The following is a 903360-nucleotide window of genomic DNA, read 5'->3' on the forward strand; positions in this document are numbered from 1 at the left end:
CTGCAGATCCTCGCCGCTGGTCGAGGGCGGGGCGATCAGCTTGTGCGCGCCGCCCCGCGTGCCGGTCTGCACCGCGCCGATCTTCACATTGACCGGCCGACGCGCGATCGCCGGACCCAGGCCCAGAAAGCGCCCGCGCTCCAGGTCGCGAATCTGCTCCGCCTGCCGCCGCTCCATGCCCAGCAGGTCGGCGGCGCGGGCCATGTCGATGTCGAGGAAGGTGCGGCCCATCAGGAAGTTGGACGCTTCGGCCGCGACATTCTTGGCCAGTTTCGCCAGCCGCTGCGTCGCGATCACGCCGGCAAGGCCGCGCTTGCGCCCCCGGCACATCAGGTTGGTCATGGCGGCCAGACTCAGTCGCCGCGCCTCGTCCGACACGTCGCCCGCCGATACGGGCGCGAACATCTGCGCCTCGTCCACCACCACCAAGGCGGGATACCAATGGTCGCGCGGCGCATCGAACAGGGTCGACAGGAAAGTCGCGGCGCATTTCATCTGCGCCTCCAGCTCCAGCGACTCCAGGCTCAGCACCACCGAGGCGCGATGTTCGCGGATGCGCATCGCCATCTTGACGATCTCGCGCTCATTATAGTCGCCCGCATCGATCACGATATGGCCATAGGCGTCGGCCAGCGTGACGAAATCGCCCTCCGGATCGATCACTACCTGCTGCACCATCGGCGCGGATTCTTCGAGCAGGCGACGCAGCAGATGCGACTTGCCCGACCCCGAATTGCCCTGGACGAGCAGCCGGGTGGCGAGCAATTCCTCGACATCGACCAGCACGTCCTTGCCGTGGCTGTCGGTCCCTATGCTGATGCTGGCGGTCACGATTGCGTCTTTGGCGCAGGGGGTGGGGGAGTGCAAGGGCGGTTGCGGGTATGCCGGTCATGGCGATCTGACCCTTACCATCCTCAACCACCGCTTGACCCTTCCCCTGTTGCAATGCAGCATCATGCTCATGGCGACTCTCCCCCCTCAGCTCCGGCGATCACGCAGAATCCCGACATCCGCTATCTGGGGCGGCTGCTGGGCGACGTCATTCGCGCCTATGGGGGGGAGAAGCTCTACAAGCAGACCGAATATATCCGTTCCGCATCGGTCGACCGGGCGCGGGGATTGCAGGGGGCGGACCTGACCGATAGCGGGCTGGACGCGCTCGATCTCGACGATACGCTCAATTTCACCCGTGGTTTCATGCTCTTCTCGATGCTCGCCAATCTGGCAGAGGACCGGCAGGGGGTGGCGGCCGAGCCGGGCGCCGATGTCGCCTCCGCGGTAGCGCGGCTGGAATCGCATGGCATCCACAAGGATGCGGTGCTGGGTCTGCTGGCGCACAGCCTGATGGTGCCGGTCCTGACCGCCCACCCGACCGAGGTGCGGCGCAAGAGCATGATCGACCACAAGAATCGCATCGCCGACCTGATGCACCTCAAGGATGCCGGGCAGATCGAGACGGACGAGGGCGAAAATCTGGACGAGGCGATCTTCCGCCAGATCGCCTTGCTGTGGCAGACGCGCCCGCTGCGGCGGGAAAAATTGTTCGTCGCCGACGAAATCGACAATGTCCTCGCCTATTTCCGCGACACCTTCCTGCCGGTGCTGCCCGCGCTATATGCGCGGTGGGAGCGGGTGCTGGGCGCGCGGCCGCAAAGCTTCCTGCGGGTGGGGTCGTGGATCGGCGGCGACCGCGACGGCAACCCCTTCGTCCAGGCGCCGCAACTGGAGTTCGCGCTGAAACGCGGCTGCCAGGCGGCGATCGCCTATTATCTCGACGCGCTCCATGCGCTGGGGGCGGAACTGTCGCTTTCGACCGAACTCGCCCATGTGCCCCAGGCGGTGCTGGACCTGGCCGAGGCGAGCGGCGACGCATCGCCCAGCCGCAAGGACGAACCCTATCGCCGCGCTTTGTCCGGCATCTATGCGCGGCTGGCGGCCACCTGCACCACGCTGACGGGTGGGCAACCGGCGCGGCCGTCCAGCCTGAAGGGCGACGCCTATGCGACGCCGCAGGAGTTCCGCCGTGATCTGGTGACGGTGGCGCAGGGGCTGGCGAGCGAAGGCGACGGCGCGCTGTCGACCGGCGGGGCGCTGGGGCGGCTGATCCGCGCGGTGGAGACGTTCGGCTTCCACCTCGCGACGCTCGACATGCGGCAGAATAGCGCCGTGCATGAGCGGGTGGTGGCGGAACTGCTCAAGGCGGCGGGGGTCGAGGCGGACTATTGCGCGCTCGACGAATATGCGCGGATCGCGCTGCTGCGCCGCGAACTGGCCAGCAATCGCCCGCTGGGATCGCGCTTTTCCGCCTATGGCGAGGAAACCACGTCCGAACTGGCGATCGTCCATGCCGCCGCCACGGCGCACCGGCTCTACGGCCCGGCCTGCATCACCCATTATATCATCTCCAAGGCCGAAAGCGTGTCCGACATGCTGGAGGTCAACATCCTGCTCAAGGAAGCGGGGTTGTGGCAGGCGGGCGTCGATGGCGCGCCGCCGCAGGCCGCGATCATGGCGATCCCGCTGTTCGAGACGATCGCCGATCTGGAGGCCGCGCCATCCATCATGACCGCCTATTTCGGCCTGCCCGAAATCGCAGGCGGGGTGAAGGCGCGCGGCCATCAGGAAGTGATGATCGGCTATTCCGACAGCAACAAGGATGGCGGCTACATCACCTCGACCTGGAGCCTCTACAAAGCGAGCCAGGCGCTGGAGCCGGTGTTCGCCGACGCCGGGGCGGCGATGCAACTGTTCCACGGCCGCGGCGGCGCGGTGGGGCGCGGCGGCGGCTCCGCCTTCGCGGCGATCCAGGCGCAGCCGCGCGGCAGCGTGCAGGGGCGCATCCGCATCACCGAACAGGGCGAGGTGATCGCCGCGAAATTCGGCACGCGCGACGTCGCCATGACCAATTTGGAGGCGATGACCAGCGCGACCCTGCTCGCCAGCCTGGAGCCGGAAGGCGTGTCGGACCGCGACGCCGCCCGGTTCAGCGCGGCGATGGACGAACTGTCGAAAAATGCCTTCGCCGCCTATCGCGACCTCGTCTACGGCACCGAGGGGTTCAAGGAATTTTTCCGTCAGTTGACCCCGATCCAGGAGATATCGGGCCTCAAGATCGGGTCGCGCCCGGCCAGCCGGACCAAAAGCCATGCGATCGAGGATCTGCGCGCCATTCCCTGGGTGTTCAGCTGGGCGCAGGCGCGGGTGATGCTGCCCGGCTGGTATGGCGTGGGGCAGGCGCTGGCCGCATTCGAGGACAAGGCGCTGCTGGCCGACATGGGGCAGCATTGGTCGTTCCTGAAATCCGCGCTCGCCAATCTGGAGATGGTGCTGGCCAAGTCCGACCTGGGCATCGCCGCGCGCTACCTGCCGCTTGTGGAGGATCAGGCGGCGGGCGAGGCGATTTTCGGGCGTATTCGCGAGGGGTGGCAACAGGCGCATGACGGACTGCTGGCCGCGACCGGCCAGTCGCGGCTGCTGGAGAAAAACCCGGCGCTCGATGAATCGATCCGGCTGCGCCTGCCCTATATCGAGCCGCTGAACCTGTTGCAGGTCGAATTGCTCAAGCGCCACCGCGCAGGCGAGGACGATCCGCGCATCAAGGAAGGGATCGAACTGTCGATCAACGCGATCGCGACGGCGCTGCGGAACAGCGGCTAGGCTCTCACCGGACGAACAACCTCCGTTCGTTTCGAGCGAAGTCGAGAAACAAGGCAGAGCCGAGTTCGGCGACGCTAAACGCCATCACAGTGCTATCCGCTTCTCGACTTCGCTCGAAGCGAACGGAGATATGGCGGCATTTCGCCCTACACCAGCCCCAATTTGCTCAATTCCCCCAGCAGCGCGGCGGGCATGGTGTCCAGCTCGTCCGCCTCGTCCCCGTCCAGGTCGGGCGGGGCGTCCGCGTCTTCGAGATAGCGCCAGCCCTGATGGGCGCGCTTGGGCTTGCTGCGCACCGGTATCAGCCGCGGTTCCAGCCTGATCCAGTAGCGGCCCTGCCCCGTCTCCTCGAAGCCCAGGATCGGGCTGCGGCCGACCAGCCTGTGGCCGTGAATCCAGTAGAGCGACCCGCCCGCCATCTCCTCCACCCGCTTGGGCAGGTAGCGAGTGGTGGTCCGCGCCTCGCCTTCATGGCTTTCCAGCCAGGCGCGCAGGGTGGCGGGGCTTTCGCTGCGGAACGCGATCTTGGTGATGTGAAGCGGCATGGTGCAGCAGATGGGCAGCAGGGCCGCGCAGGTCAATGCGGCATCAGGTCAGGAAGATGGTCGCCAGCCCCAAAAAGGTGAAGAAGCCCAGCGAATCGGTCATCATGGTCACGAATACCGCCGACGACACGGCCGGATCGATATTGCGCCGGTCCAGCGTCACCGGGATCAGCACGCCCGCCAGCCCCGCCACCATATTGTTGATAAGGACGGCGGTGCCGAACACCAGCGACAGGCCAGGCTGGCCGTAGATCAGATAGGAACCGATGCCGATCAGCACGCCCAGTACCGATCCGTTGGTCGCGGCGATGCGAAATTCGCGCACGATCATACGCAGCGTGTTGGAACTGGTGACCTGATTGGTGGCGATGGCGCGCACCATCACCGCCAGCGTCTGCGTCCCCGCATTGCCGCCCATGCCCGACACGATCCCCATCAGCGCCGCCAGCAGCGCCAGATGTTCGATCGTCTTTTCGAACAGGCCGACCACGGACGCGGCGATCATGGCCGTGCCCAGATTGACGACCAGCCAGACGAGGCGCGTGCGCACCGTCATCAGGATCGGCTGGTTGATGTCGCCTTCGCCCGCGCCCGACAGGCGCAATATATCCTCGCCCGCTTCTTCGGCGATGATGTGGACGACGTCGTCGACCGTGATCATGCCGACCAGCCGGCCCGACGAATCGATCACCGCGGCGGAGATCAGCGCATATTTCTGGAAGCGCAGGGCGACCTCTTCCTGGTCCATGTCGACCGGGATCAGCGTCTGTTCGCGCTTCATCAGGTCGGCCATGGATATGCCGCGCGGGCAGGTCAATATCCAGCTCAACTGGCAATAGCCGATCGGCCGATGGGCCGCATCGACGACATAGATTTCCCAGAAATCGCGGGTCAGGTCGGCATTGTCGCGCAGATAGTCGATGACCTGGCCGACCGTCATATGTTCCGGCACCGCGACCAGATCGCGCTGCATCAGGCGACCGGCGGATTCCTCCGGGTAGGACAGCGCGCTTTCGATCGCGGCGCGGTCTTCCGGCTCCATCGCGTCGAGGACGGCCTGCTGGTCGGCCTCCTCCATATCCTCGATGATGGCGACGGCGTCGTCGGTGTCGAGTTCGGCAGCGAATTCCGCGAGCTGTTCGGGGGCGAGCGCGCCGATCAGGTCGTCGCGGACATAGTCGTTCAGTTCGGACAGCACTTCCGCGCCGACCAGGTCTCCCAGCGCGGCGGCGACATCGGCGCGTCGTTCCGACGGCGTCAGTTCCAGAAGGTCGGCAATGTCGGCGGGGTGGAGCGGCGACACCAGGTCGCGCGCGGTTTCGCTGTCGCCATCCTCGACCGCGTCGAGCACGGCGGACAGGAATTCGGGCTTCAGCCGATCATCTTCGTCCAGGCTCGTTTCAGCCTGTTCGACGATCGTCTCTTCGTCAGTATCTGCCCCATGCAACAGGGGTTCGGCTGGATCGCCGCGCTCGCTCATGGCGCCCCCTACTGTCCGGTTCCTGTAACATCCGGCTGCTTTCGCCCATGCAACATGGAATTGCAATGGGGTGAAGCCGGGGGAACGGCTTCTCCACAAGAAACTTCCATCCCCTTTTGAAGCCTCTATATGGGGGCATCACCCCTTCCCACATGAGAGGATGCTTCATGGCCGACGAAACCCTTACCCTTACCCTCGACAGCGGCGGCGACGTCGTGATCAAGCTGCGCCCCGACCTGGCCCCCGGCCACGTCGCGCGCATCGTGGAAAACGCGAAGGAAGGCTTTTACGATGGCGTGGTGTTCCACCGCGTCATCCCCGGTTTCATGGCGCAGGGCGGCGACCCGACCGGAACCGGCATGGGCGGCCACCCCGACAAGCCGGATATCAAGGCGGAATTCAGCCGTCAGCCGCATGTCCGTGGCGTCTGCTCCATGGCCCGTTCGTCCAACCCGAACAGCGCCAACAGCCAGTTCTTCATCTGCTTCGACGACGCGACCTTCCTCGATGGCCAGTACACCGTCTGGGGCGAAGTGACGTCGGGCATGGAGCATGTCGACGCCCTGCCCAAGGGCGAGCCGCCGCGCACGCCGGGCAAGATCGTCACGGCGACCGTCGCCTGACATCAGCCTGGATCGCATGGCAAAGGGCGTCCGGTCGCGAAGACCGGGCGCCCTTTTTTACAGGCGGTGACGCATCATCATGATTGCGAGCGGAAGGCGGTGCGACGATCGATCGGGCAATCGCCTTGCCGGCGTCTACGGTCGTTTCGCCATCCCGTCCGTCATCGAAATGGCCTGCGCCTCCGCGCCGTTGTCCGCACCGGATGCATCCACCGGCGGCTGATAGGCCCCGATCGTTTCGATATGCCAGCGCCGTTGTTCCTGGGTCGATCCGGGGACGTCATCGACGCGGCGCAACACCACCTGCCGCAGCACATGCCAGGGCCGGCCATTGGCGGCGATGCGCCCATAGACCTGCACCGGCACCGTCACATGCATCGATCCGGCCGCCCCTTCCGGTTCGGACGGCGCGCCGACATTGGCGTGAATCTCGCTGAAGCCGCGAAAGCGCGCCGCGAAATGGGCATCGTCCTGCGATCCGATCGCGCCGCTCTGGTCCCACAGATCCTGCGCATCCTCGAACCGCTTTTCCTCCAGCAGGCCATAATAGCCCTGCACCACCTGCGCGGCGCCCTGCGCGCTGTCCGGATCGATCGATCCTTCGGCGACCGGGGCGGGATCGACGGGCAGGCCGCCGGGCGTGCCGGGTGCGGGTGGCTTGAGCGGTTCCATCACCGCCATCGCCTCCGCCCGGACGTTATTTTCCACCTGCGCCGCATTGGCGCCATTGGCGAGATTGTCGATCGCACTCTCCTCCCGCCCGTCGCAGGCCGCGACGAGAAGGAGGGAGAGCAGGGCGGCGGTCTTCGTCGATCGCCGCATCAGTTCGGGCGAATCCGGGCTGTCGGTTCACGCCCGCGCCCACCGCCGCCCCAGTCGCGCTGCGGGCGCGGCTGGTTCATCTGCGGTCGCGGCTGTTGCTGGACCTGGGGCTGGACCTTGGGCCGGAACTGCGGCTGGCGCAGGCCCGGCTGGGGCGTGGGCCGCGCGCTGTCATTGCCACGCCAACGGTCGCGACCCCGGCCGTCATTGCGATCCCGTCCCCAGTTGCGGTCGCCATTGTCCGAACCTTGGGGAGGGCGTGTCCAATTGCCGTTATTGCCCGGCTGGCGATCGCGGTCGCGCCAGTTGCCGTCCCGATCCCGGTCCCGGCCGCGCCAACGGCCATCGTCGCCGCGCTCGGCCCGGCGGCCTTCCCAATAGCGGCGTTGGCCGTCATTCCAGCGCTGGCGTCGCCCCCCGCGATCGTAGACATAATAGCCGCTGCCCGGATAATAATAATTGTCGTACCAGCCGCCATAGGGGCCGCTGTCATAATAGCCCGACGGTCCGTAATAGCCGTCGCCATAATAGCCGCCATTGCCATAATAGCCGCTGCCTACGCTCACGCCGCCATAGCCATAGCCGTCATCATAGGCGCAACCGCCCAGGGCCAGCGCGCCTGCAAGTCCGATTACCGCCAGGAACCGATGTCGGATGCCCGTCATCGCCTTTCTCCTCATCTCCATCTGATGCCTTGCGTAACGCGCCCCGGTTGAATTGGTTGTGAATGGATTATCCTTTCCGCGCCAGCGTTTATCGCAGGTTCAGAAAAGCCGGCCCTCGTTCATCGGGGCGACAGAAAGCGTGTTCTTTCCGTCACATAATCGCCTGCTGACCGGATTTTGTGGATCGTTCAGGAAACCTTCGGGCGGGTCCGGTCATTCTTCCTCCTGTCGATCGCAGCCGCTTTGAGCGCTCGCATCGGCCCGGCGGGTCCACACCGCCGCGCAAAAAATCCACAACAGACAAAGGGTCACCCCATGAAGACACTGCTTTTTTCGGCAGCCGCCGCCGCGTTCCTGTTGCCTGCCGCCGCCATGGCGCAGGATGACGCCGGTTCGTCCACCCGCCGCATCGAACCCTATGTCGGCGTGATGGGGGGCGTGCATAATTATGACAGCGAAACCAGCAAGGAAGGCATCCCGCCGGTCGGCTACAAGGGCCGTATGGTCGAGGGCGTGGCGGGCGTGAACGTCAATGTCGCCGGGCCGCTGGTGCTGGGCGTCGAGGGCACCGCGTCCAAGGGCGTGTCGGGCGACATCGACTGGGAATATGGCGCCGCGGGCCGTGTCGGCGTGAAGGCGGGCAAGGACAGCATGATCTTCACCAAGGTCGGCTATCAGTGGACCAATTTCGATGCGCTGGGCAAGGATAGCCGCGACTATCACGGCATGACCTATGGCGCCGGCGTCGAACTGTCGCCCGCCGACATGGGCGGTTCGGCCGAGAGCAGCAATATCCGCCTGCGCGTCCAGGCCGATACGACGGGCAATTTCCACTCGATCCGTCCCATGGCCGGCGTCGTCGCGAAATTCTGATCCTAATCACCGGCTAGGCGGGACGGGTCGCAACGATCCGTCCCGTCTTCTCAGTCAACTTCCTGATGGAAGTTGGGGTGCGGAACGGCTTCCTGGACTGTAGCCGTTCCGCATTCCTTGTTTATGGCAGCGCCTTCAGCCGCTCGCCGATCCCCCGCAGGTCCGCGACGAAGCGCGCCAGTTCCTCCTTGCGGCGATCCTCGTCGGGGAGACGCAGCACATAGCTGGGATGCACCGTCACCCAGCCTTCCGCTCCGTTGTCGAGCGCGATCGCCTGACCCCGCGCCCGGCTGATCGTCACCGCCCTGCCCAGCATGGCGCGGGCCGCCGACGCGCCCAGTGCGACGATGATGCGCGGGCGAACCAGATCGATCTCCTGCTTCAGCCACCAGCGGCACGCCTCGATTTCGCCGGCGTCGGGTGATTGATGCAGCCGCCTCTTGCCGCGCCGTTCGAACTTGAAATGCTTGACCGCATTGGTGACGTAAGCGCGCGACCGGTCCACCCCGGCCTGCGCCAGCGCCCGGTCGAACAACCGGCCCGCCGGTCCCACGAACGGCCGCCCGGCCAGATCCTCCTGATCGCCGGGCTGCTCGCCGATGAAGAGCAAAGGCGCGTCGAGCGGGCCTTCGCCGAACACCGTCTGCGTGGCGTCCCGGTGCAGCGGACAGCGGGCGCAAGTCATCGCCTCCTCGCGGAGGGCCGCCCAGACGGTCGCCGCATTGCCCTGGCGTTTGGGCGGCGCCTTTTCTGGCAGGGGCGCGGTCGCGATCATGGCCGCCTCGCGCGCTTGCGCGCCGGCGACAAGGTCGGGGATGAGCGCGGCTTCGGGCAGGTTGCGCCAGTATTTTTTCGGCATTTCGGACAGCATGGCCTTGGTCTTGAGCCGGGCCGGATTGAAGATCGCGGCATAATAGCCCTTCCATAGATCCTCGACCGGGTCGTCCGCGGGGGCGTCCCCACGGCTGGCGCCCGGTCCCTCGCTCAATGTCTCGCCATCCCAATGGATGCTGGCCTCCGGGGTCAGGATCGACCAGTGCATGGTCGCGAAGCGGCGCAGGAAGAAACCGGCATTGGCGCGGACGATATGATGGTCGGGCTCGAACCAGGCGACGAAGCGCGGGCCGACCGCATCCTCCAAAGCGCGGAAGCGCACGAAGGCGCGCATTTTGTGGATGTCGCGGCGCACCGCCTTGGCCAGTATATCGACCCGGCGCAGCAGCGGGTCGGCCTTGTCCTCCATCAGCCCCGGCCGGTCGCGCAGCCGGCATAGCAGCGCATAAAGCAGGGCGAAGCGTTCGGGGTCGCGATGCAGGATCGCGCTCTGCGCCAGGTCGACGAAGGCGCGGGGCACCGAGAAGCCCGCGCCGGGCCGGTCGGGCGGCAGGGGCGCGTCGCCGAACAGGTCGCCGCCCGCCGTCTCCCCCGCCTGCCAGACGACATCGGCCGGATCGACGCCGTTGACCGCCAGCCGCCGCGCCGCATCCCGCCAGCCGTCGAAATCGTCCGGAGCGGTCAGCGCGACGCGATACAGGGTTGGCGATCTCATCAGCCGTTCACTGCGAACGGGGTGGGAGGGGCGCTCAGTCCTCGGCCTGCGCGCGCTCCAGTTCGGCCGGCTTGCGCTTGGCGAACAGCTTGCCCAGCCGCTCTTCGTCCTGCGCCGTCAGTTCCTTCGCGGCGTCGGGGAACATCTCCTCCTCCTCCTCGTCGATATGGTGGAGGTAGCGCTTCTTCATTTCGGCGAATTTCTTGCGCCATGCCTCGCCGTTGAATTTCAGCGCGTCCAGCTCTTCCAGATAATCGTCGATTTCCTTGTGTTCGGACACGCTGTGCTGCGCATCCTCGCGCAGGTCCGGCTGCGCCAGCATGGTGGCGTAGAGCGTTTCTTCTTCGGCCGCGGCATGGGCGGTCACTTCCACCTTGAACTGCTCGAACAGCTTTTCCAGCCGATCCTCGTTCTTTTCGCGCTCCGCGTCCGCCATTTTGGCGAACAACTGGCGATGGGTGTCGTGATCCTGCTTCAGGCGATCGAAAATCTTGGTGTCGGCCATGGATGGTCCTCCTCTTTCGAGGACAGACAACGACAGGCGGCGCAAATGGCTCCCGCCAGAGAGCCGCCCGATCTTCAGCCGAACAGGAAGCGGAAGATGATCGCGACCGGAATCCAGAGCAGCGCGCCCAGCAGGCTGGCGGCCCAGAGTTGCAGCACGTCGCGACGGAAACGCACGGTGAGGCCGCTGGTCGACAGGCCGCCCTGCTCCAGCATCTGCCAGCGCCGTTCCAGCCCGCGCGCGGCCACGGCATAGCCGCCGATCGCAACGATGATACCCAGATGCAGGACGAGCGAGCCGCCCGTCTTGGCGACGATGCCGATCTGGAGCAGGCAGAAGACGACCAGCGCCGCCGCCAGATGGGTGCTGATCCGCTTCGCGAAACCCTTGCGCTGATGTGTGCGATTGCCGAGCGCCGTCGCCAAAGCCCCGAACTCCTTGCTTGACCCTGGTGACAGAATTTCACGAGTCGCAGCCGCGATCAACCCGAAATCCGCGATCAGGCGAACAAATCGAGCTGTCGTGCCGGCGGCGCGACCCGCGCGCGCAGGTCGGCGCTGTCGATCAGCGCCAGCGGGCGCCAGTCCGCCGCGATCAGGAAGGGGCGTAATTTCTTGATCGACGTCGTCAGCCGCGCGACATCGTCCAGCCGCAGGCGGCGATGGCGGCGGCTCGACAGGATGCGGTCCACCGCCTTCACCCCCAGGCCCGGCACCCGCAGCAGCGCCTCGCGCGGGGCACGATTGACGTCGACCGGAAAGGTCGCGCGATGGCTGAGCGCCCAGGCCAGCTTGGGATCGATGTCGAGCGGCAGGCACCCGGTCGCCGCATCGGTCGCCGCCGCGATCTCCTGCGCATCATAGCCGTAGAAACGGATCATCCAGTCCGACTGGTAGAGCCGATGTTCGCGCAGCAGCGGCGGGCGCTTGAGCGGCAGCACCGCGCTGGGCGAGGGGATGGGGGAGAAGGCGCTGTAATAGACGCGGCGCAGCTTATGCCGGTCATAGAGGCTGCTGGCCCGCGCGATGATCGCCCGGTCGTCGGCGGCGTCGGCGCCCACGATCATCTGGGTGGACTGGCCAGCGGGCGCGAAGCGCGGGGCGCTCTTATATTTGCGGCGGGCGTCCTGCCCGTCCTCCATGTCGCTGCGCAGCCGGCTCATGGCCCCTTCGATCCGCACCCCGTCCTTTTCCGGCGCCAGACGCTTGAGGCCGCTTTCGGTCGGCAGTTCGACATTGATCGACAGGCGATCGGCATGGAGCCCGGCCTGGTGGATGAGGTCCGGGTCGGCGTCGGGAATGGTCTTGAGATGGATATAGCCGCGAAAATGATGGTCCTCGCGCAGCGATCGCGCCACCTCGACCATCTGCTCCATCGTATAGTCGGACGACCGGATGATGCCCGACGAAAGAAACAGCCCCTCGATATAATTGCGCCGGTAGAAGCTCAGGGTCAGGTCGACCACCTCCTGCGCGGTGAAGCGCGCGCGGCGGACATCGCTCGACCGGCGATTGATGCAATAATGGCAGTCGAAGATGCAACTGTTGGTCAGCAATATCTTGAGCAGCGAAATGCAGCGGCCATCGGGCGCATAGGCGTGACAGATGCCCATGCCCTCGGTCGATCCGATCCCCTTGCCGCCGCGGCTGTCGCGCCTGGTGGTGCCGGAAGACGCGCAGGATGCATCATATTTGGCGGCGTCGGCGAGGATTGCGAGTTTCGCGCGGGTGGAAAGCTGGACCATATCGTTCCTGATATGTTCGCAAGGCGTCGCTGTCCATAATCTCGATCAACCCTGTCCCAAGGGGCATGGCGGGCCGGGCAGAGGCCGCGGCGCGACAGGGGAGGGGTGGCGCATCGGGCCAACCATGCTATGCGCGTCGCCATGCATAGCAGCGCCGGTACCGTCGACGTCGACGGCTTCACATATGAATGGGAATTGCGGCGCGAGCCGCAGTGGAGCGACTTCGACGGGTGGAAGGGCATGGCCATCGCGCTGTTGCAGAAGAATATGCAGCGCGGGGCGCTGCTGGAGTTCCCCCCGCCCAAGCGCTTGTTGAAAGGCTTGCAGCGCGGTCGGCTCCAGATCAACGATGCGATTATCGCCCGCGGCATCCGCGCCGCTTTGGAGGCGGGATGGGAACCGGAATCGCGCGGCAAGCCGATGGTGTTCACGGTGGACGCCGAGGGTAACTGATCGCCGCGCCGCTCGGGCCGCGATCGCTTGCGGTTCGGCCCATGCCCTTCGTTATACGACATGGCGAAGTGAACGGGGAGACGAGGCAATGGACAGGCGCGCATTTCTGGGCCGGGGCATGGGCGGCATGGCGGCGCTGTCGCTGGCGACGGCGGGCCGCACGGCGAATCTGTGCGACGCCATGCCGCCGCCGATCCGTGCGACCCCCGATCGCCTGTTTCGCGTCACCGTCTGCCTGCGCCCCTTCCGCGCCGCCGGGCCGCGGATCGAGGTGGAACGGGTCGGCACCAAGCGGGTGGTCCATAATTACGGCCATGGCGGCAGCGGCTGGTCGCTGTCCTGGGGATCGGCGCAGGTCGCGGTCGGCATGGCGCTGGCGGACGGGGTGCGCGACGTCGCGGTGATCGGCGCGGGCGCGCTGGGCCTGACCGCCGCGCTCACCGCCCAGCGCGCCGGGGCCGATGTCACCATCTATGCCAAAGAGCAATTCCCCTATGTCCGCTCCGCCCGCGCGACGGGGGGCTGGACGCCCGACAGCCGGATCGCGATGCAAAAAGCCGTCGATCCGGGGTTCGCCGACCGGTGGGAAGCGATGGCGCGTGCGTCCTTCACCATGCACCAGAGCTATCTGGGCCTGCCCGGCGACCCGGTCGAATGGACCGACCGCTACATGCTGTCGGACACGCCCTTCACCGAACGGGTGCGACACGCGCCGTCAGGCGAGCATCCCGACGAATTTCTCCGTCTCGAACAGCGGCTGGCCGACATCACCCCGCGCTCGGTCGAACTGGCGCCCGGCACCCACCCCTTCCGCCCGACCTATGCCCGACGCGGCAGCGGCCTGACCTTCAACGTCGCCGACCTTGCCCATCAACTTATGGCCGATTTCCGGCTGGCCGGGGGCAAGGTCGTGCCGATGGAACTGTACGATCCCAATGACGTGACGAAGCTGCGCCAGAAATCGATCATCAACTGCACCGGCTATGGCGCCCGCGCACTGTGGCGGGATGAGAGCATCGTGCCAGTCCGCGGCCAGATCGCCTGGCTGATCCCGCAGGCGGGCGCGACCTACGGCGTCTATTATGGCTCGCTGTCGATGCTGGCCCGGCGCGACGGCATCGTCGTGCAGGAAGTCGGGGCCGACGAATGGTTCGGCTATAATGACGCAAACGAAGAACCCGATTATGCCGCGGCCCAGGCGTCGGTGCTGCAACTGGCGCAATTCTGGGCGGACGGTAAGGGGGCGTAACAGGGAGGGAGCGGCGGATCCGCATTTCTCCGTCATCCCGGCCTTTGCTGAATGACGGTAGTGGATGATGGCCAATGATCCCTGCTGCTTTCCACCCCTCTCTTGCCATTCCACCTCCGCGCCGCCATCACCTGCGCCCATGACCTGGCATTTCTGGATCGACCGCGGCGGCACCTTCACCGATGTGGTGGCGCGCGCGCCCGACGGGCGGCTGCACACCGTCAAATTGTTGTCCTGCGACCCGGAACGCTATGCCGATGCGGCGGTGGAGGCGGTGCGGCGGCTGACCGGCTCTGGTGAAGGGCCGATCCCGCCCTGTGCGCTGCGCATCGGCACCACCATCGCCACCAACGCCCTGCTGGAGCGCAAGGGCGAGCCGGTGCTGCTGGCGATTACGCGGGGGTTTCGCGACGCGATCCGCATCGGCACGCAGGAACGGCCGGACCTGTTCGCGCGCCGCATCCGCCTGCCCGATCCGCTCCACGCCGATGTCATCGAGATCGACGAGCGGCTGAGGGCCGACGGCACGATCCGCACGCCCCTCGATGAAGCGGCCGCCCGCGCCGCGCTGCAGGGCGCCTATGACAAGGGGTTGCGCGCCGTCGCGATCGTGCTGATGCACGGCTATCTCTACCCGGATCATGAACGGGCGCTGGCGCGGATCGCGGCCGATATCGGCTTCACCCAGATCAGCACCAGCCATGACGTCGCCCCGCTCATCAAGCTGGTCGGGCGCGGCGATACGACGCTGGCCGACGCCTATCTCTCGCCGGTGCTGCGCGCCTATGTCGATGGCTTGCGCGATGCGCTGGGCGATCAGGCCGACATGTTCTTCATGCAGTCGAGTGGCGGCCTGACCGACGGCGCGCTGTTCCGGGGCAAGGATGCCGTGCTGTCCGGCCCGGCCGGCGGCATCGTCGGTTTGGCGCGAACGGCGCAGCAGGCGGGCTTCACCGAGGTCATCGGCTTCGACATGGGTGGCACCTCGACCGATGTGTCGCATTATGCCGGCGTTTACGAACGCGACAATGAGGCCCGCGTCGCAGGCGTGCGGTTGCGTGCGCCGATGATGCGCATCCATACCATCGCGGCGGGCGGCGGCTCCGTCTGTTCGTTCCTGGACGGGCGCTTTCGCGTCGGCCCGGAAAGCGCGGGCGCGGTGCCGGGGCCAGCCTGCTACCGGCGGGGTGGGCCGCTCACCATCACCGACTGCAACGTCCTGCTGGGCAAGGTCCAGCCGGATCATTTCCCCAGCCTGTTCGGCCCGAACGGCGACCAGCCGCTCGACCGCCAAGCGGTGGAGGCGCGCTTCGGTGATCTTTGCGCGCAGGTGGAGGCGCAAACCGGCCGCGCCATGACGCCGCGCGATGCCGCGCAGGGCTTTGTCGCCGTCGCCGTCGCCAGCATGGCCAATGCGATCAAGCGCATCTCCGTCGCGCGCGGCCATGACGTTGCCCGCTATACGCTGGCCAGCTTCGGCGGCGCGGGCGGGCAACATGCCTGCCTGGTCGCCGACGCGCTGGGGATGGACCGGGTGATGATCCATCCGCTGGGCGGCGTGTTGTCCGCTTATGGCATGGGCTTGGCCGATCGGCGGGCGGTGCGGGAGAAGACGATCGCGCTGCCCCTGAGGGAAAATGGACTGGGGGACGATGGGCTGGCCGCCGCGCTGGCGGCGCTGGCCGCCGACGCCCGCGCCGATCTGCCGCAGGCCGACCGGACCGAAACGCTGCTGCGGCTGCGCTATGACGGCACCGACAGCCTGTTCGACGTGCCGCTGGGGGATGTGGACGCCATGCGCGCCGATTTCCTGGCCCAGCATCAGGCGCGCTTCGGCTTCGCGGGCAAGGGGGGCATATTGGTTGATATGGCGCGGGTGGAGGCGATCGCATCGGCGCAAGAAGCCATGGACGGCATCGCGGCGATCGCGGCGCAGGCCGCCCCGCCGCTGGCCCATGTCGACTATGCGGGCGACACCGCGCCCGTCCATGACCGCGCCGGCCTGTCCGCCGATAGCGTCATCGACGGCCCGGCGCTCATCATCGATCCCGTCTCCACCACCGCGGTCGAACCGGGCTGGCGCGCGCGGCTCGATGGCCATGGCAATTTGATCCTCACGCGCCACATCCCACGCGCCCGGCCCGAAAGCGGCGACGCCGCCGCCGTCGATCCGGTCCGGCTGGAGGTGATGGGCGGCCTGTTCATGGCCATAGCGGAGGAAATGGGCGCCGCGCTCCAGCATAGCGCCTCCTCGGTCAATATCCGCGAGCGGCTCGATTTTTCCTGCGCGCTGTTCGACGTCGCGGGCCATCTGGTCGCCAACGCGCCGCATATGCCGGTGCATCTGGGCAGCATGGGCGACAGCATCCGCACGATCATGCGGCGGCGCGGGGTTGGCGCGGACGGTGCGCCGATCGACGGGCGCGGGATGCGGCCGGGCGACGTCTACGCGCTCAACGCGCCTTATGACGGCGGCACGCATTTGCCCGACGTCACCGTGGTGATGCCGGTGTTCGTGGGCGATCTCGTCACCCCGTCCTTTTATGTCGCCGCGCGCGGCCATCATGCCGATATCGGCGGCATCACCCCCGGATCGATGCCGCCCGGCAGCACCTCCGTCGAGGAAGAGGGCATCGTTCTCGACAATATCCTGCTGGTCGATCGGGGCGTGTTTCAGGAAGCTGCCATCCGCGCCCTGCTGGCGTCGGGACCATGGCCCGTCCGCAACATCGACCAGAATATCGCCGACTTGTCCGCCCAGATCGCCGCCTGCGCCAAGGGCGCGAGCGAATTGCGCCGCATCAGCGATAGTTACGGTATCGAAACAATATCCGCCTATATGGGCCATGTGCAGGACCAGGCCGAAGCCGCCGTCCGCCGCCTGATCGATCGCCTGTCCGACGGCCATTTCACCTATGCCATGGATAATGGCGCAACTGTCCATGTCGCTGTCCATGTCGATCGCGCCGCCCGCGCCGCGACCATCGATTTCGCCGGTTCTTCGGCCCAATTGCCGGGCAATTTCAACGCTCCTGTCTCCGTCGTGCGCGCCGCCGTCCTCTATGTCGTGCGCACCCTGATCGATGAGGCGGTCCCGATGAATGACGGGTGCCTGAAGCCGATCACGATCATCGTTCCCGAAGGATCGATGCTGCGCCCCCGCTATCCCGCCGCCGTGGTCGCGGGCAATGTCGAAACCAGCCAGGTCGTGACGGACGCGCTGTTCGGCGCGCTCGGCGTCATGGCGGGCGCGCAGGGGACGATGAACAATTTCACCTTCGGCAATGATCGCCACCAATATTATGAGACGATCGCCGGCGGATCGGGCGCTGGTCCCGATTTCGACGGAGCGGACGTGGTACAGACGCATATGACCAACAGCCGCCTGACCGATCCCGAAATTCTCGAAACCCGATTCCCGGTGTTGCTGGAGGCATTTTCGATCCGCGCCGGATCGGGCGGGGCGGGGCGTCACCATGGCGGCAATGGCGCGCTGCGCCGCGTCCGCTTCCTGGAGGATATGACCGCCGGCATCCTGTCGAACCGCCGGATCGTGCCGCCTTTCGGCCTGGACGGTGGCGCGCCGGGGGACGTTGGCCGCAACCGGGTGGAGCGCGCCGACGGCAGCGTCGAGCCGCTCGGCCCGACAGCCACGGCATCGCTGCGTGCGGGCGACGCCTTCGTCATCGAAACGCCCGGCGGCGGCGGCTTCGGAGACGCCTGATCGCTGCTTGACAAGCGGCTCGCGCAGGTCTGTTCTGCTACAGGGGGAGTGGGGCATGACGCCGGACTCGACGACGCAGATCAGATGGGGATTGGGGGCCGCGCTGCTCGCCTTGGGCATGGTCGCGATCCTGGCGCTCGTGCCCGATCCCTTCTTCCGCCAGCGGGTGATCGCCACGACGCTGGACGATGTCGAGGGGGTGTCGCCGGGCGTTCAGGTCTATTTCCGGGGGGCGCCGATCGGCGCTGTGCGATCGATCGACCTCAACCGGCAAAGCCGCACCTTCGCCGTCGCCATGGGCATCGATCGCAAATGGCAGCCGTCCGCCTGCTCCTTCGCCACCGTCGCATCGGCCAATCCGCTCACCGCGCCGCGCATCGAACTGGTGGCGCTGGAAACCGGCAGCGCCCAATGCCCCGCCGCACGCCGCGCCTATGGCTGCGATCCGGTGCCGGGCCGGGACGCCGCCGGTGCGCTGCCCGGCTGTCGTCGCCCCGCCGACCTGTTCGAAACCGCGGCGCTCGCGATCGGGGAGGCGGCCAATGTCGCCCGCACCGCCAACGCCATGGCGCAGAAATTGTCGGGCCTGTTGCAGGGTGACGGATCGGGCGGCGCCGTCGACATGGCGCAGGTCGCCCGCAACGCCACGCAAACCCTCGCCGCGCTCAATAGCCTCAGCACGCAGCTCGACCGCAGCTTCACGCCGGGCCGGGGCGACATCGCCCTGACCCTGTCGCATGTGCGGCAGGCGACCGGCCGGGCGTCCGAAATCGACGTTGCGGCGCTCAACGGCATCTTGCGCGAAACCCGGTCTCTGGTGGCGCAAAATCAGGCCAGCATCGCCGGGCTGCTGGCGGAGGGCAAGAGCAGCGCCGGGGAAGTACGCGGCATATTGGAGGGCGCGTCCGCCTCGCTGGTGGCGACCAGCGCCAATCTGGAGCGCACCAGCAGCAGTCTGGGGGCCTTGAGCGAGCGGCTGGCGGGCGATCCGACCTATGCGATCCGCGGCCAGCGCTACGTCGATCCGCCGCCGCCGGGAGGAGAGAAATGAGGCCGATCGTCCTGCTGCTGCTCTGTGCGCTCCCAGCCTGCGCCGCGCTCAAGCCGGGCGATGCGCCCGTGACCATGCGCTTGTCGCCCCAATTCGCGCCCGGCCGGCCGGTCGCCGCCCCCAGCTTCACGGTTGCGGCGGTGCAGGCGCGCGGCCTGTCGGGCGGGATGCGCTACGCCTATGTCGATGCCGCCGCGCCCGGCGAGATCCATCAGGCCGCCACCTATTTCTGGGAAGAGCCGCCCGCCGACAGCCTGGCCCGCGCGCTGGTCGCCGGGCTGCGCACCCGCTTCGCCACCGTCACCGGCCCCGCCTTGCCGCTCGCCGCCGACCGGCGCGTGGTGGCGACGCTCGACCGGTTCGAGGAACTGAGCGCAACGGGTAATGCACAGGCGGTCGTCGCCTTCGACGTGACGCAGGTCGCCCAAGGCAAAGCGATCTGGGCCGGCCGCTATTGCGCAACCCGGCCTATCTCCTCTGCTGCGGGCACCGTCCGCGCTGCCGCCTTCCAGGGCGCGATCGAACAGGCGGTCGCCGCCTTCGTTCAGGACGTCGCGTCGGGGACCGTGACCGCCGCATCCTGCTGAATGAGGCGCCCGCGCTCCAGCCGGTAGACCCGCTCGCACAGCCGCCCCGCCAGCGCCCGGTCCTGCGTCAGCAGCAGCAGCGCCCGGCCCTGCGGCACGATCCGCCGCCGCACCTGCGCCTCCAGCATGTCGCCCCGCGCGAAGGCCCCCTCGAACGGTTCGTCCAGCACCAGCAATTCGGGATCGCGGACGAAGGCGCGGGCCAGTTCCGCACGCCGCCGCTCGCCGATCGACAGCGCGTCGGCGCGGGTCGCCGCCGCCTGCTCCAGCCCATATTCCAGCAGCAGCCGGTCGATCCGCCGCCCCCCGCGCCGCGCCTTGGACCAGTCGCCGGTGCCGATCGCCAGCCGCATATTCTCCTCGACGCTGAGGTCGCCGAGCAGCGATCCGCCCTGCATCGCCACGCCGCACCGCGCGCGCAGCAACCGGCGCACATCCGGCGGCGCGTCGGCCAGCGCCACGCCCATCAGGCGTACCGTGCCGCTGCCGGGCGTGACCAGCCCGATCGCCAGCCGCAACAGCCAGCTCTTGCCCGCACCGCTGTCCGCCAGGATCGCGACCCGATCGCCGGCTTCGATGGCAAGGTCCACCTGATCCAGAAGCCGCGTCCCGCCCAGCACCAGGCTCACCCCCTCGAACGCCAGCAGCGCGCTCACAGCAAAGCCGTCCACAGCGCCGCCGCGCTGAAGATGCCCAGCAGCCCGGCAGTAAAGGCCGTGGTCGCACGGCGGCCGATATCGGCCGGCGACCGCACCGGCTTTGCCCCCACCGCGCTGCCCACGCCAAAGGCGATCAGCGCATAGAGCAATAGCTTGGCGATGCCGGTCAGCATCGCGGCCGCCGCGTCGTGGGAAAAGGCGAAGCCGGACCAGAGCGGCCAGCCGACATTGGCGATCAGCGCCAGCGGCACGCCGCAGCCGATCACCGCGGCGATCCCCCCCAGCAGCATATGGATCGGCGCGGACAGCAGCACCGCGGCCAACGCCGGTCCCAGCGCATGGGCGACCGGATCGCGCCCCAGCGCCTCCAGCGCGTCGATCTCCCGGTTGAGCGCCATCGCGCCGAGCCGCGACGACAGCGCCACCGACACGCTGCCGCAGGCGAACAGGCCGATCAGCAGCGGCACGATGTCGCGCAGCAAAATCTCCGCCAGCGCGCCCAGCACCGGGATCTGCGCATTATAGAGCGCCAGCAGCCGCCCCGCGCCGATCCCGGCGATGATCCCGGCCAGCGCGGCCAGCGGCAGCAATGTGCGCAGCGGCCGCCACACATGCAGGGGCAGGCCGTCCGCCAGTTGCCGCTGCGCCAGTGCGTCGCCCGCGATGATGCGCCGCCCCATGCCCAGCCCCGCGCGCACGGTCAGCCACGCCCCCGCGCCGATCGCGGCCAGCAGCTTGGGGCCGCCCTTCAGCGCGTCCATGGCGCGCGGCCGATCGCGCCGTCCGGTCCGATACGAATGGCGCGCCGATCATCGACCGGCACCGCCGCCAGCAGCAGGTCGGCACGCGCCGCCAGCGCCGTCATGTCGCCGGCATGGATCGCATCCGCGCCCTGCACCAGCGCCGCCGCCGCGGTCGCTTCCCCCGACGGCAGCGGATCGAGGATCGCCTGCACATGGCTCTCCAGGGCCAGTTGCGCCAACTGGCCCTGCGCCTGTAGCGCGGCGAGCAAATGGCGCGACCAGCGATCGGCCGGATCGCCGACGAAGAGCGGCGCGCGGTCGGGATACTGGGCCGCCAGCGCCGCCGCCAAGGCGGCTGGATCGGGCGCCGCATCCTCGCCGCCCGGCAACAGGGCGACCGTCAGCGTCCGCAGCGCCCGCTGCCCCGAAGCCGCCAGCAGCCGCGCCATGATCCGCACCTGCTCCCGGTCCAGATCCTTGATCGCTTCGCTAAGGTCATCATAAGGGATGATGTCGGGATGCAGCCGCCGCGCGTCGTCGCGCACCGCGCCATGGGTCCACCCCTGCACCAGCTTGGCCGCCATCCAGCGGTCATGTTCGGCGCGCGACAATTCCTCCAGTTCGTCGGGGGAAAGGCTGAGCGACGGTCCGGCTCCCTCGACCAGCCGCGCGCCGATGTCGCGCAGTTTGAGTTGATAGCAGTCGGCGACCAGCCGGTTGTCGTCGCGGAAGCTTTCGGGCAGGTCTTCCCATTCCTGCATCGACGCGCGCACGCCGATCCGCTCGCCCTCGGCAAAGCGGCCCTCCAGATAGAAATCATGGATCGACCGGGCGAGCGCGTCGTGGCGGTCCTGCAACAGCATGTCGGGGTCGGCGAGGTCGGACAGGCCGCCGAAGGGGAAGATGCCCGCGCCGATGCGATGATCGTGCGCGCCCGCCATCCGCACATGGATCGGCGGGGCGGGCAGGGCGGCGGCGCGATAGCGCGCATCGACCGCCAGCGCAACGGCCAGCGCCCGGTCGTCATCGTCCAGGTCGATCAGGATCGCCACCGGCTCGCCGGACGCCGCGACATGGGCGTCGATCAGCATGCCGATCCCGGCCGGGTCGGGCCGCGCCTCGACGAAGCGCAGCGGCGATAGCCCGTCCGCGCCCGGATTGCGCGCGCGAAACGCCGCCTCGCTCTGCGCCGCCTCCGCTATGTGGATAGCGAAAACGGGCTTGCCGCCGTCGCGATAATGGCCCCCCGCCAGCGTCCGCAGCACATAGCGTTCGATCAGCGGCGTGAAGCCGACCACCAGCACCCCGCGCCCCGCCTGTCCTTCGCGCGTGAATCCGTCGATCGGCCGGGCCAGCGCCAGATGCCGCGCCGCGATGTCGGGCAATGCCGCCAGCCGCACGCGCGCGGTCCGCCGGTCGCCATGCTCGAAGCGTTGCTCGACGCTGCGTCGCAGGTCGAGATCATCGACGCGCAGGATGATATCGACCGGATCGCCCGCCGGACGCACCGCCGCCGCCTGCGCCAGCACGGCGGACGCCAGCGCGATATTGCCGCGCGCCTCGCGCGACAGCAGCAGCACCGCACGCGCCTTGTCCAGCGCCAGTCCGGTCGCGCTCTCCTGTGCCACGCCCTGTTCCACCTCCGCCGCGCCCGCCTCCAGCGCGTCGCCGATCCAGGTCGTGCGCCGGTCCTGCGGCCACAGCAGCACCCGCCGCCCGTCCGCCAGCGCGCCGCGCGCCGCCTGCGCGGCCAGGCCCCCGCTTTCGTCGCCCGCAATCACCAGATGTTCGCCCCGCGCCCGGATCAGCGCCAGCCGCAGCGGATTGCGCACCTGCTCCCATGCCAGCGCCGCGGTCGACCAGAAGGTCAGCAGCGGCAGCGCCCAGCGCGCGATATCGAGCGAGAGCGGCAGGTCGCGCCCCTCAAGCACCTGCGGGAAGCTGCCGACGATCAGCCGCATCGCCCGCATCGCGTCCTGCATCACGGTCGATGCGATGCGGGCCTCCGCAAAAGCCTGGGCGAAACCCCAGGTGCCCAGCAGGAAAGCGAGGGCCATCGCGCCGAAGCGCACGACCGGCGCCACCGGCGGCAGTCGCAGGCCGCCGCGGGCTTTGGGCGTCCCCTTGTTCGGCTGGCCCCCCATGGCCGGGGTCAGTTGCTGGTCTGGAGCCGGACGAAGGCGGCGGAGACGCCCGCACCCTGACTGGTATTCTGGCTATCGCCCTGACGCCCGGCCAGCTTGGCGCGCAGCCTGGTCAGGAACTGCCGCTCGGTGCCGTTCACCACCTCGTCATCGCCGAACAGAGGCTTGGCCGATGCCAGCGCGACGATCAGTTCGGGGCCGAAGGGCGGCGCGACCTGATAGCGTTGCGCCGCCTGCGACAGGCCGATGGTGACGCGCCGCACGCCCTTGCGGTCGGGTTCGGGATGGCCGCGATGCAGTTCGACCGCGCTGCCGTCGGCCTGCAGGTAGATGATGCTGAGATAGGGCCGCGCCGCGCTCGTCGTCGCGCTGACGCCGAAAATCTCATTCTCCTGCATCACCACCGGGTCGCCGCTGCGATCCTTGCCGTCGGCGGTCAGGGCGACGATGCTGGTTCCCTCGCGGGACAGCGGCGCGGCTAGCGTCAGCGCCGCCTCGCATTGCGGCCAGGGCAGGTGGCGCACCGCGAAGCTGCGGGTCGGGTCGGCCTTGGCGGAGGCTTCGCGCAGCGCGGCGATGGCGTTGAGGTCGCCGGAAAAGCCGGTCACGCTCTTGCCCTGTACCGACACCGCGCCGCAGGGCATGGCTGCCATCTGGTCGGCGAAGATCTGGGCGTCGCTGCGCGGCGGTGGGGGCGGCGTGCCGGGTGCGGCCGGGGCGACCGGCGCTTCGAGCGAATAGGCTTCCCCGGTCAGCAGCTTGAAGGTGGCATAATCGATCCAGGCATAGCCTTTGTCGCCCCAGATCGGCCCCCAGCTATTCATGATGCGCAGGGCCTGCCGATCCTCGTCATAGCCTACGATCGCCATGGCGTGATAATTGGCCTTTTCGGGCTTTTCCGCGCGCCGATAGACGCCGTCGCCGCGAAACGCCTTGAAATCTGCGGGGGCCGGCATGGCGAATATCACCGGTGCGCCGCGCGCCAGGGCGCCCTTGACGTCGTCCAGCACGATCGGCGTGCGCCAGTCGTCCTTGACCTCACGGTCCACCGCGCGCCAGTCGAGCAGGCGGAAATTGCCCGCCTTCTCCTTCAGCCCCTCAGCCGCAGGAATGGCGCATTTGGTCATATCGTCGGGAAATTCGGCCAGACTGACCGTGCCCTCATTCTTGAGCAGGGTCAGCGCCTGGACGATGCTGATCGTGCCGGTGCAGGGCGACCCCGCCGGGCGCAGCCGGTTATAGACATAGGCCGGACTCATCTGGTCGGCCGGTTCGTCGGGTTGCACATTCTTGTCGCGAAAGTTGAGGAAGGTGCGCGCGGCATAGGTGGTCGCCCAGGCGACGCAATTGGGCTGCGGACCCTGCGATCCGGGCGGCGGATAGGCGTTGGACAGGTCCACCTGCTTGGGCAGATAGGCGCGGAAACGCCCCTGTTTGGGCAGCTTGGCATAATCTTCGGGAGAAACGGGCTCCGCCCCGGTCATGAACAGCGCGTCGTCGCTCTGCTGCGCTGAAAGGCCCGCACCAGACAGCGCCAGCAGCGCGACGCTTCCCCATGTGACGAGACGGCGTGTCATCACCCGTTCCTCCCGAATAGCTGTTTTTAGAAGCGGTAGCCCACGGTCAGCGTCACCGCGTCATAATCGAAATCATGCGAGAAGCTGCTGGTGCCATGGGTGTAGATCAGGCCGATGCGCAACTGCTCGGCCCGGCTCTTCTGCTCAACCTCGCGGGTGCGGATGCCCACGCTCAGCGCCGCTTCATGCACATTTTCATAAGCTTGCGGATCGCCGGTCAGCTTGGTCCAAGTATAGCTGGCGCGCATCGATCCCTGCCGCCCGCCGAACATCCGTCCCTTGAACGGCAATTGATAGGCGATGCCGTTGCGGAACGCCCAGACATCCTCCTTGAAATAGAAGGGCAGCTTCTTGCCGATGCCGATATCGGTGGTGGTGGACCATCCGACCATATTGCCGATGGTCAGGTCGCCGCGGCCCACCTGCGCGATCTTGTAGCGGCTGGTGGCGGACAGGGTCAGCACTTCGTTGCTGGCGCCGAAATAGCCGTCATTGTCGCTCACGCCATAGGCGACGCGCGGGGTGATGAGCCAGTTGGGCTGCACCGGTATTTCGACGCCCGTCGACAGCGTGCCCAGAATCGTGGTCTGGCCGTCATTGACGTGCAGGACATTGAGGATCGGATCGATCAGCACGCGGGCGCGGCTGCCCTCCGAAGGGCGGAACGCCTTCTGGTAGCGCAATTCGTAGCGCTGGCCCTCGGATCCTGCGCCGCCCCAATAGGTGAAGGCGCCGCCGATCGTGTCGGCATCCCCCTCCATGTCGAAGCCGGGCGTGTCGGGATCATCGTCATAGTCGAGATCGTTGAGATTGAGCGCGGTCGTCACCGCCGTATGCTGCAGGCTGTTCGGACTGCCGATGCTCGCATAATAAGGCGAAGCAAAAGCCGTACCCGGCACCAGCGCCGCAACCGCGGCCGCGATCAGAAACTTCTTCATCGATATTACCCCTCTTGATGCGCCGGCTTCCCATTTCCGGCGCAAACCCTCAGATATTCCGCGTCAGGACGATCCCCCGATCTCGTCCGGTTCCAGGTCGCGCACGACGCGCAAGCCGGCGTCCTGCCGGCGCTTGCCGGGCGGGACGGTGAAGCGATTGGCCGACCGCAGCGCGTCGGGGGCGCTTTCGAACGATCCGCCCCGGATGATGCGCGCCCGGCACGACGTGTCGGTACAGCCCGACGTCCATTCCCACACATTGCCCTGCATCTGGTTGAGGCCGAAGCTGTTGGGGGGATAGCTGTTCACCGCTTCGGGATAGCCGCGATAGGGGGCCGTCTCCGATCCGTGATAGCGGGCGGTATGGTCGTAATTGGCCATGGACGGACTGATGTCGTCGCCCCAGGGAAAGGCCGTGGGCGCGCCGCCGCGGCTGGCATATTCCCATTCCTGTTCGCTCGGCAGGCGATAGGCGCGGCCCGACTGGACCGTCAGCCAGGCGACGAAGGCCTGGGCGTCCTCATAGCTGATGTCGGTCGCCGGGATCAGCGGATTGGGATTTTCCTTCGCCCAATTGCCCAGTTTCGTGCAGGCATTGTCGCGCACGCAGGCATTCCATTCAGCGATCGTGACCTCGTAGACGCCGATGGCGAAGGGCCGGTCGATCTTCACATCCGCCTGCACGCTTTCGTTCCCGCCCCGTCCCGGTTCGGACAGGGGCGATCCGAAGGGCGTCAGCCCGGCCGGAATCGCCCGCATCCAGGGGCAGTTGGCGCAGTCGTAGAAGCGATCGCTCGCCGCCCGGTCGCAGGAAATGAAGCAGGGCGGCGCACCCTGCAGGCCATAGTCGAAGGTCGGCTTCTGGAAATTCTTGCCCGACGACAGCGCCACGCGATCCGACACGCGCTTGAGCGCATCGGCGATATTCTGCTGCGGCCGGCGGATTTCCTCGGCCAGCACCTTGGAGAAGATGCCGTCGTCGAAAGCGACCTGGTCGGCGCTGGTGGAAAAGGCGACCAGATAGCCCTGATCCGGCCGGACCGCGGCGGCGGGCGCGCGGACCATGCGGCGTAGCCCCTTGCTGCCCGCCAGTTCGCCGACCGCGCTCGCCTCGGTCCCGGTTTCGGCCGCGATCATCTGGGTCAGCGACGGCGGCGGCGCGGGCAGGACGTTGCGGCACATGTCCAGCACGATCAGCACCGTCTTCGCACCCGATCCCAGCAGATTATGGGTCAGCGCCGCGCGGGTCAGCGTCGCGCTTTCGGGCGTCAGGTCGCGGCCGGCATCGACCGGCAGCAGCATGACGTCGCCATAGCTGCCCAGCGCCGCGCCATGGCCGGAAAAATAGAGGGTGCCGAACGCCTTCGGCCCAGCCGCAGCCAGCCTCGCGCGGAAATCGGCGACCGCCTCCAGCATCGCCGCGCGGGACAGGTCGCGGCGCACCTGCACCGGACCTGTCCCGCTGGCGTCGATAAAGCCGGTGGCATTGAGCGCGGTCGCGACCTTGTCGCCATCGCTATAGGTGGAGTCGAGCTTGTCGAAAGCCTGGTAGGCGCCGTTGACGATCACCAGCGCCAGCCGCGGTTCGTCCGCCGCCTGCGCTGGCCCTGCCAGCGCAAGCAGGGCCAGCGCCAAGGCGGCGGCCAGCGCGCGGATCAGGCCGCGCCGGCCCCCCGACAGGCTGTGGATCATTGCCCCGCCTTGCGCGGCGCGAATTCGACCTGGGTCACGACCTGGTCGACCGCATCGACATGCAGCACCGCGTCATAACGGCGCGCCGCCTTATAGGGTTCGGCCGGGCCGCCGCCGAACAGCTTGGCGAAGAAGCCGCCAAAGCCGCGGCCCTTCTGGCAATAGGGGGCGACGCTGACGGCGCCGCCGCTCTGCTTGACCTCGTTCAGCCAGGCGCCGAGCGGCAACGGCGCTTCATTGTCCGCCGGATAGGGTGTGTCCAGATCGACCACTACGGCACGGCCGCGGCGCAGCTTGGCCTTGAGCGCCTGGTCGAAGCGGGCGGGATCGGTAAAGCGCAGCGTCGGCTTGGCTACCGGACGATCGCAACTCTTGAGCACGGGCGCGACCGGTGCGGCCGCGACTGGCGTGGCGGCGACCGGCGCCTGCCGGCCGGGATCGACGGCGGGACCGGGATTGACGGCGTGGACGGGCTGCTGCGCCTGTGGCTCCTGTGCAACAGGCTTGGGGGCGGGTGGCTCCGGCGGCAAGATCCGCACGCCGCGACCCGTTGCGCCCTCTGCAGGGGCCTGTTCGGACGGCGGGGCGTTATCAGCCTGCGCCAGGGCGTTAGTCGCACCGCCAGCAAAAAACATGAAAGAAGCAACGACTATAGTGCAACGCAACACGGCCATTTGTCCGCTCCGAGTCAAGATATAGTTATTGCCCCGATTACCTTTCTGAGACTATGGATATATAGCTATCGAGGCAACAAAAAAGCGCGGGGGAATCCTAATGTCGAAGGGGCGACGTGGACTCTGGGCAACAGTATTGACCGGCTTTGTCACAATAATGATTAACCCAGGTTATGCTCATGCGGAAACGCGCGCCTTGCTGGTGGGGGCGTGGCAGTTCCAGTCCAAGTTGATCATGGATCTGGTGGGGCCGGAAAATGATCTGGCGGCGATGGAGGCGTTGATTCGCGGTCAGGGCGCGAGCGACGTCACCGTCCTGCGCAATGACGGCGTCAGCCGCACCACGGTCGAAACCGCGCTCCATGCGCTGGGCCTGCGGTCCAGGCCGGGCGACTGGATCTTCCTCTATTATACCGGCCATGGCGCGCTGGCCGAAGCCGCGGTCAAGGGTACGCGCGACGGCGATACCGACCAGTTCCTGCCACTGCCCGGCTTCGATCCCGACGTGAAGGATGCCGAGCGCTTCATCGTCGACAAGGATTTCTACACCTGGCTGTCCCTTTACGTGCCGAAGGGGGTGCAGGTGCTGATGATGGCCGATACCTGCCATTCCGGCACGCTGCATCGGTCGGTCGATCCGCGCGCCATGGGCATGACCCCGCGGCTGACGCTGGGCGCGCGCAATGTGGAGCTGGGGTCGCGCCCGGCCCCGCGCTTCGCCAGCGTGCTGGCGTCCGGCGACGCCGCTCCGGCCAGCGCGACGCGCGACGACCTGCCCAACCTCTATTATATCAGCGCGGCGCGCGACGATCAGATCGCCTGGGAAAATGCGCTGCCGGTGGAGGGCGCCCCGACCCGCGGCTTCCTGACCTGGTCGTTCGAACAGGGCGTGACCACGCCGCGCGCCGATGGGAAGGGCATGGCCGCCGACCAGGATGGCGACGGCACATTGTCGATCGGCGAACTGGGCGCCTATCTCAACGTCCAGGTACGGATGCTGAGCGGTCAGCGACAGGAAAGCAATACCGTCATTCCGCCGGGGCGGGAGGGGCAGGGGCTGTTCGCCACCGTCCCGCCGCCACCCGCGCCGCCGGCCCCGCCGCCGCTGCCCGGTCTCTATGTCGCGGACCTGAAGGCGCGCGCCAGCGTCAGCGGCGACTATCCCTGGCGCATCCTGACCGACGGGCAGGGCGCGGATTTCGTCTGGGACGCGCGGGCGCAGGCGATGCTGCGCCGCACCGGCGACATCGTCGCCCAGAATGTAAAGAGCGCGGCGCAGGTGCGCGGCGTCATCGACAAATGGGCGGCGCTGGAGGCGCTGCGCCCGCTTCTGTCGGAACGCAGCGCGCGGCTGATGGTCGGCCCGCTCGACAATGGGGCGCGCTATCCGTCCGGTGCGCCGGTCACGCTGGCGCTGGCCCCGGTTCAGGCGCAAACGGGGGATGGCGCACCCCCGCCCGGCCAGCGCTATGCGACCGTGTTCAACATCGCGTCCGACGGCACGGTACAGCGGCTCTTTCCGGTCGCCGCGTCCGACGGCAAGGGCGAACTGGCCGCCGGCCAGTCGCTGCCCGTCCTCGACAGCCAGGTCATACCGCCCTTCGGCGCCGATCATGTCGTCGCGCTGGTGACGCCGCAGCCGCCCGACGATTTCCGCCTGCTGCTGCGCACGGTCGAGAACCAGCGCGCCGCCGCCCGGCTGGTCGGCCCGATCCGCGACCTGCTCGCCAGGGCCGGGGGGCAGGCGAGCCTGTCGATCGGCGAACTCTATACCGGCAACTGATATGCCGCCGTGCGCCTCAGTTGCTCAGGATTACGGTCCGGCTTCTGGCGGCGCTTTTATTGCCGATATCGACCCGATACTGGCCCGACGCGCGCGGCGTGACCGCGCACACCGGGGCATAATCGGCATTGTCGTCCAGGCAGAGCTGCTTGCCCGACGCATCGAGCAGGCGGATATACATGTTGGTGCCGATATCGCCGATCGCGCCGATGCGCAGCGGCTCGCCACCCTTGGCGGTGACGCTGAAGCGATAGGCGTTGCGCGGATTGACGTCGAGCACGCGCCGCACCAGCCCCTTGCCGAAGGCGGAGGCGACCACGCCGCGGCCCGACGCCGACTGCGCCAGCCGGATTTGCAGCAACAGCGCCTGGTCGTCGCGCGCCAGCGCCTTGGCCTCGGCGAACAGCGCGTCGGGGGAAAAGGCGGCATCGCCCTGCGCCGGGGTCGCGCCATCGGTCATCGGCACCTGTTGCAGCATCCGCGCGGCGGTCAGCATCGCATGGGGATCGCGCTCGCGCCGGGCGAAGTCGGCCACTTGCCGCGCGGCGATCGCCTGGGCGAAGGGATCGGCGGGCGCGGCGGGAGGTGCGGCCGGCAGGGAAGCGACCGGCGGAGAAGCGACTGGCGGAGAGGCAACCGGCGGAGCGGTAGCGGCGACATTCTCCTGCGCCATGACCGGACCGTTCAGCGCCATCATCGCTCCCACCATTCCGGCGCCCGCGATCAGGAATTTCCGCATCATGTCCAATCCCCTCGGTAAGATCTTCTCGTCCCCTGTGGATACTGCCGCAGCGGTGGGAAAGCCAGTGCTTGCGGGCGGGGCGGAACTGGCGGGCTATGCCCACAAACATTTGTCGGCGCTGGTCGGCGCGGTCGGCGGCGACGGGCGTTACGCCGCCTTCATCAGCTACAGCCATGCCGACATGAAGGTCGCGCGCTGGCTCCACCGCGCCATCGAAAATTACCGCGTACCCCGCGCGCTGGTCGGGACGGCGGGCGATCGCGGCCCGATCCCCGCCCGGCTGCGCCCGATCTTCCGCGACGAGGACGAACTGGCTGGGGCCGCCGAACTCGGCCCCAAATTGCAGGGCGCGCTCGCCCGGTCCGACGCGCTGATCGTCATCTGCTCGCCCACTGCGGCGCGGTCGGTCTGGGTCGACAAGGAAATCCGCTCGTTCAAGCGGTTCAATCCCGACGCGCCGGTCTTCGCGCTGATCGCCGCCGGCGTGCCGGGCGATCCCGACACCGACTGTTTTCCCGCGCCCCTGCTGTTCGCGCTGGACGAGGCGGGCGAACTGGACCGCAGCCAGCCGCTCGAACCGCTGGCGCCCGACCTGCAGAAGAATGAGCGCAACATCGTCAAGCTCAAGCTGATCGCGGGCCTGCTCGGCGCGCCCTATGCCGCGCTCTACCGTCGCGACCAGCGCCGCACCCGGCGAATCGCCGCGGCCCTGTCCGCCGCCGCCCTGCTGCTGATCCTGGTGCTGAGCGGCCTGTCGATCGCCGCCTTCACCTATGCCCGGATGGCGGTGCAGCAGCGCAACGAGGCGCAGGCCGCGCGCAAACTGGCGGAGCAGAACGCCGACAAGGCGGAGCGCCGCGCCTGGCTGGCCCAGGTCGCCGCGCAGGAGGTGCGCCGCATGGTGGCAGAAGGCGAGAGCTGTCCGCGCCCCTGAGCGCGGCGAATCGCTAGTCCCGCCACCCCCGATCGATCCGGTCGATGCGCCGCACCATCGTCTGGAAATCCGGCACGCCCGGCCCGACCGGTAGCTGCACGGCGCTCAGGTCGCGCTGATGCACCGCGATCACGTCTGCCGGAATGTCGATCGGCGTCCCCGCCGCGCCGGTCGCGACCTGGATTTCGCAGGCGCGTTGCAGCAGCCAGTGGGTCAGGAAGGCTTCGGGCAGGCTCCCCGCCATCACCAGCGTGCCATGATTGCGCAGCAGCATGACGCGCCGGTCGCCCAGATTGGCGATCAGCCGCTCGCCCTCCTCGGCGCGAATCGTGACGCCCTCAAAATCATGATAGGCGATTCGCCCGATGAAGGCCGCGGCGTAGAAGCTGATCGGCTTCAGCCCCTCGGCGCAGGCGCTCACCGCCATGCCCGCTGTGGTGTGGGTGTGGATGACGCAATGGGCGTCGGGCAGATGCCGGTGGAACACGCTATGCTGGGTGAAGCCCGCCCGGTTGACGGGATAGGGACTGCCGTCCAGCACCTGGCCGTCTATGTCGATCTTGACCAGGTTGGACGCGGTCACTTCGTCATAGCCCAGGCCGAAGGGATTGATGAGAAAAGCGCCGGTTTCTCCCGGTACGCGCAGGGTGATATGGTTGTAGATCAGCTCCGACCAGCCCATATGGTCGAAGATGCGATAGCAGGCGGCGAGCTGCTGGCGCGCTTCCCATTCGGCGGCGGACATGTCGGGGTGTTGGGCGGCTGTGGCCATGGCGATCCTCCACTATCTTTATGTCGCCACTATCCGCCCGCATGCTCGGCTTGTCGAGTATGAAGGCTTTAGGGTTGAATTTGCGCGGGCCTGCTGATAGGGCGCCGCCCACATGGCGTAGGGTGACCTGCGACGACTCACTGGCTTTGCTATTCGGTCGGCCCGTCGGGAAGGATGTAAAAATCCCGGCGAACCGCTCGTTTTCGATTGGAGATTGACGGACTTATGCAGATCATCGTTCGCGACAACAATGTCGACCAGGCTCTTCGCGCGCTCAAGAAGAAGCTGCAGCGTGAAGGCGTGTATCGCGAAATGAAGCTGCGTCGTCACTACGAGAAGCCCTCGGAAAAGCGCGCCCGCGAAAAGGCGGCGGCTGTCCGTCGTGCGCGCAAGATGGAGCGCAAGCGCGCAGAGCGCGACGGCGCGAAGTAAGCGCTATCGGGGCGGTCCCCGGCCTGTGCGCCATCGCCGCCCCGTATCCTGCCGAACACCCTGCCCTTAATTTGCGAGAGCATACGCCATGTCCACGACGGCCGTACCCCTTCGTCCTATCGCCAAGGGGTCGCTGACGCGTCTCTGGATCGGCGTCGCCGCCGTTGCGCTGGCGGCCGGCGGTCTCGCCTGGGCGGGGCAACAGGGCGTCGATCCGTCGCCGTCGGCGTTCCTGACGCAGAACAGCCATGCCAGTGGCGTGGTGACCACCGAGTCCGGCCTGCAATATAAGATCCTGTCGGAGGGCACGGGCGCCAGCCCGACCCCCGCCGACGTGGCGCTGGTCGGCTATAAGGGCACATTGCTCGACGGCACGGTGTTCGACGAGAATCCGCAGGCGCCGATGCCGATCGACGGCGTCGTGCCGGGCTTCTCCGAAGGGCTGCAGAAGATGAAGAAGGGCGGCAAGTACCGCCTCTGGATTCCGCCGCAGCTCGGCTATGGCGACCAGGTCGCCGGCCCGATCCCGGCCGGCTCCGTGCTGGTGTTCGACGTCGAGCTGCACGACTTCAAGTCGAAGGCCGAACTGATGCAGTTGCAACAGCAGATGCAGCAGCAACAGGGCGCGATGCCGCAGGGCGCCGGGCCGCAGCCGGGCAACTAGAACGATTTCTAATCAGATGGAATCATCTGATGACTCGGAAATCGCGTAAAAACAAAAGCTGGAGCGGCTGATCCGATGCAATCGGATCGTAAATCGCTCTAGGCGGTCAAGCCAGGACGAATCGCGAAAAGGGGCCGGTTGCCGCGGCCCCTTTTTCTTTGCCCGAATCAGGCGTGGCCCTGGCAGACGCCGTCATCTTCGGCGCTGAGGCCAAAGGCCAGCGCATCCGCGCTGCCGATCTTCTCTTCGCCGGCGAACAGCTTGTCGAGCCGCGCCTTGATGTCGCGCCGATATTCGGCCGTAGCCACCGATCGCGGCGCCGACACTTCGATATCGCAGGCGATCGCGCCCTTGATGCGATCGACCGCGCTTTCGTCCAGCACGCCTGCGCGGCGCAATTCCAGGCATAGTTGCAACAGGCCGACTGCGGTCGCATGGGCGCGCAGGCCGACATTGCTCAGGTCGAAATGCAGCTTCTTCTGTTTGTCCAACGGGATAGCCATGGCGATGTCCTCTCCAATATTGTCCAGCCTATCATAATCCCAAGCGCTGGACAGGCCCTGCTGTTCCCGATCCGGTTTGACGGGCGCGCGAGCGAGGCAAGGGAGCGGACACGCGCGTGGCCCCGCCGATCGCGGCTAGGCGTCGGGCGAAGGGAGGGGCGGCGTCGGATTCTGCGGCTTCAGCGCCTTGGAGCGTTCCTCCAGATAGACTTTGATCATCGCCACGATCGGATCGGCCAGGAACAGCCCCATGATACCGAACAGCGCACCGAACAATATCTGCGCCGCCAGCACCAGCGCAGGGGCCAGATCGGTGGCGCGTTTGGCCACCATCGGCACGATCAGATAGCCGTCGACGATCTGCACCGCCATATAGACGCCGAAGGCATAGAGGCCGGTATGCGTCCCGCCGGAAAAGCCCACGAGGATGATGAGGATGCCCGATATGATCGATCCGATATTGGGCAGGAACGCGAACAGGCCGGTCAATATGCCCAGCAAACCCGCCATCGGCACGCCGCCGGCCCACAGGAACAGCCACACGCCCACGCCTTCCACCGTCATGCCGATCAATCGCCCGAACATCAGGCGGCGCAGGGTCCAGCCCATCTTGTCGGCAACCGTATAGAAATGGGCGCGCTTCTCGATCGGCAGCATCCAGGCGACGCCGCGCTCGTATAATTTGGGTTCGACCGCGATGAAGATCGCCAGCACCAGCATCATGACGCCGCTGGTGATCGCGCCCACGGCCGTCCCGACCGCCGCGGTGACGCGTCCCATGCTGCTCATCGCCTGACTGGCGAGGCTCTTGAGGTCTTCGGGGGTGGTGGTGATGCCCAATTGCTGCATCCAGCCGCCGATTCGCGCCACCTGCGTCTCTACGATGGTGCGCATCGCCTGCGCCTGCGCGGCCAGGCTCGATCCGGTGAGGTAGAAAGTATAGGCCATGAAGGCGACCGCGCCCAGCAGCACGATCGTCAGCCGCCATCCGCGCGGGATCGGCAGGACGCGGCCGATCAGTCGGGTGCCGCCGTCCATCATCGTCGCCAGCACCAGCGCGCCCATGACCAGCAGCAGCGGCTGCGCCAGCAAGGCCACCAGGCCGATGGCAACCGCCAGCGCAAACCAGACGCCGGCGCGCTTCAGTTCCTGCTGGACGAGCGGGCTGCGAACTTCGCTGGGACCGGGCAATTCGACATGATGCTCGTGCGCGTCGCTCAAAACCCGTTGCCCCTTTCAAATCATTGCGGGGGTGCAACGCTCTGCGGTCGCAGGCTGTTCCCGGCCCGGCCGCTGCGCAGCGCATGGACCCAGCTCAGCGGGTTCCAGGTCGCGTCGCCGTCCAGGCTGAAGGTGATGAACTCCGCCCGGCCGCCGATCGCCTCCCACGGCACTGGCCCGCCGAGCCCGTTTTCCTCCAGCGGCGCACGGCTGTCGGCGCTGTTGTCGCGATTGTCGCCCATCAGGAAGACATGGTCGGCCGGCACCCGCACCGGGCCATACCAGTCGAGCGCGCTCGGCCCCATGTCGATCGTCACATAGGTCTTGCCGTTGGGCAGGATCTCCTGCCGCACCGGCAGCTCGCAATAGTCCTTGCCGTCCTTGCCCGTCACCAATGCGCCGGGAAATTGCAGCGGCGGGCAGGGGGCGTTGCCATCGACGGCCAGGCGCAGGGGCTTGAGCATCTTCTGCTTCACCGCTACCCCGTTCAGGATCACCTGGCCGCCACGCACCTCGATGATGTCGCCGGGCAGGCCGATCACCCGCTTGATATAATCCTCGCGCCGGTTCTGCGGGCTGACGATGACGATGTCGCCGCGGTCGGGCAGGCGGCCCAGCACCCGGCCCTTCAGGAAGGGCAGGGGGTGGAAACTGGGCGAGACATAGGACCAGCCATAGGGGAATTTGCTCACCACCAGCCGGTCGCCGGTCAGCAGCACCGGCATCATCGATTCGCTGGGAATGTAGAAGGGCTTGGCCACGAAACTGTGGAACGCCAGCACTGCAAGGATCAGCAGGACGATGCTTTTCAGCTCGTGAAACCAGTTGACCGGGGATCGGGCGTCGCCGCCCTCGGGTTGCGCATCCGCGATTGTCTCTTCGGGCAGGTCGATGGCCGTCACGGGCGGGCTTTCGCTAGGGGGAAGGTTGCTCACTGGGGCAGGGCTTCGATGATGACGAAGGCCTGCGCCCATGGATGATCGTCGGTGAGCGTCAGGTGAATGACAGGCTTATGCCCCGCCGGAACCATCGATTCCAGCCGCGCCAGCGCACCGCCGGTCAGCCTGAGCGTCGGCGCGCCGGACGGGGCGTTGACCACGCCGATATCCTTCATGAACACGCCCGCCTTGAAGCCGGTGCCGACCGCCTTGGAAAAGGCTTCTTTGGCGGCGAAGCGCTTGGCCAGCGTGCCTGCCTTGGTGAAGGGGCGGCGATTGCCCTTGGCCTGCTCGACCTCGGTGAAGACGCGCTGTTCGAAGCGCTGTCCGAACCGGTCGAGCGAGTTCTGGATACGCTCGATATTGCAGAGGTCGGAGCCGAGGCCGATGATCACGCGCCCCTCACTTTCACCGCGCCAGGTCCATCTGGCGCCGCATCTCTCTGATGCTGCCTTCCAGCCCGCCGAAGATCGCCTCGCCGATCAGGAAATGGCCGATATTGAGTTCGGCGACCTGCGGAATGGCGGCGATCGGCGCGACATTGTCGAAGGTCAGGCCATGGCCCGCATGGGGTTCGATCCCGTTCTTGGCCGCCAGCGCCGCGGCGTCGGCGATCCGGCGCAGTTCGGCCGCGCGCGCTTCGCCGGTCAGATGGGCATAGGCGCCGGTGTGGAACTCCACCACCGGCGCGCCCAGCCGGATCGCCGCGTCGATCTGGGCTGCGTCCGCCTCGATGAACAGGCTGACGCGAATCCCCGCCGCGCTCAACGCCGCGACGATGGGCCTCAACGTCTCATACTGCCCGGCCGCGTCCAGCCCGCCCTCGGTCGTGCGCTCCTCGCGCTTTTCCGGCACGATGCAGGCGGCGTGCGGCCGGTAGCGCAGGGCGATGTCCAGCATCTCCTGCGTCGCGGCCATCTCCAGATTGAGCGGCACGGTCAGCGCCGCCATCAGCGTGGCGATATCCTCGTCGCGGATATGCCGCCGATCCTCGCGCAGATGCGCGGTGATGCCGTCCGCTCCGGCCTTTGCCGCCAGCAGCGCGGCCTTGACCGGATCGGGATGCGCGCCCCCGCGCGCGTTGCGGATGGTCGCCACATGGTCGATATTGACGCCAAGGCGCAGGGGCGTGGTCATCGCTCTATTGCTTCCGGCTACCGGGCTTCATCGCCGGGATCGCCGCCAGTTCGGGCGGGATCGCATCGGCTTCATAGACCGGGAAGTTGATCGACACGAGCGGATAGAAGGGGACGCCCAGATCCACTTCGCCCGCCGACCGGTCGACCAGCGCGACTTCGGCAACGACGATGCCGCCCTCCGCCTCGACCGCTTCGATCGCCTGGCGCGAGGACAGGCCGGTGGTCACGACGTCCTCGACCATCAGCACCTTCTGTCCCGGCGTGATCGCAAAGCCGCGGCGCAGCTCGAACACGCCCTCGGGCCGCTCCAGGAACACCGCATCCTTGTCCAGCGCGCGGCCGACTTCATGGCCGATGATCAGGCCGCCCATCGCCGGCGACACCACCAGATCGATCTCCTGCCGTACTTCGCGCGGTAATTTCTGCACCGTGGCGCGGGCCAGCTTGCCGGCCCGTTCGGCGTTCATCAGCACGCGCGCGCATTGCAGATAATTGGCGCTGCGTCGCCCGGACGACAGGATGAAATGTCCTTCGAGCAGCGCCCCCGCCGCCCGGAATTCCGCCAATACTTCCTCGTCTGTCATGCCGTCATATGTCCTGTCGCGCGGCCCGGCGCGTGTCTGCGCGGCCCGCCAATCCATCAGCACGACGCACCTGTGGCGCGCCATGATCGCGCCCCTGTGCGCGGACCAGCGAAATAGGCGGCCAAGGGGAGCGTTGCAACAGCGAAGAAAATCTGCTCCTGCGTGCTTGAGGCACGGGAAAACCATGCCTATAAGCCGCGGCAGAACCGACCGGACGAGGATCATGCGCTTCATGCGTGTCTTCGTTGCAGCGGCGCCAAGGGGTTACGGGGTAAGAAGACGCTATGAAAAAGGTGAAATCGCTCGTTCTCGCCGGGTTGTTGGCCTTCGCGCCAGCACTCGGGTTGAACGGACATGCGCTGGCGCAGGACAATGCCGTCGCTGCCGCACCGGCTGCGGCCAATGCCGCCGCGCCGGCCGAATCGGCCAACGCCGCCGAGGCTGCGCCCGCCGCCACGGTGGCTGCGCCGCCGCGGATGAAGCCGACCGAAGGCATCGGTATGCCCAGACCGGGCGAATTCACCCTGCAGGAACAGTTTACCTCGACCGGCCACACCGCGCGCTGGTTGCATGACAAGATGCTGATCCCGCTGATTTTCGCGATCTCCATCTTCGTGCTGATCCTGATGCTCTATGCGATGTGGAAATTCCGTCGCAGCGCCAACCCGATCCCGTCGAAGACCGCACACAACACCATGATCGAAGTGATCTGGACCGTGCTGCCGGTCGTGATCCTGCTGGTCGTCGCGGTCCCCTCGATCGGTTTGCTCGCCGACCAGTATAAGCCCGCGCCCAAGGACGCCGTCGTCGTCAAGGTGACCGGCTACCAATGGTATTGGGGCTATGAATATCCCGACAACGGCATTCCCGAGTTCGTCTCCAACATGCTGCCGGAAGACAAGGCGAAGGCCAATGGCGAGCCCTATCTGCTCGCGCCCGACAATCGTCTGGTCCTGCCCGCCGGCCGTCCGATCAAGCTGATCATCACCGGCGCCGACGTGATCCACGCCTTCGCCGTGCCCTCGCTGTGGGTGAAGATGGACGCCGTTCCGGGCCGCCTGAACGAGAAGAGCTTCACCATCGACAAGCCGGGCGTCTATTACGGCCAATGTTCGGAACTGTGCGGCGCGCGCCACGGCTTCATGCCGATCGCGATCGAAGCGCTGCCGCCGGCCCAGTTCGACCAGTGGGTGCTGTCGCAGGGCGGCAAGCCCGCCGGCGCAGCGGCAGCGGAGAAGACGGCTGACGCCGCGCCCGCAGCCCCCGCCGCCGACAAGAAAATCTGATCAGGGTAGGAAGCCATGACAACCATCACCGCAGATCATCACGGCGACCACGCCCACGATCACGATCATCACGATGCCGATCATAAGCCAGCCTTCTTCCAGCGCTGGTTCATGTCCACCAACCATAAGGACATCGGCACCCTCTACCTGATCTTCGCGATCGTCGCGGGCATCATCGGTGGCGGCATTTCCGGCCTGATGCGCGCCGAACTCGCGCATCCCGGCATCCAGTATCTGCACACATGGTCCATGATGATGGACGGCCCGGAAGCGACGCTGGACCAGGCCTATCACCTCTGGAACGTGCTGATCACCGCCCACGGCCTCATCATGGTCTTCTTCATGGTGATGCCCGCGATGATCGGCGGCTTTGGCAACTGGTTCGTGCCGATCATGATCGGCGCGCCGGACATGGCCTTCCCGCGGATGAACAATGTCAGCTTCTGGCTGCTCATCCCCGCCTTCGCCCTGCTGCTCGGCTCGACCTTCGTCCCCGGCGGCACCGGCAATGGCGCGGGCACCGGCTGGACGGTCTATGCCCCGCTCTCGACCAGCGGCTCGGCAGGCCCGGCCGTCGACATGGCGATCCTGTCGCTGCATATCGCCGGCGCCAGCTCGATCCTGGGCGCGATCAACTTCATCACCACCATTTTGAATATGCGCGCGCCGGGCATGACCCTGCACAAGATGCCGCTGTTCGTCTGGTCGGTGCTGGTCACCGCCTTCCTGCTGCTGCTCGCGCTGCCCGTCCTGGCCGCCGCGATCACCATGCTGCTGACCGATCGTAACTTCGGCACCACCTTCTACGACGCAGCCGGTGGCGGCGATCCCGAACTCTACCAGCATCTCTTCTGGTTCTTCGGCCACCCCGAAGTCTATATCATGATCCTGCCGGGCTTCGGCATCGTCAGCCAGATCATTTCCACCTTCAGCCGCAAGCCCGTCTTCGGCTATCTCGGCATGGCCTACGCCATGGTCGCGATCGGCGTGGTTGGCTTCGTCGTCTGGGCGCACCATATGTTCACCACCGGCATGTCGGTGAATGTGAAAATGTATTTCACCGCCGCGACGATGGTCATCGCCGTTCCCACGGGCATCAAGATCTTCTCGTGGATCGCGACCATCTGGGGCGGTTCGATCAGCTTCAAGACCCCCATGGTCTGGGCGCTGGGCTTCATCTTCCTCTTCACCGTGGGCGGCGTCACCGGCGTCGTGCTGGCCAATGGCGGCGTCGATGACGTGCTGCACGACACCTATTATGTCGTCGCACACTTCCACTACGTCCTCTCGCTGGGCGCGGTGTTCGGCCTGTTCGCCGGCTTCTACTACTGGTTCCCGAAAATGTCGGGCAAGATGTACAACGAGTTCCTCGGCCAGTTGCACTTCTGGGTGTTCTTCATCGGCGTGAACCTGCTGTTCTTCCCGATGCACTTCCTGGGCCTGTCGGGCATGCCGCGTCGCTACCCCGACTATCCGGCCGCGTTCGAAAAATGGAACACGCTGGCCAGCCACGGCTATGAGATCATGGCCGCCGGCATGCTGATCTTCTTCGTCAATCTGATCTGGTCGCTCGCGGCCGGCAAGAAGGCGGTCGGCAATCCCTGGGGCGAAGGCGCGACGACGCTGGAATGGACGCTGTCCAGCCCGCCGCCCTATCACCAGTTCGAAACCCTGCCGGTCATCGACGACAATGCCCATCATTGATCGGGCAGTCGACTGATCGCAGAAGAATAGGGGCGTCCCGGTTGGCCGGGCGCCCCACGGGCAGGGCCGGCCAGGCATCCGCTGGTGAGGCCGTTGCCCAGATCAGCCCGGCCGTGTAACAGCGCCGGGCTGAACCCATGAGGGAGATTATGGCCAGTTCGCCGTTCGTGACCGGGGCAGAAGCCCCCACGCTGCCTGCCCATTGGCGGGATTTCGTAGCCCTGACCAAGCCCAGAGTCATGACCCTGGTCGTGTTCACGGGCCTGTGCGGTCTGCTGGCGGCGCCGGGGCATATCCACCCGATCCTCGCCTTCACCGCCATATTGTGCATCGCCATCGGCGCGGGCGCCGCCGCGGCGCTCAACCAGTGGTATGAGGCCGATATCGACGCCAAGATGAAGCGCACCGCCAACCGGCCGCTGCCCGCGGGCCGGATGGACCGGCAATCGGCGCTGCATTTCGGCGTCGGCCTCTCCTTCTTCTCGGTCATCCTGATCGGCATGGCGACCAACTGGCTCGCCGCCGTCGTGCTGGCCGTCTCGATTCTCTTCTACGTGTTCCTCTACACCATCTGGCTCAAGCCCCGGACGGCGCAGAATATCGTCATCGGCGGCGCGGCCGGCGCTTTCCCGCCCGTCATCGGCTGGGCCGCCGTCACCGGCGACATCAGCGCGCTGCCCGTCGCCCTGTTCATGCTGATCTTCTTCTGGACGCCGCCCCATTTCTGGGCGCTCGCCCTGTTCGTGAAGACCGATTACGCCGCCGCCGGCATCCCGATGCTGCCCGTCGTGTCGGGCGAAGTCGTCACCCGCCGCCAGATCTGGGCCTATACCGCGATCATGGCGGCCGCCGCGATGGCGCCGGTGCTGCTGCAACTGACCGGCATCGTCTACGGAACGGCGGCGCTGCTCGGCACCGCGCTGTTCGCCGTCTTCGCCTTCCAGGTCTATCGCCGCCGCGAAAGCGATCCGGCGCGGATGCAGCCCGAACGGCGGCTGTTCAAATATTCGATCCTCTATCTCTTCCTGCTGTTCGGGGCGGTGGTCGTCGACCGCTGGTTGCTCGCATGACGCCCGAGGAACTGGCAAAGGTCCGCGCGCGGCAGAAGTCCCGCGCGCTGGTGATGGGCCTGCTGCTGGGCGCGCTCGTCCTGCTCTTCTACGGCATCACCATCGCCAAGATGGGCGGCAACTAATGGCTACTCTCCCGCCGTCCCCGTTCGATCGCGACCGTCGCAACCGGCGCACGCTGGTTGCCATGGCGACGGTCGGCCTGGCGATGCTGGGGCTGGGTTTCGCATCCGTGCCACTTTACCGCATCTTCTGCGAACAGACCGGTTTTGGCGGCACGACCAAGCGGGCCGCCGCCGATGTCCAGGTGCAGGCGGCGGTCGGCCATACCATGTCGATTCGGTTCGATTCCAACGTCCAGCCCGGCATGCCCTGGCAATTCTACCCCGAACATCGGACGGATACCGTCACCATCGGGCGCAAGGACATGGCGATCTTCATCGCCAGGAACATGTCGGACAAGTCGGTGACCGGCACCGCCAGCTTCAACGTCACGCCGACGCAGGCGGGCGCCTATTTCACCAAGATCCAGTGTTTCTGCTTCACCCAGCAGACGCTCCAGCCCGGCGAGGAAGTCCGTATGCCGGTGCTGTATTTTGTCGATCCGAAGATATTGCAGGACCCCGACAACAAGGACACGCAACAAATTACCTTGAGCTATACCTTCTACCCTGTTGAGCAGGGCGGGAAGCCAAGCTAAGGCAAGCATCAGATAACGCGAACCGCGAACAGGGAAGAGACGATGGCAGGCGCCAAGAACCACGATTATCATATCCTTCCGCCCAGCATCTGGCCGCTCTTCGGCTCCATGTCGGCGCTGGTCATGGCATTTGGCGCGATCATGTGGATGCATCCCGACGCGCTGCCCGCAGGTGGCGGCTGGGTGTTCCTGCTGGGCGTCGCCGGCGTGCTGTTCACCTTCTACAGCTGGTGGGCCAATGTCATCGCCGAAGCCCATGCCGGCGACCATACGCCGGTGGTGCAACTGCACCTGCGCTACGGCATGATCCTGTTCATCGCCTCGGAAGTGATGTTCTTCGTCGGCTGGTTCTGGGCCTTTTTCGACTTCTCACTCTTCCCCAGCGCGCTCGCGCCGATCGAAGGGATGTTCCCGTCCAAGGGCATCGAGGTCATGAATGCGTTCGAGCTGCCCCTGCTTAACACGCTGATCCTGCTCTGCTCGGGCACCACCGTCACCTGGGCGCATCATGCGCTGATCCACGGCGACCGTGACGGCCTGAAAAAGGGTCTGTGGTGCACCATCCTGCTCGGCCTGCTCTTCTCGTCGATCCAGGCCTATGAATATGTCCATGCGCCGTTCGCGTTCGGCGGGTCGCCCTACAGCTCGGGCTTCTACATGGCGACCGGCTTCCACGGCTTCCACGTCATCGTCGGCACGATCTTCCTGATCGTCAATCTGGTGCGCGTCTATAAGGGCCACTTCACCCCGCGCCAGCATTTCGGCTTCGAAGCCGCCGCCTGGTACTGGCATTTCGTCGACGTGGTCTGGCTGTTCCTCTTCGTCGCCATCTATGTCTGGGGCGGCTGGGGCGCGCCGGTCCACGGCGGCTGATCGACCGTCAGTCACTGATGACAAGACGGCCGGGGCGACGCTCCGGCCGTTTTCTTTTGCCCCGCCGGCCGCTACAAGGACATTCATGACCGATCAGCCCGCACCCGCCCGAACCCCGCTGATCGCCACGATCATCGTCGCGCTCGCGGTGCTGACGATGATCGCCCTTGGCGTCTGGCAACTCCAGCGTCGCGGCGAAAAGGAGCAGGCGCTGGCGCTCGCCGCCGCCAATCCCGGCCGGCCTGCCGTCGCCTTCCCGATGCTTCCGCCGGTCGCGCCCGACCTGCTCTTCCGTCCCTCGTCGGTCCATTGCCTGCGCGTGGTCGGCTGGCGGATCGAGGCGGGCCGCGCCGCCGACGGATCGACCGGCTATCGTCATATCGCGCAATGTGCGACCGGGGCGGAGGGGCCGGGCGCGCTGGTCGCGATCGGCGTGGGGCAAAAGCCCGACGACAAGCCGAACTGGACCGGCGGGCAGGTATCAGGCTGGATTTCGGAGGAGCCGGACCACCGTGCCCTGCTATCGCGGATCGGCGGCAAGGCGACGCCGCTGCGCCCGATGCTGATCGCGCGGCAGGCGCCCGCCGGCCTTAAGCCCGCAGCACCGCCCAGCGCCGCCGACGTGCCCAACAACCATCTCGCCTATGCGGTGCAATGGTTCTTCTTCGCTGGCGTCGCGGTCATCATCTACATATTGGCGCTGCGCCGCCGCAATGCACCGCCAAAGCCGCCGCCATCCGCCTAATCGCTTGCTCCCGCGCGCGCGGGTCGCTACCGCGCTTTCCCATTATGCAATATCAGAGCACCAGGGGGAGCGCGCCCGCGCTCGGTTTCGAGGATGTGACGCTGGCCGGGCTGGCGTCCGATGGCGGCCTGTATCTGCCGACTAGCTGGCCGGCGTTCAGCGCCGACCAGATTCGGGATCTGGCCGGCCTCTCCTATGTCGAAACCGCCGTCCGGGTCATGGCGCCCTTCGTCGCGGGATCGCTCCACGAAGACGAACTGCGCGAGCTGTGCACCGCCGCCTATGGCCGTTTCAGCCATCAGGCCGTGACCCCGCTGGTGCAGCTCGATCATCAAAACTGGCTGCTCGAACTCTTCCACGGCCCCACGCTCGCCTTCAAGGACGTCGCGCTCCAGTTGCTCGGCCAGCTGTTCGAACGGTTCCTGTCGCGCCGCGACGATCACCTGACCATCGTCGGCGCGACCTCGGGCGATACCGGGTCGGCCGCGATCGACGCGGTCGCGGGACGCGAGAAGGTCGACATCTTCATGCTCCATCCCGAAGGTCGGGTGTCGGACGTGCAGCGTCGCCAGATGACCACCGTGCTGGCCCCCAACGTCTACAACATCGCGATCGAAGGCAGCTTCGACGATGCGCAGGCGCTGGTGAAGGCGATGTTCAACGACGCGGATTTCAAGAGCCGCTTCAATCTGTCCGCCGTGAATTCGATCAACTGGGCGCGGCTGATGGCGCAGGTCGTCTATTATTTCTACGCCGCCGTGCGCCTGGGCGCGCCGGAGCGGGAGGTCGCCTTCTCCGTCCCCACCGGCAATTTCGGCGATGTGTTCGCGGGTTATGTCGCGGCGAAGATGGGCCTGCCGGTCGCAAAGCTGATCGTCGCGACCAACGTCAACGACATCTTGCACCGGGCCTTGTCCGAAGGCGATTACAGCCAGGGCCAGGTCGTGCCGACCGCCACCCCCAGCATGGACATCCAGGTCAGCTCCAATTTCGAACGCCTGCTGTTCGACGCCGGCGGTCGCGATGGCCTGGCGCTGGCGGAGCAGATGCGCGGCTTCGAAACCAGCAGGGCGATGCGCCTGACCAACGCCCAGCGCGAAGGCGCGGCGCATCTGTTCAGTTCCGCCCGCGTCGATGCCGACGGCATGACGATGGCGATGCGCTGGGCCTATGACGGCGCAGGCCAGATCCTCGACCCGCACAGCGCGATCGGCCTCGCCGCCGCGCGCGAAGCGGGCATCGATGCCCATATCCCGGTGGTCACGCTGGCGACCGCCCACCCCGCCAAGTTCCGCGACGCCGTCGAACGCGCGACCGGCACCCGCCCGCCGCTCCCCGCGCGCGTCGGCGACCTGTTCGCGCGCGAGGAAAGCTACGCCAAGCTGCCCGGCACGTTCGAGGCGGTCACCGCCTATGTCGCCGAACGCGCGACCCCGCGCGGCTAAGTTGGAACTCAAGACCCTTATCGGCGAGCCATGGTCCGATTACGGCCTGCTCGACAGCGGCGACGGGCGGAAGCTGGAACGCTATGGCCGCTTCCGCTTCATCCGCCCCGAACCGCAGGCGATGTGGAAGCCCGCGACGACCGACTGGCGCGCCGACGGCGAGTTCATTCCCGGATCGGACGAGGATGGCGGCGGCCGCTGGTATTATGAAAAGCCGGTCCCGGCCGAAGGCTGGCCGCTCCACTGGCGCGAAGTCACCTTCCAGTCGAGCTGCACTCCCTTCCGCCATCTCGGCTTCTTCCCCGACATGGCGCCGATCTGGGACGATCTGCGCGCCACCTATGCCGACAAGCCCGATGCCGAGGTCATGAACCTGTTCGGCTATACCGGCGTCGGCACGCTGGCCCTGTCGGCCGGCGGCGCGCGCATGGTCCATGTCGATGCGTCGAAGAAATCGGTGGCGCAGGCCCGCGCCAATGCCGACCTGTCGGGCATGGCGGACAAGCCCGTCCGCTGGATCGTCGAGGACGCCGCCAAGTTCGTCGCCCGCGAGGTGCGCCGCAACCGCCGCTATGACGGCATATTGCTCGATCCGCCCAAATATGGCCGCGGTCCCGACGGCGAAGTGTGGCGGCTGGAGGAAGATCTGCCCGGCCTGATCGCCAATTGCCGTGCGCTGCTGGATGCCGACAGCCGCTTCCTGTTCCTCACCGTCTATGCCGTGCGCATGTCGGCGCTGGCGATCGGCGAATTGCTGCGCCAGGCCTTTGCCGACCTGCCCGGCACCGTGGAAGCGGGCGAGCTGGCGGTGCGCGAGGAAGCGCGCGGCATCGCCCTGCCGACCGCGATCTGGGCCCGCTGGAAGCGCTAAGCGCGCGCTTGGTCGCGCAATATAGATTTTGGTAACCATTTGGGCGCAAGCATCGCGGCTTACAGGCAGGTCGCGCATGTTCACATCTATTACCGCCCGGATTGCCGCCTTTGGCGCGCTGGTCCTCATCGCCTTGCTGGCGCTCATCTGGATGCTGGTGGATGCGTCGATCCAGACCCGCGACAGTTTTCGCTGGGTCACCCATTCGGCCGAAGTGATCGAGACGATGGATGATGCGCTGGTGGCGCTGCGCGAGGCGGAATCGGCGCAGCGCGGCTTCGTCCTGACCCGCAACGCCAGCTTTGCCGACCCGACCGACGCCCGGATCGCCGATGCGCGCCAGTCGATGGCCCGGCTGGTGCGATTGACCGCCGATAATCGGGCGCAGAATATACGGGCTCGGGACGTGCAGGCGCTGGCGGAACGGCGTGTCACCCTGTTGCGCGATACGCTGGAACAGGCACGGCGCGGCCAATTCGATGCGGCTCGCGGTTCCATCGCTGCGGGCACCGGGCGCGACCTCATGACCATGTTGTCGCTGCGCGCGGACAGTTTTCTCAGCGAAGAGCGCGCCTTGCGTATCACGCGGATCGCGGCGGCGGACAGCCGCCTGGCCTGGGTCAGGCAATTGGCGCTGGTCGGCGGTCCGTTGCTGGCGCTCGCGATCCTGTCGATATCGCTGCTCCTGATCTGGGGCATCCGCCAGCCGCTGGGCCTCATCCATCAGGCGATGACGGCGCTGGGTCGCGGGGATCGCGACAGGCGCGTCACCGCGACGATGGGATCGCGGGAATTTGCGCAGCTCGCCCATGGCTACAACGCCATGGCCGATCAGTTGCAGGCCGCCATCGCCGATCAGGGCCGCAGCGCGCAGGACTTGCAGGCCGCCCATGCACAATTGCTGCGCAACAGCGATACGCTGCAGGAGCGGGGCGAGGCGATCGAACTGCTCGGCGGCATGGCCCACCGGATGCAGGCGGCGCGCACCGACGAGGAGCTGGCGCAGGTCATCCGCGTTTTCGTGCCGCGCGTGCTGCCGGGGGTTCCGGGCGCGCTCTATGCCCATAATAACAGCCGCAACCTGCTGGTTCCGATCACGGGATGGAACGGATTCCAGCCGCGTGAAGAGGGGTTCGCCCCCGACCAGTGCTGGGCGCTGCGCCGGGGACAGAGTCATTTCGTCGCGCAGCCGGGGGGCGACATCGTCTGCTCCCATGTCGACGCCGACCTGCTCTATCATTGCGAACCGCTGTTGGCTGGGGGCGAAGTGATCGGCACCCTTTATCTTCAGGGCGTGGTGCAGGAGGAAAGCCGCTTCCGCCTGACCGTGATGGCGGAAAATATCAGCTCCGCCCTCGTCAACCATCGCCTCCAGCGGGGCTTGCGCGAACAGACGATCCGCGATCCGCTGACCGGCCTGTTCAATCGCCGCTACATGCAGGAATCGCTGGCGATCGAGATCGCGCGGGCGCGCCGTTCGGGCGCACCGCTCAGCGTGGTCATGTGCGACATCGACCATTTCAAGCGGTTCAACGACGAATTCGGCCATGATGCGGGCGATACGGTGCTGCAATCGGTCGCCACCGAAATGCGCAGCCGTTTCCGTGATGGCGACATCGTCTGCCGTTATGGCGGGGAGGAATTTGCCGTCATCGCGCCGGGCGCCACGGCGCAGGCGCTGGCTGCGCGGGTCGAAATGGTGCGCAAGGGGATCATGGAAATCGTGCTCCGCCAGGGCGGGCGGGCGCTGGGATCGACCAGCATGTCCTTCGGCATCGCCAGTTGGGCCGACAAGATGGCGATCGACGGATCGACGCTGGTGCAGGCCGCCGACGCGGCGCTCTACCGCGCCAAGCGCGAGGGCCGCAACCGCGCCGTGATCGACCTGCCGGCCGCCGCCTGAGCCATTCTCACGCCAACGTCAGGTAGAGTTCCGCCTCGATCACCCATCGTCCGCCGACCCCGCGCCATTTGGCGCTGTAGCTGCCCGACGCCTGGATGACGCCATCGACGACGCCCTGCCAGACCCCATGCTCCATCGCGATCGGCTCTACCGGCGACGCAACGATGCTTTCGGGCGTGCGGGTGTAGATCATGCGCGGCTTGGCGGCGAACTCCCGCTTCCACGCCATCAACTGCGCCTTGCGCCCCGCGATCACTGCGCTGTCGGTGCCGGTGACCATGACGACATCCATCGCCAGCAGCGGTCCGATGGAGGCAAGGTCTGCCTCCGCCAGCGCCCGGTTGAACGCCGCGCGCGCCAGACGAATGGCAAGGTCGGCGGTGGCGGTCATTTCCAGATAAAACTCTCGATCCGTTTGATTACCCGCAGCGCGCCGACATAATCACCATCGCCGCGTCATAACTCACGGTCAGCCGGTCCGGCCGGAAATCCATCGTCATCGCCATGCCCGGTCCGCCCCAGCGCAAGCTTTTCGCGCCCGACGCCTTCAGCAAGGCCGCGCCGACCTGCGCGCTCGCCTTCTGCCCGACGAAACTGTCGAGGCCCGCATTCTGGCACGGTCCTTCGGCGACGGCCGGCGGCGCTTCCGGCCCCGGCCCATTCGCGCCCGCACAGGCGGTCAGGCCCAGAACCATCAGGCCCGCAACCGTCATCCGCATCGCCGCTCTCCTCATTCCGTGCGCGTCATCTTCAACCGGCCATTCTTGACCGCAAAGGCCATGCGGCCTTCGACCAGATCGACCGCGTCGCGGCCATATTGTTCATAGCGCCAGCCTTCGAGGATCGACAGGCCCTCGCGCACGCCTGCCGCCAGCGCATCGATATCGTCGGTGCGCGCGATCAGCCGCGCCGCCACATTGATGTCGCGCGACCGGATCTTGAGCAGCAGCTTGAGCAGGTCGGCGACCAGCGCCCCGTCCTTGCCCAGCCCCGGCCGCTTGGGATCGCGCTCGGGCATCTCGTCCTTGCCCAGCGGCTGGTGCCTGGCCAGCGCGCTCATCAGCCGCGCGCCGATATCGTTGGTGCGCCAGGTCGCGCTCAGCCCGCGCACCTTGCCCAGATCCTCCTGATTGCGCGGCGGATGGCTGGCGATGTCGGCCAGCGTCTCGTCCTTGACGATGCGCCCGCGGGGCAGATTCTTGTCCTGCGCCTCGATCTCGCGCCAGGCGGCCAGCGCCTTCAACCGGCCCAGCACGTCCGCCTTCTTGCTGGCGATGCGCACCCGCTGCCACGCTTGCGACGGGTCATTTTCATAATGGGCCGGATCGCTGATCCGCTCCATCTCCTGGTCCAGCCAGTCGCCACGCCCGGTCTTGCGCAATTCTTCCAGCATCTTGGGGAAAATCTGGATCAGATAGGTGACGTCGCCGATCGCATAGTCGATCTGCCTTTTGTCCAGCGGTCGCCGCGCCCAGTCGGTGAAACGCGCGCCCTTGTCCAGCACCACGCCCATCCAGGCGTCGACCAGATTGCCATAGCCGATCTGCTCGCCCAGCCCCAGCGCCATCGCGGCGATCTGCGTATCGAACATCGGATGCGGCGTCTTGCCGGTCAGGTTATGGACGATCTCGATATCCTGCCCGCCGGCGTGGAAGACCTTGAGCACATCCTCATTGTCCACCAGCAGGTCGAGCAGGGGTTTCAGGTCCAGCCCCGGCGCCTTGGGGTCGATCGCGGCGGCCTCGTTCGGGTCGGCGACCTGGACCAGGCAGAGTTCGGGCCAATAGCTGTTTTCCCGCATGAACTCGGTATCGACGGCGATATAGGGCGATTTGGCGATGCGGGCGCAGAAATCGGAAAGCGTCTTGCTGTCGGTAATCAGCGGATGAATTTGCATATGGTCTTCGATCTTATTATGGGCTGGCCCGCGTCCGGCGGACTGGTCAATGCTTGACAGCATAGGCCATAGCGGGACTGCAACACTTTGTCATTTCCGTAAAACGAAGCTGAAAGACCAAAACGCCATGCACGCCTCGCTCGTCTCCAACGACTATCGGACTCACACATGTGGCGAGTTGCGTGCAAGCGACGCGGGCAAAACCGTGCTGCTGTCAGGATGGGTGCATCGCGTCCGTGACCATGGTGGCTTGATGTTCGTCGATCTGCGAGATCATTACGGTATCACTCAGTTAGTGACTGAGGTCGAACATTTTATGAAGAAGCTGGGCGGCGTGGACCGACCTCGCGCGGAGTATGTGATCACGGTAGAAGGCAAGGTAGTCAACCGGGGCCCGGAAGCATTGAACCCAAAGCTCGCTACGGGTGAAATCGAGATTCACATCGATTTAGATAAATTGAAAGTGCTTTCCACCGCCGCCGAACTGCCGCTGCCGGTCGCGGGCGAGCAGGACTATCCCGAAGATATCCGCCTGCGCTACCGCTTCCTCGACCTGCGGCGCGAAACGCTGCACGCGAACATCGTCAAGCGCACCAGGATCATCTCCGACATGCGCCGCCGCATGGAAGGCATCGGCTTCACCGAATATTCGACGCCGATCCTGACCGCTTCCAGCCCGGAAGGCGCACGCGACTTCCTGGTGCCCAGCCGCATCCATGCCGGCAAATTCTACGCCCTGCCGCAGGCGCCCCAGCAATATAAGCAGTTGCTGATGGTCGCAGGCTTCGACCGCTATTTCCAGATCGCGCCCTGCTTCCGCGACGAAGATCCGCGCGCCGACCGCCTGCCCGGCGAATTCTACCAGCTCGATCTGGAAATGAGCTTCGTCACCCAGGAAGATGTCTGGAACACGATGGAGCCGGTCATCGCGCAGGTGTTCGAGCAGTTCGCCGATGGCAAGCCGGTCACGCCCGCGGGCAGCTTCCCGCGCATCCCGCACGCCGAGGCGCTGCTGAAGTACGGCAGCGACAAGCCCGACCTGCGCAACCCCATCCTCATCACCGACGTGACCGAGCATTTCGTCGGATCGGGCTTTGGCATCTTCGCGTCGCTGGTCGACGGCGGCAGCGTGATCCGCGCGATCCCGGCGCCCGGCGCAGGCGCTGGCAGCCGGAAGTTCTTCGATGAAATGAACAATTGGGCGCGGGGCGAGGGCTATTCGGGCCTTGGCTATATCAACATCAAGGATGGCGTCCCCGGCGGCCCGATCGCCAAGAATCATGGCGAGGACGCGACCGCCAAGCTGATCGCAGCGCTCGGCCTTGGCCCCAATGATGGCGTCTTCTTCGCGGCGGGCAAGGAAAGCCAGGCTGCCAAGCTGGCGGGCCTGGCGCGCACCCGCGTCGGCGAAACGCTCGACCTGATCGACAAGGATCGCTTCGACCTGTGCTGGATCGTGGACTTCCCCTTCTACGAATATGACGAAGACACCAAGTCGGTCGACTTCGCGCACAACCCCTTCTCCATGCCGCAAGGCGGGCTGGACGCGCTGAACAATCAGGATCCGCTGACGATCAACGCCTATCAATATGACATGGTCTGCAACGGCTATGAAATCGCGTCCGGCTCGATCCGCAACCAGTCGCCCGAACTGATGGTCAAGGCGTTCGAACTGGTCGGCCTGTCCCAGCAGGATGTCGAAGACCGCTTCGGCGGCCTTTACCGCGCCTTCCAGTACGGCGCGCCGCCCCATGGCGGCATGGCCGCAGGCGTCGATCGTATCGTGATGCTGCTGTGCGGCGCGCAGAATCTGCGCGAAATCACGCTGTTCCCGATGAACCAGCGCGCCGAAGACCTGCTGATGGGCGCGCCCAGCGCGGCCGAATTCAAGCAACTGCGCGAACTCCATGTCCGCGTCGTGGAGCCGCAGGCGAAGGGTTGATCCTTCAGTCCGTTCGTCCTGAGCTTGTCGAAGGACTCTCCTGAGCGTAGCGAAGGCACTTCACTGCGTTCAGTGGAGGGCTTCGACTTCGCTCAGCCCGAACGGTAGAGAGGGTAGCCATGACCATCGACCTTGCCGACTATGAAAAGGGCGCGAAATATAAGGGCGACTATGACGCCGACCTGCTCGCCCTTCAGCAACGTCTCGCCAAGATTCAGGTCGCCCACATCCTCCACGGCAAGCGCAGCGTCATCCTGCTGGAGGGCTGGGACGCCGCAGGCAAGGGCGGCATCATCAAGCGGATGAGCGCCGACTGGGACCCGCGCTATTATCAGGTCCACCCCATTTCCGCCCCGAACGCGGAGGAGCGCGACCATCATTTCCTCTGGCGCTTCTGGACGCGCCTGCCCGCCAGCCACAATATCGGCATTTTCGACCGTAGCTGGTACGGCCGCGTACTGGTCGAGCGGGTCGAGGGTTTCTGCAGCAAGGCCGACTGGAAGCGCGGCTATGACGAGATCAACGCCTTCGAAAAGCAGTTGGCGCAGGCCGGCACCAACTTCGTCAAACTCTTCGTCCACATCACCCAGGAAACCCAGGACGAACAGCTCGCCCAGCGGCTCGATACGCCGTGGAAGCGATGGAAGACCGGCGCGGACGACTATCGCAACCGCGCCCGGCGGGCCGACTATCTCGACGCGATGCACGCCATGTTCAAGAAAACCGACAGCAAGCACGCGCCCTGGCAGGTGATCGACAATAATCACCGCAAGGCCGGGCGGATCGCGGCCCTGACCTATGTGGCCGACCGGCTGGAAAAGCTGGTGCCGATGGATTTCCCCGATGCGGACCCTGCCGTGGTCAAACTGGCGCAGGACGCATTTGGCTATAAATCCAAATGAAATCAGCTACTTGTAACAAAAGTGTCATGAAATTCTAACCGCGCATTTACCATTGACCGTCTAAGCCGCTGTCCATGTTAGCTGCGCCCATCGCCATGCCCGATCCGTCCGTCGTCCCCGGTCTGCCCCTGGCGGAGCGGACGCCGGTCGTGCGCCTGGGCCAGCCGCTCAGCGAGGCGGTGGACTGGTTCCAGCGCGATTCCGGCCTGCGCCTGCTGCCGGTGCTGGATGCGCGCGATCGCCCTGTCGGCGCGATCTACGAGCGCGACATGCGCCGCATTCTGTTCAATCCCTTCGGTCACGCGCTGCTGCGCAACCCCAGTTTCGGCGGGCGGCTGGACGATCATGTCCGCCCCTGCGCCAGCGTCGACCGGACCGCCAGCGTCGAGGCGCTGGTCGATCTGTTCGCGGCGCAGGGGGCGGGCTGCGACGGGCTGATCGTCACCGACGCCGGCCTCTATGGCGGCGTGCTCGACGGCGGGCTGCTGCTGCGGCTGGCGGCCGAACGCGACGCGCGGGTGGCGCTGGCGCGGACCGCACGGGTCGAGCAGATCACACAGGAAAGCGCGGCCTTCCGCCAGGATATCGCGACGATGATCGCCGACATGGCGGCAATGGCCGAGCGGCTATCGGCGCTGGCGGGGCAGGCGGCGGAGCGGGCCGCGGGCGATGGGGCCGATTCGGCGGCGATGGCCGTCGCCGCCGCGCAGACGGCGGAGCGGCTGGCCGATCTGGCGTCGGGCGGTGCCGAACTGAGCCAATTATTCCGGGCGATGGAGGCCGAGGCGCAGGCGGCGGGCGCGGCGATATCGGAGGCGGCGGCGCGCAGCCGGTCCGGGGTCGAACGCAGCGCGGCGCTCCGGGCCGAGGCCGACGGCATCGGCGAGGTCATTGCCCTCATCGACAGCATCGCCCGCGCGACCGCCATGCTGGCGCTCAATGCGGGGATAGAGGCGGCGCGTGCGGGGGAGGCGGGGCAGGGCTTCGCGGTGGTCGCGCGAGAGGTGAAGTCGCTTGCCCAGCAGACCCGCGACGCCGCGGCCGGCATAGCCGGGCGGATCGACCATATCCGCACCGCCATCGGCGACGTGGCGGCCGGCCATGCGCATATGGACGCCACCATGGCCCGCGCCGACCGGCTGTCGGCGGCGGTGTTCGAGGCGGTGGCGCGGCAGAGTCTCTTCAGCCGGACCATGGCGGACAGCGTGGCGGAGGCGGGGTCGTCCAGCGCCCATATCCGCACCGGCGCGCGGCAGATCAGCGACAATGCCCAGGCCACCGTCCTGGCGGCGCGGGGGATGCGCGATGTCGCCGACGCCCTGGCCGAGGAAGCGCATCGGCTGGAGCAGCGCGCAGGCGGCTTTATCGCGGCGATCCGCGCCGCCTGAACGATCCCTCTGGCGTCTGCGCGCGAAAAGGTTAGGCTGTTCTTCCAAAGACAGCCGCATTTTCAAGTCGACAATAAGGTCGGCGGCTCGGAAAATGCGGCCACAAAAAAGGAGAGGACGCCATGCTCGTGATGTTCGTCGGCACCGATCGCACCCAGACCGCGATCAACCCCGCGCAGGTCACCTTCGTTTCCTCGGTCAGCGACGGCACCCGCATCCGCTTCGGCGAAGGGCGCAGCGTTACCGTGACCGAACCGATCGATGCCGTGCTCGACAGCCTGAACCAGGCGCTACGTCCGCACGAATAGAGTTTCCCATCCCCGTTCGGTTCGAGCCTGTCGAAAAGCCTGCGCGAATCGAACGGACGTCACTCCGCCAGCTTCTTGCCCAGCGCGGACTCCGCCCGCTGCGCATAGGCGCGGCAGGCGCGGGGGTCGAGGAACGGGTTGGGCGTGCGCGTCTTGTGCAGCCGCGCCAGCCTGTCGGCCTGGTCGTCGGCCGGGTGGGACGGGATCAGCAGGTCGCAGCGCATCGCCTTCACCCGCGCGAAGCTGGTGCGAAACGCGTCGACGAACGGCCGGTGCGCCGGATCGGCAAAGCGCCAGCCATCGGGCGCGATCGGATTGAGGCTGGAACCGAAGACGATCGTCCGGCAATCCTTCCCCTCGCAACTTTTCCAGCTCCAGCTAATGCTGCCCAGCGTATGGCCCGGCGTGGCATGGGCGGTGACGGCGGTATCGCCCAGCCGGATCACTTCCCCATCGCGCGCGGCGCGCACCTTCGCGACGCCGGGAAAGCGATCCAGCCAGGCCGCCTGCGGATCGTCTGGGTCGCCGCCGCCCGTCCGCAGCACCGCCGCGCCGGCCGCGCTGGCGATCACGGTCGCGCCGCTGTCCCGCGCCAGCCCGGCGATGCCGCCGGCATGGTCATAATGCGGCTCGGTGGAGAGGATCAGCTTCACCTGTTTGATCGACAGGCCGAGCTGGCGGAGATTCGCCGCAATCTCTGGCACCCCTTCCGGAACGCCGCCATCGATCAGGATCAGCCCCGCGCTGGTGCGGATCATCGCGACGTTCAGGTCGCCGAACCCGACCAGATAGGTCGATCCGTAGAGCCGGGCGGGCGATTGCGGTTCCATCCATTTGGCATGATCGGGCGCGATCGGCGGCGATGCGCCGCCGCCGGGCTTGCCCGCACCCATGGTCGCCATCCCAGCCAGGCTAATAGCCAATGCCGCCGTTTTCCGCATGATCCTGCCTCCATTGCTTCGTGAAGGCGAAGCTGCCCTGTCGGGCGGCCGCCCGCAAAGCAGCATTTCTCGACAGAGCCATGAGCCAGGCTTATGGCTCTTGCCCCATGGACCGCGCCCAATTGCCCCTGAACGCCCTGCGCGCCTTCGAGGCGTCGGCGCGTCATCTCAATTTTACCAAAGCCGCCATCGAACTGTGCGTCAGCCAGGGTGCGGTCAGCCAGCAGGTGGCAGGGCTGGAGGCGCGACTGGGCGCGCCGCTGTTCCGCCGCCTGCCCCGCGGCCTGATGCTGACCGACGAAGGCCGCGCGCTGTTGCCGGTCATGGGCGATGCGCTGGACCGAATCGGCGCGACGCTGGACCGGATCGAGGGCGGCCGCCCGCGCGAGACATTGAATGTCGGCGTAGTCGGCACCTTCGCGGCCGGTTGGCTGCTGGATCGGCTGGCGGATTTCGAGCGGGCCTGTCCCCATATCGATCTGCGCATCATGACCAACAACAACCGCGTCGATCTGGCGGGGGAGGGGCTGGACCTCGCCATCCGCTTCGGCGACGGCGCCTGGCATGGCACCCATGCCGACCCGATCCTGCGCGCGCCGCTCGCCCCGCTCTGCACGCCCGAGGTCGCGGCGCGTCTGCCCGATCCGGCCGCGCTCGCGCGCGAAACCCTGCTGCGCTCCTACCGCGCCGACGAATGGCCGCGCTGGTTCGCGGCGGCCGGCGCCCTCTGTCCGCCGCTGCGCGGGCCGCTGTTCGACAGTTCGATCCTGATGGTGCAGGCGGCGCTGCGTGGCCTGGGCGTCGCCTTGGCCCCGCCCGCCCTGTTTCACGCCGATCTGCACGCGGGCCGCCTGGTCCAGCCCTTCGCCACGGCGGTCGATCTGGGCGGCTACTGGCTCACCCGCCTGATGTCGCGCCCCGACAGTCCGGCGATGGCCGATTTCCGCACATGGCTCATTGCCGCTGCCGGGGGGTGACAGGCGCACGGCAATCCAGAATAAAGCCCGTTCACCCTGAGCCTGTCGAAGGGTTTTCTTCTTTCATGTCGCGAAGAGGGAAGAATGGGGCCTCGACAGGCTCAGCCCGAACGGACGGGGCTGGTTCGGTTCTGTTACGTCCGCGCAATGTTGCCACGATCCGTGAATTATAATCACGAATAAGTGTATTGCGTTCCTCAGCTCACGAAAAGCGCAAAACCGCCACAACTGTCCAACTTGCTGTCTCGGTCATGCCGGATAGGCGATCGCCATCACCTCATATTCCTTCTCCCCCGCCGGCAGCAGCACGCGGCGCAGGTCGCCCACCGCCGCCCCGCGCAGCGCGCGCGATATGGGCGATCCCCAGCCGATCCGGCCCGCGTCCACATCCGTCTCGTCATTGCCGACGATGGTGACGGTGCGGTGATTGTCGTCCTCGTCCGCGATGGTGACGGTCGCGCCGAAATAGACCCGGCCCTTGTCGGGCTGCTGGCGGGCATCGACGACCTTGGCGTCCTTCATCTTTTTCGACAGGCGCTTGAGCTGGAAGTCGATCTCCCGCATCCGCTTGCGGCCATAGAGATAGTCGCCATTCTCGCTGCGATCGCCATTGCCCGCGGCCCAACTCACCACCTCGACGATGCGCGGCCGTTCGGTGCCTAGCAAATGGTCATATTCGGCGCGCAGCTTCGCGAAGCCTTCGGGGGAGATGTAATTGGGATAGGGGGTAGTCATGGCGTCACCCTACTGCCCATTCCCATCTTCGTCATCCCGCGCCTGACCCGGGATCCCGCTTTCTTCTCGACGTCGAAGAAGCGGGATGACGCAGCCTGTAAGACTACCCCTAACCCGGCGTCTGCTTGCCCAGATAGCGGCTCAGCACCGCATTGGTCCCCCGGAACTTCGCCCGCTCCGGGTTCATCGCCTCATAGACCACGGCATTTTCCAGCACGCGCTGCACATAGTTGCGCGTCTCGAAAATCGGGATCTGCTCGATCCAGCGCAGCATGTCCGCGCCCGGCATCCGTGGGTCGCCATTGGCGCGAACCCATTTGTTCACATTGCCCGGCCCGGCATTATAGGCCGCCACCGCCAGCGGGTAGCTGCCGCCATAATAGTCCAGCATCCGCTGGAAATAGGACGATCCGAGCATGATATTGTAGCTCGGCTCGTTGAGCGATCCGGGATTGTAGCTCATGCCCAGCTTGCCCGCCTGCTCGCGCGCGGTGCCGGGCATCAGCTGCATCAGGCCGCGCGCGCCGGCATGGCTGACGATCTGCTTGTCGAACTGGCTTTCCTGCCGGGCGATGGCATGGACCATGGTCCAGTTATATTGCGCTTCGGACGGCACCGGAACGCGGGGGAAGGCGCTCTGGCCATAACCGGTCAGCCCGCTCGACACGGCGCGGCGGCCGACCATCACGCCCATGTCCGGGCGGCCGATCTTCTGCGCCAGTTCGGCCGCCAGATAATGGTCGGTATCGCTGTCGGCATTGTTGGCGATGGCGCGGGCGAATTTGCTCTGGTCTTCCCAATAACCCATCTGGCCCAGCGCCTGCACCGCGCGCACCACCGTCCGATTGTCGAACGCGGCGCGTTCGGCTTGGGAAATCGGCACCGGCCGCTCGACCGTGGCGGGGGCGGGGATCGGGCGGCCCAGCCGCTCCAGCGCCAGTTGCCCGTAAAACTGGTCGGGATAGACGCCCGCCTGGGCAAAATAGCTGTTGGCGGTAGCCGCATCGCCGGACTGGAGCGCGGCGCGGCCGGCCCAATAATAGCCTTTGGACTTGGTCTGGGGCGACTTGGCCGCATCGGCATAGCGGCGGAACATCGTCACCGCGTCGGTCGGGCGATTGAGGTTGTAGAAGGCGGTGCTGCCCGCCAGCCAGGCCAGGCTGGTATAGTCGTCGCGCACGCCGATCGGCTGGGTGCTGATGTCGGTGCCCGGCGCGACTGCATCGTCGATCTTGCTGGCGATGCCGTAGGCGAAGCTCCACTGGCTGTCATTGGATGCGGCGCGCGCCTGATCCAGCAGGATTTCGTAAAATTTCTCGGCGTTGCTGGGGCGGTAGGCGACGGCGCTCCGGTTCGCCAGATATTGCCGCGCCGCGACCCAGTTGCCGCTGTCGCGCAGCCAGATCGCCTTGTCGGCGACGAAGCCCGCATCGCTCGCGCCCGTGGCCTCGGCCGCCTGCATCAGCATCGCCGCATCGGGCGCCTTGCGCCGGAAGGCGATACGCGCCTGGAATACCGGCCGCCGGGCGGGGCTGACATAGGCGATCATCCGCGCCGCGCCGTTGCTGTCATTGGCCCACAGCAGCGCGTCGGTGCGCAGATCATGGTCCGCGGGCGTCAGGCTGGAGCCGAACAGCGACAGCAGCCGCGCCTCGTCGGTGGGGCTGAGCGATCCGCCGATCCAGGCGTTGCGGGCGGCGATTCGCGCCTCGTCCATCCGGCCGAGCTGCATCAGCGCCACGGCGTTGCGGGCATGGCCGGTTGCGGTTCGTGCCGGGAAGCGCGCGAAGAATCCCGCTACCTGACTGGGATCGAAACTGTCGGGATTGATTCCCGTCTCCGCCAGCCGCCGCATCCGGTCCTCGCCCGGCCAGCCGGGATTGGCGACGATGAAGCTGGCATAGGTGGAAAAGCCGAGGGCGTCGCTCTGCTGCAAGGCGCGCCACTGGCTGATCGTGCCGGCGATGCTGCCGTCCTGCGCTACGCCGATCCGGCTTTGCGCCTGTTGCCAGGGGCTGGGGCCGTTATTCTGCGCAGGCAGCGGCTGGACGACCGGACCGCGCGCCGTGGGATATTCGGGCGGTACGGGCTGGACCATCTCGGTCTGGGCGCCGGCGCCGGCGGTCATGAGCAACAGGGCAATGATGGGCATGCGGATCAGATAACTTTCGACATGGGTGGTGGCGCGCATGCTGGACATTATCGCAATTGCATCCTTATCAGGCCCTGAATGACGCGCTATAGCGCGCGGCTCGATCGATCATGCCCCGGCTGCCCGGAGATTTGAAGGAGTTTAATCATGTTTTCGGGCTCGATTCCGGCTCTGGTGACCCCATTTCGCGATGGGCTGGTCGATGAGGCGGCGTTTCGCGCGCTGGTGGACTGGCAGATAGAGGAAGGATCGAGCGCGCTCGTCCCCTGCGGCACCACCGGCGAAAGCGCGACGATGACGGTCGAGGAGCATAATCGCGTCATCGCCATCTGCGTCGATCAGGCCGCGGGGCGGGTGCCGGTGATCGCCGGCTGCGGCTCCAACGACACCCGGATCGCGCTCGAACATATGTATGCCGCGCAAGGGGCGGGGGCGAACGCGGCGCTGGTCGTCGCGCCCTATTATAACAAGCCCAATCAGGATGGCGTCTATCAGCATTTCGCTTATCTGGCCGAACGCTGCGACCTGCCGATAGTGCTCTATAATGTGCCCGGCCGCACCATCACCGACATCGGCGTGCCGGTAATGTATCGCCTGGCCGAGGAATATCAGTCGATCGTGGGGATCAAGGATGCCACCGGGAATCTGGGGCGTGTCACCGCCCAGCGTCTGGCATGCGGTCCCGACTTCTGCCAGCTTTCGGGCAATGACGAAACGGCGCTGGGCTTCAACGCGATGGGCGGCAGGGGGTGCATCAGCGTCACCGCCAATGTCGCGCCGCGCCTGTGCGCCGATTTCCAGGCGGCCTGTGCGCGCCATGACTGGGATGGCGCCTTGGCGTTGCAGGATCGTCTCTATCCCCTGCACGATGCCCTGTTCAGCGATTCTTCACCCGGTCCGGTTAAATATGCGCTTACGCGCGTTCGCGCCGACATGCCCAGCGACGTCCGCCTGCCGATCACCTGGCCGTCGGAATCGAGCCGGGCCGCGGTCGATCGCGCGCTGGAAATCGCCGGGCTGGTGTAACGACGCGATCGACACCATATCCTGCCCATTCCGGGCGCAGGCATGGAATAGGAGAGGGGCGCGGGGCGTATAGTCGCCATCCTGGCCCGACACGAATGGAAGCATAGACAAGACCATGGCCCGCCCCCGTCCCGCAACCTTCGACAAGAAGAAGATCGTCGCCGAAAACCGGCGCGCGCGCTTCGACTATTTCATCGAGGACGTATTCGAGGCCGGCATCGCCCTGCAAGGCACGGAGGTGAAGGCGTTGCGCGGGGGCGAGGGCAATATCGCCGAAAGCTATGCCGAGGTGAAGGGCAACCAGGTGTTTCTGGTGAATAGCAACATCCCCGAATATAGCCATGGCAACCGCGAGAATCACGAGCCCAAGCGGCCGCGCAAGCTGTTGCTGCACGAGCGCGAGATCGAGAAGATGCACAGCGCCGTGTCGCGCAAGGGCATGACTTTGGTGCCGCTGATGATCTATTTCAACAGCACCGGCCGCGCCAAGATCGAGTTGGCGCTGGCCAAGGGCAAGCAGAATCACGACAAGCGCGAGACGATCAAGGACCGCGACTGGAAGCGCGACCAGCAGCGCATCATGCGGGACAAAGGCTGATGAGCCGCCTGACCCGCTGGTGGCACGCCAATTGCCCGACCCGCGAATCGCTTGAACAGAGCCGCGTCCTAGCCCCCGTCGCCCATCGCGTGTTGGAACCCTCGCTCTGGCGCTTCACTCGCCGGTCGGTGCCGCGTGGCGTGGCGCTGGGCCTGTTCGTTGGCATCTTCCTGCTGATCCCCGGCGTGCAGATCGCCGGCGCGGCGTTGCTGGCGCTGCCGTTCCGCGCCAATATCCCGGTCGCCGCCGCGATGACCTTCCTCTCCAATCCCGCCACCACACCGCTGATCCTGATGGCGTCGGTCTGGCTGGGCAACTGGATGCTGGGGCGCAGCGCCGATGCGACCGGCTTCATGGCTTTGGTCGATGGCCATGCATCGGTCAGCCAATGGACCACATGGCTCCTGTCCGAAGCGGCGCCCGCGATGCTGCTCGGCCTCTTCCTGATCTCGCTCGCCAGCGCCGTCATCGGCTATGTCATCGCCGACTGGTTCTGGCGCCGCCGCATGGGGCGGAAATGGCAGGCGCGCAAATTGAGGATTGGCAAGGTCCATCAAAGCGGCGCATTGGAGAAGGCCGCCGGCGTCTGATCGGCGGAACATTCAGGTCCAGTTTCGTATCAGAGGTGTCGGGTTGAAAAGAGGTGAAGAGGCCTGGCTGATGCAGCCGCGCTCGCGCTTGGCGCTGCCGCTGCTGATCCTCGCCGCCCTGGCCTCCGCCGCGCTCGTCCTCTACGCGGTGGGCAGTTGGCCGCTCGCCGCCGGTTTCGCCGCGACGATCCTGACCGCAGCAGCGCTGCTGACCTGGTATCAGCATCTCTATCCGCCCCAGATTTCGGACCGGGAGGCTACGCCCGACTGGACCGTGGCCCGCGCCGCGGCCGATGCGTCGAGCATGGCGATCGCCGTCACCGATCGGGGCGGACGGCTGGTCTGCGCCAGCGACCTGTTCGGCGAATGGTTTCCCGGCTACCCGACCCCGCCCGCTGTCACTGCCGACGCGGCGCTCAACGACGCCCTCTCCGCCGCCGCCCGCGCCGCCTGGCGTGACGGCGATGCCAGGCATGAGGGCGTGGCGCAGGGCGCGCTGCGCCTCGACGTCGATGTCGCCCGCACCGGCCGGTCGGAAGATTATCTGCTCTGGCGCTTCTCGCCGGTGCGGCAGCCCAGCGCGCTGGACGACGTCAACCGCTTCCTCACCGGGGAAGCGGGCCGCCAGCTCGGCGAAGCAGGCATCATGGCGGTGCTGATCGGCGGGGAGGGGCGCATCCGCGCCGCCAATGGCGCCTTCCTGCTGCGCGCCGCCGGGCGGATCGACGCCAATATCGTCGGGCGCGACTTCGCCGCCCATATGCGGGTAGACGACAAGGGACGGCTGTTCCTGGCGCGCGAGGAGCAGGGCGGCCTGCCGCTGCGCCTGCTCCAGGTGCCCTTGAAGCGCGCCGCCCAGCCCAACGGATCGCAAGCGTCGATGCAGGATGGGCCGATGCTCCTCCTGCTAATCGACGAACCGGCGGGCGGCGGCGGCACCTCTGCTCTCTCCTATATCGAAACCCTCCTCTCGCTGCTGCCCTTCGGCCTCGCCATGGCCGACCGGGACGGGCGCGTCCTGTTCGTCAACAACGCCTTCGCGCGGGTCGCGGGCCTCAAGTCCGGCGACAAGCCCAGCTATCCCGGCGACCTCGTCGTGCGGGAGGATCAGGCGGCAGTGGCCGACGCGGTGCGCCGTTTCGCCGTCGGCCCGCAAATGTCCGGCGACATCGCGGTGCGGATGCGCGACACGCCCGACGATCCGATCGCGCTCAGTCTGGCCGGCGTGCGGGGCCTGGGCGAAGCGGCGGTGCTGCTCAGCCTCAAGGACAATAGCGAGGAATCCAAGCTCAAGCGCCAGGTCGCGCAGGCGACCAAGATGCAGGCGATCGGCCAGCTCGCCGGCGGCGTCGCGCATGATTTCAACAATATCCTGACCGCGATCATCGGCCATTGCGACCTGATGCTGATGCGCCATACCCCCGGCGACAGCGATTATGACGATATCCAGCAGGTCAAGTCGAACAGCAATCGCGCCGCAGGCCTCACCCGCCAGCTGCTCGCCTTCTCCCGCCAGCAGACCTTGCGCCCGCAGATATTGCAACTGCCCGACATCGTCGCCGACGTTTCCAACCTGCTCAAGCGCCTGCTCGGCGAAAATGTGAAGCTGGACGTGACCCACGGTCGTAATCTGGGCGCGATCCGCGCCGATCCGGGCCAGTTGGAGCAGGTGATCGTCAACCTGGCGGTCAACGCCCGCGACGCCATGCCCGAAGGCGGCACCGTCAATATCCAGACCTACGCCGTCCCCGCGATCAAGGTGCGCGAAATGCGCCAGCAGATATTGCCGGTGGGCGATTATACCGCGCTGCGCGTGTCGGACACCGGGCTCGGCATCCCGCCGGACATCCTCGCGAAGATTTTCGAACCCTTTTTCACCACCAAGGAACTGGGCAAGGGCACGGGTCTTGGCCTCTCCACCGTCTACGGCATCGTCAAACAGTCGGGCGGCTATATCTTCGCCGAATCCGAACTGGGCCGCGGCGCCAGCTTCGTCATCTACCTGCCGGTCTATGCCGGCGCCGACGCCGAACAGCCGGCCCCGGTGAAGGCGCCTGCGCCCCGGCCCGAAACCTGGGGCACCGGCACCGTGCTGCTGGTGGAGGATGAGGATATGGTCCGCGCCGTCGCCGAACGGGCGCTGACGCGGCAGGGCTATAAGGTGCTGACCGCCAATGACGGCGAACAGGGTCTGGAGGTGCTGAACGGCCCGGAGAAGATCGACCTGCTCATCTCCGACGTCGTCATGCCCAATATGGACGGCCCCGCGATGGTCGCCCAGGCCCGCCGCGCCTATCCCGACCTGCCGGTGCTGTTCATGTCGGGCTATGCCGAGGAACAGCTGCGCAAATCGATCGACATCGCCCATGTCGCCTTCCTGCCCAAGCCCTTCTCGGTCAGCCAGCTGGCGGAGGCCGCGCGCGACGCGCTGGCGATGCGGCCGACGGCCAAGTGATCGAGGGACTGACGACGCGACCTCTGGATCAGTCGCCGGAAACGTCGCCGTCATCGTCCTTCCGCTTCGCAGCCACGCGGCGCGATCGTGTTGCCTGGATCAGCTTTTCGATCTCGAACAATAAAGCCCGGCCCTCATCGGTCTTTCCGTTGTCATCGTTGGGGTCGTCGGCGAAAAGGGCCTTCGCCTGCGCGGCGAGTGCGATCAGTTGCGCATAGCGCTCTTCGCCGAGTTTCTTGCGCACTTTCCCGAACCCCTCGGTCAGCGCATGAAATTCGGTGTCGATGTTTTGATCGTGGAAAACCCCGGTTGCGTCGATAAAGGTGGGGGCACCTAAGATCATAGATCCCAGCATATCATAAATTTCGCTAAGTGAATCTGGAATATAGGGATTGGTTTTACGATAAGAACTAACAAAATATTCAATCATTTTTTTGTCTCCGGTCGTGTTATAACATAGCTACTATTTAATCCGACCTGACGATGGCGAATGATAATAACATGACTGGGCTTGAAATCTGTATTGAAAAAACATCTTACTTGTGCATTTTTCAAGGTTTTTGCGTTAAAGTCACATCATAGGCAATGTCTCCGATGCGTGCATCCGGCAACCGGAAGGTCAGTTCGCTTCCTGAAGTGTCATTTTCTCTTCTATTTACGCGTACGGGCCCTTTTCCGGCCGATTCAATACCATACCGACTGAACTGCTTGCGCAGATCGAACCGTACTCTTCGATCAATGAAATTGCCGAGAGCTTCCCGTTCTGACAGTCGAATGGTTAATTTACCAGCGCGTAGCAACTTGATGCCATCTGCATAAGCCCTATCGACTCGTTGCTGTATGAATCGCAAAATCTCTACTTGCAGCGGCCTCACTTCTTGTCTCATGCGCAGAAAGGCTACGGCCCGATCAAAGCGGAGTGTGTTCAACTGGTTGATCTGGCCTTCCAAGGTCTGCGGGAAACCCAGGCTATCGAAACGATATTCAGGATCGAGAGCCCGGACCTGATTGATCAACTGATTTGACCAGTCCCGCGTCATTTGGGCGGTCAATTCTTGTGCTGGGCCGGTGATATCGAGAAGAGTGTCGGCCAACGCTATGATTGCGCCTCCCGGCCGACCCTCAAGATTGGGAACCGCCTGCTGCAACGTCATGGGATCGTGGAAGGCGCTGGCATTGCTGCCGCGCGAGGCTCTGGGAGCGCGAGATGCTGCTATTATGGAAGCGCTATGCTCGCCCGGCCGATACAGGGCATCCTGCAATGTCGCCTGACGTCCGGCCGCATTGCTGACCGTCAAGCCTTTCTCCGTCGATGCAGTATTCGTCAATGCTGAACGCGCGTTTCGCAGGCGTGTTGCCGCCCATGCGAGACGATCACCCTATTGAGCGAACGTGGCCCGCCCGGTGCGAAGGTAAATTGTCCGTTCCGTGGATCGTGATAGGGGTTGAACTTCAGTTCAACGTCATCGCGCTGTGCAGCAATCGGCCAGCGGCCCGTTCGCAACCAGGTGGAAAATCCGAGCCGATAGGTCTCCGATTCCATCTCCATTGCCTCACCCCGACTTGTTATCGCGTTGAGAACATATCAGCAACATTTTCCAACAAGTCAAGCATGACCGGCTTTGTCGATGGAGCGACGATTTTGGAAGCCATTTGCATAGCGCCGGACATTGGGCGGCTCTGGGTGAAAAGGACAATCTCGGTCAAGGTGAATATGCTGGGCAAGTCGGCGGTGATCGGTTAGCGAGTCGGCTGGATTAGCGAGGATCGCACAGCATGTCGGACGCCAAAAGCATATTGATCGTCGAGGATGAAGCGATGATCGGCATGATGTTGGAGGATTATCTCGACGCTTTGGGTTACCGGCTCCACGCCGTGGCCGCATCGGTCGACGAAGCCTGCGCCCATGCGCGCGAGGGCGGGTTCGACGCGGCGCTGGTCGACTGCAATCTCCAGGGCGAAAAAAGCTGGCCCGTGGCCGATATCCTGGCCGAACGGGGCGTGCCTTTCATCTTCGCGACCGGCGGCATGGCCGACGACCTGCCATCGGGCCATGCCGATCGGCCGACGCTCGCCAAGCCCTTCACCATCGGCGCGGTCGAGCGCGCCCTGGGCAAGATATTGGCCGAGTGAAGGCCTTTCGAGAGCGGGATAGGAAATTTCCGTTCCCCTCTTGTTCTTGAAGAACAAACAGGATACATCATCGTCCAGCCCACGGAACCTTTGCGTTCCGCTTGACAGAGGACTGGCCGATGACCGCAATGCTCTCCCTCATCGATTCCAAGAAGAACGGGACAATGGACAGACAGAAAGCATTGGACGCGGCGCTCGCGCAGATCGACCGCGCCTTCGGCAAGGGCTCGGCTATGAAGCTGGGCAGCCGCGAGAAGCTGGAGATCGAGGCGATTTCGACCGGCTCGCTCGGCCTCGACATCGCGCTCGGTATCGGCGGCCTGCCCAAGGGGCGCATCATCGAGATTTACGGCCCGGAAAGCTCGGGCAAGACCACGCTGGCGCTCCACGCCATCGCCGAAGCGCAGAAGGCGGGCGGCACCGCGGCCTTTGTGGATGCGGAACATGCGCTCGATCCGGGCTATGCCAAGAAACTGGGCGTCGATATCGACGAACTGATCGTGTCGCAGCCGGATACCGGCGAACAGGCGCTGGAAATCGTCGATACGCTGGTGCGCTCCAATGCGATCGACATATTGGTGATCGACTCCGTCGCGGCGCTGGTTCCCCGTGCGGAAATCGAGGGCGAGATGGGCGACAGCCATGTCGGCCTGCAGGCGCGCCTCATGTCCCAGGCGCTGCGCAAGCTCACCGGCTCGATCTCGCGGTCCAAATGCATGGTGATCTTCATCAACCAGGTGCGCATGAAGATCGGCGTGATGTATGGTAACCCGGAAACCACGACCGGCGGCAATGCGCTCAAATTCTACGCGTCGGTCCGCCTCGACATCCGTCGCACCGGCCAGATCAAGGATCGCGACGATATCGTCGGCAACGCGACCCGCGTGAAGGTGGTCAAGAACAAGGTCGCCCCGCCCTTCAAGCAGGTCGAATTCGACATCATGTATGGCGAAGGCATCTCGAAGATTGGCGAAATTCTCGACCTCGGCGTCAAGGCCGGGATCGTTGAGAAGTCGGGCGCCTGGTTTTCCTACGACTCGATCCGCATCGGTCAGGGACGTGAAAATTCCAAGACTTTTCTCAAGGAACATCCCGAATTGGCGGACAAGCTGGAAAAGGCGATCCGCGGGAAGACCGAAGAAGTCGCAGAAAAGATGATCACCGGACCCGATGCGGAGGATGATGGCGAATAAGCCCTGAAACAGCCCCCGGCCGGATCAGCCGGGGGGCGGTTCATCGGCTCTCGCCCGCCTTGCGCATCACGCTCTGAAAAGGCCCGTCGCGTCCCCGCGCGACGGGCCTTTTACCGTGTACCGAACGTAGGAAGGGCGGGCGCCGACTTTCCGACAGGATCGGGGTAGCGTAGCGAAAGAACAGGATAGGCGGGAAATATGCGTAGTTGAGCCGGCAAAACGCCCGCGATCGTCCGCCGCGGACCCTCCGATCCCTTCGTGCAGTCGCTGTCTGCATTCTTGCCGTTTCTGATCGCCTGATGTCCTGCCACAGGCCGATCGATATTCGGACGATGACGCGCGGAACATGCTGGTTTTCGTGACCCGGAGTCCTGCATATTAAACTTATCTGGGCAGCGGCGGCGCGGGAAATCGCCTTGCAGGCTGTCCGGGCTGAATATCGATCGGCCTTCGTCCGCGTCACCGCAGACCCGGCGGAACATAAAGCGTGGGCAGGCTTTTCAGCCCATGCCCGCCACCATACAGACCCACCAAGCCCGCCTCCTTCCGGCCATCCATCCGGCCGCCGCCTATGACCCCTTGCTAAGCCCTTGCAGCCTCCCGATGCTGGGTCAGGCGCGCCGATTCGACCCGTCCCCTCTCACACTGGAACCCATCCCATGCGCGTCGCCATCGAAGCGATCCTCGACTATGACTTCGCCGAACCGACCGACGTGCTGCTGGCGGTCGAGGCGGCGGCGCTGCCCGACCAGCGGGTCGTCACCCAGTCGCATATCATCGACAATGCCGGGCCGTTGACCAACAAGGTGGGCGGCAGCGGCATCGGCCGCCGCACCTGGACCCGCACCGGCACCGGCCGGATGCTCAGCACCTACCGCGCCACCGTGGATGTCGATCGGGCGCCGGTCGATATCGCCAGCCTCGCGAAAAGCCCGCTGCCCAGCCTGCCCGAAGAGGTGCTGCCGTTCATCTGGCCCAGCCGCTATTGCGAGGCCGATCGGTTCGGCAGCTTCGTCAGCAGCCATTTCCCGGACCTACAGGGCGGCGCGCTGGTGCAGGCTTTGGTCGACTGGGTGCATGACAATCTCGTCTATGTGCCGGGCAGTTCCGACATCACGACCACCGCGGCCGATACCTTCGTCGCGCAACAGGGCGTCTGCCGCGACTTCGCCCATCTCACCGCTGCGTTGATCCGATCGCGCGACATTCCCGCGCGGCTCGTGTCGGTCTATGCGCTCGGCCTCGACCCGCCGGACTTCCACGCGGTGGTGGAAGTCTGGCTCGACGGCGCCTGGCACATCGTCGATTCGACGGGCCTTGCGCCGGTCGAGACGATGGTGCGCATCGCCGTCGGCCGCGACGCCACCGACATCGCCTTCATGACCGTCTTTGGCGGCGCGATGATGAACGCGCAGTCGATCACCGTGACGGCAGCATAGACCGTCCGCTCGCCTCGGCTATCGGGTGAAAGGCGGTTATATATTTGAAAGAGATATGCCTGTTATGGACCGGGCATGAGCAACGAACGCCAATTGACGGGCAACGCCGGCGTCTATCATGTCGCGCGCGAACTGTCGCGACATGGTTGGAACGTGATGCTCACCGTCCGCAACGCCCGTGGGGCCGATCTCTACGCCGTCTCGCAATGTGAGCGGATCGTTCATCCCATTCAGGTGAAGGCCCATAGCGCCAGACCCAACGATGTGCGCCTGGGGCTTCAGCCCGAATCGATCGTTACGCCATGGTGGGTCTTCGTTGCGGACGCGCTATCGTCCAGCCCAACCTGCTATCTCCTGTCACTGGACGAAATCCGGCGACATATGGTGCGTGATCCGGGAACCCGCTCCGGCAAGCCGGAAGCGCAGCGCGCCTTCTGGCTTGATCGACGCTTCTGCACGCCCGCCAGCGATCGCGAACTGGTTGACGCGCGTGAAGCATGGACAAGGCTGGGTGTCCCCCGGACGCTGACCTGATCAACGGCGACCGCCGCTCCACCTCGGCGGTCGTCCTTCGCGCTGCGCTCAATAATCCTTAGAATAGCGCAGGTTGGCCGACGATCCGGCATTGGTGCCGGTCTTCGACAACAGGCTCAGCGTCTTGGACAGCGCGATCTCCAGCTGGGTGGCGGTGAAGCCCTTGGAGTCGGTGATCACCTCGACATAGATATTGTTGGAGATATGCTGGCCCACGGCGAGCGAGGTGCCGCGCCCGGTGGTGTCGTCGCCGCCGACGATGCCGATCCGGTCGATGCCCGACGCGCCCTGCAGCTTGCCCATCGGATTGAGCCCGCCGCTGCCGCCGCGCAGTCCGTTGAGCGCCGCCGCCAGTTGCACCGCCTGCATCGGCGACAGGTTGGCGACATTGTCCCCGAACAGGATCCGCGAGAGGATTTCGTCCTGCGGCAAGGTCGGCGTGGAGATGAAGGCGATATCGGGCTGCTGCGCCGATCCCGTCACCTGGATGCCCGCCGTCACCGTGTCGATCCGGGTCTGCGCCTTGATCGCCAGGATCGGATTCATCATCGGGCCATTGAAGGTGATGACGCCCTGTTCCAGGTCGAACTGATGGCCCGAGAAGCTGTAGCGGCCGCGGATCACCTCGATCTTGCCAATGATGCGCGGATTGGCGGTCGTGCCGGTGATGCGCATATTGGTCTTCCATTCGGAATCCAGCCCCATGCCGGTGACATAGATTTCATTATCGGCCTTCACCCGGATATCCAGCTTCCAGTCGGCGGGCTTGGCCGCCGCCGCCTTGCGCGCGGCCAGTCGCTGGTCGAGCGCGTCGCCGCCTTCGCCCTTGCGCCGCACCCCGGCGAGCTGTCGGATTTCGGTCCCGCCCTGCCAGGCTACCTTGTACCGGGTTTCGGGCAGGTTCAGGTCGCCCTTGATCAGGCCGCCATTGGCCGGGCTGTTGCTGATGTTAATCGTGCCGCTGACGACGCTGGTGATCGCTTCGCTGCGCGCCAGCCGCGCGCGGTTCAACTTGACCGCGATATCCATCGGGAAGCCGCTCGCGGCGGCCAGCCCGACATTGCCCGACGCCTGCACCGTGCCGTCGCCCGCGCGGCCGGAGAAGTCGCGAATCTCCAGATGGTCGTTGGTGAAACGGCCATCCAGCTTCATCTGGGTGACGCGCGTGCCGAACGTCTCATTCTCATAGGTCAGCGCATTGGCGCGCACCACGCCGTTCAGCCGCGGATCGCTCAGCCGCCCGCTAAAGTCGGCCGCCACCGCCAGCCCGCCGGTCAGCTGCTGGTCGGCCAGGCCGGCGAAGGAGAAGAGCACGTCGGCCGGGCCGGCATAGCGGATGCCGCCGCCCAGCGGCGCATTCTGCAACTGCTCGGCCCAGCTTGCACCGGCGCCCGGAGGAGCGAGCGTCGCGGTGAAGCGGCCCAGCGTGCTGCTGCCCTCGCGGATCAGCCCGCGCAGGTCGCCGCCCGCCGACGACAGCTTGCCTTCGACGCTCATCGACACCGGGTCGGACACGGCGGTCAGGCTGGAGCGGCGGAAGTCATTGATCGCGAGGCGCGTGGTCGCGGTCGGGAAGGCGCTGCCCTTCTGCGCATAGTCCAGCGTGCCCGTCATCCGCCCGCCGATGCCCAGGCCGGGCGCGGCCATATTGGCGATGGCGAGGTCGAAATCCTTGAACCGCGCCTGCGCCACGGTCGTGTCGCCGAAGCGACCGGCCAGGTCCACCTTGCCCTGCGGCAGCACCAGCGTAGCCGGCTCCAGGCGATAGCCGCCCGGCTCGCTGCGGATGATGGCCGGCTGGGCCAGACGGAAGTCGATGTTCGCCGCCTTGCCCTGCAAGGCCACGGCATAGAGGTTCGGGCGCAACGCGGCGTTGGCGGCGATCGAGAAGGGCACGCCGCTGGAGCCGTCGGCGACCAGTTGCGCGCGCCCGCGTCCGCCCTGATAGTCGATCCGCGCCCGCGCCTTGCGCACCACATAGGCGCCATAGGCGGCGTTGGCGATCTGCGCATCGGCCTTGATCTGGGGTTGCTCGGTCAGCAGCATGGAGGCGGTGACGATCGCCCGGCCGATCACGACATCGGCCTCGCCCGGCAGTTTGGCGTTGCTGGCGGTGGCGTTGACGTCCACGCCCTGCACCTTGCCCACGGCCGCCAGCCGGATCGCGCCGGTGATGCCGGAGCCGTTCATGGCGAGCTGCCCGGTAAAGGGGCCGGCGGCGCTTTGCTGGATGCGGCCGTTCATGTCGACCCCGGCGAAGCGCGCCTTGATGACGTCGATGGTCAGCGGGCCTTTCGCCGTGCGGATCAACACATTGGCGAAGAAAGGCCCATAGGGCGACCCGCCGGTGGCTTCGAGCCGGTATCCTGCCGCCTCGCCATTCAGCTTGGCGACCACGTCGGTCAGTTGCACGCCGACATTGGGCCGCGCCGCGCGCAACACCGCCTGCGGCCGCTCCATCGTGCCTCGCACGGTCAGCGCCAGCGGCCCATATTGTTTGGACGACGCCGTCGCGTCGAACGCGACCTGCCCGTCGGTGTCATAGCTGCCGGAGCCGCTGTGGATGGTGAAGTTGGGCGCCGCGCCTTTCAGACCTGCCAGGGTGAACTTGCCCTCCGGCGTCATGCCGATCTTGCCGCTGGCGACCGCATTGCCGCCCAGGAAATCGCGGACCGAGGCATTCTCCCAGCGCGCGGTGCGCACGCCGAAGCGGCCCGACAGGCCAAAGCCGCCCTTGGGGCCGGGCACCAGTTCGACATCGGTATTGAGGTTGACGATGCCGACTCCGTCGATCTTATAATCGTTGACCCGGCCCTTGAGCGCCCCGCGATAGAGCGCATTGTCGAGGTCGGCCAGCACGATGGCGGTGGCGTCCACCCGGTCGCTGTCGATCTTCAGATTGTCGCTGATCAGCTTGCCTGCGGCATAGGCGAAGTCGCCCTTCACCCGCAGATTTTGCAGCAGGCCGCCCGCTGCGGCATTGAGGCCGGTGACGCGGGTGGCGGTGGCGCTGATCGGAATGCGGATGCGATCGCTGTCGATCACCGCCCGGCCGCTGGCCTTCAGATTCTCGATGCCGGTGGCGTCGAACGCCAGGCTCTTGGCGGTAATGTCATAATCGATGAACGGCGTCGCCATCGGCCCGTCGAGGATGATGGAGGCACGTACGTCGCGACCCTTCACCTTCTCCATGATCGCGCCGGGCGTCAGCAGCGCGGCGTTGATCCTGAGCGCGCTGAACTGGCTTTTGCCGAGGTCGATCAGCCCCTGCGCGTCGGCGCTCATGGCGGGCGAGCGCAACGTGCCCTTGATATTGACGCGTCGCTCGTTCAGCCCGGCGAACAGATCGACGTCCAGTTGCGGCGCGGTGAGCCGATCGACGGTGCCGGCGAAGACCAGCCCCGGACGCACCGGGCCTTTGGCGGTGAAATTGCCGTTCCGCGCCGACAAAGCGATATTCGCCAGCTCGCCCTTGGGCGAGGTCGCGACGACCCGCCCTTCCCACGCCTGCCATGTCCCCTTGCCGTCCAGCGTCGCGGTGACGCCGTCGGTCAGGCCGGTCATGGCGGCGATCACGCCGCCCCTGGGCGCGGTCAGCGTGCCGCTCATCGCCAGGCGGTTCTGGTCGGGCACAGCGTCCAGCTTCGCCTGCAGCCGGTCGCCGCTGTCGACGATCGCATCGGCGGACAGGATCGCCCGGCCGTCCGCAATATGGGTGACGCCGTCGATCGCGATCTCGCGCTTCTGGCCGATCACCGGCTTGGCCAGGATGAACTTGCCGATCTTCATCCGGTCGACGTCGATGTCCAGGTCGGGCAGGATCGGGGCATTGGGATCGCTGGCGACGACATTGAACTGCGGGCTGCGCGCCAGCACGACCAGCGGCGTTTCCAGCAGGCTGACCGAGATATGGTTGTTGACGTAGCGGAACGGCCGCCACACGACATGGACCTTCGGGCTGACCGCGAACACGCCCTTGGGGTCGCGCAGCACCAGATCGTGGATCGTCATGTCGCTGTAGATCGACCCGTCAATCCGGCCGACCTCGATCTTCATGCCCGATTCCATCTGGAGCGCGGCGATCTGCTGGATCAGGAATTTCTTGCCCGGCTGGGTATTGAGGCCAAGCAGCAATCCGCCCGCCAGCAGGACCAGCGCGAGGATCAGGCCGATGAGGCCGATCGCGATCTTCTGCCACAGCGGGCGCTTTTCGCGAATGACGATCGTCTGGGTTGCGTCGTCGCCGGCGGGCATGATGTCGTCCTGCGCCATCAGAAAGCCTGCCCGATGCCGATATAGAGCGCGAATTTGGACTCGCCGGGCTGCCGGTTGATCGGCATGGCGATGTCCGCGCGGAACGGACCGAAATTGGTGTAGAAGCGGCCGCCCAGGCCGACGCCGTAGCGCATGTCGGAAAATTGCGGCATGGAGCTTTCATAGACCTGACCGGCGTCCACGAAGGCGACGACGCCATAGTTGCCGAAGCGATAACGGCCCTCGACCGCAAATTCATTGACCGACCGGCCGCCGATCGGATCGTTGTTCGCGTCCTTCGGCCCCAGTTCCTGATAGCCGAACCCGCGTACCGATCCGCCGCCGCCCGCATAGATGCGCCGCGATGGCGCGACATCGCCGCGGCTGACCCCGGTGATGGTGCCGACCTTGGCCCGTCCCGCAATGACCAGGTTGTCCGACACCGGATAATAGCCGGTCAGGTCGAAACTGGCGCGCAGATAGGGCGAGAAATTCCCCTGCAACGACCCTTCCGGTTCGGCGCGCAGATTGGCGCGGAAGCCCTTGGTCGGGTTGAGCAGGTCGTTGGAGCGATCGTAGCCGATCTGCACCGGCAGACCGCCGATGAAATAGGTGCGCCGCGTCTTGTCAGCGGTGGCCGGGTCGATCACCACCTGCTCGTTGGTCAGCAGGATTTCCGCGCCATAGCTGTAGGTCCAGCGCTTCTGGAAGATCGGGGTGGACTGGCGCGACCAGCCGATGTTGAGGCCCGCCGTAAACGCCTCATAGGCATCGTAATTCTGGTGGTTGAGCGTGATGCCGGTCTGGAACGTCCTGTCGCGCTTGCCCGCATTGGACCGGCGGAAGGTCGCCGACGCGCCCTGTTCCTGGGTGCCCGCGATCGCGCCCAGGATCAGCGCGCCTTCCGGCGGGAAGAGATTGCGATGGGTCCATGTCCCCTCGGCGCGGAAGCCCTGGCCGGTGCCATAGCCCGCTTCGCCCGCCAGCGTGCGGGGTGGCCCGGCTTCCTGCTCGACGGCCAGATCGACATATTCGGTGCCGTCCGGCCCCGCCTCGCCGGTCTGCACCGGCTCCACCGACACGCTGGAAAACAGCGACGTCGCGACCAGCGCCTTGCGCAGATCGTCCACCTTGCGGCTGTCATAGAGTTCGCCCGGCTTGTAGCGCTTGATGACCTCCATATGGTCGGCGCCGAACGCCTGTTTGTCGCCGCTGGTGGTGATCTTGCGGAACGTGCCGCGCGGGCCGGTATCCACCGGCAGCGTATAGTCGCCCGTCACCGTCGCGGGATCGAGCAATATGTCGCGGTCCCCGACCTTTGCGAAGGGATAGCCATTTTCGGGCAGCTTCAACGCGACATTGGCCTCCGCGCCTTCGACCAGGGTCGCGACGATATAATCGCCGGTCTTGAGCGGCAGGCTGTCGCGGACCAGGCCAGGCGGCACCGTCGGCCCGGCATTGATGACGATGTCGCCGATCTTGTAGCGTTTGCCCGGCGTTACGGAGATCACCGCCTTCAGCGTCCCGTCACCGGCCTGGTCCAGGCTGGCGAGCGCCGTCGCGTCATAATAGCCCTGCGAATAGAAGAGGCGCGTCGCGAGCTTCTCATCCTCCTGCGCGCGCGCCTGCACCATGGCCGCAGTTTCCGCCTTGCCCTTGCCGTCGATCAGCGCGGATTCGGCGCGGAACTCGTCCTCCAGCCCGGTCTTGCCGAACCCTTCGATGCTGGTGGCGTAGCGTATGTCGGGCTGCTTCGCGTTGGCATTATTATTGTCCGCGACATTGGTCGGCACGGTCACGCTGTCGAGCGGCGGCAGCGGCTGGGCCAGTTCCTGTTCCTCGGCCGGATCGATCGCTGGCGGCAATTCGGTTGGCGCGTTCGATGACTGCGGCATCTGCTGGTCGATCCAGCTCTCGATCGAGGGCAGGGGTGCGTCGGGATTGGCCTGGTCCGGAGTCCCTGCCTTGGGCAACCGCGCCTCGAACTGGTCGTCGGGCAGGATCGGCTCTTCGCCCTGGGTCGCCTCATGAGGAAGACTGGGATCGGGTACGGGCGTCGACTGGGCTTGGGCCATCAGCGGCAGGGACGAGGCTGTCATCAGCGCCACGGCCATTATGCGCCGGACATGATATGCCTGTCGTCTCGTCATGAACCTACGATGCCCCCTTTGCACCGTGCATTCCACACGCGCGGTAAAGAGGCAATACGCTCAACAAGTTGCCTCGGTTCCACCTACAACAGGATTTGCCGCGCTTCCCACGGGACTCGCACAAGGCTAGAGGCTTTGCATGACATTTGCGCTCAATATCTCGCGATCGATTTCGGGCCAGCCCTGGCGCTGGCGGGGCGGCAACGCCGACGGGCGCGACGCCACCTATCTGCCCGACGATCTGGTGACGCAATTGCTGCTGGCGCGGGGGTGTCCGCGCGACGCAGTCGATGCCCACCGCAATCCTACCATCCGCCAGTTCATGCCCGACCCCAGCCTGTTCCGCGACATGGATGCGGCCGCCGATCGGCTGGCCGACGCGGTGCAGCGCGGCGAGGATGTCCGCATCTTCGGCGATTATGACGTCGACGGCGCGACCAGCGCGGCGCTGCTGATCCGGTTGCTGCGCGATCTGGGGCTGCACGCGAAACCCTATATTCCCGACCGTCTGATGGAAGGCTATGGCCCGTCGGGCGAGGCGCTGGTGCGGCTGGCGGGGGAGGGCGCGACCCTGATCGTCACCGTCGATTGCGGCGCGCAGGCGTTTGAGGCGCTGTCGATGGCCAGGGCGACCGGCGTCGACGTCGTCGTGGTCGATCATCATAAATGCTCGACCTCGCTGCCCGAAGCCTTTGCCCTGGTGAACCCCAACCGGCTGGACGAGAATGACGGCGCGGCGGTGCATGGCCATCTGGCCGCGGTCGGCGTCGCCTTCCTGCTCGGCGCGGCGCTGGTGCGGGTCTTGCGGGCGCGGGGCTGGTTCGCCAGTCGCAGCGAGCCGGCGCTGATGGAGTTGCTCGATATCGTCGCGCTCGGCACGGTGGCGGACGTCGCGCAATTGAAGGGCCTCAACCGCGCCTTCGTGGCGCAGGGGCTGAAGGTGATGGCCAAGCGCCATAATATCGGCCTTGCCGCCCTGATCGACGCCAGCCGCCTGACCCGCGCGCCGCTGTGCCACGATCTGGGCTTCGCGCTCGGCCCGCGCATCAATGCGGGCGGTCGGGTCGGGCAGGCGGATCTGGGCGTGCGGCTGCTGACCACGCAAGACCCGGCCGAAGCCGCCCGCATCGCCGCGCAGCTCGATCACTATAATGAGGAACGCCGCGCCATCGAATCGACGGTGCAGGAACAGGCCGAAGCCTTGCTGGCCGCGCAGGGCAATCGCGCCGTGGCGGTGATATCCGGCCAGGGCTGGCACCCCGGCGTCATCGGCATCGTCGCAGGGAGGATCAAGGAAAAGGCGGGGCGGCCAGCGATCGTCATCGCCGTCGATGAGGACGGGGTGGGCAAGGGATCGGGCCGCTCCATTTCCGGCGTGGACCTGGGCGCTGCGGTGATGGCGGCGAAGGATAGCGGCCTGCTCGTCGCGGGCGGCGGCCATGCCATGGCGGCGGGGCTGACGGTCGCGGCCGACCGGATCGACGCGCTCGCCGACTTTCTGGACGACCGGCTGTCCGCCGCCGTCGCCAGGGCGCGCGACAACCGGGCGCTGCTGATCGACGCGGTGCTCGCCCCTGCCGGGGTGAACCCGGACTTCGTCGCGGCGATCGAGCAGGGCGGGCCCTATGGCGCGGGCTGGCCCGCCCCGCTGATCGCCGCAGGGCCTATGCGCGTGATCAAGGCCGATGTCGTGGGCAACGGCCATCTGCGCGCGATCATGAGCGGCGAGGATGGCCGGTCGATCAAGACGATTGCCTTCCGCCAGGCTGAAACCGATCTGGGCCAGGCGATATTGGGCGCGCCGCGCGACCGCAAACTGTGGGTCGCGGGCAAGGCCAAGATCGATGACTGGGGCAGCCGCCCGGCCGCCGAACTGCATCTGGAGGACGCCGCCTGGGCGGATTAGGCAGGATTGTCATTTTCTTGCCTTTTGGGGGTTGACCCTTTTGCCGTCCCCGCCTAATTGCGCCCTCGCTTCGCAGCGCTGCCCGGTCAGTCGCTGCATGAGGTCCCATCGTCTAACGGTTAGGACACTGCCCTTTCACGGCAGCGATACGGGTTCGAATCCCGTTGGGATCACCACCTCCGCTCCGGCGGAGGGGCTTTCCACCTCCTTTCATCGACAAATCCTTCGCCCGGCGGTTGCGGGGTGCGTGCGTCGGCTTTAGCCTTGGACGCCCGCCGTCCTTGTCGAGTATATGTTGCCCGATGCGTTCTTTTGTCTTGTGCGTCCTTGGTTTGATCCTCGGCCTGTGGCCAGTCCTCTCCGTCGCGCTGCCGGCCAATCGGTCCACCCCCGGCTTCACCCGCGTCGCGATCGAAACCTCGGCCGGCACGATTACCGTCGCGGTGGACCAGAAGCGGGCGCCGCGCACCTCGGCCAATTTCCTGACCTATGTCGATGACGGTCGCTTCGACGGCGTCACCTTCTATCGGGCAGCGCGGCGCAAGAGCGATCCCCATTATGGCCTGATCCAGGGCGGGATCGACACCGACGCCCGTCGCTCGCTGCCGCCGATCCCGCATGAGCCGACCAGCCGGACCGGCATCCTGCATCGCGATGCGACCCTTTCCATGGCGCGGCCCAACCGGCCCAATTCGGCGATGGGCAATTTCTTCATCACCATCGGTGCGACGCCCAACATGGACGCGCGCGGCGACTATATCGGCTATGCCGCCTTCGGCCATGTCGTCGGTGGCATGGATGTGGTGCGCAAGATCCTGTCGGTGCCAACCTGCTGCGGGTCGGGGCCGATGCGCGGGCAGATGATCGTCAAGCCGATCCGCATCCTGCGCGCCCGGCGGCTGGACGGCACGCCCAAGCCCACGCGCGGGGTGAAGCCGTGGCTGATCGGCCTCAACAAACGGACGGCGAAATAGACGGCTCTACGCGAATACCGCCCGATCGCGCACCCATCGCCTGCCGCCCTCGCGCGGCGGCCGGGCCTGAACCGTCTTCCACGCCTGTTCGTGGAAGAAGAAGGCGACGGCGTTGATCACCGGCTCCACCAGCGCGATTCCGCCGGCGAGCGCGATCGAACCGGTCATGGCATAGGCGACGGTGAAGCCAACGGTCAGGTGGATGGACAGATAGGTGCCGGTCTTGATGAGATCGAGCGACATGGGGCGTCTCCTTGGTTGCGACCCAGTTAAGAGTCGTTCGCAACAATGGCCAATGGCTTTTTCCGCTGGCTCTGATCGCCCCGGACGATCAGGCTGCCGCGATCAGGATGGCGACGGAGGAGAGGGCGCATGGCTGGACGGATCAGGGTGGGCATTGGCGGCTGGGTCTACGAGCCGTGGCGCGGGAATTTCTACCCGGTGGGACTGCGGCAGAAGGACGAGCTGGCCTATGTCGGCGCACATCTGACCGCGACCGAGATCAACGCGACTTATTATAGCAGCCAGAAGCCCGCGACCTTTGCCGGCTGGGCGAAGGCGGTGCCGGACGGCTTCCAGTTTGCGGTCAAGGCGTCGCGCTATTGCACCAATCGCAAGCTGCTGGCGCAGGCGGGTGATTCCATCGCCAAGTTTACCAGCCAGGGGATCGCCGAACTTGGCGACCGGCTGGGGCCGATCCTGTGGCAGTTCATGCCGACCAAGCGCTTCGACCCGGACGATTTCGGCGCCTTCCTGCACTTACTGCCGTCCAGCGTCGATGGGGTGCCGCTGCGCCATGCGCTGGAGGTACGGCATGAGAGTTTCGACGACCCGGCCTTCCTGGCGATGGCGCGCGACGCCGGGGCGGCGGTCGTGCTGGCGGACCATGACGACTATCCCGCGATCGCCGGCCATGATGTCGGCTTTGCCTATATGCGGCTGATGCGGGCGCAGGCGGACGAGGCGACCGGCTATCCGCCTGCGGCGATTAAGGACTGGGCCGGGCGGGCCAGGGCGGCCGCAGGGCAGGGCGATGTCTTCGCCTTCTTCATCAGCGGCGCCAAGGAGCGCAACCCGGCGGCGGCGCAGGCGATGATCGTGGCTTTGCAGTAACAGACCTGTTGCATTTAGTGCAATCGGTATGCCGTGCTTTGCGATTGTTACAAGAATATGACGGGCTTATTGGCCCGCTCACACCCAGATGGGTGACAATTCTTGCAAAGATGGAGCAAAATATGCGGCAGGCCTTTCAGGGTACTGTGCTGGCCATTGCGGTCGGCGTTCAGATGCTGACTTTCTATTCGGTGCTATATGCCTAATTGCGCGTTGCGCGCGCACTGCATCCCGACTCGTCAGGAGGCGAAAAGGCCGCTCCCGGTTTGACCGGAGCGGCCTTTTTATTTGCTCTCTATTAGGCGATGTCGTGAACCGATTGCGGGCGAGCATCAGCCCTCCGCCAGCCAGCCCGCAAGCAGATAGGCCACGACGCCGATCGGTCCCAATGCGCAGAGCGTCAGCAGGACCAGTCCGACGCGGAGCAGCGTCACGTCCAGTCCGGTGCGGTTGGCGACGCCGGCGCATACGCCCATGATCTTGCCGTTGTTGCGGTCGAGGGTGAAGCTGCTGTTCATCTGTCTGGCCTTCTGCTGAAATGATGGGAAGGGGGGTGCGCGATCAGGCGATCGGCGACACCGGGATCGCCGCGCTGACGAACAGGCTGGCGACGATGAAAGCGCCGACAAGGGCGATAGCGGCGTGCTGGATCTTGGCGATGGACATGGTGGATACTCCCTGATGTGATGGCCGGATCATTCCGACCTTGATGCCCACAGGAATTGCAGATGCCGTGCCAGTTTCGATTTTTGGCGGAAATCCGAGACTCTTTGCCAATAAGGCATCATGCTAGGCTGGCGAATAGACTCGCTATTGGGAGATTTTCCCGCAGGTTGGTGAAATATGCCTGACCTCGCGGTGGAGCCTGTTCATCTGTTCGTCTATGGCACGCTGCGGGCCACCTTTGACGGGCCGATGGCGCGCTGGTTGCGGCAGGTGGCGCGGCTGGTCGGCCCCGCCACGGTCGGCGGCGCGCTTTACCGGGTGGCCGACTATCCGGGGCTGGTGACCGGGCCGACGGGCAGGGTGCAGGGCGACCTCTTCGCACTGACCGACGCCGTGGCGATCCTGGCCGTGCTGGACGATTATGAGGAATGCGCGGCCCATCACCCCCAGCCCCATGAATATCGCCGCGAGGCGATGACGGTGCAGGCCGCGGACGGGCCGGTGGAGGCCTGGGCCTATCTCTACACGCGCGACACAGCAGGCCTGCCCCCTATCGCCGATGGCGACTTCCTGTCTTGCGCGCAGACCCCGGACGACTAGTCTGCCGCGTCGGGGGATGCACAGGAGACAGGCGCCGATGACGACCGATCGCAAACAGGATGACGCGGCCCCCGTGGAGCGGCTGGCCGAAGACCGTAACTGGGTCGGCACCACCGGCTTCCAGCGTCGGCACATATTGGCCGGCGGAGCTTTCGCGGCCGGTTTCGCCGCCGCCTGCCGCCCCATCGCCAGCAGCGCGGTGCAGACCTCCGCCGAAGGACTGACGGAAGAGAATGTCTCGATTCCCGCCAGCGACGGCTTTGCCATGCCCGCCTTCGTCGCGCGCCCGGCGGGCGGCAAGGCCGCGCCCGTCATCGTCGTGGTGCATGAGATTTTCGGCGTGCATGAATGGATTCGCGACATCTGCCGCCGCTTCGCCAAGGCGGGCTATTACGCCATCGCGCCCGACCTGTTCGCCCGCCACGGCGACGCGACCAAGGTCGCTGATTTCAAGCAATTGATCGGCACCATCGTGTCCAAAGCGCCCGATGCGCAGGTGCTGGCCGATATCGACACGACCTATGGCTGGGCCGGAAAACATGGCGGCGATGCGAAGCGGCGTGGCATCACCGGCTTTTGCTGGGGCGGGCGGGTCGTCTGGCTCTATGCCGCGCATAGCGCCGATCTGGATGCGGGTGTTGCTTATTATGGGCGGCTGGTGACGGACAAGACGCCCTTGCAGCCGCTGAGCGCGATCGAGGAGGTCGGCAAGCTCAAGGTGCCGGTGCTGGGCCAATATGGCGCACTGGACAAGGGCATACCGCTGACGGACGTGGAGGCGATGCGCGCGGCGCTGGTCAAGGCGGGCAAGTCGCCGCCCGACGCCATCACCGTCCATGACGGCGCGGACCATGGCTTCATGGCCGATTATCGCCCCAGCTATAACGAAGCCGCCGCCAAGGCCGCGTGGGACGCGACGCTCGACTGGTTCGGAACATATGTGAAGCGGTGAGAAAAACCGGGCTCCTGTGTTCGCAGGAGCCCGGCCATGTTATTTCTGCTTCATCGCCTCGACCGCGGCGAGCGTGGTCTTCACATGCTCGGCATAGTTCATTTCGCTATGGACGAAGGCCACCCGGCCCGACGGCGCGATGACATAGGAGGTGCGATCGGTCATGCCCGGCCGCATCTTGAGTGCCACGTCATAGCCGGTCACGATCGCCGGCCCGGCCGATGCCACGGCGAACTTGCCCGCGCATTCCTTTGTCGAAAAGGCGACGAGATCGTCCACGGGGTCGGCCGACATGCCGATGACCGTCGCGCCGGCCGCCTTGAACTTGTCGATATTCTCCGCAAATTCGCGCGCTTCGGCCGAACAGCCCGGCGTGAACGCCTTGGGGAAGAAATAGAGCACCACCGGCCCGCGCTTCAACTGGTGCGACAGGGTCAGGGTGAAGGTCTTGCCCGCCTGCGCGCCGCGGGTGGTGAAGTCGGGCGCCTTGGCGCCGACGGCAAGGGCGGCCATCGCGCCGCTGGAACTCAGGGCGGCGGCGGCGGCGAGGAGAAGAGACAGGCGCTTCATAGGTCGGTTCCTTGGGTCGGACGGTGATCGGGCTGTTCCCATAATTCGATCGCATTGCCCTCCGGATCATGAATGCGGGCGAAACGGCCGAGGACGGGATCGTCCCATTCGGGCTTGGTGATGATCGCAACGCCTGCGGCGCGCAAGCGGTCCAGAAGGGAATCGAGATCGGACACGCGGAAATTCAGCATGAAGGCCTTGTCGGCGGCGAAATAGTCGCTGTCCGCCTTGAACGGGGCGAACACCATCGGCCCGCCGCGCGGCTGCCAGATCCATTCATTGGGCGTGTCCGCCGGATCGACCACGCAGCCGCCGCCGACATTCAGGTGGGTGCGATACCACGCCCCCAGCGCATCGGGATCGCGCGCGCGAAAGAACAGGCCTCCCATTCCCAGCACCGGCATGGCATCGACTCCCCATTATGTGAACGCCCGGACGCTATCATGCGGGCAGGGCCGAGTCATGCATGGGAACCGGCGGCGCGCTGGCCGGTTCCTCCTTACATGCGGAAATCATGTCCACCCGTGACGCTTCTGTCCCTGTTGCTGGCCGCCGGCTGCAACCAGTCGTCGGATAAGAGCGCCGACCAGTCCGGCGTCGTCGCCAACATATTGGATCAGACGCTGCCCAATGTGGAGGAAGCGCCGCCCGCCGCCAACGTCATCACCCCGGTCGAATCCCCGCCGAAAATCGATACGCCGCCGCCCGAAGCGGCTGTCGCCGGCCTGATCCCCGCCGCCATGCAGGGACGCTGGACCGGCGCGCAGGACCGGTGCGGCGACCGCAGCGCCGATCTGGAACTGACCGTCACCCCCGACCGGCTGTTGTTCCACGAAAGCGTCGGTACGGTGCAAAGCGTGACGGCAGGCGAGGATGGCCGCGCCGCTGTGGAAGCGGCCTTCACCGGCGAAGGCCAGAGCTGGACCCGCACCCTGGCGTTGCGCACGTCGCCGGACGGCAAGGCGCTGACCATCGTCAACGATGGCACCGCGGTGACGCGCAAGCGCTGCTGAATGGAGGCTTGGATCGGCCGGTTGGAAGTGGCCTGAATTTGACACGCTCCCACTCCCGCTGACGGGAGGGGTTTAGGGAGTGGACGCAGTGCCGCGACAAATCACTCCTCCAACGACCCGCGCTAACCGCCCCTTCCCCCTCCGCCTTCTGCCCGCTACAGCCACGCGATGATCGGCCGCCTTACCTTGAGCGATTTCCGCAATCATGCGGACGCGCTGATCCTGCCCGACCATAGCTTCATCCTGCTGACTGGCGACAATGGCGCGGGCAAGACCAACATATTGGAAGCGGTGTCGATGCTGGCGCCCGGTCGCGGGCTGCGCGGCGCGCCGCTGTCCGCCATGGCGCGGCAGGAAGGGAGCGGCGGCTTCGGGATCGCGGCGGAAGTGGACGGCGTGGTGCTGGGCACCGGCGTCGCCGCCGCCAGCCCGGAACGGCGACAGGTGCGGATCGGCGGCGTGGCCTCCTCCGCCAACGCGCTGGCCGACCATCTGGCGATCGTCTGGCTCACCCCGGCGATGGACCGGCTGTTCCTCGACAGTCCCGGCGGGCGACGGCGCTTCCTCGACCGGCTGACGCTGGCGCTGCATTCGGGCCATGCGATGCACAGCGCCCGCTATGACGCGGCGATGCGGGCGCGCAACCGGCTGCTCGCCGACCTGCGCCGGGCCGATCCCGCCTGGCTGTCGGCGCTGGAGGCGCAGATGGGCGAACATGGCGCGGCGCTGGCCGGCGCGCGCGCCGATCTGGTGGCGCGGCTGAACGCGATGCTGGCGGACCAGCCCGACGAACCCTTCGCCCGGCCGCGGATCGCGATCGAGGGCGACGAAGCCCCCGACGAATCGCTGCAGGACCGGCTGGGGCGCGAACGGCGGCGCGATGCGGCGGCGGGGCGCACCCTGTCCGGCCCGCATCGCCACGACCTCGCCGTCACCCATATCGCCAAGGGGCAGCCCGCTGCGCTCTGTTCGACCGGCGAGCAGAAGGCGCTGCTGCTCTCGATGCTGCTCGCCCATGCCGCGCTGGTGGCGGCGACACGGGGCCAGCCGCCGGTGCTGCTGCTCGACGAAGTGGCGGCGCATCTCGACCCATCCCGCCGCAGCGCATTATTTCAGCGTTTGCGGGAAAGTGGGGGGCAGGTGTGGATGACGGGGACGGAATCCAGTCTTTTCAACGATCTGGATGATGCGACCCGACTGACTGTAACCGCTGGGCATGTTTTTCGTTCCGCAACATAACGTATCGACGAAACGACTCGTCGCCCCACGCTTGTCCATCCGTCCGGCGTCTGCCCTAAGACCGGCATCGGGGTTCAAGCCTACAAATAAGTCGGGGTCGCAATCACATGGTCGTTGGTTTTCGCGCGTTTTTCGCGGCGTCTATTCTTGCGCTCTCGACCCTCTTCGCTGTTCCCGCCACCGCCGGCACGCTTCAGTGTGCTCCCTTCGCCAGGCAGGTTTCCGGCATCGACATCCATGGCAATGCCAACACCTGGTGGGGCCAGGCCGAGGGGCGCTACGACCGTGGTCATGAACCCCGCGTCGGTGCCGTCCTGGCCTTCGCCGCCAGCCGTTCGATGCCGGTCGGCCATGTCGCCATGGTCAGCAAGGTGGTTAGCGGCCGCGAAGTGCTGCTGACCCACGCCAACTGGTCCTATCGCGGCGGCATCGAGCGCAATGTGCGCGCCATCGACGTGTCGGCCAATAACGACTGGACCGACGTCAAAGTGTGGTACGGCCCGATCGGTGACCTGGGTCTGCGCTCCAACCCGGCGCGCGGCTTCATCTATGCCCAGCCGTCCAAGGGCGTCGACCAGCCCGTCCAGATCGCGTCGGCCGACACGACCGGTGGCGCTGCGGTGCACGCCGCCTTCTGATCGCGACGCTGGATCGACGCCGCGACTGTCGTGGATCGATCGCTTTTTTCCAAACCCTTACATCGCTGATGCGGGCTTAACCTCTTCTCAAACCATGGCGGCCTAGGGTCATCCTCGGTGGGGCGATTCTTGTTTTGTAGGATCGCATAGATGTTTCGAGCGATACGCTGGGCCGCAGCCTTGCTGTTGTCCGGTCTGGCGACCGCGCCCTGCTGGGGGTCGGCGGTGCTGCAATGTGTGCCCTATGCCCGGATCGTATCGGGCGTGGCGATCCGGGGCGATGCGCTGACCTGGTGGGACCAGGCCGACGGCCAGTATAAGCGGGGGACCAGGCCGAAAAAGGGCGCGGTACTCGCCTTCCGGCCCAACGGCCCGATGGCGCTGGGTCATGTCGCGGTCATCAGCAAGGTACTTGACGACCGGCGCGTGTTGATCCGTCACGCCAACTGGTCGGTGCCCGGCGCGATCGAGGAAGATGTGCTGGCGATCGACGTGTCGGAGGATGGCGACTGGAGCCAGGTGCGCGTGTGGCACAGCCCGACCGGCCAGATGGGCGCGCGCACCAACCCGACCTATGGCTTCATCTATCCGGCCAAGGCCCGGCTGCATGATTTTACACCCGACCCGACGCTGGGCGCGAGCGTGCGTTTCGCCAAGGTCGATTCGGATGTCTGGGACGAGCAAAGAGCGCCAACCCTGTTGCGCGAGCCCCGCGCGACGCCGGTCATGGCCAGTCCGCGCATGATCCAGGTTGCGCAGGCCAAGCCAGCGCCCAGGGCGCGCAAGGCCGCGCCGCGGCTGGAGGCCGATCCCTTCGTCGTGGAATATGCCGATGCCGATCCGTCGCAGCGTACGCTGAGCGCGATCATCGCCGACGTCCGGCGCGAAGCGGTGATGAACTGACAGAAAAAAGGGCGCCCTCAGCGGCGCCCTCTTTGCTTATTCGGCGTCGGCCGGCTTGTCCGCGGCGGCCGCGTCTTGCGCGCCCTCGGCCGGGTTCTCGAACCAGGCTTCCACTTCGCCGGACAGCTTGATCGTCAGCGGGTTGCCGTGGCGATCGCGGCTCTTGCCGGCGGCAACGCGGATCCAGCCCTCGGAAATCGAATATTCCTCCACATCCTTGCGCTCGCGGCCCTTGAACCGGATGCCGATGCCGCGTTGCAGCACCTCCATGTCGAAATGGGGGCTTTTGGGGTTGGTGGACAGATGATCGGGGGGCGTGTCGCTCATGGTCAGAAATCCCTGGAAAGTTTGTTCGCGCCTAGCGCCTGCGGTCGCCGTCCGTCAACCGCCGCGCTTTTCATCTACATCGCAGTAGATGCGGCGGATCACGCCCTGGTCCAGCCAGGCGGTAAAGCGGCTTTCCGCGTCGGCCAGGCCGGCAAAGGGATAGGCAACCGGGCGATCGTCCACCGCGCGGCTCGCCGCCGCCAGCCGGGCGATTGCGTCGGGGGCGGTGGTCAGGATGCGACCGCGCCGGTCGGTCGAGGCGCTGTTGACGCCCACGACATGGCCGTCCTCGGCAAAGACCGGCCCGCCGCTGATGCCCGACAGGGTGCCGTCGCCGGCCGGAATGCGGCCCTTTTCGGCCCAGGCGAGGATCGGCTGGGTCAGGTCGCTGCGCCCGCGCCGCGCGCTCGCCTCGCCGATCAGTTCGGACATGACCAGCGTCGGTTCGCCCGCGGGAAAACCCATATGATAGCCCGGCGTTCCCGGTTGCGGGATGCGGCTGGACAGCGGCAGGGCGGCTTCGCTGGGCAGACTGTCGGCGACCAGCGCCGCATCCGCCTCGCGGCTTTCGATCACCCGCGACACCGGCCGGGCGAAGCGGCCATCCTCCAGCCCGACGCGCGCGCAGCCATGGGTGACATGCTGCGCCGTCAGCCAGGCGCCGTCCCGGTCGACGGCGAAGGCGGTGCCCATCGAATCGGCAGGGCCGCCGGGCGTATCCTCGATCACAAACTGTTCGTCGCTCCAGTCGGGCATCGGCCGGCGCGGCGATCGGGGATCATATTGCTCGACCTTGAGCGGCGGCACGGCCATGTCCTGACCGAGCCAGGCGACCAGCAGCAGGCCACCCAGCGCGAACGGCAGGCAGCCGCAGCCGCGCTTTGCCATCGCCTCAGCCCGCGACCGCGGCGGCGGTGAGGCAGGCGATGGCGGCCTTCATCATCGCCAGGAAGATCGCGGCCGACCGTTCATTGGCCTCGATCCGCGCCGACAGGGTGCCCAGCAGGAAATCGACCAGGCGGAAGGCGACGAGTTGCAGCACCAGGGTTACACTGCCCCAGATGACGATGTCCCAGACATTGACCGACCCGGCGAGGCAGAAGCCCAAGGGGACCGCCAGCCCGATCGCCGCCCCGCCCAGCGAGATCGCCGCGGCCTCGTTGCCGCCGCGGATCAGCGCGAATTCGTCATGTGGGGTGATCCACATATAGAGGCCCAGAGCCGCCAGCCAGACCAGGGTGGCGCTGCCCAGATGCAGCAGCAGGATGGGAAGGCCCGACAACAGGCTTTGAATCACGGGCATGGGATCGGTCATGCCGTCCCCAATGCCGCAACCCGCCCCAAGGTTCAATCGGGGCGGGTCACGGGTACAATATAGCCGCCGGCTTTAGCGGCAGATGCGCACGCGCACGTCGCGGTCGCGATAATAGTCGTAGCGCCATTCGGTCCAGCAGCGCGTGCGATAGCGATAGGCGGTCCGATAATGGCCGCGATACCCGCGCCAATCGCGCCGGTCGCCGCGCCAGTGGCGGCGATCATCCCAGCGCCTGTTGTCCCAGCGGCGATTGTCCCAGCGCCCGTCGCGGTCGCCGCGCCAGCCGGAACCGCCATAATATTGCGCCTGGGCCGGCGCCGCCGCCGCGCCAAGGCCGGTGATGGCGAGGCTCAACGCGGCCGCGCCCTTCCAGAACAGGTTCATGTCTTTCTCTCCTCACAGATCCCGCCCGTCACGGGGGGAGCATGGACAAGAGAATGCACCGCGCCGACTGAACCGTCCGCGAATGGACATGTCAGCGACGGTTCAGGCTTTTCAGCGCCCCCGCAGCGCCGCCTCGGCTTCCTGCATATAGTCGCGGGTGATCGGCAGCGCGCGGCGGTCGCGGCTATACTGGACCTGGAAATTCACCATGCCGCCATGTTCGAACACGGTCGCCGCCCCGGCAAGGTAGAAGGTCCAGAGGCGGAAGAAGCGCTCGTCATAGAGGGCGACGATGTCGGCCTTGTGCGCCATGGTCCGCCGATACCATTCGCGGATGGTGAGGCCATAATGGATGCGCAGCACCTCCACGTCGGTCACCATCAGCCGCGTGCCCTCGCTGCCGGCGATCATTTCCGACAGGGCCGGGATATAGCCACCGGGGAAGATATATTTCTGGGTGAAGGCGTCGGTCACGCCCGGCCCGCCCATGCGGCCGATCGTGTGGATCAGCATCACGCCCTCGGGCGTCAGCAGGCTGCGGCATGTGTCGAAGAAGGTGCGGAAATGGGCGGTGCCGACATGTTCGAACATGCCCACCGACACGATCCGGTCGAACGGCCCCGTCATGTCGCGATAGTCGATCAGTTCGAACCGGACATGGTCGGCGACGCCGGCATCGGCGGCCCGCTGCCGCGCGACCTTGAGCTGCTCTTCCGACAGGGTGATGCCGGTGACATCGACGCCGCAGGTGCGGTGCAGGTACAGCGCCATCCCGCCCCAGCCGCAGCCTATGTCCAGCACCTTCATGCCCGGCTTCAAGTGCAGCTTGGCGGCGATATGCGCCTTCTTGTCTTCCTGCGCCTGTTCCAGCCCGATCCCGGCCTCATTGTCCGCGTCGGGGTAATAGGCGCAGCTATATTGGCGGTCGCGGTCCAGGAAGAGAGCGTAGAGCGCGCCCGACAGGTCGTAATGATGCGCGACATTAGCCCTGGACCGGGCCTTGTGGTTGGCGCGCCAGAGCTTTTGCCGCACGCTGCCGATGCTGCGCTTGAGCAGGCTCTTGCCCTCGATCGACTTGCCCTGTTCCCAGGGGTTGTTGGCGCGAATCATGGACAGGAATTCCATGATGCCGCCGCCATCGATACCGACCCGCCCGTCGATCCAGGCTTCGGCCATGCCCAGCCGCGGGTCTTTCACGATGTCGAAAGGCACCCGGCCGTCCTTGAAGCGCAACGCGAGGTCGGGAAAGGCTGGGTCGGGCTGACCCACGGTGATTTTTTTGCCGTTGGCGTAGTGAACGGTCAGGCGACCGCGTGTGACCAACCGCTTGAGAACCAATTCAAACAGCTTCATGCCGGGACCTTGTCATGTCGTTACGCAGACGTCAAATGCCCGCATACCAATCATAATCGGCATGGTCCTCCCAAAAACCACCCTTGCCCTTGCCGATCGCGGCCAGGCTGTCGACCGCCTCTATCCCCATCAGATATTTGGCCTGTTTATAGCCCAGTTGGCGTTCGACCCGCAGCCGCAGCGGCGCGCCATTGGCGACCGACAGCGGCCGGTCGTTGAGCGCGAAGGCCAGGATGGTCTGGGGGTGGAAGGCGTCGGCCAGATCGATGCTCTCATAATAGGGCCGCCCGCCGCCCATGTCGTCGGCACAGCGGAAGACGATATAGCGCGCGCTGCTGCGCAGCCCTGCGCCGTCCAGAATGGTCTTGAGGCGGACCCCGCGCCACTTGCCGATCGCGCTCCAGCCTTCGACGCAATCATGACGGGTGATCTGCTCGCGATGGGGCAATGCGCGCAGTTGCGACAGCGACAGCGACAGGTCGCGCGCGACCAGGCCGCCGACCTGCAACCGCCAGTCGGCAAAGCCGTTGCGCCACAACGCCTTGTAGGCGGGCGTATTGGGATTGGCGGTGCCGTTGGCGCGGAAGACGGGAGAAATCTGGTCGGGCCGAAACTCGCGCGCGAGCGCATCGGGGGCCATCAGGCCGCGCTGCGCCCATTTGTGGAAATTCTCGGCGGAAAACAGCGCCTCGCGAAACGTCTCGTTGCGCGCCAGCCGGTCGCAGCCGGCCAGCGTTGCGGTCGCGCCGAGCAGCAGATGGCGGCGGGTCAGGATCATGGCCGATCCTCCGGCACGCGATAGCGGCCGGTAATCATCGATCGCACCTCGTTCAGCGGCCCGGCGAGGACGACCATCAGGATATGGACCAGAAAGAAGGCGACGAGCGCGAAGGCGGTGATGAAATGGATCGATCGCGCCGACTGCCGTCCCCCGAACAGGTCTAGCAGCCAGGGCCAGGCTGCGTTCATGCCTGGCGACATGGTGAGGCCGGTCAGGATCACCAGCGGCAGCGCGACGAAGATCACGCCGATATAGCTCGCCTTCTGCAGCACATTATAACGCAGCGCCGCCTGGCCCGTGGGAAAGCGCAGCCGGGCGTGGTTCTTGATATCCTGCCAGACATGGCGCGGGGCCAGTTCGCCGCGGCGAAAGGCGAGGTCGCGGGCGATGTGCCGGTTGGCGAGGCTCCAGAGCATGTAGGCGAGCAGCGCGAAGGCGAAGAGCGGCGCGGCGGCCAGATGCCAGTGGCGCGACAGGGCCAGGCTGTAATGGCCGGGCAGGGTGATCCAGCCGGGGAAGCGCGCCAGCGTCAGCCAGGCATGGTCCAGGTTTGCGCCATATTGCCCCCAATAAAGCCGGGGATGGGCGTTGAAGATGCCCAGGCCACTGGCGAACAGGGTATAGAGCAGCAGCGCATTGGCCCAGTGCCATAGCCGGGTGGACAGGCGGTGGCGCTTGACGTCGCCGGCTACCGTGGGGGTCGGGCTGTCCATGGCGGTGATCCTATCCCATCTGAGGCAATAGTCCACTATTCGGTCCTCGACCTGCTCTGGTTACAGGCCATTGCGAGCGGGCGCGTGGCTGGCGTCCCTTCATCCCGGCGGGGGCGATGTCACACTTTTGCAACACAAGCCCCGAAATTAATTGAAATAAAGGCAGACCCCCTTTGCAACTCAATCTTGCGATCCTAGATGGCTGCTGCGTGATCATGATGCAGATCATGCTCTTGATCTCCCGATAATGGAGAGAAGAGTCGCAGGAGCTATCGTGAGAATAAGTTCATGGTTGCTTTGCATCAAACCTGAACGCCGGATGAATGTCTAAGTCACGGCGACAAGATAATAAATGAGGACTTTATGAAGACTGTGATTTTCGCAGCTATTGCTGCTGCCACCGTTGTTTCGGCTCCTGCTTTCGCTCAGGACGCTGCGCCCTTCACCGGGCCGCGCGCGGGCGTGACGGCGGGCTATGACAAGATCGGCGGCGAAGAAGGCTTTTCCTACGGCGTCAGCGCCGGCTACGACCTGGCTCTCGCGCCCCGTATCGTCGGCGGCGTGGAAGTTAGCCTGGGCGACAGCACTGTCGACGACAGCGGCCTGGACGTCAGCCGTGACATCGCCGCCTCGCTGCGCGCCGGTTACGTTGTGACGCCGCGCGTCCTCGCCTTCGGCAAGGTCGGCTATGCCTCGACCCGCTTCGAAGTCGACGGCGACGGTGCCGGCTTGGAAGGCGTGCGCTACGGTGGCGGCCTTGAGTTCGCCGCGACCCCGAACACCTATATCTCGGCCGAATATCAGCGCACCGAGTATGAGCAGAACATCGGCGGCCGCGACGCCGCGGTGGTCGGCATCGGCTTCCGCTTCTGATCCCTCTCGATCGGAATCAGGGAAGGGGCGGTCCTGCAAGGGGCCGCCCTTTTTCTATATTGTCCGTCCAGGCAGGCAGCGGCTGGAGGTCGGGCGCGACCCAGCCCAGCCGCGCCGTCGTTGCCATCAGCACGTCGCGCGACCAGTAAGTGAAGAGCCAGTCCTTGTCCCCCAGCGGTGAGGCCATCAGCGCGATATAGGCAGTCGTCGGCGTCACATCGGCCGGCAATCCGGCGAGCAGGCGGCGCGCCATGTGCAGCGAGGCGTGGGTGATCGTCTCATGATAGCCGCTCGTCGCGCTGTTCACCCCGCCTACGCTTGCATTATAGCGGCGGATCATGCCGGGCATGTCCCGTTCGGGCTGCACGTCCGGGCGCGTGAGGATAAACCACAGCGCGGTCGCGAAATGCGCGCCATGGGTCCAGCTTTCCTTGGGCAGCGTACAGGCGCAAAAGGCCGTCGCCAGCGCCTCTATCTCGGCATCGGTCATTATCTTCCCCAACAGAAAAGCCCCGCCGTTGCGGGCGGGGCTTGTCGTCCTGCGCCAATGGCGCAGCCTATCGTCCCGCGATCATCCGAGCGCGGCTTGCTTCTCTTCGGAAAGGCGCTTCATCTCCGCCTTGCTCTTCTTCTCGCTCGCCGACTTGAGCTGGCCGCAGGCCGCCATGATGTCGCGCCCGCGCGGGGTGCGCACCGGCGCGCTGATGCCGCCTTCGAACACGATGGAACTGAACGCGCGAATCCGCTCCGGCGTCGAACATTCATAGTCGGTGCCCGGCCAGGGGTTGAACGGGATCAGGTTGACCTTGGCCGGCAGCTTATATTTGCGGATCAGCCGGACCAGTTCGCGCGCATCCTCGTCGCTATCATTCTTGTCGCGGATCATCACATATTCGAAGGTGATGCGCCGGGCATTGTTCGCCTTGGGATAGTCGGCGCAGGCCTGGAGCAGTTCCTCGATCCCATATTTGCGGTTCAAGGGCACCAGTTCGTCGCGCACGGCCTTGGTCACGCCATGCAGAGAGACGGCCAGGTTGACGCCGATCTCCTCGGCCGCGCGCGCCATCATCGGCACCACGCCTGACGTAGAAAGGGTGATGCGGCGCTTCGACAGCGCCAGCCCGTCGCCGTCCATGACCAGCTTCAACGCGTCGCGGACATGATCGAAATTATAGAGCGGCTCGCCCATGCCCATCATCACGATGTTGGTCAGCATTCGCCCGTCCGCCGTATATTGCGGCGCGTCGTCATCCTCATCGACGTCATTGGCAACGGCCATATCACCCTTGGGCCATTCGCCCAGCGAATCGCGCGCCAACATCACCTGCCCCACAATTTCGCCCGGCGTCAGGTTGCGCACCAGCCGCATCGTGCCGGTGTGGCAGAAGCTGCAATTCAATGTACAGCCGACCTGGCTGGAGACGCAGAGCGTGCCGCGATCCGCATCGGGGATGAAGACCATTTCATAGTCCTGCCCATCGTCGGACCGCAGCAGCCATTTGCGCGTGCCGTCGCTCGACACCTGCGCTTCGACCACCTGCGGGCGGCCGACGACGAAGCGTTCGGCCATCCAGCCGCGCATCGGCTTGGCGAGGTCGGTCATGGCGTCGAAATCGGTGGTGCCGCGATGATAGAGCCAGTGGAACAATTGCTTGGAGCGCAGCTTGGCGGCCTTCACGTCCAGCCCGGCCTCTTCCAGCACGGCTTTGATCTGCGGGCGCGACAGGCCCATCAGGTCGGTGCGCCCGTCTTCACGCGGCGTCACCGCGCGCGGCACGGGCACAGGGTCGATAAGGCCGGGAATCGGCATGAGCGGGCTGGCGGCTGATTGCATGGCGCGCCCTTAGCCGATTTTTGCGGATTTTGGAAGCGCGGCCGCCTAACGCAGTTTGGCGCAGCCCAGCGCCGCCGCGTCCATCGCCGTCGCCGCGCCGCGCAGCGCATAGCTGTCGGCAAAGCCGCGCCCGTCTGCGCCCACGCCTGCCACGCTCATACTGCTGGCCGATCGCATCGCCGCCACGATCTGCGCGTCGCCGCGGGCATCGGGCGCCCAGGCGTCCATCTGCCCGGCGACCAGCGCGAAGCGGCGCTCGCCCACGGTCAGCGTGACCGGCGCCCTGGCCGCCAGCGCGCGGCTCAGGCGGATATGCAATTGTCCGCGCACCCGCTGGCGCGGCCAGGTGCCGACCGCGACGAACCCCTTGGGCGTCTGTCCTCTCCGCGCGGCGGGCTGGGCGATGGCATAGCAGCGCGGCCCGTTCTGCCCCGCGCCGGGATCGCGAAAAGCGCCCCAACCCTCGAAAATGCCCAGCGAATCGCGCGCCAGGGCCGGCGACGCCGCCAGCAGCGACAGGATCAGCAGGGCGATGAAGCGAGGCATGATGCGGGCAAAGCCCATGCCGTCCCCTTTTGCAACCCCGGCCCGATCAAAAGCGCGAAGGCGGTGCTTGCCCAAGCCGTCATAGCGGTTATGAAGAAGCATCCATCATTGTCGCCGGGATTCGACCGAATCCTCGGCTATCGGCTTAAAAAGAAACGGACAGAACAGGGACATGAAGGCCACCATCGAACGCGCAACGCTCCTCAAGAGCCTGAGCCACGTCCAGTCGGTGGTCGAGCGGCGCAATACCATCCCCATCCTTTCGAACGTGCTGATCGAGGCGTCGGCCGACGGTGCGATCAAGCTGATGGCGACCGATCTCGACCTCCAGATCGTCGAAAGCGTCTCGGCGCAGGTGGAACAGGCCGGGGCGACCACCATTTCGGCCCACACCCTGTTCGACATCGCGCGCAAGCTGCCCGAAGGCAGCCAGGTGTCGCTGCAGGCGGCCGAAGGCAAGATGCTGATCCAGGCCGGTCGCGCCCGCTTCAACCTGTCGACCCTGCCGCGCGACGATTTCCCGGTGATCGCGGAAGGCGACCTGCCGACCCGTTTCGAGCTGCCCGCGGAGACGTTGAAGCAGATCATCGACAAGACGCGCTTCGCCATTTCGACCGAAGAGACGCGCTATTATCTGAACGGCATCTATTTCCATGTGTCCGACGAGGATCAGCCGGTGCTGAAGGCCGCGGCGACCGACGGCCATCGCCTGGCCCGCGTCACCGTAACCCGCCCGGACGGTGCGGAGGGGATGCCCGGCATCATCATCCCGCGCAAGTGCATCGGCGAACTGCGCAAGCTTCTGGACGAGGTGGAAGGTTCGGTGCAGATCAACCTGTCGGCCAGCAAGATCCGCTTCGGCCTGGGCAGCGCGATCCTGACCAGCAAGCTGATCGACGGCACCTTCCCCGACTATAGCCGCGTCATTCCGACCGCGAACGACAAGCTGCTCAAGATCGATCCGCGCAGCTTCGAGGAAGGCGTCGACCGCGTCGCCACCATCGCCACCGAAAAGACCCGCGCGGTCAAGATGAGCCTGGACAAGGACAAGATCACCCTGTCCGTCACCAGCCCAGAAAACGGCACGGCGGCCGAAGAAGTGCCCGGCGCCTTCCAGGGCGACGGTTTCGATATCGGCTTCAATGCGCGCTATCTGCTCGACATATTGGGGCAGATCGACAGTGACCTGGTCGAATTGCATCTGGCTGATGCGGCCGCGCCCACGCTGATCCGGGAAAATGACGCCAGTCCAGCGCTTTACGTATTGATGCCGATGCGCGTCTGACCTTCCCTTTGGTGCAGGTCCGACCTGCACCATTATGGATCGTCATGACCCGCCAGCAGTAATTCTCTGGCAAGGAGTTTGCGTTACCAAATGGCGCATGTCCCCGCTCCGCGCATCCCTGACCGATAACCCGTCCCGCCCGATGACGCTGATGGTCGCACTCGGCCTGTCGGAAAGCGGGACCGAAGTGTCGGCGTCCTGGATTTCCGGCGCCTTCATCCATATCGCGCGGCTGTGGCCGCTGATCCTGCTGGCCAAGATCTGCGTCGTCGCGCTGCTCAACCTGCCCTTCTATTCCGGCGATATCGCGCAAGTGGGCCTGATGGTCGCCATGTTGGCCATCGACGGCGCCCTGATGCTCGCGCCGCGCCGGTCCTGGTTCCAGCGCCAGATGCCGCATGTCCAGAACTGGATGATGCTGCCGATGGTGTTCCTGTCGGGCCTGACCTTCAGCCTGTGGCTGGGCTATGAAGCCAAGGCGGCGACCGACGCGCTGTTTCTGGCGGCGGTGCCGGAACTGGCGGTGGCGCTGCTGGCGGTGTGCATCTTCGGCGACCGTCGACTGCTGGGGATCAGCTATTTTCTCGGCGCGCTGCTGGTGTCGGTGGTGGAAAAGACCGGCATGGCGCAGGTCGGGCTGCTGTTCAGTTGTGTGCTGGTGATGCTGCTGGCGACGGTGCGTCAAGCGACCGCGGATCGCGACCGGGCGATTGTCCGCCACAGCCAGGATCTGCGCGCGCAACGCTCCGACCGGCTCTTGCAGGAACATGAACGCACCGGGCGCGGCTGGTTCTGGGAAACCGACCGGACGGGTTGCCTCACCTATATCAGCGACGCCCTGGCGCAGACGCTGGATGCGCCCGGCGACGGGCTGATCGGACGGCCGATCACGGAGATCATCCGCCCCGGCGACAAGAAGCAGGGCGATGGCGAACGCACGCTGGGTTTCCACCTGTCCGCTCGCACCGGCTTTTCCGACCTGGCGGTCTGCGCGGCGCTGGCGAAGGAAGAACGGTGGTGGTCGATTTCCGGCCAGCCGGTCTTCAACGAATATGGCCAGTTCCACGGCTTTCGCGGGTCGGGCACCGATCTCACCGAAATGCGCCGCAGCCAGGCGGAAGTGACGCGCCTGGCCCAGTTCGATTCGCTGACCGGCCTCGCCAACCGCATCCAGATGCTCAGTTCGCTGGAGCAGGCGGTGGCCGCCCGCCACGGCAAGCCGGGCGAATGCGCGCTGATGATGCTGGACCTCGACCGGTTCAAGATCGTCAACGACACGCTCGGCCACCCCGCCGGCGACACGCTGCTGCGCCAGGTCAGCCAGCGGTTGCAGCGCGTGGTCGGCGACAAGGGGCTGGTCGGGCGCCAGGGCGGCGACGAATTCAAGCTGCTGCTGCCCGGCCGCCACGATCAGGCCGCGCTGGCCCAGCTGGCGCAGGCGATCATTGCGTCGATCTCGCAGCCCTATATGATCGAAGGGACCGCCGTGGTCATCGGCGTGTCGATCGGCATCAGCTGTTGCCCGCAGGACGGCGTCACCGCCGACGCGCTGATCCGCAATGCCGACCTCGCCCTCTACGCCGCCAAGGGCAATGGCCGCGGCGTCCATCGCTTCTATTCGTCCGACATGCATGCCGATGCGGAGGATCGCCGCGCGCTGGAGGAAGATCTGCGCCGCGCGCTCGCCGCCGACGGCCTGCATCTGGTCTATCAGCCGGTGGTGTCGTCCAAGACCGAGCAGATCACCGGTTACGAAGCGTTGCTGCGCTGGAACCATCCCGTGCGCGGGCCGATTTCTCCCACCCTGTTCATTCCGATCGCCGAGGATAGCGGGCTGATCGGCCAGATCGGCGAATGGGTGATGCACACCGCCTGCCGCGACGCCGCCGACTGGCAGGACGGCATCCGCGTCGCGGTGAACGTCTCGCCCAGCCAGTTCGCCAATCCCGGCTTCCCGTCCACGGTGATGAACGCGCTCGCAGGCGCACAGCTTGCGCCCGAACGGCTGGAGCTGGAAATCACCGAAAGCGTATTCCTGAACGACGACGACGGCACCGACGCGATGTTCACGCGCCTGAAAGCGATCGGCGTGCGGCTGGCGCTCGACGATTTCGGCACCGGCTATAGTTCGCTCGGCTATCTGAAGAAGGCGCCGTTCGACAAGATCAAGATCGACCAGAGCTTCGTGCGCGGCGCCGCGACCAAGGGCAGCCGCAACAGCGCGATCATCAAGGCGATCGTCAGCCTGGCCGAAGCGCTGGGCATGGACACCACGGCCGAAGGCGCGGAAACGCAGGACGAACTGGCGCTGATCCGCCAGCTTGGCTGCAGCCATATCCAGGGCTATATCTACGGCAAGCCGATGCCCGCCGCGGACGTGCTGGCAAGCCAGCGCAGCATGGGCACCGCGGCCAGCGCCAACGGCTTCCAGTCCAGCCGGCCCGAACGCAAGACGATGCTGCGCACGATCGCGATCCATCATGACGGCCATGTCTATACCGGCCGCGTCCGCAACATCTCCGCCACCGGCGCGCTGATCGAGGGATTGTGGAACGTACCCGAAGGCACATTGTTCGCGATCGAGCTGGCCGAAAACCAGTTCGTCAACGCGACCGCGCGCTGGTCGAAGGACGACCGGATGGGGGTGGAGTTCGCCGGATCGGTCGACATCAGCACCCTGCGCAACGCGCCCAGGTCGATGGCGGGGTGAGAGCGGCGGGCGGTGGTGGCGTAGCGTCAGATTTCCCTTCTTCTCCCCTCCCTGAAAGGGAGGGGCTGGGGGTGGGTTCCGCCGAGGCACTCGGCGGTCTTGTCCAATATCACGGTCAGCACACCGTCCAAATTCTCGAACACGTCGCCATTCCAGAAACGCAATAGGGCTCATCCCTGACTTTCGAGAAAGGCTGTTCGCCGCTGGTCATAGGCGAGGGCGTCGTGATGCTGCGAACCGTCGAACTCCAGCGCCAGCTTGGCGGTTCGACATGCCATATCCAATATGTAAGGGCCGACAACCAGTTGCCTCGTAAATCGCGGTCGGTAGCGCGAAAGCGCCTTCCACACCATGCGTTCGGCGTCGGTTTGCGCGCGCGTTGGCGGTCATATGTTTTGGAATGCGACGCATGACGCCAGGATAGCGAGGCTCGCTTCGCGCGCCTACCCACCCCCGGCCCCTCCCTTTCAGGGAGGGGAGGTGGCTTGAACGAAAATGGATAGGTCCAAACGCAAAAAAGGAGGCAGTCGCCCGCCTCCCTTTTGCATCCCCCCTAAAATCCCGCGATCAGGCGGCGATCGCCACCGGCTCCATTGCGGTATCCGCCACGACCAGCCCACGGCCCAGATCGCGGATCAGGCCGATGAAGCGGGTCGCCTCGCGCACGATCATCGCCTTGTTGAAACAGGCCGCCGCGCCCCGGTCCATCGCTTCGGCGACGATCGGCGCGCCGTCGCGCATCAGGCTGGACAGCATGATGACGGGGCATGGCTCCATGTCCATGATCTCGTCCAATATCATAAGGCCATCCTTGCCCGGCATGGCGATGTCCAGCGTCACGACGTCGGGCTTTTCCAGCCGGATCATGTCGATCGCCTCCTCGCCATTGCGGGCGATGCCGACCACCTCGATCCGCCGGTCGCGCTCCAGCAGCGTTTCGATCATTGCGCGGATGGTGAGCGAATCGTCGACCACCACTATCCTGACGGGCTTCATCACAGGCGTCTCCCCAAACCGTTACACGCCCTCATAACGGCCGGGGAACGAAAGCCTTTAATGTCCCTAATACGGATTTAACTACGTGGCCAGTTGCCCGCCGCGAAATTGGGGAAGAACAATTTGCGGAAGCTGATCGACACGGTCCGGCCCAGCGGGTCGAGATAGCCCGGCTGATAGCGCAGCGGCGTCGCCCCGGTCGCATCGGTGACTTCGCGGCGCTGGTTGAAGATATTGTCGATGTTGAACGATATCCGCGCCCCGCGCAGGAAGGGGATCTTGCGCTCCAACCCCTGCACCTGCCCCAGATTGGCGAACAGGCGCAGGTTCGCGGCGGCGAGGCTGCCGAAGTTCAGGCGCGAACTGCCGCCCGCCGTACCCGTCAGCGCGCCATCGACATGGGTGCCGCTTTCCCAGTCGATGCCCAGCCGCGCGCCGATGCCATTGTTCATATAGCCGACCCGCGCCTCTATCTCATGCCGCGGCTGGCCGCCCGACGATCCGGTGGCGTCGCCGTCCAGCAGATTCAGTTGCGGCACGCCCGGCGCGATGGCGATGCTCTCGGTCAGGTGCCAGGTGTGATAGAGGCTGAACGTCATCCGCCCGCCGCCCTGGCCGCCCCCGCGCCCACCGCCGCCAAAGCCGCCGCCACGTGGCCCACCGCCGCTGCCCGGTCCGCCACCGCCCGGCCCTGCGCCGCCATCGCCGCGCCGCCGATCGCCGCCGTCACCGCCACCGGGCGGCGGACCGCCTTCGCCGCGGGGGCCGCGATTGCCGAACAACGCCTGCAATTCGGGCGGCCGGTCTTCCGGCTTGCCGCCAGATGCGCGCCAGGCTTCCACCAGCTTCTGGACATGCGACTTGATCGGGATCGACAGGTCGAAGCCCCAGCGCAACTGCTCGCTCTGCGACGACAGGAAGTTGATCGGCCGCGCGTCGATCTGGAGCAGATTGCCGTCGGCGTCGCGCACGAAGCGCTGCGGATAGGCCGCCTCCAGCGCCGGGGTGGGCGTGGGGAAAGCGGCGATCGGGTTGCTGGTGCGGCTGTTGAGATAAGTGGCGGTCAGCGTCAGATTGGGCTTTTCGAACGGCTTGATCCGGGCGCTCAGGCGGAACTGGTCGCGCACGCTTTCGCGCAGGCTGGCGTTGCCGCCCGACAGTTGGGACACGAACACCGTCTGCCCGGTCGCATAGTCGAACACCGACACGTTGGGCGTCACGATCTGCGGATCGGTGATCTGCGTGCCGGTGGGCGCGGCGCGATCCTGATTGGCGGACAGCAACAATTGCACCGCCTTGACCGGCTCCCAGCGCAGGCCATAGCCCAGCGTCGAGAGCGTGCCGAAGTCCGAATAGCGTTGCGCCGCGGCGTTGAAATTGACGCCGATGTCGCCCACCGCGCCCAGCACGCCCTTCGACCGGCTGGTCAGCGGCAGGTCGACGCTGATCTGCCCGCTGCCGATCTCCCGGCTATAGTCATTGCCGCTTGCCACGCCCGACCGGACCGACCGGCTTTCGAAGCCATTGGCCGATGCGCCGAGCCGGATCGAGGTCATCACGTCGCCCGCCGGCAGGTCGAACAGCGACCCGCTGACCAGCAGGTCGCCCTGCACCGCCCGGCTTTCCGCGCGGGCGCGGTCGGTCAGGCGGGTGGCGGTCAGCGCGGGCGCGAAGCTGCCATAGGGATTGACGCTGGCGTCGCCGGCATCGAGCGCCGTCTGGATCGCGCCGGTGTCTATGCCGCGATCGGTGCGGGTGCGGGTGATCGACAGGTCGCCATTGCCGGTGAAGGACCATTGCCAGCTCCCGCCCAGCCGCCCGCTCAGGGTCAGCCCGATATGGCCGGTCGTGCCTTTGGTCTGCTGCTGCAACGCGCCGCCCTGCGCCAGATAGCGATAGAGGGTGACGTCATTGGCGAAGGGCGAGAAGGGGCTGCCCGCCGCCAGATCGAACGCGCCCTGCGACAGGCCCTGGAGCGAATCGCTGTCCGACAGTTCCAGCCGTCCGTTCAGCGTCGCCGACACCCCGCCCAGCGCGCGGGCGAGGGTGGCGTTGGCGGAAAAACTCTCCGTCTCCGGGCTGAGCGTGCGATAGCGGGTCAGGTCGCTGACGCTGGCGGCATTGGCGCCCGCGACGAAATCATTGAGCGTGGGCGGCGTGGCGGCGGCGCTGCCCGGCACGCTGGCTATCGTCACGGTCTGCCCCGCCAGCGCCGACAGCGCCGGGTCGATCTCACCATCCGTGCCGGCGCCCACGATATTGCCCGTCAGCGCATAGGGGCGGCGCGGCGCGGTGGCGGTGATTCCCCGCTCGCTTTCCAGCAACGCGGCGGCGCGGCTATATTGCAGGTTCAGGGTGAAGCGATTGTCGCCCTGGATGCGCAGCAGCCCGGCCTCCACCTTGCCATTTTCCCGCCCGCCCTGGGTCGTCGTGCCCGCGCGTCCTTCGGCCGTTTCGGCGCGGAAGCGCTGGCGCAGGACGATGTTCACCACCTTCTGCGTCGGCGCATAGCCATAGGAGAGGGCGACCTGTTCGGGCAGGATGTCGACCCGCGCCACCGCTTCGGACGGGATGTCCTGGATCTCGGAAAAGCTGGAGATGCGCTTGCCATTGAGCAGGATGACCGGCGATCCGTTGGTCTGCGGCGACAATTCGCTGATCAGTTCGGAAATGGAGGTGACGCCCAGCGCGCGCACGTCGGCGGCGGACAATTGCTGTTCGGGCTGGACGTCGCCGATCACCGATCCGCGCTGCGGCTGGCCGGTAACGACGATCTCGTCGCCCTCGTCCATCTGCACCGGCGGCGTGCCCTTCTGCTCCTCCTGCGCCATCAGCGCGCCGGGCGCGACGCCGGCCATGAGTGCGACACAGACGATGGATGCAGAAAAACGCACGAAAACCCCCACAGACAAACCCGAAGCTGATCACTGGCCTAGCAGCCGCTTGTCGCAAGATTCTGGCAACGACCAGCGATATTTGTCGCAAGATGTAATCGTGTCGGCTGAACGTGGGCTGAGGCCGGGGTCTTGACCCTGCAATGTCAGGCCGCGTCGTGGAAGATGATGCCCAGCATATAGCGCACGCCCGACAGCAAGCGGCTGACGCCGTGCCGCATCTGCACCCGATGTACGCCGCGCGCGCCCGTCACCGGCCGGTCGCGCACCGGGAAGATCACCGCGTCGCCCTGGCCCAGCGGCACCACTTCGGCGCGCGACTGCATCCGCGGCCGCTGCTCGGTCAGGACGAAGGCGCCGCCGGTAAAGTCGCGCTCCGGCTGCGACAGAAGGATCGCGACCTGCAATGGAAAGATATGCGGGCCATAGACATCCTGGTGCAGCGCATTCCAGTCGCCTGCCTCGTAGCGCAGCAGCAGCGGGGTCGGCTTGTCCTGCCCGGCCAGCGCGCAGCGGGCCAGGAAATCGGCGTGGCGCGCCGGATAGATGTCGCCGGTCCCCAGCATCGCCGCCCAGCGATTGGCCTGCGCCGCCAGTACGGGATAGAGGCTGTCCCGCAGCGCCGCGACCGGATCGGGCAGCGGATAGGCGCAATAGCGATAGCGCCCGCTGCCATAGCCATGGCGCGCCATCACCACCTCCTTGCGAAAGGCGCGCGGATCGTCCCACAGGGCGACGATCGCGGCGCACTGATCGAGGGACAGCAAAGCGGGCAGGCGCGCCGCGCCATGGCGGTCGAGATCGGTGAGGTCCATGGGCGCCAGGGTGGACTTGTCGCGACGCGGCGTCATCCCACCGCTTGCGGTCAAATGCCTTTCCCGTTCGCCCCGGGCGCAGCGAGGTGCCTTCGCCTTATCCCGCCTTTCGAAAGCGGAACAGAAACCGGTCGGTCTTGCCGCGCACCGCCGGGTCGAACACCAGCTTGGCATGATCGTCCGCCGCGTTGGCGAGCAATGGGCTGTCCGCCTCCAGCGTGAATCCGGCGGCGATGAAATCGGCCTTCACCACCGCCGGGTCGATCCGATGCACTTTGTCCACGATCGCCCGCGTGTCGCCCGCCGCGCCGACATGATCGACGATGCCCACGATCCCGCCCGGCTTCGTCGCGGCATAGAGCCTCTTCACAAAGGCGGCCGGATCGGTCCGCGGGATGCCATATTTCTCCGACTGCCAGTATAGATCGTGGTAGCTGAGGTTGATGATGGTGAAGTCGAAACTGTCCGCCGGCGCGCTGAACGCCTCGAACGGGTAGCGGACCCATCGCACATCCGGCCGCCGCGCGACCAGCGCCTGCCATTTTTTCTGTTCTTCGGGCTGGGTGTAGAACTGGTTCGGCTCGAACGCGGTGACCTTGCCGGTCGGACCGACCGCATCGGCCATGATCTCCGCCCAATAGCCCGATCCTGTCATGATGTCGGCCGCCTTCATGCCGCGCTTCAGCCCCAGGAAAGCGAGCGTTTCGGCGGGCTTGCGGCTCTCGTCCAGCGCTCTCGCCTCGGCCGGGCGTTTGGCGTCCGAGATCGCGGCGGCATAGTCGGGCGCGGGCGGGTTCGGCGTCCGGGCGGCGAGCGGCGCGGCGAGACTGGCAAGGCAGAGGATTGCGGGGCAGAGGATGACGGGGCTGGCGCGCATGATGATTTTCCCTCCTGATGGCGCGCCATCATGCGCCGTGCTTGTCCGCCGCTCAACCCTGCGGCATGACGGCTGTCGATGCTGCACGTCGCTGGTCGAAACGGCGCGCAATCGCTGTCCTACAGAAGTTTCGGCTGCTATAAGCGGCTGTAAACAGGTAACTTTACATAGATTCCATAGTGCGCACATGTATGAAGTTCGGGAAAGGCAGGCAAAGCATGGCCGATCATGACTCCAGGGACGGCAATATCGCCCGGACCCTCTATTCGCCGATCGCCCCCTTCGCTTCCGGCCATCTCGATGTCGGCGACGGCCATCATATCTATTGGGAACGGGCCGGCACGCCCGGCGCGAAGCCGGCCGTGTTCCTCCATGGCGGGCCGGGCGGCGGCATATCGCCCGATCATCGCCGCCTGTTCGACCCGGCGCGCTACGATGTGCTGCTGTTCGACCAGCGCGGCTGCGGCCGATCGACGCCCCATGCCGATCTGACCGCCAACACGACCTGGGATCTGGTCGCCGATATCGAGCGGCTGCGCGCGATGATGGGCGTGGAGCGATGGCTGGTGTTCGGCGGAAGCTGGGGATCGACGCTGGCGCTGGCCTATGCGCAGGCGCATGTGAATCGCGTCACCGAACTGGTGTTGCGCGGCATCTTTACGATCCGCAAATCCGAGATCGACTGGTATTATCAGGCGGGCGCGAGCCGCATCTATCCCGACAAATGGGAACGGTTCGTCAGCCCGATCCCGCAGGCGGAGCGCGGCGATCTGGTGGCCGCCTATCGCCGCCGTCTGACCGGCGATGATCGCGCCGCCCAGATCGCGGCGGCGCGTGCCTGGAGCGTGTGGGAAGGCGAAACGATCCGCCTGCTGCCCGACCCGGCGCTGTCGGCGACCCACGACGCCGACGATTTCGCGCTCGCCTTCGCCCGCATCGAAAATCATTATTTTGTTCATGGCGGCTGGCTGGAGGACGGGCAGCTGATCCGCGACGCGGGCAAGCTGGCGGACATTCCCGGCGTCATCGTGCAGGGCCGCTACGACATGGCCTGCCCCGCGGAAACCGCCTGGGCGCTGCATCGCGCCTGGCCGCAGGCGCGCTTCGAAATGATCGAGGGGGCGGGGCACGCCTATAATGAACCGGGCATATTGGACGCGCTGATCCGCGCGACCGACGGTTTTGCGGACATAATAGAGGGATGAGGGGGCAGCCCATGAGCGGAACGGCCATTGTCGGCATCATCATACTGATCTTCGTGACCGGGTTCGGTCTGCTGGCCGGCTGCCCCGCTTATAATGTCTATAGTCAGGAACAGGCCGGGCGGGCGGCGCTCGCCGAAGCGCAATCGTCGCGCCAGATAGCGGTGCTGGAAGCGCGCGCCCGGCTGGAAAGCGCCAAGATGCTGGCGGATGCCGAGGTCGTGCGAGCGGAGGGGGCAGCGCGTGCCAACCGAATATTGCAGGACAGCCTGGGCGGACCCGACGGCTATCTCCGCTATCTGCAAATTCAGGCGATCGACGCCAAGGATGCCAATATTATCTACGTGCCAACCGAAGGCGGTCTGCCGCTGCTGGAAAGCAACCGTCTGGCGCCCCGGACCAGCCCGGCGCCATAAGGCCTCAACGCGTGCCCGGCCCCAAGGCGGGATCGAGGTCGCGGGGGCGGGTGAAGCTGCTCAGCGTCGCGCTATTCTCGCCTGCTTGCCCCCAGCGGTCGATGGCGAGGTCGAGCACGGCGATGCTGGCGGTCGGGAACTTGACCTCCACATCCTCGCGCAGCGGATTGACGCCGTCGTCGGGGACGAGGTCGAGGATCAGCTCCTCCAGCCCCGGATTATGCCCGGCCAACAGCGCGCTGTCGGCGCTGTCGGGCAGGTCGCGCACGACGTCGAACAGGGTGGGCGCGGATGCCAGGTAGATGCGCCGGTCCCAGCGCGCATCGAGCGTCTGGCCATAGCCCGCGAAGAAGGTTTCCAGCGTCTGCATCACCCGCACCGCGGGGGAGGCGACCAGCAGGTCGAACTGCATCTTCCGCTGGGCGGCGAACTGGCCCATCAACATCGCGGCCTTTTCGCCGCGGCGATTCAAGGGGCGGTCGAAATCGCGCGCCACCGGATCGTCCCAGTCCGATTTGGCGTGGCGCAACAGGGTCAGGCGCTTCATTGTCTCTCCTGTTCGGGAGTCCCTGATCGGGGCAGGCCGGATTCGCCCCCCTGATGCCCGAACAGGCCGGTTTCGCCAAGCGTTTCGCGATGCGACGCCCCGCTGACGGCGATGATCGCCTCGTCCAGCGTCAGGCGGCGGATCGGCGTTCCGGGGGGGAAGGCGCTCAGCAAGCGGCTGGGCATGGCGGCGGACAGGATGACGAAATGGCCCTTGTCCTCGGCCCGTCGGATCAGGCGGCCAAAGGCCTGCGCCAGCCGCGCGCGGATCAGCCGGTCGTCATAGGCGCTGCCGCCGCCCGCCAGTCTGCGCGCGGCGTGCAGCACGGTGGGCTTGGACCAGGGCACGCCCTCCATCACCACCAGCCGCAGCGAATGCCCCGGCACGTCAACGCCGTCCCGTAAAGCATCTGTGCCCAGCAGCGAGGCACGCGGATCGTCGCGGAAGATATCGACCAGCGTGCCGGTATCCATCGGGTCGACATGCTGGGCGTAGAGTGGCAGGCCGGTGCGCGCCAGCCGGTCTGCGATGCGGGCATGGACCGCGCGCAGCCGCCGAATCGCGGTGAACAGCCCCAGCGTCCCGCCGCCCGCCGCCTCGATCAGCCGGCCGTAGGCGCCGGACAGCGCCGCTATATCGCCGCGCTTGATGTCGGTGACGATCAGTACTTCGGCGCGGCCGGGATAGTCGAACGGGCTGGCCGCCTCGAACCGTTCCGCGCCATAGGGCAGATGCGTTGCGCCGCTGCGCGCCTCCGCATTGGACCAGTCACCGCCGCCCTTGAGCGTGGCGGAGGTCAACAGCACGCCCTGTGCGGGCTTCAGCACGGTTTCGGCGAGCGGGCGGGTGGGATCGAGCCAGTGGCGATGGATGCCGATATCGAACTCGCGCCCTTCGACCCGGTCCACCGTCATCCAGTCGACATAGTCGGGGTCGGCCGGTCCACCAATGCGCGCCAGCAGTGCCAGCCAGGCCGCGATCAGGTCGCGCCGCCAGCCGAGCGAGGCGATGGCGCCCTCGACCCGCGCCCGCGCCGCGCCGTCCAGCCAGTCGGGCGCATCCTCGATCACCGCCTCCAGCCGGCGGGACAGACGCACCAGCGGCCTGATCAGCGCGTCGAGCGCCAGTGCGGCCTCCTGCGCCGCATCGACCAGCGCGCCGTCGGGTTCCGCCAGTTCCGTCTCCAGCCCATAGCCGGCATCCGCCTCGCCCGCCGCTTCCGCGCGGGTATAGACGGTGCCGCGCACCGCGGCGAGCAGCGTTTCCAATGGTCCGAACGGCTCGGCCGCCACCACCCGCTTCAGCCAGTCGTCGGCGGGCAGCGCCTGCGCTGCGTCCACTGCTGCGCGGATCGCCTGTCCGCCTTCCTCGTCATAGCTGGCGAGGTCGGACAGACGCGCCGCCAGCCCGCGCCGCCGTCCGCGCGATCCGCCCTCCGGTCCCATGATCCAGCGGCGCAGCTCTATGGCCTCCTGCCCCGACAGGGCGACGGAGAAGGTCGAATCGGCCGCATCGAACAGGTGATGCCCCTCGTCGAAGACGATGCGCTGCGGGCGTTGCCCGGTTTCGCGGCCCCGCGCGGCGTTGATCATCACCAGCGCATGATTGGCGATGACGATATCGGCGTCGGCCGAGGCGCGCGCCGACCGCTCGATGAAGCATTTGCGGTAGTGCGGGCAGCCGGCATAGATGCACTCGCCGCGCCGGTCGGTGAGGGCCGTGGAGCCGTTGCGCCGGAACAGGGTGGGCAGCCAGCCGGGCAGGTCGCCGCCGACCATGTCGCCATCCTTGCTGAAAGCGGCCCAGCGCGCGACCAACTGGGCGAGGATGGCGGCGCGACCGGCAAAGCCGCCCTGCAACGCATCTTCCAGATTGAGCAGGCAGAGATAATTTTCCCGCCCCTTGCGCACCACCACCCGCTTCGCCGCGACCGCGGGATCGGGAAAGAGACGGAGCGATTCGCGGTCGAGCTGGCGTTGCAGCGCCTTGGTATAGGTGGACACCCAGACCGTGCCCTGCGCTTGCATTGCCCAGAGGGAGGCGGGGGCGAGATAGCCCAATGTCTTGCCGATGCCGGTGCCAGCTTCGGCCAGCAGCATATTGGGCTGGTCGCGATGCTTGCGGGGCAAGAAAACGGTGCTGGCGGCGGCGGCATAGGCGCGCTGGCCGGGGCGCGGTTCCGCCCCCGCGCCGGTCAGCGCGTCCAGTCGCGCCAATATCTGCTCCTCGTTCAGGCTGACGGTGCGCGGGGCGGGGCGGGGTTGGGCCTCTTCCCATTCGGGCAGTTTGGAAAAGAGCCAGCGCTCCGCTTCCTTGGGCCGGGCGATGCGCGGCGCGACCAGCGGCGACCAGGGCCAGCGCAATCGATGCAGCGCCTGCGCCGCCGTCCAGCCGCCCTCCCGCTCGGTCCAGTCGGCTGCCTCCAGTCGGCCCAGCAGCAACGCCGCCCCCTGCTGCAACAGTGCCGGGATGTCCGACTCGCTGGCCGGCGCGGGCAAGCCGAGCGCCGCGGCCAGCCCCTTGGGCGTGGGCACCAGGAAGCGCGCGGGATGGAGAAAGGCCCAGAGTTCGAGCAGGTCGAGCCCATTGAGTTCGGGATAGCCGAGCCGCTGGCCGGTGAGGGGCGCGTTCAGCAGCAGTACCGGGGTTTCGGCGGTGCGCGCGATCGCCTGTCCTTTGGCCAGCGCCTGGGTGCGGTCGCCCTCGCGCAACCAGATGCCGCCATGGCTGGCGTGAAGCGCGGGCAGGGTGGCGGGATCGATCACCTGTCCGGGCTTAGGCGAACAGGAACAAAAGGAAAACCTGAAAAGTGGCGCGTGTCAGCCCGTGCGCCGTCCGAAACCACCGCCGCCGATGCTGGCGCCGCCGAAGCCGGCCGGGATGCGCGGCTGAAAGGCGGCCGGCGCGCGTTTGGCGGCGCGGGCCATTTCAAGCTGCTCGTAAAGCGGGCCGTCGCTCAACTCATAGGGGAAGCGGATGCCCATCCGGTCCTCTTCGGACCAGCGGACCGTGCCGAAGACGATATAGCCGTCCAGATCGATCTGGCATTGCGACCGTGCAGGCAGGGTGCAGCCCACCACTTGGGCGCCGCCTTCGCTCAGGTCGACGATCACGCCGTCCAGGCTGTCCAGCACCGTCGTAACGACGATGGGGATCTCCACGGCTATGCGCTCGCGGCTGCGCTGAATCTGCATATGGCCTCCTGTGGCGCCATTATCGAGGTCCAGGGTTAATGAAATCTAAATATGAGAACGATTCTTAACGTGGATTTGCCGCCAATACCCGTTTTCTTTCGCCCTTTCCGGGTTTAGGGGGCGTTCCATGACCATGTCCGACATCATCCGCACCGCCGCGACCGCCTCCAAGGCCTGGCCCTATGAAGAAGCCCGCAAGCTTCTGAAGCGCTATGCCAGCGGCGCGCCGGACAAAGGCCATATCCTGTTCGAAACCGGCTATGGCCCGTCGGGCCTGCCGCATATCGGCACCTTCAACGAAGTGCTGCGCACCACCATGGTCCGCAACGCCTTCCATGCCCTGTCGGACATTCCCACCCGGCTGGTGGCGTTCAGCGACGATCTGGACGGGTTCCGCAAGGTGCCCGACAATGTGCCGAACCAGGCGATGCTTGGCGAATATCTGGGCAAGCCGCTGACGCAGGTGCCCGATCCGTTCGAAAAGTTCGAAAGCTTCGCGCATCATAATAATGCGATGCTGCGCGACTTTCTCGACAGTTTCGGCTTCGACTATGAATTCGTCTCCGCGACAGAGCAATATCAGGCTGGCGCTTTCGACGAAGCGCTGCGCCAGGTGCTGCGCCGTTATCAGGCGATCATGGACATCATGCTGCCGACCCTGCGCAAGGAACGGCAGGCGACCTATTCGCCGGTCCTGCCGATCAGCCCGAAGAGCGGCATCGTGCTACAGGTGCCGGTCGAGGTGATCGACGCCGAAGCTGGCATCGTCCGCTTCGTCGATGAAGGCGAGACGATCGAACAGTCGATCCTGGGGGGCGCGGCCAAGCTGCAATGGAAGGTCGACTGGGCGATGCGCTGGTATGCACTGGGCGTCGATTATGAAATGGCGGGCAAGGATCTGATCGATTCGGTTACCCAGTCGTCCAAGATTTGCCGTGCGCTGGGCGGCCGCCCGCCCGAAGGCTTCAACTACGAGATGTTCCTTGACGAGAAGGGCGAGAAAATCTCCAAGTCCAAGGGCAATGGCCTCAGCCTCGAACAATGGCTGACCTACGGCCCGCAGGAAAGTCTGGCCTTCTACGCCTATCGCGAGCCGAAGAAGGCGAAGCAGCTCCACATGGGCGTCATCCCGCGCGCCGTGGACGAATATTGGCAGTTCCGCGGCAATTATCCTAAGCAGGCGATCGAGCAGCAACTCGGCAATCCGGTCCATCACATCCATGACGGCAAGCCGCCGCAAGGTGAGTTGCCGGTGACCTTCGGCCTGCTGCTGAACCTCGTCGGCGTGATGGGCGACGCCAGCCGGGAGCAGGTCTGGTCCTATCTGCAAAATTACGTTCCGGGGGCGAGCGCGCAAACCTATCCGGAACTGGACGCGCTGATCGGCCATGCGCTGGCCTATCATCGCGATTTCGTCGCGCCGACGCTCAAGCGCCGTGCGCCCGACGCCAATGAGGCGGCTGCGCTGCGCCGGTTGGATGCCGAACTGGCTGCGCTGCCGGAAGGCGCATCGGCCGAGGATATCCAGAATATCGTCTATGCCATCGGCAAGGACGAGGCGTTCGGCTTTGCCGAGCTGCGCGACTGGTTCAAGGCGCTCTACCAGACGCTGCTGGGCGCCGATCAGGGGCCGCGCATGGGCAGCTTCATCGCGCTGTACGGCATCGAGAACAGCCGGACGCTGATTGCGCAGGCGCTCGTCGCCTGACGCGCGCCGGCGCGGAACATTCCGCGATGGTCGGGCGTTCTGCGCATCGGTCCACCCCCCTTTCGGACTGGTGATGCGCCTTGCGTGCGTCATCGGCCGCGTGCGCCCGGAAACGGGCGGCGCGGCCAAGCGGGGGGTACAAAGAAAAGCGGCCCCGGACGATCCGTCCGAGGCCGCTTTTCTGTGATGGTATTTACCAGAAGAAGGCGCGATGGGCCGTAATCACCCGGCCGGTGCGAACATTGACCAGCAGCACGTCGTTATAATGCCGCACCCAGCGCTGGTTCACGCCCGGGCGGGGCAGGCGATAGCGGTTGGTGTCGGTGATGTAATAGCGCGAGCTATAATAGGCAGGACGAAGTTGCGCCCCCGCATTCCACTGGCTGTAACGGAACGGCGCACGCCAGTTGCCGCCGCGATAGACATCGCGATGGGTGCGACGATAGTCGCGCCAGTCTTCGCGCGCTTCCTGACGGGCGTCACGAACGTCCCGGCGCGCTTCGCGCACGTCGCGGCGGTCGCCATAGCGCTGCGCCTGGCGCAGGTCGCGCTTCTCCTCACGCAGATTGCGTTCGCTGCGGCGCACCTCGCCGTAGGATTGGGCCGACGCGACGCTCGGTGCGACGGTGGCGGCAAGCAGACCCAGGATGATGAGTTTACGCATAGAAATTCTCCCATATTCCGTGGCGGTTGAACCTGTCCGGCAGGATCGGGTTCCCTCGCCTACACAAGGGTTATGGGATTTGGCGGCTGAACGGTGCGAGAATGAAGCTGTCAGATTCCAGTCATTTATGTCGCAAAGTGTAACCGGCGGACGACAGGGGTCAGCCCCAGGGGCGTTCGCGAAACCATTTGGTGACGACATATTTGGTGCCCCGTTCGACGGGCCGCGCCGCATGGAGGCTGAAGCGGTTGGGCGCGCCGTCGCGGTCCATATTATTCCAGATCAGGATCATGCCCTCGACCGGCGGCACCATGAATTCGCATTGCGGGAAATGGGTTTCGCCGCCAGCCTCGACCGGCGACAGATAGATCATGGCGGTCCATGTCCGCTGCCCGCCACTGGTGCGCATTTGCGGCCAGTAGCTGGCGGTGACCGGGAAATAGTCGCAATGGACCTTATATTCCTGGCCCGGGGCGTAGCGTTGTCCCTGCAGCGTTTCGCCATGGCGGGCGGGCAGGCCGGTCAGTGCGCAGATGCGGTCGCTCACCGCCAGCACGAGCTTGTCCCAGGGATTGAGGTTGCAGCTATGACTGGTGCGATAATCGGCGTTGGCGCTGCCCGAAAACAGGGTGGACGGCTTGGCGTCGGCGTCGATCATCGCGCGCAGGCCCGCCGTTTCTTCCGCGCTCAGAAAATCCTGGCGTCCGTAGATTTCGAGTTGCGGAGCGTCGATGCGATGCACCATCGGATTGCGGTCCAGGCGTTTGCGCACATCCTCTCCGATACCGGCGCGCAGCGGCGACACGGTGCCGCCATCATCCCTGTCTTCGCTCATATTTTGGCTCATGGCTGCGTCCTGCCACAGAGGCGACCATCCTGAAAAGACCCCGGCCCTGAAAAGACCCCGGCGCGTTTCCGCTCCGGGGTCAGGGGTTCCTGAAGGCCAGTCCAGGAAGGGGCACTCGTCTGGCATAGGCGCGGCTGCCGCCGCGGCATCACCAGAAGAAATTGTTGATCACGTCGACCACATAGCCGTCGCGAATATCGACCAGCAGGGCATCGTCATAGTAACGGATCCAGCGCAGCGTGCCATAGGCTGGCGGCAAGCGGTAGCTGTAGGGATCGTCCAGCCAGTAGTTGTTGGAATAGAGCAGGCTGTTCAGCACGATACCCACCGAAAAGCGGCGATATCCATAGTCCCAGCCGCGCGGGGCATAATAGCGGCCCATGCGATAACGGTCGCCATAGCGGTTGCGATAGCTGTTCCAGTCGTAACGCCGATCCTGACGCCAGCCATTGTCCCAGCGTCGCTGATTGCTCCAGCGCGTGCGATCGTCATAGCGGCGACCATTATTCCAGTTGGCGCCGGCCTGACCGCGATTCTCGGTCCAGCGGCGATCGTCCCTGCGGTCATTGCGCCAGTCCTGACGGTCCTCCCGCCGATCGTTGCGCCAGTCCTGGCGATCCTCCCGCCGAGCGTTCCGCAAATCCTGCGTGATGTCGCGACGGCCGTTGCGCCAGACGGGCGGGCTTTCGCGTTGGTCGTTGCGACGGTCCTGCCAATTTTGCTGGCGATCGTCGCGCCGGTCCTGGCGCGCTTCGCGCTGCGCCGGCGTGCCGGGGCGGTTCTGATCGCCCCGCCATTGCGGATTGGCGCGCTGTTCAGGGCGTTGCTCAAGGCGGCGCTCGGGGCGCACTTCCGGTCGCGGCGGCGCCATCTGCGGCGCGGGCCGTTCGGCCATGCGCTGCTGCCAGCGTTGCGCCTGCGCTTCGCCGCGCGGCTGGTCCATGCGGTTGCCGCGGGATATGGCGACGCCGCCTTCGGCGCGGCCAGCCCGCTCGCCACCGCGATTGCCGCGCTGCTCCGGGTTGCTCTGGGCATAGGCCGGTGCGACGCCGCTCAGCAGCGTTGCGGTCATCAGGCCTGCCAGCATCATCTTCCTCAACATCGTCGTGACTTTCGTTGGCCGGGGACACTACGCCCCCTCATGATCCCTCTCTACGCAAGGCGCGATGTCGAGATGCTGAACCCGTCCGACAGCTATTTGAAAGAATCGGGGAAAGACGATAGACAGGCGATATTCAGACGACGAGTGTCCGTTGGTACGTGTCGCATTGGCGACGAAACCCCGGAGTGCGCCCAGAAGCTGATCCAGATCAGTGCGCCGCCGTGTAACTGCCTATAGGACTGACGAGTGACGATATCTCCCGATGCTGGCCAGACCCGCCAGGCCTTGCGCGAAGCGACGATGGAAAGCCATCGGCGGGTCAATTCCATCTATGCCGGTTTTGCGCTCGATTCGGTGATCGATTATCGCGCCTTTCTGACGGCCCATGCCAAGGCGCTGGGCGGTCTCGAAGCCGCGGCCCGGCCCGACGCGCTGCGGCTGCCGCTGCTGGCGCAGGATCTGTCGGCGCTCGACCTCCCTTTGCCCGATCCGCTGCCATTGGAGGCGCATCCGGGCGACGGCTTCCATTGGGGGCTGCGTTATGCGCTCGAAGGATCGCGGCTGGGCGGCGCGATGCTGTCGCGCCAGGTCGCGCCGGGCCTGCCCAAGGCCTATCTGTCGGCCGCGCATGGCAAGGGCGAATGGATAGCCTTCCAGCAGGCGCTCGACAGCGCCGCGCGCGAAGGCGGCGAAGGCTGGCTGGACGACGCCGTGCAGGGCGCGCAGGCCGCCTTCGCCTTGTTTGCGCAGGCAGGTCAGGCGGCCGATCGGGCGGTCTGCCATGGCTGACCGGGAAGTGCCCGACACGATCTTTTCGGTCGACCTCGACAATTGCGATCGGGAGCCGATCCATGTGCTGGGGACGGTTCAGCCCTTCGGCTTCCTGATCGCGCTGACCGCCGACTGGCTGGTGTCGCGCGTGTCGGCCAACAGCGCGCAGTTCATCGGCCTCTCGCCCGACGACATGCTCGGCAAGCCGGTCCACACCCTGCTCGACGGGGAAGCGATACATGCGCTGCGCAATCGCATCACCCTGCTGCGCGGCCCCGATTCCGTCGAGCGGCTCTTTTCGATTCCGCTGATGGCGGGCGGCCCGGCCTTCGACGTGGCCGTGCATTTCTCCGGCCCGCTGGTGGTGGTCGAGGCGGAGCCGGCGGCGCATGACGAGATGGAGGCGAGCAGCACCGTCCGTTCCATGGTCGCCAGGCTCGCCCAGGCCGATAGCATGACCGCCTTCCTGCGTGACGGCGCGCGCCAGGTGCGGGCGCTGACCGGGTTCGACCGGGTGATGGTCTATCGCTTCGCCGATGGCGGGGACGGCGAAGTGGTCGCCGAAGCCTTGAAGCCGGGCATCGAGAGCTTCTTCGGTCTCCATTATCCCGCATCCGACATTCCTGCACAGGCGCGGGCGCTCTACCTGCGCAATATCTTCCGCGTGATCGCCGATGTGAAGGCGCAGCCGGTGCCCATCGTGCCGCAGCTCGACCCGACCGGCGCGGCGCTCGACATGTCGCTCTGCCTGACCCGTGCCGTGTCGCCGATCCATATCGAATATCTCGGCAATATGGGGGTGGGCGCCTCGCTCTCCATCTCCATCATCGTGGAGGGGAAGTTGTGGGGGCTGTTCGCCTGCCACCATTATGCTCCGCGCCTGCCGACCTTTGCGCAGCGCAGCGCCGCCGAACTGTTCGGCCAGATTTTCTCGATGATGCTGGAAAGCCGCGAGCGCGGCGACACCGCCACCTATGAAGGCAAGGCGCGGCAGGTGGCCGACCGGCTGATGTCGGCCGTGGCGCAGGATCATGATCTGCTGACCAACGCCCGCTGGCTGGGTGATATCATCTTCGACACCATCCCCGCCGATGGGGTGGGCGTTTATATCGACGGGCAGATGACCTTTTCGGGCCTTGCTCCCGACGAACCCGCCTTTGTCGCGATCGTGTCGATGATGAACCGTGTCGCCGCCAGTCAGGTCTATACCACCGACAATCTGTCGTCGGTCTTGCCGGAGGCCGCCGCCTATGCCGATCGCGTGTCTGGCCTGCTGGCGATCCCGCTGTCGCGCCGTCCGCGCGACTATGTCGTGCTGTTTCGCGCCGAACAATTGCGGTCGGTGCGTTGGGCGGGCAAGCCGGAAAAGGACATCGAATATGGCCCCAACGGGCCGCGCCTGACCCCGCGCAAAAGTTTCGAATCCTGGTCGGAACTGGTGAAGGGCGTGGCGCTGCCGTTCCTGCCCGCCGAGCTGCGCGTGGCCGAAGCGCTGCGTACCGCCCTGCTGGAAGTGATTCTGCGGCTGTCCGATTCCGCCGATGCCGAACGGCAGCGGGCGCATGAGAAGCAGGAATTGCTGATCGCCGAACTCAACCATCGGGTGCGCAACATCCTGTCGCTGATCCGCGGACTGTTGTCGCAGACGCGGGATAGCGCGCGATCGGTCGACGAATTTATCGGTACGCTGGAAAGCCGCGTGCATGCGCTGGCCCGCGCCCATGACCAGATCACGGCCGATCGCTGGAGCCCGGCGCGCCTCTACGATCTGATCGAGGTCGAATCGGGCGCCTATCTGGGCGAACGCAGCGACCGGGTCCGGCTGTCCGGGCCGAATGTGCTGCTGACGCCGGGCTGCTTCACCGTGCTGGCGCTGGTGATCCACGAAATGCTGACCAATGCCGCCAAATATGGCGCGCTGTCGGACAGCGGCGTGGTCGCGATCGACTGGCGGGTGGACGAGGATGGCAGCCTGCTGATCGACTGGACCGAAAGCGGCGGCCCGGCGGTGATCGCGCCGACGCGGCGCGGCTTCGGATCGACCGTGATCGAGCGATCCATTCCCTATGATCTGGGCGGCCATGCCGAAATCAACTATCGGCTGGCGGGCATCGAGGCGCATTTCTGCATTCCGTCGGCCCATGTCGTGTCCGTGCTGCCCGATGTGACGGGGACCGATCGCGCGAAACCGGTGGCGGTGGTCGAACCCGGCCTGCTGAAGGGGCGCACCGTGCTGCTGGTCGAGGATAATATGATCATCGCCATGGATGGCGAGGATGCGTTGCGCGACCTGGGCGCGGAGGTGATGACCGCGGCCAGCATCGGCCGCGCGCGGGAGGCGATCGCGATCCAGCCGGTCGACCTGGCAGTGCTGGACTTCAACCTGGGGCATGAAACCAGCCTGCCGATCGCGGACCTGCTGGCGGCGCGCGGCATTCCCTTCATCTTTGCCACCGGCTATGGCGATGGGCTGGAATTGCCGGCGCAGTTTGCAGATGTGACCCTGCTCAAAAAGCCCTATTCCAGCGTGACGCTGGCGCAGGCGCTGACGCCGGTGATCGACGCGGCGCCCTGAACCGCGACAGCGAAACGGACAGTTTCCGCATCGTCGATTGCAGGCCGGCCGGCAGGTGGCGATCTATGCGCCATGTCTACCCAGCCAACCCTTTTCATCCCCCATGGCGGCGGTCCCTGCTTCTTCATGGACCCGACCGATCCGGACCATCCGCACAGCGACCCGATGTGGCGGCCGATGCAGGCCTATCTCGCCGGTCTGATCGCGACCCTGCCCGAACGGCCGCGCGCGATCCTGCTGGTGTCGGGCCATTGGGAGGAGGAATCCTTCACTGTCCATGTCGGCGAACGGCCGCCTTTGCTGTTCGACTATTATGGCTTTCCGCCGCACACCTATACGCTGCGCTGGGACGCGCCGGGTGCGCCCGAACTGGCGCGCCGCGCCACCGCGCTGCTGCAGTCGAGCGGCTTCGCCACGGCGGAGGAAGCTACGCGGGGCTGGGACCATGGCGTCTTCGTGCCGCTGAAGGTCGCATTGCCCGATGCGGACATTCCCGTCGCCCAACTGTCGCTGCACCATGACCTCGATCCGGCCGCCCATATCGCGGCCGGGCGTGCGCTGGCTCCGCTGCGCGACGAAGGCGTGCTGATCGTCGGGTCGGGCATGAGTTTCCACAATCTGCGGGTGCGCGGGCCGCAGGCGATCGCACCGTCGACCGCCTGGGACTATGCGCTGACCGCCGCCGTGACCGATCCCGATCCGCAGAGCCGGGCGGCGCGTGTCGCTGCCTGGGACCATCTGCCGCAGGCCCGCTTCGCCCATCCGCGCGAGGAGCATCTGTTGCCGCTGATGGTGGCGCTGGGCGCGGGCGGCGACGATGCCGCCACCTGCGACCATCGCAGCTCGGTCATGGGCTGGTCGGTGTCGGGTTACCGCTTCGGCTGAGCAGCCGACCGGCCCAGCGCCGGCACGGTCCGCGCGGCATCTTCCGGGGTGATGCCCGGCGGTGGCGCGGCGGCGCCCTGATCCCCGCTGCCCTGATCTTCCCCGCGCATGATCCGGCCGGCCCGCTTGATCGCGCCGCGCAGCCGCGGGTAGATGCCACACCGGCAGATATTGGTGATCGCGCCGTCGATCTCTTCGTCGGAGGGATCGTTGGTCCGTCGCAGCAGCACCGACGCGGCCATGATCATGCCGGGGATGCAATAGCCGCATTGCGACACATTATCGGCGGCGAACGCCTGTTGCAGCGGATGGCCGCGATCGGGCGACAGCGCCTCGATCGTGGTGACGAAGCGGCCTTCGGTCTTGCCGATCGTCACCTGGCAGGATCGCACCGCCTCCCCATCGATATCCACGGTGCAGGCGCCGCAGTCGCCGGTGCCGCAGCCATATTTGGTGCCGGTCAGGTTCGACGCATCGCGCAGCGCCCAGAGCAGGGGCGTGTCCGGGTCCATGCGATATTGCACCGGCCGGTCGTTGACGGTGAAGCGGGTCACGCCACCCCCTTTTCGGCGGCATCGATCTCTTCCGCTTCCGCCTTGTGGTAAAGCACTTCGTTGCGGATATGGATGGTCCGCGACGCCAGCCGGATTTCCTGGATGAAGGTGGCGAAAGCCCCCGCCTGCAGCAGCATCGCCAGGCTGAACAGGACGGCGATGGGTGTGCCGAGATGGGCGTCGAACAGATTGCCCGCGAACAGCAGGATGACGACCAGGCAGACGGCGCAGGCCGACGCGACCGACAGAAAGATCGCCGCATTGACCACGCTCATGCGCCGGTCCAGCACGCGGATTTCCGCGACCATACGATCATGTTCCTTGCCGCGCGTCGTGAGCACCAGCTTTTCCACGTCGCGCGCCCGGTCGATGATGCGCGCAAGGCGGCTGACGCAGACGTTGAGGAAGGCGCCGATGCCCGCCAGCAGGAACACCGGTGCAAGCGCCAGCTGGATGGTCTGGGCGACCTGGCTGACCTGGGGCAGGGGGATCATCAAGCGGCACCTCTCATCCCGTGAAGCTATCCGCCATTGGGGGACAAGGAGCAAGGGACGGTGTCAGGGATAAATGCGTCGCAAAATGCGACTGTGTTCGGGCGTGATGGCGCCCCCGCAACGGCAGGAGCGCCATAGGGGATCAGGCCACGCCCTTGGACGAAGGCGCATTGACGCCCATGGATTTCAGATATTGTTTGATGTTGCGCGCCGCCTGCCGCAGCCGCTGCTCATTTTCGACCATGGCGATGCGGACGAAGCCCTCGCCATCCTCGCCATAGCCCACGCCCGGCGCGACCGCGACCTTGGCATGGGTGAGGAGCTGCTTGGAAAATTCCAGGCTGCCCATCTCCTTGAGCGCGGGCGGCAGCGGCGCCCAGCAGAACATCGATGCGCGCGCCGGCGGAATGTCCCAGCCGGCGCGGCCGAAGCTTTCGACCAGCACGTCGCGGCGCTTGTGATAGAGAAGGCGGTTCTTCTCGACGATGTCCTGCGGCCCATTGAGCGCGGCGCAGGCCGCCGCCTGGATCGGCGTGAAGGCGCCATAGTCGAGATAGGATTTCACCCGCGTCATCGCCGCGATCAGCTTGCGGTTGCCTACCGCAAAGCCCATGCGCCAGCCGGCCATGGAATAGGTCTTGGACAGCGAGGTGAATTCGATTGCGACATCCTTGGCGCCCGGCACCTGGAGGATGGAGGGCGTCGGATTGCCGTCATAATAGAGTTCGGAATAAGCGAGGTCGCTCAGCACCCAGACCTTGTTCTCCTTCGCCCAGGCGACCAGCCGCTCGTAGAAGGCGAGGTCGACCGTCTCTGCCGTCGGGTTGGACGGATAGTTCACCACCAGGATCGACGGGCGCGGCACGGTGAAGGCCATGGCGCGGTCGAGCGAGCGGAAATAATTCTCGTCCGGGGTGGTCGGCACCGACCGGATCGTCGCGCCGGCGATGATGAAGCCGAACGTATGGATCGGATAGCTGGGATTGGGCGCCAGCACTACGTCGCCCGGCTCGGTGATCGCGGTGGCGAGGCTGGCCAGCCCCTCCTTCGACCCCATGGTCACGACGACCTCGGTTTCCGGGTCCACCTCCACGCCGAAGCGGCGGGCATAATAATTGGCCTGCGCCTTGCGCAGACCGGGGATGCCGCGCGACTGGCTATAACCGTGGGCGCTCGGCTTCTGCGCCACCTCGATCAGTTTGGCGATGACATGGTCGGGCGGCGGCAGGTCGGGATTGCCCATCCCCAGGTCGATAATATCCTCTCCCGCGGCGCGCGCGGCGGCCCGCATGCCGTTCACTTCGGCGATGACATAGGGCGGCAGGCGCTTCATGCGGTAAAATTCTTCGGACATTATAGGGGCTTTCCTGAAAGCTCTCTGTAAGGAATAGTGGGTGACGCGCCGTTGGCATGTCACAATCTGGCTATAACCCGCCCGATTGCGACGCGCCAGCGAAAGCCGCGCGAAGCGACGATGCCAGGAGGAGCAAGGTGGCCATGGAAAAAGCCGATGTCATGGAACCCCACCTGCCCACATTGCAGCAGATGCAGCAATGGACCGAGGTGATCGGCCGCGCCCAGCAATTGATGCTGGAACAGGCCGCCGGCGCGACCGGCCGGGCGTTGCCGTTCGACCCGGAAACGGTGGCGCGCATCCAGACCAGCTTCGCCGACGAAGGGCTGGCGCTGTGGCAGCGTTTCCTCGATTCGGGCGGATTGCTGCGCGACCAGCCGGACCCGGCCCCCGCTGACAGTCCGGCGGCGGCGAAGGACCGCCGCTTTGCCGACCCGGCCTGGACGCAGCATCCCTTTTACGACCTGATCCGGCAAAGCTATCTGCTGGTGTCGGACTATATGACCCGGCTGGCGGACGCGGTCGATGGGGTCGATCCCAAGGCCAAGGCCAAGCTGCGTTTCGCCACCAGCGGGATGCTGGACGCACTGTCGCCCGCCAATTTCCCGCTTACCAACCCCATCGTCGTGCAGAAGACGATCGAGAGCGGCGGCGAGAATCTGGTCAAGGGCCTCAAGCATATGCTGGCCGACATGGAAAAGGGGCAGTTGAGCCACACCGACGGCACCCAGTTCGAACTGGGGCGCAACATCGCTGCGACGCCCGGGAAGGTCATCCATGAAACCCCGCTCTACCAGTTGATCCATTATGCGCCCTCGACGGCGGAAGTGCTGGAAACCCCGCTCATCATCTTCCCGCCCTGGATCAACCGATTCTATATTCTCGACCTGTCGCCGGAAAAGAGCTTCGTCAAATGGGCGGTGGACCAGGGGATCAGCGTGTTCCTGGTGTCGTGGAAATCGGCCGACGCGTCGATGAAGGATTTGGTCTGGGACGATTATATCCTGAAAGGCCAGATCGATGCCATCGACACGGTGCGCGACCTGCTGAAGGTCGAGAGCGTCCACACCATCGGCTATTGCGTGGCCGGCACGACGCTCGCCGCGACGCTGGCGCTGCTCGCGGTGCGGGGACAGGCGGACAAGGTGGCGAGCGCGACCTTCTTCACCGCGCAGGTGGATTTCGCCCAGGCGGGCGACCTGACCCTGTTCGTCGATGACGAGCAGATGAAGCTGGTGGACCAGCTTTCGGCTGGCGGTTTCATGGACGGGCGCTATATGGCCGCGACCTTCAACCTGTTGCGCGGGCGCGACCTGATCTGGAACTATGTCGTCAACAACTATCTGCTGGGGCAGGATTATCCGCCCTTCAACCTGCTCTACTGGAACGGCGACACCACCAACCTGCCGGCGCGATGGCACAAGGATTATCTGACCCGGCTGTACCGCGACAATCTGCTGGTCGTGCCCGGCGCGATCAGCGTGGACGGGACGCCGATCGACCTGACGCAGATTCGGACCCCCGCCTATGTGCAGGCCGGGCGGGAGGACCATATCGCCCCGCTGGAAAGCGTCTGGAAACTGACGGACAATCTGTCCGGGCCGGTGCGGTTTCTGCTGGCGGGGTCGGGCCATATCGCCGGGGTCATCAATCCGCCCGCGGCGAACAAATATCAATATTGGGTTGCTGAAGAGCCGCAGTCGACGCTGGAGGATTTCCTCGCGGTGGCGAAGGAGACCAAAGGCAGTTGGTGGCCCGACTGGCGCGCCTGGATCGAGCAGGGTGATTCGCGCCGGGTGCCGGCAAAGAGCGCGCGCCAGCCGGGGAAAGGTCGTCTCAAGGCTCTCGAGGATGCGCCCGGACGCTACGTAAAGGCACGCTAAAGCCCCGTGATATGGGCTTTTCGGCCAATCGTGCCGGCAAGTGGTCGAACCGTCCGTTTCAATTTTGTTGCACTGCACAATAACTCTTGCAAGACTCCCGCAAAGCCCTTATTGTGCAGTGCAACAAACGGAGGATGGTCATGGCTGTTACACCAAAGACCCCGAAGAGCAGCCCGCGCGCCAAGCCCGGCTCGACGACCTTGTCGGCGAGCGAGGCATTGAAGGCGGCGGAAGCGGCGATCGGTGGCCCGGCTGAAAAAAAGCCCGCGCCCAGGAAGGCAGTTTCGGCGGCAGTAAAGCCGATCGATACCAATCCGCAGAAGGAGCCAGCGCCGACTCCTGCCCCGACTCCGACCCCGACGCCCACGCCCGCTCCGACGCCTTCGTCGAAGGCCGAGCCTGTCGAGATCCCGACCGAAAAGGCCGACCCGGTCGCGGTCGCCGCCGCCACGACTGCGGTGGACGCTGCGCCCGAACCCGAAATTACAGAGAGCCTGGCCAAGGCCGAAACCATCGCGACCCAGCCGCTGCCCGCAGAAGGAACCAAGATCATGAACGACGTCATCGAAACCGGTAAGAAGTTCGCCGAAGACACCAAGGCCAAGTTCGAAACGGCCTATGCCGACCTGAACGAGAAGGCCAAGGCCAGCGTCGAGAAGTCGACCAAGGCGATCGAAGAATTCAGCGACATCGCCAAGGGCAATGTCGAAGCGCTGGTCGAATCCGGCAAGATCGCCGCCAAGGGCATGGAAACGCTCGGCCAGGAAGCCGTCGATTACAGCCGCAAGAATTTCGAAAAGGCGACCGCGTCGTTCAAGACCTTCTCGACCGTCAAGACGCCGACCGAATTCTTCCAGCTGCAGAGCCAGCTCTTTTCGAGCAGCTTCGACGAGTTCGCCAAGGAAGCCGCCAAGAGCAGCGAAGCGTTCATGAAGCTGGCCGGCGACGTCGCCCAGCCGCTGACCGCCCGCGTGACGCTGGTGACCGACAAGGTGAAGTCGCTGGCCGCCTGATCGGTCGCACTTTTATCATCATGGCGCAGGGGCGTCGCTTCCGTCGGGGAAGCGGCGCCTCTTTGCATTGAAGCTGAAATATCGTCCCACCCACCCGGATCGATTGTCCGGCCCCTTGCCATGGGCCGGCAAATCGCCATATCCTCGGGCATCATGAACAGCCTTACCACATCCCATGCAGGCCCCGTTGCGATGGCCGGCCAGCATCCGGACGATCAGGGCGAGGGACCGGGCGGTCCCAGCGTCGGCATCGCCACCCGGACGCGCACCCGCACCAAGAAGCCCTCGCTCTACAAGGTGCTGATGCTCAACGACGACTATACGCCGATGGAGTTCGTCGTGCATGTGCTGCAGAGCTTCTTCCGCATGGATATGGAGGAAGCGACGCGGGTGATGCTGCATGTCCACCAGCGCGGCGTCGGCGTGTGCGGCATCTTCAGCTATGAGGTCGCCGAGACCAAGGTCAACCAGGTTATGGATTTCGCCCGGCAGAACCAGCATCCGCTCCAATGCACGCTGGAAAAGGCCTGACCGGGGCCGGGCGTTAACCGATCCTTGATCCGTGTAGCGCTTATATTTCAATAAATTACTACATTGAAATACAAGGTTTTTTTAGACCTTGTCGGCATCATGGCCCTGCTGAAACGAAGTGGGGACTTCCATCATGACCAGTATCAACAGCTACGCTATGAACATGCCGCCATCGCCCCGCGCGATGATGGACCGCAAGATCGGCGCCGCCGTCGAGACGGGATCATTGTCGTCGGTCGATGGCGATGCGCTGGAAACGGCGCTCGATTCGATCGACACTGCACTGTCCACCTCGGCGAGCGAGGGCAGTGCGCGGCTCGATCCGTCGGCGATGAAGGACCGGATCGATTCGCTGATCGACGATCAGCTATCGGCCGGGACGCTGACCGAGGACCAGGCCACGGCGCTGCAAAGCTTCTTCGCGCAGGGACCGGGTGGCGCGACGGAAACCGCGGATGCCGGTGGCGAAGAAGGCTTCGGTATCGAGGGGATGGGCGGCGCCGGCGGCCCCGGCCCGATGCGCGGCCCGCCACCCGGCCCGCCGCCGTCGGAATCGACCGACGACAGCAGCACGACCAGCACCGATGCGACCAGCGCGACCGAGCAGTTGGATTCGATCATCGCCTTCCTTGAAAATTTGCGCAGCAGCCTGTCGCAGTCGCTATACGGCAACGCGGCGAGCAGCACCGACAGCAGCAACAGCGGGCTGGTGATCGACAGTCTGGCCTGACCCGTCTTTCGCCTGGGGACTGGCGAAAGCCCGGCGGCGGCGCGGCATCGCCTGCCGTCGCCGGCCATGGTTTTCGCGGTTCCCTCGCGCGCCTGCCCATCCTACACCGGCAGGCGTGAACGAGACGCCAAGAGCCGACATCTACGACCTGGCCGTCATTGGCGGCGGGGTGAACGGCTGCGGCATCGCCCGCGACGCGGCCGGGCGCGGCGCGCGCGTGCTGTTGCTGGAGCAAGGCGACCTCGCCAGCGGCACATCGTCGGCGTCCACCAAGCTGATCCATGGCGGCCTGCGCTATCTGGAGCATTATGAATTCGCTCTGGTGCGCGAATCGCTGGCCGAGCGCGAACGGCTCTGGGGCATCGCGCCGCACATCATCCACCCGATGCGCTTCGTCCTGCCCTGGACACGCGGTCTTCGGCCGCGCTGGATGCTGCGGCTGGGCCTGTTTCTCTACGACCATATCGGCGGCCGTCGCGCCTTGCCCGCGACGCAGGCGATCGACCTGCGTCGCCATCCTGCGGGCGCTGCGCTGAAAGGCGGCTTCGGGCCGGGCTATTGCTATTCGGACGGATGGGTCGACGACGCCCGGCTGGTCGTGCTCAACGCGCGCGATGCCGCCGATCGGGGCGCTGATGTGCGCACCCGCACCGCCGTCGTCCGGCTGGCGCGCGCCGATGGTCATTGGCGGATCGTGACGCAATCGGAACGCGGCGAAGAGGTCGTTCATGCCCGCGCGGTGGTGAACGCGACCGGTCCGGCCGTGCTCGACCTGCTCCACCGCGCCGATCGGCCGACCGACCGGCATATGCGGCTGGTGCGTGGATCGCATATCGTCGTGCCGCGCCTGTTCGATCACGGCTTCGCCTATTTCTTCCAGTTGCCCGACGGCCGTATCTTCTTCGCCATTCCTTATGAGCGCGACTTCACGCTGATCGGCACGACCGACCGCGATCATGACGGCGGGCTGGACCATGTCGCCCCGAGCGCCGAGGAGATCGCCTATCTGTGCGAGAGCGCGAATCGCTATTTTGCGCGATCGATCAGGCCGGCCGACGTCGTCTGGTCCTATGCGGGGGTGCGGCCGCTGGTCGATGACGGATCGACCAAACCGGAAGCGGCGACCCGCGGCTATCGCCTGGAACTGGACGGGGAGGGCGCACCGCCGCTGCTCAGCGTCTTTGGCGGCAAGATCACCACCTATCGCCATCTGGCGGCGGAGGCGGTGGATATGATCCAGCCCCATTTGCCCGCGCTCAAGGGCGACGACTGGACCGCCGCTGCGCCCCTGCCCGGCGGCGATTTTCCGATGACCGGCCTTGCCGACCTGATCGCCGGGCTGGCGCGCGACTATCCCTTTCTGGAACCCGCCACGGTCGACCGGATCGCGCGCGCCTATGGCACGCAGGCGCGGGTCTGGCTGGGGGAGGCCCGCGATGCATCGGCGCTGGGGCTGGACTTCGGCCATGGCCTGAGCGAAGCGGAGGCGGCGCATATGGTGACGCGCGAATGGGCGCAGACCAGCGAGGACATGCTCTGGCGGCGGAGCAAGCTGGGGCTGCGACTGGACCGGCCGCAAGTCGCGCGGCTGGAGCGCTGGCTGGAGGAGAGGCTGTGAGCGAACGTCATCTGCTGGTGCTGGACGCGGGGACGACGTCGACCCGCGCGATGCTCTATGCCCCCGATGGTGCGCGGATCGCGACCGCGCAGGCGGACCTGACCCAATATTATCCGCAACCCGGCTGGGTCGAACAGGATGCGGTGGAAATCTGGACGCGCACGCTGGCATGCGCCCGGCAGATGGTAGACCGTGCCGGGGGAGCCGACCGGATCGCCGCGATCGGCATCGCCAACCAGCGCGAGACGGTGGTCGCCTGGCACCGGCGGACGGGCGATCCGATCGGTCGGGCGATCGTGTGGCAGGACCGGCGCACGACCGATCATTGCGCGACCCTGCGGGCGCAGGGCCATGAGGCGCTGGTCCAGCAGCGCACGGGCCTCGTCATCGATCCTTATTTCTCGGCGACCAAGATGCGCTGGATGATCGACCACCGCCCCGAAGTGGCCGCGGCCGGACATGGACTGGCGCTGGGCACGATCGAAAGCTGGCTGGTGTGGAAGCTGACCGGCGGGCTGCATATCAGCGACGCCAGCAATGCCAGCCGGACGCAGTTGATGGCGCTGGACGGCACGGGATGGGACGCCGAACTAAGCGCCCTGTTCGGCGTGCCGCGCGCGGCCTTGCCGGAGATCGTCGACAATGCGGGCGATTTCGGCGCAACCCTGCCGGATTGGCTGGGTGGACCGATCCGGGTCTGCGGACTGGCCGGCGATCAGCAGGCGGCGACCATCGGGCAAGGATGCCTGGCGGCGGGCGCGGTCAAGGCGACCCTGGGGACCGGGGCGTTCGTGCTGGCGCCGGTGGGGGCGGTGGTGCCGGCATCCGCAAACCGGCTGCTCGGCACGGTGCTGTGCCAGATGGACGGGCGGCGCCACTATGCGCTCGAAGGATCGATCTTCGTCGCCGGCAGTCTGATCCAGTGGCTGCGCGACCGGATCGGCCTGATCGCGGCGGCGGCCGATACCGATGCGATCGCCCGCTCCGTGCCCGACAATGGCGGGGTCTTCCTGCTGCCCGCCCTGTCCGGCCTGGGCGCGCCGCACTGGCGGCCGGAGGCGACCGGCGTCATCAGCGGGCTGACCCATGGGACGGGCAAAGCGCATATCGTGCGCGCCGCGCTCGAATCGATGGCGCATCAGGTGCATGACCTGGCCGCCGCCTTCGCCGCCGACGGCGCGCCGTGGCGGACGCTGCGGATCGATGGCGGGATGAGCGCCAACGACTGGATCGCGCAGGACATGGCCGACATGCTGGACCTGACGGTCGAACGACCCGCCGATGTCGAGACGACGGCGCGGGGCGCGGCCATGCTGGCGGGCGTCGGGGCCGGCCTGTTCCCCTCGCTGGAGGCGGCCGCCGGTATCGCGTCGGCAGCGACGCCGTTCACGCCGCTGATGTCGGCGCAGGTGCGGGCGCAGCGGCTGGCGGGGTGGCGCGCTGTGCTGGCGCAGGCGGAATAAAGCGGCGCCCCGGATTTCGCGAGTCTTCTCCTCCACATGAATGGATCGGTCGTGAGCAAATATTAACGATGAGCGCCTAGCACTGGCCCATCATGTCGCGCACCGCTCTTCGCCAATCTCCCTCCTGGATCGGATCGGTCGCCACCGGCTGCGTCTATTTCGTCGCGGCGTCGCTTGCGCTCATGCTGTCGCGCTTTGAGGGCGGATTGGCGTTCATCTGGGGCGCCAACGCCTTCCTGATGGCGGAACTGCTGACATCGCGCACCGCCCATTGGCCGCGCGCGATCATCGCCTGCGGCATCGCCAGCGCCATCGCGACCGCCTGCTTCGGGATGGGGCCTCTCGCCGCACTGCCCATGGCGGCGATCAACATCGTCGAATCGCTGATCGTGGCCGTGCTATGCCGCTGGTTCGTGGCCGACCGGATGGTGACCGGATCGATTCGCCCGCTGATCGTGTTCATCGTGGCGCTGTGCGGCGTCGCCAACATGGTGTCGGGCGTCGCCGCAGCGCTGGTGGCGTCGGCCCTGACGCCCGTGTCCTTCGGCCATTCCTTCGTGCAATGGTATACCGGCCATGTCCTGGGCGGGCTGACCTGCGCGCCGATTCTGATCATGGCGTTCCAGGGCGAATTCCGGCGATGGATGGACGAGGCCTCGACCCGAACGAAGCTGGAGGCGGTGCTGTTACTCGGCCTGTTCGCGCTGACGACCGTCCACGTCTTCTTTTGGGCGCGCTATCCGCTGCTGTTCGCGCCGCTTCTGCCGCTGGTGCTGATCGCCTTTAGGGTCGGCCATATGGGGTCGGCGGCGGCGATCATCCTGCTGGCCGCGATCGGCGGCAGTGCGACCATGGCGGGGGTCGGCCCGCTGACCTGGGTTCCCGGTTCGACGGGCGACCGCATCCAGTTCTTCCAATTCTATCTCGCGCTCAGCTTCCTGCTATGTATGCCGGCTGCCGTCGAGCTGGCAGCGCGCAAGCGATTGTTCCTGATGTTGCAGCAGAGCGAGGCGCGGTATCGCGCCATGGCCGAATATAGCGGCGACGTGGTGCTGCACATCAGCCTGGACGGCACGATCCAATATGCGTCGCCATCGGCGACTGAGCAGATCGGCTGCGCCCCGGACCTGCTGGTCGGGCAGGCGGTCGCCAATCTGGTCGACCCGCACGATCGCGCCACCGTGATCGCGACCCATCGTCTCGCGCTGGAACAGCCGGGCGCAGTGCACAAGGTCGAGTTCCGGCCGCTGGTATCGACCGACGGACTGGAATGGTGCGAGATGGTGAACCGCGCCATGATCGATGAGCGCGGCCTGCCGAGCGGCGTAGTGAGCATGATCCGCGACATGTCGCGACACAAGGCGCGTCAGCGCGCGCTGCAACAGGTCGCCGCGCGCGATTCGCTGACCGGGGCGGACAGTCGCCGGGCCTTCCTCGACAAGCTGGACCGCGAGATCGAGCGCGTCGCCATCGGCGCCCGCTCGTCCTTGCTGCTGATCGATATCGACCATTTCAAGGCGGTCAACGATCGCTACGGCCATGGCGCGGGCGATCGGGTGCTGAGCGCCTTCGTGGAACGGCTGCGGCCTGGCCTGCGCGCGGGCGACAGCATCGGCCGGCTGGGTGGCGAGGAATTCGCCATTCTCCTGCTCGACAGCGACGTCGACCGGGCGAGCATGCTATGCGAAAGGCTGCGCGCCATCCTGACCGAGCCGATCACCGTCGGCGCGTCGCTGGCCATCGGCGTGACGTTCAGCGCCGGGCTGGTCGAACTGGACGGCGCGTCCGATCGGTCGGCGATGCTGGAAGCTGCCGACAAGGCGCTCTATCGCGCCAAGCATAGCGGCCGCAATTGCCTGCGTCTGGCGGCCTGACCTCCCACGCGCCGACGCGGAAAATTTGCAATGTTATGTTGTAACTTACGGTCGCTTGGCCTAAATACTCGCAACCATGAAGTTGACCTTGCGCCATGCCCTGATGAGTGGCCGGATCGATCGCATCGCGATCGCGCTGTCGGGCTTGTGCGTCGCCCATTGCTTCGCCACGGCTGTGATATTGGGCCTGCTGGCGTCGGCGGGCGGAATTTTCGAAAGCCCCATATTCCACGAGGCCGGGCTGGTGCTGGCGATTTTGCTGGGCGCGGTGGCGCTCGGCCATGGCGCGCTGGTCCATGGTTATATGATGCCCGCGGCGATCGGATCGCTGGGGCTGGGGGTGATGGCGGGTGCGCTCACCATGGATCACGGCCTGCAGGAAGGCGTCTACACGCTGATCGGCGTCGGCATCCTGGCGCTGGGCCACGATCTCAATCATCGCGCCGGCCGCTAGGGCCGACCGCAAGCGATCATGTGAGGGAGCCTAGCCGGCTCCCTTTTGCGGTCAGCGGCTCTTGCTGTCGAACCGATGTTCACCCTTCACCCAGCGCACGGTGCCGGTGCTGGCGCGCATCACCACGCTCTCGGTGGTCAGCTTGCCGCCGGGCAGGCGCTTGACCCCGTCGAGCAGCGAGCCGTCGGTCACGCCGGTCGCGGCGAAGATGCAGTCGCCCTTCGCCAGTTCGTTGAGGTCGTAGATCTTGTCGAGATCGGTGATGCCCCATTTACGGGCGCGTCCCTTCTCGTCCTCGTTGCGGAACAGCAGCTTGCCTTTGAACTGGCCGCCGACGCAGCGCAGCGCGGCGCAGGCGAGCACCCCTTCGGGCGCGCCGCCCGATCCCATATAGATGTCGATCGTGGTTTCCGGGTCGGTGGTGGCGATGACCCCGGCGACGTCGCCATCGGGAATCAGCATGATGCCGCAGCCGATCGCGCGCAGTTCGCCGATCAGTTTCTCATGGCGGGGCCGGTCGAGTACGCAGACGATGATTTCGTGCGGATCGACGCCCTTGGCGCGGGCGACCGATTCGACATTCTCCCGCACCGATCGTTTGAGGTCGATCGTGCCGTCGGGATAGCCGGGGCCGATCGCGAGCTTCTCCATATAGACGTCGGGCGCGTTGAGCAGGCCGCCCTCTTCGGAGATGGCCAGCACGGCCAGCGCATTGGGCCCGGCCTTGGCGGTGATAGTGGTCCCTTCGAGCGGATCGAGCGCAATGTCGATCCGCGGCCCGGTGCCGATGGCGTTGCCGACCTTCTCGCCGATATAGAGCATCGGCGCTTCGTCCCGCTCGCCTTCGCCGATGACGACGGTGCCGTCCATATAAAGGTCGTTGAAGGCGAGGCGCATCGCTTCCACGGCGGCGGCGTCGGCCGCCTTTTCGTCGCCGCGGCCGATCAGCTTCGATGCGGCGATCGCCGCCGCTTCGGTGACGCGGACCATTTCGAGCACCAGGACGCGATCCAGAGTCGAGCTTGCCTGCACCATCATTTTCCTCTGCCTGTTCTTATGGATCGATCCGATAGGCGTCCGGCCCGTTCTTGTCGAGCGAGGAAGGCGGACCGCATGGCTCATTTCGCAACGATTCGCCGCGACATGATACGGCCATGATTGGCTGCTTTTCTGGCATGATGAAGCGGCTTATTCTTCTCGCTCCGCTGGCGATGGCATCGCCTGTCCATGCGCAGGATGCGGGAGAGGATGCGGTGATGGCCGCCTATCGGGACAAGACGCGGGTCGTCCGTCCCTGCGATCGCAGCGGCGATGCTATCGTGGTGTGCGGGACGCGGGCGGAACGCAATGCGCGCGAGCGGCTGCCCCTGCCGCGCTCCAACGACGATGGCGGCGCCCCGTTGCGTGGGGAGGCGCCGCGGGCATCGGCCGTCGCCGTGCGGCAGGGCAGTTGCGGTGTGGTCGGCGGCCAGGGAACGGGCTGCACCGGCGGCTTGCCGGTGTTCCAGATGATCGGCGCGCTGGCCAGGGGCGTGCAGGCGATCGTCGATCCCGATGCCGACCTGTCGCCGCCGCCGCCCGAACGCATCAAGGGCGCCGGGCGGGATTAGGCGGCATCAATCCAGTATGTGCATGACCATCGGCGTGCCCAGCAGGCTGTCGGACCCCGCCAGCCGCTCCAGCGTGTCGCGCACGCAGCGCTCCTCACCGGCATGGGTGACGATCGCGACCAGCACGCCGTCGGCCTGGTTGGCGCCGCGCTGGATCATGCTTTCGATCGATACGCCCGCGTCGCGGGTGGCTGCTGCGATTTCGGCCAGCACGCCAGGGCGGTCCTGTACCTTGAAGCGCAGATAGCTGCGGCCGATGCGCGCGCCGGCGTCCGCCGTATTTTGCGGCGTCAGGGCGGCGACCGGCATGGCGAAGGCATCGCCATATTCGTCGCGCGCGACGTCGATCAGGTCGGCGACCACGGCCGACGCGGTCGGCCCGTCGCCTGCGCCGCGCCCCTGAAAGAAAAGGCGACCGACGAAATTGCCCTCTGCGACCACGGCGTTCAGCGAACCGTCGACATGGGCGAGCGGATGATCGAGCGGCACCAGCATCGGATGGACCCGCTGGAACAGGCCGTCCGGCCCGTTCTGCGCCATGCCGACCAGGCGGATGCGGAAGCCCAGCGCCGCCGCTTCGGCGATGTCGGCGGCGATGACATGGCGGATGCCGGTGGTCGCGACCGCGTCGAAATCCAGTTCGGTGCCGAAGGCGAGGCTGGCGAGGATGGTCAGCTTGTGCGCGGCGTCGACGCCGTCGATGTCGAAGCTGGGATCGGCTTCGGCATAGCCCAGATCCTGCGCTTCCTTCAGCACCTCGTCGAAGCCCCGGCCTTCCTTCTCCATGGTGGTCAGGATATAATTGCAGGTGCCGTTGAGGATGCCGTAGACGCGGCTGATCTCATTGGCGGCCGCGCCTTCGCGCATCCCCTTGATGACCGGGATGCCGCCCGCGACCGCGGCTTCATATTTGAGCGCGATGCCGCCCTGCTCGGCCAGCCGGGCGAGGTCGAGGCCATGATGCGCCAGCATCGCCTTGTTGGCGGTGACGAAGGGCTTGCCCAGGGTCAGGCACTGGCGCGCCAGCGTCAGGGCGGGGCCGTCCGCGCCGCCGATCAGTTCGACCACGACATCGACATCGTCGCGCGTGGCCAGCGTCGTCATGTCGTCCACCCATTCATAGGGTGACAGGTCGACGCCGCGATCCTTGTTCCGGTCGCGCGCGGAGATGGCGACGATCTGGATCGGGCAGCCGGCGCGGCGGGCGATCAGGTCGCCATTGGTCTCCAGCAGCCGAATCACCCCGCCGCCCACCGTGCCGAGGCCGACAAGCGCGACGCGCAGCGGGGCATGGCGGTGCAGATTGGTCATGGCGGCGTATCTTCCCTTCCGTGATGAACGCCGCGCTGATAGCCGCCCGCGCGAAACTGTCCAAGGAAAAGCGGGCGGCCGTCGCGCGCCCTCCGAATCAGGAGGTGGCGCGCGTCCGTCCACAGGGACCGAGCGCGGCGATCACCACGCCATAGTCGGCGCGTGCGGCTTCGGCGTCCTGCATCGACAGGGTGCGGACGGCGCGAGAGGGGAGGGTCGCGGGCAATGTACAGGCCAGCCGATACCAGAGCAGGCTGCCCGGCTCCGGCGCACGGGCGGCTTCGTCCATGATCTCGCCCAGCGCGACGGCCCAGTGCGGCGCCTGGCCCGGACGACGCAGGATCGATAGCGACACCGGATCGCCATTTTCGGTACGCAGGAAAATCTGCGTCTCGCCTTCGCCCGCAACCGTGCCGGCGACGTGGAAAGCGTCGCCCAGGTCCAGGATGCGGGGCGGCGTGTTGGGGGCAACCAGTTCCGACAATATCGCCTTGACCCGGTTCACCTCTGCAGGCGTGGCCGGAATTTGCGCGTCGGGCGCGATCAGCTGGATGTCGCCGGGTCGCCCGCCGGGCCGCGCGAAGAGGATGACCTGCGCCTTTTTGAGCTTGGTTATTTTGCCCCGCGCATCGAGCGGCGCGTCATAAAGATAGGTAACAAGGGGCGCGATTCCCGCTTCACCGCGAATCAGCCCCGTCACGTCGGCCTCGATAAACAGTCTTTTATGGCCTGCGGGGACCGTTCCGGCCTGTTCCGCCTTCAACGCGATGATGTTGCGAATACGCACATTGGCCACTAGCGGCGCTTTGTCCGCCAGGTCCACAATGTCGGCATAGGACAGGCCGGGACGGGCGGCAGATGGTTGCGTTACCATCCTGCCGCTTTGGGCAAAGGCCGGAAAAACCGCGGGAGATGCGGCGGAAATGAGGCACAACAATCCCAGGTGGCGCAGGCGGGTGGCGGATTTCATCGTCAGCTTCGTCCTATGTTTTTGGCCCGTGGCAAGGATGTCACAGGCAAGTCATTCCGATATGAAATGGTAACCGCAAATGAACAAATCGATAAAGCGTTTGCGTGCCACGATGCGTCGCGATAGGAGTTTGCGCGGTAGCAAATGAACGGGCAGGGGCCAAAGGCGATTGGGGTAGCTCGGTCGGCTTGGGTCGTTTTTGGCTGATTTTGTATAAACCACTGGTAAGATGAGTTAAGGAGTGTCGTTGCCGAATGGCCTATGCTGACCACTCGCAAGGATCGAGTCGGACTGTCTCGATCGTCATCGTCGCCCTGATTCACGCTGTTCTTGGCTATGCCTTCGTCACCGGTCTTGGCATGAAATATGTCAAAAAGGCGGCAGAACAGCTGAACGTGATCGACGTGAAGGAGGAACCGCCACCACCGGACGAGGAGCCGCCGCCGCCGCCGCCAGACCAGCCGGTCGAGCCGCCGCCGGTCGTCGCGCCTCCGCCGATTGTGCAGACCCCGGCGCCTGCGCCGCCGATCCAGACCGTTCGGACGCCCCCTCCGGTGTTCAATCCGGTTCCGGTCGCCGCGCCGCCGCCGCCTCCGGCTGCACCGCCGCCACCGCCTCAGGCCGCAACGCGCGCTTCGCCGCGTGGCGCTCCGGGCAGCTGGCTCAGCGATGCCGACTATCCGAGCCGCGCCCAGCGCGAAGAACGTTCGGGTACGGCCGGTTTCCGGCTGGAAATCGGCGCCGATGGTCGGGTGACCAACTGCACCATCACCTCTTCGACCGGCCATGCCGATCTCGACGAGGCGACCTGCCGCCTGCTGCCGAAGCGTGCGCGCTTCAAGCCGGCCAAGGGGTCTGATGGCGCGGAAATGCCCGACACCTACAACGGGCGTATCACCTGGCGTCTGCCGGAATAATCCTGATCGGGCAGGCGTGCGCTCGGCGCCGCCTGGCCCTAGCTTGATCTCATTGAGAGGGAAGTCTTGAACATGTTGATGTATCTCGCAGCTGCGGCTCCCAAGCCGGAAAACCCCTATGGCCTGATGGAAGCTCTGGAACAGGGCGGCACGATCGCCTGGACCGTGTTCCTGATCCTGTGCGCCATGTCGGTCGGTACTTTCTACGTCCTCTTCACCAAGCTGATCGAACAGCAGAAGGTGATCAACCAGGGCAAGAAGGTTCGTGCGACCTTCTGGCGCGCCGGTTCGCTCAAGGAAGCGTCGGCCAAGCTGGAAAAGAACTCGGCCTATAAGCAGATCGTCGACGACGGCATCAAGGCGCAGGAAGAGCATAGCAAGCTGAAGGACCCGGTCGAAGCACATGACTGGCTGCACGGTTCGCTGGCCCGCTCGGAAGCCGCGATCAACTCGTCGCTCGGCGGCGGTCTCGCCTTCCTCGCAACCGTCGGTTCGACCTCGCCGTTCATCGGTCTGTTCGGTACGGTTATCGGTATCTACCGCGCGCTGATCAAGATCGGCGCCGCCGGTCAGGCCTCGATCGACGCCGTCGCCGGCCCGGTCGGTGAAGCGCTGATCATGACTGCCCTGGGTTTGGCCGTGGCCGTTCCCGCGGTGCTCGCCTACAACTTCCTGCAGCGCCGCAACAAGTCGATCGCCGAACAGCTCAACGGTTTCACCGTCGACCTGCTCGCCTATCTGGTTTCGGACGGCGCCGTGAAGCCGACCGTTGCCGCCGCTCCGGCTGCTTCGGTCGCCAAGCCGGCTGCTGCGCCGACCAAGGCCTGATTGCCTTAAGACTCCGGTATGGGACCGGGTGGCGGCTGCGACCGCCCGGTCCCGCCGGACGTGGGCCCCGCCTGACGGGGCGCCATCGACACCAAGGTTAGGATAGTATCAATGGCAATGAGTGTTGGCCCCGGCGGCGGTGACGACAAGCCCTTGTCCGACATCAACACGACGCCGCTCGTCGACGTCATGCTGGTGTTGCTCATCATCTTTCTCATCGCGGTCCCGGTCGTCGTCCAGACGGTCGATCTGCAACTTCCCAAGGTTGCGTTCGAGCCGACCACGACGAAGCCGGAAAATGTGTCCCTTTCGGTCACGACGGCCACGGATGGCAGCTGTGCGGTGTTCTGGGGCATGGCCCCGGTCAACTCCAGTGAACTGCTGGATCGTGCCGTCGCCAAGCTTGAGGCGGACATCAAGAAGGCAGGCGGTGTCGAAAACATGACGCCCGAGGATCTGCCCGAAGTGCATATTCGCGGCGACATCAACACCCCCTATCGTTGCATCGGCGGGACCATCTATACGATGCAGCGCGCCGGTTTCCCGAAGGTGGGCTTCATCTCCGAGCCGGAACCCGGCACGTCGACGACCCGCCTCTGATCGGCTGATTAAGGAGATTTCGCTATGGCTATGAGCATGGGCTCCGATGATGGCGAGCCGATGATGGAAATGAACACGACGCCGTTGATCGACGTCATGCTCGTTCTCCTCATCATGTTCATCATCACCATCCCGATCCAGACCCACGCGGTTAAGATCGATCTGCCGCAGAACGCGCCGCCGACTGACAGCGTGATCGACCCGGTCAAGAACAAGGTCGCCATCGACCCGGCCGGGATCATCACCTGGAACGGTTCGCCGATCGACCTGCTGACCTTGCGTCAGTATCTGCAGCAGTCGCTGCGCCTGCCCGTCGAGCCGGAACTGCAGTTCCAGCCCAACGCCGCCACCCGCTATGTCGTCGTCGACCAAGTGTTGGCGGAGATCAAGCGTGCGGGCGTGACGAAGCTGGGCTTCGTCGGCAACGAGCAATATGGCAACTTCTGATCGCTGACTGCCAGCGACCCTTATCCCGCACAGGACTTCCCGGTTGGCGGGTTGGGTTTGCTGGATCATGCGATGGAAGATGACAGAGACAAAAGGGTCGCCCTCGGGTGGCCCTTTTTTTTGTGCGTCGGGAATGAGGACTGAACCGCCACGCCGGCCGATTTAATCTTTTGCTTACCTCGACCGCCGATAATGCGGCCGAAGCAGCGCGGTATCGATCATGAGTGCGGAACGGAAATCAGAATATGACCGCAAGGGCCGGGCGGCCGAGCGTCGCCACGTCCAGATCGGGGTCAAGGTCCGGCGACCGGGTGAAACCTGGTTCACCAGCCGGATCACGGACATGTCCGTCACCGGATTTCGCCTGCAAAGCTTCATGAAGCTGACGATCGGCAGCGATCTGTGGATCATGTTGCCGGGCTTCGAAGGGCGCCGCGCCCGCGTTCTGTGGACCCGCGGTCCCGAATCGGGCTGCACCTTCGAACGGCCGCTGCATCCCGCGATACTCGACCATATCGTTCGCCTGAACGAGACGGGTGGCTCATACTGACGCGCGACGCATCGCCTGGCGCCATCTGAGCGCCAGACGGATATCAGGCGGCTGGCGCATCCTGGAACTGGAGACTGGCGAGGCGGGCGTACAGGCCGTCCCGGGCCACCAGCGCGGCATGATCGCCCTGTTCGACGATACACCCTTCGTCCATCACGAGAATACGATCCGCCGCGCGCACCGTCGCCAGTCGATGGGCGATGACGATCGTCGTGCGCCCGCGCATCAGCCGGCCAAGCGCATCCTGCACCAGCCGTTCGGATTCGGCGTCGAGCGCGGAAGTGGCCTCGTCCAGCAGCAGGATCGGCGCATCGCGCAGCAGCGCGCGGGCGATCGACAGCCGCTGGCGCTGGCCGCCCGACAGGCGCGCCCCGCCCTCGCCCATCTGGCTGTCCAAGCCCTGCGGCAGGGCGCGCAGGAAGGCTTCGGCATTGGCGGCGCGGGCGGCGTCCCAAATCTGTTCGTCGGTCGCGTCCCAGCGGCCGTAGCGCAGATTGTCGCGCGCCGATGCGGCAAAGATCACGCTGTCCTGCGGCACGATCGCCATCATGGCGCGCAATGCGGCGGGATCGGCATCAGGCAGGGCGACGCCGTTCAGGCGGATGACGCCCGACCCCGGATCGTAGAAGCGCAAGGCGAGCTGGATGAGGGTCGATTTGCCCGCGCCGGAGGGGCCGACGACGGCGACCGTCTCGCCCGGCGCGACAGCAAAGGAGACGCCATGGAGTGCGGCCTGATCGGGCCGGGTGGGATAGTGGAAATGCACATCCTCAAAGCGAAGATGCGCGCCATGATCGCCGGCAGGCAGCGGGACGGGATGGGTTGGCGGCACGATGTCCGGCTCGGCCGTCATCAGTTCATGCAGGCGGCTGGCCGCGCCCGCGCCGCGCAACAGGTCACCCCAGCTTTCGGACAGCGATCCGAACGCGCCGGCGACCAGGCCGCCGGTCAGGACGAACGCGGCGATGCTGCCGCCCGACAGGCGACCGGCGGCGACATCGAGCGCGCCCTGCCACATCACCGCCGTGATCGATCCGAAGACGAGTGCGATCACCACCGCGGTCATCACCGCGCGCAGGCCGATCCGCCGCCGCGCGGTGGCGAATCCGCTTGCCACGGTCGCGTCGAAGCGGGCGGCTTCACGCCCTTCCTGCCCGAAGGCCTGGACGATCTTCATCGCGCCCAGCACTTCGCTGGTGACGCTGCCGATGTCGGCCAGCCGGTCCTGGCTGGCGCGCGACAGGCCGCGTACCCGGCGGCCAAGGCCGATCAGCACCAGCAGGATGACCGGAATGCCCAGCAACAGCATCGCTGCCAGCTTGGGCGCCAGCGCGAAGAGGTAGATCAGCCCGCCGATCCCGGTGACGAGGTTGCGCAGCGCGACCGAGACGGTCGATCCCACCACCTGTTCGACGATCGCCGTGTCCGCCGTCATGCGGGAGGCGATTTCGGAGGGGCGATTTTCCTCGAAGAAGCGCGGCGCCTGGCGCAACAGATTGGCCTGGGTGGCGCTGCGGATGTCGGCGACGACGCGCTCGCCCAGCCAGGACACGAAATAGAAGCGCAGCGCGCTGGCGATCGCCAGGACGATGACGATCATCAGCAGATAGGCGAACCAGCGGCTGATGTCGCCGCCGCCCATGAACCCCTTGTCGATCACCAGCCGGAACCCGCTGGGGATGCCCAGCGTCGCCGCGGACGACACGATCAGCGCCAGCAACGCGCCGGCGATGCGGCCCGGATAGCGACGGGCGAACCCCCACAGCATCGTCAGGCTGCCAAGGGCGGGTCGCGCGTCGGCGCGGGCGGCGGGTTGCGGGGCATCCTCCATGGATGCGGCGCTTAAAGCGATTTCAAGTCAGATGGAACATCTGAAGACTCCAGCGAAGCGAAATCGCGTAAACCGGGGCGCCAGCAGCGTCGCCCCGCCGCAATCGGCCGTTCAGGCGCCGGGGGCGATCTCTCCCGCCAGTTGCATGACGCGGCGGGCGTCGCCCTTGCCGGTCAGGGCGTACGCCATGATGCCGGCTTCCCAATAGGCGACGACGTCGCCCTGTTGCCGGGCGATCAGCGGCGTCGCCTCAGCCGGCGTTTCGGCGCGATCCGCGAAGAAGGACAAGGCTTCCCCCTGCGGCGTGCGCAGGGACATGGCGATCGCCGGACTGTCCGCGGTCGGAAAGAGCTGGACGTCGGTCACGCGCCATCCGGCGGGCAGGGCGGGCAGCACGATGCCGGTCGACCGTTCGATCTCCTGCGGATCGAACGTCGCACTTTCGACCTGGGATGCCATGCGTTGGCGCAGGAGGCCGGCGCGGCGGGAGGCGGCCGCTTCGTCCAGGAATGTGCTGGCCTGCGCGCTTTGCGGAAATTCGCCCAGTGCGCCGCGGGCGATCCAGCCGCTGGCGAGCAATGCGGCGATGGCGGCGGCGCGTCCGACATGGCGCAAGGTACGGCCGGCGTCATTGTCATTGGCGACCGGCAGGCGGGTGTCGCGGCGGCGGCCGACCAGCGTGCCCTTGGTCCCGTCCTTCACCAGGCGGAAATCGATATGCGGCCAGCGCTGCCGCCAGCGCCGCGCCACCAGCCGCTCGCCGGGACGGGCGGCGTCGTCCAGCAGGACCACGCTGTCGGGGGACAGGCGCGCGAACAGGCTGTCGGCCGCGCCGCGCACGAGCGGGTGAACGCTCCAGGGCGGCCCGTCGATGATGATGAGGTCGATCTGGTCGGGCAGGGCATCGATGGCATACCAGCGGCCCGGCCAGTCGGCGCTGTCATGGGTCAGCGGGGCGTGGCGGATGTCGACGTCGAGCGCGTGGTCGGCCAGCCACTGCCGGGTCGCATCGACAAAGCCGCCATGCTGGTCGAAACTGTGCAGTCGGCCGCCGCCATGCAATTGCAGGGCGCGGGCGGCGATGAGGGAGGACGCGCCCGCCCCCAGTTCCACCACATGGGCGGGGCGCAGCCGGGCGATCTCCCGCACGATGTGGCGCAGGAATCCGACATCGGCCTTCCAACTCCCCAGATGCGGCAGGGCGTCGTGCGGCAATTGCAGTTCGTCCAGCAGGGCGCGCTTATCCGCCGGGCGCCCGCCCGACAGGCTGGCGAGCAGCCAGGGCCAGCCGATCGCGCCGAAACCGATGCGCCAGGCCATGTCCGACAGGCGGCGCGGCAGGTCGCTGTCGGCATGGTGCGCTTCGGTGAGCGCGAGGAGGCCGGTGAGGTCACGGGATGTCACTGTAAAAACATGCTCCTTGTCGAACTGCCGGACTATGCCGCCCATCCTGTTTCGCGCATATGACAGCGTCACACATCGTCAATGGATGACGCAGGGAACGCCGATGACCCGTATAATTTCCACGACAGTCGAACGGTGGCCGGTTGCGGGCGCCTTCGTCATCAGCCGCGGGGCCAAGACCCATGTCGACGTCATCGTCTGCACCGTGAGCGATGGGGCGTACGAAGGGCGCGGCGAAGGGACGGCCATCTATTATGAGGGCGAGAGCGCGGAAGGCTGCGTCGCGGCGATACAAGGCTATGCCGGGCCGCTGGAGCGGGCGGCGCTGCTGACCCATATGCCGCGCGGCGCGGCGCGCAACGCGCTCGACTGTGCCCTGTGGGATATGGAGGCGAAGCAGGCCGGCTTGCCGGTGTGGCAACTGGCCGGGCTGGAATCGCCCGCGCCCTTGCCCAGCGCCTTCACCATCAGCCTGGGGGAACCGGACCGGATGGAGGCGGACGCAAGAGCCGCGGCGGCGCGGGGTTTCGCACTGCTCAAATGCAAGCTGACCGGCGAGGGCGACCGGGCGCGCATCGCGGCGGTGCGAGCGGGCGCGCCCGACGCCCGGCTGATCGTCGATGCCAATGAAAGCTGGCACGCCATGGACATTGCGGCGGAGGCGGAGGCGCTGGCGGTGCTGGGTGTCGAAATGGTCGAGCAGCCGGTGATCCACGGGCAGGAGGCGCGACTGGCGGGCGTACGCGCCCCGCTGCCGCTATGCGCCGACGAAAGCTGTCATACGCGGGCCGATCTCGATCGGCTGGGCGATTTCGACGCAGTCAATATCAAGCTCGACAAGGCCGGCGGGCTGACCGAAGCGCTGGCGCTAGCGAAGGAAGCGCGGGCGCGCGGCTTTCGCATCATGGTCGGCTGTATGCTGGGCACGTCGCTCGGCATCGCCCCCGCCGCTCTGGTGGCGCAGGGGGCGGACTGGATCGACCTGGACGGCGCGCTGTTGCTGGCGGATGACCGGGACGGTGGCCTGGCGCTGCGCGACGGGCTGTTGCAGCCGGGCACGCTATGGGGCGGCGCTCAGTAACCGAGCGTCAGGCCGACCGCATAATATTTGGGGCCGACATTGGCCTTGGCCCGCAGCTTGGGGATGAGCGGCATCGCCAGCGTCGCATAAGGGCGGATATTGTCGCCGCTGAAGCGCGCGCCCGCGCCGATCGTGGCGGACAACGGGATGGTATAGGCGGCCTCGACCCGGCCATAGAGTTTCGTGTCGCCATCGCGCAGATACACGCCTGCGCCGGGCGTCAGGCTGAACCCCGCCATGTTCAGCGCATAGCCCGCACCGATCTCCGTGCCCCAATGGCCGTCAGCGCGGCCATAATTGACCTCTGCGCCCAGCCCTTCTGCATAAGCGGTGGAAGGAAGGGCGGCGGCGAGCGCCAGGGCGACGAGAGGGAGGCGCAACATTGTCATGGACAGGGCGGCTAGGCCGGGTGTCTGGCGGCGGCAAGGGGCGAAGGGACGAGGCGAGTCGGTCCTGCGGCAAGGCGCTGTGCCATGGTCGGATCGACGCACCTGCGGTGACAGGGGGATGGTTTTCCTATCCGAGGGGATAGATCAGCGATTATCCCGATGTCGCCCACCCTGGGTCAAGCCTGGGGGTGAGGATGATTCCGATCAGGCGTCGATCACCCCTTCTCCCCGACCGTCCGCACCGGCTGCACCTCGGGATAGGGCATGATCGCCTTGCCGTCGGGGCCGGCGGTGATGCTGGTCTGGGTCGGATAGGCGAATTCGATTCCCTCCGCGTTGAAGCGTTTCCAGATGGCGAGGCCGATGCGGTGGCGCATCTGGAAATAGTCGTGATGGTCGGGATCGGGCACGTCGAAATTGAGCTGATAGTCCAGGCTGCTGGCGCCGAAGGCGATGATGCCGGCATTGACGAAGATCAGCCCCTCCGCCTCGACAATATCCTTCAACATGTCGGGAATCGCGTCGGCCTTCGCTTCCTCGGTCTGGTAGATGATGCCGATGGCATAGGTGACGCGGCGCTGGGTGAGCGTCTGCAGGCTGGTGATTTCCTTCTGCAGCAGATTGGCGTTGGACACGACCTTCCGCTCGCCCGACATGGCGCGCAGGCGTGTGCTTTTCAGGCCAATCCGCTCGACGCGGGCGGTGGTCTGGTCGAACTGGATGATCTCGCCACGGCGGAACGGCTTGTCGAAGATGATCGACAGCGCGGCGAACAGGTCGGAGAAGATGCCCTGCGCGGCGAGGCCAATGGCGATGCCGCCGATGCCCAGGCCCGCGACCAGGCCGGTAACGTTGACGCCCAGATTGTCCAGCACCACGATCGCCGCGATCGCGAACAGCGCGAAGCTGACCAGCACGCGGATCAGGCCCATGGCGTTGGCCAGCGTCTCGCCGCCGCCATCCTCCGCCAGCGTCTTGCGCTCGATAAGGCCCAGGATGATCTCCCGCGCCCACAGCGCGGCCTGCAACACGGTGGCGATGGTGAAGAGGAAAGCGACGGTCTTCGTCAGCGAAGCCGGCGCGTCGGCATAGCCCACGACCAGCCGGGCCGCGACCAGCACCATAAAATAATGGGTGGTGCGCGCGGCGGCGCGGCCCAGCACATTGGCATAGCCCAGCGGATCGCCGCGGCTGCCCTTGTGTCGCTTGCCCAGTTCGCGCAGCGCGGCGAGGGCAAGATAGATGAGGACGGCCGCGCCGACGGCGATCAGGATCTGGACATAGTGGACCTGGAACCAGGCGATGGTCGAATCCCACATCTCGCGCAGGTTCGGCGCATGGACGCTGAGGTCGGGGAGGGCGGGGTCTTTCTTGTCGGCCATGCTGTTCCGTCTGCAATAGGGTGGCGCGGCGGATCAGGCCGCCGCTGCCAGCGGGGCGCAATCCGCGATCCCGTCGAGAAACGCAATCAGGCCGCGCTCCCCGCGCGACAGATAGCGCGTTCGGCGCGGCAAGCGAAGCCCCGCACGCCATTCATCCTGTCCGTCCTTGCACAATGCGAGCAGGGCGGGGTGGACGTAGCTTTTGCGGCTGATCGCCGGCGTGTTGCCCAGCGCCTGCGCCACCGGGGCGAGTAGATCCTTCAGCGAGACATGGCCCGCCGCCAGCGTTTCGAACGCGATGGTGGAGGCGCCCCAGGTGCGGAAATGCTTGGCGGTGAAGGGGCCGCCCATGGCGTCGGCGATATAGGCGTTGACGTCGCCCGACGTGATCGGCCGGGCGTCGCCATCCTCATCCAGATATTGGAACAGATGCTGGCCGGGCAAATCCTGCACCTGCCGCACGAAGCGGAGCAGGCGGGTGTCGGTGACGGTCAGCAACTGCTCCTTGCCCGACTTGGCGCGGTAGCGCAGCGTCAGCGACTTGCCGCTAAGGTCCATGTGGCGGCGGCGCAGCGTGGTCGCGCCGAAGCTCTTGTTGGTGGTGGCATAATGTTCGTTGCCGACGCGCAGCTTGGCGAGGTCGAGCAGGCGGATCACGGCGGCCAGCGTACGGTCCTTGCGCAGGCCGCGACGCGACAGGTCGGCCTCCAGCCGTTCGCGCAATTTGGGCAGGGCGCGGCCGAAATCGGGGCAGCCGGCATATTTTTCCGCCTCCCGCGCGGCGCGGAAGTCGGGGTGATAGCGATATTGTTTGCGGCCGCGATCGTCATAGCCGATCGCCTGGACATGGCCCCAGGGCGAGGGGCAGTACCAGCAGTCGACATAGGCCGGCGGCAGCGCGATCGCGTTCAGCCGGTCGATTTCGTCGCGGTCGGCGATGCGCGTGCCGTCGGCGTCATAATAGGCCCATCCGTGCTTGAGCGCGCGTCGCGTAATGCCGGGAATGGAGTCGTCCGCATGGACGATGGAGCTATGGGCCATCTTATCCTTCTCCCCCATCCTGTTCCTTGAAGCCCGAAAACCCGCCGTTCATCGCTTCGTTCCGCAACCTCCGCGGCGGGCGCCCGTTTAGGCTCCATATCATCAAGGAGAGCATCATGCCCGTCATCGAAGAAAGCCGAATCCTGATCCTTGCAACCGACGGGTTCGAACAGTCCGAACTGTTCGAACCGCGTCAGGCTTTGCTCGACGCCGGGGCGGAGGTCGTGCTCGCATCGCCCGGTACGAAACCCATTCAGGGCATGAAGCATGCCGAAAAGGGCGACAGGATCACGCCGGACATCACGCTGGAGGCGGTCCGGATCGCCGAATATGACGGACTGATCCTGCCGGGCGGGGTGGCGAATCCCGATACGCTGCGGATGAACGAAAAGGCTGTGGCGATCGTCCGCGCCTTTGCCGAATCGGGCAAGCCGGTCGCAGCGATCTGCCACGGACCCTGGCTGCTGGTGGAGGCGGGCGTGGCGTCGGGCCGGACGATGACGTCCTGGCCCTCGCTGCGTACCGACCTGGCCAATGCCGGCGCGCAGGTGGTCGACATGCAGGTGGCGATCGACGGGAACATCATCACCAGCCGCAATCCCGACGATATTCCCGCTTTTGTGGAGGCGTTCAGGACGGCGGTGAGCGCAGGACAGCCGGTCGAAGCCTGAGCGGCGCGGCGCCGAGGTGCCAGGGCATGACGCGCCGGCGCAGGACCGACAGATGCGCCAGCGCCCATGCCGCGCAAACGGTAAGCGTCGGGGCGGCGAAAGCCTGCGCACCGGGGAACAGCAGCGGCGCGACGATGGCGGCGACGATGCCGCCGAGCGCCAGCGCGAGCGCGCGCGGTTCCCCATCCGGGCCGCGTAGCCAGGCCATGGCGGCGGTGACCCCGGTCAGAAAGCTGAGGACGAGATGCAGCGTCGACGGGCCGGGCAGGCCCAGCGCGGCGACCAGCAGCGTCAGGATCGCCACCGCCGGCGCCAGAGGCGCCCGGCCGAGCAGCCGGGTGGTGAGCGGATAGGCCAGCAGTTCGCAGGCGAGCGCGGCCAGCAGGACGGCGACTGCCAGATCGCCGTGCCCGGCGATCAATGCGACCACCGCGGCGGCGCCCCAGCGGATCAGCCGGGACGGCGCCATCAGGATATGGCTGACCCACTCCCGCGCGCCGGGGCGCAGGGCGAAGCGGCGATCGGCGAGCCGCAACTGGAATCCGCCGACCAGCAGCAGCGCGTCGATGCCCCAGGGCAGCAGGCCCGGCGCTTGCCACGGGCAGGCGAGCAACAGGCCGAGCAGCAGGCCGTGGGCCAGGCCCAGCAGGCGCAATTCCCCGGTCATGCCGTCACCGCCCGCCGCGCGTTGAGCGTTGCCGCAAGCGCTTGCTTCGCCGCATCCTTGCGCAGCCGCGTCAGATAGGTGTCGAGCCCGATCTGGAGCGCGAGCATCATGAAGATGAAGGGTTGATAGGCGATGCCCACGAACAGCGATCCGATCATGTAGACGACATGGCCCTGTTGCAGGGCCGACGCGAAGGGCGAGATCCAGGCTTCGTCCGGGTATTTGTCCGGTTCATTGGCGCGCTTGCGATAGAGGCGACGGATCGATTCGGTGCGGATGAAGCAGATGCCGTGGATCAGCGCCCAGATGAAGAAGCCGAAATAGCCCTGTTCGCCCAGCATCTCGAAATAGGCGCTGTGATAGGCGCGGCCCTTGTCGGTGACGATGCGCCGCTCGATCCGTGCGCCGCCGCTGTCGACGACGGTGCTCTGGGCGAAATAGGTGAAGCTGTTCTGGAGATAATTGTCGAAGCCGCCGCCGCCCGGATGCGTCTTCACATAGTCGAGCGTCCACATCCACACCGCGACTCGGGTGGCGGCGCTTTCGTCGCCCTGGTGATTCTCGATCGTCTCCATCCGCTGGGTGAAGCTGGCGGGCAGGAAGGGGATGGACGCCAGCGCGGCCACGGCCAGCAGCGGACCATAGACGAACTTCTTCTTCGACCGCACCAGCATCATGCCGAAGAGGATGACGAGGCAGACGAGGCCCGTGCGCGCCTCCGTGCCGATCGGCATCAACATGCAGGCGAGGCACAGGGCGTAGCAGAAGGTCTTCACGCGCCAGTCCGGCGGAAAGATGGTGCCATGGTTGGACAGCCAGAGGATCAGCGGCATCAGCGATATGGCGACGCAACTGATGATGCTGCCTTCATAGAGGCCGCTATTGTTTTCGACCATCAGGTTGAGCACGCCATAGCCGCCGCCCGACAGCGCGGTCTTCATGCCGCCATTGATGATGATGGTGCTGGCGCAAAGAATCATGAAGAGCGTCAACGCCTCGATCCGCAGCCGGGTGCGCAGGACGAGCGGCAGGAAGATGCCGGCGATGATCGCCTTCCACACCCAGTTCCATTTGGTCAGCGCTTCGACCGGGAAATCGGCGGTCATGGTGGTATAGCCGCAATAGGCGACCAGCACGAGCATCAGCCCCTGCCGCACCGAGAATCGGCAATCCTTCTTGTCGTCCATGACCAGCCAGGCCCCGACCATGGCGGCAAAGGCCATGGCGGAGATGGGAATGGTGTTGAGCAGGAAATAGGACAGGCGCTGGGGCGAGACGATGTCTATATAGGCATAGACGGCGACCAGCAGGAACGGCCGGCGCAGGCCCATCAGGCCGAAGATGCCGAGAAAGGCGATGAAGAAGAGGTCACGCATCGGTATGCGGCTCCGGCGCCGAAGGAAGCTGCGGGGACGGGTCGCGATCCAGATCGGCGCGCGGCAGCAACCGCCAGGCCGCAAGCAGGATCACGCCATGGCTGATAAGCAGGGACAGGGCGTCTATCATCGCGCGTCGATCATAGGGGGCTGAGTGATTCCGTTCGGCACTTGTCCCCACTAGCGAGACAGAGTTGACGGGCCGTTAAACCTTTTTCGGCAAACAGATTGGGCTATGACTCGTATTCTCCATGTCCTGGACCACAGTCTGCCGCTCCATAGCGGCTACACATTTCGCACCCGCGCGATTCTGCGCGCGCAAATGGCAAAGGGGTGGGAGGTGCGCGGCATCACCGGCCATCGCCATGCGGCGCAGGGCGCTCAAGAGGAAGTGGTCGACGGCCTGACCTTCCATCGCACGCCGGGCGAACCGGCCAGCGGCAATCCGCTGATTCGCGAATGGCGCGACATATCGGCCCATGCCGATGCGATCGACGCGCTGGTGCGGGCCTGGCGGCCGGACGTCATCCACGCCCATTCGCCGGTGTTGAACGCGATCGCGGCGCAGCGCGTGGCCAAGCGCCACGGCCTGCCGATGATCTACGAAATCCGCGCCTTCTGGGAGGATGCGGCGGTCGGCAACGGCACCGGGGTCGAAGGCAATCCGCGCTACTGGCTGACGCGCCAGCTCGAAACCCATGCGGTGCGCGCGGCCGATGCCGTTGCGGTGATCTGCGAAGGGCTGCGCGGCGACCTGATCGCGCGCGGCGTGGATGCGGACAAGATCGTGGTGTCGCCCAATGGCGTCGATATGGACCAGTTCGGCACGCCGGTGGATCGCGACCAGGCGCTGACCGCGAAGCTGGGCCTCGAAGGCGCCGACGTGGTCGGCTTCATCGGCAGCTTCTACGATTATGAGGGGCTGGACGACCTGATCGCCGCGATGCCGCGACTCGTGCGCGCCCGGCCCCGCGCCAAGCTGCTGCTGGTCGGCGGCGGTCCGCGCGAACAGGCGCTGCGCGACCAGGCGATGGCGTCGCCCTTTGCCGACCATATCGTCTTCGTCGGGCGGGTGCCGCACGACCAGGTCGAACATTATTATGCGCAGGTCGACATATTGGCTTACCCGCGCAAGGCGATGCGCCTGACCGATCTGGTGACGCCGCTGAAGCCGCTGGAGGCGATGGCGCAAGGGCGTCTGGTCGCGGCGTCGAGCGTCGGCGGGCATCGCGAACTGATCGAAGACGGCGTCACCGGCACCTTGTTCGCGCCGGACGATCCGGCGGCGATCGCCGCGGCGCTGGCGGGCCTGTTTGCGAATCGCGACGGATGGGATGCGCGCCGCGCCGTGGCCCGCGCCTTCGTCGAGCGCGAACGTAACTGGTCGTCAAACATTATGCGTTATGAACCCGTTTACCAGCGACTGCTGGCGCGGCCGTCCCGGACACGTGCGGCCGCATGAGCAAGGGTTGAAGACAAGGTGGCGGCGGGAGTCATCAACAGGCGGAGCATGGCGATCGCCGCATCGGCCGGCATGGCGACCGCGCTGCTGGTGCTGTGGATTCCGGTGGGCCTGATCGAGATGCTCGTGGCGTCGAGTGGCCTCAGCGAAGCGCTGCCCGCCGCTGCGCCGCCGCTGGGATTGAAGGCGCGGCTGTTGATGGCGGGTTTTGCCGGGATCATGGCGCTCGGCCTGATCGGCCTGGCGCGCCGTGATGCCGGTGGGCCGGAACAAGATAATGGGAAAGGACGCGCCCCTCGCGTCCAGGGAGCACATAAAATGGGTTTCGCATTCTCCAAGCTGACCGCGCTGGCGCGGGGCCGTGCTGCGCCGGGCATCGAACCGGACGCGCCGATCCTGCGTCGTGCCGACGCCCATCCCGACGCCCCGTCGCGTCCGCCCATCTTCGCCAGCCGGGATTTCGACGGCATCGATATCTTCCCGCGGGCCGAAGCCGGCCGGCGGTCGCTGGTCGCGCATCGCGACCCGGAACGCGAGACGATCGTGCCGCTCGGCAAGTTGGCCATGCCCAGTGCGCCCATGCCGCTGTCCGAAGCGGAACTGCCGCAGCCCGCCTTCCTGCGTCCGGCCGGCCCTTTTGCCGTGCCGAGCCTGGTCGAAAGCGATATCGAGGATGATCTGGCTGACGAACCCGTCGCCGGGATCGATCCGGCGCCGGTCGCGATCGACAGGACGCCGCCCGCAACGCCCTCCTTCTTGGCGCCGCCTGCTGAATCGATCCCGTCCGCACCGTTGCCAATGCCTTCCACCCATGGCCTGTCGATCGGCGAGCTGACCGAGCGGCTGGAGCGGGGGCTAATGCACCGGTCGCGCAAAATGTCTTCGGCTGCGGCGGGCGATCGCGTGATTGCCGACATGCCGGTGGCATCGGCTGTGCCGGTGCGCGCGGCGGTCGAGCAGGATGCCGACGAAGCGCTGCGCGCCGCGCTCGGCGCACTGCGCTCCATGACCGGGCGACGCTAAAAGCGCGCGCCCGGCGCAGGTCTACCAGTCTTCGATCGTCAGGGCGGACAATTCCAGCCAGACGCTCTCCATGTCCGCATCGCCGTCGTCGACGCTGATGTCGGCAACGAAATGACCCGGCAGCACCCATTCGACGTCGGCCAGGCCGGTCATGAAGGCCGTGCCGCGTTCGGGGAAATCGTCGCCGCTCAGGCGCAGTCGCACGTTGTGGCGTTGCCCTTCGAACAGGGCGCTGGCCCAGGGCCGGCTGACCGCCCGTTCGACGATGGCGGGCTGACCCGCCCGCACGAGCAACTGCGCCAGAAGAGACGGCAGCGGGTTCGTGCGCCGATTTCCTATTGCTTTATTTCGGATGAGGTTGGCCGCGCCGAACCCATGATCCATGCTTGTCATTGGCTGATGCTCCTGCGATAACTGTTCATGAAATGTTCTACTCGCCTTCTTACGCGATCGCCGGGTTCCCGACCCAGGCGCAGGTCGAAAACCAGCCGCGGATCGCGCGCGCATTCGCGCCCGAACCTGGTCGGCGGCATCTGAAATTCGCGAAGAAATTGCTCGATCATACGCAGCAACATTGGCCTTCTTCTCCCCGTTCAGTGCGACTCGCCCGCTGCAAGTCGATAGGTTTATTCCTATCTCTAAGCCAATTTCCTACTTGTCTAGGAAAATTCCTATCATTATGGATTGGATATGGATGAATCGGAACATGCCCGGATTGCGCTCGATCGACTGATTGCCGATCGGGGAGAAAATTATGCCGATCTGTCCCGGCTGATCGGCCGCAATCCGGCCTATATCCAGCAGTTCATCAAGCGCGGCACTCCGCGCAAGCTGGACGAGGAGGATCGCCATGTGCTGGCGCGCTATTTCGGCGTACCCGAACAGATGCTGGGCGGCGCGACGCCGCCGGTCGCTGCGCCCGTCCGGGTGCGCGGCATCCCTGCGGTGGTCGCGGTGCCGCGTCTGGCGCTGGGCGCGTCTGCGGGGCAAGGGTCGCTGGACGAGGATGAGCAGGCGGCGGGCGTGATGGCGTTCGACGCGCGCTGGTTGCGCCATCTGGGCGTGCGGCCGCAGCGTGTGTCGATCATCCGGGTCGATGGCGAATCGATGGCGCCGACGCTCAACGACGGTGACGATATCATGGTCGATCATGACGATGACGCCAGCCGGCTGCGCGATGGCGTCTACGTGCTGCGATTGGACGGCGTGCTGATGGTCAAGCGGGTCGCCATGGGGCCGCGGCGCGGCTGGTTCAGCGTGGTCAGCGACAATCCGCACTATCCCGACTGGGCGGATATCGATCCGGCGCTGGTGGATATTGTCGGCCGGGTCGTCTGGAGCGGCAGGCGCTTGCATTAGGCGTTGAATTGCGCGGGGCCGCATCCCATCCTGTATGGCGGTTCCTATCATAGGCACGAAATGGACGAAGTTTCAGAACTTCCGGGAATTCCGATTGAACGATAATGAATCGATTATCCGCAAATCGATCGAATGGCGCGGCGCGCGCATGGCGCTGGCGACGGTGGTGTCGACCTGGGGATCGGCGCCGCGGCCGCGGGGCAGCCATATGATCGTCCACGCCGATGGCCGGTTCGAAGGCAGTATTTCGGGCGGCTGCGTCGAAAGCGCCGTGCTGCAGCGCGCTGCGGAAGTGATCGGCGGCCGCTCTGCCCATGTCGAACGCTATGGCGTCGCCGATGGCGACGCCTGGGAGGTCGGACTGCCCTGCGGCGGCGAGATCGCGGTGTTGGTCCAGCCGGTGAGCGAGGCCGGCTTCGCGCCCGGATTGTTCGACCGGATCGCCGCCGCCAGCGCGCGCGGCCGGGCGCTGACGCTGGCGACCGACCTGGACAGCGGCGTGACGCGCGAGGCGGCGGGAGAAGGGGATTTCCTCAATCGCTACGATCCGCCGCGCCGTCTGCTGATCGTCGGCGCGGTGCAGATCGCCCAGAGCCTGGTGCCGCTGGCGCAGGCGATCGGGGTGACGCCGGTGGTGATCGACCCGCGCGGCCGCTTCCTGACGGCGGAGCGCTTTCCCGGCGTGGAACTGGACGACCGCTGGCCCGACGAGGCGATTGCGGCGCGCTTCCCGGGCGAATCAACCGCGGTGGTGACATTGAGCCATGACATCAAGATCGACGACCCTGCGCTGGTGGCGGCGCTCCGCGCATCGACGGGTTATGTCGCGGCGCTGGGATCGCGCAAGAGCCATGCGGCGCGGCTGGAGCGGCTAGGGGCGATGGGCTTTGGTGCCGACGATCTTGCCCGTATCGACGGGCCGGCCGGGCTGGATATCGGCGCGATCGGCGCGGCGGAAATCGCGCTGTCGATCACGGCAGGGATGGTGGCCGGGTTCAACGTCCGAGCGATTGCTCATCGGATGGAAAACATCTGATGGCGCGAACCTCGCGCTGATGCCCAGATGCTAAGGGCGATGCGTGCCCCCTGCCGTAAGGGATGGGCAGGGGACACATCCCTTACGCTGTCGGGCACAAAGGATGGCGCGCCCTAGCAAAGCGGCGGGATGGATCAATACCCCTAACGACGTATTTGCGAAATTTCTTGTCGTGCCATCCGATTTTACAGTCGTAATATTACAAGAGTTGCGATATTCTGCGGATAACGACTTCCGCCAAGAGTCGCTATCCGCCTTGTTTCGACAGGATATTTTCAGCAACAGCGGCCGCCATTCTTGCCGCCATAGCGGGCTTCCTGCCGGTCGCGAAAAAACTGCGTGCGGTTCATCGCGGGACGCTCGGGATGATGCGCGGCCATGTGGCGCAGATAGGCGTCATAGTCAGGCATCCCGACCATGAGTCGCGCGGTACGGCGAAGGGTATCGAACAACCCGCTCATTCGGCCGGCACCAGTTGCGAAGGAATTTCGCGTGCGGTTGGGGCCGCGATTCGCCGGGCGGCGAGGCAGGTGCGGACGGTGAAGAAGAGCAGCGCCAGCACCACCGCCAGGAACAGCGCGACCAGCGCGGCGTCGATTCGGTCGTTGAAGATGATGCGCTGCATTTCCGCCATCGACTTGGCCGGGGCCAGCACCTTGCCTGCGTCCGCCGCCGCGCTGAACTTCGCCGCATGGGCGAGGAAGCCGACCTTGGCATCGGCCGCGAACAGCTTGAGCCAGCCCGCCGACAGGGTGCAGATCAGCAGCCAGACGGTAGGGACCAAAGTCACCCAGGCGAACTTGTCCCGCTTCATGCGGAACAGCACCGCCGTCCCCAGCATCAGCGCGATCGCCGCCAGCATCTGGTTGGAGATGCCGAACACCGGCCAGAGTGTGTTCACCCCGCCCAGCGGATCGGTGACGCCCTGATAGAGGAAGAAGCCCCACGCCGCGACGGTCAGGCCGGTGGCGACGATACCGGGGACATGGCTGGTCGTGTCCTTGAAGGACGGCACGGCCAGCGCGATCAAATCCTGCAACATGAAGCGCCCGGCGCGGGTGCCGGCGTCCACGGCGGTCAGGATGAACAAGGCCTCGAACAGGATCGCGAAATGATACCAGAAGGCCTTCATCGCCGGGCCGCCGACGACATGGCTGAAGATTTCCGCCATCGCCACCGCCAGCGTCGGCGCGCCGCCCGCGCGGCTGATGATGCTATGTTCGCCGACATCCTTCGCCGTCTGGGCGATCAGGTCGGGCGAGATCGGGAAGCCCATGGCGGTGACGGCGGCGGATACACTGGCCGCATCGGTGCCGATCAGCGCGGCCGGGCTGTTCATCGTAAAATAGATGCCGGGGTCCAGGATCGACGCGCCGACCAGCGCCATGATCGCCACGAACGCCTCCATCAGCATCGCGCCATAGCCGATCATCGGCGCATGGGCTTCGCTTGCGATCAGCTTGGGTGTGGTGCCGCTGGCGATCAGCGCGTGGAAGCCCGACACCGCGCCACAGGCGATGGTGATGAACAGGAAGGGGAAGAGGCCGCCCGACCAGACCGGGCCGTTGCCGCCGACGAACTGGGTAAGGGCAGGCATTTTGAGCGGCGGGGCCATGATGACGATGCCGATGGCCAGCGCCGCGATCGCGCCGATCTTGAGGAAGGTCGAGAGATAGTCGCGCGGCGCGAGCAGCAGCCACACCGGCAGGACGGAAGCGACCGCACCATAGCCGATCAATATCCAGCAGAGTTGGACCGGCGTGAAGGTGAAGATCGGACCCCAGACCGACGACAGCGATACCGCCTGGCCATAGACGATCGCAGCGAGCAGGCCGACGAGACCCAGCAGCGACACTTCGCCGATGCGGCCGGGCCTGATCCAGCGTGTGTAGGCGCCCATCGCCATGGCCAGCGGCACGGTGGCGGCGACGGTGAACATGCCCCAGGGGCTCTCCGCCAATGCCTTGACCACGATCAGCGCCAGTACGGCCAGGATGATGACCATGATCATGAAGGCGCCGAACAGGGCGATGGTGCCGGCGACCTGCCCCATTTCCATGCGGATCAGTTCGCCCAGCGACTTGCCGTCGCGGCGCATGGAGATGAACAGGACCATGAAATCCTGCACCGCGCCCGCCAGCACGACCCCCACGATGATCCACAATGTGCCGGGGAGGTAGCCCATCTGCGCGGCCAGCACCGGCCCGACCAATGGTCCTGCGCCCGCGATCGCTGCGAAATGATGGCCGAACAGGACAGACTTGTCGGTCGCGACATAGTCGAGGCCATCGGCGCGGCGAAGCGCCGGGGTGGGGCGCGCCGGGTCGAGCCGCATCACATGGCGGGCGATGAACAGCGCATAATAGCGATAGGCGACCAGGAAGCAGCAGACCGCCGCGACCACGATCCACAGCGCGTTGACCGCCTCGCCGCGCGACACCGCGACGACGCCGAGCGCGATCGCGCCGAGACAAGCGGTCAAAATCCAGGGTAGGTGCCGGGTCACATGCGCTCCAGAGCGGTTGGGGGGACGTCGGCACCCTAATCCCCCCCCTCCGAAACACAACCGCCTAGCGGCGCTGCCGAAACGGCCAGTCGATGACGTCGCTGGCCCAGAGCGCCCACCAGATGATGACGGGTTGCAACGCGAGCCGGGGGCCGTGATACCACCAGCTCAGATGCACCCCACCCAGGGGGATGTCGTTGAGCGCATGATTGATATTGGCGGGCCACACACACAGCGCATAGAGTGCCAAGCCTATCCCGGCCGCGCGGCGCAGACCGGGGATCATCAGACCCAGCGCCCCCGCCAGTTCCGCCACACCGGTCAACGCCACGACAGTGTCGGGCATCGGTACCCAATGCGGCGTGATGGCGATGAAACCGCCGGGCCGCGTCAGATGCGCAATGCCGGCAAAGGCGTAGGCGGCGGCCAGCACCAGTCGGGCGATGGTCCGGCCGCGCACGGCCTTAATGCATCACGTCGATTTCAAGCTCGCCTTCATCCTGCCCGTCCCAATAATGGGCGCGTTCGGCATGGACATGGATCATCACCAGTCCAGGCGTGTCGGCGCCATTCTCGAACCAAAGCTCCAGATCGGGGTTCCAATGTTCCTCGAACCGGGCGCGGTCGCGGATCAGGTCGGCGCGGCCTTCCAACGCGATGAACAACGGGCGCTGGCCGAACAGCCCGCTCTTGCCGTGGAAGGACAGGCTGACCCGCGGGTCACGCTCGATATCCCGGACCATCAGCGTGTCTTCGGTGGTGAAATAATAGCTGTCGCCGCCATGGGCCACATCCTGGTTGTTGCTCATCGGACGAGCGCCGATATGGCCATCATCCGTATGGGTCGACAGCATGGCAAAATCGATATGCTGCATCTTTTCGGCCAGGCTGGCCATCGTGTGCTGCACCATGTGCATCTCCTCTGCTCGATCGGGTCTTAACGCAGGACAGGGCGAGTCGGGTTCCATCGATCGGATTCGACTCCTGTTCATAAGAACATATAATGAACATATCGGATATGATTCGGGAGTTGCCGCCATGGAAAGCCGCGCCGCTTTACCGCCCCTTTTTCGCGCTCAAGCCGCCGCCGGTCGTCGCGCGGCAGATCGACCATTTCGCCGCGACGCTGGCGCCGGGGGCGGACCGCATCCGTCCCGAACATCAGCATGTCACGCTCGGCATCACGACCGACTGGCCGGATTATCCCTATGAACTTATCAAGGCGCTGCGCCGGGCAGCGGCGGGGATCATGGCGGAGCCGTTCGACCTGCTGATGGACGGTGTGAACTTTGGCGGCCGGTCGGCGGCCCTACGGCCATCGCGCAGCATTGCGGGATTGAAGAAGGTGCAACAACAGGTCGCCGCCGCGATGGCGCGCGCCGGGGCGACGCCGCGTCCGGGCTGGAGCTTCAGCCCGCACCAGACCCTATACTATAGCGACGGGCGGCCGCAGCAGCGGCGCATCGACGGGTTCGGCTGGCATGTGGAGGAAGTGGTGCTGCTGTGCAGCCATGTCGGCCGCACCCGGCATGAGATAGTGGGCTGCTGGCCGCTAAAGGGCGATGCGCAATATAGCCTGTTCTGACGGCCTCTCAGCGTTTGCGGACGAACTCCGCGCGCAGCACCAGACCCTTGATTCCGTCATAGCGGCAGTCGATTTCCTGGGCGTCGCCGGTCAGGCGGATCGACTTGATGAGCGTGCCGCGCTTCAACGTCTGGCCCGCACCCTTGACGGTCAGATCCTTGATCAACGTGACCTGGTCGCCGTCGGCCAGCAAATTGCCGACCGAATCGCGGACTTCGACGGGATCGATGGCATCGGTTGCCGCTGCGGCGTTCGCCGCGCTGATCCATTCGCCGCTGGCTTCGTCATAGACATAGTCGTCGTCGGCCATGGCCATCTATCCCTAGGTCACGCTTTGCAGCACCGCGGCGCGCAATTCGGGGATGCCCATGCCCTTTTCGCTCGACGTGACGATGATGTCGGGATGGGCGGCGGGGCGCTTGCGGATCGCGTCGGCGGTGGCTTTGGTCACGGCCGCCAATTCGCTCGCCTTGATCTTGTCTGCCTTGGTCAGGACGATGCGATAGCTGACCGCCGCGCCATCGAGCATGTCGAGCATGTCATTGTCGACATCCTTGATGCCATGGCGGCTGTCGATCAGCACCAGCGCGCGCTTGAGCGAGGCGCGCCCGCGCAGATAGTCGTTCACCAGGAACTTCCATTTGCGCACGATGTCCTTGGGCGCCTTGGCATAGCCATAGCCCGGCATGTCGACCAAGCGGAAGCGCAGCGGTTCGCCCACGTCGAAGAAGTTGAGTTCCTGCGTCCGGCCTGGCGTGTTGGAGGTGCGGGCCAGGCCGTTGCGGTTGGTCAGCGCATTGAGCAGCGAGGATTTGCCGACATTGGACCGGCCCGCAAAGGCGACTTCGTTCACGTCCATGTCGGGCAGGAAGTCGAGCGTGGGCGCGGACTTGAGGAAGGCGATCGGCCCGCTGAAGAGCTTGCGCGCTTCCTCGATGAAGTCCGCGTTATCTTGGTCCGTCATTCCACACTCCGTTCGGTTTCGAGCCCTTCGACTGACTGCTTGCAGCAGTCGCTCCGGACAGGCTTGTCGAGGGCCATTGGCACCCGTTTCTCGACAAGCTCGAAACGAACGGGCGTGGTGCTTGGCTTACTTCGCTGCGCTCGCCGTGCTCAGCACGGGGTGGCGCTTGTACAGCCACCATTGCTGCGCCATCGACAGGCAGTTGTTGGTGATCCAGTAGACCAGCAGGCCGGCCGCGAACGGCGCCATGATGAACATCATCATCCACGGCATGATCGAGAAGATCTGCTGCTGCATCGGGTCCATCTGGGCCGGGTTCAGCTTGAACTGGAAATACATGCTGATGCCCAGCAGCAGCGCCAGCACACCGATCGCCAGGAAAGAGGGCGGGGTGAAGGGCAGCAGGCCGAACAGGTTGAAGATATGCAGCGGATCGGGCGCGGACAGATCCTTGATCCACAGGACGAAGGGCTGGTGCCGCATTTCGATCGTCAACTGCAATACCTTGTAGAGCGCGAAGAAGATCGGGATCTGGATGAAGATGGGCAGGCAGCCGGCCAGCGGGTTGACCTTCTCCTGCTTGTACAGTTCCATCATCTTCTGCTGCAGCTGCGGCTTGTCGTCCTTATATTTCTCCTGCAGCGCTTTCATCTTGGGCTGCACCGCGCGCATCGCCGCCATGCTGGCGAACTGGCGCTGGGCGACCGGGAACATGAGCGCGCGGACGCAGAAAGTGAGGCAGATGATCGCCACGCCGAAATTGCCCAGCGTTTCGAACAGCCAGTGGAGCAGCGCGAAAATCGGCTGTTCGAACCAGTAGAACCATCCCCAGTCGATCGCGCGGTCGAACAGCTTCACGCCGTTCCGCTCATAGGCCTGGAGCGTCTTCACTTCCTTGGCGCCGACATAGAGGCGAATGCTCTGCGTCGCCGCCTTGCCGGGCGCCAGCATGGTCGAACCGAGCGCGGCGTCCGCCTGATATTGTGTGCCGGCGCCTTTACGGAATTGGCCGGCGAAATCGGCGTCGGCGCCGGGAACCAGCGCGGACAGCCAATATTTGTCGGTGAAGCCGATCCAGCCGCCCTTGGACTGGAAGCTCTGGGTCGACGGACCCTTGTCCAGATCCTTGTAGTTCACGTCATAATTGGCCGCGCCGTTGAACACGCCCATCGGGCCGACATGGATGGTCCAGGTGTCGGGGTCCTTGGGGATGCCGGTGCGGCTGATATAGCTGTACGGCTTCACGTCCACCGCGCCCGCGCCGCTGTTCGACACCTTCTGCGCGGCCGAGATCATGTAATTTTCATCGACCGACAGGCGGATTTCGAAAGTCTGGCCCGCGCCGTTGTTCCAGGTCAGCGTCACCGGGCTGGTCGGCGTCAGTTCGCTGCCCTGCGCGGTCCAGAGCGTGTCCCTGTTCGGCGTCTTGAGGCCTTCGCCCTGCCAGCCGAAGCCGGCGAAATAGGCATCCTGCGTGCCGCTGGGGCTATACAGGCGAACGGCGGGCGAATCCTTGGCGATCGTCTCGCGATAGGTTGGCAGCACGATGTCGTCGATGCGCGCGCCGCGCAGGTTGATCGATCCGGTCAGCTTGGGCGTACGGATCGGCACGCGCGGACTTTCCTTCAGCACGATGGCGCGGTCGCGAATCGTCGCAGGGCCGTCGGCCGTGTCGGTGCCGGGGGCCGCAACCGGGGTGGTCTTGCCGCCTTCGATCTTCGTCGCCGGCGGATTGGCCGCGGGAAAGACATAATGCGAGACATAGGGCCAGCCGAACAGGATCGCCGCGGTCAGCAGCACCGCCAGAATGATATTCTTCTTGTCGTCCACGTGTTCGGCTCCGCCGTCTTATGTCTATCGGGTCAGGGGACCGGGTCGTAGCCCGACCCGCCCCATGGGTGGCATCGCATTAGCCGCTTGAACCCCAGCCAGCTACCCTTGATCGCGCCATATTTGCGGATCGCCTGAATCGCATATTCCGAACAGGAGGGGGCGTAGCGGCAGGTAGGGGGCAGGACGCGCGAAGGGCCGAGTTGCCAGAAGCGCGCGATCAGGATCAGCAGGCGGCCGATCACGGCTGTTCGCTTGAACGCGCCGCGGGCGTATCGCTCTTTTTGGCGGGTTTGCCACTGCGGGGGCGTGCCGGGCCGCGCGGCGGATCGACCGGGCGCGTCATGATCTTGCCGAGCGCCTTGCCCAGTTCGGCGTGCAGCAGCGCAAAGTCGCGTTCGATCCCGCCTTCGCGGCCGATCAGCACATGATCCGCGCCGGCAATGCCATGGGCCGGCAGCAGTGCGCGCGCCAGAACGCGAAAGCGGCGCTTCATCCGGTTGCGGATGACGGCGCCGCCAATCTTCTTCGTGACCGTGATGCCGATACGCATCGCCGGATCGCCATCGCCGCGTTCGCGCACCAGCAGGACGAATCCCGGCATGGGCGCGCGGCGTCCGCGATTCGCCGCCAGAAAATCCGCACGCCTGCTCATGACGGCAGGCGCAGCGGACGGCGGCGCGTCGATCAGGCGCTCAAGCTCTTGCGGCCGCGCGAACGGCGCGCGCGAATCACATTGCGGCCGCCGGGGGTCGCCATGCGCGCGCGGAAACCGTGACGGCGCTTCCGAACCAGATTGCTCGGCTGAAAAGTGCGCTTCATCGTTCATTCCTCAAAACAACTAGAGAATCAGGCGTGACAAAAAAGGGCCGCCAAAGCAGCGGCCGCCAGTCAGGGGGCGTCCGATAGGCAAAAGGGGGGGCGAAGTCAATGGCTGAGGCCGGAAGAGTCCGTTCGTTTCGAGTGACGTCGAGAAACGAAGCGGAGCGCTTCCCGTTTCTCGGCACGCTCGAAGCGAACGGATGAGGATTACTTCCCCCGCGCGCTCGCCACGCCGTCCTTGAGCGCGTCATAGCCCACTGCGCCGTTCAGTACCTGGCCGCCGATCACGAAGGTCGGCGTGCCGCTGGCCTGCAATTTCTGGGCGAGCGCGATGTTGGACTGGATTTCGGCGTCATATTTGCTCGATGCGATTGCGGTTTCGGCTTCCGACCGGGTGATGCCCGCCTTGGCCGCCGCCGCCACGATCGTGTCGCGCGTCACCTTGCCCGCGCCGTAGAGCGCCTTGTGATAGGCCATATATTGACCGCGCTCGGCCGCCAGCAGCGAAACTTTTGCCGCGGCGCTGCTTTCATCCGACAGGATGGGGAGTTCGCGATAGACGACCTTCACCTTCGCATCGTTCGCGACCAGCTTGGCCAGGTCGGGCAGAGAGGCGCGGCAATAGCCGCAGGCATAGTCGAAAAATTCGACCACGGTGACATCGGCATTGGCCGCGCCTTCCCAGGCGCCCGCATAGGGGGTTTCGAGCGTGCTGCGGCTGGCGTCGATGGTGCTCGACATGCGCTTGGCCTGCAACTTCTCCACCGCCTGCGGGATAATTTCGGGATGCTCCAGAATATAGTCGTGGACGATCTTCTCGATCGCGGCCTTGTCACTGGCGTTGACGCTGGCGGGCGCCTGCGCGGCCAGCGCGACGCCGGCAATGGCGGTCAGGGCGAGGGCGCCAAGGGTCATCTGTATGGTCCTGTTGGAAAGGGCCGCGCGAAAGCTGGGCCGGGTCTGGTCTGTCATATCTATCTTTTCTTGCGCTGCTGCTCGATCGCGGCGCGGGATGTCATCGCGATATCCTGCGCCCGCAGATAGTCAACCGTGCCGGCCTGCAATCCCTGCATCGCGGCGTCGGCGCTGCGCAGCGCCATGGGATGTTCGCCCATCATCGCATAGCGTTCCGCCGTCGCCAGCGCCGCGCGCGGCGTGTCGCCGCGCCGTTCATAGACGACGCCCAACTGATACCAGGCAAAGGGATTTTCCCGGTCGCGCTGGACCGCAAGGCGCAGCACCTGCTCGGCCTCGGCGAAATTGCTCTCATCCTCGGTCGCGATCAGAGCGTGGGCGAGTAGCACTGAGATCAGCGGCTGGTTGGTGATCTTGACCGCTTCGCGCAGCGGCGCCACCGCGTCCCTCGGGCGGCCGCTCTCGAGCAGGATCTGGCCCTTGAGTTCGAGGAAATAGGGGTCATGCGGTGCGGCGGCGAGCAGGGCGTCCGCCTCGTCCAGCGCCCTTTGCGGATAGGCGCTCTTATGCCAGGCATAGGCGCGCGCATAATGGGCCGGGATCGACTGGTCGGTTTCGGGATATTTCTGCAAGGTCTGGGTGGGTTCGGACACGAAGCCGATCAGCTTGGCCTTGATCCGTTCGAACCGCGCTTCCAGCGCCTTGTCCGGCGGCCGGTCCCAGGCCGGATCGACGGTGTAGACTTCGCGCAGCACGTTGATGCGCTCGCCCGACAGCGGATGGGTGCGTCCGTAGCTGTTGTCCTGCGGGATCGCGAGGCGATATTCCTGATTTTGCAGCTTCTTGAAAAATTCCAGGCTGCCCTTGCCGCTGAGACCCGCCTTCGACAGGTACCGCGCGCCGGCCAGATCGGCCGAGCTTTCCTGCCCGCGGGAAAAGGCCAGGAACTTGGTCATCGCCGCCTGCTGGCCCAGGCCCATGATGCCCATGCCCGCTTCCGCCCCGCCCGCCGCGATCGCGGCCGCGCCCAGCACCAGGCTGAGCAGGGTGACGCCGGTGGCCTCCTTGATCCCCTCGCCGAAGCGGACGACATGGCCGCCTTCGATATGGCCCAGTTCGTGCGCAACGACGCCCTGCAACTGGTTCACATTGTCGGCCTGGGCGATCAGCCCGCTATGCACCCAGACGATCTGGCCGCCCGCGACGAAGGCGTTGATTTCCGGGTCGTTGATGACGAGGACTTGGACGTTTTTCGGCTCCATGCCGGCGGCCTTGACCAACTGGCCCGACATGTCGGCCATGAAGGCTTCGGTTTCGGCATCGCGCAATATTTGCTGGGCCACCGCTGGCTGCGCCGTGCAGGCGAGCGCGGCGATCGCCAGCACGCAAATTTTGAGCCGCGCCCGCATCAGCGGCGCGCCATGGGCAAAGAGGGGCAGACCGTCACGGCGGCTTCGTGCCAAGGTCGGCCTGAACCTGCCGTGAAGAGGCAGGGAGCAACGAAAAGCGCCGCTGCGCACCGGTCGGGACCGGATGGGCAGCGGCGTTTGTTCATAACAGCCTAAGTCCGGCCTTATTGGCCGAAGGTGCGTTGCCACCAGCCACGGCGGGGTTCGCCATCCTCGCCCACGCCGTCTTCGCCATTGGCGGCGTCGGCGGTTTCGGCAACGGAGGCTTGCGGCGCGGCCGCTTGCGCCACCGTTTCGACGGCGGGTGCAGCGGCCTCGACCTCTGTATCCGCGACGACGGGCTTCTTGCGACGGGTGCGCTTGGGCTTGGCCGGCGCTTCCTCTGCAGCGGGCGCCTCGACGGCAGGCACGGTTTCCTGCGCAGCAACATCCGCTTCCGCAGCATCGGCGACGGGCTTCTTGCGACGGGTGCGCTTGGGCTTGGCCGGCGCCTCCTCGGCAGCGGCGTCGACCGGCGCGGGTTCGGCGGCGGCTTCCGCCACAGGCTCGACCACGGGTTCGGCCACTGCGGCTACCGGCTCGACATCCGCCTTGGGCTTGCGGGCGCGGGGGCGACGACGGGTCTTGGGCGCCTCTTCGGCGGGCGCCGCCTCGACCACGGCTTCGGCGACCGGCTCGACTGCTGCCGCAACCGCTTCCGCCGGTTCGCCAGCTTCCGCTTCGACGGTTGCAACGTCCTCGCCGCCTTCCCCGCCTTCGCGGCGACGGCGACCACCACGGCGACCGCGACGACCGCGGCGACGCGCGCCGCCATCCTCGTCATCACCCGCGGCGGCAGCTGGCGCCGATGCGTCGGGCGCGTCTTCGGCTGTCGCGACGGCTTCGTCTTCACCCTCGGCTTCCGCATCGCCATTCTCGCTGGCGTCTTCCTCGGCGCGATTATCCTCTCGCTGGCCGCCACGACGGCGACGGCGACGACGACGACGACGGCCGCCGTCACGATCTTCGTCTCCGCGATCGCTGCGATCGCTTCGTTCTTCACGCTCGGTTTCGGCTTCGGCTTCGGCCTCCTCGACCTCTTCCTCTTCCTCCTCGATGACGTCCAGATCGTCGTCCTCTTCCGGCAGCGGCGCATAGGTCACGACACGTTCGGGCCGTGGGCCGCTCGCCTCGACCGACATGCGCGCGCCCTCGATCTCGCCATCGGGCAGGATTTCGATGCGCACGCCATAGCGCTGCTCGATCTCGTCCAGTTCGGCGCGCTTGTTGTTGAGGACGTAGAAGGCCGCTTCCTGGCTGGCGCGCAGGGTGATGAGGCTACCGCGACCACGCGCCGCTTCTTCTTCCAGCATCCGCAGCGCGCCCAGGCCCGCCGACGATGCGGTGCGGACCAGGCCCGTGCCTTCGCAATGCGGGCACTGGCGGGTCGATGCTTCCAGCACGCCGGTGCGCAGGCGCTGCCGGCTCATTTCCATCAGGCCGAAGCCGGAGATGCGGCCGACCTGGATGCGGGCGCGATCGTCCTTCAGCGCCTCCTTCATCGCCTTCTCGACCTTGCGGATGTTGGAGTTCACCTCCATGTCGATGAAGTCGATGACGACCAGACCGGCCATGTCGCGCAGGCGCAACTGGCGCGCGATTTCGCGCGCGGCTTCTAGGTTGGTGGCGACGGCGGTCTGCTCGATACCATGTTCGCGGGTCGACCGGCCCGAGTTGATGTCGATCGACACCAGCGCTTCGGTCGGGTTGATGACCAGATAGCCGCCGGACTTGAGCTGCACGACGGGGTTGTACATCGCCGCCAGTTGCTCTTCGACGCTGGCGCGCTGGAACAGCGACACCGGATCGGCATATTGCTTCACCCGCCGGGCATGGCTGGGCATCAGCAGGCGCATGAAGTCCTTGGCGGCCTTGTAGCCATGCTCGCCCTCGACGATCACTTCCTCGATATCCTTGTTATAGATATCGCGGATCGCGCGCTTGATGAGGTCGCTGTCGTTGTGGATCAGCTCGGGCGCTGCGGCTTTCAGCGTCTTTTCGCGAATCTCGTCCCACAGGCGGGCGAGATAGTCGAAGTCGCGCTTGATCTCCGGCTTGGTCCGCTGGAGGCCGGCGGTGCGGACGATGCAGCCCATCGAGGAGGGCAGCGCCATTTCGGCGATGATCGACTTCAACCGCTTGCGGTCGGCCGCATTGCTGATCTTGCGCGAAATGCCGCCGCCATGGCTGGTGTTGGGCATCAGCACGCAATAGCGGCCGGCCAGCGACAAATAGGTGGTCAGCGCCGCGCCCTTGTTGCCGCGCTCTTCCTTGACGACCTGGACCAGCAGCACCTGGCGGCGCTTGATGACGTCCTGGATCTTGTAGCGACGGCGCAGCGCCATGCGCTTGCGGCGCAGTTCGTCGGCGGCTTCGTCGCCGCCGCGGCCACGACCGCGTCCACCGCGACGGCCGCCGCGATCGCCATTGGCCCCGTCGTTGCCGGCTTCGCCCTCGGCCTGTTCGGCGTCTTCGCCCGGCTCTTCATCGTCATGATGATGGGGCGCCTCGACATATTCGACGCCGCCTTCGGCCGGGCCATGGTCATGGTCTTCGTCGTCATCGTCGAAATCGGCGCGCAGCGCGGCCTCTTCCTCGGCGTGGGCGCGTTCTTCGCGCAACAGAGCCTCGCGGTCCTCGCGCGGGATCTGGTAATAATCCGGATGAATCTCGCTGAAAGCAAGGAAGCCATGGCGGTTGCCGCCATAATCGACGAACGCCGCCTGGAGCGACGGCTCCACGCGGGTGACCTTGGCCAGATAGATATTGCCCTTGAGCTGCTTGTGCTCTGCGGACTCGAAGTCGAACTCCTCGATCCGGTTACCCTTGACGACCGCGACCCGGGTCTCTTCCCGGTGGCGCGCGTCGATCAGCATACGCATTGTCATTTATATATCTCCGGCGTGGACGGGCTGCGGCACAGGGCCGCGCCGCCACGCGATAGTGAAGGGACGGCCGGGCGCGCTCCGTTAAGGGCGCGGATGTCGGCATCGTCCAGGTTTGAAGGAAATTATGCGCGTCTGCTGCGTCGGCAGGGCCGGACAAATCGCCGGGCCGGACCATCCACGCCGCATCGCCCGTGACCGGGGCAAGCGTGGAATGGAAATCATGCCTCATGCAGCGTCAACCTGTTTACGACACTGCGGGGGGCAAATGCTGCCTCCGCCGGTGCCTGTCTCATTGCCCCGCAAGGCTGCCATGATATCGGCAAGTCTTTCAGGAATATGAATGGGTAGCAGTCAAATACCGACGGGGCAACGGCCGCCTGAAATATAATGCCGTGTCCGCCGGTCGGGCTATCGATGCTCTATTCATCGTGAAGGACGGGTTAACCTTCTCATTTTACCGGGCCACAAGGAGCGATGCTTAATCCGGAATTTAGCGTGGGGACGCTGAACGGATTAGCCCAAATGAAATTTGGCTGGACGGCCGACAGGCGCGCGTCGCACAAGCGGCGTATGCTCCAAAGCATTGCCCTGGCAGGCACGATATTGATGGCGGTCCCCGGCAGCGCCGGCGGCATATCCGGCGTGGACGTGCAGGATGACACCGTCGTCGTGCGCTTCGACGACCGCGTGGACGGGGCTTCGGCCTTTCTGCTGGATTCGCCGCGCCGCATCGCGCTCGACATCAACGGCGCGCAAATGGGCAGGGGGCGGTTCACGCCGGGCAACGGCGCCATCGCCGCGGTGCGCCAGGGGCAATTGAGCGGCGACACGGCGCGCGTGGTGCTGGACCTCTCCACCCCGGCGACGCTGGGCAATGCGCGGCTGGCGCAGGACGGAAAGTCGCTCAGCTTCTCGCTACAGGGCGTGAGCGACAGCCGGTTCCGCGCCGAAGTGGGCAAGGGGCGCACGCGCTTCGACGGCCCTGCCGACATGGCGGCGCGTCCGCAAAAGCGCATCCATTCGATCACCGTGCCGATCCCCGCCGCGGCGCGCGGCGTGTCGCTGCCACAGGTGGAGGGGGCGCATGACGGCGCCCGGCCGCTGGTGGTGATCGACGCGGGCCATGGCGGCCATGATCCCGGCGCGATCAACAAGGAAAATGGCAAGCGCGAGAAAGACGTGACACTGGCCATCGCCCAGGCGATTCGCGATCAGTTGGTCAAGTCCGGCCGGGTGCGCGTGGCGCTGACCCGCGACGACGATAAATTCCTGGTGCTGCAGGAACGTTATGGCATCGCCCGCAAGCTGGGCGCGGACCTGTTCATCTCGATCCATGCCGATGCGGCAGAAAATACCGAAGCCCATGGTGCGACCGTCTATACGCTGTCGGAAACGGCGTCCGATCGCGAAGCGGCACGGCTGGCGGCGCGGGAAAATAAGGCGGACATCATCAACGGCGTCAATCTGGGCGGCCAGTCGGGTGACGTCTCGTCCATCCTGATCGACCTGACGCAGCGCGAATCGATGAACATATCGGCCAATTTTGCGCGGCTGTTGCAGCGGGAGGCGGCGCCCTATGTGCCGTTCCGCAGCGCCTATCACCGCTTCGCCTCGCTGATGGTGCTCAAGGCCCCGGACACGCCGTCGATCCTGTTCGAAACCGGCTATATCAGCAACGCCGACGACAGCGCCTTCCTGTCCTCGCGCGAGGGACAGGGCAAGATCGCTCGCGGCGTCGCCCGCGCGATCGAGGTGCATTTCGCCCGCAAACTGGCGATGCGCGACGGGGCGGCTGGCGGCTGAACGCAGCCATAAAAGTGCAAAAACCGTTCGCCCTGAGCCTGTCGAAGGGCGTTGCGCGTGCCCTTCGACAGGCTCAGGGCGAACGGAGGTGGGTTCGGTTTGGGCAAGAGTTGCGGCGGATCGCGTCATGCCCACTGGTCTTGGCGATAATTTGACCCTAGAGCCTCTTCCCTATGGAAGAGGCCCGTTCCGAACCCGCCCCGTCGTCCTTCGCCTATCGCCTGCGCCGCGACGCGGGGGGCTTTTTCGGCCGTCTGCGTCCCTTATGGCAACGCCGCTGGTTCCGCTGGACGTCGATCCTGCTGGGCGGCTTCGCGCTGTTCTGCGCCCTGTTCTGGCTCATCTTCGCGCGCGGCCTGCCCGATGCGGCGACGCTGCTGGAATATGAACCGCCTCTGCCCACCATCGTGCGCGATATCAATGGCCAGCCGGTGCACAGCTATGCCCGCGAGCGCCGCGTCCAACTCCAATATAGCGATTATCCGCCGCTGCTGATCCGCGCCTATCTGGCGGCGGAGGACAAGACCTTCTTCGAACATCATGGCGTGGATATTCCCGGCTTCGCCGGCGCGGTGGTCGATTATGCCAGCAAGCTGGGGTCGGGCCAGCGCGCGCGCGGCGGCTCCACCATCACCCAGCAGGTGGCCAAGAACCTGCTGATCGGCGATGAATATTCGCCCACGCGCAAGGTGAAGGAGATGATCCTCGCCTACCGCATGGAAAATGTGCTGAGCAAGCAGCAGATACTCGAACTCTATCTCAACCAGATTTTCCTCGGCCGCAACGCTTACGGCGTGCAGGCGGCCGCGCGCGCCTATTTCGACAAGGATGTCGCCGACCTGACCCTGCCTGAAATGGCCTATCTCGCCATCCTGCCCAAGGGGCCGGCCAATTACCGCCCCGAAAGCGAAAGCGGCCATGCCCGCGCGCTCGACCGGCGCAACTGGGCGCTGGGCGAGATGGAGAAAAATGGCTGGATCACGGCGGCCCAGCGTTCGGCGGCGCAGGCCCAGCCGCTCGGCACCGTGGCCGCCCATGGCTCCAGCTTCGACGCCCGCGCCGGCGGCTATTATATGGAGGAGGTGCGCCGTCGCCTGATCGGCCTGTTCGGCGAAAAGGCCGATGATGGCCCCAACAGCGTCTATGCCGGCGGCCTGTGGGTGCGCAGCCCCTATGATCCGGTGGTGCAGGACAGCGTGGCCACCGCGCTGCGCAACGGCCTGCTCCGCTTCGACGCCGGACGCGGCTGGTCCGGTCCGGTCGGCCACATCAATATCGACAATGGCTGGGAACGCGAACTGGCGGCCAGCTATATCGACGTCGATTATGCGCAATGGCGCGTCGCCGTCGTCATCAGCCGGACCTCGTCCGAGGCGCAGATCGGCTTTGCCGACGGCAGCACCGGCGCGCTGCCCGCCGGATCGGCGCAGATGCCGTATCGCAAGATCGGCGGCCCTGCCTTTTCGGCGATGAAGCCCGGCGACCTGATCGTCGTGGCGCGCAACGGATCGAGCTGGGCGCTGCGCTCCATCCCCGAAGTGTCGGGCGGCATGGTCGCCGAAGAGGTCCATTCGGGTCGCATCCGCGCGATGCAGGGCGGCTTCGATTCGCGCCTGTCCTCCTACAACCGTGCGACGCAGGCGCTGCGCCAGCCGGGATCGACCATCAAGCCATTCGTCTATGCCGCCGCGCTCGACAATGGCATGACCCCGGCGTCGATCATCGTCGATGGCCCCTTGTGCGTCTATCAGGGCGCGGGCCTCGGCCAGAAATGCTTCCGCAACTTCTCCGGCGGCAGCGCCGGGCCGCAGACGATGCGCTGGGGCGTGGAGCAGTCGCGCAACCTGATGACCGTGCGCGCCGCCAGCCAGACCGGCATGGACCGGGTCGTGCGCACCATCAAGAATATGGGAATCGGCGACTATCAGCCCTATCTCTCCTTCGCTTTGGGCGCGGGTGAGACGACGGTGGAACGGATGGTCAACGCCTATGCCGCGCTCGCCAACCAGGGACGGCAATTCCCGCCCAAGGTCATGGATTATGTGCAGGACAGGCGCGGCAAAGTGATCTGGCCGGAGCGCTGGCGCGCCTGCGACGGCTGCAACATGGCGAACTGGGACGGCAAGCCGATGCCCCGCTTCGGCATGGAGGGCAAGCAGGTGATGAACCCGATGACCGCCTATCAGGTCGTCCACATCGCCGAAGGCGTGGTCCAGCGCGGCACCGCCACCGTGCTGGCCGATCTGGGCCGGCCGCTGTTCGGCAAGACCGGCACCACCAACGGCCCGACCAACGTCTGGTTCGTGGGCGGATCGCCCGATATCGTCGCCGGCGTCTATATCGGCTACGACCAGCCACGAAGCCTGGGCGGCTGGGCGCAAGGCGGCCGCATCGCCGCGCCGATCTGGAAGGCGGCGATGGCGCCGATCCTGGAAACCATGCCCAAGACGCCCTTCGTCGCCCCGGCGGGCGTGCGCATGGTTGCGATCGACCGCCGGTCGGGCAAGCGCGTCTATGGCGCCTGGCCGACCAGCGAGCCGAAGGCCGCGGTCATCTGGGAAGCGTTCAAGCCCGAATCCGAACCGCGCCGCACGATCCGCAAGGAGGAAGCGGAGGAACAGGCCAAGGTCGCCGAAAGCCGCGCCGACCGCGCCGTGTCGAGCGGTCGCCGCCGTACCGACGCCGACTTCCTGGAAGGACAGGGCGGAATCTACTAAGGTGCCGTCGGGCCTACGCTCTTCCCAAATCTGCCGCCCTCGGATAGGGGCAGTCGCCTGATGCGTTGAGACGCCACGACATTTCTGGAGACTCCCCATGCGCGCCGAAGCGCAGCAATATATCGACCGTATCGACGCCGCGCTGGACCTGCTGCGCCGCTTCCTCGACTGGGACCGCGCGCTGCGCCGACTGGACGAGCTGAATGCGCGCGTCGAGGACCCAACCCTGTGGGACAATGCGAAGCTGGCGCAGGAGGTGATGCGCGAGCGCACCCGGCTGGAAAGCGCGATCGGCGCCACCCGTGCGATCGAGGGCGGCAAGAGCGACAATGCCGAACTGATCGAAATGGCAGAGGCCGAGGGCGACGAGGAAATGGTTTCCGAAGCCATCGCGTCGCTCAAGGCGCTGGCCGACCGGGCGGACGAGGACAAGATCAAGGCGCTGCTGGCCGGCGAGGCCGATGCCAGCGACACCTATCTGGAAATCCATGCAGGGGCTGGCGGGACCGAAAGCCAGGACTGGGCCGAAATCCTCTCCCGCATGTATCGCCGCTGGGCCGAACGGCGCGGCTACAAGGTGGAACTGGTCGATTATCAGGCCGGCGAAACCGCGGGCATCAAGTCGGCCACCTTCCTGATCAAGGGCGAGAACGCCTATGGCTATGCCAAGACCGAAAGCGGCGTCCACCGCCTGGTCCGCATCAGCCCCTATGACAGCGCCGCGCGCCGCCACACCAGCTTCTCATCGGTGTGGGTCTATCCGGTGATCGACGACAATATCGATATCGAGGTCAAGGAATCCGACCTCAAGATCGATACCTATCGCGCATCGGGCGCGGGCGGGCAGCACGTCAACACCACCGATTCGGCGGTCCGCATCACCCACGTCCCGTCGGGCATTATCGTCGCATCGCAGAATGACCGATCGCAGCACAAGAACCGCGCGACGGCGATGAACATGCTGAAGGCGCGCCTGTACGAAGCCGAACTGCGCAAACGCGAAGAAGCGGCCAATACAGACTATCAGGCCAAGACCGAAATCGGCTGGGGCCACCAGATCCGCTCCTATGTGCTCCAGCCCTATCAGTTGGTGAAGGATCTGCGCACCGGCGTTACCTCGACCGCGCCCGACGATGTGCTGGACGGCGCGCTCGACCCGTTCATGGCCGCTGCCCTGTCGCAGAAGGTGACCGGCGAGAAGGTCGATGTGGAGGATGTGGACTGATGATCCGGGCGGTCATGGCGGGCGTGCTTGTCCTGCTGGCCGCCTGCGACCAGATTGGCGGCGGCAAGGATTCGCATCGCTCCGCCGTGGCGGCACCCTTTCCGCAGGCCGACCGCCCGGTGGCCCCGATCGTGTCGACCCGCTGGTCGAGCGAGGAAGCGCGCGACCGGGTCAACGAGGCGGAAGATATCATGGACCGGGCGGGCATCCGCCCCGGCATGACCGTCGCGGATATCGGCGCAGGCGAGGGCTATTATACCGTGCGTCTCGCCAGACGGGTGGGCGACAAGGGTCGCGTCCTGGCGGAGGATATCATGCCCGAGGTGATCGAGGCGCTGTCGCGCCGCATCACCCGGGAGAAATGGGATAATGTCAGCGTGAAGCTGGGCGCGCCGGAAGACCCCAAGCTGCCGGAGAACAGCTTCGACCGCATATTGATGGTCCATATGTATCATGAGATTGGCGAACCCTATGCCTTTCTGTGGCACATGAGTCCGGCGTTGAAGAAGGACGGCGAACTGATCGTGGTCGATGCCAACCGGCCGACCGACCAGCATGGCACGCCGCCGCGCCTGTTGGCCTGCGAACTGGCGGCGATGGGATTCCGCATGGAGCAGGTGATCCCGAAACCGACCGCGGGCGGCTATCTGGCCCGTTTCCGGCGCATCGCCGCGCGGCCCGACCCGGCCAGCATCGTCCCCTGCGCCTTTCAGGGCTGAACCGCAGGGTTAATTTTTGCCTAATGTTGCTTGTTGAGAAGCCGGCATGGCCCGATGGCGTAAAGATCATTCAGGGAGGCTGCGGCATGACCGATCGAGGGTCTTTCACGGCATTGGACATGCGACAGCGGGGTGCTGCGCGGCACAAGCTGTTTGAACCCCTGGCGCTGCGCCATGCCGGGGTGCTTCGGCGCGCCCATATGCTGGACCTGTCGGTGTCGGGCGCGTTGCTCCACGCCGAACGGCCGCCGCGGATCGGCGATGGCGTCATCATCGAATTCCAAGACTTGGCGGCGGTTGCGCATGTCATATGGGTGCGGGCCAAGCGCTTTGGCGTGCGGTTCGACGTGCCGCTGCCCGAAACAGCCTTGCGCGCGATACTCGACGGCGGCGCGGCTTGCTCCTGAGGGACTGGCTGCTGTAGGGTCGGCAGCGATGCATTTCGACGATCAGCTCCAGCGCTATTTCGGGACGACCGAGATCGATAGCCTGCCTGCCGCGGCGATGGAGTCCGGGATCGAGCGGATGCGCGTCGACCTGGGGCTGGAGGAGGATCGCGGGCGGCGGTTCGCGCTCTGGTCGCTGCTGTTCCTGCTTGGCGATGCGCCCGACCTGGAGGTCGTGTTCGAGGATGCGACGGACCGGGACGCGGCGCGCAACTTCATGGAATTGACCGAACAGGGCTGACCCTGCCTGCCTCATAGGTCGATGAGTTTTGGTGAAGCGCCTGCGACCCTCTTTCCTTCCGCCAGCCCGTCGGTAAGACGCAACCCAATAGCTTCGAGAGGATCGCATGGAATATCGCACGCTCGGCCGCACCGACCTGAAGGTCAGCCTGATCTGTCTGGGCACCATGACCTGGGGATCGCAAAATAGCGAGGCGGAGGCGCACGCCCAGCTGGATTATGCGATCGGCGAGGGCGTCAACTTCATCGATACGGCCGAAGCCTATCCGGTGACGCCGGTCAGCGCGGACACGCAATTTTTGACCGAAACCTATATCGGCAACTGGATCGCCGGGCGCAGGAAGCGCGACGACATCATCCTGGCGACCAAGGTGGCGGGGCCATCGCGCGATCCGATCCGCCAATTTCGGGGCGGCGACAACCGGCTGGATCGCCGCAATATCCATCAGGCGGTCGATGACAGCCTGAAGCGGTTGAAGACGGATTATATCGATCTGTATCAGGTGCATTGGCCCGACCGGCCGGTGCCGTCCTTCGGCGCGCGCGGCCTGGGTGCGCTGGCCGACGGTCCCGACACGGTGCCGATCCAGGAGACGCTGGAGGCGCTGGCCGACCTGGTCCAGGCCGGCAAGATCCGCCACGTCGGCGTATCCAACGAGACGCCCTGGGGGCTGGGCGAATATCTGCGGCTTGCGCGCGATCAGGGGTTGCCGAGGGTGGCGTCGATCCAGAACGCCTACAACCTGCTCAATCGAATCTTCGAGATCGGCCTGTCCGAATTCGCCCTGCGCGAGGATGTGGGGCTGCTCGCCTATTCGCCGCTGGCGGGCGGCAATCTGACCGGCAAATATCTGGGCGGGGTCATTCCGCCGGGTTCGCGCCGCGACGTGTCGCGCCAGTTCGTGCGCTACGACCTGCCCAACCAGCCGGTCGCCAGCGCCCGCTATGTGGCGGTCGCCCATGCCTTCGGCCTGGACCCGGCGACGCTCGCACTGGCTTTCGTCCATGCCCAGCCCTTCGTCACATCGACGATCATTGGCGCGACCAGCCTGGAGCAGTTACGGGTCGATATCGCGAGCGCGGCCATCCGCCTGACCGATGAGCAACTGGCGGCGATCGAAACGGTGCATCGCGTGCTGCCCGATCCCTGTCCCTGACGAGAGTCTATCGTCAGGCGGCGCGTGGCGAATGGGATTCCTTGTCCGAGGAAGCGGGGGTGTCCGCCATCGCCGCTATGCCGAGCCACCAGTCGTCGACGGAAGGGGTGAGGATCGCCAAACTGCCACGGCGCGGACGCGCGTGCCAGATCGAGGCGACACGCAGATAGCGCCATTGCGGATCGCAGTTGACGGGGACATGGCGAAAGCGGCTCTTCATGCCGGTCGTTACGGGATCGATGGGGCGCAATTCGCTGGGAACGTCACGCCAGCTGCCGTCGGGGAAACGCACAGAAATCGCCATCGCCTGCCTCCATTCCCCGCCGTCACTCCCCCATAACGCGTTACAAGCCATTGAGTTCATTGCGCCTTGTAGGAAAGGGGTGAAGCGCGACTGCGCGCGACGAAAAACGCGTCAAGCGCGATTTCGCGCCAATATCACATCATGCTATTGATAATATGTCGCATTATCTATACGCCGCGAGCCAATCGAATCACGAATAAGGGGCGTTGGAATGAAGGTAAAATGGATCGCGCTGGGCAGCGCAGCGGGCATGGCGTTGTGCCATACGGTGGCTCATGCCGCGGACGGAGCCGCCGTCGCAGCGGCGGATCAGATGCAGGACAGCATCATCGTCACCGCAGCCACGACCGGCTCGAAGACCGACACCGCGCTGGTCGAACTGCCCCAGCCGATCAAGGTTATTACGTCGGAACAATATCTGTCGCAGGGCGCGATCAGCATCTCCGACACGGTCAAATATGCTGCCGGCGTGCTGGCCAATCCCTACGGCCGCGACACACGGGTGGACGGCTTCAACGTGCGCGGCCTGGACGCGCTCCAGTTCCGCGACGGCATGCGCGACATTTTCAGCTATTATGCCAGCGTCACGTCGGACCCCTATAATTTCTCGCGCGTCGAAATCCTGCGCGGTCCGGCCTCCGTTCTGTTCGGCCAGGGATCGATCGGCGGCCTCGTCAACCTCGTCTCCAAGACGCCGGAGTTCCGCACCGGCAGCGAGCTGAACCTCGTCTATGGCAGCTATGACCGCAAGGAAGTCCTGGGCGACGTCAATGTCGCGCTGGCCGATAACCTGGCGGTCCGCTTCGTCGGCCGCGCTCGCGACGCCGACACCTATGTCGATCATGTGCCCGACGACCGCGTGATGTTTGCGCCGTCGATCCGCTGGCAGCCGACGCCCGACACCGACATCGTGCTGACCGGCCTCTATCAGGAGGACGATAGCGGATCGACCTCGCAATTCCTGCCGATCGTCGGCACCTTCCGCCCCAACACGGTCGCAGGCGAGCAGCTTGGGCGCTACACCTTCGTCGGCAAGGCGGGCTGGGACCGCTATGCCGGTCGCTCGCTGCAGGGCGGCGGCTCCATCACGCACCGCTTTTCCGATGCTATCAAGCTCAGCCTGAAGGCCCGCTATATCGACAGCGATCTGGCATATAACACCCATTATGCCGACAGCTATTCCAATCCGCAGGACCCCTTCTCGGTCTATGGTACGGATGGGCGCACGATCGGCCTGACCGCCAGCGCCAGCGATGCGCGAATGAACGTCTTCTCGACCGACAACAATCTCCAGGTCAATTTCAACACCGGCGCCAATATCGAACACAAGCTGCTTGTTGGCATCGACTATAGCTGGAACAAGGTGGCCAAGCGGACTGTTTACGGCAGCGAAATCGTTGATCTCTACGACATCGACTATGGTACGCTTCAAACCTATGACGCTACCGGTCCGTTCGCCGCGGAAACGCAAAAACAGCTTGGAGTTTACGTCCAGGACCAGATCCGTTTCTACGATCGCGTCTCGGTCGTGCTGGGCGCCCGTCGCGACCATGTGACCGGCTCATCGGGCCAAAAGGATAATGCCACCACGTTCCGCGCCGGCATCATCGGCGAAATCGGCGCCGGCATCTCGCCCTTTTTCAGCTATACCGAAAGCTTCCTGCCGGTTGCGGGTAGAATTCAACTGCCAGGCGGCATTCCGAGCGATGCCTACCGCCCACAGACCGGCACCCAATATGAGGCGGGCGTGAAGTGGCAACCGGCCGCCAGCACGTTGGTCACAGCCACGATGTTCAAGATCAAGGAGCGCAACCGCGTCCTGTATGGCGCCAATGATTCTACCACTCAGTCCGGGGTGCTCAGCACAAAGGGGTTCGAGATCGAGGCCAGCCATACCCTGCCAGGCAATTTCGAACTGCTGGCCAATTATGGCTATTCGAAGCTGAAGTCGGAAACCAACACGAGCCTCGACTATATGCCGCGTCATACGGCGTCGGTCTGGTCGACCAAGACGTTCGGCCTTTCCGGCGAGGCTCAACTGCGTCTGGGCGGCGGCGTCGTATATAGTGGCAAGAGCGTCTCGACCGGTCTTGTCGATCCCTATGGATTCAATGCCGCCATTCCTGTCGGCGCGCTATATACGATCGTCACGCCGTCGCGCACCACGGTCGATGCGCTGGCGGAGATCAACTGGAACAGCTGGCGCTTCGCGCTGAACGCCACCAACCTGCTCAACAACCATTATTATGCGTCCTGCCTGGCGCGGGGCGACTGTTTCGTCGGCGCGCCGCGCAACGTGATGGGCACGGTCGGTTTCCGTTTCTGACGCGATATCAAAGGAGAGAAAGCATGAAGAGATTATCCCTGGCCCTGGTGGCGCTGGTGAGCCTGTCCTGCGTGGCGCAGGCGCATGAAATATGGGTGGAGCGGGACGGCACGGGGCCAGCGCGCATCTATCTGGGCGAACCGGGCGAGGCGCTGCCCGAAGGCGGAGATCCCGAGTTCGAGAAGCTGAAGGCGCCCAAACTGATGCCCGCCTCGCAGGCGGCGCAGGTCCGCAAGGCCGGCTATATCGAGGTTGCGGCACCGGCCGGCGACGTGCGCGTCATCGACGACACGGTGTTCGAACCCTGGGGCGAAGAGGGCAAGAAGGAAGGCGTAATCTATTACGCCCGCGCTGGCCGCGCCGAGGCGAAGGCGGGCCTGCCGCTGGAGATCGTGCCGACCGCCGCCCATGCCGACAGCTTCACCTTGCTGCGCGAAGGCAAGCCGGTGCCCGCCACCAAGCTGACCGTCATTTCGCCCGACAAATGGACCAAGGCGTTCACGACCGATGCCCAGGGTCGCGTGGCGCTGCCGCTCAAGGACAAGGGTCGCTATATTCTGAGCGCGACGCAGGAGGAAAAGGGTGACCTCAGCCTGGCCAACCAGAAGGTCGCGACCCTCTATCATATGGCGACGCTGACCTTCTTGAACGACTGATCAATATGTGACGGCGCCTGTCATCGATATGACTTGGCGCCGTCAACCAAACCACATTGCGGTGCAACATGATGCGGATAGGCCGCCCCCGACTTCAGGTCCAAGAGGGGGACTATCCAAATGCGTATCACCACCATATTGCTGATGGCGTCGACCGCCATCATCGCCCAATCCGCCTATGCCCAGGACGTTGCGCCCGCCGCGGCCGATGTGGCGGCGGACGCCGGCGCCGACATCATCGTGTTCGGCCGGGGCGAAACCCGTCAGGTGCAGGAAATCTCCGCCAAGGACATCGTCACGCTGACGCCGGGCACCAATCCGCTCAAAGCGATCGAAAAGCTGCCCAGCGTCAATTTCCAGTCGGCCGACCCGTTCGGCAATTATGAATGGTCGCAGCGTGTGACCATCCGCAGCTTCAACCAGAACCAGCTCGGCTTCACCTTCGACGGCATTCCGCTGGGCGACATGAGCTATGGCAACCATAACGGCCTGCACATCACCCGCGCCATCAGCAGCGAGAATATCGGCAGCGTGCGCGTGTCGCAGGGCGCCGGCTCGCTCGGCACGCAGGCGACGGGCAACCTGGGCGGCACGGTCGAGACCTTCTCGATGGACCCGGCTGAAGCCTTCGGCGCGCAGGGCAACCTGACCTATGGCAGCGACGACACCTGGCGCGCCTTCGGCCGCATCAACCTGGGCAGCGCGGACGGCATCCGCGGCTATGTGTCCTATGGCTATGGCTCGACCGACAAATATAAGGGTGAGGGCGTCCAGGACCAGCATATGGGCAACGCCAAGGTCGTGATCCCGGTCGGCGACGCCAAGATTGACGGCTGGCTGAGCTATTCGGACCGGCGCGAGCAGGATTATCAGGACATGTCGATGGGCATGATCCGCCGCCTCGGTTGGGACTGGGACAACACCTATCCCGACTATGCCCGCGCGATCGACTATGCCGACCGCCTGAACGACGTCGACAAGGTCAGCAACAGTGGGGGCTCGCCCTTTCCCGACGGCCTGTACGACTATAGCGGCGCGCCCGTCGCCACCGGCCAGACCTATCCGGGCAATGTCACCAGCGCCGACGACGCTTATTATGACGCCGCCGGCTTGCGCAAGGACTGGCTGGGTGCGGTGGGGCTGACCACGCCGATCGGCGATGCCGCGACCTTCAAGATCAAGGGCTATTATCACAATAATAGCGGCATGGGCCTGTGGGCGACCCCCTATACGCCAAGCCCGAACGGCGTGCCGATGTCGGTGCGCACCACCGAATATGACATGGACCGGATCGGCGCGTTCGGCAGTGTCGACTACACGCTCGGCATCCAGAATTTCAGCGTCGGCGCCTGGTATGAAAATAACCAGTTCCATCAGGCGCGGCGCTTCTACGCCTTCGCCAGCCGCACCGAGCCGGGCCTGTCGTTCCGCGACTATCCCAAGAACCCGTTCGCGACCCAGTGGGAATTCGACTTCACCACCAATACCTTCCAATATCATGTCCAGGACAAGATCGACCTCGGCATGGTGACGATCAACCTGGGCTGGAAGGGCTTCAAGGTCACCAACAAGGCCGAGGCCATCGTCCAGGCGAGCTTCCCGCAGGGCAAGATCAAGGTCGAGGACTGGTTTCAGCCTCATGCCGGCTTCGCGGTGGAGCTGAGCCCCGAAGCGGAAATCTTCGGTGGCTTCACCCAGGTGACCCGCGCCTTCGCCAGCGCCACGACCACTGGTCCCTTCTCCACCAACCAGGCCGGTTTCGACGCGATCAAGGATGATCTGAAACCGGAGACGTCGGACACGTTCGAACTGGGCCTGCGCTACAATACGCCGGTCTTCAACGGCACGCTCGGCGCCTATCTGGTCAACTTCAAGAACCGCCTGCTCGCGGTGCAGGTGGGCAGCCCGATCCAGGGTCTGGCCTCCGCCCTCCAGAATGTCGGCGGCGTGCGCGCGGTCGGTGTCGAGGCGGCGGGCGACCTGAAGCTCGGCCATGGCTTCGGCGTCTATGCCAGCTACAGCTACACCGACGCCACCTATCGCGACAATGTGTTCAACAGCAGCGACGGCACGCTGGTCGCCGCGATCAAGGACAAGACCGTGGTCGACAGCCCCAAACATATGCTGCGCGGGGAGGTGAATTACGACCAGGGCCCGATCTTCGGCCGGATCGGCGCCAATTACATGTCGCGCCGCTATTACAGCTACACCAACGACGTGTCGGTCCCCGGCCGGTTGATCGTGGACGCCTCGCTGGGCTATCGCTTCACCGACAAGATCGAGTTGCAACTTAACGCCACCAACCTGTTCGACAAGAAATATGTCGGCACGATCGGGTCGGGCGGCTTCGGCAACAGCGGCGACGCGCAGACTTTGCTGGTCGGCGCGCCGCAGCAATTCTTCATCACCGCCAAGGCGGGGTTCTAAGCACTGGTTCACCCCTCCCCTTCAGGGGAGGGGGGTATAGTGATAGTTGCCAGTTTGTAATTTTCTGACCACAAAGCCAATGTCGGTCATGGGTGGTTAGGGGACCATCGGCTTTAGGTCTAAGAAATCCGAAAGCAGACTTAAATCCCGCGCGGCCATACTATCTGGCCAACTGTTCCGAGCAGCGCCAGCACTATTAAAAGTGCAAGCAGTGACGCCACCGCCCAAAATCTGAACGGTTCTTCCATCCGTCGGCCAGACAACGTGATCCCAAAATACGGCCATTCCATTTTGCCATTTCTGAAGCCCGTGATAAGCAGCCAAATGAACAACACGGTGACGCTTCCGGTGATGATCGGCCCATAGATATTCTCACTCATACGGCGTAAACTGCATCCTGAACGCGATAGACGCAATGTCTGCTTGTGATGATGACACCGCCGCGATCAAATGGCTGGCTTTGGTCGTAGGTTGCTACTCGATCTTGCCGCCATCCAACAGAATGCGTCGGCCCTCAGGGCATTTAACGTAGGAAAATTTTCGGTTTCGATCCTGAATGACAAATTCACTTCCGGTTAAGCGAAGAATCGGGAACCTATCAATCTGATGCAACGGCTGCGCCTTGGGCGCATTGCCATCATCGTCGGTTTCATAACGCAGCACTATCTCTCGCATGAGCGTCCGACCTGCAATTCTCCAACGCCCTTCGACGCCGCTAAACTCATCCCCTTCCGAGAATTTGCCGTCATCGCTGTAGCCTGCGCCATAGCCGGTCGCGCAACCGTCATCTGCGAGCGCCCAAACGCCGATGATTTGTGCCGCGTCATCATGTGTCGTTGGCTTGCTCGGTTCCGCTTTAATGGGTCTGGCATCAATAGGTGATGCTATTGGAATAGCTGCTGCGTCCTGCCCGACATAATATCCGGCTCCGGCCAGTGAGGCGGCGAAGCCAAATCCAAAAGCGCCATAAAGCATTGGCTTAATCATGTTTTGTCCTCTCCAAGCGCAATCAGAATTTCACGCGATTTTCTGCTGCTGCCCGCCCCGGCTGATTGGCTTGGGCCTGATCCGCCCACAAAATGCGAAAATCTATCATCTTCATTTCCAGCGACTTTTCGCCGTCATCGTCAGAGATAGAGGCGGTCATCCACATCGTCGTGAAGGGATTGGGAACAGGGTCAATGCTGCGAACTCGTTCAACTAATTCCCAATGATACATGCTGCCTGTTATGCTAGCCGGAACACCATATTTTGCGGTCAATTTGGATAACAGCGTTGAGCGAAATGCCTCGTCTTCCGCGAAACGGCCAAGCCGCTGGCTCGATTGAATGCGATAAATGCGGCCCAGCGGGGTCACTTCAAAATTGAATTGCAGCCCATCACGCTCCGCATCGAATTGGTATCCGCCTATCGGCTCGATCCGCGCCAGCTTTGCTGCCTCCCGCAAAGGCATCCCCAATGCAAAGCCGCCAATCTCTCGCGATTTTGTTGCAGACGCGATGGGCTTGGCCGCAGAATCTGCTTCGACTGTTGGCGACCATGCAAAAACGCAGATGGCTAACGCGGCCATAGCCAGATGCTTATTCATTGGGTCAATTCTCCGCCAATCACCATCATTCGATTTAATATGATGGATATAGCCAGTGGTTTAATGACCACTTAATTGGCGCTTTGCGTTCATGCGTGGGCGCGATCTTGTTGGCAAAAATGTGAGGCGCATTCGCGTCGCTCAAAACGTGTCGCAGGAACGCCTCGCTTTCGATGCGGGCGTGGATCGGTCCTATCTCGGCGGGCTGGAACGGGGTGAGGAAAATCCAACCATTGACCTACTGGACAGGCTGGCCTTCACGCTGACCGTCCCGATCCAAGAATTTTTTACGGCCATAGCGGATGATGATGGCGCTTTGGGCCTACCGCGTGGGCGCAAAAAAGGTGGGCGTGTAGCCTAAACGTCAGGCTGATATAACCGTCGCTACCATCCGAGCCAGTTGCGGGGACAGACGGCAAACGCCATCCTTCCGCAACATAAAGTCCGCCCCGGAAAATTTGCGGCTTCTGGCAAAGGACAAAATGGCGGCATCCACCTTGGGCCGCTCTGGCTCGATCAGGTCATAAACATAGGCGGGGAAATCGGGACGCGAATGGTGCATAATCCCGGCATAGGGATCGAAGCCATCCGCAACCGCCTGAATTTGTAGCTGCGCAGCCTTTACGGCATAAGCGTAGTTCAGCATGGCGTTGATCGGATGCGATGCTTTCCAGTTTCTTGGCTTGCGCCCAGTCAGCACGGAACTTCGTGATCTATATGTGCGCCATTGATCCGGGACGGGATAGCGGGCAGCCGCAGTCCATTGCATTTCGATGTCTGTCCATACCGCGAAATAGGCGGCGGCACTTTCCCCCTCGATAGCCCTAATGTCATTCATATCGTTGATGGCGTCCGTCCGCAGCCGCTGCGCAGCGTCCTTTGCCTTCTCGATTGCAGTTGCCGCAAACCGTCCCTGCCCAAATTGTCCCTCGATAGTGGCGATGCTGCTATCCATCTTCCGGGCAATTAAATCGGCGGCGAAAGCCAAACGAGCCGTCTCATCCTTCTGAGTTGCATACTGCCATCGCAAATTATCTGGATTGGCGGTGAAGCCCGCGCCGGACGCCACAACCGCTACGTCGCCGTCAGCTTTGATCCGAGCCAATGCTACGCCTTGTTCTCCAAGCCAGTTCAACACATCGAAGGAAAGCGAGCCGCTACCGTCCAGCAATATGATGATGCGCGGCAAGGCCAAGTCGCCTTTGAAATAGCGATGGTTTTCCGGCTGCTGCGGATAATGGGAAAAGCCCTGCCTGATAACCAGCGCCCCGCCTTGGATGCGTAGCCAAGTGCCTTGGCCGGTCAGAATGAGGGCGTTGGGATTGCGTTCGCGGACCAACCGTTTCCGCTGCGATTTTTCGCTTTCGAACAGCCAATAGTCTGACCGGACAGCCCATTCGTCAGATTCATGGGCGGGCGAAAAACTGGTGGCTTCAAACATGCGAAATCATAGCCGAATCGGCATAAAACCGCCAAGAAAATGAGGGTTAATGCCGCTGGTTTCGTACCATACTGAGCGCCATCACATAGGTCGAAACAGCCCAGTAGCCGCACGAAATCTGCGGATACAATTCTGCCAGTTGAGGCTGTATCAAATCAAGCATGGTAGCGGCTTCGGCAAATCCCGGTGGCATCTGTGGCAAGTCTCGAAGCTCGAAATCTAGCATCATGGGCATGGCGAAAAACAGCCATGCACGGGCGCTGTCCCGCGCATCCAGCAATTCCGTGTCCGTTGCATTAAGCAGATGAAGTTCTCCACCAACATCATGCTCGTCGGGTTCGGCAAATAGTCTTTGGATTGAAGCGACGGCGGCGGGTGTCATCATATCGGATGCCAATGGACGTATCAGCTCTGGAAATATGCCGGAACCCAAAAGCATCTCTGGTAATGCGCCACTGTCTCCACTGCCCGAACGCATCACTCCCAAGGCGCTGACGAGCAAGTCCGACCAATTGGTTGCACGGTCTCTGATGAACATCACATCCAACGGACCGCTTTGATGAATGAGCGCTTTTTTCTTCGCCGCTGACAGGCTTCCTACTGCGGCGAAATCCGTTGAGGATGTAACCGACTTAAACAGCAAGCGACGACATCGCTCAAATTCCGCGATCAGGGAGCGTCTGACTTTCGATGTGTCGTCATGCCCCCATTCGATGAAAGCCTGAGCAATCACCGCGCTTTCGCGAACGACATTCCATTTACGGATCGACGCGATGTGAACCGTACCGGGTTTGCCGGAGGCTATTTGGTTTAAGTTACGCAGCCATGGAGACGTCGTCCAGCATGGCATAATATTGTGCTTCGGCCTCAGCCGGTGGGATATTGCCGATGGGCTCCAGCAGGCGTCTGTTGTTAAACCAGTCCACCCATTTGAGCGTGGCATATTCGACGGCTTCAAAGGACCGCCATGGTCCTCGCCGATGTATCACCTCGGCCTTATAAAGGCCGTTGATCGTCTCAGCCAAAGCATTGTCATAGCTGTCGCCGACGCTGCCAACCGATGGCTCGATCCCGGCTTCGGCAAGCCGCTCCGAGTATCGGATCGACACGTATTGCGATCCGCGGTCGCTGTGATGGATGAGACCACCCCGATGGACAGGACGTCGTTCGTGGATAGCCTGTTCCAGTGCGTCCAGCACGAAGCCGGCATGCGCAGTCCTGCTGACCCGCCAGCCCACAATGTAGCGAGCATAGACATCGATCACGAAGGCGACATAAACGAAGCCCGCCCACGTCGCGACGTAGGTGAAGTCCGACACCCAGAGCATGTTCGGCGCCGGTGCATGGAACTGCCGGTTCACATGATCGAGCGGGCACGGCGCAGCCTTGTCGCTGATCGTGGTGCGCACGGGCTTGCCCCGGATCACCCCCTGTAAACCCAGATCGCGCATCAGACGCGCGATAGTGCAACGGGCAACAGCAAAGCCCTCGCGGTTCATCTGCCGCCAGACCTTGCGCACGCCGTACACCCCGAAATTCTCGGCAAAGACCCGGACCACCTCTGGCTTCAGATCCTGATCGCGCCGGACACGATCTGACAGTCGCTCCGGATCACGTCGCTGTGCGACGCGCTCATGATAGGTGGATGGGGCAATTGGCAGAACCCTGCAAATCGGCTCGACCCCATATTCCGCGCGATGCTCGTCTATGAAGGCCGTCATCGTTTGAACGGGCGGTCGAGCTCCGCCTGGGCAAAATATGCGCTCGCCTTGCGCAATATCTCATTGGCCTGACGCAACTCCCGGTTCTCACGCTCCAGCGCCTTCAGGCGATCAGCCATCTCGGTAGGCACGCCAGCGCGCTTGCCGCTGTCCACCTCCGCCTTCTTTACCCACTCGTTCAGCGTGTGCGCCGAGCACCCGATCTTCTCGGCGATAGAAATCATCGCTGCCCAGCGAGAGGGATGATCTGCTTCGTGATCCAGCACCATGCGCACCGCCCGTGCGCGAACCTCAGGTGCAAACTTGTTCGTCGTTTTGCTCATATCGGCTCCACTTACTCAGAAGTTGGAGCCTCCGGCAAACCCGGTACGGTTCAGGGGGCAGCTCGCCAGCTTGGCGTCGACCCATCAAACTTGCGGAGAAGGTTGGCCAATCGACACCAGAGCGAGCCTCTCTGAACTCTGCCGTGTCGAAATTTTCTGCCTGACCTCGGATGATTCCAGCTGATCCGCCAATTCTTAGACGCCGATTGAAAATAGCAGGATACAGGATTAGGCCGTAAAACGAGCTGGATACGTTGGTGAGGCAAAGCGAAGCTGATACGATGAGAGTTTATCGCGAAAGCCCGCTCCACCACCTGATTCATTCGAGCGCCGCCACAAACGCCCACCATATGACATTCTTATGATCGATCTTACCCATTATGAGCACCACCGAAATTGAATGGACTGATTCGACGTGGAACCCCGTTGCGGGTTGCAACATCGTGTCGGCTGGCTGCACAAATTGCTATGCCATGAATATGGCTAGGCGCTTAGCGTCGATGGAAATGTCCAAATATAAAGGACTAACACGAATATCCGGCGGCAAAGCGATTTGGACAGGCAAGGTACGGCTAGATGAAGGTTCGCTCGGCATCCCATACAAGTGGAAAAAACCGCGGAAAATATTCGTAAACTCCATGAGCGATCTTTTCCACGAGGCAGTAAGCTTGGACTTCATAAGAGCTGTATGGAAGGTAATGAAGGAAACGCCACAGCACCATTATCAGATATTGACGAAGCGTCCCGAGCGAATGGCTGTCATAGTTTCGTCAGAGATCGGCGAAGTTTTGTCTAATGTATGGCTTGGAACGAGCGTAGAAGCCGCTGACGTTGCGGATCGGATCGAGCATCTTCGCCGTACGCCTGCGGCTATCAGGTTTGTATCCTTCGAACCATTGATAGCTTCGGTCGGAAGCGTGGACCTTTCTGGCATAGACTGGGCAATCGTCGGCGGTGAAAGCGGTCCTCGTTCCAGACCGGCAAAAGAAGAATGGATCGACGAAATATTTGATCAATGCTCTATTGCTGATACGGCGTTTTTCTTCAAACAATGGGGTTCTTGGGGTAGCGATAACAAGCGTCGATCAAAGAAGGCTAATGGACGAACCTACAAAGGTCAGCATTGGGACGATATGCCAATTTTCAATGCAGACCTTAAAAAGAGAAATTCCGATGTCCAAGAAGGAATATGATTGGGCGAACGGCGCTACTCTTAGTAGCCATTCTAAGATAAAACTTAAGATATTGGACGAGTATTTTCGCGAATATCTCAGAATTCGATGCGTTCTTCCTCAGCAGGGAAAATTTCGCCTCGCTATCGTTGATGGATTCTGCGGAGCCGGATTGTATGACGACGGCCCGATAGGTTCTCCGATAATCTTTTTGCGAGTGCTTAAGGAAATTTCCGAGGAGTTAAATATCATCCGAGCCATTGAAGGGTTCAAGCCGCTCGATATGGAATGCTCATTGTATTTTAACGATTTGAGCCAAGAAGCGATATACTTACTCCAAAGTAACATTGACCCCGTGATGAAAGAGATAGCTGCAACCTGTCCGAGGTTGTCACTTGATATAAACTTCTCAATAGGGGCATTTGAAGAAAATAAAACATCTATATGCGATAATATTAAATCTAAAAACTTCAAGAATGTCCTATTTAACCTAGACCAGTATGGCTACACACAGGTCTCGGAAAAGTCTCTTGGATACTTAATGGGGGTAGCTAGGTCGACTGAGATATTTCTCACCTTTGCTATAGAGTCATTTCTGACTTATCTCACCCCAAGCCGAGTCATCGAAATTTCTACAAATAGTTCCGTTCCATTTGCAGGAAATATTGTGGATATTGACAAAAATCAAAATAAAAACCAATGGCTTGGTTCGGTAGAAAAAGTGATTTTCGAAGCTTTAAGGTATATATCCAGCTATGTAAGTCCTTTCTCTATACATAATCCAGATGGATGGAGATATTGGCTAATACATTTTGCAAACTCTTATAAAGCTCGACAAGTTTATAATGATGTCCTCCATAAGAATAAGAGCTCTCAAGCCCATTTTGGGAGATCAGGATTAAATATGCTTTATTACGATCCGAATGAGGAATTGAACCTATACCTCTTCGATCGTGCAAGTAGGTCACATGCCAGAAACCAGCTTGATCGGGATATTCCCAATCTTTTGGAAACAAATGGTGGCCATATGAGAATTGATGAATTTTATTCTAACTCTTATAACCAAACGCCCGCTCACAGCGATGACATCAATTTTTCATTGGTCAACAATCCGGATTTGCATGTTATCACGTCATCCGGTGGGACAAGGCGTAGCACTAATACCATAAAGAGCGGTGACTTCGTAATGCTACGAAATCAAAGAAGCTTTTTCTCAGCACTCACGGGATAGAAAAATGGGAGATCCGTCGATCATGTTGGAATGGGGAAAACTGCTCAGTTCGGCTAGGCGAAAAGACCTCTCCGACAGGGCTGATCCGGTGCCGTTGAATGCAGCGGGAACGCGAACCGAGATCGAGAGGGACTACGACCGGATATTGTTCAGCACTCCAGTGCGCAGGTTGGCGGATAAAACCCAAGTTTTCCCTCTGGATAAGAACGATAGTGTTAGGAATCGCCTCACCCATTCGCATGAAGTATCCAATCTAGCGAGAAGCATTGGTGTTGCGCTAGTTTACGATGATAAGAGCAAATTTCCCAAAGATGATCAGGCGAAGCGAGACTTACCGTCGATGCTCGCTGCCATTGGTCTCGCGCATGATTTGGGGAATCCCCCCTTCGGCCATCAGGGTGAGAAGGCAATTAGCTCATGGTTCAAAGATAATGCAGCGACGGCTCTTGATTTGGAGGGGACCGAGGGCGTTAGCGCGCTCGAAATACAGCGCATGAAGTTGGATTACCTAAACTTCGAAGGAAACGCCCAAACGTTTAGAATTCTGACTAAATTACAGATTCTCAATGACGAATTCGGTCTTAATGTGTGTTGCGGAACACTCGCGGCGCTGATGAAATACCCTGTTACCTCAGAGCTTATCTCTGACGATAACAAGGCTACCAAAAAATTTGGATGCTTTCACTCGGAACTAGTTTGTTTGGACGAGGTTTTCAGAGAAACTGGTTTGATAAAGGGAGTCAGACACCCACTTGCTTACATTATGGAGGCCTGTGACGATATCGCTTATTCCGTTCTTGATGCAGAGGATGCTGTAAAGAAGGGCCTTGTTTCTTTCTCCGATATAATTTCTTACCTTATTGCGACGTATCCAGAAGATAGAATGATCAGAGAAATTGTAGAAAAGGCCGAGAAAAGGCACATTGTTCATAGAGGTCACAATTTATCACCCGCTGAGTTGAACGATATATCGACGCAAATGTTTAGGGTTTTCGCGATAGGCGCGATGATAAGTGCTGTCATTGTAGCACTCGAAGAAAACTATGATTCGATTATGAACGGCAAGTTCAATGGGGATTTGATCGGATCGTCAGCGGCTAAGCTCGCTTGTAAGGGGCTGAAGGATTTTTCGTTCAAGCACGCCTTCATTCACCGTAGCGTCTTGGCAATCGAGTTGCAGGGATACAATGTCATCCATTCACTCATGGACATGATGTGGGGAGCAATTGCAGCGCGTGGTGATCCGTTGGTTGTTGATGCCCGAGATTCAGAGGCGAACGTTTTCCAGCGCTACGTTTACAACCGAATTTCTGAAAATTATCGCCGGATTTTTGAGAGCAAGAATAACCATTTGCCTCTGAATTATAAGCGCAGTCAGCTGCTGGCGGACATGATTTCTGGCATGACCGATAGCTATGCGGTAAGCTTGGAACAGGAGCTAAAAGGGCTTTGCTCAACCAACGGATGAGAGTTTTTTCGCGGTGGCGGTAGCGACGAATAACGATGTTTTGAAAAAGAGGGTGAGGCGCTTTTTTGAGAATCCGCCGCCAGAGCGGCGTGCTGTTGTGAAGGTTGTCTCAGCACTAAACGAATTAGCAGATGTCTATATTTTTGGAGGCTTACTGAGGGATTTGGCCTTGGCGGGAGTGGCCGACTTCGAAAGCGATGTTGATATCGTTATCCGGCCTTTTGATGTTCAGGTTTTTCAAAAATGGGCGAAAGAAAATGACTTCAGGCCGAACAAGTTTGGTGGCTTTAGATTAATCAAGGATCGCTGGCTATTCGACGTCTGGGAACTCGACCGAACCTGGGCCTTTCTCCAAGATGCTTCCATTCCTCGTACGAAGCACACCCTGATTGACACTACGTTTTTCAACTGGGACGCAATTGTTTACGACATAAAGGCTAACCAGATAATTTGCAGTCAGTCATATTTTGAGAATATTTCCCAGCGTCGCCTCGATATAAATTTTGAGCCAAACCCAAATCCATTGGGAACACTGGTAAGATGTTTAAAAATTCTCAAAAACTATAGAGCGAGGACTGGCCCAAAACTTACAAAATTTGTTAGAGAAAAAATGAATATATTCTCGGACATCGAGATTTTTGAGTATGATAAGAATAAATCTCGTGTGCCATCACTTGAACATGATTTCATATCAGTGATTCGGCGTCGAGCTGGATTGGCTCGACCTTTCGGTGATTTTGAATGGATATTTGCGGAGCAAATGGCACTACTCTGACCATATGTGGTCAGTGACAGGCATTTCGGCACTCATCACTATACCCCCCCCCCTTCAGGGGAGGGGCCGGGGGTGGGGGATGTCGATCAGGCGCAGCCACAGGGGCAAGCCCCCACCCCAACCTCTCCCCTGAAGGGAAGGGGCTTAGGAAAGACAAACAATCCTCATGAAAAAGACCGCGCTCTTCACCACCGCTCTCGCCATCCTCCTCCCCTCAACGGCGCTGGCGGAACCGCTGCTCCTGATCTCGATCGACGGGTTGCGCCCCGGCGACGTGCTGGAGGCGCAAAAGCGCGGCCTTTCCCTACCCAATCTGCGCCGCTTCCTGACCGAGGGCGCCCATGCGTCGGGCGTCACCGGGGTTGCGCCGACATTGACCTATCCCAGCCACACGACGCTGATGACCGGCGTGTCGCCGGCCAAACATGGCGTCGTCGCCAATAACAGTTTCGATCCGACCGGAATCAACCAGGGCGGCTGGTACTGGTATGCACAGGATATCAAGGTGCCGACCCTGTGGGAGGCGGCCACGAAAGCGGGCCTGTCCACCGGCAATATCCATTGGCCCGTCAGCGTCGCTGCCAAGGGCGTGACCTGGAACCTGCCGCAAATCTGGCGCACTGGCCATGCCGATGACGCCAAGCTTCTGGATGCGCTGGCGACGCCGGGGCTGAAGGCCGATCTGGAGGCGAAGGTCGGCCATCCCTACGCTATGGGCATCGATGAAAGCCTGTCCGGCGACCAGAATAGGGGGCGTTTCGCCACCGCGCTGATGGCCGCGCACAAGCCGGATTTCCTGACCGTCTATCTTACTGCGCTCGACCATGAGCAGCATGAAAAGGGGCCGGACACGCCTGCCGCCAAGGCAGTGCTGGAAAAGATCGACGCGATCGTCGGCGACCTCATCGCCGCCGAGCGCAGGGCGCATCCCGATGCGGCGATCGCACTGGTCAGCGACCATGGGTTCGAAGCGACGCAGACCGGCCTCAATCTCTTCCGCGCCTTCATCGACGAAGGCCTCATCACGCTGGATAAGGACGGCAAGGTCGCGTCCTGGCAGGCGATGCCCTGGATAGCGGGCGGGTCGGCCGCGATCATGCTCGCGCGGCCGGAGGACGCCGCCATCGCCGACCGCACGAAACAACTGCTCGACCGGCTCGCCGCCAACCCGGCGAACGGCATTGCGGCGGTGCTGGACAAGGCGGCGATCGCCAGGGTCGGCGGCAATCCGCAAGCGGCCTATTATGTCAATCTGAAGCCCGGTTTCGTCACCGACATCTTCCGCGGCGCGGGTGCGCCGCTGGTGGCGCGCACGCCGGTCAAGGGGATGCACGGCTATCTGCCCGGCCCCGCCCATCTGGAGGCGACCTTCATGGCTATGGGCAAAGGCATCGCCGCGGGCAAGGATCTGGGCCGGATCGACATGCGTGCGATCGCGCCGACGCTAGCCACGATCATGGGCGGCACGCTGCCCGATGCGGAAACGCCGCCGATCGACCTGCGGTAACAAAACTGCGCACAAAGCGTCATCGGATTGACCGGTGGCCTTCATGTCGCTGCAACCGCGCCGTAAGCGGCGCGTCATTTGCCGGCTGTAATCTGGCGCAATGACAGCGATACATCCCCGCCAGATCCGCATCCCGGCTGCCGACAAGGCGCGGTTGCATATCCTCTTCCTCGCCAAGCATGCCCGCGCCGGCGGCCGGCCCGATGCGCAGGATGGCAATCATGCCGTCTATCATCATGAGATGCGCACGACGCTGGAGGCGATCGGCCTGCATGTCGATGTCGCCGACAGTTACGACGCGCTGTTCGATCGGCCCGACGCCGACTTCGTCGTCACCCTGCTGAACCGCGGCGGCTTCCAGAATAGCGAGATGCTGGCGCCACTGCTGCTGAGCCGGCACGCCATGCCTCATCTGGGCGCCAGTCCGATCGTGCGCGGCCTGTCCGACGACAAATATCTCAGCAAGCTGATCGCGCGCGCGCGTGGCGTGCCGACGATGAACGCGCAATTGTTCCGCCGCGGCGGCCTGTTCGACGCTCCCGCCTTCCAGGCCGACAGGCTGGTGGTGAAGCCCAACGCCTCCTCCGCCTCCTGGGGCGTGAAGATGGTGGATGACTGGACGGCGGCGCAGGATCATGCCGACAGCCTGTTCGCGCTGGGCCATGATGTCCTGGTGGAACAATGGGCGCCGCTGCTGGACGTCGCGGTGCCGGTGATCGGCGGCAGCGGCGGCCAGCCCTGGATCTTGCCGCCGATGCTATATGTGCCGGCCGATCCCCATCGCGAACGCAGCTATGAGGAAAAACGTGGCCTGGTCGATGCGGGGGACGATCCGCTCGTGCTGGTCGAGGACATGGACCTGCGCGCCCGGCTGGAGGCGATGACGGCCGCGCTGCTGCCCGAACTCTGGCCGTTCGATTATGGCCGGTTCGAATTTCGCTACGATCCGGCGAGCGGGCAAGTGCTGTTCATGGAAGTGAACCTGTCTTGCAACCTGTGGTCGAAGAAGACGATCTCCCGCTCGGCCGCCTCGATCGGCCTCGATCATGCGGCGCTGGTCGAAACGATCGTCGGCCATAGCCTGGCGCGGCAGGGCTTGCTGAGCGACGCCATCGTGCGGGTCGCGGCATGAAGAGCGGCGGCACGACGGCGATCCTGCTCGCAGGGCGGCGTGACGGCGCGACCGATCCGCTGGCGCTGGCGGCGGGGGTGACCCATAAATGCCTGGTCCCGGTCGCGGGCCAGCCCATGCTGCTCCATGTAATCGAGGCGCTGGTCGCCAATCGCCGGATCGGGCAGGTGCGCGTGGTGATCGAAGACCCGGCGTTGCTGGCCGGTCTCCCGCCGCTGCGCGGGCTGCTCCATAGCGGCCGGGTGGTCGGCGTGGCGGCGTGGCCCAATCTGGTCGATAGCGTGCTGGCCGGTGCGGCCGGCGCCGCCTTCCCGTTGTTCGTCACCACGGCCGACAATGTGATGCTGACGCCGGAGGCGGTGGACGAGATGCTGGACGGATGCACGGCGCAGGGGGCGGATGCCGCCGTCGCCTTCACCCGCCGGGCGTCGGTGCTGGCCGCCCATCCGCACGGACAGCGTAAATTCTACAATTTCGCCGACGACAGCTATTCCAACTGCAACAGCTATTGGCTGCGCGATCGGGCTGCGCTGAAAGCCGCGGAGACGTTCCGGTCGGGTGGCCAGTTCGTCAAGCATCCGGCGCGCATCGTCGGCGCTTTCGGCCTGCTCAACCTCCTCCGCTTCCGTTTCGGCATCGGTACGCTGGAGCAGGCCTTCGCCCGCTTTTCGCGCCGCTTCCGTCTGACCATCAGCCCTGTGATCCTGACCGATGGCGCTGTGGCGATCGACGTCGATCATGCGCGTTCGCACGCCGTGGCGGAGCAGATGCTGGCCGGGCGCAGCACGCTGGCCGTGGCGGCGGAGTAAGGCTTGCTCACGCTGCGCGCGCTGCCGGTCCGGCGGGACGGCGGCAATAGCCTGATCGCCGCCTATCATGACGGACTGGCGCGCCACTGGCCGCCTGCGCGGCGGCTGGCGGCGTATGGTCTGTCTGCGATCGGCTGTGGCGGATGGTCCCCCGCCGAACGGCTCTATCTGGGCGAAGACGTGCGGACGCAGGGCCTCAGCATGAAGGATCGCAAGGGCCTGCATCGGCTGCTCAACCCGGGCGCCTTTCCACTTTCTTGTAATATATTGAAAAATAAGCAATTATTTGCGATAATGGCCGCCGGCCTGCCGCTGCCGGATGCCTGCGATCCCGATGCGACGGATCTCGAAGCCTGGCTGGCCGGGCAAGACGACGTCATCGCAAAGCCCAGCTATCGCTCCAAGGGGCAGGGGGTGGCGCGTTTCGTCCGCCACGGCGACGGTTGGCGCAACGGCGATTCGGCCCTCACAACTGTCCAACTCGCTGTTTTGCTGCGCACACTGTGGCGCAAGGGCGGCGTCATTCAGCAACGCCTGCCGACCCATTCGGCGCTGGCCGACCTCTCGCCGGGGGCGCTGCCGACGTTGCGCATCGTCACCTGCCTGAACGAGGCGGGCGTGCCGGAAATCTGCGACACGGCGCTGCGCCTGTCGGCGGGCGGCCCGCGGCCGGTCGATAATTTCAACGCGGGCAATCTGGTGCTGGCGGTCGATGCGGGGGGGCGTTGCGGCGCGGCCTGGCGCAGCGGCGGCAAGCGCGCGCCGTCCCGCCACAGCCGTCACCCCGTCACCGGCATGGCGATCGAAGGCATGGTGCTGCCCGATCATGATGCGGCGCTCGCGCTCGCCCTTCAGGCGCATGAGCGGTTTCGACAGGGCTTCACCCTGATCGGCTGGGACATCGGCCTGACGACGCGAGGACCGGTGCTGATCGAAGGCAACTGGAATCCCGGCACCGACATCCTGCAACTGGTGAACGGCCGGGGCGTGGCGGACAGTCGGCTGGGCGCACTGTATCGCCACGCGCTCAATCGATTGACGGACGCCGACTGGCGTGCAGCGCGGGCGGTGCAGCGGGACCGGCGGTGAAGATCGCGCTTTATGTCCATGCGCTCGCGGCGACCGGCGTCGTCCGCAACGTGCGCCTGCTGGCCAGTGACTTCCGCGCGCGGGGTCATGACGTGACGCTGGTGACGGCGCTGCCCGGCGGGGAAGGGGTGGCGGGCGTGCCGCATCATGCGCTGCTGGCGGGGGCGGGCGGATCGCGGATGCTGCAGAAATGGCGGGCAATGCCGCGGCTCCAGGCATATCTGCGCCGGACGCGACCCGATCTACTGCTGTCGGCCGGCAATCACGGCCATTTGACGGCGCTGCTGGGCAGCCGGTGGGTGCCGGGAATGCGACGGATTTATCGGGTCAGCAACGACCTGCGCCGTGCCGCGGCCGGCGCGCCTGGAGGCATGGCCGGGGCGGTGGGGCGATACCTGATGGTGCGCCTGCTGGCGGCGGATGCCGACCGGCTGGTGCTGGTATCGCCAACGCTGGCAGTCGGCGGCTTCGCCCGCACGCTTGCCGAAGGCCGGGCGCAGGTGATCGAAAATGCGATCGATCCCGCCATTGCTCGCGCCCGCGCAGCAGGGCCTTCGCCCCATGGCTGTTATGACGATGGGGTGCCGGTCATCGTCGCGATCGGCCGACTGGCGCCGCAGAAGAATTTCGGCACCCTGCTGGCGGCCTTTGCGGAATTGCGTCGGGCCGGCATAGCGGCCCGGCTCGTCATATTGGGCGAAAGCCGCGACCGTTCCCGGCAGGCATTGCGCGACCGTGCCGACGCGCTCGGCGTTGGCACGGACCTGTTGCTGCCCGGCGCGGTCGACAATGTCTTCCCCTGGCTCGCACGCGCCGGGGCCTTCGTGCTGCCGTCCTGGTGGGAGGGATCGGCCAATGTGCTGCTGGAGGCAATGGCGCTGGACGTGCCGGTCGTCGCATCGCGCAGCGCCGGCAATGCGGTGTCGCTCTTGGGGCAGGGAACCCATGGGCTGCTGGTCGATCCGTCGGACCCGGCAGCCATGGCGCAGGCGATGGCGCGCCAGATCGATCCGGGGCGCGCCGTGCGGCCGGGCGATCGGATCGAAGCCTATCGGCTGGACGCGATGCTGGAACGGTGGGCCGGGCTGCTTGCGTCCGTCGCGCCGTCCCGTAAGACAGGCTGACCGTTTTTCTTCGACGCAGCCCGATAACTGGATTCATGCCGATGAACCCGTCCGCCAGTCCCGAACTCCATCCCATCACCCACGCGCGGTTCCTTGCCGACGTGGCGTTACTCGGCCGCCGGATCGAGGCGGATGTATGGATGCCCGATATCCTTGTCGGAATCGGGCGGGGCGGCCTCGTTCCGGCGGTCTATCTGTCGCATCGTCTGAACCGGCCGATGCTGTCGATCGACTATAGCAGCAACCTGCTCGCCCTCGCCGACCCCGCGCTCGCCGGCATCGCGGCCAAAAGCGCGGCCGGTGTCCGCTGCCTGCTCATCGACGACATCAACGACAGCGGCGGGACGATCGGCCAGCTTCGCCGCCTGCTGCGCGACCAGGGCAGTGATCTGCGTCATGTGCGCTTTGCGGTGTTGCTCAATAATGACAGTTCCAGCGAGACGGTCGATTATTGCGCGGATAATATCGACCGAAAAATCGACAAGCGCTGGTTCGTCTTTCCCTGGGAAGCACTTGCGGCGGAACAGGCGATCGTGGAGGAAGCGCTGTCCTTGCCAGATCGACTGGCCTGAACAAACTCGTCGGGATGACGGGATCAAGATCAAGGCCGGGATAGGGGTAACGATATCGAGATGGTTGACGGCAAATTTATTTGGCAGACCATCCTATCGCATTGAATTGATCGGGCGTTCATTTCGTCGAACATTACAATCTATGTAAGTTGCCTGCGCACCCGTTCTCGGGCATGTTGAGAATCGCCAGATGGCCGCAAAACTTTTGTTGAGTATTGCGGAGATTTGGAGGGGGTATACGCGCGGCCGGGGCACTGTGCTTTGTTACATCGCAGGATAGGAAGAGGGGGGGCAGACCTCCGCGCCGCCGGGTGCGCCGCAATCGCGTTCGGCATGGCCTTGTGCATTCAGGGCCAGGATGCGCGCGCCGCCAATGCGACGCGCAAGCTCCTTCAAGCGCCCAATCCCCGGCCCTTCAGCGCGCCGACAGAATCTGACCCGCTGCTCGAACTGGCTAAACCGGCCGTCGCCGACCCGCTGTTCCGATCGGAAATCGAAACGGCCATCCGCAACAATCCGCTGCTCGACGAAGCGCGAGCGAGTGAACGCGAGGCACGCGCGGCGCGGACACAGGCCCGATCGCTGCTCTTTCCTTCGATAGACCTGTCGATCGATGCCAATCGATCGGTCGCCCGCAATTTCTCCAACGATCCCGGTAACATCATCGAACGGTCGCGACCCGAAGGACGGACCGACGCGACGGCCTCCGTGCGACAGCGGTTGCTCGATTTCGGCGCCGCTTCGAACCGGATCGACGCGGGCAACGCGCGCGTGGATGCAGCGCAGCAGGGCATATTGGGCTATGGCGAGGAAGTGGGGCTGCGAACCATCACCGCCTGGTATTCGGTGTTCTCGCAGCGGTTGATGGCGCAGGCAGCACAGGAATATATAGTGCGCCAGCTGCAGTTGCGCGAGGGTTTGCAACGCCGCATCGATCAGGGCTTTTCGGCACAGGGCGATCTGCCGCGGGTCGACAGTTCGATCGCCAATGTCCGGTCCCGGCTTGCCGGCATCCGTCGTGACCTGGCGGGTGCGGAGGCGCAATATCGTGCGCTGACCGGCCACGAGCCGCCGCCTGCGCTGACCCGAGCCGTCCTGCCGCCCGAAGCGGTCGATGACATGGAAATGCTGGATGCGATCGTGCTGCGATCGCCGGTTGTCCGCAAGGCGGAGGCGGAGGCGCGGGCAGCGCGGCAGGAAGCGCGTGCGACCCGATCGGAGAGATTGCCTACCATCGCCGCAGGCGTGGATGCGGGGCGCTACGGCGTGTTCGAAAGCCCCGGCGACTATGATGTGCGCGGCCGCATCATCGTGCGAGCGCAGCTTGGCGCCGGTTTCAACGCCAAGGCCGACCAGGCGACCGCGCGTGCGGACGCTGCGGACGCCTATGCCGACCGCGTCCGGCAGGAAGCGGTGCGTGACGCACAGATCGCGCTCACCGATATCAGGGCGCTGGACGATCAACTCGCCGCGGCGGAGGCGAGCTATATCGCCAATCGCAATACCCGCGACGTCATCGCCACGCGCTTCGAAGCCTCACAGGGTACGCTTTACGACCTGCTCTATGTCGAGGACAACTACTTCTATTCCATTGCAAGCTATGTGCAGACCCTGGCCGAACGGGATGTGTCGCGCTTTGCCCTGCTGGGCCGAACAGGGCGATTATTGCCCAGCCTCTCGATCGCCGTCACTCCTTCGGACCGGATGGAAACGCCATGACCGACCAGCCCCTGATCGCCGCCGCCCGGCAACGCTTCGCACCCTGGCTGATCGAACCCATGCTGCGCAATCGCGGCACCTACATCAAGGTCGCGGCCGCCGCTGCCATGATCAATCTGTTTGCGATGGTCTCGTCCCTGTTCACGATGACCGTCTATGATCGGGTCATACCCAATGATGCGTCCTCCTCGCTGGTGGGACTGAGCATCGGGCTCGCCATCGTGGTCATATTCGATTTCGTGTTGCGGCTGCTGCGCGTCTATTTCGTCGATATCGCCGGTGCCAATATCGACTATGAGGTGGGCGACACGCTGTTTGCCAAGCTGCTGTCGATGCGACTCGACCGCCGCCCCGGGTCCACCGGCACGCTCACCGGCCTGATGCGTGAACTGGAGACGCTGCGGGACTTCTTCGCGTCCGCCACGCTGACGGCGATCATCGACGTGCCCTTCGTCATCATCACGCTGGCGGTCATGGCGATGCTGGGCGGGATATTGGTGCTGCCGCCGCTGGCGATGATCCCCGTCGTGGTCGTCGCCGGCTTGATAACCAACCCGGCGCTCGACCGCTTGTCGGCGGCCAGTCTGGGCGACGGATTGCGCAAACAGTCGGTGCTGGTGGAAACCGTCGGCAGCCTAGAAACGGTGAAGGCGATCGGCGCGGGCGGGATGCTGGGCGCGCGGTGGCGGTCGGCGCTCAAAAGCCATGCGCAAAGTTCGCTGAGCCAGCGACTGACGGCATCGATCGCGATGACGGTGGCCAATAGCGCGAACATCATCGCCTATTGCGGCATCATCATTCTGGGCGTGGGGCTGATCCGCGACAATAGCATCACGACCGGTGCGCTGCTGGCCTGCTCCATCCTGTGCGGACGCGCGATCGCTCCGCTCGCGCAGATCGCCAACCTGCTGGCGCGCCTGTCCGCCACCCGCATCGCCTGCCGCCAGATCAACACCTTGATGGACACGCCCAGCGAAGGGCCGGCGGGCGAGCCGCTGCAACCCGCGCAGCTGCTGGGTGCGATCGAGTTGCGCAATGTCGCCTTCCGCTACCCGCGCGCCGCCGAAAAGGCGCTGGATCAGATCAGCCTGTCTATCGCGCCGGGCGAGCGCGTCGGTTTTCTGGGCCGCGTGGGGTCGGGCAAGTCGACCCTGGCGCGGCTGATCCTGGGCCTGTACGAACCACAGGAGGGCGTGGTCATGATCGACGGCACCGATGTGCGTCAGTTCGATCCCGGCCGATTGCGCCGGTTCATCGGCGCTGCGATGCAGGATAATGTGCTGATCGCCGGATCGGTGCGGGACAATATCTGTCTCGACCGTACGGATATCGACCATGACGAGATGATCCGCGTCGCGTCGCTGAGCGGCACCCATGGTTTCATGGGCAAGATCGTCAATGGCTATGACCTGAAGCTGACGGATCGCGGCGAAGGCCTGTCGGGCGGGCAGCGGCAGTCCATTTCGCTGGCGCGCGCCCTGGCAGGACGACCGCCCATCCTGGTCTTCGACGAGCCAAGCAGCGCGATGGACATCCAGACCGAAACCGACCTGATCGACCGCCTGCAACCGGAAGTGGAGGGGCGCACCATATTGCTGATCACCCATCGGCCCTCGCTGCTACGGCTGGTCGATCGGATCGTCGTGATGGAACAGGGGCGGATCGCCGCCGACGGGCCGCGCGATATCATCCTGCAGCGGCTGACGCGGGGCAAGGCGGCATGAGCGGCGAGGCGCAATTGCCGGGTGACGCGCATATCCGGCCCGCCGTCCCCGCGAACATCTTTTTATGGGCGATCGCGGCTTTCCTGCTGATCTTCCTGCTATGGGCGGGATTGACCGAAATCGACCGGACCGTGCGCGCCAATGGCCGGGTCATTCCCAGTTCGCAGTTGCAGGTGATTTCCAACCTGGAAGGCGGCGTGGTGGACACGATCCTCGTGCGGACCGGACAGGACGTGAAAGCTGGCGCCCCTTTGATTCGCCTCAGCCCGATCCAGCCTGGCGCGGAGTTGGCGAGCAATCGGGCCAGCGGCGACGCGTTGAGCCTGAAGATATTGCGGCTGGAGGCGGAGATTTCGGGGCGCAACCCGGTCTTTCCGGCCGCCCGCAATGCCAGCATGGCCGGCCAGATCGCGGTGGAGCAGAGCCTGTATCGCGCGCGCATGGCCGAATTGGCCAGCCTGGCCAATGTCGGGTCCGCCCGCGTCACCCAGGCACAACGCGGGATCGGTGAGGCCGCTGCGGTTCAGGCCGCCCGCATTTCCGCGCGCGATACGGCGCGTACCGACCTCGACCTGATGCGTCCGCTGGTGCGCGAAGGGATAGAGCCACGCCGGTCGCTGCTACAGGCGGAAAATGCCTATAGCGTCGCGACCAGCGAAGCGGCCGGGTCCGGGGCCGCGCTCAGCCGCGCCCATTATATCCTGGCGGAGGCGCAGGCCAGCGCGATGCAGCAGAGGCGCGACTGGATCGCGCGTGCGGGGGATGAACTCACTGCCGCGCGCGCCGAAATGTCCGTGCGCGACGCGACGATGCCGGCCTATGAATATAAGCTCGACCGCACCATCGTGCGCGCGCCGCTGGACGGCCGCGTCAACCGCGTCTTCGTGACGACGGTGGGCGGCAGCGTGCGTGCGGGCGATCCTTTGCTGGAAATGGTGCCGGCCCGCGACAACCTGCTGGTCGAGGCGATGGTGGCCGCCAAGGATATCGCATCGGTCCGGCTGGGCCAGCGGGCCAAGGTCGAAATATCGGCCTATGACAGCGCGATCTATGGGTCGATGCAGGGACAGGTCGTTGCCCTTTCTCCCGATGCGGTTGTGAATGAACGGACCGGCGAGAGCCATTATCTGGTCCGGGTGCGCACGAGTAGCGATGCCATCCTGGACAAGGAAGGACATCGGCTTCGCATCGGGCCGGGTATGGGGGCCAATGTCAGCCTGCTTGGCGATAAGCGCACGATACTGGCCTATATTCTGACCCCGCTGACGCGCCTCAAGGAAACGGCCTTCCGCGAATGAGCGGGCTTCCTGGCGATCCAGCGGCGGAGACACAGGTGGTTCGGCCTCATCACGCGTGCTTTCTCATGGCGCATTCCTTTCGCGCGATAGCAGTGATTGCCGCGGATGACGTTCCGCCCTGATCTTACCGCCGCAACACCGCCAATTGGGTTCGATCCAAAAAAAGGGCCACCCGACGGGATCGGGTGGCCCTATTCACAATATCTGGGTCACGTTTACACGATGACGAATTCGGACGCGACCATGCTCAGTCCCGTGCCGATCGTCGCGAACTGAACCGCCGCGATCGCTCCCGTGCCATCCGCGTCGAACAACAGCGCGCCAGTTGCACTGTTGTAGATGATCCGGTCCGCAGCATCATTGGCGGCCGATCCGATCTGGAACTGAGCAGCCGACAGCGTACCCAGCGCCAACCCGGTAAATATGGCGTCGTCCAACTGGATCGTATCATTGGCCACGACATAGTCGGCGATCGTATCGACATTACCGCCGCCCAACGTGGAGTTGAACAGGAAGATGTCGGCACCGGTTCCGCCAGTCAGCGTATCCGCGCCGAGCCCGCCGTTGAGTATGTCGTTGCCGCCAAGTCCGTCCAAATTGTTGGCCCCGTTATTGCCAGTGATGGTCTGGCCCAGGTCATTGCCGGTAGCGTTGATGTTGGCCGCCCCGGTCAGGATCAGTTTTTCAATGTGGCGACCGGCCAGCGAATAGGTCACCGACGAGAAAATCTGGTCGTCCGTACCGCCGGACGAGAAGCTTTCCACGACATTGTCGCCGACATTGTCGACATAATAGATGTCGCTGGACGTGCCACCGTCCATGGTGTCGGCGCCTGCACCGCCATTAATGGTATCGCTGCCGGCACCACCGGTAATCACATTGGCACCGCCATTGCCGGTCAATATGTCATTGAAGGATGTGCCGGACAGGTTTTCGATACCGACCAGCGTGTCGGTGCCGGCGTTTACAGTATTCTGCGCACCGGCGATCGCCAGACTGACGGTCACGCCGGCTGCCGCACCGGCATAGTTGGCGGTGTCGACACCTGCGCCGCCGTCGATCATATCGTTACCCAGGCCGCCGTTGAGTATGTCGTTGCCGCCAAGGCCGCTCAAGCTGTTATTGCCGCTGTTGCCGGTGATCATCTGGGCCAGGTCATTGCCGGTGCCGTTGATGTTGGCCGATCCGGTGAGGGTCAGTCGTTCGATATGGCGCCCGGCCAGCGAATAGGTCACCGACGAGAAGATTTGATCGTCCGTGCCACCCGAGGAGAAGCTTTCCACGACATTGTCGCTGACACTGTCGACATAATAGATGTCGCTGGATGTGCCGCCATCCATGATGTCTGCGCCTGCGCCGCCGTCGATGATGTCGCTGCCGGCCCCACCGATCATCACATTGGCGCCGCCATTGCCGGTCAGCACATCGTCGAAAGATGTGCCGGACAGATTTTCGATACCGACCAGCGTGTCGGTGCCGGCGCCGATGGTATTCTGCGCGCCCGCGATCGCGAGGCTGACGGTCACGCCCGCGGCCATGCCGGCATAGGTGGCAGTGTCGTTGCCTGCGCCGCCATCGATCATATCGTCGCCCAGGCCGCCATTGAGCACATCGGTGCCGCCCATGCCGCTCAAGCTGTTATTGCCGCTATTGCCCATGATGGTCTGGCCGAGGTCGTTGCCGGTGGCGTTGATGTTGGCCGATCCCGTCAGGGTCAGTTTTTCGATATGGCGCCCCGACAGCGAATAGGTCACGGACGAGAAGATCTGATCGTCCGTGCCGCCCGTGGAGAAGCTTTCCACGACATTGTCGCCGACATTGTCGACATAATAGATGTCGCTGGACGTGCCGCCATCCATGGTGTCGGCGCCAGCACCGCCATCAAGCGTATCGCTGCCAGCACCGCCGGTAAGCACATTGGCGCCGCCATTGCCGGTGAGCACGTCGTTGAAGGATGTGCCGGCCAGATTTTCGATACCGACCAGCGTGTCTGTGCCGGCGCCGATCGTATTCTGCGCGCCTGCGATCGCGAGGCTGACGGTTACGCCGGCCGCCATGCCGGCATAGGTGACAGTGTCGACATCCGCACCGCCATCAAGCGTATCATCGCCCAGGCCGCCATTCAGCCGGTCGTTACCCGTCCCGCCTTGCAGCACGTCATTGCCGTCCAGGCCGTTCAGCGTATCGGCACCGGCATTGCCGATCAGCCGATTGGCCTCCGCCGAACCGGTCAGCGTATCGTTGCCCGACCCGGTCGTCGCATTCTCCACGCTGGCGAGCGCGATCAGGCCAGAACCGCCGCTGATCGCGAATTCGCCGTCGGAAAGATTGACCACATAATCGGAGAACAGCGCGGAGCCGTCGATCGTATCGACGCCGGCGCCGCCAGAGAACAACTCTCCATAGCCGCCATTCCAGCCAGCAATGACCTTGTAGATATCGTCGCCCGCTTCGCCATAGGCAGTGTCGACGCCCGATCCGCCATCGAATATGTCATTGCCGGTGCCGCCGATCATCTGGTCGTCGCCGCTGCCACCACTGATGGTGTCGTTGCCGGCGCCCCCGCTGAGGACGTCGTCGCCGCCATTGCCGTTCAGCACATTATTGGCGCTGTTGCCGGTCAGGGTGTCGGCGAGTTGGGTGCCGTCGACATCCTCGACCCCGGTGATGGTGTAGGGGCCGCCGAAGCTCGGATTGAAGTCCCAACTTCCCGCTGCCAGATCTACCGTGGCGCCATAGGTCGCAGTATAGTCACTCAGGTCGAGCCGATCTGTGCCGCTGCCGCCGTCGACATTGTCGCCAAACTCGCCCTGCAGCACCTGGAAGACATCGTTGCCCGCTTCGCCATAGACAAAATCGGTCCCGAAGCCGCCCTGGATGATGTCGTTGCCGTCACCGCCATAGATGGTGTCCTGACCGATGCCGCCCTTCAGCGTGTCGTTACCGCCATTGCCGTCGATGACATTGTTGTTGCCGTCGCCGATGATGGTGTCGGCAAGCTGGGTGCCGTCGACATTTTCGACCCCGGTGATGGTGTAGGGGCCGCCGAAGCTGGGATTGAAGTCCCAGGTGCCAGCGCTGAGATCGACGGTTGCCCCATAAGTGGCGGTGTAATCGCTCAGGTCGAGCCGGTCGGTGCCGATGCCCCCGTTGATATTGTCGCCAAACTCGCCCTGCAGCACCTGGAAGACGTCGTCGCCAGCCTCGCCATAAACGGTGTCGGCCCCGAAGCCGCCCTGGATGATGTCGTTGCCGTCACCGCCATAGATGGTGTCCTGACCGATACCGCCCTTCAGCGTGTCGTTACCGCCATTGCCATTGAGGACATTGTTGTTGCTGTCGCCGGTGATGGTGTCGGCAAGCTGGGTGCCGTCGACATTTTCGACCCCGGTGATAGTGTAGGGGCCGCCGAAGCTGGGATTGAAGTCCCAGGTGCCAGCGCTGAGATCGACGGTTGCGCCGTAGGTTGTGGTATAGTTGCTGAGATCCAGTCGATCCGTGCCGATACCACCATCGATATTGTCGCCAAATTCGCCTTGCAGTACCTGAAAGACGTCGTCGCCAGCCTCGCCATAGACGAAGTCTGCATTGAAGCCGCCCTGGATGATGTCGTTGCCGTCACCGCCATAGATGGTGTCGGTGCCACCGCCGCCCTTGAGCAGGTTGCCCACGGCATTGCCGGTAATCGTGTCGCTGCCCGACCCGCCTGTGGCGTTCTCGATCAGCGAAGCGTTGCTGCCACCGAAGGTGAGGGCGTTGAAGATGTTGCCGCGGGCGTAATTGCCTCCGCCCAGATAGGCCTGCTGCGTTCCGCTGAACAGCGAATAGCCGCCAGGCGTCAGATCGATGGTGACGCCGCTGCTATAGGCCGACAGGTCATATGTATCGACGCCGCCGCCGTCCCAGATGGTTGCGAAAATACGATTGTCGCCGGGCTGGATAGCGATGTCGCCATTGATATAGGTGATGCCGGTAGACGGATTCCAACTATAGGTCGTGTTTTCCGCATGAACCGTATAATCCGCACCATACATGGTCTGGAGCGCGGCGATGTCGAGCATCATATATGTTTGCGGCGCGCCGAACTCTTCATAGCTGTACCCGCTGAGCGGCGCCCCGACATAGCTGCGATAGGTCATGACCGAAAATTCGATCGAGTCCCAGGCGGTAGGGAGCGCAACGTTGCTGACGCCGCCCGTTTCCTGTCCATGTTTCAGGCCGAGCGAATGGCCTAGTTCATGGAGCATCGTATGCCAGGCATAGTTGCCTGCCACGGGGTTCTTCAGGGAATTGGACGTGCCGTCATAGGCGTTGCCGAAGAAGGTATCGCCGCCATAGATGTTGTTGGCCGGATAATAGGCATAGGCGGTCGGCGCATCGCTGGAATTGGCGCCGCGGATGGTGGCGGTGCCGAGCCCTGCACCGGCATAGTCGATGGTCAGGTTAGTGAATCCCTCGATCGAAAAGCCGTAGGCGCCGGCAAGCTGGGTATAGGTCGCTGCGTTGAGCGCGGAATGCATCGCCAGCAATTGCTGCGCCGTGAATTGGGAAAAGCCCTCATTCTGCGCGCTGGTGCCGTCGCCGTCGCTATCGGAAAAATAGCCAGACTGATAGTCGGCTGTCGAGTCCACATCCGAATAGGTGATGCCTCCGGACCAGGCGACTCCGCGCAGGATGCCATCAATCCGGGCGTCGCCCGTGGCGCCCACCGTTACCGTCGTGGAAGCACTGCCATTTTCCGCCAGATCACCGGAACTGGGCGTGGTGGCAGGGGGTGTCGGTGCATCCATCGGATAGAGCAGCCGGACTTCGCTGCGCACCTGCGCTTCGCGCGCCAGCGACCATGTGCCGGTAAATTCCGGCCTCGATCCGCTAGCATCCGAAGTCGAGGGAAGGGAATAATCGGGAGTTAACTTGACCTTGACGGGCCCAGAGCCAGTGACCTTGAACATACATCCTCCTAAAGAGAAGAGAGGCTGACACGTTCACTGTGTCGATTGGCGACCGTTTGTTGCGGGCTTTAATGGCACTATTCACTGTTCATGCCAAGCTTTACATTTGTCCTGTAAATCAACGGCATAGTCATCATCGAAAAATAGACTATTGTATTGTTTGGGTTTTTGGAAAAGCGACTCTGCGCAAAATCAGGATGGTGGATCGCATTTGCGCGAGGCGCCATTCAGACAAGGTGTCGGATCGAGGCGGCGCGGTGCTTTTGCATTCAGAGTTGTGGCGCGTCGTTTGGCTTCGCGAGCAAGAGGGTGGCCGGGATGGCGTCGCGCGAACATGTCATAGGCCGACGCCGAATCCTTTTGCTCTACCGCTGTAAATTCGGACCGGATCGCGGCTTCGGGATCGGGGGGAGGCGTCATGATGCCGCCAGTGCCGGGCAGCCTGCGAACTTTTGTCGGCGGAGGCGTGCCGTCTGCTGGCGCATCGTCCATTCCGCCGCCTGCAAGCAAACCGAGGCATATCAAAAACGCAGGATTCGTCATGAGTCCCTCACCATTGGTGTTGATGCAGGATATCGGCCGCTCCGGTTCGTCGACATACGCATGTGGAACTGGCTATAGAGCGTGTCAGCCGTGACCTTATCATGCGTGAGGAGCTGCGACAATGCGGCTGTCCTGATGCCGGCCTACCATCGTCGGGGCTTCGGCCGACGGCACATGCCGTCGTTGCGCATCCGAATGGATCGCCGCGCGTTGTGTCCGATATGACCGACAGTTTCGCGATATTGCCCCATTTGCTCGCGCTTTCGATCGCCTATGGACTGGCCCTGCCGATCGGCTGGAATCGGGAGCAGGCGGAACGCAGCGCGGGCATCAGGACGTTTCCGTTGGTCGCGGTCGCAAGCTGTGGCTTCGTACAGGCGGTCGAGACGATGATGGCGCATGATCCTGCCGCCATCGCCCGCGTATTGGAAGGCGTGATCGCTGGTATCGGCTTCCTGGGCGGGGGCGCCATTCTGCAGCAGAAGAACAGCGTTCGGGGAACGGCGACGGCGGCCAGCCTGTGGGTGACCGGGGCGGTCGGCGTGGCCGCGGGATTGGGCAGCTATGACGTCGCCGTCGTGCTGACCGCGTTCACCTTATTGACCTTCTGGGTGCTGGCGCCGCTCAAGCCGGCGGAGAATGAGCGCGACGAGGACGACGCAGGCTGACGATCAAAGGGAGCGGCGGCGGGCGAGGAAGAAGGTCGCCATCGCTCGCGATGCGTCCGGGCCTTTGGGGTCGGTGTGGCTGCCGCCTGCGTAGCCGCCTGACCAGGCATGGCCGCTGCCATGCACCGTCCATTCCTCCAGCATGACCGGCCCGCGACCATAGCGATAGAAGCTGCGGGTGAAGGCCCGTCCGCCCGGTGCGACGCCCGCTTCCGACTCGACGCTGAGTGCGCGCGTGCTCGACCGCTGCAACTGGCTGACGAAGCCGCTGGCGTTGGATGGGTGGACCACCCGGTCGCTGTCGCCGTGGAACAGGATCATGGGCAGCGGCGGCGTGGTCTTGCCGATGGGTGGAACGGCCTGCCCTCGCATCGCCGCCAACGCTTCGCCGACCGAGCCGATCGCGCCCATCGGCACGCCCGAATGGACGCCGACCGCGACATAGAGCTGGGGATAGGCGGCAGCAATGATCGCGGCCGCTGCTCCGCCGGCGGATATGCCCGCAATGTAGACGCGCCCGGCATGGCCTCTGCACCGGTCCAGGATATGGCGGGTCATGCCGGCGATGACGGCAGCCTCGCCGCTGCCGCGCTTCTGGTGCGACGGGCTGTGCCAGTTCCAGCAACGATTGGGGTTGGCGCGCGGCGATTGTTCGGGATAGAGGACGAGGAAGCCCAGTTCGTCGCCCAGTCGGTTCATCGCCGTGCCGGTCGCAAAATCGGCGGCCGACTGGGTGCAGCCGTGCAGCATGACGATCAGCGGCAGGCGGCGGCGCGTGGAGCCGACTGGCGTGTAGAGGCGATAGCGGAGCGACCCCTGCGCGCAGCTATAATCGCTTTCGATGAAGCTGCCGGGTGCGGGCCGCACGACGCGATCGACCTTTTTGGCCGCGCTTTTGCCTTTGGTCACCCGCGGCGGCTTTGGCAGCGTAGGCATCAGCGCGCGTTGCCACAACAAGGCGGCGGACAGCGGACGACCCTTGCGCGCCATGCGGGCTGCCTTGAGCACGGTTGGGAAAGGGTTCTTCACGGGCGCTCCGCGGCTGCACCATACCGGTCGGCGTGCTGTCGGCATGACATGGGGTTCGGCATCGTGATGTCTTGCTCCCTCTAGCTGCTGTTTTTGTGATGGATGGCACCGTCGGCCGTGCCGATCCGTGCGGTGCTATAATCCCCCGGCAGCGGCATTCGATCCATAGCCTGTCCGGGCGGCGGCGGTTTGCGCGGCGCGTGCCAGTCGCTGCGCCCAGAGATGCTGGCCAGCAGCGTCGCCGATCAGATTCTGGCGTACCTCCATTTCAGCATAAGGAAGATCGTGCGCGAAGGCGTGACGGGGGACGGTGTGGTCGGTGGCGTCCATCCGATAGGGTTGGTTGTCGCCGACGGCCAGCGCGGCGTCAGTGCGCAGCGCGTCGAGCATGGCCTGCGCGAAGTCCGTGCGGCCTAGCCAGTGCAGCACGCCGACTTCCCATGGGCGGGCGACGCCGTCCATCACCGGGGTGAAACTGTGCAGCGATAGCAGGATGGTGGCGCGCCCCACTGCCTGCCGCGCGGCGATGGTCGCGGTTATGGCCGCCTGATAGGGGGCATGGATCGCCGCGACGCGCGCGGCGCGGGCGGTGGCGTCCAGCCCTTCATTGCCGCTGATCCGGCTGCCGTCCGACACGGCTGGTATCGCCGCCAATTGTTCCGGGTCGCGATTGCAGTCGATGACGAGGCGCGAATAATATTGATGCAGGAACGGCGCGTCGAGCAGTGTGGCGAGGGCATGGCCGAGGCCATGGACGCCGATGTCGATGGCGATGTGGCGGCCGCGATCCGCGGCGGCGAGGCCGAGATCGCCGAGCGCAGCCGGCACTCCCGATCCGGCATGGTCGCCGATCAGCAGGAACGGCGAGGGGCCTGCTGCGTTGAACAACCCGACCGGCGCCGGATCGTCCGCACCCAACAGCCCATCCGCCGTGCGCCCGGCCATCAGGACTTTCTCCCATGCCGTTGCTGACGATCCATCATGTGACCAGCTATCGCTATCAGCAGCCGGTGTCGCTGGGTGAACATCGCATCATGATGCGCCCGCGCGAGGCGTTTGACCAGCGGTTGCTGTCCGCCCGGCTCGACATCGATCCGGAGCCGAGCGAACTGCGCTGGCTGCACGACGTGTTCGGCAATTCGGTGGCGATCGCATCGTTCAAGCGGCGGGCCTCGCATCTGGTGGTGACGAGCGAGGCGACGCTGGAACATGCGCCGCTGGCGCAAAGGCAGGTGGATGTGGAGCCTTATGCCCGGCTGTTTCCCTTCACCTACGCCTCGGAAGACATGCCCGACCTGCTGCGGTCGATCGAGCGGCAATATCATGATCCTGCACGGATCGTCGACAATTGGGCGCGCGCTTTCGTCAGCAATCATGGCGATACCGGCACGGTCGACCTGCTGACCCGGATGGCGACCGGCATTCAATGCGACTTCACCTATGTCCCGCGCCACGAGAAGGGCACCCAGTCGCCGATCGAGACGTTGCGCAAGCGACAGGGCACTTGCCGCGACTTCGCCGTGCTGATGATCGAGGCGGTGCGGGCGCTGGGTTTCGCCGCGCGCTTCGTGTCGGGCTATGTGTACAACCCGTCGCGCGCAGAAGATGTCGTGGGCGGCGGCAATACCCATGCCTGGGTGCGCATTTTCCTTCCCGGATCGGGCTGGGTCGAATTCGATCCGACGAACGGCATCATCGGCAATCGTGGGCTGATCCGCGTCGCTGTCGCGCGCGATCCTTATCAGGCGCTGCCATTGTCGGGCACATGGTTCGGCCTGCCGGCCAGCTTCCTGGGGATGGACGTCACCGTCGATGTACGGCGCGCCGATCCCCGTAAATTTCCCGTGTCAGACCATGGGGCCATCAACAGCCGAGCCATCGGCGCTTCAGGAAAGTCACCTTAAGATGCTGATCCGATGCGGATATGACATAAGATTCGAGACCGACAACAGGACCGCGATGATGGCGATGCTGAGCCTGCATCCCTCGCGCCATCACGACCTGCGCACGCCGCAGAGACTGATGGCGGCTCCCGACATCCCGCTCTATCATTTCGAGGACGGGTTCGGGAACGTCGCGACCCGCCTGACCATCCCCGCAGGTGGCGTTACCCTGTCCTGCGACTTCGTGATCGAGGATAGCGGATTGCCTGATGCGCAAGCGCCCGACGGGCCACAGATGGCGGTTGAGGATCTGCCCGATGCGGTCATGCCCTTCCTGCTGGGCAGCCGCTATTGTGAGACGGATAGGCTGATGGCGGTCGCCTGGGCGAATTTTGCGCATTATGGATCGGCGCGGGCGCGGGTGGATGCCATCGTGGATTTCGTCCACAACCATATCGAGTTCGGTTATCATCATGCGCGGCCGGACAAAACTGCCTGGAACGCCTATCAGGAACGGCAGGGCGTGTGCCGCGATTTCGCCCATCTCGCCGTCACCCTTTGCCGCTGCATGAACATCCCGGCGCGCTACTGCACGGGTTATCTGGGCGATATCGGCATTCCGCCTGTGGACGCGCCGATGGATTTTAGCGCCTGGTTCGACGTCTATATCGACGGCGAATGGTATACCCATGACGCCCGCCACAACAGACCGCGGATCGGCCGCATCTTGATGGCGCGCGGGCGCGACGCCACTGATGTCGCCTTGACCACCGCTTTTGGTCCGGCGAATCTGGTGCGGTTCGAAGTCCATACCGACGAGGTCCAATCCATTGACTGATCCACATGCCAATCCCCTGCTGCAATCCTGGGACGGGCCGCTGGGCGCGCCGCCGTTCGACAAGGTGCGGGACGAGGATTTCCTGCCCGCGTTCGAGACCGCGATGGCTTTGCACCGGGACGAGGTTTCCGCGATCGCAGGAGATGATGCGCCTGCGACATTCGACACGGTGGTCGCCGCGCTGGAGCGGTCGGGCGAGCCGCTGGCTCGGGTGCGCCGGCTGTTCTGGACCTTGTCCTCGGCGCAGGGGACGCCTGCTATCCGTGCGATCGAGGGGCAGGTTTCGGCGATGCTGAGCGCGCATGGAACGGCGATCAGCCATAATGCCATGCTCGCCGCGAAAGTCGCCACGGTCCATGCCGCACGGCACGATGCTGGATTGACACCCGCACAGATAAGGCTGGTGGAAAGCAGTCATGCCGGCTTCCGGCGCGGCGGGGCGGCGCTGACCCCGGTGCAGAAGGACCGGTTTGCCGCGATCGACGCGCGATTGTCGGCGTTGGCGGTGCAGTTCGGCCATCATGTGCTGGCCGCGACCGCCGACTGGGTTCTGGACCTTGGCCCGGACGATCTTGCGGGTCTGCCGTCGGGTCTGTGCGATGCGGCCGCCGGGCGCGCCGCGGCCAAGGGGCAGGTGGGGCGCTATCATGTGACGCTCGACCGTACCGATTACGAGAGTTTCCTGACTTTTTCGGCGCGACGCGATCTCCGCGAGGCGCTGTGGCGGGCCTTTACCGATCGCTGCGATGGCGGGGCGCATGACAATTGGCTGGTGATCGCGGAGACGCTGGCGCTTCGGCAGGAGCGGGCGGCACTGCTGGGTTACGCTGACCATGCCCATTATGCGCTGGAAGACAGTATGGCGCATGATCCCGCCGCCGCTGCCGACCTGCTCGCCCAGTTGTGGGAGCCGGGCAAGCGTCGCGCCGCCGAAGAAGCGGCCGAATTACAGGCGCTGATCGATGCGAACGGCGGCGGCTTCGCGCTCGCGCCCTGGGACTGGCGCTTCTATGCCGAAAAGGTGCGCCGCGATCGCTATGCGCTGGACGGCGGGGCGGTGGCTGAACATCTGCGGCTGGACGCTGTGCGGCAGGCGGCGTTCGACAGCGCCGCGCGTCTCTATGGCCTGACCTTCACGCGCCGGGCCGATATCGCCGGCTATCATCCCGATGTCTGGGCGTGGGAAGTCGGCGACGCGACCGGTGCGCCGGTCGGCCTGCTCTTCACCGACTATCTGGCGCGGCCGGAAAAGCATGGCGGCGCCTGGATGGGCAGCCTGCGCGTGCAGGAGGCGATGGACGGCGACGTGCGTCCGGTCGTCTATCTGGTGGCCAATTTCGCCGCCGCGCCACCGCCTGACACCGCCGCCACGCGGCTGTCGATCGACGAGGCACGCACCCTGTTCCACGAGTTCGGCCATGCGCTGCACGGCCTGCTGTCGCGCGTCACCTATCCCAGCCAGTCCGGGACGGCGGTCGCGCGGGATTTCGTGGAATTTCCCAGCAAGTTCATGGAAAACTGGATCGTCAGCCGGGACGTGCTGTCGGGCTTCGGCGTACCCGACGCGCTCATCGATGCGATCCGCCAGGCCGAAGCCTATGGCCAGGGTTTCGCCACGGTGGAACTGATCGGCTGTGCGCTGGTCGACCTGGCCATGCACCGGTCGGTGGGTGCGGCCGCCAATCCGCGCGCTTTTGTCGCGGCGGAACTGGAGCGGCTGGGTATGCCGCCGGAAATCGGGCTTCGGCATCGCGTCCCCTATTTCACCCACATCTTCGACGGCGGCTATGCCAGCGCCTATTATAGCTATGCCTGGTCAGAGGCGCTGGATGCCGACGCGTTCGAAGCGTTTCTGGCGACAGGCGACATTTTCGATCCTGCGCTCGCCGCCCGCTTCCGGGCGGAGATATTGGCGGCGGGGGACAGTCGCGATCCGATGGAATCGTTCAGGGCTTTTCTAGGCCGCGCGCCCGACCCGAGCGCCTTGATGCGCGCGCGCCATTTGGTCGATGCCTGACGCCGCCGCGGTTCAGCCGACCAGCGTGCGGACGCTGCCGGCCAGGGTCAGCGGATTGAACGGTTTCAGGATCACGCCCCTGGCGCCCGCTGCATGATAGCTCTGCACGTCCGCTTCGCGGGCGCGGGCGGTGACGAAGACGAAGGGTATGTCCGCAAAGCCTGCCAGCTCGCGCAGCGCGACCATCAGCGTGGGGCCATCCATGCGGGGCATCATCACGTCGAGCATGACAAGGTCGGGTCGCCATGCACCGGTCGCGGCGACCTCCAGCGCTTCGGCGCCATCGGCGCACAGCCGCAATTCGATCAAGGGGTCGAGGGCGAGCGACAATTTGACGATGTGGCGGATGTCCTTGTCGTCATCGACATAAAGGATGCGCAAACGGTCGGCTTCGCTCATGCGCCTTCTTCCTCCCCGCCTTCTGCCCGGCCGTGACGGGTCGCCACGACCCGTCGCACCGTCGCCTTGAGATCGGGCAGCGACGTGCGCGATTTGACCAGCACCGCGTCGATCTGGCCGGCGATCTCTATATCGACATCATGCGCGGAATAGATGATGGTCGGGATGGCGACCCCTTGGTCGTCCACCAGATCGGGTAACAGGTCAAGGCCGAGGCCTTCTTCCAGATGGACGTCCAGGATCGCCAGATTAGGCGTTTCCACACGAAGCAGGGCGCGCGCTTCTGCAAGGGTTGTGGCCTTGAGGATGTAGGCGATGCCTTTGAGCGCTGCGGCGGTGATTTCAAGTGTGTCCTGGTCGTCGTCGAGATGAAGAACCGTCGGCCGTTTGATGCCCGAATGGCGGAAGGATGCCGTGATCGCCGCCTTGAGCCGGCCGGGATCGATCGGCTTGTCGATCCAGTCGATCAGGTCCAGCGACAAGGGTGTCGACGCATCGCCGCCCGCAGCGGATACCATGAGGATCGACAGTTTTTCCGGTCCTTCCAGCCGGCGCATTTCGCGCGCAAAATGAAAGGCGTCGGCATCGTCGAGCGCCATGTCGAGCAATAGAAGGCTGAAGCCATCGGCGACGATCGCCGCGCGCGCTGCGCGGGCGTCGGTGACGACGCGGCAGGCATAGCCTTCCTCCGACAATTGCGACTGAAGCAACCGTGCGACGGCGGGATTGCTCTCGCAGATGAGCACATGGGTTTCGCCATGGGGGCGCTCGCGCGGCAGGGCGACCGGCAGCATGACCGGCAGCGAAAAGGCGAAGCGGGTTCCGCCGCCGGGCCGGTCCTCGAACCACAATTCTCCGCCATGCTGCGTGACGATCTCGCGCGCGATGGCCAGCCCCAGCCCCGTACCCGGCGCGCCTTCGTCATTTGCGGCGCGCTCGAACCGGCCGAAGATGCGCCCGCGAAATTCCTCGGGGATGCCAGGTCCGTCATCATCGACAAAGACGGTGGCGCGACGCCCGTCGGCGCTGCGCGTGAGGCCGACGGCGATATGATGGCCTTCTGAGGATATCTTGACGGCATTGGACAGGAGGTTGGTGATGACCTGCAACAGCCGTTCCTCGTCGCCCTGAACCATCAAGGTTTCGTCCGCCATGGTGCGGTCGAGCAACGCGCCGGCGGACCGGACCAGGCCGCCATTGTCGTCGCACGCGCGCATCACGACATGATGCAGGTCGATCGGGGCCAACGTCATGCGCAGTTTGCCCGAATCGATGCGGTCGATGTCGAGCATGTCGTTGATGAGGCGGATCAGACGCTGCGCATTATTTTCGGCGATGGTGACGAGGCCTGCTGATTCCGGGTCGAGCCGATTGCCGACATCCAGCCGGAGGAGCGCCAGCGCGCCGACGATAGATGTCAGCGGCGTGCGCAGTTCATGGCTGACGGTGGAGATCAGGTCGTCCTTCAACCGCTCGACCCGCTTGCGTTCGACAATGTCGCGCAGTGACACGACGATATGGTTGCCGTCGGGCAGCGACATGACGCCCAAGGCGATATCGACAGGCAGCAGGCGGCCGCTTTGGTGCCGAACCTGCCGATCGGTCCAATAGGGGGTGCGTAGTTCGCCATCGACAAGACCGATGCGGTCGAGGAAGCTGCCGACGCCAGGCGCAATGTCGGAAATCAGGTCGAAATCGCGGCGCGCGAGGCTGGTCGCCTCATAGCCCAGCATTTTCGTCGCCGCCTGGTTGATGGTTTCGATGCTTCCGCTGGGATTGACGATGATGATGGGGTCGATCGTGCTGTCGAGGATGGTTTCGTTGCGCCGCGCCGCCTCGAACCCGCGCAGTTCGACAATATATTGCGACACCCGCTGGCGCCACAGGCCGAGCAGCGCGATCGCCAGCGACAGGCTGCTGAGTGCGACGAGTATCCACATGACCCGCTGCAATGTTTCGGTGCGGCTGCGATAGTCGGCGACGCGCGTTTCGCCGATCCGCTGTTCTTCGCGGATGACGCGATCCAGTTGCTGCTGTAGCCGGTTCATCAGTCGCTTGCCTTCGCCTTCCGCCACACGCCGGCGCGCCGCTTCCGGCCCGCTGTTCGCATAGATTCGCAACACCGTGTCCATCTCGGCTACCTTGGTCCGGGCGATCCGGCGCAGGCCGTCGAAGCTGGTCTGGTGCGAAGGCGCTTCGCGGTAGAGCGCGTCGGCCTTTTCGAAGCTGCGCTGGATTTCGCCATGCCACTCGCCGTAGCGGGCGCGGAATTCCGGGTCGTTGGTGAGGATATAACCGCGTTGGCTGGATTCTGCGGCGCGCAGTTCGGACAATATGTCGATTAGGAGGACGCGTCGATGGAACGACTGGTCGGCATTCTCGCGCAGGCCGTTCCAGCGGCCATATTCACCGCCCAGCCAGAAAAGCAGCGCCGCCAGCACCAGCGGAACGACCAGCGCCGCCAGCACGAAGGGTGACGCGCTGGGCGGCTCGGGGGGCGCGCCGTTCATGTTGGGCGGGCCGCCGCCACGTCTCCCAACAGCGGCTGCACCGCGAGCAGCGCCTGCGCGCGGTTGCCGACATCCAGCTTGCGGAAGATCGCCGTCAGATGGGCTTTCACCGTCGCCTCCGATACGGCGAGATCGGCGGCGATCTGTTTGTTGAGACGCCCGTCCGAAAGGGCGATCAACACCCGGAGCTGTGCGCCGGACAGGGTCGCGATGCGATCGCGCAGGTCTGCCGGATTGGCGTCGATATCCACCGCGGGGAAGCTGGTCTGCCCCTCCGCCAGCTTCTTTATGTCGCGCGCCAGGTCATCGAACGGCCGGGTCTTGTACAGGAAGCCCGCGGCGCCCAACGCGCGGGCGCTTTCGACCAGCGTCGCATTCTCATGCGCGGAGATCATCGCGATGGGCGTCCGGCCGGCTTCATGCTGCACCTGCAGGAAGCCGGAAAAGCCGCGCGCGTCGGGCAGGACGAAGTCGAGCAGGATCAGGCGATATTTGGCGTGGCGCTTCAAGGTCGCCAGGGTTTCGCCGATCGTGCCGGCGGTATCGACCGTGACGCCAGGCATCACCGCGCGCGCGGCGAGCGCCAGACCCTCACGGATCAACGGGTGGTCGTCCGCGATCAATACGCGGCCTCCGGTTACGGTCTCCACCATCCTCCAGCCTTATTGTTATCCATTTGTAGAAAATGGGCTAGTCACGGGAAAGGACGCAACAGGATGTAATGCATCTATGGACGGATCGCAAAACACTTTGGCTGTCATCAGTGTTGCCGCCTCGTTAACCTATGCGCATGTTGGCGCCGCAATGCGCCTTGCCGGATGGGAGGTGTTGGAAGCATCATGCGACGATGGCGACGCTGTCGCGGCGGCCAGCATGATCGTTGTGGACGGAATGGGCGAGGTTGCGTCGCTGCGGCGCGATCATATTGTGGCAGCGGTGATGGATGGCGGGAGGACGCCGTCTTTTCCGGTCGATCTGGTGGTCGATCCGGATCAGGGCGTTGAACGGCTTGCCGCCATTTTCAGTCAGTGGCTGCCGCCGGATACGGCCAGTCTGGCGCGCATGGCGACGATGTTCGGCCGCGACGGCCTGCTGCCTGTGGTGGAGGGCCTTCGCGCGGAACTGGAAAGGGCTATCGAGGGAGCCGAGGGTCATAGCGCCCACCGCATCGCAGGATTGACGGGCACATTGGGCTTCACCGTGGCGAGCGAGAGTTGGCAGGCGGTCGATCTGGGAACGGGCGGGCGAGCGGCGGCATTGCGCGACAGCCGGACCGCCTTGATCGCGATTGATCGCTGGCTGGCGGCGACCGGTTGAGCGGACTCAATCCAATCCGGCGCCATCCAGCATGACGGCCAGCGCGACGCTGCTGATCGGCTGAACAAAGCGGAAGCCGCAGTGGTCGTCGCGCGTCCAGCAGATGGTTCCGGCGACTCCGTGCCGGTCGCCAAGTGTCAGGCCCAGCACGCCTTGCCGGCCGTTCGCCAGCGGTTCGGACAGGACAAGCCGCGCGCCGCCGACAGAAATATTTTCGATCGTGGCGGCGATCGGCATATCGTCGATCAACAATGGCGCGTCGCCGCGCAACGGGAAGCGCGGCTGGCGCGCAATCCGTCCCGACCGGCTGGCGCGGGCCGCGAAAATATCCGCCGGGCAGCAGCGCAGGTCGAAACTGAGGCCGGCTTCATGCCCCACCGCCCAGCGGATGCAGGCAAGGCGGGGGTCGAGACCGCGCATTTCGATCAGGACGCGGGCGCCGGGCGGCGGCGGGGCGGGCAACTGGATGCGCATTCCCCCTTCCGACAGGTCTCTCACCATGCAGGGCAGGCTGCGACCATCGAACGAAATCTTGCCGATGGTAAAGACCGTCGCCGCGCGGGTGTCCCGCCGCCGTTCCATCGCGACAACCGATGGTCCGGCGATCGAAGGAGCGGCCATCGGCATCATCGCCGCCTGTTCCATTCCGTAGGACATGTCTGACTTCCCCCTTTGGCTAACGCAGCTTGACGCGGAAGCGGACGGTAAATGATCCGCCCGCCTTGAATGTGGTGATCGGCTTGATACGGATGGCGCGGACATTGGAGTCATAGCCGTCGGCATCCGGGATCGGCGTGTAGGCCCAATTCGCCCCGTTGCTGAATTCGATACCGTCGGTTGTGCTGCCAAGGCCGCTGAACGTGTAGGTCAGGCCGCTGTCGCCCACGCCCAGCACGATCGCGCCGTTGGTGAAGACCACCGGGCCGCTGCCGCTCGTCCCCAGATCGCTGACGCGCAGGATTACATTGGCGGGCAACTGGTCCTCGAACGAGACGCCCCGCACTGTCTTGCCCAGGTTGGCGAGCGGGTTGGCGAGGGTCGCGCTGTAGTCGACCACCGCGCCGGGGATGGCGCGCGGGATCAGGTTGCCCATGGGATCGGACACGACGCTCACCGACTTGGTCGCCGTGATCGGATCGGCCAGGGCGGGTGTGGACAGCGCCGCAAGCAGGAGGAAGGTGAACCGGCGCATCAGCGGCCCTTCCCGAGCAGGCCGGCGATGGCGTTGCGGTCGAATTTCATGCGCATCGTCACATAGGGGCCGCGACGGGTGTAGCGGTCATCCTCGAAATCGCGGTCGCGATAACCCGCGATATTATATCCGGCGCTGATCCAGACATTGGGCGCAGGGGATACGCCGGCCGACGGTCCGCCGCTGAACGCCACCGCACCGCGGCTCCAGGCGTGCTGCGCCGACGCTTGCACGCCGATGTCGAAACGCTTGCCCAGGTCCATCCTCAGGTCGACGCCGGTGACGTCGATATAGCCGGTATAGTCGTCCGCGCCATAGCTGCCGCTGACCCATTTGGCGCCATAATAGACGGTCGCCTCGACATTGTGGCGGCCGCCTTCTGCGCCGGTGCGATAGTTGACGGCAAGGTTGTTAATAAGGCGCAGGGTGCGCTGGCCGATGCCGCTGCCGGCCGGTACGCCCAGCACGTTGCCCCCGCCCACGCCCGCATCCGCGCTTTCCTTGCGCAGTTCCAGCCGCTCCAACAGCGACCAGCGGCTGTCGAGCGGTCGCCAGGCGAGTGCGACCGAGGTCGCCAGGCTCTTCGCCTGCGCGCCGCTGACCTGGCTCAGCGTGGAGTAGCGGACGGTGCCGGCAAGCGTCTTGCCCTCGCCCAGCGCGCGGACGACGTTGCTGGTGATGTTGAAGCGCTTATTCTGGTCGGACTTGCGATATTCGACCCGGCCGTTCCAGGACCAGAGGTCGGCGCGGTAATTGGCGCCCAGCGTCACCGCGGCATAATCGCCGTCATTGCCATAGAGGCTGCCCAGCGCACCGCCGCCAACGCTGCCCGATCCGCTGGTCTGGAACGGCTGGACGACGCCGCCGGCCGGAATCTTGCCGCTGACGGTCGTGCTGGCGTCGAAGGTCGCGTCGATCGTCCAGCGATCGCCGATCGGCAGCGACTGAACCAGACCGTAATTGGCATAGACGCGCCCGCCATTCTCCCCTGACGTCTGGTTGTTGATGGCGGTGGTGACCTTGGCGCCGGTCCAGGGCTGGACGTCGAAGCCGATTTGCGCGGTATGGGTCGTGTAGTCCTCGCCCTGCGCCACTTCATAGCCACCGATCAGGCGGATGCCCGGCTTGACGCGCCAGGCCGCGATCAACTGGTGGCGGGCGGGGAAATCGACGCTGTCGCGGTCGCCGCCCGGCGCGAACTGGGTCTGGCCGGTAAGGGTCAGCTTGCCGCCCATCAATATCTGGATGCCGCCCAGCGTCAGCAGGCGGGAGTCGCGATCCTTGCCGTCGATGCCGTGATCCAGCGCGAACTGCGCGCCGGCGAAGATCGTGCCATGGTCGCGCCGATATTCGATGCGCGATTCGCCAGCGAAGCGGCTGCCGGCACCGATCAGCTGGTCCTGATACCAGGAGGAGGCCGTAAGCGCCCATTTTTCGGCCAGTTGCACCCGGCCGTCGAAGCCGATGCGGCGCGTGCCCGCCTCGACCAGATTCTGCTGGCCGAGGCCAAACGCGTCGTCCTGCTGTCGTGCATAAGCCAGCACATCGGCCTTCTTGCTGTGATGTTCGATTTCCGCCAGCCAGGCGCGGCCGTCGGTCAGGCCGTCGCGGCTGCCGGCCGCCATTTCGGCGCGCAACTGGGTCGTGTCGCTGATTCGCGCACTGACGTCCGCGCCCAGCAGCAAGCCGTCGCCATGGCTGTTGTCCTTGATCGCCGACACGCCGACCTCGGCCTTGCCCTTGGCGAACTTCATCGCGGCGCGGCCGCCTGCGGTCAGCTTCTTGCCCTTGCCGTAGGTTTCATAGTCGACGACGATGAAGACCGGATTGTTGGCGGCGTCGCGGCCCAGCACCGGCTCGCGGAAGCGGATGGTGCCGATGGTCGCGTCGATATCATAGTCGATATGGCGGGTGAGCGGGGTCGAGGACAGGATGCGCTCGGGGCGCAGCCGGTCGCGTGTTTCGATGCTCAGCTTGTCGCTGTTGGGAACGATGTCACGGCCCGACAGGCGATAGGGGCCGGTCAGGCCATTGCCCTGGATTTCGTCGCGGGCGTGCAGGTCGTCGCTGTTGGCGGCGAAGGCGCTGAAGCTGAGGCGATCGTCGGCATAATCCGCCTTCATGCCGTTGAGGGTCCGGCTGTAGCGGGTCAACTGGGTCTGGGTCATGCCGGTTTCGAAATCGCCGAACAGGGCACTGAAATCCTTGCGCTCCAGCCGCAGATAGAGTTTGCGCGCGGTCGCGGCGTCATGGCCCTGGCGGGTGGCGTCGCCATAGACGGTGTAGTAGCGATCCGGGTCGATCTGGCCCAGCAGGCCGCGCGAGCGGTCATATTTGCGGTCGCTGTCATAGGCGATGGTCATCAGCCAGCTGCCCTTGATCCGGCCCTTGGCATAGAGCGCCAACTGCCCGTCGGTGACCAGGCTGTTGCGGCTGGAGGCAGGCAGGGCGGACGAGCGCCGGCGCAGCGTGTCGAAGCCGATCGTACCCGACCCGAAGCCGACCACGGTCCAGTCGCGCGCCACCGCCGTCAGGCGCGCGCGCAGTTCGATGGCGCGCTGTTGCTTGTCGTCGGTCAGGGTCACGGTCGCCCGCAAGGCGCCGGCCTGGGTGGTGGGTTGCAGCGCGAGATAGGCGATGCCTTCGTCGCCGATCACCAGCGCGGTGCCGCTGGCGCGGCGGCTGGCGGGGACGGTGGTGTCGACCGCAATGGCATAGGGCTGGTCGACCGTGACGGGAACGGTCGTGCCGTCGCGCACCGGGCGGCCGCTGCGATCGGTCAGGCGGAAGGCGAGGACCGGGTTGGTCAGGCCGTCGGCGGCGAGCTTGCTGGCGTCCGGCGCGACGATGGCGTTGGCGGCGGCGCCGGCATAATGGACGGTGCCGTGCAGCGTCTGGGCGATGCTGCCGTCCGCATTCATCACGGTGGCTTCCAGCGCGTTGTCACCGGGATCGAGGCCGAGGCCGGACCATTTGGCGATGGCGATGTCGCCGTCCGTATCGGTGGCATCATAGGCCAGCGCATCGACCAGCCCGCCGTTGAGGCGTAACGCGACCTTTTGCCCGGCATGATGTTTGATGACGACGCGGGTGGACGGGGAGCGGGGATTATAGCCCTGCATCGGGAAGAGCAGGGCGATGCCGGCATCCTGCCCGTCGAACCATTCCCGGTCGCCTGCGGCCTGCGCGGCGTCGGGCGCGGCGGGTAGGGCGTCGGCGACGGCGGCAGCGGCGAGGCCGGTCAGGCGCAGCTGGAAATCGACGCGCTGGAGCAGGCCGCCTGCGCTCTCGACGAAGCGCGACGTTGCGCTGCCGCCGTTGCGCGTGTCGGCGTCGCACAGCAGCGGCGCGTGACTGGCGGGCAGGCTGGCGCCGTCGAGCTGGACGACGTGGCGACCGGGCCGTACGGCTTCGAAATGATAGAGGCCGTCCTTGTCGGTGACGACGAAACTGCCATCCTCCATCAGCAGGCGAATGCCGGCAACGCCCTTGCGCCCCTTGGCCGGGGCGTTGCAGTCGCCCTCGGTGACGCGGCCGACGACAGTGAAGCCGTCGGTGAAAAGCAGCGCGCCGATGCGGACGGAGGCGGCCGCCTCGTTACTGGTGGCGCCGGCAGAGCCGGAGGCGAGCACGCGGTTGAGCGCCTCGCCGCGCGGTGCGCCGGGCGCGACGGAGACGATATAGCGCACTTCCAGCGTCTTACCGGCGGGCAAGGCCGGGATGGTGAAGTCCAGCGTTCGGCCGTCTGTCGCGACCAAGGGTTCGTCCGCCCCTCGGGTCGATCCGCGCTCGTAACGCAGGCCGGGCGGCAGGATGTCGGTCAGATGGATGCCGCTGGCGTCGTCGTCCGAGCGGTTGTCTACGCGGACCAGATATTGGACGAAATCGCCGGGCGAGGCTTCGCGGACCGAGGCGGTCTTGGTGAGTAGCAAATGGGTATCGCCTACGCGATCGAGGGGGATGTCGGCGATGAAGGGTTCCGGATCGCTAAGGGCGAAGACGCCGCCGAACGACGCCTCGTTCAGTATGAAGGGATGGTTCATCGGGCCGCGCAGCGCCTCCAGATCGGCGCGACTGCGGGTCGAGGGCGCGACATAATGGGCCGGCGGCGTGACTTGCAGATGATAACGGCCCGGTGCGGTGAGCGGAAAACGGTAGTTGCCCTGGGGAAAATCATAGAGGCGACCGCTGGCGTCGGTGGTGCTGCCCCCGCTGACGACGGTGGAGGGGTAGGCGCTGACGCCGTCGTCGCCGAACACCTTGGCGGGCTGGCCGTTCTCGCCCAGCAGCGTCACCGTCGCGCCATCGACCAGCGCGCCGGTTTCGGAATCGAAGACATAGCCGGTAGGATCGATCAGGATCGAGCTCGTCGATCCGTAGCTATAGGCATCCTCGGTGAAGCTGAGCGTCAATTGCGCGCCGCGATCCAGTGTCGGGTCGCAGGGGGAGGCGGAGCCGTCATTGCCCTGCGGCACGCCGCCGGCGAAGACGCCGGTATCGGGACCTGTCTCCATCATGGGAATGGTGCTGGTCAGATATTGGGTGTGGACGTTGATCCAGGAGGTTTCGCGTAGATTGGGATCATGATTGCCGCCCGGATTGTCCAGCACCAGAATAAGGGGGACATGGGTGTCGATGGATTCGGCCACCGGCGCGCGCGCAAGGTCGGCAGCGTCGATCGGGGCGGGGGTGAAGACGATGGAGGGCGACGTTTCGCATCGCGTGCCTTGCAAGCTGTAACCGACCGGGAGCAGGCGAAAGCTCAACCGGGTCGGGCGCTTGGCGCGGGCTTCGACGTCGAAGGTCACCGTGTTGGAATCGATGCTGACCGGGCCGGTCGGCGCCTGCCAGGTCGCGGTCGCGGTATTGGTGACGCGCGTCTGCCCCTGCGTCGCGACGGGGGTCGCGGCGGCCACGCCGCTCAGGGCGGCAATCAGGTTGGCAAGGGCGCGGACTTTGGCCATAGGGGTCCTGCCGGCGCGCGCGGGTAAAGCGCGCGCCGCCCAGTTATCCTTTGCTTTTCCAGTGATTAGTTGATCGTCACCTTGAAGGCGACGGCCACCGAACCCAGGCCTGCGACGGTGCCGACATTGGCCGTGACGGTGTGCGTACCGCTATTGTAATTGGCGGTGTAGCCGTCGGTTTCGGCTGCGTCGTCGGCATCGTCATCCTCGGTCGTGCCGGCCAGCACGCAGGTACCGCCCGGCAGGCCGACGCTGATCGAACCCGGCACATAGGTCGTGTTCGACGGCACGATGTCGGTCAGCGCCACGCCGTTCGCCCCGGTTAGCGCGGTGCCATTATGGACGAGCAGGCAATATTGCACCGTCGCGCCGGGCAGCGCCTTGGGATTGAGGGTGTTGACGCCATCGGACAGGATGAGGGCCGACTTGGTGACCGTCAGCGCGACATTCTGGGTGCCGATGACATAGGCGGCATAGGCACGGCCCTGGCCGTTGCGGGCGACGTCGCCCAGGTTGAGCGTACCGTCGCTGTCGTCGTCGGCGAACACGATATCGACGACATTGTCGGCATTGCCCAGATTTAGGTCGGTCGCGACGAGCAGGGCGCCCTTCGTTCCCGAAGTGCCGCCGGCGGCAGCGATCACATGCAGCGACACCTGGGCTTCGTGGATGCCCACGGTCGCGGGGATATTGCCGACGATGAACACGGCGACCGAGGCTTCGGGCGCCAGTTCGTCGATATAGGTCTGGGTATCGACATCGACGTCGTACACGCCGTTGTTATTGCTGTCGACATAGACCTTCATGCTCGAGATGTCGAAATCGTCGGTGCCGGTCAGGATGCCGACCGACAGGGTGGTCTGGTCCGGATCGAGCCAGAAATCCTGGATGCCGTTGGTGTGGTTGGTTACCTTGAACTTGGTGACGGCGGCCTGCTGGCTGAGATTGACCTGGGTGGCGCCGGTCTGGTCGGTGATGACTGTGAAGTCCACCTTGCGGTCGACCACGAACTTGGCGGTGTTGGACGTGGTGGTCTGCGACGCGCCGTTGACGGTATAGGTCACGGTTGCGGTGTTGGCGACTTCCGTGCCAGCGGTGGTAGCGGTTGAGGCGGACTGGGCGTGGGCGGTGCCGGTAGCGGCGATTGCGGCGCCGCTCAGCAGCATCAGCCGCAGGGAGCGAGAGATCATCTTGTAGTTTCCTGTGGTTCGAGCAGCGGGGGTCATTTGAGGACGGCCTTGAAGGCGAGCTGGCCCTGTCCTCCGGCAGGCACGGTCGCGATGCGCCAGCGGATGTGGCGGACATCATTGGATGTGGCCGCGCGGCTGCCGCCGCTGGCCGTGGGCAGGCGCAACTGGGCGAGCGCGCCATAGGTCTTGCCGTCGACCGACAGTTCCGGCGCGGCCGATCCGGCCCCGGGCGCGCGATAGGTGATCGCGCCGGGCACGGGGTTGTCGAGGACGATGTCGGACAGCGGCTGCGCGCCGGTGTTGCGATAGGCGAGCACGAAGACGACATGGTCGCCCGGCACGGCACGCGTGGCAGGCGCCAGCGAGGTACTGACCGCGCCGGCCTTGTCCAGCGCGCGCTGTTCGACGAAAATCTTGGAGGCGACCTGCAACGGTCCCTGGGAAGCGGCTGCCGGGGTGACGACGGCCGCGGCGGCGAGAAGAGCGGTGATCAATGTTCGGGCCATGGTTCCAGTCCTTGTTGAGGCACTGGTTCCCTTGGATGATTTCGCGGCTAATGAAGTCTTACCGTTCGGTCCGCAACGATCCGAAGTTCGACCATCGTCTAACGATCGCACGCAATTCGTAGCGGAATATGGATCGGCGCGCGCCGGGCGCGCAAGGCCCTTGCGAGGGAGGATAGTTCGACCCGGCGGGCCTTCAGCGGCATGGAAACAGCGCTTTTACAACAGCGCGACGAGTCAGTCGGCAAGCGCCAGGCTGGCTTTATATGCTTCTGGAACGGGGCTGGTTCAGGCCGCCATGCGATTGCCCGACAGCTTCATCAGCAGCGCGGGAACCTCGCCCGCGGGGATCGGCCGGCTGAACAGATAGCCCTGAATCTGGTTGCAGCCTTCGGATCGCAATATGTCGAGCTGCTCGCTGCTTTCCACGCCCTCGGCCGTCGTCTCGATGCCCAGCGCGTCCGCCAGCGTCGTGATGGCGCGGATGATGGCGGTGGCGCCTTCATTGGCGAGCAGGTCGACGATGAAGCTGCGATCGATCTTGAGCTTGTCGAAGGGAAAGCTGCGCAGATAGCTGAGCGAGGAATAGCCGGTGCCGAAATCGTCGAGTGCCACCCGCACGCCCAGGACTTTGAGGGAGTGCAGCGAGGCAAGCGTCGCCTCCACATTGTCGATGAACAGGCTTTCGGTGATCTCCAGTTCCAGCCGCTGCGGCTCCAGGCCGGACCGCGCCAGCGCCTGGAGCACGATGCTGTTGAGCGTCGAACTGCGGAACTGGACCGGGGACACATTCACCGCGACGCGGATGTCGTCGCCCCATGTGGTGGCGATCCGGCAGGCTTCATGCAGCGCCCATTCGCCGATCGGGATGATCAGACCGGTTTCTTCCGCCAGTGGAATGAAGTCGATCGGCGACACCATGCCGCGCACCGGATGGTTCCAGCGCATCAGCGCCTCGAATGCGGTCACGCGGTTCTGCGACAGGCCGAAGAGCGGCTGGAAATGCAGCTCCAGCTCGCCCTTGCGAAGCGCGTCGTGCAGGTCGACCTCCATCGCGCGTCGCGCCTGCGCTTCGGCATCCATGGCGTTTTCGAAGAATCGGTGGCTGCCCTTGCCGTCATGCTTGGCGCGGTAGAGGGCAAGGTCGGCGTTCTTGAGCAGCGACGTCGCATCCTGCCCGTCCTGCGGCGCCAGTGCGATGCCGACGCTGCCGCCGGTGACGATGCGATGGCCGTTGACGGTGAAGGGACGGGTCAGCGCCTGAACGATCGCGCGGCCGGTCTGGTCGGCGGCGCCATTGCCATCCTGGACGATGATCGCAAATTCGTCGCCGCCCAGCCGGGCGACGAAGCCCTGGGGGCAGGTTTCGGCGAGGCGCGTTGCGACTTCGCACAGCAGCGCGTCGCCGGTCGGATGGCCCAGCGTGTCGTTGACCGACTTGAAATTGTCGAGATCAAGGCAGAACAGCGCGAAATCCACCCCGCCATGGCGGTGCAGCGCCAGCGCGATCTGTTCGCGCAGCAGGGTGCGGTTGGCGAGGCCGGTCAGCGAATCATGAAAGGCCATATGCGCGATCTGGCGCTCGCGCTCCTCGACCGCAGTGACCATGCGGTTGAAACTGCGCGCGAGGCGACCGATCTCATCGCGGGTTTCGACCACCACCTGGGCATGTTCGCCGGCGCTGACTTTGCGCGCGGCGGCTTCCAGCGCGATGATCGGCCGCGCCAGCCGGCGCGAGGCGGCAAAGGCGCCGGCGATCGCCAGCAGCAGGCCGAGCGCGCCGAAGCCGAACAGTGCCCAGAGGATGGGCGCATAGCCCCGCAGCGCGCGGGTCAAGCTATATTCCAGTATCAGTCGTTGCGGCGCGGCCTCCACCAGCGCAGGCACAGGTTGCCCCCAACTGAGAATGCGTTCGCCGCCGCGGTCGATTTCCCGCACCTCGGTGCCCCGCGCCGCAGCGGCGGTGAGCGGCACGAGTTGCGGATGCAGATCGATCGAAGAAAGCTTGGCGAGTTGTTGCAGGTCGACCGGCCCCATGTTGCGCGCGAACACGACCCAGCCCATCAACATCGGCGCGCGCACCGGCGCGGCGGCGACCATATGACTCTGGCCGCGCCAGCGCACGATGCCCCGTTCGCGTCCGGCGTCCAGTGCGTCGAACAATTGCGTCTGCTCCGTGGCCGATAGCCCGTCGGAACCTCCCGCTATCGTGCCATCGATGCCGACGAACATGGCGTCGTCGATCTTGAACCGGCCCTGCAGGCTCTGCAATGCGGAGGCGATCGTCGCCGCGTCGTTGGTGCCGACCGCCGCGCGAAAGCCGAAGTCGCTGGCCAGGACATTGCCGGCCTGCGCCAGTTGATGGAACTGCATTGTGGCGATCCGGTCGAACAGGGCGCTGCCGACTGTCATTTCGCGGCGGATCTGGCTTTCGGCATAGGATTCGATCGCCTTGCGCGTACCGAACAGCGACAGCATCGACACCGCGACGAAAAGCGCTCCATAAAAGAGCGTCATGCGGAAGGTCAGCGTCGACTGGAAGCGCCAGACGGCGCGCCGCCAGAATCGTTTGAGGGCGAGAGCGTGGCTCATTGAGCGTTGCGGAGCGTTAGCGGGACGGTCTTGCTGGCCGCGCCGCTGCCCGGAATGGGGATGTTGACGACGATTTCATTGTCCTTCGCCTTGAGCAACGGATGCCAGATCGTCACTTGCGCTGTGCCGGTCGCCATACCGGCCAGGTGCGCGGTGCCGGCCGCATCGCTCTTGATCGCGAAGGGCGTGTCGACGACCTTGATGAAGCCGCTCATCTGGTCGTGGATGTTGCAACCCAGCGCGACTGCCCCCACCGACGTGAAAGTGTAGCTGCGTGTTTCATCCTGGCCGAACAGCTTGATCTCGAACTTGGCTGGTTTGGAAAAGGAATAGACGTGATGGCGCACCTTGTCCTTGTTGGGAAAGCGCACCGTGGTCCCAACCGGCACCACCAGCACATGCGGGGCGAAGGCGATATTCTGCTGGACCATGGTAGTAGGCCAGGGAAAGCGGATGGGGCCGGGCGGGATGCCGCCCGCTGGACGCACCGTAACGACGGCGTCGGCGACCGGGCGCCCTGCCGCATCCACCAGCTTGAGGTTGAGATCGCCCGCCAGCGCAGGCGCGGCCATGCAGGTCAGGGCGAGAGGGACGAGGCGCAGGCAATACATGATGCCTGCTCCTAATCGCTAAGGTTGAAGAAATGTTTAGTGCGAACCGGACGTATCTTTTGCCATAAAAATCCGCATGGTTGGCCAAAGCGAATATTAACCATGGCGGGCTATCAGCATGGCATGACCCGATATTCCTTCATCGCGCTCGCCGCCCTGGCGGTTGCCCTGCCATCCGGGCAAGCCACGGCCAAACCGCTCCGTAATGGCGGTAAATTGCTGCTGACCAACGGCATCAGCTCGTTGGAGGGCGCGGCTGGCGGTGGCCTGACCCCTTGGGCGGTGATCGCCGGCAATGAGACGGACGAGGGCATCGGCCTGTCCGCCCATGGCACGATCGTTGAGGTCAAGGATTACGACTATCAGAGCGCCGGCGTCGCCATCGGCTTTCGCGACCGGCTGGAACTGAGCTACACCCATCAGGATTTCAACACGAACGAGATCGGCGCCGCGCTGGGACTGGGGAAGGATTATGCCTTTTCGCAGGATATTGTCGGCGCGAAACTGCGCGTGGCGGGCGATCTGGTCTATGATTCGCTGCCGGCGATCGCGGTCGGCGTGCAGTATAAGAAGAACGGGCAGGGCGACGTCGTGCGCGCGATCGGCGCGCGCCATGACGAGGGCGTGGATTATTATGCCACGGTCAGCCGGCTGTTTCTCTCCCGCTCCATTCTGCTGTCGGCGACGGCGCGCCTGACCAAGGCGAACCAGATGGGCCTGCTGGGCTTTGGTGGCGACAAGAATGGCGACTATGGCGTGGAGTTCGAAGGATCGGCTGCTTGGCAATTGTCGCCTGGACTGGCCATTGGCGGCGAGTTTCGCAGCAAGCCCGACAATCTGGGCATCGCGCGGGAGGATGACTGGTTCGACGCCTTCGCCGCGCTGGCGCTCAGCCGCAACCTGACCGCGACGGTCGCCTATACCGATCTGGGTTCGATCGCGACGGTGAAGGGCCAGCGCGGCGTCTTCCTCTCGCTCCAGGCCGCCTTTTAAGGACTATTGAGATGTCGCTGATCCTTTCCCTGCTCCTGCTTCAGGCAGCGCCCTATGCCATGCCCGGCGAGGCGACGGTCGATCCCTATGTCGCCAGCAACGCCAATGCCGGCGCGACGCCCTTCACGGGCGATGCGATGGCCAGAGCCTTTCACGGTCAGGATGGCATCGGCCGGGTCGTCGACCATATGGTCACGCTGGCCTATGCCGACCCGGTCATCGGTGAGATATTCGTCAGCCATGACAAGGTCCGGCTGAAGCGGACTCTGGTCGAACAATTCTGCTACATCCTCAACGCTGGCTGTTCCTATAGCGGCCGCGACATGGCCAATGCGCACAAGGATCTGGGCATGCAGCGCAAGGATATGAACCGCCTGGTCGAACTGCTGCAACAGGCTATGCGCGACGAGAAGATCGATTTTCAGGCGCAGAACCGCTTCCTGTCGAAACTGGCCCCGATGCACCATGATGTGGTAGGACAATAGGGGCGCGGTTCGTCATTCGAACAGAAGCACGGGCTTGATCGCGACGCCGCTTTCGGAGTCGTGGAAGGCGTCGTTGATCGCGTCGAACGGATAGAAACGGATCAGCCGGTCGAATGGGAACCGCCCGGCCTGGTGCCAGGCTATAAGCTGCGGGATGAACCGCTTGGGGTCGGCGTCGCCTTCGACAATGCCCCGGATCGTACGCCCGCCGCTCATCACATGCGAGACGTCGGCCTGAAACAGCGTACCGGGTGCCGCTGCGCCGACAATGCCGCAAGTGCCGCGCACGCCCAGCATCGCGATCCCCTGCTGGATCACCGCGGGCAGGCCGGTGCAGTCGAGCGCATGATCGACGCCGCCCGGCACGGTTTCCAGCACGCGCGCGACGGGATCGTCGGTGCGGCCGTCGATCGTCAGGGTCGCGCCCAGTTCCGCCGCCAGCGCCAGCCGCTCCGGGTTCAAGTCCACGGCGACGATGGTCGTCGCACCCACCGCCTTGGCCGCCATGATCGCGGATAGGCCGACCGACCCCGCGCCCAGCACGACCACGCTCTGCCCCGGACGGACCTGAAGCGCGTTCATCACCGCGCCTGCGCCGGTCAATATGCCGCAGCCCAGCGGGCCGGCGATCCGCAGGTCGAAACCCTCAGGCACGACTACCGTGTTGCGGGCGTGACAGATCGCGTGGGTCGCGAAGGAAGATTGGCCGAAGATGTTGGCGAAGACCGGGCTGCCGTCGCTCGTGGCGAGGGCGGTGCTGCCATCGGGACGGGTGCCGAAGAAATTGCGCGGGAAAAATTCATGGCAATAGCTGCTGTGGTCCGAACAGCAAGTTGGACAGCTTCCACAGCTATTATAGCTCATCACCACAGGATCGCCGGGGCGGATGTCGGTCACGCCATCGCCCACCTGTTCGACGATGCCGGCGCCCTCATGCCCCAGTACGACCGGCAGGGGTACCGGCACGCCCTGCTGCCACATGGTCGCGTCGGTATGGCACACGCCGGTGGCGACCAGCCGCACCAATATTTCGCCCGCGCGGGGTGGTTCGATGGTCAGCGACCGGATGACCATGGGGCGGTTCGATGCTTCAACGACGGCGGCGCGGATGTCCATTTTCGTCCTCTTCCGATTTCTCTCTAATAGATGGGACCGATATCAAATGCTGCATCGATGGCCAAGCGCTTGATGCATCCTCTACGGATTTTCCCAGGTGGCCTCGTAGAACATGGCGATAAAAAGCCAAATATTCTGCTTACTAGCCATATTTTTGCGGGCAGGGTGAATGTCATTCTTTGGCGCCAAGGGGATTGCCTTGCATAAACATATTCGCTAATGTGACCGATATCACGATAAAGCGGATGGCAGATCCGAGAGTGTTGGGAGGATGAAAATATGAATCTTCATTTGGTGTCTCGCTTCAAATACGGGCTTCTGGGCAGTGCGGCGCTGTGCGCCTTGGCCAATGTCGCGTCGGCGCAGGACGCCGCGCCGCCGCCCCAGCCGACGGAGGTCGATGACGCGGCGGCTGCCGACATCGTCGTCACCGGATCGCGCATCGCCCGATCGGGCTTCAACGCGCCGACGCCCGTTACCGTAGTCGGCGGTGAGCGGCTGGAGCAGCGCGCCATCACCAATGTCGGCGACGCGCTCAACGAACTGCCCTCCTTCCGTCCGCTGGTGACGCCGGCGACGCAGCAGGCGGTGGGCGGCAATATCGGCGCGCGCGTACTCGACCTGCGCGGCCTTGGCGCGACCCGGACGCTGGTGCTGCTCGACGGCAAGCGTTTCGTGCCGTCGACCACGCAGGGCACCATCGACGTCAATTTGATCCCCAGTTCGCTGGTGTCGCGCACCGAAGTCGTGACCGGCGGCGCGTCGGCCGCCTATGGCTCGGACGCGGTGGCGGGTGTCGTCAACTTCATCCTCGACCGCAACCTGACCGGCCTCAAAGGATCGATCCAGGCGGGCATATCCGACCGCGGCGATTATGCCGGGCAGAATGCGCAACTCGCCTGGGGCACGAAGTTCGCGGACGAAAAGGGTCATTTCATGATCGCGGGCGAATATGACCGGTCGGACGGAATGGGCGATTGCTACACCCGCGACTGGTGTCCGCGCGAGCAGTTGATCGGCAACAGCCCGGCGGGATCGGGCGGCCTGCCCGCCAGCATCCGCGGCGGCCCGGCCGGCACCGGCACCATCTCGTCCGGCGGACTGATCGTCACCAATTCCGGGCCGTTGCGCGGGCTGGCGTTCAACCCGGATGGCACGACGCACGCTTATGATTTCGGCACCATCTATGGCACCAATCCGTCGCCGCTGTTCACCAAGGGCGGCGAGGAGTCGGTGCGCAACGGTTTTCTGGACGGCATTCTCCTGATCCCGCCGGTCAAGCGTTTCGTCGGCTACAGCCAGGCATCCTATGAATTTTCCGATGCATTGAAGGCCAGTGTCGACCTGTCCTATGCTCGGTCGCAGGGCATGGTGATCGGATCGGTCGCCCGCACGACGCAGACGATCCAGCGCAACAACGCCTATCTGCCCGACGGCGTCGCGGCGATCATGGACGCGAATGCCATCACGGCCTTCACCCTAGGCCGCGCGCTGATGGATCTGGGCGGATCGGTCAACCATAGCGACAACAAGACCTATCGGGCGGTGCTGTCGCTGGAAGGCAAGATCAGCGACAACTGGCGCTGGGACGCCTATTATCAATATGGCCGCAACAAGTTCCGCCAGGATTATAGCGGCAACGTCGTCGGGTCGCGGGTCACCAACGCGGCCAATGCGGTCAATGTGAACGGCCAGGTGGTGTGCGGCATCAATGCCGACGCCAGCAGTGCCAATGACGATCCCAGCTGCGTGCCGATCAACCTGTTCGGCTCCGGCAATATCTCGCCGGAGGCCGCCGCCTATATCGCGCCGTCGGGCTATCAGACCACTGACACGACCGAGCATGTGGTCGCTGCCAACATCAACGGATCGCTGTTCGCGCTGCCGGGTGGCGATTTCTCGATCGCGGCGGGTGGCGAATATCGCAGCGACAAGGCGGTCGGCGCCGCCGACGCCCTGTCCACCGCCAACGCCTTCTGGTCGTTCAACGGCAAGGCGGTCAATGGCAGCATCCGCGTCGCCGAAGCCTATCTGGAGGCGCAGGCACCGATCCTGAAGGACGCGCCTTTCGCCCAGACGCTGGAACTGAACGGCGCGGTCCGCCGCACCCATTATCGCCGCTCCAGCCCTGGCCTGGACACCACGACGGTCAATGCCACCACCTGGAAACTGGGCGGCATCTATGCGCCGATCGAGGAAGTGCGTTTCCGCGTTACCCGGTCGCGCGACATTCGGGCGCCCAACCTGACCGAATTGTTCGGGCCGGTCACGCTGGGCCGCACGACGATCGTCGATCCGCTCAACAACGGCGCGCAGATTCAGGTCAACAGCTTCTCGGGCGCCAACCAGCAATTGTCGCCGGAAAAGGCCGATACCTGGACGGCGGGCGTGGTGCTGGCGCCCAAGGGCTTTTTGCGCAACTTCCGCTTCTCGGTCGACTATTATGACATCGACCTGCAGGGTGCGATTTCGACGCTGGGCGCGCAGGTGGTGGTCGATCGCTGCGCGGGCGGGCAGACGGCACTGTGCAACTTCGTCCAGCGCGATGCGTCGGGCACGCTCACCAGCGTCAGCGACGTGCTGCAGAATGTCAGCCAGGTGCGCAATCGCGGCATCGATTTCGAGGCGACTTATCGCACCGACGTCGGGTCGCTGGGCAGCCTGGACTTCCGCCTGCTGGCGACCCGTTATCTCAAGCTGGAGATTGGCGGCATCGACCGGACGGGCCAGACCGGCTATCGTCCGGGCACTACCACCGGCGTTCCCGACTGGATCGTGGACGGCACGGTCCTATGGGATCTGGGCAGCGTCGCATTGAACCTGCACGGCAAATATATACCCAAGGGCGTGTTCGACACGGCCCTGGTCGGCCCGGAGGATGATGGCTATGCGCCCGGCCTGCCCAACAGCGTCAACAGCAACCGTGTTGCCGGCCGCTTCTATCTCGACCTTGGCGCGACGGTGAAGGTGAACGACCAGTTCGAACTGTTCGGCGTGGTCAACAACCTGCTCGACAAGGACCCGCCGCTCGCCGCCAGCGCGCAGGGGGCCACCAACCAGGTCTATTTCGATCCGATCGGCCGCTACTTCAAGGTCGGCGCGCGCGTCCGCATGTAATTGGTTCAACAAAGGAAACTGGCAAGCACATGGCAAAGAAGACACTGCAACAACTGCTCGAAACCAGCGACAAGTGCATCGTCGCCCCCTGCGTCTATGACTGTGCGTCGGCGCGGGCGGTGGAGATGGTCGGCTTCGAAGCGATGATGCTGTCGGGCGGCGAAGTGTCGATCGCGATGAACGGCGTGATCGACTATGGTTTCAGCAACCTGACCGATGTGGAATGGATCACCAGCCGCATCAGCCAGACATCGCCCATTCCGCTGGCCGCCGATATCGAGGATGGCTTTGGCGGGCCGCTGGCCGTCTATCGCAGCGCCCGGCGCATGGCGATGGCGGGGGCGACCGCGCTCCAGTTGGAGGATGCCGATGACATGGAGGAATCCACCGGCCTGCTGCCGCGCGAACGCTATCTGGAAAAGGTGCGGGCGGCGCTCGCGGCGCTGGAGGGCACCAACTGCTTCCTGATCGCGCGGACCAATGCCGACCCGGAAACGCAGATGGACGAAGGCTGCGAGCGGATGCGGCTGGCGCATGAACTGGGCGCGAAGATGACCACCGTGGTCAAGATCGGCACGCTGGCCCATGCCCAATATGTCTCGTCCAGGGTGCCGGGCTGGAAGATGTTCCCCGACGTGCGCAACATCAACGGCAAGCCCGCGGTGACGGTGGATGACATCTATCCGCTCGGCTTCAACATGATGACGATGCACTATACGCTGAAAGCTGCGATGGACGGGATGCTGGAACATGGCATCAGGAACTTCGCTCAGCAGGGCTGCGACTATACCTGCGAGAAGGTGGACGCGACCGGCATCATGGGCATGAGCGCGACGCCTTTGTTCGACCCGCAAAGCTATATGGAGCTGGAAGGCCGTTTTTCGGGCCGCGCCAAGGAATATACGATTGTGGGCAATCAGGTCGAAGACTTCCCCGAAGGTTTCGTCCGCTCATCGATCGACGATCGCCTCTGAGAAAGGATTAGCTCTCCCCCTGGGAAGCCCGGCCGTCTGCACGCGGCCGGGCTTTTCTTTTATGGACCGGGTGAGAAAAACGACGTTAGCGAACCACTGAGCATGAGAGGCGTGGAACCGGTATCCGGCTGGCTGGTTTATGCGGTGTCGGACGCGATCATATCAGCCCCCCCCCCCCGCTCGATCCGTTCGGCTCCCTATCGAGGCCCCGCTGTCCCCCCGGCGGGGCCTCATTTATGGGGCCTGATCGCGGCCCCGCGCTGGCCGGAACTTCCGGAACTTCACTCATATCGCGCATGGCGAATTTTTTGCCGAAACTTCTCGACCCGAGAGGGACGGGCCGGTTGGCTGGCAGAACTGACGATGGGAAGGAACCGGGCAGGATGATGGCGCAGGCGGCCGGTGTAGGACAGCGGGGGGCTGATGAATTGTGAGCCGCCGGTAAGGGTGGGGAGCGGATGGTATGCTTTCTTCCTTCATGCCAGCGTTGGCCTACGGCCGCCCTTCGGGTCGCTGGCATGACGGCCTATGATCGCTTTATGACACTCCCGGCCCTTCCAGAAAATGCGGATGTCTGCGAGCGCCTCCACCCTCACCCCTCCAGTCCCGCCAGCCGCAGCGCGCGGTAGGGGCGTAGCGCCAGCAACAGCAGCACGCACATGATCGGGGCGGCGCAGCCGACGACGATGGCGAGGGAGTAGCGGATGTCGGTGGGGGCGGTGAAGAGATGGTCGGTCATGAAGCCGATCACCACCGGGCCGATGCCGATGCCGACCAGCGAAATCACCATGATGTAGAGCGCCGTCACCTGCCCCCGCGCGCGGTTGGGCAGGATGAGTTGCAGCGCGGTGCCGGCGCAGGGAACGGGCATGCAACTGAGGAACATCGCCGGGGCGATCAGCGCCAGCGCGGCCCAGGCGTTGGGCATCAGTGGGGCGAGCGTGCCGAAGACGCCGCAGGCGAGGAAGCCGAAGGCGGCGACGCGCAGATGGGCGTCGACATGGCCGGCGCGGGTCAGCCGGTCGCTCAGCCAGCCGGCGAAATAGGTGCCGCCGGTGCCGCAGATCATCATGATGAGGCCGAAGCCGATGCCGACCTGTGCCGGGGTCCAGCCATAGACGCGGGCGAAGAGGGCCGGCGTCCAGACATTATAGGCGAAGTTCACCACCGTCACCATCGAGAAGCCGGCGAACATCAGGGTGAGTGCGCGGCGGCGGGCGCGGATGACGCCCAGCACTTCGGCTATCGTGAGCGGCGTCGTGCCGCCGGGCCCACGCCGTTCCGGCTCCTTCATGAAGAGCAGCAGTGGTGCGAGCAGCAGGCCGGGTGCGCCGACGATCAGGAATGCGGCCTGCCAGGGTTCCAGGCCAAAGGGCAGGCCGGTGCCGTGCCAGCGTTCGGTGAGCGACTGGAGCAGCTTGCCCCCGGCCATGAAGGCGAGGCCGATGCCGAACGGGGCGCTCAGGAAAAAGATGCTGACGGCGCGGCCGAGCTTTTCGGGCGGGAACAGGTCGCTGAGCAGCGAAAGGCCGCTGGGCGTGACGCTGGCTTCGCCGCAGCCGACCGCGACGCGCGAGAGGAAAAGTTGCGAGAAGTTGCGGGACAAACCCGACGCCATGGAGGCGAGGCTGAAGAAGAAGAGGCTGATGCCCAGCACGATGCGCCGTTCATAGCGGTCGGCCAGGCGGCCGAGCGGCACTGCGCCCAACGTGTAGAAGATGCCGAACGCCACGCCCTGCAACAGCGCGAAGCTGGTGTCGTCCAGGCCGAATTCTGCCTTTACCGGCTCGACGGTCAGGTTGAGGACGACGCGGTCGAACTGCGACGCGATCGAGGCGAGCGACAGCAAAAGCGCGACGGTCCAGGCGCGGCGCGGGTTCGGCCATGGGCGGACATCGGCAGTATCGGGAACTGGGATGTCCGGCTGGGGCATCAGGGCCATGGTCTTCCTCTCGTCTTGCGGGCTGGCGACGGCAGCCTCTTTATGATGGGGGCAGCGCGTCTGCGATCCGGCGGACCTGCTCGGCGACGGACAGATTGCCGTCGATGACAAGCACGCGTTCGTCCGGGCCGGGCGGCTCCAGCGTGGCAAGCTGGCTGTCGAGCAGGGAGGTCGGCATGAAATGGGCGGGCCGCTGGCTCATGCGCCGTTCCAGATCGGCGCGCGACAGATGGGGCAGGGCGAACAGCACATCGCCCACCTGCTGCCGGATCAGGTCGCGATAGTCGCGCTTGAGCGCGGAGCAGGAGGCGACGGCGCCTTGCCGCGAGGCGGTGAGGGCAGTCGCGACATTGCGCAGAAAGGGCTGGCGCGCTTCGTCGTCGAGCGGAATGCCGGCGGTCATGCGGGCGACATTTTCGGGCGGGTGGCAGAGGTCGCCCTCCACGAAGGTCCAGCCCAGATGCTGCGCCAGCGCCTCCGCCAAAGTGGACTTGCCGCAGCCCGCCACACCCATCACCACGACGGCGCGGGTCATGCCGGCTGCTCGCCGTCCATGTCGAACAGGCGCATATAGGCGACGCTGTCGGCCGGGCCGAGGCCGCCGGCGACGGCCATGCGGTGCAGATCGGCGATCAGCGAGGTGACGGGCAGCGGCGTGCGGGTGGCGAGCGCGGAAGCTTGCACCGTCTCCAGATCCTTGAGCATATTGTCGATCCGGCCGGTCGGCGAATAGTCGCGCCGGGCCATTTTCGCCATATATTCCTGGAGGATACGGCTGTCGGCGCGGCCACCGGCGAGCGCGGCGGGGATCAGGGTGGCATCCACGCCATGCGCCTCGGCAAAGCGGACGGCTTCTGCCACCGCCATGAAATAATTGGCGCACAATATCTGGTTGATGAGCTTGACCGTCTGGCCCGCGCCCGGCGCGCCGAAGCGGGTTATGTGGGCGGACAGCAGGTCCAGCACCGGCCGGGCGCGATCGACATCCTCCGTCGCGCCGCCGACCATGAGGGTCAGCTTGCCCTGCGCGGCGGCGGGTGCGCCGCCCGACAGGGGGGCATCGACCCAGCCCATGCCGGTCTCGTCGCGCAGGCGTTGCGCCAGGGCGGCGGTGCGGTCTGCGGCGATGCTGGACATGTCGATCAGCAATTTGCCCGCGTCCGCCGCTTGCGCGACGCCATCGGGGCCGAAGATGGCCCGTTCCACGATGGCGGCGCTGTTGAGGCTGATGATGACATGGCTGGCATGAGCTGCGGCATCGCGCGCGCTGGCGGCGGCGGCGGCGCCGCGGGCGACCAAGGGCGCCATCTGCACGGGATCGCGGTCGTAGAGGTGGAGGCCGACCCCGCTATCGAGCAGGCGACCGGCGATCGCCGATCCCATCACGCCCACGCCGATGACCGCAAGCTGCATATTATCTGTCCCTTACCGAAGCGCGCTCGACGATGCGCAGGCCGACATCGAGGGTCGATGGGGCCGGGGTGGCGTCGCTGGCGAGCAGATCGACCAGCATCTTGCCGGTGCGCAGCCCCAGCGCGTGAAAATCGACATGGATGGTGGTGAGCGCCGGGTTGATTTCCCGGCCGATCTCGAAATCGCCGAAGCCCATGATGGAGATATCGTCGGGGATGCGCAGGTTCATCCGCTGCGCCTCCATCACCGCGCCGACGGCGGACAGGTCCGACACGGCGAAGATCGCCTCTATGTCCGGCTGCCGTTCGACCAGCGCGCGGAAGGCGGCGGCGCCGTGGTGGAAGCTGACCGGGGCGGTGCCGTGGCGCAGCACGCCGTCGGTCGAACGGCGGGCCAGGCGCAGTTCTTCCTCGAAACCGCGCATACGCTCTTCGCCGCGATGGTCGGTCACTTCGCCTTCGGGCGAGGCGGCGATCGCGCCGATCCGGGTGAAGCCGCGATCGAGCAGATAGCGCGCGGCGGTGCGGCCGACCTGATAGTTGGAAAAGCCGATCGCATGTTCGATCGGCTGGCTTGGCAGGTCGGCAATTTCCACCACCGGCACGTCGGCGGCCATCAACATGCGCGACGCATTGCGCCGGTGCATGGCGCCGGTCAGCACGATCGCTTCGGGGCGGCGGGCGAGCAGGTTGAGGAGCTGCCGCTCCTCTTCCGCCATGTCATAGTCGGTATAGGCGATCAGCAGGTGATAATTGGCCTCTCGCAGCGCTTCGGTCAGGCCGTGGGCGACCGCGGCGAAGTTGGCGTTGGTCAGCGTCGGCAGCATCAGCGCGATGAAGCCGGTGCGGCGGCTCGACAGGCTGCCGGCGGTCTTGTCGGGGACATAGCCCAGGTCCGCCACCGCCTTGAGCACCTTGTCGCGCGTGGTGGGCAGCACCAGTTCGGGATCGCTCAGCACCCGCGACACCGTCATGCGCGATACGCCCGCCAGACGCGACACGTCGCGGATAGTCGGTCGCTGCGACGCGCGCCGGCCGGGTTTCGGTTCGGCAGGGGCGGCGGTATCGCGGGGGGGACGGCTCATGAGCGGGGCTTTCCTGATGGCTGCTATCCGTGTCGCATATCAGCGTCAGGCGGTGGCGGCCACTGCGTTGCCGCCGCTGATGGCGTGGTAGAAGCGGCCCTCGAACATCTCCAGCAGCTCCAGCGTCAGGGCGCGCGCCTGGGTGCGGATGGGGGAGGCCAGCGCCTCCTCCAGCGCGGCGAGCGAGGGATAGTCGACCTGCTGCATCATCGCGATCGGCGGCGCGCCGTCATCGACCTGATCCACGAAGAAGAGGCGGACGTTGCTGCCATGGGGGAACTGGCCCCAGAGCGGGGCGAGGCGGGTGCGGACGTCCTCACGGAAACGGTCCTCGAAACCCGGCTTGATCGTGCCCTCGAAAATGGCGGTGCGTGTGATCACAGGATATCCTCGTTGATGGCGATGTGCAGTTTGACGAAGCGCGAGCGGTCGCCGGCCTGTTCGAAGGCATCGACCGACTGTTCGAGCGGGAAGGTGCCCGACAGGATCGGGCTGACGTCGATCGCGCCGCTGACGATCAGGTCGACGGCGAGGCGGAATTCGCCATTGGCGCGGAAGGCGCCGACAAATTCGATCTCGCGCGATTGCAGCGGGTTGACCGGGATCGGCGCGGTGCCGGGGGGCAGCATCCCGACCTGGACGATGCGGCCGCCGCGCCGGACGATGGGGAAGAGCGAGAGCAAGGCCGACGGCGCGCCGGAGGCTTCGAAGGCGACGTCGAAATGACCGGCGGGGCTGGCATAGGTGCCGAGGGCTTCAGGATCGCTGGCGACGTTGATGGTACGGGTGGCACCCATGCGATCCCGCGCGACGGCGAGCGCGGCATCCTCGACATCGGTGCAGACCACTTCGATTGCGCCGGCATATAGGGCGCAGCGGGCGGTCAGCAGGCCGATCGGGCCGGAGCCGGTGACGATGACGCGCTTGCCCAGCAGTGGCCCGGCGCGGTTCACGGCGTGGAGACCGACCGACAGGGGTTCGGCGACGGACAAGGCGAGCAGGTCGGTGTCGGCCGGGACGGGAATAATCTGGTCGCCGCGCAGGATCAGCGTCTGCGCGAAGCCGCCCTGGACATGGGGGAAGCGACCCGCGCTGCCCAGGAAGACCATGTCGGTGCAGAGGTTCATGCGGCCGGCGCGGCAAAAGTCGCAGGTGAGGCAGGGGCGGCTGGGGTCGAGCGCGGCCTTCATGCCCGGCGCGACATGGGTCACGGCCGATCCGGTTTCGACGACGACGCCTGAAATCTCATGCCCTAACGCCATCGGTTCGCGCACCGCGAAATCGCCCACGGCGCCACGATGATAATAGTGCATGTCCGATCCACAGATGCCGCCATAGGCGATGCCGACGCGTACCTCGTCAGGCGCCAGGGCGCGCTCCGGGTGGGCCTCCACCCGCAGATCCTTCTTCCCATGACATATTGCAGCCAGCATAACGCTCTCCTTACATGGGACCGATATCATTTGGCACATATGATCGCAATATCCAATATTTGCGACGATATGACAATTTTCAAGATTGCAATGTGACCGGTCACGTAATAGGCAAAAGCGTGATGGAGGTTTGTGACTATGTCTTTGTTCAGTCTTGATGGCCGCACCGCACTGGTGACCGGCGCGGCGCGCGGCATCGGTTTCGCGATCGCCGACGCGCTGGGCCAGGCGGGCGCGCGTGTCGTCCTGAACGGGCGCAGCCAGGATGCGCTGGATGCCGCAGCCGTGATCCTGCGGGACAAGGGCGTGGATGTCGCGACCAGCCTGTTCGACGTCACCGATCAACCCGCGGTCAAGGCCGGCATCGCCGCGGTGGAGCGGGATGTCGGAGCGATCGATATCCTCGTCAACAATGCCGGCATCCAGCGCCGCGCGCCGCTCGACAGATTCGATGATGATGACTGGCGCGACCTGATGGCGACCAATCTGGACAGCGTCTATTATGTCAGCAAGGCGGTCGCGCCGCACATGATCGCCCGCGGGCAAGGCAAGATCATCAATATCGGCAGCGTCCAGTGCGAACTGGCCCGTCCCGGCATCGCGCCCTATACCGCCAGCAAGGGCGCGGTGAAGAATCTGACCAAGGGCATGTGCGCGGACTGGGCGCGGCATGGATTGCAGGTCAATGCGATCGGGCCGGGCTATTTCGACACGCCGCTCAACAAGGCATTGGTGGAAGATCCGGTGTTCGACGCCTGGCTGTGCCAGCGCACGCCCGCCGGGCGGTGGGGCAAGCTGGAGGAACTGCACGGCGCGGCCGTCTTCCTTGCCTCCTCCGCCTCCAATTTCGTGAACGGCCAGACCATCTATGTCGATGGCGGCATCCTGTCGGTGATTTGAGGAGTGACTATCATGGCCGACACGATCGCATTGCAGCTTTGTCCGCTGTCCGAGTATCTGGAAGCGGAACTGGCCGCCCGCTGCCCGTCGCTGCGCTGGTTCGAGATGGACGATGCGGCGCGGACTGGCTGGCTGGAGGCGAATGCTGGCAAGGTGGCGCTGGTGGTGACCGGCGGGCATCTGGGCTGTTCCAACGATCTGATCGCGGCGTTGCCGTCGCTCAAGCTGATCGCCATCAACGGCGTGGGCTATGACAAGGTCGATGTGGCCTTCGCCAAGGGGTGCGGCGTCGATGTCAGCACCACGCCCGATGTGTTGACCGATGATGTCGCCGACCTGGCGGTGGGCCTGACGATCGGCCTGCTGCGCCGCCTGCCCGCGGCCGATCGCTTCGTGCGCGATGGCCGCTGGCTGGAGGAGGCGTTCCCGCTGGGACGCAAGGTCAGCGGGCGGCGCTTCGGCATCGTCGGGCTGGGCCGGATCGGCCGGGCGATCGCCGATCGCCTGAGCGGCTTTGGCACGGTGGCCTATCATGGCCGGTCGGCCAAGGACGCGCCCTATCGCTTCGAACCCGATCTGGCGGCGCTGGCGCGCGAGAGCGACATTTTGGTGCTGGCCTGCGCCGCGACCGAGGCGACCCGCAACCTGATCGACGCCGGCATCCTGACGGCGCTGGGGGCCAAGGGCTATCTGGTCAATGTCGCGCGCGGATCGGTGGTGGACGAGGCGGCGCTGATCGCGGCGCTGGACAGCGGCGGCATCGCAGGCGCAGCGCTCGATGTGTTCGCGGAAGAGCCGTCGGCCCCGGCCGGCCTGATCGCCAGCGACCGGACGCATCTGGCCCCGCATATCGCCAGCGCGACGGTGGAGACGCGGATCGCCATGGCCGATCTGGTGCTCGCCAATGTCGATGCGCTGCTGGCCGGACGGCGGCCGCCCACGGCGCTGAACCTGTCATGACCGGGCGCGTCGCGGTCATTACCGGCGCGGGCAGCGGCATCGGCCGCGCCGTGGCGATCGCGCTCGACCGGCGCGGCTATCGCCTGGCGCTGGCCGGGCGACGGGCCGACAGTCTCGCGGAGACGCGCGCCTTGATGGATGGGGACGGGGAGGCGCATGTGCTGGTCCCGACCGACGTCACCGATGCGGCCAGCGTGGCGGCTTTGTTCGAGGCCACGGTGGATGCGTTCGGCCGGGTCGACCTGCTGTTCAACAATGCCGGGGTCAATGTGGTGGACGTGCCGATCGACCAACTGGCGGAGGGCGACTGGCGGCGGGTGATCGACACCAACCTGACCGGGGCCTTCCTCTGCCTGCAGGCGGCCTTCCGTGCGATGAAGGCGCAACAACCGCAGGGTGGCCGGATCATCAACAACGGGTCGATTTCCGCCCATAGCCCGCGGCCCCGATCGATCGCCTATACCGCCAGCAAACATGCGATTACCGGGCTTACCAAATCGGCGGCGCTGGACGGGCGGCCGTTCGGCATCAGTTGCAGCCAGATCGACATCGGCAATGCCAGCAGCGCCATGGGCCAGCGCATGTCCGCGGGCGTGCCGCAGGCCAATGGCGAATGCGCGCCCGAACCGGTGATGGACGTGGCGCAGGTGGGCGAGGCGATCGCCTATATGGACGGCCTGCCGCCAGAAGCGACGGTGCAGTTCATGACGCTGATGGCGACCAACATGCCCTTCGTCGGGCGCGGCTGAGGGCCGGGCTTACGCCCTGCAAGCCCGGTCGGTCCAGTCGGTTCAGTGGTCCGCCTTGTCCGCGGCCTGGCGCGCGGCGCGTTGCCGGGCGTCGGTCGCGGTCACGATGCCGTCCTTGTCCAGCATGCCGAAGCGGACATGGGTCTGGCGAATCTGGCGCTGCCGTTCCTCGACTTTCTTCTCTTCGCCGCGCCCGGATGCGGCGGGAGGAAGGGCGGGTGCAGGTCCGCTTCGTCCTCGACCGCGCCGGCATGTTGCTGGAAGGCGCGATCGTCCGGGGATCGGGCCATGCCGTGCCGGACGAGGAGGCCGAAGCGAGGCTGCGCCGCGCCTCCCCCTATCCGCGCCCGCCCGCCGAATTGCCCGGCGAGCGCAGGGAATTTACCGTGCCGATCAAGTTCATCCTGCCGGTCTGAGCGGGATGGCCGCGCCATTGCGCGCGCCGATGCCCGCCAGGCTCGCTTTGCAATCAGTCTGTCACGGACGCGATCTAGCAAGGGTTCCATTGACATTCCGCCCGACCGGGAGACGATTCGGATGAACGCGACGATCGCAATGGAAGGGCGCAGCGTCCGCCCGGACCTCGACAAGGGGCTGGGCCTCGCCGGGACTGTGGGCATCGGGGCCGCGATTGTCGTCGCGCTGCTCTACGTCGCCTACAGCATCTATGCCGACGCCAGCGTGGCAGGGGTTCAGGCCACGACCTATCTGCCGTTCATCCTGCTGTTCATCGCCCTGCTCATCGCGCTGGGCTTCGAGTTCGTGAACGGTTTCCACGACACCGCCAATGCGGTCGCGACGGTGATCTATACCAATGCGATGCCGGCCAATCGCGGTGGTATGGTCGGGCTTCTTCAATTTCCTCGGCGTGCTGTTGTCGAGCGGGGCGGTGGCGTTCGGGATCGTCTCGCTGCTGCCGGTGGAACTGATCCTGCAGGTGGGATCGAGCGCCGGTTTCGCCATGGTGTTCGCGCTGCTGATCGCGGCGATCCTGTGGAATCTGGCCACCTGGTGGCTGGGCATTCCTTCGTCCAGTTCGCACACGCTGATCGGATCGATCATCGGCGTGGGCGTCGCCAATGCGATGATGCACGGCAAGAGCGGGACGGCGGGCGTCGACTGGAGCAAGGCGACCGAGATCGGCCAGGCGCTGCTGCTGTCGCCGCTGATCGGGTTCGGCATGGCGGCGCTGCTGTTCATCGCGATGAAGATCCTCGTGCGCAAGGAAGAACTGTATCAGGAGCCCAAGGACGGCGTCCCGCCCCCGCCCTGGATACGCGCGCTGTTGATCTTCACCTGCACCGGCGTCAGCTTTGCCCATGGCTCCAATGACGGGCAGAAGGGCATGGGCCTCATCATGCTGATCCTGATCGGCACGGTGCCCACCGCTTATGCGCTGAACCGTGCGGTGCCGGAACGCTATGCGATCGAGTTCCATCACAATTCGATCGCCGCGGTCCAGGCGCTGGGCGTCAGGCCGGCCGCTGACGCCGATCCTGCACAGGCGCGCCAGGCCGTCACCCGCTATATCGCCGACAAGCGCGTGTCGGACGCGACCGTCCCCGCGCTGGCCGTGCTGATCCAGGATGTGGACCGTCAGGTGCTGGAATATGGATCGCTGGCGAAGGTGCCGGCCGCCGCCGTCAGCAATATCCGCAACGACATGTATCTGGCGTCCGAAGCGATCAAGCGGTTGGGCAAGGACAAGGAAGCCGCGCTGCCGCAGGCCAGCGGGACGGCGCTGACCGCCTATAAGGGGTCGCTGGATGCGGGCACGCGCTTCATCCCGAACTGGGTGAAGGTCGCGGTCGCCTTCGCGCTGGGTCTGGGCACCATGGTCGGGTGGAAACGGATCGTCGTCACCGTGGGCGAAAAGATCGGCAAGTCGCATCTCACCTATGCGCAGGGCGCGTCCGCCGAACTGGTGGCGATGGGAACGATTTTCGGCGCGGACCATCTGGGGCTGCCGGTTTCGACCACCCATGTGCTGTCGTCCGGCGTCGCCGGCACCATGGCTGCGAACCGGTCGGGCTTGCAGATGAACACCATCCGCAACCTGTTGATGGCCTGGGTGCTGACCCTGCCGGTGTCGATCGGCCTCGCCGGGCTGCTCTACATGCTCTTCTCCCGGATTTTCTGAGGGGGCGCGCCATAGCGACGGACGAAGAACCGATTTTCCGCGTCCCCGTGCCGGACCAGGGCATGGGACCGGGCCTTATCTGGGGCCTCGATTTTTCGGGCGACGGCGGCGTGAGCCCCGTCGCCCGATGCGATTCGGATCAAGGCGGCAGGTTTCGCTGGCTGCATCTCAACCTGGCCGACCATGGCACGCGCCGATGGATCTTCCACTCGGAAGCGTTTTCGCCGCAGATCGGCGATCTGCTGCTGTCTCCGGAAACGCACCAGCAGGCAGTGGTCGAGGGCGACAGCGTCGGCTGCGTGCTGCATGATTTCGAACGGGACTTCGACGTGGCGGATACCGAACGGATCGGCGCGCTGCGCATCGCGCTGACGCCTAGCCTGATGCTGACGACGCGGCTGCATCCGCTGCGATCGGCCGATATCGCCCGGCGCCGACTGGAACGGGGCGGCGGGGTCACGATCAACGGGCCGGCGCAGGCGCTGGACCTGCTGGTGGGCGCTATCACCGCCAATATCGCGGAGATCGCCCGCTCGCTCAGCCAGGATGTGCAGACGGCGGAGGATGGGCTGCTCGACGGTCGCCATCCACCCGCCCCGCGCGACCTGATCCGAATCCGTCGCCGCCTGGCGCAGCTTCATCGATTGCTGATCGGAATGCGCGGGGTGTTCCAGCGGCTGGAAGAGGATGAGGAACTGCCCGAACCGCTATTGGCCACGGTCGAAAAACTGGCCCAGCGGCTCCAGTCGCTCGATGCCGACATATTGGGGGTTCAGGCCCAGTTGCGCCAGTTGCGGGACGAGGTGGACATCCAGGCGGCGCAGCGCACCAACCAGAATCTCTACATGCTCTCGATCGTGACCGCGTTGATGCTGCCCGCCACGCTGGTCACGGGCCTGTTCGGCATGAACACCGGCGGGATGCCGCTGGCCGATGGCCCGCATGGCACGCTGGTCGCGACGCTGATCGCAGCGAGCGCCGCTGGCGTCACCTATTGGCTGCTGCGCTGGATGGGCTTCATGCGGCGCTAGCCGGCGTGACGCCCGGGCAGGCTGGACAGGCTTCAGAAGCGGTCGGGAACGATCATCTCCGGCGGCACGGGGTGGCGGTTATAGTCCGCATGCCGCACCCGGTCGGGCAGCACCACCGGCATCTTGGGCACATCCTCATAGGGAATCTGGTCCAGCAGATGCGCGATGCAGTTGATGCGCGCGCGCTTCTTGTCGACCGCCTCCACCACCCACCAGGGCGCTTCGGGGATATGGGTGCGTTCCAGCATCGCTTCCTTGGCGCGGGTATAATCCTCCCAGCGGCGGCGCGATTCCACGTCCATGGGCGACAATTTCCACTGTTTGAGTGGATCGTGGATGCGCATGGCGAAGCGGAACTGCTGTTCGTCGTCGGTGATGGAGAACCAATATTTGATCAGGAGGATGCCCGAGCGCACCAGCATCCGCTCGAATTCCGGCACGGACCGGAAAAATTCCTCGACATCCGTCTCCGAGCAAAAGCCCATCACCCGCTCGACGCCGGCGCGATTATACCAGCTGCGATCGAACAGCACGATCTCCCCCGCAGCCGGCAGATGGGCGGTATAGCGCTGGAAATACCATTGGGTGCGTTCGCGTTCGTTGGGCGCAGGCAGCGCGGCGACGCGGCAGACCCGCGGGTTCAGGCGCTGGGTGATGCGCTTGATCGCGCCGCCCTTGCCGGCCGAATCGCGGCCCTCGAACAGCACGACGACCTTCAGTCCCTTGTGCACGACCCAATCCTGGAGCCGCACCAGTTCATGCTGCAGGCGGAACAGTTCGCGGAAATAGACGCGGCGCTCCATCTGCTCGCGCTCGGGATGCTCCTCCATGTCGGCGAGCATCGTCTCCAGCCGATCTTCGTCGATCTCCATCTCCAGCTCTTCGTCGAAACTGTCGGCGATCTCCGCTTTGATACGGTCCATGGCGAAGCCGGACTGGTCTTCCAAGTGCATGTGCGGCCCTTCCGATGCGTCAGCGATGATGCCTTCGTCGCATGGCCCGATGACATTATGTTGACGGGGGCAAGACCGGCGGGCCCTGGCGCCGGCCGGTGGGAAAGGGGAGGGCGCCATGGACGTCCTCCCCCCCCTTCGCTTCAGTCTTGTGGGCGTTCCACCTCCACCGGTGGATGCGCGTCCAGGGGCATGGCGCGCCGACCCCAGCGGGCATAGAGCGTCGGCAGAACGAACAGGGTCAGCAAGGTGGCCGAGATGAGGCCGCCGATGACGACGGTGGCGAGGGGCTTTTGCACTTCCGCCCCCGCGCCGCTGCCCAGGGCCATGGGCACTAACCCGAGGCTGGCGACGAGGGCGGTCATCACCACCGGCCGGAGCCGCTGGATGGCGCCGATGCGGGCCGCTTCCGCCCGCGCCATGCTCTGTCGCATCAGCGCATGGATGGACGACACCATCACGAGGCCGTTCAGGACCGCGATGCCCGACAGGGCGATGAACCCCACCGCCGCCGAGATCGAGAAATCCATGCCGCGCAGGAACAGCGCCAGCACGCCGCCCACCAGGGCCAGCGGCACGCCGGTGAAAACGATCGCCGCGTCCCTTGCCGACCCAAGGGCGCCGTAGATGAGCAGGAGGATGAGGATGAAGCAGGCGGGGATAACCAGTTGCAGGCGTTCGCGCGCGGACGCCAGATTTTCGAACTGGCCACCCCATTCCAGATAGGCGCCCGCGGGCAGGCGAACCTGCTCCGCGATGGCGGCCTGGGCGTCTCCGACCACGCCGGCGATGTCGCGGCCACGCACATTGGCCTGCACCACGACGCGGCGCTTGCCATTTTCGCGGCTGATCTGGTTGGGACCGTCCACGATCCGGATGTCCGCGACGCTGGCCAGGGGGACGAACTGCCCATCGGGCGTCGGCAACTGTAGCTGCCGCAGGCCATGGAAGTCGGCGCGTTGCGCTTCCGACAGGCGGATCACGATCGGGAAGCGACGATCGCCCTCGAAGATCATCCCCGCTTCCCGGCCGCCCAGGGTGGCTGACACCATGGCGTGTACATCCTGCGCCGTTACGCCCAGACGCGCCATCGCGTCGCGATTGACCCGGATGTCGAGCATTGGCAGGCCCGTGGTCTGCTCGACCTTGACGTCCGCGGCGCCCTGCGTCCGGCGCAGGACGCCGGCGATCTTCTCGGCCGTGGCGTTCATGGTGTTGAAATCGTCGCCGAACACCTTGATCGCGACATCGCCGCGAACGCCGGCGATCAGCTCGTTGAACCGCATCTGGATCGGCTGGGTGATTTCATAGGCATTGCCGGGGAACCGGCCGAGCGCCTTTTCCAGCCGGTCGACTAGCTGGGCCTTGGTGAGGCCCTGATCCGGCCATTCGCTGCGCGGCTTGAGGATCACGAACATGTCGGTGGCGTTGGGCGGCATCGGGTCGGACGCCAGTTCCGCGGTGCCGGTCTTGGAGAAGACGAACTTCACCTCCGGCTGTTTCGCCATCATCTTTTCTATGGGCGCCTGCATCGCCTGGCTCTGCTGCACCGAGGTCGCGGGAATGCGCAGCGCCTGGATCAGCAGGTCGCCTTCGTCGAGTTGCGGCAAGAACAGCTGGCCCAGCGACAGGAAGGCGGCGATTGCCAGCAGGAAGCCACCGACACCCACCCCAATGGTGAGCGTCGGCCGACCCATGGCCTTGTCCAGCCCCGGCGCATAGCGCCGGCGCAGCCAGCCCATGATGCGGCCTTCCTTCTCGTCGATGCGATTGGACAGCCAGATGGCGATCGCCGCGGGCACGGCGGTCAGGGACAGGACGAACGCGAAGGCGAGCGCGATGATGACGGTCAGCGCCATCGGCACGAACGTCTTGCCTTCGACCCCGGTGAGGGTGAGCAGCGGGACATAGACGAGGATGATGATCGCCTGGCCATAGACCGAGGGACGGATCATCTCGCGCGCGGCCGCCGCCACGGTGGCAAGGCGTTCATCGACCGAAAGAAGGCGGCCTTCGCGATGCTGCCTGTCGGCCATGCGCCGCAGCGCATTTTCCACGATGATGACCGCGCCGTCCACGATCAGGCCGAAATCCAGTGCGCCCAGGCTCATCAGGTTGGCCGACACGCCGAAGCGGAACATGCCGAAGCCCGTCAGCAACATGGTAACGGGGATCACCGCCGCTGCGATCAGGGCGGCGCGGAAGTTGCCGAGCAGGGCGAAGAGGACGATGATGACGAGCAGCGCGCCTTCGCCGAGATTCCTCGCGACCGTTTTGATGGTCGAATTGACCAGCGCAGTCCGATCAAGCACCGGCTGCACGATGACGTCCGGCGGCAGCGAGGCATTGATCGCCTTCAGCCTGTCCGCAACGGCGATGGCGACGTCGCGGCTGTTCTCGCCGATCCGCATGATGGCGGTGCCGACGACGACTTCGGTGCCATTTTCGGATGCCGAACCCATGCGGATGGCCTGACCGGTCTTGACCGTCGCCACCTGGCCCAGCGTGACGGGCACGCCCGCCCGTGTGGCGACGACGATGCGCGAGAGTTCGGTGGCGTTGCGGATCAGGGCATCGGAGCGGACCGCCAGTCCTTCGCCATTGCGATCGACGAAGCCGCCGCCCACGCTGCTGTTGTTGCTTTCCAGCGCGGTGCCGAGATCGGTCAGGCTGAGGCCGAGCGCGGCCAGCCGCTGGACGTCGGGAACGACCTGAAACTGCTTCACATAGCCGCCGATGGAATCGATGCCGGCCAGCCCCTTGCCGTTTTTCAGCAGCGGGCTGACGATCCAGTCCTGTGTCGTGCGCAGATAGGTCGCCTTGTCGACATCGTTCGTCAGCCGCTCGCCTTCGGGCGTGATGTAGCTGCCGTCCGGCTGCATGCCAGGCTCGCCGGGCAAATGCGTGTCGTCCTTGCGATGTTCGAGCCGTACGGTCCACATATAGACTTCGCCCAGACCCGTGGCGATCGGCCCCATTTCCGGGTTCACGCCTTCGGGCAGATTGTCCGCGATCCCGCTCATCCGTTCATCGACTTGCTGGCGGGCGAAATAGATGTCGGTGGATTCGTCGAAGATGGCGGTGATCTGCGCGAAGCCGTTGCGGCTGAACGACCGGGTATTTTCCAGGCCGGGAATGCCTGCCAGCGCGGTCTCGATCGGAAAGGCGACCTGCTTTTCGACCAGTTCGGGCGACAGCGCCGGCGCGCGCACGTTGATCTGGACCTGGTTGTTGGTGATGTCCGGCACGGCGTCGATGGGGAGGCGGTACAGGGCGACGCCGCCGATGACGGCGGCGATGGCGGTCAGCAGCAGGACGAGCCAGCGCTTGTGGACCGCCCAGTTGACGATGGGAGCGATCATGGCTCAATGATCCTCATGGGTGGCTTCGCCCTTGCCGAGTTCGGCCTTGAGCGTGAAGCTGTTGGTGGTCGCGATCCGTTCGGTCCCCTTGAGGCCGGCGCGCACGATCACGCTGCTGCCGCTATTGTCGCCGAGTGTGACCGGGACAGCCTGGAAACCGCTGTCGGTCCGCACGAACACGACCGACTTGTTCTCGACGGTCTGGACGGCGGTGGTGGGTATGCGGATCGCGCCGTCCCCGCCGCTGTCGGCGAGGTCGACCGATGCCGTCACCGGCTCTCCGACACGCCATCGGCCCGCGCGATTGTCCAGCATCGCGATGACCGGCACCATGCGGGTCTGCGCGTCCAGCACGGGCGAAACGAAGCTGATCCGGGCGGCCCCTTCACGGTCCGCAGCCTTGACGATCACGCGGTTGCCGGGCTTGACCCGGCCCGCATCAGCAGGCTGGAGATGAAGTGCAATCGAGACGCTGGACAGATTGGCGATCCGATAGAGTTCCGTGTCGGCCGCTACCGTCTGGCCCAGAACGACGCTGCGCGAGATCACCTGACCCGAGACGGGCGCGGCGATGCCGAGCCGGTTGAGGCCGCCACCGCCGCCGCCCGCCGCGGACACCTGGCTCTGGGCTTGCCGATAGGCGATGCCCGCCTCGATCGCGGCGGTGCGGGCGGCGATCAGATCCTGTTCGGGCGACACGCGCTGGGCGAACAGGCGCTGTTCGCGGGCGAGGTTGGAATTGGCCAACGCCAGCCTGGCGCGGGTCGCCTCCACGTCGCCCTTGAGCACGGCGGCTTCGCGGCTTTCGATGATGGCGATGGTTTGGCCGCGACCGGCCGACTGCCCCAGATTGCGGGTCAGCGATACGACCCGCCCGCCGATTGCCGCGGCAACGACCTGCGTGCCTTGCGGATCCCCTTCGATGGTTGCGGGCAATTCCAGCGTACCCGAACCGCCGGTCACAGGCCGTCCCAGCTGGATGCCGGCAGACGCGATCTGATCGTCCGACAGGATGATCCTGCCTTCTTCTTCTGTGTGGGTGGTTTCGCCGACGGCCCCGTGCTCCATGGGCGAAGCGGCATCGCCCGCGTCGTTTCCGGCGCTGCCGCCGCAGCCTGCGAGCAGGACGGCAAGGGTGATGGGAAGAAGAAACGCTTTTGCGTGTGTGATGGTCATGGATCAGTTTCCCTGTACGGGCGCGGGAGCGATCAATCGCTCCAACCGGGCCCTGGCGTTCTGGTAGGATGCGAGCGCGTCGATCGCGGCGAGACGGGTCTGCGCAAGGGTCCGTTCGGCGTCGAGAAGGTCGATCTGGCCGAATTTCCCCTCGCGATAGCCGATGCGCGCGATGCGGGCTGCCTCCTGTGCGGCGGCGAGGGCCGGACCGTTGGCATTGCGCGCGGCGGTCGCTGCATTGTCGGCTTCGGCCAGCGCATCCGTGATCGCCTGTTCGACATCGAGCGCGGTCATGCGCCGTTGCGCTTCCGCCTGGATGCGCTGCGCGCTGGCCTGCGCGACGGCCGCCTGACCCGCGTTGAACAGCGGTATCGGGATGGAGAGGGACAGGACGGCAGCGGTGTCGTTGGTGGCGGAGAGGCGCCGGACCGCCGGGCCGATCGTGACATCGGGTATGCGTTGCGACCGGGCGAGCCGCACGCCGGCATCGGCCATGGCAAGATCCGCATCGGCCGCCGCCAGCGCCAGGGTGCCGGCGCCGGTCGCCATCGTCGGCCCGAAGGATGCGGGTGGCAGATGATCGAGCGCCGCCCCGTCCAGCGCGCCCGCAACCGGCTGCCCGATGCGGCGCTCCAGATTGGCGCGGATGGCATTGGCCAGGCGCTGCGTCTTTTGCACCTCGGCCTCGGCGTTGAGCTTGGCGACGTCGGCCCTCTGTTCCTCGAGCGGGGAGGCGCGGCCTGCCTGTACGCGGATGCGGGCGGCGTTCAGGGCGTCATGGGCGATCCGAAGCTGGTCGCGCGCCGTCGCCATCCGGCGTTCCGCGGCGATGGCGTCGATATAGAGAGCCGTGACCTGAAGCCGGATGTCGGCTTGCGTGATAGCCGCCACGAGGACTGCGCGATGAGACTGGGCGTCCGCGACCGCCATCCTGGCGGACCGCTTGCCGCCCAGTTCGATGGGAATGTTAAGGCCCACGGTCGTTTCGGCCTGACGGACGCCGCCATAGGGGCCCGACCCGACCACATTTTCGACCTGCGACTGCAGTTCCGGGTTCGGGCGCAGGCCGGCGACGGTGCGTGCCGCTTGCGCGGCGTCCATGCCGGCCTGCGCCGCGTCGGCGGCCGGGGCGCTGCCGCCGGCGATGGCGACGGCCTGGTCGAGGGTGAGGGCTGGGCCGACGGGCTGCCCCGTCGCAATATTATCCTGCGCCTGCGCAACGGCGACGCAAGAGGTGGCGGCCAGAACGGCCGCGATGATCCTGTGCATATAGGAAATCCCGATTGATACGCATCAAGCCGTACATCCGCCGGAGGCGGGCACAGCGATTTGATCGTCAATCAGGCGATGGGGGGACGCAGATCGGGGCCGGGTGCCCAGCGGCCAAAGGCCCTGGAGGTGGCGGCAGTCTTGGGCGCCGCCTGGATATCGAAGAAAATGGGCGCGATCGTCCGGGGCAGCAGCGACGCGGCACTATGGCATCCGCCATGATGATGCGGGACCGCCTTGTCGGCGTCGCCCGGCGACGGATTGGAATCGCCGTCGTCATGGACGTAACCGGAGCATTCGATGGCGGAGGCGGAGATGGTTTCATTGGCATGGACCACCGACGCCGCCATGAGCGATGCGACGATCATCCACAAAAGAAGGAAACCCCGACGAACCATGGCGTGCGCAATAACGGACTTTCCCCGATCCGTCATGGTCAAATCGCCGTAGAGGCCCGATCGGCATGGCTCCGGGGCGGGGCGTGACGGGCAGGCGGCGGCCACGCGACCAGCGCAGCCGGGCCGGCGCGATACATTCGCGCCTTACGGCATCATTGCGGAGCGGCTATCGCGATCACGCCCACGCCGCGCTCGATCGTGATCCGGGTGCCGAAAGGCTGCGACAGCCGTTGCAGCCTTTCGAGGATGCGCGCGCCGGTCGCGCTGTCCGCCATGTGGGGTACGCCGCGACCGGCGCCGGTCGCGCTCACGCCCAGATCCACCGGATAGAGGTTGATCCGGCTCAACCGGCCATCGCGATACTGGCTGACCGCGATCACCGTTTCATAGAGCTTGGGATCGGAAAATTCCTTGGCGTTGCGGGCTGCAAGCAGTTCGGGCGTGGTGACGCTGCCGGGTTCGACGCCGAACTGGTCGTACATGTCGGCCGGTACGTCATCGAGGCTGTTGTTCATCATCGCAAAATTGCCGAGCGAATAGAAGATCGGCTTGCCCTTGTAGATTTCGATCCCGCGCAACTGGTGCGGGCCATGGCCGACATAGACGTCGGCGCCCGCGTCGATCACCTGATGCGCCAGGCCCTGCGCGAAATTCGCCGGGGTCTGGAAGGCGTTGCCCGGCTCATGATTGTGGAGCGAGAAGACGGTGAAATTGCCATTCTGCCTGGCCTGGCGCACGGCGAGCAGATTGGCCTTCACATCCTTTGCGTTGAGATCATATTCGATCGTCATGGGGGTGGCGGGATGGGCGGTGGCGCGAAACTCCCGCCCCTTCATCTTGACCGCCGCGCCCGGCTTCGTTCCCGCCAGCCGCGCGATGGTCGCAAGGTCCGCGTCCGACACCAGGCCGATTTCCGTGCTGCGGATGGTGTTGGCGCCGGGGCGGCCGGGCACCTGGCCCAGCGGATCGGCGGCGGGGGTCATGGGGGTGAAGCTGGTCGTCGCCGAAATGAGGCCGACGCGGCCATGCGGTCCGTCATAATAGGATGGCGCGCGGGCGGCGGTCATCGAGCGGCCGGTCCCGGCATGGACGAGATGGGCCTGGTCCAGCAGGTCGAGCGTGTCGAGCATCCCCTCCACGCCCCAGTCGGTGGCGTGGTTGTTGGCGTGGCCGACAATGTCGACGCCCATCTTGGCGACGTCGCCGGGCACGGCCGGGTCTGCCAGCATCCAGGTGCCACCGGACTCGGCCTGCGGCGACCCCCTGAAGGTCTTGAGGTCGAGCGCGGTCGTCTCGAAATTGCCGAAGGTCACGTCCGCGCCGCGCAGGATGCGCAGCATGTCGGGCGCCTGCCTTTCCAACGTCGCCAGCATCGGGCGGAGGTAGATGAGGTTGCCGATCGCGGCGAAGCTGAAGTCGCCGGCGATCGGCGTGCTGGGAACGGTGGTGGGTTGCAGCGTGCCGCCGCTTTCCTCTTCCTCGGCATGGAGGGGGAAGGCCGCGGTCATCATCATCGCGGCGCTGGCCAGCGTCAGGGTGCGCAGCGCCTTGCGGCGAAAGATCGTGGACAGCATCGGATATTCCCCTTGGGCCGGGATCGGCTTTGGCGCGGGGATAGCGGCTGGCGCTGACATGAACCTGTCACACGGGCGGCGGCGGGCGTCGTCCGGGCGTCAGTCGGGTACGGATTGGAAGCTGACGATGGCGCACAGGCCCCGGCCCGTTCGGCCGTCCTCCAGCGTGATGGTGGCGCCCATCCGTTCCGCAATGGCGCGCGCGATCGGCAGGCCCAGGCCCGTACCGGCCGGCGCATTATGGCGCGGGACGCGGTAGAAGCGATCCCAGACCTTGTCGCGATCGGCCGCCGAGATGCCGGGGCCGTCATCGTCGATCGCGACGGTCACGGCGTCATCGCGGCGGCCGACATGGACGGACACCGTGCCGCCTGGCCGGTTGTAGCGGATGGCGTTGTCGAGCAGGTTGCCGATCAGTTCGGCCGCGAGCGTGGACTGGCCCATGGCCATGAGCCTGCCGGGGGCGTCCTTTTCATAGCCGATGTCGATATCGGCGGGCGCCTGCGCCGCGCGTTCACCCGTCACCGTTGCGGCGACCTCCGCCAGATCGAAGGGCTGCAATTGCGTGCCGGCCTGATCTTCGCTGCGGGCAAGCGCGATCAACTGGCGCAGCAGTTGTTCCAGCGAATCGATGGCGTGCGGAATGTCCTGCAGCGCCGCCTTTCCTTGCGGGGAAGTGGGGCCGTAGCGGTCGAGCACGTCGAGCTGCACGCGGGCGACGGCCAGCGGCGTGCGCATCTGGTGCGATGCGTTGGAGGTGAATTGGCGCAAGGATTCCGTCGCGCGCTCCAGCCGCGCCATCAGGCCATTGAAGGCGGCGACGAAGGGCTGCATTTCGATCGGTCCGGTTTCGGGCGTTTCCAGGCGAAAGGTGGGCGACGCGTCGCGGCGCGCCCGATCCACCTGCCGCGTCAGGTCCGACATCGGCCGCAGGCCCCATTCGATCGCCCACCAGAAGAGCAGGCCGGTAATCGCCAACGCCGCCAGCCCCGCCAGCACCACCTGTTGCAGGAAGGTGCGTTCATAAGCGGCGCGATCGTCCATATAGTCGGCGACCTGGATGACGACCAAGGCCTTGGCGCCATCCACGCGCCGGATTTCGGTCGCGATCCTGGCGGGCTTGCCGTGGAGCGCGCCGCTGCGCAGATAGGCGGCCTGCGTGACCTGCTGCGCGTCGGCCGGGTCCAGATAGCCGCGCACCATCGGCGTTTCGCGATAGGCGTTGACGAATGTCGCGGGCCGGTGTCGATCGATGACGCCGTCCCATGTTTCGCGATAATCGACCGGCGGCCGCAGCGCAGGGTCGCCGGCCACGAGCGTTTTTCCCCGATAGACGCTGTAGAGCACCACCGGGCGCGCCCGTCGCCGCAGCAGATGGATCACCAGCGGCACCAGCCGCTCCCGATCGGCGGCCGGGCTGTTATAGGCCAGGCTCAAGGTCCGCACCGACCCGATCAGCACGCGATCGACCGTGGTCGCCTCCGTATCATGGGTGACCAGCGCGGTGATGATGCAGAAGAGCAGCACCAGCGCTGCCAGCGGCATGAGCACCGCGCCGGTCAGGCGCAGGCGCAGCGAATGGGGAGACTGGCGCATCGGGAATCGGGCCGTCAGGCGGCTTCGATCATATAGCCAAGGCCGCGAATCGTGCGAATGGCCGGACCGGAGGGTTGCAGCTTCCGGCGCAGGCGGCCGACATAGACTTCCAGCGCATTGGGCGTGACGGCGTCGTCGAAGTTGAAGATTTCGGCCGACAGCCTTTCCTTGGCCACCACCTTGCCGGGGCGACCCATCAGCGTTTCCAGCACCGCCAGTTCGCGGCGACGCAGGTCCAGCACATGGTCGTCCAGATAGACGGTCCGGCTCGACCGGTCGAAGGCCAGCGCGCCGATGCGCAGCACCGGATCGGGCGTGCCCTGGCTGCGCCGGACCAGCGCGCGGATGCGCGATTCCAGTTCTCGCGGGTCGAACGGCTTGGCCATATAGTCGTCGGCGCCCCGGTCCAGCCCGTTGATCCGATCGTCGACCATGTCGCGCGCGGTCAGGATCAGCACCGGCGTCGTCGCGCCGCGCGCACGCAAACGGCTCAGCACGTCCAGCCCGTCCATGTCGGGCAGGCCCAAGTCGAGGACGATCGCGCAATAGGGTTCCTGGCCGACCAGGCGCAACGCATCCTCGCCGCTGGTCAATATATCGACGGCGAAACCAGCTGCTTCGAGTGACGCGACCATGCCGCGCGCCAATCGTTCGTCATCTTCCACCAGCAACAACCGCATAGCTTACTCCGGCACGCGGCACCCTCTCGAAGGCAATCGGCTCAAAGGCAACAGGATTGCGCGACGCATGGCGCATCCCGACGCAAAAGGGAAGGGCGGGAGTCGATCGCTTGCCATTGATTGCGTGTGATCGGCGCTTTTCCCGCATGTGTCAGGTTCATGACAGCGACTCCGGCTAGAGGCTGATGCGACCCGCGCCATCGGTTGCGGAACGACAAGATGAGCCCCCGCCCACGCAAGGCGGGCGCATGGGGAATCCGACATGACGATCAAGCTGCCTTCGCTTGCGGGGGCGTTCCTGTCCTTCTGCTTTGCCGGCACGGCCGCCGCCGCGGCGCCAGCACCCCTGCCCGCGCCTTTGCCCGCTCAGGCTGACCCGGCCAGCCTTGCGCGGATAGATGCGCTGTTCGCGCGCTGGGCCAAGCCCGCTGCGCCAGGCTGTGCGGTCGCCGTATCGCGCGACGGTCAGCCGATCGCGATCCGCGCCTATGGCATGGCCAGCCTGGAGCTGGGCGTGCCGAACGGCGTCGACAGCATTTTCGAGGCCGGCTCCGACTCCAAGCAGTTCACAGCCGCCGCGACGCTGATGCTGGCGCGCGAAGGCAAGCTGTCGCTGGACGACGATATCCGCAAGTTCGTACCCGAAATGCCCGATTACGGCGCGCCGGTGACGATCCGCCACCTGCTGCACCATGTCAGCGGTCTGCGCGACTGGGGATCGGTCGCCGCGATCGAAGGCTGGCCGCGCAACAGCCGCACCGCCGACAATCAGGACATGCTGGCGATCGTCGCGCGGCAGAAGGAACTGAATTTCGCGCCGGGCAGCCATTATCTCTACAGCAATAGCAATTATAATCTGCTCGCGATCATCGTCGCGCGGGTCAGCGGCCAGTCGCTAGCGGATTTCACCCAGGATCGCATCTTCAAGCCACTGGGCATGACCCATACGCGATGGCGCGACGACCATGCCGATGTCGTCGTCGGGCGGACCGGCGCCTATGAATTTGAGGATGGCGCCTATCGCAACGACCAGGTGATCGAGGACGCCTACGGCAATGGCGGCCTGCTGACGACGGTGGGCGACCTGGTGAAGTGGCAGGCGGCGCTCGACGCCGATCGCTTCGGCGCCGGTTTCACCGCGCAGATGCAGACGCCGACCAAGCTGAACGACGGCACGCCGATCGCCTATGCGCTGGCGCTGGTGAACCTGGACCATCATGGCGTGCAGGAAGTCAGCCATAGCGGTTCGACCGGCGGCTATCGCGCCTGGATGGCCCGCTATCCCAGGCAGAAGCTGGCCGTGTCGCTGCTGTGCAATACGGGCGATGCCGACACGCCGACGCTGGGCCGCGATGTCGCCGACATCTTCCTGCCGCCCTACAAAGCCAAGCCCTATACGCCCAAGGGCGCCGTGCCTTCGGGCGTCTATGCCGACGGCATGACCGGATTTCCCGTCCGCTTCGATGCCGACGAGCAGGGCCGGCTGCGCGCCGACGGCAAGCTGCTGACCCCGGTCGGCCCCGGCCGCTGGGCGCAGCGCGAGGATGTCTTTGCCTTCAGCAAGACCGGACTGGTGCGGGAAAATCGGGAGGGGGAGAACATCCCCTATCGCAAGATGGACGCCGTCACCGCCTTCGATCCCAAGCCCTATGTCGGTCGTTTCTGCGGCATCGACAGCTTCGCCTGCCTCAGCTTCCGGCAGGATGGCGATATGCTGATCTACAGCGGTCCGCGCTGGTTCAACCAGCCGCTCGCGCCCGCCTATGCCGACGTCTTCACCGGCGAGGCGATGCCGCAATCCTCGCGCATCACCGTCAAGTTCGAACGCGACGCAACCGGCGCCGTCACCACGCTGCGCTTCGGGGAAGGCCGCGCCTACGACGTCGCCTTCCGCCGCGTCGCCGACTGATTTCACAAACATCGCAAAAGAGCCGCTCGGGTCGCGGCCACCACCAAAGCAAGAGCATAAGGGGACTATCACATGCCTATCGTTGAACACGGATTTCGCCGACTGCTGATGGCCGGCACCGCCAGCGCCTCGCTGGTCCTGTCGCTCGCTTCCGTGCCTATGGCCATGGCGCAGAACAGCGCGCCTGCCGTCGATGAAGCTGCCGAAGAAGCGGCTCCGGCGATCGTCGTCACCGGATCGCGCATCGACCGCAAGGGCTTCGAAGCGCCCACGCCGACCACCGTCATCGGCGAAACCGAACTGCGCCAGGGCGCCCGCCCCAGCATCGCGCAGGTTCTGAACGATCTGCCACAGTTCCGCGCGACCCAGTCGCCGGCCAGCACCGTCGCCAACACCAACTCTTCCTCGTCGGCGATGGACCTTCGCGGCCTGGGCGTCACGCGCACGCTGACCCTGCTCAACAACCGCCGGTTCACCGGATCGTCCGACCTTAACACCGTGCCGCAGGGCCTGGTGAAGCGGGTCGAAGTCGTCACCGGCGGCGCGAGCGCGGCCTGGGGTTCGGGCGCCATCGGCGGCGTCGTGAACATCATCCTGGACGACGATCTGGAAGGCCTGACCCTGGGTGCGCAGAACGGCATCTCGTCGCGCGGCGACGGCTATCGCTACAGTTTGGACGCCACCTTCGGCACCAAGTTCGCCGACGGTCGCGGCCACTTCATGATCGGCGGCGAATATCAGAAGGATGACGGCATCCTCGACCGCAATTCGCGCAAGAATGTCGGCAGTTCCAACCTCTTCTCGCCGACCACGGGCGACCATGACTATATTCTGGTGCGCGACGTCAATGCGTCCAACACCAGCCTGGGCGGCCTCATCAACGCGGGTTCGCTCAAGGGCCAGACCTTCAACACGGACGGCACGCTGCGCGCCTTCCAATATGGCAGCCAGATCAGCGGCACGACCATGGTGGGCGGCGAAGGCGTCGCCACCAACGACGAATATGCGCTGACCAACCCCTATCAGCGCGTCAACAGCTATGCCCGCGCCAGCTTCGAAGTGGGCGACGCCACTTTCTGGGCGGACGGCAGCTATAGCCGCATCTGGGCCAAATATCCCTTCTATGCGGAAAGCGGCACCTACACGCTGTCGGCGACCAACCCCTATCTGTCGCAGGCCATCCAGAGCCAGTTGGCCGCCGCCAAAGAAACCACCGTCAAGGTCGGCCGCGTGTTCGAGGATTATGGCTACCGCACCTTCGGCTATTATCGCCAGAATATCGAAGGCGCGATCGGCGTCGACGGCAGCTTCGCGGACGGCCAGTGGCGCTATTCGGCTTATTACAGCCATGGCGAAAACCGTAACATGCAGAGCTATGACAACCAGATCAACGGATCGAAGCTGACCAACGCGCTCGATGCGGTGACGGATGCGAACGGCAATATCGTCTGTCGGGTCACCCTGACCAACGCCAATTCGGGCTGCTCGCCGCTCAACATCCTGGGCACCGGCACCGCCAGCCAGGCCGCGATCGACTATGTGTTCGGCGATGTCGCCCGCGTCGTCTACACGACCAAGCTAGACACCACCGGCGCCAGCCTGCGTGGCGATCCCTTCTCGACCTGGGCCGGCCCGGTTTCGGTCGCCTTTGGCGCAGAAGCGCGCTGGGAGGAGCAGGTCACCAACAACCTCGACGCCGTTTCGGCCGCCAAGGGCTTCAGCCGTTTCAACTTCTCGCCGCTCGACGGCGGCTTCAACGTGCAGGAAGCCTTCGGCGAAGTGGCGGTCCCGCTGCTCGACCAGCCGTTCAGCAAGCTGGATATCAACGGCGCCGCCCGGTACAGCCACTATAGCACCAGCGGCGGCATCTGGTCGTGGAAGCTGGGCCTGACCGACCGCATCTTCGACACGCTGCTGATCCGCGCATCGCGCTCGCGCGACATCCGCTCGGGCAGCTTGGCCGAATTGTTCACCACCAGCACGACCAGCTTCACCACGGTCGCGGAAAATGGCAGCACTTATTCGATCACGCGCTATGGCGGCGGCAACGCGAACCTGAAGCCGGAAATCGGTAGCACGCTGACGCTGGGAGCGGTGTTCACCCCGACCTTCCTGCCCGGCTTCAACTTGTCGGTCGATTATTATGACATCAAGTTGAAGGACGCGATCACGTCGCTGGGCGCGCAGGACGTGGTCAGCGGTTGCGCCAGCGGCAATAGCGACCTGTGCAGCCAGATCGTCCGCGACGGCGCGGGTGCGCCCACGACCATCTACACCACCTATATCAACCTGGCCCAGTACAAGACCAGCGGCGTGGATGTCGAGGCGACCTACACCCTGCCGCTCAGCAAGGTCAGCAGCGGCATGAACGGCACGATGCGCATCCGCGGCCTTGCGACTTATGTCGACAAGGTGCTGATCAACGACGGCACGACCACGGTCGATCGCGCCGGCGACGTGGGCGATAATGTCAGCTTCGGCACGCCGCACTGGCGCGCCACCGGATCGCTCAACTACACCAACCAGGATGTGTCGATCGACGCCCGCGTCCGTTATGTCGGCGGCGGCAAGTTCAACCATGCGCTGGACATCGCCAACAACGACATCGCGGCGCGCGTCTATGTCGACCTGGGCGGCCAGGTGAATATCGACAAGTTCACCCTGTTCGCCAACGTCAACAATCTGTTCGATCGCGATCCGCCGCTGACCACCTACGGCGCGATTCACTATGACACGATCGGTCGCTATATGACGATCGGGGCGAAGGTTCGTCTCTGATCCAGGCGGGACGATGGCGGCGCCGGGTCGGCGCCGTCAGAAACGACTAAGGGGAATATAATGAAGCGGTTGGCGATGAAGGCGATGCTGGCGGGCGCGGCCCTGTCGCTGTCCGTGGGCGGTTTGGCGCAGTCCAGCGCCCCACTGCATTCCCCCGCCGACGCGCGGATATTGGCGACGATCAAGGCGCGTCCGGCGGTGAAGGCCGCGCTCGCCGCGCTGGAAAGCGAACATGACCAGTGGGTCGACACGATCGTCGCGCTCACCCAGATTCCTGCGCCCCCGTTCAAGGAGGGCGCCCGCGCCAAGGCCTATGCCGAACGGTTCAGGGCCGCCGGTCTGGCCGATGTGGAGATTGACGAGGTCGGCAATGTGCTGGGCCTGCGGCGCGGCACCGGCAAGCCGGGCGGCAAGCTGGTCGTCGTGTCCGCCCATCTGGACACCGTCTTCCCGGAGGGCACCGACGTCACCGTCCGGCGTGAGGGCAACATGCTGCACGCGCCGGGTGTGGGCGACGACGTGGCCGGCCTCGCCACACAGCTCAGCCTGATCAAGGCGCTGGCAGCCGGCAAGATCGCGACCCCGATGGACATTTTGTTCGTGGGCGATGTCGGCGAGGAAGGGCTGGGCGACCTGCGCGGGATCAAGCATCTGTTCCGCGAGGGGAAATATAAGGATCGCATCGCCGCTTTCTTTTCGATCGACGACGGGTCGGTCGACGGGCTGACCAATGGTGGCGTCGGCTCCAAACGCTATCGGCTGACCTTCAAGGGGCCGGGCGGCCACAGCTTCGGCGCTTTCGGGCTGGTCAATCCGCTGGCGGCCATGAGCCAGGCGATCGTCAATATCTACGGCATCGCCGTTCCCGCATCGCCCAAGACAACCTACAGCGCCAGCGTCGTCGGCGGCGGATCCTCGGTCAATGCGATCCCGAGCGAGGCGTGGCTGCAACTGGACATGCGGTCCGAAAGCGCGGCAGAGCTGGCCAAGCTGGAGCGGGCCGTGCTGGCGCAGGTCGACGCCGCGGTGGCGTTGGAGAACAAGGCGCGATCGACCAGGGACGGCGCCGTCAGCGTGGACAAGGTGCTGATCGGCGATCGCCCGGCGGGCATGACCGGTGCCGACACGGCGCTGGTTCGGCAAACCGCCGCGGCCTATGCGACCGAGGGCGTTGCGGCACGGCTGAGTTTCAGTTCAACCGACGCGAACGTGCCTATGAACCTGGGCATCCCCGCCATCACTATTTCGCGGGCGGCGACGGGCGGGCGCGGCCATTCCCTGGACGAATGGATCGATATCAGCCCGCGCGAATCCTTGAAGGTGAAGCGGATGGACTTGCTGGCCATCCTTGCCGCGGCGGGCTTGGGCTAGAGCATCGTGCGGAGAAGTGGGAACCGGTTTTTCGCTAAAAACGATGCGAAAACATAAAACTAGAGCGTGCGACTTGCGTCCGATCAAACGCAGCCCGCTCTAGGCGATCCAGATGGCGGCACCGACGCGCTTGCGTCGATCCAGGCGGGGGCGAGAGCAGCTGCATGACCGGCTTGCGCTTTTCGGACGCTCCGTGCGTCCGCTGTTCTCGATCCGGCGTCCGTAGATGCGGGCCTGCCCCCTTATCACTGGCGCATGGCGGGAATGCCGTGCCGACAGCTATTGCCTCCGCCGATCAGGTGACGCGCCAGACCCATAGCTGGATCGAGTTCGAGATAGCGTGCCCCCGAGCAGAGGAAGATGCTGCTGTTGAGCCATTCATAAGGGCCGTCGGGCGCGATGAATTCCGGAATGGTGCGAAAATAATAGCTCGTCGGATCGACAGGCTCTCCGCTCGCCAGCCGCGCCATGACATCGGCAGGCCCATGCCGCAGACCCTTGTTGCGGATCTGGATGATCGCGCCGTCGTCCGTTTGGATCGCATAGGTCGCGTCCGCGACCGTGACGCCGTCCGCACGCAGGAGCTGCCAGTCGCTGCCGCCGCCAAGGATATGGCCGCGGATGCGTGACCCCTCGACCCTGCCGGAGAGGATCGGTATGATCCGCCGCATACCATCGGGCGTCTGTCCGATCTGTATCGGATCGGCCAGTTTCGCATGCGCGGCATAGAGGAATTCCAGGCCCGGCCGCACGGCGTCCATGGGGGCGATATCTTCAGGCGACATAGTCATCGCTCCTTTTCAGACGATCCCGGTGCAACATTGCGGCTGCACGCAGGGGAAGCATGTGTGGGCAAGGCGCTGGCAGGACATCACATTCTGCTGCGCATCGAGGGGGAATACCATATCTGCGCGCGCCGGAAGGTCGGCGAACATGTGCCGGGTCAGGCGCTCATAATGGCTGACGAAGCGGGCCACGGCAGCGTCGTCCATGATCCCCGGCGCATCCGGCGCGATCGCGCGAAGCTTATGTTCCTGAACCAGCCGGTTGTTCAGGACATGGTCGAACGAGGGCGGCTGCAACATCACCAGATGATCGATAAGGGAAAACCATTGGGCATAGGATGTTTCAAGGGCATGGTTGACGTGGTGCCGCCAGATGCCGTCGGGGTCGTCCTGCGCCTCCAGCGCGTTGAGCGGCTGGATCAGGCTTGTGGCATCCTCCGGTCGCGCGCCCACGCACCAGCCTTCGAACAGCAGGATATCGACCTTGCCGGAATGACGCGTCCAGCCGGTCCGCGGCAATCGATCGTCCAGCGCCTTGCTGAAACGGGGGATCAGGACCTCCCGCCCGGCCGCCATATCCTCCAGCAGCGATATCCCGGCATCGACATCGTGCGTCCCCGGCACCCCGCGCGTCCGGAAGAGGGGATGGATGTCCTGCGCCATCTGCTCCCGCGCCTGCAACGGCAGGTAAAGATCATCGAGCGCGACGACCGTAGCCGACAGCCCATATTCGGGCAGCAACGACGCCTGAAGGAAGCGGCAGACCGTGGATTTCCCGCTGCCCTGCGCCCCGTTCATGCCGATGACCAGGGTGCGTCCGGCCGACCCATGCCATTGCGCGATTTGTCTTGCGAGGGGCCGCCACCAGCGATCGACAATCGCGGCATAGGATGGGGGCAACCGCTCGGCCGCGATAAGATCGTCGATGGCCGTCCCCATTACAGACTATCTCGGGGCACCCGCCCCTCCCTCCAGTCGTCGAGGTTGGCAAGGGCGCGCAGGCCCATCGCCTCCCGCGTCTCCCGCGTCGCGCTGCCCAGGTGGGGGAGGAGAACCGTGTTCGGCGCATCGCGCAGCCGTTGCGAGACATGGGGTTCGCCGGCGAAGACATCCAGACCCGCGCCACCGATCCGCCCGGTTTCCAGCGCGTCGATCAACGCGCTTTCGTCGACGACGTCGCCACGCGCGGTGTTGATCAATATGGCATGAGGCGCCATGTGCGCGAATATGCCCGCATCGATGATGTTGCGGGTTTCCGCGCCGCCCGGAATATGCAGCGATACGACGTCGCTGTGCGCGACCATGTCGGTCAGCGCCGGGACGTAGCGGGCGTCCAGGCGCCGCTCATCGTCCTGTGCGCCGGGTCGTCGCGAGAAATAGACGATGTTCATGCCAAAGCCGAAACGCGCGCGCTCCGCCATCGCCTGCGCGATCCGGCCAAAGCCCACCAGCCCCAGCGTCTTGCCGCGCAAACTGGTGCCGAGCAGATGGGTCGGCCGCCAGCCGGTCCATTGCCCGGCCCGCAATTCCCGTTCGCCTTCGCCTGCGCGGCGCGCCGTCATCAGCATCAGGGTGATGGCGATGTCCGCAGTCGCGTCCGTCAGCACGCCGGGCGTATTGGTCGCGATAAGTCCCGCCGTCCGCACCGCGGGAAGATCGATATGATCGACGCCGGCGCCGTAATTGGCGATGATCTGCACCCGGCGCCCCGCAACCCCCAATATGCCGGCATCCAGCCGGTCGGTGATGGTGGGGCAGAGCGCATCAAAGTCGCGCATCGCGGCCGCCAATTGCGCACTCGTCAGCGCAATGTCGTCATCGTTGAATGTCGCGTCATATCGTTCCGCGATCAGCGCCTGGACCCGGTCGGGCCATTTGCGCGTCACCAATATCCGGGGCTTGTCGGGCATCGTGACGGATCAGTTCTTTGGCGCCGACGCGGAAAAATAGGCCGTGAACGGATCGTCGGCATGTTCGGGCGGCTCGCCTTCGCGCACGGTCGTCCGGCGCATGTCGCGACGCTCCTTGTAGATGTCGAAATCGCCGCCCCGATGCATGGTCGCCAGATTGTCCCAGATGACGATATCGCCCGGTTCGTAGGATACGCCGAAAACATATTGCGGCTGAGTCGCGAATTCGATCAGATATTGGATAAGTGCACGGCCTTCCGCACGCGGCAGGCCCATGACATCCATCGCATGGCTGCCGATATAGATGGCGGTGCGTCCGGTCGCTTCCTGATGCATGACCATCGGCTGGCGCGCCTTGGGACGGCCGTCAATCTCCTCCTCCGTGATCGGAAAACCGGCGAGCAGGCGCGAATACCAGAGCGAATGTTCGGCTTGCAGCGTATCGACCTTCTCCCGGATATCGGCCGGCAGGTCTTCATAGGCCGAGCGCATGTCCGCGAAATAGGTGAGGCCGCCTTCCTTGGGCACTTCATAGGCGAGCAACAGCGAATAGGCCGAGCGCAGGTCCATGAAGGAGGAGTCGGTATGCCAGAGCCGGTCGCCCTTTTTGTGCAGCACCATATTTTCATCGACCAGTATCTCGCCCGTCGGGGTCAGGTTGCTGGCGTCGAATATCTCGGGCGTGTTCGGGTGGCGGCGGGGCCGGTTCTTCACCGCGGGCGCGGTTTCCAGATGGCCGAAATGGCGACTGAAGGCGATGTGGGCGGCGTTGTCAAAGCCGGTTCCGCGAATGACGCACACGCCCCATTGGTTCATCGCGTCCTTAATGGCGGTGAAATCGGCGTCGCTCAGCGGCTTGCCGACGTCGATGCCCGAAAGCTCGGCGCCGAAGCGCGGGGTGATGGGGGTCGCAGTTAAAGCCATGATGATATTTCCTGTTAGGGCCTCGTCGCCGCGGCTTGCGCCGGAAGGACGATGTTTTCGGTGGGAAGGGGATTGCGGGCGGCCCGGCGCTTGCCGACACGGGCGAGCAGGACGAGCGAAATGGCAGAGAGCAGCGGCGTGGCCGCCAGCAGGACGAACAGCAGGCGCGGCGGCATATTCATCGCCAGCAGATAGCCGCCCAGCAGCGGCGCGAAGATCGAGCCGATCTTCGCGACCGACGTCGCCCATCCCGCGCCATTGGCGCGGATCGCGCTGGGGTAGAAAATCCCTGCGATGGAATGCATGCCGAAATGCGTGCCGCTGATCATCGCCATGCTGAGCAGGGAGAAAGCGGCCAGCCCCTGTAGCGAGACGGGCGCCAGGCCCATGACCAGAAGCAGCGGCGCCGCCAGCATCGGATAGAAGGCGATGGCGATCGGACCCAGCCGGTCGGTGAAGCGCATGAGCGCCAGCCCCGCGAGCGAACCGCCGATCGAGCTGACCGACATGATCATGGCCGCCTGGGTCCGGGTGAAGCCGACATCTTCGAAGATGATCGGTCCCCAATTCGACTTGAAATAGACTGCCATCGAACTGCCGATATAGGCGAGCCAGAGCAGGGTGGTGATCGGGCGCAGGTCGCCTTTGAACAGGGTCGCGATGCGGAAGGTCTGCCCGGTCGAGGCCGTCGCTTCGTCGGTCACCACGAAATGATCCTGCGGCCTGGCGCCAAGCCCCGGCGCCAGCGCGTTCAGCGCTCTGGCGATTTTTTCGGGCGATCGCCCCTTCACCGCCAGGTAGCGGGCGGATTCCGGCAGCAGGGCGAAGAGAAGCGGGACGAGCAGCAGCGTCGCCACGCCCGACACCATGAATACCGATTGCCAGCCATAATGGGGGGCGAGCCAGACCGTCATCGGTCCGGCGACCACGCCGCCCAGCGTATAGCCCATCATGATGACGGTCACGACCGTCGCCCGATAGCGGCTGGGCACAAATTCGATGTTGAGCGCCCAGGCGAGCGGCATCAGCCCGCCCAGAGCCACGCCGTTCAGGAAGCGGAGAAGCAACAGCGCCTGCATATGCGGCGCGAGCGCCATGGCGATGCTGGTGGCCCCGAACGCCGCGACCGATGCGATGATGACCGGGCGCCGCCCATAAAGATCGCCCAGCCAGCCGAACGCGATCCCGCCCAGCATCGCGCCGAACACACCCGTGGCGAAGAGTTCGCCCAGGGAAATCACGTCCGCGCCGAACCCGTCGCGCAGATAGGGCGCGACGAAGGAGATGACGAGCATGTCGAAACCGTCGAGGAACGTGACCGCCCAGGATATCGCGATGAGACGGATGACGAACGCATTGATCCCCTGGCGCTCGATCACATCCGTCACCTCGATGACGACGGGGGGTGACGGATCGGTTGCGGTCATGCTCATCTCGGCTCCTCTCGATCCCGCGCCTTATGAACCGAAGTGGAAGCGGGCGCCGATCTTGAACGCACGACCGACCGGATCGAACAGGATCTGGTTGGTACCGCCCGATGGCCCGGGCATGGCGGGCGGATCGCGGTCGAGCAGGTTGTTCACCGTGGCGAACAGCTGGAAGGTCCGGCCGTTGCCGGCATCGACATTCACCCGCGCCGTCATGTCGAGGTAGAAGCGGCTCGGCACATTATTGTTGTCGACGCTGTTCGGCGCGGTCACGGCATAGCCGTCCTGATCCGGCCCGACGAAATTCGTCCAGTAAATCCCCGACGGAATGTAGCGGCCATGGCCAGTCAACTGGAATTTGCCGACCGTCCAGGTCAGCACGCCGTCCAGCACATAATCGGGCACGCCCGGTATCGTCCCGGTGCGGACGCCGGTCTGGCCGGCGCGATCCACCGCGCCCAGCGCGTCGACGGTCGTCAGTTCCTTGGTGATATTCGCGATCAGTTGCGCGTTCAATTCGCCCCACGATCCGAGCGGCTGACGATATTGGAATTCGATGTCATAGCCGCTGGTCTTGAGCGCATTGGAATTGAGGATGACGTCGCGCACCTGAAGAATCTGGTTATTGGCGTCGCGCGTGATCTGGCTGCAGAAATTGGTGGCCCCCTGGGCGCAGCGGTTGACCAGCGTCTGCGCCCCGAGGGCGCCGATCGCGTCGGCTACCTTGATGTTGTAATAATCGACCGACAGACGCAGGCGCTGGAGCAGGCCGTGGCGCGGCGCGATCACGAAGCCGCCGGTCCAGCTGTCCGCCTTTTCGACGGACAGGTCGGGATTTGCGCCTGTGATGACGAAGGGATTGGTCTGCAATCCGCCGTTCAGCGGGTCGGACAGGCCGATCGAGCGGAGCGTCTGCGGGCCGAACAGTTCGAAGATATTGGGCGCGCGAATATCGCGCGACCGGGTGCCGCGTAGCCGCACGCCTTCGACCGGCTCATAGACGAGGCCGGCTTTCCAGGTCGTCACCGATCCCGTCGTGCTGTAATGGGTGCGTCGGGCTGCGCCATTGAGATCAAGCGCATAACCGACCGCTGAATCGCGCAGCACCGGCACGGCGATCTCGCCAAAAACCTCCTTCACCGTGACGCCACCCGACAGGGCCGAGCCGTTGAGCGAATAGAAGCCGTTCGCCGCCGAGATCGGATCGGCGGTGCCGTCAACCGTATCCCGCCGATATTCTGCGCCGACCGCCACCGTCACAGGCCCCGCGGGCAGGTCGAACAGCTCGCCACGCAGGTCGATACCCGCCACATGCTGTTCGTTGACGGTATGTTGCAGGCCGTTGCCGGTGATGTAACCCACCGATGCCTGACTATATTGCCCCTCGCCGAACGGATTGAAGGGCACGCAGGCGGCATCATCGTTGCTGGCGATCGCGTCGGCATTGACGCGGCATATGGTCTGGCCACCGGACTGCACCGCGTCCACCGCCTTCAGGAGATTGGCTTGGTTGACGAGGTTGGTCGCGCGCTGGGTGAAATTGGTGCGACCATATTGGTAGAAGCCGTTCACCGTCCATTTGTCGCTCAGTTTCCCCTCGACGCCCAGCACGCCGCGATAGGTTTCCGTGGTCGATGTCGCGCGACCGGGACCAAGGTCGAACGCCGCCTTGCCCAGGATGAAGGAGGCGACGCCATTGGCGTCCATCGCCGACGCCACGGCGGCGGGAATGAAGGGATTGTCGCGCTTGATGCGACCCAGCAGCGTACCATTGAAGTCGCGGAAGATGGCGCCGTCGACCGTGCCCTTGACGCGCCCGTAGGAGACGTCGGCGGTCAGCGTCACATCGTCGGTCAGTTCCGCCGTCAGGGCGCCATAGGTGGAAACCCGTTCCAGCGGTACTTTGAGCCGCAGCGCGGAGATGAAGCCGTTACGCCCCTGTCCCTCGCCGCCGAGCATGAAGAGCGGGCCGACCAGCGTGCCATATTGGAATTGGCCCGGCGTGCCGTCGGCCAGGAACTTGGTGCCGCGCAGGGGGTCGGTCGCCGTCGTGCCGATCGCCTGACCCGCCGCATTATAGGACCGGTTGATCAAGCCGCCCGGCGTCATGGTCGATGTATTGACTCCGCCGATGATGAGGTTGGCGGGCAGGCCACCGGCGCCGGGCGTGTTGCCCAGGATCAGGGTCTGACTATCGCACCAGCTGCGGCTCGTGCAGGTGCCCAGGCCTTCCAGCTTTTCATATTCGACCGCGCCGATCACATGGACGCGATCGCCCAGGCTCATGCCGCCCGAAAGGCTGGCGAACAGATTGCCGTCATCGCCGCGCTGCGACATGCCGGCGGCAAATTCGCCGTCCAGCCCTTCCTTCTTCCGGTCGAGGACGAAGTTCACGACGCCCGCGACCGCATCCGAACCATAGGCGGCCGAAGCGCCCCCGGTCACGACATCGACCGTGCGCAGCAGGGAGGACGGGATGAGGTTGGTATCGACCGACCCCTGCACAGTGCTGGGCACGAAACGCTTGCCATCGACCAGGACGAGCGTGCGCTGCGGATCAAGTCCCCGCAGATCGAGCAGTCGCGCACCGATATTGCCGCCCAGATTGGCCTGGGCCGCCGGACCGCTCGATGCGCGGAAACTGGGTAGCTGGTTCAGCGCTTCGCCGACATTGGTGATACCCAGCGCATCCAGCCGTTCTGCGCCGATCGAGGTGACGGGTGTCGGTGCGTTGAAGTTGGAACCCAGCCGCGTACCCGTCACGACGATGTCCGTCACGGGCAGGTTGGCGGGGGTCGCGTCGGCGGCTTGGGCGGATTGCTGCGTGGCGGACGGTTCGGCCGTCACGGCTTCCTGCGCGGCTGCGCCGATCGGCAGGGCCGCCATCGCTACCCCGACAATGGCCAGGACGCTCGCATGTGCGCGCATGTGCTGGGTGCTCAATCGCATCGTCATTTCCCTCTCCTGGCCTTCTGCTGCGGCCTCTGCATAATTTATGTACCGTGATACATATATTGTCAACGCCCTCTTGCTATCGAGAAGACCGGCGGAAAACGGGCATTTTGCAGTTATTCAAGAGCGCCGCTAAGAATGACTGGCGGGCTAAAATTCAGTGCGCCTGCCTTGCGATGGGAATGACATGGCCTCCGACGACTCCAATCCAGTCGACCCGTTCGACAGCAGCACGCCGCAATATCGCGCCTATTTTCCGGAAGGGTCGCGGGACGATGTCGAATTCCGGCTGACCCGAATACTCTCGCTGTCGGCCCGCCGCTGGGGGACGCATGTCGAGAATCGGATGCTGGCCGCGACCGGTCAGTCCAGGTCCAGATGGCAGACCCTTTTCGTCCTCAGCGTCGCGCCGCCGCCGGTCACCACGTCGCTGCTGTCGGCCCGTCTTGCCATTCAATGGCCGCCGCTGATCCGGACGCTGAATTCGCTGGAAGCCGACGGTTTGATCCGGCGGACGGAGAATCCGCACGACAAGCGATCGCGCCATATCGAGATCACGCCAGCCGGCATGGAGGTTGTCGAACAGGTTCAGCCGATCCTGTCGGACATCCGATCGACGGTATTTGCCAAGCTGAGCGAACAGGAGATGGAATTGGCGACCCGCGTTCTGGGGATGATCGTTGCTGGCGTAGGGGAGGCTCAGGATATCGGCGACGACTGACATTGTCGGCGGCATTGCCATGGAACGCCGCGACACTGTCGGTTTGTCATGGTGATGGAATGACGGTCGCGGACGCGCCAGCCGGCGCTCGGGGTCAAGGCCGCGCCAGGCTCTGATCGAAGCATTGCGGCTCGTTCGCCAGCGTCATGTCCGCCTGCGCCTCGATCGCGCGAAAATGACATTGCGACAGGCTTCGATCCTGCGGGACCGCATATCGCCACATTGGGGCCTTGGCCGCACCGAACCGGTCGCCGGCCATTGGCGAACCCGGTGACTGCGCTCCCCGCAGCGACGCCAGGCCGCTCAATGCCGCGCGCCGAGAAAACCCATGCCTCCACGATCGACTTCGCCGCAGAATGAGAATTATACAGCAAGAATAATGTATTTTGGCGGAGCGGCAGCCCATCATATTAAGCTAGTATCATGTTGATTTATATACAAATTGTTGGACGCAATCCGCCTGATACCATGCATTATACCATGGCCAAAAAATTTGCCCGTTCGATGGCCCAAAATGGGAATCGAACCGGCCATGCAGATACCATATGCTCGCGCCGGTCTTCCGCCGAATCAGAGGTGCATCATGCAGACGAACGAACAGGGCGAGACCTTCGGGGCGTGGCTGCTTAAGCAGGTGAAGCGCGAGGACTGGATCGGGACGCTGGCCGTCCAGGCGAAGGCTGATCCGCGGTTCCGGGCAGCGTCGACGCCCGATGAATTACGCAAGCGGCTTCAGGAGGCGGGAGCCGAGGGCGATCCTTTCGAGGCGCTGGATGACGCCGAGATAGAGTGGCTGAGCGAGTAACATGCCGATCACGCGCAGCGATATGCCGGAGGATGAGCAGTGGTCTGCTGCGGCCCGGATGCTAGAGGTGCATGGTGATGATGTCGGCAACGTCCTCATTGAGCGTGTCCGATCTTTGATGGACGCTCACGAGCATCAGGAGGCAAAGACCTGGCTCGATATATGCAGCAAAGTGCAGCGCCTATATGGCGGTGAAGGTGGCGCTTAGTGACGCTGACGGATTGGGAACTATGGGCCTGCGCCCAGCAGGTCGTAAAGCAGCACCGGGCTAAGGCTCCGGCGCATGTCGCGACGCGCATAGGCGAACTGGCGGCGGCTGGGGATATGGACGGCGTTGAGGCATGGAAGGCCATTGCCGCGCGCGTCGACCAACTTATGGACTATCGCAGCGGACGTCCTCTCAGCCGTCAATAACTATGGACGGCACCGACCCTCGTCATATCCCGCTGAAATCATCGCTGGGTTCGCGCGGCGGCCAGTCTTCATCAAATCCGGCGTCGTAGCTGGGCGGAGGCGGTGCCGGCGTTGGCTTCTCCACCGGCAGGACAGGCGCGCTACCGTCGAACGTCACCCGGATCACCGCGCCGAATCGATCGGCGCGCTGAAAGATCGCGCGGACCATTGCGAGCTGGCCGCCGATCCATTGTGCCTGTTCGGCCCGGATATATCCGATCTGCACGTCTCGCATGGAATAGACGGCGACCGCCCGGCTATCGGCTGGGTTCTTGGGCTCGCGTCGCAATTCGACCGGCTCGCCTGGGGCGCATATCTGGATTTCGAACCGGCGGACGGGGCCACGCTTGTTCGCATATTCGGCGCCGACGACGGCGATGGACATGGGAGGCCGGGCCATGCGGGGAAGATATGGCCTGGCCGGAAATCCCACAAGAGGAAGAGCGGGCGAGTTCCCGTCAAATCAGCGCTGAGCGCCACCCGATCCGCCCCGTGCCGATCTGATATTCATGTGATGGTCGCTCTTCACTCGAAGGAGCAACGCCATGACATTCGATATCGCCGACGATCTGGACCGGGCGCATCTTGCGCGCCAGCGTCGCGTGGCCAAACGAGGATGGTTTAAGGCCGTAGACAAATTGGAGCGGCCCGACGGGGTCGCACCGTCCTCGCACGCGGGGGAACCGCGCTCGTCCGATGGACGGGCCGCATAAGTGCAGTGCCGCTGCTGGGAGGAAACTACAACTGCACAAATCACTGCCTACGAAATCGTCGTCACTGATACTCAGGCTTCGGAAACGGCAGCGCCGGGTAGCGGCAGCCCTTCGCGAACCGGGGCTTGAGGAACCGCAGATATCGAAACTGGCGCAGCTTGTGCCGCGTCGCCCGATCGATGTTGGCGCGGATGTGCGAGGCGCGCGGTCCGTTCGCCGACTTCGAATTGGTCACAAGCGAATTGTGGTAAAATTCACCGTCCAGTTCCCAGAAGATGCCCAGATGCTCGCCGTGATAGGTGAACCCCGCCGCCTGATAGACCGTCCCGAACAGGCCGCAGCGCTGATCGGCAAACGACTGTATCCATTTCACGGCCGGGCGCACGCGGCGGATGAGCCGGATCGAATAGGCCAGTGCCTTGCTCTCGCTGTTGCGGGGCGCGGCGTCGTGCAGCCACATGCGGTTGAGTTCCAGATATTCGGTCATGCCGGTGCCTTCGACCACGCTGCCGGCGCTGGCCGGGTTCATGGCGAAACCATATTGCAGGACGCCCACCATCTGCGCGCCGATGAAGACGCCCAGGTGCAGTGTCGATCCTGAGTATATCCGCTTGCTGTAATGGTTCGCGCGGATCAGGTCGTTTGCCAACAGACGGTCGATGATCTCGACGCGAAAGGCGCTGTTGCCGAAGCCGATAGCCTCGCGCTGCAACAGCAGATCGGCATGGGGATTGAAGAGATAGCCGGTATCGTCACCAGCGACGCCGAAAGGCGTCTGGCCCGTTAATAACTCCATAGGGGATTATGCTCACAAGGAGCCCCGCCTGTTGCGCAGGTGCGGGGCGAAGCGGCTACGCGAGCCGCTAGTAGCGAGTGTGACGCTCGCTGGTTGCTGGGTTGCAGCCCAGCACCCCCGCTCGCGATCCAACCACCGGAAAAATTGCGGCAGTTCGGCGCGGCGGACGTGTCTCAAAAAAGAAAAGCCACTTATCAAATTCTGCTTGCGCGGAAATGATAAGTGGCTTATCTATGTGTTCGTCAGACGGCGACACCATCCCGGCAAGCCCGCTGACAAACCCGAAAGGAAAGAGATGGCAGTCTCAATCCGGCTTCGGATTTGGAAAGTGAAGATCATCTTCACGATCGAAATCTAGAAGCGCCCGCCCCGGTCTAGCCACCGGGGCGGGTTAGGGTTGCAAGATACAGACGGTGGAGACGATATGCAAGCCGAAGACCTGAAGTCGAAGCGGTTGGACATGGGTTTGAGCCAAGCCGATTTCGCAGATGCTATTGGCGTTTCGCGCGTCCTATTGGGGCAGATGGAACGTGGTCAGGCGCCGATCGAGAAACGCACGGCAATGGCAGCGACACATCACTGGATCATGGAGTGCAAGAGCGACGCGGCGCGCGCCGAACGGCGGCGACTGTTCGCCAAACTGCATGAGCAGTTGGCGGAGGATTGATCGCTCTTGCGGATTGATCGGACAAATCCGGGTTCTCCGGCGTTGATGACCGGCCGACCGGAAGGGGCTATCCCAATGAGCCCAAGGGAGTGCTGCCGGACAGCAACATCAGCGCTGGTTTCTGCTAGACTATAATCCACTAATTTTTTTATCTATTTCCTTAATCTTAAGATCGGCATCTTCAATTTCTGCAACTGATGAACCATTGTCAATTAATTTATTATGGAAATCTACTAGTTTATTTCGTTCATTAATTAGCATGTTGCGATCATCTATCTGCTTTTTTCTTTTTCCTGCTAGAAGTATGGCCTCCTCTACGGTTTTTGGGGCCTTCCCATCGGGGCGAACCACCTCCTTACCGGGGAATATGCTCGTCCGACTCGCAGCATAATATTGAAATAGAGTGCGGCGATCTGGATCTAATCGCTGAGCGATTTTTTCCACCTCTTGATAATTTGAGAAGTCGATGTTCTCTATCTTCGTATCTTCTACTTTATTTTGGCAGCCAAGCAGCAGAATGATCGGGATGAAGAACAATTTTCGCATGATGTCCCCTTTCGTTGCTGGAGAATGCCATTTCCGGCAGATCATGCAAATACCGAACGTATAATTGCCCGGCAGCGCTAGTAGACCAACGATGACACCTGCCCCCCGCCACCTTTCGCGGCACAGGTCCAAGCCCCAGGATCGTCTGATCCTGAAAGCGGCTGATCGTCGCCCGACGGTCAAGTCTCGCTGCAAATCCAAATCGCTATGTCGCTGGCGCAACCTCAATATTGCTCGATGAAACTGACGGTCGTGGTGGCGGAGCAGGCCGCGTAGATCGCCGCGCTGGTATCCAGCAGGAGACTGGCTCCGGCAACGGGCTGCAATGGAAATCCGGTTGTCGTGGTGACGCCGCTATTGCCGAAAGCGCAGCTATTGGCCGCGCCGACGTTCAGCATGATCTTCGACCTGCCGGCGCGCGCAGCTGCTACCAACGTGCTGGATGTGCCGACGGAAATCTGACCGGTTGCCATCGAACCGCTACCCTTGGCGACGACATAGGCTCCAGATGTGTCGCCGGGCGCACGTACCCATTGTGCTGTACCGGGATTGTAGAGACTGCCTGACGCATATACTTTCAGCGCATTGAGCGTGTTGCTTCCTGTGTCGTTAGCGGTGCCCACCCCTGAAAAGGCGGTCGCACTGTCAGCAGTCATCAATTGCACTTGGAGCGCCGAGCGAGCGCCAAGTTGCAGATTTCCGCGCTGTCCGTCAGTCAACGTCGGCAGCGTGGTGGAATAGATACCGCCCACGCCGACAGGATTGCCGGTTGCTGCCGCGCCAGCCGCGCCAGCGCCCTGCACCTGATCGGCCGTCGCGCCGCTACCCCCGCTGATTGCGGTCACTGGCAGCGGCGCTGAAGCGGAAACGGGAACGCAGCTGCCATCGACCTGCTTGACGCATGGGGCCTGCATTGGGGCATAGCCAGCCGGGGCCTGAACGGAAGAGCCGGTCGTTTGAGCCAGCGCGAGCGAGGGTATAAGGGCAAGCGCCAGCGCGCACGCCCATCGGATCATGGTCATGAGGATATCCTTGATGATTGAGGTGACTGTTGCGGTCGCTACCGTGCGACCGGACAAATCCGCGCCATGGCGGCCGTTGCCAAGACGGCGGCGGCACGGGCGTTGTCGCATGTGGCGTAGGGCTGGATGGTGGTGCAGCCCGCAAGACTGAACACCGCCAGGGCGACTAACAGTAGCGGATTGCGGACTATGGACTTTAAACTGAACATGGGGAAGACTGACCTGGGGCAAATGGGGCGGTGTGAATGCGCGACGGGCAATGGCGAATTGCGATTCTCGCGATCGGATGGCTGGCGCTAACCGCAGCTGAAAAAGTTACTGAGCCACCAGCTAACGAGACCCAAACAGCAGCCGGCGGTCAGCAACAGCACGCCGCGAACCCAATAGTATTGTCGGCTCCGCCAGTGCCGAAGTCGACCTATCGGCCATATCCCAATCGGTATGACGAAGCCTGCTATACCGCCAAGGATCACGATAGCGCTGACTTGTGCGCTCAGTGGCGCGCCGCGCTCAGTGGTGAGAAAGCAGCGGAAGAGGCCCATCGCGCTACTTTCTGGTCTATCTTCGCATCCTGGATCAACCTCTTGGCCGTAGCGGGTTTGCTCGGGACGATTTGGCAGACACAAAGGGCGCTGACTGAAGCCCGGCTGACCAACAAGCATACCAGCGAAGGACAGCGCGCCTGGGTTTCCTCGACCGTATCGATCGATCGCTTCACGTTTGACGGGGACAAGGTTGCTATCGAATATACGTGCATATTCACGAACTCGGGAGACACCGTCGCACGCGAGGTTTATGTCGAAACCCGATGCTTCACGGCTCAAACCCGCGCCGAAGCAAGCGAGATCGCGCGCATACATAGGCACATCAGAGACAGGAGGAAGCCCGGGCGCGACGCTCTCATACCCAAAGAGAGCCTGACCTACCTGCTGGCGGAAAATGTCACCGTCCACTCTCATCACTGGGACGAGCGCGGCAACATCGTTCTCCTGATCGTCACAAGCGTCTTCTATAAGACCAATCTCGGAGAGGACGCGGCAACCGAACAGTCCTACACCATCGGACGCACCATCTCGGGCGCTGGCAACATCAGATTCCTTCGTCAGGACATGGAGGGATGCGAAGTCGATGATCTCGCGGTGATGAGCCATCGATCCGGTGAGGTGACCTAGAGCCATGGCGGGCGAAAGGGTCAGGGCAAGCGCCAGCGCGCATGCCCATCGGATGATGGTCATGGAAAAGCCCCCTATGTGAATTTCTCAGATCGCCGGTTTGTCGCCAGCATGCGGCAGATCAGCCGTGCGTTCGTCGGGCCGCTTGAGCCGGATCAACTGCCAAAGCGTGCGCCCGGCGGTCACTATGTAGACCGCACCCTCGATCGCCAGCCCGACCTTGCCCATGCCGCGCGCCATCTTGCCGATGCCCGTCAGCGCGCCTCCGTCGCGGGCGGATCGGATGGCGGCGCATTGGCCAGGCTCTGGCCCATGCGATCGACGCTCCGTTGCGTCCAGCGTCCCTGCACCGCCTCGATGATCCGCTGCAACACCAGCAGGAAGGCGGCCACATCGAAGCCGTCGCCGACAAGCTTGCGCTCGATCGCCCGCCAGAGCAGGAATACGACGCCGATCGCGATGGCGGACAGCAGGACGATCTCGCTGCCATGATCGGTCAGCTTGAGGCACGGCGGCTTCATGCTACTAGCCCCTTCATCGCTACCAGCCGCGACTTGCGATCAGCCAGCCCGTTGAGGCCGCCGTTTATCTTGCGGGTAATTTCCTCCAGCAGATCCTTGTCAGCCAGCCCGTTGAGGTTGCGGTTCGACCAGTAGGCGCAGGCCAGATGCATCCCTATCGATGGATATGCAGCAATCTCCGGGCGACGTTCCAAATCAATTCCGATCTGCCGGCCGAAGAAGCGATAGTTCGCACGGCCTGTGATTTGGATAGGCCCACGCCCTTTGAATCGGATACCATCACCGGGCTGGATGTTGCCCAGATTGGTGCGGCCCTCATAGGCGGACCCGCTGGCGATCTCTTCCATATATTTGAAGGAGCCGCTTTCATGTCCGACCTGGGCGAGAAAGTGGGCGAGGCGTTGCGCGCTGCCCATGATACCATAGGCTGGTAGATGGACCGTTGCACCGATCGCCAGTTCTTCGGCTCGATCCCTCGCAGCACCGAGCTTTTGGAACAGAGCGGTGAATGATTTCACGCCGAACGCGCCATCTTGGGCCACTCCGATGCGACCCTGTAGGTTGGTGATCCAGGTCATGTCATTCGCCTCCCTTCGGCCGTTCCGCCGCCCGCGCCAGTCGGTCGGCCGCGACAACCTGCTGCGCCCGCTGGGCAATCTCGCCCTTGCCGTCCACGATCGCGCGGAGTTTCATCACCTCCGCGTCGGACTTGGCGTGCATCTTCTGGCATTCGGCCAGCATCGTCTCGACCGCATCCAGGCGGTTGGTCAGCGTCTCGATGCGATGCTCAAGGCCCGAGATCAGCTTGGTCGCTGCGTCGTCAAGGCGGGCTTCTCGCTTGTCGAGACGGCCCGCCATCCATTCGGCAAACCACTTGACAGCGAAGAACCCGCCGCCCCCGCTGGCCCCCAGGGTCGCGACGGCGCCGATCTGCTCGAAATATTCAGAGGCCATCCGCCGCTGCTCCTAGATGTGGAATGTCGTGTCAGAACCGCATCAGATCGCGATATCGACGGTGGAGGCGAGCATCTTGGCCCACGCATAGGCATCCAGCCGCTCGCTTGAGGTCAACAGGCGTGACCAGGCCATTGCCAGAACGACGTCGCCGGTGCCGCCGTAGACACTGGAATAGCCGCTGCCGATCAGCAGGGCCTTGTTCGGGTTGGTGCGCACATAGCCGTCATTCACCGCGCCGACCCCGACAGCGCCGCTGGTCATGTTACGGATGGTGGGGCCGTCATCATTCGAACTGCTCAGGCCTGTTTTCGCGGCAGTGCCGATCAGGCAAGCAAATCCAGATGCCAGCGCAGCCCCGCTGACAGTCGTGATCGTGCTGCCGCCATTGTTCGAATAGGTCGCTTGCATTCTTGGCCCGGTAACAGAGCCAGCCATAAAAGCAGTGGAGGTCGAAGCTCCGTAGTTGCCGACGAACATGAAGCGCGTGGCTGGGGTCGCATCGACGGTGCCGGTTTCTCGCCCGACAATGAGGTGGGTAATGTCCTCGCCGATATCGACAAAGGATGTCTCCAGATAATTGGCTCCAGAACGCAGCGAAACAGAACCTTCCCCATCGAGCGGCGACCCGATCTGGCGGGCATTGGCTTTTCCCTTCGCCCAATTGCGTAGGAATGCGTCAGTCCCTGCGACGCCAGCGTGCAGAAATTCCAGATGATCGCCAAGCGTGCCGGGGAGGATAAGCTCGGCGGCGGCGGGGCTCCAACTGAGTTCGCCGGTGTTGAATTCAACGCCCATGATAGTCTCCTTTAAGCGATGCAGGCGATGGTGCTGGCGAGGGCAAGCGCTTGCTGCTCGCGGGCGATGCCGAATGGATGGATGATGTCGCTGATCGTGGTCGTGCGGATGCCGGTCACGCTGTCGGTCGAGCCAGCGCTGGTTGCCCAGCCAGCCTCCGCCGACTGATGCGCCCAGGCAGAACACAGGTGGACATTAATTTTCCCGGCGTCACGGCGCGCTTTGACGATCGCCGTGACGGCGTTGATGATCGCCGCCCAGCTTCCCTGCCATGTCGCGTCGCCCGTCAGGTCCACAGGCATGGCCGACGACCAGACGATAACCTTGGTGGCGGGCCATGCGCGCTCGATTTCGTCCAGCACATAGCCATAGCCCTGATTGACCTGCTCCAGCGCCTTGACCGCGCCCTGCTCGTTGCGGTCGTTCATGCCGAAATTGAGCGGGACGATGTCAGGGCGCACGAAACCGAACGGGGCAAAACGCTGCTCGAAGAAACTCAGGTCAGCCCGATATTGCTGGCCGCCAACGGTGACGATGGGCGTGGAGGCGGATGAACTGCCGACCGGGCAGAGATACGGGTTCCACTTGTTCTTTTCCGCCTTGGACAGCGCCATATAGGCGGCCTCCTGCCCCACGGGGAGCGGGCCATAGGGAATGTCTCCATCCGTCATGTCATAGCCCAGCACGTCGCTGAACGCCCATCCCTCATGGGCTTCACCCAGCGGGCCTGCGACATTCTGCGCATCGGTGGAGGATGCAGAACCGTTGATCGTGCCGACAAAGATCACCGTGAAGCCCCAGGACTCCAGATAGGCCTTGATAAACTGCGCCATCTGGCGGTTCGTGATGCTGTCGCCCCACAGCATCAGGATCACGGTCATTGCGGCAGCGAGCGGCACCGTCTTGACCATGACGCTCAGCGTCTTCACCAGTCGCGCCGTCCGGTTGCCGATGGTACGCACGGTCAGTGTCGCCGTGCTGCCCATGCGCGACGGGTCCAGTTCGATCACATTATCAACCGAACTGCCGCAAAAGGATTTCGCTGGTGGACCTGCCCGACTGTCGATCGTGACACGTCCAAAACGGTCGTCCGATCGCGACATGCGGATATTCTCGACATAGAGCGGCAATGCGCGGTCGCTGGTCAGGAACAGTTCGGACCCGATCATGGGAAGCACGTCGATGACCGGCTCGGGCGGGGGGATCACGCCGCCATCGTCGCCGTCGCCGGACCTGAAACCGCTGGCATCGGCTACGAAATTGACTTGGCCCAGGCCATTGACGGATCGCACATAGGCATCGCTGATCTCGCGGACGACCATGCCGGGCAGGCGGGTGCCGCTCTCTTCGCTGCCGATGATGAGGTCGCCCAGATCATTGCGATAACTCATGCCGCCGCGCACGTCGCCCGTCAGCCGACCACCGGGCAGGATAACCGCGCCGTCGTCATCGACGCCGAAGGGAGATTGACCCAATCGGTTCGTCCCGCGCAGAAACGGCCCGCTATCGGAAGGGCGTCCGAACTTGAAGCCCGGGAGGTCGAAGCCACCCTGGGAATAAAAATAGGCCCACAGCTGGCCGAGCAGATTTTTCCACTGAACGGCGGCCTCATTCGGCATGGCGGGACCATCCGTTCGGCGAACCGTGTCCGCGACGAACAGGACTAGTTCCGCGCTTGGCGTGGTCTTACCGGTCGGAACCGCGATGCCCGCCAGCTTCAGATATTCTTCTGCGACGCGCTGATCGTCGGCAGATCGCACCCAAAAGGGCGCGCCCTCGTCCGTTTGCGCCAGGCCCTCGCCCGTTGTGCTGTATAGCTTACCGATGGTTTGCGCCGTGGTGGCCGCAATCTCGGCCCGACCAGCCGCTGTCTCGGCTTGCCCACGAAATGTGTTCGCGGCGCCCTTGGCGGCATCGGCTTGATCGACCAGGTTTTCCACGGTCTCGACGAACGGCGCCACCGCCGCGACTGCCTCCGCGCGATTATGTGCATCCATCGCCGCGGCCGTTGGCTCATCGATGATGTCGGCTTTGAACAATTCCAGCGATGCACGATCACCCGCCGCCCCGCGCTGGACGATCGCCAGCGTTGCCGCGTCCATCGTCACCTCGATCGCCGGGATGGCCGCGACGATCGGCGCACGATCGGTCGGGAAATCCGGCCCCGGTTCGACCTTAACCTGCTCATAATAATGGGTGAAGGACGCGCCGCTGGTCGTTTCGGTGAAATAATAGCTGATCGCCTTGGATGCACCGGTCAGGAATATCTGCGTCGCGGCGGCGGCATCCCCCATCAGCAGGGCGGATTTGCCGCCTTCCTCCAGATAGCTGTCCCGCACCAGGAAGGGGTCGGTCTGCCCGCTGATCAGGAAAGCCAGGGCGAAGGTCTTGCCGACCATATCCTGCGGCACGCCCTGGGCGTCGGTCACGATCACGCGCAGGGCAAAAGGTTCGCCGGCGCGCACGATCAGGGCGCCGGCGGGGGACAACCCCATCGGATGGCTCATTGCTGGTCCTTTTCGGTTAGTTCAGCTGATCGGCACCAGCGCGCCGTCCACGACGCGATGGGTGACATCCCAGTTGCCGCGATACTGGTCCACTTCGACATAGGGCCGACCGTCGGCCTTGATCTCGAAGTCCGGACCAGTATCGCACTGGATGATGCGGCCGTCCGACGGCGCGAAGAAGACGACAATCATCAGTCGTAGATGATCGTGGTGGCGATGTTGCGGCCGTTCACGGTCATGGTCGATGGTCCATTGAACATGATCTCCACGCTATAGGTGCCGGCGGCAAGGCCGCTCTTCGATCCCGACAACGGCACCGCAGGTGCGGCGGCCGCGCCACCGGCCGAGAAGACTTCGGTGCCGTCGATATACAACGCCAGATCGGCGGCCGCCGGCGTGCCGCTATAGGCCGTCGCCACCGCCGCGACGGCCTGGATTGAACCGGGGGCCAGCAGCGTCACCGACTTGCTCAGCACGACCTGTGCCGCCCCGGTCCCCGCCAGCGATCCGGATGCCGTCGCACTGCCGAACTGGGCGCTGTTGCCGGTGCCAGCCTTGATCCGGTTCACCTGCACGTCGTTCATGGCGATGCCGTCATCGCCGACCTCGAACAACAGGTCGTCGGTGCCCGGCTTGAACAGCCGAAGGGCATCGAGCTCTGCGTCGAAGCCGGTCTGAATCTGGCTGTTGGTCAGCATGATCGCGCCGACACGGCCGTTCGGCTTGATGAGTAACACGGCCTTGGCGATATAGTCCGGCGCGGGCTTGATCAGCAGATCCTCCAGCCCGTCGATCGCTTCCTGTATCGGCGATTGAGGCAGCGGCGGCACATTGGTCAGCCCCTCGATCGTCAAGGTGCAATAGCTTTTCGCGACCAGCGACAGGTCGATCGAGAAATCCTTGAAGAAGCCGTAGATCGTCAGGCTGTCATATTCCTCCTCGCCGATCCACAGGCAGGCGCGGGCGCGCAGCGCGGCAAGGCGACGCTGTACGATGTCCGCGTCAGCGGCGTCGATCAGGGAACGGATGCCCATCCGCTTGGCCCATCCCCGCTCGACCACCGTGGTGGTCCCGAAATCGTCGGTATTGCGCCGGCTGAAATCGGTGATGGCGACCGAGGGGCCGGTTTCCGTAATGCCCAGGTCGACGATCGCGCCGACGATCAGCGTCCCGATCTCCACATAGGCGGAAGAACCGCTAGCGGACGCCGTTACGCTGATCGAGGCGGCCGAATCGATCGGCAAATCCCGAAAGATCAGATTGGCCTGGTCGGCCTCCCGCGTCAGTGTTTCGTCATAAACACCCGACCCGCCGACGGACACCTGCACCCGGACAGTGACCGCGTCCGTGTCGAGGATGGCGACGGTATCGACATATTGACCCGGCGCGATCGTGACGGCGATGCTGTCCGTCTGTCGCGTTGCCGATCCTACCCCCTCATCGAACATGGCCCATCGATTTGTGGCGCCGACTTCGATCCACCAGCTGCTCGCTTCTTCTTCGGGATCATGACCGGCATTCTCGACCGCGACGCTTTCATAGACGCGGTGGACCGCCGCCTTGATGACGCGATAGCCAAGCGGATAGGTGGTGCTGGACGACCATTCGGGATGGTCGGTCTCCGGCACATTGCTGGCCGTCAGCATGGCGTCCGTCACGATGACGGGGGGCACGACCATCATGCCGCAGGCACCGTCGAAAGGGCGTCGCCGCCACTCTGCGCGGTCACATTGTCCAGCGTGCGCACCAGCTTGCCGGTATTGCCTGCCGTGGCGGCATGGCCTGCATTGTTATCGGCGCGCATCTGCTCCAGCTCGGCTTTCAGGGCGTCGATCTTGGCCCCCAGGTCCGCCGTGCTGCCGGCGCTGCCAGTCGCGCTACTGGAGGGGATCGCGGCGGCGTCCGCCGCGGCGCGCAGCGTGTCGTCGATCGAGGTCAACAGCAGGACACTGGCGTTGGTCGCGTCCAGCGTTGCCTGCGCCACGTCGATCTGGTTCTGCGCCGCGTCGATGCCGCCGTCGACATAGCGCGCGACCATCGCGACATCGCGCTGATATTGGGCCATGCTCGACGCATTGTTTCGCGCCGATGTCAGGAAATCCTGACTGACGCCCTGCAGGTTGGCCAGCGCGGTGGCATCGCCCCCGGCCGCAAGCCCGCCGGTCTGCATCAGCTTGATGAGGGCAGCACGGTAGGACAGCGCGCCATCGTCCTGGCCGAACAGGGTATCGCGATAGGCCTGCAACGAATCGACCAGCGGCTGCATCTTTTCGATGATCGCGCTGGCATCCTCCATCGCCCATACCCGCTGCTGCAAGGGACGCAGGCTCGCGTCCATCTGCTCGATTTCGATCTGGCGCAGCATCGCGACCGACTGCAGATCCTTGCCCTGCAATTCAAGGATGCGTGCTTCCAGCGTGCGCCGATCCCGGCTCAGTTCTTCCGCTTCGCTGTTCGCCTGCTTGATCGCCTCGACCTTCTTCAACTGGTAGAGCTGTTCAAGATCGGCATATTCCGCCGCGTTGGCGCCAGCCTCGGCAAACACGGCGCGCAATTTGGCGAACTGCTTGTCCAGCGTGTCGATCGCTGCCCCGACCGGATCGGTCATCGCCTTCAATTCCGTGAAAACGCTTTCGAACTGCACCGCCTTGTCCAGGGCGGATTGCAGATCACCGCCGGCGCTGAGCAGGCGCTGCGTCGATGCGCGTATGCCGGTGATGACGCCCTTATCGAGCGCGCTCTGGATCGCCGCCGCGATGGCTTCTTCCGCCGTGTCGAACGATTGGCGATCAGCAGATGTGCCGGAGGTCGGATCGAAGATATACTTCTTGTTGCGCATCCCGAGCGACCCGAGATTGAGGCCACTGTTCAGACCGCCGCCGAGCGCGCTCGCGATATCATAGAGGGATGACCCGAATGCAGTCGCCATGCTCTGGCCGGCAGAATAACGACCGCCGCTATTGCTGACCTGATTGTAATCGACACCGCCGGTCGCACCCACGTTGATGCCGCTCGCATAGCCATATTTTGTGCCGCTGAAGAGCTTGCCCAATATCCCACCGGCTAGGCCACCCACGATGCTGCCGATCGGCCCCGCAAAATCGCCCAAGCCCTTGGCTAGGCTTTCCAGTCCGGTCTTTAGGAATTTCTCGCCTAGCTTCTCACCGAACGCGCCGCCGATAAACGATCCAATGCTGCTACCCTGGCTGCCCAGCAAAAGCTTGCTGGCCGCCGATCCCGTCGCGCCGCCATTCAGAAGGCCGCCCATCGTTTTCGCGAAAGAGCCATTGCCGCCAAAAATCTGATCCAGCTTGCTCGTGACTTTATCCCACCCGTCCTTGCCCACCATGCCGGTGACGCCCTGGAGAAGGTTGCCAAAGCTCCCTCCAACGCTGGAGAAGTTGCCAGTATAGAGGCCACTTACGAAGCCAGCGATCGTCCCGGCAGCTCCGCCAATCTGCTGGATGACGTCGAGCTGGCGAAGATAGAGGTCCAGTATATCCTGCTGGCCCTGCTTTTCGGCTTCCAGCAATTTGGCGCGATCCTGCTCCTGCTCGATCATCTTTTCGCCGACAGTCTGTATTCCTCGGCCCCATTCCAGATGCTGTTTTAGCATGTCCGCGACCAGTTTTTGCACATTGCCTTGGGCAGTAAGGCGCCCCTCCAGCAGCCATTTGTTCAACTTTTCATATTCCGCCGCCGCTTCCCGCGCCGCACGCGCTGCCTCGCGCAACTCCTTATTGTGGCCGCGCGTCGCAGCCTGCGCGGCCTTTTGCGCGGCCTCTGCTGCATTGACCGCCGTCATCGCGGAGGTCAGGTCGTCGCGATATTTCACGAGGGCGGCGCCGCCAGCCTTATCGGCCGCTGCCGCACCCTGCTGCACAAGCGCCAGCTTCGCACGCGCACGCTCAACCGCGGTCGTCGCGGTGGCGAAGCCAACCTGCTTTTCGATCAGGCTCGTGGTGCCGCGGGCGAGGGCAGAGGTGTCACCCGCCAAGCCTCGCAGCTCCTTGCTGAGTTTTTCATTTTCGCGCTGAGCTATGATAGCAGCCCCGGCCTGGCCAGTTATATCCAGAGTGAGGCCTTTGAGATCGGGGCGGGTGGTTTGTGCCAGACGCGCCAAGCTTTGCGATAGCTTATCGATATTGCCGCCGGCTGCGGCTAATGCCCTCTGAACATCTGGGTCAAGCACACGCTGTACCGCCGCAATGTCGGGGTCCCAGGACTGCGGATTGCCCGCGACATCGATCCGGGCATTGCGTGCTGCTGCAAATGCAGCGTTTCGCTGTTGGGACATGGCCGCCTCGTTGTCGGCAATCTGCTTTTTCCGGGTCAGGATCGCGTTCAAAACGAGGACACGGTTCTGTTCGATCAGCTTGCCGGTGGCCTGATCGATGAAATTGCCGATGTCGGACTGGCGCGTCTGAAATTCCTTCATGCCGTCCGCCGCTTTTTTGGCAGCTTCGCCGCTTTCGAAAAACTTGTCCGCCATCCCGGCGAGCAGCGTGATGCCTAGCGTGATAGCAATGCCCCATGGGCCGTTAAGGAAGCGGCCGACTGTGCCCAACTTGCCTTCAAACCCCGATAGCGCACCGGTCGCCTGCGGGAACTGCATCGCAAAGGCGCGAAGGACAGAAGTCCCGCCAATCACCTGGACGCTGAAATCGGACATCTGAAAGCCAAGATTCTGCACCGCCGCCCGTGATGCGTTCGAAGCCCCAGCCGCGTTCTTGGCAGCATGTTCCATTCGCGTGATCTCAGCACTCGCGCTGCGCAACCGCGACGCCAATTCGGTCAGGCCCTGGCTCTCCGCCGCCACAGCCTTCATCTCCGCGCGCATCTGTCGTATCTCAGAAGCGCTTTTACCAAACACCTCTATCTGCCGTTCCAGCTGCCGAACCATGCTCTCGCCGGCCTTTTCAGCGCGATTGGTGTCCCGAGCGACATTGGCCAGTTCGCGGCTCGCCGCGTTGCCGAAGGTGGTTATCTGGGACGTAGCGCCGCCCAGCTTCACCATGCCTCCAGTCGCGCGCTCGATTTTGGTAGCTTCGGCCAGCACCTTGCCTTCGGTGCTTTCCATGACCTGTTGCAGGCGCGTCAATTCGTCGAATGATGCGCCCGTCTCGATCGCGAACCCCACCTCCAGGGTCGGGACGTCATAATCTGCCATCTTGACCCTTTCGGTGTTCAGCCCAAAAGCGCCCGCAGGCGCCGTTCTTCTACGTCACGTTCGCGCGCGGTCACGACCATGCGCCAGGGCGGCGGACATGTTTCGGCTTCGGCGCGGCGGCTCTCTGCCAGATATTCGACGGACAATTTGCGCAGCAGGCGCGCCTCCCAGGGCAACAGGCGAACGCCTGTCGCCTGTTGCCATGCGTTGATGGCGACCCAGCTCAGCGGCGCCGCGCCCATGCCTGCCGCTTCCGTCAGGCCGATCTCCAACAGCCGGTTGATGATATGCGGCGCGGGATTGGTTGGCATCGGGACCGGAAGACCATCCCGGCGCCGCTGCTCGGCGCGGCTCAACGCGGGAGTTGGAATATCCCGCTGCCCGCGCCGACTGCGTGGGTCCGGCTTGGGCGTGGCGTTGAACCACGCCATCTGCCGGATGACGAGGATCAGTTCCCGGCTGAGCCGGGCTTGAAGTTTCCCCAGTCCTGCACCGACTTCATCACCTGCTGCGCCATATAGCCGAGCTTCGGATCGGCATAGAAGGCCTGGAACAACTCAGCGCCCTGCTTGTCCCCAGCGGGCGGATAGGTGAAGTTTTCAAACGCCACCGTGATGGCGGACAGATCCTCGGCGCGTTCGGCGTTGCGCTCAATGGGCGGCACCGCGGAAGGCTTGCCGTCATTATCGGCCATGCGCTTTAGGACGCGACTGGTCTGCCGCGACTCGATCATCGCGAACTGCTCGGAGCCGGGACCATAGACGATCACGCGGCACGGCTTGCTGGTGTCGCCATTCGAATAGAGCAGGTCGCCGGTCGCGCTTTTGAGGTGGATGGGAGCGGTGGCCGCAACGGCCTGGGTGGTGATGTCCATGGATAGTCCTTCGCGGGTTTTGGGTTACATCGACCCGCCCCGTGACCCGCGAGGCGCGAGACGGGTCGATGCGCAGTGATCCGAGCCGATGCGGCGCGGAAATGGGGTTAGGAGGCGGCGACCTTCACGACATCGCTACAAATCTCGACGGTCGGATTGGCCATGACGACGGTGTCGGAACTGTCGATGGTTTCGGGCATCCCGAACACGCGGCCCATGAAATAACGCTTGGCGCCGTCCTGCAGGGTCACCTTGAAGGGATAAAGCTTTTGCGTCTTGTCGGCCGCGGCCGTCTGCATCAGGATTTGCCCGGCGTCGAGCATATCCAACGCCATGGACGGCGAAAGCGAGCCGGAGTCGTAAGACCCTTTCAACTTGTCTTTCGCGCCCTTCAGCGGCTGAAATTCGACCTTGGCGAAGGTGGGGCTGATGGTGCCGATCTTGTCGACACCGCCCACTTCGGTCAGTGTCAGCGCTGCATAGCCTGCGGCGTCGAAGGTCGCGGGCGGTGTAGCCCCGATGGCGATTGTCGAACCGGCAGCAGTTTGCGCAGTCATGATGTGTCTCCTGTTGGGCGAGCCGGCTCAACCGGCACGATTCTCTTGCCGAAGATGGGTCAAGCGGCGGCGCTGGATGCGGCCGCAGGCTTGCTGGCGTCTTTGCGATCGTCGGCTGTCGGTTTCCGTACCAGGCCAGCGGCCTCGTAATTGGCGAACGCACCTTCCTCGATCGCGACGATCGACCCGCCAGCAAAGGCCGTTTCTGTCCCGCTGTCTTTGAAATCGCGAATGATGAAGGCTTCCTTTTTCCTGGCATCGGTCATGTTACGTCTCCTGTTCGTAAAGGGTTCAGCGTGGCGCGTCGTAGGACACACGGAAGTCATGGGTTCGCTCGAAGCTATTGCCCGGCCCCAACAGGCTCGGCCCTGCGCCGGCGGACAGGATAGAAATGCGCTGCGCGTCGCCCAGGATGTTGCCGGTCCATAAAGTGAGGCACCGACGGACCATCACCAGCCTGGCGTCGCGATCGGCAACGCTGACGGCGCGCACCGTGGCCGACACGCGCTCGACCGACCGCACCAGCGGCTCGCGGGCCAGCGTCTGACGATCGGTCAGGCTGACCGACTTCAGAACGATCCCAAGCTGATTTTCCGGCAGCATATCTTCCTTGATGGATGCCACCGGAACCAGGGCGACCAGCGGCTCATACTCACGCAACAGCGTGCCCACGATCTCGACGCCTCTCATGGTTCGTCACCCTGATCGGATCCGGTGATGCCGGTCGGCGCGACCCGTGCGCTGATAAAGGCCTGCGCAGCGCGGATCGCGTCCGCTTCCTCCATGTCCAGCGCCGGGCGAAGGAATGGATGCGCCCGCGCGCCGGGGTGAAAGACAGTCGCACCGACGAAGTTGCCGCCGATAACCAGCGAGGCATTGCCGCCCTCTTCGCGCACCTTCGAATTGATCCGCCGGACGCTCTGGCCCCGGCGCTGGCTGTCGGACACGCTGATGAAATGTGGGTCCGTCCCATATTCCAGCCACAGCGGCAGATTATAGTTGCCCATCAGCACCTGCACGCGGGCGATGATCTTGCCGTCTTCGCGTTTGGTCCGGACCTTGATCTTGTCCGACACTTCCGATGAGACGGACAATTCCTTGGCCCGCGTCGCGACGATCGTGCCCGCCGCGCGCGCCGCGCCGCGCAGGACGCGCTCCCGCACGGCTTCCGGGATATCGTTCATGTAGCGCTTGACCGCCGCCTTGCCGCGCGACGTGGCCATCAGGCCGGGTTCCCAGCGGGCCGATAATCCTCGACCATGAACTCCAGCCCCTCGCGAAAACCCAGTTCGGCGGGGCCGCCTATTATTTGCATGATCCGATCGCCCATCACGAAGCGCATGTCGGGCGTGAGGCCCTCGCGATACAGCATCCGCACCCGCGCAGGCCGCCGCGCCGTGGTCATACCCTCACTCACCTGCTCGCCACGCGATGGCAGCACATCCTGCACCTCGGCAAAAACGGTCGCCACATCCTTCCACCGGCCTGATCCGGCTCCCTTCAAGCTGTTGTCAGCCACAGGACGCTGGATTTTAATCCGGCGATTTCGGCGGCCAGCGGAAAGTGAGGGGTGTGCCATCAGACGCACAGCCGCCGATAATCGCGGCACAGGCCCCTGGCCGCATTCTCCGCCTTCACGAAGACGTCGCCGCCTTCGCGGTCGTGGTAGAAGCCGGCGACAAGGATTCGCATGGCCCGCATGATCTTCGGCGAAAATTCTTTGATATCGGCGGGCGAGGCGAAGCCCGCGGTCATGGTGACCGTGATCTGACTGGCCGGATAGATCGCCGGCCATGAGGTAGCCACCAGACGCGCGGGGCGGGCGGCGATCTGAGCGAAATAGGCATCGCTGGCCAGCACTGCATCGGCTCGCGAGGTATCGACATAGGCGACATTGTCAATCGACACGATCGGCCATGCCTTCAGGGCGTCGCAGAAGCTGGGCAGCACCTTCGTCACAGTCCGCCGCGTCAGGATGAGGCCAGTGTAGCCCTCGATCCAACCGCGCGCGTCAACGATGGCATCGGTCAGAAATGCGTCATCCTCGACGTCGCAGATGTTAAGCTGGCGCCGGGCATCTTCCAGGGTGATCGGTTCTGCCATGCAGCGCCTCCGGTAAAGGGCTGGCGGGCAGCATCAGCCGCCCGCCAACCATCACTTTTCTTCGTCCTCGGCGGCTTTCGGAGCGCCGCCCAGATTCTTCACGACCTCGTCTTCCAGGGTGGTAAGACCGGAAGGGGTGTTGAAGTCGATCTGGTTGCTGGCGATGGTCGCGCCCTTGCGCGGCTCGTTGTCCACTGCGGGGTGGGCGGTGTCGATACGCTCGACAATGGTCGGCTCGATCAATGCGCCCGATGCCGCGACATCGGTGGCAGGTGCCAGGTCATCAACCTTGAGTGCCTTGGTGTCAGCCTCGCCGGGCACGTCGGACAGCTTCACGTCGCTGGTATCGACGGACTTCTTGATGGTCATCTTATGTCTCCTGCATAGGTAGGCGACGGGGCCGAAGCCCCGCCGTCAGGATCACGCCTGCTTAAGGAAGCGCATATATTCGGGGTTCTGGACGCCGCCGCCGACGCGCTTCGTCGTGTAGAAGTGGACGAAGGGCTTGTTGGTGAACGGATCGCGCAAGATACGGATGCCGATACGGTCGATGACCAGATAGGTCATGTACATGTCGCCAAAGAGCATCGAGACGAGGCCGGTCGCCATATTGGGCATGCCCGGCACTTCGACCACCGGATAACCCGCCAGGGTCGACGGCTCGCCAGCAACATAAGTGGGCTGCCAGATATAGTTGCCCTGGCCGTCCTTCAGCTTCCGCAGCTTACCCAGCGTCGAGCGGTTCAGGTAGAACTTCGCGTTGCCGTTCCGCTCGCTGGGCAAGGAATAGACGAGATCGATGACCTCGTCGGTGGTGACAGCCGCGGCACCGGCCGCGGTGCTGCCGGTGATCGCGCCGAACGGGTGCTTGGCGGCGCTGGCGGCGCCGGTGACGTAGGTCAGCACGCCATCGGGCTTGTTGGTGCCGTTACCGGACAGGAAAGCGATATTCTCCTGAATGGCGAACTCGCCGTCGACCTGGCCCGAAAGCCATTCTTCCAGATCCAGCGCAACGTCGTCCAGCGCCGTCTGCGTGATTGCCGGATTGGCATAGAGTTCACCGGTGGCGAACGAAAGGCTGGTCAGGCCGGGCGTAGCGGTGGCCGGCCGCGCTGCGGTTTCACCTACCCAGCCGCTCCCGATCACGCCGTCGTTATAGACGCGCGAAAATCCGCTGCCGCCGATCGTGATGACCTGGGCATTCTCGCGGATCGGCGAGCGCTGCTTCAACTTGTTGGTGATGGTGCGGTCCCACTCGACCGGTGCGAGATAACCACCGTCCGCGGCAGTGCCGACAGACATGGCCGCGGTAATGTCGCCACGACGCATATGTGCTTTGAACGCGGTCACATATTCCGGGTTCGTCGGCTCCATGTCGCCGGGCGTATTGCCGTTCAGCTTCACAGCAGCGATTTGCTTGGCCTGATCATCGATCGCCGAAGTGATCTCATCCAGCGAAGCGTTGATCTTTTCCAGCTTGTCGGTCGTCAGGACGTCCGTCTTGCCAGCCTTGATCTCGTCCAGCTGCTGAGTGTGAGTGGCCTTGAACGCCTCGAAGGCGGTCGCCAATTCTGCGATAGAGGCGGGGGTCCGGGCTTCCGCGCGCACGGCGATGAGGCCCCGGCCCAGCGCAGCGGTGCTGCGCAGGAGCGTCGTCTTGGTCATTTGCAGTTTCCTGTGTTGGGGTTAGGCCTTCATGGCCTTCAGAAGGACGGAGAAATCCGCCTCCACGTCATCGCCAGCGTTGTGCGTGGCATCGTCGGCATCGTCAGCGCGCGGCGTGACGATCCCTATCGCGCGGTACATCTCACGCCGCTCGGAACGCGGCATGTGGTGCTTCGCGAGAAACTGATCGAGAGACTCCTTGTCGCTCGGGAAAATATCGGCGGCTGCCGTATAGACCGGCATCTGGGCTTCGCGATCCATAAGCAGGTCTGCCAGGCCAGCGTCGATCGCTTCCTGGCCGCGAAAATAGACGTCCTTGCCCTCGATCATCGCCGTGAAGTCATCTACCGGGCGCTTCGACCGCGCAGCGTAGGTTTCGCACATGGCCGTGTCGATATGTGTCAGCGTGTCGATTGCGTCGCGCATGTCCGACTTGGTGCCAAGGAAAAGCCCGCGAGCTTCATGGATCATGATCTCGGCATTGGCGGCAATCGAGATGGTGTCGCCAGCCATTGCAATGACAGAAGCGGCAGAGGCCGCCACGCCCAAAATCTCTACGTCAACGGCTGCATCATGCCGGCGGAACAGATTGTAGATGGCGACGCCTTCGAAATAATTGCCGCCGGGAGAGTTCATTTCGACCGTGATCGGCTTGCCCTGCAATTGTCGAAGAACGGCGGCAATGCGCTTGGCGGTCACCCCGCCGCCGTCGCCATCGTCGCCGATATAGTCGAAAATCGAGATGGTAGAATTGCCTTCGGCCGCAGCCTTCACCTCGAATCGCTTAAAGTCGGGCGCCAAAGCCTTCGTCTCGAACTGCCAGTCGGCGCCCGATCCGAGATTAGGCATCTCAGGCGGCCGCCCCGCAAATACGTTAATGAGCCCGTTATGCCGCATCTGCCTGATCCTCTTTCGCAATCGCCTCGGCCGTCGTGCCGGGGCGGGGAAGGTCGTTCCCGCCGTCCTCCGGGTTCAGATCGAAATTACTGCGCACTTCATTCTGCTTCATCCAGCCGAACCCGCCGCCGGACCCGAGCGCCTTGGCGAAAAAGTCGGCCTGATCTTTGAGCGAGCCGCGAAGAAGGGCGCCCTCGTTGAACTTTGCGTACATGATGTCCTGCTCGGCCGAACTCAGCAGGCACATCCAGATGGCCTCTTCCCAGATGACGAACCACATCATCAGGCAGTAGGTGACGAAGAACAGGCCCAACTGCTCGATGCCGCTGCCCCAGCTCGTCTCATCGAACATCAACAGCGGGCGGGGGACTCCGCTGAACCGCGCCACCTCTTCCGCCTCGCCCTGCATAAGTTCGCGTAGCTGACTGTCACGCGCGGTGGAGGCGAACAGCTTGGCCTTGAGCCCTTCTTCCAGCACCATCCAGTCGTCCTGCGCCTCGGCGCCGGCATAATTCTCGCGGAGGCTGGCCTTCAGGTTTTCGATGGCTTCTTCGCCGAGCGTCTGATCGCTCTCTAGCGCGCCACGTGCCATCGTGCCCTTGGTCAGCATCCGCGCGGCAGCGCTTTGCGCTTTGGCGGCGATTCCCAGTGTGTCGGTGCAGACGTCGACCAATGACACGCCGTTCAGCCCATCCAGGGTCAGCGGCGCACGGAAATGGAAAATATCCTCCTGCTGTAGCGTCGTCACCCCACCGTTCGGGCGGGTATATTCGAACGTCAGCTTGAAATCGTCGGATAGCTTTGGTTTCACCGACCGGCGCGCCAGCGGGATCAGCTCGCGCACCGCGCCGCGCGAGCGGACCTTCATGGCATAGGCATTGCCGTCCAGCAGGGCGACCAACTGCATGTAGCTCTTGAACTGGCCAGCAGTCTGATAGGTGTTCGCGCGTCGGTGAAGCACGTTGAAAAGCGGATGGTCCTTGGCCTTTTCCGTGGTGCCGTCCGCCTTGCGCCGCATCAGGTGTAGGGGAAGCATCCCCATGGAGCCGGATATCAGCGACATGGCGCGGAAGAACGTGCTGTTGCGTAGAGCCTTGCGCTCGTTGACCACGACACCGGTAACCCCGGCTCGACCTTCCCGCATCAGTGTCGGCAACGCAGGGTCCGAGAGATTCAGCGTATCATAGGCAACGATCGGACCAGCGACCGTGGGGCGGGCCGCGACCAGCGCAGGCGGCGCGTATGAGCGTCGGCCGCCCGAAGCGCGGATGTAATCATTGGGCGACAAGCCAGCCATTCGCCCTCCTACAGCCTGAGAACGCCGCGGGAGGCGTAGACCGACTTCTTCTTCGGTTTCTCGGCGGCCGTCGCAGCGCCGACGCCCATTGCGATAGTGACCATGCCGTCGATGCGCCCGCGCGATCTCTTCTTGTCGAAGGCCCGGTTGCCCTGGCCATCGGTGTCCAACACGGCGTTGGCGGCGCAGGAATATGTGACCGGCGAGGCGTCGATCAGGATCTTCGCATCAAGGATACGATCCTCGGTGCGGGTGATGGAGTGCGGCATGCACAGCTGCCGATCTTCGAACATGATGCGCTTGCCCTGGGCATGCTTCACGATCTTGATGCCGCGGCCCTCTGGCTTGCCGGGGCCTTCCCACAGCCACCATTCAAGCCCGATCTCGTCGCAGGCGTCGGTGAAGGAGGTCAGGAAGGCCGGATCAACGACCAGGGCTTCAACATCATGCTCGGCGTGGAGCTGGGCAACCTGCATCGCGACATAGGTATAATCGATCGTCGGGCCGGGCGTGGCGGTGAGATAGCCATCCTCCAACCAGTCGAGATAGGGCGCCTTGTCGGTATCAGCGCGGTCCTCCAGGCCTTCGCGCGCCGTCCAGTACCATGTCTTTGATGCGATCAGGTCGTCAGGAAGTTCCCAGGTGCCCGACAGCGCCGTTAAATCGTTCTTCTGCGACAGGTCGAGCGACAGCCAGCATTTGCGCCCCCGCATGGCCCGCGCCTCGACCACGCTCTGTACCGCCGACCACTTCTCTTCGTTGATCCAGAAGTCGGCAGCGGCGGTGTCGATGCCGAAATACAGCCGCTTTACACTCGACTTGGTCGATGGCCGTAGCTTCGCGGAGTTGACCGTTTCCCGGATATTCTCAATCGGGAACGTCTCGCCCAGCGCCGGTAGGGATTTCTGCCAGCACTTCTCATTCTCGAACACGTTTTCCCGGTCGGCCTTGTCGATCCGGGCGATGAACGCGAACGCGGTATCGTCGCGCGCCTCGCCTTTCACGATAGACTGATACATCTGCGAATAGGACGTGCCGACATGCTGGGTGCTGCCCGGCGTGTTCGTGCCCAGCAGCATCAGCGCATTACCAGCAACCTTGTCGATTGCTGCCTTCCAGGTCAGCAGCGACAATTCCGATTTGAATTCGTGGATCTCATCGCCCGCGACATAGGAGGGGCGGGGACCGGACTGAGATTCGCCGCTGGCGATCGGCATGAAGAACGAACCGCTATCAGGATGCTCGATCTTCCAGGCGTTCTCCAACTCGCCGCGGATGACGACCTCTCCCAGCCCTTCAAGGCTCTCGCCCTCGTCGCCACCGGGAATATCGGCGCGGCACATCGCCGCAGCGTCGCGAAAGAGGACGTTCGCCGTGGCCTTGTCTTCGCCGATGGCATAGCATTGGGCGCGGGCGATCTCGCACCATCCCATGATATAGACGCCGATCGCGCCCATCAGCGGCGATTTGGCCTGGCCCTTGCCTGTCTCCAGCCAACCGGAGCGGAACCGCCAGCGATCGGCTGCTGTGCGCCAGCCGAACAGCGAACCCATCACAAACGTGTGCCATTCCAGCGGATAGAAGGGCTCGCCCGCGCTGGGGCCATCCGTCACCTGGAAAACGGATGGCAGGAACTCCAGCGCATGCGCCGCAGCATCCGGCCGCCAGAATATGCCCCGGCGCTCGCCGTCGCGAATATCGCGAAGGTGGCGTTCGGCAGCATGGCGGACCAGTTCGCCGCAGGTAAACATTTTGCCGTCGACAGCCGCCTTCGCCCATGCTGTCGTCGGGTCGGGGTCGGAGAGGAAGCGATTAGCCACGGTTTCTCAGATATCCGCCGCCCGCCTGTCGCTTGACCTTCTTTTCGACCTTAGCACCGTTTCCACGATCGCGCGGCGACACGCAAAGCTCCTTTTCCAGCGCGGCAGCCTGGCTGGCGGCATTGCTCATCGTCGTCCACCAGGGGTTATAGGTAGGCACCCCAGTCTTTTTGGCCTTGATGACCGGTCCCATTTTCAGCACTTCTCGCGCCGAAATGTCATAGGTCACATAGGCGACCACCAGCCGCTTGATCGAATGCGCGTTCGCGACAGCCAGCTTTTCGGCGCCGCGTATCTCGCTGATCAACGATTTCCAGTAGTCCGCCGCCGCAGAGCGATCCCCCGCGCGTCCGAAAATCGCGCGCCAGTTGGGCTCGGGCGGGACGCCGTCGCCGCCGGGCAACTCGACAAGGTCAACCATCGTCATCTCCGGGCGTCCGGCCGAAACCCTCCCCCCTCAAAATTTGATCTCGGTGCGCACGGTGGGCAGGCTCGGTGTCCGGGGCCTGCCGCCTCGCAACTTTCGACCCCCGGGGGGGGTATAATGTTGCGCGTTCACGCCCTGTTCCATGGGTGGTCCGCGCTGGTCGGTCGACCGTCACGCCCGATGCCCTTGCCCTTGATGGGCTGGGCATGGCCGAACTGTTCGGCGGTGACCTCGACATGGCAAGGGTCGCACAAATTGCGGGTGTTCTCATCCTCGTCACTACCGCCCAGCGCCAGCGGCTTGATGTGGTCGACCACCGTCGCGAACACAGTCAGGCCGCGCTCATCGCACCGCTCGCATAGGCCGTCGGTGCGAGCCAGGCGGCGCTTGCGCTGCTCCTGCCCAGCGCGACCGCGAAGGCGTTCAACCACGTCCGCGCACCAATGCCCGAACCTGGGCCGCTATCCGCTCGCCATCGTCTATGATCCGCTCGACGCGATCATGCGACCGGGAGGGCTCGCGCATGTCAAAGGCCAGCATGTGCAGCTCGCTGGCAAGGCGCTCCATCTGATCGGCTGGGTGAGGGCGCTGGCTCATGCCAAACGCTCGGACGCCTCAATTGCCCTGTCATATGCCGCGACGATCGCGGCCTCGGCTTTGTAACAGTCGGTGCCGCCATAGGGCGATGGGCTATGCCGCAACCGATGCTTCGTGCCGTCAGCCATGTGGATCAGCATCGCGGTATAGCTATGACCGCGATCCCAGGAGATGGAGGCGACATGCATGGGATTAACGATCAGATCGTCACTCACCTTAATCATGCTGCCTCCGAACTGGTTGCCACAGCGGGATTTGAACCCGCGACCTCCAGCTTATGAGGCTGGCGAGCTACCGGACTGCTCTATGCGGCTATGGAGCTAGGGGCGGGACTTGAACCCGCAACCTCCTCATTACGAGTGAGTGGCTCTACCGTTGAGCTACCCCAGCAGAAGTGTGTGACGCGGGCCGGTGCGCAACTACCGGCTTTCAAGCGGGGCTGATGGTGCGCTCGATATCACGCATTGTGCAACACTCGGAGGTTGCGCCACTCAGTTCTTCGCTCGACCCTTGTGAGGTCGCCGCGTCACCGTGCCGCCGACCGGGTAAGCCCAATCCAAAGCGGCAATTGAATGGTCGGTGGCGCTCTATCCAGTTGAGCTAACCCGGAGTCTCTTACACCCCGGAGCGGGACTTGAACCCGGAACCTCCACCGACCAAGCCCGATAACTGGAACCGTCAAACGACGGGGCCAAACCAGTCAGAGCGGGAACGAGAATTTCAGACATTGCGCTGCTGTCCTACTGCCCGCCCAGCGGCGTCCAGTAGTTTGGTCGGGGAGCGCAAGGGTCAATGCCCCAGTTCGTCTAGCCCCGTCGGCTGCTATGGCAGCGGCACCCAATTAAGGTTGATCGATGCGTAGCACAACAGGCAGGACGCGCCAAGCCTCTACCGTCATCGTGTGAATGCCCCCAAAGTCGATTACCGCACTCGTCCCGTTGCTCTCCGTAATTGACCCCTCCAGCCCCGCCAGCGCTGAGACATCTGCCACCGTGACCCTGTCCCCGGGCGCGAAGGACTTGCGGACTTGACGAAGCGCCTTGCGCCGCGCGCGCTCAGTGCCAAGACGTTCAGCGCGAGCGCGGATTGCTTCTTCTCGCGTCTCGGCATCACGCTCCGCCTGCGTCGCGGCATCTGCGATGTCTTGGGCCTCACGCAGGCCGGCAACGCTACGCTCGCTTACAAGCGCAGCGTGTCCGCACCGCTGCATAACCCTGAACGGCAGATGCGACGTCCTGGGGCTGCACGCGAAGCGGGCCAGATCGTCCTCGGCCCCTTCCCGCACAAACACGAAGCCGGACAGGATGGGCACTGGCACCTCGATCTTTCGGCGTGTCTGACCCATGACGAGTTGGCGAGCTTGCCCCGGCGCCGGGCGGCGCACTATGCGCCGAGGCGTCCAGGCCTCGAAGCCCTCGATCGTGAGCATGTCTAGGAGAGGCAACGTCTTCGGGCCGTTCGTCCGCAATATGCACCACCGGTCGGTCATGCTGCACACCCTTCAAATGGTCGCGAGGTTTGCATGGTTTGGCGGGTCTGTTTCACCCTATATATATAATTTGGCACTGCTAAATCCCGTATGTAGGCTGAAACATACCATTCAAAACTCGCAAACCTCGCGCGCCAATATTGAGACTAAGCATCATAGCGACCTCGCAAACCTCGCAAATATGGAAAATAAATTCTTCATTCCTGCAATTTTCTTACCGACCAAAGCTTCACATTTGCATGGCCATCGTCTTTCGATTGCAGCTTCATGCCGTTGACCACGCGATCTTTGTACTTGATCAGGAACTTGCCGAGTTGCCGCGTTCCAATGTCCCCACGCTTGTCCTCAGCGACCTCTTTTAGAGCCTCATTGAGATGCGGATGGGCTAAGGCTTCAAACATTCGCGATTCAGCTACCTGTTTGATTTCCGCAGAGGTTTTCCAACTATCGCCTACCGCGCCGTGCCATGTGCCCAGCACCAATCTGAGTGAAGACGTTACCGGATCGTCATCCCGCGCTGCCTCCATGGAAGCACAAGGGTCGTCACAGCCGAGCCAGATCAAGGCGGAGCGAACCACCTTGCTCCACTCCTCAAACGAGGCTAGCGGCGGAGCTTGATCGGGATGTCCGGCACAGGCATAGGCGCGCACGATCGTCAGGGCGGCGGCTATATATTTACCCCTGTTTGCCATTACTGTCTGGCGCGGGTTCGACTTGAAGCGGCGCAGTTCGGGACGCTCCATTCCAGGGTCGAGCATGCAAATGACTGCACGCCTCGTCATGTCGCCAACTAGGTGGATATTATTGCCCGTGGCGAAGCAGGTTGCGCGGCTCTCGATCTTCACCAGTTTGGACGAGCCAAGAATGCGCGGCTGAACGACGGGCCGTTCGATCATCTGGCAGAGCAGATCGCCGCCAAGCTGGCCATTGACGTTGTCGATGGAAATAATCGCCTGCCCTCCGATCAGGGCCGCGACTAGGCGCTTCTCGGTTTCCTCTTCCTTGGGCGCCGCGGCGATCACCGGCGCGGGTTCGCCCGTGCTGATGCACGACGCCAGGTCGATGATGTAAGACTTGCCTGATCCGGGCGTAGGAGCCGATGTGACATGCATGGGCGCTACTGCCATGGCGCCGCGGGCAACCGGCGTGATCAGCGCTGACAGTGCCACCGAATGGCTTGTCTGGTCCACGAAAGGGAAATCGACCAGCAGGCTGTTCAGCGTCCGCAGCGCTTCAAGCGCATCGTCGCGGCTGGGCCTAGCTGCGATCGGTGGGAGCTTTGGCGGCTCGACCAAAAGCAGGCGCGTCTGGGGATCGTATCCGGGTGCTGACAGGATCGTGCCGTCTGGCTTCAGCGTTGGCGTCGTGATGACGCCTGCGATGGCGGGGAACAGCCATTCGCCTTCCCGGTTCAAAATGATGCTGGCGATCTCGCCAGTTGGATCGGTCGGGACCAGATCCTTCTTGCGCTGGTTGTATTTCACCCAATGCGCCGACCTCGACATATAATCGACCATGCCGATCGCGGATACTTGCGTCAGCCGGGCAACCTTGGTCCTCTTTCCGTCGGCTGCCGCAACTTCGTCGATTACAGGCCTGACGATGCCGCCCGCGCCGCGAACATAGAAGGGCGCGCCGGCATCAATCAGTGCTGCTTCAGCTTCGCTCGCAATGGTATGAAGGGCGTCAGGCCGGATCTCGATTGTCCGGCCGCGCTCGTCCTTTTGGGGTTTCCGGGCCTTCTCAAAATGGTCGCGGATGCTGATGACCGTGTCATCATCGGACATCATGAAATCCTCTGCAATTGGTCGTTCCAGTCTTTGAACGGCGGTTCGGGAAATATCTCGGAGACGCCCAGACCTTGGGCGGCATAGGCGGTTCGGGCGTTGATGACGGCGATCTGTCCCGCGTGGCCATTGTCGCCCGCCAGCGTGATCGAGTGGACGCCGGGCGGCATTTCCATCCGGGGCATCATGGCGGTGCCACAGGCGACCCACACGGAGCGGCCGGGCAATTCCTGCATCAGCGTCCAGCCATCTTCAGGCCCCTCGCAGACGATAATGTCATCCGCAATCGGCCCCAGACGGATTGCTGAGCCAACGACAGTTCCGAAAGATAGCTTGGCCCTGACCTTCTTACCGTTCCGGGGCGGCCTTTCATACTTCCCCCCACCATCGGGTCGCAGGAAGATGCACTGAACCCCGACGACAGCACCGGCACCGTTCTGGAGCGCGCAGACGACGGCAGGGTGATCGGGGCCGACCCGCCCGGTGTCATGGTCGTACCATCGCGGCGTCCGGGTGAACCGGATAGAGCCGGGTAAGGGCACACGGATGCCCCGTGCTCGAACGTACCGCTCGCCGATCGAGCCTGCCAGCGGACCGGCACCCTTCCAGATCGATCGAGCCAGTTCGATCCGACGGGCAACATCGGCAGCATCCGCCTCCCTGCGCCTTACCTGCTCTTCGGGCGGCACCACCGGGAAGTTGTCACCCGTCAGAGCCTCATAGGCCTGGCGGAACGTCATGCCCTCTTTTTCCATGAGGAAGCTGACATGATCCCCATGCGCGCCACAGCCGAAACAGTGATAGACACCCTTGGCATCGCTGACCTCGAAGCTCGGCGTCCTGTCAGGATGGAACGGGCAAAGGCCGACCATCTGCGTGCCACGCTTGCGCAGCTTCACATGCCGGGCGATCAGGTCCGAGATATTGTGCTGAGCCTTGGCGTCGGGCAGCGCCATGTCATCGCGCGGTTTGCAGCGGCCCGTCATACCACCACCGTCACCTTCTCGGCGGCCCGAGTAACGGCGGTATATAGCCATTTAGAAGCGTCATCGCGGAATGCGCGGCTTTCATCGAAAACGACCACGTCGTCCCACTGCGACCCTTGTGACTTATGGCAGGTGATGGCCCAGCCGAATGTGAACTCATCGTTTTCCCGGCGCCTGCGCCAGTCGAGCGACTGCTCTGTGCCATTGAAGAACTGTTCAGGGACGCGAATGCAGACAGGCGAACGATCATAGTCCTCGGATGTCACGACCATTTCGAGGTAGCGGCCCATGTTTCGGGCACGCTCCACGCGCCACAGCCCGCCATTGAAGAGCATTTTTTCCTTATTATTACGCAGGCAGATAAGCCGGTCGCCGAATGTGGGGTGCCAAGTATCCCGGCCGCCACCAAGGCCCTTTATCTCGCGGACCCGGCGATTGTACGAAACGCGCGTCCGGTTCAAACCGCATAGCAACTGATCGGCGTTCACTACCAAATCGCGTAAATGGTCCTGATCCGCGTGCTGGCGCTGGATAACAAGGCTTTCCCCATACTGGCCAGGCGTAAGGGATCGGCCCTCGCGAATATCCATGCTCAGGCGAATGATCGGGTTATCGCGTGCCTGGCGATGTACCTCGGTCAACATTACGTCGGGCGTGCCGTTGATGAAGAAGCCTTCGCCTTTGACAGGCGGCAGTTGTGCTGGGTCACCCAGCACCAGAATTTTCTTCTTGAAGCTCAGCAGATCCTTGGCGGTTGCTTCGTCCACCATCGACACTTCGTCCACGATGAGCAGTGATGCAGAGGCCAGATCACTATCCGGGTTGAGGACGAAAGTCGCTTCGCCGGTGGCATCATCGACTTCCGGTTTATAGATGAGGCTATGGATGGTGCTGGCGTCCGCGCAACCCTTGCGGCGAAGCTGGAGCGCCGCCTTCCCGGTGTATGCGGCGTACAGGACTTTGCCTGATGCGCTCTCCGCCATAAGGCGCGCCAAGGTCGTCTTACCCGTGCCCGCGACACCGAATAGCTTGAACGGATCGATAGAATAACGGTCGCCGATCCACGCCGACACCTTCTTCACCGCAGTTTCCTGTTGAGGAGCCAAGTTCATGCCCGCGCCTCCGCGATCGGAGCGCCAGCAGCGCGCAGGTGATCGATCAGCGTTTCCGCCTTACGGAACACGCCGCAGCCATGGCCTTGCCGGTGATAGCGGTTCAACCGATCGCGCTGGGCAGGCGAGGGCATCTTCTTGCCGTCCTTGAACTCAGCCAGAAATACGCCATGTCCTGGCAAATCCACCGACCACGTGATGATCAGGTCAAGCGCACCAGCCCGCGCGCCCTCACGCCAACGCTGGACGCGCTCCCAATCGGTTGCCTTGCCAGCGTTCGGGATGGCGACGGCGTCACATGACGGACCAAGCCGCGCCAGCATCGACAGGAATGCCATCTGGCGCTTCAGCTCAGGCTCAGGATCGCTGTCCTTTGGTTCGATGAACCAAGGTTCGTCCGCGTCGTCACCTGCCAGCGCGGCGAAGATATCAACGGCGCTCATCTCGCGCCTCCCGCTTCTGCCGGGCGACGGTCAGTTCATATTCAATTTCCTTGGGCGGGACGCGATAAGAGCGCGCGAGCTGGTCGATCGCCAGATGTTCCAGCGAGCGGGCGTTCGCCAGCATGACCTTTAGCTGCGCGCGGGCCGATGCTACGGTGATCGCCTCTTTCTGGCGTGACATCCTCATTGGGGCCACCGCCAGTTGTTCACCGCGAAGACGGCATCAACAAGCTCGAAGGAAAGCAATGCGCTCGCGTAACGGTCTATGAGGGCGTTAGCGACGTCACGAAAGTCTGGGTAATACTCGAAGATATGGGCAAGCAATTCGCACACCTCTTCGGGATCTTCGTGACTGGCGATATGGTGCGCGGCCGGATAGCGATGCGCAGTGTCGTTCGCGACTATCATCGCGGTCACTCCGCCTCGGCGGGCACGTGAACCAGCAGATCTCTGGCTTTGACCATCCCCTTCGTGGCGTCCTCAATTTTGATAACGCGCGTAAGGGTGGGCTGCCGTTGGCGATAAGCCCATTTGCGAACGATGTTTTCAGTTTCGCCAATCTCTTTTGCAAAGCTGGCGAATGTGAAATCCGACGAACGGATGAACTCGAGAAGGGTCATCCAATCAATGTGCACTATCGGTGCGCTTTTGAAAAGAGGGTTAATGCACTGAGGGTGCAGTTGCTAGAAATGCACTGCTGGTGCATGGCGGAACCATGGCTATGCAAAACTTTATCGCACAACGGCGCAAGATCGCGGGGCTCTCTCAGTCGGAGCTCGCTTCGAAGATCAAAGCTACTCTCAGCATGGTCGGCAAGCTCGAGCGCGGCGAGAGGGAGTTAACAACCAGCTGGCTACTGAAAATTAGCGAGGCGCTCGCGTGCAAGCCGGCCGACCTTATTCACGACGAAAATGATGAAGCAATTGATGAGTTCGGCTTGGTGAACAGTGTCGGCATTATTGTCGATGCTTCCACCAAGGAGAAGAAGGACATGACGCTACTTCCATCATTTGATGGTCTTCGCGTTTTGAAGCAGCGTGCGTATCGCAAGATTATGGTAGAGGGCGAAGCTATTTCGGTAGACAGATACAACTCTGTTACCTGTGTGGCCTCTCTGAACCTTTCTATTCCCCCGGGATCGCAGTTCTTATTCAGCTGGAAGGATATGACCGACCACCCGGCGGTTGGTGTTCTGTCGGTAATTGGGGTTTTTGTACCTGACGGTTATATCATCGCGATCGGAACAGCGCTGCCTGGAACGCAGCCGGACCGCTATCACGTGCTGCCGCTAAATGGCACGCCGATGTCTGATGTTACGATCGACATGACGACCCCAATCAAGACGGTTCTGCTGTAGTGCACTGACAGTGCAATTTTCCTGTTGACGTTGCGCACCAACGGTGCGTATTAACCAGTCTCGTTAGCCGGGACTGGTAACCAACCCTGTCCGGCAAGCGCCAGACCCGCCGCCCTTATGGGCCAAGCGGGCCGCTCAGACAGGAGTTTCCTAAATGGCCGACGCCACCAAGGCGCGGAGCGATGACGCTTCGCGAGCAGCACCCTTATGCCCGCCAGAGCGGATGCTCGGCACCCATCGCATGGACGACAGCGACGATGCCTTTGGCCCGCTGCCCGACATCACCACCGGACGGACATCGGCTGACGCTTTAGCCGCACTCGACTGGGCCGTTGCGAACGACCCAGCGGCATATGGCAAGGCTTGGACCGACGAGTTGCGCGACATCGGCGTGACTGCCATGTGCGTTCGCACCGAGGACGGCGACAAGATCGAAGTCTCGCATCCCTGCGACAAGCTGCTGATCGAACGCCGCCAGCGTTGCGACGAACTCGTGAAGCACTTCAAGTTGGTTGACGGCGGTCGCGCGCAGATCCTCGATCATCTTCGCAAGATCGGCAGCGCCTACGGCTATATCTTCAAGGTGTCGAAGTGACCGCGCTCGCCTTGGTGGCGGCCGAACCGCCCTCGATCGCGCTGGAGGTCTTCACGGCGATCCCGCCTTGGGCGCGGGCCCACGCCGTCAAGGACAACAGCACAATGCCGCTCTTCCGCCAAGGCGAAGTCGCCGTCTTCGCGGACGAACCGAAATCGATCCCCGAACACGGCAAGCTCTACGTCGTAGAATATGGCGGCAACCCGATCGCACCGGGGCACAGCACGCTCACCAGGCGGACTTGCTCGCTTGCCGAGGCGCATAAGCATTTGAAGCGTGATGGCGAGGCCGCATGGTCTTTTCGTTCTTATGCTGGCCCTATCCACTGGGCAGATGGCTGGTATCCCGACGAATACATGATGGCTGATAAGGTGCTTGGCCCTGTCGTCGGCATCTATGCCCCCAGCGGGAGCGCAGCGTCGTGAGCCGCCTCCGCAAGTTCATCGCCGCGATCGAGCCTTGGTATCACTGGGGTCCTCATGGCGGCGCGTCGCTGAAAGACGAACGCGGCGGCGATGGCGGGTTCTTCATGTTCGAATGGTTCGGCCTCCAAATCTTCATCGCGTTCACGCGCTTCCCAAAGGAGAAGTGACATGACCACACGTCGCCAAGTCCTGGCAGCGACTGTTGCCGCGCCGATCGCCGCCGTCGCACCATCCGCCATGGCGCAGCGCTTTGTCTGCTCGGTCTATGATCCGATCCCTGAATATCAGGCCGCATTCCACAGCTACAATGAGGATGATGCAGCATCGGTCGCGCGCCACAGGGCGGCCCGTGACGCCCTCTACGATTGGGTGCCGGACGCCGCCGAAGACATGCTGCGCAAGATCGTCTGCATTCTAGACGATCATGGCACAGCCCCCGAAACGACGCTGTCCCTGCTCATCGAGCAGGTTGATCGCGTCGTCATCGACCACGCTTGAGGGAGGGATCGATATGACCCAACCATCTCCACCACCGCACGCACCGACCATCCTGATCGACGCATGGAAGCGCTTTTCCAGTGATGCTTGGAAGCAGTATGGCGATGCCCCTTCGACTGAGCAGAGCCGCGCGGACGAAAATCTGCTCTCGACTTGCATCGGAGACACGCCAGCCGCGATCGCCGCCAAGCTCCGTTATGCCCTGTACCTGAACGCGTCAGAACCGTGGCTTCAATCCGCAGCCTTGGGCGCCGAGGTGCCCGGCTTTGCCGACATGCTGGCGGCGGACGACACGATCAACGAAACTATATGGTCTGCGATCCAGAGCCTCGAAGCGATGGAGGCGCGGCCATGACCTGGATCATCATCAAGCAGCCGCACCCGCTGGACGCGATCTGGTCCCACGCAATGACGGCCGTCGATCTGGCCCAGACGGCGATTGACGACTTGCCCGATCCGTACACGAATGAAGAAATCGATGCGCTGGTAGACGTCCATACAGCGGCAGCGTTGGCCGTTATTGCTCTCCCCGCGCGCGATGTGGCTGATTGCATTTCGAAGCTGGACCTTACCGGCCCGATGACTGCCGGTCCGCTTGTCGGCACGGACAGGACCGCCATCATCAATGAGATGCTGGACCTGATCGATGTCGGCTTGTCGCAAGGCGCGAAGCTGAAGGCAGCGGTCCCCGGACTATTGGAGGGCGTGACGCTATGACCTCCTGTCTTCACTGCGCCCACTTCCTCGAAAGCGGCGTGAACCCGTCAAGCCGTCGACCCGGTGCCATGCTGCGCGCCGACAAGATCGGCCTGTGCCGCCGCAATCCGCCGCATTGGATTGCGGATGCCGAACTGGAAGACGGCGGTCAGTATTCCTTTCCCGCCGTCCATCAGGATCACCGCTGCGGCGAGTGGTCATATTGGGGGCCATGGGAATTTGATGACGATCCCGACGGTCCCGGCGGCGGCGAGTCCGCCACAGTCACAGCGCTTTTCCCCGCCCGACCCCACGCCGCATAGGAGCATAGCCCGATGCCTACCGCCGACACTACCGCGCGCGATTACACCGCCGCCGAGGTCACCGCCTACGAAGCTTATCTAAGCGCAATCGCGGAACACAATATCATCTGCGCACGAACCGCCGCGACGACGCGCGAAAAGATGGACGCCGCCACCGCACAGTTGAAGGCGTTCGGCCGCTTCTGCGAAATCGCTGGATATCCCGACGGCAGCCCCCGCTCGCCCGACGACATCCGCACGATCGGGGAATTGAAGGAGAAGCTGGGCAGATTGACAGAATGCGCCCGCAGCGCTTGGGCGATGCTCCGGGCGGTCGACGCCATGGGCGTTATCCACCGCATCCCCGAAGGCGTTGATCGACAGGACCATGGCGCCTGTGTCTGTCTGGTGCAGGACGCCCAGGTCGTGCTGCGCGAAGCCGTCTCGATGGCAGACGGCGAATGACGAACGTCCGCCTCACCGTGCCCAACATCCCGGCCTTTATGGTGACCCGCAAGGGCCGCACCCAGCGGCCTGGCAGCACATTGCCGCGCACGCGCTACCCAACGCTGGACGAGGCCGTCACCGTGGCGGAGGCGCAAGCCGCCGAGCGTCCCGGCAGCGTCATGATCGTATTTCAGGAAGTGCTTCGCGCGAAAGCCGAAGCCGACCCCATTCCGGCCGCCGCCCCCTCACCCCGGCGGTCGGGAGGGCCGGGCGACATTCCCCCGATGTCGCCCGGCTCGAAAGGCGGTGCGTGATGATTGTTCGCTCAGGCGTGCGCCCGACGCCAGTTACCCCTGTGGCGGTTGTCGAGGGCTACGTGGAGGTGAAGGACGACGCGAGGCCTGCCGCCAAAAGGTGGCCGGTCGCAAAGGGCAATCCTCCATCGGTAGAAAACCGGCATCCGTCCGAACTGCGCCTTGACGACAGCTACCAGCGGTCCACCGACAACGGTGCCAGCAAAGCGCTGATCAAGAGGATCGCCACCGGCTGGGACTGGCGCATGTGCCTTCCGCTGGTCGTGTCGAAGCGGGATGACGGGTCGCTATGGGTGATCGACGGTCAGCATCGGCTGGCGGCGGCGCTGCTGCGCGGTGATATCCCGTTCCTGCCGTGCTGCGTCGGCGTCTATGGCAGCGTCGCGGACGAGGCCGCCATGTTCGTCGCCATGAACCGGGCGCGCAAGCCGATGAACCGGCTGGACGACTTCCACGCGGCTATCGCCAGCGGCGATGGCGAGGCGATCCAGATTGCCCAGATCATCACAGACGCCGGGTTCACCGTGTCGCGCAAGACGGGATCGCAAAGCTGGGTGCCGGGTGAAGTCGCCTTCACCAGCGCGATATCGAAGGTCCTGCGCAAGCATGGTGCCAAGGTCTGCGCCGACGCCCTGGGCGTCATGCAGGAGGCATTCCCCGACGAGGTTCTGAACGCGGGCGCCAGCATGTTCACGGCGCTGACCAAGCTCGCGATCAACCCGCCCGAAGGCTTTGACCCGGAGCGCATGTTTCGGGCGCTGCTCAAGCGCAACCAGCGCGAATGGGCGAGCTTCCTTAGCGAGGTGAAGAGCGGCGGCGACGAGCGGGCGCTGGCCCTGCGCGAAGTGATGCTGATGGCCTACGAGGAAGAAGGGGAGGCGGTCGATGGATGAGGCTTTCACCAGTGCCGCAGATTTGCGTGGTGTCGACTGGATCGAGAAGTGGTCAGGCCTTGGCAACGGCCTGACCAACGACCCGAAAACAGGCAACCTGATGCTGTCTCACTCAGGCGACGACCAATCAAAAGCGCTGGCAGTCGAGATTATGGATGATCCTATACTTGCTCACGCGGTCGGCAGGTTCCTCTTGGAATATCATCGCCGAGAAAATCGCAGGCAGGCCGATGAAGCCCGATGACGATATCCGCCAAGAGGTCAGGCGCTGGCCAGGCGCGACCGTCAATTTTGACAGGACCGGTCGCCACCCGCGCGCAGTCCTTCATTTCAACGGAAGGGAACGCTTCGTGACAATCCCAGGAACGCCGGGCGACACCGCCCACGGCCCGAAGAACAATATCGCCATCGTCCGCCGCACCCTGAAGGCGCTGGGCGCGATCCGCGTAGCCATCCCGTTCGGGCGCGGCCGTAAGCGCTGGCGCAATCCCGGCGTGCAACAGCGCGTCGTGGTGGCGGGAGAACCCGCCCCTGTCATGCCTGACCCGTGGGAACCGTTGCAGGCCGTCGTTCAACCGCAGCAAAATGCGGCGGTTGAAATACAGGTGCGTCAAACTGGCGCACCTGTCTGCGAGTGCCTCGCCTGCCTGTCCGACATGGCCGGCATCTACCCCTGTTTGATCGAGGATGAATCCCAATGACCACCCCCGCCAAGATACTCACTCGCGCCGAAGTCAACGGTAAGCCCGTTACGTTTTTCTCACCGCCGCATTCCGCGCCGGACTTTCCTTGGGTCGATGTCGAAGAACTTGCTGCCGCCTTTCTCGAAGCTGACGCGGCCAAAAGAATGACGCAACACGCCCATAACTTCGATCGGGACAACCGACCGGTGACGACGGCGCAGAACGGCGACAGGATCGCGACGATCGTCCCTCACGCTCTCGCGCAAGGCTTGTGCGGCGCGGTTGACGAATGGTCGGGCTTCGTCTCGACCGATGACGAAGATGGCCCCGCGTTCGTCGCCTATTGCAGGACAGCGGGAAAAGTCGCTGCGGATCACTGGCCGCTGAGCATCGAGCAGTTGATTTATGCCTTCAACAATCCCGGTGGCCCGTTCCTGAAGGACGGGGCGCAATGACCGACCTTCTCGACCTCGCGGCCCGCCTTGAGGCCGCGTGCGACATCACCGGCAAGCCGATCGGGCGGCACATGATTGCCACCACCAATGCCGTGTCCGAAATATTCGGGAAGGACACCGGTCGGGAAGCCCAGGACATGGCGACCGTTACCGGCACTCTCAGCGACTGCATCGACGCCGAGGCCAAGCTGTTCGACGCGCTGGAGATCGTGGCGAAGGAGGCTGTGGAAGCATTGCGGGCCGCAGCGAAGCCGATCGACCTTAAGGGCATGGCCGAATTGATGGGCACCACCGAAGAGGACGTGACCGTCAGCACGGCATGGCACGCGGGATATGATGCAGGTTCGAAAAGCCATGCTGCGTATTCGGCAGGCTATACCGATGCAGAGCGCGATGTTGCCGAATATCTGGATGACGTGAAGTACCGGATGTCCCGCTGCGAGCATCGATCGTCGGAAACGCGGGCACTGCTCCATCCGAGCGTTCGGGAGGAAGAGCAATGACGATCGCCGATAACAGAAGCCTGCGAGCCGAGATCGCGGCTCTCTTGATTTTGCATGGGATGCGGCAGGTTCCTAACAAGCTGATCCGCGATATCATTGCCAAGGTCGAAGGCGACTTCGTCCGAAATTCGCACGCGCCGCCGCATCTTCCGACGCCCGAAATGATCGCAGCGGCGTGGGACGTAATCGATAAAGCGAAGTTGGCCGGCGGTATCAAGCGGCTCGGTCCCGGCCTTGGCGTCGCGGAGGTATGGCAGGCGATGGCGGCCGTTGCGGCGGAGGCGAACCAATGACACCTGTCGAGAAAATCGGCAAGCAACTGACCGAGGGCGCGCTCAGCGCGATCGGGAAATGGATAATCATCGCGGCGCTGGGTTTGGCAGCCTGGCAATGGATTTCGCCGCCCGCGCGGGACGCCACCGATCCGCCGTCAGGCGCGCGCAGCGGTATGCGCTTGCGCACTGACAACGGCACCGGATGCCAGTATCTGGAGACGAAGGGCGGAGCGTTGTCGCCCCGTCTGGCGCCGGATGGCAAGCAGGTATGTGGCCCGGCATTTGACGTCGAGGTGCAGAAATGAACGATGTTATCGACCTGAGCTTCGAGGGCGCGCCGATCCGATCTGTCATCATTGAGGGCGAGCCGGGTTTTGCAGGCAAGGATGTATGCCTGCGACTGGGTTATGCAGATCCGACCAATGCAATGAAGCAGCACTGCAAGGGGGTGGCGAAACACCACCCCCTTCCGTCGCCTGGAGGACCACAAAATAGTCGCATCCTCTTCATGCCCGATGTCTTGCGCCTGATCGCGGGCAGTGCATTGCCCGATGCGGAGCGTATGGAGCGCTGGATGTTCGAAGAAGTCCTACCGTCGGTCATCAGGACCGGATCATATGTATCCGACGGCGTCGTGAACAATTTCGCCCCGGCCGCGCGATCGACGCTGGGCGGCATCGTTAAGCGCGTGACCCATGCCGAACTGCATGAAGCGCTGCCGGCGCTGGTAGAACCGATGATTGAGAGGTTGCTCGATGCACGGATGTTGTCCGACCGGCGCAAGCTGGTGGAAGGCGTCAGTGCTCTGGAGATCGCTGAAATGGCAGGATATACCAAGGGGAAGCGCCCCCGGGGCCTGATCCAGTTCATCACACGCCGCATCCGCCGTTATCATGAGGACCGGGGCATTTTGCCGCACCGGACGCCGCATGGCTCCTGCAAGGTGCTGATCTATGTCGAAGCCGTCGTTCGCCGCTGGCTGACCGACGGCGGCCGGACCGAGATCGAGGCCTACGTCGCAGAGCGCATGGGGCAGGGGAAGCTGAGGTTTATCAGCGCAGGTGCCAAGGAGGCGTTCAATGGCCAGTAATCCCGATCGCCTGCTTCGGATCAACGAAGTGGAAGCGATCGTCGGCCTTAAGCGTGCCATGATCTACCGCCTGATCCAGCGCGGAGAGTTCCCCAAGCAATACAAGCCCGGCGGACATGCCAGCCGCTGGGACGCGGCGGAAGTTCGGGCTTGGCGGGAGCAGCAGCGCGCCGCTTAAATCGCACCGCCCTCAGGCGCCGATTCGCCGTCAGAGGCCAACTGTTCGTCTATCAGACGAGACAGCAAGCTATGAAGGGCAGATAGATTTAATGGTCCCGCCTCTATGCTGGCATCTGCGGCTTTCAGCGCCGCAACATACTCGGGTCGATTAGCTCTTATGAGCTCGGGCAAAATGACGTCACCACCGAGCCAATTACCAGCCTTAAGGCAAAGCACGAAATAGCAGACTACCCGCGCAGTCCGGCCGTTGCCATTTATAAACGGGTGTATCCAGTTCAGCCGCCACAAGACAAAGGCTGCCAGAAAAACCGGATCGCTTTGATCCCAGTATCTGTTAACCTCGTCCACAAACAAGCTCATGAGGGCAGGGACGCGGACGTGATCAGGCGGTTTATATTGTTCAGGTGGCCGTCCTACATAAACCGCGCAAGGCCTGAGTTGGCCCGCATTAGCGTGCAGACACGAAATTGCATGATAATTAAGCGCTAGTATTACCTCTAGCGACAGCATTGGCCGATTCAAGGCTAAGGACGCACCTACCACCGAGCGTAGGAAATCGTACTGGCGATTCAAATTGGCAATGGCCAATGCCTCGTAGGCCGGATGGGATTCCGTCTCTACGAGGTCAAAGACTATCATTCGGCGCGCTCTTCTTAGCCGTTGATGGTTTCGAGCTCGCGCCGAATATCGTCGCGCGTGATCGTGCTGTCTTGCGGCAGATTGCCGTAAATGAACGAGACGCGCTGTTTGCGCAGTTGCGATCCTGACGCCGGGTGCTTGGCTGCCGCAGCGAGGCGCTGCAACAGGGCCGGATCGGTATCGATCTTCGTCGGCATAGCTAATCCTCCATGGCGGTGCGATATCTTCGATCGGCGTTTAAACGCTCGATCGATGGTTTGTACATGTTCCAGGTTAACGAACTTTGCAATGGTTGGTGCCTCCGTTCGGCTCATTTATATATTCTTATATACGATCATATAGTGTCATAGACGATCACATGTAGCGCCCTGTTCCCGTCGCGGCATACCGGATTGGCTGGCCCAAGTGGATCGCGGGCGGCCACATGTCACCGACGAGGATGTCCGCCCATTCCTGCGCCAGCTCGCGCCGACGGGGCATATAGGACGCCCGGTTATAGCTTCCCTCTGATCCGGACGTTCCCTGCGGCACATGCGCCAGCATCAGGTCGATAACGGCGCGATCGTCCGGGTTCTTGAGCAGCTTGGCGCGCTCATTCATGATGGTGGAGAAGGCGGCGCGGAAGCCGTGCGGGACGTGGCGCTGATAATAGCCAGCCCGGATCAGCAGTGCGCGCAACGTGTTTTCAGAAATCGGCCGATGCAAATGGCGTTCGCCGGGGAACAGCAGGTCAAGATCGCCAGACAGAGGCCGCAGTTCCAGCAGCAATTCGACAGCCTGCGCCGATAGCGGGACGAGATGGTCGCCCTCCGCTTCGGCTTTGCGGTCCTCATCGCCCTTCATGCGCGCCGCAGGGATACGCCAGAGCGGCTCCTTCGCCGTCCCCCTATCCCAATCGATGCCCAGGAACTCCGACCACGCGGCAAATCGGATTTCGCCCGGCCGCGTGGCGGTCAGGGCCAGCAGCCGCAAAGCGAACTTCGTGATCGCGCGGCAACGTTCGGCCTCCGCGTCGATCAACACTTGCCGGATAGCGGAAATGCGCTGGTCGATTGTGTCGTGGCCATCGACAATCGCCGGTTGTTTCTTCGACCGGGGCTTGGGGGCGAGCGCTTTGCCCAGGCTGCCGGCCGGATCGTGTTCGCACAGGCCTGACGCAATGGCGAAGACGAACACGGCGGAGCATCGCGTCCTGATCCTATGCGCCGTCTCGATCGCGCCGCGCTGCTCGATCGCGACCAGCAGTTGCAGGACATCGGGCGCCTTGATGTCGCCTATCGGCCGGTCGCCGAGCTTCGGGAAGATATTCTCCTCCAGGCTCTTGATGACATCGGCCGCATGGATCTTCGACCACCGCGGCTTCTGCTTCGCGTGCCACTGGCGGGTGACCGTCTCGAAGGTGTTGACCACCGCCTCGACCTGCGCGCGCTTTTCGTTCTTCCGCTCCACGGCCGGATCGAGGCCCCGCGCCAGCACCGCCTTGGCATCATCTCGGAGCCCGCGCGCGGTGACCAGCGTGATGCTGGGGTAAGAGCCGAAGGCCAGCGTCTTCTGAGCAGGCTTGCCCTTGGCGTTTGTCCCAAAGGTGTAATTCATCCGCCAGTGCTTCCCACCGGCGCGAGATACCTGCAGGTAAAGCTGGCCGGAATCGGTCAGCCGATAATCCTTATCGCGGGGCTTGGCGGCCTTAATCTTCGCATCGTTCAGCATCTTGTTCGATACCATGTTGGCCATGGTCCGATACCATGGCTCCTACCATGTCGACCACGCGACGCCAGTAGACGCCTGTGGAGAACAGTGCGGGAACGATTGCCCAAAAACCGCAGAAAATCAAGGGTCCGTAGACGGCTATAGATGTATGGATATGGTATAATGGCGGAGCGGCAGGGATTCGAACCCTGGATACGCTTTTGGCGTATACTCACTTTCCAGGCGAGCGCCTTCGACCACTCGGCCACCGCTCCGCATTGCACTGGAAGTGCGGCTCCCTATCGTGCGATGTGCGGCTAGGCAAGGGGTATGGGCAGGGGATGCTTTACTTTATCCCGACGCCGCTGTTTGATCGGTGCATGAACCGTCTTCTCGCGCTTGCGCTGTCCGCCGTCGTCCTTTCCGCCTGTCTTGCCGTCCCGGCTCTCGCCACCGATCCGCCCGCCACGCCCGCCGCCGTGGTGGCGCAGGCGCCGGCGGGCGCATGGCGGCCGATACCAGCGGACGAACTGCTGGTGATGACCATAGAGGGCGGCAAGCGCGTGGTCATCCAGCTCGCACCCGGCTTTTCGCCGCGCCATGTCGCCAATATCGCGGCGCTGGCGAAGGCGCATTGGTGGGACGGCACCAGCATCAACCGGGTGCAGGACAATTATGTCGCGCAATGGGGCGACGCGACGGAGAAGAAGCCGATGCCGCCCGGCCTGTCCGCCACCAGCCCGGACGATTATGCCCTGCCGCTGGCGACGCGGCGGCTTGCGGTCACGCCCTTGCCCCATGCCGATCCCTATGCCCCCTCGACCGGCTTTGTCGGCGGCTGGCCGGTGGCGATGGACGGGACGTCGGCGTGGCTGCCCCATTGCTACGGCTATGTCGGCGTCGGGCGCAATATATCGCCGGACGCCGGGACGGGCGCCGAACTCTATGCCGTGATCGGCCAGGCGCCGCGTCAGCTCGACCGCAACATCGCAGTCGTCGGGCGTGTGATCGAGGGTATGGCCAACCTGTCAAGCCTGCCGCGCGGATCGGGCGAACTGGGCTTTTACACCCCCACCGAACATCAGGTGCCGATCCTGACGGTCCGTCTCGCCAGCGAACTGCCGGTCGCCGACAGGCCGCATTTCGAGGTGATGGACACGCTGTCGCCCAGCTTCGCCGATTATCTGCGCCTGCGCGCCAACCGGAAGGATGATTTCTACGATCGCCCGGCCGGCGGCGTCGATCTGTGCAATGCGCCGGTGCCGGTCAGGGCCGCGCCTTAAAAACGGAGAACATTCTCATCCCGCTTGCGTTATCATGACGCCAGAGCGGCGCGATCGCAACCCGCGCCCATTTCTGGAGAGGCTCAGATGATCGTCGGCACCGTCAAGGAAATCAAGAATCACGAATATCGCGTCGGCCTGACCCCCGAAAGCGTGCATGAACTGACCGCGCACGGCCATGTCGTGCTGGTGGAGAGTGGTGCGGGCGAGGGCATTGGGGCGACCGACGCGCAATATGAGCGGGCCGGGGCGACGATCATCGCCACCGCGGCGGAGATTTTCGTCCAGGCGGAGATGATTGTGAAGGTCAAGGAGCCGCAGCCGCAGGAGCGCGTCCTGCTGCGGCCGGGCCAGATCCTCTACACCTATCTCCACCTGGCGCCGGACCCGGAACAGACCCGCGACCTGATCGCGTCGGGTGCAACCTGCATCGCCTATGAAACCGTGACCGACGTCCATGGCGGCCTGCCGTTGCTCAAGCCCATGAGCCAGGTCGCCGGTCGCATGGCGATCCAGGCCGGTGCGACCGCGCTGGAAAAGGCGCATGGCGGGCGTGGCGTGCTGCTGGGCGGCGTGCCGGGCGTGCTGCCGGCCAAAGTGGTGGTGATCGGTGGCGGCGTGGTGGGTTTCAACGCGGCGCAGATGGCGGCGGGCCTTGGCGCCGATGTCACCATCCTCGATCGCAGCCCCGAAGTGCTGGAAAAGCTCGGCATGTATTTCGAGGCGCGGGCCAAGACCCGGTTTTCCAACCGCGCCAACCTGGCCGAATGCGTGGCGGAGGCGGACCTCGTGATCGGGGCGGTGCTGATCCCCGGCGCCGCCGCGCCCAAGCTGGTGAGCGCCGCCATGCTGAAGACCATGAAGAAGGGCGCGGTGCTGGTGGACGTCGCGATCGACCAGGGCGGCTGCTTCGAAACCAGCCACGCGACCACCCATGCGGACCCGACCTATATCGTCGATGGCATCGTCCATTATTGCGTCGCGAACATGCCCGGCGCGGTCGCGCGCACCAGCACCTATGCGCTCAATAATGTGACGTTGCCGCATGCGCTGCGCATCGCCGAACTGGGGTGGAAGGACGCGTTGCGGCGCGATCCGCATCTGCGCGCCGGCCTCAATATCTGGGACGGGAAGGTCACGTATCAGGCTGTCGCGCAGGATCTGGGCCTGCCCTACACGCCGGCGGAAGACGCCATCGCCTAACCTGCGCCATCGACCGTCGGCCGGCCGGCGTTGCCTTTTACGCCTAGGTCGCCGTCGCGATTTTGTTTCTCCCATGCGTCAGACTTTGGGACAGTGGCTTGCGGGTTCGCGCACCTCGTTCGTCTAGCGGGACAGGGGGACATGACCACATGCCCCCATGCAGCTTGATTCCGCCGAAGAGAGGCATGGTTTAACGTCATGGTCGATTTCCCCATATTCGCCGCCTTGATCCGCAGAGGCGAACGCAACATCATGCGCGCTGGCCGCACTGGGCAGGAAGGGGCGCTGTAATGCAGGGCGATGTCATGACCTGGCTCATTCCGCTCATCGCGATGCTGGCCGCCGGCCTGCTCGCGGGCTTTGCCGCAGGCATTTTCGGCATTGGCGGCGGCTTCGTCGTGGTGCCGGCCCTGCTGGTCGTGCTGCCGCTGCTCGGCGGCACGCATGACGCCATCGCCCATGTCGCGATCGGCACGTCGGCGGCGACCATCATCGTCACCTCGATCCGTTCGCTCCTGTCGCACGCCAAGCGCGGCGCGGTGGAGTTCGAGGTGCTCAAGACCTGGGCGCCCTGGATCGTCCTGGGCTGCGGCGCGGGCGTGATGCTAGCCAGCCATGTCGACGGCCGCACGCTGAAGATGATCTTCGGCGGCGGCGTGATCCTGATGTCGCTGAACTTCCTGCTGCCCCGGGTGAGCGGCAAGGTCGTCAGCGACACGATGCCGTCGGGCATATTGCGCATGGGCATTGCCGGCGGGCTGGGCACCTTTTCCTCGCTGCTGGGCATCGGCGGCGGCACCATCGCCATCATGGTGATGACGCTGTGCGGCCGCACCATCCACCGGGCGATCGCCACGGCGTCGGGCATCGGCACGCTGATCGCCATCCCGACGACCATCGGCTTCGCGATCATCGGCCTGAAGGAAGGCGGCCTGCCCTGGGGTTCGCTGGGCTATATCAACATCCCCGCCACGCTGGCGATCGCCTCCATGTCGATGCTGACCGCGCCGCTCGGCGTGGCCGCCGCCCACAGCCTGCCCGCCGGCCCGCTCAAGAAGATTTTCGGCGCCTATCTGCTCGTAATCGGCTGCCTCATGCTGCGCGCCGGGCTCAAAATATAGACGCCAAAGCCGGGGCTTTGCGCGAAAGGCCGCCAGTGACAGGCTAACAGCCTTTGTCACTGGCGGCCTTTCGCGTTATCTGCGAGCCGGGGGACATGATGGCGCAGGCAGACGCGATTTCGATATTGCTGGTGGAAGATGACGAGGCCGCGCGCGCCAACATCGCCACGATCCTCAGCGACGCGGGCATGGTGGTGGAACAGGCGATCGACGGCGCCACCGGCCTCAACCGCGCCGGTGGCGGCAGCCACGACGTCATCATCCTCGACCGCATGTTGCCCCATCTGTCGGGCATCGACATCGTCACCCGGCTGCGGGTGGCGGGTGTAGGCGCCCCGGTGCTGATGCTGTCGGCGCTCGGCCGCAGCGAACATCGGGTCGAGGGCCTGGAAAGCGGCGTGGACGATTATCTCGCCAAGCCGTTCGAACCCGACGAACTGGTCGCCCGCGTCCGCGCGCTGTGGCGTCGGGCCAGCCGGCGCAGCCATGAGCCGGTGCTGCTGTTTGGCGACCTGGAATGCCATGTGAAGGCGCGCACGGCCTTTCGCCAGGGCAAGCATCTGCCGCTCTCGCCCAAGGAATTCGAACTGTTCCGTTATCTGATGGAACATGCCGGCGAAGTGGTGACGCGCGAAATGCTGCTGCGGCAGGTATGGAAATTGAGCTTCGATCCCCAGACCAATGTCGTCGACGTGAATGTCGGCCGTCTGCGCCGCAAGCTGGAGGACGGGTTCGATGGCCCGGTACTGGAAACCGTGTGGGGTACCGGTTATCGCCTGATCGCTGCGGCGGGGGCAGGGGCCAGCAGTGCCTAGACCCGGGCTGTTCCGTTCGGTCTTCGGGCGGGTCACCCTGTCGGCGCTGCTGGTCAGCCTGCTCTCCACGCTGGCGCTGTTCCTGGTGGTGCAGAAGATCGTCGAGGATGATGGCCGGGCGATGCTGGCGCGGGAGGTCGATACCGACCTGGCCGGACTCGCCGACATCTATCTCAGCAGCGACGAGGCGGAACTGAAGGCGCGGATCGCCGATCGCCTCGCCATGTATCGTGAGGATGGCGAACGTAGCTGGTATCTGCTGACCGATCCGGCCGGTCGCCGTCTGGCGGGCAATCTCGACCGCTGGCCGGTCATCGCATCCGAAGTGTCGGAGGCGCGCTACGTCAACCTGCCCGACGGCGACCGCATGTTCGCCCGCGCGACCCAGCTCGGTACCGGCGCGCGCCTGCTGGTGGGGCGCAGCAGCTATCGCGGGCAGGCGCTGCTCACCCGGCTTGCCACCGCCTTTGCCGTCGCCGGGGCGGGCATCGCGCTTCTCAGCCTGATCGCCGGCCATTTCGCCGCCCGTCGCCTGCGTGCGCGGGTGGAGGTGGTGAACGCCACCTTCGCAGCGGTTCGCGCGGGCCGGATCGCCGCCCGCGTGCCGGGGCCGGGGGACAATGATGAACTGGCCGAACTGGCCGCCAACACCAACGCCATGCTCGACCAGGTCGAACGGCTGGTCGAGGCGCAACGCACCGTGTCGGACCAGACCGCGCATGAGATTCGCACCCCGCTGATGCATCTCGACACCCGCATCCTCAAGGCGATGGAGGGGACGCAGGACGAGGCGCTGTTGCGCACGCTGGATCAGTCGCGGGCGGAAATCCGAAGCGTGGTGCGCCTGCTCGATTCGCTGCTCGATATTGCCGGCACGCAGGCGATGCGCGGCGACCTGCGCGGTCTGGCCGAAGTCGATCTCAGCGACGTTGCCGAAAGCCTGGCCGATCTCTACGGCGCCAGCGCGGAGGATCTGGGCATCGGCTTCCATGCGCGGATCGCGCCAGGGGTGCGCGTGCGCGCCGACCCGATGCAGATGACCCGGCTCATGTCCAACCTGCTCGACAATGCCTTCAAATATGTGCCGACCGGTGGCTCCATCGTGCTGGAACTGGCGCCCGGTCCGCATATCGTGGTGCAGGATAATGGCCCCGGCATCCCGCCGGCCGACCGCGAGCGGGTGTTCGAACGCTATGTCCGGCTTGACGGCGCGCGGGGCGGGGGGCATGGCCTTGGCCTTTCGCTCGCCAGGGCGATCGCAGAGCGGCACGAATTGTCGCTGCATGTGGAGGACGCCGCGCCCGGTGCGCGGTTCGTGCTCCAGCCGGAGGACCGCGATGATTAGGCTGCTCTTGCCGGTATTGCTGCTTGTCGCCGGACCGGCCGCGCCGGCAGCCGACATGCTGCCTGCCGATCCGGTGTTGCGGACGTTGATGGAAGGTGAGGTCGCGCAGGGCCATGGCGATCATGCCGCGCTGCTCGACACGGCGCAAATCCTCAAGGCGCTCGGCGCGACCCCGGCCGAAGGGCAGGATGATCTCGCGGCGCTATGGACGCAGGAGGCGCAGGATCATGGCGTCACTCAGTCGGCGCTCGGTTTTCGCGGCCGTGCGCTGGGGCCGGCCTATCGGCGCGGATCGCTCGGCGCGGGGGACAGCGTGACCGTGCGGCAGCTTTTCTTCGCCGGACAGCGCGCCCAGATTTCGGTCGCCCCGGCTCACGGCGCGGCCAATCTGTCGATGCGGGTGCAGGGCGCGGATGGTAATACCCTGTGCGCCAAGCCGATCGGCGGCACCCAGGCGGACTGCGCCTGGCTGCCGCTTTTCACCGACCGCTACGACATCGTGATCGAAAATGGCGGGTCGGTTCCTGCCGCTTTCTATCTGGTGGTCCGCTAGGCTTTTAATCGACTGACTTCAGGCCGATAAGCCCTGATTTTCGGGGATTTTCGCGCGTCGGCCCGTCGCCCCAATGCCTCGCTTCGTCCATTCTGCATATCCGTTCAGGCGAAAAGGGCCGGGGTCGGCGCGTTGTGCCATGCATGGTTCAGATCAGAAGAGGAGAAGAACCCATGATGTACGCAAAGCTTATCGCCGCCACCGCCCTGCTGGGCATGGCTCCTGCCGCCGCCATGGCGCAGGAAGGCCCGGTCAGCTATGAAGAGCAGCTGGCCCGGGTCGAAACCCAACTGGTCTATCAGGCGCCGATCGCTGGCGTGCAGAATGATTACTGGTTCAACTATCAGACCGATCTGGCCGAAGCGCGCAAGGAACTGACCAACGATCTGCGCGGTTCGTCCGACGCGGAGGATAATCGCGACGCCTGGGAGGAATATCGCGCCGAGCTGGCCGACGCTCGCGGCGACTATGCCAAGGAAATGGCCGAAAAGGGCTATCCGGTCGGCGAGGTTCGCGTGCTGACCGACAATGGCCGCTAAACGGCACTGTTGACGGGGGAGGCCTGTCCTCCCCGTCAATCGGCATCGGGGTCGCGGAAATTCAGCCGCCGCGTCACCGTATAGTCCAGCACGCCGACCAGCAGATAGCTGATCCACTGTTTCAGGAGGGTCAGCCCGCTGCGACCCGACCGATGCGCCTCCAGGCTGATCGCCCGGCTTCGCGCCGCCTCGCGTCCGATGAACTGGCGCACGTCTTCCGCGAAGACGGCATCTTCCACCCGCAGCATCACTTCCAGATTGATGAACAGGCTGCGCATGTCGAAATTGGCCGATCCCACATAGACCGCATCGTCGATGACGATCAGCTTCATGTGCAGCTTGCACGGCTGATATTCGTAGATATTCACGCCTCGTCGCAAGAGCGGCCCGTAGAGCAATCGCGCCGCCGCGACTGTCGCGCCATTGTCCGATCTGGCCGGCAGGATGATGCGTGCGCCCTTGCGTTGCGCGGCGCGGGCGATGCGTTTGAGCATCCCGCGTCCCGGCGAAAAATAGGCGGCGATCATATCGACCCGCCCCGCCTGCTCCAGGTCATGCTTCACCACTTGCGCCCAGGGGCTCAGGCGCCGGGTCGGTCCGCCGATCAGCCAGCGGAACGGGTCGTCTGGGTGGTGATGGAGCGACGGATGCCATTGTCGGACCATGCGCCGCAAAGTGCGGAAGCGATGCTTTTTCGTCGATCCCCAACGCCATAGCTGGCCATACCAGAGGGTCATCGCCTCGACCTGGCCGCCGACGATCAGCAGGCCGATGTCGCGCCAGCAATCCTCGGCGGGAATCCCGAAATAGCCGTCCTCGACATTGAAGCCGCCGATCATCAGTCTTTTGTCGTCGGCAATCGCCATCTTCTGATGGTTGCGGATCAGGTAGCGGGTGGAACGGCTGGTCCCGAACCGCGCAAAATGACCGCCCGCCTCGATCAGCGGCGCGAAAAAAGCGTCGGGGGTGGCGGACGATCCGAACCCGTCGATCATCAGCGTCACCGCTACCCCGCGTCGTCGCGCCGCGATCAGCGCGTCGCGGACCAGCGTCCCGCTGCCGTCGGCCGCGAAGATATAATAATAGAGCTTCAGGCTGTGTTGCGCCCCGTCGATCAGGGCGATCAGCGTGTCGCGCAGGGCCGGGCCTTCCGCGATCAGGCGCAGATGATTGCCGTGCAGGTCCAGGCGGATATCGTCCGCTTGCGCGCAGGCTGGGGCGGGCTCGACGGTCGCCATATCCCCTTCATGCCCATTTCGCTCGTGTATCGCCATGGCTTTATGGCCTTTTCATTGACTCTTGCAGGGACGGCTGCTAGGCGGCCCGTTCACGACTTTCCTTCCGTTATTTGCAGGAGGCCCTGTTTGGCCCGCGTTACCGTCGAAGATTGCGTCGACAAGGTTACCAACCGTTTTGACCTCGTCCTTCTCGCCGCCCAGCGCGCGCGGGAGATTTCCGGCGGCGCCGAGCTGACGCTCGACCGCGATCGGGACAAGAATCCGGTCGTCGCCCTGCGCGAGATCGCCGAGGAAACCGTCTTGCCTGCCGATCTGCATGATTCGGTCGTCGCGTCGCTGCAGAAGGTGCAGATCGACGATGACGATACGCCGGACGAGATCGGTTCGATCGCCCAGTCGGCGGAGGCTCTGCGCCTGACCGCCGCCGCGCCGCCGCGCAATCAGAATATCGGCGGCGATTACGACGGCTGATCGCTGGAAGAGTTTGGAGAGGGAAAGAGGCTCGGCCTGCGCAAGCGGGACCGGGCCTCGACCTTTTTGAGACAGCAAAAAGGCGCGGGGACGGATTGTCCCACGCGCCTTTTCTGTTTTAGCAGCTGCCGTTGCGGTCGATCGCGCGGCCAGCCAGCGCGCCGGCGCCCGCGCCGATGATCGTACCTGGCGCACGGTCGCCGCGCGTGTCAACGGCCCGGCCCAGCAGCGCGCCGGCTACGCCGCCCAGCAGCAGACCGGTGGTGCCGCCCGACTTGCGGCAGCGGTAGCGGTTGTCGTCGCGATAGCCGCGCCGATCGGCATAGCGGTCGCCACGATGATGATCGCCGCGATAGTCGCGATGATAGCCGCGACGATCATGGTCGCGCGCATAGGATGTCGCGGGCACCACGGCGCTCAGCGACGCGGCGGCAAGGGCGGTGGCCAAAATGGCTTTACGAAAGATCATCTATATTCTCCTCAAACCCTGAAATCTCTGACTGTGATTGGGGTATCGCATGAGGCACTTGTTTCGTTCCTGAACCGGCCTGTTATGCGCGGTTCAGCTAAGACATTGGAACATCTAAAGAGACAGCGCCTGCTGCCCGCCGCCCAATGGCGGCAGCGCCCAGTCGATCGCACCGCGGCCCTTGGCTTCCAGAAAGGCGTTGGCCCTGGAAAAGGGCCGCGATCCCAGAAAACCGTTGTGCGCGGAAAGGGGGGAGGGGTGCGCGGACTTGATGACCAGATGGCGGCTCTGATCGACGAAGCCCGCCTTGCGCTGCGCATAGGCGCCCCACAACAGGAAGACGACCGGCTCTTCCTTCTGTGCGACGATCCGCACCACCGCGTCGGTGAACAGTTCCCAGCCCTTGCCCTGATGCGACGCGGCCCGCCCCATTTCCACCGTCAGCACGCTGTTGAGCAGCAACACGCCCTGCCTGGCCCAATGCTCCAGAAAGCCATGGCTGGCCCGTGGGATGCCCAGATCCGCCTCCATCTCCTTGTAGATATTGACCAGCGACGGTGGCGTGCGCACGCCCGGCTGTACCGAAAAGCACAGGCCATGGGCCTGCCCTTCGCCATGATAGGGGTCTTGCCCCAATATCACGGCTTTCACCTGATCCAGCGGGGTCAGGTCCAGCGCGCGGAAATATTCGCTGCCTTTCGGGAAGATGCGCTTCCCCGCCGCTTTCTCCGCCTGCAGGAAATGTTTCAGTCCCTGCATGTGCGGGGCGGCGAATTGGTCGGCCAGCGGCGCGCGCCAGCTTTCGTGCAGCTTGATGGTGTCGCTCATGCCGTCTGATGGCGCGGGGCGCAAAGTCCTGTCAACCTGCCTGTTTCGGGGGCAAAGCCTCTTGCCTCCCGCGCGCTGATCCGCGACAGGCAAAACATGTCGTTCGCTCGTCCCGTCAGCTTGCTCGCCGCTTTCGGCCTGTTTCTCGCCCCACTGCCCAGCGCGGACGCCTTCGGCCCGCCGCCCAAGCCGCTGGTCCAGCAGACCGCCGAAGCGAAACTGTTGGGTGAATTTGCGCGCTTTGCGGCCCTGTCGGATGGTTCGGTCGGGATCGCGGTGCGCGATCTCCAGACCGGCGAGACGCAGGCGATGAACGGCGACACGCTGTTCCCGATGGCCAGCGCCTATAAAGTGGCGGTGGCGGGGCGCATCTTCGCGCTGGTCGATGCGGGGGAGGCGCGGCTCGACGAACAGCTTGCGCTCGATCCTGCGCTGGCGAGCGAGGGCGGCATCGCCTGGATGTTCTCCCGCCCCGGCGCGACCCTGTCGATCGACCGGCTGCTCGAACTGATGCTCCAGAAGAGCGACAATAATGCGACCGACGTGCTGGTCGCGCGGGCGGGCGGGCCGCAGGCGATCACCGGCTTCGTCAACAAGCTCGGCGTCACCGGGCTGCGCGTCGACAGCGACACCGCCCATCTCCTCTACCGCGCCATGGGCATCCATCCGCTGGCGGGCAGCTTCCGCCAGAATGCGGACGCAGCCCGCCGCGCCGACCCGCAACTGGTCACGCGCGACCTGCGCGACCTGCCCAACATGGCCTTCGCCGCTGAATTACAGGATACGTCCACGCCCACGGCGATGCTCGACCTGATCGCCGCCTATGAATCGGGTCGCGCGCTGTCGGCGGCCAGCACGCAGCGGCTGTTCACGATCATGGCGAATTGCGAAACGGGCAAGAAGCGCATCGTCGGCATGTTGCCGCCCGGTACCGCGGTCGCGCACAAGACGGGCTCGCTCAACGGCATCGGCAACGATGTCGGCGTGGTGCGGCTGCCCGATGGCCGCCGCTTCGCAATCGCGGTTTTCGTGATGAAGGACGGCAAGGGCCATGTCGCGCGCGACCGGATCATCGCGGAGGCGGCGCGGGCCGCTTACGATTATTTCCTCTATGCTCCCGACAGGGCGCACGGTCTGGCGCATAAGACTTAACAGCCACCGGCTGTTTCGTTACGCTCGCGGTCAAAGAGAGGATGCCAGGCATATGGCCGTGACACGCATGAAGCGCTTCCGCGACTTTTGGCCTTATTATCTGCAGGAACATGCGCGTCCGGGCACCCGCGCGCTCCATTATGCCGGCACCAGCCTGGTGGTGGCGCTCGTCGCGGCGGCGCCCTTTGCCGGGCGATGGTGGATGGCCGTGGCCTTGCCCCTGGCAGGCTATGGCTTCGCCTGGGCCGGCCACGGCCTGATAGAACGCAATCGCCCTGCGACCTTCCGCTACCCGCTCTGGTCGCTGCGCGCGGATTTCGTCATGTGGTATCGCTTTCTCACCGGTCGCATGGGTCGCGACCTCGCCCGTGCCGGTGTACGGCCCGACGGCACTGTCGATCCGGCGAGACGCATGCCCGTCTGACCGATCCGCTTGACCCGCCCCGGCGCTCTGCCACAAGGGGCGCGATGACATTGTCCGCGATCTTCTTGCAGCCCGACCGGGCGACCCTGGCTGAACGTTGGCAGGCGCTGGAGGCGCGGTCGGACGGCAGCTTCTTCCTCGGCTGGACCTGGGCAGGGGCATGGCTCGACAGCTATGGCGTCCGGCCTGATCTGCTGGCGGTCACTGACGCAGCGGGGCAGGATGTGGCGCTGGCGCTGGTCGGCCATGCGATGCGGCCGCGCCTGTTGGGGGGCGTGGCGACGCTCAGCCTCAACCAGTCGGGCGATCCCCAGGCCGATCGTCCCTATGTCGAATATAATGGCCTGCTGGTCGAAGCCGGGCGGGAAGTGGAGGCGACCGTCGCCGCGCTCGCCGCATTGGCGCGCCGCCGCGACTGGCGGGCGCTGACGCTGAGCGGGATCGCGCCCGATTCGTCGTTGCTTGGGCTGCCCGCGCGCCGCCGCATCCGGGTCGATGTCTCCCCCGTCTATCAGGTCGATCTCGACGCGGTGCGCGTCGCCGACGGCGATTATCTGTCGTTGCTCAGCGCCAATACGCGCAGCCAGATCCGCCGCGCGATGAAGGATCATGGCGGCCCACTCCCCGACGTTGCTATCGGCGGGCTTGATGACGTCATCCCCTGGCTGGAGGAGATGGCGGCGTTCAACGGCGGCCGCCATGCCGACAACGCCTGGGACGATGCCGGCTTCCGCAGCTTCGTCGGCACGATCTGCGCGCGCGGACTGCCATCGGGCGCGGTGGAACTGCTGCGCTTCGCCGATGCCGGCGGCGTGGTCGGGCTGCTGGTCAATTTCGTCCATCGCGGCGTGGCGATGAACTATCAGTCCGCCTTCGCCGCGGCGCGCACCGCCAAGGACAAGCCCGGCCTGCTCTGCCATGCGGCGGCGGTCGGTCATTATGCTGGGCGCGGCCTGTCCCGCTATTCGCTCCTGGCGGGGAAGGATCGCTACAAGCAGAGCCTCGCCACCTGCGAGGAGTCTCTCGAATGGTGGGTGCTGGAACGGTTCAGCCCGCGCCTCGAAGCCGAAGCGCTGCTACGCCGCTTGCTCAGGCGCCCAGCTTCCGCATGATGCGATAGATCAGGCGGCGGATTCCCTGCGCCTCTGGCCGGGCCGTCACTGTGCCGACCGGCAATCCCCGTTTGCGCAGAAGCGCGTTGAAACTGTGCAGTTCGCCTTCCGCCACGCTGCGTTCCGACCGCCATGTCACCGACAGGCTGACCGATACGGTCGGGCCATTCTCGACGAAATGCGGCGCCTTTACCGGCACATGGATCGCGTCGCCGGGTTCCAGCCGCACGGCCTTGCCATGCGCCTTGAACCCGTCCTGCCACACCAGGTTGCGGTGGCCGCCGCCGTGAAAATCCTCGCTTTTCTGCGCCGGAACCAGATGCTGGTCGCGCGCGGGGAAGACGGTCATCGTCTTGATGCCCATGATCTGGAGCAGGATATTATGCTCCGGGTCCATATGGAATGGCGTGACGCTGCCGGGCGAAGACAGGAAGATGAAGGCTTCGCGATGCAGCATCGGCCCGGTCCTGTCCGCGACGATCGGCGCCAGTTCCGCCAGCGCCGCGTCCAGCAGCGCGGCATAGGCCGGGTCGCGCTCGACATTCTTGAGCACGGCCCAGCTACCATTGGTGTCGATCGTCCGGATCGTCTCGCCCAGGGTCAGGCCATTGGACGGGGTATCCTCCGGGCGCACGCCCAGCGGCAACTTGCCCAGATTATATTCGACCGAGGCGGCGGGCATCCGCTCGGCCAGGGTCGCCAGCGCGTCGAGCGTCAGCAGGCCATGGCCGATCAGCCCATGATGCAGCTTCGTCGACTGGTCGGGATAGGCGGCGGCGAAGAGCGCGCGGGCGTCGTCGGGGAAGATGATGGCGTCGGCGACCGGCGCGATCGGGCTATGGGCGGTCATGCCTGTCCTTTCAGTTTTCTGGCGATCGCCTCCACCCCATTGGCGAGCGCGAAGGCGGCGCTGCGCTGCATCCGGGCCACGCCGGCGCCATGCAGGGCGATACGATATTGCACGATGGTCCGTCGCTCCGCCCACAGGCTGTCGATCATCGGATGATCGGGGGCGGCGCAACTGTCCATCCAGCCGATCGCCGGATCGGCCTGCACCGCGTTCAGGTTGGCGATCTCGATCAGCACGCCCGGCGAAAAGCGGCCCAGCGTCTCGTCGAAGGCGATCTTGAAGGAAAAGGCGCCCTCGCCATGGCGGAAATTGACCAGCATCGCGATCGCCCGGTCGTCCAGGTCGATGCGCAGCATGTGCAGGCGCCCGGCGTCGAACGCGGCGGTGCAGGCGGCGCGGAAGAAGGCGGCGTCGGCAGGCTTGCATTCCAGCGCAGTGCCTTCCTGCCCCTTCCAGCCCGACGCCTCCAGCGCCAGGAAATCGCCGCACCAGCGCGCCAGCTCATCCGGTTCGCTCAACAGGCGCGTCTCGACCGCGCCCATCTCCGCCAGCCGTTTTTGCAGGCGCCGCAATTCCTTGCGCTTCTTCGACCGGACCTGCGTTTCCCAATAGGCGTCGGCCGTGAGGTCCGATCGCAGCATCGCGCGGTCGTAGCGGTGGATTTCCAGCCGGCCGCGCCGCTGCTCCACGCATAATGCCTCCAGCGCCGCGGCGTTGGCCCCGGCGGCGTCCAGTCCTTGGAGGTGCAGGAAGCCGCGCGCCCAAGGGGCCGCGTCCAGTTGCGCCAGGAAGTTGCGCCAGGCCGCGACCTCATGCCCCTGGCGAATGATCGGCGCGCCGAAGAAACAATGATCGTGCATCCAGTTCGCCACGCAGCCGATCGGCAGCCGGCCATGGCGGGGCTTGCGGACGACCGGCAACAGGCCGATCGCCATGTCGCCATCGCGCGCCTCGATCAGGTGGACGTCGCCGTCGCCTGCCAGATGGTCGATTGCGGCGCCCAGCATGTCGGGCGCATAGAAAGCGTTGGCCTCCGATGCGTCCAGCGCCAGCGCCAGCCAGCGGTCGCGCTGTCCGTGCCCCGTCAGACCGGCGGGCGCGGCTGGGGGCGTGGGATGGGATGCCATGTCCATGGCTTTCGCATAGACGATAAAGATTAGAGCGCGGTAAAGATCGGCGAAAGCCTGAGCGTCCCGCGCGGCTTGGAGCCGATGAGGGCTTTACAAGCCGTGGTGGATTGTCTGAGACGGGGGGAGGGGCCGCGCATCTGCGCCCAGCCGAGAGGGAAGTGCATGACCATCCTCGTTACCGGAGCTGCCGGATTTATCGGCATGCATGTCGCCGACCGGCTGCTGGCGCAGGGTCATGCCGTGGTCGGTATCGACAATATGAACGATTATTATCCGGTATCGCTGAAACGCGACCGGATTGCGCAGTTGCAGGCGGCCCATGGTCGGCTCTTCACCTTCCACGAACTGGATTTCGCTGATCTCGACGCGCTGCATGCCGCCCTGGCCGATCAGGTGATCGAGGCGATCGTGCATCTGGGCGCGCAGGCCGGGGTGCGCTATTCGCTGATCAACCCCCACGCCTATGTCCGCTCCAATCTGGCCGGCCATGTCAACATGCTGGAACTGGCGCGGGAGCGGCGGGTGCGGCACCTCGTCTATGCATCTTCTTCGTCGGTCTATGGCGGCAACGACATTCTGCCTTTCCGGGTGGAAGATCGCGCCGACCATCCCGTCTCGCTCTATGCCGCGACCAAGCGCGCCGACGAACTGATGAGCGAAACCTATGCCCATCTCTTCCGTATTCCGATGACGGGGTTACGCTTCTTCACCGTCTATGGCCCCTGGGGCCGTCCCGACATGGCGATGTGGATCTTCACGGCGAAGATATTGGCGGGGGAGCCGATCCCGGTGTTCAACCACGGCCGGATGCAGCGCGACTTCACCTATATCGATGATATCGTCGCCGGCATTGTCGGTTGCCTCGATCATCCCCCCGCCGACGATGGCGCAATCAAGGCCGGCGGCAGTCGGGCGCCCCACCGGCTCTATAATATCGGCAACAACCGGCCCGAAGAATTGATGCATCTGATCGCCGTGCTGGAAGACGCCCTGGGCAAAAAGGCCGCGATCGACTTCCAGTCGATGCAGCCGGGCGATGTTCACGCCACTTATGCAGATATCAGCGCGATCTCGCAGGATATTGGTTTCGCGCCGACAACGGGAATCGAGTCGGGCGTGCCGCGATTCGTCCAATGGTATCGCACCTATCATGCGGAACGATGACGACATGATGCAATGCGGATAGGAAATAGGAAAAGGTTCCACGGCTCGTCGCTATAAATAATCAGTTCACCTTAACATGGTCCTGATATTGCCCGCTTACCTGCGGCAATTTTTCTTTCGCACTTGCAAAATACATTGCCATAAGTGCCTGAAACAGCGTAAGCCATGCTCCCATGCTGGTTGCGAAATCAGCTAGGGGTCGCGGAACGAGGGAAAGGCGACACATCGAATACGATGGTTCGTCGCCGTTGATCCGGCCGGGTGATCTGGTCGTGAGAAACGGATAAAAGGGCAAACGCGTGTCGACACCAGCTTCGAAGATTGTACCGTTCGGCTCAGGCGGCCGTATCGTCGAGACTGCATGCCGCAGTCTTTCGATCGCAGCCTCAGGGCTGAATGCGCTGGAGGCCAAATTCTCGGAACGGGAATTTGCCGCTACCTTCCTGCGCGTGATCGGCGTGATCATGAAAGTGCGCGGCCGTGTGATCGTCACCGGCATCGGCAAGAGCGGCATCGTCGCGCGCAAGATGACGGCGACGCTCACCTCTACCGGCACCCCGGCCATTTTCCTGCACCCGGCGGATGCAGGGCATGGCGATCTGGGCATGATCACCCCGGATGACGTCGTGTTGATGCTGTCCCATTCGGGCGAATCGACCGAACTCGGTCCGATCATCCATTATTGCAAGCGCTTCGCCATTCCGCTGGTGGCCATCACTGCGCAGGAGCAAAGCACCGTCGCCATGGCGGCCGACATGTGCGTGCTGATGCCCGAAGTGGAGGAAGCCTGCCCCAATTCGCTCGCCCCCACGACGTCGACCACGGTGCAGATGGCGCTGGGCGATGCGCTGGCGATTTCGCTGATGGAGATGCGTGGCTTTTCCGCCGACGATTTCCATAAATTCCATCCCAATGGCCGACTCGGCGCGCAACTGGTCAAGGTGCGCGAACTGATGGCCACCGGCGACGACGTCCCGATGGTGCGGGAAGACGCCTCGCTGCTCGACGCGACCATCGAAATGACGCGCGCGCGCCTTGGCGGGACGGCGATCGTCGACCGTAACGGCCGGCTGATTGGCGCCTTCACCGATGGCGACCTGCGCCGCACCGTAACCGGCAAGCAGAATCTGACCGAGGCCGTGGGCCGGTCCATGACGCTGACCCCGTTTGCGGTCGGCCCCGATGAACTCGCGTCGGAAGCGATGCACCTGATGCATGAGCGCAATATCATGTTGCTGTTCGTCTGCGAAAATGGCCGTCTGATCGGCGCGGTCCATATGCACGACCTGCTCCACGCCGGGGTTGCCTGAGCCTTCTCGTCGTCATTCCCGCGCGGGCGGGGTCTTCCCGCCTGCCGCGCAAGCCGCTCAGGCTGATTGCCGGGCGGACGCTGCTCCATCGCACGATCGCGATGGCACGCGCGGCGATTGGTGCGCGCGAGGGCATCGCCCTGACCGTTGCAACCGATGACGAGGCGATCGCCGACCATGCCCGCGCTGTCGGCTGCGATGCGGTGATGACCGATAGCGCCATCGCCACAGGTTCGGGCCGCGCGCTCGCCGCGGCGCAGGCCCAGCCCTCGCCACCGCGCTTCGTCGTCAATCTCCAGGGCGATTCGCCCTTCCAGCCCGAAGGAGCGCTCGGCGCGGTGATCGCCGCGTTGCAGGACGGCGCGCCGGTCGCCACACCGGTCATCGCGCTGGATTGGCCCGCGCTCGATGCGCTGCGCGAGCATAAGGCGCGATCTCCCTTCAGCGGCACCACCTGCGCCCGCGCGCCCGATGGACGCGCGCTGTGGTTTTCCAAGGCGATCATCCCGGCGATCCGCAATGAGGACAAGCTGCGCGAAACCGATCCCCGCTCTCCGGTCTGGCGGCATGTCGGCCTCTACGGCTATGCGCTCGACGCATTGGAGCGGTTCGAAGCTTGTCCGCCGACGGTGCTTGAAAATCTGGAGGGGCTGGAGCAGTTGCGCCTGCTCGAACTGGGCATATCGGTCATGACCGTGGCGGTCGATCCGCCGCGCTTCGACAGCAGCGGCATCGATACGGAGGCGGACATCAGCCGCGTCGAAGCGCTGATCGCCGTCTATGGCGACCCGACCCCGCCGCTCTGATCGTCCGCCCGCCATCATGCGCCGCATCTTCATCCTCCGCCACGGCAATACCTTTGCCAGCAGCGCCGACGCCTGTCGCGTGGGCGCCCGCACCGATATCCCGCTGGTGGACAGCGGTCATGCGCAGGCCGGCCGGTTGGGCGACTGGTTCGCGCGCCAGGCGCTGCGGATCGACCGCCTCCTGTCCAGTCCGCTGCTGCGCGCCCGCGAAACGGCCGATCATATCGCCGCCGCGACTGGCCATGCCCCCGATGGTGCGCGCGACTGGCTGGGGGAGATCGACCATGGTCCCGACGAAGGGCGGCCGGAGGCGGCGGTGCTGGCCCGGATCGGTGCGCAGGCGCTGGCCGACTGGGACGAGCGCGGCATCGCACCCGATGGCTGGATCGTGGATGCCGACGCCCGCATCGCCGCCTGGCGCGCCTTCTTCGCGGAGGGCGGCACGGGCGTGGACCTGCTCGTCACGAGCAATGGCGCGGCGCGCTTTGCTTTGATCGCGGCGGGCCTGCCGCTCGGCGCGCTGAAGTTGCGGACCGGGGCTTTTGGCGAACTGGCCGTCGATCAGGATGGTGGGGTCACGCTGGTACGCTGGGACGAGCGACCTTAGAGCATCGTGCGGAAAAGTGGGAACCGCTTTTCTGCTTGAAACGATGCGACAACAAAAACTTAGAGCGCGCGACGTGCGTCGGATTTAACGCAGCGTGCTCCAGTCCTTTATCCGCACTCCACCGTGACATGCTCCATGCGCGGGAGCGCACGCACCCGCGCCCTTACCTTGGGCGCGTCGGCGCCGGGGGCCAGGCTGATGATCGCGGCATGGGCATGGGGGCCGATGCGCCAGACATGCAGGTCGCGGATGGTGGCGCCTTCGGCTTCCGCCTGCGCGCGCACCCGCGCCATCAGCGCCGGCTCCGCCGTATCGAGCAGGATCGCGGCGGTGTCCTTCATCAGGCCCCAGGCCCAGCGTGCGATCACCACCGCGCCCAGCAGGCCGACGGCCGGGTCCATCCACCACCATCCCAGATAGCGCCCCGCCAGCAGAGCGCCGATGGCCAGCACCGACGTCAGCGCGTCGGTCAGCACATGCACATAGGCGGCGCGCAGATTATTGTCGGCATGGCCATGTCCATGGTCATGGCCATCATCGTCATGCCCATGGTCGTGGCTATGATCGTGGCCCAGCAGCAGCGCGCTGATGATGTTGATGATCAGGCCGACGACCGCCACCAGTGTCGCCTCGCCAAAAGCGACGTCGATCGGCTGGAACAGGCGCAACCCCAATTCGACCGCGATGAACAGCGCGGTCACGCCCAGCAGCAGCGCGGAGGCGAAGCCCGACAGGTCACCGACCTTGCCGGTGCCGAAGGTGTAGCGCGGGTTGCGCGCATGGCGCTTGGCATAGCCATAGGCGGCTGCCGCCACCGCCAGCGCCCCGGCATGGGTCGCCATGTGGAATCCGTCCGCCAGCAGCGCCATCGACCCGGTTATCCAGCCGAAGGCGATTTCCACCACCATCGTCGCGGCGGTCAGCCAGACGACCCACAGGGTCCGTTTCGCATTCTGGTCGTGTCCGGCCGACAGGTAGATATGGTCGAAATAATGGCTGTCTTCGCCATCGTCGGCCATGCCGGCAGGGCCATGGTCGTGGCCATGATCGGCATCATTATGCCCATGGTCGTGATGGCCATGCCCGTGATGATCCTGCCTGTCGTCGTCGTGCATCGTCATTTCCCGTAACGGCGGATAAGCGCCAGCATTTCCTCGGTCGCCGCCTGGCGCGCTTCGTCGGACAGGCCCGGACGGGCGACATGTTCGCGCATATGCTGCTCGATCAGTTCCTCCATCAGGCTGCCCACCGCGCCGCGCACCGACGCCACCAGCTGCAATGTTTCCGAACAGCCGGCGTCGCCGGACAATTGCCGCTCCACGGCGGCGACCTGTCCCGCGATCCGGCGCACCCGCGCCAGCAATTTATCCCGATCCGCTATGATGTGCATAGGATACCCCCCTATACTATAATTGCGGAAAAGCAAGAGTGGATCGGGATGCGCCGCTCCCCTATCAGGGGCGCCATGACGAGCGATCTGGACTGCGACCTGGCGATCATCGGCGGCGGCCTCGCCGGCGGGCTGATCGCGCTCGCCTTCGCCGCGTTGCGGCCGGAGGTACGGCTGCTGCTGGTCGAACAGGGGGAGCGCCCTGGCGGCAATCATCTCTGGTCCTTCTTCGACGGCGATGTCGCGTCCGCCGATCGCTGGCTCATCGATCCGCTTGTCGCCCATCGCTGGCCGCAGGGCCATGCCGTGTATTTCCCCGGCCACAGGCGCGATCTGGCGACGCCTTATAACAGCGTGACTACTGTCCAACTGGCTGTCGCTCTCGAACGCCAATTGGGCGATCGCCTGCTGACCTGCGCGACGGCGGATGCGGTCGATCCCCGCGCCATCCACCTGATCGACGGTCGGACAATCCGGGCACAGGCGGTGATCGACGCGCGCGGGGCGGGGGATTTGTCGGCCCTGCGCTGCGGCTGGCAGAAATTCGTCGGCCATGCCATCCGCTGCGACGATCCCCATGGCATAAACCGCCCGGTCATCATGGATGCGACAGTCGACCAGATCGACGGTTATCGCTTCGTCTATCTACTTCCTTGGGACGATCGCACTCTCTTCATCGAGGACACCTATTATAGCGATACGCCGGACCTCGACGTACCCGCGCTAGACGCCCGCATCGCTGCCTATGCGCAGGCAAAGGGGTGGCATGGCGAGGTGGTCCATCGCGAACAGGGCGTCCTGCCGGTCGTGCATGGCGGCGATTTCGAGCGCTACTGGCCAAAGGACGACCCGGTCGCCCGCGCCGGGGTGCGCGCCGGCCTGTTCCAGCCGATGACCGGCTATTCGCTGCCCGATGCCGTGCGCTTCGCGCTCTGGCTGGCAAATCAGCCGCTCGACGGCCTGCCTGCCGCGACCCGCGCTTATGCCAAGGCGCACTGGCGGCGCGGCGGCTATTACCGGCTGCTCGGCAGGATGCTGTTCGGCGCCGCCATGCCCGATCAGCGCTGGCGCATCTTCGCCCGCTTCTATCGGCTGCGCCCGGACCTGATCCAGCGCTTCTATGCCGGTCGCTCGACCATCGCGGACCGTATCCGCATCTTGTGCGGACGGCCCCCTGTACCCATAAGGGACGCCATGCGAACATTATGGAACCCGCCCGCCTGATGACCAACAGGACCGCGATCGTCATCGGCGCAGGCTTTGGCGGCCTGGCGCTGGCCATCCGCCTGCAATCGGCCGGCATCGACACCACCCTGGTCGAAGGCCGCGATCGCCCCGGCGGGCGCGCCTATATGTGGGAAAAGGACGGCTTCACCTTCGACGCCGGACCGACCGTCATCACCGACCCTGATTGCCTGGCCGAACTGTGGCGGCTGTCGGGTCATGACATGGCGCAGGACGTCACCCTGATGCCGGTGTCGCCCTTCTACCGTCTCAACTGGCGCGACGGCACCAATTTCGATTACAGCAATGACGAAGCCGCGCTCCGCGCCGAAATCGCCAAGCTCGATCCGGGTGACGTCGCGGGCTATGAACGCTTCTGCGACTATGCCGCTGGCGTTTATGAGGAGGGCTATCGCAAGCTCGGTTCGGTCGCCTTCCTCGACTTTGCCTCGATGATCAAGGCGGCGCCCAGCCTCGCCAAATATCAGGCCTGGCGATCGGTCTATTCGGTCGTCGCCAGCCATGTGAAGAATGAAAAGCTGCGCGAGGCGTTGTCCTTCCACACCTTGCTGGTCGGCGGCAATCCGATGAAGACCAGCGCCATCTACGCCCTCATCCACAAGCTGGAAAAGGATGGCGGGGTCTGGTTCGCGAAGGGCGGAACCAACCGGCTGGTCCATGGCATGGCGACCCATTTCGAACGGCTGGGCGGTACGCTGCGGCTGGGCGATGCGGTCACCCGGATCGAAACCTATGGCGACAAGGCGACGGCCGTCCACACCGCCTCGGGCTGGCGCGGGGAGGCGGACGCGATCGCCACCAATGCCGACCTGATGCACAGCTATCGCGACCTGCTCGGCCATCATCCGCGTGGCGTGAAGCAGGCCGACAAGCTCGGCCAGAAACGCTGGTCGCCCAGCCTGTTCGTCCTCCATTTCGGGATCAAGGGTAGCTGGCCCGGCATCCCTCATCACATGATCCTGTTCGGTCCCCGGTACGAAGGGCTGCTCACCGACATTTACGATCATGGCGTGCTGCCGCAGGATTTCTCGCTCTACCTGCACCATCCCACGGTCACCGATCCGTCGATGGCGCCGGACGGCCATTCGACCTTCTATGCGCTGGCCCCGGTGCCGCATATGGGCAAGCTGCCGATCGACTGGGACCAGTTCGGTCACGCCTATGCCGAACGCATATTGGACGAGATCCAGCATCGGCTGATCCCCGACATCCGCTCGCGCATCGTCACCCGCTTCCATTATGCGCCCAGCGATTTCGGACGCGACCTCAACGCCCATATGGGCAGCGCTTTCAGCCTGGAGCCGCTGCTGACCCAGAGCGCCTGGTTCCGCGCACATAATCGCGACGATGTCATTCCCAACCTCTATCTGGTAGGGGCCGGCACCCATCCCGGCGCGGGCATCCCCGGCGTGGTGGGCAGCGCCAAGGCGACCGCGGCGCTGATGCTGGACGATTTACGATAGAGGGGCATGACCCCGCGGACGGACATAATGAAAAGACTGGCTGTATATTGCGGATCGGCGACCCCCGCCGACCTCACCTATATTGACGCGGCGCGCCATGTCGGGCGGACGCTGGCGGAGCGCGGCATCGGCGTCGTTTATGGCGGCGGGCGCTTGGGCCTGATGGGCGCGGTCGCCGACGCGGCGCTGGAAGCGGGCGGCGAGGTGATCGGCGTGATCCCCGAAGCCCTGGTCGGCGCGGAGGTCGCGCATCGCGGCTGCACGGAATTGCATGTCGTCCAGACGATGCACCAGCGTAAACAGCTCTTCACCGACCTGTCGGACGGCTTCGTCACCCTGCCGGGCGGCGTCGGCACGATGGACGAATTGTGGGAAGCGATCAGCTGGGCGCAGCTGGGCTATCATAGCAAGCCGGTTGGCCTGCTCAATGTCGCGGGCTTCTACGACCAGTTGATCGGCTTCAACCGGCAGATGATGGAGGCGGGATTCATCCGCGCGCAACATGCCGGTATTCTGATCCACGAAGATAGTATCGAGGCACTGGTCGACGCCATGGCCGCCTATCAGCCGCACGAGACGATCTTCGCGATGAAGGCAGACAGGCTCTGACGGTATAAAAACGCATCCGTTCGCGTCGAGCGAAGTCGAGAAGCGGTTGGCGCGTTCCCTGTGCTTCTCGACTAGGCTCGAAACGAACGGTCGTTGGGTGACTTTCCTTGCAAGGCAGGGCATGTCTCGCCGCATGTCCTCTTCAATCCCCGACCGCCCCGCCCTCGTCGCCCACGCCTGCGACAGCATCGCGCGCGGCTCCAAATCCTTCGCCATGGCATCGAAGCTGTTCGACCGGAAAACCCGTGAGCGGGCCTGGTTGCTCTACGCCTGGTGCCGCAAGTGCGACGATATCGCCGATGGCCAGGATCATGGCGGCGCGATGACCAGCGTGTCGGATGCGCAGGCCCGTCTGTCGATGATGCGCGTGCTGACGGACAAGGCGCTACGCGGCGAACCGACCGGCGACCCGGCGTTCGACGGCTTCGGTGTGGTCATGCGCGAATGCGCCATCCCCGAACGCTACGCCCACGACCTGATCGAAGGATTCGCCCTCGACGCGCGCGACTGGCGGCCGCGCAGCGAGGCGGACATGCTGCGCTATTGCTATCATGTCGCAGGCGCTGTCGGTTGCATGATGGCGGTGCTGATGGGGGTGGACCCAAAAGACCGCGCGACGCTCGACCGTGCCTGCGATCTGGGCCTTGCCTTTCAACTGGCCAATATCGCCCGCGACATCAGCGAGGATGAAGCGGCGGATCGCTGCTACCTGCCGCAATTATGGCTTGCCGAAATGGACATCCCGCCGGGCGAGCATATGAAGCCCTGGGTCAGGCCCCGGCTGGCGATTCTGTCCCGCCGACTGGCCGACATGGCCGCCGCCTATGAGGCCAGCGCCCGCCACGGCACCGGCGCATTGCCGCCCCGCGCCGCCTGGGCGGTGCTGGCGGCCGCCGGCATTTACGGCGACATCGCCCGCGCAGTTGCGCGCCGCGGCGAGCAGGCCTGGGACCACCGCGTCGTCACCCCCAAGCGTGAGAAGCTGGGCTGGGTGGCGCGCGCGGCGGTGCAGGTGGCCGGCCGTGCAAGTCGCTGGCCGGCCGCTGTACCGCGCCCTGCGAGCCTCTGGACCCGCCCGGCCTGACGAAAAAAAAGGGCCGATGCTTTCGCACCGGCGCGTCCAAAAAAAAGGGCCGGTGCTTTCACACCGGCCCAAGGCATGTTCGCAGGAGGAACAAGGTGAGGCGGGCGGCCCTTGCCCGACAGGCGGGCCGCCCTGCCAATCTCAATAATTGTAGGCGCGTTCGCCATGCTCGCCGAGGTCCAGGCCTTCCAGTTCGACTTCCTGGCTGACCCGCAGACCAGTGACGGCCTTGGCGATGAAGATGGCGATGGCGGTGCCGATGCTTGCCCAGATAATGGTCACGACGACCGCTTCGACCTGAACCAGCAGCTTGGCGCCGATTGCATAGTCTTCCGCGCCGGGGCCACCGAAGGCGGGCGAGTAGACGATGGCGGTGCCGATGGCGCCGATCATGCCGCCGATGCCGTGAATGCCAAAGGCATCCAGCGAGTCATCATAGCCAAGCTTGGGCTTGAGGACGGTGACGGCATAGAAGCAGACGATTGAGGCGACCGCGCCCAGGATGATCGCACCGAACGGGCCGGAGTTGCCGGCGGCCGGGGTGACGGCGACGAGGCCGGCGATGATGCCCGAGCAGAAGCCCAGAGCCGAACCCTTATGACCGTTCAGCTTTTCGGCAAGCATCCAGAACAGGCCGGCGGAAGCGGTGGCGACGAAGGTGTTGATCATGGCCAGAGCCGCCGAGCCATTGGCTTCCAGCGCCGAACCGGCGTTGAAGCCGAACCAGCCGACCCACAGCAGGCCGGTGCCGACGCCGGTCAGGACCAGCGAGTGCGGGGCCATCGGCTCCTTGGGGAAGCCGATGCGCTTGCCCAGGATGATGCAGGCCACCAGCGCGGAGACGCCCGCATTGATATGGACCACGGTGCCGCCCGCAAAGTCGAGGGCGCCGGCCTTGAAGAAGTAGCCCGAAGCCGCCCAGACCATGTGTGCGATCGGGAAATAGACGATCGTCAGCCAGACGGCCGCGAACACCATCACGGCCGAGAATTTGATGCGTTCGACCACCGAACCCAGCACCAGCGCCACGGTGATCGCGGCGAAGGTCATCTGGAAGCAGATGAAGACATATTCGGGGATTTCGACGCCTGCGGTGAAGGTCGCAGCCTGCGAAGCGGGCGTGACGCCCTTCAGGAACGCCTTGTCGAAGGTCGAGATGAAGTTGGAAAGGCCGCTGGTGTAGTCGGGGCCGAAGGCCATCGAATAGCCGTAGATCACCCAGATCAGCATCGCGAGGCACGCGGCCGCGCCGATTTGCGTCATTACCGACAGCATGTTCTTGCTGCGCACCAGGCCGCCGTAGAAGAGGGCGAGGCCGGGCAGGATCATGGCCAGGACCAGAACGGTGGAGGTCATCATCCAGGCGACGTCGCCCTTGTCGACCGTGGCGGCGGGCGCCGCCGCGTCCTGCGCCCAGGCAGGCAGCGCGGCGAACAGCGACAGGCCGGTTGCCCCCGCTATCCCGCAAAGTTTCTTGGAAAAGGTCATTATTTCCCCCTTCTTACAGCGCGGTTTCGCCGGTTTCGCCGGTGCGGATGCGCACGGCCTGACCGACATCGAGGACGAAGATCTTGCCATCGCCGATGGCGCCCGAATTGGCGGCCGCCTGGGTCGCTTCGACCACACGCGGCGCAAGGTCGTCGTCGCAGACCACCTCGATCTTGATCTTCGGGACCATATTCGTCGAATATTCGGCGCCGCGGTAGATTTCGGTCTGCCCCTTCTGGCGGCCGAAGCCCTTCACTTCGCTGACCGTCATTCCTGCGATGCCGAGCGAGGAGAGTGCCTCGCGGACATCGTCAAGCTTGAACGGCTTGATGATAGCCATGACAAGTTTCATGTCGCCCCCTGTTACTGGTGTGCGAGGGCATACTCAGCAAGAGGCGTGCCAAAACGCTAATGACGCGTTAATGCGGGCTTGGATCGCGGCCGCCTATGGTGCAGCGCCGAAAAAATGAGCAGCAGCCATTCTCTGCCTAAAAAATGGGCAGATTTTTTACCAGCCAGCACCCTTGGCCGCCGCGTCTGCCTCTTCCGGCAGCGTTTCGCGGCCCAGAGCGGCGTTGCGATGCGGGAAACGGCCAAACCGGGCAATGGTTGCATGGTGCTGACGCGCAAAATCGAGCGACCGTTCGTCGCCTGTGCCTTCGAACAGGGTTAGCGACAAATCCTGATCCTCGATCGCCTCGCTATGCTGGAAGGGCATGTAGAAGAACAGCCGGCCTGCCCCGCCGATCTGGATATCATAGCCGTGCGCGATGGCGCCGCGCGCCACATCCCTCGCCAGCGCATCGGTGGCGAAGGCCTGCGCCGTTCCGCGGAACATATTGCGTGGCATCTGGTCGAACAGCAGGACCGCCGCCAACGCATCATCGGCCCGGTCGAGAAAGGTTTCGGGCGGCAGGGCCCGCCTGTCTTGCCATGTTTGACGATATTGCCGGGCGCATTGCCGGTCGAGCGACGGATCGTGGCTCCACCAGCCGGCTTCGCCTACCTGATTGAACCAGAAATCCAGCAGCGCCGCGGCCCAATCTGCGGTCACTGCATCATGGCTGTCGGTCAGCATGTTCATCCAAGTCCAATGACGGACGGCCGCTTAGGTTCCCGCCACTCATATGTGAAAAGGCTCCGGTCGCCGCGCTGCCGTACGGAGACCCTGGCTTGTTACGTCGCCGTGCCGCCGACCGTCAGGCCTTCCATCAGCAAGGTCGGCTGGCCCACGCCCGCGGGCACGCTTTGCCCGCCCTTGCCGCACATGCCGATGCCTTCGTCCAAGGCCCAGTCGTTGCCGATGCCGGCCACCTTGGTCAGCGCGGTCGGGCCGTCGCCGATCAGGGTCGCGCCCTTGATCGGATCGGTCAGCTTGCCATTCTCCACCTTATAGGCTTCGGTGCAGGAGAAGACGAATTTGCCCGATACGATGTCCACCTGCCCGCCGCCGAAGCTCTTGGCGAAGATGCCGGACTTCATGCGGCTGAGCAATTCGGCCGGATCGTCCTGCCCGCCCTTGATGAAGGTGTTGGTCATGCGCGGCATGGGGGCATGGGCGTAGCTTTCGCGACGGCCGTTGCCGGTGGGCGCGACGCCCATCAGCCGGGCGTTGAGCCGGTCCTGCATATAGCCCTTGAGGATGCCGTCTTCGATGAGGATATTTTCCTGCGTCGGCGTGCCTTCGTCATCGATCGAGAGCGAGCCGCGGCGATTGAGAATGCTGCCGTCATCGACCACCGTGACGCCGGGCGCAGCGACCCGCTGGCCCACCCGGCCGGAAAAGGCACTGGTGCCCTTGCGGTTGAAGTCGCCTTCCAGGCCATGGCCGATCGCCTCATGCACCAGCACGCCTGGCCAGCCGGGGCCGAGCAACACGGTCATTTCGCCCGCAGGCGCCGCGATCGATCGCATATTGACCTGCGCCTGGGCCAGCGCTTCGTCGATGGCGCGGTTCCAGACGGCGCGGTCCATCACTTCGTCATACAGATAGCGCCCGCCAATCCCGAACACGCCGGTTTCGCGGCGGCCATTTTCTTCCAGGATGATGGAGACGTTCAGGCGGACGAGCGGACGGATGTCGGTCGCGGTGAAGCCGTCGGCACGGATGATCTCGACCACCGACCAGCTGCCGGCCAGGCTGACCGACACCTGCGCCACACGCGGGTCGCGGGCGCGGGCGGCGGCATCGATCTCGGCGCACAGCTTCACCTTTTCGGCGAAGGGGACGATCTCCAGCGGGTTGGCGTCGGTATAGAGGTGGCGATTGGTGCGCTGGGGCGGCGGCGCGGGCGGGCTGCTGGCCGGATCGAGCAGGGTCAGCGTCTGCGCCGCCTTGCGGATCGCCGCTTTGCTGATGTCATTGGCGTGGGCGAAGCCGGTCATTTCGCCCGATACGCCGCGCAGGCCGAAGCCCGCGTCGGTCGAATAATCGGCGGTCTTGAGTCGTCCGTCGTCGAAGCCGAAGCTCTCGCTTGCCCGATATTGCAGGTAGAGTTCGCCGTCGTCACAGGCTTTCAACGCCTCGGCGGTCAGGCGCCGGGCGCCATCGGGATCGAGCAGACCCGCACGATAGAGCAGGCCGCGGGCGTCAGTGAAGCCGGGGGTGAACAGGGGAGCGAGATCGGTCATGCCGCCCGATATAGGGGCGGCGGTCCCCAAGCCCAATGGAAATTTTAGAGGCTGGCGCCCGATGCGATATCCGGCTTGGTCACGATCTCGCCATTGTCGGCCGCGCCGCCGATCAGCACGAAGCGCCGGTCGCAATAGCCGCAATCGACATAGCCATGTTCGTCGATCTCCAGGAAGACGCGGGGGTGGCCAAGCGCGGCAGGGATATCTCCGCTACCGTCGCAGGACACGCGGGATTTGGAGACTCGGAGGATTTCGGGCGGTTGGATCATGGGACGCGGGATTAGCAGCGGCCGCGCTGCGCCGCAATATCCGCCGTTACATCAATGGCAGGCGATGGCGGGTGCACGGCCTGGGGCCGTCCGCCTTGGCCGCTTTGGCGACGGAATGCCAGCGTGTGCAATCGCTGACCGCTATCACCGCCAGCGGCGACAGCATCAGCATGAGAGGCATGAACGTGCCGCCGAAGAAAGCTGCGAATGGCATGCAGTAACAATGCGATATCCATGCTTGCTGCACGATGAACGTTACGGATGCGGATTGATGGCGGCGCGCGCCCGCGCCCGCCTGTTTCGCCGTAAGCGGTGCTTGGGACCGTGTCTTCATCGGTAAAACTGGTGGGCGATGACGGGCTCGAACCGCCGACATTCTCGGTGTAAACGAGACGCTCTACCAACTGAGCTAATCGCCCCCTATCGGGAGAGCGCCTATCTACGGCAAAAAGCGCGGCGGTCAAGGGTGGAAGGACATGATCAGGCGCCGAGCAGACGGCGGCTGGCGCCGAACCAGCGGGTGAGCGCATCGGCAGCCTCCTGCGCCAGAGCGATGAAGACGCGGCGGCCATCATGCGGGTCGGCATGGCGCTCCACTAGTCCCTTGTCGGTGAGCGTGCGAATCCAGCGCAAAGCGGTGGTGGGTGGTACGGCGGCGGCGATGCAGAGGCTCGACACCGATACCCGCTCATGGTCCAGCCGGGCGGCAAGCAGGTCCAGCATCATGTCCCAGGCCGGATCGGCGAACAGATCGCCGGGCAGGAAGTCTGCGCGGATGCGCCTGGCGCGCAACAGGTCGCGGACCTGGGCGGCGGTGATCGCGGGCGCGGCTTTCTCCGCCGTCTGGGCCAGCGACCCGACAGTCGCGCCGATCGGGGCCAGCGCAGGCATCCCGATATAGTCGCTCGGCCGATCGGAAATGCGCGGGCCCAGGTCGAAGCTGGGCGTCGCCATCCGCGTCCGCTCCGTGAGCGCGTCTAGCGTGCGGGCGAGGCGGCCTACCTCCTCGCTCAACTGCTGGAGCCGGGCGCCTTCCCGGTCGACTTCATGGACATGGCCGACGACCGGCCGATGTTCGCCCGCGGCGACCAGCGCCGCGGCCAGTTCGGTGCGGTCGGGATCGCAGAGCAATTGCGTATGCGGGCCGCGCAGGCAGGCGAAGGCGAGTTCCACCGTTTCCCACCCGGCGACCAGGATCACCGCCATGCCATTCTGGATCGCCTGAGTTTCGAGCTGCACCAGCAGCCGTTCCAGCAGCGGCGTCATGGCCGGGCAGAAGAACAGGACCGTGTCGCACTGGGCCTGAAGGTCGAGCCGGACCGGGGCGTCGGCCAGCGCGGTCACGCCCAGCAGGCGGAAGCCCGCCGCCGCGGCCACCGGCGCCAGGTCGGGCGCGTCCATCCGGTCCGCGATCACCAGCAGGCTGGCGCGCTCGTCGCGCGGCGCCAGCGGGGTGGCCTGGCCGGTCAGGGGGTGGGCGTAGGAGAAATCTTCCATCATGATCCGAATCCTGTTCTACCTTCGTTCCGGAGAATAAAGCAAGAACGGATCGTTTCAGCCCCACACAATGCCCGTTATGGATAGGGTCTGGAGCAAAGCCGCCTCAGGGTTGCGCGCCGCGCCCATCTGGCGCGATCTTTCGTCCAGCTTGTCGCCGTTTTGGCGGGAGAATGCAGGAAGTTTCCTATCCTCCCAACAAAGGATGAAGCCACCTCCATAATGGAGTCAATTGTCACACCGCCGTCGCGCGGGCGAAATCGAGGTAGAGCGCGCGCAGTCGCATCGCGACCGGGCCGGGCGTGCCGTCGCCCACTGCCAGCCCGTCGATCCGGACCACCGGCAGGCACAGGGTCGAGGCGCTGGTGATGAACGCCTCCTTGGCGGCCAGCGCTTCATCGACGGTGAAGGCGCGGCGGATGACGGCGATGCCGCTTTCCTCCGCCAGCGCAGTGAGCGCCGCGCCGGTGCAGCCGGCCAGCACCGACTGGCTGTAGGGGCGGGTGACGATGCCTTCGTCGGTGACGATGAAGGCGGTGGACGATGCGCCTTCGGTGACGAAGCCGTCCTCGACCATCCAGGCTTCCTGCGCGCCGGCGTCCTTGGCGGCCTGCTTGGCCATGGCCTGCGCCAGCAGCCCGACGCTCTTGATGTCGCGCCGCGCCCAGCGCAGGTCGGGCATGGTCGCGACGGCGATGCCGGTCTGCACGCCGGGCAGATCGACCAGCACCTTGTCCTGCATGAACATGAACAGGGTCGGCTGGATGCCGGGCGAGGCGATGAAGTCGCGGCTGGCGTCGGCGCCGCGGGTGATCTGGAGATAGACGAGGCCTTCGGTCAGGCCGCTGCGGGCGACCAGTTCCTTCTGCGCGGCTTCGATGTCGGCCAGGCTGAGCGGCAGGGCGATGCCGATCGCGGCGGTGGAACGTTCCAGCCGGGCGAGATGGCTGGCGCTGTCGACCAGCCTGCCGTCGATCACGGCTGCGACTTCGTAAATGCCGTCGGCAAACAGGAAGCCGCGGTCGAGCGGGGAAATGCGGACGTCTTCGAGGGGCAGGAAGCGGCCGTTCAGATAGGCGATGGCGGTTGAGGCGGACATGGGGGCGGGTGCGATCCTTATCGGGTGGGTTTGGCCGCCGCTTTTGCCGGTCGGGTCTGCGGGGTCAAGGGGTGAGGGGCAAGGACCGTCGCGGTCGGGTCACGCATCGAAGTTCACACCGTCGCTGGCGTTTTTTCGGGGACTGAGGATTCGAGAATGCGACGGAATGGCGTGGGTGAGGCAGGGCGCGCGTCGCGGTCAGGCCTCGGTTGAGTCTCGCATAGGTATAGCGGACGCGTCACCTGGGTCACGCCTACGCGCCTGTGACGCGCCATCCGGGTCACGGGGTATGGGATGGGGTGGGAGACAGGGCGTTGTTGCATCCCGCAGGGTAGATCAGAGAAAATCCTACATTGGAAGTGTTGGTTGAGGGAGGGATGTCGAGGTAAGGGACGCGTCGTGGAACGACCATTTTTGGACGAACGAAGATGATTCGGCGCTCCCCGAAAGCGGACGTTGCGTGCATCTGCATTCTGGATGACAATGGCGTCATGAGCCAACGCTTCCTCGGTCGGTCAGCCGTCACATTGATAATTATGCTGTTGCTCAATGCCAATCGGCCGGTGTCTGAATGGCAGGGGTTCTCGAACCGTCCCATCGGATTTACAACGAGATGCGCGGCTCGTGTGCTGAGTCAATTTGGCCATGTCGTTAGCGAGACGGGACGCAAGCCCGAGGGTGGACTGATCCGGTTGATGCTCCGTGCCGCACCAGACACGAAACGCTCGCCACCTGTCCTGATGGCCTACTTTGACGGCGACGCTAATTTTAGTTCGGTCTTCATGGAAGCGAGCAACCGTCGCGTTGCGAATGCGGTTTGGAGGGGGTTCAAAAGGCAATGTGGATTGCCGCATGGCAGCTAAATAGGTTTTTTGCGTCAAAGCTGCCCTTCCGCTCCCCACCCAAATCGGCCGCCAACCGTCGTCGCTTAACTCGCAGCCAACGGCTCCGCGCAAACGCGCCCTACGCCGCCTTGCCCTTCAACGCCTTCTGCCGCCGCCTCTGCACCGACGAGCCAATCCCCAGCGCCTCGCGATATTTGGCCACGGTGCGGCGGGCTATGTCCATGCCTTTGGCGCGGAGCAGGTCGACCAGCGTGTCGTCGGACAGGATCGCCTGCGGGTCTTCGGCGCCGATCAACGCCTTGATGTGGCTCTTGACTGCTTCGGCGGAGACGGAACCGCCATCGCCGCCCGATGACGACACGCCGCTGGTGAAGAAATATTTCAGTTCGTAGAGGCCGCGCGGGCAGGACAGATATTTGTTGGAGGTCACGCGGCTGACGGTGCTTTCGTGCATGCCGATCGTGTCGGCCACCGCGCGCAGCGTCAGGGGCTTGAGGTGCGCGACGCCCTGCTGGAAAAATGCCTCCTGGCTGCGCACGATTTCGCTCGCCACCTTGATGATCGTCTTCTGCCGCTGGTCCAGCGCCTTGACCAGCCAGTTGGCGCTGGCGAGGCAGTCGGCCAGCCAGGCCTTGGCGCTCTTGTCCTGCGGTCCGGTGGCCAGTTCGACATAATAGCTGCGGTTGACGAGCAGGCGGGGCAGGGTGGCGCTGTTGATCTCGATGGCCCAGCCGTCCTTGGCCGGGCGCACGAACAGGTCGGGCGTGACCGGGGCGGCGCGATCATCGGCGAAGCGCAGGCCGGGCTTGGGATCGTAACCGCGCAACTCCGCGATCATGTCGGCCATATCCTCTTCGTCCACGCCGCAGATGCGGCGCAACTGGGGCAGCGCGCCCTTGGCGAGCAAGTCGAGATTGGCGAGCAGGCGGGCCATACAGGGATCGTGGCGGTCGGCTTCCTTGGCTTGCAGGGCCAGGCATTCGGAGAGACTGCGCGCGCCGACGCCGGTGGGATCGAATGTATGGATGACGCCCAGCACCCGTTCGACGTCGAACAGGGGAACGCCCAGGCCGTGGGCGGTCTGGAGCAAATTGGCCTCCAGATAGCCGGCCTCGCTGATCTGGCCGATCAACTGGGTGGCGATGAACAGGTCCATGCCTGACAAGGCGGCGCGGGCCTGCCCCATCAGATGTTCCTGCAGGCCGATGTCGGGCGCGGCGAAACTGTCGAAGTCGGGTGCATCTTCGCTATAGCCGCCCGACAGCGCGTCCATGCCGCCGCCGCTGGCGCCATGCGCGTCGGCCATGCGGTCTCCCGGTCCGTCGTCGATGAAGCTGTCCGCGCCATGATCGACGTCGAGCGGGCTGTCGGCGCCGCCCAGCCCCTGTGCGATCAGATCGTCGGTGGCGCCCGTTTCGGCGGAAAGCGTGGGGGCGTCCACGCTACGGTCGATGCCGTCGGGGGCGGTGGCCGCGTCTTCGCCGCCGCCCGATTCGAGCAGCGGGTTTTTTTCCAGCTCGCCTGCGACGAACGCCTCGATCTCCAGATTGGACAGCGCCAGCAGCTTGATCGCCTGCTGGAGCTGGGGCGTCATGACGAGCGACTGGCTCTGGCGAATGTCCAGGCGCGGCCCGAGCGCCATTATCGCGCTCCTTCGCCAGAACGCGCGAAAGAGCGCGTTCTGGTGCCGCACCGGCCCACACCCCCACCCGGCCGCCCACAGGCTACTGACGTCGGGCAACCGGGTGGGGGTGCGAGCCGGTGCGGCATGAGAAGAGCGCGCCCCCGCATCATATCAAAGCTGGAAATTCTCGCCCAGATAGAGGCGGCGGACGTCGGCATTGGCGACCAGTTCGGTGGGGTTGCCCGCGAACAGCACCTGGCCGTCATAGATGATGCAGGCGCGGTCGACGATTTCCAGCGTCTCGCGCACATTATGGTCGGTGATGAGGACGCCGATGCCGCGCGTCTTCAAATCCTTCACCAGATCGCGAATGTCGGCGATCGACAGCGGATCGATGCCCGCGAAAGGCTCGTCCAGCAGTACGATCGACGGGTTGGCGGCCAGTGCGCGGGCGATTTCGCAGCGACGGCGTTCGCCGCCCGACAGCGCCATCGCCGCCGAATCGCGCAGCCGGGCGAGGCCGAATTCGTCGAGCAACTGTTCTAGCCGGGCGTCGCGGGCGGACTTGTCCGGCTCGGCCAGTTCCAGCACGGCGCTGATATTCTGCGCGACCGTCATGCCGCGGAAGATGGAGGTTTCCTGCGGCAGATAGCCCAGGCCCAATATCGCGCGGCGATACATGGGCAAGTTGGTGATATCCTGCCCGTCCAGCACGATGCGGCCATGATCGGGACGGACGAGGCCCATGACCGAATAGAAGCAGGTCGTCTTGCCCGCGCCGTTGGGGCCGAGCAGGCCGACGACTTCGCCCTTGCCCACGGTCAGCGACACGTCGGAGAGGACGACGCGCTTGTCATAGCTTTTGGCGATCGAGATGACCGACAGGCCGTCGCTCACTTCCTGCGGGATTTGCGGGCGTTGCGCCGTCCGTTCCGGGGTCATCACGTCGTCCATGCGTCTTGTCCTTGCAGCCCTTTGACCAAGCATCCCTTGAATTTCGGAACGCATAGGGCGGTTGGCAAGCTTTGTGCATGGGATTGCCGTCGGGGCAAGGGGAAAATGTGCCGATGCGAGGCGATAGGGCGGCGGGTGGCGTCAGCGATCCCAGTTGCGCAAGGCCGGCCCCAATGCCCGTTCCAGCGGTTCCAGCCAGCGGGCGAAGCGATGCCAATGGTCGACCCCGTCGGTGAAGATGGGCTGGCGCACCTGTTCGCTGCTGGCGGTCCGCACCGCGCGCTTGTTGGTCCAGAAGGCGAGACAGGCCTGTTCGAACGGCAGGTCGAGATGGGCGAGCAGGCGCGCGACCTCGCCCGGCGTGTCGGCGACCATCTGTTCGTAGAGGACAGGATGGACCCGGCCAGGCGCGGCGGCGTCGAAGGCGGTCATAAGGGCGACATAGTCGCGATAATAATGGCCGATGTCGGTCAGATCGTAGCTGAACGCCTGGCCGCGCGCGAAATGCTGTTTCCATGCCGAGTAGCCGCAGGCCATGGGATGGCGGCGGGCGTCGATGATGCGGGCGTTGGGCAGGATCAGCCGGATCAGGCCGACATGCTGCCAGTTGTTGGGCATCTTGTCGATGAAGTGCGGCCGGTCGGTGTGGCGGTGGATGCGGGTGCGGTCGATATATTCCTCGCCCAGCCGAAGCCGGTCGGCGGGGGTGAGGGAGGCGATCATCGCGGCGAAATCGGGAAATTCGCCGTCGTCCACGCGCGATTGGAGGCGGCTGGCGATCATCATCATCTCCGGCAGCTCCATCGTGCCTTCGACCATGCTGTGGCTGGAGAGGATCTGTTCGACCAGCGTCGATCCCGCGCGCGGCAGGCCGACGATGAAGATCGGGTCCGACGCCGTGCATCCGCCAGTGCCTTGGGCGGCGAAAAAGGCGCTGGTGAAGGCATCGCGCGCCGCGGCGACTTCGGCGGAAAATTCGGCGGCGTCGTGGCGGATCATCGTGCGGCGGAGGCGGTTGCCTCGGTCGTAATGGCCAAAGGCGGCTTCGTCCTCGCCCGCATCCTCCAGCGCCTTGCCCAGCGAGAAGTGGAGGTGGAAGATGTCCTCCTGCCGGGTCGCCCGATCGGGGGCGAGGGTGGCGAGCGCGCGTTCCATCGTCGCGATGTCGGGCGCGTCCAGTTGCACCGTCTTGAGGTTGGCGAGGCTCCACCAGGCTTCGCCCATGGCCGGCTGGTGCGCCACCGCCTGGCGATAGGCGTGGACGGCGTCCTCCTGCCGCCCCAGCGTCTTGAGCGCATGGCCCAGATTCTGCCAGACCTGTGGCTGGTCGGGCTTGAGGGCGAGCAGCCGTTCGTAGATCGCGCGGGCGCCGTCCTGATCGCCCAGCCGCACCAGCACGGAGGCGCGGATCAGGTCGTAGCCGGGATGCTTCATCGGCGAGGCGGCGAGGATGTCGGCATGGTCCAGCGCGTCGGCCAGCCGGTTGTTCTGGAGCAGCAGGCGGATGAGGAAGTCACGCGCCAGGTCGAAGCCGGGGGCAAGCGCGACGGCGCGTTCGACCAGCGCCAGCGCCGCGCTCATGTCGCCGCGCCGCCACTGGATTTCGCCGGCCATGCGCACCGCTGGCGGATCGTCGCGTCCAGCGATGCGCGCGGCGGCGGTGTCGAGATCGCCCGCGTTCATCGCCATGGCCGCTTCGAGCAGGATGCGGTCGCGGGACGAGGCGTGGACGCCCGACAGGTCGGCGCGCCAGGCGTCCTGTTCCCGCCCGATCTGGCGCAACTGGGTCGAGAGCAGGAACCAGCCGGGGGCCAGAGCGGGCTGTTGCCGCAGCAGGCTTTCCAGCAGGGCGATGGCGCGGGCGTGATCGCCCGCCGCGGCCGCGGCCTGCGCCGACGCCCAGGACGAAGGGGGCGGGCGATCGATCGTGCCGGCAACGGTCGAAACAGGGTGCATCGTCTGTCCTATTTCCTTTCGGTGCTGCAGCATGAACGCGATTTTGCGGCGGCGCAACAATCTATGGGAGGCGGCGCAACTAAGCTGTTGACTCCTGCTTTCGTTGCCGCATTATCAAAGCTGGACGATCGTCATGGAATGGCGAAAGTCCAAGGGGTAGTCATAGAATCATGGATGTTGCGCGGTCGCGCGACGGGTCTGGAAACCATCCGGTTTCTGGCCGCAGAGGCCTGTGCCTTTGCGAGGGCCGGCGGAAGAATATGCCCGCAAGGGCAGGGTGCAGTGCGTCATAAACATGCGGGCAAGCCGCGGGACAGGGAGAGTGAGGCGAAGGGCGCGGTTTATCCAAGGGGGAGTCAGAACAAGATGAAAGTCCCGTCGCGTCGTCGGTCGCAGTTGATGAAGATTTTAGGAGTGACCACCATATTGGCCGGCCTGGCCGGGCCAGCCGTCGCCTTTGCCGCCGAAGCGGCGGAGCAGGTCGCACCCGATCCGGCCGCCATTGCCGCTGCCGACGATGCCGGTGGCGGCCTTACCGAAATCGTCGTCACCGCGACGCGCAGCGCGCAGTCGATCCAGAAGGTGCCTATCTCCATGCAGGCGCTGGGCGCCGAGACGCTGGCGGAGCGGCAGGTCAAGGGCTTGAGCGACTTCGCCACGCTGCTGCCGTCGGTGTCGTTCGAAGGGATCGGGCCGGGCCGCAACACCGCCTTCTTCCGCGGCATCGTGCCGGCGGGTGGCGCTTACGCCTCGGTCGGCTATTATCTCAACGACATTCCGATCACCGGTACCGAAGTCCCCGATATCCATGCCTACGATCTGGAGCGCGTCGAAGCGCTATCCGGGCCGCAGGGTACGCTCTACGGCGCGGGATCGCTGTCGGGCACCATCCGCCTGATCACGAACAAGCCCAATCTGGACAAGTTCGAATTCGGTTACGACGTCGAAGCCAATAAATATGGCAAGGGCGATTTCGGCGGCCAGCTGGAATCCTATGTCAACGTGCCGCTGAGCGATACGATGGCGGTCCGGGCCATGGGCTATTATCGCCGCGACGGCGGCTATATCGACAATACGTTCAACAACGGCACGTTCAACGATGGCCGCCCGGCCGTCTATAATCTGGGCGACAATAATCCCAACACCACCTACGCGCTGAGCAACGCCGCGATCGCCAAGGATGATTATAACACGATCAAGGAATTTGGCGGCCGCTTCCAGTTGCTGTGGCAGCCGGTCGATGGATGGGACATCACGCCGGAAATCACCGCGCAGAAACAGGTGTCGAACGGCTATTTCGGCTATGACCCGCGCGTCGGCGACCTGGAAGTCCATGATTATGACCAGACCAGGAATGACGACCGCTGGTATCAGGCGGCGCTTTCGATCCATGGCCATATCGGGGACTGGGACGTCGTGTCCGCGACCGGTTATTTCAAGCGCCGTACCCGCACGCTGAATGACTATACCTATTATACCGTCACCTATGACGGCTTCGGCGCGGGCTATGAAAGCTATCTGCAGTTTTTCGACAATTGCACCGGAACGGGCGCGGCGCAGCAATGCGCGATGATCAACCCGACCCAATATTATCATGCCGATACGCATCGCAACAAGTTCACGCAGGAACTGCGCATTTCCACGCCCAAGGACTGGCCGTTCGACGTCACGATCGGCGGTTTCTACCAGCGGCAGAAGAATGAGCTGAACACCAGTTACGCCATTCGCGGGCTGGATACGATCACCGGCTATACCGCGACCGGCGGCGGCGATGTCGCGGGCGGATTGATCGGCGTGCCCGCGATGTACGGCATCGCCTATGACGAGGACGGCAATCCCTATTTCGACACGACCGACGTCATCAATCCGAACGGCAATCCGCTCGGCACGATGTTGCTCGGGACGCAGGCGGTGAAGGGCGACGCCTTCTACTTCGTCGAGCAGAACCAGCTCTATCATGACAAGGCGATCTTCGCCGAAGGCCATTATAACATCACGCCCACGCTGAAACTGACCGGCGGCATCCGTTATTTCTGGACCGACTATAAGGTGAAGGGCTTTGCCGGCGTCGCCGGATCGGCGGCCGGCGTGGGCTGTACGACGCCCCTGCCCGACGACGAGCGCCTGACCTGTATCAACACCAATACCAATGCAGCCGACGGCACCGGCCGTTACAAGGAGGATGGCGAGACACACAAGATCGCGCTCGACTGGCAGTTTCAGCCCGACAAGATGGTCTATTTCAATTATTCGACCGGTTTTCGACCCGGTGGGTACAACCGGCCGCTGCGCATCCGCAGCCTGGGCAAGATCGTGGACGTCGCCCCGTTCGAATCGGAAAAGCTGACCAATTTCGAGCTGGGCGTGAAGACCACCTGGAACAATATGTTCCGCTTCAACGCCGCTGTCTATTACGAGAAATGGAACAATATCCAGTATAGTGTCGTGGTCGCGGGCGCGCAGGGTGCGGGGATGACCGGCAATGCGGGCAAGGCGGTGGTCAAGGGCATCGAATATGATGCCGACCTGAAACTGGGCAAGTTCACCTTCTCCACCTCCGGCGCGTATAATGACGGCAAGTTGAAGGGGGACTTCTGCAACTTTGCGTTGAATGCCGCCGGGGATGCGATCGGGCAACTTAGCAGTTGCGCACCGGGTGTCGATGTTGGCGCAAATCCGCCGATCCCGTCCGTCGCCGCCGCCGACGGCACACGCCTGCCGCGCCAGCCCAAGTTCAAGGGCAATACATCGATCCGCTACGACACCTATATGGGCGATTACAGCGCCTATATTCAGGGCGCGGCGCTCTACCAGACCGGCGCGACGCAGGACCTGAACGTCGACAGCAATGCGCTGCTGGGCAACACCAAGGGTTTCGTCAGCTTCGATTTTTCCGGCGGGATCAAGAAGGATAATTGGAGCCTGACCCTGTTCCTGCAGAACGCCTTCGACAAGCGGGGGCAACTGACCCGGAACACCTTCTGCTCGATCGACTTCTGTTCGGGATCGTCGCGTACCTTCACGATCAAGCCGCAATTTTTCGGCATCCGCTTCGGCCAGAAATTCTGATCGCGGCGATATTTCCAGGAAATGGGGACCGCCGTCGAATCAGCAGATTCGGCGGCGATTCGCGCGTGGCGGCCCCGGGACGTCATCGACGGAGCGTTTATGACATCGGGCCAGTGGAAACCGGCAATCCGGGCCGGGTTAATCCGTAATTCATCCGCCTTTTTGGCGGAATAGCGTGCTTTCCGCCAGTCCTTCAACTCAACCGGGTGGATGCACGACCGGACAGAATCGCATTGCCCGAACGCCCTTCTCCAGCGTCCAACGACGCAGTCATTTTGACTATCAGGAGAATAATATGTCGCCCTCTTTGACGAAAATAGGGGCCCTGACCGCGGTTTTGGTGGGCTCGATGGGCCTGACAGGCTGCGCCACCAAAGGGTTTGTACGCGAACAGGTCGCCACCGTGAACCAGCGCGTCGACGCGCTCGACGCGAAATTGCAGACGACCGACGGCACGGCGCAGCAGGCCCTGGCGGAAGCCCGCGCCGCATCGGGTCAGTCGCAGCAGAACAGCCAGCGGCTCGACCAGCTAAACGGACGCGTCGATGGCGTCGAGCAGCGGATGCAGGAAGCCCAGCGCAAGCGCGCGCGCAACTGATCCGCGCCAATGATACAGGACGGCGGTGTCGTCCTGATCGCTATCGGGCCGGCGCTTCCCTTGGCGTCGGCCCTTTTTGCCGACCCCTCTTTGCGAGAATATCCGATGAAGTTTCCTATGCTGCCGGCGATCGCCTTCTTGGGCGCCGGCTTGGGTCTGACCGCCACCGGACCGGCGCGGGCGGCGGAGACGGGCAAGGCGGCCGCAGCGGCGCCTGCGATAGAGGAAGCGGTCCTGTTGTCGGATGGCGCCACGCGCGTCGCCGATTGGGTCGCCACGGCGAAGGACAATCATGCGCTGCCCTATATCATCATCGATAAGCCGGCCGCCGCCGCCTATCTGTTCGACGCCAGGGGCAAGATGCTGGCCCATGCGCCGGTGCTGATCGGCATCGCGCCGGGGGACGATGCGACGCCGGGCATCGGCAGCAAAAACCTGTCCGAGATCGGACCGGCGGAAAAGACCACGCCGGCGGGGCGTTTTCTGGCGAAATTCGGCGTCGCTGCGGGCAAGCAGCGGGTGTTGTGGGTCGATTATGCGACGTCGGTGGCGCTGCACACGATCCCGCCCGGCAATCCGAAGGACAAGCGCAAGGAACGGATGCTGTCGCCGGGGATCGACGACAATCGCATCACCTTCGGCTGCATCAACGTGCCCAAGATCTTCTACAACCAGAATGTCAGCCCACGGTTTCGCAAGAAGGGCGGTTATGTCTATATCCTGCCCGACAGCAAGCCGCTGGAAGAGGTGTTTCCCCGGTTGCGGGTGCAGCCTTTCCTCAATGCCGCGGCAAGCAGCGCCGATGCGAGCCTGGCCGGCCAGTAGAGCCTAACCCTGCTGCCCCGGATAGAGCAGGCGCAGCGAGGCGGGCGCGCTGCACTGGCGGATCGCTGCGTCGACATGGCGGGCGCGTTCGGCCCTGAGCGCGGTGGTGGACAGGGGGTGCAGCCGTTCGCGCGCGACCTCCTCGGCGGTGAAGGGCGCGGTGCCGCGCGGCGCGCTGGCCCCGCCCAGCCCGAAGACGACGAAATTCATCATGTCGGCGAGCTGCTGATTATCCTTGATCCGGCTATGCGCGACATTGGGCAGGCGGATCAGATAGGCGCGGGCCGCCGGCGTGCAGAGGAACCAGCCGACCCGCCCGCGCAGTTCGGGCAGGCGTGCGGGCGCGGCGCTGCCTGCGACGCCGTGGCAGCCCGCGCATTGTTCGACATAGTCGGCGCGGGCCGTCGCCGGGTCCGTGATCGCCGCGGGCAGCAGGCCCATGGGCGGCAGTGCCGCACGCAGGCCCGCGGTAGCGCCGAGCAGGAGCAGGACGCACAGGATCATCGGCCGCGCCGTTCCGTGCGCCCGCGCAGGCAAGCGCTCCGTGCCACCGTCTGGACTGGGCGCCCGCCTGCGCGGGAACATGGGACGGTCTGACAAGGGCATTATGCCTTAGCTCGCGGCCCCCACCAGTACCGCGGTGGAGCAATGATAGTCCATGCTGCTGGTGCCGAAGCACCAGATCACGTCATTGTTGAGCTGGGGCATGTAGAGCTGGGTTTCGCGATCGGTATTGTCGCAGCCGCACTGGCCGCAGGCGGGCTTGCCGCAACAGTCGCGATAGGCGATGAGATAGGCCTTGCCGTCGTCCGGGTTGATGCAGGTGCCGACCCAGGAGACGGGCGACGGCTCTGCGCCCGGCGGGCAGCTGTGGATGCCGCCGCCGCAGCAGGTGCAGAGCGCGCCGTCGATCGCGCAATAGCGCCAATAGTCGCATTTGCTGTCGTCCTTCGTCTGCGCGCTGCGGGCGAAGAAGGTCTTGCCGTCGGGCGACCGGTCGGGCTTGGCCGCCTCGGCCCGGCTCACCGGCAGCAGCGGGAAGGCCGGGGCGGCGACCAGCGCGGCGCCCAGGCGCGAGAGCATCGAGCGGCGCGAACTGGCCCCGGCGAATGTGCGCAGCAGCTTTTCGCCCATGCTGTCGGCGTCGAATTTTTTCATGGAATGTGCCCCCATTTCTGCCGTCAGGCCGCCTGCGCCTTCAGCCCGCTGATATAATCCTGCACCGTGGCGATGCCCATTTCATGCGCGACCACCAGGCTTTCGAGATGTTCGCGGCTGTTCACCAGCCCCTTGGACAGGATCGCGCCTTCCTCGTCCAGCAGCACCGCGAAGGGCAGCTTGGCGACCGACAAGGCCTGGCCCACTTCCGGTCCATTGAGGAAGGCATGGCCCTCCAGCCCATGCTGCGCGATCATCGCGCGCTGGGTTGCGACATCGTCGTCGCCCACGAAGGTCAGCGCCACGCGTTCGGCGCGGGCGAAGCTGGTCGCCATCGGGATCACCGCCTTGCACAGCGGACATTGTGCCGACACGAAGAGCAGGAGGCGCAGCTTCACGCCATGGGCGTGGCCGCCGACGCTGACCGGCTGGCCGTCGAGCGTGGTGGCCGGGATCGCGCCGATCGCGCCGCCCACTGCCGGGCCGCCGCTGGTGGCGAGCGCACCGGCCGGGGCCACGCGGATGTGCAGCACGCCCACCTGCCGCGCCAGCGCCAGCAGCGCGACGACGAGACCGATGATGATGATCCAGGACAGGATCTGGGAGATAATCAGCGAGGTCAGCATGGCAGGCTTATCTCCGATGGGCAGGCGACGCGGCGAGCGCGGCCAGCGACTGGAAGAGCAGGCAGAGAAGCGTGATGGCGACACCGGATGCCAGCGCGGTAGCGATGTCGATCGCGCCGAAGACGGGCGGTACAGGCAGGCGCAACGCCAGCAGCGCAGCGAGCGCGCCGTTACGCGCCACCAGCGGCCAGCCGATCGGGTGGCGCAGCGCGCCATGGCCGCAGCCGCAATCGATATGACCGCGCCCGCGCGCGATGTTGATTGCCATTGCGCCAGCGAACAGCAGCAGCAGGGCGATGCCGAGCAACGCCGGCAACGGGCGCAGGCCGATCAGCAGCGCCGCGCCGGTCGCGACCTCCACCGCCGGCAAGAGGCGTGCGGCGGGCATGATCAGTCGTCGGGGCAGCAGGCGATAATTGGCGATCACGCCGGGCAGCAGCGCACGGTGCCGCCACTGATCCACGCCGCCGGCCAGGAACAGCAGGCCGATGGCGATCGAGACGGCGAGGCCGAACAGGGCCGGCATCTGTCCCCCCAGCGCCATGGTCAGGACGGTTCCAGCACGGTGATGATGCCGCCACCGGCCTTTTCAATCTTGTGCTTTTCCTCGCCGGTGGCGACATCCAGCACCTGCACCTCGCCCTTTTCACCGTTCATGTAGAGCAGGGGCTTGTCGGTCTGGGACACTTCGATATTGTTCATCGGCTCCTTGAGTACGAAGCGCTTCACCACCTTCTTCGCGGCGACATCGACCTGCCACACTTCGCTGCCCGATGCCTTGTGCGTCCAATATTCGCCCATATGCATCAGCACGAACATCATGCCCGTCGGGCGGTGCAGCGCCATGGGCTGGCGGCCGCCGGGATACCAGTTGAGTTCGAGCGGCTTGGTGTCGCCGACGCGGATGCCGGCCGCCGCCTGGATCGAGAAGGGCGCGGATACGGTCGGCGTCGCACTGATCTTCGCAGTGTAGATCTGGCCGGTATAGGTCAGGAAGGTGGTCTGCTTCTTGATCCGGTCATAGGCGAAATTGTCGAAGATCGGATCGTCGCTGGCCGAGAAGAAGGGCGCCGTATGGGTGATGTCGGCCTTCGTCCCCTTGATCGCAACGGTGGCGAGCGACCCGTCGGAGCAGAGCGCGGAGAAGCCGACGCCCGGATTGGGCATCAGGCTGGCGCAGCCGGGCAGTTCGATCGCGGTGATCAGCTTGCGCTTGACCAGATCGACGATGTTCACGCCCGATGTGGGACTGAAATCATAGACATAGCCGGTCTTGCCATCGTCGCTGATGATGAAATTATTCTTGCGCGACCCGATGAGCAGGCGACCGGGCATGGCGATTTCGGTGACCAGGTTCAGCGTCTTGCTGTCATAGACGGTGACCATGTCCTGCCGCGTGCCACGGTCGTTTTTCGACCAGATGGTTTCGGCGACATAATAATATTTGCCGGCCGGATCGATCGCCATGTCGGCCAGTCGCCGGGTTTCGACCATGCCCTTCATCTTGCCGCTTTCGCCGTCGAAGATGCTGGTGCCCGGCATATCCCACCCGCCGTCCACGAAAAACCATGTCGGCTTGGGCGGATCGATGGTCATGGTGTCGGATTCTTCCGGCTCCACCGACGCCATGGTGTCGGCCGGCGCCGCCTGCGCCATGGCGGCGCTGGCGAGCAGCGATCCGCAGAGGGCGGCGGCGAATATCCTGAAACTGGTCTTCGACATGCTGGCTGATCCCCCTGATCCCTGCTGCGTCGGGAACAAGGTTTGACAGCTGTCCAGATTTGGTCAAGGGGGCGAAACGCCGTAGCAACAAATAAATGTTGCGGTGCGAAAAAGTCAGGCCAGTTCCGGCTCTCTGGCAGGAGCCAGGGCGGCGATATCCGCCGAGGTCGCGGTCCGGGCCAGCGTCAGCAGCGACTGGACGGCGAGCGCGGTGAAGGCGGGCATCTTGTCGGCCCAGGGCTTGCCATGGCCCAGGAACGGCGTGGCGCCTTCCATCGTGGCGCTGATGAACAGGGCGACGGTGCGGACGTCATCGGGCGACAGTGCAGGATTGATCGCCGCGACATGGTCGCCGATCACGCCATGGACCCGATCGTAGAAGGCCTTGACCCGGTCGGCGACGAAGGGGTTGTGATTGGCCAGCGCCCATAATTCGGTGAAGAGGTGGGTGGTCCGCTTCGACCCGATATCGTCGAGGCACAGGATGATGACCAGTTTCAGCCGCTCTTCCGCGGTCAGGCCGGGCTTGCGCACGACTTCGTCGAGCAGCTTGCCATAGCTGTCGACCAGTTCGTCCAGGAGCACCTGGATCAGCATTTCCTTGCGCGGAAAATGATAGCTGACATTGCCCACCTTCATGTCGCAGCGCGCGGCGATGCGGCGGATGGTGAAGGCATCCGCCCCCTCGTCGATCAGCACATCCATCGCCGCCTTGAGAATGGCGTCGACCGTTTCGGTGCCGCGAGCATAGATGCCGGGACGGGAGGGGGGGCGTAACTGCGTCATTTAACTTATTTCGGGCTGTATCATCCCTTTCCTGCGGTGGCCAGAAAAGATGGGCCGGCAATGGAGGGTTCCGGCCTGTCCTTCGTCTTTCACTCTTCAAACAGTTTGAATTCGGCCAGACGGGTCGCCTTGCCCCTTGGTTGCGTGAAGCGCAGGCGGACCTTGCTGGTCCGCACTCGCGGCCAGCGTATGTCGGTGACGCCGTTGGCGATCGGGCTGCCCCGGGGCGTCGCGATGTCGCGCCAGTCGCCATCGACCCAGGCCTGAAGCCGGTAGGCCTGCGGGACGGCATAGCCCTTGCCATCGGCGAAGAAGGCCAGTTCGGCGCGGGCGAGAGCGACCGGCTTGCCCAGGTCGACGGCGTACCATTGATCGGCCGGGGACGAAGCGGGAGAGGGGGCGGACGACCAGCCGTTCGGCAGTTCGGGGAAGAACCATGTCCGGCCGTCGATCGCGTCATGGATGTTCTCAGGGTCGATGGCGCTGGAGGCCGAGCCGATCGGGAATTGCCCGCGCACCAGTTGCACCGCGCGGTTGACAGGGCGGGCGATCGCAGGCGTCGGGGCGCGCGCGACCGGGACTTCGACCCGACCCAGCGTGTCGCGGCGGGCGACTTCCCTGCCGTCCACTTCGATCGACAGGCCCTTGCCGCGCCTGTAATGCCTGCCGTCCGCGTCCCATGTCACGGCGATCCTGTGGCCATGATAGGGAACGTCCTGCACCCGGAACCAGGCAAGGGCCTGGGCGTCGGCCGCATCGGGCAGCAGCGGGTTCACCTCCAGCACGTCGTCGGCGCGGGGACGGATGCCGACCAGCCCGGTCAGGATCAGGTCGTTGAAGCCCGAATGGAAATAATGGTGGCTGCGGTCGAGGCCGACGATCGGCTTGCCGGTTTCGGGGTGATAATCCTCCTCGATGTCCAGTTTGCTGCCCTGATAGTGAAGCGCGGCATATTGGCGCAACAGGCGCATATAGGCGCTGCGGGTGACGGGGCCGGTCGCCCTGGCATGGTCCAGCAGGTTGGCCATGCCGTGCAGCACCTGCGTGGTCTGATAGGGCCAGACCGGGCCGTTCCACTGGCATTCCGGCGCATCGCCCAGATAGCGATATTGCCGCATATAATATTCGTAGTTCGCCTCGACCGTACGCATCCCGGCCCGGCCGGCGAGGGAAGCGGGGTCGAGCAGATGCGCCCACGCCGCGGCATATTTCGCGTCGTCGGGCACAAGGTCGAACATCCAGGGGAGATAGCCGACCAGTTCGCGGTTGCGGATCGGCTCCCAATAGCTGACGAAATCGTTCTTGCGCGACTGGTGGCGGTCGATGAAATGGGCGAGTTTTTCGCTCCACAGGTCGGTCAGGACGCGCTTTCGCAGGGCGTCGGCGCGGGCGGCATAGTCGGCGGCCATGGCTGCGTCGCCCGCCATCGCCGCCATGTTCGACAAGGCGCGGGCGTTGGCGAACATATAGCTGTTGACCGAAGGGCGGAAGGCGTCTCCGCCCCTAAAGCCGTCCTTGCCGCCCGATGCGTCGATCGAGGAGACGGTATATTCGGTGGCGTCGAGTAGGGGTTCGACGAAATAGAGGCCCTCGTCGAAGTCGTATTTGTCGTCCCAGAGGCGATAGATGTGGTTCATGACGGGCAGATGTTCGATCGCATCCGCGCGGTCGCCGTCGACGAGGAAGCGGCCCCAGACGCTGTCCGCCATATGATCGGTGAAGTGTCGATCGTTGCCGCCGCTACGATACATGAAATTGATATAGTCGTCGGCGAAGCGCCGGTCGTTGAGCCAGCGCCCTTCGCCGATATGGAAGCCGCTGGCGTCGTTCAGGCTGGCATAGGGATGGCGTTGCCAGTCGACATCGTCGGCAAATTCGGTGGTGATATAGCCTTCTGCGCCCAGGTCGCGCTGATGCGCGCGATAGAGCGCCCAGCGATAATAATAGACGGCGTCGATGGCCGGATCGGCGGATTCGAAGAAGGGGATGCGGTCCCGATACCAGGGCGCGTCGTTGCCGAAGCGTTGGGCGGCGATGGCGGCTATGTCCATCGCGGCGGGCGGCGGGGGAGGCGCGGCGCTCATGCTCGCCAGAGCGGCTCCCGCCAGCAGAAGCATGGTCGTCACGCGCATGGGTCATCCCTCCTGTCACAAACGAATATGGCGGCCGTAGCGGGACTGGAGAGTATCCCGATACGGCCGCCATCTATGGGGCGCGGCGAGGAGACGCCGCCCCCCATGGGCACTCACTTGAAGGTGTAACGGACGCCCAGCGCGAAGGTGCGCGCGATCAGGGTGGTGCCCAGGTTGAACTGGTCCGGGCCGCCGACATCTTCGAACTTATAATAGGTTTGCTGCTTCGACTTGGTGAGGTTCACCGCGTCGAAGGTCACGCCCAGACGATCGTTGAGGTTCCAGGTGAGCTGGAGATCCAGGCTCTTTTCCGGGTTGCGCCACACGCCGATCGGGTTGGCGAACAGGCGGGCTTCGTTGTTCGCCAGGAACTCCTTGCGCCAGATATAGGACAGGCGCGCGCCGATCGGGCCGTTATCATAGGCCAGCGTGGCGTTGTAGCTGAGGTCAGACACGCCGAAGAAGGACGAGGTCGCCTGCCCCACAATCTCGCCGGCCGAGTTGGACAGCGGGATATTCTGCTTGGAATCGAGGATGGTCACGCTGCCGACAAAGCCGAGGCCGTTGAGCGGGCCGGGCAGGTAGCCGGGGAAATAGGTCAGGCCCAGTTCCAGACCCTTGAGCACGCCGTTCGAGGCGTTGACCGGACGGGTGATCGCGAAATAATCGGTCGCGCCGGCTTCGATACCATTGTTCGGGATATATTCCTGCACCGTCAGCGGGACGACCAGGCCGTTGATCTCGCGGCGGAAGGCGGTCGCGGTGATCGCGCTGTTGCGGTCGAAATACCATTCCAGCGCCACGTCGAAATTCTTCGAATGGGTGGGCGCCAGGTTGGCTGTGCCGGCGCTGCCGCTGCCATAGCCGACATTGGTGAGGTCGCCGGTCAGGTTGTAGTTCGGGTTGATGTCGCCGAAATTGGGACGACGCAGCGTTTCGCCATAGTTGAAGCGCAGGCGCAGATTGTCGAAAATCTCGTAGCGGGCGGTGAAGCTGGGCAGCCAGCGATCCGACCCCGACGACACGCTGGTCCGGGCGCCGCCGTTGTAGCGGTCGAAGAAATTATAGTCGGTATCCACCGTGACGTAGCGGGCGCCGGCCTGCAGCTTGAGCGGGCGGCCGAAGATCGAAATCTCGCCATCGACCTGCAGGTACATGGCGATCGTGCTTTCGTCGATGTCGAACGTCTTCTGCAGCGATAGCTGGTCCGACGTCGCCAAGCCGTAGAGGCCCCGCACCATGTCGGCATTGTCGTGCAGCCAATAGCCATTGGCCAGCGTCCAGCTTGACGGCACGTCGGCGCGGCCCTGATAGAAGTCCTTGTTGGTGAAACTGGCGTCTTCGCCCAGGCCGGCCAGCGTAGTCGCGATCAGCGGCCCGCCCTTGTCCTGTGTGCGCACGGCGTTCGACGCCTTGCGCTGGTCGATGCGGATGCCGGCCTTGACCTGACGGATGAAGCCTTCGTTCCAGGTGTAGTAGCCGTCGAGCGTGCCGGTGATGGCGCTGCCCTTGTCGCGATTGGCGTTGTCGTACAGTTCGGCGACATTCCATTTGCTGGTGTCGTTCAGCAGGCTGTCGTCGCTGAAATGGTAGGACGGGATGCCGCCACCCGCGTTGAAATCAACGTCGATCGAATCGGCGACGCGCGTGGTGCGCATGGCGATGAAGGAGCTTTTCGCCGTGCTGGTCTGATAGGCGATGTCGCCGACGATCTTGCCGCGATCGCCCAGATCCCATTTGCCGTTCAGGGCATACACATAGCTGTCGGTCTTCGACTTGCTGAAGTCGCCGCTGTTGAAACCGAAGACGTCCGCCACGCCAGTGCGCGATTTGATGATGTTGGTGCCGTCATAGGTTTCGACGGTGCCGGGGTTGCCCCACCAGTCGACGAAGCTGAACTGCAGGCTGTTGAAGGTTTCGCCGCGGAAGCCGGCGTAGAAGACTTCGGCCGTGTAGACCGAGCTGCTGTTGGGCGCCCATTGCAGCGCGACGTTGAAGGACGGGCGCTCACGCTTGCCATAGAGGTCGGAGCTGAACACCGCGTCGCGCGACAGATAATAGGGCGTATCGACGCCGTTGATGTTCAGCGTCGAACCGGCCGCCGTGGGCAGGCCGCGATCCAGGCCCGGCTGCCAGTTCACATTATCCGGGCCGGGGAAGATGCGCTCCAGCGGCGACAGGCCGGAACCGGCGGCGGGCGTTTCGGTGGCGAAGGGCACGAGCGCGCCGGCCGTGACGGTCTGGTCGCGATATTTGGTGCGGGTGTAGCTGCCGTTCACCAGGATGCCGATATCGCCGATGCCGGTTTCCCAGCGGTCGCTGACCAGCAGCGCGACGTTGGGGTTATAGGTATCGGCCTGTTCATTGTAGATGCCGCGGGCGAGGCCGGAAATGGCGAAGCCGTCGAAATCGAACGGGCGGCGGGTCTGGACGTCGACCTGCCCGGCAAGCCCGGTTTCGATCTGGTCGGCCGAGCGCGTCTTGTAGACGTCGACGCGATTGACGAGGTTCGCGGAAATATCCTGTAGCGCAAAGCCCTGGCCAGCCGCAGTAAAGATGTTGCGGCCGTTGAGCGTGGTGAGTGCATCGGGCAGGCCGCGGATCGAGATGCCGGAGGCTTCGCCGCCGGTGCGGTTGGTGACCTGAATGCCGGTGACGCGCTGGAGCGCTTCGATGACATTATTGTCGGGCAGCTTGCCCACGTCTTCCGACACGATCGAATCGACGATCTGGGTCGATTGCTTGCGGACGTTGAGCGCGCCGACGATCGAGGCGCGGACGCCGGTAACGACGATGTCGGCGGCTTCGTCCTGCGGTGCGGCATCGACGGCGGTCTGGGCGTGGGCGGCCCCCGCCAGCATCAGCGCGAACATGGACGCGGAACCGAGTGCGATCGGCTTGAAAGCCATTGGACAATCCTCCCCTGGAGCTGGCGCTTGGGCCATGCGTGAATTACTCGGACTAATTATTGCTCCGACAAATGAATCGCAAGCGGAATTTTGCGGTTCATTACAGCGAAATTTCAGCGATGTGATATTATTGCCGCACGCCTGCATGGCTGGGTTTTCCGGCGCATTTCCGTAAGGTCACGCATGGAAAAAGGGCGCCCTGCGTGTCGCGGGACGCCCTTGGGATATTGAATTGTCAGACTTATGTGGTCAGTCGATGTGCCACCAGGCGCTGGGGTCGCGACTGGCCACCAGCGCCAACTGGTCTGCGGACAGGCCGATGGCCTTGCCCGGTGCGGCGATCGACACGAACCGCGCGGCGTGCAGCGACTTCTCGTCGAAGCGGACGAACTGGCTGCGCAGGGCGAAATCGGCGCTCTTGCTGTCCTGCTGCAGGGTCAGCGATCCATCCTCGCCGGCGAACAGATAATGGTCCGGCATCAATATGGGGGACAGCATGATGCTGCGGGCGCCTGCGCGGCCGGGTAGTTGGCGGAACTGGGTCTGCGCCAGCGAGGGGTTGCCCGCAACAAGCTTCGCGCCGTCATGCGCCATCAGGCGCGTGGGGTCGGTGGACGAAATGAAGCGTTCGGGCAGCGGGCCATTGCCCACCGGCACGCCGAAATCGGGGGTGCCGTCGGCCGCGTAATAGAGGCGCTGGACGCGGGTGTGGCGGTCCGGGTTGAACAGCGGGTCGCCCTGGATCGCCGCATAGTCGCGGCCATGATAGACGAGGATGTCGCGGCCCTTTTCGTCAACGGTGAAGCTGTTGTGGCCGGGGCCATAGACGCTGGTGGCGCTGTTGGTGACGAAGACCGGCTGGGGCGATTTGGTCCAGCTCCTGGCGTCGAGCAGGTCGGCATTCTCGTCCGCCGTCAGCAGGCCCAGGCAATAGCGGGCGTCGGTGGCGCTGGCCGAATAGGTCATGAACAGGCGGCCGTTGCGGTGCAGGATGGCCGGGGCCTCGGCCACCTCGTAGCCGCGAATTTCCCAGTCGAGCGTCGGCACGGTCAGGCGGGTGACCTGACTGCCCAGCTTCAGCGGGGATTCCAGCTTGGCGATATAAAGGTTGCTGTTCGTTTCGATCCCCGGCTCGCGCTGCGCCCAGGCGAAATAGCGCACGCCCTTGTGGACGAAGCTGGTCGAATCGAGGTTGAAGCTGTCCCAGGGCGTTTCCAGTTCGCCCAGCAGGCTCCACTTGCCGGTCATCGGATCGGCGCCGTCGCAGATGACGGCATAGGTGCGGATGCGGAACACATCGTCGCCACCACCGCTGGGGCCGGCGGCGAAATACATGATCCACCGGCCGTCGATCTGGTGCAGTTCGGGCGCCCAGATGAAGCCTGAGCGCGGGCCGCTGGCTTCATGGCGCCACAGCACGGCTTCGGCCGCGCTGGTCAGGCCCGCGATCGTCCTGGAACGACGCAGCACCAGCCGGTCATATTCGGGCACGGAACCGGTCAGATAATAATAGCCGTCGTCATGGCGGAAGACCTGCGCGTCGGCGCGCTGCTTGACCAGCGGATTGATCGGGCCGGGCGCGGTCGCCGGGGGCGATGCGGCGCGGGCGACGCCGGACGCGGCGGAGAGGGCGGCGGCGGTGCCGATGAAACCGCGGCGGGATAGGTCTAGGGACATCAAAGTCTCTCCGAAGGTGTTAGTCGGACTAATGGATTAATAGTGGGCTTGCGGCCAGCCATCGGCGCCCCAGGTGACGGGGGCGATGCGCAGGGTGGGGGCGCCGTTCGCCTGTTTGTCATAGGCGTGGTAGACGACATAGTCTTGGCCGTCCTTGTCGTGGAGCCAGCCCGCATGGCCGGGACCGCGGAATCGCTGCTGTTCCTGCAGATCGGCACGCAGGAAGATGGTGCCGCCGCCTTCCATCAGAGGACTGCCATCCTTGCCCAGATAGGGGCCGGTGATATCCTTGGATCGGCCCATGACGGTATAATAGGTGCTGTTGGCGCCCTTGCAGCAATAGTCGTAGCTGACCATCAGCCAGTAATAGCCGCCATGGTCGACGATGAAGGGGGCTTCGACCGGAGCAGGGCCGCCGGCCGGCGCAGGGCGGCGGGCGATGCTGAACGGCTTGGCCTTCGCATCCCTGGGCTTGCCGGTCTTCTGGTCCAGTGCGAACAGCTTGATACCGGTCCAGAAGCTGCCGAGCGACAGCCAGTGGCGGCCCTCCCGGTCGATGATGAAATTGGGATCGATGGCGTTATAGTCGTCGTCCTTGGTGGACAGGACGACCAGCCCCTCGTCGCGCCAACCGTAATTTTTCGCCTTCGGGTCCAGCGTCGGGCTGGTGGCGAGGCCGATGGCGGAGCGGTTCGATCCGAAGGTCGAGACGGAATAATAGAGCCGATAGCGGCCGTTGACGTAGGAAATGTTGGGCGCCCACATGCCGTCGCTGCCGGGGATCGCTTCCTTCGCCCAGGCAGGCAGCGCGGTGAAGATCGGATCGCCCGCGGTCCAGTGGATCAGGTCCGGCGAGGTGCGCGTCTCGATCAGCCGTTTGCCATGGCCGGTGCTGAACACATGATAGATATCGCCTTCGCGGGCGATGACCGGATCATGGGTGGGCACGAGGTCGCCGGTCAGGCGGCTGCCCAGCGTGGGCGCGGCGGGCTGCGCCGCCGCTTGCGCGCAGATGTGGCCGGTCAGGAGGGCGAGGCCCAGCAATGTCACAAGCGTCTGCCGCTTCATGCGGGCCTCTCCATTCATCATCGCATTCAGGGGATTGGAGCGGGCGATGATTCCACCCGCCGCCCGCTCCAAACAGGTTATTGCAGTTCCAGCACCACCACTGATTTGGCCGGCAGCGTCACGGTCAGCGTGCCGCCGCTGACCTGCGCGCCGGTGAAGGCGACGGGCTTGACGGTTTCGGGCGCGTCGAACGTGTTGTGGGCGTTCATTGCGCCGGCGGTCAGGATACGGCCGGTGACGCTGGCGGCATTCAGGCCGCCGAGCTTGACCGTGACCGTGTTGGCCTGATTGGGATCGAGGTTGGACAGGCCGACATGGAGCTTGCCATCCTTGCCACGCACCGCAGAGCCGCTGACGGCCGGCATCACGAACTGGTCTTTATTATACCAGGGCGTGTCGATGCTGATCGGCAGCACGGTCGCGTCCTGCCAGGGTTTGTACATTTCGAACACATGATAGGTGGGGGTCAGCACCATCTTCTTGCCGTCGGTCAGGATCATCGCCTGGAGGACGTTCACCATCTGCGCGATCGCGCTCATCTTGACCCGGTCGGCATGTTTGGCGAAGATATCCAGATGGATCGACGCCACCAGCGCGTCGCGCATCGTGTTCTGCTGGCGCAGGAAGCCGGGATGGGTACCGGGATCCTGCGCATACCAGGTGCCCCATTCGTCCACCGCCAGGAAGATGCGCTTGGCGGGGTCGTACTTGTCCATGATGGCGGTGTGCTTGGTGATCAGTTCATCCATGTGCACGGCTTTGGACAGGGTGTCGGCCCAGAGGGTCTCGTCGAAATTGACCGGATCGGCCTTGGGTGGCCAGCCGCCCTGGGGCAGGGTGTAATAATGGAGCGAAACGCCATCGAGCTGCGCGCCGGCTTCCCGCATCATCACTTCGGTCCAGTTGTAATCGTCGACATTGGCGCCCGCCGCGATCTTCAATATCTTGGTGCCGCTCGGCGCCTTGATGAAGGTGGCGTAGCGACGGGTGACGTCGGCGGCATATTCGGCGCGCATGTTGCCGCCGCAGCCCCACAGTTCGTTGCCTACGCCGAAATAGGGCACGGCCCAGGGTTCCTTATGGCCGTTCCTGGCGCGTTCGTCGGCCAGCGTGCCGGCGGGCGAGGTCATATATTCGACCCATTCGGCCATTTCCTGCGGCGTGCCGTTGCCGACATTGCCCGCGACATAGGCTTCCGCGCCGATCTGACGGATCAGTTCGAAAAATTCATGGGTGCCCACGGTGTTGGGTTCGGTCACGCCGCCCCAATGGGTGTTGATCTTGACCGGGCGCTTGGCTTTGCCGCCAATGCCTTCACGCCAATGATATTCGTCGGCGAAGCAGCCGCCGGGCCAGCGCACGACGGGAACCGATAGATTCTTAAGCGCCGCAATCACGTCGTTGCGGAAACCGTTGGTGTTGGGGATCGACTTGTCGTTGCCGACCCACAGGCCACCATAGATGCCGTTGCCCAGATGTTCGGCGAACTGGGTGAAGATGCGCCTGTCATAGACCGGGCCGGGCTTGGCGGCGTCGATCGTGGCGGTCGTGGGCTTGCCGCCGGTGTCGGCGCTGGCGGGCTGCCAAACCAAGGCGCTGGCGCAGAACAGCAGCGCGCTGGCGGTGCGGCGCAGGGTTTTTGTCATGTCCGTCCTCTCCTGTTGATATCAGTCGTGAAATGCTTGCGTGGTCTGGCGGGTGCCGCGCAGGAAGGCGTCGGCGACCAGCCGCAGCGGGCTGGTGTCGACATCCGACCGGCCGCCCCGGATCAGCGTGGCGAAACGGGCGTAGAGGCCGGCATATTCGACATCCTCGCCATGTTCGGTGCCGCTGGGCAGGGTCAGTACCGCACCGCCATGGGCGAGTTTGAGCGTACCCGCGTCGGTGTCTACGACGATGTCCCAGCTTTGCGGGCCGGTCTGACGCCAGTCGAGATCCATATGGATCGCCGCGCCCGCGGTATCGCGAAAGCTGAGGTCCGCGGCGATCGGCGCGGCGCGATTTTCCGGCAGCACCAGCGTCGCGTCCTTCAGGAAGAAGGGACGCGGCAAGATATGGGTGACGATCGACAGCGCGTTGATGCCGGGATCGAAGACGCCGAGGCCGCCGGGCTGCCAGATCCAGGCCTGGCCCGGATGCCAGACGCGGACATCCTCGCGCCAGACGATCGATACCTTCTCGATCTTGCGCTCGGCCAGCCAGGCGCGTGCCGGGGCGACCCCGGCGGCGAAGCGGCTGTGCCAGGCGGCGAACAGGCTGACGCCGACCTTGTCGGCCTGGACCTTGAGCGCCTCCACCTCTGCCAAAGTCGCGCCGGGCGGCTTTTCCAGGAAGAGGTGGACGCCCTTCGTCAGCGCCTGCGTCGCCAGATCGTAGCGGACCTGGGGCGGTGTACAGAGCGCGATCGCGTCCACCGCCGGCCCCTGCGCCAGCAGATCGTCCAGGCTGGCATGATGCGGCACGCCATCGAGGCCCGCGTCGTGCGGGCTGACGGTGGCGGCCAGGCTGAAGGCGCTGTTGCCCCGGATCGCGGGCACATGCTGATCGCGCGCGATCTTGCCTATGCCCACGATCGCGATACGGATCGGGTCCATGTCGATGGGTTCAGAGCTGCTGGACGGCGACCTGAACGGGCGCGGCGCGCTTCAGCGGGTTGCGCACCGGCAGGGTGAAGGGGGCAGCGAGGATTTCGAACACATCGCCTTCCTGCGGTACGATGCCGTCGCTGAAGGACAGGGTCGCCGTGCCGAAGAAATGGACATGTACGTCGCCCGCGCGGCGGAACAGGTCATATTTGAAATGATGATGTTCCAGATTGGCGAAACTGTGCGACATATTGCCTTCGCCCGACAGGAACGGCTTTTCCCAGATCACTTCGCCATCGCGCAGGATGCGGCTCGACCCTTCGATATGGTCCGGCGGGGTGCCGACCAGCAGTTCCGGGCCGAGCGCGGCCTGGCGCAGCTTGGAGTGGGCGAGCCACAGATAGTTATGACGCTCGGTCACATGGTCGCTGAACTCGTTGGCGAGCGCGAGGCCGAGGCGATAGGGGGTGCCGTCTTCGCCGATGATGTAGACGCCGGCGATTTCCGGCTCCTCGCCGCCATCCTGGGCGAAGGCGGGCATGACCAGCGGATCGGTGGGACCAACGAGCTGCGACCCGTCGCCCTTGTAGAACCATTCGGGCTGCTGGCCCGTGACGCCGGGGGCGGGCTTGCCGCCTTCCAGGCCTTCCAGGAACATGCGCATCGAATCGGTCTGCTTTTCGGCGACGGCGGCTTCGCGGTGCATCTTGTCGCGGCCTTCGGCGGAACCGAGATGGGTAAGGCCGGTGCCGGTCAGTTGCACATGCGCACCATCGTCATGATCGATGGGGGCGAGCAGGCGGTTCGCTTCGAATTCGGCGGCGATATCGACGGCGGCACCCCGGCCGGCAGCCTCGACCGCGGCGGCGAGGCTGATCTTCTGCGCGATCGCATGGAGCGCCAGCGCGCGGATCGTGGCAAAGCCCGGCACGACATAAGCAGCGTCGCCCTGCGCGGCGATGACCGTCCGCTCGCCACTGTCCGAACGATGCTGCAACAGGCGCAATGTCATGAAAACTCTCCTCCCGCGCGCCTGGAAACGGCGCTCAATCCAAATCACAAGCCTCTTGCCGCACGCCTGAATATCGTCCGGTCGAACGAGGCGGCGGCGGTGAATCTGCTAATTACTCCGACATATTACAGGATGATGGTAATGGCAATGCTTGTATTATAGGGACGGATGTGCCTGATTGGGGAAAGGCGAGAGGAGCGGAAATGGTGAAGGAAAATCCGTCTTTGCACAGTGATGAGACGGAAAACGGCGGCGGAGCCAAGGCGGTTCGGGGTCCGGGACGGCGGTTGCACGGCGCGATCGCGCACAAGCTGGGCATGGCTATCTTGTCCGGCCAATATCAGCCGGGCGACGTGCTGTCGGGCGAAGTTGCCTTCGCCGAGGAACTGGAAGTGTCGCGCAGCGCCTATCGCGAAGCGATTCAGGTGCTGACCGCCAAGGGGCTGGTCGAAAGCCGGCCCAAGGCGGGCACCCGTGTCCTGCCGCGCAATCGCTGGAACCTGCTCGACCCCGAAGTGCTGGCCTGGGCCTTTGCCGGCGAGCCGGACATCCAGTTCGTGCGCGACCTGTTCGAACTGCGCGCCATCGTGGAGCCTGCCGCTGCGCGGCTGGCGGCGCAGCGCCGTGACAAGGAGGATCTGCGGATCATGAAGGACGCGCTTGCCGCGATGCGCCGCCACACGCTGGCGACCGAGGCGGGGCGGGCGGCTGACCGCGATTTCCACAATGCGATCCTGCACGCAACGCGCAACGACGCGCTGCTGGTGCTGACCGCCAGCATCGGCGCGGCGGTGAATTGGACGACGCAATATAAACAGCGCGCCCGCGCTTTGCCACGCAACCCGATCCCCGACCATGTCCGCGTCTATGACGCGATCGCCGCGGGCGATCCCGCGGCCGCGGCGGAGGCGATGGGCGTGCTGGTCGATCTGGCGCTGGAGGATACGGCGAGCGCGATGGAGCGCTGAAAAAAAGGTTTGCCTAAATAAAAAGGCCGGAGCGGATATGCCGCTCCGGCCTTTTTTGCCGTCCGAAGGGCTTGCCCTTGGCCTTATTCCGCCGCGACCTGTTGGTCCGGCAGCGCATTGGTCGTCTTCGATCCCCAGAGCGCATAGAAGAGGATGTAGAGTTCGCAGATCGCGGTCAGCAGGAAGCTGGTCTGCAGGCCGTAATGATCCGCCAGCCAACCCTGCACCACCACCAGCGCGCCGCCGGCGATCGCCATGATGAGCAGGCCCGAACCTTCTTCGGTCAGCGGGCCGAGCCCCTTGATGCCGAGCGTGAAGATGGTCGGGAACATGATCGAATGGAACAGGCCGACCAGGATCAGCGACCACATGGCGACCGGGCCGGTGGTGAAGACGGTGACCAGCATCACGACGAAGGCGCCGATCGAGAAGGCGGCGAGGACATGGCCCGCGTCGAACTTCTGCATGATCGCGGAACCCGCGAACCGGCCCACCATCATGCCGCCCCACAGGAAGGTGAGATAACGGCCCGCCTGCTCATGGGTCAGGTTGGCGATGTCGGGCTGGCTGACGAAGTTGACGAACAGGTTGGCGACGCCGATTTCGGCGATCAGATAGATGAAGATCGCCGGGATGCCGAACACCAGGTTGCGGTGGTTCCAGAGTGAATGCTTCTTGCGCTCTTCCTTGTTGTGGCGCTGTGTCGCATTGCCCATGGCGGGCAAGGGAAAGCGGGCGATGACGATGGCCAGCACCGCCAGCACGGCCGCGACGATCACATAGGGCAGGATCACGGACTGGGCGTCGGCCAGCCGTTCGGCCTGGGTCAGGACGACATCGCCCTGCGCTGTGCCGCCCTTGGACCGGCCCAGGATCAGATAGGCGCCGAACAGCGGCGCCAGCATCGTGCCGGCCGAGTTCATCGCCTGCACCAGATTGAGCCGCGACGAGGCGGTTTCGGGCTTGCCGACGATCGCGACATAGGGGTTGGCCGCGACCTGCAGCAGGGTGATCCCGCTGGCGATCACGAACAGCATGACCAAAGTCACGCCATAGGAGGGGATCGACGCCGCGACGGTCATGCCCAGCGCGCCGGCCGCCATGATGAGCAGGCCGATCACCAGCGACTTCTGGTAACCGACCCGTTCGATCAGCTTGGCCGATGGGATCGACGCCACGAAATAAGCGATGAACCAGACCGATTCGATCAAGGTCGTCTGGGTGTAGCTCAGCTCGAACACGCTGCGCAGATGCGGCAGCAGCGTGTTGTTGATGACGGTAATGAAGCCCCACATGAAGAAGAGGCTGGCCAGCAACGCCAGCGCCGGGCCGTAGCGCGTGCCGGGATTGTGCGTCGCGGTTACGCCCGCGCCTGATGAGATCGGTCCTGCCATTCATCCTTCTCCACTGCAGTTCCAGCAGCGGGCCGCCCGATCAAGGGTTGCGCCCGCTTATTTTGTCGGAGTATATCTCCCTCAACCGCCCGTCAATGGGCGCAGCTACTGGGAGGAAGTCCATGCGAAAGGTCGTCGATTTGAAAACAGCGTTGTCACCCGCTGTCGGTCTGTATGCGCTGGCGCTCACGCTCGCAAGCGGCACGGCACTCGCCGCCGACGCCAGCCGCGCGCCGGCCGGCACCGCCAACGGCGCGGCGGTCGAAGCGATCACGCTGAAGAATGGCGCGGGCGTCTCTGCCAAAATTCTGACCTATGGCGCGACGCTCCAGTCGCTGTCCGGCCCCGGCAAGGACGGCAAAGTCGCCGACGTGCTGCTCGGTTATGATGATCTCAAATCCTATGTCGACTTCCCCAATTATTTCGGGGTGACGGTGGGCCGCTATGCCAACCGCATCGCCGGCGGCCAATTCAGCCTCGACGGCAAACCCTATCAGTTGCCGCTCAATGACAAGGTCAACACGCTGCACGGCGGCGGCAAGGGCTTCGACAAGCAGGTGTGGAAGGTCGTGTCCCTGAAGAGCGGCCCCAAGGCGAGCCTGGTGCTGGGGCTGACCAGCCCGGACGGCGATTCGGGCTATCCCGGCAAGCTGGACGTGACCGTCACTTATACGCTGGACGAAAGCGGCAACCTCGGCATCGCTTTCGACGCGAAGACCGACAAGCCGACCATCGTCAACATGACCAACCACGCCATTTTCAATTTGCAGGGCGAAGGGTCGCCTGACGGCGCGATGGGCCATCTGCTGACGATCCCGGCCAAGGCCTATACGCCGGTCGACGCGAACCTCATCCCCACCGGCGAACTGAAGCCGGTCGAGGGCGGCGTGTTCGATTTCCGCAGCGCCCGCCGCGTGGCGGACGGGCTGCGCGATGGCCGCGATGCGCAGATCATCGCCGGCCGTGGCTATGACCATAATTGGGCGCTGGACAAGGGCGCGACCAGAACGCCGGAACTGGCCGCGCGGCTGGAAGATCCGGTGTCGGGCCGCGTGCTGGAAGTGCTGACGACCGAACCGGGCGTGCAATTCTATACCGGCAATTTCCTCGACGGCACCTTCATCGGCAAGGGCAGCCATGTCTATCGCATGGGCGACGGCATCGCGCTGGAGCCGCAGAAATTCCCTGACGCGCCCAACAAGCCGAACTTCATTTCGGCCCGCGTCGATCCCGGCAAGCCCTACCATCATGAAATGGTCTATCGCCTGTCGGTGGCCCGCTGATGCCGGAATGGCGGCTGATCGCGCGCGATGTTGCCGACACGCTGGGGGAGGGGACGCTCTGGTCGGCGCGCGGCAACGCGGTCTACTGGGTCGATATCCTTGCCCCCGCGCTCAACCGGCTGTCACCGGAGAGCGGGGCGGTCGAGCGTTTGGCCATGCCCGAGCCGCTGGGCTGGGTGGCGGAGCGCGGGGCGGGCGGCTTCATCGGCGGTTTTCAGAGCGGTTTTGCCGACATCAGCCTCGATCCCCTGACCATCACCCCCTTCGGCGATCCGGAGCCGCATTTCCCCGGCAACCGGATGAACGATGGCAAGGCGGATGGACAGGGCGCCATCTGGTGCGGCACGATGGACATGGCCGAAGAGCATGACCGCGGCGCGCTTTATCGCCTCGCGCCCGATCGTAGCTGGACCGTGGTGGACAGCGACTATCGCGTGCCCAACGGTCCCTGTTTCTCGCCTTGCGGCCAGTGGCTCTATCATAGCGATACCGCGAAAAAGCAGATGTACCGCTTCCGCCGGACCGAGGATGGCGCGACCGGGCGGGAGCCGTTCATCAGCTTCGGCGAGGAGGATGGCTATCCCGACGGCATGACCGTGGATGCGGACGGCCATATCTGGGTCGCCCATTGGGGTGGCAGCCGGATCAGCCGATTCACGCCCGAAGGCAGGCTGGACCGCATCATTGAAATGCCGGCGCGGCAGGTGACCAACATCACCTTCGCAGGGCCGAATCTCGATCGCATGTTCGTCAGTTCGGCGACGGTGGGCCTCGATGATCCGACCGAATATGATGGCGGTTTCTTCGAGGTGGAGAGCGGCGTGCGCGGCCTGCCGACCAACCTGTACGCGGGCTGATCTCCGAGCAATGACGCCTGCCGCGGCGCGGTCGTCGCAGCATGGCCGCGCCCTTTCCATTTTTACCGATCAAAGCTGGTTGCGTCGCTTGCGCGAATCCACTAGAGCGTCGGGACAACGTTGTCATGACCTCTCCAAAGTCGGACGATGTTGCGATCCCGGACGGCCCTCTGATGAACTGCACGCATCTTCGGCCGTCCGGGGCGATTTTTCCCCATCGCTTCTATTTTCGCGCATCGGCCGCGTGACCATGCCATCGCGGCGAGATCGCGACCGGCTTCCACAGGTCCGGCCCCAGCAGCAGCAATGCCGCGCCCAGACTGGCGCTGGCGAAGCAGGTGGCGGCCAGCAGCAATTGCACCGGCGTGACAAGATCGGATTGCCTGATAAGCGCGCGCAGTGCCGCGCCCTGCAACGCAAGGCTGGCGATCAGCGCGAGGCCCAGCAACCGCAGGCCGATCTGCGCGGCGGGGCGGGGATGCCAATCGACCATGATTCCTGCGCCTCCATCATCGGGGAGGCGCTCTATCTATCGGTCGGCGTAGAGGGTTTCGAGAGCGAGAAAAGCCGCGCGGCGTTGAAATAGCGTAGGAATAGGCTGCTATTTCCGCCGCCAGCGCCGGAACAGCGACACGCCCAGCACGCCGCCGCCCACCACCGCCGCGATCGCGCCGCCGGCCGACGCCAGCGCCCATGCGCCGGCCGCAAGCAGGCCCGTCAGGAAATCGACGATAATAAGGGTGAGATGGATCATGTCAGGAACAAGACGGCGCTACTGGCCGAGTTCCTTGGCTTCCTGATATTTCAGTTCGAGAAAACGGTTCTGGGTCGCCAGCTTGTCGAGGTCGCCGCTGGCCAGCGTCTCGCTCATCCGGCCGATTTCCGCGTCGATCACGGACAGGCCGTCGATCAGTTGCTTCTCGGGCACGCGGCCATTGCGCTCCTCGCGGCGCAGCGGCTGCGGGATCGACTGATAGCCCGTGACCAGTTCGGGCAGATGATCGGCCAGTAGTTTGCGGATTTCCTGCGCCGCCGGTTCCTGTTCGCCCAGCCGCTCCAGTTGCGGGGCGAGGATTTCCAGCTTGACGCCGATGCTGTCGACCAGGGTGATTGCCGGGGCGGGCAGCGCCTTGCGCTGGTTTTCCAGCCAGATTTCGGTCTTGAGCGGCAGGGCGGTAAGTTGGGTTGCGGCAAGCGCCTCCGTCTTCACCCGACTTTCCGTCGGCGCCAGCGCGATCAGCAGCAGCGCGGCGATCATCACGCCCAGCGCGATCATGACGCCGGTGGTGCCCAGCGGCAGGACGAAGCCCGCCACCGCGCTGGCCAGCAGGATCGCCAGCACCGCCCAGAAGGCATATTTGACCTTGCGGATCAGCCCGGCATTGCGCCGCTGCCGCGCACGCGCGGACAGGCTCTGCCCGCGCGCGCTATGGCGGCGTAGCACCGCTTCGGCATCGGCCAGCACGCGGTCGGATCGGCTCACTGGGCTTCCTCCGAAATACGTTCGCCCTGAGCGAAGTCGAAGGGCTCGCCTGATCGCAGCGAAGGCGCCTCGCTCCGCTCGGCAGAGGGCTTCGACAAGCTCAGCCCGAACGGACATAGGGGAAGCATTGCGTTCACCCCTCGATCGCGCTCAGCAGAGGATTGTCGGCGCGGACTTCCTTGGCGGCCTGCGCCTGCCCCTCCGCACGGGCGATATAGCCCTTGGACTTTTCCACCTCGCCCGACAATGTATTCACCGTCGTCTTCATATTCTCCAGCGCCTTCAGCTTGAAGGCGTCGATATTGTCCATCGTGTCATAGATATTCTGGAAGGCGCGCTGGAGCGTTTCGATCGGGATCGTGCTGCTGGCGGCCTGCTCGTGGATTTGCGCGGTCTGGCTTTTGAGCAATTCGCCGGTCCGGTCGATCATGTTGGCGGTGGTGGTGTTGAGCGCGCTGATCTGCTCCAGCACCAGCCGCTGCCCGGCCAGCGCCTGCGCCACCGTGACCGCCGTGCGCAGTGCCGCGACCGTGGTCGTGCTGGCGCGATCGACGCCCTTGACCAGTTCGACATTGTTCTTCTTGACCAGATCCAGCGCCAGATAGCCCTGCACCGTCACCGCCATCTGCGTCAGCAGATCCTGCGTACGCTGGCGGATGTAGAACAGCGCGCTTTCGCGGATCGCCTTGGCCTTGGTCGGGTCGGTCGAATCCAGTTCGAGCGCCTTGGATTCGAGGCGGGCGTCCATGGTCTTGCTGATATGGATCATCTGTTCCAACCGGCCCATGGTCTGCCACATATTCTGGCGTTCGACATCGATCGCGGCATTGTCCTTGATGAGAACATCCTTGCCGCTGGCCAGCGACCCCAGGATCGAATTGATATGACCCTGCGCGCTCTTATAGCCGTCGAAATAGTCGCGCATCTTGTTGCCGAACGGGATGATGCCGAACAGCTTCTTGGGCGCGAGCAGATTGCCGCGCTTGCCCGGATCAAGGTCTTCCACCGTGCGGCGCAGTTCGGCCAGATCCGCGCCGACCTTCGTATCGCTGTCCATCGCCCGCACCGGGCGATCGAGGAAGCGGTTGGAGTGGCCCGCGGCCTCGGCAATCTCCTTGCGCCCCATATTGGTCAACTGGTCGACCCGCGCGCCGAATTCGGGCGAATTGGCGTCCTGCGCGACGAGGTCCGCAACGAAGGCGTCGACCTTCTCGTCCAGCTTGGACTTTTTCTCATCCTCGATGGGTACGAGGCCGGACGCCTTTTCGGGCGCGACCACCGGCACCGGATCGGGCGGCGTCAGGTTGAGGGCGTCGGCAGTCGCGGTCGTCGTGGGCGCAGTGGTGGCCATATCGTCTCCAGTCGCCATAAGCGGCTTTCCCGTGTCATATGGTGATAATACACCGCAGGGCAAGCCTTGAGGGGAACGATATAGGATGTTGCGGCATTGCTTGGCAATCTTGACTGGAGAGGAACCCGTCATGGCCAGCCTGAAACCCGTTGCCGACCTCGTTACCCATCGCAAGCCACGCTTCCCCGGCGAGAGCGCCGCCTATCGTGATGCCCGCACGGCCTTGCTGGCGGAGGAGATAGAATTTCGCCGCCACATGACCCGGCTGGTGGAACAGCGGCGCTCGCTGCCGCCCGGCCCGCTGATCGAAAAAGACTATCGGTTCAGGGACGAGCAGGGGTTCGAGGTCGGCCTGCCCGACCTGTTCGGCGACAAGGACGCATTGGTCGCCTATTTCTGGATGTACGGCCCGGAACGCGAGCGGCCCTGCCCGATGTGCACCAACTGGATCGGGTCGGTCGACGGCAATGCCGCCGACATCAAGCAGCGCGTCGCCTACAAGATTTTCGGGCGCAGCCCGGTCGAGCGGCAATTCGCCTTCGCGCAGGAGCGGGGCTGGCGCGATACCGACTTCGTCCAGACGGTCGGCGACGATTATGCCAATGATCTGGGCCTGCTGACGCCGGACGGCGAATATCCTGCGCTGGTCGTGTTCCGGAAGGATGGCGAGGGCATCCGTCTCTTCTGGATGAGCGAGATGACCGGCGAGATGGGCGATCCGGGGCAAGACCCCCGCGACGCGCCCGATATTGCCGCGCTCTGGTCGATCCTCGACCTGACGCCCGATGGCCGGCCGGCGAACTGGTATCCGAAACTGCGCTATTGAAACGGGGCGGTGTCGTCACCGCCCCTTTCATCGTTCAGCGCGCGCCCTCGGCGTAATAGCGCTCCATGTCGAGCCGCATCTGGTGCAGCGCCTCCGGATTCAGATAGACCATGTGGCCCGCCGGATAATATTTGAACTGGAGATTCTGGCGCAGCGCCGGCTCCAGCATCATGTGCTTCAAATCGCGCTCGGTCGAGAAGAAGGGCGTGGCCATGTCGTACCAGCCATTGAGCGACAGTACGCGCAGATGCGGGTTGGTGCGCATCGCGGCGCTGAGGTCGGCGGTCACGTCCGCGACATTCTGCTTGCCGCCTTCCGGGGCCTGATGGCTCCAGTCCCATTTGAAGTCGCCGCCTTCCCGCGCGCTCAGCCGATAGCTGAGGTCGGTCTTGTAGCCGATCTTGTTCGTCACCTGATCCAGGAAGCTGCCGACATAGAGGCCGGTGATGCCGGTGCTGGACGGATCAAATTCCGGTTCCTCGCCCGCCGCGTCGGCGTCGATCCCCTTGTAGCGGCTGTCGAAGCGGCCGATCGTCTCATGCCCGTCGCGCAGCAATTCCTTGCGGAAACGGCTCAGGCTGACGCGCAGATTGGCGCGCTTCAGATAATCGACCGACAGGCCGGTGAAGCGGCTGAGCTGCTGGGCGATCTGATCGGTTTCCTGCGGGCTGATGTCGGACCCTTTGAGCAAGGCGGTGGTATAGGCGCCATTGGCGAACACGCGGGCTTCCTCGACGAACGCTTCCAGGCTTTCGGGACGGCCGCCGGGGACGCGATTATGATACCAGGCGGTCGCGGCATAGCTGGGCAGATAGCCGACATGGATCGCATCGAAGCCCGATTGGCGGATGCCGTAATTCATGATCGACGACAGCAGCACCACGCCGTTCAGCGTCAGCCCGCGATCCTCCAGTTGATAGGCGAGCGCACCCGATCGGGTCGTGCCATAGCTTTCGCCGAAAATATATTTGGGCGACGCCCAGCGGCCATTCTTGGTTGTGTAGCGGATGATCGCCTTGGCAAAGGCGTCCACATCGCCATCGACGCTGTAGAAGTCGGACGGCTTGGCATCGCCCAATATGCGCGAATAGCCCGACCCGATCGTGTCGAGGAACACCATGTCGGTGCTGCCGATCAGGCTGTCATTATTGGGGCCGACGTCGAAGGGGGCGGGCCTGACCGCTTCGGGATTGCCGGTGCGCACATGTTCGGGCGCGAAGCTGCCCATGCGCAGCCAGAGCGACGACGAACCGGGGCCGCCATTATAGAGGAAGGTGACGGGGCGGTTCTTACCGGCGGCCGTATAGGCAGTGTAGAACATGCTCGCGACCGGCTTGCCCTTTTCGTCGCGGATGGTGAGCGTGCCGGCGGTCTGGGTATAGGGGATGGCCTTGCCATCGACGCGCGCCGTGCCCTTGCTGCTCTGCGTCACTTCCTCGACCGGCGCGCTGGCCCAGTTGGCCGCGACCTGCTCCGCGACCTTGTCGGCATGTTGTTTGGCGGCGTCGGGCGCATCCTTCTGCGCCAGAGCGGGGGAGGCGAGAGCGATGAGCGAAGCGAAGGCGAAGGTGGCGGCAGACCGCATGAGGAAAAGGCTCCGTGGCAAAGATATGGTATATTGTTGGCGACGCGCGGCACCATAGGAATGTCGCCGCACGGGGCAAGGAGATATTGCACCGACGTAAAGCAGCGTCAGATGCGCCGCCCTTCAATCACCGCCGCCATATCCGTGGCCACCGCCCTGGCCGGCGACCGCGGATGCGTGCCAGCGGCGCGACCATGGCCGCCGTCTGGATCGGGTGCGGCGGCCGATGTCCGGCATGAGCCTTTCCTGTGCAGACGCCATGTTCGGCGGATCGGGCGGTCCAGCCCGCCATGTCGCGCCCGCCCTTGCCGCATCGCGGCATTTCCTGTAGGGGCGCGCCCGAAGCCTCTGCGCGGCCTTGTGTCGGCTTGGGTGAACCCATATCCCGAAGGCAAGACATGTCCCTGCGTAACATCGCGATCATCGCGCACGTCGATCACGGCAAGACCACCCTCGTCGACCAGCTTTTCCGCCAGTCCGGCACCTTCCGCGACAACCAGCGCGTCGAAGAGCGCGCGATGGACAGCAACGACCTCGAAAAAGAGCGCGGCATCACCATCCTGGCCAAGCCCACCTCGGTCGAGTGGGAAGGCACCCGCATCAACATCGTCGACACCCCTGGCCACGCCGACTTCGGCGGTGAAGTCGAGCGTATCCTCTCGATGGTCGACGGCGTCGTCCTGCTGGTCGATTCGTCGGAAGGCGCCATGCCTCAGACCAAGTTCGTGACCGGCAAGGCGCTGGCGCTGGGTCTTCGCCCGATCGTCGTCGTCAACAAGGTCGACCGTCCCGACGAGCGTATCCAGGAAGTGCTGGACGAAGTGTTCGACCTGTTCGTGTCGCTCGACGCGACCGACGAGCAGCTCGACTTCCCCGTCCTCTACGCGTCGGGCCGCAACGGTTATGCCAATGAAGATCCCACGCTGCGCGCGGGCACGCTGAAGCCGCTGTTCCAGAAGATCGTCGATCACGTTCCCGCGCCCGCCGTGGAAGTCGATGGCGTGCCCTTCACCTTCCTGGTGACGTTGCTCGACCGCGACAATTTCCTGGGTCGCATCCTGACCGGTCGCGTGACCAGCGGTTCGGTCAAGGTGAACCAGGCGATCCACGCGCTCGACATGGACGGCAAGATCATCGAAACCGGCCGCGCGTCCAAGATCATGGCCTTCCATGGTCTGGATCGCGTGCCGGTCGAAGAAGCCAAGGCCGGTGACATCATTTCGCTCGCCGGCCTCGCCGTCGCGACCGTGGCCAACACCATCGCCGACACCTCCGTGACCGAGCCGATCCAGGCCCAGCCGATCGATCCGCCGACGCTGTCGATGCGCTTTGCCGTGAACGATTCGCCCATGGCCGGCCGCGAAGGCACCAAGGTGACGAGCCGCATGATCCGCGATCGTCTGGCGCGCGAGGCCGAATCCAACGTCGCCGTGAAGGTTACGGAAAGCGCCGACAAGGACAGTTTCGAAGTCGCCGGCCGTGGCGAACTCCAGTTGGGCGTGCTGATCGAAACCATGCGCCGCGAAGGCTTCGAACTCTCCATCAGCCGCCCGCGCGTGCTGTTCGGCGAGGACGAGAATGGCGGCAAGACCGAGCCCTATGAAACCGTCATGATCGACGTGGACGATGAATTTTCCGGCACGGTCGTCGAGAAGATGAACATCCGCAAGGCCGAGATGACCGACATGCGTCCTTCGGGCGGCGGCAAGACCCGCATCACCTTCTCCGCGCCGTCGCGCGGCCTGATCGGCTATCATGGCGAATTCCTGTCCGACACGCGCGGCACCGGCATCATGAACCGCCTGTTCGAGAAGTACGGCCCGCACAAGGGCAATATCGAAGGCCGCAAGAATGGCGTCCTCATCTCCAACGGCGCGGGCGAGGCCAATGCCTATGCGCTGGGTCCGCTCGAAGAACGCGGCATCCTGATGGTCGGCGTGGGCGAAGCGCTCTATGAAGGCATGATCATCGGCCAGAACGCCAAGCCGGACGATCTGGAAGTCAACCCGATGAAGAGCAAGGCGCTCACCAACTTCCGCGCATCGGGCAAGGACGACGCCGTCCGCCTGACCCCGCCCTGGAAGCTGACGCTGGAGCAGGCGATCGCCTATATCGACGATGATGAACTGGTCGAAGTGACGCCCAAGACCATCCGTCTGCGCAAGCGCTACCTCGACCCGAACGAGCGCAAGCGCATGAGCCGTTCCAAAGCGGCCTGATGTTTCAGGTCGCTCGGACAAAGGCGGCCTGATGTTTCAGGTCGCTCGAACAAGGGCGGCCTGATGTAATGTCTCCCCAGGCTCGCTGGGGGAGGGAGACCAGCCGACGCTGGTGAAAGGGCAGGGGGCGTCTCAGGCGCTCCCGCCCTTTGCTTGTTGAAAGGAGCCGATATGGCCGATCTCTATCTCAAGGCGCTGACATCCGAGCGTCGCGCGCTGTGGGCCGAATGCCGGCTCAAGGGCCTGGCCAAGGACACCGTCCAGCGCCTGCGCATCGTCGAGATCGATGCGCTGCTCGCGGCCCATAAGGCCAAACAGGCCGGCAAACCAAGCGCCTGAATCCATAGAGATATTTTCTGCATAGCCGGTTTTGCGAGACAGGCGCAAAAAGCCTGCCTATCCTGGCGCTTCTCACAATGGGGGGATATGCAGATGGAATATATGTTCTTGCCGCTCAGGCGGTACGCCGATTTCTCGGGCCGCTCGCGGCGCAAGGAATATTGGATGTTCTTCCTCGGTTGTATGCTGGCGGCGTTCGCGGTTGGCATCGTGAGCGGCCTGTTGGGCGGGTTTCCCAATGGCGAACCATCGGGCGGCGCATCTGTGCTGATGATCCTGCTCGGCCTGCTGGTCCTGCTGCTCATCATCCCCTCGCTCGCGGTGCAGGTCCGCCGCTTCCACGATCAGGACAAGAGCGGCTGGTTCGTGCTGCTGAACTTCATTCCCTATGTCGGCGGCATCATCGTGCTGGTCTTCATGTGCCTGGACGGTACGCGGGGCGAGAATCGCTTCGGTCCCGACCCGAAGCAGACCGCTGCGGATGTGGGCGATATCTTCAGCTGAGCGGCCTATCGCGCCCGGCCCGACAGGCCGCGAATGGCATGATCGGCACCGTTTGATGGGCGGCGGAATGGTCCGCCGCCCATTCGCATTGCGTCCCAACACCTTGTCGTGTCACTTTAACGGGCGGTGCAAAGCGAATCGCAACCCTGAGTAGCGGATAAAATGTGGGTGGCTGAGTCTCCCGCGCTGGTCGTGCGTTTGGCCGGACGGGTGATTTACGCAGGAGGATTGATGGAGTGGCCGAAACCCTTCCAGCCTTGAGCGAGGGGGAAAAGCAGTGCCTGCGCCTGGTGGCGCAGGGCTTCAATTCCAAGGAAATCGCGCGCCAGCTGCATGTGTCGGAACATACGGTCGATCAGCGCGTGCGCACCAGCCTGCGCAAGTTCGGCGTGCCCTCGCGCAAGGAGGCGGCCCGCCTATTTGTTACGGATGAGCAACGGCAGCCCCAAAGTGGCACATATCAGCCCTTGATATATCAACCGGAGCGCCTTGCCTCCGATCCCGATCCTGCGTCATCCATGCCTCAGCCGGACAGGCCGGATGGGCAAAGGGAGCGCGACACGCTTCTGCGCCGCATCCTCACTTTCGGCCCGCCGCTCGGGGGATCGACCAATGAACTGAGTAAAGATGGCCGCATATTGGCGATGATCCGCGCTGCGGTTCTCACTGGTGTCGGCGTCATCACGCTACTGCTGCTCATTGCCGGAGCCTTCAAGGCGCTGGGCTGATCCATCCAGATACGACCATGCTGACAACGCACCGCCGCCAGGCGTCGTGCGAAGGAGAAGACTTGTGCTCAACCTCGATACCGCCAAGACCCAGGCCGTCGCCGACCAGACCCGCCAGGCCTTTGCCGCGCTGGATACGGCGCTGGTCGATGCCGCGCACCTCACCACCGCCTTCCTGTCGGCGGCGCAGGGGTCGGGCCTGACCGCCAGCGAAAGCCAGCGCATCATTCAACGCATCCACGAAAGCGCCAGCAAGATCATCGAGGGCCGCAGCGACATGATCCGCGCGACCGCCCTGCTGACGCGGTGCCTGGAACATAGTCAGATGGAGGTGACGGCCGTTGGTTGTCCGCTGGGCATGGACGCCCCGGCGCAGGACGACGCGCCGCGCCACCTGACCCTGGTCGCCTGACCAGGTAGCCGTCGGCATCCGCATGGACATTGCCCTCCCTCTCAATCGGAAATGCGGATGCTGGCGGCTTTTTTCTGGCTTCTGACCCTGTGCGCCTGTGCCTTCGCCGCCCTGTTCGGCGGCAAGGACGGGCGATGGTTCGCCCTTGTTTTCCTGGCCAGCGTGCTGCTGACGATGCCGGCCCAACTGGTCGGATCGTGGCATGGCACCCAATTCTGGCTGACGATCGTCGATACGATGCTGTTCGCCGGTCTTATATGGCTGATGCTGCGCAGCAGCAGCTACTGGCCGATCTGGGCGGCCGCCAGCCAGCTTATGACGGTGCTGACCCATGTCGTGACCTTGCTGCTGCACGGATTTTCGGAACGGATCTACGAAGGGCTGAGCACGGTGTGGGTCATTCCCCTGCTGCTCTTCACCATCATCGGCATCGAACTCGACCGGAAGGCGCTGCATGACCGTCCATATCCCGCCTGATCGCCACCTGCCCAGCCAGGAAGCGGTCGACCTGGTGGTCGCGCTGCAACGATGCCTGTGCAATTTCCATGCCCGCAAGGAAGAGCCTGCGATCCTGGATGGCGAGGGGAGCGACCATCTGCCTGTGCTCGCCCGCTATCTCGACGCGCGGCGGATGCGGTCGATGCTGTTCGGCCATGACCTTTTTTCCGATCCGGCCTGGGACATATTGCTGCACCTCTATCAGGCGGAGCTGGAGGGAAGGGCGCTGACGCTGGAGCAGCTCAGCGAAACGCTGCGGCTGTCGCTCAACACCGTCGTCGGCCAGGCGGGCGTACTGGAACGCCGTGGGCTGGTGATGGAGCATCGCAGTTCGCCCAACAGCCGGCGCCGCTGCGCATTGCGCCTGGCCCCGCTGGCGGTGGACGCGATGGCCTCCTGGTTCTCGCTCGCCTTTTCGGGCGAGGAATAGGCTAGCGTTCCAGCGGCAGGGTCAGGCTGGCGCGCAACCCGCCCTGGCCTGCGTCGGCGCGGCGATTGGCGAAGTCCAGCCGTCCGCCATGGCTGTCCGCAATGGAACGCGCGATCGACAGTCCCAGGCCGACGCCGCCCGTCTCCCGGTTGCGCGACGCCTCGCCGCGATAGAAGGGCTCGCACAGCCTTTCTATCGCTTCCTCCGGCACGCCCGGTCCGTCATCCTCGACCGTCACCGTGGCACGTCCGTTCGCCGTCGCCAGCGCGATCCGCGCCGACCCGCCATAGCGCACCGCATTTTCGATCAGATTGGCGACGCAGCGCCGCAGCGCCACCGCGTCGCCGCGCACCACCGCGCGGCTGCTGTGCGTCACCGCCACATCCTGCCCCATATCGGCCAGATCGTCGGCCAGCGTCTCGACGATGGCGGACAGGTCGATCCGCACCTGCGCCGCGCCGTCGCCCTGGCCGCGCATGAAATCGAGCAGGTCGGTGACCATGGCCCGCATTTCCTGCACGTCGGCCTGCGCCTTGGCGCGCGGCCCGTCGGGCAGCGCCTCCAGCCGGAAGGACAGGCGGGTCATGGGTGTGCGCAGATCGTGGGCGATCGCAACCAGCATCGCCGTGCGTTCGCCCAGATAGTCGGCGATCCGCGCGCGCATGTGATTATAGGCGGCGCCTACCGCGCGGACTTCCGGCGGGCCGGTCAGCGGCAGCGGGTCGGCGCGTTCGGGCCGTTCGGTCGCCGCGCCGTCCGCCAGTTGCCGGATCGGTTGGGTGATGCGCCGCGCCACCCAATAGGCCGGCAGCAGCAGCAGGATGAAGATGCCCGCCATCAGCGACAGGGTGATGGCGTACCAGCGCCCGTTCGCGCCCTGCCGCGCCTGTACCACCTGCCAGCCGTCCGTGGTGCGGCGCGCCAGAAGGAAGCTGCCGTGCAACATCGTCCCGTCAGGACCGAAATTGGGCCTGGGCCAGGCTTTCCGGTCGGGATCGGCCATCCGCATCGGCGGCGATTCGCGCATGAGGCGAACATCGTCCGCGCGCGCGCCCAGCAGCGCGGCGACCTGCGCGGCGGCGCGCCGGTCCTCCATCTGTCCCGGTTCGACCAGTGGGACGGGATCGGACTGATAGCGCGTCACCGTCCAGCTACCGGCCGGGGCGGCCGCGCCCTGTAGCAGCGCGGCGGCTTCGCCCGGCATCATGGGCCGGCTGTGCGGCGGTGGCCCGCGGAACGCCACCAGCATCATCGCCCCCAGCGCCAGCAGCAGGGTCGCCGCGACCAGCGCGACGATCCGGGTCAGGATGGACGGGTTCAGGCGATCGAGGCGCGAGGTCACGCCGGGCGGACCTCGGCGGTGAACATATAGCCTTCGTTGCGGATGGTGCGGACCAGTTCGTCCCCATTCTCCTTCTGGCCGCCCGCCCGCGCGCCGCGCTCCAGCTTGCGCCGCAGCCGGCTGACCTGCACGTCGATCGCGCGGTCGTAGCTTTCGCTGTCATTGCCGGCCGAATAGTCGAGCAGCTGGTCGCGGCTCAGCACCCGGCGGGGATGTTCGATGAAGGCGCGCAGCAGTCGGAACTCGCCGTCGGTCAGGGTGACGACGACATTGTCGGGATCGGTCAGCAACCGTCCCCCCATGTCTACCTGCCAGCCGGCGAAGCGCAGTTTCTTCCCACCCGCTTCGGGCATGTCCGCCGCCTGCCGCCGGTGGCGGCGCAGCACGGTGCGGACGCGGGCGAGCAGCTCGCGCGGGTTGCAAGGCTTGGGCAGATAATCCTCCGCCCCCATTTCCAGCCCGACGATCCGGTCGATGTCGCTGCCGATCGCCGACAGCATGATGACAGGCAGGCCGCCGCGCGCCGACAGCCGCCGCAGGATCGACAAGCCGTCTTCGCCCGGCATCATCACATCGAGTACGGCGATGTCGAAATCCTGCGCGGCCAGCGCCTGATCCATCGCCGCGCCGTCGGCCACCGCGGTCACGACAAAGCCATGTTGCTCCAGAAAATCCGACAGCAGCGTGCGGATGTCCGCATCGTCGTCGACCACCAAGATGCGCGAACCGTCCATGGGCGCCAGCATATCGGCGGAATGCGCCTCCTGCAAAGTCATCTGCACGCTGCTCCGGTCAAATCGCCAGCCCGACCGTCACCGTGCCGGTATAGCCGTTGGTGACGTCGCCGGTCATCGTCGGCGTCATCGCCGTCACCTGCGCAGACATATTGTCGCCGAACACATTGTCGCTGCTGGTCGATATGCTGGCGAAATTGCTCTTGCTGCTGGTATAGCCGCTGGTGGCATAGACCGTGTTGCAGGCGTCGGCCGGCATGGCGAATTGCGACGTCAGCACGCGATTGGCGTAGCTGGTGGCGCGCGCCAGGCTCGGATAGACCTCGAAATGGATATGCGGGTAGCGTCCGTCATAGCAGCCGGGGAAGATGCTGGTGAAGGTCACCTGCCCATTGGCGTCGGTCACGCCCACGCCGCGCAGATAATTTTCGCCCGGCACGGTATAGAGCGAATAGAGACCGTCGCGGGTGCAGTGCCAGATGTAGACGGCATAGCCTTCCAGCGCGGCGCAACCGCCGTTGACGTTGACGACGGTGATGGTCAACTCCATCGTGATGCCGGCTGCGGTGCCGCTCGACGATCCGAAGCTCGACCGGATGTCGGTGCGCACGATGCCGCTGTCGTCCAGCACATTGACCACGCTGCCGTTGCTGCTGTTCGACCCGTCGGCCGGATAGGGGCCGTTGGTTTCGGTCGGATCGGCGATGCAGGTGCCGGTCGGTGTCGGCGTGGGGGTAGGGGTCGGCGTTGGCGTGGGCGTCGGCGTCGCGGTGGAATCGCCCGACGATCCCGATCCGCCGCCGCATGCGCCGATCAGCGCCGCGCCGCTCGCCGAAAACAGCAGCCGCAAGGTGCGCCGCCGCCCGATATTCTCCCGCGCCAGTGCGCGCATCTGTTGCAGGTCGTGCAGCAACCCATGGTCGTGCGCCTCATCATGTCCAGGCATCTACCCTTGTCCCTCTTTGTCTCGTTGCAAAAAGACCCTCGGGATCGTCCCTAATCGCGGCATATCTCCGGCCGATTGCCCAATGTAGCGGCTTTGTAGCCGTCAAACGCTCTGGCCTCCCTGCATCATGGCCCATATAGTCGCCGGGTTTGTCCTCCACGCGAAAGCGCTTCATGCATCTTCTCATCGGCCTCGCCGGCATTCTCCTGATCCTCGCCATCGCTTTCGCCTTGTCCTCCGATCGTCGCGCCATCCGTCCGCGCGTCGTAGGCGCTGCTTTCCTGTTGCAGGCGGGGATCGCCATCCTGGTCCTTTATGTGCCGGCGGGTCGCGCGATCATCGGCGGCATGTCCAGGGGCGTGGCCAACCTGCTCAGCTATGCGCAGGCGGGGACGGATTTCATCTTCGGTCCGCTCGCGAAGCCCGAAATCGGCGGGGCCAGCTTCGCCATCGCCGCGCTGCCGGTCATCATCTTCTTCGCCAGCCTGGTGTCGATCCTCTATTATCTCGGGATCATGCAGTTCATCGTCCGCTGGGTCGGCGGCGCGATCGAATGGGTGACGGGCGTGTCCAAGGTGGAAAGCCTGTGCGCGGCCGCCAACATCTTCGTGGGGCAGAGCGAAAGCCCGCTCGTCATCCGCCCCTATCTCGCCGGCCTCACCCCGCCGCAACTGTTCACGGTGATGACCAGCGGCATGGCGGGCGTCGCGGGCACCATCCTGGCCGCCTATGCGTCGATGGGGATCAAGATCGACTATCTGCTGGCGGCCAGCTTCATGGCGGCCCCCGGTGGCCTGCTGATGGCCAAGATCATGATGCCCGACCCGCGCGCGCCGGTGCAGGGCGAATTGCCGCTGGGCGATCATCCCGACCTCCCTCTGCCCGATACGCGGATCAGCGGCGTTGGCCCCGCCGCCTTGTTGCCCGAAGGCACGCCGGGCGAACCCATGCCGGTCGCCACCCATGACGAGGAACGGCCCGCCAACCTCATCATGGCCGCGGCGCAGGGTGCGCAGACAGGTGTCAAACTCGCCGTCGCGGTCGGCGCGATGGTGCTGGCCTTCGTCGCGCTGGTGGCGCTCGCCAACGGCATATTGGGCGGCATCGGCGCGTGGTTCGGTTACCCGACGCTCAGTTTCCAGATGCTGCTGGGCTATGTCTTCCAGCCGGTCATGTATCTGCTCAACATCCCCTGGGCCGAAGCGCAGGTGGCGGGCGGCCTGTTCGGCACGAAGGTCGTGCTCAACGAATTTGTCGCCTATATCAACCTCGGCCAGGTGCAGGGCGCGCTGTCGCCCGCGACCATCGCCATCATCACCTTCGCGCTGTGCGGCTTCGCCAATTTCAGCTCGATCGCGATCCAGATGGCCGTCACCGGCAATCTCGCCCCCAACCAGCGGCCGATGATCGCGAAACTGGGGTTGAAGGCGCTGGTCGCCGGCAGTCTCGCCAACCTGATGAGCGCGGCGCTGGCGGGGCTTATGCTCAGCCTGTAATTTCGATCAGGTCGGCTCCGTAACGGAAACGCTACCATCGTCCCTGCAAATCGGTTATGGTTAACCCATGGGGGCAAAAGATTTTTTCATGGTCGCTCTGGCGGCCCTAGGCTGGTCGGGTACCGTGTCCGCGCAGGCGCCTGCGACGCAGGCAAGGCCGCTGCCGCCTAAGCCGGCCGCGCTGGAAACCTACAAGGACTGGACCATCGGCTGCGACAATCGCAACCGATGCGAAACCGTGTCGCTATTGCCCGACGGCGGCGCGTGGCCGGATAGTCCGGTCATGGTCGGCGTCGTGCGCGAAGCCGGACCCGATGCCGCCGCCGAAGTCTGGGTCAGCCGCGACACCAATAGCGGGGGCGAGATCAGCATCCATGTCGACGGACGCCGTGTCGCCAGCGCCATGAGCCGTGACGGCGACGCCACCATAAGAGGGCCGCAGGCCGCCGCGCTCGCCATCGCCATGGCGCGCGGCAGCGTGCTGGAATTGCGCATGGGCAATCGCTCGCTGGGCAAGCCGTCGCTGGCCGGGTCCGGGGCGGCCCTGCGCTATATGGATGCGCGGCAGGGGCGGGCGGGGACCAGCACCGCGCTGGTCGCCACCGGCCCGCTCGGACCGCTCGCGGTGCGCGCTGCGCCCGCTGCGCCGGTCATCAAACGGGCGCCCTTGCCCGCTGCGACCGCGCCCGCCGCGCTGTGGCGGGAGGAACTGACCGCCCTGGGTAAATTCACCCGCTGCGCCGACGAGATGAAGGGCGCGGAGCCGCCGCAACTCTATCGCCTGTCGCGCACCGAAACGCTGATCCTGGTCCCCTGCGGCAGCGGCGCCTATAATTTCACCTCGGTCCCGGTCATCGCCACCGGCGATGCCGGCCGCCGCGCGTTTCGCCTGGCCAGTTTCGATCTGAAGCCGGGCTGGAGCGAGGAAGAAGCCCGGCCGATGCTGGTCAATGTCGGCTGGACTGCCGACAAGCTGCGGCTCGACAGCTTCGCCAAGGGGCGCGGAATCGGCGATTGCGGCGGCAGCGAAGCCTATGTCTGGGACGGCACCCGCTTCCGCCTGATCGAGGCAACCAGCATGGGCGAATGCCGCGGCGCATGGCATTGGATCAGGACATGGTCCGCGCAGGTGGCGGAATAATCCTGTCGGCAGGATGATATATTCCGCAACCGCCGCACCGCGCTTTGCAATGGTATTGGAACAGGACGCGGCCATATTGACGCCATGACCCAGTCGCTGCGCCAATCCGCCCCATCGCTCATTGCATCCACCCTGCCGAACCCGGTGCGGGCCGTCATCTTCGACATGGATGGCACCCTGCTCGATACCGAAGCGGCGCATCGCCGCGCCTTTGCGCAAACGGGTGACGCGATCGGCTGGCCGATGGCGGACGACCTGCTGCTGTCGATGGTCGGCATCCATCGCGACGAAAATGAGCGGATGCTGGCCGCCCATCTGGGACCGGACTTCCCGCTCGCCCGCTTTTATGCCGACAGCGACGCCTTGTTCGAGGCAGCGGTTGAGGCCGGCATCCCGTTGCGCCCCGGCGCGCAGCTGCTGCTCGACCATCTGGCGCAGGCGGGCATCCCCATGGCGCTCGCCACCTCGACCGCCGCGCCCTATGCGCAGCAGCGGCTGGAGAAGAGCGGCCTGCTGCATTATTTCGACGTTGTCGTGACGCGCAGCGATGTTGATCAGCCCAAGCCGCATCCGCAGCCCTATCTGCTGGCGGCGCGCCTGCTGGGCGTCGATCCGGCGCATTGCGTTGCGGTGGAGGACAGCCATGCCGGCGTCCGCTCTGCTACGGCAGCGGGAATCGCGACGGTGATGGTGCCCGACCTGCTGCCGCCGACCGAGGAACTGACGCTCGCCTGCGCGCAGATATTGCCGAGCCTCACCGACCTGCGCGACCTGTTGCTGGCGACGGAATAGGGGGGGCTGTTCGCTGTCCGCAATGTCATGCCAGCGGAGGCCGGCATCTTTCTTTTCTTCCTAGCGGTTCGCTAGAAGAAGCGTGATCCCGGCCTTCGCTTGGATGACGGTCGTGCGTGACCGGGAAGCTTGCTTCCCGACCCAGCCGTCAGCGAGTCGTCCTGCTGGTCAGTTCTTCCGCTGCGGCACCGTGAAGGTGCCCGACACGCGCCCGCTGGGGCTGGTCGCGGCGCCCGGCACGCCGCCCGACGAACGGCCATCGACAGTGGAGCGGCCGCTGTTGAGGTCCATCACCAGCCGCCCGCCGGTCAGCTTGTTCGCCCCCTGCGTCAGCGTGACATTGCCCAACATGGTGATGAGCTTGCTGTTGAGGTCGTAGATGGCGACATTGCCGCGTGCGGTCTGGTCCGCCTTGGTCACGACGACATTGCCCGATGCGTCGATCCGGTCGATGTCCACGCCATTCGTCCCGCCGCTCGGCTGCTTGCTGTAGGCGACGGTCATGCGGGCGGCGTTCAGCGTCATGCCCGCCTGCGTCACCACGACATTGCCCGACACGACGACGCGATCGGCGCGGTCCTGCACCTCGATCCGGTCGGCGTTGAAATTGACCGGCGCGTTGCTGTCGTGATTCTTGAACACCTGCGCGAAGGACGGGGCGCTGGCGCCGGCGAACATCATCGCGGCGGCGCCCACAAAGCCGGTCGAGAGCAGGATCAGGGTGCGTTTCATCAGTTTCGCCCTTTGAGGCCATTTTGCTCGATACGCAAGCTTGCCCGGCCATTCAATGTCACCGTGCGCGCGGCCATGTCCGCTTCCAGATGGTCGCCGCTGAAGGTGCCGATCGGAATGCGGCCGTCTACCCGGCCCGCGCTCTTCATCCGCCGGGTCTTGAGGTCGATGCCGACGTCGCGCGTGGTCAGGCGGTATCCGCCCGCCGCCTCGAACTGCACCGGCCCTTCGATACCGACCCGTTCGGTGTCCATGTCGTATCGCCCCTTCTGCGCGGTCAGCACGGCGGGGCCGTCCGACAACAGGATGCGGGCCGACATGCTGTTGAGGTCCACGATCGGCTCGCGCGAGCTTTTCTGCACCGCCGACCCGGCGCGCAGGGAGAAGGGCTGGCCCTTGCTGTCCTCGCCGCGATACAGCGCCTCGGTCAGGCGCATCCGGTCCTTCGCCACCTCGACCTTGTTCTTGTCGAGGACGAAGCTGACTTTGTCGCCGCCGGTGAAGGGCGCGGTCGCCAGCAGCGCGGCCAGCACGCCGACCGCGACCGGCAGCCAGTTTTTGAGCAGCGCGACCAGCCGATCATGGCTGCCGCCCGGCTGCGCCCAATGGCGGCGGACGTCGCGTTGTTGATCGGCCTGGACGGACATGGTTGGACCTTTCAGGCTGCGTTACATATGCGCGAAGATGTCGATCTCCGGCCATCCCACCAGGTCGAGCTCGGCGCGATGGGGCAGGAAATCGAAACAGGCCTGGGCCAGTTCCATCCGCCCTTCACGGATCAGCCGCTTGTCCAGCTCGGCCTTGAGCGCATGGAGATAGCGCACGTCGGACGCGGCATAATCCTTCTGCGCGTCGGACAGGACGGGGCCGCCCCAGTCGCTCGACTGCTGTTGCTTGCTGATGTCCTGGCCCAGCAGCTCACGGACCAGTTCCTTCAGGCCGTGCCGGTCGGTATAGGTGCGGATCAGGCGCGAGGCGATTTTGGTGCAATAGACGGGCGCGGCGACCACGCCCAGATAATGTTTGATCGCGGCCAGGTCGAACCGGCCGAAATGATAAAGTTTCAGCCGCTCGGGATCGGCCAGCACCGCCTTCAGATTGGGCGCGGCATAATCGCTGCCGGGCTTGAAGCGGACGAGATGCTCGTCGCCCTTGCCATCGCTGATCTGGACCACGCACAGGCGGTCGCGCGGGGTGATCAGCCCCATGGTTTCGGTATCGATGGCGATCGGGCCGGGGGCGAGCACGCCGGCGGGCAGATCTTCTTCATGGAAATGAACGGTCATGTCCTCCCCTTATGGCGAAACAGGGCCAACCGCAATCAAGGCTTTGTCGGGAGAAATCTTCGCGACGAAACACGGCTTTTGCGCGGCGAATGACGGACAGGAAAGGCGATTTCGGCCAATTGGAACGGAACGGGACCGCGGCAGTGAAAATCATTCGCGCGGCCGAGAAAAGTTGATATAGTGATTCCCAAATCCGCGTCTGCGGTGGATTCTGCATGTCATTCGCCCGACATGTGTTTGTCCGATTGGTCTTGGGGCGAAGCGAAAGTGACTAACAGGGCATGAGTTTTGATAGAGGTCGCCGCGGCGGGCGCGGCAAGGACAAGCGCGACGGTTTCGGCGACGACAATTTCTACGATCAGGGCGGCCGCGGCGGCGGTGGCTTCGGCGGCGGCTTCGGTGGCGGCGATCGCTTTGGCGGCGGTGGCGGCGGCTTCGGCGGTGATCGTGGAGGTTTTGGCGGCGGTGATCGCGGCGGCGGCTTTGGCGGTGGTCGCAGTGGCGGCGGCTTCGGCGGCGGCGGCGGTGGTTTCGGCGGTGGCGGCGGCGGTGGTCGCGGCATGCCTGCCCAGGTCGTCGGCGAAGGCAAGGGCATCGTAAAATTCTTCAACGGACAGAAGGGCTTCGGCTTCATCGTTCGTGACGATGGCGGCGAAGACGTGTTCGTGCACATCAGCGCCGTCGAGCAGGCCGGCCTGACCGGTCTGGCCGAAGGACAGCCGCTCGGCTTCACCCTGGTCGATCGTGGCGGCAAGGTGTCGGCGACCGATCTGGTGATCGACGGCGAACCGCTCCCCGTCACCGATCGCGGTCCGCCGCGTGAAGCGCGCGAACCGCGCGCCGGTGGTTTCGGTGGCGCGCCCGATCGTGGCGGCCCGCAGCGTCAGCTGACCGGCGAGCGCTCCAGCGGTACGGTGAAGTTCTTCAACGCGATGAAGGGCTTCGGCTTCATTCAGCGCGATGATGGCCAGCCCGACGCCTTCGTCCATATCAGCGCCGTCGAACGCGCCGGCATGGCCGCCCTGAACGAGGGCGACCGTCTCGACTTCGAACTGGAAGTCGATCGTCGCGGCAAATATGCGGCGGTGAATCTCCAGTCGAAGGCCGAATAAGGCCGAGGCTGACCATCCCTGTTACCGGGGAGAGGATAGGGAAGGGGTCGCTCGCGAGGGCGGCCCCTTTTGCTTTGGGGAATCGCGGCGCGGATCGCGCTGTCGGTGTGATCTGGCGTGGAGCGGGCTGCGTTTAACCGGACACAAGTCGCACGCTTTCGTTTTCTGCTTTCGCATCGTCTTTGGCGGAAAACCGGTTCCCACTTTTCTGTACGATGCTCTAATTGGGTAACGATGCCGCCCCGTGCGGCCATTACGCAGGCATTATGCTTGCTTGCGTAATGGCCGAAAATGCTCTTTTGCATACAATCAGCCTCGCGTAACCATGTCACGCGTCCAGCCCATTCCCGGCCCTACCGCAACGCCCTAACCCGCGTCCGCCAGCACCAGCGCGAACAGCCCTTCATCGTCGATCCATTCCGCGGCCGGTTCCCATCCGCCGGCCCGCAGCAGCAGCCGTTCGTCGCGCGCGCCATATTTGTGGCTGCTCTCGGTGTGGATCGTCTCGCCCGCGTCCATGTGGAAACATTGACCCGCGACGTGGAAATGCAGCGACCGCAGCGCCTCCAGATGCATTTCGATCCGCGCCTTGTCGTCGTTCCAGATCGCGCGATGGACGAAGCTCTCGATCGGCAGGTCGCCCTCCAACTCGCGATTGATGCGCTCGACCAGATTGAGGTTGAAGGCCGCTGTCACGCCCTGCGCATCGTCATAGGCGGCGATCAGCCGGTCGCGATCCTTGATCCGATCCATGCCGATCAGCAGCTTGGCCCCATCGCCCAGCAGCCGGCGCATCGCCCGCAGCAGGTCGACCGCCGCATCCGGCTCCATATTGCCGATCGTGGATCCGGGGAAGAAGCCCAGCCGCGGCAAATCCTCGATCGCACCGGGCAGGGCCAGCGGCCGGTTGAAGTCACCCACCACCGGCAGCACCGGCAGGCCGGGAAAGGCCGCCGCCAGCGCCGCGCTGCTCGCGTGCAGGAAATCCCCGCTAATGTCGATCGGCACATAGGCGGCGGGCGCGATGGCGCGCAGCAGATGCGGCGTCTTGCGCGCGCTGCCCGCGCCGAACTCCACCACCGCGCGCCCTTTGCCGACCGCCGCGGCGAAGTCCACGCCATGACGGGCGAGCAGGGCGGTTTCGGTGCGGGTGGGATAATATTCGGGCAGGTCGGTGATCGCTTCGAACAGTTCCGACCCGCGCCGGTCGTAGAACCATGTCGGCGGCGTCGCCTTGGGGCTGCGCGACAGGCCCGTAACGATATCATGACGGAAGGCCGGGTCGATCGACCGGGCGATGTTGGGGGCGTCCTCGGTCAGCAACATGGCGCTTACAGATCCTTGGCCAGCCGCAGTCCGGTGAACTGCCAGCGTTGATGGGGGTAAAAGAAATTGCGGTAGCTGCTCCGCGCATGGCCGCGCGGGGTGGCGCAACTGCCACCCTTCAGCACGAACTGGCCGGACATGAACTTGCCATTATATTCGCCGACGGCGCCCGGCGCCGCGCGAAAGCCGGGATGGGGGCGATAGGCGCTGCCGGTCCATTCCCACACATCGCCGAACATCTGCGTCAGCGCGGACCCGTCCTCGGCCGGGCGCGGCCGGGGACTGTCGGGGCCGTCGAGCTGGTTGCCGCTGACCGCCGCGACATTCTGCGCCGCGCTTTCCCATTCCGCTTCGGTGGGCAATCGCGCGCCCGCCCAACTGGCATAGGCGTCGGCTTCGTACAGGCTGATATGGGTGACCGGCGCGGCGGGGTTCACCGGCTGGCGGCCGTCAAGGCCGAAACGGGTCCAGCCCTGCTCGCTTGGCTTCCAGTAGAGCGGTGCGTCCACGCCTTCATTCTGCACCCAGGCCCAGCCGTCCGACAGCCAGTGCGCCGCGGTGCGATAGCCGCCATCTTCGATGAAGGCGATCCATTCGCCATTGCTGATCGGCCGGTGCGCCAGCGCGTGCGGATGCAGCAATGCCTTGTGCCGGGGGCCCTCGCAATCGAAGGCGAAACCGCCGCGCCCGTCCTCTCCGATCTCGACCAGCCCCTCGCGCCCCTCGATCCAGTGGAGCGGGCCGGGCAGGGCGACGGGCGCAGCGCTGGGCGCGCCGAACAGCGCCGGCTCCAGCGGATTGAGCGAGAAGAGATGGAGCAGGTCGGTCAGCAACAGTTCCTGATGCTGTTGTTCATGCTGCAATCCCAGCGTCACGAGCGCCCGCGCGGGTTGCGGCAACATGCCCAGCGCGCCCGTCAGCGCCGCATCGACATGGGCGCGATAGGCCCGAACCTCGGTCAGCGAGGGGCGGGTCAGCATCCCCCGCATCGGCCGGGCATGGCGCGCGCCCTCAGCCTCATAATAGCTGTTGAAGAGGAAGGCGTAGCGCGGATCGAAGGGGCGGTATCCCGCCACATGGTCGCGCAGGACGAAGGTTTCGAAGAACCAGGTCACATGCGCCAGATGCCATTTGGCGGGCGATGCGTCAGGCATGGACTGGACCGTGGCGTCGGCGTCCGAAAGCGGGGCGGCCAGGGCTTCGGTGAGGGCGCGGACGGCGCGATAGCGCTCTTCCAGGTCGTCCTGATGCGCGTCCGTCCAGCTTTTCGCCATGCCTGCCCTCCGATACGGTTGCACCGCTCTCTTGAAGGGACAAGCGCATAAGGCGGCGGGCGGTTCCGGCCCGTGTCCTTTAGGGCAGGATCAAAGCTCCTGCAGGATCGGCGCGGCACGGCATACGCGGTCGCGGCCCGACTGCTTGGCTTCGTACAGCGCATCGTCGGCGCGGCGCAGCGCCGCATCGAGTTCGCCGCCGGTCCAGCGGCACACGCCGGCGGAAAAGCTGATCGGCCGGTCCTGCACGCGGCCGATCGGTTCGCTGCGCATCCGGCTGGCGATCCGCGCCAGCGACCAGCTTGCCTCGTCCTCGATGCAATCCTGGAAGAAGATGGCGAATTCCTCCCCGCCCCAGCGGGCGACCATATCGACGCGGCGGACCAGTGCGGACAGGCGGGTCGCGAAACTGGCCAGCACCCGGTCGCCCTCCTCATGGCCCAGCAGGTCGTTGACCCGCTTGAAATAGTCGATGTCGATGATCGCGATACAGCCCTTGCGCCGGTGATCCGGCAGCGCGTCGATATGGGCCAGGAATCCGCGCCGGTTGGCGATGCCGGTCAGCGGGTCTTCATGCGCGGCCTGATGCAGGTCATCCAGCCGCTCGCGCGTGGCGCTGGCGACGCGTTGCACCCCGGCATAAAGGGTATGGATGACGTCGCCGACGTCCGGCAGCGCAGGGGCGACGTCCTCGCCGCGATGCAGCGTTTCGGCCAGCGCATGGATCGGATTGAGCAGTGCGCCGATGCCCAGAAGGGCTATGCCGGTGCCGATGACCGTGGCCATCGTCAGCAGGACGAACTCGGCGAGCGCGATGCGGCCGCTGGCGAAGCCCCAGCCCAGATAGGCCAGCAACGGCATATGGGTCGCGATGAAGCAGAGGGTGAAGAGGCGCAGGCGCAGCGAGCGCGGAAAGATGAAGGAGGTGGCGAGGTAGAAATGCATGGCGATCCCCGACTGATGCGAATGGAGCGCACCGTCCGGGTGGCATCTAAATGCCGCCTGAAGAAACAAGGTTAATCCTGCGCTACCGGGCAGGCCGTGCAGCAGGCGAGTCAGGCTGCGTTTCCAGTCGGTTGCTGCACCGGGGCGGCGCGTTTCAGCGCGACGCGCCCGGCACCCATTTGACGTCGGCCGCGCCATTGTCGTTCAGGCGGCGCGCCAGCACGAACAGCAGGTCCGACAGCCGGTTGAGATAGGCCAGCGCCTGGCTGTTAAGCGCCACCTCCACGGCCGCGGCGGTTGCGCTGCGCTCGGCCCGGCGGGTGATCGCGCGGGCGAGGTGGACGGCCGCCGCAGCGGGAGAACCGCCCGGCAGGATGAAGCTGTCGAGCGGGGCGAGATCGGCGTTCATCGTATCGATCTGCTGCTCCAGCCGGGTCACCTGACTGGGAATGATGCGCAACGCCCAGGGTTCGTCCGCGCCTTCTGGAACCGGCGTCGCCAGGTCGGCGCCCAGGTCGAACAGGTCGTTCTGGATGACGGTCAGCCAGGCGGCTTCGGGCCGCTCGCCCAAGGCGACGACGGCCAGCCCGATCGCGCTGTTCGCTTCATCGACATCGCCCACGGCCTGCATCCGCGGCGCGTGCTTGGGCAGACGCGATCCATCGACCAGACCTGTCGTCCCATTGTCCCCGGTCCGGGTGTAGATCTTGTTCAGCTTGACCATCTCTGTAGGCACGCCCTTTGGCAACCGAATGAATCTGAAGCACCCGTTCGTGCTGAGTAGCCATTGCGCTTGTCGAAATGGCTACTCAGCACGAACGGAGTGACGACAGGGCAAGTTGCGGGCCTCAGCCATGCCCCTTGGCGATCAGCAGGATCGCGACGATGATGATCGCCGCGGCCTGGAACAGGATGCGGTTCATCATCATCTTGTTCTGCTTCAGGCTGGACGGCCGAACCGCGCCTTCGGGCAGGTTCAGTTCCTCCTTCGTGGTCTGGAGGAAGGCGATGATGCCCCGGATCAGCGCGACCAGCGTGGCGATCATGGCAAGGATCAGGGCGATGACGAGGATGGTGTTCATGGGCGGCAGTCTAGGCGCTCGCCAGTCCGATTCCAACCGGAAAGCGTCCCGCGCGCAGGTCGGCGGCCAGCGCAGCGGGGTCCACGCCCTGCGCTCGCAATTGCGCCAGCGCGATCGACCCGCTGCGCTTGGCGAGGCGCCTGCCGTCCGGGCCTGCCAGCAGCGGATGGTGGACATAGGCGGGGCTGGGCAGGTCGAGCAGCGCCTGGAGCAGCCGGTGGACGTCGGTCGCGCCGCGCAGGTCGTCGCCGCGCAGCACATGGGTCACGCCCATCGCGGCATCGTCCAGCGTGCAGGACAGATGATAGCTGGCCGGCGCATCCTTGCGCGCCAGCACGACGTCGCCATGGGCGAGGGGCGCGGCCTTGACCAACCCCGCTCGCCCCGCGGCAGGGTTGGTCCGAACCGGACTGGGATGGTCTTCCCACTCCAGCGTGCCGGCCCGCGCCACCGCCTTGCCCATGTCGATCCGCCAGGCATGGGCTTCGCCCGCGGCGATCCGCCGTGCGCGTTCCGCATCGCCCAGGCCCCGGCACGTTCCCGGATAGGCCGGCCCCTCCGGTCCGTGGGGCGCGGCCATGCTGGCCTGGATGTCGGCCCGCGTGCAGAAGCAGGGGTAGAGCAGCCCTTGTGCGCGCAGCCGCTCCAGCGCCGCTTCATAGGCGTCCAGCCGCTGCGACTGGAAGATGATATCGCCGTCCCACGCGACGCCCAGCCATGTCAGGTCGGCGATGATGCCCGCGACATGGTCGGGCCGACTCCGGGTGCCGTCGATATCCTCGATCCGCAGGCGGAAGGCGCCACCGGCCGCGCGGGCCATGTCATGTCCCATCAGGGCGGACCAGCCATGGCCGACATGCAGCAGCCCAGTGGGGCTGGGAGCGAAGCGGGTCACCATATGCAGTGGTGTGACGGATAGTGTCATACAGGCTCTTGACGAGTGATATTCGTTAATGCTGTCATGCTCGTGTCACGTTGTTGGTGGATCAGCGGCGTCGGCAAGGGGGTAGAAGCGTTTCTATGTACCATCCCGACCTTATACGGCATCCGGAAAACTGCCCGGCGCTTGTGCTCAACGCAGATTACACGCCGCTCAGCTATTATCCACTGAGCCTCTGGCCCTGGCAGACCGCGATCAAGGCGGTGTTTCTGGACCGGGTGGACATCATCGCCAGCTATGAGCGGCAGGTGCACAGCCCCAGCCTGGATATGAAGATCCCGTCGGTGATCGCGCTCAAACAATATGTGCGTCCGTCCGAACATCCCGCCTTCACCCGGTTCAACCTGTTCCTGCGCGACAAATTCTCCTGCCAATATTGCGGCACGACCAGCGACCTGACCTTCGACCATGTCGTCCCGCGCCGCGCCGGCGGGCGTACCACCTGGGAAAATGTCGCGACCGCCTGTTCGCCCTGCAACCTCAAAAAGGGCGGGCGCACGCCCAAGGAAGCGGGGATGCGCCTGCACGTCGAGCCGATCCGCCCGACCAGCTGGCATTTGCAGGAACATGGCCGCGCCTTCCCGCCCGGCTATCTGCACGAAAGCTGGCACGACTGGCTCTATTGGGATGTCGAGCTGCTGGCGTGAGGCGCCATGTGGCCTTGGCGGCGCTGCTGCTCGTCCTGCCGGGCGGCGCGCTGGCCCAAGTCGATCATTCGGGCCTGACCCGCGCCAAATATGTCCGCAACTGCCTGATGTGCCACAGCCGCGCCGCGCCGGAGGGGATAGCGCCAGCCATCATGCGCGGCCTCTATCCCGAACGCGGCCTGGCCCCGGCGCTGGTCATGCCCGGCGTCACCTGCTGGCGTCGCTGCCAAACATGTTTTGCGCCGGAACCGAAGGCCGTGCATTAGGTCAGGATACCGGCAACCAGTCCAGGTCTATATCCTTGAGCCGGTTGGTATAATGGCCGATCTCCTCCAGCCGCGCCATGTCGTTGAGGATGATGCGTCCGTTGGAGCGGCTGATAAGGCCTTCCTGCTCCATCTGCCGGATCATCCGGTTGACATGGACCGATGTCAGCCCGATCGAATCGCCGATTTCCTCCTGCGTCAGCTTCAGGTCGAAACTGTCGACGATGCTGTCGTCGGTGACGCGCAGCCGGTCGAACATGTCGAGCAGGAAGGACGCGACGCGCGCCTTGGCCGATGTCCGGCCCAGCGCGGCCAGCCGGTCGGTCATCGCCACCCGCTCCGCATTGGACAACAGGAACAGCAGCGCCGCGACGCGGGGATATTCCTCCAGCAGCCGGCGCAGCGCATGTTTGTCGAACGGGCAGACGATCACGTCCGACAGGGCGACCAGCGATTCGGGCGCCTTGCTGTAGATGGTGCTGGCCGATCCAATGAAATCGCCGGGGAAATAGACGCGCAAAATCTGGCGGCTGCCATCGGGCAGGATGACGAAGCTCATCACCCGGCCTTCTCTCAGCACGAACAGTTCCGTTACCGTGTCATTGACCCGCTGGATCATCCCGCCGCGCTTGATCTTGCGCGGATTTTCCTCGAGCCGAGCCAATGCCTTCTTTTCCGCGTCGGACAGGGGCACCTGTTTTGCCAGCCTTTCCGCGAAACAGCTCGTTGCCACCCAATACACCTTTTTCCAATTGTCGTTACGATGGCAAAACGCCCCATGCGCCTTTTGGCTGCATTTTCAGGACGCGCACTAAACTCGATCAAGGTTGCCGCCCGCTTTGCAATTATGTTGCATATGTTCGCCGTGCCACCGGGTTAACCATGACGAATGGCGGTCGAGCCGCCTTGCACGGGGCGCAATAGACGCTATGAACCCTGTCCAATGGACCGCATTCACATCCGCGGCGGCAACGCGCTCAATGGCCGCCTTCCCATCTCCGGCGCGAAGAACGCCGCCCTGACGCTGCTGCCCTGCGCGTTGCTGACCGACGAACCTGTGACGCTGCGCAACCTGCCGCGCCTCGCTGACGTCGACAGTTTCGGCCATCTGCTGAACCAACTGGGCGTATCGACCATGATCGAGGGCGCCCGGCCGGAGGATTTCGGCCGCGTCCTGACGATGCGCGCCGGCCGCGTCACCTCGACCGAGGCGCCCTATGATATCGTGCGCAAGATGCGCGCGTCGATCCTGGTGCTCGGCCCGCTGCTCGCCCGCGTGGGCGAGGCGCGGGTATCGCTGCCCGGCGGCTGCGCCATCGGCAACCGCCCGATCGACCTGCACTTGAAGGCGCTGGAGGCGTTCGGCGCGACGCTGGAAACCACGGCCGGCTATGTCCGCGCCAGCGTACCCGACGGCGGCCTGCCGGGCGGCATCTACACTTTCCCGGTGGTGTCGGTCGGCGCCACCGAAAATGCGGTGATGGCGGCGTCGCTGGCCAAGGGCACCTGCATCCTCGAAAACGCCGCGCGCGAACCGGAGATCGTCGACCTGTGCAACCTGCTCGTCGCCATGGGCGCGGATATTGAAGGCATCGGCACCGACAAGCTGGTCATCCACGGGCGCGAGCGGCTGCACGGCGCGACCTACAGCGTCATGCCCGACCGGATCGAGGCGGGCAGCTATGCCTGCGCCGCCGCCATAACCGGCGGATCGGTCGACCTGGTCGGCGCCAATGCCGACGACATGCACGCCATCCTCGCCGCGCTGCGCGACGCGGGCGTGCAGGTCGATCCGCACAAGGACGGCATCCGCATTGCCTCGGATGGCAAGCTCAAGCCCCTGACCCTGTCGACCGCGCCCTTCCCGGCCTTTCCGACCGACATGCAGGCGCAGTTCATGGCGATGCTGACCAAGGCGGACGGCGCGTCGGTGCTGACCGAAACCATCTTCGAAAATCGCTACATGCATGTGCCCGAACTGGCGCGCATGGGGGCGGACATCGCCGTCAACGGCCGTACCGCCGTAGTGCGCGGCGTCGACAGGCTGGTAGGCGCGCCGGTGATGGCGACCGACCTGCGCGCCTCGATGAGCCTGATCCTCGCGGGCCTCGCCGCCGAAGGCGAAACCCAGGTCCAGCGCGTCTATCATCTCGATCGCGGCTATGAGCGGCTGGAAGAAAAACTCTCGGCCGTCGGCGCCGATATCGAGCGGGTCAGCGATGGCTGAGGGGTGCGGGCTGGCGACCGATCGGGCGACCTTGCTGTCGCTCTACGACCTGGATGCCGGCGGATTCCGTAATCTGGACGAAATTACCGGTTTCGCCGCGCAATTGTGCGATGTGCCGATCGCCCTGGTCAGCATCGTCGAGGATGTGCGGCAGCGCTTCCTGTCCCGCGTCGGCCTGGATGCCGAAGAAACGCCGCGCGACGTCTCCTTCTGCGCCCTGGCGATGCTGCGGGAGGAGATTTTCCTCGTCCCGGACGCGACCCGCGATCCCCGCTTCGCCGACAATGCGCTGGTCACCGGCGCGCCGCATATTCGCTTCTACGCCGGTGCGCCGCTGGTGAGCGCGGATGGCGCGCCGCTGGGCGCACTGTGCGTCATCGACACGGTCCCGCGCCCCGACCTGACCCCGTTGCAGCGGCAGGGTCTGACCCTGCTCGCCCGGCAGGTGATGGTGGAACTGGAAGGGCGCCGCCGCGACCGCGACACGATCCTGCGCCAGCGCATGGACGCCGCCGCCGTCGCCGAAAGCGATCGCCTGTTTCGCTCGCTGGCCGACACCATGCCGCAGATGGTCTGGTCGACGCTGGCGGACGGCTATCATGACTATTATAACGCCCGCTGGTACGAATATACCGGCGTGCCGACCGGATCGACCGATGGCGAGGCGTGGAACGGCATGTTCCATCCCGACGATCAGGATCGGGCCTGGACGCGCTGGCGTCATAGCCTGACGACCGGCGAACCCTATGAGATCGAATATCGGCTGCGCCACCATGGCGGCGACTATCGCTGGACGCTCGGCCGGGCGCTGCCGATCCGCGATGGCGACGGCGCGATCGTGCGCTGGATCGGCACATGCACCGAAATTCACGAACAGAAGCTGATGATGGAAGAGCGCGAGATGATCGCGCACGAGCTGTCGCACCGGATCAAGAACATCTTTTCGGTGATCGCTGGCCTGATCGGCCTGTCGGCGCGGCAGCATCCGGCGATTGCGGACGTGGCCGACGACCTGCGCGATCGGATATTGGCGCTGGGCCGTGCCCATGATTTCGTGCGGCCGCACAGCGCCGAATCCGCGCCGCAGGTTGGCGGCGGGCAAGCCAGTCTGTGGGGCTTGCTCGACCAGATTTTCGCGCCCTATGGCAACGAAGCGGGATCGCGCATCCTGTTGTCGGGCGACGATCCGGCGATCGACGATCGGTCCGCGACGCCGCTCGCGCTGCTGTTCCACGAATTGGCGACCAACGCAGCCAAATATGGCGCGCTGTCGGTGGCCGAGGGCCGGATCGATCTGCACATAAGGGTCGAGGGCGAAGACATCCACATCGACTGGCAGGAAGAACATGGTCCTGTGGTCGTGCCTGGCGGCGCCGACGGCTTCGGCAACCGGCTGATGACGCTGAGCGTCGAACGGCAACTGGGTGGGCGAATAGAAAGAGACTGGCGGCCGCACGGCCTGCGCATCAGCCTCTGGATTCCATCGCGTTCCATGAGCCGGACGGCGGGAACGGCGTAAAACCGGCAATTTCTGCTGCTGTCAGGTCGGGCTGCTCCGCCGCAGCCAGCCGCAGCGTAGCGGAGATGCTGTGCGCGCGGAACGGCTTGGTGATGACGCCCAGCGCCGCGACCGACGCTGCGCCGATTTGGGTCGGGTTGGCGGTGACATAGATGACGCGAATGCCGTGACGGGTGGCCAGCTCGATGCCGATATCCGGCCCGGTCGGGCCATCCCGCAGGTTCAGGTCGACAAGGGCGATGTCGCAATCTTGCGCGCAAGCAAGCGCGCCTTCGCGATCGGCGGCGATCGCGCCGACCTGGAATCCGGCATCTTCGACGATCTGCTCAATCTCCAAAGCGACGAAAATCTCGTCCTCGACTATCAGAACCTTCTTGCGCATTGCCTAACTCGTTAAACTTGATGCAAATAAAGTCCTTGCCCGTCTCTTGGTTCCGCTGCGGTGCAAAAAACCGACCAGATTGCCCCAAAGGACAGGTCAGTCCGCAACGCTGGTCCACAGCGTTTCGAACTGGGTTTCCTGCATCAGCAACACCGACGCGGGATAGCCCGCTTCGCTCGCCTGGCGCGCGGTGCCGGTGGCGCTGTCCACCGCCAGCGCCTGGGTAGGGAAGGGACCATAATATTTATTGTCCAGATTGATCTTCCAGACGCCCTCATGCTGAAGGACGATGTAGCGGGCGTGGGGCAGGGCCATGTCAGAGTACCTCGGTGTTATAATGGTGCCAGGCCATGATCGCGGCGGCGCCGCGATGCGGACGCCAGGCTTCGGCGACGTCGCGGGTCAGTTTTTCGCTCGGCCGTTCGGGCAGGCCCAGGATGCGGCCGATCTCGATCTGCACCGCCAGGTCGCCAGCGGGCCAGATGTCGGGACGCCCCTCCGCGAACAGCAGATAGATTTCCGCCGACCAGCGGCCGATGCCCTTGATCCGGACGAGCTGCGCGATCGCCTCCTCGTCGTCGGCCGGCAGGGCACCCAGGTCCAGAGCGCCCGACAGGATCAGTTCGGCCAGGCTGCGGGCATAGCCCTGCTTCTGGCGGGACAGGCCGCAGGCACGCAAGGCGTTATAGTCCCGCGCCAGCAGGGCGTCGGGCGCGCAGCCTTCGCCCAGCTCCGCTTCCAGCTTGCGCCACACCGCCGCTGCGGCCGCCACGCTGACCTGCTGGCCCACGATCGTCCGCAACAGCGTTTCATAGCCCGGCGCCCGCACCCGCGGCGCGGGATAGCCCACCCGGCCGATCGCTGCGCCAAAGCCGGGCTCCAGCGCGGCGATGGCGTCCAGGCTGGTGCGTAACTGTTCTGCACTCGTAACCATAACTCTGCTGTCCAGCCCTTGATTTCCCGGCGTCTGTGGGTCAGAGCGGCGAAGAAAATTCGAGGGGATTGGATAGATGCCGAAATTGATCGTGGTCAACCGTGCAGGTGAAGAACAGGCTGTCGATGGCGACAATGGCCTGTCGGTGATGGAAATCATCCGCGACAACGGTTTTGATGAATTGCTGGCGCTGTGCGGCGGTTGCTGCTCCTGCGCGACCTGCCATGTCTATGTCGATCCGGCCTTCGCCGACGCGCTGCCGGCCATGAGCGAGGATGAAAACGACCTGCTCGACAGCTCCGATCACCGCAACGAGACCAGCCGCCTGTCCTGCCAGGTCATGCTGAGCGATTCGCTCGACGGCCTGCGCGTCACCATCGCGCCGGAAGACTGAATAGGCGCATAGGCGCCGATATACCTACCGCCGTTCGTTTCGAGCGAAGTCGAGAAACGAGGCAGAGCCGAGTTCGGCGAAGCTAAACAGGAAGCGCTTTGCTAGCCGCTTCTCGACACGCTCGAAGCGAACGACGGTAGATGCCCTAATTCTTCACCCGCAGCGTGGCCGCCGGCGCGTCGCTGGTCAGCGGCGATATCGTCCAGATGATCCGCTTGCCCTGGGGCGTGGTTTCCGCGCCCTCCTCCTGATTCTGGCTGACGATCTCCGCGTCGGTGGTCAGGGTGAATCTGCCATTCAGCGCCTTGGCCGCCTCGTCTCCCGCGCCACCGCTGCCCAGGCCGGCCGGTCCCTGGCTCTTGTCGAACCCGTTGGCGAAGCCAGGCGCCTTGACGCGCACCCGGTCGTCGCCGCGCAGTTCCACCGCGACGAAGGGCAGCACGATCTGGGCGTCGATGTTGAAGGGGAAGAGGAAGGCGTGGGTCAGCTTGCCCGTAATCGCATAGTCGATCTCGAACTTGCGGTTGCCCATGTAGCGGGCCGACCGAAACCCCTTTTCCCTGGTCAGAGCGGCGGCGATCGCCTGCATCTGCGCTTCGTCGCCCTTGTCCGCACTATCCGCGACGGCGTCGCTGAAATCCTCGTCGCGCGCCGCGATCTGCAACAGGGTCGGCGCGGCCTCGGCCTCGCCGTCCGTGTCATCGCTGGTGGACGGTACGCCGCCTGTCATGCCGCTCTTGCCCATGTCCGACGCCAATATCTCCCCCTTATAGGCGAAGGCGAAGCTGCGATCGGCGCGGATGTCCAGGGTCGATTCGAACGTGCCCGGCGTCACCAGGCAGGCGGAGAGCGCCAGCAGCCCCGCCAGCGCCCCCAGGGTGCGATACAAGCGGTTCATGGCATTCTCCTTCCTGACAGGCGGGTCAGCGCACCGTCGCAGCGTATAGCGCGATGGCCGCGGCGTTGGACACGTTCAGGCTCTCCATCCGCGGGCTGATCGGCAGCTTGGCGATGATGTCGCAATGGGCGATCGTATTGTGGCGCAGCCCTTCGCCCTCGGCTCCCAGCACCAAAGCGACACGCGATTCGCCGATCGCCTCGCCCAATGTGGTGTCGGCGTCGCCGTCCAGCCCGATGCGCCAATAGCCCGCTTCGGCAATCTCTTCGAGCGCGCGGGCCAGGTTCACCACCCGCACCCAGGGTATATTTTCCAGCGCGCCCGACGCCGCGCGCGCCAGTACGCCCGATTCGGGCGGGGCGTGCCGGTCCTGCGTGACGATGCACAGCGCATCGAAAGCGGCGGCGGAGCGCAGGATCGCGCCCACATTATGCGGGTCCGTCACCTGGTCCAGCACCAGGATCGGCCGCCTGTCGTCCTGTCCTTCCTCCAGTACTTCGCCCAGCCAGACATCGTCCAGCGGCTCGACTTCGGCGACGATGCCCTGATGCGGCGCGTCGGACGGGACCATGCGGCCCATGTCGGCGACGTCGGAATAGACGATCGGCAGCACCGGCGGCAGGTCGAGGGCGCCCAGCGCTTCGCGCGTGCCCCATATCTTGCGCACGATGCGGTTGGGGTTGGCGAGCGCCGCTATGACGGCGTGGCGACCGTAGAAGCGGGGGAAGGTGCCCTTGGGCTTGGTGGAGCGATGCGGCTTTTTCATGATTGCGCTCTTTTCACATCACCCCATTGACAGGCAAGTCTCCTTTCGCCATTGAGCCGCCTCCAGCGCGGCGGGAACGCAAATTTCTTGTCGCGCAGGGCACTGGACAGGTGGCCGAGTGGTTAAAGGCAGCAGACTGTAAATCTGCCCGGGTTTCCCGTACGCTGGTTCGAATCCAGCCCTGTCCACCACTGCATCGGGCCGATGCAGGCGGTCTTTTACGGACCGGAAACAGGCCGGTGTGGACGCATAGCTCAGTTGGTAGAGCAGCTGACTCTTAATCAGCGGGTCCTTGGTTCGAGCCCAAGTGCGTCCACCATAGCCTGTCCCGACAGGCCCCCAGGCGCGCCGCCTCTTTTCGGGTTTCCGGCTTGCGCGCCTCTCGTTCGAGCCCGTTGAAAGACGAAGGGACAGCGCCCATGGCGTGGCTCATCCTCGGCATTGCCATATTCACCGAAATCTGCTGGGCCTTGAGCCTGAAATGGGCCGCGACCCTTGGAAGCTGGCAAGCATCCGCCGTGCCGATCGCGCTCAGCTTCCTCAACATGGGCCTGCTCGCGCTGGCGATGAAGGGCATTCCCGCAGGCACCGCCTATGCGGTCTGGACGGGCCTTGGCGCGGTGGGCGTCATCATCGGCGGCGTCCTCTTCTTCGGCGACCGGGTCAATCCGGCGCAGATCGCCTTCATGGCGATGATCGTGGTGGGCGTTGTGGGGACGAAGCTCTTCGCCTCGGCCTGACCGCGCGCACGGCACATCGCAAGGACCATTGCCGCAGCGCAACAAAAATCGCGCCGTCGCGTTCGCTGGACAAGTTTCATTCATCCTTGCCCGGTTACGCCCTCCCAACATGACTCTTGATCGCCGCGACCTGCTTATCCGCACCCTTGGCGGCGTCCTTGCCATCGGCTTGCCCCGCCGCGCGCTGGCGCAGGGCGATGTCGAGCGTGTCGACGCCCTGATCGCCAAGATGACGCTGGAGGAAAAGGCGGGCCAGATGACCTGCCTCGCCGACAGCTTCCGCCCCTTCAACCCGCCCAATCCGCAGGTCGGCATCCAGGATGAAAAGCGCCTGGCGCAGGAAATCCGCCGGGGCCGCGTCGGCTGCCTCTTCAACGGCATCGGCGTTGCAGGCGGCCGCCGCGCGCAGGAGATCGCGGTCAAGGACAGCCGCCTCGGCATCCCCTTGCTCTTCGCGGGCGACGTCATCCACGGCCTCAAGACCATCTTCCCGGTCCCCCTCGCCGAAGCGTCCAGCTTCGACCCCGCTTTGTGCGAGCGCACCGCCCGCGCCCAGGCGATCGAAGCCACCGCCGCTGGCCTCCACCTCACTTTCGCCCCCATGGTCGATGTCGCCCGCGATCAGCGCTGGGGCCGCGTGGTGGAGGGGGCAGGGGAGGATGTGACCCTCACCGGCCTGCTGTCCGCCGCCCGCGTCCGCGGCTTTCAGGGCCGCGACCTGCGCCGCGACGACGCGCTGCTCGCTTGCCCCAAACATTTCGCCGCCTATGGCGCGGTCGCCGCGGGCCTGGAATATGGCAATGTCGACATCAGCGAGGAAACGCTGCGCGAAACCCATCTGCCCCCCTTTGGCAAGGCGTTCGCGGCCGGCGCGCTCACCACCATGGCCGCCTTCAACGAGATCAACGGCGTCCCCGCCACCGCCGACAGCGAACTGCTCACCGACATATTGCGCGGCGAGATGCAGTTTCGCGGCTTCGTCTTTTCCGATTACACCGCCGACGAGGAACTGGTCGCCCACGGCTTTGCGGAGGATGACCGCGACGCCGCCCGCCTCGCCGTTCTCGCCGGGGTCGACATGTCGATGCAGAGCGGCCTCTACATCCGCTACCTGCCCGATCTGGTGAAGAGCGGCGCGGTGCCGATGGGCACGATCGACGTCGCCGTGCGCCGCATCCTCTATGTAAAGGCCGCCATCGGCCTGTTCGACAACCCGTACAGATCGCTGAACGAGGAAGCGGAAAAGACCCGCATCTTCACCCCCGCCCACCGCGCCCTGTCCCGCGAAGCCGCCACCCGCTCGGTCGTGCTGCTCAAGAATGAAGGCGTCCTGCCGATCGACCCGGCCAAGAGGCAGGTCATCGCCCTCATCGGCCCCTTCGCGCAGGACACCGCCAATCTCTACGGTCCCTGGGCCTTTTATGGTGACCCGGACAAGGGCGTCGACATCGCCACGGGCCTGCGCGCCGCGCTCCCCGACCCGACGAAACTCACCATCACGCGCGGCAGCGACATCAGCGGCCCGATTGATGGCGGCATCGCCCAGGCGGTGGCGGCGGCCAGGGCGGCGGACATCGTCCTGCTCGCCATCGGCGAATCGCAAGCCATGTCCGGCGAAGCCCAGTCCCGCACCGTCATCGAAATCCCGCCCGCGCAGCAGGCGCTGGCCGACGCGGTCGCCGCCACCGGCAAGCCGGTCGTCATCCTGCTACGCCACGGCCGCGCGCTCGCCCTGCACGATGGCGTCGCCAATGCGCAGGCGATCCTCGCCACCTGGTTCCTGGGGAGCGAGGCGGGCCACGCCATCGCCGACATCCTGCTGGGGAAGGTCGATCCCTCGGGCAAGCTGCCCGTCAGCTTCCCCTGGGAAAGCGGGCAGGAGCCTTTCTATTACGACCGCAAATCGACCGGCCGCCCGGTGCTGGGCAATGGCAGTAGCGAATATAAGGCCCGCTACGCCACCACCGACAATAGCGCCCGTTTCCCTTTCGGCCACGGCCTGACCTATACCGACTTCGTGCTGGACCAGTTGAAACTGTCCGACAGCGCGCTGCGCTGGGACGCCGCGATCGAAGTGACCGCCCGCATCACCAACAAGGGCGACCGCAAGGGCAGCGAGGTGGTCCAGCTCTACACCCGCGACCGCGTCGCCAGCCGCACCCGCCCGATCCGCGAGCTAAAGCGCATGGCCCGCGTGACGCTGGGTCCGGGCGAAAGCAAGACCGTCCGCTTCTCGCTGTCCCGCGTCGATCTGGAGTTCGTCGGCGCCCGAAGCCAGCGCATCGCCGAACCCGGCGCGTTCGACCTGTGGGTCGGGCAATCGAGCGTGGGCGGATTGAAGGGCGAGTTTACGCTTTATGCGCAGGGACCGGCGAAGGGGTAAGGCAGGGCGCGTGCCTAAAGCGCATACCTTTAGCTTCAAACGAGGCATGTGACTCTTTTGGAAGAGGGACGTGGCTGTCGGGATAGCAGCATGACAAGGCATCACCAGACAATCGCAGTAGTCCCGATAGCTAACTTTTTTCGCTACCCCTTGTGCCTACGAGGTAAGGTCATTCTTCTACCTGATGTTGCATAAATTGCCGCTACACCATTTTGCAAAAATTGAATCAGTTGTTCTGCAAAAGGTTCGAGCAGTCTGTATCATATCCGAAATTTCTGCAGGCGTTTTTGTGGCGTTAGGATCGCCATGGGCAATGGAATTTCTGGTATCAACAATTTGATCAATATTGTTAATTGTTGATTGCCCATTTCTTCCAAGCGCTATGAGAAAATCGCGGCGATAGTTCACATAACCGAATCTGCTAAAATAGGACTTAGCCTTTTCGAACTTAGGATTAGAGAAGCCCTTGTTAAAATCTGTAGCCGAAATCTGAGCAGGAAATTCCCCTGTTGATTTCCACATAAGAGAGTCTGTTTCGACAAAAATACGCATATTTCCAGAAATTTTTTCTGGATCAGATCCACTTCTAATGTTTTCGATGCGTTCTTTAGATATGTGATAGAAAAATAGCGGAGCGATCTTGCTCCTACACACTTTATTGTCGAAAATAGCATCAAGCGTGTGCTCGCCTAATTCTTTGATATATGCTTCAATGTGGCTCGACAGCAGTACGACCGAAGCGCGACATAGGGCGCTAATTTCAGCCCCGTGTCGCATCGCATATTTTGTTCTTGCTAAAGTTGCTGCCTTAGAACGAAGTAGTGATACTTCATCAAGGCGTGCCACGAATGCGCCGTAAATAGGCGTATAACGCGGCATTAAAGGCCAATCTCATCCATTTCTTCATTCCAGATCTCAAAACGTCGTTCAGTTCTCTTTTTGTGATCAACTGATCGGCTAATGAGATCAAGAAATTCGTCGTTAGATAGCATTCGGTTAAATTTCTTCAGAAAATCTTCTTTTAGCTCGGAAGCCGTCTCAGTATCTGTTTTCGTAGCAGTATGCATAATCAGATCGAAGAGTGCTCGATTGATTGCTCTGCCTCCAGGGCGTCTGAAGCATCCCTTTTCTTCGAACCAAGTGAGTGATACTTTTAGCGCATTTGACCACTTTAGTTTAAGAGCCTCAATATCAGAGTCGTTAAACCGCCTACCTAGCCTTGCGGTGTCATTCAACCAATGCTTGAGTGGGGTTCGATATTTATCAATCCCTTGTAGCTCAAACGAAAAATATCGGAGAATGATTTCCTCATCGGCTAGTCTCTTATCTGGTAACTTGCGCCCACGAATAGCCAGCCATCGGCTATCAAAAGAAAGTTCCGCTAAAAGATTGTTCAAAGATCCTCGTGAGACGCAATTTCTCAATTCTTGAGCATTGAGGGGCATAGTACTGGTATTGAGTCGCTCAAACACATCGAATTTGATCTCAGGATGGGATTCATTGGTAACCACCACGCATCTCAGAGTATGCGTACGAATACGCCTCTGCTCTTTGCTTGGAATTTCAAAAAATCTTTTACCGTTAAATTCTGGAAGAGCTTCGAGGTCACGAAGAAAAAATTGATTTTCGACAAATCGATAAAGTGAAAAAATCCGTTGCTGCCCATCTATAACGTCAAGTTCATTTTCGTCATTTTCGGAAAGATAGCATGGCGGGATCGGGACATTTAAAAGAACTGACTCAACCAATTTCGAGGCAAGCGTGTCAGCCCATACATATTGGCGCTGAAATTTAGGCCTGTCACTTAGCGGGCGGAGGAATAGAATGTTTGACTTGACCTGCGACACGATCGCATCGATTGCCAGATCGTAGGGTTGAGTTACTACTTTTCGATCTCTCAGCGGCGTTGCTGAAGGGTCAACGGCTTCCGCGTCCTGCTCGTCTTCATAGATGTTATTCTGATCGTCCATATGGTAATCACTTTTCCGAATTTGACGTTCCAGTTAGCGGCAAGGCCGCATTGGGTACAACAATTCTCACAAACGAGATCGAAAAAAAAGCGGCATCGTTCGGCGCGAACGGATCAGGGGTAAGCGCCAAACTTGCGGAACGCCTATGCCCGCTGTTCAATTTTATTTGCATCCGATCATTCTTTTACCTGCAACCTCACCCTGTCCTACACCCCACCACCCATGCCATAATCTCACCAGCTCTTTCCCACCGTCCGCCCCTCGCACCCCGCGCACCACCCCAACGCGGCCCACCCCCATTTCGCAAAAATTCTCCTATTGCGAAATCCATGCCACCCGTTCGTCCCCACGCTTTCGCGTCAGCCACGACGGTGTGAACTTCGCAACGCCACGCCGCCTTGCAAAACGCCGCGACCACGGCTTTCCGACCCCGCGCACCCATGCTAAGGGCGCGCCCATGCTGAATCTCAACGCCATCACCGTGCGCCTTGGCGGCCGCGTCATTCTCGATCGCGCCGCCGCCGCCCTGCCGCCGCGCAGCCGCGTCGGCCTCATCGGCCGCAACGGCGCGGGCAAGTCCACGCTGATGAAGGTGATGATCGGCCAGCTCGATCCCGACGAAGGGTCGTGCGACATGCCCCGCGACACGCGGCTGGGCTATATCGCGCAGGAAGCCCCGTCCGGCACCGCGACCCCCTTCGACACCGTGCTCGAAGCCGACAAGGAACGCGCCGAATTGATGGCGGAGGCGGAGCATACGCAAGATCCTGATCGCCTCGGCCATATTTACGAGCGGCTGACGGCGATCGACGCCTATACCGCGCCCGCCCGCGCCGCCCGCATCCTCGTCGGCCTCGGCTTTGACGAGGAAATGCAGGGCCGCCCGCTCGACAGCTATTCGGGCGGCTGGAAGATGCGCGTGGCGCTCGCCTCTTTGCTCTTCTCCAACCCCGACCTGTTGCTGCTCGACGAACCGTCGAACCATCTCGACCTCGAAGCCACGCTCTGGCTGGAAAATTTCCTCAAAGCCTATCGCGGCACCGTGGTCGTCATCAGCCACGAACGCGACCTGCTCAACAATGTGGTCGACTATATCCTCCATCTGGAAGGGGGGAAGGTCACCCTCTATCCCGGCGGCTACGACGCGTTCGAACGACAACGCGCCGAACGGCTCGCCCAGCTCGAATCCGCCCGCGCCAAGCAGCAGGCGGAGCGCGAAAAATTGCAGGACTATGTCGCCCGCAACTCCGCCCGCGCCTCGACCGCGAAACAGGCCCAGTCCCGCGCCAAGGCGCTGGCCCGGATGCAGCCCATCGCCGCCGCGATCGAAGATCCCACGCTGCATTTCGGCTTTCCCAGCCCCGCCGAACTGCGCCCGCCGCTCATCACCATGGACATGGCGTCGGTCGGCTACACCGAAACGCCGATCCTCAAGCGCATCAACCTGCGCATCGACCCCGACGACCGGCTGGCGCTGCTTGGCCGCAACGGCAACGGCAAGACGACGCTGGCCCGCCTTATCGCCGCGCAACTCGCCCCGATGGAAGGGACGATGGCCTCCAGCCCCAAGATGAATGTCGGCTATTTCACCCAATATCAGGTGGAGGAACTGGACGTCACCGACACGCCGCTGGAACATATGACCCGCGTGATGAAGGGTGCGACCCCCGGCGCGGTCCGCGCCCAGTTGGGCCGCTTCGGCTTCTCCGGCGAGCGCGCGGTGCAGAAGGTCGGCTCCATGTCCGGCGGCGAGCGCGCCCGTCTGGCGCTGGCGCTCATCACCCGCGACGCGCCGCATATGCTGATCCTGGACGAACCGACCAACCATCTGGACGTCGACAGCCGCGAGGCGCTGGTCCAGGCCCTGAACGACTATAGCGGCGCGGTGGTCATCGTCAGCCACGACCGCCACATGATCGAACTGGTCGCCGATCGCCTCGTTCTGGTCGACAACGGCACCGCCCAGCCGTTCGACGGCAGCCTTGACGACTATACCGACATCATCCTGCGCAAGGCCGACGGCAACAGCAGCGGCGACGCCCCGAAGGTCGATCGCAAGGCCGACAAAAAAGCCGCGGCCGAATGGCGCGAGAAGCAAAAGGTGCTGAAAAACGCCGTCAACAAGGCGGAGCGCGAAATGACCACCCTGATCGCCGAGCGCAAGCGTATCGATACGGTCCTGTCCGACCCCAAGGCGGCGACCGGCGCGGAGGCGAAGATGACCACCAGCCAGCTCATGGTGAAGCGCGCCGAGGTTGAAAAGAAGCTGGAGAGCGCCGAGGAAATCTGGATGGAGGCCGGTGCCGCGCTGGAAGCGGGTTAACGCCCCATCAGGATGAACGGCGCCCAGATATAGGGCTGGGCAGCGCCGGGCCGCTTCGATCCGATCAGCTTGAGCATCGCCCGCTGCAACGCCACCGCCCGGGGCAGGCCGCGCGCCGCACCCTTCACCGTCTCCAGCGTGACGAAGGCGCTGGCGTCATCCCGCACCGGCCAGTGCGACACCAGCAGCGATCCCGCCCCGGCATAGCGGAACGCCTGCGCCAGTCCGGAATAGGCGGGGGCCGCGGCATTATCGCCCGCCGCCGTGTTGCAGGCGGACAGGATCACCCAATCCGCGCCGATCCGCATCCCCGCCACTTCCGACGCCGTCAGCAGCCCGTCGTCCCCCACCGCATCGGCGGCCGGGGGGGACAATACCAGCGCAGGTTCACTCACCCCCTCCATCTCCCCGCCCACCAGCCCATGGGTCGCGAACAGGATCACGGCATAGCCGGACAGATCACGATCCCGCAGCCCGGCTTCGCTGGCGTCTCGTCCGATCAGCAAGGTGGTGCGATCTATGCCGAAACGATGCGCGACCGCCTGCAATTCGGCCTGCGATCCCGGCAGCGGCGGCAGTTGCGACAGCGCCCGCGCATCCGCGCCGCCATTGCGGAAATAGGCACTGGCGGCCAGCATCGCTCCCGCACCGCGCGGCGCATCGGCCGTCTGGACGACACCAAAAGTCAGCGGCGCGCCGATGCCCAAAAAGCGCTGGTCGCGTGCCGCCATCTGCTGCCGTCTATCTGGGGTGGCGCTGAAGCCGGGCTGCACCTCGATCGCGAAGCGGTGGATCAGCCAGGGCGCATGGCGCGTCACCGTGGCCATGGGTCGCTGCGGCAACATCCCGAAGGGTAGCGAGGCGAAGGCGCCGGTCGGCACGATGCGCAGCGTCCGCGCCTTGCCGAGCGTGGCGAGGATGCCGGGGGTGAAGATCTGGCTATATAGCGTGTGTGCGCTGCCCTGGTCGAAACCGGCTGGAGTAAGCGAACCGCGCAGCCGCCCCACCAACGCCACCAGCGCGGCGCGATCCATCTGCGCCCGCTCGATCCGCGTGCCGCCGGCGCTGACCGCGAGCAGATAGACGCCGTCGAAAGCCGGCATTACCGCCAGCAGCGCTTCGCCCTCACCCAGCCCGTCGCGCAGCGCGCCAAGATCGGGCCGCTCACCACCATTGGCTTCCACCCAGCGCGGATAGTTCCGGGCGATGGCGGCGCGCTCGACATCGACCATTGCCGCCACGGCGGCGCGTTCGGTGCGCGCCGCCGCGACGCCGCTGTCGACTGCCAAGGCCTTGAGTAAGCGGCTGTCGGCGGCCTGAAGCGTCTTGGTCCGGTCCTGCAGGCGGCGCACCCGCGCGGCCAGCGCCGGATCGGCGACCAGCCGCTGGGCGACCAGACGGTTGGCCTGGGCGATGCGCGATCCGGCCAGGATCGCCATCGCGTCCAGCGCCAGCGCGGCGTCCTGCGCCTGCGCCGCCACCGCCAGGATCGTATCCAGCGCGGCCCGCTGTTCCTCGGTCAGTTCGGCGTCGTCATGGACGCTGGCGTCGTCGCGCAACAGGCCGACAAGTCGGCGCGCCGTCTCGCCGAGCGCCGCCTGATCCGATCCGGTCCAGGCGGACAGCATCGCCGCCTGCGCCAAGGGAATGGCAGGCGCATTGTCGAGCTGGCGGGTTTCGGCCGCGAAGGCTGCCGCCGCAGCGCGGGCCTCTTCGCCATGCCGGGCGGCGATCAAAGCCGGGATCAGATAGGGATAGACGCGCTGCCCGATATCCCGGTCCTTGTCAGACCCGGCGCGCACCCGCGCGAGCGCGGTATTGAGTCGCTCGACGCCTTCGTCGCGATGCCCCTCCGCCAGTGCGGCCGATGCGGCGAAGGCGAGGGCGCGCGCCGATTGCGGGCTGTTTTCGCCCTCGATCCCGCGAAAGCCGCGTTCGGCTTCCATGAACAGCGGTTCGGCGTCGGCATAGCGTTCCAGCGGCAACAGCACCGTACCCAGATTCTGGAGGCCGAACTGGAAATAGAGGCTGCCGGTGCCGACCGTATCGCGCTTTATGGCGATGGCGCGCTGCAAATAGTCGAGGCTCTCGTTACGCCGACCGGTGCGCGACAGCAGCAGGCCCAGCGCTTCGAGCGCGCGGGCGTAGCTGGGATGTTTGCGGTCGACATGGTCGGTGGCGATGTCGACCGCCATGCGCGCATATTTTTCCGCTTCGACATCGCGATCGGCGCGCTGAAGCATCTGGGCATAGGTGTAATAAGCGCCGATCGTATCGGGACTGTTGGGGCCGGAGGCTGCGATCCGCGCCTCCATGCTGGCCCGTTGCGCATCCACCGCTTCGACGTTGCGGCCGAGGCGGGTCAGCGCCTGCGCGTGGGAGAAGGCGATGTTCGACCGCAGCATATGCGTCGACGGGTCGAGCTTGTCGGGCGGCGTGCGGGCGATATAGCTGTCCATATAGCGGCTGGCCTGCGCCAAAACCTCCGCCGCGCCGGTCACGTCGCCCAGTGCAGCCTGAACATAGCCCTTGATCGACAGGCCCTGCATCCACGCGACGGGATAGGCGTCTGCGAAGGGCGCGAGCAGCGCCAGGCCGTCATTGGCATGGGCCAGCGCATCGGGATTCTTCCCGTCGATCTGGTCCATGGAGGACAGGTTGATCAGGGCGACCCCGGCCAGCGGATGCGGCTTGCCCGCGACCTTCGCCCTGAGCGCAGCGACGTGCAGCCGGGCCCAGGCGTCGCGGGTCTTTTGCGACATGGACAGGGCATAATCGTCGCTGTCGAACAGCGCGAAAGCCTGCCGTTCAAGCAAATAGAGCCGGGCATGGCGCGGGTCGGTGGGCGAAAAGGCCGCCGCCGGAGAGGCCGCGGACGCCGCGTGGGTCGGCAAGGCCAGCGCCAGAAGCATGGCCGCACACCGCGTGGAAAGCTGCATGACACCACCCCCGCTCTTCAATCGACCCGTGCGTCTCTTGTGTCGGCGGAGCGCGGGCGTCAAGGCCGATGCCGGTCAGCCCAGCGTCAGACGCCAGTCCCAGCGCAGCGGATCGCCGTCCATCACCTCGACCCCGCGGGCGATCAGGGCGTCGCGAATCTCGTCCGACAGGGCGAAGTCTTTCTCCGCGCGGGCGGCAGTTCGGCGTTCCAGTTCGGCCTCGATCTCCTCGGACGCGATCTGCGCATCCTTGGGCCGCAGGCGCAGGTCTGCGCGGCTGAGCGTCAGCAGGTTCAGACCCAGCGCCTGGTCGAAGGCGGCGATCAGGCAGAGCTTCTCGTCCACCGGCACCTTCTTCATGGCCGTCACCTCTTCCAGCAGCGGCAGGGCGCGGGGCGTCATGAGGTCGTCGGCGATCGCCGCGTCGAACTGCTCCAGCAGCGGCGCCAGCTTGGGGTGCAGGTTGGCGCGCAGATAGTCGAGGCGCGGGGATTGCCAGGTCACGCCCTCGGCCCCGGCCTTAAGGCCCTCGACCCCCATCACCAGCCGCTTGAGCCGGGTCAGCGCCGCGGCGAGATTGTCGGCGCTGAATTCCAGTTCGGACCGGTAATGCGCGCCCAGGCACAGCAGGCGATAGGCGATCGGATGCACGCCCGCGTCGATCAGGGAGAACAGCGTGGTGAAGCCGCCCTTCGACTTCGACATCTTCCCCTGCCGATCCACCAAGAAATTATTGTGCATCCACCAGCGCGCGCCAGTGAAGCCAGCCGCCGCCGCGCCGGGATCGCCGCAGCAGCTATGGAAAGCCTGGTTCTGGGCGATCTCGTTAGGATGGTGGATTTCGCGATGGTCGATGCCGCCGGTGTGGATGTCGAACGGCTGACCGAGGCGCGCCTGCGACATCACCGAACATTCCAGATGCCAGCCCGGCGCGCCCTTGCCCCAGGGGCTGTCCCATTCCATCTGGCGCTGCTCGCCGGGCGGCGACTTGCGCCAGATTGCGAAGTCGGAGGCGTTGCGCTTGCCTGCGACCGGATCGATCCGGGCGTGCGCCGCATCGTCGCGCCCACCGGCCAGCGCGCCATAATCGGGCACGGTCATGCTGTCGAAATAGAGGCCGCTGTCCAGTTCGTAGCAATGATCCGGCGCGATCTTTTCGGCGAAGGCGATCATCTGCGGCACATAGTCGGTCGCAACCGTCCATTCGCTGGGCGACAGGATGTTGAGGTCGGCGATATTCTGCTTGAATGCGGTCGTATAATGGGCGGCGATATCCCAGATGCTCTTGGCCGAGGCGCGCGCGGCCGCCTCCATCTTGTCGTCGCCGGCGTCGGCGTCGCTGGTCAGATGGCCGACATCGGTAATGTTGATGATGTGGGTGACGGCCAGCCCCTTCCAGAGCAGCGTCCGGCGCAGCGTGTCGGTGAAGACATAGGCGCGCAGGTTGCCGATATGGGCGTAGTTGTAGACGGTCGGGCCGCAGCTATAGACGCGCGCATGCTGGTCCTCGATCGGCGCGAACGGCTCGATCGTTCGGGTCAGGCTGTTGAACAGGCGCAGCGGCGCGGGAATGTGCTGGTCGTCGGACATGGGGACGAGCCATGTCGCGAAGCGTCGCGGGGGTCAACCGTCCTTCGCCATCGACCGGAAAGTCCGGAAGTCCATACATATGCGCCATGGCGAATTTTTTCGCCGACATAGGCGAAAATGACGGAAATGCGGGGCTGACGATGGGAAAGAACCGAATGGAAGTTCATAGCCGATGACGGGCCTGTAGGACAGCCGCATCGGGCCAGGTCGTTCCGCCGAACCGGGCGTCGATTGTAATAAAATGTTGCGGGCGGGCCGATCCCTTGCGGCCGGGCATTGGGCATCCGATATTGTCGATGCGGGCCGGGTCCCTCTGGCGATATGGATTTCCCCCTGATCCCTGTCGCGATGTCGGACCGCATCGGGTGTGCCCGGTGCAGGTTTTGCGGCGATTTGCCCCCTCTCGTCGTCGCAGGAGACCGCACCGGGCCACTCGAACCAACTTATGGAGTGAGTGTGTCCTATGAATAATCCCGTTCGCATGCCGGGCTATGGTGCCAGCCAGACGGCGCAGACCGATGCCGGCCTGCGCGCGCATATGCTGGGCGTCTTTCGCAATATGGGCCTTGGCCTGATCATCACCGGCCTGATCGCGGCGCTGGTCGGCAATACGCCGGCGCTGGCCGCCGCCATTTACGGCACGCCCTTGAAGTGGGTGGCGATCTTCGCGCCGCTGGCCTTCGTGTTTTTCTTCAGTTTTCGCATCGACAGGATGACGACCGCGACCGCGCGCATGACCTTCTGGGCGTTCGCGGCGGTGATGGGCGTGTCGCTGGGCAGCGTCTTCCTGGTCTTCACCGGCGGCAGTATCGCCCAGGCCTTCTTCTCGGCCGCGGTCATGTTCCTCGCCATGTCCCTGTGGGGCTATACAACCCAGCGCGACCTGACGAAGATGGGCAGCTTCCTGATGATGGGCCTGATCGGCATCATCGTCGCCAGCCTGATCAACATCTTCCTGGGGTCGTCGGCGATGCAGATGGTCATCTCGATCATCGGCGTGGTGGTCTTTACCGGCCTGACCGCCTGGGACGTGCAGCGCATCAAGTCGGACTATTTCGCCTTTGCCGGGCATGAAGTGGCGCAGAAGATGCAGGTCATGGGCGCGCTGTCGCTGTACCTCAACTTCGTCAATCTGTTCCAGATGCTGCTCAGCCTGACCGGCGAACGGGAATAAGCGGATGCGGGATCAGCCCACCGTATCGGCCATGCTCTGCCCGGTCTGTCATGTCGGATTGGCGATGACGGACCGGCAGGGAGTGGAGATCGACTATTGCCCGCAATGCCGGGGCGTCTGGCTGGACCGGGGCGAGCTGGATAAGATCATCGAGCGCTCGGTGCAGGCGAGCGCGCCAACGCCGCAACCAGCGCCCTTCGGGCAGACGAGCTATCGCCCGGATCGGGACTATCGCGACGACGGGCGGGGCTATCCGAAGAAGCGGAAGAAGAGCTTTCTGGAAGAGTTGTTCGATTGAGAAAAGGCCGGTCCCAAGGGATCGGCCTTTTTGCTTTGCTTTTTTAGTGGATCGCTCTTGAATCGGCGAGTTCTAGAGCGACAAATTGCCGAAAATCATCTGCGACAAAATCATCCGGCATCCCGCCGATCAAGGCGATCTTTCCACGGTTTGCGCTCTCCGAGCAACATATTGCCCATGCATAGCACCAGATCAGATAGTCAGCGAATATCAGATATTTATCTGACTCCATTTCAATTTTCGGGTTTATTTTGCCCGGTGGCCTTGAGCATTCGTCAGGGACATTCTTGACGTTTTCGATTGACCACCAACTGGTACCAACGTCATCCATGAAATCGCTGAGCGGAGCGACATCGCAAAGATAGGCACGAAAGTCTTCGGGTATGCGGATATCATATAGAGCTTCAATCGCCTCAACCTGTGCTGAGGCATTTGATCGTCTAGGTTCATAGGTTCGATCGTTCGCCCACGCTTCCTTTAGCCACTGGCTGGGAGAGGTGCTGCGTTGCAAAAGTGCAGCGGCGCGGATCTGCGCCGCCGCCTCTTCTGCAACATAATCTCTTGTTGGAGTGAGCTTGGATTTCAACCAATGCCACATGGCCTCATTCCCTCAATGCGCCGCGCCCCAACTCGGCCCGGTGCCGATCTCTACGCCCAGCGGGACGGACAGGCTGACGATCGGCGCCGCCGCGCTTTCCATCACGCTCCGGATGACCGCGCTCGCGGATTCCACATCGCCTTGCGGCAATTCGAACACCAGTTCGTCATGCACTTGCAGCAGCATCCGCACGCGGGGCAGCCCCGCTTGCTCCAGCGCCGGTCCCATACGCGCCATCGCCCGCTTGATGATGTCGGCGCTGGTGCCCTGGATCGGGGCGTTGATCGCGGCGCGTTCGGCGCCCTGGCGCTCGTGCTGGATCGGCGCGGTGATGCGCGGGAACCAGGTCTTGCGGCCGAACAGCGTTTCGGTGAAGCCGTTGGCGCGCGCCTTTTCCAGCGTTTCGTTGATATAGACGCTGATGCCGGGGAAGCGCTCATAATATTTGGAGATCATGTCCTGCGCTTCGTCCGCGCTGATTTCCAGCCGGCCCGCCAGCCCCCAGCGCGAGATGCCGTAGAGAATGGCGAAGTTGATCGTCTTGGCGCGGCCGCGGGTGTCGCGATTGACCTCTCCGAACAATTCCTGGGCGGTGCGGTTGTGGATGTCCTCGCCCTGTTCGAACGCCTCCTTGAGCGCGGGCACGTCGGCCATGTGCGCGGCGAGGCGCAGTTCGATCTGGCTATAGTCGGCGGCGAGGATGACATTGCCGGGTTCGGCGACGAAGGCGTGGCGGATCTGGCGGCCGATTTCGGTGCGGATCGGGATATTCTGGAGGTTGGGGTCGGTCGAGGAGAGGCGGCCGGTCTGCGCGCCGGTCAGCGAGTAACTGGTATGGACGCGGCCCGTATCGGCATTGATCTGCTGTTGCAGGGCGTCGGTATAGGTGGATTTGAGCTTGGAGAGCTGGCGCCATTCCAGCACCAGCCCGCAGATCGCCGAGCCTTCGGCCTTCAATTTTTCCAGCACGGTGACGTCGGTGGAATAGGTGCCGCTCTTGCCCTTCTTGCCGCCCTTCAGCCCCATTTCGTCGAACAGGACGACGCCAAGCTGCTGGGGCGATCCGATGGTGAAGGGGTGGCCGGCCAGGTCGAAAATCTCCGCCTCCAGCCCCGCCATCGATTGCGAGAAGGTGCCGGACAGGCGGGAGAGCTGCTCGCGATCGACCTTGATGCCGTGCCGCTCCATGCCTGCGACGACGGGGATCAGCGGCCGGTCGACCAGTTGATAGACGCGGGTGACGCGCTCGGCCGCCAGGCGCTGCGACAATGTGTGCCACAGCCGCCAGGTGACTTCGGCGTCCTCGGCGGCGTAGGCGGTCGCCTTGTCCAGCGGGACATGGGCGAAACTGATTGCCTTCTTGCCGGTGCCGGTCACCTCCTTGAAGCTGATACAGGTGTGCTGGAGATGGACGCTGGCCGCTTCGTCCATGCCGTGGCCGCCCAGCGACTTGCCGGCGTCGAGGTCGAAGCTCATCACCATCGAATCGTCGATCGGCGTCACCTCCAGCCCGACGCGGGCGAGGACGTTGAGATCATATTTGATATTATGGCCGACCTTGAGCACGGCGTCGTCGGCGAGCAGCGGGCGGAGCAGGCGGATCGCGGCGTCGAGCGGGATTTGCGGCGGCACCTCGCCGAACATGTCGTCGGCGGAGCGGTGGGCGAGCGGGATGTAGCAGGCGCGGCCCGGCCCGGTGGACAGGCTGATGCCGACCAGGCCCGATTCCATGCTGTCGAGACTGTCGGTTTCGGTGTCGACCGCAACGACGCCCAGCGCCTGCGCTTCGGCGATCCAGGCTTCCAGTTGCGCGACCGTGGTGACGGTTTCGTACAGGGCGCAGTCGATCGGGGGATGTTCGACAGCGGCTGGGGCGGCGGGGGCTGCGGTCGTGGCGGCGACGCTGGCTACTGCGACGGCGGCGGCGGGCGCGCCGAGGCGATTGAGCAGCGTCTTGAAGCCGTGGTGGGACAGAAATTGCTGGAGCGGTTCCTTGGGAATGCCCTTGAGCGTCAGGTCGTCCAGCGGTTCGGGCAGGTCCATGCTGTCGTGCAGCGCCACCAGCCGCCGCGACAGCCGCGCCATGTCGGCATGGGCGATGAGGTTTTCCTGCATCTTCGACTTCTTCATGGCCGGCGCGGCGGTCAGCACGCTTTCCAGGTCGCCATATTCGGTGATGAGCTTCGATGCGGTCTTGGGGCCGATGCCGGGTACGCCGGGGACATTGTCGACGCTGTCGCCCATCAGCGCCAGCACGTCGCCCAGTTGTTCGGGCTGCACGCCGAACTTGCCCATGACATAGTCGGCGCCGCGCCGCTCATTCTTCATCGTGTCGTACATGTCGACGCCGGGCTGGATCAGCTGCATCAGATCCTTGTCGGAGCTGACGATGGTGACGTGCCAGCCGGCCGCGACCGCCGCTCTGGTATAGGTGGCGATGATGTCGTCCGCCTCGAACCCGGCTTCCTCGATACAGGGGAGAGAGAAGGCGCGGGTCGCGTCGCGGATCATCGGAAATTGCGGGACCAGATCTTCCGGCGCAGGCGGTCGGTTCGCCTTATACTGGTCGTACATGTCGTTGCGGAAGGTGTGCGACCCCTTGTCCAGCACCACCGCCATATGGGTCGGCCCTTCCGCCTTGCCCAGTTCCTCGGCCAGCTTCCAGAGCATGGTGGTATAGCCATAGACAGCGCCGACCGGCTGGCCATGCCGGTTGGTGAGCGGGGGAAGCTGGTGATAGGCGCGGAAGATATAGCCGCTGCCATCGACGAGATAGAGGTGATTCTGGGTCATGCGAGGGAGATAGCGGGTTACGCGCCGCCCCTCCAGTGGTCAGGACCAGTCGCGCGTCAATGCCTCCGCCGTGGCGTCCATCAGGCGGGGTTCGCCGCTGCCGGTCAGCGCATAGGACATGTCGCCGCGGCGCCAGTAGGCGACCGATTCCGCGCCTTCCTGGACGGCATCGGGGCGTTCGGGCGCGCGGCTCCGGTCGCGCAGCGCGAAGAGCGAGAAATTCTTGCCCCCTTCGGTCTTCACCGCCACCACCAAAGCGGGGCCGCGCTCGGTCGGGAAGAGCTGAACGTCGGTGACGCGCCAGTCCGCGGGCAAATGCGGCATGGCGATGCGGGTATTGCTCGCGATTTCGCGCGCGTCATATTTGGGCGTTTCAACCTGCGAGACCATGGAGGCGCGCATCATCGCGATGCGATGGCTGTTGACGGCATAATCGACATAGTCGGGCGGGCCGGACGGACGCAGGAAGACCAGCGCCAGACCGGCGGCGGCCGCAAGCGGGGCGACCAGCGGCAGGGCGCGGCGCCAGCGCGATCGCAGGGGCGCGGCCGGCAACAGGGCGGCGGCATCGGCCATGGCCGGCGGCGGGGCGGCGGGCCGGGGCGCCATCAGCCGAAGCGCGCTGCGGGTCGAGAGGTCGGCCATCACCTGCGCCGCCTGATCGGGATGGCGGGACAGGTGGGTTTCCACCACGAAGCGGCGGGAAAGGTCGAGCTGGTCGTCGACATAGGCGTCGATCTCCAGCGCGTTCACGTCATTGGTCATCATGTCCTCCCACCAGCCGCAGATGCGGACGGCCTGATCCTGATTGTCCGTCCCGCAGCGCGGCGCGCGCCCGTGACAGGCGCGACATCACCGTGCCGATCGGCACGCCCAATATGTCGGCGGCCTGTTGATAGCTCAGCCCCTCGATCGCGGTCAGGTGCAGCACCGCGCGCTGGGGCTCGGGCAGGGCGGCGAAACCCTGCGCGATCTCGGCCAGCCGCACATGCTCCTCCTGCTGCGGATCAATGCTGGATAGCAAGGTCTGGGCGAAGCGATCGTTGCGGCGCGTTTCGGCGGCCTGGCGGCGCTTGGCCGACACGAAGACATTGTGGACGATCGCCAGCAGCCAGCGGGTTCGGCTGCGTTCCGGCTGGTAGGTCGCCCGACGCTCGATCGCGCGGAGGAGGGCGTCCTGCACGACATCGTCGGCGTCGGACTCATCGCGGGCGAGCGCGCGGGCGTAGCGGCGCATCGCCAGCAGGTCCGCTTCCATGTCGCGCGCATCGTCCATCGCTCGCTTATCCCGTTCCGGCGCGTGCCGGGCAAGGCGCGATCGCGAGCGGCGGGGCATGATCGGGCAGCAGCGCCGCATAGGCGCACACCACGGCGTCCAGCACATCGTCCCAGCGATGATGGCTGGCGGCCAAAGCGGCGGCCTGCCGCAGCCGTGCGAGCCGGGCGGGCGATGCGATCAGCGCCGATGCGGCGTCGGCATAGGCGTCCACATCGGCGGGGGGTAGCAACAGGCCGGTACGGCCCTGATCGATCAGGCTGGCGGCGCTGGGCACATCGGCCGACAGCACCGCCAGGCCGGACGCCATCGCCTCCAGATTGACGTTGCCGAAGGCTTCGGTGACGCTGGGGTTGATGAGCAGGTCCGCGCTCGCCACCGCACGGCCGAGATCGATACCGCTCAGATGGCCGATGAAGGTCGCATTGGGCAGGCGTTGGGCCAGCCAGGATCGCGCCGGCCCGCCGCCGACGACCAGGGGGCGGACTTGATGGCCGCGCGCCCGGATCGCGGCGATGGCGTCGGCGAAGATGCCGAGTCCCTTTTCCAGCACCAGCCGGCCGAAGAAAAGCGGCACGACATCCTGTTCGTCATAACCCAGTGCGGCGCGCAATGCGGGATCGCGCAGCGTCGGCGCGAACTGATGCGGGTCGATTCCGCGTCCCCACACCGACACGCGCGCCGCGCCGTGGCGCGCCGCCATCTCGGCGTTGGTAGGCGGGGTGGGCGCCAATATGTGATCGGCGTCGCCATAGAAACGGTCGAGATAGCGTTCCATCGCGCCGCGCAGGAAGCCGAGCCGATAATAGTCGAGATAGGTTTCGAACCGCGTGTGCAGGCTGGCGATGACGGGGATGCCACGCGCGCGCGCATGTTTCTGCGCCTGCCGGCCCAGCAGATCGGGGGCGGACAGATGGACGATGTCCGGCGCGAAGGCGTCGAGGTCGCGGCGCACCTCGCGCGTCAGCCCGATGGCGAGGCGATATTCGGGCCGCCCCGGCAGGCTGAGGGAAGGCACTGAGCGAATGTCGCCGATGGAGGCGAAGGCGGGTTGCGGGGCGGTGGGCGAATAGATGCGCACCTGCGCGCCGACCCGATGCAGGAGATGGCCGACCAGCCGGTTGAGCGCCCGGTTGGCGCCGTCGCGCACGCAGTCATAATTGCCGGAGAACAGCGCGACGCGGATGGCCGGGCGATGATCGGCCGGCAATGGCGGGCGGATCGGGACGACGCTGGACGGGGTCGGGGGAGGAAAAAGGGCAGTCATGGCCCCTATACGCCTGCCAGGATCGCCTTATTCCCCTGCTGACTGACCGCTCGAACATTTCTGCATCATTTCCGGTAACATGGCGCATAAGGGCGGGGGCATGAGGGGGAAATGACGATGCGACTGCGGCGGACGATGCGGACGGCGGTGACGGCTATCATGGGGGCAGGCGCCGCCTGGTCGGGCGTGGCTCTTGCGCAGGATGCGCGCGATCTGTGCGCCGACCGGCCGGGTCTGGGCACGCCGGCCTGCACCGTGGACAAGGGGCGCGTGGTGGTGGAACTGGGGCTGGGAGACTGGACCCGGCAGCAGGACGCATCGAGCCGGACTGACACGATCCAAGCAGGCGACGCGCTGGTGCGGCTGGGGCTGGGCGATCATCTGGAAGCGCAGATCGGCTGGACCGCCTATGGCCATGTCCGCACGCGTGACCGGCCGAGCGGTGCGGTGGAGAAGGATAGCGGGGTGGGCGACGTGCAGGTGGCGCTGCGCCGGAACCTGTCCAATCCCGACGGGTCAGGCTTTTCAATCGCGATCATGCCCTATGTGTCGTTGCCGGCCGGCGGATCGGCGATCGGCGACGGCGACTGGGGCGCGGGGCTGATCGTGCCGGTCAGCTTCGACCTTGGCGGCGGCTTTTCGCTGGGGCTGACCCCGGAAATCGATGCGGCGGTGGATGAGGACCGGTCGGGCCGTCACTTCGCCTATGGCAGCGTCGCGGGGCTGGGCTTTTCGCTGAGCGACAGCGTGTCGGGCGCGATCGAGGCGCAAGTGACGCGCGACGACGATCCGGCCGGCCATGCCACCGAGGCGCTGGGCGGCCTGTCCTTCGCCTGGCAGCCGTCGGACGACATGCAGTTCGATATCGGCGCCAATATCGGGCTGAACGCGGACAGCCCCGACAGCGAAGTCTATCTGGGCGTGGTGCGGCGCTTCTGAAGGCGGAATCTACCGCGGTTCGTGGTTCGCCGCGACCGCCTTCGCCACTGCCTGCATCAGCGCCCAGCGTTCGGGGATCGACACGGTGGTCGATCCGATCATCACCGCCACGGCATAGCTGGCGCCGTCGGGTGCGGTCATGATGCCGATATCGTTGAAGCCGGTCGACCGGGGCGGAAGATCCTGGCCGGTGCCGGTCTTGTGCAGATAGGACCAGCCCGGCGGCACGCCGCCCTTGATCCGTTGCGGCCCGGTCTTGGCCTCCGACATGATCGACAGCAGCAGGCGCGAGGAGGCCGGGGAGAGCATCTGGTTCTCCTTCAGCTTCGCAAGCGCCTGCACGATCGAGGAGGGAGCCGCGCCGTCGGGCGGGCTGGCGAGATAATTGTCGAGCGCTTTCACCCGCACCGACATGGGCAGCTTGTTGCGGGCGGCGTAGAAATTGCGGCCGATCGAATAATCCTGCCGCCAGTCCAGACCCGCGGTCGCCGATTGCAGCAGCCGTTCGCCGGGGCCGAAGCGAATATCCTTGATCATCCGCCGCGCCAGATAGCTGCGCACCGCCTCCGGCCCGCCGACCGCGCGCAGCAGCGTGTCGTTGGCGGTATTGTCGCTCTGCGTCATCGCGCGGCGCATCAGGTCGGAATAGCTGGTGGTCCAGCCGTCATTCTGCGCCACCAGCGCCGCGCTCGGCTGGTGGAACAGGGTCAGGTCGTTGCGGGTGATGGTGGTCGTGTCGGTGATGCGCAGCTTGCCGCGATCCACCGCGTCGAGGAAGGTCATCGATACCCAGAGCTTCGATACGCTCTGTTGCGGGAACAGGGACGTGCCGTTCCACGCCACGGTCCAGTCCGCGCCGATGCGGCGCACGGCGATGCCCACCTTGCCATGGAAGCTTTGGCCGAGGTTGCGCACGACGCTGACCAGCGCCGGGGGCGGCGCTTCATTCTGGTCGATGTCGCGATAGGGCAGCGGCGGGTTGGCGACCGGCCGGATCGGCCATGTGTTGGTGGTGGGTTGCGGTTTTTGCGGCACGGCGGCAGCGGCCTGCGCGCGTGGCGGCTCCGGCGCGCTCACACAGGCCGACAGCGCCGCGATCAACAGGACCAGGCGCGCAGAACCGCCCCGGTTTTTATGCAATGTCATTAGCGTCCCCGCACTCTCTTGGCGTCATAGGGGCGGGACGCCGGTCGCCCGGCAAGACCCATGCGACGAATGATTCCACAAATGCGATGTAAGGAGGATGAACGATGCAACCGCTTGCCGGGACACGCTATCGCTCAGTTGCGGTTCAGGGCCGGACGGGCAAGAAGGCGGCATGATCGATACAAGGATGGACAGGCGCGCGCTGATGTTGGGCGCGCTGGCGACAGGCGGTGTTTTGTGGAGCGGGGTGGCGCAGGCCGCGCCCTTCGCATCACGTCGGATCGCCATGAATATCCGCGGGGAAGGGGGCGATGTCGTCCTGATCCCCGGCCTGGCCAGCGGTCCCGGCATCTGGAACGGGGTGCTGGGCGGGGTGCCGGGCTATCGCTATCATCTGGTCCATGTACGCGGTTTTGCCGGCCTGGCCGCGGAGGCCAATGCCAGTGGCGGGCTGCTCCAGCCGATCGCGGACGAGATCGCCCGTTATATCGCCGCGGCCGGGCTGAAGCGGCCGGCGATCGTCGGCCATAGCATGGGCGGCACGCTGGCGATGCTGCTGGGCCTGAAGGGGTTGGCGAGCCGGGTGATGGTGGTCGATATGCTGCCTGCCGGCGCGGCGATGGTGGGCGGCACGGCCAGCGGCATGGGCTTTCTGGCCGACCAGCTCAGCGGCTATCTGACCGGCACGCTGGCGGGACGACGCTATCTGGCGCAGATGGTCGCGCAGACGCCCGGCGCCAGGGGCAGCGACCCCGATGTCATCGCCAATGCGCTGCGCGACCTGGCCAATATCGACCTTGCGCCCCAATTGCCGCGGCTCGCCGCGCCGCTGGAGGTGGTCTATGCCGTGGGCAGCGACGCCGGGCAGGCCGCCGCCATCACCAGCCGCTTCCGCGCCGCCTATGCGCCGCGCAAGGCCACTTTGCTGAAAGCGATCGGGCCGAGCGGCCATATGGTGATGGGCGATCAGCCGGCGCGCTTCAACGCGGTATTGAAGGATTTTCTGCAAGGATGACCGACCATTATTCGTTCTTTTCCTCACTCTTCCCGTCCCGCCGAACGAACGTGCGGCGATGCCAAGCAATGCCAGCCGCCACGATCGCCGCGGAGGCCATGCCGATCTGCGCGATGTCGGCCAGCATGTCGATATAGATGCTCATGACGCCTCCTGCATGAAGGAAGCCGCATCATTGCACGCAGGTGGTTGCCAAGCACTTAACCGAAAATTAACCACCGCGTCCGGTCAGGGTGCCAATACCGTATCGATCGCGTCCGGCAGCGTTTCGGGATAATCGAGCGTATAGTGGAGGCCGCGGCTTTCCTTGCGGTGCAGCGCCGAGCGGACGATCAGCCGGGCGACTTCCAGCAGGTTGCGCAATTCGATGAGGTCGGGTGTGACGCGGAAATTGCCATAATAATCGTCCACTTCCTGCGCGAGCAGGGCGACGCGGTGCTGGGCGCGCTCCAGCCGCTTCGTGGTGCGGACGATGCCGACATAGTCCCACATGAAGCGACGAATCTCCTTCCAGTTATGCTGGACGATGACCTCTTCGTCGCTGTTGGTGACTCGGCTTTCGTCCCAGGGCCGGATCGGCGGCGGGGCGGGCAGCTCGTCCCAATGGGCGCGGATATGTTTCGCCGCCGCCTCGCCGAAGACGAAACATTCGAGCAGCGAGTTGGAGGCGAGGCGGTTGGCGCCGTGCAGGCCGCTTTCGGTGACTTCGCCCGCCGCATAGAGGCCGGGCAGGTCGGTGCGGCCGTCGAGGTCGATCACCACCCCGCCGCAGGTATAATGCTGCGCGGGCACGACCGGGATCGGCTCCTTGGTGATGTCGATGTCGAGGTCCAGCAGGCGGGCGTAGATGGTCGGGAAATGATGCCGGACGAACGCCGGGTCTTTATGGCTGATGTCGAGATGGACATAGTCGAGGCCGAGGCGCTTGATCTCATGGTCGATGGCGCGGGCGACGATGTCGCGCGGGGCCAGTTCCTCACGCGGGTCGAAGCGGGGCATAAAGCGCTCGCCGCCGCCCGGCACGCCGGGGGGAAGCTTGAGGTGGCCGCCTTCGCCGCGCACGGCTTCTGTAATCAGGAAATTCTTGATCTCCAGATTATAGAGGCAGGTCGGGTGGAACTGGTTCATCTCCATGTTCGACACGCGGCAGCCCGCGCGCCAGGCCATGGCGATGCCGTCGCCGGTCGCGCCCCGTGGCGCGGTGGAAAAGAGATAGGTGCGGCCCGCGCCGCCGGTGCACAGGATCGTCGCCTTGCCGAGCAGCGCATCCACCCGCTTGGTCTTCTTGTTGAACGCGTAGACGCCCCAGACATGGCCGTCGCCCGAATAGCGTTCGCCATGGCGGCTGGTGATGAGGTCGATCGCGATCAGATCCTCAACCAGGGTGATGTTGGGATTGGCGCGGGCGGCCTTCAAGAGCGCGATCTGTACGGCATGGCCGGTGGCATCGTCGACATGGACGATGCGGCGATGACTGTGGCCGCCCTCGCGCGTCAGATCCCAGCGCTTGCCAAAGGCTTCGCCACCGTTGAAGGGGACGCCGAGGTCGGCGAGCCGCTCGATCGCGGCGGGGGCCTGGGAGACGACGAATTCGACGGTGGCGCGATCGTTCAGGCCTGCGCCCGCGACCATCGTATCCTCGACATGCGCCTCGAAACTGTCACCCGCGTCGAGTACGGCGGCGATACCGCCCTGCGCCCAGTTGGTGGAGCCACCATCGAGCGCGCCCTTGGCCAGCACCAGCACCTTGCGGTCCTGCGCGAGGTTGATGGCGGCCGTCAGCCCGGCCGCGCCGGAACCGATGATGATGACGTCGTGGGTGGTGGTGGTCATCGTCGTCCTACATGCTCTTTTACCGTTCGCCCTGAGCGAAGTCGAAGGGTTCGACCGAACGGAGTGAGGTTTTGCCTTCGCTACGCTCAGGCGAGGGCTTCGACAAGCTCAGCCCGAACGGAGAAAATTTCTAAGCGGCCGCCGTCAGGTTGAGGAAGACATCCTCCAGGTCCGGGTCGCGCGTGACCACGTCGACGATGGCGAGGCCGCTGGCCTGCACCGCGCTCAGCACCTGGCCGGCATTGGCGCGGTCCTTCATATAGGTGATGGTCAGGGTGCGGTCGCCCGACAGTTCGACCTTTTCGAAACAGGGGGCCTGTGGCGCGGCGGTCAGGTCGCGGTCGACCGTCACCTGCACCACCTTTTCCTGCGCCATGGCGATCAGCTCGCGGGTCGGCTTGTCGGTGATGACCTTGCCATGGTTGATGATGCCGATGCGGTCGCACAATTGCTCGGCTTCTTCCAGATAATGGGTGGTCAACACGATCGTTACGCCCAGCGCGTTCAATTCGCGGACATAGGCCCACAGTTGCTGGCGCAATTGCACGTCCACGCCCGCGGTCGGCTCGTCCAGCACCAGGATCGGCGGGCTATGCACCATCGCCTTGGCCACCAGCAGGCGGCGCTTCATGCCGCCCGACAGCGTGCGGGCATAGGCATGGGCCTTGTCGTCCAGATGCACCGCGCGCAGCAATTCCATCGTGCGGCGGCGGTCCTTGGGCACGCCGTAGAAGCCGGCCTGATTTTCCAGCGTCTCGAACGGGGTGAAGAAGGGGTCGAAGACGATCTCCTGCGGCACGATGCCGATGCTGTTCTTCGCATTGCGCGGGTGCGCGTCGATGTCGAAGCCCCAGATGCTGACGTCGCCCGCCGTCTTGTTCACCATGCCGGCCAGAATATTGATCGTGGTCGACTTGCCCGCGCCATTGGGGCCGAGCAGGCCGTAAATCTGTCCGCGCGGGATGGACAGGTCGATCCCGTCGAGTGCGCGCTTGCCGCCCTTATAGACTTTGGTGAGGTTGCGGATCTGGATGGCGGCGGGGGCAGGGCTGTCGGTCATGGCTCAACTCTATGGGGATCGAAGCCGGCAAAAGGAAGAGGATCAAAACTCGTCCGCGATATCCATCAGGCCCAGCAGCTTCTTCGGTGCGATCTGGCGCCAGCTTGCGCGGAGGCGTTCGGCGATATGATCCCAGTCGGTGTCGCCCAGGTCGAGGCGGATGCCGACCCATTCGGTGCCGAAATAGGCGGGGCGGTAATAGCGTTCCGGGTCGGCTTCCATCAGCGTCGCCTGTTCTTCCGGTGCGGTGGTCTTCACCAGCACGGCGATGATTCCGTCGCCATGATGGTCGCGGGTGAAATAGGCGAACTTCTTGCCCTTCACGACGCCGAAACAGGGCATGCCGTGCGAGACGATCTCGTCCGCCTGCGGCAGGGCGAGCGCGGCTTCGCGCACCTTGCCCAGCAGCCAGTCGGGCTGGCGTTCGCGGGTGACGAAGTCGGCAAGGGTGCGGGAGTAGAGCTGATGCTCCGCGATGAGGATGCGGGCGGCGAGGCTGTCTTGCGTGTCGCCGGGCAGGATCGCCACCGGTGTCTGGCCCAGCACTGGGCCGTCGTCCAGTTCGGCCGTGACGATATGGACCGAGCAGCCGGCATGGCTGTCGCCTGCGTCGATCGCGCGTTGGTGCGTGTCCAGCCCCTTATATTTGGGCAGCAGGCTGGGATGGATGTTGAGCATCCGGTTGTCCCAGCCGGCGACGAACTCGGGGGACAGGAGACGCATATAGCCGGCGAGCGCGACATAATGCGCGCCTGCCGCGCGGAGTTGCGCGTCGATGATCTGGTCGAACTCGGCGCGCTTCAGCCCCTTGTGGCTCTGGCCGAAAGTCGCGATGCCCTCGGCAGCGGCGAGGGCGAGGCCGGGGGCTTGCGGATCGTTGGCGGCGACCAGGACGATCTCATAGGGGCAGTCCTGCGCCTTGGCCGCGTAGAGCAAAGCTGCCATGTTCGAGCCACGGCCGGAAATCAGGACGCCGACTTTCGCCTTTTGCATAACAACATCCGTTCGTTTCGAGTGAAGTCGAGAACCCTGTTCTGACCGTTTCTCGACTTCGCTCGAAACGAACGGGCGTTATATTACCCCAGATGCGTGGCGGACCAGTCGGCCTTGGCGCTCCAGCTTTCGGTGCTGCCCCTGACGGTGCAGCCCTTGTCGCCTTCGCTGACCGCGCCGATGCGGAAGACGGTTTCGCCCGCATCCTCCAGCGCCTTGGTGACGGCGGAGACATGGGCTTCGTCCACGGCCAGCACCATGCCGACGCCGCAGTTGAAGGTGCGTGCCATCTCTTCCGGCTCGATATGGCCCTGCGCCTGGAGGAAGGCCATCAGGCGCGGCTGTTCCCAGGCGTCGGCTTCGACCGTGGCGTGGCAGCCGTCGGGCAGGACGCGAGGGATATTTTCGAGCAGGCCGCCGCCGGTGATATGGGCGAGGGCGTGGATCATGCCGGCGCGGACCAGCGGCAGCAGGCTCTTCACATAGATTTTCGTCGGCGCCATCAGCGCGTCGATCAGCAATATGTCCTGATCGAAGATCGCCGGGCGATCCAGCCGCCAGCCCTTGTCGGCGGCGAGGCGGCGGACCAGCGAGAAGCCGTTGGAGTGGACGCCGGAAGAGGCGAGGCCGATCAGGACGTCGCCGGCCTTCACCTTGTTGCCGGTCAGCGCCTTGGCGCGTTCGACCGCGCCGACGCAGAAGCCGGCGAGATCATAGTCGCCCGGACCGTACATGCCCGGCATTTCGGCGGTTTCGCCGCCGATCAGCGCGCAGCCGGCCATGCGGCACCCCTGCGCGATGCCGGCGATAACGCGCTCGGCGACGCCGCTCTCCAGCTTGCCGGTGGCGTAATAGTCGAGGAAGAAGAGGGGCTCGGCGCCCTGCACGATCAGGTCGTTGGCGCACATGGCGACCAGGTCGATGCCGACGCCGTCATGGCGGTCATGGTCGATCGCGAGCTTCAGCTTGGTGCCCACGCCGTCATTGGCGGCGACCAGCAGGGGATCGTCATAGCCCGCGGCCTTGAGATCGAAAAAGCCGCCGAAGCCGCCCAGTTCGGCGTCGGCGCCGGGGCGGCGGGTGGCCTTGGCCAGGGGGGCGATGGCGCGGACAAGGGCGTTGCCCGCGGCGATGTCGACGCCGGCCTTGGCGTAGCTGTAGGATTCGTTCTCGCTCATAGTTCCGGCCCCTAGAGCAAAGGCGCGGAAAACGGAACCTTCGATGTAAAGGGCATATCTTCTGGCATGGAGGTGGGGATAAGTCTCGCGTTGCCGCTTGGCATGGCGGGCAATTGTCGCCAAAAGGGCGCGCGTGAGCCTGAGCCAGACCATTTCCCGCCCCGCAGCCCTGTTGCGCCTGCTCTCGCGGCCCGTCCAGATTGCGATCGCCATCGCATTGGGCCTGGCCGCAGCGGCCCTGTTCGCGCAGATGGAAGGCGAGCGCGGCGTGCCGCCGATCGCCAGCGGCGGCGATTTCGAGGTGCGCGGGGTCAAGGTGGACATGTTCGCCAAGGATGCCGACAGCGCCCGCTATGCCGGCTGGCGCATGGCGCAGCGACAGGCGTGGCGGATGCTGTGGACCCGCACCCATGGCGGTGGCGGCGCGCCGGCCTTGTCCGATTCGCAGCTTGAGGCGATGATCTCCGGCATCGAGATCGATTATGAGCAGGCCGGGCCGACCCGCTATGTCGCGACGCTGGGCATCTTGTTCGACCGCGCGCGGACGGGCGCGGTGCTGGGCGTGTCGGGCAATGTGATGCGATCGCCGCCGCTGCTGGTGATCCCGGTGCTGTGGGACGGCGGATCGGCCGTATCCTATGAACGCACCAACGAATGGCAGAAGGCCTGGGCGCGATACCGCACCGGCGACAGCGCGATCGACTATGTCCGGGTGGCCGGATCGATCGCCGATCCCATACTGCTGAACGCCGGTCAGACCGGGCGGCGCGGGCGCTTGTGGTGGCGCGTGCTGCTCGACCAATATGGCGCCGCCGATGTGGTGATCCCGATCGCGCGGCTCGACCGGGCCTATCCCGGCGGGCCGGTGACCGGCACCTTCACCGCGCGCTACGGCCCCGACAACAGCCTGATCGGCAGCGTGACGCTGCGCGCGTCCAACGACAGCGGCTTGCCCAAGATGATGGACGAGGGCGCACGGCGGATCGACGAACTCTATATCCGGGCGCTCAACGACGGCCGCCTGCGGCCTGACCCGTCGCTCATCATCGAGGAGCCGGTCGATCCGGCCGCGCTGGAAATCGAGAATGCGGTCGAGGCGCCGGTCGAGGCGGTGGAACTGCCGAGCGTGGCGTCCAGCGGCACGAGCTTTTCGATTCAGTTCGACACGCCTGACGTCGGGTCGATCGGCGCCGGCGAATCGACGGTGCGGTCGATCCCCGGCGTGCGCACCGCCAATACAAGCAGCCTGGCGCTGGGCGGGACGTCGGTGATGCAGGTCAGCTTCGACGGAACGGTCGACATGCTGCGCGCAGGGTTGCAGGCGCGCGGCTATAGCGTCGCGGTGTCCGGCACGACGCTGCGGATTACGCGGCGACAGGCGTCCCCGCCCCCGCAATGACCCAGATCAGCCTGCCCTTCGAATGGCATGGTGGCGCGGGTGATGGCGACTTTCTGGTCAGCGACGCCAACGCCCAGGCCGTCGCGCATCTGGAACGGTGGCGCGAATGGCCGCTGTCGGTGAGCGTGCTGACCGGCCCGCCGCGGTCCGGCCGGTCCACGTTGGCGCGCCATTTCGCGCAGATGAGCGGCGGCGAGATCATCGACGACGCGCAGGGACAGGACGAACATGGGCTGTTCCACGCCTGGAACGCGGCGCAGACCGAGCGGCGGCCGTTGCTGATGGTGGGGCTGGCGCCGCCGGCAAGCTGGACCGTGGCGCTGCCCGATTTGCGATCGCGGCTGGCCGCCGCGCCCCATGTCGCGATATTGGAGCCGGACGAGGCGCTGGCCCGCGCGCTGATCGAGCGGGCGTTCGACACCGCCGGGGCCGGCTATGCCGCCGACCTGCCCGACTGGCTGCTGCGCCGGGTCGAGCGCAGCTATGGCGGACTCGCGGCGGTAACGCAGTTGCTTGATCGCGCCGCACTGTCATCTGGACGCAAGATTTCTGTCGCAATGGCGAAAGAGGCTCTGCAAGCCGCAGGCTTTCTGCCTATAGTCCCGCCCGATCCCCCTCCTCAGCAACGCGAGTAATCCGTGGCCGAAGCCGATCCCTCCGCCAGCCTGGCGCTGCCCAGCGACCGCTATTTCAATCGCGAGCTGTCCTGGCTGGCGTTCAACCAGCGGGTGCTGGAAGAGGCGATGAACCGCGCCCATCCGCTGCTGGAGCGGTTGCGCTTCCTGTCCATATCCGGCGCGAACATGGACGAATTCTTCTCCGTCCGGGTCGCGGGGCTGAAGGGCCAGCAATTGCAGGATGTCGACCTGCGCTCCGCCGACGGGCTGACACCGGCGCAGCAGCTCGCGGCGCTGACCGAGGAAAGCACGCGGCTGATGGTCGCGCAGCAGAAGGTCTGGGGCGCGGTGCATGACGAACTGGCGCAGGTCGGGATCGAGGTGATCGGGCCGGGCAGCGAGATGGACGCGGCCTGCGGCCAATGGCTGCGCGAGCATTTCCTGACGCAGATTTTCCCGATCCTGACGCCGCAGGCGCTGGACCCGGCGCATCCCTTCCCCTTCATCCCCAATCAGGGGCTGTCGATCATCTTCGACCTGGAACGGCTGTCGGACAAACAGCCGATCCGCGAACTGGTGATGATCCCGCCGACGCTGACGCGGTTCGTGCGGATTCCCGGCGATCCGGCGCGCTACATGGCGCTGGAGGCGGTGATCCGGCGTTTTTCGGCCGATCTGTTCCCCGGCTATCGCGTCCGCAACAGCGGTGTGTTCCGCATCATCCGCGACAGCGACATCGAGATCGAGGAAGAAGCCGAGGATCTGGTCCGCCATTTCCGCAGCGCGATCAAGCGGCGTCGGCGCGGTCGGGTGATCCGCATGGAGATTGAGGAGCGCATCCCCGAACCGGTCGAGGAAATGTTGCAGGACATGCTCCAGGGGCATGAGGCGGTGGTGGTTGAGGTGGAGGGGTTCGTCGGCATCGGCGACCTGTCCGGCATCGTCGACGCCGACCGGCCCGATTTGAAGTTCGAGCCTTATGCGCCGCGCTTTCCCGAGCGTATCCGCGAATATGGCGGCGACTGTTTTGCCGCGATCCGGGCCAAGGACATCGTCGTCCACCATCCCTATGAGGCGTTCGACGTCGTCGTATCCTTCCTGAAACAGGCGGCGGTCGACCCGGATGTGGTGGCGATCAAGCAGACGCTGTATCGCGCGGGCAAGCAGTCGGCGATCATCCGCGCGCTGATCGACGCGGCGGAGGCGGGCAAGTCCGTGACCGCCGTGGTCGAGTTGAAGGCGCGGTTCGACGAGGAACAGAATCTGATGTGGGCCGACGCGCTGGAGCGCGCGGGCGTGCAGGTGGTCTATGGCTTCATCGACTGGAAGACCCACGCCAAAATCTCCATGGTGATCCGGCGCGAGGGCGAGCAGTTCCGCAGCTACTGCCATTTCGGCACGGGCAATTATCACCCGATCACGGCGCGCATCTACACGGACCTCAGCTTCTTCACCGCCGATCCAGCCTATAGCCGGGACGCCGCGGCGCTGTTCAACTATATCACCGGCTATGTCGAGCCGGAGCGGCTGGAAAAGCTGGTCATGTCGCCGCGCGACCTGCGCGACACGCTGTGCCGCCTGATCGACGCGGAAATCGATCATGCCCGCGCCGGGCGGCCCGGCACCATCTGGGCCAAGATGAACAGTCTGGTCGATCCGGCGATGATCGAGAAACTCTATGCGGCGAGCAATGCGGGGGTCCAGATCGACCTGATCGTGCGGGGCATATGCTGCCTGCGGCCTGGGGTGCGGGGCATGTCGGAGAATATCCGGGTGAAGTCAATCGTCGGCCGTTTCCTGGAGCATAGCCGCATCGCCGTGTTCGGCAACGGCAAGGCGCTGCCCAATAATGGCGCGAAGGTCTTCATCAGTTCGGCCGACTGGATGCAGCGCAATTTCGACCGGCGGGTCGAGTTCATGGCGCCGATCGAGAATCCGACCGTGCATGACCAGATATTGGACCAGGTGATGGTCGCCAACCTGATCGACACCGAACAGAGCTGGTCGCTGGACAGCGAGGGCCATTATACGCGGCTGGAGCCGGGCGACAGGCCATTCAACCTGCATCGGTATTTTATGACCAATCCGTCGCTGTCCGGGCGCGGCGCGGCGCTGGACAATGAGGCGGTGCCGACATTGCGCCTGAGCGGGCGCGCCTGATGAATTCGATGCTCAGCCGCGTTCGCGCCGTCGCCGAAAGCATGGCGACGTCGCCCGAGCCGGCCCATGCCCGGACCGCGATCATCGACATCGGGTCGAACAGCGTGCGCCTGGTGGTGTATGACGGGCCGCGGCGCATCCCCTTCATCCTGTTCAATGAAAAGGTGATGGCGGGGCTGGGCGCGTCGCTGGCGAAGACGGGGGCGATCGAGCCAGAGGCGATGGACCGCGGCCTGCGCGCCGTGGGCCGTTTCGCCCATCTGTGCCGCGCGATGAAGGTGACCGAGATACGCTGCGTCGCCACCGCGGCGGTGCGGGATGCGACCAACGGGGCCGCGTTCATCGCCCGCGCGAAGGATATGGGCCTGACCGTCGAATTGCTGACCGGCGCGCAGGAGGCGATCGGCGCGGCGATGGGCGTGTTGTCGGGCATTCCCCATGCCGACGGCATCGTCGGCGACTTGGGGGGGGGCAGCCTGGAGCTGGCGCGCATCAGGGGCGGGGCGGTGGAGCAGACGATCTCGCTGCCGCTCGGGGTGCTGCGTCTGCCGCAGATTCGGGCCAAGGGGCCGCGGATGCTGGAGCGGCAGGTGGTCAAGATGCTGGAGAAGGCGGGATGGACGCCGGAACCGGACCTGCCCTTCTATCTGGTCGGCGGGTCGTGGCGCGCGCTGGCGCGGTTCGACATGCAACTGACCAGCTTTCCGCTGCCCGTCGTCCATCAATATGAGATGACCGCCGCGCGGGCCGAGCAACTGACCCGGATCGTCAGCCATGTCGATCGGACGCGGTTGAAGCAGATTCCGGCGATGACGGGATCGCGCGTGCCGACGCTGCCCGATGCCGCGGCCCTGCTGTCGGTCGTGGTGCGGCAGTTGAAGTCGAGCCGGCTGGTGGTGTCGGCCTACGGCCTGCGCGAAGGGCTGCTTTACGAAGATCTGCCGGAGGATATCCGGGCGCACGACCCGCTGCTGGTCGCGGCCGAGGCGGAAGGGGAGGCGCAGTCGCGTTTTCGCGGCCATGGCGACCGGATCGACAAGTGGATCGCACCGCTGTTCGCCGACGACGATGCCGCCGCCCGCCGCATTCGCCGCGCGGCCTGTCTGCTGGCCGATGTCGGCTGGCGCGCCAATCCCGATTTCCGGGCGGAACGGGGCGTGGAGATCGCGCTGCACAGCAATTGGGTGGGGATCACCGCGCCGGAGCGGGCGATGCTGGCGCAGGCGCTGCACAGCCATTTCGGCGGCGGCATGGGCTGTCCGCCGGGCGTGGAGCGGCTGGCGAAGCCCGAAGAATTGCGTCGCGCGGCCCTGTGGGGGCTGGCCATCCGTCTGGCCCAGCGCCTGTCGGGCGGGGTCGAAGGGCCGCTGGCCGTGTCGCAACTCAGCCGGACGGAGGGGCAGATCGATTTGCAACTGCGCGACGAGGACGCCGACCTCTATGGCGAGACGGTCGAGCGCCGCCTGCGCAACCTGGCGCAGGCGATGGGGGTCAAATATCGCTTGTTCGCGGGGTAGGGTGCCCACCCCTCTTCCAACTTCGCCAAGCCGCTACGCGGCAAGGCTGCGTATCCTTCTCCCCACGGGGAGAAGGTGAAGGAGCGCCGCTTGTGACTCTTCCCCCACTGCGTAATTGCCGGTAAGGGCGGCCGATGACTGCATCTCCCGCGCCCATCAGCCGTTCGCTCTTCGGATTCTCGATCTTCTATGGCGGCATGGTCTGCATTGCCGGGGTGCTGGGCAACAAGCAGGTGGCGCTGGGGCCGTTGGCGGGGATCGGGCCTATGGTGGGGCTGGGGCCGCTGGCGGTCGAGGCGGGGATCTTCGCCTTCCTTCTGCTGGTCACGATTTCCAGTGCGGTGGCGGAACTGCACGGCCGCGCCGTCGCCAACCGGCTGGTGCAGATCGGCTTCCTGCCGCTGATCGCGTCGATCCTGCTGTCGATCGTCGTGCTGGCCGCGCCGGCGGCGGGCGACATGGACCCCAAAAGGGCCGAAGCCTTCGCCATGATGATGGGCGGCACGCCGCGCATCTGGCTGGGCGGGATCATCGCCTATGGCATTTCGCAGACGCTCAACGTCACGCTGTTCGCGCTGCTCAAGGGGCGGGAGGGTGCGCGGCTGCTGTGGCTGCGGGCGGCGGTCGCCAGCATCCTGTCGCAGATCGTCGATACGCTGCTGTTCGTGACGATCGCCTTTTACGGCGTGTTTCCGATCGGCGAATTGCTGCTGGGCCAGATGCTGGCCAAGGTGCTGCTGTCGGCGATATTGGTGCCGCCCGTCATCTATCTGCTGGTCGCGCTGGGGCGGCGGCTGGATCGTCGCTGAGACGGCGAGTGCAACAGCTGTGGCGCATTCGCGATTCTCATTAGTTGGCGAACTAATTATTCGACCATGGCGCGTATGATTCGGCGACGGGTGGAGCCTGCTGGCGATAGGTCGATCCAACTTGTTCCGTTCGTTTCGCGCGAAGTCGAGAAACGTGGGCGTGGCGCTACCGGCTTCTCGACTTCGCTCGAAGCGAACGGGCCAATGTAGAGTCATCCCTCTTCAGCGCCTGGACCGGACTCCCGCCTTTGCAGGTGCACGGCGGGGTGTGCGCAAACCTTGCGGCGGGCGGCATATGGCCTTATGCGCCCGCGCATGAACAGCAAGCACGCTCCCGATCCCGCGCTCCTGGCGAAGGCCGAAACCCTGGTCGAGGCGCTGCCCTATATGCAGCGCTATGCGGGCAAGACGTTCGTCGTGAAATATGGCGGCCATGCCATGGGCGATCCCGAAGCCGCGCGCGATTTCGCCGAGGATGTCGTGCTGATGAAGGCGGTGGGCATCAATGTCGTCGTCGTCCATGGCGGCGGGCCACAGATCGGCGCGATGCTGAAGAAACTGGGCGTCGAATCGCAGTTTATCGGCGGGTTGCGCGTGACCGACGCGGAGACGGCCAAGATCGCCGAGATGGTGCTGGCCGGATCGATCAACAAGGAAATCGTCGGCTGGATCGCCGGGGCGGGCGGCCGTGCGGTGGGCATTTCGGGCAAGGATGGCGGGCTGGTCCTGTGCGAGAAGGTCGGCGGCCGGCGCGAGGCGGACCCCAATTCGGGGATCGAACGCAATGTCGATCTGGGCTTCGTCGGCGATCCGGTGTCGGTGGACCGGCGCATCCTGGACACGCTGGCGCAGGCGGGCATCATCCCTGTCGTCGCGCCGGTGGGTATCGGCACCGATGGTCATACCTATAATGTGAACGCCGACACGATGGCCGGGGCGATCGCGGCGGAACTCAAGGCGTCGCGCTTCTTCCTGCTGACCGATGTCGCGGGCGTGCTGGACAAGCAGGGGCAGTTGCTGAGCGACCTCGACCCGGCGGCGATCGCCGTGTTGCAGCAGGACGGCACGATCAGCGGGGGCATGATCCCGAAGCTGGAAACCTGCGTCCGTGCGGTCGAGGGCGGGGTGGACGCCGCGGTCATCCTGGACGGACGGGTGCCGCACGCGATGCTGCTGGAAATCTTCACCGATCAGGGCGCCGGTACGCTGGTGCGGAAATAAGGAACGGCTGATGACGCTGACTTCGCTGATCGTCCCGACCTTTAGCCAGATGCTGGGCACTTTGTCGGGCTGGCTGGACAAGGCGCAGACGCAATTGCCCGCCGCCGAGGCGGAGGCCTTGCTGTCGGCGCGACTGGCGCCCGACATGTTTCCGCTGGCGACGCAGATCCGCTTCGCCTGCGTCCAGGCGCATGAGGCGGTGTACCGGTTGCAGGGCAAGGCGTTCCCCGCCGCGCTGGACGGATTGCTGAACGAAGGGCGCGAGGCGGGCGAGCGGCCCGGTTCGATCGCGGACGCGAAGGCGCGGATCGGCGAGGCGCTCGCCCTGTTGCAAAGCCTGTCGGCCGATGCGCTGGACGGGGCCGCGGGGACGGCAATCGCCCATGCGCTGCCCAACGGCATGATATTGGACCTGACCGCGGAGCAATATGCGCGGGATTGGGCGTTGTCCCAATTTTATTTCCACCTGATGACCGCTTACGCGATCCTGCGGGCGCAGGGCGTGGCGCTGGGCAAGGGGGACTATGTCGCGCATATGTTCGGCCATATCCGGCCGGGGACGATGCCGGCGGGCTAGTGGCCCGAATCTGAAGTTCGTCACATTATCTGGCAAGGTCTGAGCGAACTTCAGATTCATCAGGGCCACTAGCAAATATTTGATTCCAGTGTGGTTTAGGGATTTAGAATACGCTCCAGACCAAGCCGCTACAATGTGGCGTATTTCAAATCCACCACACTGGCTGTCGTTGGCAGAATAAGCGTCGGCCGGTCCTTGTGGCGGGGTGCCCGCACCGCTAGATACGACATCACATTCGCGGCAGCGCAGCATGGAAGGCCGGTAGCTTGTTCGAATTTCTGAACGCCCTGAATGGGATCGTCTATATCGTGCTGGAGGCGATCTGGTGGATCATCACCGTGCAGATCGTGCTAAGCTGGCTGATCGCGTTCAATGTGATCAACACGTCCAACGATTATGTGCGCAACGGCCTCTATGCGCTCGATCGGATGACCGAGCCGCTCTATCGCCCGGTGCGCAAGGTGCTGCCCGATCTGGGCGCGCTGGACCTGTCGCCGATGGTGGTGTTGCTCGCGGTCATCATATTGCAGGGGCCGGTGCGCGAGAATCTGTTCGCGGCGCTGATGCGGGCCGCGGCCTGAATCCTGCCCTAACGAGCGTCTGGATGGCGGCGGGCGACGACCTGTTGATCGCCGTCCGGTTGACGCCGGGAGCGGCGAAGGACGATATCGGCGGGCTGTGGGTCGATGAGCGCGATGCGTGCTGGCTGTCCGCGCGGGTCCGGGCCGTGCCTGAAAAGGGCCGGGCCAATGGCGCGCTGATCGCGCTGCTGTCGAAACGGCTGGATTGGCCCAAGGGCGCGATTTTGCTGGAATCGGGCGACACCAACCGGCTAAAGCGGCTGCGCATCATCGGCGGCGGCCGCGCGTCGGCGCGCCTGACCGCGCTTATCGAAACATGGGTAGGACAGACATGACCATCGGCAAGATCATCGACGGCAAGGCGTTCGCCGCCACCCTGCGCGACACGGTGGGCGAAGGCGTGGCGGGCTTCGTCGAGGCGACCGGGCGCAAGCCGGGGCTTGCGGTGGTTCTGGTGGGCGAAGACCCGGCCAGCAGCGTCTATGTCCGGTCCAAGGGCAAGATGACGGTCGCGGCGGGCATGGAAAGCTTCGAATTCAAGCGGCCCGACAGCATCGGCGCGGAGGATCTGCTCGACCTGATCGAAGAACTGAACCATGACGAGCGGGTCGATGGCATCCTGGTCCAATTGCCGCTGCCGGGGCATATCGACGAGGCCGCCGTGATCGGCGCGATCGACCCGGCCAAGGATGTGGACGGTTTCCATGTCGTCAATTCGGGCAAGCTGGCGACGGGGCAGGAGGCGCTGGTGCCCTGCACGCCGCTGGGCTGCATCATGCTGCTGAAGGACGAGCTGGGCGACCTGTCGGGACTGGAAGCCGTGGTCGTGGGCCGGTCCAACATCGTGGGCAAGCCGATGGCGGCGCTGCTGCTGGCGGAAAGCTGCACCGTGACGATCGCGCATAGCCGCACCCGCGACCTGGCGAGCGTGGTGCATCGCGCGGACATCGTCGTGGCCGCCGTGGGGCGCGCCGAGATGGTGAAGGGCGAGTGGATCAAGCCCGGTGCAACGGTGATCGACGTGGGCATCAACCGCGTGGCGGATGCCGAGGATGGCAAGAGCCGGATCGTCGGCGACGTCGCCACCGCCGAGGCGCTGGCCCATGTCCGCGCCATTACGCCGGTGCCGGGCGGCGTCGGGCCGATGACTATCGCCGTGCTGCTGCGCAACACGCTGGTCGCGGCCCATGCCCGCGCCGGGCTGGCCAAGCCGGCGGGTCTGTGACGGCGCGGCTGGCGCTGCTGGCGTTAGGCGCGGCCGCTCTGGTCGCTACCCCAAGCGCTGCCAAGCCGCCGCCACGCTTCCAGCCCGATCCGAGCAGCGTGATCGCGGCGGAGATCGCCTTCAACCGGCTGGCGCAGAGCAAGGGGCAATGGACCGCCTTTGCCGAGACGGCTGCCGACGATGCCGTGATGTTCGTGCCGCAGAAGGTGATGGCGAAGGACTGGCTGAAGAAACAGGCCAATCCGGCCGCCTCGGTTCGCTGGTCGACGTCAGTCGTCTATGTATCGTGCGACGGCAATCTGGCCGCCAGCACGGGCAATTGGACGCGGCCGGACGGGTCGGTCGGCTATTATACCACGATCTGGCGGCGCGACCGGAAGGGGCGCTGGCAATGGATCATGGACCATGGCGACACGCTGGCCACCGCGCGTGCGACGCCGGAGTTTCTGAGCGGCAAGGTCGCGACCTGCAGGCGCGGGCCGCAGGGCGCCATGCCGCCGCCTCCGCCATCGGGCAAGAAGGGGGAATTGCCGCCACCGCCCGACGAGAGCCTGATCTGGACCGCGGACGTCGCGACCGACGGCAGCCGGCAGGTGACGGTGCGGATGTGGACCGGCGCGGCCTATGAGACGGTGATCGACGACAGGGTAAAGGCGGGATCATGATCGAGCTTTTCATTTCCGCCTTCGTGACGTTGTTCGTCGTCATCGATCCGCCGGGCTGCGCACCCATCTATGCCAGCCTGACCAGCGGGGCCAATGCGGCGCAGCGCCGGGCGATGGCGATCCGGGCGGTCGGCATCGCGGCGGCGATCCTGCTGGTCTTCGCCCTGTGGGGCAAGCAGCTGCTGGGCGTGCTGGGCATCGCGCTCGACAGTTTCCGCATCGCGGGCGGCATCATGCTGTTCATGATCGCGATGGACATGGTGTTCGAAAAGCGGACCCAGCGGCGCGAGGACCGGGCGAACAAGATCACGACCGAAGAGCCGCATGTCGAGGATGTGTCGGTATTCCCGATGGCGATGCCGATGATCGCCGGGCCGGGATCGATCGCGACCGTCATGCTGCTGATGTCGCGGGCCAATGGCATGGCGGAGCGCGGGGTGGTGCTGGGCGCCGTGGTGCTGACGCTGGCGCTGATGCTGGGCGCGCTGATCGCCGCCGGGCCGCTGATGGCGCTGCTGGGGCGCAAGATCGAGGCAGTGATTACGCGGCTGCTGGGCGTGCTGCTCGCCGCACTGGCGGCGCAGTTCGTGATCGACGGGTTGAAGGCGAGTTTTTGAGGCGCCCGATCCTCTGATATGCCGTCATCCCAGCTTTCGCTGGGATGACGATAGATTGGTTAGCCCTTCACGTCGGCTTCGGTGACCGGCGCGATCTTGATTTCGACGCGGCGGTTGGACGCCTTGCCTTCTTCGGTGGCGTTGGAGGCGATCGGCTGGGTTTCGCCGAAGCCGCGGGTGCCGATGCGGGCCGACTGCACGCCCTTGCTCACCAGATAGCTGGCGACCGACTGGGCGCGGCGTTCGGACAGGGTCTGGTTGTAGGCGTCGGCGCCGTCGCTGTCGGTATGGCCGTACACGTCGATATAGGTCTTTGGATATTGCGACAGGACCGAGGCGACGTCGTTCAGCGTCGGCTGGAACTGCGGCTGCACGTCCGCCTTGTTATAGGCGAAGGTGATGCCCGACGGCATACGCAGCAGCAGATTGTCGCCGTCGCGAATCACGTCCACGCCGCTGCCGGCGGTTTCTTCGCGCAGCTTGCGTTCCTGGGCGTCCATATAGGCGCCGATGCCCGCGCCCGCGACCGCGCCGATGCCCGCGCCCAGGATCTTTTCGGTGCGGTCGTTGCGGCCGCCAACCAGATCGCCGAGCAGATAGCCGCCCAGCGCGCCGCCGATGCCGCCGATCGCCGCCTTCGAAATGCTGCGCTGGCCCGTGGTCGGGTCCGTCGTGCAGGCCGTGGTGGCGAGCATGGCGGCCAGCCCTGCGGCGCCGATGATGCGGTGAGAAATCCTCATGATCCTGTTCCCTTGTCCTTTTTCGCGCCTGTAGGAGCGACTGCCCCTCATAATGGCCGAACATGCCGTTTGTTCCACATGCGAACTGAACCGATGATGAGGGGGATGTTGTGAAATTGAAAGATTAGCGGTTATAGGAGGTAGTTGACCACCATGGCCACGATCCCCCTCCATAATCCGACGCCCTTTCCCTGGGCCGATCTCGTCATCATCCTGGCGCTCGTCGCCCTGAATGGTGTCTTCGCCATGTCCGAACTGGCCATCGTGTCCGCGCGCAAGCCGCGGCTGCAGGGGCTGGAGAAGGCGGGGCGCAAGGGAGCGACAACGGCGCTGGCGCTGGCCAGCGATCCCGGCAAGTTCCTGTCTACCGTGCAGATCGGCATCACCCTGATCGGCATCATCGCGGGCGCCTATTCGGGCGCCAGCCTGGGCGGGCCGACCGGCGAGCGGTTGCAGTTGCTGGGCCTGTCGCCCAACCTGGCGGAAAATGCGGGTTTCGCGCTGGTGATCGGCCTGACCACCTATGCCTCGCTGATCGTGGGCGAGCTGGTGCCCAAGCAGTTCGCGCTGCGCGCGCCCGAGCCGATCGCGGTGCTGGTGGCGACGCCGATGCTGTGGCTGTCGAAGATCACCGCGCCGATCGTATGGGTGCTGGACGGGTCGAGCAGCCTGATCTTCAAGCTGCTGCGGCTGGACCGCGAATCGGAGAACCACGTCACCGCCGAGGAATTGCACCTGATCGTCGCGGAGGCGAGCAAGTCCGGCGTGATCGAGGAAAGCGAGCGGGCGATCATTTCGGGCGTCGTGCGGCTGGCCGACCGGCCGGTGCGCGAGGTGATGACCCAGCGGATGGACGTCGACTGGATCGACATCGCCGCCGACGATGCGACGATTCGCAGTCGCCTGCTGGAAACGCCGCATACCCGCCTGCCGGTAGGCCGCGGGTCGGTGGAAGATATTATCGGCATCGTCCAGGCACGCGACATCATGACCGCGCTGTTTCGCGGCGAGGCGCTCAATGTCGGCGCGCTGATGCGCCGGGCGGAGGTGGTGCCGGACCAGGTCGATGCGATGGACGCGCTGGAAGTGCTGCGCCGGTCCGACGTGCCGATGGTGATGGTCCATGACGAATATGGCCATTTCGAGGGGATCGTGACCCCGGCGGACCTGCTGTCGGCGATCGCCGGCCATTTCGCGTCGGACCGCGACGCCTATGACGAGCCGGACATGGTCGAGCGCGACGATGGCAGCCTGCTGGTGTCGGGGCAGATGCCGATCGACCAGCTGGCCGAACGGATCGGCATCGACCTGTCCGAAGACCGCGACTATGCGACGGTGGCGGGCCATGCGCTGTGGCTGCTCAAGCGGTTGCCGGAGGTCGGGGACTTCATCGACGACCAGGGATGGCGTTTCGAGATCGTCGATATGGACGGGCGCAAGATCGACAAGCTGCTGGTGGCGGAGCGGTAGGGGGCTGCCCTTTGGCCAAGCGACGAAGCATGACAGCTGTCGACCATTTTAGGTCAGCAGCATAAGCAATTGCTTATCCTCAAAGCCGCCATGTAAATGTGGGTCGCAGGTCACCATTCTTAATCAACCCCTGCGAGGTATGCAGATGTCCGACAACTGGAATTTCTACGCCCTCCTTGTCGATGATGAGCCAGCTTCGATCTTTGTCGATCTCGGGGTCACGAAAGAAACACACATCGCTGATTTCCCGATTATGGCGTATTTACGCGTCAGGATGAACAATCCCCGGCCGGATGGGTTATCCAGTCAGGACGAATACGACAGTCTGATTTCTTTGGAGAAAGACGTAGCAGAAGCAGCAGAGCGCGCCGGGAAACACCTCTATGTCGGGCGGAATACGTCAAGCGGAAATCGGGATTTTTACTTTTACACGCAAAACCACTCGATCGAAGATTTTCTCACAAAAGCCATGAAAAAATGGCCTTTGTATGAATATCAGACTGGCCATCGACCAGATGAACAGTGGTCAACGTATTGGCGCTTTCTTTATCCCTCACCAGAGGATTTTCAACGCATAGGAAACCGGGATGTTGTCGATCGCTTGTTGGAACAGGGCGATCGCATAGAAGAACCCCGAACGATTGATCATTTTGCTGTATTTGGTTCGCAAGAGGATAGGAACATCTTTGCCGAACATCTCGTCGCGAAGGGATATGCTATCGTTCGAAAGACTGATGCTGCAAGCGGCGAATTTCAAATTACGTTCGATAGGACAGATCGACCAGATCAAATTGATGAGGTGACGATCGATCTATTCAGAGCGGCGCGGGATATTGGCGGTGAGTATGACGGATGGGGCTGCACCATCGTCAACTGACCGTCCGCTATTGTCGATTTCTGGCGTAAAGCAGACATTCCGCTCTCCACCCCAAGTCGGCCATCATCTTACCCGCCAAGGTCGCTTTCGCTGCGGACGCAATTAGCACGAACGACAAAGGGCGCGGCAATCGATGCCGCGCCCTTTGTCCTTTGCTCTCTGGCGCCGCTTACTCGCTGGCGTTGGCCGCGTTCGCTGCGGGCGCTTCCGTCGCATTGGCGGCATTGCCGGCTTCGGCGGCGTTTGCGCCTTCCGCTGCGGCAGGCGCGGCGTCGGCTGCGGGCAGCGGCAGGTTGGAACCCTGCGTGTTGAGCCAGGCGATCAGGTTGGCGCGATCGGCCGGATTGCCAAGGCCCGCAAAGGTCATCTTGGTGCCAGGCGCGAATTCACGCGGGCTTTTCAGCCAGTGATCGAGATTGTCGAAGCTCCATTCGCCGCCCTTGCTCTTGAGCGCGTCGGAGAAGGCGAAGCCGCCCTTGCCCTGGCCGATCGCTTCGCCGACCGTGGCGTAGAGATTGGGACCGATGCCGTTGGCGCCGCCCTGGTTCACGGTGTGGCAGGCGGCGCATTTGGCGAACACCTTCTCACCGGCCGCGACGTCCGCGCTGGCGAGCAGCGTGTTGAGGCCGGGGCCGGTGTCGCCGCCGCCTTCGCCTTCGGCTTCGACGCCTTCGATCGCATAGCCCATCTTTTCGGGCCGTTCGTCATGGAAATATTTGGAGCTGACGATCGCGCCGCCCAGCGCGATGATCCCCGCAAACAAAGCCCAGCCCGCCACGGTGTTGAAACGATCGCCCATTTCGCTCGATTTCCCTTGCGTTTCTGTTCTGGCGGCTGTCTTCCGCGCCCCCTCTTGTGCGCTGCCATAATGGCGGACACGCCACCATGCAAGCCGGGTTGGCACGGTAAATCGCCCTTCGCGTGCGCGGACGCCGCGCGGATGCTTGCGTGGGGGCGGGTGAAACCCTAAGCGCGCAGCCAGTCATGGAAAATTATCCCGCCCCCGCCCGCGCGATCGTCGCGCAACTCGCGCAAAAGGCCGCGGCCGACCCGGCGCGTGCCGTCGCCTATCAGGGCGCGCCCGGCGCCAATTCGCATCTGGCGGCGCTCGGCTATGCGCCCGATTGCGTACCTTTGCCCTGTTTCGCGTTCGAGGATGCGATCGATGCGGTGCGCAATGGACAGGCGGCGCGGGCGATCATTCCGATCGAAAACAGCCTGCACGGGCGCGTGGCGGACATGCATTTCCTGCTGCCCGAATCGGGGCTGGCGGTGATCGACGAATATTTCCTGCGCATCCGTCATTGCCTGATGGCGCCGGACGACAGCCCGGTGAAGAGCGCGATCAGCCATCCCCAGGCGCTCGGCCAATGCCGCCATTATCTGCGGGAGCGAGGCATTCAGCCGGTCGCCTATGCCGATACGGCCGGCGCGGCGGCGCTGGTGGCGGAAACGCGCACGCCCGGCGAAGGGGCGATCGCGCCCTATCTGGCGGCGGAATTGTACGGCCTGCGCCTGATCGCCGAGAATATCGAGGATAGCGACGACAATATGACGCGCTTCCTGGTGCTGGCGCAGGAGGCCAAGATGCCGGTCGCCAATGTCGGGCCGGTGATGACGACATTTCTGTTCGAGGTGAAGAATGTGCCCGCCGCCCTCTACAAGGCGATGGGCGGCTTTGCGACCAACGGGGTCAATATGACCAAGCTGGAAAGCTACCAGCGCGGAGCCAGTTTCGCCGCGACCGAATTTTTCTGCGATATCGAGGGGATGCCGGGCGACCCGGCGGTCGATCGGGCTTTGGCGGAGCTGGAGTTCCACACCAAGTGGGTGCGGCAGTTGGGCAGCTATCGGCAGGCGCGGCCGCGGACCTGAGGCGCGCGCGGGCGTGGGCCTGTTTCGGGCTAGGGAGACGGCTGAGATGGTTATTTTCCTGCCATCCCCCTCCCGCTGGCGGGAGGGGGAACGTGTCAGCTGGTCGTTCGCAGTCTTTGCCGCCAGTTTCGCGTCGGCGCTTTCGCAGGAGCGAGATCGCGCCTATAGCGCTCCCCATGGTCGCAGCCATCCTTCTGTCCGCCCTGGCGATGAGCGCGATCGTCGGCGTGCGTTACCTGCTGGCGAGCGGCGGGTTCGCACTGGCGACGCGGATTCGCCAGCCGGGACTTTACCGGGGGCTGGAGCGGCAGATGCGGCGGGAGATCGGCTGGTCGCTGGCGTCCGCGCTGATCTATGGCGTGCCCGCCGGCGTGGTCGCCTGGGGCTGGCAGGAACGGGGCTGGACGCGCATCTATAGCGATGTCGGCGACTTTCCGCTGTGGTGGCTGCCGCTGTCGGTGCTGCTCTATCTCGCGGCGCACGACACATGGTTCTACTGGACGCATCGCTGGATGCACCGGCCGCGGCTGTTTCGCGTCGCCCATGCGGTGCATCACGCCAGCCGGCCGCCGACCGCCTGGGCGGCGATGAGCTTCCATCCCTGGGAGGCGGTAACCGGGGCGGTGGTGATTCCGGCTCTGGTGTTCCTGATCCCCATCCATGTCGGCGCGCTGGGATGCGTGCTGACGATCATGACGATCATGGGCGTGAGCAATCATATGGGGTGGGAGATGTTCCCGCGCTGGATGGTGCGCGGGCCGATGGGCGGGTGGCTGATCACCGCGACCCATCATCAGCGACATCACGACCAGTATAATTGCAATTACGGGCTGTATTTCCGGGTCTGGGACCGTGTGTGCGGCACCGACAAGGGGTTGGGAGATTTCCGGAGGGTGGGGGATTTTCGGGAGTTGGGCGAGTTCAAGAAGATGGATGCGTGAGGCTTTTGCGAGGGCTGGGGCTGGGGCTGGGGCTGGCGCTGGCGCTGGTGGCGGGCCTGACGGCGGCGGCACCTGCGGGTCAGCCGCAGGCGCTCGGCATGGTGCTGGAGGGCCTGCGATCCACCAGGGGGCAGATATTGGTGTGCGTCACCCGGTCGGCCGACCATTTTCCCGATTGCACCAAAGATCCGGACAAGCGCCATTTCGCCGTAGCGGCGCGGAGCGGGGCGATCCCGCTCGGCCTGGTCGCGCCGGGCGATTATGCGATTGCCATCGTCCATGACGAAAATGGCAATGGCAAGCTGGATACCTTTGCCGGCATCCCGCGCGAGGGCGTGGGCTTTTCGCGCAATCCGGTGCTGCGATTCGGCGCGCCGAGCTTTCGGTCGGCCGGGTTCCCGGTCGCGGGCGCGCCAGTGGAGCAGGCGATCCGGCTCAAATATTTCCTGTGAAAAGCCGGGCTGGGAACCTGTAACCGCCTCAAAACATTCTTAGGCCCAGACGCACCTTCACGAACAGGGCCATCATGCATATTTTCCGCAGCCGACTGGCCGCGACTCTCGTCGCGGTCCTGCCCCTTTGCGCGCCCGCGATGGCGCAGGAGGAGGAACAGCATAGCAGCCTGACCATCGGCGTGGGCGGCGCGGCGATCCCCAGCTATGAAGGGTCGGACGACTATCGCGTGATGCCGATCGTGCAGGCGCGCGGCAAGGTGCATGACTTCGCCTTCTGGACCCGCGGGACAACGCTCTATGTCGACGCCATCCCCGATCCCACCGGCACCGGCGTAAACTTCGAGCTTGGCCCGGTCGTCAATGTCCGGCTGGACCGCACCAGCCGCAAGGGCATCAAGGACGATGCCGTGCGGCTGCTGGGCAAGCGAGACGTGGCGGTGGAGGTCGGCGGCTTCGTCGGCATCGGCAAGACCGGGGTCATCACCAGCGATTATGACAATCTGTCGGCGCGCGTGGCGGTGACCAAGGATGTGGCGGGCGCCCATGGCAGCACCGTCATCACGCCCACGATCGAATATTTCACGCCATTGTCGATGACGACCTTCGTTGGTCTGAGCGCGTCGGCGGACTATGTCGGCAAGAAATATGGCCGTTATTATTTCGACATCACGCCGCAGGAGAGCCTGGCTAGCGGGCTGGATGTCTATGACCGGGCCGGGCGCGGGTCGGGCTTCAAGCGGATGAGCGTCAACCTGACAGCCGGCAAGTCGCTGTCGGGCGACCTGCGCAAGGGCTGGGCGGTGTTCGGCCTGGCCGGTTATGCGCGGGTGTTGGGCAAATATGGGGATTCGCCGATCGTGGCGGACGCGGGATCGCGCAACCAGTGGGTCGGCGCGATCGGCGTGGGTTATACTTTCTGATTCTGTCCAATCGCCGCCCGTCTTGTCCGTGAGGGGTGACGCCCCACATAAGGCGCGGTATGACGGCGGCGCATGACCGCATGGACAGGAGAATAGAAGCGTGGCGACCCTGGGATTGAGCGAGGCCGACAAGGCGGCCGTGGAGGCGTTTCGCCAGGATGTGGTGGAGCCTTCGCGCACGCAGTTGGTGATCGTCGATTTCTGGGCCGAATGGTGCGGCCCGTGCAAGCAACTGGCCCCGGTGATCGAGAAGGTCTGCGCCGACTATGCGGCCAAGGGCGTCAAGCTGGTCAAGGTCAATGTCGATGAGAATGGCTTTATCGCCAGCCAGTTCCGCGTGCAGTCGATTCCGACCGTCTATGCCGTTTTTCAGGGCCAGCCGGTCGCTGACCTGACGCAGGCGCGGACCGAAGGGCAGCTCAAACAATATCTTGACCAGTTGCTGTCGCAATTGCCGATCGAATCGGATGAGAAGGCGCAGTTGCAGGAAATCGCGCCGCTGATCGCCATGGGCGAGGAGGTGCTGGCGGCGGGCGATGCGGAGCGCGCCTTGTCGGTGTTCGGCCAGATCGCCGAGATGGCGCCCGACAATGTCGAGGTGGCGTCCGGTCTGGCGCGGGCGCTGGTGGCGCTGGGGCGGCTGGACGAGGCGGAAGCGGTGCTGGATGCGCTGCCGGCCGATGTCGCCAGAAATGTCGCGATCGATCAGGCGCGCGCGGCGATCGCGCTGGCACGGGACGTGAAGCCGGTCGCCGACCTGTCGAGCGTGCAGGCGAAGGTGGAGGCCGATCCCGACGATCATGAGGCGCGGTTCGAACTGGCCGGCGGGCTGATGGCCAATGGCGATCGCGATGGCGCGGCCGAGGCGCTGCTGGAGATCGTGCGGCGCGACCGGGCGTGGAACGACGGCGCGGCGCGGGCGCAGTTGCTGACCATCTTCGACGCGGTGGGGCTGGAAGATCCGTGGGTGTCGGCGCAGCGGCGCAAACTGTCCCAGATCCTGTTTTCGTAACCGCCATGCCACTGGCACGCGTCTCCATCTTTCCCTTGTCCGGCGCGCTGCTGCTGCCGGGAATGGACCTGCCGCTGCATATTTTCGAGCCGCGATACCGCGCGCTAATCCATGACGCGATGGCGCGCGACCGGCGGATCGGCATGATCCAGCCGCGCGGGGCCGGCGCCGTACCGCCCTTGTTCGATATGGGGTGCCTGGGCCATGTCAGCCAGATCGAGGCGCTGGAAGATGGGCGGTTCAACATCGTGCTGACGGGCCTGGCGCGGTTCCGATTGGTGCGCGAATTGCAGGTCCCGACCCAGTTCCGCCAGATCGAGGCCGATGTCGAGCAGGCGCCGCAGGAGGACGAGGTGCTGCACATGGCGGAGCGGGCGGCGCTGGAACAGGAATCACGGCGTTTCGCCGATGCGCTGGGCTATGTGGTGGACTGGACCGCGGTGTCGCGGCTGGACGATACGGCGCTGGTCAACGGCATCGCCCAGATCGTGCCGTTCGATCCGGCGGCCAAGCAGACCCTGCTGGAAGCCGACACGCTGTCCGAACGGTCGGAACGGATCATCCAGCTGATGCAGATCGTCGGCCGGATCGAGCGCGACGGTGGGGCCACGATGCAATGATTGGGCATGAAATCGCCCCCATCGATCCATGGCTGCTGGACAAGCTGGTCTGTCCGGTGACGCGCACGCCGCTGCGCTGGGACGCGGCGCGCGGCGCGCTGGTATCGGAGACGGCGGGGCTGGCTTTTCCGGTGCGCGATGGCGTGCCGGTGCTGGTGGTGCGGGAGGCTATGGCGATCTGAAAATGGCGGGTTTCTGCCATGGTCGACCACCCACGGTCGTCATCCCAGCGCAGGCTGGCATGACGGTTGGGAAAAGCAAACGTTCCGCAACATATTCTAAGTCAGCCAATTCCGCTCTCCCTCATGTGAACGCGGCGATGCATTCCACTTCGAGCGGGGCGCCCAACGCCAGGCCGTCGGCGCCGAAGGCGCTGCGGGTGGGAAGGCGTTTGCCTTCGAAATAGGGGAGATAGGCGGCGTTGAAGCGCGGCCAGTCGGCCATTTCGTCCAGCATGACCGTGCATTTGACGACATGGCCGAAATCCAGGCCATTGCTCGCCAATATCTTGCCGATCGAATCCATCGCCCCCTTCACCGCGGCGTCGAAGCCTTCCTTATGCTTGTCCATGCCTTCGGGCACCTGACCGATCTGGCCGGACATGAAGAGGAGGTCGCCGACCCGGATCGACGGCGAAAAGGGGAGCCTGGTGGGCAGGGCTTGCGGCGCGGTGGCGGGCTGGGCCAGAGCGGGTTGGGCGAAGGCGGGTGCGGCGGCCAGCAGCAGGGCGGTGGCGAGAAGGCGCTTCATAAGTCTCTCCTTGAAAAGATCAGGCGCGGGGTAGCGCGGCGAGCAGGCGGTCCACATCCGCCCTGTCGTTGAAGATCGACGGCGCGATGCGGAAATGATGATCGTGCAGCGAGATGCGCACCTGCGCCTTGGCCAGTGGGTCGGCGAGGCGGGTCTTCGCGTTGGGCAGCAGGGCGGTCAGCAGCGGCGTGGTTGTGCCGGGCGGGGTGATAAGGCGATAGCCTTTCGCGCTCAGGCCGTCGCGGAGCGGGGCGATCAGGCTTTGGGCATGGGCCTGGATCGCGGGGACGGTAAGGGTAGCGATATGGTCGAGGCCATGGTCGATCGCGGCGACCACCGCCTGGGCATAGGTGCCGGTGCCGAAATGGCCGAGCGTACCGGGGCGGATGGCGTAGCTGACCGGTTCATTTCCGGGCGGGTCCATCGGATAGACATGGGTTTGCGGCGGGGACAGGGCGATGCCGGGCGGGGCGCCGGGCGCGGCGAAGCCATAATAGCCGAAATCGGCCAGCGGCAGGGCATCCAGCACGCCCCGCCGGGCATAGAGGAAGCCGAGGCCGAAATCGCCCATCAGCCATTTATAGGTGGCGCAGGCGGCGAAATCGACGCTGCTGGCGTGGAGATCGACGGGAATCGCGCCGGCGGCATGAATGATGTCGGCATAGACCAGTGCGCCGGCGGCATGGGCGAGGTCGCAGACGGCCTTCAGGTCGTGCTGGAAGCCATTATAGGTGGAGACGAGCGAGAGGCTGACCAGCGTCGTGCCGGGGGTGATGGCTTTGGCCATGTCGTCCATGTCGATACGGCCGTCGCGCGCCTGCACCCAGGCGACATCGACGCCCTGTTTCGCCAGTTCCTGATACATGGGGAAGCCGGCATAGAAATGCAGCGTGTCGGTGACGATGCGGCCGCTCCTGTGCGGGAAGCCCAGCGCGCGGAGCACGGCCTGTTCGCCCATGGTGGTGGACTGGACCCAGCAGAGTTCGTCCGGGTCGGCGTTCACCAGTCGCGCGAATTTGGCGATGGTGGCGGCGCGGTCCACCGGTCTCAGCGCCGCGGCGGCGGGATCGAGCGTGCGGGCGGCGACATAGGCGTCCATCGCCGCGCGCGCGCCGAGGCTGATCGGATGGGTGGAGGCGCTGTCGAGATAGGCGATGGGGGTGGCGGCGAAGCTGGATCTGTCCGGCAGGCTGGGCGTGGTCGCGCTGGCGCGGGCCGCTTGCGCCGCCAGTGGGACGGCGATCGCCGCGCCCAAGGCCTGACGGCGGCTGAGCGTCATGCCATGACCTTGAGGAAGGCGGCCTTGAACGCCTGCATTTCGGCCGGGCTGCCAAAGGAGACGCGGACCCAGTCGTCCATATGTTTGCGCGGGCCGCCGATGAATATGCCCGCCTGGGCCAGCGCGGCGGTGACAGCGGCGCCGGGGCGGCCGACATGGATCATGGCGAAGCTGGCCTGGCTGGGCAGGTAGCGTAGCCCTCTGGCGTCGAGCCAGGCGAAGAGGTCGTCGCGCACGGCCTTGTTTTCCGCCTTGCGGGTCGGGAGCAGGGTCGGGTCGAGCAGGCTGGCCTCCGCCGCCAGCACGGCCGGCATGGGCGTGATGTTGGTGCCGTAGCGTGCCATGCCGTCGAGCAAATCCTTGCGCCCTGCGATCAGGCCGCAGCGCAGGCCGGCCAGGCCGTAGATTTTCGAGAAGGTGCGGGTCACCAGCAGGTCAGCTTGCCTCGCGACCAGATCGAGGCAGCTTTGCGCATCGCTGAAATGAATATAGGCTTCATCCACCAGCAGGATGCTACCCTTGGGCTTGTTCGCCAGCAGCCAGTCGATATCGGCGCGCGACGTGGTGAGGCCGGTCGGGTTGTTGGGATTGCACAGATAATAGACGCCGGCGTCGGGCGCAGCGGCCAGCAGCGTGCGCGGGTCGGCGGCGAAATCGCCCGACAGCGGGACGGCGACCGAGCGGGTGATGCTGGCATTGTCGAGGCCGAGAAAACCCTGGTCGAAGGTCGGTTCGAAATAGGCGATCGGACGATCGGCGCTGGAGTAGCTGAGCGCCACCGAGCGCAGCGGCATGAAGGAGCCGGGATGGACCTGCACCTGTGTCGGCGACAGGCCGTTCTGGCGCGCGAAGAGGCTTTCGAGCTTCCCGGCAAAGGCCATGCCGTAGCGGCCCGACAGCGGCGGCAGCTTCGCCAGCGCGGCGAGCGCCGCGGGGCAGGGGCCGACCGGATGTTCGTTGCTGTTGATATAGACAGCGTCGGTCAGGCTCGCAGCCATGCCGGCTGGATCGTCGGGCAGGTCGACCTTGCGCCCGCGCTGGGCGAGCGCGGGGACCGGGGCGGTGGCTGCGCCCGCGACGGTAGCGGCGCCGATCGCGCCGCGCATCAGCATCCGGCGGGAGAGGGCGGCGGGTTCGGTCATTCTTCGCTTGCCCGGATGGCGGCGGCGACGCGCTTCACATCGGCTTCGCTGACCGGATCGGCATAGCTGTTGTCGAAATGGGTGCGGACATAGCCGACCACACCGGCGACCTGGCCGGGGGTGAGCATTTCGGAGAACCAGGGCATCCCGCCCTGGCCCTTCATGACGACGGTGATCGGATAGTCCGCCGAGGCCAGCTTGGCATTATGGGCCAGCGCCGGGACGGTGCCGTCGGGCGATCCCTGCGCATGGTCGAGATGGCAGGCGGCGCAGATCTGCTTATAGACCTGCTCGCCATCGGGCAGCGCGATCTTGACCGGGCGGCCGCCGGGGGAATCCGCGAGCGCGGGCGTGGCGGCCAGCGCCGCGAGAACGCCGAGGCGCAGGAGCGCGCGCCGCATCTCAGGCCGCCTGCGCATGGTCGTGGATCTGGGTGATCGCGTCCATGCCCGACAGGATGGAGCCTTCCATCCAGCCGCCATAGTAGCTGGCATGTTCGCCCGCCAGCACCACGCGATTGTCGAGCGTGACGAGAGTCTTGTAATGGGCCTTGCGGTTGTCCTCGCTCCAGGCGGAGGTGCAGCCCAATATCCACGGCACCCGGCTCCAGGGCACGGACACGCCGTTCATAAATTCCTTGCGATATTGCGGGTGGAACACTTCGCCCTGTTTCAGCGCGGTTTCGATCCGCTGCTGCGGCGTCATGCCGGCGAGCTGGAAGCCGGCAAGGTCGCGGGCGAAGGCGCCCAGCAAGACCGCCGGGCCGGACCCGAACATCCTGTCATTGGGATAGGAAAGCTGGGTGATCGACTGGTCGGTGAAGCTGTGGCCGCCATAGATATTGTCGTCTTCCTCCCAGAAGCGGCGCTTGAATTCGAGGCCGATCTTGACGTGGCCGCCATAGGGCACCGCCTTCATCGCGGCCTTGAGCGCCGGGGACACCTGCATGTCGACCTGGCTGATGATCGAGAGCGGGATGGTGCAGACGCAATAATCGGCGCTGACATCGTGCATCTGCCCGCTGGCGACATCCTTGTAGCTGACGGTGACGCCCCCCTTGCCGGACGTTGCGTCCGACTGCGCGACCTTCACCGCCTTGGCGTTATAGGTGACGATCTTGCCGATCTGCTTCGCGAAGGCCTTGCCGATCATGTCCATGCCGCCTGTCGGCTGGAACATCGTCGTCTGCATCACATAGCTGAAATAGAAGGACATGGCGGTCCAGACCTGCGGGTCGAGCACGTCCTGGAGCTTGGCGATCTGCGACGGGGTCGGGGCGCCGTTGCGACCGCCGCCGGGCGCCTGGTCGTAGCCGCGCTGGGCGGAGACCTTGAGGCTGCTGGTATAGGCCAGATTCTTGTCGAGCACGCCCCAGCCGCGCAGCGCCTCCATCAGCTTTTCCTGATCCTCGGCGGACAGCTTGTCGTCCAGCGCCTTGGCGCTGATCGCCTTGGCCAGCAGTTCGGAGGTGTGGCCCTTGAAGTCGGTCGCGACTTCCTTGTAGCGCATCGGCTTGCCGCCAAAGGCTTCGGTCGAATGGATGAAGCCATTATGGTTGAGCTGGATGAAGGGTTCCAGCGCGACGCCGAACTGGCGACAATAATGGAGCAGCGCCTTGTGATGGTGCGGGATGCGCCAGGGGCCGGGATTGAGGTAATTGCCCGCCGCGAACTGCACTTTCTGCACCGTGCCGTCGCTTTCGGTGAAGCTGTCGCCGCCGCGCAGCGAATAGTTGCGGCCGCCGGGGCGATCCTGAAATTCCAGTATCCTGACCGCATAGCCGGCCTTTTGCAGCTCATAGGCGGCGGCCATGCCGGCAAGGCCCGCGCCCAGAATGACGACTGAGGCGCCTGGTTTTGCGCCTGTGAGGACGGGCGGGCCGGTGAACTGGGTTTCGGCGGCGTGGCCGAGCGCGGTCATCGCCTGATACATGGCGGCGGCGCCACCGACCTTGCCGATCATGGTCAGGAGGTCGCGGCGGCTGGGTGTGGTGTCGTGCGTCATGAATGTCCCCCCTTGTTGCGCGCATTGCATGGTGCTTAGGGCGCCTTGGCGGCGATCGCCTCGATCTCGACCAGTTGCTGCGGCCGGGCGAGGCCGGCGATCTGGAAGGCGGAGCGGGTCGGCAGGTTGGGCTGGTCGGCGGTGCCGAAGAATTTCTTGTACGCGCGGGTCATGCCGTCGCGGTCCATTTTGCCGCCCAGCCTGGGGTCGCCGACCAGGAAAACGGTGAGTTTCACGACGTCGCCCATGGTGAGGCCCATGTCGGCCAGTTGCGCCTTCATCCTGGTGAAGATGGAGAGGGTCTGCGCCTCGGTGTCGCCGAAGGCATCGGGGCTTTCGACATCCTTGGGATCGATCGGCGCGCCGGTCGCGCCGGAGAGATAATAGAGCGTGCTGCCGGGCGGGATGATGGCCGCGCTGGCGATCATGGCGCCGGGCGCCTGCTTATGTTCGACGGTGGCGGCCCGGGCCGTGGTGAAGATCGGGGCCGAGGTGGCGGCCATGGCGGCCAGCAGGAAGGCGAAACGCGCTTTCATGGACAATCCCCCTATTGACGATGGTAAGAAAAAGGGCCGGTCCTTGCCGGACCGGCCCTTCCCTCGTGACGTCGATCAGAATTTGAAGTCGATGCGGGCGTAATAATAGCCGCCCGATGTGCTGTAGGCGCTGTGGCCGTAGGACGCGCTGTAGGAGCCCGAGCCGTTTTCATAGGGCGATACGCCGGTGGGAACGACCACGCCCTTGAGCAGCTTGGGGATTTCCGGCTTCTTGTTGAACAGGTTGTTCGCGCCCAGCGAGAAGGTGACCGCGTCGGTGAAGTCGTAATTCACTTCCAGGTCGGTGATGGCCGCCGCCTTGGCCACGCCGTTGAAGTAGAGCTGGTTGGCGTTCACACCGTTCACCAGCGCGCCGTCGGCGATCAGGAAACCGCCTTCGGGGATGATGACCGACCCGTTGGCGGAGGAGGTGAAGGCCGGCCGCACCAGGACGCTGGTCTTGCCGTAGAAGGTTTCGCGCAGGTTGACCGCGAAACGCCCGCTCTTGAACAGGGCGTTGGCGACGACCTTATAGTCCGGGTTGGCGCGTTCGATATTGCTTTCCGACGCGGCGTTGAACAGCGGATAGCCCAGCTTGTTGTTGGTGATCTTCGTCTTGTTATAGTTGGCGGTCAGCGACAGGTTGAGCTGGCCGAAGTCCAGCGCGACGGGATAGCTGGCCGAGAAGTCGATGCCCCAGGTGCGGGTGTCGACGCCGTTGGTGAAGCTTTGCACGCCGATCGTGCCGCTGGTGAAGAGGGCGCTGTCGAGGACGATGCCCGCCGCGTTCAGGGCGTTCAGGATGTCCGCGCCGCCGGGCTGCGCCACGCCGTTGAGGACGGCGTTGCGGGCCGCGGTGCCGGTGATGCGATCCTTGATCTTGATCAGATAGCCATCGACCGTGATCGCCAGCTTGGGCACCGGACGGACGACGAAGCCGGCCGAGAAATTCTTCGACTTTTCCGGCTTCAGCGAATCGAAGCCCAGCAGCGCGGCGGCAGGCGAGCCGGCGGGCAACTGTGCGACGGCGCTGGTCGGGCCGACGTTGATGGTCGAATATTTCTGTTCCTGCAGCGTCGGCGCACGGAAGCCCGTGCTGGCGGTGCCGCGGATGGCGAAGGCGTCCGAGAAGTCGTAGCGGGTCGTGACCTTGCCGATCAGCGTGTCGCCGAAATCGGTATAGTCTTCGTAACGGCCGGCAAAGTCGACGCTCCAGCCATCGGTCGGCTTGGCGATGAAGTTGAGATAGCCTGCCTTGGAGCTGCGATCGAACTTGCCCGCGTCGCTCGCCTTGTAACCGGGGAAGGACTGGACGCCGGTCTTGTAGGTCGAGATGGAATCGCCGGCGATGATTTCATATTCGTCCTTGCGATATTCGCCGCCGAAGGCGAGCGTGATCGGCGTCGCCATGCCGACATCGAATTCCTTGCGGATGTCGGTGGTGAGCGTGGTCTGGGCGAGTTTGAAACCGCCGTCATAAGCGCTGCTGGGCGTGTTGGCAGTGCCGATGCCGCTTAGCTGGTTCTGGTAGCTTTCCTGCCAGATTTCGCGATGGGCCGAGCTTTCCGTCCAGATGTCGTCCTTCTGCGAACCATAGGTGCCGGACACATCATAGTTCCAGCCGCCGCCAAATTCGCCCTTGGCGCCGATGGTGAAGCTATATTCGTTTTCGATCACATGCTGGAGCGGGACCATGCCCACGACGCCGGTATCGCCATAGCAGATGCTGGGATCATAGGCGGCCGGGGTGACGCTGCCGCCGGTGTTGCCGCTTTCGTAGCAGATGCGCTTGGGATGGCGATAACCCTGCTTCGCCCAACCTTCGCGGCGGCTATAGTCGCCGAAGCTGTAGAGTTCGACGCCGCCGAAATCATAGCCCATATTGTAGAAGGCGACGTTGAGGTTGGTCTTGGGCTGGCCGCCGTTGATGCCCGACAGCGCATCGCCCGCGAGGTTCGACCATTGGGCCGGCGCGTTGGGTTGCAGCGTGCCGTCCTGCTGGGTGACGAGCACCTGGCCCTTGCCGACGGTGGTGTAATCCTGGCGGCGGTGGAACAGGGTCAGGTTGAAGAAGCCGTCCTCGCCCAGTTTGAAGCCGACATTGCCCGAGGCGGAGAAGAGTTCGCCTTCGCTGTCATAATATTGACCGCCGGTGACCTTGAACGAGCCGCCTTCATCATTGTCCTTGAGGATGAAATTGAGGACGCCCGCGATCGCATCGGTGCCGTAGACGGCTGCTGCGCCTTCCTGCAACACTTCGACGCGCGAGATGGCGTCGGGCGGGATGACGTCGATGCTGGGCGCGGCAGACCCCTGGAACGCGCCGGAAATCACCTGAAGAATGGCGTTGCCGTGGCGGCGCTTGCCATTGACGAGGACCAGCGTGTGGTTGGGGCTGAGGCCGCGAAGACGGGCCGAGAGCGAGAAGCTGGACAGATCGGTGCCCTGCGTCTGCGCGGTGAAGCCCGGCACCATCTGGGTCAGAACCTGGTTGAGGTTCGGCTGGCCGACATGGCTGATGGCTTCTTCGCTCAGCACCTGAACCGGCGCGGCGGATTCGGCGGCCGAAATGCCGACGGCGCGGGTGCCGGTGACGATGATGGCGGCGCCGTCATCGGTCTGCGGTTCCTGCGGTGCATCCTGCGCGATGGCGCAGGCGGACCAGGACGAAGCCAGAATAAGTGAAAGTTTGAGCGCGGACAGTCGCGTCATTCATGCCCCCTGTTTTTGCATTATGATGACAAGGGGGATGACGGACGGGCTGTGGCAATCCTCTATTGCAGTGCAAAAAAATGCATTAAAGCGTAATATTTCTCAATTGTTTCCATGGCAAAAGCCATCGAGGATATTGCGGGGATCGGCGAATCGGCAAGTGACAACTGTGCATCGCCGCCACGCCATTTTGCAATCAACTGGCATGGCGGATTTTTGACTCTGCTTCGTTATGATTTCATTCAGCCGGTCAGGACGCCATTGCCGCGTCGATCAGCGCCTTGGCCTCCGGGCCTTCCCAATCCATCGCGCCGATCACCCGCACCATTTCCTTGCCCTGCGCGTCATAGATGACGGTGGTGGGCAGCAGGCCGGTGGCATAGTGGAAGCCGAGCTGGTTTTCCGGGTCGGCCCAGGCCTTGAGATGGGGCAGGTCATGTTTGGCGAAGAAGGGCTTGGCGGCCTTCAGCCCCTGATTGTCCTGCGAAATGGTGAGGACGGCGAGGCCCTTGGGCCCATAGGCCGCGGCGATCCGGTCGAGCGTGGGCATTTCCGCGATGCAGGGCGCGCACCAGGTCGCCCAGAGATTGACGAGGATCGGCTTGCCGGCGAAATCCTGGAGCGTCTTTTCGCCGCCACCGGGGTCCTGGAAGGCGAAGTCGGGGGCGGGGGCGCCCGCCTTGCTGCGGTCGAGCCGATAGTCGAAGGCGCCCTCCTTCTTCGTCGCGCCGGCTGTTGCCTCTCCCGACGTGGCGGGAACCTCACCGGCGAGGGCGGCATTGGCTTGCTCCTTCGGCGGCGATTGCCTATCGCAAGCCGCCAGAGCGGCAGGCAGGAGCAGTATCATTAGCGCGCGGAATGACGATATCACGGAAGCAGGCTCCAACAGCATGTGGGGCGGCCGGTTCGCCGCCGGCCCGGCATCGATCATGCGTGAGATAAATGCCTCCATCCCCTTCGACAAGCGATTGTGGAAACAGGATATCGCCGGGTCCAAGGCGCATGTCGCGATGCTCGCCACACAGGGCATCGTTGCGCAGGCCGATGCGGACGCGATTGCAGCGGGACTCGACACCATCGCCGCCGAATATGAAGCGAACGGCGTGCCGGTGAACCTGGATCTGGAAGACATCCACATGGTCACCGAGTCGCGGCTGGCCGAACTGATCGGTCCGGTCGCGGGGCGGCTGCACACCGCCCGTTCGCGCAACGACCAGGTGGCGACCGATTTCCGCCTGTGGGTACGCGACGCGATCGACGAGGTCGAGGCGGGCTTGCTCGGCCTCCAGCGCGCGCTGGTGGCGCGGGCGGAGGAGAATGTTGATGCGGTGATGCCGGGCTTCACGCATTTGCAGTCGGCGCAGCCGGTGACGCTGGGGCATCATCTGATGGCCTATTATGAGATGGTGCGGCGCGACCGCAGCCGCTTTGCGGACGCGCGCGCGCGGCTGAACGAATGTCCGCTGGGCGCGGCGGCGCTGGCCGGCACCGGCTTCCCGACCGATCGCCATGCGACGGCGGCGGCGCTGGGCTTTGCCAAGCCGACCGACAACAGCCTGGACAGCGTATCGGACCGCGATTTCGCGCTCGACTATCTGATGGCCGCGACCCAGGCGTCGCTGCACCTGTCGCGGCTGGCCGAGGAGTTCATCATCTGGGCAAGCCAGCCCTTCGGCTTCGTGAAATTGCCCGACGCCTATTCGACCGGCAGTTCGATCATGCCGCAGAAGCGCAATCCTGACGCGGCCGAGCTGGTGCGCGGTCATGCCGGGCGGATCATGGGCTGCATGACGGCGCTGTGCGTGACGATGAAGGGGCTGCCGCTCGCCTATTCGAAGGATATGCAGGACGACAAGCCGCCGGTGTTCGAGGCGCACGACCTGCTCGCTTTGTCGATCGCGGCGATGACCGGCATGGTCGGGACGGTGACGTTCCGCACCGACCGGATGCGCGGGCTGGCCGAGAGCGGCTTTGCCACCGCGACCGACCTCGCCGACTGGCTGGTGCGCGAAGGCGGCATTCCCTTCCGCGAGGCGCATCATATTACCGGGCGCGCGGTCGCGGCGGCGGAGGCGGCGGCAGTGCCGCTGGACCAGTTGCCGATCGCGACGCTGAAAGACATCGACGCGCGGATCGACGAACGGGTCTATGCGGTGTTGACGGTGGACGCGTCGGTCGCCAGCCGCCAGAGCCATGGCGGTACGGCGCCTGCCCAGGTGCGCGCGCGGATCGCGCAGGCGAAAGAGGAACTGGCGAAACAGGAGCTGGGATCATGAAGAAGCGGACGCTGGCTGGCCTGTCCCTGATCGCGCTGGCGCTGGCCGGATGCGGGGGGCGCCAGCCGCTGAAACCCGTCAAGGGCCAGAATCTGCCTGCGGTGCCGACGGGCGCTGCGACCGCGCCGACCGCGGCGCAGTTGATGGAACCCTCCATCCAGGCCCGGCCCGAGCGCAATGTGGAATTGCTGACGCAATCCCGGCAGCGGGCCGACGACCCGTTCGACCTGCCGCCCGAAAAGCGGCCGCAATAAGCTTTTAAGGACGCGAAGTTGGACCATTTTGACTATGTGAACGGCGCCATGCAGGTGGAGCAGGTGCCGCTGGACGTGATCGCCGATGCGGTCGGCACGCCCGTCTATGTCTATTCCACCGCGACGCTGGAGCGCCATGTCAGCGTCTTTCGCGATGGGCTGCGCGCGCTCGACAACCCGCTGGTCGCCTTTGCGGTGAAGGCCAATCCCAATGGCGCGGTGCTGGCGACGCTGGCGAAGCTGGGGCTGGGCGCGGACGTTGTGTCGGGCGGCGAATTGCTGCGCGCGATCGCCGCGGGCATTCCGGCCGATCGCATCGTCTTTTCGGGTGTCGGCAAGACCGCGCAGGAAATGCGGCTGGCGCTGGAACAGGGCATTTACCAGTTCAATCTGGAGAGCGAGCCGGAAGCCGAGATGCTGTCGGAGGTCGCGCTGTCGATGGGCCTGCGCGCGCCGGTTGCCTATCGCATCAATCCCGATGTCGACGCGGGCACCCATGCCAAGATTTCGACCGGCAAGTCGGAAAACAAGTTCGGCATCCCCTACACCCATGCGCTGGAATCCTATGCCGCCGCGCGCGATCTGCCGGGTCTGGACGTGCAGGGCGTCGCCGTCCATATCGGCAGCCAGTTGACCGACCTCGCCCCGCTGGAGGCCGCCTTCACCAAGGTCGGCGCGCTGATCGAGCAATTGCGGGCCGCGGGGCATGACATTCGCACCGCCGATCTGGGCGGTGGCCTTGGCGTGCCCTATGATCCCTCCCAGCCTTTGCCGCCCAGCCCCGCCGATTATGGTGCGATGGTGTGCCGGGTGACGCAGGGCTGGCCGGTGCGGTTGATGTTCGAGCCGGGCCGGGTGATCGTGGGCAATGCCGGCGCTTTGCTGTCGCGCGTGGTGCGGGTGAAGCAGGGCGCGCAGGCGCCCTTCGTGATCGTCGATGCGGCGATGAACGACCTGATGCGACCCAGCCTCTACGACGCCTGGCACGATATCCGCGCGGTGAAGCCGGCGGGGACGCGCGAAACCGCCAATGTCGTGGGGCCGGTGTGCGAGACGGGCGACACCTTCGCCATGCATCGCGACATGGACGTGGTGCAGGCGGGCGACCTGGTCGCCTTCATGACGGCGGGGGCCTATGGCGCGACCATGGCGGGCACCTACAATAGCCGTCCGCTGACCCCTGAAGTGCTGGTGTCGGGCGACCAATGGGCGGTGGTACGCGCGCGGCCGCCGATCGAGGCGCTGATCGAAGCGGACATCATCCCGGACTGGGTCGGCCGCTGATGCACAGCCTGCCCGTCTTCCTGCGGCTGACGGGCCGGCCGGCCATAGTGACGGGCGAGGGCGAGGCGGCGGACGCCAAGCGCCGGCTGCTGGAACGGGCGGGCGCGATCGTCGTGGGCGAGAGCGATCCCGACGCCCGGATCGCGATCGTGGCGGATGGGGACGCGGCGACCGTGACGCGGCTGCGCGCGCGGGGCGTGCTGGTCAATGCGACCGACACGCCGGACCTGTGCGATTTCACCCTGCCGGCGATCGTGGACCGCGATCCGGTGCTGATCGCGATCGGCACCGGCGGCGCTTCGGCGGGGCTGGCCAAGGCGTTGCGGCAACGGCTGGAGGCGATGCTGCCGGCGCGGCTGGGGGCGTTGGCGACGGCGCTGTACGCGGCGCGGGCGGCGATCCGGGCGCGCTGGCCGGAGGCGGATGCGCGGCGGCGGGCGATCGATGCGGGGCTGGTCCCCGGCGGCGCGATCGATCCGCTGCGCGACGGGGCGGCCGATGGCGTGCCGGGCTGGCTGGCGGGGGAAGGCGCGGCGACGCCGTCGCGGCTGGAGGCGATCCGGCTGCTGTCGGGCGATCCCGACGACCTGACATTGCGGGCGGCGCGGCTGCTGGGGGAAGCGGACCGGGTCTATCATCATCCGGCGGTGGCGCCGGCCATATTGGATCGCGCGCGGGCGGATGCGGCGCGGATCGTCACCCAGGCGCCGCCTGCGATGGCGGGGGACGGCCTGTCGCTATGGCTGGAGCTGGATCAGCCCTGAGCGGCGTGGAGCCGTTCGACCTCGTCATGCAGCGCCTGGATCGAGCAGACGAGGCGGGCGCGATCGAGCTGCATTTCGCGCAGCGCTTCGCGGGTCTCGCCCAGTTCCACAGCGCGGCGGGCGATGCGGGCGTCGAGTTCGGCATTGTGGCGGGTGAGGGCGCCGACCTGTTCGGCGCGCTGGCACAGATGGCGCAGACGGGCGTCGAGAACGTCGAAGTCGAAAGGCTTGACGACATGGTCGTCAGCGCCGGCGGCGAGCGCCTCCACCGTGGACTGGCTGTCGAGCCGCCCGGCGATCATCACGAAACAGGCGTTGCCGGCCAGATTGGCGGCGCGGATCTTCTGCATCATGCCGACCGCCGGCAGCATCGTCAGGCCCATGTCGACCAGGATGATATCGACCGGGCGGGTGACCAGCAGGTTGAGGGCGATGAAGCCGTTTTCGGCCAGCACCACGTCATAATTGAGGTGCGACAGGCGACGGGCGACGACCGCGCGCGCGGTAGGATTTTCATCGACCAGCAGCAGGCGCAGGCGGCGGGGGGAGCGCAAGGCTTCGGCTGCGCCGTCGAGTTCGCCGTGGAGGATGCGGTTGCGCTTGAAGATCGGCATGTCGTCCCACTTTTCCCGATTCTGGCCTGATAGGAAAAGGATAGGAACCGCGCCCGAAGAAATGGTTAACGCGCGGAGGTGCGATTAATTCGATTTAATTGGTTCGGTGCGGTCGCGCGCCATAGCCTCTCCCCGACATCAACGGAGGAGATCGTCATGTTCGAACAGATCACACAGCTTGCCATCGATGATATTGCGGACCTGCAGGACGGCGCCAGCCTGTTCGGGCTGGAGGATCGCGACGCGCTGGAAATCAGCGTGATGGACGTGGTGATCGCGGTGATCGTGCGGCCGTGATCCCGGCGGCGCTGGCCGCGGCGGTCGATGCGGCCGAGGCCGCGCCGCTCGATCGGGCGGCGGCGCTGATCCGGCCGTTCCTGACGGACATTGGCTGGTTCGAGGCGTTGCTGGCGGCGGAGATACAGGCGATGGCGTGCGACCCTCGCCACCTGCCGGGCTTTCGCGCCAGTCGCCAGGGCGGTGCGCGCCATCTGGTGCTGGCGCGGACAGAGCGGATATGGCTGACCGCGAGCCTGCTGGATGGGGGGCAGGCACCCTCTGACAGGGTGCATTTTTCCGGGCGCCTAAGCTTGTGCCGGCCGTTGAACGGACCGCTGGCGGGCGACGCCTGGCGGCTGGAGGGCGAACGGGCGGTGGTGGTCGGCACGCGGTCCTGTGCGGCGGGGGCCACGATCGAACTGGACGAGCGGCGCGAGGCGCTGTGCCTGCGGCCGGCCGACGCGCCGCTGATGCTGCTGCGGGCGCAAATCGCGCCGGTCGGCCCGGTGCAGGCGCGCGTCCATGACCGCAGCGACGGGCGGGCGATCGCCAGCGCGCAGGCGGACGAAGCTCATGCCCGCACGCTGATGCTGTTGTCGCTGCTGCGGATGCAGGGGCGGCGCGATGCCGCCGGGCAGTTCGCGCAGGCGCTGGACGCGCCGCTGCCGGGCCAGCGCTGGGCGGTGATGCGGGAATTTCTGGCGCTCGATACGCAGCGCGCGCTGCCGGCGTTGCGGGCCATGGCGAGGCGGGAGGCCGATGCGACGGTGCGGGGGCTGGCGGCGCGGACGCTGCGGCAGGTGGAGGGCGAACCATGCCCCGCCTGATCGTGCCGCCGGAGGACGGTACGACCATCGATCTGGAGGCGCTGATCGACTGGTGCGAGAGCGCGGCCTTCGACCCCGGATGCGAAGAGGGGCTGGCGGAAGCCGCGCCGATGCTGCGCGCGCTGTCGCGCAACCGCGATTTCCTGTCGGAGCTGGCGGTGGCGGAGCTGAAGGATCGCTGCGCCGGGCAGAGGCGGGTCAATCCCTATTCGGCGCAAGTGTTGCTGCTCAACCCGCCGACCGACCGCTATGTGCTGCGTGCCGCCTTCTGGCCGGCGGAACGCGACCATGTGGTGCGGATGAGCGGCGCGTCGGCGTTCCTCTATCATGTGCCGCACGACCATAGTTTCGACTTTCTGACCGTGGGCTATCTGGGGCCGGGCTATGCGTCCGACTATTATGACTATGACCCCGACGGCGTGGCCGGGGCGGACGGGGAGGCGGTGGCGCTGCGCTTCGTCGAGCGCAGTTGCCTGTCGGAAGGCAAGATGCTGCTCTACCGCGCCAATCGCGACGTCCATGCGCAATTGCCGGCGGAGTCGCTGTCGGTGTCGCTCAACATATTGGCCAGCGCGCCCGACCAGGGGTGGCGACGTCAATATCGGTTCGACACGGCGCGCGGCGTGATCGCCCAATGCATGACGGTGGCGAGCGCTCAACTGCTTCTGGAACTGGCGGTCGGATGCGGCAGCGGCGATGCGATCGACCTGGCGCATGATTTTGCCGCGCGCCACCCGGTCGACGCGATGCGCTGGACCGCCTGGCGCACGATCGGCGCAGGGCTGGGGGATGCCGCCGCGCGGCTGGCCCATGCCGAGCAGGGCGCACGGAGCGGCAGTCCGCTGCTCCGTCGTGCGGGCGAGGCTGCGTTGCGAAACATCCATAACGGATATGAAATGGCTTGTTTTTGACCCCCTCCGCAGGTGGGATGTGGATGACGAGGATATGGCGGGCCAGATGTGGGCAGACGGGTGGAATGCCATGGCATGGGGCCGGATTTCGCGCCGGTCGCGCGGGCGCTGAGCGCGCGCGGCCTTGAATTGGCGATCCGGCCGGGGCGGGACCAGTCGTCGCTGGTGCGCGTGGGCGACGCGACCATATTATGGCAGGGGATAGACGATCCGGCCGCCCGCGCTCGCGCGCTGGAGGAGGGGATGCAGGAGGTGGTCGGCCCCTGGATGCACGAGGCCGAGACGGTCGCCCGGATCATCCGTCTGGCCGATGCCGAACAGCCCCGGTTGCGGCTGGGCGAGTTGACGATCCGGCTGGTCGACCGGCGGGTGGAGCGTAACGGCCGGCCGATCCCGCTGCTGGCGCGGGAATATGCGCTGCTGCTGCATCTGGCGCGGCGGCCGGGTCAGGCGGTGAGCCGGACGGAGTTGCTGCGCGCGGTCTGGCGGCTGGACTTCGACCCCGGCACCAACAGCGTCGAGGTGCATATGTCGCGGCTGCGCGGCAAGCTGGATCGCGGGTTCGCCGTGACGATGCTGCATACGGTGAAGGGGCGGGGCTACGCCCTGTGCCCCGACGGGCGCTGGCCCGACACCGCCTGACGTCCTGATATCAGATGGGTGGCGCGTCCGGCGGAAGCGAAGGCCCGGATAGAAGCGCGTAGGCGCGCAGGAAGATGTCGACAGCGAAGGCCGCGTCGGCGGCGATTTCATTGGGGGCGGGACGGTCGATCCGGCCAATCAGCATTTGCTGGTGACAGCCGGACATCGACAGCGACATCAGCGCGCGTGCGGCATCGATCGGATCGGCCATCCGCAACTGGCCGCGCGTCATTGCGCCATGCAGGAAGTCGGCCAGCAGCAGGCGGGTATTCTGTGGCGCGAGATCGAAGAAAATCCGGCTTAGATCCGGGAATCGACGCCCCTGCGCGACGATCAGCCGATGCAGGGCGCTGGCGTCTGGCGAGGTTATTTTCTCGATCAGACTGCGGCAAGCGCTCTGCAAGGTCGGCTCCAGCGCGCCGTCTGGATCGAGAATCTGCGATAGCCGGCCCTGATAGGCCTTGGCTGCCCGCTCGACCACGGCGGCGAACAGCGCTTCCTTCGAAGGGAAGTAGTTCCACAAGGTGCCCTTCGATCCGCCCAGTTCCGCGGCGATCCCCGACATGGTGGTGTCGGCGAAGCCATGTTCGAGGAAATAGGTCTGCGCCACGGTCAGGATCGCGTCGCGTCGATCCTGGCGGCGGGCCTCCCTTCTGCTGGGAATCACAGGCGTATCGGGCGTTGTCATAAAATCGTACCATAGAGTACGCTATTTCGGTTGACAAGGCCGGGCGGGGGCGGCAAGTGCAATTTTCATACTAGGTGGTACGGTTAGATATGTCCGTGAGTTGCATTGCCCTGGCCGCCCGCAAGGGAGGCATGGCTTCTTCCCTTCTGCTATTGGCGGCCTGCGCCGCGGTCCCCGATCTGGGCGCCAAGCCCGAGCTGCGCACCCCTGCGGCCGTCGCGGCGGAGCGCAGCCTGGCTGCCGCGCCGGTGGCATGGCCGGGCGACGGCTGGTGGAGCGCCTATGGCGATCCGCAACTGGATGCGCTGATCGCCGAAGGGTTGCGCGCGTCGCCCGACGTCGCCGCGGCCGGCGCCCGTTTCCGCAAGGCGGCGGGCATGGCGCAACAGGCGGGCGCGGCCTTGCTGCCGTCGGTCGATCTGGAGGCGAGCGGCGCTGCGACCAAGCAAAGCTATAATATGGGTCAGCCCCGGAATTTCGTGCCGAAAGGCTGGCTGGGCACAGGGCGCGTGGCGCTGGACATGGGCTTCGACCTCGACCTGTGGGGCAGGAACAAGGCCGCGTTGGCCGCGGCCACCTCCGAAACCCGGGCGGCGCAGATCGACGCGCAGCAGGCACGGCTCGCGCTGACGACGGCGATCGCCGACGCCTATGCCGATCTGGCGCGGCTGCATGACGAAGCGGATATCGCGCAGCGCACGCTCGACATCCGGATGGCGAGCCAGAAGCTGGTCGCCGACCGGCGGGACAATGGCTTGGAAACGCGCGGCAGCGTGCGGCAGGCGGACGCGACCGTATCGTCCGCCCGCGCGCAGCTGGCCGCCGCGACCATGGCGATCGAATTGCGGCAGCATCAGATCGCGGCGCTGATCGGCGCAGGACCGGACCGGGGGCTTTCGATTGCCCGGCCGAAGATCGGCGCGCTGGCGCCGCTGGGCCTGCCCGCCGATGTCACCACCAATCTGGTCGCCCGCCGTCCCGACATCGCCGCCGCGCTGGCCCGCACCGAAGCGGCGGCCAAACGGATCAAAGTGGCCCATGCCGATTTCTTTCCCGCGTTGCGGCTGAGCGCGCTGATCGGCGTGCAGTCGCTGGGCTATGACACGGTGTTCAGCGGCACGTCGGCGACCGGTACGCCCAAGCCCTTCATCAACAGCTTGTTCGACAAGGGATCGCTGTTCGGCACAGTCGGCCCGGCGATCAGCCTGCCGATCTTCCATGGCGGGGCCTTGCAGGGCCAGTATCGCGGCGCGCGTGCCACCTATGACGAGGCGGTCGCGTCCTACGACAAGACCGTGCTGGCCGCCTATCAGGAGGTGGCCGACGCCGTCACCACGCGCAAGACGCTGGACCAGCGGCTGGTCGATGCCCGCGCGGCGGTCGCCGCATCGGAGGACGCCTATGGCATCGCCCAGAAACGCTATAAGGGCGGGCTGTCCACCTATCTCGACGTGTTGAATGTCGAGGACCAACTGCTCGGCGCGCGCCAGTCCCTCGCAGGGCTGGAGGCGAGCGCCTTCTCTACCGATATTGCTCTCATCCGTGCGCTGGGCGGCGGCTTCGCCGCCAGCGACTTCCAGTCCAAGGACAAGCCCCATGGCTGACGCCAATCCGCAAACCACAGCGCCCGACAGCGACGATATGCAGCAGGAAGGCCGCCAGTCGGCGCGCAAGACATGGCTGATCCGGCTTGGCCTGGTCGTCATCGTCGGCGGGCTGTTGTGGGGTGTCTGGTATCTGCTGGTCGGCCGCACCCATGTCGCCACCGACAATGCCTATGTGAATGCCGAAATGGCGCAGGTGACGCCGCTGATGTCGGCGCAGGCGACTGAGGTGCTGGTCAGCGACACCCAGCAGGTCAAGCGCGGCGACATATTGGTGAAGCTGGACCCGACCGACGCGAAGATCGCGGTGGCGCAGGCCGAAGCCGACCTGGCCGAAGCCAGGCGTCGTTTCCGCCAGACCGCGGCGACCAGCACGTCGCTGGCGGCGCAGGTGGATGCGCGCGGCGCGGATATCGTGCAGGCGCGCGCGCAGATGGCGACCGCCCAGGCCGACTTCGACAAGGCGCGGATCGACCTGCAACGGCGCGAGGCGCTGGTGGGCGATGGCGCGGTGTCGGGCGATGAAGTGACCGGCGCGCGCAAGGCCTATGCCTCCGCGCGGGCGGCGCTGGACCTGGCCCGCGCCGGCGTCCAGACAGCGCAGGCGACCCGCAGCGCTGCCAGCGGGCAACTGGCGGCCAATGATGCGCTGGTGCGCGGATCGACGGTCGATACCGACCCGGCGGTGATGGCGGCGCAGGCCAAGCTCGATTCGGCGAAGCTGAACCTCGACCGCGCGGTCATCCGCGCGCCGATCGACGGCGTCGTCACCAAGCGGCAGGTGCAGGTGGGCCAGCGCGTGGCGCAGGGTAGCCCGATCATGAGCATCGTCCCGCTCGCCCAGGTCTATGTCGACGCCAATTTCAAGGAGCGGCAACTGCGCGGCGTGACCGTCGGCATGCCCGCCAAGGTGACGTCCGACCTCTATGGCAGCGGCGTCGTCTATCATGGCAAGGTCGTCGGCTTTTCCGGCGGCACCGGATCGTCCATGTCGCTGATCCCGGCGCAGAACGCGACCGGCAACTGGATCAAGGTGGTGCAGCGTCTGCCGCTGCGGATCGCGCTCGACCCCAAGGAACTGGCCGCGCATCCGCTGCGCGTCGGCCTGTCCATGGATGTCGAGATCGACCTGTCCGACAAGTAGGGCGAGATTGAGGAAGGTTCGGGCGATGAGCAGCGACGACGATATCTTCTCGCGGCTCTCGCCGCGCACCCGGACCCTGGCGGGACTGGTGCTGGCCATGAGCAATTTCATGGTTGTGCTGGACCTGACCATCGCCAATGTCTCGGTGCCGCACATTGCGGGCAATCTTGGCATATCGCCCGACCAGGGGACGTGGATCATCACATCCTATGCGGTGGCGGAGGCCATTTGCGTGCCGCTGACCGGCTGGCTGGCGCAGCGTTTCGGCGTGGTGAAGATGTTCACCTTCGCGATGGTCGGGTTCGGCATCTTCTCGCTGCTGTGCGGCATGTCGATGACCCTGGGCATGATCGTCGCCTGCCGCATCGGCCAGGGCATTTGCGGCGGGCCGATCATGCCGATGTCGCAGACGCTGCTGATGCGCATCTTCCCGCCGGAGGCGCGACCCCGCGCCATGGGCCTGTGGGCGATGACGACGCTGCTCGGCCCGGCGATGGGTCCGATCATCGGCGGTTATATCAGCGACAATTGGAGCTGGCACTGGATCTTCTTCATCAACCTGCCGATCGCGGTGATGTGCGTCTTTGCCGCGCAGGCGCTGCTGCGGCCGGTGGAGACCGACACGGCCAAGGTGCCGATCGACAAGATGGGCCTGTTCCTGCTGGTCTTCTGGATCGGTTGCCTGCAGGTCATGCTGGACATCGGTCGCGATCATGACTGGTTCGCCGATCCGATGATCGTCATCCTGGGCGTGCTGGCGGTGATCGGTTTCTTCGCCTTCATCATCTGGGAACTGACCGAGGAGCATCCGGTCGTCGATCTGCGGGTGTTCCGCCATATCGGCTTCACCTCCGGCGTGTTTTCGCTGGCGCTGTGCTTTGGCGCCTATTTTTCGGGCATCGTCATCATCCCCCAATGGTTGCAGATGACGCAGGGCTATACCGCCACCTGGGCTGGCATCCTGACCGCCTTCACCGCCATGGCGGCGCTGATGACCGCCCCTGTCGCCGCGCGTTTCGTGGGGAAGGTCGATCCGCGGCTGATGATTTCAGGCGCGGTCTTCTGGCTGGGGCTGATGACATTGTGGCGCGCGCACTGGACCAGCGGCATTGATTTCTGGACGATGGCGGCGCCGCAATTCATCCAGGGCTTCGCGATGCCCTTCTTCATGATTCCGCTGACCACGCTGACGCTGGGATCCGTGCTGCCGAGCGAAACGGCGTCGGCGGCGGGTCTCCAGAATTTCGTCCGCACCATGGCGATCGCGATCGCGACCTCGCTGGTGCTGACCGGCTGGAGCGATTCGCAGCGCGTGTCGCGCAACGAGCTGGCAAGCGTATTGCAACCGGCCGATGCGCAGGCGCAGTTGGGCGGCCTGGGCTTTTCCACCGAGCAGATCCGCCAGACCATCTCCAATATCGTGGAGCAGGAGGCGATCGTGACGGCGGTCGACCATATCTTCTTCATCTCAGCGCTGATTCTGTTCGGCGCCGCGATCATCGTCTGGCTCGCGCCGCGTCCGACCGGGCCTGTGGACACCTCCGCCGCCCATTGAGCCTCAGCGCAGTGGCAGGGCAATCCGCCGCGTGATGCCGATCGCGTCGAGGAAGGCGGGGTCGTGGCTGACGACGAGCAGCGCGCCATCATAGGCGGCGAGGCCCTGTTCGATCGCGGCGATCGAATCGAGGTCGAGATGGTTGGTCGGCTCGTCCAGCAGCAGCAGCGGGGGCAACGTCTCTCCGCCCAGTACGCAGGCGAGCGCGGCGCGCAGCCTCTGCCCGCCGCTCAGGCTTTCCACCCGTTGCAGCGCCAGGTCGGCGCGGAAGCGGAAGCGGGCGAGCGCGGCATGGACGGCGTTGCGGGAGGCGCCGGGATGCAGGCGTGCGAAATTGTCGGCGATGCTGGCATCGGCATCGAGCAGGCTGGCGTCCTGATCGAGCAGGGCGTAGTCGGCGGAGCGATGGATGTGGCCCGACAGTGGCGCGAGGTGGCCCGCGATCAGGTGCAGCAGGGTCGATTTGCCGACGCCATTGGGGCCTGTAATGGCGATTCGCTCCGGTCCGGCGATGGTCAGGCTGAGATCGCGTAGCGGTGGGTTGACGGGATTATGGCCGGCCGTGACCGCTTCCAGCGTCAGCAGCATACGGCCGGTCGGGACATTGGCGGAAGGCAGGGAGACACGCAGCGGATCGAGTATTTCGATTCGGGCGCGCGCTTCGGTCATCGCCACCTGCGCTTCCGCGCGCTGCTGATCGGCGCGGCGGGCCGCGTCTCCGCTCGATTGTTCGGCCTGCTGCTTGCGCTTGCCCAGCAAAATGCGTGGCATACCGCCCTTCGCCGCCTGCCGCGCGCCCGCGCCGTCGCGGCGCTGCTGACGCTCGGTCGCGAGCTGCGTCCTGCGGGCGAGGTCGGACGCCTGCCGCTGCGCCTGGTCGAGTGCATGATGGGCGGCGGCCAGCTCGATATCCTTGCGCGCGCGCCAGGCCGACCAGTTGCCGCCATGGCGCGTGATGCCGAGGCTGGTCAGTTCGGCGATCGCATCCATCGTCTCCAGCAGCGCGCGGTCGTGGCTGACGACGATCGCTCCGCCGCGCCAGCGGCCGAGCAGAGTGATGAGCGCGTCGCGACCGTCGGCGTCGAGATGGTTGGTCGGCTCGTCCAGAATGAGCCAGTCGGGCCGGGCGAAAAGAGCGGCGGCGAGCGCGGCGCGGGTGTGCTGGCCACCGGACAGGTGCGCCAGTGATGTGCCGGGATCGGCCTCAAGCCCCACCTCCGCCAGGGCGTCGGCAAGGCGGCCGGGCAGGGTCCAGTCGCACTGGTCGAGGTCGTCCATCGTCGCCGTGCCCGCGTCCGCCCGATCGAGCAGCGCCAGGGATGCGCTGACGCCAAACAGATCGGCGATGGTCCGGCCGGGATCGGCATCGCGTGTTTGGCGCAGGGTCGCGACAGCGCCGGTGACGCTGATCTGCCGCTTCGCAGGTGTTCGATCGCCTGCGATGAGTGCGAGCAACGTCGATTTGCCGACGCCGTTGCGGCCGATCAGGCCGATGCGTTCGGGGATGAAGCGGAAGTCCAGGCCGGAAAGGACGGGCGTTCCGTCAGGCGTGGACCAGCAGAGATTCGAAAGAGTGATGGCAGGCATGAACGGCTTTCCTGAAGGCAGAGCGGGTGGGCTGTGCGGTCAGGGCGATGTTCATGGCGGCGGTCCTTGTCGGTGAGGCGATCATGGCGGAAAGTCGCAAGCTTTTCGCGCATCGCAGATGTGAAGCTCGACCCTTAGCAGCAAATGTCCTTGCCGGACAGGGGGTGGGACAGGCTTAGACGCTGGTCAGCGCGGACCGCCGTTGCAGGAGAGGTTCGCCAGATCCTCCGGCCGGTTGATGTTCGGGAGGACGAGGCCGGGCATCGCCACCATGCGCGCGCCGATGCGGGCGAGCCAGCCGTGGATGGAGCGGTTGTTATCCTCCGCCAGATGGGCGTCGAGTTGCGGCGCCAGCGTCGCAGGCCACCAGCCGAGCAGTTGCTGGCCTTTCAGGATGGCGGCGCCCTCGCCGATCAGGGCGGCGGGCAGGGCGGCGGGGTAGAAGGGCATGTCGCAGCCGGTGGTCAGCACCCCGGCGAAGCCATGGTCCAGCGCATGATGGAGCGCCGCGTTCAATCCGCCGAGCGGCCCCATGTCGGGCGCGGGGCGATCCGGCAGGCCGCCTTCCCGGCCGCAAATGACGACCGTCGCGACATGGGGGGCAAGGCCGGCCATCGCATGATCGATCAGGGTGCGGCCGTCGGCCATGCGGGCCAGCGCCTTGTCGCTGCCGAAGCGGCTGGAGCGGCCGCCGGCCAATATGGCGCCCAAAATCCGTCCTTCGTGCATCGCTTGATAGCTCCCCTCTATAAAGCCTATAGCAGAATCGATGCAGACCCGCCTCGTCGAATATTTTCTGGCGCTGGAGCGCGAAGGCCATTTTGCCCGCGCCGCGGCGCATTGCAATGTGTCCCAGCCGACCCTGTCGGCGGGGATCGCCACGCTGGAGGCGCAACTGGGCAAGCGGCTGATCCGGCGCGACCGCAAATATGGCGGGCTGACGGCGGAGGGGGATGCGATCTTGCCCTGGGCGCGACAACTGGTCGCGGCGGCCGAAGCGCTGGGGCAGGCGGCGGAGACGGCGCGCGGGCCGCTGAAAGGGGAACTCAGGCTGGGCGCGATCCCGGCGGCGATGCCCGCCATCGGTTGCCTAGTCGCGGCGATGCAGGCGCGGCATCCCGGCCTCAACGTGTCGATCCGGGCGTTGACGTCGCGCCAGATCGAGCGGGAACTGGCGGCGTTCGAGCTGGATGCGGGGCTGACCTATCTGGATTTCGAGCCGCCCGCCCATGCGCTGTCGGTGCCGCTCTATGTCGAGCGGACGATGCTGGTGAGCGCGGTGGGCGGCGTGGCGGTGCCCGATCCGCTCGACTGGGCGACGCTGGCGGGCCTGCCGCTCTGCCTGCTGCATCAGGGGATGCAGAACCGGCGGATTCTCGACGCGCGGCTGGCCGAGCGGGGGCTGGCGCTGCGGCCGCTGGTGACGGCGGACAGCTATGTCGCGCTGCTGGGGCTGGTGCAGCAGGGGCGGCTCTGTTCGATCATTCCCGACAGCCATGCGGCCTTGCTCGACGGGCTGAACTGGGCGCGGACCCATGCCATGCCGGAAACGGACGAGGGCAGCCGGGTCGGCGTGATCGTATCCGACAGCGCACCGATGGGGCCGTTGGCGCAGGCGGTGCTGGGGGTCGCGCGCGACCTGCGCCTGCCATCGGGCTTCCGGATTTCCTGATAGGGTTTTTCTATCAAAGATGGACGACTTCGATTTGACCCGCTGACGGCCGGGGCGCAGGATCGCACCCAAAATCGGGCCAGAAGGCAGGGTAGAAATGGAAGAATTTATCGGCGCATGGACTGCGCGCCATGGCGCGACGCGCGACCGGCTATTGCCGCTGTTGCACGCGATGCAGGAAGAGGCCGGCCATATCGACGATGCGTGGGTGCCGGCGATCGCCAAGGCGCTGAACCTCAGCCGCGCGGATGTGCATGGGGTCGTCACCTTCTACCATGATTTTCGGCGGGTCGCGCCGGGGCGGCATGTGGTGAAGCTGTGCCGGGCGGAAAGCTGCCAGGCGCGCGGCGGTGCGGCGATCGAGGCGGCGGCGGCGCAGCGTCTGGGCGTGGCGATGGGCGAGACGCGGGGCGACGGACAAGTGGCGCTGGAGCCGGTCTATTGCCTGGGTCTGTGCGCGATCGGCCCCAATGCGCTGGTCGACGGGCGGCCGGTGGCGCGGATCGATGCGGCCGCGCTGGAGCGGATCGCGCTGGAGGTGGCGGCATGATGCGCGTGTTTGTGAGCCGCGACATGGCGTCGGTGGCGCTGGGCGCGGACGATGTGGCGCGCGCCTTTGCACAGGCCGGGTGCGAGGTGGTGCGGACCGGGTCGCGCGGGCTGTTCAGCATCGAGCCACTGGTCGAGGTGGACACGGACGCGGGGCGGATCGGTTTTGGGCCGGTCGGGCCGGATGATGTGGCGGCGGTGCTGGAGGGCAGCCATGCTTCGCGGCTGGGGCCAGTGGCGGAACTGCCCTTCTTCGCCGGGCAGCAGCGTTTCACCTTTGCGCGGTGCGGTGTGATCGATCCGTTGAGCCTGACCGACTATGCCGCGCAGGACGGCTGGGTTGGGTTGGAAAAGGCGCGGGCGCAGGCACCACAGGCCGTGGTGGATACGGTCAAAGGGTCGGGCCTGCGCGGGCGCGGTGGGGCGGGTTTCCCGACCGGGATCAAGTGGCAGACGGTGCTGGACGCGCCTGCTGACGAGAAGTTTATCGTCTGCAACGCCGACGAGGGCGACAGCGGCACCTTCGCCGACCGGATGCTGATGGAGGGCGATCCCTTCTGCCTGATCGAGGGGATGGCGATTGCCGCTCACGCGGTAGGCGCGCGGCATGGCTATACCTATATCCGCTCCGAATATCCCTTTTGCATCGCGACCATGCGCGCGGCGATCGAGGCGTCGGCGCACATCGTCGCGCCCTTCACGCTGGAGGTGCGCGAGGGGGCGGGCGCCTATGTTTGCGGCGAGGAAACGGCGCTGCTCGATTCGATCGAGGGCAAGCGCGGGCAGGTGCGCGCCAAGCCGCCTTTGCCGGCGCTCCAGGGGCTGTTCGGGCGGCCGACCGTCATTAACAATGTGCTGTCGCTGGCGGCCGTGCCTTTCATCCTAAGCGAAGGTGCGGAGGCCTATGCGGCGGTCGGGTTCGGGCGGTCGCGGGGCACGATGCCGGTGCAACTGGCGGGCAATGTGCGGCATGGCGGGCTGTATGAGATCGGCTTCGGGATCACGCTGGGCGAACTGGTGAACGAGATTGGTGGCGGCACGGCGAGCGGGCGACCGGTGCGGGCGGTGCAGGTGGGCGGGCCTTTGGGCGCCTATTTCCCGCCCGGCATGTTCCATCTGCCGTTCGATTATGAAGCCTTTGCGCAGGCTGGCGGGCTGATCGGCCATGCCGGGATAACGGTGTTCGATGACAGTGTCGACATGGCGCATATGGCCCGTTTCGCGATGGAATTCTGTGCGGCGGAGAGTTGCGGCAAATGCACGCCCTGCCGGATCGGATCGACGCGCGGGGTGGAGATTATGGATCGAATCATTTCGCAACGACCGGGGGGTGAAGAGAAGAAAGATCCCGGCCTTCGCTGGGATGACGGGGGGTTGGGGAAGGCGCTATATTCTCGCTCTCCATCCCGGATCGATGTGTCGATCGAGGGGCAGACGGCTTTGCTGCGCGATCTGGCCGATACGATGAAATATGGGTCGCTATGTGCGCTGGGGGGCTTCACCCCCTATCCGGTGCTGAGCGCGCTCGACTATTTCCCCGAGGATTTCGGTGCGCCTGCACCCATCAAGGAGGCAGCGGAATGAGCTTCAATCGCGAAACCGATCATGGCACGCCGCCGGCGCTCGCCACGGGCAAGTCCGTCACCCTGACCATCGACGGGCAGAGCGTGACCCTGCCCGAAGGCACCAGCATCATGCGTGCGGCGTCGCTGACGGGCGGGTCGATTCCCAAGCTGTGCGCGACCGACAGTGTCGAGAGTTTCGGGTCGTGCCGGCTGTGCCTGGTCGAAGTCGAAGGCCGCAACGGCTATCCCGCGTCCTGCACCACGCCGGTCGCCGACGGCATGGTGGTGCGGACGCAGACCGACCGGCTGAAGCAATTGCGGCGCGGGGTGATGGAACTGTATATCTCCGACCATCCGCTCGATTGCCTGACCTGCGGTGCGAACGGGGACTGCGAATTGCAGGATCAGGCGGGCGCGGTGGGCCTGCGCGACGTGCGCTATGGCTATGACGGCGCAACCAATATGGGGCAGGTAAAGGACCAGTCGAACCCCTATTTCGATTTCGATCCCAGCAAATGCATCGTCTGTTCGCGCTGCGTGCGCGCCTGCGAGGAAGTGCAGGGCACGTTCGCGTTGACGATCGAGAATAAGGGTTTCGAGTCCAAAGTGTCACCGTCGCAGGGCGAGGATTTTCTGGGGTCGGAATGCGTGTCCTGCGGCGCGTGCGTGCAGGCCTGCCCGACCGCGAGCCTGATCGAAAAGGCGGTGGTGGAGGTCGGCACGCCCGATCGCGCCGTCGTCACCACCTGCGCCTATTGCGGCGTCGGCTGCACCTTCCGCGCGGAAATGCGGGGCGAGGAACTGGTGCGCATGGTGCCGTGGAAGGACGGCAAGGCCAATCGCGGCCATAGCTGCGTCAAGGGCCGTTTCGCCTGGGGCTATGCGCAGCATCAGGACCGGATATTGAACCCGATGATCCGCGCGTCGGTCAGCGAGCCGTGGCGCGAAGTGTCGTGGGACGAGGCGATCGCCTATACCGCGAGTGAGTTTAGGCGCATCCAAGCGAAATATGGGACGCGCAGCATCGGCGGGATTACGTCGAGCCGCTGCACCAATGAGGAGACGTTCCTTGTCCAGAAGCTGATCCGGCAGGGGTTCGGCAACAACAATGTCGATACCTGCGCGCGCGTCTGCCACTCGCCGACCGGCTATGGTTTGAGCCAGACTTTCGGCACGTCGGCGGGGACGCAGGATTTCGACAGCGTCATGGCCGCGGACGTGATCCTCGTCATCGGCGCCAACCCGACCGATGGGCATCCGGTCTTCGCCAGTCGCATGAAGAAGCGTTTGCGGCAGGGCGCGAAGCTGATCGTCATCGATCCGCGCCGCACCGATCTGGTGCAATCGCCCCATGTCGCGGCGGAACATCATCTGCCCTTACGACCCGGCACCAATGTCGCGATGCTGACCGCGATCGCCCATGTGGTCGTGACCGAGAAGCTCTATGACGAGGCTTTCATTCGGGCGCGGTGCGACTGGGACGAGTTTGCCGACTGGGCGGATTTCGTGTCGGAGGCGGCGCGCTCGCCCGAGGCCATCGAGCCGCTGACCGGCGTGAAGGCGCAGGACGTGCGCGCCGCGGCGCGGCTCTATGCCACCGGCGGCAATGGCGCCATCTATTATGGGTTGGGCGTCACCGAACATTCGCAGGGCAGTTCGACCGTGATGGCGATCGCCAACCTGGCCATGGCGACCGGCAATGTCGGGCGCGAGGGCGTGGGCGTGAACCCGCTGCGGGGGCAGAATAATGTGCAGGGGGCCTGCGACATGGGCAGCTTCCCGCATGAATTTTCGGGCTATCGCCATGTGTCCGACACCGCGACGCGCAGCCTGTTCGAGCGGGCATGGGGCGTGGCGCTGGACGCCGAGCCGGGATTGCGCATCCCCAACATGCTGGACGCCGCGACCGACGGGACGTTCAAGGGGCTGTTCGTGCAGGGCGAGGATATCCTCCAGTCCGATCCCAATACCCATCATGTCGCGGCGGGGCTGGCGGCGATGGAGTGCGTAGTGGTGCAGGATCTGTTCCTCAACGAAACCGCCAATTACGCCCATATCTTCCTGCCCGGATCGACCTTCCTGGAAAAGGACGGCACGTTCACCAATGCCGAGCGGCGCATCCAGCGGGTGCGCAAGGTGATGGCGCCGCTCAATGGATATGCGGACTGGGAGATCGTGCAGTTGGTGGCCAACGCCATGGACTTGGGCTGGACCTATGGCCACCCGTCCGAAATCATGGATGAGATCGCCGCGCTCACGCCTACCTTCGCCGGCGTCCATTATGACCGGCTGGAGGCGGAAGGATCGCTGCAATGGCCGGCCAACGACGCCGCGCCCGACGGCACGCCAACCATGCATATCGACGGCTTCGTGCGGGGGAAGGGCAAGTTCGTCGTCACCGACTATGTGCCGACCGACGAGAAGACCGGGCCGCGCTTCCCGTTGCTGCTGACGACCGGGCGCATTTTGAGCCACTATAATGTCGGCGCGCAGACGCGGCGGACCGCCAATACGGCGTGGCATCCGGAAGATCGGCTGGAAATGCATCCGAGCGATGCGGACAATCGCGGCCTGAAGGATGGCGACTGGGTGACGCTGCGCAGCCGGGCGGGGGAGACCACCCTGCGTGCGCTCATCACCGAGCGGGTCGCGCCGGGTGTGGTCTATACGACCTTCCACCATCCCGAGACGCAGGCGAACGTCATCACCACCGACTATTCGGACTGGGCCACCAATTGCCCGGAATATAAGGTGACGGCGGTGCAGGTGATGGCGTCGAACGGGCCGAGCGACTGGCAGCAGGATTATGCGCAGCAGGCCCGGACCAGCCGCCGCATCGCGCCGCTGGAAGCGGCCGAATAGGATGACGGACATGAGCGACGACACCCATGTCATGTCCACCACGGACCGGCTGGTCTATATGGCGCACCAGATCGCCCGCAACATGGCGATGATGGGCGAGGCGAAGGCGACGGAAGCGCTGGCCGAGCATCTGACCCGCTTCTGGGATCCGCGGATGAAGGCGCAGATCATCGCCATCGCGCAGGACCAGCCCGAGCGCCTGTCGCCGATGGTCGCCGCCGCCGTCGCGCGCATGGCGCAGGGCAGGCCGGCGCCCGCTGTCGATGCGGCGCAATTCAACGCGGTGGACGAGGCCGGGCATTGCGACGCCGGTTGAGCGGCACGCCGTCCATCGCTACGCCGTGATGATGGATGATGCCGCCGCCCGCCCGCTGACTTTCGATCGCCTGACCCCGGACGGCGGGACGCAGGCGATCGACCGCGCGCTGGCCGACGAGGTGCCGGTCGCGGTCGAATTTAACGGCATCGGCTATGCGGTGCTGATGGCGACGCCCACCGACATTGGCGACCTGGTGTTGGGCTTTGCGTTGGGCGAGCGGCTGATCGGGCCGGGCGACGCGGCGTTCGATGTCGATACCCATCGGACCGGACAGGGCATCGTCGCCCGCGCGACCTTGCCGCAGGACCGCACCGATGCCCTGCTGGAGCGGGTACGGCATCGCGCGTCCGAATCCTCCTGCGGCATATGCGGGATCGAGAATCTGGAGCAGGCGATCCGGCCGCTGCCGCGCGTGGCGACGACGTCGCGGGCGGACCGCGCCGCCATCTTTCGCGCGCTGGCGGCGCTGCACGATCACCAGCCGTTGAACGCGGCGACCGGCGCGGCCCATGCCGCGGCCTGGGTCGGGGCGGACGGGGCCGTCCGGCTGGCGCGCGAGGATGTCGGCCGGCACAATGCGTTCGACAAGCTGATCGGGGCGATGGCGCGGGCTGGCGCGGCCTGGGACGGCGGTTTTGCGCTGCTGTCGTCGCGCTGTTCCTATGAACTGGTGGAGAAGGCGGTGCTGAGCCAATGCCCGTTGCTCGTCACCATTTCCGCGCCGACCCGGCTGGCGGCGGCCCGCGCGGAAGAGGCCGGCTTGCCGCTGGTCGTGCTGGCGCGGCGGGACGCCATGTTGCTGCGGAGCAACAGGCCGTTGGCTTAAACCCGGTGCCGCTTGGCATCGCATCCGCTTTCCCTTAGAGCGCGCGGCGTGGGGGCGGCTTGGCTTCCCCTGCGAGATGATCGCGCCGGTGCCCGGCAACGGGCTTAATCGGGAATGCGGTGCGGGCGTGCGAGCGCCCAATTCCGTGGCTGTCCCTGCAACTGTAAGCGGATAGTGCGATGCATATGGTCGAAAGACCGGCCACTGGACCCATGTCCGGGAAGGCTATGCATCCGTGCTGCGACCCGCGAGCCAGGAGACCTGCCGGCGCTTGGTCGCTCTTGCTTTGGTCCAGGGGATGGCCGGGGCACGGTGGTTTTTCCGTCGAGCGACGCCATGCGGCCGGGGCCGCATCGGGTTGTGGACGGGATATGGCGCCATCCCTTGCTTCCGCCCGACCGCATTGCGGACGCCCCAGCCCAAGTCGCACCGGCGCCGGGGGGTATATATGTTGAAAACAGGCATTTCTCTGGTGGCGCTGATCGTGGCGACGCCGGTATGGGCGCAGGATGACGAGATCGTCGTCACCGCCACGGGCATTGCGCAGTCGCGCGACGAGGTCGGCCAGGCGATCACCGTGATCGACGCGGAGACGATCAAGACGCGGCAGGCGATCGATGTGGTCGATTTGCTGGCGACGACGCCGGGCGTGCGCTTCAACCGCAACGGATCGACCGGCGGCGTGACCGGCGTGTCGCTGCGCGGCGCGGAGACGACGCAGACTTTGGTGCTGATCGACGGGGTGAAGGTCAACGATCCCAGCGGCATCGGCGACGGCTATGATTTCGGCCCGCTGCTGACCGGCAATATCCAGCGGATCGAAATATTGCGCGGCTCCAACTCGGTGGTCCATGGCAGCCAGGCGATCGGTGGCGTGGTCAACCTGATGACCGGCGTGCCGGCCGAGGGCTTCGGCGCGAACGCATCGGTGGATTATGGCTATAGCGACACGCTGAGCGCCAAGGCGGACGTGTCGGGCACCAGCGGCATCGCCGCGGGCGGCGTAGGCGCGGCCTATTTCCGCACCGACGGCATTTCGTCGGCCGCAGGCGGTACGGAGCGCGACGGGACCGAGAATATCGCGACCAACGCCAGGCTGAAGCTCAACTTCACCGATATGCTGAGCCTGGACCTGCGCGGCTATTATATCCATGCCGACCTCGATTATGACAGCTTCTTCGGCGCACCCGCCGACAGCAGCGACGTCAGCAAGCTCGACCAATATGTCGGCTATGCGGGCCTCAATCTGGCGCTGCTGGATGGCAAGCTGACCAACCGCGCCGCCGTCACCTGGATGCGCAACGATCGCGACTATTATTTCGTGCGCGGCACCGACCCAGACTATGGCTATTCGGGCACCAACCTGCGCTTCGAATATGAAGGCGTCTACGCGCCGGTCGACCAGGCCAAGCTGCTGTTCGGCTATGAGCATGAGCGGCCGGATTATGATTTCTTCGGCTTCGGTTCGACCGCCAGCGCGAAGATCAACATCGACAGCGTCTATGGGCTGGCGATCGTCAAGCCCTTCACGGGTCTGGCCGTGACCGGTGGCGTGCGCCATGACGACCATAGCCAGTTTGGCGGCGCGACGACCTTCGGCGCGAACGCCAACTATTCGCCCAATGGCGGCGCGACCAATGTGCGGTTGAGCTATGGCGAAGGCTTCAAGGCGCCGTCGCTCTATCAACTGTACGACAGCTTTAGCGGCAATGCGGCGCTGCGCCCTGAACGGTCCAAAAGCTATGATGTCGGGTTCGACCAGAGCCTGGACGGTGGTCGGGCGATGTTGTCGGTCACCGCTTTCCGCCGGGATACGCGCAACCAGATCAATTATGACAACGCCACCTTCACCTATGGCAATCTGGACCGCACCCGCGCCAAGGGCGTGGAAGCGTCGATCGCGCTGAAGCCGGTCGATGCGCTGACCGTCACCGGCAGCTACAGCTATGTCGATGCGCGCGACCGGTCGGCGGGATCGGCGACCTATGGCAATCGCCTGGCCCGCCGCGCCGCCAATGCGGTGAGCGTGTCGGCCGACTATGTCTGGTCGTTCGGCCTGTCGACCGGCGCGACGGTCACGATGGTGGGCGACAGCTTCGACAATGCGGCGAATACGCGGCGGCTGGACGGCTATGCGCTGGCCGGGGTGCGGGCCTCGATGCCGCTGGGCGCGCATCTGGAAGTCTATGGTCGCATCGACAATCTGTTCGATGAGACGTACCAGACGGCCTATGGCTATGGCTCCTATGGCCGCGCTGCCTATGGCGGCGTGCGTGTCCGCTTCTGATCGACAGGCAAGGGGGCGGGCGTGATGCCTGCCCCTTCAGCGCGGCGCGTTCAGTCGCGCCGTGATGGTGCGCGCCGCCTGCACATAGGCGGGGCCGCCGCACACGGTCCAGCTTTGCGGCAGGCTGATGCGCGGAACGGCGGCGAGCGCGGGATGGTGCAGCATTTCGGTGCCCTGATCGACCACGCGGTCGGTGGCGCTTTCCACGATCAGCCAGTCGGGCCGCGCCGCCACCATTTCTTCCAGCGGCACTTGCGCCAGCGGCGGTTTGCCGAGTTTGGCGGCGAGGTTGGTGAGGCCGACGCGGCGCATCAGATCATCGATCAGCGTGCCGGTGCCGGTCATATAGCCGCGCCGCTGATAATAGGCCGCGACGCCGCCACGCCTGGGACGGGGCAGGGCGGCGAGATCGCGATTCATGGCCGCGATCAGCGCCTCGCCGCGATCGACATGGCCGGTCGCGCGCGCCACCTGCCTGATCTGGTCGAGGATCGCGCCATAGCTGTCGGCGCTGGCGAGTCCGAGCGTGCGCCACTGGCCCGGCGGCGCGCCCGCCACCGCATTCGGGCCGATCGGGAAACCCAGGATCAGGTCGGGGCGGATCGCCAGCACTTCCTCCGCGGGGCGGCGCAGCGTGCGAAAACCGCGCGCCCTGGTCGCCGCAGCGGACAGTTCGCGATCGCGCGCATTGCTGCTGAGCGCGGCAATCTGAGCGGGATCGGCGAGGGCGAGCAGATATTGGTCGGCGCAGACGTTGAGCGAGACGATGCGGCGCGGCGCCGTGGGGGCGGCAGCGCCGGTCAGTGCGATCAGCGCGGTCGCCGCCAGAAATATCCTGCTGGTCATGCCCATCGCCTTATCAAGCATGGGCAAGGAGGCAAGCCATGACCGTGCGCCGTCATCATCCGTTGCTGATCCCCGGCCTGCTGCTGCTGGTCGTGGCGGCGGCGTTCGGATCGGTCCTGCTGGGCGCGGTGGCGATCAGTCCGGGGCGGATCGGCGCGGTGCTGACCGGCGGGGGAGACGATGTCGCCCGCACCATCGTGCTGGATCTGCGCCTGCCGCGGATGCTGCTGGGCCTGATCGTCGGCGCGATGCTGGGCGTGGCCGGCGCCGCGTTGCAAGGCTATCTGCGTAATCCGCTGGCCGAACCGTCGGTGCTGGGCGCGTCCAATGCGGCGGCGCTGGGGGCGGTCTGCGCGCTCTATTTCGGGCTGGCGCAGCTGCATCCGATGGTGCTGCCGCTGCTGGCCATATTGACCGGACTGGTCGCCATCCTGACCCTGTTCGCGCTGTCGGGCACGGTGGAAAGCCCGCTGACGCTGATCCTGGCCGGCATCGCCGTGGCGACGCTGGCGGGGGCGGGGATCAGCCTGGCGCTCAACCTGTCGCCCAATCCCTTCGCTGCGATGGAAATCATGAGCTGGCTGATGGGGAGTCTGGAAAATCGCAGCTACGCCCATGTCTGGATCGCGCTGCCCTGCGTCGTCTTGGGCGCGGCGCTGCTGATCGCGGACGGGCGGACGCTGGACGCGCTGACCTTGGGCGAGGATGGCGCGCAGGCGCTGGGCGTCAACCTGTCGGCTGCGCGGCTGCGCATGATGCTGGGCGTGGCGATCGGCGTAGGCGGCGCGGTCGCGGTGTCGGGATCGATCGGCTTCGTCGGGTTGATCGTGCCGCATCTGGTCCGGCCGCTGACCGACCGGTCGCCCTCGGCGGTGCTGCTGCCTTCGCTGCTGGGCGGCGCGGCGCTGCTGACGCTGGCGGATATCGGGGTCAGGCTGATCCCGACGAACAACGAATTGAAACTGGGGGTGGTGACGGCGCTGCTGGGCGTGCCGGTCTTCCTGGTCCATCTGATACGGGAGCGGCGGCTATGGTGACGATATCGGCGCAGGGGCTGACGGTGCGGCTGGGTCGCCACGCGGCGGTGCGCGACGTGGACGTGACGCTGGAACCGGGCGCGCTGGTCGGCGTGGTCGGTCCCAATGGCGCGGGCAAATCGACGCTGATCCGTGCGTTGCTGGGACTGGTGTCGCCGCAGGCGGGGCGAGTGCTGATCGACGGGCAGGACGGGAAGCGGCTCGACCGGCAGGCGATCGCGCGCGCCGTCGCCTATCTGCCGCAGGGCCAGACGCTGCACTGGCCGCTCAGCGTCGAGCGGCTGGTGGCGCTGGGGCGGCTGCCGCATCTGGGCCCGCTGTCACGCCTGTCGGAAGAGGACGAAGCGGCGATCGAGGCGGCGATGGCGCGGGCCGACGTGCTGCACCTGAAAGGCCGGGTCGCGACCGAATTGTCGGGCGGCGAGCGGGCGCGGGTGCTGCTGGCGCGGGCGCTGGCGGTGGGCGCGCGCGGGCTGATCGCGGACGAGCCGCTGGCGGCGCTCGATCCTGGACATCAGATCGACGTCATGGACCTGCTGCGCGGCGAGGCGCGCGGCGGGGCGCTGGTGGTGACGGTGCTGCACGACCTCGGCATGGCTGCGCGCTATTGCGACCGGCTGCTGCTGATGGACGGCGGGGCGCTGGTGGCCGATGGCGCGCCGATGGACGTGCTGACGGCGGATGCGCTGGCGCGGGTCTATGGCGTGACGGCGCGGATCGAGCGGGACGGCGACGCGCCGCTGATCCTGCCGGTGGGGCGGGTGTCCTGATCCACCCCGCCGGCAGGGGCGGAATTACTCGCCGAAGCCGCGTGGGGCCGGATCGGCCACGGTGATGGCGCCGGCGCCGACTTCGCTGACTTCCAGCGCGCGTTCGGCGACGCCGGCGCGGTTGAAGCGGAAGGCGCCGTCGATGCCGGAAAAGCCGCCTGCGTCGCGCAGCCGCGCGGCGGGGAAGGGCGATCCGGGCTTCCAGTCCTGCGCGATCCGCACCGTCAGCAGCACCGAATCATAGCCGAGCGAGGACAGGCGGAAGGGGGATGCGCCGTAGCGGGCGCGATATTTGGTCGCGAGCTGGCGGTAGAGCGTGTCGGAGACGCTGGCGAACCAGGCGCCACGCAGCACGGGGCTGGCGGCCAGCGTGCCTTCCGTATTCCATAATTCGGTGCCGAGCAGCCGCGCGGTGGCGCCGCCATTCTTCCGCACGATCGGCGCGACCTGGAGCGCGACGCGGCCGCTGTCGGCGATCAGCAGCGCATCATAGCTGGAGGAGGCCTGCAATTTCCTGACCGCAGCGGTGATGGAGGCAGGAGTCCGGTCGAACGTCTGCATGGAGACGACGGTGCCGCCGGCCTGCTCGACCGCGCGCAGCAATGCATTGCCCGCCCGTTCGCCATAGGTGCCGCGCGGCACCAGTGCGCCGAAGCGCGACAGGCCCTTGCCCTTGGCGAAGTCGACGACGCGGTCGATCGACTGGGCGGTGTTGTAGCCCAGCACATAGACGCCGCTGCCCGCGATGCTGGCGTCGTTGGAGAAGCTGATCACCGGCACATTGGCGCGCGCGGCGATCGGTCCGATCACGCGGGCGTCCTCCGCCAGCAACGGCCCCAGGATCAGGCGGTTGCCATCGGCCAGCGCCTTGGTCACCGCCGCCGCCGCGCCGAGCGCGGTGTCATAGGTGGTGATCCGGACCTTGTCGGTCCGGGTGTCCATCAGCGCCAGCGTGGTGGCGTTGGCGATCGATTGGCCGACGCCCGCATTGGGGCCGCTCATCGGCACGAGCAGCGCGACGCGATGGCGGGTGGCGTCGGTCGGCAGGCCCTGTACGACCTCCGGCCCGGTCGGCTGGGTCGGGCGGGTGGGGGTGGTGGGCGCCGGCCCCTTCGGCACGATCGATTGACAGGCGGCGAGGAACAGGGCCGCCCCCATGAAGGCGCAACGCGCGCCGCGCTTCACGGCAGCGAACACATTTGCTTGCCGGGGGGCATCCGTCTCTGTCATCTGGCGTCCTTATGGAAACTCGAACTTCTGGGCTAGAGCCTGGGCTTTATATCGTTGCGGGGCCGATCGGCAACCTTGGTGACCTTACGCCGCGTGGGGCGGAAGTCCTGCGACTGGCCGATGTGGTCGCCGTGGAAGATACACGGGTGAGCGCACGCTTGCTGCGCCATGCCGGATCGGACCGGCCCATGGTCCCCTATCACGACCATAGCGCCGAAAATGTCCGCCAGCGGCTGGTCGAACGGATGGCGGGCGAATCGGTGGCCTTGTTGTCGGACGCGGGGACGCCGCTGATTTCCGATCCGGGCTACAAGCTGGTGCGCGACGCGCGGGCGGCGGGGCGGCGGATCACGACCCTGCCGGGGCCGAGCGCAGCGATCGCGGCGCTGACCTTGTCGGGGCTGCCGACCGACCGTTTCCTGTTCATGGGCTTTTTGCCGAGCAAGGCGAAGGCGCGGGGCGATACGCTGGACGAGGTGGCGGCCGTGCGCGCGACGTTGGTCTTCTACGAAAGCGGGCCGCGGCTGTCGGAAAGCCTGTCGGCCATGGCCGCGCATCTGGGCGATCGCGAGGCGGCGGTGAGCCGGGAGATCAGCAAGACGTTCGAGGAAACCGCCTGCGGTACGCTGTCCGAACTGTCCGCCCGCTATGCCGATGGGCCGCCCAAGGGCGAGATCGTCGTCACCGTCGGCCCGCCGGGCGAAGCGCCGCCCGCCAGCGCGGAGGACGCCGACGCGGCGTTGCGGGAGGCGCTGACCCGGCTGTCGGTGTCCAAGGCGGCGGGCGAGGTCGCGAAGAAATTGGGGCTGGACCGGCGGACGCTCTATGATCGGGCGACGGAATTGAAGGGGTGACGAGAGCGGCGGCGGAGAAGCGCGGGCGGCAGGCCGAACGCATCGCCGCCTGGTGGCTGCGGCTGAAGGGCTGGCAGATCGTCGGCCGTCGCTTGCGTACGCCCGCGGGGGAAGTCGACCTCGTCGCGCGGCGGGGCGCGATGCTGGCCTTCGTCGAGGTGAAGGCGCGGGCGAGCGCGGCGGACCTCAACCTGGCGATCGACGAGCGGCGGCTGGCGCGGGTGGCGAAGGCGGCGGAAATATTGTGGCACGAACTGGCGAAACCGGGGGACGACATGCGAATCGACGTCATCCTCCTTGCGCCGGGGCGTGCGCCGCGCCATCTGGCCAATGTCTGGCATGGGGGGTGACGTTTCTCTCCCGTTCGCCCTGAGTAGACCCTGAGCGAAGTCGAAGGGTCGTATCGAAGGGTAAGTGCCGCATAGTGCTTCGATATGGGACTTCGGCTTCGCTCAGCCCCTACTCAGCACGAACGGATATGGAAGGAAGCCGCGCGCATGACCGAACTCAACCCCCTGACCGTCGCCGTGCAGATGGACCCGATGGAGGGCATCAAGATCGGGGGGGATTCGACCTTCCACATCATGCTGGCGGCGCAGGCGCGGGGGCATCGGCTCTATCATTATCTGGCGCCGGACCTGACCTTCCGCGATGGCCGGGTGCTGGCCAAGGCGCGGCCGGTCAAGGTGCAGAAGGTGCAGGGCGACCATTTCGCCTTCGGACAACCGGAGTTGCTGGACCTGGGCCGCGACGTCGATGTCGTGTGGATGCGGCAGGATCCGCCCTTTGACCTCAGCTACATCACCGCCACCCATTTGCTGGAGCGGGTGCAGGCGGAAACGCTGGTCGTGAACGACCCGGCCAGCGTCCGCAATGCACCCGAAAAGCTGTTCGTGCTCGATTATGCGCGCTTCATGCCGCCCACGATGATCACCCGCGACCTGGCGCAGGTGAAGAGCTTCCTGGCGGAGCATGGCGAGATCGTGGTCAAGCCGCTGTACGGCAATGGCGGCGTGGCCGTGTTCCACGTCGGCAGCAACGGCGCGAACCTGTCGTCGCTGGTGGAATTGTTCAACGCGTCCTGGGTCGAGCCGTTCATGGTGCAGGCCTTCATCCCCGGCGTCGCGCAGGGCGACAAGCGCATCGTGCTGATCGATGGCGAGGTCGCGGGCGCGGTCAACCGTATTCCGGGTGCGGGCGAGATTCGCTCGAACCTGGCCGTGGGCGGATCGGCGGCGAAGACGGAGCTGACCGACAGGGAGCGCGAAATCTGCGCGGCCATGGGGCCGGAACTCAAGGCCCGCGGGCTGCTGTTCGTGGGCATCGACGTGATCGGTGGCGAGTGGCTGACCGAGATCAACGTCACCTCGCCGACCGGCATCGTGTCGATCGACGCGTTCGACGGCACCGACACCGGCGGCCTGATCTGGGACGCGATAGACGCCCGGCTGGCGGCGCGGGCGGCGGCTTGATGGGATGCCTTATTTTCGTCCTGCCGGCGCAGGCTGGCATCTCTCTTCTTCCTGGAGCGTTGATCAGAAAAGTGAGATCCCAGCCGGCGCTGGGATGACGGCGTGGATATATCGAGGATGACCGACTGGGTTCTCCGCCTGATCGATGCGGGCGGCTATTGGGGCATCTTCTTCCTGATGATCCTGGAAAATGTCTTTCCGCCGATCCCGTCCGAACTCATCATGGGGATTGGCGGCATCCGCGTCGGGCAGGGGCGGATGGACATGGGCTGGCTGCTGCTGGCCGGCACGATCGGCACCACGATCGGCAATTATTTCTGGTATCTGGTCGGCCATGTGCTGGGCTTCGAGCGTCTGAAACCCTTGGTCGATCGCTTCGGCCGCTGGGCGACGCTGGAGTGGCGCGATGTCGAGGCGCTCGACCGACTGTTCGGCAAATATGGCCAGATCGTCGTCTTCGTCTTTCGTTTCATGCCCGCCTTCCGCACGATGATATCGCTGCCCGCGGGGCTGTTCCGCATGGGGCATGTCCGCTTCCTGTTGTGGACGATGGGCGGGGCGCTGATCTGGAATGTCATCCTGGCTTATGCCGGCTATGTGCTGGGGCAGAATTTCCGGGACATCGACCATTATATCGGCCCGGTGGCGACCGCCTGCGTGGTGGGCGCGGTGATCCTCTATCTCTGGCGGCTCGCGACCTGGCGGCCCAAGGGCTGATGTTCAGAACGGAATCTTCACCCCCACCATCACCCGCTGGGAGGTGGTGCCGTTGCCGAAGCCCTGGCTTTCGACATGGAGGTTCGCCTTCACGTCGCCGAACAGGCCGATCTCCGCCCGACCGAGCGGCGGCTGGATGCTCAGCGGTTCGCGATCGACCCGCTGGCTTGGCTTGCGGGCGGTGACGATGATGGCATTGGCGTCGGGCGAAGGCTTGACCCGCTTCAGGTCGAAGTCGGGCGGAATGTCGGTGGCGCCGACGCTCTGCAATGCCAGGACCAGACGCAGCATCATCGCATTTTCCCTCGCCATGGAGAAGCGATGCAGGCTGGTCGGGAAATGCGGCGCTATCGTGGCCCTTTCACGCCCTGGGATGGGCGTTGCGATAGATGTCGAGCAGGTGCGCGGCATCGACCTGGGTGTAGACCTGCGTCGAGGACAGGCTGGCATGGCCCAATAGCTCCTGCAAGGAGCGCAGGTCCGCGCCGCGGCCAAGCAGGTGGGTGGCGAAACTGTGGCGCAGCGCGTGGGGCGTCGTCCGGTCCGACAGGCCCAGCCGCCCTCGCGCGCCCTGCACCGCGCGGCGGATGAGCGCGGGGGAAAGCGGCCCGCCGCGCGCGCCGCGGAACAGCGGCTGGTCGCGGGCGGTCGGATAGGGGCAGGCGTCGACATAGGCGTCGATCGCGGCGCGCACCTGCGGCAGCAGGGGCACGATGCGGGTCTTGCCCCGCTTGCCGGTGACGCGCAGCGTGTCGCCCAGCGGCAATATGTCGCCATGCAGGCCCATCGCCTCGCCGATGCGCAGGCCTGCGCCATAGAGCAGCAGCAGCACCGCCCAGTCGCGCGCGCCGATCCAGCCTTCGCGGGCCGTCTCGGCGATGTCCTGCGCCAGCGCGACGGCTTCGTCGGGAGAGATGGGGCGGGGCAGGCCGCGCTTGACCCGCGGCCCCTTGAGCAGCGGCACGCGGGCGTCGTCGCCACCGACGAACCTGAGGAAGCCGCGCACGGCGGAGAGTTCGCGGGCGGCGGAGAGATTGCCGATGCCGTCCGTCCGCCGGCTGGCGAGGAAGGCGCGCAGTTCGGCCTGATCGATGTGCGCGAGCGTGGCGGGGCTGACGCCTTCGCCGCGATGCTGTTCGAGGAAGGCGATCAGCCGCTCGGCGGTGGCGACATAGGCGCGGACGGTGTGGACGGAGCGCCGCCGGTCGAGCGCGAGATGCTGGCGCCAGCGTTCGGAAAGGGCGGGGGTCATGTCGGTCACTGTAACAGGACCAGCGGTTTAAGTGGCGTTGGCAAGGTTTCGAACCGTTCGAACAGGCGTTCGCCTGCGACGGTCACGCACATATGGTTCATCGGCACGGTATATTTGAGGCGAAACTGGCTTTGGAAGCCCATCTCCCTATTTTGCGTCAAATTCGGCACCTTTGCGAATGCGACACCAGACGCGCACTCGGCGATGGTTGCCGTGGTGCTGGCCAAATTCCGTGCCATGATAGGGGCGTACCGGGCAGGAACGGTCAGGTTCAGCCGATAATCGACATAATCCACCGACGTCCCGTCGAACGCGGGGCGTTTGTAGGTGGCATCGACCGGCACAGTATAGGTGTCGCAACCGCCCAACGCCATAAAGCCGATGGCTGCCATTGCTATGACGGGAGGTCGCATCCGCCTTGTCTAGGCGATTAGCCGTTGATGCGACAATCTTTCATTTGTCGTCTTCCTATCTATGGGGCCGGGCAAGGCCTTTTCGACGCCCTTGAAATCCGCGCATAAATGGGCACATGGGATGCATGGCAACACCTTTCGATCCGGCCGACCTGCCGACCGGCGTCCTGATGTCGCTGTCTCCGCTGGTGGCGCGGGTGCTGGCGCCCAATCCGTCGCCCTTCACCTATACCGGGACGCAAACCTATGTCGTGGGCATGGATGCGGTGGCGGTGATCGATCCCGGCCCGGCGGACCCCGATCATCTCGCCGCGCTGACCGCGGCCATTGCCGGACGCCCGGTGGTGGCGATATTATGCACCCATACCCATCGCGACCATAGCCCGGCCGCGCGGCCGCTCAGCGCGATGACCGGCGCGCCGGTGATCGGCTGCGCGCCGTTGACGCTGGACGATGACGGGCCGCGGGCGGACGCCGCCTTCGACGCGGATTATCGGCCCGATCGCGTGCTGGCCGATGGCGAGCAGGTCAGCGGGCCGGGCTGGACGCTGGAGGCGGTGGCGACGCCGGGGCATACCTCCAACCATCTCTGCTTCGCCTTGCTGGAGGAGAATGTGCTCTTTACCGGCGACCATGTGATGGGCTGGTCGACCAGCGTGATTTCGCCCCCAGATGGCGACATGAGCGCCTATATGCGGTCGATGCAGCGGTTGCTGGAGCGGGACGACCGTATCTATTATCCCGCCCATGGCGAGCCGATCGAAAACCCGCAGCGGCTGGTGCGCGGCATGATGGGCCATCGCAAGCAGCGCGAGGGGCAGATTTTGCGCTTTCTGGCGCGCAACGGCGACAGCGCCATCCCCGACATGGTGGCCGAAATGTACAAGGGCGTCGATCCGCGCCTCTATGGCGCGGCGGGGCGATCGGTGCTGGCGCATCTGATCGATCTGGACGGCCGGGGTCTGGCCGCACCGCTGGAGGATGGGCGATGGCAGATGCGCTGAGGCGCCCATGGCAACGCTATGCCGGGCCGATCCTTGGCGCGCTGCTGATCCTGTTCGTGGGGGCGGCGATGCTGGTCGGGTGGCAGCGCTATGATCGCGACTATGTGGTCGCGGTCGAGGATGACGGGTCGGCGGTGACGAAGATCATCGCGGAAAAAATTGCAGGTGCCAGCGACCTTCGCGTTTCGCGGCTGAACGGCACGGTCCAGAGCACGGCGCAGGATGTGCGCGGCTTTGGCTGGCTGAAATCCGATCAGCTGGTGAAGATGCCCTATTCGGTCGATTATTTCATCGACCTGTCGGGGCTGAGCGCGCGCGACCTGGAGTGGAACGAGAAGAGCCGCACGCTGATCGTCAATGCGCCCGATGTGACGCCGGACAAGCCCAATGTCGACGAGGCGCGCCGGACGCTGGTGCGCACCAGTGGCCTGTTCGTGACCCGGGCGGCGGGCGAGGCCCTCAGCCGGAAAGTGTCCGCCCATGCGCAGGCGCGGGCGGAGGCGTCGGCGCGCTCGCCCGAACGCATGGCGCAGGCGCGTGAATATGGGCGCAGCGCGGTGAGCAAGATCATGAGTGCGCCGCTGGCCGCGATGGGCTTTGGCGATGCGCGGGTGATCGTCACCTTTCCGGCCGAGCGGCGCAGCAAGGACCAGTGGGACGTCACCACACCGATCAACGAGGTACTGGCCAACAGGCGGCAGCAGCGCTAGGGCGCGGACAAAGGGCCAGCCATGGGACCGAGGAGTTACAGGGTATGAACGCGATCACGGATATTCCGCAGGGCACCGACCTGCGCGCCGAAATCGACCGGCTGCGCAAGGAGCGCAACGCCGTTATCCTCGGCCATTATTACCAGTCGCCCGAGATCCAGGATTTGTCGGACTTCGTTGGCGATTCGCTGGAATTGTCGCGCAAGGCGGCGGAGACGGACGCGGACGTGATCGCTTTTTGCGGCGTGCGCTTCATGGCGGAGACGGCCAAGATATTGTCGCCGGAAAAGATCGTCGTGCTGCCGGACATGGATGCGGGCTGTTCGCTGGAGGACAGTTGCCCGCCCGCCCAGTTCAAGGCGTTTCGCGAGGCGCATCCCGATCATATTGCGCTGAGCTACATCAATTGTTCGGCCGAGGTGAAGGCGCTGTCCGACATCATCGTGACATCGTCATCGGCCGAAAAGATATTGGCGCAGATCCCCAAGGACCAGAAGATCATCTTCGGTCCCGACAAGCATCTGGGCGGATACCTCAAGCGCAAGCTGGGCCGCGACATGCTGCTGTGGCCGGGCGTGTGCATCGTGCATGAGGCGTTCAGCGAAACCGAACTGCTCAAGCTCAAGGCCCAGCACCCCGACGCGCCGATCGCCGCGCACCCCGAATGCCCGCCCTATATCGTCGATCATGCCGATTATGTCGGGTCGACCAGCGGCATTTTGGACTTCGCCAAGACCATGCCGGGCGACACGCTGATCGTCGCGACCGAACCGCATATCATCCACCAGATGGAAAAGGCGGTGCCGCACAAGAATTTCATCGGCGCGCCGGGCGCGGACGGCAACTGCAACTGCAACATCTGTCCCTATATGGCGCTCAACACGATGGAGAAGCTGTATTTGTCGCTGCGCGATTTGACGCCACGGATCGAGATGGACGAGACGCTGCGCGTGGCTGCGAAGAAGAGCCTGGACCGGATGCTGGAAATGGCCAGCGGCACGGTGGGGCAGGGGGATGTGGGCGCGCGGCCATGAGCTTATCCCTCCCCGGCTTCGACCTTGCCGCCTTCGTCGCTTCCACCCTGGCCGAAGATCTTGGCCCCGATGGCCGGGACGTCACCAGCGAGGCGGTGATTCCGGCCGATGCGGTGTTCGACGGGGTGATGGACAGCCGCGATGACGTGACGCTGGCGGGACTGCCGATTGCGGTCGCTTTCTTCCGCGCGCTCGATCCCGATGCGAAGATCGAATTGCTGGCGCAGGATGGCGACCGGGTGGCGGCCGGGACCGACATCATGCGGATCAGGGGCAAGGCGCGGGCGATGCTGACGGCGGAGCGGTCCGCGCTCAACAGCGTCCAGCATCTGACCGGCATCGCGACGATGACGCGGGCCTATGTCGATGCGATCGACGGGACGGGGGCGACCCTGCTCGACACGCGCAAGACCATACCGGGCCTGCGCGTGCTGGAGAAATATGCCACGCGCATGGGCGGGGCGACCAATCACCGCATGGGGCTGTGGGACGCGGCGATGATCAAGGACAATCATGTCGCAGTCGCCGGATCGGTCGAGGAAGCGGTGCGCCGCGCCGTGGCGGCCGGGGTCGCCAGCATCATCGTGGAGGTCGACCGGGTCGACCAGATCGAACCGGCGCTGCGCGCGGGCGCGACCCATTTGCTGCTCGACAATATGGATGCGGCGACGCTGCGCGGGGCGGTCGCCCTGGTGGACGGGCGCGTGCCGACCGAGGCGTCGGGCGGGGTCACGCTGGAGACGATCCGGGCCAAGGCGGACACGGGCGTCACCTATATCAGTGTCGGGCGGCTGACCCAATCGGCCCCGGCCGCCGACATCGGACTGGATTTTGCCTATGCTTAAAGCTGTGCTGCCTGTGATCGCGCTCGTGATGCCCGGCGTCGCACTGGCGCAGGCCAATCAGTGCCGCCTGCCGGACGTCATCGCCCGGCCGCGAATCGAGGGGCCGACGGTCGAAGACCCCAAACGCGTCCTGCCGATCGGCTATTATACGCTGGCGGTCAGCTGGACCCCGCAATATTGCAAGACGTCGCGCGGGGGCGCGCGCGATGCGTTTCAGTGCCAGTCGGACAACAGCTTCGCCTTCACCCTGCATGGACTGTGGCCCGACGGCTATGGCGAGCAATGGCCGCAATATTGCAAGGCCGCCGGCATTCTGCCGCGCAAGGTGATCCGCGATCATCTCTGCGCGACACCGTCGGTCCAGCTGATCCAGCATGAATGGGTCAAGCATGGCACCTGTATGCCGACCAACCCGACTGCCTTCTTCGCCCTGTCGCGCAAGCTGTATCATGCGCTGCGCTATCCCGACATGGCGGAACTGGCGCAGCGCCCGACCCTGTCGGCGCGGGCTTTCGCAGAAGCCTTCGCGGCACGGAACAAGGGCATGGTCGCCGACGGCATTCGCCTGAACGTCACCCGCGACGGATCGCTGAGCGAGGTGTGGATCTGCATGGACCGTAAATATCGCTACATCAGTTGCCCGCCGCAGCAGGGCGGCGTCAGGGACCGGGCGCAACTGCGGATCGAACCGCCGCGCTGATCCCTGGAGCATCGTGCGGGAAAGTGGGAACCGGTTTTCCGCTAAAAACGATCCGAAAACAAAAAACTAGAGCGTGCGACTTGCGTCCGATCAAACGCAGCGCGCTCTAGAGCGATTTCCACTCAAACGGAATCGCGTGACGGTTAAGAAATCGCGTCAAACCAATAAATTAGAGCGGCCAATCCGACGCAGTCGGGTCACAGGCCGCTCTAGCCGTCGATCGTCACCGTCGCGGGATGGTGGCGGTCGAGATGCTTGCGAATGATGCGCAGATTCTTGGTGTTGGACTTGTAGAGAAAGTCGAACAGGTCGCCCGCGAAGGGGATGGCGCCGACCAGCGTATCGACGCCGACATTGGCGGCCATGCGGGTAATCTGCCATTTCGACATGCCCAGATTGCGGGCTTCCCACACGATCCACGCGCCCATCGCCGCGGTGGCGAGGTCGCCGACGACGGGGACCAGCCCTACCAGGCTGTCGAGGCCCACCCGATATTTGGTGCCGGGGATGACGAACAGGCCCTCCAGCACCGCTTCCATCGCTTCGATCCGGCGGCGGATCGAGGCCGGGTCACGGCCGAAACCCGGCAGTTCCCGCGCTAGCCGGTCGAACTGGTCCTGCGAAATCGCCATCGTCTCTGTCTCCTCGCCCCGTTTGCGACGGGGGCCTGATCCCTATACGCACGCAACGCCCAAGCGTTCATCGCACGCATGATCCAATCCCTAATTGGTGGTGCGGAAGAGATGGTTCAATGGGTGACGCGCGCGCGCGGAGGGTTGGAAGCCGGTGAGCCGCTTGGCCACCAGCGACCAGCGTACCGGCGCGCCGAGGGCAATATAGCCGTCATGCGCGACCATCTGCGCTTCGGCTTCGGCGATGCGGGCCGTGCGTTCCTCGGATGAGCTGGAGAGGCTGGCGGCCTGAAGCTGGGCATCGGCGACGTCGCTGCAATGGATTTTGCGGGCGCAGCCGATACGGCCGAGATACCAGAGGGCGCTGTCATAGGCGGCGACTTCATCGATCAGGCGCAGGTCGGCATCCGCATTGATCGCGACGCGCTGTGCGGGCAGACCGATGGCGGCAAGGTCGCGCTGCAGCAGGCCGAACAGCAGCGTGGCGCCAGGACCGGCCGGCAGGGCGATGCGCAGCGGTGGCGGTGCGCCATTATCGGCGCGCCAGCGGGTGACGCTCGCCCCGGCCTGCGCCCGTCGTTCGTCCAGCGACAGCGCTGCCCAGGCCGGATCGGTGGGAGTGCGGCCCAGATCCATCGGATCGGGCAGGATGCGCTCGCTGGTCGCCCAGCCGCCCAGCGGGAACAGGGCGGGTAACTGGCTGCGGTCGATCGTCATGTTGATGGCGGCGCGAATCGCGGCGTCGTCCAGCAGCTTGCCCCGGCCAGTGACGGCCAGGCCGAGCAGGCCGCGCACCGGATCGACCCGCACATTGTCGCGATCGATCCCGGCCGGCACCAGCAGGGGCAGGTCGGTGAAGCGGCCGCCCAGCACCAATGCGGCATCGCGTTCGCGAAAGCGGATGATCGCCAGCGCGGCGCGTTCCGCGCGCAGGACGCGGGTCTGCCAGGGCGGAACCGGCTCGTCCGCCGCCGCGTCGTCGCCGCTGGCGCGGTCGATCGGAGTGAGGACCAGCGCATTGCCGCGCGCGGCGCGACGATAGGGGCCGGTGCCGCCGTCGCGCGACAGCACCGCCATCTGCGGCTGGGCCAGCATTTGCAGCACATAGGGGCGCGGTGCGGCCAGGCGAATCTCGATCACCTCGCCGGTCATCGGCACCACCGCCTGCACCGCGTCGAGCGGGCCGTCGGGATCGAGTCGCCGCAGCGATTCGATCCGCGCCATCAGCATCCGGGCGACATCGGGCGCGGTGACGCGCGCGCCATTGGCCCAGAAGGCGCGGCGCAGGCGAAAAATATAGCTGCGCCCGTCATCCTCGACGATCCAGCGCTGGGCCAGCGCCGGCAGGACTTCGCCGCCCGCGTCGAAGGCGACCAGTCCCTGCGCGGTCGCCTCCAGGATCAGCTTGGCGCCGGGGTCGGGCAGGGCGGCCAGCGGTTTCGCAAAATCGTCGCGATTGCCCACTACGCTCACCACGACGGGATCGTGGCCCTCATCGGAACAGCCACCCGCCAGCAGGCACAATATCGCACCGACGACCAATGACGGCTTTCTGACGGGAGGGCGGGCGCGCGTGAACATGGGACAAGGAGTAGCCTGCGATGGCCGCCCCGCCAACCGGGGATCACCGCCACAGTCATGTCATAAAAGTGACATGTCAAAGACGCGCAGTTGTCACGAAAAATTCATACGGGCTTGGCGAGACAGGAAGGGGAAATCGATGCGTCCCATATTGCGACCGGTGATGGGCCGACTGGCCGCCGGCACCGCCATCGCGCTGGCGATGGCGCCCGCGCCGCTGTGTGCGCAGGCGATCAGCGCCGCGGAAGCCGACGCGTTGCGCGCCCAGATCGCCGCGCTGAAGGCGCAGGTCGATCGGCTGGAGGCGCGGCTGGACAGCGCGCCGGCCGCGCCCGCGCCCGCGCCCGTTGCAGCATCGGCCGCCCCGCCTGCGCAGGTGGCGCAGGCCAGGCCGGCGAGCGACAGCGTCATCGGCTGGAAGGGCGGGCCGGTGTTCAGCAAGGGCGCCGCCAGCTTCCATGTGAAGGGCCGCATCCAATATGACGCCGGGCTGCTGATGACCCCGGACAGCATCACCGATCGCGCCAAGGGCTATTCCAACGAACTGCGCCGCCTGCGTCTGGGCGGCGAGGGGCAGTTGGGCGGTGGATTCGGCTACAAGCTGGAGCTGGAGCTGTCCGACAACAGCGTCGACCTGGTCGATACCTTCATCACCTATGAAAAGGGCAAATGGCTGGTCACGCTGGGCAATCACAACAGCTTCCAGTCGCTGGACGAACTGATCGGCGATACCGGCGGATCGGTGATGGAGCGGGCCGCCTTCACCGACGCGTTCGGCTTCGAGCGGCGGCTGGGTCTGTCGGCGCAATATCGGTCGGGCATCGTGCTGGCGCAGGCGGGTATCTTTTCCGACAGCGCGGATTCGCTGACCAACGATGCCGACGGGGCCGATGGCGGAGACGAAAACAACAGCTATGGCGTCGATGGCCGGGTCGTGCTGGCGCCCAGGTTCGGCAAGACGCAGTTGCATTTCGGCCTGTCCGGCCATTGGCGCGATTTCCAGCGGCTGGCGGAAAATCCGCAGCGTTATCGCCAGCGCGCCTATCTCCACAGCGCCAACAGCCGGTTCCTGGCGACGGCTAATATTCCGGCCGACGGAGAAAGCCATTATGGACTGGAACTGGCCGGCGAGCGCGGGCCGCTATGGTGGGCGGGCGAGGCCCACTGGCTGCGGGTTTCGCGGCCGGGGCTGGCCGATCCCACCTTCTTCGGCGGCTATGGCGAGGTCGGCTATGTCCTGACCGGCGAAACGCGCGGCTACAAGAACGGCATCTTCGGCATCGTGAAGCCCGACAGCCCGGTCGGCAGCGGCGGCTGGGGTGCGTTGCAGGCGACGGTGCGCTACGATTATCTGAGCCTCAACGACAAGGATATCGTCGGCGGCAAGCAGAACGGGATCATCGCCGCGCTGGTGTGGACGCCGGTCGAATATCTGCGTTTCAACGTCAATTACGCCCATCTGGATTATACCGACGCGGCGATCCTGGCCGGTGGCAAGAGCGATTATGGCGTCGATGTCATCGGCTGGCGCGCGGAACTGGATTTCTGACGCCCGCGGACCGGAACAGGCAGGTATCTTCCCCCGGCCGCGCCTGGGTTCATCCCAGCGCCCGCGCTACCACCAGCGCATAGATGCGCGTCAGGTCATGCAGATCCTGCACCGCCACCGCCTCGTCCAGCTTGTGCATGGTCGCGTTGTTCAGGCCGAATTCCACCACCGGGCAAATCCGCGACAGGAAACGCGCGTCGGACGTGCCGCCGGTGGTCGACAACTCCGTCTCCACGCCGGTCACGTCGCGGATCGCGCCGCTGACCAGATCGCTGAACGCGCCCGGCGCGGTCAGGAAGGATTCGCCGCTGATCTTGGCTTCGACTATGCCGCCCTCGGTCGCCGCCAGCCCCTTGATCCGCTCGATCAGCGACGCGCCGCTATGCTGGTCGTTGAAGCGGATGGAGATGCGCGCGGTCGCCGCGCCGGGGATCACATTATGCGCGACATTGCCGACCTCCAGGTCGGTGATCTCGATATTGCTGGGCTGGAACCAGTCGGTCCCCTCGTCCAGCACCTCGGCTTCGATCGCCGTCAGGATGCGCACCAGTTTCGGGATCGGATTGTCGGCCAGATGCGGATAGGCCACATGCCCCTGCGACCCGGCGACCCTGATCCACATATTGACCGACCCGCGCCGGCCGATCTTCACCACATCGCCCAGCCGCGCCGACGATGTCGGTTCGCCCACCAGACACAGGTCCGGGCGCAGGTCGCGCGCCTGCATCCGGTCCATCAGCGCCAGCGTGCCATAGATGGCCGGCCCTTCCTCGTCCCCGGTGATGATCAGGCTGATCGTGCCCGGCAGGTCGTCTGGCAGCGCGTCCAGCGCCGCGACGAAGGCGGCGATCGATCCCTTCATGTCCACCGCGCCCCGCCCGTAGAGCAGGTCGCCGCGAATTTCCGGCGCGAACGGATCGCTGGTCCAGCCCGCGCCCGGCGGCACCACGTCCAGATGTCCGGCAAAGGCGAAATGCGGTCCCGCCCCGGTGGTGCGCCAGGCCAGCAGATTTTCCACCGGCCCGTCGGGCGCTTCGCCCACGGTGAACCGATCCACGGTAAAGCCGCGCGGGACCAGCATCGCCTCCAATGCGGCGAAGACTTCGCCGGTGGCGGGGGTTACGGACGGGCAGGCCAGCAGGCGCCGGGCCAGTGCCACCACATCGTCATTGGTGCTGGTCATGCTCATCCTGCCGCGTTAGCGAAAGCCATGCGGGTTGGCCAGCTTTTGGGGGCCAGCCCCAAGAGGACAGGCCACAGGAGGACCGGCCCATGCCACGGATCGACCTCGACAGCATCGCGCAGACGAACAGCACCGGCTATCCCGCCGGCCATGCGGCTATCGTCGACGGGCGATGGGTGCGACGGCTCGGCCCTGCCCACGGCCTCAGCGATTTCGGCGTCAGCCATGTCGTGCTGAAACCCGGCGCGGCGTCGTCCCAGCGCCACTGGCATGAGGATGAGGACGAGTTCGTGCTGATGCTGGCGGGAGAGGCCATGCTGGTGGAGGAGGGCAAGCGCACGCCGATGACGGCCGGCGACATGGCGGCTTTTCCGAAAGGCGATCCGAACGGCCATCATCTGGTCAATGAAAGCGCGGCCGATTGCGTGTTCGTCGCGTTCGGCCGGGTGCCGACGGGGGATTGCCATTATCCCGATATCGATCTTCTCTGGTCGGGCGGGGCCTACCGCCACAAGGATGGGAGCAGCTATTGACGATGCGGATGGACCGGCGCGGCGCGCTGACCGGAATGGGCGCGATGCTCGCGGCGATGAGTATATCGGCGCGCGCCGCGCCTGCTCCTCTGGTGAAGCCGCCGCGGCTGCGCGCGGGCGACACGGTGGGCCTGATCGAGCCGGCGGGGTTCAGCGACGACGCGTTCGACCTCGATCTGGTCAAGGAAACGATCCTCGCCATGGGCCTGAAGCCCAGGGCCGCGCCGCATCTCGCCGGGCGCTACGGCTATCTGGCCGGGACCGATGCGGATCGGGCGGCGGACGTCAACGCGATGTTCGTCGACCCGCAGGTCCGGGCGGTCTTCGCGGTGCGCGGCGGCTGGGGCTGCGCGCGCATCCTGCCTCGGCTCGATTTCGCGACGATCCGTAAAAATCCCAAACTGCTGGTCGGCTTTTCGGACATCACCGCGCTCCATCTGGCCTTCGCCGCCAAAGCGGGCTTCACCACCATCCACGGCCCCAATGCCGCGAGCAGCTGGGGAGCGTTTAGCTGGGACGCCTTCCGCGCGGTCGCCTTCGACGCGGCGACGCCGACCTTTTCCACCCCGGTCGGGCATGACGATCGGCTGGCGCAGCGCACGGGGCGCATCCGCACCTTCCGCCCCGGCGTGGCGCGCGGGCGGCTGCTGGGCGGCAACCTCACCGTGCTGGCGGCGCTGATGGGCACGGCTTATCTGCCCGATTTCACCGGCGCGATCCTGTTCATCGAGGATGTGAGCGAGCAGCCCTATCGCATCGACCGGATGCTGACCCAGCTATCGCTGGCGGGGATATTGGGCAAGCTGGCGGGCGTCGCCTTCGGCCAATGCACCGACTGCGGGCCGGGCGGCGCCAGCTATGGCGGCTTCACTTTGTCGGAGGTGCTGCAACAGCATCTGGAGCCGCTCGGCATCCCCGCCTTTCAGGGCGGCCAGTTCGGTCACGTCGCCAACCAATATAGCCTGCCGCTGGGTGTGGCCGCGGAAATGGACGCGGAAGCGGGGACGATCAGGCTGCTGGAGGCGGCGGTCAGTTAGGCGGTCTGAAAATCCTCCCCAGGCCTTTGGCGCAGAGGACCAGGGCTGCCTATGGTTTCACGCCATCCAGCCCCGCCACGGTCCCGCTCCCCGCCGGTTCGCCCGCCATCCCCGCCGCGACCTTCTCCGCCGCCGCCATCACGCGCAGCACATTTTCGCCCGCCAGCTTGGCGATATCCTTGTCGCTCCAGCCCCGGCGCATCAGTTCGGCCAGCAACGCCGGATAGGTCTGCACCCCGCCCAGTCCCTGCGGCAGCGCGCCAACGCCGTCGAAATCGCTGCCGATGCCGACATGGTCGACGCCGGCCACTTTGGCGATATGGTCGATATGGTCGGCGACCTGCGCCAATGTCACCACCGGCTCGGGATTGGCCTTCTCCCATGCCGCCAGCGCCGTCTTCGCGCCTTCGGGATCGCCGATATAGAGGCCGCCAAAGGGCGGTGCATTATAGCGTGCGACTTCCGCACTGCGGGCCGCGCTCCAGATACGGCGCGCTTCCGACACATATTGCGGCGCATAATTGACCATCACCACGCCGCCATTGGCGGCCACCTGCGTCAGCACCGCATCCGACACGTTGCGCGGCGTGTTGCAGATCGCCCGCGCGCTGGAGTGGGAGAAGATCACCGGCGCCTTGCTGACCCGCAGCGCGTCCAGCATCGTGCCCTCGCTGACATGGCTCAGATCCACCAGCATCCCCAGCCGGTTCAGCTCATGCACCACCGCCTCGCCGAACGGGGTGAGCCCGTCATGCTGCGGATTGTCGGTCGCGCTGTCGGCCCAGGCGATCGTGCGGGCGTGGGTCAGCGTCAGATAGGATGCGCCAAGCTGGCGATAGCTGCGCAGCACGGCCAGGCTGCCGTCGATCTGGCCGCCGCCCTCCACGCCCAGCAGCGATGCGACCCGCCCCGCCTTGTGCGCGGCGCGTAGCTCCGCCGCCGTGGTGACGAAGGCGAAGTCGCTGGGGTAACGGCGCGCAAAACTATGGGCCAGGTCGATCTGCTCCAGCGTGTCCTTGACCTGCTGCAGTTCGGGCAGGTCGGCCGACACCCAGACCGACCAGAATTGCCCGCCCACGCCGCCCGCGCGCAGCCGTTCGATATCGGTATGGAAGGTTGCCGGGTCCAGCCGGTCGAGCGCCATCGTCCAGCGTCCTTCCTTGGCCTTGTCGGCCAGCGCTTCGGGCCAGTCGTTATGGCCGTCGATCAGGGGGGTGGCCTTCAGCACCTTGGCGACCCGATCCGCATAGGGATCGGCGGCGGCGTGGACGGCGGGGGCGGCGAGGAGGAGCGGCAGCAGGGCCAGGGACAGGCTTTTCATGGGGCGGCAAGCTAGGGCCGCGCCGTCGCAAGTCAATCTCCCGCCGGATGCCATAATCGATCCAGAGGGCTTTCCCCTTCCGCCCCGTCTGCTACTCCTTGGCCAGAATGATGATCGATCCGCTCGTCCTGCTGCAGGCCTATTCCATCGGCGTCTTTCCCATGGCCGACGACCGCGATGCGGACGAGGTCTATTGGGTCGAACCCAAGCGGCGCGCGATTCTGCCGCTCGACGGTTTCCACCTGTCGCATTCGCTCTCCAAGACGATCCGCCGGGACCATTTCCGGGTCAGCGCGAACCGCGCCTTTGCGCAGATATTGGCGCTCTGCGCGCAGGCCGCGCCAGATCGCCCCTCGACCTGGATAAACCATCAGATCGAAGCCGCCTATCGCCACCTGCACGAAGCCGGCTTCGCCCATTCGATCGAGATATGGGAGGGCGACGAACTGGTGGGCGGCCTCTATGGCGTCGCCATCGGTCGTGCCTTTTTCGGCGAATCCATGGTGTCGCGCCGGACCGATGCGTCGAAAGTGGCGCTGGCCTGGCTGGTCGCGCGGCTTCGCGTCGGCGGCTTCACCCTGCTCGACTGCCAGTTCATGACCGATCATCTGCGCACGATGGGCGCCGTTGAAATCAGCCAGCGCGACTATCTTCAGTTGCTGGGCGCGGCGGCCGGCGGCGTGGCGCTGGGGGCCGGGGCGGGCGCATTATCGCGCGGTTCGGGCGTGGCGGCCGAACGGGCGTTTGCGCCGCTCGCGGGCGATGCCGTCACGGGTTCGCCCTTGGCGCCCAGCTTCACCGTCTCCGACCCGGTTTCGGGCCAGGCCATTGCACAGCTTCTGACCCAGACGTCATAGATCGGGTGCTGCACGACATTGCGGTCGGGCCGTTCGCGGAACAGCCAGCCGGAAAAATTGCGCCGCCATTTGCCGTCGGCGCTGCTGCGCACGTCCAGTTGGATGAAGGCGCCGGTTTCCTGCACATTTTCCCAGGGCGCGCTGGTTTCGCACGCCTGTAGCCGCACGATCGCGTCGCCGACGCGCAGCGCTTCGCCCGGCTTCATCGTCAGGTCGCGGGTCAGGCCGTTGCGCTTGTTGAGCAGGCCGACGACGGCGGTGCGTTCCGCCATCGGCGTGGTGCCGGGCAGGGCGGTGCCGGCGACCGACCGGATCGGCGATCCTTCGACCTTGACCGGGCCGGTCTGGTTGCCGTCAGGCACATCATTCTTGCCGCACGCGGCCAGGGCCAGCGCGCAGGACAGCAGAGGCGCGTACAACAGGATCGGCGGGACGCCCCCCGCCGGACGCCGGCTCATGCCGCGTCGGGGCTCCACGCCTCATAATCGCCGGTCGCCTTCTGGCGCTGGCCGCCCTTTTCGAGCGCGCCCGACGGGCGATAGGCGTGGGCGGTGCCAGTGGCGTTGGGGGTCGATTCCAGTTCCCAGATGCGCGGCGGCGGCAGGAAGCTTTCGGGCGCACCCTCGATCGAATGATGCAGCCAGCCATGCCATTCGGCGGGCACGCGGCTGGCGTCGTTGACGCCATTATAGATGACCCAGCGGCGCGTCAGGCCATTGGGGTCGATGCCGCCCTGATAATAGATATTGCCCTGATGGTCTTCACCGACCTTGCTGCCCTTGCGGGAGGTGAAGAGAGCGGTGCCGATGGTCGCGCCATCCCACCAGGTGAAGATCTTGCCGAGGATTCCCATGGGCCAAGCGCTTAGCCGCTGCGACGGGCGCGGGCAAGGAGGATATGGCGCTATCGGGGCGCGGCCGGACAGAAATTGCGGTCGGTCGTGACCTTGCCGCCCGGCACCGCGCAACCGCCCCAGTTCACCCGGTCGCCTTCCGCGATTCCCAGCTCCGCCGCGCGCCCGCCGCGCAGTTCCAGCACGGCGGCGACGGGAATGCCGGCGGACACCGGGATGCGCGAATACGGTTCGGCGTTGCTCTTCAGGAAAGCGATCGTCCCGTCGGTATGGATGAACAGCATGTCGAGCGGGATCAGCGTATCCTTCATCCAGAAGCTCGCGGTGCGCGGCGGGTCCATCGGGAACAGCATCCCCCCGTCGGCAGCGAGTTCCTTGCGGAACATCAGCCCCTTTTCTTGCTCCTGCGGCGTGGCGGCGACCTCGACGTCGAGCCGATGCGCGCCCTTGGCGGTCGAGATGACGACCGGCAGCGCGGCGGTGACGGCCTGCGCCTGCGCGCTATTGTCGGCAGCGGGCTTGGGGCCGGAACAGGCGGCCAGCAGGCCGAGGACGAGAAGGGCGGGGAGGCGGATCATCATGACTGCCTAATGCGATTCGCGGCCGTTGGGGAGGGTATTAACCGTCAATCTGATTGGGGGGCCGATCATGTTCCGTCGTGCCAGCGCAAGCGGGCATCTCCCTCCTTCCGGCGGGATGACGAAGTGAAAGCCGCCCTTCCGCCGTCTGTCCGGCATCATGTAGCGAACGCAGCAAGGCGGTTACGGCTGTCATCGCCACTGATGGCGGACGTATCGCAGATCGCAGCGTCGCTTATCCGGGGCTATCCCCGGTGGGTGGTGAGGGTTGAATAGTTTCGTCCTTGGGCTTGCGGCGTGGTTGGCTTCGCTTTTTGGCCTGTATGATTTCAGCCGTTCTCATGGTGCGCCCACTAGGTTGCCAGGTCACGTCTTCGAATGTTTGACCTTCTGTGACGGCATCCCAAACGCAGTGATCGGTTCGTGGCCTCCCATCCAAGCCAACCCATTCATATCTAACGTCAATTTGGAAATTGATGAACCATCCTTTGGAAATGAGAGGAAAGATTGGATTCCCTCTATCCGTATGATAGACGATGATAATATTGTCTCCAGACACCAATTCTTTGAAAAATTGCTCTCCTTGAGGAGTTGGTATTCCGTCTTTGTTTCGATCAGGGCGGTTAGATTTACTTCTGGACATCGCCGTTTTTACAATAATCTGCTTTGCAGGCATTATGCCCACGTTTTTTATTTCCAGCGAGAATCCTCGCATATCCCCGAAGGTGGTATTTTCTGCGGACACGCCAAGATATGGCCGCAACTGGTACTCCGCGGATTGTTCCGCGACAGCTATTTGTCGTTCAGCAGCATCGGCAGCTCTTCTGGCTTCGTTCGCGCCGGTTTTTGTATGCTTTGCGGCCGCGCGTGCGTACCAAGCAGCAAAGCCAGCCGCGCCCAAAGTAAACGCCCCTATGAAAGTGCCAAGCAACGCCAGCCAGAAAGCGCGCCTAGCCCAGTCAGTGGAATCCTTGGCAGCGTCAGCAGCTTTCCACTGAGCGCAAAGATCGGAATTACGCGCGTCTTGACCTGGCTGGCATCCGGCGTCTGGCTCTGATCGTTCGTTCGCCTGCTGGATGGCAGAAGCAATATTCTGCAATGCTTTGGCGCTGGCGGCATCGGCTTGGTTGTGATCATTGGCCTTCTGTTCTGGTGATGCAGCCGTGAGTGCTAGCCATCCGAAAGCCGCAAGGATGATGCCCCGATCGCTTCTAAGCATTGGACCAAAAACACCACTGTAAATTTACCCCAGCTCAGCTTGTTCCTGATATTCGGCCCAGAGTCCATGATGCCAATGTCGGCCAGCTTCCCGACCAACTCCGCATAGGAAATATTCCGGCGCTTTAGCTCGCCTTTGAGAAGCTTCTACATCTTGTCTTGGGTGCAACATCTATCCTGCTTCATATTTCCCGCCTGCCGCTGTCCTACACCCCCCCGTTTCCGCTATAGCCGCGCCCGGTTCCTTCGCATCGTCAACCCCGCCTCTCCGCTGGTCTGCGACCGCTGGCGGCGAAGTTCCGACGAAAATTTCGCCATATGCGACATGGAAGAAGTTCCGGCCTTCTCACTCCGCCGCCATCGGCTCCCCCGGCGGGGCATCGACCCAGCGCCGTGCGACGGCATAATCATGACCCGCGCGCAGAAACGCCGCGATCGCCTTCTCCCGCTGCTTGGGGTCAAGCGGCCCGGTCGCATAAGGGCCGACCCGCTTGCGCCGGGCGAAGCGGTCCGCCGCCGCCCAGGCTTCGGACGCGATCTGCGCATCGGCCTGTTCGCGATCCTCCTCGCCGATGCCGGCCGCGCGCAATTCCTCGCCGATGCGCCGCGCGCCATAGCCACGCCGGGCCAGCGCCCCGCTCTTCATCACCGCATAGCCGGCATCGTCGATATAGCCCAGTTCCACGAAGCGGTCGGCCAGCCCCTCCGGGTCAGCGGGCTGTTCGCCGCCCCAGCCGCGCTCCTTGATCTTGCGCTTGAGATAGGCGAGCAGCTTGCCCCGGCTGGTGGCGAAGCGGGCGACATGGCGCAGCGCCATGTCGCGCAACGCGCTTTCGTCGAGCGGTGGAGGGAGGCGTTTGCCGGTCATCATGATGCAACATGCGACATGCGCCATCTTTATGCCACAGTCGGGCCGGAATTTCACCGCGCCTTGTCGGCTATGAGTGCATGCTGGAATGCAATATCCGGTGCATGTCGCAGTCAAAGATGATAGCGGCCGCGCCTTCACGATTTTTATGACATTGGGTGAAACCAATATGACGGGTTCGCAAGAGATGATGGCACCGACGCCGACCACCGATGATCTGCCGCGCCGCTTCTCCGATTTCGGGACGCTGGGCGAAGCGCTGGACTATGCGGCGCAGGGCAAACGCGGCCTCAATTTCCACGATGCGCGGGGCAATCTTGCGCGGCCCTATCCGTTCAGCGAATTGCGCGCCGACGCGCTTGCCTGCGCCCACCGCCTGATCGCCCATGGCGTGAAGCCGCAGGACCGCGTCGCCCTGGTCGCCGAAACCGGCGCCGATTTCGCCATGCTCTTCTTCGGCATCGTCTATGCCGGCGCCTGGCCGGTGCCGCTGCCGCTGCCGACCAGCTTCGGCGGCAAGGAAAGCTATATCGACCAGCTCAACGTCCAGCTTTCCAGCTGCGACCCGATGCTGTTCCTCTTCCCCAAGGAACTGGAAGAGATGGCCGGCGAATCCGGTCGGCAGAAATCGGTCGAAAGCATCGCCTTCGAGGATTTCATCGCCCGCGACGCGTCGCCCGTCGACCTGCCGCAGGCGCGCACCGACGAGATCGCCTATCTTCAATATAGCAGCGGCTCGACCCGCTTCCCCCATGGCGTCGCGGTGACGCATCATGCGCTCCTGTCCAACCTGTCGGCGCACAGCCACGGGATGCAGGTGCAGGACAGCGATCGCTGCATCAGCTGGCTGCCCTGGTACCATGACATGGGCCTGGTCGGCTGCTTCCTGTCGGTCGTCGCCAACCAGGTGTCGACCGACTATATGAAGACCGAGGATTTCGCCCGCCGTCCGCTGGCCTGGCTCGACCTCATCAGCCGCAATGAAGGCACCTCGATCAGCTATTCGCCGACCTTCGGCTATGACATCTGCGCCCGCCGCATCTCCAGCCAGACCAAGGCGGAGGACCGGTTCGACCTGTCCCGCTGGCGGCTTGCCGGGAATGGCGCGGACATGATTCGTCCCGACGTGATGCAGAGCTTCGTGGACGCCTTCGCCGATGCGGGGTTCAGCCCCAAGGCCTTCCTGCCCAGCTATGGCCTCGCCGAAGCGACGCTGGCCGTGACCATCATGCCGCCGGGCGAGGGGATCATCGTCGAACTGGTCGAGGAAACCGATCTGTCGGGCGGCGACGCGACAGAGGGGCGTCCCCAGCGCTTCCGCTCGATCGTCAATTGCGGCAAGCCGGCCAAGGACATGATCGTGGAAATCCGCGACGAGGATGGCGGCCTGCTGCGCGAGCGCCAGATCGGCAAGGTCTGGACCACCGGTCCCAGCCTGATGGTCGGCTATTTCCGCGACGAAGCCGCGACCAAGGCGTGCATGGCGGATGGCTGGCTCGACACCGGCGACATGGGCTATCTGAGCGACGGCTATCTCTACATCGTCGGCCGCGCCAAGGACATGATCATCATCAACGGCAAGAATCACTGGCCGCAGGATATCGAATGGGCTGTCGAGCAACTGCCCGGCTTCAAGCAGGGCGACATCGCCGCCTTCGCCATCACCACGCCGGGCGGCGAGGAAGCGCCCGCGGTGCTGGTCCATTGCCGCACGTCGGACAATGAAGAACGGTCGCGCCTGCGCGACCAGATCCGCGAGCGGGTCCGCGCCATCACCGGCATGAACTGCGTCGTGGAACTGGTGCCGCCACGCACCCTGCCGCGCACCAGTTCGGGCAAACTCAGCCGGTCGAAGGCGCGCAACCTCTATCTGACCGGCGAAATCCGGCCCTATGATATCGCCGCCTGACACTCGGCCCGATCGCGATATCCTCTCGGCCAAGGTTACCGATTGATAACCCATGACTGCTAACCCGGTCATGTGGGTAGCAAGCAGGACCAAGCCGTAGAACCGGACCGCCAGGCGCGCGCGTCGCTGCGCGCCATGGCGGGCCTTTCGCCCGTGAAGGACGAAGCGGGCCTGCGCGTGCTGGAGGCCCAGCTTCGATCCGCCGACAGCGTCGCCATCCTGCGCCATGGCATGAATATCTGCGGCCTGCTGTTTCTGTGGGAGGTCTTTTCTCATTGCTGCTCGCCGGTTCTGCTGGGCGGGTGGAGCGCGGCGCTGATCGCCGCGACGACCATCGCCCTGCTGCTCGACCGGCAACGGGGGCGCGCGAAGAATATCGGCCTGTCGCCATCCGATCTGCGGCGGCATGGGCTGGGGGGATTGTTGCAGGGGCTGGTCTGGGCGGCCTGCATGGTGCTGGTGTCGCGATCCGGCCAGACTGCGGAACTGGTGGCGCTCTGGACCCTCATCAGCTGCATCATGGTCTGCGGCGCGATCAGCTATGCGGCGACCCCGCTGTCCGCCACTGCCTATTTGCTACCCTGTATCCTGGGTCTTTTCGCCATGTTCGACCAAGGTGGCCAGATGCCGTTGCGGGCGCTGGCGACCAGCTACGCCCTGTCGCTGCTGGCCGGCTGTTTCATCTATGCGCGCACCTTTGCGCGGCAGCACAGCACGACCGCGCAACTGGCCGAAAAGAGCGAAGTCGTCAGCCTGCTGTTGCGGGAGTTCGAGGGAGGGGGATCGGACTGGCTGTGGCAGACCGACGCGCTGCGGCGGATCAGTGGCGTTTCCGGCCGTTTCGCCGAAACGATGGGGATGCAGCCGGCGGAGCTGGAGGGAGCGCCGCTGGTGCAAATGCTGGCGGGCAGCGGTTGGGACGACGGCCGGTTCGCAGCCGGCCTGCACAGCCTGGCCGACTATTTGAAGCGGCGCGAGAGTTTCAGCAATCTGCTCCTTCCGGTCGAGGTCAAGGGCCAATGGCGCTGGTGGGAGCTGTCGGCTTCGCCCCGCCACGATGAAAACGGCATTTTCCAAGGGTTCCGCGGGGTCGGGTCGGACGTGACGGCGCAGCGCGAATCGGCCGACAAGATCGCGCAGCTCGCCCGTTTCGATCCGCTCACCGGCCTGCCCAACCGCAGCCATCTGCGCGAGGTGCTGGACCAGTCGATGGACGCGGCGAAAGGCCGCTCGCCCGGCTGCGGTTTCCTTATGATCGATCTCGACCGCTTCAAGTCTATCAACGACACGCTGGGCCATCAGATCGGCGACAAGCTGTTGAGCCAGGTGGCGCGGCGGCTGCGCCAGGTCTGCGCGACCGACATATTCTGCGGCCGGATCGGCGGCGACGAATTCGCCGTCATCATGCCGGATGTCGCCGATAGCGCGGCCATCCCTCGCCTGTCGTCGGCGATCATCGGGGCGCTTTCCGCCCCCTATCAGATCGACCAGCATATGCTCTATGTCGGCGCATCGGTCGGATCGGCTTTGTCGCCGATGGATGGCCGCGCGTCCGAAGCCCTGATCCGCAGCGCCGACCTCGCCCTCTATCGCGCCAAGGATGAGGGCGGCGGTGTGCATTGCGCCTATGAGCCGCGGCTCCACGCGCAGGCGGAGGAGCGGCGGCAGCTGGAGCTGGCGCTGCGCGAGGCGCTGGAAAAGGATCAGTTGCACGTTCTCTATCAGCCCGTAGTCGATGCCGACCAGGGCGTGGTGCTGGGGTTCGAGGCGCTGGTGCGCTGGACCCATCCACAACTGGGCGTCATATCGCCGGTCAAGTTCGTACCGGTGGCTGAGGAAGCGCGGCTGATCGCGCCGATCGGCGAATGGGTGTTGCGCACCGCCTGTATGGAGGCGGTGACCTGGCCGGACGATATCCGGATCGCCGTCAATGTCTCGGCCGAGCAGCTGACCCATCCCAGCTTCGTCGCCGCGGTCGTGTCCGCGCTGGCGCAGAGCGGGCTCGACGCGCGCCGGCTGGAGCTGGAGGTCACCGAAAGCGTATTCATGAACGAGGATGCGGGCGCGCTCAAGGTGCTGGACCAGTTGCTCAGCCTGGGTATCCAGCTCTCGCTCGACGATTTCGGCACCGGCTATTCCTCGCTGGGCTATCTCAGCCGTACCCGGTTCAACACGATCAAGATCGATCGCAGCTTCGTCGTTGGCGCGTCCAAGAATACCGCCGAAAGCCTGGCCATCATCCGGGCCGTGGTGACGCTGGCCGAAAGCCTGGGCATGAGCACCACGGCCGAGGGCGTGGAGACCGAGGCCGAATTGCAGATGGTCCGGCGGCTGGGCTGCAAGAAGGTGCAGGGCTATTATTTCGGTCGGCCGATGCTGCCCCAGGACGCGGCGCGCCTGTTTCCGAAACCCCAGCGGGCTGCCATCGGCTGACGCCGCTCTAGCCGGCCTGCAATTGCCGCTCGACCATCGTCCACAGCGAGGCGAAGGCCTGTGCCGGCGGCGAAGTCGGGGCGAAAGCGCCTAGCGGCTTGCGGCGCACCGTCATCTGCTCGATCGTGCTGGCCATCGGAATGGCGGGCCAGCCCGACTGGCTGTCCAGCGCCGCGCGATGCAGGCTGCGGCGGCGATCGACCATCGAATAGACCGGCAGGATCGGCGCATGGTTGCCGCCGCGTTGGACCAGATAGCGGGCGACCTCGCCCATCGCCCGCTGCGACAGGGGGGACGGGATGACGGGGATGACGATCAGGTCGGCGGCGCGCAGCACCTGCTCGCTGGTCTCGGTCAGGCCGGGCGGGCAATCGAGGATGATCCGGTCATAGTCGCGCCCCAGGCTCTCGATCAGCTTGGCCAGCCGCTTCTTCTTGTCCATTTCGCGGAACAGATGGTCGAGGCTGCGCAAGGAGGTGTCGGCGGCGATCAGGTCCAGCCCCGGCACGGTCGACGGCTGGATCAGCTTGCGGACGTCCACATCCTTGCTGAAGATCGCCTGCGCCGCGTCGCGGCTTTCCGTGTCGGTGGAGAGCAACCAGCTCGACGCGGCCTGCGGGTCGAGATCCCAGAGGAGGGTGCGCCGCTTGGAGATGCAGGCCGATGCCCAGGCCAGGTTGATCGCGAAGGTGGTCTTACCCACGCCGCCCTTCAGACTGTAGACGGCGATGGTCGCCAATGTCGGTTCCTTTGCCATGAGGAGAGAAGCTACGGCTTCCCGCCATCAAAGCAAGCGCTCAGATCATGGCTTTGTTACGCGCCTGTGACGTGGCGACATGAGACAGGGAGTTGGACAATTATATCGCATTTTCAGAACAAAGATCGTTTCGGATATGCAATGATAGAGTGTTTAGATTTTTATAGAATTTCCAATACCTTATCCTGCGGCCGGCAGAAGCGAACGCCCTTCTCGGTCTCGACGAAGGGGCGATTCACATAAGCCGGATCTGACGCCATTGCGTCCAGGATCGCACTGGCGTCCAAGGTAGGCAGGCCGCGTTCCTCTGCGTCGGTGCCCATCTTGCGGATCGCCTCCGCCGGGGTCAATCCGGCGTCGGCGATGATCTGCGCCAGCTTGTCGCGGGTGAACGGGGTTTTCAGATACTCGATCACCTCGACCTCGACGCCCGGCGTCTCTTCGAGGATCGCCAGCGTCTTGCGCGACGTGCCGCATTTGGGGTTGTGCCAGATGGTCGCCTTCACGCGTCGCCCTCCCGCGCCAACCATTCCTCAAGCCATTTGATCGTGTAGTTGCCGTTGAGGAAATCGGGATCGCGCAGCAGCGCCTGATGCAGCGGGATGGTGGTCTTCATCCCTTCGATCACATATTCCTCCAGCGCCCGCTTCAACCGCATGATCGCGCCCTCGCGGGTGCGGCCATAGACGATCAGCTTGCCGATCATGGAGTCATAGTAGGGCGGCACCTTATAGCCCTGATACAGGCCGCTATCGACGCGGACATGCATGCCACCCGGCACATGATAGCTGGTCACGGTGCCCGGCGACGGCGCGAAGGTCTTGGGATCTTCGGCGTTGATGCGGCATTCGATCGCATGGCCGGTGAAACGCAGCTCGTCCTGGGTGACCGACAGCGGCTTGCCTTCGGCGATGCGGATCTGTTCGCGGACCAGGTCCATGCCGGTGATCATCTCGGTCACCGGATGTTCGACCTGAAGCCGGGTGTTCATTTCGATGAAGTAGAATTCCCCATCTTCCCACAGAAATTCGATCGTGCCCGCGCCGCGATAGCCCATATCGGCCATCGCCTTGGCGCAGACGCCGCCGATGCGGTCGCGATCGGCCTGGCTCAGGATTGGGGAGGGGGCTTCTTCCAGCACCTTCTGGTGACGCCGCTGGAGCGAACAATCGCGCTCGCCCAGATGGATGGCGTTGCCATTGCCGTCGCCGAACACCTGGATTTCGATATGGCGCGGATTGCCGAGATATTTTTCGAGATAGACGGTGGCGTCGCCAAAGGCGGCCTTTGCTTCCGACCCGGCCTGCTGCATCAGCGTTTCCAGATCGTCGGGCGAATTGCACACCTTCATGCCGCGACCGCCGCCGCCGGACGCGGCCTTGATGATGACCGGATAGCCGGCCTTTTCCGCGATCGCCTTGGCTTCCTCCAGGTCGCTGATCGCGCCGTCGGAGCCGGGGACGAGCGGCAGGCCCAGCGCGCCGGCGGTGCGCTTGGCTTCGATCTTGTCGCCCATGGTGCGGATATGTTCGGGCTTCGGCCCCACGAAGGCGATGCCGTGCGCTTCGACGATTTCGGCGAACTTGGCGTTTTCCGACAGGAAGCCATAGCCCGGATGGATCGCATCCGCGCCGCTGATTTCCGCGGCCGAAATGATCGCGGCGACGTTCAGATAGCTGTCCTTGGCCGCGGGCGGCCCGATGCAGATCGCTTCGTCGGCCAGCCGCACATGCATGGCGTCGGCGTCGGCGGTCGAGTGGACCGCCACCGTCTTGATGCCCATTTCATGGCAGGCGCGGTGGATGCGCAGCGCGATTTCGCCGCGGTTGGCGATCAGCAGCTTTTCAATGGCCATGGGTCCGACGGCCTTATTCAATGACGATCAGCGGCTGGTCGAATTCGACCGGCTGGCCATTGTCGACCAGCACGGCCTTGACCGTACCGGACACGGGTGCGGCGATCGCGTTCATGACCTTCATCGCTTCGACGATCAGGATCGTCTCACCGGCGGCGACCTGCGCGCCGATGCGGGCGAAGGGGGCGGAGCCGGGTTCGGCGGAGAGATAGGCGGTGCCCACGATCGGGGATTTGACCAGCGTGCCGGCGGGCAGTGAAGCCTCGGCCGGCGCGGCGGCGGGCGCCGGAGCAGCGGCAGCCACCGGGGCCGCGGCGGCGGGCGCAGGCGCGGCGGCATAGACCGGCGCGGCGCTGGCGGCGGCCTTGCGCGCGACGCGGATCTTGCGGTCGCCGTCCTCGACCTCGATCTCGGTCAGATTGGTGTCATCGAGTAGCGCGGCCAGATCGCGCACCAGCTGTACGTCTACCTGCATTGCGCCCTTTTCTTGTTTTTCGGTCATGTTGAAGTCCCTGGCCGGTGAATATCGTTTCTGGTGCCCGCGCCTATGCGCATTTACGGCAAAGCGCAACTTTTGTGCGCCCAAACGCGCCCCTTCACAGTTCCAGCGCGGCTTCCAGCGCCAGCATGTAGGACATGGGGCCAAAGCCGGCGATCGTCCCCTTGGCCGCCATGCCGACATAGCTTTTGTGGCGGAAGGCTTCGCGTTTATGCGGGTTGGACAGGTGGATTTCGATCACCGGCACGGTCACCGCCTTGATCGCATCATGCAACGCGACCGACGTGTGCGTGAGGCCGCCGGGATTCATGATGATCGCGTGGGCGCCTTCTGCATGGGCTTCCTGCACCCAGTCGATCAGATGGCCTTCATGGTTGGACTGGCGAAAATCGATTTCGACATGGGCGCGCGTAGCAGCGTCGTCCATCCGCTCGGCAATGTCGTCCAGCGTGTCATAGCCGTAGATTTCCGGCTCGCGGGTGCCCAGCATGTTCAGATTGGGTCCGTTCAGCACATAGATTTTACGCATGTCGGCCATGGCGATCCCCTTGCATGTTGCGACCGGGGCAAGGCCGCCCCTATATGCGGCACGATCCTTAGCCCTTCATGTCTCGCTTAGTCGAGACATCTTCGCATGTTCGGGAAAGCTATAGTGAGCACAGACGGCACCATCTCCATCCACATCAATGGCGAACATCGCCGCATCCGCGACGGCCTGACGCTCGCGCAACTGGCGAGCGAACTGGGCTTCGTGCCCGAAAAGGTCGCAGTGGAGCGCAATCTGGAGGTCGTGCCGCGATCGACCCTGGCGCAGGTCATGGTCGAGGATGGCGACGAACTGGAGATCGTCCATTTCGTGGGCGGCGGCGATCATCCGGTCGCCGGTAACGGCGGGGCGGTATCCGCCGCCGACGATAGCTGGACAGTGGCGGGCAAGACCTTCCGCTCGCGCCTGATCGTGGGGACCGGCAAATATAAGAGCTTCGAACAAAATGCAGCCGCGCTGGCGGCGTCAGGCGCGGAGATCGTCACCGTGGCGGTGCGTCGCGTCAATGTCAGCGATCCCAAGGCGCCGATGCTGACCGACTATATCGACCCCAAGGTCATCACCTATCTGCCCAATACGGCGGGCTGCTTCACTGGCGAGGAAGCGATTCGCACGCTGCGCCTAGCGCGCGAGGCGGGCGGATGGGATCTGGTGAAGCTGGAGGTGCTGGGCGAGGCGCGGACGCTTTATCCCGACATGGTGGAGACTCTTCGCGCCACCGAAGTGCTGGCGAAGGAAGGCTTCAAGCCGATGGTCTATTGCGTCGACGATCCGATCGCCGCCAAGCGGCTGGAAGATGTCGGCGCGGTGGCGATCATGCCGCTGGGCGCGCCGATCGGGTCGGGGCTGGGCATCCAGAACCGGGTGACGATCCGCCTGATCGTGGAAGGGACCAAGCTGCCGGTGCTGGTCGATGCGGGCGTTGGCACCGCGTCGGAAGCGGCGCAGGCGATGGAACTGGGCTGTACCGGCGTATTGATGAACACCGCCATTGCCGAGGCCAAAGACCCGGTGCTGATGGCCGCCGCGATGAAGGCGGGGGTCGAGGCCGGGCGCATGGCCTATCGCGCCGGGCGCATGGGCAGGCGGATGTATGCCGATCCGTCCAGCCCGCTGGCAGGGCTGATCTAGCGTTTATTCCGTGTGTCCCCGCGAAGGCGGGAATCCAGTTCTGCCGTCTGGCCTGGGTTCCCGCCTCCGCGGGAACACGCGGCGCTTTTGCAGGACCGCTCTAAGGCCCGGAATTCGCGCGCAGGTCCAGCCGGCTCGCCCGGTCGAAAATCGCCAGCACCAGCGGATCGGACTCCGCTGCGCGCATCGCGACCTGAAATTCGACCGGGGGCATGGCGGGCGCATCGGGCACCGGCACCAGCCGCCCGCTTGCGATGGGTTGGCGCACCATCGGATGGGGAAAGATGCCGATCCCGCCGCCTTCCAGCACGATGTCGATCATCGTGCGGACATTGTTGCACAGATTGAGCGGGCAATCGGCCAGGTCCGACGCGGCGATCGCCTCCTTCATGATGCGATAGAGCGGCGACAGGTTGGTGAGCGACCAGATCGGCGTCCTGGCCGCGTCCATGGTGCGCACCGTCGACGGACTGGCCAGCCAGAGCAGGTCGACGCTGCCGATCGGCGCGGTGCGCAGCATCGGATGGGCGATCCGGCCGGCGGCAAAGGCGATGTCGGTGCGGCCGGAGGCGAGTTGCTGGATCAGGTCGACCGTCAGCGCAATGTCCACCTCCAGCGACACGTGGGGCAGGTCATGGCCCAGTTGCGCGACGAAGCCGGGCAGGCAACTGGCCGCCGCAATCTCGCCCGCGCCGATTCGGATGATCCCGGTCGCGCCCGATATGTCGCTACACCCCATCAGCACCCCCTGGAAGCGCGCCCAGAGCGGTTCGCTTTCGCGCACCAGCTCGCGCCCGGCCGGGGTCAGCGCCATGGCTCGCCCCTCCCGCCGGAACAGGGCGGTGCCCAGATGACTTTCCAGTTCGCGCACGCGCGCCGAAATGGCGGGCTGGGTCGTGTTGAGCCGCGCCGCCGCCGCTGCGAAGGTGCCCAGCCGGGCGATCCAGAGCAAGGTTTCAAGATGGTAGAAGGCGATGCGATTGATAGACATTGCTTATGCTTAACTGAAAAAACAAATCATTGGTATTGATTGGTCGCGCTGCCTAAGAACGGTGTGAACTTTCAAAACAGGAAGGATGCCGATGGCCAGGAAGCTTTACCCCGATGCCGCTGCGGCGCTGGAAGGATTGCTGTTCGACGGGATGCATCTGTGCGCGGGCGGCTTTGGCCTGTGCGGTATTCCTGAACGGCTGATCGACGCGATCCGCGATTCGGGGGTCAAGGATCTGACCATCGCCTCCAACAATGCCGGGATCGACGGCGAGGGACTGGGCAAGCTGCTGCGCACGCGCCAGGTCAAGAAGATGATCTCCTCCTATGTCGGCGAGAACAAGGAGTTCGAACGGCAATATCTGGCTGGCGAACTGGAAGTCGAATTCTGCCCACAGGGCACGCTGGCCGAACGCTGCCGTGCGGGCGGGGCGGGCATTCCGGGCTTCTACACCAAGACCGGCGTCGGCACGCAGGTGGCCGAGGGCAAGGAAGTGAAGAGCTTCGACGGCCAGGATTATATCCTGGAGCGCGGCATCTTCGCCGACGTCGCGGTCATCAAGGGCTGGAAGGCCGACGAGAGCGGCAACCTGATCTTCCGCAAGACCGCGCGCAACTTCAACCAGCCGATGGCGACCGCGGCGAAGATTTGCATCGCCGAAGTCGAGGAAGTGGTGCCGACCGGCAGCCTCGATCCCGACGCGATCCATCTGCCCGGCATCTATGTGAAGCGCATGATCGTGGGTGCGCCCTATGACAAGAAGATCGAATTCCGGACGGTGCGGACGCGGGAAGCGGCCTGATGTCGGCGACGATGCGCATGGCGCCGGCGCTGCTGCTGGCGCCGCTGGCCGCCTGCGCGACCGTGGCGCCTGCGCCTGTCGCCGCGCCTGTCGCCAATCCGCCGGCGGGGATGCAATATCTCTACGGGTCGGGCGAGGGCGCGGCGCTTTCGGTGCAGGCCTGGAACGCGCTGCTGGCCTATGTATCGGCCAGGGTGAAGGCGCGCCCGGCCGACAGCGTCGTGCTGGCGGAGGGCGCGCGCCTCGCCGCGCCGCGCTTCGTACCCTGTGGCGACAAGCCGTTCGCCGCGGTATTCGACGTGGACGAAACGGTGATGCTCAACACCGGTTATGAATATCATGACGCGAAGACCGGCCGGGGCTTCGACGCTGCCGCCTGGGACGCATGGGAGAAGACGGGCGCGGGTGCGGTCGGGCCGGTGCCGGGCGCCGACCATGGGCTGGCCGCGCTGCGCGGTCTGGGCGTGGCCGTCATCTTCAACACCAACCGGTCGGCCGCCAATGCCGATGCGACCGTCCGCGCGATCAAGGCCGCGGGCCTGGGCGATGCGGTGCATGGCCAGACGCTCTATCTAAGCGGCGACGATGCGATGGGATCGCGCAAGGATGGCCGGCGCGCAACGATCGCGGCGCGCTATTGCGTCATCGCCATGGGCGGCGACCAGTTGGGCGACTTTTCCGATCTGTTCAACGCCGCGCAACCCGTATCCGCGCGCCGCGCCACGACGCTGCAACCGCTGGTCGCGGGTCTGTGGGGCAATGGCTGGTTCGTAATGCCCAATCCCGTCTATGGCAGCGGCCTCAAAGGCGGGTTCGACGACATATTTCCGATGGACAAAAGGTGGGCGCCGCCCGCCATAGGGGAGAAATAATCATGCCCTGGACTCGTGACGAAATGGCCGCGCGCGCGGCGAAGGAATTGCAGGACGGTTTCTACGTGAATCTGGGCATCGGCATTCCGACGCTGGTGGCGAATCATATTCCCGATGGCGTGGAGGTGACGCTCCAGTCGGAAAACGGCATGTTGGGCATCGGCCCCTTTCCCTATGAGGGCGAAGAGGACGCCGACCTTATCAATGCGGGCAAGCAGACGATCAGCGAATTGCCGCAGACCGCCTATTTCAGTTCGGCCGACAGCTTCGCCATGATTCGTGGCGGGCATATCGACCTGACCGTGCTGGGGGCGATGGAGATTGCCGAAAATGGCGACATCGCCAACTGGATGATCCCCGGCAAGATGATCAAGGGCATGGGCGGCGCGATGGATCTGGTCGCGGGCGTCAAGAAGATCATCGTCGTCATGGAGCATACGAGCAAGAATGGCGATCCCAAGTTCATTCCGGCCTGCACCCTGCCGCTGACCGGCAAGAATGTGGTCGACATGATCGTGACGGACCTGTGCGTTTTCCAGCGCCCCGACCATGACAGCCCGTTCAAGCTGGTCGAATTGGCGCCGGGCGTGACGGCGGAGGATATCGCGGCTAAGACCAGCGCTCATTATGTGAGCTGAGGACGGCCAGGATGAGCCTTGACGGCGTGTATGACGACAATAATCCCTTCGCCCTGATCCTTGCGGGCAAGATTCCGTCGACCAAATTATACGAGGATGCGCACACGCTCGCCTTCCTCGACATCCAGCCGCAGTCGAAGGGGCACAGCCTGGTCATTTCCAAATGGTCCAGGGCGCGCAACATCCTGGAGATAGAGGATGAGGCGCTGGCGCAGGTGATGGCGAGCGTGAAGAAGGTCGCCAACGCCACGCGCCGGGCGCTTGCCCCCGACGGCATCCACATCGCCCAGTTCAACGGCGCGCCGGCGGGGCAGACGGTGTTTCACCTCCATGTCCATGTCGTGCCGCGCTGGGAAGGCGGACCGCTGGGATTCAGCGCCCATGCGCAGGGCGATTTCGCCGACGCGGCGCAACTGGCCGCGCTCGCCGAACAGATCCGCGCGCAGTTCTGACAGCGGACCGACTCCTTGGTTCTCAAACCGTTCAAGGCGCCCGGCGCCCGTCTCGCATTGCGGACCAAGCGGCCCGCCAAGCCTTCCACCAGCATGGAGGGCGACGCCGAAATCATCCTGGACCTGTCGCGTTTGCTGTCGCGCTGTTTCCATCCCACGCCGACGGGCATAGACCGTGTCGAATATGTCTATGCGCGCGAGTTGCTGGCGCGAATGCCCGATCGGCTGGCCTTTGCCGCGGTGCATCCGGCCGGCGGCTATTATGGTCGGCTCGATACGTCGGCCGTGCGCCAGTTCCTGGCCTTCACGATCGCCAAATGGCGCAATGTGGAATCGCCCGATCAGCGGAAGAACCGCGCGACCATCATCGCGCATCTGTTCGCGCTGCGCCCCCGGCCGGTACCCCGCGCCAGCCGGCCGCGCGTCTATCTGCAGGTGTCGCCGCATCATCTGGACGATGAGGAGCAGGTCGGCGCGATCCTGCGCGCCGAAGGGGCGAAGTTCGTCACGCTGGTGCATGACGTCATCCCGCTGTCCCATCCGGAATATGCGAGGCCGCAGGGCGCGGAAGAACATCGCCGCCGCGTCCGCACGATCGACGCCCATGCTGCGGGGATCATCGGCAACAGCCAGGCGACGATCGATGCGCTGGCGCCGCACATGCAATATGGGCTGGAAGGCCGCGCCGTCCGGGTGGCGCATTTCGGCGCCGATCCGCAGGATGTGTTCGCGCTGAAAGGCTATGCGGGGCCGGAGCGGCCCTTTTTCGTCTATATCGCGACGATCGAGCCGCGGAAAAACCATATGCTGCTGCTCAATGTCTGGCGGCGGCTGGTGGAGCGGCTTGGCAAGGATGCCCCGGTTCTGGTCATGGTCGGGCGCCGCGGCTGGGAGATCGAGAATGTCATCGATATGCTCGAACGCGGCGAGGCGGTGCGCGATCATGTGGTCGAGGCGGGAGAATTGTCCGACCGGGAAATGGAGGAACTGATCGCCGGAGCAAGGGCCATGATCATGCCGTCCTTCATCGAAGGCTTCGGAATGCCGGTCGTCGAGGCGTTGTCGGCCGGCGTCCCCGTGATCTGTAGCGACATTTCCGCGCATCGGGAGGTCGGCGGCGACGCGCCCGACTATCTCGACCCGATCGATGGCCTGGGGTGGCTGAGGTTGATCGAGGCTTACAGCCAGCCGAACTCGCCGGAACGCGATGCGCAAATCGCCCGGATCGCCGCCTGGCGTGGACCGACCTGGCAGGGCTATTTCGACATCGTAACGGATTTGCTGGAAGAAGTCACTGCGCAAGTTTCTTGACGCTCGCCGACGCAGCCCGCATGGAAGTGTAGAACCGATTGAAAGACCGGCCGTTTGCGCTGGATGGGGGCAAGTTGATCGAGCCAGGACATGATCTCTGGCGCTGGCGTGGCAAGCCTGCCCATGCATAGACCGGTGACCCATCCCTTGTTCCTGCGATCGCCGCCCTTTCCCGGCGTGGCGACATCGGTGGCGGCCGTGAGCGTCGCCGCGCAAGGCGCGCCGGTTCAGGACAGCGTGCTTCATGCCATCGCGGATGCACGGGTGGGCGGCGCCTTCTGGGGCGACCGGCCGCAGGGTGTCGCCATCGTCGTGCGCGCCGGTGTCGCCGTGCAGGCCGACCGGGTCAGCGGGATCGATCCGGACCACATCGGCATCGTCGGCGATATGCCGTCATCGGTGCAGGGGCGCATATTGCGCGACCCTGTCGATCCCTGGCATCTGATCGCCGCCGCCGATGCGGTCCATGCCGATGCCGAGGACGAACTGGCGGTCGTTGCCGGCCTGCTGGGCGTTGCGGTGTTCGATGCGCAGGGGGAAGAGGTGCCGGCCGACCGGTTGCGGGATGTCGCGCGTGCGCGCATCGGCATGGCGCGCTATCGCGACTGTTTCACGGACCGGGACGTGCCGGTCGAGCAGGTCATCGAGCGGCTGGGCGAATGGCGCCGCCATCTCGACAGCAATCGCGGTATCGCCGCCGCCAGCGGCATGGCCTTCTGGAAGCGGGACATGATGCGTCAGTTTCTGTGGGACGGGTTGCGCGCGCCGCCTTTCCTTGCACCGGGGAAAGGCCTGCGCCGCGCGCAGCAATCGGGGCGTGCGCTGGCCATCTGGCCTTCAAGGGTGCCTGCCTCGACGGTGAGGGATGCCGAGCGGATGCAGGTTCCGATCTGCCGGGTGGAGGACGGGTTTCTGCGGTCCAATGGGCTGGGGGCCGGGCTGCATCCGCCCAGTTCGGTGGTGGTCGATCATGCCGGCATCTATTATAATGCGCTCGTTCCCAGCGAGCTGGAGCACCTGCTGGCCACCCATCCCTTCCCGCCGACGTTGATCGAGCGGGCGAAGCGTTTGCGGACCGCCATCAGCGATGCGGGCGTCACCAAATATGGGATCGAGGGTGGCCGGATGTTGGATTTGCCGGCCGGTCGCCGCACCGTGCTGGCGATCGGTCAGGTCGACGACGACATGTCCGTCCGGCTGGGTGGGGCAGGGGTGGAAGGCAATCTGGACTTCCTGTCCCGCGTGCGTCGCAGCGAGCCGGACGCATGGATCATCTACCGCCCCCATCCCGACGTCCAGGCCGGGCATCGCCGCGGCCATTTGAGCGATGCCGCTATCCTGAGCCATGCCGATGCGATCGATAGCGGGGCGCCCTTAATGGAAATGGTGCAGGCGGTCGATGACGTGCATGTCCTGTCGTCGCTGACCGGGTTCGAGGCGCTGGTGCGCGGACAGTCCGTGACCGTCCACGGCATGCCCTTCTACGCCGGCTGGGGCCTGACCCGCGATCTGGCCGAACCCACCGGCCGCCGGGGGCGCCGCCTTACCGTGGATCAGCTTGTCGCCGGAACACTCATTCTCTATCCTCGATATATTGATCCGGTGACGCGTTTGCCTTGCGGGCCGGAATTGATGGTGGATCGCATGGCAAGTGCATCGACACCGAACGTCACCTGGCTTATCAGGGCACGAACGGCACAGGGAAAGCTACGAAGATTTATGACTTTGTGCGCAGAGTTTCTTCATGACTGACGCCTCGATCCGGACATTTCTCTTCCTGCAGGGCCCGCATGGCCCTTATTTTGCAATGCTGGCCGATGCCTTGCGCGCGCGGGGACATAGCGCGCTGCGGATCAATATAAATGGTGGCGACAAAGTCGACTGGCCGGGTGACGCCAGCGATTATCGTGGCACGTTTCGCAACTGGCCTCTGTTTTTCGACGATTTCATCGTCAACCATGGCGTGACCGACCTTATCCTCTACGGCGACTGCCGACCCTATCATGCCTCCGCGCACGGCATGGCCAGATTGCGGTCCGTGCGGGTACATGTCGTCGAAGAAGGGTATATCCGTCCCGACTTCCTGACGTTGCAGGATGATGGCGTGAACGGCAATTCGACCCTGCCGCTCGATCCGCAATGGTATTTGGACGAAGCCCGGAAGCTGGATCGGGCGGAGGTGACTTTTCCGCCCGTGCCATCGACCTTTCACGCGCGTGCGCGCAACACCATGCGCAACGGCATGGCGTCCGCATTGATGCGGCCGCTTTTCCCCTATTACCGCACGCATCGGCCACATAGTTTCATCATGGAATCAGTGGCATGGACCTATAAACTGCTGGTGGGCAAGCATGACGCGGCCAAGTCGCTGAAGGAATGGGAGAAGGTCAGAGGCCGTCCCTATTTCGCGCTGCCGTTGCAGCTCAATTCGGACTATCAGATTCGGATTCATTCGCCATTTGGCGACATGCGCGCCGCGCTGCGTTTCGTCCTCAAGAGCTTTGCTCGCCATGCGCCCGATGACGTCGCGCTGGTGGTGAAGCGGCATCCGCTCGATCCGGGCCTGGTGTCCTGGTCACGGCTGACGCGCAGGCTCGCGGCGAAATATGGCATAGGCGACCGGGTCTTCTACCTGGAGGAAGGCGACATCGCAGAACTCGTTCGCAACGCGGAGGGTGTCGTAACCGTCAACAGCACGGTCGGTACATTGGCGTTGAACGAAGGCAAGCCTGTCACGGTGCTCGGCCATGCGGTCTACAAGGTGCCTGGAATCGTCAACACCGGTCCGCTCGACGCCTTCTGGGCCACGCCCGGAAAGATGGATCACGATCTCTATTCCGCATTCCGCCGTGTGCTGATGGATCGTTGCCTTATCCATGGTGGTCTTCTGAGCGAAGAAGGGCTGACGTTGCTGGTCGATAATGCGGTGCGCCGTCTGGCTGGGAAACGGACACCTGCGACAGGCGCTACGATCGTCGCTCATCCCGCCATCGGCCGTAAATCCCTTGCCAATTCCCGTCCGTCAACTTGAACCATTTACCGGACGATTTGAGAGCGAACGATGTGACAGGTGAGGCTGGCAAGGCGCAGTTTTGCAGCGGCTGAAAGACGAAAGGCGTCTCGGGGGAAAAGGGAGAGCCGGTTTTTCCGCCAAAATCGATGCTGAAAAACTGGCGCGCGCGATCTGGATTCGACTAAATATCGCATTCCAGGCTCAAGATGATTTCGCAAGTCGCGATCCGACCGCAACGGGACCGATCATGCGGCAATATTATATTCCGTTTTCTGATGTTCGATCGAATGCGGCTTTGAACAGCAAGGACCATAGATGCGCAAGGGTATCATTCTCGCTGGCGGTTCCGGGACGCGGCTCTACCCATTGACCAAGGGCGTGTCGAAGCAATTGATGCCTGTCTATGACAAGCCCATGATCTATTATCCGCTATCGACGCTCATGCTCGCGGGTATGCGGGATATCCTGATCATCACGACGCCCCATGACCGGGCGGCATTCGAGGCTGCGCTGGGCGACGGGTCAGGGCTTGGCATCCACCTGCAATATGCGGTCCAGCCCGAGCCGGCAGGACTTGCCCAAGCCTATCATATCGGCGCGGATTTTGTAGGAAGCTGTCCTTCCGCGCTGATTCTGGGCGACAATATCTTCTATGGCCATGGCTTGGCCGACATGGTCCGCACCGCCGCGGCGCGCGAAACCGGGGCGACGGTGTTCGGCTATTATGTGAAGGACCCCGCGGCTTATGGCGTCGTGTCCTTCAATGCCGACGGACGGGCGGAAACGATCGAGGAAAAGCCTGCGCAGCCCAAGTCCAACTATGCCGTCACCGGACTGTATTTCTATGATGGGCACGCGGTCGAACTGGCGCGCAGTCTGGTGCCCTCGCCGCGTGGCGAACTGGAAATAACCGATCTCAATCGCCTCTATCTCGAACAGGGCAACCTATCGGTCGAGATCATGGGTCGCGGCTATGCGTGGCTCGATACGGGCACGCATGGGTCGTTGCTTGACGCGGCGATGTATGTTCGGATCACCGAGCAGCGCCAGGGACTGAAAATCTGTTGCCCGGAGGAAATCGCCTGGCGTCAGGGCTTCATCAACGATGCGCAGTTGGAGGAGTTGGCGGCGCCGTTGCGCAAGAGTGGCTATGGCGATTATCTTTCCGGCCTTCTCGAAGGCAGGGCGGCGCATTCATGAAGGTCATTCCCACCGGCATTGCGGGTCTGGCGATCCTGGAGCCGCGCCTGTTCCAGGACGATCGCGGCTTCTTCATGGAAAGCTGGAACAGCCAGACTTTCCGGGACGCCGGCCTGGACCTGATATTCGTCCAGGACAATCACAGCCGTTCGGATCGGGGCGTGCTGCGCGGACTGCATTTCCAGCATCCCAATCCGCAGGGCAAGCTGGTGCGGGTCACCAGCGGCAGCGTCTGGGATGTCGCGGTAGACCTGCGGCGATCTTCGGCGACATTCGGGCGCTGGTTCGGGGTTGAACTGTCGGCGGCGAACAAGCGGATGTTCTGGATTCCACCGGGCTTCGCCCACGGCTTCCTGTGCCTCGAAGACGGGACGGACTTCCTGTATAAATGCACGGCTTTCTATCAGCCCGCGCAGGAGCATTCGTTGCTGTGGAACGATCCGGCGCTGAATATCCCCTGGCCTGTGGCTGGGATGGATATCCAGCTATCGGCCAAGGATCGCGACGGCCTGCCCCTGGCGCACATCCAGGCGTGCGACTGAGATGGGGGACAAGAAAGCGCTCATCCTGGGCGCCCATGGCCAGCTTGGCCGTTGCCTCGCCGCCGCCGCACCTGACGATGTGATGGTGACCGCTCTCGGATCGAATGACCTCGACATAAGGGATAGGGCAGCCGTTGGGCGCTTCATTCGCAACCTGGCGCCGGACTTGGTGTTCAACGCAGCGGCCTACACCGCCGTCGATCGTGCCGAACAGGAGGAAGCGATCGCCCATGCGGTCAACGCCACCGCCGTCGGCCATATCGCCGAGGCGGCCGCTGATGCGGGCGCAACCTTGATCCATGTTTCGACCGATTTCGTATTCGACGGCGCGTCGGCCACGCCCTATGCGCCGGATGATCCGACCAATCCGCTGTGCGCCTATGGGCGCACCAAGCGGGCGGGGGAATTGCTGGCGGGCGACGCCGCTCTGGTCGTGCGCACCGCATGGCTTTATGGCCCTGACGGTGCAAATTTCGTGCGCACGATGGTGCGGCTGATGGCCGAACGGCCCGAAGTGCGGGTTGTGGCGGATCAGGTGGGGTCGCCAACCTATGCGCCAGATCTGGCCGCGGCGTTATGGCGCCTGTCGGCGCTGGGCGTGACGGGTGTGCATCATTATACCGATGCCGGTACAGCGAGTTGGTATGACTTCGCGGTGGCGATCCGGGACGAGGCGCTGGCCGTGGGGATATTGGCGCGCGGGGTGCCCGTCATCCCGATCGATACCGCCAGTTTCCCGACGCCCGCCCGCCGACCGGCTTATTCGGTGCTGGACAAGGGTTCGACATGGGCGGCGCTGGGGGAACCATCCTCCCACTGGCGCGCCAACCTGCGCCGGATGATGACGGAGATAGGCACGCATGGCTAAGGTGATGGTGACTGGCGGCGCCGGTTTCATTGGCGCGAATTTCGTCCATTTTTGGCGTCGCACGCAGCAGAGCGATGAAATCGTCGTGCTCGACGCCCTGACTTATGCGGGAAACGCGGCCAATCTGGCGGGATTGGACGGTGTCGATCTGATACATGGCGACATTTGCGATATCGCGCTGGTGGACAAGTTGATCGCCGATTACGGCATCGACACGATCGTGCATTTTGCGGCCGAAAGCCATGTCGACCGGTCGATCACCGGCCCCGATGCGTTTGTCACGACCAATGTCGTTGGCACGCACAGCCTGCTCAAGGCGGCAAAAAATGCCTGGCTGGACCAGGGCACGGGCCGTCCGCACCGCTTCCATCATGTTTCGACCGACGAGGTCTATGGTTCCCTGGGCCCTGACGACGCGGCATTCCACGAGCAGACGCCTTATGCGCCCAATTCCCCCTATTCCGCGTCGAAGGCCGGCTCCGATCATTTGGTGCGTGCCTATCACCACACCTACGGGCTGGAAGTGACGACCAGCAATTGCTCGAATAATTACGGGCCGTATCAGTTTCCGGAAAAGCTGATCCCGCTGTTTACGCTCAATGCTTTGGCTGGACGAAAAATGCCCGTCTATGGCGATGGCATGAATGTGCGCGACTGGTTGCATGTGGAGGATCATTGCGTCGGCATCGGCCTTGTCCTGCAGCACGGCAGGGTGGGCGAAACCTATAATATCGGCGGCGGTCAGGAACTGCGCAATGAACAGGTGGTCGAAGCCATTTGCCATGGGGTCGATGCGGCGTTTGCGGCCGACCCGACCCTTGGCAGCCGATACCCCGATGCACCGGCGGCTCAGGGGCGGTCCACGATGGAACTCAAGACCTATGTCGAGGATCGCAAGGGGCATGATCGGCGCTATGCGATCGACGAGCGCAAGATACGCAGCGAACTCGGTTACGTGCCCGCCCGCGATTTTCCGCGAGGCTTTGCCGAGACGCTGGACTGGTATCTGGCCCATGAGCCTTGGTGGCGCCCCCTTGTGGCGCGCGCCAGCCTTGCCGCCTGACGATCGATATATGGTTTGAGACGGTCGGCGTCGACGTGCGATGGAACCGGGAATGCGGCCAGGCGAGGCGGCCCGGCGAGGGGCCGGCAGCAGAATTTTCTTGGACTTTAAGAAGCTTTTCTGCCATTGCGTGGCCCTAGCGGGCATATCGTATTTGGAGTAACCGCGCAATGAACTTTAAATCGGGATCGAGATGCCTGTGATGCACGACGTTGTCTATCCAAATGACGGGGTTCGCTTGAGCCGATTTCGCGATTATCTCTCCAAGTTGAAGCCAAGCTTCTGGGCAATTGTTGTTATTCCAACATCCATAGCTATTATATATTATGGATTGCTTGCATCCGATGTTTATACATCCGATTCCTATTTTGTTGTAAAAAGTTCTCAGCGCGAGAAGTCGGTCACCGGATTTGCTTCCTTTTTTGCCGGTGAAGGGGCGGGTGGCTCGACTGATGAAGTTCATGCGGTCGAGGAATATCTGAAATCGCGCGACGCCTTGCGGGACGTCAATAAGGATGGGCTGGTGACGAACGCCTTTACGCGTTCTTCCATCTCGATATTCGACCGTTTTGGTAAGCTGGGAAGTGACAGTGAAGAAGCGCTGTACAAATATTTCAGCAAGCGGGTGGATTCCACTTATGACGGCGGGACATTCGTCGCGCATCTGAAGGTGCAGGCCTATACGCCGGACGATGCCTTCGAGATCAACCGGCGTCTGCTCAATCTGGGCGAAAGTCTCGTCAATCGACTGAACCAGCGTAGCCGGACCGACCTTGTTCGCTACGCGGAAAAGGAGGTCGATGAGGCGAGGGCGCGGGCTGCGACGGCAGCCATGGCGCTGTCTACCTATCGCAACAAGCGCGGCGTGGTGGACCCTGAAAAGCAGGCGGCCGTTCAAATTCAGCTCGTGACGAAGTTGCAGGACGAACTGATCGCCAATCAGACGCAACTTGATCAATTGAGGCAGTTTACCCCCGAAAATCCCCAGGTTTCCGTCTTGCAGGAGCGCGTCGCGAGCATTCGTCGGCAAATGAGCACGGAGATGCAAAAGGTTGCGGGAGGCGCCCAGTCGCTCGCAGGCAGCGTCGCGGGCTATGAGCGTGTCCAGATGGATAGCGAATTTGCGGCCAAGCAATTGGCGAGCGCGATGGCCTCGCTGGAGGATGCCAAGAATGAGGCGCGTCGCCAGCAAATCTATGTCGAGCGTATCGTGGCGCCGAACAAGCCGGATGCCGCCCTTTACCCCAAGAGGCTTAAGGGTGTGGTTTCGGTCTTGCTGCTGGGCCTTGTGATATACGGCATCTTCCAGCTTCTCGTGGCCGCCATTTTCGAGCATCGCCAATGATAATGGGTTGGGATTTTGCTGGAGGGCTGACGCGTTTTTTTAAATCCCTGATGGTGCAGAAGCGCGTGATTTTCGCGCTTCTCATGCGCGAAGCTCTGACCCGGTACGGCCGGCATAATATCGGCCTCTTCTGGCTCTTCGCGGAACCCATGATGTTCACCCTGGGCGTTACCGCCCTATGGTCTGCGACAGGTAGAGGACATGCCAGTCAGCTACCGATCGCGGCTTTCGCGCTGACCGGCTATTCCAGTGTTCTTCTCTGGCGTAACATGCCTGGTCGATGCATCGGCGCCATTCAGCCCAATGCATCGCTGATGTATCATCGCAACGTGCGGATCATCGATATCTTCATGTCGCGGCTGATCCTGGAGGCGATGGGCGCAACCGGGTCCTTCCTGGTGCTGACTCTTGCGTTCAATTATGTCGGCTTGATCGATTTACCTGAAGATGTCTTCAAAATCATCATCGGATGGACATTGCTCGCCTGGTTCGGTGCGGCGCTCGCGATTACGTTGGGGACGCTTGCGGAGCATTCCGAACTGGTCGACAAGCTCTGGCATCCGGCCTCTTACCTGATGTTTCCATTATCCGGGGCTGGCTTTTTGATGAGTGCGGCGCCGCCGGCTTTCCAAAAAGTCGTGGGCTGGATCCCCATGGTCCATTGCACCGAATATATCAGAGAAGGCTATTTCGGGTCCAAGATCGTGGCCATTCACAATCTTGGCTACGTCCTGCTGGTCAATTTGATTTTGACGGCCTTCGGCCTTTTGCAGATCAGAGTAATCGCACGGAGGGGTGTGCTCAGTGATTGAGTTGCGGGACGTAACGAAAAGCTATCGCACCTCCACCGGGCTAGTGACGGTGCTCGACAAAATAAATCTGCGTGTCGAGAAAGGCGAGAAAGTCGGCATTCTGGGCCGCAACGGCGCCGGCAAGTCCACACTGGTGCGTTTGTTGGGCGGCGTCGAGCAGCCGACATCGGGCAAAATCCAATGGGATATGAGCATATCCTGGCCATTGGCGTTCGGCGGCGCGTTTCAGAGTTCGCTGACGGGGCTGGATAATCTGCGGTTTATCTGTCGCGTGTACGGCGTCGATTATCGTGACAAAATCGACTATGTGGATGATTTCTCCGAGCTGGGACGGTATCTGCGGGAGCCGGTCAAGACATATTCTTCGGGTATGCGGGCGCGCCTGGCCTTTGCCGTCTCCATGGTGATTGAATTCGACTGTTTCCTGATCGATGAGATCACGGCCGTCGGCGATCAGCGCTTTCATGAGAAATGCCATGTCGAGCTGTTCGAGAAACGCGCTGACCGCGCGTTCCTGGTCGTATCTCACGATAATTCCTTCATACGCGACCATTGCAACAAGATGGGCGTCATTTCCGGCGGTCGCTTGGAATTGTTCGACGAGGTAGAAGCGGGTTATGAATATTATCACAAAGTGACCCATACGCATTGATCGTATCGGAGCCGGCTGTCCGATGAAGAATCTTCTAGGCATCGCGAGCGCGCGCCTTGCGTCCCGCAGGGCAAAGAAAACACAGGATGTGCGCGATTGGCTGCTGGCCGCCGACGCTTGGGGGCGGGTGGTCCGCACCGTGCGGCGTAGCAGCCGCATATGGCTCCAATATGCCCATGCGCTGCGACGCTCTGGCCAGTCTGTCGAGGCGGGGGATGCCTATCGTCGCGTTCTGGCGTTGAAGCCGGGCACCGCGGCCGCCTGGACGGGCCTTGGTATTGCATTCAAGGCGCAAGGACAGCGATCGGCGGCCATCGATGCTTTCGTCCAGGCGTTGCGGATCGACCCTCTATCGAGATCGGCTCGCGAGGAGCTTCTTCGCTATGGCGCGCGCGGAGCCGTGCCGGAAGCCGCCCATGGTCGTGCCGCCATCGCCGATGCGCTGGCTGGTCTGCGCCTGAGCCTGGACCAAGCCAATATCTGGCGGGACGAGGTCGAACAGGCCGGAATCTTTCCCGCGCTCGACTATGATGCCTTTCGCAAGCAGTCTATTATCGGCCCGCCTCCCGGCGAGGGAGCCGGCCTTGATTGCCTGAACATAAGGATCGATGCGCGCGGAGCGGCCCCTGCGCGGCTTCGTGCGACATTGCGCAGCCTGATCGTGCAAAGTCGGTCGAATTGGCGAGCGGAAGTCCTGTCTTCGTCCGATCTGCGGGAATCCCCGATCGGCAGCATGGCGCATGTCGAGCCGCGCATCCATTTCATCGATGCAGCATGGGCCGACGAAAGCGGATATATCCTCCATCTTCAAGCGGGAACGGTGCTAAACCCGCACGCATTGGCCTGGTTCGGCTGGACTGCCGGAGAGACGGGCTGTTCCCTCGCCTATTGCGACCATGACCATATGGCGCAGGACTGGAAATATGGCGCATCCTATAGCGCTCCGGTGCTGCAGCCGGTCTATGATCCTTATTGGTTCGACGATGCGTTGGTGTGCCCCGCCGCCTTCCTGACGTTTGGCGACGTGCCGGGCGGCGGCGATCGCAGGACGGTGCTGCGATCTGCCGCGGCACGCGGCACAGTGGCCCATATTCCGCGTATCCTCGCCTCCAATATGGGCGGCTCGGCGTCTTTCGTCGCTTCCGCCATGCCGGAAGGATTGGGCGCCGCTGCCCGATCGATCGCCGTCGTCATTCCCACGCGCGACAATCCGGCCTTGTTGGAACGTTGCGTAGCCAGTTTGCTGGCCAAGGCGGATAATCCCCAGCAAATCGAGATTTTGATCGTCTCCAATCGGTCGGCTCATGCCGAAACCCATGCGCTGCTTGGGCAGTTGGCGAAGCGGCCGTTGACGCGCATCCTGAATTTCGATGAGCCGTTCAATTGGTCGCGGGCCAATAATGTCGCGGCGCAGGAGACAAATGCGGAGATATTGTTGTTCCTCAATGATGATACCGAAATGTTATCATCCCATTGGGACTCGCTTCTGATCGCAACCTGGGAAAATGACGATAAGGTGGGCGCCGTGGGTGCGCGCTTGCTTTACCCTTCCGGTGGCGTTCAGCATGCCGGTATCATCCTGGGCCTGGATGGAGACGGGCCGCAGCATGAAGCGCGGTGGCAGAATGCCGATGAGTGCGGGCCACATGGGCGTTGGCTTCGGTTGCGCACAACTTCTGCGGTGACCGGCGCCTTTCTCGCCATGCCTCGTCAGCTGTTCGTGCAGGTGGGCGGCTTCAATGAGCTGGATTTCGCCATAGCCTATAATGATATCGACATGTGCCTGCGGCTTCGCGAATTGGGACGGGTCATCCTCTATGATCCCAGACTGATCTTGACTCATTATGAGTCGGTTTCGCGCGGCGCGAACTTGACCTCGCAAATGCTCGAGTGGGATCAGAGCGAACTCCATACGCTGTACATGGGTTGGGGCGACGCCTGCCTGCGCGATCCCGGTTACAACCCGCATTTTGCAACCGGCGGATATCCCTTTGACGGCTATCGCGACCCGCCGCTGGAAGAGATATTGCGTCATGTCCAGCATAGCGCATCCCCGGAACCCTGGCGTGTCGCGCGCCGTTCCTGATAGGGTGGGCATGTCGCTTGTCCTGTCACGCCGCCGACAGGCCTGCGCCGGCGATCGGTATCTTTGGACGTCGCAGAATAACCGCCATTTTCGGAAAGCCGGATGATGTTGTCAAAAAAGCAAATGTTGCCGGGCCTGCCGTTGATCGAATCGCCGCTGTTTCCAAGCTTCGTTGCCGACATGGATCTGAGCGAGTCGGAACGGACCGTCGCGGAAGATCTTTATCGGCGCGGCTACGCGGTGATCGATTTCCCTGATCCGACGATTGCAGAACGCATCGACCGGATAAAGAATCGGCTGGCTCCCATGTTCGCCATCAACATGGACGATCCTGATGCCGTTATGCCGGAGGGAGATTTGCGTATCCAAGACGCATGGCAACAGGATGAAGATGTCCGGGCGATCGCCTGCAACACGCAGATGATCGATCTGCTCAGCAAGCTTTATGGCCGGCCGGCCTTCCCCTTCCAAACGCTGAATTTCCCGGTCGGAACGCAGCAGCATATGCATAGCGATTCCATTCATTTTTCCAGCCTGCCGGAACGGTTCATGTGCGGCGTTTGGCTTGCGATGGAAGATATCGGGCCGGAATCCGGTCCTCTGATCTATTATCCCGGTAGCCATAAATGGCCGATCGTCTCCAATGAAATGCTGCAAATTTCGAGGGAGAACGAGCCGCGCAATGCGCCGCAGGCGCCATATGAACCGATCTGGCGATCCTTGATCGAGCAAGCGGGCATCGAGGGGGAAACTTTTCATGCGCGCAAGGGGCAGGCGCTGATCTGGCTTGCCAATCTGCTACACGGGGGCAGCACCCGCACGGATTTGCGGAGAACACGCTGGTCCCAGGTCACGCATTATTATTTTGAAGGCTGCACCTATTATACGCCTGCCTATTCCGAACCCGCGCCGGGTCGTATCGATACGCGGCATATCCTGAACATCGCCACTGGCGACATGATGCCCAACATGGTGCTGGGCAAGGTCGTGCCGGAATTGATGCCGCCGGAGCCGATATTGCAGAAAAAGCCGCTTTGGCGTCGACTCCGCCGACGCCTTATTGGCAAGGGACGCCCCCGGAAGACCGGCTAGGCGCGTTGCAAAGCCTGCGCCGTCCGGCCCGCCGGTCAGGCTGGCTGATCGGCGGGAATGGGCTCTGCCTGCGATATGCGGCTGATCTTCCCGGACACCAGCTTAAGTCTCCATTCGACCTGATCCTGGTTGCCCAGCAGGATCGCCAAACTATCCGCCTGGACGAAAGCGCGTGCCGGACATTGCACGGTAAGGAGCCCATAGCCCGCAGGGTCCAGTCGGGAAAAGCTCGAGACGATTTTGCAATCGCCGATCGAGCGTGATGAGTCGTCCAGCATGGCGATACGAAGGACGTCGCCGGATGCATGATCCGACATGTCGATGCCGTGATGGGTTGCGTTCATCAAGCCCAGCAGGAGAAATTTGCCCGATTGGCCGGGAACCGAAAAAGGTTCGCGCAACAGCATCGGCCTTAAGTCCGCAACCGAACCGTCCCGGTCTTTGCCGGGGCTGACGGGCGGCTGCGTCAGATCGAGGCGGAATGTGGTGCCGAACCAATCCACCGCTTCCTGCACGACCTCCACATCGACGTAGCGTGCCCCCCGCGCGAGCCAGTCCGCATTGACGTAAATGGGGAGATAGAGTTCATCGCCCGGCGGCAGCACGAATGGTATGGGCGTGCGCGGATTTTCATAGTCCAGCATCGCTCCATCTTCGGCAACGATGTGGGAGCCGATATTGATCTCCATGCCCTTGCCCGGCAGGCCATTGCTCGACCACAATTTCGAACTCTCGTTACGCAAGGCAATGATGAACTGCAGCCGGCGGCCATCGTCGGACACCATCGGTCCTTCTACATACCGGAAGCTGTGCTTGCGGTCAGGCAGATCCAGCGGCTGACGCATGCGGATGTTGCCGATCAGCGCCGGCACCGCATTGGGCGAGAGATTGCGTGGGCGATAACGGCGATACCAGTTGTCGCCCAATATGATGTCCCGCACCTCCTGCGCAGTTCCTTCCCAAGTGGGCCAAGCTGTTCCGTCCTGGGGATAGGCCAGGCGGTCCTGTCCTGCCATCTCCTCGACGACCTGCGCCAGGGCGCCTGCATTGCCCATCTCGAAATATTGGGCGACCGGCGCCCCTTGCCCCACCTCTCGAAAGACCGGGATGTCGCTGAGGATCACCGGGCAACCGAAATGCCCTGCTTCGACCACGGGCAAGCCAAATCCTTCCAGATAGGATGCCATGATCAAGGCGTTGACAGCGCTATAGGCAGCGCGCAACTGCCCGTCGCGGACCTCTTCTCGCAGGAAAAGGCGGCGTTCCGCCTCCGGATGGACCTTGATGCGCTCGTACAGAATCCGGGTGTTCCAGCCCGGCTTGCCGATCAGCAGCAGGTTGACATCGACGCCGCGGGACCACAGTCGTTCAAATGCGTCGAGGACGATACTGTGCCCCTTGCGCGGTTCGATCGTCCCGACCATCATGAAAGTCGGTCGGTCGCCCAGAAAGTCCAGCCATTCCGGATCCGCGGGCGCGGCACTGAAATCGGCGCCCAGACGGATATATCCCACGTTCATCGGTCGCGGCAGCTCGATCGCTTCCAGCAAGGCGTAAACCTCGTCCGCGACGGCCCGCGAAACGCAGATAATTCCGGTGGAGTGGCCCAATATGAATTCGAACCATCGTCTGAAGACAGCCGGCATACTTTCGATCGTCATGCCCGGTTTGGTCAGCGGCCCGATATCGTGAATGCCGTGGACTACGGTTTGGCCCATCGCCATGGCATTCAGCAGGCGCGACCCCTGAATTTCCGGATATCCCCAGGAACTGTCGATCAGGAAATAGCTGTCGTCGGCCGAGTATGGCAGGCTATCGAGCGGGTTTCGTGTGATCGCTGCATTGCTGAGGTTCTTCATGCGATACCATCCCGATGAATCATCGGCATAGCTGAGAACAGTCTCCGATACTGGAGGCGTATCGCTGTTGACCAACGCCGTCGTGAGACGATGGATGACGCGCTGAATACCGGAAAGCAAAGTGCTTTGCGCCGTCGAGGTCACGTCCATGATCAGTCGAGGTGGCGCCGCGTTCGCGGGGCGAGCCTCTATTGCCGGCGCGCGGGAAGGCGCTGATACCAGCTTTTCTTCCAGCATGGCGCGCAACGCCGATACCGTGATCTCCGCGGATTTTTCCCAGCTGAACTCCTTCGCGCGTTGCTTGCCGAAGGCGACGGCGTCCTGCCGAAAGGACGTATCCTTCAGGATGTGGCTCAGCAGCTTGGCGAGTTCGTCCGGCGTCTGGCCATCGAACAGCAGATCTTCCCTGGCAACCACTTCGCCGACCGCACCGCCGCGCGCAGCAATGAAGGGGCAGCCGGAGGCCATGGCTTCCAGCGCGGCCAAGCCGAAGCCCTCCATCAGCGAGGGCTGAACGGCTATGCTGGCGTTTCGATACAGTTTGACGAGTTGGGCATCGGATACCCATCCGGTGACGACCAGGCCGTCATCAGGCAGGCCATTGGCCGCCCACAGGTTGCGGAGTGGCGCAAGTTCCGGTTCGCTGTGATCGCCCGCGAGCACGAATTGCATCATGCCGCTTTGAACAGCCGGGATACGGGCCAGCGCTTTGACGAGCATGCCGACATTCTTGCGCCAGTCCAAACCGCCGACGTAGAGAACATAGGCCGTCAGCGCCTTTGGCAGCTTGACGTTCGTCAGGTCGGCCGCGAGCAGGTCCTCGAAATCTGCGGGCAGACCGGCACCGATCGTAACGCAATTATCCTTGTCGAACAGTTCCCGATATTCGTCCTGCGTAAAATCGGAATTGCACAAGACGAAGTCATATTTCGGCAGAGAATAAAATCGGCGATAATAGGCCGGTGCGATATTGGGGTGATGGAAATAGCGTTCCGGGAAACGATGCGGGATCGCATCATGAAATATACAGGCGGTGGGACATTCGACATCGTCAAGGGTGACGAGGGGGGAGCTGTTGTCCTCAAAACCCTCGAAGGAACTGGGGCATAGCGCCACATCCGGCGCAATGGCGTTGATATGCGCCGCCAAGATGCGGTCATCGGCGATGCGCTGTGGCGTGTAGCCATGCGCAATCTCGCCCGCTGAGGCCGTCCCATACCATGTTTCTATGCGAATGTTCGGCAGCGTGTCGGCCAGATAGGTTCGGGCCGCGACAGCCTGATGCTTCAAATTCGCATTGAACGACACAGTAAGCTGAACGTCGGTCCGCAGGTGCAGCGCACGCAGCAGTTCACTGACATAGCGTCCGATGCCGCGAACATTGCTGGCCGTTTGAAGGCACTGACCGTCTATCCAAATATGCATTTTCTGCTGCTTCCGCAATGTTAACTCAGCATTCGAACGAGGCGTATGCATCGCCTGCATTGCCACGCCTCATTCCCGTCGATTGGCGTGTGGCTCACTTGCTGTTTCTCGCCGTTCCGCCTTTCATGCAGCGCCCCACGATCAGGCGGGCGCCAAAAAGGGGGCGCAGCTATTCAAGGCCACAGGACAGGCTTGTCGGGGCTCGCACCCATTCCCGTTATCCCGTGACATGACTGCCGCCGCCAGGCCAACAGTGGCGACAGTCAGGTTTCAATCTATCCCGTTACTGCGTCCTTCCGCCAAGCCGTGCGATATATAGTGGATCAGCGGGTCGATGCCGGCGCCGGCGACGTCGGGATATAAAGTGAGATAAGCATCGGCATCGAACAGGCCACGACGGCGGAGGCGCCGTCGAATTTTTATCGAGCGCCAGGCGTCCGACATCAAAAACCACCAGCGCGGCCGGTCGTGCATGAGGACATAGACGGTACGCAGCCATTCGGCTTCGTGCGCATAGCGCTTCGCTTCCTGATTGGCGTCTTGCAACCGCGTCATCACTTTGATGATCTCGGACTGGGCGCGCGCTTCGGCGGTACGCGCGGCCATGCGATCGGATTCAGCGCGCGACAACAAGTTGCTTTCCGCAGCGGCTGCGCTGGCGGACAATCGCATGACCTGTTCGTCGGCTGCGGATAATTTGGTTTCAAGCTCCGCTATCTTGCCTTCCATGGCTTTCGCGCGCTCCATCCACCATCGCGCACCGGCGGATGGCGCCACCTGCTCGTCCTGCGCCGCGTCGGCCTGTGGCCGTGGCGATTGTTCCGATGATGTCGTTGGCGGTGCTTTCGACCGTGAGGTCGCTGCATCCGCTTCGGGGCGTTTGCGGCCCACCCTTTCCGGCGTACCGGGGATGTCTCGCTTCATCGCTTTGGGAATCGCGTCACCGCGATCGTTCTGCTTCAACTCTGCCTCCCTGCCTCATTCACGCGCTAACCTGATGTCATGGAGATCGGCGCGGCGCAACCGGAGAGGAAAGGCCGACACTTGTACGCGGCAGAAAATCTTTCCTATCGCCTTCATATCGACGTGATCGCGCAGCAGTAGATCGAATGCATATTGTCCGGGCGTCAAAGCCTGCCTATAGCTCGCAGGCCATAGATATTTGTTGGATCCCTATTCGCATGACCGCTACGAAGTTGAAGGCGCATTATGTCGAAAAGATCTGGGGAAGGTCGGATATCGCGAATTTGCCAGCTTCGCTCGACGGCAGGCACATCGGTGAGATTTGGTACGAGGGGGCAGCCGCAGCGCCTTTGCCGTTGCTCATCAAAACCATATATACGCGCGAGAAATTGTCTATCCAGGTTCATCCGGACGACGCATATGGGCGTAGCCATGGCGTCGCGGGCGGCAAGGAAGAATGCTGGTACATATTGGACGTCGAGCCAGGCGCGACCTTGGGTATCGGCACGATCGTCCCGATGGATGCCGAGGCGCTGCGCCACAGCGCGCTGAACGGCGAGCTGGAGCAGATGATGGATTGGAAGCCGGTGGCGCCGGGCGACTTCTACTTCATTCCTGCCGGGACCGTACACGCCATCGGGGCCGGAATTTCGCTGGTCGAGGTGCAGCAAAACGTCGATATCACCTATCGCCTCTACGATTATGGACGTCCACGGGAATTGCATCTGGACGATGGGGTGGCCGTCAGCAAGGCGGCCCCTTATTTGCGCGAACCCGTGCGCCATCCGATCGGCGAGACGGCTGCCTTGCTCGATGAAGGGCCGTTCAAGGTTCATTTGCGCCATATGGCAGCGCGCGACACGCTCGACCTTGACGGCCCGCAATATTGGGTGATGGCGTTGCGCGGGAAAGGCCATTTCGGCGAGTTCCCATGGGAGGAGGGGGATTGTTGGCTGGTAGAGGGCGGGGCATCCATCACCGCCGACATCGCTTCGGATATTCTCATCGCTCATTGTTGATCGATTGCAGCTCCAGGCATCGCCAAAGCCGCGGCGGGAGCCATTTTGCCATGCGCGTGCAGGCATGTTAGTGGGGCCGATATGACAAAAGTAAAATTCGTGCAGACTTCAGATCATCTCTTTTACAAGAGAATGATGGATGCGACCTCGAAGACTGTAATAGCGTATTGCCGCAGTAACAATTTCGAATATGAAAGTTACACTGGCATTAAATTTGGTGATATGCCGTGGCATGCGGCCTATAACAGGATCGCGCAGCTCAAGGAAATTCTTTCCAGAGGCTATGATGGATGGGTTTTCTACCTTGATGCCGATGCCTATATAGCCGATCTTGGCTTTGATCTGCGTAATTTCCTTGCAGACAAAGCGCATTTTGCCGGGATTTTTGCGGGTTATCACTCTCCAGATGTGAGCTATACGATAAATTCCGGCGGATTTGCGCTGAATTTTGCTCATCCAATAGCCCGTCAACTGGTTATGGACTATTTTCTATCTCTTGAACGTATCGGAAAAGAAGAGTTCAGTCGATCTTTGATATGGGGTGAGGATATCCCGGAAGATCAGTTGATGCTTCACCTGATGCTCAAGGATTATGTCGAGGAGCGTCACCTGGAACCTCATTTCATGTTCCAGCTTCCGGATCAAAGTCATGTCAACAATGGCCCATTCATAAAGCAAATCCTGCGATCGCATATCGGAGATTTTGAATCCCGATGCGCATATATCGAGGATGAAGTGGAAAAGGTGCTGTCGGGTGTCGGGTATCCGGCACTGTCAGCGCCCGGAATCTATATTCCCGCAAAGCATGAAGTCATTCGATCGCAAATAGCCAGGAAAACAGACTGCGGCCTCTCTGTCGATGGGCAGGTCGGCACTTTGTGTTTTGGTCCCTATATTGCTTTGGCGCCGGGGACATATTTGGCGCGTGCATTCGGTCGGGTCAGGTCACTGCCGCGAGGCGGGCGTTTGCATATTCAGGGCGATGTCGTTTGCGACCACGGGCGGAATGTCCTCGCCGAAGGAGAAAATAGACTGGAGCAGGAAGGTTACGGCATATTGATGTCTTTGCCTTTTCAACTCAGTGAGCGGGCTGACGCGCTGGAATTCCGATTGAACATGCTCGACCCCGCCGGTTTGGATCTTCATGCGCTGCAGTTCCTGCCCGTGCGGGAGTAGGCATTTTTCGCGAAGCAGGCGTGCATCAGAGATTCTCGGGCGAGCGAGAATCTGATCCATTGCAGGATGCGACCATGATCGCGTGACGCGGAAGGTCTAGGCGAGTGGTAAGATTGCCAGAGCATCGCGCGCTGGCGCTGGCATTTCTTGCGCCAAGGCCTGCCATCCTGACGGATCGAACTTGACGTAAAGAGTGCCGGGCCTGAAGTCGGGCGATTGACTGGCGTCTAGGCCCGGGCGGGATGCCTGGGCGCACGCGGGGGCGTGTTGTGGCCGACATTCCGTCCGAAGCCATCACCGTATAAGGTCGATCATCCTCATGTTGACAGGCACTTGAGGCGAAGAGGGCGGCTGCGGCCGTGCAGTCGCCTGTGGCGTCAGGGTTTGATCGGCGCTTGCCCATCCCATCGGCAATGTACATAAAGGAAGAATGCTGCATTCAAAGAGGCCATGCGCGTCTTGGGATTTCGGAGAGTATATGCCACAAAAAGAAAAAAAAGAATATATCTCAAACGATATAGTGGATTATGTCACATATTTATCAGGTAATGATACCGTTATTGTGTGGTTTGGTGGGATAAATGAACCATTTATGAGTGAGAATTTTGCCAATTCTCAGGATAAAGATATTGTTTTGTTGAGAGACTGCGGGAATGACTGGTATTCTACCGGCGTCCTGCCAGAGCATTCGTCGATCGAGGAGGGCGTGGAATTTCTCGATACTATTCTGGCCGATTATAAAAAGAAGATATTTTGCGGACAGAGTAGTGGGGGATATGCCGCTTTGCTGTACTCATGGCATTGTGATGCTGATTTATGTATTCCGTTCGCGCCGCAAACGAGCAATATGTTCAGCGGGCAGTGTACGATGATTCCCCATGTCCCAATAGTCGATGTGGCAAAACTTCATTTGGATACGCCACGTCCCCATATTGTCATAAATGTGTCACGATCTGAGGCGGAGCATGAGGACGAGTTCTTTTGGGACGACTGGCGCCACATTAGGCGACTGGCGGCTAGTCCCTATGTGACGATCATTGACCATCCCTACCATGCCCACGCAGTGACCGTGCGTCTGCACCAGGATAGCCGATTATATCTGCTCGTCCGGAACCTCATCAATATCTACGCCTGATGGCTGCAGAGACGGGGCCGGCCGCGGCGTCGGCCTCCCATGGCGCGATCGCAGGCTGTCATCATCAGGTCGCCGACGCGCATGACCCGCATCGACGTCCGGCCATCGGCAGTATGGCGCAGGCTCGGCGCTTGCGGATCACGAGAGACTGCCGAAGACGGGAAGGGTTTCTCGCGAGTAGGTTGGGGATAATATTCTCTTCTCCGGAAGATCGCGCTTTTGTGGCGTTGTGCTGCAATAGATGCGGTATTACGGAAAAATGGCGTGAGGAAGCCGCCAAGCTGAAGCGACCTGACAGAATGTCGGGTTCGGGCGCTGGCTATTCGCTTGGTTCAATTCAAGATCGACAGGAGCGGCTCGCGTCGAAGGGCGCGCGCCCTCCTTTCGGTGTCTGCTTGAACGGGTGCCGGCCAAACTCGTCCGACTTTCCTCATCGAATGGAGGGCATGACGTGATCGAAGAAGCTCGGGGCGACAGCCACCGTCGAATGAAAGCCTTGATTGTAAAAATCTCGGCGCCGGTTTTGGTCGCCGCCAAAAGGGGCGGACTGGCTGCTCAAATGCCAGTTGAGGTTGCGCCAGGCAAAAAAGATAGAAGGCAATTTAGTGCCCTGGAGGCGGTGGGGCGGCTTCTGTGCGGACTATCCGCCCTGCTCGAACGAGAGATGCTGGACGGGACCGTCGGGGCGATAGATATCTCGGATGTCCACAACCTGATTGGAGCCAGCGTCGACCCCGATGGCCCGCATAAACTGAACTTTTCAGACGGATTGCAGCCATTGGTTGATGCTGCATTTCTTGCTCAGGCCGTGCTGCGGGCGCCCCATGCGCTGTGGACAAGCCTGTCGCCGGATATCCAGCGCAATCTGGTGGACGCATTGCATCAGGCGAGAAAGATTGAACCCTATTACAATAACTGGCTTTTGTTTTCCGCGACAATCGAGGCCATGCTGGCGAAAATCGGCGAACCCTGGGATCCGGTTCGCATCGACTATGCGCTGCGTCAACATGAGCTTTGGTATGCCGGAGATGGAATTTAAAAGGATGGCCCCCATCTGCGGTGGGACTATTATAATGGATATGTCATTCAGCCCATGCTGAGCGATATTCTGTCAGCCGTCGGTGCTGTCAATCCGCATTGGCAATCGATGCGCGTCGCGCATTCCAGCCGCATGGCGCGATATGCCGTGATTTTGGAACGACTGATAGGGCCTGATGGGTCATTCCCGCCAATTGGGCGATCGCTTGCCTATCGTTGCGCTGCCTTCCAGCCGCTGGCGCAACTGGCGCTGCACGGCGAGTTGCCGGCTGCATTGCCGCCGGCACAGGTTCGTTGTGCACTTGAAGCGGTTATTCGACGGACCCTCGATGCGCCGGAAAACTTTGATCAAGAAGGCTGGCTGCGGTTGGGCCTTAATGGATCGCAACCCAACATGGCGGAAGGCTATATCTCGACCGGAAGCCTGTATCTATGCTCAACAGCCTTCCTGCCTCTTGGTTTGCCCAGCGAAGCGCCTTTTTGGAGCGATGCTCCCATGCCGTGGAGCCAGCGCAGCTTATGGGCGCATGGACAGGGCGTGGCTATCGACAAGGCGATGGACATGTGAGGTTGGTCTGCGAGTGGGGCGGACATGGCGCGACCCGGTGGGATAGTTTATGGCGCGCGGGATGGGCGCGATGGTGGACATGGCCAGGCATCTTTGGATGATGATGAGGCCATTGGAAGAAAGGCGCGTCTTTCGACGGGAGGTTATTTAGTCATTGGCTTCTTTACGGAGGCATCCTGATCTGCGCGCCGCCGCTTCTGCTGTCCGATAACATCATCGATCTGACGCAAGGTTTTCGCCACGGCGTCCGCCACTTCGGTTTTGACGTCGGTTGATGTGCGCTGCAGGCTGGGTGCGGCCTTCTGGGTTGGCTGAGCCTGCGGCCTGGTTCGCGACTTCACCTCTATGCGATCCAGGCGCAATCGGATCTCGATCATCGTCTGTTCCAGCGCGCCGATCCGCTTCGAGGCTTGGCCTATCGACTTTCCGGTTGCGGCGATGGAACTGGATATATCCGCGATGCCGGCGTCGGCATAAGCTTTGGCTTCCAGGCCAGCCATTTGGGCCTTCGCCTCCGCGTCATGCGCGGCGTGACTCCGGGCGTTCATCGCGGCCAGTTGCGAATGGACTTCAAAACCGTAAGCCATGGCTTGCGTCATATCCCGCTGCGCCTGCGCGACGGTTTCCCGGCCTGCAGTCTCGGTTTCCCGGGCGGCCGCCTGACTATTTGCCTCGATCCGCTGTGAAAGATGCGTCAGTTCGGCCAGCTTGCCTTCCAGCCTGCGCACAGCTTCCTCGAGCGCGCGGTGGTTGCGGGCATCGGCCTGTTCCGCAAATCCCTGCAGAGCTTGATCAATGCGTGCATCGACGCGGTCGGCGAACGCGTTCTTCAGCCATGAAAAGAGACCGCCGCCCTCGCTCATATATTGCTCCAAACGCGCGGATCGGCCTTGAAGATGACGAGGTCGCGAATTTCGACCAGAACATCCTGCTCCACATGAACGCGCACTTCGGTCTGCCGGGTCTGCTCCGTGACGGTGAAGGGCATGTAGATAAACGAAGCGAGATCGTCGAACAGATCCTGTTGTGCGATGGCCCTTTCTGCGAGCAGAGGCTGTCCATCCTCATTAACATCGATAATGACGTTATTCATCTGGGCTGGACCCATCCGGCGAATGTAGAATCCAGCGACATACCTGCCGGGCTCAAGCGAGATATAAGGCCCGTAGCAAACTATTCCTGCTTCTCCGGTCGAAATGCGGAAGCCATCGTCAGAAATCCCGCCCACAACCGTCGGCAGTTGGCGTGCATTGGTTCGGAGGTAAGAGTTCACTGGCTATCCCCGTTAAGTAATAGACGTGGTCGGTAGCAGACCAATGGGGCGAGCGGCAAGTGCGTATTGGCCGCCGGCGCCGCTGTCGGGCCCGGTTGATTTCGCGGTCTGCGCGTTCCGTTCGCCGCGTTTTTCAGGGCTGGACTGCGCCTCCATGGCGCGCAATCGCCGAAGGGCGATTGTGATGTACGGCGCCACTCCTCGTGTGAACCATCGGGCAGGGGCGCGTGCTGGTCACAATGTCGTTGGAGCGGCGAATTGGGCTTGATATTCGCCGTTTAATTGGTCCATCCTGCGATGATTGGATCGTCCAGCCGGGTGTTTTGAAAGGGTCATATGGGTGTGAGGTGACGGCAAATTTGGGCGGGCGTCAGTATAAAAACCCATATGGAGCGGAATCTCCATCGCCTAAACTTCTTATTTTACGGCTTGTCGATTTGATAAGTCATACTAGAAACATGACATTCGATAGGGTGGCTAGCCGCTGTGATGATCGTCTGCCATTGGGTTTTGCGAGGAAATCTGGCATGTCGAAAGAGTGAGCGGAGGTGGGGCGGTCCGAAAAGTTTCCGTGATACAGCTTCTTTTATGTCTTCATGACGCTCCATCATTCCAGGCGTATTGGCACGCATAGGGAGAGACTTTTTGGTTGAAAAACTTCGCCTTGAAACCGGCAGGAAGCCAGTTGTGGGACTGGCTGGCTTTTTTGGTTATGGCAATTATGGCGACGAATTGTTCGTCAGTGTTTACAAGCAATTTCTGCAAGACGACTTTGACTTGCGTTTTCTTGCCGACAAGCTGGAGCAGCCCTATTATTCCAGGCCTCCGCAGGATGTGGTGGCGGAAGTGGATGCTATCGTCATCGGGGGCGGGGACATTATTCAGCCCTGGAATCTCGACGCGCGCTATTTCAGCAAGGAGTTTTTGAAAAAGCCGGTGTTCGTGGTTGGCGTAGGCGTTCCCATTCGGGCAAACACGAATAAGGGGAATGCCGAAAAGGACTGGATCGTTCAGAAGTACAAGAATTTTCTGCAACATCCCTCGGTCAAGATGATTCATGCCCGTGACGAGCAGTCGTGCAAATGGATCATGAGCAAAGCCGAGCCGGCCGTCGAAGTCATTGAATCTCCGGACTTGGTATGCTCTTTGAATCTCCCTCCCGTCGCGAAATCGGCGGACCAGAAAATCCTGGGCATCGTAACCCGCCAGCGGCCTGATCTGGAAGATGACTATTCGCAGATTAACGCTCTTGCCGATCAGCAGCGCGCCAGAGGGTGGCGTGTCCGTCATATCATCCTGGGAACAGGCATTGTCGGCGTCCGCGACAGGGCGGATGCGGACGATATCCGCGGCGACAAGGAACTGATCTACACCGAGTCATTGACCGAGCTGACCGAAGCAATCGGCGGCTGTACGGCGTTGGTCAGCATGAAGTTCCACGGCACCGTTGTGGCAACGATGTACGGCGTTCCTTCGACCGTCTTGATCCCCACCAACAAGAACCGCAATTTTATGAAGAGGATCGGTCGCGACGACCTGCTGTCCAAGTTTGACGATCCTACCCTGTGTAGCCGTTTCGATCCCGAACCGGCGCCGCACGATCCCGTTGCGCTGGAAATGCTGAGAAGCCGGGCAACCGATGTCATGGTTAGTTTGCGACAGGGCTTGCATCGCGCGATCGGTTACTAAGGTCGCACGATATTGTTAATTGGGATGGGCGTGCGCGTTGAACGCGTACGCCTTTCAATCGGCGCGCTAAGGAGGCTGGTTTGATCGCTGAGCTGCGCTACGCCTCGACCGGATCATGATGACGACGGAAGCGGACGAAATTCGCGCCTTGGCTCAATCGGCCAGATTGACTCGCGTCGGCGTTTCCAGGCTGGCCACAGATCGGCCCGGGCAACCCATCGTCATTTGCATTGTCCGCAACGAACTTCGACGACTCCCCTATTTTCTGGCCCATTATCGGCGGCTGGGCGCGGCACATTTCCTGTTCGTCGATAACGGATCGACCGATGGCTCGCGTGAATTCCTGGCGAGCCAGGCCGATGTCGATCTGTTCGAGATGCTGGATCCTTTCAGTGCTAAGGCGAAGCACGGGTGGATCATGCGCCTCGTGGAAGAATATGGCGACCGCTGGTACATGCTCGCGGATGCGGACGAGCATGCCGTCTTTCACGGGACAAAGAATCTGCAATCACTGGCTGCCGCTGCGGAACGATCGGGCCTGCGGCGGGTGCGGGGATTTTTGCTGGACATGTATAGCGACAAGCCATTGGCGATCGACCATCGTCGGTCCGACCAATCCTTTTTGCAGGCCTATCCCTTTTTCGATCCGGAAGGGTATCGCGATAACCGGCTGGAACTGCTGACCAGCCGAATGGGCGGTCCCAGGCAGCGGACCTTGTCGCGCATCAAGCCTGATTTCATGCCGGAAATGACGAAATATCCGCTGTTTCGCTTGACGGCAGATGAAACTCTTGTCAGCCCCCATTATGTCGATCCGCCGCTTTTGGGGGACGACCCATGCTGGATCGCGCTGTTGCATTTCAAATTCGATGGCGATGCGCTTGCGCATATTTCGGATGCGATTGCGCGAGGGCAATATTGGCAAGGCAGTTACGAATATCGCGTCTATGATGAAGCGATTAGACGTTTCTCGGGATTCAGCTTCATGTATCCTGATAGTCGGCGTTACAGGGGGACGGCGGATTTGGTCGACCTTGGTCTGATCGAAGCGGTTCCGGTATAGCCTGGAAGGCGCTTCTTGACGGAAGCGGGACGGCCAGATTGGGCCGATAATATTGACAAGCGGTGGAGGAATGGTGGCTATTCTTGGCAAGCTGATTCGGGCGCTGGGGTGATAATGAGGAAGGTAACAACTGAAGAGGGCCTGCTGTCGGCCCCCCTTAACGCCGTCATGCCGCGATCCAGTCGCGTCCAAGCGCTTTTTTGGCAGCCGCAATATGCCAGAAATGATGTCATATTGTGGCATATCCCCTTTCTGTTCTGGGTGTTGGAGCTTTCGCGTCCGCGCCAATATGTTGAAATCGGCGTGGGCGAGGGCGTTGCCTATATGGCCGCATGTCAATGCCTTCACCGGGTGCAGCCCGACGCCCGCTGCGACGCTGTGGGAACCTGGGCCGGGGAGGGCGATGTCGTCGACGCGCCAGCAAAGCTGGTTTCCCGTAATACGGATTTATACGGTCATTTTTCCCGCATCCTGACCGATGGCATCGGGCGAGGCGACAGGCATTTCGCCGCTGCTTCCATCGATTTTCTTTTGATCGACATGGTCGCGACTGCCCGGGCGGGCTTGACCGCGGCTACAGTCATCGAAACGATCCAGGAAAAATGGCTGGGCAAGCTGTCCAATGAAAGCATCATTCTCGTCCACGGAACGGCGCAGGCAGAGGGGGATGTGGCCGCTTTCATCGACGGAATGTCGGCGCGTATGCCCACTATTCAACTTCCGGGCGGGGAGGGGATGACCGTCCTGCTCTACGGGAAGAATGTGATTGAACAGCTAGGCGACCTGGTATCGCTGACCGAGGATCATCCGGAGCATCAGGCGCGCCAGGCATTCATAGAGATGTTCACCCGTTTGGGCGCAGCGAATTATTACGAAATGTCCAGCCAGTCGCAGGAAGAGCGGGCTTCCTCGGCCGGTCGCCATTTCGAAGAGCTGAAGGCAGAATATGAAAAGCTTGCGGAGCAACTGAAAGACAGCCGCGCCCAATATGAGGGGCGTCACCGGCAGATCGCCAATTTACAGGCCAAGTCCTTCGATCTTCAAATCGCCGAGGAAATGCGAAGAATCGAGGCGGACCGTCTGAAATATCGTCTCAAAAAAGCGCGCGACGAAACCGGCCGGCTGCAAGTGCAACTGGATGAGGGCGCCGCCTCGATCCTGCAGTTGCAGAATGAGTATGAAAAGGCGCAATCAGAATTTACCGAACTCAAGACGGTGGCGGTAAGGCGCAAAGGGCAAATTGACCGCCTGTCGGAAGAGTTGACGGCTTTACGGACTGAGCGCGATGATCTGGAAAGTCATCGAAAGGCGGAGGAAGCCAAGGCCCGGGAAGCGCACCAATCACGCCAGGCCGACCAGTCCAAATTGCTGGAGCTGGAGAAGCTGTTTGCCGAGCGCGGTGGACAGATTGCGCAGCTCAAACAGAATTTGACGCTGTTGAACGCCGAGCGGGACGACCTGCTGGAACGTCAACAGGCCGACGCGAAGGCGCTACAGGCGCTGGAGGCTGCGCGCGAGGCCGATCGTTCTGCGTCGGTCGACCTCAAGACGGCGTTTGATGACCGGAGCGCGGATGTCGAGCGCCTGTCGCAAGAGTCGAAGACGCTTCGTGCCGAGCGGGACGACCTGCTGGAACGTCAGCAGGCCGACGCGACGGCGCTCCAGGCGCTGGAAGCTGCGCGCGAAACCGATCGCTCTGCCTTGGCCGAGCTCAAGGGGGCGTTTGATGGGCGGGGCGCGGATATCGAGCGCCTGTCGCAAGAGTCGAAGACGCTGCGTGCCGAGCGGGACGAATTGCTGGAGAGAAAACAGGCCGACGCGACGGCGCTCCAGGCGCTGGAGGCTGCGCGCGAGACCGATCGCTCTGCATTGTCCGATCTCAAGGCGGCGTTTGATGATAGGATCGCGGAGGTCGAGCGCCTGTCGCAAGAGTCGAACACCCTGCGCTCCGAGCGGGACGAACTGCTGGAGAGCAAGCAGGCCGATGCGGAGGCGCTCCAGGCGCTGGAGGCCGCATGCGAGACCGATCGCTCTGCATTGGCTGACCTCAAGGCGGCGTTTGACGAGCGGGTCGCGGATGTAGAGCGTCTGTCGCAAGAGTCGGCGACGCTCCAGGCCGACCGTGCCGGTCGCGAGATGGCATATGCCCAGCTTGAAGAGGCGCAACAGTCGGCGATATCCACGGTTTCCCAGTTGAGAACGCTGATTGCGACCCATGAAGGTGAGTTGGTGCGCCTGTCCGGGGAGCTGGCCGAGGCTCAGCAGCGCTGCACGATTTTGAGCGAGCAGCGGGACATTGAAAGAGCCGCGCACGCCCAGGCGATGGAAAAAGGGCAGGCATCTTTCCAGGCGGCGTCCATGCAACATGCGGACTCGATCGGCGGTTTCGAAGCCGATCTGGCAAAGCACCGAGACGACAATGCCAGGCTGCAGGCGGAATTGACCAAGGCCGCCGAGGATATGCAGTCGCAAGAGCTCGCCGCACGCGAGCAATTTTCGCGTCAGCTTAAGGGGACAAAGATTCTTTTGGAAGACCTCGCGCATAGCGAGAACCTCCTCTTGTCTTTGAAGGTCGAGTTTGGCGAGCTTAAAGACCAGTTGGCGGCGGCTCAGCAAATGAATGCGGAGGTGCAAGCCTATCAGGCCAGGATTGCCGAATTTGATGATATCCTCGCGGAGCGGGATGCCCAAGAGGCCGCGACGCGCGAGGAACTGGCGAGGCATCTCGAAGGGACGAGGGCGCTCCTGCAGGCGATGGAGCAAAGCGAAAATGTTATCCAGGCGCTTTCGATGGAGTTGCGTTTCGTTCAGGACAAGCTCGTCGCTGCTGAAGAGGCGCAGGCGGAAATGGATGCCCATCGGCCAGCCGCAACCGGCAGCGACTATCGTGAACTGGAAGCTCTTGAGTTGGCCCTCCGCGACGCATTGAGCACACGCGACAGCATGGTTGCCACGATCCAGGGCGAGTTGGCGTTGCAGATCCAGGAGACGGAAGCGTTGCGCGAAGTCCTGATCCAGTTCGATACCATTACCCAAGCGTTGAACGCGGAAATTGATTATTTTCAGCAGCGGTCAACCGTCGATGTGACTCAGGAGCCTGCCAATTCCAATTGGGAAAGCCCAAGATATCAGCGTGCTTCACGGCTTACTCTCTGGAACGCTGCGCTTGCACAGGGTGCTTCCTGATGACCGCGATAGAGGGAGACTGGCCCGCATTGACGCTTCCGTCCATGGAAGCGGAATTCTTGCGGGAGACCTATGATAAGGCGCGCGTCATCCTCGAATATGGATCGGGTGGTTCCACCGTGCTGGGGGGCAGCGCGGCGGGGAAGCTTATTTTCAGCGTCGAGACGGACCGTCAATGGGCACTGTCACTGCAGCGCCGCTTCGACGAGGCCGACCTGCCGTCGCCCGTCATCATCTATCATGTCGATATCGGCGAAACGGGTGCATGGGGACGCGCCAAGGACGACAGTTCCTGGCGTAAATTCTATCGGTACCCGACGTCCATCTGGACAGAAAATTTTTTCCGGCATCCCGAAGTCGTGTTGATCGATGGCCGTTTCCGGGCGGCCTGTCTGGTCAACGCTTGTCTTCGTGCCAAGCAACCGATCACCGTTCTCTTTGACGATTATGCCGATCGTAAAGCATATCATGCTGTCGAAGCGCTTTTGAAGCCTTCGGACATAATAGGGCGTATGGCGGTCTTTCATATTGAGCCGCAGGAATGGCCTGAATGGACGACAGACCTTTTGCTCGAACTATGTACGCACGCTACATTTAGTTCGGATAAGGTGGACTATGATCATGTCCCTGATTTGCCCATTTTAAAATAAAATCTTTCAAAATACTGTTCCTTCACGGACTTGAATGACGGAGATCAGAATGTCTCATATCGCCGGGTCGGTGACCCAGATATCCGCCAACCCAAGAAATCATTGGGCGCGCGCGCTGGCCGCGATTGATCTCCGTGAGCTGGGACAGGGCTATAAAGCCAATCGGATTCTCGATACGATCCGATATAACGATAATATCGAAAGCGACCTGTTCCTGTTCTTCGAAACACTCATCAACGGAGTCGCGACCAATGATGATGTTCGGAAAATCAATATTCCCTCCGACTATAATCGGGGTATCGGCGGACCGCTCCATCCTCCTTTCCGATCCATCAAGGACGGCGCAAGCTTTCCAAAGCCTTATCCATCTGGGTTGGCGCTTCCGGACATGGTTGGAAATTGTAACGATTTCCGGTACATCGAAGAATATGCCAACTGGCGCAGCAGCGCTGGAGCGGCTTTGCCGATCGACATCATTCATGTCGATGAGAAGGGAGAAGGCATCCCCTCGCTGCTCGCCTCAATCGCCGCCCAGAGCTATGCCGGTCGAATAAGGCTTCATATTTTAGGCGAGAAGCCGTCAGGGTGGAAAAAGCCCCGTGGGCTTGATGTGACATTCCACGCGATTGCGTTTCCCAGCGAAGAAGCCAACGCGCTGTTGTGGCGGATCAGCGGCGATACGCGACTGCTGCTATTCACCAGTGGCGTGATCGATCTTGATCCCATGACATTTTTGCGGATCGCGCACATGGGCCAGATATCGGACCAGATGGTGCAGACTTTGATCCCGCCGCTGGCTGATTCCGGGGCTACCCCATTTTGCACCAGCGCCCACAAGAACATCGTTAACAGGCGCTATCCGTTTCGCGATGTTCTGGGGCTAAATTTTGCCGTCACCAGCACCTTGTTCCGCAATGTTGGCGGGTTGTTCGAGCCTCGGTTCGGTGGCGCCTACCATGCGGGGCGCGAATTTTGTTTCCGTCTCTATAATAGGGGCTGCTATTTTCAGCCTATCGCCACCCGAAACATTCGGGATTTCTCGGCCAAGAAAGGCCAAGGCGCTGCCGACGCAAAGCTCTATGTTCAGCTTTGCCCCAACCATTGGGATCGCAAGACGGATGGCGCGCACGAGGTGCCCAAGGTCAGCATCTACATTCCGGCCTACAAAGCCGGTAAATATATCCGCCGGGCGATCGACAGCGTGCTCGAACAGGACATGCAGGATTTGGAAGTCTGCATCGCCGATGACGGATCGCCTGACGACACGCTGGGGGTTTTGGAACGCCATTATGGCGACGAACCACGGGTGCGCTGGACAACCGGAGCAAATGGCGGCATCGGCTTTGCATCCAACCGCGCTATCGCCATGGCGCGCGGCATCTATATCGGCCAACTCGATTCTGACGATCGTCTAAAGCCGGGCGCCGTCCGCAGACTAGCCGATTTCCTGGACGAGAATACGGACGTCGCCTGTTGCTATGGCTCTTGCGAACGCATCGACGCGGACGAAAATTTCCTCAAGAACGAATATAGTTGGCCCGTCTTCTCGCGAGAGAAGATGATGATCACGTCCATCGCGCACCATTTCCGCATGTTTCGCAAACTGGCGTGGGAGCGGACGGAAAAATTTCGCGAGGATATCGTCAACGCGGTAGACTATGATATTTTCTTGAAATTGTCGGAAGTCGGTAAATTCCATCACATCGACGAGATTTTGTACCAGCGTCGTTGGCATGGCGAAAACACGTCCAACGTCAATGAAGGGTTCCAAACGACCAACACCTACCGCGTGCAGCGCGAAGCACTGACGCGATCCGGCCTCGCTCATTTCTGGGATATCCATATCGCTGATCCCAAGGAACCGCGGCGGGTTACGTATCAGCGGGCTGAGGGACGGCCGCTCGTTATGTTCTGGCCCTATTACCGGGCCAATCCTTATCAGCGCCTCCTCTATGCCCCCCATGCCAATGATGCCGAATTCTGCGCCGGGACGATCGACGCTGCGCTGCAGATGATCACGATATCCGAACGCCCGGCAGAGCATATATTCCATCTCCATTGGCTCAATTTCCTGTTCAAGGCAGGCATGAGCGAGCAGGAAGCTGCCGCCAGCGCGAATGAATTCATCGCCAAGCTGGAAAAATTCAAGACGCTGGGCGGCAAGGTCGTGTGGACTATTCACAATGTCATATCGCACGATGCAGAACATCGCGAAGTTGAAGTAAACCTGTCCAAAAAGCTGACGGAACTGGCCGATGCATTGCATTTGCACAGCGAATATTCGATCGCTGAGGTCGAGGCCCTGTTCCCCATCCCGCGACACAAGGTGCTGATTGCCAGGCATGGTCATTATGTCGGGGCATATGCCGATTTGGTATCGCAAGATGCGGCCCGTTCCTACCTCGGCCTTGCGCCTGCCGATGACGTCATTCTGTTCAATGGCCAGGTGCGTAAATATAAAGGCATCGGCACGTTGGTTGAGGCGTTTCGCAAGGTGCTGGTGCAACGCCCCAACGCATTGTTGCTGATTGCCGGCGCGGCGCCGGAAAGCCCGATCGAAAATTTAGCTGCGCCGCTGAGCGCGTTCGAAAGAACGCGTATCCGTATCGTCGATCGGTATATAGACGATGCGGAACTTCAGGTTTTTCTGAAAGCGGCGGATTTCGCCGTCTATCCCTATCGCAACGTTTTGACGAGTGGATCGCTGATGCTGGCGCTCACCTTTGGCGTGCCGACGGTGATTACCGAAGCCGGCATGATCCGGGAAGTCATGGGCGGGGGAGATGCCGGTATTGTCTATGACGGTAGCGCAGCCGAATTGGAAAAGGCGCTGGCGGCGATGCTGGTGGCGAAGGATGATGGCGGGCTGAACGCCATGGCGGAGGAAGCGCGGCGACTGGCGAAGGCATGTAGTTGGGAACGGGTGCTGCAGAATATCTTGTAACGGGCGGCGCAAGGGCCGATTCGACGCCCCCGCTGCGCTCTCGAGTGAAGCGCAAGAATGAGACAGAAGGAACGGGACTGGCATGTCTATGCCGGTCCCGCTCCTTCTGTTTCGACAATGCCGTTGCCGGCGTTATCTGGTGATGGCGTTATTGAGGGAAATGATCGGGAAGATCGTCGAAGAGATAATGCCGACGAATTTTTGTACATCGACGATCGGCGCATTGGACACATACAGGATGTCCTTGTCGCGCATCGCGAAGTTCTGCGCGGCAAAGAATGTTGCCGGATCACGTAAATTCACGCGATAGATGACGCCCACTCGTCCTTGCGCATCCACCGCAACCCGCACCGGACCTTTTTCCGTTTGGCGGACTGGATTGGCAGGGTCTAAACCGAGAGCACGCGCGTCTTCGAAGCGGAACAGGAAAGCGCCAGCAGGATTGGCCTTATCTTCGTGAAGGCCGCCCACACGACCCAATGCCTCGATCAGACTGAGGCCGGTGGATTCGAACGATACCTCCCTGCTCTGACCGATTGCGCCCAAGGCGGTGAAGCTGAGCGGCTGGAAATAGGCAGACATGATATCGCCAGGCGCGAGGACGACATTCTGGCGGGGGTCGCGAATGATCGTTTCCAGAGGCAGAGATCTGGCGACCCCGGCGCGTGTGATCTGGATGGTGGTCTTGTTTATGGGCTGCTTGGTGCCGCCGCTCAGGGCGATGGCGTCCAGCACCCGCTCACCCTTTGCGGTCAGCGGGATGACGCCGTTATTCTCGAATTCCCCCACCATTGTTGCGGTGGCAGACGCGTTGCGCGAAAATGCGACTTCCACCTGGGGCATATGCGCCTTCCCCCGGAGGCGACGGGCAATTTCAGTCGCAACCTGTCGTGTGGTTCGTCCTTCCACCGGAATCTGGCCGGCGAACGGCACGGAGATAGTGCCGTCGGAAATGACGACCTGATCGGGAAAGCTGGACTGGCGGGCCGTGCTGCTGCCATTGCCTTGCGCCAGCGCCGATCCTTCCCCGATGCTGCGGGTTGAGGATGGGGTGGCGTTGAAAAGAACGGCGGGCGGAGCTTCCCAGATTGCTATGCTCAGTACGTCGCCGGCATGAATGATGGTTCCAACGGGCAGAGCGCCGCCCATCGTGTCGGCAAAGCCTGCGCCATTCATGACGTTCTGCGCCGAATTCACATTGTCCTTCGTAAGATCGATCAGATAGACCTGCGCTCCATCCGGCGCCTGTGCCGCATGGACGACATCGCGGCTCGATGGTCCCATGGCGCTGAAGGAACTGCAGCCCGTCATCGCAAAAGTCGATAGGGTAAGCGCCATAATCAGGGGCAGGCGCGCACAGGTCGCTATGCCGGTAGGGTAGATGATCAAAACGGGATCCCCAATATGAATATGTCCAAAGCAAATTGGCCGCTCCCTAGTTACGCGCTCCTCGGTTCGGGTGAAAGGCCAAATCGTATCAGCTCCATCGCTCGAAAAGCTTTCCTATCCGCACACGATAGGCATCCATCGAGAAAAGCTGGGCGCGCCGTACGCCCTTGTATTTCAAACTATCCCTCAGCACTGCATCGTTATTGATACGCCGTATGGCGTCGCTGATCGATCCTACGGACAGCGGGTCGATGAGCAGTGCCGCATCCCCGACGATTTCCGGCAGCGCCCCCCGATCGGATGTGATGACCGGGGTTCCCATCGCCATGGATTCGAGGGCGGGAAGCCCGAAGCCTTCGTAGAGACTGGGGAAAATCGTGGCGCGTGCATGTCGAATGATGTGCGCAAGCTCGCTGCGCGGCAGATAGTCGATGAGGATGATGCGCGGATGCGCGCCTGCCACCGTCAATCGCTCCAGCATCGCCCGTTCCGTTGCATTGTCCCACCCCCCGCCTGAAACGAGGACCAAAGGGGCTTCGCTTCCTGACGTCACGAATGCCTCAAGCAGGCGTGCGACATTCTTTTTCGGCTCTATGGCGCCGAAGAACAGGAAATAGCCCCGATCCGTCAACTGCCAGCGGCCCAGCAGCCGGTCGATGGTTTCGTTCTCTTCCGTCGCAATCCCATGCCAGGCACTCAGCGCCTGATAGCTGTTGGAAATGCGTTCCGGATCGAGGGCGAAATGTTTGATGAGGTCGGTGCGAGACGCCTCGGACACGGTTAAAATATGGTCTGCCCGCTTTGTGATGGCGTGGCAGGTGCGCAGATAATCCTCGCTGCCGGAGGACATTGCGGGAAATTTGATCGGGACGATATCATGAATGGTATAGATGTTTCGCGCGCCGGGAACGAACAGAGGCAGGGGGTAGGTCCAATGCGCGACGTCCACACCCGGCATTCTTACCGGGGTGAACAGGCCAGTCCGTCGGAAGGCGCCGCGAGCGGCCCGGAAAAGGCGCGCTTTATTCCAGTAAGCGTCGACGGCCGGGGAAAGAGCCTGCAACCCAATCGACAGGTCGTCGCGCGATATCGAGCGAGGTCGATGGCCCAGAGGCGACATGAGATAGTCGATGATTTTCCGGGCGGTCGGCGTTGGCGCGTCCGTCAGGCTTTCTCCCAACAGCAATTCGGTTCTGTGGCCCAGATCATGGGCCGCTTGCAGGAAACTGCGGCCATAGGACGCTATGCCGGTTCCTTTGCGGAGCGCCATATTGAAACCATCGACCAGAAGCCTCATGCTAAAATCGGCCGGAAGGCCGCCGCACAAATGAAATGCATGACTTCTCGCTTATGAGATTGTTTGATCCGACGATTGAGCATCGCAGATGCGTGGCATATGGGTTATCCGGTCGGTGTCGCCCATGACTTTAGGCAGATCGGGACTTTTCCGCAATCCGCTTGCCGCAGGAGCATGGATGAGGTGATGAAGTATATGCGCGCTATGATGCGGTTGCGAACGGATCGCCTATGGTTTGAGTTCGATCGACCGGGCTGGATTGGAGCGCGCGGCAGTGAAATCGGGATTGCGACGTCGTGCGAACATTTGGCTCTTAAGCGCATTTGATGCAGTTCCATAGATTGGCGGACATCGGTCTGGACCCGGTCGGCGATCCATCGCTTGCCACGATCGCGCGGGGCGCGAGTGGGCAGTTGCTCGCACTGGGTACGGATCATGTATTGAAGCTGTTCGACGATCAGGCGGCCGATTCGATGATAGAGCGTGAGGCTTTCGCGTCGCGATTGGCGGCGCGGGCCGGGCTGCCGGTGCCTGCTGCACTCGATTTTGTACGATATGACGGCGCGCGGGCCATTTTGTATCCGCGCGTCCATGGCGTCAGCATGGCCGATGAATTGCGTCGGCGCCCATTGCGGGGCGAACGCCTTTTGCGACGCTGGATGATGCTATGCCGGCAGATGCATATGGTTGTCCCGGACGGTTTGCGAAGTTTCAAGGACGTATGCCGCACCGACATGCTGCACGGCCCCCTGCCGGACCGTGTGAAGTTGCCCGCTATCGAATATCTTGAGTCCCTGCCCGACGGGGATCGCCTGCTCCATGGGGATTTGCACATCGGCAATGTCATGCTGGCGGATGAGGCGCTGATACTGGTCGATTGGTCGAAGGCGGCTAGGGGGGATCCGGCCGCCGATCTGGTGCGCATGGACATGCTCATGCGCTTTGGTGTCGGGCCGACGGGGCTGGTCGTTGGCATATGGCGTGATTGGGCAACAAGAGCATGTCAGCGAGCCTATCGGGGCATAGGTGACGTGCCGCCGGAAAGGCTTGCGGCATGGCGCCCGATCGTGGCGTTGGCATGGCTGCGTGTCGGTGTCCCGAAACGGGCTAAGCAATTCCTGCAATATGCCAATCAATCGGCGCAGCGCGTCGGCCTTCCACCGGTCGAGCTGGCCGAACTTCGATGGCGAGCATCCACGGGAAGCGACGGGAAGTCGTTCCTAGGCAATTGACAGGATCGCTGCGGTAGCGCGGCGGGTAAGGGGCGAGAGGTCCGCTTATGCCGTCGTCAGCACGCCGCTATAGGCCGCGTCCTCCAGCGCCCTGCCTGCACCCATGGCCACGCAGATCAGAGCATCGTCCGCGACCCTGACCGGCAGGCCGGTCTGCTCCGACAGCGCCTGGTCGAGATGACCCAGCAGAGCGCCTCCTCCGGTTAAAGTGATGCCTTCCTCTATGATGTCGGCCGACAATTCCGGCGCCGTCTGTTCAAGCGCGGACATGACGGCCTGCTTGATCTGGCCTACGCCCTCGATCAAGGCTTCTGCGATCTCCAACTCGCTGATCGTGATTTCAGCCGGGCGGCCATTCACCAGATCGCGTCCCTTGACCTGCATCGTGCGCCCCTGATCGATCGGCAGCACCGCCGACCCGATCGCATGTTTGACGCGCTCCGCGGTCATTTCGCCAATCATCAGATTGTGATGGCGTCGCACATGAGAGGTGATCGCATCGTCCAGCTTGTCGCCCCCCATGCGGACGGAATTGCTATATGCGATGCCTTGCAGCGACAGAACGGCGACCTCGGTGGTTCCGCCGCCTATGTCCACCACCATGGCGCCGCGCGGTTCGGTGACGGGCAGGCCAGCGCCGATCGCCGCAGCCATCGGCTCGTCGATCAATTGCACCCGGGTCGCGCCCGCCTGCATCGTCGCGACCTGGATGGCGCGCCGCTCCACCATGGTGGAGCCGGATGGCACGCAGATGACCACCTCGTGACGCCGGCTGAATCGGCCCGCGGAGCCGACCGCCTTCGCCATGAAATGTTTGATCATCTGCTCGGCCACATCGATGTCGGCGATGACGCCGTCGCGCAGCGGGCGGATCGCCTGGATGTTGGATGGGGTCTTGCCCATCATGGGCTTGGCCTCATTCCCCACCACCTTCACACGGCGCACTCCGGCGATGGTCTCGATCGCAATCACGGACGGTTCGTTGAGGACGATGCCGCGATCACGCACATGGATGACTGTGTTCACGGTGCCGAGGTCGATCGCCATATCATGAGCGGAGGAACCGAATAATCGTCTAAACATCTAATCCTCAGGGAATGGCAGTCGGGCCGCTATGGGGCGCTCGGGTCGCGATACAATGGCGGCACGGCGGATTGCCTGATTGTCGGGGTCACCGGAGTGGAGAGAGGGGCGTTGTTGAAATGGGCCGGGCTCCGCAGGAAATAAACGGGGTTTGCGTTGTTCTTGATATGGATCAGGCTGAGATCGATTTTGCCGGCAAGGCGGCTGTGTTAGCTCGATGAGCCTGTGGAACTACAAGGAACAAGAGCATGACCCACGCTGCCACCGTACCTGCTCTCATCGGTGTTGGGGGCCTGGACGATATCCTGGCGGGTGGATTGACGCGCGGCCGGGTCTTCCTGCTGGAAGGCAGCCCGGGGACCGGCAAGACGACGATCGCCACCCAGTTCCTGATGGAAGGCGCGACGCGCGGCGAAAAATGCCTCTATGTCACGCTGTCTGAGACGGAAGACGAAATGCGCGACAGCGCACAGTCGCACGGCTGGGATCTCACCGGTATCGACCTTTTCGAACTGGTCCCGCCCGAAAGTCTGCTGGACGAGGACCAGCAACAAAGCCTGCTCTATTCGTCTGACCTGGAATTGGGGGAGACCACGCGGCGTATCTTCGAAATGTTCGAGAGCGTGAAGCCCGACCGGGTCGTGCTGGACAGCCTGTCGGAAATTCGCCTGCTCGCGCAGAGTTCGCTGCGCTACCGCCGTCAGATCCTCGCGCTCAAGCATTTCTTCTCGACGCAGAACGCTACGGTACTGATGCTGGACGACCTGACCGCCGACGTCGCCGACAAGACGGTCCATAGCGTTGCGCATGGCGTGATCCGCCTGGAAGAATTGTCCCCAGAATATGGGCCCGAACGGCGGCGGCTGCGCGTCATCAAATATAGAGGGCGCCGGTTCCGCGGCGGTTTCCACGATTTCATCATCGATACCGGCGGCGTACGGGTCTTTCCCAGGCTGGTGTCGGCTGAACATAAGACGGAGTTCGTGCGCGACGTGTTGCGGAGCAATTCGCCCGCACTGGATGCGCTGCTGGGCGGGGGGATTGAACGGGGATCGAGCGTCCTGGTCCTGGGGCCGGCCGGGACCGGCAAGTCGTTGCTTGCCCTGACCTTCGTCGCGGCGGCGATTGCGCGCGGCGAACGGGCGGCGATGTTCGTGTTCGACGAGGAAATCGGCCTGTTGTTCAACCGCGCGATCGGGCTGGGCATCGACATGCAGGCCATGGTCGATAGCGGCAATCTCTTCATCGAACAGGTGGATGCGGCCGAATTGTCCCCTGGGGAGTTCTCCCAACGCGTGCGTACCTGTGTCGAACAGCACAAGGTCCGTACGATCATCATCGACAGCCTGAACGGGTATCAGGCGGCGATGCCGGAAGAGAATGCTTTGGTCCTGCACATGCACGAATTGCTGCAATATCTCAACCGACAGGGGGCGACGACCTTCCTGACCGTGGCGCAACATGGCCTGGTCGGTGACATGAAAGCGCCTGTCGACGTGACCTATCTGGCTGACACCGTGGTGCTGCTACGTTATTTCGAGGCGTCCGGGCGCGTGCGGCGCGCCATTTCGATCATCAAGAAGCGCACAGGTGCGCATGAGGATACGATCCGTGAGTTCCGCATCGGCAGCTATGGCATTCGTCTGGGCGAACCATTGATCGGCTTTCAGGGCGTGTTGCGGGGCGTGCCCAATTTCGTCGGCGGACAGGGCGCGACTCCCTTGCTGGAAGACGAGGCTCGGTGAGCCCACATTTCTCCGAACGCGCGATCATTCTGGCGCCCCATGGGCGCGACGCTGCTATTGCGGCGTCGATCCTGACCGATGCGGGGTTGGGATCGACGGTCGTCAACGCATTGCGAGATCTTGTCGGCGAGCTGGAACGGGGAGCGGGTTTCGCGCTCCTTACCGAAGAAGGCCTGCGGACGGCCAATCTCAATCCGCTCGCGCTCTGGCTGGAAGCGCAGCCGGAATGGTCCGATTTTCCGTTCGTGCTGCTGACCCAGAAGGGCGGCGGCCTCGAACGCAACCCGGCGGCCAAGCGGTTTTTGGACATGCTCGGCAACGTCACCTTTCTGGAGCGGCCCTTCCACCCCACGACCATGGTCAGTCTCGCCCAGTCGGCGCTGCGGGGCCGGCGGCGTCAATATGAGGCACGTTCGCGGCTGGAGGAACTGCATCGCGGCGCGGATAAATATCGATCGCTGTTCGAATCGATCGATGCAGGCTTCTGCATCATCGACATGATCTTCGACGCGGACGGACGCCCGATCGATTATATGTTCGTGGAGGCCAATCCCGCCTTCGAGCGCCAGACCGGGTTGCAGGGGGCCGTGGGGCGGACGATGCGGTCCATGGTGTCCGGTCATGAGCAGCACTGGTTCGACGTCTATGGCGCCGTTGCCAGGACCGGCGAGCGCGTGCGTTTCGAGCAGCATGCCGAGGCGCTGGGAAATATCTGGTACGATGTCTATGCATTTCGGGTCGGCGATCCGGACGCCGGACGGGTCGCGGTCCTGTTCAACGATATTTCCGAACGGCGGCAGATGGAGCTGGCGCTGCGCGAGAGCGAGGAGCGGCTGAGGGGCCTTAACGAAACGCTGGAGGAGCGCGTCGTAGAGCGCACCGAGGCGCTCGAACGTACACAGGAAGCGCTCCGCCAGTCGCAGAAGCTGGAATCGATGGGGCAATTGACGGGTGGTGTTGCGCACGACTTCAACAACCTCCTCACGCCGATCGTGGGCAGCCTCGACCTGTTGCTGCGGCGCGGGGTTGGCACCGAACGGGAACGCAAGCTGATCGAAGGGGCGGTCCAGTCGGCCGATCGCGCACGCACGCTGGTGCAGCGGTTGCTGGCCTTCGCCCGGCGCCAGCCGTTGCAGGCGACCGCGATCGACATCGGCAATCTGGTGGGAAATCTGTTCGATCTGGTCGCCAGCACCTGTGGGCCGCGGATCAGGGTAGCGATAGACATCGCCGATCCGCTGCCGCCGGCCAAGGCGGACGCGAACCAGATCGAGATGGCGCTCCTCAATCTGGCTGTGAACGCGCGCGATGCGATGCCCGATGGCGGAACCCTGACGATCGGTGCGGCACCGGACCAGATCAAGCCCGGCAATGCGGCGCGATTGCGGCCGGGCGCCTATGTGCGGCTGAGCGTGACCGACACCGGGTCCGGGATGGATGCGGACACGATCGCCAAAGCTGTGGAGCCGTTTTTCACGACCAAGGGCGTCGGGCAGGGGACCGGCCTTGGCCTTTCCATGGTCCACGGCCTCGCCGCGCAACTGGGCGGCGGCCTGTCCATCGACAGCCTGGTGGGGCGGGGTACGCGCATCGACCTGTGGCTGCCGGCAACGGATGCGCGCCCCGAACAGGCGTCGGCGCCGCTGGAGATCGACAACAGCCATCGCGATTGCGGCATCGCGCTGGTGGTGGATGACGAGGATCTGGTGCGCGCCAGTACGGCGCACATGCTCAGCGAATTGGGATATACGGTCGTGGAAGCGCATTCAGGCGAGGAAGCGCTCAGGTTGATGCATGGGTCCGACGAGATAGACCTGCTTGTTACCGATCATCTGATGCCGGGCATAACGGGCACCGATCTTGCCACGAAGCTGCGGGAGTTGCGGCCCGGTATGCGTGTGCTAGTCGTGTCGGGCTATGCGGAAGGAAAGGGCATCTCGCCCGATTTGCCGCGCCTGACCAAGCCGTTCAAGCAAAGCGATCTCGCCAATTGCCTGGCCCAGTTATGACGACATGGGTGGCATCCGCAATTTGCCGGTCCCTACCCGGCCGAGCGCCCAGGTCCGCCGCGCCTGTCGACCGCGACGGACCTGGTGATCGGATCAGCGCTCGATCTGGCTGACGTCGCGGACCGCGCCCTTGGCGGCGTTGGTGGTCATTGCGGCATAGGCGCGCAGGGCAGGCGAGACTTCGCGCTTGCGGCCGAAGGGCTTCCAGGCCTTCGCCCCCCGCGATTCCATTTCCGCGCGGCGCTCGGCCAGCAGGGCGTCGTCCAGGTCGACCTTGATGACGCGGGCCGGGATGTCGATCACGATCGGATCGCCGGTCTGGACCAGTGCGATCAGGCCGCCTTCGGCCGCTTCCGGCGAGACATGGCCGATCGACAGGCCCGACGTGCCGCCGGAAAAGCGGCCGTCGGTGATGAGCGCGCAGGCCTTGCCCAGCCCCTTCGACTTCAGATAGCTGGTCGGGTAGAGCATTTCCTGCATGCCGGGACCGCCCTTTGGCCCTTCATAGCGGATGACGACGACGTCCTTTTCCTTGACTTCGTTGCCCAAAATGCCCGCGACCGCCGCGTCCTGGCTTTCATAGACGCGCGCGGTGCCGTGGAAGACGAGGATGCTCTCGTCCACGCCCGCCGTCTTGACGATGCAGCCTTCGGGCGCGAGGTTGCCGAACAGCACGGCCAAGCCGCCATCCTTGGAGAAGGCATGGTCGGCCGAGCGGATCACGCCCTTTTCGCGGTCGGTGTCCAGTTCTTCCCAGCGCTCCGACTGGCTGAACGCGGTTTGGGTCGGCACGCCGCCGGGCGCGGCGCGGTAGAAGTTGCGCACGTCCTCGCTGTTGGTGCGGCCGATGTCCCAGCGCGCGAGCGCGGCGGCCATCGTCGGCGCATGGACGGTCGGCAGGCTGGCGTCGATCAGGCCGGCGCGCTCCAGTTCGCCCAGGATCGCCATGATGCCGCCGGCGCGATGGACGTCCTCCATATGGACGTCGTTCTTGGCGGGCGCGACCTTGCACAGGCACGGCACGCGGCGCGACAGACGGTCGATGTCGGCCATGGTGAAGTCGATCCCGCCTTCATAGGCGGCAGCGAGCAGGTGCAGCACGGTGTTGGACGACCCGCCCATGGCGATGTCGAGGCTCATGGCGTTTTCGAACGCGGCGAAATTGGCGATGCTGCGCGGCAGGACGCTGGCGTCGTCCTGTTCATAATAGCGCTTGGTGATGTCGACGATGACATGACCGGCTTCGCGGAACAGCCGTTCGCGGTCCGCATGGGTGGCCAGCGTGGAACCGTTGCCCGGCAGCGAGAGGCCCAGGGCTTCGGTCAGGCAGTTCATCGAATTGGCGGTGAACATGCCCGAACAACTGCCGCAGGTCGGGCAGGCGGAACGCTCGATCGTCTGCACTTCTTCGTCAGTGTAATTTTCGTCGGCGGCGACGACCATCGCGTCGACCAGGTCGAGCGCGACCTTCTTGCCGCGCACGGTGGCCTTGCCCGCTTCCATCGGCCCGCCCGACACGAAGACGACGGGGATATTGAGGCGCATGGCGGCCATCAACATGCCGGGCGTGATCTTGTCGCAGTTGGAGATGCAGACGATCGCGTCGGCGCAATGGGCGTTGACCATATATTCGACGCTGTCGGCGATGAGGTCGCGACTGGGCAGCGAATAGAGCATCCCGCCGTGGCCCATGGCGATGCCGTCATCGACGGCGATGGTGTTGAATTCCTTGGCGACGCCGCCCGCGGCCTCGATCTCCCGCGCGACAAGCTGGCCCAGATCCTTCAGATGGACATGGCCCGGCACGAACTGGGTGAATGAATTGGCAATGGCGATGATCGGCTTGCCGAAATCCTCGTCCTTCATGCCCGTCGCGCGCCAAAGCCCGCGCGCGCCCGCCATGTTGCGGCCGTGGGTGGTGGTGCGGGAGCGGTAGGCGGGCATTGCAACGGTCCTTCAAGGCGGTGGAAGCGGACCCCTTACAGGCTGGGGGCGGTCAGCGAAACATATTATTCCCTTTGGCCGCCCATGTCAGGCTTTGCGCATGTTGGCGGCTATGGCCGCGTCATTTTGTTGCGGGCGGCGGGGTGCGCGGCTGGACCGGAACTTCACGAAGATGATGCATGTCGCCTGTGAGTGTTTTTCCATAAAATTCATGCCTTTCAATGGCTTGCTACCTTTCCTCTATCAGCTTGCGGGACTGTAGGACAGCGGTGTCGCGCGCGGTGGCCGATGTCCCATGATGGGATCACAGCGCGTGCCCGCCAAACTGCATGCTGGCGCTGGCGAATATCATGGTTAAGAAATGCTTATGCCCGCCGTTCGTCTTCGCCTGTCCATGCTGCGCCCCCTCGCCCTGGCCGGCGCAATGGCAATGGCGATGCCCGCCGCAGCGCCCGCCCAGTCGCAGGGCGGCGCGCAGCAGTTGGCGCCGGGCGGCTATCGCTGGCTGGGGCAGGGGCCGTGGGACGGCCCGATCTACATGGTCATCAGCATCGAAAAGCAGATGATCCATGTCTATAGCGGCGACCAGTTGATCGGGCTGGCGAGCGTATCGACGGGGATGAAGGGGCATCGCACCCCGACCGGCGACTATCCGATCCTGCAAAAGCGGCAATGGCACCGCTCCAACCTCTACAGCAATGCGCCCATGCCCTATATGCAGCGGCTGACCTGGGATGGGATCGCGCTCCATGCCGGGCATAATCCGGGCTATCCCGCCAGCCACGGCTGCATCCGCCTGCCCTATGCCTTTGCCCGCGACCTTTTCGCGCTGACGAAGATGGGGACGCTGGTGGAGGTGACGCAGGCGCGGCTGACTGCGGCGCTGCAATATGATGCGCTGGTGCTGGGCGATCCGGGGAGCCAAGTGGTGACGTTCGGGCCGGCGCGGAGCGAGCGGATGATGCTGCCTCCGCCAGCGCGTGACGATGCGGGCGGTGTGCCGAGGCTGGAAGTCGATCCGGCGATTTTCGGGATGGTGCGGGGGTAGGGCGTACCGTGCCTGTCGCGGGCGTTTGAACAGGCGGACTGCCGCGTAGAATTTGGTCTGAGGCTAGGTGTAATGGCGGGACGCGACCATTTTCGGCCGTTATGGCATTTGCGAAGCTGCGCTAATTGCGGACACTGGCAGCACTGCTATGGTGTGCTGATGGATAGACCCCGTTTCCGACGCTGGCTCGGTTATAACTACCTGCCACTCAATCTGTCGGCATGGTTGTCGATTGGGTTTCTTATCGCCATAGAGATACCTCTTATCGATGCTTGGCTACGTGCCCAAGCGGAGACAGTCTGGTGGTGGCTCTTGACCGTTATCGCCTTTGGCATTTTGTTAACGTGGTGGACGTTCGCCCACTGGCATTCAGATTGATCCGGCCGAGCCGGAAACGACCAATCACGCCATTAGCGGCCCCGTTGAGCCGTTCCTGATTGCGGACGTCCTTACTCTGGTCGATGGTAGCAGCATGAACGAAGACAATCTTAATTGGCTAAGCCAATGGTATCTGGCTCGATGCGACAGCGACTGGGAGCACTCCTATGGAGTAAAGATCGACACGCTCGACAATCCCGGATGGACAATCAAGATCGACCTGACCGACACGCCGACGCAAGACCGCGCGTTTGAACGTGTGGAGCACGGAACAATCAGTGATGATTTAGAAGGGTGGCAGCAGGGCGGAAGTTGGTGGGTCGCGCGCGTGGACGGCCACTTCTTCGAAGCGAGTTGCGGGCCGCTCGACTTGTCAGCAGCCATAGGCATATTTCGGCGATGGGTCGAGGCATCTGCATAGCGCCGCGTCGGCTTTCAGTGCTTTTGGTTCAAAAGCAGACTGACCGTCATCCACCCTCCTCGCCCTATCCTTTTCCACCGACGGGACGGATTATCGGACTGGGCGTTCACGCTGTACCGGCCCTGTCCCTGCGGGCTCTTCCCATGCGGAAAGGACCGGGGCAGTTATGATCGTTCGGCAGCAAGGAAGGCGCATCAATGCAGGTGGATCGCTTGGCAGACCCCATATCCCCTCGATCGCTGCCCACCCGATCGCTGGCGGTCGCGGGGCTCTCCACCATCGTCGAATGGTATGATTTCACCCTCTATCTCTATTTCGCCACGGTGCTGTCGCGCATCTTCTTCGGCGGGGGCGCGGTGGGGCTGGGCGATGCGCTGGCGGGCTTTGCGCTGGCCTATCTGATGCGGCCGGTCGGCGCGATCGTGTTCGGCCATATCGGCGATCGCTATGGCCGGCGGGTGACGATGCTGCTGTCGATGGGGATGATGACCGCGGCGATGCTGGCGACCGCGATGCTGCCGACCCATGCGCATGTCGGGCCGCTGGCGGGGTGGCTGATGATCGGGTTGCGCTGTGTCATGGCCTTCTCCGTCGGTGGCGAATATACCGGCGTGGTGGCCTATCTGCTGGAGGGCGCGCGGGCCGAGCGGCGCGGGTTCGTGACGTCGCTGGCATCGGCGGCGAGTGAGGTGGGCGCGCTGCTCGCGGCGGGCGTGTCGGCGATCACGGTTGCCTCGCTCGATGCGCAGGCGCTGGGCGACTGGGGATGGCGGATACCCTTTCTGGTGGGCGCGGCGCTGGCTGGCGTGATCCTGGTGGCGCGGTCCACGATGGCGGAATCGCCCGACTTTCTGCGGCAGCAGGCGCAGGCAACCACGCCCGCCAATCCGCTGGCCCATAGCCTGCGCCACCACAGGGCGGCGATCGGCCGGGGCTTTGCGATCTCGGCGCTGGGGTCGATCACCTATTATGTCGGCATCACCTATGTGCCGAGTTTCCTGGCCGCCATGGGCACGACGGGGGAGGCGGACGCGCTGTGGCTGTCGACGCTGGCCGCGCTGGCGGTGATCATGGTCACGCCGCTGGTCGGATGGTTGACCGATCGGGTCGGGCGGCGGCCGGTGCTGGTGGCGCTGGCGCTGGCGGGCATGGTCTTGCCGATGGCGATGTTCCTGCTGATGCAGGGCGGGTTTGGCGTGGCGCTGGCCGGCGCGGTGGTGCTGGCCTGTCTGGGCGGCGCAGTCAGCGCAGTCGGCGCGGTGGCTACGGCGGAGCAGTTTCCCGGCGAGGGGCGGCTGAGCGGCCTGGCCTTCGGCGCGACCAGCGCGACGGCTTTGTTCGGTGGATTGACGCCGTGGCTGGCGCACTGGCTGATCGAACGCAGCGGCTGGGCGCCGGCGCCGGGCGCGATGATTGCGCTGGTGGCCTTGTGCGTGCTGCCCGTTCTGCTGACGCTGCCCGAAACCGCGCCGCGGATACGCAAAAAGGCCGACCCGTCGCCGGATCGGCCTTTCGCGTAAACCCCGCTCGGGGCTATGCTTATGCGGCTTGCGCGGCCTCCTCGCTGGCGGGCAGGCGGATGAGGTAATCGAAGGCGGACAGCGCCGCCGTCGATCCGGCGCCCATCGCGATCACGATCTGCTTGTACGGCACCGTGGTGCAGTCGCCGGCCGCAAAGATGCCCGGCTGGCTGGTTTCGCCGCGCGCATCGATCTCGATCTCGCCACGCGGGGAGAGGGCGATCGCGTCCTTCAACCATTCGGTGTTGGGCACCAGGCCGATCTGAACGAAAATGCCCTCCAGCTCGACATCATGTTCCGTGCCATGGTTGCGGTCCTTGTAGGACAGGCCCGTCACCCGTTCGCCATTGCCGTCCACTTTGGTCGTCAGGGCCGACGTGATGATCCTGACGTTGGGCAGGCTGGCGAGTTTGCGCTGCAACACCGCGTCTGCACGCAACTGGCTGTCATATTCGATCAGCGTCACATGGGCGACGATCCCGGCCAGGTCGATCGCCGCTTCGACGCCGCTATTGCCGCCGCCGATCACCGCGACGCGCTTGCCCTTGAACAGCGGACCGTCGCAATGCGGGCAATAGGCGACCCCCTTGTTGCGATAGTCGTCCTCGCCCGGCACGCCCATCTGCCGCCAGCGCGCGCCGGTGGACAGGATCAGGGTGCGGCCCTTTAGCGATGCGCCGTTTTCCAGCACGACCTCGTGATAGCCGCCTTCGGTCTTGGCCGGGATCAGCTTGGCCGCCTTTTGCAGGTTCATGATCTCGACGTCATAATCCTTCACATGGGCTTCGAGCGCCGATGCCAGCTTCGGCCCTTCGGTGCGCGATACCGAGATGAAATTCTCGATATCCATCGTGTCGAGCACCTGGCCGCCGAAGCGTTCCGCCGCGACGCCGGTGCGGATGCCCTTGCGCGCCGCGTAGATGGCCGATGCCGCGCCGGCGGGGCCGCCGCCCACGATCAGCACTTCGAACGGGTCTTGCTTCCTGATCTTTTCGGCCGCGCGGATGGCCGCGCCGCTGTCGATCTTCGCAACGATCTGCTCCAGTTCCATGCGGCCGCTGGCGAAGGGTTCGCCGTTCAGGAAGATGGTGGGGACGGCCATCACCTTGCGGCCGTCCACCTCTTCCTTGAACAGCGCGCCGTCGATGGCGACATGGCTGATGCGGGGATTGAGGACGCTCATCAGGTTCAGCGCCTGCACCACGTCGGGGCAGTTCTGGCATGAGAGCGAGAAATAGGTTTCGAAGGCGAAGTCGCCGTCGATATCCCTGATCTGCTGGATCAGGTCCTGCGCCGCCTTCGACGGATGGCCGCCGACCTGGAGCAGGGCAAGCACCAGCGAGGTGAATTCATGGCCCATCGGCAGGCCCGCGAAGCGCACGCCGATGTCCGTGCCGACGCGGCGGATCAGGAAGCTCGGCGTGCGCGGATCGGCGCCGTCCACCACGGACACCTTGTCCGACAGGGCGGCGATTTCGTTCAGCAGGTCGCCCAGTTCCTTCGATTTGGCGTCGTCGCCCAGCGCGGCGACCAGTTCGATCGGCTCGCGGATGTTGACCAGATAGGCCTTGAGCTGTTGCGTCAGGGTTGCGTCGAGCATGGGGGAAACTCCTCAAAGCGGTTTCCGGCGGAAACCGCGACAGAATCGAAAACTCTAGATACAAATATGGCCCGGAGCGGAGGAGAGGTTCCACTCCGGGCCACTTTGCGACCCGTTAGGGGACGGGTTGTTTAGATCTTGCCGACCAGGTCGAGCGACGGCGCCAGGGTGGCTTCGCCTTCTTCCCACTTGGCGGGGCAGACTTCACCGGGGTTGGCGGCGACATATTGTGCAGCCTTGACCTTGCGCAGCAGTTCGGTCGCGTTGCGGCCGACGCCTTCCGAGGTGATTTCCATGAACTGGATCACGCCTTCGGGATCGACCAGGAAGGTCGCGCGGTCGGCCAGGCCCACGCCCGGACGCATCACGTCGAAATTGTTCGTGATCTGGCCCGACTGGTCGCCCAGCATATAATAGTTGATCTTGCCGATCGCCGGCGAGGTGTCGTGCCAAGCCTTGTGGCTGAAATGCGTATCGGTCGACACCGAATAGACTTCCACGCCCATCTTCTGCAGAGTCGGGTAGATGTCCGCCAGATCTTCCAGCTCGGTCGGGCAGACAAAGGTGAAATCGGCCGGGTAGAAGAAGAAGACCGCCCACTTGCCCTTCACGTCAGCGTCGGTCACGTCGACGAACTTGCCTTCCTTATAGGCAGTGGCGGAGAACGGCTTGATGGTGGTGTTGATGAGAGCCATAGGCTGTCCAGATCCTCGATATGATGTTGCAGTTGCGAACACCCATGTAGGGATGCGGTCGATTCGGGGGAAATTGGTTTTCTGAGATGGTCTGAGTGAGAAAAACGATCACAGCCTGTCGGACTGATCGATCGCTTCGCCTGTTCTCAAATGCCTGCCAGCACCTGTAGCATAGCGTCTTCGACCATGGCCTGGGCCTCTTCGGGCGAAAAGGTCGACCGGTCGAGGCAGAGTTCGAGCCACAGGCCGTCGACCAGCGCGGTCAGGCTTATCGCGGCGACCCGGACGCGCGCGTCGCTCATCGCCGGGGCGGCGGCGCGCAGCAGCGTTTCCAGTTGCGCCCGCGCGCCGCCATAGACTTCGGCATGGACCGCGGCGATCTTCGGGTCGGACTTGACCAGGCTCCAGAAGGCGATCCAGGTGGCGAGCAGGTCGGGATCGAGTATCGGCGAGAGGAAATTGGCCTGGAGGCAGGCGCGCAGCCGGTCGCGCGGATCGTCGCCCGCGGCCTCCACCGCGGCGTCGAGCGCGGCGGAGACTTTCGCGCCGACATCGGCATAGGTGGCCAGGATCAGCGCATCGACGCCATCGAAATAATGGGTCAGCAGGCCCGACGATACCCCGGCATGAGCGCAGATCGCCCGGACCGACGTGCCGCCCACGCCCTTCTCGGCAAGGCATCGGGCCGTCGCCTCGATCAGCGCCTGGCGTCGTACATCCGCCGTTTCCCGGACAAATCGCGCCCTGGGTCGCGCCTTGCCCATGCTATCGTCCTTATTGTCGTTCACAGTCATTCCCCCCGCTTCATCCTTTGCGCGCTGACGGTGCGGCTGGCAAGATGGCGTCTCAAGCAAGGGATCGAACCGGCGGCCCGGTTGGTTCTTCCCGGGACATGAAGGAGATTGACGGATGATGCGCGCCCTTTCCCCCCTGCTGATCCTGCCCCTGCTGCTGGCGGGCTGCGCCAAGAGCGACGACACTATGGCGGTCGCGAACAATGCCGCAAACGCCGCCGCGGTCGAGACGATCGAGGACATGGACTCGGTGCCGGCGAACGCGCAGGCGGCAGACGCACGTCTGCCGACCGACGACTGGGTGGGGCGCTGGACCGGGCCGGAGGGGCTGTTCCTCGACATCCAGCCCTCGCCCGACGGCAAGCCGGGCCATTATGCGCTGACCAACAAGGATAATCTCGACCGGCAGGGCGATTATAGCGGCGTCGCCGAAGGCACCACGATCCGCTTCGTGCGCGACGGCAAGGATCTGGCGATCCGGCCGGGCAATGGCGATGAGACGGGGTTTAAATATCTGGCAGGCAAGCAGGACTGCCTGATCGTGGTCAACGGGCAGGAGGGCTATTGCCGATAGGCTGGGCAGCAATTTTCGCTGTCATTCCCAATATGTGGAAAATCGCCGAAAGCCGACGTCCCGCTTTTTCTCCGCCTGCTCCGCGCCTCCGCGATATCAAATTTTTCGCGCGGAGGCGCGGAGCATGCGGAGAAGTAAAAATTTGGGCTTATCTCTGGATGGCGAGGAAGGGCGGGTTTACGATGATCGGGTTACGCATATCCGTGTTCCCGCGAAGGCGGGAACCCAGTTGAAACGGCGGAACTGGGTTCCCGCCTTCGCGGGAACACGGCATCGCTGATGTCCGCCTTTGATCGTAATCCGTCATCTCACGATTCCACCATCACTCGCCCAACCCCTCCAGCGCGGAAAAGCGCTGCGACCAGAGCGCGCCGTGGACGGCCATCCATCCGATTACCGGCGCCAGGCCCTTCACCCGCGCGGCGTACCAGGTTTCGCGGCCGGTGCGGCGGGCGGTCACGAGGCCGGCACGTTTCAGCTTGGCCATATGGCGCGACACCATCGGCTGCGATACGCCCGATTGCTGGGTCAGCGCCTGCACATTCTGCTCGCCCTCGCGCACCAGCGCTTCCAGCAAAGCGCGGCGGGTGCCGTCGGACAATGCTTTGAACAGGGCATCGGTGGCGGCGTCGCGATCTGCGCTTCGTGAATCACTTGTCATGGTTAACCCATAATCATCGGGTTATGAATTGGTCAAGTTTTTGGCCACGAAACCGTCCCGCACCGGCGTTAACCAAAAAAAGTTCGGTGGGGCGGGGGATAGAGTCTTTTGAGTCACACCGCCCGATATGGAGTCTGGGGCGAGTCGTGCGACTCTATATCTTGTGGGTCCACCCTTCGTTCCCCTGCACGTTAACCATTTACTGAAGTCCCTGTGATAAGCTGCTGATCTTGACGGCGGACTCCCGAGGACTCATCGCTGGGCCTCAGAACGAATTCGGGGGCTTTTGCATATGGGTGTAATGGAGCGCGTCGCGGCGCCGCGGCGGAAGAAAGCGGCACGGCCGATCGCGGTCGAGGCGGCCCAGATCGCGACCGACACCCTGCTGCGCGGCGATTGCATTTCGGAAATGGCCAGGCTGCCCGACAATTGCATCGACATGATCTTCGCCGATCCGCCCTATAATCTGCAACTGGGCGGCGACCTGTTCCGGCCCGAAGGCGGCCGCGTCGACGCGGTCGACAATGACTGGGACAAGTTCGACACGCTGGGCAGCTATGACCGCTTCACCAAGGCGTGGCTGCGCGAGGCGCGCCGTATCTTGAAGCCCAACGGTTCGATCTGGGTGATCGGCAGCTATCATAATATCTTCCGCGTCGGCACCGCGCTCCAGGACGAAGGCTTCTGGATCCTGAACGACATCATCTGGCGCAAGTCCAACCCCATGCCCAATTTCAAGGGCACGCGCTTCACCAACGCGCATGAGACGCTGATCTGGGCGAGCCAGGGCGAAGACGCCAAATATACGTTCAACTACAAGGCAATGAAGACGCTGAACGACGAGTTGCAGATGCGCTCCGACTGGGTGCTGCCGATTTGCGGCGGGCAGGAACGGTTGAAGCGCAACGGCACCAAGGCGCACCCGACGCAAAAGCCCGAGGCGCTGCTCTATCGCGTGATGCTGGCCTGCACCAAGCCGGGCGACGTGGTGCTCGATCCCTTTTTCGGCACCGGCACTACGGGCGCAGTGGCCAAGCGGTTGGGCCGCAAATGGATCGGCATCGAGCGCGAGGACGACTATATCGAGGTCGCGCTGGAGCGGATCGAGGCGGCGCTGCCGCTGGACGAAAGCGCGCTGACCATCATGCAGACCGCGCGCCAGCAGCCCAAGGTCGCGTTCGGCACGCTGGTCGAGACGGGCTATCTGACGCCCGGCGCGCTGCTGATGGACAGCAAGCGCCGCTGGCAGGCGGAGGTGCGCGCGGACGGATCGCTGCTGGTGGGGGCCGACAGCGGCTCGATCCACAAGATGGGCGCGACGCTGCAAAATGCACCGAGCTGCAACGGCTGGACCTTCTGGCATGTGGAGGTCGAGGGCAAGTTGCAGCCGATCGACACGCTGCGACAGACCTATTTGCTGGCGAACGAGCCTTGAAATGATGGGGCGCTCCCGCGCAGGCGGGAGCCCAGTCCTGCCGCCCGTTCGACCGCGCACGGTCTGAAGGGGGCTCCTGCCTTCGCAGGAGCACGGGGTCGCGTTAAGGGATGTGCGCCACATCTGCCCGAAGGATAGTCGATGCTTCCTACCATCCCTCCTCACGCCCGCCTCTACCTGAAGCCCACATGGTTCGTGCCGACGCCGATCGGCTTGCCCGACGGGTCGGTGGCGCGGATGGGCAATGGGCTGATCTGGTTCCAGGGCTATGAACTGAGCGCCTTCGACGGCGCGCGACGGATCGCGCGGATCGTGGTGCCGGTGGCGGATTTCGATGCGGCCATTGCGGGACTGCCCGATGCCCTGGCAGTGCGGGCGCAGCGGTTGGCGGCGCATATCTCCGCGCTTCGCGCGCCGCTGGTGCTGGGCGACCGCACGATCCGCTTCGACGCGCCCCAGGTGATGGCGATATTGAACGTCACCCCCGACAGCTTCTCCGACGGCGGCAAGCATGTCGACGATCCCCAGGCGGCGGCGGATGCCGGCTTTGCGATGGCGGCGGCGGGGGCGGCGCTGATCGACGTGGGCGGCGAATCGACCCGGCCGCGCGCGCCTAAGGTCTGGGAGGGCGACGAGATCGCCCGCATCGCCCCGGTGATCGAGCGGCTGGCGGCGGCGGGCGTGCCGGTGTCGGTCGATACGCGCAAGGCAGGCGTGATGGAGGCGGCGCTGGCGGCGGGCGCCGGCATCGTCAATGACGTCAGCGCGCTGGCGCATGATCCGCGCAGCCTGGAAGTGGTCGCGCGCGCGGGATGCCCGGTGATCCTGATGCACGCCCCATCCGCTGGCGACGATCCGCATGACAATCCGGGCGGTTATGGCGATGTCGTCGCCGACGTGTTCGACCATCTGGAGGCGCGGATCGCCGCGTGCGAGGGGGCGGGGATCGCGCGCGACCGGATCATGGTCGATCCGGGGCTGGGCTTCGGCAAGAGCCTGGCCGACAATCTGGCGCTGGTGAACGGCCTGGCGACTTTCCAGGCGCTGGGCGTGCCGCTGCTGTTCGCAGGGAGCCGCAAGCGGTTGATCGGGGCGCTGTCGAACGAGGCGCCGGCGGCGGATCGGCTGGGCGGATCGATCGCGCTCGCCTTCCGCGCGGCGCAACTGGGCGCGCAGATGGTGCGGGTGCATGATGTCCGCGAAAGCGTGCAGGCATTGCACCTGTGGCGCGGGCTGGCGGATGCGGGGCTAGGCGCGGTTTAGGCGGAGGCACATCGACCGGCTTCATCCACCAAGCGCGCATAGAATCTGTTGTCGACCGCCATACGTGGAAAGCCGGGCGGGAGGGTTTCGGCTTCCACCAGCGCAAAGCCGTTCTTCTCGTAGAAGCGGTGCGCGGCGACGAAGCGGTCGGTGGTGCCGAGCCAGATTTGGGTCACGCCCCGGTCGCGGGCGGCCGCCAGCGCGGTGTCGAGCAGCGCCTGCGCCACGCCCGCCGCGCGGCCGCGATGGCTGGCGGCGACGAACATCTTGCGCAGGGCGACGGCGCCCGATCCGATATCCTTGAGCGCGACCGTGCCGACCGGCCGGCTATCCTGCCGCGCGACCCAGAAACCGCCTGCGCCCGGCCCGTAAAAGGCGGGAATGTCGGTGAGGTCGGGCTGGTCGGCCGCGGTGATGGCGATGCCATATTCGTCGCGCTGGATCGACAGGATCAGGTCCAGCACGCCCTGCTGGTCGGCGGGGGCGAAGGGACCGATCATGACGCGCGCAGGATCAGTTCGCGTTGGCCGCCGGTGCGGGGACGGCCGCGGGCGCAGGCGTCGTCCCGCTCTTGGGCGCGAAGCTGCGCAGGCTGGACAGCGTCTGCTCGGCGATGCCCTGATATTGTTCGCTCAGCATTTCGGGATAGACGAAGGTGGCGGTCACGATCGATCCGTCGGGCTGCTTGAGCAGGCGGATGGCGACATTATTGCCTTCGCCGTCATTGGCGGTGCCGCGATATTCATTCTCGCCGACGAAATCGCCGTCCACGCCTTCGGCGCTGTCGTTCACCGCCTCTACGATCTGCTGCAGCGTCTGGTCATTGTCGTTCTTCTGCCAGAAGACGCGCACGTCCGCGCCGGCGCCGGGGTCCTGATAGACTGCGCCGTCGGCCGTGCTGGCGGCCTTGTCGACGGTCCAGCCTTCAGGGAAGGTGATGGAAAAGCCGCGCGCCTGGTTCACGTAATTGCGATTGTCGGTGTCCTCTGCGGCGGCATTGGCGAGCGCATTGGCCGTGGCGGCGTTGGCGGCGGCGGCCAGTTCCTCCTGCGTCGGCATGTCGGACACGGGTTCGGACCGGCCGCAGGCGGCGAGCAGGAGAACGGGGAGGCAGGCAACGAGAGCGGCATGTTTCATGGGACGATCCAAAGCATAGGCGCGCGGATAATTCAACGCCGCAGGCCGCTGGTCCCGATCATCTGTTCATTGCGGCCGTTCAGGCCGCGCTGTCGATGCCCAGTTCGGCGAGCTTGCGATAGAGGGTCGAGCGGCCGATGCCCAGCCGCCGGGCGACTTCCGTCATACGGCCGCGATAATGGCCGATGGCGAGACGGATAACGTCGGCCTCGATCTCGGCCAGTTGGCGGACATGGCCGTCGCCTTCGAACAGGGTGATGCCCGCGCCGTCGCGATGCGGCTGGCTGGCGGCGCGCGGGCGCAGCGACAAAATGCTGGCCCCGGCCTGGATCTGCGAGGCGATCTGCGGGAAATCCTGCGGCGTCAGCGCATCGCCCTCGCACAGCACGGCGGCGCGGAAGAGGGCGTTCTGGAGCTGGCGGACATTGCCCGGCCAGCCATGTTGCATCAGCAGCGCCAGCGCATCATCGGTGACGCCCAGCCCGCGCAGCCCCGGCTGGGTGGCGATGCGGGCGAGCAGATGGCGGCAAAGCGCGGGAATGTCGCCCATGCGTTCGCGCAAGGGCGGGACGGTCAGTTGGACGACGTTGAGGCGGTAATAAAGATCCTCGCGGAAATTGCCGGCCTCGACCTCCTCGATCAGCCGCTTGTTGGTCGCGGCGATGACGCGGACATCGACATGGACCGGGCGGCGCGCGCCGATCGGCTGGACTTCGCCATCCTGCAACACCCGCAGCAGCTTGACCTGCGCGTCCAATGGCATTTCGCTGACTTCGTCGAGGAAGAGCGTGCCCATGTCGGCGCTGGCGAACTTGCCGACATGGCGGTCGAACGCGCCGGTGAAGGCGCCGCGTTCATGGCCGAACAATTCCGATTCGACCAGATTGGCGGGGATCGCGCCGCAATTCACGGTCACCATCGCCTGTTTGTGGCGGGGGGAGGCGGCGTGGATGGCGCGGGCGATGACATCCTTGCCCACGCCGCTTTCGCCCTCGATCAGCACCGGCACGCGGGCGCGGGCGGCTTTGGCCGCGATGGCCAGCGCGGCGCGGAATTGCGGGGCGGAGCCGACTACATCCTCGAAGGAGAGGGGGGCGGTGATCTTTTCGGTGAGCGGGCGCAACTCGCCCGCCGCCGCGCCTTCGGCCAGCGTCGCATTCAAGGCGGCCAGCAGCCGTTCGGGCGCGATCGGCTTGGACAGATAGTCGGTGGCGCCGGCGCGCATCGCCTCCACGGCGATGGCGACATTGTTATGCGCGGTCAGGATCAGGATCGGCAGTGCCGGACGACGGCTGCGAATCTCGCGGATCAGGCCCGATGGCTCATAGTCCGGGCTCCATTGGTCCAGGATGATGGCGTCGAGCTGCATCCCGTCCTGCGTGCCCAGCGTCGCAATGGCGGTTTCGCCGTCGGCGGCGAAGATGGTGCGCCATCCCGCACGCGCCCCCAGCGCCGACACCAGGCGTCGCTGCGCCGGTTCGTCGTCGATCAGCATCAGCATCGGTACGCCGTCGCGCGCCATCAAAACCCCTCATATGCAACCCGGAGGCGATGGTAAGCGCAGGGGGTAAAGGCGTGCTTAACCGCGAAGAATTTTCTTGAAGGCGGCGGGTTGAGGGCGAAGACCCTTGGCGATAAGAGGTGGGCGACAATCGCTTGGGACAAGGGGACAGGATATGGCGTCGGACGGCAATATGAAGGCTGCGAATGCAACCTATGGAAGCTTCGTCGGCTTCGTCAAATGGGGCACGATCGTCAGCGTCGCGCTCGCCGCGCTGGTGGTGCTGCTGATTTCAAGCTGATCGACTTGCCGCAGGGCGACACAGGAGGCGCGCGCGCATGACGGGCGCGCCGGCGTTGATCCCCCTGTTCCTGCTGGCCTGTGCGGGCGGCTATGTCGCCGCCCGGCCGGGGCCTGATCCCGAACGGCCGCACTGGCAGTCGGGCATTGGCGGCGTGGCCGCCATCCTCCTCGTCGGGGCGCTGATCGCCGCCGCGGAAGCGGGCAGCGCGACCGCGCGCTATCTCGCCCTGATCGCCCTGCTATGTGCCAGCGCCGCGAGTGTCATCCTGCTGGGCGTTCCGGAACGCCGCGTGTCGCCGGGTGATGACGGCGCAGGCGATGAGGACACGGACGCATGATGCCCCCGGTCGGTCCGGCATGGCTGGGCGCGCAACTGGACGGCATCGATCCGTCGCCCGTGGTGGCGGGCGCCTATCTCCTGTCCGTCGCGCTGATGTTCGTGGGATTGTGGATGCGAGACGGCGGCCACGGCAATCGCTGGGCGATGGCGGGGATCGCGACCGGCGCGGCGGCGGCGGTCTACAGCCATGATGTCGTCAACCTGCCGGAAATGGTCAGCGCGGTCGTGATCGGCGGCAGCATCGCGCTGTTGCTGGCGCGGCGCAGTGCGGTGGCGGCCCTGCTTTGGCTGGCCGTCGCGGGTCATGGCCTGCTGGGCGTGGCGGCGATGGCCATGGCCGCGACCCTGTGGCGCAATCCCGGCGCGTTCGGCCTGCTGGGCGACGATGGCGCGGTGCTTCCATTTGGGGGCGGGATGCTGGTGGCGGGGTTCGGCCTGGGCGTGGCGACGCTGGCGGGCGCGCTCGTCCTGGCGTTCGGGCGCAGGCTGGGCGAACTGGCCTTGCTGACCAGCGGCGCGGGCTGGGCGGCGGCGGCGCTGGGCTTTGCGATCGGCAACGGCGCTATGGTCGTGGCGGGCGGCATGGCGGGCGTCGCGGGGCTGCGCCTGGCGTGGCGCGCGCGCAGGATTGCATCAAGAGCCTTGCCCAGCGGGGCGGGCTTACCCTAACGCTACCAGCCAATCATTCCCGCAGCGGAGACGTATATGCACAAACTCGGCCTGATCGGCGGCCTTAGCTGGACCTCCACCGCGCGCTATTATGCCATCATCAACCAGGCGGTCCACCGCGCGCTGGGCGGGCAGCATAGTGCGCCGTTGCTGATCGAGAGCCTGGATTTCGCCGAAGTCGCGCGCTGCGCCACGGAAAATGACTGGGACTGCGCGGCAGGCCAACTGATCGGCGCGGCCCAGCGGCTGGAGCAGGGCGGCGCAGGCGCGCTGCTGATCTGCGCCAATTCGATGCATCGCGTCTATGACCGGGTGCAGGCGGCGGTCGGCATCCCGATCCTGCATATCGCCGATATCGTCGGCAAGAAGATGAAGGCGGACGGCATCGAAAAGGCGGCGCTGATCGGCACGCGCAACGTGATGACCGAAAAATTCTATCGCCAGCGACTGGTCGCGCACGGCATTTCGCTGCTGCCCGCCGACATGGAACTGGCCGACCGGATCGACCGCATCGTCTATGACGAACTGACCGTGGGCAAGGTCAGCAAGGAATCCGAACGCTATATGAAGTCGGAACTGACCGACATCGCCAAGGAGGACGTGCAGGCGGTGGTGCTGGCCTGCACCGAGCTGGAGCTGATCGTGGACGTAAAGGCCAATGTCCTGCCGATCTATGATTGCACCGGCATCCACGCCAAGGCGGGGGTGGAATTTATATTGGGTTGATATCCCATATCCGTCCGCCCTGAGCCAAATCGAAGGGTTCGACCGACCGCAGGGAGGTCGCTTCGCTCAGCCCGAACGGATGGGGGGCTGCCTTACCCTCCAGGCTCCGCCAGCGCGATATCCATGTCGGCGAGCGCCAGGCGCAGGAGTTCCGCCATGGTCGCGCGGGCGGCGGCGGTGTCACGGGCGGCGATCGCCTGGAACACGGCGCGATGGTCGGGCAGGGGGTCGCGCGGCAGCAGCTTCTTGCGATGCTTGAAGGTCGTGGTCCAACTGACCGCTGCGCCGACCGAGCTGGCCAGCGCCTCCAGCGCGTCATTATGGGTGGCGGCCAGGATGGCGTGGTGGAAACGCTGGTCCGCGGCGCGGCCGTCGGGGGTCGACAGGCCGAAGCGCCCCATCTCTGCTAGCGCCGTCTCCATCGTCGCGATCTGATCGTCGGTGCGACGCCGCGCGGCGAATTCGGCCGCGGCGGGTTCGATCACGCCGCGCAGCTCGAACAGGTCGCGAATGAAATTGGCGTCCGGCTCGCCCGCGAACATCCAGGCGAGCATTTCGGGGTCCAGCACGTTCCAGCGGCTGCGCGGCAGGACGCGGGTGCCGGCCTTGGGGCGGCTTTCCAGCATCCCCTTGGCGATCAGGATGCGCACCGCCTCGCGATAGGCGGTGCGGGAGACGCCGAGGCGCTCGGACGCCTCGATTTCACCCTCGAACAATTCGCCCGGCTTGTGCTTGCCCGTAAGGATGGCGGTGCCCAGGTCGCGGGCGATCGTCTGATGGATGCGCAGTACGCCCTCCTCGGATCCGATCTTACGCCCGCTACCCAAATCCCCGCTCCTATAATCTAGTCCTCAAATGCTGCCGTAGGGCAATGCCGTCCGCAAAGAAAGGCGTCCGCCACCAGACGCAGCGGCGCTGTGTCGGCGTCGACCGCCTTGTCCGCCACCAGGCCGACGAAACGGCGATACATGGTGGGATATTCCTCATCCGGCGCCTTCATCTGCACTTCGCCGTCGAGGCGGAGGGTATTGCCGCCTTCGGACAGGAGCAGGCTGCCCTTGTCCGTCTCGACCGCGATGTCCCAGGTTTGCGGCCCGGTCTGGCGCCAGTCGAACACGGTGTCGATCGCGGCTCCGGATGCCGTCGCCATGGCCAGCGTGGCGCCGATCGGCGCCTGCTTGTTGGACGGCACTTCCAGTTCGGCCGATAGGACGGTGATCGGTTCGCCGACGATTTCGGTCAGGATCGACAGGGCGTTGATGCCCGGATCGAACACGCCAAAGCCGCCCGCTTCCCAGATCCAGGGCTGGCCCGGATGCCAGTGACGGACATCCTCGCGCCACTGGATGTCGATCCGCTCGACCTTGCGCGCCGCGATCCACGCCTTGGCCTGCGCCACGGCGGCGGCATAGCGGCTGTGCCAGCTTGCGTAGAGCGTGACGCCCTCCGCCTTGGCCAGCGCAGTCAGTGCCTCCACTTCGGACACGGTCGCGCCCGGCGGCTTTTCCAGAAACACATGCTTGCCCGCCAGCAGCGCCTGCCGGGCCGCCTGATAGCGGACCTGCGGCGGCTGGCAGAGGATGACGGCGTCGAGGTCCGGTTCGCCCGCCAGCATCGCGCCGAGGTCGGGGTAGTTGTTCACCCCTTCCCCCTGCGCGTTGCGGCTGGCGACGGCGACCAGATCGATGCCGTCGATCTTCGCAATGGCGGGCAGGTGCTGATCGCGCGCGATCTTGCCGAGCCCTACCAGACCTGCCCGGATCGTCATGCGGTGACGTCCAGCTTGCCTTCGTTACGGCGCGTCAGGCTCCAGGGGTTGGCGTCCTGCAATGCGGGCGGCAACAGCGCGTCGGGCAGGTCCTGATAGCAGACGGGACGCAGGAAGCGCATCATCGCCAAGGTGCCGACCGAGGTCGAACGGCCGTCCGAGGTCGAGGGGAAGGGGCCGCCATGGACCATGGCATGGGTCACTTCGACGCCGGTGGGCCAGCCATTGGCGAGGACGCGGCCGACCTTGCGCGACAGCGTGGGTAGCAGCTTGGCGGCATCGTCCGCATCGCTGGCTTCCATCTGGAGCGTGGCGGTCAATTGGCCTTCCAGATCGGCGATGGTGGCGATCACGTCATCGATCGTGGCGCACTTCACCAGGATCGAGGACGCGCCGAACACTTCATGCGCCAGCGCCGGGTTGGCGCGGAACTGGTCGGCGGCGGTCGCGAAGAAGGCCGACTGGCCACGATTGACGCCGTCCGCTTCGGTGCCGCGCGCGACGGTAGTGACGCCGTCCGCGCTGGCCAGCGCCTCGACGCCCTTTTCATAGGCGGCGTGGATGCCGGGCGTCAGCATGACCTGCGCCGCGTTGGCCGACAGGGCATTGGCGGCCGACGCAACGAAGCCGTCGAGATCGGGGCTGTCGAGCGCAATCACCATGCCGGGATTGGTGCAGAACTGGCCGGCGAACAGCGACATGGAACCGACGAATGCGGTGCCCAGCGCTTCGGCGCGCGCAGCGAGCGCACCGGGCAGCAGGACGACCGGGTTGATCGAGGACATTTCCGAATAGACCGGGATCGGCTCTTCGCGCTTGGCCGCGATCTGCATCAGCGCAATGCCGCCGCCGCGCGACCCGGTGAAGCCCACCGCCTTGATGCGCGGATCGGCGACCAGCGCGCCGCCCAGATCATTGGTGGTGCCGGGCAGGTAGGAGAAGACGCCTTCGGGCAGGCCGCAGGCTGCGACCGCCGCGATGATCGCGCGGGCGACCAGTTCGCCGGTGCCGGGATGGGCGGGATGGCCCTTCACCACGACCGGGCAACCCGCGGCGAAGGCCGACGCGGTGTCACCGCCCGCGACCGAGAAGGCCAGCGGGAAGTTGGATGCGCCGAACACGGCGACGGGGCCGAGCGCCTGATTGACGCGGCGCAGGTCGCTGCGGGGCAGGGGCGCGCGGTCGGGCAGCGCCTTGTCGATCGTGGCGTCCAGCCAGTCGCCCTGGCGGACATAGGAGGCGAACAGGCGCAACTGGCCGACGGTGCGGCCGCGTTCGCCCTCCAGCCGGCCGCGGGGCAGGCCGGATTCGCTCATCGCGGTGGTGATGAGCAGGTCGCCGATGGCGACGATCTGGTCGGCGACGCTTTCCAGGAAGGTGGCGCGCGCGTCGGGGGTCAGGGTGGAGAAGGCTTCGAACGCGGCGTCGGCCAGCGCAGTCGCGTCGGCGACATCGGCGACCGAGGCGTTGGAGAAGGCGATGTCGCCCCTGGCGCCGGTGGACGGGTCGATGGCGTAGAAAGGCGCGCCGCCGGTGCGCTCGCTCGCGCCGATGAGGATGGCTCCGTTGAACATGATGTTCTCCTGAATGGGGGGTGGAATAGCGGGTCGATCATGCCGCCGGGATCGGACCCGTTTGCGGCACATATCAGGCTGAAATGACAGGGAAGGGGGCGGCCTCAGATGGATAGCCGCCCCCTTTTTTACAAGGATCAGTGGTTGTCGCGCGGCAGGCCCATGGTCTGGGCGATGCGCTGATATTTCTCCGCGCCTTCCAATATGGCGCCGGTGTTCAACTGGCCGACGACCGACCGCTGGATTTCCTGCCAGGGGGTTTGCGAGGCGGGATATTGGAAGCCGCCAGCGGCCTCCAGCTTCGCCCGGCGCTCGGCCAGTTCCTCGTCCGAAATCAGGACGTTCACCGTGCCGGCTTTCAGGTCCATGCGGACCCGGTCGCCGGTTTCCAGCAGCGCCAGGCCGCCCATTGCCGCCGCTTCGGGCGAGGCGTTGAGGATGGACGGGCTGCCTGACGTGCCCGACTGGCGACCATCGCCGATGCAGGGCAGGGCCGAAACGCCTTCGGTGATGAGATAGGCGGGCGGCCGCATGTTCACGACTTCCGCCGCGCCCGGATAGCCGATCGGCCCGGCGCCGCGCATGAACAGCAGCGAGTTGGCGGTGATGCCGGTGGCCGGATCGTCGATCCTGTGATGATAATCCTCCGGCCCGTCGAACACGACCGCCGGGCCTTCGAAGGCTTCGGGATCGTCGGGGTTGGACAGATAACGATCGCGGAACTCGGCGCTGATGACGCTGGTCTTCATGACGGCGGCGTCGAACAGATTGCCCGACAGGACGAGGAAGCCGGCGTCCGTGACCAGCGGCTGGCCGAACGGACGGATGACCTTCTCATCCTCGATCTCCACGCCCTTGCAATTTTCGCCCATGGTCTTGCCATTGACGGTCATCGCGCCTTCGCGGATCAGGCCCTGGTCGATCAACTGGCTGACCACGGCGGGAACGCCGCCGGCGCGATAATAATCCTCGCCCAGATACTCGCCGGCGGGCTGGAGGTTGACCAGCAGAGGCACCTTATGCCCGACCGTCTCCCAATCCTTGAGCGGCAAGTCGACGCCCATATGGCGGGCGATGGCGGACAGGTGGATCGGTGCGTTGGTCGATCCGCCGATCGCCGAATTGACGACGATGGCGTTGTGGAAGGCGTCCAGCGTCATGATGTCCGACGGCTTGAGGTCTTCGGCGACCATTTCGACGATGCGCTTGCCGGTGAGATAGGCGACTTCCTGGCGATCGCGATAGGGGGCGGGGATGGCGGCGGAACCCGGCAGCATCATGCCCAATGCTTCGGCCAGGCTGTTCATGGTCGATGCCGTGCCCATCGTGTTGCAATAGCCGGTCGACGGCGCGGACGAGGCGACGAGCTTGATGAAGCCTTCGTCATCGATCTTGCCCGCCGCCAGCAGCTGGCGACCCTTCCAGACGATCGTGCCGGACCCGGTGCGCTCGCCCTTGAACCAGCCGTTCAGCATCGGGCCGACCGACAAAGCGATGGCGGGGATGTTGACGGTGGCGGCAGCCATCAGCAGCGCCGGCGTCGTCTTGTCGCAGCCGGTGGTCAGGATCACGCCGTCCAGCGGATAGCCGTACAGGGCTTCGACCAGGCCCAGATAGGCGAGGTTGCGGTCGAGGCCCGCGGTCGGGCGCTTGCCGGTTTCCTGGATCGGATGGACCGGAAATTCGAGCGCGATGCCGCCCATTTCGCGAATGCCCTCGCGCATCCGCTCGGCCAGCACGATATGGTGGCGGTTGCAGGGCGACAGGTCGCTGCCGGTCTGGGCGATGCCGATGATCGGCTTGCCGCTGCGCAATTCGTCCAGGCTCAGGCCGAAGTTCAGATAGCGCTCCAGATAGAGCGAGGTCATGTCGATATTGTCTGGGTTGTCGAACCAGGCGCGGCTGCGCAGCTTCGGGAAGGTCTTGGGCGAATCGCTCATCGGGGCATCCTGATTCAAGAAATGGCTGACGCAAAAATTGGGCATGGCGCGTTGACGCGCTCCGCCTCCTGATATACTCAGACAAATAGAAATTCAAGCACCCCAAGCGGGGAAATGTGAGCGCTACCATAAATAAAGGCCGGAGAGCGTGCTGGTGAGTGGTTATTCCGTCGTCGGGGACTGGGGGACGAGCCGTCTGCGGCTGTTCCGGGTCGAAAAGGCCGTGCTGGCGGCGCGGCGCGACGGGCCGGGGATCGGCGCGGTGGGCGGCGCGGCGGAGGCGGCCTTCGCCGACACGATCGCCCCCTGGCTGGCCGACGGCCCGCCCGAATCGATCACCCTGTGCGGCATGGCCGGCGCGCGCGACGGTTGGATCGAGGCGCCCTATGCGGACTGCCCGGCCGATGCGGCGCTATGGCGGCAGGTGGCGATGCGTTTCGACTGGCGCGGCGCGCCGGTCGCCATCATGGCGGGGCTGGCCTGCGAGGGGGCGGACGGCATCGCCGATGTCATGCGCGGCGAGGAAACCCAGATTTTCGGGGCGATTGCCCGCGATGCTGCGCTCGGAGCCGGGCGGCATATGATCGTCCTGCCCGGCACTCACAATAAATGGTCGCTGGTCGAGGATGGCCGCATCGCTGCCTTCCGCACCATGCCCACCGGCGAACTGTTCGCGCTGCTGCGCGACCGGTCGACCCTGGGGCCGAAGGTCGATGTCGCCAACCCGATCGAGGAAGCGGCCGGCTTCGCCGAGGGGCTGGACCGCGCGCGCGACGGGAAGCTGTTGCAGTCGCTGTTCGCAGCGCGCGCCATGCGGCTGCGCCAGGGCCGCTCGCCCGACTGGGCGCTGGGCTATCTGTCGGGCCTGCTGATCGGGTGCGAGGTCGCGGAGATGCGCGGTATGCTGGGTGCGACGGACAGCGTCACCCTGATCGGTGACGCCCGCCTGTCCGCCCGCTATGCGCAGGCGCTGGACAGGCAGGGCGTGGCGACACACATGCTGGACGGCGACGCCTGCGCGCTCGCCGGCCTTGGCCTGACGGAGATTTGATAGCATGACCCTGGACGACCTGCTGGCCGATGGCGCGCCGCCCGTCTGCGCGATCCTGCGCGGCATCCGGCCCGACGAAGCGATCGACGTGAGCGCCGCTTTGGTCGATGCGGGCATCCGCATCCTGGAAGTGCCGTTCAATTCGCCAGATCCGCTGGTCAGTATCGCGGCGATGCAGGCCGAATTTGGCGACCGGGCGCTGATCGGCGCCGGCACCGTGCTGAGCGTCGAGGCAGTCGAGGCGCTGCACGACGCGGGCGGGCGCATCATGGTCACACCCAACACCAATCCGGCGGTGATCGCGCGTGGCGCGGCATTGGGGCTGGACCTGCTGCCCGGCTTCATGACGCCCAGCGAAGCCTTCGCCGCCATCGCGGCAGGGGCGAAGCGGATCAAGCTGTTCCCGGCGGCCCGTCTGGGCGCGGCCTATGTGAAGGCGGTCAAGGACGTGCTGCCGCGCGAGGTGGGCGTGTGGGCCGTGGGCGGCACCGGCGCGGACACGATCGGCGAATGGCTGGCGGGCGGCTGCGAAGGCATCGGCGTGGGCGGCGCGCTCTACAAGCCGGGCGACGACGCGGCGACGGTCGGCCAGCGCGGCCGCGATCTGGTCGCGGCGTGGCAGGCGACGCTGCGCTGACAGTCAGGCGACCGTTTCCGGCACGTCCGCAGGTCTGTCCAGCACATCCCGAACCTTGGCGGCGAGTTCGGCATAGCTGAAGGGCTTGGTCAGCAGGTCGACGCCTTCGTCCAGCCGGCCGTGATGGACGATGGCGTTGCGGGCATAGCCGGTGGTGAACAGGATTTTGAGGGCGGGCCAGCGCAGCTTGGCCGTGGCCGCCAGATCGGCGCCGGTCATGCCGCCGGGCAGGACGACATCTGTGAAGAGCAGGTCGACCGGTCCGTCGGCCGCCTCCAGCGCCGCCAGCGCGGCCGCGCCATCGGCGGCCGGGACGACATGATAGCCAAGGTCGCGCAGCACTTCGAAGGAATAGGCGCGGACATCATCGTCATCCTCGCATAGCAAGATGGTTTCCTGTCCGCCCGTCGCCGCGAACGCAGGCGTTTCCGGCGCGTCCTCCATGGTCGTGCAGCCATGATGGCGCGGCAGATAGAGCATGACGCTGGTGCCCTGGCCCGGCTCCGAATAGACCCGCATATGGCCGCCGGACTGTTTGATAAAGCCATAGACCATCGACAGGCCAAGGCCGGTGCCACGCCCGACATCCTTGGTGGTGAAAAAGGGTTCGATCGCCCGCGCCAGCGTCGCGTCGTCCATGCCTTCGCCGGTGTCCGACACGCCGATCATGACATAAGGGCCGGGCGCCAGGTCGGTTTCGCGCGCGGCCTGCTGCGCATCGATATGGCTGTTGCTCACCTCGATCGTCAGCTTGCCGCCATCGGGCATGGCGTCGCGTGCGTTGACCGCAAGGTTCAGCAGCGCATTTTCCATCTGGTTGACGTCGACGGCGATGGGCCAGGGTTGGGGCGCCTCCATCGTCGTCACGCTGATGGTTTCGCCGAGCGTCCGGTGCAGCATGTCGGACATGCCCGCAACCAGCCGGTTGGGATCGGTCGGGCGCGGATCGAGCGGCTGGCGGCGGGAGAAGGCGAGCAGCCGCTGCGTCAGCACGGCCGCCTTGTCTGCGCCCGCCGCCGCGCGCGCCACCATGCGCTGAAGCCGGGCGTCGTCGGCGGGCAGCGCGCGTTGCAGCAGTTCGAGGTTGCCGGTGACGATCTGGAGCAGATTGTTGAAGTCATGCGCGACCCCGCCGGTCAACTGGCCCAGCGTCTCCATCTTCTGCGCCTGGCGCAGCGCAGCTTCGGCATCGGCCAGCGCGCGGGCATGGGCGCGCTGTTCGGTGACGTCGCGGGCAACGGCATAGATGATGTCGCGGTCGGGCGCGGCGGTCCAGCTGAAGGTGCGATAATCGCCGTCGCGCGTGCGGAATCGATTGTCGAATCGCAGCACCGGCTGGCCATGCGCCAGACCGTCAATCTGATCGCGGGTGGGCTGGATGTCGTCGGGATGCTCCATCCATTCGGCGGTGCGGCCGATCAGTTCCGCCTCGGTCCAGCCCAATATATCGGTCCAGGCCGGACTGGCCGCGAGCCAGACGCCGGTCGTGTCGGCGATCAGGAACGGGTCGCGCGCCAGCGCCCAGAGGCGGTTGCGGTCGGCCAGCATCGCCCGTTCCGCCAGGACGCGCTGGGTCGTCTCGCTGACGATGCACAGGACGCCGCCGATCGATCCGTCGGCTTCGAACACGGGGGAATAGCTGATGTCGAAATAGACGTCCTCGCCGCGCCCGCCGTCGCGCTCGATATAGAAGGGGCGATCCTTGGCATGGACGGTTTCGCCGGTGTCGAGGACGGACCGGAGCAGCGGGCCGAGATCGGCCCACAATTCGCTCCAGCCTTCGCGCGCGGGGCGGCCCAAGGCGCGCGGATGTTTGTCGCCGATCGTCGGGACATAGCTTTCATTGTAGAGGGCGCAGAAGTCCGGCCCCCAGAACAGCACGATCTCCGCCCTGGACGACAGCATCAGGCGCACGGTCGAGACGAGAGTGGGCGACCAGCCGTCGACCGGGCCGAGCGGGGAGGACGCGTCGAGCCGGGCGGTGAGGGCGCCGATCGGCCCCTGTGCGGCGATCATCGCGGCTGTTCCCGGCGATGCGGCGGTCATCGAAAACCCCTGTAGAAAATCACGTTGGAAGGATACGCCTGCGGGGCGTTTTGTTTCCCCCCTCCACTGCCAGCGCCTGGGCTGATTTGTCCATGCCTATGTCGTGCAGGACGGCTTGAAAAGGGCAGGGCATGAGCGCATGGACCCGGCATGACAGTGTCTCCCTTCACCCGCGCCGCTCCGTCCGTTTCGCGTCCCGCCGCCATGGCCCGCTGGTTGCTGGTCGTCGCCCTGCTGGTCTTCTGCATGGTGGTCGTGGGCGGCATCACGCGGCTGACCGAATCCGGCCTGTCGATTACGCAGTGGAAGCCGATCACAGGCGCTATCCCGCCGTTGACCCACGACCAGTGGATGGAGGCGTTTCGCCTCTATCAGCAGATTCCCGAATATCAGCAGTTACGCCAGGGCATGACCCTGTCGGATTTCCAGTTCATCTTCTTCTGGGAATGGCTGCACCGGCTGCTCGGCCGCCTGATCGGCGTCGCCTTCGCCCTGCCGCTGGTCTGGTTTGCGGCGCGGCGGGCGATCCCGGCGGGCTATGGCGGACGGCTGGTTGCCTTGCTGGCGCTGGGCGGATTGCAGGGGGCGATCGGCTGGTGGATGGTGAAGTCGGGCCTGTCGGTGCGCACCGACGTCAGCCATTACCGGCTGGCGGTGCATCTGCTGACGGCGCTGTTCATCATCGGCGGGCTGGTGTGGACCGCGCTCGACCTGCGCGCGCTGGCGCGATCGCCGCGGGCGCGGCCTGCTGCGCTGCGTCCTTTCGCGCTGCTGGTGCTGCTGGTGCTGCTGGTCCAGTTGATGCTGGGGGCCTTCACCGCCGGCCTGGACGCGGGCTATGTGTCGAACACCTGGCCGCTGATGAACGACCATGTCGTGCCCGAAGGCATCCAGTGGCTGGGGTCACTCTGGGCCACGGTGTCGAGCGATCCCTATCTCGTCCATTTCCTGCATCGCTGGTGGGCCTGGGTTGCGGCGGTGGCGCTGGTCGTGCTGGCGCGGCGCGCGAGGCAAGCCGGGCAGCGGGGCGCATCGATCGCGATCAACGCGGCGGTCGGCACGCAAATCCTGCTGGGCATCGCCACCGTCATCAGCGGCATCGCGCTCCCGCTCGCCGTACTGCATCAGGCGGTCGGGGCGCTGGTCGTGGCCGCCGCCGCCTGGGGCGCCCATGCCGTGGGCGTGCGCCGTTGAGGCGGCTGCTCGCCGCCGCGCTGATCGTCCTCAGCCAGCCGGCGGCGGCGCAGGGCATCGCCATCCCCTTCGCGCCGCCCACGGACAGGGCGTTGGTTTATCGGATCGAGCAACATCGGCCGGTCGAAGGCGCGACCCGCCGGTTCAGCGCGATCCGCGACCTGAAGTTCGAGCGGGCGGACCAAGGCTATATCTTGCAGGCGACGCTGCGCGCCATCGACAGCGATGCGCCGGCCGCCGGGGCGGAGCCCTATCGCGCTGCGCTGACCCCCCTGATCGGCGTGGTTCTGCGGTTCCGGCTGGACGGGCAGGGGCGGATCGTCGGCCTCGACAATGTCGACGCCGCCTGGGGCGCGGTGCAGGCGGGAATCGACGCCATGCTGGCCACGTTCGCGCCCGATACGCCGCGGCACAAGGCGGCGGCCAATGTCCAGGCGCTGTTCGCCAGCCTGTCGCCCGACGGTCGGCTCGCGCTGCTGGCCGGCGAAGTCCAGCCGATATTCCTGTTTGCGGGCAGCACTGTGGAAGGCGGCGAAGGGCGCGGGCTGCGCACCGTGGCAGGATCTCCGCTGGGCCGGCCGGTGCCGGTCGAAGGCACGCTGCGCGTCGTCGGGCAGCCGGCCGATGCGCTGGACCTGGAGGAGAAGCTGGCGGGCGAGGGGGTGCAGGTCGGCATCCGGTATCGCCTGTCGCGGGCCAGCGGGCTGGTGGAAACGCAGCAGCGTAGCCTGGCCGTGGGCACGCTCGCCCTGACCGAAAGCCGCACGCTGACGCCCGCCAATTAGGGAGAGGTATTATTTTACCCGTCAGCAAAGGGGCCGAATCTCTTGACTTGTCGGGCCTCACCCGTCATTAGCGCCCCACTTCCGGGTGTCGGCGACGGCGCCCGGTTTCATTTTTATTCTGGAGTATTGGCACCATGAAGGCGCTGATGAAGACCACCAAGCCGGCGACCCCGGCAACGGTCGAAAAGAAGTGGGTCCTGATCGACGCCGACGGCCTCGTCGTGGGCCGTCTCGCTTCGACCGTGGCGAATATCCTGCGTGGCAAGCACAAGACCAGCTTCACGCCCCATGTCGATTGCGGTGACAATGTCATCATCATCAACGCGGGCAAGGTCAAGTTCACCGGCAAGAAGCTGACGGACAAGGTCTATTACAAGCACACCGGCTATGCCGGCGGCATCAAGGAAACCACGCCTGCCAAGATCCTGGAAGGCCGTTTCCCCGAGCGCGTGCTTGAAAAGGCCATCGAGCGCATGATCCCCCGTGGCCCGCTGGGCCGCCAGCAGATGCGCAACCTGCGCGTCTTCGCCGGCACCGAGCATCCCCACGAAGCCCAGAACCCCGAAGTGCTCGATTTCGCGTCGCGCAACCGCAAGAACAAGGTGGGTGCATAATGTCCGATAACCGCCAGTCCCTGTCCGACCTCGCGGCGATCGCCGCCGAAGCCGCTGCCGCTCCGGTCGCCGCTGCTGCTGCGCCTGCCGCTGCCGTGGAAGGTGAAGAAGCCGCTGCGCCGATCGCGCCGCCGGTTTCGACCATGCCGCTGCGCGAACAGGAAATCGACAGCCTCGGCCGCGCCTATGCGACCGGCCGTCGTAAGGATGCCGTCGCCCGCGTCTGGGTGAAGCCCGGCACCGGCAAGATCACGGTCAATGGCCGCGATCAGGAAGTCTATTTCGCCCGTCCGACCCTGCGTCTGGTGATCAACCAGCCGTTCGGCGTGACCGATCGCAACGGTCAGTATGACGTGATCGCCACCGTCAAGGGCGGCGGCCTGTCGGGCCAGGCCGGCGCGGTCAAGCATGGCATCGCCCAGGCGCTGACCAAATATGAGCCTGCGCTGCGCAGCGCGGTCAAGGCCGAAGGCTTCCTGACCCGCGACAGCCGCGTCGTCGAGCGTAAGAAGTACGGCAAGGCGAAGGCCCGCCGCAGCTTCCAGTTCTCGAAGCGCTAAGCTTTTTCGAACATCAAAACAGGAAAGGGACCGGTTTCCGGTCCCTTTTTTGTTGCGCGTACAGATGGAGCTATCCGTCCGCCGGCACCGCTACCTCGACCGCGCCCGGCGCGATCTTCACGGTCACCGGCGTCTTGGCCAGCACTTCGCCGTCGATCGAGATGCGCTGGCGGGGATGGGTCTCGATCCTGAACGACTTCCCGTGAAATTCTTCGGTATGGGCGTCGCGATCGCGCAGCTTGAAGAATTTGGCGTACCAGTCCCAGGCGAGGCGCGGCTTGCTGCGCCCGACCACTGCCTGAATCACGATTTCGCCCGTATCGACATCGGCATGGTCGGACAGTTCGACCCCGCCATGATAGGGGCCATTAAGGATGCGCACCTCGGTCGACCACAGGCGGCGCTGATTTTCGCCATCGTCGATCGTCAGGCGGAAGGCGCGGAAGCCGACCGAACATTTGACCGCCCACATCAGATAGCCGATCCGCCCGAGATAGCGTTTCAGCTTGTGCGGCACGGTCCGGCCGATCATCGGCGACAGGCCCAATGAAGCCGCGTTGACGAAATAATCCTGGTCGATCATGCCCAGGTCCACGCGGCGTCGCTTGCCACCGGCGATGGCCTGCACTGCGCCGTCCAGGTCCAGCGGCAGGCCCAATGTCCGCGCGAAGCTGTTCGCGGTGCCCAGGGGCAATATGCCAAAGACGCAGTCCTTGCCGACGAATTCGTCCACCGTGCCGGACATGGAGCCGTCGCCGCCGCCCACGATCACCATCGGCGCGCCGCTGTCCACCGCCTCGCGCACGATCTGCGCCATCTTCTCCGGCTCTTCCACCGCATGGGCGGCGATCAGGCGGACGCCAGCGGTCTCCAGCTTCTCCTTCGCCTGTGCGAAATTATCCTGCCCGCGTCGGCTATGGGCATTGACGACCAATATGGCGTCCTTGGGAAGGGGTTTCGTTTCCATGCCGCAATAACTCCGTCCGATCGATTTCGGGTGCATCGAAAAGCATCGGGAAACCCTAGGCCATGGATTCGTTACCCTGGCATGGCTCGCATCGCGCATCTTTCCGATATTCATTTCGGCGCCAACGATCAGAGGATCGTCGACGCCGCCACCGCCTGGCTGGAGGCACGCCGTCCCGACCTTGTGGTCATCAGCGGCGACTTCACTCAGCGGGCACGGGTGGAGCAGTTCAAACAGGCGGCGGCCTGGCTGGGGCGGCTCAAGGCCGCAGGGCTGAAGACGCTGGTCATTCCGGGCAATCATGACGTGCCGCTCTACGATGTGGTGCGACGGTTTGCCGCGCCGCTGGATCGCTACAAACGCTATGTCAGCAACGATCTGTGCCCCTTCTACGAAGATGGCGAGGTCGCGATTCTGGGTCTCAACACCGCCCGGTCGCTGACGATCAAGGATGGGCGGATCAACCATGACCAGATGGACATGCTGCGCGATCGCTTCGCCAAGGTGGCGCCGGCCAAGACCCGCATTTTAGTGACACACCATCCGCTCTTTTCCATGCCGATCGGCCGGGGCGGGGAGTTGAGCGAGGCGGTCGGCCAGCATGACGATGCGGTCAAGGCGGCCTGCGAGGCCGGCGTGCATCTGGCGCTGGCCGGCCATTTCCACCGCACCTATGCGGAGGCTGCTCGCAAGATGGTGGAACATAGCGGTGGCGCGCTGGTGATCCAGGCCGGCACCGCCACGTCCACCCGACTGCGCAACGATGAGCCGCAAAGCTTCAACTGGCTGCATGTCCGCCGCAACAACGAGATGGAGTTGCAGGTGATCGTGTGGGACGGCACGGCGTTCCGGCGCGCGAGCCATGTGGAATATCGGCATGACGGTGAGACATGGGCGTCGCGGGAGATGACGGACGCGCCGACGGTGGGCGAGGTGGTTGGGATGAGTAGCAACCGATCCCCCGACTTGAATACAAATTTTTCGGGGTAGCTGCCATCCTGGGCCTGACCTAGGTCTTGGATATTATGAGCATGCAGATGACGGATATGGGCTGGTCGCTGACCGAAAAGGAGAAGCAGACGCTGCGCCTGATCGTCCGCGGCCATGATGCGAAGTCGATCGCGCGGAGCCTGGGCCTTTCCGTCCATACGATCAACGAGAGGCTGCGCGATGCGCGGCGCAAGATGGCGGTGTCGAGCAGTCGGGAGGCCGCCCGGATGCTGCTGGAGGCAGAGGGTGGCGATCCGGGCACGTCCCCCGATTATCTGGGGGACAGAGAAATCGGGGCAGACGCGCTTGCGGCTCAGGCGGATGAAGACGGCGCGCCGACCAGCGGCGCGGGGCGGACACCCCGTCCTTTCTGGATCATCATCGGAGTTATGCTCATGACGCTTGTCCTTGGCCTGCTGGCGCTTGCCGCCTTGCCGCAACTCGCTTCCGCACCCTCGTCACAGGCGCCGACCGCCACCGAGGCTGCGCCGCGCACGGAAGTGGTCGACGCCGCGCGGCAATGGCTGGTCCTGGGGGATCAGGGGCGTTGGGAGGACGGCTATCGAGCGACGGGATCATCCTTCCGCAAGGCCAATACGCCAGAGCTCTGGGCATCGGTGCAGGACAAGGTGCGCACCCCACTGGGCGCGCTGATATCCCGCGACCTGCTCAGTCAGGAATATCTGCTCGCCCCGCCCAACGGCTTTGAGATGGTGAAGTTTCGCACGCGCTTCGCCAACAAGGCCGAGGCGACGGAGTCGGTGACGCTGGAACGCGAAGATGGTATCTGGCGTGTGGTGGCCGTCATGATCGAGTGACAGGCGAAAACGCTAGGCTTTCCCTTTGAGCGCGGCGGCCAGTGATACGGTCGCGCTGCCGCGCTTTGCCGGTCCTGCCTGGCTGGGATCGGGGCTCCAGCCGGACAGATAGACTAGCGCCATCTGTTCGCCGGTGCGGCCGTCCGGGTCGGCGGCATCGGCGAAATGGCCCGCTGCGCGCATCAGCACCTCCCGCGTCAGGACCGGCGCGCGCGTGTCGAGGACATTGCCCGCGCCCATGAAGCGCAGGTCGTGCATCAGGCGCACGACATCGCCATAGCGGATGGTCAGCGTTTCGCCGTCCGCGACCGGCATGGCGAAGCCGGCGCGGCTGAGCAGATCGCCGGCCGATCGCACATCGACCTGCGGGTGGACATGCTGGCCGGGCCGGTCGGCTTCGGCGGCGAGCAGGGCGGATTTGAGGCGGGGCAGGCTGCCCGCGCCCGCAAAGGCCGCGAGCATCAACCCGTCGGGGCGCAGCACGCGCCGCATCAGGATCAGCGCGCCGGGCAGGTCGTTGACGCTGTCGAGCGTGCCGCAGGCGACCACCAGATCGAAACTGTCGTCGGCGAAGGGCAGGGCGTCCTCGTCCATCTGGACGCCGCCCGCCGCTTTGGCCGCAAGGAAGCCGGGATCGGCGCAGGCGACGCGCTTGCCCATCGCTTCCAGCGCCGCCTTCGCGCTGCCATCCGGACAGCCGATGACCAGCGCTTCGGGCAGGTCGCGCTGCACGTCGGTCAGGCGATCGAGCAGTTCGTCCAGCATCGCGCGATAGAGGAAGTCATGATCGGCGAAGGTGGGTAGCATCCGGTCGCGCTGGCGCGCACGCCGGGCGCGGTCGAAAATGTCGGGGCGGTTATCCATGGCGGGCCTTGTGCATCGGGCGCGAAGTGCGGACAAGGCAGATGATGTCGCTCCTCCCGCTTCTCAAGGGCGTTTTGCAGCCTGCGGTCGATTATGCGCTGCCACCGCGCTGCCCCGGTTGCGGCGCCATCGTGGGGGCGGATTTCGCCTTTTGCCTGTCCTGCTGGAGCGGCATGGAATTGCTGGGCGAGCCTTGCTGCGCCCGGTGCGGCGCGCCCTTCCCGCATGACATGGGCGCGGGGGCCGAGTGTGGCGTGTGCATGGCCGACCCGCCGCCCTGGGACAGCGCGCGCGCGGTGCTGGCCTATGGCGATGTCGCCCGGACGGTGGCGCTGCGGCTCAAATATGGACGGCGCATCGGCCTGGCGCGGCTGATCGCGCGGCAGATGCTGCGTCATGTGGGGGACGAGGAGGCCCTGATCGTGCCGGTGCCGCTGCATCGCTGGCGGCTATGGCATCGGGGGTTCAACCAGTCGGCGTTGATCGCGGATCATCTGGGACGGCTGACAGGCTGGCCGGTGGACAAGCGGGCGTTGCGCCGGGTGAAGCGGACCGCGCCGTTGCGGGGGATGAATCCCAAGGCGCGGGCGAAGGCGGTGCGGGGCGCCTTCGCGCTGGCGAATACGGATGCGATCAAGGGGCGGCGCGTGCTGCTGATCGACGATGTCCATACCAGCGGGGCGACCGCGGCGGCCTGCGCGCGGGTGCTCAAGCGCGGCGGTGCGGTGGACGTGCGGCTGTTGTGCTGGGCGCGGGTATTGCCGGATGCCGATGGAGAATGAGGCGCGGCGATTGACAAAGCGGCGCGTTCCCCCAATTTCGGAAGAAAGGAGCGTCTCATCATCATGGCGAATGTCGAAATCTATACCAAGGCTTGGTGCGGCTATTGCGCCCGGGCAAAGGCGCTGCTGACCGACAAGGGCGTGGCGTTCGAGGAATATGACATCAGCATGGGCGGTCCCAAGCGCGACGAGATGCTGGCGCGCGCGCCTGGTCGCACCACCGTGCCGCAGATTTTCATCGACGGCCAGCATGTCGGCGGCAGCGACGACCTGTCGGCGCTGAACCGGGACGGCAAGCTGGACGCGTTGCTGGGCCTGTGAGCAGCAGGATGCGCGCGGCGCTGTTCCAGATGACCAGCGGGATTGATCCCGCCGCCAACGCCGCCGCCATCGTCGAGATGGTGAAACGGGCGAAGGGCGAAGGCGCGGACATGCTCTTCACGCCCGAAATGGCGGGCTGCCTGGATCGCGACCGCAAGCGCGCGGCCGATACGCTGCGGAGCGAGGCGGAGGATGTTGTGCTGGCCGCCGTGCGCGATGCGGCGGCGCGCGAGGGGCTGTGGGTGCATATCGGATCGCTGCCGCTGAAGGGCGAACGGGCCGACGGGCGCTGGGCCAATCGCAGCTTCCTGATCGACGATAGCGGCGGCATCCGGGCGCGCTATGACAAGATCCACCTGTTCGACGTCGACCTCGCCACCGGGGAGAGCTGGCGCGAATTGTCGGTCTATGGGCCGGGGGAGCAGGTGGTCGCGGCGGACACGCCCTGGGGGCGGATGGGCTTTTCCATCTGCTACGACATGCGCTTTCCCGATCTTTATCGCGCGCTGACCAATGCGGGGGCGACGATCCTGCTGGCGCCTGCCGCCTTCACCGTGCCGACGGGCCAGGCGCACTGGCATGTGCTGCTGCGCGCGCGGGCGATCGAGGCGGGATGCTATGTCATCGCGACCGCGCAGGTGGGGACGCATGCCGATGGGCGGACCACCTATGGGCATAGCGTGGTGATCGATCCCTGGGGTGACGTGCTGCTCGACATGGGCGACGCGGCCGGGCTGGGACTTGCGGAATTGGACCTGACGCGCATAGGGGATGTGCGCGGGCGCGTGCCGGCGCTCGCCAACCGCCGTATGATAGCGAAGGATGTGACGATTTCGTGATCGTGTTCGACCTGAAATGTGCGGGCCAGAGCCATGTGTTCGAAGCATGGTTCGGGTCCAGCGCCGATTATGAGGATCAGAAGGCGCGGGGCCTGCTCGCCTGCCCGCTATGCGGCGATGTCGATGTGACCAAGGCGGTGATGGCCCCGGCGGTCGGTGCGAAGGGCAACAGCCGCGCGGTCGCTGTGCGCGAGGAACCCACCGCGCCGGCGATGAGCGGCGCGGACCAGGCGAAGATGAAGGCGCTGGTCGAGGCGCTGGCGACTGCGCAAAGCAAGGCGCTGGAGGACAGCACGTGGGTCGGGCGTGGCTTCGCCGAGCAGGCGCGCGCGATGCATTATGGCGAAAAGGACCGCAGCAGCATCCATGGCGAGGTCGCCCCGGCCGAGGCGAAGGCGCTGATCGCCGAGGGGGTGGAGGTGGCGCCGCTGCCCTTTCCCGTCATCCCGCCGCAGGCCAAGAATTGAGCCATTAATTGACCGCACAGAATTGACCGGGCGCGCCGCGCGCAATAGAGCCGTCGCCGGGCACCCGTAGCTCAGCAGGATAGAGCATCAGATTCCTAATCTGAGGGCCATGGGTTCGAATCCCGTCGGGTGCACCACCTTTGCCATTTACGCCTCCTTTTCCAAGGGCTTATCGTCTTGATTGGCTAACCTCTTGCGAAGGTTAGCCATCAGCTTCTCGCCAGCCTCGTCCGAAAGCGTCCTTTGATCGGCCGCAGCTGTGTAGCGCGCAACCTCGCTATCGGTCGTGTGGCCGGTCCATGACTTGATTTGCTGATTGCTGCATCCGGCCTCGGCAAAGCGTCTGGCAGCGGCCTTGCGAAGCCCATGGGCGCTACACGCGCCCAACTGGGCTTCATCGCACCAGGCGCGGAACCTGTTACCGAAGCCCTTGCGCGTGAACGGGCGTCCCAGCCCGTTCACGACGAAGATCATCGCGCGCGAGGGTGTGGCCAAGATTGAGGCAGCAAGCGGGGGCAGGATCGGGAGACTGACCGTCACGCCGGTCTTTTCCTGCGTAAGGGTGATTCTCTTATCGCGAACATGCCCAGGGCCAAGCAGGCGTATGTCGCCGCCGCGCTGGCCGGTGAATAGCAACAGGTCGAAGGCAAGGCGAGCCATAGTGCCAACCTGATGCGTCGCCTCATAGGCCGCGATTTCATCCTCGCTCCACGTGTGGAAGCCGCTACCTTCCACCTTGAACGGCCGCGTGGCATCCACCGGATTGACCTTCGCCAAACCCTGCCGAATTGCGAACTGCATTAGCGCCTTGAGCCGCTTACGCAGCATGTTTGCAGCCGTTCGGTGCGGCAGCATGTCAGCCATCATCTTTTCGACGTGACGGGGCTGAAGGTCGCGAACCATCGCTTCGCCGTAGCGTTTCCCACTTGTCGGCTTTTGCTGGCGCCAACGCTCGATCACGCCTCGATACACGACGCGTGTCCGCTCACCAGGATCTAGGAAGTCAGGCGACCGATAATAGCGGGCGATCAAATCGTCGAAGCTGCCGGCGGCGGCGCGATCGGCACCGGGATCAATCACAGGTGCGGCTATCCCGCTTTTGCAGGCATCATATTCCTGCCGGAACGCCTCGGTTCCAGGCGCAGCCTTGAAGGTATAAACGGCAAAGCCTTTGCGGCGAAAGCGATAGCGTCGCTTGCCGTGGCGGTCGCGATACTCGCTCACCCATTCAGGAAGCCAACGCTTTTTCACGTTCCCTGAATCTCGTCAAATGAGTTGGACGTGTTGGTGCCGACGTCACCGAAAATGAGCTTAATCGTCCCGTCAGGCCCAATGATGGCGCTGCCTACTTTCAGCCCAGCCGCCACCGCGCCCTTTGCCGCACGGGTCAAATCAGCCTGCTTGAAACGGGGGCGGCGGACCGTCATCTTCAGTCTTCCAGATTGAGGCCAGACCTCAACTTAAGCGCGCGCCGCCAGGCGTTTCTGATAGCCGCATCCATCGGGAGAACAATGATAGGAACGGGATAGCCCGCCAAATCCATAACCTGCGCCTGCGCACCATCAATTGCCCTTCGGTCAAGGCTCATCGCCGTGACGGTTCCCGACATGAAATCTTGCACCCGCAAGTAAGCAGGATCGTCTGGCATAGGCATGTAGGGGATGCCGTCATCCATTGTAGCCTTGGCCTTCAACTCCGCGTAGAGCGAACGGATATGGTCAGGCACGCCCTTGATTTCCAACAACGCCTCAGCAGGAATTCGGGCCGCTAGCGCTTGCCGCATGATAGCGAGCATCCCCAAATCGATCATGCTGAAGCGTCGGGTCGTCCCCGGGGTGACCTGCGGAATACCGAGCCACGGATAGCGGTTGATCCATCCTACAATCGTAGGCCTGGGCACTGCCAATATCTTTGACGTAGCCTCAGCCGCTTGGGTCGGTTCGTCAACATCCGGGCACATAGAACTGATGGAAGGCATTGCAATCTCCGAGGTGTTGACCTCTGAATACCTTAAACCTGTTTTGCAGTCAACAGATTGGGATTTTCGTTCCACATCCTGCCCTTGGGGCAGGGTAGCGATCCAGCCTCCCACCGGAATCGAACCTCCCACAATCACGCCGCGCGCCGCGCAGGATTGATGGCGGCCAGCGCCTGTAAATCGCGCCTAATGAGGCGCTCATTTTCTTCTTGCCGTTCCTCATAGGGGTTGTCCCACATGATTTCGAGCTTGCTCAGCACGGCCGCCGCGTCGGGGGCGTCCATCAACATCAAATCGTCTCTCGCGGCCAAGAGAGCGTCGTGAAGGCGTGTGTCTTGTTCATCGATCGCGGCCGCGCCTAGCCGTTCTTCTGCTTCCTGATATCGGATAAACCATTCAGCCCATTCGGCGCTGAGTTTTTCACCGATGCGGCGGCCCTCTGTCGTTGGTTCCCGCATCCAGGCGTCGGGCCGCTTGGCATTATAGGTGGCGGTGACGCGCAGGCCGGGTCTAAGCTCCGATGACACCGAGTGTGGAGGTAGAGGGCATATGTCGCTCAATCGCTCCTGCAACGGGTTCCAGACCGTCGCCAGATGCGTTTCGTAGGCCGCTTCGGCTTTGCGATAGCGGCGGAGCGCGCCGGCCCAGCCTCCGGCAGGCAGGCTAACGGCCGACGAGGCCGCAGCGGCCGCTGGCACGACGGCGAGGGCGCCGATGACAGCGCGGCGGGACAAGGCGGCGCTCATGCTGCCATGCCTTCCACGTCCCGCACCAGGCAGGCCCAGAAATCTGGATAGTCGTCGTCGCCTGTATCGATGTCGACGGCCGCATCCACCATCATCAACTTCGCCAGCAATGCCGCTGCCGTCGTCACCCGCCTCAATAGCACGGCCTGGCGGGCCGCCAGCTCACGGGATGCATAGCGATCGAATGTCGCTTGCTGTGCTTCAGCATCCCCTGCGGTGGCATCAAGCGCCGCCTGCCATTCTTGGTCGATCGCGGTCCAACGGCGATGATCCGCCCAGAATGCGTGATCTACGGGCGGGGATGCGACCGGACGCGCCAGTGCGATCGGCGCAAAGCCGGTCAGTGTGACGGCTGCTAAGGCAGCACGACGGGAAACGGTAGAGGAGGCGGATTTACCGCCTACAATGATGGGTTCGCCCGTGATAGGGGCGGCAACAGCCTGAGACATGGGGAACTCCGTGTCGATGGTTAGAGCCGGACGGAAGTTGGTAGCTTCCGTTCGGCTTGCATTCCTGATAACGCTAAATACACGATGACGTCAATTAGCGATAACAAAAAATCAAGGGGTCGGCCCGTAACGACTGGAACAGGTCAGATGATTGGTGTTCGCCTCCAACCCGATCAACTGGCCGCGCTTGATCGGTGGATAGAGGGCCAGGACGAACCGCGTCCCTCCAGGCCAGAAGCGGTGCGCCTCATTCTGAGCAAGGAATTTGCTGATGGTTAGCGTGCGTTTCTTCGATGGCGACGGTGAAAATGGCCAACCCATATTCGACGTGGAGATGATCGCGCCGCCGCAAATCGGTACGACGGTCCGGTTTGATTGGTGGAATGCCAAAGACGAAGTATATCGTGTTACGGCTATCGAACATAAGATCAAGGTTGTCATGGTCGACAACAAGCCGGCGGCAACCCATTCATTTGTCATCGTCTCGACGCAGCTTATCTGATCGGCATGAAAAAGGCTGAAGCCGAAAAGGCGATCCGCCATCTCACTCACAAATGGGCGCGCGAAAATGCCGTTGTGGTGGGTGCTGACCACATGCCGTCCTTTGGCGATTTCCGCGACTGGTTAGGTCGTGAAGGATATTCTGATTATCTCAACTTCCGATCGACCATGGGTGCGCGTGAAGACGCGGAACAGTGGTTTGATGAAGAGTTGAAACAGACATGGCGAAATTGAGATGGCTGACACGATCTACATAGGCGCCAGTTTTCCGGTCGAGCATGTCGAGGCGATGGATGCTTGGCGCGCAGCACAGGATGATCCGCGGCTGACGCGGGCCAATGTCTTGGAATATTTTGTCGCGATAGGCTTGGGATTGGAGCCGCCGATCTTTTCGGATCGAAAGCGGCCTCCGACGGAGGCCGAGCGAGACGAACGAGCCGAGCATTATTGCCAACTCTACGAGGAGTTGGGTAGCTATGCGGCGGTCGGGCGTCAGGTCGGCGTTTCTGCCGGAACTGTGACAACCGTTATTCGGAAATATGAAATTCGGAACAGCCTGGCGGCTCTCAGGCACTCGCAACGGGAGACGGACGGCTGAACGTTCGCCTATGCCATCTGGCGAAGACGTCCCTTAATAGGTAGCTCGAAGCATCCCTGCGCGATCGTCTCCGACATGATCGTCATGGCAGGCCACATGATTAGAATGCGCGCCGTCTGCTCATTGAATGGCATCTTTCTGACCGTCGGCAGGGCAAAGAAGCCAATCAGACCTGCACGCAGGAATAGATCCCGTGACGGCTTCTGTTTCGCTATGCGTCTGTCGCCCGACAACACGCACCATCCGCCCTCTTTGCCCAGCCGCTCGATCCATTCCGCGTCAAGCAGGCTTCCCGTGCCGAACTTGTCCTTCATATGCTCGACATGGTGTTCACCGGCGAATAACGCGCCAAGGCCTCGGCCGAGCCGTGGGGGAAGGTCGTTGTCGACCAGCAGCTTCACGCGGCTTTGAGGTGCGCAATTTGCGCCTCATAAGCCAAGGCATCTTTTACCAGGCGAGGTCTGATCTCATAGAGTCGGGCTACCTTTTCGATCGACCCTTCTGCCTTGAGCGCCTGCGCGATCGTTGCGGTGGCGATCCCATGATCGGCGATGATGGGTTGCCCGAATGCTCGATCGGGGTCCGCAACGATCGTCTTGCGCCCATGCAGCAGCCACCAGCGCTCCGCCCCATCCGGGCCGAAGTCCAGGTCCGCAAGGCTGGGCTCTACCACGCGGCGGAACACGCCCTGCTTGTGCTTCAGGTCGATGAGCTCCGGTTCGTCCAGGTCGCGGGTAATTTGGAGAAAGATGTTTTTGCCGTCGGTCTTAAAGTCCGACGTCGAGAAGGGGCGTTCCTGCCCGACGATTTCCTTCGCCCGCTCCATGCAGATACGGATCGTGGGCAAGCCTATGCGCTTCTTGCGTAGAGCATTGACGATCCGTGCTTCGATCAGGTCGCGGAAGCCCAACAGCACGCCATCCGATGCCTCAGGATCATATTGCGGCGTCCACAAGGCAGGTTCATGCTGGAGCTTGGCCTCCCTGCTCTTGTGGTCATAGCCCAGCACCCATCGGCGCAGCGTCTGCGCGCCCATGCCGACCATCCTTGCCGCCTCAGGCGCGGTGTAGATGCCGATGCCGTAACCTGCCTGCGTCATGCTTCGTGCTTTAGGCAGATAGCTGAAGCTATGCTATCCCGAAATTGGGAAAGGGTCGGATCGCGCGGGTGCATTCTCAAATGCCATTAGCATTTCGAACACGATATCCCGCTGTGTCGTGCCCAGGGTGGTTGCCAGTAGGGTAAAGCCGACTCGATCGACCGCCGCATGTCTGACATGGCGCGTGCCACCCAAACCGGCTGTCACCGGATGCGACGCAAAGCGAACGTGCCCAGCCGCCGCTGGGCATTGCGCCAAGATCACGTCTATCGAGGCTAGAATGTTATGATGCCGACGGCCAAAGCGCCTCGCCAAATCACGGCTATCGACCCAAAGCGCCGGCGCTGGAGGCGGGGAGCTATCCGGGGGTAGATCAGGCACGTGCGCTTTATTCGGCACCGAGCCGCTCATTAAGGCTGCGAGGCCGTACAGTCGCCACCAGCATCAGCCACAGCGCGCCGACAAGCGATGTCGACACGGCGCGCACCCGATATGCCCATTCGATCTCCTGCGCCTCGAAATCGAGCCTCATGCGGGGGCTGGACTGGGCGACACTGACGATACCCGTATAGGCCTCAACGAACCGCTTAGTAATGACGGCCCCGGCCATCGGGCCGCCATGCAGCGCCATCGTCACAAGGTCATTGCGACGGATGGTCAACCGTTTGTCCATCAGCAGGTAAGTCATATCACCGACGGCGGGGACCATGCATTCGCCGGTCGTCCGGGCGATCATGAACGGGCCGATGGATCGGCCGCCTTTGCCAATCGGCGTGATGGCATTGAGCCTTGGCGGCTTACTCGACAAGGCATCACACTCGATATCGCCTGAAAACATCGCGCCGGGGCTGATCGCTGTTGAGATGATGAATGAAACCACCATACCCCCAAACGTCTGGGCAAAGGCGGCACCAAAAACAGCGGCTGTGATCGGATCGGCGTAGGCAATTGTCGGGGTAAAAAGCCAGGCACTCAGTACGCCGACACAACATGCGCGAAAGAAATTGTGGATGGTCATGTCACGATCCTGATGGAGATGGCAGGGAGGGTGAGGAAGGCCCGAACAGGCCCAGGGCGGCCCTCCCGCCAGACTATCCACCCTTCGCTTTCGAAAGTTGATTAGACCGCAGCGCCGGGGTTCTTGTACCCGCCGCGCCAGTCGATCAGGCCCGCGCCAAAATCCATATAGACGCGGAAGGATGTGCCGAGAGTTGTCCATCCATCCTGCATTTCCACGCGCGGACCCTCGTGGCCGTCCAAGTAAGCATATTCCAGAATCGGCGCCAGCAGCGGGTCTGCGAACAAGTACCATGGCAGATCATCCAGACGGGGATCTACCAAGGGCTGTAGCTTGCCGACGAAAGGATTGGCTTCATCGACCTGATTGGGATTGATGACAGTCAGCAACTGTTCGATCAGCGTTTCGCTGGCCGGGCTTGAAAGGATATATTTCGGGGCCGCTGCGATCGGGGTGACGCCGTCAAGGTCCTTCTGGCTTCGCATGGCTAGGCGTCCAGCGCTGATGCTGGCGACTGCGGGCGCTGCGCCGGCGGGAGCGAGATTACCATGGGCGGCGTGAAAGAGCGCGTTCGCATCGGACATGGAGGGATTGCTGTTCAACAGGTCAGCCAACAGGCTTGCTTCCGTTTCCGCCGCTGCCTTCGACATGATCCGGATTGGGTCGCTGAACGCCCCAAGATCATCGTTGATGATGGCTTGCCGGGTCAGGCCGAACATCTTGGCGAAGGTTTTCACCGCATAGCTTTCCTTGCGCGATTTGAACGTGCCGGACTTGATTTCGCCCGCCTCCAACACCTCCGGCAGCGTGCCGAAGCCCGACAGTTGCAAACCGCTGATCGGCCGAAAATCGCGCGCGCTACGGCGTCGGCCGATTTTCTTGAGCGGGGATTCTGCGGCGGCGAACATATCTAGCAAGAAGCGCTCGCCTGCACCCGTCAGAATATCGGGGAAGGATGAAGTGGAGTGATAGGACCCCGGATGGGCGCGTGTAGCAAGATAACTTGCATCTGTACCATGCGTCCGAGTCCAGGCAGATACGTTTAGCACTTCGCCAGGTGCCATCGACTCGACGTTCCTCACTCCGGCGCGTTCAGCCACCTTCCCTGCCATCTGGACCAGCGACATATGCATGAACCCTCGTGCCTGCTCCGTCGGCTGTCGGCCGCTCATACGCGCATAAATCGCATCTTCGATCGCACGGCTCTGAAAATTGGGATTGTCCATCGTGGCATTCCCATTGCCCCAGCGTTCTACGATTGCCGGGCCGCCGGTCGTGATAGTTCCGGTCTGGGCGCGCTGCCGTTCAGCTAGGATTTGGGTCATGGTGGTGCGCACTTCCTGTTCGCTCAGACCGCGTTCGGCCATATCCAGGATGATGCCGTTGCTTTCGGCCTCTTGCAGGCCGAAGCCCCCACCGGCCATGCCGACATATTCGCGGATACGCTGAATGGATGCCGGTTGGTCACCGCGTCTTCCATTGCCGCTGGGCTGGCCAGCAGGGGGGGATTGTTCGATGTTGTCTTGATGGTCAGGCATGGGCCGATACTCCGTGGAAGAATGATTGCGAAGGATGCAGGGCGCAACGACAGGCGCGCTCCGCACTTGCGCCAGGGCATCGAACGGCACTGGCAAGAAGCTGATTTCGTAAGGTTCCCAATCGACGGCGCGATACAGCGGGCGTTGCCCAGCACGCCGTTCAATGTCGAAAGCATGGACAGTATAGCCGACCGACAGATTGCGGATGATGCCGCTGGCGATGTCGGACACAAAACCGGCGACTTCTACCCGATCGGAGAAGCGAACCGTGGCGATGCCTTGACCGCCCTCCATTCTGGCAGAGCCAGGGACGACAACGCCGATCTGGCGGGACAGGTCGCCCTTTTGGTGAGCGTCGAGGACAGGGGCACCGGCGTTCAGTCGATCAAGGCGAACGCTGGCAGGGTTGGTCGCCAGTTCTTCGTCAACCGTTTCGCCACTTTCCCAATCGAACCGCGCGCCACGCGCGCCGGTGGTCCAAACTACATCAATAGTGCGATCTTCCGCATTCCAACTGGACGGCGCTAGAGTAGCCGAACGGGTGCGGGGCGGTGCCATGATGCGGCGTTCGGCGGTGGAAGGGTGCGTGTTGATCATGCGCCATTTGTCGGCTGAACATGCAGGGCGGTAAATTACCCTTATGCGGCCATGTGCGGCCATATGTGGCCAAACGATACCCTTTCGCGGCCACGCTGGCCTTTGCTTAGCGCGCCAGCGCTAAGTCGGCTCCCTCCACCCTCCCGGTATCATGCCGCCGCCGTGCCAGCCTGCAAGGGGGGGACCCGTGTCGACAGTTGGAAATCTATAAGCTGGTCCAGCGTGTAGCTGATCCGGCCACCAGGCGACCGATGGTGGCCGATGCGGCCCATTAGGCGATAGCGGCGCAGCGTTCGTGCCGAGAGGCAGAGATAGTTCGCTGCCGACGCCTCGTTATATTCATCCTTCAGCCCGTCTGCCATGTCGTCACCACATCCGAATGTGAAGTTAAGCCATTGAACTAGTTCAGTTCACAGGGTTCAAAAAGGAAAGTAGCCCGTGAACCGTAAAACCCTGCCCCGCGCCCCACCGCACTAGGGGGCCGGGGCCGGTAAGGACCCGTTGGGGGTGGGGGTCAGTTGGCATGTGCCCGCGTCCACTCGGACCGCGCCGTGCCGATGATGCTGAGCATCAATGCCCCCGCCTCATCCTCTCCAAACTGCTGGGCAAGGATCGATGCGGCCGCCGACATCAGCAATGTCGCCGCATTGGCGGGATGGTCGGTGCCGCAGATGGCCGTGCGGATCAGCAGCGCCGTCAATTTCTCTTTGTCTTCCATTACCGCGCGCCCTTCAATGTGAGTGTTGCTTTGATCCGCGCCATTCGCGCGCGCATCCCTTGAAGCTCGGTGATGATCTGATCGAGGTCATCGAGCGTGACGCTCACAGCTTCACGCACCTTGCGCCCATCGGTCACTGGCATTGAGCGCGCTGGCACCGGCTGGCCCGCGAAGTCACCTAGCACCGCATCCCGGTAGAACACTGTGCTGGACTTCGAATGACGATGCCCGTTCGCTTCCATGAATGACCGGATGACACGCGGCGAACTGGTCGCAAGGTCCTGCTTGTCGGCCCAGCCTTCATAGGCGGCCTTCAACTGGTCCGCTGCAAGGCGAGCGCCAGCCGAATGGCGGATATGATCGCGATAGAAGTCGGCGAAGGTATCCGATGGCGAGCCGGTCAAAAGCAGGCCTTCAAACTGCATTTGGGAGCTTATCATTTCTTCTTCCCTTTCAAGGGAGGGATAATGAGAGGATAGAAAGTAGTAATATCAATTAGTTGATTGAGAGAGGGAGCGTGGGAGGAAGAAAGTAAGCTCCTACGTGCGCGCGCCCACGCGTGCGTATGGGCGCGCCCGCATGTGTGCGGACTTGTTGCAATTTGCCTCCCGCACGCTCCCACGCTCCCGCAACGGGAGATTTGCGCACTTCCCGCGCTGTTCGATCCTCCCACTCAGACGCTTAATCGGGGAGTGAGGGAGGGTCGAAGGCAATCCAGCAAGTATGATAAGCCGGAAGAGGGGGCGCGGGGGGCAACCGGCGCGGCGAAGTGCGGCGCGAGCAAGTATGATAAGCTGCCCAAAAATATCGGAGAAATGGCGTCCCAAAAGGTTAGCCATCCGTCGCTGAACCCCGCAGAAATGCAGGGGTAGGGTCGGCGGGGTTATCCTTCGCAAGTCATTGTTTTGCGCGAAGTCTTGCACCCCCGTCGGGTGCACCATTCTCCTCGGTCAGCGTCCCCTCCGGGGTGGAAAAAACGCCAGATGCGCTGCGCGGGTGACGGCCTACATCGCTAAGGGCCGAATGGCGATCGGCCCTTATACTACAATGTAATGTAGACTCATGCGTGGGTTCCCCGGCCTTCGCCGGGGAACAAGCTATAGCTTCCCATGAATGCATCTTGGATTAGGACTCCCATGCCGCGCTGGGGGGTGGGCCCATGAACATGTTGGGGCTTTTGGTGGCGTTTTGGCATGCTTGCGGGGACAAGCCTTCTTGCGTCGGATCGTAGGAACCCTCCAATGTGGCGACCAGATACATCGCCATCCGCTTGGGATATTCGGGGTCGATGAAGCGGCGTAATTGCGCGTTGGCTGCTTTGCGGATGACCGGGAGCGCCGGGATGGCGGCGCGACCGATGTTCGACAGGGCGTCATAGGCCTGAATCCGGATCGGAAGCATATTGTCCTCGTCGGCCAGTCGGGCGAGCAAGGCCACCGCTTCGACCGGCTCTCCCAGTCCGACCAATGCTTCGGCCGCGACGATGCGCACGGGATCGGCGGGGTCGGACGCGACCACCCGCGCCAGCGCGTCTTTGGCGGGACGCGCGTCTTCGCCCAGGATCAGCAGGCCCCGCGCCGCCCATGTCCTGACCGCTACGACCGGGCTGTCGAGCAATGTCGCAAAGCGCTTCAGATTGCGGGGATCGCGCCGCGCCGCCGCCGCCGCGACCAGCATCAGCCTCTTTAACGGATAGATGCTGCGGTCACGGCTTTCGAAATAGCCTTCGCCCTTGGCGCCTTCCGGCAGGAAGCCATTGTCGTTGATGGCCAGCATATGCCGATCGAGCGCGGTGCGCAGGCGCCTGGCGGCGGTCAGGCCGGCAGGGTGATCGATGAGATTATTCACTTCATCCGGGTCGGCCTGCAAGTCGTACAGTTCTTCAAACGCCTTCGGCTGGAAGAAGCGATCCTGCTCGTCCGTCAGCTTGCCGGCGAGGTGCAAGGCGTTCCACTCGCGATAGCTTGCCTGTACGTCCCATTCGAAGCCGACATGCTGGCCCAGCGCGCGATGCGGCATATAGTTGCGAATATAGCGCCAGCGACCGTCGGTGACGGTGCGGACGAGGTCATAGCGCTCGTCCATCCGGTCGCGGAAGCCGAAAGCATAGGATTTCGGCGCGCCGATCCTGTGGCCGGCAAGCGCCGTTCCCGTCATTTGTGCGGGCTGCGCGATACCGGCGATGGACAGCAATGTCGCGGGCAGATCGATCAGGGTGACGGGGGCATCGATCACGCTGCCCGGCCGGGCAGGGGCGAGGTGCTGCCATTTGGGCGGTATATAGACGATGAGGGGGACGCGCAGGCCTTCCTCATAGCAATAGCGCTTGGAGCGCGGCAGGACGCCGCCATTATCGCCATAATAGAAGACGATGGTATCTTCATCCAGGCCGTCATTTTTGAGTTGCGAGAGCCAGTTGCCGATCTCTCCGTCCATATTTTCCATGATGTTGTAATATTCGGCATAATCCCGGCGCGTGGTTTCCGTATCGGGCAGAAATGCCGGTATGCGCACATCCTCGGGCTTTACGCGCCCGGCATCGCGTTGGCAGACATGCTGTTCATGGCTGGTGCCGGTGTTGAAGACGCATAGGAAGGGCTTGTCCTTGGGCGCGTTGCGCCAATGTCCATCGATCCCCTGCACGTCCCAGATGGCCTTTGGATCGACATCGCAATTATAGTCGGTCTTGGGGTTGTTGATGCAATAATAGCCCGCCTGCCGCATGAGTTCGGGATAGGTTTTGAACTGGCTGGGCAGTTTGGCGTCGGCGCGCATATGCTGCGCGGGCGAACAGCTTTCCGGGTTGATGCCGGTCAGGATCGCAAAGCGGGACGGCGCGCAAACCGGCGCGTCGGAATAGCTGTTGCGGTAAAGAATGCCCTTCTTTGCGAGGCTGTCGATATGTGGGGTATGCGCCACCTTGTCGCCATAGGCGCCGATATAGGGGTTATTGTCTTCGCTGACGAGCCAGAGGATGTTGGGCAGGCGCGCGCTGCCCGGTACGGCGGCGAGCGGCGCAGCGGCAGCGCCGAGGCCGATGGCGCCCAACTTGATGGCGTCGCGGCGGCTATGGGTCATCCTCTTATCCTTTATAGTGGGGCGGCATTCGCATTTTGCTTTTGGCGATCACCTCGATCGCCGCACCGGGCAGATGGCGAACGCACCCAGCAGGGCGAAGATCATGCCGGTCAGGTAGATGGCGGCATAATCCTTTCCGCTGGTACTGCCGATCACCAGAATGATTGGGGCGATGGCGGGGGCGAGCGATTGGGGCAGGCTGTTGGCGATCTGGAACACGCCCATATCCTTGGCGCTGTCCTCCGGCCGGGGCAGGATGGCGGCGAGCAGGGCGAGGTCGACCGCGAAGTAAAGGCCCTTGCCGATGCCGGCCATCGCCACGCCGACCAGGAATTGCGACACGGACGGAGCGAGGGCGATCGTCAGGAAACCGGCGCCCTCCAGCGCCGCGGCGAGGAAGACGAGCGGTTTGCGGCGGCCCGTCCAGTCGGTGATGAAGCCGCCGACCAGCGATATGGCGATGGTCGCGGTGGCGATGATCGCCATCGATTTCACCATGACCTGCGTCGCGTCCGCCTTTGCCAGCGAGAGCTGGTCGGTCAGGAAGAAGAGCTGGTAGGTCAGCAGGAACGACCAGGCCATCATGATGAGGAAGCGGCTACCGAACGCCCAGCTGAAGTCCCAGTCGCGGAACGGCGCGCCGATCGCGCGCAGCATGGCAATGGGTCCGAGGCGGCGATCATCGCTACTGGCGGCCGGGCGATCGGGCAGGATGAGGCAGAGAATGATGATGCTGACGATCGTGATCGCGAAGGGGGCGAGGAACATCAGCAACGACGACCCCTGCGTGAACTGCGTAATCCAGCTGCCCGCGAAGCTGCCCATGGTGGATGTCATGCCCAGCATGCCGGCAACACGCCCCTGCCAGCGGACGGGGATGATGTCGGGCAGGATCGGCAGGCAGCCCGCCTGCATCGCGTTGAAGCCGGCCTGACAGATGATCCAGCCCAGGCCCAGCAACAGCAGATTGGGCGCGAGGCCAAGCAGCAGCAGGCCCGCGCCTGCGACGACAAGGCCGCCCAGCAGCCATGGCCGGCGGCGGCCGAGGCGGCTGCACGTCCGATCCGACAGAGCGCCGCAGATCGGGGTGGCCACCAGCGCGACGAAGCCGCCGATCGCCAGGATGATGCCCAGCCAGCGGCCCTTTTCCGCCTCGCTCGCAATCTCGCCGACGCGCAGCGCCAGCGTCATCACCACCGGCGTCAGCAACGCGACCCAGATGCCGAACTGCGCCAGCACATAGATGGCGACGAAGCCCAGCGACACGGCGGGGCGGGTGGTTTCCGGCGAAGGGGATGCGGTCATCGACGCGAACTTTCAGAAGGGCCATTGGCCCATAATCAGGGGTGGTAGGTCTTGCCTTCGGCGTCCGCCTTCGCCTTGGCCGGGCTGTCGGCGAACAGGTCGTTCATCTTGGTCGGCAGGTTGGGCTGCACATACCAGTCGGCGGGGAAATCGGCGGCGTGCGGGCCATCGATATTGCGGTTCACGAGACCCGAACTGGTCTTGCGGGTGTAGGGGACGACATGCGCGCCCCTATTGTTGGCCAACTGGTCGAACAGCGCCTTGCGCAAAGTGATCTTGGTATCCAGCCATTTGGGATCCTCGATCAGATTGTGCATCTCGTCAGGATCGCTCTTGAGGTCGTACAGTTCCTCCAGATCCCAGACGCCATGATATTGGATATATTTCACCCGGTCGCGCTCGATCGCGAAGGTGGTGGGCGTCTGCGGGAAGCTCCATTCCCAATAATATTCATAGACGAAATCGCCGGGGTTCCAGGTCTTTTCGTCAATCTTGCCCTCGGCCACGGGCAGGAAGCTCTTGCCCTCCATCTGCGCGGGTTTCGCCACATGGGCGATGTCGAGGAAGGTCGGCGCGAGGTCGAGATTGCGCACGACGGCGGGGTTGGTCACCCCCTTGGGCACCATGCCGGGCGCCCAGACGATCATCGGTACGCGGATCGAGGGTTCATAGGCGTTGCGCTTGTCGATCAGCCCATGTTCCCCGATCAGGAAGCCGTTGTCGGAATAGAAGACGACCATCGTATTCTTATCGAGATGGTTCTTCTTGAGGTAAGCCAGGATGCGACCCAGGCTCTCATCCACGGGGGACAGGGTGCGATAATAGTCGCGGACCTGCTCCGTCATGGGGTTGTTGGTGTGATAGGGGAAGTCGGCGCCGTGCCAGCTATTGCGCTGGTTACGGACCCAAAGCGGCTTGCCTGCATTATTTTCCGGCGTGTCGGCCATGCTGGCGGGCAGGGTGATCTTGAGGTCGCTATATTGCGCCTTGTACCGGTCGGGCGGAAGCGGGTCGCTATGGACCGCCTTGTGACTCAAATAGAGGAAGAAGGGCTTGGACTTGTCCCGTCCTTTTTCCAGCCAGTTCATCGCATAATCGGTCAGTTCGTCGGTGATATAGCCAGTGCGCTTTACATGGCTGCCATCGACGTTGAGCATCTGCCGCTCACCCGCCGCAATCTTTTCAGGGCTGAGCTGTTCGGTCGGGGAATAGGTGCCTTGGCCCTTGAAGCTGACCCATTTGTCGAAGCCGGGGCGAGGGGCGTCGGTGTCGAAGCCCATATGCCATTTGCCGAAGAAGCCGGTCTGATAGCCCGCCTGTTGCAGATATTGGGGGAAGAAGGTCAGCCCTTCCTCCGAACTGTTGTTATTGTCCACCACGCCATGGTTGCGCGCGGTCTGGCCGGTCAGGATGGTCGCGCGGCTGGGCGAGCAGAGCGAGGAGGTGACGACGGCATTGGGGAAATAGACGCCGTCCCTGGCCAGCCGGTCGATATTGGGGGTCTGGAGACCGGGCGTCAGGAAGCCCATCGCGTCATAGCGGAGATCGTCCACCAGCACGAAAATCATGTTCGTGGGCTTTGGCTGCGGCGCGTTCACCGGCTTGGCGAAGGCGCCCGGACCCATCAGGGTGCAGGCGGCGATCGCGGCGGCGCGCAGCGCGCGACGGGCGGTGGTCATGAACGGATTCCCTTCTTGTCCCGGATGATGCAGCGAAAGCCGATATGGCTGGTCGCGCTGTCCACCGCCTGCGGATGGCGGGCGGCGGGCCGATAGCGCTGGCAATAATTGGGCGCGCACAGATGCGATCCGCCCTTCAGCACCTTGCGGGGGATCGGCACGGTGGGGCTGGCGGGGTCCAGGCTCTCGCGCTTCGTGCCGCCGCGCGGATTGGCGGGGACGCAGCAACTCCCCTTGGCCTTGCGCTCGATCCGGGGCTGGGCGAACCAGTCGGTCGTCCATTCCCAGACATTGCCGATCATGTCGTACAGGCCATGGCCGTTGGCGGGATAGGTGCGCACCGGAGATGTCCGTTCGTAACCGTCCTCCAGCGTGTTGCCATAGGGGAAGGCGCCCTGCCAGTAATTGGCCATCATCTTGCCATCGGGCGCCAGCGCGTCGCCCCAGGCATAGTCCGCGCCGTCCAGGCCGCCGCGCGCGGCATATTCCCATTCCGCCTCGGTCGGCAGCGCCTTGCCAGCCCAACGGGCATAAGCTTCCGCATCTTCATGGGCGACATGGACGACGGGGTGATCCTCCAGCCCCTCGATCCGGCTGTCCGGGCCATGGGGATGGCGCCAGTCGGTGCCGAAGCTGAACTGCCACCACTGGCTGTAATCGTCGAGCGACACGGGACCGCCGGTGCGCTGGAACAGCAAGGAGCCCGCCTGCGCCATGGCCGGGTCCATGCCGGGATAGTCTTTCGGGTCGGGTGCGATCTCAGCCAGCGTAACATGGCCGGTCGCCTCCACGAAGCGCGCGAAGTCGCGGTTGGTGACGGGGGTTTCGTCGATCCGGAAGCCGTCCACCTGCACCCGGCGCACGGGCGCTTCCTCCGGGTAGAAACGGTCCGACCCCATCAGGAAGGCGCCGCCGGGCAGGTGGATCATTCCGTCCGTCACTGGGCGGACGCCTTGAGGATGATCCCGGCGCCGCGCGGATAGGCGGGGGCAGGGCCATCATCGGGCAGGTCGGGGCTTTGCGCCTCGACATCGGCCATGGAGCGGGGGAGCGAGAAGGGCATATGTCCCTTCGCCACGGCGCGACCGGTGACCACGTCCAGCACGGCGGCATCGCTGGCACCGAAGGTCACCAGCATGGCCTTTGCCATCGGCTCGATCGCGGTCAGGATGGCGGGGCGGTCCATCTCCACCGCGACGATGGTGGGGACATGGGCGGAGGCGCGGGCGATGGCTTGCACATCCTTGTCTTCGGCGCGGAAATCGAGCCGCCCTTCATGCTGGCGCGCGCCGAAGAAATGATGCGGGTGCAGCGTTTCGAACGGGGTCGCGGTGCGGATCAGCGCGATGTCGGCCTGCGCGGGGTCTTCGACCACGGTGAAGCCGGCGGCGCGCGCAGCAGCGGCATCGACATTGTGCAGCCAGATACGTTTGCCCGGCGCAACCGGCAGGGTAGCCTTGTCGTTACGCAGCAGCACCTGACTGGCGCGCTGGACGGCGTCCGCTTCGGCCTGCACCTGCGGGTTGCCGACGATCCGGGCGGCGGCGGCTTCATCGACATAGGGATTGTCGAACAGCCCCTGTTCGAATTTCAGGCGCAGCACGCGGCGGACGGAGTCGTCGATCCGCTTTTCACTGACCAGCCCTTTGGCGACCGCGTCCAGGATCGGGGTGGGGTCGTTGGCCCCGCCGAACTGGTCGATGCCGGCATTCAGCCCCTTGGCGAAGCGGGTCGTCTTGTCGGCCGTTTCCATGCCCCAGGGGGTGCCGATCGAGGCGGGCGTCTGCGGATTTTGCGCGTCCGGCGCCATGCAGGCCTGCGGGCAATCATTGGTGATCGACCAGTCGGATACGATCAGGCCGCGATAGCCCTTCTCCCCGCGCAGCAGGCCAGTCAGCATCTGCTTGTTGAAGCCGGCGGCGACCGGTTCGATCGGCTGGCCGGCGATCTTGGGGCCTTGGACGATGACATAGGTGGGCATGACCCCGGCGCTATGGGCGGCCAGGCTGTCGTCGAAGGCGCGGATATGCTGGGCGAAGGCGGCGTCGGTCAATTTTGCGTTGCGGCCATAATGATTGTGGCCGTCAAAGCCTTCCGGTTCTGCGCCATAGCCGACCCAATGCTTGACCACGGTGGCGACGCCGTCGGGCTGAACCCCAGCCCGGCCATGCTGGAAGCCGTCGACATAGGCACCGGCAAGGCGGGAGACTTCGGCCGGATCGGATCCGAAGGTGGCGGCGAAGCGCGGCCAGCGCGGTTCGGTGGCAAGATCGGCTTGTGGCGAGAGCGCCATATGGATGCCGACGGCGCGATATTCCTGCCGGGCTATGTCGCCGAAGCGGCGGACGGTTTTGGCGTCGCCCAGCGCGGCGAAGCCCAGCGTATCGGGCCAGAGCGAGAAGCCGCCGCCGGTGGTGCTGGCGCCAAGCGTCGCCTGAAAATGGTGGCGCGGGTCAGTGCTGATCGTGGCGGGGATGCCGAGGCGGCTGGCCTCCGCCAGTTTCTGCACGGCGTTGTTCTGCGCGGCGAGGTCGGACGGCGCGACGACGAGGCGGGTGATGAAGCTGGTGATGTGGCGATCGTTCAGCAGCTTTGCAGTGGCATCGGCATCATAGATCTTGCCGGCGAAACCGATCGAGGAACCGGGCGTGGGCAGCGTGCCGTGGACCAGCATGCCGGCCTTCTCTGCCAGCGTCATCTGCTTCAGCAGATCCTCGACCCGCGCGTCGATGGGGGCACGGCTGTCCTCATAGCGGTCGAGCCGGCCATTATGGTTGAGGTCGCGCCATCCCGAAGAGGACGGCGCGCCTGCGCCGCCCAGCGCCACCAGCAGCAGCGATGCCGCCATGAACCTGCGCATCACCATGACAATTGTTCCCTCCCGCAAAAGGCGTCGACCGGGCTGTTGCCGGTGAAGGGCGCGTCACCCGTCAGCCGTTCCACCAGCGCCGCCTGAACATGGGGCAGCGAGGCATAGGCGTTGATATAGGTCGCGAAATTCGGTGCGTCATACAGATAATAGGGCTGGCCGAAGGAGACGAGCAGGGTCGGGATTTCGCGGTTGAACTGGATCATACCGTTGCGCGGGCTGGCGTGCAGCTTGGCGAAGTCGAGGAAGATGTGGCTGAGCGAGGGCGTGGCTTCCTGCCCGATCAGATAGAGGATGAGGTCGGTATCGTCCGGGGTCGGCATCGCTTCGGGGTCGAAATGGCGGACAGTGAAACCTCGCTCTTCCAGACCTGCGATCAAAGGTGTGAAATCGCGTTCGGGCGCGCCGGAGAAGAAGCTGGCGCCTTCGTCCGAGATGATGACCACGCGCTTGTGCCGGTCCGACGCGATCGGGAGCAGTCTATCGCGATCCTTGACCAGCGTGATGCTCGCGGCGCAGGCGTGCGCGGCCTGATCCAGATGGGCGGGCTGGCGCAGCAGGGTGCAGGTTTCTTCGACCGGCGCGATCCGCTCGTCAGCGGTCATGCGATGCAGCCCCAGTTTCGCCTTCAGCGACAGGAAGCGGGTGACGGCGTCGTGGAGGCGCTGTTCCGACAGACGGCCGTCGCGCAGGCCCTGTAGCATGAAGCCCATATCGGCGACCGGATCGCGGCTGAAGAGGAAGACGTCGCAGCCGCCTTCGATCACGGCGGGGACGGCTTCGGCGCGGGCCATCCAGCTGGTGAGGCCGCCCATGACGGTCGCGTCGGACACGATCAGGCCGTCAAAGCCCAGCTCGCCGCGCAGCAGATCCTGGTTCAGCAGGCGGGACACGGAGGCGGGTTCAAACGCCTGCGCGCCCGCATGCGACATCTTCTCGCGGATATAGGCGGGCAGGGCGATATGCGCCGACATGATCGTCATCACGCCATCATCGACCAGCGTGCCGAAGATGCGGCCGAAGGTCGCGCGCCATTCGTCCATGTCCATGTCGTTGACACTGGTGACGAGATGCTGGTCGCGATCGTCGAGGCCATCGCCCGGCCAGTGCTTCGCGCACGCGGCCACGCCCTGCGCCTGTAGCGCGCGCACATAAGCGCGGGCCTGGGCCAGGATGCGGTCGGGGTCGGAGCCGTAGGAGCGGGTACCGACCACCGCGTTGCGAAAAGCGCGGTTGATGTCGACCACCGGGGTGAAGGACCAGTTATAGCCCAGCGCCCGGCTTTCCTGCCCGACGATGCGGGCAAGATCGGCGCTCAGTTCCAGATCGTCGCAGGCGGCGATGCCCATCTGGTTGGGGATGGCGGTGGTGAAGGGCGCGCTGACCGTGCCCCCCTCGATATCGCCGGACAGGATCAGGGGTACTTCGGACCGTTCGACAGCATGGCGCGTCGCCTTCCAGGCGGCGTCGAGATCATGGGCCGGGAAACGGTGGATGCCACCCGGCGCATGGGCGAGCAGCCCGTCGGTTTCGACGATGCTGTCATGGCGCGCGGACAGGACGAACAGTTGCGCGATCTGCGCCTCGACGCTCATGGCGTCGCGGGTATTTTCCACCCAGGCCATGTCCTCCGGGGAGAGGGCGAGAGGACCGGCACTGGATGAAAGGGGGGAAGACAAAGTAGGGATGACAGGGCTCATTTCGGATCGGTGAAGGCATCGTCGTAGCGGGCGCGCTTGGCGAAGATTTCGGGTGGTTCGGCGAGCGGCGGCGTGCTGTACTTGCGCGCTTCCCGCCACCAGAGCGCCTTCATCTCCGTCAGCTTGGCGGGGTTGCTGGCGGCAAGATCCGTGCTTTCGGAAAAATCTTTCGACAGGTCGAACAATTCCCACCGGTCCTTGGCAAAGTCGGTGCCATATTGATGCATCGCGACCGCGCGCCAATGGCCCGATGTGATGGCGCGCTGGCCGCGCAGTTCGAAATATTGCACCGACCGCGTGGCGGCCGTGGGATTGCGGAAGGTGGCGCGGATCGAGCGGCCGGCGACGGGTATCTGCGCCACGCCATCCACGGTCCGGGCAAAGCCCGTGCCGGCGGCGTCCAGCAAGGTGGGCGCAAGGTCGATCGGGTCGACCATCTGGCTGCGCACGGCGCCCTTGTCCCGGATGACCGCCGGCCAGGAGACGATCAGCGGCGTGCGGACGCCGCCAGCATAGGGCCACACCTTGTACCGACGAAACGGCGTGCCACCGGCCCAGGCCCAGGGGCGGGGATATTCGGGTTGCAGCTTGTCGGTGCCGATATCGTCGATGCGTGCCCGCTGCTCGGCGAAGCTCAGCTTGTTGGGGCGGTACATCTTTTCGAAACTGCCTTCCTGCCCCGCTTCGGACGCAGCGCCATTGTCGGAGATCAGCAGGATGATGCTGTTGTCATATTGGCCGCTATCCTTGAGCCGCTGGACGACCCGGCCGATCTGGGCGTCGGCATGTTCCAGGAAACCGGCATAGGTTGCCATGTAACGGGCGAAGACGGCCTGCTCGTCGGCGCTGAGTTGATTCCAGGCGCGGTCGCCGGCGGCGCGGACGGTGTTGACGGCATGGGCGGGAATGATGCCCGACTTCTGCATCCGTTCGAACCGTTCGGCACGCAGCGCGTCCCAGCCCTTGGCATATGTCTCGCGATAGCGGTCGATATAGGCGCGGGGGGCCTGCAACGGCGCATGTCCCGCACCCATGGCGAAATAGAGGAAGAAGGGCTTGCCCGCCGCATCATCGATATCGGCGATGGCATGGTCCGCCATGTCGGCGGAGAAATGATAGCCCGGCTTGTTGGGCTTGGGCAGGGTGTGGTTCCCGTCGATCAGGTCGGGATGATATTGGTCAGTCCAGCCAAGATAGAAGCCATAGAAGCGGTCGAAGCCGCGCTGGAGCGGCCAGGACGCATTATTGCCCGCTTTGCCGTCCTCATATTCCGGGCCGAGATGCCATTTGCCAACGCCATAGGTGCGATATCCTGCGGCTTTCAGCGCCTGCGGCAGCATCTGGGCATTGGTAGCCACTTCGCCGCGGTCGCGGCTCATATCATCGGTGCGTTTATTCGTCGGCAGGTCCGCCATCCGCACCGTCTGGGGATTGCGACCGGTCAGCAGCGCCGCGCGGGTCGGCGTGCAGACCGCTTTGCTATCGAACCGGTTGTAGCGCAGTCCGCCAGCGGCGAGCGCATCGATATTGGGGGTGCGGATTTCCGAGCCGAAGGCGCCCAGGTCGGAAAAGCCGACATCGTCGAGGACGATCAGGACGATATTGGGCTTGGCAGCGGCGATCGGCTCGACCTGCTTTGACGCAGCGCTCGCCCCTGACAGGCCGATCGCCGCCGTCAGCATGGTTGCCGCCATCAGGATGCGCTTGCCCATTCGTCCTGCTCCGTACCGAGAGAAGAGGAGGCGCGGCGGCAGGAAACCGCCGCGCCCGACCGATCAGAACTTCACGCCGAGCGTGGCGCCGAAATAGCGGTCCGCATCCTTGTTGAAGGTGCCGACCAGATCATAATTGCCGCCCAGGAAGGAGGTATGACCGATGCTGGTCAGATAGTTTTCGTCGAACAGATTCTTGACGAACAGGGTCAGGCTGTAGCGACCGTCAATCTGCTTCACGCCGATGCTGGCGTCGACCAGCGCATAGGCCGGCTGCTCCAGCAGCGGATCCTGCTCGACCGAGAAGTTCATCTTGCTCTGGAAGTTGACGCCCACCTGCGCGAAGCCTGCATAGTCGGTGCCCGGAATCTGCGCTTCATAACGCGGGGCGATGCTGATCTTCCACCTGGGGCTGACCGGCAGGGTGGCGCCGCGCAGATTCTGGATCGGGGTGACGCCGGCTGCCGTGCGATAACAGATGTTGGTCGGCGAACCCGACATGATCGGTGCGGTGGCGGCGATCTGCTGCGGGCAGTTCAGGCCGTCGATGTCGATCTTCGCGTCCGAATAAGTGACCGCGCCGGTCAGGCTGAAATGATCGTCGGGACGCACAGTCGCCTCGATTTCAAAGCCCTTGGTGCGCGAGTTGCCGGCGTTGGTGGACACGAACTGGACCACGCCCGACGCGATGTCGGAGCGGTTCGCCTGCACCTGCAAATTGCTGTAGTCGGCCAGGAACAGAGCGGTGCTGACGCTCAGCACGCCATCGGCGGTGCGGCCCTTGAAGCCGATTTCATAAGCGTTGACATGTTCCGGCTCCAGCACGCGCTGGTCGGCGAGGTTGGCGGAGATTTCCATCTCATAACCCAGCCCCTTATAGCCGCGGGTATAGCTGCCATAGAGTTGCGCGTTGCGGCTGAATTCATATTGCAGGCCCGCCTTGCCGGTGACGGCGGTGTCGCTGGCGCTGATCGACCCGCTGGTGGAGGCATTGCCGGGGAAGATCACGTCGCCCGCCACGATCGGGGCGGTGCGGGTGCCGCTGTTGGTGCCCCTTTCATGCTGTACGCGCAGGCCAGCGATCGCCTTCAGGCCACCGGTGATGCGATAATCGACCTGACCGAAGGCGGCGATGCTGTCCTGTTTCAGGCGGATGTCGCTCTTGGCCGACTGCCACACGATGTTGGCTGGGGCGCAGGGTTGCCCAAAGGTGCCGGCGGTGCAGCGGGCGCGACGGCGATCGAACGGCCGCTCGATATCCGAATGCATGTAGAAGACGCCGGCGACATAATTCAGGTCGCTATTGCCGTTATTGGCGATGCGCAGTTCCTGGCTGAACGCCGACAGGTCGACAATGCCATGGTTCCGGCTGAAATAGGAATAGGTGGCGTTGGCGCCGACGAACAGCGGTACGTCGCTGTTGATGCGCTCGATCGGCTGGTTCGTATCCAGATAATATTTCTGGTAGGCAGTGACCGACGTGATGGTGGCGTTGCCCAGATCCCAGTCCGCCTGGAGCGAATAGGTCTGCTGCTTGCTGTCGGCGTATGAGACGGTTTCGTCGTTGATCGTCCGGTTTTCCCGAGTCGCCTTGACCGGTCCGAGCAGCGCCTGAAGGTTCGGATTGGTAATCGCGATCCAGTTCGAGGCGCAGCAGTCCGCATTGGTCTTGCGATATTCGGCCGCGAACAACAGGTTCAGATTGTCGGTCGCATCCCATTCCAGCTTGCCGCGCACGCCCCAACTCTTCGAACCATTGTTCCAGCCGCCGGTGGCGATGTTGCGGGCGACGCCGCGCACATCATTGTAGAAGCCGGTGACGCGGGCGCGCAGCGTGTCGCTGATCGGGCCGGACACGGTGCCACGGACGCGATATTCGTCATGTTCGGCGATGGTCACCTCGCCCTTGCCCTCGAAATCGCGCGAGGGGCGAGCGGTCGTGACGTTGATCACGCCAGCAGTCGCGTTCTTGCCGAACAGCGTGCCCTGCGGGCCGCGCAGCACTTCGACCCGCTCGATATCGGCAAGGTCAGTGAAGCCCTGGGCCTGGCGCACGGCGACGACGCCGTCGACCACGGTGGATACGGACGATTCGACGCCCTGCCCGAACAGGGCGGTGCCGATGCCGCGAATGCGGAAGCTGCTGTTGGTCGGATTGGCGCCCTGCTGGAAGGTCAAGGAGGGGACGGCCTGCACCAGCGAGCTGCTGTCGTTGATCTGGCGGTTGGCCAGCGCGTCGGCGCCCACGGCGGTTACGGCCAGCGGCACGTCCTGCAGGCGCTCGGCGCGCTTCTGCGCCGTCACGACGATGTCGGTGCCGTCCTGCGGCGCCTGCGGCGCGGCGTCCTGCGCCATTGCGGCAGAGGCGGTCAGGGCAACGCCCAGGCTGAATGCGGACACCGCGGCGCGGCGCATCGTCATGGTCTTGGAAAAGCGCATATATCCTCCCCTTGTCCGGCGCCTGTATCGACGCGCGGTCGTGCAAAATGAAACCCACCAGCGGTTGGCCGCTCGGTTGTAGCGCTAAATCTTCTCCTATGGCGGCGAAGTCAATATCGAAATTTTAGCGCTACATTTTTTGGCGATCATGCGGATTTTGTGTCACAGGGGATCGATCGGGCATTTGCAACCGCCCGGAATATAGCGTTAAACATGGGCGTGGCGCGCCAGTGCCCATCCGTTTGCAAGGAGTTTCCGCATGGCTCGTTCGGGTCGCCGCGCCAGCCAGGCCATCACCATTCAGACCGTGGCGGAGCGGGCCGGCGTGTCGGCAATGACTGTGTCCAACGTGCTCAACAACAGTCCGCGGGTGCGCGACAGCACGCGCGAGGTGGTGATGGCGGCGGTGCGGGAACTCAACTATATTCCCAATATGGCGGCGCGCTCGCTCGCCAGCGCCAGTGCGACCCGGATCGGGCTACTCTATCGCAATATCGAAAATGCCTTTCTCAGTTCCATTCTGGTCGGCGCGCTGGACGCGACCAGTCGGCTGGGCGCGCAACTGTTGCTGCGCCCGCTGGAAAGCGGCGATCCCAAGGAGATCGCACAGCAGATGCAGGGGCTGGTGGAAAATGGCGCCCATGCGATCCTGATCGTCCCGCCCTATTGCGAGGTCGCCAATCGCCACGGCCTGACGCGCGACTTTCCGGTGCCGGTGGTGGCGATGTCGCCCGGCGGCGACCTGCCCGGCGATCATTGCGTGCGGATCGACGATTTCGGCGCGGCACGGGACATGACCGCCTATCTGATCGGCCTGGGGCATCGGGCCATTGGCTTCATCCGCGGCGGCGCCGGCCACCTGATCCACCGCACCCGGTGCGAGGGCTATCAGGCGGCGCTGCGCGATGCGGGGCTGCCCATCCGTCCCGACCTGATCGTCAGCGGCGACATGAGCTTCGAATCGGGACTGGTGGCGGGCGCGATGCTGCTGGATATGCCCGACCGGCCGACCGCTATCTTCGCCAGCAATGACGACATGGCGGCTGCGATCGTCTCGCTGGCGCACCGCCGCGGGCTGGACGTGCCGCGCGACCTGTCGGTGGCGGGATTCGACGATACCCCGATCGCAGTGAAGATCTGGCCATCGCTCACCACCGTCAAGCATCCGGGCAAGCAGATTTCAGCGCAGGCCGCCACCCTGGCCGTTGCGCTGGCGCGGGGCGGGGACGCCGCCGTGCGCGTCAACGATTATCTGGCGCATGAGCTGGTGGTGCGGGAGTCCGCGGCGCCCGTCACAACCATTTGAGTTTCTTGAAACGGTTGTAGAGCAAGGCGCACACCACGCCGATCACGCCCAGAACCACGAAATAGCCGTAACGCGTCTTGAGTTCGGGCATATGTTCGAAATTCATGCCGTAAATGCCGGCGATTGCGGTCGGCACCGCCAGGATCGCGGCCCAGGCGGCCAGTTGCCGGGTGATGTCGCCGGTACGCTGCTGTTCCAGCAGATTGCTCGATTCGAAGACGCTGTTCAGAATCTCGCGCAGGTCGTCGACCATGGTCTGTACCCGGCGGACATGGTCGCGCACGTCGCTGAAATAGGGGCGGGCGTCCGGATCGATGCTGGGCAGGTCCATCTTCACGAATTTGGTCGCGACCTCCTGCATCGGCAGCAGGATGCGCTGAAAGCGGATGAGCTGGCGGCGGAGGCTGAAGATGCGGGTGATGTCTTCCCGGCGCAGGAAATGGTCGATCATCTGCTGCTCCATTTCCAACACCTCCTCCTCAATTCCCTCTATGATCGGCAGATAGCCATCGACGATGAAGTCGAGGATGGCGTGCAGCACATAGTCCACCCCCTGAGCCAGGCGGGAGGGCACCGCCTCCAGTTCCTCGCGCAGCGCCACATGGGCGCGGGCCGATCCGTGGCGGACGGAGATGATATGGCTGGGGCCGACGAACAGCGCGGTTTCGCCATAGCAGATGGCGTCGCCCTCGACATGGGCGGTGCGCGCGACGACGAACAGTTGATCGCCATAAATATCCACCTTGGGCAACTGGTTCGCCTTGATCGCATCCTCCACCGCCAGCGGATGCAGGCCATGCGTGCGGGCCAGCGTCTCCACCTCTTCCACGGTAGGTTCCGCCACGCCGATCCAGATGAATTCCGACTTGTCGGGCGCGCACTCGACCCGCTCGTCGATCGCCACCGGGCGGACCCGCTGGCCGTTGCGATAGAGATAGGCGGCGACGACGGTCATGGCGCTATGTTTCCCTTTGGTTTCCGTTCGCTAGCAGACAATGCAGCCTTCGTCGCGCCTTTCGCCGCATCCCTGCTTCAGTCCATATGATTTTTGCTGAAGGGGGTGGCGATTGACTTCGCCATGACATAGTTCAGGCCGAAAGGGGCGCATAGAAGAGCGTGCGGCATAGGCTTGGAGGGGGCAGGCCGCACGAAAATTTGGAGCTGTGCCTTGCACATCACGACTATCGATTTCGAGGCGTCCTGCCTGCCACGCCATGGACGGTCCTTCCCGATCGAAGTGGGCATAGCGGATGGCGATGTCTCGCGCAGCTGGCTGATTCGTCCGCACGACAGTTGGGCTGGCTGGGATTGGACCCCCGAAGCGGAAGCGCTGCATGGCCTGAGCCGCGACCGGATCGAGCGGGAGGGATTGCCCGTAACGGTCGTACTCGCCGAACTGGTCGCCGCGACGCAGGGCCGACGGGTGGTCGCCGACAGCCTGATCGATCAATATTGGCTCGATACGCTGGCTGCCGCAGCGGGCGCGCCGACGCCCTTCACGATCCAGCATGTCGTGACCCTGTTCGACGAGCAGGGCGCCGACGAGGCGCGGGTGGGCGCCGCCGTGGCCTTTGCCGACGGGCAGGGAGCGACGCGGCATCGCGCGGCCGGCGATGCGCTGTGGCTGTCCGCGCTGATCGCGCATGTTCGCGGCGTGACGATTGCGCCGCGCGCGCCGGTGCTGATGGCTGCGCAGTAAGGCGCCGATAATTGCGCCAGCAATGATTTGTTACGTCCGGCAAATTACGGAGACACTCGCCAGCCCTAATCTTTCTCCCGTCCGCGGCTGCACGGCCAAGATGTTGCAGATCGCCAAGTCGCAAAGGAGAAACCCATGTTCCTTATTCTCGCATCGGGCGTGGCGGCCCTGTCCGCCGCCAGCCCCATCCACAGCGCCGAGATCAGCCACGGCGCCCAGGCCTATACCGCCAGCTATCATGCCCAGCCGGCGATCAGCCTGCGAGAAGTCGAACCGCGCTTTGCCAATCGCGGCGCCGTGCCCGTCTGCCGCTGGCAGGCCGACGTCACCGTCAATCGCGCCGTCGCCGCGCAGGGCCGCGCCGTCCCCGCCTTCGGCAAGGCGATCCATCGCTTCACCCCGCTGTCGGGCAGCTATGCCGGCACCTGCACCGCCGCGCGCAGCCAGATCGATGCGCAGGTCGCCCGCTACGCCCAGGCCCGCACGGCGGAAGCCGTCGCGGTCGCGCAGCAGGATCGCGCCGTGCTGGTCGGCGAACTGGATGGCGTGCGCGCGCTGACCGTGCCGGGCGCCGTTCAGGGGGGATGAGTCCACCGCTGATACTGATCGCCGAAACGCACCAGGATTTGCGGCACAAGGTCCGCGAATATCTGGAGCAGAGCGGGTTCCGCGCTCTGCCGGCGGCGTCGGCGACCGATATTTTCAGCGCCCTCACCAGCACGCCGGTTGGCGCCGTCGTGCTGGACGCGGCGCTGCGCGGGCCGGATGGGCTTGACCTTTGCCGCGACGTGCGCGAACGCAGCGACGTGCCTATCATCCTGGTCGGATCGAACAGTTCGGAGGTCGACCGGGTGGTCGGGCTGGAACTGGGCGCGGACGACTATATGGCCAAGCCCTATTCGGCGCGCGAACTCGCCGCCCGGTTGCGCGCGGTGCTGCGGCGTGGCCGGGGCGAGCGCGCGCTGGGCTTGCGCCGCCAGACGGAAGCCATTTTCGATGGCTGGGTCGTCGACTTCGCCCGGCGCGAAGTCACCGATCCCCAGGGCGGTCTGGTCGAACTGACCGCGGCCGAATTCGCGTTGCTGTCGGTGTTCCTCGACCATAGCCAGACGGTGATTGCGCGCGCGCGCCTGATGGAACTGGCGGGAGTGCGCGATGCGCCGTCGTCGGATCGCAGCATCGACGTGCTGGTCAGCCGGTTGCGCCGCAAGCTGGGCGCGGGTGGACGGCCTGCGCCGATCGTGACGGTTCGTGGCGTGGGCTATATGTTCAGCGCCGTGGTCGACCGGCGCTGACGCGCCGGTTCCTGCGCCGAGCCGCGGATTTTCGCGGTTCGGCGCGGCAATCGCACGGCCCGCTGCGCAGACATAGTTTTTAACAAACCCGCTGCGCCGCAGCAAAACCGTATCCTTATCCTCCTCCTCAAGCCGGTCCGTCCCCTGACCGGCACCATAGTGAGAAGAGGATAGACTCCATGAACGAGCTACTCGGCCGCGTATTCAGTTTCGAAACCAAGGTTTTCCCGAACGAAAGCGCGCTCTATAACCAGCTGGCCAGCCATGGCCAAAGCCCCAAGGCGCTGATGATTTCCTGCGCCGATTCGCGCATCGTCCCCGAACAGATCATGCAGGCTGCGCCCGGCGACCTGTTCGTCTGCCGCAACGCCGGCAATATCGTCCCCCCCCATGCCAGCCAGTTGGGTGGCGTCACCGCAACGGTCGAATATGCGATCATGGTGCTGGGCGTGCGCGACGTCATCGTCTGCGGCCATAGCGATTGCGGCGCGATGAAGGCGCTGGCCACCGATGCCAATCTGGAATCGATGCCCAACGTCGCCGCCTGGCTGCGCCATTCGCATGCCGCGCAGAAAGTGTGCCGCGAAAATTATCCCACCGACCTGAGCGACGCGGACAAGCTGCGCAACATGGCGCTGGAAAATGTCGTCGTGCAGCTCGCGCACCTGCGCACCCATCCGTCGGTCGCCTCTGGCATCGCTCGCGGCGAGATCGCGCTGCATGGCTGGTATGTCGATATTCATGCCGGCCAGGTGCTGGGGCTGGATGGTGAAACCGGGCGCTTCTCGCCACTGCGCGAGGGGCAGCCGCTCCCCGTCGCCCTTCCCCACGCCCGTCGCCTCGCCGGCGATGGCCAATACGCCCAAGCGGCGGAGTAAATCATGTTGAAGGCTCTTTCCGGCGGCAATCTCAGCCGCGATTTTACGGCGTCGATCGTCGTCTTCCTGGTGGCGATGCCGCTTTGCATGGGCATCGCCATCGCATCCGGCGTGCCGCCGGAAAAGGGTCTGATCACCGGCATCATCGGCGGCCTGGTCGTCGGCCTGCTGGCGGGTTCGCCCTTGCAGGTCAGCGGACCGGCTGCCGGTCTGGCCGTCATCGTCTTCGAAATCGTCCGCGAACAGGGGCTGTCCGCCCTTGGTCCCATCCTCATTCTGGCGGGCGCGATCCAGATCGTTGCCGGCCTGCTGCGGGTCGGCGGCTGGTTCCGGGCCATATCGCCTGCGGTCGTGCATGGTATGCTCGCCGGGATCGGGGTGCTGATCGTGGTCGGTCAGTTCCATGTGCTGTTCGACGACAAGCCATTGTCCAGCGGCCTGCATAATTTGATCGCCATGCCGGGTCAGATTCTGGGCCTCACGACGGGCGACACCGTCACGGCGTTCGCCGTCGGCCTCATCACCATCTTCAGTATGCTGGGCTGGGAAAAGTTCCGGCCGGCTTCGATGAAGCTGGTGCCCGGCGCGCTGGTCGGCGTGGTTGCGGCGACGCTGGTCGCCTTCATCCTGGGTCTGCCGGTGGCGCGCGTGACCGTGCCGGAATCGATCGTCGCGGCGATCAGTCTGCCGGAACAGGGGCTGCTGGCGCAATTGATGAACCCCACGGTGATCACCACCGCCATCGCTATCGCCTTCATCGCCAGCGCCGAAACCCTGCTGTCGGCCGCCGCGGTCGACCGGATGCATGACGGCGTGCGCACCAACTACAACCGCGAACTCAGTGCCCAGGGCGTCGGCAACCTGCTGTGCGGCTTTGCCGGCGCGCTGCCGATGACCGGCGTCATCGTCCGCAGTTCGGCCAATGTGCAGGCCGGCGCCAAGACCCGCCTGTCTGCCATCCTGCACGGCATCTGGATCCTGGGCTTCGTCGCGCTGCTGCCCTGGCTGCTGCGCGAAATCCCCATGGCCGCGCTGGCCGGCATCCTGGTCATCACCGGCGTTCGCCTGGTGAGCGTCGCGCATGTGAAGCATCTGTTCCACCTCTACGGTCCGCTGCCCGCGATCGTCTGGGCGGCGACGCTGATCTGCGTGGTGGCGACCGACCTGCTGACCGGCGTGCTGGTGGGCATCGGCCTGTCGCTGCTCGAACTGCTGCCCCACGCGACGCGGCTGCGGCTGAACATGGAAGAGGAAAGCCGCGGCGAAGCGCATGAAGTGGCGCTGCGCGGCACGGCCACCTTCCTCAGCCTGCCCAAGCTGTCGGCCAAGCTCGAATCGCTGCCGACCGCCGGTCTGGTCATCCTCAACGTCGAACGCCTCGGCCATATCGATCATACCTGCGCGGAAATGCTGCGCGAATGGGTCGATCGCCGCCGGGGCGGAGGGGCGCCGGTCGAACTGTTCGGCGCCACCGGACGTATGCGTCAACTCGTCGCCTGACCCCCCTCAACACAGGGCGACGTTTTGAGCCGCCGTGCCTCCCCCTAGGGCACGGCGGCATTTCTTTGTCTCGTTGCGGTATGGAAACATGTTAGCAACATATATTGCCGTTTTAGCAAAGAACCGTGCCCCGCATATCACAGCATGGTTGATCCTTTCGCAGGTGCGAGAAAAGCGGTTTGCCTGGTCGTCGCCAACGCATAGTCCAAGATCATCCGCCGGTATCGAAGACGATCAACAACAGATCTTTGGGCCAGAGCGGATGCAGGACGGAACATTCCAACGTTAAGGGGAATGTTCATGAAGTATCAAATCGCTTGTGCCGCCCTCGCGCTCCTGTCCAGCGTGCCGGCTTTCGCGCAGGAAGAACCCGCCAGCCCCGTCACCGTCACCGGCAGCGTCGGATTGATCTCCGATTATCGCTTCCGCGGCGTGTCGCAGAGCGACAAGGCCATGGCTGTCCAGGGCGGCATCACCGCTACCCATGAAAGCGGCGCCTATGTCGGCACCTGGGCATCGAACCTGGCAGGCTGGGGCACCTTCGGTGGCGCCGGCATCGAACTGGACCTGTTCGCCGGCTATGCCATCCCGCTCAACGAGACGACGACGCTGGACGTCGGCCTGACCTGGTACATGTATCCGTCGGGTGCGGACGAAACCGATTTCGCCGAACCCTATGTCAAGCTGTCGAGCCAGCTCGGCCCGGTCAAGGGACTGCTCGGCGTCGCCTATGCGCCCAAGCAGCAGGCGCTGGGCAAATGGTATAACGACGCCGCCAGCTATGCGACCGGCATCCCCGACCGCCCCGGCAAGAAGAACGACAATTTCTACATCTGGAGCGACGTCAGCGGCGCGGTTCCCAACACCCCGGTGACGCTGAAGGCGCATCTGGGCTGGTCGAAGGGCAATAGCGGCCTTGGCCCGAACGGCACGTCGGTCGCGCCGACCGGCAAATATCTCGACTGGCTGGTGGGTGCGGACGTCGCCATTCCCGGCACGCCGCTGACGCTGGGCATCGCCTATGTCGACACCGACATCGCCCGGGTCGAGGAAAATTATCTGCGCCCGAACCTGTCGGTTGCCGACGCCGACAATGCCGGCAAGTCGATCGTCCGCAGCCAGGTCCTGTTCTCGATCTCGGCCGCCTTCTGATCCATATCGCCGGGCCTGGTTCGCCAGGCCCGGTACCGGTCCCTGGCTCCGGGCGGGGCCGGGACTTTTCCCTGCCGTGACAAATTGTTGCTGCAGTTGCGTTTCGGCCCTTCCCGCCGCCCGCGCGGTTGACCGCCGATCCGGCGACCCCTATTTCCCGACCATGACATTTTGTGCGCTGACGCCTTCATGACCGCCCCTTCGATCATCCTCGTCGAAGACGATCCGCCGCTGCGCACCCTGACCGCGCGCGCGCTGCAGGAACATGGCTATCAGGTGCGGCCGGCCTCTTCCGGTCCCGAAATGTGGGTGGCGTTCGACGCTGGCCCGGTCGATCTGGTCGTGCTCGACGTCATGCTGCCCGGCACCAACGGCATCGACCTCTGCCGCCAGATCCGGCGCAAGAGCGACGTCCCCATCATCTTCATCAGCGCCAAGGGCAGCGAAACCGATCGCATCGTCGGGCTGGAACTGGGCGCCGACGATTATCTCCCCAAGCCCTTCGGCACGCGCGAACTGATCGCCCGCATCCGCGCCATCCTGCGCCGCGTCGGCGTGGAGCGCGGCCCGGACGAGCATCGCGAGAGCGAAGCCCATTTCGATGGCTGGAGCGTGAACTTCCCCCGGCGCGAGCTGCGTTCTCCCACCGGCGCGATCGTCGAGCTGACCGGGGCGGAATTCGACCTGCTCGGCTCCTTCCTCAGCCATCCGCAGCGCGTCATCGCGCGCGAGCGGCTGATCGAACTGTCGCGCACCCGCATGGGTGACAGCAGCGATCGCAGCATCGACGTCCTCGTCAGCCGCCTGCGTCGTAAATTGTCCACAGCCGACAAGGGCGCGCCGATCACCACTGTCCGCGGCGTGGGCTATATGTTCAACGCAGAGGTCAGCCGCGCTTGAGACGCCATGTCAGGGGATCGCTGGGGCTGCTCGGCCGCCTTTTCGCGATCCTGCTGTTGACGGTCATGCTGGAATTTGCGGTTGGCACGCTCATCTACGAGCGCACCAGCCAGATGTCGCTACAGGACGACGAAGCCCGGCGCCTGGCCGAACATCTGGTCATCGCGCGCAAGCTGCTGACCGAGCAGCCGCCTGCGGAACGCCCCGCGCTCGGCCTGCAACTGACGACCGATCGCTACGACGTCCATTGGTCGCCCGCCGCGCCGCCGCCGCCGCCCTTGTCGCCCGAACTGGAACGGATGCGCCAGCAGATCATTGCCTGGGAACCCAGCCTGGAGCGGTCGCGCCTCTGGCTGCGGCTCGCCTCGCCCAGCCGTCATTCGGAAATCAATGGCGGCCTGCAATTGCCGGACGGCAGTTGGCTCTATTTCGGCATGCATCATGGCGGCAGCAAATGGGCCTTTACCCTCGGTCGGCTGGGACTGGCGCTGATCCCGGTGCTGGCGTTGCTGATCGCCGGCTGGCTGCTGATCCGCAGGACGCTCGCCCCGCTGCGCGACCTGACCCATGCGACCCACCGTATCGGTCTGGGCGCCGCGGTGATGGTGCCTGAAGCCGGGACCAGCGACGTGCGCAACCTGATCGCGGCGTTCAACATGATGCAGTCGCGTCTCCACCGTCTCATCAACGAACGAACCGAGACGCTGGCGGCGGTCGGGCACGACCTGCGCACCCCGCTCGCCCGGCTGCAGTTGCGGCTGGAGGGGGTGAAGGACGGTGACATCCAGCAGGCGATGGCCGGCGACCTGGAGGAAATGGGGGCGATGCTGGAATCGCTGCTTGCATTCCTGGGTGGCGAGAAAGACCCTGAGCCGCCCGTGCGCACCGATGTCGCGGTCACCATCGCCACCATCGTCGATGCCTTTCAGGACCATGGCGACGATGTGGCCTATGAAGGACCGGATCATCTGGAAATGGCGGTGCGCGCCCTGTCGCTGCGCCGGGCGGTGCGCAATCTGATCGAGAATGCGCTCCACTATGGCGAACGCGCCCGCGTTTCGCTGGAGCGGGTCGGGACCGAGATATTGATCCGAGTCGATGACGACGGTCCCGGCATCCCGCGCGAACGACTGGAGGAGGTGCTGCGGCCTTTCGCCCGGCTCGACGATGCGCGCCAGCGCAATACCCGCGGCCTCGGCCTGGGCCTCGCCATCGTCGAAAAGGCGGTACGGGCCGAAGGTGGACAACTGACGCTTGCCAACCGGCCCGAAGGCGGCCTGCGCGCCGAAATCTGCCTGCACCTGCCCAGGTCATTGGTGCGCAGCTAAAAGAGAATCTGTCCGACCCCAAGCAAAACTCGTTTATCGCTGCGCCCGCGACCACGCTATGCCCGCGGCAACAGGCGCATGAGGCGGATATGATGGCAGACGGACAGGACGATGATCGGATCGTCGAAGGCTATTGGGACATTGCGGCGCTGACGGCGGAACTGGGCGCCGCGCGCAGCCGGTGGCGGCAGGCGCAGCAGCATCATGCCGAATATGGCGCCGAAGGCTTCCCGTCGCGCGATAATCTCACCAGGATCATGCAGTCGCTATGCGGCGCGCTGTTCCCCCTGCGCCTCGGCCCGAGCTTCGTGCGTCTGCATAATGAGGACGCCTATGTCGCCGAAACGCTGCAGACGGTGCTCAGCCGCCTCTACGGCCAGATCCGGCTCGAACTCATCTACGCGCTGAAGGACGAGCCGGCGGAAGCGGTCGATCGCGAAGCGGCGCGCATCATCGCGGCCTTCGCCCAGAGCCTCCCGACGCTGCGCGTGCTGCTCGACACCGATGTCGATGCCGCCTTCCTGGGCGATCCCGCCGCGCGCAGCGTGGACGAGGTGCTGATCTGCTATCCGTCCATGCTGGCGATCATCCATCATCGGCTGGCGCATCGCCTGCATCGACTGGGCGCGCCGCTGGTGGCGCGCATCATGTCGGAAATCGCCCATGGCAAGACCGGGATCGACATCCATCCCGGCGCGACCATCGGCCAGTCCTTCTTCATCGATCACGGCACCGGCGTCGTGATCGGCGAAACCGCGATCGTGGGCGATCGGGTGCGCCTCTATCAGGGCGTGACGCTGGGTGCGCGCAGCTTTCCGGCGGACGGGAAGGGCGCGCTGGAAAAGGCGTTGCCGCGCCATCCGATCATCGAGGATGATGTGGTCGTCTATGCCGGGGCGACGATCCTGGGCCGGATCATCGTCGGCAGCCGTTCCGTCATCGGCGGCAATGTCTGGCTGACCGACAGCGTGCCGGCCGACAGCCATGTGCGCCAGGCCAAGGCGCACTATGAGGTGACCAGCCGGGTCGAAGTCTCCGCCCCGCACCGCGTCCACGCCATGCTGGAAAGCACGGACGGGGTGGGCGAGAATATCTAGCCAACATTCGTTTGCTTATTGCCCCGCGCAGCTATCCCCGTCTCCCGCCGTCAGATCCAGGCAGCGTCCGTCAATCTCGCTCTTCGCCACCGGCAGATGGATCAGCGCGGCGAGGCTCGGGAGGATATCCACCGTCTCCACCCCCAGCGGCTGTTCGAAATGCTGCATCCCCTTGCGCCAGAACAGGATCGGCACGCGGCGGTCCGTATCCCAGGGCGAACCATGGGTCGCGACCGCGCCCATGGTCGCCTGCTCCGGGATCGACATGACGCGGGGTTTCAGCAGCAGCAGCAGGTCGCCCGACCGCTCCGCATAGAAGCTGGCGCGCGCTTCCTGGATCAGGCTCCAGCTTTCCGGCGGGCCGGACGGGGAAGGGGTGGCGGCGATCTGTGCCTTGGTGAAGACGGTCTGGACCTGGGGATGGGCGCGCAGCAGCTTGAGCGCTTCGGCCTCGACGCGCGCGCGCTGGGCGGCGGTCAGCCCCTTGTCGAAATAGAGGTCGCCTGACGGGCCGTCGCCCCAGAGCACCTTCTTGCCGGGCAGGCCCGCCTTGTCGGCAATGGCGGCGTTCAGCGCCTTGGGCGTCAGCGCCATGTCGACGCGCTGTTCCATCGGCATGGCGTTGAGGCGGTGACGCTCTGGCAGGTCGTGGCCGCCATGATCGGCGGTCAGCACCACGACATAGTCGATGCCGTCCTTGTCCAGCCGATCGAAGAAGGCGCCCAGTTCATGATCGAGCCGGTCGACCTGGATGCAGCTTTCGGTGCCTTCGGTGCCGTAAGTGTGGCCGACATAGTCGGTCGCCGACAGGCCGATCGAGATGATGTCGGTCTGCGCCTGCTTGCCCAGCGCCATAGTCTCGATCGCCGCCGCGGCGAAGGCCAGCGTCATCGCATCCTGCTCCGGCGAAATGCGGAAGCTCTTATAATCGCCCGCCGCGCGCGCGAAGCGGCCGGTGCCGACGGTCCTGTCGCCCGCCTGCACCGGGAAATCCTTCGACACGCACTGGGGCGGCAGTTCGAAGCCCGGATTGGGCTGGGCCAGCCGCTGCGCCATCGCCGCGTTGACCTTGGCCACCAGCGGCGGGGTGGCGATCCCCTTATAGCTGACATAGCCCTGCGGCCCGCCCAGCCACCACACCTGGTCGGCGGTCGCGCCGCCCATCATGATCGCCGCGCGATCCTTCCCCGCGACCGACACGACGCGGGTGGCGGGGTTGGCGATCTTCATCCGGCCCCCCAGCGTCGGCACCTTCAGATGCAGGGGGGAGGCTTCATATTTGTCGCTGCTGCTGCCGGGCTGCGTCTCGTCCTCGGCGCAATAGACATTTTTGTCCTCGCGCTGGGTGCTGAGGTCGAACCAGTTATTGGCGATGATGCCGGTGCGCGACGGGCGGCTGCCGGTCAGGATGGTGGAGTGGCCGGGGCAGGTTTCGGTCGCGGCATGGCTCTGATAGCCGCGCGGGAAGACCGCCCCTTCGCTCGTCAACCGCTTGAGGCCGCCGCTATAATATTGGCGATATTCGCTGAACAGGTCGGCGGAGAATTGGTCCACGCTGATCGCGACGATCAGCTTTGGAGGGATCGTGGGCATGGTTGCTGCGGCGGCCGGAGCAGGGCTTTGCGCCACGACCGGCGCGACGAGGGCCAGGGCGGTGGCGAGCAACAGGGCGGCAGCGACTCGTTTCAACATATTCTCTGACCTTCTCATGCCTTGACGGCGGATAGGGAGCGACCTAGCCCCCTTGCATCCACCCGACCAGAGGCCCGATGCGCATTTTTCAAGTCATATTCATGACGTTTGCCCTGCTGGCAGGCCTGTCCGTCGCGCAGGTGCCCGCGGCACAGGCGCAAGGCGCGTTCGGCGGCGGGCCGGCGCATATCGCCGCCACGCTGGCGGCGGAAAGCGCTGCGCCCAAGGCCGGCGAGGGCACGACCATCGCCTTCGCCATGACGCCGGAAAAGGGCTGGCACGGCTATTGGGAAAATCCCGGCGATGCGGGTCTGGGCATGACGGTCGACTGGACCCTGCCCGCCGGCGTCACCGTCGGCACGCTGCGCTATCCGGTGCCGGAAACGCTGCTGATCTCCGGCCTGATGAACCATGTCTATGAAGGCCCCTATGGCGTGCTGGCGACGCTGAAGGTCGCAGCGGGCCTTGCGCCCGGCACCCGCCTGCCGGTGCGGGCGAAGGCGCAATGGCTAGCTTGCACCGACAAGGTCTGCGTGCCCGAAAGCGGCGATCTGACGCTGGATCTGGTCGTAGGCGACGGCACCGTGTCGGCGGCCGATCGGACCCGCTTCGATGGATGGCGGACCCATCTGCCCCGGCCGCTGGGTTCGGAAGCAAGCTATGCGGTACAGAATGGCAAGCTGCGCCTGTCGGTGCCTTTCCCGGCCAGCGCGCAGGCCAGCGGCATCCACCTCTTTCCGCTGGCCGAGGGGCTGGCCCGCTACGCCGCGCCGCAGACGGTAACGCGGGAGGGCGACAGGCTGCTGATCGAGACGGACGCGGCCGAGGGTGGCAAGGGCGGTACGGTTCAGGCGGTATTGCGGACCGGCGACCATGTCGGCTTCCTGTTGACGGCGAAACCCGGACAGGTCGCCGGTGCATCCGGCGGCGGGCAAGGACGCACGATCCTCGCCGCGCTGGGGGGCGCGCTGCTGGGCGGGCTGCTGCTCAACATCATGCCATGCGTCTTCCCGATCCTGGGCCTTAAGGCGATGAAGCTGGCGAAAGCGGGTGGTGACGAGCGCACCGTCCGGCGCGAGGCTCTGGCTTATACGCTGGGGGTCATCCTGACCTGTCTGGCGCTGGGCGGCGCGCTGCTGCTGTTGCGCGCAGCGGGCGGGGCGGTCGGCTGGGCGTTCCAGTTGCAAGACCCGCGCATCATATTGGCGCTGCTGCTGCTGGTGACCGGTATTGCCTTCAATCTCGCGGGGCTCTTCGATCTTAGTGCCTATGGCGGCGGCGAGGCTCTGGCGGGCAAGGGCGGTGTTGTCGGCTCCTTCTGGACCGGGGCGCTGGTCGCCTTCGTCGCGACACCTTGCACCGGACCGTTCATGGCGGCGGCGATGGGCGCGGCGCTGCTGCTGCCCCTGGCGGCTGCGCTGGCGATATTCGCCGGGCTGGGGCTGGGGCTGGCGCTGCCCTTTCTGCTGCTCGCTTATATTCCAGCGCTTCGCAAAGGATTGCCGAAGCCCGGCGGCTGGATGGGCCGTTTCCAGAAGATCCTCGCCATCCCGATGTTCCTGACCGCGCTCGGCCTCGCCTGGCTGCTCGGCCAGCAGCGCGGCGTGTCGGGCATGACGATCGGCCTGGCCGCGGCGCTGCTGCTGGCGCTGCTGCTCTGGTGGCTGGGCGGTCGCCAGCAGGTGGGCAAGGGTGGCGGCCGGATCGCGGCGCTTGCGGGCTTCGCGCTGCTGGGTGGCGCGTCCTACGCCCTGCCGAGCCGCGCGCCGACGGCTATCGAAAAAGGCGATTCAACTGTCCATTTCGATGTCGCAAAACTCGCTGAACTGCGCGCCGCGAACAAGCCGGTCTTCCTCTATTTTACCGCCGACTGGTGCCTGACCTGCAAGGCGAATGAGGCCGCCGCGATCGACCGCGCCGAAACCCGCGCCGCCTTCGACAAAGCCGGCGTCACGGTCATGGTCGGCGACTGGACCAATGCCGATCCCGCCATCACCCGCTTCCTCGAAGCGCAGGGCCGGTCGGGCGTCCCGCTCTATCTCTTCTACGCGCCGGGCAAGGAAGCGCAGACCCTGCCGCAACTCCTCACCCCCGCCACCCTTGCCGGACTGGTGCGCTGATGGCCAAGGTGCGTGCCGACCAGCTGCTCGTCGACAGCGGCCTTGCCGAAAGTCGCGCGCGCGCGCAGGCGCTGATCCTCGCCGGCCTCGTCTTCCTGGGCGACCGCAAGGTCGATAAGGCCGGGCAGCAGGTGCCCGAAGGCACGGAACTGGACGTACGCGGTCGCGACCATCCCTGGGTGTCGCGCGGCGGCATCAAGCTGGCTCACGCCCTGGAGGAGTTTGCCATCGACGTCACCGGCTTCGTCGCCATCGACGTCGGCTCCTCGACCGGCGGCTTTACCGACGTATTGCTGACCAAGGGGGCGGCGAAGGTCTATGCGGTCGACAGCGGCACCAACCAGCTCGCCTGGAAGATCCGCGCCGACGATCGCGTCGTTGTTCACGAACAGACCAGCGCCCGCATCCTGACCGACGCGCATATCCCCGAACCGGTGGACATCATCGTCTGCGATGCCAGCTTCATCAGCCTGGCCAAGGTGCTGGAAAAGCCGATCGGCTTTGCGAAACCCGGCGCGCAGATGGTCGCCCTCATCAAGCCGCAGTTCGAAGCGCGGCGGGAGGAAGTGGGCAAGAATGGCGTGATCCGCGATCCCGCCGTCCACGACCGGGTCTGCGCCGAAGTGCAGGACTGGGCCGTGTCGCAGGGCTGGACTGTCGCGGGCCTGACGCAAAGCCCGATTACCGGGCCGCAGGGCAATGTCGAATTTCTTCTCTACGCCCGGCTTGGTGGATAATGGACGTATGTTCGTTCCCAACTCTACCATCATAAGGTGCGGACCAAGTCCAATTGTGCCGTCAGCAAAGGCTAGTTACCCTTCCATCATGCGTCCTATTCTCCCGGTCCTTCTGCTTGCCCTGTCCCTTGCCGCCTGTGGCGGAGAAAAGGAAAAGAAGCCGCGCGCCGTCCCGCTGGTGGAGGTGCAGTCCATCGCGCCCACCGCCTTCACCGACAATCTGGAGGCGGTCGGCACCGCGCTCGCCAATGAACAGGTGGTGCTGTCCGCGCCGGTGACCGAGCGGATCGAGGCGATCAACTTCTCTGATGGCGGCTATGTGACCAAGGGTCAGGTGATCGCCCGGCTGGCGGTAGGGCAGGAACGGGCGGAACTTGCGTCGGCCGAGGCGACTGCGCTGCAAGCGAGTCAACAACTCCAGCGCATCCAGGCGCTCAAAGCGCGCGGCTTCGCCACCGGTGCGACGCTGGAGCAGCAGGTTGCGCTATCCAATGCCGCCCGCGCCAATGCACAGCTGGCCCGCGCCTCGATCGGTGACCGGGTGATCCGTGCGCCCTTCTCCGGCTGGGTGTCCCTGCGCACCGTATCGCCCGGCGCGATCGTGACGGCCGGGACCGCCATCGCCACCGTCAGCGACATCAGCCGCATCAAGCTGGATTTCACCATTCCCGAAACCCGGTTGGCGATGATCCGCGAAGGCATGACGATCAAGGCGGTGTCCGCGGCCTGGCCCGACCGGCCGTTCAACGGCGCCATCGCCACCATCGATCCCGTCATCGACCCTGCCACTCGCGCGGTGAAGGTGCGGGCGATCCTGCCCAATCCCGACAAGGCGCTGAAGCCCGGCATGTTGCTGACCGTGAGCGTGCTCGCGCGCCAGCGCCAGTCGCTGTCGGTGCCTGAACTGTCGGTGGTGGGCGACGGCGACGAGCGTTTCGTCTTCGTGATCGAGGACCGCACCGCCAAGCGGACCAAAGTCAGCACCGGCATTCGTCAGGATGGTCGGGTCGAGATACTGGACGGCTTGAAGCCGGGTCAGAAGATCGTGACCGAAGGCGTGGTCAAGCTCACCGACGGCGTCACCGTGCGCCTGCCCGGCGATAAGTCCAAGGATGGTCCCGGCAAGGGCGCCCGCTGATGCAGCTATCCGATCTTTCGGTCCGCCGCCCGGTCTTCGCCGCGGTCGTCGCGGTGCTGCTGTGCATCATCGGCATCGTCGGCTATCTCAGCCTGTCGGTGCGCGAATATCCCGATACCGACCCGCCGATCGTATCGGTCGAAACTACCTATACCGGCGCCGCCGCGTCGGTAGTGGAAACCCGTATCACCCAGCTGATCGAAGATGGCGTGGCGGGGGTGCAGGGCATCCAGACCATCACGTCGACGTCGCAGGACGGCCGGTCGGACATCAATATCGAATTCGATCCGTCGCGCGATATCGACAGCGCCGCCAATGACGTGCGCGACCGGGTGGGGTCGGTGGTGGAGGATTTGCCGGAAGATGCGCTGGCGCCTGAAATCCGCAAGGTCGATTCCGACGCCCGCTCCATCCTTTTCCTCGCTTTTTCCCGTCCCGGTTGGTCGTCGATCCAGATCAGCGACTATCTCGATCGCAACGTTGCCGACCGCTTTTCCGCCATCGATGGCGTCGCGCGCGTCACCATCGGCGGCGAGGCGAGGCCCTCGACCCGCATCTGGTTCAACGCCGAAAAGCTGGCGGCCTTCGGCCTGACTCCGGCCGATGTCGAAGCCGCGCTGCGCAGCCAGAATGTCGAGCTGCCCGCCGGCAGGTTCGAATCGCAGGACCAGAACCAGACCCTGCGCGTCGAACGCCCCTTCGCCACGCCGGACCAGTTCGCGCAGCTCGTCGTCGGCCGCGGCACGGACGGCTATCAGGTGAAGCTGGGCGACGTCGCCCGGATCGAGGAAGGCGCGGAAAACCCCTATAGCAGTTTCCGTTCCAATCAGGGGACCGCGATCGGCCTTGGCATCATCCGCCAGTCCGGCGCGAACACGCTGGAGGTCGCGCAAAAGGCCAAGGCGCTGATCAAGGAATTGCAGCCTACTCTGCCGCAGGGGATGCGTGTCGCCATCGGCACCGACGAATCCCTGTTCATCGAGCGCGCCATCGCCAATGTCTATGACACGCTGATCGAGGCGGCCTTGCTGGTCATCCTCGTCATCTTCCTGTTCCTGGGGTCGGTGCGTGCGACGATCGTGCCCGCCGTTACCGTGCCGATCTGCCTGCTCGCGACCTGCGCGGTAATGTGGCTGCTGGGCCTGTCGATCAACCTGCTGACCCTGCTCGCCTTCGTGCTCGCCATCGGTCTGGTGGTCGACGACGCCATCGTCGTGCTGGAAAATGTCTATCACCGCATCGAACAGGGGGAAGATCCGCTGGTCGCCGCCTATCTCGGCACGCGCCAGGTCGGCTTCGCCATCATCTCGACCACGCTCGTCGTGTGCGCGGTCTTCGTGCCCGTCATGTTTCTGGCCGGCCAGACCGGCCTGCTGTTCCGCGAACTCGCTATTGCGATGATCGCGGCGATCGCCTTTTCCGGGTTCATCTCCCTGAGCCTCGCGCCGATGCTCTGCTCCAAGCTGCTCAAGACCGCCGAGCGCGGTCGAATGGCGCGCTGGATCGACGATCGTTTCCAGCGACTGGAACATGGCTATGCCCGCTGGCTGGACGGCGCGATCAGGAAGCCGCTGTTGCCGCTGCTGGGCGTGCTGCTGTTCCTGGGCGTCGCCGGCTTCTTCTTCACCCGCCTGCCGAGCGAACTGGCCCCTGCCGAAGACACAGGCGTGGTCGAAGCGCAGATCAGCGCGCCCGAAGGCACCGGCTTTGCCCGGATGATGGCCTATATGAAGAAGATCGAGGACGACCTCGCCTTCCTGCGCAAGGATGGAACGCTCCAGAATCTGGTGATCCGCACACCGGCCGGTTTCGGTTCGACAGACGATTTCAACGGCGGCAACGTCATCGCCTTCCTGCGGCCATGGGAAGATCGCACCATCACCACGGCCGAAGTCGCGACCATCGTCAACCGGGTGATCGCCGATCAGCCCGGCGTGCGCGGCAATGCGGCGCCGCGATCGGGACTGGGGCGCGGTCGCGGCCTCCCGGTCAATATCGTGCTGGCGGGTTCCACCTATGAAGGGCTGGTCGCCGCGCGCGACCGGATCATGGCGGCAGCCGCCGACTATCCCGGTCTCATCAACGTCGACAGCGATTATAAGGAAACCAAGCCGCAGATGCGGATCGAGGCCAATCTGGCCCGTGCGGGCGATCTGGGCGTATCGGTCAACGACGTCAGCCAGGCGTTGCAGAGCCTGCTCGGTTCGCGCCGCGTCGGCACCTATGTCGATCGCGGCGAGGAATATCGCGTACTCGTGCAGGCGGAGGAGGATGGCCGCCGGACTGTGGCGGATCTGGAGCGGATCAATGTCCGTTCGCGCACCGGCGCGCTGGTGCCATTGTCCGCGCTGGTCACCGTGCGGGAAGTCGCCGGGCCGCGCCAGCTCAATCGCTACAACAAGCTGCGCGCCATCACCCTGACCGCCGCGCTGGCGCCGGGCACGTCGCTGGGTCAGGGCCTGGCCTTTCTGGAGGATCAGGCGCGCCAGTCGCCCGAAGTGCTGGCCATCGGCTATCGCGGCGAGAGCCAGTCGCTGCGCGAAACCGGCGGGTCGATCTGGCTGGTCTTCGGTCTCACCATCCTGATCGTCTATCTGCTGCTCGCCGCCCAGTTCGAAAGCTTCATCCATCCCGGCGTCATCATCGCTACCGTGCCCTTGGCGGTGGCGGGCGGCGCGCTGGGGCTGGCGATCACCGGCGGGTCGATCAACCTCTACAGCCAGATCGGCATCGTCATGCTGGTGGGGCTGGCGGCCAAGAACGGCATCCTGATCGTCGAGTTCGCCAACCAGTTGCGCGACGAAGGGCTGGAGATAGCCGAGGCGATCCGCGAAGCCGCCAAGCGCCGCCTGCGGCCGATCCTGATGACCTCCATCGCGACCGTGATCGGGGCGGTGCCGCTGGTCATTCGCGGCGGTGCGGGGGCGGCGGCGCGCCACTCGATCGGCACGGTCGTGGTGTTCGGCGTCAGCCTGGCGACGCTCATCACGCTGTTCCTGATCCCGATCTTCTATTCCCGCGTTGCCAAGCGGACAGTTTCTCCGCAAACCGTTGGCCGCAAGCTGGATTCGGCGCTCAAGGATTCGCCCGATCCCGCCGAATGACAGGCTTTCTGGAGCTGCGTTGCCGATGAACGAGATTGCGTCCCCCGGTCAGTTGCGTCTTGCCTATCTGCGCTGGGCGCTGGTCACGGTGCCTGCGATCGTCTTTCTGGGGTTCCTGTCGGGGCGTCTCGCCAATAGCGGCTATGGCAATCGCTGGTTCGATGCGCTGGAAAAGCCCGCGTTGATGCCGCCGGGCTGGGCGTTCGGGGTCGCCTGGACCATCCTCTACGTCATGATGGCGCTGGCTTTCGCGATCGTGCTGCATGCCCGCGGCGCGAAGGGGCGGGGCGGGGCGATCGCCCTGTTCCTGGCCCAGTTGCTGCTCAACCTCTGCTGGTCGCCGCTTTTCTTTCGCGCGCATCAGGTCGGTAGCGCGCTGGCGCTGATCCTCATCATTTTCGTGCTGGTCGCCGTAACGACCGCGCTTTTCTGGCGTATTCGCCGTTTCGCCGGGGTGCTGTTGCTGCCCTATCTGGCGTGGCTGGCCTTCGCCTCCTTCCTCAACTATGAGATCGGCCGCCTGAACCCCGATGCGGCGACCCTTGTCGCCCCGGCGCTCAGAACCCAGATATGATTTACGGGCGCGCCGATCGCGCGCCGCACAGAGGATAAGGCAATGCAGAGCGAAAACCGCTTTTTCGACGATCTCGCCAAGCTGGTGAACGGCGCCGCCGGCACCGTGGCGGGCATGGGGCGCGAATTCGAAACCAACGCGCGCGAACGGGCGAAGGAATGGATCGGCGGCATGGAATTCGTGTCGCGCGAGGAATTCGACGCGGTCAAGGCGATGGCCGCCGCCGCGCGCGAGGAAGTCGAACTGCTCAAGGCGCGGCTCGACGCGCTGGAAGGCAAGGCCGGCGAACCGGTCACCAAGACCGTCAAGGCGGCCAAGCCCAAGCCGAAGGGTGCGGACTGATCTACTCTACCCTTTGTCTGTCCTTTCGCGGTATGCGGTGATAAGGCGCGCCGATGATGGATAGCGACGAATTTGAACATGGCGGCGGGGAAGCCGCGCCGATCGATATGCTGGCGGCCTATTTCGAAGCGCATGGCTGGACGTTCGAGCAGGTCGGCGAAGATGAGATCGTCGCGAACACCCAGGGGTCATGGGCGCAATATGAGCTGCGCGGCATCTGGCGCGACGAGGATCAGGTGCTCCAACTGCTGGCGCTGCCTGACATTCGCGTGACCGAGGAGAAGCGCGGCACCATCTACGAGACGCTGGGCCTCATCAACGAACAGCTCTGGCTGGGCCATTTCGAGCTTTGGTCGTCGAGCGGCATCATCCTGTTCCGCCATGGCGCGCTGCTCGGCGCAGGCGGCACCTTGACGCTCGATCAGGCGCAGTTGCTGGTCGAAACCGCGATCGATGAATGCGAGCGTTTCTATCCGGTGTTCCAGTTCGTGCTCTGGGGCGGCAAGTCGCCGTCGGAGGCGATTTCCGCCAGCCTGATCGAAACCCGCGGCGAGGCCTGATCCGATGACGCAGACCTGGCCTGATCATCTCTTCCCCGATCATCTCTTTCTGGTCGGCTGCGGGAACATGGCCGGGCAGATGCTGTCCCGCTGGCTCGACTGCGGCCTCGACCCCGCGCGCGTCACGGTGCTGCGCCCCAGCGGCCAGCCGGTGGCCGACGGCGTCGCGGTCGTGACGGACTATCCCGCTGCGCTGCCCGCAGGGACCACCGTCCTGCTGGGCATGAAGCCCTATCAGATCGCCGACGTCGCCGTTGCGCTGGCGCCGCTATGCGCCGCCGACACGCGCATCGTCTCGATCCTCGCCGGCACGACGCTCGCCGATCTGCGCGCCCGTTTCCCCGTTGCCCGCGATATCGTGCGCGCCATGCCCAACCTGCCGGTCGGGCTGGGCGAGGGGGTAACGGCGCTATTCACCGACGACGCAACCTCGGCCCAGGCCAGGGCGGACGTGGCCGCGCTGATCCAGCCGCTTGGCCTGGTCGAGTGGATCGCCGACGAAGCCCTGTTCAATCAGGTCACGGCGCTGTCGGGCTGTGGCCCTGCCTTTCTGTTCCGCTTCGTCGATGCGCTGGCGCGGGCAGGCGAGGCGATCGGCATTCCCGCCGATCAGGCCGCGCGCATGGCGATGGCGACGGTGCAGGGATCGGCCAATATGGCCGCCCGCGCCAATGATGGTCCGGGCGTGCTGGCCGATCGCGTCGCCAGCCCCGGCGGTATGACGCGCGAGGGACTGAACGCCCTCGACGCCGATGACCGGCTGCTGGCGCTGCTGACCGATACGCTGGCCGCCGCCCGCGACCGCGGCGAAGCGATGGCGCGCGGCGCATAAGGGCGGTTCCGGGGGGAAGGCTTTTGCGCTAAGGCGCGCGCTTATCGATCCCCGGAGTCCGCCATGTTGTCCCCCGATACACCGATCCTGCTGCTCACCACCGGCGGCACGATCGACAAAATCTATTTCGACGCGTTGTCCGACTATCAGGTCGGCGAAACCGTGATGGCCAAGCTGCTGGAGGTCGCGCGGGTCAAGCGGCCCTTCCGTATCGAGGAAGTGACGCGCAAGGATAGTCTGGAACTCGACGAGACGGATCGTGCGCTGATCTACGCCCGCGTCGCCGCGGCGGTCGAAAATCACATCGTCATCACCCATGGCACCGATACCATGACCGACACGGCCAGGCAGCTTGCCGGGATCGAGGGCAAGACCATCGTGCTGGTCGGCGCGCTCGCCCCTGCGCGCTTCGGCGAGAGCGACGCCAGCTTCAACCTCGGCATGGCCTTCGCCACGGCGCAAGTCGCGGAGCCGGGCGTCTACATCACCATGAGCGGATCGGTGTTCCGCGCCGACAAGGTGATCAAGGACCGGGCAAAGGGCGCCTTCGTCCCGCTCTAAAGGCACGGGTCGCGTTTAACGGCGACTGCGGGCGAAGCCGCCCGTGGATGGCTATGCGGGAGATGACGGGTGAATAGCAAATATCGATCGACCATGCTGGCGGCTCTCCTGCCCATCCTGTTGGTGGCGGGCTGCGCCACCGCGCCGGGCCAGTCTACCGCGCCGACCGTGCCATCCGCCCGCTATGTCGCCTTGGGCAGCTCCTTTGCCGCCGGACCGGGGGTGACGGTATCGGCGGACAATCCCGCCACGCGCTGCACCCGGTCGAAGGATAATTATGCGCATCAACTGGCGCGCCTGCGCCAGCTTGATCTGGTCGACGTCAGTTGCGGCGGCGCCACCACCGCGCATCTGCTGGGGCCGTGGAAGGAACTGGCGCCGCAGTTGGACGCACTGACGCCCGATACGGCGCTGGTGACGATCACCATCGGCGGCAAATGATGTCAGCTATGTCGGCTATCTGTTCGTCGAATCCTGCAAGGGTGCGGAGGATCGTCCCGCCCTCGCGAAAGCTTTCGCCATGTGCAAGGCTATGACGGCGCGGCAGCCATCCTTCCCGGCACCCGCCGTCCCGACAGACGCGGACTGGTCGAAACTGGCCGCCGATCTCGATCGGATCGCGGCGGAGGCTCGCCGTCGTGCACCGCAGGCCCGGATCGTTTTTGTCGATTATGTCACCTTGCTGCCATCGGGCGCGCCATGTCCGCAAGTGCCTTTGTCGGGGCAGGCGCTTGCCACGGCGCAGGCGACGGCCGATCGATTGGCGCGCCTGACCGCCAGCGTGGCGAAGCACAATGGCGCCGACGTGCTGCGTGCCTCGACATTGTCGCGCGGGCATGATGCCTGCGCGGCGCAGCCTTGGTCGAACGGCTTCGTCGCGCGTCCCGGCGTCGATCCGTTCACGCCCTATCATCCCAATCTGGCGGGCATGACCGCCATCGCGACGGCGCTCGACCGCATGCTGGGGCGATAGAGCGAGGGGAACCGCCGCATCCCTCCAAGCATTGTGAAACCCAGAAACACTATGGAGGATCATCTCATGGCGGATTATCAGGAGCGTCCCGCGACGACCACGACAACGGTCATAGAGAAGCGTGGCGGCGGTGGCACGACCTTCGCCATCCTGTTGCTGGTTGTGGTGGTCGCCGTCGCGGCCTTCTTCCTGGTCACCAGCCAAACCAGCAAGAATCAAGCGGTGGAAGGCGCGGCGGATCAGGTCGGTCAGGCGGCCAGCGATGTCGGTTCCGCGGCCAAGGATGCCGTGGGCGACAAGGGCCAGTAAAGGGTATTCGCCGAGGGCGATGCATTGGATAGCGCAGGCCGCTTTGCAAAAAGGCGGCTCTCCTTTTTCCGCACGACACTGTCGCAGAAGGCCAATAAAAAGGGACGCTCCGATGATCGGAGCGTCCCTTTTCCTTTTTCAGCCTGAGCGGCCGGCTTGTCAGCCTTCGACCTTGGCATATTTGGGTGCGGCTTCGTTCAAGATGCGCAGGATCTTCTTGAGCGCGGTCGGCTCATCCGTTTCTTCCATCGCGGCGAGTTCGCGGGCGAGGCGGCTGGACGCGGCTTCGAAAATCTGGCGTTCGGAATAGCTCTGCTCGGGCTGGTCGTCGGCCCGGAACAGGTCGCGGGTCACTTCGGCGATCGACACCAGGTCGCCCGAATTGATCTTCGCTTCATATTCCTGCGCACGGCGCGACCACATGGTCCGCTTGACCTTGGGCTTGCCCTTGAGGGTTTCCATCGATTCCTCAAGCGTCTTGTTGGAGGACAGCTTGCGCATGCCCACGCCTTCGGCTTTATTGGTCGGAACGCGCAGCGTCATGCGCTCTTTTTCGAAACGGAGCACATATAGCTCCAGCTCCATGCCCGCGATCTGCTCCTTTTGCAGTTCGATCACACGGCCAACGCCGTGCTTGGGGTAAACGACATAATCACCAACGTCAAAGGACAGCGCCTTGGCAGCCATTTGATACCTTTCCAATTCAACCGGGGAACGGGCCGTCGCGGGGCAGATGTGCAAGAGACATATGCCGGGAGGTCCACGGCGCCACCGTCAAGACATGAAGCGTATTCTCCAGGGTCGGGCAGGGGGATGTCCGACCGTTGGAGCGCTATTTAGCAGATTCGTAACAAAATTACCACCCCCGGACATGAAGGCCGGGAGTGTGGCGCAAAACGGGACGCAGGATGGGCGGCGCGGGCCGCCCGGATCAGTTGCCGGCGCCGGGCTCGGGCGAGAAGAATTTCTCCAGCTTGTTCTCGATACCGCTCATCGCGTCGGCATCGGCAGGCGCGTCGCCCTTGACCGTGATGTTGGGCCATTCGGCGGAGAATTTCGTGTTCAGCTCCAGCCATTTTTCCAGGCCATTCTCGGTATCGGGCAGGATCGCCTCGGCCGGGCATTCGGGCTCGCACACGCCGCAGTCGATGCACTCGCTGGGGTTGATGACCAGCATGTTCTCGCCCTCGTAGAAACAGTCCACGGGGCAGACCTCGACGCAATCCATATATTTGCAGCGGATGCAGTTGTCGGTCACGACATAGGTCATTGTCAGGGCACTCTTGGCTTGGAAAAACGCCGTCCTGCTATGCTTAGGCAGGCCGAAGGTCAATGAGGATATTGTTGCGTGGTGTTTAGGACCGGTTTGGCCGGGCGGAGAGGCGAAGTTCACACCATTGCAGGGAGATGTTTTGCGGAGGTTCGCCGAAATTGGGGCGGTGGACCTGGGGTCCGGATCTTCCCGAACTTCTTGCATGTCGCCTATGGCGAAATTTTCACGGCGAATTGTCCGCCAGCCGTGCTGGCTGGCGGTGGGGCGGGATAGACCATGGGAAGGAGCCGGATGGCACCATAGGGCAATCCGGGGGTGTAGGACAGACGATTGGGGAAGGCGCGACATGGCTGATTAGGGTGGGAAGGCGACATTCCCCACGGCGTCATGCTGAACTTGTTTCAGCATCCATCGAGCCGAATAAACCATTGCTCTATCCAGAGGAATGGACTCTGAAACAAGTTCAGGGTGACGATGCTTATATGTCCGATTCTGGTCGATGGCTGACGAAACGGTGCCTGATCTGTCCCGCTCACGCGCCGACCGTCAGTTCCTCGTAGCAGGCTTGCGCTTCGGGGGCGGGGCCGCGGCGGGTGGGGAGCTGGATCACGCGCACCACGCGCACGGCGTCGCCATGGGGGAAGGTGATGAGGTCGCCCGCGCGCACCGGCGCGTGGGCGCGCTCGATGCGGCGGCCGTTGAGGCGGATATGGCCGTCCTCGGCCAGTTTCTGAGCCGCCGAACGGCTTTTGGACAGCCGGGCGAACCAGAGCAATTTATCGATGCGCAGCGTCGGCCCATGGCCGATGCCGGTCACCGGGTCAGCCATTGCGGCCGAGCAGGTCGGCGAGTCCCGCAAAGGCGTTGTTGACCGGGGCCGGGCTGCTGCGATGCGCCGGGGCGCCCGCGCGATCGCGCTGTTGGCGCTCTGCGCCGGACTTGCCGCCACCGCGCTTGCTATCGCTGGATGGGCCGTCGCCCTGCTTGTCGGCGCGGCGCGGGCCGCGCGATTGCTGCGCCCGTTCGGGGCGCGGCTTCTGCCGACCCTTGAACACCCAGTTCGCCGCATTGACGGTCGGGGCTTCGACGGGCTCGGCGGGCTCTACGCCTTCGGTCGGTTCTGGGCCTTCGCTCGCTTCCACGGGCGCGACCGTTTCTGCGGCCGGTTTCGGCGTTGGCGCTTCGACCGGGCGGAAGCCGGCGAGGCGCATCAGTTGCAGGAACGAGGGTTCGGACAGGCCCAGCGACACGATCTGCGGGCTGACATGGGTGAAGGCTTCGTTCCTGGCGATGGTTTCATGCGCGGTGCGCGCCATGCGTTCGGCCATGTCGATGCGCAGCATCTGGTCGCCAAAGCCGCGGAAGCCGGCGATGCGCGCGCCCATCTGTTCGAACTTCTCACCCGCGGGAATCAACGTCAGGCCGGCAGCGGGCAGCGGCAGGCAGGGCTTGCCGATGCGCGCGGCCAGCAGGGCGGAGCGCCAGCGCGCCGCGCCCGGCTTCAACAGGCCGGGATGATAGATGTCGAGCACGCCGATATCGATGCCCGCCTTGCGCAGGAGGTGGCGCTGGTCCTTGTCGAGATGGCCGAGCGCCGAATCGAGGTCGATCCGCGCGATAACGCCGCCCGCATCGCCCAGTTGCGCGAACACGGCGCGGACCACGGCGGGCACTTCGGGGTCGAGCGCACTGTCGTTCATCTTGACCAGCGGCAGGAGATGCTTCTGCTTCTGCGCGTCGAACCAGGCGGCCAGGCGGGCGGCGACCTGTTTCTGGACGTCCTGATCCAGATCGAGAATCGCGCGATCCAGCCGAATTTCGGGCGCGAGCAGGGCTGGCCCCGCCAGCAGCGTCGCCACCGGCGTTTCGCCCCAGGCGATGCGTGGGGCCTGTCCCGCTTCGTCCATGAGCGCGAAATCCGTATCCGCCGCGCCCACCAGTTCGTCTGCCTTCACTCGCAATACCTTTCCAAGGCGCCGTTCCGCGGCCGCCAGCAACATCTTTCGATCCTGATGTCGCGTAGCGGGATCGACCGAGAATCGGAAGCCGTCAAGTTTTCCGATCGTCTCGCCATCGACACAGACGCGCCCATCCGGGTCCACCGTCACCGGCAGGTTGCTGGCATTCTGCCCGATATCGCGCAGCAGGACCGAGGTGCGCCGGTCCACGAAACGCTGCGTCAGCGCGGCGTGCAGCGCATCGGACAGTTTTTCCTCCAGCGCGCGGGTGCGCTCCGCCATCTCGGCGGGATATTCCAGCCAGTCGGGGCGGTGGGCGATATAGGACCATGTCCGCGCCGCTGCGATCCGGCCCGACAGCGTGTCGATGTCGCCCTGCACCGAATCGAGTCGCGCCAGATTCTGTGCGAACCAGTCGCGGGGGATGTAACCGTTCCCTTCCGACAGGAAGCGCCAGATGCGGCTGACGGCGCGGGCATGGTGGTCCGCGCCCAGTTTCTGGAAATCGGGCAGGCTGCTGGCGGCCCAGAGCCGTTCGACCTGGCGTTTGGTCCGCACCCGCTCGATCACCAACGGGTCTTCGGCGAGCCGCTTAAGCACGGCCAGGTCCACCGCCTGCGGCGCGGCGCGCAGTTCGGGGCGGTCCGGGCGCTCCTCCAGATCGGCGATCAGCAGGTCGAGCCGGTCGGTGCGCGGCGTGCCATCGCGCCAGAAGAGTTGCTCGATCGGCGGGAAGCGATGCGCCTCGATCGCTTCGATCTCTTCGGGCGTGAAGGCGGCGTCACCATCTTCGCCGCCCAGACTGCCAAAGGTGCCGTCCTTGTGATGGCGGCCCGCGCGTCCGGCGATCTGCGCCATTTCGCTGACGGTCAGGCGGCGGGTGCGGCGGCCGTCGAACTTGCGCAGCGAGGCGAAGGCGACATGGGCGACGTCGAGGTTGAGGCCCATGCCGATCGCGTCGGTCGCGACCAGATAATCGACGTCGCCATTGAGGAACATCTGCACCTGCGCATTGCGGGTGCGGGGGCTGAGCGCGCCCATCACCACCGCCGCGCCGCCGCGAAAGCGCCGCAGCATTTCGGCGACGGCATAGACTTCCTCGGCGGAGAAGGCGACGATGGCGGAGCGTTTAGGCAGGCGGGAGAGCTTCTTCGCGCCCGCATAAGACAGGGTGGAGAAGCGCGGGCGGCCGATAATCTCGATATCGGGGACCAGCGATTTGACGACACGGCTGATGCTGGCGGAACCGAGGATCATCGTTTCCTCCCGTCCGCGCGCGCGCAGCAGCCGGTCGGTGAAGATATGTCCGCGTTCCGGGTCAGCGCCCAGTTGCGCTTCGTCCAGCGCGACGAAGGCATAATCCTTCAAATCATTAGGCGCGCCTCCGGCCTGCCGGCCTGCGGTATTCGTTTGTGCGCCTCCTGCCTGCCTGCCTGCGTCGATGGGCATCGATTCGGCCGTGCACAGGAAATAGCGGGCCTGGGGCGGGACGATCTTTTCCTCGCCGGTAATGAGCGCGACCTGCGCCGGCCCCTTGATCGCGACCACCCGGTCATAGACTTCGCGCGCCAGCAGACGGAGGGGGAAGCCCATCATGCCGCTCGAATGGCCGCACATCCGTTCGACGGCGAGGTGGGTCTTGCCGGTATTGGTGGGGCCCAGAACGGCGGTGATGGGGGAACGGGCGAACTGGACCATGGTCAGCCCTCTGTCGGGGAGGACGGCGCAGGGAGCAAGGGGATTCGCCGGTTCCATTGATCGGCGCGCGCCCGTCCGGCGATAGACACGCTTCGTCGCAGGGGGCGACGTCATTGCAACGTCTTTATTTGACTTTAACCCTGTGCGTTCACAACAGTCCCGCCCACGCATGGCGCGGGGGACGTTGCCGGCGCAGCAATGATAACAATGCCTTTGGGGTCGCGGGTTTGTTTCAGGAAAGCCAGTTCGGGTCGCAGCAGGGCGGCGCATCCATGTCGCTGTGGATGGCCGATGCGCTGGGCCGTGCGCCCATGGCGGCGCCGAAGGATTGGCGAGCACGGTTGCGCGACTGGGCCGATGAGGTCGAGCTGGTCCCGGACCTCGCCGAGCGGGTGGGCAGCCTCACCTGGTTTCGTGGTCTTTTCACCTGTTTCGGCCTGTGCGCCACCGCCCTCTATCTCTCACCCGGTTTCCAGCCGATTCCCGGCCTGCCCGGCGCGCGCCTGGACGACGCGCATTATGACGAAGTGCGCAGCCAGATGATGACGCCGCTCGCGCTGGGCGCGGACAGCGGCCGGCATATGGGCGCAACCGATGCGGTGCAGCCATTGCGTGAAACGCCCGAACGGCCCCAGATCGAACTGAGCGCCCAGATCGGCAGCAGCGACACGCTGGGCCGCGCGCTGTCGCGCGCCGGGGTCAGCAGCGGCGACGTGGCGACCATCGCCGCCATGGTCGGCGGCGACATCAGCGACGGTGTGAAGCCTGGCACCGCGCTCGACATCATCCTGGGCCGCCGCGTGAGCCGCGACCGGCCTCGGCCGCTCGACAAGCTGGCGTTTCGCGCACGGCTCGACCTGGCGCTGGAACTGACGCGGGCGGGCGGCGTGCTGTCGGTCAAGCGCATCCCGATCCGCGTCGACAATACGCCGCTGCGCATCCAGGGCGTGGTCGGCGACAGCATCTATCGCTCCGCCCGCGCATCCGGCGCGCCGCCCAAGGCGGTGCAGGCCTTCCTGCGCGTGATCGCGGGGCAGGTCGATCTGGGCGGCATCGGCGCGGGCGACCGTTACGATATCGTAACGGAATATCGCCGCGCGGAAACCGGGGACGTCGAGGTGGGCGACCTGCTCTATGCCGGGCTGAAGCGTGCGCGCGGCAAGTCGGTCGATATGCTCAAATGGACCAGGGACGGGCGGACCGAATGGTTCGAGGCGTCGGGCGTGGGCGAGCGGCGCGGCGTGCTGTCCGCCCCGGTCGCCGGGCGCATGTCGTCGGGCTATGGCCAGCGCCGCCATCCGATCCTGGGCTATACGCGGATGCACGCGGGCATCGACTTCGCGGCCCGCTATGGCTCCCCCATCTATGCCGTCACCGACGGCGTGGTCGCCTTTGCCGGGCGGCATGGCGGCCATGGCAATTATGTCCGCATCCAGCATGGCGGCGGCCTCGCCACCGGCTATGCGCATATGAGCCGCATCGCCGCGGCGCCGGGCCAGCGGGTGCGACGCGGCCAGGTGATCGGCTATGTCGGCTCCACCGGCCTGTCGACCGGGCCGCATCTTCATTATGAACTGTATCGCAACGGCGCGACGGTCAATCCGCTGTCGGTGAAGTTCACCACCACCGCGCAACTGGCGGGGGCGGAACTGGCGGCGTTCCGGGCGCGGCTGGCGCAATATCAGGGGCTGCGCGTGGGAATCCACGAGGCGTTCGCGCAAAAGGCCGCGGCGGCTCCGGCAGCGGGCAAATAAGCGGCTTTTCGCACGCCGCCCGCTCCGCTTTTCCTGTTTTTCCGCATTCTGCGAGTCGTCGTCTGTTCCAGCCGACTTCAGAATGTTCTAGGGCGCGGCGATGACTGGTTCCATCACCGCCATCCTGCTCGCGGGCGCACGCCCCATCGCCGATCCGCTGGCCATCGCCGCCGGGGTGCCGGTCAAGCCGCTGGTTCCGGTCGGGGGCGAACCGATGATCAACCGCCCCGCCCGCGCGCTGCTCGACCATCCCGCGATCGGGCAGGTGATCGTGCTGACGCAGCGGCCCGACGTCTTCGCCGCCGATCCGGCTACCGCCTGGCTGGCCGACCATCCGCGCGTGCGGTTCGAGACGGGCGGGCAGGGGATCGGCTCGTCGCTGCTGGCGTTGCTGGAGCGGGGCGACCTGCCGTTTCCGATCCTGCTGACCACGGCGGACCATGTGCTGCTCGACCGGACGATGCTCGACCAGTTCGTGGCGGAAGCCGGCGGTGCGGACATCGCCGTCGCCATGGTGGAACGGGCGACATTGCTGGCGCGCTATCCCGATTCGCGGCGGACCTGGCTCAAATTCCGCGATGGCTGGTGGTCGGGCGCGAACATTTTCTGGTTCGGCAGCAAGAAGGCCCGCCCGGTGATCGCGCTGTGGCAGGAGGTGGAACAGGACCGCAAAAAGGGGTGGAAGATATTGGCCGCGTTCGGGCCTTTCGCCCTGCTGGGCGCCCTGTTGCGGGTGTTGACGCTGCGCGGCGGCATGGCGCGGATCGGACGTAAATTCGGCCTGACCGCGCGGCTGGTGGCAATGGACAGCCCGGAAGCGTGCATCGATGCCGACAAGCCGGCGGACGTGACGCTGATCGAGGCGATTCTGCGGGGGTAAGTGAAAAGGCCATGTGTTCCCGCCTTCTCGGGAACACATGGCGCTTTTCTATTTCTCGACTGCGCTCGATACGAACGGTAGGCCTATCACCGTCGAAAGCTCTCCGCCGCGGCGCAGGCGAGCGCATCGGCGCGCTCATTTTCCGGGTGGCCGGCATGGCCCTTGACCCATTGCCAGGTCACCTGATGGGGGGCGATCGCCTTCACCAGCAATTGCCAGATTTCGACATTCTTGACCGGCTTGTTGTCGGCGGTGCGCCAGCCGCGCTTCTGCCAGCCGAAAATCCATTTGGTGATGCCGTCCAGCACATATTTGCTGTCGGTGTAGAGCGTGACCTTGCACGGTTTCTTGAGCAGGTTGAGGGCCTCGACCGCCGCCATCATCTCCATGCGGTTGTTGGTCGTCTGCGCCTCGCCGCCGGAAATCTCCTTTTCGGTATCGCCAAAGCGCAGCACCGCGCCCCAGCCGCCCGGACCGGGATTGCCCTTGCAGGCGCCGTCGGTGAAAATGTCTACGGTGGGGAGGTCGGTCATGGAAACGAAAACCTATATTTCCGCTGGCCCTGAGCTTATCGAAGCGCTTTCCTTTCTTCTGAGAAGAATAGGGCTTCGACAGGCTCAGCCCGAACGGCTTGCAATTATTGACCCAGCAGCGCCGACGTGTCGGCGCTGGCGTAGAAATCCAGCCGGCGCAGATAGGCGAGCGGATCCTTGCGCGTCACCAGCGCGTCGGCCGGGGTGTTGATCCAGTCATAGGCGCGGGTCAGCAGGAAGCGCAAAGCCGCGCCGCGGCACAGGATCGGGAAGGCGGCGCGTTCGGCTTCGCTCAGCCCATGGGCCTGCGCATAACCCGCACCGATCGCCGCGCCGCGCGCGCCATACCAGGTCGCGCCGTCATTGCTGAAGCACCAGGCGCTGTGGGTGACGGCCAGGTCGTAGGCGCGGATATCGGTGCAACTGAAATAAAAGTCGATGAGGCCGGTCACCTCTTCGCCCAGCATCAGCACATTGTCGGGGAAAAGGTCGGCATGGATCACCGACCGGGGCAGGTCGGCGGGCCAATGGGCGTCGAGAAATGCCAGTTCCTCGCCCACGCGCGCGGCAAGGCCGGGCTGGATCCGGTCGAAATCCCCCCCGCATTTCGCCGCCAGCGCGTGCCAGCCGGCGATGTCGAGGGCGTTGCGTCGTTCGCCCGCAAATCCCTGCGCCGCCTTGTGCAATTCGCCCAGCGCCACGCCGGCGGCGCGCGCCTGTCCGGAGGTGGGTTCGGTGACGCTGATCCCGGTCAGAAATTCGATCAGGCAGGCGGGGCGGCCGGAAAGCTGCTGGAGTCGGCGGCCTTCGCGATCGGCGATGAAGCGGGGCACGAGGCAACCGCGCGCGCCCAGATGATCGAGCAAGTCCATGAAGAAGGGCAGGTCCGCCTCATCCACCCGCTTTTCGTAGAGCGTCAGGATGTAGCGATGGCCGCTTCCGTCCGCCCCGGTGGTTTCCAGCAAGTAATTGCTGTTCTCCACCCCTTCGGCGATGCCCTTGGCCGATACCAGCCGGCCGGCGTCGTAGCGGGTGAGGAAGGCGTCGATCTCTTCGGCGGGAACATGGGTGTAGACGGCCATGGTTCAGGCGGCCTCCAGTCCGCGGGGCAGCTTGAAGGCGATCGTCTCGCGCGCGGTTTCCACCTGCTCTTCCTCGACGGTGAAGCGTTCCGCCAGCCGGTCGACCACTTCGCGCACCAATATCTCCGGCGCAGAGGCGCCTGCGGTCAGGCCCAGCGTGGTCACGCCTGCCAGCCAGGCGAAGTCGATCTCGCTGGCGCGCTGGATCAGACGGGCGGGGGTGCCTTCGCGCTCGGCCACTTCCACCAGCCGAAGAGAGTTGGAGCTGTTGGGCGCGCCGATGACGTAGAGCGCCTGGCAGCGGGCGGCGATCGCCTTCACCGCGGTCTGGCGATTGGACGTCGCGTAGCAGATATCCTCGCCCTTGGGTGCGGCGATGGTGGGGAAGCGGCGTTCCAGCGTGGCGACGATTGCGGCGGTATCGTCCACCGACAGCGTCGTCTGGGTCAGGAAGGCGAGATTGTCGGGGTCGGCGGGCGTGAAGGCTTCGGCGTCCTCGACCGTTTCGATCAGGGTCATCGTGCCGTCGGGCACCTGGCCGAAGGTGCCGATCACCTCCGGGTGCCCCTTATGCCCGATGAACAATATGTGGCGGCCCGCCGCGACCTGCCTTTCGGCCTGGCGATGGACCTTGCTGACCAGCGGGCAGGTAGCGTCGAGATAGGACAGGCCACGCGCTTCGGCCTTGGCCGGGACCGCCTTGGGCACGCCATGGGCGGAAAAGACGACCGGCACGCCGTCGGGCACCTGGTCAAGGCTTTCGACGAAGATCGCGCCCTTCGCCTTCAGCCCGTCGACGACGAACTTGTTGTGGACGATTTCGTGGCGGACATAGACCGGCGCGCCATAGGCCTCGATCGCCCTTTCGACGATGATGATCGCGCGATCGACCCCGGCGCAAAAGCCGCGCGGCGCGGCGATCAGGAGCTTCATCGGCGGGCGGGCGGAGGGCGCATGCGTCATGCCCTGCCGCTTAGGCGAATGTGCGGCCGGAAGAAAGAGCGAACCAGCCAGATGGAAGGCGCGGATCGGAAAGCCGCGTCTTTATGTGTTGAAGGGATGGGCGGTTGCGTGGCGGGCGGCGGATGGATAAGGAAAGCGCGGAGCTTCTGGCCCGTCGGCCCGTGCGAAGGAATATCTGCCTGTGAAAGTGTCTCATATCGCCGTGACTGCCATGCTGGCCCTCGCTCTGGCCGGCTGTTCGCGCCGGGGCGAGATCGACGCGACCGGCGGCATCGTCGCGGTGCGTTCGGCCTGCCCGACAGCGGCGATCCCGGCGCAGACTGGCGACATCACGCTCTTTAGCGCTCCAGGCCGCACCGACGCGGCGGCGATCGACGTGGTGGCGGAAATCACCAATCTGCGCTCGACCTGCGCGGAGAGCGATCAATTCTATACCGAAGCGACCTTCACCGTGAATGCGCGGCGTAGCGACGCCAGCGCGGCGCGGCAGGTGACCTTGCCCTATTTCTCCGCCGTGGTGCAGGCCGGCACCAATGTCGTCGCCAAGCGCGTCGGCCAGGTGACGCTGAACTTCGCGGCGGGCGATTATCGCGCCAGCGCGCAGGCCAAGGCCGGTTCCTATGTGAACAAGGCGGCGGCCACGCTGCCCGCCGAGATCCAGACCAAGATCACGCAGAAGCGCAAGGCCGGCGACGCCGACGCCGCGATCGATCCCTTCGCCCAGCCCGACGTCAAGGCGGCGCTGCAGCGAACCAGCTTCGAGCTGCTCGTGGGTTTCAACCTGACCCAGGATCAGCTCCGATATAACGCGACCCGTTAAGCCCGCTAAATTATCTCCGTTCGGGCTGAGATGAAGTCGAAGCCCGGCACTGAGCGGAGCGAAGTGGCTTCGCCTTCGGCTTTGCCAGGCCCTTCGACTTCGCTCGGGGCGAACGGACGTTGAAGGAAATGCCCGTGTCCCTTTACACCCGTTTCATCGTCCATCTCGACGCTGTGCTGGACGCGCTGGAGGCCGAGGGCGTGCTGCCCGCCGGCCTCAACCGCAAGCCGGTGACGGTCGAGCCGCCGCGCGACCCCAGCCATGGCGACCTGGCCACCAACGCCGCGATGGTGCTGGCCAAGCCTGCGGGCACCAATCCGCGCGCGCTGGCCGATGCGATCGTGACGAAGTTGCAGGCGCTGGACGAGGTTGAGAGCGCGGCGATCGCCGGTCCCGGCTTCATCAACCTGACGCTCACCGATCCGACCTGGCGCGCGGAGCTGGCCGCGATCCATGCCGATGCCGCCGATTATGGCCGGTCCGATATCGGGCAGGGCGTGACCGTCAATGTCGAATATGTGTCGGCCAATCCGACTGGGCCGATGCATATGGGTCATTGCCGCGGCGCGGTGGTGGGCGATGCGCTCGCCACGCTGCTGGAATATGCCGGGCATAAGGTGACGCGCGAATATTATATCAACGATGCGGGCGGGCAGGTGGACGTGCTCGCCCGGTCGGCGCATCTGCGTTACGCGCAAGCGCTGGGCGAAGATGTCGGCGCGATCCCCGAAGGCCTGTATCCCGGCGATTATCTGGTGCCGGTGGGACAGGCGCTGGCCGCCGAATATGGCGACCGGTTCGTCGGCGGCCCTGAAGCCGACTGGCTCGTGACCTTCCGTACCTTCGCGGTGGCGAAGATGATGGACATGATCCGCGACGATCTGGCGCTGCTGGGCATCCATCACGACATCTTCTCGTCCGAAGCCGAGTTGCAGGCGGCGGGGAAGCCGGACGAGGCCGAAGCCTGGCTGCGCGCGCATGACCTGGTCTATGACGGCGTGCTGGAAGCGCCCAAGGGCGAACTGCCCGACGACTGGGAGCCGGTGGAACTGCCGCTGTTCCGCTCGACGAAGTTCGGCGACGATCAGGATCGGCCGATCAAGAAGTCGAACGGGTCATGGACCTATTTCGGCGCCGACATGGCCTATCATTACCAGAAGGCGCAGTCCGCCGACCAGTTGATCGACATCTGGGGCGCGGACCATGCGGGTACGGTCAAGCGCATCCAGGCCGCCGTCGCCGCGCTGACCGAGGGCAAGGCGCGCTTCGACGTCAAGCTCATTCAGATGGTCCGCCTGCTGCGCGACGGCGAGCCGGTGAAGATGTCCAAGCGGGCTGGCAATTTCGTGACGCTGGCCGATGTCGTGCAGGAAGTGGGCAAGGATGTGGTCCGCTTCACCATGCTGACGCGCAAGGCCGATGCGCAGATGGATTTCGACTTCGCCAAGGTGGTGGAGGCGTCGAAGGACAATCCGGTCTTCTATGTCCAGTACGCCCATGCGCGGATTTCCTCGCTCGGCCGGCGGGCGGAAGAGGCCGGGATCGTCCTGCCGGCGCCCGACCTGTCCCTTCTTGGGACGGCGGAATTGGCCATCGTCAAGCTGGCGGCGCAGTTCCCGCGAGTGGTGGAAGGGTCGGCGCTGGCCCGCGAACCGCATCGCGTTGCCTTCTATCTCAATGACTTGGCATCCGCCTTCCATGGCTGGTGGAATATGGGCAACGACGATCCGCGTGCGCGCGTCATAGTGGCCGACGATCCGGCGCTGACCGCCACGCGGCTTTTCCTCGCCCAAGGAATAGGGCAGATTATCCGCAACGGCTTGGCGCTCATGGGCGTTGCGGCCCTGACGGAAATGCAGTGAGGCGCGGGAAATGAGCGATTATGCGCGTGGGCGACTGGATCTGGACGATGAGGATCGTCTGCCCTGGCTGGAGCCGGCTATCGACGACGACGGTGACGAACCGATCTCGCCGCTGCGGCTGCTGGGCCTGATCCTGCTTGGCCTTGCGCTGATCGGCGCGGTGGTGGCCGGCGTCTGGTGGATGCAGAACCGCAATGGCGGCGGTGGCGCTGGCGAGGGGCAGTTGATCGCCGCGCCGACGCAGGATTACAAGATCGCCGCCAACGAGGCCGACGCCAAGAAGTTCGATGGCGAAGGCGATGCCAGCTTCGCCGCCAGCGAAGGTGTGCAGCGCGATGGCCGCATCGACCCGAGCCGGGTGCCCGAAGCGCCGATCGCCAAGACAGCGCCTGCGCCCGCCGGTCCTGCGCCAGCCGCGCCGAACAAGCCGGCCGCCAGCGTGACCGCGCGCGTGACCGACGAAACCGGCGTCCGCCCGGCGCAAGCGCCCAAGGCGGCTGCCGGTGGCGCGATGATCCAGCTCGGCGCCTATGGCAGCGCGTCAGGCGCCAAGGATGCCTGGACCAAGCTGTCCAAGCGCTTTGCCTATCTCGCCCCGCTCGCCATGACGGTGGAGCCGGCGCAGGTCGGCGGCGGCACCGTCTATCGCCTGCGCGCCAGCGCCGGCGGGCAGGCGAGCATGATCTGCGGCAAGCTCAAGGTGGCGGGCGAAAGTTGCCTGGTGGTGAATTGACCGGTTAATCTACGCCCTCTCCTTTGAGCGGGGGAGGGCGTAAGAAACTTCGACATTCGCTGTTCCCCCCGCTACCATCGCGCCCATGAAACCCGTCATCTTCGGTCTGTCCGGCGAAACCCTGACCGGCGACGAGCGCGCCTTCTTTGCGGAGGCGCAGCCCGCCGGTTACATCCTGTTCAAGCGCAATATCGCCGATCGGGCGCAGTTGCGCGCGCTGACCGACGAGCTGCGCGGCCTGCATGGGCGCGACGACCTGCTGATCATGATCGATCAGGAAGGTGGCCGGGTGGCGCGGATGCAGGCGCCGGTCTGGCCGAGCTTCCCGGCGGGCGCGCAGTTCGACCGGCTCTACGATCTTGCCCCGTCCAGTGCGATCGCGGCGGCGCGCGCCAATGCCCGCGCCATCGCGCTGACTCTGGCGGAAGCGGGCATCACCGTCGATGCGCTGCCGCTGTTGGACGTGCGGCAGGAGGGCGCGAGCGACATCATGGGCGACCGCACGCTGGGTGCCGACCCGATGCGCGTCGCGGCGCTGGGCCGCGCCACGCTGGAGGGGCTGGCTGAAGGCGGCGTGGTCGGCATCGTCAAGCATATGCCGGGCCATGGCCGGGCGATGGTCGACAGCCATCTCGACCTGCCGGTGGTGACCGCCAATCTCAACGCGCTGGAAACCGACCTGGCGCCGTTCCGCACGCTCAACCAGGCGCCGATCGGGATGACCGCCCATGTCGTCTATACCGAATGGGATGCGCAGCGCCCCGCCAGCCTGTCGCCGACGATCATCGGCGAGATCATCCGGCAGCGGATCGGCTTCAACGGGCTGCTCATGTCCGACGATCTGGACATGAAGGCGCTGAAGGGCAGCATACCCGACCTTGCCGCTGGCGTGGTCGCGGCGGGATGCGATCTGGCGCTCAACTGCTGGGGCCGGATGGACGATATGGTCGGGATCGCGGCGCTGTTGCCGGAGATTACGGACAAGGCGCGCGCGCGGCTCGACCGGGCGATGGCGTCGGTCGTGCGGGGGGCGAACCAGCCACCGATCGAGGATTTGCTGGCGACGCGGGATTCACTGCTGGGACTTGTGGCGGCCTGACAGTGGACGATCTCTTCATCGCGCCTGCCATCCCCAGCCCGGAAACGCTGACCGTCAGCTTCGACGCCTGGGAAGGGCCGCTCGACCTGCTGCTCAGCCTGGCGCGGACGCAGAAGGTTGATTTGCGCGAAATTTCCATCCTCGCACTGACCGAACAATATCTCGATTTCATTGACGGCGCGCGGGAATTGCGGCTGGAACTGGCGGCGGATTATCTGGTGATGGCGGCCTGGCTCGCCTATCTCAAATCCTCGCTGCTGCTGCCGCGGCAGGAACAGGCCGATCCCAGCCCCGAAGACCTCGCGCTGCGGCTGCAACTGCGGCTCCAGCGGCTCCACGCCATGCGCGATGCGTCCGCCCGGCTGATGGCGCGCGACCGGGTCGGCCGCGATGTCTTCGCCCGGCGCAAGCCCGAAGGGCTGCGGCTGGTCAAGAAGGCGCTGTGGCGGGCCAGCCTCTACGACCTGATCCAGTCCTATGGACAGATTCGCGCCCGCACCCAACCGGCGGTCCACACCATCGCGGTGCGGCCGGTGATGACATTGGACGAGGCGATTCAGCGAGTGGGCGCGCTGGTGGGCTCGGCGCTCGACTGGACCCGGCTCGAATCCTTCCTGCCGCCCGATCTGGATACGCCCAAGGCGAAGTCAGCGCTTGCCAGCAGTTTCGTCGCGGCGCTGGAACTGGCGCGGCAGGGGCGGCTGGAAATGCAGCAGGACGGCATTTTCGCGCCGCTCTATTTGCGCGCCGCCGCGCCGAATCAGGATGCTTTGGCATGACCGCGGAGCCAGACGACTTCCTGCGCGCGGTGGAGGCCGCGCTGTTCGTGGCGGAAACGCCGCTGACGCCGGCCGAGATCAAGCTGCATGTGGGGGAGGGCGGCGACCTCGACGCCGCGCTTGGCGCGCTGGCCGACCATTATGCCGGACGGGGCGTCAATCTGGTCGAGCGGGGCGGCCGATGGCATTTCCAGACCGCGAGCGACCTAGCCCATATCCTGCGTCGCGAAAAGGACGAGCCGCGCAAATTGTCGCGCGCGGCGATGGAGACGCTGGCGATCATCGCCTATCACGAGCCGGTGAGCCGCGCGGAAATCGAGGCGATCCGCGGGGTGCAGGTAGCCAAGGGCACGCTCGACGTGCTGATGGAAGCGGGCTGGGTGCGCCCCGCCGGACGGCGCGAAGTGCCGGGGCGGCCGCTCATCTATGCGACGACCGTAGATTTTCTGTCACATTTCGGGCTTAGCAGCCGGCGCGACCTTCCGGGCATGGACGATCTGCGCGCCGCCGGCCTGCTCGACCCGGTCGATTTGGCGCTGGAGGGTCTGGGCGGTCAATCCGTTGTGGAAAATGACGAGGAAGACGCCTAGATAGGCCTTCTGCTAGGAGTATAAAAAATGGGTTCCTTTTCGCTGATGCACTGGGTCATCGTGCTCCTGGTCGTCATGCTGCTGTTTGGCGGCGGTCGTATTTCCGGCCTGATGGGCGATGTGGCCAAGGGCATCAAGAGCTTCAAGAAGGGCATGGCTGACGATAGCGACGACGATGTGACGCCGGCCAAGCCCGCTACGCGCCTGGAGGGCCATCGCGTGCCTGAGCAGGATGCGCCGAGCGCGACCGAAGAAAAGACCAAGGCCTGATCCTCTAGCGCAGGCCGGTAGTCCCGCATGTTTGGTATCGATTCGTCCGAATTTCTGGTGATCGTGATCATTGCCGTGATCGTGATCGGGCCGAAGGATCTGCCGCGCGCCTTGTACAAGGTGGGGCAGATCGTCGGCAAGGCGCAGGGCATGGCCCGCCATTTCCGCACCGGCATCGACGCCATGGTGCGCGAAGTGGAGCTGGAAGAGCTGGAAAAGAAGTGGGCGGCGCAGAACAAGCGGATCATGGACGAGCATCCGCCCGAAGTCGCCCCGCCCGAACCGCTGCCGGCGCCGGACGAAGCGGATACTGGCGACAAGCCGCCCTATGTGGCGGAAGCGCCGGCCGAAAAGCCGCCTTTTGTCGCCGAATCGGCCCCCGTAACGCCCGCGGCGGCGGACGGTCCGTCCTATGTGGCGGAGGCGTCGGCGGAGCTTGGTACCCCGCCGCACAAGGGTGACGCAGCGGCATGATCGGGGATATCGACGACAGCAAGGCGCCCTTGCTCGACCATTTGATCGAGTTGCGCGGCCGTTTGCTCAAATGCGTCTATGCGCTGGTGGCGACCGGGGCGATCTGCTTCTATTTTTCCGAACAGCTGTTTGCGATCCTGGTCCATCCGCTCAAGGAAGCGTTCGGCGACGGCGGCGGCAAGCTGGTCTACACCAAGCTGTACGAAGCCTTTTTCGTGCAGGTGAAGATCGCGTTCTTCGGCGCCTTCTGTCTGTCCTTTCCGATCATCGCCAACCAGCTCTGGGCCTTCGTCGCGCCGGGTCTCTATGCCAAGGAAAAGAAGGCGCTGCTGCCTTTCATCCTGGCGACGCCCTTCCTGTTCGCGATGGGCGCGAGCCTCGCCTATTTCGTGGTGATGCCGACCGCCTTCCACTTTTTCCTGGAGTTTCAGGGCAACAGCAGCGGCCTGTCGGTCGAGGCGCTGCCCAGCGCGGACGCCTATCTCGGCCTCGTCATGCAGTTCATCCTGGCCTTTGGGATCAGTTTCCTGATGCCGGTGCTGCTGATGCTGCTCAATCGCGCCGGTTTCGTCACCCGGGCGCAACTGATCGGGTTGCGCCGCTACATGATCGTCGCGGCGTTCATCCTGGCCGCCGTGTTGACGCCGCCCGATGTGGTGTCGCAGCTGATGCTCGCGATCCCGCTGCTGCTGCTTTACGAAATCACCATCGTCGCGATCTGGTTTACCGATCGCAGGGCGGCGAAAGTGGAAGCGGCGGAGGAGGCCTCGGCCTGAGCCCGTGCTGGGTTGTCTGGCGGATTGCCGACATTTCACTTCGTCATGCTGAACGTGTTTCAGCATCCATGGTGCGCCAAAAGCCTTGTCCCATTTGGACAATGGACCCTGAAACAAGTTCAGGGTGACGATGCTTAAGAGGTGGCCCAAACCCATTATTCCGCCTCATCTCCACCCCAAAAAAAGGCCCGCCGTTTGACGGGCGGGCCATGCTAGGGAGCGGGGTAGTAAACCGAAAGTCTGCGCGACCCTTAGTTCGCGGATTTTTCCACGGCCTTGCCAGCGCTCTGCACGTCGCGGCCTGCGCCTTCGACCGTGTTGCACGCGGCAACCATGAGCGATCCGGTGAGCAGCACGGCGGCCAGAATCTTCTTCGTCATCGGAAAATCTCCTCGTCAAAATCTGTGACCGGATGGCGACGCCATCGCAGTGACGAAGCAAGAACCCGCGCTGCACAGATACGTTCCGCAGGCGAAAAGAATAATGATTTCAAAGGGGAAAGCCCCGGAAAAATTCTGAGCCCGGAACGCGTCGGGGGGGGGAAGCGTTCCGGGCTCATATTTTTTGGATAGCAAGAGCGGGGGGCAAAAGATTTGCTATCCGAAATGTAGAACCCGCCATCGCGTAAATCGGTTCCCGTTCGGCGCCGAAAAAAGCATTTTTTAATATGCTTTTTTTCCAGTCACTTCGATGATCACCGCATCGTTAACCGCAAGAAAGTGGCGTTTCGGGCAAAAACATACGTCAAATGAGTGGGCGGCCGCTGTTGCGATATTCCGGCCGGATGGTGGATTCCGGCAGGCCGTCATCGGCGGGCTGGAGCGACGGTGCGGGCGTCCAGCCGGTGCGCGGCGCGGCCGGCGCCGGGGTCGGGGCGGGCGGCGTATAGGGCGCCGCCAGCATCTCGACCGGTTGCACCGGGCGGGCGGGCCAACTGGTGCGCGCCGGTCCCGAAATCGTCTCGCGCCCAAGATAAGGGTCCGAAAAGGCGGCGGTCGTGCCGTTGAAGCCGGGATTGCGATAGAAGATATGCGCGCCGATCACCGCCACGGCCTGCAGGCTGGAGGACCATAGGGGGCGTACCGCCAGCGTGTGATAATGGGTGGCGAGGCCAACGGGGGCATAGACCTTGCCCGCCAGTGCGTCTCCCGCCACGCGCCGCGCCCGGACCCAGGCGGCGGCGGCCGGCATCCGGGCCATCGCGCCGTCGCAACTGAAGGTGAACTGGCATTTATAGTCGGTGCGTTCCGACCCCTGATAGACGACGCCGCAGACCGTATCGGGCCAGAGCGGGCTGCGCACGCGGTTCAGCACCACCTGCGCCACCGCGCGCTGGCCGTCATCGGGTTCGTTGGCGGCCTCGTAATAGACGGCCGAGGTCAGGCAGTTGAGCGCGCGATAGCTGTCGAGGCCGGTGAGGCCGCGAAAGACCATGGCGGGCGCGGCCTTGGCTTCGTCCAGGCCCAGCACATGTTCGCTCTGCACCGTGGCGACGCCGGGCACCGGATCGAACGCGCCTTCGGCATAGAAAAAGGCGGAGCCGGGGAAGTTCGCGCCCGAATCCTCGGCCGGATCGGCCAGCGACCGGCTCTGTTCGCCATCCAGCATGTCGAGCGGCGCGGCGGTGATCAGGCGCGGCGCGACGAGCAGCAGCAGCGCGATCAGGGCGATCGCGCCATGGCCCTTCCACCCCTGCAACTGCGCAAGAAAACCCATGCCAAGCCCTAGTCGTCGCGCGACCCCATGTCGCCCAACCCGCCCTTAGCCCAATTTTCTTTTCCTTTCCTCTATGCATTTGGCCTGTGCCGCGATGGGACGGCGGAGGGTGAAAAGATTAACCGGGCAAAGATTGACGGGGCGATGAAATGGCCGCTTTCGCGTCGGCATCATTCCCTTGCTTGGCAAAGTCGCGCCCGCTCCGCTATGCGGGTGTCATGCTGCTTCAACCCAATAGTCTCGCATTGATCGGCAACACGCCGATGGTGCGCCTCGCCGGCCCTTCGCAAGAGACGGGCTGCGACATTTTCGCCAAGTGCGAATTCGCCAATCCCGGTGCCTCGGTCAAGGACCGGGCGGCGCTGTTCATCGTCAACGATGCCGAGGCAAAGGGGCTGCTCCAGCCCGGTGGCACCATCGTCGAGGGGACGGCGGGCAATACCGGCATCGGCCTGGCGCTGGTCGCCAATGCGAAGGGCTACAAGACGATCATCGTCATGCCCGAAACGCAGAGCCGCGAGAAGATGGACACGCTGCGCGCGCTCGGTGCGGAGCTGGTCACGGTGCCGGCCGCCCCCTATTCCAACCCCGGCCATTTCGTCCATACGTCCCGCCGACTGGCCGAAGAGACGGAAGGGGCGATCTGGGCCAACCAGTTCGACAATATCGCCAACCGCAAGGCGCATATCGTCGGCACGGCCGAGGAAATTTGGACCCAGATGGACGGCCGGATCGACGGCTTCACCTGCGCGGCCGGCACCGGCGGCACGATCGCGGGCGTCGGCCTGGGCCTGAAAGCCAAGGATGAAGCGATCACGATCGCGCTCAGCGATCCGCATGGCGCCGCGCTCTACAGCTATTATGCGACGGGCGAATTGAAGTCCGAAGGGTCGTCGGTGGCCGAGGGGATCGGCCAGGGGCGGATTACCGCCAATCTGGAAGGTGCGCCGATCGACACGCAGTTCCGCATTTCCGACGCGGACGGCATGGAGTGGGTGCGCCGCCTACTGAGCGAGGAAGGGCTGTGCCTGGGCCTGTCTTCGGGCATCAACGTCGCGGGCGCGGTGGCGCTCGCGCGGGAGCTCGGGCCGGGCAAGCGGATTGCGACCATCCTGTGCGACACCGGCTTCCGCTATCTGTCGACCCTCTACAACCGGCAGTGGCTGGAATCTAAGGGCTTGACGGTATTCCCCTGGCTCGCGCAGACTGCATGACCGCCGACACGGGTCGCGGCGAAGAGGTCCAGAGCGTCACCATGGCTGAAACGCCCCGCCGACAGGAAGGGTTACAGCGCGTCCAGATCGGCCTGACCGGTCTGGCGGGTGTGGTGCTGCTGGTGGGCCTGGCCAATATCGTCATCGAAAAGGCGCGGATGGACGATGCCGCGCTGCCGCCGCCGGTGGTGCCGACGCTCAGCACGAACGGCAATGCCGTGTCGCCGCGCGATCCGCTGGCCGAGCTGGGCGTGCAGCCCGCGCCGGAACAGGCGCCGATCGTGCCCGACCTTCAGCCCGATCCCAATATCCGCAAGCCCATGGACCGCGACCCCGCGCAGCAGCAGCGCTGAGCGATGCAGCCGGGCCGGGATCGCCGCCGATGATGGCGGGGCTGAAACGATTCCTGTGGCTTTGGCTGCCGCCGCTGGCGATTGTCCTGATCGGCCTTTGGCGCGCCTGGTTGACCGGGCAGGCCGATCCCTGGGACTGGGGCCTGCCGATGGCGTTGCTGCTGGCGGGCGCGGGCCTGCTGCTGGCGCGGCGCGGCCCGGCGATTCTGACCTGGGTGGGGATGGGTGGCGTCGGGATGGCGCTGCTCTTCTGCACGGTGGCCGCAGGACGCGCGCCGGATGGCATGGCGGCGCTGGGATTGCTGGCGGTCGCGCTGCTGGCCGTTTTTGGCGGGGCGACGCTGCGCCACTCCCTGTTCGCTTCGAGCGAAGGCGAGAAGCCTGGCGCGAACACGTCTCGACTGCGCTCGAAGCGAACGGGCCTGGGCATGATTTTCCTCGTCCTGGCGGCGCTGCTCCTCTGGCGCGGTCCCGCTCAACCGTTGCAGCCCGTACCGGATCGTCCAAGGCTAGCCGTCATCACTGGCTTGCCGCTCTTCTGGAACGAGGCGGGGCCACAGGACGCGCCCATCGTCAAGCTCCTGCGCACCCGCTTCACCGTGATCCCGATCGACGATCCGGTTCAGCTCAGGGCATCGGGCGCACGGCGACTCCTGCTGGCCCAGCCGCGCGCACTAACGCCCGCGCAACTGGTCGCGATCGACAAATGGGTGGGGGCGGGCGGCACGGCGCTGGTGCTGGCCGATCCGCTACTGCGCTGGCCGTCCGATCTGCCGCTGGGCGATCGCCGCCGCGCGCCGTCCACCAGCCTGCTGGGCGCGCTGCTCGACCATTGGGGGGTCGCGCCGCCGGGCGTAGTGGATCAGGCGGAAATCCGGCATTTCCTGCCCGACGGCCCGCTCATCACCCTGTCGGGCGCCGGGCGATCGGGAGACGCCGTGATGCAGCGCAAGCGCATCGGCAAGGGCGCGGTGCTGCTGCTGGGCGACGCCGATCCGCTCGACGACCGGCTGTGGCTCGCCGATCCCGTCTATTCGCTCGACCCGCGCCATTGGGTGGCCGACACGCCTGCCCTCGTCGTTCAGTGGCTGGGTGGGGCGTCCATTCCCGGCGACCGGCGCTGGATGCGGGAGGCGCAGGACGTCACCCGCGCGATCCGCTGGGCGCTCCTGGCTGGGACGATATGGGCGATAGTGGGCGCGATCCGGCTCCGCCTCGAAAGGCGGGGTCCGGCCCCCGGAACAAAAGGAGAAGATGGCGGCGCGAAAGATAACAATTCCAGTTAGTCCCGTATTTCACCGTCTTTTCCCATCATTACCCATGCTTTCCCATTGCAGTCACCCCCTATGCTTGATAGGTAAATCGGCATTGGGGTTCGTCAGGCTTTGCGTTGTCCTGTGCGCTGGATGGTGTTCTCATGATTCCGGCGACAGGCGGCCTGCGCCCCGAATAAAAGGGGTCGGTTGCCAGCGTGTCGGACGTCATTCTCTATTCGGGCAACGCATTCAGCGTCGCGGACGGCAAGGGCCGTTTCGTGCTGCCCCTGGAGATGCGCAAGCTGGTCACCCAGGCCAGCGGCGGCCAGAACCGCCTGTGCCTGTCGATCCATATGGACAATGGCTGCGCCACCGGCTTCGGCCTGTCCCACAAGCAGTTTCTGTTCGACGAGGTCGAAAAGCTGGAACGTCAGGCCTATGAGGCCGGGCGCGATTTCAACGCCGATCTGGAACGCGAAAACCGCCTCGGCACGATCGAGGATGTGAATTTCGATGATGCCGGCCGCTTCTTCCTGCACCCCGATATCAAGGACGAAGCCGGCGTCACCGACGCGATCTTCTTCTATGGCGTGGGTCGCTATTTCCAGGTCTGGAAGCCCGAAGCGCTGGTCGAAAGCCCCGATCGCCCGGCTTTGATCCGCAACAAGGTGCGGCGCTGGATCGACGCGCGTGCGGAAGGGGCGGCCAGGTGAGCGACGCCCCCCACATCCCCGTCCTGATCGACGAAGTGCTGGACGCCCTCGCCATCGCCCCCGGCGAGATTCATGTCGACGGCACGTTCGGCGCGGGCGGCTATAGCAGCGCCATGGCCCGTGCCGGCGCTCAGGTCTTCGCCTTCGATCGCGACCCCGATGCGATCCGCGAAGGGCAGGCGGTCGCCGACGCCCACGGCATCACGCTGATCGCGGGCGAATTTTCGCGCATGGCGGAATTGCTAGCGGAGCGCGGCATCGAAAAGGTGTCGGGCATCACGCTCGACATCGGCGTATCCTCCATGCAGCTTGATCGGGCGGAGCGCGGCTTTTCCTTTCAGTCGGACGGCCCGCTCAGCATGACGATAAGTCAGGACGGCATGAGCGCCGCCGATTTCCTCAACAGCGCGTCGGAAGAGGATATCGCCAACGTCATCTATCGCTATGGCGACGAGCCGCGGTCGCGCCGGGTCGCCCATGCGATCGTCGATGCGCGCCCGCTGGAGCGCACCGGCCAGCTTGCGGCCGTGGTCCGCCGCGCGCTGGGGCATAAGCCGCATGACAAGAAAGACCCGGCCACCCGCACCTTCCAGGCGATCCGCATCCATGTGAACCGCGAACTGGAAGAGCTGGAACTGGCGCTCGACGCGGCCGAGGAACTGCTGGAGGAGGGCGGCCGCCTCGCGATCGTCACCTTCCACAGTCTGGAAGATCGAATCGTCAAGCAGTTCCTGCGCAAGCGCAGCGGCGGCGAGGGGGCGGGGTCCAGACATCTGCCCGAACGTGCCGCCGGGCCGCAGCCGACCTTCGCCAAGCCGGCCAAGGCGGTGCGTCCGGGTGACGCGGAGCTGGTGCGCAACCCCCGCGCCCGATCGGCCACCCTGCGTGCCGCCGTCCGTACATCCGCCCCCGTTTCCTCGTCTCCCCGGAGTGCCCGCTCATGATCGCCGTCAAGAGGTTGCAGAGCCTGATCTGGGTGATCCTGGTCGCACTGGGCGCGCTGGGCGCCTATATGGTGTCGCTCAAGGTCGCGACCGAGCGCAACGAGTTGATGAAGGTGCGTGCGCAGATTGCGGGGGCGAAGGGCGACATTCGCTATCTGGAAACGGAATTCAGCGCGCGCGCCTCGATGCGCCAGCTCGAAAGCTGGAACCAGCATGACTTCATGTATGCGACGCCCAGCGCGCAGCAATATCTGGGCGGCGAGCGGGCGCTGGCGCATCTGGACGGCGTCCAGCCCAATGGTCCCGACTATGTCGCGCCGCCGGTGATGGTGGCGATGGTCCAGACCCCCGCCGACCTGCCGTCCGCGCCGCAAAAGGCGCCCGAAAGCCCGGCTGCGACCCAGATTCGCAGCGATATCGCCGTGATCCGGGAGGCCCATGCCGCCGATGCCGTCGACAAGCTGCCCAAGCCTGCGCCCCGCACCCCGGCGCAGCAGGCCAAGGTTGACGCCGATGTGACCAAGCCCAATCCGATCGCGCGCAAGGCGGAGCGGATGGCGATGCTCGACGCCAAGCTGCTGGACGACAGCACGCTGGGCGATCTCAGCGCCAAGGCGGCGCGCGAGAAGCGCAGGGAGGCGCGCTGATGGCCACAATCATTGTCCAGCCAGGCGGGGAACGGGCGGGGCGGCAGCGGGTCAACCTGACCGCCATCGCCCACAACCGGCTGATGCTGCTGCTGATCCTGTTCCTGGCTATCACCTCCATCCTGATCGGCCGACTCGCCTGGGTCGGCATTTTTGCGCATGGTGCGACGGGCGACGGCAGCCTGTCGGCCTTCCTGCCTGCACGCGCCGACATCGTCGATCGCAACGGCGTGCCGCTGGCGCGCACCATGGACGCCTATTCGGTGGCGGTCCGCCCGTCCAAGCTGATCGGCGAGCCGGCCGAACTGGCGCGCAAGCTGCACGAAATCTTTCCCGATGAACCCGAAGCGGCCTTCTACAAGAAGCTGCGTGGGCGCGGCTGGGCCTATCTGCGCCGCCGCGCGCTGCCCGAACAGGTGGCCGCAGTGAACGCGCTGGGCGAGATCGGCATCGAATTTCCGCGTGAGAAGGAGCGGCTCTATCCGCAGCGCACGCTCGCGGCGCATGTGCTGGGCTTCGCGCCCAATGCCGATGGCGTGGGCGGCATGGGCGTGGAGGCCGCGTTCAACGACCGGCTGACCGACGCCGCGCAGCGCGGCAAGCCCTTCGCCGTGTCGATCGACAGCCGGGTGCAGGGCGCGCTGGAAAGCGAACTCTATGCGCAATTGGTACAGACGCGGGCCAAGGGCGCGGGCGGCATCATCATGGACGCCAATACCGGCGAGATCATCGCCATGGCGTCGATCCCCGTCTTCGATCCCAACAAGCTGCAAAATTATGCGGGCAAGACGTGCAGCGAATCGCCGCTCTGCAACCATATGGTGCAGGCGCGCTACGAACTGGGTTCCTCGTTCAAGCCGCTGTCGATCGCCGCAGCGATGGACGCGGGCGTGGTGACGTCGATGAGCAAGCGGTACGACGCCACCGCGCCGCTTGCGGTCGCGGGCTTTCGCATCAAGGACGACCATGCGATGGGCCGCTGGATCAACGTGCCGGAAATCCTGGTTCACAGTTCCAATATCGGCACGGCACGGATCGCCGACGAAATGGGCGCGGCGCCGCTCCAGAAGATGTTCCGCAGCCTGGACTTCGACCAGCGCGCGCCGATCGAGTTCAACGAGCGCGCCAAGGGCATCTGGCCGTCAAGCTGGGGCCGGATCACCAGCATGACGACGGCCTATGGCCATGGCATTGCGGTCACGCCACTGCATCTGGCGGCCGCCTATGCCGCTTTGGTCAATGGCGGCATCTGGCGCCCCGCGACCGTGCGCAAGCTCAGCCCCGACGAAGTGCCGGAGGGACGCCGCGTCTTTTCCGCCGCCACCAGCGCGCGGATGCGGCAACTGTTGCGGATGATCGTGTCGGCGGGTACAGGACGAAGCGCCGACGCCAAGGGATTCCGGGTGGGCGGCAAGACGGGTTCCGCCGAAAAGCCTCAAGAGGGGCGCTATAACAAGACTTCGCTGGTGACGACTTTCGCTTCTGCCTTCCCGATGGACAATCCCCGCTATGTCGTCGTCGCGATCATGGACGAGGCGACGGGGCAATATGGCCTGCGCACGGCGGCCTGGACCGCCGCGCCGGTGGTGAAGCGGGTGGTTGAGCGCACCGGTCCGATGCTGGGCGTATTGCCGGACGAGAGCCGCGACGTCGATATTTCCGACCTGATGCCGTTGCTGCACGGCGACAAGGAGAAAGAATGATGCGCCTTGGCTCGCTGGTCGACGGTCTGGACGCTGCGATATCGGGTGAGGCTGGCGCGGGTGCCGGCCTCGATTCGTCGGTGACCGGTTTCGCCATCGACAATCGCAAGGTCGCGCCCGGCACCGTCTTCGGCGCGTTCCAGGGGCTGCGCGTCAATGGCGAGGATTATATCGCCGACGCCGTAAAGGCGGGCGCCGTCGCCGTGGTCGCCCGGCCGGAGGCGAAGGTCGACGGCGCGATCCACATCGCCCACGCCAATCCCCGCCGCCTGCTGGCGCTGATGGCGGCGCGCTATTTCGCGCCGTTCCCGGACGTAACCGTCGCCGTCACCGGCACAAACGGCAAGACCAGCACGGTCGAGCTCGCGCGCCAGCTATGGCGGATGATGGGGCATAAGTCCGCATCGATCGGCACGCTGGGCGTCACCACCGCGGTCGATCAGGTGTCGACCGGCCTTACCACGCCGGACATCGTCACCTTCCTCGCCAATATGTCGGGCCTGCGCCGCGAGGGCATCACCCATGCCGCGTTCGAGGCGTCTAGCCATGGGCTGGACCAGTATCGCACAGAAGGGCTGCCGGTGATTGCGGGCGCTTTTACCAACCTGTCGCGCGACCATCTCGACTATCATGGCGACATGGATCGCTATTTCGACGCCAAGATGCGGCTGTTCGATGAAGTCGTTTCGGCGGATGGCGCGGCGGTCGTCTGGGCGGACGATGGCTGGTCGGACAAGGTCATCGCGCGGGCTACGAAGCGGGGGCTTCGTGTGCTGAGCGTCGGGGTGCAGGGACAGGCGCTGCGCCTGGTCAACCGCACCCCGACCCAGTTGGGCCAGGCGCTGGAGATCGAAGCGGATGGCAAGATTTATAAGGTCAACCTGCCGCTGATCGGTGCTTATCAGGCCGCCAACGCCCTTACCGCTGCGGGCCTCATCATCGCGACCGGCGGAGACACGGCCAAGGTGCTGGAACTGCTCGGCCGGGTCCAGCCGGTGCGCGGACGCCTTGAACGCGCCGTCATCAGCAAGGCGGGGGCACCCGTCTATGTCGATTATGCCCATACGCCCGACGGGCTGAAGGCCGCGATCGAGGCGCTGCGCCCGCATACGCGCGGCAAGCTCATCACCCTGTTCGGCGCGGGCGGCGATCGTGATGCGGGCAAGCGCCCGTTGATGGGCAAGGTCGCGGCGGAACTGTCCGACCATGTCATCGTGACCGACGACAATCCACGCTCCGAAGAACCCTCCGCCATCCGCGCCGCCGTGCTGGCCGGCGCACCGGAGGCGCAGGAAATGGGCGGCCGCCGCGCCGCGATCGCCGCCGCGATCGCCATGGCCGGCGCGGACGACATCGTCCTGCTGGCGGGCAAGGGGCATGAGCAGGGCCAGATCATCGGCGACCGCGTGCTGCCCTTCGATGACGTCACCGTGGCGCGGGAGTGCGCGGGTTGATGCTTAACCCCCCTATATCCGAATCGAACCGGGGTTGGCGCTGATGCCAGACCTCTGGACCTCCACCGAAATCGCTGAGGCCACAGGCGGCGCCGCGTCGGCGCCGTTCGCCGTTTCGGGCGTCGCCTTCGACAGCCGCGAAGTCGGGCAGGGCGACCTGTTCGTCGCGATGAAGGGCGAGACGACCGACGGCCACAGGTTCATCGACAAGGCGTTCGGGCAGGGTGCGGCAGGCGCGATCGTCAGCGAGCCGGTGGCGCACCCCCATATCCTGGTGCCCGACAGCGCCGCCGCGCTCGAAGCGCTTGGAAAAGCGTCGCGCAAGCGTATGGGCGGCAAGGTAATCGGCGTCACCGGATCGGTCGGTAAGACCGGCACCAAGGAAGCGTTGTTCCAGGCGCTCGATCGCGCCGCGCCGGGGCAGGTGCATCGCTCGGTCAAAAGCTACAATAATCATGTCGGCGTACCGCTCAGCCTCGCCCGGATGCCGCGCGGGTCGGCCCATGGCGTGTTCGAAATGGGCATGAACCATGCCGGCGAACTGTCCGCCCTGACGCGGCAGGTCCGCCCCCATGTCGCCATCGTCACCGCGATCGCGCCGGCCCATATCGAATTTTTCGGCACGGAGGCGAAGATCGCCGAGGCCAAGGCGGAGATTTTCGAGGGGCTGCAACCCGGCGGCACCGCGATCATCCCCTATGACAGCCCGCATGTCGCGCTGCTCTACAACAAGGCGGAACGCCACGCGGCGCGCATCCTGACCTTCGGCACCAGCCCGCAGGCCGACATCTGCGCGCGCGAAGCCGTGCCGGCGCCGGGCGGCGGTACGCTGGTCACCGCAACCCTGCCCGACGCGGAGCTGTGCTTCACCGTCGCCGCGCCGGGCGACCATTGGGTGTCGAACGCGCTGGCGGTGCTGGCGGCGGTCGATGCGGTGGGCGGCGATCTGGCCGCAGCGGGCCTGGCGCTCGCCGAAATGCCGGGCCTGCCGGGCCGGGGCGAGCGGCGCAGCCTGCCCGTGGCAGGCGGACACGTGCTGCTGATCGACGAAAGCTACAACGCCAATCCGCTGTCCATGAAGGCGACGCTCACGCAACTGGGCCGCGAAAAGGCCGACCGGCGCATCGCCATATTGGGCGGGATGCGCGAACTGGGCGACCGCAGCGTAGAACTCCATGCCGGCCTTGCCGAACCGCTCGGTACGGGCCGGGTCGATTATGCGATATTGGTCGGCGCGGAAATGGCGCCGCTGGCCGATCTGCTCGACGGCATCATTCCCTATGCGCATGTCGCCGATACGGCGGCGGCCATTCCCCTCATCCAAAGCGAAATACGCGCGGGCGACGCGATACTGGTCAAAGGCTCGAACGGCGTGGGCTTGTCCCGCCTGGTCGCCGCCATGGCCGACAGCGCCCGTGACGGAGATAGGAACTAATGCTCTACTGGCTGGCCGAAACGCTCGATTTCGCGGGGGTGTTCAACCTCATCCGCTACCTGTCCTTCCGTGCGGGCGCGGCGATCTTCACCGCGTTGCTGATCGGCCTGGTCATCGGCCCCAAATTCATCGGCTGGCTGCGCGTCCGCCAGGGCAAGGGCCAGCCGATCCGCGACGACGGCCCCCAGACCCACCTCGCCAAGCGTGGCACGCCCACCATGGGCGGCCTGATGATCCTGACCTCGATGGTCATTTCGGTGCTGCTGTGGATGGACCTGTCCTCCACCTATGTCTGGGCCTGCCTGTTCGTGACCCTGGGCTTCGGCGCGATCGGCTTCCTCGACGATTATGACAAGGTGACCAAGGCCAGCCACAAGGGACTGTCGGGCAAGATGCGCCTGCTGTTCGAATTCCTCATCGCGGGCTTCGCCGCCTGGATGATCGTCAACCAGCATGGCAATACCGCGCTCTACGTGCCCTTCTACAATGGCCCGGCGATCGAGCTGGGGCCATTTTACTTCTGCTTCGCCGCCTTCGTCATCGTCGCCTTCGGCAATGCGGTGAACCTGACCGATGGCCTCGACGGTCTCGCCACCATGCCGGTCATCATCGCCAGCCTTGCCTTCATGCTGATCGTCTATCTGGTCGGTCGGGCCGACTTCGCCGCCTATCTGGGCATCCCGCACGTGCCGGGCGCGGGGAACCTGACCATATTGTGCGGGGCGATCATCGGGTCGGGCCTCGCCTTCCTATGGTTCAACGCGCCGCCCGCCGCGGTGTTCATGGGCGACACGGGGTCGCTGGCGCTGGGCGGAACGATCGGGGTGATCGCGGTCACCGCCCATCATGAGATCGTGCTGGGCATTATCGGCGGCCTCTTCGTCGTGGAGGCGCTGTCGGTCATCATCCAGGTCTTCTTCTACAAGCGCACCGGCAAGCGCGTGTTCAAGATGGCGCCGATCCATCATCATTTCGAGCAACTGGGCTGGGCCGAGCCGACCGTGGTGATCCGTTTCTGGATCATCGCCTTCGTGCTGGCGCTCGCCGGTCTCGCCACCCTGAAGCTGAGGTGAAGGGATGATCGTTTCGGAGGCATTTGCGGGCAAGCGTTACGCCGTGCTGGGTCTGGCGCGGTCGGGCCTGGCGACGGTCGAGACGCTGGTCGCCAGCGGCGCGCGTGTCGTGGCATGGGACAGTCGGGAGGAAGCGCGCGCTCTGGTCGAGGGCAAGGCGGAACTGGGCGACCCGATGGAGATCGACCTCAGCGGCTTTGACGGCATCGTCGTGTCGCCGGGCGTGCCATTGAACCGCCACCCGATCGCGATGCGCGCGAAGATCGCCGGTGTGCCGGTCATCGGCGACATCGAACTGTTCGCGCTCGCCCGTCCGACGTTGCCGCCGCACAAGGTCGTCGGCATCACCGGCACCAACGGCAAGTCGACCACCACGGCGCTGATCCACCACATCATCGAGCAGGCGGGTTTCCCCACGGTGATGGGCGGCAATATCGGCCTGCCGATCCTGAGCCAGCCGCCGCTGGAACCCAATTTGCATGGGGTGGGCGTCTATGTGCTGGAACTGTCCAGCTACCAGATCGACCTGACCCGCAGCCTGGACTGCGACGTCGCGGTATTGCTCAACATCACGCCCGACCATCTTGATCGGTACGATGGGTTCGAAGGCTATGTCGCGTCGAAGGCGCGGCTGTTCGCGATGCAGTCGACCGAGCATGTCGCGGTTATAGCTGTTGAAGATTCCGCGAGCCGAATTATTGCTTCAGACACGGCAGCGCCTCTGAAGGCTGTCCATTCTCGCGACATCGATCCCGTCGCCCAATTGACCTGGCCCGCCCTGCAAGGCCCGCACAACGCCCAGAACGCGGCGGTGGCCATCGCCGTCGCAACGGCCCTGGATATCGACCCCGATACCATCGACAACGCCCTCGCCAGCTACGCCTCGCTCCCGCACCGGATGCAGGCGGTGGGCACCCATAACGGCGTCCTCTACGTCAACGACAGCAAGGCGACCAACGCCGCCTCCACCGCGCCCGCGCTCGCCGCCTGGCCGGCCAAGGACGGCAAGCCACGCATCCACTGGATATTGGGCGGCGTCGCCAAATCCGACAATCTGGACGAATGCGTCCCCCATTTTGGCAACATCGCCCACGCCTATACCATCGGCGAAGCGGGGCATATGTTCGCCGATCTGCTGCGGCCGCATATGGCGGTGGACGACAGTGAAATGCTAAGCGCCGCCGTCCGCCGCGCCGCGCGCATCGCGCAGCCGGGGGATGTGGTGCTATTGTCGCCCGCCTGCGCCAGTTTCGACCAGTTTCGCGATTTCGAAGCGCGCGGCGATGCCTTTGCTGCTGCCGTCGCGGCGTTGGGATCGACGGGCGATTAAGCCAGCATAGCCGGGGGGCGAGACGATGGGCAGGGAAGGGACGACACGGATGTTCAAGGCTGGCGAACTGGTGAAGGGTTTCCGCACCCGCACCGTGCCGCGCGAACGGACAGCGCTTGCCATCTGGTTCTGGGAGATCGACCGCGTCCTGCTGTCGCTGATCGTCACCTTGATGGCGATCGGGCTGGTCGCGGTCGCGGCCGCGTCCCCCGTCGCGGCGATCGACCGGTCGACGGCGTCGGTGGCGGTCAATCCGCTCATCTATTTCTACCGTCAATTGATGTGGGTCTTCATCGGCCTGCCGATCATGCTGGTCATCTCGATGCTCCCCCGGCCGCAGGCGCGGCGGCTGGCGATATTCGGCTGCGCCTTCTTCTTCGTCATGCTGCTGTGCGTGCCGATATTGGGATCGACGGTGAACGGCGCGAAGCGCTGGATCGACCTGCCCGGCTTCCGCTTCCAGCCGTCGGAATTCCTCAAGCCCGTCTTCGTCGTGGCGCTGGCCTGGCTGCTGTCGCTGCGGACCAAGGATATGAGCCTGCCGGTCGTGCCCTTGAGCTTCTGCGTCACTGGCCTCATCGCCATCATCCTGATGCGCCAGCCCGACTTTGGCCAGACCGTCATCTTCGCCGCCTGCCTTGGCGTGTTGCTGCTGCTGTCGGGCGTGTCGATGCGCTTCATCGGCGCGATGGGCGGGGTGGCGCTGGTCGGGTTGATCGCAGTCTATATGTTCTATGAAAATGGCCGCCAGCGCGTGAACGACTTTCTGGGCATCGGCGTCCAGCTCGACGCCGGCCCGGACCAGACCGATCTTGCCTTCCGCACCATTTCCCATGGCGGCTTCACCGGTGTCGGGCCGGGTGGGGGCCAGAACAAGTTCCGCCTGCCCGAAGCGCATACCGATTACATCTTCTCGGTCATCGGCGAAGAGTTCGGCCTGCTCGCCTGCATCGCCATCGCCTGCGTCTATCTCGCCATCGTAGTGCGCGTGCTGTTGCGCCTGCTGGACGAGGAAGATGTGTTCACCATCCTCGCCGCTGCGGGTCTCACCACCCAGTTCGGGTTGCAGGCGATCATCAATATGGGCGTCAATGCGCAGATATTTCCGTCAAAGGGTATGACGCTGCCCTTTATCAGCTATGGCGGCTCCTCTATGCTGGCGCTCTGCATCGGGGTCGGCCTGCTGCTCGCCTTTACCCGGCGCAATCCCTTCATGGGCCGGCATACCGTCGTCAAATGGAGTGGTCGATGAGCATTTCCCGTCACTTCGTCCTCGCCGCCGGCGGGACGGGGGGCCATATGATTCCAGCGCACGCCGTCGCCGAAGAGCTGATGGCGCGGGGCCATCATGTCGCGCTCGTCACCGATGAGCGCGGCGCGAAAATCCCCGGCATTTTCGATCACGCGCCAGACAATCGGGCGCAGGTCCATGTCATGCCCGCGGGACGCATGACCAAGAATCCGTCGAGCTGGCCGGGCGCCCTGAAGGCGATCCTGGCAGGCCGCGCCATGGCCCGCCGTTTGAACGAAACCTTCCGCCCCACCGCCGTCGTCGGCTTTGGCGGCTATCCCGCCATGCCCGCGCTGCTGGGCGCATTGGCGGACGGCATTCCGACCGCCATCCATGAGCAGAATGCGGTTCTGGGCCGGGTCAACCGCCTGCTGGCCGGCCGCGTCGACGCCATCGCGACCGCCTATCCGAATGTCGAACGGCTCAAGGACGGCTATGCGGGCAAGGTCCATCTGATCGGCAATCCGGTGCGCGAAGAAGTGAAACAGTTGCGCGAAGAGGATTTCCCCGCGCTGACCGACGAAAGCGTGTTCCGCGTGCTGGTGATCGGCGGCAGCCAGGGCGCGACGATCCTGTCCAGCGTCGTGCCAGAAGGTCTGTCGATGCTGCCGGTCGCGCTGCGCCGCCGGTTGCAGGTGACGCAGCAATGCCGCGCCGAGGATATCGATCGCGTGCGCAAGACCTATGCGGAGATGGAAATTCCCGCCGACCTCGCCACCTATTTCAACGACGTGCCCGAAAAGCTGGGCTGGTCGCATCTGGTGATCGCGCGCGCGGGTGCCTCGACGCTGGCCGAACTCACCTGCGCCGGGCGTCCCGCGATCCTGATCCCGCTGCCCAGCGCGATGGATGATCACCAGACCGCCAATGCCAGGGAAATGACCGAGGCGGGCGGCGCGCGCACGATACCGCAGGCCCGCTTCACCGCGGTCGAACTGGCCAAGCAGATGCAGAAAATGGCGCTGGAACCCGGCGCGCTGCTGAACGCGGCGAAGCGCGCGCGCGGCTGCGGCCGCCCCCATGCGGCGCGCGACATGGCCGACCTGCTCGAAAGCATCGGCACTGCGCCGATCTTGAACGATCCGGTGCGGGTCGGGCCGACGCCCACCACGCTCAATTTGCAGGGTGTCCCGGCGTGACCGGCCTTTTCCTTCGTCATCCCAGCTTCCGCCGGGATAACCGTATAGTTTCGGAGTTTATCGCATGAAGGGTGTCGGCACGGACATCGGCACGATCCATTTCATCGGCATTGGCGGCATCGGCATGTCCGGCATCGCCGAAGTGATGCATAATCTGGGTTATGACGTTCAGGGGTCGGACGTGGCCGAAGGCTATGTGGTCGAGGGGCTGCGGGCCAAGGGCATCCGCGTGATGATCGGTCATAAGGCGGAAAATCTGGGCGACGCCGCTGTGGTCGTCACCTCCACCGCGATCAAGCGCGGCAATCCGGAGGTCGAGCTGGCGCTGGAAAATCGCGTCCCCGTCATCCGCCGCGCCGAAATGCTGGCCGAACTGATGCGCCTCAAATCCACCGTCGCGGTGGCGGGCACCCATGGCAAGACCACGACGACGTCGATGGTGGCGGCGCTGCTGGACGCGGGCGGCGTCGATCCCACCGTCATCAACGGCGGCATCATCAACAGCTATGGCTCCAACGCGCGCCTCGGCAACAGCGACTGGATGGTGGTCGAGGCCGACGAAAGCGACGGCAGCTTCCTGCGCCTGGACGGCACGATCGCGGTCGTCACCAATATCGATCCCGAACATCTCGACCATTATGGCAGCTTCGACCGGGTGAAGGACGCCTTTGTCGAGTTCGTCGGCAACGTCCCCTTCTACGGCGCGGCCCTGCTGTGCCTGGATCATCCCGAAGTGCAGGCGATCCTGCCGCGCGTGCAGGACCGGCGGATCGTGACCTATGGTTTTTCCGCGCAGGCCGACATTCGCGGCGACAATGTCGTCAGCTTCCCCGGCGGCAACCGCTTCGACATCCAGGTGCGCGAGCGCGACGGATCGACGCGCAAGATCGAGGGTATCGAAATGCCGATGCCCGGCCGCCATAATGTGCTGAACGCCATGGCGGCGATCGGCGTCGCGCTGCACATGGGCATCGACGACGCGACGATCCAGACCGGCTTCGCCAAGTTCGGCGGGGTCAAGCGTCGCTTCACCAATGTCGGGCAGATCGCCATCGCAGGCGGCACCGCCACCGTGATCGACGATTATGGCCACCACCCGGTCGAGATCAAGGCGGTCCTCGCCGCCGCGCGAGAAGGCGCGAAAGGCCGCGTCATCGCCGTGGTGCAGCCGCACCGCTTCACCCGCCTGCGCGACCTGATGGACGAGTTCCAGCAGGCCTTCAACGATGCCGACATCGTCTATGCCGCCCCGGTCTACACGGCGGGCGAGCAGCCGATCGAGGGCGTGGACAGCGCTGCGCTCGTCGCCGGCCTCAAGCGGCGCGGGCATCGCCATGCTTCCACCGTCACCGACGCGGCCGATCTGGCCGCGCTGGTGGCTGCCGATCTCCAGCCGGACGACATGGTCATCTGCCTGGGCGCGGGGGACATCACCAAATGGGCGGCGGGGCTGTCGGCGGCCGTGTCCGCCAAGGTCAAGGAAGCGGTCTGATGTTCGAGCTGTTCGCTGTCGGCCTGGAAATGCAGAAGCGCATGATCGACGCCCAGATGCAGGGCGTGGAAGTTGCGCGCGACATGGTGGAGGCGGCCCAGCGTCAGGTCGAAACCGGCATGGCCGCGACCCAGGCGAATGAAGCAGGCCTCAAGGCCATGAAAAACTGGATGAACCTGTGGGGCATGCGCGGTTGAGCGCGACGATCGCCCTTCCGCCGGTGCGCGGCACGTTGAAGGCCGACGCCCCGCTGGCCCCGCTTGTCTGGTTCAAGGCGGGCGGCGCGGCGCAATGGCTGTTCGAGCCGAAGGATGCGGACGACCTGTCCGACTTCCTCGCCATGCTCGATCCGCAAGCGCCGGTGATGGCGCTGGGCCTCGGCTCCAACCTCATCGTCCGCGACGGTGGCGTGCCGGGCGTGGTCGTACGTCTGGGCAAGCCCTTCGCCAAGGTCGTGGCGCTGGATGAAACCACGCTGACCTGCGGCGGCGGCGCGTCAGGCATCCTCGTCTCCTCGACCGCGCGCGACGCGGGCATAGCGGGCCTGGAGTTTCTGCGTTCCATCCCCGGCACGGTCGGCGGATTCGTGCGCATGAACGGCGGCGCCTATGGCCGCGAGACGCGCGACATATTGCTGTCGTGCGAGGTCGTGCTGCGGTCGGGCGAACAGGTGACGCTCCTGAACCGTGACCTTGCCTATACCTACCGCCATTCCAACCTGACCGATGGCGCGATCGTGGTGTCGGCGACCTTCCGCGGCGAACCGGGCGAGCCGGCCGCGATCCAGGCGGAAATGGACCGCATCGCCGCCGCGCGCGAGGAAAGCCAGCCGCTGCGCAGCAAGACGGGCGGCTCGACCTTCAAGAACCCCGACGGGCACAAGGCCTGGCAGTTGGTGGACGAAGCAGGCTGTCGCGGCTTGGCTTTGGGCGGCGCGCAGGTCAGCGAGAAGCACACCAATTTCCTGCTCAACAGCGGCGACGCCAGCAGCGCCGATATCGAAGCGCTGGGCGAAGAAGTCCGCCGCCGGGTCAAAGACAAAAGTGGAATAGAATTGGAATGGGAAATTCAGCGCGTCGGCATGTTTGCCGACGACGCCGGCACGGAATCTGTTGTCAGGGCGGCGAAGTGACAGAGATTATCGCTCGCGATGATTTTGAGCGCGGTATCATCGAGAATGTCCGCGAGCATGGTTGTCAGGTGAACATGGTGTTTGATCCCGACGGCGAACAGCCTAACTTTGCCTATTCGATCGGCTTCAAACAGACGGTGGATCAACCAGAGGTGATTACTTTTGGCCTATCCGGCGACATGATGAAATTTATGATTAATCAGACACTTCGTGAATGTAGGGAAGGTCTTGTACTAACCGACGGTGCCGTCATCGAAGGCCTTCTTGAAGGCCACAAGTGCATCGCGCGGATCGTCCATCCCAGCCAGATCGCTGAAGAGTATGTGAATTCTGCGCTGTGGTATCACAAGGCGCGAACAGGTGAGCGCTTGACCGATATTGTCCAAATCATGTGGCCAGGGGCCGTCGATGGGCTGTTCCCATGGGATGACGGCTGCGATGCCGGCGTCATAGCTTTGCAGCCCGCATTATATGAAGAGAGGTTGAGTTCATGACCCGTGGCCCCTGGCATGTCGCCGTCCTGATGGGCGGCTGGTCGGCGGAACGCCCCGTCTCCTTATCGTCCGGCGAAGGCGTCGCCAAGGCGCTGGAATCGCGCGGCCACCGCGTAACCCGCATCGACATGGACCGCAATGTCGCCGCCCGCCTGGCGGAGACCAGGGCGGACGTGATCTTCAACGCGCTGCACGGCGTTCCGGGCGAAGACGGCACGGTGCAGGGCATGATGGACCTGATGGGCCTCACCTACACCCATAGCGGCCTCGCCACCTCGGTGATCGCGATCGACAAGCAATTGACCAAGCAAGCGCTCGTGCCCCACGGCATCCCCATGCCCGGCGGCCAGATCGTGGAAAGCGAAAGCCTCTTCACCGCCGATCCGCTGCCGCGCCCCTATGTGCTCAAACCCGTCAACGAAGGCAGCTCGGTCGGCGTCGCCATCGTCACGGCGGAGGGCAATTACGGCAACCCGATCGCCCGCGACAGCGTCGGCCCGTGGCAGGACTTCCCCGAACTGCTGGCCGAACCCTATATTCGCGGCCGCGAACTGACCACCGCCGTGTTGGGCGATGAGGCACTGCTCGTCACCGAATTGCGGCCCAAGAGCGGCTTCTACGATTTCGATGCCAAATATACTGACGGCATGACCGAACATGTCTGCCCCGCCGACCTGCCGCCGGAGATTACCGAGGCCTGCAAGGCGATCGCGCTGCGCGCCCACCAGTTGCTGGGCTGCAAGGGCGCATCGCGCGCCGATTTCCGCTGGGACGACACGCAGGGGATCGAAGGGCTTTTCCTGCTGGAGGTCAATACCCAGCCGGGCATGACCCCGCTCAGCCTCGTCCCCGAACAGGCGGCAAAGCTGGGCATTGACTATGCCACGCTGGTGGAGACTATTGTCGAGGAGGCGCTGAACCGCGCCCAAGGGCCATACAAGGCAGGAAATGGTGATGGCTGAGGCACGGATCAGGCGCGGCGGCACCGCGCGGCTGAGCAGCGCGAAGGGCAGGGTGAACGCCGGCAAGTCCGGGGGCGGTCGCGGCCGCGCCCTGAAGCGCCAGAGCAGCCTCGACCGGCTGGTCGAGATGCTGCCGGTCAGCGAAGCCACGCTGCAACGCATGGCGAGCTGGGCCATCGTCGGCATCTTCGGCGCCATCGTCATCGCCATCGCCATCTTCATGGGCCTGCCCGGCATGGCCCGGCAGCAGGCGGCAGACATCGCGGCGCGCGCCGGCTTCGAGGTCGACAAGGTCGAAGTGCGCGGCGTCGAACGGATGGATGAACTGCCGGTCTATAATATCGCCCTGGGGCAGGTGGATCGCTCCATGCTCTCGCTCGACCTGCCCAGGGTGCGCAGCGAGATGCTCAAGCTCGGCTGGGTCAAGGATGCGCGCATTTCCCGCCGCCTGCCCGATACGCTGGTGGTCGACATCGTCGAGCGTGATCCTGTCGCGGTGTGGCAGCATAATGGCCAGTTGCACCTGATCGACGTGTCGGGCGTGGTGTTGCAGTCGGTGTCCGCCAGCGCGATGCCCGACCTGCCGTTGGTCGTCGGCCCCAACGCCAATCGCCAGACGGCGGGCCTCAACCGGCTGATGGAAAACGCCCCGGCGCTCAAGCCGATGCTGGCCGGCGCGACCTGGGTCGGGAACCGCCGCTGGGATCTGCGCTTTCAGTCGGGTGAGACGCTCTCCCTGCCGGAGGGCGACAAGGATTCGGCGGGCGCCTTGGTGAATTTCGCACGGATGGACGGCGTCAATCGCCTGCTGGGTCGCGGCATCGTCAAGTTCGACATGCGCGATCCCGACCGTTTCGTCCTGCGCCTGCCGCAGGGCAAGGTGGAGGAAAAGCCGGTGGACGACGGGACGAAGGACGTCGCCGCCGCGACGCCGGGCGAGGAAGGCTAAGGCCCATGGCGCAGCCCAAGGTCGAGAAGCTTATCACCGCGATCGACATCGGATCGTGGAAGGTGTCCGCCTTGATTGCGGGGCGCACCGACACGGGCGAGCTGGCGATCCTGGGCACCGGGCAGCGCGAAAGCCGCGGCGTGCGGCGCGGCTTTATCGCCGATATGGAGCGCACCGAACTGGCCGTGCGCGAAACGGTGGAGCAGGCCGAACGTGTCGCCGGCACCAATATCGAGGATGTCTGGGTCAGCTTCTCGGGCGGCAGCCTGGTCAGCGACGTCGTCACGGTCGAACGCGACATGGGCGGCTATCGCATCGAACAGCCCGATATCGACGATCTCCTGACCACCGGCCAGCAGGGCATCGACCCCGACGGCCGCATCGTCCTCCATGCCCAGCCGACCTGCTTCACCATCAACGGCAAGGTGCCGGTGAAAAAGCCGCTGGGCATGCACGCGGACCTGCTGGGCGTCGACATCCATGTCGTGCTGGCCGACGGCGCGCCGCTCGCCAATCTCGACCTGTGCGTGCGCGGCGCCTATCTCAACGTCAATTCGATCGTCGCCGCGCCGATCGCCACGGGCCTGGCCTGCCTGTCGGAAGAGGAGCGCGACCTGGGCGTCGCGCTGGTGGAGATCGGGGCCGGGGTCACCAACGTCTCGCTCTATGCGGGGGGAATGCTGGTCGGCCTGCATTCGATCCCGTTCGGCGCATCGGACATTACCGACGATATCGCCTCCGCCTTCGGCATCCGCCGCAGCCAGGCGGAGCGGATCAAATGCTTCTACGGCTCGGCAATGCAGAACCCCCGCGATTTTCGCGAGATGATAGAGATCGCGCCGCCCCATGGCGAAATGGCGGTGCCGGGTCAGGCGGCCGGGCCGAACGCCGAAGGGGGCAAGATCACCCGCGCCGCGCTGGTCGGGGTCATCTGCGAACGGCTGAACCAGATCATGACCGAAGTGAATGCAGCGCTGGCCGGCATGGGCTTTAACTCCACCGGGCGGCAGGTGGTGCTGACCGGCGGCGGCGCGGAAATGAAGGGCATTGCCGATTATGCGCAGGGCGCGCTGGGCCGCGCCGTGCGGATCGGGCGACCCAGGGGCTTGTCTGCGATGCCCGAAGCGCATAGTGGGCCCGCCTTCGCGACATTGGCGGGACTCGCGCTTTACGGCGCTTCCAACCCGGTTGATCTCCGCACGATGGCGCCCGCGCCGCAAACGGTGCATCGTCTGGGAGCGCCGCTCTGGTGGCAACGCATGATGCGCGCAATGAAGACCAACTATTGAACGAAATTGGACCAAGACGAAAATAGGTGGTGAATTCCCCTATTTTCTGGTGTTAACATTTAATGACGGCGTTGCTTCCTGACGAGGAAGCTGAGGGAGCACTATTTATGAGCATTGAAATCAGCCCACCGCATGTGGACGAACTGAAGCCGCGGATCGCGGTGATCGGTGTCGGCGGCGCGGGCGGCAATGCCATCGCGAACATGATCGCCGCCCATGTCGAGGGCGTGGACTTCATCGTGGCCAATACCGACGCGCAGGCGCTCAACGCCTCGCCGGCCGAACGCCGCATCCAGCTCGGCCCGCAAATCACCGAAGGGCTGGGCGCCGGTTCGCGCCCCGAAATCGGCAAGGCCGCCGCTGAAGAAACGATCGCGTCGGTCGAGCAGGCGCTGGAAGGCGCGCATATGTGCTTCATCGCCGCGGGCATGGGCGGCGGCACCGGCACCGGCGCGGCCCCCGTCATCGCCAAGGCCGCCCGCGACAAGGGCATCCTGACCGTCGGCGTCGTCACCAAGCCCTTCACCTTTGAAGGCAATCGCCGCATGAAGTCGGCGGATTCGGGCATCGATGAGCTGCAGAAGCATGTCGACACGCTGATCGTGATCCCGAACCAGAATCTGTTCCTGATCGCCAACCCGAACACGACCTTCAAGGAAGCGTTCCAGATGGCGGACGAAGTGCTGCAGCAGGGCGTGCGCGGCATCACCGACCTCATGGTCATGCCCGGCCTCATCAACCTCGACTTCGCCGACGTGCGTTCGGTGATGGGTGAAATGGGCAAGGCGATGATGGGCACCGGCGAAGCCGAAGGCGACGGCCGGGCGCTCCAGGCGGCGGAAAAGGCGATCGCCAACCCGCTGCTCGACGGCGTGTCGATGCGCGGCGCCAAGGGCGTGATCGTCTCGATCGTCGGCGGCGAGGACATGCGGCTGATGGAAGTGGACGAGGCCGCCAACCATATCCGCGAACTGGTGGACCCGGACGCGAACATCATCTGGGGCAGCGCCTTCAACGACAATCTGAACGGCAAGATCCGCGTGTCGGTGGTCGCTACCGGCATCGACAATGAAGTGGGCAACCATGCCGCGCCGCTGACCCAGCCGTTCAGCTTCGCCAACCGACCCGCCGTGGCCGTGCCCCAGTCGGCGGCGCCCAAGCCTGCGCCGGTCGCGCAGCAGCCCGCGCCGGTTGCAGCGCCTGCGCCGACGCCTGCTCCTGCGCCTGCGCCGCAGCCCGAAACGCTGGAACTGGACGTGCCGGCCGCGCCTGCGCCCGCGCAGCCGACGGTTGCACCGGCGCCGTTCGCTCCGGCCAGGCCCGCCGCGGTCTTTTCCGACGAAGATCCGGAAGAGGATGAACTGATCCTGGGCGCAGACAGCGCCGAAGCGGCCGCGCCGGCCGCACCCGCACCGCGCGTCGCCACCGGCGGCACGCTGTTCGAGCGGATGGCGGGCCTGACCCGTGGCACGGACAAGGCGCCGGGCGCCGCGGACGACGTCGCGCCGGGCGTCGATATCCCCCGTTTCCTCAACCGCCAGAACAACCAGTAAGGCGCAGTCGGTAAAAGGACGCACGGCTTGGGCCGTGCGCGACAGGAAAAGCGCGCTGTCGGTCGTCTGGGGCGACCCGGCGCGCTTTTTCGTTGGGCTAATTTCCCATTCATCCTGGGATCGGCTAAGGCGCGGATGTGACACGCACTTCTCCATGGATTCTCGGTCTTTGGCTGCCGGGCGCGCTGCTGCTCGCGGCCCCCGCGCATGCCCAGCAGGACCAATCGCAACTGGTTCGGCCGCTCGGCGCCGCCGACCTCAACAGCAATTTGGCGCGCCTGGCGTCCAATCCGCGCGACGTCGTCGCGCTGATCGGTGCGGGGGAGGCGGCGCTGTCGCTGGATGACCCGCGCGCGGCGGCCGGCTTCTTCGCCCGCGCCGACGCGATCGAGAGCGGCAATGGCCGGATCAAGGCCGGGCTGGGACGGGTCATGCTCAAGCTGCAAAACCCGGTCGAGGCGCTGCGCCTGTTCGACCAGGCGGGGCGGCTGGGCTATCCCGATGCGACGATCCTGTCCGACCGCGGCCTGGCGCGCGACATGACCGGCGATCAGGCGGGCGCGCAGCGCGACTATCAGGCCGCGCTCCTGCGCACCCCCGGCGATGATGAACTGGTGCGCCGCTACGCCGCTTCGCTCGGCATAGCGGGGCAGGTCGCCGCGTCCGACAAGATCCTCGAACCCCTGTTCTACAAGAGCGACCGGGCCGCCTGGCGCTATCGCGCCTTCATCCTGGCGATGAACAACAAGCAGGCCGATGCGAAGAAGGTGGCGGAGCAGACCATGCCGGCGCAACTGGCCGCCGCGATCATTCCTTATATGCAGAAAATGCCCTATCTGACGGCCGCGCAAAAGGCGGCGGCGGTGCATTTCGGCCATTTCCCGGCCCAGATCGGCACCAGCATCGCCGCGATCACGCCGACCCCGCCGGCACCGGGCATCGCGGTGGCCGCCAGCGCGCCGGTCGCCGTCGCCTCCGCCAGCCCGGCGAAGACCAAACCGCTCAGCCGGTCCGAACAGCGCCGCCAGCAGCGCGAGGCCGCCCGTATCGCCCGCGCCGAGGGACTCGCCGCCGCCCGTCGTCCCGCCCAGCCGCAACTGGCCCAAGCCCGGACGACCCCGCCCCAGACGATCCCGCCCAGGGCGCTCCAGCCCCAGCCGGCCCAATCCGCGCCGGCCCAATCCGCGCCCGTCCAGTCTGCGCTGCGATCCACGCCGACCCCGCCGCCCGCGCAGCAGCCGAGCGCGCCGCTGCCGGCCCCGGTGGTCCAGCCCTTGCCGTCGTCCACGGCATTCGCGTCGGCGGAGCAAACGCCGTCCGAACCGTCGCCCGTGCGTCAGGCGGCCGCATCGCCCGCCGCCGCTACGCCCAATGGCGCGGTGCAAGGGCCGCCCGCCCCCGGCTTCGATTCGATCGATCGTGCGCCGCCGGCCGCCGCGCCGCCCTCCAACGCGGGATCGCAGCTCAATGCGATCGCGCTGGCGCAGGCATCGCCGCCGCCTGAACCTGCGGGTTCAGCTCCGCCCGCCGCTGCAACCGCCACCACATCGCCCGCCGCAACCGTCCAGCCGCTCACGGCCGTGCCGCCGCCTTCTGTCCCGCAACCCGATCCGGTCGCCACCCGCACGCTGGCGGACATCATTCGCGCGATCGACGTCCCCGAAGCCGAGCGCCAGCCGACCGTCGCCGCCGTCGACCTCACGGAAATCGCCGCGATCCAGGCCGCCCGCCGCGCCGAGCGGCAGGCCGCGGCCAAGGCCGCCACGGACAAGGCGAAGAAGGACGCCCTCGCCAAAGCCAAGGCGGAAGCCGACGCCAAGGCGAAGAAGGAGGCCGAAGAGAAGAAGCGCCTGGCCGACAATCCGTCGCGCAACTGGCTGCAGGTCGGCGTGGGGCAAAGCAAATCGGCGCTGGGCTTCACCATGAAGGGGCTGCGCAAGAAATATACGATCCTGTCCCGCCAGGACGGATGGAGCGCCGGCTGGGGGCGGACCAATCGCCTGCTGGTCGGTCCCTTCGCCAGCTTCACCCGCGCCAAGGAACTGGAGGCCAATCTGAAGGCCGACGGCGCCGATGCCTTCGCCTGGAAAAGCGAAGCGGGGGAGGTCGTGGAGAAGCTGGGGGCCGAATGAGCATTTTGCAGTCGGCTGTTTCGGCCGGCTGGAGAAGGCTCTAAGAGGGCGGGCATGACGATCCTCGCCTCCTATGCCTGCCATCCCTCCGCCAGCCGGGGCCGCCTCCATCCCGAAGCGGGCGGCGAGATGCGCGGGCCGCGCGACGTCTTCCAGCGCGACCGCGATCGCATCATCCATTCCATCGCCTTCCGTCGCCTGCGGCACAAGACGCAGGTGTTCGTCTCGCCCGACGGCGATCATTTCCGCGTCCGCCTGACCCACAGTCTGGAGGTTGCCCAGATCGGCCGCACCACCGCGCGCACCTTGGGGCTGAACGAGGATCTGACCGAAGCGCTGTGCCTCGCCCACGACATCGGTCATCCGCCCTTTGGTCATGCCGGTGAAGATGCGCTGGAGGTCGCGCTCGACGATCATGGCGGCTTCGACCACAACGCCCATACGCTGCGCACGCTGATGCTGCTGGAAAGCCCTTATCCGCGCTTTGCCGGTCTCAACCTGAGCTGGGAAATGCTGGAAGGGCTGGCCAAGCATAATGGCCCGATCGTCCATCCCGGCTGGGCGATGCGGGAGCTGGACGCGCTCTTCCCGCTCGACCTGACCAGCCATGCCTCGCTGGAGGCGCAACTGGCGGCGATTTCCGACGACATCGCCTATGACAATCATGATATCGACGATGGTTTGCGCGCCGGGTTGCTGACGCTTGACCAGTTGATGGAAGTGCCGTTCGTGCGCGGCTGCTGGGACCGGGTGCGCGCCCGCTATCCCGACGTGGCGGAGGACCGGCTGCTGCGCGAGCTGGTGCGCGAGCAGATCGGCGTGATGGCCACCGACCTGATCGAATCGACCCGCGCCAACATCGCCGCATCGGGCGTGGAGACGGTCGAGGATGTCCGCGCGCTCGGCCGCACCCTGGTCGCTTTCTCGCCGGACCTTGCGGCGCAGGAGCGCGACCTCAAGCGTTTCATGTACGCCACCCTCTATCATCATCCCGAACAGCTCGCCGCCGCCGACCGGGCGCGCGTCATCGTCACCGACCTGTTTCGCGCCTATCAGGCCGATCCCGCGCTCATGCCGCCCGAATGGCGTGACGACTGCGTCGGGCAGGAACCCACCCGCAGCCGCCACATCGCCGACTTCATCGCCGGCATGACCGACCGTTACGCCGAAAAGCGCCATGCGGAAATCTATGGGGCGATGGCGCTGGCCGATTGACGCGCCCCTGCGATTGACGCAATGCGGACAGGTCTCCGGCGGATTCGTTCGTCGGGCATGATGCGGGAGAGCATGGGAAGCCTTGGAGGCCACCCCGTCACCGAAGGAGCAACCGCCCCGGAATCTCTCAGGTCAAAGGACCGCATCGCGCGCAAGGCACTCTGGAAAGCGGACAGTCGCATGACTGTCCCACCGAAGGGGTAAGCCATGTGGCCGCAAGGCCGCTGGTCAAAGCTCTCAGGTTCCGTGACAGAGGGGGTGGCAGATAGGACAGGTCCGACTCCGGGCCTTTGCATCGGTCGCCATCAACCCCGCACGGAAAGGACGCTTCATGTCCGGCAATGACGATATCGCCACAATCGCAGAGGAACTGCCGCTGGAGGCCCTGCCGCTCGATGCCTGGCACCGTGCCCGTGGCGCGCGCATGGTCGGCTTCGCCGGCTATCATATGCCGATCCAATATGAAGGCATCATGGCGGAACATGCCTGGACCCGCGAACATGCCGGCCTGTTCGACGTCAGCCATATGGGCCAGCTCAGTTTTTCCGGCGAAAACGTCGATGACGCGCTGGAATATCTGTTGCCCAGCGATATCAAGGGGCTGAAGCCCTTTCGCCAGCGCTATTCGATGCTGCTCGATCAGGAGGGCGGCATCCTCGACGATCTCATGGTGTCGCGCCTGGGGGATGGCGCTTTCGACGGCGCGGCCATCTACATGGTCGTCAACGGCGCGACAAAATATGACGATATCGGCTGGATGATCGAACATCTGCCCGACGCCGTGGTGATGAACCACATGGCCGATCAGGCGCTGCTGGCGCTCCAGGGGCCGGAAGCGGGCGAGGCGCTCGCCACGCTCATCCCGCAAACCGCCGACCTGTTGTTCATGCAATCCGGACCCTTCACCTGGCGCGGCATCCCGCTGTGGATCAGCCGGTCGGGCTATACCGGCGAGGACGGGTTCGAGATCAGCGTCCCCGCCGATGATGTCACCCTGCTCGCCGACGCGCTGTGCGCGCTGCCGCAGGTCAAGCCGATCGGCCTGGGGGCGCGCGATTCGCTGCGGCTGGAAGCCGGCCTGCCGCTCTACGGCCATGACCTGTCGCCTGCGGTCAGCACGATCGGCGCGGACCTGGGCTTCGCGATTCAGAAGCGCCGCCGCGAAGAAGGCGGTTTTATCGGTCATGCCCGCGTGACGAAGGAACTGGCCGACGGGCCGGGCTCCAGGCGGGTGGGCCTGACCATCGAAGGCCGCCTGCCGGCCCGCGAAGGCGCGCAAATCTATGCTGGCGACGTGCTGGTGGGCGAAGTTACCTCCGGCGGCTTCGCGCCGTCCGTGGGCGCGCCGATCGCCATGGGCTGGGTCAGCCTGCCCCATGCCGTGATCGGCGAGGCGCTGGAAATCGAAGTAAGGGGCAAGCGCATCGCCGCGGTGGTTGCGCCGATGCCGTTCGTTCCGCATCACTATCGCCGCAAGGCCTGATCCACTTTTACCGACGGGAGTATATCCATGAGCCGTTATTTCACCGACGAACATGAATGGATCGATGTCGAGGGCGAAATCGCCACCGTCGGCATCACCGACTACGCGCAGGAACAGTTGGGCGACATCGTATTCGTCGAACTGCCCGCCGAAGGCACCAATTTCGACAAGGGTGACGACGCCGCCGTCGTGGAATCGGTCAAGGCCGCATCGGACGTCTATGCGCCGATCTCGGGCGAAGTGGTCGAATCCAACAGCGCGCTGGAGGATGAACCCGCGCTGGTGAACAGCGACGCCGAAGAGGACGGCTGGTTCTTCAAGCTGCGCATCGCCGACACCAGCGAGCTGGAAGGCCTGATGACCGAAGCGGCGTACAAGAAGTTCGTGGCGAGCCTCTAACCCACACAATAAGCCCCTCCCTTTCAAGGGAGGGGCGTTTCAGGTCGGTCAAGCCCCCGGCTTGGCCTGAACAGCGCGGGGCGCTGTTCACCTGCAAACGGGGTGGGTGGCGACCGTAGGGAGCTTCAATCCTATCCTAAAGAGCCGCCGCGGGCGCGGCGGACCCACCCCCTTACCCCTCCCTAAAAAGGAGGGGGGAGAAGCAGAATGCGCTACCTACCCCTTACCGACACCGACCGGCAGGAGATGCTGTCCGTCATCGGCGCGGCGTCCATCGACGACCTCTTCGTGGACGTGCCCGCTGAAGCCCGTCTGACGGGCACCATCGCCGGCCTGCCGGATCATGCCAGCGAACTGGCGGTCGAGCGTCATATGGCGGCGCTGGCGCGGAAAAATCTGTCGGCGGGGGAGGCGCCCTTCTTCCTGGGCGCTGGCGCGTACAGGCATCATGTCCCCGCCAGCGTCGATCATCTGATCCAGCGCGGCGAGTTTCTGACCGCCTACACGCCCTATCAGCCGGAAATCGCGCAGGGTACGTTGCAGGTGCTGTTCGAATTCCAGACGCAGGTCGCGCGCCTGCTGGGCTGCGACGTCGCCAACGCCTCCATGTATGACGGCTCGACCGCCTGCTGGGAAGCGATCGGCATGGCCCGCCGGATCACCAAGCGCGGCAAGGCGATCCTGTCGTCCGGACTGCACCCTCATTATGTCTCTGTCGCCAGGACGATGGCGAAATTCACCGGCGACGCGCTGGCGCATGAAGCCCCGACATTGGACGCCGCGACCGACATCGACGCGCTGATCGCGAGTATCGACAAGGATACGAGCTGCGTCGTGGTCCAATATCCGGACATTCTCGGCCGCATCGCCGACCTGGCCCCGCTTGCCGAGGCCGCCCATGCAGCCGGTGCGCTGCTGGTCGCGGTGGTCACCGAACCCGTCGCCCTGGGGGCGATCAAGGCGCCGGGCCATATGGGCGCGGACATCGTCGTGGGCGAAGGCCAGTCGATCGGCGTCGGCCTCCAGTTCGGCGGCCCCTATCTCGGCCTCTTCGCCTGCAAGCAGAAATATGTCCGCCAGATGCCCGGCCGCCTGTGTGGCGAGACGGTGGACGCGGCGGGCAAGCGCGGTTTCGTGCTGACCCTCTCCACTCGCGAGCAGCATATCCGGCGCGAGAAGGCGACGTCGAACATCTGCACCAATTCGGGCCTCTGTGCGCTGGCGTTCAGCATCCACATGACGCTGCTGGGCGAACGCGGCCTGCGTGAACTGGCAACGCTGAATCACGGCCTGGCCGTGCAGGCCGCCGATCGCCTGGGCCAGGTGCCGGGCGTCACGCTGCTCAACGACAGCTTCTTCAACGAATTTACCCTGATCCTGTCGAAGGACGCCCGCGACGTCGTGCGCACTCTGGCCGACAAGGGCGTGCTGGCCGGGGTCTCGCTCGGCCGCCTCTTCCCGCAGACGCCTGCGATCGGCAACGGCCTTGTCGTCGCCGTCACGGAGACCGTCACGGCGGAGGATATCGAAAGCCTTGCCGCAGCGCTGGAGGAGGAACTGGCATGACGATGCTCAAGGAAGGTCGCCCCACCGCGCCCGAACCCGTCAAGGAAGCCCATATGGCCCCCGCAACCGCCACCGGCAATCGCGCCCTGATGCTGGAAGAGGCGCTGATCTTCGAGATCGGCTCGACCGCTACGACCGGCGTCGATTTCGCGCCAGCACCCAGTGTCGCCAGCCGCCTCGGCAAACTCGCCCGCACCGACGCCATCGGCCTGCCGGGCCTGTCGGAACAGGAAACGGTGCGCCATTACACCCGTCTGTCGCGCCAGAACTACGCTATCGACCTTGGCCTGTTCCCGCTCGGTTCCTGCACCATGAAACACAACCCGCGCCTCAATGAAAAGGTCGCGCGGATGCCCGGTTTCGCCGACCTCCACCCGCTCGCGCCCCAATCCACCGTGCAGGGCGCGCTGGGCGTCATCAACGAACTCGCCGTCTGGCTCATCAAGCTGACCGGCATGCACGGCGTGGCCATGACGCCCAAGGCGGGCGCCCATGGCGAACTGTGCGGCCTGCTCTGCATCCGCGCCGCGCTGGAAGCGCGCGGCGACGCGCGCCAGGTCGTCCTCGTCCCGGAAAGCGCGCACGGCACCAACCCCGCCACCGCCGCCTTCTGCGGATACAAGGTGGAGGACATCCCCGCGACCCCCGAGGGCCGCGTGGACCTGGAAGCGCTCAAGGCCCGCCTCGGCCCCGACGTCGCAGCGGTGATGATCACCAATCCCAACACCTGCGGCCTGTTCGAACGCGACATGAAGACGATTTCCGACGCGGTCCATGCCGCCGGAGCCTTCGTCTATTGCGACGGCGCGAACTTCAACGCCATCGTCGGCCGGGTCCGCCCCGGCGATCTGGGCGTCGACGCCATGCATATCAACCTGCACAAGACCTTCTCCACCCCCCATGGCGGCGGCGGCCCCGGCTCCGGCCCGGTGGTGCTGTCCGAAGCGCTCTCGCCTTTCGGTCCGCTGCCCTATACCGCGCGCATGGCGGACGGCTCGATCCACCTCATCGAGGAGGAGAATGTCGGTGAGGAAATGCCGCAGAGCTTCGGGCGCATGTCGGCCTTCCATGGGCAGATGGGCATGTTCACCCGCGCGCTGGCCTATATCCTGTCCCACGGCGCGGACGGCCTGCGCCAGGTGGCGGAGGACGCCGTCCTCAACGCCAACTATATATTGCGCAGCCTGGACGATGTGCTGGACGCCCCCTTCGGCGACAGCGGCCCCTGCATGCATGAGGCGCTGTTCAGCGACAAGGGGCTGGCCGAGGGCTTCACCACGCTCGACATCGCCAAGGGGCTGATCGACGAAGGCTTCCACCCGATGACCATGTATTTCCCGCTGGTCGTCCATGGCGCGATGCTGGTCGAACCGACCGAAACCGAAAGCAAGGCGGCGCTGGACCAGTTCATCCTGGCGCTGCGCAGCCTCGCCGAACGCGCCAAGGCAGGGGACGAAGCGCTCAAGGGCGCGCCCTATCACGCGCCGCGCCGGCGGCTTGACGAAACCCTCGCGGCGCGCAAGCCGGTCCTCACCTGGACCGACCCTGCGCTGGCGGTCGCTGCCGAATGATCGACAGGCCGGAGCCGTGGGAACCCGGTTCCGGCCCCGCCCTCGCGGATAAACGCTACGCGCCCGCGACCGAGCGCAACCGCGACGCCATCGTCGCGGTCTTGCGCGGCCAGCTCCCGTCCTCCGGTCTGGTGCTGGAGGTGGCGAGTGGGAGCGGCGAACATGCTGTCCACTTCGCTGTCGCCTTCCCCTCGCTCGACTGGCAGCCGAGCGATCCCGATCCCGCCGCGCTCGCCTCGATCGCCGCATGGCGCGCCGAAGCGGACCTGTCCAATCTCCGTTCGCCGATCCGGCTGGACGCGACGGGCGAATGGCCGAACGCCCAGGCCGATGCGATCGTCTGCATCAACATGATCCACATCGCCCCGTGGCAAGCGACGCTGGGACTGCTCAAGGGGGCAGGGGAGGCGCTGTCGCCCGGCGGCCTCCTCTATCTCTACGGCCCCTATGCGCGCGCGGGCGTCGACACCGCACCCAGCAACCTTGCCTTCGATGTCTCGCTCAAGGCCCGCGATCCGCGCTGGGGGCTGCGATCGGTGGAGGACGTGGTCGCGGCGGCGGACGCGCAGGGCCTGGGCCTTGATCGCCTTGTCGACATGCCCGCGAACAACCTGTCATTGCTCTTTCGTAAGGGATGGCTCTAGACACGGGTTAAAGCCTTTTTGAACGGTCCAATGCCCAGCCAGCTTCTTCCCCTCGTCACCGCGGAATTGAGCGCCCCGGCCGATCCCCGCGCGGCGGCGATGGCGGGGGCGCTCGCGGCGAAATATCCGCAGGCCGCCCGCGCTGTCCTTTTCTACGGCTCCTGCCTGCGCGAGCAAAATCTCGACGGGCTGATGCTCGATTTCTACCTGATCGTGTCGGACTATCCCGCCGCCTATGGCCAAAGCTGGCTGGCGCGCGCCAATCGCCTGATCCCGCCCAATGTCTTTCCCTTCGAGCATCAGGGCCTGATCGCCAAATATGCGGTCCTGTCCGAAGCCGACTTCGCCCGGTTGAACGGCATGGAGGCCGACAATGTCTCGGTCTGGGCGCGCTTCGCCCAGCCTTCGCGCCTGCTCTGGGCCGCCGACGATCTCGCTCGCCAGCGGGCCGTCGCCGCGGTTGCGCAGGCTGCGCCGACCCTGCTCGCGCTGGCGCGGCCGATGGCGGAGGGGCAGGGCGATGCGCTCGCCTTGTGGCGGACCGGCTTCACCCTCACCTATAATGCGGAGCTGCGTGCCGAGAAAAAGGGGCGCTCGCTCTCGATCGTCGATGCCGATCCGGAACGCTATCGCCGCGTCGGGGAGGCCGCGCTGGCCGATGGCCTGCCGTCCTCGCCGGCGGACGCGCCCGCGCGCTGGCGCGGTCTCCAGCGCCGCGGCAAACGGCTGTCCGTGATCCGCCTGGCCAAGGCCAGCTTCACCTATGCCGGCGGCATCGATTATCTGGCGTGGAAGATCAATCGCCATGCCGGTACGCAGATCGCGATCAAACCCTGGCAACGGCGCTGGCCGCTGCTGGGCGCGCTCACTCTGCTGCCGCGGCTGTTCCGGGGTGGTGCGATTCGCTGAGGGATTGCCCGTAAAGCGCTTGCCCGCCGAGCGTCGTCGCCAATGCCTGCCCCAGCGCCATCAGCGTGTAGGGCTTGCGCAGCACCTGATGCCCTTCGAAATCGGCGCTGTCATTGGCGTCGCCGGCATAGCCCGTGACGAACAGCACGGGCAGGTGGCGGAAACGGGCCGGCAGCGCCTTCACCATTTCCGGCCCGGTCATGTCGGGCATCAGCACGTCGCTGATAATCAGGCCGACGTCGCCATTATTGGCCAGCAATTTCGCCGCTTTGGCCGGATGGTCGCAGGCGATCGGCAGGTGGCCCAACTCGCTAAGCGCCGCCATCGTCTGGTTCAGCACGCGCGGATCATCCTCCACCACCAGGATGCGGGTCGGCGGCTGTTCGACCGGCGCGCGCGCGAAGCTGACCTCGGCATTGGCGACTTCGCCCTCCACGATGGACCGCGGCAGGTAGAGATGCACGCTGCTACCCTCGCCCGGGGCCGATTCGATTCGCACCTCGCCGCGGCATTGGCGGACGAAGCCGAAAATCTGGCTGAGGCCCAGGCCCGTGCCCTTGCCCACCGGCTTGGTGGTGAAGAAGGGTTCGAACACGCGCGCCAGCACATCGGGCGTCATGCCGCATCCATCGTCGATAACGGTCACGGTGACATAGTCGCCCGCCGCGCATTCGCCGATCTCGCCCGCCGCCAGCGCCGTCTGGCCGGTCGCCAGCGTCAGTTGCCCGCGTCCATCCATGGCATCGCGCGCGTTGACGCACAGGTTCAGGATCGCATTTTCCATCTGATGCTGGTCGACGAAAATGCGCCAGTCGCTCGCCCCCTGGGCGAAGCGGACGGTGATCTGGTCGCCGATGGTGCGGTCGATCAGGTCGGCCATGCCCGACAACAGCGCATCGGGATCGACCGCGCTGGGCAGCAAGGGTTCGGATCGGGCGAAGGCCAGCAACCGGCGCGTCAGCGCGGACGCGCGATTGGCGCCCTCCATCGCATTGTCCAGATGCCGGCTGGCCTCTTCGGGCTTCAGCCGGAACTTGCGCTTGGCCAGTTCCAGTCCGCCGACCACGACCGCCAGCATATTGTTGAAATCATGGGCGATGCCGCCGGTTAGCTGGCCCACCGCGTCCATCTTCTGCATCTGGCGCAGATCATGTTCGGCCGCGGCCCGCTCCGCCGATTCCCGCTTCAACTGGTCATAGGCGTCGGACAGCTCGGCCGTGCGCGCTGCGACCGCCGCCTCCAGCCGGTCGGCCCGCTCTGTTTCCGCCTCCGCCAGCCGCCGCGCCGTCCGTCGTTCGCGAAAGGCTGTGTTGGCGAACCAGACGCCGAACAATATGCACACCAGCATCGCCAGCCCGACCAGCCGCGACGTCTTGCCCACCCATTCGCTGCGGTCGCCCGCCAGAGTCACCGCCAGGCTGCGTTCGCGCAGCCGGTCATTCTCCGCCTTGATGACCAGGTCGAGCAGGGCGGTGATACGGCGCAGATCCTGGCTCTTGCCGGCCTGGTGAAAGCGGCCCAGCGCCGCCATTTTCTGGTCGTAGGTGGTGCGCAGGCCGATCTCGCTCAGCGTCTTGCCGCGTTGGATGAAGGCATAATGCAGCGCTTCGACATTGCCATGCTGCCAGCCCGACCGGCGCGTGGCGTAGGTCAGCGCCTTCAACTGGCTGGCGGCGCCGCGCCACTGGTCCTGGAACAGCCGCCCGGTGTCGGGATCGAGGCTGATGACATAGCGCGCCAGCGTCACTTCGGCGCGGGCCATACGCGCCTCGAAACCGCGCGCCAGCGCGATTACCTCGAAGCTGCTCTGCTGTTCGGCAAGCGCCTGCGCATGATCCTGCGACGCGTTGCTGGCGCTGTAGAGCAGCGCGCCCAGCGATCCGATCAGCAAGGCGGCCAGCAGCAGCGGCAGGACGCGCCGCGTCAGCGCGCGCCAGCTTCTGGCCCACCCTTCCGGATCCCGTTCAAACTGATGGTCGCTGTCGGCCATGGACCGTTACACTAGACGAACAACATTAACCGCGAAATATCGCGGGTAAAAAGTTCCGTAAAATGACGTCATTCCGTCGTGCAAACGCCTCGATCGGGCGCGTTGGCGCCGCGACTGCCGGCGATCAGCCGATCGCCCCGGTCGCCTTGCCTGCGGCTTCGAACATGCCGATGATCTGTTCGACCTGTTCGTCGCTATGTTCGGCGCACAGCGAGCAACGCAGCAGGAAGGTGCCGGCCGGGGTCGCGGGCGGGCGGGCCATGTTGACGTAGAGGCCCAGTTCCAGCAGCGTCTGCCACATCGCGACCGCCTGGGTCTGGTCGGTCAGGATCACGGCGATGATCGCCGACTGCGGCGTCTTGGTGCCCAGGGTGAAGCCGAGGTCGGTCAGCCCCTTGTGCAGCCGCTGGCTGTTCTTCCACAGATGGGCGCGCTTGTCGCTCGCATGCATCAGCTTGCGTATGCTCGTCGCCGCGGTCGCCACGACGCTGGGCGGCAGCGAGGCGGTGAAGACATAGGGGCGGCAGACGAGGCGCAAAATCTCGAACTTGGGATGGTTGGAGACGCAGAAGCCGCCGACCGTGCCGACCGATTTGGAGAAGGTGCCGACGACGAAATCGACATCGGCCTCGACGCCCTGTTCCTCATAGACGCCCCGGCCATGTTTGCCAAAAAAGCCCATGCCATGGGCTTCGTCCACCAGGATCATGCAGTTGGGATGCTGGCGCACGGCCGCCACCATCTCGGGCAGGGGGGCGACGTCGCCCAGCATCGAATAGACGCCTTCCAGCACCACCAGCTTCAGTGCGTCGGCGGGCAGGCGGGCTAGGCGTTTGCCCAGATCCTCGACGCTGTTGTGGCGGAAGCGGACGATCTCCGCGTCGCCCAGGAAACAACCGTCATAGATGGACGCATGGCTGTCGGCGTCCAGGATGACATAGTCGCCCTTGCCCGCCAGCGTCGAAATCACGCCCAGATTGGCCTGGTATCCGGTCGAAAAGACCATCGCGCCGCTGGTGCCATAAAATTCGCGCAGCGCCGTCTCGACTTCGGCATGGCCCTGATAGGTGCCGTTCAGCACGCGGCTGCCGGTGGTGCCGGCGCCGAATTCGTCCAGCGCCTTCTTGCCGGCCGCGACGACGTCCGGGTCGAACGTCATGCCCATATAATTATAGGTGCCGAGCAGGATCGTGTCCTTGCCCTTGATGACGGCCTGGGTCGGCGACTTCACCTCGTCCATCACGATGGCGAAGGGATCGCGCACGCCGGTCGCCAGCAGCGCCTCGCGCTCGGCGATCAGGGCGTCGAATTTGGAAAACAGGTCGCGCGCGGCGGGCGTTTCGGCCGGGATGTGCGCATCGTTCGCGGTGGCGGCAGCGTCGGTCATATGTAAAATCCGTTCGGTTCTAAACCTCCGTTAGGTTCGAACTTGTCGAGAACCAAGCGCATCCTTCTCGACAGGATCGAAGCGAACGGGGACAGGGTGGGCGCTTAGCCCTTCAGCTTGGCGACCGCGTCCACCAACTGGCCGACGGTTTCGATCTCGGCCTGCATGTTCATGGTGATGATGATGTCGAACTCATCCTCGATCGCCGCGACGAAATCCATCACCGTCAGGCTGTCCCATTCCAGGTCGCCGGCGAAGGTGGTGGCTTCGGTGAGGTCGACGCCCTTTTTGTTGAAGGGCGCGATCTGGGCCGCGATGCTGTCGAAAATATCGGTGCGATCCGTCATTATCGTGAAAATCTTTCCGTCAAAGCGCGGCATTTGCCGCCCAAAGCATTTTGAAGTCGGCTGGAACAGCCGACAACTCGCAAAATGCGGTAAGCAAAAATAATCAGAGCATTATCCGATGCAATCGGATGGGACTCTGATCCGCTCTTTGGCAAGCGAATAAGGCGTCAATCGGGCAGCATCGCGCCCGAATATGAAGCAGCGAAAGCGGGCGCCTACCGGAAATTGTCGGCGTAGGCCTGCAATTTCAGCGTCTTGGGCGGCGTTGCGATGACGGTATAGGCGACGCCCTGCTTGTCTGCATAGGCGATCGCGGCCTCCTGCGAGGGGAAGCTCAGCTTCAATTGCTGCTTGGTGTCGCCCGAACCGGCCCAGCCGGTCAGCGGATCGGCCTGCTTGGCTTCGGCGGGCGCATATTCCAGCACCCATTTATGGGTCAGCGCCTTGCCGGACTGGAGGGCGTTCTTCTGGATCTGGTAAATGCGCGCGCTCATTCGCGAAAGACTCCGGTAATACGTCATGCTGCGTTGCACCAGCGGCCGCGCCCAAGTCAAGACTTCCGGGAGGCATGTCCTCTGGCGTCGGCATTTTTGGTGCGCAATGTGGCGCTGGCTCCGGCCGGATCGTCGGGCCAGGGATGGCGCGGATAGCGGCCGCGCATTTCCTTGGCGACGTCGCGCCAGTTGCCCGCCCAGAAGCCGGGCAGGTCGCGCGTCGTCTGGATCGGCCGTCCGGCAGGCGATGTGAGCGACAGGACCAGCGGAATGCGCTGGCTGCCCACCGTCGGATGCTCGGCCAGCCCGAACAGCGCCTGCACCCGCAACTCCACCCGCGGCCCGCCCTCGGCGGCGTAATCGATCGCATGGCTACTGCCGGCGGGCGATCGGAAATCGGGCGGGGCGAGCCGGTCGAGCTGGCTCTTGCCGTCCCAGCCGATCAGCCCCTCCAGCACGCCGGATAGCTGCGAGCGATCGATGTCCGAAAGCCGCCGCTTGCCCGTCAGTAGCGCCGGCAACCAATCGTCCAGTGTCGCGATCAAAGCGGTATCGGACATTGCCTCTACCCCGGCAAAGCCAGCCCGCATCCGCAGCGATTGCGCCGCTTCCGACCAGGGGAGCAGGTCGATCCCGCCCTGCCGCACGCCATCGACCAGCGCCGCGACCACGGCATCCGGGTCGGGCCGGTCGTCGGAACCCGACGACAGCCGCACCGCGCCCAGCCGCCGCTCGCGCAACGCCTCGATCCCGCCATTGGCCGGGCGAAACTTGACGGTGCGGTGCTCGGCGATGCGGGCGCCGAACAGGGCGATCACCTCGCTCTCGCCGATCGGCGCGGCGGACAGGATGCGCGCGCCCGCCGCGCTGCCCTGCACCTCGCCCACCGCCAGCCACGCCTCGCGCGCCAGCGGCGACAGGGGATCAAGCCGAAATCCGCGCCCGCCCACGCTCGCCCAGTCCGCGCCGTCGGCGGAGCGGCGCTTGGCGACGCGATCGGGGAAGGCGAGGGCGAGGCACAGGCCGACCGCATGGTCGCCGTCGCCATTGCCCGGCGCGCGCTGCACCAGCCGCGCCCACCGCCGCGCCAACCCCCGCGCTGCGTCGGCCCGCTTGCCGCTTTCGCGCCGCCAGCGCTGCCGTCGCAGCGTCAGGTCGGTATCCTGCCCCCCGACGCCGCGCTCGCCCAGCAGCACGGCGACCTCGGCCGCCACCTCCGCCAGCCCCATCTCGCCCGCGCGCACCAGCATATGGGCGATGCGCGGGGACAGCGGCAGCGTCGCCAGCGCCTTGCCATGCGGCGTGATGCGTCCGTCCTCGTCCAGCGCCTCCAGCACGGTCAGCCGCCTGCGCGCTTCCTCCACCGCCGCAGCGGGCGGCGGATCGAGCCAGCGCAATGTGCCCGGATCGCTCACTCCCCACAGCGCGCAATCGAGCAGCAGGCTGGACAGGTCGCTTTCCAATATCTCCGGCGGGTCGAAGGGCGGCATCCCCGCGCTCGCCGCCGCTTCCCACAGGCGATAGGCGACGCCGGGCCGCTGCCGCGCCGCGCGACCGGCGCGCTGGATTGCCGACGCCTGGCTGGCCCGTTCCGTGACCAGCCGCGTCACGCCCGCCGCGCGATCATAGCGCGGCCGCCGGGCCAACCCGCTGTCCACCACGATCCGCACACCGTCGATCGTCAGGCTGGTTTCCGCGATGCTGGTGGCAAGAATGACCTTTCGCGCGCCTGAGCGGGAGCGCCTTATCGCTGCCCGCTGCGCGCCGGGATCGAGCGACCCATGCAGCATATGCACCTCGGCGATGCCCTCTATCCGCTCCGCCGTCCGCTCGATCTCGCGCACGCCGGGCAGGAAGGCGAGCAGGTCGCCCTCGGCTTCCTCGGCTAACGCCCGGCGGATCGCCGCCGCCATTTCATCCTCGATCTTCTTTTCCGCCGCGCGTCCGATATGACGCAGCTCCAGTGGCTGGATGCGGCCCTCGCTCTCGATCACCGGCGCGGATCGTTCGGCATTGGCAAGCAGGCTCGCAAAGCGCGCGCCGTCCAGCGTCGCGGACATCGGCACGATCCGCAGGTCCGGCCGCAGCGCGCTTTGTGCATCCAGCGCCAATGCCAGTCCAAAATCGCTGTCCAGGCTGCGCTCATGCACTTCGTCGAACAACACCGCCGACACGCCCGCCAGTTCCGGGTCGTCCTGTATCCGCCGCACGAAGATACCCTCGGTCAGCACCAGCAGGCGCGTCCGCGCCGACACTTTGCTGTCCATCCGCGTCGCATAGCCGACCGTGCCGCCTGGCTGCTCGCCCATCATCTCGGCGATGCGCTCCGCCGCCGCCCGCGCGGCCAGTCGGCGCGGCGAGAGCAGCAGCACCTGGCCCATGCACCATGGCTCGCCCAGCAGCGCCGGCGCGACCGCCGTCGTCTTGCCCGCGCCCGGCGGTGCCACCAGCACCGCATTGCTGCCCGTCCGCAAGGCGGCGAGCAGGTCGGGCAGGACAGCGTGGATCGGCAGGTCGCTCATCGCGCCTCCTCTCGCCCCGATTGCGGCAAATCGCAAGCCGCGCAAAAAGCAAGCGCCCATGGAAACAGTTGCCTTGCCGCACGTTCCGCGGCCAAAGGGATTGATCCATATTCGTCTGCCGCGAACATGGACGCGGCGCAGACGAAGGGACGACAAGCGCAATGGACAGCCTGATCGGGGATGCGGAACGCTATCGTATCCTGTTCGAAACGATGGAGGACGGCTTCTGCATCATCGAATTTTTCGATGGTCCCCACGGTCCCTTGAGCGACTATATCCATGTCGAGGCGAATCCTGCCTATGAACGCAATGCCGGCATCCCCAATGTGGTGGGCCAGAAGCTGCGCGAAATGGTGCCGGACGAGGCCGATGGCTGGGTCGAACTATATGGCGGCGTCCTGCGGACGGGCAAGCCGATCCGCTTTCAGCGCGAACTGGAAAAGACCGGCCATTATCTCGACGTCTCTTCCTTCCGCGTCGGCCCGTTCGAAAACCGGCAGGTCGCCGTCCTGTTCAAGGACATCAGCGCGCAGGTGAAGGCGCAAAAGGCGCTGCACGACCTCAACGACACGCTGGAATTGCGGATCGAACAGGCGCTGGCCGAGCGGGAAGAAGCGGAAAGCGCGCTGCGCCAGGCGCAAAAGATGGAGGCGGTCGGGCAACTCACCGGCGGTCTCGCCCATGATTTCAACAATCTTCTGGCCGGCATTTCCGGCGCGTTCGAAATGATCGGCGTCCGGCTGGCGCAGGGCCGCACCGGGGATATCGACAAATATCTGACCGCCGGGCAGGGCGCGACCCGCCGCGCCGCGGCGCTCACCCATCGCCTGCTGGCTTTTTCTCGCCGCCAGACGCTCACCCCCAAACCGACCGTCATCAACCGGCTGCTCGGCGATTTTTCCGAACTGGTCCGGCGCACCGTCGGTCCGCAGATCGAGGTGCAGACGATCGCCGCCTCCGGCCTGTGGCCCGCCCTGGTCGACGCGAACCAGCTTGAAAATGCGCTGCTCAACCTCTGTATCAACGCCCGCGACGCGATGCCGGTTGGCGGCAAGATCACGATCGAGACGGGCAATCGCTGGCTGGACGATCGCACCGCGCGCGACCATGGCCTGACGCCCGGCCAATATGTCACCGTCTGCACCAGCGATACCGGGACCGGCATCGACAAGGCGATTTTGGATCGGGTGTTCGATCCGTTCTTCACCACAAAGCCGATCGGGCAGGGCACGGGCCTCGGCCTATCCATGGTCTATGGCTTCGCGCGCCAGAGCAACGGCCATGTCCGCATCTATTCCGAACCGGGCGACGGCACGATGGTGTGCATCTACCTGCCCCGCCATCGCGGCGAGGAGGATGTGGATGCGCCCGACATCGCCGAACCGGCGGTCGAGGCGGAAGCGGGCGAGACGGTGCTGGTGATCGACGACGAACCGTCGGTGCGGATGCTGATCGTCGATGCGCTCGGCGACCTGGGCTATCATTGCCTGGAGGCGGCGGATGGCCCGTCGGGCCTGCGCATTCTGGAATCCCGTGGTCGGATCGACCTGCTCATCACCGATGTCGGCCTGCCCGGTGGCCTCAATGGCCGCCAGGTCGCCGACGCCGCCCGCATGCTGCGCCCCGACTTGCGAATATTGTTCGTCACCGGCTATGCCGAAAACGCCGTGCTGAACCACGGCCATATCGAACATGGCATGGAAGTGCTGACCAAGCCCTTCGCCGTGGACGAACTGCACCGTCGTGTGGCGACGCTCTTGCAGGCAGAATAATTTCCGTTCGCTTCGAGCCTGTCGAGAAGCGGGTGACGCAAGGGCTGTTACCCGAACAGATAGATATGGATCGGGTTTTTCGGGTCCAGTAGCATCTTGGCGGTCAGCGCCAGCGACATGACGATCAGCAGCGGCTTGATCAGCCGCGACCCGAAGCGCATCGCCAGATGCGATCCGATCTGGCCGCCGGTGATGCTGCCGACCGCCATGGCCAGTCCGGCGACCCACAGCACATGCCCGCCCGCCAGCATCGTCAGCAGCCCGGCGACATTGCTCGCGAAATTCGCCGCCTTGGTCTGGGCCGTGGCGCGCAGGATCGACAGGCCGCCCAGCGCCAGCAATATGGTGGTATAGAAGGCGCCCGCGCCCGGCCCGAAAAAGCCGTCATAGAAGCCGACTACGCCGACAAGGCCCGTCAGGCCCGCCATGCCGACCCGCGCATGGCGATCGGCGTCGCCCAGCTTGGGCGAGAAGGTGAAATAGGCGGCCATCGCGATCAGCAGCGCAGGCATCAGCCCGGCCAGGATCGACGGATCGACCCGCTGCAACAGCCATGCGCCGCCCACCGACCCGATAAAGGCGGCGACGATCGGCGCCTTGTAGGTTTTGAGGTCCATATGCCCGCGCCGCGCATAGGCGATACAGGCGCCGAACGTGCCGAAACAGCTTTGCAGCTTGTTGGTCGCCACCGCCTGCACCGGCGGTATCCCGGCGGCCATCAGCGCGGGCAGGGTGATGAGCCCGCCGCCGCCCGCCATCGCGTCGATACAGCCTGCCATCGTTGCTGCGGCCATGAGGAAGGCGATGGTTTCGGGGGAGAGGATCATGCAGTGACGGGCCTTGTTATCGTTCCCGTTCGCCCTGAGTCTGTCGAAGGGCTTCTCTTCTTTGGGATGAAAGAAATGGGCTGCGACAGGCTCAGCCCGAACGGGCTAGGAAACGAGCGACGCCGCCCGTCTCCTCAATAGGCCCGCGCTATAGCGAACTCGACCGCTTCGGTAAGGGCCGCCTTGGCCTTGCCGGCATCGAACCGCCCCAGCGCGTCGATCGCGCGCTGGCCATAATGGCGCGCGCGCGCCAGCGTGTCGGCGATCGCCCCGGTCTGGCGGAGCAGGCCGGTTGCATGGGCCAGGTCCTCGTCGCTGATCTTGTGGCCCGCGATCGCCGCCTTCCAGAAAGCGCGATCCGCCTCATCCCCACGCGCATAGGCCAGGATGACCGGCAGGGTCACCTTGCCGTCGCGGAAATCGTCGCCCGCATCCTTGCCCATGGTCGCGCCGTCCGATTCATAATCGATCGCATCGTCGATCAACTGGAAGGCGATGCCCAGATTGCGGCCATAGACGTCCAGCGCCTGCTCCTCCGCCTCGTCACGGTCGGCGACCACGGCAGAAATGCGGCAGGCGGCGGCGAACAAAGCGGCGGTCTTGGCGCCGATGATGTCGAGATATTGTTCTTCGCTGGTGTCGATCTTGCGCTGCGCGGTCAATTGGTTGACCTCGCCCTCCGCGATCACCGCCGACGCATTGGCCAGAATCTTCAAGACCTTGAGCGACTCCGCCTCGACCATCAGCTCGAACGAGCGGGAGAAGAGGAAGTCGCCCACCAGCACGCTGGCGCTGTTGCCCCAGATGATGTTGGCGGTCTTGCGCCCGCGACGCAGCCCCGATCCATCGACCACATCGTCGTGCAGCAGCGTGGCGGTGTGGATGAACTCCACGGCGGCGGACAATTTGTAATGGCGCGACCCGGCGTAGCCGACCAGATCGGCGCAGGCCAAGGTCAGCATCGGCCGCAATCGCTTGCCGCCGCCCGCGATCAGGTGGCCGGCCAGTTCCGGGATCAGCGGGATGCGCGACTGCATCCGGTCCAGGATCACGGCATTGACCTGGTTCATGCCGTCGGCGACGAGCGCCATGATGGGGGCGAGCGAAGGCGCGGCTGTGGCGCGGCCGATCGGGTGGACGTTACCGGGGGCGGGTGCTGTCATGACCGCGCTCATGTGGCGGCGCAAAATGTGAAAGGCAAGCGGGAATAGCTTGCGCGACGCGCCGGATGCGGCAAAAAGCGCGCCATCTGGAACCGGAGGCCCAAGTGGACGAGACTTTGAACCGCTATCGCGAAAGCATCGACAATATCGACGCGGCGCTGGTGTTCATGCTGGCCGAACGGTTCAAGGTCACGCAGGCCGTGGGCGAATATAAGGCGACTCACGACCTGCCCCCCGCCGACCCCGGCCGGGAAGAGCGCCAGATCACCCGCCTGCGCCAGTTGGCGCTCGACGCGAAGCTCGACCCCGATTTCACCGAAAAATTCCTGCGCTTCATCATCGACGAGGTGATCCGCCACCACGAGCAATTGCGCGAGGGCTGAAATCCCTTCGCAATGCCGATGGACATCACCCCGCCGGATAGCTCTCATGCCCGGCATTCTCCCAATGGAAGCCGGTATAAGTCAGCATGGTCGCGAAGCTTTCCGACCGCACCTGATGCCACCAGCCTATGGGCACGAATAGCAGGTCGCCCGGCGTCAGCAGCACCTCATAGCGTAGCACGTCGCGCGCCTGCGGATGGAGCGCCAGCCGGGCAGGGTCGGTGACGTCGCGCACCTCGCTGAAGACATGCGACTTGTGCGCCAGCCGCTGCGTTTGCGACGGCGGGATCAGGATCACGCGCTTGGTCCCCGTCACCTGTGCCAGCAGATTGTTGGTCAGGTCGAAGTGCAGCGGCGTGAACGTGCCTTCGCCGCCGATCCACAGCATCCCCGGCGCGCGCGTCAGATAGGCGTCGAGATGCCCCAGGTCCGCCGCCAGCGGCGCCAGCGCCGGCGCATTGGCGGCGCTGTTCGACGCGGTCAGATAGGCGTCGTTGCCACCCGCCCGCGCCAGAGCGATGAACTGGCGGAAGGGCGCGCGCTTGCGGTGCCTATCCTTCTTCAGCTCATAATCCTGCGCACGTGATCGCCCGCCCTGATATTCGATCTCGGCGTCGCCGACCGTCTCGGCCAGATAGTCGGGCGTCCAGCGCTCCAGCGCCGGCCATCCGGCCATCGCACCCTTGATCAGCACCGGCCGACCCGGCGCGTAGAAGCTGTGCAGGAAATCCTCGCCCGACAGATTTTCCGCGGTCAGCAGACCCGAAGCATAGGGCGACAACGCCCGCTGCCGCTCCTGCACCGCCAGCAGCCAGTCGCGCCGCTTGAGCGCTAGCGCATCTTCGGCCGTCTGCGGCTTGGGCGCGGGCACCGCTGCCGCGCGCGGCGCAGCGCCGAAATCGATCTGCCGCAGCGCCATCTGCATTCGCATGTCATGGGCCTGGGCGGGGAGGGAAGGCGGGCGCTTGCTCATGTCGTCCCTTATCGCGCGATCATGACAGCGATGTTGCAGAAGATGACGGTTCGGTGACGGGCTAGTCCAAGCCCGTGCAGATCAAGCCGGCTCCACCACCTCAGCCATCTTCTTTCCCTGCGACCGCCCGAGCAGCACGCCGCCCAGCGCCAGCGCGAACCCGACAAGCTGCACCGGCCCCAGCCGCTCGCCGAACAGCAGCCATGCCTCGATGGCGGCCAGCGGCGGCACCAGCAGCAACAGCATCGACATGCGCGTCGGCCCCTGATGCCGCACCAGCCACACGAGCAGCGACAGCCCCGCTGCCGACAGCCCCAGCACCGACCAGCCAAGCCCGATCCACAATAGCGGGTCATTGTCCCAGCGCCATTCCCCAACGATCAGCGTTGCGGCGATCGCCACCAGCGCGCCGCCCAGATTCTGTGCCGCGCCCGACATCAGGATCGGATCACCAGCGATCGCGCCGCGCTGGATCAGCGTTCCGCCGGTCATGGCGATGACCGCGATCACACCCGCCACCACCGGCACCAGACCGATCGCGCCGGCGCCGCTGCGCTCCAGTGCCGGCAACAACACGCACACCACCCCGCCGATCGCGATGGCGAGGCCCGCCCAACTCCGCCCCGGCAAGCGTTCGCCCAAAAGTGCGACGCTCGCCACCGCGACCATCAGCGGCTGGGTCGCGCCCAGCAGCGACATGATCCCGGCCGGCATCCCCCGGCTCACGGCCCACCAGCTTACGGTCAGGTACAGGCCATGCAGCATCGCCCCTGCCGCCAGGTGCAATCCCAGCCGTCGCCCCCGCGGCCACGCCTGCCGCGCATAGAGCGCGCACCCGCCCAGCAGCAGCGTCGTCGCGGTCAGCCGCACCGCCAGGATCAGTTCTGGCGCCCCATGCGGCACCACCGCCCGCGCGACGATGAAGCCGGTGGACCAGATCAGGACGAACAGAATGGATGCGACGATACCGAACATCCGCCGCCTTTGGCGCAAGGGCAGGGGGATGTCGAGCGGGCGGAAGAGAGGAGGGGACGGTGGCGCGCGTCCGCGTCCCGGTCAAAAGGAGAGGGCATTGGGCCGCTCGGCAGGGAGGTCGCCGCGGCTATCGCAGCGGGGCCGGCTCCCGCGCGCAAGGGGTGAGCGCCATCATGGCCGCATCGACCATCTGCCGGTGCGCATCGCTGCCCCGCGCCACATCCAGCCAAGGCTGGCCGGTCGCCGATCCGCGGCTCTCATGCCAGATCTTGCCGGCGACAAGGTCGATCTCCTCGTCGGTGGGCTGATGCTGGTCCGCCAGGCATCGCATCAAAAGCGCATGAAAAAGATTTCCGGAATTCGTTTGAATTCGGTTCATGGGCATCCTCTCCTGGCGCCGATGTTTTCTCGGCTGCCGTAAGGGAAACTGCCAGATTCGCCGCCGTTCGTCAATGAACGGAGGCCGCGTCACGAAATGCCTATTCCCGCCCGGCCCTGATCGCCGCCCCGCCGGCGAAGGGCGTGATCGCGACCAGCAGCAGCGACGCCGCGCCCAGGAACTTCAACGCCGCGCCGCTGCCGTCGCCCAGCGTCCCTGCGCCGAAGATCAGCAGCGGCACCGCCAGCGGCAGCGCCAGCAATCCCGCGAGCGCGCCGCTCGATCGCAGCCCGGCGGTCAGCGTCGCCACCAGCAGGCCCAGCGCCGCCAGCGCGGGCGTGCCGATCAACAGCCCGATCTCCAGTTGTATGATCGTCGCCCCGTCCAGCTTCAGCAGCGCCGCGGCGGGCAGGGTGGCGATCATCAGCGGCGGGCCGAAGCCCAGCCAATGCGCCGCCAGCCGGGCGATCACCACCATTTCCTCGCCGATGCCGCGCAGCGCGATCTGGTCCAGCACGCCGCTGTCCCGGTCCGGCGCGACCAGCCGGTCGACCGGCAACAGGCTGGCGAGCAGGGCTGCGATCCACAGCATCCCGCCGCCGGTGCGCCCCAGCAGCGCGGCATCCGGCCCGACCGCAAAGGGGTAGAGGCTGGCGACCAGCAGCAGGAACGCGACCGGCAGCCACAGCCCCGCCGACGCCCAGGCCTGGCGCAAATCCCGCGCGGCGAGCAGCCAGAGCAGTCTCATGCCGGCTCCGCCTGATAGTCGCCCAGCGCGATCAGCACCGGCGCGTCGATCGGCAGCGGCTGGTGGGAGGCTGCGACTACGATCCCGCCTGCCGCCATATGCGTCGCCACCGCCGCGCCCAGCAACGCTGTGGACGCCGTGTCCAGCCCGTTGCCCGGCTCGTCGAGCAGCCAGATCGCGGCCCCGCTGGCGATCACCCGCGCCAGCATCGCGCGCTTGCGTTGCCCGGTCGACAGCATCCGCACCGGCACCTCGGCCAGCGCCGTCAGCGCCATCGCGTCCAGCGCCGCCGCTACCGCCTGGCCGTCGGCCCGATCCAGCCTAGCCCAGAAATCGAGCGCTGGGCGCAGCGGCAGGTCGGCGTCCAGCGCCAGACGCTCGTCGGTCAGCGCGATCCCGCCGGTTCGCTCCACCGTGCCGGCAAAGGCCGGCAGCAGCCCGGCAATGACTCGCAAAAGGCTGGACTTGCCCACGCCATTGGGGCCGGTCAGCAGCGCCCCGCCGCCCGGCGCCAGCGCCAGGTTCACGTCCCGGAACAGCATCCGCCCCCCGCGCAGGCAGGCCAGCCCGTGCAGGCGCAGCGCCGCCCCGCTCATGAGGCGACCATATCCTCCAGCACATGCATATCGATGTCGGACAGGCCGAAATGATGGCCGATCTCATGCACCACGACATGGGTGATGAGCGCGTCGAGCGGCACGCCGGTTTCGACCCATTCGTCGAGCAGCGGGCGGCGGAACAGATGGACGGTCGGGGGCACGTCCCCGGTCTGCGCCTCCTGGCCCACCGGACGGCCGCTATACAAACCGGTCAGGCCGAACGGGTCGTCAATCTCCATCTCCTTCAAAATGTCGGCTGGCGCGAACTCCTCCACGAACAGCACGACATCGGACAGATGCGCGTTGAACGGGTCGGGCAGGCGACTGAGCGCCTCCAGCGCGAGCGTCTCGATCTCCTGGGGGGTCGGGGCGAAGCGGAGCGGTTGACCGGGGTGCGACATGCCTGCCACATAACCTAAGGCATTTCAGGCCCCAAGGCATTTCATGAGGATAGGGACATGATTGGCAAACTGAGCGAAGAGGATCGCGCCGTCGCGCTGGCCGACCTGCCGCAATGGACCAGCGTGGCGGAGCCGGAAGGCATATCGCGCCGCTTCACCTTCACCGATTTCGTCGGCGCCTTCGGCTTCATGACGCGGGTCGCGATCCTGGCCGAAAAGGCGGATCATCATCCCGAATGGTCGAATGTCTATAACAGGGTGGACATTCTTCTCACCACCCATGACGCGGGCGGCCTGTCACAACGCGACATCGACCTCGCCCATGCGATCGACGCGCTGGCGGATTGAGCATTCAGTAGTTGGAGACGCCCTCGATCCGGTCCTCATAGCCCCGCAAGGCCGCCGTCACAGATCGATCGCCTGCATAGCGCCGCCGCAGCATCGCCAGCTTCGCGTCGGTGCCGCTGCACAATTCGGCGATATTTTCGGCGATATAGGCGCGTCGTTCGGCGTCATAGGGTTCTTCGCCGCGGAAATGGTCGCACCCGTCGCGGTCCACCATGAAGGCGGTGACTTCCTGCGGGAAGGGCAGCGCCGACCCGCCATCGTCGGACGGCGGCAGGTCCAGCGTGTTGCGCGGCGCAGGCTGGGCGCGGACCGTCACGAGCGGCGACGCCTTCACCGGCTTCGCCACCGGTTCGGCCGCGGGCAGCAGCGGGGTGGGGTCCGGCTCGATCGTGGCGACGGTCGCGACTGGCGGCGCAGCGCCATTGTCGGCCTGCGCACTGTCGGCGGACGAGCCGCGACAGCCAGCCGCCAGGGCCAGCATCAGCACCACAGGAACCAGACCCAAACGCCCGCTCACCCGATCTCCTCCCGCAAGCTGGCGATCAAATCGGCTACATGGGGCAGCCGCGACTCTTCTTCGTCCAGGATCGCCAGAAACGCGGCCCGCCTATAGTCGGCCAGAGCGTCGGGCGAAAGACGGCTTGCTGCGGGCATTGCCGAAATCACGATGTCCAGAAGCCGCTCGGCGCCGTGCAATCGGCCCCACAGATAGTCATTCTCGCGATAGACCCTGCTAAAGAACGCGCCGAAGTTGTTGAATTCAATGCCCTTGAGTGTGGCGGCCGCGCCACCGCCGCGTATCGCGCCACAATCTTCCGGCGAAATCCGGTCGACTTTCACCGGATCATATTCATCCAGAGTGTCACCCTGGAGCAACGGTAGGGTGGCGATATCGGTGAAGGGAAAGCCCAGATAGGCGAGCAGCATCGTCCGGCGCCCCGTCTTGGGCAGCGCCGCGAAGGCGTCCGCCAGCATCTGGTCGGCCGCCTCGTCCCGCGCCTTCAACCCCCGCGCCTGTGCCACCGCCGCCAGCGCGGCGGCGGCATCGGTCGACACCGCCTTGGCCGCCGCGGCGACGTCGGCGCCATGGAAGTCGCTATCCTCGCATTCGGCATAGAGCGTCAGCGCGCCATAGATGGCGTCGTGCATCCCCTGCACCGCAGGATCGTCGGCCTGCGCGTCCAGTTCCAGCGTGTCGGCCAACCGCCGCGCCAGATAGCGCAGGCGGCGGATGCGAAAGGCCAGGTCGTGGGCGCGGAAGAAGGCGACCGGGGCGGAGGCCGAACCGCTCTCCGCGCTCAACTGGTCGGCGCCATCCTTGCGGATATCGGCCCAGATCGCCTGGCGATAGCTTTCGCGCATCATGGCGCTGTCTTCGCCGCTCAGGCGGAACAGCAGCGCGCAGAGCGATTCGACGATGCCCGACAATTTCAGGTGCCCATAGGCCGGATAGGCAAAGCCCGCCGCGCTCGCCGCCCGCTGCTGCGCCTTTGCGCGCCAGGCGGACAGGCGTGCGGGCGTCGGCCGGTCCAGGAACAGCATCTTGCCGATCGCGCTCTCCACCTCCGTCTCGATGCCGGGACGCAGCGCGTCCAATATCCGCCGCATCCGCCGGATGCGCGTGCTGTGCCGGTCGATCGCCTCCAGATTGTCGCGGATCGGCTGTTCGCGCGGAATGTCCGACAGCGCGCCGAAAATGGTGCGGAAGAAGCCGGGCAGGGGCGTGTCCGCCCCGGTCGGCGCCTCCTGCTGCTCGCCTTCCTTGTTCAGGCGGATGGAGCGGTGCCCCGGCTTGGGATCGATATAGACGAAGCGTCGGTCGACTTCACGGCGCGAGGGCCGGTTGCGCAGCGCGCCGATCGCCTGGGCGAAGGGCGCATTGGCCAGCACCGATCCGTCGATCAGCACCGCATCCTCGGCCGTCCCGCGTGCGGCATGGCGGGGCAGGGCGCGGCCCAGAAAGGCGTCGCGAGTCGGCCAGGCGCGATGGCGGCGCTTCAACACCCGGTCCAGTTCGCGCACGGTGAAGGGCGGGAAGGCGCCGGGGAAGCTGGCGGTCGCGCGCGCCGCGAACACCAGTTCGGCCGGATCGGCGAACGGTCGCTCCCCGCGTCCGCGCGCCTTGAAGCCGATCGACAGCCGATGCTCGGTCTCGATCACCTGCGGCGGGCTGTTTAGGTTCAGGCTTTGCGGATGCCCCTCGAAATCGGTGACGGTGACGAACAGGTCCAGCGGATGTCCGTCGGGTAGCAGCGGCGGACCATTGCCGGTCGCCGCCATCGCGTCGAAGGCGTCGATCAGCATGGTGGAGAATATCTCCCCGCCAAAGGGTGGCTCGAACCAGCGCGACCGGATGAAGCGGGAGAGTTTCATCCGCACTTCCTCGCGCGTGTCCGGGGCCACGGTGCGCTCCACCGCGTCGCCCGGCCGCCGCGCCGCCATCCAGACCAAAGGCGTCGCCCAGAATTTGGTCATGGCGCGGGCCGGGCGCGCATCGGGATCCAGCAGCCGGTCGACGTCGGCATTGTCCAGCCACATGCGTGTCAGGGGCTCCAGCGACTGGCCCGTCTCGATCGCCTGCGCCAGGAAGATGCCGTTGATCCCGCCCGCGCTGGCGCCCGCGATGATGTCCGGCATGACGCGCAGTCGCACGCCGCTGGCCGCCTCCATCGCTGCCAGCACCTGGGCATAGACCGTCTCGCTGCCGCCGCCGCCCGGCGCGCCCTCATGAAAGGCGCGGCTGGCGCGCGCCAGATGCCACACCTCCTTGGTGATGCCATGCATGTAGATCGCCAGGCTGATGCCGCCGTAGCAGACCAGCGCCAGGCGCAATTCCCGCTCCTTCATGGGGCCAGCGTCGCAGAGCGCGGCGGACTTGTCGAGGCTGACAAGTCAAAACAACGGAGGCAGCGGCTACCCAACCGCAAACTCGGCCCAGATCGGCAGATGGTCCGACGCCTTCCTTGCCGCGGCGCTTTCATGGACGCCACAATCCTTGAGCGTCAGCTTGCCGCAGTGCATGATCCGGTCGAGCCGCGCCACCGGCCGCCGCGCATGGAAGCTCCGGCCGCAGGGCGCAAAGCTGTAATGGCGCGCAAAGTCGGCCAGGCAGCCTCGCCCGGCGCTCCATTCGTTGAGATCGCCCATCAAGATCGTCGGCATCGCCGCGCCCTGCGCCGCGGCATGGATCACCGCGGCGGCCTGCTTGCGTCGCCACAGGCCCGACAGGTCGAGATGCATCCCGAACACGCGCAGGCTCGCGCCGCCCGTCGTCACCTCCGCCATGGTCGCGCCGCGCGGCTCCAGATAGGGCAGGTGCAGCACGTCATGTGCGCCCAGTTCGGCGTTCTTGCGCACTAGCAGCGCATTGCCGTGCCATCCCATCGAATCGGCCTGTACGTCCAGCGGCACCGCTTTATAGTCGCTCTGGCTGTCCATCAGCCGTGGCGGGATCGCCGCCGACCGCACGCCGAAACGCCGGTCGGCCTCCTGCAAAGCGATAATATCGGCGTCCACTTCCGCCAGCACCTCCAGCACCCGTTCGGGCATCCGCCGCCGGTCGGTGCCGATGGCTTTGCGGATATTATAGCTCGCGACGCGAATATTTTCCATGGCCGTAACAATGCGCCAGCGCGCCGGATGTTTCCAGCGGCGCGATGGATGTTCTTGCATTGTTCGCACTTGCCCGCCATATCGTGACCATGGCCAAGGCAAAGCGCAAATTCGTCTGTCAGCAATGCGGCACCGTCGCGGCCCGCTGGCAGGGCCAGTGCGAGGATTGCGGCGAGTGGAACAGCATCGTCGAGGAAGCGGCCGAAACGGTTTTCTCCTCGCGCCACGACCTGCAAAATGGCGGCCGGGCGATCACGCTGATCGGCCTCGACAGCAAGGTCGAACTGCCCCCGCGCACCAGCACCGGCATCGCCGAGTTCGACCGGGCGCTGGGCGGCGGCATCGTTGCGGGCTCCGCGACGCTGATCGGCGGCGATCCGGGCATCGGCAAATCGACCCTGCTGTTGCAGGCGGCGGCGCGGGTCGCCGCGCGCGGCCTGTCCGTCGCCTATATTAGCGGCGAGGAAGCGACCGACCAGGTCCGCTTGCGCGCGCAACGGCTGGGCCTGGGCAATGCGCCGGTCATGCTCGCCAGCGCGACCTCGGTGCGCGACATATTGACGACCCTGAGCGAAGGGGCGCCGCCCGCCCTGCTGGTGATCGATTCGATCCAGACCATGCATAGCGACCTGATCGAGGGCGCGCCGGGCACCGTCAGCCAGGTCCGCGCCTCGTCGCAGGAACTGATCAAATTCGCCAAGCAACGCGGCACCGCCCTGATCCTGGTCGGCCATGTGACCAAGGACGGCAGCATCGCCGGCCCGCGCGTGCTGGAACATATGGTCGATACCGTGCTGGCGTTCGAGGGCGAGCGCAGCCACCAATATCGCATTCTGCGCGCGATCAAGAATCGCTTCGGCGGCACCGACGAGATCGGCGTCTTCGCCATGGTCGCCGAAGGACTGGAGGAGGTCGCCAATCCGTCCGCCCTGTTCCTGACCCAGCGCGACGAGACGGTGACGGGCGCGACCGTCTTCCCCGCACTGGAAGGCACGCGGCCGGTGCTGGTCGAAATCCAGGCGCTGGTCGTGCGCCTTTCGAGCGGCGCGACCCCCCGGCGCGCGGTGGTCGGCTGGGACAGCGGGCGGCTCGCCATGGTGCTGGCCGTGCTGGAGGCGCGCTGTGGCCTCAGCTTCTCGACCTGCGAAGTCTATCTGAACGTCGCGGGCGGCTATCGCCTGTCCGATCCCGCCGCGGACTTGGCCGTCGCCGCCGCTCTGGTGTCGGCCCTGTCGGAAAAGCCGTTGCCGTCGGACGTTATCCTGTTCGGCGAGATTGCGCTATCGAGCGAAATCCGCCCTGTCGCCCATGCCCCGCTGCGGCTGCGCGAAGCGGCCAAGCTCGGCTTCAACCGCGCTTTCCTCCCCGCCGCCGCGGCCGACGGGGTGAAGGGAATCGCGGTCAGTGGTTTCCGTACCCTCGCGCAGCTTGTTGACCAGATGCTGGGACGCGGATAGCCACGCTGGCAATGAACGCCATCGACATATCCGTCCTGCTCGCCATCGGGGGTTGCGCCGTGCTGGGCCTCATGCGCGGTTTCGTGCTGGAAACCCTCTCGCTCATCGCCTGGGTGCTGGCGATCTTCTGCATCCGCCTGTTCCACGCCTCCGTCGCCGAAGTGCTGACGCCCTTTGTTGGCGCCCCCAGCGGGGCGGCGATCCTGGCGCTGGTGCTGGTGTTCGGCGTCACTTTCGGGGCGGGCAAGATGATCGCCCACGCCATCGGCCGCCGAACCCGCCAATCGGTGCTGGGACCGGTCGACCGGGTGCTGGGCGGCGGCTTCGGCGCGGTCAAAGGGCTGATCGGCGCGACCCTGCTCTTTCTCGCCTTCAGCCTGGTCTATGACACATTCTACGGCAGCGGCGCGCCCCGCCCCGACTGGCTGTCGGACGCCCGCACCTACCCGCTGCTCAACGCCAGCGGCCAGGCGATCAGCGAATTTCTGGCGGAACAGCGGGCGAAGAAGCCTGCGATGGAAAACCAGTAACCTCCGTTCGGTTACAGCCACCCCTTCTCCCGATAGGCCGCCACCGTCGCCGTCAACCCGTCCTGCGTCTTCACTTGCGGCAACCATAGCCGCTTGGGCGGCTGCTTGCGCTTGGCGACGACCCAGTCGGGATGGCAGAAATAATCGACCCGATCCGGCGTCAGCTTGGCCTTTTTACCGCGCACCATCCGGTCGGTCCGCGCCGCGATGTTCAGCAGCCATCCCGGCGTGGCGAAGGTTCGCACCGTCCGCCCTACAGCCTGGCCGATCGCGGCCCCGAAATCCTGATGATCCCAGCCGCCCGGCGTGCCGTCATCCACCTCATAAGTGCGCGTCAGGCTGTTCTCGCGCTCCTGCGTCAACGCCAGCAACAGCGCCGCCAGATCGCGCACATGGATCACCGACAAGCGCCCGCCCGGCGGCAGCAGCATGATGCCGCGCTTGGCCATGCGGAAAAGCTCCAGCATTTCCTTGTCGCCCGGCCCGTAAATCGCTGGCGGGCGGACGATCGTCCAATCCAGCCCGCTCGCCTTCACATGCTTCTCGGCCAGTTCCTTGGACCATCCATAGTCGGACAGGCCCGGCTCGCGCGCCGCCAGCGATGACACATGGATCAGCCTCTTGATCCCGCGTTTCCGCATCGCATCGACCACCGCCATCGTGCCGCGCGCATTGCCCGCCTCAAAACCCTCGCGGTCGGGCGCGTTCACCACGCCTGCGATATGGATCACCGCATCGGCGTCGCGCACCAGCGCATCGAGCGCGGCGGCATCGTCCAGCGACCCATGCACCCATTTCAGCTTCGCGCGCGGCGGCTGCGCCCGGCGAGTCAGCGCATTGATGCGCAATCCATCCGCCAACGCCTGCTCCAGCGTTTCGGCGCCGACGAAGCCCGTCGCGCCGGTCATGGCAATCCGCATCTGCTGCATGTCGCTCAGACCATCGCCATATGGTCGCGATGGACCAGTACGGACCGCGGCATTTCGCCCAGCAGCGCAGCGATATCCTCGCTGCGCCTGCCTGCGATCTTTGCCGCCGCCTGGCTGTCATATTCGATGAGGCCACGGGCGACGACCCGGCCGTCCTGGGTCACGATATCGACCACGTCGCCGCGATCGAACACGCCCTCGACGCGCGCGACCCCGGCGGGCAGCAGGCTGTTGCCTTTAGTCAGCGCCTTTTCCGCGCCTGCATCGACGATGATCCGCCCGCGCGTGGTCAGCCGTCCGGCCAGCCACCCCTTGCGCGCGCCTTTTCCTTGCGCGGCGAGGAAGATCGATCCCTTGCCGCCACCGGCCCAGTGGGACAACGGCGCGTCCACCTTGCCCGAAATGATCGCCAGATGCGCGCCCGCGCCGGTCGCGATCCGCGCGGCCTGGATTTTCGACACCATGCCGCCCGATCCCATGCCCGACGCCGACCCATCATCGGCCATAGCCGCGATCCGCGCGTCGATCGTCTCTATCGTCTCTATCAGCATGGCGCTGGCATCGGCGTGCGGGTTGGCGGTGTAAAGCCCGTCTACATCGGAAAGCAGCACAACCGCGTCAGCCCGTGCCGCCTGTCCGATGCGCGCCGCCAGCCGGTCATTGTCGCCGAAGCGGATTTCGGCTGTCGCCACGCTGTCATTCTCATTGACCACCGGCACGACATTGAGCGCCATCAGCCGCTCCAGCGTGGCCGAGGCGTTGAGGTAACGGCGGCGATTTTCCAGGTCGTCCAGCGTCACCAGCATCTGTGCGGCGGTGATGCCCTTTTCGTCGAGCAGGCTGGCCCAGCATTGCGAGAGGGCGATCTGCCCCGTCGCCGCCGCCGCCTGCGCATCCTCCAGTGACCCGCGCCCGCCCTTGGGCAGCTTCAGCCGCCGCGCGCCCAGCGCGATCGCGCCCGACGACACGATGATGACCTGCTGCCCCGCCGCGCGACGCACCGCGACATCGGCGACCAGCGTGCGCAACCAGTCCACCCGCACCGCGCCCGCCGGATCGACCAGCAGCGCGGAGCCGATCTTGACGACTAGGCGGCGGACGAGGGCAGGGGGGAAACCGGAGAGGGCGTTCATGGCGGTCTAAAACAACATCCGTTCGGTTCGAGCTTGTCGAGAACCCTCGCGCATGGTTCTCGACAAGCTCGAACCAAACGGAGGTAGGGCTATAGCGCCGTCAGATCGGCGACCATGTCCCGTCGCTTTCTTCCCCGCTATCTTCGGACGCCTCGCGCGCATCCTCGTCCATTACCAGCAGCACCGCGTCGAGCAGCGCGCCCACGCCCTCGCCGGTCGCGCCGGAGATGATGAACACGTCCTCGACCCCCGCCTCTTCACGCAGCTGGTCGGCAATATCCTCCATCAGCTCCTGCCCCAGCAGGTCGCCCTTGTTGAGCACGACGATCTGCGGCTTCTCGTCCAGCCCCTCGCCATAAGCGGCCAATTCCTCGGTGACGATATGAAAGGCCTCGATCGGATCGTCGGTCGTCGCGTCGATCAGGTGCAGCAGGACGCGGCAACGCTCGATATGCCCCAGGAAGCGATCGCCGATGCCGACCCCTTCCGCCGCGCCCGCGATCAGGCCGGGAATGTCCGCCAGCACGAACTCGCGGTCGCGATGCAACACCACGCCCAGTTGCGGCTTGGTGGTGGTGAAGGCATAGGCGCCGACCTTCGCCTTGGTGTTGGTCACCTGATTGATGAGCGTAGACTTGCCCGCATTCGGCATCCCCACCAGCCCGACATCGGCCAGCAGCTTCAGCCGCAGCCACACCCACATTTCCTGGCCAGGCCAGCCCGTGCCATGCTGGCGCGGCGCGCGATTGGTGCTGGTCTTGTAGGACATGTTGCCCCGGCCGCCGTCGCCGCCACGCAGGAAGGTGACGCGCTGCCCGACCTCAGTGAAGTCGGCCAGGACGTCCTGGTCCTCATAGTCGCAATTGCCGTCCTCGTCCTCGCTGCCTTCGATCGGCTTGGGGTCGGACAGGATCTGCGTGCCGACCGGCACCTTGATGATCAGATCCTTGCCGCCCGCGCCATAGCGGTTCTTGCCCATGCCGGGCGTGCCGCGCTGCGCCTTGAAATGCTGCGTGTAGCGGAAGTCGATCAGGGTGTTGAGACCCTGCACCGCTTCGAAGATGATGTCGCCGCCCTTGCCGCCATTGCCGCCGTCGGGACCGCCATATTCCTCATATTTTTCGCGGCGAAAACTGACCGCGCCGGGGCCGCCCCAGCCGGATTTGATATAGATTTTGGCTTGATCGAGAAAATGCATGGGCGGCCCATAACCGCAAAAGGGGAAAAGTTAAACCTTGGCCTGCGCCGCCATCGCCGCAGCCTCCTGCATCAGCGCGAAAGTCAGGCTGCGCGTGGCGATTTCGCGCGCTTTTTCGCGCGGCAGGGCAAGCGCGGCAGCCATCGCGCCACCCAATTGCGAATCGCCCAGCGCCAGCAGCACCAGCATCAGCGTATTGTCGCGGATCAGTTCGGCCAGATGCGGGGTCAGCGCGCTCGCCGCCAGCTTGTCGACCAGCCGGTGGATCGCCTCCACCACCGGGTCCAGCGCATCCTCATTGCCCGACGCCAGCATCCAGCTCGCCAGCGCGCCCGCGCCCTCCCGGTCGAACGCGTCGAACGTCATGTCGACGATCGTGCGTGGACTGACCTCGCCGCGTCGCGCGGCATCCACCGCTTCGCCGATCTTGGCGGTGATGGTATCGGCCAGATGCGCCGCCAGCGCCTTCTGCAATCCCGCCGCCGATCCGAAATGGTGCAGCAGATTGGCGTGCGTCCGCCCGACCCGCCCCGCCACGGCCTTCAACGTCACCGCCTGCGGCCCTGCCTCGATCAGCAGGTCGCGGGCCGCCTCCACGGCGACGAGGCGGCTTTCATCCGGGCTGAGGCGCGCGCGTTTTATTGACATGATTGTAAGCAACTCTTATTTACATCAATGTAAGTAACGACCAGAGACATTCCCATGACCCCGACCGACCTCACCATCACGCCGCGCGACCGCCGTTTCGGGCGGAACCGTGCAACGGCGCGACATTGGCTGAACGGCGACCCGATCGCCACGGCTTTCTTCAATGCGCTGTCGATCACCTTCCCGCGCGGCGAAGCCTTTTTCATCGAGAGCGTCCGCGCTTTCCGCGACGGCGTGCCCGACAGGCTGGCAGGCGAGATCGCCGCCTTCACCAAACAGGAAGTCGTCCACAGCCGCGAACATATCGCCTTCAACCGGCAGGTGACCGACCATGGCTATGACGTGTCGCGCCTCGACGCCGACGTGACGATGGTGCTGGACTTGGCCAAACAGCGCCCGCCGATCGCCAGCCTGGCCGCGACCATGGCGCTGGAGCATTTCACCGCCATCCTCGCACATGAGCTGCTCCGCGATCCGCGCCATCTCGACGGCGCCGACCCGGAGAGCGCGGCGCTGTGGCGCTGGCACGCGATCGAGGAGATCGAGCATAAGGGCGTTGCGCACGACACCTGGGTCCATGCCACGCGGGACTGGAGCCGCTTCAAACGCTGGTGGGTCAAGACGGCGATGATGCTGGTCGTGACCAGGCATTTCCTCCACCATCGCGCTCGCGGGATGATGGACCTGTTGCGGCAGGACGGCATTACCGGGCGGCGCGCCTGGCGCGGGCTGCTGCGCTATGCGCTGGTGCGGCCCGGTATCGTGCGCCGGGTCGTGCGGCCGTGGCTGGGCTATTTCCTGCCCGGCTTCCATCCGTGGGCGATCGACGACCGCGCGCTCATTGCTCTCGCCGACAGCCCCTACGCCCATGCGCGGCCTGACGGCGCATGGCCTTCGACCGCTTGACCGGACGCGGGCAGGGGGCTCTTATCGGCGCATGACCGATGCCCCCACACTCGAAACCGCCCGTCTGGTCCTGCGCCCCCATCGGGTGGACGACTATGGCGCCTGCCGGACCCTCTGGGCCGATCCGGACGTCGTGCGCCATATCGGCGGCGTCCCGCTCGACAGCCAGGCCGTCTGGTTTCGTATCCTGCGCTATGCCGGCATGTGGCCTTTGCTCGGTTACGGCATGTGGGTGATCGAGGCGCGCGACAGCGGCGCTTTCCTGGGCGAAGCCGGACTGCTCAGCGCGCAGCGGGGTCTTGCCGAACTGGAGGGCGTGCCGGAAGCCGGCTGGGTGCTCGGTCCGCAAGCCTGGGGCAGGGGGATCGCCACCGAAGCGATGCAGGCGATATTGAATTGGAGCGACGCCCATCTCGAAGCGCCATCGCTCCGCTGCATCATCGATCCGGGCAATATGGCCTCGATCAAGGTCGCCGAGAAACTGGGTTTCCAGATGCTGACCGACACCGAACTGGGCGGGAAGCCGACGCGGGTGTTCGATCGACCGAAAGCGCCTCCCCTGTAAAGGAAGGCGCCCAATCAGGCCGCCATCGGCACGACCGCATCGCGATACAGGTCTATCGCCGGGTCGTTGCTCTGCCGTCCGGCATCGCCTTCCTCGAACAACAGACAATCGACCAGAGCGTCGCGGCCCAGGCTGTAGCGTTGCGCGGTCCGTCCGCTGAAGCGGAAGCCCAGCTTGCGCAGGACGTTGCCCGACGCGCGATTGTCGGCGAAATGACCGGCGCGAATGTCGCGTACGCCATTGGCCCGCGCCATGCCCAGCACGGCGCGCGCGGCCTCGGTCGCGAAGCCCAGGCCCCAATAGGGACGGGCGATCCAATAGCCGAGTTCGGGTGCGCCATCCTCGTCCATATGGACGCCGCAGCCGCCGACCAGGCGCGGCGCGCCCTGGGTGCGGGTGAAGGCCAGCAGGCGGGGCAGTTGCGGATGCTGCGGCAGCGCCAGAAACGCCTCTGCATCGTCCGGGCCATAGGGGCTGGGCGCGCGCGACAGGTTGCGCAGGATCGCCGGGTCGTTGATCGTCTGGGCCAGCGTGGCGGCATCTTCCATCCAGCCCGGACGCAGGAGCAGGCGGGGGGTACGGGCAAACATTCTCGTCTCTCCTCTTGTCTGCGCCCTTAGCCGCCAATCATGACGACTTCGCGACGCGCGGTTCTGGATGAATCCCCGCCCGCAAGACGCGCGAGAAGACGTGGAGTTCCAGAGGCTTGGAGGGAAATCGGAAGAGAAATGCACCCTTGTCTGTCAGCACCGTTCCGGCAAGGAACGGGCAACGGAAAAAGGGGCGCTCCCATGGAAGGAGCGCCCCTTGTTTCCCTCGAAACCGGTGGATGCCCATGCAGGCTCCGACCGGGAGGATCGCCCCTTTTGCGGGGGACGATCCGTCATCGATCGTCCGTTATTCGGCCGCCTGGGCCAGTGCGTCGACCGACACATATTTGCGGCCGAGCTTGCCGGTGTGGAATACCACGCGGCCTTCGTTAAGCGCGAACAGCGTGTGGTCCTTGCCGATGCCGACATTGCGGCCCGGATAGACGCGCGTGCCGCGCTGGCGAATGATGATGTTGCCGCCGATCACTTCCTGACCGCCGAACTTCTTCACGCCAAGGCGCTTCGACTCAAAATCGCGACCGTTGCGCGACGAACCGCCAGCTTTTTTATGTGCCATTGTCTAAACTCCTGGAATATCTGGCCGGAAGCGATCAGGCTTCGGCAGCAGCCGGCGCTGCGTCTTGGGTCTTGGCAGCGGCCTTGTCGGCCTTCTTGCTTTCGCCGCCGATCGACAGGATCCGCAGGATCGTGTGATTCTGGCGGTGGCCGTTCTTGCGGCGATAATTGTGACGGCGACGCTTCTTGAAGACGATGACCTTCTCGCCCTTCGCCTGCGCGATGATTTCCGCCGCAACGGTCAGCTTGGCTACGTCCTTCAGGTCGCCGCCTTCGCCGGCCAGCAGGACATCGCCCAGCGTCACCTGGTCGCCGGCTTCGCCAGCCATCTTTTCAACGACGATCTTGTCTCCGGCGGCGACGCGATACTGCTTGCCGCCTGTGCGCACGATAGCGAACATGGCTTGTCTCTTCTCGTTCAAATCTGCTTTACGCAGCTCACCAAAGACATGACGCCTTAGCCGACCCGCGCGGGAATGTGGCCCGTTAGTGGAATGACTCGCGCCTGTCAACCGATGGCGGCGCAGGACGGGGGTGGTTTTCCCGCGTCACCATGCCTATCTTGGCGGCGAACAAGGGATAGCGACTATATATGCGGCACGCCATCGGGCAGGAATGGAACGGAAAGGGCGCAACCCTGCGCCTGCCCGTCCTGATCGCCTTATGGACGCTGATTCTGGTCACATTGCTGTCCGCCCTGGCGCCGTTGGGGCCGCCGCTCAGCCGGGCCACCGGCTCCGCCTTCAATCCCGCCACTGCCGACGTCGTATTGAAGGCGCGCACCCAGGCCAGCGGGCAGGTCGTCGCAGCACCGCGCCCCGATGGCGACGGCGCGCCGCCGCTGATTCTGGCCATCGCCCTCGCCATCATCCTACTGGCCGGCCGTCATGCCCTGCCGATCGCGCCGACGGTCCGTCTCGTCCAGAACCCCCGGCCCTTTACCCCGTCGCGCACCCGTCGCGCCCGCGCGCCGCCTGCCGCTTCCTGACGATTCGCGTCTCCGCCCGCACCTTGCGGGCATTCGTCGGAAGAAGGAGCATCCCATGGCTCGCAGGAAAGCCCGGCGCACCCGTCGCCGCCCGCCCTGGTGGTTCATGCCCGCCGTCATGTCCGGTCTGGCCGTCGCCGCCGCAGGTCTGTCCGCGGTGATGATGACCGTCGTAGAATAATCATGTTAGACTGTACGACGGCGCGGCCCATAGCGCGCCGTCGGCAGCCGCATATCGAAAGCCACCCATGCCCCATCACACGCCCCTGATCGGCACTATCGTCGCCGGTCTCGTCGTCGCCTTCATCATGGGCGCCATTGCCCATCGCCTCAAACTCTCGCCGCTGGTCGGCTACCTCGTCGCCGGCATCATGGTCGGCCCCTTCACTCCCGGCTTCGTCGCCGATGCGGGCCTGGCCAACGAACTGGCCGAAATCGGCGTCATCCTGTTGATGTTCGGCGTCGGCCTGCATTTCTCGCTCAAGGATCTTCTGTCGGTCAAATATATCGCGGTCCCCGGCGCGCTGGTGCAGATCGCGGTCGCGACCCTGCTCGGCATGGGGCTTTCCCACCTCATGGGATGGCCGCTGATGGGCGGGATCGTGTTCGGCCTCGCGCTTTCGGTCGCCAGCACCGTGGTGCTGCTGCGCGCCCTCCAGGGGGCCGATCTGGTCGAAACCCGGCGGGGCCGCGTCGCGGTCGGCTGGCTGATCGTGGAGGATCTGGTGATGGTGCTGGCGCTCGTCCTGCTGCCCGCGCTCGCCAACGTCATCAACAGCGCCGACGCGGGTGGGGGCGCGGGAGCGTTGATCGCGCCGCTGGTCGGCACCCTGCTCAAGGTCGCGGGCTTCGTCGCGCTGATGCTGGTGGTGGGCCGCCGGGTCATCCCCTGGGCGCTGCACTGGGTCGTCCACACCGGATCGCGCGAACTGTTCCGCCTCGCCGTCCTCGCGATCGCGCTGGGCGTCGCGTTCGGTGCTGCCTATGCGTTCGACGTGTCGTTCGCGCTGGGCGCCTTCTTCGCCGGCATGATCCTGGGCGAAACGCCCCTGAGCCGCCGCGCGACGGAGGAAACGCTCCCCCTGCGCGACGCCTTCGCCGTGCTGTTCTTCGTGTCGGTGGGCATGTTGTTCAATCCCGCCGTCCTGTGGGAACAGCCGCTGCCGCTGCTGGCCACCGTTGCGATCATCGTCGTGGGCAAATCGATCGCCGCCTATGCCATCGTCCGCCTGTTCCGCTATCCCAACGACACCGCGCTCACCATCGCGGTCAGCCTGGCGCAGATCGGCGAATTTTCCTTCATTCTCGCCTCGCTCGGCACCGGCCTCGGCGTCCTCCCGGCCGACGCGCGCGACCTGATCCTGGCCGGGGCGATCGTATCGATCTTCCTCAACCCGATCCTCTTCTCGCTGGTGGTGCGCGCGCGCAAGCAGGAGGAGCAGGATGAGGAGGACGCGCGCGCCGCTGCGGCCGCCGCGCCCCGCATGGGCCATGTCATCCTCGTCGGCTATGGCCGCGTGGGCAAGCTGATCGCCGAACGGCTCACCCAGCGCCGGATCGACTTCACCATCATCGAGGATGACGCCGAAAAAGTGGCGGAGGCGAAGGAAGCCGGCCTGCCGGTCGTGCGCGGCAACGCGCTGGAGGACAAATATCTGATCGCTGCCGGCATAGGAGAGGCGCGGCACCTGCTGATCGCCGTCCCCGAAGGCTTTGAGGGCGGGGCGATCCACGAACATGCCCGGCATCTGAACGACCGGCTGCAGGTCATCGCCCGCGCCCATTCTGACGCGGAGGTCGAATATCTCGAATCGCTGGGCGTGCCCCATATCGTGATGGGCGAACGCGAACTGGCCGGGCGCATGTTGACGCTCTGCGGCGCGGGATAAGGAAAAGCCCCGTCCGGTTTCGTACCGAACGGGGCTTTTCCTATCTTGGCCTGTCCATCAACCGCGCGGGCGGGGCGGCCCCTTGCGCGGGCCACCGGCGCCGGCGCCCTTGAACGGGCGCGGGCTGTGCGGACGCCCGCCACCCGGACCGCCACGCGGCGGACCGCTGCGGTTGGGCCGTGCGTCGTTGGACGGCCGCAACTGGCGGCGATTCTCCCGCGCTTCCTCGCGCGGGGCGCCATCGACGGGCTCGAAGGCGACATCCGCACCTTCGTCACCCGCTTCGCCAGACCGCTTGACCGCGGCGATGAACTTGGCCGCGATCGCCTTGGGGATTTCGAACATTGTCTCGTTGGTGGTGATGCGGATCGCGCCGATATCGCCGCGCGACACATGGCCGCGACGGCAGATCAGCGGCAGGATCCAGCGCGGATCGGCATTCTGCCGCCGGCCGATGTCCATGCGGAACCACTGGGTGTCCTCGAAGCCCGGACGCGGCCCGTCGCGGCGCGCCGGCGCTTCGCTGGCGTCCAGCAGCTCTTCGGGCGCGGGCATGGCGGCACGCGCGCTCTTCACCAGCATCGCGGCGATTTCCTTGGCGCTCTTGGCTTCCAGCAGCTCGGCGCCCAGCGCCCAGTCGGACTCTTCCAGTTCCACCGGCGCCAGCAACTGCGCGCGCAGTCGCTCGGCATCCTGCTGGGCGATCGCTTCCTTGCTGGGCGCCGTCGTCCATTCGACCGGGATCTTGGCCCCGCGCAGCATCGATTCGACGCGGCGGCGGCGGGGATAGGGCACGATCAGCACGGCGGTGCCCTTCTTGCCCGCGCGCCCGGTGCGGCCCGACCGGTGCTGCATCGTTTCGGCGTCGCGCGGCAGTTCGACATGGACGACCAGCGTCAGCGAGGGCAGGTCGATGCCGCGCGCCGCGACGTCGGTCGCCACGCACACCCGCGCCCGCTTGTCGCGCAGCGCCTGCAACGCATGGTTGCGCTCATTCTGGCTATGTTCGCCCGACAGCGCCACGGCGGCGAAGCCACGCTCGGTCAGGCTGGCGTGCAGGTGACGCACATTGTCGCGCGTGGCGCAAAACAGGATCGCCGTCTCCGCCTCATGATAGCGCAGCAGGTTCACCACGGCATTTTCGATGTCGGCGGGGGCGACGGTCATCGCCTGATAGCTGATGTCGCCATGGCCGCGCTCACCGGCGGCCGACGTGATCTGGAACGCATCCTTCTGGTAGCGCCGCGCGAGCTGCACGATCGGCTTGGGCATGGTCGCCGAAAACAGCAGGGTGCGGCGGCCATCGGGCGTGGCGTCGAGAATGCCTTCCAGATCCTCGCGGAAACCCATGTCGAGCATCTCGTCGGCTTCGTCCAAGACGGCGGTCTTGAGCGCCGACAGGTCGAGCGCGCCGCGCTCCAGATGGTCCCGCAGGCGGCCCGGCGTACCGACCACGATATGCGCGCCCTGCGCCAGGGCGCGTCGTTCCTTGGCGGCGTCCATGCCGCCGACGCATGTGGCGATGCGGGCGCGGGCGCCGGCATAGAGCCATTCCAGCTCGCGGCTGACCTGCAACGCCAGTTCGCGCGTCGGCGCGATCACCAGCGCCAGCGGCCAGGCGGGCGGGGGCAGGCGATCGGCGTCTCCGAGCAGCTCGCTCGCCATGGCCAGGCCAAAGGCGACGGTCTTGCCCGAACCGGTCTGCGCCGACACGATCAGGTCGCGGCCATGCGCTTCCTCCTGCGTGACTTCGGCCTGGACCGGGGTCAGCGCTTCATAGCCCTTGGTGGTCAGCGCCTGGGCGAGGAGGGGGTGGAGAGTGTCGAATGTCATATTATTGTTTTCCATCGGATAAAGCGACCCGCCTTCTTCCGACGGAATCAACATAACCTTTCTCGCTGTCGCCTGTGCGCGATCAGCCGGTGCGTCAGGTCATTTCGCACCCGTTCAGGTTGGTAGCCCAACCGCCATTCCGTGGAACGGCCAAGGGGACGAGCATTTCGCCCATCCCCCAAATAAGAAAGCCTCCTTCCCGCGTTCCCGAGGAAGGAGGCTTGCCTTAACTATATAGCGCAAAAATCAGACCGAGGCGACTTCCGCCACATCGACCTTGACGCCCGGGCCCATCGAAGACGACAGGGCGATCTTGCGGACATATTTGCCCTTCGAACCCGACGGCTTCGCCTTGACGATCGCATCGACGAAAGCGTCGAAATTCTTGCGAAGATCTTCGGCCGAGAAGCTCGACTTGCCAAGGCCGGCGTGGATGATGCCGGCCTTTTCGACGCGGAATTCGATCTGACCACCCTTGGCGGCCTTCACGGCTTCGGCGACGTTCGGCGTCACGGTGCCCAGCTTGGGGTTCGGCATCAGACCCTTGGGGCCAAGCACCTTACCCAGGCGACCGACCAGGCCCATCATGTCCGGCGTCGCGATAACGCGCTGGAAATCGATGTTGCCGGCCTGGATCGATTCCAGCAGGTCTTCGGCGCCCACGATGTCGGCACCGGCGTCGAGCGCCTGCTGGGCCTTGTCGTTGCGGGCGAACACGGCGACGCGGACGTCCTTGCCGGTGCCGGCGGGCAGGGTGACGACGCCACGGACCATCTGGTCGGCGTGACGCGGGTCGACGCCCAGGTTGATCGCGATTTCGACCAATTCGTCGAACTTGGCTATCGCGTGGGTCTTGATCAGGCCCAGCGCTTCATCGACGCCGTGCAGCTTTTCACGGTCAACTGCGGTGGCCAGAGCCTTCGCCTTCTTGGTCAGCTTTGCCATGGTCTTAGCCCTCCACCACGTCGAGGCCCATCGCGCGAGCGGAGCCTTCGATGATCTTCGTTGCAGCGTCGATGTCGTTCGCGTTGAGGTCGACCATCTTGGCCTGCGCGATTTCAGCGAGCTGGGCGCGCGTGATCTTGCCGGCGACGATCTTGCCCGGTTCCTTGGAACCCGACTTCAGGTTGATCGCCTTCTTGATCAGGTAGGTGGCCGGCGGCTGCTTCGTCGTGAAGGTGAAGCTGCGGTCCGCATAGACGGTGATGATGGTCGGCAGCGGAGTGCCCTTTTCCATCTTGTCCGTCGAGGCGTTGAACGCCTTGCAGAATTCCATGATGTTCACACCGCGCTGACCCAGCGCCGGACCGATCGGCGGCGAGGGGTTGGCGGCTCCAGCGGGCACCTGGAGCTTGATATAGCCCGTAATCTTCTTGGCCATTGTCACTCACTCTGTTGCTGGACGCACCTGAAAGGCGCGCCCGGTTCAAGTTTAGCGGTTCAACCGGGGGCCGAAGCCTCCTCCCGCACAACATTTCCGGTCGCCCGGAAATTTCTGTTCGCGTCCCTGCCGGAGCAAGGCCACCAAATTCTTACTTCGACAGTTCGACCTGCTCGAAATCCAGTTCGACCGGGGTGGCGCGACCGAAGATCGACACCGACACCTTGACCCGGTTCTTCTCGAAATCCAGTTCCTCGACCACGCCGTTGAAGCTGGCGAAGGGACCGTCGAGCACCTTGACGCTGTCGCCGATCTCGTAATCGACGCTGACCTTGTGCTTGGGTGCGGCTTCGGCTTCCTTGCGGGCGCCGAAATAGCGGGCGGCTTCGGTTTCGCTGATCGCCTGTGGCTTGCCCATCGAACCCAGGAAGCCCGTCACCTTGGGCGTGTTCTTGACCAGATGATAGATGTCGTCGTTCATCGCCAGCTTGGCGAGGACGTAGCCGGGCATGAACTTGCGCTCGACCTGGACCTTCTTGCCGCGCTTGACCTCGGTCACCGTCTCGACAGGCACTTCCACCTGTTCGACCAGCTGGGAGAGGCCCATGCGCTCGGCTTCGGACAGGATCGATTCCTTGACCTTGTTTTCGAAGCCCGAATAGGCGTGGATGATGTACCAGCGCGCCATGTTACCCTTTCAAAATCCCAATCAGGCCCGGCTCTAGCGATTTACTTGAAAATCGCGCCAACAAAAACTCGGGCGATTTACTCGGAAATCGCGCCGACAAAGCTCAGGCCCGGCCTGCGGCGACGCCCAGCAACCACTGGACGATCGCGCCGAAGAAGGTGTCGATGCCGAAGAAGAACAGGCCCAGCAGCGTCGTCATGATGACGACCATCACGCCGGTCATCATGGTTTCGCGGCCGGTAGGCCATACGATCTTCTTCGCCTCGGTCTGCACCTGATTGACGAATTCGCCGGGGGAAACCTTCGCCATCGCCTGCCTCTGCACGTCTCGAACCAACACCAATTCGCGAAGCAACAGTCCGCCCTCCCGATCCCGCCCTGTCTGGCGTCCGGGGGTGCGGCCACATGCTCCGCGACCAAATTCACCGGCCTGTGCGGCCGCGATTTCTTGACGGTGCCCGTTTCCGGCCACCTCGAAATCGCTTCGGCGCACTTAGCCGCGAACCCCCGAATTTTCAAGGGTCGCGGCCAGTTCGCTTGGCAGGAGTGGAGGGACTCGAACCCACGGCATTCGGTTTTGGAGACCGACGCTCTACCAACTGAGCTACACTCCTGCACTGGCCCTAGCCAGCGAAGGAGGGCGCTTTAGCGTGGCATGACAGGGAGGGCAAGCGCGATTATGCCGCTTTTGCGTCTTGCGGCGCGACGCTGGTGTCGGCGCTGGTCTGGCGCTCGGCTTCCGCGTTGATCTGCGCGCCCAGCAACACGATATAGGCCGATACGAACAGCCAGAGTTGCAGCACCACCACCGCGCCCAGCGATCCGTAGGTCTTGTTGTAATTGCCGAAGGTGGACACGTAGAAGGACACGCCCAGCGTCGCGACCAGCCAGAACAGCGTCGCCGACACCGATCCCACGGTCAGCCACTGCCATTGCGCATGGCGCCGGTTGGGGCCGAAGCGATAGATCAGGCCGAAGATGATGCTGGCGAGCAGTCCCGCGCACACCCATGTCGTCGCCTTGATCGCGAACAGCACGCCCGGTCCCCAATTGGTCAGGAAATCCTGCAACAGGCCGATGATCGTTGCGGTGAACACGCCCACGACCACGACCAGCACCGCGGAAAAGGTGATCCCCATCGACGTGCGATAGAAGCGGAAGATGTTGCGCCCTTCCTTCTGCCCATAGACGATATTGAGCGCCTCCATGATCGCGGACGCCGCCCGCGTCGCGCCATAGACGGCGATCGCCAGCGCCAGCAGCAGGCCGAATCCGATCGCGGGCTTGCGCGTGCTGACCACGCCCAGCAACTGGTCGTTGATCAGTGACGCGGCATCGGCGGGCACGACGGAGATGATCGCTTGCATATGCCGCTGCACCATCGCCGGATCGCCGAACAGGCCATAGGTCAGCACGACCGCGGCCAGCAGCGGCGCGATTGACAGGAAGGCATAATAGGCGACGCCCGCGGCCAGCAGTCCGACATGATTGCCCGACAGCGCGCCATGCACCCGTTTGAGAATTTCCCACCACGCTCGCGGCGGTATCTTCCATGGCGCATCGACATGCACCTGCTGCGCGACTTTCTGCGTCATCCACATCCCCTGCCGGTCATGCAAGGCAAGCGCGCGAGGCGGCGGGCGGTTCCCTCCACCCTGCTGTCTACAGAAACACGCCGCCCTTCATGATCCGCCGCGCCCGCCCCTGCACCGGCAGCCGGTCGAACGGTGTGTTCCCCGCCGCGGCCGCCATCTTCGCCGAATCGACGATCCAGGGCGCGTCGGGATCGACGAAGATCAGGTCCGCCGCGCTCCCGGCCGCAAAACCGCCCGCATCGACGCCCAAAATCTTCGCCGGATTGGCCGACAGCAGCGTCATCAGCCGGTTGATCGTCACCTGCCCGTCGCGGACCAGGTTGAGCGATAGCGCCAGCAGCGTCTCCGCCCCCGCCATGCCCGGCGACGCATCGGCGAACGGCAGGCGCTTGTCCTCCGGCCCGCGCGGATCGTGGCTGGAGGTGATGACGTCGATCGTCCCGTCGGCGACCGCCGCGAGGCAGGCCTGCCGGTCGCGCTCGTCGCGCAGCGGTGGCGACAGCCGTGCAAAGGTGCGGAAGTCGGTCGCCGCCTGGTCGTTCAGGAACAGATAGGCCGGGCTGATGCCGCATGTGACCCTCAGCCCTTCCGTCTTGGCCGCGCGGATCAGGTCGAATCCCGCCTTGGTCGTCACCAGCCGGAAATGGATCGCCGCGCCGGTTTCGCGCGCCAGCATGATGTCGCGCGCGATCGCCAGTGCCTCGGCGCAGGCCGGGGCGTGGGGGAGGCCGAGGCGGGTCGCCGTCTCGCCGCTGGTTGCCACCGCCTTGGCGGTCAACCCGCCATCTTCGGCATGGGCGATGACGGTCAGGCCCAGGCCGCTGGCATAGGACAGCACGCGCAGCATCACGCCCGAATCGGCGATCCATTGCCGTCCGGTGCCGACCGCCTTGGCGCCCGCCATCTGCATCAGGCCCATTTCGGCCATTTCCTGGCCAAGCAGCCCGCGCGTCGCCGCGGCGATCGGATGGACCCAGAAATCGGGCTTGCCCGCGCGGGTCGCTTCCCGGATCAGGCCGACCTCGTCCAGTGGGGCGCGCTGGTCGGGCATCAGCGCCGCGCGCGTGATCCCGCCGAAATGGAAGGCCGGCTTGTCGGTCGCAAAGACGCCCAGATCGATCAGGCCGGGCGCGACCACCAGCCCCTGCGCATCGATCCGCTGCGCGTCGTCCGGCACCGCGACATCGCCCGCCGCGACGATCCGGTCGCCCGCGATCAGCACGATGCCGGGCGTCAGCGCATCGCCGGCAGGATCGGCCAGTCTGCCGTTGATAATGGCGATCCTGCTCACGCTGTCATTTCCTCAAACCAAATGCCGTCAAAGGATGGAAGGCTCATACCCACCCCTCCGTTCCCCGCGCCCCGCGCGTCAGCACGTCCAGGCAGGCCATGCGCACCGCCACGCCCATCGCCACCTGCTCGGTGATGGCGGAGCGCTCGGGATGATCGGCGACCGAACTGCTGATCTCCACGCCCCGGTTCATCGGCCCCGGATGCATCACCAGAGCGTCCGGCTTGGCCAGCGCCAGCCGTTCCGGCGTCAGCCCGTAGAGCGCATGATATTCGCGCGGGGAGGGGATGAACGCTCCGTCCATCCGCTCATTCTGGAGTCGCAGCATCATCACCACGTCGGCCCCCTCCAGCCCCTCATCCATCCGGGTGAAGGGCGTCGCCCCCAGCATCTCCACCTCGGGCGGCAGCAAAGTCGGCGGCGCCACCGCACGCACCTGCGCGCCTAGCGCGGCCAGGCACAGCATGTTCGATCGCGCCACCCGGCTGTGCAGCACATCGCCGCAGATCGCGACCACCAGCCCCTCGAACCCGCCCTTGCGTCGCCGGATCGTCAGCGCATCGAGCAGCGCCTGTGTGGGATGCTGGTGCCAGCCATCGCCCGCGTTCAGCACCGGGCAGTCCACCTTGTCCGCGATCAGCCGCACCGCGCCCGAACTGGCATGGCGGATCACGATGACATCGGCCGCCATCGCGTTCAGCGTCATGGCGGTGTCGATCAGCGTTTCGCCCTTCTTCACGCTCGACTGGCCCGCATGCATGTTGACGACATCCGCGCCCAGCCGCTTCCCCGCAATCTCGAACGACAGCAACGTCCGCGTGCTGTTCTCGAAAAAGGCGTTGATCTGCGTCATCCCCGCCAATCGCCCGTCATGCTTGCGCGCCCGGCCCTTGTTCGCCTGCGCCCAATGTTCCGCCTCATCCAGCAGGAAGCGGATTTCCCAAGGCTTCAGGTCCGCGATGGACAGAAGATGCTTGTGCGGAAACAACGCCCGGCCTGTCAGCTCGGGTGTCGCGTCGGGTATGAAGATGTCGGGCATGAACCGGTGCTTTAGGGAAGGCGGCGGGGGAGGGCAAGGCGTCGATGGCGCGCTTATCCCCGCCCGCGCCATTTCCCGAAGATCGCCTTGTCCTTCATCACCTCGCGCGCGGCATTATGCCCGGGCGCGCCGGTCACGCCGCCGCCCGGATGCGTCCCCGCGCCGCACATATAGAGGCCCTTCACCGGCCCGCGATAGGCGCCATGGCCCAATACCGGGCGCGCCGCCCACATCTGGTCCAAGGTCAGATTGCCATGCATGATGTCGCCGCCGACCAGCCCGAACTTGCGCTCCAGGTCGAGCGGCGAATGAATCTGCCGCGCGATCACGCTCCTGGCGAAGCCCGGCGCCTGCGCCTCCACCGTCGCGATGATATCGTCCGCCGCCGTCTCGCGCTCCTCGTCCCAGCTCCGCCCAACGGGAAGCTCCGGCGCGAATTGCTGGCAGAACAGGCTCGCCACATGGCAACCTGCGGGTGCGAGCGTATCGTCGATGGTCGACGGGATCAGCATCTCCACGATCGGCGCCTTCGACCAGCCGTCCCGCTTTGCGTCCATGAAGGCGCGGTCCATATAGTCCAGCGTCGGCGCGATGATGATCCCCGACTGGTGATGCTCCCCCACGCCCGGAAGGCAGGTGAAGTCGGGCAGGGCGCTCAGCGCCACATTCATGCGGAACGTCCCCGATCCCGCCTTGAACGCCTTGACCCGTTTGGTGAAATCGGCCGGCAGGTCGCTTGGGTCCATCATCCGCTCATAGAGCAGCTTCGGCCCGACATTGGCGATCACCGCGCCGCCCATCACTTCCTCGCCGCTCTCCAGCCGTACGCCGACCGCGCGCCCGCCATCCACCAGCACCGTCTCGACCGGGGCCTCCAGGCTGATCTCCACCCCCATGGCGGTCACGACTTTAGCCATGATCTGCGTGATCGCGCCCATGCCGCCGACGCTGTGGCCCCATGCGCCCTTCTTGCCGTTCACCTCGCCGAACACATGGTGCAACAGCACATAGGCGCTGCCCGGCGTATCGGGGCTGGCGTAATTGCCGACCACCGCGTCGAAGCCGAACGCCGCCTTTACCGCGTCGCTCTCGAACCAGCCGTCGAGGAAGCTACGCGCCGACTTGGTGAACAGGTCCAGCACGTCGCGCTGCTGCTCCAGCCCCAGTCCCGCGACGCGCCGTCCTTGCTTCAGCGCCTCGACGATCATGGTCAGCCCGTCGCCGACATTGGGGGGGCTTTTCAGCACCAGGTCGCGCAGCACGTCCGCCACCACCTCCAGCGCCGCATAATAAGCGGGCAGCGCCTCGGCATCCTGCGCGCTGAACTTGGCGAATTCCGCCTGCGTCTTTTCCAGCCCGCCGCCCAGTTTCAGATAGCCGCCATCGGGCTGCGGCAGGAAATTGCTGATCGGCCGCTCGATCACGCGATAGCCATGATCGGCCAGTTGCATGTCGCGGATGACCTTGGGATTGAGCAGGCTGACGGTATAGCTGGCGGTCGAATTGCGGAAGCCCGGATGGAACTCCTCCGTCACCGCCGCCCCGCCTACGACGTCGCGCCGTTCCAGGATGCGAACCTTATAGCCCGCCCGCGCCAGATAGAAGGCGCAGACCAGCCCATTATGCCCGCCCCCGATAATGACGGCGTCGTAGGATTTGGTCATGCTTTATTACTCCACCCCATCCCCGGCGCGCGATGCAGTCGCGCTTGCGGGATCACATCGCGCACCCGCCCGCAAAAATGCCGCAGCGCCACTTCCCGCTCGCTCAATGGCCCGACGGTGAAGCTGGCCGACGCCATCCCCGCCTGCACCCGCGCGACCAAATCGGTATCCTCGGCATTGACCTGCCGGTTGATCCGCCAGTTGAGGTAGCGCGCCGCCTTCATCTCCCGCCGCGCATCGGGCAGGGCGTAACTAATCTCGCGGATCAGCGTCTGCATCGGCGACACCGGCAGCCAGGCCATGAAATCCACTTGGTCGGGATAGATGTCGAACGCGAAATTGGGCCACAGCTTATAATAGGTCCACAGCCGCTGCCGTTCCGGCGGCAGATGTGGCACGTCCGGCAGGAAGTGCTGATAGGCCCGCTCGGACAGGTTGGCCGACGGCCGGTCCAATATCGGTCCCCACATCTTGTCGGCGTGGCGCGATGCCTCCACGCCATAGCCATCGCCCATCAGCCGCTTGAGGCCCGGATGCGCGACCGCGATATGCAGCCCGTCCGAATAATTGTCGCCGATATTCTTCCAGTTCACCGGCCGTGGCCGCAGCGTCACCCGCCCCAGCGCCCGCATGTCCTCGAAGCGATAGGCGGCTACCTCGTTCATATAGGGCGCCATCATCTGCGCCACCGACGGCCCGCCATCATTGGCCAGCCGCACGAACAGGAAACCCTGCCAGCTTTCCACCTCGACCGGCATCAGGCCATGATCCGCCATCGCGAAAGCCGCGCCATAGCTGGCCTTCATCGGTACGCCGGTCAGCCGCCCGTCCGTCTCATAGGTCCAGCCATGATAGGGGCAGACCAGCTTCTTCGCGCAGCCGCTGGCGCCATCCACGATCCGCGCGCCGCGATGGCGGCAGACATTGGTAAAGGCGCGCACCGCCCCATCGTCGCCGCGGATCACGATCACGCTCTCGCCGATCATATCGAGCGTGTGGAAATCGCCGGGGGTGGGAATGTCGCTCTGGTGGCAGACGATCTGCCAGGCCGGGCGAAAGATGCGCTCCACCTCGACCGCGAAAAATTCAGGATCGCTATAGGTCCATGCGGGCAGGCTCCACCCGGCGTCCGGGTCCACCATCCTGTCGATCTGCCCCGCCACCTTGTAAGGATTCCCTAGCGTCAATTCATAATTTTACGATTGTATAATGTAACCGTGCGGAACGCCATCCCAAATCGATTCAGCTGTCCGACTCGCTGTCGCTTTTGGCATCCGCTTGCGCCCCGTAGCGCCGCGCCAGCATGGCGCAGGCCATCAACTGGATTTGGTGGAAGACCATGATCGGCAGCAGGATCGGCCCGACCGCCGCCGCCGGGAACAACACGCCCGCGATCGGCACGCCCGACGCCAGGCTTTTCTTGGACCCGCAGAACTGCAGCACGATCGCATCTTCCCGCGACAGGCCCAGCATCCGCCCCAGCATCAGCGTGAAGAGCAGGATGACGACCAGCATCGCGATGCACAGCCCCGCCAGCACCAGCAGTTCCTCGCTCGACACTCTGGACCATAGCCCCTCGACCACCGCGGCCGAAAAGGCGGCATAGACCACCAGCAGGATCGATCCGCGATCGATCCGTCCCAGCATCGCCTTGTGCCGCGTCACGAAGCCGCCGATCCACGGTCGCAACAGATGCCCCACGACGAAGGGCAGCAACAGTTGCAGCACGATCCCCTCGACCGAAGACAGCGAGATCAGGCTCCCGCTACCGCCCCTCTGCATGAGCAGCGCGACCAACAGCGGCGTCAGAAAGATGCCCAGCAGGTTGGAGAAGGAGGCGCTGACCACCGCGGCCGCCACATTGCCCCGCGCGATCGCGGTGAAGGCGATGGACGATTGCACCGTCGACGGCAGCAGCGCCAGGAACACCAGACCCGCGCGCATATCCTGCGGCACGAAGCCGAATCGGCCGACCAGCAATCCCAGCAACGGGAAGGCGACGAAGGTCGTCCCCAGCGTCGCCAGGTGCAATTTCCACGCCTTGGCACCGCTCCAGATCGCCTCGCGCGACAATTTTGCGCCATGCAGGAAAAAAAGCAGCACGATCCCCGCGTCCGCGACGATCCCGGCGATACGCGCGCCCTCGCCGCGTGCCGGCAGCAGCGACGCTAGGGCGACGGTCGCAAGCAGGAGTAGCAGAAACGGGTCCAGGGCTTGGCGCAGGCGGTTCATCATCAGCTTCGGTCAGGCGATAGAATAGGCGGGGGGATAGACGCAGGCCATGGGATGCGCCAACAACTTCGCCTTGGGCCGGCACAAGTTAGACAGGACAGGGAGACTCTGACCATGAGCGACCATATCGCGATCGTGGACGAGGCAGGCGTGATCGAAATCCACATCGATCGCCCGGACAAGAAGAATGCGCTGACCGCGGCGATGTATCGCGCCATGACCGCCGCACTGGCCGACGCATCGGCCCGCGCCGACATCGGCGCCGTGCTGATCGCGGGTCGGGGCGACGCCTTTTGCGCGGGCAACGACCTGAAGGATTTCACCGCCGGGCCGGAGGGCGGGGCCGCCGCCTTCGACTTCATCCGCGCCATCGCCGCCTTCGACAAGCCGCTGGTCGCGGCGGTGCAGGGGCTGGCGGTGGGCGTTGGCACGACCATGCTCTTCCACTGCGACCTCGTCTATGCCGCGCCCGACGCGCGCTTTGTCATGCCCTTCGTCAATCTGGGGATCGTGCCCGAAGCCGGCTCCAGTCTGCTCGCGCCCGCGGTCATGGGCCATGCCAAGGCGGCGGCGATGCTGTTGCTGGGCGAACCGATGGATGCAGACGGCGCCGACCGCGCCGGTTTCGTCACTGCGATTGTCCCGGCCGCGGGTCTGTTCGACCATGCCCGCGCCAAGGCGGCGGCGCTGATGGCCAAGCCGCCACAGGCGCTGGCCGCCACCCGCCGTTTGATGAAGGGCGATCCCACCGCGCTCAATACCCGGATCGAAGAGGAAGCACGCCTGTTCCGCGAAACGCTTGCCTCGCCCGAGGCGCAGGAAGCCTTTGCCGCCTTCTTCGAAAAACGCGCGCCGGTGTTTCGACGGAGCTAATCGGCCTTTCGACCAAAGCGTATCTCGCTGACGATCACCGCTGCGACGATCAGCAGTCCGCCGACCAGCGCCGTCGGCGGCAGCCTTTCGCCCGCGACCCGGCCGATGATCCCGGCCCAGACCGGCTCGCCGGCGTAGATCAGGGTCGCCCGCGTCGGCGACACCGTGCGCTGCGCCCAGTTCATGACCAACTGTATCAGCGCCGTCATCGCCCCCAGGCCGCAGGCGCTCAAAACGACTGACCAGGAAAAGGGCGGCACGCTCTCGCCCGCCGGCCCCATGCACGCGAAGGCGAGCAGGGCGGTCACCGCCAGTTGCACCACCGTCACCCGCGCAACATTCACGCGCCCGGCCCACAGGCTGATGAAGATAATCTCCAGCGCGATCGCCACGGTGCTGAGCAAGGTCAGCAATTCGCCGGTCCCCAGCGCCAGTCCATCCTTGGGCGCGGCGATCAGCAGCAGCCCGACAAAGGCCAGCGCGACCCCGGCCCAGCTCGCCAGCCTTGGCCGCCGCCGCAGGATCACCCACTGCAATATCGGCACCAGCGGCACATAAGCGGCGGTGATGAAGGCCGACGTGCTGCTGCTGATCGTCTGCAAGCCCCAGGTCTGGAGCGAATAGCCCACGAAAATGCCCAGCCCGATCACCAGTCCCGCCACCAGTTCGCGCCGCGTCAGCCCGCGCAGAACCGGCAGGGCGAGCGGCAGCGTCAGCAGGGCGGCGGTCGCAAAGCGCAGGCCCACGAAGAAGAGCGGCCCGCTTTCGCGCATCGCCTGATGCACGATCAGGAAAGTACCGCCCCACAGGATCGTCACCCCGATCAACGCGAGTTCGGGGCGGCCGATCATCATTCGGCTTTCTGCAGGCTTGTCGGAAGGATCATTGTGCAACATAATGCACATTGCCCTATGAGCACTATATTGCACAGTCAAGATATGCCGACGCAGGAGCGGCGCCCGGATGTCCTCGCCCATGTTGCGGGCAATGTCCGCGCGCTGCGTACCGAGCGCGGCTTCAGCCAGGATGGTTTGGCGGCGCAGGCGGGTGTGAGCCGCCGCATGATTTCCGGCATCGAAAGCGGGGAAGCGAATGTCAGCCTGTCGACGCTGGACCGGTTGGCCCAGGCGCTGGACGTCAGCTTTTCGCGCCTTGTTCGCCCGTCCGACATGCGCGACAACAGCCGGATCGACAGCTTGGCGTGGCGGGGGCAAAGCCCCGACAGCCGCGCCACCTTGCTCGGCACCGTCCCCGCCGCGCGAGAAGCCGAACTATGGACCTGGTCGCTGGCCGCGGGCGAAACCTATCCTGCCGAAGCGGATGCGGCCGACTGGCACGAGATGCTCTATGTCATGGAAGGCGTGTTGACGGTCGAGAGAGAAGGCGCCGATCCCCAAATAGTGGTGGCCGGCGACTTTCTCATCTTCACCAGCGATCGGCCCTATATCTTCGTCAATCACGAAGCAGGGCCGGTGCGGTTCGTCCGAAACGTGGTCTTTTAAGCGACAGGGGCGTCAGGCCCGCTCACTCGTTCCGCAGATCGCTGCCCGCCTTTTCCAGCGAGGCGCCGACGTCGCGCTTCGTCTCGCCGGCTTCGCGCTTGGCATCGGCTGCGGCCTTGTCAGTCGCCGCGCCGATCTTGTCCGCACCATGATCGATCGCGCGGCCGGCGTCATCAAGGCCGTTATCGATCTTCGCGCCGGCGCGGTCTACCGCCGAACTCACATCATTGCCGATCGCCGATCCGGCATTGTCCAGATTATCCTGCGCCTTTTCCGAGCAGGCGGACAGGCCGGCGACGGTCAGCAGCGCGGCGGCGGCGATAAGGGAAGTGCGCATCGTGGCTCCTCTTGCCATTGAATGGAGCCCCATAAGCGCAGGAAGCGGCAGAAGGTTTCGCCCGCATACACTATCCGCCGCGCAGGCCGAATACCATCGATCGGTCCGCTTCGGGGATCAGCCCTTCCAGCACGCGCCAGAATCCGGTGACCGATCCCTGTCCCGCCTGAGCATAAGCGGTCGCCATCTTTTCGCGCAGCGCGCGGAACAGTTCCGCCTCCAGCGCCTTGCCCGACGGGCTGAGCCGCAGCAATTTCTGCCTGCGATCGCTCGCACCCACCCGCGTCTCGATATAGCCGCGCTCCACCAGATCGCTCAGCACCCGGCCCAGGGATTGCTTGGTGATCGCCAGCAGCCGCAGCAGGTCTTTGACGGTCAGGTCCGGCTGGCGCGAGATGAAGTAGAGTGCGCGATGATGCGCCCGGCCCAGGCCCTGCGCAGCCAGCCCCTCATCGATCGATCGGGTGAGCGCCGAATAGCCGAAATACAGCATCTCTATCCCTCGCCTGATCTCGTCCTCGCGCAGGAAGAGAGGGGACGCAGGCGAGATCGGGGCGGGCGAGGCGGGGGAACTGGAAACCGACATGAAGGGGTGTGATCCGGCAAAGAGACAAAGCGCATATTGGCGTCACGAAACTATCATGACTAGGCTTTCCTTTCGCCGATGACGCGTTATATGGCGATCCGCGCCGAGATGATCGGCCCTGCTGGGGCGTCGCCAAGTGGTAAGGCAGCGGCTTTTGATGCCGCCATTCGCAGGTTCGAATCCTGCCGCCCCAGCCAGTTTTACCTTAAATGCCTGAATTTGCTGGCCTAACTTAAATGGCCAGCCAAAATTGTGCACCTGTGTGTGCCAACACGCTGGCCGGAAGGCTGAGCATGGCATCTCTGCAGCACGTATACCGACGCGGTCACATTTTCTGGTGGCGCCGGGTCCACCGCATTTCCGGTGGCAGGCCTCTCGATATCAGGATATCCTTGAGAACGTCGGATCGGTCGAAGGCGCGGAACTGGGGAGCCGCGCTGGCCGGGGCGACCGGGGGTGTGCTTACCATGTTGAATGAAAAGATCCGCACGGTGGGGGCCGTGCCGGCGGAGGACGAACTGCAGGCGATGGCGCGCAGCCTCTACGAGGAATTGCTAGCCGATCTCTGTTCACAGCAACGCGCGGCGCCTTGCGATGCTGAGATGCATAGCGCCGCCAACCTCGCTTTCGTCGATTACTACCAGCGCCTGACCAACCTCGGCGGCCATATGTCGCTTCTTCCTGCCGAAGAACTCCGGCTTGCTACCGAACTGGGATGGGACGAGCAGCGGCTCGCCGACCTTCGTGCAATCATCCGGTTGCGCGAAGAGAAAGGCATCACGCAGCTGCAACCTCAGGCTCTTGACCGGGAATTGCGGCTACGCGGCTACGAGCCGACCGACCGGCTCCGCTGGATGCTGGAACTTGCAGTCTACCCGCATTATCGCGACGCGCACATCGAAGCCGAGGTCGCGCTTCAGGAAGCCATCGCTCCAATTGAGGATGCCCAGCAGCCCGCTGAAAGCTGTGCCCCGCCCGTAAGGTTGGATACGGCAGCCACGGAAGCGACGTCAGGCCCGCTGCTGTCCGATTTTGTCGAGCAAGCCATCACCGACCTTGTCGTCGAGGAAATTTGGGACATCAAGTCTGCCCGGCAGGCGCGCAGCAGCGCCGCGCTGTTCGAACTGCTGGTCGGCCAGAAGCCCTTCGAAACATATACGCAAGCCGACTTTGCGCGTTTCAAGCGCAAGCTCGCTTACCTGCCGGGCCGCTATGACATGGGGTCGGCTAAGAGCAGGACGGCGCTCCTTCAGAGAATTGCGACTTTCGAGGCTGACGACAGCCTCCAGAAGGACAAGGCACAGCATCTCTCGGCGCGCACCCGCAACCGTCACATCTCCAGCCTGAAAGGCCTTCATCGCTGGGCCCGCAAGACTGGCGTGGTTGTGCCGTCGATCAAGTTCGACGATCTTTTCATCCCTGTTTCAAAGGCAAAGCGCGCACGCAGCCTGCGCCCTACCACCCCAGCCGACGACGTCGGAAAGTTGTTCGCGCTGACGGTTTTTACCGGCTGCCAGCCGCATGCGGGCGGAACCGGTCAGAAGGTCTTGAGCGCCCGCTTCACCCCCGGCCGGGCGATCGTGCACGACGCATTCTACTGGTGCCCTCTTCTGCTGCATTACACGGGTGCCAGGCGCGAGGAACTGTGCAAGCTTCGCCCCCAGGACATCAAGATTGAGAATGGCATCGCCTTCATCTGGATCGACTTCACGGAGACCGGACGGATCAAGAATGACCACTCGGTTCGCCCGGTACCATTACACGGGGAACTGATTCGCCTCGGTTTTCTGGACTTCGTCCATGAATGTGGCGAACGCGGTTACGACGTTCTGTTTCCTGAGTTGAGACCGACCAACGCGGTTCAGGGCTTCGGAGATGTATATTTCAAGAATGTCTGGGCGCACTTGAAAGCCCGTGCCCGTCTGACAGGGGATGCCACCGTGCATGGCATGCGCCATCGCTTCTCGACGGACCTCAAGACGCAGAAAGTCTTTAGCGAATTCCGACAAGATGTGATGGGGCACGCCGGGGCCAACATCAACGAGGAGCGGTACAGCGACGCCGGGCCGCTCGCTGAACTTTTAGCGGTTGTCGAGCAGTTGCCGTCAGTGACCGCACATCTCGTATCCGCTCGCATACAACTGCCGCCGCGAGCGGTGCGTATCGCGCAACCGGCCAAGAGCCGCAAGGGCCGCGCAGAATAGCAGCCCGACCATCATACCGTCACGGGGGAGCTGAAAACTCCCCCACCCGGTCTGGCGGCGATCAATCGCCAACAGCGCCGATAATCGTCTGCCTGCGCGCTTATTCTGGTGTTACCAAGTGAACGGCGATCTGATCGGTCACATCCACTCCGTTCTCAACCAACTGACGCAACCTAGACGCTGCGCGATCAATGCCAGTGCGCAACCCGACCGGTTTGCCTTCGCGCTGAACGATCTCGTTCTGCAGTATCTGGAAGTGGCCACGCCCACCTTCTCGGGGCAGCAATCGTGCCAGGCGACTGCCAGGTGCCATAGCCAGACGACAGCCGCTGTGAATGTACACACCCTCCTCTCGGGCGGCGACCAATGTAATGTCGCGCAATTCGGGCTCGGCCTCCGTGAAATCGAACTCGAGGCAGATCAAATCAGCGCTGGCCTCTTTCGCTGCCAGAGCAATGTGGGTGGCAGAGGCTGGCGTCAGCGGGTCGGCTGCCACGATCGACAGGCGTTCTCCCATTTTTTTGTCACCAAGCAGCATTCGGCTGACTGCCTCGACATGACGGCGAGCGATATCGATGGCGGTGGCGGCGGTGTTCATTCTGGTCTTCCTTTATTTTCGTCCCCACCACGGGGATCGACCTTCCACCTCCCTTCCATTCAACCGGCAGCGGCCCCGCCGCAGCCGCGTGATTCACGAAAAACCCGGACATGGTCGAAGCCATGCCCGGGCTGGATCGTACCCACTGTGGGGCATCTGATGCTTAAGCTGGATCGCTCGCGATGTGTCGTCGCCACATCGCCTCGATGACCGCCTGCCCCTGATCGCAGGTCAACTCGTCGTCATAGACGCCGAACCGGAGACCGAGGCGGGTCGTCCTCGGAATTACCAGCAGGTGGCAATGCGGCGGGTGTGGTGCGCCCACGGAACCCGGCGAGTGGAGAATCAAGACGGAGGCAAGGCCTCGGTCGCGCGCAATCTGTCGGGCAAAGTCTCGGCATCGCTCCCACCCTTCGTGCAGCCGGTCATCCTCCCGAAAAGGTAGGGTGAGATAGACCAACAACGCCTTCTCATGTGCGACAGCGTGTTCATCCATGCCAGTCAGGATCGATTCCGCATCGGCAAGACCGTCATCGGTACCCAACGGAAGGACAACATCAATGCGCTCTGCAGTGGTGCGCCAAGGCGAGGACAGCGGATCTCCAACAGGCGCGATCGGCTGCATCTTGCGCCGCCCAAACAGTGCGGCGCTGTTCAGCCGATCACCATAACTTCGCCTGAGCACACCGAAAGTAATTCCGCTGTTACTGGCACCCAACGGATTGGTGTATAGCCAAGTCAGCGGGTCGGCGGGGTCGGTTACGATCGCTTTCATGGTGACCGGAACCACTGCCTGCTTTGCCACGATGCGTGCGGTCTTTGCGCGAGCAGCCATCAGCATAACCTCCCGCGGGCGACGATCCGGACGATTTCAGCGGCGGCGCGACTGGTACCATCGCATCGCTCGTCCCCGTCTGAAAACGGCGCAGTAGTTGTGAGCCTCAGCCCGTCTCTTCGAATTTCGATGAATGGCCCATGGAGCGGCGGTACGAGCCACAGGCTTTGATCGACGTGACGCATGAACGCCAAGTTAGGGATTATCATCGGGCTTGCGGCACGGGCAAATGCCACATCGACGGAGACGGCAGATAGGGTTTCAGGAAAGAGACCGGTTCTGACCAACATGATGTCCCGGCCAGTCCTCCGACTTGCCTGCTCTATGGCTGGCAAGAACAGCGGCCCATCGCATGGGGTGGCGGCCATGATGAGGTTCGCGGCCGCAACGTCGAACGCGCCAGCGGGCAGGCCGTCGCCGGCATGGACATCGCCGATATCGCCGACAGCGTGGGCCGGGAGCGCAAGCACGCGCACGGACGGATCGTATGCCGAACCGCTGGGGTAGTAGGTGAGCATCAAGGTAAAGCCTTCTTGGCAGGAGGATCACCGGACCAGCATGGTCCGGATCAGGCTGCCGACCTTCCATTTCTTCACGGCCGACAGCTTCAAAGGCTCGTGCAATTCCTTACGGTGAGTGCCTTTGCGCTCACCGCCTTCGCGAGAAGGGGCGATCGAGGCAGTCAGGCCAACGATCATCAGTCCCTGCGAGCTCGCGCCAAAGGCGTGATTTACCCGGGCTTGCCCGGCCCGCCTTTTTTTCGTCACCCTGGGGGTGTGAAAAAAAGAATAGCGGGTTATCTTTTTCTCCGTACCTTCGAAAAAGAGTTTTGCCCGTGTCTCTCTACTCCATGGCCCGCATTAGCCGCCAAACGATCCTTGAGCTTGAAATGGCGGAAAGGCACGCCCGGCGCGGCGATGAACGGTCGCAAGCACGACGCGTACGTGAGGCGCCACCCTTAACTTGGTTACCGACCGGCGTGAGCGAGGATCCGCTGGCTTACCGTGCGTTGTACGCCGCCCATGTCGATGGCGCCTTCATTCCGGCCGGCAAGGGCAAGGCGCTACACCTTTTGGTCAAATTCCCTGAAAGTGTGCCAGTGGAAACCACAGCCGACGCCGAAGCCGCTCTGAAGCTTGCGGTCGACTTCGCTCAGCGTCTTTTCGGCGGGGACGCCGTGTTCGCCGCCCGCATGGACCGCGATGAGAGATCGCTGACCAACGCTGATCTGTTTTTGGCGCCGCGCTATATCAAGAAGACCAAGCACACGGAAAAGATGGCGATCAGCCTGTCCAGACATTTGAAGCTGATGGCGAAAGAGCAGCTTGGGCCAATTAAGGAAGACAAGGATATCCTGCGCCAGCAAGGTCGTGCTCTGCAGGACGCTTTCGCGCAATTCCTGCGCGAACGGGGGTTTCAGGCAATCCGTGGCCAAGCGAAAGCAGGCCCGGAACCCGATTGGAGTTCACCGGAAGCCTATGCTGCTGCCACAGATCGCAAGATCGCGGCAGCAGATCGGGAGGTCGCCGCGCAGGATCGCGCGGAAATCGAGGGTCGTCTTGCCGATCAAGAACATGGTCTTGCCGATAAGGCTGCTGGCCTTGTGAAAGGGCTCGAAAATGCCCGTCAGATCGGAGGAGACATGATCGCGGATAGTATCGCCGAAGCTGCTCGGATCGGTGATGCTGCCCGAGAAGAGGCCGATATGATCCGAAAACAGGCGGAGGCAGAAAAAGAGCGGCTGCTGGATGCGGCCAGAAAACAGAGTGAGCAACTCGCCCAAGCGATGCGCGACCAGGCGCAAGCTGACGCCGATGCAATGGCACTGAAAGCGGATCGCGCGCGCGAAGAAGCAAAGGCAGCATCGCTCGCGGTCAGACTGGCGAATGATGAGATAGAAGAAGCGCAGCGAAAACGCGACAAAGCCATTGCCGAAGAACGCGCGGCACAAGCTGCTACCGCAGCAGGACAGGCGGATGCGGAGATCGCGTCGCGCCAGCTTGCCCTCGTTAACCGGGCGCTGGACGATAACACCTTAGAACTGCGGCCAGACGATAGTGAGCGCGGCATCTGGATGAATGAAGCTGCCATGGATAGGGCGGAACGTGAAGCCTATCGAGCGCGATGGGTTTCTTGGGTGCGCGCCGCCGCTCGATCGGCCGCCATGGCTTTGGCGAAGACCCGCGAGATAGTCGTGGCTGCAAAGACCGAAACGGAGCGTATGATCGCTTCCATGAAAGCGAAACTGGCAGACGATAGCGCAAAGCTGGCAGCAGAGCGGACAGCACTGAGCGCGAGGCAGGTCCAGATAGCGCTCGATCAGAAGGCGATGAAAAAGCAACAGGTGCTGGTGACGTCATACCTTCAGGTGTGGGAAGCCATTCCGCCAGATCGGCGATCGCCGGAAGTCAACGCCGCGGTTGAACGTACCAGCGGCCTGCAACAGCAGGCTATGAGCTTGTCGCCTAAAACCGTCAGCCAGTCCAAGGGGCGGCCGTCGGAATTCGATACTTCGACGCAGCAGGCAAAGGATCGTGGTCGCGACGAACGACACTGACAACTGGTCACGACCAATGCCGGCCGTTCAGATCAGACATCGCCAACGCCAGTTCTGACAGAAGCTGGCGATCAGCCTACAGGTGGCAAGCTGACAGCTTTGCGTCCGAAATAGATGCCCGCTGCGATATCGCTCTGAAACACATGTCAGCGTTGAGCGTCCAGCTTCCGCCAGTTCGGTATATGCATTGTCATTATCGCTTGGAAGAGACGACTATGAATCGGATAGCGCAAGTGAAGCAATTCGTGGACGATCACGAAATCCCTGAACTCTGGTTCCCTGTCCGCTAACTCCATTGCCAACGTAATGACGCCAGCAGACGAACATGATCCCCATTTCCGCCTCATAGGGTAAACCCGCACGATCCGCGGATTGACCTTCAACTTCACCGACCATCGAATAACGCGCATTTTTAGGTCGATCGCGCCGCCTTCCTGTATCACGACAGTAGCGACTGCATGATCAAGTCCACGATCCGGGTCCGATCCTCATCATTCAGGTCGAGAAGCGGGAGATAAAGCGCGCCGCGTAGCCGCCTGCGTTCATCGTCGTTGAGCAGCGCGTTAGGGTAGCGCGTACGAAGTTCATCGATTAGACCGGCGACTTGCCGCACATCGATGTTGCCGCCAGTCAGCGCGGGATCGTCGCGAAGCGCAATCATGACGCCGAATGCATCTGCTGACAGGCCGCTTGCCTTGGCCTCCGCAAGCAGCACCTCTTTCTCCGCCGCCAACGCTCCGAGCAGATCAATCGCTGCCAACCCTGTAACATTCCGGCTTTCCATGTCTTTTAGAATGCGCTCGGCGCGGTCCTTGAGCGGCTGGAGGATCGGCGCGTTGGCCTGATCGTCATCCACTTCCTTTTGCAAGCCGCGCACGAGGTTGAACACCTTGCCCTCATCGCTACCCTTGCTGTCGCGCAGGGCGTCGAGCGTCTTCACGTCGAATGTCACGGTCTTGGTGAGATTGCCCAGCCCTGACTGTTCTGCGTTCGCTTCAACAAGCCGGCGCGTCTTATAGGCAAGATCGGCAACGAACCCGACCTGATCGGCATAGGCGTTGCGCACCGTCGCGTAGAGCTGCGCTAGCCGTTTGAATGTCGTGATATGATCGACAAGCTCTGCTGAGGGGGACAGGATTTCCCACAGGCTCTCGATGTCCTTGTAAGCCTCGAAAAACGCCTTGCGCGGTTCCGGGTCGAGAAATTTTCCGTAAACCAGCGCCTCCAACCGCTCGTCGGCCGCGCCGCCTTCGCCCGCATCAAGATATTCGGCCTTTGCCGTTACGATCTTCGCGAGGAAATCGGCCAACAGCAGGTCGAGGTCCTCGATCACCCCGCTGACATCCTCAGAGTCGAACTTGAGCGCTTTCTTGAGATCGCGCAGCACACTGACGAAATCGACGACCAGCCCGATCGGTTTGCGCACGCCCTCGCCATCAACATAGGGCCGGTTCACGCGGGCGATCGCCTGCAACAGCACATGGTCGCGCATCGGCTTATCGAGATACATCGCATAGAGGACCGGCGCATCATATCCGGTCAGCAGCTTGTCGGTGACGATCAGGATTTTGGGCTCTTCGGCAGCCTTCTTGAACAGCAGCCGCACATCGGATTCCCGCTCATCGCTGAGTTGCAGAGCCGCCACGTCAGGACGCTCGACCACATCATTGACGTTGCTGGTATAGATCGCCTCTGACCATTCAGGAGGCAGATGCTTGTCCAGCTCCCGCTTGTACTTTGCGCAGGCTTCCCGATCGACCGCGACCACAAACGCCTTGTAGCCCAACGGCAGCACGTTCTCGCGGAAATGGTCGGCGATAAATTTGGCGACGTTCGCCACACGCTCATCGGCCTTGAGAAATGCGCGCAAACCAACGGCCCGATCAAGAACGCGGTTCAATTCCTCAATGTCGCTAATGCCCTCCGCTTCGGCCAAGGCGAAGAACTCGCGATCAAGCTGCTCCAGCGGCACGGTCATCGTGCTCGGTGCCATGACGTGTTTGATCGGCAGGGTGGTCTCGTCGTCGATCGATTCCCGAATCGAGTATTTGTCGAGATAACCACGCTCGTCCTCGGCACCGAAAATCTTGAACGTTCCTTTTCCGCGCTCGGTGTCAGCAATGGGCGTGCCGGTGAAGCCGATGATCGTCGCGTTCGGCACGGCCCCCATCAGATAGGAACCGAGATCCTTCGCCACCGACCTGTGGGCCTCGTCGATGAACACGTGGATGTTGGAGCGGTCGGCGCTGCCCTTGTTGATCCCCTCGAACTTGTGGATCATCGCGATCACCAGCCCGCGAAAATCGGCATCCAGCAGGGCTTGCAGGTCATCCTTCGAGTTCGCGCGACGGGTGGCGATGTCCTGCTTCTGCATTTCGCCCAGCAGGCGCTCGACCCAGCCCTTCAACTGCCCTTCAAGCTCGGTCCTATCGACAACGAGGATCACCGTCGCATTGTCGAACCGGTCCTTATCTTCGAGAATCAGCCTGGCGGCAGTCAGCAGGGTGAAGGTCTTGCCCGACCCCTGGGTGTGCCATACCAGCCCGCGCCGCTTGTCGGTATCGGCGCAACGCGCGACGACCGCGTCGATCGCCCGGCGTTGGTGCTGACGCAGGACGGACTTCCGGGTTTCGTTGTCTTCGACATAGAACAGCACCCAATGCTGGAGCGTGCGGAGGAAATCGGTGCGCTCGAAGAACGCCTGCACCGCGAAGCGATAACTCTCGTCGCGCGCTTCCTTCCACCGCGCGATAAACCGCCGGTTGGCGTTCCATGTCACGCCGTACCAGTAATCGATCAGGTGGGTGACGTTGAACAGTTGCGGCGCGCCGAGCAATTCGGGCGTCTCCGCCTCATAGCGCCGAAGCTGCACGATGGCGCGCTCCATCGCGTTGCCGTCTTTGGGGTTCTTGTGCTCGACGATGGCGACCGGCAGGCCATTGATCAGGAACAGCACATCGGCGCGATTACCTTTGCGGGCGGGCGGCTTGAGCGTCCATTCCCATGTGACATGAAAGGCATTGCCGGCAACATCTTCGAAGTCGATCAGCGTCACGCGGCGGTGTCGCTTTTCGTTCTCGTCATACCAGCTCTGTTCACCGCGCATCCAGCCGAGCATTGTCCGGTTGCCCTCAATTGTTGCGGGGATGGCGTCGAGCGTTTCGAAGATTGAGCGCACGGCGTCCGAGGTCAGCCACGGATTGAACCCGGCAATCGCGCTTTCCAATTCGTCGCGCAGGAACATCGCCGCTTCGCTGCCGCGCTTGGTGCGGGCGTCATCCGGCGTCAGTGCCGTCCAGCCGATTTCTTCGGCATGGCGCACCATCGGGAACTGCACCGAGCCGGCTTCGGAGATGGCAAGGTCGGTCATGCGGCCACCCTTTGATTGGCTTCGAGCGCGGTTAGATCGAGATCGGCAATACGGATTTCGCCCGTCACCAGCTTGTGGAGCAGAGACCGGAACAGTTTTTCGAGAAGGGTCCGCTTCCGTTTGTGCAGGTCCATCTTGGCGTCGATGGCGTCGAGGGTGGCAGTTATGCCGCTGATTTCGTCAGGGTCCGTTGGACAACCAATTTTGAAGCTCTCAAGGTCGTCAAGGTTCAAGGTCATTGTCCCGTGCGCAGATGGCACAATGCGCGAGAGTAGCGCATCCTTTCGGTTGTAGATTGCCGATCGCAGAAACGCGCCCGTGACTTCACCCTTAGAGATAAGCGCCTTCAAATCCTGATTGAACGCCATCGGCCGTGATATCCGAGCGACAGGCAAGTCTTTCGCAAGGCCCATTCCACGAACCAAGATCAGTACAGCATCGGCGGGAGCGATCTTGCTTCCGGCGGCTGCTCCTTCCGCGCTGATGTGGTCAATGGCATCATCCAACGTGGGCTTCTTTAGGTCCTTGCCAGACACCCAAGGTAGGTCGCCATTCCAATACTCGGCGACGCTCTTGCGAGGCGTCCCACCGGACGAAATCGTGCAAAGCTCCAAAAGAGTCTTGATCTCCCAACTTTCCGGCACCGAGCCGATCTCACTTTCCTTCTGCGCCTCGCCCCGCAATCCGCGTGCGAACAACTCCCGCATAGCGGCGCGTTTAAGCGCGTCGAGGCGATCCAATATCACAACCTCTGCGTCGATGCCGTTATCGACTGTATTCAAGCACCGCCCGATTAGAACCTGTTCATCAAAGCCAGGAAGTTCTAGGGTACTCTCCTTCAATTGCTTAAAGTGTCGGTTGTAGCCGCGAGACGGCAAGGGGATCGCTCGGCACGCATAATAGAAATAACGCGGGTCAATACCCGCCTTCGGCTTGAGAAGCTGTGTTCCGTCAGCACCTCTCACAAATGGGAAATCAACGTACTTAAAAGCACGGGTATGATCGCCGAATACGATCAGCGGCAAGACATCAGAAATCAATCCCCTATCATCATCGGTCCACCCAGCGATAAAAGCCTGACCCTGATCAATAATCGGATAAGTGCCCTTGGACCGGTATCGATCGGTGGTGAGCTTTGGTGCAGCACCAACTGCGACACGGTCCAAGCAGTCGGCGACTGTAGTCATAAGGGGATCAGCCATCAGCCTGCCCCTTCGCCAAAGGGGCAAGCATCTTCAGCAACGCGGGAGTGGTTTTCACATCGCTTGCATGGAGCGTCTCGATTTCCTTGAGCAAATCGACAATCGATCCGGTGTCTTGCGTGCCCGCCTGACCAGCCCAGCGGCTTGGACTCAAGTTGTAATCTGCTTCCTCGGCTTGCGCCGTGTCGATCACGGCCACCTCACCATCTACCGGCTCGCCGCCAACGAACAGCCGCGCAATCCCCTTCACCGCCTCATCTGGCAGGTAGTTCTTCGGCTTGCCCTTCTTCACCCGCTTGCTGGCGTTGACGAGGACGATCTTGCCCTTGCGCGCCTCGGGCTTGCGCTTGTTGAGCAGCACGATGATCCCCGCCGCGCTGGTGTTGTAAAACAGATTATCGGACAGCAGGATCACGCCATCGATCAGGTCGCGATCGACAAACCATTTGCGGATGTTGCGCTCGCGGTCCTCGTTCTTCGATCCCGATCCGCGCGTCACCGCGCCAGTATCCAGCACGACCGCCGCGCGTCCGTTGGGCTTCATGCAGGCCAAGGTATGCTGCAACCAAGCCCAGTCGCCCTTGCCGGTGGTTACGCCGCCCGCCGTGCGGAAGCGATCGAACGGGTCAGCCGCAAGCCGCTCCGGGTCGAACGGCTGGTTCCACATCGGATTGGCAACCACGATGTCAAAGGCGCGGATGTCGCCTTGTGCCGTCTTGAACTTGGGGTTGATCATCGTGTCGCCGCGCGCGATTTCAATCGCCATATCGTGGATGATGCCGTTCATCTTGGCGACGGCGAAGCTCTCCGCCTGCAACTCCTGCCCATAGAGCTTGAGCGGCACCTTGCTGAGCGGATCCAGCTCGCGGCACACTATTTGCTGCTTGATCAGCAGGCCCGCCGAACCACAGGCATAGTCATGCACTTCCTCGCCGGGGCGGGGGCGCAGCAGATATGCCATAAGGAAGCCGACTTCGGTCGGCGTGAAAAACTCGCCAGCGCTCTGTCCCGATCCTTCGGCGAACTTGCGCAGCAGATATTCATAGGCGCGACCGAGGAAGTCCGGCTCAACATCCGCAAGGCCAAGCCGATAGCGCGGATCGGAGAACGTCTCGACGACCTCACGCAGCTTGGCGGGGTTGATGTCACGCTCGCCATTCCGTTCGACGGCGAAATCGACGACGTTAATTGTGCCGTCGAGGTCGGGGTTCTGCTTGACGACCGCACGGATCGCCTTGGTCAGATGCTCCCCGATGTCGCGCGGCGCCTCGTCCTTTGGCCACTCGAACCGTTCCCGCCCGCTGATAATCGCCCAACGCGCCTCTGGCGGCATATAGAAGCGCACAACGGTATGATCGGCGGCGGCAATTTTCAGCGCCGTCTCACGGCTCCCATAGTCCTCTGCCAGCCGTGCAATCTCATCATCGAAGACGTCCGACAAGCGCTTGAGGAATACCATCGGCAGCAGATAGTCCTTGAACTTCGGCGCGTCCTTCTCTCCACGGATCGAACAGGCAGCATCCCAAAGCATCTGTTCCATCGACTTGGTAGACGGAGCCTGCCCAGCGACTCGACGCCCACGGCGACCAGGGGAGGCAATTACCGGGAGGGGTGCAGCGTCGTCGCCGACATCAAGCCCAGCTTCCAACGCCAGCGCCCGAATAGCTTCGCGCGCAGCCTTTTGCGGCTTGTTCTGCTCATTCTCCCAACGGTTTACCGTGGCGAAAGACACGCCCAGCCTCTCAGCGAGCTGGTCCTGAGTGATCCCCATCATATCGCGGATTGCACGCAGCATTGCGGACGAACTTGATATATTTGTCATGTTTGTTATATGATCACAGTGCTTGCACAGGTCAAGCCGATCATGAAGCAGGAGCGCTCGCATGACGAAAAAATCGCAGACTATATCGATCCGATTGCTTCGCGACAGCAAGGAACCGGCAGACGGCGTCCGGGCGGGCGTTTCCTTGGAAGCTTGGGACAAGCTGGAAGGTGCGCAAATCGCTCTCGATACGATCGGGGGCGGCGCGCCGAAGTGGTCCAAGTTCCTTGAGCTGTCAGATGCACAGAAGGCGGCGCTCACCAACTTGACGGCCTACGGGCTGGTGTTCTTGCCCGCGGCTGGACGGTGGTTTGCAGTTTCTTTCGGTTTGGGCCACGTAAAACTAGACCCGGACGCATTTGAACAAGACTTTGGGCTGCGGGTGGTATTGAACACAGTTGACCCTGACAAGTTGCGCAGCGCTGATGTCCGGACCCCGGACGAAAACACAACTTCCCGCCGCACACAGACTGCACGTCGTTCCGACCAGACGGCATTCAGCATCGATATCGAACGTGACATTGTGCGCGGCCTTGCTGGCGAACCTAAGGATACCAACTTCGCCTCGCGTGTGGCTGGCAGCGATGGTTTGACGTTGACCAAAGAAATGGGCGTCGCCGACTTGCCGCAAATCTGCGCTGATGCCTTCGGCGCGTTCGGCAAGACCGATTACAAGGCGAATTTCGCGTGGATCGACCAAATCAAGCATGTGCGCGATAAAGAAACAATCGAGTTGCTTGATGCTGCACTGGTCGCTGCGTTGAGCGCAAGTTTGACAGGCGTCATCCCAGACACCCTGCATCTAGCTTATCCCGTAATCTACGACCCTGAGAAGGCACGGCATATCCGCTATAAGGGATTCAGCTGCTCCAATGTCCACACGGATTTGGAGATCGTGGGCTATGTATCGGACTTGCGCGAAAAGGCGCTGCCATCCTTTGAGCCGGGCTTTCTCGCCACGCACAAAGTCTGTGAAGTGAATGCCGAGGGCAAGGACGAGGGCCAAAGCTGGCGCATCAAGGAGTGCCTTGTTTACGAGACGGACCTGAACGGCGAAAAATATGTGCTGTCGGCCGATCGCTGGTACCGGATTGATACTAACCTCGCTGCCGAAGTTTCGGCCTTTTTCGCTGGGATCACGTCCCACGTCTTGCCGCCCGCACTGGCAAACGAAAACGAGGAAAAGTATAACAACCGGATTGCGACTGGCGGCCACAACATGCTTTGCCTTGACCGAAAACTGGTGAAGCCAACAGGTGCATCTTATTCGATCGAGGCGTGTGATTTCCTTCAAGACGATGGTGCAATGATCCACATTAAGGATCAAACCTCGTCATCGCGGCTTAGCCATCTTTTCAATCAGGGCACTGTTTCAGCTCGCGTTATGAAGATGGATGGAGCGTTCCGCGATCGGCTGCGGACAACAATTGCGGGTCAAGAAGTGGCGCTCAGTTTGACGGGCTACCAGGCGCTGGTGACCGACTCCGTGACGCCTTTCAGCGAAGGCGCACATCTGATAGTGTATGGAGTAATCTGTTCAGGTGTCAGCGCAGGCACGAACCGCCTTCCGTTCTTCAGCCTTGTGACCTTCAGGCAGGCCGCAAATGAACTGCGGGCACTTGGTTACAAGTGCGCCTTTGCGTGGATCGCCAAGCCAGCATCCACAACAACCAAGACTAAGCGGACGCCTAAGGCTCCGCCGACACTGGCGGCAGCGGCCTAAGTATATGGAAAGGCAACTGCTCCGCAGCGTGACCGATACCTCCTTGCATAGCGGGGCGCCTGCGAGCCGGTCGGTCTGCAATCGCCCCAAATCTCTGTCGTTCTGCCCTTAGGCTCGGGCAGAAGCTGGATGCCGATTTCTGGACTGGCTTTCCGCTCGACCAAGTTTCGGGGGAGCGGCAGGAGTATCCCAGCGATCTCGGTTTAGGCCGCTATCGAAGTGGCTGGATTGAAGAAATCCAGGTTGTCGATTGTGCCAACACGCTGTAGCAAACGGGTGTGCAGCCGTCGGCTGTGCGCCAGTATTTTCAAGGCTTTGTAGGGCGTGAAAATTTGGCTGGGGCTCCTGCCGCCCCAGCCAGTTTTCTCTCAAACTACCGCAAAACCTGAACTTTCGGATGGCGGCCTGCGGACTTCAGCCGTCATGCCCGCGACATTGGACGAAGTCATCAACTGTCGGCGCCGCGGGCCTTTGGGCCGCAAATCCGTCTTCCAGTCATAGGCAACGCTTCGTCGGCCTGTTTCGCACGGATGGTTCGAATAATCGCTTGGGTTGATGCAAGCGGTCCAAACGATGCTATAGTCGCTGGTAAAGGGGCGCTGATGCGAATTGTCATTATCGACGACAGCGGGTTGCGCGCGACCGTGCTGGAGCAAGGTCTGCGAGACGCCGGCTATGACGACATTCACATCGTTCCGCCCCGCGGCGCCTTTGTCGCACGATTGGAACGTATGGCCCCTGATGTCGTGCTGATGGATCTTGGCAGTCCCAGCCGCGACACTCTGGAGGAGATGCTGATCGTCAGCCGCGCCTTGGCCCGTCCTATCGCCATGTTCGTCGATCAGTCGGACGAGGCCATGATCGGTGCCGCAATAGATGCGGGCGTTTCCGCCTATGTGGTTGACGGTTTACGCAAGGAGCGCGTGAAGCCTGTGCTGGAACTTGCGGTCCGGCGCTTCAACGCCTTCGCCAAGATGCAGGCCGAACTGAACGAGGCCCGCACGGCGCTTTCCGAGAGGAAAATTATTGATCGGGCCAAGTCGATCCTGATGAACCAGCGCAATCTCTCGGAACAAGACGCCTATGCGCTGCTGCGATCGGGAGCAATGAATCAGGGGAAGAAGATTGTCGACGTGGCGCAGGCGCTGATTACCGCGAGCGACCTTCTGGGAGGGGGCATATGACGACGACAGTGAAGATCGCCTTCCTGCCTTTGAATGACGCCGCCGTGCTGGTCGCCGCGCGCGACATGGGATTTGCCGAAGCCGAAGGCCTGGATTTGGAGCTTGTGCGGACGACCAGTTGGGCGACACTTCGCGACCGCCTGGTATTCGGACAGGTCCATGCCGCGCAAATGCTGGCGCCCTTGGCCATTGCGGTGACTTTGGGGCTGAGCCAGCAGCCCGCCGCCTTGGCCGCTCCTTACAAGCTCAACGTCAACGGCAATATGCTGGTGATGGCGACCGATTTTGCCCAGGCGCTCGACCAGAGCGTGGCGGCGCGGCTGGCCGATCCATTGGGCACGGCGCATGATTTCGCAGCGGCGATCGGCCTTTGGCGGCGTAAGCCGATCATCGGCGTGGTCCATCGCTTTTCCAGTCATTCCATGATGTTGCGTTATTGGCTGGCAAGTGCGGGCATCGATCCGGACCGGGATGTGGTGTTGCGCGTGCTGCCCCCATCGTTGACGGTCGAAGCACTGCGCGCGGGCGAGATTGACGGCTTCATCGCGGGGGAACCCTGGGGTAGCGCGGCCGTCGAAGAAGGCCTGGCGGAAACGGTGGCGATCGGCGAACGCATCTGGCAGCGCGGGATAGAAAAGATACTGGCTTTTCGCGAAGCCTGGCTGGAAGACAATGCAGAAACGGTCGACCGCCTGTTGCGGGCGTTGGCGCGCGCGGCTGTCTGGTGCGATAATCCGGCCAATCACTCGGCATTGGCTGCCTTGCTCGCCAATCCACGCTATGTCGATCAACCGGCGGAGTTGATCGGTCGCGCATTGAGCGGCCAGATTGTCGCGCGTTCGGGGGAGGCGCCAATCGCCCATCCTGACTTCATGCTTTTCGCACGCGAAGCAACGTTTTTCCCGTGGCGCAGCCAGGCCCTTTGGATATATTCTCAGCTTGTGCGCTGGAAGATGGTCGAGCATTCGCCCGACAATGCCGCAAAAGCAGGCGCGGTGTTCAGACCGGACATATTTCGCCGTGCACTCGCCGAAAGCGATGTCGCCATGCCGGGCGCCAGTATGAAGCTGGAAGGGGCGGTGAATCTGCCATTGGCGGTAGGATCACGGCGGGGCGAATTGACGCTGGGGCCGGATCGCTTTTTCGATGGGCGTGTGTTCGACCCGGAAAAAATCGACGAATTTTTGGCCGGCTTCGGAGCGCCACGCTGAATTGACGTGGAATTTTGTGCCTTGCAACATGGCGCGAATCACGAGATAAGATAGCCGTCGCGCGACGAAGCGCGCTTATCAGGGTGCGCCGTCCCAATGATGGGATCGCCATTCTCATCATATCTCGCAGCAAAGCCGCTGACCGGATTCATCCAATGGGTGACGTCCGGCCTGCGGCTTTTTTCGTGTCCATTTTCCGCATATTGGGGAGCGTCATATGGCTACCGCTTATTGGGATCGTGAAGAAGGAGGCGCATCGCCCGCCGTCGCGACAAGCTTCTGGAAGGCCGGCCACACGCCGACCTTGATCGCCGCCTTTCTGTATTTCGACCTTGCCTTCATGGTGTGGGTGCTGCTGGGGCCGCTGGCGCCCATGATCTCCAAGACATTGATGCTGACTCCGGCGGAAAAGGGCCTGATGGTCGCCACGCCGACCCTTGCGGGCGCGTTGCTGCGCGTGTTCAATGGCCTGCTGGTGGACCGGATCGGGCCGAAGCGGTCGGGTGCGATCAGCCAGATCATCGTCATCGTCGGTTTGTTCAGCGCCTGGGCGATGGGTGTCAACAGCTTCGGCGGGACGCTGATGCTGGGCGTTATTCTGGGCTTTGCAGGGGCCAGTTTCGCAATCGCGCTGCCGCTTGCCAGCCGCTGGTATCCGCCCGAGCATCAGGGCAAAGCCATGGGCCTTGCCGGAATGGGGAATTCGGGCACGGTTCTGGCATCGCTGTTCGCGCCGATGCTGGCCAAGGCTTTCGGCTGGAACGCGGTCCTGGGACTTGCCTGTATCCCCCTCTCGATCGTTTTCGCGGCCTATATGGTCATGGCCAAGGACGCGCCGAACCCGCCCGCCCCCAAGAAGCTGATCGACTATTTCCAGCCGCTTGGAAATGCTGATGCGTGGTGGCTGATGGCCTTTTATGCCGTCACCTTTGGCGGCTTCGTTGGCCTGGCCGCATCCTTGCCGATATATTTTACGGACCAGTTCGGCCTGACCCCGATCGTCGCAGGATATTGCACCGCCGGTTGCGTTTTTGCAGGATCGCTGGTCCGTCCGTTGGGCGGCGCGCTCGCCGACCGGATCGGGGGCGTGAAGACGTTGACGATGGTCTATATCGTCGCCGCGCTGGCGCTGGCGGGCGTCGCTTTCGCAACGACGCTGGTGGGCGCGCTTGGCTGTTTTGTCCTTGCCATGCTGGCGCTCGGCACGGGCAACGGCTCGGTATTCCAGTTGGTGCCGCAGCGATTTCAATCCGAAATCGGCGTGATGACGGGGCTCGTCGGCATGGCCGGGGGTGTCGGCGGCTTTTATCTCGCAAGTTCGCTGGGCATAGCCAAGCAACTGACGGGCAGCTTTTCGTCAGGTTTCCTGATCTTCGCGGGGTTTGCGATGATCGCGGTGCTGAGCCTTACCCTGGTGAAGGCCAGGTGGCGCGCCACCTGGACCAGCGGCGCGCGTATCTGACTGTAGAGCATGGACGGCGGCCCATCGCAGGCCGCCGTCTTCCATTGCATCCAGTCCGAAGGGGGGACTTCCATGAAATATCTTCTTGCATCGGCGGCCGTGCTGGCCGTCGCGGCGCCGGCCTGCGCCCAGGACATCACGCTGAAACCTGTCGCCGAAGCGCGGCTTCGCTATGAGCATGTGGATCAGGACGGCCTGTCCAAAGAGGCCGATGCTCTCACAATCCGGGCTCGGGCGGGACTGACCGCCACGGACGGCGCGATCAGCGCGACAGTCGTGGGACAAGGGACGCTGGCAGTGGTGGACCATTATTATGACGGGTTGAATGGCGCAGCGATCCGCCCGCTGGTGGCCGACCCGCAGAATATCGCCCTCTATGTCGCGCAACTGCAATATAGGAGCAAGGCGATCACATTGACCGCCGGGCGACAGAAGATCGCGCTGGATGATGAACGGTTCGTCGGCAATGTCGGCTTTCGCGACAATGCGCAGACGTTCGACGCGGTGCGCGCGGAACTGGCGCCCATCAAGGGCCTGAAACTGGATGTCGCCTATGCGTGGAGCATGCGCACGATCTGGGGCGTGGACGGGATTGGCGCACGGCAGCAGGCCGTAAGCGGCGACAATATATTCGCGAACCTGTCTTACGCCGCGCCCATCGGAACGATCACGGGCTTTGCCTATCTGGTGGATCAGGATGAGGCCGCAGTGCAGGCTTTCCGCCTTTCGAGCCAGACCTACGGCGTGCGGCTGGCGGGCGGCGGGGCCCTGTCGAAGACGATGAAGATCGACTACCAGCTCAGCTATGCGCGCCAGTCTGATTATCACGCCAATCCGAATGCCTATGATGCTGATTACTGGCTGGCCGACGCTACGCTGGAAATGAAAGGCTGGAAGCTGAACGGCGGCTATGAAGTGCTTGGGGCCAGCGATGGTCTGCCTTTCACCAGTTTTCAAACGCCGCTTGGGACCAATTTCAAGTTTCAGGGATGGGCCGACAAGTTTCTGACGACGCCGGGCAATGGCGTGCGCGATCTTTATGTCGGGGGCAGCTATGGCTGGAAGCAGATGGGGCCGCTGGTTGGGGTTGCGCTGGGCGCGAGTTGGCATCGTTTCGACGCCGATCGCCTGAATCAGCATTATGGCAATGAAATCGACATTCTCGCATCTGCGAAGGTGAGGAAGGCGATGCTGTCGATCCGCTATGCGCATTATGATGCGAGCACCCTGGCCACCAATACCGATAAGCTGTGGTTGCAGGCCGATTGGGCCATTTGATTTGCAAAGCGTTCGAGGAATCACTTGAGCCCTCGGCTGATTTGCCATATGCTGCGCTGCAAAGGACAAGGATGTCCTTCTTCACATAGCCGATCCGGTTCAGCGACGAACCAGCTAGGCACATATGATGGCAAAGCCGCCATTCTGACTTCGGTTTTTAACCGAGGCCAGAATGGCGGCTTTTTTGTTTTCTGGAGTCACGGGGATGGAATTGCAGGACGGTTTGGGGCCGGTGACGAGCAGCGAGGATAATGTCCTCGTCCCGATGGACGATGTCCGGGAGCATCTGGTGGTCGTGGGTAACGGCATGGCCGGCTGCCGCGCGGTGGAGGAATTGCTGGCACGAGATGCGGGACGTTATCGCGTCACCATCTTCGGGGCCGAACCCCATGTGAATTATAATCGCATCATGCTTTCGCCGGTGCTCGCCGGGGAAAAGACGTTCGATGACATTATCATCAACAGTCGTGCCTGGTATGATGACAATGGAATCGATCTGATCGTGGGCGATCCGGTAACTGCGATCGATCGGGTCGCCAAGACCGTTACCAGCCAGGCCGGCCGCACCATTGGCTATGACAAGCTGTTGATTGCGACCGGCTCCGATCCGTTCATCATTCCTGTGCCCGGCAAGGACCTGCCCGGCGTCATCAGCTTTCGCGACATGAAGGATGTCGACACGATGCTGGCCGCAGCGCAAGCGGGCAAGGCATCGGGGGGAGGCAGCGCCGTCGTGATCGGCGGCGGACTGTTGGGATTGGAGGCGGCGCATGGCCTGACTTTGCGCGGTATGAATGTGACCGTGCTGCACATCATGCCCACGCTGATGGAACGCCAGCTCGACGAAGCGGCCGCCTGGCTCCTCAAGAGCGCGCTGGAAGGGCGGGGGCAGACCGTGCTGACAGGCGCCGATACGGCGGAAATCTATGGCGAGGGCAAGGTCGAGGGCGTCCGCCTGAAGGGTGGCCGCGACATTCCCGCCAGTCTGGTCGTGATGGCGGTCGGAATCCGGCCTTCGGTAGCACTGGCGCGAGAAGCGGGCCTTGATGTCGGACGGGGCATCAAGGTCGACGATCATATGGTCACCAGCGACGCGGACGTTCTGGCGGTCGGTGAATGTGTCGAGCATGACGGCAATGTTTACGGTCTCGTCGCACCGCTGTGGGACATGTGCCGCAGTTTGGCCGATGGACTGACCGACCGGCATAGCGGGTATAAAGGTTCCGTCACATCGACCAAGCTCAAGGTTGCAGGGCTGGACGTTTTTTCCGCCGGCGATTTCTCTGGTGGCGAAGGGTGCGAGGATATCGTCCTGCGCGACGCATCTCGCGGCGTATATAAGCGCGTTGTCGTGAAGGACGACAAGGTCGTCGGCGCAGTGCTGTATGGCGATACCGCGGATGGCGGCTGGTATTTCGACTTGCTCAGGAAGCAGGAGGATGTGGCAGATATCCGCGACCTGCTGATTTTCGGCCAAGCCTTCGCCTCGGGAGGGGGCGCACTGGACCCTAAGGCGGCCGTTGCGGCGCTCTCGGACGATGCCGAGATATGCGGCTGCAACGGCGTCAGCAAGGGCCAGGTCGTGGCCTGCATCGAACAGGGCGCATGTAGCCTGGATGCGGTGCGTGCGGGATGCAAGGCGTCGGCGAGTTGTGGCAGCTGCACCGGGTTGGTGGAAAATCTGATGGCCGTGGTGCTGGGCGACGATGTCCAGTCCGGCCCCAAAACCATGTGCAAATGCACCAGCTTCGGCCATGACGATGTCCGCCGCGAAATCGTGGCGCAGGATATGCGTTCGATCCCTGAGGTGATGCAGAAGCTGCACTGGTCGACTCCTGATGGTTGCTCGTCCTGCCGCCCGGCGCTCAACTATTATCTGCTCTGCGCGTTGCCGGGCGACTATGTCGATGACCAGCGGAGCCGTTTCGTCAATGAACGGATGCACGCCAATATCCAGAAGGATGGCACCTATTCCGTGGTGCCGCGGATGTGGGGCGGCCTTACCAACCCGCGCGAGTTGCGTGCGATCGCCGACGTGGTTGAAAAATTCAACGCGCCGATGGTCAAGGTGACTGGCGGCCAGCGGCTCGACATTTTTGGAATCAAGAAGGAGGATCTGCCAGCCGTCTGGGCAGATCTGAACGCCGCGGGGATGGTGTCCGGCCATGCCTATGGCAAGTCGCTGCGGACGGTAAAGACCTGCGTAGGGTCGGAATGGTGCCGCTTCGGCACGCAGGATTCGACCGGCCTTGGCGTCAAGATCGAGCGGATGACCTGGGGGTCATGGATGCCCCACAAGTTCAAGATCGCGGCGTCGGGCTGTCCGCGAAATTGCGCGGAGGCGACGATCAAGGACTTCGGTGTCGTGTGCGTGGACTCAGGCTATGAACTGCATGTCGGGGGCAATGGCGGGATTCACGTCCGCGTCACCGACCTGCTCTGCAAGGTCACGACGGAGCAGGAGGCGATGGATTATTGCGCCGCCTTCATTCAGCTCTATCGCGAGGAAGCCCGCTATCTGGAGCGCACGGCGCCTTGGATCGAGCGGGTCGGCGTCGACTATGTCAAACAGCGGATCGTTGAGGATGGTGCTGGTCGCGAAGCACTGCGTTGCCGTTTCCTGTATTCACAAAGCTTCAGCCAGGATGATCCCTGGGCTGAGCGTGCTGACGGCGCGCATGGCGAGTTGCACCAACATATCGCCGAAGTGCGGCCGATGGAGATGGTAGGATGATTGGCGATTGGCTCGACATCGGTTCCGTGGATCAGATCACGCCCGGCAACGCGCGAACCTTGCCGGTGCGTGGCGGCGACGAGATCGCGATCTTTCGCACGCTGACGGGTGACTTTCATGCATTGGTCAATCGCTGCCCGCACAAGCATGGCCCGTTGTCGCAGGGCATTGTTCATGGCGGCGTCGTCACCTGCCCGCTGCATAGCTGGCACATCTCGCTGAAGACGGGAGAGGCTCTGGGCGAGGACAAGGGTTGCGTGCCTGTGATTCCGCTCAAGGTCGATGCAGGCCGCATCTTCCTGCTGCGGTCGGCCGTGATGGACAAGCGGGCGGCATGACCGAAGCGATCCGCACCACCTGCGCCTATTGCGGCGTCGGCTGCGGCATTGCGGCGACGCCTCTGGGGGCGCGCTCGGTCGCCATTCGGGGGGATGAGGCGCATCCGGCGAATGCCGGGCGGCTCTGCTCGAAGGGCACGCATCTGGGCGAAACCGTGGCGCTGACCGGACGACTGCTTCATCCTGTCATCGGCAGCAAGCGGGCAAGCTGGGACAAGGCGCTCGATCTGGTCGCCAAGCGCTTTCGCGAAACGATCGCGCGCCATGGTCCGGATAGCGTCGCCTTCTACGTTTCGGGCCAGTTGTTGACCGAGGACTATTATGTCGCGAACAAGCTGATGAAGGGCTTCATCGGTTCGGGCAACATCGACACCAATTCCCGCCTTTGCATGTCCAGTGCGGTCGCCGGGCATAACCGCGCATTTGGCGAGGATGTGGTGCCTGCCCGATATGAGGACCTGGACGAGGCGGACCTGATCATATTGGTCGGCTCCAATACGGCTTGGTGCCATCCCATCGTCTATCAGCGGATACAGGCTGCCCGCGCGGCGCGGGGGACGAAGCTGGTGGTGATCGATCCGCGCCGCACGGAAACGTGCGAAGGGGCGGATTTGCATCTGGCGGTAAAGCCAGGCACGGACGTGGCATTGATGAACGGACTGCTTGCCTGGTGTGACCGGCATGGTGGCACCGATCCGACATTCATGCAGCGGCACGTAGATATGCCCGAGGGCTTTTGGGAGCATGTCCGGTCCGGGCATGACCTGTGGACCACGGCGAAGACGTGCGACCTTGCACCGGCCGTGCTGCAGCAATTTTTCGAACTGTTTGCCGCAACGCCGCGCACCGTCACATTGTTTAGCCAGGGCATCAATCAGTCGATCCGCGGCACCGATCAGGTCAACGCGATCATCAACGTTCATCTCGCTACCGGCCGCATAGGCAAAGCTGGGGCCGCTCCCTTTTCGATTACGGGTCAGCCCAATGCGATGGGCGGCCGGGAAGTCGGTGGCCTTGCCTCGACCCTTGCCGCGCATATGGATTTTGCGCCCGACAATGTGGCGCGGGTCGGCCGCTTCTGGGCGGCGCCGAACATGGCGACCAAGCCGGGTCTGAAGGCGGTCGACCTGTTCCGAGCGATGGATGAAGGCCGGATCAAGGCGTTGTGGGTGATGGCGACCAACCCCGCCATATCGCTGCCCGATGCGGGCCGTGTGCGCGAAGCGATGGCGTCATGCCCGTTTGTGGTCGTGTCGGACATAATGGCGGATACGGACAGCAGCGCGCACGCCCATGTCCGCCTTCCGGCCGCCGGTTGGGGGGAAAAGGACGGCACCGTGACGAATTCGGATCGTACCGTCAGCCGTCAGCGTCCCTTTCTGCCATTGCCGGGCGAGGCCAGGCCCGACTGGTGGATCATCAAGGAGGTCGCGCGCCGCATGGGCTGGCGCAATGCCTTTGCCTATGATCGCCCGGCGGAAATCTGGCGCGAACACGCACGCCTGACGGCCTACCAGAATGACGGGCAGCGATTGTTGAACCTGCGTTCTCAGGCCGCCATGGGCAATGAAGCCTATGACGCGATGCAGCCCTTTCGCTGGGGTGGCGCGCCCTTCGCGGATGGCCGGTTTCCGACAGCCGATGGCAAGGCGCGGCTGGTTCTGACCAGGCAGATGACTGTGGCAGAACCGCTCAAGGCATGGCCGATGACGCTCAACACCGGACGGTATCGCGACCAGTGGCATACGATGAGTCGCACGGGTCTGTCGCCCAAGCTGGCGCGGCATCGCGAAGAACCGATGGTCGAAATCCATCCTGACGACGCAGCGGCGCTGGGTATCGCCGACCGCGATCTGGCGCAGGTGCGGACGGCGCAAGGTCAAAGCATTTTTCGCGTGGCATTGAGTGAGGGGCAAAGGCGAGGTGAGATTTTCACGCCTATCCACTGGACCGATCAAAATGCGAGCGGCGGGCGAACCGGACTGCTGGCCCGTCCGCTGGTCGATCCGCATTCCGGTCAACCCGGCTTCAAATCTACGCCCGCCAGCATTGAACGGGTGACGACGCAATGGCGGGGCTTCCTGATCCTGCGTGGCGATGAGCCGGTGCGGCCGCAATGCCTGTGGGCAACGCGTATCACCGTGCCGGGCGGGGCGCTGTACGAACTTGCGGGCAATGGCGACCCGGCGCGACTGGAAGGGCTTATGCCGCAGGGAGACCGGGTCGAAGCCATGGATGCGTCGCGTGGCACACGTCGCATTGCCACCATTAGTGAAGGTCGGCTGGGCGGGGTGATGATGGTGACGCGCACGGGCCTGCTGCCATCGCGCGACTGGCTTATCCGGCAACTGGAGGCGGAAGGGGTGGGTGGCTCAGTTCTCGCCGCGCGCGGTCCCGGCAGCCAACCGGACAAGGGCGCAACCATCTGCGTCTGTTTCGATATCGGCCTCAATCAGATCGTCGCGGCCATTCGCGAGCAGGCGCTGGTGGACGTCCCGGCCATTGGCAAGGCGCTCGGCGCGGGGACGAATTGCGGTTCTTGCCGCCCCGCACTTGCCAACATCCTGAATCAAGCCACCCAGGAGACGCTCCATGCAGCAGAATGATCTGTCCGATGACTTGATCGCGCCGGGTGAGGTTTGGCTGGTCGGTGCCGGGCCGGGCGACCCGGACCTTCTGACCCGTAAGGCGGAAAAGCTTATCGCGGCGGCGCAGATCGTCTTCTATGACGCACTGGTCGGCCCGGCCGTCCTCGACCTGATTCCGATGGGCGTAGAGCGGGTCAGCGTAGGAAAACGTTCGGGACGTCATTCCAAGGACCAGCGAACGATAGACGAGATGCTCGTTTCTGCTGCGCTGGCAGGGAAGCGGATTGTGCGGTTGAAGGGAGGCGACCCCGCGATATTTGCGCGCGCGACAGAGGAGATAGCCGCTCTGCGCGCTGTAGGTGCCAGCGTGCGCATCTGTCCGGGCATAACTGCCGCCAGTGCGGTCGCCGCTTCGGCTGGCATCTCCCTTTCGCTGAGGGGGGTGGCGCGCCGTGTTCAGTTGATAACGGCGCATAGCCGTAGAGGGCAGGCATTGGATTTGGATTGGAACGCATTGGCTGACCCTGCCTGTACGCTTGCCGTCTACATGGGTAGAGACGCCGCGCCTGAACTGAGCCAGGCGCTGATCAAGGCAGGATTGCCTGGGGCAACGCCCGTCCTCATCACTTGTGACGCGTCGCTGCCTGACGAACGGCGACTACGCACCCGGCTCGATCTGCTGCCGCTCGTTGCGTCTGCATTTGCAGAAGATCGGCCCGCGCTCATACTGATCGGGGAGGCGGTGGCTCATGCGGATGCCACTGTGCCTGCCGCTGCCCTCGAAGCTCATCCTGCCGTCTTATAGCAATGGAAATCGCTACGGCGCCCGAACATCCTGTACGGCAATGACGGCCGGACGGGGTCTGGCCCCGCGCCGACAGGGTGCCGGAAAGCGAGTCCTCGCAAGATGGCAATAGATCCTAAGTTGCCGCTTCTCCCTGGCCCGGCCCGCAGCTAAAGCCTTGGGCCAAAGCAGGAGTAGCGCATGGACCGACAGCCCGCCGTCACGATCGAGGCCATCATCGACGCCGCGCGCGTCATCGCCCCTGCGGCGGTGCGCACGCCGCTGCTGGAAAATCATGCGCTCAACGACCGGCTGGGCCGCCGTGTCCTGCTGAAGTTCGAAGGGGCGCAGCGTACCGGATCTTTCAAGTTCCGCGGCGCTTACAACCGCCTCGCCCGCCTTGACGCGCAGCAGCGGGCGGCCGGCGTCGTTGCCTGGTCGTCGGGCAATCACGCCCAGGGCGTAGCCGCTGCGGCCCAACTGCTCGCCATGCCGGCGACCATCGTGATGCCCGCCGATGCACCCGCGATCAAACTGGTCAATACCCGCGCGCTGGGGGCGGAGGTCGTCACCTATGACCGCCACAGCGAAAGTCGCGAAGAAATCGCCACCGCGCTGGCGCGAAGCCGGGGCGCGACGCTCGTGCCGTCCTTCGACGATCCTTTCATCATCGCAGGGCAGGGGACGGCTGGCCTTGAAATCCTCGACCAGGCCGCGGAGGCGGGGGCCATCATCGGCCAGATTCTCGTCTGTTGCGGCGGCGGCGGCCTGACCGCTGGCATCGCGACGGCGGTGAAGGCGCGTGCGCCTGCTATCGCCGTCTATACCGTAGAACCCGCCGATTTCGACGATACCGCCCGGTCGCTCGCCAGCGGCGTGCGCGAAAACATAGCGCCGGACGCCCGCAGCATCTGCGACGCGCTGATGGCGCCCAGTCCCGGCGTGATGACCTTCCCGATCAACCGGGCGCTGCTGTCCGGCGGACTCGTCGTCAGCGACGATCAGGTGCGCGACGCCATGCGCTTTGCCTTTTCCACGCTCAAGCTGGTGGTGGAGCCGGGCGGGGCGGTCGCGCTGGCGGCGATGCTCCATGACCTCGCGCCGTCGTGCGATGGCGCGAGTGTCGTCCTGCTGTCCGGCAGCAATGTCGATCCCGCAGCCTATACGGCGATCATCGGCAGTGGTCCGGCATGATCGACCCGCGCGCGATCCGCACCTTCCTGGCGGTGTGCCGCGCCAACAGCATCAGCGGCGGCGCGCGTGCGCTCAACATTTCGCAACCGTCGGTGTCGAATGCCATCGCGCAACTGGAGCAGTCGCTGGGCGTCTCGCTGTTCGAACGCTCGCGTAGCGGGATCCGGCTCACGCCGGAAGGGCAGGCGCTGCTCCGCCGCGCCGAGGCGATGGACAGCCTTCTCGCCGATGTGCAGGCGGAAGTGCAACTCGCCAGCCGCGGCATTGTCGGACCGTTGCGGATCGGCGGCACACCCGGCGCGCTGGTCAGCCTGTTGCCCGACGCGGTACACCGGCTGGAGGCGCGGATCGGCCGCTTCGCGCTGCATGTCGTGGAGCGGCCCGACCATGATCTGGCCGCGATGCTCCATCGGGGCGACATCGAACTCGCCTTCGTCACCACCGGCATCGACGAACCGCCGGAGGGCATAGAGGAGCGGACTTTCTCCCGCGATCCCTTCGCCCTGATCGTGGGCAAGCAGAACGACCATCTCCCCGCCAGCCTGTCGTTGCGCGACACTGCGCTGATGCGCTGGGTCTTGCCCGAAGCGCGCGGCGCTTTCCGCCGGCAGGTGGACGCCCTGTTCATGGCCGCCGACATTCCCGTGCCGCAGGACATAATCCGCTGCGATTCCCTGCTCACCACCAAGGCGATGGTGCGGGGCAGCCAGCGCGTCACCATCTTGCCGATGCAGGTCGCGTCAGCCGAACTGTCGATTGGCGTACTGCGCGCCATCACCATCGAGGAAGCCGCCTTTCCACGCAGCATCGGCGTGCGGATGCTGGCAGGCGGGCGGCTGTCCCGACTGGGCGATGCGCTGCTCGACGTTCTTATTCATAGCTCCAGACTATGACGTTCGCAAAAATCATTATTTTTCTTTGGTTCGAAAGCAACGCATAAGCGTCCCAACAAGAGCTTTCGGGAGAGACCATCGTGCGGCACATCATCCGCAACATCGCTATCTTCGACGGTACGGGCAGCGCCCCGGTCGCCGGAGCGGTGGTCATAGAAGATGACAGGATCGCAGCCGTCCTGCATGACGACGCCGCCATCGCCGCGGTCGAAGCGGACAATGTGATCGACGGTCAGGGCGGCACGCTGATGCCCGGCATGGTCGATTCCCATACCCATCTCACCTGGGGCAGCTCGATCGAGAAAATCTATCACCAGTTCATCCTGCCGCCCGAAGAGCTGAAGGTCGCCGCCTGGCGCAATGCCCGGGTGCTGCTCGACCATGGCTATACCAGCCTCTATTCGGCCGGCGCGCTGGGCGACCAGATCGAGCCCGAACTGGCCCGCGCGATCGAAGCGGGCGAAACCCCCGGTCCCCGTCTCGTTCCTTCGACGCTGGAGCGCAGCCCCGAAGGTGAGGAAGGGGTCGAAACCGGAGACGTGTTCAACGGCCGCGGTCCCGACGCGATGCGCGCCTTCGTCGCCTATTGCGCAGCGGAAGGGGTGAAGTCGCTCAAGCTCGTCATTTCCGGCGAAGACGCGCTGAAGCCCGGATCGTCGGGCGACATTCTATACACCGACGCGGAAATGCTGGCGGCTGGCGAAGCCGCCAGGGATGCAGGGCTGTGGATCGCCACCCACGCCTATTCGCCCCGCGCCATCACCCTCGCGCTCGAAGCGGGTGCGCGCATCCTCTATCATTGCTCCTTCGCCGACGATGCCGCGATCGACGCGATGGCGGCAAAGAAGGACGACATCTTCTACGCTCCCGGCCCCGGCGTCTCGATCGCCGCGCTGGAAGCCTCGCCGCCGCCGCATATCAACATGAGTTCCATGAAGGCCAGCGCGGCCGAGCGTCTGGAACTGGAGAAAGTCCTGGTTCCCAAGCTGAAGGCGCGGGGCGTACGTATCCTGCCCGGCGGCGACTATGGCTTTCCGTTCAATCCCCATGGCCGCAACGCCCGCGACCTGGAGCATTTCGTCACCTATTATGGCTTCACCCCGGCCGAGGCATTGAGCGCCGCGACCATGCTGGGCGGGCAGCTCATGGGACAGCCAGTTGGACAGGTGAAGCCGGGTTATCTGGCCGACCTGCTGCTGATCGACGGCGACCCGACGCAGGATGTCCGCATCATGCAGGATGCCAATCATATCAAGATGATCATGCTGGGCGGGCGGATGCATAAATCCCCCGCAGCGCAGCCCGTGACCGCCTGACCGGAAAGACGCTACCATGTTCGACGTTGCGATCATCGGCTGCGGGCCGGTGGGGGCCTTTGCGGCCAATTTACTGGGCAAATCCGGCCTGTCTGTCCTGGTGATCGAGCAGGAGGCGCATCCCTATCCGCTGCCCCGCGCGGTCCATCTGGACCATGAAATGATGCGGCTGTTCCAGTCGGCCGGCGTGATCGATCGGGTGGCGAGCGACATGCGCGACACCGAAGGCCATCTGCATGTAGGCGCCGATCATGGCGTCATCCGCTATATGGGGACGGTCGGTCGGGCGCGCCCGTTTAGCTGGTCCAACGACTATTTTTTCTACCAGCCCGAACTGGAGGATCATCTCCGCGAGGCGCTGGCGGATTATCCCAATATAACTGTCCAACTCGGTGTCGCATTTGAAGGGCTGGAACAGGATGAAAGCGGCGTCACGCTGCGCCTGTCGGGTGGCCAGGCGGAGCAGGCCCGCTATGTCATCGCGTGCGACGGATCGCGCAGCGCGGTGCGCAAGGCGCTGGACGTCCGCCTTGACGATCTGGATTTCGAAGAGCCCTGGCTGGTGGTCGATGCCGAAGTCGATGGCCCGGTGCGCTTCCCCGACCTGTGGGGCGTCCCCGACGCCGCCGACCTGCAAAAGCTGTCGGTGATGATGTGCGATCCCGAACGCCCGGCGACGATCGTGCCGGGGCGCGGCAATCACCGCCGTTGGGAATTCATGCTGCTGCCGGGCGAAGACGATCAGGCGATGATGGCGCCCGGTGCGGTCGCTGCCCTTGTCGCACCCTATCTCTCCGGGGTTCCGCACAAGGTGGTGCGCGCGGCGACCTATCGCTTTCATGGACTGATCGCCGAGCGGTGGCGGATGGGCGGCGTCTTCCTGGCCGGCGATGCCGCGCACCAGACGCCGCCCTTTTTCGGGCAGGGCATGTGCCATGGCCTGCGCGATGTCGCGAACCTCGCCTGGAAACTGGAAGCAGTGCTGAAGGACCATGCACCCGACGCCTTGCTCGACAGCTACCAGCCTGAACGCGATCCCCATGTTCGCGCCGTCATCGCCGCCGCCGTGGGCGCGGGCCGCTATATCTGTATGCTTGACCCGCAGGCGGCCGCCGAGCGCGATGCGGCGATGCGCGAAGCCGCCAAGGGTGCGCAACATGGCACCGCCGCCGACCTGATCCCCGCCATCGCCACTGGTATCATCGCCGGCGATACGCCGGGCGCTGGCGAACGCTTCATCCAGCCGCGCGTCGGCAACCGGCTGCTCGACGACGTGACGGGCGGCGGCTGGCGTCTCTTCACCCGGACCCCGATCGACAGGGCCGACCTGACCGTCATCGACCTCGCGCGACTGGACGACCAGGGCGCGATCGCCGCCTGGCTGGCCGATCGCAACGCGGACGCCGTGCTGGTCCGGCCCGACCATTATGTCTTCGGCACCGGCAAGCCGTCGGACCTCATCGCCCGCCGCGCCGCTCTGATCGCCGGCGTCCCTCGACAGGAGATTGCCGCATGAGCCTTACTCTCGCCCAGGCGCGCACGATTATCGACACAGCGCTGGACAAGGCCCGTGCCGATGGCGCGCAGCCGCTTGCCCTGGTCGTGCTGGACGCGGGTGCGCACCCTGTTGCCACCGTGCGCGAGGATGGCGCCAGCCTGTTCCGCTTTGACATAGCGAAGGCCAAGGCCACAGGCGCGCTGGGCATGGGGGCGGACACCCGGCTTCTGGCCGTGCGCGCTGCTGCCAACCCCCTATTCTTTCAGAGCGTCGTCGCCGCCACCGGTGGTCGGCTCGCTTTGTCGCCCGGCGGCGTGCTGATCCGTGACGTGGAAGGAACGGTGATCGGCGCCGTCGGGATCAGCGGCGACACCGGCGATTGCGACGAAGCCTGCGCCATAGCCGGTATCCTCGCCGCCGGCCTTTCCCACGGAGACGTGCAATGAAATTACGCAGCATCGAACTGGCGATGCCCGGCGCGGCGGACGCCGCCGCGTTCATGACCGACATTTGGGGCATGGCGCCGGCGGGCGTCGTCGGCAATATCCATTATCTGCGCGGATCGGGCAGCTTCCCCTATCTGGTGGCGCTGGAGGAATCGGCCGACAGCTATGTCCGCTCGACCACCTTCGTCTGCACCGCCGACCGGCTGGAGCAGCTCAAGCGCGCGGTCAGCGCAGCGGGCTTGACCGCCGCGCCCGCCACTTCTGATGATTTGGGCGGCGGCCACGGCATCATCGTCGAACTGGCCGAGGGTGAACTGCTGCGCTTTCTGGTCGACGCGGCGGAAGTGGCGCCGATCGAAGGGCATGACCTGCCGGTCAAGCTCACCCATGTCGTCTTCAACAGCGCTGACGCCGAAGCGACCGGCCATCTGGTCCAGGATGCGCTGGGCTTCCGCGTGTCGGACCGGACGAAGGGCATGGTCTTCGTGCGCTGCAACAACTCGCATCATTCGACCGCTTTTGCCCGCGCAGGCTTCGCGTCGCTCAACCATATCGCCTTTGAGATGGAGGATCTGGACGCGGTGATGCGCGGCATCGGTCGCCTGCGCGATCAGGACATGGCCCCGGCCTGGGGTCCGGGCCGTCATGGCCCTGGCGCCAATGTCTTCGCCTATTTCATCGCCCCCTTCGGCCCGGTCATCGAATTTTCGACCGCGGTGAACAAGGTGCCCGACGATTATCAGGCCGGCGCGCCCGAAGACTGGACCTGGCCCGAAAAGCGGATCGACCAGTGGGGCATGTCCGACAAGGATTTCGGCGGCCTGCGCGCCGCCGAGGAGAAATTCCGCCACCGCCGCGACTGGGAGGCCGCGCCGCTTGACGCTTGACCGCCGCATCGCGCTCGCCGCGCTTGGCGGCGCGCTGCTCGGAACGACAGGATTGAAGGCCGCCCCGCGCGGTAGAGGAGACAGAGACGTGACCCGATTTGTAAGCTTCCGCCGCCCCGATGGCACCCCCAGCTTCGGTCGCCAGGATGGCGAGACGATCGTGGAACTGGCGACCGATGCGACGCCCAGCCTGAAGGCGGCGCTGAGCGACGGCAGCCTGTCGATGCTGGCCGACGGCGCGTCCTTCGCCGCCGCCGATGTCGTGCTGCTGCCGGTCATCCCCGATCCTGCCAAGATATTGTGCGTCGGCTTGAACTATGCCGAACATGTCAAGGAAACCGGCCGCGAGCAGAAGGCGCATCCCGCGATCTTCGTGCGCTATGCCGACAGTCTGGTCGCCGACGGCCAGCCGCTGGTGAAGCCCCGCGTGACCGAGCGATTCGATTATGAGGGCGAACTGGCGGTCGTCATCGGCAAGCCGTGCCACAAGGTCGCCGCCGCCGACGCCTGGGCCTATGTCGCGGGCTATGCCTGTTTCAACGACGGGTCCGCGCGCGACTGGCAGCGTCACAATATCCAGTTCACGCCTGGCAAGACCTTCCCCGGCACCGGCGGTTTCGGCCCCGCGCTGGTGACGGCGGACGCAATCGAAGACCTTGGCGCGCTCCGAGTCCAGACCCGCCTCAACGGTGAACTGGTTCAGGATCAGCCGATCGCCGACATGATCTGGGATATCCCCACGGTCATTGCATATATCAGCGCCTTCACGCCGCTCGCCCCCGGCGACGTCATCGCCACCGGCACCCCCGGCGGCGTCGGCGATAAGCGCACCCCGCCGCTCTACATGAAAGCCGGCGACAAGGTGGAAGTCGCCATCGGCGCCATCGGTACGCTCACCAACCGCATCATCGACGAACAATAAGCCTGAACGACCCAATCATAAGAAGGGGAGGAATATATATGCGTAACTTCATTTCGATCGCGGCGCTCGCCAGTGCCAGTGTCATCGCGCTGACGGCGCCCGCCATGGCCCAGGATGCTGCTGCGCCTGAGCAGGCGGCGCCCGACGCCAATTCGGACATCATCGTCACCGCTCAGCGCAAGGCCGAGAAGGTGACGGAGGTACCCATTTCCATCACCGTCGCCAACCAGGCCCAACTGGAACGGCAGCAGGTCAATACGGTCAACGACCTCAGCCGCATCGCGCCGTCGCTGGAAATCCAGCAGGCGCCCGGCCAGAATACCGGCGGCGGCGGCGCGATCCGTGGCATCGGGACCCAGACTTTCTCGGCCGGCGCGGTCGCTTCGGTCGGCGTCGTCGTCGATCAGGTGAGCCAAGGCAATGCCAACATCTCCGACCTGTTCGACGTGTCGCGGATCGAAGTGCTCAAGGGGCCGCAGGGCACGCTCTTCGGCCTCACCACCTCGGCCGGTGTCATCAATATCACCACCAACGCGCCCGATCCCAACGGCTTTTCTGCGCGCGTCCGCACCGAATTGTCGGATGCCGGCACTGCCGGTTCCAAATTCGGCAATCAGGTGATTCAGGGCGTGGTCAACATCCCGCTGGCGTCGAACGCGGCCATTCGTGTGTCGGGCGTCACCAACCTGCGCCAGGGCGTCAACCGCAATACACTGACTGGTAACTACAACGACAATGACCGTTATGGTCTGCGCGGTCGCCTGCTCTGGGAACCGACCGAGCGGCTGACCGTCAACCTGATCGGCGACTATAGCAAGAGCCGGGCTGAAAATGGCGGCGACTTCTTTACCTTCGTCAAGACCAGCGGACCGGGCACGGCACTGGGCGGCCTGCTCCAGGATGGCCAAGGCATTACGGCGCGCCTTGCAAGCTGCGGTGTGACGCCGGGCGAGGGCAATCGCAACTATTGCTCCAGCAGTGCCTATGTCGGTCGTTCGGAAAATTACGGCGGTTCGCTTCAGATCGATTATGAAGCCGATCCGTTCACACTGACCTCCGTCACCGCCTATCGCAAATCGAACGAGACCGGCTTTGGCGCAGCGACCGACGTGTTCCGCGGCGAGCCGCTGGAACTGCAGGTCGGCAATGGCGCCGTGAATCGTCGGCTCAGCCTGTTCACGCAGGAATTCCGGGTGTCTTCGCCTGCGGACCAGTTCCTGGAATATACGCTCGGCGCCTTCTATTCGAACCAGAAGCAGTTGCGCGATCCCGAAACCCTGTCGGTCTCGGTCGTGCCGTTCCCCGGCTTCGTCATTCCCATCGTGCGGAATCCTGGCGCCGACGTCGCAATCAAGGACGAATCGCTCGCCTTCTTCGGTCAGGGCACCTTCCATCTGTCGCCCAGCCTGCGCCTGATCGCCGGTGGTCGCTACACCACCGACCGCCTGTCGCTCGACTATTATAACTATGCGACTCCCGCCGATCCGTTCACCAGGACGGTCCTCGACGTTCAGAAATTCTCGTGGCGTCTGGGTGCGCAATATGACCTCGACCAGCGGACGATGGTCTATGCGACCGCATCGCGCGGCTTCAAAGGGGGCCAGATCGCAACCCCGTCGGCCCCGCTCCAGCCGTTCGTCGTGCTGCCGGAAATTCCGATGGCCTATGAAGCGGGGCTCAAGAGCACCCTGTTCGGCGGCTGGGTGGCGGATCTCAGCGTCTTCTATCAGAAGATCAAGAACTTCCAGGCGCAACAATGCACGGTCGATAGCACAGCGGTCATCTCCTGCGTGCAGACCAACATCGATGGCGTGAAGTCCCGCGGCGCGGAAATCAACTTCTTCGGCAAGGTGTTCGACGGCCTGTCTTTGAATACCGGCTTCATCTATGCCAAGGCGACCTATCCGAAGGGCTTTATCGGCACTGATGGGACTGACATCGGCCGCAGCCAATTGGCCTATGCCCCGAAATATAAGTTCACCCTGTCTGGCGAATATGAAGTGCCTGTCACCAGCCGCTTCAACGGTTTCCTGGCCGCGGATACGGTCTGGAAGTCGCGGGTCCGCTATGAAGCCAATTCGAACAGCGAAACCACCTTCCGTTCGCACTGGCTGGTCGGCGGTCGCATCGGCGTCCGTACCGAGGATAATCGCTACAGCGTCGCGGTGTTCGGCCGCAACCTGTTCGACGTGCACGAGCCCTCGCTGATGCAGAGCAGTTTTCCCTATACCACCGATAGCGGAGAGCAGAATATTGGCGCCATCTACGGTCCGCAGTCCTTCCGTCAGGTCGGTATCAGCTTCGACGCCAAATTCTGATGCGATAAGGCAGGGCGGCGCAGGTGACGCCGCCCTGCCTCTTTTTTGTCAATCGTGGCGGTCAGGGATGCGGGAATGAACCAGATCAGACAATCGATCGCCGCCATGGGCACCCACCTTGGCCCGGACGTTCTCGCGCAATGTCGCGCCCTGTTCGATGCCGACCAATCCGCCCTGCGCGAGCAGGTGCCGGTGACGGTCGCGGATATCGCCTATGGGCCGCATGAGCGACATCGCCTCGACCTGTATCGGCCGCAGGGCAGCAATCTGGCGCCCGTCCTCGTCTTCGTCCACGGCGGCGGCTTCCTCAAGGGCGACAAGGGCGGCGTCGATGCCTGGCCCAACGCAAATGTCGGTCGCATGGCGGCACAGGCCGGGTTTGTGGGGGGCGTCATCAACTATCGCCTCGCACCGGACAATGTCTGGCCTGCCGGATCGGAAGATGTCGCGGCCGTCGTCGCCTGGCTCAAGGCGCATGCGGCGCAGTATGGCGGCGATCCGGAGCGGATCGTGCTGATGGGCACGTCCGCCGGTTCGGTGCATGTGGCGGGCTATCTGAAACTGGCCGGCGTCCGCGATATTCGCGCCGCAATCCTGCTCTCAGGTCTCTACGGCTACACGCCGCTCGATGAGCGCGACACATATTATTATGACGACCCGGCGCTCTATCCCGACCGGATGCCGCTGGATGCGGTCGCCTCCACCAGCCTGCCCCTGTTCCTGGCCTGCGCCGAGTTCGATCCGCCGCGCTTTCAGGCCGAGTTTCTGGGGCTGATGCGGGATCGCCTCACCCGCCACGGCGCCATGCCGCGGGCCTTCATCCATTCGGGCCATAACCATTACAGCATGGCCATGCACCTTGGCACCGCCGACCGGCGGCTATCGGACGAAATCTGCGCTTTCGTGCGCGAAACCACCAAATCATAATCAGGAGAAACAGATGCTCGATCGCAGGACGCTGCTCGCGACCGGAATCGCCACCGGGGCCATGATGGCCGCTCCCGCTATGGCCGCGCGCAAGGCGGCCGCCAGCCCCGGCTTCCCCAAGGGCTTCTATTGGGGCGTCGCCACCGCGCCGCACCAGATCGAGGGCAACAACATCGCCAGCGACCTGTGGTTTATCGAAAACCAGCAGCCGACCGTCTTCGCCGAACCATCGGGCGATAGCTGCAACAGTTTCGAACTGTGGGAAACCGACCTGGATCTGGTCAAGGGCATGGGCCTCAATGCCTATCGCTTCGGCATCGAATGGGCGCGGATCGAGCCGGAGAAAGGCCTCTTCTCCCAAGCGATGCTGGCCCATTACAAGGCGATCATCGACGGTTGCCTCCAGCGCGGTCTGGCGCCGATCGTGACCTTCAGCCATTTCACCGCGCCGCGCTGGTTCAGCGCGCAGGGCGGCTGGACCAACCCGGAAAGCGCGCAGTTGTTCGCCCGCTATTGCGACAAGGCGATGCGCGCGCTGGGGCAGGGGATCGCCAGCGCCATCACCTTCAACGAACCCAATATCCTGCTGCTTTTGAAGCCCATGCTGCCGCCGCAGGTGTGGGACATCCAGAAACTCACGCTGGAAACCGCGGCCAAGCGCCTGGGCGTGCCGAAATTCGTCGCCGCCAATGTCGCCGGGGTCGAGGATCTACCAGCGTTGCAGGCCGGTCTGGAGGCGGCACACAAAGCGGGCAAGGCCGCGATCAAGGCGGTACGTCCCGACCTGCCTGTCGGCTTCTCTCTTGCATTGATGGATGATCAGGCGGTCGGCAGGAATTCGATGCGCGACCGGATGCGGAAGGAATTGTATGGCAACTGGCTGGACATCGCCAAGGCCGACGACTTCATGGGCGTTCAGAATTACGAGCGCGCGCTCTGGGGCGACAAGGGTCGTCTGCCGACGCCCGCCGGTTCGATCGTCAATTGGTCTGGCACCGAAGTCTGGGCGCCCTCGCTCGCGGGCGCGGTCCGCTACGCCCATGCAGCGACAGGCGTGCCGATCCTGGTGTCGGAACATGGCGTCGGCACGACCGACGACACCATCCGCGCCACATTCATCCCCGCGGCGCTCGCCGAACTCAAGAAGGCGATGGACGACGGCGTGCCGGTGCTGGGCTATTGCCACTGGTCGTTGCTCGACAATTTCGAATGGATATTCGGCTATAAGGTCAAGTTCGGCCTGCACAGCGTCGATCCGGTCACCTTCGCCCGCACCGCCAAACCAAGCGCCGCCGTCTATGGCGCGATCGCCAGCCGCAATGCGGTCTAAGGAGAGAAAGACATGAAGCGTATCGCCGCCGCTGTCGCCCTTGTACTCGCGGTTCCCGCCATCGCCCAGATGCCGACGCCGGTTCCCGCCGAAGCCCCCGCCGATCCGAACGCCATTCCACTCTATCCGGACATGAAGGCACCCAAAGGATCGACCGAAAATTGGGTGCGTTTCGGTAAGGATCTGGCGGTGCGCAATGTCACCGTGCCGACCATCACGCCTGTCCTGCCCGATCCCGCCAAGGCGACCGGGGCGGCGGTGGTGGTCGCGCCCGGCGGCGCCTTCATGCTGCTGGCGATGGATCATGAGGGCTGGAGCGTCGCGCGCTGGCTCGCCGATCACGGCATCGCCGCCTTCGTCCTGAAATATCGGCTGAACCAGACCCCCGCCGACATCGGCGAAGCGTCCGCCTATATGGGCAAGCGCATGGCGGAGTCGCTGCGCGATCCGACTGCCGCGCCGGGAATCACTGAACCGCGCGCAACGCTGGATGCGCTGGCGGCACTCAAGCTGGTGCGCGCCGGCGCCGGCAAATGGGGCGTCGATCCGCAGCGTGTAGGCATGATCGGTTTCTCCGCCGGTGCGATGACTGTGCTCAACGCAGCGCTGGAAGGGAAGGGGAGCGATCGCCCATCCTTCATCGGCTATGTCTATGGCCCCATGCTGGCGCGCGAGGTGCCGGCCGATGCGCCGCCCATGTTCGCCGCCATCGCCAATGACGACAGCCTCTTCCCCAATCCCTCCTACGGCCTGGTCGAAAGCTGGCGCCGCGCCCATGTGCCGGTCGAACTGCACGCCTATGAACGTGGCGACCATGGCTTTGGCACGGGCAAGCCTGGTACGACGACCATGGGCGTGTTGCCGCAATTCCAGGCCTGGCTGGACATGCGCGGACTGCTGAACGCGAAGGCCGCGCAATGAGCGCCGCGCCGGCCTTGCCGATCGCGCGCGAGGCCGGCATCGGCTTTGCGATCAATGCGACCCTCAGCCTGGCCTTCTTCCTCGGCATTGTCGGGATGGTTGCGCGCCCGCTCACCTGGGGCGCACCCGATGCGCTGAGCCTCGACTTCGTGCCGCAGAGCATCGCCGTTGCACTCATGAGCGCGCTCGTCCCGTCTTTGATCGCACGCAAGCGGCTTGGGCTGGCCATATCGGTCCGCACCATCCTCCTGCGCGCGTTCGGCTTTGCAATCGGTGGCGCGGTGCTCGGCGGTCTGCTGGCCTGGGCGACCGACGCTGCCGCTCTACCGCCTATCGGCTGGGGACAGGCACTGGCGCTGAAATTGCTCTACGGCGGATCGCTGGGCGCCCTCATAACAACCCTGGCTCTCAAGAGGATGACCCGATGATCCGTTCTATGATGACGCTGGCGCTGATGCTCGCCACGCCCGCGATGGCGCAGGACGTGCGCATGGAAACGGTTCCGTCGCAGGGGCAGGAGGGGGCGATCGCGCTCTATCCGGACCAGCCCGCAGTGAAGGCTGGCAACGACGAGCAATGGTCGAGCATGCATGTTCGGATCGGCGCGAACAGCATCGACAATATCATGGTTCGCAACGTCGTGCGCCCGACCATTACGCCCTATCTGCCCGATCCCGCCAAGGCGACCGGCGCGGCGGTAGTGGTCGCGCCCGGCGGTGCATTCCTGTCGCTGTCGATGACGGGCGAAGGCAGCGATATCGCGCGCTGGCTGGCCGACCATGGCGTCGCCGCCTTCGTGCTGAAATATCGTCTCAACGAAACGCCGCGCGACGATCAGGCTTTCCTGGGCGTAATGGGGCAGCGTTTCTCGGCCGCTGCGCAGTCCAACGCGACGCCGGAGGTCAAGGAACCCCGCGCCACGCAGGATGCGTTGCAAGCGCTTGCCATCATCCACAGCCGCGCTGCGGATTGGCATGTCGATCCGGCGCGGATTGGCATGATCGGCTTTTCGGCGGGTGCCATGACGACGCTGAACGCGGCGCTGGAGGGCAAGGGCGACCAACGTCCCGCCTTTATCGGCTATATCTACGGCCCCATGATCGACATCGCGGTGCCCGCCGATGCGCCGCCCATGTTCAATGCTATCGCGATGGATGACGGCCTGTTCGCCAAGCAGGGCTTCGGCATCGTCGAAGCCTGGCGCAGGGCGAAGCGGCCGGTCGAACTCCATGCCTTTGAACGGGGCGATCATGGTTTCGGTGCGGGTCGGCCGGGGACGACGACGGCGATGCTCCTGCCCGAATTCCTCGCCTGGATGGACATGCGCGGCCTGCTCGGCACGCGCTGATTTTCGCAAGGATTGCTCATGACGCGTAAAGCTCTTCGCCTCGCCGCCCTGCTGGCCTGCGCTTCCTTCGCCGCACCGCTTCGGGCCGACGAACTGGCCGACGGCTTCCGTAATCCGCCGCAATCGGCGCGCCCGCGCGTCTGGTGGCACTGGATGAACGGTAATGTGACCAAGGACGGGATCGACAAGGATCTCGACTGGATGGCGCGCATGGGCATTGGTGGCGTCCAGAATTTCGACGCCAGCCTGATGACGCCGCAGATCGTCAAGGACCGGCTGATCTACATGACGGACGGCTGGAAGGACGCCTTCCGCCATGCCGTCCGGACCGCCGACGCGAAGGGGCTGGAATTCGCCATCGCCGCCTCGCCGGGCTGGAGTGAGACGGGCGGTCCCTGGGTCAAGCCGCAGGACGCGATGAAGAAGCTGGTCTGGAGCGAAACCGACCTGCGCGGCGGCCAGCGCCTGAAGAGAGCGCTGGCCGCGCCGCCCTCCATTACCGGCGCGTTCCAGAGCGTGAAGTTCAGCGATCCGCTCGCCGCCGGCGAGGAAACAGGCGCGCTGCCCAGCTTCTATGCCGACGCGCGCGTCCTTGCCTATCCGATCAAAGCCAGCCTTTTGTCGCAGCCGCGCGTCTTTCAGGCGGACGGAACGGCGCTCGCCGCAGCGCCGTTGTTCGATAACGACCTCGAAACCGTGGGGCAGATCGCCAAGGGCGACGCCGCTAATCCGGGCGGGCTGATCCTCGACTATGGCAAGCCCGTCACCATCCGTTCCGCCAGCCTGTTCGTGCCCCATGCCCGGCCGCCTTTTGGCGATCCGGTCTATCGCCCGATGCTGGAGGCGGAAACGGTGCAGGGCTGGCAGCCGGTCGGCCGCTTTTCCCTGACCGAAGTGTCGGCGACGATCGGCTTCGCGCCCGTCACCGCCCGGCGCTTCCGCCTCGTGCTTTCGCCCAACGATGGACCCAAGTCGCTTGGGCTGGGCGACGGCGCGCCGGGGGCGATCATGCTCGACGTGTTCGGGCGCCCCGCCAGCGCGACGCTCGGCATCGGCGACCTGCGTCTGTCTGCCGAGTCGAAGATCGACCAATATGAAGCGAAGGCCGCCTACGCCACCGCGCCCGACTATAACAGGCTGAGCGAGAGTGTCGTGCCCACGGCGATGGCTATCGACCCCGCCAATGTCGTGGATATCACCGATCATCTGCGTCCCGACGGCACGCTCGACTGGACCGCGCCCAAGGGTAGCGACTGGCGCATCCTGCGCATGGGCTATTCGCTGACCGGCAAGATGAACCATCCCGCCACGCCCGAAGCGACCGGCCTGGAGGTCGATAAATATGACGCCGCCGCCGTCCGCCGCTATCTTGAAACCTATCTCGGCATGTATCGCGATACGGTGGGTGCGGAATGGATCGGCAAGAAAGGCATCCGGGCGCTGCTGACCGACAGTATCGAGGTCGGCGCATCCAACTGGACCCCGCGCATGGTCGAGGAATTCAAGGCCCGGCGCGGCTATGACCCGACGCCGTTTCTGCCCACGCTGACCGGCGCAGTGGTCGGCTCCGCTGCGCGCAGTGACGCCTTCCTCCATGACTATCGCCAGACACTCGCCGACCTGCTGGCCCACGCCCATTATGGCACGGTGGCACAGGTGGCGCATGAAAACGGTCTGACCGTCTATGGCGAGGCGCTGGAAAACGGTCGCCCGGTGCTGGGTGACGATCTGGCCATGCGGTTCCATACCGATGTGCCGATGGCGGCGATGTGGACCTTCAACCGCGGGGCCGCGCCGCGCCCGACGCTGATCGGCGACATGAAGGGGGCGGCGTCGGTCGCCCATATCTATGGCCAGAATATCGTGTCGGCGGAGTCCATGACATCGGCCTTCGCGCCCTGGGCCTTTGCGCCGTCGGACCTGAAGCGGGTGATCGATCTGGAGTTCGCATCGGGCGTCAACCGGCCGATCGTCCATACCTCGGTCCACCAGCCGGTCGACGACAAACTCCCGGGTCTCAGCCTCATGATCTTCGGCCAATATTTCAATCGGCATGAAGTCTTGGGCAGAAATGGCCAAGCCCTGGGTCGATTATATGGCGCGCACCGGCTATCTGTTGCAGCAGGGGCGCGATCATGCCGACCTCGCTTATTTCTACGGCGAGGACGCGCCGATCACCTCGCTGTTCGAACATGGCGTGCCCGTAGATCTGCCGACCCGTTACGCCTATGACTTTGTGAATGCCGATATCATCGCCAACCGCATGAGTGTGGACGATGGCGAATTGGTGGCCGGCAACGCCCGTTACCGCGCGCTCTATCTCGGCGGATCGAGCCGGGTGATGACGCTGTCAACGCTGCAACGGATCGCCGGGTTGGTCGATGCGGGGGCGACCGTGATCGGCGAAGCGCCCGAACGCGCGCCGGGCCTGCAGGATGACGCCGCCGCGTTCAAGGCGCTCACGAGGCGTCTCTGGAGCGGCGCTCCGCAAGGCAAAGGGCGCGTGATCGCCAGCAGCGACGTCGAAGCGGCGCTCGCAAGCGCTGGTACCGGTCCGGACTTCCGCATCGGCGATGGCGCACAGGACGCAGACTATCGCTTCGTCCATCGCAAACTGGCCGATGGCGACCTCTATTTCGTCAACAACCGCACGTCCAAGGCTGGCCATATCGAGGCGCGTTTTCGCGTGACCGGCAAGCAGCCCGAAATATGGCGCGCCATCGATGGTACGGCATCGCCCGTATCCTATCGCACCGAAGGCGGCGAAACGGTGATTCCGCTGGATGTCGGCGCGGAGGACGCCTTGTTCATCCTGTTCCGCAAGGCTGCGGTGGCGTCGTCCGTCACCATCGCGGCCAAGGCCACCCGCTCGGTCGCAACGCTAACCAGTCCCTGGACCGTCAGCTTCCAGTCCGGTCGAGGCGCGCCCGCCAGCATCGCCATGTCGACCCTGACGCCGCTCGAAAGCAATGCCGACAAAGGCGTGCGCTATTTCTCCGGAATCGCGACCTACGCCACGCGCTTTGCCTTGCCCAAAGGGGCGAAGTCCGGCGCGCCATTGTGGATCGATCTCGGCAAGATCGGCGACCTGGCCGAGGTGCGCGTCAATGGCAGACTGGCCGGCACGAGCTGGTTCGCGCCCTATCGCCTGGACATCGGCAAGCTGGTGAAGCCGGGCAACAACCAGTTGGAGGTCAAGGTCGCCAACCTGTGGGTCAATCGCCTGATCGGCGACCAGCAACCCGGAGCGGAGAAGATCACCTTCACTGCTGCCCCGACCTACAAGCCCGATGCGCCGCTACGCCCGTCCGGCCTGATCGGGCCGGTGCAGTTGCTCGCCGAATGAACCCTAATGATCGAGCGTCTCGCCGTCCCGCAAGGATGGCGGGCGCTTGACCTTCTTGATCTGGCGCAGGCCCAGGAAAACCGCGCCGATGATCGCGGGGATCAGGGCCAGGTCGATCCAGCCGGGCAGATGGGCGCCCTGATGCTCGATCGCCTCCTTGAGATGATGCCACAGGCCCAACGCATAATAGCTGATCGCCACCACCGACAGCCCCTCGACCGTATGCTGCAGGCGCAGTTGCAGCCCGGTGCGCCGGTCCATCGACGCCAAAAGGTCGCGATTGCGGCGCGCCAGGGCGGTATCGACTCGCGTCCGCAGCATCGCGCTGGTCCAGGCGGTGCGCTGCGACAGATCCTCCAGCCGCCGGCCGAACGCGTCGCAGGTCCGCATCGCGGGCAGCAGCCGCCGTTCGGTGAAATCGTCGAGCGAGCGATAGCCGCGCACCGGCGCGACATCCAGACGGCGAATGCGGTCGAAGCAGAGTTCCGCATAGGCATGGGTCGCACTCATGCGATAGCGAGTGCGGGCGACGATCTGCGCCAGTTCGGCGCTGAGCGATGAGATATCCTCCAGCACGGCGTCGGCGTCCGCCTGCGGCTCCGCCACGCGTGCGGTGACATCGGTCAGGCGTTGCTCCAATCTGGCCAGGACCGGGGTCGCCTGCTGCGCTTCGGGCAGGCCAAGCAGGGCGATCTTGCGATAATTGCCCAGTTCCTGGAGCCGTTGCACCAACAGCGACGCTTCGGCGCCTTCCAGTCCTCGATCCTGAATCAGCAGTCGGCCGAACCCATTGTCGTGCAGCCGGAAATCGCCCCAGATGCGCGCGCGTCCTTGCGCGATGTCCGAGATGATGAGGTCGTCCGAAGCGAAATGCGCGGCGATGGTCGCGTTGGACGGCTCGTTCCTGGTCAGGGCGATCTGGGTCGATCGGATGATCCGCCCCGGTAGCTGGTCGATCCAGTGCGATACCGGCAGGAAGGGCGCAAGGTCGAACGGCTCGCCATAGCCGTCGGCGATGAAGCTGTAGGTGATGAACTCGCTGTGGCGTTCCCAGGAAAACCCCAATGCGCCGACGCGGCAGGCAAAGAAGCGGTCGTTCGCATCGGGGGAGGCGCCGTTAGGGGGTAATAGGCCTTGCAGAGCGGGGACGCTGTCCCGCGCCTCCTGCTCATCGACGATCATCACGAACTGTACGGCGCGTGCAGGAGTGTCGAGCCGCGGCATCTTGCGGATATGCATTTCGCGCGAGAGCGATGCGCGCAGGGCATGGCTGCGCTGCGCCAGGTTGGGAAATGGGCCATCGCCCGCCTGCATGACCGCGTCCGTCATCGTCCAATCCCCCTCGATCCATTTCGGTTTATTTTAGTCGGACTAATGGGGTTTGGGCAATTGGCTGGATCCAAAGAATGAGGATGGGGCGATCGTCAGATGCGGCGGGCGATGGCGCCGGCCGCCCACCCCATGCCCACGGCCATGGCGATCGCTACCAGGCCGTAGACGAAGGACCAATGTTCGGCCGCGGTAGCCATGAATTGTTCGAAGCCGGATTTGCGCACGGTGATGTCGCGCACCGCGGCGGCGACCACTCGGCCGTCCTGCACCAGGAAGGTCTCGGCCGTATAATCGCCCACGATGACGCGTGCCGACAAGGGCAGGCGTGCGCGATACAGGACGCCATCGGTGATCTCCACCGTGCCTGGCCGTTCGACGAACAGGCCGGATCGCGCTCGCAAATCGACCAGTCCCAACTGAAAGCGGGACAGTTCCGCGCTTTCATTCAGCGAGGAGGGGGAGAGTTGCAGCTTGTCGACGCCCAGTTCGTAAATGGCGGCGGTGCGTTCATCGACGATCCGGTCGATCGGACGCGACGAGGCCATGGCGTAGAAGCTGGGGGCGGAACGGAAGCGGGCGGTGTCGGCATTCACCCATATTCCGGCGACCTTCTGCTTTTCGCGCATGGTGATCGATTGTTCCGGTCCCTTGAGTATGACGACGATGTCCGCCGGCTTGTCGGGACGCCGCCCGTCGGGATAGACGATCGCGCCGAACAGCAGCAGGTCCGCGCCGGTGAAGCTATACTGGATTTCCACCTCGCGCTGGGACACATCCGGCACCAGTTGCGGTTCGTCCGCCCCGATCAGCGCCACCGCGGCGGGCAGGGCGAGCAAGATAGGCCAGCGACGCATCAGCGCACCTCGATCGTGTAGATTTCGTCGGGTCGCCATCCCAGCCCCAGCGCCATCCGGGCCGCGACCAGCAGCACGATCGCGGCCAGCAATATGCGCAGATATTCGGGACGGATCGACATGGAGATGCGGGTGCCGATCTGCGCGCCGACCACACTGCCAATCAGCAGCAGCAGCGCCAGCACCAGGTCCACCGCCTTGGTCGTCATCGCGTGCATCATGGTCGTCGCCATGGTCACGAACAATATCTGGAACAGGGAGGTGCCGACCACCGACTGCGTGGCCATGCCCAGCAGATAGAGCATGGCGGGCACCAGGATGAAGCCGCCGCCCACGCCCAGCAACATCGTCAATATTCCGGTCGCCATGCCCAGCAGCAGCGGCGCGAGCGGCGAGATATAGAGGCCGGAGCGGTAGAAGCGCCACCGCATCGGCAGCGCCGCCACCAAGGGATGGTGGCGCCGCTTGCGCGCCGGCGGACGTTTGCCGGTCTTCAATGCGATCAGTGCCTGGATCAATTCCTTGGCCATCAGCGCGCCGATGCCGCCCAGCATCAGCACATAGAGGATGCCGATGACGGTATCGATCTGGCCCAGATATTGCAGCAGGCGAAAGATGAAGACGCCCAAGCCAGCGCCGATCACACCGCCCGCGATCAGCACGCCGCCCATGCGGAAATCGACGGTGCCGCGGGACATATGGGTGAACACGCCGGACACGCTGGCGCCTGTCACTTGCGATGCGGCTGAAGCGGCGGCGACAGTCGGAGGGATGCCGTAAAAGATGAGCAAGGGCGTCGTCAGGAATCCGCCGCCGACGCCGAACATGCCGGACAGCAACCCGACGACACCGCCCAGGCCGATGATGACAAGCGCATTGACCGACAGATTGGCTATAGGCAGGTAAAGATCCATGCCTGCCGGAGGTAGCGCCAACGGGCAGCGATATAAAGCGGCGATGGCGTCAGGCGATTAAAAATCGGCGGCGAGAGTGATGGCGAGGCCCGATCCCGGACGGGCGTCCCCCGCGATACGTTCGCGCCATTCGACGGCGATCCGGGCGCCGACGTTCGGCAAGGGCAGGCGGAATTGCACTTCGGGGCCGATGTCCAGCCTGTTGATGCCCGGTTGGGTACCGCCCGACAAGGCTGCGCCGACCCGCATGGGGGATCGCGCCAGTGGGGTGGAGAGCGAGAATTTACCGTCGATGAAAGCATCTCCCCGCCTGAAGCCCACTATTCCGGCTTGGCTATAGCCCTCCGCTACCACTGCCGGCGCGATCGCCACCGGGCCAAATCCTCCCACCACCATCACCGCATTGGCGTTGCGCGCGCCGGTGCCGAGCGCGATGCGCCGTTCGACCGCGAGACGAATCGGGACCGCGCGGACCGGCTGGATCGACAGTCCGATCGCGCCTTCGGGCGCCGCCGGGTGCTGGAGCGCGCTGGTCAGGCGGCCATAGGCGACGGTTCTGCTGGCGGCGCGCGGCGTCAGATCATAATCCACTCGAAGCCCTGCCTGCGAGCCGCCGAGTTGCCCCGTCGACACCGTCCCGCTCGGGCTGGCACTTCCTTGGCGCCACAGCAGCCACGCGGCGGCGTGCCATCGATCCTGCGTCTTTTGCTCGACCATGAGAGGAGGCGGGCTGGCTGACGGCATCTGGAAACGGCTCATATAGGCCGGGTCGCTGGCATAATGGCGGTTGGCGAACGCCACGGTGAAGGTGATGAAATCCATCAGATCGACTGGCATGGCGCTGTCGATGTCGGCAGGCGCTCGCGCGACAGATATCTGCATATTCGCTGTGCTCGCTTGCGTGGCGATCGGTGGCGGCGGTAGCGCAGTCGGTCGGATGGGTGGTTGCACGACCGCCACGGCGCTGGAGGCGAGCAGCCCTTGCGGCAGAAGCGCTGGTGACGAGATATGACGGATATCGGCATATTGCCGTTCCGGCGGCGTGACGCCTCGCTGACCCAGCAGACGGATAGCAACCCAACCCACCAACACCATGACAAAGAAACGCAACGGGCGTCCGCTGGCGGTGCGGTTCATGGATCGGTCTTCAGGTCGGGGAAGCGATGCTGGGTCTTGTCCCAGCTCAGCGGCTTGCCCAAGAGCGATTTGCCATAAAGGAAGACAGCTCGTCGGGCCGCCAATATGGCGATGTAGTTGGCGATGACGGTGCGGGGTATCGCCATCAACCCATGGCGCCAGCCATAGGCCCGGCCGACAAACAGCGCGCGCATGGCTGCCCGCCACCCCATCAAGCCCATGTTGAGCCACAGCAGGGCATCGACGATGGGCGAGCGGAGCGGGAGGGATAGCGGCAGGAACAGGCCCAGCGCGACGATCAGTCCCCACAGGATTAACGCCAGATAGGCGGCGAACAAGACGAGCGCGGCCATGGTGGCGCGCCGGTCGCGGATGCGCATCCACCATTCGGCGGGACCGCCATGCCAGCCCATGCGGTCCCAACCCGCCAGCGATATCCCCACCATCCAGCGGGCCTTCTGCCGGACGGCGGCCTGGATGCTGTCCGGAAAATATTCGCGCGTCGCAACCAGCGCTCCGCTCCGGTCGCGCATACGGACGAACACGCCGCGCCCGCCCATATCGGCGATCCGCAGACCCGCTTCATAATCCTCCGTCAGCGACGATGGATCGAAAGGGCCGCCATGGATTGGATCGGACAGACGACCGAGCGTCGCCCGCTCGAAAGCACATGCCACGCCGGCCGATGGGATCGACGCGCCGAGCGCTTCGCGCACCGTCAGCGCTTTCCCATGATTTTCGGCAAATTCGTCGCCATAATGATTGGCGATCGCGCGCGCTAACCATGTGCCGCGACCAGGGAGTGGCAGGACCGGCAACTGGACCAGGGCGAAGCGGTCGATCATGAAGTCGAACAGCCGGATTTCTTCGGCATGGACCACGTCTTCGGCATCGTGCAGCACGATCGCCTTGAACGCTCTGCCCGTGCGCGCTTCCTCCGCCAGCATGGATCGCCACAGGATGTTGAGGCAGTCCGCCTTTGTGCTCGGTCCCGGTTTGGGGTTCATCCCCACGACGATTCGCGGTTCCCCGGCGGCGATGGGCGCGACCGCTTCGAGCGTGTCCGGGTCGTTCGGGTAGAGGCCGACGAAGATCCGGTAATCGTCGTTAGGCCAGCAGGCGAGCGCGTAGCGCAACATGGGACCGATGACTTCCGCTTCGCGCCAGGCGGGGATGAATATGGCGATGCGGCCTGGTTTTGCCGAAGCGGGCAAGGTCGCCGTGCTCATGCGCGGGTGACGGGCATAGATGGCGATGTTGCGCCAGCAGCGACGGGCCAGAAACAGAAGATCGACCAGCAAATCGTCCAGCCCGCCGATTGCAAGTCCGACAACGGCAAAAAGCAGGATTTCCCTGTGCAGAGCCAATAGGCCTGCGGCCACCACGTCTCCCACGACTTGACCCCCATCCCCCTATGCGAGAGAGGATGCCATTTGCGTCACATCGTTCCAAGTCTTTTGCATATTTTACGCAGAAGCCCTTGGAAATCCTGGCGAAGGCATGGGTTTTTGCCTTCGCCGGTGCAGCCGAAAGGACAGACAGGCATGAATCGACCGCCGCGATCCGCATTGCGCGATTTTCTGACGGGGGAAACCGGCGGGGCGATATTGCTGATGATTGCGGCTGGCGCGGCGATGATATTGGCCAATCTGCCGGGCGCGACCGGGCATCTCTACCATGACATGCTCCATGCGCCGCTGGGGCCGACATTGTCGTCGCGGATCGGGCCTATGACGCTGCATCTCTGGATCAACGACGGGCTGATGGCCATTTTCTTCCTGGTGGTCGGGCTGGAGATCAAGCGCGAGTTCCTGGATGGCGGCCTGTCCACCTGGGACAGGCGACGCCTGCCGATCCTGGCGGCGGTCGCAGGCATGGCCGCCCCGGCACTGGTCTATCTACTGGTTACGGCCGGGCGGCCGGCGCTGGGCAATGGCTGGGCCATTCCGGCGGCAACCGACATCGCCTTCGCCATTGGCGTGCTGGCGCTGCTGGGCCGTCGCGCGCCAGCCTCGCTCAAACTGTTCCTGACCGCCGTCGCCATCGTGGACGATATGGGGGCGGTGGCCATCATCGCCCTTTTCTACAGCCATGGCCTTGATCTGGCGGCGCTGGCGGGCGCTGCGGGCGTGCTGGCGCTGATGTACGGCCTCAATCGTGCGGGGGTGAAGGCGCTGGCCCCTTATCTCCTGGGATTTGCCCTGCTGTGGTTCCTGATGCTGCTATCGGGCGTCCACGCCACGGTTGCGGGCGTGCTGGCGGCGATGACGGTGCCCGTGCGCTGCACACCAGGCGCCCCCGATGCGGCGGACAGTCCCCTGCACCGGCTGGAACATGCCATCCATCCTTGGAGCGCCTATCTGATCGTCCCGCTATTCGGGTTCGCCAATGCCGGGCTCAGCCTAGGCGGGGAGGCATTGGCGATGCTGTTCGCCCCCTTGTCGCTGGGCGTCGCATTTGGCCTGTTCCTGGGTAAGCAACTGGGCATTTTCGGTGCGGTCTGGGCGGCAGTACGCCTGGGATTTGCGGAGCGCCCGGCCGGTGCAAGCTGGAGCCAGATCTATGGCATGGCGATGCTATGCGGCATTGGCTTCACCATGAGCCTGTTCATCGGCGCGCTCGCCTTTCCCGGCCAACCCCTGCTGGTCGAGGAAGCGAAGGGAGGGATATTGCTGGGATCCTTGTTGTCCGCTCTATCGGGATATGCGGTTTTGCGCTGGATTGCGCGCCCGGCCGCCTCGGCGGCGCGATAAGTGGGTTCGCCAACGGGTAGCGGCAGTGCTAGTCTATAAGTGCTGATGTTGCGAGTCGTATGCAGCCTTGGCCAATCGACCAATCTCTTCGAACTTGGACGGGAGGAGGGCGACTATGGAGATGGACGTCAACTACCTGCTGCACCGCCAGCAGATGTCGCTGATACGCGCGCAGTCCAGCCGATCGGACAAGGGGCGAGACGCTTATGAAAGCCTTGCGCAAAGCTATACTGATCGGATCGATGCCTATCGTCGGGAAAATGAACGGCTGATCATCCACGCGCATTGACCGATCGGGTCAACGTCGCTGGATCAGCCTGTCGATCGCCAGACGATGGGTCGCGTCGTCGCCGCATTCCCGTTCCAGGACAGTCTTGATCCGTTGCAGTTCCGCTTCGGTCAGATGCTCGATGCCGATGAAATCGTTGCGGGCGTTTTCGACCGCCCGGATCAGTTCGTCCAGCTTCGCCTGAATCGCCGAGCCATCGCGGTTTTGCGCATTCTGGATCAGGAACACCATCAGAAACGTGATGATGGTGGTGCCGGTGTTGATCACCAACTGCCACGTATCGGAATAATGGAAGACCGGGCCGGTCGCGAGCCATAGAATGACGGTGCCCAATGCCAGGACGAAGGCGAACGGCTGACCCGCCCAGTTGGCGACCCGGTGCGACATCGCTGCGAAAATCCGATCCATGGTTGATTCTTTCGTTTGCAAAACCGATGCATTTATCCCCTGTTCAGCCCGGCGCGGCCATGAAAAGCGTGATGCGTTTCATTTCTTCCCGCGCCTTGATGGCCGTCGCCCTTCTCCCCCTTTCCGCCTGCGCCAGCTTGTCGCCCGAATCACGTCTTCGGGCGGGGCTTGAGGAGGCTGGCCTTTCGCCACGCATGGCGGGATGCATGGCGGAACGGATGGCCGACCGGCTGAGCCTGACCCAGTTGCGAAGGCTCCAGTCGCTCGCTTCGCTCCGCAAGTCTCACAGCAGCAAAATCTCCGTAGATCAACTGTTGCACAAGGTGCGGGCGTTACAGGATCCTGAGATTTTTGCGGTTACCAGTATATCGGCGCTGGCCTGCACAGTCTGATCGCTTTTGCGGATGAAGGGGCCGATCGGCTTTACCGGCTTTGCAATTTTGCAAAGTGATTTTGCGAAATTTTCTAGCGCCTCGCTTTTGGCTGTGCTTATCCGCTGACATCAGATTTCAGCGAAAAGGGCAGCCCCTATGAATATTCATGAATATCAGGCGAAGGAACTGCTCGCGAAATATGGCGCGCCGATCGCGGCCGGCTATGCCGCTTTCTCGGTCGAGGAAGCCGTCGAAGCCGCCAAGAAGCTGCCCGGACCGCTTTATGTCGTGAAGTCGCAGATCCACGCCGGTGGCCGCGGCAAGGGCAAGTTCAAGGAACTTAGCGCAGAAGCCAAGGGCGGCGTCCGCCTCGCCTTCAACCTGGATGAGGTCAAGGCCCACGCCACCGACATGCTTGGCAATACGCTGGTCACGATCCAGACGGGTGATGCGGGCAAGCAGGTCAACCGCCTCTACATCACCGACGGCGCCGACATCGCCAAGGAATTCTACCTGGCGCTGCTGGTCGATCGCGGCAGCAGCCGGATCGCCTTCGTCGTGTCCACCGAAGGCGGCATGGACATCGAGGAAGTCGCCCATTCGACCCCGGAAAAGATCCACAGCTTTGCGGTCGACCCGGCCGCAGGTTTCCAGCCGCATCACGGCCGTTCGATCGCCGCAGCGCTCGGCCTGACCGGTGACCTCGCCAAGCAGGCGGCCAAGGTCGCCTCGTCGCTTTACGCCGCGTTCCTCGACACCGATGCCGAACAGATCGAAGTCAATCCGCTGGCGCTGACCGAGCAGGGCAATCTGCTGGTGCTGGACGCCAAGGTCGGTTTCGACGGCAACGCCATGTTCCGCCACAAGGATATCGCCGAACTGCGCGACCTGACCGAGGAAGATGCGGCCGAAGTCGAGGCTTCCAAGTACAACCTCGCCTACATCAAGCTGGACGGTAACATCGGCTGCATGGTGAACGGCGCTGGCCTGGCCATGGCGACGATGGACATCATCAAGCTGAACGGCGAATTCCCCGCAAACTTCCTGGACGTCGGCGGCGGCGCCACGACCGAGAAGGTGACGGCGGCGTTCAAGATCATTCTGCAGGACCCGGCGGTGAAGGGCATTCTGGTGAACATCTTCGGCGGCATCATGAAGTGCGACATCATCGCCAATGGCATCGTCGCTGCCGCCAAGGAAGTGAACCTGTCGGTGCCGCTGGTCGTCCGTCTGGAAGGCACCAACGTCCAGCAGGGTAAGGACATATTGGCTTCGTCCGGCCTGGCCATCGTCCCCGCGGACGACCTGGGCGATGCAGCGAAGAAGATCGTGGCGGAAGTGAGGAAGGCGGCCTGAGGCACGACCCCACCTAACGAGATACGCCATGGGGCGTGGGTGGTCCGGAAACGGGCCGCCCACGTCCTTGTTCGCGTTGGCGGGCGATGGCGTGAAACTGGAGGATGTTGGAAATGAAGATCCTTGTGCCCGTGAAGCGGGTCATTGACTATAATGTGAAACCGCGCGTGAAAGCGGACGGGACGGGCGTCGATCTGGCGAACGTCAAGATGAGCATGAACCCGTTCGACGAAATCGCGATCGAGGAAGCCATCCGCCTGAAGGAAAAGGGCGTGGCGACCGAGGTGATCGCGGTGTCGATCGGCGTCGCCAAGGCGCAGGAAACGCTGCGCACGTCGCTCGCCATGGGCGCGGACCGGGCGATCCTGATCCAGACCGATGATGAAGTCGAACCGCTGGGCGTGGCCAAGCTGCTCGCCAAGGTGCAGGAAGAGGAAGGCGCTGGCCTCATCATCCTGGGCAAGCAGGCGATCGACGACGACAGCAACCAGACCGGCCAGATGCTGGCCGCGCTGCTGAACCTGCCGCAGGGCACGTTCGCGTCGAAGGTCGAGGTTGCCGACGGCAGCGTCAACGTGACCCGCGAAGTCGATGGCGGGCTGGAGACGGTGAAGCTGTCGATGCCGGCGATCATCACCACCGACCTGCGCCTCAACGAGCCGCGCTATGCGTCGCTGCCCAACATCATGAAGGCCAAGTCCAAGCCTTTGGCGCAGAAGACCCCCGCCGATTACGGCGTGGACATCAGCCCGCGGCTGGAGACGCTCAAGGTCGCCGAACCGCCCAAGCGCTCGGCCGGCGTCAAGGTCGCCGACGTCGATGAACTGGTTGCCAAGCTGAAAGCGCTGGGAGTTGCCGCATGAGCAAGACACTTGTTTGGGTTGAACATGAGGGCGGCGCCGTCAAGGACGCGACCCTTTCCGCCATCACCGCCGCCGCCAGGCTGGGCGAAGTGCATCTGCTGGTCGCGGGCCAGGGCGTCGATGGTGTCGCTGCCGCCGCCGCCAAGATTGCGGGCGTGGGCAAGGTCCATGTCGCCGACGACGCGGCCTATGGCCATGCGCTGCCGGAAAATGTCGCGCCGCTGATCGTCGAACTGATGGGCCATCACGACGCCTTCGTCGCGCCGGCGACCAGCAACGGTAAGAATATCGCGCCGCGTGTCGCCGCGCTGCTCGATGTCATGCAGATCAGCGACATCCTGTCGGTCGAGAGCGAGGACACGTTCACGCGCCCGATCTATGCCGGTAACGCCATTGCCACCGTCAAGAGCAAGGACGCCAAGAAGGTCATCACCGTCCGCGGCACGGCCTTCGAAAAGGCGGATCGCGACGGCGGCAGCGGTGCGGTGGAAGCCGTCGCCTCGACCGGCGACAAGGGGCTGTCGAGCTTCGTCGGCGCCGAGATCGCCAAGCTGGAGCGTCCCGAACTGACCAGCGCCAAGATCATCGTGTCGGGCGGTCGTGCGCTCAAGGATGGGCCGACCTTTGAGGAAGTGATATTCCCGCTCGCCGACAAGCTGGGCGCCGCGGTTGGTGCGAGCCGCGCGGCGGTCGACGCGGGCTATGTCCCCAACGACTATCAGGTTGGCCAGACGGGCAAGATCGTCGCGCCCGAAGTCTATGTTGCCGTCGGTATCTCCGGGGCTATCCAGCATCTGGCGGGCATGAAGGACAGCAAGACCATCATCGCCATCAACAAGGATGAGGATGCGCCTATCTTCCAGGTGGCGGACATCGGCCTGGTCGGGGATCTGTTCAAGGTCGTGCCGGAACTGACCGGCAAGCTCTGACCTTGCGAGCGATCGGGAAAAGGGCGCGGCCAGCGATGGCCGCGCCCTTTTCCTGTCATTCGCAGTTGATGTCGTTCTTGTCGATGGCGCGGCCCGCCAAGGCGCCGCCCGCGCCGCCCAGGATGGTGCCCAGCGTCTTCGAGCCGCCCGGTGCGATGATGTTACCCAAGACGCCGCCAGCAATCGCGCCGACAATCGTGCCAGTGGTACCGTCGTCGCGCTTGCAATAATAGCGGCCGTCACTGTCGCGGTAAATCTGGTCATTGTCGCGGATCGGACGGCGATGATGACGGGGCGGGCCGCGGCGGTCACTGGGGCGGTCATAGCCATAGCCGCCACCGCCGCCATTGTCAGACATACAGGCGCCAAGCGGTAGCATCGCCAGCATGGCGACGGCGAGAATGGGTTTTTGCACGGGGTCTCTCCTTCTTTTGTTACCCTGCTGGCTGCAACAACCCGGCGCAGCGGCGGTGGTTGCGTGGCGGTAACAATTTCGAGGTGAAAAGAAGACCGCCCGCTGCGGCCGCGAGAGGGGGAGCGGCTGCTAGCGGGCGGTGACCGGCGACGAGCGGGGGACTGGGCCGCCGGATGGGGATAGTGGGTTAGTTGGGCAGCGGCCGGTTGATCGCGCCGGCCGACGTGACGAGCGGCGACGTATCCGCCGTAGTGCGTTCGTCGGCCAGGCTGGTCTTGGCGTCGTTGTAGCGGGTGACTAGGTCGTTCTTGAATTCGGTCAGCTTGCCTTCGTCGTAGAGTTTTTTGCCGACATAGCCGGCGATGGCGCCGAAGATCAGGGTGCGGATCATGGGATGCTCCATTGTTGCGGGTTCGGGGAGATAACCGGCGGCGGGGCCGGGGGTTCCAAGCCGCATTGCCTGGACGGCCGCTTTTGCTAGGCTTGCGACGGACGGTGCGTCGGGGGAGCCGAATGTCGGGATTCGATCTGGTGTTCGCGGCCTTCGGGCTGTTGCTGGGGCTGGCGATCAGCGAGGTGCTGGGCGGCTTTTCCAGGGCGCTCAAGCTGAAGCGGGGCGCCAGGGCGGTGCGGATCGGCTGGCTGACGCCGCTTCTGGGGCTGTTCGTGCTGCTCGACCTGACCAGCTTCTGGCTGACGGCATACGAGGCGCGGGCGCAGATGGACGCCAATTATCTGACGCTGACGGCGGTGCTGGCGCTGGTCGGGGTCTATTATCTGGCCGCGACCCTGATCTTTCCCGACGAACCGGAGGAATGGCCCGATTTCGATCATTGGTACGACCGGCACAAAAGGCTGGTGATCGGCGGCGTGCTGTGCGCCAATATCGGCAGCATCATCGGCCAGATCGCGCTGGAAATCTATCGGCCATCGACCGGGCCGGCCCTGAGCGCAGATGCCGATTATTGGATGGGGCTGGCGCTGCTGGGGCTGTTCGGGGCGCTGATCGCCCTGCTGTTCGTGCGCCATCGCTGGATCAACGGCGCGCTGCTGGTCGCGCTGATCGCGATCTTGCTGGTCGGCTCGGTCTATATGGACCAGCAGCCGTAAAAGGAGGCGGGCGCCGGAGCGCCCGCCATCCCCGTTTATTCGGCGTGCTGAAGATTGACAGCGGCCATCTTGCCACGACGGTCCTGCTCCAGATCGTAGGAGACGCGGTCCTTTTCGCGCAGCGTGGCGAGGCCAGCGCGCTCGACGGCGGTGATGTGGACGAACGCGTCCGGGCTGCCGTCATCGGGAGCGATGAAGCCATAGCCCTTGTCGGCGTTGAAGAATTTGACGGTTCCGACGATGCTCATGGTAGTTCCTTCTTTCGTGCGGCGCGGCCCGTGTGGTCGCACCGGATCGCTAAAGGGGCAGGGAAAGAAGGAAACAGGTGCCGCAAAGCGCCGAGAACCGTCGATTTGCGACTGTAGCATCCCCCACATAGGGCATGGGGGGCTAAATAGCAAATAGGGGTGGGGCGTGAACCCGATGGCGGATAGGCGGCCACTGTCGCACCTGTCCCCCCGCAGGAAGAAAGGCCCCCTTCGACTGCCTGCCTGCGGCAGTCGCTCAGGACAGGCTTCGACAGGCTCAGGGCGAACGGAGGGAGGGGCGCTCCCGCTTTCACAGGCAACCTTGATGGCATGATGCACATCCCGCCATCATCCCGCCCCGGCCGTCACCGCCGCGCGTCCCGCGTCCTGCGCCAGGACGAAGCCGAAGAAATCGTCGCGGGCGAGGGCGGCGGCCTGTTCATAGGGGCGGCGTTCGGCCTCCTGCTGGGCGGCGATCGCCTCTTCCTCCGCCTCCGTCAGGTCGCGCTCATAGTTATCGACGTCGTAGATGCTGTCGCTGGCGTTGCCGTCAAAGTCGGGCGGGGGCGGGAAATCGGTGCGCCAGCGGTCCAGCCGGTCGTCCCACCAGAGGCCGCGCAGCCGATGGGCGGCTTCGTCCGGCGGGAGATCGGTAAGATTTGGGGGCGGCGGAGGGCGAAGTTCACACCGTTCATCATCGACGGAAAAGTGCGGGTTTTGCGGTTTGTGCAGCGCCATGCGCGCGGCGACGAAGAGGGCTGCCGATGCGCCGGAGGAGAGGGGTGTTTCCGCGTCGACCGGGGCGGGCGTATCGGGCATGGAGCCGTCATAGAGGGTGGCGTCGTCCATGGTTCGTGCGGCCGGTTCCGCGCCGGTACGGGGGAGGCCGAGACGGTCGGCTTCGGCCTGGGCGTCGGCTTCCGGGCAGAGCATGTCGCAATAGGCGGCGAAATCCTGCGCGACGACGCGGGCGAGCGCGGCGTCGGACCCTTCGGCCGGGCAATCGGCCATGCGATCGAGCCGGGCGAGCATCGACATGGCGAGCCGGTTGTCGTGGCGGTGGCGGGTGATTTCATAATTATCGGGATCGCGGCGGATGGTTTCCTCCGTCCCCATGATGGCGCGGGCGAGCAAGGTATCGGCCAGCCGCGCGCGGGCGATCAGGATCGCCGCGTCCCAGCCCAGGCGAAAGGCCGCGCCGTCGCGGCGGATGCGCAGCGCGTAGGCGGAGCGGGTGGTGATGAACACGGCTTCGCAGGCGAGGCGGATGACGCCGGTCGCGGCGAGGACTTCGAGAAAGCGGCGCTGGCGCGCGGGGCTCCAGCCATCGACGCGGCTTTGCGGCGCGGGGGTGGGGGTGGGGAGGATGGGGTCGTGATAGGACATGGGTCGCGTGCCTCCGGCTGAGGGGTTTGCCGGGAGGATGGACAGAAAAGGGGCGTGTAGGACAGCGGAATAGGATTTTTAGGGAAGGTCAGGGATTGTCGATCGGCCAGCGGGTTTCGCGCGCCTTGCTGCCAAGGTCGATGAGATCGTCATTCGGGCTGCCGGATCGGGCGAGCCGGACTTCGCCGTCCGAGCCAAGAGATTCTTCCCATGGCTGGGCGCGCCGTTCCTGCTTCCTGTGTTGATAGGTTTCGTTGCGGACGCGCTTCATGCGCCGCCAGAGGAGGGGCATGGCGACGAACGGCAGCGCCAGGCAGCCGAAGAAAATCCCGAGATTGATAATGTCGTTCATATGCGGCCCCGGATATCTTCAGGGATATTGCTGGCGACTATGGTGGAGCGCAAGTATCTGAATCCGGTCGGCCATGACGCGATAGACGAGGATATAGTTGGGATGAACCACAGCCTCCCGCGTGCCGGGAACGCGGCCGGGACGGTGAAGATAGGGATGGTCGGACAGGCGATCGGCCGCGTACCGGATCGCAGCGCCTATGCGGTCGGCCGCCGCCGGATTCCGTATTTCGATATAGTCGATGACGTTTTCGAGCTTGTGCAGAGCGCTGGCTCTCCAGACGACTGGCAGCACTATGCTGTCTTACGTCTGTCAGTCTTTTTGCGGCGGTCGATAATGGCCTGCATCCGGGCCATCGCTTCGTCATGGGGGATGTCGGGTTCGTTCGATGCCATGGCGGCTTCGACCTCCGCGCGGAACCATGCGTCATAGGCTTCCGCGTCTTCGGTCGTCGCGAACTCGGACTCGATGGGGGTGAGCTTGGTCATGAGGGGAGTGTAGCAGATGGGTGCGGTGGGGCCAATCGGGGTGCGGCAGGTTGGTCCGATATGGATTAAGTTTGGAAGGATTTGTGGGTTGAGTAAGCTGTTGCCGTAATTTCAATGTCAGCAAGGTGCTTGCTGTAGGGCGGATTCCCACAAAATTGGACTGGGACGGCTCTACATAAATAAGGAAGAACGCGAGGTTATTGACGCATTCGTTATGCGCAGCCAATAATGGAGAGGGAGTTGTGGGTTTTTGTTGGGGGCGCGCGTGGAGATTATAAAATTCACGTTTGACGGCAAGTTGGCGTCCCAGCATCGAATGGATTTCTATGAATCCGCTCGATTTCAATACTCGGCATCGAGGCTCCTTGTTAAACTCGACAACTTCAGAAGAACTGGTTCTTTTCCAAAGAAAATAACGTATAATAATACGCCAGATATTCTAATTCTCCCTACTCGACGCGGAAGTTTTGGAATCGACGTAATCATCCCTGTTCTACAAGCTGCTGCGCCGGTAATTTATGAAGCTCCATTGGGGGCTATGTTGTCCTATGTAATTGATCGAGTATTTTCACCTGCGGATGATGATGTCATAAAATCTGCATTAGCGAATAATGACCACCTTCTCGATGTTTTTGAACGAACTATAGAAGGTAGAGATGAAGCCTTAGCTCGCACACTCGAAATGTTGCAAAGGCGGATGGACAATGACGATGATATAGACCAAAAAATCTGGTCATTGTATGAACGGCTTTTAGCAGATCAAGAAAGGAAAGCTCTTTTAAGTGATGAGAGGGCGGTCCTGCAACGCATTCCGGCAGACGACGAGGCGGAACTGATTACAATGGCTGCGCCTCTCCTTAAAGAGATGAACGTTCCTCTTCGACGCAGTGCGAGAAAAGTAAATATATCCGCCACTGCGAACGATAACGAAACCAGAATTTTGTATGCTAACAAATCTATGGCAGATGCTGTAGATACTCAGAAGGTTGATAGGCGGCTGACAACCATCGATATTAATATAGTCCAGTTCAATAAAGAGAGTGGTTGGGGAAAATTCGAGAACGACGAATGGGATGGGCGGCCATCATTTTCAATTCCTGGAGAAATGTTGGACGATCTAAAGCAATTCGCGGTGAACGCGATGCATAAAGATATGGTTGAAGTTGATTGCTACTTTGTTCGAAGTGCTGCGGGTGTGCCTCAAAGAATACTTGTTACGGACATCCGTGAAATCGAGGAATAGGCGCGCGATCACTCTGCCGCCAAAGCCTCCAGCCCCAGCAACGGCGCCAAGTACCGCCCGGTAAAGCTGCGCTTCTCCTTCACCACCTTCTCCGGCGTGCCTTCCGCGACGACTTCGCCGCCCTTGACGCCGCCTTCCGGTCCCATGTCGATGATCCAGTCGGCGGTCTTGATGACGTCCAGATTATGTTCGATCACGACCACGCTATTGCCCTGGTCGACCAGCGCGTGGAGGACTTCGAGCAGTTTGCGGACATCCTCGAAATGCAGGCCCGTCGTGGGCTCGTCCAATATGTAGAGGGTGTTGCCGGTGGCTCTGCGGGAGAGTTCCTTGGCGAGTTTGACGCGCTGGGCTTCGCCGCCGGACAGGGTCGTGGCCTGCTGGCCGACCTTGACATAGCCCAGGCCGACTTCGGCGAGCATCGCCATCTTGTCGCGGATGGGCGGCACGGCCTTGAAGAATTCCACCGCATCCTCGACCGTCATGTCTAGCACGTCGGCGATCGACTTGCCCTTGAACTTCACCTCCAGCGTCTCGCGATTGTAGCGCGCGCCGTGGCAGACGTCGCAGGTGACATAGACGTCGGGGAGGAAGTGCATCTCGATCTTGAGCACGCCGTCGCCCTGGCAGGCTTCGCAGCGGCCGCCCTTGACGTTGAAGCTGAAGCGGCCGGGCTTGTAGCCCCGCGCCTGGCTTTCGGGCAGGCCCGCGAACCAGTCGCGGATGTTGGTGAAGGCGCCGGTATAGGTGGCCGGGTTGGAGCGCGGGGTGCGGCCGATGGGCGACTGGTCGATGTCGATCACCTTGTCGCAATGGTCGAGGCCGGTGATCTTGTCATGCGGGCCGGCGACGATGCGGGCGCCGTTCAGCGCGCGGGCCGAGGCGGCGTAGAGCGTGTCGATGGTGAAGCTGGACTTGCCCGAGCCCGAGACGCCGGTGATGCAGGTGAAGGTGCCGAGCGGGATCGACGCGGTGACGCCGGTCAGGTTGTTGGCGCGGGCGTTGTGGACGGTGAGTTTCTTGCCTGAGCCCTTGCGGCGCTTGGTGGGGACTTCGATGCGGCGGGTGCCGTTGAGATAGTCCGCGGTGACGCTGTCCTTGTGCGCCAGGATTTCGGCCAGCGTGCCCTGCGCCACGATCTGGCCGCCATGGACGCCCGCGCCCGGCCCCATGTCGACGATATAGTCGGCGTGGCGGATCGCATCCTCGTCATGCTCCACGACGATGACGCTGTTGCCGAGGTCGCGCAGGCGCTTGAGGGTGACGAGCAGGCGGTCATTGTCGCGCTGGTGCAGGCCGATCGAGGGTTCGTCGAGGACGTAGAGGACGCCGGACAGGCCGCTGCCGATCTGGCTGGCGAGGCGGATGCGCTGGGATTCGCCGCCGGACAGGGTGCCGCTGGTGCGGTCGAGGTTGAGGTAATCGAGGCCGACATTGTTGAGGAAGCCGAGGCGCTCGACGATTTCCTTGAGGATGGCGCGGGCGATCTGCTGCTGCTGGTCGTTCAGATGATCGGGCAGGGTGGTGAAGAAGGCGAGCGCGTCCACCACCGAGCGGCGGGTGGAGACGGAGATATCCTCGCCCGCGATCTTGACCGCGAGTGCCTCGGGCTTGAGGCGGGCGCCGTGGCAGGTCTCGCAGGGCATGGCGGTCTGATATTTGGCCAGCTCCTCGCGCATCCAGGCGCTTTCGGTCTGCAGGAGCCGGCGGTTGAGGTTGCCGATGACGCCCTCGAACGCCTTCTTGACCTCGTAGCTCTTCTTGCCGTCCTGGAAGCGCAGGGTGACCGGCTTGCCGCCGGTGCCGTGGAGGATGATGAGCTTCACCTCGCCGGGGAGGTCGGCCCAGGGGGTGTCGAGCGAGAAGCCGAACTCCTTGGCGAGGCTGCCGAGCACCTGCATATAATAGGGGCTGGGCGGGTTGGACTTGGCCCAGGGGACGACGGCGCCCTTCTTGATCGAGAGCGCCTCGTTGGGGACGACCAGTTCGGGGTCGAACTCCTGCCGTTCGCCAAGGCCGTCGCAGGCGGGGCAGGCGCCCAGCGGGGCGTTGAAGGAAAAGAGGCGCGGCTCGATGTCGGGGATGGTGAAGCCGCTGACCGGGCAGGCGAATTTCTCGCTGAAGACGATGCGGTTGAGGGGGATGCCCGCCCCCTTCATCTTCTTGTCGGTGGATTGCACTTCGTCTTCGCGGCCGGGGACGATGCCGTCGGCCAGATCGACATAGGCGAGGCCGTCGGCGAGCTTGAGCGCCTGCTCGAAACTGTCGGCAAGGCGGGTGGCCATGTCGTCGGTGACGGCGAGACGGTCGACCACGACTTCGATGTCATGCTTGTACTTCTTGTCGAGCGCGGGCGCGTCCTCGATCAGCATCATCTCGCCGTCGATGCGGACGCGGGTGTAGCCCGCCTTCTGCCATTCGGCCAGTTCCTTGCGATATTCCCCCTTGCGGCCGCGCACGACCGGGGCGAGCAGGTAGAAGCGCGTGCCTTCGGGCAGGAGCGCGACGCGATCGACCATCTGGCTGACGGTCTGCGCGCTGATGGGGAGGCCGGTGGCGGGGCTGTAGGGAATACCGACGCGCGCCCAGAGCAGGCGCATATAGTCGTAGATTTCCGTGACCGTGGCGACGGTGGAGCGCGGGTTGCGGCTGGTGGTCTTCTGCTCGATGGAGATGGCGGGGCTGAGGCCTTCGATATGCTCGACATCGGGCTTCTGCATCATCTCCAGAAACTGGCGTGCATAAGCGGAGAGCGATTCGACATAGCGGCGCTGCCCCTCCGCATAGATGGTGTCGAAGGCGAGGGAGGATTTGCCGGAGCCGGACAGGCCGGTGATGACGATGAGGCTGTCGCGGGGGAGATCGACGTCGACGCCCTTGAGATTATGCTCGCGCGCGCCGCGGACGCTTATGTGAGTCAGCATTCGGTAAACCTCTGCTGCTTGATGGGGGTAAGGCTCATGCGATCCGTTCTACAAATGTTCCGAGAGAGAATCCAGAGCCGAAGATAGGAGCGCGTCGGGGGGAATGCGAGGGCGCTGCCGCGATTATGATGCGGGACGGCGGGGGCAGGCGCGGGCAGGGGGAAGGGTGGGACGAGGCTTATCTTAATCGCCCAACCAACCGGAAATAATCTCGCCCTTATGCCCTTCGGGGGCCAACGCGGGGCGCAGAGCCTCCAACAATGGCGGCAGTGCCTGCGTGAAAGCGTAAGGCGGATTGACGATATAGAGGCCCGCGCCGTTATAGATGCCGGGTTGCTCGCTATCGTATAGCCAATGCTCCACCAGCAGCAATTTCGGGATGCCGAGCTTGCGTAACTGCTTCTTCCAATGCCAATGCGTGGCGCGGTCTTTCAGCGGATACCAGATCACCGTCACGCCATGCGCCCATTTGCGGTGAGCGGCGGCGAGGGTGGCGGTGATGCGCGCGCGTTCGTCCGTCTGCTCGTAGGGCGGGTCGACCACCACCACGCCGCGCGCGGTGCGGGGCGGCACCATAGCCAGCCAGAGTTCGTAGGCGTCGCGTTCATGTATGGCCGCGCTGGTGCCGCGCATCACGCCGCGCAGGGTGTAAGCGTCTTCCGGATGCTTTTCGTTGAGGATCAGGCAATCCTGCGGGCGCAAAAGCTGTGCCAGAAACTGCGGCGAGCCGGGGTAAAGCTGCGGTTCTCCACCGACATTCACTGCCTGCACGGCGGCACGGTAGTCGTCCAGCAAGGGGTTGGGGTCGGCAAACGCCCGCAGCACGCCCTGCGTCGCCTCACCGGTGCGTCGGGCGTCGTCGCCGCCAAGGTCGTACAGGCCGCAGCCAGCATGGGTGTCGATCAGCGTGAGCGCGCCCGGCTTGTGCTGCAAGGCCCGCACCAAGGCGATCAGGAGGCTGTGCTTGACGACATCGGCGCTATTGCCGGCATGGAAGGAATGGCGATAATTCATTGTGATTCAGATCCTGACGCCCTGCCTTTAAGAGGTGTTGAACCTTCTGCAAAGCGAAGCCATGGCAGCGCCGGCATTGGCCGACGGCCGACCGGTAGCTTTTTCATCGCCAGCCGGGCAGCGTAAATCTGGCGAATGACCGCTTCCGAAAAACGGAAATGAGGCGCAGGATGGCGACAAAGGACGCATAGGCGATGTTAGTCCACGCCGCCTCCTGGATGGTCCACCACCGGCCGCCCGTTGCCCGCGCCCATGCCGGCATTCGCTCTTCCGTATCCGCTCCCCATGTCGTTCATCGCCTCGCGCCGGCCGTTGGTCCGTCCCGGATGCCGCCGGGCGCTGTGCGTGGGCGGATCATCGAAGCGGTCGGGATCGCCCGCGTTGCGGCGCTATGGTGGGGCATCGACAGAGCGCGGCGTTGGACCTGCCCCGTTAAGCGACGGTTCAGCGCCCGTGGCGTCGTCTCTGTCCTGCAGCTTACTCCGATCCGGTGCCCGACAGCATCTGGATACGCCCCCGGCCTTCCCTTGCGCCGGGGGCGTTTTCGCGTCCGGCGTTTTCGGTCGGGCGATTCGCCTTTTCCCCTACGGCAATATGATCCGCGCATGTCGTTCGCATCGGCGCGGATGTCGTTCGTCACGCCGTTCGTCCGCGCCGGTCTGCGCTTGGTCGGCGATCGCGTCGTTGGCCGATGCGGATCGCCATCGGTCGAAGCGGACGGGCGTAGCGCGCCACGGGGGCGTAACAAGATGAGGCGAACGGGGCAGGACGCCGACCCCCTGAAAGACCCTTTGGCTCCCCCCGTTCGCACCCGGCGCCCCGCACAGCCCCCCTTTGCGGCGGTGCGCCGGCCACAACAGATTTTGAGGAGATAAGCCCATGTTCGTTGCATCCAAATTCGCCGCCGCCGTTGCGTCCCTTGCCCTGCTGGCCAGCGCTGGCGTCGCATCCGCCGAAGACTTCGTCTCCAATGGCCGCAACAGCGCCGTCTATCATGGCGACCTGGACCTGACCCAGCCGGCGCACCAGCAGCAGCTCCGCAGCCGTATCGCCCGCGCCGCCAGCCGCGTCTGTTCCTCGATGGACCTGGCCGCGGCGCAGGCGTGCAAGGCGAAGGCGCTGGCCCATGTCCAGGCCCCCGTCAGCGCCGCCATCGCCCGCGCCGAGACCGGCGAACGCTATGCCGATGCGGGTGGGGCGGATGCGGGCAAGGAGATGCGGCCGGTCGTGGGCAACTGATCGTCCCGCCCGCCATGTAGAAGGCCCGGTTCGCGCCGGGCCTTTTTGCGTTGGGCGACGGTAAAAGCGATTCAGAAATCCGGGCGGCGCTTGGCGCGGAAGGCGGCGACGCCTTCGGCGAAGTCGGGCAGGGTGAAGGCGTCGCGGAACAGCGCCAGCGTCGTCGCGTCGTCGTCCGCTTGTCCGTCGAGGATGCGGCGGACGATCGCCTTGGAGGACTGGACGCTGTGCCGGGCGTTGGCGGCGATGGTGCGTGCGAGGGCTTGCGCCGCGGCGAGCGGATCGGGCGCGATCTCCTCGATCAGGCCGATGGACAGGGCTTCGTCGGCGCTGTGGAGCGCGCCGGTGTAGAGGATGCGCTTCGCGCGGGCGGGGCCGACCAGGTCGACCAGCAATTTGGTGTCGAACAGCGAATAGACGATGCCGAGTTTCGCTGGCGTAATGCCGAGGCGGGCTGTGGGCGCTGCGATGCGCAGGTCGCAGGCGATGGCGAGGCCGCAGCCGCCGCCGACGCCATCGCCGTCGATCGCGGCGATCACGGGCTTTGGCGCATGGGCGAGGACATATTGGCTGGCGCGGATCGCGGCCTGGTTGGCGACGCGCCAGTCTTCTTGCGCAGAGCAGGTCGCAAATTCGTTGATGTCCGCGCCAGCGCAGAAGAGGCCGGGGGCGGCGGAGGCGAGGATGAGGACGCGGATGGCGTCATCGGCCATCGCCTGGCCGACGAGGGCGGGCAGGGCTTCCCACATCGCCTGGGTCATGGCGTTGCGACGGTCGGGCCGATCGATCAGCAGCCGGGCGACGGGACCGTCATGCTCCAGGCGCAGGGTCATGACAGGCGCGTCATGCCGGCCAGCGCCGGAGCAGCGGGACCAGTTCGTCATAATGGTGGATGACGGCGTCGGCGTCGAGATTGTTTACAGGGCCGTCGAGGAAGCCGAAGCCGACCGCGACATTGGCGATGCCGGCATTGCGTGCGCCCGCTATGTCGTTGATCGTGTCGCCGATGAAGATGGCGCGGCCGCCGCCGGCGCGGGCGATCATTTCGCGGATCGGGGCCGGATCAGGCTTGGCGACGCCGACCGTATCGCCGCCGACGATCGCGGCGAAGCGGTCCGACAGGCCGAGCTGGCGCATCAGCGGGATGGTGAAGCGTTCCGCCTTGTTGGTGCAGATGGCGAGTGTGACGCCGGCCTCCGCCAGCGCGTCCATCGCGTCCAGCAGGCCGGGATAGGGGACCGAGTGGATGGCGAGATTCTGCTCATAATAGTCGAGCAGGATCGGCAGGAGCGCGTCGAGCGTGTCCGCGGTATAGCCGCCCGATGCGTCGAGCGCCCGCGCCAGCATGATTTTCGCGCCCTTGCCGACGAAGGGGTGGATCGATGCGGCGGGAAAGGGCGGACGGCCGATCGTGCCGATCGCGTAATTGACCGCGGCGGCGAGATCGCCGCTGGTGTCGATCAGGGTGCCGTCGAGGTCGAAGCCGACGATGTCGAAGGGAATGGGATCGATGGAGGGGCTGGTCATGCCGCCGCCATGCCGCGTGCGCGGTGGCAATGGCAAGGCAAACATGGCAGAGAGCGGCAAGATTCCTCCTCCTGCCAGGGACGTTTTCATCGTGACTGTACCCGACTCGTCTTCGCGCCCGCTCGCCGTCATCATCCTTGCCGCGGGGCAGGGGACGCGGATGAAATCCAGCCTGCACAAGGTGTTGCACCCCGTGGCCGGGCGGCCGATGCTGCTCCACCTGCTGGCGAGCGCGGGCGCATTGTCGCCACAGCGGCAGGTGGTGGTCGTCGGCGCGGGGCGCGAACAGGTCGAGCAGGCGGTGGCTGGCACCGGCGCGATCGTCGCGGTGCAGGCGCAGCAACTGGGCACGGGCCATGCCATCGCCCAGGCGCATGATGCGCTGGCGGGGTTCGCGGGCGACGTGCTGATCCTCTATGGCGACGTGCCGCTGGTGAGCGCGGGGACGATGCGGGCGATGCTCGATCGGCTGAGCCGGGGCGACGAACCGCGCGCTGTGGTGCTGGGGTTTCGGCCCGATGACGCGGCGGCCTATGGCCGGATCATCGCCGACGGGCAGGGCATCATCGAGAAGATGGTCGAATATAAGGACGCGAGCGAGGGCGAGCGGGCGGTGACGCTGTGCAACAGCGGGCTGATGGCGGTGCGGTCGACCGACCTGTTCGTGCTGCTCGACCAGATCGGCAACCAGAATGCGGCGGGCGAATATTATCTGCCCGACATCGTCATGCTGCCCGGCGGGACGAGCGCGGTGATCGAGACGGAAGCGTGGGAAGTGGCGGGGGTCAACAGCCGGATCGAACTGGCCGGGGTGGAAGGCGTGTGGCAGGCGCGGCGGCGGGCCGAGGCTATGCGCGAGGGCGTGACGCTGGTGGCGCCGGAGACCGTGTTCTTCAGCCATGACACGGTGCTGGGCCGCGACGTGGTGGTGGAGCCGAATGTCGTGTTCGGGCCGGGCGTGACCGTGGCGGACGATGTCGTGATCCACGCCTTTTCGCATCTGGAGGGGGCGACGATCGCGCGTGGGGCGGCGATCGGTCCTTATGCGCGGCTGCGGCCGGGCGCGGAGATCGGCGTGAAGGCCAAGGTCGGCAATTTCGTCGAGATCAAGAAGACGACCCTGGGCGAGGGGGCGAAGGTCAACCACCTGTCCTATATCGGCGACGCCAGCGTGGGCGCGGGCGCCAATATCGGGGCGGGCACGATCACCTGCAATTATGACGGTTTCTTCAAATATAGGACGGAGATCGGCGCGGGCGCGTTTATCGGGTCGAACAGCGCGCTGGTCGCCCCGGCGACCATCGGCGCGGGCGCGATCGTGGCGGCGGGCAGCGTGGTGACCAAGCCGGTCGAGGCCGATGCGCTGTGTCTGGTGCGGCCCGATCAGGTCGGCAAGCCGGGCTGGGCCAAGCGCTTCCGCGAGCGGATGCTGGCGCGGAAAGCCGCCGCCAAGGGATGAGTTTTGTCCGCCGCCGCCCGTGGTTGACAGGAAGCCTGTGCCTTTTGCTGGCGATCCTCGCTTTTGTCGGCTGGCTCCTCCACAACGCCAGCGCCATGCCGGTCGTGCGGCGGGCGGAAGTTGCGCTGCCCTTTCCGGCGGGCGCGCCGCGCGCACCCGTCACCGTCGCGCTGCTGACCGACACGCATTTGTCGGGGCCGGACAACAGCCCGGATCGGCTGCGCCGGATCGTGGCGCAGATCAATGCGCTCAGGCCCGACCTGATCCTGCTGGGCGGCGACTATATCGGCGATGACAAGGGCGGGGCGACCTATGATGCGCGGGCGAGCATCGCGCCGTTCGCCCGGTTGCGCGCACCGCTGGGAGTGGTGGCGGTGCTGGGCAATCATGACAGCCGCAGCAAGCGCAATCGCCGGGCGCTGAGCGGGCCGGACTGGCGTGCCGCGTTCGCGCGGATCGGCGTCACCCTGTTGCAGGACGGCGCGGTGCGGCGTGGGCCGCTGGCGATCGGCGGGTTGAAGGATGTCTATACCCGCCGGATCGACATGCCCGGCACGCTGGCGGCGATGCGCCAAGCGGGCGGCGCGCCGCTGATCCTGTCGCATGGGCCGGATGTTTTTCCGCGACTGCCCGATGCGGCGTCGCTTACACTCGCTGGCCACACCCATTGCGGGCAGATCGCCCTGCCATTCCTGGGCGTCGTTTATGTGCCGTCGAAATATGGGACACGCTATGCGTGCGGGCTGTATCGAGAAGGCGCGCGGACGATGATCGTGTCGGGCGGGGTGGGGACGAGCAGCGCGCCGTTTCGGATGCTGGCGCCGCCGGATATCTGGCTGGTGACGATCCGGCCGCGACTTGACCTGATATCATGATATGATATCATGGCATCATGCGTTTCCTGGCCGACATTCCCGACGATGATGTCAAATGGCTCGACCAGATGGCGCGCGAGCAGGGCAAGTCGCGGGCGGCGGTGCTGCGGGAGGCGGTGCGCGATTATCGCGCCGAAGCGGAATCGGTGACCAGCAAGAAATGGCTCGATATCGGCTTTGGCGCCTGGAAGGATCAGGTCGACATCGGCGATGCGGTCGCATGGCAGCGGCGGGAGCGGGCGTCATCGACCCGGCCCTGGGACGATGATTATGAAGAGACCAGGGCGGAGTTTCCCGACCTGTTCGACGCGGAGGATGATCGCCAGCGTCAGATTTATCTCGATATGATGGCGGGCAAATATCCCGGCGCCAAGAAGCCCGTGTCCCGGTGAGTGGTTTCAGCTTCGATTCCAATATCATCATCGATGCCTTGGCGGGCTTTGCCCCGGCCCGTATGGAAATCGACCGCGCGACCGACTATGGCGCGCGGGCGTGGATCAGCCGGGCGGTATGGATCGAAGTGATGTCGAAAGGGTCGGGCGACGGGCTGTGGCGGGCGGAAACGCTCCTGTCCGGCTTTGGCGTGGACGAGATCGACGCGGAGGTCGGCAAGCGCGCGGCGGCCTTGCGCCGCGAACGGGGGCGGCTCAAAGCGATGGATGCGATCATCCTGGCCACGGCGCAATTGCGCGGCCGCGTGCTGGTGACACGAAATACAAAGGATTTCCCGGCAGAGATGCCGGGCATCCGCGTTCCCTATACACTCTGAAAGGCTTTCCGGCACATGTGCGGCATCATCGGCATCATCGGTAAGGACGACGTGGCGGAACGGCTGGTCGACGGTTTGAAGCGGCTGGAATATCGCGGTTATGACAGCGCGGGCGTGGCCACCATCCATGACGGCGCGATCGAGCGGCGACGGGCCGAGGGGAAGCTGGCGAATCTGGTGCGCGAATTGCGCGACGAGCCGCTGCCCGGCACCACTGGCATCGCGCACACGCGCTGGGCGACGCATGGCGCGCCGACCACCAGCAACGCCCACCCCCATGCAACCAGCGAAGTCGCGCTGGTCCACAACGGCATCATCGAGAATTTCAAGTCGCTGCGCGCGGAGTTGATGGCGCGGGGCCGGCATTTCGACAGCCAGACCGACACCGAGGTCGTCGCCCATCTGGTGAGCGAACTGGTGGAGCAGGGCGCGTCGCCGCAAGAGGCCGTGGCGCAGGTGTTGCCGCGGCTGCATGGCGCCTTCGCGCTGGCGATCGCGTTCCGCAGCCATCCCGACATGCTGATCGGCGCGCGGCTGGGGTCGCCGCTGGTGGTCGGCTATGGCGAGGGGGAAACCTATCTGGGGTCGGACGCGCTGGCGCTGGCGCCGCTGACCCAGCGGATCGCCTATCTGGAGGAGGGCGACTGGGTCGTCGTCACGGCGGATGGCGCCGCAATTTTCGACAAGGACAACCAGCCGGTCGAGCGGCCGGTGACGATTTCCGGCGTGTCGGGGGCGATGATCGACAAGGGCAATCATCGCCACTTCATGCAGAAGGAGATTTACGAGCAGCCGGTCGTGGTCGCCCAGACGCTGCGTTCCTATCTGCGCCGGATGGAGAATGAGGTCGCCATGCCCGACATGGAGTTCGACCTGGGCGCGGTGAAGCGCATCACCATCGTCGCGTGCGGCACCAGCTATTATGCCGGGCTGGTGGCGAAATATTGGTTCGAGAAATTCGCGCGCGTGGCCGTGGACATCGATGTCGCGAGCGAGTTCCGCTATCGCGACCCGGTGCTGGAGGCGGGCGGGCTGGCGCTGTTCATCAGCCAGTCGGGCGAGACGGCCGATACGCTGGCCGCGCTGCGCCATGCCAAGGCGGAGGGGCAGATCATCGCGGTGGTGGTGAACGTGCCGACCAGTTCGATGGCGCGCGAGGCGGACCTGTTGCTGCCGACCCATGCCGGACCGGAAATCGGCGTGGCGTCGACCAAGGCGTTCACCTGCCAGTTGGCGGTGCTGGCGGCGCTGGCGGCCAATCTGGCGCGGGCCAAGGGTCGGCTGACGCCACAGGAGGAGGCGCAGATCGTCTGGCACCTGAGCGAGGCGCCTGCGGCCTTGAACGAGGCACTGAGCCGCGACGGGCAGATCGAGGCGATGGCGCACCTGATCGCGCCGGCGCGGGACGTGCTGTATCTGGGCCGCGGGCCGGACTATCCTATGGCGCTGGAAGGGGCGCTGAAACTCAAGGAAATCAGCTATATCCATGCCGAGGGCTATGCCGCGGGCGAGATGAAGCATGGGCCGATCGCATTGATCGACGAACTGGTGCCGGTGATCGTGATCGCGCCCAGTGGCCCGCTGTTCGAGAAGACCGTGAGCAATATGCAGGAAGTGCAGGCACGCGGCGGCAAGGTGGTGCTGATTTCCGACGCGGAAGGGATCGCGGCGGCGGGCGAGGGCTGTATGGCGACGATCGAGATGCCCAAGGTGCATCCGCTGATCGCGCCACTGGTGTACGCGGTGCCGGTGCAGTTGCTGGCTTACCATGTCGCAGTGGCGAAGGGGACGGATGTCGATCAGCCGCGCAATCTGGCGAAGAGCGTGACGGTGGAATAGGCCGGGCGAACGATGCTATGATGCCGCTTTGGGAGATCGGCCATGGCGTCGCATCTGGTCATTGTCGGTGGCGGGCCTGCGGGGATGATGGCGGGGCTGCTGTTCGCGCGGGCGGGCGTGCCGACCACGGTGCTGGAAAAGCATGGCGATTTCCTGCGCGATTTTCGGGGCGATACCGTCCATCCTTCGACGCTGGAACTGTTCCGCGAACTGGGGCTGCGCGACGCGCTGTTGCGGCGCCCGCACGACAGGGTCGACCAGTTGCGCGCGCGGATCGGCGGACAGACGGTGCGGATCGCCGATTTCCGCCGCCTGCCGGTGGAGAGCCGGTTCATCGCGATGATGCCGCAATGGGAATTTCTCGACTTCCTGGCGGCAGAAGCGAAGCGCTATCCTGATTTCACGCTGCGCATGGAGACCGAGGCGACCGGCCTGACCCATGATGCACACAAGCGGGTGAACGGGGTGCGGATGGCGGACGGACAGGTGATCGCGGCCGATTATGTCATTGCCGCCGATGGCCGCCGGTCGGTGCTGCGCGACGCGGCGGCGCTGCCGCGCAAGGATCTGGGCGCACCGATGGACGTCTTCTGGTTCCGCCTGCCCAAGACCGCGGGAACGGGCAACGAGACGATGGGCGTGTTCGAGGCGGGGCGGCTGTTCGTGCAGATCGACCGGGGCGAATATTGGCAATGCGCCTATGTCTTCGCCAAGGGGCAGGCCGATGCGGTGCGGGCGCGGGGCCTGCCCGCCTTTCGCGCCGAAATTGCGACGCTGAATCGCGAGATGGCGGCGGCAGCGGAGGCGCTGACCCACTGGGACCAGGTGAAATTGCTGTCGGTGGCGCTCGACCGGCTGACGCGCTGGCACCGGCCGGGATTGCTGGCGATCGGCGATGCGGCGCACGCCATGTCGCCGGTGGGCGGGGTCGGCATCAACCTGGCGATCCAGGATGCGGTGGCGGCGGCCAATATCATGGCGGCGCAGATGGCCGCGGGCGCCATGGCGGACGGGCTGGCGGCGGTCGTCCAGCAGCGGCGAATGTGGCCGACATGGCTGATCCAGCGGGTACAAAAGATCGCGCATGACCGGATCATCGGCGCGTTGCTGCGGCCCGATGCGCGGTTGGACGGGCCACCTCTGGCGGTGCGTATGCTGGACCGGCACGCGGCGCTGCGGGGAGTGCCGGCGCGGCTGCTGGGTCTGGGCGTGCGCCGCGAACATATCCGGTCGCCCGACGCCGGGCGGCGGGCTTAGCTGGCGTGCCTGTGCGGGAAGGCGGGCGGGCGCTACGCCATGGCCCCGTCGAACCAGCCTTGCAACCACGCCCGCAAATCTTCGAGCGCGCCGTCCGGCCTGACCGCCGCACCCAGGTCCGGTTGCCCCGGCCAGCCCGCATCGGCCACCGTCAAGCCGCCGCCGCTGCGCGTTCCTTCATAGCGGGGGATAACGTGGAAATGGACATGGGGGTCGACCATCATCAGCATCAGATAATTGATCTTCGCATAGCCCACCGCCCTGGTGAGCGCCGCCTCGATCGTGGCGGTGGCGGTCTTCAATTCTGCATGGGCCTCCGCCGGCAGGTCGCCGAAGGCGGTCGCGTCGCTCTTCGCCGCCAGCACCAGCGATCCCAGCGTCGGCTGGGTAGGACGGAGCAGCACGACCCAGTGGTCGAATTCCGCGATCAGGGTCGCGGGCCAGCCGAATTTTGCGATGGTGGCGTTCATGCTGCGGCCTCCGCTTCGTCCATCCAGCTCACGATCGGACGGCCCGAACGCTTGACGGCATAGGCCTGGGCCAGTCGCACGGCGTGGACGACCAGCGAGAGGACCGTCCACCAGGCCAGCGCGATCAGGCCGATGTCGGGGCGGCCGAAGAGCAGCGACACGAACAGGATCACCATGTTCGGGTTGCGGCGTGCGGTGACGAGGCGGAACTGGCTGTCGAAGGGACGCCAGACATGGATGTCCATCTTGAAGTCCTTGAGGAACATGCCCTCGATCAGCCGTTGCAGCACATAGCCTGCGATCACCGCCGCCATCACCAGCGCGAAGGCCCGGGTCGAGAGCGACAGGCCCCAATAGGCCAGGCCCGTGCCCCAGAAATACCACCAGAAGGGCGGGTGGGCGAGGTCGACGCCATGGTCGATCACATTGCCCCATTTGGACGAGGTGATGGTGCAGCGGGCGAGTTTGCCGTCGACCGTGTCCAGCACCATGAAGATGAAGCCGCACAGGAAGCCGGTCCAGTACATCCCCTCGGCGAAGAGGAAGGTCGCGACCAGGCAGAGGGTGACGCCGATCACCGACACCATGTTGGGCGTCATCTTCAACTGCGCGGCGATGCGGGTCAGGATCAGCGCCAGTTCGGGCCAGAGATATTTGGTGAGCAGGTCCGTGACGCCCTTATAGGCGCCGAAATAGCTGCGCCGCTCGATCTCCCGCCGGGTCGCCGGGGTCAGCTCGCGCACCATCGGTTGCTCCAGCTTGCGCAACTGGCGATTGTAGAGCCTGCGGCCGTCCGACAGGTCGATGACATGCGGCGCGGCGAGGGGATCGCTGCCCTGCGGCACCTGGCCCACGATCGGCGTCCGGCCCCAGGCGAAGAGCGTGCCGGGCGTTTCGAGCACCAGCCGCAGCAGCAGCGGGTCGAAGGCATAGAGGAGGTTGAAGACCAGTTCATGCCCCGCCGCCAGATGGCTGCCGTTCTTCGCGGCGCTTTCCGCCATGCGGCGATTGCGTTCGGCATTGGCCATGCCCCAGATCGGCGTCGGATTGTCGCCCAGAAGGCGGACGGGGCCAAGGGTGGTGGCGAGGATCTGGGTCATGCTTGGCTCGTCGCAAGATGGTGTGTGTGGGCGAAATTCAGGATGAGGTCGGCCTGGCGCTGCGAAGCGGGGGCCGGGGACAGGTCGATCGATTGCTGCATCGCTGCTTCCTGAGCAGCAACGAAGCCGGGTTGCAAGTCGGTTGCGCGGGCGAGCGCGGCGGGCAGCGCGTCGGCAGACTCGATCACCTGGCCCAGCCGCCAATGGGCGAAGGCGTCGCCCGCGCCGTCGCGATGGTCGAGATTGAGGAAGATGCAGGGGCGCGGGTGGAGCAGGAATTCATAGACCTGGCTCGATACGTCGCCCAGATAGACGTCCGCGCTCATCGTATAGCTCATGTCGATCGAATGGCGGCTGCCCATGTCGATGCGGATATGCGGCGCGGGGCTGGCGATCGGGGCGGCGGTGCGCGCCAGCTTGGTATGGGGGGCGATAATGACGTTCCAGCCGACCAGGGCCTCCAGCGCGGCAAGCACCTGTGGCCCGTGCTTGATCCAGGAGGAGAGTTTCGGGTCGAAATGCGGGTTATAGAGCAGCACCGGGTCGTCATTGTAGAAATAGCGCTGGCGCGGCGCCTTCAGCTCGAACTTGGGATAGCCGCCGACCGCGACCGTGTCGGGCGTGCACAGGCCGCGATCGATCATGCGGCGGCGGTCCTTTTCGCCCGCGACCAGGGTGAGGTCGAAATCGGCATGGCGTTTCTTGTAGCCGCCCTCCCGGTCGCCCGCGCCATGTTTGATGAGGATGAGGCGGGAGGCGAAACCCGGCACGCGGCGCAGCCAGGCGCTGCTGATCTCGGTCGTCACCAGAGTCGGGAAGCGCGCGATGGTCGCATAGTTGAGCAGCAGGGTCGCGAGGCGGGACGGCTGGCGGAACAGCGAGTCGGGGCGGGAGGGGGGCCGACGCAGCCGGATGCAGGCGAGGCGGCCCTGCGGATCATAGCTGGCGACCAGCGCCAATATCTGGTCCGATGGCGACAATATGCTGACCCGCACGTCGGGCCGGCGCGCCAGTTCCAGCGTGGCGGGCAGCCAGTGATAGAGCTGCTGCGCTTCGGCGATAGCGAGAAAGGCGATGTCGGTCGGCAAGACTATATCCTTAGAGATTTGCCGCCCTAGCGCGGATGGTGGAGGAAGCAAGCGGCCCTCCGATGATTTGCAAGCCATTTGCAACAAGCGCTTGAGGACAGAAACATGGTCCACGACGCTGGACCTTTGCTTATTTTTTGTTATGCGGACCCCGACCAGACAGACCTATTCGAAGAGGCTCGACGAGCGATGGCCGAATTTGCGTTGCCCAAGAACAGCAAGATCAGCGGCAAGGGCGTGACCCACCCCGCGCCCGCCGGCGCGACCAATGTGCGCAGCTTCAAGGTCTATCGCTACGATCCCGACTCCGGCCAGAACCCGCGTTACGACACGTTCGACATCGATCTCGATGCGTGCGGCCCGATGGTTCTGGACGCATTGCTGAAGATCAAGAACGAATATGATCCCACGCTGACCTTCCGCCGGTCGTGCCGCGAAGGCATTTGCGGCAGCTGTTCGATGAACATGAACGGCAAGAACGGCCTGGCCTGCACCACCGCGATCGACGAATGCAGCGGCAAGGATGTGCGTATCACGCCGTTGCCCCATATGGACGTCATCAAGGACCTGGTGCCCGACTTCACCCATTTCTACGCCCAGTATAATTCGATCCAGCCCTGGCTGAAGACCGTGTCGCCGCCGCCATCGGGCAAGGAGCGGCTCCAGTCGCCCGCCGAGCGCGAAAAGCTGGACGGCCTCTACGAGTGCATCCTGTGCGCCTGCTGCTCGACCAGCTGCCCGTCCTACTGGTGGAATTCGGACAAGTTCCTGGGTCCGGCGATCCTGCTCCAGGCCTATCGCTGGCTGGCGGACAGCCGCGACGAATATACCGGCGAGCGTCTGGACGATCTGGAAGATCCCTTCCGCCTTTATCGCTGCCACACCATCATGAATTGCGCGAATGTCTGCCCCAAGGGCCTCAGCCCGGCCAAGGCGATCGCCGAAACCAAGAAGATGATGGTCGAGCGGCAGCTCTGATCTTGAGCAGTGACGGCGTTGCAGGCGGGATTGCGCTGACCGAAGGGAAATGGGCGGGGTGGTCCGGTTGGGCCGAGCCGCATCCCGACACCTTCCTGCAGGCCATCGGGCGCGGCTATATGCGCGACCTGGGTTCGGGCAGGGCGCAGGTGGGGCTGGAGACGCGCCCCGGCCATCGCAATCGAATCGACATGCTGCATGGCGGCTTCCTGGCCGCCTTTGCCGACCACGCCTTTTTCGGCGCGCTGTGGGCCATGGGGCTGAAGGAGCATGTCAATGGCGTGACCATCGACCTTAACATGCAATATCTGGGCGCTGGCAAGGTCGGTCCCGACCTGATCGCCGAAGTCGAGCTGCTGCGCGAAACCGGGCGGATGTTGTTCCTGCGCATGGTGATGACGCAGGACGGCGAGCCGGTCGCGGCATCGACCGCCACGATCCGCAAGGCGCGCGCGAAAAAGTGACCGCCGTTCTCGCCCGCTACGACGCGCTGGTGCAGGCGGGCGAATTGCGGCCCGATGCCGACCAGCGGTCGGCGGCCGAGCGACTCGATCGGTTGCAGCAGGAGCTGCAAGCGGTGCCCGCGCGCGGATCGACGCTGTGGAAGCTGCTGCGCAAGCAACCCGATCCGCCCCGTGGTCTCTACATGTGGGGCGGGGTCGGGCGCGGCAAATCGATGTTGATGGACCTGTTCTTCGACACGGTGCAGATTCAGCGGAAGAAGCGCGCGCATTTTCACGAATTCATGCTCGACGTCCATGCCCGGCTGGCCGACGCGCGCAAGTCGGAAACGGGCGATCCGATCCCGCCAGTGGTCGAATCGCTGTCCGACGAGGCGCGCCTGCTCTGCTTCGACGAGATGGTCGTCAACAATATGGCCGACGCGGCGATCATGTCGCGGCTGTTCACCGGATTGCTGGAAAAGCGGGTGACGATCGTCACGACGTCCAACCGCGAGCCGGACGAACTCTACAAGAACGGCCTCAACCGCCAGCTTTTCCTGCCCTTCATCGACCTCATAAAGATGAAGCTGGACGTGATGACGCTGAACGGGCCGACCGATTATCGGCGCGACCGTCTGGGCGACGCGACATTGTGGCATTGTCCCAATGGCGATGCAGCGACGCAGGCGCTCAGCACGGCCTTCTTCCGGCTGACCGACTATCCGCCGTCCGACCGTGCCAATGTGCCGTCGGAGGATATTGTCGTGCAGGGCGGCCGCACCCTGCATGTGCCCAAGAGCCTGAAGGGCGTCGCGGTCTTCTCGTTCAAGCGGCTGTGTGCGGAAGCGCGCGGTGCGCCGGACTATCTGGCGATCGCGCGTAAATATCATACGGTCATCATCGTCGGCATTCCCGTGCTGGGGCCGGAAAACCGCAACGAAGCCGCGCGCTTCGTGACGCTGATCGACTCGCTCTACGAATATAAGGTGAAATTGCTGGCGTCGGCCGATGCCGAACCGGCGCGCCTCTATCCGGAGGGAGACGGCGCCTTCGAATTCGAGCGCACCGTGTCGCGGCTGATGGAAATGCAGTCGGACGACTATCTGGCGCTGGGCCACGGGCCGAAATAGCCCGCCGGGTCATGGACCCAACATGACTTCATCCTCGTCGGTCCGTTCGTCGCCGGGTGGAATCGGCCCGTCCGATCGCGCGCGGGCCGTTCATCAGGCCGCAATCTTAAGGTGGGAAACAGGCCGGGCGCCTCCGAGGAGAAAGGCGCCCGGCAGGATACCTCTGCAGGGAAGGCTGAAGACCAGGGTAGAAGTCTGCAGCGACAGGGTGTGAATCGCATCTAATGCAATTGCGAATGAATTGCAAAGATAATTTGCATTCCCAGGGCTTCGGCGGTTGAAACCCCTGTTCGAAGGGCGTAGGCGGACCAGCAATTCCAGTAGTCACGACTTGGAGGATGATTGCATATGGCCCGTAACAAGATCGCGCTCATCGGCGCTGGCAATATCGGCGGCACGTTGGCGCATCTCGCGGCCCTCAAGGGGCTTGGCGACATTGTATTGTTCGACGTCGTCGAAGGCGTGCCGCAGGGCAAGGCGCTCGACCTGTCGCAGTGCGCGTCGGTCGAAGGCTTCGACGCCAAGATCACCGGCTCCAACGATTATGCCGACATTGCGGGCGCGGACGTGATCATCGTCACCGCCGGCGTGGCGCGCAAGCCGGGCATGAGCCGCGACGACCTGCTGGGCATCAACCTCAAGGTCATGAAGGCCGTGGGCGAGGGCATCGCCGCCAACGCGCCCGACGCCTTCGTCATCTGCATCACCAACCCGCTCGACGCGATGGTGTGGGCGCTGCGCGAATTTTCGGGCCTGCCGCACAATAAGGTCGTCGGCATGGCCGGCGTGCTCGACTCGTCGCGCTTCAACCATTTCCTCGCCGAGGAATTCCAGGTTTCGGCCAAGGACGTCACCAGCTTCGTGCTGGGCGGCCATGGCGACACGATGGTCCCGGTGATCGAATATTCGACCGTCGCCGGCATCCCGGTTCCCGACCTGATCAAGCAGGGCCGGTCGACCCAGGAGCGCATCGACGCCATCGTCGCGCGTACCCGTTCGGGCGGCGGCGAGATCGTCGCGCTGCTCAAGACCGGTTCGGCCTTCTATGCGCCCGCCACCAGCGCGATCGCGATGGCCGAAGCCTATCTGGGCGACAAGAAGCGCCTGCTGCCCTGCGCCGCGAACCTGACCGGTCAATATGGCGTCGACAATCTCTATGTCGGCGTGCCGGTCATCATCGGCAAGGACGGCGTCGAGCAGATCGTCGAGATCGAACTGAATGACGAAGCCAAGGCGAACCTTCAGGTGTCTGTCGACGCCGTCAAGGAATTGCTGGAAGCGTGCAAGGGAATCGATCCCTCGCTCGCCTGAGCTTTAACAGCTGCACCGTTCCGTTCCAGGTAAGTGCGCAGCCTGGAACGGGGCGCTTTAGACCCAAGTGCCACTTCCACAGCAGATAAAGGGACACCCATGTCCATTCTGGTGAACAAGAACACCAAGGTCATCACGCAGGGTATGACCGGTGCCACCGGCACCTTCCACACCGAACAGGCCCTGGCCTACGGCACCCAGATGGTTGCCGGCGTGACCCCCGGCAAGGGCGGCACCAGCCATATCGGCCTGCCCATGTACGACACGGTCGCCGAAGCCAAGAGCAAGACCGGCGCCGACGCTTCGGTCATCTACGTGCCGCCGCCATTTGCGGCCGATTCGATCCTGGAAGCGATCGATGCCGAAATCCCGCTGATCGTCGCGATCACCGAAGGCATCCCTGTCCTCGACATGGTCCGCGTAAAGCGCGCTTTGTCGGGCAGCAAGTCGCGCCTGATCGGCCCGAACTGCCCCGGCGTCCTGACGCCGGGCGAATGCAAGATCGGCATCATGCCCGGTTCGATCTTCTCGAAGGGCAGCGTCGGCGTCGTGTCGCGTTCCGGCACCCTGACCTATGAAGCCGTGTTCCAGACCACCAATGCGGGCCTGGGCCAGACCACGGCCGTCGGCATCGGCGGCGACCCGGTCAACGGCACCAACTTCATCGACGTGCTGGAACTGTTCCTGGCCGACGACGCCACCGAATCGATCATCATGATCGGCGAAATCGGCGGCGATGCGGAAGAACAGGCCGCCCAGTTCCTGATCGACGAAGCCAAGCGCGGCCGCAAGAAGCCGATGGCCGGCTTCATCGCGGGCCGCACGGCGCCTCCGGGCCGTCGCATGGGCCATGCCGGCGCGATCGTGTCGGGCGGCAAGGGCGACGCGGAAAGCAAGATCGCGGCGATGGAAGCGGCCGGTATCAAGGTCGCCGCCAGCCCGTCCGAGCTTGGCTCGACGCTGGTCGACGTGCTGAAGGGCTAAACAGCTCCTATCTATGCAGGCGGCCGGGCTGCACCCCGGCCGCTGATTTCCCCGCGCCGCGACTGCACGCGGCTGGCATGGGACAAGGCAATGGGTTACGAGAACCAGGAATTCGAGATTGAACGCGGGCCAAGCTGGGCGCGCGATAACTGGCCGCTGAGCGACACCGACGATCTGACCGGGGCGATGGACCCCACCCAGATGCAGGTCGCCGTGAAGGCCGCCGCCAAGTCCGCCGGCAAAGCCGTGTCGGATGTCGACGCCGTCGCCGCGGCCGACGACGCCATCCGCGCGCAGATGCTGATCCGCACTTATCGCGTGCGTGGCCATCTGGCCGCCAATCTCGATCCGCTGGGGCTGACCAAGCGCGATCTGCCGGCCGACCTGACGCCGGAATATCACGGCCTGACCGACCCCGCGAAAAAAATCTATCTGGGCGGCACGCTGGGCCTGCAATATGCGACCGTGGCGGAGATCGTCGCGATCCTGCGCGCCAATTATTGCGGCAATGTCGGCCTGGAATATATGCACATCGCCGATGTGGAGGAACGCCGTTTCCTGCAGGACCGGCTGGAAGGCAAGGACAAGGAAATCATCTTCACGCCCGAGGGCAAGAAGGCGATCCTGGCCAAGGTCATCCAGGGCGAGCAATATGAGAAGTTTCTGGGCCGCAAATATGTCGGCACCAAGCGCTTCGGCCTGGACGGCGGCGAATCCATGATCCCCGCGCTGGAAGCGGTCATCAAATATGGTGGCCAGTCCGGCGTGCGCGAGATCGTGTTCGGCATGGCCCATCGCGGCCGCCTCAATGTGCTGGCCAATGTGATGGCCAAGGGCTTCCGCGTCATCTTCCACGAATTTTCCGGCGGCACCGCCAATCCGGAAGATGTGGGCGGATCGGGCGACGTGAAATATCATCTGGGCACATCGACCGATCGCGAGTTCGATGGCGTCAAGGTTCATATGTCGCTGGTCCCCAACCCCTCGCACCTCGAAACCGTCGATCCGGTGGTGCTGGGCAAGGTCCGCGCGCAGCAGACCTTCCGCGACGATCTGGGCAAGCATGAGCAGGTATTGCCCGTGCTGATCCACGGCGACGCGGCCTTTGCGGGGCAGGGCATCGTCTGGGAGTGCCTCGGCTTCTCCGGCGTGCATGGGTACAATACCGGCGGCTGCGTCCACTTCATCATCAACAACCAGATCGGCTTCACCACCAGCCCGCAATTCTCGCGCGGCTCGCCCTATCCGTCCGACGTGGCGAAGGGGGTTCAGGCGCCGATCCTGCACGTCAATGGCGACGATCCCGAAGCCGTGACCTTCGCGTGCAAGCTGGCGATGGAATATCGCCAGACCTTCCACCGCGACATCGTGATCGACATGTGGTGCTATCGCCGCTTCGGCCATAATGAAGGCGACGAGCCGGGCTTCACCCAGCCGCTGATGTACAAGGAAATCCGCCAGCATCCGCCGGTCAGCGACGTCTATTCGGCGCGGCTGAAGAATGAAGGCGTGGTCGACGACGACTATGTCAGCAAGGTGACGGGCGATTTCGTCAATCATCTGGAAGAAGAGTTCGAGGCGTCCAAGAGCTACAAGGCCAACAAGGCCGACTGGTTCGCCGGTCGCTGGTCGGGCCTGCACAAGCCGGCCGACGCCGAAACCTCGCGCCAGAGCGTGGATTCGGCGATCAGCACCAAGCTGTTCGACGGCCTCGGCAAGACGCTGACCACCGTTCCCGAAGGATTGAACGTCCACAAGACGCTGACGCGCGTCCTCGCCGCCAAGGCGGAGATGTTCAAATCCGGCGAGAATTTCGACTGGGCGACCGGCGAGGCCCTGGCCTTCGGTTCGCTGCTGTCGGAAGGCTATGGCGTCCGCCTGTCGGGGCAGGACTCCGGGCGCGGGACGTTCAGCCAGCGTCACGCGGTCTGGACCGATCAGGACAGCGAGAATAAATATATCCCGCTGTCGACCGTGCCGCATGGCCGTTTCGAGGTGCTGGATTCGCCGCTGTCCGAATATGGCGTGCTGGGCTTCGAATATGGTTTCGCGCTGGCGGATCCGAAGAGCCTGGTGATCTGGGAAGCGCAGTTCGGCGATTTCGCCAACGGCGCGCAGATCATCTTCGACCAGTATATCGCTTCGTCCGAAACCAAGTGGCTGCGCTCCAACGGCCTCGTCTGCCTGTTGCCGCACGGCTATGAAGGGCAGGGGCCGGAACATAGTTCGGCGCGTCTGGAACGCTTCCTGCAACTATGTGCGGAAGGCAATATCCAGGTCGCCAACATCACGACCCCGGCCAATTACTTCCACGCGCTGCGTCGCCAGATGCTGCGGCCCTTCCGCAAGCCGCTCATCATCATGGCGCCCAAGTCGCTGCTCCGTCATAAGCTGGCGGTCAGCAAGGCGGAGGATTTCCTGGGCGAAACCCAGTTCAAGCGCATCCTTTCGGACCCCAACGGGTCGGCCGACAAGGATACGAAGCGCCTGGTCCTGTGTTCCGGCAAGGTGTTCTACGACCTGATGGAGGCGCGCGACGCGGCCGGCGACAAGGATGTGCAGATCGTTCGCATCGAACAGATCTACCCGTTCGCGACCGACGCCCTGGCCAAGCGCATCGAGCGCATGACCAATCTGGACGAAATCGTCTGGTGCCAGGAAGAGCCGCGCAACAATGGCGCATGGTTCTTCGTCGAACCCTATATCGAGGAAGCCCTGGCCAAGGCCGGCAAGTCGCCCAAGCGCGCCCGCTATGCCGGTCGCAAGGCGTCGGCATCGCCCGCCACGGGGCTGGCGTCGCGCCATGTGTCCGAACAGGGCGCCCTCGTCGCCGATGCGCTGGGTCACAGCGTCCGTGAAGAAATCCGTCGCCAGAAGAAAGGCTGATCAAGCTCATGGCTACCGAAGTCAAAGTCCCAACCCTGGGCGAATCCGTTACCGAAGCAACCGTGGGCCAGTGGCTCAAAAAGCCCGGTGAAGCCGTCAAGGTCGACGAGCCGATCGTGTCCCTCGAAACCGACAAGGTCGCGGTCGACGTACCCTCGACCGTCGCCGGTGTCATGGGCGACATCATCGCCAAGGAAGGCGACACGGTCGAGGTCGGCGCGCTGCTGGCTTATGTCAACGAAGGCGGTTCGGCCGCTGCCGCGCCGGCGCCTGCCGCTGCCGCCGCGCCTGCCGCCAAGGCGGAAGCCGCTGCCCCGGCGCCCGCCGCGTCGGCGTCTGCGCCTGCCGCTTCGGATGACGAAGAAGGCGGCAATCTGACCCTGTCGCCGGCGGTTCGCCGCCTGGTGCTGGAACATGGCCTTGACCCCAGCAAGATCAAGGGCACCGGCAAGGACGGCCGCCTGACCAAGGACGACGTCACTGCCGCCGCCGCCGCCGGCACCGCCAAGGCTGCCGCCGGTGCGGCCGCCGCTGCGCCTGCCGCCGACGCTCCGGCCGCCTCCGGCCCCAGCCGCAAGCAGGAGCGGGTCAAGATGACCCGCCTGCGCCAGACGGTCGCCAAGCGCCTGAAGGAAGCGCAGAACACCGCCGCGTTGCTGACGACCTACAACGACGTCGACATGACCAACATCATCGAGGCGCGCGCGAAATATAAGGACCTGTTCGAGAAGAAGCATGGCGTCCGTCTGGGCTTCATGGGCTTCTTCACCAAGGCCGTCTGCATGGCGCTGCGCGACATTCCGGGCGTGAACGCACAGATCGAAGGCGACGAGATCGTCTATAACGACTTCTGCGACATCTCGGTCGCCGTGTCTGCGCCCACCGGTCTCGTCGTGCCGGTCATCCGCAATGCGGAAAGCCTGAGTGTCGCGGACATCGAAAAGACCATCGGCGGCTTTGGCAAGAAGGCCAAGGAAGGCAAGCTGACCATGGAAGATATGAAGGGCGGCACCTTCACCATCTCCAATGGCGGCGTGTTCGGGTCGCTGCTGTCCAGCCCGATCATCAACCCGCCCCAGTCGGCGGTTCTGGGCCTGCACCGCATCGAGGAACGGCCGGTCGTCCGCAACGGCCAGATCGTGGCGCGTCCGATGATGTATCTGGCGCTCAGCTACGACCACCGCATGGTCGATGGTCGCGAAGCGGTCACCTTCCTCGTCGCGGTCAAGAATGCGATCGAAGATCCGACCCGCCTGCTGATCGACCTGTAACACTTAAATTCTAACGTCACCCCGGCGAAAGCCGGGGTCTCACTTGTTCTTTCAGAAGAAAAGGGAGATGCCAGCCTCCGCTGGCATGACGGGAAGAGGAAAATTCCATGTCCGATTTCGACTATGACGTCCTGGTAATTGGCGCTGGCCCCGGTGGCTATGTCGCCGCGATCCGCGCGGCGCAGCTTGGCCTCAAGACCGCCTGCGCCGAAAGCCGCGAGACGCTGGGCGGCACCTGCCTCAATGTAGGGTGCATCCCGTCCAAGGCGATGCTGCATGCGTCGGAGCTGTATGACGAAGCGGCCAATGGCGCGCTCGCCAAGCTGGGCGTCAAGATCGACAAGATGAGCCTGGACCTGCCCACCCTGCAGGGCCAGCGCGTCGATGCGGTCAAGGGCCTGACCGGCGGCATCGAGTTCCTGTTCAAGAAGAACAAGGTGACCTGGCTCAAGGGTCTGGCCAGCTTCACCGGCGCCAACACGGTCGAGATCAACGGCGAGACGGTGACGGCGAAGAATATCGTCATCGCCACCGGTTCGTCGGTCACGCCGCTGCCCGGCGTCGCAGTCGACAACGCAGGCGGCAAGATCGTCGATTCGACCGGCGCGCTGGAACTGGACAAGGTGCCCGGCCATCTGGTCGTCGTCGGCGGCGGCGTGATCGGGCTGGAACTGGGCAGCGTCTGGAAGCGCCTGGGCGCCAAGGTGACCGTGGTCGAATATCTCGACCAGATCCTGCCCGGCATGGACGGCGAAGTCCGCAAGGAAGCCAACAAGATCTTCAAGAAGCAGGGCTTCGAGTACAAGCTCGGCACGAAGGTCACGGGCGCGGAAGTCGGCAAGAAGGGCGTGACCCTGACCGTCGAACCCGCCGCCGGTGGCGACGCGGAGAAGATCGAGGCCGATGTGGTCCTCGTGTCGATCGGCCGCCGTCCCAACACCGAAGGGCTTGGTCTCGACAAGATCGGTCTGGAACTCAACGCGCGCAGCCAGATCGAAACCGATCATGACTTCGCGACCAAGGTTCCGGGCGTCTGGGCGATCGGCGATGTGATCCCCGGCCCGATGCTGGCGCACAAGGCCGAGGACGAAGGCATTGCCGTCGCGGAGAATATCGCGGGCCTGACCGGCATCGTGAACCATGCCGTGATCCCGTCGGTGGTCTACACCAAGCCGGAAATCGCGGGCGTGGGCCTGACCGAGGAGCAAGCCAAGGAAAAGGGAGCGATCAAGGTCGGCAAGTTCCCGATGATGGCGAACAGCCGCGCCAAGACCAATCACGAACCGGACGGCTTCGTGAAGATCATCGCCGACGCCGAAACCGACAAGGTGCTGGGCGTGTGGATCATCGCCGTGCCCGCGGGCACGATGATCGCGCAGGCGGCGCAGGCGATGGAATTCGGCGCGTCGAGCGAAGACATCGCCTATACCTGCCACGCGCACCCGACGCACAGCGAAGCGATCAAGGAAGCGGCCATGGCCGTAACGGGCAAGCCGATCCATATGTGATCGGTTCGCTTATCGCGAAGACAAAGGAAGGGGCCTCCGCACTGCGGGGGCCTTTTTCTTTTCGGGCTGATGGTCAGGTCAGGTCCTGCCGGAAGCGATCAATCTGGTGCATTCGTTCATGCAACACCGTCACGATGCCGACAGCACCGTCCGACAGGACGCGCCAATAAATATAATGGTGTTCATAGCGGCAAAAAAAGCCATCGACGCCGAACTCCGCAGGAATATCCCGCCAGACGCAGTCCCGCATAGCGATATCCTCGAACCGCGCGAAAAGGCCGCGAATATAATTCTCGGCCTGGTCCTGGTCCCATCTATCACGGGTGTAGCGATAGATATCGTCGATCCGCCGTCCGGCCGCCTGCTGCACGCGATAGGCGGCCATGCGCCTATGGCCGCGCGTTGCGGGCGATAATCATATCGGCATCGAGCGGTTGATAGTCGCTCTCTGGTGCGGCGAAGGCATGGACCAGTTCGGTTTTGAGAAGCGCAAGCCGCTCGCCCTCGACCCGTGCCTTGTCCCGACGGATGAGATCGCGAACATATTCGCTGACATTTTCATAAGCCCCGCTGTCCCCGATATTGGTAGAGACGAAATCGCTCAGCGCACCGCTCACGCGCACATTCAGGGTCATGGGTTTGGACATGCGATAACCTTCCTGTCCACAGGATATGGAATATTCAGGACGGGGGCAAGGTGGTCTGTTTCATCCTTATTGCGGCCCGCCATCCTCGCCTTCGCCCGGCTGCGTCGGCGCGATCCTCGGCGGTGGAGTGCCTGACGGCCCGGCAGGCTGGTCGATCGGCAGGCGGATCTGGCCGCCGCCGATGTTCACCGTCATGCCGCCTTCATCGACGCCCAGCCCGACATTGCCGATGCCGGTTTCCACCGTGACATTGGCGATCGCGTTGACGAGATCGGCGTCCTGCGTTTCTTCGGGGGCATCCTCGACCGGCTCGTTGATCGCGCCGCTCATGAAATTGCGCCAGATGCGCGCGGGCACGCCGCCGCCGGCCGCGCCGCCGGGCAGGGGGGCGTTGTCGTCATTGCCGATCCACACCGCCGTCACGAGGCCCCCGGCATAGCCGACGAAAATGGCGTCGCGGCTGTCCTGCGTCGTGCCGGTCTTGCCGAAGGTGCTGGTGCGCAGCGCCGCCGCGCTGCCGGTGCCGCGATTGGCGGCGGAGGAGAGGAGGTCGCGGATCATGTCGAGCTGGTCCTGGCTGAATTGCTGCTGGCGCTGCATCAGCTTTTCGAACCAGCCCTGTTCCTCGGGCGGCAGGCCATGGGCGAGCACGGGATAGGCGCCCGCTGCGACCGCCGCATAGGCCTCCGCCAGTTCGACCAGCGGGATTTCCGACGTGCCGAGCGCGAGGCTCAAATCTTCGGTCAGCGGCGCGGTGACGCCCAGGTCGCGGGCGACCTTGATGACATTGTCGACGCCGACTTTCTGCGTCAGCCGCACGGCCGCGACATTGCTCGACGCGGCGAAAGCCTGGCGCAACGTGATGCGGCCGCGATACTTGCCGCTGTGATTGGCGGGGCGGTAGGTGCCGGTGGTGATCGGCGTGTCATCGATCATGTCGTCGGGCGTCATCCCCGCGCGGAAGGCGGCGAGATAGACGAACAGTTTGAAGGTCGAACCCGGCTGGCGCTTCGCCTGCACGGCGCGGTTGAAGCTGCTCCTGGCGTAATTTTTGCCACCGACCATGGCGACGACACTGCCATCGGGCTTCATCGCCACCAGCGCCGCCTGCGCAGCCCCCAGCGGCGCGCGGCGGATCGCGGCTTCGGCCAGCCGCTGGATGCGCCAGTCGAGCGTGGTTTCGATCTTCTGTTCGCCATAGACGGCCCCGGCGCGATCGCGCGCGTCGGCAAGCACCCAGTCAGCGAAATAGGTGCCGGTGGTGGCGTCGGGCGTGTCATGGACGTTGAGCCGGGCGGGAGGCAGGGCGTTGCGTTCCGCCTGGCTGATATAGCCGGCATCGACCATCGCCTGCGTCACCAGCGCGGCGCGGGTGCGGGCGCCCTTCAGGTTGCCGGTGGGAGCAAGGCGCGAGGGCGCCTTCAACAGCCCCGCCAGCATCGCGGCCTGCGGGATGGTCAGCCGTTCGGGGGTGCGGTTGAAATAATGGAGCGCCGCGGCGCGCAGGCCATAGACATTGTCGCCGAAATAGACGTTGGAGAGATATCTCTCCATGATCTGGTCCTTGGTCAGCCACGCTTCCAGCCAGAGTGCGATCAGCGCCTCGCGCGCCTTGCGGCCGAAGGTGCGGTCGCTGGACAGGAAGACGCCCTTGGCCAGTTGTTGCGTGATCGTGCTGCCGCCCTGCGACGATCCGTCCGACCAGAGATTATGCCACATGGCCCGCGCGACGCCGCGCGGATCGACCCCCCAATGGGTCATGAAGCGGCGATCCTCGATCGCCATGAACGCCTGCGGCACATGGGCGGGCAATTCGGCCATCGTCACCGGTGTGTCGATCACCGCGCCGCGCCGGGCGATCAGATGGCCGTCCGCCGACGTCAGGCTGATGCTGGGCGGCGCGATCGGCTTGAGCGAGCGGGAGAGCGGCGCCGTGACCGCGAGCCAGGCGACCAGAATCATCAGCATGGCGAGGCCTGCGGCGATCACCCATCCGGCGATCTGGAGCCGGCGACGCCAGGGCGTGGGCCGTGCGAAGGCGCTGGGCGGACCCGCGCCGAACTCGCGCGGGGGTTGCGCGAAGGGATCGAGTGGGGCGGAATCGGGCATGTCTTGGGTCATACTGTGTTATTCATATCATACAGTCAAGCCTGTCCCGTGCCGGGACAGGTCGGAATTAACCACAATATGCGCTGGTCTATATGGTAAATTTTGCGTTAACCAATCGCTATGCGAAACCGACCCCTCGTCCTCACCACCGAATCGGCCCGCCATCCTTTCCGCCAGCGGCTGCCCGCCCATGTGCTGCGCGTGGTGGAGGATATGCCCGCGCGCAAGAAGCGGTTCAGCGACGACGACAGCGACTGGAAGCTGTTCGGCCTGAGCTTCGCGGCCTTCTTCACGGCCTTCTACAGCTTCATTTTCTGAGACGAGGACCGGGCGTCCGGTCAATGGCATAAAGGGCCGTCGCAGGCCTTGTGGAGCTTCCACGCCATCGCCGCGCAGGGCAGGGTGAGGAAGGCGACCAGCAGCAACTGCATCACCACCGATACGCCGGCGATGCTGAGCCCGATGGCGCAGAGCGATCCGACCACCATCGCGCCCGAATTGACGATATTATTGGCCGCCACTGTGCGCGCCGCTTCGCATTTTTCGACCGTCGTGGTCAGGAAGGCGTAAAGCGGCACCACGAACATGCCGCCGAAGGTCGCGACGCCGAGCAGGCAGAACGACAGCGGAATCGCCAGCGGATGGGCCAGAAACCCGGCGAGCGACAGCATCTTCCCGTCCGGCGAGGGCGTCCACAGGTCGCACACGATGTGAAAGGCGACGATGCACAGCCCCATGCCGATCACAGACGCGGGCGCATATTTGGCCGAGACATGGCCCTGCAACAGCCGGTTGATCGCCACGGAGCCGATCGCGATGCCGATCGAGAAGATGGCCAGGAACAGGCTGGCGACCGGCTTGTCGGCGGTCAGGACATTCTTCACCAGCGGCGGGAACTGGATGAACAGGATCGAGCCGACCGCCCAGAACAGGCTGATCGCCATGATCGCCAGAAACAGGCGGCGAATATGCATCGTCCCGCGCACCAGCGCGACCGACGAGCGGATGATGTGGAAGTCGATCGGCTGCTTTTCGAGCAATGACGGCGCCGAGGGCACTGCCCGCCCCGCGATATAGCCGATCAGCGCCGTGATGATGATGCCGACCGCGGCCGCCTCCACCGGGATCACGCCGGCCAGGATCGTGCCGGCCAGGATCGCGATATAAGTGCCCGCTTCGACCAGGCCGGTGCCGCCCAGCACTTCGTCGTCATGCAGATGCTGGGGCAGGATCGCATATTTGATCGGGCCGAAGAAGGTCGAATGGATGCCCATGGCGAACAGCGCGACCAGCAGCAGCGGGATCGCCAGCGTGTGGACGGCAATGCCGCTCCAGATGAGGCCGAGGCCCACCGCACCCACGCCCATGATCAGGATTTCCGCCGCCTTCACCCAGCGGATGATGACCGCCTTGTCGCGCTGGTCGGCCAACTGGCCCGATATCGCCGACAACAGGAAGAAGGGCAGGATGAACAGGCCCGTGGCCAGCGCGCTGAACCAGGTTTCGGATTTCTCGTCGTTATAGACCTGATAGACCACGAACAGGACCATCGCGTTCTTGAACAGATTGTCGTTGAACGCACCAAGGAGCTGGGTGATGAAAAGCGGCAGAAAACGGCGCTTGTTCAAGAGCCTGAGAGAGGCTTGCATGGATAGGGGCGTCTTCTTTCCCGTGAGCGACCGGGGCGGGGTCTAGCGGTTGACGACGTCTGTGTCCAATGGGTTGGGCATGACGATACGGCTTTGCTTGTATGCCGCGCCGGACTGTGGCAGTTCGCGGCGATGCTAACGCTGCCCAATTTGCTGACGCTTTCGCGGATCGTGACGGTGCCGCTGCTGGTCGCTCTGCTGTGGCCGGCGGAACAGGGCGCGCGCTGGACCACCGGCTATGCGCTGGCCTTCGCCCTCTATTGCCTGATGGGCGTGACCGATTATTTCGACGGCTATCTGGCGCGCGCGCAGGGCACGGTGTCGAAACTGGGCGTGTTTCTGGACCCGATCGCGGACAAGATCATGGTCGGCGCGGTCATCCTGATGCTGGCGGCGACCCGCGACATAGCGGGCATCCATATCGCCGCCGCGATGATCATTCTGCTGCGCGAGATCGCAGTGTCGGGCCTGCGCGAATTTCTGGCCGGGCTGCAGGTGTCGGTGCCGGTGTCGCGCCTCGCAAAATGGAAGACGACGTTCCAGATCATCGCGCTGGGCGCATTGATCCTGGCCGGGGCGGTGCCGCAATTCCCCTTCGTCCAGACGGTGGGCATCGTGACCCTGTGGGCCGCGGCGATGCTGACGCTGGTCACCGGCTGGGACTATCTGCGCGTCGGCATCAAGCATATGGACTGACCGGCGATGGCGGACCTGACCATCGTCTATTTCGCCTGGGTGCGCGAGGCCATCGGCCGCGACGAGGAGCGGGTCGCGCGGCCCGCAGCAGATAGCAGCGTGGCCGATCTGGTCGCGACGCTGGCCGCCCGGGGCGGGGGTTACGCGCAGGCTTTGAGTGATCCGGCGCGGCTGCGTGCGGCGATCGATCAGCGTTTCGTGCCGCTGGACAGCCTGATCGGCGACGCGCGCGAAGTGGCGCTGTTTCCCCCGGTGACGGGCGGATGAAACGGGTTGCCATCCAGGCGGCGGATTTCGATGTCGCCGCCGAACTGGCCGCGCTGGAGGCGCTGGGCGGTGGCGGCGTGGCGAGCTTTACCGGCGTGGTGCGCGGGGACGGCGGCCTGATCGCGCTGGAGCTGGAACATTATCCGGCGATGACGCAGGCGCAGGTCGACCGGATCGTGGACGAGGCGCTGGCGCGCTGGCCGCTGCTGGGCGTCAGCGTGATCCATCGTTTCGGGCGTCTGGAGCCGGGCGCGCGCATCGTCTTCGTCGGCACGGCGTCGCGCCATCGTACCGCCGCGCTGGAAAGCTGCGCCTTCCTGATCGATTGGATGAAGTCCGACGCGCCCTTCTGGAAGAAGGAGCATTTTGGCGACGGCGCAACTCAATGGGTTGCGGCGCGGGCCGAGGATGAGGCCAGGGCGAAGGGCTGGAAGGCTTAAGCCGCTTCGGGCAACCGGCAATTGAGCGCCGCGGCGTCGCGCAAGATGCCGGCCAGCAGGTGGAATTCCTTCTCGCGCGGGCTGTTCCGGCGCCACACCAGCGCGATGTCGCGCCAGGCGCGTTCCGACTGAAGCGGCCGCGCGACAATTTGCGTATGCTCCAATATCCCGCTCGCAATCGCCATTTCCGGGATCATCGTCATGCCCAGGCCATTATCGACCATCTGGATCAGCGTGTGCAGCGACGTGCCCATCATCGTCGCGCTGGCGCGCAGGTCGGGCCGGTTGCAGGCGGCCAGCGCATGGTCCTTCAGGCAATGGCCGTCCTCCAGCAGCAGCAATTTGCTCTCATCGATCATGTCCGGGCCGATCCATTCGGGCGGATCGCGCGGCTCGTCATGCGGAAAGGCGACATAGAGCCGGTCCTGGAACAGGATTTCGCTGTCCACCTCGCCCATGGCGAAGGGGAGCGCCATCAGCACGCAATCGACATGGCCGTGGCGCAGCGATTCAATCCCCGCCTGGGTCGTTTCCTCGCGCAGATAGAGTTTGAGGTCGGGCCGGTCGGCGCGCAGCCTGGGCAGCATCCGCGGCAGCAGGAAGGGCGCAATGGTCGGGATCACGCTCATCCGCAACTCGCCGGTCAGCGGCTTACCCGACGCCTCGGCGATGGCAGCCAGCTCCTCCGCCTCGCGCAGCACGCGATGCGCCTTGACCACGATGCGATCGCCCAGGGCGGTGAAGCGCACCACCCGGCGGGTGCGCTCGACCAGCGTGACGCCGATCAGCGATTCCAGTTCGCGGATGCCCGCCGACAGGGTCGACTGGGTGACGAAACAGCTATCGGCGGCCTTGCCGAAATGGCCCTGCTCCTTGAGCGCAACCAGATATTGCAGCTGCTTGAGCGTGGGCAGATAACTGGACATTTATCGGATTCCTCGATCAGAAATCCGAATATAAGCGTCTTAGCCGATATATCCAAGATATTTGGCGACCCCGAACAGCGACGTGATCGTCAGGATGACGCCCACCGCCGAGAAGAGGATGCGCGGCGCCACCCGGCGTGCCAGCATCGCGCCGAAGGGCGCGGCGATCACCCCGCCGATCAGCAGGCCCAGCGTATAGGTGGTGAAGGCTTCCCAGCCCAGATGAAGGAGGAAGGTCAGGCTGATCGACAGGGTCAGGATGAATTCGACCGTGTTGACCGTGCCGATGGTGTGGCGCGGGCTGGACCCCTGCAGCAGCAGGTTCGATGTCACGATCGGTCCCCAGCCGCCACCGCCGCTGGCGTCCATGAAGCCGCCGACCAGGCCCAGAGGCGCGACCCATTTGGGATCGCGGGGCTTGGGCGGCAGATGGAAGCCGCGCCAGATGAGGTAGAAGCCGATCGCGGCGAGATAGGCCAGAACGAAAGGCTTGATCACCGCGCCGTCGATATTGGACAGAAAATAGGCGCCGCTGACGCCGCCGATCACGCCGGGAATGATGAGCCGGGCGAATAGTTTCCAGTCCACATTGCGGTGCAGGATATGGCTGATCGCCGATACGCCGGTGGTGAAGGTTTCGGCGACATGGACGCTGGCCGACGCGCGGCTGGGCGACACGCCCAGGGTCAGCAGCAGGGTGCTGGAAATGACGCCATAAGCCATGCCCAGCGCGCCGTCGATGATCTGCGCGCCGAATCCGACGAGGATGAAAGGCAGGATTTCGCCGAAATGGGCGATAAAAGTGTCGATCATCCGCTACCCCTCACTGGAATTGTCTACTTCCATGATTGGTATATCGCGTGCCGCCAAGCAAGTTTCTATTTGCGGCGAAAAAGCGCGGTTAGCGCCCCATCTGGAAAAGCCGGGCAATTCCCCTTATATGGGATGCTCATAACAAGTCTAGGAACGGTCAGGGACGTCTGGATGGTGCGCAGCCTCATTTCCTATCTGGATTCGATCAAATCCCGCGATCCGGCGCCGCGGTCCCGCGCGGAAATCCTGCTCTACCCCGGCGTCTGGTCGCTGGCCTTTCATCGGGTCGCCCATCGCCTGTATCGCGCGCGGCTGTTCTTTCTTGCGCGCGCCGTGAACCATTTGTCGCGTTTCCTGACCGGTAACGACATCCATCCGGGCGCGAAGATCGGCAAACGCTTCTTCATCGACCATGGCTTTACCGTGATCGGCGAGACGGCCGAGATCGGCGATGATGTGACGCTTTACCAGAATGTCACGCTGGGCGGTACGGACCCCGCCAACGGCATCGCCGGCAAGCGTCACCCCACGCTGAACGACGGCGTGATCGTCGGGTCGGGCGCACAGGTGCTGGGGCCGATCAATGTCGGCGCGCGCGCCCGCGTCGGTGCGAACGCCGTGGTCACCAAGGATGTGGCGGAAGGCGCGACCATGGTCGGCATTCCCGCGCGGGCGATGCTGGTCGACGTGACCGCCTATCAGCGCGACTTCATGCCCTATGGCACGCCCTGTTCGGACTGTTTCGATCCCGAAAAGCAGAAGCTGGAGATGCTTCAGTGCGAGGTCGAACAGTTGCAGAAGCGCCTCGCCGAACTGATGGCGGAGCGCCAGAGACCGATATTGCCATCGGCATTGGGCGACGATGACGATGCGCCGCTGTTCAAGGAGCGCGGCCGGGCCTGATGACCAATGTGACGCCGTTTCCCCATCAAGGAGCGGGGCCGGGGCCGAAGGGCGGCCAGGTCGGGTTCGAGCGGCTGGAACTGCAACGGATCATGGATCTGTACGGCCGCATGGTGTCGGCCGGCCATTGGCGCGACTATGCGATGGACATGGGGCAGGAGGCGGCGATCTTCAGCGCCTTCCGCCGCTCCGCCGAACGCCCCGAATATCGGATCGAGAAGCGCCCGGCGCTGCGCCATCGCCAGGGCATGTGGGCGCTGGTCGGGGAAAGCGGCCAGATATTGAAGCGCGGCCAGGAGTTGCAGGGCGTGCTGGCACCGGTCGAGCGCAAGCTGCTGCGGATCGTCGAGGATTGAAGGTCTGCGGCTGCTCCCTCCTGAAAAGAGGGAGCAGCCGGTCGCGGTCAAGCGACGGCGCGATCCAGATAGGGCAGGCGCTCGGAAAGGCGTGGCGGCAAGCCATGCACCACCAGCGCGCGGGCATGGTGCCATAGCGCCGACAGCAGCAGCAACGCCGCGCCGATCACCAGCGTCGTGAGCGCCCAGGACAGTTCCACCGCGCCGGCCTGGCGGAACAGGCCGTACAGGGCGAAAAGGACATAGGCGAGGCTGGAGACGAGCAGCGCGCGCCGGTCGATCGCCAGCGCGATGAGGCCGAAGGCGACATAGAGGGCGATCACCAGCGCGGCGCGCGCGGCGCTGATCTCGTCGCCGTTCATCACGCCCAGCAGGTGGAACAGCGAATGCGCGATCATCGGCGCGGCGGCCAGGTGCAGCCAGAAGGCGACGTCGGATCGCCGCGTGGTGCGGGCGCGGTCGCTCATGTCCCACCGCATGGCCAGCGCGAAGATGGCGAGGCCCGCGATCAGCAGCAACGCGAAGGGCAGAGTCATATCGTCGGGCGTGCCGGCCATGACAAGGCTGACGCCGACGCCGGCCGCCGCCGCCGCGCCGACCGCCACGGTGATCGGCACCATGAAGCGCCGCCAGTGCGCCCAGGCCGCCAGCACGCCCGCGCCGGCCGCGACGCACACGATCATCGAGGCCAGGCTGTCGCCCGCATGGGGGAATATCTGCGCACCCAGCGCGCCGACCGCAAAGACGATGCCGCCGACGAAACCGCCCAGCAAAAGGATGGAGGGCAGCGCCATGTGGCGGCGCCGGGTGAAATATTCGGCCAGGCCCCAACTGACGGCAGCCACCAGCAGGCCGGCCATGAAGGCAGGATGATGGTCCGGCGCCCCGAATCGCAGGCTGTTGCCGAGCCAGCCAACCGCCACCAGCAGCAGGACGCTGGCGATCGCGACGAAGATGTCGTTGAAGCCCGTCAGCAGCCGGAAATGTTCTTCGTCCACCATCGGCGAGGCGCGCAGTCCCGCCACATGATCGCGCAACGCCTGCGCCGCCTGCGCGGGGATTGCGCCCGCCGCTACGGCATCCTGTAGATCGCTCTCGCTATACATCGTCCTGCTCCCGACACTGTCTGGCAGCGTCCTTATAGCATTGCTGTATTAATACATCAATACAGTTGATTTTGGCCTTTTTCCGAGGGTCGAGCGGTGTTAGCGCGGTGTGATAATAGAGGAGACGCCTGTTTCATGACCCTGCCGACATTGCTGGAAGGCCGCCTTGCGCTGCCGCTGATCGGGTCGCCGATGTTCATCATCTCGCAACCGGCGCTGGTCATGGCGCAGTGCCGCGCAGGGATCGTCGGCGCCTTTCCCTCGCTCAATGCGCGGCCGTCGGGCATGTTCGAGGCGTGGTTGCAGCAGTTGCAGGCGGAACTGACCGACGCCGATGCGCCCTTCGCCGTCAACCTGATCGTCCACCGCACAAATGCGCGGCTGGAGGAGGATCTGGCGCTGTGTGTTCGATATAGGGTGCCGATCGTCATCACTTCGCTCGGCGCGCGCGAGGATGTGAATGCGGCGATCCACAGCTATGGCGGCATCGTCCTGCACGATATCATCAACGACATGTTCGCGCGCAAGGCGATCGAGAAGGGCGCCGATGGCCTGATCGCGGTGGCGGCGGGGGCGGGCGGCCATGCCGGCACGCTGTCGCCCTTCGCGCTGATCCAGGAAATCCGCCAATGGTTCGACGGGCCGCTGGCGCTGTCGGGATCGATCGCCACCGGCCGCGCCATCGCCGCCGCGCGGATGATGGGCGCGGACCTCGCCTATATGGGATCGCCCTTCATCGCCACGGCGGAGGCCAATGCCGACCCCGCCTACAAGCAGATGATCGTCGACAGCCATGCCGCCGACATCGTCTATTCGGACGTGTTCACCGGCGTCCACGGCAATTATCTGCGCCCCAGCATCGTCGCGTCGGGGCTGGACCCCGACAGCCTGCCCAAGGCGAAGGACATGGATTTCGCGGCGATGACCGGCGGCGACAAGAAGGCGTGGCGCGACGTATGGGGTTGCGGCCAGGGGATCGGCGCGGTCGACAAGGTGCAGCCGACCGCCGATTTCGTCGCGGGGTTAAAGGCGGACTACCGTGCGGCTGTCGCCGGCTTCACCCTCTAGGAAGCCGCGAACCTCGCCGATGAAGCGCTCGAACTGGTCATGGTGCAGCCAGTGGCCGGCATCGGCGAACTCGACCAGCCGGGCGTCGCTGAAATGGCGGATGCGGCCGTCCTTTTCCGGGTTGGATGCCCAGCTATCCTGGCCCAGGCAGAGCAGGGTGGGGCAACTGATCCGCTTCCAGAAGTCGGGCAGTTCCTCATCGGTGCCGGCCTGGGGCGCCAGCCCTTTCAGATAGGGATCGAATTTCCAGCCATAGCTGCCGTCTTCGTTGCGGTTGACGCCGTGGCTGGTCAGATGCAGCGCCTGCTCGACCGTCAGATGCTCGTTGCGCTCGCGCATCCGGCCGATCGCCGCCTCGATCGTGGGATAGCGCCGCGGCGTGCGCCGTGCGCTGGCGCGGCGCGTGTCGATCCATTCGCGCCAGACCTGGGGCGCCGCCTGTTCGGCCTTTTGCTTCAGGCGGTCGGGCGACAGGCCCAGACCTTCGATCGCGACAAGCTTGCGCACTTTTTCAGGGAACAGACCCGCATAGCGCAGGCTGATCGCGCCGCCGAGCGAATGGCCCACGATCGTCACGGGCGACCGGTCGAGCAGGTCGACCAGCTGCGCCAGGTCGTACACGAAATTGGCCATCATATAGGAGCCGTCGGGCGACCAGCCGCTGTCGCCATGGCCGCGCAGGTCCAGCGCGATGACATGATGGTCCCGCGCCAGCGCGCGCGCCGTCCAGTCCCAACTGCGCGCATGGTCGAAGCCGCCATGCACCAGGACCAGCGTCGGGGCCGATGGATTGCCCCAGTCGAGATAGTGCAGCCGTGTCCGCAACGATGTGAAGAAATGCGAAGTCGGGGTCGGCGCAGTCAAGATGTCCATGCGATCCTGCAGGCTGGGAACAGATATGGTCCCCATCAGGGAACTGCACCGATGTTGCAAGCAAAGAGCGACGAAAAATGCCGCTTTTCCAATATTTCGGCCGGGTTTTTCTAAAAATGGATCAACAGTCGGTACGGGGCGGATCGGGTTCGCGCGCCACGATCGCCGATGCGAGCGCGGTGCGCATGGCGGTCGCGACGGTGCGCGCAAGCTCCGCCTGCCTGAACGGTTTGTCGAGACGCAGGCGATGCGTGGCGTGCGGCGGCAGTTCGGCAAAGCCGGTAATGATGACGACCGGCAGGCCGGGTTGCATCTGTTCGATCGCATCGGCGAGCTGCGCGCCGGTCATGCCCGGCATTGCATGGTCGGTGACGACCAGGTCCACGCTGCCGCCCGCCAGCAACCGCAATGCATCGGCGCCGGACGACGCCTGGAACACGGTATGGCCCAGATCCTCCAGCATACCGGCCGTGTTCGTCAGCACCAGATCGTCATCGTCCACCGCCAGAATGACCAGCGGCATGTTGGGGTCATGCAATTCCTCCACCACCATGGCGATGTGCTGCGCCTCCGCATCGGCCTGCGCCATCGGCAACCACAGCGATACGCTGGTTCCGACGCCGGGCTCGCTGGCGATCGTCAGCGAGCCGCCGCATTGCTGGGCGAAGCCATGCACCATCGACAGGCCCAGGCCGGTGCCCTTGCCCACGCCCTTGGTGGTGAAAAAGGGTTCGCGGGCGCGCTCCAGCGTGGCGGCGTCCATGCCTTCGCCCTCGTCGATCACGGACAGGCGGATATAGTCGCCCGCCCCCAGGTCGGGGCGCTCGTCCGGGGCGACGGTCGTTCGCGCCGCGTCGACGATGATCCGCCCGCCTTCCGGCATGGCGTCACGCGCATTGACCGCCAGGTTGAGCAGCGCCAGTTCCAACTGGGATGGATCGGCATGGGCGGCGCCCAGCGCCGGCGGAAAGCGCATCTCTATGGCTACCGCCGCGCCCAATGTGGTGCGGAACAATTCGGCCATGCCCTGCACCAATAGGACGCAGTCGACGCTTTGCAGCTTGAGTTCCTGCTTGCGCGCAAAGGCGAGCATCCGCTGCGTCAGGGTCGCGCCGCGCTCGGCCGCGGTCATGGCGTTGTCGAGATAACGGGCGATGTCGCCGCCGGTCGTCAGCCTTTGCCGGGCGAGGTCCAGGCTGCCGACGATCACCGCCAGCAGATTGTTGAAATCATGCGCGACGCCGCCGGTCAGCTTGCCGATCGCGTCCATCTTCTGGGTCTGGACGATGGCGTCGCGCGCCTCGTCGAGGGCGCGTTGCGCATCGCGTCGTTCGGTCAGGTCGCGGGTGATCTTGGCGAAGCCCAGCAAGGTGCCGTCCGGGGTGCGGATCGGGTCGATCACGACATTGGCCCAGAAACGCGTGCCGTCCTTGCGAATGCGCCAGCCTTCCGCCTCGAACCGGCCCACGGTCTGCGCGGTATGGAGCGCGCGCGAGGGCAGGCCCGCCAGCCGATCTTCCTCGCTGTAGAAGCGGGAGAAATTCTGGCCCAATATCTCTTCGGCCTTATAGCCCTTGAATCGTTCCGCGCCCATGTTCCAGCTCGTCACCGTGCCGACGGGATCGAGCATGTAGATGGCGTAGTCGGTCACGCTCTGCACCAGCAGCCGGAAGCGTTCCTCGCTGGCGCGCAAGGCATCCTGCGCGGCGCGGCGCTCGGTCAGGTCGCGCGTCACTTTGGCGAAGCCCAGCAGCCGGCCGTCGGGCGCCCGGATCGGATCGATCACGACACTGGCCCAGAATTGTCCGCCATCCTTGCGGACGCGCCAGCCTTCCGCTTCGAACCGGCCGTCATGCTCGGCGGCATGGAGCGCGATTGCGGGGATACCGCGGGCCAGGTCCTCCGGCGTGTAGAAGCGGGAAAAATGCTGGCCGATGATCTCGTCCGCTTCATAGCCCTTGAAGCGGCGCGCGCCCGCGTTCCAACTGACGATTACGCCCGTCGGGTCGAGCATATAGATCGCATAGTCGGTGACGCTTTGAACCAGCAGTTCGAAGCGATTGCCTGTTTCGTCAGTGGAGGCGGTAACCATCTTGTCCCCGAATCAAGCGCCGGTGGACGGTGCTCTCTTTGCCATCGGCAAAACGGCGCTGCAGCGCAATCGTTCCCTGCGGTCGCGCGGCAGGCCCTCTTGACTTGAAACGCGGCCCTGCGCACCACGCCGGCTCTACTGCACAGGGAGCGGGCATGGCGACGAAGGCGACGATCACGGTCATTGGCGAAGCGATGCTGGAGCTGAGCCGCGGCGATGGGGATGGCTGGAACCTGCGCTATGGCGGCGACGTCATCAACACCGCCATCCATCTGGCGCGCGCGGGCGACACTGTCCGCCTCGCCAGCGCGCTGGGCACCGATCCCATGAGCGCGCAACTGTGCGCCCAATGGGAAGCGGAAGGCGTGGACACGTCGCTGGTCATCGCGGCAAAGGACAAGCTGCCCGGCCTCTACGCGATCGAGACGGATGCGGCGGGCGAGCGCAGCTTCCATTACTGGCGCGGCGAGGCGGCGGCGCGGCGGATGTTCGACCTGCCGCAAAGCGCGGCGATGGTGGCGCAGGCGGCGCAATCGGACCTGCTCTATTTTTCGCTCATCACCCTGGCGATCCTGCCGGACGCCGGCCGGGAGGCGCTGTTGGACCTGTGCGCGCAGGTGCGTGCCCATGGCGGCCGCATCGCCTTCGACGGCAATTATCGCGCGCGGCTGTGGGACGATGCGGCGACCGCGCGCCGCTGGCGCGACCGGGCGATCGCGGTCAGCGACATGGGCCTGCCGACGCTGGCGGACGAGGTCGAGATGGGCGAAGCCGACGACGCCCGCGACGCGGCGGCGCGCTGGGGTGCGGGCGAGGGGCGGGACGTGGTCGTGAAGCTGGGCGGCGATGGCTGTCTGGTGGCGGGTGAGATCGTGCCGATACCGCGTCAACTGGACGTCATCGATTCGAGCGGGGCGGGGGACGCGTTCAATGGCGGCTATCTCCATGCCCGGCTGGCCGGCGCCAACCCGCGCGATGCGGCGCTGGCCGGGCATCGTCTCGCCGGCTGGAATATCGGCCGCCGCGGCGCGATTCCGGCGCGCGATGCCGATGCGCCTTATGGCTGATCCCCGTTGACAGCAGCCCATGGCTTGCGCCATGGGCGGTCGGGCAGGCGGGTGTAGCTCAATGGTAGAGCTTTTGCTTCCCAAGCAAGTGACGAGGGTTCGATTCCCTTCACCCGCTCCAGCTGTCTAAAGCGCGCTGCGTTTAATCGGACGCAAGTCGTACGATCTGGTTTTTTATCTTCGCATCGTTTTGAGCGGAAAAGCGGTTCCCACTTTTCCGCACGATGCTCCAGGATGTGAACCCTCGTTTTTGGCGCGCTACGCCCTGACCGGCCATGCCGTGGCGGGAATTGCCTCTTCCCTCCCTAGCTGAAGACGAAATCCGAACTGACCAGCGCGGCTTTATCGACGCCGGTCAGGATCAGGGACTGTCCACCCCCAAAATCAAAGCGGGTGTCGGCGCCATCCGTCGTCGCGATCGCCATGATTTCGGCGAAACTGTCATAATCCTCGCCCATCGTCAGAATGATGCGATCATCGGCCTGCTCGTCGCCGGCGGTAAAGTCCATGATTCGCACCTGGCCGGACCCCGTCCAGAACAGGAAGGCGTCGTCGCCGGCCTCGCCGTAGAGGACGTCCTTGCCGCCGCCGCCGTCCAGATAGTCGCCACCGCCGCCGCCGTAGAGATGGTTGTTGCCGGCATTGCCGTACAGCGCATCCCCGACCTCGCTCCCGCGCGCATTCTCGAACCCGATGAACCTGTCGCCGGCCCCTTCCACGCCATAGGACCAGCCCAGGTCGAGATGGATGGTCACCCAGTCGAGCGATCCCCTGTAGCTCAACAGGTCCGACCCGCTGCCGCCGTGCATTTCATCCGCGCCAAGGCCGCCGATGATGATGTCGTTGCCAGCACCGCCGTATAAAATATCGTCGCCGGCGCCGCCGACCAATATATTGGCCCGGCCATCGCCAGCCAGAGTGTCGTCAAGGTCGCTGCCGGTGATCCTTTCCATGCCGCTGAAGCTGTCGCCGGTCGCATCGCCGCCGTCCGCTGCGCCGGTGGTGAGGTTCACAGTCACACCGGCGGTCGATCCGCTATAGTCCAGAATGTCGTCGCCGTCGCCGCCCAGCAGCGTATCCGCGCCTGCGCCGCCCCGCAACATGTCGTCGCCAGCGGCGCCTTCCAGCCGGTCATTCCCCAGGCCGCCGATCAACTGGTTGCGGCCGCCGCCGCCGATCAGTACGTCGTTGCCGTCGCCGCCCTCCGCATGGCTGAAGCTGATGAGCGTGTCGCCGTCGGCGTCGCCACCCGATGCGGTCTGGGTCTGCAGATTGACAAGCACCGCCCCGACCGATCCGCGATAGCTCACAACGTCGCCATGCCTGCCGCCGTTGAGCAGATCCGCGCCGGCTCCGCCGATCAGCCAGTCGCGCCCGTCGCCACCGAACATTATGTCATCGCCTGCGCCGCCCATAAGCTGGTTCTCGCCGGCGTTTCCGGTCAGCTTGTCGTCGTGGCTGCTGCCGATCAGCCCCTCTATCCCGTCATATTGGTCGCCGATCGCCTCGCCGCGCGTTCCGATGCCGGAGGCGAGGTTGGCGGCGACGCCCGACAGGGCCTCGGCATAGCTGGCCATGTCGACGCCCTGATCGCCATAAAGCATATCGGCGCCCGTTCCACCCATCAGCACATCGTCGCCCAAGTCGCCGTGCAGGGTGTCGCTGCCTTGCAGGCCGCGCAGGATATCCGCGCCCAATCCGCCGTTCAGGAGATTGTTCAGGCTGTTGCCGCTGCCGCGAAATAGCGCTGCGCCGCCGAGATAGGTGAGATTTTCCACATGGCTCGCCAACTCGTAATCGTCCAGATCCAGAACAAGAACCTCGTCCGTGCCGCCGCCGGACAGTTCGATCGTCTGGTCGTTGATTGAGTCGACGACATAGAGGTCATCGCCATCGCCGCCCTCCAGCCGATCGTCGCCCGCGCCGCCGTCCAGCAGGTCCGAGCCGGCGCCGCCCAGCAGCCTGTCATCGCCGTCATAGCCCAGCAGCAGGTCGTCGCCCCCCAGACCGCTCAGCACGTTGGCCAGGTCGTTGGCGTCGATCCGGTTATCCTGCTCATTGCCTGTGCCGTTGCGGGCATCGGGGCCGTCGAGCGCCAGCGCTTCGACGAAGGGCGCCAATGTGTAGCTGACCGACGACACGACGAAGTCGATGCCTTCGCCGTCCGCCTCGATCACCTGATCGTAGATGTTGCTCACGAAATAAATGTCATGGCCGTCGCCGCCGCTCATCTGGTCGGCGCCGCGCCCCCCGTCCAGCCAGTCATCGCCCGCGCCGCCGAACAGCCGGTCATTGCCATCGCCAGAGTCGAGAAAATCGTCGCCATCGCCGCCGCGCAGTTCATCGGCGCCATAGCCGGACAGGATGATGTCCATGTCGGCGGAACCGGTCAGCAACTGGTCGCCATGGGCAAGGCCGGCATTGAGGATGTGCCAGGTCATGGAGACCGACTCGCCGCTGAAATTGTTCATCGCGGAAAAGGAGAGAGTGCCGTCGGACGCATCCTCGCCTCCCGGAAAGCCGAGATAGACGATGGCGGAACCCGAGTCCCAGCCATAGCCGCCGGTGCCCCCGATCGTCCCGCTCTGGTCGTAATAATTGTAATTCCAGCTTGTTTCGTAGAAGGCTTCCCCGGTTTCCGGATCGTCATAGCCGGGAACATAATAATCGATCTGCATGTCGAACGTGCCGGAATCACGATCGATCGTAAGCCAATAGCCGATAAAGCCTGCCATGATCCCCTCCTGCCGGGATGGATGGACAGGTCATAGACGACGCTGCTGGTTCCGACAAGAAAACAGCGGCCCATTACCATCTGTCCGGCGCGGATACTTTGTCATGGTCTGCGACAGCGAAGATTCTCTATTTGATCCAGCCTGTCTGGGTCTGTCGCAAGTGGGTAAGTAAACTTAACCTACCTGACGCTTGGCCAGCTTGCGGGCGAGGGTGCGGCGATGCATACCCAGCCGCCGCGCGGCTTCGGAGATGTTGAACTCGCTATCCTTGAGCACCTCGTGGATATGTTCCCATTCCAGCGTCTTGATCGACGTCGGCCGGGGCGCGAGCGGCGCGGTGGGGTCGCCGCCGGAGCGGGCGAAGGCCGCCTCGATATCATCGGTGTTGGAAGGCTTGGCTAGGTAGTTGGTCGCGCCCAGCTTGATCGCCTCGACCGCGGTGGCGATGCTGGCGAAGCCGGTCAGCACCACGATCAGCATGGCGGGATCATGGGCGTGGAGCGCCTGGACGCAGGCCAGGCCCGATTGCGGGCCAAGCTTCAGATCCACGACCGCGAAGCCCGGCCGGTTGTCGGCCAGTATCGCCGTGACCGTTTCCAGACTGTCCGCCGACAGCACGCTGTAACCGCGCCGTTCGAAAGAGCGTTTGAGCGTGCGGGCGAAGCCTTCGTCATCCTCGACGATCAGCAATTGCCGTTCATCCGTCATCATTCGCCTCCTCCAGCGCCAGCGTCGAGAGCGGCAGGCGCAGCAGGATCATCGCGCCGCCCTCCGCGCCATTGCTCGCATCGACCCGCCCGCCCAGCTTCCGCACGACATTGACCACCAGGAAGAGGCCGAGGCCGCCGCCCTGCTTGCCCTTGCTCGACCGATAGGGTTTGCCGACATCGGCCAGCATCGCCGCGTCGAAGCCACGGCCATTGTCGCGCACCGCGATGTGCAGCCACTGGCTGTCGCGGCTGACCATCATGTTGATATAGGTCGCGCCCGCCTCGCGCGCATTGTCCAGCAGGTTGGTCACCGCCTGGCGGATCACCGGATCGGCGATGATGCGCGGATATTCATGCGGGCCGAAATCGCAGCGCAGCGGCATACCCGGATTGGCGATCCGCCAGTCGCGCGCGATGATGTCGATGAAATCGCGGACGTTGGTGATCTGCGGCGCTTCGCCGCGCGCCTCCCCCGCGGACATGAGGATGCCGGTCAGGATGGTCTTGCAGCGTTGCACTGCCGCTTCCATCTCTCCCACTTCCTCGACCAGTGCGGGGTGGGTCTTGATCTCCGGCATGTGCCGCCAGTCGCCCAGCACCACGGCGAGCTGGGCGAGAGGAGTGCCCAGTTCATGCGCCGCGCCCGATGCCAGCAGGCCCATCCGTACGATATGCTCTTCCTCGACCGCCTGCTGCCGCAGTTCCGCCAGATAAGCCTCCCGCTGTTGCAGGTTGCGGGTCACGCGGGTCATGAACAGCACCAGCAACACCGCGATCATGGTGATGCAGATCCAGGTGCCGACGATATGCAGGTCGAACAAATGCCCTTCCAGCGTTTCGCTGAGGTCGAGCGGACGGTAGACGAAGGCCAGCATCGCCGCGCAGAGCATCGATACCGCCACGATTCCCCATACGCTCCAGCGATGCAGCAGCACCGCGCCCAGCGCCACCTGCACCAGATAGAGCGACACGAACGGATTGGTCGCGCCGCCGCTCAGATAAAGTTGGGTGGTCAGCGCGAACACGTCGAACAACAGCGCCAGGAACAGCTCGGCATGGGTGATGTCGGTGCGCCTGCGCAGCACCATCAGGCTGCCGATGTTCATCGCCGCTGCGATGCACGGCACGACCAGCATCGATGGCAGCGGCAGGTGGATGTCCATGCCGAAATGGACGAACAGGATCGTCGCGACCTGCCCGGCGATGGCGATCCAGCGCAATTGCACCAGCAACGCCATGTTGCGGCGCCCGGCTGCGTCGGCGGGCCACCGGCTCGGCAGCCAGCGCGCGCGTCTTCCCGGCTGTGCAGTCATCCCCGGCGATCTTTTCCAGACTGGCGCATGACCAGGCTATAGGCCCCGGCGACCATCGCCGCCAGTATGAACCAGGTGATGGCATATTGCAGATGGTTGTTGGGGAAGCTGACGACGGTCAGCCCGCCCACCGGCAGCGCGTTGGGCGAAGGGCCGGCCTGCGCGTCGATGAAATAGCCCGCGACCGGCCTGAGATTGCGCGCGGCGGCGATGGCGGCGACGTCGCGCGAATACCAGCGGTCAGCGGCGGGATCGTTGCTGCGCAGGAAGCCGCCGCCCGGTTCGGTCAGGCGCAGCAGGCCGGTGACGCGCACCACGCCCTGCGGCCGATCGTAGCGGGCCTTGGCTTCCGGCGGCACGAAGCCGCGGTTGACGAGGAGAATCACGCCGTTCGCCTGGCGCAGCGGGGTCAGCACCCAATAGCCCGCGCCGCGCACCGTAGCGGCCTGCACCAGCGCGGCCTTGTCATGCAGGAAGGCGCCGGTGGCGGTGACGCGGCGATATTCGTCGGCCTGGGTTGCGCTGGCCGGAGCCGGCACCGGCGCGGCGTGGATGCGGGCATCGACGCGGGCGATGAGGTCGCGCTTCCATGCCAGCCGCTCCACCTGCCAGACGCCGAGCGCAATGAGGCCGACGAACAGGTTCAGCGCGGCCAGCGTCAGGCCGACCGGGAACCCCGCCTTTTCGGGGCGGGGGTCCATGGCTTTCACGGCATCTGGCTCATGTCATGCTGCGACATGGGCATCATATTATGATTGAGATGATACATGACCCACATCGACCCGGACAGGGTGATGACGACCAGCACCAGCGTGAAGATCAGCGCCATCATCGACCAGCCGCCTTCGGAACGGGTGTTCATGTGCAGGAAGTAGATCATGTGGACCACGATCTGCACGACGGCGAAGGCCATGATGATGATTGCGGTTGTCTGCGGATTGGCGAAGACGCCGGCCATGACCAGCCAGAAGGGGATGGCCGTCAGGATCACCGACAGGCCGAAGCCGATCATGTAGCTGCCCATGCTGCCATGCGCGCCCGCATGGGCGTCGGGGTGGTCATGGCCGGGTTTGGGGTGGGCGGCATCGCTCATCGCAGCATTCCCATCAGATAGACAAAGGTGAAGACGCCGATCCAGATGACGTCGAGGAAGTGCCAGAACATGCTGAGGCACATCAGGCGGCGCTGGTTGGCGGGTATCAGGCCCTTTTTCGCGACCTGCACCATCAGCGTCACCAGCCAGATGCAGCCGAAGGTGACGTGCAGCCCGTGGGTGCCGACCAGCGTGAAGAAGGCCGACAGGAAGCCCGACCGCATCGGCGTCGCGCCCTCATGGATGAGGTGCGCGAATTCGTACATTTCGATGCTGAGGAAGGCGAGGCCGAACAGGCCGGTGACGGCCAGCCAGCCCTGCGTCGCGCCGACCCGGTTCTTCTCCATCGCCAGCATGGCGAAGCCATAGGTGATGGAGGAGAAGAGCAGCATGGCCGTGTTCACCGCCACCAGCGGCAGATCGAACAGATCCTTCGGCCCCGGTCCCGCCGCATAGTTGCCGCCCAGCACCGCATAGGTGGCGAACAGGCAGGCGAAGATGAGGCAATCGCTCATCAGGTACATCCAGAAGCCCAGCATGGTGCTGGACCCTTCGGGATGATGCGGCTCATGGTCCAGATGGAAGAGCGGGTTGCCGTCCTTGTCGAGGAAGGCGGGGTCGATCGGAGATGCGCTTGCCATGATGGATTAACCCTGGGTCGCGAGCAGCGCGGTGCGCTCGCCCTCGGTACGCTCGACCACATCCTTGGGGATGTAGAAGTCGCGCTTATAGTTGAAGGTATGGCCGATCGCGACAGCGAGGATGCCGGCGAAGCTGAGGCCCGCGAGCCACCAGATGTACCAGATCATGCCGACCGAGAAGGCGACGGACAGTCCGGCGATGATGATGCCGGTGCCGGTGTTGGACGGCATATGGATCGCTTCGTACCCCGACAGCGGCCGCTGATAGCCGCGCTTCTTCATGTCGGCCCAGGCGTCATTGTCATGGATGACGGGCGTGAAGGCGAAATTATAGTCTGGCGGGGGCGAACTGGTCGCCCATTCAAGCGTGCGGCCGTTCCACGGATCGCCCGTCGTGTCGCGCAGCTTCTCGCGGTTGATGATGCTGACCGCGAACTGGACGAACATGCAGGCGATGCCGGCGGCGATCATCAGCGCGCCGAAGGCGGCGATCTGGAACCAGATCTGGAGGCTTGGATCGTCGAACACGCGCATCCGGCGGGTCACGCCCATCAGGCCGAGGATATAGAGCGGCATGAAGGCGAACCAGAAGCCCACGACCCACAGCCAGAAGCTGCGCTTGCCCCATTTGGTGTCCAGCGTGAAGCCGAACGCCTTGGGCCACCAGTAATTGATCGCTGCGAACAGGCCGAACAGCACGCCGCCGATGATCACATTATGGAAATGCGCGATTAGGAACAGCGAGTTGTGCAGCACGAAGTCGGCGGGCGGCACGGCGAGCAGCACGCCGGTCATCCCGCCGACGGTGAAGGTCAGCATGAAGGCGACGGTCCACATCATCGGCAGGTCGAACCGGATGCGGCCGCGATACATGGTGAACAGCCAGTTGAAGAGCTTCGCGCCGGTCGGGATGGAAATGACCATCGTCGTGATGCCGAAGAAGCTGTTGACGCTGGCGCCCGATCCCATGGTGAAGAAGTGGTGCAGCCACACGAGATAGGACAGGATCGCGATGACGACCGTCGCATAGACCATCGAGCTGTAGCCGAAGAGGCGCTTGTTCGAGAAGGTCGCGGTGACTTCGCTGAACACGCCGAACAGCGGCAGGATGAGGATATAGACTTCCGGGTGACCCCAGATCCAGATCAGGTTCACATACATCATGGGGTTGCCGCCCATGTCGTTGGTGAAGAAGGCGGTGCCGATATAGCGGTCGAGCGACAGCAGTGCGAGAACGGCGGTCAGCACCGGGAAGGCGGCCACGATCAGCACGTTGGCGCACAGCGAGGTCCAGGTGAAGACCGGCAGCTTCATCATGTTCATGCCCGGCGCGCGCATCTTCACGATGGTCGCGATCAGGTTGACGCCCGACAGCAGCGTGCCGATGCCCGCAATCTGCAAGCCCCAGATATAATAGTCGACGCCCACGCCCGGCGAATAGGCGATGCCCGACAGCGGCGGATAGGCCAGCCAGCCGGTGCGCGCAAATTCGCCCACGAACAGCGACATCATGACGATGACGGCACCCGCCGTCGTCATCCAGAAACTGAAATTGTTGAGGAAGGGGAAGCTGACGTCGCGCGCGCCGATCTGGAGCGGGACGATATAGTTCATGATCCCGGTGATCATCGGCATCGCGACGAAAAAGATCATGATGACGCCATGCGCCGTGAAAATCTGGTCGTAATGATGGGCGTTCAAATAGCCTTCCGACCCGTTGAACGCCATCGCCTGCTGCAGGCGCATCATCACCGCGTCGGCAAAGCCGCGCACGAACATGATGAGGCCCAGGATCATGTACATGATGCCGATGCGCTTATGGTCGACGGTGGTGAACCAGTCGCGCCACAACATGCCCCATAATTTATACTTGGTGATGCCCGCGACGACGACGAGGCCGCCGAGCATGACCATGATGAAGGTGCCGACGACGATCGGCTCGTGCAGGGGGAGCGAACTCCAGTCGAGCCGACCGAATATCAGCTTCCAGATGCCGCTATTTTCAGAGGCGGGGGAGGGGGACATGGCGTCTAGCCTTCAGGCGAGAGAGAAAAGAAAGAACGGGGGCAGGGCATGGGCGATCACATGCCTTCATGACCGGCATGGCCACCGCCATGCCCATCGCCGTCCTGCTGGCCGGGGGCCTGATGGCCCTGCGCGGCCGGGGTGCGGTCCGCCGCCGGGGTCATGCCCGCGGGCTGGGCGATCTCGCCCTTCTTGCCCGGCTCGACCGGATGATAGCCGCCCACGTCGATCGTGCCGTCATGGCGCAGCCCTTCGACGTCATGCGCCGATTCCTTGCCCGCGCCGCCGTGCATGTCGGTCATCATCACCGCGTCCATGCACTTCTTGCCCGGCTGCACGCACATGTTGAGCGCGGCGTGGAACAGTTTGGGCTCAACGCCGCCGAAATACATAGGCGGCACCTTTTCGCTGGGCTGTTCCAGCTTGATGTAGGTCGCCCGGTCCAGGGTCGCGCCGCTGGCCTTCACCTTGGCGACCCACTGGTCGAAACCGGCCTCATCCATCGCGTGGAAGCGGAAACGCATGTTGGAGAAGCCGGCGCCCGAATAATTGGCGGAGAAACCCTCATAATTACCCGGCTTGTTGGCGACCGCGTGCAGCACCGTCTGCATCCCCGGCATGGCGTAGATCTGGCCGGCGAGTGCGGGCACGAAGAAGCTGTTCATGATGCTGGACGAGGTGATCTTGAATTCGATCGGCCGGTCGACCGGCGCGGCCAGTTCGTTCACCGTCGCGATGCCCAGCTCGGGATAGATGAACACCCATTTCCAGTCCATCGCCACCACTTCGACCTGCAACCGCTTGGCGGCCGGATCGACCTTACGCGCCTGATCGACGCGTTCGATCGGCCGATAGGGGTCGAGCAGATGGGTGCTGCTCCACGTCACCGCGCCCAGCGCGATGATGATCAGCAGCGGCGCCGACCAGATCAGCAGCTCCAGGCTGGTCGAATGATCCCAGTCGGGATCATAATCCTCCGCCTTCGCTTGCTCCCGATATTTCCAGGCGAACCAGATCGTCATCGCCATCACCGGAATGATGATCAGCAGCATCAGCGCGGTGGAAATGAGGATCAGGTCGCGTTGCTGCATTGCAACGTCGCCGGCGGGGGACAGGACCACCCAGTTGCATCCGCCCAGCGGCAGCAGCAGGAGTGGCGCGATTCGGCGCAGAAATGCGCGCTTGGTGGCGGAATGACGGGCTATCATGCGGCCCGCATTATCAGGATGGCCGGCGCGCGACATTGGACCTTTTGTCCTATCCCTGTGCATCTGCAAAATAGGGCATGGGTGAATTTATCACCGGGATGATTCGTCGTGCAACGAAGTGCGGCACGGATCGTTCCCGCAGCATGAAGGTCCGTTTTACCCCATGACTTCCGCGACGACCACGCCCAATTCGACCCAGGCGGAACGCGACGTGCGCCAGCTTCATGCGCATGGGCACAAGAAGATCGCGCCCGGCGAGATCGCGATCGGCGTCATCATCGGTCGCACGTCGGAATTTTTCGACTTCTTCGTTTATGCGATCGCCTCCTGCATCGTCTTCCCGGCGCATATCTTCCCCTATATGTCGCCGCTGATGGGGACGCTCTGGTCCTTCGCCATCTTCGCGCTCGCCTTCATCACACGTCCGATCGGGTCATTCATCTTCATGGCGGTCGATCGCGCCTATGGCCGCGGCGTGAAACTCACCATTGCGCTGTTCCTGCTGGGCGGATCGACGGCGGCCATCGCCTTCCTTCCGGGCTATGACACGATCGGCCATGGTGCCGCCTTCCTGCTGGCGCTGTTCCGCGCCGGGCAGGGCGTGGCGCTGGGTGGCACCTGGGACGGCCTCGCCTCCTTGCTCTCGCTCAACGCGCCGCAGAACAAGCGCGGCTGGTATGCGATGATGCCGCAACTCGGCGCGCCGCTGGCGCTGATGGTGGCGGCCGGCCTGTTCGCCTTCTTCCTCAACACCCTCTCGACCGCCGATTTCCTCGACTGGGGCTGGCGCTATCCCTTCTTCGTCGCCTTCGCGATCAACGTGGTGGCGCTGTTCGCCCGCCTGCGCATCGTGGTGACGCACGAGTTCGAGCGGCTGTTCGAAACGCGCGAGCTACAGCCTTCGCCGGTCGTCGAAACCGTCCGCAGCGAAGGGCGCAACATCGTGATCGGCGCTTTCGCGCCGATGGCCAGCTTCGCGCTGTTCCACATGGTCACCGTGTTCCCGCTGTCCTGGATCGCGCTCTACACCGACCAGCCGCTGGAACGCTTCCTGATGATCGAGGTGATCGGCGCGTTCGTCGGCGTGCTGGCGATCATCGTGTCGGGCTTCGTCGCCGACATGGTGGGCCGCCGCACTTTGATCGGCTGGTCGGCCGTGGGCATCGCCATCTTCGCGGTCGCGGCGCCCCTGCTGCTGAACGGCGGCGATCTGGGCGAAGTCGCCTTCATGGTGCTGGGCTTCATCCTGCTGGGGCTGAGCTTCGGCCAGTCGTCGGGCATCGTGGCGTCGAACTTCCGCACCGCGTCCCGCTATACCGGGTCGGCGCTGACGTCGGACCTCGCCTGGCTGGTGGGCGCAGGCTTCGCGCCGCTGGTCGCGCTGTTCGTGTCGGCCGAGTTCGGCCTGGCCGCATCGGGCATCTATCTGCTGTCGGGTGCGGTGGTGACGGGTGTCGCCCTGTTTGTGAACAAGGAACTGGCCGGCCGCGATCGTTAAACCGCGTCGCGCATTCTCTTAAGCGCCTTCCGGTCGAACCAAGATGTGAGGCCGGGGCGCGGGCGGAAGCGGGGCAGCCATTCGGAATAAAGGCTCGCAAGACGCGCGGGGAGGCCGGCCGGCCCCTCGCGCGTCATGATGTCCGACACGATCCGGTTCTGGTAGAAACGCACCGAATAGTTGACCAGCCGCTTATAATGCATCCGCCAGGTCTGGGGTCGGGCCAGGCTGACCTGCTCGCACAGAAAGCCCGCATCGTCGCAGGGCACGACCCCCGCCAGATCCCAGGCGATATCCTTTTGCAGTCCGGTATGCGCCCAGGATGCGACCAGCCCGTCGTCGCCGATCAGGTCGTCGGGCAGGCGCAGCCCGCGGGCGCGGATAGCCCGCACGAAACTCCCAGACAGTGCATAGAGATCGCCGAACAGCCCGCCTTCGCTGTGCAGCGTGCCGCGATAGGTTGCCGCCATCCGCCCGTTCATCGGCATCCCCGACGCGGCATTGGCGCGGGGATGGGCGGCCAGATCGGCGACCAGCGCATCGATCGAGCCCGCCACGATCTGCGCGTCGCCATCCATGAAGACGACCGCCGCTTCCGTCCCGGTCAGCAGATCATGCACCATATGGTTCCAGGTCCGCGACTTGCCGCCCGCCTGGATGTCATGGACGATGACATTGGCCCGGCCGGCCGCCGCTGCCTTTGCTCGCGCCACGGTGGAGTCGGAGGTGCCGTTGACCAGCACATGGAAGAGCGTATCCGCCCGGTCGAGCGGCAGGGACGCCAGGCAGGCGCCGATCCGCCGTTCTTCCTGATGGGCGAAGATGGCGACGGCGACGGAAGAGGGGGCGACGGAAGAGGGGGGGGCGTCATCGCCTTAACGAAAGTCCCAGCCCTGCTGGCCGTGCTGGCTGGCGTCGAGACCGTCGGCCTCTTCCTGCGCGCCGACCCGCATGGGGATGACGACCGACACGACCAGCGCAGCGATCGCGCTGCCGACCATCGCCCACAGCGCCACGACGATCAGGCCGATGGCCTGGGCCGTCAACGCCCCGCCAACCGAGATATTCGCGTCGAAGCCGACCCCGCCCATCAGCGGCAGGACGAACAGCGGCAGCAGCAGCACGCCGGTCAGTCCGCCCAGCCCATGGATGGCGAAGACGCCTGCACCGTCATCGACCCGGCCGGAGAGGATGCCTGCGCCGGTGCGTGCGACGCAGGCGGCGATGACGCCGATCAGCATCGCGCCGCCGGTGCCCACCAGCGCGGCGCTGGCCGCTATGGCGGCGATGCCGGCCAGTGCGCCGGACAGTATGCCCGTCGCGCTGGTGCGGGCGCTCAGCATCCGGTCGAGCAGCCCCCAGGTCAGCGCCGCGGCGCAGGCGGCGAAGAGGTGATTGAGGATGGCGGTCGCGGCGTCGTCGGTCGCGCCCAGCGCCCAGCCGCCGACCACGCCGGACAGGCCGACCCACAGCAGCCCGCCGCCCGCCAGGCTCAGCAGCGGGGCGTGGCCGGGATCGGACGGTTCGCGCCGCCCGCCCGCGATCAGGGAGAGGGCAAGGGCGGAAAAGCCCGCCACGCCATGCAGCACCAGCCCGCCGGCAAAATCCATGACGCCCATATCGGCCAGCCAGCCGCCGCCCCACACCGCATGGGCGACCGGGGCATAGACGATCAGCAGCCAGAGCGGGGTGAAGGCGACCCACCAGCCGATCCGCGTCCGCTCCGCCACTGCGCCCACCAGCAGGCAGGCGGCGAGCAGCGCAATCGCAAGCTGGAGCAGGACGAAGGCCGATTCGGGCACCGTCAGCCCGTCACGCAACTGGGCGAGATTGGCGAGCAGCAGGTTCGCGCCGCCGCCCAGCCAGGCGCTGCCCGGCGCATAGGCGATGCTGTAGCCCGCAATGCCCCAGGTCAGCGCCGCGACCGCCGCGACAGCCGCGCCCTGCGCCGTCACCGACAGGGCGCTGCGCACATTGACCTGCCCCGCATGGCGCAACATCAGCCCCGGCAACGCGGCCAGCAGCACCAGCAGCGCACACAGGATCATCCAGCCGGTATCGCCGCTGTCGGCCACGGCCACCTGCGCCCAGGCAGGTTGCGGCACCGCGATCGCGGTCAGAAGGGGCAGGGCGAAGGAAAAGCGCATCATCAAAACCCGGCTATGGACAAGTCCGCTGTGTCTAGCGGCGCTCTGGTAAAGTTTTCGATAAGTAAGGTCGATTGGTGACGGGCGATGCAGCGGCAGGACGCGACGGGACACGACGGGCGAAGTTCACACCGTCGTCGGGCAAATTCGGCCAATAGTCACTGTGAGGCTGCCGCGAAGCCCTCGTGACGCCCCTGCGACGCGCCACATGGGCCACACTCAAGCGACACGCGCGCGACACTGGCGCTACGCCCACGCGACTGCGATGCGCCGATCGCGCGACGGCAGGACTGTCGGGGAGGGGCGGCGGATTCATCCAGAAGGATAGACCAGACAAAATCCTACATTGGAAGGCCCTCGTGAATGGGCAGCATACCCGTCTTTCCGCCGATGGATAGCCAAAGCCGATTAACAGGTTCGACTGTGGTAATGGCGCCCCCGCTCCTTTAGAGGGGCGGCGCAGTTCCAAGACGTTCATATAGATGATGGCAGGTAGAAGATGGCCCGCAAACATTCCAAACATGGTCGCTACGAAGACGTGCCTGTCGAGGAGGATGCGCCGGCGCCGGTGATAGACTGCTGGCTGTGCGGGCGGCCGACCGGCAAGACGATCGTCTGGCACCATCCCGTTCCCAAGAGCCGGGGCGGGCGCGATGTCGTTCCCATGCATGGCATCTGCCAGCAGACGCTGATCGCCAATTTCACCAATTCCGAATTGCAGCGCCACGGCACGAATGTCGAGGGCCTGCTGGCCCATCCCAATGTGCGCAAATTCGTCGACTGGGTGGCGAATAAAGACCCTGATTTCACCGCGACCATCGCCAAGAAGCAGCGGTAAGGCAGGGCGAAAAGTTGTTGCTGCGTTCGGAAAGAAGCGGGATGCCGGGGCAGGCCCGGCATGACTGGAGCGGGTATGTCTGGAAGCGACCAGACCCTGTCGTCAAAGGGTTCAGTTGCAGCGCCGATAAGCGGACCTAATCCAATCGCCTCATAAGCCCGTTGGAGAAGTAGCCGACCGTCGTGCCGGTCAGTTCTTCCCTGATCCTTGATGCCAACGCCATACCGTTTTTGTCGAGTTCGGCCACAAGATCATCAGGAAAACCAGCAAAGTGCGCGTCTTCGTATCGCGCCAGCCAAGAAGTTAGTCCGCATGCGAGTTGCTCTGACAACCCAATGGATTTTGGATCGATATAGCCGCCGTTGATGGCGTCGCGAATACCAGTTCCCGACAACATTCCGTCAACTAGAAGCTCGGTCGCCATATCACCTCCGGCGTAAAAAATAAGCTGCATATAGCGATTGGCGCAATGGCAGCTGATTACGGCATGGACACGGGAAGCGGACCGTCCACTCCCCACCCATCCCAATCCCTCTAAAAACTCTCGCCCCCGCATCGCACGCGGCCGGTGCCGCGATTGTCGACGGTGCAGGCGGCCTTGCCGGTGATGGTGACGTCGCCCGATCCCGATGTCGTCACCTTCGCGGTAACGTCGGCGGTCAGGGTGATGCTGCCCGGTCCTTCGTTGGTGACGCTGGCCTGGCGCGCGATCAACGGCTCGGCCGCCAGCGCGCCGGGGCCGTTGACGCGAATATTGGCGACGCCCGCCCGGCCCGCCATCGTCACGCGGCCGCCGCCCGCCAACGCCAGTTCGACTTGGTCCAGATCGACCGTCGCGACAGTGATATCGCCATTGCCGCCCAGGACGATCTGCCCCAGCAAGCCCTTCATCCGGTCGATCGACACCGATCCGCCGCCGGTCAGCACGATCCGCTGCACCATGGCGGTGGACAGGCGCAGCGTGGCCGCGCCACCGCTTTTTTCGCCCGGCCGCGCCCGGTCCATGCCGATGGTGAGCAGCCGGCCGGACACATCGACCTTCAGTCGGTCGAGCGCCCCCTGGTCGCCTTCTGCCCGCGCTGACGCGCCGACGCCGGTGGTCAGGATGACGATGACGGGTGCATCCACGCGGATCGCGTCGAAGCTGGTGATGGTGTAGCCGCGCGTCACGGCGCTGGCGGGCGCGGCGATGGTCAGGCCCGCGACGCCCGCCATGATTGCGCTCAGGGTGCGCAGCGCGCTTCGCCCGGTCCCACGCCGCTCGTCGTGCATTGCGCCTTGCCCTTCACCGTTACGTCGCCCGGACCCATGATGCTGATAGCGACCTTCCCGTCGGAGGCAATGTCGATATCGCCCGCGCCCAGGATCGACAGGTCCGCCGTGCCGACCTTCAGCGCTTCGGCGTCGATGTCGCCCGCGCCGGTGATGGACAGTTTCGCAGCGTCGGCGGCGCCCGCAATCTTCACCGATCCCGCGCCGGTGATATCGACGCTCAGCGTCTTGAGCGCCACCGTGCCGATGCGAAAATCGCCCGCGCCGGTCAGCGACAGGTCCAGCCGCTCGCCCTGCGCCTTGTCCAGGTCGAAATCGCCCGCGCCGGTCAGTGCGGCGGCCGTGATGGCGGGCATGGTCACATGGACCGTCGCCCCCTTGTCGCCATCCTTGCGACCCCAGTTCCAGTCGACCTTCGACTTGCGGCCGATCACCAGCTTGCCGTCCTTGACCCGGATATCGAGGTCGGCGACCGCCCTGGCATCGCCGTCCGCCTTCACCGCAAAGCCGCTGCCGATGGTGACGGCGACATTGTCCGGGCCGGTCGCGTCGATCTCGGTGAAATCCTTGAGCGCCGACCAGTCCTGCGTGCTGCGCGCGCCTGCATCGGCGGCGGGCGACTCGTCGGTGCGAGAGCAGGCGGTGGTGGACAGCGCCATGCCCGTCAGGGCCAGCGCGAGTAACGGCATCTCAAAGCGGGGAAAGGGGCGGGGCATCACAATCTCCTCAACGTGTGTTGTTTGAGCAATACACGGTGTCCGTGGCGGTTCCAAGCCCCTTGTTCGTCGGACCGGTTCAGGCATGATAGATGACTGAAAATATGGAGTGACCCGTCCATGCGCCTTTCCCTGTTCGCTCTTCCCCTGCTTGCTACGATCGCCGCTGCCCCTGTTCATGCGGAGGGGGAGGGCGACGCCGGCGCGCGCTGGTGGGCGCATGTCCAGGCGCTGGCCAATGACGGCATGGAGGGGCGCGGCACCGGCACGCCCGGCTATGATCGCGCGGCCGACTATGTGATCGCCCAGTTCAAGGCATTGGGCCTGAAACCCGCGGGGATCGACGGCTACAAGCAGCCGGTCGCCTTTATCGAGCAGGTGATCCTGGCGGACCAGAGCCGCGCCGCGCTGGCCGGGCCGCAGGGCGAAACGGCGTTGGCGGTGCCGGGCGACCTGATCTTTTCGGGGGGCGGCGGCCCGGTGCCCGAACGCATCGACGCGCCGATGGTGTTCGCCGGCTATGGCCTGCACCTGCCCGAAGCGGGGCATGACGATTTCGCCGGGCTGGACCTCAAGGGCAAGATCGTCGTCGTGCTGTCGGGCGGGCCGTCCACCATCTCCGGCGCGCTCAAGTCCCATGCCCGGTCAGAACGCGCGCATTGGCTGGCAGAGCAGGGGGCGCTTGGCCTCATCACGCTGGTCACCCCCAAGCAGGTGGAGATTCCCTGGGTCCGCCGGGTGGCGCTGGCGGGGGCGCCGGCGCTCTATTACGCCGACGCAACCCTGCGGGAAACACAGACGCCGTTCCTGGGCGCGCAGGTCGATCCCGCCAAATCGGCGCAATTCTTCGCCGGGACGGACAAGGATTTCGCTGCGATCGTCGCCGCGGCCGACGCCTCCGCCGCGGTCGCCAGCTTCCCGCTCGCGCTGCGTTTCAAGGCGCAGGTGGCCGCCAAGCGCCGCGACCTGTCGTCGCCCAACCTGATCGCCGTGCTGCCGGGCAGCGACCCGGAATTGCGGCCGGAACATGTCGTGCTGTCGGCGCATCTGGATGGCTATGGTGTCGGCACGCCGATCAAGGGCGACGCCATCTATAATGGCGCGTTCGACAATGCGTCGGGCGTCGCCAGCCTGCTGGAGATTGCGAGAGCGCTCAAGGCCGGCAAGGTCAAGCCGAAGCGGTCGATCCTGTTCGCGGTCGTCACGGCGGAGGAGAAGGGGCTGCTGGGCGCGCGCTATTTCGCACGGCGACCGACGGTGCCGCAGTCCAGCATCGTCGCCGATCTGAATTTCGACATGGCGCTGCCGATCTTCCCGCTGACCAGCGTGACGCCGATCGGCTATGACCAAAGCTCGCTCGGCCAGGATGCGGCGGCGGTGAGCGCGCAGATGAACCTGCCGATCACCCCCGATCCCTTCCCCGATCGCAACGTCTTCATCCGGTCGGACCAATATGCCTTCATCCGCGAAGGCATTCCCGCGCTCTTCTTCAAATATGGCTTCAAGGCGGGCACGCCGGAAGCCGACACGGAAAAGGCATGGCGGGCGAACCTCTATCATTCGCCGTTCGACGATCTGAACCAGCCGGTCATGCCTGCCGAGAGCGCGAAGCTGAACGCCTATGTGACCGCGGTCGCGCTACGCGTCGCCAATGCCGATGCGCGCCCGGCATGGAATGCGGACAGTTTCTTCAAGCGCTTTGCGAAATAATAAGCATCGCCGTTCGTTTCGAGCGAAGCCGAGAAACGGGAAGCAGGGCTCTATCCGCTTCTCGACACGCGCGAAGCGAACGGAACTTTGGCTATTTCTCAACCTCATAAAGTTCGAGCGGCAGGCCGTCGGGGTCGGCGAAGAAGGTGAAGCGCCGGCCGGTATGGTCGTCGATGCGGATCGGCTCGCATGGCACCCCGGCCGCGTCGAGCCGCGCCACCTCCGCGTCGATGTCCGCGACTATGAAGGCCAGGTGGCGCAGCCCGCAGGCTTCCGGGCGGCTGGGCCGAGGCGGGGGCGCGGGGAAGGAGAAGAGTTCGATCTGCGCATTGCCCGCGTCGAGATCGCATTTCCACGATTGCCGCTCGGCGCGCCAGACTTCGCGGATGACGGGCAGGCCGATTATATCGCGATAAAAGGCGCGCGAGCGGTCATAGTCGGAACAGATGAGGGCGATATGATGGATGCAGCGCATCGGCCGCTCATAGGCGATGGCTGCGTGGCCCGCCAGTTTCGATCGGGGCTGTGGTTCAGGCGACGCGGCGCTGCTCGCCGACATCGAACAGCCAGGCTTCCGCTTCGTCCACCGAGGCGAATATCTCGGCATCGTCGCGCACGCTCAGGATGCGGCGGGTCTGCAACCGGGTCAGATTGTCGTGCCGCACGACCGCCAGCTTTCGCGATTTGAAGCGTGTGTCCAGCACGACGCGGGTGAATGCGGCGACGACCTCCTGCGACTGGATGACGCAGCCTTCGGTGTTGATCAGGATGACATAGTCGCCCGATCCCAGCCCCATCGCCAGCACCGCGGCTTCCTTGTCGGCGTCGAAGCGCTCGACGTCGGCCGGATCGAGAAACCCCGACATTTCGGCAATGACAAGCCGGCGGCTGCGGTCCGATGTGACTTTGATCATGAGGCTTTCCTATGGGTCGCTGGGCAAAAGCCTGCGCCAATAGGGTTTACGAAAAATGATCAGGCTCCGCCGCTTCGACCAAGGTCTAAGCGATCGGCAAAGTCTTCCTGTCGCCATGGACGATGTGCCCTGCTTGATCCCTCGGCGTCCGCCGCCTACACCCGCGCCATGACCTATGCACCCTATCCGGCGCTGCGCCTGCGCCGCACCCGCGCCTCGGCCTGGAGCCGGGCGATGCACGCCGAGAACCGCCTGTCGCCCAGCGATTTCCTCTGGCCGCTGTTCGTCACCGAAGGGGCCGGGGTGGAAGAGCCGATCGCCGCGCTGCCCGGCGTGTCGCGCTGGTCGGTGGACCTGATGGTGGAACGGGCGAAGGACGCCCGCGACGCCGGCATTCCCTGCCTCGCCCTCTTCCCCAATACGCAGGCGGACCGGCGCAGCGACGACGGGGCCGAAGCGCTCAATCCCGACAACCTCATGTGTCGGGCGATCCGCGCAATCAAGGATGCGGTGCCCGATATCGGCATCCTGACCGACGTCGCGCTCGACCCCTATACCGCCCATGGCCAGGACGGGCTGCTGGACGATAGCGGCTATGTGCTGAATGACGCCACGATCGACATATTGATCGGCCAGTCGCTCAACCAGGCGGCGGCGGGGGCGGACATCATCGCGCCCAGCGACATGATGGACGGCCGCGTCGGCGCGATCCGCGCAGCGCTGGAGCAGGGCGGCCACCCCAATGTCCAGATCATGGCCTATGCCGCCAAATATGCCAGTGCCTTCTACGGCCCGTTCCGCGACGCGGTGGGATCGCGCGGACTGCTGAAGGGCGACAAGAAAAATTACCAGATGGACCCCGCCAATGGCGAAGAAGCGCTGCGCGAAGTCGCGCTCGACCTGGCCGAAGGGGCGGACAGCGTGATGGTGAAGCCGGGCCTGCCCTATCTGGACATCGTCGCGCGGGTGCGCGACCGTTTCGCCGTGCCGGTCTTCGCCTATCAGGTGTCGGGCGAATATGCGATGATCGAACATGCCGCCGCCGCCGGCGCTGGCGACCGCGACGCACTGATCCTGGAAACGCTGATGGCGTTCAAGCGGGCAGGGTGCAGCGGCGTGCTGACCTATCATGCGCTCCACGCGGCGCGCCTGCTGAATGGCTGACCCCAAGCCCGCGCGATGATGATCGCCCGGCAAGTCTCTCTGCATCGGGCAACTTCCGCTTGAACCGCAGCGACTTGCTACGCCATGAAGAGCAAACAGGTCGTCAAGGGGGTTGAAAACGGATGATCGGAACACGCACGCGCTTTGTCCTGACGATCTGCGCAGGCTCGTTCCTGCTGTTCCTGGTCCAGCCGATGATCGCCCGCATGGCGCTGCCGCGTCTGGGTGGCGCGCCATCGGTGTGGAATTCGGCGATGCTGGTCTATCAGGCATTGCTGCTCGGCGGCTATGCCTATGCCCATATGCTGGGGCGTTTCCCGGCGCGGCGACAGGCGCTGATTCATCTCGGCCTCTTCCTCGTCGCCGCCATCTTCCTGCCGATCGGGCTGATGGGCTGGCAACCGCCGCAGGACATGGAGCCGGCGCTGTGGGTGCTATGGCTGCTGGGCGCGTCGATCGGGCCGCTCTTCTTCGTCGTCGCCGCGCAGGCGCCTCTGCTCCAGCGCTGGTTCGCATTGGCGGACGGGGGGGACCCCTATCCGCTCTATGCCGCGTCCAACCTCGGCAGTTTCGCCGGGCTGATCGCCTATCCGCTGCTGGTCGAGCCGCTGCTGACATTGAAGGCGCAGAGCCTGCTCTGGTCGCTATCCTATGGCGCGCTCTTCTTCCTTGTCTACGCCAGCGCGCGCCGCCTGCCTCTCGACAGTGCGGGGCCAGCCGTCGCGGAGGCCAGCGACGCGCCGCTGCCCGACGGGCGCAGGATGCTGCACTGGCTGGCGCTGGCCGCCGTGCCGTCGGGCCTGATGATGGCCACCAGCCTCTACCTCACCACCGACATCGTCGCGATGCCGCTGCTCTGGGTGCTGCCGCTCGGCCTCTATCTGCTCAGCTTCTCGGTCGCTTTCGCGGCGCGGCGCGGCGCGGCCGATCTCTGCATCCTGATCGCGCCGCTGGTGTTGCTGATCGGCGCGTGCATCGCCTTTACCGGCGGCATCCATTTTCCCGTCTTCATCGCGCTCGGCATCCTGGCGGTGCTGTTCGTCGCCGCGACCGCGCTCCATGCGCGGATGTACAACCTGCGCCCCGCGCCCGTGCATCTGACACGTTTCTATTTGCTGATGTCGGTTGGCGGTATGCTGGGCGGACTGTTCTGCGCGCTGCTGGCCCCCCTGATCTTCGACTGGACTTACGAATATCCGATCCTGCTGGTCGCGGCGGCCTTGCTGCTGCCGGCGCGCGAAGCGCTGCTGCGCCTGCCCGAATTGCTGTGGGAAGATGCGGGGCGCCGCACCTGGCTGGCCGCGCTGATGCTGCTGCTTGGTCTTGCCCTGTCGATGGTCGGCGGCGGATTGGTGATGGGCGACGCCACACCGCCGCTGGTCAAGTCGATCTGCTTCGTCACGATCATCGCAATGGCGATCCTGACGCTGGGCCAGCGCTTCATGACGGCGGCGATGCTGGTCTATCTGATGCTGTGCCTGAGCGGCTGGGAGAAATTGTCCCAGTCGGCCAGCGGGATGCTGACGCGCAGCTATTTCGGCGTCTATGGCGTGACGAACAAGGGAGCCGACGGGGGAGCGGGCGAACGCATCCTCTTTCACGGCACCACCCTGCACGGCATCCAGAACCTCACACCCGGCCGCGAACGCGATCCGACCAGCTATTATGCGCCGGATTCGGGCGTGGGCCTGGCGCTGCGCCATGCGCCCGACCTGTTGGGACCGCAGGCGCGGATCGATGTGGTCGGCCTCGGCGCCGGGACGCTCGCCTGCTATAAGCGCCCCGGCCAAACATGGCGTTTCTACGAGATCGATCCGGCGATGGTCGCCATTGCCCGCGATCCGGCGGACTTCACCTTCCTGTCCCGCTGCCAGCCGCAGGCCGACATCGTCATCGGCGACGCGCGGATGACGCTGGCGCGGCAGCAGGCGGGCGGCGCGGACCTTCTGGTGATCGACGCCTTTTCCTCCGATTCCATTCCGATGCATCTGCTGACACGCGAGGCGATGGACATTTACGGCCGCCGGCTGGCGCGGAACGGGCTGCTGCTCATTCATATCTCCAACCGGTATCTCGACCTGCGGCCTGTGGTCGCCGGGGATGCGGCGGCGGCGGGGTGGCATGCGCGATTGCGCCATTATGTGCCGGACAAGCGGGATGACGGGCGACACTATGCGGCGTCGCTCTGGATCGCCCTGTCACGCGATCCCGCGCGGCTGGACCATTTGATGGCCTTGTCCGGCCGCGAAAAATGGCAGTTGATCGAACCGCGTCCGGGCTTTTCCGCCTGGACCGACGATCATGCCAGCATCCTGCCGGTGTTGAAGATCAGACCATGAGAGGAACGCCATATGGCCGCGACCGACTATCCCGCGCCTGATTTTCCGGGCGCCAGCATCATTCCCTTCAACGGCAAGGCGCCGGTGATCCACCCCAGCGCCTTCATTGCGCCGGGATGCCGCATCATCGGCGATGTCGAGATCGGCGAGGACGCCAGCATCTGGTATAATTGCGTGATCCGCGGCGATGTGAACCGCGTGCGGATCGGCGCGCGAAGCAATGTGCAGGACGGCACGGTCATCCATTGCGACAGCCCCGGCGACCGCGCCGATGGCCGTCCGGCCGACGGCTGGCCCGCGATCATCGGCGACGATGTGCTGATCGGCCACATGGCGATGATCCATGGCTGCGTGCTGCAGGATCGCGCCTTCGTCGGGCTGGGTGCGATCGTGATGAGCGGCTGCACGGTCGAAAGCGACGCTATGCTGGCGGCTGGCGCCCTGCTGTCGCCCGGCAAGACGGTGCTGCATCGCCAATTATGGGCCGGGCGGCCGGCCAAATATATGCGCGACCTGCCCGACGCGGCGCTGATCGACATGCGCGAAGGGGTGGATCATTATGTCCATAACGCCAAGGCGCATAAGGGCGCGGTCAGGGCGATGGGGGGGTAGGGGGCTGATTTGGGGCGATTGTGGAGATCCATTTCCTCCGCCGTCATGCCAGCGAAGGTCATTGAGAGGCGCGTGACTCTCAACGACATCTTTCTTTTCTTTCAAGTGCTTCGTTAAAAGAAGTGAGATCCCAGCCTATGCTGGCATGACGACAGTTGATGGCCGCAAATGGTCGCTCTCAGACCATCCGCTCTACGGCTGCGGCAGGCGCGCCTTCATCATGTCGATGCGATCATTCTGCTGGTCGACCAGCGCCAGCGCCGCGCTGCGGGCGGCGTCGACATCCTCCAGGCCGCCCGTTGCCTTGCCGTCGGCCACGGCGTTGCTGCGCTGGACATAGAGGGTATCGAGGCTGGCGAGCGCCGATACGCTGTCGTTGCGCGCGGATTCGAGTGCGCTGATCGCGACCTGCGCCGCGACCCAGGCATCGCTGGACACGCCTGCGCCCTTCGCCGCGCCGACCGCCCTGTCGGCGCGCGCATAGGCGGCGTCGAAGGCGGCGGCGCCCTTGTCCGCCTGCGTCACATAGGTGGTGATCTCGGCCGAAAGGGCCGCATCGGCCGGGACAGATGCGACCGGTGGCGCGATCTTGGCTACCGGGGCGCTTTCGACCGGGCGCTTGGCGAGCGACGGATAGCTTTGCGGCGCCCCCGCACAACCGGACAGGAACAGGGCCAGGGCGGTGAGGAGGCGGCGCGGTGTCATGCCATGCATCTAGGGCGGGCCGCGATAAGGCGCAATGGCCTCGGCGCGACGTCGTTACCGGGGCAAGGCCGCGGCTTCGCGCGCCAGCGCCTCGATCTTCGCTGCGTCCACCGCTCCCTTGGGCACGACCCAGCTACCGCCGACGCATGTAATGAAGGGTTGGGCGAGCCATTCGGGCGCGCTTTGCGCCGTGATGCCGCCGGTCGGGCAGAAGCGGGCTGTGTGCAGCGGCGCGGCCAGGGCCTTCAATGCCGGCAGTCCGCCCGATGTTTCGGCGGGGAAGAATTTGAAATGGGTCAGACCCATGTCCATGCCGCGCATGATGTCGCCCGCCGTGGCTGTGCCGGGCAGGAAGGGGATTTTCGCCGCGATCGCGGCCTTGCCCAATGGCTTGGTGAGGCCGGGGCTAACGATGAAGCGCGCGCCGGCCTCCATCGCGGCGTCGAGCTGGGCCGGGTTCAGCACGGTGCCCGCGCCGACCACCGCGCCCTCGACCTGCGCCATTTCGCGGATCACGTCGAGCGCGGCGGGGGTGCGCAGCGTCACTTCCAGCGCGGGCAGGCCGCCCGCCACCAGCGCGCGCGCGATCGGCAGCGCGTCTTCGACCCGATCGACCACCAGCACCGGGATCACCGGGGCCAGTTCCATCACCTGTTCGACGGTCAGCTTGCTCATTCTCATATCTCCCGAAAGGCTGCGGCGGCCCCGAACAGGCCGATTTCATCATGGACGGCCAGGCGGATCGGCACGCCAGCCATCAGGCTTTCGAACCGGCCCTTGGCCTTGAAGCGGGTGTGGAACCCGCTCTGTTGCAGGAAGTCGCCCATCCGCTGGGTCAGGCCGCCGGCCAGCACGACGCTGTGCGGGCCATGGGCCAGCGCGAGGTCGCCGGCGACCGATCCGTAGCAGAGGCAGAAGCGGTCGAGCGCGCGGCGGGCGAATTCGTCGCTTCCGTCCAGCGCCGCCTGCCACAGTTCGGGGTCTTCCATCAGTACGACCCGGTCATGGCCGATCGTCGCCAATGCCTTGTAGATATAGTTGAGGCCCGGCCCCGACACGATCCGCTCGGTCGATACGCGCAGGAACTTGTCGCGCAGATAGGAGAGGATTTTCTCCTCGATAGGGTCGAGCGGGGCGAAGTCGAGATGGCCGCCCTCGGTCGCGATGACATGGGGGCGACCCTGGTCATAGGCGATCATGGCAACGCCCAGGCCGGTGCCGGGGCCAAGGATGGTGACCCCGCCATCGGTGGGGAAGGGACGATCCTCGCCGAACAGCAGCGGCAGATTCTCGGCCGGCAGGCGCGACACGGCATGACCCACCGCCTCGAAATCATTGACGAGGCGGACGGTATCGACGCCGATGTCGTCGGCCAGCGTATCGGCGCGGATCACCCAATTGCTGTTGGTCAGCTTGATGACGTCCCGCCCGATGGCGGTGGCGAAGGCGATCGAGGCGGCGCGGGGCAGGTCGCCATCGCCTGCCTTCTGCTCGTCTTCGGCGAACGCCGCCCAGCAGCTTTGCAGGCTGGGATAGTCGGCGACCTTATATTTGCGCACGGTGCCAAGCGTCGGCACGCCTTTGGCGTCCAGCGACGCGCGAGCGAAACGGGCGTTGGTTCCGCCGATGTCGGCGGCTATGATGTCGGTCATGTCACTCTCCATCCGTTCGCCCTGAGCTTGTCGAAGGGCAACTCTTCTTGGGAGAAGAGAAGGGCTTCGACAGGCTCTCCCGAGTAAGTCGAGGGGCCGAACGGGTCTAAATCAAATCTCGCTTTCCATCGCCGCCAGGATCGGCGACGCGCCCTGTTCGGCGAGGTCGCTGTGATGGCGGAACAGGGCGAACAGTTCGCGGCCGGTGTCGTAGGGCGGGGGCGGGGCGGGAGGAATGTCCCGCGCTTCCCATGTTGCCGCATCGACCAGCGCATCGACCGCGCCGGTCTGCGCGCAGACCCGCACCAGATCGCCGTCGCGCAGCTTGCCGATCGGACCGCCGCCCAAGGCTTCGGGTGACAGGTGGATGGCGGCAGGCACCTTGCCGGAGGCGCCGGACATGCGCCCGTCAGTCAGCAATGCGACCTTGAACCCGCGATCCTGTAATACGCCCAGCGCCGGGGTCAGCTTGTGCAGTTCGGGCATCCCGTTGGCCTTTGGCCCCTGGAAGCGGACGACGACCACGACGTCGCGCTCCAGTTCGCCCGCCTTGAAGGCGCGCAGCACATCGTCCTGGTCCTGGAACACGGCGGCGGGCGCCTCGATCGTCCAGCGGACCGGATCCACGGCGCTGACCTTCATGACGCAACGGCCCAGATTGCCGGCCAGCAGGCGCATCCCGCCATCGGCGCTGAATGGATTGGACACCGGGCGCAGCATCGCCTCGTCGCGCGACGCTGGCACATCGCGCCATTGCAGCGCTTCATCCTCCAGCACGGGTTCCTTGCCATAGTCGGTCAGGTCCGCCCGCGCGACCGTCAGGATGTCGCGATGCAGCAGGCCATTTTCCAGCAATTCGCGGATGATATAGGCCATGCCGCCCGCGGCGTGGAAATGGTTCACATCGCCCGAACCATTGGGATAGACCCGCGCCAGCAGCGGCACCACGTCGGAAATCTCGGCGAAATCGGTCCAGTCGACATGGATGCCCGCCGCCCGCGCGATCGCCGGCACATGGATCGCATGGTTGGTGGAGCCGCCCGTCGCCATCAGGCCGATGATCGCGTTGACGATCGCCTTTTCATCGACGCAATGGCCGAGCGGGCGATAGTCATCATTTGGCTGCCCGTCTTTGGCCCACCCAATGTCAGCGATCCTGTGCGTCGCCGCGCGGGTCAGTTCGCTGCGAAGCTTCGTGCCCGGATTGACGAAGGCGGAGCCGGGCATGTGCAGGCCCATCATCTCCATCATCATCTGATTGCTGTTGGCGGTGCCATAGAAGGTGCAGGTGCCCGCGCCATGATAGGAGGCGCTTTCGGATTCGAGCAGCTCGTCCCTGCCGACCTTGCCTTCGGCGTAGAGCTGGCGGATGCGGACCTTTTCCTTGTTGGCCAGGCCCGAGGGCATCGGTCCCGCCGGGATCAGGATCGTGGGCAGATGCCCGAAACGCAGCGCGCCGATCAGCAGGCCGGGCACGATCTTGTCGCATATGCCCAGCAGCAGCGTGCCTTCGAACATTGCATGGCTGAGCGACACGGCGGTCGACAGCGCAATGGTGTCGCGGCTGAACAGCGACAGGTCCATGCCTGCCTGCCCCTGCGTCACGCCGTCGCACATCGCCGGCACGCCGCCCGCCACCTGCGCCGTAGCGCCGACTTCGCGCGCCGCGATCTTGATCTGCTCAGGGTAGCGGCCATAGGGCTGATGCGCCGAGAGCATGTCGTTATACGACGTCACGATGCCGATGTTCATCGCCCGGCCGGTGCGGATCACGGCCTTGTCCTCGCCGCTCGCGGCAAAGCCATGGGCGAGGTTGCCGCAGGACAGTTGATCGCGATTGGTGCCCGCGTCGCGTCCGCGCTCGATCAGGTCGAGATATTTGAGGCGCGACGCGGCGCTGCGCTGGACGATGCGCTCCGTCACCTTGGCGATTACGGGATGTAGGTCAGTCATGCCAGCTGGCTCCGTCACGTTCGATAAGGGCAATGGCCGCAGACGGACCCCAGTTCCCCGAAGAATAGGCGGCGGGCTTCACATTGGCCTCCTTCCACCCGTCGATGATCGAATCGATCCATGTCCACTGGGCCTCCACCTCGTCGCGGCGCACGAACAGGGTCTGGTCGCCGGCCAGCAGGTCCAGGATCAGTCGTTCATAGGCGATGCGGCGCCGCTGCCCGGCGAAGGCGGCAGTCAGCGACACGTCCAGCGTCACCTCCTCAAGCTGCACCTGGCGCTCCAGCCCCGGCCGCTTGGTCATGATCTGCAGGCGGATATATTCTTCCGGCTGCAACCGGATGACCAATGTGTTCGGCTCCAGGCCCGTGCCGCCGGCGCCATGCTGTCCGTCGCGGCCGAAGATGCTGTGGCGCACCGGCTTGAACTGGATCACGATTTCGGACTGGCGCGCGGGCATTCGTTTCCCGGTGCGCAGGTAGAAGGGCACGCCCTGCCAGCGCCAGTTGTCGATATAGGCCTTGAGCGCCACGAAGGTTTCGGTGTCGGACGGCTGGCCCAGTTCGTCGGCATAGCCGGTGACGATCTGCCCGCCGACCGCGCCCGGCGTATATTGGCCGCGCACGCTCAGATTCTTGACCGTTTCGGCGGTCATCGGCCGCAGCGACCGCAACGCCTTCACCTTTTCGTCGCGCACCGCGGTCGGGTCCATCCGCGCGGGCGGCTCCATTGCGATGATCGACAGAATCTGGAGCATGTGATTCTGCACCATGTCGCGCAGCGCGCCGACCCCGTCATAATAGGAGACGCGGCCTTCCAGCCCGACCGTCTCGCCCACGGTGATCTGCACATGATCGATCGCCGTGGTGTTCCACAAGGGTTCGAACATGACGTTGCCGAAGCGCAGCGCCAGCAGGTTCTGGACGGTTTCCTTGCCCAGATAATGGTCGACGCGGAAAATCTGTTCTTCGGCGAACAGCGCGCCGATCCCGTCATTGACGATTTTGGAGGAGGCCAGGTCCTTGCCGATCGGCTTTTCCATCGCGATCCGGGTGTGGGGCGTGATGAGGCCGGCATCCGCCAGGCCCTGCGCGGTCGGCGCGAACAGGGATGGCGGGGTGGACAGATAGACGGACAGGCCGCGTTCCAGCCGTCCGTCGATTCGCCGGGCGAGCGCCGCAAACTGGTCGGCATTGCCCGCATCGACCGGCTGATAGCCGATCAGCGTGCCGAACCGCGCCGCGAGGTCCGCATCATAGCGGTCGGCGGGCAGGAACTGGTGCAGCGCGGCATCGACTTCCTGGCGGAAGGCGTCGTCGTCCATTGCCGACCGGCCGGAGGCCACGATCAGGAAGTCGTCGGGCAGCAAACCGTCCGACAGAAGATTATAGAGCGATGGAAAGATCATCCGGCGGGCCAGGTCACCCGTGGCGCCAAATAACAGGAACGTAGCAGACGGCTCGGTCAAAGGATGGTCCTTCTCCGTTTGAAGATTGTCTATGTCTGCACGAAGGCGCCCTTATAGCGGCCGCGGATCGTTACGCAAGAAGGCTATCGATCAAGTCGATGCGCTGCAACATCCTGTCGCAGAATGGCCCGCCCACGGTGGAACATAGGGTCTCTCCCAACGCTTGAAGCGAACTTTGCTTCCGCAAAAAAGGAGAGACATATGCTCAAGGTCCAGCCGCTCAACTGCACGTTGAAGCGCGACACCGGACAGCCCAGTTCGACGGACGCGATGATCGCGGTGCTGGCGAAAGAATTTGCGGCGCTGGATGTGGAGGTGGCCGATACGATCCGGGTCGCCTCCCACAATGTGCTCGCCGGCGTGACATCCGATGAGGGGGAGGGCGACGACTGGCCCGCCATCCGCGAGAAGATATTGGCCGCCGACATCCTCATCCTCGGCACGCCGATCTGGATGGGGCAGGCGGGCAGCGTCGCCAAGCGGGCGCTGGAGCGGATGGACGCCTTCCTCTCCGAAACCGACGAGCTGGGACGGATGCCCAGCTATGGCAAGGTCGCCGTCGCGGCGATCGTGGGCAATGAGGATGGCGCCCATGCCGCATCGGCGCAGATATTCCAGTCGCTCAACGATGTCGGCTGGACGATTCCCGCCGTCGCCGCCTGCTATTGGGTGGGCGAAGCGATGGGATCGGTCGACTTCAAGGATTTGAAGGAAACGCCTGAGATGGTCGCCAAGACGGCGAAAATGGTGGCGGGCAATGCGGCGCATCTGGCGGGACTGCTCAAGGACAATCCATTCCCCGGCGAAAAGGCATAAGGCGGCGGGATCGAGGAACCGGCAGGTTCGGCGACCGTTTTCCCATCGAAATGAAAAATCTGATCCTTTGCTGCATGATGCTGCTGGTCGCGTGCGACGCGCTCCCGCGCGATCCGGCCGGCAGCAGCGAGGCGATCCGCCGTCACGGTGTGATGCGGGTCGGGCTGGTGCTGGGCGATGGCGATTTCGGCCGTGCCGCCTCCGCCCGCCTGCTCGATCGTCTGTCGCGCCAGACCGGGGCGCGGGCCGCGATCCGCCCCGGCGCGACCGAGCCTTTGTTCCAGGCGCTGGAGCGCGGCGACGTCGATCTCGTCCTCACGCCCCTCGATCCGGAAAGCCCGTGGATGACCCGTATATCGCTCAGCCCGCCGATCGCGACGCAGGGCCGAAAGGACAAGCGCCTCGATTATTACGCCGCAATGCGCAACGGCGAAAATCGCTGGATCATGACGGTGGAAAGCGCCGCCCGCGCCGTAGCCGATCCGGGTGCCGGGCAATGACCAGCGCCGACGACCTGCCCGACGAGATCATAAAGACGCTGCGCCAGGCGGAGCGGCTGGAATATTGGAACATCTTCTGGACCGTCACCATCGTCGCCGTGATGGGCCTGACCATGGGCCAGAGCCAGACGATGAAGACCGCCTGGATCGAGGATACGCTGGGCCTCGTCCCGCCGATCGCCTTCCTGATCGCCGCGCGGATGGAACGGCAAGGCCACCGTTCGGCCCGCTTCCCCTTCGGCTTCGAACGGGTCAATGGCCTCGGCTTCTTCCTCGCCGCGGTGGCGCTGGCGGCGACCGGGGCGTTGCTGTTGTGGGATTCGGTGATGACGCTGGCGCGCGCCGAACATGCCACGGTCGCGTCGGTCCATGTCTTCGGCCGCGACATCTGGCTCGGTTGGCTGATGCTGGGCGCGCAGGTCTATTCGCTGATCCCGCCGCTCATCATCGGCCGCAGGGAATTGCCGCTGGCGGAAAAACTGTCCGATAAGCTGCTGCACACCGACGCGTTGATGAACAAGGCCAACTGGCTGACCGGCGCGGCGGGGCTGGCCGGGATCATCGGCCTGGGGCTGGGCTGGTGGTGGGCCGATTCGGTCGCGGCGGCGATCATCTCGCTCGACATCATCAGCGACGGGGTGAAGGCGCTGCGTTCTTCGACCGCCGAACTGATCGACGGCGCACCGCGCGCCCTGTCCAGCCCGGACCTGTCGCCCGATGCGCAGGCGTTGGGCCAGCGGCTGGCGGCGCGCTATCCCGGCGCGACCGTGCGGCTGCGCGAGACTGGCCGGCTGATCCGCGCCGAAATCCATGGCCATGCCGGGCCGCAGGCGCCTCTCGACCATGCCGAACACTGGCCGGCCGAGGAGGAGCGGCTGTGGCGGCTGGCGCAGCTCAGCTTCGTGCCGCCCCGGCGCGAGGATCAGGCGCGCAACTGACCGCGCCCGCGCCGCCAGTTGAGGATGTGCGCGCCCGCCAGCAACGCGCTGCCCGCCACCGTCCAGGCCGCTTCCGCCATCGCGCCTTCCGCCGCCAGCGCCCCGATCGCCATCAGCCCCAGCCCGGCGACGCCCGGCAGCATCAGGCCGGGCGCGCGGTGCCGCCGCCAGCCCTGCGCCAGCGCGAACAGGCTGGTCGGGACCGCCAGGACCAGCATGACGAGGTGGAAGGATTCGCCCGGATCGATCCGGCTGGCAAGGGCGGGGAGCAGTGCGAACAGCAGTGGCAGGCCCAGGCAATGGAGCGTGCAGAGCGACGAGGCGCAAAGCGCGAAGCCATCGAGCCAGCCCGTCCGCTTCGGCGCGGATAGCCCGATTTTTCGCGGGTCGTCGCAAGAGGTCATGTTCAATCCTATTATGATATAACGTTACATTTAAGCGCGGCATGTGGGCGTGTCGGGTGGCGCTGTCAACCGGGATGGAGCGACTTTTGCGCCTCTGCCCGATTTTCGGCTGGACGCCCGCGCCGGATTTTGTCATCTGGCCGACACCAGCCGTGCGGGCGTGGTGAAACTGGTAGACGCGCCGGACTCAAAATCCGGTTCCGCAAGGAGTGTCGGTTCGATTCCGACCGCCCGCACCACTGGCTGTCCTGCCATAACCGACCCGACTATCGCGGGCTGTGCGCGGCCATGCTATGGCCGTTGCATGAAGGTTCGCCACATCCTGCCGCCCTTGCTGTTCGGCCTGGCTGTCCTGATCGTCATCAGCGTGGGCGACGCGCTGTTCTGGAGCGTGCCCCATGCGCTCGAAAAACTCCCGCCGCGCCTGCTGACGGTCGCCGTCCTGACTGGCCTGTGGCTGGTGCGCCAGTACAAGCGGACGGCGCGCTGATCCTGCGGTGCCGATAGGGATTGGGGAGGACTGCAAGCGACCATTTTCGGCCGTTCAGATCGCCTTCACCTCGATCCCTATCCGGTCATAGAACACATCGAAGTCAGGTGCGATAATCGCGGCGCTATCTCCGCCCGCTACCATATCGATCACAACGACGGGCCACGGCGCTTCTTCGCGGGTGTCAAATGCGAGATACTCTCCGCCGCCATTGCTGCCGAAGATGAGGAAGCCGTGTAGATCCGCTTGGCCATTATTCTCGCTGCTGATAGTCTCCGCGACTGTCATCGCGGGGTCCAAGCAGAGGTTGTAAGGCTGAACCGCCAGCGGACCCTCGCCGCCATTACTAAAGGCGAGCAGATCGAGATACCGTGAGGGCAGATTGTCCGGCGCGACGGTCCGTAGCTTACTTAACTCCTCTGCCGTCGCTCCACCCACAGCGTACCAATCTCGCCCTTCGAGCATCGCTCTCCCCTTCATTTCCTCGCATAATTGTCTGATTATCGGCCACGCGCAACCGAAACCGGACTGTCGCCAATCCACCCAAATCAGCCAAGCGGCGGCGCTACCTCTCGCCCTGCGCCTGGAACCACGGCACCATCCGCGCGATCGCATCCTCGACCCGGTCGGTGGACACCGCGAAGCTGAAGCGGATGAAGCGATGGCCGTCGACGGGATCGAAATCGATCCCCGGCGCGGTCGCCACGCCGGTTTCGCGCAGCAGCTTCTGGCAGAAGCGCAGACTGTCATTGGTCAGATGGCTGATATCGGCATAGATGTAGAAGGCACCGTCGGGCGGCGCGATGCTGGCCAGGCCCAGCGCGGGCAGGGCGTCCAGCAGCAATTGCCGGTTGCGGCGATAGCTGGCGACATGGCCCTCCAGTTCGGCGGTGCAATCGAACGCGGTCAGCCCGGCGCGCTGGGCCAGCACCGGCGGCGTCAGGAACAGATTGCCCATCCGCGCCCGCGCGGCCTCGATCAGCGCGGGCGGCACCAGGATCCAGCCCAGCCGCCAGCCGGCCATGCTGTAATATTTGGAGAAGCTGTTCACGATCACCGCGTCGGCCGCGAACTCCAGCATCGACCGGGCGGGTTCGCCGAAGCTCAGCCCATGATAGATTTCGTCCGAGATGATGCGGATGCCGCGCTCTGCACAAACCGCCGCGATTCGCGAAAGTTCGTCCGCCGGGATGATCGTGCCGGTGGGATTGGCCGGGCTGGCGAGGATCAGGCCGTCCGGCGCCGGATCGATCGCAGCCAGCGCGTCGGCGCTGATCTGATAACGTTCGGCCGGGCCGCAGGCGACCTCGACCGGCTCCAGATAGAGCGCCTTCAAATTATTGCGATAGGCGACATAGCCCGGCCGCGCCGTCGCAACCCGCGCGCCGGGCGCGAACAGGCAGGTCAGCGCCAGCACCAGCCCCGGCGACGCGCCGCAGGTCAGCAATATCTGTTCGGGGTCGACGGCCACGCCGTGCCGTTCGCCATAATGGCGCGCGATCCGCTCCTTAAGTGGCATGCTTTCCCAATAGCCCATCGCTTCTGTGTCCAGCACATGATGCGCCATGGCGATGGCCTCCGCAGGCGCGCCGGTCGATGGCTGGCCGAACTCCATATGCAGGATGGACCGGCCCGCCGCTTCGAGCGCATGGGCTTCGCGACTGATGGCGATGGCGTGGAAGGGGGATATGTCGGCGATCATGGGGCGTGCCTAAAGCCGCGCCGCAACCATGTCGATAGCCGGGGCGTTCGACCGGCATGACCATGACGCTGCTCACCGCTTTGCAATATTATGGCGCGGGGGCAGCGACGATCGCCGCGCTGGTCGTCTCGCTCAATCTGGGACGACGCATAACCGGATGGGCGTTCGTGCTGTTCGTCACCTCATCGATCGCGCTGATCGGCTGGGGGTTTCTCGACAAGGACAGCGAGGGAATAGGCTGGCAGAATGTCGCGCTGCTGGTCATCAATGCGGTCGGCGTGTGGCGCTATCTGATTTCCAAGCATGAGGTCAGAGATTAACCGAATGGATTCGCATTAAACTTCGGCGATCCAAACCTCGACCGGCACCTTGTCCTGCAACAATGCCAGCCGGATCGGCAGTTCCTCGACGGCGCCGCTCGCCAGCGCGCGATCATAGACCGCTTTCTTGCCGGCCCCGCTGATTTGCAGGAAGATATGGCGGCTCTGCATGATTCCGTGCGCCGTCAGCGACATACGCTGGTGCGGGGCGACCGGGGGCGTCGCCGCGATCGTCAGCGCCCGGCTCGACAGCCCCTCGGCCAGTTCCCTGCCTTGCGGAAAGAGCGACGCCGTATGCCCGTCATCGCCCATGCCCAACAGGACGATGTCCAGCGGCCAGGGCAGGCCGGTGAAAGCCGCCTCGACCGCGGCCTGCCCTGCATAGGCGTCGGCGGCTTGCGTTTTCATCGGCACGAAGCGGGCCTGCGCCGCGGCGCCCTTGAGCAGCGCATCGCGCACCAGCTTCTCGTTGCTGTCGGCGCTGTCTGGCGCGACCCAGCGTTCGTCGACCAGCGTCACCACGACCTTATCCCAGTCGAGATCGACCTGGCCGAGCGCTTCGAGCACCGGCCGGGGCGAACGGCCGCCCGACAGGGCGATGCTGGCGACGCCGCGCTGCGCGATCGCATCGGACAGGATCGTGGCGATGCGCGCGGCGATATCGGCCGCGGCCTGCGCGCCGGTGGCGAAAGGATGTTCGGTCGGCATGGGCTTCACTCGGCTGCTTGCGGAAGCGTGCAGATGTCGATCCACCGCGCTCCGGTCAAGTCGGCCAGTCGATCGGGCGTCAGTTCGACCGATGTGGTGCGCGATCCGGCCGCGGGAAAGACGGTGGCGAAATCCTTGAGCGACATATCGCAATAGACGGGCAGGGGAGAGGCGAGGCCGAAGGGGCAGACCCCGCCGACCGGATGGCCGGTGATCGCCTCGACCTCCTCCGCGCCCAGCATCCGGGGCTTGGCGCCCAGCGCCGCCTTCGCCTTGCCATTGTTGAGCCGCGCGTCCCCGCGCGCGCAGACCAGCACGACCGTCTCGCCGACGCGCAGCGACAGCGTCTTGGCGATCCGCGCCGGTTCGACGCCCAGCGCCGCGGCGGCCTCTATCACGGTCGCGGTGCTGACGCCCTGGTCGATGATCGCCACGTCGGGCGCCCGTTCCGCGAAGAAGGCGCGGACGCTCGCCTCGCTCATGCGCGCTCACCCAGTTTGCGCTCCCACGCCAGAGCATGGGCGACGATCTGGTCCAGATCGGCATGGCGCGGCGTCCAGGGGAAGGTCTTGAGAATGGCGCCATTGTCCGAAATCAGCTTGCCCGGGTCGCCCGCCCGGCGGCCGGCCATGACGCGCTGGACGGGCATGTTGGTCGCGCGATCGACCGCGTCCAGCACCTCCAGCACCGAAAAGCCACGGCCATAGCCGCAATTGAGCAGATGGTTGCGCTCCGGCTCGGCGATCAGCGCTTCCAGCGCCAGCAGATGGGCGGCGGCCAGGTCGCTGACATGGATATAGTCGCGCACACCCGTTCCGTCCGGCGTGTCGAAATCGGTGCCGAAGACGGCGACGCTTGTCCGCTTGCCCAGCGCCGCCTCGACCGCGACCTTGATGAGATGGGTGGCGCCCGCCGTCGACTGGCCCGTGCGTCCCTGCGGGTCCGCGCCTGCGACGTTGAAATAGCGCAGCGCGCAGAAGTTCATCGGATGCGCCGCCGCTACGTCGCGCAGCATATATTCGGTCATCAGCTTGGACATGCCATAGGGATTGATCGGCCGTTGCGGCGTATCCTCCCGCACCGCCTCCACGTCCGGCGTGCCATAGGTGGCGGCGGTGGACGAGAAGATGAAATGCGGCACGCCCACCCGCACCGCGCTTTCAATCAGGTCGCGCGTCTTGGCGCTGTTATTGTGATAATATTTCAGCGGATTCTCAACCGATTCCGGCACGACGACCGACCCGGCGAAATGCATGATCGCCTTGACGTCATGGTCGCGCAGCGCCGCTTCCACCAGCGGCTGGTCGGCAATGTCGCCACGCACCAGCGGCACGCCGTCGGGCACGGCCCAGTCGAAGCCGGTGACCAGATTATCGATCACGACGACGCCATAGCCAGCATCCTTGAGCGACAGTACGGCATGGCTGCCGATATAGCCCGCGCCGCCCGTGACCAATATCGTGGGTTTATCGCTCATAAGAAAAAGGTCTCCCAGCCTGTTGCCGGGAGACCTAGCCGAGTGTCGTTAAGATTTACAGTCGGATCATGCCGCCGCCTTGGCCGGCGCCGGATGATAGAAAGTCGCGCCGCTCGCCGCCATCTCGCGAAGCTGCGCCGTCGGAGCGAAGCGCGGGCCATGTTCCGCCGCCAGCCGGTCCAGCACGGCCACGACATGGGCGATGCCGACCGTGTCCATATGGCTGAACGGTCCGCCGGTATAGGGTGCAAAGCCCCAGCCGAAGATCGCGCCGATATCGCCGTCCTCGGGGGTTTCCAGCACGCCTTCCTCGAAACAGCGGGCGCATTCGATCAACTGGCGATAGAGCATCCGTTCCTTCACCGCCTCGACATCGGGCTGCTGCGCCGCGCGTGGAAACATCTCGCCCAGCACCGGCGACAGATGCTTCTTGCCGCCTTCGGGATAGTCGTACCAGCCCTTGCCATTCTTGCGGCCCAGGCGGCCGGCCTCGACCATCTGCACCATGATCTCGTCCGACTCCTGCGGGACATAGGCGTCGCCCAGTTCCTTCTTCGCGGCGCTCATGATCTTCCAGCCCAGTTCGATCGACACCTCGTCGCTGACGGCCAGCGGGCCAGTGGGCATCCCCAGTTGTTTGCCGGCATTTTCGATCAGCGCCGGATTGACGCCCTCGCCGACCAGTTCCGCGCCTTCCTGCACATAGGTGCCGAAGCTGCGCGAGGTGTAGAAGCCGCGGCTGTCATGGACGACGATCGGGGTCTTCTTGATCTGGCTGACGAAATCCAGCGCCTTGGCGATCGCGGCGGGGCCGGTCTTTTCGCCCAGGATGATCTCGACGAGCGGCATCTTCTCGACTGGCGAGAAGAAATGGACGCCGATGAAATTCTCCGGTTTCGTCCACGCCTGCGCCAGTTTCGTGATCGGCAGGGTAGAGGTGTTGGACCCGAAGATGGTGTCCGCGCCCAGCACGGCTTCGACCTGTTTGGTGACGTCCGCCTTGATCGTGACATCCTCGAACACGGCCTCGATGACGAAATCCGCGCCGGCCAGGTCGGCATAATCGGTGGTCGGCGTGACGCGCGCGAGAGTCTGCTCCAGCTTTTCCGGCGTCATGCCCTTGCCCAGCCGCTTCTTCAGCACTTCCTCGACATGCGCCTTGCCCTTTTGCGCATAGGCCAGGTCGCGATCGAACAGCACGACCTCTATCCCCGCCTGTGCGGCGACGGTGGCGATGCCCGCGCCCATCATGCCGGCGCCCAGCATGGCGAGCTTCTTCGTCGGCGCCTTGGCCTCGCCCTTGGGGCGCCGCGCGCCGCGCTCGGCGGCCTGTTTGTTGACGAACAGGGTGCGGATCATGTTGCTCGCCTGGCGGTCGGCGGCGACCTTGGCGAAATATTTGCTCTCGATCTGGATCGCCCGGTCCATCGGCAGGGTGATGCCTTCATAGACCGCCGACAGCAAGGCGATCGGCGCGTGCATGTTGCGCTGGGTCTGCTTCAGCGTCATCGGCAGCGCGCCCGCCATGGTCTGGACGAAGGCGGGATTGAAGCCGCCCGCGCCACCGGGCACCTTGAAGCCCTTGACGTCCCAGGGCTGGGTACCGGCGGTCGGGTTCGCCTGCACCCAATCCCGCGCGGCCTGAACCGCCGTGCCCTGCGGCACGACCGCGTCCACAACCTTCAGCATCGCGGCCTCGGCCGGGCGGAACAGCTTGCCTTGCAACATATACATCAACGCGGCCTGCACGCCCATGATGCGCGGCAGGCGCTGCGACCCGCCGCCGCCGGGGAACAGGCCGATCAGGATTTCGGGCAGGCCCATCTGGGTCCTGGGGCTGTCGCCCACGAAGCGGCGATGGCAGGCCAGCGCCAGTTCGAACCCGCCGCCGACGCAGGTGCCTTCGATGGCGCAGGCGATCGGCTTGCCGCTGGTTTCCAGGCGACGGAACAGCGCGTTCAGCACGAACAGATCGTCGTACAGCGCCGCCGGGGCGGGGGCATCCCCCGCCTTCGCCAGCATCGCCCCGAAAAATTTCAGGTCCATGCCGGCCATGAAGCCGCTATCCTTGCCAGACGCGATGACGGCGCCCTTGATGCCCTCTTCGGACGCGATGCGCGTGATCGCGGCGTCCAGATCGGCCAGGAAGTCCGGGCCGATGACGTTCATCGACTGGCCGGGGACGTCGATCGTCAGAATGGCGATGCCGTCGGCGTCGATGTCGAATGCGATGGTGTTCATTGGTATGGCTACCTTTCCCAAACCCCGTTCGTCCTGACTAGCCATTGAGCGAAGTCGAAATGGCGTATCCAAACATGCTTCGATACGGGCCTTCGACAGGCTCAGTCCCTACTCAGCGCGAACGGGTCTTATCCTTGTTTCAAACGCGCTCGATGATGATCCCGGTGCCCATGCCCGCGCCGACGCACAGGTTGACGAGCGCCGTGCCCTTGCCGGACCGTTCCAGTTCGTCCAGCGCCGTACCCAGCACCATCGCCCCGGTCGCGCCCAGCGGATGGCCAAAGGCGATCGCGCCGCCATTCACATTGATCTTGTCATGGTCGAGGTTCATCGCCTGCATGTAGCGCAGCACGACCGACGCAAAGGCCTCGTTCAGTTCCCACAGGTCGATGTCGGCGGCGGACATGCCTGCGCGGGCGAGCAGCTTGCCGGCGACGAATTCCGGCCCGGTCAGCATGATCAGCGGTTCCGATCCGATCGAGGCCATGGCGCGGATGCGGGCGCGGGGCTTCAGCCCATATTTGTCGCCCATATCCTTGTTGCCGACCAGCACGGCCGCCGCGCCATCGACGATGCCGCTGCTGTTGCCGGCATGATGGACATGGTTGACCTTCTCCAGTTCGGGATAGCGCAGCAGCGCCACCGTATCGAAACCGGGCATATCCTCGCCCAAGGCCAGGAAGCTGGGCTTCAGAGCGCCCAGCGACTGCATCGTCGCGTCGGGGCGCATATGTTCGTCATGGTCCAGCGCCACGCGGCCGATCACGTCCTTCACCGGCACGATCGACTTGGCGAACCGGCCTTCGTCCCAGGCGGCCTTGGCGCGCTTCTGGCTTTCGACGGCATAGGCGTCCGCATCGTCGCGGCTGATGCCGAACTTGGTGGCGATCACATCGGCGCCGATGCCCTGCGGCGCGAAATAGGTCTTGTAGGCGACCGCCGGGTCCATCGCCCAGGCACCGCCGTCCGACGCCATCGGCACGCGGCTCATGGATTCGACCCCGCCGCCGATCGCGAACATCGCCTCGCCCGAATAAACCTTGGCGGCGGCCATGTTCACCGCCTCCAGCCCCGAAGCGCAGAAGCGGTTGATCTGCACGCCCGGTACGGTCTCCGCATAGCTGGCGTTCAGCACTGCGACGCGGGCGATGTCGGCGCCCTGTTCGCCGACCGGGCTGACGCAGCCCAGGATGACGTCATCAACGTCCGCCGTGTCGATCTGGCTGCGATCGCGCACCGCTTCCAGCACCTGCGTCGCCAGTTGAATGGGCGTGATCTCGTGCAGCGACCCGTCGGCCTTGCCCCGGCCACGGGGCGTCCTGACGGCGTCGTAAATATAGGCTTCCATGTCTTTCCCTCTCCGTGGGCTGCCCTTCGGGCGCACTGGATGTGAAGGGAAATGTATTTACGTTTACGTAAAGTGCAAGTGTAAATGCATGGGCCATATGCCGTCCCGCCCTGCCGTAGCGGCAGGTGGAGGGGCTGGAGCGAAACATCGCAGATACTGTCCAACTTGCTGTCGCACGCCGCCCTTTCGCGGTGCGAATCCCTGTGCCATTCAGGGGCGATGCGGATCGCCATCCTCTCCGACATTCACGGCAATATCGCCGCGCTCGACGCCGTGCTGGCCGACGTCGAGCGGCGCGGCGCGGATGCGATCGTCAACCTGGGGGACATCCTGTCCGGGCCGCTCTTCCCCTGCGAGACGGCCGACGGGCTGATGGCGCTCGACCTGCCCACGATCCGCGGCAATCATGAGCGGCAATTGCTGACCCTGCATCAGGACCGCATGGGCGCGTCGGATCGCTACACGGACTCGGTCCTGCAACCCCGTCATCGCGACTGGATCGCGGCGCTGCCGGAAAGCCTGTGGCTGGCCGACGATGTGCTGATGGTCCATGGCGCGCCGGGCGATGATCTCTGCTATTGGCTCGAAACGGTCGAACCCGCCGGGTTGCGGGCCGCCACAGCGGATGAAGTGGAGTCGCGGGCAGGGGGCGTAGCCGCGCCTTTGATCCTATGCGGCCACACCCATATTCCCCGCATCCACCGCCGACCGGACGGCGGAATGATCGTCAATCCCGGCAGCGTGGGCTTGCCGGCCTATGCCGACGATCATCCTGTGCCGCACAAGGTGGAGACGGGCGCGCCCCATGCCCGCTACGCGATCGTGGATCGGACGGCGGACGGATGGCGGGCGGAGCCGATCGCCATCCCCTATGACTGGGAAGCCGCCGCCCGCGCAGCGGAGGCACGCGAACGCGCCGATTGGGCCATGGCGCTGCGCACCGGGCGCGTTTAGGAGCGTTGCGCCCTCGGCGTTGCGGCTTATATCCCCCTTCATGGACAGCGTGACGCAAACCCCGACTCAAGAACCGCCTTCGCCGCTCTCCATCCCCATCTTTCGCGCGATCTGGACCGCCAGCCTTGCGTCGAACTTCGGCGGTCTGATCCAGTCGGTCGGCGCGGCCTGGATGATGACCTCGCTGTCGGCCTCGCCGCAACTGATCGCGCTGGTTCCGGCCGCCACGACCTTGCCGATCATGCTGCTGTCGCTGTGGGCCGGGGCGGTCGCCGACAATCTCGACCGGCGCAAGGTAATGATCGCCTGCCAGGCGTCGATGCTGATCGTGTCGACTGCGCTGGCGCTGACCGCCTGGGCCGGGCTGGTCACGCCCTGGCTGCTGCTGGGCTTCACCTTCCTGATCGGCTGCGCCACCGCAATCAACGGTCCCGCCTGGCAGGCGTCGGTCGGTGACATGGTGCCGCGCGCCATCCTGCCGAGCGCGGTCGCGATGAACTCGATGGGCTTCAATCTGGCGCGTAGCGTCGGTCCGGCGCTGGGTGGCGTGATCGTCGCGGCGGCGGGGGCGGCGGCGGCCTTCCTGACCAATGCGGTCAGCTATATCGCCCTGCTGACGGTCCTGTTCCGCTGGCGACCGGACCTGCCACCCAAGCTGCTCCCGCGCGAGCGGCTGGGCGTCGCGATGGGGGCGGGCGTGCGCTATGTCGCGATGTCGCCCAATATCCAGTTGGTGCTGCTGCGCGGCGCCGCCTTCGGCATCGGCGCCAGTGCGGTGTCGGCCTTGATGCCGCTGGTCGCTCGCGACGTGCTGGGCGGCGGGGCGCTCACCTTCGGCATGACCAGCGGCGCGTTCGGTATCGGCGCCGTGCTGGCGGCCTTGTCGACCCGCCATTTGCGGGCGCGCTTCTCGGTGGAGACGATGGTGCGGTCGGCGGCGCTGACCCTGGCGCTCGGCACCGCCATCACTGGCGCCAGCAGTTGGCTGGCGCTGGCGCTGCTGGGCTATCTGCTGGCGGGCATGGGATGGGTGACGGCGCTGGCTACGTTCAACGTGTCGGTGCAGATGTCGGCGCCGCGCTGGGTCGTGGCGCGGGCGGTGTCGCTCTATCAGATGACCGCATTCGGCGGCATGGCGATCGGGGCGTGGATGTTCGGCTGGATCGCCGAGCATCATGGCGTGGTGGAGGCGCTCTATGCGTCGGCCGGCGCGCAGTTCGCGGCCGCCATGCTGGGCCTGCTCCGCCCGCTGCCGCAGGCCGGTGAGGATAATCTGGACCTGCAGAATAGCTGGCGCGAACCGGATACGGCGGTGCCGGTGGAACCCCGCAGCGGACCGGTGGTCGTCACCATCGAATATCGCATCCCGGCCGGATCGATCGTGCCCTTCCTGTCCGCGATGAGCGAGCGGCGGCGCATCCGCCGCCGCGACGGCGCGCATGGCTGGTCGCTGATGCGCGACCTGGGCGATCCGGCCTTATGGGTGGAGCGCTATCATGTGTCGACCTGGCTCGATTATGTCCGGCACAATCAGCGGCGGACGGTGGCGGACATCGACAACAGCCAGGCCATCCATGCGCTCCATGCCGGTCCCAACCCGCCTGTAGTCCACCGGATGCTGGAACGCCAGACCGGATCGCTGCCGATCAGCCGCGCGCCCGACCCGCGTGAGATGGGCGATCCCATGACCGATCCGACCCGGTCGAACTAGACTTGGAAATCGCGTAAACCAATAATCTGGCGTAGTTATTGCGGCGTCACCGGTCGCCAGCCGGGCAGATCCTCCGGTGTGTCGATATCGTGCAGGACATTGCCCGTCGTTTCGATCTGGATGCCGTGGCTCAGCAAGGCGCGCGCGCCCTGGTCGCCCTTCAGCGCCAGCAGTTCGGGGAAATGCTTGCGGCCAATGAAGGCGGGCGGGGAAGAGGAGAAGCCGTCGGTGGAAGCGACGACGGACCTGATGTCCTCCGCGGCCAGGCAGATGCGGTTATAATGAGTCTGCGGCACGTCTGGCATGTCGGCCAGGCAGATGAGGATGCCGCGTATCTTCATGTTGGGCATGACATAGTCGACCGCGCGGACGATGCTGCCCGATATGCCTTCTTCGGGCCGGTCGTTGACGATGATGGTATAGCCGCGCCGGTCCAGCTTGCGGTGGATGACAGGGGCCTGCTCGATCGGGCGCACGACCGCGATCAATTCGGCAAAGGCCATGGAGGCGACCGTTTCCAGCACATGGGCGGCGAGCGGCTTGCCGCGCAGGTCGGCCATCAGCTTGTCGTCTTCGCCAAAGCGGGTGGATGTTCCGGCCGCCAGCAGAACGGCGGCGATCCGTTCAGTGCGCATGGATGTTCAGGCGGTAATGCATTGGCTGGTGGCGATCCCGATTATTCCCCGATTTGCCACCATGGCGATCTTGTGTCCAGCGGTCCGAAAGACACTGGCCATCACGCACCCCAACCGCCATATGCGTCGCAACAGCATAAGGAGTGGCCCTGTTCATGGCTTGTGAACTCGAAGCGGAGACCGTCGGCGAAGGCAAGGAGCCGGTTCCGGCCGAAGTCAGCGAGGCGATCCGCACCCTGATTCGCTGGTCGGGCGATGCGCCCGAACGCGAAGGCCTGATGGAAACGCCCGAACGCGTCGCGCGCGCCTGGCGTGAATATTGCCGCGGCTATGGCGACGACCCGGCCTATCATCTCTCGCGCATCTTCCATGAAGTGGGCGGCTATGACGATGTCGTCCTGCTCAAGGATATTCCGTTCCAGTCGCATTGCGAACATCATATGGCGCCGATCGTGGGGAAGGCGCATATCGCCTATCTGCCCGGCGCCTATGTCGTGGGCATATCCAAGCTGGCCCGTGTCCTGCACGCCTATGCCAACCGGCTGCAGGTGCAGGAACGGCTGACATCCGAAGTCGCCAACTGCATCTGGGATCATCTGAAACCCCAGGGCGTCGCGGTGGTGATCGAGGCGACCCATGGCTGCATGACCGGGCGCGGCGTGCGCACGCCCAATGTCATCATGAAGACCAGCCGTATGCTCGGCGTGTTCCGCGACGATGAAAAGTCGCGGGAGGAAGTGCTGAAGCTCATCGCTTCATGAGCGGCGACGACGAACCTGCCTATCGGCCGCTGGGTAAGGCGCGCAGCGACACCGCGCCGGTCGGCGCGCCGCTGGCGCCCAAGCGGCTGGCGCTCGTCACGGGCGGGCATCGACGGCTGGGCGGCATCATTGCGGCCGCGCTGGCGAAGGCCGGTCATTCGCTCGCCATCCATGGCAGCCACGATACGCGGCTCGATTCCCATCTGGCTCTGACCTTCGAGGAGGAGGGCACGGAATGGGACGGTTTCGTCGTCGATTTCGCCGATCCGGAAGGGGCGGAGGAATTGGTGGCGAAGGTCGCGGAGCGGTTCGGTCGCCCGCCAGACATATTGATCAACAGCGCCGCCCTGTTCGGGCAGGACCGGCTCGACACGGTCACGGCCGACGACCTGATGACGCATTATGCGGTGAATTGCGCCGCGCCGACCTTGCTGACCAAGGCGTTCGCCACCGTGCCGGCGGGGGTGGGCGACCGCTGCATCGTCAACATCCTCGACCAGCGCATCGATCACCCCCATGCCGACCAGTTGGCCTATACGCTCTCCAAGCTGGCATTGGCCGGGCTGACGCGCACCAGCGCCGGCAGCCTTGCGCCCAAGGTGCGGGTCAATGCCGTCGCGCCGGGCCTGACGATCGCGACGCCCGACTATGACGAGGCGCAGATGGAACGTCTGGCGGAGATGATGCCGCTCGCCCGCCTGCCGCAGGCGGAGCAGATCGCGCAGGCGGTGCTCTATCTGGTCGAGGCGACCGCCGTGACCGGGCAGACGCTCTATGTCGATGGCGGCGCGCACCTCAAAAGCTATGATCGCGACTTCATGCATCTGTGCCGATAGGCTCGGCGCAAATGCGGGCGCACGGGGACTGGTGCAGCGCCGCCCATGCCCATAGAGCGGTCCCAAAGACATAAGGAGATGGCGATGACTTACGAGACGATCCTGGTCGAGCAGCGCGACGCCGTGACGCTGATCACGCTCAACCGGCCGCAGGCCCTGAATGCGCTCAACAGCCAGGTGCTGAAGGATCTGAGCGCGGCATTCGGCGCCTATGACGCCGATCCGACCCAGCGTTGCGCGGTGCTGACCGGCAGCGGCGAAAAGGCGTTCGCGGCCGGCGCCGACATCAAGGAAATGGTCGACAAGGACGCGGCCGACTTCTTCCTGGAGGATTTCTTCTCCGGCTGGCAGACCGGCGTGGTGGCGACCCGCAAGCCGTGGATCGCGGCGGTGCAGGGCTTTGCGCTGGGCGGCGGCTGCGAACTGGCGATGATGGCCGACTTCATCCTGGCGGGCGACACGGCGAAATTCGGCCAGCCCGAAATCAAGCTGGGCGTCGCGCCCGGCATGGGCGGGTCGCAGCGGCTGACCCGCGCGGTGGGCAAGGCCAAGGCGATGGAAATGTGCCTGACCGGCCGCATGATGGACGCCGCCGAAGCCGAACGTTCGGGTCTGGTGAGCCGTATCGTCCCGGCAGCCGAATTGCTGGACGAAGCGCTCAAGGCCGCCGCGGCGATCGCTGCGCTGCCGCCCATGGCGGCGATGATCAACAAGGAAATGGTCAACATCGCCTTCGAAACCGGCCTGGCGCAGGGGCTGCTGACCGAGCGTCGCCTGTTCCAGATACTGACCGCGACGCAGGACAAGAAGGAAGGCATGACCGCCTTCGTCGAAAAGCGTGCCGGCGTCTGGAAGGGGCGCTGATATATTGCGGCGGGCGACCGCACTGAAATTATCCGTAACATATTGATTGTTCTGCCATAGGCCGAGAAAATCTCATTGGCCTATGGCGGAGTTCCCCGACAGTCTCGTTTCACAAGAAAACGTAGAAACGACGGCGGGTACAGACAGGCGTCCCCGGTCATCGTTCGGGGAGAGGTGAGGCGTGCAAAAGCGCCCCCTGATTGGCTCGTTGTGAAACAGGGAGCCCTTGCATGTCCGTTATCTCGTCCATCCGTCGTTCCGCGCGCGCGGCGCTACTGTTCGCCTGCGCCACCGGGGCGCTGAACGCCGCCCATGCGCAGGAACCGGTCGGCGACGAGAGCGAGACGATCACCGTCACCGGCCGCCGCATCTCGCAATCGTCCGAAGCGATCGGCGAGGACAAGATCAGCAATGTCGTCGCGGTGACTCGCGAGGCGCTTTTGTCGGCGCCGTCGGGCATTTCGGGTCTCAAGATGCTGGAGCAGCTACCCGGCTTCAACGTTCAGACCGACGGGGCGCTCGGCCTCTACGAGTTCGGCAACAGCGTCCAGACCCGCGCCTTCAATCTCGACCAGATCGGCTTCGTGGTCGACGGCATCCCTACGGGTCGCAGCGACGCCTTCGGCGGCAGTCCGGTCTTCCGCTATGTCGACAATGAAAATCTGGGCGTGGTGGAAGCCTCGGTCGGCGCGGGCGACGTCGGCCTGCCCAGCTATTCGACGCTCGGCCCGGTGGTGCAGTATAACAGCATCGCACCGCAGGACGAGATGGGCCTGTTCGTGTCGCAGAGCTTCGGCGACGACAGCCTGAAGCGCACTTTCATCCGCGTGAACTCCGGCAAGGTCGGTCCGTTCAAGGCCTATGTCAGCCGCACCAAGCTCAACAGCGACCTGTGGCGCGGCCCCGGCACGATCGACCGCGAGCATTGGGAAGCGCAACTGCACGCGGATCTGGGTGGCGATAGCTGGGCGCGGTTCAAATTCGTATCGAACGACTTTTTCGACTATGATTCGCCGACCCTCACGCGCGCGCAATATAATTGCGCGAGCACCAACCTGGTCGGCCAGTGCGGCCGCGATTATGCCTATCTGGAAAATGTCCCCAACACGACGACCAACTTCGCGCCGGCGGTGGCGGGCGTCTATTATTCCAACAGCAATTACGCCAACGTCTACAATCTCGCCATCAACGTGCGTAAGGATCGCCTCTATGGCGCAACCTTCCATGCCGGGATCGCCGACGGGGTATGGGCGGAATCGACCCTTTATTGGGAAGACAAGGGCGGCTATGGCGTGTCGCCCGACACCTATGCCAATTCGCTGACCCGCTACACCGCACAGGCGCAGGCCGGCCTCGCCGTCACCGCGCCCAAGGGCGTGCAATATGGCCGGTCGGGCGTGGGTGGCAATCGCTACGGCATCGCCAACAAGCTGCACTGGGAACAGGGCAACAATATCGTCGAGGCCGGGCTGTGGGCCGAAGTCGACAAATATCACCGCACCCAGGCGCGCTACAACACGGTCGATGGCGCGCCCGACGGCGAACCCAATCTGGACGAGCTCGTCTATCTGCGCCGCAACTATCGCTCGCAGCGCGATACGTTGCAGGTGTCGCTCAAGGACACGCTCAAGCTGATGGACGACCGGCTGGTGCTGGACGTGGGCTTCAAGGGGCTGATGCTCGACTACAGCCTGCGCGGCTATCGCGACTTCGACGACTATTATCGCGTGGTCGGCGGCGTCGGCGTTGCCGGCTGGGGACCGCAGATCAACAGCGCCCATTATCGCGACATGTTCCTGCCGATGGCCGGCGTGCTTTACAAGCTGGATGGGCGCAGCCAGATTTTCGCCTCCTATGCCGAGAATATGGCGCTGCCCAAGGGGATGGACGACATTTATGCCGTCACCCGCACCGGCACCTCCGCGCTGGTGCCGCAGCCCAATCCGGAGCGTTCCAAGAATATGGAGCTGGGCTTCCGCACCAACCAGGGCCAAGTCTATGCCTCGATCGCGGGCTATTACACCAAGTTCAAGAACCGCATCCAGTCGATCACGACCTTCGTCGAGGGCGGCGGCGCATCGACCGAAACCTTCTACCAGAATGTCGGCCGGGTGAAGGCCTATGGCGTCGAAGCCAGCGGCACCTACAAGCCCGCCTTCCTCAATGGCCTGGCCTATGCCAACGCCAACGTCACCTACAACCATGCCAAGTTTCAGGACGACATCGTCGCGTCGGTGACCTATGCGACGGCGGGCAAATATATCCCCGACAGCGCCAAGTGGATCGTCAGCGGGGGCGTGACCATCGAACCGGCAAGCTGGCTGGTCGCCAATATCTCGGGCAAATATACCAGCAAGCGCTGGTCGACCTTCACCAACACGGCTGGCTCCAGTGTCCCCGCCTATACCGTGTTCAGCGGCTATGTGGACATTGGCGACGGCTTCAGCCTGGGTCCGATCAAGAGCGTGAAGGCGCGGTTCAACGTCGACAATATCTTCGACAAGGACGTATTGTCCTTCATCTCTTCGTCGGTGACGGGCGACGGCGCATTCCGGCCGCTGTCCCCGCGCACCTTCCAGTTCACCATCTCGGGTGAAATCTGATGCGGGCCGGGTGGATGATGGGGGCGGCGCTTCTGGCGCTGCTCCCGGTCGCCGCGCAAGCGCAGGATGTGTCCAAGAAGGTGTATCAGCTTCATCAGAAGCTCATCACCCTCGACAGCCATCTCGATACGCCGGCTTCGCTCGACCTGCCGGGTTGGTCGATCGACGAGGAACATGGCGTCCATAGCGACTATACCCAGGTCGATTTGCCACGGATGAAGAAAGGCGGCCTGGATGGCGGTTTCTGGGCTATCTATACCGGGCAGGGGCCGCTGACGATCGAGGGGTTCCGCAAGGCGCGCGACTTCGCGATCCTGCGCGGCCTGTCGATCCGGTCGATGGTCGCCGCCGATCCGGCCAATTTCCAACTCGCGCTGGAGGCGAAGGACGCGGCGCCGATCGCGGCGGCGGGCAGGCGGATCGTCTATATGTCGATCGAGAACGCCTATCCGCTGGGCGAGGACGTGTCGCTGATCGACCTGTTCTACGACATGGGCGTGCGTGTGTCGGGGTTCGCCCATTTCGCGCATAACCAGTTCGCCGACAGCTCCACCGACCCGTCGAAGAAGCCGCGCTATGGCGGGCTCAGCCCGCTGGGCAAGGAATTGCTCAAGGAAATGAACCGGCTGGGTATCGTGCCCGATGCCTCGCACTCGTCGGACCAGGTGCTGGATGACCTGCTGGCGCTGTCCACCACGCCGGTGCTGCTGACCCATTCGGGCTGCAAGGCGATCTACGATCATCCGCGCAACGTCGACGACGCGCATCTGAAAGCCTTGGCGGCCAAGGGTGGGGTGATCCAGATGAACGCCTATGGCGCCTATCTGCGCGCGTCCAAGCCCAATCCGGAGCGGCAGAAGGCGTTGATGGCGCTATACGGGCAGATGCGCGAGGACGCCAAGCTCTCGCCGGAGAAGCGCGCCGAACTGCTGGCCAAGCGGCAGGAGATAGACAAGCTCTATCCCGATACCGATCGGCCGACCTTCGATGATTTCATGGCCCATATGCTGCACGCGCTGAAGGTCGTGGGGCCGGATCATGTCGGCATCGGCCTCGACTGGGACGGTGGCGGGGGCGTGGTGGGCATGGAGGATGTGGTCGCCCTGCCCAAGATCACCGATGCGCTGCTGAAGGCGGGCTATTCGGAGGCCGACATCCAGAAAATCTGGTCCGGCAACGTGCTGCGCGTGCTCGCCGCGGCGGAGGCGGGCAAGGGGAAGTAGAGTTCCGTTCGCCCTGACTGAGCGAAGTCGAAGGGTCAGTCCGACCGTAGGGAGGACACTTCGCTTCGCTCAGTGATGGGCTTCGACTTCGCTCAGCCCGAACGGACGGCGTCACTTCCCTTCCAGCATCTCGATCATAAGGGAGAAGTCGCGGCCGGCTTCCCCTTGGTTGGCGAGCATCTGGTAGAGCGCTTCGGCGGCATTGCCCATCGGCACGCTGGCGCCGACCGACGCGGCGGCTTCGGTCGCCAGTTTCAAGTCCTTGAGCATCAGGCCGACCGCGAAGCCGCCCTGATAGCCATTGTCGGACGGCGATTGCGGGCCGACGCCGGGGACGGGGCAGTAGCTGGTCATCGACCAGCTCTGGCCCGACGACACGCTGGAGATGTCGTAGAAGGTCTGGGGATCGAGCCCCAGCTTCTTGGCCATGGCGAAACTCTCGCAGGTGGCGACCATGGTCGCGCCCAGCAGCATATTGTTGCAGATTTTCGCGCCCTGGCCGTTGCCCGCGCCGCCGGCATGGATCACCGCCTTGCCCATGGCGGACAGGATCGGCCGGGCCTTGGCGAAGGCCGTATCCGCGCCGCCGACCATGAAGGTGAGCGTTCCGCCGTTGGCCGCCGCGATGCCGCCCGATACGGGCGCGTCGACCATCTCGAAGCCTTTGGCGACGGCCGCGTCGATCACGCGGCGCGCGGTGGCGACGTCGATGGTCGAACAGTCGAGGAAGAGCGCGCCGGGCTTTGCCACGCCGAATACCTGCTCGTTATAGACGCTCTCGACATGCTTGCCCGCGGGCAGCATCGTCACCACCGCGTCGGCCCCGGTCACCGCGTCGGCGGCGCTGGCGGCGCGGACGGCACCATGGCCTTCCGCCTTGGCCAAAGCCTCTTCCGACAGGTCGAAGGCGCGCACGGCATAGCCGTTCTTGAGCAGGTTGGCGGCCATCCCGCCACCCATATTGCCAAGGCCGATGAAGGCGATCGTCTGGGTCATAATCCTATCCTCTTCCGCTTAACTTCGCATATTTCCCGCATATTCGGACATTATGTTGCGCTGGCCCGATCCTATCGGAAAGTCGGGCGCGAAGGGCGGCAGAGGCCGGACCCAAGTCTATCAGCCGACGTCCCGATAGGACAGGATCAGTCCGCGCCGGCCCGTGGCGGCAGGGGTGTCCACTGGCTGCCCGCAGGCAGCGGCGCAAAGATCGCGTCGATCATCGCATCGCTCACCCCCTCCAGCGTGGCCGGATTCCATTGCGGCGCATTATCCTTGTCGAAAATCACCGCGCGGACGCCCTCGACGAAATCGGGGCGGCGGATGATCGCGCAGGCGAGGCCATATTCCATCGCCATATTGGCGGCGAAGTCGGTCTTGGCCGCGCCCTCGACCAACTGGCGCAGCGCCACCTTGATCGTCTGGGGCGATTTGGTGGCGAGCACCGCCAGTTGCTTGCCCGACCACTCGCCGCCGTCCGCCTGCAGCGCGGCGACGATCGCCTCCGCCTTGTCGGAGGCGAACAGCCGGTCGATGTCGGCGCGGTGCGCGTCCAGCTTCGATAGCGGCGGGGTTTCGCCATTTTCGTCCAATATTTCGCCCAGCCCGGTCGGGTCGGCCAGGATGCGCGCCTTGATCGCATCCAGCCGGTCCGATGCGATATAATGGGTGGCGATGCCGACGGCGGCGCAATCCGCCCCGTCGATCCGCGCGCCCGTCGCGGCCAGCCAGGCGCCGACGCGGCCGGGCAGGCGCGGCAGATACCAGCCGCCGCCCACGTCGGGGAACAGGCCGATGCCGGTTTCGGGCATGGCGAAATTCGTTCGCTCGGTCGCCACGCGGAACCGGGCGGGAAGGGAGATGCCCACGCCGCCGCCCATGACGATGCCGTCGATGAAGGCGACGATCGGCTTGGGATAGACGAACAGCAGATGGTTCATCCGATATTCGACATGGAAGAAGCGTTCGGCCTCGACGCAATCGGCTTTCGCGCTGTTGGCGATCAGCGCGATGTCGCCGCCGGCGCAGAAGCCGCGCGACAATTTGGGATCGCCGTCGGCGGCGGGCAGATGATCGATCATCACCGCGACGACCGCGTCATCCTCGCGCCACGCCAGCAGCGCGTCGTTGATCGCTTCGCACATCTCCGGGGTGAGGGCGTGGATCGCCCTGGGCCGGTTCAGGCGGATGCGGCCGACGCCGTTGTCGATGATGGTCAGGACTTGGTCGGTCATGTCATTCTCCTTCCTCGCCCCATCGAGGGAGAGGGATGCGAAGACTTGGCAGCCTTGCCGCCTAGTCGGAGCCGGGAGAGGGGGCGTGCGGAACCGCCCCTCTCCAACTTCGCCTAGGCGCGTTCCGCGCCAAGGCTTCATATCCTCTCCCCCAAGGGGGCGAGGATTGGGTTCAGCGCAACATATCCCGCGCCACGATCATCCGCATGACCTGGTTGGTGCCTTCCAGGATGGAATGGACGCGCAGGTCGCGCCAGAAGCGTTCGATCGGATAGTCCATCAGATAGCCATAGCCGCCGTGAAGTTGCAGCGCGCGATCGACCACCGACGATCCGGTGTCGGTGGCGAAGCGT

At 64.7% G+C, this 903360-nt stretch carries 881 protein-coding genes, 12 tRNA genes, 7 pseudogenes, 2 riboswitches and 1 other annotated feature (2 of these 903 running past the window's edge); of the genes and pseudogenes, 460 read left to right on the plus strand and 440 right to left on the minus strand.

Annotation, left to right across the window (positions count from 1 at the left end; translation table 11 throughout):
• A protein-coding gene (locus tag ABT375_RS13870) for a helicase HerA domain-containing protein (protein ID WP_416462990.1) crosses the window boundary here: on the minus strand, window positions 1–831 show its 5' portion. 621 nt of this gene lie to the left of the window's left edge; only the first 831 of its 1452 coding nucleotides appear in the window; it begins with the start codon at window positions 829–831; the stop codon falls past the left edge of the window.
• Between the two features lie 114 nt (window positions 832–945).
• On the opposite strand from ABT375_RS13870, the gene ppc reads away from it, so the two are divergent.
• Window positions 946–3657, plus strand: a complete 2712-nt coding sequence (ppc, locus tag ABT375_RS13875; RefSeq protein WP_416462991.1) for a phosphoenolpyruvate carboxylase — start codon at window positions 946–948, stop codon at window positions 3655–3657.
• A 146-nt stretch (window positions 3658–3803) separates the two neighbouring features.
• On the opposite strand, the gene ABT375_RS13880 is transcribed toward ppc, so the two are convergent.
• Window positions 3804–4202, minus strand: coding sequence for a DUF1489 family protein (locus ABT375_RS13880; RefSeq protein WP_416464907.1), 399 nt, complete (start codon window positions 4200–4202; stop codon window positions 3804–3806).
• A 43-nt stretch (window positions 4203–4245) separates the two neighbouring features.
• Window positions 4246–5682, minus strand: a complete 1437-nt coding sequence (mgtE, locus tag ABT375_RS13885; RefSeq protein WP_416462992.1) for a magnesium transporter — start codon at window positions 5680–5682, stop codon at window positions 4246–4248.
• A gap of 167 nt (window positions 5683–5849) precedes the next feature.
• Here mgtE and ABT375_RS13890 point away from each other — a divergent pair, with 167 nt between their 5' ends.
• On the plus strand, window positions 5850–6305 hold the full coding sequence (locus tag ABT375_RS13890) for a peptidylprolyl isomerase (protein WP_261935736.1): 456 nt from the start codon (window positions 5850–5852) through the stop codon (window positions 6303–6305).
• A 135-nt stretch (window positions 6306–6440) separates the two neighbouring features.
• Here ABT375_RS13890 and ABT375_RS13895 read toward each other — a convergent pair whose 3' ends face one another.
• Window positions 6441–7127 carry a hypothetical protein gene (locus tag ABT375_RS13895; RefSeq protein WP_416462993.1) on the minus strand — a complete coding sequence of 229 codons (687 nt, stop codon included), beginning with the start codon at window positions 7125–7127 and terminating at the stop codon, window positions 6441–6443.
• Entirely contained in the window at window positions 7127–7792 is a 666-nt protein-coding gene (locus tag ABT375_RS13900; protein WP_416462994.1) for a peptidase, read from the minus strand. The genes ABT375_RS13895 and ABT375_RS13900 overlap by 1 nt, the downstream gene beginning before the upstream one ends.
• Before the next feature lie 315 nt (window positions 7793–8107).
• Here ABT375_RS13900 and ABT375_RS13905 point away from each other — a divergent pair, with 315 nt between their 5' ends.
• Window positions 8108–8665, plus strand: a complete 558-nt coding sequence (locus ABT375_RS13905) for an outer membrane protein (RefSeq protein ID WP_416462995.1) — start codon at window positions 8108–8110, stop codon at window positions 8663–8665.
• 121 nt (window positions 8666–8786) lie between these two features.
• Here ABT375_RS13905 and ABT375_RS13910 read toward each other — a convergent pair whose 3' ends face one another.
• The 4 genes from ABT375_RS13910 to ABT375_RS13925 form a co-directional block, all read right to left on the minus strand.
• Window positions 8787–10199 (minus strand): UdgX family uracil-DNA binding protein, encoded by a 1413-nt coding sequence (locus ABT375_RS13910; protein WP_416464908.1) that lies wholly within the window; start codon window positions 10197–10199, stop codon window positions 8787–8789.
• A 49-nt stretch (window positions 10200–10248) separates the two neighbouring features.
• The gene (locus ABT375_RS13915; protein WP_224550378.1) at window positions 10249–10719 is read right to left on the minus strand and encodes a hemerythrin domain-containing protein; all 471 of its coding nucleotides are present in this window, start codon (window positions 10717–10719) and stop codon (window positions 10249–10251) included.
• Between the two features lie 74 nt (window positions 10720–10793).
• The gene (locus ABT375_RS13920) at window positions 10794–11144 is read right to left on the minus strand and encodes a hypothetical protein (RefSeq protein WP_416462996.1); all 351 of its coding nucleotides are present in this window, start codon (window positions 11142–11144) and stop codon (window positions 10794–10796) included.
• Between the two features lie 74 nt (window positions 11145–11218).
• Entirely contained in the window at window positions 11219–12463 is a 1245-nt protein-coding gene (locus tag ABT375_RS13925) for a putative DNA modification/repair radical SAM protein (protein WP_224550376.1), read from the minus strand.
• Window positions 12464–12604: 141 nt separating this feature from the next.
• On the opposite strand from ABT375_RS13925, the gene ABT375_RS13930 reads away from it, so the two are divergent.
• From ABT375_RS13930 to ABT375_RS13960, 7 genes and pseudogenes are all read left to right on the plus strand, one after another.
• A complete protein-coding gene (locus ABT375_RS13930; protein WP_416462997.1) occupies window positions 12605–12916 on the plus strand; it encodes a hypothetical protein in 312 nt (103 codons plus the stop codon).
• A gap of 88 nt (window positions 12917–13004) precedes the next feature.
• Entirely contained in the window at window positions 13005–14165 is a 1161-nt protein-coding gene (locus tag ABT375_RS13935; RefSeq protein WP_416462998.1) for an FAD-dependent oxidoreductase, read from the plus strand.
• 139 nt (window positions 14166–14304) lie between these two features.
• Window positions 14305–14829: pseudogene (locus ABT375_RS13940) on the plus strand (hydantoinase/oxoprolinase N-terminal domain-containing protein); the annotation flags it as partial.
• Window positions 14830–14910: 81 nt separating this feature from the next.
• Window positions 14911–15750, plus strand: a pseudogene (locus ABT375_RS13945) (hydantoinase/oxoprolinase family protein); the annotation flags it as partial.
• A gap of 594 nt (window positions 15751–16344) precedes the next feature.
• Window positions 16345–17889, plus strand: a pseudogene (locus ABT375_RS13950) (hydantoinase B/oxoprolinase family protein); the annotation flags it as partial.
• Window positions 17890–17944: 55 nt separating this feature from the next.
• A complete protein-coding gene (locus tag ABT375_RS13955; RefSeq protein WP_416462999.1) occupies window positions 17945–18940 on the plus strand; it encodes an MlaD family protein in 996 nt (331 codons plus the stop codon).
• Window positions 18937–19527, plus strand: a complete 591-nt coding sequence (locus ABT375_RS13960; RefSeq protein WP_416463000.1) for an ABC-type transport auxiliary lipoprotein family protein — start codon at window positions 18937–18939, stop codon at window positions 19525–19527. The genes ABT375_RS13955 and ABT375_RS13960 overlap by 4 nt, the downstream gene beginning before the upstream one ends.
• On the opposite strand, the gene ABT375_RS13965 is transcribed toward ABT375_RS13960, so the two are convergent.
• The 7 genes from ABT375_RS13965 to ABT375_RS13995 all read right to left on the minus strand — a co-directional run bounded on the left by ABT375_RS13965 (window position 19485) and on the right by ABT375_RS13995 (window position 27819).
• On the minus strand, window positions 19485–20183 hold the full coding sequence (locus ABT375_RS13965; protein WP_416463001.1) for an ATP-binding cassette domain-containing protein: 699 nt from the start codon (window positions 20181–20183) through the stop codon (window positions 19485–19487). The genes ABT375_RS13960 and ABT375_RS13965 overlap by 43 nt on opposite strands.
• Complete coding sequence (locus ABT375_RS13970) at window positions 20180–20947, minus strand: ABC transporter permease (RefSeq protein ID WP_416463002.1); 768 nt, start codon at window positions 20945–20947, stop codon at window positions 20180–20182. The genes ABT375_RS13965 and ABT375_RS13970 overlap by 4 nt, the downstream gene beginning before the upstream one ends.
• The gene (locus tag ABT375_RS13975; RefSeq protein WP_416463003.1) at window positions 20935–23073 is read right to left on the minus strand and encodes a RyR domain-containing protein; all 2139 of its coding nucleotides are present in this window, start codon (window positions 23071–23073) and stop codon (window positions 20935–20937) included. The genes ABT375_RS13970 and ABT375_RS13975 overlap by 13 nt, the downstream gene beginning before the upstream one ends.
• An 8-nt stretch (window positions 23074–23081) precedes the next feature.
• Window positions 23082–24650 carry a C1 family peptidase gene (locus tag ABT375_RS13980; RefSeq protein WP_416463004.1) on the minus strand — a complete coding sequence of 523 codons (1569 nt, stop codon included), beginning with the start codon at window positions 24648–24650 and terminating at the stop codon, window positions 23082–23084.
• Between the two features lie 26 nt (window positions 24651–24676).
• Complete coding sequence (locus ABT375_RS13985; protein ID WP_416463005.1) at window positions 24677–25588, minus strand: hypothetical protein; 912 nt, start codon at window positions 25586–25588, stop codon at window positions 24677–24679.
• A gap of 63 nt (window positions 25589–25651) precedes the next feature.
• Window positions 25652–27280 (minus strand): SUMF1/EgtB/PvdO family nonheme iron enzyme, encoded by a 1629-nt coding sequence (locus ABT375_RS13990; RefSeq protein ID WP_416463006.1) that lies wholly within the window; start codon window positions 27278–27280, stop codon window positions 25652–25654.
• Complete coding sequence (locus ABT375_RS13995) at window positions 27277–27819, minus strand: hypothetical protein (protein WP_416463007.1); 543 nt, start codon at window positions 27817–27819, stop codon at window positions 27277–27279. The genes ABT375_RS13990 and ABT375_RS13995 overlap by 4 nt, the downstream gene beginning before the upstream one ends.
• 292 nt (window positions 27820–28111) lie before the next feature.
• Between ABT375_RS13995 and ABT375_RS14000 the strand changes: the two genes are divergently transcribed.
• Window positions 28112–29737: a caspase family protein gene (locus ABT375_RS14000; protein WP_416463008.1), complete on the plus strand. Its 1626-nt coding sequence runs from the start codon at window positions 28112–28114 to the stop codon at window positions 29735–29737.
• Between the two features lie 16 nt (window positions 29738–29753).
• Here ABT375_RS14000 and ABT375_RS14005 read toward each other — a convergent pair whose 3' ends face one another.
• Window positions 29754–30479: a hypothetical protein gene (locus ABT375_RS14005; protein ID WP_416463009.1), complete on the minus strand. Its 726-nt coding sequence runs from the start codon at window positions 30477–30479 to the stop codon at window positions 29754–29756.
• Between ABT375_RS14005 and ABT375_RS14010 the strand changes: the two genes are divergently transcribed.
• Window positions 30478–31413, plus strand: a complete 936-nt coding sequence (locus ABT375_RS14010) for a toll/interleukin-1 receptor domain-containing protein (protein ID WP_261935720.1) — start codon at window positions 30478–30480, stop codon at window positions 31411–31413. The two genes, ABT375_RS14005 and ABT375_RS14010, sit on opposite strands and share 2 nt — an antisense overlap.
• 13 nt (window positions 31414–31426) lie before the next feature.
• Here ABT375_RS14010 and ABT375_RS14015 read toward each other — a convergent pair whose 3' ends face one another.
• Entirely contained in the window at window positions 31427–32185 is a 759-nt protein-coding gene (locus tag ABT375_RS14015; protein ID WP_416463010.1) for a class II aldolase/adducin family protein, read from the minus strand.
• 225 nt (window positions 32186–32410) lie between these two features.
• Between ABT375_RS14015 and rpsU the strand changes: the two genes are divergently transcribed.
• Together rpsU and ABT375_RS14025 are read left to right on the plus strand one after the other, a co-directional pair.
• Entirely contained in the window at window positions 32411–32617 is a 207-nt protein-coding gene (gene rpsU / locus ABT375_RS14020; RefSeq protein ID WP_056686590.1) for a 30S ribosomal protein S21, read from the plus strand.
• An 88-nt stretch (window positions 32618–32705) separates the two neighbouring features.
• Window positions 32706–33281: an FKBP-type peptidyl-prolyl cis-trans isomerase gene (locus ABT375_RS14025; RefSeq protein WP_416463011.1), complete on the plus strand. Its 576-nt coding sequence runs from the start codon at window positions 32706–32708 to the stop codon at window positions 33279–33281.
• Between the two features lie 167 nt (window positions 33282–33448).
• Here ABT375_RS14025 and ABT375_RS14030 read toward each other — a convergent pair whose 3' ends face one another.
• The 6 genes from ABT375_RS14030 to pyrE all read right to left on the minus strand — a co-directional run bounded on the left by ABT375_RS14030 (window position 33449) and on the right by pyrE (window position 37666).
• On the minus strand, window positions 33449–33784 hold the full coding sequence (locus ABT375_RS14030; protein WP_224550359.1) for a hypothetical protein: 336 nt from the start codon (window positions 33782–33784) through the stop codon (window positions 33449–33451).
• Between the two features lie 135 nt (window positions 33785–33919).
• Window positions 33920–35005, minus strand: a complete 1086-nt coding sequence (locus tag ABT375_RS14035; protein WP_416463012.1) for an AI-2E family transporter — start codon at window positions 35003–35005, stop codon at window positions 33920–33922.
• A gap of 20 nt (window positions 35006–35025) precedes the next feature.
• A complete protein-coding gene (gene lepB / locus ABT375_RS14040) occupies window positions 35026–35907 on the minus strand; it encodes a signal peptidase I (protein ID WP_411974037.1) in 882 nt (293 codons plus the stop codon).
• Window positions 35908–35936: 29 nt separating this feature from the next.
• On the minus strand, window positions 35937–36338 hold the full coding sequence (gene acpS / locus ABT375_RS14045) for a holo-ACP synthase (protein ID WP_224550356.1): 402 nt from the start codon (window positions 36336–36338) through the stop codon (window positions 35937–35939).
• Window positions 36339–36351: 13 nt separating this feature from the next.
• Window positions 36352–37080, minus strand: a complete 729-nt coding sequence (locus ABT375_RS14050; RefSeq protein ID WP_224550355.1) for a pyridoxine 5'-phosphate synthase — start codon at window positions 37078–37080, stop codon at window positions 36352–36354.
• 4 nt (window positions 37081–37084) lie between these two features.
• Window positions 37085–37666, minus strand: a complete 582-nt coding sequence (gene pyrE / locus ABT375_RS14055; protein ID WP_224550414.1) for an orotate phosphoribosyltransferase — start codon at window positions 37664–37666, stop codon at window positions 37085–37087.
• Between the two features lie 284 nt (window positions 37667–37950).
• Between pyrE and coxB the strand changes: the two genes are divergently transcribed.
• The 10 genes from coxB to ABT375_RS14105 all read left to right on the plus strand — a co-directional run bounded on the left by coxB (window position 37951) and on the right by ABT375_RS14105 (window position 48263).
• Complete coding sequence (gene coxB / locus ABT375_RS14060; RefSeq protein WP_224550354.1) at window positions 37951–38952, plus strand: cytochrome c oxidase subunit II; 1002 nt, start codon at window positions 37951–37953, stop codon at window positions 38950–38952.
• A 15-nt stretch (window positions 38953–38967) separates the two neighbouring features.
• Window positions 38968–40656: a cytochrome c oxidase subunit I gene (ctaD, locus tag ABT375_RS14065; RefSeq protein ID WP_416463013.1), complete on the plus strand. Its 1689-nt coding sequence runs from the start codon at window positions 38968–38970 to the stop codon at window positions 40654–40656.
• Window positions 40657–40805: 149 nt separating this feature from the next.
• Window positions 40806–41726, plus strand: coding sequence for a heme o synthase (locus ABT375_RS14070; RefSeq protein ID WP_416463014.1), 921 nt, complete (start codon window positions 40806–40808; stop codon window positions 41724–41726).
• Window positions 41723–41851: a hypothetical protein gene (locus tag ABT375_RS14075; protein WP_261935715.1), complete on the plus strand. Its 129-nt coding sequence runs from the start codon at window positions 41723–41725 to the stop codon at window positions 41849–41851. The genes ABT375_RS14070 and ABT375_RS14075 overlap by 4 nt, the downstream gene beginning before the upstream one ends.
• Window positions 41851–42426 (plus strand): cytochrome c oxidase assembly protein, encoded by a 576-nt coding sequence (locus tag ABT375_RS14080; protein ID WP_416463015.1) that lies wholly within the window; start codon window positions 41851–41853, stop codon window positions 42424–42426. Before ABT375_RS14075 ends, ABT375_RS14080 begins: the two co-directional genes overlap by 1 nt.
• Window positions 42427–42468: 42 nt before the next feature.
• Complete coding sequence (locus ABT375_RS14085) at window positions 42469–43299, plus strand: cytochrome c oxidase subunit 3 (RefSeq protein WP_261935714.1); 831 nt, start codon at window positions 42469–42471, stop codon at window positions 43297–43299.
• Between the two features lie 85 nt (window positions 43300–43384).
• Entirely contained in the window at window positions 43385–44044 is a 660-nt protein-coding gene (locus ABT375_RS14090) for an SURF1 family protein (RefSeq protein WP_416463016.1), read from the plus strand.
• A gap of 44 nt (window positions 44045–44088) precedes the next feature.
• Window positions 44089–45489 carry a threonine synthase gene (thrC, locus tag ABT375_RS14095; protein ID WP_416463017.1) on the plus strand — a complete coding sequence of 467 codons (1401 nt, stop codon included), beginning with the start codon at window positions 44089–44091 and terminating at the stop codon, window positions 45487–45489.
• A gap of 1 nt (window position 45490) precedes the next feature.
• Window positions 45491–46360 carry a class I SAM-dependent methyltransferase gene (locus tag ABT375_RS14100; RefSeq protein ID WP_129925651.1) on the plus strand — a complete coding sequence of 290 codons (870 nt, stop codon included), beginning with the start codon at window positions 45491–45493 and terminating at the stop codon, window positions 46358–46360.
• A 76-nt stretch (window positions 46361–46436) separates the two neighbouring features.
• Complete coding sequence (locus ABT375_RS14105) at window positions 46437–48263, plus strand: diguanylate cyclase (protein WP_416463018.1); 1827 nt, start codon at window positions 46437–46439, stop codon at window positions 48261–48263.
• A gap of 7 nt (window positions 48264–48270) precedes the next feature.
• Here ABT375_RS14105 and ABT375_RS14110 read toward each other — a convergent pair whose 3' ends face one another.
• From ABT375_RS14110 to rnd, 3 genes are read right to left on the minus strand one after another with little or no spacing between them, the layout of a single operon-like run.
• The gene (locus tag ABT375_RS14110) at window positions 48271–48654 is read right to left on the minus strand and encodes a nuclear transport factor 2 family protein (protein ID WP_416463019.1); all 384 of its coding nucleotides are present in this window, start codon (window positions 48652–48654) and stop codon (window positions 48271–48273) included.
• Between the two features lie 28 nt (window positions 48655–48682).
• Window positions 48683–48982: an I78 family peptidase inhibitor gene (locus tag ABT375_RS14115; RefSeq protein WP_416463020.1), complete on the minus strand. Its 300-nt coding sequence runs from the start codon at window positions 48980–48982 to the stop codon at window positions 48683–48685.
• An 11-nt stretch (window positions 48983–48993) separates the two neighbouring features.
• Window positions 48994–50160: a ribonuclease D gene (rnd, locus tag ABT375_RS14120; RefSeq protein ID WP_416463021.1), complete on the minus strand. Its 1167-nt coding sequence runs from the start codon at window positions 50158–50160 to the stop codon at window positions 48994–48996.
• 127 nt (window positions 50161–50287) lie between these two features.
• Here rnd and aspS point away from each other — a divergent pair, with 127 nt between their 5' ends.
• The 4 genes from aspS (at window position 50288) to ABT375_RS14140 (ending at window position 54700) form a co-directional block, all read left to right on the plus strand.
• Window positions 50288–52102, plus strand: a complete 1815-nt coding sequence (aspS, locus tag ABT375_RS14125) for an aspartate--tRNA ligase (protein ID WP_416463022.1) — start codon at window positions 50288–50290, stop codon at window positions 52100–52102.
• Between the two features lie 119 nt (window positions 52103–52221).
• Window positions 52222–53004 (plus strand): polyphosphate kinase 2 family protein, encoded by a 783-nt coding sequence (locus ABT375_RS14130; protein WP_416463023.1) that lies wholly within the window; start codon window positions 52222–52224, stop codon window positions 53002–53004.
• A gap of 74 nt (window positions 53005–53078) precedes the next feature.
• A complete protein-coding gene (locus ABT375_RS14135) occupies window positions 53079–54392 on the plus strand; it encodes a methyl-accepting chemotaxis protein (RefSeq protein WP_416463024.1) in 1314 nt (437 codons plus the stop codon).
• 122 nt (window positions 54393–54514) lie between these two features.
• A complete protein-coding gene (locus ABT375_RS14140) occupies window positions 54515–54700 on the plus strand; it encodes a hypothetical protein (protein WP_224550343.1) in 186 nt (61 codons plus the stop codon).
• Between the two features lie 59 nt (window positions 54701–54759).
• Here ABT375_RS14140 and bla (ABT375_RS14145) read toward each other — a convergent pair whose 3' ends face one another.
• A complete protein-coding gene (gene bla, locus ABT375_RS14145; protein WP_416463025.1) occupies window positions 54760–55641 on the minus strand; it encodes a subclass B3 metallo-beta-lactamase in 882 nt (293 codons plus the stop codon).
• 107 nt (window positions 55642–55748) lie between these two features.
• Here bla (ABT375_RS14145) and ABT375_RS14150 point away from each other — a divergent pair, with 107 nt between their 5' ends.
• Window positions 55749–56618: a LysR family transcriptional regulator gene (locus ABT375_RS14150; RefSeq protein ID WP_416463026.1), complete on the plus strand. Its 870-nt coding sequence runs from the start codon at window positions 55749–55751 to the stop codon at window positions 56616–56618.
• A 249-nt stretch (window positions 56619–56867) separates the two neighbouring features.
• On the opposite strand, the gene greB is transcribed toward ABT375_RS14150, so the two are convergent.
• Window positions 56868–57353: a transcription elongation factor GreB gene (gene greB, locus ABT375_RS14155; protein WP_224550340.1), complete on the minus strand. Its 486-nt coding sequence runs from the start codon at window positions 57351–57353 to the stop codon at window positions 56868–56870.
• 109 nt (window positions 57354–57462) lie between these two features.
• Window positions 57463–59505: a transglycosylase SLT domain-containing protein gene (locus ABT375_RS14160; protein WP_416464909.1), complete on the minus strand. Its 2043-nt coding sequence runs from the start codon at window positions 59503–59505 to the stop codon at window positions 57463–57465.
• A 147-nt stretch (window positions 59506–59652) separates the two neighbouring features.
• Here ABT375_RS14160 and dapA point away from each other — a divergent pair, with 147 nt between their 5' ends.
• From dapA to ABT375_RS14180, 4 genes are all read left to right on the plus strand, one after another.
• Window positions 59653–60531 carry a 4-hydroxy-tetrahydrodipicolinate synthase gene (gene dapA / locus ABT375_RS14165; protein WP_416463027.1) on the plus strand — a complete coding sequence of 293 codons (879 nt, stop codon included), beginning with the start codon at window positions 59653–59655 and terminating at the stop codon, window positions 60529–60531.
• 115 nt (window positions 60532–60646) lie between these two features.
• Window positions 60647–61129, plus strand: a complete 483-nt coding sequence (gene smpB / locus ABT375_RS14170) for an SsrA-binding protein SmpB (protein WP_066599515.1) — start codon at window positions 60647–60649, stop codon at window positions 61127–61129.
• Window positions 61129–61719 (plus strand): DUF2062 domain-containing protein, encoded by a 591-nt coding sequence (locus tag ABT375_RS14175; protein WP_411974036.1) that lies wholly within the window; start codon window positions 61129–61131, stop codon window positions 61717–61719. Before smpB ends, ABT375_RS14175 begins: the two co-directional genes overlap by 1 nt.
• 70 nt (window positions 61720–61789) lie before the next feature.
• The gene (locus ABT375_RS14180) at window positions 61790–64174 is read left to right on the plus strand and encodes an ATP-binding protein (protein ID WP_416463028.1); all 2385 of its coding nucleotides are present in this window, start codon (window positions 61790–61792) and stop codon (window positions 64172–64174) included.
• 28 nt (window positions 64175–64202) lie between these two features.
• On the opposite strand, the gene ABT375_RS14185 is transcribed toward ABT375_RS14180, so the two are convergent.
• From ABT375_RS14185 to ABT375_RS14195, 3 genes are all read right to left on the minus strand, one after another.
• Window positions 64203–64604 (minus strand): hypothetical protein, encoded by a 402-nt coding sequence (locus ABT375_RS14185; RefSeq protein ID WP_416463029.1) that lies wholly within the window; start codon window positions 64602–64604, stop codon window positions 64203–64205.
• A 121-nt stretch (window positions 64605–64725) separates the two neighbouring features.
• Entirely contained in the window at window positions 64726–65472 is a 747-nt protein-coding gene (locus ABT375_RS14190) for a hypothetical protein (protein WP_416463030.1), read from the minus strand.
• Between the two features lie 26 nt (window positions 65473–65498).
• Complete coding sequence (locus tag ABT375_RS14195) at window positions 65499–65723, minus strand: hypothetical protein (protein WP_416463031.1); 225 nt, start codon at window positions 65721–65723, stop codon at window positions 65499–65501.
• A gap of 63 nt (window positions 65724–65786) precedes the next feature.
• Here ABT375_RS14195 and ABT375_RS14200 point away from each other — a divergent pair, with 63 nt between their 5' ends.
• The 5 genes from ABT375_RS14200 (at window position 65787) to ABT375_RS14220 (ending at window position 69473) form a co-directional block, all read left to right on the plus strand.
• Window positions 65787–65918, plus strand: a complete 132-nt coding sequence (locus ABT375_RS14200) for a hypothetical protein (RefSeq protein ID WP_416463032.1) — start codon at window positions 65787–65789, stop codon at window positions 65916–65918.
• 32 nt (window positions 65919–65950) lie between these two features.
• Entirely contained in the window at window positions 65951–66307 is a 357-nt protein-coding gene (locus tag ABT375_RS14205; RefSeq protein ID WP_224547782.1) for a response regulator, read from the plus strand.
• Window positions 66308–66426: 119 nt separating this feature from the next.
• A complete protein-coding gene (gene recA / locus ABT375_RS14210; RefSeq protein ID WP_088182345.1) occupies window positions 66427–67500 on the plus strand; it encodes a recombinase RecA in 1074 nt (357 codons plus the stop codon).
• Between the two features lie 659 nt (window positions 67501–68159).
• A complete protein-coding gene (locus tag ABT375_RS14215) occupies window positions 68160–68939 on the plus strand; it encodes a transglutaminase-like domain-containing protein (RefSeq protein WP_224547785.1) in 780 nt (259 codons plus the stop codon).
• Between the two features lie 75 nt (window positions 68940–69014).
• Entirely contained in the window at window positions 69015–69473 is a 459-nt protein-coding gene (locus ABT375_RS14220; protein ID WP_416463033.1) for a hypothetical protein, read from the plus strand.
• Window positions 69474–69521: 48 nt separating this feature from the next.
• Here the strand turns inward: ABT375_RS14220 and ABT375_RS14225 are convergent, their stop codons facing one another.
• Both ABT375_RS14225 and ABT375_RS14230 read right to left on the minus strand, forming a co-directional pair.
• Entirely contained in the window at window positions 69522–73745 is a 4224-nt protein-coding gene (locus ABT375_RS14225; protein WP_416463034.1) for a translocation/assembly module TamB domain-containing protein, read from the minus strand.
• Window positions 73745–75877: an autotransporter assembly complex protein TamA gene (locus ABT375_RS14230; RefSeq protein ID WP_416463035.1), complete on the minus strand. Its 2133-nt coding sequence runs from the start codon at window positions 75875–75877 to the stop codon at window positions 73745–73747. Before ABT375_RS14230 ends, ABT375_RS14225 begins: the two co-directional genes overlap by 1 nt.
• A gap of 139 nt (window positions 75878–76016) precedes the next feature.
• On the opposite strand from ABT375_RS14230, the gene recJ reads away from it, so the two are divergent.
• From recJ to ABT375_RS14245, 3 genes are all read left to right on the plus strand, one after another.
• Window positions 76017–77783, plus strand: a complete 1767-nt coding sequence (recJ, locus tag ABT375_RS14235; protein WP_416463036.1) for a single-stranded-DNA-specific exonuclease RecJ — start codon at window positions 76017–76019, stop codon at window positions 77781–77783.
• A 101-nt stretch (window positions 77784–77884) separates the two neighbouring features.
• Window positions 77885–77959 (plus strand) — tRNA-Glu (locus ABT375_RS14240).
• Between the two features lie 126 nt (window positions 77960–78085).
• Window positions 78086–78757, plus strand: coding sequence for a peptidylprolyl isomerase (locus ABT375_RS14245; RefSeq protein WP_416463037.1), 672 nt, complete (start codon window positions 78086–78088; stop codon window positions 78755–78757).
• Window positions 78758–78763: 6 nt separating this feature from the next.
• On the opposite strand, the gene ABT375_RS14250 is transcribed toward ABT375_RS14245, so the two are convergent.
• Window positions 78764–79000 carry a DUF2061 domain-containing protein gene (locus ABT375_RS14250; RefSeq protein WP_416463038.1) on the minus strand — a complete coding sequence of 79 codons (237 nt, stop codon included), beginning with the start codon at window positions 78998–79000 and terminating at the stop codon, window positions 78764–78766.
• 129 nt (window positions 79001–79129) lie between these two features.
• On the opposite strand from ABT375_RS14250, the gene ABT375_RS14255 reads away from it, so the two are divergent.
• Window positions 79130–79870, plus strand: a complete 741-nt coding sequence (locus ABT375_RS14255) for a DUF72 domain-containing protein (RefSeq protein ID WP_416463039.1) — start codon at window positions 79130–79132, stop codon at window positions 79868–79870.
• A gap of 332 nt (window positions 79871–80202) precedes the next feature.
• Here ABT375_RS14255 and ABT375_RS14260 read toward each other — a convergent pair whose 3' ends face one another.
• On the minus strand, window positions 80203–80388 hold the full coding sequence (locus ABT375_RS14260) for a PspC domain-containing protein (protein ID WP_224547800.1): 186 nt from the start codon (window positions 80386–80388) through the stop codon (window positions 80203–80205).
• A gap of 325 nt (window positions 80389–80713) precedes the next feature.
• Between ABT375_RS14260 and ABT375_RS14265 the strand changes: the two genes are divergently transcribed.
• Both ABT375_RS14265 and ABT375_RS14270 read left to right on the plus strand, forming a co-directional pair.
• Complete coding sequence (locus ABT375_RS14265) at window positions 80714–81136, plus strand: gamma-glutamylcyclotransferase family protein (protein ID WP_416463040.1); 423 nt, start codon at window positions 80714–80716, stop codon at window positions 81134–81136.
• A 37-nt stretch (window positions 81137–81173) separates the two neighbouring features.
• Window positions 81174–82088 carry a dienelactone hydrolase family protein gene (locus ABT375_RS14270; RefSeq protein WP_416463041.1) on the plus strand — a complete coding sequence of 305 codons (915 nt, stop codon included), beginning with the start codon at window positions 81174–81176 and terminating at the stop codon, window positions 82086–82088.
• Window positions 82089–82127: 39 nt separating this feature from the next.
• On the opposite strand, the gene ABT375_RS14275 is transcribed toward ABT375_RS14270, so the two are convergent.
• Window positions 82128–82658 (minus strand): peroxiredoxin, encoded by a 531-nt coding sequence (locus ABT375_RS14275; protein ID WP_066599550.1) that lies wholly within the window; start codon window positions 82656–82658, stop codon window positions 82128–82130.
• The gene (locus tag ABT375_RS14280; protein ID WP_066599553.1) at window positions 82655–83062 is read right to left on the minus strand and encodes a VOC family protein; all 408 of its coding nucleotides are present in this window, start codon (window positions 83060–83062) and stop codon (window positions 82655–82657) included. Before ABT375_RS14280 ends, ABT375_RS14275 begins: the two co-directional genes overlap by 4 nt.
• Window positions 83063–83182: 120 nt before the next feature.
• On the opposite strand from ABT375_RS14280, the gene ABT375_RS14285 reads away from it, so the two are divergent.
• The 4 genes from ABT375_RS14285 (at window position 83183) to ABT375_RS14300 (ending at window position 86451) form a co-directional block, all read left to right on the plus strand.
• On the plus strand, window positions 83183–83671 hold the full coding sequence (locus tag ABT375_RS14285) for a hypothetical protein (protein WP_261935687.1): 489 nt from the start codon (window positions 83183–83185) through the stop codon (window positions 83669–83671).
• 168 nt (window positions 83672–83839) lie between these two features.
• Window positions 83840–84910, plus strand: a complete 1071-nt coding sequence (gene recF / locus ABT375_RS14290) for a DNA replication/repair protein RecF (protein ID WP_224547810.1) — start codon at window positions 83840–83842, stop codon at window positions 84908–84910.
• Window positions 84911–85017: 107 nt separating this feature from the next.
• Window positions 85018–85548 carry a CHAP domain-containing protein gene (locus tag ABT375_RS14295; RefSeq protein WP_416463042.1) on the plus strand — a complete coding sequence of 177 codons (531 nt, stop codon included), beginning with the start codon at window positions 85018–85020 and terminating at the stop codon, window positions 85546–85548.
• A gap of 150 nt (window positions 85549–85698) precedes the next feature.
• Complete coding sequence (locus ABT375_RS14300; protein WP_416463043.1) at window positions 85699–86451, plus strand: CHAP domain-containing protein; 753 nt, start codon at window positions 85699–85701, stop codon at window positions 86449–86451.
• 36 nt (window positions 86452–86487) lie between these two features.
• Here the strand turns inward: ABT375_RS14300 and ABT375_RS14305 are convergent, their stop codons facing one another.
• From ABT375_RS14305 to ABT375_RS14335, 7 genes are all read right to left on the minus strand, one after another.
• Window positions 86488–86778, minus strand: coding sequence for a DUF3297 family protein (locus ABT375_RS14305; protein WP_261935685.1), 291 nt, complete (start codon window positions 86776–86778; stop codon window positions 86488–86490).
• A gap of 54 nt (window positions 86779–86832) precedes the next feature.
• Window positions 86833–87666 (minus strand): S1 family peptidase, encoded by an 834-nt coding sequence (locus ABT375_RS14310; protein WP_224547817.1) that lies wholly within the window; start codon window positions 87664–87666, stop codon window positions 86833–86835.
• Between the two features lie 4 nt (window positions 87667–87670).
• Window positions 87671–88093, minus strand: coding sequence for a DUF350 domain-containing protein (locus ABT375_RS14315; protein ID WP_224547819.1), 423 nt, complete (start codon window positions 88091–88093; stop codon window positions 87671–87673).
• 72 nt (window positions 88094–88165) lie between these two features.
• Window positions 88166–88477 carry a hypothetical protein gene (locus ABT375_RS14320; RefSeq protein ID WP_261935683.1) on the minus strand — a complete coding sequence of 104 codons (312 nt, stop codon included), beginning with the start codon at window positions 88475–88477 and terminating at the stop codon, window positions 88166–88168.
• A 111-nt stretch (window positions 88478–88588) separates the two neighbouring features.
• On the minus strand, window positions 88589–89830 hold the full coding sequence (locus tag ABT375_RS14325) for an SAM-dependent methyltransferase (RefSeq protein ID WP_224547823.1): 1242 nt from the start codon (window positions 89828–89830) through the stop codon (window positions 88589–88591).
• Window positions 89831–89861: 31 nt separating this feature from the next.
• Complete coding sequence (locus ABT375_RS14330) at window positions 89862–90608, minus strand: molybdopterin-binding protein (protein ID WP_261935682.1); 747 nt, start codon at window positions 90606–90608, stop codon at window positions 89862–89864.
• On the minus strand, window positions 90605–91324 hold the full coding sequence (locus tag ABT375_RS14335) for a cytochrome b/b6 domain-containing protein (protein WP_261935681.1): 720 nt from the start codon (window positions 91322–91324) through the stop codon (window positions 90605–90607). The genes ABT375_RS14330 and ABT375_RS14335 overlap by 4 nt, the downstream gene beginning before the upstream one ends.
• Window positions 91325–91687: 363 nt before the next feature.
• Between ABT375_RS14335 and ABT375_RS14340 the strand changes: the two genes are divergently transcribed.
• Entirely contained in the window at window positions 91688–92197 is a 510-nt protein-coding gene (locus ABT375_RS14340) for an outer membrane protein (protein ID WP_224547829.1), read from the plus strand.
• Window positions 92198–92213: 16 nt separating this feature from the next.
• Here the strand turns inward: ABT375_RS14340 and ABT375_RS14345 are convergent, their stop codons facing one another.
• The 3 genes from ABT375_RS14345 to ABT375_RS14355 form a co-directional block, all read right to left on the minus strand.
• Complete coding sequence (locus ABT375_RS14345; RefSeq protein ID WP_416463044.1) at window positions 92214–92687, minus strand: hypothetical protein; 474 nt, start codon at window positions 92685–92687, stop codon at window positions 92214–92216.
• An 81-nt stretch (window positions 92688–92768) separates the two neighbouring features.
• The gene (gene rlmN, locus ABT375_RS14350) at window positions 92769–94031 is read right to left on the minus strand and encodes a 23S rRNA (adenine(2503)-C(2))-methyltransferase RlmN (RefSeq protein ID WP_416463045.1); all 1263 of its coding nucleotides are present in this window, start codon (window positions 94029–94031) and stop codon (window positions 92769–92771) included.
• Between the two features lie 45 nt (window positions 94032–94076).
• Window positions 94077–94577, minus strand: coding sequence for an invasion associated locus B family protein (locus tag ABT375_RS14355; RefSeq protein ID WP_416464910.1), 501 nt, complete (start codon window positions 94575–94577; stop codon window positions 94077–94079).
• Between the two features lie 172 nt (window positions 94578–94749).
• Here ABT375_RS14355 and dnaN point away from each other — a divergent pair, with 172 nt between their 5' ends.
• Window positions 94750–95862, plus strand: coding sequence for a DNA polymerase III subunit beta (gene dnaN / locus ABT375_RS14360; protein WP_416463046.1), 1113 nt, complete (start codon window positions 94750–94752; stop codon window positions 95860–95862).
• A gap of 97 nt (window positions 95863–95959) precedes the next feature.
• Entirely contained in the window at window positions 95960–98572 is a 2613-nt protein-coding gene (locus ABT375_RS14365) for an EAL domain-containing protein (RefSeq protein WP_416463047.1), read from the plus strand.
• A gap of 170 nt (window positions 98573–98742) precedes the next feature.
• Here ABT375_RS14365 and ABT375_RS14370 read toward each other — a convergent pair whose 3' ends face one another.
• From ABT375_RS14370 to ABT375_RS14390, 5 genes are all read right to left on the minus strand, one after another.
• The gene (locus tag ABT375_RS14370) at window positions 98743–98925 is read right to left on the minus strand and encodes an endonuclease domain-containing protein (protein ID WP_416463048.1); all 183 of its coding nucleotides are present in this window, start codon (window positions 98923–98925) and stop codon (window positions 98743–98745) included.
• A gap of 214 nt (window positions 98926–99139) precedes the next feature.
• Window positions 99140–99568, minus strand: coding sequence for a response regulator (locus ABT375_RS14375; protein ID WP_416463049.1), 429 nt, complete (start codon window positions 99566–99568; stop codon window positions 99140–99142).
• Between the two features lie 77 nt (window positions 99569–99645).
• Entirely contained in the window at window positions 99646–102426 is a 2781-nt protein-coding gene (locus tag ABT375_RS14380; protein ID WP_416464911.1) for a TonB-dependent receptor, read from the minus strand.
• Window positions 102427–102608: 182 nt separating this feature from the next.
• Window positions 102609–103313: a 2OG-Fe(II) oxygenase gene (locus ABT375_RS14385; protein WP_416463050.1), complete on the minus strand. Its 705-nt coding sequence runs from the start codon at window positions 103311–103313 to the stop codon at window positions 102609–102611.
• A 61-nt stretch (window positions 103314–103374) separates the two neighbouring features.
• Window positions 103375–104154 (minus strand): class I SAM-dependent methyltransferase, encoded by a 780-nt coding sequence (locus ABT375_RS14390; RefSeq protein ID WP_416463051.1) that lies wholly within the window; start codon window positions 104152–104154, stop codon window positions 103375–103377.
• A 218-nt stretch (window positions 104155–104372) separates the two neighbouring features.
• Here ABT375_RS14390 and pip point away from each other — a divergent pair, with 218 nt between their 5' ends.
• Both pip and ABT375_RS14400 read left to right on the plus strand, forming a co-directional pair.
• Window positions 104373–105359, plus strand: coding sequence for a prolyl aminopeptidase (gene pip / locus ABT375_RS14395; protein ID WP_416463052.1), 987 nt, complete (start codon window positions 104373–104375; stop codon window positions 105357–105359).
• Between the two features lie 11 nt (window positions 105360–105370).
• Window positions 105371–105772 carry a membrane protease subunit gene (locus ABT375_RS14400; protein WP_224547841.1) on the plus strand — a complete coding sequence of 134 codons (402 nt, stop codon included), beginning with the start codon at window positions 105371–105373 and terminating at the stop codon, window positions 105770–105772.
• A gap of 4 nt (window positions 105773–105776) precedes the next feature.
• Here the strand turns inward: ABT375_RS14400 and ABT375_RS14405 are convergent, their stop codons facing one another.
• From ABT375_RS14405 to ABT375_RS14415, 3 genes are read right to left on the minus strand one after another with little or no spacing between them, the layout of a single operon-like run.
• On the minus strand, window positions 105777–106319 hold the full coding sequence (locus tag ABT375_RS14405; protein ID WP_224547842.1) for a SixA phosphatase family protein: 543 nt from the start codon (window positions 106317–106319) through the stop codon (window positions 105777–105779).
• Entirely contained in the window at window positions 106316–109084 is a 2769-nt protein-coding gene (locus ABT375_RS14410) for an ATP-dependent DNA helicase (RefSeq protein ID WP_416463053.1), read from the minus strand. Before ABT375_RS14410 ends, ABT375_RS14405 begins: the two co-directional genes overlap by 4 nt.
• A gap of 54 nt (window positions 109085–109138) precedes the next feature.
• Window positions 109139–109513, minus strand: coding sequence for a PilZ domain-containing protein (locus tag ABT375_RS14415; RefSeq protein WP_224547844.1), 375 nt, complete (start codon window positions 109511–109513; stop codon window positions 109139–109141).
• A 127-nt stretch (window positions 109514–109640) separates the two neighbouring features.
• Here ABT375_RS14415 and ABT375_RS14420 point away from each other — a divergent pair, with 127 nt between their 5' ends.
• Window positions 109641–111221: a lysine--tRNA ligase gene (locus tag ABT375_RS14420; RefSeq protein WP_416463054.1), complete on the plus strand. Its 1581-nt coding sequence runs from the start codon at window positions 109641–109643 to the stop codon at window positions 111219–111221.
• A gap of 193 nt (window positions 111222–111414) precedes the next feature.
• Here ABT375_RS14420 and ABT375_RS14425 read toward each other — a convergent pair whose 3' ends face one another.
• From ABT375_RS14425 to ABT375_RS14435, 3 genes are all read right to left on the minus strand, one after another.
• Window positions 111415–111885: an RcnB family protein gene (locus ABT375_RS14425; protein ID WP_416463055.1), complete on the minus strand. Its 471-nt coding sequence runs from the start codon at window positions 111883–111885 to the stop codon at window positions 111415–111417.
• 160 nt (window positions 111886–112045) lie between these two features.
• The gene (locus ABT375_RS14430) at window positions 112046–112720 is read right to left on the minus strand and encodes a prolyl hydroxylase family protein (RefSeq protein WP_416463056.1); all 675 of its coding nucleotides are present in this window, start codon (window positions 112718–112720) and stop codon (window positions 112046–112048) included.
• Between the two features lie 160 nt (window positions 112721–112880).
• The gene (locus tag ABT375_RS14435) at window positions 112881–113819 is read right to left on the minus strand and encodes an RcnB family protein (RefSeq protein WP_416464912.1); all 939 of its coding nucleotides are present in this window, start codon (window positions 113817–113819) and stop codon (window positions 112881–112883) included.
• Between the two features lie 261 nt (window positions 113820–114080).
• On the opposite strand from ABT375_RS14435, the gene ABT375_RS14440 reads away from it, so the two are divergent.
• From ABT375_RS14440 to ABT375_RS14450, 3 genes are all read left to right on the plus strand, one after another.
• Window positions 114081–114623, plus strand: a complete 543-nt coding sequence (locus ABT375_RS14440) for a biliverdin-producing heme oxygenase (protein ID WP_416463057.1) — start codon at window positions 114081–114083, stop codon at window positions 114621–114623.
• The gene (locus tag ABT375_RS14445; RefSeq protein ID WP_224547852.1) at window positions 114616–117180 is read left to right on the plus strand and encodes an HWE histidine kinase domain-containing protein; all 2565 of its coding nucleotides are present in this window, start codon (window positions 114616–114618) and stop codon (window positions 117178–117180) included. The genes ABT375_RS14440 and ABT375_RS14445 overlap by 8 nt, the downstream gene beginning before the upstream one ends.
• A gap of 72 nt (window positions 117181–117252) precedes the next feature.
• Window positions 117253–118065: a DODA-type extradiol aromatic ring-opening family dioxygenase gene (locus ABT375_RS14450; RefSeq protein ID WP_261935667.1), complete on the plus strand. Its 813-nt coding sequence runs from the start codon at window positions 117253–117255 to the stop codon at window positions 118063–118065.
• Here ABT375_RS14450 and ABT375_RS14455 read toward each other — a convergent pair.
• The 3 genes from ABT375_RS14455 to ABT375_RS14465 all read right to left on the minus strand — a co-directional run bounded on the left by ABT375_RS14455 (window position 118050) and on the right by ABT375_RS14465 (window position 120467).
• Window positions 118050–118619, minus strand: a complete 570-nt coding sequence (locus tag ABT375_RS14455; protein ID WP_416463058.1) for a (2Fe-2S)-binding protein — start codon at window positions 118617–118619, stop codon at window positions 118050–118052. The two genes, ABT375_RS14450 and ABT375_RS14455, sit on opposite strands and share 16 nt — an antisense overlap.
• Window positions 118616–119113, minus strand: coding sequence for a DUF2721 domain-containing protein (locus ABT375_RS14460; RefSeq protein ID WP_224547855.1), 498 nt, complete (start codon window positions 119111–119113; stop codon window positions 118616–118618). The genes ABT375_RS14455 and ABT375_RS14460 overlap by 4 nt, the downstream gene beginning before the upstream one ends.
• Window positions 119114–119255: 142 nt before the next feature.
• Window positions 119256–120467 (minus strand): LL-diaminopimelate aminotransferase, encoded by a 1212-nt coding sequence (locus ABT375_RS14465; RefSeq protein WP_224547856.1) that lies wholly within the window; start codon window positions 120465–120467, stop codon window positions 119256–119258.
• A gap of 143 nt (window positions 120468–120610) precedes the next feature.
• On the opposite strand from ABT375_RS14465, the gene ABT375_RS14470 reads away from it, so the two are divergent.
• From ABT375_RS14470 to ABT375_RS14505, 8 genes are all read left to right on the plus strand, one after another.
• The gene (locus ABT375_RS14470; protein WP_416463059.1) at window positions 120611–122350 is read left to right on the plus strand and encodes a PHA/PHB synthase family protein; all 1740 of its coding nucleotides are present in this window, start codon (window positions 120611–120613) and stop codon (window positions 122348–122350) included.
• Between the two features lie 140 nt (window positions 122351–122490).
• Entirely contained in the window at window positions 122491–123363 is an 873-nt protein-coding gene (locus ABT375_RS14475) for a phasin family protein (RefSeq protein ID WP_224547858.1), read from the plus strand.
• A 120-nt stretch (window positions 123364–123483) separates the two neighbouring features.
• Window positions 123484–123894: an ATP-dependent Clp protease adapter ClpS gene (gene clpS, locus ABT375_RS14480; protein ID WP_261935664.1), complete on the plus strand. Its 411-nt coding sequence runs from the start codon at window positions 123484–123486 to the stop codon at window positions 123892–123894.
• A 133-nt stretch (window positions 123895–124027) separates the two neighbouring features.
• Complete coding sequence (locus ABT375_RS14485; protein WP_416463060.1) at window positions 124028–124624, plus strand: hypothetical protein; 597 nt, start codon at window positions 124028–124030, stop codon at window positions 124622–124624.
• A gap of 115 nt (window positions 124625–124739) precedes the next feature.
• On the plus strand, window positions 124740–126242 hold the full coding sequence (locus ABT375_RS14490; RefSeq protein WP_416463061.1) for a glycerol-3-phosphate dehydrogenase: 1503 nt from the start codon (window positions 124740–124742) through the stop codon (window positions 126240–126242).
• On the plus strand, window positions 126239–127705 hold the full coding sequence (locus ABT375_RS14495; protein WP_416463062.1) for a glycerol kinase: 1467 nt from the start codon (window positions 126239–126241) through the stop codon (window positions 127703–127705). The genes ABT375_RS14490 and ABT375_RS14495 overlap by 4 nt, the downstream gene beginning before the upstream one ends.
• Before the next feature lie 92 nt (window positions 127706–127797).
• Window positions 127798–129579: a diguanylate cyclase gene (locus ABT375_RS14500; protein ID WP_416463063.1), complete on the plus strand. Its 1782-nt coding sequence runs from the start codon at window positions 127798–127800 to the stop codon at window positions 129577–129579.
• A 76-nt stretch (window positions 129580–129655) separates the two neighbouring features.
• On the plus strand, window positions 129656–130033 hold the full coding sequence (locus ABT375_RS14505) for a MerC domain-containing protein (RefSeq protein WP_224547867.1): 378 nt from the start codon (window positions 129656–129658) through the stop codon (window positions 130031–130033).
• A gap of 51 nt (window positions 130034–130084) precedes the next feature.
• On the opposite strand, the gene glpX is transcribed toward ABT375_RS14505, so the two are convergent.
• Window positions 130085–131068, minus strand: a complete 984-nt coding sequence (gene glpX, locus ABT375_RS14510) for a class II fructose-bisphosphatase (RefSeq protein WP_224548042.1) — start codon at window positions 131066–131068, stop codon at window positions 130085–130087.
• A 140-nt stretch (window positions 131069–131208) separates the two neighbouring features.
• Between glpX and ABT375_RS14515 the strand changes: the two genes are divergently transcribed.
• Window positions 131209–131643: a hypothetical protein gene (locus ABT375_RS14515; RefSeq protein ID WP_224547868.1), complete on the plus strand. Its 435-nt coding sequence runs from the start codon at window positions 131209–131211 to the stop codon at window positions 131641–131643.
• Window positions 131644–131649: 6 nt separating this feature from the next.
• Here the strand turns inward: ABT375_RS14515 and ABT375_RS14520 are convergent, their stop codons facing one another.
• The gene (locus tag ABT375_RS14520; protein ID WP_224547869.1) at window positions 131650–132954 is read right to left on the minus strand and encodes a homoserine dehydrogenase; all 1305 of its coding nucleotides are present in this window, start codon (window positions 132952–132954) and stop codon (window positions 131650–131652) included.
• A gap of 97 nt (window positions 132955–133051) precedes the next feature.
• Window positions 133052–133924 carry a hypothetical protein gene (locus ABT375_RS14525; RefSeq protein ID WP_416463064.1) on the minus strand — a complete coding sequence of 291 codons (873 nt, stop codon included), beginning with the start codon at window positions 133922–133924 and terminating at the stop codon, window positions 133052–133054.
• 254 nt (window positions 133925–134178) lie between these two features.
• Here ABT375_RS14525 and ABT375_RS14530 point away from each other — a divergent pair, with 254 nt between their 5' ends.
• From ABT375_RS14530 to ABT375_RS14550, 5 genes are all read left to right on the plus strand, one after another.
• On the plus strand, window positions 134179–134841 hold the full coding sequence (locus tag ABT375_RS14530; RefSeq protein WP_224547871.1) for an energy transducer TonB: 663 nt from the start codon (window positions 134179–134181) through the stop codon (window positions 134839–134841).
• Between the two features lie 72 nt (window positions 134842–134913).
• Window positions 134914–135669, plus strand: a complete 756-nt coding sequence (locus tag ABT375_RS14535; RefSeq protein ID WP_224547872.1) for a MotA/TolQ/ExbB proton channel family protein — start codon at window positions 134914–134916, stop codon at window positions 135667–135669.
• 111 nt (window positions 135670–135780) lie between these two features.
• Window positions 135781–136269, plus strand: coding sequence for an ExbD/TolR family protein (locus tag ABT375_RS14540; protein WP_224547873.1), 489 nt, complete (start codon window positions 135781–135783; stop codon window positions 136267–136269).
• Between the two features lie 24 nt (window positions 136270–136293).
• Window positions 136294–136716, plus strand: coding sequence for an ExbD/TolR family protein (locus ABT375_RS14545; RefSeq protein WP_224547874.1), 423 nt, complete (start codon window positions 136294–136296; stop codon window positions 136714–136716).
• Window positions 136717–136936: 220 nt separating this feature from the next.
• The gene (locus ABT375_RS14550; RefSeq protein ID WP_224547875.1) at window positions 136937–137266 is read left to right on the plus strand and encodes a PilZ domain-containing protein; all 330 of its coding nucleotides are present in this window, start codon (window positions 136937–136939) and stop codon (window positions 137264–137266) included.
• Between the two features lie 43 nt (window positions 137267–137309).
• On the opposite strand, the gene ABT375_RS14555 is transcribed toward ABT375_RS14550, so the two are convergent.
• Together ABT375_RS14555 and ABT375_RS14560 are read right to left on the minus strand one after the other, a co-directional pair.
• Window positions 137310–139097, minus strand: coding sequence for an ABC transporter transmembrane domain-containing protein (locus ABT375_RS14555; protein ID WP_416463065.1), 1788 nt, complete (start codon window positions 139095–139097; stop codon window positions 137310–137312).
• A 111-nt stretch (window positions 139098–139208) separates the two neighbouring features.
• Complete coding sequence (locus ABT375_RS14560) at window positions 139209–140501, minus strand: class I SAM-dependent methyltransferase (protein WP_416463066.1); 1293 nt, start codon at window positions 140499–140501, stop codon at window positions 139209–139211.
• A gap of 103 nt (window positions 140502–140604) precedes the next feature.
• On the opposite strand from ABT375_RS14560, the gene dgcA reads away from it, so the two are divergent.
• Complete coding sequence (dgcA, locus tag ABT375_RS14565; RefSeq protein WP_416463067.1) at window positions 140605–141582, plus strand: N-acetyl-D-Glu racemase DgcA; 978 nt, start codon at window positions 140605–140607, stop codon at window positions 141580–141582.
• Here dgcA and ABT375_RS14570 read toward each other — a convergent pair.
• The 3 genes from ABT375_RS14570 to ABT375_RS14580 all read right to left on the minus strand — a co-directional run bounded on the left by ABT375_RS14570 (window position 141576) and on the right by ABT375_RS14580 (window position 144394).
• Window positions 141576–141965, minus strand: a complete 390-nt coding sequence (locus tag ABT375_RS14570) for a hypothetical protein (protein WP_416464913.1) — start codon at window positions 141963–141965, stop codon at window positions 141576–141578. The two genes, dgcA and ABT375_RS14570, sit on opposite strands and share 7 nt — an antisense overlap.
• 221 nt (window positions 141966–142186) lie before the next feature.
• Entirely contained in the window at window positions 142187–143353 is a 1167-nt protein-coding gene (locus ABT375_RS14575; RefSeq protein ID WP_416463068.1) for a mechanosensitive ion channel family protein, read from the minus strand.
• A 33-nt stretch (window positions 143354–143386) separates the two neighbouring features.
• Window positions 143387–144394: a DNA topoisomerase IB gene (locus ABT375_RS14580; RefSeq protein ID WP_416463069.1), complete on the minus strand. Its 1008-nt coding sequence runs from the start codon at window positions 144392–144394 to the stop codon at window positions 143387–143389.
• A gap of 116 nt (window positions 144395–144510) precedes the next feature.
• Here ABT375_RS14580 and ABT375_RS14585 point away from each other — a divergent pair, with 116 nt between their 5' ends.
• The gene (locus ABT375_RS14585; RefSeq protein WP_224547884.1) at window positions 144511–145065 is read left to right on the plus strand and encodes a type 1 glutamine amidotransferase domain-containing protein; all 555 of its coding nucleotides are present in this window, start codon (window positions 144511–144513) and stop codon (window positions 145063–145065) included.
• On the opposite strand, the gene ABT375_RS14590 is transcribed toward ABT375_RS14585, so the two are convergent.
• The 3 genes from ABT375_RS14590 to ABT375_RS14600 are packed head-to-tail and all read right to left on the minus strand — an operon-like array spanning window position 145025 to window position 147238.
• Complete coding sequence (locus ABT375_RS14590) at window positions 145025–145732, minus strand: hypothetical protein (protein ID WP_224547885.1); 708 nt, start codon at window positions 145730–145732, stop codon at window positions 145025–145027. The genes ABT375_RS14585 and ABT375_RS14590 overlap by 41 nt on opposite strands.
• Window positions 145729–147108, minus strand: coding sequence for a DUF5935 domain-containing protein (locus ABT375_RS14595; protein WP_224547886.1), 1380 nt, complete (start codon window positions 147106–147108; stop codon window positions 145729–145731). Before ABT375_RS14595 ends, ABT375_RS14590 begins: the two co-directional genes overlap by 4 nt.
• Window positions 147101–147238, minus strand: coding sequence for a hypothetical protein (locus ABT375_RS14600; protein ID WP_416463070.1), 138 nt, complete (start codon window positions 147236–147238; stop codon window positions 147101–147103). Before ABT375_RS14600 ends, ABT375_RS14595 begins: the two co-directional genes overlap by 8 nt.
• A gap of 105 nt (window positions 147239–147343) precedes the next feature.
• Here ABT375_RS14600 and ABT375_RS14605 point away from each other — a divergent pair, with 105 nt between their 5' ends.
• Together ABT375_RS14605 and ABT375_RS14610 are read left to right on the plus strand one after the other, a co-directional pair.
• Complete coding sequence (locus tag ABT375_RS14605; protein WP_416463071.1) at window positions 147344–148570, plus strand: TIGR04063 family PEP-CTERM/XrtA system glycosyltransferase; 1227 nt, start codon at window positions 147344–147346, stop codon at window positions 148568–148570.
• Window positions 148571–148618: 48 nt separating this feature from the next.
• On the plus strand, window positions 148619–149593 hold the full coding sequence (locus tag ABT375_RS14610) for a hypothetical protein (RefSeq protein ID WP_416463072.1): 975 nt from the start codon (window positions 148619–148621) through the stop codon (window positions 149591–149593).
• 21 nt (window positions 149594–149614) lie between these two features.
• Here the strand turns inward: ABT375_RS14610 and ABT375_RS14615 are convergent, their stop codons facing one another.
• Both ABT375_RS14615 and ABT375_RS14620 read right to left on the minus strand, forming a co-directional pair.
• On the minus strand, window positions 149615–149986 hold the full coding sequence (locus ABT375_RS14615) for a hypothetical protein (RefSeq protein WP_416463073.1): 372 nt from the start codon (window positions 149984–149986) through the stop codon (window positions 149615–149617).
• Window positions 149983–150168 (minus strand): hypothetical protein, encoded by a 186-nt coding sequence (locus tag ABT375_RS14620; protein ID WP_261935645.1) that lies wholly within the window; start codon window positions 150166–150168, stop codon window positions 149983–149985. Before ABT375_RS14620 ends, ABT375_RS14615 begins: the two co-directional genes overlap by 4 nt.
• Window positions 150169–150283: 115 nt before the next feature.
• Between ABT375_RS14620 and ABT375_RS14625 the strand changes: the two genes are divergently transcribed.
• Window positions 150284–150952, plus strand: coding sequence for a S24 family peptidase (locus ABT375_RS14625; RefSeq protein WP_416463074.1), 669 nt, complete (start codon window positions 150284–150286; stop codon window positions 150950–150952).
• 94 nt (window positions 150953–151046) lie between these two features.
• Window positions 151047–151988 carry an XdhC family protein gene (locus tag ABT375_RS14630; protein WP_416463075.1) on the plus strand — a complete coding sequence of 314 codons (942 nt, stop codon included), beginning with the start codon at window positions 151047–151049 and terminating at the stop codon, window positions 151986–151988.
• A gap of 275 nt (window positions 151989–152263) precedes the next feature.
• On the opposite strand, the gene ABT375_RS14635 is transcribed toward ABT375_RS14630, so the two are convergent.
• From ABT375_RS14635 to ABT375_RS14650, 4 genes are all read right to left on the minus strand, one after another.
• Entirely contained in the window at window positions 152264–152449 is a 186-nt protein-coding gene (locus tag ABT375_RS14635; protein WP_224547893.1) for a YbdD/YjiX family protein, read from the minus strand.
• The gene (locus ABT375_RS14640) at window positions 152446–154494 is read right to left on the minus strand and encodes a carbon starvation CstA family protein (protein ID WP_416463076.1); all 2049 of its coding nucleotides are present in this window, start codon (window positions 154492–154494) and stop codon (window positions 152446–152448) included. Before ABT375_RS14640 ends, ABT375_RS14635 begins: the two co-directional genes overlap by 4 nt.
• Window positions 154495–154558: 64 nt before the next feature.
• On the minus strand, window positions 154559–154954 hold the full coding sequence (locus tag ABT375_RS14645) for a DoxX family protein (protein WP_411973996.1): 396 nt from the start codon (window positions 154952–154954) through the stop codon (window positions 154559–154561).
• Between the two features lie 4 nt (window positions 154955–154958).
• On the minus strand, window positions 154959–155405 hold the full coding sequence (locus ABT375_RS14650) for a pyridoxamine 5'-phosphate oxidase family protein (RefSeq protein WP_416463077.1): 447 nt from the start codon (window positions 155403–155405) through the stop codon (window positions 154959–154961).
• Between the two features lie 92 nt (window positions 155406–155497).
• On the opposite strand from ABT375_RS14650, the gene ABT375_RS14655 reads away from it, so the two are divergent.
• A complete protein-coding gene (locus ABT375_RS14655; RefSeq protein ID WP_416463078.1) occupies window positions 155498–156079 on the plus strand; it encodes a 2'-5' RNA ligase family protein in 582 nt (193 codons plus the stop codon).
• A gap of 7 nt (window positions 156080–156086) precedes the next feature.
• Here the strand turns inward: ABT375_RS14655 and ABT375_RS14660 are convergent, their stop codons facing one another.
• The 9 genes from ABT375_RS14660 to ABT375_RS14700 all read right to left on the minus strand — a co-directional run bounded on the left by ABT375_RS14660 (window position 156087) and on the right by ABT375_RS14700 (window position 164946).
• Entirely contained in the window at window positions 156087–156389 is a 303-nt protein-coding gene (locus ABT375_RS14660) for an alkylphosphonate utilization protein (protein WP_224547898.1), read from the minus strand.
• Window positions 156390–156401: 12 nt separating this feature from the next.
• The gene (yihA, locus tag ABT375_RS14665; protein WP_416463079.1) at window positions 156402–157043 is read right to left on the minus strand and encodes a ribosome biogenesis GTP-binding protein YihA/YsxC; all 642 of its coding nucleotides are present in this window, start codon (window positions 157041–157043) and stop codon (window positions 156402–156404) included.
• Between the two features lie 126 nt (window positions 157044–157169).
• Window positions 157170–158873, minus strand: a complete 1704-nt coding sequence (gene yidC, locus ABT375_RS14670; protein ID WP_416463080.1) for a membrane protein insertase YidC — start codon at window positions 158871–158873, stop codon at window positions 157170–157172.
• A gap of 32 nt (window positions 158874–158905) precedes the next feature.
• Window positions 158906–159118 (minus strand): membrane protein insertion efficiency factor YidD, encoded by a 213-nt coding sequence (yidD, locus tag ABT375_RS14675; RefSeq protein WP_066599775.1) that lies wholly within the window; start codon window positions 159116–159118, stop codon window positions 158906–158908.
• Window positions 159115–159528 carry a ribonuclease P protein component gene (rnpA, locus tag ABT375_RS14680; RefSeq protein WP_416463081.1) on the minus strand — a complete coding sequence of 138 codons (414 nt, stop codon included), beginning with the start codon at window positions 159526–159528 and terminating at the stop codon, window positions 159115–159117. The genes yidD and rnpA overlap by 4 nt, the downstream gene beginning before the upstream one ends.
• A 32-nt stretch (window positions 159529–159560) precedes the next feature.
• Window positions 159561–159695, minus strand: coding sequence for a 50S ribosomal protein L34 (rpmH, locus tag ABT375_RS14685; protein ID WP_021317369.1), 135 nt, complete (start codon window positions 159693–159695; stop codon window positions 159561–159563).
• Between the two features lie 207 nt (window positions 159696–159902).
• Window positions 159903–160667 (minus strand): DsbA family protein, encoded by a 765-nt coding sequence (locus ABT375_RS14690; protein WP_416463082.1) that lies wholly within the window; start codon window positions 160665–160667, stop codon window positions 159903–159905.
• Window positions 160668–160669: 2 nt separating this feature from the next.
• A complete protein-coding gene (locus ABT375_RS14695; RefSeq protein WP_416464914.1) occupies window positions 160670–162019 on the minus strand; it encodes a M48 family metalloprotease in 1350 nt (449 codons plus the stop codon).
• 164 nt (window positions 162020–162183) lie between these two features.
• Complete coding sequence (locus ABT375_RS14700) at window positions 162184–164946, minus strand: Rne/Rng family ribonuclease (RefSeq protein WP_416463083.1); 2763 nt, start codon at window positions 164944–164946, stop codon at window positions 162184–162186.
• A gap of 522 nt (window positions 164947–165468) precedes the next feature.
• Here ABT375_RS14700 and ABT375_RS14705 point away from each other — a divergent pair.
• From ABT375_RS14705 to ABT375_RS14735, 7 genes are all read left to right on the plus strand, one after another.
• The gene (locus ABT375_RS14705; protein WP_224547905.1) at window positions 165469–166749 is read left to right on the plus strand and encodes an N-acetylmuramoyl-L-alanine amidase; all 1281 of its coding nucleotides are present in this window, start codon (window positions 165469–165471) and stop codon (window positions 166747–166749) included.
• A 173-nt stretch (window positions 166750–166922) separates the two neighbouring features.
• Window positions 166923–169466: a penicillin-binding protein 1A gene (locus ABT375_RS14710; RefSeq protein ID WP_416463084.1), complete on the plus strand. Its 2544-nt coding sequence runs from the start codon at window positions 166923–166925 to the stop codon at window positions 169464–169466.
• A gap of 97 nt (window positions 169467–169563) precedes the next feature.
• Entirely contained in the window at window positions 169564–170691 is a 1128-nt protein-coding gene (prfB, locus tag ABT375_RS14715; protein WP_224547907.1) for a peptide chain release factor 2, read from the plus strand.
• Window positions 170691–171410: a class I SAM-dependent methyltransferase gene (locus ABT375_RS14720; RefSeq protein ID WP_224547908.1), complete on the plus strand. Its 720-nt coding sequence runs from the start codon at window positions 170691–170693 to the stop codon at window positions 171408–171410. Before prfB ends, ABT375_RS14720 begins: the two co-directional genes overlap by 1 nt.
• A gap of 86 nt (window positions 171411–171496) precedes the next feature.
• Window positions 171497–171817 (plus strand): PilZ domain-containing protein, encoded by a 321-nt coding sequence (locus ABT375_RS14725; RefSeq protein ID WP_416463085.1) that lies wholly within the window; start codon window positions 171497–171499, stop codon window positions 171815–171817.
• 28 nt (window positions 171818–171845) lie between these two features.
• The gene (locus ABT375_RS14730; RefSeq protein WP_416463086.1) at window positions 171846–172097 is read left to right on the plus strand and encodes a hypothetical protein; all 252 of its coding nucleotides are present in this window, start codon (window positions 171846–171848) and stop codon (window positions 172095–172097) included.
• Between the two features lie 106 nt (window positions 172098–172203).
• On the plus strand, window positions 172204–173253 hold the full coding sequence (locus ABT375_RS14735; protein WP_416463087.1) for an NADP(H)-dependent aldo-keto reductase: 1050 nt from the start codon (window positions 172204–172206) through the stop codon (window positions 173251–173253).
• Window positions 173254–173266: 13 nt separating this feature from the next.
• On the opposite strand, the gene ABT375_RS14740 is transcribed toward ABT375_RS14735, so the two are convergent.
• Window positions 173267–173557, minus strand: a complete 291-nt coding sequence (locus ABT375_RS14740) for a hypothetical protein (protein ID WP_261935630.1) — start codon at window positions 173555–173557, stop codon at window positions 173267–173269.
• Between the two features lie 211 nt (window positions 173558–173768).
• On the opposite strand from ABT375_RS14740, the gene ABT375_RS14745 reads away from it, so the two are divergent.
• The 3 genes from ABT375_RS14745 to ABT375_RS14755 all read left to right on the plus strand — a co-directional run bounded on the left by ABT375_RS14745 (window position 173769) and on the right by ABT375_RS14755 (window position 178966).
• Window positions 173769–175883 carry a TonB-dependent siderophore receptor gene (locus tag ABT375_RS14745; protein WP_416463088.1) on the plus strand — a complete coding sequence of 705 codons (2115 nt, stop codon included), beginning with the start codon at window positions 173769–173771 and terminating at the stop codon, window positions 175881–175883.
• Window positions 175884–175906: 23 nt separating this feature from the next.
• A complete protein-coding gene (locus ABT375_RS14750) occupies window positions 175907–176539 on the plus strand; it encodes a DUF4198 domain-containing protein (RefSeq protein ID WP_261935628.1) in 633 nt (210 codons plus the stop codon).
• A 120-nt stretch (window positions 176540–176659) separates the two neighbouring features.
• Window positions 176660–178966 carry a TonB-dependent receptor gene (locus ABT375_RS14755; protein ID WP_416463089.1) on the plus strand — a complete coding sequence of 769 codons (2307 nt, stop codon included), beginning with the start codon at window positions 176660–176662 and terminating at the stop codon, window positions 178964–178966.
• Window positions 178967–179106: 140 nt separating this feature from the next.
• Here the strand turns inward: ABT375_RS14755 and ABT375_RS14760 are convergent, their stop codons facing one another.
• From ABT375_RS14760 to ABT375_RS14770, 3 genes are all read right to left on the minus strand, one after another.
• Window positions 179107–179346 carry a hypothetical protein gene (locus ABT375_RS14760; RefSeq protein ID WP_416463090.1) on the minus strand — a complete coding sequence of 80 codons (240 nt, stop codon included), beginning with the start codon at window positions 179344–179346 and terminating at the stop codon, window positions 179107–179109.
• Between the two features lie 94 nt (window positions 179347–179440).
• Window positions 179441–179953, minus strand: coding sequence for a hypothetical protein (locus ABT375_RS14765; RefSeq protein WP_416463091.1), 513 nt, complete (start codon window positions 179951–179953; stop codon window positions 179441–179443).
• Window positions 179954–179975: 22 nt separating this feature from the next.
• Window positions 179976–180554 (minus strand): hypothetical protein, encoded by a 579-nt coding sequence (locus ABT375_RS14770; RefSeq protein WP_416463092.1) that lies wholly within the window; start codon window positions 180552–180554, stop codon window positions 179976–179978.
• 91 nt (window positions 180555–180645) lie between these two features.
• Here ABT375_RS14770 and ABT375_RS14775 point away from each other — a divergent pair, with 91 nt between their 5' ends.
• Entirely contained in the window at window positions 180646–180915 is a 270-nt protein-coding gene (locus ABT375_RS14775) for a helix-turn-helix domain-containing protein (protein WP_416463093.1), read from the plus strand.
• A gap of 3 nt (window positions 180916–180918) precedes the next feature.
• Here the strand turns inward: ABT375_RS14775 and cas1 are convergent, their stop codons facing one another.
• The 3 genes from cas1 to ABT375_RS14790 all read right to left on the minus strand — a co-directional run bounded on the left by cas1 (window position 180919) and on the right by ABT375_RS14790 (window position 184039).
• A complete protein-coding gene (gene cas1 / locus ABT375_RS14780; RefSeq protein WP_416463094.1) occupies window positions 180919–181995 on the minus strand; it encodes a CRISPR-associated endonuclease Cas1 in 1077 nt (358 codons plus the stop codon).
• Window positions 181996–182041: 46 nt separating this feature from the next.
• The gene (locus ABT375_RS14785) at window positions 182042–182845 is read right to left on the minus strand and encodes a hypothetical protein (RefSeq protein ID WP_416463095.1); all 804 of its coding nucleotides are present in this window, start codon (window positions 182843–182845) and stop codon (window positions 182042–182044) included.
• Window positions 182811–184039, minus strand: a protein-coding gene (locus ABT375_RS14790; protein WP_416462458.1) for an IS3 family transposase whose coding sequence is annotated in 2 segments (ribosomal slippage) — window positions 182811–183751 and window positions 183751–184039 — 1230 coding nt in all. Because the reading frame shifts where the segments join, the coding sequence is not laid out codon by codon here. The genes ABT375_RS14785 and ABT375_RS14790 overlap by 35 nt, the downstream gene beginning before the upstream one ends.
• Window positions 183642–183758, minus strand: a sequence feature (AL1L pseudoknot). (Overlaps the previous gene by 117 nt.)
• Before the next feature lie 380 nt (window positions 184040–184419).
• Between ABT375_RS14790 and ABT375_RS14795 the strand changes: the two genes are divergently transcribed.
• The 13 genes from ABT375_RS14795 to ABT375_RS14855 all read left to right on the plus strand — a co-directional run bounded on the left by ABT375_RS14795 (window position 184420) and on the right by ABT375_RS14855 (window position 199659).
• The gene (locus ABT375_RS14795) at window positions 184420–185232 is read left to right on the plus strand and encodes a phage Gp37/Gp68 family protein (protein WP_416463096.1); all 813 of its coding nucleotides are present in this window, start codon (window positions 184420–184422) and stop codon (window positions 185230–185232) included.
• On the plus strand, window positions 185213–186442 hold the full coding sequence (locus ABT375_RS14800; RefSeq protein WP_416463097.1) for a three-Cys-motif partner protein TcmP: 1230 nt from the start codon (window positions 185213–185215) through the stop codon (window positions 186440–186442). The genes ABT375_RS14795 and ABT375_RS14800 overlap by 20 nt, the downstream gene beginning before the upstream one ends.
• 4 nt (window positions 186443–186446) lie before the next feature.
• A complete protein-coding gene (gene dgt, locus ABT375_RS14805) occupies window positions 186447–187910 on the plus strand; it encodes a dGTP triphosphohydrolase (protein ID WP_416463098.1) in 1464 nt (487 codons plus the stop codon).
• 13 nt (window positions 187911–187923) lie between these two features.
• The gene (locus ABT375_RS14810) at window positions 187924–188685 is read left to right on the plus strand and encodes a hypothetical protein (RefSeq protein ID WP_416463099.1); all 762 of its coding nucleotides are present in this window, start codon (window positions 187924–187926) and stop codon (window positions 188683–188685) included.
• 166 nt (window positions 188686–188851) lie between these two features.
• A complete protein-coding gene (locus ABT375_RS14815) occupies window positions 188852–190192 on the plus strand; it encodes an alkaline phosphatase family protein (RefSeq protein WP_416463100.1) in 1341 nt (446 codons plus the stop codon).
• A gap of 100 nt (window positions 190193–190292) precedes the next feature.
• Window positions 190293–191324, plus strand: coding sequence for a phosphoribosylglycinamide synthetase (locus ABT375_RS14820; RefSeq protein WP_416463101.1), 1032 nt, complete (start codon window positions 190293–190295; stop codon window positions 191322–191324).
• Window positions 191321–192133, plus strand: coding sequence for a nucleotidyltransferase family protein (locus tag ABT375_RS14825; RefSeq protein WP_416463102.1), 813 nt, complete (start codon window positions 191321–191323; stop codon window positions 192131–192133). The genes ABT375_RS14820 and ABT375_RS14825 overlap by 4 nt, the downstream gene beginning before the upstream one ends.
• Before the next feature lie 3 nt (window positions 192134–192136).
• Complete coding sequence (locus ABT375_RS14830; protein ID WP_416463103.1) at window positions 192137–193222, plus strand: sugar-transfer associated ATP-grasp domain-containing protein; 1086 nt, start codon at window positions 192137–192139, stop codon at window positions 193220–193222.
• Entirely contained in the window at window positions 193219–194346 is a 1128-nt protein-coding gene (locus tag ABT375_RS14835; protein WP_416463104.1) for a glycosyltransferase, read from the plus strand. Before ABT375_RS14830 ends, ABT375_RS14835 begins: the two co-directional genes overlap by 4 nt.
• Before the next feature lie 41 nt (window positions 194347–194387).
• A complete protein-coding gene (locus tag ABT375_RS14840; RefSeq protein WP_416463105.1) occupies window positions 194388–194918 on the plus strand; it encodes a phosphoribosyltransferase in 531 nt (176 codons plus the stop codon).
• Window positions 194919–195251: 333 nt separating this feature from the next.
• The gene (locus ABT375_RS14845; RefSeq protein ID WP_261935621.1) at window positions 195252–196637 is read left to right on the plus strand and encodes a TolC family protein; all 1386 of its coding nucleotides are present in this window, start codon (window positions 195252–195254) and stop codon (window positions 196635–196637) included.
• The gene (locus ABT375_RS14850) at window positions 196634–198361 is read left to right on the plus strand and encodes an ATP-binding cassette domain-containing protein (protein WP_261935620.1); all 1728 of its coding nucleotides are present in this window, start codon (window positions 196634–196636) and stop codon (window positions 198359–198361) included. Before ABT375_RS14845 ends, ABT375_RS14850 begins: the two co-directional genes overlap by 4 nt.
• On the plus strand, window positions 198358–199659 hold the full coding sequence (locus tag ABT375_RS14855) for an HlyD family type I secretion periplasmic adaptor subunit (RefSeq protein ID WP_416463106.1): 1302 nt from the start codon (window positions 198358–198360) through the stop codon (window positions 199657–199659). The genes ABT375_RS14850 and ABT375_RS14855 overlap by 4 nt, the downstream gene beginning before the upstream one ends.
• A 215-nt stretch (window positions 199660–199874) precedes the next feature.
• Here the strand turns inward: ABT375_RS14855 and ABT375_RS14860 are convergent, their stop codons facing one another.
• Both ABT375_RS14860 and ABT375_RS14865 read right to left on the minus strand, forming a co-directional pair.
• Complete coding sequence (locus ABT375_RS14860) at window positions 199875–204611, minus strand: M10 family metallopeptidase C-terminal domain-containing protein (protein WP_416463107.1); 4737 nt, start codon at window positions 204609–204611, stop codon at window positions 199875–199877.
• 192 nt (window positions 204612–204803) lie between these two features.
• Window positions 204804–205154: a hypothetical protein gene (locus ABT375_RS14865; RefSeq protein ID WP_416463108.1), complete on the minus strand. Its 351-nt coding sequence runs from the start codon at window positions 205152–205154 to the stop codon at window positions 204804–204806.
• 221 nt (window positions 205155–205375) lie between these two features.
• Here ABT375_RS14865 and ABT375_RS14870 point away from each other — a divergent pair, with 221 nt between their 5' ends.
• Window positions 205376–205822 carry an MgtC/SapB family protein gene (locus tag ABT375_RS14870; RefSeq protein ID WP_224548047.1) on the plus strand — a complete coding sequence of 149 codons (447 nt, stop codon included), beginning with the start codon at window positions 205376–205378 and terminating at the stop codon, window positions 205820–205822.
• 3 nt (window positions 205823–205825) lie between these two features.
• On the opposite strand, the gene ABT375_RS14875 is transcribed toward ABT375_RS14870, so the two are convergent.
• Both ABT375_RS14875 and ABT375_RS14880 read right to left on the minus strand, forming a co-directional pair.
• On the minus strand, window positions 205826–206851 hold the full coding sequence (locus ABT375_RS14875) for an alpha/beta hydrolase family esterase (protein WP_416463109.1): 1026 nt from the start codon (window positions 206849–206851) through the stop codon (window positions 205826–205828).
• A 135-nt stretch (window positions 206852–206986) separates the two neighbouring features.
• Window positions 206987–207796, minus strand: a complete 810-nt coding sequence (locus ABT375_RS14880) for an N-formylglutamate amidohydrolase (RefSeq protein ID WP_416463110.1) — start codon at window positions 207794–207796, stop codon at window positions 206987–206989.
• A 14-nt stretch (window positions 207797–207810) separates the two neighbouring features.
• Here ABT375_RS14880 and ABT375_RS14885 point away from each other — a divergent pair, with 14 nt between their 5' ends.
• The 3 genes from ABT375_RS14885 to ABT375_RS14895 are packed head-to-tail and all read left to right on the plus strand — an operon-like array spanning window position 207811 to window position 211589.
• Window positions 207811–208755 carry a transglutaminase family protein gene (locus ABT375_RS14885; protein WP_416463111.1) on the plus strand — a complete coding sequence of 315 codons (945 nt, stop codon included), beginning with the start codon at window positions 207811–207813 and terminating at the stop codon, window positions 208753–208755.
• Between the two features lies 1 nt (window position 208756).
• Window positions 208757–209572, plus strand: a complete 816-nt coding sequence (locus ABT375_RS14890) for a transglutaminase-like domain-containing protein (RefSeq protein WP_261935615.1) — start codon at window positions 208757–208759, stop codon at window positions 209570–209572.
• Entirely contained in the window at window positions 209565–211589 is a 2025-nt protein-coding gene (locus ABT375_RS14895; protein WP_416463112.1) for a M3 family metallopeptidase, read from the plus strand. The genes ABT375_RS14890 and ABT375_RS14895 overlap by 8 nt, the downstream gene beginning before the upstream one ends.
• A gap of 12 nt (window positions 211590–211601) precedes the next feature.
• On the opposite strand, the gene ABT375_RS14900 is transcribed toward ABT375_RS14895, so the two are convergent.
• From ABT375_RS14900 to ABT375_RS14910, 3 genes are read right to left on the minus strand one after another with little or no spacing between them, the layout of a single operon-like run.
• Complete coding sequence (locus ABT375_RS14900; protein ID WP_224547939.1) at window positions 211602–211988, minus strand: response regulator; 387 nt, start codon at window positions 211986–211988, stop codon at window positions 211602–211604.
• A complete protein-coding gene (locus ABT375_RS14905; protein WP_416463113.1) occupies window positions 211985–214498 on the minus strand; it encodes an ATP-binding protein in 2514 nt (837 codons plus the stop codon). Before ABT375_RS14905 ends, ABT375_RS14900 begins: the two co-directional genes overlap by 4 nt.
• The gene (locus ABT375_RS14910) at window positions 214495–215151 is read right to left on the minus strand and encodes a response regulator transcription factor (RefSeq protein ID WP_224547941.1); all 657 of its coding nucleotides are present in this window, start codon (window positions 215149–215151) and stop codon (window positions 214495–214497) included. Before ABT375_RS14910 ends, ABT375_RS14905 begins: the two co-directional genes overlap by 4 nt.
• Before the next feature lie 172 nt (window positions 215152–215323).
• Here ABT375_RS14910 and ABT375_RS14915 point away from each other — a divergent pair, with 172 nt between their 5' ends.
• Window positions 215324–215815: a hypothetical protein gene (locus ABT375_RS14915; RefSeq protein WP_416463114.1), complete on the plus strand. Its 492-nt coding sequence runs from the start codon at window positions 215324–215326 to the stop codon at window positions 215813–215815.
• A 6-nt stretch (window positions 215816–215821) separates the two neighbouring features.
• Here the strand turns inward: ABT375_RS14915 and ABT375_RS14920 are convergent, their stop codons facing one another.
• The 7 genes from ABT375_RS14920 to ABT375_RS14950 form a co-directional block, all read right to left on the minus strand.
• Window positions 215822–216472, minus strand: coding sequence for a PilZ domain-containing protein (locus tag ABT375_RS14920; RefSeq protein WP_416463115.1), 651 nt, complete (start codon window positions 216470–216472; stop codon window positions 215822–215824).
• Between the two features lie 19 nt (window positions 216473–216491).
• Window positions 216492–217007, minus strand: a complete 516-nt coding sequence (locus tag ABT375_RS14925) for a hypothetical protein (RefSeq protein ID WP_416463116.1) — start codon at window positions 217005–217007, stop codon at window positions 216492–216494.
• Window positions 217007–221971 (minus strand): hypothetical protein, encoded by a 4965-nt coding sequence (locus tag ABT375_RS14930; protein WP_416463117.1) that lies wholly within the window; start codon window positions 221969–221971, stop codon window positions 217007–217009. The genes ABT375_RS14925 and ABT375_RS14930 overlap by 1 nt, the downstream gene beginning before the upstream one ends.
• Before the next feature lie 65 nt (window positions 221972–222036).
• On the minus strand, window positions 222037–223161 hold the full coding sequence (locus tag ABT375_RS14935) for a hypothetical protein (RefSeq protein ID WP_224547947.1): 1125 nt from the start codon (window positions 223159–223161) through the stop codon (window positions 222037–222039).
• A gap of 32 nt (window positions 223162–223193) precedes the next feature.
• Entirely contained in the window at window positions 223194–223667 is a 474-nt protein-coding gene (locus ABT375_RS14940; protein ID WP_416463118.1) for a hypothetical protein, read from the minus strand.
• 285 nt (window positions 223668–223952) lie between these two features.
• Complete coding sequence (locus ABT375_RS14945; RefSeq protein WP_224547951.1) at window positions 223953–226256, minus strand: putative bifunctional diguanylate cyclase/phosphodiesterase; 2304 nt, start codon at window positions 226254–226256, stop codon at window positions 223953–223955.
• Complete coding sequence (locus ABT375_RS14950; RefSeq protein ID WP_224547953.1) at window positions 226253–226867, minus strand: methylamine utilization protein; 615 nt, start codon at window positions 226865–226867, stop codon at window positions 226253–226255. The genes ABT375_RS14945 and ABT375_RS14950 overlap by 4 nt, the downstream gene beginning before the upstream one ends.
• A gap of 123 nt (window positions 226868–226990) precedes the next feature.
• Here ABT375_RS14950 and ABT375_RS14955 point away from each other — a divergent pair, with 123 nt between their 5' ends.
• Window positions 226991–227860, plus strand: coding sequence for a DUF3034 family protein (locus ABT375_RS14955; protein WP_224547955.1), 870 nt, complete (start codon window positions 226991–226993; stop codon window positions 227858–227860).
• Between the two features lie 11 nt (window positions 227861–227871).
• Window positions 227872–228345 carry a group I truncated hemoglobin gene (locus ABT375_RS14960; RefSeq protein WP_416463119.1) on the plus strand — a complete coding sequence of 158 codons (474 nt, stop codon included), beginning with the start codon at window positions 227872–227874 and terminating at the stop codon, window positions 228343–228345.
• A gap of 12 nt (window positions 228346–228357) precedes the next feature.
• Here the strand turns inward: ABT375_RS14960 and ABT375_RS14965 are convergent, their stop codons facing one another.
• Complete coding sequence (locus ABT375_RS14965) at window positions 228358–229461, minus strand: NAD(P)-dependent alcohol dehydrogenase (protein ID WP_416463120.1); 1104 nt, start codon at window positions 229459–229461, stop codon at window positions 228358–228360.
• 279 nt (window positions 229462–229740) lie between these two features.
• Between ABT375_RS14965 and ABT375_RS14970 the strand changes: the two genes are divergently transcribed.
• Together ABT375_RS14970 and ABT375_RS14975 are read left to right on the plus strand one after the other, a co-directional pair.
• Complete coding sequence (locus tag ABT375_RS14970; RefSeq protein ID WP_416463121.1) at window positions 229741–232578, plus strand: TonB-dependent receptor; 2838 nt, start codon at window positions 229741–229743, stop codon at window positions 232576–232578.
• Window positions 232579–232607: 29 nt separating this feature from the next.
• Window positions 232608–233552 (plus strand): isocitrate lyase/PEP mutase family protein, encoded by a 945-nt coding sequence (locus tag ABT375_RS14975; protein ID WP_416463122.1) that lies wholly within the window; start codon window positions 232608–232610, stop codon window positions 233550–233552.
• 592 nt (window positions 233553–234144) lie between these two features.
• Here ABT375_RS14975 and ABT375_RS14980 read toward each other — a convergent pair.
• Genes ABT375_RS14980 through ABT375_RS15005 form a run of 6 tightly spaced genes read right to left on the minus strand, consistent with a single transcriptional unit; the run spans window position 234145 to window position 239424 of the window.
• Window positions 234145–235494, minus strand: coding sequence for an MFS transporter (locus ABT375_RS14980; RefSeq protein ID WP_416463123.1), 1350 nt, complete (start codon window positions 235492–235494; stop codon window positions 234145–234147).
• Window positions 235495–235534: 40 nt separating this feature from the next.
• Window positions 235535–236029: a gluconokinase gene (locus ABT375_RS14985; protein WP_416463124.1), complete on the minus strand. Its 495-nt coding sequence runs from the start codon at window positions 236027–236029 to the stop codon at window positions 235535–235537.
• Window positions 236026–236907, minus strand: a complete 882-nt coding sequence (locus ABT375_RS14990) for an NAD(P)-dependent oxidoreductase (RefSeq protein WP_416463125.1) — start codon at window positions 236905–236907, stop codon at window positions 236026–236028. Before ABT375_RS14990 ends, ABT375_RS14985 begins: the two co-directional genes overlap by 4 nt.
• Before the next feature lies 1 nt (window position 236908).
• A complete protein-coding gene (locus ABT375_RS14995) occupies window positions 236909–237991 on the minus strand; it encodes a LacI family DNA-binding transcriptional regulator (protein WP_224547967.1) in 1083 nt (360 codons plus the stop codon).
• Between the two features lie 45 nt (window positions 237992–238036).
• A complete protein-coding gene (locus ABT375_RS15000) occupies window positions 238037–238372 on the minus strand; it encodes a hypothetical protein (RefSeq protein ID WP_224547968.1) in 336 nt (111 codons plus the stop codon).
• Window positions 238369–239424: an L-idonate 5-dehydrogenase gene (locus tag ABT375_RS15005; RefSeq protein ID WP_416463126.1), complete on the minus strand. Its 1056-nt coding sequence runs from the start codon at window positions 239422–239424 to the stop codon at window positions 238369–238371. Before ABT375_RS15005 ends, ABT375_RS15000 begins: the two co-directional genes overlap by 4 nt.
• Before the next feature lie 138 nt (window positions 239425–239562).
• Here ABT375_RS15005 and ABT375_RS15010 point away from each other — a divergent pair, with 138 nt between their 5' ends.
• The 6 genes and pseudogenes from ABT375_RS15010 to ABT375_RS15035 all read left to right on the plus strand — a co-directional run bounded on the left by ABT375_RS15010 (window position 239563) and on the right by ABT375_RS15035 (window position 245204).
• Window positions 239563–240324, plus strand: a complete 762-nt coding sequence (locus ABT375_RS15010) for an SDR family oxidoreductase (protein WP_416463127.1) — start codon at window positions 239563–239565, stop codon at window positions 240322–240324.
• A 12-nt stretch (window positions 240325–240336) separates the two neighbouring features.
• Window positions 240337–241284, plus strand: a complete 948-nt coding sequence (locus ABT375_RS15015; protein WP_416463128.1) for a 2-hydroxyacid dehydrogenase — start codon at window positions 240337–240339, stop codon at window positions 241282–241284.
• Complete coding sequence (locus ABT375_RS15020) at window positions 241281–242033, plus strand: SDR family oxidoreductase (protein WP_261935595.1); 753 nt, start codon at window positions 241281–241283, stop codon at window positions 242031–242033. The genes ABT375_RS15015 and ABT375_RS15020 overlap by 4 nt, the downstream gene beginning before the upstream one ends.
• Before the next feature lie 218 nt (window positions 242034–242251).
• Window positions 242252–242449, plus strand: coding sequence for a TonB family protein (locus ABT375_RS15025; protein WP_416463129.1), 198 nt, complete (start codon window positions 242252–242254; stop codon window positions 242447–242449).
• Window positions 242450–242570: 121 nt separating this feature from the next.
• Window positions 242571–244173: pseudogene (locus ABT375_RS15030) on the plus strand (inorganic phosphate transporter).
• Window positions 244174–244235: 62 nt separating this feature from the next.
• Window positions 244236–245204 (plus strand): CorA family divalent cation transporter, encoded by a 969-nt coding sequence (locus tag ABT375_RS15035; protein ID WP_416463131.1) that lies wholly within the window; start codon window positions 244236–244238, stop codon window positions 245202–245204.
• Between the two features lie 32 nt (window positions 245205–245236).
• Here the strand turns inward: ABT375_RS15035 and ppk2 are convergent, their stop codons facing one another.
• From ppk2 to ABT375_RS15075, 8 genes are all read right to left on the minus strand, one after another.
• The gene (ppk2, locus tag ABT375_RS15040) at window positions 245237–246157 is read right to left on the minus strand and encodes a polyphosphate kinase 2 (RefSeq protein WP_261935592.1); all 921 of its coding nucleotides are present in this window, start codon (window positions 246155–246157) and stop codon (window positions 245237–245239) included.
• 143 nt (window positions 246158–246300) lie between these two features.
• A complete protein-coding gene (locus ABT375_RS15045; RefSeq protein ID WP_416463133.1) occupies window positions 246301–249519 on the minus strand; it encodes an efflux RND transporter permease subunit in 3219 nt (1072 codons plus the stop codon).
• A 3-nt stretch (window positions 249520–249522) separates the two neighbouring features.
• Window positions 249523–250695 (minus strand): efflux RND transporter periplasmic adaptor subunit, encoded by a 1173-nt coding sequence (locus ABT375_RS15050; RefSeq protein ID WP_416463134.1) that lies wholly within the window; start codon window positions 250693–250695, stop codon window positions 249523–249525.
• A gap of 3 nt (window positions 250696–250698) precedes the next feature.
• Window positions 250699–251964, minus strand: a complete 1266-nt coding sequence (locus ABT375_RS15055) for a TolC family protein (protein ID WP_416463136.1) — start codon at window positions 251962–251964, stop codon at window positions 250699–250701.
• 71 nt (window positions 251965–252035) lie between these two features.
• Window positions 252036–252362: a hypothetical protein gene (locus ABT375_RS15060; RefSeq protein ID WP_224547984.1), complete on the minus strand. Its 327-nt coding sequence runs from the start codon at window positions 252360–252362 to the stop codon at window positions 252036–252038.
• Window positions 252363–252514: 152 nt separating this feature from the next.
• Window positions 252515–253936, minus strand: a complete 1422-nt coding sequence (locus ABT375_RS15065; protein ID WP_416463138.1) for a CapA family protein — start codon at window positions 253934–253936, stop codon at window positions 252515–252517.
• A gap of 99 nt (window positions 253937–254035) precedes the next feature.
• Window positions 254036–255532 carry a sensor histidine kinase gene (locus ABT375_RS15070; protein ID WP_416463139.1) on the minus strand — a complete coding sequence of 499 codons (1497 nt, stop codon included), beginning with the start codon at window positions 255530–255532 and terminating at the stop codon, window positions 254036–254038.
• Between the two features lie 14 nt (window positions 255533–255546).
• Window positions 255547–256212, minus strand: a complete 666-nt coding sequence (locus ABT375_RS15075) for a response regulator (RefSeq protein WP_416463140.1) — start codon at window positions 256210–256212, stop codon at window positions 255547–255549.
• A 262-nt stretch (window positions 256213–256474) separates the two neighbouring features.
• Between ABT375_RS15075 and ABT375_RS15080 the strand changes: the two genes are divergently transcribed.
• The 3 genes from ABT375_RS15080 to ABT375_RS15090 all read left to right on the plus strand — a co-directional run bounded on the left by ABT375_RS15080 (window position 256475) and on the right by ABT375_RS15090 (window position 262270).
• Window positions 256475–258121 carry a serine hydrolase domain-containing protein gene (locus tag ABT375_RS15080; RefSeq protein ID WP_416463142.1) on the plus strand — a complete coding sequence of 549 codons (1647 nt, stop codon included), beginning with the start codon at window positions 256475–256477 and terminating at the stop codon, window positions 258119–258121.
• A gap of 72 nt (window positions 258122–258193) precedes the next feature.
• Window positions 258194–260899, plus strand: a complete 2706-nt coding sequence (locus ABT375_RS15085; protein ID WP_416463144.1) for a TonB-dependent receptor domain-containing protein — start codon at window positions 258194–258196, stop codon at window positions 260897–260899.
• A 60-nt stretch (window positions 260900–260959) separates the two neighbouring features.
• The gene (locus tag ABT375_RS15090; protein ID WP_416463145.1) at window positions 260960–262270 is read left to right on the plus strand and encodes a M20/M25/M40 family metallo-hydrolase; all 1311 of its coding nucleotides are present in this window, start codon (window positions 260960–260962) and stop codon (window positions 262268–262270) included.
• Window positions 262271–262515: 245 nt separating this feature from the next.
• On the opposite strand, the gene ABT375_RS15095 is transcribed toward ABT375_RS15090, so the two are convergent.
• The 6 genes from ABT375_RS15095 to ABT375_RS15120 are packed head-to-tail and all read right to left on the minus strand — an operon-like array spanning window position 262516 to window position 270271.
• Window positions 262516–263055: a DUF3237 domain-containing protein gene (locus tag ABT375_RS15095; RefSeq protein WP_416463147.1), complete on the minus strand. Its 540-nt coding sequence runs from the start codon at window positions 263053–263055 to the stop codon at window positions 262516–262518.
• Between the two features lie 15 nt (window positions 263056–263070).
• Window positions 263071–263994: a kinase gene (locus tag ABT375_RS15100; protein ID WP_416463149.1), complete on the minus strand. Its 924-nt coding sequence runs from the start codon at window positions 263992–263994 to the stop codon at window positions 263071–263073.
• Window positions 263994–264965, minus strand: a complete 972-nt coding sequence (locus ABT375_RS15105; RefSeq protein ID WP_416463150.1) for a 2-hydroxyacid dehydrogenase — start codon at window positions 264963–264965, stop codon at window positions 263994–263996. Before ABT375_RS15105 ends, ABT375_RS15100 begins: the two co-directional genes overlap by 1 nt.
• 9 nt (window positions 264966–264974) lie before the next feature.
• Window positions 264975–265889, minus strand: a complete 915-nt coding sequence (locus ABT375_RS15110; RefSeq protein ID WP_224547999.1) for a TauD/TfdA dioxygenase family protein — start codon at window positions 265887–265889, stop codon at window positions 264975–264977.
• 14 nt (window positions 265890–265903) lie between these two features.
• The gene (locus ABT375_RS15115; protein ID WP_416463152.1) at window positions 265904–267322 is read right to left on the minus strand and encodes an MFS transporter; all 1419 of its coding nucleotides are present in this window, start codon (window positions 267320–267322) and stop codon (window positions 265904–265906) included.
• A 24-nt stretch (window positions 267323–267346) separates the two neighbouring features.
• Complete coding sequence (locus tag ABT375_RS15120; protein ID WP_416463154.1) at window positions 267347–270271, minus strand: TonB-dependent receptor domain-containing protein; 2925 nt, start codon at window positions 270269–270271, stop codon at window positions 267347–267349.
• Window positions 270272–270455: 184 nt separating this feature from the next.
• Here ABT375_RS15120 and ABT375_RS15125 point away from each other — a divergent pair, with 184 nt between their 5' ends.
• Window positions 270456–270989 (plus strand): MarR family winged helix-turn-helix transcriptional regulator, encoded by a 534-nt coding sequence (locus ABT375_RS15125; RefSeq protein ID WP_261935577.1) that lies wholly within the window; start codon window positions 270456–270458, stop codon window positions 270987–270989.
• A gap of 94 nt (window positions 270990–271083) precedes the next feature.
• Here ABT375_RS15125 and ABT375_RS15130 read toward each other — a convergent pair whose 3' ends face one another.
• Window positions 271084–271212, minus strand: coding sequence for a hypothetical protein (locus tag ABT375_RS15130; protein ID WP_416463155.1), 129 nt, complete (start codon window positions 271210–271212; stop codon window positions 271084–271086).
• 360 nt (window positions 271213–271572) lie between these two features.
• Here ABT375_RS15130 and ABT375_RS15135 point away from each other — a divergent pair, with 360 nt between their 5' ends.
• From ABT375_RS15135 to ABT375_RS15145, 3 genes are read left to right on the plus strand one after another with little or no spacing between them, the layout of a single operon-like run.
• Complete coding sequence (locus ABT375_RS15135) at window positions 271573–271794, plus strand: hypothetical protein (protein WP_416463156.1); 222 nt, start codon at window positions 271573–271575, stop codon at window positions 271792–271794.
• Window position 271795: 1 nt separating this feature from the next.
• Window positions 271796–272002 carry a hypothetical protein gene (locus ABT375_RS15140; RefSeq protein WP_416463158.1) on the plus strand — a complete coding sequence of 69 codons (207 nt, stop codon included), beginning with the start codon at window positions 271796–271798 and terminating at the stop codon, window positions 272000–272002.
• On the plus strand, window positions 272002–272208 hold the full coding sequence (locus tag ABT375_RS15145) for a DUF6961 family protein (RefSeq protein ID WP_416463159.1): 207 nt from the start codon (window positions 272002–272004) through the stop codon (window positions 272206–272208). Before ABT375_RS15140 ends, ABT375_RS15145 begins: the two co-directional genes overlap by 1 nt.
• A 22-nt stretch (window positions 272209–272230) precedes the next feature.
• Here ABT375_RS15145 and ABT375_RS15150 read toward each other — a convergent pair whose 3' ends face one another.
• Window positions 272231–272632: an HIRAN domain-containing protein gene (locus ABT375_RS15150; protein WP_416463160.1), complete on the minus strand. Its 402-nt coding sequence runs from the start codon at window positions 272630–272632 to the stop codon at window positions 272231–272233.
• A 160-nt stretch (window positions 272633–272792) separates the two neighbouring features.
• Between ABT375_RS15150 and ABT375_RS15155 the strand changes: the two genes are divergently transcribed.
• The gene (locus tag ABT375_RS15155; RefSeq protein WP_416463162.1) at window positions 272793–272960 is read left to right on the plus strand and encodes a hypothetical protein; all 168 of its coding nucleotides are present in this window, start codon (window positions 272793–272795) and stop codon (window positions 272958–272960) included.
• 61 nt (window positions 272961–273021) lie between these two features.
• On the opposite strand, the gene ABT375_RS15160 is transcribed toward ABT375_RS15155, so the two are convergent.
• Window positions 273022–273756, minus strand: coding sequence for a hypothetical protein (locus ABT375_RS15160; protein ID WP_416463163.1), 735 nt, complete (start codon window positions 273754–273756; stop codon window positions 273022–273024).
• A gap of 424 nt (window positions 273757–274180) precedes the next feature.
• On the opposite strand from ABT375_RS15160, the gene ABT375_RS15165 reads away from it, so the two are divergent.
• Window positions 274181–274423 carry a helix-turn-helix domain-containing protein gene (locus ABT375_RS15165; RefSeq protein ID WP_416463165.1) on the plus strand — a complete coding sequence of 81 codons (243 nt, stop codon included), beginning with the start codon at window positions 274181–274183 and terminating at the stop codon, window positions 274421–274423.
• A gap of 129 nt (window positions 274424–274552) precedes the next feature.
• Here the strand turns inward: ABT375_RS15165 and ABT375_RS15170 are convergent, their stop codons facing one another.
• Window positions 274553–274969 carry a hypothetical protein gene (locus ABT375_RS15170; RefSeq protein ID WP_416463168.1) on the minus strand — a complete coding sequence of 139 codons (417 nt, stop codon included), beginning with the start codon at window positions 274967–274969 and terminating at the stop codon, window positions 274553–274555.
• A gap of 224 nt (window positions 274970–275193) precedes the next feature.
• Entirely contained in the window at window positions 275194–275991 is a 798-nt protein-coding gene (locus ABT375_RS15175) for a hypothetical protein (protein WP_416463169.1), read from the minus strand.
• Window positions 275992–276236: 245 nt separating this feature from the next.
• Between ABT375_RS15175 and ABT375_RS15180 the strand changes: the two genes are divergently transcribed.
• A complete protein-coding gene (locus ABT375_RS15180; RefSeq protein ID WP_416463172.1) occupies window positions 276237–277163 on the plus strand; it encodes a hypothetical protein in 927 nt (308 codons plus the stop codon).
• Window positions 277164–277250: 87 nt separating this feature from the next.
• Here the strand turns inward: ABT375_RS15180 and ABT375_RS15185 are convergent, their stop codons facing one another.
• The 28 genes from ABT375_RS15185 to ABT375_RS15320 form a co-directional block, all read right to left on the minus strand.
• Window positions 277251–277391, minus strand: a complete 141-nt coding sequence (locus tag ABT375_RS15185) for a hypothetical protein (protein WP_416463173.1) — start codon at window positions 277389–277391, stop codon at window positions 277251–277253.
• Between the two features lie 26 nt (window positions 277392–277417).
• Complete coding sequence (locus ABT375_RS15190) at window positions 277418–277684, minus strand: hypothetical protein (protein WP_416463176.1); 267 nt, start codon at window positions 277682–277684, stop codon at window positions 277418–277420.
• Window positions 277681–278262, minus strand: a complete 582-nt coding sequence (locus ABT375_RS15195; protein WP_416463178.1) for a glycoside hydrolase family 19 protein — start codon at window positions 278260–278262, stop codon at window positions 277681–277683. The genes ABT375_RS15190 and ABT375_RS15195 overlap by 4 nt, the downstream gene beginning before the upstream one ends.
• A gap of 1 nt (window position 278263) precedes the next feature.
• On the minus strand, window positions 278264–278638 hold the full coding sequence (locus ABT375_RS15200) for a hypothetical protein (RefSeq protein ID WP_416463180.1): 375 nt from the start codon (window positions 278636–278638) through the stop codon (window positions 278264–278266).
• A 42-nt stretch (window positions 278639–278680) separates the two neighbouring features.
• Window positions 278681–279436 carry a hypothetical protein gene (locus ABT375_RS15205; protein WP_416463182.1) on the minus strand — a complete coding sequence of 252 codons (756 nt, stop codon included), beginning with the start codon at window positions 279434–279436 and terminating at the stop codon, window positions 278681–278683.
• 11 nt (window positions 279437–279447) lie between these two features.
• Entirely contained in the window at window positions 279448–281943 is a 2496-nt protein-coding gene (locus tag ABT375_RS15210) for an SGNH/GDSL hydrolase family protein (protein ID WP_416463183.1), read from the minus strand.
• 21 nt (window positions 281944–281964) lie between these two features.
• Window positions 281965–282135, minus strand: a complete 171-nt coding sequence (locus ABT375_RS15215) for a hypothetical protein (protein WP_416463185.1) — start codon at window positions 282133–282135, stop codon at window positions 281965–281967.
• Window positions 282135–283625, minus strand: a complete 1491-nt coding sequence (locus ABT375_RS15220) for a hypothetical protein (RefSeq protein WP_416463186.1) — start codon at window positions 283623–283625, stop codon at window positions 282135–282137. Before ABT375_RS15220 ends, ABT375_RS15215 begins: the two co-directional genes overlap by 1 nt.
• Window positions 283622–287113, minus strand: coding sequence for a hypothetical protein (locus ABT375_RS15225; RefSeq protein WP_416463187.1), 3492 nt, complete (start codon window positions 287111–287113; stop codon window positions 283622–283624). The genes ABT375_RS15220 and ABT375_RS15225 overlap by 4 nt, the downstream gene beginning before the upstream one ends.
• A gap of 17 nt (window positions 287114–287130) precedes the next feature.
• Window positions 287131–287424: a hypothetical protein gene (locus ABT375_RS15230; RefSeq protein ID WP_416463188.1), complete on the minus strand. Its 294-nt coding sequence runs from the start codon at window positions 287422–287424 to the stop codon at window positions 287131–287133.
• A gap of 137 nt (window positions 287425–287561) precedes the next feature.
• Window positions 287562–287987, minus strand: a complete 426-nt coding sequence (locus tag ABT375_RS15235; RefSeq protein WP_416463189.1) for a hypothetical protein — start codon at window positions 287985–287987, stop codon at window positions 287562–287564.
• Window positions 287988–288094: 107 nt separating this feature from the next.
• Window positions 288095–288544 (minus strand): hypothetical protein, encoded by a 450-nt coding sequence (locus ABT375_RS15240; RefSeq protein WP_416463190.1) that lies wholly within the window; start codon window positions 288542–288544, stop codon window positions 288095–288097.
• Window positions 288545–288603: 59 nt separating this feature from the next.
• Window positions 288604–288810 carry a hypothetical protein gene (locus ABT375_RS15245; protein WP_416463191.1) on the minus strand — a complete coding sequence of 69 codons (207 nt, stop codon included), beginning with the start codon at window positions 288808–288810 and terminating at the stop codon, window positions 288604–288606.
• 25 nt (window positions 288811–288835) lie between these two features.
• The gene (locus tag ABT375_RS15250) at window positions 288836–289234 is read right to left on the minus strand and encodes a hypothetical protein (RefSeq protein WP_416463192.1); all 399 of its coding nucleotides are present in this window, start codon (window positions 289232–289234) and stop codon (window positions 288836–288838) included.
• On the minus strand, window positions 289231–289767 hold the full coding sequence (locus tag ABT375_RS15255) for an HK97 gp10 family phage protein (protein ID WP_416463193.1): 537 nt from the start codon (window positions 289765–289767) through the stop codon (window positions 289231–289233). The genes ABT375_RS15250 and ABT375_RS15255 overlap by 4 nt, the downstream gene beginning before the upstream one ends.
• Complete coding sequence (locus tag ABT375_RS15260; RefSeq protein ID WP_416464915.1) at window positions 289767–290123, minus strand: head-tail adaptor protein; 357 nt, start codon at window positions 290121–290123, stop codon at window positions 289767–289769. Before ABT375_RS15260 ends, ABT375_RS15255 begins: the two co-directional genes overlap by 1 nt.
• Window positions 290123–290647 (minus strand): head-tail connector protein, encoded by a 525-nt coding sequence (locus ABT375_RS15265; RefSeq protein WP_416463194.1) that lies wholly within the window; start codon window positions 290645–290647, stop codon window positions 290123–290125. The genes ABT375_RS15260 and ABT375_RS15265 overlap by 1 nt, the downstream gene beginning before the upstream one ends.
• 51 nt (window positions 290648–290698) lie before the next feature.
• Window positions 290699–291016, minus strand: coding sequence for a hypothetical protein (locus ABT375_RS15270; protein ID WP_416463195.1), 318 nt, complete (start codon window positions 291014–291016; stop codon window positions 290699–290701).
• Between the two features lie 51 nt (window positions 291017–291067).
• The gene (locus ABT375_RS15275; protein WP_416463196.1) at window positions 291068–292312 is read right to left on the minus strand and encodes a phage major capsid protein; all 1245 of its coding nucleotides are present in this window, start codon (window positions 292310–292312) and stop codon (window positions 291068–291070) included.
• Window positions 292313–292333: 21 nt separating this feature from the next.
• Window positions 292334–293230: a head maturation protease, ClpP-related gene (locus tag ABT375_RS15280; protein WP_416463197.1), complete on the minus strand. Its 897-nt coding sequence runs from the start codon at window positions 293228–293230 to the stop codon at window positions 292334–292336.
• Window positions 293199–294365, minus strand: a complete 1167-nt coding sequence (locus ABT375_RS15285) for a phage portal protein (protein WP_416463199.1) — start codon at window positions 294363–294365, stop codon at window positions 293199–293201. Before ABT375_RS15285 ends, ABT375_RS15280 begins: the two co-directional genes overlap by 32 nt.
• Before the next feature lie 149 nt (window positions 294366–294514).
• Window positions 294515–296326 (minus strand): terminase large subunit, encoded by a 1812-nt coding sequence (locus ABT375_RS15290; RefSeq protein WP_416463200.1) that lies wholly within the window; start codon window positions 296324–296326, stop codon window positions 294515–294517.
• Window positions 296319–296729: a P27 family phage terminase small subunit gene (locus ABT375_RS15295; protein ID WP_416463201.1), complete on the minus strand. Its 411-nt coding sequence runs from the start codon at window positions 296727–296729 to the stop codon at window positions 296319–296321. The genes ABT375_RS15290 and ABT375_RS15295 overlap by 8 nt, the downstream gene beginning before the upstream one ends.
• Window positions 296730–296881: 152 nt before the next feature.
• Window positions 296882–297184 (minus strand): HNH endonuclease, encoded by a 303-nt coding sequence (locus ABT375_RS15300; protein ID WP_416463203.1) that lies wholly within the window; start codon window positions 297182–297184, stop codon window positions 296882–296884.
• On the minus strand, window positions 297177–297350 hold the full coding sequence (locus ABT375_RS15305) for a hypothetical protein (protein WP_416463204.1): 174 nt from the start codon (window positions 297348–297350) through the stop codon (window positions 297177–297179). Before ABT375_RS15305 ends, ABT375_RS15300 begins: the two co-directional genes overlap by 8 nt.
• Window positions 297347–297574, minus strand: a complete 228-nt coding sequence (locus tag ABT375_RS15310; RefSeq protein WP_416463206.1) for a hypothetical protein — start codon at window positions 297572–297574, stop codon at window positions 297347–297349. The genes ABT375_RS15305 and ABT375_RS15310 overlap by 4 nt, the downstream gene beginning before the upstream one ends.
• Before the next feature lie 13 nt (window positions 297575–297587).
• Window positions 297588–297664: transfer RNA gene (locus tag ABT375_RS15315), tRNA-Met, on the minus strand.
• 1 nt (window position 297665) lies between these two features.
• A tRNA-Thr gene (locus ABT375_RS15320) sits at window positions 297666–297740 on the minus strand.
• A gap of 637 nt (window positions 297741–298377) precedes the next feature.
• On the opposite strand from ABT375_RS15320, the gene ABT375_RS15325 reads away from it, so the two are divergent.
• The gene (locus tag ABT375_RS15325; protein ID WP_416463207.1) at window positions 298378–298785 is read left to right on the plus strand and encodes a hypothetical protein; all 408 of its coding nucleotides are present in this window, start codon (window positions 298378–298380) and stop codon (window positions 298783–298785) included.
• A 251-nt stretch (window positions 298786–299036) separates the two neighbouring features.
• On the opposite strand, the gene ABT375_RS15330 is transcribed toward ABT375_RS15325, so the two are convergent.
• Genes ABT375_RS15330 through ABT375_RS15360 form a run of 7 tightly spaced genes read right to left on the minus strand, consistent with a single transcriptional unit; the run spans window position 299037 to window position 303787 of the window.
• Window positions 299037–300629 carry a hypothetical protein gene (locus ABT375_RS15330; protein ID WP_416463208.1) on the minus strand — a complete coding sequence of 531 codons (1593 nt, stop codon included), beginning with the start codon at window positions 300627–300629 and terminating at the stop codon, window positions 299037–299039.
• The gene (locus ABT375_RS15335; RefSeq protein WP_416463209.1) at window positions 300626–301582 is read right to left on the minus strand and encodes a CHC2 zinc finger domain-containing protein; all 957 of its coding nucleotides are present in this window, start codon (window positions 301580–301582) and stop codon (window positions 300626–300628) included. The genes ABT375_RS15330 and ABT375_RS15335 overlap by 4 nt, the downstream gene beginning before the upstream one ends.
• A 26-nt stretch (window positions 301583–301608) precedes the next feature.
• The gene (locus ABT375_RS15340; RefSeq protein WP_416463210.1) at window positions 301609–302724 is read right to left on the minus strand and encodes an ATP-dependent DNA helicase; all 1116 of its coding nucleotides are present in this window, start codon (window positions 302722–302724) and stop codon (window positions 301609–301611) included.
• A complete protein-coding gene (locus ABT375_RS15345; RefSeq protein WP_416463212.1) occupies window positions 302721–303167 on the minus strand; it encodes a hypothetical protein in 447 nt (148 codons plus the stop codon). Before ABT375_RS15345 ends, ABT375_RS15340 begins: the two co-directional genes overlap by 4 nt.
• Entirely contained in the window at window positions 303154–303354 is a 201-nt protein-coding gene (locus ABT375_RS15350) for a hypothetical protein (RefSeq protein WP_416463214.1), read from the minus strand. The genes ABT375_RS15345 and ABT375_RS15350 overlap by 14 nt, the downstream gene beginning before the upstream one ends.
• Complete coding sequence (locus tag ABT375_RS15355; RefSeq protein ID WP_416463216.1) at window positions 303351–303575, minus strand: hypothetical protein; 225 nt, start codon at window positions 303573–303575, stop codon at window positions 303351–303353. The genes ABT375_RS15350 and ABT375_RS15355 overlap by 4 nt, the downstream gene beginning before the upstream one ends.
• A gap of 5 nt (window positions 303576–303580) precedes the next feature.
• Window positions 303581–303787, minus strand: coding sequence for a hypothetical protein (locus ABT375_RS15360; RefSeq protein ID WP_416463218.1), 207 nt, complete (start codon window positions 303785–303787; stop codon window positions 303581–303583).
• A 95-nt stretch (window positions 303788–303882) separates the two neighbouring features.
• On the opposite strand from ABT375_RS15360, the gene ABT375_RS15365 reads away from it, so the two are divergent.
• The 19 genes from ABT375_RS15365 to ABT375_RS15455 all read left to right on the plus strand — a co-directional run bounded on the left by ABT375_RS15365 (window position 303883) and on the right by ABT375_RS15455 (window position 311878).
• The gene (locus ABT375_RS15365; protein ID WP_416463220.1) at window positions 303883–304524 is read left to right on the plus strand and encodes a helix-turn-helix domain-containing protein; all 642 of its coding nucleotides are present in this window, start codon (window positions 303883–303885) and stop codon (window positions 304522–304524) included.
• Between the two features lie 154 nt (window positions 304525–304678).
• On the plus strand, window positions 304679–305119 hold the full coding sequence (locus ABT375_RS15370) for a hypothetical protein (RefSeq protein ID WP_416463221.1): 441 nt from the start codon (window positions 304679–304681) through the stop codon (window positions 305117–305119).
• Entirely contained in the window at window positions 305116–305544 is a 429-nt protein-coding gene (locus tag ABT375_RS15375; RefSeq protein ID WP_416463223.1) for a hypothetical protein, read from the plus strand. Before ABT375_RS15370 ends, ABT375_RS15375 begins: the two co-directional genes overlap by 4 nt.
• The gene (locus ABT375_RS15380; RefSeq protein WP_416463224.1) at window positions 305541–305711 is read left to right on the plus strand and encodes a hypothetical protein; all 171 of its coding nucleotides are present in this window, start codon (window positions 305541–305543) and stop codon (window positions 305709–305711) included. Before ABT375_RS15375 ends, ABT375_RS15380 begins: the two co-directional genes overlap by 4 nt.
• A gap of 1 nt (window position 305712) precedes the next feature.
• Complete coding sequence (locus ABT375_RS15385; protein WP_416463225.1) at window positions 305713–306042, plus strand: hypothetical protein; 330 nt, start codon at window positions 305713–305715, stop codon at window positions 306040–306042.
• Window positions 306043–306055: 13 nt separating this feature from the next.
• The gene (locus ABT375_RS15390) at window positions 306056–306397 is read left to right on the plus strand and encodes a hypothetical protein (protein WP_416463227.1); all 342 of its coding nucleotides are present in this window, start codon (window positions 306056–306058) and stop codon (window positions 306395–306397) included.
• The gene (locus tag ABT375_RS15395) at window positions 306394–306759 is read left to right on the plus strand and encodes a hypothetical protein (protein WP_416463229.1); all 366 of its coding nucleotides are present in this window, start codon (window positions 306394–306396) and stop codon (window positions 306757–306759) included. Before ABT375_RS15390 ends, ABT375_RS15395 begins: the two co-directional genes overlap by 4 nt.
• Window positions 306760–306827: 68 nt before the next feature.
• Complete coding sequence (locus tag ABT375_RS15400; protein WP_416463231.1) at window positions 306828–307061, plus strand: hypothetical protein; 234 nt, start codon at window positions 306828–306830, stop codon at window positions 307059–307061.
• A gap of 12 nt (window positions 307062–307073) precedes the next feature.
• Entirely contained in the window at window positions 307074–307505 is a 432-nt protein-coding gene (locus ABT375_RS15405; protein ID WP_416463232.1) for a hypothetical protein, read from the plus strand.
• Window positions 307502–307801 (plus strand): hypothetical protein, encoded by a 300-nt coding sequence (locus ABT375_RS15410; RefSeq protein WP_416463233.1) that lies wholly within the window; start codon window positions 307502–307504, stop codon window positions 307799–307801. The genes ABT375_RS15405 and ABT375_RS15410 overlap by 4 nt, the downstream gene beginning before the upstream one ends.
• Window positions 307801–308694, plus strand: a complete 894-nt coding sequence (locus ABT375_RS15415; protein WP_416463234.1) for a DUF6551 family protein — start codon at window positions 307801–307803, stop codon at window positions 308692–308694. The genes ABT375_RS15410 and ABT375_RS15415 overlap by 1 nt, the downstream gene beginning before the upstream one ends.
• Window positions 308687–308938: a hypothetical protein gene (locus ABT375_RS15420; protein WP_416463235.1), complete on the plus strand. Its 252-nt coding sequence runs from the start codon at window positions 308687–308689 to the stop codon at window positions 308936–308938. Before ABT375_RS15415 ends, ABT375_RS15420 begins: the two co-directional genes overlap by 8 nt.
• Window positions 308925–309395, plus strand: a complete 471-nt coding sequence (locus tag ABT375_RS15425; RefSeq protein WP_416463236.1) for a hypothetical protein — start codon at window positions 308925–308927, stop codon at window positions 309393–309395. The genes ABT375_RS15420 and ABT375_RS15425 overlap by 14 nt, the downstream gene beginning before the upstream one ends.
• Complete coding sequence (locus ABT375_RS15430) at window positions 309392–309832, plus strand: hypothetical protein (RefSeq protein WP_416463237.1); 441 nt, start codon at window positions 309392–309394, stop codon at window positions 309830–309832. The genes ABT375_RS15425 and ABT375_RS15430 overlap by 4 nt, the downstream gene beginning before the upstream one ends.
• A complete protein-coding gene (locus ABT375_RS15435) occupies window positions 309829–310335 on the plus strand; it encodes a hypothetical protein (protein ID WP_416463238.1) in 507 nt (168 codons plus the stop codon). The genes ABT375_RS15430 and ABT375_RS15435 overlap by 4 nt, the downstream gene beginning before the upstream one ends.
• A complete protein-coding gene (locus ABT375_RS15440; protein WP_416463239.1) occupies window positions 310332–310628 on the plus strand; it encodes a hypothetical protein in 297 nt (98 codons plus the stop codon). Before ABT375_RS15435 ends, ABT375_RS15440 begins: the two co-directional genes overlap by 4 nt.
• Window positions 310625–310915, plus strand: coding sequence for a hypothetical protein (locus ABT375_RS15445; protein WP_416463240.1), 291 nt, complete (start codon window positions 310625–310627; stop codon window positions 310913–310915). The genes ABT375_RS15440 and ABT375_RS15445 overlap by 4 nt, the downstream gene beginning before the upstream one ends.
• Window positions 310912–311700, plus strand: a complete 789-nt coding sequence (locus ABT375_RS15450; protein WP_416463241.1) for a Bro-N domain-containing protein — start codon at window positions 310912–310914, stop codon at window positions 311698–311700. The genes ABT375_RS15445 and ABT375_RS15450 overlap by 4 nt, the downstream gene beginning before the upstream one ends.
• Complete coding sequence (locus tag ABT375_RS15455) at window positions 311690–311878, plus strand: helix-turn-helix transcriptional regulator (protein ID WP_416463242.1); 189 nt, start codon at window positions 311690–311692, stop codon at window positions 311876–311878. The genes ABT375_RS15450 and ABT375_RS15455 overlap by 11 nt, the downstream gene beginning before the upstream one ends.
• On the opposite strand, the gene ABT375_RS15460 is transcribed toward ABT375_RS15455, so the two are convergent.
• From ABT375_RS15460 to ABT375_RS15475, 4 genes are all read right to left on the minus strand, one after another.
• Window positions 311875–312519, minus strand: a complete 645-nt coding sequence (locus ABT375_RS15460) for a Fic family protein (RefSeq protein WP_416463243.1) — start codon at window positions 312517–312519, stop codon at window positions 311875–311877. The genes ABT375_RS15455 and ABT375_RS15460 overlap by 4 nt on opposite strands.
• A gap of 14 nt (window positions 312520–312533) precedes the next feature.
• The gene (locus ABT375_RS15465) at window positions 312534–312716 is read right to left on the minus strand and encodes a hypothetical protein (RefSeq protein WP_416463244.1); all 183 of its coding nucleotides are present in this window, start codon (window positions 312714–312716) and stop codon (window positions 312534–312536) included.
• A 157-nt stretch (window positions 312717–312873) separates the two neighbouring features.
• Window positions 312874–314253, minus strand: a complete 1380-nt coding sequence (locus ABT375_RS15470) for a tyrosine-type recombinase/integrase (RefSeq protein WP_416463245.1) — start codon at window positions 314251–314253, stop codon at window positions 312874–312876.
• A gap of 139 nt (window positions 314254–314392) precedes the next feature.
• Window positions 314393–314483 (minus strand) — tRNA-Ser (locus tag ABT375_RS15475).
• A gap of 105 nt (window positions 314484–314588) precedes the next feature.
• On the opposite strand from ABT375_RS15475, the gene ABT375_RS15480 reads away from it, so the two are divergent.
• The 7 genes from ABT375_RS15480 (at window position 314589) to ABT375_RS15510 (ending at window position 321067) form a co-directional block, all read left to right on the plus strand.
• Window positions 314589–315491: a peptidylprolyl isomerase gene (locus tag ABT375_RS15480; RefSeq protein ID WP_416463246.1), complete on the plus strand. Its 903-nt coding sequence runs from the start codon at window positions 314589–314591 to the stop codon at window positions 315489–315491.
• Between the two features lie 87 nt (window positions 315492–315578).
• The gene (gene ald / locus ABT375_RS15485) at window positions 315579–316694 is read left to right on the plus strand and encodes an alanine dehydrogenase (protein ID WP_224548004.1); all 1116 of its coding nucleotides are present in this window, start codon (window positions 315579–315581) and stop codon (window positions 316692–316694) included.
• Between the two features lie 290 nt (window positions 316695–316984).
• A complete protein-coding gene (locus tag ABT375_RS15490) occupies window positions 316985–317815 on the plus strand; it encodes a sulfite exporter TauE/SafE family protein (RefSeq protein WP_224548005.1) in 831 nt (276 codons plus the stop codon).
• A gap of 98 nt (window positions 317816–317913) precedes the next feature.
• Complete coding sequence (locus ABT375_RS15495) at window positions 317914–318630, plus strand: response regulator transcription factor (protein ID WP_224548048.1); 717 nt, start codon at window positions 317914–317916, stop codon at window positions 318628–318630.
• A complete protein-coding gene (locus ABT375_RS15500) occupies window positions 318623–319975 on the plus strand; it encodes a sensor histidine kinase (RefSeq protein ID WP_224548006.1) in 1353 nt (450 codons plus the stop codon). The genes ABT375_RS15495 and ABT375_RS15500 overlap by 8 nt, the downstream gene beginning before the upstream one ends.
• A complete protein-coding gene (locus ABT375_RS15505) occupies window positions 319968–320528 on the plus strand; it encodes a hypothetical protein (protein WP_416463247.1) in 561 nt (186 codons plus the stop codon). Before ABT375_RS15500 ends, ABT375_RS15505 begins: the two co-directional genes overlap by 8 nt.
• A gap of 173 nt (window positions 320529–320701) precedes the next feature.
• Window positions 320702–321067 (plus strand): hypothetical protein, encoded by a 366-nt coding sequence (locus tag ABT375_RS15510; protein ID WP_261935574.1) that lies wholly within the window; start codon window positions 320702–320704, stop codon window positions 321065–321067.
• 35 nt (window positions 321068–321102) lie between these two features.
• Here ABT375_RS15510 and ABT375_RS15515 read toward each other — a convergent pair whose 3' ends face one another.
• Window positions 321103–322305, minus strand: coding sequence for a phospholipase D-like domain-containing protein (locus tag ABT375_RS15515; protein WP_416463248.1), 1203 nt, complete (start codon window positions 322303–322305; stop codon window positions 321103–321105).
• A gap of 126 nt (window positions 322306–322431) precedes the next feature.
• Here ABT375_RS15515 and rpoZ point away from each other — a divergent pair, with 126 nt between their 5' ends.
• A complete protein-coding gene (gene rpoZ, locus ABT375_RS15520) occupies window positions 322432–322776 on the plus strand; it encodes a DNA-directed RNA polymerase subunit omega (RefSeq protein ID WP_007708529.1) in 345 nt (114 codons plus the stop codon).
• 118 nt (window positions 322777–322894) lie between these two features.
• Here rpoZ and ABT375_RS15525 read toward each other — a convergent pair whose 3' ends face one another.
• Entirely contained in the window at window positions 322895–323245 is a 351-nt protein-coding gene (locus tag ABT375_RS15525; protein ID WP_224548012.1) for a glycine zipper 2TM domain-containing protein, read from the minus strand.
• Between the two features lie 114 nt (window positions 323246–323359).
• On the minus strand, window positions 323360–324073 hold the full coding sequence (ung, locus tag ABT375_RS15530; RefSeq protein ID WP_261935572.1) for a uracil-DNA glycosylase: 714 nt from the start codon (window positions 324071–324073) through the stop codon (window positions 323360–323362).
• Window positions 324074–324169: 96 nt separating this feature from the next.
• On the opposite strand from ung, the gene bla (ABT375_RS15535) reads away from it, so the two are divergent.
• From bla (ABT375_RS15535) to ABT375_RS15545, 3 genes are read left to right on the plus strand one after another with little or no spacing between them, the layout of a single operon-like run.
• The gene (gene bla / locus ABT375_RS15535; protein WP_224548014.1) at window positions 324170–325225 is read left to right on the plus strand and encodes a class A beta-lactamase; all 1056 of its coding nucleotides are present in this window, start codon (window positions 324170–324172) and stop codon (window positions 325223–325225) included.
• A 52-nt stretch (window positions 325226–325277) separates the two neighbouring features.
• Entirely contained in the window at window positions 325278–325649 is a 372-nt protein-coding gene (locus ABT375_RS15540; protein WP_416463249.1) for an Mpo1-like protein, read from the plus strand.
• A 44-nt stretch (window positions 325650–325693) separates the two neighbouring features.
• The gene (locus ABT375_RS15545; protein WP_416463250.1) at window positions 325694–326761 is read left to right on the plus strand and encodes a GNAT family N-acetyltransferase; all 1068 of its coding nucleotides are present in this window, start codon (window positions 325694–325696) and stop codon (window positions 326759–326761) included.
• Here the strand turns inward: ABT375_RS15545 and ABT375_RS15550 are convergent.
• Window positions 326739–327611 carry a cupin-like domain-containing protein gene (locus ABT375_RS15550; protein WP_416463251.1) on the minus strand — a complete coding sequence of 291 codons (873 nt, stop codon included), beginning with the start codon at window positions 327609–327611 and terminating at the stop codon, window positions 326739–326741. The two genes, ABT375_RS15545 and ABT375_RS15550, sit on opposite strands and share 23 nt — an antisense overlap.
• Window positions 327608–328744 (minus strand): GNAT family N-acetyltransferase, encoded by a 1137-nt coding sequence (locus ABT375_RS15555; protein WP_224548018.1) that lies wholly within the window; start codon window positions 328742–328744, stop codon window positions 327608–327610. The genes ABT375_RS15550 and ABT375_RS15555 overlap by 4 nt, the downstream gene beginning before the upstream one ends.
• A gap of 159 nt (window positions 328745–328903) precedes the next feature.
• Between ABT375_RS15555 and ABT375_RS15560 the strand changes: the two genes are divergently transcribed.
• The 4 genes from ABT375_RS15560 (at window position 328904) to ABT375_RS15575 (ending at window position 332628) form a co-directional block, all read left to right on the plus strand.
• Window positions 328904–329905, plus strand: a complete 1002-nt coding sequence (locus ABT375_RS15560; protein WP_416463252.1) for an NAD-dependent epimerase/dehydratase family protein — start codon at window positions 328904–328906, stop codon at window positions 329903–329905.
• 299 nt (window positions 329906–330204) lie between these two features.
• Entirely contained in the window at window positions 330205–331215 is a 1011-nt protein-coding gene (locus ABT375_RS15565; RefSeq protein WP_224548020.1) for a KpsF/GutQ family sugar-phosphate isomerase, read from the plus strand.
• Window positions 331212–332021, plus strand: coding sequence for a 3-deoxy-manno-octulosonate cytidylyltransferase (locus ABT375_RS15570; protein ID WP_416464916.1), 810 nt, complete (start codon window positions 331212–331214; stop codon window positions 332019–332021). Before ABT375_RS15565 ends, ABT375_RS15570 begins: the two co-directional genes overlap by 4 nt.
• A 16-nt stretch (window positions 332022–332037) precedes the next feature.
• Complete coding sequence (locus tag ABT375_RS15575) at window positions 332038–332628, plus strand: histidine phosphatase family protein (RefSeq protein ID WP_416464917.1); 591 nt, start codon at window positions 332038–332040, stop codon at window positions 332626–332628.
• Window positions 332629–332735: 107 nt separating this feature from the next.
• Here ABT375_RS15575 and dmeF read toward each other — a convergent pair whose 3' ends face one another.
• The gene (gene dmeF, locus ABT375_RS15580; protein ID WP_416463253.1) at window positions 332736–333749 is read right to left on the minus strand and encodes a CDF family Co(II)/Ni(II) efflux transporter DmeF; all 1014 of its coding nucleotides are present in this window, start codon (window positions 333747–333749) and stop codon (window positions 332736–332738) included.
• Complete coding sequence (locus tag ABT375_RS15585; protein WP_224548024.1) at window positions 333746–334018, minus strand: metal/formaldehyde-sensitive transcriptional repressor; 273 nt, start codon at window positions 334016–334018, stop codon at window positions 333746–333748. The genes dmeF and ABT375_RS15585 overlap by 4 nt, the downstream gene beginning before the upstream one ends.
• 75 nt (window positions 334019–334093) lie before the next feature.
• On the opposite strand from ABT375_RS15585, the gene crtY reads away from it, so the two are divergent.
• The 4 genes from crtY to ABT375_RS15605 all read left to right on the plus strand — a co-directional run bounded on the left by crtY (window position 334094) and on the right by ABT375_RS15605 (window position 338419).
• Window positions 334094–335242, plus strand: coding sequence for a lycopene beta-cyclase CrtY (crtY, locus tag ABT375_RS15590; protein WP_416463254.1), 1149 nt, complete (start codon window positions 334094–334096; stop codon window positions 335240–335242).
• Window positions 335242–336726, plus strand: a complete 1485-nt coding sequence (locus tag ABT375_RS15595; protein ID WP_416463255.1) for a phytoene desaturase — start codon at window positions 335242–335244, stop codon at window positions 336724–336726. The genes crtY and ABT375_RS15595 overlap by 1 nt, the downstream gene beginning before the upstream one ends.
• 27 nt (window positions 336727–336753) lie before the next feature.
• On the plus strand, window positions 336754–337335 hold the full coding sequence (locus ABT375_RS15600) for a TIGR00730 family Rossman fold protein (RefSeq protein ID WP_416464918.1): 582 nt from the start codon (window positions 336754–336756) through the stop codon (window positions 337333–337335).
• A 133-nt stretch (window positions 337336–337468) separates the two neighbouring features.
• Complete coding sequence (locus ABT375_RS15605; RefSeq protein WP_416463256.1) at window positions 337469–338419, plus strand: phytoene/squalene synthase family protein; 951 nt, start codon at window positions 337469–337471, stop codon at window positions 338417–338419.
• A gap of 141 nt (window positions 338420–338560) precedes the next feature.
• Here ABT375_RS15605 and ABT375_RS15610 read toward each other — a convergent pair whose 3' ends face one another.
• From ABT375_RS15610 to ABT375_RS15660, 11 genes are all read right to left on the minus strand, one after another.
• Window positions 338561–339907, minus strand: coding sequence for an ammonium transporter (locus ABT375_RS15610; protein ID WP_224548031.1), 1347 nt, complete (start codon window positions 339905–339907; stop codon window positions 338561–338563).
• A gap of 13 nt (window positions 339908–339920) precedes the next feature.
• A complete protein-coding gene (locus ABT375_RS15615) occupies window positions 339921–340259 on the minus strand; it encodes a P-II family nitrogen regulator (protein WP_004209785.1) in 339 nt (112 codons plus the stop codon).
• A 156-nt stretch (window positions 340260–340415) separates the two neighbouring features.
• Window positions 340416–340991: a DUF924 family protein gene (locus ABT375_RS15620; RefSeq protein WP_261935563.1), complete on the minus strand. Its 576-nt coding sequence runs from the start codon at window positions 340989–340991 to the stop codon at window positions 340416–340418.
• A gap of 92 nt (window positions 340992–341083) precedes the next feature.
• Window positions 341084–342538: a metalloprotease TldD gene (gene tldD / locus ABT375_RS15625; protein ID WP_416463257.1), complete on the minus strand. Its 1455-nt coding sequence runs from the start codon at window positions 342536–342538 to the stop codon at window positions 341084–341086.
• Window positions 342539–342582: 44 nt separating this feature from the next.
• Complete coding sequence (locus ABT375_RS15630) at window positions 342583–342810, minus strand: zinc-finger domain-containing protein (protein ID WP_224548034.1); 228 nt, start codon at window positions 342808–342810, stop codon at window positions 342583–342585.
• Between the two features lie 343 nt (window positions 342811–343153).
• A tRNA-Val gene (locus ABT375_RS15635) sits at window positions 343154–343229 on the minus strand.
• A gap of 61 nt (window positions 343230–343290) precedes the next feature.
• Window positions 343291–344310: a winged helix DNA-binding protein gene (locus ABT375_RS15640; protein ID WP_224548036.1), complete on the minus strand. Its 1020-nt coding sequence runs from the start codon at window positions 344308–344310 to the stop codon at window positions 343291–343293.
• 232 nt (window positions 344311–344542) lie between these two features.
• Window positions 344543–345406: a D-amino-acid transaminase gene (locus ABT375_RS15645; protein WP_416463258.1), complete on the minus strand. Its 864-nt coding sequence runs from the start codon at window positions 345404–345406 to the stop codon at window positions 344543–344545.
• 963 nt (window positions 345407–346369) lie between these two features.
• Complete coding sequence (rpoN, locus tag ABT375_RS15650; RefSeq protein ID WP_416463259.1) at window positions 346370–347893, minus strand: RNA polymerase factor sigma-54; 1524 nt, start codon at window positions 347891–347893, stop codon at window positions 346370–346372.
• A gap of 153 nt (window positions 347894–348046) precedes the next feature.
• Window positions 348047–348829: an LPS export ABC transporter ATP-binding protein gene (gene lptB / locus ABT375_RS15655; protein WP_224550164.1), complete on the minus strand. Its 783-nt coding sequence runs from the start codon at window positions 348827–348829 to the stop codon at window positions 348047–348049.
• A gap of 141 nt (window positions 348830–348970) precedes the next feature.
• The gene (locus ABT375_RS15660) at window positions 348971–350785 is read right to left on the minus strand and encodes a sulfotransferase (RefSeq protein ID WP_416463260.1); all 1815 of its coding nucleotides are present in this window, start codon (window positions 350783–350785) and stop codon (window positions 348971–348973) included.
• Between the two features lie 399 nt (window positions 350786–351184).
• Here ABT375_RS15660 and ABT375_RS15665 point away from each other — a divergent pair, with 399 nt between their 5' ends.
• From ABT375_RS15665 to ABT375_RS15675, 3 genes are all read left to right on the plus strand, one after another.
• Window positions 351185–353854, plus strand: coding sequence for a TonB-dependent receptor (locus ABT375_RS15665; protein WP_416463261.1), 2670 nt, complete (start codon window positions 351185–351187; stop codon window positions 353852–353854).
• Between the two features lie 295 nt (window positions 353855–354149).
• Window positions 354150–354452: a hypothetical protein gene (locus tag ABT375_RS15670; RefSeq protein WP_224550166.1), complete on the plus strand. Its 303-nt coding sequence runs from the start codon at window positions 354150–354152 to the stop codon at window positions 354450–354452.
• Between the two features lie 105 nt (window positions 354453–354557).
• Window positions 354558–355277, plus strand: coding sequence for a hypothetical protein (locus ABT375_RS15675; protein ID WP_224550167.1), 720 nt, complete (start codon window positions 354558–354560; stop codon window positions 355275–355277).
• A 3-nt stretch (window positions 355278–355280) separates the two neighbouring features.
• Here ABT375_RS15675 and ABT375_RS15680 read toward each other — a convergent pair whose 3' ends face one another.
• The 13 genes from ABT375_RS15680 to araD1 all read right to left on the minus strand — a co-directional run bounded on the left by ABT375_RS15680 (window position 355281) and on the right by araD1 (window position 370952).
• Window positions 355281–355781, minus strand: a complete 501-nt coding sequence (locus ABT375_RS15680; protein ID WP_224550168.1) for a cytochrome C — start codon at window positions 355779–355781, stop codon at window positions 355281–355283.
• Between the two features lie 108 nt (window positions 355782–355889).
• Window positions 355890–356435, minus strand: coding sequence for a methylamine dehydrogenase light chain (locus ABT375_RS15685; RefSeq protein WP_224550169.1), 546 nt, complete (start codon window positions 356433–356435; stop codon window positions 355890–355892).
• A 23-nt stretch (window positions 356436–356458) separates the two neighbouring features.
• A complete protein-coding gene (locus ABT375_RS15690) occupies window positions 356459–357061 on the minus strand; it encodes a methylamine utilization protein MauD (RefSeq protein WP_416463262.1) in 603 nt (200 codons plus the stop codon).
• A 7-nt stretch (window positions 357062–357068) separates the two neighbouring features.
• Window positions 357069–357605 carry a MauE/DoxX family redox-associated membrane protein gene (locus ABT375_RS15695; protein ID WP_416463263.1) on the minus strand — a complete coding sequence of 179 codons (537 nt, stop codon included), beginning with the start codon at window positions 357603–357605 and terminating at the stop codon, window positions 357069–357071.
• A gap of 2 nt (window positions 357606–357607) precedes the next feature.
• Window positions 357608–358783, minus strand: a complete 1176-nt coding sequence (locus ABT375_RS15700; RefSeq protein ID WP_416463264.1) for an amine dehydrogenase large subunit — start codon at window positions 358781–358783, stop codon at window positions 357608–357610.
• 114 nt (window positions 358784–358897) lie between these two features.
• Complete coding sequence (locus ABT375_RS15705; RefSeq protein WP_224550173.1) at window positions 358898–359569, minus strand: TetR/AcrR family transcriptional regulator; 672 nt, start codon at window positions 359567–359569, stop codon at window positions 358898–358900.
• 89 nt (window positions 359570–359658) lie between these two features.
• Entirely contained in the window at window positions 359659–361701 is a 2043-nt protein-coding gene (locus ABT375_RS15710; RefSeq protein WP_416463265.1) for an MGH1-like glycoside hydrolase domain-containing protein, read from the minus strand.
• A 113-nt stretch (window positions 361702–361814) separates the two neighbouring features.
• On the minus strand, window positions 361815–364610 hold the full coding sequence (locus ABT375_RS15715; RefSeq protein WP_224550175.1) for a TonB-dependent receptor: 2796 nt from the start codon (window positions 364608–364610) through the stop codon (window positions 361815–361817).
• Window positions 364611–364859: 249 nt separating this feature from the next.
• A complete protein-coding gene (locus ABT375_RS15720) occupies window positions 364860–366287 on the minus strand; it encodes a family 43 glycosylhydrolase (protein ID WP_416463266.1) in 1428 nt (475 codons plus the stop codon).
• 36 nt (window positions 366288–366323) lie between these two features.
• A complete protein-coding gene (locus tag ABT375_RS15725; RefSeq protein ID WP_416463267.1) occupies window positions 366324–367355 on the minus strand; it encodes an arabinan endo-1,5-alpha-L-arabinosidase in 1032 nt (343 codons plus the stop codon).
• Window positions 367356–367432: 77 nt separating this feature from the next.
• Window positions 367433–369001 (minus strand): alpha-N-arabinofuranosidase, encoded by a 1569-nt coding sequence (locus ABT375_RS15730; RefSeq protein WP_416463268.1) that lies wholly within the window; start codon window positions 368999–369001, stop codon window positions 367433–367435.
• Window positions 369002–369022: 21 nt separating this feature from the next.
• Complete coding sequence (locus tag ABT375_RS15735) at window positions 369023–369949, minus strand: Gfo/Idh/MocA family protein (protein WP_224550179.1); 927 nt, start codon at window positions 369947–369949, stop codon at window positions 369023–369025.
• A 10-nt stretch (window positions 369950–369959) separates the two neighbouring features.
• Entirely contained in the window at window positions 369960–370952 is a 993-nt protein-coding gene (gene araD1 / locus ABT375_RS15740) for an AraD1 family protein (RefSeq protein ID WP_416463269.1), read from the minus strand.
• Between the two features lie 203 nt (window positions 370953–371155).
• On the opposite strand from araD1, the gene ABT375_RS15745 reads away from it, so the two are divergent.
• Window positions 371156–371920 (plus strand): FadR/GntR family transcriptional regulator, encoded by a 765-nt coding sequence (locus tag ABT375_RS15745; RefSeq protein WP_066605882.1) that lies wholly within the window; start codon window positions 371156–371158, stop codon window positions 371918–371920.
• An 83-nt stretch (window positions 371921–372003) separates the two neighbouring features.
• On the opposite strand, the gene ABT375_RS15750 is transcribed toward ABT375_RS15745, so the two are convergent.
• Window positions 372004–373314, minus strand: coding sequence for a sugar MFS transporter (locus tag ABT375_RS15750; protein WP_416463270.1), 1311 nt, complete (start codon window positions 373312–373314; stop codon window positions 372004–372006).
• A gap of 122 nt (window positions 373315–373436) precedes the next feature.
• On the opposite strand from ABT375_RS15750, the gene ABT375_RS15755 reads away from it, so the two are divergent.
• Window positions 373437–374597, plus strand: coding sequence for an aldose epimerase family protein (locus ABT375_RS15755; protein WP_416463271.1), 1161 nt, complete (start codon window positions 373437–373439; stop codon window positions 374595–374597).
• The gene (locus ABT375_RS15760) at window positions 374597–375454 is read left to right on the plus strand and encodes an SMP-30/gluconolactonase/LRE family protein (protein WP_416463272.1); all 858 of its coding nucleotides are present in this window, start codon (window positions 374597–374599) and stop codon (window positions 375452–375454) included. Before ABT375_RS15755 ends, ABT375_RS15760 begins: the two co-directional genes overlap by 1 nt.
• Before the next feature lie 223 nt (window positions 375455–375677).
• On the opposite strand, the gene ABT375_RS15765 is transcribed toward ABT375_RS15760, so the two are convergent.
• From ABT375_RS15765 to ABT375_RS15780, 4 genes are all read right to left on the minus strand, one after another.
• The gene (locus ABT375_RS15765) at window positions 375678–375947 is read right to left on the minus strand and encodes a hypothetical protein (RefSeq protein WP_224550183.1); all 270 of its coding nucleotides are present in this window, start codon (window positions 375945–375947) and stop codon (window positions 375678–375680) included.
• Window positions 375948–376055: 108 nt separating this feature from the next.
• A complete protein-coding gene (locus tag ABT375_RS15770) occupies window positions 376056–376208 on the minus strand; it encodes a hypothetical protein (RefSeq protein WP_165363574.1) in 153 nt (50 codons plus the stop codon).
• Between the two features lie 18 nt (window positions 376209–376226).
• The gene (locus ABT375_RS15775) at window positions 376227–376937 is read right to left on the minus strand and encodes a hypothetical protein (protein WP_261935545.1); all 711 of its coding nucleotides are present in this window, start codon (window positions 376935–376937) and stop codon (window positions 376227–376229) included.
• A 133-nt stretch (window positions 376938–377070) separates the two neighbouring features.
• Window positions 377071–378288 carry a toxic anion resistance protein gene (locus ABT375_RS15780; protein ID WP_416463273.1) on the minus strand — a complete coding sequence of 406 codons (1218 nt, stop codon included), beginning with the start codon at window positions 378286–378288 and terminating at the stop codon, window positions 377071–377073.
• A gap of 130 nt (window positions 378289–378418) precedes the next feature.
• Between ABT375_RS15780 and ABT375_RS15785 the strand changes: the two genes are divergently transcribed.
• A complete protein-coding gene (locus ABT375_RS15785) occupies window positions 378419–379114 on the plus strand; it encodes a DUF899 family protein (protein ID WP_416463274.1) in 696 nt (231 codons plus the stop codon).
• A 34-nt stretch (window positions 379115–379148) separates the two neighbouring features.
• Here ABT375_RS15785 and ABT375_RS15790 read toward each other — a convergent pair whose 3' ends face one another.
• The gene (locus ABT375_RS15790) at window positions 379149–380699 is read right to left on the minus strand and encodes a S10 family peptidase (protein WP_416463275.1); all 1551 of its coding nucleotides are present in this window, start codon (window positions 380697–380699) and stop codon (window positions 379149–379151) included.
• Window positions 380700–381097: 398 nt separating this feature from the next.
• Between ABT375_RS15790 and typA the strand changes: the two genes are divergently transcribed.
• From typA to ABT375_RS15825, 7 genes are all read left to right on the plus strand, one after another.
• Entirely contained in the window at window positions 381098–382918 is a 1821-nt protein-coding gene (gene typA / locus ABT375_RS15795) for a translational GTPase TypA (protein ID WP_224550188.1), read from the plus strand.
• A 171-nt stretch (window positions 382919–383089) separates the two neighbouring features.
• Entirely contained in the window at window positions 383090–383257 is a 168-nt protein-coding gene (locus ABT375_RS15800) for a hypothetical protein (protein WP_416463276.1), read from the plus strand.
• Window positions 383258–383350: 93 nt separating this feature from the next.
• A complete protein-coding gene (locus ABT375_RS15805; RefSeq protein ID WP_416463277.1) occupies window positions 383351–383761 on the plus strand; it encodes a DUF805 domain-containing protein in 411 nt (136 codons plus the stop codon).
• A gap of 236 nt (window positions 383762–383997) precedes the next feature.
• Window positions 383998–384489, plus strand: coding sequence for a response regulator transcription factor (locus ABT375_RS15810; RefSeq protein ID WP_224550191.1), 492 nt, complete (start codon window positions 383998–384000; stop codon window positions 384487–384489).
• Between the two features lie 64 nt (window positions 384490–384553).
• Entirely contained in the window at window positions 384554–384901 is a 348-nt protein-coding gene (locus tag ABT375_RS15815; RefSeq protein ID WP_224550192.1) for a hypothetical protein, read from the plus strand.
• A gap of 57 nt (window positions 384902–384958) precedes the next feature.
• Window positions 384959–385378, plus strand: a complete 420-nt coding sequence (locus tag ABT375_RS15820) for a hypothetical protein (protein WP_224550193.1) — start codon at window positions 384959–384961, stop codon at window positions 385376–385378.
• On the plus strand, window positions 385356–385829 hold the full coding sequence (locus ABT375_RS15825; protein WP_416463278.1) for an ArsR family transcriptional regulator: 474 nt from the start codon (window positions 385356–385358) through the stop codon (window positions 385827–385829). Before ABT375_RS15820 ends, ABT375_RS15825 begins: the two co-directional genes overlap by 23 nt.
• A 1-nt stretch (window position 385830) precedes the next feature.
• Here the strand turns inward: ABT375_RS15825 and ABT375_RS15830 are convergent, their stop codons facing one another.
• Genes ABT375_RS15830 through ABT375_RS15840 form a run of 3 tightly spaced genes read right to left on the minus strand, consistent with a single transcriptional unit; the run spans window position 385831 to window position 388851 of the window.
• Window positions 385831–387171 carry an ATP-binding protein gene (locus tag ABT375_RS15830; protein ID WP_416463279.1) on the minus strand — a complete coding sequence of 447 codons (1341 nt, stop codon included), beginning with the start codon at window positions 387169–387171 and terminating at the stop codon, window positions 385831–385833.
• Window positions 387168–387947 carry a response regulator gene (locus ABT375_RS15835; RefSeq protein WP_261935539.1) on the minus strand — a complete coding sequence of 260 codons (780 nt, stop codon included), beginning with the start codon at window positions 387945–387947 and terminating at the stop codon, window positions 387168–387170. Before ABT375_RS15835 ends, ABT375_RS15830 begins: the two co-directional genes overlap by 4 nt.
• Before the next feature lie 16 nt (window positions 387948–387963).
• Complete coding sequence (locus tag ABT375_RS15840; protein WP_416463280.1) at window positions 387964–388851, minus strand: intradiol ring-cleavage dioxygenase; 888 nt, start codon at window positions 388849–388851, stop codon at window positions 387964–387966.
• A 173-nt stretch (window positions 388852–389024) separates the two neighbouring features.
• On the opposite strand from ABT375_RS15840, the gene ABT375_RS15845 reads away from it, so the two are divergent.
• From ABT375_RS15845 to ABT375_RS15855, 3 genes are all read left to right on the plus strand, one after another.
• Window positions 389025–390347, plus strand: a complete 1323-nt coding sequence (locus tag ABT375_RS15845; RefSeq protein WP_416463281.1) for a NupC/NupG family nucleoside CNT transporter — start codon at window positions 389025–389027, stop codon at window positions 390345–390347.
• Between the two features lie 67 nt (window positions 390348–390414).
• Entirely contained in the window at window positions 390415–391488 is a 1074-nt protein-coding gene (locus tag ABT375_RS15850; protein WP_416463282.1) for a DUF1176 domain-containing protein, read from the plus strand.
• Between the two features lie 84 nt (window positions 391489–391572).
• On the plus strand, window positions 391573–392280 hold the full coding sequence (locus tag ABT375_RS15855) for an HAD family hydrolase (protein WP_261935535.1): 708 nt from the start codon (window positions 391573–391575) through the stop codon (window positions 392278–392280).
• A 168-nt stretch (window positions 392281–392448) separates the two neighbouring features.
• On the opposite strand, the gene ABT375_RS15860 is transcribed toward ABT375_RS15855, so the two are convergent.
• The 3 genes from ABT375_RS15860 to ABT375_RS15870 are packed head-to-tail and all read right to left on the minus strand — an operon-like array spanning window position 392449 to window position 394298.
• Complete coding sequence (locus ABT375_RS15860) at window positions 392449–393012, minus strand: LptA/OstA family protein (RefSeq protein ID WP_224550201.1); 564 nt, start codon at window positions 393010–393012, stop codon at window positions 392449–392451.
• Window positions 393012–393659: an LPS export ABC transporter periplasmic protein LptC gene (locus tag ABT375_RS15865; RefSeq protein ID WP_224550202.1), complete on the minus strand. Its 648-nt coding sequence runs from the start codon at window positions 393657–393659 to the stop codon at window positions 393012–393014. Before ABT375_RS15865 ends, ABT375_RS15860 begins: the two co-directional genes overlap by 1 nt.
• A 21-nt stretch (window positions 393660–393680) precedes the next feature.
• The gene (locus ABT375_RS15870) at window positions 393681–394298 is read right to left on the minus strand and encodes a ribonuclease D (RefSeq protein ID WP_416463283.1); all 618 of its coding nucleotides are present in this window, start codon (window positions 394296–394298) and stop codon (window positions 393681–393683) included.
• Window positions 394299–394579: 281 nt separating this feature from the next.
• Here ABT375_RS15870 and ABT375_RS15875 point away from each other — a divergent pair, with 281 nt between their 5' ends.
• A complete protein-coding gene (locus tag ABT375_RS15875; protein ID WP_416463284.1) occupies window positions 394580–395410 on the plus strand; it encodes a cold-shock protein in 831 nt (276 codons plus the stop codon).
• A 366-nt stretch (window positions 395411–395776) separates the two neighbouring features.
• Here ABT375_RS15875 and egtD read toward each other — a convergent pair whose 3' ends face one another.
• The 6 genes from egtD to gluQRS form a co-directional block, all read right to left on the minus strand.
• A complete protein-coding gene (gene egtD, locus ABT375_RS15880; RefSeq protein WP_261935534.1) occupies window positions 395777–396736 on the minus strand; it encodes an L-histidine N(alpha)-methyltransferase in 960 nt (319 codons plus the stop codon).
• Between the two features lie 5 nt (window positions 396737–396741).
• Window positions 396742–398010, minus strand: coding sequence for an ergothioneine biosynthesis protein EgtB (gene egtB, locus ABT375_RS15885; protein ID WP_416463285.1), 1269 nt, complete (start codon window positions 398008–398010; stop codon window positions 396742–396744).
• 90 nt (window positions 398011–398100) lie between these two features.
• The gene (locus ABT375_RS15890; protein WP_416463286.1) at window positions 398101–398955 is read right to left on the minus strand and encodes a GGDEF domain-containing protein; all 855 of its coding nucleotides are present in this window, start codon (window positions 398953–398955) and stop codon (window positions 398101–398103) included.
• A gap of 154 nt (window positions 398956–399109) precedes the next feature.
• Window positions 399110–399679 carry a cob(I)yrinic acid a,c-diamide adenosyltransferase gene (locus tag ABT375_RS15895; protein WP_261935531.1) on the minus strand — a complete coding sequence of 190 codons (570 nt, stop codon included), beginning with the start codon at window positions 399677–399679 and terminating at the stop codon, window positions 399110–399112.
• Window positions 399680–399803: 124 nt separating this feature from the next.
• Window positions 399804–400037 (minus strand): twin transmembrane helix small protein, encoded by a 234-nt coding sequence (locus tag ABT375_RS15900; RefSeq protein ID WP_224550207.1) that lies wholly within the window; start codon window positions 400035–400037, stop codon window positions 399804–399806.
• Window positions 400038–400047: 10 nt separating this feature from the next.
• Complete coding sequence (gene gluQRS, locus ABT375_RS15905; RefSeq protein WP_416463287.1) at window positions 400048–400962, minus strand: tRNA glutamyl-Q(34) synthetase GluQRS; 915 nt, start codon at window positions 400960–400962, stop codon at window positions 400048–400050.
• A gap of 95 nt (window positions 400963–401057) precedes the next feature.
• On the opposite strand from gluQRS, the gene ABT375_RS15910 reads away from it, so the two are divergent.
• Window positions 401058–401624 carry an HNH endonuclease gene (locus tag ABT375_RS15910; RefSeq protein ID WP_416463288.1) on the plus strand — a complete coding sequence of 189 codons (567 nt, stop codon included), beginning with the start codon at window positions 401058–401060 and terminating at the stop codon, window positions 401622–401624.
• Window positions 401621–401890 carry a hypothetical protein gene (locus ABT375_RS15915; RefSeq protein ID WP_416463289.1) on the plus strand — a complete coding sequence of 90 codons (270 nt, stop codon included), beginning with the start codon at window positions 401621–401623 and terminating at the stop codon, window positions 401888–401890. Before ABT375_RS15910 ends, ABT375_RS15915 begins: the two co-directional genes overlap by 4 nt.
• A 1-nt stretch (window position 401891) precedes the next feature.
• Here the strand turns inward: ABT375_RS15915 and ABT375_RS15920 are convergent, their stop codons facing one another.
• Window positions 401892–402623 (minus strand): Crp/Fnr family transcriptional regulator, encoded by a 732-nt coding sequence (locus tag ABT375_RS15920; protein ID WP_261935528.1) that lies wholly within the window; start codon window positions 402621–402623, stop codon window positions 401892–401894.
• Between the two features lie 210 nt (window positions 402624–402833).
• Here ABT375_RS15920 and murA point away from each other — a divergent pair, with 210 nt between their 5' ends.
• Together murA and ABT375_RS15930 are read left to right on the plus strand one after the other, a co-directional pair.
• Window positions 402834–404117, plus strand: a complete 1284-nt coding sequence (gene murA, locus ABT375_RS15925; RefSeq protein WP_224550212.1) for a UDP-N-acetylglucosamine 1-carboxyvinyltransferase — start codon at window positions 402834–402836, stop codon at window positions 404115–404117.
• On the plus strand, window positions 404110–405636 hold the full coding sequence (locus tag ABT375_RS15930; protein WP_416463290.1) for a PAS domain-containing protein: 1527 nt from the start codon (window positions 404110–404112) through the stop codon (window positions 405634–405636). The genes murA and ABT375_RS15930 overlap by 8 nt, the downstream gene beginning before the upstream one ends.
• On the opposite strand, the gene ABT375_RS15935 is transcribed toward ABT375_RS15930, so the two are convergent.
• From ABT375_RS15935 to ABT375_RS15945, 3 genes are all read right to left on the minus strand, one after another.
• Window positions 405584–406018 (minus strand): response regulator, encoded by a 435-nt coding sequence (locus ABT375_RS15935; protein ID WP_224550214.1) that lies wholly within the window; start codon window positions 406016–406018, stop codon window positions 405584–405586. The two genes, ABT375_RS15930 and ABT375_RS15935, sit on opposite strands and share 53 nt — an antisense overlap.
• A 96-nt stretch (window positions 406019–406114) precedes the next feature.
• Entirely contained in the window at window positions 406115–406333 is a 219-nt protein-coding gene (locus ABT375_RS15940; RefSeq protein ID WP_416463291.1) for a DUF2188 domain-containing protein, read from the minus strand.
• A gap of 1 nt (window position 406334) precedes the next feature.
• The gene (locus tag ABT375_RS15945; RefSeq protein WP_416463292.1) at window positions 406335–406952 is read right to left on the minus strand and encodes a DNA-3-methyladenine glycosylase family protein; all 618 of its coding nucleotides are present in this window, start codon (window positions 406950–406952) and stop codon (window positions 406335–406337) included.
• Between the two features lie 76 nt (window positions 406953–407028).
• Here ABT375_RS15945 and ABT375_RS15950 point away from each other — a divergent pair, with 76 nt between their 5' ends.
• The gene (locus tag ABT375_RS15950; RefSeq protein WP_066605787.1) at window positions 407029–407346 is read left to right on the plus strand and encodes a 2Fe-2S iron-sulfur cluster-binding protein; all 318 of its coding nucleotides are present in this window, start codon (window positions 407029–407031) and stop codon (window positions 407344–407346) included.
• 145 nt (window positions 407347–407491) lie between these two features.
• Here ABT375_RS15950 and ABT375_RS15955 read toward each other — a convergent pair whose 3' ends face one another.
• Window positions 407492–408244, minus strand: a complete 753-nt coding sequence (locus ABT375_RS15955; protein ID WP_416463293.1) for a hypothetical protein — start codon at window positions 408242–408244, stop codon at window positions 407492–407494.
• A 25-nt stretch (window positions 408245–408269) separates the two neighbouring features.
• The gene (gene rlmB / locus ABT375_RS15960; protein WP_224550218.1) at window positions 408270–409010 is read right to left on the minus strand and encodes a 23S rRNA (guanosine(2251)-2'-O)-methyltransferase RlmB; all 741 of its coding nucleotides are present in this window, start codon (window positions 409008–409010) and stop codon (window positions 408270–408272) included.
• Window positions 409011–409114: 104 nt separating this feature from the next.
• On the opposite strand from rlmB, the gene ABT375_RS15965 reads away from it, so the two are divergent.
• The 4 genes from ABT375_RS15965 (at window position 409115) to ABT375_RS15980 (ending at window position 412133) form a co-directional block, all read left to right on the plus strand.
• Window positions 409115–409201 (plus strand) — tRNA-Tyr (locus ABT375_RS15965).
• 52 nt (window positions 409202–409253) lie between these two features.
• Window positions 409254–409329 (plus strand) — tRNA-Lys (locus ABT375_RS15970).
• A gap of 100 nt (window positions 409330–409429) precedes the next feature.
• On the plus strand, window positions 409430–409750 hold the full coding sequence (locus ABT375_RS15975) for a DMT family transporter (RefSeq protein WP_261935524.1): 321 nt from the start codon (window positions 409430–409432) through the stop codon (window positions 409748–409750).
• 109 nt (window positions 409751–409859) lie between these two features.
• Window positions 409860–412133, plus strand: coding sequence for a glycoside hydrolase family 3 N-terminal domain-containing protein (locus ABT375_RS15980; protein ID WP_416463294.1), 2274 nt, complete (start codon window positions 409860–409862; stop codon window positions 412131–412133).
• 177 nt (window positions 412134–412310) lie between these two features.
• Here ABT375_RS15980 and ABT375_RS15985 read toward each other — a convergent pair whose 3' ends face one another.
• Together ABT375_RS15985 and ABT375_RS15990 are read right to left on the minus strand one after the other, a co-directional pair.
• Window positions 412311–412979, minus strand: coding sequence for an MAE_28990/MAE_18760 family HEPN-like nuclease (locus tag ABT375_RS15985; RefSeq protein ID WP_416463295.1), 669 nt, complete (start codon window positions 412977–412979; stop codon window positions 412311–412313).
• 32 nt (window positions 412980–413011) lie between these two features.
• Entirely contained in the window at window positions 413012–414103 is a 1092-nt protein-coding gene (locus ABT375_RS15990; RefSeq protein ID WP_416463296.1) for a DUF262 domain-containing protein, read from the minus strand.
• Window positions 414104–414560: 457 nt separating this feature from the next.
• Between ABT375_RS15990 and ABT375_RS15995 the strand changes: the two genes are divergently transcribed.
• Entirely contained in the window at window positions 414561–416426 is a 1866-nt protein-coding gene (locus ABT375_RS15995; RefSeq protein WP_416463297.1) for an ABC-F family ATP-binding cassette domain-containing protein, read from the plus strand.
• Here ABT375_RS15995 and ABT375_RS16000 read toward each other — a convergent pair.
• Both ABT375_RS16000 and cysS read right to left on the minus strand, forming a co-directional pair.
• Entirely contained in the window at window positions 416423–419365 is a 2943-nt protein-coding gene (locus ABT375_RS16000) for a CHAT domain-containing protein (RefSeq protein ID WP_416463298.1), read from the minus strand. The genes ABT375_RS15995 and ABT375_RS16000 overlap by 4 nt on opposite strands.
• A gap of 75 nt (window positions 419366–419440) precedes the next feature.
• Window positions 419441–420955: a cysteine--tRNA ligase gene (gene cysS / locus ABT375_RS16005; protein ID WP_416463299.1), complete on the minus strand. Its 1515-nt coding sequence runs from the start codon at window positions 420953–420955 to the stop codon at window positions 419441–419443.
• 463 nt (window positions 420956–421418) lie between these two features.
• Between cysS and ABT375_RS16010 the strand changes: the two genes are divergently transcribed.
• Together ABT375_RS16010 and ABT375_RS16015 are read left to right on the plus strand one after the other, a co-directional pair.
• Window positions 421419–422129, plus strand: coding sequence for a Bax inhibitor-1/YccA family protein (locus tag ABT375_RS16010; protein ID WP_224550226.1), 711 nt, complete (start codon window positions 421419–421421; stop codon window positions 422127–422129).
• Between the two features lie 4 nt (window positions 422130–422133).
• Window positions 422134–422427 carry a zf-TFIIB domain-containing protein gene (locus ABT375_RS16015; protein WP_416463300.1) on the plus strand — a complete coding sequence of 98 codons (294 nt, stop codon included), beginning with the start codon at window positions 422134–422136 and terminating at the stop codon, window positions 422425–422427.
• Window positions 422428–422470: 43 nt separating this feature from the next.
• Here the strand turns inward: ABT375_RS16015 and ABT375_RS16020 are convergent, their stop codons facing one another.
• Genes ABT375_RS16020 through ABT375_RS16040 form a run of 5 tightly spaced genes read right to left on the minus strand, consistent with a single transcriptional unit; the run spans window position 422471 to window position 428361 of the window.
• Entirely contained in the window at window positions 422471–423025 is a 555-nt protein-coding gene (locus ABT375_RS16020; protein ID WP_416463301.1) for an SMI1/KNR4 family protein, read from the minus strand.
• 12 nt (window positions 423026–423037) lie between these two features.
• Complete coding sequence (gene polA / locus ABT375_RS16025; protein WP_416463302.1) at window positions 423038–425818, minus strand: DNA polymerase I; 2781 nt, start codon at window positions 425816–425818, stop codon at window positions 423038–423040.
• Window positions 425819–425857: 39 nt separating this feature from the next.
• Complete coding sequence (locus ABT375_RS16030; RefSeq protein ID WP_416463303.1) at window positions 425858–426586, minus strand: anti-sigma factor family protein; 729 nt, start codon at window positions 426584–426586, stop codon at window positions 425858–425860.
• Window positions 426573–427094, minus strand: coding sequence for a sigma-70 family RNA polymerase sigma factor (locus ABT375_RS16035; RefSeq protein WP_416463304.1), 522 nt, complete (start codon window positions 427092–427094; stop codon window positions 426573–426575). The genes ABT375_RS16030 and ABT375_RS16035 overlap by 14 nt, the downstream gene beginning before the upstream one ends.
• Before the next feature lie 7 nt (window positions 427095–427101).
• Window positions 427102–428361: a glycosyltransferase family 4 protein gene (locus ABT375_RS16040; protein ID WP_416463305.1), complete on the minus strand. Its 1260-nt coding sequence runs from the start codon at window positions 428359–428361 to the stop codon at window positions 427102–427104.
• Window positions 428362–428478: 117 nt separating this feature from the next.
• On the opposite strand from ABT375_RS16040, the gene ABT375_RS16045 reads away from it, so the two are divergent.
• The gene (locus tag ABT375_RS16045) at window positions 428479–429300 is read left to right on the plus strand and encodes a transporter (RefSeq protein WP_416464919.1); all 822 of its coding nucleotides are present in this window, start codon (window positions 428479–428481) and stop codon (window positions 429298–429300) included.
• Window positions 429301–429309: 9 nt separating this feature from the next.
• On the opposite strand, the gene ABT375_RS16050 is transcribed toward ABT375_RS16045, so the two are convergent.
• A complete protein-coding gene (locus tag ABT375_RS16050) occupies window positions 429310–430446 on the minus strand; it encodes a serine hydrolase (protein WP_261935510.1) in 1137 nt (378 codons plus the stop codon).
• A gap of 172 nt (window positions 430447–430618) precedes the next feature.
• On the opposite strand from ABT375_RS16050, the gene ABT375_RS16055 reads away from it, so the two are divergent.
• On the plus strand, window positions 430619–431461 hold the full coding sequence (locus ABT375_RS16055) for an alpha/beta fold hydrolase (RefSeq protein WP_416463306.1): 843 nt from the start codon (window positions 430619–430621) through the stop codon (window positions 431459–431461).
• A 7-nt stretch (window positions 431462–431468) separates the two neighbouring features.
• Here the strand turns inward: ABT375_RS16055 and ABT375_RS16060 are convergent, their stop codons facing one another.
• From ABT375_RS16060 to purM, 5 genes are all read right to left on the minus strand, one after another.
• A complete protein-coding gene (locus ABT375_RS16060; protein ID WP_224550234.1) occupies window positions 431469–431606 on the minus strand; it encodes a hypothetical protein in 138 nt (45 codons plus the stop codon).
• Window positions 431607–431689: 83 nt separating this feature from the next.
• Window positions 431690–433294: an L-aspartate oxidase gene (gene nadB, locus ABT375_RS16065; protein WP_224550235.1), complete on the minus strand. Its 1605-nt coding sequence runs from the start codon at window positions 433292–433294 to the stop codon at window positions 431690–431692.
• A gap of 130 nt (window positions 433295–433424) precedes the next feature.
• Window positions 433425–434354 carry an ABC transporter ATP-binding protein gene (locus tag ABT375_RS16070; RefSeq protein ID WP_224550236.1) on the minus strand — a complete coding sequence of 310 codons (930 nt, stop codon included), beginning with the start codon at window positions 434352–434354 and terminating at the stop codon, window positions 433425–433427.
• A gap of 42 nt (window positions 434355–434396) precedes the next feature.
• On the minus strand, window positions 434397–435347 hold the full coding sequence (purN, locus tag ABT375_RS16075; protein ID WP_224550237.1) for a phosphoribosylglycinamide formyltransferase: 951 nt from the start codon (window positions 435345–435347) through the stop codon (window positions 434397–434399).
• An 83-nt stretch (window positions 435348–435430) separates the two neighbouring features.
• Window positions 435431–436525, minus strand: a complete 1095-nt coding sequence (gene purM, locus ABT375_RS16080) for a phosphoribosylformylglycinamidine cyclo-ligase (RefSeq protein ID WP_416463307.1) — start codon at window positions 436523–436525, stop codon at window positions 435431–435433.
• A gap of 133 nt (window positions 436526–436658) precedes the next feature.
• On the opposite strand from purM, the gene ABT375_RS16085 reads away from it, so the two are divergent.
• From ABT375_RS16085 to ABT375_RS16140, 12 genes are all read left to right on the plus strand, one after another.
• Window positions 436659–437924 (plus strand): heavy-metal-associated domain-containing protein, encoded by a 1266-nt coding sequence (locus ABT375_RS16085; RefSeq protein ID WP_416463308.1) that lies wholly within the window; start codon window positions 436659–436661, stop codon window positions 437922–437924.
• On the plus strand, window positions 437921–438559 hold the full coding sequence (locus tag ABT375_RS16090; RefSeq protein WP_261935505.1) for a chromosomal replication initiator DnaA: 639 nt from the start codon (window positions 437921–437923) through the stop codon (window positions 438557–438559). Before ABT375_RS16085 ends, ABT375_RS16090 begins: the two co-directional genes overlap by 4 nt.
• 3 nt (window positions 438560–438562) lie before the next feature.
• Entirely contained in the window at window positions 438563–440701 is a 2139-nt protein-coding gene (locus ABT375_RS16095; protein WP_416463309.1) for an RNA degradosome polyphosphate kinase, read from the plus strand.
• Window positions 440701–442218: a Ppx/GppA family phosphatase gene (locus ABT375_RS16100; RefSeq protein ID WP_416463310.1), complete on the plus strand. Its 1518-nt coding sequence runs from the start codon at window positions 440701–440703 to the stop codon at window positions 442216–442218. Before ABT375_RS16095 ends, ABT375_RS16100 begins: the two co-directional genes overlap by 1 nt.
• Window positions 442219–442352: 134 nt before the next feature.
• The gene (locus ABT375_RS16105) at window positions 442353–443027 is read left to right on the plus strand and encodes a queuosine precursor transporter (RefSeq protein ID WP_224550243.1); all 675 of its coding nucleotides are present in this window, start codon (window positions 442353–442355) and stop codon (window positions 443025–443027) included.
• A gap of 303 nt (window positions 443028–443330) precedes the next feature.
• The gene (gene argB, locus ABT375_RS16110) at window positions 443331–444248 is read left to right on the plus strand and encodes an acetylglutamate kinase (protein WP_066605722.1); all 918 of its coding nucleotides are present in this window, start codon (window positions 443331–443333) and stop codon (window positions 444246–444248) included.
• Between the two features lie 10 nt (window positions 444249–444258).
• The gene (locus ABT375_RS16115; RefSeq protein ID WP_416463311.1) at window positions 444259–444825 is read left to right on the plus strand and encodes a DUF1993 domain-containing protein; all 567 of its coding nucleotides are present in this window, start codon (window positions 444259–444261) and stop codon (window positions 444823–444825) included.
• A gap of 266 nt (window positions 444826–445091) precedes the next feature.
• Window positions 445092–445406, plus strand: coding sequence for a YggT family protein (locus ABT375_RS16120; protein WP_416463312.1), 315 nt, complete (start codon window positions 445092–445094; stop codon window positions 445404–445406).
• A gap of 23 nt (window positions 445407–445429) precedes the next feature.
• A complete protein-coding gene (locus ABT375_RS16125) occupies window positions 445430–445741 on the plus strand; it encodes a DUF167 domain-containing protein (RefSeq protein WP_416463313.1) in 312 nt (103 codons plus the stop codon).
• On the plus strand, window positions 445738–446631 hold the full coding sequence (folD, locus tag ABT375_RS16130; RefSeq protein ID WP_416463314.1) for a bifunctional methylenetetrahydrofolate dehydrogenase/methenyltetrahydrofolate cyclohydrolase FolD: 894 nt from the start codon (window positions 445738–445740) through the stop codon (window positions 446629–446631). Before ABT375_RS16125 ends, folD begins: the two co-directional genes overlap by 4 nt.
• Entirely contained in the window at window positions 446628–447296 is a 669-nt protein-coding gene (locus ABT375_RS16135; RefSeq protein ID WP_416463315.1) for a YybH family protein, read from the plus strand. The genes folD and ABT375_RS16135 overlap by 4 nt, the downstream gene beginning before the upstream one ends.
• Window positions 447293–447913 carry a MarC family protein gene (locus ABT375_RS16140; RefSeq protein WP_224549591.1) on the plus strand — a complete coding sequence of 207 codons (621 nt, stop codon included), beginning with the start codon at window positions 447293–447295 and terminating at the stop codon, window positions 447911–447913. Before ABT375_RS16135 ends, ABT375_RS16140 begins: the two co-directional genes overlap by 4 nt.
• Before the next feature lie 59 nt (window positions 447914–447972).
• Here ABT375_RS16140 and ABT375_RS16145 read toward each other — a convergent pair whose 3' ends face one another.
• Window positions 447973–448653 (minus strand): OmpA family protein, encoded by a 681-nt coding sequence (locus tag ABT375_RS16145; protein WP_261935498.1) that lies wholly within the window; start codon window positions 448651–448653, stop codon window positions 447973–447975.
• 153 nt (window positions 448654–448806) lie between these two features.
• Between ABT375_RS16145 and ABT375_RS16150 the strand changes: the two genes are divergently transcribed.
• Window positions 448807–450123 carry a hemolysin family protein gene (locus ABT375_RS16150; RefSeq protein ID WP_224549594.1) on the plus strand — a complete coding sequence of 439 codons (1317 nt, stop codon included), beginning with the start codon at window positions 448807–448809 and terminating at the stop codon, window positions 450121–450123.
• 145 nt (window positions 450124–450268) lie between these two features.
• Window positions 450269–451000 (plus strand): DUF695 domain-containing protein, encoded by a 732-nt coding sequence (locus ABT375_RS16155; protein WP_416463316.1) that lies wholly within the window; start codon window positions 450269–450271, stop codon window positions 450998–451000.
• A 169-nt stretch (window positions 451001–451169) separates the two neighbouring features.
• On the opposite strand, the gene ABT375_RS16160 is transcribed toward ABT375_RS16155, so the two are convergent.
• A complete protein-coding gene (locus tag ABT375_RS16160; protein WP_224549600.1) occupies window positions 451170–451799 on the minus strand; it encodes a c-type cytochrome in 630 nt (209 codons plus the stop codon).
• A gap of 185 nt (window positions 451800–451984) precedes the next feature.
• Between ABT375_RS16160 and ABT375_RS16165 the strand changes: the two genes are divergently transcribed.
• The 7 genes from ABT375_RS16165 (at window position 451985) to ABT375_RS16195 (ending at window position 457005) form a co-directional block, all read left to right on the plus strand.
• Window positions 451985–452875, plus strand: a complete 891-nt coding sequence (locus tag ABT375_RS16165; protein WP_224549601.1) for a prephenate dehydratase — start codon at window positions 451985–451987, stop codon at window positions 452873–452875.
• A 176-nt stretch (window positions 452876–453051) separates the two neighbouring features.
• Window positions 453052–453816, plus strand: coding sequence for a sterol desaturase family protein (locus ABT375_RS16170; RefSeq protein WP_416463317.1), 765 nt, complete (start codon window positions 453052–453054; stop codon window positions 453814–453816).
• Window positions 453813–454268 (plus strand): DUF2141 domain-containing protein, encoded by a 456-nt coding sequence (locus tag ABT375_RS16175; protein ID WP_416463318.1) that lies wholly within the window; start codon window positions 453813–453815, stop codon window positions 454266–454268. The genes ABT375_RS16170 and ABT375_RS16175 overlap by 4 nt, the downstream gene beginning before the upstream one ends.
• Window positions 454269–454342: 74 nt before the next feature.
• Window positions 454343–455191 carry a MipA/OmpV family protein gene (locus tag ABT375_RS16180; protein ID WP_224549605.1) on the plus strand — a complete coding sequence of 283 codons (849 nt, stop codon included), beginning with the start codon at window positions 454343–454345 and terminating at the stop codon, window positions 455189–455191.
• A 100-nt stretch (window positions 455192–455291) separates the two neighbouring features.
• On the plus strand, window positions 455292–456203 hold the full coding sequence (locus tag ABT375_RS16185; protein ID WP_416463319.1) for a tetratricopeptide repeat protein: 912 nt from the start codon (window positions 455292–455294) through the stop codon (window positions 456201–456203).
• A gap of 5 nt (window positions 456204–456208) precedes the next feature.
• Complete coding sequence (locus ABT375_RS16190; RefSeq protein ID WP_224549609.1) at window positions 456209–456823, plus strand: LON peptidase substrate-binding domain-containing protein; 615 nt, start codon at window positions 456209–456211, stop codon at window positions 456821–456823.
• Window positions 456820–457005, plus strand: coding sequence for a Trm112 family protein (locus ABT375_RS16195; RefSeq protein ID WP_416463320.1), 186 nt, complete (start codon window positions 456820–456822; stop codon window positions 457003–457005). Before ABT375_RS16190 ends, ABT375_RS16195 begins: the two co-directional genes overlap by 4 nt.
• Before the next feature lie 121 nt (window positions 457006–457126).
• Here ABT375_RS16195 and ABT375_RS16200 read toward each other — a convergent pair whose 3' ends face one another.
• From ABT375_RS16200 to ABT375_RS16235, 8 genes are all read right to left on the minus strand, one after another.
• A complete protein-coding gene (locus ABT375_RS16200; RefSeq protein WP_416463321.1) occupies window positions 457127–457573 on the minus strand; it encodes a RidA family protein in 447 nt (148 codons plus the stop codon).
• Window positions 457574–457592: 19 nt separating this feature from the next.
• Window positions 457593–458852, minus strand: a complete 1260-nt coding sequence (locus ABT375_RS16205) for an aminotransferase class V-fold PLP-dependent enzyme (protein WP_416463322.1) — start codon at window positions 458850–458852, stop codon at window positions 457593–457595.
• Window positions 458849–459994 carry an aminotransferase class I/II-fold pyridoxal phosphate-dependent enzyme gene (locus tag ABT375_RS16210; protein ID WP_416463323.1) on the minus strand — a complete coding sequence of 382 codons (1146 nt, stop codon included), beginning with the start codon at window positions 459992–459994 and terminating at the stop codon, window positions 458849–458851. Before ABT375_RS16210 ends, ABT375_RS16205 begins: the two co-directional genes overlap by 4 nt.
• The gene (locus ABT375_RS16215; protein ID WP_416463324.1) at window positions 459991–460395 is read right to left on the minus strand and encodes a c-type cytochrome; all 405 of its coding nucleotides are present in this window, start codon (window positions 460393–460395) and stop codon (window positions 459991–459993) included. Before ABT375_RS16215 ends, ABT375_RS16210 begins: the two co-directional genes overlap by 4 nt.
• 1 nt (window position 460396) lies before the next feature.
• Window positions 460397–461998 carry a flavin monoamine oxidase family protein gene (locus ABT375_RS16220; RefSeq protein ID WP_416463325.1) on the minus strand — a complete coding sequence of 534 codons (1602 nt, stop codon included), beginning with the start codon at window positions 461996–461998 and terminating at the stop codon, window positions 460397–460399.
• A 35-nt stretch (window positions 461999–462033) separates the two neighbouring features.
• Window positions 462034–462534, minus strand: coding sequence for a RidA family protein (locus tag ABT375_RS16225; RefSeq protein ID WP_416463326.1), 501 nt, complete (start codon window positions 462532–462534; stop codon window positions 462034–462036).
• 75 nt (window positions 462535–462609) lie between these two features.
• Entirely contained in the window at window positions 462610–465246 is a 2637-nt protein-coding gene (locus tag ABT375_RS16230; protein WP_416463327.1) for a TonB-dependent receptor plug domain-containing protein, read from the minus strand.
• Window positions 465247–465496: 250 nt separating this feature from the next.
• The gene (locus ABT375_RS16235; RefSeq protein WP_416463328.1) at window positions 465497–466093 is read right to left on the minus strand and encodes a TlpA family protein disulfide reductase; all 597 of its coding nucleotides are present in this window, start codon (window positions 466091–466093) and stop codon (window positions 465497–465499) included.
• A 43-nt stretch (window positions 466094–466136) separates the two neighbouring features.
• Between ABT375_RS16235 and argH the strand changes: the two genes are divergently transcribed.
• Genes argH through ABT375_RS16255 form a run of 4 tightly spaced genes read left to right on the plus strand, consistent with a single transcriptional unit; the run spans window position 466137 to window position 469824 of the window.
• Window positions 466137–467522, plus strand: coding sequence for an argininosuccinate lyase (argH, locus tag ABT375_RS16240; RefSeq protein WP_224549629.1), 1386 nt, complete (start codon window positions 466137–466139; stop codon window positions 467520–467522).
• Window positions 467519–467776 carry a hypothetical protein gene (locus tag ABT375_RS16245; protein WP_224549631.1) on the plus strand — a complete coding sequence of 86 codons (258 nt, stop codon included), beginning with the start codon at window positions 467519–467521 and terminating at the stop codon, window positions 467774–467776. The genes argH and ABT375_RS16245 overlap by 4 nt, the downstream gene beginning before the upstream one ends.
• An 18-nt stretch (window positions 467777–467794) precedes the next feature.
• Window positions 467795–469060 (plus strand): diaminopimelate decarboxylase, encoded by a 1266-nt coding sequence (gene lysA / locus ABT375_RS16250; protein ID WP_416463329.1) that lies wholly within the window; start codon window positions 467795–467797, stop codon window positions 469058–469060.
• Window positions 469060–469824: a siroheme synthase gene (locus ABT375_RS16255; protein ID WP_416463330.1), complete on the plus strand. Its 765-nt coding sequence runs from the start codon at window positions 469060–469062 to the stop codon at window positions 469822–469824. Before lysA ends, ABT375_RS16255 begins: the two co-directional genes overlap by 1 nt.
• On the opposite strand, the gene ABT375_RS16260 is transcribed toward ABT375_RS16255, so the two are convergent.
• Window positions 469815–470438 (minus strand): response regulator transcription factor, encoded by a 624-nt coding sequence (locus ABT375_RS16260; protein ID WP_416463331.1) that lies wholly within the window; start codon window positions 470436–470438, stop codon window positions 469815–469817. The two genes, ABT375_RS16255 and ABT375_RS16260, sit on opposite strands and share 10 nt — an antisense overlap.
• Window positions 470439–470594: 156 nt before the next feature.
• Here ABT375_RS16260 and ABT375_RS16265 point away from each other — a divergent pair, with 156 nt between their 5' ends.
• The 4 genes from ABT375_RS16265 to ABT375_RS16280 are packed head-to-tail and all read left to right on the plus strand — an operon-like array spanning window position 470595 to window position 473097.
• Complete coding sequence (locus tag ABT375_RS16265; protein ID WP_416463332.1) at window positions 470595–470735, plus strand: hypothetical protein; 141 nt, start codon at window positions 470595–470597, stop codon at window positions 470733–470735.
• Window positions 470732–471544: a hypothetical protein gene (locus ABT375_RS16270; protein ID WP_416463333.1), complete on the plus strand. Its 813-nt coding sequence runs from the start codon at window positions 470732–470734 to the stop codon at window positions 471542–471544. Before ABT375_RS16265 ends, ABT375_RS16270 begins: the two co-directional genes overlap by 4 nt.
• The gene (locus tag ABT375_RS16275) at window positions 471532–472455 is read left to right on the plus strand and encodes a transposase (RefSeq protein WP_416463334.1); all 924 of its coding nucleotides are present in this window, start codon (window positions 471532–471534) and stop codon (window positions 472453–472455) included. Before ABT375_RS16270 ends, ABT375_RS16275 begins: the two co-directional genes overlap by 13 nt.
• Window positions 472456–472503: 48 nt before the next feature.
• Entirely contained in the window at window positions 472504–473097 is a 594-nt protein-coding gene (locus tag ABT375_RS16280; RefSeq protein WP_416463335.1) for a winged helix-turn-helix domain-containing protein, read from the plus strand.
• A 10-nt stretch (window positions 473098–473107) separates the two neighbouring features.
• Here ABT375_RS16280 and ABT375_RS16285 read toward each other — a convergent pair whose 3' ends face one another.
• Window positions 473108–473785: a TetR/AcrR family transcriptional regulator gene (locus ABT375_RS16285; protein ID WP_416463336.1), complete on the minus strand. Its 678-nt coding sequence runs from the start codon at window positions 473783–473785 to the stop codon at window positions 473108–473110.
• 89 nt (window positions 473786–473874) lie between these two features.
• Here ABT375_RS16285 and ABT375_RS16290 point away from each other — a divergent pair, with 89 nt between their 5' ends.
• From ABT375_RS16290 to ABT375_RS16300, 3 genes are read left to right on the plus strand one after another with little or no spacing between them, the layout of a single operon-like run.
• Window positions 473875–475389, plus strand: a complete 1515-nt coding sequence (locus ABT375_RS16290; protein WP_416463337.1) for an efflux transporter outer membrane subunit — start codon at window positions 473875–473877, stop codon at window positions 475387–475389.
• Window positions 475382–476533, plus strand: a complete 1152-nt coding sequence (locus tag ABT375_RS16295; RefSeq protein WP_416463338.1) for an EmrA/EmrK family multidrug efflux transporter periplasmic adaptor subunit — start codon at window positions 475382–475384, stop codon at window positions 476531–476533. Before ABT375_RS16290 ends, ABT375_RS16295 begins: the two co-directional genes overlap by 8 nt.
• 25 nt (window positions 476534–476558) lie before the next feature.
• Window positions 476559–478088, plus strand: a complete 1530-nt coding sequence (locus ABT375_RS16300; RefSeq protein WP_224549646.1) for a DHA2 family efflux MFS transporter permease subunit — start codon at window positions 476559–476561, stop codon at window positions 478086–478088.
• Between the two features lie 3 nt (window positions 478089–478091).
• Here the strand turns inward: ABT375_RS16300 and ABT375_RS16305 are convergent, their stop codons facing one another.
• Both ABT375_RS16305 and mobA read right to left on the minus strand, forming a co-directional pair.
• Window positions 478092–479675 carry an ABC-F family ATP-binding cassette domain-containing protein gene (locus tag ABT375_RS16305; protein WP_416463339.1) on the minus strand — a complete coding sequence of 528 codons (1584 nt, stop codon included), beginning with the start codon at window positions 479673–479675 and terminating at the stop codon, window positions 478092–478094.
• Between the two features lie 186 nt (window positions 479676–479861).
• Window positions 479862–480404: a molybdenum cofactor guanylyltransferase gene (gene mobA, locus ABT375_RS16310; RefSeq protein WP_416463340.1), complete on the minus strand. Its 543-nt coding sequence runs from the start codon at window positions 480402–480404 to the stop codon at window positions 479862–479864.
• 40 nt (window positions 480405–480444) lie between these two features.
• Between mobA and ABT375_RS16315 the strand changes: the two genes are divergently transcribed.
• The 7 genes from ABT375_RS16315 to ABT375_RS16345 all read left to right on the plus strand — a co-directional run bounded on the left by ABT375_RS16315 (window position 480445) and on the right by ABT375_RS16345 (window position 489755).
• The gene (locus tag ABT375_RS16315; protein WP_416463341.1) at window positions 480445–481347 is read left to right on the plus strand and encodes a LysR family transcriptional regulator; all 903 of its coding nucleotides are present in this window, start codon (window positions 480445–480447) and stop codon (window positions 481345–481347) included.
• Between the two features lie 97 nt (window positions 481348–481444).
• Window positions 481445–481897, plus strand: a complete 453-nt coding sequence (locus tag ABT375_RS16320) for an NAD(P)H-dependent oxidoreductase subunit E (RefSeq protein ID WP_416463342.1) — start codon at window positions 481445–481447, stop codon at window positions 481895–481897.
• Window positions 481894–483480, plus strand: a complete 1587-nt coding sequence (locus tag ABT375_RS16325) for a formate dehydrogenase beta subunit (RefSeq protein WP_416463343.1) — start codon at window positions 481894–481896, stop codon at window positions 483478–483480. Before ABT375_RS16320 ends, ABT375_RS16325 begins: the two co-directional genes overlap by 4 nt.
• A complete protein-coding gene (gene fdhF / locus ABT375_RS16330) occupies window positions 483477–486323 on the plus strand; it encodes a formate dehydrogenase subunit alpha (protein WP_416463344.1) in 2847 nt (948 codons plus the stop codon). The genes ABT375_RS16325 and fdhF overlap by 4 nt, the downstream gene beginning before the upstream one ends.
• Window positions 486324–486333: 10 nt before the next feature.
• A complete protein-coding gene (locus tag ABT375_RS16335; RefSeq protein ID WP_416463345.1) occupies window positions 486334–486639 on the plus strand; it encodes a formate dehydrogenase subunit delta in 306 nt (101 codons plus the stop codon).
• A 28-nt stretch (window positions 486640–486667) separates the two neighbouring features.
• Window positions 486668–487468, plus strand: a complete 801-nt coding sequence (gene fdhD, locus ABT375_RS16340) for a formate dehydrogenase accessory sulfurtransferase FdhD (protein ID WP_416464920.1) — start codon at window positions 486668–486670, stop codon at window positions 487466–487468.
• 69 nt (window positions 487469–487537) lie between these two features.
• A riboswitch (cobalamin riboswitch) is annotated at window positions 487538–487752 on the plus strand.
• A gap of 164 nt (window positions 487753–487916) precedes the next feature.
• Entirely contained in the window at window positions 487917–489755 is a 1839-nt protein-coding gene (locus ABT375_RS16345; protein WP_416463346.1) for a TonB-dependent receptor plug domain-containing protein, read from the plus strand.
• Window positions 489756–489791: 36 nt separating this feature from the next.
• Here ABT375_RS16345 and ABT375_RS16350 read toward each other — a convergent pair whose 3' ends face one another.
• A complete protein-coding gene (locus ABT375_RS16350; protein ID WP_416463347.1) occupies window positions 489792–490601 on the minus strand; it encodes an ABC transporter substrate-binding protein in 810 nt (269 codons plus the stop codon).
• A 38-nt stretch (window positions 490602–490639) separates the two neighbouring features.
• Here ABT375_RS16350 and ABT375_RS16355 point away from each other — a divergent pair, with 38 nt between their 5' ends.
• Both ABT375_RS16355 and ABT375_RS16360 read left to right on the plus strand, forming a co-directional pair.
• Window positions 490640–491638 (plus strand): FecCD family ABC transporter permease, encoded by a 999-nt coding sequence (locus ABT375_RS16355; protein ID WP_261935463.1) that lies wholly within the window; start codon window positions 490640–490642, stop codon window positions 491636–491638.
• Entirely contained in the window at window positions 491632–492408 is a 777-nt protein-coding gene (locus ABT375_RS16360; RefSeq protein WP_416463348.1) for an ABC transporter ATP-binding protein, read from the plus strand. Before ABT375_RS16355 ends, ABT375_RS16360 begins: the two co-directional genes overlap by 7 nt.
• A 24-nt stretch (window positions 492409–492432) precedes the next feature.
• Here the strand turns inward: ABT375_RS16360 and ABT375_RS16365 are convergent, their stop codons facing one another.
• Window positions 492433–493638 (minus strand): penicillin-binding protein activator, encoded by a 1206-nt coding sequence (locus ABT375_RS16365; protein WP_416463349.1) that lies wholly within the window; start codon window positions 493636–493638, stop codon window positions 492433–492435.
• Between the two features lie 11 nt (window positions 493639–493649).
• On the opposite strand from ABT375_RS16365, the gene rsmI reads away from it, so the two are divergent.
• The 4 genes from rsmI to ABT375_RS16385 all read left to right on the plus strand — a co-directional run bounded on the left by rsmI (window position 493650) and on the right by ABT375_RS16385 (window position 496681).
• Entirely contained in the window at window positions 493650–494492 is an 843-nt protein-coding gene (gene rsmI / locus ABT375_RS16370) for a 16S rRNA (cytidine(1402)-2'-O)-methyltransferase (RefSeq protein ID WP_416463350.1), read from the plus strand.
• Window positions 494489–494842 (plus strand): YraN family protein, encoded by a 354-nt coding sequence (locus tag ABT375_RS16375; protein WP_416463351.1) that lies wholly within the window; start codon window positions 494489–494491, stop codon window positions 494840–494842. The genes rsmI and ABT375_RS16375 overlap by 4 nt, the downstream gene beginning before the upstream one ends.
• A 147-nt stretch (window positions 494843–494989) precedes the next feature.
• Window positions 494990–495964 (plus strand): glutathione synthase, encoded by a 975-nt coding sequence (gene gshB, locus ABT375_RS16380; protein ID WP_416463352.1) that lies wholly within the window; start codon window positions 494990–494992, stop codon window positions 495962–495964.
• A gap of 117 nt (window positions 495965–496081) precedes the next feature.
• Window positions 496082–496681, plus strand: a complete 600-nt coding sequence (locus ABT375_RS16385; protein ID WP_224549671.1) for a DedA family protein — start codon at window positions 496082–496084, stop codon at window positions 496679–496681.
• A 3-nt stretch (window positions 496682–496684) separates the two neighbouring features.
• Here ABT375_RS16385 and ABT375_RS16390 read toward each other — a convergent pair whose 3' ends face one another.
• The 3 genes from ABT375_RS16390 to ABT375_RS16400 form a co-directional block, all read right to left on the minus strand.
• A complete protein-coding gene (locus tag ABT375_RS16390) occupies window positions 496685–496975 on the minus strand; it encodes a hypothetical protein (RefSeq protein ID WP_416463353.1) in 291 nt (96 codons plus the stop codon).
• A 67-nt stretch (window positions 496976–497042) separates the two neighbouring features.
• A complete protein-coding gene (locus ABT375_RS16395; protein WP_416464921.1) occupies window positions 497043–497933 on the minus strand; it encodes a tyrosine recombinase XerC in 891 nt (296 codons plus the stop codon).
• Between the two features lie 5 nt (window positions 497934–497938).
• Window positions 497939–498325 (minus strand): hypothetical protein, encoded by a 387-nt coding sequence (locus tag ABT375_RS16400; protein WP_416463354.1) that lies wholly within the window; start codon window positions 498323–498325, stop codon window positions 497939–497941.
• Window positions 498326–498471: 146 nt separating this feature from the next.
• Here ABT375_RS16400 and ABT375_RS16405 point away from each other — a divergent pair, with 146 nt between their 5' ends.
• From ABT375_RS16405 to ABT375_RS16425, 5 genes are read left to right on the plus strand one after another with little or no spacing between them, the layout of a single operon-like run.
• The gene (locus ABT375_RS16405; RefSeq protein ID WP_416463355.1) at window positions 498472–499350 is read left to right on the plus strand and encodes an MBL fold metallo-hydrolase; all 879 of its coding nucleotides are present in this window, start codon (window positions 498472–498474) and stop codon (window positions 499348–499350) included.
• Window positions 499335–500060 carry a DUF4230 domain-containing protein gene (locus ABT375_RS16410; RefSeq protein ID WP_416463356.1) on the plus strand — a complete coding sequence of 242 codons (726 nt, stop codon included), beginning with the start codon at window positions 499335–499337 and terminating at the stop codon, window positions 500058–500060. Before ABT375_RS16405 ends, ABT375_RS16410 begins: the two co-directional genes overlap by 16 nt.
• 44 nt (window positions 500061–500104) lie before the next feature.
• A complete protein-coding gene (nadA, locus tag ABT375_RS16415) occupies window positions 500105–501094 on the plus strand; it encodes a quinolinate synthase NadA (RefSeq protein WP_416463357.1) in 990 nt (329 codons plus the stop codon).
• Window positions 501091–501939: a carboxylating nicotinate-nucleotide diphosphorylase gene (gene nadC / locus ABT375_RS16420; RefSeq protein WP_416463358.1), complete on the plus strand. Its 849-nt coding sequence runs from the start codon at window positions 501091–501093 to the stop codon at window positions 501937–501939. The genes nadA and nadC overlap by 4 nt, the downstream gene beginning before the upstream one ends.
• On the plus strand, window positions 501932–502639 hold the full coding sequence (locus ABT375_RS16425) for a ribonuclease T2 family protein (protein ID WP_416463359.1): 708 nt from the start codon (window positions 501932–501934) through the stop codon (window positions 502637–502639). Before nadC ends, ABT375_RS16425 begins: the two co-directional genes overlap by 8 nt.
• A 209-nt stretch (window positions 502640–502848) precedes the next feature.
• Here the strand turns inward: ABT375_RS16425 and ABT375_RS16430 are convergent, their stop codons facing one another.
• Together ABT375_RS16430 and ABT375_RS16435 are read right to left on the minus strand one after the other, a co-directional pair.
• Window positions 502849–503271 carry a DUF4112 domain-containing protein gene (locus ABT375_RS16430; protein ID WP_224549683.1) on the minus strand — a complete coding sequence of 141 codons (423 nt, stop codon included), beginning with the start codon at window positions 503269–503271 and terminating at the stop codon, window positions 502849–502851.
• A gap of 90 nt (window positions 503272–503361) precedes the next feature.
• Window positions 503362–504852: an ABC transporter substrate-binding protein gene (locus tag ABT375_RS16435; protein WP_261935453.1), complete on the minus strand. Its 1491-nt coding sequence runs from the start codon at window positions 504850–504852 to the stop codon at window positions 503362–503364.
• A 139-nt stretch (window positions 504853–504991) separates the two neighbouring features.
• Between ABT375_RS16435 and ABT375_RS16440 the strand changes: the two genes are divergently transcribed.
• Complete coding sequence (locus ABT375_RS16440) at window positions 504992–506401, plus strand: OprO/OprP family phosphate-selective porin (protein ID WP_261935452.1); 1410 nt, start codon at window positions 504992–504994, stop codon at window positions 506399–506401.
• A 49-nt stretch (window positions 506402–506450) separates the two neighbouring features.
• On the opposite strand, the gene dapE is transcribed toward ABT375_RS16440, so the two are convergent.
• Complete coding sequence (dapE, locus tag ABT375_RS16445) at window positions 506451–507590, minus strand: succinyl-diaminopimelate desuccinylase (RefSeq protein ID WP_416463360.1); 1140 nt, start codon at window positions 507588–507590, stop codon at window positions 506451–506453.
• Between the two features lie 83 nt (window positions 507591–507673).
• On the opposite strand from dapE, the gene ABT375_RS16450 reads away from it, so the two are divergent.
• Window positions 507674–508117 (plus strand): cupin domain-containing protein, encoded by a 444-nt coding sequence (locus tag ABT375_RS16450; RefSeq protein ID WP_416463361.1) that lies wholly within the window; start codon window positions 507674–507676, stop codon window positions 508115–508117.
• Between the two features lie 2 nt (window positions 508118–508119).
• Window positions 508120–509154, plus strand: a complete 1035-nt coding sequence (locus tag ABT375_RS16455) for a S66 peptidase family protein (protein ID WP_416464922.1) — start codon at window positions 508120–508122, stop codon at window positions 509152–509154.
• A 49-nt stretch (window positions 509155–509203) separates the two neighbouring features.
• On the opposite strand, the gene ABT375_RS16460 is transcribed toward ABT375_RS16455, so the two are convergent.
• Window positions 509204–510475 (minus strand): dipeptidase, encoded by a 1272-nt coding sequence (locus ABT375_RS16460; RefSeq protein ID WP_224549690.1) that lies wholly within the window; start codon window positions 510473–510475, stop codon window positions 509204–509206.
• Window positions 510476–510582: 107 nt separating this feature from the next.
• Here ABT375_RS16460 and aat point away from each other — a divergent pair, with 107 nt between their 5' ends.
• The gene (gene aat, locus ABT375_RS16465; RefSeq protein WP_416463362.1) at window positions 510583–511332 is read left to right on the plus strand and encodes a leucyl/phenylalanyl-tRNA--protein transferase; all 750 of its coding nucleotides are present in this window, start codon (window positions 510583–510585) and stop codon (window positions 511330–511332) included.
• Between the two features lie 35 nt (window positions 511333–511367).
• On the opposite strand, the pseudogene ABT375_RS16470 reads toward aat, so the two are convergent.
• The 6 genes and pseudogenes from ABT375_RS16470 to ABT375_RS16495 form a co-directional block, all read right to left on the minus strand.
• A pseudogene (locus tag ABT375_RS16470) lies at window positions 511368–511790 on the minus strand (DUF2155 domain-containing protein); the annotation flags it as partial.
• Window positions 511787–512185 (minus strand): NADH:ubiquinone oxidoreductase subunit NDUFA12, encoded by a 399-nt coding sequence (locus tag ABT375_RS16475; protein WP_261935449.1) that lies wholly within the window; start codon window positions 512183–512185, stop codon window positions 511787–511789. The gene ABT375_RS16475 and the pseudogene ABT375_RS16470, both read right to left, overlap by 4 nt.
• A 50-nt stretch (window positions 512186–512235) precedes the next feature.
• On the minus strand, window positions 512236–512763 hold the full coding sequence (locus tag ABT375_RS16480; protein ID WP_416464923.1) for a DUF192 domain-containing protein: 528 nt from the start codon (window positions 512761–512763) through the stop codon (window positions 512236–512238).
• A gap of 235 nt (window positions 512764–512998) precedes the next feature.
• Window positions 512999–513982 carry a hypothetical protein gene (locus tag ABT375_RS16485; RefSeq protein WP_416463363.1) on the minus strand — a complete coding sequence of 328 codons (984 nt, stop codon included), beginning with the start codon at window positions 513980–513982 and terminating at the stop codon, window positions 512999–513001.
• Window positions 513934–514080, minus strand: a complete 147-nt coding sequence (locus tag ABT375_RS16490) for a DUF6471 domain-containing protein (RefSeq protein WP_416463364.1) — start codon at window positions 514078–514080, stop codon at window positions 513934–513936. Before ABT375_RS16490 ends, ABT375_RS16485 begins: the two co-directional genes overlap by 49 nt.
• Before the next feature lie 247 nt (window positions 514081–514327).
• Complete coding sequence (locus tag ABT375_RS16495; protein ID WP_416464924.1) at window positions 514328–514849, minus strand: regulatory protein RecX; 522 nt, start codon at window positions 514847–514849, stop codon at window positions 514328–514330.
• Between the two features lie 148 nt (window positions 514850–514997).
• Between ABT375_RS16495 and ABT375_RS16500 the strand changes: the two genes are divergently transcribed.
• Window positions 514998–516758, plus strand: coding sequence for a fatty acyl-AMP ligase (locus tag ABT375_RS16500; RefSeq protein WP_261935447.1), 1761 nt, complete (start codon window positions 514998–515000; stop codon window positions 516756–516758).
• Between the two features lie 135 nt (window positions 516759–516893).
• Window positions 516894–519191: a putative bifunctional diguanylate cyclase/phosphodiesterase gene (locus ABT375_RS16505; RefSeq protein ID WP_315975816.1), complete on the plus strand. Its 2298-nt coding sequence runs from the start codon at window positions 516894–516896 to the stop codon at window positions 519189–519191.
• Window positions 519192–519198: 7 nt separating this feature from the next.
• On the opposite strand, the gene ABT375_RS16510 is transcribed toward ABT375_RS16505, so the two are convergent.
• From ABT375_RS16510 to aroQ, 5 genes are all read right to left on the minus strand, one after another.
• The gene (locus tag ABT375_RS16510; RefSeq protein ID WP_224549697.1) at window positions 519199–519948 is read right to left on the minus strand and encodes a ParA family protein; all 750 of its coding nucleotides are present in this window, start codon (window positions 519946–519948) and stop codon (window positions 519199–519201) included.
• A gap of 161 nt (window positions 519949–520109) precedes the next feature.
• Entirely contained in the window at window positions 520110–520454 is a 345-nt protein-coding gene (locus ABT375_RS16515) for an arsenate reductase family protein (RefSeq protein WP_416463365.1), read from the minus strand.
• Window positions 520451–521803: an acetyl-CoA carboxylase biotin carboxylase subunit gene (gene accC, locus ABT375_RS16520; protein ID WP_416463366.1), complete on the minus strand. Its 1353-nt coding sequence runs from the start codon at window positions 521801–521803 to the stop codon at window positions 520451–520453. Before accC ends, ABT375_RS16515 begins: the two co-directional genes overlap by 4 nt.
• A gap of 13 nt (window positions 521804–521816) precedes the next feature.
• Window positions 521817–522305, minus strand: a complete 489-nt coding sequence (gene accB / locus ABT375_RS16525; RefSeq protein ID WP_416463367.1) for an acetyl-CoA carboxylase biotin carboxyl carrier protein — start codon at window positions 522303–522305, stop codon at window positions 521817–521819.
• 94 nt (window positions 522306–522399) lie between these two features.
• The gene (aroQ, locus tag ABT375_RS16530; RefSeq protein WP_129927167.1) at window positions 522400–522840 is read right to left on the minus strand and encodes a type II 3-dehydroquinate dehydratase; all 441 of its coding nucleotides are present in this window, start codon (window positions 522838–522840) and stop codon (window positions 522400–522402) included.
• 114 nt (window positions 522841–522954) lie between these two features.
• Between aroQ and thiS the strand changes: the two genes are divergently transcribed.
• Window positions 522955–523980, plus strand: a complete 1026-nt coding sequence (gene thiS / locus ABT375_RS16535) for a sulfur carrier protein ThiS (protein ID WP_416463368.1) — start codon at window positions 522955–522957, stop codon at window positions 523978–523980.
• Between the two features lie 100 nt (window positions 523981–524080).
• Here the strand turns inward: thiS and ABT375_RS16540 are convergent, their stop codons facing one another.
• Complete coding sequence (locus ABT375_RS16540) at window positions 524081–524971, minus strand: LysR family transcriptional regulator (protein WP_416463369.1); 891 nt, start codon at window positions 524969–524971, stop codon at window positions 524081–524083.
• A 91-nt stretch (window positions 524972–525062) separates the two neighbouring features.
• Between ABT375_RS16540 and ABT375_RS16545 the strand changes: the two genes are divergently transcribed.
• The 16 genes from ABT375_RS16545 (at window position 525063) to ABT375_RS16620 (ending at window position 541719) form a co-directional block, all read left to right on the plus strand.
• Complete coding sequence (locus ABT375_RS16545; protein ID WP_224549710.1) at window positions 525063–525773, plus strand: CoA transferase subunit A; 711 nt, start codon at window positions 525063–525065, stop codon at window positions 525771–525773.
• Entirely contained in the window at window positions 525773–526645 is an 873-nt protein-coding gene (locus tag ABT375_RS16550) for an HAD family acid phosphatase (protein ID WP_416463370.1), read from the plus strand. Before ABT375_RS16545 ends, ABT375_RS16550 begins: the two co-directional genes overlap by 1 nt.
• Window positions 526646–526647: 2 nt before the next feature.
• Window positions 526648–527283 (plus strand): CoA transferase subunit B, encoded by a 636-nt coding sequence (locus ABT375_RS16555; RefSeq protein ID WP_224549712.1) that lies wholly within the window; start codon window positions 526648–526650, stop codon window positions 527281–527283.
• Window positions 527284–527294: 11 nt separating this feature from the next.
• A complete protein-coding gene (locus tag ABT375_RS16560) occupies window positions 527295–527735 on the plus strand; it encodes an HIT family protein (protein ID WP_416463371.1) in 441 nt (146 codons plus the stop codon).
• Between the two features lie 15 nt (window positions 527736–527750).
• On the plus strand, window positions 527751–529046 hold the full coding sequence (locus ABT375_RS16565; protein WP_224549714.1) for a glycosyltransferase family 4 protein: 1296 nt from the start codon (window positions 527751–527753) through the stop codon (window positions 529044–529046).
• A 123-nt stretch (window positions 529047–529169) separates the two neighbouring features.
• Window positions 529170–530798: a beta-3-deoxy-D-manno-oct-2-ulosonic acid transferase gene (locus ABT375_RS16570; RefSeq protein WP_416463372.1), complete on the plus strand. Its 1629-nt coding sequence runs from the start codon at window positions 529170–529172 to the stop codon at window positions 530796–530798.
• Window positions 530791–532077 (plus strand): capsule biosynthesis protein, encoded by a 1287-nt coding sequence (locus tag ABT375_RS16575; protein ID WP_224549716.1) that lies wholly within the window; start codon window positions 530791–530793, stop codon window positions 532075–532077. Before ABT375_RS16570 ends, ABT375_RS16575 begins: the two co-directional genes overlap by 8 nt.
• A 297-nt stretch (window positions 532078–532374) precedes the next feature.
• Window positions 532375–533259 (plus strand): glucose-1-phosphate thymidylyltransferase RfbA, encoded by an 885-nt coding sequence (rfbA, locus tag ABT375_RS16580; RefSeq protein ID WP_224549717.1) that lies wholly within the window; start codon window positions 532375–532377, stop codon window positions 533257–533259.
• Window positions 533256–533801: a dTDP-4-dehydrorhamnose 3,5-epimerase gene (gene rfbC, locus ABT375_RS16585; RefSeq protein ID WP_416463373.1), complete on the plus strand. Its 546-nt coding sequence runs from the start codon at window positions 533256–533258 to the stop codon at window positions 533799–533801. Before rfbA ends, rfbC begins: the two co-directional genes overlap by 4 nt.
• Window position 533802: 1 nt before the next feature.
• Entirely contained in the window at window positions 533803–534669 is an 867-nt protein-coding gene (gene rfbD / locus ABT375_RS16590; protein WP_416463374.1) for a dTDP-4-dehydrorhamnose reductase, read from the plus strand.
• On the plus strand, window positions 534662–535732 hold the full coding sequence (rfbB, locus tag ABT375_RS16595; protein WP_416463375.1) for a dTDP-glucose 4,6-dehydratase: 1071 nt from the start codon (window positions 534662–534664) through the stop codon (window positions 535730–535732). The genes rfbD and rfbB overlap by 8 nt, the downstream gene beginning before the upstream one ends.
• Window positions 535733–535934: 202 nt before the next feature.
• Window positions 535935–537077: a hypothetical protein gene (locus ABT375_RS16600; RefSeq protein ID WP_416463376.1), complete on the plus strand. Its 1143-nt coding sequence runs from the start codon at window positions 535935–535937 to the stop codon at window positions 537075–537077.
• A 2-nt stretch (window positions 537078–537079) separates the two neighbouring features.
• Window positions 537080–537889: an ABC transporter permease gene (locus ABT375_RS16605; protein ID WP_224549726.1), complete on the plus strand. Its 810-nt coding sequence runs from the start codon at window positions 537080–537082 to the stop codon at window positions 537887–537889.
• Window positions 537882–538541, plus strand: coding sequence for an ABC transporter ATP-binding protein (locus ABT375_RS16610; RefSeq protein ID WP_224549728.1), 660 nt, complete (start codon window positions 537882–537884; stop codon window positions 538539–538541). Before ABT375_RS16605 ends, ABT375_RS16610 begins: the two co-directional genes overlap by 8 nt.
• 88 nt (window positions 538542–538629) lie before the next feature.
• Complete coding sequence (locus ABT375_RS16615; RefSeq protein WP_224549730.1) at window positions 538630–540627, plus strand: glycosyltransferase; 1998 nt, start codon at window positions 538630–538632, stop codon at window positions 540625–540627.
• Window positions 540628–540729: 102 nt separating this feature from the next.
• Window positions 540730–541719 carry a phytanoyl-CoA dioxygenase family protein gene (locus ABT375_RS16620; RefSeq protein ID WP_224549732.1) on the plus strand — a complete coding sequence of 330 codons (990 nt, stop codon included), beginning with the start codon at window positions 540730–540732 and terminating at the stop codon, window positions 541717–541719.
• 35 nt (window positions 541720–541754) lie between these two features.
• Here ABT375_RS16620 and ABT375_RS16625 read toward each other — a convergent pair whose 3' ends face one another.
• Both ABT375_RS16625 and ABT375_RS16630 read right to left on the minus strand, forming a co-directional pair.
• Window positions 541755–545063 (minus strand): glycosyltransferase family 4 protein, encoded by a 3309-nt coding sequence (locus ABT375_RS16625; RefSeq protein ID WP_416463377.1) that lies wholly within the window; start codon window positions 545061–545063, stop codon window positions 541755–541757.
• A 210-nt stretch (window positions 545064–545273) separates the two neighbouring features.
• Window positions 545274–545966, minus strand: a complete 693-nt coding sequence (locus ABT375_RS16630; RefSeq protein ID WP_416463378.1) for a hypothetical protein — start codon at window positions 545964–545966, stop codon at window positions 545274–545276.
• A 146-nt stretch (window positions 545967–546112) separates the two neighbouring features.
• Between ABT375_RS16630 and ABT375_RS16635 the strand changes: the two genes are divergently transcribed.
• The 4 genes and pseudogenes from ABT375_RS16635 to ABT375_RS16650 all read left to right on the plus strand — a co-directional run bounded on the left by ABT375_RS16635 (window position 546113) and on the right by ABT375_RS16650 (window position 550902).
• Complete coding sequence (locus ABT375_RS16635; RefSeq protein WP_416463379.1) at window positions 546113–546985, plus strand: class I mannose-6-phosphate isomerase; 873 nt, start codon at window positions 546113–546115, stop codon at window positions 546983–546985.
• A gap of 81 nt (window positions 546986–547066) precedes the next feature.
• Window positions 547067–548161, plus strand: a complete 1095-nt coding sequence (locus ABT375_RS16640; protein ID WP_416463380.1) for a hypothetical protein — start codon at window positions 547067–547069, stop codon at window positions 548159–548161.
• 478 nt (window positions 548162–548639) lie between these two features.
• On the plus strand, window positions 548640–549296 hold the full coding sequence (locus tag ABT375_RS16645) for a hypothetical protein (protein ID WP_416463381.1): 657 nt from the start codon (window positions 548640–548642) through the stop codon (window positions 549294–549296).
• A 487-nt stretch (window positions 549297–549783) separates the two neighbouring features.
• Window positions 549784–550902, plus strand: a pseudogene (locus ABT375_RS16650) (DUF2264 domain-containing protein).
• A 143-nt stretch (window positions 550903–551045) separates the two neighbouring features.
• Here the strand turns inward: ABT375_RS16650 and ABT375_RS16655 are convergent.
• Window positions 551046–551765, minus strand: coding sequence for a hypothetical protein (locus ABT375_RS16655; protein ID WP_416463382.1), 720 nt, complete (start codon window positions 551763–551765; stop codon window positions 551046–551048).
• Window positions 551762–552175, minus strand: coding sequence for a hypothetical protein (locus tag ABT375_RS16660; RefSeq protein ID WP_224549742.1), 414 nt, complete (start codon window positions 552173–552175; stop codon window positions 551762–551764). The genes ABT375_RS16655 and ABT375_RS16660 overlap by 4 nt, the downstream gene beginning before the upstream one ends.
• A 645-nt stretch (window positions 552176–552820) precedes the next feature.
• On the opposite strand from ABT375_RS16660, the gene ABT375_RS16665 reads away from it, so the two are divergent.
• The 5 genes from ABT375_RS16665 to ABT375_RS16685 all read left to right on the plus strand — a co-directional run bounded on the left by ABT375_RS16665 (window position 552821) and on the right by ABT375_RS16685 (window position 561707).
• Window positions 552821–553864, plus strand: coding sequence for a polysaccharide pyruvyl transferase family protein (locus ABT375_RS16665; protein WP_416463383.1), 1044 nt, complete (start codon window positions 552821–552823; stop codon window positions 553862–553864).
• 115 nt (window positions 553865–553979) lie between these two features.
• Window positions 553980–554927 carry a glycosyltransferase family 2 protein gene (locus ABT375_RS16670; protein ID WP_416463384.1) on the plus strand — a complete coding sequence of 316 codons (948 nt, stop codon included), beginning with the start codon at window positions 553980–553982 and terminating at the stop codon, window positions 554925–554927.
• A 114-nt stretch (window positions 554928–555041) separates the two neighbouring features.
• A complete protein-coding gene (locus tag ABT375_RS16675) occupies window positions 555042–558113 on the plus strand; it encodes a hypothetical protein (protein WP_416463385.1) in 3072 nt (1023 codons plus the stop codon).
• Entirely contained in the window at window positions 558113–558763 is a 651-nt protein-coding gene (locus ABT375_RS16680; protein ID WP_416463386.1) for a hypothetical protein, read from the plus strand. Before ABT375_RS16675 ends, ABT375_RS16680 begins: the two co-directional genes overlap by 1 nt.
• 49 nt (window positions 558764–558812) lie before the next feature.
• Window positions 558813–561707 carry a glycosyltransferase gene (locus ABT375_RS16685; RefSeq protein WP_416463387.1) on the plus strand — a complete coding sequence of 965 codons (2895 nt, stop codon included), beginning with the start codon at window positions 558813–558815 and terminating at the stop codon, window positions 561705–561707.
• A gap of 132 nt (window positions 561708–561839) precedes the next feature.
• On the opposite strand, the gene ABT375_RS16690 is transcribed toward ABT375_RS16685, so the two are convergent.
• Both ABT375_RS16690 and ABT375_RS16695 read right to left on the minus strand, forming a co-directional pair.
• A complete protein-coding gene (locus ABT375_RS16690; RefSeq protein ID WP_416463388.1) occupies window positions 561840–563096 on the minus strand; it encodes a polysaccharide biosynthesis/export family protein in 1257 nt (418 codons plus the stop codon).
• An 88-nt stretch (window positions 563097–563184) separates the two neighbouring features.
• Window positions 563185–564393 carry a glycosyltransferase family 4 protein gene (locus ABT375_RS16695; RefSeq protein ID WP_416463389.1) on the minus strand — a complete coding sequence of 403 codons (1209 nt, stop codon included), beginning with the start codon at window positions 564391–564393 and terminating at the stop codon, window positions 563185–563187.
• 341 nt (window positions 564394–564734) lie between these two features.
• On the opposite strand from ABT375_RS16695, the gene ABT375_RS16700 reads away from it, so the two are divergent.
• Window positions 564735–565625 carry a phosphotransferase family protein gene (locus ABT375_RS16700; RefSeq protein ID WP_416463390.1) on the plus strand — a complete coding sequence of 297 codons (891 nt, stop codon included), beginning with the start codon at window positions 564735–564737 and terminating at the stop codon, window positions 565623–565625.
• A 45-nt stretch (window positions 565626–565670) separates the two neighbouring features.
• On the opposite strand, the gene ABT375_RS16705 is transcribed toward ABT375_RS16700, so the two are convergent.
• Window positions 565671–566708 (minus strand): rod shape-determining protein, encoded by a 1038-nt coding sequence (locus ABT375_RS16705; RefSeq protein WP_261935422.1) that lies wholly within the window; start codon window positions 566706–566708, stop codon window positions 565671–565673.
• Between the two features lie 248 nt (window positions 566709–566956).
• On the opposite strand from ABT375_RS16705, the gene ABT375_RS16710 reads away from it, so the two are divergent.
• Together ABT375_RS16710 and ABT375_RS16715 are read left to right on the plus strand one after the other, a co-directional pair.
• Window positions 566957–568453: an ATPase domain-containing protein gene (locus ABT375_RS16710; protein ID WP_416463391.1), complete on the plus strand. Its 1497-nt coding sequence runs from the start codon at window positions 566957–566959 to the stop codon at window positions 568451–568453.
• A complete protein-coding gene (locus ABT375_RS16715) occupies window positions 568450–570462 on the plus strand; it encodes an ATP-binding protein (RefSeq protein ID WP_416463392.1) in 2013 nt (670 codons plus the stop codon). The genes ABT375_RS16710 and ABT375_RS16715 overlap by 4 nt, the downstream gene beginning before the upstream one ends.
• Before the next feature lie 93 nt (window positions 570463–570555).
• On the opposite strand, the gene ilvD is transcribed toward ABT375_RS16715, so the two are convergent.
• Complete coding sequence (ilvD, locus tag ABT375_RS16720; RefSeq protein ID WP_416463393.1) at window positions 570556–572406, minus strand: dihydroxy-acid dehydratase; 1851 nt, start codon at window positions 572404–572406, stop codon at window positions 570556–570558.
• Between the two features lie 430 nt (window positions 572407–572836).
• On the opposite strand from ilvD, the gene ABT375_RS16725 reads away from it, so the two are divergent.
• The 3 genes from ABT375_RS16725 to ABT375_RS16735 all read left to right on the plus strand — a co-directional run bounded on the left by ABT375_RS16725 (window position 572837) and on the right by ABT375_RS16735 (window position 575773).
• Window positions 572837–573454 (plus strand): L,D-transpeptidase family protein, encoded by a 618-nt coding sequence (locus ABT375_RS16725; protein WP_416464925.1) that lies wholly within the window; start codon window positions 572837–572839, stop codon window positions 573452–573454.
• A 472-nt stretch (window positions 573455–573926) separates the two neighbouring features.
• Window positions 573927–574253 (plus strand): immunity 53 family protein, encoded by a 327-nt coding sequence (locus ABT375_RS16730; RefSeq protein ID WP_416463394.1) that lies wholly within the window; start codon window positions 573927–573929, stop codon window positions 574251–574253.
• Between the two features lie 197 nt (window positions 574254–574450).
• The gene (locus tag ABT375_RS16735) at window positions 574451–575773 is read left to right on the plus strand and encodes an MFS transporter (RefSeq protein ID WP_416463395.1); all 1323 of its coding nucleotides are present in this window, start codon (window positions 574451–574453) and stop codon (window positions 575771–575773) included.
• Window positions 575774–575792: 19 nt separating this feature from the next.
• Here the strand turns inward: ABT375_RS16735 and ahpF are convergent, their stop codons facing one another.
• The 3 genes from ahpF to betI form a co-directional block, all read right to left on the minus strand.
• Complete coding sequence (ahpF, locus tag ABT375_RS16740) at window positions 575793–577373, minus strand: alkyl hydroperoxide reductase subunit F (RefSeq protein WP_416463396.1); 1581 nt, start codon at window positions 577371–577373, stop codon at window positions 575793–575795.
• Window positions 577374–577504: 131 nt separating this feature from the next.
• On the minus strand, window positions 577505–578068 hold the full coding sequence (ahpC, locus tag ABT375_RS16745) for an alkyl hydroperoxide reductase subunit C (protein ID WP_066604289.1): 564 nt from the start codon (window positions 578066–578068) through the stop codon (window positions 577505–577507).
• A gap of 146 nt (window positions 578069–578214) precedes the next feature.
• The gene (gene betI / locus ABT375_RS16750) at window positions 578215–578832 is read right to left on the minus strand and encodes a transcriptional regulator BetI (RefSeq protein ID WP_261936789.1); all 618 of its coding nucleotides are present in this window, start codon (window positions 578830–578832) and stop codon (window positions 578215–578217) included.
• Window positions 578833–578980: 148 nt separating this feature from the next.
• On the opposite strand from betI, the gene ABT375_RS16755 reads away from it, so the two are divergent.
• Complete coding sequence (locus ABT375_RS16755) at window positions 578981–579436, plus strand: hypothetical protein (protein ID WP_416464926.1); 456 nt, start codon at window positions 578981–578983, stop codon at window positions 579434–579436.
• A 322-nt stretch (window positions 579437–579758) separates the two neighbouring features.
• Here ABT375_RS16755 and ABT375_RS16760 read toward each other — a convergent pair whose 3' ends face one another.
• Window positions 579759–580097 carry an ArsR/SmtB family transcription factor gene (locus ABT375_RS16760; protein ID WP_416463397.1) on the minus strand — a complete coding sequence of 113 codons (339 nt, stop codon included), beginning with the start codon at window positions 580095–580097 and terminating at the stop codon, window positions 579759–579761.
• A gap of 292 nt (window positions 580098–580389) precedes the next feature.
• Here ABT375_RS16760 and ABT375_RS16765 point away from each other — a divergent pair, with 292 nt between their 5' ends.
• Both ABT375_RS16765 and folP read left to right on the plus strand, forming a co-directional pair.
• Complete coding sequence (locus tag ABT375_RS16765; RefSeq protein ID WP_416463398.1) at window positions 580390–581532, plus strand: site-specific DNA-methyltransferase; 1143 nt, start codon at window positions 580390–580392, stop codon at window positions 581530–581532.
• A gap of 141 nt (window positions 581533–581673) precedes the next feature.
• Window positions 581674–582795 (plus strand): dihydropteroate synthase, encoded by a 1122-nt coding sequence (folP, locus tag ABT375_RS16770; protein ID WP_416463399.1) that lies wholly within the window; start codon window positions 581674–581676, stop codon window positions 582793–582795.
• Here the strand turns inward: folP and ABT375_RS16775 are convergent.
• The 3 genes from ABT375_RS16775 to ABT375_RS16785 all read right to left on the minus strand — a co-directional run bounded on the left by ABT375_RS16775 (window position 582792) and on the right by ABT375_RS16785 (window position 585454).
• Entirely contained in the window at window positions 582792–583295 is a 504-nt protein-coding gene (locus ABT375_RS16775) for a GNAT family N-acetyltransferase (protein ID WP_416463400.1), read from the minus strand. The two genes, folP and ABT375_RS16775, sit on opposite strands and share 4 nt — an antisense overlap.
• Before the next feature lie 13 nt (window positions 583296–583308).
• On the minus strand, window positions 583309–583932 hold the full coding sequence (locus tag ABT375_RS16780) for a hypothetical protein (RefSeq protein WP_416463401.1): 624 nt from the start codon (window positions 583930–583932) through the stop codon (window positions 583309–583311).
• 79 nt (window positions 583933–584011) lie between these two features.
• Window positions 584012–585454, minus strand: a complete 1443-nt coding sequence (locus tag ABT375_RS16785) for a sigma-54-dependent transcriptional regulator (protein WP_066605617.1) — start codon at window positions 585452–585454, stop codon at window positions 584012–584014.
• 172 nt (window positions 585455–585626) lie between these two features.
• On the opposite strand from ABT375_RS16785, the gene ABT375_RS16790 reads away from it, so the two are divergent.
• The 4 genes from ABT375_RS16790 to ABT375_RS16805 are packed head-to-tail and all read left to right on the plus strand — an operon-like array spanning window position 585627 to window position 587471.
• Window positions 585627–585734 (plus strand): aa3-type cytochrome c oxidase subunit IV, encoded by a 108-nt coding sequence (locus tag ABT375_RS16790; RefSeq protein ID WP_224551193.1) that lies wholly within the window; start codon window positions 585627–585629, stop codon window positions 585732–585734.
• A gap of 37 nt (window positions 585735–585771) precedes the next feature.
• Entirely contained in the window at window positions 585772–586074 is a 303-nt protein-coding gene (locus tag ABT375_RS16795; RefSeq protein WP_416463402.1) for a hypothetical protein, read from the plus strand.
• A complete protein-coding gene (locus ABT375_RS16800; protein ID WP_416463403.1) occupies window positions 586071–586745 on the plus strand; it encodes a hypothetical protein in 675 nt (224 codons plus the stop codon). The genes ABT375_RS16795 and ABT375_RS16800 overlap by 4 nt, the downstream gene beginning before the upstream one ends.
• Before the next feature lie 36 nt (window positions 586746–586781).
• Window positions 586782–587471, plus strand: coding sequence for an aspartate/glutamate racemase family protein (locus ABT375_RS16805; protein ID WP_261935407.1), 690 nt, complete (start codon window positions 586782–586784; stop codon window positions 587469–587471).
• Between the two features lie 92 nt (window positions 587472–587563).
• Here the strand turns inward: ABT375_RS16805 and ABT375_RS16810 are convergent, their stop codons facing one another.
• From ABT375_RS16810 to ABT375_RS16825, 4 genes are all read right to left on the minus strand, one after another.
• Entirely contained in the window at window positions 587564–588298 is a 735-nt protein-coding gene (locus ABT375_RS16810; protein ID WP_416463404.1) for a FadR/GntR family transcriptional regulator, read from the minus strand.
• Window positions 588299–588315: 17 nt separating this feature from the next.
• Window positions 588316–589239: a Gfo/Idh/MocA family protein gene (locus ABT375_RS16815; RefSeq protein ID WP_416463405.1), complete on the minus strand. Its 924-nt coding sequence runs from the start codon at window positions 589237–589239 to the stop codon at window positions 588316–588318.
• Window positions 589236–590813, minus strand: coding sequence for an aldehyde dehydrogenase (NADP(+)) (locus ABT375_RS16820; protein WP_416463406.1), 1578 nt, complete (start codon window positions 590811–590813; stop codon window positions 589236–589238). The genes ABT375_RS16815 and ABT375_RS16820 overlap by 4 nt, the downstream gene beginning before the upstream one ends.
• A 137-nt stretch (window positions 590814–590950) precedes the next feature.
• Window positions 590951–592753, minus strand: a complete 1803-nt coding sequence (locus tag ABT375_RS16825) for an IlvD/Edd family dehydratase (RefSeq protein ID WP_224551200.1) — start codon at window positions 592751–592753, stop codon at window positions 590951–590953.
• A 154-nt stretch (window positions 592754–592907) separates the two neighbouring features.
• Here ABT375_RS16825 and ABT375_RS16830 point away from each other — a divergent pair, with 154 nt between their 5' ends.
• Together ABT375_RS16830 and ABT375_RS16835 are read left to right on the plus strand one after the other, a co-directional pair.
• On the plus strand, window positions 592908–593804 hold the full coding sequence (locus ABT375_RS16830; RefSeq protein WP_416463407.1) for a 2-dehydro-3-deoxygalactonokinase: 897 nt from the start codon (window positions 592908–592910) through the stop codon (window positions 593802–593804).
• Window positions 593805–593808: 4 nt separating this feature from the next.
• A complete protein-coding gene (locus ABT375_RS16835) occupies window positions 593809–594441 on the plus strand; it encodes a 2-dehydro-3-deoxy-6-phosphogalactonate aldolase (protein WP_261935401.1) in 633 nt (210 codons plus the stop codon).
• A 3-nt stretch (window positions 594442–594444) separates the two neighbouring features.
• Here ABT375_RS16835 and ABT375_RS16840 read toward each other — a convergent pair whose 3' ends face one another.
• Window positions 594445–596487: a PAS domain-containing protein gene (locus ABT375_RS16840; RefSeq protein WP_416463408.1), complete on the minus strand. Its 2043-nt coding sequence runs from the start codon at window positions 596485–596487 to the stop codon at window positions 594445–594447.
• A 150-nt stretch (window positions 596488–596637) separates the two neighbouring features.
• On the opposite strand from ABT375_RS16840, the gene ABT375_RS16845 reads away from it, so the two are divergent.
• The 4 genes from ABT375_RS16845 (at window position 596638) to rpsI (ending at window position 599640) form a co-directional block, all read left to right on the plus strand.
• On the plus strand, window positions 596638–597681 hold the full coding sequence (locus tag ABT375_RS16845) for a COX15/CtaA family protein (protein ID WP_416463409.1): 1044 nt from the start codon (window positions 596638–596640) through the stop codon (window positions 597679–597681).
• A complete protein-coding gene (locus ABT375_RS16850) occupies window positions 597678–598466 on the plus strand; it encodes a hypothetical protein (protein ID WP_416463410.1) in 789 nt (262 codons plus the stop codon). The genes ABT375_RS16845 and ABT375_RS16850 overlap by 4 nt, the downstream gene beginning before the upstream one ends.
• A 134-nt stretch (window positions 598467–598600) precedes the next feature.
• The gene (gene rplM / locus ABT375_RS16855) at window positions 598601–599080 is read left to right on the plus strand and encodes a 50S ribosomal protein L13 (protein ID WP_082679079.1); all 480 of its coding nucleotides are present in this window, start codon (window positions 598601–598603) and stop codon (window positions 599078–599080) included.
• Complete coding sequence (rpsI, locus tag ABT375_RS16860; RefSeq protein ID WP_416463411.1) at window positions 599080–599640, plus strand: 30S ribosomal protein S9; 561 nt, start codon at window positions 599080–599082, stop codon at window positions 599638–599640. Before rplM ends, rpsI begins: the two co-directional genes overlap by 1 nt.
• Window positions 599641–599710: 70 nt before the next feature.
• Here the strand turns inward: rpsI and ABT375_RS16865 are convergent, their stop codons facing one another.
• Window positions 599711–600607: a diacylglycerol/lipid kinase family protein gene (locus ABT375_RS16865; protein ID WP_416463412.1), complete on the minus strand. Its 897-nt coding sequence runs from the start codon at window positions 600605–600607 to the stop codon at window positions 599711–599713.
• An 81-nt stretch (window positions 600608–600688) separates the two neighbouring features.
• On the opposite strand from ABT375_RS16865, the gene ABT375_RS16870 reads away from it, so the two are divergent.
• Both ABT375_RS16870 and ABT375_RS16875 read left to right on the plus strand, forming a co-directional pair.
• A complete protein-coding gene (locus ABT375_RS16870) occupies window positions 600689–601597 on the plus strand; it encodes a metallophosphoesterase family protein (protein WP_224551208.1) in 909 nt (302 codons plus the stop codon).
• 35 nt (window positions 601598–601632) lie between these two features.
• Window positions 601633–602415: a helix-turn-helix domain-containing protein gene (locus tag ABT375_RS16875; protein ID WP_416463413.1), complete on the plus strand. Its 783-nt coding sequence runs from the start codon at window positions 601633–601635 to the stop codon at window positions 602413–602415.
• Window positions 602416–602427: 12 nt separating this feature from the next.
• On the opposite strand, the gene ABT375_RS16880 is transcribed toward ABT375_RS16875, so the two are convergent.
• Window positions 602428–603279 (minus strand): class I SAM-dependent methyltransferase, encoded by an 852-nt coding sequence (locus ABT375_RS16880; protein ID WP_416463414.1) that lies wholly within the window; start codon window positions 603277–603279, stop codon window positions 602428–602430.
• A 41-nt stretch (window positions 603280–603320) separates the two neighbouring features.
• Here ABT375_RS16880 and ABT375_RS16885 point away from each other — a divergent pair, with 41 nt between their 5' ends.
• The 5 genes from ABT375_RS16885 (at window position 603321) to ABT375_RS16905 (ending at window position 605825) form a co-directional block, all read left to right on the plus strand.
• A complete protein-coding gene (locus tag ABT375_RS16885) occupies window positions 603321–604061 on the plus strand; it encodes a double zinc ribbon domain-containing protein (protein ID WP_416463415.1) in 741 nt (246 codons plus the stop codon).
• 63 nt (window positions 604062–604124) lie between these two features.
• On the plus strand, window positions 604125–604382 hold the full coding sequence (grxC, locus tag ABT375_RS16890; protein ID WP_416463416.1) for a glutaredoxin 3: 258 nt from the start codon (window positions 604125–604127) through the stop codon (window positions 604380–604382).
• Between the two features lie 8 nt (window positions 604383–604390).
• Complete coding sequence (locus ABT375_RS16895) at window positions 604391–605221, plus strand: carbon-nitrogen hydrolase family protein (protein ID WP_416464927.1); 831 nt, start codon at window positions 604391–604393, stop codon at window positions 605219–605221.
• A complete protein-coding gene (locus ABT375_RS16900) occupies window positions 605218–605688 on the plus strand; it encodes a DUF1178 family protein (protein WP_416463417.1) in 471 nt (156 codons plus the stop codon). The genes ABT375_RS16895 and ABT375_RS16900 overlap by 4 nt, the downstream gene beginning before the upstream one ends.
• 60 nt (window positions 605689–605748) lie before the next feature.
• Window positions 605749–605825 (plus strand) — tRNA-Arg (locus ABT375_RS16905).
• Between the two features lie 10 nt (window positions 605826–605835).
• On the opposite strand, the gene ABT375_RS16910 is transcribed toward ABT375_RS16905, so the two are convergent.
• Genes ABT375_RS16910 through ABT375_RS16930 form a run of 5 tightly spaced genes read right to left on the minus strand, consistent with a single transcriptional unit; the run spans window position 605836 to window position 608861 of the window.
• Window positions 605836–606939 (minus strand): tyrosine-type recombinase/integrase, encoded by a 1104-nt coding sequence (locus tag ABT375_RS16910; RefSeq protein WP_416463418.1) that lies wholly within the window; start codon window positions 606937–606939, stop codon window positions 605836–605838.
• The gene (locus ABT375_RS16915; protein WP_416463419.1) at window positions 606936–607115 is read right to left on the minus strand and encodes a hypothetical protein; all 180 of its coding nucleotides are present in this window, start codon (window positions 607113–607115) and stop codon (window positions 606936–606938) included. Before ABT375_RS16915 ends, ABT375_RS16910 begins: the two co-directional genes overlap by 4 nt.
• A gap of 2 nt (window positions 607116–607117) precedes the next feature.
• Window positions 607118–607741 carry a hypothetical protein gene (locus ABT375_RS16920; RefSeq protein WP_416463420.1) on the minus strand — a complete coding sequence of 208 codons (624 nt, stop codon included), beginning with the start codon at window positions 607739–607741 and terminating at the stop codon, window positions 607118–607120.
• 59 nt (window positions 607742–607800) lie between these two features.
• Window positions 607801–608412: a hypothetical protein gene (locus ABT375_RS16925; RefSeq protein ID WP_416463421.1), complete on the minus strand. Its 612-nt coding sequence runs from the start codon at window positions 608410–608412 to the stop codon at window positions 607801–607803.
• On the minus strand, window positions 608409–608861 hold the full coding sequence (locus ABT375_RS16930) for a hypothetical protein (RefSeq protein WP_416463422.1): 453 nt from the start codon (window positions 608859–608861) through the stop codon (window positions 608409–608411). The genes ABT375_RS16925 and ABT375_RS16930 overlap by 4 nt, the downstream gene beginning before the upstream one ends.
• 271 nt (window positions 608862–609132) lie before the next feature.
• Between ABT375_RS16930 and ABT375_RS16935 the strand changes: the two genes are divergently transcribed.
• Genes ABT375_RS16935 through ABT375_RS16945 form a run of 3 tightly spaced genes read left to right on the plus strand, consistent with a single transcriptional unit; the run spans window position 609133 to window position 609960 of the window.
• The gene (locus ABT375_RS16935) at window positions 609133–609363 is read left to right on the plus strand and encodes a hypothetical protein (RefSeq protein ID WP_416463423.1); all 231 of its coding nucleotides are present in this window, start codon (window positions 609133–609135) and stop codon (window positions 609361–609363) included.
• A 5-nt stretch (window positions 609364–609368) separates the two neighbouring features.
• Window positions 609369–609596 carry a hypothetical protein gene (locus ABT375_RS16940; RefSeq protein ID WP_416463424.1) on the plus strand — a complete coding sequence of 76 codons (228 nt, stop codon included), beginning with the start codon at window positions 609369–609371 and terminating at the stop codon, window positions 609594–609596.
• 1 nt (window position 609597) lies between these two features.
• A complete protein-coding gene (locus ABT375_RS16945) occupies window positions 609598–609960 on the plus strand; it encodes a hypothetical protein (protein WP_416463425.1) in 363 nt (120 codons plus the stop codon).
• 8 nt (window positions 609961–609968) lie between these two features.
• Here the strand turns inward: ABT375_RS16945 and ABT375_RS16950 are convergent, their stop codons facing one another.
• The 15 genes from ABT375_RS16950 to ABT375_RS17020 form a co-directional block, all read right to left on the minus strand.
• Window positions 609969–610361 carry a hypothetical protein gene (locus ABT375_RS16950; RefSeq protein ID WP_416463426.1) on the minus strand — a complete coding sequence of 131 codons (393 nt, stop codon included), beginning with the start codon at window positions 610359–610361 and terminating at the stop codon, window positions 609969–609971.
• Window positions 610358–611059 (minus strand): DUF433 domain-containing protein, encoded by a 702-nt coding sequence (locus ABT375_RS16955; RefSeq protein WP_416463427.1) that lies wholly within the window; start codon window positions 611057–611059, stop codon window positions 610358–610360. Before ABT375_RS16955 ends, ABT375_RS16950 begins: the two co-directional genes overlap by 4 nt.
• 388 nt (window positions 611060–611447) lie before the next feature.
• A complete protein-coding gene (locus ABT375_RS16960) occupies window positions 611448–612077 on the minus strand; it encodes a hypothetical protein (protein ID WP_416463428.1) in 630 nt (209 codons plus the stop codon).
• A 101-nt stretch (window positions 612078–612178) separates the two neighbouring features.
• Complete coding sequence (locus tag ABT375_RS16965) at window positions 612179–614212, minus strand: prohead protease/major capsid protein fusion protein (protein WP_416463429.1); 2034 nt, start codon at window positions 614210–614212, stop codon at window positions 612179–612181.
• Window positions 614213–614361: 149 nt separating this feature from the next.
• Complete coding sequence (locus ABT375_RS16970; RefSeq protein ID WP_416463430.1) at window positions 614362–614574, minus strand: hypothetical protein; 213 nt, start codon at window positions 614572–614574, stop codon at window positions 614362–614364.
• A 152-nt stretch (window positions 614575–614726) separates the two neighbouring features.
• Entirely contained in the window at window positions 614727–614930 is a 204-nt protein-coding gene (locus ABT375_RS16975; RefSeq protein WP_416463431.1) for a hypothetical protein, read from the minus strand.
• A complete protein-coding gene (locus ABT375_RS16980) occupies window positions 614930–615355 on the minus strand; it encodes a hypothetical protein (RefSeq protein WP_416463432.1) in 426 nt (141 codons plus the stop codon). The genes ABT375_RS16975 and ABT375_RS16980 overlap by 1 nt, the downstream gene beginning before the upstream one ends.
• A 700-nt stretch (window positions 615356–616055) precedes the next feature.
• Window positions 616056–618008 carry a sulfatase-like hydrolase/transferase gene (locus ABT375_RS16985; RefSeq protein WP_416463433.1) on the minus strand — a complete coding sequence of 651 codons (1953 nt, stop codon included), beginning with the start codon at window positions 618006–618008 and terminating at the stop codon, window positions 616056–616058.
• Window positions 618009–618056: 48 nt separating this feature from the next.
• Window positions 618057–619313: an MFS transporter gene (locus ABT375_RS16990; RefSeq protein WP_416463434.1), complete on the minus strand. Its 1257-nt coding sequence runs from the start codon at window positions 619311–619313 to the stop codon at window positions 618057–618059.
• A 35-nt stretch (window positions 619314–619348) separates the two neighbouring features.
• Window positions 619349–620992, minus strand: coding sequence for a sulfatase (locus ABT375_RS16995; protein WP_416463435.1), 1644 nt, complete (start codon window positions 620990–620992; stop codon window positions 619349–619351).
• Complete coding sequence (locus tag ABT375_RS17000; protein WP_416464928.1) at window positions 620989–621921, minus strand: formylglycine-generating enzyme family protein; 933 nt, start codon at window positions 621919–621921, stop codon at window positions 620989–620991. The genes ABT375_RS16995 and ABT375_RS17000 overlap by 4 nt, the downstream gene beginning before the upstream one ends.
• A gap of 8 nt (window positions 621922–621929) precedes the next feature.
• A complete protein-coding gene (locus ABT375_RS17005; RefSeq protein ID WP_416463436.1) occupies window positions 621930–623858 on the minus strand; it encodes a glycoside hydrolase family 3 protein in 1929 nt (642 codons plus the stop codon).
• Window positions 623852–625486: a glycoside hydrolase family 3 protein gene (locus ABT375_RS17010; RefSeq protein WP_416463437.1), complete on the minus strand. Its 1635-nt coding sequence runs from the start codon at window positions 625484–625486 to the stop codon at window positions 623852–623854. The genes ABT375_RS17005 and ABT375_RS17010 overlap by 7 nt, the downstream gene beginning before the upstream one ends.
• 71 nt (window positions 625487–625557) lie before the next feature.
• The gene (locus ABT375_RS17015; protein WP_416463438.1) at window positions 625558–627273 is read right to left on the minus strand and encodes an arylsulfatase; all 1716 of its coding nucleotides are present in this window, start codon (window positions 627271–627273) and stop codon (window positions 625558–625560) included.
• Between the two features lie 63 nt (window positions 627274–627336).
• Window positions 627337–629712 (minus strand): TonB-dependent receptor, encoded by a 2376-nt coding sequence (locus ABT375_RS17020; RefSeq protein ID WP_261935383.1) that lies wholly within the window; start codon window positions 629710–629712, stop codon window positions 627337–627339.
• A 259-nt stretch (window positions 629713–629971) separates the two neighbouring features.
• Here ABT375_RS17020 and ABT375_RS17025 point away from each other — a divergent pair, with 259 nt between their 5' ends.
• Window positions 629972–631018, plus strand: a complete 1047-nt coding sequence (locus tag ABT375_RS17025; protein WP_224548325.1) for a LacI family DNA-binding transcriptional regulator — start codon at window positions 629972–629974, stop codon at window positions 631016–631018.
• Here ABT375_RS17025 and ABT375_RS17030 read toward each other — a convergent pair.
• Window positions 631005–631973: a magnesium and cobalt transport protein CorA gene (locus ABT375_RS17030; RefSeq protein ID WP_416463439.1), complete on the minus strand. Its 969-nt coding sequence runs from the start codon at window positions 631971–631973 to the stop codon at window positions 631005–631007. The genes ABT375_RS17025 and ABT375_RS17030 overlap by 14 nt on opposite strands.
• Before the next feature lie 213 nt (window positions 631974–632186).
• On the opposite strand from ABT375_RS17030, the gene ABT375_RS17035 reads away from it, so the two are divergent.
• The 9 genes from ABT375_RS17035 (at window position 632187) to epsC (ABT375_RS17075) (ending at window position 640867) form a co-directional block, all read left to right on the plus strand.
• Window positions 632187–632717 (plus strand): hypothetical protein, encoded by a 531-nt coding sequence (locus tag ABT375_RS17035; protein WP_224548328.1) that lies wholly within the window; start codon window positions 632187–632189, stop codon window positions 632715–632717.
• Between the two features lie 135 nt (window positions 632718–632852).
• Window positions 632853–633305 carry a hypothetical protein gene (locus ABT375_RS17040; RefSeq protein ID WP_224548330.1) on the plus strand — a complete coding sequence of 151 codons (453 nt, stop codon included), beginning with the start codon at window positions 632853–632855 and terminating at the stop codon, window positions 633303–633305.
• Window positions 633302–634012 (plus strand): response regulator, encoded by a 711-nt coding sequence (locus ABT375_RS17045; protein ID WP_224548331.1) that lies wholly within the window; start codon window positions 633302–633304, stop codon window positions 634010–634012. The genes ABT375_RS17040 and ABT375_RS17045 overlap by 4 nt, the downstream gene beginning before the upstream one ends.
• A 179-nt stretch (window positions 634013–634191) precedes the next feature.
• Window positions 634192–634890, plus strand: coding sequence for a carbonic anhydrase (locus ABT375_RS17050; protein ID WP_224548332.1), 699 nt, complete (start codon window positions 634192–634194; stop codon window positions 634888–634890).
• A gap of 3 nt (window positions 634891–634893) precedes the next feature.
• Window positions 634894–636390: a SulP family inorganic anion transporter gene (locus tag ABT375_RS17055; protein WP_224548333.1), complete on the plus strand. Its 1497-nt coding sequence runs from the start codon at window positions 634894–634896 to the stop codon at window positions 636388–636390.
• Between the two features lie 294 nt (window positions 636391–636684).
• Window positions 636685–637542, plus strand: a complete 858-nt coding sequence (locus ABT375_RS17060; RefSeq protein WP_224548334.1) for a TorF family putative porin — start codon at window positions 636685–636687, stop codon at window positions 637540–637542.
• 189 nt (window positions 637543–637731) lie between these two features.
• Window positions 637732–638442 (plus strand): response regulator, encoded by a 711-nt coding sequence (locus tag ABT375_RS17065; RefSeq protein WP_224548335.1) that lies wholly within the window; start codon window positions 637732–637734, stop codon window positions 638440–638442.
• A complete protein-coding gene (locus tag ABT375_RS17070) occupies window positions 638439–639770 on the plus strand; it encodes an ATP-binding protein (protein WP_261935378.1) in 1332 nt (443 codons plus the stop codon). The genes ABT375_RS17065 and ABT375_RS17070 overlap by 4 nt, the downstream gene beginning before the upstream one ends.
• A gap of 92 nt (window positions 639771–639862) precedes the next feature.
• Complete coding sequence (epsC, locus tag ABT375_RS17075) at window positions 639863–640867, plus strand: serine O-acetyltransferase EpsC (protein WP_390902461.1); 1005 nt, start codon at window positions 639863–639865, stop codon at window positions 640865–640867.
• A 15-nt stretch (window positions 640868–640882) separates the two neighbouring features.
• On the opposite strand, the gene ABT375_RS17080 is transcribed toward epsC (ABT375_RS17075), so the two are convergent.
• Window positions 640883–642559, minus strand: a complete 1677-nt coding sequence (locus tag ABT375_RS17080) for an alkaline phosphatase family protein (RefSeq protein ID WP_416463440.1) — start codon at window positions 642557–642559, stop codon at window positions 640883–640885.
• 77 nt (window positions 642560–642636) lie between these two features.
• On the opposite strand from ABT375_RS17080, the gene ABT375_RS17085 reads away from it, so the two are divergent.
• The 12 genes from ABT375_RS17085 to ABT375_RS17140 all read left to right on the plus strand — a co-directional run bounded on the left by ABT375_RS17085 (window position 642637) and on the right by ABT375_RS17140 (window position 653809).
• Window positions 642637–644679, plus strand: coding sequence for a protein-disulfide reductase DsbD family protein (locus ABT375_RS17085; protein ID WP_416463441.1), 2043 nt, complete (start codon window positions 642637–642639; stop codon window positions 644677–644679).
• Complete coding sequence (locus ABT375_RS17090; RefSeq protein ID WP_224548341.1) at window positions 644679–645416, plus strand: TlyA family RNA methyltransferase; 738 nt, start codon at window positions 644679–644681, stop codon at window positions 645414–645416. The genes ABT375_RS17085 and ABT375_RS17090 overlap by 1 nt, the downstream gene beginning before the upstream one ends.
• A gap of 88 nt (window positions 645417–645504) precedes the next feature.
• Entirely contained in the window at window positions 645505–646554 is a 1050-nt protein-coding gene (locus tag ABT375_RS17095; RefSeq protein ID WP_416463442.1) for an efflux RND transporter periplasmic adaptor subunit, read from the plus strand.
• The gene (locus ABT375_RS17100) at window positions 646554–649658 is read left to right on the plus strand and encodes an efflux RND transporter permease subunit (RefSeq protein WP_416463443.1); all 3105 of its coding nucleotides are present in this window, start codon (window positions 646554–646556) and stop codon (window positions 649656–649658) included. Before ABT375_RS17095 ends, ABT375_RS17100 begins: the two co-directional genes overlap by 1 nt.
• Window positions 649659–649683: 25 nt before the next feature.
• Window positions 649684–650232, plus strand: coding sequence for a TspO/MBR family protein (locus tag ABT375_RS17105; protein ID WP_224548346.1), 549 nt, complete (start codon window positions 649684–649686; stop codon window positions 650230–650232).
• 42 nt (window positions 650233–650274) lie between these two features.
• Window positions 650275–650574, plus strand: a complete 300-nt coding sequence (locus ABT375_RS17110) for an accessory factor UbiK family protein (RefSeq protein WP_224548348.1) — start codon at window positions 650275–650277, stop codon at window positions 650572–650574.
• A gap of 53 nt (window positions 650575–650627) precedes the next feature.
• Window positions 650628–651134, plus strand: a complete 507-nt coding sequence (locus ABT375_RS17115) for a YbjN domain-containing protein (protein ID WP_066604191.1) — start codon at window positions 650628–650630, stop codon at window positions 651132–651134.
• A 4-nt stretch (window positions 651135–651138) separates the two neighbouring features.
• Window positions 651139–651966 (plus strand): pyrroline-5-carboxylate reductase, encoded by an 828-nt coding sequence (gene proC / locus ABT375_RS17120; protein ID WP_416463444.1) that lies wholly within the window; start codon window positions 651139–651141, stop codon window positions 651964–651966.
• Window positions 651967–652029: 63 nt separating this feature from the next.
• Window positions 652030–652527, plus strand: coding sequence for an asparaginase domain-containing protein (locus tag ABT375_RS17125; protein WP_224548351.1), 498 nt, complete (start codon window positions 652030–652032; stop codon window positions 652525–652527).
• Between the two features lie 69 nt (window positions 652528–652596).
• Window positions 652597–652968, plus strand: coding sequence for a GDSL-type esterase/lipase family protein (locus ABT375_RS17130; protein ID WP_416463445.1), 372 nt, complete (start codon window positions 652597–652599; stop codon window positions 652966–652968).
• Window positions 652969–653047: 79 nt separating this feature from the next.
• The gene (locus ABT375_RS17135) at window positions 653048–653500 is read left to right on the plus strand and encodes a GDSL-type esterase/lipase family protein (RefSeq protein WP_416463446.1); all 453 of its coding nucleotides are present in this window, start codon (window positions 653048–653050) and stop codon (window positions 653498–653500) included.
• 66 nt (window positions 653501–653566) lie between these two features.
• Window positions 653567–653809 (plus strand): hypothetical protein, encoded by a 243-nt coding sequence (locus ABT375_RS17140; protein WP_224548353.1) that lies wholly within the window; start codon window positions 653567–653569, stop codon window positions 653807–653809.
• Window positions 653810–653968: 159 nt separating this feature from the next.
• On the opposite strand, the gene ABT375_RS17145 is transcribed toward ABT375_RS17140, so the two are convergent.
• The 4 genes from ABT375_RS17145 to ABT375_RS17160 all read right to left on the minus strand — a co-directional run bounded on the left by ABT375_RS17145 (window position 653969) and on the right by ABT375_RS17160 (window position 658738).
• Window positions 653969–654496 carry a CarD family transcriptional regulator gene (locus ABT375_RS17145; protein WP_007709832.1) on the minus strand — a complete coding sequence of 176 codons (528 nt, stop codon included), beginning with the start codon at window positions 654494–654496 and terminating at the stop codon, window positions 653969–653971.
• Between the two features lie 244 nt (window positions 654497–654740).
• Window positions 654741–655079, minus strand: a complete 339-nt coding sequence (gene fdxA / locus ABT375_RS17150) for a ferredoxin FdxA (protein WP_261935372.1) — start codon at window positions 655077–655079, stop codon at window positions 654741–654743.
• A 535-nt stretch (window positions 655080–655614) separates the two neighbouring features.
• Complete coding sequence (locus tag ABT375_RS17155; RefSeq protein ID WP_224548355.1) at window positions 655615–655911, minus strand: RNA-binding S4 domain-containing protein; 297 nt, start codon at window positions 655909–655911, stop codon at window positions 655615–655617.
• Window positions 655904–658738 carry a helicase-related protein gene (locus ABT375_RS17160; RefSeq protein ID WP_416463447.1) on the minus strand — a complete coding sequence of 945 codons (2835 nt, stop codon included), beginning with the start codon at window positions 658736–658738 and terminating at the stop codon, window positions 655904–655906. The genes ABT375_RS17155 and ABT375_RS17160 overlap by 8 nt, the downstream gene beginning before the upstream one ends.
• A gap of 272 nt (window positions 658739–659010) precedes the next feature.
• Here ABT375_RS17160 and ABT375_RS17165 point away from each other — a divergent pair, with 272 nt between their 5' ends.
• Together ABT375_RS17165 and ABT375_RS17170 are read left to right on the plus strand one after the other, a co-directional pair.
• A complete protein-coding gene (locus tag ABT375_RS17165; protein ID WP_416463448.1) occupies window positions 659011–660492 on the plus strand; it encodes a M23 family metallopeptidase in 1482 nt (493 codons plus the stop codon).
• Between the two features lie 100 nt (window positions 660493–660592).
• Complete coding sequence (locus tag ABT375_RS17170) at window positions 660593–661372, plus strand: nucleotidyltransferase family protein (protein WP_416463449.1); 780 nt, start codon at window positions 660593–660595, stop codon at window positions 661370–661372.
• 86 nt (window positions 661373–661458) lie between these two features.
• On the opposite strand, the gene rnhA is transcribed toward ABT375_RS17170, so the two are convergent.
• The 3 genes from rnhA to ispH all read right to left on the minus strand — a co-directional run bounded on the left by rnhA (window position 661459) and on the right by ispH (window position 663950).
• Window positions 661459–661905, minus strand: a complete 447-nt coding sequence (rnhA, locus tag ABT375_RS17175; RefSeq protein WP_224548359.1) for a ribonuclease HI — start codon at window positions 661903–661905, stop codon at window positions 661459–661461.
• 104 nt (window positions 661906–662009) lie between these two features.
• A complete protein-coding gene (gene thrB, locus ABT375_RS17180; protein ID WP_416463450.1) occupies window positions 662010–662987 on the minus strand; it encodes a homoserine kinase in 978 nt (325 codons plus the stop codon).
• A gap of 3 nt (window positions 662988–662990) precedes the next feature.
• Window positions 662991–663950: a 4-hydroxy-3-methylbut-2-enyl diphosphate reductase gene (ispH, locus tag ABT375_RS17185; protein WP_416463451.1), complete on the minus strand. Its 960-nt coding sequence runs from the start codon at window positions 663948–663950 to the stop codon at window positions 662991–662993.
• 211 nt (window positions 663951–664161) lie between these two features.
• Here ispH and ABT375_RS17190 point away from each other — a divergent pair, with 211 nt between their 5' ends.
• The 9 genes from ABT375_RS17190 (at window position 664162) to tatC (ending at window position 671353) form a co-directional block, all read left to right on the plus strand.
• Window positions 664162–664770: a hypothetical protein gene (locus ABT375_RS17190; RefSeq protein WP_224548524.1), complete on the plus strand. Its 609-nt coding sequence runs from the start codon at window positions 664162–664164 to the stop codon at window positions 664768–664770.
• 134 nt (window positions 664771–664904) lie between these two features.
• Complete coding sequence (argS, locus tag ABT375_RS17195) at window positions 664905–666632, plus strand: arginine--tRNA ligase (RefSeq protein ID WP_416463452.1); 1728 nt, start codon at window positions 664905–664907, stop codon at window positions 666630–666632.
• Between the two features lie 10 nt (window positions 666633–666642).
• Window positions 666643–667365 carry an SPOR domain-containing protein gene (locus tag ABT375_RS17200; protein ID WP_416463453.1) on the plus strand — a complete coding sequence of 241 codons (723 nt, stop codon included), beginning with the start codon at window positions 666643–666645 and terminating at the stop codon, window positions 667363–667365.
• An 85-nt stretch (window positions 667366–667450) separates the two neighbouring features.
• Window positions 667451–668464, plus strand: a complete 1014-nt coding sequence (gene nagZ / locus ABT375_RS17205; protein ID WP_416463454.1) for a beta-N-acetylhexosaminidase — start codon at window positions 667451–667453, stop codon at window positions 668462–668464.
• Window positions 668465–668466: 2 nt separating this feature from the next.
• On the plus strand, window positions 668467–669243 hold the full coding sequence (locus ABT375_RS17210; RefSeq protein ID WP_416463455.1) for a segregation and condensation protein A: 777 nt from the start codon (window positions 668467–668469) through the stop codon (window positions 669241–669243).
• Entirely contained in the window at window positions 669240–669833 is a 594-nt protein-coding gene (scpB, locus tag ABT375_RS17215; RefSeq protein ID WP_224548376.1) for an SMC-Scp complex subunit ScpB, read from the plus strand. The genes ABT375_RS17210 and scpB overlap by 4 nt, the downstream gene beginning before the upstream one ends.
• Before the next feature lie 27 nt (window positions 669834–669860).
• Window positions 669861–670103, plus strand: a complete 243-nt coding sequence (locus tag ABT375_RS17220) for a twin-arginine translocase TatA/TatE family subunit (RefSeq protein WP_066604147.1) — start codon at window positions 669861–669863, stop codon at window positions 670101–670103.
• Between the two features lie 27 nt (window positions 670104–670130).
• Entirely contained in the window at window positions 670131–670577 is a 447-nt protein-coding gene (tatB, locus tag ABT375_RS17225; RefSeq protein ID WP_416463456.1) for a Sec-independent protein translocase protein TatB, read from the plus strand.
• Entirely contained in the window at window positions 670574–671353 is a 780-nt protein-coding gene (gene tatC, locus ABT375_RS17230) for a twin-arginine translocase subunit TatC (RefSeq protein WP_224548380.1), read from the plus strand. The genes tatB and tatC overlap by 4 nt, the downstream gene beginning before the upstream one ends.
• A gap of 251 nt (window positions 671354–671604) precedes the next feature.
• On the opposite strand, the gene ABT375_RS17235 is transcribed toward tatC, so the two are convergent.
• Both ABT375_RS17235 and ABT375_RS17240 read right to left on the minus strand, forming a co-directional pair.
• The gene (locus ABT375_RS17235; protein WP_056683165.1) at window positions 671605–671733 is read right to left on the minus strand and encodes an entericidin A/B family lipoprotein; all 129 of its coding nucleotides are present in this window, start codon (window positions 671731–671733) and stop codon (window positions 671605–671607) included.
• Between the two features lie 364 nt (window positions 671734–672097).
• On the minus strand, window positions 672098–673069 hold the full coding sequence (locus tag ABT375_RS17240; RefSeq protein WP_416463457.1) for a cell wall hydrolase: 972 nt from the start codon (window positions 673067–673069) through the stop codon (window positions 672098–672100).
• Window positions 673070–673287: 218 nt separating this feature from the next.
• Between ABT375_RS17240 and ABT375_RS17245 the strand changes: the two genes are divergently transcribed.
• The 29 genes from ABT375_RS17245 (at window position 673288) to ABT375_RS17385 (ending at window position 705411) form a co-directional block, all read left to right on the plus strand.
• A complete protein-coding gene (locus ABT375_RS17245; RefSeq protein ID WP_224548382.1) occupies window positions 673288–674283 on the plus strand; it encodes a cysteine synthase A in 996 nt (331 codons plus the stop codon).
• Window positions 674284–674324: 41 nt separating this feature from the next.
• Window positions 674325–674636 carry a hypothetical protein gene (locus ABT375_RS17250; RefSeq protein WP_315975815.1) on the plus strand — a complete coding sequence of 104 codons (312 nt, stop codon included), beginning with the start codon at window positions 674325–674327 and terminating at the stop codon, window positions 674634–674636.
• A 29-nt stretch (window positions 674637–674665) separates the two neighbouring features.
• Window positions 674666–675922 carry an ABC transporter gene (locus ABT375_RS17255; RefSeq protein ID WP_416463458.1) on the plus strand — a complete coding sequence of 419 codons (1257 nt, stop codon included), beginning with the start codon at window positions 674666–674668 and terminating at the stop codon, window positions 675920–675922.
• A 185-nt stretch (window positions 675923–676107) separates the two neighbouring features.
• Window positions 676108–676605 (plus strand): division/cell wall cluster transcriptional repressor MraZ, encoded by a 498-nt coding sequence (locus tag ABT375_RS17260; protein WP_416463459.1) that lies wholly within the window; start codon window positions 676108–676110, stop codon window positions 676603–676605.
• On the plus strand, window positions 676602–677549 hold the full coding sequence (rsmH, locus tag ABT375_RS17265; RefSeq protein ID WP_416463460.1) for a 16S rRNA (cytosine(1402)-N(4))-methyltransferase RsmH: 948 nt from the start codon (window positions 676602–676604) through the stop codon (window positions 677547–677549). Before ABT375_RS17260 ends, rsmH begins: the two co-directional genes overlap by 4 nt.
• A complete protein-coding gene (locus ABT375_RS17270; protein WP_261935358.1) occupies window positions 677546–678196 on the plus strand; it encodes a colicin transporter in 651 nt (216 codons plus the stop codon). Before rsmH ends, ABT375_RS17270 begins: the two co-directional genes overlap by 4 nt.
• Window positions 678196–679899 carry a peptidoglycan D,D-transpeptidase FtsI family protein gene (locus ABT375_RS17275; RefSeq protein ID WP_224548388.1) on the plus strand — a complete coding sequence of 568 codons (1704 nt, stop codon included), beginning with the start codon at window positions 678196–678198 and terminating at the stop codon, window positions 679897–679899. Before ABT375_RS17270 ends, ABT375_RS17275 begins: the two co-directional genes overlap by 1 nt.
• Complete coding sequence (locus ABT375_RS17280; RefSeq protein ID WP_416464929.1) at window positions 679899–681353, plus strand: UDP-N-acetylmuramoyl-L-alanyl-D-glutamate--2,6-diaminopimelate ligase; 1455 nt, start codon at window positions 679899–679901, stop codon at window positions 681351–681353. The genes ABT375_RS17275 and ABT375_RS17280 overlap by 1 nt, the downstream gene beginning before the upstream one ends.
• 43 nt (window positions 681354–681396) lie before the next feature.
• Window positions 681397–682788, plus strand: coding sequence for a UDP-N-acetylmuramoyl-tripeptide--D-alanyl-D-alanine ligase (locus ABT375_RS17285; protein ID WP_416463461.1), 1392 nt, complete (start codon window positions 681397–681399; stop codon window positions 682786–682788).
• Window positions 682788–683861, plus strand: a complete 1074-nt coding sequence (gene mraY / locus ABT375_RS17290; RefSeq protein ID WP_224548392.1) for a phospho-N-acetylmuramoyl-pentapeptide-transferase — start codon at window positions 682788–682790, stop codon at window positions 683859–683861. Before ABT375_RS17285 ends, mraY begins: the two co-directional genes overlap by 1 nt.
• Window positions 683862–683865: 4 nt before the next feature.
• Window positions 683866–685191 carry a UDP-N-acetylmuramoyl-L-alanine--D-glutamate ligase gene (murD, locus tag ABT375_RS17295; protein WP_416463462.1) on the plus strand — a complete coding sequence of 442 codons (1326 nt, stop codon included), beginning with the start codon at window positions 683866–683868 and terminating at the stop codon, window positions 685189–685191.
• Between the two features lie 49 nt (window positions 685192–685240).
• Window positions 685241–686443 carry an FtsW/RodA/SpoVE family cell cycle protein gene (locus tag ABT375_RS17300; protein ID WP_224548396.1) on the plus strand — a complete coding sequence of 401 codons (1203 nt, stop codon included), beginning with the start codon at window positions 685241–685243 and terminating at the stop codon, window positions 686441–686443.
• Window positions 686440–687621 (plus strand): undecaprenyldiphospho-muramoylpentapeptide beta-N-acetylglucosaminyltransferase, encoded by a 1182-nt coding sequence (gene murG / locus ABT375_RS17305; protein ID WP_261935355.1) that lies wholly within the window; start codon window positions 686440–686442, stop codon window positions 687619–687621. The genes ABT375_RS17300 and murG overlap by 4 nt, the downstream gene beginning before the upstream one ends.
• A 64-nt stretch (window positions 687622–687685) precedes the next feature.
• Window positions 687686–689113, plus strand: coding sequence for a UDP-N-acetylmuramate--L-alanine ligase (murC, locus tag ABT375_RS17310; protein WP_416463463.1), 1428 nt, complete (start codon window positions 687686–687688; stop codon window positions 689111–689113).
• The gene (locus ABT375_RS17315; RefSeq protein WP_416463464.1) at window positions 689113–689310 is read left to right on the plus strand and encodes a hypothetical protein; all 198 of its coding nucleotides are present in this window, start codon (window positions 689113–689115) and stop codon (window positions 689308–689310) included. The genes murC and ABT375_RS17315 overlap by 1 nt, the downstream gene beginning before the upstream one ends.
• Window positions 689292–690245, plus strand: a complete 954-nt coding sequence (gene murB / locus ABT375_RS17320) for a UDP-N-acetylmuramate dehydrogenase (protein ID WP_416463465.1) — start codon at window positions 689292–689294, stop codon at window positions 690243–690245. Before ABT375_RS17315 ends, murB begins: the two co-directional genes overlap by 19 nt.
• Window positions 690242–690739 carry a DUF4262 domain-containing protein gene (locus ABT375_RS17325; RefSeq protein WP_416463466.1) on the plus strand — a complete coding sequence of 166 codons (498 nt, stop codon included), beginning with the start codon at window positions 690242–690244 and terminating at the stop codon, window positions 690737–690739. Before murB ends, ABT375_RS17325 begins: the two co-directional genes overlap by 4 nt.
• A complete protein-coding gene (locus ABT375_RS17330) occupies window positions 690736–691701 on the plus strand; it encodes a D-alanine--D-alanine ligase (protein WP_416463467.1) in 966 nt (321 codons plus the stop codon). The genes ABT375_RS17325 and ABT375_RS17330 overlap by 4 nt, the downstream gene beginning before the upstream one ends.
• Complete coding sequence (locus ABT375_RS17335) at window positions 691694–692650, plus strand: cell division protein FtsQ/DivIB (protein ID WP_224548408.1); 957 nt, start codon at window positions 691694–691696, stop codon at window positions 692648–692650. The genes ABT375_RS17330 and ABT375_RS17335 overlap by 8 nt, the downstream gene beginning before the upstream one ends.
• A gap of 5 nt (window positions 692651–692655) precedes the next feature.
• A complete protein-coding gene (gene ftsA, locus ABT375_RS17340; RefSeq protein ID WP_224548410.1) occupies window positions 692656–693939 on the plus strand; it encodes a cell division protein FtsA in 1284 nt (427 codons plus the stop codon).
• A gap of 107 nt (window positions 693940–694046) precedes the next feature.
• A complete protein-coding gene (gene ftsZ, locus ABT375_RS17345; protein ID WP_416463469.1) occupies window positions 694047–695492 on the plus strand; it encodes a cell division protein FtsZ in 1446 nt (481 codons plus the stop codon).
• A 137-nt stretch (window positions 695493–695629) separates the two neighbouring features.
• Complete coding sequence (locus ABT375_RS17350; RefSeq protein WP_416463470.1) at window positions 695630–697624, plus strand: SPOR domain-containing protein; 1995 nt, start codon at window positions 695630–695632, stop codon at window positions 697622–697624.
• 54 nt (window positions 697625–697678) lie between these two features.
• On the plus strand, window positions 697679–698839 hold the full coding sequence (locus ABT375_RS17355; protein ID WP_416463471.1) for a deoxyguanosinetriphosphate triphosphohydrolase: 1161 nt from the start codon (window positions 697679–697681) through the stop codon (window positions 698837–698839).
• A 53-nt stretch (window positions 698840–698892) separates the two neighbouring features.
• Window positions 698893–698992, plus strand: a riboswitch (glycine riboswitch).
• Between the two features lie 178 nt (window positions 698993–699170).
• Complete coding sequence (gene gcvT, locus ABT375_RS17360; RefSeq protein WP_416463472.1) at window positions 699171–700322, plus strand: glycine cleavage system aminomethyltransferase GcvT; 1152 nt, start codon at window positions 699171–699173, stop codon at window positions 700320–700322.
• Between the two features lie 27 nt (window positions 700323–700349).
• Complete coding sequence (gene gcvH / locus ABT375_RS17365) at window positions 700350–700721, plus strand: glycine cleavage system protein GcvH (RefSeq protein ID WP_224548416.1); 372 nt, start codon at window positions 700350–700352, stop codon at window positions 700719–700721.
• A gap of 207 nt (window positions 700722–700928) precedes the next feature.
• Complete coding sequence (gcvPA, locus tag ABT375_RS17370) at window positions 700929–702287, plus strand: aminomethyl-transferring glycine dehydrogenase subunit GcvPA (protein ID WP_416463473.1); 1359 nt, start codon at window positions 700929–700931, stop codon at window positions 702285–702287.
• The gene (gene gcvPB, locus ABT375_RS17375) at window positions 702284–703858 is read left to right on the plus strand and encodes an aminomethyl-transferring glycine dehydrogenase subunit GcvPB (protein WP_224548418.1); all 1575 of its coding nucleotides are present in this window, start codon (window positions 702284–702286) and stop codon (window positions 703856–703858) included. Before gcvPA ends, gcvPB begins: the two co-directional genes overlap by 4 nt.
• A complete protein-coding gene (locus ABT375_RS17380) occupies window positions 703855–704502 on the plus strand; it encodes a DUF938 domain-containing protein (protein WP_416463474.1) in 648 nt (215 codons plus the stop codon). The genes gcvPB and ABT375_RS17380 overlap by 4 nt, the downstream gene beginning before the upstream one ends.
• A 30-nt stretch (window positions 704503–704532) precedes the next feature.
• Window positions 704533–705411 (plus strand): hypothetical protein, encoded by an 879-nt coding sequence (locus ABT375_RS17385; protein ID WP_224548420.1) that lies wholly within the window; start codon window positions 704533–704535, stop codon window positions 705409–705411.
• On the opposite strand, the gene ABT375_RS17390 is transcribed toward ABT375_RS17385, so the two are convergent.
• From ABT375_RS17390 to hrpB, 5 genes are all read right to left on the minus strand, one after another.
• Entirely contained in the window at window positions 705368–707401 is a 2034-nt protein-coding gene (locus tag ABT375_RS17390; RefSeq protein WP_416463475.1) for an ATP-binding protein, read from the minus strand. The genes ABT375_RS17385 and ABT375_RS17390 overlap by 44 nt on opposite strands.
• Window positions 707402–707525: 124 nt before the next feature.
• Window positions 707526–708788, minus strand: a complete 1263-nt coding sequence (gene spt / locus ABT375_RS17395; protein WP_416463476.1) for a serine palmitoyltransferase — start codon at window positions 708786–708788, stop codon at window positions 707526–707528.
• 104 nt (window positions 708789–708892) lie between these two features.
• Entirely contained in the window at window positions 708893–709135 is a 243-nt protein-coding gene (locus ABT375_RS17400; RefSeq protein ID WP_224548423.1) for an acyl carrier protein, read from the minus strand.
• Window positions 709136–709350: 215 nt separating this feature from the next.
• Entirely contained in the window at window positions 709351–709629 is a 279-nt protein-coding gene (locus tag ABT375_RS17405; RefSeq protein ID WP_261935340.1) for an ETC complex I subunit, read from the minus strand.
• Window positions 709630–709685: 56 nt separating this feature from the next.
• On the minus strand, window positions 709686–712151 hold the full coding sequence (gene hrpB, locus ABT375_RS17410; protein WP_416463477.1) for an ATP-dependent helicase HrpB: 2466 nt from the start codon (window positions 712149–712151) through the stop codon (window positions 709686–709688).
• Between the two features lie 161 nt (window positions 712152–712312).
• Here hrpB and ABT375_RS17415 point away from each other — a divergent pair, with 161 nt between their 5' ends.
• Window positions 712313–713923 (plus strand): ATP-binding protein, encoded by a 1611-nt coding sequence (locus ABT375_RS17415; RefSeq protein ID WP_416463478.1) that lies wholly within the window; start codon window positions 712313–712315, stop codon window positions 713921–713923.
• 47 nt (window positions 713924–713970) lie between these two features.
• Here the strand turns inward: ABT375_RS17415 and ABT375_RS17420 are convergent, their stop codons facing one another.
• Window positions 713971–714750, minus strand: coding sequence for a TSUP family transporter (locus tag ABT375_RS17420; RefSeq protein WP_416463479.1), 780 nt, complete (start codon window positions 714748–714750; stop codon window positions 713971–713973).
• A 134-nt stretch (window positions 714751–714884) separates the two neighbouring features.
• Complete coding sequence (locus ABT375_RS17425; RefSeq protein ID WP_261935337.1) at window positions 714885–715913, minus strand: polyprenyl synthetase family protein; 1029 nt, start codon at window positions 715911–715913, stop codon at window positions 714885–714887.
• A gap of 104 nt (window positions 715914–716017) precedes the next feature.
• On the opposite strand from ABT375_RS17425, the gene ABT375_RS17430 reads away from it, so the two are divergent.
• On the plus strand, window positions 716018–716296 hold the full coding sequence (locus ABT375_RS17430; RefSeq protein WP_224548429.1) for a chorismate mutase: 279 nt from the start codon (window positions 716018–716020) through the stop codon (window positions 716294–716296).
• 25 nt (window positions 716297–716321) lie between these two features.
• Here the strand turns inward: ABT375_RS17430 and ABT375_RS17435 are convergent, their stop codons facing one another.
• The 6 genes from ABT375_RS17435 to ABT375_RS17460 all read right to left on the minus strand — a co-directional run bounded on the left by ABT375_RS17435 (window position 716322) and on the right by ABT375_RS17460 (window position 720371).
• The gene (locus tag ABT375_RS17435) at window positions 716322–717269 is read right to left on the minus strand and encodes a cupin-like domain-containing protein (RefSeq protein ID WP_416463480.1); all 948 of its coding nucleotides are present in this window, start codon (window positions 717267–717269) and stop codon (window positions 716322–716324) included.
• An 81-nt stretch (window positions 717270–717350) separates the two neighbouring features.
• Entirely contained in the window at window positions 717351–718244 is an 894-nt protein-coding gene (locus ABT375_RS17440; protein WP_416463481.1) for a DMT family transporter, read from the minus strand.
• Window positions 718245–718371: 127 nt separating this feature from the next.
• On the minus strand, window positions 718372–718575 hold the full coding sequence (locus tag ABT375_RS17445) for a hypothetical protein (RefSeq protein WP_224548434.1): 204 nt from the start codon (window positions 718573–718575) through the stop codon (window positions 718372–718374).
• 148 nt (window positions 718576–718723) lie between these two features.
• Window positions 718724–719371 carry a heme exporter protein CcmB gene (locus ABT375_RS17450; protein WP_224548436.1) on the minus strand — a complete coding sequence of 216 codons (648 nt, stop codon included), beginning with the start codon at window positions 719369–719371 and terminating at the stop codon, window positions 718724–718726.
• Window positions 719368–719967 (minus strand): heme ABC exporter ATP-binding protein CcmA, encoded by a 600-nt coding sequence (gene ccmA, locus ABT375_RS17455; protein ID WP_416463482.1) that lies wholly within the window; start codon window positions 719965–719967, stop codon window positions 719368–719370. Before ccmA ends, ABT375_RS17450 begins: the two co-directional genes overlap by 4 nt.
• Entirely contained in the window at window positions 719964–720371 is a 408-nt protein-coding gene (locus tag ABT375_RS17460) for a metallopeptidase family protein (protein WP_066604047.1), read from the minus strand. The genes ccmA and ABT375_RS17460 overlap by 4 nt, the downstream gene beginning before the upstream one ends.
• A 21-nt stretch (window positions 720372–720392) precedes the next feature.
• Between ABT375_RS17460 and ABT375_RS17465 the strand changes: the two genes are divergently transcribed.
• The gene (locus ABT375_RS17465; protein WP_416464930.1) at window positions 720393–720719 is read left to right on the plus strand and encodes a 4a-hydroxytetrahydrobiopterin dehydratase; all 327 of its coding nucleotides are present in this window, start codon (window positions 720393–720395) and stop codon (window positions 720717–720719) included.
• A gap of 4 nt (window positions 720720–720723) precedes the next feature.
• Here the strand turns inward: ABT375_RS17465 and ABT375_RS17470 are convergent, their stop codons facing one another.
• The 3 genes from ABT375_RS17470 to ABT375_RS17480 all read right to left on the minus strand — a co-directional run bounded on the left by ABT375_RS17470 (window position 720724) and on the right by ABT375_RS17480 (window position 724331).
• Complete coding sequence (locus ABT375_RS17470) at window positions 720724–721203, minus strand: hypothetical protein (protein ID WP_224548527.1); 480 nt, start codon at window positions 721201–721203, stop codon at window positions 720724–720726.
• Window positions 721204–721232: 29 nt separating this feature from the next.
• Window positions 721233–723566: a patatin-like protein gene (locus ABT375_RS17475; RefSeq protein WP_261936782.1), complete on the minus strand. Its 2334-nt coding sequence runs from the start codon at window positions 723564–723566 to the stop codon at window positions 721233–721235.
• Between the two features lie 66 nt (window positions 723567–723632).
• A complete protein-coding gene (locus tag ABT375_RS17480) occupies window positions 723633–724331 on the minus strand; it encodes an endonuclease/exonuclease/phosphatase family protein (protein ID WP_416464931.1) in 699 nt (232 codons plus the stop codon).
• An 89-nt stretch (window positions 724332–724420) separates the two neighbouring features.
• On the opposite strand from ABT375_RS17480, the gene radA reads away from it, so the two are divergent.
• Window positions 724421–725788: a DNA repair protein RadA gene (gene radA / locus ABT375_RS17485; RefSeq protein WP_416464932.1), complete on the plus strand. Its 1368-nt coding sequence runs from the start codon at window positions 724421–724423 to the stop codon at window positions 725786–725788.
• Window positions 725789–725799: 11 nt separating this feature from the next.
• Window positions 725800–726318, plus strand: coding sequence for a CvpA family protein (locus ABT375_RS17490; RefSeq protein ID WP_416463484.1), 519 nt, complete (start codon window positions 725800–725802; stop codon window positions 726316–726318).
• Between the two features lie 11 nt (window positions 726319–726329).
• Here ABT375_RS17490 and ABT375_RS17495 read toward each other — a convergent pair whose 3' ends face one another.
• From ABT375_RS17495 to ABT375_RS17510, 4 genes are all read right to left on the minus strand, one after another.
• Window positions 726330–727226: an NAD-dependent epimerase/dehydratase family protein gene (locus ABT375_RS17495; protein ID WP_416463485.1), complete on the minus strand. Its 897-nt coding sequence runs from the start codon at window positions 727224–727226 to the stop codon at window positions 726330–726332.
• 26 nt (window positions 727227–727252) lie between these two features.
• The gene (gene proB, locus ABT375_RS17500; protein ID WP_416463487.1) at window positions 727253–728380 is read right to left on the minus strand and encodes a glutamate 5-kinase; all 1128 of its coding nucleotides are present in this window, start codon (window positions 728378–728380) and stop codon (window positions 727253–727255) included.
• A gap of 100 nt (window positions 728381–728480) precedes the next feature.
• The gene (gene obgE / locus ABT375_RS17505; RefSeq protein ID WP_416463488.1) at window positions 728481–729578 is read right to left on the minus strand and encodes a GTPase ObgE; all 1098 of its coding nucleotides are present in this window, start codon (window positions 729576–729578) and stop codon (window positions 728481–728483) included.
• 30 nt (window positions 729579–729608) lie between these two features.
• Entirely contained in the window at window positions 729609–730226 is a 618-nt protein-coding gene (locus ABT375_RS17510; protein ID WP_224548446.1) for a TetR/AcrR family transcriptional regulator, read from the minus strand.
• Between the two features lie 54 nt (window positions 730227–730280).
• Between ABT375_RS17510 and ABT375_RS17515 the strand changes: the two genes are divergently transcribed.
• Both ABT375_RS17515 and ABT375_RS17520 read left to right on the plus strand, forming a co-directional pair.
• Window positions 730281–731132, plus strand: a complete 852-nt coding sequence (locus ABT375_RS17515) for a metal-dependent hydrolase (protein WP_416463489.1) — start codon at window positions 730281–730283, stop codon at window positions 731130–731132.
• 31 nt (window positions 731133–731163) lie between these two features.
• On the plus strand, window positions 731164–731697 hold the full coding sequence (locus tag ABT375_RS17520) for a GNAT family N-acetyltransferase (RefSeq protein WP_416463490.1): 534 nt from the start codon (window positions 731164–731166) through the stop codon (window positions 731695–731697).
• A 14-nt stretch (window positions 731698–731711) separates the two neighbouring features.
• Here ABT375_RS17520 and ABT375_RS17525 read toward each other — a convergent pair whose 3' ends face one another.
• The 3 genes from ABT375_RS17525 to rplU form a co-directional block, all read right to left on the minus strand.
• Window positions 731712–732287, minus strand: a complete 576-nt coding sequence (locus tag ABT375_RS17525) for a GNAT family N-acetyltransferase (protein ID WP_416463491.1) — start codon at window positions 732285–732287, stop codon at window positions 731712–731714.
• A gap of 307 nt (window positions 732288–732594) precedes the next feature.
• Window positions 732595–732864 (minus strand): 50S ribosomal protein L27, encoded by a 270-nt coding sequence (gene rpmA / locus ABT375_RS17530; protein WP_416463492.1) that lies wholly within the window; start codon window positions 732862–732864, stop codon window positions 732595–732597.
• A 34-nt stretch (window positions 732865–732898) separates the two neighbouring features.
• Window positions 732899–733264, minus strand: a complete 366-nt coding sequence (gene rplU, locus ABT375_RS17535; protein ID WP_066604011.1) for a 50S ribosomal protein L21 — start codon at window positions 733262–733264, stop codon at window positions 732899–732901.
• A 191-nt stretch (window positions 733265–733455) separates the two neighbouring features.
• Between rplU and ABT375_RS17540 the strand changes: the two genes are divergently transcribed.
• The 3 genes from ABT375_RS17540 (at window position 733456) to ybaL (ending at window position 735740) form a co-directional block, all read left to right on the plus strand.
• Window positions 733456–733851, plus strand: coding sequence for a hypothetical protein (locus ABT375_RS17540; protein ID WP_224548452.1), 396 nt, complete (start codon window positions 733456–733458; stop codon window positions 733849–733851).
• Between the two features lie 55 nt (window positions 733852–733906).
• Window positions 733907–734032: a hypothetical protein gene (locus ABT375_RS17545; RefSeq protein WP_263499533.1), complete on the plus strand. Its 126-nt coding sequence runs from the start codon at window positions 733907–733909 to the stop codon at window positions 734030–734032.
• Window positions 734033–734099: 67 nt separating this feature from the next.
• Window positions 734100–735740, plus strand: coding sequence for a YbaL family putative K(+) efflux transporter (gene ybaL, locus ABT375_RS17550; protein ID WP_416463493.1), 1641 nt, complete (start codon window positions 734100–734102; stop codon window positions 735738–735740).
• Window positions 735741–735797: 57 nt separating this feature from the next.
• Here the strand turns inward: ybaL and ABT375_RS17555 are convergent, their stop codons facing one another.
• The 12 genes from ABT375_RS17555 to ABT375_RS17610 all read right to left on the minus strand — a co-directional run bounded on the left by ABT375_RS17555 (window position 735798) and on the right by ABT375_RS17610 (window position 747463).
• Entirely contained in the window at window positions 735798–737573 is a 1776-nt protein-coding gene (locus ABT375_RS17555; protein ID WP_261935322.1) for a DEAD/DEAH box helicase, read from the minus strand.
• Window positions 737574–737819: 246 nt separating this feature from the next.
• Window positions 737820–738518, minus strand: coding sequence for a 50S ribosomal protein L1 (gene rplA, locus ABT375_RS17560; protein ID WP_416463494.1), 699 nt, complete (start codon window positions 738516–738518; stop codon window positions 737820–737822).
• 4 nt (window positions 738519–738522) lie between these two features.
• Window positions 738523–738954 carry a 50S ribosomal protein L11 gene (gene rplK, locus ABT375_RS17565; protein ID WP_066603999.1) on the minus strand — a complete coding sequence of 144 codons (432 nt, stop codon included), beginning with the start codon at window positions 738952–738954 and terminating at the stop codon, window positions 738523–738525.
• A 151-nt stretch (window positions 738955–739105) separates the two neighbouring features.
• Window positions 739106–739642, minus strand: a complete 537-nt coding sequence (gene nusG, locus ABT375_RS17570) for a transcription termination/antitermination protein NusG (RefSeq protein WP_066603996.1) — start codon at window positions 739640–739642, stop codon at window positions 739106–739108.
• Between the two features lie 103 nt (window positions 739643–739745).
• Window positions 739746–739952, minus strand: coding sequence for a preprotein translocase subunit SecE (secE, locus tag ABT375_RS17575; protein ID WP_066603991.1), 207 nt, complete (start codon window positions 739950–739952; stop codon window positions 739746–739748).
• Window positions 739953–740180: 228 nt separating this feature from the next.
• Window positions 740181–740256 (minus strand) — tRNA-Trp (locus ABT375_RS17580).
• Between the two features lie 63 nt (window positions 740257–740319).
• Entirely contained in the window at window positions 740320–741237 is a 918-nt protein-coding gene (locus tag ABT375_RS17585; protein ID WP_224548457.1) for a YihY/virulence factor BrkB family protein, read from the minus strand.
• Between the two features lie 67 nt (window positions 741238–741304).
• Window positions 741305–742528, minus strand: coding sequence for a dihydroorotase (locus ABT375_RS17590; protein WP_416463495.1), 1224 nt, complete (start codon window positions 742526–742528; stop codon window positions 741305–741307).
• A 43-nt stretch (window positions 742529–742571) separates the two neighbouring features.
• Window positions 742572–743567 (minus strand): aspartate carbamoyltransferase catalytic subunit, encoded by a 996-nt coding sequence (locus ABT375_RS17595; protein ID WP_224548459.1) that lies wholly within the window; start codon window positions 743565–743567, stop codon window positions 742572–742574.
• A gap of 53 nt (window positions 743568–743620) precedes the next feature.
• Window positions 743621–745231: a phytoene desaturase family protein gene (locus ABT375_RS17600; protein WP_224548460.1), complete on the minus strand. Its 1611-nt coding sequence runs from the start codon at window positions 745229–745231 to the stop codon at window positions 743621–743623.
• The gene (locus ABT375_RS17605) at window positions 745228–746373 is read right to left on the minus strand and encodes an aromatic ring-hydroxylating oxygenase subunit alpha (protein ID WP_416464933.1); all 1146 of its coding nucleotides are present in this window, start codon (window positions 746371–746373) and stop codon (window positions 745228–745230) included. The genes ABT375_RS17600 and ABT375_RS17605 overlap by 4 nt, the downstream gene beginning before the upstream one ends.
• Window positions 746374–746473: 100 nt before the next feature.
• Window positions 746474–747463, minus strand: a complete 990-nt coding sequence (locus tag ABT375_RS17610) for a bile acid:sodium symporter family protein (RefSeq protein ID WP_416464934.1) — start codon at window positions 747461–747463, stop codon at window positions 746474–746476.
• Window positions 747464–747577: 114 nt separating this feature from the next.
• Between ABT375_RS17610 and ABT375_RS17615 the strand changes: the two genes are divergently transcribed.
• Window positions 747578–748336: an enoyl-CoA hydratase-related protein gene (locus ABT375_RS17615; protein ID WP_416463496.1), complete on the plus strand. Its 759-nt coding sequence runs from the start codon at window positions 747578–747580 to the stop codon at window positions 748334–748336.
• On the opposite strand, the gene ABT375_RS17620 is transcribed toward ABT375_RS17615, so the two are convergent.
• On the minus strand, window positions 748333–749232 hold the full coding sequence (locus tag ABT375_RS17620) for a DMT family transporter (RefSeq protein WP_318011103.1): 900 nt from the start codon (window positions 749230–749232) through the stop codon (window positions 748333–748335). The genes ABT375_RS17615 and ABT375_RS17620 overlap by 4 nt on opposite strands.
• A gap of 27 nt (window positions 749233–749259) precedes the next feature.
• Here ABT375_RS17620 and ABT375_RS17625 point away from each other — a divergent pair, with 27 nt between their 5' ends.
• A complete protein-coding gene (locus ABT375_RS17625; protein WP_416463497.1) occupies window positions 749260–749838 on the plus strand; it encodes a helix-turn-helix domain-containing protein in 579 nt (192 codons plus the stop codon).
• Between the two features lie 22 nt (window positions 749839–749860).
• Here ABT375_RS17625 and ABT375_RS17630 read toward each other — a convergent pair whose 3' ends face one another.
• Together ABT375_RS17630 and ABT375_RS17635 are read right to left on the minus strand one after the other, a co-directional pair.
• The gene (locus ABT375_RS17630) at window positions 749861–750175 is read right to left on the minus strand and encodes a hypothetical protein (RefSeq protein ID WP_261935316.1); all 315 of its coding nucleotides are present in this window, start codon (window positions 750173–750175) and stop codon (window positions 749861–749863) included.
• 70 nt (window positions 750176–750245) lie between these two features.
• On the minus strand, window positions 750246–750761 hold the full coding sequence (locus tag ABT375_RS17635) for a MarR family winged helix-turn-helix transcriptional regulator (RefSeq protein WP_224548467.1): 516 nt from the start codon (window positions 750759–750761) through the stop codon (window positions 750246–750248).
• A 122-nt stretch (window positions 750762–750883) separates the two neighbouring features.
• Between ABT375_RS17635 and ABT375_RS17640 the strand changes: the two genes are divergently transcribed.
• Together ABT375_RS17640 and ABT375_RS17645 are read left to right on the plus strand one after the other, a co-directional pair.
• Window positions 750884–750958, plus strand: a tRNA-Gln gene (locus ABT375_RS17640).
• Window positions 750959–751228: 270 nt separating this feature from the next.
• Window positions 751229–752965 (plus strand): tyrosine-type recombinase/integrase, encoded by a 1737-nt coding sequence (locus ABT375_RS17645; RefSeq protein ID WP_416463498.1) that lies wholly within the window; start codon window positions 751229–751231, stop codon window positions 752963–752965.
• Between the two features lie 100 nt (window positions 752966–753065).
• On the opposite strand, the gene ABT375_RS17650 is transcribed toward ABT375_RS17645, so the two are convergent.
• The 4 genes from ABT375_RS17650 to ABT375_RS17665 all read right to left on the minus strand — a co-directional run bounded on the left by ABT375_RS17650 (window position 753066) and on the right by ABT375_RS17665 (window position 755096).
• Window positions 753066–753563, minus strand: a complete 498-nt coding sequence (locus ABT375_RS17650) for a hypothetical protein (RefSeq protein WP_416463499.1) — start codon at window positions 753561–753563, stop codon at window positions 753066–753068.
• A gap of 163 nt (window positions 753564–753726) precedes the next feature.
• A complete protein-coding gene (locus ABT375_RS17655) occupies window positions 753727–754398 on the minus strand; it encodes a hypothetical protein (RefSeq protein WP_416463500.1) in 672 nt (223 codons plus the stop codon).
• Entirely contained in the window at window positions 754398–754919 is a 522-nt protein-coding gene (locus ABT375_RS17660) for a hypothetical protein (RefSeq protein WP_416463501.1), read from the minus strand. Before ABT375_RS17660 ends, ABT375_RS17655 begins: the two co-directional genes overlap by 1 nt.
• A gap of 24 nt (window positions 754920–754943) precedes the next feature.
• Window positions 754944–755096, minus strand: a complete 153-nt coding sequence (locus tag ABT375_RS17665; protein WP_416463502.1) for a hypothetical protein — start codon at window positions 755094–755096, stop codon at window positions 754944–754946.
• A 137-nt stretch (window positions 755097–755233) separates the two neighbouring features.
• Here ABT375_RS17665 and ABT375_RS17670 point away from each other — a divergent pair, with 137 nt between their 5' ends.
• Window positions 755234–756955, plus strand: a complete 1722-nt coding sequence (locus tag ABT375_RS17670; RefSeq protein WP_416463503.1) for a hypothetical protein — start codon at window positions 755234–755236, stop codon at window positions 756953–756955.
• Between the two features lie 146 nt (window positions 756956–757101).
• On the opposite strand, the gene ABT375_RS17675 is transcribed toward ABT375_RS17670, so the two are convergent.
• From ABT375_RS17675 to ABT375_RS17690, 4 genes are read right to left on the minus strand one after another with little or no spacing between them, the layout of a single operon-like run.
• The gene (locus ABT375_RS17675; RefSeq protein WP_120252119.1) at window positions 757102–757365 is read right to left on the minus strand and encodes a M48 family metallopeptidase; all 264 of its coding nucleotides are present in this window, start codon (window positions 757363–757365) and stop codon (window positions 757102–757104) included.
• 29 nt (window positions 757366–757394) lie between these two features.
• Window positions 757395–760325 (minus strand): type I restriction endonuclease subunit R, encoded by a 2931-nt coding sequence (locus ABT375_RS17680; protein WP_416463504.1) that lies wholly within the window; start codon window positions 760323–760325, stop codon window positions 757395–757397.
• A complete protein-coding gene (locus ABT375_RS17685) occupies window positions 760322–761527 on the minus strand; it encodes a restriction endonuclease subunit S (protein WP_416463505.1) in 1206 nt (401 codons plus the stop codon). The genes ABT375_RS17680 and ABT375_RS17685 overlap by 4 nt, the downstream gene beginning before the upstream one ends.
• On the minus strand, window positions 761520–763322 hold the full coding sequence (locus tag ABT375_RS17690) for an N-6 DNA methylase (protein WP_416463506.1): 1803 nt from the start codon (window positions 763320–763322) through the stop codon (window positions 761520–761522). Before ABT375_RS17690 ends, ABT375_RS17685 begins: the two co-directional genes overlap by 8 nt.
• 88 nt (window positions 763323–763410) lie before the next feature.
• Here ABT375_RS17690 and ABT375_RS17695 point away from each other — a divergent pair, with 88 nt between their 5' ends.
• From ABT375_RS17695 to ABT375_RS17805, 23 genes and pseudogenes are all read left to right on the plus strand, one after another.
• Window positions 763411–765072: a DUF6119 family protein gene (locus tag ABT375_RS17695; RefSeq protein ID WP_416463507.1), complete on the plus strand. Its 1662-nt coding sequence runs from the start codon at window positions 763411–763413 to the stop codon at window positions 765070–765072.
• A 602-nt stretch (window positions 765073–765674) separates the two neighbouring features.
• Window positions 765675–766256 carry an ANTAR domain-containing response regulator gene (locus ABT375_RS17700; protein ID WP_261936779.1) on the plus strand — a complete coding sequence of 194 codons (582 nt, stop codon included), beginning with the start codon at window positions 765675–765677 and terminating at the stop codon, window positions 766254–766256.
• Entirely contained in the window at window positions 766253–767467 is a 1215-nt protein-coding gene (locus ABT375_RS17705; RefSeq protein WP_416463508.1) for a CmpA/NrtA family ABC transporter substrate-binding protein, read from the plus strand. The genes ABT375_RS17700 and ABT375_RS17705 overlap by 4 nt, the downstream gene beginning before the upstream one ends.
• 217 nt (window positions 767468–767684) lie before the next feature.
• Window positions 767685–768929 carry a nitrate/nitrite transporter gene (locus ABT375_RS17710; protein ID WP_416463509.1) on the plus strand — a complete coding sequence of 415 codons (1245 nt, stop codon included), beginning with the start codon at window positions 767685–767687 and terminating at the stop codon, window positions 768927–768929.
• 72 nt (window positions 768930–769001) lie between these two features.
• Entirely contained in the window at window positions 769002–770207 is a 1206-nt protein-coding gene (locus ABT375_RS17715) for a hypothetical protein (RefSeq protein ID WP_416463510.1), read from the plus strand.
• Window positions 770208–770412: 205 nt separating this feature from the next.
• Window positions 770413–772941 carry a nitrite reductase large subunit NirB gene (gene nirB / locus ABT375_RS17720; protein ID WP_416463511.1) on the plus strand — a complete coding sequence of 843 codons (2529 nt, stop codon included), beginning with the start codon at window positions 770413–770415 and terminating at the stop codon, window positions 772939–772941.
• The gene (gene nirD / locus ABT375_RS17725) at window positions 772938–773279 is read left to right on the plus strand and encodes a nitrite reductase small subunit NirD (RefSeq protein ID WP_224548475.1); all 342 of its coding nucleotides are present in this window, start codon (window positions 772938–772940) and stop codon (window positions 773277–773279) included. The genes nirB and nirD overlap by 4 nt, the downstream gene beginning before the upstream one ends.
• Entirely contained in the window at window positions 773276–775885 is a 2610-nt protein-coding gene (locus ABT375_RS17730) for a molybdopterin-dependent oxidoreductase (RefSeq protein ID WP_416463512.1), read from the plus strand. Before nirD ends, ABT375_RS17730 begins: the two co-directional genes overlap by 4 nt.
• Window positions 775872–776672 carry a uroporphyrinogen-III C-methyltransferase gene (cobA, locus tag ABT375_RS17735; protein ID WP_416463513.1) on the plus strand — a complete coding sequence of 267 codons (801 nt, stop codon included), beginning with the start codon at window positions 775872–775874 and terminating at the stop codon, window positions 776670–776672. The genes ABT375_RS17730 and cobA overlap by 14 nt, the downstream gene beginning before the upstream one ends.
• A gap of 180 nt (window positions 776673–776852) precedes the next feature.
• Window positions 776853–777845, plus strand: coding sequence for a threonine ammonia-lyase (locus ABT375_RS17740; RefSeq protein WP_416463514.1), 993 nt, complete (start codon window positions 776853–776855; stop codon window positions 777843–777845).
• On the plus strand, window positions 777842–778738 hold the full coding sequence (locus tag ABT375_RS17745) for a LysR family transcriptional regulator (RefSeq protein ID WP_416463515.1): 897 nt from the start codon (window positions 777842–777844) through the stop codon (window positions 778736–778738). Before ABT375_RS17740 ends, ABT375_RS17745 begins: the two co-directional genes overlap by 4 nt.
• An 80-nt stretch (window positions 778739–778818) precedes the next feature.
• The gene (locus ABT375_RS17750; protein ID WP_416463516.1) at window positions 778819–780054 is read left to right on the plus strand and encodes an amidohydrolase family protein; all 1236 of its coding nucleotides are present in this window, start codon (window positions 778819–778821) and stop codon (window positions 780052–780054) included.
• 16 nt (window positions 780055–780070) lie between these two features.
• A complete protein-coding gene (locus tag ABT375_RS17755; protein WP_416463517.1) occupies window positions 780071–781570 on the plus strand; it encodes a bifunctional 3-(3-hydroxy-phenyl)propionate/3-hydroxycinnamic acid hydroxylase in 1500 nt (499 codons plus the stop codon).
• Complete coding sequence (locus tag ABT375_RS17760) at window positions 781567–781998, plus strand: GlcG/HbpS family heme-binding protein (protein ID WP_261935307.1); 432 nt, start codon at window positions 781567–781569, stop codon at window positions 781996–781998. Before ABT375_RS17755 ends, ABT375_RS17760 begins: the two co-directional genes overlap by 4 nt.
• Window positions 781995–782885, plus strand: coding sequence for a VOC family protein (locus tag ABT375_RS17765; protein WP_416463518.1), 891 nt, complete (start codon window positions 781995–781997; stop codon window positions 782883–782885). The genes ABT375_RS17760 and ABT375_RS17765 overlap by 4 nt, the downstream gene beginning before the upstream one ends.
• Before the next feature lie 88 nt (window positions 782886–782973).
• Window positions 782974–783807, plus strand: coding sequence for a fumarylacetoacetate hydrolase family protein (locus ABT375_RS17770; protein ID WP_416463519.1), 834 nt, complete (start codon window positions 782974–782976; stop codon window positions 783805–783807).
• A 38-nt stretch (window positions 783808–783845) separates the two neighbouring features.
• Window positions 783846–786125: a TonB-dependent receptor gene (locus ABT375_RS17775; protein WP_416463520.1), complete on the plus strand. Its 2280-nt coding sequence runs from the start codon at window positions 783846–783848 to the stop codon at window positions 786123–786125.
• Window positions 786126–786200: 75 nt separating this feature from the next.
• On the plus strand, window positions 786201–787052 hold the full coding sequence (locus ABT375_RS17780; RefSeq protein WP_416463521.1) for an alpha/beta hydrolase: 852 nt from the start codon (window positions 786201–786203) through the stop codon (window positions 787050–787052).
• Between the two features lie 13 nt (window positions 787053–787065).
• Complete coding sequence (locus tag ABT375_RS17785) at window positions 787066–788382, plus strand: family 1 glycosylhydrolase (protein ID WP_416463522.1); 1317 nt, start codon at window positions 787066–787068, stop codon at window positions 788380–788382.
• 12 nt (window positions 788383–788394) lie between these two features.
• Window positions 788395–789303, plus strand: a complete 909-nt coding sequence (locus tag ABT375_RS17790) for an alpha/beta hydrolase (protein ID WP_416463523.1) — start codon at window positions 788395–788397, stop codon at window positions 789301–789303.
• Complete coding sequence (locus ABT375_RS17795; RefSeq protein ID WP_416463524.1) at window positions 789300–789731, plus strand: hypothetical protein; 432 nt, start codon at window positions 789300–789302, stop codon at window positions 789729–789731. Before ABT375_RS17790 ends, ABT375_RS17795 begins: the two co-directional genes overlap by 4 nt.
• Window positions 789731–790651: an alpha/beta hydrolase gene (locus ABT375_RS17800; protein WP_416464935.1), complete on the plus strand. Its 921-nt coding sequence runs from the start codon at window positions 789731–789733 to the stop codon at window positions 790649–790651. The genes ABT375_RS17795 and ABT375_RS17800 overlap by 1 nt, the downstream gene beginning before the upstream one ends.
• An 18-nt stretch (window positions 790652–790669) precedes the next feature.
• A pseudogene (locus tag ABT375_RS17805) lies at window positions 790670–793997 on the plus strand (glycosyl hydrolase).
• A 3-nt stretch (window positions 793998–794000) separates the two neighbouring features.
• On the opposite strand, the gene ABT375_RS17810 reads toward ABT375_RS17805, so the two are convergent.
• The 5 genes from ABT375_RS17810 to ABT375_RS17830 all read right to left on the minus strand — a co-directional run bounded on the left by ABT375_RS17810 (window position 794001) and on the right by ABT375_RS17830 (window position 799619).
• On the minus strand, window positions 794001–795326 hold the full coding sequence (locus tag ABT375_RS17810) for a DUF3422 domain-containing protein (protein ID WP_416463525.1): 1326 nt from the start codon (window positions 795324–795326) through the stop codon (window positions 794001–794003).
• A gap of 95 nt (window positions 795327–795421) precedes the next feature.
• The gene (locus tag ABT375_RS17815) at window positions 795422–796183 is read right to left on the minus strand and encodes a TIGR02186 family protein (RefSeq protein ID WP_261935298.1); all 762 of its coding nucleotides are present in this window, start codon (window positions 796181–796183) and stop codon (window positions 795422–795424) included.
• A complete protein-coding gene (locus ABT375_RS17820; RefSeq protein WP_416463526.1) occupies window positions 796183–797097 on the minus strand; it encodes a sulfite exporter TauE/SafE family protein in 915 nt (304 codons plus the stop codon). The genes ABT375_RS17815 and ABT375_RS17820 overlap by 1 nt, the downstream gene beginning before the upstream one ends.
• 57 nt (window positions 797098–797154) lie before the next feature.
• Window positions 797155–798234, minus strand: a complete 1080-nt coding sequence (locus tag ABT375_RS17825) for a hypothetical protein (protein WP_416463527.1) — start codon at window positions 798232–798234, stop codon at window positions 797155–797157.
• Window positions 798231–799619, minus strand: coding sequence for a glycosyl transferase family protein (locus tag ABT375_RS17830; RefSeq protein WP_416464936.1), 1389 nt, complete (start codon window positions 799617–799619; stop codon window positions 798231–798233). Before ABT375_RS17830 ends, ABT375_RS17825 begins: the two co-directional genes overlap by 4 nt.
• Window positions 799620–799778: 159 nt before the next feature.
• Here ABT375_RS17830 and nhaA point away from each other — a divergent pair, with 159 nt between their 5' ends.
• Both nhaA and ABT375_RS17840 read left to right on the plus strand, forming a co-directional pair.
• A complete protein-coding gene (gene nhaA, locus ABT375_RS17835) occupies window positions 799779–800987 on the plus strand; it encodes a Na+/H+ antiporter NhaA (protein ID WP_416463528.1) in 1209 nt (402 codons plus the stop codon).
• A 115-nt stretch (window positions 800988–801102) separates the two neighbouring features.
• Complete coding sequence (locus ABT375_RS17840; RefSeq protein ID WP_224548504.1) at window positions 801103–801276, plus strand: hypothetical protein; 174 nt, start codon at window positions 801103–801105, stop codon at window positions 801274–801276.
• 9 nt (window positions 801277–801285) lie between these two features.
• Here the strand turns inward: ABT375_RS17840 and ABT375_RS17845 are convergent, their stop codons facing one another.
• The gene (locus tag ABT375_RS17845; protein ID WP_224548505.1) at window positions 801286–801684 is read right to left on the minus strand and encodes a low affinity iron permease family protein; all 399 of its coding nucleotides are present in this window, start codon (window positions 801682–801684) and stop codon (window positions 801286–801288) included.
• A gap of 71 nt (window positions 801685–801755) precedes the next feature.
• Between ABT375_RS17845 and ABT375_RS17850 the strand changes: the two genes are divergently transcribed.
• From ABT375_RS17850 to ABT375_RS17865, 4 genes are all read left to right on the plus strand, one after another.
• The gene (locus ABT375_RS17850; protein WP_416464937.1) at window positions 801756–802076 is read left to right on the plus strand and encodes a hypothetical protein; all 321 of its coding nucleotides are present in this window, start codon (window positions 801756–801758) and stop codon (window positions 802074–802076) included.
• A 138-nt stretch (window positions 802077–802214) separates the two neighbouring features.
• Window positions 802215–803414, plus strand: a complete 1200-nt coding sequence (gene sucC / locus ABT375_RS17855) for an ADP-forming succinate--CoA ligase subunit beta (protein ID WP_416463529.1) — start codon at window positions 802215–802217, stop codon at window positions 803412–803414.
• Between the two features lie 113 nt (window positions 803415–803527).
• Window positions 803528–804277: an electron transfer flavoprotein subunit beta/FixA family protein gene (locus ABT375_RS17860; protein ID WP_416463530.1), complete on the plus strand. Its 750-nt coding sequence runs from the start codon at window positions 803528–803530 to the stop codon at window positions 804275–804277.
• Window positions 804274–805206 (plus strand): electron transfer flavoprotein subunit alpha/FixB family protein, encoded by a 933-nt coding sequence (locus ABT375_RS17865; RefSeq protein ID WP_416463531.1) that lies wholly within the window; start codon window positions 804274–804276, stop codon window positions 805204–805206. Before ABT375_RS17860 ends, ABT375_RS17865 begins: the two co-directional genes overlap by 4 nt.
• 55 nt (window positions 805207–805261) lie before the next feature.
• On the opposite strand, the gene ABT375_RS17870 is transcribed toward ABT375_RS17865, so the two are convergent.
• Entirely contained in the window at window positions 805262–805621 is a 360-nt protein-coding gene (locus ABT375_RS17870; RefSeq protein WP_224548509.1) for a glycine zipper 2TM domain-containing protein, read from the minus strand.
• A 187-nt stretch (window positions 805622–805808) separates the two neighbouring features.
• Entirely contained in the window at window positions 805809–806012 is a 204-nt protein-coding gene (locus ABT375_RS17875) for a hypothetical protein (RefSeq protein WP_261935292.1), read from the minus strand.
• Window positions 806013–806134: 122 nt separating this feature from the next.
• Between ABT375_RS17875 and ABT375_RS17880 the strand changes: the two genes are divergently transcribed.
• A complete protein-coding gene (locus tag ABT375_RS17880; RefSeq protein WP_224548511.1) occupies window positions 806135–806731 on the plus strand; it encodes a hypothetical protein in 597 nt (198 codons plus the stop codon).
• Between the two features lie 35 nt (window positions 806732–806766).
• Here the strand turns inward: ABT375_RS17880 and ABT375_RS17885 are convergent, their stop codons facing one another.
• The 5 genes from ABT375_RS17885 to ABT375_RS17905 form a co-directional block, all read right to left on the minus strand.
• Window positions 806767–806979: a cold-shock protein gene (locus ABT375_RS17885; protein ID WP_066603914.1), complete on the minus strand. Its 213-nt coding sequence runs from the start codon at window positions 806977–806979 to the stop codon at window positions 806767–806769.
• A 348-nt stretch (window positions 806980–807327) separates the two neighbouring features.
• Window positions 807328–808365, minus strand: coding sequence for a hypothetical protein (locus ABT375_RS17890; RefSeq protein ID WP_416463532.1), 1038 nt, complete (start codon window positions 808363–808365; stop codon window positions 807328–807330).
• A gap of 88 nt (window positions 808366–808453) precedes the next feature.
• Entirely contained in the window at window positions 808454–808717 is a 264-nt protein-coding gene (locus tag ABT375_RS17895) for a hypothetical protein (protein WP_416463533.1), read from the minus strand.
• Window positions 808718–808735: 18 nt separating this feature from the next.
• Window positions 808736–809011: a type II toxin-antitoxin system RelE/ParE family toxin gene (locus ABT375_RS17900; protein WP_416463534.1), complete on the minus strand. Its 276-nt coding sequence runs from the start codon at window positions 809009–809011 to the stop codon at window positions 808736–808738.
• Window positions 809011–809205 (minus strand): stability determinant, encoded by a 195-nt coding sequence (locus ABT375_RS17905; protein ID WP_416463535.1) that lies wholly within the window; start codon window positions 809203–809205, stop codon window positions 809011–809013. Before ABT375_RS17905 ends, ABT375_RS17900 begins: the two co-directional genes overlap by 1 nt.
• 316 nt (window positions 809206–809521) lie before the next feature.
• On the opposite strand from ABT375_RS17905, the gene ABT375_RS17910 reads away from it, so the two are divergent.
• On the plus strand, window positions 809522–810448 hold the full coding sequence (locus ABT375_RS17910) for a hypothetical protein (RefSeq protein WP_416463536.1): 927 nt from the start codon (window positions 809522–809524) through the stop codon (window positions 810446–810448).
• A gap of 8 nt (window positions 810449–810456) precedes the next feature.
• Here ABT375_RS17910 and uvrA read toward each other — a convergent pair whose 3' ends face one another.
• Together uvrA and ABT375_RS17920 are read right to left on the minus strand one after the other, a co-directional pair.
• Entirely contained in the window at window positions 810457–813372 is a 2916-nt protein-coding gene (uvrA, locus tag ABT375_RS17915; RefSeq protein ID WP_416463537.1) for an excinuclease ABC subunit UvrA, read from the minus strand.
• Window positions 813373–813555: 183 nt separating this feature from the next.
• Window positions 813556–814386, minus strand: coding sequence for a 23S rRNA (adenine(2030)-N(6))-methyltransferase RlmJ (locus ABT375_RS17920; RefSeq protein ID WP_416463538.1), 831 nt, complete (start codon window positions 814384–814386; stop codon window positions 813556–813558).
• A gap of 879 nt (window positions 814387–815265) precedes the next feature.
• Here ABT375_RS17920 and ABT375_RS17925 point away from each other — a divergent pair.
• Window positions 815266–815625 (plus strand): UrcA family protein, encoded by a 360-nt coding sequence (locus ABT375_RS17925; protein WP_416463539.1) that lies wholly within the window; start codon window positions 815266–815268, stop codon window positions 815623–815625.
• Between the two features lie 71 nt (window positions 815626–815696).
• Here the strand turns inward: ABT375_RS17925 and ABT375_RS17930 are convergent, their stop codons facing one another.
• The gene (locus ABT375_RS17930; RefSeq protein ID WP_287388315.1) at window positions 815697–816458 is read right to left on the minus strand and encodes an enoyl-CoA hydratase/isomerase family protein; all 762 of its coding nucleotides are present in this window, start codon (window positions 816456–816458) and stop codon (window positions 815697–815699) included.
• A 10-nt stretch (window positions 816459–816468) separates the two neighbouring features.
• Window positions 816469–817137, minus strand: coding sequence for an HAD family hydrolase (locus ABT375_RS17935; protein WP_416464938.1), 669 nt, complete (start codon window positions 817135–817137; stop codon window positions 816469–816471).
• 175 nt (window positions 817138–817312) lie between these two features.
• On the opposite strand from ABT375_RS17935, the gene glmU reads away from it, so the two are divergent.
• Genes glmU through ABT375_RS17965 form a run of 6 tightly spaced genes read left to right on the plus strand, consistent with a single transcriptional unit; the run spans window position 817313 to window position 823351 of the window.
• A complete protein-coding gene (gene glmU, locus ABT375_RS17940) occupies window positions 817313–818611 on the plus strand; it encodes a bifunctional UDP-N-acetylglucosamine diphosphorylase/glucosamine-1-phosphate N-acetyltransferase GlmU (protein ID WP_416464939.1) in 1299 nt (432 codons plus the stop codon).
• A complete protein-coding gene (locus tag ABT375_RS17945) occupies window positions 818608–819486 on the plus strand; it encodes a metallophosphoesterase (protein ID WP_416463540.1) in 879 nt (292 codons plus the stop codon). Before glmU ends, ABT375_RS17945 begins: the two co-directional genes overlap by 4 nt.
• A gap of 17 nt (window positions 819487–819503) precedes the next feature.
• Entirely contained in the window at window positions 819504–819878 is a 375-nt protein-coding gene (locus ABT375_RS17950; protein ID WP_416463541.1) for a ribbon-helix-helix domain-containing protein, read from the plus strand.
• Window positions 819875–820255 carry a PIN domain-containing protein gene (locus ABT375_RS17955; RefSeq protein ID WP_224549942.1) on the plus strand — a complete coding sequence of 127 codons (381 nt, stop codon included), beginning with the start codon at window positions 819875–819877 and terminating at the stop codon, window positions 820253–820255. The genes ABT375_RS17950 and ABT375_RS17955 overlap by 4 nt, the downstream gene beginning before the upstream one ends.
• A 15-nt stretch (window positions 820256–820270) precedes the next feature.
• The gene (glmS, locus tag ABT375_RS17960) at window positions 820271–822094 is read left to right on the plus strand and encodes a glutamine--fructose-6-phosphate transaminase (isomerizing) (RefSeq protein ID WP_224549943.1); all 1824 of its coding nucleotides are present in this window, start codon (window positions 820271–820273) and stop codon (window positions 822092–822094) included.
• A gap of 42 nt (window positions 822095–822136) precedes the next feature.
• The gene (locus ABT375_RS17965) at window positions 822137–823351 is read left to right on the plus strand and encodes an FAD-dependent oxidoreductase (protein WP_416463542.1); all 1215 of its coding nucleotides are present in this window, start codon (window positions 822137–822139) and stop codon (window positions 823349–823351) included.
• 32 nt (window positions 823352–823383) lie between these two features.
• Here the strand turns inward: ABT375_RS17965 and ABT375_RS17970 are convergent, their stop codons facing one another.
• Genes ABT375_RS17970 through ABT375_RS17980 form a run of 3 tightly spaced genes read right to left on the minus strand, consistent with a single transcriptional unit; the run spans window position 823384 to window position 826009 of the window.
• Window positions 823384–823821, minus strand: a complete 438-nt coding sequence (locus ABT375_RS17970) for an HIT family protein (RefSeq protein WP_416463543.1) — start codon at window positions 823819–823821, stop codon at window positions 823384–823386.
• On the minus strand, window positions 823818–824921 hold the full coding sequence (locus tag ABT375_RS17975) for a CDP-alcohol phosphatidyltransferase family protein (RefSeq protein WP_416463544.1): 1104 nt from the start codon (window positions 824919–824921) through the stop codon (window positions 823818–823820). The genes ABT375_RS17970 and ABT375_RS17975 overlap by 4 nt, the downstream gene beginning before the upstream one ends.
• Window positions 824918–826009 (minus strand): glycosyl transferase, encoded by a 1092-nt coding sequence (locus tag ABT375_RS17980; protein WP_416463545.1) that lies wholly within the window; start codon window positions 826007–826009, stop codon window positions 824918–824920. The genes ABT375_RS17975 and ABT375_RS17980 overlap by 4 nt, the downstream gene beginning before the upstream one ends.
• 189 nt (window positions 826010–826198) lie before the next feature.
• On the opposite strand from ABT375_RS17980, the gene ABT375_RS17985 reads away from it, so the two are divergent.
• From ABT375_RS17985 to lpdA, 8 genes are all read left to right on the plus strand, one after another.
• Window positions 826199–826987, plus strand: coding sequence for a succinate dehydrogenase iron-sulfur subunit (locus tag ABT375_RS17985; RefSeq protein WP_224549948.1), 789 nt, complete (start codon window positions 826199–826201; stop codon window positions 826985–826987).
• 2 nt (window positions 826988–826989) lie between these two features.
• On the plus strand, window positions 826990–827451 hold the full coding sequence (locus ABT375_RS17990; protein ID WP_224549949.1) for a PaaI family thioesterase: 462 nt from the start codon (window positions 826990–826992) through the stop codon (window positions 827449–827451).
• Window positions 827448–828560, plus strand: a complete 1113-nt coding sequence (gene zapE / locus ABT375_RS17995; RefSeq protein WP_416463546.1) for a cell division protein ZapE — start codon at window positions 827448–827450, stop codon at window positions 828558–828560. Before ABT375_RS17990 ends, zapE begins: the two co-directional genes overlap by 4 nt.
• Window positions 828561–828908: 348 nt before the next feature.
• Window positions 828909–829871, plus strand: a complete 963-nt coding sequence (gene mdh / locus ABT375_RS18000; RefSeq protein ID WP_261935274.1) for a malate dehydrogenase — start codon at window positions 828909–828911, stop codon at window positions 829869–829871.
• Between the two features lie 99 nt (window positions 829872–829970).
• Window positions 829971–830855, plus strand: a complete 885-nt coding sequence (gene sucD / locus ABT375_RS18005) for a succinate--CoA ligase subunit alpha (protein WP_224549952.1) — start codon at window positions 829971–829973, stop codon at window positions 830853–830855.
• Window positions 830856–830945: 90 nt separating this feature from the next.
• Entirely contained in the window at window positions 830946–833741 is a 2796-nt protein-coding gene (locus tag ABT375_RS18010; RefSeq protein ID WP_416463547.1) for a 2-oxoglutarate dehydrogenase E1 component, read from the plus strand.
• Window positions 833742–833749: 8 nt separating this feature from the next.
• Complete coding sequence (gene odhB, locus ABT375_RS18015) at window positions 833750–835012, plus strand: 2-oxoglutarate dehydrogenase complex dihydrolipoyllysine-residue succinyltransferase (RefSeq protein WP_416463548.1); 1263 nt, start codon at window positions 833750–833752, stop codon at window positions 835010–835012.
• A gap of 107 nt (window positions 835013–835119) precedes the next feature.
• Window positions 835120–836520 (plus strand): dihydrolipoyl dehydrogenase, encoded by a 1401-nt coding sequence (gene lpdA, locus ABT375_RS18020; RefSeq protein ID WP_416463549.1) that lies wholly within the window; start codon window positions 835120–835122, stop codon window positions 836518–836520.
• Between the two features lie 73 nt (window positions 836521–836593).
• Here lpdA and ABT375_RS18025 read toward each other — a convergent pair whose 3' ends face one another.
• The 3 genes from ABT375_RS18025 to ABT375_RS18035 all read right to left on the minus strand — a co-directional run bounded on the left by ABT375_RS18025 (window position 836594) and on the right by ABT375_RS18035 (window position 839276).
• Window positions 836594–836905, minus strand: coding sequence for a type II toxin-antitoxin system RelE/ParE family toxin (locus ABT375_RS18025; protein WP_416463550.1), 312 nt, complete (start codon window positions 836903–836905; stop codon window positions 836594–836596).
• Between the two features lie 4 nt (window positions 836906–836909).
• Complete coding sequence (locus ABT375_RS18030; RefSeq protein ID WP_224549958.1) at window positions 836910–837167, minus strand: ribbon-helix-helix domain-containing protein; 258 nt, start codon at window positions 837165–837167, stop codon at window positions 836910–836912.
• A 66-nt stretch (window positions 837168–837233) separates the two neighbouring features.
• On the minus strand, window positions 837234–839276 hold the full coding sequence (locus ABT375_RS18035) for a transglycosylase domain-containing protein (protein ID WP_416463551.1): 2043 nt from the start codon (window positions 839274–839276) through the stop codon (window positions 837234–837236).
• Window positions 839277–839396: 120 nt separating this feature from the next.
• On the opposite strand from ABT375_RS18035, the gene ABT375_RS18040 reads away from it, so the two are divergent.
• Window positions 839397–839594, plus strand: coding sequence for a hypothetical protein (locus tag ABT375_RS18040; RefSeq protein WP_224549960.1), 198 nt, complete (start codon window positions 839397–839399; stop codon window positions 839592–839594).
• Between the two features lie 20 nt (window positions 839595–839614).
• Here ABT375_RS18040 and ABT375_RS18045 read toward each other — a convergent pair whose 3' ends face one another.
• Entirely contained in the window at window positions 839615–840925 is a 1311-nt protein-coding gene (locus ABT375_RS18045) for an MFS transporter (RefSeq protein ID WP_416463552.1), read from the minus strand.
• A gap of 132 nt (window positions 840926–841057) precedes the next feature.
• On the opposite strand from ABT375_RS18045, the gene pgsA reads away from it, so the two are divergent.
• From pgsA to ABT375_RS18060, 3 genes are read left to right on the plus strand one after another with little or no spacing between them, the layout of a single operon-like run.
• On the plus strand, window positions 841058–841621 hold the full coding sequence (pgsA, locus tag ABT375_RS18050) for a CDP-diacylglycerol--glycerol-3-phosphate 3-phosphatidyltransferase (protein ID WP_224549962.1): 564 nt from the start codon (window positions 841058–841060) through the stop codon (window positions 841619–841621).
• Window positions 841622–841627: 6 nt separating this feature from the next.
• Window positions 841628–841888: a MoaD/ThiS family protein gene (locus ABT375_RS18055; RefSeq protein ID WP_224549963.1), complete on the plus strand. Its 261-nt coding sequence runs from the start codon at window positions 841628–841630 to the stop codon at window positions 841886–841888.
• Complete coding sequence (locus tag ABT375_RS18060; protein ID WP_416463553.1) at window positions 841885–842328, plus strand: molybdenum cofactor biosynthesis protein MoaE; 444 nt, start codon at window positions 841885–841887, stop codon at window positions 842326–842328. The genes ABT375_RS18055 and ABT375_RS18060 overlap by 4 nt, the downstream gene beginning before the upstream one ends.
• On the opposite strand, the gene ABT375_RS18065 is transcribed toward ABT375_RS18060, so the two are convergent.
• On the minus strand, window positions 842325–843254 hold the full coding sequence (locus tag ABT375_RS18065; RefSeq protein ID WP_261935265.1) for a hydrogen peroxide-inducible genes activator: 930 nt from the start codon (window positions 843252–843254) through the stop codon (window positions 842325–842327). The genes ABT375_RS18060 and ABT375_RS18065 overlap by 4 nt on opposite strands.
• A 39-nt stretch (window positions 843255–843293) precedes the next feature.
• A complete protein-coding gene (locus tag ABT375_RS18070) occupies window positions 843294–844067 on the minus strand; it encodes a sulfite exporter TauE/SafE family protein (protein WP_224549966.1) in 774 nt (257 codons plus the stop codon).
• Between the two features lie 171 nt (window positions 844068–844238).
• Between ABT375_RS18070 and epsC (ABT375_RS18075) the strand changes: the two genes are divergently transcribed.
• The gene (gene epsC, locus ABT375_RS18075; protein ID WP_261935264.1) at window positions 844239–844970 is read left to right on the plus strand and encodes a serine O-acetyltransferase EpsC; all 732 of its coding nucleotides are present in this window, start codon (window positions 844239–844241) and stop codon (window positions 844968–844970) included.
• Window positions 844970–845326 carry a DUF2794 domain-containing protein gene (locus tag ABT375_RS18080; RefSeq protein ID WP_224549968.1) on the plus strand — a complete coding sequence of 119 codons (357 nt, stop codon included), beginning with the start codon at window positions 844970–844972 and terminating at the stop codon, window positions 845324–845326. The genes epsC (ABT375_RS18075) and ABT375_RS18080 overlap by 1 nt, the downstream gene beginning before the upstream one ends.
• Window positions 845327–845373: 47 nt before the next feature.
• Here ABT375_RS18080 and ABT375_RS18085 read toward each other — a convergent pair whose 3' ends face one another.
• A complete protein-coding gene (locus ABT375_RS18085; protein ID WP_416463554.1) occupies window positions 845374–846432 on the minus strand; it encodes a hypothetical protein in 1059 nt (352 codons plus the stop codon).
• Between the two features lie 135 nt (window positions 846433–846567).
• Between ABT375_RS18085 and ABT375_RS18090 the strand changes: the two genes are divergently transcribed.
• The gene (locus ABT375_RS18090; protein ID WP_261935262.1) at window positions 846568–847500 is read left to right on the plus strand and encodes an NAD(P)H-dependent flavin oxidoreductase; all 933 of its coding nucleotides are present in this window, start codon (window positions 846568–846570) and stop codon (window positions 847498–847500) included.
• On the opposite strand, the gene ABT375_RS18095 is transcribed toward ABT375_RS18090, so the two are convergent.
• Together ABT375_RS18095 and ABT375_RS18100 are read right to left on the minus strand one after the other, a co-directional pair.
• Complete coding sequence (locus ABT375_RS18095) at window positions 847456–848373, minus strand: alpha/beta fold hydrolase (protein ID WP_261935261.1); 918 nt, start codon at window positions 848371–848373, stop codon at window positions 847456–847458. The genes ABT375_RS18090 and ABT375_RS18095 overlap by 45 nt on opposite strands.
• A gap of 121 nt (window positions 848374–848494) precedes the next feature.
• Window positions 848495–850465: a PAS domain S-box protein gene (locus tag ABT375_RS18100; protein WP_416463555.1), complete on the minus strand. Its 1971-nt coding sequence runs from the start codon at window positions 850463–850465 to the stop codon at window positions 848495–848497.
• A 155-nt stretch (window positions 850466–850620) separates the two neighbouring features.
• On the opposite strand from ABT375_RS18100, the gene ABT375_RS18105 reads away from it, so the two are divergent.
• Both ABT375_RS18105 and ABT375_RS18110 read left to right on the plus strand, forming a co-directional pair.
• Window positions 850621–851532 carry a sugar kinase gene (locus tag ABT375_RS18105; protein ID WP_416463556.1) on the plus strand — a complete coding sequence of 304 codons (912 nt, stop codon included), beginning with the start codon at window positions 850621–850623 and terminating at the stop codon, window positions 851530–851532.
• A 47-nt stretch (window positions 851533–851579) separates the two neighbouring features.
• Window positions 851580–851653 (plus strand) — tRNA-Gly (locus tag ABT375_RS18110).
• A 184-nt stretch (window positions 851654–851837) separates the two neighbouring features.
• Here ABT375_RS18110 and ABT375_RS18115 read toward each other — a convergent pair.
• The 8 genes from ABT375_RS18115 to cyoA all read right to left on the minus strand — a co-directional run bounded on the left by ABT375_RS18115 (window position 851838) and on the right by cyoA (window position 861257).
• Complete coding sequence (locus ABT375_RS18115; protein ID WP_416463557.1) at window positions 851838–854267, minus strand: calcium-binding protein; 2430 nt, start codon at window positions 854265–854267, stop codon at window positions 851838–851840.
• A 174-nt stretch (window positions 854268–854441) separates the two neighbouring features.
• Window positions 854442–854975, minus strand: a complete 534-nt coding sequence (locus tag ABT375_RS18120; RefSeq protein ID WP_261936773.1) for a response regulator transcription factor — start codon at window positions 854973–854975, stop codon at window positions 854442–854444.
• A complete protein-coding gene (locus tag ABT375_RS18125; protein ID WP_261935258.1) occupies window positions 854965–856290 on the minus strand; it encodes an ATP-binding protein in 1326 nt (441 codons plus the stop codon). The genes ABT375_RS18120 and ABT375_RS18125 overlap by 11 nt, the downstream gene beginning before the upstream one ends.
• A complete protein-coding gene (locus tag ABT375_RS18130; protein ID WP_416464940.1) occupies window positions 856287–856991 on the minus strand; it encodes an SURF1 family protein in 705 nt (234 codons plus the stop codon). Before ABT375_RS18130 ends, ABT375_RS18125 begins: the two co-directional genes overlap by 4 nt.
• 5 nt (window positions 856992–856996) lie before the next feature.
• Window positions 856997–857383, minus strand: coding sequence for a cytochrome o ubiquinol oxidase subunit IV (gene cyoD / locus ABT375_RS18135; RefSeq protein ID WP_224549976.1), 387 nt, complete (start codon window positions 857381–857383; stop codon window positions 856997–856999).
• Window positions 857380–858024: a cytochrome o ubiquinol oxidase subunit III gene (cyoC, locus tag ABT375_RS18140; RefSeq protein WP_224549977.1), complete on the minus strand. Its 645-nt coding sequence runs from the start codon at window positions 858022–858024 to the stop codon at window positions 857380–857382. Before cyoC ends, cyoD begins: the two co-directional genes overlap by 4 nt.
• Window positions 858025–858030: 6 nt before the next feature.
• A complete protein-coding gene (cyoB, locus tag ABT375_RS18145) occupies window positions 858031–860049 on the minus strand; it encodes a cytochrome o ubiquinol oxidase subunit I (RefSeq protein WP_261935255.1) in 2019 nt (672 codons plus the stop codon).
• A gap of 56 nt (window positions 860050–860105) precedes the next feature.
• Window positions 860106–861257, minus strand: coding sequence for a ubiquinol oxidase subunit II (gene cyoA, locus ABT375_RS18150; RefSeq protein WP_416463558.1), 1152 nt, complete (start codon window positions 861255–861257; stop codon window positions 860106–860108).
• A 163-nt stretch (window positions 861258–861420) separates the two neighbouring features.
• On the opposite strand from cyoA, the gene ABT375_RS18155 reads away from it, so the two are divergent.
• The gene (locus tag ABT375_RS18155) at window positions 861421–862755 is read left to right on the plus strand and encodes an MFS transporter (protein WP_224549980.1); all 1335 of its coding nucleotides are present in this window, start codon (window positions 861421–861423) and stop codon (window positions 862753–862755) included.
• Here the strand turns inward: ABT375_RS18155 and ABT375_RS18160 are convergent.
• Both ABT375_RS18160 and ABT375_RS18165 read right to left on the minus strand, forming a co-directional pair.
• Entirely contained in the window at window positions 862752–863579 is an 828-nt protein-coding gene (locus tag ABT375_RS18160; protein WP_416464941.1) for a glycosyltransferase family A protein, read from the minus strand. The two genes, ABT375_RS18155 and ABT375_RS18160, sit on opposite strands and share 4 nt — an antisense overlap.
• A 51-nt stretch (window positions 863580–863630) precedes the next feature.
• Entirely contained in the window at window positions 863631–864902 is a 1272-nt protein-coding gene (locus ABT375_RS18165; RefSeq protein ID WP_416464942.1) for an ammonium transporter, read from the minus strand.
• Window positions 864903–865401: 499 nt separating this feature from the next.
• Here ABT375_RS18165 and ABT375_RS18170 point away from each other — a divergent pair, with 499 nt between their 5' ends.
• A complete protein-coding gene (locus ABT375_RS18170; RefSeq protein ID WP_416463559.1) occupies window positions 865402–865740 on the plus strand; it encodes a hypothetical protein in 339 nt (112 codons plus the stop codon).
• Between the two features lie 136 nt (window positions 865741–865876).
• Here ABT375_RS18170 and ABT375_RS18175 read toward each other — a convergent pair whose 3' ends face one another.
• The 3 genes from ABT375_RS18175 to ABT375_RS18185 form a co-directional block, all read right to left on the minus strand.
• Window positions 865877–866164 (minus strand): hypothetical protein, encoded by a 288-nt coding sequence (locus tag ABT375_RS18175; RefSeq protein WP_416463560.1) that lies wholly within the window; start codon window positions 866162–866164, stop codon window positions 865877–865879.
• 110 nt (window positions 866165–866274) lie between these two features.
• Window positions 866275–867012, minus strand: coding sequence for a GIN domain-containing protein (locus ABT375_RS18180; RefSeq protein ID WP_416463561.1), 738 nt, complete (start codon window positions 867010–867012; stop codon window positions 866275–866277).
• Window positions 866964–867728 (minus strand): head GIN domain-containing protein, encoded by a 765-nt coding sequence (locus ABT375_RS18185; protein WP_416463562.1) that lies wholly within the window; start codon window positions 867726–867728, stop codon window positions 866964–866966. The genes ABT375_RS18180 and ABT375_RS18185 overlap by 49 nt, the downstream gene beginning before the upstream one ends.
• Before the next feature lie 120 nt (window positions 867729–867848).
• Between ABT375_RS18185 and ABT375_RS18190 the strand changes: the two genes are divergently transcribed.
• A complete protein-coding gene (locus ABT375_RS18190; protein ID WP_416463563.1) occupies window positions 867849–869438 on the plus strand; it encodes a M28 family metallopeptidase in 1590 nt (529 codons plus the stop codon).
• 91 nt (window positions 869439–869529) lie between these two features.
• On the opposite strand, the gene ABT375_RS18195 is transcribed toward ABT375_RS18190, so the two are convergent.
• Both ABT375_RS18195 and ABT375_RS18200 read right to left on the minus strand, forming a co-directional pair.
• Window positions 869530–869913 (minus strand): VOC family protein, encoded by a 384-nt coding sequence (locus tag ABT375_RS18195; RefSeq protein WP_416464943.1) that lies wholly within the window; start codon window positions 869911–869913, stop codon window positions 869530–869532.
• Between the two features lie 55 nt (window positions 869914–869968).
• Entirely contained in the window at window positions 869969–870352 is a 384-nt protein-coding gene (locus ABT375_RS18200; protein WP_416463564.1) for a hypothetical protein, read from the minus strand.
• A gap of 168 nt (window positions 870353–870520) precedes the next feature.
• On the opposite strand from ABT375_RS18200, the gene hemB reads away from it, so the two are divergent.
• From hemB to ABT375_RS18215, 3 genes are all read left to right on the plus strand, one after another.
• The gene (hemB, locus tag ABT375_RS18205) at window positions 870521–871516 is read left to right on the plus strand and encodes a porphobilinogen synthase (protein ID WP_416463565.1); all 996 of its coding nucleotides are present in this window, start codon (window positions 870521–870523) and stop codon (window positions 871514–871516) included.
• Between the two features lie 122 nt (window positions 871517–871638).
• Complete coding sequence (locus ABT375_RS18210) at window positions 871639–873855, plus strand: spermidine synthase (protein ID WP_416463566.1); 2217 nt, start codon at window positions 871639–871641, stop codon at window positions 873853–873855.
• Between the two features lie 12 nt (window positions 873856–873867).
• Entirely contained in the window at window positions 873868–874467 is a 600-nt protein-coding gene (locus tag ABT375_RS18215) for a gamma carbonic anhydrase family protein (RefSeq protein WP_261935243.1), read from the plus strand.
• A 192-nt stretch (window positions 874468–874659) separates the two neighbouring features.
• On the opposite strand, the gene ABT375_RS18220 is transcribed toward ABT375_RS18215, so the two are convergent.
• From ABT375_RS18220 to zwf, 5 genes are all read right to left on the minus strand, one after another.
• Entirely contained in the window at window positions 874660–875172 is a 513-nt protein-coding gene (locus ABT375_RS18220) for a hypothetical protein (protein WP_416463567.1), read from the minus strand.
• Between the two features lie 54 nt (window positions 875173–875226).
• Window positions 875227–875847 carry a bifunctional 4-hydroxy-2-oxoglutarate aldolase/2-dehydro-3-deoxy-phosphogluconate aldolase gene (gene eda, locus ABT375_RS18225; protein WP_416463568.1) on the minus strand — a complete coding sequence of 207 codons (621 nt, stop codon included), beginning with the start codon at window positions 875845–875847 and terminating at the stop codon, window positions 875227–875229.
• Window positions 875848–875849: 2 nt separating this feature from the next.
• Entirely contained in the window at window positions 875850–876824 is a 975-nt protein-coding gene (glk, locus tag ABT375_RS18230; protein WP_224549993.1) for a glucokinase, read from the minus strand.
• A gap of 111 nt (window positions 876825–876935) precedes the next feature.
• A complete protein-coding gene (gene edd, locus ABT375_RS18235; protein ID WP_416463569.1) occupies window positions 876936–878777 on the minus strand; it encodes a phosphogluconate dehydratase in 1842 nt (613 codons plus the stop codon).
• Entirely contained in the window at window positions 878770–880245 is a 1476-nt protein-coding gene (gene zwf, locus ABT375_RS18240; protein WP_261935241.1) for a glucose-6-phosphate dehydrogenase, read from the minus strand. The genes edd and zwf overlap by 8 nt, the downstream gene beginning before the upstream one ends.
• A gap of 201 nt (window positions 880246–880446) precedes the next feature.
• Between zwf and ABT375_RS18245 the strand changes: the two genes are divergently transcribed.
• From ABT375_RS18245 to ABT375_RS18255, 3 genes are all read left to right on the plus strand, one after another.
• Window positions 880447–881061, plus strand: a complete 615-nt coding sequence (locus ABT375_RS18245) for a flavodoxin family protein (protein WP_224549996.1) — start codon at window positions 880447–880449, stop codon at window positions 881059–881061.
• Between the two features lie 74 nt (window positions 881062–881135).
• Window positions 881136–881561 carry a hypothetical protein gene (locus ABT375_RS18250; protein ID WP_416463570.1) on the plus strand — a complete coding sequence of 142 codons (426 nt, stop codon included), beginning with the start codon at window positions 881136–881138 and terminating at the stop codon, window positions 881559–881561.
• Window positions 881558–882499, plus strand: a complete 942-nt coding sequence (locus tag ABT375_RS18255) for a cation transporter (RefSeq protein WP_416463571.1) — start codon at window positions 881558–881560, stop codon at window positions 882497–882499. Before ABT375_RS18250 ends, ABT375_RS18255 begins: the two co-directional genes overlap by 4 nt.
• On the opposite strand, the gene ABT375_RS18260 is transcribed toward ABT375_RS18255, so the two are convergent.
• A complete protein-coding gene (locus tag ABT375_RS18260; RefSeq protein ID WP_224549999.1) occupies window positions 882484–882903 on the minus strand; it encodes a MerC domain-containing protein in 420 nt (139 codons plus the stop codon). The genes ABT375_RS18255 and ABT375_RS18260 overlap by 16 nt on opposite strands.
• Before the next feature lie 154 nt (window positions 882904–883057).
• Between ABT375_RS18260 and ABT375_RS18265 the strand changes: the two genes are divergently transcribed.
• Together ABT375_RS18265 and ABT375_RS18270 are read left to right on the plus strand one after the other, a co-directional pair.
• Window positions 883058–883142: transfer RNA gene (locus tag ABT375_RS18265), tRNA-Leu, on the plus strand.
• Window positions 883143–883207: 65 nt separating this feature from the next.
• Window positions 883208–883393, plus strand: a complete 186-nt coding sequence (locus tag ABT375_RS18270; RefSeq protein WP_224550000.1) for a hypothetical protein — start codon at window positions 883208–883210, stop codon at window positions 883391–883393.
• A gap of 54 nt (window positions 883394–883447) precedes the next feature.
• Here ABT375_RS18270 and ABT375_RS18275 read toward each other — a convergent pair whose 3' ends face one another.
• Together ABT375_RS18275 and ABT375_RS18280 are read right to left on the minus strand one after the other, a co-directional pair.
• The gene (locus tag ABT375_RS18275) at window positions 883448–883858 is read right to left on the minus strand and encodes an SMI1/KNR4 family protein (RefSeq protein ID WP_416463572.1); all 411 of its coding nucleotides are present in this window, start codon (window positions 883856–883858) and stop codon (window positions 883448–883450) included.
• Between the two features lie 100 nt (window positions 883859–883958).
• Entirely contained in the window at window positions 883959–885095 is a 1137-nt protein-coding gene (locus tag ABT375_RS18280; protein ID WP_261935237.1) for a pyridoxal phosphate-dependent aminotransferase, read from the minus strand.
• A 56-nt stretch (window positions 885096–885151) separates the two neighbouring features.
• Between ABT375_RS18280 and ABT375_RS18285 the strand changes: the two genes are divergently transcribed.
• Complete coding sequence (locus tag ABT375_RS18285; RefSeq protein ID WP_224550003.1) at window positions 885152–885415, plus strand: hypothetical protein; 264 nt, start codon at window positions 885152–885154, stop codon at window positions 885413–885415.
• 15 nt (window positions 885416–885430) lie between these two features.
• Here ABT375_RS18285 and pgl read toward each other — a convergent pair whose 3' ends face one another.
• The 5 genes from pgl to ABT375_RS18310 all read right to left on the minus strand — a co-directional run bounded on the left by pgl (window position 885431) and on the right by ABT375_RS18310 (window position 891189).
• Entirely contained in the window at window positions 885431–886123 is a 693-nt protein-coding gene (pgl, locus tag ABT375_RS18290) for a 6-phosphogluconolactonase (RefSeq protein ID WP_416463573.1), read from the minus strand.
• A 5-nt stretch (window positions 886124–886128) separates the two neighbouring features.
• Window positions 886129–886605 carry a YbaK/EbsC family protein gene (locus ABT375_RS18295; protein WP_416463574.1) on the minus strand — a complete coding sequence of 159 codons (477 nt, stop codon included), beginning with the start codon at window positions 886603–886605 and terminating at the stop codon, window positions 886129–886131.
• Window positions 886602–887600, minus strand: a complete 999-nt coding sequence (galE, locus tag ABT375_RS18300; protein WP_416463575.1) for a UDP-glucose 4-epimerase GalE — start codon at window positions 887598–887600, stop codon at window positions 886602–886604. The genes ABT375_RS18295 and galE overlap by 4 nt, the downstream gene beginning before the upstream one ends.
• Before the next feature lie 66 nt (window positions 887601–887666).
• Entirely contained in the window at window positions 887667–889841 is a 2175-nt protein-coding gene (locus ABT375_RS18305; RefSeq protein ID WP_416463576.1) for a 3-hydroxyacyl-CoA dehydrogenase NAD-binding domain-containing protein, read from the minus strand.
• A gap of 139 nt (window positions 889842–889980) precedes the next feature.
• Entirely contained in the window at window positions 889981–891189 is a 1209-nt protein-coding gene (locus ABT375_RS18310; RefSeq protein ID WP_416463577.1) for an acetyl-CoA C-acetyltransferase, read from the minus strand.
• 219 nt (window positions 891190–891408) lie between these two features.
• Between ABT375_RS18310 and ABT375_RS18315 the strand changes: the two genes are divergently transcribed.
• Both ABT375_RS18315 and ABT375_RS18320 read left to right on the plus strand, forming a co-directional pair.
• On the plus strand, window positions 891409–892143 hold the full coding sequence (locus ABT375_RS18315) for a metallophosphoesterase family protein (protein WP_416463578.1): 735 nt from the start codon (window positions 891409–891411) through the stop codon (window positions 892141–892143).
• A 40-nt stretch (window positions 892144–892183) separates the two neighbouring features.
• Entirely contained in the window at window positions 892184–893854 is a 1671-nt protein-coding gene (locus ABT375_RS18320; protein ID WP_224550010.1) for an MFS transporter, read from the plus strand.
• Between the two features lie 35 nt (window positions 893855–893889).
• On the opposite strand, the gene ABT375_RS18325 is transcribed toward ABT375_RS18320, so the two are convergent.
• Window positions 893890–894489, minus strand: coding sequence for a nucleotidyltransferase family protein (locus ABT375_RS18325; protein WP_224550011.1), 600 nt, complete (start codon window positions 894487–894489; stop codon window positions 893890–893892).
• 155 nt (window positions 894490–894644) lie between these two features.
• Here ABT375_RS18325 and folE point away from each other — a divergent pair, with 155 nt between their 5' ends.
• The 5 genes from folE to ABT375_RS18350 all read left to right on the plus strand — a co-directional run bounded on the left by folE (window position 894645) and on the right by ABT375_RS18350 (window position 900776).
• Complete coding sequence (folE, locus tag ABT375_RS18330) at window positions 894645–895250, plus strand: GTP cyclohydrolase I FolE (protein ID WP_261935230.1); 606 nt, start codon at window positions 894645–894647, stop codon at window positions 895248–895250.
• On the plus strand, window positions 895247–896086 hold the full coding sequence (locus ABT375_RS18335; RefSeq protein WP_224550013.1) for an SDR family oxidoreductase: 840 nt from the start codon (window positions 895247–895249) through the stop codon (window positions 896084–896086). The genes folE and ABT375_RS18335 overlap by 4 nt, the downstream gene beginning before the upstream one ends.
• 84 nt (window positions 896087–896170) lie before the next feature.
• Window positions 896171–896950: an enoyl-CoA hydratase-related protein gene (locus tag ABT375_RS18340; RefSeq protein WP_261935229.1), complete on the plus strand. Its 780-nt coding sequence runs from the start codon at window positions 896171–896173 to the stop codon at window positions 896948–896950.
• Between the two features lie 230 nt (window positions 896951–897180).
• Window positions 897181–899553: a TonB-dependent receptor gene (locus ABT375_RS18345; protein ID WP_416463579.1), complete on the plus strand. Its 2373-nt coding sequence runs from the start codon at window positions 897181–897183 to the stop codon at window positions 899551–899553.
• A complete protein-coding gene (locus tag ABT375_RS18350) occupies window positions 899553–900776 on the plus strand; it encodes a dipeptidase (RefSeq protein WP_416463580.1) in 1224 nt (407 codons plus the stop codon). The genes ABT375_RS18345 and ABT375_RS18350 overlap by 1 nt, the downstream gene beginning before the upstream one ends.
• A 111-nt stretch (window positions 900777–900887) precedes the next feature.
• Here the strand turns inward: ABT375_RS18350 and mmsB are convergent, their stop codons facing one another.
• The 3 genes from mmsB to ABT375_RS18365 all read right to left on the minus strand — a co-directional run.
• Entirely contained in the window at window positions 900888–901772 is an 885-nt protein-coding gene (mmsB, locus tag ABT375_RS18355; RefSeq protein ID WP_416463581.1) for a 3-hydroxyisobutyrate dehydrogenase, read from the minus strand.
• A gap of 146 nt (window positions 901773–901918) precedes the next feature.
• Complete coding sequence (locus ABT375_RS18360; RefSeq protein WP_416463582.1) at window positions 901919–903007, minus strand: enoyl-CoA hydratase/isomerase family protein; 1089 nt, start codon at window positions 903005–903007, stop codon at window positions 901919–901921.
• 172 nt (window positions 903008–903179) lie between these two features.
• On the minus strand, window positions 903180–903360 hold the end of the coding sequence (locus ABT375_RS18365; protein WP_416463583.1) for an acyl-CoA dehydrogenase family protein. It continues 959 nt past the right edge of the window; the window shows 181 of its 1140 coding nt (coding positions 960–1140); its start codon lies off the right edge, out of view — the gene reads right to left on this strand; the stop codon is at window positions 903180–903182.

This window comes from Sphingomonas sp. VDB2 (genome assembly GCF_047946695.1).
GTDB classification, from domain to species: domain Bacteria; phylum Pseudomonadota; class Alphaproteobacteria; order Sphingomonadales; family Sphingomonadaceae; genus Sphingobium; species Sphingobium bisphenolicum.

Excerpts from the sequence above, each read along its gene's own strand:
- gshB (WP_416463352.1), top strand. The coding sequence starts at position 494,990 with ATGACCGAACTCAACCCCCTGACCGTCGCCGTGCAGATGGACCCGATG.
- ABT375_RS15110 (WP_224547999.1), bottom strand. The coding sequence starts at position 265,889 with ATGGCTTTAACTGCGACCCCCATCACCCCGCGCTTCGGCGCCGAGCTT.
- ABT375_RS14010 (WP_261935720.1), top strand. The coding sequence starts at position 30,478 with ATGTCCAATCCCCTCGGTAAGATCTTCTCGTCCCCTGTGGATACTGCC.
- ABT375_RS17520 (WP_416463490.1), top strand. The coding sequence starts at position 731,164 with ATGACCGATGCCCCCACACTCGAAACCGCCCGTCTGGTCCTGCGCCCC.
- ABT375_RS17040 (WP_224548330.1), top strand. The coding sequence starts at position 632,853 with ATGTTCCTTATTCTCGCATCGGGCGTGGCGGCCCTGTCCGCCGCCAGC.
- ABT375_RS16995 (WP_416463435.1), bottom strand. The coding sequence starts at position 620,992 with ATGACCACCGCCCGTCGCGCGCTGCGCGCCGCCGCGATCGCCGCCTGC.
- ABT375_RS14310 (WP_224547817.1), bottom strand. The coding sequence starts at position 87,666 with ATGGCAAAGCGCGGCTGCGGCTGCCTGCCGTTCGCGCTGGGTGGCCTG.
- nadA (WP_416463357.1), top strand. The coding sequence starts at position 500,105 with ATGAACGCGATCACGGATATTCCGCAGGGCACCGACCTGCGCGCCGAA.
- ABT375_RS16035 (WP_416463304.1), bottom strand. The coding sequence starts at position 427,094 with ATGGACGATGCGCGCGACATGGAAGCGGACCTGCTGGCGATGCGCCGC.
- dapE (WP_416463360.1), bottom strand. The coding sequence starts at position 507,590 with ATGAGCATGACCAGCACCAATGACGATGTGGTGGCACTGGCCCGGCGC.
- ABT375_RS17525 (WP_416463491.1), bottom strand. The coding sequence starts at position 732,287 with ATGTTTGCCCGTACCCCCCGCCTGCTCCTGCGTCCGGGCTGGATGGAA.
- ABT375_RS16575 (WP_224549716.1), top strand. The coding sequence starts at position 530,791 with ATGACTGACGCCTCGATCCGGACATTTCTCTTCCTGCAGGGCCCGCAT.
- ftsZ (WP_416463469.1), top strand. The coding sequence starts at position 694,047 with ATGAGCATTGAAATCAGCCCACCGCATGTGGACGAACTGAAGCCGCGG.
- ABT375_RS16300 (WP_224549646.1), top strand. The coding sequence starts at position 476,559 with ATGAGCAGCGACGACGATATCTTCTCGCGGCTCTCGCCGCGCACCCGG.
- ABT375_RS14500 (WP_416463063.1), top strand. The coding sequence starts at position 127,798 with ATGTCGCGCACCGCTCTTCGCCAATCTCCCTCCTGGATCGGATCGGTC.
- mgtE (WP_416462992.1), bottom strand. The coding sequence starts at position 5,682 with ATGAGCGAGCGCGGCGATCCAGCCGAACCCCTGTTGCATGGGGCAGAT.
- ABT375_RS17700 (WP_261936779.1), top strand. The coding sequence starts at position 765,675 with ATGCGAATTGTCATTATCGACGACAGCGGGTTGCGCGCGACCGTGCTG.
- purM (WP_416463307.1), bottom strand. The coding sequence starts at position 436,525 with ATGAGCGAGAACGAATCCTACAGCTACGCCAAGGCCGGCGTCGACATC.
- ABT375_RS15515 (WP_416463248.1), bottom strand. The coding sequence starts at position 322,305 with ATGGCGACCGTCGAGCCCGCCCCAGCCTGCGCGCAAGCGGACGATATC.
- ABT375_RS15460 (WP_416463243.1), bottom strand. The coding sequence starts at position 312,519 with ATGATAGTCTTTGACCTCGTAGAGACGGAATCCCATCCGGCCTACGAG.
- ABT375_RS15365 (WP_416463220.1), top strand. The coding sequence starts at position 303,883 with ATGGCTATGCAAAACTTTATCGCACAACGGCGCAAGATCGCGGGGCTC.
- ABT375_RS17610 (WP_416464934.1), bottom strand. The coding sequence starts at position 747,463 with ATGAACCGCCTGCGCCAAGCCCTGGACCCGTTTCTGCTACTCCTGCTT.
- ABT375_RS16360 (WP_416463348.1), top strand. The coding sequence starts at position 491,632 with ATGGTGACGATATCGGCGCAGGGGCTGACGGTGCGGCTGGGTCGCCAC.
- purN (WP_224550237.1), bottom strand. The coding sequence starts at position 435,347 with ATGCAAAAGGCGAAAGTCGGCGTCCTGATTTCCGGCCGTGGCTCGAAC.
- ABT375_RS14770 (WP_416463092.1), bottom strand. The coding sequence starts at position 180,554 with ATGAATAAGCATCTGGCTATGGCCGCGTTAGCCATCTGCGTTTTTGCA.
- rlmN (WP_416463045.1), bottom strand. The coding sequence starts at position 94,031 with ATGCAATCAGCCGCCAGCCCGCTCATGCCGATTCCCGGCCTTATCGAC.
- ABT375_RS15150 (WP_416463160.1), bottom strand. The coding sequence starts at position 272,632 with ATGTCCATCGCCGTCGTCGGCGCCGAATATGCGAACAAGCGTGGCCCC.
- ABT375_RS17985 (WP_224549948.1), top strand. The coding sequence starts at position 826,199 with ATGGCCGAATTTGCGTTGCCCAAGAACAGCAAGATCAGCGGCAAGGGC.
- ABT375_RS18125 (WP_261935258.1), bottom strand. The coding sequence starts at position 856,290 with ATGACTGCACAGCCGGGAAGACGCGCGCGCTGGCTGCCGAGCCGGTGG.
- ABT375_RS14375 (WP_416463049.1), bottom strand. The coding sequence starts at position 99,568 with ATGAAGCCCGTCAGGATAGTGGTGGTCGACGATTCGCTCACCATCCGC.
- ABT375_RS16090 (WP_261935505.1), top strand. The coding sequence starts at position 437,921 with ATGACCCAGATCAGCCTGCCCTTCGAATGGCATGGTGGCGCGGGTGAT.
- mobA (WP_416463340.1), bottom strand. The coding sequence starts at position 480,404 with ATGCACGAAGGACGGATTTTGGGCGCCATATTGGCCGGCGGCCGCTCC.
- ABT375_RS15685 (WP_224550169.1), bottom strand. The coding sequence starts at position 356,435 with ATGAAAAAATTCGACGCCGACAGCATGGGCGAAAAGCTGCTGCGCACA.
- ABT375_RS14590 (WP_224547885.1), bottom strand. The coding sequence starts at position 145,732 with ATGACCGGGGAATTGCGCCTGCTGGGCCTGGCCCACGGCCTGCTGCTC.
- murC (WP_416463463.1), top strand. The coding sequence starts at position 687,686 with ATGAAGGGTGTCGGCACGGACATCGGCACGATCCATTTCATCGGCATT.
- ABT375_RS15835 (WP_261935539.1), bottom strand. The coding sequence starts at position 387,947 with ATGACTTTGCAGGAGGCGCATTCCGCCGATATGCTGGCGCCCATGGAC.
- ABT375_RS17050 (WP_224548332.1), top strand. The coding sequence starts at position 634,192 with ATGAACGAGCTACTCGGCCGCGTATTCAGTTTCGAAACCAAGGTTTTC.
- ABT375_RS15900 (WP_224550207.1), bottom strand. The coding sequence starts at position 400,037 with ATGAACACCATCCTCGTCATCGCCCTGATCCTTGCCATGATCGCCACG.
- ABT375_RS16020 (WP_416463301.1), bottom strand. The coding sequence starts at position 423,025 with ATGTGGCATTGGTTGAAATCCAAGCTCACTCCAACAAGAGATTATGTT.
- ABT375_RS15760 (WP_416463272.1), top strand. The coding sequence starts at position 374,597 with ATGCCGGAATGGCGGCTGATCGCGCGCGATGTTGCCGACACGCTGGGG.
- rfbB (WP_416463375.1), top strand. The coding sequence starts at position 534,662 with ATGGCTAAGGTGATGGTGACTGGCGGCGCCGGTTTCATTGGCGCGAAT.
- ABT375_RS17335 (WP_224548408.1), top strand. The coding sequence starts at position 691,694 with ATGGCTGAGGCACGGATCAGGCGCGGCGGCACCGCGCGGCTGAGCAGC.
- ABT375_RS17025 (WP_224548325.1), top strand. The coding sequence starts at position 629,972 with ATGGCTCGTTCGGGTCGCCGCGCCAGCCAGGCCATCACCATTCAGACC.
- ahpF (WP_416463396.1), bottom strand. The coding sequence starts at position 577,373 with ATGCTCGACGCAACCCTGACGCAACAGCTCAAGGCCTATCTGGTCAAC.
- ABT375_RS14615 (WP_416463073.1), bottom strand. The coding sequence starts at position 149,986 with ATGACAAGCATGGATCATGGGTTCGGCGCGGCCAACCTCATCCGAAAT.
- ABT375_RS16760 (WP_416463397.1), bottom strand. The coding sequence starts at position 580,097 with ATGACAAGTGATTCACGAAGCGCAGATCGCGACGCCGCCACCGATGCC.
- ABT375_RS18030 (WP_224549958.1), bottom strand. The coding sequence starts at position 837,167 with ATGTCCAAACCCATGACCCTGAATGTGCGCGTGAGCGGTGCGCTGAGC.
- ABT375_RS18315 (WP_416463578.1), top strand. The coding sequence starts at position 891,409 with ATGCGGATCGCCATCCTCTCCGACATTCACGGCAATATCGCCGCGCTC.
- ABT375_RS14115 (WP_416463020.1), bottom strand. The coding sequence starts at position 48,982 with ATGCGGATGACGGTTGCGGGCCTGATGGTTCTGGGCCTGACCGCCTGT.
- ABT375_RS17765 (WP_416463518.1), top strand. The coding sequence starts at position 781,995 with ATGAAATTACGCAGCATCGAACTGGCGATGCCCGGCGCGGCGGACGCC.
- ABT375_RS15055 (WP_416463136.1), bottom strand. The coding sequence starts at position 251,964 with ATGCACAGGATCATCGCGGCCGTTCTGGCCGCCACCTCTTGCGTCGCC.
- ABT375_RS16230 (WP_416463327.1), bottom strand. The coding sequence starts at position 465,246 with ATGACGCGACTGTCCGCGCTCAAACTTTCACTTATTCTGGCTTCGTCC.
- obgE (WP_416463488.1), bottom strand. The coding sequence starts at position 729,578 with ATGCATTTTCTCGATCAAGCCAAAATCTATATCAAATCCGGCTGGGGC.
- ABT375_RS15385 (WP_416463225.1), top strand. The coding sequence starts at position 305,713 with ATGACCACACGTCGCCAAGTCCTGGCAGCGACTGTTGCCGCGCCGATC.
- ABT375_RS15600 (WP_416464918.1), top strand. The coding sequence starts at position 336,754 with ATGAAAAGACTGGCTGTATATTGCGGATCGGCGACCCCCGCCGACCTC.
- ABT375_RS14445 (WP_224547852.1), top strand. The coding sequence starts at position 114,616 with ATGGCTGACCGGGAAGTGCCCGACACGATCTTTTCGGTCGACCTCGAC.
- ABT375_RS16430 (WP_224549683.1), bottom strand. The coding sequence starts at position 503,271 with ATGGCGATTTCGCAGGACCAGTTCGACCGGCTAGCGCGGGAACTGCCG.
- ABT375_RS14555 (WP_416463065.1), bottom strand. The coding sequence starts at position 139,097 with ATGGAGGATGCCCCGCAACCCGCCGCCCGCGCCGACGCGCGACCCGCC.
- ABT375_RS17820 (WP_416463526.1), bottom strand. The coding sequence starts at position 797,097 with ATGGATCTTTACCTGCCTATAGCCAATCTGTCGGTCAATGCGCTTGTC.
- fdhF (WP_416463344.1), top strand. The coding sequence starts at position 483,477 with ATGAGCTTCAATCGCGAAACCGATCATGGCACGCCGCCGGCGCTCGCC.
- ABT375_RS16320 (WP_416463342.1), top strand. The coding sequence starts at position 481,445 with ATGGAAGAATTTATCGGCGCATGGACTGCGCGCCATGGCGCGACGCGC.
- ABT375_RS15945 (WP_416463292.1), bottom strand. The coding sequence starts at position 406,952 with ATGGTTACGAGTGCAGAACAGTTACGCACCAGCCTGGACGCCATCGCC.
- ABT375_RS16540 (WP_416463369.1), bottom strand. The coding sequence starts at position 524,971 with ATGTCTATCAATCGCATCGCCTTCTACCATCTTGAAACCTTGCTCTGG.
- rpmA (WP_416463492.1), bottom strand. The coding sequence starts at position 732,864 with ATGGCACATAAAAAAGCTGGCGGTTCGTCGCGCAACGGTCGCGATTTT.
- yihA (WP_416463079.1), bottom strand. The coding sequence starts at position 157,043 with ATGACGGACCAAGATAACGCGGACTTCATCGAGGAAGCGCGCAAGCTC.
- ABT375_RS17920 (WP_416463538.1), bottom strand. The coding sequence starts at position 814,386 with ATGAATTATCGCCATTCCTTCCATGCCGGCAATAGCGCCGATGTCGTC.
- ABT375_RS17385 (WP_224548420.1), top strand. The coding sequence starts at position 704,533 with ATGCCCAGCCAGCTTCTTCCCCTCGTCACCGCGGAATTGAGCGCCCCG.
- ABT375_RS15620 (WP_261935563.1), bottom strand. The coding sequence starts at position 340,991 with ATGAACATGCTGACCGACAGCCATGATGCAGTGACCGCAGATTGGGCC.
- ABT375_RS18130 (WP_416464940.1), bottom strand. The coding sequence starts at position 856,991 with ATGGACCCCCGCCCCGAAAAGGCGGGGTTCCCGGTCGGCCTGACGCTG.
- ABT375_RS13905 (WP_416462995.1), top strand. The coding sequence starts at position 8,108 with ATGAAGACACTGCTTTTTTCGGCAGCCGCCGCCGCGTTCCTGTTGCCT.
- ABT375_RS15255 (WP_416463193.1), bottom strand. The coding sequence starts at position 289,767 with ATGGCCACGTCGCGCGGCAAGGCGGCGGTCAAGCGCTACATGAACGAT.
- ABT375_RS15170 (WP_416463168.1), bottom strand. The coding sequence starts at position 274,969 with ATGCGAAAATTGTTCTTCATCCCGATCATTCTGCTGCTTGGCTGCCAA.
- ABT375_RS16640 (WP_416463380.1), top strand. The coding sequence starts at position 547,067 with ATGACAAAAGTAAAATTCGTGCAGACTTCAGATCATCTCTTTTACAAG.
- secE (WP_066603991.1), bottom strand. The coding sequence starts at position 739,952 with ATGGCGAAGGTTTCCCCCGGCGAATTCGTCAATCAGGTGCAGACCGAG.
- ABT375_RS13970 (WP_416463002.1), bottom strand. The coding sequence starts at position 20,947 with ATGGACGCGCTGAAGGGCGGCCCCAAGCTGCTGGCCGCGATCGGCGCG.
- ABT375_RS15670 (WP_224550166.1), top strand. The coding sequence starts at position 354,150 with ATGTCGCCCTCTTTGACGAAAATAGGGGCCCTGACCGCGGTTTTGGTG.
- ABT375_RS17080 (WP_416463440.1), bottom strand. The coding sequence starts at position 642,559 with ATGTTGAAACGAGTCGCTGCCGCCCTGTTGCTCGCCACCGCCCTGGCC.
- ABT375_RS16040 (WP_416463305.1), bottom strand. The coding sequence starts at position 428,361 with ATGACTGCCCTTTTTCCTCCCCCGACCCCGTCCAGCGTCGTCCCGATC.
- smpB (WP_066599515.1), top strand. The coding sequence starts at position 60,647 with ATGGCCCGCCCCCGTCCCGCAACCTTCGACAAGAAGAAGATCGTCGCC.
- ABT375_RS18185 (WP_416463562.1), bottom strand. The coding sequence starts at position 867,728 with ATGCCCCGCCCCTTTCCCCGCTTTGAGATGCCGTTACTCGCGCTGGCC.
- ABT375_RS16825 (WP_224551200.1), bottom strand. The coding sequence starts at position 592,753 with ATGAGCGATTCGCCCAAGACCTTCCCGAAGCTGCGCAGCCGCGCCTGG.
- recA (WP_088182345.1), top strand. The coding sequence starts at position 66,427 with ATGACCGCAATGCTCTCCCTCATCGATTCCAAGAAGAACGGGACAATG.
- ABT375_RS16335 (WP_416463345.1), top strand. The coding sequence starts at position 486,334 with ATGAGCGACGACACCCATGTCATGTCCACCACGGACCGGCTGGTCTAT.
- ABT375_RS15060 (WP_224547984.1), bottom strand. The coding sequence starts at position 252,362 with ATGGTTCGTCGGGGTTTCCTTCTTTTGTGGATGATCGTCGCATCGCTC.
- greB (WP_224550340.1), bottom strand. The coding sequence starts at position 57,353 with ATGACTACCCCCTATCCCAATTACATCTCCCCCGAAGGCTTCGCGAAG.
- ABT375_RS14740 (WP_261935630.1), bottom strand. The coding sequence starts at position 173,557 with ATGGCGATTTCTGTGCGTTTCCCCGACGGCAGCTGGCGTGACGTTCCC.
- ABT375_RS15005 (WP_416463126.1), bottom strand. The coding sequence starts at position 239,424 with ATGCTGGCTGCAATATGTCATGGGAAGAAGGATCTGCGGGTGGAGGCC.
- ABT375_RS15735 (WP_224550179.1), bottom strand. The coding sequence starts at position 369,949 with ATGGACCCGATCCGTATCGCGATCGTGGGCATAGGCAAGATCGCGCGC.
- ABT375_RS16390 (WP_416463353.1), bottom strand. The coding sequence starts at position 496,975 with ATGATGCTGCGTCTGGTCCTGGCATTGCAGAGCGTCGGCGCCACCGAC.
- ABT375_RS16460 (WP_224549690.1), bottom strand. The coding sequence starts at position 510,475 with ATGAAAAGCCTGTCCCTGGCCCTGCTGCCGCTCCTCCTCGCCGCCCCC.
- ABT375_RS18070 (WP_224549966.1), bottom strand. The coding sequence starts at position 844,067 with ATGATCGACACTTTTATCGCCCATTTCGGCGAAATCCTGCCTTTCATC.
- ABT375_RS16475 (WP_261935449.1), bottom strand. The coding sequence starts at position 512,185 with ATGGGAATCCTCGGCAAGATCTTCACCTGGTGGGATGGCGCGACCATC.
- ABT375_RS15245 (WP_416463191.1), bottom strand. The coding sequence starts at position 288,810 with ATGACCGATGCCAGGAAAAAGGAAGCCTTCATCATTCGCGATTTCAAA.
- ABT375_RS14920 (WP_416463115.1), bottom strand. The coding sequence starts at position 216,472 with ATGTCCTACGGAATGGAACAGGCGGCGATGATGCCGATGGCCGCTCCT.
- ABT375_RS14250 (WP_416463038.1), bottom strand. The coding sequence starts at position 79,000 with ATGTCGCTCGATCTCATCAAGACCGGCACCTATCTGTCCATCCACCTG.
- ABT375_RS15840 (WP_416463280.1), bottom strand. The coding sequence starts at position 388,851 with ATGCCTGGACATGATGAGGCGCACGACCATGGGTTGCTGCACGACCTG.
- ABT375_RS15140 (WP_416463158.1), top strand. The coding sequence starts at position 271,796 with ATGCCGATCACGCGCAGCGATATGCCGGAGGATGAGCAGTGGTCTGCT.
- ABT375_RS16010 (WP_224550226.1), top strand. The coding sequence starts at position 421,419 with ATGAATAATCCCGTTCGCATGCCGGGCTATGGTGCCAGCCAGACGGCG.
- ABT375_RS17160 (WP_416463447.1), bottom strand. The coding sequence starts at position 658,738 with ATGGTCCAGTTCGCCCGTTCCCCCATCACCGCCGTTCTGGGCCCCACC.
- ABT375_RS16455 (WP_416464922.1), top strand. The coding sequence starts at position 508,120 with ATGCGGATGGACCGGCGCGGCGCGCTGACCGGAATGGGCGCGATGCTC.
- dnaN (WP_416463046.1), top strand. The coding sequence starts at position 94,750 with ATGAAGGCCACCATCGAACGCGCAACGCTCCTCAAGAGCCTGAGCCAC.
- ABT375_RS17690 (WP_416463506.1), bottom strand. The coding sequence starts at position 763,322 with ATGCTGCGTGCAATCCGCGATATGATGGGGATCACTCAGGACCAGCTC.
- ABT375_RS14550 (WP_224547875.1), top strand. The coding sequence starts at position 136,937 with ATGAGTGCGGAACGGAAATCAGAATATGACCGCAAGGGCCGGGCGGCC.
- ABT375_RS14905 (WP_416463113.1), bottom strand. The coding sequence starts at position 214,498 with ATGAACGGCGCGCCCCCCGAGCCGCCCAGCGCGTCACCCTTCGTGCTG.
- proB (WP_416463487.1), bottom strand. The coding sequence starts at position 728,380 with ATGAACGCCCTCTCCGGTTTCCCCCCTGCCCTCGTCCGCCGCCTAGTC.
- ABT375_RS15165 (WP_416463165.1), top strand. The coding sequence starts at position 274,181 with ATGCAAGCCGAAGACCTGAAGTCGAAGCGGTTGGACATGGGTTTGAGC.
- ABT375_RS16200 (WP_416463321.1), bottom strand. The coding sequence starts at position 457,573 with ATGAAGCGCCTTCTCGCCACCGCCCTGCTGCTGGCCGCCGCACCCGCC.
- ABT375_RS14750 (WP_261935628.1), top strand. The coding sequence starts at position 175,907 with ATGAAGAGATTATCCCTGGCCCTGGTGGCGCTGGTGAGCCTGTCCTGC.
- ABT375_RS18170 (WP_416463559.1), top strand. The coding sequence starts at position 865,402 with ATGGCCCGCAAACATTCCAAACATGGTCGCTACGAAGACGTGCCTGTC.
- ABT375_RS16365 (WP_416463349.1), bottom strand. The coding sequence starts at position 493,638 with ATGACAGAGACGGATGCCCCCCGGCAAGCAAATGTGTTCGCTGCCGTG.
- scpB (WP_224548376.1), top strand. The coding sequence starts at position 669,240 with ATGACCGCGGAGCCAGACGACTTCCTGCGCGCGGTGGAGGCCGCGCTG.
- ABT375_RS17090 (WP_224548341.1), top strand. The coding sequence starts at position 644,679 with ATGGCCAAGGTGCGTGCCGACCAGCTGCTCGTCGACAGCGGCCTTGCC.
- ABT375_RS14860 (WP_416463107.1), bottom strand. The coding sequence starts at position 204,611 with ATGTTCAAGGTCACTGGCTCTGGGCCCGTCAAGGTCAAGTTAACTCCC.
- ABT375_RS17100 (WP_416463443.1), top strand. The coding sequence starts at position 646,554 with ATGCAGCTATCCGATCTTTCGGTCCGCCGCCCGGTCTTCGCCGCGGTC.
- ABT375_RS14885 (WP_416463111.1), top strand. The coding sequence starts at position 207,811 with ATGCCGTTGCTGACGATCCATCATGTGACCAGCTATCGCTATCAGCAG.
- ABT375_RS17140 (WP_224548353.1), top strand. The coding sequence starts at position 653,567 with ATGGCGGATTATCAGGAGCGTCCCGCGACGACCACGACAACGGTCATA.
- ABT375_RS16755 (WP_416464926.1), top strand. The coding sequence starts at position 578,981 with ATGCGCGCCCTTTCCCCCCTGCTGATCCTGCCCCTGCTGCTGGCGGGC.
- ABT375_RS15355 (WP_416463216.1), bottom strand. The coding sequence starts at position 303,575 with ATGATAGTCGCGAACGACACTGCGCATCGCTATCCGGCCGCGCACCAT.
- ABT375_RS16620 (WP_224549732.1), top strand. The coding sequence starts at position 540,730 with ATGATGTTGTCAAAAAAGCAAATGTTGCCGGGCCTGCCGTTGATCGAA.
- fdxA (WP_261935372.1), bottom strand. The coding sequence starts at position 655,079 with ATGACCTATGTCGTGACCGACAACTGCATCCGCTGCAAATATATGGAT.
- ABT375_RS17615 (WP_416463496.1), top strand. The coding sequence starts at position 747,578 with ATGAGCGACCATATCGCGATCGTGGACGAGGCAGGCGTGATCGAAATC.
- ABT375_RS16255 (WP_416463330.1), top strand. The coding sequence starts at position 469,060 with ATGCACAGCCTGCCCGTCTTCCTGCGGCTGACGGGCCGGCCGGCCATA.
- ABT375_RS17695 (WP_416463507.1), top strand. The coding sequence starts at position 763,411 with ATGACGAAAAAATCGCAGACTATATCGATCCGATTGCTTCGCGACAGC.
- ABT375_RS15825 (WP_416463278.1), top strand. The coding sequence starts at position 385,356 with ATGACCGTCCATATCCCGCCTGATCGCCACCTGCCCAGCCAGGAAGCG.
- tatB (WP_416463456.1), top strand. The coding sequence starts at position 670,131 with ATGTTTGGTATCGATTCGTCCGAATTTCTGGTGATCGTGATCATTGCC.
- ABT375_RS14330 (WP_261935682.1), bottom strand. The coding sequence starts at position 90,608 with ATGATCCTGACCCGCCGCCATCTGCTGCTCGGCGCGACCGCAACGCTG.
- ABT375_RS14880 (WP_416463110.1), bottom strand. The coding sequence starts at position 207,796 with ATGGCCGGGCGCACGGCGGATGGGCTGTTGGGTGCGGACGATCCGGCG.
- ABT375_RS15065 (WP_416463138.1), bottom strand. The coding sequence starts at position 253,936 with ATGCTGTCCACGATCTTTCGCCGCAAGGCGCTGCGCACCCTGACGCTG.
- odhB (WP_416463548.1), top strand. The coding sequence starts at position 833,750 with ATGGCTACCGAAGTCAAAGTCCCAACCCTGGGCGAATCCGTTACCGAA.
- sucC (WP_416463529.1), top strand. The coding sequence starts at position 802,215 with ATGAATATTCATGAATATCAGGCGAAGGAACTGCTCGCGAAATATGGC.
- gcvH (WP_224548416.1), top strand. The coding sequence starts at position 700,350 with ATGAGCCGTTATTTCACCGACGAACATGAATGGATCGATGTCGAGGGC.
- ABT375_RS17975 (WP_416463544.1), bottom strand. The coding sequence starts at position 824,921 with ATGACCCAGATCCTCGCCACCACCCTTGGCCCCGTCCGCCTTCTGGGC.
- ABT375_RS14650 (WP_416463077.1), bottom strand. The coding sequence starts at position 155,405 with ATGGTGCAGCACACGATGGCCAGCCTGGCCGAAAAGATGCAGCATATC.
- ABT375_RS14260 (WP_224547800.1), bottom strand. The coding sequence starts at position 80,388 with ATGAACAGCAGCTTCACCCTCGACCGCAACAACGGCAAGATCATGGGC.
- ABT375_RS16305 (WP_416463339.1), bottom strand. The coding sequence starts at position 479,675 with ATGCCTGCCATCACTCTTTCGAATCTCTGCTGGTCCACGCCTGACGGA.
- ABT375_RS17135 (WP_416463446.1), top strand. The coding sequence starts at position 653,048 with ATGTGCAAGGCTATGACGGCGCGGCAGCCATCCTTCCCGGCACCCGCC.
- ABT375_RS16265 (WP_416463332.1), top strand. The coding sequence starts at position 470,595 with ATGTTCGAACAGATCACACAGCTTGCCATCGATGATATTGCGGACCTG.
- ybaL (WP_416463493.1), top strand. The coding sequence starts at position 734,100 with ATGCCCCATCACACGCCCCTGATCGGCACTATCGTCGCCGGTCTCGTC.
- ABT375_RS16945 (WP_416463425.1), top strand. The coding sequence starts at position 609,598 with ATGGCTGACACGATCTACATAGGCGCCAGTTTTCCGGTCGAGCATGTC.
- ABT375_RS15345 (WP_416463212.1), bottom strand. The coding sequence starts at position 303,167 with ATGAGCGCCGTTGATATCTTCGCCGCGCTGGCAGGTGACGACGCGGAC.
- ABT375_RS14215 (WP_224547785.1), top strand. The coding sequence starts at position 68,160 with ATGCGCGTCGCCATCGAAGCGATCCTCGACTATGACTTCGCCGAACCG.
- ABT375_RS14890 (WP_261935615.1), top strand. The coding sequence starts at position 208,757 with ATGCTGATCCGATGCGGATATGACATAAGATTCGAGACCGACAACAGG.
- ABT375_RS14965 (WP_416463120.1), bottom strand. The coding sequence starts at position 229,461 with ATGGACATCCGCGCCGCCGTCGTTGAAGCATCGAACCGCCCCATGGTC.
- ABT375_RS16845 (WP_416463409.1), top strand. The coding sequence starts at position 596,638 with ATGACAGTGTCTCCCTTCACCCGCGCCGCTCCGTCCGTTTCGCGTCCC.
- ABT375_RS17355 (WP_416463471.1), top strand. The coding sequence starts at position 697,679 with ATGACGATCCTCGCCTCCTATGCCTGCCATCCCTCCGCCAGCCGGGGC.
- ABT375_RS16385 (WP_224549671.1), top strand. The coding sequence starts at position 496,082 with ATGACCGACTGGGTTCTCCGCCTGATCGATGCGGGCGGCTATTGGGGC.
- fdhD (WP_416464920.1), top strand. The coding sequence starts at position 486,668 with ATGATGGATGATGCCGCCGCCCGCCCGCTGACTTTCGATCGCCTGACC.
- ABT375_RS14945 (WP_224547951.1), bottom strand. The coding sequence starts at position 226,256 with ATGAGCCACGCTCTCGCCCTCAAACGATTCTGGCGGCGCGCCGTCTGG.
- ABT375_RS14520 (WP_224547869.1), bottom strand. The coding sequence starts at position 132,954 with ATGACCAATCTGCACCGCCATGCCCCGCTGCGCGTCGCGCTTGTCGGC.
- ABT375_RS16350 (WP_416463347.1), bottom strand. The coding sequence starts at position 490,601 with ATGACCAGCAGGATATTTCTGGCGGCGACCGCGCTGATCGCACTGACC.
- ABT375_RS16775 (WP_416463400.1), bottom strand. The coding sequence starts at position 583,295 with ATGATCGGTCCCTTCGCCCCCGCCGACCAGCAGGGCGTGCTGGACCTG.
- epsC (WP_390902461.1), top strand. The coding sequence starts at position 639,863 with ATGGCAGACGGACAGGACGATGATCGGATCGTCGAAGGCTATTGGGAC.
- ABT375_RS17620 (WP_318011103.1), bottom strand. The coding sequence starts at position 749,232 with ATGTTGCACAATGATCCTTCCGACAAGCCTGCAGAAAGCCGAATGATG.
- rplM (WP_082679079.1), top strand. The coding sequence starts at position 598,601 with ATGAAGGCGCTGATGAAGACCACCAAGCCGGCGACCCCGGCAACGGTC.
- ABT375_RS15210 (WP_416463183.1), bottom strand. The coding sequence starts at position 281,943 with ATGAGCCATCCGATGGGGTTGTCCCCCGCCGGCGCCCTGATCGTGCGC.
- ABT375_RS16205 (WP_416463322.1), bottom strand. The coding sequence starts at position 458,852 with ATGACGCTCAGCCGCCGTCAGGCCTTGGGCGCGGCGATCGCCGTCCCA.
- prfB (WP_224547907.1), top strand. The coding sequence starts at position 169,564 with ATGCGCGCCGAAGCGCAGCAATATATCGACCGTATCGACGCCGCGCTG.
- ABT375_RS14000 (WP_416463008.1), top strand. The coding sequence starts at position 28,112 with ATGATTAACCCAGGTTATGCTCATGCGGAAACGCGCGCCTTGCTGGTG.
- ABT375_RS17925 (WP_416463539.1), top strand. The coding sequence starts at position 815,266 with ATGTTCGTTGCATCCAAATTCGCCGCCGCCGTTGCGTCCCTTGCCCTG.
- ABT375_RS14230 (WP_416463035.1), bottom strand. The coding sequence starts at position 75,877 with ATGACGAGACGACAGGCATATCATGTCCGGCGCATAATGGCCGTGGCG.
- ABT375_RS18340 (WP_261935229.1), top strand. The coding sequence starts at position 896,171 with ATGACTTACGAGACGATCCTGGTCGAGCAGCGCGACGCCGTGACGCTG.
- recJ (WP_416463036.1), top strand. The coding sequence starts at position 76,017 with ATGACATTTGCGCTCAATATCTCGCGATCGATTTCGGGCCAGCCCTGG.
- ABT375_RS17595 (WP_224548459.1), bottom strand. The coding sequence starts at position 743,567 with ATGCCCGACATCTTCATACCCGACGCGACACCCGAGCTGACAGGCCGG.
- ABT375_RS14785 (WP_416463095.1), bottom strand. The coding sequence starts at position 182,845 with ATGCCATGCTGGACGACGTCTCCATGGCTGCGTAACTTAAACCAAATA.
- ABT375_RS16485 (WP_416463363.1), bottom strand. The coding sequence starts at position 513,982 with ATGCTTAGAAGCGATCGGGGCATCATCCTTGCGGCTTTCGGATGGCTA.
- ABT375_RS17285 (WP_416463461.1), top strand. The coding sequence starts at position 681,397 with ATGCCAGACCTCTGGACCTCCACCGAAATCGCTGAGGCCACAGGCGGC.
- ABT375_RS15085 (WP_416463144.1), top strand. The coding sequence starts at position 258,194 with ATGCCTATCGTTGAACACGGATTTCGCCGACTGCTGATGGCCGGCACC.
- ABT375_RS14390 (WP_416463051.1), bottom strand. The coding sequence starts at position 104,154 with ATGCGCGCCAGCCCCGTCATCCTCTGCCCCGCAATCCTCTGCCTTGCC.
- nirD (WP_224548475.1), top strand. The coding sequence starts at position 772,938 with ATGATTGGCGATTGGCTCGACATCGGTTCCGTGGATCAGATCACGCCC.
- ABT375_RS14255 (WP_416463039.1), top strand. The coding sequence starts at position 79,130 with ATGGCTGGACGGATCAGGGTGGGCATTGGCGGCTGGGTCTACGAGCCG.
- ABT375_RS13925 (WP_224550376.1), bottom strand. The coding sequence starts at position 12,463 with ATGGTCCAGCTTTCCACCCGCGCGAAACTCGCAATCCTCGCCGACGCC.
- ABT375_RS15990 (WP_416463296.1), bottom strand. The coding sequence starts at position 414,103 with ATGGACGATCAGAATAACATCTATGAAGACGAGCAGGACGCGGAAGCC.
- ABT375_RS17115 (WP_066604191.1), top strand. The coding sequence starts at position 650,628 with ATGATGGATAGCGACGAATTTGAACATGGCGGCGGGGAAGCCGCGCCG.
- ABT375_RS14515 (WP_224547868.1), top strand. The coding sequence starts at position 131,209 with ATGATGAAGCGGCTTATTCTTCTCGCTCCGCTGGCGATGGCATCGCCT.
- ABT375_RS18180 (WP_416463561.1), bottom strand. The coding sequence starts at position 867,012 with ATGCACGACGAGCGGCGTGGGACCGGGCGAAGCGCGCTGCGCACCCTG.
- ABT375_RS16215 (WP_416463324.1), bottom strand. The coding sequence starts at position 460,395 with ATGCGGCGCGCGCTCCTGCGCCTCGGCGTTCTCGCGGCGCTGGCCGCC.
- ABT375_RS15630 (WP_224548034.1), bottom strand. The coding sequence starts at position 342,810 with ATGATCCAACCGCCCGAAATCCTCCGAGTCTCCAAATCCCGCGTGTCC.
- ABT375_RS16725 (WP_416464925.1), top strand. The coding sequence starts at position 572,837 with ATGGCGATGCCCGCCGCAGCGCCCGCCCAGTCGCAGGGCGGCGCGCAG.
- ABT375_RS15555 (WP_224548018.1), bottom strand. The coding sequence starts at position 328,744 with ATGGACATGGCATCCCATCCCACGCCCCCAGCCGCGCCCGCCGGTCTG.
- ABT375_RS18325 (WP_224550011.1), bottom strand. The coding sequence starts at position 894,489 with ATGCGCACTGAACGGATCGCCGCCGTTCTGCTGGCGGCCGGAACATCC.
- ABT375_RS14135 (WP_416463024.1), top strand. The coding sequence starts at position 53,079 with ATGTTAGCTGCGCCCATCGCCATGCCCGATCCGTCCGTCGTCCCCGGT.
- ABT375_RS17880 (WP_224548511.1), top strand. The coding sequence starts at position 806,135 with ATGTCGGGATTCGATCTGGTGTTCGCGGCCTTCGGGCTGTTGCTGGGG.
- ABT375_RS16170 (WP_416463317.1), top strand. The coding sequence starts at position 453,052 with ATGGTCGCAGCCATCCTTCTGTCCGCCCTGGCGATGAGCGCGATCGTC.
- gluQRS (WP_416463287.1), bottom strand. The coding sequence starts at position 400,962 with ATGACACTATCCGTCACACCACTGCATATGGTGACCCGCTTCGCTCCC.
- ABT375_RS15575 (WP_416464917.1), top strand. The coding sequence starts at position 332,038 with ATGCGCCGCATCTTCATCCTCCGCCACGGCAATACCTTTGCCAGCAGC.
- ABT375_RS18045 (WP_416463552.1), bottom strand. The coding sequence starts at position 840,925 with ATGCAAGCCTCTCTCAGGCTCTTGAACAAGCGCCGTTTTCTGCCGCTT.
- glmS (WP_224549943.1), top strand. The coding sequence starts at position 820,271 with ATGTGCGGCATCATCGGCATCATCGGTAAGGACGACGTGGCGGAACGG.
- ABT375_RS16045 (WP_416464919.1), top strand. The coding sequence starts at position 428,479 with ATGCGACTGCGGCGGACGATGCGGACGGCGGTGACGGCTATCATGGGG.
- ABT375_RS14450 (WP_261935667.1), top strand. The coding sequence starts at position 117,253 with ATGTCTACCCAGCCAACCCTTTTCATCCCCCATGGCGGCGGTCCCTGC.
- ABT375_RS14070 (WP_416463014.1), top strand. The coding sequence starts at position 40,806 with ATGGCCAGTTCGCCGTTCGTGACCGGGGCAGAAGCCCCCACGCTGCCT.
- ABT375_RS16355 (WP_261935463.1), top strand. The coding sequence starts at position 490,640 with ATGACCGTGCGCCGTCATCATCCGTTGCTGATCCCCGGCCTGCTGCTG.
- ABT375_RS14635 (WP_224547893.1), bottom strand. The coding sequence starts at position 152,449 with ATGAGCGGGTTGTTCGATACCCTTCGCCGTACCGCGCGACTCATGGTC.
- ABT375_RS15940 (WP_416463291.1), bottom strand. The coding sequence starts at position 406,333 with ATGGCCCTGCCCCACGCCCGCTACATCGTCCTTCAGCATGAGGGCGTC.
- ABT375_RS15910 (WP_416463288.1), top strand. The coding sequence starts at position 401,058 with ATGTACCATCCCGACCTTATACGGCATCCGGAAAACTGCCCGGCGCTT.
- ABT375_RS15680 (WP_224550168.1), bottom strand. The coding sequence starts at position 355,781 with ATGATCCTGTGCGTCCTGCTCCTGCTCGGCGCTACCGCGGGCCTGCGT.
- ABT375_RS15865 (WP_224550202.1), bottom strand. The coding sequence starts at position 393,659 with ATGTCCGTCCAGGCCGATCAACAACGCGACGTCCGCCGCCATTGGGCG.
- ABT375_RS15480 (WP_416463246.1), top strand. The coding sequence starts at position 314,589 with ATGAACCGTCTTCTCGCGCTTGCGCTGTCCGCCGTCGTCCTTTCCGCC.
- ABT375_RS18105 (WP_416463556.1), top strand. The coding sequence starts at position 850,621 with ATGGCGACGAAGGCGACGATCACGGTCATTGGCGAAGCGATGCTGGAG.
- ABT375_RS16695 (WP_416463389.1), bottom strand. The coding sequence starts at position 564,393 with ATGAGGCTTCTGGTCGATGGTTTCAATATGGCGCTCCGCAAAGGAACC.
- ABT375_RS16145 (WP_261935498.1), bottom strand. The coding sequence starts at position 448,653 with ATGAGGATTTCTCACCGCATCATCGGCGCCGCAGGGCTGGCCGCCATG.
- ABT375_RS15390 (WP_416463227.1), top strand. The coding sequence starts at position 306,056 with ATGACCCAACCATCTCCACCACCGCACGCACCGACCATCCTGATCGAC.
- ABT375_RS14265 (WP_416463040.1), top strand. The coding sequence starts at position 80,714 with ATGCCTGACCTCGCGGTGGAGCCTGTTCATCTGTTCGTCTATGGCACG.
- ABT375_RS15490 (WP_224548005.1), top strand. The coding sequence starts at position 316,985 with ATGCAGGGCGATGTCATGACCTGGCTCATTCCGCTCATCGCGATGCTG.
- ABT375_RS16895 (WP_416464927.1), top strand. The coding sequence starts at position 604,391 with ATGCGCGCGGCGCTGTTCCAGATGACCAGCGGGATTGATCCCGCCGCC.
- cyoC (WP_224549977.1), bottom strand. The coding sequence starts at position 858,024 with ATGGCAAGCGCATCTCCGATCGACCCCGCCTTCCTCGACAAGGACGGC.
- ABT375_RS17970 (WP_416463543.1), bottom strand. The coding sequence starts at position 823,821 with ATGAACGCCACCATCGCAAAATTCGGCTGGCCCGCGACCCTGATCGCG.
- recF (WP_224547810.1), top strand. The coding sequence starts at position 83,840 with ATGATCGGCCGCCTTACCTTGAGCGATTTCCGCAATCATGCGGACGCG.
- ABT375_RS14575 (WP_416463068.1), bottom strand. The coding sequence starts at position 143,353 with ATGGCCGACAAGAAAGACCCCGCCCTCCCCGACCTCAGCGTCCATGCG.
- ABT375_RS15430 (WP_416463237.1), top strand. The coding sequence starts at position 309,392 with ATGACCACCCCCGCCAAGATACTCACTCGCGCCGAAGTCAACGGTAAG.
- ABT375_RS15370 (WP_416463221.1), top strand. The coding sequence starts at position 304,679 with ATGGCCGACGCCACCAAGGCGCGGAGCGATGACGCTTCGCGAGCAGCA.
- ABT375_RS18310 (WP_416463577.1), bottom strand. The coding sequence starts at position 891,189 with ATGGAAGCCTATATTTACGACGCCGTCAGGACGCCCCGTGGCCGGGGC.
- ABT375_RS15875 (WP_416463284.1), top strand. The coding sequence starts at position 394,580 with ATGAGTTTTGATAGAGGTCGCCGCGGCGGGCGCGGCAAGGACAAGCGC.
- ABT375_RS18165 (WP_416464942.1), bottom strand. The coding sequence starts at position 864,902 with ATGCGCTTTTCCTTCGCCCTGCCCCTTCTGACCGCGATCGCGGTGCCG.
- ABT375_RS16705 (WP_261935422.1), bottom strand. The coding sequence starts at position 566,708 with ATGTTTAGACGATTATTCGGTTCCTCCGCTCATGATATGGCGATCGAC.
- ABT375_RS15560 (WP_416463252.1), top strand. The coding sequence starts at position 328,904 with ATGACCATCCTCGTTACCGGAGCTGCCGGATTTATCGGCATGCATGTC.
- ABT375_RS14765 (WP_416463091.1), bottom strand. The coding sequence starts at position 179,953 with ATGATTAAGCCAATGCTTTATGGCGCTTTTGGATTTGGCTTCGCCGCC.
- ABT375_RS16675 (WP_416463385.1), top strand. The coding sequence starts at position 555,042 with ATGAGGAAGGTAACAACTGAAGAGGGCCTGCTGTCGGCCCCCCTTAAC.
- ABT375_RS17495 (WP_416463485.1), bottom strand. The coding sequence starts at position 727,226 with ATGACCGGCGCGACGGGCTTCGTCGGCGCCGAAACGCTGGAGCAGGCG.
- ABT375_RS14405 (WP_224547842.1), bottom strand. The coding sequence starts at position 106,319 with ATGAAGCGCCTGACCCTGTTGCGCCACGCCAAATCGGACTGGGACGAT.
- ABT375_RS17680 (WP_416463504.1), bottom strand. The coding sequence starts at position 760,325 with ATGACCGACCTTGCCATCTCCGAAGCCGGCTCGGTGCAGTTCCCGATG.
- ftsA (WP_224548410.1), top strand. The coding sequence starts at position 692,656 with ATGGCGCAGCCCAAGGTCGAGAAGCTTATCACCGCGATCGACATCGGA.
- ABT375_RS16115 (WP_416463311.1), top strand. The coding sequence starts at position 444,259 with ATGACGCTGACTTCGCTGATCGTCCCGACCTTTAGCCAGATGCTGGGC.
- ABT375_RS17665 (WP_416463502.1), bottom strand. The coding sequence starts at position 755,096 with ATGATCGTTGGCCTGACTGCCTCGATCGCCCCTTCTCGCGAAGGCGGT.
- ABT375_RS17010 (WP_416463437.1), bottom strand. The coding sequence starts at position 625,486 with ATGGCCTGGGTGGAAAATACCCGCGACGCCATGAGCGTCGAGGCGCAG.
- ABT375_RS18010 (WP_416463547.1), top strand. The coding sequence starts at position 830,946 with ATGGGTTACGAGAACCAGGAATTCGAGATTGAACGCGGGCCAAGCTGG.
- bla (WP_416463025.1), bottom strand. The coding sequence starts at position 55,641 with ATGCGGAAAACGGCGGCATTGGCTATTAGCCTGGCTGGGATGGCGACC.
- ABT375_RS17220 (WP_066604147.1), top strand. The coding sequence starts at position 669,861 with ATGGGTTCCTTTTCGCTGATGCACTGGGTCATCGTGCTCCTGGTCGTC.
- ABT375_RS14460 (WP_224547855.1), bottom strand. The coding sequence starts at position 119,113 with ATGATCCCCCTGCCCCAGGTCAGCCAGGTCGCCCAGACCATCCAGCTG.
- ABT375_RS15115 (WP_416463152.1), bottom strand. The coding sequence starts at position 267,322 with ATGAGCATGACCGCAACCGATCCGTCACCCCCCGTCGTCATCGAGGTG.
- ABT375_RS15160 (WP_416463163.1), bottom strand. The coding sequence starts at position 273,756 with ATGGAGTTATTAACGGGCCAGACGCCTTTCGGCGTCGCTGGTGACGAT.
- ABT375_RS14340 (WP_224547829.1), top strand. The coding sequence starts at position 91,688 with ATGAAGACTGTGATTTTCGCAGCTATTGCTGCTGCCACCGTTGTTTCG.
- ABT375_RS17200 (WP_416463453.1), top strand. The coding sequence starts at position 666,643 with ATGAGCGATTATGCGCGTGGGCGACTGGATCTGGACGATGAGGATCGT.
- ABT375_RS15220 (WP_416463186.1), bottom strand. The coding sequence starts at position 283,625 with ATGATGGTCGTGCCCCCCGTCATCGTGACGGACGCCATGCTGACGGCC.
- ABT375_RS14485 (WP_416463060.1), top strand. The coding sequence starts at position 124,028 with ATGACCAGTATCAACAGCTACGCTATGAACATGCCGCCATCGCCCCGC.
- ABT375_RS15525 (WP_224548012.1), bottom strand. The coding sequence starts at position 323,245 with ATGATCTTTCGTAAAGCCATTTTGGCCACCGCCCTTGCCGCCGCGTCG.
- ABT375_RS16570 (WP_416463372.1), top strand. The coding sequence starts at position 529,170 with ATGCATAGACCGGTGACCCATCCCTTGTTCCTGCGATCGCCGCCCTTT.
- ABT375_RS15360 (WP_416463218.1), bottom strand. The coding sequence starts at position 303,787 with ATGACCCTTCTCGAGTTCATCCGTTCGTCGGATTTCACATTCGCCAGC.
- ABT375_RS16225 (WP_416463326.1), bottom strand. The coding sequence starts at position 462,534 with ATGAAAGCGCGTTTCGCCTTCCTGCTGGCCGCCATGGCCGCCACCTCG.
- dgcA (WP_416463067.1), top strand. The coding sequence starts at position 140,605 with ATGACCCGTATAATTTCCACGACAGTCGAACGGTGGCCGGTTGCGGGC.
- ABT375_RS15400 (WP_416463231.1), top strand. The coding sequence starts at position 306,828 with ATGCTGCGCGCCGACAAGATCGGCCTGTGCCGCCGCAATCCGCCGCAT.
- ABT375_RS16625 (WP_416463377.1), bottom strand. The coding sequence starts at position 545,063 with ATGCAGGCGATGCATACGCCTCGTTCGAATGCTGAGTTAACATTGCGG.
- ABT375_RS17425 (WP_261935337.1), bottom strand. The coding sequence starts at position 715,913 with ATGACAGCACCCGCCCCCGGTAACGTCCACCCGATCGGCCGCGCCACA.
- murG (WP_261935355.1), top strand. The coding sequence starts at position 686,440 with ATGAGCATTTCCCGTCACTTCGTCCTCGCCGCCGGCGGGACGGGGGGC.
- spt (WP_416463476.1), bottom strand. The coding sequence starts at position 708,788 with ATGACCGACGCTGCCGCCACCGCGAACGATGCGCACATCCCGGCCGAA.
- mdh (WP_261935274.1), top strand. The coding sequence starts at position 828,909 with ATGGCCCGTAACAAGATCGCGCTCATCGGCGCTGGCAATATCGGCGGC.
- ABT375_RS18295 (WP_416463574.1), bottom strand. The coding sequence starts at position 886,605 with ATGAGCGAGGCGAGCGTCCGCGCCTTCTTCGCGGAACGGGCGCCCGAC.
- ABT375_RS14275 (WP_066599550.1), bottom strand. The coding sequence starts at position 82,658 with ATGAAGCGCCTGTCTCTTCTCCTCGCCGCCGCCGCCGCCCTGAGTTCC.
- ABT375_RS16450 (WP_416463361.1), top strand. The coding sequence starts at position 507,674 with ATGCCACGGATCGACCTCGACAGCATCGCGCAGACGAACAGCACCGGC.
- ABT375_RS18320 (WP_224550010.1), top strand. The coding sequence starts at position 892,184 with ATGGACAGCGTGACGCAAACCCCGACTCAAGAACCGCCTTCGCCGCTC.
- ABT375_RS18360 (WP_416463582.1), bottom strand. The coding sequence starts at position 903,007 with ATGACCGACCAAGTCCTGACCATCATCGACAACGGCGTCGGCCGCATC.
- ABT375_RS14225 (WP_416463034.1), bottom strand. The coding sequence starts at position 73,745 with ATGGCGCAGGACGACATCATGCCCGCCGGCGACGACGCAACCCAGACG.
- ABT375_RS17475 (WP_261936782.1), bottom strand. The coding sequence starts at position 723,566 with ATGAAGGAGCGGGAATTGCGCCTGGCGCTGGTCTGCTACGGCGGCATC.
- ABT375_RS16925 (WP_416463421.1), bottom strand. The coding sequence starts at position 608,412 with ATGAGCGCCGCCTTGTCCCGCCGCGCTGTCATCGGCGCCCTCGCCGTC.
- ABT375_RS15550 (WP_416463251.1), bottom strand. The coding sequence starts at position 327,611 with ATGACCGCCCATAGCCCGATCGCGCCGGTCGCCGACGCCATCATCTTC.
- ABT375_RS17255 (WP_416463458.1), top strand. The coding sequence starts at position 674,666 with ATGATGGCGGGGCTGAAACGATTCCTGTGGCTTTGGCTGCCGCCGCTG.
- ABT375_RS15350 (WP_416463214.1), bottom strand. The coding sequence starts at position 303,354 with ATGAGGATGTCACGCCAGAAAGAGGCGATCACCGTAGCATCGGCCCGC.
- nusG (WP_066603996.1), bottom strand. The coding sequence starts at position 739,642 with ATGGCGCGCTGGTACATCATCCACGCCTATTCGGGCTTCGAAAACAAG.
- ABT375_RS17445 (WP_224548434.1), bottom strand. The coding sequence starts at position 718,575 with ATGCGATGCCTGGCGGACCAGCATCAGCCCACCGACGAGGAGATCGAC.
- ABT375_RS15155 (WP_416463162.1), top strand. The coding sequence starts at position 272,793 with ATGACATTCGATATCGCCGACGATCTGGACCGGGCGCATCTTGCGCGC.
- pgl (WP_416463573.1), bottom strand. The coding sequence starts at position 886,123 with ATGCCGACCGAACATCCTTTCGCCACCGGCGCGCAGGCCGCGGCCGAT.
- ABT375_RS16795 (WP_416463402.1), top strand. The coding sequence starts at position 585,772 with ATGACGGGCGCGCCGGCGTTGATCCCCCTGTTCCTGCTGGCCTGTGCG.
- ABT375_RS18220 (WP_416463567.1), bottom strand. The coding sequence starts at position 875,172 with ATGACACCGCGCCGCCTCCTCACCGCCCTGGCCCTGTTCCTGTCCGGT.
- ABT375_RS14595 (WP_224547886.1), bottom strand. The coding sequence starts at position 147,108 with ATGCGTGACCTCTTCTTCATCGCCTTTCTCGGCATCTTCGGCCTGATG.
- ABT375_RS17315 (WP_416463464.1), top strand. The coding sequence starts at position 689,113 with ATGTTCGAGCTGTTCGCTGTCGGCCTGGAAATGCAGAAGCGCATGATC.
- ABT375_RS16030 (WP_416463303.1), bottom strand. The coding sequence starts at position 426,586 with ATGATGACCAATGACGTGAACGCGCTGGAGATCGACGCCTATGTCGAC.
- ABT375_RS17845 (WP_224548505.1), bottom strand. The coding sequence starts at position 801,684 with ATGGATCGGATTTTCGCAGCGATGTCGCACCGGGTCGCCAACTGGGCG.
- ald (WP_224548004.1), top strand. The coding sequence starts at position 315,579 with ATGATCGTCGGCACCGTCAAGGAAATCAAGAATCACGAATATCGCGTC.
- ABT375_RS14660 (WP_224547898.1), bottom strand. The coding sequence starts at position 156,389 with ATGGCCGACGACGACTATGTCTATGACGAAGCCAGCGGCGAATGGATC.
- ABT375_RS15420 (WP_416463235.1), top strand. The coding sequence starts at position 308,687 with ATGGATGAGGCTTTCACCAGTGCCGCAGATTTGCGTGGTGTCGACTGG.
- ABT375_RS16605 (WP_224549726.1), top strand. The coding sequence starts at position 537,080 with ATGGGTTGGGATTTTGCTGGAGGGCTGACGCGTTTTTTTAAATCCCTG.
- rfbC (WP_416463373.1), top strand. The coding sequence starts at position 533,256 with ATGAAGGTCATTCCCACCGGCATTGCGGGTCTGGCGATCCTGGAGCCG.
- epsC (WP_261935264.1), top strand. The coding sequence starts at position 844,239 with ATGGTGCGCAGCCTCATTTCCTATCTGGATTCGATCAAATCCCGCGAT.
- ABT375_RS17600 (WP_224548460.1), bottom strand. The coding sequence starts at position 745,231 with ATGACCAAATCCTACGACGCCGTCATTATCGGGGGCGGGCATAATGGG.
- ABT375_RS18255 (WP_416463571.1), top strand. The coding sequence starts at position 881,558 with ATGACCAGCGCCGACGACCTGCCCGACGAGATCATAAAGACGCTGCGC.
- ABT375_RS15425 (WP_416463236.1), top strand. The coding sequence starts at position 308,925 with ATGAAGCCCGATGACGATATCCGCCAAGAGGTCAGGCGCTGGCCAGGC.
- ABT375_RS15130 (WP_416463155.1), bottom strand. The coding sequence starts at position 271,212 with ATGTGGCGATATGCGGTCCCGCAGGATCGAAGCCTGTCGCAATGTCAT.
- rplK (WP_066603999.1), bottom strand. The coding sequence starts at position 738,954 with ATGGCCAAGAAGATTACGGGCTATATCAAGCTCCAGGTGCCCGCTGGA.
- ABT375_RS17710 (WP_416463509.1), top strand. The coding sequence starts at position 767,685 with ATGGCTACCGCTTATTGGGATCGTGAAGAAGGAGGCGCATCGCCCGCC.
- betI (WP_261936789.1), bottom strand. The coding sequence starts at position 578,832 with ATGGGCAAGGCGCGACCCAGGGCGCGATTTGTCCGGGAAACGGCGGAT.
- ABT375_RS14150 (WP_416463026.1), top strand. The coding sequence starts at position 55,749 with ATGGACCGCGCCCAATTGCCCCTGAACGCCCTGCGCGCCTTCGAGGCG.
- ABT375_RS15695 (WP_416463263.1), bottom strand. The coding sequence starts at position 357,605 with ATGGCGCTGGGGGGACAGATGCCGGCCCTGTTCGGCCTCGCCGTCTCG.
- ABT375_RS17400 (WP_224548423.1), bottom strand. The coding sequence starts at position 709,135 with ATGACGGATCGCACCGATATTTTCGACAGCATCGCGGCCCAGATCGCG.
- ABT375_RS15470 (WP_416463245.1), bottom strand. The coding sequence starts at position 314,253 with ATGGCCAACATGGTATCGAACAAGATGCTGAACGATGCGAAGATTAAG.
- ABT375_RS16495 (WP_416464924.1), bottom strand. The coding sequence starts at position 514,849 with ATGACCGGCAAACGCCTCCCTCCACCGCTCGACGAAAGCGCGTTGCGC.
- ABT375_RS15265 (WP_416463194.1), bottom strand. The coding sequence starts at position 290,647 with ATGGCAGAACCGATCACCCTGGAAGATGCCCGGCGCCAGCTTAACATC.
- ABT375_RS14420 (WP_416463054.1), top strand. The coding sequence starts at position 109,641 with ATGACCATGTCCGACATCATCCGCACCGCCGCGACCGCCTCCAAGGCC.
- ABT375_RS15200 (WP_416463180.1), bottom strand. The coding sequence starts at position 278,638 with ATGGCCTCTGAATATTTCGAGCAGATCGGCGCCGTCGCGACCCTGGGG.
- ABT375_RS15870 (WP_416463283.1), bottom strand. The coding sequence starts at position 394,298 with ATGACCGTTCATTTCCATGAAGAAGATCTGCCCGCCGGCGTGCTCGCC.
- ABT375_RS17905 (WP_416463535.1), bottom strand. The coding sequence starts at position 809,205 with ATGACCAAGCTCACCCCCATCGAGTCCGAGTTCGCGACGACCGAAGAC.
- ABT375_RS16600 (WP_416463376.1), top strand. The coding sequence starts at position 535,935 with ATGCACGACGTTGTCTATCCAAATGACGGGGTTCGCTTGAGCCGATTT.
- ung (WP_261935572.1), bottom strand. The coding sequence starts at position 324,073 with ATGAGCGACACCATCAAGCTGCACGAAAGCTGGCGCGCGCCGCTGGCC.
- ABT375_RS17065 (WP_224548335.1), top strand. The coding sequence starts at position 637,732 with ATGACCGCCCCTTCGATCATCCTCGTCGAAGACGATCCGCCGCTGCGC.
- ABT375_RS16780 (WP_416463401.1), bottom strand. The coding sequence starts at position 583,932 with ATGAAACATGCCGCTCTCGTTGCCTGCCTCCCCGTTCTCCTGCTCGCC.
- ABT375_RS16000 (WP_416463298.1), bottom strand. The coding sequence starts at position 419,365 with ATGCAGCTTTCCACGCGGTGTGCGGCCATGCTTCTGGCGCTGGCCTTG.
- ABT375_RS15665 (WP_416463261.1), top strand. The coding sequence starts at position 351,185 with ATGAAGATTTTAGGAGTGACCACCATATTGGCCGGCCTGGCCGGGCCA.
- ABT375_RS15190 (WP_416463176.1), bottom strand. The coding sequence starts at position 277,684 with ATGAAGCCGCCGTGCCTCAAGCTGACCGATCATGGCAGCGAGATCGTC.
- ABT375_RS17060 (WP_224548334.1), top strand. The coding sequence starts at position 636,685 with ATGTTCATGAAGTATCAAATCGCTTGTGCCGCCCTCGCGCTCCTGTCC.
- ABT375_RS14305 (WP_261935685.1), bottom strand. The coding sequence starts at position 86,778 with ATGAGCGACACGCCCCCCGATCATCTGTCCACCAACCCCAAAAGCCCC.
- ABT375_RS16870 (WP_224551208.1), top strand. The coding sequence starts at position 600,689 with ATGGCTCGCATCGCGCATCTTTCCGATATTCATTTCGGCGCCAACGAT.
- ABT375_RS15260 (WP_416464915.1), bottom strand. The coding sequence starts at position 290,123 with ATGGCACACCCCTCACTTTCCGCTGGCCGCCGAAATCGCCGGATTAAA.
- gcvT (WP_416463472.1), top strand. The coding sequence starts at position 699,171 with ATGTCCGGCAATGACGATATCGCCACAATCGCAGAGGAACTGCCGCTG.
- mraY (WP_224548392.1), top strand. The coding sequence starts at position 682,788 with ATGCTCTACTGGCTGGCCGAAACGCTCGATTTCGCGGGGGTGTTCAAC.
- ABT375_RS17540 (WP_224548452.1), top strand. The coding sequence starts at position 733,456 with ATGCGGCACGCCATCGGGCAGGAATGGAACGGAAAGGGCGCAACCCTG.
- ABT375_RS15035 (WP_416463131.1), top strand. The coding sequence starts at position 244,236 with ATGGGACCGGGCCTTATCTGGGGCCTCGATTTTTCGGGCGACGGCGGC.
- ABT375_RS16735 (WP_416463395.1), top strand. The coding sequence starts at position 574,451 with ATGCAGGTGGATCGCTTGGCAGACCCCATATCCCCTCGATCGCTGCCC.
- ABT375_RS15820 (WP_224550193.1), top strand. The coding sequence starts at position 384,959 with ATGCTGGCGGCTTTTTTCTGGCTTCTGACCCTGTGCGCCTGTGCCTTC.
- ABT375_RS16100 (WP_416463310.1), top strand. The coding sequence starts at position 440,701 with ATGAATTCGATGCTCAGCCGCGTTCGCGCCGTCGCCGAAAGCATGGCG.
- ABT375_RS16480 (WP_416464923.1), bottom strand. The coding sequence starts at position 512,763 with ATGATCCGCCTCCCCGCCCTTCTCGTCCTCGGCCTGCTGGCCGCCTGT.
- ABT375_RS14995 (WP_224547967.1), bottom strand. The coding sequence starts at position 237,991 with ATGAGCCGTCCCCCCCGCGATACCGCCGCCCCTGCCGAACCGAAACCC.
- ABT375_RS15180 (WP_416463172.1), top strand. The coding sequence starts at position 276,237 with ATGCGCGACGGGCAATGGCGAATTGCGATTCTCGCGATCGGATGGCTG.
- ABT375_RS16505 (WP_315975816.1), top strand. The coding sequence starts at position 516,894 with ATGGCGGGCCTTTCGCCCGTGAAGGACGAAGCGGGCCTGCGCGTGCTG.
- ABT375_RS18275 (WP_416463572.1), bottom strand. The coding sequence starts at position 883,858 with ATGCTCGAAGGGCGAGATTGGTACGCTGTGGGTGGAGCGACGGCAGAG.
- ABT375_RS14690 (WP_416463082.1), bottom strand. The coding sequence starts at position 160,667 with ATGACAGACCAGACCCGGCCCAGCTTTCGCGCGGCCCTTTCCAACAGG.
- ABT375_RS13985 (WP_416463005.1), bottom strand. The coding sequence starts at position 25,588 with ATGAAGAAGTTTCTGATCGCGGCCGCGGTTGCGGCGCTGGTGCCGGGT.
- ABT375_RS17780 (WP_416463521.1), top strand. The coding sequence starts at position 786,201 with ATGAACCAGATCAGACAATCGATCGCCGCCATGGGCACCCACCTTGGC.
- ABT375_RS18120 (WP_261936773.1), bottom strand. The coding sequence starts at position 854,975 with ATGACGGATGAACGGCAATTGCTGATCGTCGAGGATGACGAAGGCTTC.
- ABT375_RS14840 (WP_416463105.1), top strand. The coding sequence starts at position 194,388 with ATGAACCCGTCCGCCAGTCCCGAACTCCATCCCATCACCCACGCGCGG.
- cyoB (WP_261935255.1), bottom strand. The coding sequence starts at position 860,049 with ATGTCCCCCTCCCCCGCCTCTGAAAATAGCGGCATCTGGAAGCTGATA.
- ABT375_RS15660 (WP_416463260.1), bottom strand. The coding sequence starts at position 350,785 with ATGCACCCTGTTTCGACCGTTGCCGGCACGATCGATCGCCCGCCCCCT.
- ABT375_RS15645 (WP_416463258.1), bottom strand. The coding sequence starts at position 345,406 with ATGTCCGCCTCAACCGCCATCGCCTATCTGAACGGCCGCTTCCTGCCC.
- ABT375_RS15235 (WP_416463189.1), bottom strand. The coding sequence starts at position 287,987 with ATGGACATCACCACCCAGGCCGTTGCGGCCACCGCTCCCATCCACCTC.
- ABT375_RS14005 (WP_416463009.1), bottom strand. The coding sequence starts at position 30,479 with ATGATGCGGAAATTCCTGATCGCGGGCGCCGGAATGGTGGGAGCGATG.
- ABT375_RS14080 (WP_416463015.1), top strand. The coding sequence starts at position 41,851 with ATGGCTACTCTCCCGCCGTCCCCGTTCGATCGCGACCGTCGCAACCGG.
- ABT375_RS14535 (WP_224547872.1), top strand. The coding sequence starts at position 134,914 with ATGTTGATGTATCTCGCAGCTGCGGCTCCCAAGCCGGAAAACCCCTAT.
- ABT375_RS14270 (WP_416463041.1), top strand. The coding sequence starts at position 81,174 with ATGACGACCGATCGCAAACAGGATGACGCGGCCCCCGTGGAGCGGCTG.
- ABT375_RS16325 (WP_416463343.1), top strand. The coding sequence starts at position 481,894 with ATGATGCGCGTGTTTGTGAGCCGCGACATGGCGTCGGTGGCGCTGGGC.
- ABT375_RS16210 (WP_416463323.1), bottom strand. The coding sequence starts at position 459,994 with ATGACCGAACCCGCCGCCCTCTCCCGCCGGATGCTGATGCGCGGCGCG.
- ispH (WP_416463451.1), bottom strand. The coding sequence starts at position 663,950 with ATGACGCATGCGCCCTCCGCCCGCCCGCCGATGAAGCTCCTGATCGCC.
- ABT375_RS18210 (WP_416463566.1), top strand. The coding sequence starts at position 871,639 with ATGATCGGAACACGCACGCGCTTTGTCCTGACGATCTGCGCAGGCTCG.
- ABT375_RS16985 (WP_416463433.1), bottom strand. The coding sequence starts at position 618,008 with ATGACCCATAGCCGCCGCGACGCCATCAAGTTGGGCGCCATCGGCCTC.
- ABT375_RS14870 (WP_224548047.1), top strand. The coding sequence starts at position 205,376 with ATGACCGACAGTTTCGCGATATTGCCCCATTTGCTCGCGCTTTCGATC.
- proC (WP_416463444.1), top strand. The coding sequence starts at position 651,139 with ATGACGCAGACCTGGCCTGATCATCTCTTCCCCGATCATCTCTTTCTG.
- ABT375_RS15765 (WP_224550183.1), bottom strand. The coding sequence starts at position 375,947 with ATGGTCGATTGGCATCCCCGCCCCGCCGCGCAGATCGGCCTGCGGTTG.
- ABT375_RS14980 (WP_416463123.1), bottom strand. The coding sequence starts at position 235,494 with ATGGCCCTGATGCCCCAGCCGGACATCCCAGTTCCCGATACTGCCGAT.
- ABT375_RS18270 (WP_224550000.1), top strand. The coding sequence starts at position 883,208 with ATGAAGGTTCGCCACATCCTGCCGCCCTTGCTGTTCGGCCTGGCTGTC.
- dapA (WP_416463027.1), top strand. The coding sequence starts at position 59,653 with ATGTTTTCGGGCTCGATTCCGGCTCTGGTGACCCCATTTCGCGATGGG.
- ABT375_RS15440 (WP_416463239.1), top strand. The coding sequence starts at position 310,332 with ATGACGATCGCCGATAACAGAAGCCTGCGAGCCGAGATCGCGGCTCTC.
- edd (WP_416463569.1), bottom strand. The coding sequence starts at position 878,777 with ATGACTGACCTACATCCCGTAATCGCCAAGGTGACGGAGCGCATCGTC.
- ABT375_RS16220 (WP_416463325.1), bottom strand. The coding sequence starts at position 461,998 with ATGACGCACGACACCACACCCAGCCGCCGCGACCTCCTGACCATGATC.
- ABT375_RS15845 (WP_416463281.1), top strand. The coding sequence starts at position 389,025 with ATGCATCTTCTCATCGGCCTCGCCGGCATTCTCCTGATCCTCGCCATC.
- ABT375_RS17950 (WP_416463541.1), top strand. The coding sequence starts at position 819,504 with ATGCGTTTCCTGGCCGACATTCCCGACGATGATGTCAAATGGCTCGAC.
- murD (WP_416463462.1), top strand. The coding sequence starts at position 683,866 with ATGATCGTTTCGGAGGCATTTGCGGGCAAGCGTTACGCCGTGCTGGGT.
- ABT375_RS14345 (WP_416463044.1), bottom strand. The coding sequence starts at position 92,687 with ATGACCGATGCCGAGATAGAGGCGCTGGCGACGGCCTTTTGCGCCTGT.
- ABT375_RS17435 (WP_416463480.1), bottom strand. The coding sequence starts at position 717,269 with ATGAGCAAGCGCCCGCCTTCCCTCCCCGCCCAGGCCCATGACATGCGA.
- ABT375_RS15505 (WP_416463247.1), top strand. The coding sequence starts at position 319,968 with ATGATTAGGCTGCTCTTGCCGGTATTGCTGCTTGTCGCCGGACCGGCC.
- ABT375_RS16680 (WP_416463386.1), top strand. The coding sequence starts at position 558,113 with ATGACCGCGATAGAGGGAGACTGGCCCGCATTGACGCTTCCGTCCATG.
- rpmH (WP_021317369.1), bottom strand. The coding sequence starts at position 159,695 with ATGAAGCGCACTTTTCAGCCGAGCAATCTGGTTCGGAAGCGCCGTCAC.
- ABT375_RS17755 (WP_416463517.1), top strand. The coding sequence starts at position 780,071 with ATGTTCGACGTTGCGATCATCGGCTGCGGGCCGGTGGGGGCCTTTGCG.
- ABT375_RS17785 (WP_416463522.1), top strand. The coding sequence starts at position 787,066 with ATGCTCGATCGCAGGACGCTGCTCGCGACCGGAATCGCCACCGGGGCC.
- ABT375_RS14050 (WP_224550355.1), bottom strand. The coding sequence starts at position 37,080 with ATGACCACGCCCCTGCGCCTTGGCGTCAATATCGACCATGTGGCGACC.
- ABT375_RS14825 (WP_416463102.1), top strand. The coding sequence starts at position 191,321 with ATGAAGAGCGGCGGCACGACGGCGATCCTGCTCGCAGGGCGGCGTGAC.
- ABT375_RS14585 (WP_224547884.1), top strand. The coding sequence starts at position 144,511 with ATGCCCGTCATCGAAGAAAGCCGAATCCTGATCCTTGCAACCGACGGG.
- rsmI (WP_416463350.1), top strand. The coding sequence starts at position 493,650 with ATGGAAACTCGAACTTCTGGGCTAGAGCCTGGGCTTTATATCGTTGCG.
- ABT375_RS14380 (WP_416464911.1), bottom strand. The coding sequence starts at position 102,426 with ATGGCCGGCGTCGCGCCCGGCGCGCTGATGGCGCAGGAGGAGCAGAAG.
- ABT375_RS14985 (WP_416463124.1), bottom strand. The coding sequence starts at position 236,029 with ATGACCCGCGCCGTCGTGGTGATGGGTGTGGCGGGCTGCGGCAAGTCC.
- ABT375_RS17945 (WP_416463540.1), top strand. The coding sequence starts at position 818,608 with ATGAGTTTTGTCCGCCGCCGCCCGTGGTTGACAGGAAGCCTGTGCCTT.
- ABT375_RS14610 (WP_416463072.1), top strand. The coding sequence starts at position 148,619 with ATGGCGATCGCCGCATCGGCCGGCATGGCGACCGCGCTGCTGGTGCTG.
- ABT375_RS15720 (WP_416463266.1), bottom strand. The coding sequence starts at position 366,287 with ATGTCCCTAGACCTATCCCGCCGCGGTTTCATCGGCACCGCCGCCGCC.
- ABT375_RS16125 (WP_416463313.1), top strand. The coding sequence starts at position 445,430 with ATGGCGGCGGGCGACGACCTGTTGATCGCCGTCCGGTTGACGCCGGGA.
- araD1 (WP_416463269.1), bottom strand. The coding sequence starts at position 370,952 with ATGACATTGCGCCTGTTGCAGCATCGTTCGGACAGTGGCGAGCGGACG.
- ABT375_RS17790 (WP_416463523.1), top strand. The coding sequence starts at position 788,395 with ATGAAGCGTATCGCCGCCGCTGTCGCCCTTGTACTCGCGGTTCCCGCC.
- ABT375_RS15895 (WP_261935531.1), bottom strand. The coding sequence starts at position 399,679 with ATGGTCAAGCTGAACAAGATCTACACCCGGACCGGGGACAATGGGACG.
- ABT375_RS16195 (WP_416463320.1), top strand. The coding sequence starts at position 456,820 with ATGATTGGGCATGAAATCGCCCCCATCGATCCATGGCTGCTGGACAAG.
- ABT375_RS14220 (WP_416463033.1), top strand. The coding sequence starts at position 69,015 with ATGAGCAACGAACGCCAATTGACGGGCAACGCCGGCGTCTATCATGTC.
- ABT375_RS17705 (WP_416463508.1), top strand. The coding sequence starts at position 766,253 with ATGACGACGACAGTGAAGATCGCCTTCCTGCCTTTGAATGACGCCGCC.
- ABT375_RS13900 (WP_416462994.1), bottom strand. The coding sequence starts at position 7,792 with ATGACGGGCATCCGACATCGGTTCCTGGCGGTAATCGGACTTGCAGGC.
- ABT375_RS16970 (WP_416463430.1), bottom strand. The coding sequence starts at position 614,574 with ATGGCAGACGGGCTGAAGGATGAATATAACGAGGCGTCGGCAGCGAAC.
- ABT375_RS18100 (WP_416463555.1), bottom strand. The coding sequence starts at position 850,465 with ATGGTTACCGCCTCCACTGACGAAACAGGCAATCGCTTCGAACTGCTG.
- aspS (WP_416463022.1), top strand. The coding sequence starts at position 50,288 with ATGCACGCCTCGCTCGTCTCCAACGACTATCGGACTCACACATGTGGC.
- ccmA (WP_416463482.1), bottom strand. The coding sequence starts at position 719,967 with ATGAGCGGGGCGGCGCTGCGCCTGCACGGGCTGGCCTGCCTGCGCGGG.
- ABT375_RS17630 (WP_261935316.1), bottom strand. The coding sequence starts at position 750,175 with ATGCGCACTTCCCTTATCGCCGCCGCCGCGCTGCTGACCGTCGCCGGC.
- ABT375_RS14110 (WP_416463019.1), bottom strand. The coding sequence starts at position 48,654 with ATGACCGCCACCGCCGACCTTGCCATTCGTCTGGCGCGCGCGGCGTTC.
- ABT375_RS15710 (WP_416463265.1), bottom strand. The coding sequence starts at position 361,701 with ATGCGCGTGACGACCATGCTTCTGCTGGCGGGAGCCGCTCTGGCGAGC.
- murA (WP_224550212.1), top strand. The coding sequence starts at position 402,834 with ATGGACCGCATTCACATCCGCGGCGGCAACGCGCTCAATGGCCGCCTT.
- ABT375_RS16155 (WP_416463316.1), top strand. The coding sequence starts at position 450,269 with ATGTCCGACAACTGGAATTTCTACGCCCTCCTTGTCGATGATGAGCCA.
- clpS (WP_261935664.1), top strand. The coding sequence starts at position 123,484 with ATGGGCCGGCAAATCGCCATATCCTCGGGCATCATGAACAGCCTTACC.
- ABT375_RS16805 (WP_261935407.1), top strand. The coding sequence starts at position 586,782 with ATGCACAAACTCGGCCTGATCGGCGGCCTTAGCTGGACCTCCACCGCG.
- ABT375_RS15330 (WP_416463208.1), bottom strand. The coding sequence starts at position 300,629 with ATGATGTCCGATGATGACACGGTCATCAGCATCCGCGACCATTTTGAG.
- ABT375_RS16140 (WP_224549591.1), top strand. The coding sequence starts at position 447,293 with ATGATCGAGCTTTTCATTTCCGCCTTCGTGACGTTGTTCGTCGTCATC.
- ABT375_RS17250 (WP_315975815.1), top strand. The coding sequence starts at position 674,325 with ATGGCTGAAACGCCCCGCCGACAGGAAGGGTTACAGCGCGTCCAGATC.
- cysS (WP_416463299.1), bottom strand. The coding sequence starts at position 420,955 with ATGTCCGACGACCAGCACATTCCCGCGCCGCTGCGCCTGTTCAACAGC.
- ABT375_RS15800 (WP_416463276.1), top strand. The coding sequence starts at position 383,090 with ATGGCCGATCTCTATCTCAAGGCGCTGACATCCGAGCGTCGCGCGCTG.
- ABT375_RS14700 (WP_416463083.1), bottom strand. The coding sequence starts at position 164,946 with ATGACAATGCGTATGCTGATCGACGCGCGCCACCGGGAAGAGACCCGG.
- crtY (WP_416463254.1), top strand. The coding sequence starts at position 334,094 with ATGACGAGCGATCTGGACTGCGACCTGGCGATCATCGGCGGCGGCCTC.
- ABT375_RS14865 (WP_416463108.1), bottom strand. The coding sequence starts at position 205,154 with ATGACGAATCCTGCGTTTTTGATATGCCTCGGTTTGCTTGCAGGCGGC.
- ABT375_RS15980 (WP_416463294.1), top strand. The coding sequence starts at position 409,860 with ATGACTCTTGATCGCCGCGACCTGCTTATCCGCACCCTTGGCGGCGTC.
- ABT375_RS16885 (WP_416463415.1), top strand. The coding sequence starts at position 603,321 with ATGATGTCGCTCCTCCCGCTTCTCAAGGGCGTTTTGCAGCCTGCGGTC.
- ABT375_RS15240 (WP_416463190.1), bottom strand. The coding sequence starts at position 288,544 with ATGACTGCGCAAACTGCTGCCGGTTCGACAATCGCCATCGGGGCTACA.
- ABT375_RS16055 (WP_416463306.1), top strand. The coding sequence starts at position 430,619 with ATGATCGATACAAGGATGGACAGGCGCGCGCTGATGTTGGGCGCGCTG.
- rpoN (WP_416463259.1), bottom strand. The coding sequence starts at position 347,893 with ATGGCGCTCGGGCCGCGCCTGGACATTCGCCAGAGCCAGTCGCTCGTC.
- ABT375_RS16655 (WP_416463382.1), bottom strand. The coding sequence starts at position 551,765 with ATGAGCGAGGGCGGCGGTCTCTTTTCATGGCTGAAGAACGCGTTCGCC.
- ABT375_RS14600 (WP_416463070.1), bottom strand. The coding sequence starts at position 147,238 with ATGATAGACGCCCTGTCCCTGCTTATCAGCCATGGCGTGATCCTGCTT.
- lptB (WP_224550164.1), bottom strand. The coding sequence starts at position 348,829 with ATGGACGACGTGATGACCCCGGAACGGACGGCGCAACGCCCGCAAATC.
- gcvPA (WP_416463473.1), top strand. The coding sequence starts at position 700,929 with ATGCGCTACCTACCCCTTACCGACACCGACCGGCAGGAGATGCTGTCC.
- ABT375_RS15080 (WP_416463142.1), top strand. The coding sequence starts at position 256,475 with ATGACGATCAAGCTGCCTTCGCTTGCGGGGGCGTTCCTGTCCTTCTGC.
- ABT375_RS17895 (WP_416463533.1), bottom strand. The coding sequence starts at position 808,717 with ATGAACGACATTATCAATCTCGGGATTTTCTTCGGCTGCCTGGCGCTG.
- ABT375_RS15070 (WP_416463139.1), bottom strand. The coding sequence starts at position 255,532 with ATGCGCCAGTCTCCCCATTCGCTGCGCCTGCGCCTGACCGGCGCGGTG.
- rnhA (WP_224548359.1), bottom strand. The coding sequence starts at position 661,905 with ATGACCGACCTCCCCACCGTAGACATTTTCACCGACGGCGCCTGCAAG.
- ABT375_RS14465 (WP_224547856.1), bottom strand. The coding sequence starts at position 120,467 with ATGTCCGAAGAATTTTACCGCATGAAGCGCCTGCCGCCCTATGTCATC.
- ABT375_RS14530 (WP_224547871.1), top strand. The coding sequence starts at position 134,179 with ATGGCCTATGCTGACCACTCGCAAGGATCGAGTCGGACTGTCTCGATC.
- ABT375_RS14505 (WP_224547867.1), top strand. The coding sequence starts at position 129,656 with ATGAAGTTGACCTTGCGCCATGCCCTGATGAGTGGCCGGATCGATCGC.
- ABT375_RS17105 (WP_224548346.1), top strand. The coding sequence starts at position 649,684 with ATGAACGAGATTGCGTCCCCCGGTCAGTTGCGTCTTGCCTATCTGCGC.
- nadC (WP_416463358.1), top strand. The coding sequence starts at position 501,091 with ATGAGCTTATCCCTCCCCGGCTTCGACCTTGCCGCCTTCGTCGCTTCC.
- cas1 (WP_416463094.1), bottom strand. The coding sequence starts at position 181,995 with ATGTTTGAAGCCACCAGTTTTTCGCCCGCCCATGAATCTGACGAATGG.
- ABT375_RS17810 (WP_416463525.1), bottom strand. The coding sequence starts at position 795,326 with ATGACGGACGCGGTCATGCAGGCGGGCGATGGCCCATTTCCCAACCTG.
- ABT375_RS18065 (WP_261935265.1), bottom strand. The coding sequence starts at position 843,254 with ATGTCCAGTTATCTGCCCACGCTCAAGCAGCTGCAATATCTGGTTGCG.
- ABT375_RS14760 (WP_416463090.1), bottom strand. The coding sequence starts at position 179,346 with ATGAGTGAGAATATCTATGGGCCGATCATCACCGGAAGCGTCACCGTG.
- ABT375_RS16880 (WP_416463414.1), bottom strand. The coding sequence starts at position 603,279 with ATGGATAACCGCCCCGACATTTTCGACCGCGCCCGGCGTGCGCGCCAG.
- ABT375_RS14925 (WP_416463116.1), bottom strand. The coding sequence starts at position 217,007 with ATGCGCCGGTTCACCTTCCTCCTGCTTGCGGCGCTGTCCACACCCGCC.
- ABT375_RS17840 (WP_224548504.1), top strand. The coding sequence starts at position 801,103 with ATGGAGATGGACGTCAACTACCTGCTGCACCGCCAGCAGATGTCGCTG.
- ABT375_RS14185 (WP_416463029.1), bottom strand. The coding sequence starts at position 64,604 with ATGATTGAATATTTTGTTAGTTCTTATCGTAAAACCAATCCCTATATT.
- ABT375_RS17715 (WP_416463510.1), top strand. The coding sequence starts at position 769,002 with ATGAAATATCTTCTTGCATCGGCGGCCGTGCTGGCCGTCGCGGCGCCG.
- ABT375_RS18085 (WP_416463554.1), bottom strand. The coding sequence starts at position 846,432 with ATGTATAGCGAGAGCGATCTACAGGATGCCGTAGCGGCGGGCGCAATC.
- ABT375_RS17860 (WP_416463530.1), top strand. The coding sequence starts at position 803,528 with ATGAAGATCCTTGTGCCCGTGAAGCGGGTCATTGACTATAATGTGAAA.
- ABT375_RS17875 (WP_261935292.1), bottom strand. The coding sequence starts at position 806,012 with ATGATCCGCACCCTGATCTTCGGCGCCATCGCCGGCTATGTCGGCAAA.
- ABT375_RS17145 (WP_007709832.1), bottom strand. The coding sequence starts at position 654,496 with ATGGCTGCCAAGGCGCTGTCCTTTGACGTTGGTGATTATGTCGTTTAC.
- ABT375_RS18095 (WP_261935261.1), bottom strand. The coding sequence starts at position 848,373 with ATGGACATCTTGACTGCGCCGACCCCGACTTCGCATTTCTTCACATCG.
- ABT375_RS18195 (WP_416464943.1), bottom strand. The coding sequence starts at position 869,913 with ATGCGCTGCATCCATCATATCGCCCTCATCTGTTCCGACTATGACCGC.
- eda (WP_416463568.1), bottom strand. The coding sequence starts at position 875,847 with ATGAGCAAGCTGACCGTCGAACAGGTGATGGAACTGGCCCCGGTGATC.
- ABT375_RS16670 (WP_416463384.1), top strand. The coding sequence starts at position 553,980 with ATGATGACGACGGAAGCGGACGAAATTCGCGCCTTGGCTCAATCGGCC.
- ABT375_RS14085 (WP_261935714.1), top strand. The coding sequence starts at position 42,469 with ATGGCAGGCGCCAAGAACCACGATTATCATATCCTTCCGCCCAGCATC.
- ABT375_RS16015 (WP_416463300.1), top strand. The coding sequence starts at position 422,134 with ATGCGGGATCAGCCCACCGTATCGGCCATGCTCTGCCCGGTCTGTCAT.
- ABT375_RS17740 (WP_416463514.1), top strand. The coding sequence starts at position 776,853 with ATGGACCGACAGCCCGCCGTCACGATCGAGGCCATCATCGACGCCGCG.
- ABT375_RS18305 (WP_416463576.1), bottom strand. The coding sequence starts at position 889,841 with ATGAACACCATCGCATTCGACATCGACGCCGACGGCATCGCCATTCTG.
- argB (WP_066605722.1), top strand. The coding sequence starts at position 443,331 with ATGCGCCCGCGCATGAACAGCAAGCACGCTCCCGATCCCGCGCTCCTG.
- ABT375_RS16060 (WP_224550234.1), bottom strand. The coding sequence starts at position 431,606 with ATGAGCATCTATATCGACATGCTGGCCGACATCGCGCAGATCGGCATG.
- ABT375_RS14525 (WP_416463064.1), bottom strand. The coding sequence starts at position 133,924 with ATGAAATCCGCCACCCGCCTGCGCCACCTGGGATTGTTGTGCCTCATT.
- ABT375_RS14900 (WP_224547939.1), bottom strand. The coding sequence starts at position 211,988 with ATGAGCGAAGCCGACCGTTTGCGCATCCTTTATGTCGATGACGACAAG.
- ABT375_RS16765 (WP_416463398.1), top strand. The coding sequence starts at position 580,390 with ATGGGTGTAATGGAGCGCGTCGCGGCGCCGCGGCGGAAGAAAGCGGCA.
- nirB (WP_416463511.1), top strand. The coding sequence starts at position 770,413 with ATGGAATTGCAGGACGGTTTGGGGCCGGTGACGAGCAGCGAGGATAAT.
- ABT375_RS13980 (WP_416463004.1), bottom strand. The coding sequence starts at position 24,650 with ATGACACGCCGTCTCGTCACATGGGGAAGCGTCGCGCTGCTGGCGCTG.
- ABT375_RS16425 (WP_416463359.1), top strand. The coding sequence starts at position 501,932 with ATGCTTAAAGCTGTGCTGCCTGTGATCGCGCTCGTGATGCCCGGCGTC.
- ABT375_RS14855 (WP_416463106.1), top strand. The coding sequence starts at position 198,358 with ATGAGCGGCGAGGCGCAATTGCCGGGTGACGCGCATATCCGGCCCGCC.
- ABT375_RS16545 (WP_224549710.1), top strand. The coding sequence starts at position 525,063 with ATGGCCAGGAAGCTTTACCCCGATGCCGCTGCGGCGCTGGAAGGATTG.
- egtB (WP_416463285.1), bottom strand. The coding sequence starts at position 398,010 with ATGGCGAAAAGCTGGACGGACGCGCATCAGGACGACCTGGAAGAGCGC.
- ABT375_RS16730 (WP_416463394.1), top strand. The coding sequence starts at position 573,927 with ATGAACGAAGACAATCTTAATTGGCTAAGCCAATGGTATCTGGCTCGA.
- ABT375_RS15540 (WP_416463249.1), top strand. The coding sequence starts at position 325,278 with ATGGCCGTGACACGCATGAAGCGCTTCCGCGACTTTTGGCCTTATTAT.
- uvrA (WP_416463537.1), bottom strand. The coding sequence starts at position 813,372 with ATGCTGACTCACATAAGCGTCCGCGGCGCGCGCGAGCATAATCTCAAG.
- ABT375_RS17275 (WP_224548388.1), top strand. The coding sequence starts at position 678,196 with ATGGCCACAATCATTGTCCAGCCAGGCGGGGAACGGGCGGGGCGGCAG.
- ABT375_RS16785 (WP_066605617.1), bottom strand. The coding sequence starts at position 585,454 with ATGGCGCGCGACGGCGTACCGATGCTGATGCTGATCGACGACGAACCG.
- rplA (WP_416463494.1), bottom strand. The coding sequence starts at position 738,518 with ATGGCAAAGCTGACCAAGAAGGCGAAGGCTCTGGCCACCGCAGTTGAC.
- ABT375_RS14710 (WP_416463084.1), top strand. The coding sequence starts at position 166,923 with ATGGAAGAGGCCCGTTCCGAACCCGCCCCGTCGTCCTTCGCCTATCGC.
- ABT375_RS17635 (WP_224548467.1), bottom strand. The coding sequence starts at position 750,761 with ATGTCGGTTTCCAGTTCCCCCGCCTCGCCCGCCCCGATCTCGCCTGCG.
- ABT375_RS14990 (WP_416463125.1), bottom strand. The coding sequence starts at position 236,907 with ATGCAGCTTGCGGTCATCGGCGTGGGCGTGATGGGATCGGCGATCGCC.
- ABT375_RS16965 (WP_416463429.1), bottom strand. The coding sequence starts at position 614,212 with ATGATCAACACGCACCCTTCCACCGCCGAACGCCGCATCATGGCACCG.
- ABT375_RS14180 (WP_416463028.1), top strand. The coding sequence starts at position 61,790 with ATGCAGCCGCGCTCGCGCTTGGCGCTGCCGCTGCTGATCCTCGCCGCC.
- ABT375_RS17190 (WP_224548524.1), top strand. The coding sequence starts at position 664,162 with ATGCTGGCCCTCGCTCTGGCCGGCTGTTCGCGCCGGGGCGAGATCGAC.
- ABT375_RS18025 (WP_416463550.1), bottom strand. The coding sequence starts at position 836,905 with ATGGCCGCCTATCGCGTGCAGCAGGCGGCCGGACGGCGGATCGACGAT.
- folE (WP_261935230.1), top strand. The coding sequence starts at position 894,645 with ATGGCTTGTGAACTCGAAGCGGAGACCGTCGGCGAAGGCAAGGAGCCG.
- sucD (WP_224549952.1), top strand. The coding sequence starts at position 829,971 with ATGTCCATTCTGGTGAACAAGAACACCAAGGTCATCACGCAGGGTATG.
- ABT375_RS15205 (WP_416463182.1), bottom strand. The coding sequence starts at position 279,436 with ATGGGCGTTGAATTCAACACCGGCGAACTCAGTTGGAGCCCCGCCGCC.
- ABT375_RS16710 (WP_416463391.1), top strand. The coding sequence starts at position 566,957 with ATGACCCACGCTGCCACCGTACCTGCTCTCATCGGTGTTGGGGGCCTG.
- ABT375_RS16260 (WP_416463331.1), bottom strand. The coding sequence starts at position 470,438 with ATGCCGATCTTCAAGCGCAACCGCATCCTCCACGGCGAACTCGACGGC.
- gcvPB (WP_224548418.1), top strand. The coding sequence starts at position 702,284 with ATGACGATGCTCAAGGAAGGTCGCCCCACCGCGCCCGAACCCGTCAAG.
- cyoD (WP_224549976.1), bottom strand. The coding sequence starts at position 857,383 with ATGAGCGATGCCGCCCACCCCAAACCCGGCCATGACCACCCCGACGCC.
- ABT375_RS18115 (WP_416463557.1), bottom strand. The coding sequence starts at position 854,267 with ATGGCAGGCTTTATCGGCTATTGGCTTACGATCGATCGTGATTCCGGC.
- ABT375_RS16245 (WP_224549631.1), top strand. The coding sequence starts at position 467,519 with ATGAAGAAGCGGACGCTGGCTGGCCTGTCCCTGATCGCGCTGGCGCTG.
- pyrE (WP_224550414.1), bottom strand. The coding sequence starts at position 37,666 with ATGACAGACGAGGAAGTATTGGCGGAATTCCGGGCGGCGGGGGCGCTG.
- ABT375_RS16875 (WP_416463413.1), top strand. The coding sequence starts at position 601,633 with ATGAGCATGCAGATGACGGATATGGGCTGGTCGCTGACCGAAAAGGAG.
- ABT375_RS14335 (WP_261935681.1), bottom strand. The coding sequence starts at position 91,324 with ATGGACAGCCCGACCCCCACGGTAGCCGGCGACGTCAAGCGCCACCGC.
- ABT375_RS15610 (WP_224548031.1), bottom strand. The coding sequence starts at position 339,907 with ATGACCTTTTCCAAGAAACTTTGCGGGATAGCGGGGGCAACCGGCCTG.
- ABT375_RS15020 (WP_261935595.1), top strand. The coding sequence starts at position 241,281 with ATGACCGGGCGCGTCGCGGTCATTACCGGCGCGGGCAGCGGCATCGGC.
- ABT375_RS15950 (WP_066605787.1), top strand. The coding sequence starts at position 407,029 with ATGCCGAAATTGATCGTGGTCAACCGTGCAGGTGAAGAACAGGCTGTC.
- ABT375_RS15745 (WP_066605882.1), top strand. The coding sequence starts at position 371,156 with ATGGTGAAGGAAAATCCGTCTTTGCACAGTGATGAGACGGAAAACGGC.
- ABT375_RS15310 (WP_416463206.1), bottom strand. The coding sequence starts at position 297,574 with ATGATTAAGGTGAGTGACGATCTGATCGTTAATCCCATGCATGTCGCC.
- ABT375_RS18335 (WP_224550013.1), top strand. The coding sequence starts at position 895,247 with ATGAGCGGCGACGACGAACCTGCCTATCGGCCGCTGGGTAAGGCGCGC.
- ABT375_RS16990 (WP_416463434.1), bottom strand. The coding sequence starts at position 619,313 with ATGACCGCATCCCCTTCGCCGGAAACCACCCGCCCCGCCGTGTCGCTG.
- ABT375_RS17890 (WP_416463532.1), bottom strand. The coding sequence starts at position 808,365 with ATGTCCTATCACGACCCCATCCTCCCCACCCCCACCCCCGCGCCGCAA.
- ABT375_RS16290 (WP_416463337.1), top strand. The coding sequence starts at position 473,875 with ATGTCCGTGAGTTGCATTGCCCTGGCCGCCCGCAAGGGAGGCATGGCT.
- ABT375_RS17605 (WP_416464933.1), bottom strand. The coding sequence starts at position 746,373 with ATGGTGGACCCGGACGCCGGGTGGAGCCTGCCCGCATGGACCTATAGC.
- ABT375_RS14365 (WP_416463047.1), top strand. The coding sequence starts at position 95,960 with ATGTCCCCGCTCCGCGCATCCCTGACCGATAACCCGTCCCGCCCGATG.
- ABT375_RS13915 (WP_224550378.1), bottom strand. The coding sequence starts at position 10,719 with ATGGCCGACACCAAGATTTTCGATCGCCTGAAGCAGGATCACGACACC.
- ABT375_RS15050 (WP_416463134.1), bottom strand. The coding sequence starts at position 250,695 with ATGACCATCACACACGCAAAAGCGTTTCTTCTTCCCATCACCCTTGCC.
- ABT375_RS14605 (WP_416463071.1), top strand. The coding sequence starts at position 147,344 with ATGACTCGTATTCTCCATGTCCTGGACCACAGTCTGCCGCTCCATAGC.
- ABT375_RS16915 (WP_416463419.1), bottom strand. The coding sequence starts at position 607,115 with ATGACGGTCCGCCGCCCCCGTTTCAAGCAGGCTGATTTGACCCGTGCG.
- ABT375_RS15805 (WP_416463277.1), top strand. The coding sequence starts at position 383,351 with ATGGAATATATGTTCTTGCCGCTCAGGCGGTACGCCGATTTCTCGGGC.
- ABT375_RS15215 (WP_416463185.1), bottom strand. The coding sequence starts at position 282,135 with ATGATTGTCGTCTTCTTCGCGCCGTCGGACGGCCGCATCATCCAGTGC.
- ABT375_RS14580 (WP_416463069.1), bottom strand. The coding sequence starts at position 144,394 with ATGGCCCATAGCTCCATCGTCCATGCGGACGACTCCATTCCCGGCATT.
- ABT375_RS13895 (WP_416462993.1), bottom strand. The coding sequence starts at position 7,127 with ATGCGGCGATCGACGAAGACCGCCGCCCTGCTCTCCCTCCTTCTCGTC.
- ABT375_RS16815 (WP_416463405.1), bottom strand. The coding sequence starts at position 589,239 with ATGACGATCCGGGCAGGTCTGGTAGGGCTCGGCAAGATCGCGCGCGAT.
- ABT375_RS17585 (WP_224548457.1), bottom strand. The coding sequence starts at position 741,237 with ATGACGCAGAAAGTCGCGCAGCAGGTGCATGTCGATGCGCCATGGAAG.
- ABT375_RS18245 (WP_224549996.1), top strand. The coding sequence starts at position 880,447 with ATGCTCAAGGTCCAGCCGCTCAACTGCACGTTGAAGCGCGACACCGGA.
- ABT375_RS14735 (WP_416463087.1), top strand. The coding sequence starts at position 172,204 with ATGGAATATCGCACGCTCGGCCGCACCGACCTGAAGGTCAGCCTGATC.
- ABT375_RS17235 (WP_056683165.1), bottom strand. The coding sequence starts at position 671,733 with ATGACGAAGAAGATTCTGGCCGCCGTGCTGCTCACCGGATCGCTCATG.
- ABT375_RS17170 (WP_416463449.1), top strand. The coding sequence starts at position 660,593 with ATGACTGGTTCCATCACCGCCATCCTGCTCGCGGGCGCACGCCCCATC.
- ABT375_RS15495 (WP_224548048.1), top strand. The coding sequence starts at position 317,914 with ATGGCGCAGGCAGACGCGATTTCGATATTGCTGGTGGAAGATGACGAG.
- ABT375_RS16555 (WP_224549712.1), top strand. The coding sequence starts at position 526,648 with ATGCCCTGGACTCGTGACGAAATGGCCGCGCGCGCGGCGAAGGAATTG.
- ABT375_RS14415 (WP_224547844.1), bottom strand. The coding sequence starts at position 109,513 with ATGCAGATTCAGCGCAGCCGCGAGCGCATAGCCGTGGAGATCCCCATC.
- thrC (WP_416463017.1), top strand. The coding sequence starts at position 44,089 with ATGCAATATCAGAGCACCAGGGGGAGCGCGCCCGCGCTCGGTTTCGAG.
- ABT375_RS17795 (WP_416463524.1), top strand. The coding sequence starts at position 789,300 with ATGAGCGCCGCGCCGGCCTTGCCGATCGCGCGCGAGGCCGGCATCGGC.
- grxC (WP_416463416.1), top strand. The coding sequence starts at position 604,125 with ATGGCGAATGTCGAAATCTATACCAAGGCTTGGTGCGGCTATTGCGCC.
- ABT375_RS17005 (WP_416463436.1), bottom strand. The coding sequence starts at position 623,858 with ATGGTGATGCGCAGGTTCATGGCGGCATCGCTGCTGCTGGTGGCGCTG.
- ABT375_RS14470 (WP_416463059.1), top strand. The coding sequence starts at position 120,611 with ATGGAAAAAGCCGATGTCATGGAACCCCACCTGCCCACATTGCAGCAG.
- ABT375_RS15790 (WP_416463275.1), bottom strand. The coding sequence starts at position 380,699 with ATGCGGTCTGCCGCCACCTTCGCCTTCGCTTCGCTCATCGCTCTCGCC.
- ABT375_RS14160 (WP_416464909.1), bottom strand. The coding sequence starts at position 59,505 with ATGCCCATCATTGCCCTGTTGCTCATGACCGCCGGCGCCGGCGCCCAG.
- ABT375_RS15090 (WP_416463145.1), top strand. The coding sequence starts at position 260,960 with ATGAAGCGGTTGGCGATGAAGGCGATGCTGGCGGGCGCGGCCCTGTCG.
- ABT375_RS17930 (WP_287388315.1), bottom strand. The coding sequence starts at position 816,458 with ATGACCCTGCGCCTGGAGCATGACGGTCCCGTCGCCCGGCTGCTGATC.
- ABT375_RS16275 (WP_416463334.1), top strand. The coding sequence starts at position 471,532 with ATGCCCCGCCTGATCGTGCCGCCGGAGGACGGTACGACCATCGATCTG.
- ABT375_RS14130 (WP_416463023.1), top strand. The coding sequence starts at position 52,222 with ATGACCATCGACCTTGCCGACTATGAAAAGGGCGCGAAATATAAGGGC.
- ABT375_RS18280 (WP_261935237.1), bottom strand. The coding sequence starts at position 885,095 with ATGATCGCCGACATATCCCCCTTCCACGCCATCGCCATCAGTCGCGAA.
- ABT375_RS15415 (WP_416463234.1), top strand. The coding sequence starts at position 307,801 with ATGATTGTTCGCTCAGGCGTGCGCCCGACGCCAGTTACCCCTGTGGCG.
- ABT375_RS14385 (WP_416463050.1), bottom strand. The coding sequence starts at position 103,313 with ATGACGCCGCGTCGCGACAAGTCCACCCTGGCGCCCATGGACCTCACC.
- dmeF (WP_416463253.1), bottom strand. The coding sequence starts at position 333,749 with ATGACGATGCACGACGACGACAGGCAGGATCATCACGGGCATGGCCAT.
- ABT375_RS17825 (WP_416463527.1), bottom strand. The coding sequence starts at position 798,234 with ATGAACCGCACCGCCAGCGGACGCCCGTTGCGTTTCTTTGTCATGGTG.
- ABT375_RS17330 (WP_416463467.1), top strand. The coding sequence starts at position 690,736 with ATGACCCGTGGCCCCTGGCATGTCGCCGTCCTGATGGGCGGCTGGTCG.
- ABT375_RS17645 (WP_416463498.1), top strand. The coding sequence starts at position 751,229 with ATGTTGAATGAAAAGATCCGCACGGTGGGGGCCGTGCCGGCGGAGGAC.
- ABT375_RS17045 (WP_224548331.1), top strand. The coding sequence starts at position 633,302 with ATGAGTCCACCGCTGATACTGATCGCCGAAACGCACCAGGATTTGCGG.
- ABT375_RS18040 (WP_224549960.1), top strand. The coding sequence starts at position 839,397 with ATGCGAAACCGACCCCTCGTCCTCACCACCGAATCGGCCCGCCATCCT.
- nhaA (WP_416463528.1), top strand. The coding sequence starts at position 799,779 with ATGAATCGACCGCCGCGATCCGCATTGCGCGATTTTCTGACGGGGGAA.
- ABT375_RS17675 (WP_120252119.1), bottom strand. The coding sequence starts at position 757,365 with ATGCGCGTTATTCGATGGTCGGTGAAGTTGAAGGTCAATCCGCGGATC.
- ABT375_RS16840 (WP_416463408.1), bottom strand. The coding sequence starts at position 596,487 with ATGACCGCCGCATCGCCGGGAACAGCCGCGATGATCGCCGCACAGGGG.
- ABT375_RS17490 (WP_416463484.1), top strand. The coding sequence starts at position 725,800 with ATGAACGCCATCGACATATCCGTCCTGCTCGCCATCGGGGGTTGCGCC.
- ABT375_RS16645 (WP_416463381.1), top strand. The coding sequence starts at position 548,640 with ATGCCACAAAAAGAAAAAAAAGAATATATCTCAAACGATATAGTGGAT.
- ABT375_RS17450 (WP_224548436.1), bottom strand. The coding sequence starts at position 719,371 with ATGAGACTGCTCTGGCTGCTCGCCGCGCGGGATTTGCGCCAGGCCTGG.
- ABT375_RS17405 (WP_261935340.1), bottom strand. The coding sequence starts at position 709,629 with ATGAGCGCGCGCATTTACCAGATCCAGAAGAACGCCCTCCAGTCCGGC.
- ABT375_RS14205 (WP_224547782.1), top strand. The coding sequence starts at position 65,951 with ATGTCGGACGCCAAAAGCATATTGATCGTCGAGGATGAAGCGATGATC.
- ABT375_RS17815 (WP_261935298.1), bottom strand. The coding sequence starts at position 796,183 with ATGCGTCGCTGGCCTATCTTGCTCGCCCTGCCCGCCGCGGTGGCGCTG.
- ABT375_RS17245 (WP_224548382.1), top strand. The coding sequence starts at position 673,288 with ATGCTGCTTCAACCCAATAGTCTCGCATTGATCGGCAACACGCCGATG.
- ABT375_RS14300 (WP_416463043.1), top strand. The coding sequence starts at position 85,699 with ATGTTTCGAGCGATACGCTGGGCCGCAGCCTTGCTGTTGTCCGGTCTG.
- ABT375_RS14435 (WP_416464912.1), bottom strand. The coding sequence starts at position 113,819 with ATGCTGGCAGGCCTGATGACCGCAACGCTGCTGAGCGGCGTCGCACCG.
- ABT375_RS17415 (WP_416463478.1), top strand. The coding sequence starts at position 712,313 with ATGGACAGCCTGATCGGGGATGCGGAACGCTATCGTATCCTGTTCGAA.
- ABT375_RS15120 (WP_416463154.1), bottom strand. The coding sequence starts at position 270,271 with ATGACGATGCGATTGAGCACCCAGCACATGCGCGCACATGCGAGCGTC.
- ABT375_RS15675 (WP_224550167.1), top strand. The coding sequence starts at position 354,558 with ATGAAGTTTCCTATGCTGCCGGCGATCGCCTTCTTGGGCGCCGGCTTG.
- ABT375_RS13930 (WP_416462997.1), top strand. The coding sequence starts at position 12,605 with ATGCATAGCAGCGCCGGTACCGTCGACGTCGACGGCTTCACATATGAA.
- hemB (WP_416463565.1), top strand. The coding sequence starts at position 870,521 with ATGACCTATGCACCCTATCCGGCGCTGCGCCTGCGCCGCACCCGCGCC.
- ABT375_RS14850 (WP_261935620.1), top strand. The coding sequence starts at position 196,634 with ATGACCGACCAGCCCCTGATCGCCGCCGCCCGGCAACGCTTCGCACCC.
- ABT375_RS14960 (WP_416463119.1), top strand. The coding sequence starts at position 227,872 with ATGTCGCTGATCCTTTCCCTGCTCCTGCTTCAGGCAGCGCCCTATGCC.
- ABT375_RS14775 (WP_416463093.1), top strand. The coding sequence starts at position 180,646 with ATGCGTGGGCGCGATCTTGTTGGCAAAAATGTGAGGCGCATTCGCGTC.
- ABT375_RS17685 (WP_416463505.1), bottom strand. The coding sequence starts at position 761,527 with ATGGCTGATCCCCTTATGACTACAGTCGCCGACTGCTTGGACCGTGTC.
- ABT375_RS16510 (WP_224549697.1), bottom strand. The coding sequence starts at position 519,948 with ATGGCAAAGGAACCGACATTGGCGACCATCGCCGTCTACAGTCTGAAG.
- ABT375_RS14195 (WP_416463031.1), bottom strand. The coding sequence starts at position 65,723 with ATGGAGATGGAATCGGAGACCTATCGGCTCGGATTTTCCACCTGGTTG.
- ABT375_RS17760 (WP_261935307.1), top strand. The coding sequence starts at position 781,567 with ATGAGCCTTACTCTCGCCCAGGCGCGCACGATTATCGACACAGCGCTG.
- ABT375_RS18175 (WP_416463560.1), bottom strand. The coding sequence starts at position 866,164 with ATGGCGACCGAGCTTCTAGTTGACGGAATGTTGTCGGGAACTGGTATT.
- ABT375_RS18250 (WP_416463570.1), top strand. The coding sequence starts at position 881,136 with ATGATGCTGCTGGTCGCGTGCGACGCGCTCCCGCGCGATCCGGCCGGC.
- rplU (WP_066604011.1), bottom strand. The coding sequence starts at position 733,264 with ATGTTCGCTATCGTGCGCACAGGCGGCAAGCAGTATCGCGTCGCCGCC.
- ABT375_RS14540 (WP_224547873.1), top strand. The coding sequence starts at position 135,781 with ATGGCAATGAGTGTTGGCCCCGGCGGCGGTGACGACAAGCCCTTGTCC.
- ABT375_RS16800 (WP_416463403.1), top strand. The coding sequence starts at position 586,071 with ATGATGCCCCCGGTCGGTCCGGCATGGCTGGGCGCGCAACTGGACGGC.
- ABT375_RS17055 (WP_224548333.1), top strand. The coding sequence starts at position 634,894 with ATGTTGAAGGCTCTTTCCGGCGGCAATCTCAGCCGCGATTTTACGGCG.
- ABT375_RS16160 (WP_224549600.1), bottom strand. The coding sequence starts at position 451,799 with ATGGGCGATCGTTTCAACACCGTGGCGGGCTGGGCTTTGTTTGCGGGG.
- ABT375_RS16935 (WP_416463423.1), top strand. The coding sequence starts at position 609,133 with ATGGTTAGCGTGCGTTTCTTCGATGGCGACGGTGAAAATGGCCAACCC.
- ABT375_RS16295 (WP_416463338.1), top strand. The coding sequence starts at position 475,382 with ATGGCTGACGCCAATCCGCAAACCACAGCGCCCGACAGCGACGATATG.
- ABT375_RS17155 (WP_224548355.1), bottom strand. The coding sequence starts at position 655,911 with ATGGCTGACCCGGTGACCGGCATCGGCCATGGGCCGACGCTGCGCATC.
- radA (WP_416464932.1), top strand. The coding sequence starts at position 724,421 with ATGGCCAAGGCAAAGCGCAAATTCGTCTGTCAGCAATGCGGCACCGTC.
- ilvD (WP_416463393.1), bottom strand. The coding sequence starts at position 572,406 with ATGCCCGCCTACCGCTCCCGCACCACCACCCACGGCCGCAACATGGCG.
- ABT375_RS15105 (WP_416463150.1), bottom strand. The coding sequence starts at position 264,965 with ATGCCCGACAAGCCCCGGATATTGGTGACGCGCAAATGGCCCGACCGG.
- ABT375_RS16410 (WP_416463356.1), top strand. The coding sequence starts at position 499,335 with ATGGCAGATGCGCTGAGGCGCCCATGGCAACGCTATGCCGGGCCGATC.
- ABT375_RS15230 (WP_416463188.1), bottom strand. The coding sequence starts at position 287,424 with ATGCCAACCAATCCCGCGCCGCATATCATCAACCGGCTGTTGGAGATC.
- ABT375_RS15955 (WP_416463293.1), bottom strand. The coding sequence starts at position 408,244 with ATGAACCGCTTGTATCGCACCCTGGGGGCGCTGGCGGGGCTGCTGGCG.
- tldD (WP_416463257.1), bottom strand. The coding sequence starts at position 342,538 with ATGACCGATCTCGCTCCCCTGTTCACCCCCGGCTTCACTGACGCCCGC.
- ABT375_RS15445 (WP_416463240.1), top strand. The coding sequence starts at position 310,625 with ATGACACCTGTCGAGAAAATCGGCAAGCAACTGACCGAGGGCGCGCTC.
- ABT375_RS17965 (WP_416463542.1), top strand. The coding sequence starts at position 822,137 with ATGGCGTCGCATCTGGTCATTGTCGGTGGCGGGCCTGCGGGGATGATG.
- ctaD (WP_416463013.1), top strand. The coding sequence starts at position 38,968 with ATGACAACCATCACCGCAGATCATCACGGCGACCACGCCCACGATCAC.
- ABT375_RS14315 (WP_224547819.1), bottom strand. The coding sequence starts at position 88,093 with ATGACCGATCCCATGCCCGTGATTCAAAGCCTGTTGTCGGGCCTTCCC.
- ABT375_RS16865 (WP_416463412.1), bottom strand. The coding sequence starts at position 600,607 with ATGGAAACGAAACCCCTTCCCAAGGACGCCATATTGGTCGTCAATGCC.
- mmsB (WP_416463581.1), bottom strand. The coding sequence starts at position 901,772 with ATGACCCAGACGATCGCCTTCATCGGCCTTGGCAATATGGGTGGCGGG.
- ABT375_RS14140 (WP_224550343.1), top strand. The coding sequence starts at position 54,515 with ATGCTCGTGATGTTCGTCGGCACCGATCGCACCCAGACCGCGATCAAC.
- ABT375_RS17515 (WP_416463489.1), top strand. The coding sequence starts at position 730,281 with ATGACCCCGACCGACCTCACCATCACGCCGCGCGACCGCCGTTTCGGG.
- coxB (WP_224550354.1), top strand. The coding sequence starts at position 37,951 with ATGAAAAAGGTGAAATCGCTCGTTCTCGCCGGGTTGTTGGCCTTCGCG.
- ABT375_RS17095 (WP_416463442.1), top strand. The coding sequence starts at position 645,505 with ATGCGTCCTATTCTCCCGGTCCTTCTGCTTGCCCTGTCCCTTGCCGCC.
- ABT375_RS15780 (WP_416463273.1), bottom strand. The coding sequence starts at position 378,288 with ATGGCCACCACTGCGCCCACGACGACCGCGACTGCCGACGCCCTCAAC.
- ABT375_RS16960 (WP_416463428.1), bottom strand. The coding sequence starts at position 612,077 with ATGACCATCCACAATTTCTTTCGCGCATGTTGTGTCGGCGTACTGAGT.
- ABT375_RS15605 (WP_416463256.1), top strand. The coding sequence starts at position 337,469 with ATGTCCTCTTCAATCCCCGACCGCCCCGCCCTCGTCGCCCACGCCTGC.
- ABT375_RS14695 (WP_416464914.1), bottom strand. The coding sequence starts at position 162,019 with ATGCGGGCGCGGCTCAAAATTTGCGTGCTGGCGATCGCCGCGCTCGCC.
- ABT375_RS17745 (WP_416463515.1), top strand. The coding sequence starts at position 777,842 with ATGATCGACCCGCGCGCGATCCGCACCTTCCTGGCGGTGTGCCGCGCC.
- ABT375_RS18035 (WP_416463551.1), bottom strand. The coding sequence starts at position 839,276 with ATGCCCGATTCCGCCCCACTCGATCCCTTCGCGCAACCCCCGCGCGAG.
- ABT375_RS16550 (WP_416463370.1), top strand. The coding sequence starts at position 525,773 with ATGTCGGCGACGATGCGCATGGCGCCGGCGCTGCTGCTGGCGCCGCTG.
- dgt (WP_416463098.1), top strand. The coding sequence starts at position 186,447 with ATGGGAGATCCGTCGATCATGTTGGAATGGGGAAAACTGCTCAGTTCG.
- rnpA (WP_416463081.1), bottom strand. The coding sequence starts at position 159,528 with ATGAGCAGGCGTGCGGATTTTCTGGCGGCGAATCGCGGACGCCGCGCG.
- ABT375_RS17085 (WP_416463441.1), top strand. The coding sequence starts at position 642,637 with ATGCGCATTTTTCAAGTCATATTCATGACGTTTGCCCTGCTGGCAGGC.
- ABT375_RS16500 (WP_261935447.1), top strand. The coding sequence starts at position 514,998 with ATGACATTGGGTGAAACCAATATGACGGGTTCGCAAGAGATGATGGCA.
- ABT375_RS15075 (WP_416463140.1), bottom strand. The coding sequence starts at position 256,212 with ATGCGGTTGTTGCTGGTGGAAGATGACGAACGATTGGCGCGCGGCATG.
- ABT375_RS18090 (WP_261935262.1), top strand. The coding sequence starts at position 846,568 with ATGACCCTGCCGACATTGCTGGAAGGCCGCCTTGCGCTGCCGCTGATC.
- ABT375_RS15510 (WP_261935574.1), top strand. The coding sequence starts at position 320,702 with ATGATGTACGCAAAGCTTATCGCCGCCACCGCCCTGCTGGGCATGGCT.
- ABT375_RS15335 (WP_416463209.1), bottom strand. The coding sequence starts at position 301,582 with ATGGCGCTGCCCGACGCCAAGGCTCAGCACAATATCTCGGACCTGATC.
- ABT375_RS15715 (WP_224550175.1), bottom strand. The coding sequence starts at position 364,610 with ATGGCTTTCAAGCCGATCGCACTCGGTTCCGCGTCCATGTTCGCGCTG.
- ABT375_RS17460 (WP_066604047.1), bottom strand. The coding sequence starts at position 720,371 with ATGTCGCACCCCGGTCAACCGCTCCGCTTCGCCCCGACCCCCCAGGAG.
- ABT375_RS15585 (WP_224548024.1), bottom strand. The coding sequence starts at position 334,018 with ATGCACATCATAGCGGATCGGGATAAATTGCTGGCGCGGGTGCGCCGG.
- ABT375_RS14940 (WP_416463118.1), bottom strand. The coding sequence starts at position 223,667 with ATGGCCCGAACATTGATCACCGCTCTTCTCGCCGCCGCGGCCGTCGTC.
- ABT375_RS15305 (WP_416463204.1), bottom strand. The coding sequence starts at position 297,350 with ATGAGCCAGCGCCCTCACCCAGCCGATCAGATGGAGCGCCTTGCCAGC.
- ABT375_RS17730 (WP_416463512.1), top strand. The coding sequence starts at position 773,276 with ATGACCGAAGCGATCCGCACCACCTGCGCCTATTGCGGCGTCGGCTGC.
- ABT375_RS14730 (WP_416463086.1), top strand. The coding sequence starts at position 171,846 with ATGCATTTCGACGATCAGCTCCAGCGCTATTTCGGGACGACCGAGATC.
- ABT375_RS14930 (WP_416463117.1), bottom strand. The coding sequence starts at position 221,971 with ATGGCCAAAGTCCGCGCCCTTGCCAACCTGATTGCCGCCCTGAGCGGC.
- accB (WP_416463367.1), bottom strand. The coding sequence starts at position 522,305 with ATGACCGAAAAACAAGAAAAGGGCGCAATGCAGGTAGACGTACAGCTG.
- ABT375_RS16070 (WP_224550236.1), bottom strand. The coding sequence starts at position 434,354 with ATGACCGACAGCCCTGCCCCCGCCGCCATCCAGATCCGCAACCTCACC.
- ABT375_RS14325 (WP_224547823.1), bottom strand. The coding sequence starts at position 89,830 with ATGAAGCTGTTTGAATTGGTTCTCAAGCGGTTGGTCACACGCGGTCGC.
- ABT375_RS15700 (WP_416463264.1), bottom strand. The coding sequence starts at position 358,783 with ATGTCGAAGACCAGTTTCAGGATATTCGCCGCCGCCCTCTGCGGATCG.
- ABT375_RS15935 (WP_224550214.1), bottom strand. The coding sequence starts at position 406,018 with ATGCGCAAGAAGGTTCTGATAGTCGAGGACGAGATTTTCGTCGCTTTG.
- lpdA (WP_416463549.1), top strand. The coding sequence starts at position 835,120 with ATGTCCGATTTCGACTATGACGTCCTGGTAATTGGCGCTGGCCCCGGT.
- ABT375_RS16440 (WP_261935452.1), top strand. The coding sequence starts at position 504,992 with ATGCGTCCCATATTGCGACCGGTGATGGGCCGACTGGCCGCCGGCACC.
- aat (WP_416463362.1), top strand. The coding sequence starts at position 510,583 with ATGATGATCGATCCGCTCGTCCTGCTGCAGGCCTATTCCATCGGCGTC.
- ABT375_RS14200 (WP_416463032.1), top strand. The coding sequence starts at position 65,787 with ATGACCGGCTTTGTCGATGGAGCGACGATTTTGGAAGCCATTTGCATA.
- ABT375_RS15930 (WP_416463290.1), top strand. The coding sequence starts at position 404,110 with ATGGCTGAGGGGTGCGGGCTGGCGACCGATCGGGCGACCTTGCTGTCG.
- ABT375_RS16235 (WP_416463328.1), bottom strand. The coding sequence starts at position 466,093 with ATGATACTGCTCCTGCCTGCCGCTCTGGCGGCTTGCGATAGGCAATCG.
- ABT375_RS16395 (WP_416464921.1), bottom strand. The coding sequence starts at position 497,933 with ATGACCCCCGCCCTTTCCGAACGCTGGCGCCAGCATCTCGCGCTCGAC.
- ABT375_RS14745 (WP_416463088.1), top strand. The coding sequence starts at position 173,769 with ATGAAGGTAAAATGGATCGCGCTGGGCAGCGCAGCGGGCATGGCGTTG.
- cyoA (WP_416463558.1), bottom strand. The coding sequence starts at position 861,257 with ATGATAGCCCGTCATTCCGCCACCAAGCGCGCATTTCTGCGCCGAATC.
- bla (WP_224548014.1), top strand. The coding sequence starts at position 324,170 with ATGTCGTTCGCTCGTCCCGTCAGCTTGCTCGCCGCTTTCGGCCTGTTT.
- ABT375_RS16150 (WP_224549594.1), top strand. The coding sequence starts at position 448,807 with ATGGCCACGATCCCCCTCCATAATCCGACGCCCTTTCCCTGGGCCGAT.
- ABT375_RS15125 (WP_261935577.1), top strand. The coding sequence starts at position 270,456 with ATGGCCTCCGACGACTCCAATCCAGTCGACCCGTTCGACAGCAGCACG.
- ABT375_RS14970 (WP_416463121.1), top strand. The coding sequence starts at position 229,741 with ATGAATCTTCATTTGGTGTCTCGCTTCAAATACGGGCTTCTGGGCAGT.
- ABT375_RS16685 (WP_416463387.1), top strand. The coding sequence starts at position 558,813 with ATGTCTCATATCGCCGGGTCGGTGACCCAGATATCCGCCAACCCAAGA.
- glpX (WP_224548042.1), bottom strand. The coding sequence starts at position 131,068 with ATGGTGCAGGCAAGCTCGACTCTGGATCGCGTCCTGGTGCTCGAAATG.
- pgsA (WP_224549962.1), top strand. The coding sequence starts at position 841,058 with ATGCTAACGCTGCCCAATTTGCTGACGCTTTCGCGGATCGTGACGGTG.
- ABT375_RS17555 (WP_261935322.1), bottom strand. The coding sequence starts at position 737,573 with ATGACATTCGACACTCTCCACCCCCTCCTCGCCCAGGCGCTGACCACC.
- ABT375_RS15010 (WP_416463127.1), top strand. The coding sequence starts at position 239,563 with ATGTCTTTGTTCAGTCTTGATGGCCGCACCGCACTGGTGACCGGCGCG.
- ABT375_RS15185 (WP_416463173.1), bottom strand. The coding sequence starts at position 277,391 with ATGGGCAAGGTCGGGCTGGCGATCGAGGGTGCGGTCTACATAGTGACC.
- ABT375_RS14975 (WP_416463122.1), top strand. The coding sequence starts at position 232,608 with ATGGCAAAGAAGACACTGCAACAACTGCTCGAAACCAGCGACAAGTGC.
- ABT375_RS14950 (WP_224547953.1), bottom strand. The coding sequence starts at position 226,867 with ATGTATTGCCTGCGCCTCGTCCCTCTCGCCCTGACCTGCATGGCCGCG.
- ABT375_RS15275 (WP_416463196.1), bottom strand. The coding sequence starts at position 292,312 with ATGACCAAGACGACGCTCCTGCGCAGCACCGCTGCGCTGGGCCGGGGC.
- ABT375_RS15195 (WP_416463178.1), bottom strand. The coding sequence starts at position 278,262 with ATGACCTGGATCACCAACCTACAGGGTCGCATCGGAGTGGCCCAAGAT.
- ABT375_RS16940 (WP_416463424.1), top strand. The coding sequence starts at position 609,369 with ATGAAAAAGGCTGAAGCCGAAAAGGCGATCCGCCATCTCACTCACAAA.
- ABT375_RS15455 (WP_416463242.1), top strand. The coding sequence starts at position 311,690 with ATGGCCAGTAATCCCGATCGCCTGCTTCGGATCAACGAAGTGGAAGCG.
- ABT375_RS16315 (WP_416463341.1), top strand. The coding sequence starts at position 480,445 with ATGCAGACCCGCCTCGTCGAATATTTTCTGGCGCTGGAGCGCGAAGGC.
- ABT375_RS13955 (WP_416462999.1), top strand. The coding sequence starts at position 17,945 with ATGACGCCGGACTCGACGACGCAGATCAGATGGGGATTGGGGGCCGCG.
- ABT375_RS17865 (WP_416463531.1), top strand. The coding sequence starts at position 804,274 with ATGAGCAAGACACTTGTTTGGGTTGAACATGAGGGCGGCGCCGTCAAG.
- argH (WP_224549629.1), top strand. The coding sequence starts at position 466,137 with ATGTGGGGCGGCCGGTTCGCCGCCGGCCCGGCATCGATCATGCGTGAG.
- ABT375_RS18350 (WP_416463580.1), top strand. The coding sequence starts at position 899,553 with ATGCGGGCCGGGTGGATGATGGGGGCGGCGCTTCTGGCGCTGCTCCCG.
- ABT375_RS14815 (WP_416463100.1), top strand. The coding sequence starts at position 188,852 with ATGAAAAAGACCGCGCTCTTCACCACCGCTCTCGCCATCCTCCTCCCC.
- glk (WP_224549993.1), bottom strand. The coding sequence starts at position 876,824 with ATGACCGACATCATAGCCGCCGACATCGGCGGAACCAACGCCCGTTTC.
- ABT375_RS15860 (WP_224550201.1), bottom strand. The coding sequence starts at position 393,012 with ATGAAACGCACCCTGATCCTGCTCTCGACCGGCTTTGTGGGCGCCGCC.
- ABT375_RS15705 (WP_224550173.1), bottom strand. The coding sequence starts at position 359,569 with ATGACGCAGTTACGCCCCCCCTCCCGTCCCGGCATCTATGCTCGCGGC.
- ABT375_RS18200 (WP_416463564.1), bottom strand. The coding sequence starts at position 870,352 with ATGATCAAAGTCACATCGGACCGCAGCCGCCGGCTTGTCATTGCCGAA.
- ABT375_RS17380 (WP_416463474.1), top strand. The coding sequence starts at position 703,855 with ATGATCGACAGGCCGGAGCCGTGGGAACCCGGTTCCGGCCCCGCCCTC.
- ABT375_RS14025 (WP_416463011.1), top strand. The coding sequence starts at position 32,706 with ATGTCCACGACGGCCGTACCCCTTCGTCCTATCGCCAAGGGGTCGCTG.
- ABT375_RS15995 (WP_416463297.1), top strand. The coding sequence starts at position 414,561 with ATGCTGAATCTCAACGCCATCACCGTGCGCCTTGGCGGCCGCGTCATT.
- ABT375_RS15045 (WP_416463133.1), bottom strand. The coding sequence starts at position 249,519 with ATGATCGCTCCCATCGTCAACTGGGCGGTCCACAAGCGCTGGCTCGTC.
- ABT375_RS16405 (WP_416463355.1), top strand. The coding sequence starts at position 498,472 with ATGGCAACACCTTTCGATCCGGCCGACCTGCCGACCGGCGTCCTGATG.
- galE (WP_416463575.1), bottom strand. The coding sequence starts at position 887,600 with ATGAGCGATAAACCCACGATATTGGTCACGGGCGGCGCGGGCTATATC.
- ABT375_RS17910 (WP_416463536.1), top strand. The coding sequence starts at position 809,522 with ATGGATTTCTATGAATCCGCTCGATTTCAATACTCGGCATCGAGGCTC.
- polA (WP_416463302.1), bottom strand. The coding sequence starts at position 425,818 with ATGACCCAGAATCACCTCTATCTCGTCGATGGCAGCGGCTATATCTTC.
- ABT375_RS14320 (WP_261935683.1), bottom strand. The coding sequence starts at position 88,477 with ATGAACCTGTTCTGGAAGGGCGCGGCCGCGTTGAGCCTCGCCATCACC.
- folP (WP_416463399.1), top strand. The coding sequence starts at position 581,674 with ATGCTTCCTACCATCCCTCCTCACGCCCGCCTCTACCTGAAGCCCACA.
- ABT375_RS17280 (WP_416464929.1), top strand. The coding sequence starts at position 679,899 with ATGCGCCTTGGCTCGCTGGTCGACGGTCTGGACGCTGCGATATCGGGT.
- ABT375_RS13880 (WP_416464907.1), bottom strand. The coding sequence starts at position 4,202 with ATGCCGCTTCACATCACCAAGATCGCGTTCCGCAGCGAAAGCCCCGCC.
- ABT375_RS16400 (WP_416463354.1), bottom strand. The coding sequence starts at position 498,325 with ATGGCAGCCATCGGCTTTATGGCGTTGGGCGGTTGCGACACCTATACT.
- ABT375_RS17650 (WP_416463499.1), bottom strand. The coding sequence starts at position 753,563 with ATGAACACCGCCGCCACCGCCATCGATATCGCTCGCCGTCATGTCGAG.
- ABT375_RS14755 (WP_416463089.1), top strand. The coding sequence starts at position 176,660 with ATGCGTATCACCACCATATTGCTGATGGCGTCGACCGCCATCATCGCC.
- ABT375_RS16435 (WP_261935453.1), bottom strand. The coding sequence starts at position 504,852 with ATGTTCACGCGCGCCCGCCCTCCCGTCAGAAAGCCGTCATTGGTCGTC.
- ABT375_RS18215 (WP_261935243.1), top strand. The coding sequence starts at position 873,868 with ATGGCCGCGACCGACTATCCCGCGCCTGATTTTCCGGGCGCCAGCATC.
- ABT375_RS16050 (WP_261935510.1), bottom strand. The coding sequence starts at position 430,446 with ATGACATTGCATAAAAACCGGGGCGGTTCTGCGCGCCTGGTCCTGTTG.
- ABT375_RS17390 (WP_416463475.1), bottom strand. The coding sequence starts at position 707,401 with ATGGCCGACAGCGACCATCAGTTTGAACGGGATCCGGAAGGGTGGGCC.
- ABT375_RS14015 (WP_416463010.1), bottom strand. The coding sequence starts at position 32,185 with ATGGCCACAGCCGCCCAACACCCCGACATGTCCGCCGCCGAATGGGAA.
- ABT375_RS14280 (WP_066599553.1), bottom strand. The coding sequence starts at position 83,062 with ATGCCGGTGCTGGGAATGGGAGGCCTGTTCTTTCGCGCGCGCGATCCC.
- ABT375_RS16955 (WP_416463427.1), bottom strand. The coding sequence starts at position 611,059 with ATGACGCAGGCAGGTTACGGCATCGGCATCTACACCGCGCCTGAGGCG.
- cobA (WP_416463513.1), top strand. The coding sequence starts at position 775,872 with ATGCAGCAGAATGATCTGTCCGATGACTTGATCGCGCCGGGTGAGGTT.
- hrpB (WP_416463477.1), bottom strand. The coding sequence starts at position 712,151 with ATGAGCGACCTGCCGATCCACGCTGTCCTGCCCGACCTGCTCGCCGCC.
- ABT375_RS14795 (WP_416463096.1), top strand. The coding sequence starts at position 184,420 with ATGAGCACCACCGAAATTGAATGGACTGATTCGACGTGGAACCCCGTT.
- ABT375_RS15850 (WP_416463282.1), top strand. The coding sequence starts at position 390,415 with ATGGGGGCAAAAGATTTTTTCATGGTCGCTCTGGCGGCCCTAGGCTGG.
- ABT375_RS14175 (WP_411974036.1), top strand. The coding sequence starts at position 61,129 with ATGAGCCGCCTGACCCGCTGGTGGCACGCCAATTGCCCGACCCGCGAA.
- nadB (WP_224550235.1), bottom strand. The coding sequence starts at position 433,294 with ATGACCACCACCACCCACGACGTCATCATCATCGGTTCCGGCGCGGCC.
- ABT375_RS17480 (WP_416464931.1), bottom strand. The coding sequence starts at position 724,331 with ATGGAAAATATTCGCGTCGCGAGCTATAATATCCGCAAAGCCATCGGC.
- ABT375_RS17270 (WP_261935358.1), top strand. The coding sequence starts at position 677,546 with ATGATCGCCGTCAAGAGGTTGCAGAGCCTGATCTGGGTGATCCTGGTC.
- ABT375_RS14625 (WP_416463074.1), top strand. The coding sequence starts at position 150,284 with ATGGATGAATCGGAACATGCCCGGATTGCGCTCGATCGACTGATTGCC.
- typA (WP_224550188.1), top strand. The coding sequence starts at position 381,098 with ATGTCCCTGCGTAACATCGCGATCATCGCGCACGTCGATCACGGCAAG.
- rfbA (WP_224549717.1), top strand. The coding sequence starts at position 532,375 with ATGCGCAAGGGTATCATTCTCGCTGGCGGTTCCGGGACGCGGCTCTAC.
- ABT375_RS14295 (WP_416463042.1), top strand. The coding sequence starts at position 85,018 with ATGGTCGTTGGTTTTCGCGCGTTTTTCGCGGCGTCTATTCTTGCGCTC.
- ABT375_RS16285 (WP_416463336.1), bottom strand. The coding sequence starts at position 473,785 with ATGACAACGCCCGATACGCCTGTGATTCCCAGCAGAAGGGAGGCCCGC.
- ABT375_RS16165 (WP_224549601.1), top strand. The coding sequence starts at position 451,985 with ATGGAAAATTATCCCGCCCCCGCCCGCGCGATCGTCGCGCAACTCGCG.
- ABT375_RS16975 (WP_416463431.1), bottom strand. The coding sequence starts at position 614,930 with ATGGAAGACAAAGAGAAATTGACGGCGCTGCTGATCCGCACGGCCATC.
- ABT375_RS15435 (WP_416463238.1), top strand. The coding sequence starts at position 309,829 with ATGACCGACCTTCTCGACCTCGCGGCCCGCCTTGAGGCCGCGTGCGAC.
- ABT375_RS15225 (WP_416463187.1), bottom strand. The coding sequence starts at position 287,113 with ATGGCAGATTATGACGTCCCGACCCTGGAGGTGGGGTTCGCGATCGAG.
- egtD (WP_261935534.1), bottom strand. The coding sequence starts at position 396,736 with ATGTTGCTGACCGAGGACGCCCCCAACATCGCCCGGTCGATCGACCCG.
- ABT375_RS15340 (WP_416463210.1), bottom strand. The coding sequence starts at position 302,724 with ATGAACTTGGCTCCTCAACAGGAAACTGCGGTGAAGAAGGTGTCGGCG.
- ABT375_RS15095 (WP_416463147.1), bottom strand. The coding sequence starts at position 263,055 with ATGTCGCCTGAAGATATCGCCCCCATGGACGCCGTGCGGCCGGGCCTG.
- ABT375_RS15785 (WP_416463274.1), top strand. The coding sequence starts at position 378,419 with ATGGCCAGCCTGAAACCCGTTGCCGACCTCGTTACCCATCGCAAGCCA.
- ABT375_RS18060 (WP_416463553.1), top strand. The coding sequence starts at position 841,885 with ATGAAACGGGTTGCCATCCAGGCGGCGGATTTCGATGTCGCCGCCGAA.
- ABT375_RS14400 (WP_224547841.1), top strand. The coding sequence starts at position 105,371 with ATGAGCGGAACGGCCATTGTCGGCATCATCATACTGATCTTCGTGACC.
- ppc (WP_416462991.1), top strand. The coding sequence starts at position 946 with ATGCAGCATCATGCTCATGGCGACTCTCCCCCCTCAGCTCCGGCGATC.
- ABT375_RS14545 (WP_224547874.1), top strand. The coding sequence starts at position 136,294 with ATGGCTATGAGCATGGGCTCCGATGATGGCGAGCCGATGATGGAAATG.
- ABT375_RS16180 (WP_224549605.1), top strand. The coding sequence starts at position 454,343 with ATGCATATTTTCCGCAGCCGACTGGCCGCGACTCTCGTCGCGGTCCTG.
- rpsI (WP_416463411.1), top strand. The coding sequence starts at position 599,080 with ATGTCCGATAACCGCCAGTCCCTGTCCGACCTCGCGGCGATCGCCGCC.
- ABT375_RS16105 (WP_224550243.1), top strand. The coding sequence starts at position 442,353 with ATGACTGCATCTCCCGCGCCCATCAGCCGTTCGCTCTTCGGATTCTCG.
- ABT375_RS16560 (WP_416463371.1), top strand. The coding sequence starts at position 527,295 with ATGAGCCTTGACGGCGTGTATGACGACAATAATCCCTTCGCCCTGATC.
- ABT375_RS15975 (WP_261935524.1), top strand. The coding sequence starts at position 409,430 with ATGGCGTGGCTCATCCTCGGCATTGCCATATTCACCGAAATCTGCTGG.
- ABT375_RS17110 (WP_224548348.1), top strand. The coding sequence starts at position 650,275 with ATGCAGAGCGAAAACCGCTTTTTCGACGATCTCGCCAAGCTGGTGAAC.
- ABT375_RS14705 (WP_224547905.1), top strand. The coding sequence starts at position 165,469 with ATGAAATTTGGCTGGACGGCCGACAGGCGCGCGTCGCACAAGCGGCGT.
- ABT375_RS14370 (WP_416463048.1), bottom strand. The coding sequence starts at position 98,925 with ATGGTGTGGAAGGCGCTTTCGCGCTACCGACCGCGATTTACGAGGCAA.
- ABT375_RS15690 (WP_416463262.1), bottom strand. The coding sequence starts at position 357,061 with ATGCTGACCTCGCTGATTATCTCCCAGATCCTGTCCTGGATCATCATC.
- ABT375_RS18055 (WP_224549963.1), top strand. The coding sequence starts at position 841,628 with ATGGCGGACCTGACCATCGTCTATTTCGCCTGGGTGCGCGAGGCCATC.
- ABT375_RS16190 (WP_224549609.1), top strand. The coding sequence starts at position 456,209 with ATGCCACTGGCACGCGTCTCCATCTTTCCCTTGTCCGGCGCGCTGCTG.
- ABT375_RS13975 (WP_416463003.1), bottom strand. The coding sequence starts at position 23,073 with ATGGGGGGCCAGCCGAACAAGGGGACGCCCAAAGCCCGCGGCGGCCTG.
- ABT375_RS14720 (WP_224547908.1), top strand. The coding sequence starts at position 170,691 with ATGATCCGGGCGGTCATGGCGGGCGTGCTTGTCCTGCTGGCCGCCTGC.
- ABT375_RS14245 (WP_416463037.1), top strand. The coding sequence starts at position 78,086 with ATGCGTTCTTTTGTCTTGTGCGTCCTTGGTTTGATCCTCGGCCTGTGG.
- ABT375_RS16635 (WP_416463379.1), top strand. The coding sequence starts at position 546,113 with ATGCATATTGTCCGGGCGTCAAAGCCTGCCTATAGCTCGCAGGCCATA.
- ABT375_RS15725 (WP_416463267.1), bottom strand. The coding sequence starts at position 367,355 with ATGAAGCGGCAGACGCTTGTGACATTGCTGGGCCTCGCCCTCCTGACC.
- ABT375_RS16820 (WP_416463406.1), bottom strand. The coding sequence starts at position 590,813 with ATGTTCAACGGAGCCATCCTCATCGGCGCGAGCGAGCGCACCGGCGGC.
- ABT375_RS14475 (WP_224547858.1), top strand. The coding sequence starts at position 122,491 with ATGGCTGTTACACCAAAGACCCCGAAGAGCAGCCCGCGCGCCAAGCCC.
- ABT375_RS13960 (WP_416463000.1), top strand. The coding sequence starts at position 18,937 with ATGAGGCCGATCGTCCTGCTGCTGCTCTGTGCGCTCCCAGCCTGCGCC.
- ABT375_RS17420 (WP_416463479.1), bottom strand. The coding sequence starts at position 714,750 with ATGATCCTCTCCCCCGAAACCATCGCCTTCCTCATGGCCGCAGCAACG.
- ABT375_RS15395 (WP_416463229.1), top strand. The coding sequence starts at position 306,394 with ATGACCTGGATCATCATCAAGCAGCCGCACCCGCTGGACGCGATCTGG.
- ABT375_RS15450 (WP_416463241.1), top strand. The coding sequence starts at position 310,912 with ATGAACGATGTTATCGACCTGAGCTTCGAGGGCGCGCCGATCCGATCT.
- ABT375_RS17300 (WP_224548396.1), top strand. The coding sequence starts at position 685,241 with ATGTTCAAGGCTGGCGAACTGGTGAAGGGTTTCCGCACCCGCACCGTG.
- ABT375_RS15405 (WP_416463232.1), top strand. The coding sequence starts at position 307,074 with ATGCCTACCGCCGACACTACCGCGCGCGATTACACCGCCGCCGAGGTC.
- ABT375_RS17655 (WP_416463500.1), bottom strand. The coding sequence starts at position 754,398 with ATGGCTGCTCGCGCAAAGACCGCACGCATCGTGGCAAAGCAGGCAGTG.
- ABT375_RS16790 (WP_224551193.1), top strand. The coding sequence starts at position 585,627 with ATGAAGGCTGCGAATGCAACCTATGGAAGCTTCGTCGGCTTCGTCAAA.
- ABT375_RS18345 (WP_416463579.1), top strand. The coding sequence starts at position 897,181 with ATGTCCGTTATCTCGTCCATCCGTCGTTCCGCGCGCGCGGCGCTACTG.
- ABT375_RS17165 (WP_416463448.1), top strand. The coding sequence starts at position 659,011 with ATGTCGCTGTGGATGGCCGATGCGCTGGGCCGTGCGCCCATGGCGGCG.
- ABT375_RS14910 (WP_224547941.1), bottom strand. The coding sequence starts at position 215,151 with ATGGTGGAGACCGTAACCGGAGGCCGCGTATTGATCGCGGACGACCAC.
- ABT375_RS15100 (WP_416463149.1), bottom strand. The coding sequence starts at position 263,994 with ATGGGGACGGCCATCGACGATCTTATCGCGGCCGAGCGGTTGCCCCCA.
- ABT375_RS14425 (WP_416463055.1), bottom strand. The coding sequence starts at position 111,885 with ATGCGTAAACTCATCATCCTGGGTCTGCTTGCCGCCACCGTCGCACCG.
- ABT375_RS16930 (WP_416463422.1), bottom strand. The coding sequence starts at position 608,861 with ATGTCTCAGGCTGTTGCCGCCCCTATCACGGGCGAACCCATCATTGTA.
- ppk2 (WP_261935592.1), bottom strand. The coding sequence starts at position 246,157 with ATGCACTTGGAAGACCAGTCCGGCTTCGCCATGGACCGTATCAAAGCG.
- ABT375_RS17440 (WP_416463481.1), bottom strand. The coding sequence starts at position 718,244 with ATGTTCGGTATCGTCGCATCCATTCTGTTCGTCCTGATCTGGTCCACC.
- rfbD (WP_416463374.1), top strand. The coding sequence starts at position 533,803 with ATGGGGGACAAGAAAGCGCTCATCCTGGGCGCCCATGGCCAGCTTGGC.
- ABT375_RS14655 (WP_416463078.1), top strand. The coding sequence starts at position 155,498 with ATGAACATATCGGATATGATTCGGGAGTTGCCGCCATGGAAAGCCGCG.
- ABT375_RS17510 (WP_224548446.1), bottom strand. The coding sequence starts at position 730,226 with ATGTCAATAAAACGCGCGCGCCTCAGCCCGGATGAAAGCCGCCTCGTC.
- ABT375_RS14800 (WP_416463097.1), top strand. The coding sequence starts at position 185,213 with ATGTCCAAGAAGGAATATGATTGGGCGAACGGCGCTACTCTTAGTAGC.
- ABT375_RS14935 (WP_224547947.1), bottom strand. The coding sequence starts at position 223,161 with ATGATCTCTCGCTCCCTGCGGCTGATGCTGCTGAGCGGCGCCGCAATC.
- ABT375_RS14430 (WP_416463056.1), bottom strand. The coding sequence starts at position 112,720 with ATGAGCGAAGACAGGGATGATGGCGGCACCGTGTCGCCGCTGCGCGCC.
- ABT375_RS15135 (WP_416463156.1), top strand. The coding sequence starts at position 271,573 with ATGCAGACGAACGAACAGGGCGAGACCTTCGGGGCGTGGCTGCTTAAG.
- ABT375_RS14820 (WP_416463101.1), top strand. The coding sequence starts at position 190,293 with ATGACAGCGATACATCCCCGCCAGATCCGCATCCCGGCTGCCGACAAG.
- ABT375_RS16345 (WP_416463346.1), top strand. The coding sequence starts at position 487,917 with ATGTTGAAAACAGGCATTTCTCTGGTGGCGCTGATCGTGGCGACGCCG.
- tatC (WP_224548380.1), top strand. The coding sequence starts at position 670,574 with ATGATCGGGGATATCGACGACAGCAAGGCGCCCTTGCTCGACCATTTG.
- glmU (WP_416464939.1), top strand. The coding sequence starts at position 817,313 with ATGAAATCCAGCCTGCACAAGGTGTTGCACCCCGTGGCCGGGCGGCCG.
- ahpC (WP_066604289.1), bottom strand. The coding sequence starts at position 578,068 with ATGGCTCTCATCAACACCACCATCAAGCCGTTCTCCGCCACTGCCTAT.
- ABT375_RS14570 (WP_416464913.1), bottom strand. The coding sequence starts at position 141,965 with ATGTTGCGCCTCCCTCTCGTCGCCCTGGCGCTCGCCGCCGCCCTTCCT.
- accC (WP_416463366.1), bottom strand. The coding sequence starts at position 521,803 with ATGGCCATTGAAAAGCTGCTGATCGCCAACCGCGGCGAAATCGCGCTG.
- ABT375_RS14845 (WP_261935621.1), top strand. The coding sequence starts at position 195,252 with ATGGCCTTGTGCATTCAGGGCCAGGATGCGCGCGCCGCCAATGCGACG.
- ABT375_RS14105 (WP_416463018.1), top strand. The coding sequence starts at position 46,437 with ATGTTCACATCTATTACCGCCCGGATTGCCGCCTTTGGCGCGCTGGTC.
- ABT375_RS17000 (WP_416464928.1), bottom strand. The coding sequence starts at position 621,921 with ATGATCCACCTGCCCGGCGGCGCCTTCCTGATGGGGTCGGACCGTTTC.
- ABT375_RS15755 (WP_416463271.1), top strand. The coding sequence starts at position 373,437 with ATGCGAAAGGTCGTCGATTTGAAAACAGCGTTGTCACCCGCTGTCGGT.
- ABT375_RS15855 (WP_261935535.1), top strand. The coding sequence starts at position 391,573 with ATGACCCAGTCGCTGCGCCAATCCGCCCCATCGCTCATTGCATCCACC.
- nagZ (WP_416463454.1), top strand. The coding sequence starts at position 667,451 with ATGAAACCCGTCATCTTCGGTCTGTCCGGCGAAACCCTGACCGGCGAC.
- ABT375_RS17020 (WP_261935383.1), bottom strand. The coding sequence starts at position 629,712 with ATGCGCTTTTCCAAGACCATGACGATGCGCCGCGCCGCGGTGTCCGCA.
- ABT375_RS14955 (WP_224547955.1), top strand. The coding sequence starts at position 226,991 with ATGACCCGATATTCCTTCATCGCGCTCGCCGCCCTGGCGGTTGCCCTG.
- thrB (WP_416463450.1), bottom strand. The coding sequence starts at position 662,987 with ATGGCCGTCTACACCCATGTTCCCGCCGAAGAGATCGACGCCTTCCTC.
- ABT375_RS15465 (WP_416463244.1), bottom strand. The coding sequence starts at position 312,716 with ATGCCGACGAAGATCGATACCGATCCGGCCCTGTTGCAGCGCCTCGCT.
- ABT375_RS15250 (WP_416463192.1), bottom strand. The coding sequence starts at position 289,234 with ATGAGAGGCGTCGAGATCGTGGGCACGCTGTTGCGTGAGTATGAGCCG.
- ABT375_RS15175 (WP_416463169.1), bottom strand. The coding sequence starts at position 275,991 with ATGACCATGATCCGATGGGCGTGCGCGCTGGCGCTTGCCCTTATACCC.
- ABT375_RS15595 (WP_416463255.1), top strand. The coding sequence starts at position 335,242 with ATGACCAACAGGACCGCGATCGTCATCGGCGCAGGCTTTGGCGGCCTG.
- ABT375_RS18260 (WP_224549999.1), bottom strand. The coding sequence starts at position 882,903 with ATGACCTCTTGCGACGACCCGCGAAAAATCGGGCTATCCGCGCCGAAG.
- ABT375_RS18190 (WP_416463563.1), top strand. The coding sequence starts at position 867,849 with ATGCGCCTTTCCCTGTTCGCTCTTCCCCTGCTTGCTACGATCGCCGCT.
- ABT375_RS15615 (WP_004209785.1), bottom strand. The coding sequence starts at position 340,259 with ATGAAACTTGTCATGGCTATCATCAAGCCGTTCAAGCTTGACGATGTC.
- ABT375_RS14620 (WP_261935645.1), bottom strand. The coding sequence starts at position 150,168 with ATGTTGCTGCGTATGATCGAGCAATTTCTTCGCGAATTTCAGATGCCG.
- ABT375_RS16835 (WP_261935401.1), top strand. The coding sequence starts at position 593,809 with ATGACCCTGGACGACCTGCTGGCCGATGGCGCGCCGCCCGTCTGCGCG.
- ABT375_RS15730 (WP_416463268.1), bottom strand. The coding sequence starts at position 369,001 with ATGACAAAAACCCTGCGCCGCACCGCCAGCGCGCTGCTGTTCTGCGCC.
- folD (WP_416463314.1), top strand. The coding sequence starts at position 445,738 with ATGACCATCGGCAAGATCATCGACGGCAAGGCGTTCGCCGCCACCCTG.
- ABT375_RS13990 (WP_416463006.1), bottom strand. The coding sequence starts at position 27,280 with ATGATCCACAGCCTGTCGGGGGGCCGGCGCGGCCTGATCCGCGCGCTG.
- ABT375_RS15770 (WP_165363574.1), bottom strand. The coding sequence starts at position 376,208 with ATGATCCATCTCACCCTTATTATCGTCGATTTCCTGACGGGCCTGCTT.
- rpsU (WP_056686590.1), top strand. The coding sequence starts at position 32,411 with ATGCAGATCATCGTTCGCGACAACAATGTCGACCAGGCTCTTCGCGCG.
- aroQ (WP_129927167.1), bottom strand. The coding sequence starts at position 522,840 with ATGGCCGACATGCGTAAAATCTATGTGCTGAACGGACCCAATCTGAAC.
- ABT375_RS15410 (WP_416463233.1), top strand. The coding sequence starts at position 307,502 with ATGACGAACGTCCGCCTCACCGTGCCCAACATCCCGGCCTTTATGGTG.
- ABT375_RS17545 (WP_263499533.1), top strand. The coding sequence starts at position 733,907 with ATGGCTCGCAGGAAAGCCCGGCGCACCCGTCGCCGCCCGCCCTGGTGG.
- ABT375_RS17240 (WP_416463457.1), bottom strand. The coding sequence starts at position 673,069 with ATGGGTTTTCTTGCGCAGTTGCAGGGGTGGAAGGGCCATGGCGCGATC.
- ABT375_RS17885 (WP_066603914.1), bottom strand. The coding sequence starts at position 806,979 with ATGAGCATCGTCGGAACCGTCAAATTCTTCAACGCCGACAAGGGCTAT.
- ABT375_RS14075 (WP_261935715.1), top strand. The coding sequence starts at position 41,723 with ATGACGCCCGAGGAACTGGCAAAGGTCCGCGCGCGGCAGAAGTCCCGC.
- ABT375_RS14090 (WP_416463016.1), top strand. The coding sequence starts at position 43,385 with ATGACCGATCAGCCCGCACCCGCCCGAACCCCGCTGATCGCCACGATC.
- ABT375_RS18285 (WP_224550003.1), top strand. The coding sequence starts at position 885,152 with ATGACCATGACGCTGCTCACCGCTTTGCAATATTATGGCGCGGGGGCA.
- ABT375_RS18080 (WP_224549968.1), top strand. The coding sequence starts at position 844,970 with ATGACCAATGTGACGCCGTTTCCCCATCAAGGAGCGGGGCCGGGGCCG.
- ABT375_RS17015 (WP_416463438.1), bottom strand. The coding sequence starts at position 627,273 with ATGGGCAAGCGCATCCTGATGGCGGCAACCATGCTGACGGCGGCGATC.
- ABT375_RS17030 (WP_416463439.1), bottom strand. The coding sequence starts at position 631,973 with ATGACCGTCGTCGCCGCCTATCTCTATCGCAACGGCCAGCGGGTCCGC.
- ABT375_RS15750 (WP_416463270.1), bottom strand. The coding sequence starts at position 373,314 with ATGGCAGGACCGATCTCATCAGGCGCGGGCGTAACCGCGACGCACAAT.
- ABT375_RS17125 (WP_224548351.1), top strand. The coding sequence starts at position 652,030 with ATGTTGTCCCCCGATACACCGATCCTGCTGCTCACCACCGGCGGCACG.
- ABT375_RS15640 (WP_224548036.1), bottom strand. The coding sequence starts at position 344,310 with ATGATGGAAGATTTCTCCTACGCCCACCCCCTGACCGGCCAGGCCACC.
- ABT375_RS15015 (WP_416463128.1), top strand. The coding sequence starts at position 240,337 with ATGGCCGACACGATCGCATTGCAGCTTTGTCCGCTGTCCGAGTATCTG.
- pip (WP_416463052.1), top strand. The coding sequence starts at position 104,373 with ATGGCCGATCATGACTCCAGGGACGGCAATATCGCCCGGACCCTCTAT.
- ABT375_RS15890 (WP_416463286.1), bottom strand. The coding sequence starts at position 398,955 with ATGCATTTCTACCTCGCCACCTCCTTCATCTTTCCGCGCTCGCTGCGC.
- ABT375_RS14355 (WP_416464910.1), bottom strand. The coding sequence starts at position 94,577 with ATGCCTCGCTTCATCGCCCTGCTGATCCTGTCGCTGCTGGCGGCGTCG.
- ABT375_RS15270 (WP_416463195.1), bottom strand. The coding sequence starts at position 291,016 with ATGACCATCAAGAAGTCCGTCGATACCAGCGACGTGAAGCTGTCCGAC.
- ABT375_RS18155 (WP_224549980.1), top strand. The coding sequence starts at position 861,421 with ATGACTTCCGCGACGACCACGCCCAATTCGACCCAGGCGGAACGCGAC.
- ABT375_RS15545 (WP_416463250.1), top strand. The coding sequence starts at position 325,694 with ATGACATTGTCCGCGATCTTCTTGCAGCCCGACCGGGCGACCCTGGCT.
- ABT375_RS17850 (WP_416464937.1), top strand. The coding sequence starts at position 801,756 with ATGCGTTTCATTTCTTCCCGCGCCTTGATGGCCGTCGCCCTTCTCCCC.
- ABT375_RS13890 (WP_261935736.1), top strand. The coding sequence starts at position 5,850 with ATGGCCGACGAAACCCTTACCCTTACCCTCGACAGCGGCGGCGACGTC.
- rlmB (WP_224550218.1), bottom strand. The coding sequence starts at position 409,010 with ATGAAAAAGCCGCATCGCTCCACCAAGCCCAAGGGCACCTTCCCCCGC.
- ABT375_RS17775 (WP_416463520.1), top strand. The coding sequence starts at position 783,846 with ATGCGTAACTTCATTTCGATCGCGGCGCTCGCCAGTGCCAGTGTCATC.
- ABT375_RS14725 (WP_416463085.1), top strand. The coding sequence starts at position 171,497 with ATGACCGATCGAGGGTCTTTCACGGCATTGGACATGCGACAGCGGGGT.
- ABT375_RS16980 (WP_416463432.1), bottom strand. The coding sequence starts at position 615,355 with ATGCAGTTTGAAGGCCTGCTTTTGACCGGCTCGCCATCGGATACCTTC.
- ABT375_RS13935 (WP_416462998.1), top strand. The coding sequence starts at position 13,005 with ATGGACAGGCGCGCATTTCTGGGCCGGGGCATGGGCGGCATGGCGGCG.
- ABT375_RS14030 (WP_224550359.1), bottom strand. The coding sequence starts at position 33,784 with ATGGCTATCCCGTTGGACAAACAGAAGAAGCTGCATTTCGACCTGAGC.
- rnd (WP_416463021.1), bottom strand. The coding sequence starts at position 50,160 with ATGCAAATTCATCCGCTGATTACCGACAGCAAGACGCTTTCCGATTTC.